The following is an 894,401-nucleotide window of genomic DNA, read 5'->3' as shown; positions in this document are numbered from 1 at the left end:
GGCCATCGCTCCAACGGCGACCGGACATCAGGCGGCCCGTGAATTCGTCGACGATGACCACTTCGCCGTCCTGCACCACGTACTGCTGGTCGCGCATGTAGAGGTGGTTGGCGCGCAACGCCGCGTTCAGGTGATGCATCAGCGTGATGTTCGCGGGGTCGTAGAGCGACGCGCCCTCGGGAATCAGGCCGAGGTTGAAGAGGATCTTCTCCGCGTTCTCGTGGCCCTGCTCGGTGAGGAAAACCTGGTGGCTCTTCTCGTCGACGGTGAAGTCGCCGGCCTTGATGATGCCTTCGCCGGTGCGCGGGTCCGCTTCGCCTTCCTGCTTGGTGAGCAGCGGCACCACCCGGTTGATCGCGATGTAGAGATCCGTATGGTCCTCGGCCTGCCCGCTGATGATCAGCGGCGTGCGCGCCTCGTCGATCAGGATGGAGTCCACCTCGTCGACGATCGCATAGCTCAGGCCGCGCTGCACGCGGTCGGCCACTTCGTACACCATGTTGTCGCGCAGGTAGTCGAAGCCGAATTCGTTGTTGGTGCCGTAGGTGATGTCGCACCGGTAGGCGGCCTGCTTTTCTTCACGCGGCATGTTCGGGAGGTTCACGCCCGTCGTCAGGCCGAGGAAGCCGTACAGCTTGCCCATCCACTGCGCATCGCGATTGGCGAGGTAGTCGTTCACCGTGACCACGTGCACGCCCTTGCCGGCCAATGCATTCAGGTACACGGGAAGCGTTGCCGTGAGCGTCTTTCCTTCGCCGGTGCGCATTTCGGCGATCTTGCCGTTATGCAGCGCCATGCCGCCGAGCATCTGCACATCGAAATGGCGCATCTTCATGATGCGCTTGGAACCCTCGCGCACCACCGCGAAGGCTTCCGGCAGCAGGTCGTCGAGCGCCTCGCCCTTGCCCACCCGGTCCTTGAACTCCTGCGTCTTGCCCCGCAGTTCCTCGTCGCTCAACTTCTCGAGGCTCGCCTCAAGCCCGTTGATGCGCTCCACGGTGCGGCGGTATTGCTTGAGCAGGCGGTCGTTGCGGGAACCGAATATTTGGGTGAGGAAGTTCTTGGCCATGAGCGCGATGCCGCCCGGCCGGCCCTGAAAGCCGGCGGGACAGCGCTATCCCTTGTGATGTCAGGAAGAAATGGGGCCGGCCGCACGCATCGCAATACGCACGGCCGGCAAACCGTCAATTTTACCTGTGGCCCGCGTGCCGCAGGGAAGACGGGCCGGCCTGCATCGCTACCTGCGGGGCAGCCAGGTCGCGCCCGGCCGCGAGGAAGCGGTGCGGGTCCTGCGGCACGCCCTGAACCAGGACTTCGAAATGCAGGTGCGGGCCGGTGGAGCGGCCGGTAGTGCCCACTTCGGCAATCCGCTGGCCGCGCTTGATGACGTCGCCCACCTTCACCCAGACGCGGGACGCATGGGCGTAGCGGGTGATGAGGTTGTTGCCGTGGTCGATTTCCACCATGTTGCCGTAGGCCGGGTGGACTTCCTGGGTGACGACCACACCGCCCGCCGCCGCAAGGATGGACGTCCCCGGCTCGGCCTGGAAGTCGAGGCCCGTATGCAGGGCCGAGCGGCCAGTGAAGGGGTCGATCCGCCAGCCGAACGCGGAGCCCAGATGCCCGGCTTTCACGGGCTGCTGGGTAGGCAGCATCATGGTGCGCAACTTCTGGTCGAGCAGGCGGGATTCGATGACGGTGAGGAGGTCCGTCCGCTCGACGGTCAGCGCGTCGAGGTCAGCGAGCGTCGCTTGCAGCTCTTCCATGGACAGCGGGCGCCCGCCGACCAAGGCGCCGCCCCGGCCCGGAGGGACCTTGATGTCGGCCGGGTTGACGCCCGCGAGGCCCGAGACGCGCTCCCCGAGGGATTCCAGCTGGACCATCTTGGCCTGCATCTCGCCCAGCTTGCGAGCCATGGCATCGAGGTTCTCCCGCATAAAGCGGTCGCGCTGCTCGAACTCGTCCTTGACCACCAGCTTGACCAGCGTTCCGATCACGGGCCAGCCCTCCCGGGCGCCCTTGAGGAACACCCAGTGGTACAGCCCCGCCGCCAGCAGCATCAGCGAAAAGGACAAGCCCACGAAAGCGACGACGAGTTTCGTGCCGCTCAGGTGCACCGCGCGGCTTTTCGCCAGCCACGCATCCGTGATAATGAAATGCACTCCGATCCCCTCATGACGACATCTTCCTCGAATCAGCGTCGCCAGCCCATCCAGGTGCTGGCCGCGGCCGAAGCCTCGCCGACGCTGGCGGGGCTTGCGCAACTCGCGCGGGAATCGCGCGAGCGGCTCGAAGCAGTCGAACTATTGATCCCTTCCTCGTTGCGCCGCATCGTCAAGGCCGGCCCGATCGATGGCACCGAGTGGTGCCTCCTGGTCGAGAGCAACGCCGCGGCCGCCAAGCTCCGGCAGGTGCTTCCCGCTCTGGTGGCTCATCTGTGCGGCCGGGGGTGGCAGGTTACCTCAATTCGCCTGAAGGTTCAAACCCCGGGAATTTAAGCGGGGGTGTCAGGCGGGACCGCCGGATCAAGCCGTGGGATCGGTCTTCGGAGCGCGTCCGGCATCCAGCAGGCGGCGCTCGATGGGAACCAGGCTGTCCCCGATATCGCGCAGCGCCTCGTAATAGCGGAAGCGCTGGCGGCGGTCCTTTTCGGCGGCCAGGGCCAACCGGATGGAGTGGCCGCGATGGCGAAGCTCACGGGCCTCCCCGATGAGGACCGCAGCCTGCTCGTCGCTCATCGCGACGGGAGGATGGGGTCGTTCTCCCACCCTGTCGAGCCAGGAGCCGGAGACGGCACAGCCCGCAAGTAGCAGGGCCGGTAGGCAAAGTACGAGTTTCATGAGGCGGCCTTCAAAGGAGTGGTGCCGATTGTCGGATTTGAACTGACGACCTACCGCTTACAAGGCGGTTGCTCTACCCCTGAGCTAAATCGGCGCGATGATTCGAATTCTAGATGCGCAACGCCCGGCGCGGCCTCACTTGACGCGCTTGAGCGCAGGACGCGGACCGGCGGGCGGCCGCGGCGGCTCGTCGTCCTGGCCGCCTTCCGGCGACCCGGGATCGGGCGTCACGAGCTGCACGATCCTCGCTTCGTCCTCCGGATGGCTGCCCGCGGCGGTCACGCTGGTGAGCGGCGAAGCCTTGGCCGGCTCGTCCGCGGTTGCCCCGGGCACCGGCACCGGGAATGCCATGCCCTGTCCGTTTTCGCGCGCATAGATGGCGATCACCCGGCTCACCGGAACCATGATTTCCCGCGCCGTGCCTGCGAAGCGCGCCTTGAACTCGATGAAATCGTTGCCCAGCTTGAGCGAACTCGTCGCGTCGAAGCTGATGTTCAGGACGATCTCGCCGTTCTTCACATACTCGCGGGGCACCTGCACGGTCTCGTCGACGAGCACGGCGACATACGGCGTGAGGCCGTTGTCGGTGCACCAATCGTAGAGGGCCCGGATCAGGTACGGGCGTGTGGACGTGGACTCGAGCGCGTTCATCGGACAGTGGGCTCCTGGCGCAACCCCTATTTGCGCATCACCTTCTCGGAAGGCGTGAGCGCCTCGATGTAGGCCGGGCGCGAGAAGATGCGCTCGGCATACTTGAGCAGCGGGGCCGCGTTCTTGGACAGTTCGATGCCATAGTAATCCAGGCGCCACAGCAGCGGGGCGATGGCCACGTCGAGCATCGAGAAGTTCTCGCCGAGCATGTATTTGTTCTTGAGGAACACCGGCGCGAGCTGCGTCAGGCGGTCGCGGATGTGCGAACGGGCCTTCTCCAGCGCCTTCTCGTTGCTCTTGGCGGCGCGCGATTCCAGCGTACTCACGTGCACGAACAGCTCCTTCTCGAAATTGAGCAGGAACAGGCGAACGCGGGCACGGTCGACCGGGTCGCCGGGCATGAGCTGCGGATGCGGGAAGCGCTCATCGATGTACTCGTTGATGATGTTCGACTCGTACAGGATCAAGTCCCGCTCGACCAGGATGGGGACCTGGCCGTACGGGTTCATGACGTTGATGTCTTCCGGCTTGTTGTAGAGGTCGACGTCGCGGATTTCGAAGTCCATGCCTTTTTCGAAAAGGACGAAACGGCAGCGGTGGGAGAAGGGGCAAGTGGTTCCCGAATACAGCACCATCATGACGGTGACTCCTTAGAAAAAGTGAAAACACGGTCCGGCGGCGCGGGACCGTGTTGTGGGATGAACGCGCGAGCAAGCCCGCGTAAGCGCTTATCCGTTAGTGGACATTCTTCCAGAACGCGGCGTTCAGGCGCCAGGCGATCGCAGTGAACAGGCCCAGGAAGATCAGCACCCAGACCCCGACGCGCACGCGCGAATTCTGGGCGGGCTCGCCCATCCATTGGAGATAGCCCACCAGGTCACCGACGGTCTGGTCGTATTGCAGCGACGTCATCGTGCCGGGCGTGACCTGCTTCCAGCCGGTGAACGACTTGACCTCGTGGCCGTGCTCGGTGCGCGTGTCGAATTGCGGCTCGCGGGTGCCCTGCATCTGCCACAGCACGTGCGGCATGCCGACATTGGGGAACACGAGGTTGTTCCAGCCTGTGGGGCGGCTCGGATCGGGATAGTAGCTGCGCAGGTAGGTATACAGGTAGTCCGCGCCGGTTCCGCCATGGCCGGAGCGCGAGCGCGCGATCAGGGTGAGGTCGGGCGGGTTCGCGCCGAACCATTCCTTCGCCTGCTTCGGGTCGATCGCGGCCTTCATCGTTTCGCCGACCTTGTCGGTCGCGAACAGCATGTTGTCCTTGATCTGCTGGTCGGTGATGCCCAGGTCGTGCAGGCGGTTGTAGCGCATGTACGCGGCGGAATGGCAGCCGAGGCAGTAGTTGACGAAGAGCTTCGCGCCGTTCTGGAGCGACGGCAGGTCGTTCACGTTGTTCGGCGCCTTGTCCCAGGCGATGCCTTCTTCGGACGCCTGCGCGGCCGTTGCGATGCCCAGGGCGGCGATCAGGATGAGGAGGAGTTTTTTCATAGCGTGCGGTCCCCGGCTCAATGCGCCGCGAAGGTGATGCGGTCGGGCGGTGTCTTGAACTCGCCCTTGCGACTCCACCATGGCATCAGCAGGAAGAAACCGAAGTAGAACAGGGTGCCGAGCTGCGAGATGCGCTCGCCGCCCGGCGAAGGAGGCTGCGTTCCCAGGTAGGCCAGCACGATGAAGTTCACGACGAAGATGCCGTACAGCCACTTGTTCCAGGACGGCCGGTAGCGGATCGACTTGACCGGGCTCTTGTCCAGCCAGGGCAGGAAGAACAGGATGATGACGGCGCCGCCCATCACGACCACGCCCCAGAACTTGGCGTCGATGCCGCCGAGCCAGGGCATCGCCCGGGAAATCGAACCGAACGACATGCCCAGCAGGTTCCACGCTGCCGGAAGCAGGCCGAGCATGATCGCCACGGCGATGCCGACCGCCCACAGGACCGCCTTGACGACGACCGGCTTGCCGCGGCTGGCGAAGAACACCGCCACGAGCACGATGAGGGCCAAGGCGCCCGCCATCTCGCTCGTGATCGCGCGAAGCATCGAATAGAACGGCGTGAAGTACCAGACCGGCGCGATGTGCAACGGAGTCTTCAGCGAATCGGCGGGGATGAAGTTGTTGTACTCGAGGAAGTAGCCCCCGAGTTCCGGCGCGAAGAAGATGATCGCGGAGAAGACCATCAGGAACACCCCCACGCCGAAGATGTCGTGCACGGTGTAGTAAGGATGGAAGGGGATGCCGTCGAGCGGCTTGCCGTTCGCATCCTTCGGCGCGTTCGGGCCCTTGATCTCGACGCCGTCGGGGTTGTTCGAGCCGACGTCGTGCAGCGCGAGGATGTGCGCGGCCACGAGGCCGAGCAGCACAAGCGGCACCGCGATCACGTGGAAGCTGAAGAAACGGTTCAACGTCGCGTCGCTCACGACATAGTCGCCGCGGATCAGCAGCGCGAGGTCGGGGCCGACGAAGGGAATCGCGGAGAACAGGTTCACGATCACCTGCGCGCCCCAGTAGGACATCTGTCCCCAGGGCAGCAGGTAGCCCATGAACGCCTCGGCCATGAGCACGAGGAAGATCGCGCAACCGAAAATCCAGACCAGTTCGCGCGGCTTGCGGTAGCTGCCGTAGATCAGGCCGCGGTACATGTGCAGGTACACGACCACGAAGAACGCGGACGCGCCGGTGGAGTGCATGTAGCGGATCAGCCAGCCCCAGGGCACGTCGCGCATGATGTACTCGACCGAGCCGAACGCGAGGGCGGCGTCGGGCTTGTAGTGCATCACGAGGAAGATGCCGGTGACGATCTGGATGACCAGCACCAGCATCGCGAGCGAGCCGAAGAAATACCAGAAGTTGAAGTTCTTCGGCGCGTAGTACTCGGACATGTGGTCCCGGTACATCACGCCCGCCGTCGGGAAGCGGTTGTCGAACCAGTTGCCGAGTTTCGCGACCGCCGAGGCGTTGGGGGAGATTTCCTTGAATTCAGCCATGGTGCACTTCCTCAAGCCTTCGTGTTCTTGTCTTCACCGATGAGCAGCCGGTTGTCGGAGAGGTACATGTGCGGCGGCACTTCCAGGTTGTCGGGTGCAGGCTTGTTCTTGAACACGCGGCCGGCCACGTCGAAGGTGGAGCCGTGGCAAGGACACAGGAAGCCACCCTGCCAGTCTTCCGGCAGCGACGGCTGCGGGCCCGGCTGGAATTTGTCGGAAGGCGAGCAACCCAGGTGGGTGCAGATTCCCACGCCGACCCACAGCTCGGGCTTGATCGAACGGTATTCGTTCTTGGCGTATTCGGGAGTGGGGTAGGTCTTGCGATCCGATTCCGGGTCGGCGACCTGGCTGTCGGTTTTCTTGAGCGATGCCACCTGTTCGGGCGTTCGCTTGAGGATCCACACCGGCTTGCCGCGCCATTCCACCGTCATCTTCTCGCCCGGCTTGAGCGCCGAGATATCGACTTCGACCGCGGCGCCCGCGGCCTTGGCTTTTTCGGAAGGCTGGAAGCTCGAGACAAAGGGCACGGCGACGAAACCGGCGCCCACAGCGCCTGCACAACTGGACGCGATCAGCCACGTCCGTTTGCTTGCGTCCACTGGGGTGTCACTCATGGGGGTCCTCAAAGGAATCGCTGGATTGGGGTCAACCCGCGATTGTAGCTGACCGCTTCCGGCGATTTCAATGAGCAAGCGCACTGGACGGCATGTGCTTTGCCTGCATACTGCGCCCGTCAACAACGAGGAGTACTGGCATGGGGATGCTGAGCGAGTTCAGGGAGTTCGCCGTCAAGGGCAACGTCATCGACCTGGCGGTCGGCGTCATCATCGGGGCGGCTTTCGGCAAGATCGTCGATTCCATCGTCGGCGACGTGATCATGCCCATCGTCGGCGCGATCTTCGGCAAGCTGGACTTCTCCGCCATGTTCATTCCGCTGGGTCCGGTGCCTTCCGGCACGGCGATGACCCTGGATGCGCTGAAGAAGGCGGGCGTGCCGGTCCTCGCCTATGGCAATTTCATCACCGTCGCGGTGAATTTCCTCATCCTCGCATTCATCATCTTCCTCATGGTCAAGCAGATCAACCGGCTCAAGCGGGAGACGCCTGTTGCCGCGCCCGCCGTCACGCCCGAGGACGTGGTCCTGCTGCGCGAAATCCGCGACAGCCTGCGATCCGGCCGCTAGATTCCCGGCGCGCCGCTCATCCGGCGCGCGACCCGGATCGCCTCGACGAGGCTGGCCGCGTCGGCGCGGCCGGTCCCCGCGATGTCGAAAGCCGTTCCATGGTCGGGGCTCGTGCGCACCAGCGGCAGCCCCAGCGTCACGTTCACGCCCTTTTCGACGCCCAGGTACTTCACGGGGATCAGGCCCTGGTCGTGATACATCGCCACGACCACGTCGAACTCACCGGCCCGGCCGTTCGCGGCCCGCGCGCGCATGAACACCGTATCGGGTGCGAAAGGCCCGAGCGCATCGATGCCTTCGCGCCGCGCGGCCGCGATCGCGGGAACGATCGCGTCGATCTCCTCGCGTCCGAAGAGACCGCCCTCCCCCGCATGCGGATTCAGGCCGGCGACTCCGATGCGCGGCGCCCGTCCGAGGCTGCGGCCCAGGGCCTCGTGCGCGATCCGCAAGGTCTGGAGGACATTGGCCTGCGTGACGGCGTCCAGGGCATCGCGCAGGGACACATGGATGCTCACCAGCACAGTGCGCAACTCGTCGTTAGCCAGCATCATGCGCACGGGCAGGTCCCTCGTCTGCACGCCGCGCGCTGCCGCCGCTTCGGCCTGCAGGAGCTCGGTATGGCCTGGAAATGTGACGCCCGCGGCGGCCAATGCTTCCTTGTGCAAGGGGGCGGTGACCATCGCCGCGATCTCCCCGTGCAACGCGGCGCGCGCCGCCCACACCACGCTGTCGGCCGCCGCCCGGCCGGCCACCGCGCTCACCCGGCCGAGAGGAACGGCAGACGCGAGATGCGCTGCTTCCAGCACCGGGATGCAGCGGGGAGGCGCTTGGAGTGCCTCCCCGGGCGAGGCGAGGACGGCCACCGGCAGGTCGACATCCGTGCGAATCATGCCCACCGCGCGGCGCATGGTGCCCACGTCGCCCACGACGAAGCAATCCCGCGTGTCCTGCGGGGAATCCCGGAACGCCTTGGCGACGATCTCCGGTCCGATGCCCGCCGGGTCGCCCATGGTGATGGCGATGGCCTTGCGCTCGTGAGTCACCGTCATGCCGGGGCGCCGCGGCTCTTCGAAGGCCTGCGGGAGTTGCGGGGTGGAAGCATGCCGCGATTGTCATCCAACAGCGCCACGCGCGAGGCGGGACGTCTACACTGGACCCCCGTACTGCCCCCTCACGACCCGCCCCCTTCCATGCGTCGCTTCTGGCTGCTCTTCTCCCAGGCCGTCACCGTTCTGCTCGCGGCCTATTTCGTCGTCGCCGCGCTCAAGCCCGAGTGGCTCGGCCGCGGCGGTCAACTCACCGCCGCGCACGGCGTGACGCTCCTGGAAGCGCCCGCACCGCCGGCGGGTTCGGCGCCCCCGGGCAGCTTCCGCCAGGCGGCGATCAAGGCCTCGGCCGCCGTCGTCAGCATCAATACCAGCAAGGCGCCCGAGCGCCATCCGCAGGCCAACGACCCCTGGTTCCGCTTCTTCTTCGGCGAGCAGGGCAGCGCGCCGCAGGCCGGGCTCGGCAGCGGGGTGATCATCAGCCCGGATGGCTACATCCTCACGAACAACCATGTCGTCGAGGGCGCGGACGAGATCGAGGTCGTGCTCAACGACAGCCGGCGCAGCATCGCGAAAGTGATCGGCACGGACCCTGACACCGACCTCGCCATCCTCAAGGTGGCGCTCGACCGGCTGCCGGTGATCACGCTCGGCAATTCGGATGCCCTCCAGGTGGGCGACCAGGTGCTTGCGATCGGCAATCCCTTCGGCGTGGGGCAGACGGTGACGGGCGGCATCGTGAGCGCGCTGGGCCGCAACCAGCTGGGCATCAACACCTTCGAGAATTTCATCCAGACCGATGCCGCCATCAACCCGGGGAATTCGGGTGGCGCGCTGGTCGACGCCAACGGCCAGCTGATGGGCATCAACACGGCCATCTACTCGCGCTCGGGCGGCAGCATGGGGATCGGCTTCGCCATTCCGGTATCGACGGCGAAGCTGGTGCTGGAAGGCATCGTGAAGGACGGCGTGGTGCGCCGCGGCTGGATCGGCGTCGAGCCGGCCGACCTGTCGCCCGAGCTGATGGAAACCTTCGGTGTGAAGGCCAAGCGCGGCGTGCTGATCACCGGCGTGCTGCAGAACGGGCCCGCCGCGCAGGCCGGCGTGCGCCCCGGCGATGTGATCGTGGCGGTGGCGGGAAAGGACGTGGCGAACGTGTCCGAACTGCTCTCGGGCGTGGCCGCGCTCAAGCCCGGGGAGGCATCGCGTTTCCGCGTGATGCGCCGCGACGACGCGCTGGACCTGAACGTGACGCCGGGGCTTCGGCCGCGGCCGGCGCGCGCCCCGCAGCAGCGTTGAAAGCCCGCGCCGCTAGGACGCGGCCGAAGTTTCTTCCGGCGGCTTGGTGTGCTTGATGAAGATCTGCGCGGCCCAGATGCCCACTTCGTACAGCAGGCACATGGGCACCGCCAGCGCCAGCTGCGACACCACATCGGGCGGCGTGATCACCGCCGCGATCACGAACGCCAGGACGATGAAATAGGCGCGAAACGCCTTGAGCTTCTCGATGCTGACGAAGCCCATGCGCGCGAGCACGATCACCACGATGGGCACTTCGAACGCGAGCCCGAAAGCCAGGAACATGGTGAGCACGAAGCTTAGGTAGGCCTCGATATCCGGCGCGGCCGTGATGCTCTTGGGCGCGAAACTCTGGATGAAGCGGAACACCTGCCCGAAGACGAAGAAATAGCAGAACCCCACGCCGATGAAAAAGAGCACCGTGCTGGAGAACACTAGGGGCAACACGAGCTTCTTCTCGTGCGAATACAGCCCGGGCGCCACGAACGCCCACACCTGGTACAGCACCACCGGCAAGGCGATAAGGAAGGCCGACATCAGCAGGATCTTGAGCGGCACGAGGAACGGGGAGATCACCGAGGTCGCGATCAGCGTCGCGCCCTTGGGCAGGTTGGCCACCAGCGGCGCCGCGAGGATGTCGTACAGCGCACCAGGCCCGGGATAAAGGAACAGCACGGCACCCGCAATGCCGACCGCGATCATCGCCTTGATGAGGCGGTCGCGCAGTTCGACGAGGTGGGCGACGAACGGCTGCTCGGTGCCCGCGAGCTCGTCTTCTGGTTTGGAATCTGACATCAGTTGAATTTTTGCGGGCGATAGCGCGCCACGCGCGCGGCGCCTGACAGCGCCTTGGTACGGATGCCGTTGCGCGCCTTGTACCAGGTGGGCGTCGCGCCCTGCTTGATGCGCCACTTCTTGCGCGGGTGCTTGTATTCGGGGAAGGACGGCGGCTCCGCGAGCGCCGTGTGCGCCTCGGACGCCGTACTGGTCGCCTCGGCCCACTGCTTGTCGAACTCGTTCGCGCCGGAGCGGATGGAACCCTCGACGTCGCGCGCCGCGGTTTCCACCGTGTCCTTCATCTTCTTGAGCTCCTCGAGCTCGATGGACCGGTTCACTTCCGCCTTGACGTCCGACACGTAGCGCTGCGCCTTGCCCAGCAGCGTGCCCACCGTCCGCGCGACGCGCGGCAGCTTTTCCGGGCCGATGACGATCAGCGCCACGGCGCCGATCACCATCATCTTTTCAATGCCGAGATCGATCATGCTGGAGTGGCCGCCAGGGTCCGGCGGCGCTCGGAACGCTTCAAGACCTGTTCTTCGCTTCCACGTCGATCGTGGTCTTGTCGGCCGGCTGCGCCGTCGCGCTCACCTGGCTTTGCGGCGGCACGGGAGTCTCCGGGGTGGAGCCTTCCTTGATGCCGTCCTTGAAACCCTTCACCGCGCCACCGAGGTCGGTGCCGATGTTCTTGAGTTTCTTGGTGCCGAAGATCAGCACGATGATCAGAAGGACGATCAGCCAATGCCAAATGGAAAATGAACCCATGATTACTCCTGTACAGACTTGAGGTCGATTCTAGTCGGGTGGGGGGACGCCCGGTCCCCGCGCTGGCTCAGCCTTTGAGCCAGGGACGCGGCCCGCCGAAGACGTGGATGTGCAGGTGGTGCACTTCCTGGCCGCCATCCGCGCCGGTGTTGCAGACCACACGATACCCACCCTCAGGATAGGGTCGGCAGCCTTCCTTGAGGGCGAGCTGCGGCGCCAGCGTGAGCATGCGGCCGAGCAGCCCGGCGTCGCCGGGCTTCACGTGCGCCAGCGACGGAATGTGGGCCTTGGGGATCATCAGGAAGTGCACGGGCGCCCAGGGATGGATGTCGTGGAACGCGAGGATTTCCTCGTCCTCGTGGACTTTGCGGGAAGGAATCCTGCCTTCGACGATCTTGCAGAAGATGCAGTTGGGGTCGTGTTCGCTCATGGCGCCTGGATCCGGGAGCCGGCCTCAGTAAGGCGGGCGGTTGTTGGAAAAGCGCAGCCAGCCGCGCAGGCAGCGGTACAGGTACCACAAGCCGATGATGGTGTACGCGACCACGCCGGGCAGGACGAAGAAAAGCCACAGCGGCGAAGTCACCACGAGCCACAGCACGGTCCACCAGAAGGTGGCGATCATGTAGCTATGGTGGCTCGCGTAGACGGCGTCGTGTTCGTCCGAGCGCTTGACGTAGTTCAGCACGAGCGCGATCACCGCCAGCGTGCCCATGCTCGCCCACGCCACTGTGTGCAACCCGTACAGGATATGCATCAGCGTGCGGTCGCCTTCGCTCTTGGGCTCGAAAGCCGCGTAGTCAGTCTCGGGCATGGTGCTCCTTCATTCGCTGTCGCGCTGCTGCGCCTTGCGCAATGCCTTTTCCTCGATGCCGCTGGTTCCGGCGCGGCGCTCGAGTTCGTCGATCACGTCGCCCGGCTGCAGGCCGTAGTGTGCCAAGGCAATCATGCTGTGGAACCACAGGTCGGCCATCTCGGCCACGATTTTCTTCGGGTCCCCGCCATGGTCGGCATCCTTGGCGGCCATCACGACTTCGCAGGCCTCCTCGCCGATCTTCTTGAGGAAGGCGTCGGGACCGCGCTCGAGCAGGCGCGCCACGTAACTCGTGTCGGCGCTGCCGCCATTGGACGCCTTGCGGCTTTCGATCACGGCGGCCAGGCGTGCCAGGGAGTCATTGGAAGTCATTCGGCCCTTATTTATAGATGGACGCCGGGTCTTTCAAGACCGGCTCGACCGATTGCCAGGCACCGTCCTTCCAGAGCTGGAAGAAGCAGCTGTGGCGGCCGGTGTGGCAGGCGATCGAGGGATGATGCCCAAGCTGGGTCACTTTCAGCAGCAGGACGTCGTTGTCGCAATCCATGCGGATTTCGTGGACCTGCTGCACGTGGCCCGATTCCTCGCCCTTGTGCCACAGCCTGCCCCGCGAGCGGCTGAAATACACCGCGCGGCCGAGTTCGGCCGTCTTCTGCAATGCTTCACGATTCATCCAGGCAAACATCAGGACGTCGTTGCTGCCGACTTCCTGCGCGATGACGGGGATGAGGCCCTGCGGGTCCCAGGCGACTTGGTCGAGCCAGTTCATGGCGGTATTGTCCGGCATCCGCCGCCGGCGGATCAAAGCCGGACGGGAATTCCGCGTTCCGACATCCGGGCCTTGGCCTGTCCCACGGTGAATTCGCCGTAGTGGAAGATGCTCGCGGCGAGCACGGCATCCGCCCCGCCCTTCTGGATGCCGTCGGCCAGGTGGTCCAGGGTGCCGACGCCGCCGGAAGCAATCACGGGCACGGACACCGCGTCGCTGACGGCGCGGGTGAGCTCCAGGTCGAAACCGGATTTCGTCCCGTCGCGGTCCATGCTGGTGAGCAAGATCTCACCCGCCCCGCGCCGGGTCATCTCCACCGCCCACTGGACAGCGTCGAGGCCCGTGTTCTTTCGTCCGCCATGGCTGTAGACGTCCCAGCCCGGCCCCCGGGCCGCGGCATCCTCGCCGCCGCGCCGCTTGGCGTCGATCGCGACGACGATGCACTGCGCGCCGTACTTCGCCGACGCGGCGGTGATCACGTCGGGATTGGCGATCGCCGCGGAATTGAAACTGGTCTTGTCCGCGCCCGCATTGAGCAGCCGCCGCACGTCTTCCACCGTGCGCACGCCGCCGCCCACCGTGAGGGGGATGAACACCTGGGATGCAACCGCCTCGATGATGGGCAGGATCAGGTCACGGGCGTCGCTGGTCGCCGTGATGTCCAGGAAAGTGAGTTCGTCGGCGCCCTGCTCGTTGTAGCGCGCGGCGATCTCCACCGGGTCCCCGGCGTCTCGCAACTCGACGAAGTTCACGCCCTTGACGACGCGGCCGCCCGTGACGTCCAGGCAGGGAATGATGCGTTTGGCGAGCACGGGGAGCCGCTCAGGCGCCGAGTTCGTCGGCTTTGGCCTGTGCCGCCACGAAATCGAGGTCGCCGGAATACACGGCACGCCCGCAGATCACGCCCTCGATGCCCTCGGCTTCCACTTCACAGAGCTTTTCGATGTCGGCCATGTTGGACAGGCCGCCCGAAGCGATCACCGGGATGTGCAGCGCCTGCGCAAGCTTGACGGTGGCGTCGATGTTGATGCCGGTGAGCATGCCGTCGCGGCCGATGTCGGTATAGACGATCGATTCGACGCCCCAGTCCTCGAACTTGCGCGCGAGGTCGATGACTTCATGGCCGGTCAGCTTGCTCCAGCCGTCGGTGGCCACCTTGCCGTCCTTGGCGTCGAGGCCGACGATGATGTGGCCGCCGAACGCGGTGCATGCGTCCTTCAGGAAGCCCGGGTTCTTGACGGCTGCCGTGCCGATGATGACGTAGCGCAACCCGCCATCGATGTACTTTTCGATCGTGTCCAGGTCCCGGATGCCGCCGCCCAGTTGCACCGGGATGTCATTGCCGACCGCCTTGAGGATGGACCGGATGGCCGTGAAATTCTGCGGTTTGCCTGCGAAAGCGCCGTTCAGGTCGACCAGGTGCAGCCGTCGCGCGCCCTTGTCGAGCCAGGACTTCGCCATGGCGGCAGGGTCCTCGCTGAAGGTGGTGGACTGGTCCATGTCGCCTTGCTTGAGGCGTACGCAGTGGCCGTCTTTCAGGTCAATGGCGGGAATGAGAAGCATAGGGGCAAAGGAAGGTGCGGCCCCGGGGTGGCCAGGCCCCGGTCAGGGTGTCCATTGCAGGAAGTTGCGGTAAAGGGCCAGGCCTTGGTCTGAACTTTTCTCGGGGTGGAACTGCGTCGCAAAAATATTATCGCGTGCAACGGCGGCGGTAAAGCGTGAGCCGTAGTCCGCCTCGCCCACGCTGTGGCGCGCATCTGACGGCCGCGCGTAAAAACTGTGCACGAAATAGAAGTGGCTGCCGTCCGCCACGCCCCGCCAGAGCGGGTGCGGCTGCGACTGGAACACCTGGTTCCAGCCCATCTGGGGTACCTTGAAACGGCTGCCATCGGGCTGCAGCCGGCCCTCCAGCTGGAAGCGGACGACCTCGCCGTGGATCAGGCCGAGCCCGTCCGTCGGTCCTTCGTCGCTGCGATCGAGCAGCATCTGCATGCCCACGCAGACGCCGAACAAGGGTTTGCCCGCAGCCGCTTCCAGCACCGATTCCTGCAGGCCGGAATCGCGCAGCTCCCGCATGCAGTCGGGCATGGCGCCCTGCCCGGGCAGCACGACCCGCTCGGCGGCGCGCACCTCCTCCGGACGGGAGGTCACGACCACATCGATCCCGCTGCCGCGCGCCACGTGCATCACCGCCTGCGCCACGGAGCGCAGGTTGCCCATTCCATAGTCGACGACGGCAACGGTTCTCATCGCGATGTCGCGCCAGCGGTCAGAGCGAACCCTTGGTCGAAGGAACGACGCCGGCCGCCCGCGGATCGAGTTCCACCGCGGCGCGCAGGGCACGGGCGAAAGCCTTGAACACCGTCTCGCACTGGTGGTGCGCGTTCTCGCCGCGCAGGTTGTCGATGTGCAGCGTCACGAAGGCGTGGTTGCAGAAACCCTGGAAAAACTCGTGCGCCAGCTGGCTGTCGAAGGTGCCGATCATCCCGCTCTTGAACGGCACGTTCATCACCAGGCCCGGGCGTCCGGAAAAATCGATGACCACGCGCGACAGCGCTTCGTCCAGCGGCACGTAGGCATGGCCGTAGCGCCGGATCCCCTTCTTGTCGCCGATGGCCTGGTGCACCGCCTGCCCGAAGGTGATGCCGACGTCCTCCACCGTGTGGTGGCCGTCGATGTGCAGATCGCCAAGGGCCTGGATGTCCAGGTCGATGAGGCCATGGCGGGCGATCTGGTCGAGCATGTGGTCGAAGAAGCCGATGCCGGTGGCGAGCTTGGCCTGGCCGCTGCCGTCCAGGTTGACGCGGACCGTGATCTTCGTCTCGGCGGTATTGCGGGCGACTTCGGCCGTGCGGGAATGGGTCATAGGGAGGCTTCGAGGGCCGACAGCATCCGCGTGTTCTCGTCGGCGGTCCCGACGGTCAGGCGCAGGCAGTTGGCCAGCAATGGGTGCATTTTAGAAACGTTCTTGACGAGGACGCCACGGGATTTCATGCCGTCGAACGCCTTTTGCGCATCGGGCACCCGCACGAGGATCATGTTGGCATCGCTGGGCCACGCCTTCACGCCGGGCATGGCACGCAGCGCGCGCTGCAGCACTTCGCGCTGCTCGCGCAGTTCCCTGGCCTGCGCGTCGAACACGTCGGCGTGCTCGAGCGCGAACAGGGCGGCTTCCGCGTTCAGCACGCTGATGTTGTAGGGGGGCCGCACCTTGTCGACCTGCTCGACCACCGCCTTCGGTCCGATCAGGTAGCCGATGCGCACGCCCGCCAGCCCGAACTTGCTCATCGTGCGCATCAGCAGCACATGGCCGTGCTTAGCGACGCGGTCGATGTAGCTGCGGCTCGCGAACGGCTGGTAAGCCTCGTCGATCACCACCAGCCCGGGAGCGGCCTCGACGATCTTCTCGATCACCGCGTCGTCCCACAGGTTGGCGGTCGGGTTGTTCGGGTAGGCGATGTAGATGATCGTCGGCCGGTGCGCGGCGATGGCGCCCAGCATCGCCGCTTCGTCGAGTTCGAAATCCGCCGTGAGCGGCACGCCGACGAACTTCAGCCCCTGGAGCTGCGCACTCATGCCGTACATGACGAATCCAGGCAACGGCGCGAGGATGCACGCGCCCGGCACGTCGCAGGCCATGGCGATGAGCGAGATCAACTCATCCGACCCGTTGCCCAGCACGATGTCGAAGCCTTCCGGCATGCGCGCATGCTTCGCGAGCGCTGCGCGAAGGTCGTTGATGCCATCGGCCGGATAGCGGTTGAGCGCGAGCGCGCCCAGGCGCGCGCCGAGTTGTGCCTGCAGCGACGCCGGCAAGCGGTGCGGATTCTCCATCGCGTCGAGCTTGATCAGGCCGGCGGAAGGCTGGATTGCGTAGGCATGCATCGACTGCACGTCCTCGCGGAACACACCTGCAAGTGGCATCGGGTCGCGGGAGCTCATGGCCTGATCCTCATTTCGGCGGCGCGCGCGTGCGCCTGCAATCCTTCGCCATACGCGAGTTCGGCGGCGATCGCTCCGAGCGTGCGCGCGCCCGCCTCGCTCACCTCGATCAGGCTGCTGCGCTTCTGGAAATCGTAAACGCCCAGCGGGCTGGAAAAGCGCGACGTGCCGCTGGTGGGCAGCACGTGGTTCGGCCCGGCGCAATAGTCGCCCAGCGATTCGCTGGTGAATTCGCCCAGGAAGATCGCGCCCGCGTGGCGCAGCAGGGGCTCCCACCGATGCGGATCGCGGCTGGCGATCTCCAGGTGTTCCGGCGCGATGCGGTTGCTGATCTCGCAGGCCTCCTCCATGCTGCGCGTGTGGATGAGCGCGCCGCGGCCGTTCAGTGACTTGGCAATGATCTCCGCGCGCGGCATCGCGGGCAGCAGCCGGTCGATCTCCGCCTGGACCTTCGCGATGTAATCCATGTCCGGGCACAGCAGGATGCTTTGCGCGAGCTCGTCGTGCTCCGCCTGGCTGAAGAGGTCCATCGCGACCCAGTCGGCAGGCGTGGTGCCGTCGGCGAGCACGAGGATTTCGCTCGGGCCCGCGATCATGTCGATGCCGACCTGGCCGAACACGCGGCGCTTCGCGCTCGCGACATATGCATTGCCCGGGCCGGTGATCTTGTCGACGCGGGGAATGGTCTGCGTCCCGTGGGCCAATGCCGCGACAGCCTGTGCACCACCGACGGTGAACGCGCGGGACACGCCGGCGATGTAGGCCGCAGCGAGGACCAATGCATTTTTTTCGCCCCGCGGCGTGGGCACGACCATGATGATCTCGCCCACACCCGCCACGTGGGCCGGGATCGCATTCATCAGCACCGACGAGGGATAAGCCGCCTTGCCGCCCGGCACGTAGATGCCCACGCGATCGAGCGGCGTCACCTTCTGGCCGAGAAGCGTTCCGTCGGAGTCGCGGTAACTCCAGCTCTCGCCGCAGGCCTTCTTCTGGGCTTCGTGGTATGCGCGAACGCGGATCGCGGCGGACGTCAGGGCCTCGCGCTGCTTGGGAGGCAGGCCTTCGTAGGCAGCCTTCATTTCGGCCTGCTGCAACTCCAATGCGGCAACCGATGTGGCCCCGAGGGCGTCGAAACGGTTCGTGTAATCGAGGACAGCAGCGTCCCCCCGCTCGCGCACGTCGGCGATGATTTCCGACACGCGGACTTCGACTTCGGCATCCGTGTCGGCGGACCACTGCAGCCGGGCCCGGAACGCGGCGTCGAAGCCCGCCTCCGCGGTGGACAGTCGCAAGGGTTCGGCGCGAAATTCCATCTCAGTCTCTGGCGATGGCGCCGGCGAACGCATCGATGACGTTGCGGATCGGCGCCTGTTTCAGTTTGAGCGCGGCCTGGTTCACCACCAGGCGCGAGCTGATGTCCATGATCCGCTCGACTTCCACCAGGTGGTTGGCCTTGAGCGTGCTGCCGGTGGACACGAGGTCGACGATGGCATCCGCGAGACCGGTGAGCGGCGCGAGTTCCATGCTGCCGTACAGCTTGATCATGTCCACGTGGACACCCTTGGCCGCGAAGAATTCGCGGGCGATGTTCACGTACTTGGTTGCGACCTTCAGGCGCGAGCCCTGGCGCACGGCGGAGGCGTAATCGAAGTCAGAACGCACGGCGACACTCACGCGGCACTTGGCGATGCGCAGGTCCAGCGGCTGGTACAGGCCGCCTCCGCCCCAATCCGCGTTGTGTTCGATGAGCGTGTCCAGGCCGGTCACGCCGAGGTCGGCGCCGCCGTACTGCACGTAAGTCGGAACGTCGCTGGCGCGCACGATCACGACACGCACGTCCGGCCGGCTCGTCGCGAGGATCAGCTTGCGCGAACGCTCCGGGTCTTCGAGCACCTCGATGCCCGCGGCCTTCAGGAGCGGCAGCGTCTCGTCGAAGATGCGCCCCTTGGACAGCGCGAGGGTCAGCATGGCCGTCATTTGATCCGCTCGATGTCGGCGCCGATGGCGCGCAGCTTCGCTTCCATCTGGTCGTAGCCGCGGTCGAGGTGGTAGATGCGGTCCACGATCGTCTCGCCTTCGGCCACGAGGCCGGCGATCACGAGGCTCGCGGAGGCGCGCAGGTCGGTGGCCATCACCATGGCGCCGGAGAGCTTCTCGACGCCTTCGATGACGGCGAACTTGCCGTCCACCTGGATCTTCGCGCCGAGCCGCACCATCTCGTTGACGTGCATGAAGCGGTTTTCGAAGATGGTTTCTGTCACCTTCGACGGCCCGTCGGCGATCACGTTCAGGGCCATGAACTGCGCCTGCATGTCGGTCGGAAAGCCCGGGTATTCGGTGGTGCGGAAGCTCTGCGCGATCAGGCGGCCCTGCGAATGCAGGTGGATGCCGTCTTCCACGGCGGCCACGCTGGCGCCCGCGTCGCGCAGCTTGTCGATGACGGCTTCGAGATGATCGGCGCGCCCGTGCCGCAGCACGACGTCGCCGCCCGTCGCGGCGACGGCGCACAGGAAGGTGCCCGCCTCGATGCGGTCCGCGACCACCTGGTGCGTGCAGCCGGACAGCTTTTCCACGCCCTGGATCACGATGCGCCCGGTGCCGTGTCCCTCGATGCGCGCGCCCATCTTGATCAGCATCTCGGCGAGGTCGGTGATCTCCGGCTCCTGCGCGGCGTTTTCGAGCACCGTCTCGCCTTCCGCAAGCGCGGCGGCCATCAGGAAGTTCTCGGTGCCCGTCACCGTCACCATGTCGGTGCGGATGCTCGCCCCCTTCAGGCGCGTGCGGCCCTTGGGCAGCTTCGCGATCATGTAGCCGTGCTCGACCACGATCTCCGCGCCCATCGCCTGCATGCCCTTGATGTGCTGGTCCACCGGACGCGAGCCAATCGCGCAGCCGCCGGGCAGGGACACCGTGGCTTCGCCGAACCGCGCGGTCAGCGGGCCCAGCGCGAGCACGGAGGCGCGCATGGTCTTCACCAGCTCGTAGGGCGCTTCGGGCGAGCTCAGGCGGCTGGAATCGATGGTGACCGTACCCTGGCTGTCGCGCTCGATCACCACGCCCATGTTGCGCAGCAGGGTGAGCATGGTGCTCACGTCCTGCAGGCGCGGCACGTTGTGGAGTACCACGGGCTGGTCGGTGAGCAGCGCGGCGCACAGCTCGGGCAATGCGGCGTTCTTGGCCCCGGATATCCGGACCTCGCCGTGGAGCTGGCGCCCCCCGCGAATCAAAAGCTTGTCCATGACGGATTTCAGTGTGGTTGGGCCGCCCACTCGGTGGGCGTTAAGGTCTTCATCGAGAGCGCATGTACCTCGTCGGTATGCATTCTCGCACCCAGCGTGGCGTAGACGCGCTGGTGCCGCTGGATCAGGCGCTTGCCCTCGAATTCGCGCGACACGACGACGGCTTCCCAATGGCGGCCGTCGCCGGCCACCTGCAGGTGGTCGCAGGGCAGCCCGGCGGCAATCAGGGATTGGAGTTCGTCGGCGGTCATGTCGTCAAAAGCGCTATTTTCATCCACGGATCTTGTAGCCGATGCGCAGGAGGTGCACCGCGATGCTGCTCACCACCGCCATCGCCGTGCCGACGATCGCCAGGCTGAGCCATGGGGAGACGTCGCTCACGCCGAAGAAGCCGTAGCGAAAGCCGTCGATCATGTAGAAAAAGGGGTTGAGGTGGCTCACGCCCTGCCAGAAGGCGGGCAACGAGTGGATCGAATAGAACACGCCGGACAGGAAGGTCATGGGCATGATCACGAAGTTCTGGAAAGCGGCCATCTGGTCGAACTTCTCGGCCCACAGCCCAGCGATCACGCCCAGCGCGCCCAGGATGCCGGCACCCAGCACCGCGAACACGAGGATCCACAGCGGGGCGACGAAGCCTGGATGCCCGAACCACACGGTGACCGCGAACACCCCCAGCCCGACCGCCAGCCCGCGCACGACCGAGGAGCCGACGTACGCGAAGAACCAGCTCCAATGCGACAGCGGCGTGAGCAGCACGAACACGAGGCTGCCCATGATCTTGCCCTGGATGAGCGAGGACGAACTGTTGGCGAACGAGTTCTGCAGCACGCTCATCATCACGAGCCCGGGCACGAGGAAGGCGGTGTAGCTCACGTTGTCGTACACCGTGACCTTCGCCTGCATCACGTGGCCGAAGATCAGCATGTAAAGCACGGCCGTCAGCACCGGCGCTGCGACGGTCTGGAAACCGACCTTCCAGAACCGCAAGGTTTCCTTGTACAGGAGCGTGCGCCAGCCGGTCATGCGGGAACCCCGGCCGCGGCCTGCCCGGACTTGCCCGACATCACCTCCAGAAAGACGTCTTCGAGGTCCGCCTTGCGGATCTCGACGTCCTCGACCCGCAAGCCCGCCTGCCGGATCACCGCCAGGTGTTGCTCGATCTCGTGCGCATCGTGCGCCGGCAACTGCACGATCCGACCCGTCACGCGGGCCTTGCCCTCGAACTGCGCGGGCAGCACGCCATCGAGCTTGAACCGCAGCACGTTGCTGGACGCGGCCTTCAGCAGCTCGCTCGTGCGCTCCAGCGCCACGACACGGCCGGTCTTGAGCATCGCGATGCGGCCGCACAGCGCCTCCGCCTCTTCCAGGTAATGCGTCGTGAGCAGGACCGTGGAGCCTGCCTTGTTCAACTTCGCCACGAATTGCCAGAGGGTCTGGCGCAGTTCGACGTCGACGCCGGCGGTGGGCTCGTCGAGCACGATCACGGGCGGTTTGTGCACGAGTGCCTGCGCCACGAGCATCCGGCGCTTCATGCCGCCGGAAAGCTGGCGCATGTTGGATTCGGCCTTGTCGGCCAGGCCCAGGCTCTCGAGCAGTTCCGAAATCCACGCCTCGTTGTTGCGCACGCCGAAATAGCCGGACTGGATGCGCAACGCCTCGCGCACGTTGAAGAACGGATCGAACACCAGTTCCTGCGGGACGACCCCCAGGTGCCGCCTCGCCTGCGCGTAATCCGATTGCACATCGAAGCCGTGCACCGTCACGCGGCCCGACGTGGCGCGCGACAGGCCCGCGAGGATGCTGATCAGGGTGGTCTTGCCCGCGCCGTTCGGCCCGAGCAGCCCGAAGAACTCGCCCTGCTCGATGTCGAAGCTGACGCCATCGAGCGCCTTCAGCGATCCGCCTCGCGGCGAGGGATAGGTCTTGGAGACAGCTTGGAAGGAGATCGCGGGCATGAGCGCGCGATTTTACCGGGCCATGCGCCGGCCGCCCTGCTGCGCCGGAATGGGCCTACGCAGCCGCCGGAAGCAGCTCGGCGACGCCGTAGAGCGTGGCGAGTTCCAGCAGGCGGGCCGGAAGGCGCGTCACCGCGAAGGTCTTGCCTGCCGCCAGCGTGTCGCGCCGGCACTCGAGCAGCACCGCCAGTGCGGAGGAATCGAAGTTCTGCAGCGGGGCCGCATCGACCACGACGGCGGCACCGGGCTGTGCCCGCAAAGCCTGCGAGAGCATGCGGCAGCACGCGACCGCATGTTCGTGCGTCAGCTCGGCGGGAAGCACCAGCATCGGCTTCAGCCCTTCTTGGCGGCGTTTGTCTTGTTGCGGTCGCTGAGGGCGGTGATGAGCCCGTCGAGACCCTTGGAGTTGATCTCCTGCGCGAACTGGCTGCGATACGTTTCCACCAGCCACACGCCCAGCACGTTGAGGTTGTAGATCTTCCATCCCGCCCCCTGCCCCGGGGTCTTCTCGAGCCGGTAATCGAGCTGGATCGGATCGCCGCGGCCGCGGATTTCGGTGCGCACCACGACTTCGGTGTCGGTCGGCGCGCTGCGCTGCGGCTTGATGCTGATGGACTGCTCGTCCACCTGCGCCAGGGCCCCGGAGTAGGTGCGGATCAGCAGCGTCTTGAATTCGTCCTGCAGCCGCTTTTGCTGCTCGGGCGTCGCCTGGCGCCAGGCCGGGCCCACCGCGGCGGCGGTCATGCGCTGGAAATTCACGTTCGGCATGATCTTGCTGTCCACCAGCGCAAGGATGCGGTTGGTGTCGCCGCCCTGGATCGCCTTGTCGGCCTTGATCGACGCCAGCACTTCATCGGAGAGGCGCTTGACCAGCGCGTCGGGCGCCTCGTCGGCCGCCCGTGCCAGCGGGACCAGGCCGCCGAAAGCCGCGAAGCCCAGCAGGACCACGGCCAATTGATTCACCACACGTCGCTTCATTCAACTACCTTTCAAGCGGAACACAGCCGCAACCTCGTTTGGAACATCCGCGCGCAGGCCGGTTCCACCGGCGCCACGGCGAAAGGAAACCGTCTGCAACCCTAACGCGCGGGAGCCGATGCCGGTTGGCTCGCGGCGGGCGCGGCGGGAGGCGGCGCGTTGGGCGTCGCGGCCGTGCCGTCGGCCTTGGGCTCCTCGCCGTCGGATTCCTTGCTCTCGAAGATCTCCGCGCGGCGCCGCTGCAGATGAGCCTCGCGCGTGAAGCTGTACTTGTCCAGCGCGGCTTCGTCGATCACGCTGCCGACACGCAGGAGGTTCGAACGCACATCCACGGCATGCAGGACATACAGGGAATTGCGGGCGCTCGCCGGGTCCACCTGGTGCACCGGGTCGGCCTTGCGGTCGATCGGCAGGGCGAGCGTATCGCGCAGGGTCGAGGGCCCGAGGAGCGGCAGCACGATGTACGGGCCGGCGGGCACGCCCCAGCGGCCCAGCGTCTGGCCGAAGTCCTCGCGATGCCGCTCGATGTTGAATTCGCTGGCCACGTCCAGGATGCCGCCCAGGCCGAAGAAAGTGTTCACGTTCAGCCGCATGAAGTTCTCGGCGGCGTTCTGGAACTTGAACTGCAGCGCGCTGTTGACGAAGGACCATGCGTCGCCGAGGTTGCCGAAGAAGTTGGACACGCCCGTGCGAACCATCGCCGGAACCGCCTTCTTGTAGACCGTCGCCGCTGGTTTGAGGAGGATGGAGTCCACGCCTTCGTTGAACTTCGTCACTTCGCGGTTCATGGGCTCCAGCGGATCGCGCGGGTTCTGGTTGAACGAAGCGCAGCCGGCGAGTGCGAACGCCAACGCGGCCATGGCGAACAGGTTTGCCGCTCGGGCGCCGCGCGGGAGGAGTCGGGAAATGGGGGTCGTTGTCGTCATGGTCGTCATTTCTTGGGCGCGCTTCCCGCATTGGCGCCGTCCGCCGCCTTGTTGTAGAGGAATTGCCCGATCAGGTTTTCGAGCACCACCGCGGATTGCGTGGTGGTGATGGTGTCGCCGGCGGCGAGGTTTTTCGTGTCGGCCCCCGCTTCGACACCCACGTACTGCTCCCCGAGCAGGCCGCTGGTGAGGATCTTCAGGGAGCTGTCCCTGGGAAAGGCATAGCGCGTGTCCATGGCCAGTGCGACCTGCGCCTGGAAGGACTTGTCGTCGAACAGGATGGATTCGACGCGGCCCACCACGACGCCCGCGCTCTTCACCGCCGCCTGGCGCTTCAACCCGCCGATGTTGTCGAACTTCGCGACGACGCGGTAGGTCGGCTGGAAGCTCAGGGACAGCAGGTTGGCCGATTGCAAGGCAAGAAACAGGATGGCCACCGCGCCCACCAGCACGAAGAGGCCGACCCACACATCATTTTTGGAGCGATCCATGTCGTTCTTTCCTAGATACTGAACATCAGGGTGGTGAGGATGAAATCCAGCCCCAGCACCGCCAGCGACGCCACGACCACCGTGCGCGTCGTCGCGCGCGACACCCCTTCGGGCGTCGGGTGCGCTTCGAATCCTTCGAGCAGCGCGACGAAAGTCACCGTCACGCCGAACACCATGCTCTTGATGACGCCGTTGCCCACATCGCGCCAGACGTCCACGCCGCCCTGCATCTGGCCCCAGAAGGCACCCGGGTCCACCCCGATCAGGACGACGCCGACCACCCAGCCGCCCACGATGCCGACCGCGCTGAACACCGCGGCGAGCACCGGCATCGCGATCACGCCGGCCCAGAAACGCGGCGCGAGGACGCGGCGCACCGGGTCGACGGCCATCATCTCCATGGCGCTCAGTTGCTCGCCGGCCTTCATCAGGCCGATCTCGGCGGTGAGCGACGTCCCCGCCCGCCCCGCGAAGAGCAGCGCTGTCACCACCGGCCCCAGCTCGCGCACGAGACTGAGGGCGACGAGGAGGCCCAGGGCTTCCGACGAGCCGTAGCGCTGCAAGGTGTAGTAACCCTGCAGGCCCAGCACGAAGCCGACGAAAAGCCCGGACACCGCGACGATGGCGAGCGAGTAGTTGCCCAGGAAATGGATCTGGTCGCGCACGAGCCCGAAGCGGCGCATCGCCGCGCCGAAGAGGCGCACCAGGCGCACGAAAAGGCGTGCCGCATGGCCGATGTCACCGAGTTTGCGCCGCGTTGCATAGCCGATGCTCGCGGGGTGCAGCGGGCTCATGCCTGGAACCCTCCGCCGAAATCCTGCGCGACGGTCGGCCCGTGGTAGTGGAAGTGCACCGGGCCGTCGGGACGCGCATGCACGAACTGGTCGACCAGCGGGTCCTGGGAGGCCATCACTTCGGCGGGCGTCCCCTGCGCCGCGACCTTGCCGTTGGCAAGCACGATCACCTGGTCGGCAATGTGGAAGGTCTCTTCCAGGTCGTGCGATACGACGATGCTCGTGATCCCCAGCGTATCGTTGAGCCGGCGGATCAACTGCGCCGCCGTGCCCAGGGAGATCGGGTCCAGTCCCGCGAAAGGCTCGTCGTACATGATGAGTTCGGGGTCCAATGCGATGGCGCGGGCCAGCGCGACGCGGCGCGCCATCCCGCCGGAAATCTCGCTGGGCATCAGGTCGCGGGCACCCCGCAAGCCGACGGCATTGAGCTTCATCAGCACGATGTCGCGCACCAGCGCCTCGGACAGGGAGGTGTGCTCGCGCAGGGGAAAGGCCACGTTGTCGAAGACGCTCAGGTCGGTGAAGAGCGCGCCGAACTGGAACAGCATCCCCATGCGTCGGCGTGTCCGGTAGAGGCCCCCGGCGTCCATCGCGCCGACGTCCTCGCCCTCGAAAAGGACCTGCCCGCGCTGGGCGCGCACCTGCCCGCCGATCAGGCGCAGGACGGTCGTCTTGCCGCCGCCCGACGCGCCCATGAGGGCCGTCACCTTGCCTTTCGGCACGGTGAAGCTCACGTCGTCGAGAATGCGCCGCTCGCCGTAGCCAAAGCTCAGGGAGCGGCATTCGACGAGTGCCGAGGGGTCGGGTGATGTCATCCGGGGAACAAGCGGGGAAACCCGGAATGATAAGTTACTAGTCGCCGCCGTGCTGGCGGCGCCCCCGCCATCCCTTCAGCGAGGCAGATCGCTGAATCCCATGAGGAACTCATCCACCGCGCGCGCCGCCTGCCGGCCCTCGCGGATGGCCCAGACCACCAGCGACTGGCCGCGCCGCATGTCGCCCGCGGCGAACACCTTGGGGACACTGGTGGCGTAGCCGCCGATGAAGTCCGTGCCGGCCTTCGCGTTGCCGCGGTTGTCCTTCTCGACGCCGAAGGCGTCCAGCACCGATCCGACGGGGCTCACGAAGCCCATCGCCAGCAGCACGAGATCGGCCTTGAGCGTCTGCTCGCTGCCCGGCACCTCGATCATCTTGCCGTCCTTCCATTCGACCCGAACGGTCTTCAGGCCGGTGACCTTGCCCTTCTCGCCGATGAATTCCTTGGTGGCGATCGCGAATTCGCGATCGCACCCTTCCTCGTGGCTCGAACTGGTGCGCAGCTTGTAGGGCCAGTAAGGCCAGGTGAGCGGCTTGTTCTCTTCCTCGGGAGGCTGGGGCATCAGCTCGAACTGCGTCACGCTGGCGGCGCCATGGCGATTGCTGGTGCCCACGCAATCCGAACCCGTGTCGCCGCCGCCGATCACGATGACGTGCTTGCCGTCCGCACGGATCTGGCCCTTCACCTTGTCCCCCGCATTGACCTTGTTCTGCTGCGGCAGGAACTCCATCGCGAAATGGATGCCGTCCAGGTCACGGCCCGGCACCGGCAGGTCGCGCGATTGCTCCGCGCCGCCCGTGAGCACGACCGCGTCGTATTCGGCGGTGAGCTGCTCGGCCGTGATGGTTTCCTTCGCCCAGTTGGTGATCTTCGAGCCCTCGGGCAGCTTGCCCACCATCGTGCCCGTGCGCATGGTGACGCCTTCGGCCTTCATCTGCTCCACGCGGCGGTCGATATGCACCTTCTCCATCTTGAAGTCGGGGATGCCGTAGCGCAGCAGGCCGCCGATGCGGTCGTTCTTCTCGATGAGCGTCACGTCATGCCCGGCGCGCGCCAGCTGTTGCGCCGCGGCCATGCCCGCGGGGCCGGAACCCACGACCGCAACTTTCTTGCCGGTCTTGATGCGGGGGGGACGCGGCGTCACCCAGCCGTGCTCCCAGGCGCGGTCGATGATCGAATGCTCGATCGACTTGATGCCGACCGGGTCGTCGTTCACGTTGAGGACGCAGGCCTCCTCGCATGGCGCCGGGCAGATGCGGCCGGTGAACTCGGGGAAGTTGTTGGTCGAGTCCAGCACCGTGAACGCGTTGCGCCAGTCCTGGCGGTACACCAGGTCGTTGAAGTCCGGGATGATGTTGTTGACCGGGCAGCCGCTGTTGCAAAACGGCGTGCCGCAATCCATGCATCGCGCGCCCTGCACTTTGGCCTGGTCGTCGGTGAGCCCGATGACGAATTCCTTGTAGTTCTTCACGCGCTCCGGAACGGGGCGGTAGCCCTCTTCCTGACGCTCGAATTCCATGAAGCCGGTGATCTTTCCCATGATGTTCCTTACGCTGCGGCGACGGAGTCGGGCTTCATCGCGACGTGCGCGTTGTTGCCGGTGCTGGCTGCTTCCACTTCGCGCTCGTACATCTCGGCGAGCGCGCGCTTGTATTCGTTCGGGAAGACCTTCACGAACCTGGTGCGCGACGTGGCCCAGTGGTCCAGCAGTTCGCGCGCGCGCTTGCTGCCGGTCCAGCGGTTGTGCTCCTCGAGCAGCTTCTTCAGCAGGGTCTCGTCGGCCTGGTCCTTGTGCATGCGCGTCTTGCCGGCCTTCTGCTCGGCCGCCGTGCCGACACGCTCCAGCGAGACCATCGACGTGTTGCAGCGGCTCGCGAACTGGCCGTCCTCGTCGTACACATACGCGATGCCGCCGGACATGCCCGCCGCGAAGTTGCGGCCGGTCTTGCCGAGCACGAGCACGGTGCCGCCCGTCATGTATTCGCAGCCGTGGTCGCCGGTCCCCTCCACCACCGTCGTGGCGCCGGACAGGCGCACCGCGAACCGCTCACCAGCCACGCCGCTGAAGAACGCCTCGCCGGTCGTCGCCCCGTAGAGCGCCGTGTTGCCGATGATGATGTTGTCGGTGGCGACGCCGCGGAAGTCGATGCTGGGACGCACCACGATGCGACCGCCAGAGAGGCCCTTGCCGGTATAGTCGTTCGCGTCGCCAATGAGGTAGAGCGTGATGCCCTTGGCGAGGAACGCGCCGAAGGACTGCCCGCCGGTGCCTTCGAGCTGGATCCGGATGCTGTCGTCGGGCAGGCCCTCCGGATGCACCTTCGTCAGCGCGCCGGACAGCATCGCGCCGACCGAGCGGTTCACGTTGCGCACGACTTCGATGAACTGCACCTTCTCGCCCTTGTCGATGGCGGCGCGGGATTTCTCGATCAGCACCCGGTCCAGCGTGCGCGCGAGGCCGTGGTCCTGCTCCTCGACGTGGAAGCGCGGCACCTCGGCCGGCACCTGCGGCTGCGCGAACAGGCGGCTGAAGTCCAGCCCGCGCGCTTTCCAGTGGGCGATGCCCTTGCGGATGTCGAGCAGGTCGGCACGGCCGATCAGATCGTCGAACTTGCGGATGCCCAGCTGCGCCATGATCTGGCGCACTTCCTCGGCGACGAAGAAGAAGTAGTTGACGACGTGCTCGGGCTTGCCCGCGAACTTCTTGCGCAGCGCCGGGTCCTGCGTGGCCACGCCGACGGGGCAGGTGTTGAGGTGGCACTTGCGCATCATGATGCAGCCCTCCACCACCAGCGGCGCGGTGGCGAAGCCGAATTCATCGGCGCCCAGCAACGCGCCGATGGCGACGTCGCGGCCGGTCTTCATCTGTCCGTCGGCCTGCACGCGGATCCGGCCGCGCAGGCGGTTGAGCACGAGCGTCTGCTGCGTTTCGGCCAGGCCGATCTCCCACGGGCTGCCCGCGTGCTTGATCGAGGACCACGGCGATGCGCCGGTGCCGCCGTCGTGGCCCGCGATCACCACGTGGTCGCTCTTGCACTTGGCAACGCCCGCGGCGATGGTGCCCACGCCGACCTCGGACACCAGCTTCACGCTGATGGACGCATGCGGCGCGACGTTCTTCAGGTCGTGGATGAGTTGCGCGAGGTCTTCGATCGAATAGATGTCGTGGTGCGGCGGCGGGGAGATGAGCCCCACGCCCGGCACCGAATAGCGCAGCTTCCCGATGTACTTGGAGACCTTGCCGCCGGGCAGCTGGCCGCCTTCGCCGGGCTTGGCGCCCTGCGCCATCTTGATCTGGATCTGGTCGGCGGACGAGAGGTACTCGGCCGTGACGCCGAAGCGTCCCGAAGCGACCTGCTTGATCTTGGAGCGCAGCGAATCGCCGGCTTCGAGCGGGTTGTCCACCTCGACCACTTCCCGGCCGAGGATGTCGGCCATGGTCTGGCCCTGCTTGATCGGGATGCCCTTGAGCTCCTGCCGGTAGCGGGCGGGGTCCTCGCCGCCCTCGCCCGTGTTGCTCTTGCCTCCGATGCGGTTCATCGCGACGGCGAGCGTCGCATGCGCCTCGGTGGAGATCGAGCCCAGCGACATCGCGCCGGTGGCGAATCGCTTCACGATTTCCTTGGCCGGCTCCACCTCGTCGATGGGAATGGCCCTGGAGGGATCGAGCTTGAACTCGAACAGGCCGCGCAGCGTCATGTGGCGCCAGCTCTGGTCGTTGATCAGCTGGGCGTATTCCTTGTAGGTGTTCCAGTTGTTGGCGCGCGTCGCGTGCTGCAGCTTCGCGATCGCGTCGGGGCTCCACATGTGTTCCTCGCCGCGGACGCGCCAGGCGTATTCGCCGCCGGCGTCGAGCATGCTCTCGAGCACGGGGTCGTCGCCGAACGCCGCCCTGTGCATGCGGATCGCTTCCTGCGCGATCTCGAACACGCCGATGCCCTCGACGCGGCTCGCGGTGCCGGTGAAGTACTTTTCGATGGTGTCCGAATTGAGGCCGATGGCTTCGAAGAGCTGCGAGCCGCAATAGCTCATGTACGTGCTCACGCCCATCTTGGACATGATCTTGGACAGGCCCTTGCCGATCGCCTTCACGTAGTTGTAGATCGCCTTGTCCGGATTCAGGTCGCCCGGCAGGTCCTTGTGGATGGAGACGAGCGTTTCCATCGCCAGATAGGGGTGGATCGCCTCGGCGCCATAGCCTGCGAGCACACCGAAGTGATGCACCTCGCGCGCGGTGCCGGTTTCGACGACGAGGCCCGCCGTGGTGCGCAGGCCCTCCTTCACCAGGTGCTGGTGGATGGAGGACAGCGCGAGCAGCGCGGGGATCGCCACCTGTTCCGGGCCCACGCCCTGGTCGCTGATGATCAGGATGTTCTTGCCGCCCTTGATCGCATCGACGGCTTCCGCGTTCAGCGACGCGAGCTTCGCTTCGACGCCTTCGCTGCTCCACGACAGCGGATAGGTGATGTCCAGCGTGTAGCTGCGGAACTTGCCGTGCGTGATGTTCTCGATGTCGCGCAGCTTCGCCATGTCGGCGAAGTCGAGGATCGGCTGGCTCACTTCCAGCCGCATCGGCGGGTTGACCTGGTTGATGTCCAGCAGGTTCGGCTTCGGTCCGATGAAGGACACGAGCGACATCACGATCGCCTCCCGGATCGGGTCGATCGGCGGGTTCGTCACCTGCGCGAACAACTGCTTGAAGTAGTTGTACAGCGGCTTGTCCTTGGACGAGAGCACGGCCAGCGGGCTGTCGTTGCCCATGGAGCCGATGCCTTCCTCGCCGGCCTGCGCCATCGGCGACATCAGGAACTTGATGTCCTCCTGCGTATAGCCGAACGCCTGCTGGCGGTCGAGGAGCTCGACGTCGCTGTGCGGCACCTTGCCCGAGGTGTCGGACAGGTCGTCGAGCTTGATGCGCAGGTTCTCGATCCACTGCTTGTAGGGCTTGCCGTTGGCGAGGCCGGACTTCAGCTCCTCGTCGTCGATCATGCGGCCCTGTTCCAGGTCGATGAGGAACATCTTGCCGGGTTGCAGGCGCCACTTGCGCACGATCTTGTTCTCGGGCACCGGCAGCACGCCGGACTCGGACGCCATGATCACGAGGTCGTCGTCGGTGACGCAGTAGCGCGAGGGGCGCAGGCCGTTGCGGTCGAGCGTCGCGCCGATCTGGCGGCCGTCCGTGAAGACGATCGAGGCCGGGCCGTCCCAGGGCTCCAGCATCGCCGCGTGGTATTCGTAGAAGGCCTTGCGGCGCTCGTCCATCGTGGTGTGCTGTTCCCACGGCTCGGGGATCATCATCATCACCGCCTGGCCGATCGGGTAGCCGGCCATCGTGAGCAACTCGAGGCAGTTGTCGAAGGTGGCGGTGTCGGACTGGCTGGCGAAGCTGATCGGGTAGAGCTTTTTGAGGTCCGCTCCGAGCACGGGCGAGGACATCACGCCTTCGCGCGCCTTCATCCAGTTGTAGTTGCCCTTGACCGTGTTGATCTCGCCGTTGTGCGCGACATAGCGGTACGGGTGGGCCAGCGGCCACTCGGGGAAGGTGTTGGTAGAAAAGCGCTGGTGCACGAGGCCCAGCGCGGATACGCAGCGCGGGTCCTGCAGGTCCAGGTAGTAGGTGCCCACCTGGTCCGCCAGCAACAGGCCCTTGTAGACCACCGTGCGGCTGGACATGCTGGGGACGTAGTATTCCTTGGAGTGCTTCAGGCGCAGGTTCTGGATGGCCGCGCTCGCCGTCTTGCGGATCACGTAGAGCTTGCGCTCCAGCGCATCCTGCACGATCACGTCGTTGCCGCGCCCGATGAACAGCTGGCGCAGGATCGGCTCCTTCTTGCGCACCGCAGGGGACATCGGCATGTCCTTGTTGACCGGCACGTCCCGCCAACCGAGGAGCACCTGCCCTTCGGTCTTGATCGCGCGCTCGAGTTCCTGTTCGCACGCCAGGCGGGAAGCATGCTCCTTCGGCAGGAAGACCATGCCGACGCCATATTCGCCGGGCGGGGGGAGCTCCACGCCTTGCTTGGCCATTTCTTCGCGGTAGAGCGCGTCCGGCAGCTGGATGAGGATGCCCGCGCCATCGCCCATCAACTTGTCCGCGCCCACCGCACCGCGGTGATCGAGGTTCTCGAGAATCTTCAATCCCTGCTGCACGATCGCATGGCTCTTCTCGCCCTTGACGTGCGCCACGAAGCCGACACCGCAGGCGTCATGTTCATTGGCACCGGAGTACAGGCCGTGTTCTTGCAAATGGGAAATCTCAGCGGCCGTCGTCATGGCGCTCTCCTGGGTTCATTGGGCGGGATCGCAAGAATAATGCACTGCAACAACAATGCCAAGAAAATTAATTGGGGTCAGATTCCAATTATTTAGCGAATAGACTGAGCTTTAGATTATTGGGGACAGGTTGCTAGGTGAGCATTTTACCCCGGGATAGCTGCAGTCAAACTTTGGAGCTTGGTCGTCCTGCGCGTCCGCGGCTGACCCTGCGCTCGGTCCGGCGCTGCAAATCCGCTACGTAGTCGGCCTCTCCGAGTGCCCACCCTTGAAGCGCGGATTCGGTCAGCGCCTTCTGCTGCGCCGCCGAAACACCGGAGCCCACCATCTCGGCGTAGGCGGCCTCGCGCGCAAACGGCGTGTTCCCCAATTCCCAATACAGCGGGTGCGGCGTGAGCAACTTGTCGTTGCGCAGCCCGATGTAATGGCGATGGCTTGACCAGGCGTACTCCGCGGGGTCTGCGACGATTCCTGCCCTCACCGGGTTGAGGTCGATGTACGCCATGCACGCCATCAGATAGCGCTCCGCCTGTATCAGGGTCGACCGGTACCGTCCCTCCCACAGCGTGCCGGTGCGCGATTGCTTCTGGTTGAAGTAGCGTACGTAGCGCCGGCCCACTGCCTGCATCATCTGGGGAATTCCCTCGACGGTTTCCGGCGTGGCGAGCAGGTGCACGTGGTTGGTCATCAACACGTACGCATGCAGGGCGACAGCGGACTTCTTCGCGTATTCCTCCAGCATGGCCAACAAGGTTTCATAGTCCTGCGTGCCGGCAAAGATCGCCTGCCGGTTGTTCCCGCGCTGGATGATGTGATGCGGATAGCCGGGGACCGTCAGTCGGGGGAGGCGTGCCATCCCGCGATCATAAATTGGAATCTGACCCCAATTAAAGGGGAAAGCGGGAGGCTTCCAGGCTTTGCAGGCCGAATTCCGCGAGCACGGCGCGCAAGCGTTCAGCGGCACTTCGCTTGGGCTGGCCGGTGAAACGGGCGAGGATTAGCTCGTTCTTCATGCTGTGTTCCCAGCCGACGAGCTCCGTCACCGTGATCTGGTAGCCCTTGGCTTCCATGTACAGGCAGCGCAGGACGTTGGTCAGCTGGCTGCCCAGCTCGCGGGTGTGGATCGGGTGCCGCCACAGCTCGGCCAGGGGCGTGCGCGACAGCGACAGCGCCTTGTTCTGGCGCAGGCTGGCGGCGATCTCCGCCTGGCAGCACGGCACCAGCACCATGAAGCGCGCATGCTTGCGCAATCCGAAGGCGATCGCGTCGTCCGTCGCGGTGTCGCAGGCATGCAGGGCGGTGACGACATCGATGCGTTCGGGCAGGTCCTTGGCCTCGCTGGCATCCGCGGCGCTGATGTTGACGAAGGACATCCTGTCGAACCCTAGCCGTGCCGCGAGTTCGGCCGAGCGCTGCACCAGCTCGGCCCTCGTTTCGATGCCGTAGATGCGCCCGCCGGTCTTCTGCTTCAGGAACAGGTCGTAGAGGATGAATCCGAGGTAGGACTTCCCCGCGCCATGATCGGCGAGCGTCGCCCCGTTGCCTTCATCCGGCAATTCGCGCAGCAGCTTTTCGATGAACCGGTACAGGTGGTGCACCTGCTTGAGCTTGCGGCGCGAATCCTGGTTGATGCGCCCCTCGCGCGTCAGGATGTGCAACTCCTTGAGCAATTCCTCCGATTGCCCCGGCAGGAGGTCGAGTTCGTCGCGCTTCATGCGGTGCGCTCCACGCCCAGGGCCGTCCAGCCCTCGTATCCCAGTGCGGCCAGGGTCTTCATGTTGTTCTCGTAGATGACGGCCGGGTCGGGAAACGCGACGACCGCGCGTGAAATACTGTCTTCGCGCAGCAGGTGGATCGCCGGATACGGCGCCCGGTTGGTGAAATTCGTGATGTCGTCCGCCTCCGTGCCCTCGAACTGGAATTCCGGATGAAAGCTCGCGAGCTGGATCGCGCCTTCCAGCCCGCGCTTGCGCACCAGGCGCTCGGCGCGAGCCAGGAAGTCGTTGAATGCGAGAAAGTCGGGCAGCAGCTCAGGCACCACGAGCAAGGTCGTTTCGCGGACCGACGCCTCCATGGAAGCCAGCGCATCGAGCTCGTCGCCCAATTCCCCGAGCAGCGCCTTCGCGTCCTGGGCGCCGCTCACCGCAAAGTGGACCTGCCCCTTGACATGTGGCGCCTTCGCGAAGGGACACAGGTTCAGGCCGATCACCGCGCGTTCCAGCCAGCGGGTCATGTCCCGCACCACCACTCCGGAATCGGTGCTCATGGCGTCACGCGAACCGGTGCGGCTCGCCGACGATCAGTTTCGCGAGTTCGTCGAGCACGTCCGCCTTGATCCTCGCCGCGGGCCAGGAGGTCTTCACGATTTCGAAGCCGGTCGCATTCATGATGCGAAAGGAGACCTCGCCTTTCTCGTGCTCCGCGGTCGCGACCACATTGCCGCGCGTCTCGGTGATGTATTCGAATTGCAGCGCCTGCAGGCTGTTCTTCTCCGGATGCCGTATTTCCTTGCGTTCGTGCTTCACCGGGCCCATCGCCAACCGCGATTCCACGCGCTGCAGGTCCGGGGGGAAGTTCACCATCACCATGCCGCCCACCGGTTGCCCCACTTGCGGCACCACGCGCCAGCCCATCGCAAAGTAGTCGAAGAACTCACGGCCGTTGACCGACTTCTTGCGGGAATCCACGCGGAAGTCGAGGAACTTCATCGCCGGCCACGGCGTTTTGCCGTCCAGGGTGAACCGCGGCGCCTTCGGCTCGATCACGTTCAGGTGACGTGCGAGGTCGTGCAGGTAGGGCACCGCGAACTTGCAGGCGTCCTCGACCTGCGCGATGTTTTCCTCCAGGTGCTGCTGCACCTGCGACTGCTGGCTCTGCAGGGCCTTGGCCTGCGATTTCAGTTGGTTGAGGAAACTCACGGAAGGGCGCCCCGGGGAATTGGCGGAATTTTACGGCGCGAGGGGCGCGGAATACAGCGCTCGCCGCATCAGGCGAGCAATTTGCCGCCGGTCAGCCGCTCGTGTTCGCGCGCCGCGAAGCGGTCGGTCATGCCGGCGATGTAATCGGCCACGGCCCGCGGCACATCCTCGCGCGCCGCGAAATCGGCAGGCATCTGCGCCGGGTCCGACAGGTAGGCGGCGAACAGTTCCCGCACCACCTGCCGGGCCTGGCCCGTCGTCTTCATCACCTGCGGGTGCCGGTACAGGTTGTGCATCAGGAAGCGCTTGAGCGCCGCCGAGCCGGCCGCCATGGGCTCGCTGAACCTCACCAGCGCAGGGGCAAGCCGCGCCTCATCCGCCGACCGGGGCGCAGCGCGCGACATCGCATCCTGCGTCGCCGCGATCACGTCGTACACCTGCGCGCTCAACATCCTGCGGATCGATTCATAGAGCACCCGCCGGCCCTGCAGGTCGGGAAACTCGGCCATCGTCTGCGCCCGGTACGCTTCAAACAGCTCGATCTCCCCGAGTTGCTCCAGCGAGATGAGCCCCGAGCGCACGCCGTCGTCGATGTCGTGCGCGTTGTACGCGATCTCGTCGGCCAGGTTGCACAGTTGCGCTTCCAGGCTGGGCTGCGTGCGGTCCAGGAAGCGCCGCCCTACCCCGCCCGGTTCGCGCGCCTCGATGCGCTGCGCATTCGCGCGCGAGCAATGCTTGAGGATGCCTTCACGGGTTTCGAAGGTGAGGTTCAAGCCCGCGTAACGCGGATAGCGCTCCTCGAGTTCATCGACGACACGCAGGCTCTGCAGGTTGTGTTCGAAGCCCCCGTGCGCCGCCATGCAGTCGTTCAGCGCGTCCTGCCCCGCGTGGCCGAACGGCGTGTGCCCGAGGTCGTGTGCCAGCGCGATCGCCTCGACCAGGTCTTCGTTCAGGCCCAGCGCGCGCGCGATCGACCGGCCGAGCTGGGCGACCTCCAGCGAATGGGTGAGGCGCGTGCGGAACAGGTCGCCCTCGTGATTGAGAAATACCTGGGTCTTGTAGACGAGGCGGCGAAACGCCGTCGAATGCACGATGCGGTCGCGGTCGCGCTGGAACTCCGTGCGCGTCGGCGCCGGGAGTTCGGCATGCAGGCGCCCGTGCGATCGCGCGGGGTCGCAGGCGCAGGGCGCGAGCGTCATTTCAAGCCCGGCACGATTCGTCGATCACTTCGCCCACGAGCGCGTCGGGCGCGCCGCGGACGACAGCCCTGCCCGGCGAATCGATCACGACGAACCTGATCTCGCCCGCTTCCGCCTTCTTGTCCACGCGCATCAGCTCGAGGTAACGCGAAGCGCCCAGCGCCGGCCCCACGGCGGGCAAGCCGGCCCGGCGGATGAGTGCCGTGACGCGATCGACGAACACCGCGTCGACGAGGCCCAGGCGCATCGACAGGCGAATCGCCATCACCATCCCGCAGCCGACCGCTTCGCCGTGCAGCCATGCACCGTAGCCCATGCCGGCCTCGATCGCATGGCCGAACGTGTGCCCGAAATTCAGGATCGCGCGCAAGCCCGCTTCGCGCTCGTCCTGGCCGACGACTTGCGCCTTGATCTCGCAGCTGCGCCGCACCGCGTGGGCGACGAGCGCCTTGTCGCGTGCGAGCAGGCCGTCCATGTTCGCCTCGAGCCAATCGAAAAAGGCCATGTCGAATATCGGTCCGTACTTGATCACCTCGGCGAGGCCGGCGCTGAATTCGCGTGCCGGCAAGGTGTCGAGCGTATCGAGGTCGCACACCACGCGAAGGGGCTGGTAGAACGCGCCGATCATGTTCTTGCCGAGCGGGTGGTTGATCGCCGTCTTGCCACCGACGGAAGAATCCACCTGCGCGAGCAGAGTCGTGGGCACTTGCACGAAGGGGACGCCGCGCATGTAGCTGGCCGCGGCGAAACCGGTCATGTCGCCCACTACCCCGCCGCCCAGCGCATAGAGAACGGTTTTCCGGTCGCACGCGTTTTCGAGCAGCGCGTCGAATATGCCGTTGAGCACCAGCCAGGTTTTGTGGGCTTCACCGTCGGGCAGCGACACGATGTGCACGGTCGCATGCCGCGACTTCAGCGATTGCGCCAGCCGGGCGGCGTAGAGCGGCCCGACCGTGGTGTTGGTCACGATGATCGCCTGGGTGCTCGCGGCCATGCCGGCCCAGGCGTGCGGGTCCTGCAGCAGGCCGCTGGCGATGAGGATGTCGTAGCTGCGGTCGCCGAGCTGGATCGGGACGCTGGATGTCGTGCGGGGAGAGGGAGCGGCTGCCATGGCCGCCAGTTTAAGGGCGCGGTGGTGCGATCCCGGCCAGCTCCAGCTGCATGATGATCATGTTGACCAGCGTGGGCACGGAGGGGCGGCCGGTTTCGATCACGAAGTGCGCCGTTTCCCGGTAGAGCGGATCGCGCTCGGCGTGCAGCGCGCGCAGCCGCTCCAAAGGGTCCTTGACCTGCAGCAGGGGCCGCGCGGAGTCGTGCCGCAGGCGGCGGAACACCTCTTCGGGCGTGGAATGGAGATAGACGACCTTGCAGGCATCACGAAGCGCTTCGCGGTTGGCCGCGCGGAGCACGGCGCCCCCGCCTGTCGCAAGAACGCAGGCGTCCCGCTGGACCAGGTCTGCAATCGTGGACTGCTCGATATCGCGGAAGGCCGTCTCGCCCTCGCGTTCGAAGAACTCGCGGATCGAACAGCCGATGAGGCGTTCGATCGCGTGATCCGAATCGGTGAACGGAAGCGACAACCGCCGGGCGAGTTGTCGCCCGACGGTGGATTTGCCGGATCCGGGCAGCCCGACGAGGGCGAGCCTCATCGTGCCGACCTCACGGCCTTAGTTCGGGTCGGAACAGGAAGTCGCAACGCCGAACGGGCTGACGGAATTGGCCGGCGTGCTGGGGGAAGACATATCCGCTGCCGACGCGGCCAGGAAGTATGGCTGCGTCTTCACGGACTCCGTTCCACCCACATTGGTACGCGCCGTGATCGTGGTATTCATCCAGAGCGCGTAGTTCTCGCCGTACTGCAAGCGGAAGGTTGCGAAGCCCGTGGAGGAAGTCGTCACGTTCGCCGGCGACACAACCACGGGAAGGCCCGGCGTGAGGAGTCCGTCGCTGTTGAAGTCTTCACCAGCATTCAGGATGCCGTTGCGGTTGACGTCTTCGTTGAGGCAGGACGTCGGAGAACCCGCGGAATAGCCCCACGAGCCGGCGTCCTTGCTGTACGACAGCGTTCCCTTTCCATAAACATCAGGGAATACGGAGAGGTTCACGACACGATTCGCAGCAGGAGCACCGTTGGCATCCGTCACGTAGACCGAGAACTCCTTCTGGTACGTTGTCTGGTCCAGGTTCGAAATCTCGTTACCCGTCGCGATCGAGATGAAGAGGGCCTGTCCGCTCACCGTCAGCGAGGCGGTACCAAATACCCCTGTGCCCTGCACGCTTGCACTGATCACGACTCCGTTCGACGCCGTGGTCAGCGCTCCCGGAGTGAATTGCGAGACAACTGTTCCGTTCGCGTCAGTGGTGCCAGAACCTGGACTGATGCTGCCGTTGCTGCCGTCGGTAATGGCGCTGAAATTCACCACGCGACCTGGCACGGGATTTCCGGCAGCGTCGCGCACGATGGCCTGCAGGGTTGCCTGATTCGCATTGGAACCCGCGGCATTCGGCGGCAGGGATCCTGGATTGGCTTGCAGCACGAGGCTCTGAGGATCCGTCGCCACAAAGGTGATGGGCAAGGTCGCCTGCGTTTGTGACTGGCTCGCACCGGAGACCGCTTGGGCAATCACGTTGGCGGGGCCGGAGGTTGTCGAGGTGATCTGCGTCGTTGCACGACCGCTGGCATCGGTTGCCACCGCGGACGGCGACACCACACCGCGCGTAGAACTGAATGTCACCGTCTTGTTTGCAACCGGGGAGCCGCCGAAAAGGAAACTCACCGTCACCGTCTGGCTGCTGCCGACGGCCACGTTGGCACTAGGAGCGGGGGTGATGAACTTGAAGTCGTCCGCACTCACCGAAACCGTGGTTGTCGCCAAAGTGCCGAGGCCGGTAACAGTCAACACATCCTGGCCGGACTTGTTCGCTGTATAGATGAAGTTCGCCGCGCCTTGTCCGTCGGTCGTCACCGAAGAGGGGTTGACATTGTTCCCGAGAGCTGAAGTTACTGCGAGCGGCGCTCCTGAAACCGGATGGCCGGCGGAATCCGTAGCCTTGACGGTATACGACGTCGCTCCGCCCAGAATGATCGAAGGATCGCCTGTCAGGGAAAGGCCAGATCCAACGACTGGTATCACGACAGTCTTGACCACGTTGCCTGCCGTGACAGTGACAGTGATACTGCGATTGCTCGGATCTGCTCCGGGGCTCAGGCTCACGCTGGTGATGGGCTCGCCGGCCGAACCGGTATGCGGCGCGGGCAGCGCGCCATTCAGATTGCCCGAGGTTGCCGAAAAGGTCACCGTCTGGTTGGGCACGGCGAGATTGTTCGCATCTTTGGCGACCACCGTGAAGGTGACGCTGGAATTAGTCGCCGACGTCAACTGGCTGGCTGAAGTGAACACTTCCAGCGTCGTGGCCGGATTGGGGCCCGTCGTTCCGCCGGTTCCACCCGAAACCGCGCCAGGGCTGCCCCCGCCTCCGCCGCACGCCGTGACGAGGACGGCCGTCACCAGCCCTCCCAGCAATTTCATGAATCGAGTCATGCTTTGAATCCTCTTCCTGCTTTGATATGGGATCAACGAGCCGCTGCGCGGTCCGCGATCATCTTCGGGGTAATGAACACCAGCAACTCCTTCTTCGTGGTGCTGCGGCTCTTGGTCTTGAACAGGTTGCCGACCGCAGGCAGGTCGCCCAGGAACGGGACCTTCGCCTCGTTTTCGGCTTCCGTCAGTTCGAAGATACCCCCGATCACCACGGTTCCGCCGTTTTCGACGAGAACCTGGGTCTTGATGTGCTTGGTATCGATAGCAATGCCCGCTGCCGTGGTTTCGCCGCGACTGTCCTTGGACACGTCGAGGTCCAGGATGATGTTGCCTTCCGGCGTGATCTGAGGTGTGACCTCGAGGCGCAGCGACGCCTTGCGGAACGACACCGACGTGGCGCCGCTGGAAGTGGCCTGCTGGTACGGGAATTCCGTGCCCTGTTCGATCAGCGCCTTGGTCTGGTCCGCCGTCACGATGCGCGGACTGGAAACCAGGCGGCCCTTGCCGTCGGCCTCGAGCGCTGAGAGTTCGAGGTTCAGGAAGCGATTGGCCGCGGAACTGAACAGGGACACGGCGAACGTCGCCGGCGTGAAGCCGCCCGCGCCGGCCGAGGGCAGGTTGACGAAGGTCGTATTGACCGTGTCCAGTGTGTTGACCGCTTCGCCCGTCGTCGAGGCCACGGCGTTGTAGGTTCCGCCCAACGCAAGGCGGTTATTGCTACCGCCGATGGCGTAACCCGGATCGCCGCCGCGGACGCCGCGCAGGTCGCTGCCGCCCAGGCGCACGCCCAGCGACTTGCCGAAGGAGTCGGACGCTTCGACGATGCGCGCCTCGATCAGCACCTGACGCACCGCGATGTCGAGCTTGCTGATCAAACCTTGCACCGAGTCCAGCCGCGACGGGATGTCGGTCACGAACAGCTGGTTCGTGCGGGGTTCGGCGATGACGCTGCCACGCGTGCTCAGGATTCGGGCCGCGCCCGTGCCTGCCGTCAACTGCGCGGCGATGTCGGCCGCCTTCGTGTAGTTCAGCTGGAAGGACTGCGTGCGCAACTGCTCGAGGCTCTGGATGGCCGCGCGCGATTCGAGGTCGATCTTTTCCTTCGCGGCGATTTCATCCTTGGGCGCGATCCACAGCACGTTGCCCGATTTGCGCATGCCCAGGCCCTTGGCCTGCAGCACGATGTCCAGGGCCTGGTCCCACGGGACGTCCTTCAGGCGGAGCGTGACGGAGCCGGTCACCGTGTCGGACGTGACGATGTTGAAGTTGGTGAAGTCCGCGATCACCTGCAGCAGCGAGCGCACTTCGATGTTCTGGAAGTTCAGCGACAGCTTCTCGCCGGCGAACCCCGTGCCCTGCGTGAGCTTGGAGGCGTCGACCTTCTGCTGGCGCACCTCCACCACGAACTGGTTGTCGCTCTGGTAGGCGCTGTGTTCCCACGCGCCCTTGGGCTCGATCACGACGCGGACGCGGTCGCCGGCCTGGAAGGTGGTGACGGTTTGCACAGGCGTGCCGAAGTCCGTGACGTCGAGCCGCCGGCGAAGGCCTTCGGGCAGCGACGACTTCAGAAATTCGACGACCAGGTTCTGGCCCTGCTGGCGGATGTCAACGCCCACCTGGTTGCTCGGCAGGTCGACGATGATGCGGCCCGAGCTGTCGGTGCCGCGGCGGAAATCGAGGTCGCGGATCGGCTGCGTTTCCGCATTGCGGCTTTCGGCGAACGCCGGCGTGCCGGCCGTGGCCACGGGGCTGGCCGTCGCACCGGAGGGCTCGAGCACCACGAGCAGTGAATTGCCCTGGAGCTGCGCCTTGTACGACGCGGCTGTCTTGAGGTTGAGGACGAGGCGCGTGCGCTCACCCGACTGCACGACGTTCACCGAGCGCAGGTTGCCCTGGTTGACTTCGAGGCTGTTGCGGCCGAGGCCGTTCGTGGCCCCGGGAATGTCCAGCGCGATGCGCGCGGGCGCCTGGATGGCGAAGCCCGCGGGCACGGCCGCGAGCGGCTGGGAGAACTCGATTCGGACGACTTCGGCGCCGCCCTGCATGGAGCTCGAGACGGACTGCACCACCGTCTGGGCGCGCAGCGGCGTCGACAGGCCCGCGGCGAGGAAAAGTGCCGCGGCGGCCCATGCCATTCGCCAGTTGATCAGGTTCTTCTTCATTTCGACCTCTCTTGCAATTGCAATGTCGCAGTGCGCTCTACCCATTCACCCGCCGCGTCCTGCACGATCTCGCGCAGGACCACTTCGGTCTCTCCCACCTTCGTGATCTTTCCGAAGTTCTGCCCCAGGTAATTGCCCGGATGCACCTGGTACAGCAGGTTGTCCACCTTGAGGAGCGCCACCGGCTTCCCCTCCTTGACGAGGCTGCCGACCATCGACATCGCGTCCAGCGGATAGCTCTCCAGCGGCTCCTTGCGGCGCGCCAGTTCGGGCGCGACGAGGCCTGCGTTGGCGGTGCCGGAAGACGATTCGCGCTTCAGGGCTTGCGTGAGCTTCTGGTTGCTGAACGGGTCGGTTGCGGCTTCCTGCGTATAAGCCTGCGGCACGAATTTCTTCGGCTCGGGAATCGGCTGCACCTGCGGCTTGGTGTTGGCGCGCTGCTCCGTCATCCACGCCTGCACCTCGTCCTGCCCGGACTGGCCGCATGCGCCCAATATCGCGACGGCGGCCAGCGCCGCCATGCCGTGTCTGGCAATCATTTCTTCTTGCCTTTCTTCCCGGTGTTCGCCTGCGCATTCACCTCGTCCTGGTCGAGGTAGCGGAAGGTCTTCGCCGTGGCGTCCATGATCAGCGTGCCGTCCTTGGTGGGCGTCACACTCAGGTTGTTCAGCGTCACGATGCGCGACAGGTTGGCAATGTCCGCGGCAAAAGCGCCGACGTCGTGGAATCGGCCCGTCACACGCAGCGCGATCGGCAGTTCCGCGTAGTACTCCTTCACGCCCACGGAGCCCGGGCGGAACAGCTCGAAGTTCAGGCTGCGCCCCAGGCCCGCCTGGTTGATGTCGGACAGCAACGCATCCATCTCGGCCTTGCTGGGCAACTGCTTTTCGAGTTGCGTGACGTACTGCTGCACCTGCTCGCGCTGCTTCTTCAGCGCGTCGAGGTTCACGGCCTGCGCAAGCTTCTTCTGGAAGTCCGCGCGCAGTTGTTCTTCCTTGGCGTGTTCGGCTTCCAGTTCGGCGTCGGACCCGCTCAGCCAGACGAACCAGAGCGCGGCGACGATCATCGCCATCAGGAAGAGGCACAGCGCGGCGCGCGGCAGGACGGGCCAGGACGAGGGGTCGTTCGGGTTCAGTCCCTTGAACTGGCTGGTCAGCGCGTTTTTCATCGCTGCCATATCGACTTTGGGTGTGGTGGCCATGGTCAGGTCTTGGCTTTGGCGGAAGCCGCCCCGGCTGGGAAGGATGCGGCGGCGGCCGCGCTGGCGGCGCTGGCCGCGCCCGCGGCCGCCTTCTGCGCTTCGCTGGCGCGCAGCAGGCGCACGCGCATCGTGAAGTTGGCGACGCGCCGGGTATCCCGCGGCGTCAGTGCCACGCTGCCGGCCGTGATTTCGATCAGCTCCGGCCGGCTCAGCCAGGGGCTGTTGTTCCCGAGGTTTCGCAGGAGCTCGGACACGCGTTCGTTGGATTGCGCCATGCCCGTCAGCGTGACGACCTGGTTCTCCTGCTTCAGGCTGCTGACGAACACGCCGTCGGGCAGCTGCTTGACGAGCTCGTTGAGCAGGTGGACCGGCAGGTTGCGATCGGCCTGGAGATCTTCCACCGCCTGCTGGCGCGCGCGCAACGCGGCGATTTCCGATTGCAGGTTCGCGATGTCCTTGATCTGGCTCTCGAGCTTCTTGATCTCGTTGGCAAGCAGGGTGTTGCGCTCCTGCTGCGCCGAGATCTGCGCGGCGAACCAGAGGAAGATGATGCCCGCGATCACCCCGCCCATCAGGGCGGAGGCGCCGAGCGCCGTGTAGAACGCATCGCGGCGGCGCTTGCGCGCGGCCTCGCGGTGCGGGAGCAGGTTGATCAGGATCACTGCATGAACCTCCGCATGGCCAGGCCGCAGGACGTGAGGTAGGACGGCGCTTCACGGCGCATCTTCTTCTCGCGCACGCCTTCGCCGACGTGCATGCCCTCGAACGGGTTCGCGAGGTTGCAGGGGAACGAGGTCTGCATCGTGACGGCGTCGGTCAGGCCCGGCAGCGCGGCGGAGCCACCCGCGAGCATCACGTAGTCGACCCGGTTGTGCGGCGTGCTGGTGAAGAAGAACTGGAGGGCGCGCGCCACTTCCTGCGCCATGCTGTCCACGAAAGGCTTGAGTACCCCGGTTTCGTAGTCCTCCGGCAGGTCGCCGTTGCGCTTCTTGGATTCGGCTTCTTCCGCCGAGAACCCGTACTGGCGCACGATGAGCTGCGTGAGCTGCGCGCCGCCGAAGGCCTGGTCGCGGTCGTAGAGCACTTCGTCGTTGCGGATGACCTGCATGCTCGTGGTGAAGGCACCGACCTCGAACAGCGCGACCATGGTGTCCACACCCTGGTTGGGCAGGGTCTGGATCAGGCGGCTCGCGGCGAGGCGCGACGAGTACGATTCGACGTCGATGATCACGGGCTTCAGGCCCGCGGCCTCCGCGAGGCCCTGCCTGTCCTGCACCTTTTCCTTGCGGGACGCGGCGATCAGCACCTCGACGTCGCCGGTGGATGTCGTGCTGGGGCCGACCACGCAGAAGTCCAGGCTCACCTCGTCCAGGGAGAACGGGATGTACTGGTTGGCCTCGGCCTCGACCTGGGCTTCCAGGTCCTGGTCGTTCAAGCCACCCGGGAGGATGATCTTCTTGGTGATGACGGCAGAAGGCGGCAGCGCCATGGCGACGTTCTTCGTGCGGGTGCCGCTTTTCTTCACGACACGTCGCATGGCTTCCGCGACTTCCTCGAACTTCTCGACGTTGCCGTCGGTGATCCAGCCCCGCTCCAACGGCTCGATGGCGCAGCGTTCGAGGATGAGGTTGCCTTCCTTGTCACGGCCGAGCTCGACCAGCTTGACGCTGGATGAGCTGATGTCCAGACCCAGCAGTGGTGCTGGCTGTCGGCTAAACAACGATCCCAGAGCGATCAATTCGGTCTCCTGAAACGCCGTATTTCCAGGCGTAACAAACTTAAGATTTCACTTCAATGCTAGCAGTAACATCCTTGTCACGCAAAGAGATTTTCCCATTTGCCCCCTACCGACCGTTGCCAAAAACCGACGTCGTTACCTGCCATACTGGCCGCGACCCTGTATGGCTGCAGGCCCGGTCGGGCGTGCCCGCCTTTTTATAATCCGGGACAGGGACGCTACCTGGACACCCCATGCCTTCTGAATCTCCTGCCGGCGAGTCCGGATCGTCCCCCGCCCTCACCGGCTGGAAACGCACACTGCTCAGGCTGACGCTCTGGGCCTTCGGCCTGCTGTTCGCGGGCGTCGCCTCCGTGCTCATCATCGTCGGCGTCGCGCTGTCGGTCGCCTATCCGAACTTGCCCGATATCAGCGACCTGTCGGACTACCGGCCCAAGCTGCCGCTGCGGGTCTATTCGGCCGACAACGTGCTGATCGGCGAATTCGGCGAGGAGCGGCGCAACATGACGCCGATCGCCGACATCCCCCAGGTCATGAAGAACGCCGTCCTCGCGATCGAGGACGCCCGCTTCTATTCCCACGGCGGCGTCGACTACAAGGGCCTCTTGCGCGCCGCGCTGGCCAACCTCGGCCGGGCGAAAAGCCAGGGCGCCTCCACGATCACGATGCAGGTGGCGCGAAACGTCTACCTGTCGTCCGAGAAGACGTTCACACGAAAGCTCTACGAGGTGCTGCTGACCTTCAAGCTGGAGCACCAGCTGAGCAAGGACCAGATCCTCGAGATCTACATGAACCAGATCTTCCTGGGCAACCGCGCCTATGGCTTCGCCGCCGCGGCCGACGCCTATTTCGGCAAACCACTCAAGGACCTGACGGTCGCGGAAGCGGCCATGCTCGCGGGCCTGCCGAAGGCACCCTCCGCGTACAACCCCATCAGCAACCCGACCCGGGCGCGCGCGCGCCAGCAGTACATCATCGAGCGCATGGAAGAAAACGGCTTCATCACCGCGCAGGAAGCGGAAGCCGCCAAGAAACAGGAACTCGCGATCCGCACCAGCCAGGACAACACGAAGGTGCACGCCGAATACATTGCCGAGACCGTGCGCCAGCTCATGTATGCGCAGTACGGCGACGAGGCCTACACGCGCGGCCTCAATGTCTTCACCACGGTGAACGCCGTGCAGCAGGACGCCGCGTACCGGGCGCTGCGCAAGGGCATCATGGACTACGAGCGCCGCCAGATCTACCGCGGCCCCGAGGAGTTCATTGAGTTGCCGCCCGACGGCAAGGATGCGGACGACGCGATCGACGACGCGCTGGCCGAGCACCCGGACAACGGCGACGTGATGTCGGCGGTGGTGCTGGAAGCCAACCCGAAGAAGATCGTGGCCGTGCGCCTGAACAGCGAGAAGCTGGAGATCGTCGGCGAAGGCCTGCGACCCGCGACCTCCGGCCTGTCCGACAAGGCGCCGCCCAAGATCAAGATCCGCCGCGGCGCCGTCATCCGGGTGGCGCGCACGCCCAAGAACACCTGGGAGATCACCCAGCTGCCCGAAGTGGAAGGCGCGTTCGTCGCGCTCGATCCGCGCGACGGCGCCATCCATGCCCTCGTGGGCGGCTTCGACTTCAACAAGAACAAGTTCAACCACGTGACGCAGGCCTGGCGCCAGCCGGGCTCGGGCTTCAAGCCCTTCATCTACTCCGCCGCGCTGGAAAAGGGCTTCACGCCCTCCACGGTCGTCAACGACGCGCCCCTCTTCTTCGATGCCGGCGTGACCGGCGGCCAGCCCTGGGAGCCCAAAAACTACGACGGCAAGTTCGAGGGCCCGATGCCGCTGCACTCCGCGCTCGCCAAGTCCAAGAACATGGTGTCCATCCGCATCCTGCAGGCCGTCGGCACGCAGAACGCGCAGGACTGGATCACGCGCTTCGGCTTCGAGGCCGAGAAGCACCCCCCCTACCTCACCATGGCGCTGGGTGCGGGTTCCGTCACGCCGATGCAGATGGCGACGGGCTATGCCGTGTTCGCCAATGGCGGCTACCGCGTGAACCCGTGGCTCGTCACGAAGATCACCGACCAGAAGGGCAAGGTGCTGGTCGAGAGCCAGCCGCCGCTGCCCAACGAGTCGGTGCGGGCCATCGATGCGCGCAACGCCTTCATCATGGAACGCCTGCTGCAGGAAGTCGCGCGTTCGGGGACGGCGGCGCGCGCGCAGTCCGTCCTCAAGCGGCCCGACCTCTATGGCAAGACCGGCACCACCAACGATTCCATCGACACATGGTTCAACGGCTTCCAGCCCACGCAGGTCGCGATCGTCTGGATGGGCTACGACACGCCCCGCTCCCTGGGCGACCGCGAGACCGGCGGCGGCCTCAGCCTGCCCGTCTGGATCAACTACATGGAGACCGCGTTGAAAGGCGTGCCCGTGATGGAACCGGCGGTGCCCGAAGGCGTCATCAACGTGGGCGGCGAGTGGTACTACGAGGAATATGCGCGCGGGGGCGGCGTGAGCAACCTGGGTGGCACGTCGGCGGAAGGCACGCCGTCCGCAACGCCGGGCGCGGCAGGAGCTCCGGGATCTCCGGGGGGACCCACCGTTCCGCGGGGGCCGGACGACAAGAGCCTCATGAATTCGGACGGGCTGCCGCCGAACCGCCCGGCGCAGTCGCCTTCGGACGAGCGCCGCAGCATCCTCGACCTGTTCCGCAACTGACCGGAAGGCCAGCGCTTACGCGAAATGCAGCGGCTGCCCCGCCTGCTGCGCCGCGTAGCGCGTGAGGTTCTCGAAGAACTCGCCGTTGCCCTTGGTGTCCATCCAGCGCTCGCCGTCGAACTTGTAGTGGAAGCCGCCGGCCTTCGCGGCCATCCACACTTCGTGCAGCGGCTTTTGCAGGTTCACGATGATCTGCGTGCCGTTGCGAAACACGAGCGTCACCATGCCGCCGACGCGCTGGTTGTCGATGTCGGCATCGGTTTCGTCGTTGATGCGATCGCAACTCGCTTCGACGCTTTGCAGCAGCGCTTCGGCGCGGTCCATGAATTCAGGGTCGGTCATTACAATTTCGGCATGCGCCTCGTTCTCCAAATTCTAGTGGTCCCATCCCTGCGCCGTGTTGTCCTTGCCGCAGGAGTGGTCGGATCGCTGGCCGCCTGCGGACAGCGCGGGCCGCTCTTCCTTCCCACCGGGGCGCCCGCCGAGAACCGGGCGACACTCACCCAGATCCTGGCCCCCTCCATCGCTCCCGCCCCTGGAGCTCCCGCCTCGGCACCGCCCGTGACCGGCACCGCATCGCCCCTTCCTTCCCAATGACCACTTCCACGCTGCCGGGCCACCCGCACTTCTCCTATCGCGGCGACGCGCTCTTCGCGGAGGACGTCGCAGTGTCGCGCCTGGCCGCCGAGTTCGGCACGCCCCTCTTCGTGTACTCGAAGGCGTCGATGCTCGATGCGCTGGCCGCCTACCAGCGCGGCTTCGAAGGCCGCGCCGCGAAGATCTGCTATGCGATGAAGGCCAACTCGTCGCTCGCGATCCTGCAGGTGTTCGCGCGCGCGGGTTGCGGCTTCGACATCGTGTCAGGCGGTGAGCTCGAGCGCGTGCTCGCCGTGGGCGGCGCGCCCTCGGACATCATCTTCTCCGGCGTGGGCAAGACACGCGCGGAGATGCAGCGGGCGCTCGCGCTGGGCATCGGCTGCTTCAACGTCGAAAGCGAGCCCGAGCTCGACGTGCTGAATGCAGTTGCCGTGGCCGCAGGCAAGGTCGCGCCCGTGAGCATCCGCGTCAACCCGGACGTCGACCCGAAAACGCACCCCTACATCTCCACCGGCCTGAAGGGCAACAAGTTCGGCGTCGCGCACGATCGCACCCTCGCGGCCTACCGTCATGCCGCCGCGTTGCCCGGCCTGAAGGTGGTGGGCATCGACTGCCACATCGGCTCGCAGATCACGACCGAAGCGCCGTACCTGGACACCATGGACCGCATGCTCGACCTGGTGCAGGCCATCGAGTCCGCGGGCATTGCGCTCAAGCACATCGACTTCGGCGGTGGCCTGGGCATCTCCTACAACGGCGACCAGCCTCCACAAGCGGATGCGCTGTGGCACAAGCTGCTGGCCAAGGTGGACGCGCGTGGGTTCGGCGACAGGCAGCTCATGATCGAGCCGGGCCGCTCGCTCGTCGGGAATGCAGGGTTATGCCTGACGGAGGTGCTGTACCTCAAGCCCGGGGAATCGAAAAATTTCTGCATCGTCGATGCGGCCATGAACGACCTGCCGCGGCCCGCGATGTATCAAGCGTTCCACGCGATCGTGCCGGCGCAGCGCTCGACTGGGACGCCCCACACGTACGACGTCGTGGGACCGGTCTGCGAAAGCGGCGACTGGATCGGCCGCGACCGTGAACTGGCCGTCGAGCCCGGCAGCCACCTCGCCGTGCTGTCAGCCGGCGCGTACTGCATGAGCATGGCCAGCAACTACAACACGCGCGGACGCGCGGCCGAAGTGCTCGTGGACGGCACGAGCGCCACCCTCATCCGCGAGCGCGAAACGCCGGCCGACCAGATGCGGTCCGAGCGGCTCGTTTCCTGACCGCCCACTGCCACGCGCGCCAGCCCAGCAAGCTGGCGAGGATCGCCGCGTAGACCGCCACTTCGGCGAAGTTGTGCTTGCCCGCCCGCATCCAGAAGAAGTGCAGGATCGCCAGGCCGGCGACCCCATAGACCAGCTTGTGCAGCGCCTGCCAGCGTTTCGCCCCCATCGCCTTGACCGCGCGATTGAACGAAGTGGCCGCCAGCGGAGTCAACAACACGAAGGCCGAAAAGCCCACAAGGATGAATGGACGCTTGGCGATGTCCTTGGCGATGTCCGCGACGTCGAACCCCATGTCGAACCAGCTGTAGCTCAGCAGGTGCAGCACGACGTAGAAGTAGACGAACAGCCCCAGCATGCGGCGGAAACGCGCGAGCGCGGGGGTGGAAGTGATGACCCGCAGGGGCGTGACCGCGAGCGTGAGGCACAGGAAGCGAAGCGTCCAGTCGCCGGTGGACCGGATCAGGTACTCCTGCGGATTCGCGCCGAGATTGTTCGTGGCGACGGCATAGACGAGCCACGCGAAGGGCAGCAATGCCAGCGTGAACAGAAGTGCCTTCGCCGGCGGCCGGAGCAGGGACTGGCGTAAATTCATGACTGGAGGCACCCCGGAGTGACAAACGTGTTGAAATTGGGCACAGTGAAGGTGACATTGGCACCGAAGGGCATAACGGGGTCCGCATGTTGAAGTTTCTCAAGCGCCTGGCGGGGATCGAAGATCCCAAACCGGAAGTCCCACGCCGAAAACGGCGCAAGAGCAGCCCGAGCTCGCGTTTCGACTCGGCTCCCGGCGACCTGCCGGCCGTCACGGAAGGCAGCAATGACTCCGACTGGGCGCTCTGGAAGGATTCGGTGGCCGCCGTCGACAGCCAGATGAGCTCCCTCATGCCGCGCGACAGCTCTTATCACAGCCACTTCGTGGACACCCAGCCCACCGACCTGGCCGATCTCGATCCGTTCGAGAAGGTCGGCAAGAACCGCGACCACTGAGCAGGGACGGGCCTGACTTTCCGGTTCAGTCCTACGGTCGCGTGCTGCCGCAACGACAAGAATTCGTGCTTTGCAACGGAGGACGAATTGCCACCACCCGGATTTCACCCCGCCACCATCGACCCGAAGGACCTGCAGCCTGCCCCGATCGACCCCGGCTGGATCATCTCCGGGACCCCGCAGGCGCGGGCCGTCGAACTGGCCCGCAGCCCGGATGGCACCTGCACTTCCGCGCAATGGGACTGCACGGCCGGCACGTTTTACTGGTATTTCTGGAACGAGGAAACCGTTCACATCCTGGAGGGCCGTGTTCACGTGCGCGATTGTTCGGGCCGCGAATTTACCCTGAAAGCGGGTGACGTCGCCAACCTGCCCGCCAACAAGTGGATGGTGTGGCGTGTGGACGAGTACGTGCGCAAGCTGGCGCACTGCCGTTATCCGGTGCCGCGCCCTTTCGGGCGTCTGGTGCGCACGTGGCAGGCCATCCGGACGAAGTTCGGGCTCAAGCGCATGCGGCCGCACCCGGTCGCCGGCCTGGCTGCGGCGCTGGTGTGCATGTGGTCGATGGCGGAGGTTTAACCCGGCGGCTGGCACGCTAGAAATTCTTCTTCAGGTCCATGCCCGCATAGAGCTGGCCGACCTGCGCCTCGTATCCATTGAACAACAGGGTCTTGCGCTTTTTCGCGAAGAGGCCGTCTTCGCCGATCCGGCGCTCGGTGGCCTGCGACCAGCGCGGATGGTCCACATCCGGGTTTACGTTCGAATAGAAACCGTACTCGTTCGCCGCCGCCTTGTTCCACGCGGTCTTCGGCTCCTTGTCGGTGAAGCGGATGCGCACGAGGCTCTTTCCGCTCTTGAAGCCGTACTTCCACGGCACCACCAGCCGCACGGGTGCGCCGTTCTGGTTGGGAAGCACCTCGCCGTACATGCCGAAGCACAGCAGCGTGAGCGGGTGCATCGCCTCGTCCATGCGCAGGGCCTCGACGTAGGGCCAGTCGAGCACGCGCGAGCCGACGAAAGGCATGGTCTTCGGGTCGGCCTGCGAGATGAACTCCACGTATTTCGCATTGCCGAGGGGTTCCACTTTGGCGATCAGGTTCGACAGCGAATAGCCGACCCACGGGATCACCATCGACCAGCCTTCCACGCAGCGCAGGCGGTAGATGCGTTCTTCCTGCGCGCTCAGTTTCAGCAGGTCTTCGATCGCGTATTTCGCGGGCTTCTTCACGAGCCCGTCGACCTCGACCGTCCAGGGCGCGGTCTTGAGCGTATGCGCGTTCTTCGCGGGGTCGGACTTGTCCGTGCCGAACTCGTAGAAGTTGTTGTAGGTGGTCGAATCCTTGTAGTCCGTGAGCTTTTCCATCACCGTGGCACCCGCCACCTGCGACTTCGCGCCGGCGAGCGGCGCCAGCTTGCCCGGGCGGGGAGTCTGCGCGTGTGCCTGGCGCGAGGCCCACAACGCGAGCGCGGAGCCCGCCACGCCGGAGGCCATGAGTTGCAGGATCTCGCGCCGGTCGCGATACACCGCGTGCGGCGTGATCTCGCTCGTCGCGGGATGGATGAAACCGTTCTTGTCGCTCTTGATCAGCATGTCGCCGCTCCTTGTTGGCCGTATGTCTCTGGTACGCAGGACATTCTTACAAGGATTCAGCGCCGGCGCTTGGCCCCGCCCGCCGTGCGGCTACAGGGTGCCGTAGCTGTGCAGCCCGGAGAGGAACATGTTCACGCCGAGAAAGGCGAAGGTCGTCACGGCCAGGCCCGCCAGCGCCCACCACGCCGACACCGTGCCGCGCAATCCCTTCATGAGGCGCATGTGCAGCCAGGCGGCGTAGTTGAGCCACACGATCAGCGCCCAGGTCTCCTTCGGGTCCCAGCTCCAGTAGCCGCCCCAGGCTTCGGCGGCCCACAAGGCACCCAGCACGGTGGCGATCGTGAAGAAGGCGAAGCCGACCGCGATGGACTTGTACATCACGTCGTCCAGCACTTCGAACGCAGGCAGGCGCGACGCGATCTTGCGGCGGCCCGCGAGGATGCCCGCGGCGATCAGCGAGGAAATGGCCGCGTACCCGACCCAGTAGCTGCCGCCCGCCTCCGCCACGCGCTGGCGGAACGCGATCGGCACGAAGCACAGCGCGAATCCCAGCAGCCACAGCGGCGTCAGCTTGTACCAGCGGCGCTCATCGGCCTGCTGCTTGATCAGGTAGGCAAAGGCGACCATCGCGGACAGCGAGAAAGTGCCGTAGCCGATGAAGTTCGCGGGCACGTGCAGCTTCATCCACCAGCTCTTGAGCGCGGGCACGAGCGGCTGGATCTCGTGGGCCTCGCGCACCACCGTGTACCAAAGGAGGAAACCCACCGCGGCGCTCACCACGAGCATGACGAAAGCGCCCAGCGAACGCGTCCGGTACTGGTCTTCGAAGTACAGGTAGAAGGTCGTCGTCAGCCAGCAGAACAGCACGAACACTTCGTACAGGTTGCTCACCGGGATGTGCCCGATGTCCGCGCCGATGAGGTAGCTCTCGTACCAGCGCACCATCGTCCCGATGAGCGCCATGCCCACCGCCACCCACGCCAGCCGCGATCCGATGCGCTCCATCGACGTGCCTTCGCGCGGCGAGAACATGCCGATCCAGTAGAACACCGTGCTCATGAAAAAGAGCACGCTCATCCAGAGGATGGCGGACTGGCTGGACAGGAAGTACTTCAGCCAGAAAAATGAGTCGGCGCGTTCCAGGCTGCCCTGGTAGGCCACGATCGCAAGCAGCGAGAACACCGCCACCGACAGCATCAGCGTGCGAAGGGGGCGCCAGAACCAGCCGACCCAGATGGCGGCCGGCACGGCGGCGATGAGGATGCCCTTCTCGTAGACGTCCATGTAGCCCGCGTACCGCGCGAAGCCGTAGGCGCCGCCGAGCACGACGAGGGCTGCGAAGACCCAGTCGAACGCGCTGCGGCGCGTGAAGAAACCCTCGTGCAGGGTGAGCGTGGTGGTGGCGGTATTCATATGGTGATTCCCAGCAGGCGTTGCTTCAGCCTCTCGAACTCGCGGTCGGCGTCCATGCTCTGGCGGTTGCTCGACAGCGCGAGGGTCGCATGCGTGCCGCCCGCCTCCGGTGCGAGCCAGATCCAAACCCGGCGCTCGCGGATGTACAGCATGGCAAAAACGCCCAGGATCAGCAAGGCGCACCCGAGATAGACAATGTTACGGCCGGGGCCGCGCGTGACCTGGAAGACGCTGGCCTGCACCTGTGTGAAGTCCTTGAGCTGGAAGGCCATCGGCGCGGGATAGGCGTGGATGTCCGAGAGCGCGAGCACGGCCTGCGTCATGAAGGCCTGCGTCTTCTCGTTGGGCTCCAGCGGTTTCTGCCCGTTCGCCTCCCGCGTGAGCTGGGCGAGCTGGAACAGGGCGCCGTTCAGGATGCGGATCAGGACTTCGCCCGCGCGCGCGCGCTCGGGCTCGGGCACGTTGGCCTCCATGAAGTCCGAGATCGCCTGCAGGCCCCCGGCCGGTTTTCCGGCGGGGGCAGCGGCATCGACACCGGCGAACAGGGCGAGCGCACGGCTGGCGGAGGCGGCGAGCTGGCCCGCCAGCTCGGGGCGCGAGGGATCGGTCGCAAGCGCCGAATAGCGGCGCACAGCCGTCTCGCGCAGCTTGGGGTCCAGCAGGGCCGCGCGAAGCCGCAGGAAACCGTCGAGGCTTCCCTGGTCGTCCGCCGGCGCGCGCAGGTAGCGGAAGGGCTCGGACGGCGTTTCGCGCACGCCCATGAGGAAGACCGGCGCGCCGTCGCCCATGTCCACCGGCAGCATGTAATTGTTGAACTCGCGCGCCTGGCCGGAGGCGTCGCGCAGCTTGTAGCCGATGCTCGGGCCGACGTTGCGCAACTCCTTCTTCGTGACGGTCTTGTTGGCGGCGCCCAGGCGCGCGTCGACCGCCTGGCGCAGGTCCACCTTGCGCACGTCGGTGCCGCCGGCCTTGTTGTCGCCGAAGTTCTCCACGTTGATGACGCGCAGGCCGGTGTACTCCAGCGTCATCCGGTCGGCGTCGGCCTGGCCCCGGGTGAGCTGCGAGCTGCCGCCGATCACGCCTTCGATGTCGAAAGGCCGCGCGGCGCCGTTCATCGGCACGGCGTGCAGCTTCACCGACGAGCCGCCGTCGTCGAAGCTGGACTGGTAGATCTCGATGCCGCGATGGCTCGCCGGGTGGTTCACCTCCACGCGCGCCGGAATCGCCTCGCCGGTCTCGCGGTCATGGATCACGATGTCGCTCGCGAACAGCTTGGGCATGCCCGTCGAGTAGTAGTCCACGACGAACTTCTTGAGCTCGATGGTGAACGGCAGCTCCTGCAGCAGGATGCCGTCGGACTGGCTCAGCACCGCCGTCCCCGACTGCGTGCCCTCGGACACCAGCACGTTGCCGCGGAAGGTCGGGTTGCTCGCGGGCAGACGGTGCTTCTCGTTCACGTCGGTGATCGAGCCGCCCCCGGTGTAAGGCGTCTTGCCGCCCAGGAGCATCTGCGCGCGCACGATCAGGTCGCCATCCATCAGGCCGCCGAGGCACACCAGCACGATCGCGCTGTGCGCCGCGAGATAGCCGATCTTGTTGGCGCCACCGGTCTTGGCCGCGAGCATCCAGCCCGTCTCGCGCTGCTGCAGCTTGACCTTCCAGCCCGCCCCCGCGAGCTCGCCGCCCAGCCGCTTCGCGGCCGCCTCGGGCGCATCGGGAAGCGTGGTTTGCGCACGGTGGTGGAACGCCTTCAGGCTCTGCTCGCGCAGGTTCTCCTTGTAGGCCTTCAGGTCCGCGAAGATCTTCGGCGTGTTACGCGCGATGCACAGCGAGGTGCTCGCGACGAGGAAGGCGAGGATCAGCAGGAACCACCAGGCGCTGTACACCGCGTTCAATCTGAGCGCCATGAAAAGCTCGCCCCAGAAGGGGCCGAACTGGTTCACGTAGTTGGTGACCGGTTCGTGCTGCTTGAGCACCGTGCCGATGACCGAGGCGATGCAGATCACCGTCAGCAGCGAGATCGAGAACCGCATCGAGGACAGCAGTTCCACCGTCGATCGCAGGGATCGCGATTCGGTCGGGAGGCGAAGGCCCTCGGTGGTGACGGTCATGGCGATGGGATGGAGGTGACAAAAAAAGGCGGGCCCTCCACGGAGGCGCCCGCCTTGTTTTAGGTTGGTTTGGCGGCGGTTAGTTCAACGGCGCCGGGCGCCGCATTCAGCGCAGGCCGGCGACGTAATCGGCCACTGCGCGGATTTCCCTGTCATTGAGCCGGGCGGCCACGGCCGTCATCTGCGGGCTGTTCGTGCGGGCGCCGTCACGGAAGGCCGTGAGCTGCGTGGCCACGTAGTCGGCATGCTGGCCGGCCAGGCGCGGGTATTGTGCGGGGATGCCGGCGCCGTTGGGGCTGTGGCAGCTGGCGCAGGCGGCGACCTGGCGGTCGGCGATGCCGCCGCGGAAGATGCGCTCGCCCAGCGCGACCAGGTCCTTGTCCTTCGCGAAACCGGTCTTGGCTTTCTGCGAGGCGGCCCAGAAGGCGATGTTCTTCATGTCGGCGTCCGACAGCTGCGCGGCCATGGGCTGCATCACGGGGCTCACGCGCTTGCCGGCCTTGAATTCCTGCAACTGCTTGACAAGGTACTGCGGGTGCTGCTGCGCGAGCTTCGGGTTGACGGGAGTGCCCGAGTTGCCGTCCGCGCCGTGGCAGGCGGCGCAAACCGCCGTGAACTTCGTGCTGCCGAGGTTCAGGTCGGGCTTGGCGACCGCCGGCGCAGGCGCGGGCGCCGCGGCAGGCGCGCCGGCCGGGCCGTGGGCGGCGGGGCTCTCGGCGGCGGACGCGGTGAGGGCGGGGAGCGCGAAACAGGCGGCCAGCAAGGCGGCGGTCACGTGGGAGGCAAACGGCTTCATGTTCGGGGGGTCGGTTCGTTGGCGCAAAACCTCGTGATTCTACAATGCCCCACCCGGGGTTCCCCCGCAAACAAAGGCAAGCATGACCCCGGCCCCGGGCCCCCAGTCCCCCGCTGCACCCGACAGCAAGACCGCCACCGGCTGGCTGCACACCGCGCGATTCATGACGACCGCGCCGACGCTGGAGTTCCTGCCCGCGCTCGACCTGCCCGAGATCGCTTTCGTCGGCCGCTCCAACGCGGGCAAGTCGACCTGCATCAACGTCCTCACCCAGCAAAAGCGCCTCGCCTTCGCCTCGAAGACGCCCGGCCGCACGCAGAGCATCAACCTGTTCGAGCTGGGAAAGCAGGGCGTCACCGACGCGATCCTGGCCGACCTGCCGGGCTACGGCTATGCGGCCGTTCCGAAGGCCGACAAGCTGCGCTGGCAGCGGGTCATGGCGAATTACCTCGTGACGCGCGAGAACCTCAAGGCCGTCGTGCTGCTGGTGGACCCGCGCCACGGCCTCACCGAGCTCGACGACATCCTGCTGGAAGTCATCCGCCCGCGCGTGGAGCAAGGCCTGAAATTCCTGCTGCTGCTCACCAAGGCCGACAAGCTCAACCGCAGCGAGGCGGCCAAGGCCCTGTCGATTGCGCGACTGCAGGCGGGCGGCGGGGAGGTCAAACTCTTTTCCGCGCTGAAGAAGCAGGGCGTGGAGGAAGTCTCCATGCTGCTGTGGCAATGGGCGCACCCCTCCACCCCATGATCGAGACGCTCCAGCAGCCCCTCCCCCACGGCATCACGCTCAGCTGCCGCGCCGCGGGCGCGCGCGGCCGGCCCGTGCTGATGTTCCTGCACGGTTTTCCCGAAGCGGCTTTCGTGTGGGACGAGCTGCTGGAACATTTCGCGAAGCCGGAGCACGGCGGCTACCGCTGCATCGCGCCGAACCTGCGCGGGTTCGAGCGGTCGACCCAGCCCGCGGACGTCAAGGCCTACCGTGCCAAGGCGCTGGTGCAGGACATCGCCGCATTGATCGCCATCGAAGGCGCGCCGCTCGAATGCCTCGTCGCCCACGACTGGGGCGGCGCGGTCGCGTGGAACCTCGCGAACCAGCTGCCCCAGCTCACGCGGCGCCTGGCAATCATCAATTCGCCGCACCCGGGTACCTTCCTGCGCGAGCTCAAGAGCAATCCCCGCCAGCAGGCCGCGAGCGCCTACATGAACTTCCTCATCCGCCCCGATGCGGAAGCGATCCTGCGCGAGGACGACTACCGGCGCATGTGGAAGTTCTTCGGCGAGGAGAGCCGCACCTGGCTGACCGACGCGGTCAAGCAGCAGTACCGGGACGTGTGGGACGCGAGCCTCACCGGCGGCTGCAATTACTACCGCGCATCGCCGCTGCGGCCGCCGCGACCCGAAGACCCGGGCGCCGCGGCCGTCACGTTGCCGCGCGAAATGCTCACGGTGGACCTGCCGACGCTCGTGCTGTGGGCAATGGAGGACGTCGCCCTGCCGCCCGAACTGATCGATGGACTGGGCGACTACGTCGCCGACCTGACGCTCGAGAAGGTGGAAGGTGCGACCCACTGGATCATCCACGAGCGCCCCGCCTTCGTCGCGCAGCGCCTCGGCGCGTTCCTCGCACGTCAATAGACGCCGGCTTCGCCTTCCGGCCGGGTCTTGAAGCGCTTGTGCACCCAGTAGTACTGCTCGGGCATGGCGTCGATGTAGCCCTGCAGGCGCAGGTTCATGAGCGCCGTGTCGGCCTTCACGTCGTCGGTGGGGAAATCGTCCCAGTGCCGCAGCACCTCGATGTCGTAACCCGCGCGGGTCATCCGCGCGATCACCGGAACGACCTTCGCGCGCCCGAGCTTCGCGAAGCGCGAGAGCGACGGCACGGTCGCTGCCTGCACGCCATAGAACTCCACGAAGATCGACTCCTCGGGACCGAAGTTCATGTCCGGCAGCAGGTACAGGGGCGCGCCGCTGCGCAGCGACGAGACGATGGCCTTCACGCCGTCCGACCGCGTGAAGGGGCGACCCGAATCGAAGCGCTGGCGGCCGCGCAGAATCCACGCGTCCACCACCTTGTCCGCCTGGTTGGTGTAGATGCCGGTGAAGCGCCGATCGAACTGCTGCGTGATCGCCGTCCAGCCTGCATCCATCCCGACGAAGTGGGGCGCGAAGATCACGGTCGGCTGGTCGCCAGTCAACTCCTCCACCGCCCCGGTGACATGCAGCCGCTCGCGCACGACCTGCGGATCGGCATGCCACAACCACCCGCGGTCGAGCCACGCCTGCGACACGCGGATGAAGACGCGCGGCACCAGCGCGCGCCGCTGCGCCTCGGTCCAGTGCGGGAAGCACAACGCAAGGTTGGCGCGCACCACGCGCCGCCGCGGCACCACCACCGCATACAGGAACCACCCGAGCAGCCAGCCGAAGCCGCGCACCCAGGCGAGCGGCCAGTGCGCGATGAAGCGCATGAAGAGAACGCCGAGGTGGCTCATCGCACCGCCCCCGCCGCGGGTGTCTTGTAGCGCGCGTAGCCCCACAGGTACTGGCGAGGGCACTCGCGCACCAGTTCCTCCATCCGTGCATTGACCTGCGCGGCCGCGGCGGCCGGCTCGGCGGCGAGCTCGCCCGGCCAGGCGCGCAAGCGGATGCGAAAGCCCCGGCCCCATGCCAGCCTCTCGCCCCAGGCGAGCAGCACGGCGGCGCCGGTCTGCTGCGCAAGGCGCGCGGAGAGGGTCATCGTGTAGGCAGGCTTGCCGAAAAACGGCGCCCATGCGCCCAGTCCTTCGGGCGGCACCTGGTCCGGGAGCAGGCCGACCGCTTCGCCGCCCTTGAGCGCCTTGAGCATCTGCTTGACGCCGGCCAGCGTCGTGGGCGCAGTGGCCAGGTTCGGGCGCGCCCGCGCAGTGTCCACCAGGTCGCGCAGCCAGGCCTTGCGCGCGGGCCGGTACAGCACGGTGATGCGTCCATAACGCGACGCATAGCCTTGCGCCGTCGCCTCGAAGCACCCCAGGTGCGGCGTGAGGAAGACGATGCCGCGCCCGTCCGCGCGCGCCTGGTCGATCAGGTGTTCGCCTTCCCACAGGAGCGTGACGGGCTTGCCGAACCAGAGCCGCGGCGCCTCCCCGACCAGCTTCCCGGCTTCGCCGACCGCGCCCAGCACGGCGCCCATGCCGTAGCCGGCCTGCCGCGCGTTGGCGACGAAGCGGCGGCGGTAGGTGGGCGACGCGAGGAAAGCGACCCAGCCGAGCATGACGCCCGCGGCGTGCAGCACCGGCAGCGGCAGGCGCGCCAGGAGGCGAAACAGGTCTTTCACAAGCGTTTAGAATTCCCTCGTCGCCGAGTTATGAACTACTTGCAGGGCGACGCTAAAAAAATCTGCTAAAGCGTTCGCCCCAAGCTCCGGCACAAGGCAACGCGCCTTGACCACAACCCACGGAGTTTATTCAAATGGCGAACGATTTCCTCTTTACATCCGAATCCGTCTCCGAAGGCCACCCCGACAAGGTCGCGGACCAGATCTCCGACGCGATCCTCGACGCGATCTTCCGGCAGGACCCGCGCAGCCGCGTCGCCGCGGAAACGCTCACCAACACCGGCCTGGTCGTGCTGGCCGGCGAGATCACCACCAACGCGCACGTCGACTACATCCAGGTCGCGCGCGACACGATCAAGCGCATCGGCTACGACAACACCGAATACGGCATCGACTACAAGGGTTGCGCCGTCATGGTCTGCTACGACAAGCAGTCCAACGACATCGCGCAGGGCGTGGACCACGCGAGCGACGACCACCTCAACACCGGCGCGGGCGACCAGGGCCTGATGTTCGGCTACGCCTGCGACGAAACGCCCGAGCTCATGCCCGCGCCGATCTACTACGCGCACCGGCTCGTGGAGCGCCAGGCCCAGTTGCGCAAGGATGGCCGGCTGCCCTTCCTGCGCCCCGACGCGAAGAGCCAGGTGACGATGCGCTACGTGGACGGCAAGCCGCACAGCATCGACACCGTGGTGCTCTCCACCCAGCACAGCCCCGACCAGAGCGAGACGCACACGAAGATGAAGGCCTCGTTCAACGAGGCGGTCATCGAGGAGATCATCAAGCCGGTGCTGCCCAAGGAGTGGCTGAAGGAGACCCGCTACCTGATCAACCCGACCGGCCGCTTCGTCATCGGCGGCCCGCAGGGCGACTGCGGCCTCACCGGCCGCAAGATCATCGTGGACACCTACGGCGGCGCCTGCCCGCACGGCGGCGGAGCATTCTCCGGCAAGGACCCGAGCAAGGTGGACCGTTCCGCCGCGTATGCCGCGCGCTATGTCGCCAAGAACATCGTCGCCGCCGGCCTCGCGCGCCAGTGCCAGATCCAGGTCGCCTATGCGATCGGCGTGGCCAAGCCGATGAACGTGACGATCTACACGGAAGGCACGGGCGTGATCCCCGACGACCAGCTGGCGTCGCTCGTGCACGACCACTTCGACCTGCGTCCCAAGGGCATCATCCAGATGCTCGACCTGCTGCGCCCGATCTACGAAAAGACGGCGGCCTACGGCCACTTCGGCCGCGAGGAGCCCGAATTCACCTGGGAACGCACCGACAAGGCCGCAGCGCTGCGCGCAGCCGCCGGCTTGAAGTAAACCCGCCTACTGCAGCGCCGTCAGCTGCCGCTCCGCTTCCGTGCGCTTCATCGCCACGTAGGCCGAGCGATCCATCTCGCGCAACTGCCGCGGATAGCGCTCCGTGCTGTCGAACCAGGTCTGGATGCGCTTTTCCAGTCGCTGCGCGGGCGCTGCCGACATCGACGCCAGGTGCGCGTTGATCGCCAGGTAGTAACGCATCACGTTGCGCTCGATCGCGCCGCGCACGCCGCCGATGTAGACGGGCTGGCCGTTCGCGTCCTTGCCGGTCACGGTGAAACCGACCTTGCTCGCACCCACGGTCGAGAGGTAGGCCCCCATCGCGAAGCGCCCCGTGGCGCCGTAGCCGTACGAATAGCTCAGGTGCATGAACGTCTTGTTGCCCTCCAGCGGCACAGCCGAGACGGCGATACGGTAGTCGCGCGTGCCGACCGGGCCGGTCGGCGCGGTGAGGCGGCTCTCGAAGTACTGGGCCGAAGCGGCGACCGGTTGCAGCGCGAAGTCGATGCGGTACGCCTCGTCCACCGGCTGGTCGGATTTGCGACCGATGCGCACCTGGAGCACCTGCGCTCCATTCGCGCCCGGCGCCGCGTGGCAATACTTGGTGTTGAAAGGCAGGATGAGGATGTCGCACCAGTCCGAGGGGTCCTTCATCGCCGCTTCGAAGTCCTTGAAGGCGTGCGGCACCACCGCATACACCTCGCCGCTCAGGTTGTCGCCGGACTGCGACGAGTCGACGTGCACCGGCTGGCGGAAGGTGTTGTTCGGGTCCTGAAGTTCGGCCTGCAGCTCGGTGTATTTCGCCTTGAGCGAGCCCGAGTCGTAGGCCAGGGCGGGCGCCGATGCCAGCCCCATGAAGCCGGCGGTGAGCACCGATGCCGCGAGTGCGGCGGTGGCGCGAGAAAGTCTGGTCGTCATGCGTGATCCCTTGCGAGTTGCGGTTGCTGGACGGTCGTGCGGCTGCGCGAGGCTTCTTCCTCGAGCACCTCCTGCACGTCCAGCTGGATGCCCCCCATGAATAGCGAATGGGGCAGCACCGAATAAAGGAACCTGCCGCGCGGGCCGAGGTCCAGGCACATGCGCATGCTCGGCTGCTGCACCTGCTCCCACGCGCGGATGAGCCGCGTGCGCACCAGGTTGTCGCTGCACTGGAGGTAGCGCAGCTTGTGGTGGTTGTGCGCGAAGTTGACGGCGTCCAGGTAGGCCGCCGCGCTCTTGTTGCGGAGGTGGAAATTCGGCGTCAGGTCGACGCCGAGCGTGAGTTGCTTGTCATCGACCACCAGCACGAAGTTGCGGCCGAGCAGGCCATCGCTGGCCTCCCCGTACTTGTAGGCCAGGTGGAGATGCGACGGTGTCTTGCGCAGTGAGTATTTCATGGCATTGCTCTTCTCGTCGTTGTTCGCTCCCCCAGATTGCGCCGCCCCCGGGCGAGGGGGTGTAGGACAAGGCATCTTTCCCCTGTGAGCGCGGCCGTGGCGGGCGAGTTCCGGCCGCACGTGTCCCCATGGCGCTTTTTCCTACAGTTGTTCTCCTCCTTGACTGACCGCCCCGCTCCACCGCGACACGAAGATGGACCCACATTCATCCCTCACTACAAGGAGCACGCACATGGCTGCTGAAGACAAAGACCTCAATCGCGATCCCATCACCGACGAACCCGGTGCGCACCCGGTCGGCACCGGCATCGGCGCCACCGGCGGCGCGGTGGCAGGCGCCACCATGGGCGCCATCGGCGGCCCGATCGGCGTGGCGGTGGGCGGCGTCGTGGGCGCGGTGGTCGGCGGGCTGGCCGGCAAGGCCGCCGGCGAGGCCGTGAACCCCACGGCCGAGGAAGCCTACTGGAAGGACAACTATTCGCGCGAGCCCTACTACGAGAAGGGCCGCACCTATGACGACTACGCCCCCGCCTACCGCCTGGGCCTGACGGGACGCACGCGCTACGACGGCGACTTCGAAACCGCCGAGCCGCGCCTGGCCTCCGAGTGGGAGGAAGCGCGCGCGGGCTCGGGCCTCGAGTGGAAGCAGGCGCAGCCGGCCAGCCGCGCGGCTTGGGAGCGCGTGGACTCGCAGCGCAGCGGCATGAAGGCCGGTGGCGCTGCCGCGGCCGTGGGCTCGATGCAAAGCGCGGGCAATGAAGGCGGCGACCGCGACGACGTGGTCGATGCGCTGCAGGATCTCGTGGAGTGCTGCAAGGACGGCGAGTACGGCTTCCGGGCCTGCGCCGAGCAGGCAAAGCGCGCGGACCTGAAGTCCACCTTCATGCAACGCGCCGACGATTGCCGCGGCGCCGCGCAGGAGCTCAACGAGCAGATCCGCAACCTCGGCGGCAAGGCCGAAGACGGCGGCAGCGTCGCGGGCGCGATGCACCGTGGCTGGGTGTCGGTGAAATCCGCGCTCACCACCTACGACGACAAGGCGGTGCTGGAAGAGTGCGAGCGCGGCGAGGACAACGCCATCGCCCGCTATCGCAAGGCCCTCAAGCAGACGCTGCCGGCGGGCGTGAAGCTCATCGTCGAGCGCCAGATGCAGGGCGTGCAACGCAACCACGACCAGATCAAGATGCTGCGGGACCAGTTCCGCGCGGCGTCCTGATCGCGGCCGGCCATGCTGCTCGCGTCCGGTAACGGCTCCGAAGCGGCTGGCCCGGAGGCCGGCGTCCCCGCCGGCCTCTTCTTTTCGAGCGACAGCGAACCCGGCATCTCGCGCGTGCGCAAGGGCGACAGCTTTGCGTATCGCGACGCGAAGGGCCGGTGGCTGCGCGACGAAGCGGAGATCGCACGCATCCGCAAGCTGGCGATCCCGCCGGCCTACACGGACGTGTGGATCTGCCCTTCCCCCCATGGCCACCTGCAGGCCACGGGCCGCGATGCGCGCGGCCGCAAGCAATACAGATACCACCCCCGCTGGCGCGAAGAGCGCGACAGCGGAAAATTCGACCGCCTCCTGGCATTCGCGCAGGTGCTGCCGCGCATCCGCCGGCAGGTGAAGCGCGATCTCGAAGACAACAGCCATTCCCGGGACCTGGTGCTCGCCACCATCGTGCGCCTGCTGGACACCACCTACATCCGCGTGGGCAACGACCAGTACGCGAAGGAGAACGGCTCGTTCGGGCTCACGACCCTGCGCAACCGCCACGCGCGCATCGAAGGCGACCGCGTGAAGCTGTCCTTCCGCGGCAAGAGCGGCGTGCGCCATGAGGTGCAGGTGCGCGATCCGCGCGTCGCCCGCGTCGTGCGGCGCTGCCTGCACCTGCCGGGCCAGGAGCTGTTCCAGTACAAGGACGACGCCGGCGAGGTGCGAAGCGTGAGTTCCGGCGATGTCAACGACTACCTGCACGCCGTGTGCGGCGAGCGCTTCACGGCGAAGGACTTCCGCACCTGGCACGGCAGCGTGCTCGCGCTCGATACCGTCCGCACGCTGTGCCTGAAGGCAGAGCCCTTCACCATCAAGCAGGTCCTCGCGGAGGTCTCGGCCAGCCTGGGCAATACGCCGGCGGTCTGCCGCAAGGCGTACATCCATCCCGGCGTGCTGGACCTGGCGCTCGAGCTGTGCGGCAAGAAGGAGCTCGACGCGGAATTCGACTCGTCGGGCCACAAGGCGCTCAGCGCCGCCGAGCAAAGGCTGGTCGCGCACCTGGAGCGGCAATAAAGGCAAGGAGAGGGCAGCATCATGGACGACCGATCTTCCGGCGCACTCAAGGCCTACCGGGACAAGCGCAATTTCGACGCGACGCCTGAACCCGCGGAGGGCGGCACGCCCAACGAGGCCGCGCGCGCCTTCGTGATCCAGAAGCACTGGGCGACGCGCCTGCACTACGACTTCCGCATCGAGCTGGAAGGCACGATGAAAAGCTGGGCGGTGCCCAAGGGACCGAGCTACGATCCGGCGGACAAGCGCATGGCGGTGCATGTCGAGGACCACCCCATCTCGTACAACACCTTCGAAGGCAGCATCCCCGAAGGCAACTACGGCGCCGGCAAGGTCATCATCTGGGACAAGGGCGTATGGATTCCGCTGGAAGACCCGCACAAGGGCTATCGCGACGGCAAGCTCAAGTTCGAGCTGCGCGGCCACAAGATGCACGGCCGCTGGACGCTCGTGCGCATGAAGGCGCGGGAAGGCGAGCGCCAGGAACCCTGGCTGTTGATCAAGGAGAAGGACGAGTTCGTCCGCCCCTCATCGGAGTTCAGCGTGGTCGATGAAATGCCCGACAGCGTGAAGAAGCTCGAGGACGTGCCTGCGACGCGGGCAGCGCCTGTCGCCGCGGCGCCCGCATCGCCTGCCGCCGCCGACGGCCCGCCCGCGGGCGCGCGCAAGGCCACGCTCCCCAAGGAGTTGCAGCCACAGCTCGCCACGCTGGTCGATGCGCCGCCGAAGGACACCGACCGGTGGCTCTACGAGATCAAGTTCGACGGCTACCGCATGCTGGCGCGCGCCGAGGGTGGCAAGGTACAGCTCGTCACCCGCAACGGCAACGACTGGACGCACAAGCTGCCGCAGCTCCAGAAATCGCTGCAGGCCATGGAACTGCCGGACGGCTGGTACGACGGCGAGATCATCATGCCCGGGGAACGCGTGCCGGCGGACTTCCAGGCGCTGCAGGGCGCCTTCGACTCCGCGCGAACCGCCAATATCGTCTATTACCTCTTCGACATTCCCTATTGCGCGGGCTACGACCTGCGCGAGGTGCCGCTCGAGGAGCGGCGCGCGGTGCTGCAGCGAGTGGTCGAGCGCAAGCCGCAGCCGCAGGTGCGCTTCTCCGCCGTCTTCGACGCGCCGCCCGGCGACGTGATCGCGTCGGCATGCCGGCTCGGCCTCGAAGGGGTGGTGGCGAAGCGCCGCGACTCCGCCTATGTGACGCGGCGGTCCTCCGACTGGATCAAGCTCAAGTGCGGCCAGCGCCAGGAATTCGTGATCGGCGGCTACACCGACCCGAAGGGCTCGCGCACCGGCATCGGGTCGCTGCTGCTCGGTGTCTACGACGACAAGGGCGCGCTGCACTATGCCGGCAACGTCGGGACCGGCTTCAACGAGGCGAGCCTGCGCGAGATGCGCGCGCGACTCGACGAAGCCGCGTCGGACCGCAATCCCTTCGCCCCCAACGCGAGCATTCCGCGCGGCGTGCACTGGGTCGAGCCCGAGCTGGTCTGCGAAGTCGCCTTCGGCGAGTGGACGCGCGACAACCGCATCCGCCATTCGGTGTTCCACGGCCTGCGCGACGACAAGAAACCGGGATCGATCGTGCGCGAGAAGCCGCGGCACGGCGCGCCTGTCGACAAGCCTGCCAAGGCTTCGACCAAGGCTTCGGCCAAGGCCTCGAACAAGGCCGCATCCGCTGCGCCCGCCGCCGCGCGAACCACTGCTGCCACGCAGGCGCCGGTCACCTTGCCTGCAGGCCTGCGCGTGAGCAACCCCGACCGCGTGATCGACCCGCAGTCCGGCGCGACCAAGATCGAGCTCGTGCGCTACTACGCGCTGGTCGCCCCGTTCATGATGCCGCACCTCAAGGGCCGCCCGGTGTCGCTGGTGCGTGCGCCGCAGGGCATCGCCGGCGAGCTCTTCTTCCAGAAGCACGCCGAGCGCTACAAGATGCCGGGCATCGAGCAGCTCGACCCCTCTTTCTTCCCCGGCCACCCGCCGATGCTCGAAGTCGCCAAGCCCGAGGGCCTGCTCTCGGCCGCGCAGATGAACGTCGTCGAATTCCATACCTGGAACGGCGTGAAGACGGCGATCGGCAAGCCGGACCGCATGACCTTCGACCTCGACCCCGGCGAAGGCGTGTCGTGGGCGCAGATCCAGCAGGCCGCGCACCTGGTGCACGCATTCCTGCAGGAGCTCGGCCTGCCCGCGTTCCTCAAGACCAGCGGCGGCAAGGGGCTGCACCTGGTCGTGCCTTTGAAAAAGCAGTTCGACTGGGACACGGTCAAGAGCTTCTCGCAGGCGGTGGTGCAGCACCTGTCGCGCACCATCCCCGACCGCTTCGTCGCCAAGAGCGGCGGCACCAACCGGGTGGGCAAGATCTTCATCGACTACCTGCGCAACGGCTATGGCGCGACGACGGTCTGCGCCTGGTCCGCCCGCTCGCGGCCCGGCCTCGGGATTTCGGTGCCGGTGCGGTGGGACGAGCTCGATGGGCTCAAGGGGGGCGCGCACTGGACCATCCGCGATGTCCACCAGCGGCTCGACCAGGGCAACGAGCCCTGGGCGGACTACGAGCAGCAGCGCACGCCGCTGGCGGCCGCCATGAAGAAGCTGGGGTTCGAGCGGCCGTGAAGGAGCAGAACGCACGCTGGCCCGGCGCACTCTGGATCGTCCGGCACGGCCAGAGCGCGGGCAATGTCGCGCGCGACGCCGCCGAGGCCGCGCGGCAGCACGTGATCGACATTGCGTTCCGGGACATCGACACGCCGCTCTCGGACCTCGGCAAGGAGCAATCCATCGCATTCGGCCGCTGGCTCGGCGAACTGCCGGCCGCCCGGCGGCCGGACGTGCTGCTGTGCTCGCCCTACGTCCGGGCCCGCGACACGGCGCGCCTGATGCGCGAGGCCGCGGGCATCCCGCCCGACAAGCTGCCGGTTCGCGTGGACGAGCGCTTGCGGGAAAAGGAATTCGGCATCCTCGACCGCCTCACGCACTTCGGCATCCAGCACAAGTACCCGGAACTCGGCGCGCAACGCTCGCACGTCGGCAAGTTCTACTTCCGCCCGCCGGGTGGCGAGAGCTGGTGCGACGTGATCCTTCGGCTGCGCAGCGTGCTCGAGATGGTGACGCGCGAATACGCGGGACAGCGCGTCCTGGTCGTGGGGCACCAGGTGATCGTCAACTGCATGCGCTACCTCGTCGAGTGCATGGACGAGGAGCAGATCCTCGCGATCGACAAGCTCGGCGACGTGCCCAACTGCGGCGTGACCGCGTACGAATACGACGCCGCGGCGGACGCCCTGGTGCTGGACCGCGCGAACTTCGTCGCGCCGCTGCAGCAGGCGGGCGCCCCCGTCACCGCGGCGCCCGACGAGCCGGTCGCGCCCAAGCCCTGACGATGAAGGAACGCGACGCCGCTCTCCAGCTCGATGCGAGGACGCTGCGCGACTGGCCCCTGCCCGCCCTGACCGGGGACGCCGACAAGGAATCGCGGGGCCGCGTCGTCGTGATCGGCGGCAGCCGCGAAATCCCCGGCGCCGCCTTGCTCGCGGCCACGGCCGCACTGCGCGCCGGCGCGGGCAAGCTGGTCATCGCGACGGCGCAGTCCGCCGCCGCCGCGATGGTGATGGCCATGCCCGAGGCACGCATCATCGGCCTGCCCGAGACGCCGGCCGGGGGCCTCACGCCGGAGGGCGTCGATGCGCTGGAAGACGTCGTGACCGCCGCCGACGCCGTGCTGGTGGGCCCGGGTTTCTCCGACGAAGATGCCACCGTGCAATTCGTGCTGCGCCTGCTTCGCATCGCGGCGCGCACGCCGCTCGTGCTGGATGCGCTCGCCATGAACGTGCAGCGGGAGGTCGGGCGCTTCGCCCAGCCCGTGCTGCTGTCGCCGCATGCGGGGGAGATGGCGCAGTTGTGCGGCGATTCGAAGGATCGCATCGAGTGCGATGCAGGTTGCGCGGCGGACAAGGCCAGCGCCTGGAATGCGTGCGTGGTCCTCAAGGGCGCGGTGACCCGCATCGCGGACCCCTCGGGCCGGCAATGGGCGCATGAGGCCAGCGTGCCCGGCCTTGCGACCTCCGGCTCCGGCGATGTGCTCGCGGGCCTGATCGCCGGGCTCGCGGCGCGCGGCGCCCCGCTGGAACAGGCGGGCTGCTGGGGCGTGGTGCTGCACTCGATGGCCGGCGCGCGACTGTCGAGGACATTCGGTCCCCTGGGCTTGCTCGCGCGCGAACTGCCCGGCGAAGTGCCGGCGCTGATGCACGCGCTGCGGCCGCGGCGCGCGGTGCGCTAGGCGGCCACGCGCGGCAGGACCAGCGAAATCGCCTGCTTCGTCTCGCGCACCAGTTCCACCGATTCGGCCGAGGCGAGGGCCTGCACGTCATTCCACTGCAGGGGCCGGTACGCGGGCTCCGGCGTGAATCCCGATTCACCTTCGCCCTCTCGCAGCGCGAGCTTCAAGACGAAAGCCTGCGCCGTGTCCTGCGCGGACAGCGAGATTTCCGCCGGCGGCGCGTGTTCGTCCGTCAGGTGCAGCAGCGTGGCCGAAAGGACGGTGCGCATCGCGGAGCGATGGGTACGGCCCTGCAAGGGCATCACGTCGTTGCGAAGCGCATAACCGCGAAACGTGAGGCTGGTGGCCAGCAGGCCCAGGCACTCGCGCACGCCGTCGGCCACCGTCGTGGCCGCTTCCGGCGGCGGCGACAGCCAGGTGATCATGTCCAAGCTGGAGTCCAGTGCCGCGCGTGCGAAGCCGTTGATCTTCTGCGCGCTCTCGTGGACCTCGCGCAGGTCCGGCTCGTCGGCGCGCAAACGCCGGTCGAGCACTTCGTAAATCATGCCGATGGGCTGCAGGTTGACGACGAGGTGATGCCGCATCGAAGGCGCGAGCCGCCTCAGCAAGGCATAGCGGGCCGCCTCGCAGGCGCTGTCGGGCGCCGGCGTGGCGCTGGAGGACGGCGCGGTGCGGGCGCGGGAGGGCATCGGAGAAGAATATTTCACCCGCCCGCGGCTTGTCAACGCCCGCCGCCTACTCGACAGTGACGCTCTTGGCGAGGTTGCGCGGCTTGTCCACGTCGGTGCCGCGCGCGATCGCCGTGTGATACGCGAGCAGCTGCAACGGCACGACGTGCAGCAGCGGGCTGAGCGCGCCGTAGTGCTCCGGCATGCGGATCACGTGGATGCCTTCGCCGCTCTCGATGCGCGTGTCCGCATCCGCGAGCACATAGAGCACGCCGCCGCGTGCGCGCACTTCCTGCATGTTGCTCTTGAGCTTTTCGAGCAGCGTGTCGTTGGGCGCGACCGTCACCACCGGCATCTCGCTCGTCACGAGCGCGAGCGGCCCGTGCTTGAGTTCACCGGCGGCGTACGCCTCGGCGTGGATGTAGGTGATCTCCTTGAGTTTGAGCGCGCCTTCCAGCGCGATCGGGTAGTGCAGGCCGCGCCCGAGGAACAGCGCGTTTTCCTTGTTCGCGAAATCTTCCGCCCAGCTGATGACCTGCGGCTCCAGCGCCAGCACCGCCGACAGCGCCGCGGGCAGGTGTCGCATCGCCTTCAGGTGATTCGCTTCTTCCGTTTCCGTCAGCCGGCCTTTGGACTGCGCGAGCGCCAGCGTGAGCAGGAACAGGCCCGCCAATTGCGTCGTGAAGGCCTTCGTGGATGCAACGCCGATCTCCACGCCCGCGCGCGTGATGTACGCGAGCTTGCACTCGCGCACCATCGCCGACGTCGACACGTTGCAGATCGTGAGCGTCTGGTCCATGCCGAGGCTTTGCGCGTGGCGCAGCGCCGCGAGCGTGTCAGCCGTCTCGCCGGATTGCGTGATCGTCACGACGAGCGTGCGCGGGTTCGGCACCGTCTCGCGGTAGCGATATTCGCTGGCGATCTCCACCTGCGTGGGAATCTTCGCGATGCCTTCCAGCCAGTACTTCGCCGTGCAGCCGCTGTAGTAGCTCGTGCCGCAGGCCAGGATCAGCACCGAGTCGATTTCCTTGAAGACGCGGAACGCGCCGTCGCCGAAGAGTTCCGGCACGATGCCTTCGACACCTTCGAGCGTGTCCGCCACCGCGCGCGGCTGCTCGAAGATTTCCTTTTGCATGTAGTGGCGGTAGGGGCCGAGCTCCGCCGCGCCGCTGTGCGCATACACGGTCTTCACCGCGCGCGTCACGGGCTTGTGCGACTTGTCCACGATCCAATATTTGCCCAGTTGCAGGTCGACCACGTCGCCTTCTTCCAGGTAGACGATCTGGTCGGTCACGCCGGCCAGTGCCATCGCATCGCTCGCGAGGAAGTTCTCGCCACCCTCCACGCCCACCCCGAGGATCAGCGGCGAGCCGGCGCGCGCACCGACCACGCGGTGCGGCTCGTCCTTGCAGAACACGGCGATCGCATAGGCGCCGTGGAGTTGCACGATCGCCGCCTTCACCGCCTCGAAGAGGTCGCCGTCGTACACGCTGTCGATCAGGTGGCTGATCACCTCGGTATCGGTCTGGCTCGCGAACGCGTAGCCCTTCGCCTTGAGCGCCGCGCGAAGCTCGTCATGGTTCTCGATGATGCCGTTGTGCACAAGCGCGATGCGGCCCGGACGCGAGGCGGCGTCGGCCCCGGGGCCATGGCTGAAGTGCGGGTGCGCGTTGTGCACGGCGGGCGCGCCGTGCGTGGCCCAGCGCGTGTGGGCGATGCCCGTCGTGCCCTCGATGTGTTCCTGCTGGACCTGCGTCAGCAGTTCCGCGACGCGGTCCGTGCTGCGCGCGCGCTGCAGGCCATCAGCATAGACGGCGACGCCGCAGGAGTCGTAACCCCGGTATTCGAGGCGCTGCAGGCCCTGGACCAGGATGGGAACGATGTTGCGGGTGGAAACCGCGCCGACGATGCCGCACATGGGTTGCTCCTTGAAGATGAGGCAACTTTAGGGTCAGGCCCAAGAAACATGCGATCTTAATTTGACGATAAATGAAATTAAGTTGCTCAACATCTTCTAGATGAAATTAAACTCCATCCATGCAGATAAATGAACCGGATATTCAACTGGACGCTGTGGACTTCGCACTGCTCGATGCGCTCCAGCAGGATGCATCGCGCAGCAATCTCGAGCTGGCATCCCGCGTTCACGTGTCGCCGCCCACCGCGCTGCGCCGCGTCAAGCGCCTGCGCGATCTCGGCTTGGTCGAACGGCAAGTTGCCATCCTCGACGCGGACCGCATGGCCGCCGTCACGGGTCACGGTGTGCAGGCCATCGTGGAAATCACGCTGGACCGCCAGGGCCACGAGGAACAGGAAGCTTTCGAAGCGCGCGTCATCGGTGACCCCGCGGTGCAGCAGTGCTACCGCGTCTCACCGGGCCCGGACTTCATCCTCGTCGTGCACGCGCCGGACATGCCGGGCTACCTCTCGCTCGCGCAGCGGCTGCTGACCAGCGATGCCAACGTGCGCAACGTGAAAGCCTTCTTCTCGGTCAAGCGCGCGAAATTCGACCCGCGCATTCCCGTCCGCCCGCGCGACACGCGCGAGGGACGCGCCTAGGCCTTCGGCTTTTTCTGCGGCCGCTGCCAGCCGGGGATGCTCACCTGCTTGCCGCGCGCAATGGAGAGCGCGCCGGCGGCCGTGTCCTTCGTGATGATCGATCCCGCGCCGACGGTGCCGCCGCTGCCGATGGTGACCGGCGCGACCAGCACGCAGTTGCTGCCCACGTGCACGTCCGCCTCGATCACGGTGCGATGCTTGTTCGCGCCGTCGTAGTTGGCGGTGATGGAGCCCGCGCCGTAGTTCACGCGCTCCCCGACGTCCGCGTCGCCCAGGTAGGCCAGGTGGTTCGCCTTCGCGCCGCGCGCGAGCGTCGCGTTCTTCACTTCCACGAAATTGCCGATGTGCACGTCGGCGCCCAGCTGCGCGCCGGGCCGCAAACGCGCGAAGGGGCCGATCAGGGCGCCCTGCCCCACCACGACGCCGGCCTTCTCGCCGTCGATGTGCGTGAAGGGGTGGATCACCGCGCCCGCCTCGATACGCGCATTGGCGATCACGCAGTTCGCGCCGATGCGCACGCCGTCGCCGAGCGAGACGCGGCCCTCGAAGATGCAGTTCACGTCGATGTCCACGTCCTGCCCGCAGGCGAGCTCGCCACGCACGTCGATGCGTGCCGGGTCGCAGATGCGGACGCCGTCCTCCATCAGCGCGCGCGCGCGGCGCAGCTGGAAGGCGCGCTCCAGTTCGGCGAGCTGCACCGGGCTGTTCACGCCGTCGACCTGCACCTTGTCCGCGGTCTTCACCGCCACGACCTGCGCGCCGTCCTGCACCGCCAGCTTGACGATGTCGGTGAGGTAGTACTCCTTCTGCGCGTTGTCGTTGGTGAGCCGCGAGAGCCAGCGCTTGAGCAGCGCGTTGGGCACGGCCATGAAGCCGGTGTACACCTCGCGGATCTCACGCTGGGCGGGCGAGGCGTCCTTGTGTTCGACGATCGCGGAAACGGCGTCGCCGGTACGGAGGACACGCCCATAGCCCGCCGGGTCGGGCATCTCCACGCTCAGCAGCGCGAGCCGCTTCGCCCCGGCGCTCTCGACCAGCGACTGCAGCGTCGCCGCTTCGATCAGCGGCACGTCGCCGTTGAGGATGAGCGCGACACCGTCGTCGGGCAGCACGGGAACGGCCTGCTGCACGGCGTGGCCGGTGCCCAGCTGCGGCTCCTGCCGCACGAACACCGGCGCCGGCGCCCCGGGATGCGCCCAGCCCGACACGGCTTGCTCCACCTGGTCAGCCCCGTTGCCCGTGATGACGACCACCTTGCGGGCCTGCAGCGCCTGCGCGCTCGCGATCACGTGGTGCAGCAGCGCACGGCCGGCCAAACGGTGCAACACTTTGGGCAGTCGGCTTTTCATGCGCGTGCCCTTGCCCGCTGCCATGATGACCACGTCGATTGCTGTCATGAACTCACTCCTTGGGCCTCGATGAACATCTTCTTTCGCCTGCGCAACATTATCGGGGTGCTGGCCGCCGCGGCGCTGCTCGCCGGCTGCAGCACCATCAAGCTCGGCTACAACAACCTCGACGAGATCGCCTACTGGTGGCTCGACGGCTACGTCGATTTCAGCGACGACCAGTCCGTGCGCGTGCGGCAGGACCTCGGCCGCCTCCACCGCTGGCACCGCGCGAACGAACTGCCGCAATTCGCCTCGCTGCTGCGCACCATCGAGGAGGCGGTACCCGGCGACATCGCTCCGGCGCAGGCCTGCGCTTACTTCGGCAAGGTGCGCGAACGCCTGGACGTCCTGGCGATCGAAGCGGAGCCCGCGGTGGTGACCCTGGCGAGCGGCCTGAGCGCCGCGCAGCTGCAGCACCTCGAGCGCCAGTACGCCAAGGGCAACGCGAAATTCCGTAAGGAATGGGTGGAGCTCAACGCATCCGAGCTCGCGGAAAAGCGCCTGGAGCAATTCACCGAGCGAAGCGAGATGATCTACGGCAAGCTGGACGACGCGCAGCTCGCGGTGCTGCGGCGGCAGATCCAGCAGTCGTCGTTCGATCCGGCGCGCATGCTCGCGGAGCGGCAGCGGCGCCAACGCGACGCCTTGCAGACGTTGCGTGCCGTCTCGGCAACGTCGTCGATGACGCTCGCCGAATCAAGGGCGCTGATGCGCGGCTTCCTCGATCGCATGCGGGAGCCGGCTGCCGCGGCAGAGCGCAGCTACCAGCAATCGATGATCGAAGAAGGGTGCCGGAGCTTCTCGGCGCTGCACAACAGCATGACGCCCGCGCAGCGCAACGTGGCGGCACGCCGGCTGCGCGCATGGCAGCGCGATCTGCAGGAACTCGCTGCCCAGCGATGAATGCCGGGCGTCAGTGCTCGCCCTTGGAGTGGGACTTTCCCTCCTCCTCGGCGCGCTTGAGTTCCGCGGCTTCCTGCTCGGAGCGCGGCCTCGCGGCCTCGGCGTCCTTTTGCACGTCGTTCTTCTTGAGGTATTCGGCCGTGCGCTGGTTGTAGTCGCGGGTGCCTTCGTAGCTGCCTTCGCCCATCTGCTGCTCGGGCTTCTGGCCGGCTGCCTTGGGCTGGAAATCGTTGGATCCGCCCTGCTGCTGCTGGGGGTCCATGTTGCGGCGGGGTTGCTGCTGAAGAATGCGGTGGGGCTTGCGAATCATTTTGGTGCTCCGTTTGCACCAGCTTAGAAGCCCCGATTCCGCCGGTTTGTCGTCTGCCGCCCGACGGCCCTGTAGTCGCCGGCCTACAAGCTCCTTACGTTCAGCCGGCCTGCAGCGCCGCCCACATTTCCTTGTCGCGCTCGGCCGTCCAGATGCGCGGGTTCTTGATGCCCTTGGCCTCGTCGTACGCGCGGCTCACGTCGAAAGGCAGGCAGTGCTCGTAGATGAAGACATGCCCGAAGATCGGGTCCATCTTGCTGCGCGTGTGCGCCATCGCGGCTTTCAGGTCCAGGTTCTGCGCGGCCGCTTCCTTGCCGCAGGCATAGAGTGTTTCCACCCAGCGCTTCGTGTAGTCGAGCGCCTTGTTGACCTCGGCCTGGCCCTTCATCGCCTCGCCACGGCCGGGCACGATCGCTTCCGCCCGCAGCGCGCGCAGCGCTTCCAGCGTCGCGGGCCACTCCTCGAGCTGCGCGTCCCCGGTGTAAACACCCGCTTCGTACTCGACGAGGTCGCCCGAGAACAGCACCTTCTCGTCCGCCACCCAGGCGATCGTGTCGCCGCGGGTGTGACCCGGGCCCGGGTGCCACACCTGGACCGTGACACCGCCGAGGTCCAGCGTAAGCTTGCCGGGGACTTCCCCCTTCACCGGGTCGCCGCCGCCGATGACGAGCGTGGGCCAAGTGAGCCCCGGCACGCTTTCGGCGTTGCGGAACAGGCGCGGAAAGCGCTCCATCTCCGACTGCATGTCCTGCGCGCCGCGCTCGACGATGAGCTCATAGGTGCCCTGGCTCGCGATGATCTCGGTGGCGCCCTCGGCCGCATAGGCGCTGGCACCCAGCACGCGCACCGCGTGGTAGTGGGTGAGCAGCACGTACTTGATCGGCTTGTCGCTCACGGTGCGGATGCGCGCGATCAGGTCCTGCGCCATGGCCGGCGTGGCCGTCGCGTCGCTCACCATGATGAACTTCTCGCCGATGATCACGCCGGAATTCGGGTCGCCTTCCGCGGTGTAGGCCCAGCAATGCGCGCTGAGCTGCTCGAACGTGATCTTCTTGTCGGCCAGGTCGGCCTGGCTGGCGAATGCCTTGGACATCGTGTCTCCTCACTGCGGCGTGCAAAAGGACGATTTTACCTATGCGTAATCAATTACGGATTGTTGAATTGATCCACGCCACGGTCTCGTGCGTCACCTGGGCCACCGGGCGCTGTGCGTCGACGACGAGCACGCCGTCCTCGCCCGCGGGATTTTCCAGCGCCTCGAACTGGCTCGCCACGAGGCTCGGCGGATAGAAGTGCCCGCCGCGCGTGGCGACGCGGCGCAGCGCCTCGTCCTGCGTGACCTGCAGATGGAGAAAGCGCAGCCCGCGCGCGTGCGAGCGCAGCAGGTCGCGATAGGAGCGCTTGAGCGCGGAGCAGGTGAGCACCGCCCCCTGCGGATGCCGCGACAGCTCGTCGCCGAGCCGCGCGAGCCATCCGGCGCGATCTTCGTCCTGCAGGGGCACTCCCCGGCTCATCTTGTCCACGTTCGCGGCGGGATGGAATGCATCGCCCTCGATCAGCGGCAGCGCGAGCGCGTCCGCCACGGCCTGGCCCACCGCCGACTTGCCGCAGCCGGAGACGCCCATCACCACGAGGTGCACCCCCGTCACGACGCGAGCCCCTGGTCGAGCATCGCGACGACTTCCTCGGCGAACGCCGCGTAGCTCATGGCGCCGCCGGGGCGCAGCCAGGTGAAGGTCCAGTTGATCATCCCGAACAGCATCATGGTGACGGGCGTCTGGTTTACCGACGTCACGCGCTTCGGATACGCGCGCCGCAGGAAGCGCGTGACGGCGGAGACGACGTCGCGCTGGCGGTTCACGATCAGGTCGCGCTGCGCCACGCCCAGGAATTTCGTGTCGTGCAGGAGCGCCACGTGGCGCGTGGCGGAGTGTTCGTATTCCTCCAAGAAGCCGCGCACGAGTTCGTGCAGCGCGTCGCGGTCATCCAGGTTGCGCCGCTGCGCCGCGGCTTCGGCCTGCGCGATCACCGCCAGCAGGCGCTGGGTATAGCGATCGAGCAGGTCGAAGAGGATCGCCTCCTTGCTCTCGTAGTAGTGATAGAGCCGCGCCTTGGACGTGCCGCAGGCCGCGGCGATGTCGTTCATGCTGGCGGCGGGGTAGCTGCGGTCCGCGAAGCATTGCGCGGCCACGTCCAGGATTTCGTCGCGCTTGAGTTCGTGCTGGGAAGACTTGGGCCGGGCCATGGGAGGCCATTATTCCCGACCGCTCCTTCGCGTCAGCTCGCAGCGCCGTGCGCGGGGCAGGTCTCGCGGGGACGCGGCGTGACGAGGTCCAACGCCAGGCCGCCGAGACCTGCGGCCAACCCGCCCAGCGCGCGGGCCGTCATCGCGAGCGCCACGCGCAGGTCCGCCAGCGGCTGCATCACGCGCACCATGCGCGGTGCCCGAACCGGCTCGGGGAGCGGATCCCAGCTGAAGTAGGACGGCGCGTGATCGTTCCAGGCCTCGACTACCAGGCGCTGCCCCGCCCGCAGGACCACCTCGTTGCCCACGCCGATGAAGAGGTCGCCCGATTCGTTGAGCGCGCCTTCATGCGGGCCTTCGTAGGTGACCCACAGCTGGCCGTGCGCCACCTTGAGCGTCCCGGCCTCGCGCGGCTCCAGGGTGATGGCTCGCCCGGGCACCAGCTTCCACGTCCCGGGCAGCACCGGGCTGTCGGACGATTGTTGCGTTTGGGGGAAGGTTTGGAATGCCATGGCGTATCTCCTGGTGGGGCTATTCGGCAATGAATCATCGGCGAGCAAGGCTTGGCAGTCCAATGAAATACGGCTAACCTATTGATTCCCAATCCGCATCAATGGGGGCATCGCTCCTGACAAGGACTGGCATATGCAGCACTCGCAAACCCACCTTCGCACGCGCCCGGTGTCGGCCGGCCACCTGCGCGCCTTCGAGGCCGTCGCGCGCCACCTGAACTTCCGCGCGGCGTCGGAGGAAATGGCGCTCACCCAGTCCGCCGTAAGCCGCCAGATCCAGGCGCTGGAAGAGGAAGTCGGCGTGAGCCTCTTCCTGCGCCACACGCGCGCGGTGGAACTCACGAGCGCGGGCGCGCAGTTGCTGATGGCCGTGTCGCATTCCCTGCCGCGCATCGACAACGCGGTGCGGCAGATCCGCCAGACCGCGGGACGCCGGTCGGTGGCGCTCACGACCTTCGCCTCCTTCGCCTCGATGTGGCTGATCCCGCGGCTGGAGCAGTTCCAGCGCGACAACCCCGACATCGACATCCGCATCGACGCGTCCGACAGCTCGCTGGACCTCGACATCGCGGACGTGGACCTCGCCTTGCGCTACGGCCCCACGGCGAACATGCCGCCGCACGCGGTGCGCCTGTTCGGCGAGCAGCTCACGCCGGTCGCGAGCCCGTGGCTCCTCAAGAGCGGCCCGCCCCTGAAGAAGCCGGCGGACCTGGTGAACTTCGCGCTGATCGAAGCGGGCGACGCGCAGGCGACGCACCTGGAGTGGCTCACCTGGCGCCGCTGGTTCGACGAGAATGGCATGCCCAAGCTGCAGGCCAAGCGCTGGCTCTATTTCAACTATGCCTACCAGATGGTGCAGGCCGCGCTGACGGGCCAGGGCGTGGTGCTCGCGCGCCTGCCGATGGTGGCGGAGAGCCTGGCCAACGGCGACCTGGTGGAGCCGCTCCCGAACAAGCGCATGGATTCACCGATGGCCTACTGGCTCATCGTGGGGCCGAGGAGCGCGCATCGGGCGGAGATCAAGGCCTTCTGCGCGTGGCTGAAGACGCAGGCGAAGGCGACGAGGGAGACGATCGGCGAAGTGCCGGACCCGGATACGGTCGACAACCTGGACTAGGCAGGAATCACCCCGCCCCCTCCTCCTCCAGCTGCTGCAGCAGGTACAGCCGCTGGTACAGCCCCTGCGGCATCGCCATCAGCTCCGCATGCGTGCCCAGCTCCGCGATGCGGCCGTGATTCAGCACGACGATGCGGTCGGCGTCGCGGATGGTGGAGAGGCGGTGCGCGATCGCGACGATCGTCACGCGGCCGCGCAACTCGGTGAGTGCCCGCTGCACGATCTGCTCGGTCTCCGAATCGATGTGCGAGGTCGCCTCGTCCAGGAAGAGGATGCGAGGATCGCCCGCCAGGGCGCGCGCGATCGCGAGCAGCTGCTTCTGCCCCACCGACAGGCGCGCGCCGCCCTCGCCCAGCGACGTCGCATAGCCCTGCTCCAGCGCGAGGATGAAGTCGTGGGCATGCGCAGCTTTCGCGGCCGCTTCGATCCGCTCGTCGCCGAGGCCGCGGCCCATGTCGATGTTCTCGCGTGCGCTGGCCGCGAGCAGGAACGGGTCTTGCGGCACGAGGCCCACACGATCGCGGAAATGGTCTTCCGCGATCGCATCGACCGGCGTGCCATCGACGCGGATGCTGCCGGGCGGCGCGGGGTAGAAGCGCAGCAGCAGCGACAGCAGCGTGCTCTTGCCGCTGCCCGTGTGGCCCACGATGCCGTGGAAGCTTCCTGGCTCGATGTGCAGGTTCAGGTCATGCAGCACCGGCTGGCCCGGCTGGTAAGCGAAGTCCAGGTGATCGATGGAGATTCCGCCTTCCGTGACGCGTCCCTGTTCCGCGGCCTTCGGCGCTTCGGCTTCCTTCAGCAGCGCGTGCACGCGCGCCGCACCCACCATCGCCTGCTGCAGCTGCGAGAACTGCATCGTGATCTGGATGAGCGGCTCGACGACCCGCGCGATGTAGTTGATGAAGGCGTAGAGGACACCGACTTCGAGCGTAGTCAGCGCCGCGCCCTGGTCGCGCGCGCCGAACACCGCGATCACCACCGCGAGCAGGATCACGTTCAGCAGGTCGAGCACCGGGCGCAGCAGCCAGGCGTTCGCGCGCAGCTCGCGCTGGCGCGATTGGTAGTGCGCTTCGTTCACGGCGGCAAACTTCGCGCTGAATCGCTCCGCCGCATTGCTCGCCTGCAGCACCGCCATGCCGGCGATCGATTCGGCCATCTGCGCATTGAGTTCGCTGCGCAGCTCGCGGGACCGCGTGACGGCCGGCGCGGACAGGCGCTGGTACAGCAGCACGATCAGCGCGACCGCGGGCACCAGCGTGGCGACGATCAGCATGAGGTGCCAATCGAGCCAGAGCATCGCTACCATCGCGCCGGAGAGCACGATCACGCTGTCCAGCATGACGAAGAGCACCTGCACGTAGAGCGTCTTCACCGCTTCGGTGTCGTTCGTGACCCGGCTCACGAGCTGGCCCGTGATCGCGCGGTCGAAAAAGCTCATGGGCAGGCGCAGCACGTGACCGTACACGCTCTCGCGGATGCGCTGCACCGAGCGCATCGCCACGCCCGCGAGCCGCGTGAGCTGCAGGTAGCGCAGCCAGCTCGCCGCCATGCCGGCCACCAGCGCGCCCGCAAGCAGGCCCGCCATCTGCGGCCACTGCGCGTTGCGGGGCAACAGGTAGCTGTCGATGAAGGTCTTGCCGATCAGTGGGCCGAGGGCTTCCAGGCCGGCGGCCACCAGCAGCCAGAACATGCCGTGCAACAGGTGCCGGCGGTCGGGCGCGGCGGCGCGCGCGAGCAGCGCGGCCGCATCGCCGACGGTGCGGCGGCGGTCGACAGGCTCGGCGGGCAGGCCGGGAACGGCGATGGAATCAGCTGGCATCGAGGCTCGCCTGCAGTTGCTGGTAGCGCCATTGACGCGCGTACCAGCCGGGTTGCGCGATCAGCTCCGCGTGGCTGCCCTGCTCGACCACGTGGCCGCCGTGCAGCACCACGGTGTGGTCCGCGTCGGCGACGGTGCTCAGGCGGTGGCTGACGATGACGACGGTGCGCCCGACGCGCGCTTCGCGCAGGTGCGCGAGGATGCGCGCCTCGGTGTCCGTGTCCACCGCCGACAAGGCATCGTCGAGCAGCAGGAGCGGCGCGTCCGCCAGCAGCGCGCGCGCGATGGCGACGCGTTGCCGCTGGCCGCCCGACAGCGTCACGCCACGCTCGCCGACGGGGGTCTCGTAGCCCTGCGGCAGGCGCAGGATGTCGTCGTGCACGGCCGCCAGGCGGGCCACGTGCTCCACCTCTTCGCGTGACGCATCCGGCCTGGCCAGTGCGATGTTGTCGGCGACGGACGCGGAAAAGAGAAACGCTTCCTGAGGCACCCAGGCCATGGCGCGCCGCAGGGCATCGAGCGTGTAGTCGTCCAGCGCCACGCCGTTCCAGCTCGCCGTGCCTGCCTGCGGCGCGTGATGGCGCATCAGCAGCCGCAGCAGCGTCGACTTGCCGGACCCGGTCGGGCCCACGAGTCCGAGGGTCTGGCCCGGCTCGATGCGCAGCGTCACGCCGTCGAGCGCCAGTTGGGATTGGCCCGGATAGGAGAACCGCACGTCGCCGAGCGCGATCGGCCCCGGCTGCACGGCGGCGACGGTGCCGTGGTCCTCGACGGTCAGCGGCGACTCGAGCACCGGCTGCAGCCGGCCCCAGGCGGCCTTGCCGCGCTCGAGCAGCGAGAGGACCCAGCCGGCGGCGAACATCGGCCAGATGAGCTGGCCCAGGTAGAGGCTGAAGCTCGTGAGCTGGCCGAGCGTGAGCTGCTCGTGCCACACGAGCCAGGACCCGACGCCGAGGGTGGTGACAGTGGCCGTGCTCAGCGTGAAGCCCACCGCAGGTTCGTACGACGCCTCCCATCGCTGGGCGTCCAGGCTGGCTTGCGCCGTACCACTGGCCAGCGCCGAGAACTGCGCCTCGCTGCGCGCGACCAGTCCCAACGCGCGCAGGGTGCGCACCCCCGACAAGGTCTCCTGCACGTGGTCGTTCAGCGTGCCGAAGCGGTCCAGCGAGAGCCGCCACGCTTCATGCACATGGCGGGAAATCCACCAGAAGCTGAGCGCCATCAGCGGAAACGGCAGCAGCGCGCAGGCCGCGAGCCGTGCATCGACGCCCATCGACATCATCGCCACCACGAGCACCAGGGTCAGCGAGCCGTCGAAGCCCGCGAGCATCGCCTCGCCCGCGGCCATCTCGATCGCGTCGATGTCGTTTGTGGCCAGCGCCATCAGGTCGCCGGTGCGCTGGCCCTGGTAGAACTGCGGGCCCTGCAGGGCGAGGCGGCCGTAGAGGCGCTCGCGCAGTTCGACGCCGAGGCGAAACGCCGCGGCGAAGAGCTTCAGACGCCAGCCCACGCGCAGGAAGTAGACGACGACGCCGGCGGCCACCAGCCACGCGAGTTCGCGAAAGAGCGCCGCACCGTGCAGCCGGTGCGCCACCAGCCCGTCGACCACGTGCCCGATCTGCCGCGGCACCCACACGATCAGGCAGGCGATGCCCGCGAGCATGAACCCGGAGGCGGCATAGGCGCCGGCGTGGCGCCGGAGGAATCCGCCGATGAGGCGGTAGAGGCTGACGGGCGTCAACTGATGGGCCACACCACCCCGTTGTCGTTGAGGATCGCGTCCAGCGGGACATCGTGCGGCTCGGGCTCGAGATCGTCGAGGAATCCGTGCACGAAACCCAGCCCCACGGTATAGGGCCTGGGCTGCAGGTTGGACAGCGTGCGGTCGTAGAAGCCGCCACCATAGCCCAGGCGAAAGCCCCCGGGCCCGTAGCCCACGCAGGGCACGAAAAGCAGCGTGGGCACGATCACTTCCGTGTCCTTGGGCTTGGGAATGCCGTAGGCGTCTTCTTCCATCGGGCATCCGGGGAACCATGCGTGGAACTTCAATGTCTTATGAAGCTTGTCCACCACCGGCAGGCCGATGCGGCGCGGCTGCGGCTCGTCCAGCAGTTCGCCGTCTTCCTTCCAGCGGTGCAACGCGGGCAGCGGATCGAACTCGCCCTTGATCGGCCAGTACGCGCCGATCACGATGTCGGGGCGGTTCACGAGCCAGATGCGCATCACGCGCTGCAGCAGGTCCGAGCGTACGGCGCGGTCCGGCATGGCGAGGCGCTGCTCGACGAGCTGTTTGCGCAAAGCCCTTTTTTCCTGTGACTTGTCCATAATCGCCCAATGAATTTGCCGAGAATTCTGACATTGATCGCACTCTCGGTCGCCTGCACCGCCACGCAGGCCCAGCCGAAAGGAGACGATCTCATCCTGGAAATGAGCCAGGCGTTCCGCCAGAACAACCGCGCGAAGCTCTCGCAGATGTTGCCGCAGGTGCGCGGTCACGCCCTCGAACCCTGGGCCGCCTACTGGGAGCTGCGCGCCCGGCTCGACACCGCGAGTGTGCAGGAAGTGCAGGATTTCTTCACGCGTTATCCGGGCACCTACCAGGAAGACAGGCTGCGCAACGACTGGCTGCTGCTGCTGGGCCAGCGGCGCGACTGGACCAACTTCGAGGCCGAATACCCGCGCTACCGCATGGGCGACGACCGCGAGGTGCGTTGCTACGCGCTTCTGGTCTCCCATCTTCGCGCGGGCCCTGCGGCACCGCCGGCGGAGTCGGAAGAGGTGCGCCGCAACTGGTTCCTGCAGCGCGACACCGATGACGGCTGCACGCTCGCGGCCTCGCGGCTGATCGGCGAAACCACGGGTGCGAAGCGCATGACGGCGGACGACGCCTGGAAGCGCGCACGGACCGCCCTGGAGCAGAACCGCCCGCGCGCGGCCGCCGCCGCGGTGCAGATCGTGGCGCCGGAGGCGGTGCCGCAGTTCAACGAGCTGAACGCATCGCCCTCGCGCTTCCTCACGAGCCGGGTGACGGTGGCCTCGAAGGTGCGCAAGGAAATGATCGCGCTCGCGCTGATCAAGCTCGCCTCCACCGACCCGGACAACGCGGCCTCCCAGCTGGAGAACAAATGGGGGCCACAGTTGTCTCCCGAGGAGCGCGACTGGGTCTGGGGCGTGATCGGCAAGCAGGCTGCGCAGCGCCTGTCGAACGATGCGCTGGACAGCTATGCCAAGGTGTCCCGCGACGCGCACCTGAGCGACGACATGCTCGCGTGGAAGGCGCGCGCGGCGCTTCGCGTGCCGCGCGGCCCGCGCTGGAAAGCGGTGCAGCAGGCGATCGACGCCATGAGCGAGGATGCGCGCGCGGACGCCACGTGGGTCTACTGGAAGGCACGCGCGCTGCAGGCCGAAGGCGGCGACACGCGCCGCGCCGAGGCGCTGAAGCTCTACCAGTCCATCGCCTCGGTGCGCGGCTTCTACGAGCAGCTCGCGCTGGAAGAGCTTGGCCAGAAGATCGCGCCGCCCGCGCGCCCTGCCGCGCTGACGGCGGAAGAAAAGGAAGCCGCGCGGCTGAACCCGTCGCTCAATCGCGCGGTCTATGCGATCGCGCTGGGCCTGCGCTCCGAAGGCGTGCGCGAATGGAATTACGCGACCAACCTCGCGACGCCGGGCGGCCTGCCCGAGCGCCAGCTGCTCGCCGCCGCGCAATTCGCCTGCGACCGCGAAGTGTGGGACCGCTGCATCAACACCAGCGAGCGCACGAAGGCCGAGTACGACGTCGACCAGCGCTTCCCCATGCCCTTTCGCGAGGCGGTGATCAAGCGCAGCCGTGAGATCGGGCTGGACCCCGCCTATGTGTACGGGTTGATCCGCCAGGAAAGCCGCTTCGTCATGGATGCGCGCTCCAGCGTCGGTGCGTCGGGCCTGATGCAGGTGATGCCTGCGACTGCGCGATGGACGGCCAAGAAGCTCGGGATGACGGGGTTCACTTCCGACCAGTTGAACGAACGCGAGACCAACATCGCCATCGGCACGGGGTACCTCAAGCTCGTGCTGGACGACTTCAGCGGGTCGATGGCGATGGCCGCGGCCGCGTACAACGCGGGTCCGGGGCGGCCGAGGAACTGGCGCAACGGCCCGGTGATCGACGCGGCGGCCTGGGCGGAGAACGTGCCCTTCACCGAAACCCGCGACTACGTGAAGAAGGTGCTGGCGAATACCACGATGTACTCCGCGATCATCAGCGGGCAGCCGCAGTCGCTGAAAGAGCGGCTGGGCACGGTCGGGCCGCGAGATCCCGCGCAACCGGAGCCGAACCGGGACATCCCCTGAGCGCGCCGCGCATCAATCGGACGGCTTTTTTGCATGAATGAACGGCGAGCCGCCCGCTAGCATCCCGGCATCGCAAGGAGAACTTCATGCTCAAGCTCTATATCGGCAACAAGAACTATTCGTCCTGGTCCATGCGGCCCTGGGTGATGCTCAAGCAGGCGAACATCCCCTTCGAGGAGGTGATGGTGCGCTTCGACTCCTTCGACGGCAACTCGAAATTCAAGGAGACGATGGCCTCCGTGTCGCCCGCGGGCCGCGTGCCCGTCCTGGTGGACGACGGCTTCTCCGTATGGGACACCCTGGCCATCGCGGAATACGCCGCCGAGAAATTCCCCGACCGCCAGCTTTGGCCTCAGGACGCGAAGGCGCGTGCCCGCGCCCGCAGCGTCTGCGCCGAGATGCACTCCGGCTTCTCCGCGCTGCGCGGCAACTGCCCGATGAACATCGAGGCCTCGCTGCCCCAGGCGGGCGGCCTCGCCTGGCGCAAGCCCGAAGTGCGCGCCGACGTGCAGCGCATCGTGGCGATGTGGACGGAACTGCTGGAAACCCACAAGGGCCCGATGCTGTTCGGCGAATTCTCCATCGCCGATGCGTACTTCGCGCCGGTCTGCATGCGCCTGAAGAACTACGCCCTGCCGGTGCCCGGCCACATCACCGACTACGTGCGCCGCGTCTGCTCGCTGCCCGGCGTGAAGGCGTGGATCGACCAGGCGCTCGAGGAAAAGACCTTCGTCGAGTTCGACGAGCCCTACCGAACCTGTCGATGACGGCGCCCTCCGCGATTCGCCCTCCGCGCTGGGGCGCGGTGCTCACGGCAATGGTGACGCCGTTCGACCGCGACGGCCGGCTCGACCTCGACGCCGCGCGGCGGCTCGCGCGCTGGCTCGCCGATCGCGGCAACGACGGACTGGTGCTCGCAGCCACGACGGGTGAATCCGCCACGCTGGACGACGGCGAGCGCTGCGACCTGATCCGCGCCGTCACCGAAGCGGTCACGATTCCCGTCATCGCGGGCATGGGCACCAACGACACGCGGCACACCATCGAGCTCACGAAGCGCGCGCGCGGGTTGGGCGCCGCAGGCGTGATCCTGGTGGCGCCCTACTACAGCCGGCCGCCGCAAGCGGGCATCGAGGCGCACTTCCGCGCCGCCGCCGCTGCGACCGACCTGCCCGTGATGCTCTACGACGTGCCGCTGCGCACCGGCCGGCGCGTGGCACAGGAGGTGTTGCTGCGGCTCTTTCGCGAAGTCCCGAACATCGTCGCCTTCAAGGATGCGACCGGCGACCTGCCCGCGGCGGCGGAGCTCGTGGCGCTGGCGGGCGAGCATTTCGATCTCTATTCGGGCGACGACGCCTACACGCTGCCGCTGCTTGCCGCCGGCGCGGCCGGTGTCGTCGGCACGAGCACGCACTGGGCCGCCGCCGAGTTCGGCGCGATGATCGCCGCCTTCCATCGGGGCCACGTCGCGCAGGCGCGTGCGATCAACGCCCGGCTCATCGATTCGTTCCGCTTCATCAACACCGACACCTCGGTGTTCCCGATGTCGATCAAGGGCATGCTGCGCACGCTCGGGCAGGACGCCGGCGAGTGCCGCCTGCCGCTGCCGCCCGCTCCGCCGGAGGTCGCGGCCCAGGCGCGCGAAGTCTGGGAGCGCCTGCGGCAGGAGCCGTAAACTGTCCGCATGCGAACTTACATGGTGGGCGGCGCGGTGCGCGACGCCCTGCTCGGTGTGCCGGTCAGCGACCACGACTGGGTCGTGGTCGGCGCCACGCCGCAGGAGATGATCGCCGCGGGCTACCTGCCCGTCGGCAAGGATTTCCCGGTGTTCCTGCATCCGCAGACCCGCGAGGAATACGCGCTCGCCCGCACCGAGCGCAAGACGGCGAAAGGCTATCACGGCTTCGCCTTCCATGCCGAGCCCGGCGTCACGCTCGAGGAAGACCTCGCGCGGCGCGACCTCACCATCAACGCCATGGCGCGGGACGACGACGGAACCATCGTCGACCCCTTCGACGGGCAGGCGGACCTCGCCGCGCGGGTGCTGCGCCACGTGACGCTCGCCTTTCGCGAAGACCCGGTGCGCATCCTGCGCATCGCGCGCTTTGCCGCCCGCTTCCACGAATTCACGCTCGCGCCGGAGACGCTCCAGCTCATGCGCGAGATGGTGGAGGCGGGGGAAGCCGACGCGCTGGTCGCCGAGCGCGTGTGGCAGGAGCTCGCGCGCGGCCTCATGGAAGCCAAGCCGTCCCGCATGTTCGAGGTGCTGCGCGAGTGCGGTGCGCTTGCGCGCCTGCTGCCCGAAGTCGACCGGCTGTGGGGCGTGCCGCAGACCGCCGCACACCATCCGGAAGTCGACACCGGCGTGCACCTGATGATGGTGATGGACATGAGCGCGCGCCTGCAAGGGTCGTTGGCGGTGCGATTCGCCTGCCTCACGCACGACCTCGGCAAGGGCACCACGCCGGACGACGTCCTGCCCCGCCACATCGGCCACGAGCAGCGCAGCGCGAAATTGCTGCGCGACGTGTGCGAACGCCTGCGCGTGCCGGTCGAATGCCGGGAGCTCGCCGATGTGGTGGCGCGGGAACACGGCAACATCCATCGCAGCGAGGACCTGGGCGCCGCAGCCGTCGTGCGCCTGCTGGAGCGATGCGATGCCTTCCGCAAACCGCAGCGCTTCGACGAGGTGCTGCTCGCGTGCGAGTGCGACGCGCGCGGCCGGCTCGGCTTCGAATCGCGGCCCTATCCGCAGCGCGAGCGCCTGCGCGCCTGCCTCGCCGCGGCGCAGTCCGTCGCGACGCAGGAGGTCGCCGCGTTGGCGCAGTCGCAGGGATTGAGCGGGCCACGCGTGGGCGAACGGATCCACAAGGCGCGCGTGGACGCCGTCGCGGCGGCGCTCGGTCCGAAAAACCCGGATTAGACGAGCAGGGCGAGCGCCGCGTAGTCGCCGACGCGATCGGCGAGGCCCGCCGCTTGCAGGTCGCAGCCGCCGGTGAGCGCGGGCAGCTTGCCGGTGATCTGCGACTGCAGGCGCGGCAGCAGGTAATCCCGGTTGTTCCAGAACACGCTGCCGCCCAGGCTGATGCGCTGCAAGTCGAGCGTGACCACGAGGTTGTAGAGCGCTCGGCCCATCACGCGGCACAGCTCGTCCACCATGCCTTCGGACTGCGCGTCACCGGATTTCGCGCGCTGCAGGAGCGTGGCCGCGTCCGCTCCGAAACGCCGCGCGACGGCATTCCCCGCGACCAGCGCTTCCACGTCGCCGATGTTGCCGCAGCCGCACAAGGCATCGTCGTTGTCGGAGACGAACATGTGGCCCGCGTGACCCGCGTTGCCGTTCTTGCCGCGCAACACGTGCCCGTCGACGCACAGGCCGACGCCGATGCCGGTGCTCCAGGTCACGTAGGCGCAATGATCGAAACCCTGCAGCGCGCCCCAGCGCCGCTCGGCCTCGAGCGCCGCGATGCAATCGTTCTCGACGCGGACTTGCGCAAAGCGTTCGCGCAGCGGCGCTTCGAGCAGCGCCGTCGTCCAGTCGTTCGGCAGGCCGCGCAGGGGCCCGGCCATGCCGCCGCAGATGTTGGGCGCGGCGACTTCCACCAGCCCGTCGCGGATCACGAACGGCCCGCAGGAAGACACGCCCGCACGTTGCACGGCGGTGGGAGCGATGCCGGCCTCGGCGCACGACTCGTCGACCAGGCGAAGCACCTGGCGCGCGAGCGCGTCGTTCGTTCCCGTTTTTGCGGTGGGCTCGGTGCGCCGCGCGAGCAGCTCCAGACCGGTGCCGCTGTTGAGGCTGACCGCGACCTTCGTTCCCCCGATGTCGATGCAGGCCTTCATCGCGCTTGCTTCAAAGCACCTTCGACAGCACGCCCGCGATGAGGCTGAGGATCACCGTCGTGGCGAGCGGAATGAACCACTCGCGGCCGAACAGCCTGAAGCGGAAGTCGCCGGGCAGGCGGCCGAAGCCGAGCTTCTGCAGCAGCGGCGTGAACCAGCTGATGAGCATCAGGGCCAGGAAGATGACGATGATCCAGCGAATCATGGGGTGGTGAAGAAACTTTCCCGAGTGTAGGCGCGGCTCAGAGCGTATGGGTGCGATCGCCCTCGCGAAAACCGGCCGCGTCCCAGAATTCGCCTCGATGAAAGCCGATGACCTTGAAGAGCTCCCCCATCTCGTGTTCAGCGATGAGCCGCTGCCCGGCGACGCGGCCGGCGAGGTCCGCCTGCGCGATCAGCGGCACGATCCCGCAGTTCATCAGGAATCGCGCCTGCGTGGTGTAACCGAGCGTAGGCAGGCCGGCGTCCTGCGCGGCAACGGCCAGGCCCGTGAAGTTCACGTGCGCGGTGATGTCCTTCTCGCCGACGTCGCGCAGCGGGTCGGGATCGGCCAGATGTCCACGGTGGCACATGAGCGTGCCCATGTGCCGCTGCGGGTGGTAGTACTCGGATTCGCCGAAGCCGTAGTCGAGGAAGAAGGCCGCGCCCTGCACCAGCCGGTCGGCCAGCGTGCGGATGAAGGCTTCGGCCTGAGGATGGATCTCGGTGAGGTAATCGTGCGCGCCCTCGATCTCGGCCGGGGGACGCAAAGCCGTCGGGCGGTCGCTCCAGGCGAAGCCCTTGCCGTCCTGCGCGACGCCGCGTTCGTGCCAGACGCCCGCGACGCGCGCCAGCAGCTTCACGGGCATGGCGTCCAGCACTTCGTTGCCGACGACCACGCCGTGCATCGCGGTGGGCAGCTCGGACACCCAGGTGACCTTCCCCCCGAAGCGCGCGAGCAGTTCGCGTTGCCGCTCGCGCAAGGTCCCGGAGATGTCGACGATGGTGTAGCGCTTCACCCGGTGCGCCAATGCGTCCAGCAGCTGCGAGGCGAGCGCGCCCGAGCCGGCGCCGAACTCCCACACCTCGTCGGTGCGGGTGGCGGCGAGCGCGTCGTCGACCTGCACGGCCAGGGCCCGGCCGAACAGCGGCGTCATCTCGGGCGCGGTGACGAAGTCGCTGCCCGAGGAGGGCAGCGCGCCGAACTTGCGCGAGGCATTCGCGTAATAGCCCAGGCCGGGCGCATACAGGGCCTGCGCCATGAACCGGTCGAAGGGAAGCCAGCCGCCGGACCGCGCGATCGACGCCTCCAGCAACACTTGCAGCGCCCTCGTTAAACTGGATGCTTCTGTCGTCACCCGCCGATTGTCCCCGAATGAGCGAACCCCTTCCCGTCCGCACCGTGCTCGTCACCGGCGCCGCCAGGCGCCTGGGGCGCGAGGTCGCGCTGGCGCTCGCGGGCGCGGGATGGAACGTGGGCGTGCACTACCGGGGTTCCGCTTCGGATGCCCAAGCCACCGTCACGGATTGCGCGGCCGTGGCGATGGCCGGACGCAAGGTCGATGCGTTCCAGGCGGACCTCGGCGACGAATCGCAGGCGCGGGGCTTGCTGGGACGCGTCGCAGCGGCGTTCGGCCCCGTCGATGCCGTGGTGAACAACGCATCGATGTTCGAACACGACACCGTGGACAGTTTCAGCTACGCGCAACTCGGCTCGCACCTCCTCACCAACACGGGCGCCCCCATCCTCCTCGCGCAGGCGCTGCACGAGCATGTGAAGGGGCGCGCCGCGCCCCCGCGCGACGCGGTCGTCGTGAACCTGCTCGACCAGAAGCTGTGGAACCAGAACCCGGACTTCTTGAGCTACACCCTGTCGAAGGCGGCGCTGGAAGCGGCGAACACGATGCTCGCGCTCGCACTCGCACCCCGTGTGCGGGTCGTCGGCGTGGCGCCGGGGCTCACGCTCACCAGCCACCTGCTCTCGCAGGAGAAGTTCGACGCGCTGCATCGCCTGTCCCCGCTGGGCCGCTCCTCGACGCCCGCGGATGTCGTGGCCGCGGTGAAATTCGCCCTGGACAACACGTCGATCACGGGCACCACGCTGCTGGTCGACGGCGGCCAGCACCTCATGAAGTTCGACCGCGATTTTTCGCTGATGTAGGCGCAGGCACATGGGCAAGACCGGCACGCAGACCCTCACCCTGACCGGGCTTCGGTTCGAAGCCAACCTGGGCATCCTCGAGCATGAGAAGACCTCTCCGCAGCCGATCATGGTCGATGCGGAACTCAACCTCGGCCCACAGCCCCTGCTGCCGCGCGACGACGACATCAGCCACGTGCTGGACTATCGCAAGGTGCGCCGGATCATCATCGACGAGTGCACGTCCGAGCACGTGAACCTGCTGGAAAGCCTGATCGGCAAGCTGGCCCACCGGTTGATGCAGCTGCCCGGCGTGCTGGGCGTGCGCGTGCGCATTGCCAAGCTCGAAATCTTCGACGACTGCGAAGTCGCGATCCGGGTAGAAACCGGGCAGTGGTGACTCAATTTCCGGCGGCAGCCCGCGTGGCCTCGATGTAGATGCGCTTGACCTTCGGATAGGCTTCGCGGATGCGCGCCTCGACACGTTCCGTCACCTTGGCCGTTTCTTCGGCCGGCGTGTCCGGCTTGAAGTTCACGTCGAGGGTCACGAGGATGTCCTCCGCGCCGACGTACATCGACAGCACCTGCCCGACCTCGCAGACGGACGGCTCGGCCAGCGCCAGCTCGCGTATCGCCTTCGCGGTCTCCGGCTTCACGCCCTCGCCGACCAGAAGCCCCCGCGACTCGCGGATCAGCAGCACGGCGACCGCCGCGAGCAGCACGCCGATCAGCATCGACGCGATGCCGTCGAGCGCAGGCATGTCCAGCCAGTGGCTGAAGAACACGCCGGCTGCCGCGATGAGCAGGCCCACGAGCGCGGCGCCATCCTCGGCCAGCACGGTGTAATTCGCCGGGTCTTTGCTCGCATGCAGCGCTTCCCAGAAAGGCGTGTCGCCCCGCTGTTGCTTGAACTGCCGCCAGGCGATCGTGAAGCTCGCGCCCTCGAAGACGAACGCCGCCGCGAGCACGACGTAGCTCCACATCGGGTCTTTCAAGGGCGCCGGCGAGCGCAGGTGCGTGATGCCTTCGTAGAGCGACACACCGCCGCCCAGGCCGAAGATCAGCACGGCCACGATCAGGCTCCAGAAGTACAGCTCCTTGCCGTGGCCGAAGGGATGCTCGGGATTCGAGGGCTTGCGGCTGCGGTGCATCCCGACCAGCAGCAGGCCCCCGTTCCCCGTGTCGACGAGCGAGTGGATGCCCTCGGAGAGCATGGCCGAGCTGCCGGTGACCCCGGCGACGATGAATTTCGTGACGGCGATCGCGACGTTGGCCGCGATGGCGCCGTACACCGCGACCTTGGATTCCGCCATGTTGCTTCGAGTGTCGCCCCGTGCGGCGCGCGCGGCTGTAGGAGCGCCGCTCGCCCTGCGGCGGGGCCGATGAGACAATACGGTCCATGAGCGCAGTCTGGAATCCATCTGAAGTCGTGCCCCTGGAAGAGGGCCGCAAGATCGAGCGGGAAACGCACAAACTCGAGAAGCGCCTGTGCCGCCTCGCGGGCCAGGCCATCGTCGACTTCAACATGATCGAGGAAGGCGACAAGGTCATGGTGTGCCTGTCCGGCGGCAAGGACAGCTACTCGATGCTCGACATCCTGCTGAAGCTCCAGCAGCGCGCCCCGGTGCGCTTCGAGCTTGTCGCCGTCAACCTCGACCAGAAGCAGCCCGGCTTTCCCGCGGATGTGCTGCCTGCCTACCTGTCGCGCATCGGCGTGCCCTTCCACATCGAGAACCAGGACACGTACTCCATCGTCAAGGACAAGATCCCCGAGGGCAAGACGATGTGCAGCCTGTGCTCCCGCCTGCGCCGGGGCATCCTGTACCGCGTCGCGGATGAGCTCGGCGCCACGAAGATCGCGCTCGGGCATCACCGCGACGACATCCTGCAGACCTTCTTTCTCAACATGTTCTTCGGCGGCAAGCTCAAGGCCATGCCGCCCAAGCTCGTGAGCGACGACGGGCGCCACATCGTCATCCGCCCGCTCGCCTACATCGCGGAGAAGGACTTGATCCGCTGGAGCGACCACCGCCAGTTCCCCATCATCCCCTGCACGCTGTGCGGCAGCCAGGAGAACCTGCAGCGCAAGCAGGTGGGCGCGATGCTGCGCGAATGGGAGAAGCAGCACCCGGGCCGGCTCGACAACATGTTCAACGCGTTACAAAACGTGGTGCCCTCGCACCTCGCGGACGGAACACATTACGACTTCAAGGGTCTGACCGCGGATGGCGTGGCCAGCGACGACGGCGACAGGGCGTTCGATCCCCCGGATTTCCCCGCCGCCGCGCAGCTGCCGGGCCTGCAGGTCGTCAAATTCTGAGGCGCGTCGGCGCCTCCAAGGAGGTGTGCATGAAAAGTACCGTGCTTCGACTGTGTGCCGCGCCGCTCGCGGCTTGCGCGCTGCTGCTCGCCGGCTGCGCCACGAGCATCCAGCTCGACAATACCGTCCAGTCCTTCTCCAGCCTGCCGGCCCTTCCGTCGCCGGCCACCTACCGCTTCGAGCGCCTGCCTTCCCAGCAGGCCCCGCAGCAGGTGGAAATGGAGAACCTGGCCGATCCCGCGCTCCACAAGGCCGGCCTGTCCCGCGACGACGCCAACCCGCGTTTCAGCGTGCAGATCACCGCCCGCCTGCAGCCCGTGCTGTCCCCGTGGTCCGACCCCTGGGGCGGTTTCGCCGGGTGGGGACGGCGCGGTCGCGGCTTCGGCTTCGGGATCGGGGGGCGCCTGGGCGACATGGAATCGCCCTGGTACCACCGGGAAGTCGGCGTGGTCGTGCGCGAGTTGAGCAGCGGCAAGGTCGTGTTCGAAAGCCGCGCCAGCAACGACGGACCCTGGTCGAGCAACACCACTGTGTTTCCAGCCATGTTCGAGGCCGCGCTCCAGGGCTTCCCGAACGCGCCGGCCGGGCCCCGGCAGGTGAACATCCAGGTTGCATCGTAGGCACACTGGACACAATTCCAGACGCCATGGGGTGGCGGTTTGCGCGCCCGCCCCTAGAATGAAGGCGAATGGAAGCCACCCGCATCATCGCCGTGCGCCACGGCGAAACCTCCTGGAACGTCGACTCCCGCATTCAGGGGCAGACGGACATCGGCCTGAACGACACCGGGCGCTGGCAGGCGCGCCGCGTCGGCGAGGCGCTGGCGGGCGAAGACATCAAGGCTGTCTACTCCAGCGACCTCGGCCGCGCGCACGAGACCGCGCAGGAGATCGCGGGTCCCGCCGGCATACCGGTGGTCGCCGACGAAGGCCTGCGGGAACGCAGCTTCGGCATGTTCGAAGGCAAGACCTTCACCGAAATTCACGAAACCTGGCCGGACCAGGCGCAGAACTGGCGCAAGCGCATTCCCGACTGGCAGCCGCCCGAAGGCGGCGAATCGCTGCTCGAATTGCGCGCGCGCGTGACGCGCACCATGCACGAACTCGCGGCGCGCCACCCCGGCGAGCAGATCGTGGTGGTGGCGCATGGCGGCGTGCTGGACACGCTCTACCGAATCGCGACCGGGCAGGAGGTCAACTCTCCCCGCACCTGGGAGCTCCCCAATGGCGCCATCAACCGGCTGCTGTGGACGCCCGAAGGCTTCACGCTGGTCGGATGGTCGGACACGCAACACCTCGACGATGAAGCCGCCGACGAAAACACCAGTTTCTGAAGCCCTGGCCGCCCTCGTCGGCCAGCACGCCGACGCCATCGATACTCCCGCCCTCGTCGTCGACCTCGACGCCATGCAACGCAACCTCGCGCGCATGGCGGAATTCGCGAAGAAGCACGACATCCGCTGGCGGCCCCACGCGAAGATGCACAAGAGCGCCGCGCTCGCACGGCTGCAGGTGCAGGCGGGCGCCGTCGGCGTCTGCGTCCAGAAGACCGCGGAGGCCGAGGTGATGGCCGCGGGCGGCGTGCGCGACATCTACATCAGCAACGAAGTGATCTCGCCGGCCAAGCTGGTACGCGTCGCGAAGCTGGCGCACCAGCTCTCGGCCGAAGGCGGGCAGCTCGCGATCGCGGTGGACAGCGCGGAAGGCATCACGCGCCTGGCGCGCGCGATGAACGAGGCGCGCACGGACAAGCCGGCGGTGATCGACGTCTTCGTGGAGATCGACGTCGGCCAGGGCCGCTGCGGCGTGCCGCCCGGACCTGCAGCCGTGGCGCTCGCGCATGAAATCCGCAAGCACGCGCCACTGCGTTTTGCGGGCTTGCAGGCCTATCACGGCAAGGCCCAGCATCTGCGCAGCGCACAGCAGCGCCGAGAGGCGATCTCTGTGGTGGTGGAGGACGTGACGCACACGCGCAAGCTGATCGAAGCCGAAGGCGTCGCCGTCGACCTCGTCACGGGCGCGGGAACGGGCAGCCTGGTGTGCGAGGCGGCGAGCGGCGTGTTCGGCGAATTGCAGGCGGGCTCATTCCTCTTCATGGACGCCGACTACGCGCAGAACGAGCGCGACCCGGCGGCGCCGAATTTCGAGCACGCCCTGTTCGTGAAGACGCAGGTGATCAGCGCGGGGGCGGAGCACGCCGTCTGCGACGCGGGCCACAAGAGCCACGCGATCGACTCCGGCCTGCCGAAAGTGCACACGCTCGCGCCGGGCAAGGAGCTGTCCTTCGCCAACGGCGGCGACGAGCACGGCATCCTGCGGCCCGCCGGCGCCAACACCCGCATCCCCGCCATCGGGCAGATGCTGTGGCTGGTCCCCGGCCACTGCGATCCGACGGTGAACCTCTACGACTTCATGATCGGCGTGTCCGGCGGCCTCCTGAACGGCAAGGTGGAACGGATCATCAGGGTTGATGCCAGAGGCGCGCTGACCTGAGGGCGGGACAATCCGGGGCATGAGTCCGTCGCAGATCATCGTCCTGGCCACCGGTTTTCCTGTCCCTCATCGCGATCGAGTTCGCATGGGGCTGGGCGCGCAGGCGCAACACCTATCGCCTGAACGACGCCGTGAGCAGCATGAGTCTGGGCATGCTCAGCGAGATCAGCAAGGTGTTCACGCGCCTCTTCCGCGTGGGCATCTACGGCGCGGCGTACACGACGCTGTCCGTGGTGCCCATCAACGCCGCGCGCGAATTCTGGACCTCGTGGTACGGGTGGGTCCTGGCGCTCCTCTTCTACGACTTCTGCTACTACTGGCTGCACCGCGCGGGCCACGAGAGCGCGATCTTCTGGGCCGCGCACGTGGTGCACCACCAGAGCGAGGACTACAACCTGTCGACCGCGCTGCGCCAGACCAGTTCGGGCGCGCTGCTCGGGTGGCTGTTCTACGTGCCCATGGCCGTCGCCGGCGTGCCGCCGCTCGTGTTCGGCACGGTCGCATTGATCGACCTGCTCTACCAGTTCTGGGTCCATACCGAGCACGTGCCGAAGCTCGGATGGTTCGACCGCTGGTTCTGCTCGCCCTCCAACCACCGCGTGCATCACGCCGTGAACGACGAGTACCTCGATCGCAACTACGGCGGGATGCTGGTCGTGTGGGATCGGCTCTTCGGCAGCTTCCGGGAAGAAGGCGAGCGCTGCGTGTACGGCACGCGCAGCCCGCTCGCGAGCTGGGATCCGCTGTGGGCGAACGCGGAGGTGTACTGGGCACTCGCGAAGGATTCCTGGCATGCACGCAGCTGGCTGGACAAGCTGCGGGTGTGGTTCAAGCCGCCGGGCTGGCGGCCGGCCGACGTGGCGGCGCGGTCTCCGAAGGAACCCTTCGACCTTGCGAAGGTGACGCGCGTTCACCCGCCCATCACGCGCCGCATCGCATGGTTCGGCGCAGTGCAGTTCGTGGTACTGCTGCTGTGCGTCCTGTTGTTCCTCTGGCATGCGGACCGCATGCCGCTGTCCCGATCGGCGGTGTGGCTGGCGGCATTGGCCGCGGGCTTGTGGGCCGTGAACGGGATGATGCAGGGCCGCCTGTCGATCATGGAGGTGCTGCTCGTCGAGAGCGCGGCGATCGCCACCGCCACGGGAGCGCAAGGGTTCGTCGAGTTGCATCGCGTGTTCAAGCCCTTGACGATGACGATCGCCATCGCGCTGGTGGCGCAGCGATTCGGCTGGCGCACGCAGGCACCGCGCTTCGCGGCGCTGCTGGTGGCCGGCCTCGCGTTCTCGCTCGCCGGCGATTGCCTGCTGATGTTCCCCGGCTTCTTCATCCCGGGGCTCGTCGCGTTCCTCATCGCGCACGTGTTCTACATCGCGTTGTTCAAGCAGGGTGTCGCGTGGTTTCCGAACCGGCGCGCGCTGCTCGCCACCTTCGGGACGGGCGCGGCGATGTATGCGTTCCTGTTTCCCCACCTCAACCTCGTGCTCAGGGGCGCCGTGGGCGCGTACGTGATCGTCATCGCGTTGATGGCGGCGCAGGCCATCGGGCGTGCGGTGGTGCTTCGCGACCGCGCGGCCCTGTGCGTGGCCATCGGCGCCGCTTTCTTCATGCTGAGCGACTCGCTGCTCGCCACCAACAAGTTCGCGATGCCGTTGCCGATGGCGCAGTTCTGGGTGCTCGCGACTTACTACGTGGCGCAGGCGCTGATCGCCTGCAATGCGACGCCGATCACATGCGAGCGAGTAGAGTCATCGGCCCCAGTCGATATTTGCCACCACTTGGGCGGGCAGGAATATGGCGCCCGCCAGGAGGAGCGCGCTGACCGAGAGCGCGAGGAGCCCGCTCCAAAGCCTCACGAAGGTGTGGGCGTTATATAGGCCGGGGTTCGCAGCCAGCGCGGCGCGGAGATCCGGATCGGACACGGGCCCCATGTCTCGGGCTGCCGCGTACCAGTAACTTGCGTCGCCAATGAAGTAGCTACCTGCCAGCGCAAGCACGGCGGCCATCAGTGCGAAGATGACGCGGGGCAGGACACGAAGCCGCGCCAGCAGGAGAAACAATGTGATAGCGCCAGCACCCAGCACGAGCAGGCGCACGACATATCCGTTGGAGGCGAATCGGAGCCCGTAGTGCCAAACCCAGGGAAGTGGTGCGAGCGGCCACTCCGATGAAGGCGAGACGCCCCAGGGCCGCCGGAGATGGAATACTTCCCAGAACCCGAGAACGATCACAACCACCGCCAGCGCCCAGGTGATCCAACATACGCGATAGCAGGCCCTGCGGAACGCGACGCAATTGTCCGTCTGCGCACCTGACCAATGGCGTTGCCACAGATGGCTGGCGGCACCCGCTGCCCACGCGCCGGAGCCGAGTGACGCGAGCAAGGCTGCAATGCCATCGAGGTCGATGAAGCCGCTCAGCACAAAGAACGGAAGTTGACCGTACAAGATCCCGGCAACGGAATAAGCTGCCAAGACGCAGCAAAAAGTCGCCAGCCCGCAGGAATTCAGGAAGCGCTGATCCGGCAGCAGGGAGCGAAAGTGCGAACCCTGGGGAATCGCCGATGAAATGGCAACGAACCGGCCCATTCCTATGGGTTGAACATATCGGGGATTCCGTCTTGGCGGCTTGGCGGCGTCACGCCCAGATGACGGAAAGCCGCCAGCGTAGCGATGCGCCCACGCGGCGTGCGCTGCAGGTAGCCCTGCTGGATCAGGTACGGTTCGATCACGTCCTCGATCGTGTCGCGCTCCTCGCCGATGGACGCCGCGATGTTGTCCAGGCCCACCGGACCCCCGTCGAAGCGGTGGATCACCGCTTCGAGCAACTTGCGGTCCATGACGTCGAAGCCCTGCGGATCGACATCGAGCATCGCGAGCGCCTTGTTCGCGATCTCCTTCGTGATATGGCCATCGCCCTTGACGTCCGCGTAGTCGCGCACACGGCGCAGCAGGCGGTTGGCGATGCGCGGCGTGCCGCGTGAGCGCTTTGCGATTTCCGTGTTGCCAGCCTCGTCGATCGGCGCCTTCAGCAGGCCGGCGCTGCGCTTGACGATGCGCGCGAGTTCCTCCGCCGTATAGAACTCCAGTCGCGCGACGATGCCGAACCGGTCGCGCAGCGGGTTGGTCAGCATGCCCGCCCGCGTCGTCGCGCCCACGAGCGTGAAGGGCTGCAGGTCGAGCTTGATCGAGCGCGCGGCCGGTCCTTCGCCGATCATGATGTCGATCTGGTAGTCCTCCAGCGCGGGGTACAGGATTTCCTCCACGACCGGCGAGAGGCGATGGATCTCGTCGATGAAGAGCACGTCGTTCTTCTCGAGGTTCGTCAGCAGCGCCGCGAGGTCCTTGGGCTTTTCCAGGACGGGGCCGGAGGTCTGCCGCAGGTTCACGCCCAGCTCGTGCGCGATGATGTGCGACAGGGTGGTCTTGCCCAGGCCCGGCGGGCCGAACAGCAGCACGTGGTCCATCGCTTCGCCGCGCTTTTTCGCCGCGCCGATGAAGATCTCCAGCTGTTCGCGAGTCTTGGATTGGCCCACATACTCGTCCAGCAGCTTGGGACGCAGCGCGCGTTCGATCGCCTCCTCGTTGGGCGACACGGGCGCCGCGGACACCACGCGCGGCGCGGGCGGGATGCCGAAGTCGTCGGTCTGGATCGTCATTTCGCCAGTGCCTTCAGTGCGAGCTTGATGCCTTCGCTCACGCCCACATCACGCGGCAGCGCCTTGAGCGACGCGGCGGCTTCCTTGTCGCTGTAGCCGAGCGCGACGAGCGCCTGCAGGATGTCCCCCTGCGCATCGCTCGCGCCGCCACCCACGGGATGCCCCAGGTCGGCGCCGAACTTGCCCTTCAGCTCGAGCAGCAGGCGTTCGGCCGTCTTCTTGCCGATGCCGGGCACCTTCACGAGGCGCCCCGCGTCCTGGGCCGTCACGGCCTGCGCGATGTCGGCCACGCTCATCCCGCTGAGCACGGACAGCGCCGTACGCGGGCCCACGCCGGAGATCTTGATGAGTTCGCGGAAGGCCTGCCGCTCGTCGTGGGAGCCGAAGCCGTACAGGATCTGCGCGTCCTCCCGCACCACGAAGTGCGTGAGCAGGCTGACTTTCTCGCCCGCGGCGGGCAGGTTGTAGAAGGTGCTCATCGGCACGTCCACCTCGTAGCCGACGCCGTGGCAATCCACGAGCACCTGGGGCGGGTTCTTCTCCGCCAGCGTTCCGGTCAATTTGCCTATCATGAGGGTCCTCTTGCGGAATTATCAGCTTGATTCTCAAACACACCTTTTCCCCGCCCAGCAACAGCCGTCTTTCCCACCTCTGCGGTCCCACCGACGAGAACCTGCGCACCATCGAGATGGCGCTGCACGTGAAGATCGCGCACCGCCACGAGCAGTTCAGGATCGAGGGGCCGAAGCCGAAGGCGGAACGTGCCCTCGAAGTGCTGCAGGCGCTCTACGAAATCGCAGGCCGCACGATCTCGGCGGAGAAGGTGCAACTCATGCTCGCCGACGAGTCGCCCCTGGGCGAGGACGGCAGCGGCGCGCAGGTGCTGCACACGCGGCGCACGGACCTCAAGGCCCGCACGCCCAACCAGGGCACCTACCTGGAGAACATCGCCTCGCACGACATCACCTTCGGCATCGGCCCCGCGGGCACCGGCAAGACCTACCTCGCGGTGGCCTGCGCGGTGGACGCGCTGGAGCGCAGCGCGGTGCAGCGCATCGTGCTCACGCGGCCCGCGGTGGAAGCGGGCGAGAAGCTCGGGTTTCTCCCCGGCGACCTTTCGCAGAAAGTCGATCCCTACCTGCGCCCGCTCTACGACGCCCTGTACGACCTGATGGGTTTCGACAAGGTCACCAAGGCCTTCGAACGCCAGGCGCTGGAGATCGCGCCGCTCGCCTTCATGCGCGGCCGCACGCTGAACAACGCGTTCGTCATCCTCGACGAAGCGCAGAACACCACGCCCGAGCAGATGAAGATGTTCCTCACTCGCATCGGCTTCGGCGCCAAGGCGGTGGTAACCGGCGACGTCAGCCAGATCGACCTGCCCAAGGGTCAACTCTCGGGGCTGGTGGAAGCCGAGCAGATCCTCAAGCGCGTGAAGGGTATCGCGCACACGCGCTTCACGAGCAAGGACGTCGTGCGGCACCCGCTGGTCGCCCGCATCGTGGATGCATACGACGCGCAGCGCAAGCGCGAAGGCCGCGCCTGAGCGATGCACCTGAAGCTCGACCTCGCGCTGCAATTCGGAAGCTTCCCGGGCGCGGCCGCGCATCGCGCGCTGCTGCGCAGGAAGACGGTGCAGGCCTGGATGGAAGCGGCGCTGAAGCACCCGGGGCAGATCGGCGTGCGCATCGTCGGCGAGGAGGAGGCGCGCGCACTGAACCTGCAGTATCGCCAGCGCGACTACGCGACCAACGTGCTGACCTTCGACTACGCGCACGAGCAGTGGGTCGAGGCGGACCTCGTCCTGTGCGGCCCCGTCGTGCAACGCGAGGCCGCGGAACAAGGCAAGACCCTCGAAGCGCATTACGCGCACCTGCTGGTGCATGGCACCTTGCACGCGCAGGGCTACGACCATGAAACGGACGAACGAGACGCGCTGGAGATGGAGGCGCTCGAAATCCTCCTGCTCGGCTCGCTGGGGTTTCGCAACCCCTACTGAACGCGCAGCGGGATCGTCACCGGACCGTCGTTGACGAGGTGCACCTTCATGTCGGCCGCAAATTCGCCCGTCTGCACCACGGGATGCGCGGCCCGCGCGCGCTCCACGAAGTAGTCGTACAGGTGCCGGCCGTCTTCGGGCGCGGCGGCATTGGTGAAGCTGGGCCGGTTCCCGCCGGACGTATCGGCGGCCAGCGTGAACTGGCTCACCAGCAGCAGGCCGCCCTGCACATCCTGCACGCTGCGGTTCATCTTGCCGGCCTCGTCGCTGAAGATGCGCAGCTTCAGCAGCTTCGCGAGCAGCTTGTCGGCCTGCGCTTGCGTGTCGCCGCGCTCCGCGCACACCAGCACGAGCAGTCCCGCGCCGATCTCGCCGATGGTCAGGCCGCCGACTTCGACCCGCGCACTGGCGACGCGCTGGATCACGCTGATCAAATCAGGTCCTCCTCGTCGTCGAAATGCGCCTCGACATTGCTGGGCAGGAGCTGGATGGTGGCGCGCAGGCCCGGCACCGCACTCATCAGCGCCTGCTCGACGTCCGTGCGCACCGCGGCGGCGCGGCCCAGCGTCCACGCGCCGGGCATATGCATGTGCATGTCGACGAAACGGCGCTTGCCGGACCGCCGCGTCGTGATGTGGTCGAAGCGGATCGTGTGGTGCTTGAAGCCGGCGAGCGTCTTGTCGATGGCCTCGCGAACCTCCGGCTCCAGCGCCTCGTCCATCAGGCCCTGCGATGACTTCCACATCAGGTGCGCGCCTTCGCGCAGGATGTTGAGCGCCACGCCGATGGCGACGGCCGGGTCCAGCCATTGCCACCCGACGAGCGCCACCAGCCCGATGCCCACGACCACACCGGCGGAGGTCCACACATCCGTGATGAGATGGCGCGCGTCGGCCTCCAGTGCCATCGAACGGTGCACCTGCGCCGAACGCAGCATCAGCCACGCGAGGGCGCCGTTCGCCGCGGAGCTCAAGACGGACAAGGTCAATCCCCAGCCCAGCTGGTCGAGCGGCTGGGGGTGCAGGATGCGCTGCACCGCCGCGAAGATGATGCCCAGCGCGGCCACGATGATCAGCAACCCCTCGAAGCCGGAGGAGAAATACTCCGCCTTGTGGTGGCCGTAGGGATGGTCGTCGTCCGCCGGGCGCTTCGCGATCTTGACCATCAACAAGGCGAACGCGGCGCTCGCGAGATTCACGAAAGACTCCATCGCGTCGGACAGGAGGCCGACCGATTGCGTGATCCACCAGGCGAGCGTCTTCAGCGCGATCGTCAGCACCGCCACCGCGATCGATGCACGAAGGAGCTTCTCGGGTGTCAGGTCCTGCGCGGTCCACTTCATGCGGGGATTGTGTCCGAAGAATACGGGCGCGGGGCCGTGCAAGAATCCGCCCATGCGCAACCGGCCCGCCCGCCATGGTCCCTGGATCCCCGCCTGGCTGGCCCTGTCGGTGCTCGGCGGCGTGATCTTGTCGCGCCTCGAGCTGGCGCACCTGCGCGACGATTTTGAAACCGATGCGCGCATCGTCCATCGGCTCCTGAGCCAGCGCGCGGTGCAGCACGACGCCATCCTCGAAACCCTGGCCCTCCTGCAGCCGGCCGGGGGCAGCGATCGCGCCGAGCAGCGGCTTCCTTCGGTCTATCCCCAGATCCTGTCGGTGGAGCGGCGCGATGCGGACGCCGCGTGGCCCGACGCGGCCCTGCGTTCCGCAGAGGCCGTCTCGCGCGCGCAGAAACGCCCCGCGCTCGCCGACGCCGATTTCCCGAAGGGCCGGTATCGCATCGTGCTGGGCGCGCAGCCCGCGAGCTTCGCACTGACGCTCGACCTCGCGTCGGCGGTGCCCGGATCCGAATGGCCGATGGCACGCGACTCCAGCCCCGTGCGCGTGGTGCTGGAACACGCGGGAATGCAATACGTGGTGCAGCCGGGGCGGGTGCAGGCCGGTGGCTGGGCCTTCGACTTCCGCAAGCACCTGGCCGCGGACAGCCAGCCTTTCGACGTGGTGGCCACGCGTTCCGTCGGCTGGGGCGAACTGCCGTGGCCCTGGATTCTTGCGTGGACGCTGGCGGCGGGCGCGCTGGTCGCGGGCATCCGCTCGCTGCGCCGCCAACGCGCCGGCCGCGAGCGCGCGGAGGAGCTGCTGCGCCTCGGCCAGGTGGCGCGCCTGAACACCCTGGGTGAACTCGCGGCGGGCATGGCCCACGAACTCAACCAGCCGCTGACCGCGATGATGGCGAGCACGCAGGCGGCGCGCCGGTTGCTCGATGACGACCCCACGGACCTCGTGACCGCGCGCGATGCCATGGCGCAGGCCGTCCAGCAAGGCCGCCGCGCGTCCGATGTGGTGAGCCGCCTGCGCCGCGTCGTCGAACGTCCGGGCGCGGCGGCGCAATTGCAGCCGGTCGATCTGCAGGAGGCCGCGCGCAATGCGTTCTACCTGCTGGAGCCGGAGTTCGCGCGCAGGCAGGTGCGTGCCCGTCTGGCCGACGCGGCGCCGGTGCGCGTGAACGCCGAGCCCGTGGCGCTGGAACAGATCGTGCACAACCTTCTCATGAATGCACTGCAGGCGCTGGACCAGGTGCCCGAGGCCCAGCGCGAGTTGCTCGTCTCGGTCGCATCGCAGGAGCGCAGCGGCGTGCTGGTGGTGGCGGACACCGGCCCGGGCATCGCCCCGGAAGTGATGCCGCGCATCTTCGAGCCCTTCTTCTCCACGCGCGAAGCCGGGCTCGGGCTGGGCCTGAGCCTGTGCGAGACGCTCGCCGCGGGCATGGGCGGCCGCCTCGAAGCAGCACAACACGCGCCGCGCGGCGCGGAGTTCCGGCTGACATTGCCGGGGGCCGCGCCATGAACGCACCGCTGTCGCCGCTGGTCCACCTCATCGACGACGACGAGGCCGTGCGCGCGGGCCTCGCCCTGTTGATCGGCACCGTCGGACTGCGCGTGCAGGCATGGGGCGATCCGCAAGCCTTCCTCGCGGGATTCGACCGCCAGGCCATCGGCGCGATCGTGCTGGACGTGCGCATGCCGGGCATCAGCGGGCTCACGGTGCTGGACCAGCTGATGGCGCAGGGCGTGGACCAGCCGGTGATCATGCTCACCGGGCACGGCACGGTGGAGATGTGCCGGCGCGCGTTCAAGGCGGGCGCCGCGGAATTCCTGGAGAAGCCGGTCGACGACGAGTTGCTGCTCGAGGCGCTGCAGTCGGCTGTGCGACAGCACGTCAAGTCGCGCGAGCGCATCGCCGCGGGTCGCGAGGCGCGCGAACGCTACGCGCAATTGTCCGAGCGCGAGCGCGAAGTGCTGGGCCTCATCGTGGAAGGACTCACGAACAAGGAGATCGCGCGAGCGCTCATCCTGTCCCCGCGCACCGTGGAAACGCACCGGGCCAACCTGTTCGCGAAGCTGGAAGCCGCCTCGCTCGCGCAATTGATCCGGCAATACGCCGCGCTCGTCGACGAAGCCGGCGCTGCGTAGTTCTACGGAGGCTCGCGCGTAGCGCCCCGAATAGCCGTTGTCGCGGCCCGTCCCTACATTTCTCCCAACGGTTGACCGAACCGTCACACACGAAGGAGAACCCCATGCAACAGCGCCTTTCCCTGTCCATCCTCGCCGCGGGCCTTGCCTTGGCCGCCGGTTCCGCCGGTGCCCAGGCCGTGCGAACCGAAAAGAACATCTCGCTCGAACTGGCCAACCAGGTCGCCGCGGGTGCCGTGGCTGCCTGCGCGGCCAACGGCTACGCGGTGGCCGCCACCGTGGTCGACCGCGCCGGCGTCGTGCGCGCCGTCCAGCGCGCGGACAACGCGGGCCCGCACACGCTCGCCTCCAGCCAGCAAAAGGCGTGGACCTCCGCATCCGCGAAAAACACGACCCTGGCGATGATGGAAGGCGCGCAGAAGAATCCCGGCGCCGCGAACCTCGTGTACCTGCCCGGCTTCCTGCTGCTCGGGGGCGGCGTGCCGATCAAGGTTGGCAACGAGACCATCGGTGCCGTCGGCGTCGGCGGTGCACCCGGCGGCAACCTCGACGAACAATGCGCGGTGGCAAGCCTGGACAAGGTCAAGGACCAGCTGAAGTGATCGCCCTTCGCCGGATCGTCCTGGCCACCATGCTGGCCGCGGGGTGGGCGATGTCCGTGCCGTCGCTGGCGCAGGTCGGACCTTCCCCCGCCGAGGCTGCGGGGTACCAGGGCCTGCACGCCGCCGCGCAGCGCGGCGACGCGGCGCAGATCGCGGTGCTTGCTGCCGGCGGCGCGAACCTCAACGCGCGAGATGGCAACGGGCGCACGCCGCTGCACGTCGCAACCTTCGCCCGGCAGCGCGATGCGATCCGCGCACTCGCGAAGGCCGGCGCGGCGATGGACCTGCTGGAGAGCGACCGGTACGACGCAGTCACCATCGCTTCCGTCGCGGGCGACGAAGAGACCCTGCGCCTGCTGCTCTCGCTCGGCGCCAGCGCGAAGCAGGTGACGAGCCGCTATGACGGCACCGCCCTGATCGCGGCTGCTCATTTGGGGCACGACGGCGTCGTCCGGCAGCTCATTGCCGCGGGCGCGCCGCTCGACCATGTGAACAACCTCCACTGGACGGCCGTGATCGAAAGCATCGTGCTCGGCAACGGCGGTGCGCGCCACCAGGCGACGCTCAAGGCGCTGGTGGATGCGGGAGCGAACCTGCAGATCACCGACCGTCAGGGCAATACGCCGCTTTCGCTGGCCCGGTCACGGGGCTACAACGAGATGGCGAAGATGCTCGAGCAGCGCGGCGCGCGCTAGTGCGGCCGGCCAGGGTAGGCTATCAACTGCGGTTCGATCCGGCGCCAGCGCATGGAAGCCCCGGTCGTTATGTACCAGGAGCGCACCGTGCTCCAGCGCGATGGCCGCGATCAGGCAGTCCGACACGGCCTCATTGCACAACATCTGTACAAAGAGGCCACATGCCTAGCCGATCGTCACCTTCGCGAATTTGCGCTTGCCCACCTGCACGACATACGTGCCGCGGTCGAGCTTGAGGCCCTTGTCGCTCACGACGCTCGAGTCCACGCGCACGCCGCCGCCCTCGATCAAGCGGCTCGCCTCGCTGGTGGATGGCGCGAGGCCTGCCTGCTTCAGCAAGGCGCCTATGCCCAGAGGCGCACCGGAGAGCGTGACTTCGGGGATGTCATCGGGCACGCCGCCCTTGCTGCGGTTCATGAAGTCCTGCTCGGCCGCGTCGGCGGCCTGCACGCTGTGGAAGCGGGCGGTGATCTCCTTGGCGAGCATCACCTTGGCGTCCTTGGGATTGCGGCCGCCCTCCACTTCCTTCCTCAGCGCGGCGATCTCGGCCTCGCTGCGGAAGCTCAGCAAGGTGTACCAGCGCCACATCAGCGTGTCGGAGATGGACAGCACCTTGGCGAACATGCTGTTCGCGTCCTCGTTGATGCCGATGTAGTTGTTCTTGCTTTTGGACATCTTCTCGACGCCGTCGAGTCCTTCCAGGAGCGGCATCGTCAGGATGCACTGGGGCTCCTGCCCGTATTCCTGCTGCAGGTGGCGGCCCATCAGCAGGTTGAACTTCTGGTCCGTGCCGCCGAGTTCGAGGTCGCTCTTGAGCGCCACCGAGTCGTAACCCTGCATCAGCGGGTAGAGGAACTCATGCACGCTGATCGAGGTGCCGGCCTTGAAGCGGTCATGAAAGTCGTTGCGTTCCATCATCCGCGCGACCGTGTATTTCGCCGCGAGCTGGATCATCCCGCGCGCCCCGAGCGGGTCGCTCCATTCGCTGTTGTAACGAATCTCGGTTTTCTCGGGGTCCAGCACCATGCTGGCCTGTTTGTAATAAGTCTCGGCGTTGGACTTGATCTGCTCGGCCGTCAGCGGCGGGCGGGTGGAGTTGCGGCCCGACGGGTCCCCGATCATGGAGGTGAAGTCGCCGATCAGGAAGATCACGGTGTGCCCCAGGTCCTGCAGCTGGCGCATCTTGTTGAGCACGACCGTGTGGCCCACGTGGATGTCGGGCGCGGTAGGGTCCAGGCCCAGCTTGATGCGCAGCGGCACGCCCGTGGCTTCGGACCTGGCGAGCTTGGCGAGCCAGTCCTCCTGCGGGATCAGCTCCTCCGTGCCGCGCATGGAAATTGCCATGGCCTCACGCACGCGGTCCGTGACGGGGTATTTTGTAACAGAGGCTTGATTCATAAGGATTTTTTTCCGGCCGGCGGCCGGGGGGCCGGTATACTGGCCCCAGCTTTCGTGATGCCGGATTCTAGTTCGCGCATCTATCCTCGTAGGGGACGGGCGCTAGTCACCGTGAGGATTCGCCTACACGGGATGTAGGACAAACGGAATTCCCGGAATTCCGCTCTTTCCAGGACCTGCCTTTGAAAAACGGTTTGATCGCCGCCGGTGAAAAGCTGTTGTCCCGCGCGGCCCACGCGCTGGAACACCACCCGAAGCAAGTGACTGCCCTGCTGGCCGCGATCCTCCTGTGCGGCGGCGGCGGCGCATTCGCCGTGGCCAAGCTCACACCGGACGCGCCGGACCGCCCCGTGCGTGAAGTGCTGGAATCGGTGTCTCCCCTGCCTGTGCAACGCCAGCTCGACGCACTCGACGTTCACCGCTTCAACCTGTTCCGCTCCGAGGTCTCGCGCGCCAGCGACACCGTCGAATCGCTGCTCGCGCGGCTGGGCGTGAGCGACCCTGCCGCGGCTGCGTACCTGCGCGGCGACAGCACGTTCCGCGCGCAGGTCCTCGGCCGCGCCGGGCGCATCATCACGGCGGAAGCAAGCGACACCCAGGCCCTGCAGAAAATCAGCGTGCGCTGGACCGCCGGCGACGACGGCACATTCCGCCGCCTGGTCATCGCGCGCGATGCGATCGGCTTCGCGTCCCGCATCGAGAGCGCGCCCCTCACGGCATCGACCCGCATCGGCAGCGCGACGATCCGCACCTCGCTCTTCGCGGCAGCCGACGAAGCGCGCATTCCGGATGCGGTGATCAGCCAGCTGATCGACATCTTTTCCGGCGACATCGATTTCCACCGCTCGCTGCACAACGGCGACCGCTTCAACGTCGTCTACGAAGCGCTGGAGGCCGATGGCGAGCCGATGCGCACGGGCCGCGTGCTGTCCGTCGAATTCATGAACAAGGGCCAGCTGCACCAGGCCATGTGGTTCCAGGAGCCCGGCCGCAAGGGCTCGTACTACTCGCTCGACGGCAAGTCGCTCGATACGGGCTATCTCGCGTCGCCGATGGAATTCTCCCGCGTGACCAGCGGCTTCGCGAACCGCTTCCATCCGATCCTGCACCAATGGAAGGCGCATCTCGGCGTGGACTACGGCGCGGTCATCGGCACTGCGGTGCGCGCAGTGGGCGACGGCACCGTGGAATTTGCCGGCGAGCAGAACGGCTTCGGCAAGGTGGTGATCGTTCGCCACAACAACACCGACGAAACGCTCTATGCGCACCTGAGCCGCATCGACGTGCGCGCCGGGCAGCCGGTGCGCCAGTCCCAGAACGTCGGCGCGGTGGGCATGACCGGTTGGGCGACGGGCCCGCACCTGCACTTCGAATTCCGCGTCAACGGCGTCCACCAGGACCCCACGCTGATCGCGCGTCATCACGGCGAGTCGTCCGAGCTGTCCGCCCAGGCACGCCCTGCGTTCGATCGCATGGCGCAGTCGATGCGCATCCAGCTCGCCGCGGCGCAGGCTTCGTCCAGCGTCGCCCGGGCCGACTGAACCTCGGCGCCTGCGGGGCTTTACGGCGGGGCGCTACCATCGCCTGATGCCTGATCTCTACATCGGCCTCATGTCCGGCACGTCGCTCGACGGCGTTGACGGCGTGCTGGCAGATTTCTCCGTCCATACCCCTCTGGTCGTCCACCACGCGAGCGCGCCCTTCGCGGCGTCGCTGCGCGACGAACTGCTTGCGCTCAACACCTCCGGCCCCGATGAACTGCATCGTGCGGCGCTGGCCGGCAATGCGCTGATGCGCGTCTATGCCTCGGTGGTCGAGGAGCTCCTGGCCGGCTCTCGCGTGGCCCGGGATGAAGTACGGGCGATCGGCGCGCACGGGCAGACCGTGCGCCATCGGCCGCAGGAATTCGACGGCACCGGCTACACCTTGCAGCTGTGCCAGCCGGCGCTGTTGGCCGAACTGACGCGGATCGACGTGGCCTGCGACTTCCGCACGCGCGACGTCGCGGCCGGCGGGCAGGGTGCGCCGCTCGCGCCCTTCTTCCACCAGCAGATGTTCGGGCGCCCGGGTGAATCGGTCGGCGTGCTGAACATCGGTGGCATCTCGAACCTCACGCTGCTGCGCGCCGACGGATCGATGACCGGTTTCGATTGCGGCCCCGGCAATTCGCTCATGGACTTGATGGCAGGCAAGCACCTGGGTAGCCCGTTCGACGAGCAAGGCCGCTGGGCCGCCTCGGGCCGGGTGATTCCGGAGCTTCTGCGTGCGATGCTGTCGGAGCCCTTCTTCGGCAAGGCGCCGCCCAAGAGCACCGGCCGCGACCTGTTCAATCCTTCATGGCTGGACAAAGCGACGGGCGCCTTTCCGGGCGTGCAACCTGTCGACGTGCAAGCCACGCTCGCGGAGTTGACAGCCCGCGCCTGCGCCAGCGATGTCGCCCGCCACCAGCCCGACCTGAAACGCCTGATCGTCTGCGGCGGCGGCGCGCTCAATGCGCACCTCATGGATCGATTGCGCGCCCTGCTGCCGGGTGTGGGCGTCGCTTCCAGCGCTGACGCCGGCTTGCCTGCGCTGCAGGTCGAGGCGACGGCCTTCGCCTGGCTCGCGCGCAAGACCGTGCGCCGCGAAAAACTGGCGCTGGAAAGCACCACGGGCGCCAGAGGCGCCCGTGTGTTGGGATGCATCTACCCGGCCTGATGCCGGGCGGAGCCCTCAGGTCGAGAAGCTCGAACCGCAGCCGCAAGTGCTGGTGGCGTTCGGGTTCTTGATCACGAACTGCGCACCCTGCAGGTCTTCCTTGTAGTCGATCTCGGCGCCGACCAGGTACTGGTAGCTCATCGCGTCGATGAGCAGCGACACGCCGTTCTTGGACATGACGGTGTCGTCTTCGTTCGTGACTTCATCGAAGGTGAAGCCGTACTGGAAGCCCGAGCAACCGCCGCCCTGGACGAACACGCGCAGCTTCAGGTCCGGGTTGCCTTCCTCGGCTATCAGGTCGGCGACCTTGGCTGCGGCGCTGTCAGTGAAGATCAGCGGGGCGGGCATTTCGGTTTGAAGGTTCTCTGCAACTGCGCTCATGGGGACTCCGGGAATGGGACCAACTCAGGACAACTCGGTTAATAGTACTGCAATTTGGTCGGGAATTCCGGTCAGAGGTTGTTTGACGCCAGCTTGAGTAAGGGCTTTTCGTCCCCCTCGAGCGGCCTCAGCTGGCCGGAGATGATCGCGCCCTTGTGCATCTCGAGCGCGCGGTAGTACACATCCCCTTCGATCCGCGCATTGGGCTGGAGTTCCAGCAGGTCCTTCGCATGGACGGGGCCGCGCACGGTCCCGTTGATGATCACATGGTCCGCCTGGATCTGGCCCTGCACCACCGCAGCCTCGGAGATGACGAGGATGCTCGACTGGTCGTCGCTGGCGCGGATGTCGCCGACCACTTCGCCGTCGATCCGCAGCCCTTCCGTGAACTGCAGGTTGCCGTCGATCCGGCTGCCTTGGGCGATCAGGCTCTTGATGGGGGGCTGTGCATTCTTTCCGAACATGATGATCTCCTCTTGAACGACTACTGTTTGTCTTACAGCTTGATGCTCTGCACGGCGCGGGTGGCCGCGCCCTCCACCAGCTTGGCAGACACGTTTTGTACCACGGCCTGCGGCGGCAAGTCGACCATGCCCTCCACGCGCCGGTACTGGCGAAACTGGATCGGCAGCGCCCCGCCCGGCAGGTCCATCATCCACGGCTTGCCGTTCTGCGTGCCCGACAGGCTCAGCTGCAGCTTGCCCCTGAACTCGGCCACGTTCTTGCCGGGCTGCATCACGAGCACCTGCCATTTCAGCTGCGAGCCGCCGGCCAGCACTTCGGCCTGCAGTCCCCGTATCGCCAGGCCCTCGCCACTGGCGGGCATCAGTTTTTCGAAGAAACCGAGGTCGTCGCGCAGCTGGCGGTTCTCGGCTTCGAGCGACTTCACCTGCGCGGTCAGGCGCTCCTGCGCGGTCTTTTCTGCTGTCAGCAAACTGGCGGAGGTGTTGAAGACGGACTGTGCCTTGTCCCGCTCTTCGCGAAGCTTGGCGTTGTCGTTGCGCAGGCGCAGCAGTTCTTCCTTCGCGCCGGTTTCCAGCCCCGCGATGTCCTTGCCGAACTCGAAGGCCCACAGCGCGATCGCGCCGCAAAAGCCCAGCACGATGGCCGCGGCGGCCCAGCGCAGCGGCCATGGCATGGCGCTTCGCACCGCCATGCGCGGGGCGCTGATCGTGAGTCGCCTTCGAAGCAGCTTGAATCTCATCGGTGGGTGTTTGGGGCTAGCTCAACCATACAGGGTACAAAAAAGCCGCAACAAGAAAACTTGTGCGGCTTTGTAAGCGGAGCAGGAAGCGTTTAGCGCTTGCTGAACTGCTTGCGGCGGCGTGCGGAGTGCAGGCCGACCTTCTTGCGTTCCACTTCGCGCGCGTCACGCGTCACGAAGCCGGCTTGCGACAGCGCGGGCTTAAGCGCCGCGTCGTAGTCGATCAGCGCACGGGTGATGCCGTGGCGCGCCGCGCCGGCCTGGCCGGACTCGCCGCCGCCGTGCACGTTGATCTTGATGTCGAAGGTTTCGACATGGTTCGTCAGGAACAGGGGTTGCTTGACGATCATGATCGACGTCTGGCGACCGAAGAACTCCTGGATGTCCTTGTCGTTGACGGTGATCTTGCCCGTGCCTTTTTTCATGAACACGCGGGCGACGCTCGACTTGCGGCGGCCGGTGCCATTGTTCCAGTCACCGATCATGCGCGTGCTCCCATTTCAGCGTTGGGCAATTCCAGCACCTTGGGCTGCTGGGCGGTGTGGGGATGCTCGGCACCGCCATACACCTTGAGTTTCTTGATCATCGCGTAGCCGAGCGGGCCCTTGGGCAGCATGCCCTTGACGGCCTTTTCCAGCGCGCGGCCGGGATGCTTGGCTTGCATGTCGCGGAAGTTGGTGGCACTGATGCCGCCCGGGTAGCCCGAGTGACGGTAGTACACCTTGTCCTGGTTCTTCGTGCCGGTGACCCGGATCTGCGAAGCGTTGATGATGACGATGAAGTCACCGGTATCGACGTGAGGCGTGTAAATGGCCTTGTGTTTGCCGCGCAAACGGAGAGCAACTTCGCTGGCTACTCGTCCGAGGACCTTGTCGGTCGCGTCAATCACAAACCACTCGTGCGTCACGTCAGCTGCTTTGGCGCTGAACGTTTTCATGAGTCTCTTTCGAGTGAAGGTTTGCCCAACCAGAGGTTGGTTTCATTGAATCCTTTTCCACGGTCGGCGTTCCTCTGACGGGAATCTCTTAGGTGGGGTTACCTCTTTCAAGGCCTCTGCCGCGGGATCACAAGGCGCTGCAGAGCCCGCAATTATACGAAAAATCAAGGACTTAGCGCAAGCTTTGGGGCGTGCACCCCAGAGGGCGGAGGTAACATCGCCGGATGTTCAGCTACCGACACGCCTTCCATGCCGGCAACCATGCCGACGTGCTCAAGCACACCATGGTCATCGCGATGCTGCGGCACCTGACCGAAAAGGATACGGCGCTCGTCGCGATCGATACCCATGCCGGGGCGGGGCTCTACCGGCTCGACGGCGACTACGCGGGCACCTCCGGCGAGGCGGCCGAAGGCGTCCTGAAACTCGCCGCCGCGCTGAGCGACAAGAATCCTGGCGGTCCTGCTATCAAAGACATAGCGCCCGCACTCCAGGATTACCTCTCCCTCATCGCCACCTTCAACAAGGGCGACTCCCACAGTGTCTATCCCGGCTCGCCCTTCATCATCCAGTCCCTGCTGCGCACCGAGGCGCGCGACAAGCTCAAGCTGTTCGAACTGCACCCCACGGACATCAAGGCGCTGGCCGGCAACATCGCGCAGCTGAATGCCGGGCGGCAGGTCGCGGTCGCGCGGGAGGACGGCTTCGAGGGCCTGAAGGCATTCCTGCCGCCGCCTTCGCGCCGGGCCTTCGTTTTGATCGACCCGAGTTACGAGATCAAGAGCGATTACGGAAAAGTAAGCGCCTGCATACAAGACAGCCTGACCCGGTTCGCCACCGGTACCTACGCCGTCTGGTACCCCATCATCCCCCGGCCCGAGGCGCACGACTTGCCCCGCCGTCTGAAGACGCTGGCCAACCGGGCGGGCAAGAGCTGGCTGCACGCCACCCTGGCGATCGGCCAGGACGAGGAGCGCAAGACCCTCGGCGAGCCGGCCGCCCGCGGGCAAGGCTTGACCGCCAGCGGCATGTTCGTCGTCAACCCGCCGCACACGCTCAAAGGCGCCTTGCAGCTCGCGCTGCCGCAGATGGTGCAGATCCTCGGGCGCGGCAAGGGCCAGGGCCACACGCTGGAGAGCGGCGGCTAGTCCACGGCGCGCGCTTCAGCGATTGCGCCCCAGCACCATCGTCCAGTAGGTGCCCCACCTGCTGCCGGGACGCTCCACGCAGGCCACCGCGACGTCCGTGAACCGCGGCTCCATGATGTTGCTGCAGTGGCCCGCGCTGCGCATCCATCCGGCCATGACACCGTCCACCGACTTCTCGCCGCCCGCGATGTTCTCCGCGACGCCGCGCCAGGGGTAGCCCGCCGCCGACACGCGCTGGCCGGCACGCGCGCCTTCGGGGCTCACGTGATCGAAGTAGTTCCGGCGTGCCATGTCGGCCGAATGCAAGGCCGCGGCGGAAAACAACGCGTCGTTCCAGGCGAGCGGCGGCGCCGGCGGCATGGCTTCGCGGCCGCAGCGCTGCGATCCGGCGCGCGCCGCGCGCAGATGCCGCATCAACGATTCGCGAAATCCCGGCAAATGGCAGCTCGTCGAGGCGTCCAGCGCGATGTGGGTCGCCTTTGCCGCGACCGTCACGGGTACGGCCGTGCAGACCGCCGTCGCCAGTGCGACCATGACTCTCCTGACCGAAGCGCAGCCGAATCTCATCCGCGCAGTATCGCAAGGGCAGGCCAACAATTAACCGACCACTCGGTCGGTTAATTGTTATACTCCCTTCCATGTACACCCAAGCCCTCGACCTGCCCGACCCGGAATCGCAACGCACGTTGAAGTCCGTGCCCGCACCCGGAGAGGGCGCCGCGTCCGACCTGCAGGCGCAGTTCGACGAACGCATCGACGCCGACCGCAAGATCGAACCGCAGGACTGGATGCCCGAGGCCTACCGCAAGACGCTGGTGCGGCAGATCAGCCAGCACGCGCACAGCGAGATCATCGGCATGCAGCCCGAGGGCAACTGGATCTCGCGCGCGCCCTCGCTCAAGCGCAAGGCCATCCTGCTCGCCAAGGTACAGGACGAGGGCGGCCATGGCCTCTACCTGTACAGCGCCGCCGAGACGCTGGGCACCAGCCGCGACCAGATGCTCGAGGCCCTGAACCAGGGCAAGGCCAAGTACAGCTCGATCTTCAACTACCCCACGCTCACCTGGGCCGACGTCGGCGTGATCGGCTGGCTCGTGGACGGCGCGGCGATCATGAACCAGGTGCCGATCTGCCGCTGCTCGTACGGTCCCTACGCGCGCGCGATGATCCGGATCTGCAAGGAAGAAAGCTTTCACCAGCGCCAGGGCTTCGAAAGCCTGATGGTGCAGATGCAGGGCACGCAGGCCCAGCGCGACATGGTGCAGGACGCCGTGAACCGCTGGTGGTGGCCGGTGCTCGCGATGTTCGGCCCGCCCGATGCCGACAGCCCCAACAGCGCGCAAGGCATGCGCTGGGGCATCAAGCGCATCAGCAACGACGACCTGCGGCAGAAATTCGTCGACGCGACGATCCCGCAGGCGAAGATCCTCGGCGTCACGGTGCCCGACCCGGACCTGAAGTGGAACGAGGCCCTGGGCCGCCACGAGTACGGCGCCATCGACTGGGACGACTTCTGGGCCGTGGTCAACGGCAAGGGGCCGTGCAACAAGGAGCGCCTCGCCACGCGGGTGAAGGCGCACCAAGACGGCCAGTGGGTCCGCGATGCGGCACTGGCGTACGCGCGCAAACAGCAACAGCGCGTCATGAAGGAGGCCGCATGAGCACCGACGTCAGGAACGAATGGCCCTTGTGGGAAGTCTTCGTGCGCTCCAAGCAAGGCCTGGAGCACAAGCACTGCGGCAGCCTGCACGCCGCCGACGCGCAGCAGGCGCTGCAGATGGCGCGCGACGTGTACACCCGCCGCATGGAAGGCGTGAGCATCTGGGTGGTTCCGTCCTCCCTCATCACTGCGAGCGAGCCGGACGACAAAGCCGAGTTCTTCGAGCCCGCGGGAGACAAGATCTACCGCCATCCGACCTTCTATTCGATCCCCGACGAAGTGGGACACATGTGAAGGCGCCTGTCGACTACCTGCTGCACCTCGCGGACAGCGCGCTCGTGCTCGGGCAGCGCAACGCGGAGTGGTGCGGCCACGGGCCGGTGCTGGAAGAAGATATCGCCATGGCCAATATCGGCCTGGACCTCATCGGCCAGGCGCGCCTGTTGTACCAGCACGCGGCTTCGCTCATGGGCGACGGCGTGACGGAGGACAGCCTTGCCTACTTCCGCGATGCTCCGCAGTTTCGCAACTGGACGCTGGTGGAACTGCCGCACCACGGCCCGCTCGCGGGGACCGTGGCGGCGGATCGCGACTACGCCACCACGATCGTGCGCAACTTCCTGCAAAGCACGCTGATGTTGCTGCTGTGGGACGCGCTGCAATCGTCCGCCGATGCGCAGCTCGCGGCCATCGCCGCCAAGTCGCTCAAGGAGACGCGCTATCACGTGCGCCACTCGCGCGACTGGCTCGTGCGTATGGGCGACGGCACCGAGGAATCCCACCGCCGCGTGCAGGCCGCGCTCGATCACCTGATGCCCTACACCCAGGAGTTCTGGACGGTGTCGCCCACCGAAGCGCAGGCCGCGGCGAACGGCACCGGTGTGGACCCGGCTTCGCTGCGCGACGCATGGAACGCGATGCTCGACGCCGCGCTCGCCGAGGCGACGCTGCGCAGGCCGGACGACGCCGGCCATCTCACGCGCGGCAAGCAGGGCACGCATTCCGAGCACCTGAGCTACCTGCTCGGCGACATGCAGGTCCTCGCGCGGCAGCACCCGGACGCGCGATGGTGACCCGCGCCGAGTACGCGTGGCACGTGCTGGACACGGTGGCCGACCCGGAGATCCCCGTCGTCTCGATCCGCGAGCTCGGCATCCTGCGCGAGGTGAACGAACGCGGCGACACGCTCGAAGTCGTGATCACGCCGACCTACAGCGGCTGCCCCGCGATGGGCCAGATCGAGGACGACGTGCGCGCGGCCCTGGCTGCCAGCGACATCCGCGCGGACATCGTCACGCGCCTCGCACCTGCATGGACCACCGACTGGATGACGGATGCCGCGAAGGACAAACTGCGCGCCTACGGCATCGCGCCGCCGCATACGCGCGCGCCATCGGACAACGTCGTCCAGTTCATGAAGCCGCGAGCCCGCGGTGAGAGCGTGGCCTGCCCGCAATGCGGCTCCACCAACACCACGGAAACCTCCCATTTCGGTTCCACGGCCTGCAAGGCGCTGTACAGGTGCCTGGATTGCCGGGAGCCCTTCGACCACTTCAAGCCCTACTGAAGCGTCGCGCATGGCCGCCCACTTCCATTCCCTGCCCATCGCCAAGGTCACGCCGGACGCCGCGGGCGCCGCCGCGATCACGCTGGCCGTGCCGCCCGCGCTGCGCGAGCGATTCGACTTCCGTCCCGGCCAGTTCGTCACGCTGCGCGCGCTCATCGACGGCGAGGACACGCGCCGCAGCTACTCCATCTGCAGCGCGCACCAGCGGTATGCGTCGCAGGGCGAATTCGACGTCGGCATCAAGCCGGTGGAAGGAGGCCGCTTCTCGCGCTGGGCGGCCGCGCAGCTTCGTGCGGGCGACCTGCTGGACGTGATGCCGCCGGACGGCCGCTTCACCCCGCACGATCCGCAGGCGCGCCATCGCGTGGGCTTCGCGGCGGGCTCGGGCATCACGCCGATCCTGTCGATCATCGCCACGACCCTGGCCGCGGAGCCCGAATCGCGCTTCACGCTCGTGTATTGCAACCAGCGCGCGAACACCATCATGTTCAACGAGGCCCTGCAAGACCTGAAGGACCGCTACCCGGCGCGCCTCACGCTCTTGCACCTGCTCTCGCGCCAGCCGACCGAAGTGCAATTGCTGCACGGCCGGCTCGACGAAGCGAAGGTCACGGAATTGCTGGCGTCGCTCATCCCACCCGCGAGCATCGACGAGGCCTTCATCTGCGGCCCCGAGGCGATGATCGAAGGCGTGGAACGTGCGCTGGAAATTGCCGGCGTGCCCCCTCAGCGCGTGCACGCGGAACGCTTCGCCTCGCCCGGCGATCCCGCGTCGGCCCGCCATCGCGCTTCGCCGGCGCATCGCCACGACACCGTGCTGGCGCACCAGCTGGACATCGTGCTGGACGGCAAGACGCATCACCTCGGCATGGCGGCCGACGACCGCGTGCTCGATGCCGCGCTCGACGCCGGCCTGGACCTGCCCTATTCCTGCAAGGGCGGCGTGTGCTGCACGTGCCGCGCCCGCGTGCTGGAAGGCAAGGTCGAGATGGAAAAGAATTTCACGCTCGAGCAGTGGGAGATGGACAAGGGTTTCGTCCTCACCTGCCAGGCGCGGCCGCTCACCACGAAGGTGGTGGTGAGCTACGACGAACGCTGAGCCTCACTCGCCGCGGAGGCGCTTGCAGATTTCCACGGTCGCGGCCGACTGGTTCATCGTGTAGAAATGCAGGCCCGGCGCGCCGCCCGCGCGCAGCTGCTCGCACAACTGCGTCACCACGTCGAGGCCGAAGGCGCGGATCGACGCCGAGTCGTCGCCGAAGCTTTGCAGCCGCAGCCGGATCCAGCGCGGGATCTCCGCGCCGCAGGCATCCGAGAAGCGCATGAGCTGCGTCGAGCTCACGATGGGCATGACGCCCGGTACGATGGGCGCGTGCAGCCCCAGGCGGTCCGCTTCCTCCACGAAGCGGAAATACGAATCCGCGTTGTAGAAGTACTGCGTGATCGCGGAGTCCGCGCCCGCGCGGACCTTGGCCGCATACGCCTGCAGGTCCGCCTCGGGGGAACGCGCCTGCGGATGGACTTCCGGATAGCACGCCACTTCGATGCGAAACGCATCGCCGGTTTCGGCGCGGATGAAGGCGACGAGATCGCTCGCGTAATGGAATTCGCCGCCGGCCCCGTAGCCGCTCGGCAGGTCGCCGCGCAATGCGACGAGCCGCTTCACGCCCATCTGGCGAAGCACGCCGAGCTGCTCGCGAACGGTGATGCGTGTCGCGCCGATGCACGAAAAGTGGGAGGCCGCATCCACGCCCTCGGCAAGGATCTCGGACACGGTGCCGAAGGTGCCTTCCTGGGTGGAGCCGCCGGCGCCGTAGGTGACGGAGCAGAACTCCGGCTGCAGCGCGTACAGCGATTGCCGCGCGACGCGCAGCTTCGCCGCGCCCTCCGGCGTCTTGGGGGGAAAGAATTCGAAACTGATGGGGAGACTCATGGGGTCCCTTCCTGCAAGGCGTGGATGAAGAATTCGCGGTTGCCGTCGCCTCCCGCGATGGGGCTCTCGAACCAGCCCTTCACGCGCAGGCCCAGTTCCGCGCACGCATTCCTGATCCGCTGTTCGATGAAGGCGTAGTGCGCCGGGTCGGTGACGATGCCGCCCTTGCCGACCTGCCCGGGCTGGAGCTCGAACTGCGGCTTCACCAGCATCAGCAGGTCGCCGCCCGGCCGCAGCAGGGGCGCGAGCGCGGGCAGCACCAGCGTGAGCGAAATGAAGGACAGGTCGCCCGTGATGAAGTCGAAGTCCTCGCCCACGTGCTCCGCCGCCAGCTCGCGCGCATTCACCTTCTCGATCACCGTCACCCGCGGGTTCTCGCGGATCGAAGGATGGATCTGCGCCTGGCCGACGTCGACGCCGACCACATGCTCCGCGCCATGGCGCAGCAGGCAATCGGTGAACCCGCCGGTGGACTGGCCCACGTCGAGGCAGCGCTTGCCCGCCACGGCGACGCGCGCCGCGGCGAGCGCGCCTTCGAGCTTGAGCCCACCGCGCGAAACGTAGCGGGCCTCCGAGGTGTCGAGCAGCTCGACTTCCGCGCCGTCAGGCACCTCGTCGCCGTTCTTCTTCACCGGGCGCCATGCGCCGCGATCCATCCAGCGCACCCCGGATGCGATCAGCCGTTGCGCCTGCGAGCGGGTCGACGCGAGACCGCGCTCGACGAGGAGCTGGTCCGCGCGCACGTCAGTAGCGGTAGGTGTCGGGCTTGTACGGGCCGACCTTCGGCACGCCGATGTACTCGGCCTGCTCGTCGGACAGCTCCGTCAGCATCGCGCCGACCTTCTTCAGGTGCAGGCGCGCGACCTTCTCGTCGAGGTGCTTGGGCAGCACGTAGACCTTGCCGACCGAATACGAATCCTTGCGCGTGAACAGCTCGATCTGCGCGATCGTCTGGTTGGCGAAGGACGAGCTCATCACGAAGCTCGGGTGGCCGGTGCCGCAGCCGAGGTTCACGAGGCGGCCCTTGGCGAGCAGGATGATCTTCTTGCCGTCGGGGAAGATGATGTGGTCGACCTGCGGCTTGATCTCTTCCCATTCGTACTTCTCGACCGACGCGATGTCGATCTCGTTGTCGAAGTGGCCGATGTTGCAGACGATCGCCTGGTCCTTCATCTTCGCCATGTGCTCGTGGCGGATGACGTGCTTGTTGCCCGTCGCCGTGACGAAGATGTCGCCCTTGTCGCACGCGTATTCCATCGTGACGACCTTGAAGCCTTCCATCGCGGCCTGCAGGGCGTTGATCGGGTCGATCTCAGTGACCCACACCTGCGCCGACAGCGCCCGCAGCGCCTGCGCGGAGCCCTTGCCCACGTCGCCGTAGCCGGCCACGACCGCGACCTTGCCGGCGATCATGACGTCGGTGGCGCGCTTGATGCCGTCCACCAGCGATTCGCGGCAGCCGTACAGGTTGTCGAACTTGCTCTTGGTGACGGAGTCGTTCACGTTGATCGCGCGGAACAGCAGCGTGCCCTTCGCGCTCATCTCGTTCAGGCGGTGCACGCCGGTGGTGGTTTCTTCCGTGACGCCGATGATCTGCGCGCCCTTGCGGCTGTACCACGTGGGGTCCTGCGCGAGCTTGGCCTTGATCGAGGCGAACAGGCAGGTTTCCTCCTCGCTCGTCGGGTGGGCGATGAGCGAGGCATCCTTCTCGGCGCGGCGGCCGAGGTGCATCAGCAGCGTGGCGTCGCCGCCGTCGTCCAGGATCATGTTGGGGCCTTCGCCTTCCGTGCCCCTGGGGCCGAAATCGAAGATGCGGTGCGTGTAGTCCCAGTAGTCCGCCAGCGTTTCGCCCTTGATGGCGAACACGGGCGTGCCGCCGGCGGCGATGGCGGCGGCGGCGTGGTCCTGGGTGGAGAAGATGTTGCACGACGCCCAGCGCACCTGGGCGCCCAGCGCCTGCAGGGTCTCGATGAGCACGGCCGTCTGGATGGTCATGTGCAGCGAGCCGGTGATGCGCGCGCCCTTGAGCGGCTGGGCCTTCGCGAATTCCTCGCGGATGGCCATCAGGCCGGGCATTTCGGTTTCCGCGATGCGGATTTCCTTGCGGCCCCAGCTGGCGAGGGACGGGTCGGCGATCGCGCTGTCGGCGATGGGTTTGAGAACGGCGTTCATGGACGGCTCCAAAGGCAAATGTTGTGAGGAACCACTGCTTTGGAGGGAGGGACTCACCACACGCGAAAACAGTGGGTGAGCGTCGTTGCCTGGATAGATCCGAGCCTCGCATCGATGGAAAGATGCTGCAACGCTCCTCGGATGGGCGCAATTATAGGGACAATGGCTACCCCTCGCCACCAAAGCCTTTCATGTCCACGTCCCCCACCGCCGCCCCGCGCCCGCCCGTCGTCCCGATGCTGGCGAAGATCGCGGATGAGCTTCCCCAAGGCGAAGGCTTCCTGTTCGAGCCCAAATGGGACGGCTTCCGCGCCCTGGTCTTCAGCACGTCCGAAGGCATCTACCTGCAGAGCCGGGACGGCAAGCCGCTCAACCGTTACTTCCCCGAGCTGGAAAAGGCCCTGGGTGAAGTCCTGCCCAGGGGCTGCGTGCTGGACGGCGAGATCATCGTGTCGGTCCAGGGACGGCTGGATTTCGATGCGCTCCAGCAGCGCGTGCATCCCGCCGTGTCGCGGGTCGCGCGCCTGGCCAAGGAGACCCCCTCGTCCTTCGTCGCGTTCGACCTGCTCGCCGCCGGCGGCAAGAGCACGATGGCCGTGCCGCAGGGCGAGCGACGCGTGCGGCTGGAGCGCCTGGTCGGCCACGCGAAACCGCCCCTGTACCTCACCCCCATGACGCGCGACCGGGCGGTCGCGGTCGACTGGCTCAAGCAGTTCGAAGGCGCGGGCCTCGACGGGGTCGTGGCCAAGCCGGAATCGCTGCCCTACCAGCCCGGCAAGCGGGCGATGATCAAGATCAAGCACGCGCGCACGGCGGACTGCGTGGTGGCCGGGTTCCGCTGGTACAAGGAGCGCGACGACGCGATCGGATCCCTGCTGCTCGGCCTCTACGACGACGCCGGCGTGCTGCAGCATGCGGGCGTGACCTCGTCCTTCACCATGGCCGCGCGCGTGCAGCTCGCGGAGGAACTCGAGCCGCTGCGAAAAGACGCGCTGGAAGGCCACCCGTGGCGCGACTGGGCGAACGCCGAGGCGCACGGGGACAACCGCCTGCCCGGCGCGCAGAGCCGCTGGAGCGGCGACAAGGACCTCACGTGGCAGCCGCTGCGCATCGAGCGCGTGTGCGAGGTGAAGTACGACCACCTGCAGGGCGACCGCTTCCGGCACGCGACCACCTTCCTGCGCTGGCGCACCGACAAGCAGCCGCAGGACTGCCGCTACGACCAGCTCGAGACGGCGACGCCGATGGAGCTCTCGAAAGTCTTCAAGGCCTGAGCGGCCGGGCTACTGCTGCGAGAAGAAGCCCCCGCGGTTGCTGGAGGCGAGCTCCGACACGGTGTCCTTGACGAGGTCCTGCAACTCGGCCAGGTGCTCGGTGCGATAACCGGTGAACATCAGCACCAGCACGCGCTGCTTGAGCAGCAGCAGCGCGAACCCGTCGACCCGGTTGGCCTGGCTGATGCCGGAGCGCACCAGCGCATAGGCGCGGTCGTCGTCCGCGACGACCTTGTCCAGGCGGTACTTGCCCGCCGCGACGGCGGCCTGTACCTGGTCGCGCATCTGCTTGCGGATGTCGGCGAACATCGCCGGCGTGACCGCCACGGCGGGGTCCGCCCCGTACCGGCCGATCTCGATGTTGCGGTAGGGGCCGGGCAGGCTCAGCTTCACGCGGTCCATGTCTTCCTGGCGCGTCAGGACCATCAGCAGCGGACGCAGCTCCGGATCGTTCGGCCGCATCTGCTGCACCCACTCCGCCGTCTGCCAGCCGTTCGTGTAGCCCCTGGGCGCCGGCACGTCCAGCTTCACGCTGCCGATCTGCACGCTGTCGCCGTGCGCGAGCGCGGGCAGGGCCTCCTGCCGCGGCCGGACGCCGGCCTGCGGCGTGTAAGCGTCGGCGCGCTTGACCACGTTGTCGATGTCCGCCTGCGGCATGTCTTTCGCGAGGATCACGCGGCGTTCGTTGGCGCGCTCCGACGCGCTCGTGCCGCCGCGCGACGCCACGGTGTACCAGTAGACGGCCTCGGTGCGGTTGCGCGGCACGCCGACGCCGGAATTGAACGCGTCCCCCAGCAGCAGCTGCGCCCAGTTGTTGCCCTGCTGCGCGGCGGCGTCCGCCCAGCGCACCGCCGTGGCGGCCTCCCGCGGGACGCCCCAGCCCTGCCAGTACGCCAGCGCCACGCCGTATTGCGCATTGGCATGCCCGGTTTCCGCCGCCTTGCGATACAGCGCGGCGGCCGCCGCGTAGTCGCGGGTCACCGCCGTCCCGCGCGTCAGCAGGCTCGCGTATTCGATCTGGGCCGCCGTGTTGCCGCGATCGCTCGCGAGCTTCAGCAGTTCCGCGCCGCGCGCCTCGTCCTTCGCGACGCCGTTGCCGGAGAGCAGCGTGATCGCGTACATCGTCGTGCCGTTGTCGTTGCCCGCGTCCATCGCGCGCTGGAACAGCCCCGATGCGCGCGCCTCGTCCTTCTTCAGCTCCCACCAGCCGTAATACAGCGCCCGGCCCAGGATCAGCGCGGCTTCCACATTGCCCGCCGTGCTCAGCTCCTCGAGGATGCGCACGGCCTGCGCGGTGTCCCTGGCCACCCCGGTGCCATTGCCCAGCGCATAGACCAGGTCCAGTTTCGCGGGCAGGCTCCCGGCGTCCGCCGCGCGCCGCAGGAGCGCCGCCGCGCGCGTCTCGTTGCGCGGCTCGCCGAGGCCCAGGGTCGCCATCCGGCTCAATTGGTAGATGGCGTTGGCGTTGTCCGGCTCGCGCTCGAACTGCGCGCGCGCGGTGGCGTAGTCGCGCACCGCGAGCGCATCCACCCCGGCCTTGTAGTCCGCGAGCACCGGCGCCGACGTGGCCGCCACCAGCATGAAGAACGCGGCTGCGCGCGCCCGTGATCCGAGGTAATGCATGGAATCCCCTGTTTCCCGAAATTATTGCCGAACGCCCGGGATGACCCATCCGTGGCGACCCGGTTCCCGGCCGCCTCCGGCCGGCCGGAGGCGTCTTCTGCGAAAATCGTGGGTTTTTCCCACCGTCCGGCCCGCGCCGCGCCCCATGTCCTACGCTTCCGAAACCCGGCGTCGCCGCACCTTCGCCATCATTTCCCACCCCGACGCGGGCAAGACCACGCTCACGGAAAAGCTGCTGCTCTTCTCGGGCGCGATCCAGATCGCCGGCTCCGTGAAGGCGCGCAAGGCCTCGCGCCACGCGACGTCCGACTGGATGGAGATCGAGAAGCAGCGCGGCATCTCGGTGGCGTCGTCGGTGATGCAGATGCTGTACCGCGACCACGTCATCAACCTGCTGGACACGCCGGGCCACAAGGACTTCTCCGAGGACACCTACCGCGTGCTCACCGCCGTCGATTCGGCGCTGATGGTGATCGACGCGGCCAACGGCGTGGAAGCGCAGACCCGCCGCCTGATCGAGGTCTGCCGCCAGCGCGACACGCCCATCATCACCTTCGTCAACAAGATGGACCGCGAGGTGCGCGAGCCGCTGGACATCCTGGATGAGGTGGAGCGCGAACTCGGCATGCCCTGCGTGCCCATGACCTGGCCGGTCGGCCAGGGCAAGAGCTTCGGCGGCATCATGAACCTGCGCACGAAGACGATGACCGTGTTCGAATCCGGCTCCGAGCGGCGCCCGCAGGACTTCGAGACCATTCCCCTCGCCGACCGCGAGACGCTGCTCAAGCGCTTCGGCCACGAGTTCGAGTCCGCCGGGCAAAGCATGGAACTCGCGGTCGGCGCATCGCCGCAATGGGACCATGCGGCTTTCCTCGCGGGCAAGCAGACGCCCGTGTTCTTCGGCTCCGGCGTGAACAACTTCGGCGTGATGGAAGTGCTGGAAGCCCTGGTGGACCTCGCGCCGCCGCCCGGCCCGCGCACCAGCCAGCTCGTGGTCAACAAGCAGCCGGTCGTGAAGGTGATCGAGCCCGCCGACCCGAATTTCTCCGGCGTCGTGTTCAAGGTGCAGGCCAACATGGACGCGAACCACCGCGACCGGATCGCGTTCGTCCGGATGGCCTCGGGCAAGTACAGCCCCGGCATGAAGCTCAAGGTGCAACGCACGGCCAAGGAATTGCGGCCGACGTCGGTCGTCACTTTCCTGTCGCAACGGCGTGAAGCCGTCGACGAGGCCTACGCCGGCGACATCATCGGCTTCACCACGCACGGCGGCGTGCAGCTGGGGGACACCATCACCGACGGCGCGAACCTGCAGTTCACCGGCCTGCCCTTCTTCGCGCCCGAACTCTTCATGACCGTGATCCTGAAGAACCCGCTGCGCACCAAGCAGTTGCAGCAGGGCCTCGCGCAGCTCGGCGAGGAAGGCGCGATCCAGGTCTTCCGCCCGCAGATCGGCGGCCCGATGCTGCTGGGCGCGGTGGGCCAGCTGCAGTTCGAAGTGGTGCAGCACCGGCTCAAGTCCGAATACGACGCCGACGTCCGGCTCGAGGGCTGCCAATACACCGGTGCCCGCTGGATCACCGCGGACACGCCGGCGGAACTGCGCGCGTTCACCGACGCGTATCCGCAGCGCATGGCGCTCGATGCGGCGGACACGCTCGCCTTCCTCTGCACATCGCCGTACGACGTGCGCCTCGCACAGGAGCGCTTCCCGAAAATCCATTTCCATCCGCTGCGCGAGCATGCGGGCCTGGCTTTGCACAATGCAGGCTGATCGCAACGCCATGCTGGAACTTGCGCAATGGCCCGTGGCCGACCGGCGCGGCATCATCGGCGTCTTGACGGACATCGACGACACGCTCACCACCGAAGGGGCGGTGACCGGCGACGTGCTCGAAGCGCTGGCGCAATTGCGCGGCGCGGGCATTCACGTCATCCCGATCACCGGACGGCCGGTGGGGTGGAGCGAGCCGTTCGCCCTGCAGTGGCCCGTCGATGCGATCGTGGCGGAGAACGGGGCGGTGGCGCTGCGCCCTCACCTGCACCAGCTTCGCAAGATCTACCAGCAGGACGAGGCATTGCGGGAGCGCAACTTCGCGCGCATGCAGCAGGTCGCCGCGCGCATCGTCGACACGGTGCCCGGCGCCTCGCTGTCGCGCGACAGCGACGGGCGCGAAACCGACATCGCCATCGACCACAGCGAATTCACGACGCTGCCCCAGGCCTGCATCGACCAGGTGGTGAAGCTGATGCAGGACGAGGGCATGAACGCCACGGTGAGCTCCATCCACATCAACGGCTGGTACGGCGACCACAACAAGCTGGCCGGCGCGCGCTGGATCGTGCGCGAGCTGTTCGGGCGCGAACTCGACGACGAGATCGACCGCTGGGTCTACGTCGGCGATTCGACGAACGACGTGCTCATGTTCGAGCACTTCCCCCACAGCATCGGCGTGGCGAACATCCGCCGCTTCGAGTCGCAGCTGACGCATCCGCCGCGCTACGTCACGCCCAGCGAGCGCGGCGCGGGCTTCGCCGAGGTCGCTCGCGCCATCCTCGCCGCGGGCAGCGCTTCTACTTGACCAGGCCGAGTTTCTCGACGAGCGCCTTCTCGGTGAGGAACGTCTCCTGCGCGAACTTCGCGTATTGCGCGGAGCTCATGTACATCGGCAGCATGTCGTAGCGGTTCAGCGCGGCAACGTAGCTCGGGTCTTCCATGGCCTTCTTGAACGCATCGTGCAGCTTCGCCACGACGTCCGGCGGCGTGCCGCGAGGCGCGCCGATGCCGAACGGCGAGTTCTGCACGATGTCGATGCCGAGCTCCTTCAGCGTCGGGACGTCGGGGTATTTCGGCAGGCGCTTGTCGCCCCACACGTTCAGCACGCGAACCTTGCCCGCATCCACCAGCGGCGCCCAGCCCGTGGAGTCCGAGCCGGCCATGAGCTGGCCGCCCATCAAGGCCTGGTTCAACTCCGCATTGCCCTTGTAGGGGATGTGATTGAGCTGCAGGCCGAGCTTCTGCGCGATGAGCTCGGTGGTGAGGTGGGGGCTCGTGAGCACGCCCGTCGAGCCGTAGCTCAGCTTGCCCGGGTTTGCCTTCGCGTACGCGACGAAGTCCGCCCAGTTCTTGATCGGCCCGTCCACCGGCGCCACCATCCCGAATGCGTAGCCGGTGACGTTGATGATGTACGAGATGTCCTTGACGGGATCCCAGGTGAGCTTGGTCGTGTAGGGAAGACGGAACACGCCCAGCGGGATCTGAGCGAGCGTGTAGCCATCGGCCGGTGAAATCTGCAGCGCCTGCGCGGGGAGGCTGCCGCCCGCGCCGGCCTTGTTCTCCACGACCACCGGTTGCCCGAGGATCTTCGATGCGTTGTCCGCCAGCGAGCGCATCGTGATATCCGTCGGCCCTCCCGCGGGGAAAGCGATCAGCAGCTTGATCGGCTTGGCGGGAAACGTGGCGCCGGCCTGCGCCCACGCGCCGATGGACGGGGCGGCGAGGGAAGCGGCGGCGAATCGGACGAGCTGGCGGCGGCGCATGTGTACTCCTGCGTGGTAAAGCCACGATTCAAGCGCGCCCATGCCGCGCCCGCAATCGGGACTCTCCCACCCCGCGTGGGCCACGCAACGCGGCTGTGTGCGGAAAGCAGTCGCGTCAGCCGGCCCGCTGCCGGAAACCGTCGAGCACGTTGACGGCGTTCGTGCCGATTTCCTCGACGGCATAGCCGCCCTCGAAGACGAACACCGTCGGCAGGCCGGCAGCCGCGATGTCCTCGCCCACCCGCAGGTAATCGGCACTCTGCAGCCCGAAGCCGGAGATCGGGTCGCCTGCAAAGGTGTCCACGCCCAGCGAGACGACCAGCGCATCCGCCCCGAATGCGGAGATCGCACGCAAGGCCTGCGACATCGCCTCGCGCCAGGACGCAAAGCCCGTCCCGCGCGGTAGCGGCAGGTTGAGGTTGCAGCCCGCGCCCGCCCCCTCCCCGCGTTCATCCGCATGCCCGAGAAAGAACGGGTACTCCGTGCGTGGATCGCCGTGAACGCTTGCGAAGAACACATCGCCGCGCCCGTAGAAGATCGCCTGCGTGCCGTTGCCGTGGTGGTAGTCGATGTCGAGCACCGCCACGCGCGAAACGCCGGCGTCGCGCAGCGACTGCGCGGCGATGGCGGCGTTGTTGAGGAAGCAGTAGCCGCCGAAGAAGTCCGCGCCCGCGTGATGGCCGGGAGGCCGCGAGAGCGCGAACGCGCTGCGCGCGCCGTGCTGCACTTCACGCGCCGCGGCGAGCGCGCAGCACGCGCCTTCACGCGATGCGACCCAAGTCCCCGACGTCAGCGGGCTGCCCGCGTCGTACGAGTAGAGGCCCATGCGCGCGGCGAAATTGTCCGGGACCACGTCCGACCGGAAGGTGCGCACCGGCCACACGGAAGGCAGCGCGTCGCGCTGCGCATTCGCCGGGTCCAGCGCCACCCATTCGTCCCACGCCGTCTTCAGGAAGTCGACGTAGCGCTGCGCATGCACGCGCGTGATCGCGCGCTCGGGAAAGTCCGGTGCCGCTTCGATCGCCCCGAGCCCGCGTGCCTTCAGGACATCGAGCACGTGGTCCTGCCGGGCCGGCACCTCGAAACAAGGCACGAGCTCCCCCCGGAACATTTCCATCTTGCCCTGGTGGAGCGCGTGGTGCGCGTTGTAGAAAGTTTTCATGGCTTTGTCTTCCTCTGCGTCCTCTGCGAAAACCTCTGCGCCCCTCTGCGTTCAAAAAGCCTTAGCGTGCCAACACCGGAGCCAGCGCAACGCCGGTATGCGTCCCCTTCTTCACCACCTGTTCAGGCGTCGCCGCGGCCACCACCTTGCCACCGGCGTTCCCGCCTTCGGGCCCCAGGTCGACCACGAAATCAGCCTCCGCGATCACATCGAGATCATGCTCGATCACGATCACGCTGTGCCCGCCATCGACCAGCCGGTGCAGCACGCGCACCAGCTTCTCCACGTCCGCCATGTGCAGGCCCACGGTGGGCTCGTCGAGCACGTACAGCGTGTGCGGCGGCTTCTGCCCACGGCGCGTGATGTCGTCCCGCACCTTCGACAGTTCCGTCACCAGCTTGATGCGTTGCGCTTCGCCGCCGGACAGCGTCGGGGACGGCTGCCCCAGCGTGAGGTAGCCCAGGCCGACGTCCTTGAGCAGCTGCAGCGGATGGCTGATGTTCGGCATCGCGGAGAAGAACTCCACCGCCTCGTCCACTTCCATGCGCAGCACGTCGCCGATGTTCTTGCCGCGCCAGGTGACGGCGAGCGTCTCCGGGTTGAAGCGCGCGCCATGGCAGGACTCGCACGGGATCTTCACGTCGGGCAGGAAGCTCATCGCGATGGTGCGCACGCCCTGGCCTTCGCAGGTGGGGCAGCGGCCTTCGCCCGTATTGAACGAGAAGCGACCCGGTCCGTATCCGCGCGCCTTGGCTTCCAGCGTGTCCGCGAAGAGGCGGCGGATCGTGTCCCAGAAACCGATGTAGGTCGCAGGGCAGGAACGCGGCGTCTTGCCGATGGGCGTCTGGTCGACTTCCAGCACGCGGTCCACCACCTGGTAGCCGTCCAGCCCCGAGCAGCCCGACCACGCGGGGTGCTTGCCCTTGTCGTCCGCGTCGCGGCCTGCCTTGGTGTAGCGCTGCTGCACCGCCGCCTGCACGTTGTGCAGCAGCACGTCGCGTGCGAGCGTGGACTTGCCCGAGCCCGACACGCCCGTCACCGCGACGAGGCGGTACAAGGGGATGTCGATGTCCACGTCCTGCAGGTTGTGCAGGTCCGCACCGCGCAGTTCGAGCCAGCGCATGTCCCCGCCCTTGACCGCGCGCCGCGCCTTCACCGGGTGCTTCATCGCATGCAGCAGGTAGCGACCCGTCACCGACTCCTCCACCGCCGAGATGTCCGCCGCCGAACCCTGCGCGATCACGCGGCCGCCGCGCTTGCCCGCGCTGGGGCCGATGTCGATGATGTGGTCGGCGCGGCGGATCGTGTCCTCGTCGTGCTCCACCACCACCAGCGTGTTTCCCTTGTCGCCGAGCTTGTGCAGCGCGTTCAGCAGGATCTGGTTGTCGCGCGCGTGCAGGCCGATGGTCGGCTCGTCCAGCACGTAGCAGACGCCTTGCAGGTTCGAGCCGAGCTGCGCGGCAAGCCGGATGCGCTGCGCCTCGCCCCCCGACAGCGTGGGCGCGCCGCGGTCCAGCGTGAGATAGCCGAGGCCCACTTCTTCCAGGAATTCCAGCCGGCTCTTGATCTCGGGGATCAGGTCGCGCGCGATGCCCTGCTCGCGTACCGACAGCACGTCCTTCACCTGCAGGCTCTCGATCCAGCGGCGCACGTCCACCACGGACAGCGCCGCGATCTCGTCGATGCCGGTCTCGTCGAACTTCACATGGCGCGCCTGCACGTTCAGCCGCGCGCCATGGCATGCGGGGCAGGACTCGTCGCCGACGTCTTCCACTTCCGGCTCGGCGAAGGTCTGCTCGCGGCCCTTGTTGTCGGCATCCTGCACGGTGTCGTCGTACGCCTTGCGCTGGTCGCGCGTGAGCTTCACGCCGGTGCCCACGCATTCGGGGCACCAGCCGTGCTTGCTGTTGTAGGAGAAGAGCCGCGGGTCCAGCTCGGGGTAGCTCGTGCTGCAGATCGGGCACGCGCGCCGTGTCGAGAACACCTCGACCTTGCCGATGTGGTGGTGCGCGCCGAGCCCCGCCAGCATCGCGCCCTTGAGCCCGTCGAGCGGCGCGAGCACGTGCAGCACGCCCTTGCCGTGCTCCAGCGCCACGGCGATCTTCTCGCGCAGCAGGGCCTCGTGCTCGGGCTTGATGTCGAGGTCGCACACCGGCAGCTCGATCGTGTGTTCCTTGAACCGGTCGATGCGCGGGAAGCCCGTCGTCGGCAGGAAGTTGCCGTCCACGCGTAGGTGGGTGTAGCCGCGCGGTCGCGCCCAGTCGGCAAGCTCGGTGTACACGCCCTTGCGCGCAACCACCAGCGGCGCGAGCAGGCCGATGTGGTGCCCGCGATAGCGCTTCATGATCTGCGCGGCGATGCTGTCCGCCGATTGCGGGCGCACCTCCGCGTCATCGTGCACGCAGTGCTGCACACCGAGCTTGACGTACAGCAGGCGCAGAAAGTGCCAGACTTCCGTGGTCGTCCCCACGGTCGATTTGCGCCCGCCGCGCGACAAGCGCTGCTCGATGGCCACGGTGGGCGGAATGCCATACACGGCATCGACCTCGGGCCGTCCGGCCGGCTGCACGATGCTGCGCGCATAGGCGTTGAGCGACTCGAGGTAGCGGCGCTGACCTTCGTTGAAGAGGATGTCGAACGCGAGCGTGGACTTGCCCGAGCCCGACACGCCCGTCACCACGCTGAACTTGTTGTGCGGGATGTCCACACTGAGGTTCTTGAGGTTGTGCTCCTTGGCGTTGACGATCTGGATGGCGTTGGGCCGCGACGCACGCAGGTCCGCGCTGTTCTTCATCGTGAGTGCGTAGTTCGCCGCGCGCTCCTCGATGCTGTGCACCCCGAGGCCCAGCGTGCTGTCGTATTCGCGCAGGGCCTTCGCGGTGTGCGAGCTCGCGTGCAGCTTCACTTCCTCCGGCGTGCCCTCGGCGACGATCAGGCCACCCGCATCACCGCCTTCGGGGCCGAGGTCGATGAGCCAGTCGGCCGCGCGGATCACGTCGAGGTTGTGCTCGATGACGATCAGCGAATTGCCGCCTTCGAGCAGCCTGCGCAGCGCGCGCATCAGCTTGGCGATGTCGTCGAAGTGCAGGCCGGTGGTCGGCTCGTCGAACATGAAGAGCGTGCCGCGCGTGGCGGTGGACTGGCGGCTGGACGTCGCGCTCTTGGCGGCCTGCGCGAGGAAGCCCGCGAGCTTCAGGCGCTGCGACTCGCCGCCGGAGAGCGTCGGCACGGGCTGGCCGAGCTTCACGTATTCGAGGCCGACGTCGACGATGGGCTGCAACGCGCGGATCACGTCGCGATCGTTCGCGAACAGTGCGGCGGCCTCGCTCACCGTGAGGTCGAGCACGTCCGCCACGTTCATCGTGCGGAAATTGGAATCTGACCCCCATTTTCTTTCGATGGTGACTTCGAGGATTTCGGGGCGGTAGCGCTTGCCGTCGCAATCGGGGCAGCGCAGGTAGACGTCGGAGAGGAACTGCATCTCGACGTGCTCGAAGCCGGAGCCGCCGCAGGTCGGGCAGCGGCCGTCGCCGCTGTTGAAGCTGAACTTGGAGGCCGTGTAGCCGCGTTGCTTCGCGAGGGGCGAGGTGGCGAAGATCTCGCGGATCGGGTCCCAGGCACCGACGTAGCTCACGGGGTTGGAGCGCGCGGTCTTGCCGATGGGCGACTGGTCGACGAAGACGACGTCGCTCAGGTGGTCGGCGCCCAGCAGCCTGTCGTGCAGGCCCGGCGTTTCCGTCGCCTTGCCGAAGTGCCGCGTGAGCGCGGGCGCGAGCACATCCTGGATCAGGCTGGACTTGCCGGAGCCCGACACGCCCGTGACGCACACGAGGCGCTGCAGCGGGAACTCCACGCTCACGTTCTGCAGGTTGTGCTCGCGCACGCCCTCCAGGATGAGGCGCGGCGTCGCTTCGGTCACGGCGCGCTTGAAGCCCATGCCCACGTGCTTGCGCGCGCCGAGGTAAGCGCCCGTCAGCGTGTCCGCATGGCGCAGGTTCTCGGTGCTGCCGTCGAAGACGATTTGCCCGCCTTTTTCGCCGGGGCCGGGACCCATGTCGATGATGCGGTCGGCGGCGATCATCACCGCGGGATCGTGCTCCACTACCACCAGCGTGTTGCCGGCGTCGCGCAGGCGATGCATCGCCTCGGTGATGCGATTCATGTCGCGCGGGTGCAGCCCGATGCTGGGCTCGTCGAGCACGAAGAGCGTGTTGACGAGCGAAGTCCCGAGCGCGGTGGTGAGGTTGATGCGCTGCACCTCGCCGCCCGACAGCGTGCGGCTCTGGCGGTCGAGCGTGAGGTAGCCGATGCCGACATCCACAAGGTATTTCAGGCGCGTGGTTATTTCTTCGAAGAGGAGCTTGAGCGCCTGCAACTCGCCCTCACCCCCGCCTGCGTTTCCGCCATGCCCCGGCTGCACAAGATCGAAGAACTTCCTCAAGCGATCGATGGGCATCAGCATCAAGTCGTGCAGGCACAAGCCCGGCAGCGCTTCCAGCTGCGCGCGCGTCCAGTCCACGCCCACCGGCATGAAGCGCTTGGCCGGGTCCAGCACGGAATCCGCATCTTCCTTGCTGCCCAGTCGCCACAGCAAACTCTCGGTCTTCAAGCGCGCACCGCCGCACGCATCGCAGGGCGTATAGCTGCGGTACTTCGACAGCAGCACGCGGATGTGCATCTTGTACGCCTTGCTCTCCAGGTATTCGAAGAAGCGCTTGATGCCGTACCACTGCTTGTTCCAGTTGCCTTCCTTGTAGCTGGGCGTGCCGCCGATCACCCACTGCTTCTGCTCGGGCGTGAGCTTGTACCAGGGCGTGTCGCGCGGGATGCCCGCGGTTTCCGCGTGGCGCATCAGGTCGTCCTGGCACTCGGACCAGGCGGGCGTCTGGATCGTCTTGATCGCGCCCGCACGCAGCGTGAGCTTGTCGTTGGGGATCACGAGGCCGTAGTCGACTCCGATCACGCGGCCGAAGCCGCGGCAGGTTTCGCAGGCGCCGACCGCCGAATTGAAGGAGAACATCGACGGGATCGGGTCGGCGTAGCGCAGGTCGCTGTCCGCGCAGTGCAGGCCGGTCGAGAACTTCCAGATGTCGCTCTCGGTCTCGCTCTTCGCGGCATAGACGGACATCCGCCCCGCCCCTCGCTTGAGCGCGACTTCGATCGCCTCCACCGCACGCGCACGCTCGGTGCCCTGGAGCCGGAAGCGGTCCGCGACCACGTCGAGCACCTTGCGCGGCCCGGTCGGCGTGGCGACTTCGCGTTCGGCCTTCACGCGCGTGAAACCGCTGGCCGACAGCCACTGCTCCTGTTCCTCGGGGGTGGTGCTGCCGGGCAATTCCACGGGGAAGGTCACGACGAGGCGCGGATCGCCCGCCGCCACGGAGCGCGCCATCAGTTCGGCGTAGATGGAGTCCGGCGAATCGTGCCGCACCGGCTGGGCCGTCTTGCGGTCGAACAGCTGCCCCGCGCGCGCGAAGAGGAGCTTCAGGTGGTCGTTCAGCTCCGTCATCGTGCCCACGGTGGAGCGGGAGGAACGGACGGGGTTGGTCTGGTCGATCGCGATGGCCGGCGGCACGCCTTCCACCCGGTCCACCGCGGGTTTGTCCATGCGGTCCAGGAACTGCCGGGCATAGGCCGAGAACGTTTCGACGTAACGGCGCTGACCTTCGGCGTACAACGTGTCGAAGACGAGGCTCGACTTGCCCGAGCCGCTGGGGCCGGTCACCACCGTCAACTCACCCGTGCGCAGGTCGAGGTCGAGGTTCTTGAGGTTGTGCTGCCTGGCGCCGCGGATGCGGATCAGTCCCTGGGTCATACGGCCGTGTCTTTCTGGGTTGGGCCGAACATTCTAGGGATGAGCGGGTGTCAGTTCCTGTCATGTGGTTATCCGCGGCGGCGTAGTCGCAATCGCACAGTTGCGGGCGACACCTGCTGACGTCCAGCACGGTACGTTGGCGGGGATCATGCGCCTTGGCCTCTTTCGTACAAGGACACCCATGAGCAAAGACAAAAATCCCCCGACTTTCCAGAAATCCCTCTGGGAACTCATCAAGGACATCAAGTTCGGCATGCTGACGCACAAGCATCCGAACGGCATGCTTCACGCGCACCCGCTGACGACGCAGAACAAGTCGCTGGACGCGGGCGAGCCGCTGTACTTCTTCGTGTCGAAAGCCTCGGAACTCGGCAAGCGCGTGCAGGCCGACGGCAACGTCTGCGTGTCCTATGGCGACCTCAAGGAAGACCGCTGGGTCTCCGTGTCCGGCCACGCGACCGTGAGCGAGGACATGGCCCTGAAGAAGAAGCTCTTCAACGCGATGACCAAGGCCTGGTTCCCCGGCGGCGTGGAAGACCCGGACCTGGAGCTGGTCGCCGTGGAAATCCTGCACGCCGAGTACTGGGACATCAAGGAAAGCAAGACGGTGCAGCTCGTGAAGATGGCCACCGCCGCCGTCACGGGCAACCGCCCCGAAATGGGCGAGCACCGCGAGAGCACGTCTTCCGAAACGGTGACGAACACCTAAGGCCGGGCGCGTTGCGTGCCGGGCAGCCGGGTCTCTGCGTCCCAGTGCCCCTGCCCGAACCACGCATCGCCCTGCAGGTAGGCGCGCAGCATCGGTAGCGCGTCGAAACCCCAGAACAGCTTGTCGTCCACGGCGAAGGTCGGGACGCCGAACAGGCCGCGTGCGATGGCTTCGTCGGCGTTGGTTTTCAGCTCCGACTTCACTGCATCGCTGGCCGGATCGCGCGCGGGCTTCAGCAGTTCCGTGAGTTCCTTGAGGCGCCCGGTATCGGTCGGGTCGGCGCCGCCGCGCCACACTTTCCGGAAAACCGTTTCAGCCACGTAGCGGTTGACCAGGCCATTCGCGCCGCAAGCGAGCGAGAGTCGCAGCAAGGGGAGCGGATTGAAAGGATGGGCCGCCGGCATGTCCATCGGGATGTCGTTCGCGTGCGCCTGCCACAGCACCTGCCGGTAGGTCCATTCGCGCTTGGGCGCGATCTCCGCCGGCCCGAGCTGGCCGTGGTGCTTCAACAGCCCCGCGAACAGCAGCGGCTTGTAGTCGACGGCGTGACTGATGCCCTGCAGCGCCAGCGGCAACTTCTCGAACGCCAGGTAGGCGTAGGGCGAGATGAAATCGAAATAGAAGGTGACCTGCTTCATGCCGACGCCCTCCGTGCGATGCGTTGCCAGACCTCGCGCTTGTCCTCTTCGCGCATGAGTCCCCATGCGGCGATCTCGTCGAGGTTGCGAAAGCAGCCCTCGCACAGGCCGCTCGCGGCGTCCATGCGGCAGATGGAGATGCAGGGCGAGGGCACCGGCTTCGCTCCTGCCGCGTTCACCTCCGCCGCGCGCTCCAGCATCAATTCGGCGGCCGGCGTCACGTCGCGGGCGCCTGCACGACGTCCGCGACCGGCGCGCCCGTCAGACGCTCCAGGTCCTGGGGGCGCAGCCTGAACACGCCATGGGGATGCCCCGCGGCGGCCCAGATCTCCTCGAAGCGAAACAGCTCGCGGTCGATCAGCGTCACGGGCGGCTGCGCATGCGCCACCGGCGACACGCCGCCAATCGTGTAGCCCGTGCGGCTCTTGACGAATTCGGCATCGGCGCGGCCCGTCTTGCCCACCAGCGCATCGACCTTCTTCTCGTCGACACGGCGGTCGCCCGAGGTGATGACGAGCACGGCGGCATCGTCGCTCTTGCGCCTGAAGATGATGCTCTTGGCGATCTGGCCGAGCTCGATGCCCAGCGCATCGGCCGCCTGCTGCGCAGTGCGCGCCGCGTCGTCGAGCATCACCGGCGAGTGCGGGTGGCCCTTGTCCTGCAGCGCCCGCGCCACGCGCTGCACGCCTTCGGGGAGGGAGGAGAGTTCAGCGCCGCACATGCCGGCTCACCCTTCCCGCTTCGTGAGGATCGCGGTCGCCGCCCGCGAGTTCGGCTTGCGCTGCAGGAAGTCGCTGATGTACTTGCCCGCGTCGATCAGCTTGTCGAGGTCGATGCCGGTTTCTATGCCCATGCCGTTCAGCATGTAGACGACGTCCTCCGTGGCAACGTTGCCGGTGGCGCCCTTCGCATACGGGCAGCCGCCCAGCCCGGCGGACGACGTGTCGTATTGCCACACCCCCATCTCAAGCGCCGCGAGCGTGTTGCCCAGCGCCTGCCCGTAGGTGTCGTGGAAGTGCCCGGAGATGTCGTCGATCGAATAGTGCTGCAGCGCCGCCTCCATCGCGCGCTGCACCTTCACCGGCGTGCCGACGCCGATGGTGTCCGCCACGCCGATGTGCTGCACGCCGATCTGCTTGAGCAGCCGCGCGACCATGCCCACGCGCTCGGGCGCGATCTCGCCTTCGTAGGGGCAGCCGACGGTGCACGAAATCGCACCGCGCACGTAGATGCCCTTCGCCTTCGCCGCCGCCACGACGGGCGCGAAACGATCGATGCTCTCCGCGATGGAGCAGTTGATGTTGCGCTGGCTGAAGGCTTCGCTCGCGGCCGCGAACACCACGATCTCGTCGGGCCTGCTCGCCAAGGCCGCCTCGAAACCCTTCATGTTGGGCGTGAGCACGGAGTAGCGCACGCCCGGCTTGCGCTGGATGCCGGCCATGACCTCGGCGGCATCCGCCATCTGCGGCACCCACTTGGGCGAGACGAAGCTGGTGACCTCGATCTCCTTCAGCCCCGCATCCTGCAGGCGGTGGACGAGGCCGATCTTGACTTCGGCGGGCACCGGCTGCTTTTCGTTCTGCAGACCGTCGCGCGGGCCGACGTCGACGATCTTGACGCGGGAGGGCATCTTCATGGCTTCAGTATCCTCTCTGCCGGTCAACCACGCCGGCAATGGGTTCTCCCCGCTCGCTCGCGCGGATCTTCCCTGCGATCTGCGCCACGGTCTCTTCCCGCAGCGTGCGAGCCGAGGTATGCGGCGTGACGGTGATCTTCGGGTGCTGCCAGAACCGATGGCCGGCGGGCAGCGGCTCCGTACGGAACACGTCGAGCGTCGCGCCCGCGAGTTGCCCGCTGTCCAGCAGCGGAATCAGGTCTTCCTCGACCAAGTGCCCACCGCGCGCGACGTTGATCACGTAGGCGCCGGGACGCAGCAGCGACAGCGTGCGGCGGTTCATGATGTCCTGCGTGTCCGGCGTGAGCGGCAGCAGGCACACCAGCACGCGGGTCGCGGAGAGGAACTCGTCGAACTGCGCCTCGCCCGAGAAGCAGCGAACGCCCTCCAGCATCTTCGGCGAGCGGCTCCATCCGAGCACGGGAAAATCGAACTGGCGCACGGCCTGCGCGACCCGTTGCCCGAGGACGCCCAGCCCCATGATCCCGACGGGGAATTCACTGCGATCGCGCGGCTTGCGGTACGACCATTGACCCTTCGCGATCTCGGCCTCGTACACGTCGAGCTCCCGGAAGTGGCGGATCAGCGCGTGGCACACGAACTCCGCCATCTGCACCGCCATGCCGCCATCGTCGATGCGCACGACCATGGCCTGCGGCGGCAGCTTCAGCTCGAGCAGGGCATCGACGCCGGCGCCGATGTTGTAGATGGCCTTGAGCCCCGGCTGCTCGTCGAGGAATTGCTGGGGCGGCGCCCACACCACGCCGTAGTCGGCCTGCGCAGCGCCTGGTCGCCATTCGTCGATGCTCGCCTGGGGCAGCGCGGCCCGCAACGCGTCCACCCAGGGAGCGGCCTTGGTTCCGGTACAGCAAAAGGAAATCTTCATTCCCGCGATTCTGTCACTGCAGCTTCAACAACTCCGCGCCCTCGGCGACCTGGTCGCCGGGCGCGTACATCACCTCCGCCACCGTTCCGTCCACGGGTGCGGCGATGGTGTGCTCCATCTTCATCGCCTCCATCACGGCCAGCGGCTGGCCCTTGCTGACCTTGTCCCCGGCCTTGACGGTGAACGACACGACCTTGCCCGGCATCGGCGCCGTGAGGCGGCCGCCCTCCTCGTGGACTTCCCCTGCATGCGCCAGGAGGTCGATCGCGAGGATCTGCGTCGCGCCGGCCGCGGTGAATACATGGTCGGTCTCGCCGCTCGCATACACGCTCGCCGTGAATCGCTGTCCGGCGTAGTCGACGTCGATGCCATCCGCAGCCGGCGTGAACCTCAACGCGCCGGACACCTGGCCCACCTCCAGCGCCAGCGCGCCGTCATGCAGGTAACGCAGTTCCGCCTGCGCGGGCTCGCCCTGGAATTCGAATGCGAATCGCCGGGTCGCGACGCCGTGCGAGCGCCAGCCGTCGCGGCGACTGAATGGATGGGCGTCCTCGCGCGCCTTCTCGCCGATCAGCGCTTGCGCCACGGCCGCCGCGGCAGCGCGCGCGAGTCCCACGGGTTCCTGTTTGAAGAGCACCTTCTCCTCGCGCGGGATGAGCGCCGTGTCCAGGTTCGCCTGCGCGAAGGACGGGCTGCGCACGACGTGGCGCAGGAACTGCACGTTGGTGGCGAGCCCGACGATGTGCGTCTGCGCGAGCGCCTCGTCCAGCCGCGCCAGCGCCTGCTCGCGCGTCGACCCGTGCACGATCAGCTTGGCGATCATCGAGTCGTAGTACGGCGAGATGGCATCGCCCTCGCCGAAGCCCGCGTCGATGCGCACCGGCGCCGCGTCGTGGAAGGACTCGCCGTCGGCGTTGCGACGGAACGCAACGTGCGCGGGCCAGCGCGCGACGTCGAGCCGGCCCGTGGCGGGCAGGAAGTTGTTGTCCGGGTTCTCCGCGCAGATGCGCGCCTCGATCGCGTGGCCGCGGATCTTGAGTTCGTCCTGCTTCAACGGGAGCGGTTCGCCGTCGGCGACGCGCAGCTGCCACTCGACCAGGTCGAGGCCCGTGATGGCCTCCGTCACGGGGTGTTCCACCTGCAGGCGCGTGTTCATTTCCATGAAGAAGAAGTTCATCTCGCCACCGGCGCGCTGCTCCACGATGAATTCCACCGTGCCCGCGCCGACGTAGTTCACGGCGCGCGCGGCCGCCACGGCGGCGTCGCCCATCTGCTTGCGCATGGCTTCGGTCATGCCCGGCGCGGGCGCCTCCTCCAGCACTTTCTGGTGGCGGCGCTGCACGGAGCAGTCGCGCTCGAACAGGTAGACGTAATTGCCGTGCGTGTCGCCGAACACCTGGATTTCGATGTGGCGCGGACGCTGCACGTATTTTTCGATCAGCACCGCGTCGTCGCCGAAGCTGTTGATCGCCTCGCGTTTGCACGATGCCAACGCGGCGTCGAAATCCTCGGCCTTGTCGACCGCGCGCATGCCCTTGCCGCCGCCGCCCGCGCTCGCCTTGATCAACACCGGGTAGCCGATGCGCGTCGCTTCCTTCGCGAGCAGCGCCGGGTCCTGGTTCGCCGCGTGGTAGCCGGGCACGAGCGGCACTCCGGCCTTTTCCATCAGTTGCTTGGATTCGGCCTTGAGGCCCATCGCCTGGATCGCGGAGGGCGGGGGGCCGATGAAGACGAGGCCCGCATCCGCGCAGGCCTGCGCGAATTCCTCGTTCTCGCTCAGGAAACCGTAGCCTGGGTGGATCGCCTGCGCGCCCGTAGCCTGCGCCGCTTCGATGATCCGCTCCCAACGCAGGTAGCTCTCCTTGGGCGCGCTGCCGCCGATGTGCAGCGCCTCGTCGCAGGCGGCGACGTGCTTCGCGTTCGCATCGGCATCCGAATACACGGCGACGGTGCGCACGCCCATGCGGCGCGCGGTGGCCGCGACGCGGCAGGCGATCTCGCCGCGATTGGCGATGAGTATTTTCTTGAACATGGCTAACCTCGTTGGGGCACGCTTCGGCCCGAGAAGAATTCGCTCAGCTTGCGCACGACGACGCGCAGGAAGCGCACGAGCACGACCATCAGCACCACCGCCACGACGAGCGTGATGACGAGGGCGATGCCGAAGAGCAGCGGATGCGTGGCGGACAGCCACAGCATGAAGACGACGAACCCGTCCTCGAGCAGCGACACGCCGATGTTGGAGAAAGGCTCGGGCGACGTGTTGACCGCCGCCCGCGTGGTGAGCTTGGCGGCATGGCTGGTCGCGGCGAGGCTGCCACCGAGCAGGGCCGCGATCCATCCCATGGCCTGGCCGTCCGCGCCGAGCGCGCCGGCGGCGAGCGCGGCGCCGGCGGGAATGCGGATCACCGTATGCACCGTGTCCCAGAGCGTGTCGACCAGCGGGATTTTGTCGGCGAAGAACTCGACGAAGCACATGAAGCCGCTCGCGGCCATGACGCCGGGATGCTGCAGGATGTGCAGGCCTTGCGGCAGGTCGACCCAGCCCATGAATCCGGCGGCGCCCACGAGAAACACCGCGGCGTACAGGCGGATGCCGCTGGCCCAGCCGAGGGCGGCGGCGAGCGCCAGCAATTGCGGCGCGTCGGTGAGGTGGCGTACAGCGTCCATGTGCTTTCAGCCTGCCGGCAGCCAGTTGGGCTTGCGCTTGCCGAGGAAGGACTGGATGCCCTCGCGACCTTCAGGGCTGATGCGGATGTCCGCGATGCCGCGCACCGTGAGCGCGACCAGCTCCGGCGTCACCTCCTGGCCGGCAACGTCCAGCAGGAGTTGCTTGCACGCCTTCTCCGCGGCAGGTCCGGCTTGCACCAGCGTCTGCGCGATCTCAGCCACCTTCGCATCGAGCTGGTCCGCGGCCACGACCTCGTGCACGAAGCCGATGCGCAGCGCCTCGCGCGCGTCGAAGCGTTCGGCCGTGAGGAAGTAGCGGTGCGCCGCGCGTTCGCCCATTGCGCGGATCACGTAAGGGCTGATCGTGGCGGGGATCAGGCCGAGCTTCACTTCGCTCAGGCAGTAGTGCGCGGTGTCCGCGGAGACAGCGATGTCGCAGGCCGCGACCAGTCCCGTCCCGCCCGCGTACACGTCGCCCTGGATGCGCGCGATCGTGGGCTTGGGGCAGCGGTGGATCACGTGCAGCATCTGCGCGAGCGCGGCGGCGTCCGCCACGTTCTGCTCGTAGGTGTAGGTCGCCATGCTTTTCATCCAGCCGAGGTCGGCGCCCGCCGAGAAGGCCGTGCCGTTGGCCGCGAGCACGATGCAGCGCACGTCGTCGCGGGCGCCGAGCTCGTCGAAGGCTGTCGTCATCTCGGCGATCACCGCCTCGTTGAACGCGTTGCGGACCTCGGGCCGGTTGAGCGTGACTGTCGCGATGTACGCGGCGACTTCGATTTGCAGGTGTGCCATCGAGGGACCTTTCAATAACGTTTCGCGACTTCTTCCAGCATGACCTCCGTCGCGCCGCCGCCGATGGCCAGCACGCGCGCATCGCGCCACAGCCGCTCGATCGCGGTTTCGCGGATGTAACCCATGCCGCCGTGGAATTGCTGGCAGGTCTGCACCACTTCGTTGACGAGTTCACCGGTGAGCGCCTTGAGCATGGAGACATCCTGCACGATGTCGTGGCCCTGCGTGACCCGCCATGCACAGTGATACATGAATTGCCGCGCGGCACGGGTCTTCGCATCCAGCATCGACAGGCGCTGGCGGATGGTCTGCTGCTCCCACAGCACGCCGCCGAAGGCCTGGCGCTGCCGTACGTAGTCGAGCGTGAGCTGCAACGCGCGCTGGCAGTGACCCACCGCCATCGCGGCGAGGGCGATGCGCTCCGTCTGGAAGTTCTTCATCACCGAATAGAAGCCCTTGCCCTCCTCGCCGAGCAGGTTGGCCGCCGGGATGCGCACGTTGTCCAGCACGAGCTCGGCCGTGTCGGAGGACAGCCAGCCGGTCTTCTTCAGCGCCCGGCCGACGGAGAAGCCGGGCGTGCCCTTCTCGACGATGAACATGGACATGTCGCGCTTGCCGCTGCCCGTCTTGGCGGCGACGAAGTACAGGTTCGCGTGCACGCCGTTGGTGATGAACATCTTGGTGCCGTTCAGCACCCACTCGTCACCGTCGCGCTTCGCGGTCGTGCGAATCCCCGCGACGTCCGAACCCGCGCCGGGCTCGGTGATCCCGACCGCGGTGATCAGTTCGCCCTTGATGACGCGGGAGAGGTACTTGTCCTTCTGGGCCGCATTGCCCGCATGGTGCAGGTGCGGGCTGGCCATGTCCGTGTGCACGAGCACCGTGATGATGAAGCCGGCGAAGGTCGATTGCGACAACGCTTCCGCGAAAACGAGGTTGGTGAGCGCATCCGATTCCGCCCCGCCGTATTGCGACTCGTACATCAGCCCGAACAGGCCAGCATCGCCCATGCGGCGCAGCACGTCGCGCGGCACGCACCCTGCCTCTTCCCACGCGGCAGCGTGCGGCTCGACCTCGCGCGCGATGAATTTCGCGACCTGGTCCCGCAGCAGCTCGTGCTCGGGCGTGACGTAGATGGAATCGGTGCTCATGGGGCGTGTCTTTCGTGGGGAAGTTACATCCGGAACACGCCGAACTTCGGCTCGGGGATGGGCACGTTCAGCGCGGCCGCCAGCCCGAGCGCCAGGACGCGGCGCGTGTCGGCCGGGTCGATCACGCCGTCGTCCCACAGTCGCGCGCTGGAGTAATAGGGGTGCGACTGGTGCGCGAACTGGTCGAGCAGCGGCTGCTTGAACTCGGCCTCCTCCTGCGCGCTCCACTGCCCGCCTCGCCCTTCGATGCCGTCGCGCTTGACCGTCGCGAGCACGCTCGCCGCCTGCTCGCCGCCCATCACCGAAATGCGCGCGTTCGGCCACATCCACAGGAAGCGCGGCGAGTAGGCGCGCCCGCACATGCCGTAGTTGCCCGCGCCGAAACTGCCGCCGATGATGACGGTGAACTTCGGCACGCTGGCGGTGGCCACGGCCGTCACCATCTTCGCGCCGTGGCGCGCGATGCCCTCGGCCTCGTACTTGCGGCCCACCATGAAGCCCGTGATGTTCTGCAGGAACACGAGCGGCACCTTGCGCTGGCAGCACAGCTCGATGAAGTGCGCGCCCTTTTGCGCGCTCTCGGAAAACAGGATGCCGTTGTTGGCGATGATGCCGACGGCCATGCCCTCGATGTGCGCGAAGCCGCACACCAGCGTCGAGCCGAAGCGCTGCTTGAACTCGTGGAACTCGGACGCATCGACGATGCGCGCGATGATTTCGCGCACGTCGTAGGGCTTGCGCGTGTCCGTCGGCACGACGCCGTAGACCTCGCGCGCGTCGTACTTCGGCGGGACCGGCTCGCGCACGTTCACCGCCCGCGGCTTGTCCTTGTGCAGCGTCGCCACCGCCTGCCGCGCCAGCGAGAGGGCGTGCATGTCGTTCTGCGCGAGATGGTCCGCGACGCCCGACAGGCGCGTATGCACGTCCCCACCGCCCAGGTCTTCGGCCGAAACGATCTCGCCGATCGCCGCCTTCACCAGCGGCGGGCCGCCCAGGAAGATCGTGCCCTGGTTCTTCACGATGATGGTTTCGTCGCTCATCGCGGGCACGTACGCGCCTCCCGCCGTGCACGAGCCCATCACGACCGCGATCTGCGCGATGCCCTGGGCGGACATGTTCGCCTGGTTGTAGAAGATGCGGCCGAAGTGGTCGCGGTCCGGGAACACGTCGTCCTGGTTGGGCAGGTTCGCGCCGCCGGAATCGACGAGGTAGATGCAAGGCAGGCGGTTCTGCATCGCGATCTCCTGCGCACGCAGGTGCTTCTTCACCGTCATCGGGTAGTAGGTGCCGCCCTTGACCGTCGCGTCGTTGCACACGACGACGCAGTCCACGCCGCTCACCCGGCCGATGCCGGTGATCACGCCGGCGCCGGGCGCATCGCCCACGCCGTCGCGGTTGAGGTACATGCCGTGCGCGGCGAGCGGGCCGATCTCCAGAAACGGCGTGCCCGGGTCGAGCAGTATCTGGACGCGGTCGCGCGGGAGGAGCTTGCCGCGTGCGGTGTGCTTGGCGCGCGCGGCCTCCCCGCCCCCGGCGGCAGCCTTCGCGACCTGCACCTGCAGGTCCTCGACCAGCGCCCTCATCGCCGCCGCGTTGGCCTGGAAGTCGGCCGATCGGGCGTTGAGTTGTGTCTCCAGCGTAGCCATGTGCGTCCTTCTTGTCGCGTTCGTCGCATCGTCGCACCGCAGGCGCGGGCGAGCCGGACCATCCTAGCGCGCCACGGCCCCCGCCCGCCAGCGGAGGAACGCCAGCCGGGTTGCAAATCCTGCCACGATCCTGCAGACTTCGCAGATGCCCACCTCATCCGCAGGGCCCTCCGTGCCGACACCCGTCGCCGCGACGCCGATGGCTTTCGCGCGAGCCATCGTCGCCGCTTACCAGCGTCACGGCGCGGATCCGGCGCTGGCGCTGCGCCAGGCACAGATCACGCCATCGCGTTTGCAGCAGCCCGAAGGCCGGATCACCGCCCGCCAGATGGAACTGCTCTCGGCCGCCGCGATGCGCGAGCTGGACGATGAAGGGCTGGGCGCGTTCGGCCGCAGGCTGCCCTGGGGCACCTACGGCATGCTCGCGCGCGCGTCGCTCACCTCGCCCGACCTCGGCGTCGCGCTCAAGCGCTGGTGCCGCCACCATGCGCTGGTGGCCGACGACATCCGGCTGTCGCTGGTGGAGCGCGGTGCGGCGGCGGCGATCGTCGTGGAGGAAAGGAAGCCCGCTGCGCGTGTAGCGCCGGGCGTGCGCGAGTTCGGCCTCGTCCACGTGCTGCGCAACATCCACGGGCTCGCCTGCTGGTACGTCGATTCGCGTGTCGCGCTGCAGGGCGCGAGCTTTCCCTATCCAGCGCCCGCGCATGCCGACGCCTACCGCTTCATGTTCCCCGGCGGCCCGCTGAAGTTCGACGCGCGCGCAGCGGAAATCCGTTTCGACGCGCGCTACCTGGCGCTGCCCCTGCGCCGCGACGAGAAGGCTTTGCGTCTCATGCTCCAGCGGGCGCTCCCCCTGACCGTGCTGCAGTACCGCCGCGACAGGCTGCTGGTGCAGCAGGTGCGGCAGGCGCTCGTGAACCACCCCGAGGCTTCGCACAGCGCGCAAGCCCTGGCGGATCTCCTGCACATGTCGCCACGCACCCTGCACCGGCAGCTGAAGGAAGAGCAGGCGTCGCTGCAGGCGCTGAAGGACGAAGTGCGCTGCGAGAACGCGCGGGACCTGCTGCTGCGCACGTCGCGGCCCGTCAAGCAGGTGGCCGCGGCGGTGGGCTTTCGCAGCGAGAAAAGCTTCCTGCGCGCGTTCAAACAGTGGACGGGCGCGACGCCTGCAGAGTTCAGGGCGCGCACCGCCTGACCCCGCGCTGACCCGATTCCACCGCTGGGTTTTCTCCCTCCTACGGCGGTCAGGGCGCACGTCCGACTCCACGCACCTCGCGGCCGCTGTGTGATAAGGCCATTCCCACACGCGAGGTCCCCATGAAAACCACTGCATTTATCGCTGCCCTGTCCCTGTCCGCCGCCGCCGGCCTGGCGCACGCCGCCGCGGGCAACAACGACACCACTCCCGCGCACCGCGGGTCGCATCCCGCCGCCGTGCAGACGGACAAGTCCGACCGCGACGCCAAGGCCGATGCCAAGGGCAAGGGCGAGACGCTCACGGAAAAGACCAAGCACGCCTTCCACACGATGGGCCAGAAGATCCGCAGCGCGGGTCACAAGATCGCGAAGCCAACGCACACGGACAAGGATGGCGACACCAAGCGCGCATCCACCAACACCGACCGGCGCAACGACGTGCGCAACAGCAACGACACGCGCGTCATGGGTTCCTCATCCGGCGATACGCGCAAGTAAACGGCCTGGCTCGGCAGTGTCGGCGAGCCGCGGCTCAGCAGGAGCCGCAGCAGTCTCCTACGCCGCCGCGCCGAGTTGTCTGACACAGCAGGCCCCCGCGCCGCGTTGAGATAGAAGCACTCATATTGCAAAGGGAGCATTCATGCAAAACATCAAGATTCCAGCCCTCCTCACCGCGCTCGCGTTGTCCTGCGGCGTGGCGTTCGCGCAAACGAGCGCACAGCCGCAAACCGGGTCGACCAGCGACTTCTCCATCGCCAAGGGCAACCGCGTCGACGGAACCGCCGCGAAGACCCGCGCCGACGGCGCCACGATGGGCAACAAGGCGCAGGACACGACGGCTTCTGCCGGCACCACGACGGCTTCCAGCGGCGACACGATGACGAACAAGGCCCGCCACACCGCGCACAAGGCCAAGGTGCATGCCAAGAAGGCGGGCCATAAGGCCAAGCGCGTGGCGATGAACGAGTCCGGTAGCGACACCCGCAGCATGGGCGCTTCGGGCTCCGACATGAGCGGCACCCGCCAGTCGCGCATGGACGCCGCCTACGCCAACTGGCAGTCCAAGAGGAAATGAGGACGCTGCGCTGCGCGGTGCTGGCCCTCGGGCTCGCCGCGAGCGCCGGCCTCTTCGCGCAGCCGGCCCGCGAGGGCGCGGCTGCGTCGGCGCGCCCGGGCGCCGCGCTGCCGCCCGTGACGGTGACGGCGCCCTTGCGCGACCCGGTGCAGAAGTCCTATCGCAAGATGATCCGGGGCATGGACCTGTTCGAGCGCCGCCATGCCCTCGCGCCGCAGGCGACGCTGCGCTTCAAGCTGCTGCCGCGCAAGTCCACGACGGACATGCGCAACATCGACCTGTACATCGTGGGCTCGACGGTCGACCAGCAGGTGCCCGTCGCAGCCGACCAGACCTTTACGCTGCCGCGCATCCCCAAGGCCCTCGAAGAAGATGCCGTGGTCACGCCGCCCGCGCGCAAGGCGCAGACCATGACGTGGCGCACCGAGATCCGCTCGCCCGGCATGCCCCCGGGGACGAGGCGCCTCGGTGACCTCAGGCTCGAGTGCCTGGTAGGCATGGAAGCGGACCTCGTCTCTGGCGCCAACAACCTGCTGGCCCGCTTCGCGCACCTCTTCTCCGACCCCGTTGCCTACTGCGGGCAGAAGCAGTCGCGCTACCTCTTCTTCGCGGAGCGTCCCGTTTTCTCCGTGACGCTCGTCGCTGGCAACCGGCGCGAGGTGCTCCCGGTCGACCGCCTGTATGCCGAAGCCAGCGATGACCCGGGCCTGAAAGCCACCCTGCCCGTGTGCGACTGCGAAGTGCTGCTGGACCGCACCTACTTCCTTCCCCTGGGCGACGCGAGCTGGCCCGACGACACGCGCGTGGAATACGAATTCATGGAGGACGGCGATGCGCCGCCCGCTCGCTAGCGCCCTGCTCGCCTGCGCGGCTGGCCTTGCCGGCTGCGCGGGAGGCGGACTGCTGCCGGCTCGCCACGATGGCGCAGGCACGGTGCAGGCGCCGGCGATGACGGCGCAGCGTGCGCTCGCGACGCTCGCTCCCGGGACCTCCACGCAGGCGGATGTCTCCCGCGCCTTGGGCCGGGCCATCGTGGTCCACTTCGACAGCGGTTATGAAGTGTGGGTCTACCGCTGGGACGGCGGGGGACCGGCGCGTGCGGAGTCGGAACTCGTCATCCTGATGGGGCCCGACGGGATCGTGAAGAAAGCGCGCGTGCGCAGCGGCCCCGCGTGAACGAACGTTCGCCTTAGGCGGCGCCACCCCCGGGGCGAACCCGAGGGTCTCAAGCGGTGCACGTCCCTATACTCGCCGCATGTCATCGATCCAGCTCGTGGATGTGGCCAAGCGCTGGGGCACGACCACGGCGCTGGACGACATCCAGTTGAACATCGCGTCGGGAAGTTTCTGCGTGCTGCTCGGGCCGTCGGGCTGCGGCAAGTCGACCACGCTGCGCATCATCGCCGGGCTGGAGACGGCCTCGGCCGGCCAGGTGCTGATCGACGGCCGCGACGTCACGCTGCTGCCGCCCGCCCAGCGCGGCGTGGCGATGGTGTTCCAGAACTACGCGCTCTTTCCCCACCTGTCCGTCGCGGACAACATCGTCTTCGGGCTCTCGGTGCGCAAGCTCCCCGCGGCGGAGTCCGCGAAGCGGCTTGCCGAGACGGCGGAGTTGCTCGGCCTGTCGGCCCTCCTCGATCGCAAGCCCTCGCAGCTCTCCGGCGGCCAGCAGCAGCGCGTGGCGCTGGCGCGCGCGCTCGTCGCGCAGGCGAAGGTCTGCCTGATGGACGAGCCGCTTTCCAACCTCGACGCGCAGCTGCGGCAGGAGATGCGCACCGAGCTTCGCCAATTGCAGCAGCGGCTCGGGCTCACCGTCGTGTACGTCACGCACGACCAGGCCGAGGCGATGAGCATGGCCGACCAGGTCGTGCTGCTGAACAAGGGACGCATCGAGCAGGCCGCGACCCCGCGCGACCTCTATGCGCACCCGGCCACCACCTTCGCCGCCGCTTTCATAGGCACGCCGTCGATGAACCTGCTGCGGCTGGACGGGGGCCGCATCGCCGGCAGCGACATCCCCGCCTCGCGCGATGCGCACTGGCTCGGCGTGCGGCCCGAATCGGTCGCGCTCGGCGGCCGGGTGCCGGCCACCGTCCGCAGCGTCGAATACCTCGGCGCCGACCTGATCCTGCACTGCGGCATCGGCAGCGAGATGCTCACGGTGCGTACCGGCGGCCAGGCCGACCTCGCCGCGGGCAGCGCCGTGCTGCTCGAGTGGGCCGACGCGGCCGCCCATCATTTCGATTCCCAGGGACAACGGCTTCATCCGTAGCCGGTCCAGCCAACCAACGAGGAGACACATCGATGCAACGCAAGTACTTCAACCGCTTCCTGCTCGCGGCGGGCGCCGCCGCCGCCATGGGCTGGCCCAGCGCGCAGGCCCAGACCACCGAGATTTCCTTCTTCTACCCCGTCGCCGTGGGCGGGCCGATCGCCAAGGCCATCGACGGCTTCGCCACGGACTTCATGAAGGCCAACCCCGGCATCAAGGTGAACCCCATCTATGCGGGCACCTACCAGGAGACCATCGTGAAGGCGCTGACCGCGCACAAGTCGGGCACGCCCCCCGTCACCTCCGTGCTGCTGTCCACGGACATGTTCACGCTGATCGACGAGGACGCGATCGTGCCCATCGACAACTTCGTGAAGACCGCCGACGACAAGGCCTGGCTCGGCAGCTTCTACAAGGCGTTCATGATGAACAGCCAGACCGGCGGCAAGACCTGGGGCGTGCCCTTCCAGCGCTCCACGGTCGTCATGTATTACAACAAGGAGGCGTTCAAGGAAGCCGGGCTCGATGCGAACAAGCCGCCGGCGACCTGGGCCGAGATGAAGGACGCCGCGGCCAAGCTCACGAAGAAGGACGCGAGCGGCAAGGTCACGCAGTGGGGCGTGCAGATCCCGTCGAGCGGCTTTCCCTACTGGCTCTTCCAGACCCTCACCACGGGCAACGACGCGATCCTGATGAACGACGCCGGCACGCAGGTGAAGTTCGACGACCCGAAGGTGATCGAGGCGCTGCAATACTGGGTGGACCTCGGCAAGGCCGGCGTGCACCCGCCCGGCGTCGTCGAGTGGGGCACCACGCCCAAGGACTTCTTCGAGAAGAAGGTGGCGATGATGTTCACGACCACCGGCAACCTCACCAACGTGAAGGCCAACGCGAAGTTCGACTTCGGCGTCGCGATGATCCCCGGCAACAAGCGCAAGGGCTCGCCCACCGGCGGCGGCAACTTCTACATCTTCAAGAAGTCCACGCCCGCGCAGCAGGAAGCCGCGTTCAAGTTCATCAAGTGGATCACGCAGCCGGAGCGCGCGGCGGAGTGGAGCATGGACACGGGCTACGTCGCGGTGTCCGAGAAGGCATATGGCACCGATGCCCTGCGCAAATACGGTCGCGATTTCCCGCCGGCGCTGGTCGCGCGCGACCAGCTGCCCGTGTCGGTCGCCGAGTTCTCCACGCACGACAACCAGCGTGTCACCAAGGCGCTGAACGACGGACTGCAGGCCGCGCTGACCGGCACGAAATCGCCGGCGCAGGCCATGAAGGACGCGCAGGCCGAGGCCGACCGCATCCTGCGCGCCTACAAGTGAGCGCACGGGCCGCAGGCCACCAGAGCCACGCGTCCATCCACGCGTGGCTGCTGCTCCTGCCCGCGCTCGTCCTGCTCGTCGCTTTCACGCACTGGCCCGCGGTCTCCACCTTCGTCGACAGCTTCTATTCCACGCCGAAGGGCAGCCGCGCCGCGGTGTGGGTCGGGCTCGAGAACTACCGGGCCATGAACGACGACCCGGTGTTCTGGAAGGCGGTGAGGAACAACCTGTGGTTCGCGGGTGCGACCATCCCGCTGTCCATCGGCCTCGCACTCGTCATGGCGCTATGGGTCAACGAACGGATCGCCGGCCGCGCCTTCCTGCGCATGGCGTATTTCACGCCCACGGTGCTGCCGATGATCGCGGTGGCGAACATCTGGCTCTTTTTCTATACACCGCAATACGGCCTGCTGGAGCAGGTGACGGGCGCGCTCGGGCTGCCCTCGCACAACTGGTTCGGCGACCAGAGCACCGCGCTCGCCTGCATCACCCTGGTGGCGGTGTGGAAGGAGGCGGGCTTCTTCATGATCTTCTATGTCGCCGCGCTGCAGACGCTCAACCCGAGCCTGCGCGAGGCCGCCGCCATCGAGGGCGCGTCGCGCTGGTACTTCTTTCGCCGGGTGCAATGGCCGCTGCTCATGCCGACCACGCTTTTCGTGCTCGTCAACGCGGTGATCAACGGCTTTCGCATGGTGGACCATGTGTTCGTCCTCACGCGCGGCGGACCCGACAACGCGTCGACCCTGCTGCTCTATCACCTGTACGAAGTGGGATTCAAGTTCTGGGACACCGCGTACGCCTCGGCGATCACGGTGGTGCTGGTGGTGGTGCTGGCGAGCGTGGCGCTCTTCCAGTTCTTCGTGCTGGACAAGCGGGTGCACTACAAATGAGCGCCGCACCGACGATGGACCGCGCGCAGCGGCTCGCCTACAACCAGCCGACCTGGCTCGACACGGTCGCCGCGTGGCTGCTCGCACTGCTGTGGATCCTGCCGCTGGCCTATGCGGTGTGGACGGCCTTCCACCCGACCGAATATTCCACGCGCTTCACCCTGCTCGCGCCGCTCACGCTGGACAACTTCAGCCGCGCGTGGGAGGCCGCGCCCTTCGCGCGCTACTTCCTCAACACGGCGCTGCTGGTCGCGATGATCCTGGCCGTGCAGCTCGTGCTGGCCACGCTCGCCGCCTACGCCTTCGCGCGCTACGAGTTCCGCGGCAAGAACGTCGCATTCGCCCTGGTGCTGGTGCAGCTCATGATCATGCCGGACATCCTGCTGGTGGAAAACTACAAGACCATGTCGCAGCTCGGCCTGGTGGACACGCTGGTCGCGATCGGCCTGCCGTACTTCGCGTCGGCCTTCGCCATCTTCCTGTTGCGCCAGACTTTCCTGGGCATCCCGAAGGAGCTCGACGAAGCCGCGCGCGTGGAAGGCGCGACGGCCATGCAGACGCTCTGGCGCGTCTACGTTCCGCTCGCCAGACCGGTGTACACCGCCTTCGCGCTGGTGTCGGTGAGCTTCCACTGGAACAACTTCCTCTGGCCGCTCATCGTGACCAACAGCGTGAAGGCGCGCCCGCTCACGGTGGGCCTGCAGGTGTTCTCCTCGGTCGACCAGGGCGTGGACTGGTCGATCATCACCGCGGCGACACTCATGACATCCGCGCCCCTCCTCATCGGTTTCCTGCTGTTCCAGCGCCAGTTCGTGCAGAGCTTCATGCGCGCCGGGATCAAGTGATCCCATGAAGCTTGTCACCTGGAACACGCAATGGTGCTGCGGCAACGACGGCATCGTGAGCCCCCGGCGCATCGTCGACGGCGCGCGGCAGCTCGCGGACTTCGACGTGCTGTGCCTGCAGGAGATCGCGGTCAATTACCCGCGCCTGCGCGGCGACGCGAGCGGCGACCAGCCGGCGCAGCTGGCGGCGCTGCTGCCGGGGTTCCAGCTGTTCTTCGGCGCGGCGGTCGACGAGTGGGAGGGCGGCGAGCGCCGCCGCTTCGGCAACCTCATCGCAACGCGCCTGCCTGTCGCGCAAGTCCAGCACCATCCCTTGCCCTACCCGCCCGATGCCGGCGTGCGCAGCATGCCGCGCATGTGCACGGTGGTGACGGTGACCGATCCCGCGCTCGGCCCGGTACGCATCATGACGACGCACCTGGAGTTCTATTCGAAGGTGCAGCGCATGGCCCAGGCGCGGGCGCTGCGGGAGCTGCATGCGCAGTACAGCGCGCAGGCCGCCGCGCCCCCCGAACACAGCAGCGACGGCTCGCCCTTCCAGGGCAAGGTGCACACGGGCCGCGCCGTCCTGTGCGGGGACTTCAACCTGGAAGCGCGCGAGCCGGAATACGCGACCATCTCCGCGGAGGGCGACGATGCACCGTTATGGGACGCCTGGCGGCTGCTCCACGGAAAGCAGCCGCATCCGCCGACGTTCCGGATCCACGACCGCACTTACGGGCCCGACCCCGTCGCCTGCGACTTCGTCTTCATCAGCGACGCGCTCAAGGGCAAGGTCAGGCGGCTGTGGCTGGACGGTGAGACCCAGGTGTCGGACCACCAGCCGGTCGCGGTCGAGCTGGCCTGAGCCCCGCGGCCCGCGCCGCGGGTGCATGATGGAGGCAGCCCCCATGACCGAACCCCTCCTCCTCTCCACCGCCCGCATCTCGACCTTCTTGGGGTCGCGCTCGCTCACCGGGGCCACCGGCTTCTTCTTCGAGCGCGAGGGCCGGCTCTTCCTCGTGACGAGCCGCCACGTGCTCATCGACAAGCCGTCCCAGCACCTGCCCGACCGCATCCAGTTCACCGTGCACACCAGCGCGACCAACCTGAGCCAGGTGGGCGTGCAGTCGATCCTGCTGTACGAGGACGGCAGGAGCATCTGGCGGCAGGGGACGGATTCCAAGGGGGAGATCGACGTCGCGGTGATCGAGTTGCAGCAGGACGCGCTGCCGGCAGGCATGCGGATCCAGCCCTTCACCCCGAAGCACCTGCTGACGGGGTTCGACGGCGCGGAGGTCGGCGAGCCCCTGCTCCTCGTGGGATTTCCGCTGGGCTTCTACGACACGCTGCATCACCTGCCGGTGGTGCGGCAAGCAGTGATCGCGTCGTCCTTCGGCGTGCGCTTCCAGGGGCAGGGCTTCTTCCTCACGGACGCCCGCGCGCACCGGGGCTCCAGCGGCGCACCGGTGGTCATGCGCGATGCGAGCGCGGAAGGCCCGCTCAAGTACCGCCTGCTCGGCGTCCACTCGTCGCGCCTGGACATGGTCACCCGCGACCGCGTCGAGGACGAATCGCTGGGCCTCAACTGCGCCTGGTACGCGGACATCCTGCTCACGTTGACCGAGCCCCGCCCGGAGAAGCCGGACCCCAGGCAGAAATAGCGGCTCAGTACGGGCGCTCGCGCAGGCGGCGCGCGGCGTTCTCGATGTCGCGCTCCACCCAGGTGCGCATGCGCAACGCGGTGGGCTCGTTGACCTTGCCGAGATGCTCGATCAATGCGTCCGCCCGCAACCATGCGTGGCCGCCATCGCCCTTCGCTTCGAAGCGGCCGGGATAGGTGACGGCCAGCGCGCGCTCCCCGGCGGTTTCGCCGACCGCCTTGCGAACGTCCGCGAGCCGCACCCACCGGTACTTGTCGTCGTCCTCCACCACCTTGATCGTCACGCCCTTGAACACATAGTGCTGGCCGTGCACGGGGAGCCACACCTGCTCGCGCGCGGCGTGCCGGATGTTCGCGATCCACGCCATCAGCGGGCGGCAGATGGCCGCGCCCAGCAGCGGCGACGTCATTGCCGCGCCGACCGGGCCGAACTTCCAGCAGCCCCAGGCGAAGACGGCCAGGCACAGGGCGATCTGCACGGAGGGCATGGCGAGCACGCGTTTCATGCCGGCTAGGCTCGCGCTTCCGGCGCGCGCTGTCAACCCGGGCGGGGCACGGGGGTGCTGCGCAGTTCGCGCACCCGCCTGTTCACCACCCGGGCCGCCACCAGCCACTTGAAGCGGCTGCTCAGGCTCAGGCGTTCGCGCACATAGTCGACGCTGCTGTAGAACTGGTAGGGGTCGTCGAACGCGCCCCAGTCGTGCAGCGGTGCGCCCTGCTGTTCGTGGGGCGCGAACTGTGCGAAGGAGTCGCCCTTGCCGTCCCAGCTCACGAGGCCCTCGCGGTGCATGCCGTATCCGAGCAGTCGCCCCTCCAGCTGGAGGCGCGTCTTGGCCGCCATGGCAAGGCGTACGTCCACGACGTAGCTGTCCACGGCGTGCCAGCGCCCGTCGAGAAAGACCTCGGTGTAGCCGTGTTCGATCGGCTGCCCGCCGACGTCGATGATGCCGTGCAGGAAATCCGGCGCGAGCGTCACGAAGCGCAGGCGTGCCGGAATGCCCTGGCTGCGCAGCAAGGCGATCAGCAGCGTGCTCTTGGTGTGGCAATCGCCCATGCCGGCCTTGAGAACCGAAAGCGCGGAAGTCCCGGTGCTGTCCGCGATGCAGCCGAAGGGCAGCGAGCGCAGGTGGTTGAAGCAGGCCACCGCCTTCTCGCGGGGCGACGCTTTCAGCTGCCCGAGCCGCACGCCCAGCAGGCGGATTTTCGGGTGGTCGAACTGCAGCAGGGGGGTGTTGGCGAGCCAGCGGCGGGGATCGTCAGCGGGCGTGTCGGGGGAGGTAGTCCGTACTGGCAATACCTGGTTCATTGAAACTAATCCATCGGTGGAAGTGTGAAGTCTTCGGCGAGCAGGTGCGGGATCGCGAGCACGTCGCGCACGAAGCGCACGCCGGCGATCTCGCGGCGCGACAGCGCCGGATTGTTGCCGCCGGCCCAGATGCGCACCGCGGGCGGCAGCGCCCCCCGCAGTTCTTCCAGGCCGCGCAGCACATGCGACGGGTTCACGGTGGGCGTGAAGCTCAGGCCCACGAGGTCGGCACGATAGGCGCGCGCGCCGGCGACGATCTGCGCGACGGGCAGGCGCACGCCCAGCGATACGGTGGGGCAGCGCTGCAGCGCGAACATCGCGTGCGCCATGAGGATGCCCAGGCCATGGTGCTCCTGCGGAAAGGTGGTGAGCAACACCTGGGGCGCTTCCGGCCGCACCTTTTTCTGGAGCTGCGCGATCGCGCCCCGCACGACCTGGTAGACGCAGTCGGAATACAGGTGCTCCTCGTGCACCTCGAGCTCCCCGTCGCTCCAGGCCTGTCCGACCTGCACGTTCATCTGGGGCATCTCCACGCCGACGAAGTGCGCGAGGCCGATCGCGCCGATGCGCGATTCGAGTTCGGCGCGCACGGCCCCCGCGTCGTGTTCGCGCAGCATGCGCAGCAGGTGCGCGTGGGCCGCGCTGCGGGGCGCCTGCGACGGCTTGGCGGCCTGCGCCAACATGCGGATCTCCGCCGGGCCCGCCGCCAGCAGCCGCGCGGGACGATGGCCTTGGTCCACGAGGCTGCGCATCAGGCGCAACTGCTCCACCTGGTCGGCGGGATACGTCCGCTCGCCCCGGTCGTCCCGCGAGGGTGCGGGAAAACCATAACGCCGCTCCCAGATGCGCAGCGTCGCGCGGGGCAGCTGCGTTTCGCGCTCGACCTCGGCGATCGAGCGCAGCGGCGGCGCAGGGGCGGCGGCGGGCGGATTCATCGCACGAATTGTGGAGGAAGGAAACGGGACATCCGAAAAGACCGGGGGTGCGTATTGAACGGGACAACAGGATTGCTTGATTTATTGTAGTATGACAAACAGTAATTCTAATGAACAATTTGAAAGCCAGCCGTGATTGACCTGCAAATCGCCCCGCGCCTTGGCGCCCTCGCCCTCGCATTCGCCGCAGGAAGCGCGGCTGCCGCCCATCCGTGGGAAGTGCCGCCGCCCAGCCGCCAGCCCGAGGCGTACTTCACCAACCTGAAGACCGGCGCGAAGGTCACCTCCCCCTTCTTGCTCAAGTTCGGCCTGTCGATGCGTGGCATCGTTCCCGCGGGCAAGACCGCCGGGCGCGCGGGACACCACCACCTGCTCGTGAACCAGTCGCTGCCGCTGGACTTCAAGAAACCGCTGCCCTTCACGGAGCACTACATCCACTTCGGCAAGGGCCAGATGGAGACCGTGCTCAACCTCAAGCCCGGCGAATACGACCTGTCGCTCCTCCTGGCCGACCAGGGGCACATCCCCTACTTCGTGTTCAGCCGGCCGCTCCACGTCACCGTGACGGCGCAGGACGCCGCGAAGCCTGCGGCCTCGGTGCAGGGGCCCAAGCGCGTCGAGCTGCTCGAGCCGGCCCCCGGCGCGGTAGTGCGTTCGCCGTTCCGCGTGCAATTCCACGCGAGCGGCTACAACATCGCGCACACCGACGCGCAGGTGGCGGACACGAGGCATTTCCGGCTCATCGCCGAAGGCGCCGGCCGGAAGGAAGTGCTCGACTTCCCCGATGGCGGCACGGAAGCCTGGATCAACCCGCCGGTGGGCGAGTACACGCTGCGCCTCGAGCTCGTGGGCAACGTCGAGAAGACCGTGACCACGACGTCGACGCCGCTGCGCATCAGCGTCGAAGCGTCGCCCCGCCTGTGAAGAAGATGAAAGTCGCCGTGGTCGGCAGCGGGATCGCGGGACTGGCTGCCGCGCATGCCCTGCGCTGGAATTCACAGGTCAGCCTGTTCGAGGCCGGGGAGCACTTCGGCGGTCACGCGAACACCGTGGACGTGACGCTCGGCGGCGTCACCCACGGCGTCGACACCGGCTTCCTCGTCTACAACGAGCGCACCTACCCGGGCCTCATCCGCCTCTTCGCCGAATTGGGCGTCGCGACGGCGAAGTCGGACATGTCGTTCTCGGTGCAAGTGCCGCGCGCCTTCGGCGGCCGGGCGCTCGAGTGGAGCGGGACGAGCCTGTCGAGCGTTTTCTGCCAGCGCGCGAACCTGGGCCGGCCCGGGTTCTGGCGCATGCTGCGCGACCTGCTGCGCTTCAACCGCGACGCGACCCAGATCGCCGAGTCGACCTGGTCCGGGATGGACCAATCGCTCGGGGGCTTCCTCGACACGCGCGGCTACTCGCGCGAGTTCCGGGAGTGGTACCTGCTGCCGATGATCGGCTGCATCTGGAGCGGCCCGACGCAGGACATGCTGCGCTTTCCGGTGGGCACGCTGGTGCGCTTCTGCCACAACCACGGCCTGCTGCAGATCGCGGACCGGCCGCAGTGGTACACGGTGACCGGCGGGTCGCGCGAGTACGTGCGTAAGATCGTCGACGGCCTGGCGGACGCGCGGGTGAGGACACCCGTGCGCCGCATCGAGCGCGAGGAGGACGGCGTGTGGATCACCACCGACGCCGGCACGGCGCGCTTCGACCGCGTCGTGATCGCCACGCATCCCGACCAGGCGCTGGCCGTGCTGCCGGATGCCTCCGCGCTGGAAAGAGGCGTGCTCGGTGCGATCCGCTACCAGCACAACCACGCCATTCTTCACACCGATTCATCGGTGCTGCCGCGGCACCGCGGCGCGTGGGCCGCGTGGAACTACGAGGCGTCCCCGGCCGGTGCGGGACGCGCCGTGTGCCTGCATTACCTCATCAACCGACTGCAGCCGTTGCCGTGGGAGCAACCGGTGATCGTCTCGCTCAACCCGGTGCGCCGGATCGACGCGGCGGCCGTCATCCGCGAATTCGACTACGAGCATCCCGTTTTCGACGCCGGGGCGGTACGCGCGCAACGCCAGCTCGCGCAGTTGCAGGGCCGGCGCAACACCTGGTTCTGCGGCGCCTGGGCCGGCTACGGCTTCCATGAAGACGGGCTCGTGTCCGGCCAGGCTGCCGCGAAGGCCCTGCTCGTGCAGCGTCGCATCGAGGAAGTGGAGGCACTGGCATGACGGGTCCGCTGCTCGGCATCGGCCACGTACGCCATGCGCGGTTGCGGCCGGTCGCGCATGCGTTCCGCTACCCGACGCTGTTCCTGCTGCTGCCGATGCGGGCGCTGCACGCGGGTCGATGGGCGCTCGCGCACAACCGCGCCGGGATCATCAGCTTTCATGACAGCGACCACGGCGACGGTGGTGCGAATGCCCTGACGTGGCTGGATGCGCTGCTCGCGCGCCACGGCATCGGCGATGCCACCGGCGAAGCCTGGCTGCATTGCTATCCGCGCATGGGGGGCTACACCTTCAAGCCGGTGAGCTTCTGGTATTGCCATCGCGCCGACGGCACGCTGCGCGCCGTGGTGGCCGAGGTGAACAACACCTTCGGCGAGCGGCATGCCTACGTCCTGGACGCCGCCGCCTGGGGCAGCGAACTGCGCGCGGGCAAGGAGATGCACGTGTCGCCGTTCTGCCGGGTCGAGGGCGGCTACCGCTTCCGCTTCTTCCTGGACCTCGCGCAAGGCCGCACGCTGGCGCGCGTGGACTACGACGACGCACAAGGACCGTTGCTTCGCACCAGCGTGGGCGGCAGCCTGCAACCCGCCACGCGAAGCGCGTTGCTGTCGGGCGCATTGCGCTTTCCCCTCCTCATGCTGGGCGTGATGGCCCGCATCCACTGGCAGGCGCTGCGGCTCTGGCTCGCGCGCGTTCCCTTCTTCCCCCATGTCCGCCGCGGCGCGGACCCCATCCCCACGGGCTCCACGACACGATGAACACCACCACCACCTTCCAGCGCCCTGCCGTGGCTGCGCCCACGCGCGGCGTGGCGCGCCTCATCACCAACCATCTGGAGCGGCTGCGGCACGGCACGCTCTCCGTGGAATTTCCGAACGGCGCGCGGCGGCGCTTCGGCCAGGGCGAGCCGCATGCCGCGATCTCGGTCCACAACTGGGGCGTTTTCGCCGGCGTCATGGCGCGCGGCGACATCGGCCTGGCCGAAAGCTGGATGGCGGGCGACTGGTCGACGCCGAACCTGCCCGATGTGCTGATGCTGCTGGTGCGCAATCGCGCCGAGCTCGGCGACGCCGTGCATGGCAGCTGGTTGGGGCAACTCGCGGCGCGCGTGCGCCACGCCCTGCATCGCAACAACCGGGCCGGCAGCCGGCGCAACATCCACGCGCACTACGACCTGGGCAATGCGTTCTACCGCCTGTGGCTGGACGAGACGATGAACTATTCCTCGGCGTGTTTCGACGGGGACCCCGACCGCCCGCTCGCGGCGGCCCAGGATGCCAAGACACGGCGCGTGCTCGCGATGGCCGGCGTGAAGCCGGGTGACCGGGTGCTGGAGATCGGCTGCGGCTGGGGCGCGCTCGCCGAAATGGCAGCGTGCGAATTCGGCGCCAATGTCACCGGCGTCACCTTGTCCACCGAGCAACTGGAATTCGCCCGGCAACGGCTCGCAGCGGCGGGCGCGGGAAGCCGTGCGGACCTGCGCCTGCAGGACTATCGCGACGTCTCCGACGCACCGTTCGACGCGATCTGTTCGATCGAGATGGTCGAGGCGGTCGGTCGCGACTACTGGCCCACCTACTTCGGCCAGGTGAGCGCGCTGCTCAAGCCCGGCGGCCGCGCCTGCATCCAGTCGATCGTGATGGACGACGCACTCTGGCCGCGCTACATCCGCGGCACGGATTTCATCCAGCAGTACATCTTCCCCGGCGGCTGCCTGCCTTGCCCCCGCGAGTTCGAGCGCGAGGCGAATGCCGCCGGCCTGGAGGTGGTCGACCGGTTTGCGTTCGGTGGCGACTATGCGCTCACGCTGCGCTTGTGGCGCGAACGCTTCATGCAACGCCGCACCGACGTGCTGGCCCTGGGCTTCGACGAAAGGTTCATCCGTCTATGGGAGTTCTACCTGGCGTATTGCGAAGCGGCGTTCGCACACCGCAACACGGACGTCGTGCAATACACATTGCAAAAGCGTTCGTGAGCTGCGCGCTGGCGCTCGCGTCATTCGCGGCGGCCGCCGAGGCGGCGCCGCGGCCGCCGCGCGCCGTCGAGGCGTCGGCGCCCGCGCTGCGCATCGCGGGGGGAGGACGCCTCACCTGGTGGGGTTTCGCCGCCTACGACGCACGCCTGTGGCTCGCGCCGGAGGCGACGCAGCGCACATGGACGCAGCATCCGCTGGCCCTGGAGCTCGCCTATCTCCGCGCGTTCACGGGAAAAGACATCTCGCGCGTGTCGCTGGAACAGATGCAGCGCGCGGGCGGCATCGACGCCGGCATCGCGCAACGCTGGACCGACGAACTGCTCGCGGCGATTCCCGACGTCGCACCCGGGGACCGGCTCCTCGGCGTGCACCGGCCGGGGCGGGGCGCGAGCTTCTACTTCAACGGCAAGTTCGCCGGCGAGATCGCGGACGCGGAGTTCTCGCGCCGCTTCTTCTCGATCTGGCTCGCGCCTTCGACCTCCGAGCCGGGCCTGCGCGCGGCGCTCCTGGGAAGCACGCCGCCATGACTTCCGCGGTGCGCGACGTGCCCATCGGCTGGCGATATGGCCTGCTCGGCCTGCCGCTGGCCTTCGTCGCGCTTCCGCTGTACGTGCAGCTGCCCTCGCTCTATGCGCGCGAGTTCGGCGTGCCGCTCGGCGCGCTCGGCGCGCTGCTCCTGTTGGCACGGCTCGCCGATGCCGCTTTCGATCCATGGGTCGGGATCTTCGTCGACCGGCTCTTTCGCAGGTCGCCCCGCGAGGTGCTCGCGGCCGGCGCGGCGGCGTCGGCCGCGCTCGCGCTCGGCTTCGCGCTGCTGATGCTCCCGCCTGTGCGCGGCACGACGCCCCTGCTCGCCTGGGCCGCGCTTTCGCTCCTCGTCACCTATGCGGCGTTCAGTGTGCTGTCCGTCGCGCACCAATCCTGGGGCGCGATGCTCGGGGGCGACGAGGCCGCGCGCGGTCGCATCGTGGCGTCGCGCGAAGGGATGGGCCTCATCGGCGTGCTGCTGGCATCCGCCCTGCCCGCGTTCGCGGGCTTGCCGGCCACGGCCTGCGTGCTGGCAGCCGGGCTCGCGGCGGGATGGTGGGCCTGGGCGGCTTCGCGCCGGCCCGTGGCGCGCGTCGAGGCGCCGATGGCAGCCGACTGGTTCGCGCCGTTGCGGGTCCGGGGCTTCCGCCGCCTGCTGTCCATCTTCATGCTGAACGGCATCGCCAGCGCCATCCCCGCGACCCTGGTGCTCTTCTTCGTGCGGGACCGGCTGCAGGCGCCGCCCGCGCAGGAGCCGCTCTTCCTCGCGAGCTACTTCCTGTGCGCCGCGCTGTCGATCCCGCTGTGGCTCAAGGTGGTGACGCGCATCGGCCTCGCGCGCACCTGGCTCGCGGGCATGGCCGTGTCCATCGGCGTCTTCGTGTGGGCCGCAGCGCTGGGCGCCGGCGATTCGGCCGCGTTCCTCGTCGTCTGCGCTTTGTCTGGCGTCGCGCTCGGCACCGACCTCGCGCTGCCGAGCGCGCTCCTTGCGGGAGTCATCGGCGAAGCGGGCCAGCGCGGGCGCGGTGAAGGCCAGTACTTCGGCTGGTGGAACTTCGCGACGAAGATGAACCTCGCGCTCGCTGCAGGCGTCGCGCTGCCGTCGCTCGCCTTCGCGGGGTACACGCCCGGCAGCCGCTCGCCGCAGGCGCTGGATGCCCTGGCCCTCGCCTATTGCGTGCTCCCCTGCGTGCTCAAGCTTGCCGCCGCCACCCTTCTTCACTTCCACTGGATTCGACCTGGAGCCGCTTCATGAAACGCAGATCCCTTCTCGCCGCCGCCGGAGCCGCCACGCTTGCCGGTTGCGCCACGCCCGATGTCGCCGACTACGCGTCGGAGAAACCGCAGCTGGACCTGCGGGCCTACTTCAACGGACACGTGGACGGGTGGGGCATCTTCACCGACCGCTCCGGGAAGGTCGTGAAGCGCTTCGTCGTCGCGATCGAATGCCGGTGGGCCGGCAACGAGGGGACGCTCGACGAAGACTTCACCTACTCCGATGGCACGAAGCAGCGGCGGCTCTGGCGAGTCACCAAGCTGGAGGGCGGCCGCTACACCGGGCGCGCCGACGACGTGGTCGGCGAGGCGCAGGGCCAGGCCCGCGGCAATGCGCTGCGCTGGAACTACACGCTCGCCCTGCCGGTCGGCGAGCGCGTGTGGAACGTGCAGATGGACGACTGGATGTACCTCATGACGGACACCGTGATGTTGAACAGGACTTCGATGAGCAAACTGGGTCTCCACCTGGGCGAGGTCACGCTCTCCTTCACGAAACGCACATGACGTTTCCGCGCCTGCTGCCGCCTCTCAATCCGCCCGTCGACACCTGGCAGGGATGCCGCGTGTGGCTCGTGGGCGCATCGAGCGGCATCGGACGCGCCGCGGCCTCCGCCCTGCACGCTCGTGGCGCGCAGGTGCACGTGTCCGGCCGCAACGCGCAGGCGCTGGATGATTTCGTTGCGGCGCATCCCGGCGCACGGGCGTGGCCGCTGGATGTGCGCAACACCACGCAAGTCGCGCGCGCCGCGGACCGCGTGCGCGAATCGGGCCCGCTGGACATGATGGTGTTTTGCGCCGCTTACTACCAGGGCAAGAGCATCGCGGACTTCGACCTCCAGGACATGCTGGAACACCAGGCGGTGAACTACGCCGGCGCGCTCGGCGCGATCGGCGCGGTGCTCCCCGCGATGCTGCGCGAGGGACACGGGCACATCAGCCTGCTCGCGAGCGTGGCGGGTTACCGCGGCCTGCCGCGCAGCGCGGCCTATGGCCCGACCAAGGCCGCGCTCATTCACCTCGCCGAAACCATGTATCTGGAATTGCATGGCCGGGGCCTGGGCGTGAGTGTCGTCAATCCCGGCTTCGTCGACACCCCGATGACCGCGAAGAACGACTTCGCGATGCCTGCGATGATCGGTCCCGCCGAAGCGGCGCACCGGATGATCCTCGGCTGGGAGCGCGGGCATTTCGAGATCCATTTCCCGCGGCGCTTCACCTGGCCGATGAAGCTGCTCGCACGCCTGCCTTTCCGGCTGTATCAGGCGCTGGTGCGCCGGGGGACCGGTACATGAACGAAGCCGCGCTGGACCGCATCGTCGCCTTCTTCGAGTCGTTTTCGAGCCGCGACCTGCCGCTGCTCGGGGAGTTCTACGACGACGACGCGAGCTTCAAGGATCCGTTCAGCGAGGTGCGAGGGCTGGCCCCGATCCGCCGGATCTACGCACACATGTTCGAGGCACTGCACGAGCCGCGCTTCGTCGTCACGAGCCGCATGGGCCAGGGGAACGAATGCTGGCTGGCATGGGAGTTCCGCTTCCGGTTTCGCTCGTGGCGACCCGAGACGCCACAGGTCGTGCGCGGCGCTTCGCACCTCACGCTGGGTGCGGACGGGCGCATCCGCGTGCATCGCGACTATTGGGATGCGGCGGAGGAGGTCTACGAGAAGCTGCCCCTCATCGGGGCATTGATGCGCTGGCTCAAGCGGCAGGCCGCCGCTTGAAGGTCAGGCCGTGACGGGCTGGGGCTTGGCCGCGGCAGCGCCCAGGCCGATGTGGTCGAGCGCCGCGGCGAGTTGCGCCACGGTGCGGTCCACGTGCTGCCACTTCTCGAGGCCGAAGAGCCCGATGCGGAAGGTCATGAAGTCGCCGCCCTCGTCGCACTGCAGCGGCACGCCGGCAGCGGTCTGCAGGCCTTCGGCGAGGAACTTGCGACTCGACTGGATTTCCGGGTCGGTGGTGTAGCTGACCACCACGCCCGGGGCCTTGAAGCCTTCAGCCGCGACGCTCGCCAGCCCACGGCTCTCGAACAGCGTGCGAACCTTGCGCCCGAGGTCCTCCTGAGAGGCCTTCATCTTCGCGAAACCGAGGGCCTGCGTTTCCTTCATCGCTTCCCGCAGGCGCGTGAGCGCGTCGGTCGGCATCGTCGCGTGGTACGCGTGCCCGCCGCCCTCATAGGTTTCCATGATCGCGAGCCACTTCTTCAGGTCCATCGCGAAGCTCGTGCTGGCGGTGGAGTCGATGGCGGCGCGGGCGCGCTCGCTCAGCATCACCATCGCGCAGCAGGGCGAACTGCTCCAGCCTTTTTGCGGGGCGGAGATGAGAACGTCGACGCCGGTCGCCTTCATGTCGACCCAGATCGCGCCGGACGCGATGCAGTCGAGGACAAAGAGGCCGCCGAATTCATGCACGGCATCGGCGACGGCCTTCAGGTAGTGATCGGGCAGGATCATCCCGGCAGCGGTTTCGACGTGCGGCGCGAAGACGACCGCGGGCTTTTTCTCGCGGATCGCAGCCTGCACTTCGGCGATGGGCGCCGGGATCCATGGCGACTGCGCGCCCGGACCGGTCTTGCGCGCCTTGAGGACGGTCGACGAGGCGGGGATGCTGCCCATCTCGAAGATTTGCGTCCAGCGATAGCTGAACCAGCCGTTGCGGATGACGAGCACATCCTTGCCGGATGCGAACTGACGTGCCACGGATTCCATGCCGAACGTCCCGCTGCCCGGCACCAGCACCGCGGATTTCGCGCCATACACTTCCTTCAGGATGCCGGAGATGTCCTTCATCACGCCCTGGAAGCTGCGCGACATATGGTTGAGGGCGCGGTCGGTGTAGACCACGGAAAATTCGAGCAGGCCGTCGGGATCGACGTGGGGCAGGAGTCCGGGCATGGGGGTGCTTTCTGTACGGGCCGAAAACGGGACGGTCAGCTTAGCACGGCCGCTCAACCCTGCGACCGGCATTGCCGTCCCGGCGCCGCGGGGCCATGGGCCATGAAGAATGGATCAGGCAGCTTCCAGCTGCGGCGCCAATTCCCAGTGGCGGGCAATCGCCCGGTACAGCATCGCCGAGAGGGGCACGCCCGAAGCCGGCTTGTTCAGGAACCGGAACACATGGCCCTCGTTGATCAGGCGGCGTACCGCGCGGGCATCGCGTTCCCGGGTATGCACGATCGTCATGACGGCAGGTCTCTGGGCCTTGAGAGCGCTGATCAGTCCCAGGGTGCTGACGCCTTTCACCGAGCATTCGCACACCATCACCGCCAGCGAGCGGGCCTCGACCGACATGGCCGATGCCTCATCCACACTCCGTGCCCAGAGAACCTGGTGTGCCGAGCCGACAATGCCCTTGACCAGAGGCAATACGGAAGCGTCGTCGTCGAGCACGAGCACCGCCCCGCCCCGCCGCCCCGGGTGCCCGCGGGGGATTCTGTCGGGCGCAGTCATGGACAACGAAATCGAGGCGGCCTCGGAGACGAGGTGGAGCAGCTCCGCGTTGTTCCAGGGCTTGTTGATGAACCGGTAGGCCTCGCTGTGGTTGATCGAGTCCAGAACGGCCTGGTAGTCCGAATAGGCCGCGAGAAGAAGTCGCATGGCCTGCGGCTGCTGGTCTTTGACGCGCGCCAGAAACTGCGTGCCGCTCATGCCCGGCATGCGTTGGTCGCTGATCACGACATTGAACTGCTGCCGGCCGATGTACTCGATGCCTTCACGCCCACCGCAGGCGGTTTCGACCTGGAACTCTTCTTCGAGAAGCCAACGGAGGGAGCGCACCACAACGACTTCGTCGTCGACGCAGAGCACCGATGGCTTGTACCCGCTCGAGGTCATATGGCGCCTGGGCGGCCCCACGAAGTCATGAATCCTGCGAGATGCGAGTCCCAAACAGTCGTCGTGTGTCGATGATGGGCACAACGCAATCGCCTCTCAGGAAGAAAGCGAAGGCAAGGGTCGCGAGAACAGGCACGTCGGCAGGCATTTCGCAACGATCCGCGTCGCTGACCAGTGCGCCGGTCACCAGGCTTGGCGCACAGACGGCCCCATACTGCAGCGCGTGTCCCGATTCGGCCTGCCAGGAGAGAATCAGGACGTGGCCCGGCACGCCTGTGCTCAAGGCTGTGGAGCCCGCGATCAACAAGTGAAGATCAATCAGAGGAACGAGCTTCCCCGCCCACTCGATCAACCCGAGGCAGTGCGCGGGCTGTCCCGGAACCTCGAAGATCTCCGGCGTCTCGGCAAGGGCCACCGCGCAGTGTTGAGCGAATGCGACGGTATGCCCGGGCGCATAAGCGAGCAGCCGTGCGGGTACGGCCGGGGTGTCAACCTCTGTCATGGGGACCCTCTCCGGACAGCATGAACTCGAGCAAGCGACGCGAATCGCTTCGAAAGGCAGGACGACCGGCCACCAGGACATACCCATCGACGGGAGCGTCTACATGATCGAGCGCCTCTGGCAAGGGCATCAGGTTGAATTGGGCGCCGATGAGCACTCTGACGTCACTCCACGCGATGTGAATCGTGCTGCCGGTGAAGGCCATGGGCGTGAGCACAAAGCGACTTTTGGGGAAATCCGCCAAGGGGCGCAGGCGGCGTGAAGGCGCGACGATAAGCTGGCTGCGGCCTTCCTCACCTGCGGCGAACAGTCCCGGCACTTCGGTCAGTGAGAGGTCGCCGGCGACGTAGTTGATCGCGCCGATGCCGTCCAGCGGCAGCAGCACCGACAATTCGTCGGCGCGAGCCAGCATGAAGTTTCCAGAGATGGGGCCCATGGCATCATGCAGCCACAAGGACCGACTCGATCGCGTCCAGGAGTTCCGCGTCGTTGTACAAGCCGGTCCCACCCGCGCGCTTGCGGGCGATTTTGAGTGCAATCCACAACCCCTGATGCTCCCTCGGTCGCAGACGGCAAGTGGTAGGGCGTGTTGGACTTGAACCAACGACCAAAGGATTCAGGTTTGCGCAGGTCACCCTGCTCCCCGGACTATCTCACCACCCTCGACGCTTGCGCTCGTTAGGGTGCCGGGCGCTCATGGACGTTTATCGGATCGGCTCCTCACGTCCTAGTCTCTGCACCTTCCCACCTACTGGCCGTCAGGCCCGCCTTCGGTGGGCTTGGCTCAGGATTGACTCCCGAGAGAGTTTTCCCTGAATTCACCCGGTTTTTCCACGGTCGCTTTCGCGGCCGGGTCACTCTTTGCGAATGAGTCCTCTGCTCTAACCAACTGAGCTAACGCCCCACGGTTCAATGGTACTCCACAGTCAGCACGCCCCGCCGGGACACGGAAAGCAGTCCTGCCGGTCAGGAGAACCGCCAGGGCTTTCCCTTGCTGGCGTCGGAAGGCTCCACCGGCTGCAGTTCGAGCGAACGCCCCATCCCAGCCCTTTGCAGGTCGTCGGCCAGCACTTTCGCGGCAATCTGGAGCCTGCGCAAGTCGAGCGGCGTAACGTCTTTCTGGACCTGCTGGCTGAAGCAGCAGAGCGTTCCGTAAACCTCGCCGTTGTTCAGGACCACAGGCGTACTCAAGTGGGTTCCGATATCGAAGGCGACTTCGGGCGCCTGGCCAGCCTTGGACACTTCCCGCCCGTCTTCGATGAATCCCGGCAAACGCCCGTCCACCACGTATTGGCACCACGCCTTCTCGAGCGGGTCCGACTGGCCGGCGACGACCAACGTCACGTTCGGATCGCTCTCCACGACCCGAAAGGTGCGCTTGCCTCCGGAAAACTGCGAGACGAAGGCGACGTCCATGTTCAGGTGTTGCCGCAGGATCTGGAGCGCTTCCGAAACCTTGGGGTGCAGGAGGGGGTCCGCGGAGTCGCTCGTGGCGGTGAGCAACTCGGCGACGCGGACATCGATGTCATCGGGATCGTAGTCCAGGAAATGCAGGGCCATGACTGATTTTCGGGGTGGGGGAAATCTGAGGCAGATCTACTTGTGATGGCTCAGCGCGTTGCTGACGAGCTTCGACGTGATGTCGACGATCTGGATCATCCGATCGTAGGGCATGCGCGTCGGACCGATCACACCCAGGGTGCCGACGATCTGCCCGTCCACCTGGTATGGCGCGCTGACGACCGACAACTCCTCGAAAGGCACGACCTGGCTCTCGCCCCCGATGAAGATCCGCACGCCCGCGGCCTGGCTGGAGATGTCGAGCAGGCGCATCAGCTGCGTTTTCTGTTCGAAGAGGTCGAAGGCGCGGCGCAAGTGACCCATGTCGCTGGAGAAGTCGCTCACGGCGAGGAGGTTTCGCTCACCGGAGATCACGACCTCGTCCTGCTGGGCCATGGCATCGCTGCTGGCCTGCACTGCCGTCTGCATCAGCGAGGCGATCTCGCTCTGCAATTGCTCCACCTCGGTCTTCAGGCGCTCGCGCACCTGCTCGATCGCCATTCCGGCATAGTTCGCATTGAGGAAATTGGCCGCCTCGATCAACTGGCTCTGTGTGTAGTCGCCTTCGGTGAAGACGACGCGGTTCTGCACGTCTCCATCAGGCGACACGATGATCACGAGGTAGCGCTTTTCCGACAGCCTCAGGAACTCGATGTGCCGAAACACCGAGCTGCGCTTCGGCGCCATCACCACCCCCACGAACTGCGAGAGGTTGGACAGCAAATGCGCGGCATTGGCGATCACCTTCTGGGGCTGGTCCGCCGGCAGGCTGGGCGTGGCGAACTGCTCGCGCTGGGCGGTCAGCATCGTGTCCACGAAAAGCCGGTAGCCGCGCGCCGTCGGAATCCTGCCCGCCGAGGTATGCGGGCTGGCGATGAGGCCCAGCTCCTCGAGGTCGGACATCACATTGCGGATCGTGGCCGGCGACAGGTCGAGGCCGGATGCGCGCGACAGGGTGCGCGATCCCACGGGCTGGCCCTCGGCGATGTATCGCTCGACCAGGGCTTTGAGCAACAACTTGGCGCGGTCATCGAGCATGTCGGGTGATTTTAGCGACGGCATGGCGCGCGCAATGCGGTTCGTGCCTGACACTGGGGGATTTAGTGATGTAATTTGCCGATGAAATCCAAGTTCCGCCAGGTGGCGCTGATCGGGAAGTACCACACGGCCGTGTCCGCCGCGGCGGCGGGCTCGACGCGCGTCGCCCTGGAGGGCATCGCGCACTTCCTCGGCTCCATGGGATGCGACGTGGTGTTCGAGCGCGAAACCGCGGCCACCGCCGGCATTACGGGTTACACGATGCTCGACGTGCCGGCGATCGGGTCGGCTTGCGACCTCGTGCTGGTGGTGGGCGGCGACGGGACGATGCTGGGCATCGGGCGGCAGCTTGCGAAGCACGGTGTACCCCTCATCGGGATCAACCAGGGGCGCCTGGGCTTCATCACCGACATCCCCCTGGACCATTACCGCGACGCACTCACCCAGATGCTGGGCGGCGACTACGAGGAAGACCACCGCAGCATCATGGAAGCGCGAGTCATGCGCGACGGCGACTGCGTTTTTCATGCAATGGCGATGAACGACGTGGTGGTGAACCGCGGAGCGACGTCGGGCATGGTCGAGCTGCGGGTGGAGGTCGACGGGCACTTCGTCGCGAACCAGCGCGCGGACGGCCTGATCGTGGCAACCCCGACCGGCTCGACCGCCTATGCGCTTTCCGCGGGCGGGCCCCTCCTGCATCCTTCCACGCCCGGCTGGGTCCTGGTGCCCATCGCGCCGCATACGCTGTCCAACCGCCCCATCGTGCTGCCCGATGCGTCGGAAGTAACCATCGCGCTGGTGTCGGGGCGCGATGCAAGCGCCAATTTCGACATGCAGTCGCTCGCGTCGCTGCTCCATGGCGACCGTATCACCGTCAAGCGGTCGCAGCACCGCGTGCGCTTCCTGCATCCGCGTGGATGGACGTATTTCGACACGCTGCGCAAGAAGCTTCACTGGAACGAGGGAAACTGATGCTCAAGAGGATCGCCCTGCGCGATTTCGTGATCGTGCGCGAACTGGACCTGGAACTGGAAGGCGGCTTCGGCGTGCTGACCGGCGAGACGGGCGCGGGCAAGTCCATCCTGGTCGATGCGCTGCAGCTGGCGCTCGGCTCGCGGGCAGAGAGCGGCGTCGTCCGGGAAGGCGCATCTCGCGCGGACATCACTGCCGAGTTCGACCTTCCCCCTTCCCTGGCACCGTGGCTGGAGGAAGCAGGATTCGAATCCGACGACGCCCTGCTGCTCCGCCGCAGCATCGACCTGCAGGGAAAGAGCCGCGCGTGGATCAACGGCACCCCCGCGACGGCCACGCAGCTGCGCGAACTTGCCGAGCAACTCGTGGACATTCATGGGCAGCACGCATGGCAAAGCCTCACGCGCCCCGACGCCGTGCGCGGCTTGCTCGACGGGTATGCGGGCGTCAGCACGCAGGCGCTCGCGCAACTGTGGCAGCGCTGGCGCGCCGCCCAGAAGACGCTGGCCGACGCACGAGCCGCGCAGGACTCGCTGCAGCGCGAACGCGAGCGGCTCGCCTGGCAGATCGGGGAAGTCGAAAAGCTGGGCCCGGGCGCCGACGAATGGGACGAGCTGAACACATCGCACGCGCGCCTTGCGAATGCCCAAGCGCTGCTCGAAGCGGCGCAGGGCGCGCTGGACTTGCTCGAAGCCGATGAATCCGGCGCCACGCGCAGCCTATCGCAGGCCCAGGGCCAACTGCAGGCCCAGGAACACGTGGAGCCGCAATTTCGCGACCTCGCCGCGGTGCTGGCATCCAGCCTGGCCCAGGTGGAAGACGCCGCACATTCGTTGCACGCCTATTTGCGCAAGACCGAGCTGGACCCGGCCGGCCTGGCCGAACTCGACGAACGCATGTCCCTGTGGATGTCGCTCTCGCGACGGTACAAGCGAGCCCCCGCGGAACTCCCGGGACTGCTCGCTTCCTGGAAGGAAGAGCTCCTGAAGCTCGACGCCGCCGCCGACCTCGCAGCGCTCGAAGCGGCGGAACAAAAGGAAGCCGACGCGTTCATGACGGAGGCCCGAGCGCTTTCGAAAGCGCGGATGAAGGCCGCGCCGCAATTGGCCAAGGCCGTGACGCTCGCGATGCAAGGTCTCGGGATGCAGGGCGGGCGTTTGGAGATCGCGCTCGAGAAGGCAGCGCAGCCTACCCAGGGCGGCCTGGAGGAAATCTCATTCCTCGTTGCGGGCCATGCGGGCACCACGCCGCGCCCCGTGGGCAAGGTCGCGTCGGGCGGCGAACTTTCGCGCATCGCCCTCGCCATCGCAGTCACCACCAGCCGGCTGGGAACGGCGCAGACACTGATTTTCGACGAGGTCGATTCGGGCGTGGGCGGCGCGGTCGCCGAAACCGTCGGGCGCCTCATGAAGCAGCTCGGCCGGGATCGGCAAGTGCTCGCCGTGACGCACCTGCCCCAGGTCGCTGCCTGCGCGGACCATCACCTCGTGGTCGCCAAACAATCGGACAAGTCGGGCCCATCCAGCACCGTGACATCGGTACAAGGTGAGCAGCGCGTGGCGGAGATCGCCCGCATGCTGGGCGGCGAGCATCTGTCGGGCACCACGGTTGCGCACGCAAAGGAAATGCTGGGCAGCGTCGGTGCGAGGGTGAAATAAGACCATGGCTCTCGAGATCGTCCTCATCACAGGCATGTCCGGCTCCGGAAAGTCGGTCGCGCTGCGCGCGCTGGAGGACGCGGGCTATTACTGTGTCGACAACCTGCCGCCGGAATTGCTCGGCGCTTTCGTCGCGCTGGAGCAGCAGGCCAGCGCGGAGCGCGTCGCCATCGCGGTCGATGTGCGCAGCGCGACCTCGCTGCCACAGGTGCCGGCGCAACTGCGCGCGTTGCGCCAGCAAGGCGTGGTGCTGCAGTCGCTTTTCCTGGACTCCACCACCGAAACGCTGGTGCGGCGCTTTTCGGAGACGCGGCGCCGCCACCCGCTGTCGACCAATACGGCGCTGGACCAGCAACATGCGCTGGTCGAAGCCATCGAGCTCGAACGCGAGTTGCTCGCCGACTTGCGCGAACACGCGCAGGTAATCGACACGAGCGTCATCCGCGCCTCGCAGCTGCAGGCCTATGTGAAGTCGTTGCTCTCCGCACCCGCCAGCCAGCTCACGCTGGTTTTCGAGTCTTTCGCATTCAAGCGCGGCGTTCCCGTGGATGCCGACTACGTATTCGACGTGCGCATGCTCCCCAACCCGCATTACGAACCTGGACTGCGAGACCTGACGGGGCGCGACGAGCCGGTCATCGCCTTCCTGCGCCGGCAGGAGGACGTCCAGCGGATGTACTCCAGGATCGAGGCTTTCCTCGACGAATGGCTGGAGCCTCTCGCGCGGGACCACCGCAGCTATGTCACGGTCGCGATCGGTTGCACCGGAGGGCAGCACCGATCGGTGTATCTCGTGGAGCAACTGGCGGCGGCGTTCGGGGCGCGCTGGACCACGCGCCGGCGCCATCGCGAACTGGACGGGCGCTAGGCCTGCAGCAGCTTGCGGATGGGGGCAGGCAGCCCGAGACGATCCCAATCGGCTTGGGCATACCAGGCGCCCGCCGATTGCAATGTAGATCCGGGCAGTTCGACTTCCACGGGATGCAAGTGCAAATCCTTGTGGGTCAGCACGTGGAGGAAGGGCTCGCCGTCTTCCAGCTTCGCGATCAGCGACGTCGGCAGCGCGGCCTGCAGCGCGTCCCGGCTTTCGAACACCGGAAGGCAGTAAAGGCCTGCCCAGATCCCCTTCGGCGGCCGCCTTTCCAGCCACACGCCACCCTCTTGCGATCGCGCGCGCAGCAGCCACAGCGATTGCGCGCTGCGCTTGAGCTTTCTCGTCTTGACGGGATAGCGTTCAGGCTCACCCTGCGCCCGAGCCGCGCACATATCGCGCACCGGGCAAAGCAGGCATGACGGACTGCGCGCGGTGCAGATGGTCGCGCCGAGGTCCATCAAGCCTTGCGTGTACCGGGGCATGGCCTCGTTCAACGCTCTCGCCGGCAACAAGTCCTGCGCGTGACCCCACAGCACGCGCTCGTTCGCGGCGCTGGCCAGGTCCGCGTCGAACGCCAGGACGCGCGCGAGCACTCGCTTGACATTCCCATCCAGGATGGCGATGCGTTCGCCGAAGCAGAACGACGCGATCGCCGCCGCGGTCGACCGGCCGATTCCGGGCAGCGTCCGCAGCTGCTCCGCGCTGCGCGGAAACTCGCCCCCGTGCAAGGCCACCACATCCTTCGCGCAGCGGTGCATGTTGCGCGCGCGGCTGTAGTACCCGAGCCCGCTCCACAAGCCGAAAACTTCGTCCTCACTCGCCGACGCCAGCACGCGCACGTCGGGGAAGCGCTCGAGGAATCTCGCGTAGTAGCCGAGGACGGTCGCGACCTGGGTTTGCTGCAGCATCACCTCGGACAACCAGACGCGGTACGGATCGCGGAGGCCCTGCCAGGGCAAGCCCGCGCGGCCGTGGGTTTGTTGCCACCGGACGACACGGCCGGAAAAACCGGCCGGCAGCGTGTTCATGCCGGCTGCAGCGCAGGCTCGGCGGGGGGCGCGCCTTCGGGGATGTCGATGAGGTGGCCGGTGAGCTCGGTCAGTTTCAGGTCGAGCTGGTCGAGGGCATGTTCCTGCGTCGCGATCTCCGTGATGCGGTCGTCGAGACCGCTCGCCGCCTGCTGGATGCGTTCGATGGCTTCGATGCGGCGGCCGAAATTTCGGCGGCGTTCGCGCAGTTGGGCATCGAGCTGGGCGGCCGCGGACTTGTTCCACAACTCGACCTCTCCCAACGCCGATTCGTAGACCGTGCGGAGCCGGGTCGCCAGCGCGCGCACCAGACGGTCCGCGAACTCGGGCTGTGCAAGCCGGAATGCATTGCCGATCCCCAGGTACTGGTTGTGGCTTCGCTCCACGAGGTCCAGGTCGCGGATGAAGCGCTCGAGGTCCGGCTCACGCGGCGCCTGCAGCGAAAAGCCATATTCCGCATTGAGCTGGCGGAACGTGCCCGTCAGCATCGTCTGGATTTCCGCGCTGGTGGACTGGGCCGTGCGCAAGCCCGAGCGCATCCGCTCGAAAGTCGCGGCGTAGGCCTTCTTCACGCCGAGCTTGATGCCGGGCTGGCGCAAGGCGGTGGTGAGCTCGGCCATCTCCGTCTTGAGCGTGGCGGTGCCCAGCAGCACGAAGACTTCGCGAAGCAGCTTCAGGTGCACCGAACGCACGGCGTGGATGCGGGCGCCGCTCACATCGAAGTCCCCCTGCTCCTGCTCGATGCGCGCACGCATGTGCTTGATGACGGACGTGTTCTTGCCGCGCAGGCCCTTGAGCTCCTGCATCTGCTCGGCGAGGTCGCGGCGGCGGATGTGGATCGCACGGCCCGCCTCCGTGCGCAGTTCGCCGATGCCGCCGGACACCGCCGCGCGAAGGATCCGCTGGCGCTGGCCCATCACACCCTGGCTGAGGGCGCGTTCCAGCACGGGCAGCTGGCTGGCTTGCAATAGCTGCGCATCGTCGTTGACCTTGGCGACGAGCCCCTTCTGCGCGGACACGGGGATGACCTGTTCCTTCGGCAGCCCGAGGATTTCAGCGGAGGTCGCGCGCTGGCGGTCGATCTGCGCCTGGACCTGCACCGGGGTGGAAAGCGAATCCCACATCGTGTCGATCTTGTTCAGGACCACGAGGCGCGACTCGATGTTGTCCGCCTCGGTGATGAGGTGTTCACGCCAGATCGAGAGATCGGACTTCGTGACGCCTGTGTCCGCCGCGAGGATGAACACGACGGCGTGCGCCTGCGGAATCAGGTTGACCGTGAGTTCGGGTTCCGCGCCGATCGCGTTGAGTCCGGGCGTGTCGAGGATGACCAGGCCCTGCTTGAGCAGCGGATGCGCGATGTTGATGAGGGCGTGGCGCCAGCGCGGAATTTCGACCAGCCCCTGCGAGTTGACCATCGGGTTTTCGGTCGGCGCGTCGTCGTGCCAGAAACCCAGCGCCTTCGCTTCTTCCTTCGTGACGTGCCGGATCTCCGCCACCTTCTCGAAGGCCTTCGCAAGTTGCGCCGGGTCGTTCACGTCGAGGTCGACGCGTGTCCACTTTTCGGGCACGGCGCGCCATTCCATCAGCGCCTGCGGCTGCAACCGGGTCTCGATCGGCAGCAGCCGAAGGCAAGGCGGGACGTCGCCGTCGTAGCCGAGTTCGGTCGGGCACATGGTCGTGCGCCCGGCGCTCGCCGGCATGATGCGGCGCTTGTAACCGGCGAAGAAGATCGCGTTGATCAACTCGGACTTGCCGCGCGAAAACTCGGCGACGAAGGCAACCATGACCTTGTCGGAGCGCATCTGCGTCTCGAGGCGGCGCAGGCGCTCCTCGACCGCGGAGTCGAGCAGGTCGTGGTCCTTGAGCCATTCGGACAGCAGCTTCAGACGCAGGGCGAACTCGCGCCGCCAGTGGCCATGCTGGTCGAATTGTTCGTTGAAGGAGGTGCCCACTCAGAATCCCGGATTGTTATTTTGAATATAGCATCAGGCTCCTCTGTACGCAGCCATCATTTCTGGCAATGCGGGCAGTAGAACGTGGAGCGCTGTCCCTGCCGTATCGCCTTGATGGCGGTGCCGCATATGCGGCACGGCAATCCCTCGCGGTCGTACACCATGGCCTCGAGCTGGAAGTAGCCGCTCTCGCCCTGCGCACTGGAAAAATCCCGCAAGGTACTCCCGCCCTTGGCCACCGCGCGCGCCAGCACCTCGCGTATCGCCGCGTGCAGCCGGTCCGAACGGGCTCTCCCGATGCGGGAGGCCCGCGTCGTGGGCCGGATGCGCGCGAGAAACAGCGCTTCGGACGCGTAGATATTTCCCACACCCACCACGATGTCCCCCGCCAGCAGGACCTGTTTCACGGCCGCGTTGCGCTTTCGCAAGCCTGCGTGGAATGCTTCCGCACCGAAACCGGCCTCAAGGGGCTCCACCCCCAACGCGCCCAGGAGCTTGCGCGCGACAGACGAGTCCTCCGCGGGCGCGTAAACCACCGCGCCGAAGCGGCGCGGGTCGTTCAGCCGGAGCGCGCCGCGCGTCGTCTCCATGTCGAAATGGGTGTGCGGACCGGGCTCGGGCTGGGTGGGAGAGAAATTCAGGCTGCCGGACATCCCGAGATGTAACAGGAGAAGACCCTCGTCGAGGTCCAGCAACAGGTATTTCCCCCGGCGGCGCACCTGCAGGATCCTGCGCCCCTCCAGCAGGCGGGGGTCAATGCCGAGCGGCCAACGCAGCGCTTTGCCCATGCGCACCGCCAGGATCGTGGCACCGGCGATCCGGTCGGCAAAACTCAGGCGGGTAACTTCGACTTCCGGCAGTTCGGGCATGCTGGGGTAGGGATGGGCGCGGGGGGGTACGGGTCAGGGGGCTTGGATTATTATGGTTCGATGAAGCGAATCCCCCCTGCAGCAGCCGCCTTACTCGCGCTTTTCCTGGCGCTTGGCGCCGCTGCGCAACCCGCCGACAAGCCAGACGACGAAGACGAAACGCCAGCGATCAACTCGCCGCTGGACGCCAGCCTCTTCTATCAGCTGCTGCTGGGCGAGATCAACGCCCGCGGTACCGAAGCCGAGCCCGGCACCGGCTTCGCGCTGATGCTGGACGCCGCGCGCAAGACGAACGACCCCGGCCTGTACCAGCGGGCGATGGAAATCGCCTACCAGAACCGCTCCGGCGAGGACGCCTTGCAGGCGGCGCGCGCATGGAAAGCCGCGCATCCGCAGTCGCGCGAAGCCAATCGTTTCGTGTTGCGCCTGGTGCTGCAGCTCAATCGCGTCGCGGAGAGCGTCGAGCCGCTCAGGACGGATTTGGCGCTTGCGAGCGAGAAGGACCGCGACGCGGTGTTCGCGATCATTCCGCAGGCCTATGCGCGGGCCAGCGACAAGAAGCTCGCAGCCAGCGTGGTGGAACAGGCGCTCGCGGACTACCTCAACCAGCCGGCGACTGCGGCTGCCGCGTGGACCGCGGTGGGACGCGTTCGCCTGGCCGCCGGCGACACCACGGGCGCGCTCGAAGCGGCGCGGCGCGGGCAGGCCGCGGATGCGCGGGCGGAAGGCCCCGCAATGCTTGCCATCGAGTTGATGGACCCAAAACTGCCGCAGGCCGAAGCACTCGTGCGGCGCTACATGGAGTCGAAGCCGCTGCCCGAGATGCGCATGAACTACGCGCGCGCGCTCCTGGACGCGCAGCGCTACGCGGAAGCGTCTCAGCAATTGAACGTGGTTACGGCGGAGAAGCCCGACTATCCGCAAGCCTGGCTTGCGCAGGGCATGCTGCAGTTGCAGGACAACAGTGACGCGGCCGCCGAAGCTTCGCTCAAGCGCTACATCGAACTGGCGCAGGCGCAACCGGCGGGCGAGGAACGGGCGCGTGGACTGGCGCAGGCGTACATGTCGCTCTCGCGCGTTGCCGAAAAGCGCAAGGACTTCGCACTTGCCGGCGCTTGGCTCGACCGCATCGAAAATGCGCAGGACCTGCTGGCGGCGCAGAACCGCCGCGCATCCATTCTGGCCAGGCAGGGCAAGCTGGACGAAGCACGCAAGCTGCTGCGAGCCCTTCCCGAGCGCAACGCCGACGATGCGCGCATGAAACTCACGGCGGAAGTGCAACTCCTTCGCGACAACAAGCAATACAAGGCTGGTTACGACCTGATCGCCCAGGCGGCGGCGCGCCAACCCTTCGACGCGGACCTCGTTTATGAGCAGGCGATGCTGGCGGAAAAAATGGGCAGCCTGCCGGAAATGGAGCGCCTGCTGCGGGAGCTGATCGCGGCCAAGCCCGATTACCACTCGGCGTACAACGCGCTTGGCTATTCCTTCGCGGAGCGCAATGTGCGATTGCCGGAAGCCAAGCAGCTCATCCAGAAGGCGCTGAGTTATGCGCCGGACGACCCCTTCATCAGCGACAGCCTCGCGTGGGTGGAATTCCGCATGGGCAACAAGCCGGAAGCGCTGAGGATCCTGGACGTGGCTTACAAAGCGCGGCCCGACGCGGACATCGCCGCCCATCTTGGGGAAGTCCTGTGGAGCCTGGGACAGCGCGATCGAGCCACAGCGATCTGGAAGGAAGGCCTGCTGCTCAACAGCGAAAACGAAACCTTGCAGGAAACGCTCAAGCGCCTGCGGGTCAAGCCATGACCGGCGCCCGTCTGCGGGTGAGCCTGCTGGCCGCATCGGCTCTGTTCCTCGCAGGGTGCGCCAGCGCCCCGAAGACCGAGCGGGCGTTGGCGCAGGACGAGGGCCCCTGGAGCGGCCGGCTCGCATTGCAGGTGGAGGGCAACCAGAGCCAGTCGTTCGCGGCGGGCTTCGACCTCCGTGGCAACGCCGCCAGCGGCGAGCTGACGCTGAGCAATCCCCTGGGCGGCACACTGGCCGTACTGAGTTGGGCGCCGGGCAGTGCGATGCTGCGCAATGGCGGGCAGACGCGCCAGTTCGAATCGGTCGACGCCCTCGTGGCCCATGCCACGGGGTCGGCGATCCCTGTCGCGGCGCTCTTCGACTGGCTCCGCGGCACGAACACGCCCGTGCCGGGCTGGCAAGCCAACCTCAGCCTGCTCCCGCAGGGCCGGCTGAGCGCGCATCGCACGCACCCCCAGCCCGAGGCGGACCTTCGCATCGCCCTCGAGCGATGAAGGCGATCTACGACGTCCCGGCGCCGGCCAAGCTCAACCTGTTCCTCCACGTGACGGGGCGGCGGGACGACGGCATGCACCTGCTGCAGTCCGTCTTCATGCTGATCGACTGGTGCGACACCCTGCATTTCGAAGTCCGACCGGACGCCACCGTGTCCCGGGAAGATCTCGGCCGCCCGTTGCCGCCCGACGATCTGGTGCTCCGCGCGGCCCGCGCCCTCCAAGTTGCATCCGGCACACGGCTGGGGGCGCATATCGGCATCGACAAGCGCCTGCCGGAGCAGGCGGGAATGGGCGGGGGCTCGTCGGATGCAGCCAGTTGCCTGCTGGCCCTCAACCGCCTTTGGGGCGCTGGCCTGTCCCTGCCGGCGCTCGCCACGATCGGCCTCACGCTGGGGGCGGACGTCCCCTTCTTCCTCGGCGGATACAACGCGTGGGTCGAGGGGATCGGGGAGTCGCTGACGCCCGTGCGCCTGCCTCCCGGGCGGTTCGCCGTGGTCAAGCCGCCGCAGGGGCTGCCGACCGCGGGAATCTTCGGCCATCCCAGGCTGACCCGCGACAGTGAGCCTGCTATAATTTCAGGCTTTGCTGCAAACCCGGGGCCGGATGCCTGGAATGACATCTGGAAGTTCGGCCGCAACGATTTGCAAGGCGTCGCCCAGGAGCTTTGTCCCGGCGTCACCCAGGCCCTCGATTGGCTGGGGTCGCAGGGATTGAGCGGTCGGATGACCGGTTCGGGAAGCGCGGTTTTCGCGCATCTGGGTGCCGGAAAGTCCCTGAAAGCGGCGCCTGAAGGTTGGTTGGCACGTGAATGCGGCAATTTGGAGGCTCATCCTCTGGCGGGATGGGCTCCCAGCGACGATATATCGGTTGGCGGCTGAATTTCAGCTTCCGACCCGTGTAGGGGAGTCGCCAAGTTGGTTAAGGCACCGGATTTTGATTCCGGCATACGAGGGTTCGAGTCCTTCCTCCCCTGCCAAAATATGAGAAGCGCGGTCCTCGGGCCGCGCTCCTCGAATCAAGGCAAGTAACTACATATCGCTGGGACCGCTCATGCAGGTTGTTCCTCATCCCGACTTCATGGTGTTCACCGGCAACGCCAATCCGGCGCTCGCGTCGGAAATCGCGGGGCATCTGGGCATTTCCCTGGGAGCGGCCAGCGTGGGGCGTTTTTCCGATGGTGAAGTCACCGTCGAGATCAACACCAACGTTCGCGCGCGCGACGTCTTCGTGGTCCAGTCCACCTGCGCCCCGACGAACGAGAATTTGATGGAATTGCTGATCATGGTGGACGCGCTCAAGCGCGCGTCCGCCGAACGGATCAGCGCCGTGATCCCGTATTTCGGCTACGCCCGCCAGGACCGCCGCCCGCGCTCGTCGCGCGTGCCGATCTCGGCGAAGGTGGTGGCCAACCTGCTGCAGACGGTCGGGGTGTCGCGCGTGCTGACGATGGACTTGCACGCCGACCAGATCCAGGGGTTCTTCGACATTCCCGTGGACAACATCTATGCGTCGCCGGTGTTGCTGTCGGATGTGCGATCGAAGAATTACGAAGACCTGATCGTGGTCTCGCCCGACGTCGGCGGTGTGGTTCGCGCCCGGGCGCTGGCCAAGCAGCTGAACACGGATCTCGCGATCATCGACAAGCGCCGCCCGCGGGCGAACGTGAGCGAAGTGATGCACGTGATCGGCGAAATCGAAGGCCGCAACTGCGTGATCATGGACGACATGATCGACACGGCCGGCACGCTGGTGAAGGCCGCCGAGGTGCTCAAGGAGCGCGGCGCGAAGAAGGTTTATGCCTATTGCACGCACCCGATCTTCTCGGGGCCGGCGATCGATCGGATCGCCAACGGCGCGGCGCTGGACGAAGTGGTGGTAACCAACACCATCCCGCTGTCCGACGCGGGCCGCACGTGCAAGAAAATCCGGCAGCTCACCGTGGCGCCGCTGATCGCCGAGACGATCCAGCGCATCGCGAAGGGCGAGTCGGTGATGAGTTTGTTCTCGGACCAGGAAAACCTCTTCTAGGGTTGCCGGTTCGGGTGCATCGTGGCTTGCCTCGTCGGGGCGGGCCTTTTTTAACCGGAGTCACACTGGTCGCGGTGGATTCCTTTTGGAGTGAACTATGAAATTCGTCGCTTTTGAGCGCGCAAAGCAGGGCACGGGTGCGAGCCGCCGTCTCCGCAATACGGGCAAGACCCCGGGCATCGTCTACGGCGGTGAAGGCCAGCCGCAACTCATCGAGCTGGACCACAACGCGTTGTGGCATGCCCTGAAGAAGGAAGCCTTCCACTCGACCATCCTGGAAATGGAACTCGGCGGCAAGGCCGGCAAGGTCCTGCTGCGCGACGTGCAATACCACCCGTACAAGCAGCAGGTCACCCACATCGACTTCCAGCGCGTGGACGCCAAGACCAAGCTGCACATGAAGGTGCCGTTCCACTACGTCAAGGCCGAGGAATCGCAGGCCGTCAAGTTCGAGAACTGTGTCGTCAACCACGTCATGTCCGAACTCGACATCTCCTGCCTGCCGGCCGACCTGCCCGAGTTCATCGAGGTGGACCTGTCGGGCATGAAGAAGGGCATGTCCCTGCACCTGAACGAGATCACGCTGCCCAAGGGCGTGACCGCCGTCACGCGCGGCAAGCCGAACCCGGTGATCGTGTCGATGGTGCTCACCGGCGGCGAAGAGCCGGCGGATGCGACCGCACCGGCGGCCGACGCAGCTGCTCCCGCAGCGGATGCCAAGGCCGCACCGGCCGGCAAGGGTGCTCCGGCTGCCAAGGGCGATGCGAAGGGTGGCGACAAGGCCGCTCCCGCCGCCAAGGCGCCCGCTGCCAAGGCACCTGCCAAGAAGTAAATTCTTCACAGGCTCCTGGCGTCAACGGCCCGCTTCGGCGGGCCGTTTTTGTTTCGAGGCCCGACCCGATAATCCCACCATGATCAAACTGTTCGTCGGTCTCGGCAATCCCGGAAGCGAATACGAAGCCACGCGCCATAACGTCGGCTTCTGGTGGGTGGATGAACTCGCGCGAGAGCTCAAGGTGCAGCTCACGTCCGAACGCAGCTACCACGGGCTGGTGGCACGCACCACGATCCATGGCCAGACCGTGTGGCTGCTCGAACCGCAGACCTTCATGAACCTGTCCGGAAAATCCGTCGCGGCACTCGCGCGCTTCTTCAAGATCGCGCCCGAGGAGATCCTGGTCGTGCACGACGAACTCGACGTCGTGCCGGGCCAGGCCAAGCTCAAGTTCGGCGGCAGCCACGCCGGCCACAACGGCTTGCGCGACATCCACGCACAACTCGGCACCGGCGATTACTGGCGCCTGCGCCTGGGCATCGGCCATCCGGGCGTGAAGTCCGAGGTGATCAACTGGGTGTTGAAGAAGCCCGCGCCCGACCAGCGCGAAGCGATCGAGGATTGCATGGCGCGCACCTTGAAGGCCGTGCCCGCGATGCTGGCGGGTGAGATGGAAAAGGCGACGCTGCTCGTGCACACCAGCAAGCCGCCCCGGCCCAAGCCGCCACGCCCCGAAGGCCTCTGACAACAGGAACCACAGGAAAGGGAGAACATGAAGAACAACAACCTGCACCGCCTCGTGCGGCTTGCTGGGCTCGCGGCCGCGGCTTCCGTCTTTGCGCTGCCGGCGTCAGCGGAAGGCGTCTACCGGTGCGGCTCCAGCTACAGCCAGGAGCCCTGCCCCGGCGGCAAGCTGGTCGTGGTGGACGACCCGCGCAGCCAGGCACAGCGCACGCAAACCAGCGAGGCCTCAAAGCGCGATGCCAAACTCGGTGACGCCATGGAAAAAGCACGGATCAAGGAAGAGGCCAAGCCTGCGCAGGCCTTGCTGCCGCCGCCAAAGGCCGAGGAGCCGGCGACGGCGCGGGAGCCGCAGATCACGACGATCAAACCCTTGAAGGCCAAAGGACAAGCCAAGGCGAAGAACCCCGAGTTCTTCACAGCGACCGCGCCTGCAAAGCCTGCCGACAAGACCGCAAAAAAGTCCGCGAAGAAGAAATCGGCTAGCTAGCCGACGGCGGGTTCGCCGCCTGCGCGGTGAGGCGGCGATACCTTTCCCACAGCGTCTCCCGGCTTTCGATGTGCTCCGGGTTGATGGGGATGCAGGCCACGGGGCACACCTGCACGCACTGCGGCTCGTCGAAGTGCCCGACACACTCCGTGCACTTGGCCGCATCGATCTGGTAGATCTCCGGGCCGAGGAAGATCGCTTCGTTCGGGCACTCGGGCTCACAGACATCGCAGTTGATGCACTCGTCGGTAATCATCAGTGCCATGCCGAGGTTCTCCGGATTCAGTTCTGGCATTATCGGCGGCTTCATGAGCTTGTTCCTCTTCAAGCGCCTCATCACCCTGGTCGCGACGCTGGTTGGCGCTTCCATCGTCGTGTTCCTGGTGCTGGAAATCCTTCCCGGCAATGCTGCTCAGATCCTCATGGGGCCGGACGCGTCTCCCGAGGCCGTGCAGGCTCTGGCCGTAAAGCTCGGCATCGACCAGCCGCCGGTGCAGCGCTACTTCCACTGGATCGGCGGCATGCTCACCGGCGATCTGGGGCTGAGCTACGCCTACAGCTCTCCCGTGACCGAGCTCGTCCTGGAGCGGCTCAGCCTGACCGTGCCGCTGGCGTTGATGGCCATGTCGATCACCACGGTGCTGGCCCTGGCGGCAGGCATCTTCGCCGCGGCGCGGCACAACAAGCTGGGCGACGTGGGCGTGATGGGGCTGTCGCAGGTGGGCATCGCGATCCCGAATTTCTGGTTCGCGATCCTGTTGATCCTGCTGTTCTCGGTACACCTCAAGTGGTTCTCCGCCGGCGGCTTTCCCGGTTGGGATGAAGGCATCCTGCCGGGGCTGCGCGCGCTCATGCTGCCCGCCATTTCGCTCGCCGTGGTGCAGTCCGCGATCCTCGCGCGGATCACGCGCTCGGCCGTGCTGGAAGTGATGCGCGAGGATTTCGTGCGCACGGCGCGCGCGAAGGGCGTCTCGCGCCGGGGCACCATGTGGCGGCACGTGCTGCGCAACGCGATGATCCCGGTGATCACCGTGATGGGCCTGCAGTTTGCCGAGTTGCTCGCCGGGACCATCGTCGTGGAGAACGTCTTCTACCTGCCCGGGCTCGGGCGGCTGATCTTCCAGTCGATTTCCAACCGCGACCTCATCGTGGTGCGCAACTGCGTGATGCTGCTCGCGGCGATGGTCGTCATCGTCAACTTCGTCGTCGACATGCTCTACGCCGTGATCGACCCCCGGGTGAAAGCCAGCGACATATGAAACGCGCCTTCGCCCACCGCAGCTTCGTCATCGGCGCGATCCTCAGCATCCTGCTCGTGCTGGCTGCCCTGCTGTCCTTCGTCTGGACGCCCTACTCGCCCTACGACATCGACATACCTTCGAAGCTGCTGCCGCCGAGCGCGGCGCACTGGTTCGGCACGGACCCCTACGGGCGCGACGTCGCATCCCTGCTGCTCGTCGGCGCCCGCGCCTCCATCGCGGTGGGCGTCATCGCGGTCAGCATTGGCCTCGTGATCGGCACCGCGTTCGGCCTCCTCGCCGCGGCGCGGCGCGGCTGGACCGAAGAAATCATCATGCGCATCGCCGACTTCGGCTTCGCCTTCCCGGCGATCCTGTCGGCCATCATGCTCACCGCCGTGTTCGGGCCCGGCATGGTCAACGCGATCATCGCCATCGGCATCTACAACATCCCCACGTTCGCGCGGATCACACGCGCCTCGGCCAACGCGGTCTGGTCGCGCGAGTTCGTGCTGGCGGCGCGCGCCTGCGGCAAGGGCGCGTTCAGCATCACGATGGAGCACGTGCTGCCCAACATCCTTTCGGTGCTGATCGTGCAGGCCACCATCCGCTTCGCCATCGCCATCCTCGCGGAGGCGGCCCTCTCGTATCTCGGGCTCGGCACGCAGCCTCCGCAACCGTCGTGGGGCCGCATGCTGAGCGAAGCGCAGACCATGCTCTTCCAGGCGCCGATGCTGGCGGTGTTCCCTGGCGTCGCCATCGCACTGGCGGTGATGGGGCTCAACCTGCTGGGTGACGGCCTGAGCGACCTGTTCGACCCGCGCCTGGCGAGGAAGCGTTGACGGCCATGTCCCTGCTCGAAGTACGCAACCTCCACGTCAAGCTGCGGACGCACCGTGGCCCGGCCTATGCCGTGCGCGACGTGAGCTTCAGCCTCGAGCGCGGGGAAACGCTGGGCCTCGTGGGCGAATCGGGATGCGGCAAGTCGATCACCGTGATGGCGCTGATGGGCCTCCTGCCCGAAGGCGCGGAAGTCACCGGCAGCATCCGCTTCGACGGCGAGGAACTCGTGGGCAAGAGCGACGCCGCCCTCTGCGCGATCCGCGGCGATCGCATCGGCATGATCTTCCAGGAGCCGATGACGGCGCTCAATCCCGTTCACAGCATCGGCCGCCAAGTGGCCGAGCCGCTGCGCCTGCATCGCGGAATGTCGGCCGATGCTGCGCGCAAGGAAGCGATCTCGCTGCTCGACCGCGTGGGCATCCCGGACGCCGCGCGGCGCATCGATGCCTATCCGCACCAGTTCTCCGGCGGCCAGCGCCAGCGCATCACGATCGCGATGGCGCTCGCCTGCGGCCCGCAGCTCTTGATCGCCGACGAACCCACCACCGCCCTCGACGTGACGATCCAGCGGCAGATCCTCGAGCTGATCGCCGACCTCGTCGCCGAGCGCGGGATGGCACTGATGCTCATCTCGCACGACCTCGGCGTCATCGCGCAGAACGTCGAACGCATGATGGTGATGTATGGCGGCAGTGTCGTGGAAAGCGGCGACACGGAGTCGGTGTTCAGGCACCGCGCACACCCGTACACGCTGGGCCTGTTCGCGGCCCGCCCCGGGTTGCGCTCCGTCAAGGGGCAGCGGCTGATGACGATCGCGGGGACGGTGCCCGAACTGGCGGACCTGCCGGCGGGCTGCCCGTTCGCGGGGCGGTGTGCGTTCACGATCCCCGAGTGTCATGTCACCGCGCCACCGCCTGTCGAAATCGAAGCGAGGCATGAGGCTCGCTGCATCAGGCTGCAAGACGTGGCGCGCGCTGCCCTCACCCCAACCCTCTCCCAGGGGGAGAGGGAGGAGCAGCCATGACAGCGCCTCTACTGGAAGTCGCAAATCTCGTGCGTGAGTACACCATGCCGCGCGAGAAGCTGTTCGAGCCGCCGCCCAAGGTTCACGCCCTCAACGGGGTGAGCTTCACGATAGAGGCGGGGCGCAGCCTGGGCATCGTCGGCGAATCGGGGTCGGGCAAGTCCACGCTCGCACGCCTGGTGATGGCGCTGGATGCGCCGACCCGCGGCACGGTGAAGCTGCTCGGGCGGGACCTGCAAGCGTTGCCCAAGGAAGAATTGCGCCTGGCCCGGCGCGACATCCAGATGGTCTTCCAGGACCCGTACGGCTCGCTCGATCCGCGCCAGACCATTGAGCGCATCGTCACGGAACCGCTCGCGGCGCAGCGCGGCACGTCGCGAGACGACATGCATCGCCTGGCTCGCGAGACGCTCGAATCGGTGGGCCTGCGCGCCAACGACCTCGGCAAGTACCCGCATGAATTCTCCGGGGGCCAGCGCCAGCGCATCGCGATCGCCCGCGCGCTCATCACGCGCCCGCGGTTGATCGTCGCCGACGAGCCGGTGAGCGCGCTGGACGTCTCCGTCCAGGCGCAGGTGCTCAACCTGATGCAGGACCTGCAGGCGCAGTTCGGCGTCACCTATATGCTGATCAGCCATGACCTCGCCGTGGTCCACCACCTGTGCGAAGACGTCGCGGTGCTGTGGCAGGGCAGGATCGTCGAGCAAGGCCCGCCCGAGCGGCTGTTCAGCGCCGCGGAACATCCCTACACCCGTGCCCTCCTCGACGCGGTGCCGAGAGCGGAGCCCACGGCGCGGCCACGGCGGGCGGGCGACCCGCAAAACCCCCTTGCCACGCCGGACCCATCTCGGGGATGATGGCAGGCACGCCCCGCACGGGGCACACTCACTCTCGTTGACCTGACCTGGAGTTCCACATGTTGAAGCGCCGTACCGTTCTCTCGCATTCCGCCACCCTCGCCGCGCTGGCGAGCGTGCCGCTGGCCGTCTCCCAAAGCGCCATGGCGCAGGGACGCAAGGACTCGATGACGCTGGGGATGGGCCTCGAGCCGACGGGCCTGGACCCGACGGCAGGCGCCGCCTCGGCGATCGCCGAGGTGACGCAGTACAACGTCTACGAAACGCTGACGAAGATCAATTCGGACGGCACCGTGACGCCGCTCCTGGCCGAAAGCTGGGAGGTTTCGCCCGACCTGCGCACCTACACCTTCAAGCTGCGCAAGGGCGTGAAGTTCCAGAACGGCGAACCCTTCAACGCGCAGGCGGTGAAGTTCTCCTTCACGCGTGCCGGCGGGGAGAAGAGCACGAACAAGGACAAGCGCACCTTCGCCAGCATGGAGGCGGTACAGGCCGTCGACGACTACACCGTCGTCGTGATCAACAAGGAACTCGACCCCGACTTCCTGTTCCTGATGGGCCAGGCCACCGCGATCATCGTGGAGCCCAAGAGCGCGGACACCAACGCGACCAAGCCAGTGGGCACAGGCCCCTATATGCTCGAGAGCTGGGCCAGGGGCTCCTCGGTGACCCTCGCCAAGTGGGACGGCTACCGCAACGCCTCCGCGATCAAGCTGAAGAAGGTCACCTTCCGCTTCATCTCCGACCCGGCGGCGCAGGTGGCCGCGCTGCTCGCAGGCGACCTCGACGCGTTCCCGCGCGTGACGGCACGCGGCATCTCACAGTTCAAGGAGAACCCGAAGTACCAGGTGGTGATCGCGGGTTCGCGCGCCAAGACCATCCTCGCGATCAACAACAAGAAAAAGCCGCTGGACGACGTCCGTGTGCGCCGCGCGATCTCCATGGCCATCGACCGCAAGGCGGTGATCCAGGGCGCCGCGGAAGGCTACGGCGCGCCGATCGGCAGCCACTACGTGCCCGGCGCCTTCGGCTATGTCGACACCACCGCGGTGAACGGCTACAACCCCGAGAAGGCAAAGGCGCTGCTGAAGGAAGCCGGCGTCACGACGCCGCTGGAACTCACCATCACGCTGCCCCCGCCGCCGTATGCGCGCCAGGGCGGCGAGGTGATCGCCTCGCAACTGGCGAAGGTCGGGATCACGGCCAAGCTGCAGAACGTGGAATGGGCGCAGTGGCTTTCCAATACGTACGGCGGCGCGCACAACTACGACATGACGATCATCTCGCACGTCGAGCCTTTCGACCTCGGCAATTTCGACAAGCCGGACTACTACTGGAACTACAGCTCGCCGAAGTTCAAGGACCTGTACAACAAGTACAAGACTTCGCCCCGCGCGGCGGACCGCGCCAAGCTGGTCGGCGACATCCAGCGCCTGCTCGCCGACGACTGCGTCCACGCATTCCTGTACCAGCCGCAATGGGTCACCATCGCGAACAAGGGCGTGAAGGGCCTGTGGAAGGACATGCCCGTCTTCGTGAACGACCTCGGCGCCATGTCCTGGGCCTGAACGGTTGCATGCATGTCCGAGCAGTACCCGCATGCATTGCATGAGCTCTCCGCGCCCGCGCTGATCCACGCCTTCCGGCAGGGCGAGCTGTCGCCGGTGGAGGTGACCCAGTCCGTGCTGGGCCACATCGAGCGCTGGGAGCACCACCTCCACGCGCTGTACCTGCTGCGCCCCGAGCTCGCGCTCGAGCAGGCGCGGGCCAGCGAAAAGCGCTGGAAGCAGGGCACGCCCCTCGGCCCGCTGGATGGCGTCCCCCTCACCATCAAGGACAACATCGCCACCCAGGGCGACCCGCTGCCCCTGGGCACCGCGGCCGTGGAGCTCACGCCGATGCTTGCGGACGCACCGCCCGCGGCGCGCATCCGCGAAGCCGGCGGCGTCATGGTCGCCAAGACCACGATGCCCGACTACGGCATGCTGTCCTCCGGCCTGTCGAGCTTCCACAAGCTGGCGCGCAACCCCTGGAACCTGGCCTGCACGCCGGGCGGCTCCAGCTCGGGTGCGGGTGCGGCCGCCGCGGCGGGCTACGGCCCGCTGCACATCGGCACGGACATCGGCGGGTCGTTGCGCCTGCCCGCGGGGTGGTGCGGGATCTTCACGCTCAAGCCCAGCCTCGGCCGCATCCCGATCGATCCGCCCTATACCGGGCGCGCCGCGGGTCCGATGACGCGCACCGTGGAGGATGCCGCGTGGTTCATGCAGGTGCTGGCACGTCCCGATCCGCGCGACAGCATGAGCCTGCCCGAGCAGGACATCGCGTGGCGCGAGTTCGACCGCGGCGTGGACAAGCTCAAGGGCCTGCGCATAGGCCTGCTCCTGGAAGCCGGGTGCGGCCTGGCGGTGGAGCCGGAGATCCGCGCGGCGGTGGAGCAGGCGGCTCGCCTGATGGAGCGCGCGGGCGCGGTGGTCTTGCCGATGCAGCCCTTCATGACGCAGGCCATGCTCGATGGCATGGATCACTTCTGGCGCATGCGCTCGCATGTGGACATGAAAGCGCTGTCACCCGCCAGCAAGGCGCGCGTGCTGCCCTACATCCGGCAATGGGCCGACAGCGCCGAAGGCATGAGCGGCGAAGCGGTCTTCAAGGCGGCGAGCCAGTTCCATGCGACGCGCGTCGCCGCCGTGACGGCGTGCAACCCGTTCGATTACGTGATCTCGCCGACGTCGCCGGTGCCCGCCTTCGCCGCCGAACTGGCCTCCCCCACCAACGACCCCCTGCGCCCGCTCGAGCACATCGGCTTCACCGTGCCGTTCAACATGTCCGAGCAGCCCGCGGCGTCCATCAATTGCGGCTACACGCGGTCGGGACTGCCGATCGGCCTGCAGATCGCGGGGCGCCGCTTCGACGACCTGGGTGTGCTGCAGGTCTCCCGCGCCTTCGAGCTGATTCGCGATGCGCAGCGGCCCTGGCCGCAACCGCCTTCCGAAGCGCTCCATCATGTGGACTGACGGGCTCGGCAACGAAGTCACCCTCGACGATCCCGGCAGCCTGCAGGCGCTGGACGATTTCGTCATGGGCTTCATCGCGAGCGAGGCTCGCGCGGTCAATGTCCTGGCCGCGGCCGGGAAAGACACAGCGCCGCTGGTCCAGGCATACGCGGCGGCCGTGCACATGTTCGCCGAGACGGGCGATGCGCCGTCCAACGCGCGGCCCTTCCTCGACCGCGCACTCGCCAACATGGCGCGCGGGACGGCGCGGGAACAACGGTTCGTGCGCGCCGTGCAGGCCTGGGTGGAGGGCGATATCCCCAAAGCCGTGTCGCTGCACGAAGAACAGGTACGCGAGCACCCGCGCGACCTCGCGTCACTCAAGCTCGGGCACTACCACCTGTTCAATCGCGGCGACTCCCCCGGCATGCTGCGGATGGTGCTCCCCGCGTCGCGCGCGGCCGCCGACGTGCCCTATTTCCACGGGATGCTGGCGTTCGCGCACGAGCAATGCCACGAGCTCGACCAGGCGGAAACCGCGGCGCGGCGGGCCATCTCCATGCAGGGCAAGGAACCATGGGCGCATCACGCGCTGGCGCATGTGATGCTCACGCAAGGCCGCAACGAGGAAGGCCATGCGTTCATGCAGGACGTGAGCGGCACCTGGACGGGCCTGAACTCCTTCATGCTCACGCACAACTGGTGGCACCAGGCGCTGTTCGCGATCGAGCTGGGGCGGCACGAGGAAGCGCTCGGGCTGTACGACCGGCGGGTGTGGGGTGTCGCGAAGGACTATTCGCAGGACCAGATCAACGCGGTCTCGCTCCTGGCGCGGCTCGAACTCGCTGGCGTCGATGTCGGCGCGCGCTGGGACGACGTCGCGGACCATCTCGTGGCGCGCGAAACCGATCACGTGCTCCCCTTCCTGGACATGCAGTACCTCTACGGCCTCGCGCGCGCAGGGAGGCCGCACGCCGATGCCTTGATGCGGGGCATCGAGGACCGTGCCGGGCGCACGCCGGCCCATGCACGGGCGGCGTGGCAGGACGTCTGCGTTCCGGCGGCGCGCGGCCTTCTCGCGCACGCGCGCGGCGACTACCTGCGCGCCGCGACCGAACTGGGAAAGGCGATGCCGCGATTGCCCGAAATCGGTGGCAGCCATGCGCAACGCGACCTGTTCGCCCGCGTCCAGCGCGATGCGTTGCGCCGCAGCGGCGCCGTCATATGACGCAGCTGGTCCTCATTCCCGGGCTCGCGGGGGATGCCACCATGTGGCGCGCGCAAATCGCGGGACTGCACGACTGGCGGCCCGTCGTCACCGACGTGCAGATGCATCACACCAGCATCGAATCCATGGCATCGGGCTTGCTCGCCGCGCACGCCGGGCCGCTGATGCTCTGCGGCGCCTCGATGGGCGGGATGATCGCGATGGAGGCCGCGCGCCAGGCGCCGCAGCGCGTCGCGGGCCTGGCGCTGCTCGGGACATCGGCGCGGCCCGAGTCGCCCGACATGCGCAAGCTGCGCGAGACGGCGTGCGAGTTGTTCGCGCAGGGCCGCGCGGCGGAAGTGATCGAGCCCAACGTGAGGTTCGCCTTCCATCCCGACCAGGCGGCCGATCCGGAACTCACGTCCACTTATGTGGAATTCGTCCTGCGCGCAGGCGCCGAGCAGCTGATCCGCCAGAACCGCGCGGTGATGGCCCGGCCCGATGCGCGGCCCCACCTGCCCGCCGTGCGTTGCCCGACGCTGGTGATGTGCGGCGACAGGGACCAGCTCACGCCGCCCGAGAACTCGCATGAGATCGCGACCCTGGTCCCCGGCGCCCGGCTGGTGCAGGTGAGCCGTTGCGGCCACATGCTCACGATGGAAAAACCCGACGAGGTGAACGCGGCGCTGCGCGGCTGGCTCACTCGCGTCCGAGACTCCGCACCTTCTCCATGAGGCGCTGCTGGACGGTGGGCGAGACGAATTTGTCGACCTCGCCGCCCAGCACCGCGATCTCGCGGACGAAAGTGCTGCTGATGAACTGGTATTTGTCGCTGGGCGTGAGGAACACGGTCTCCACTTCCGGCATCAGGCTGCGGTTCATGCCCGCGAGTTGGAATTCATAGTCGAAGTCGGTGACGGCTCGCAGGCCGCGCACCATCGCCTTGCCGCCGCGCGCAACGACGAAGTCCCGCAGCAGGCCCGAAAAGCTCTCCACCGTGACCTGCGGATAAGGGGCTGTCACCACCTTGGCCATCTCGATGCGCTCCTGAAGCGTGAACATCGCCTTCTTGTGGTGGCCGGCGGCCACGGCCACGATGACCTGGTCGAAAAGCTGAATGGCCCGGCGCACGACGTCTTCGTGACCTAGGGTCATGGGATCGAATGTTCCGGGATACACGGCGATCACGGGCATGTGTCTCTCTCCTCAACGGCGGCGGTCGGCTCTGTTCTCGTCCCTTTGCTGCGGTGCATTATGCAGCCCGGCGCAGCAGGTGCGCATGGACCGCGCCGGCCTTCAGGTGGCGCCACGCAGCGAGTCCGAAAGGTGCGAGCGCTTCGTCGCTCCACGCCGCGGGAGCTTCGAGGTAGATGAAGCCCTCTGCCCTGAGCGCCGGCGCCGCGGCCGCCAGCGCCTTGTCGAAGAGCTTCGCGTCGAACGGCGGGTCCAGGAAGATGAGGTCCGTGGCCCCGGGCGCCAGGCCTGCGAGCACCGTCAACGCATTCGCCCGTTTCACCTCCACCCCGATCGCCCGCAGCTTGTCGGCCGTGGCGCGAAGCTGGGAGACGAGGCGGGGCTCCTGCTCGACGAGCAGCACCTGCGCCGCGCCCCGGGAAGCCGCCTCGAAGCCCAAGGCCCCGGTGCCGGCGAAAGCGTCGACGCACCGCCAGCCTGTCAGGTCCTGGCCCAGCCAGTTGAAAAGCGTCTCGCGAACACGGTCCGGCGTGGGGCGCAAACCCGGAAGGTCCGCGACGGCGAGCCGGGTGCGCCTCCACTGGCCCCCGATGATGCGGACTTCGTGCGGCGCACGGGCGGTGGACGGGGGGGCGGGGCGCTTCATGGGAGAGCCATGATAAGTGGCGCCAGATGGCAGGACGGCGGCGCGCCGCAGCCCGATGACTGCGTGCGCGTCCGCCGTACGGCTCTTTTCCTCTTCCGCTCCCTGAAAGGCACCATCGCGTGACAGCGATCAGCCATTCTGGAAGGGTTGAAAGAAACGATGTGGCCGACCCCTGTCAACCTTGACAGGGTCACGCGCAGCTTGCGCACTTACTGTTGGCGCTGCGCGACGGCGCCCACCGTGACGGTGACCATGCGGTCAGGCTGCAGCTTGCGGGCGAAGGCGGCCTTGATGTCGGCGGCCGTCACCTTGTCCACCTGGCGCGTCCAGGTGTCGAGGTAGTCGAGCGGCAGGTTGTTCCATGCGATGTTCGCCAGGTTGTCCAGCAGCTTGCGGTTGCTGTCGATGAGGAGCGGAAAGCCGCCGATCAGGTTGTCCTTCGCCGCCTGGAGCTCCGCCGCCGTGGGGCCCTCGGCGACGAAGCGGGCGAGCACGTCGCGGGACACCTGCACCGCCTGCGCCGTCTGGTCCGGCCGCGTCTGCAGGCCGATCGTGAATGCGCCGGCATGAAGACCCGGTGAGAAATAGCTGTACACGCTATAGCTCAGCCCGCGCTTCTCGCGAACTTCCTGCGTAAGGCGCGAGACGAAACCGCCGCCGCCCAGTGTGTAGTTGCCCACCAGCAGCGCGAAGTAGTCGGGGTCGCTGCGCTTGTAGCCGGGCTGGCCGATCAGGACATGGGCTTGCGCCGAGGCGAAGGGAATCTCCCGCACCAGCGGCGCCGCGAGGGCGGGTACTTCGGCCACGGGCGCCAGCGGCTCGCACTGTCCGGTGGCCGCGCCCGGCAGCCGGGACAGCAGCGTCGTCACCAGCGCGTCCGCCTGGGCGCGAGTCACCGCGCCCACGATGCTGACCTTCGCGCGGCACGGCTCGATGGTGCGCCGGTACACATCGCGCATGTCCTCGACGCCGATGCGTGCGATCGATTCCTCGGTGGTCTGGAAGCCGTAGGGATGGCCTCCGTACACCGAAGTCGCGAAAGCGCGCGCGGCCACGGTGGCCGGCTTGGTCAGGGCCTCGCGCAGGTTCCCCGCCAGCCGTTGCCGCTCGCGCTGCCAGATCGCGTCCGGAAAGGCGGGGTCCGCGAGTTGCCGCGAAGCCAGCTGCACGGCCTTGGGCAGCAGGTCCGGATAGTTGAGCGAGCGCAGGGAAAAGCTCATGCGGTCCGATCCTGCGCTGGCCCCGAACCCGGCGCCCAGGTCGGCCCAGGCCTCGCCCAACTGGTTCTCGTCGAGCGCGGCGTCGTAGGGGCCGGCGCCCGGTGTGCGCGCGGCGGTGATGCCCTTGGAGCTCATCATCGCGGCGACGCCGGCGAGGCCCGCCTTGTCCGGCGGGTCCCGCCGCGAACCCGCGTCGAAGTCGATCTGCACGTCCAGCATCGGGATCGCGGGGCTCTCCACCAGGTACACCTTCGCTCCGCTCGGCTGGGTCCAGGTCTGCACCGGGATCGCCGCGAATGCTTGCGCACCCGCGACCACCAGGCAGGTTGCGAGCACGGCGCGAAGGGGCCGCCAGCTCCAGGTTGAATTCATCATGGGTTCGCCGTCCTGTGTTCAGTGGCGCAGGCCGGGCGGCGGCGTGCGGGGTTTGCGGTTCGGGTCCAGCGGCTGGGGCCGCAGGATGCCGACGGTCATCTGGTCATCGCCGAAGTAGCGCGCCGCCACCGACTGCACCTGCTGCGCGGTCACGCCGCGCAGGCGTTCGATGAGGCGCTCGCCGGCATCCAGGGGCAGTCCCTGCACCCAGTAGCTGCCGAGCTCGCGCGCCTGGTTCATGACGGAATCGAGCTTGTAGACCTCGGAGGCGATCCATTGCGTCTTCACGCGCGTGAGTTCCGCCTCGCTCACGCCCTCGCGCGCGACCTTGGCGACTTCCGCGCGCAAGGCGGCTTCCACCTGCTCGGCGGTCTTGCCCCTGGCGGGGACGCCGTCGAGCGTGAAGAGCTGCGGCCCGCGGCCCCACAGGCCATTGCCGGCGCCGGCGCTGTCCGCGACACGGTCCGCGCCTTGCGTCAGTGCGCGATCCAGCCGCGCGCCGCTGTAACCGTCGAGCACGGCCGACAGCACGGTGAGAGCCAGCGCGTCGTCATTCGCGGGCGTGGATTCGAATGACGTCAGCTGCGGCACCTTGAAGGTCAAGGCGATGTAAGCCTGGTCGGCAGGCGCCTTGAAGTCCATCCGGCGCGCGCCCACCTGGTCCGGCTCGATGCGGGGCTTGCGCGGCGGCACCGCCCGGGCCGGGATGCTTCCGTAGTATTTCTCCGCGAGACGGCGCACCTGCTGCGGATCGACGTCGCCGGCGACGACGACGGCCGCGTTCGCGGGCACATACCACTGCCTGAAGAAATCCCGCGCATCCTGCGGCGTCATGGCATCGAGATCGCTCATCCAGCCGATGACGGGGCGGCGGTACGGCGACGCTTCGAAAACGACGGCGTTGAGCGCCTCCCACATGGAAGACCGCGGGTTGTCCTCCGTGCGCAGGCGCCGTTCCTCCTTCACCACTTCGAGCTCGCGCTTGAACTCGTCGTCGGGCCACTTCATGTGCGCGAAGCGGTCGGCTTCGAGCCGCATCACGTCCTCCAGCTTGCCCGCCGGGATCTGCTGGTAGTAGCCGGTGTTGTCCTGCTGCGTGAAGGCGTTCTCGCGCCCGCCGAGCGCCGCGACCAGGCGGGAGAACTCACCGGGCTTGAGCTTCTCGGTGCCCTTGAACATCATGTGCTCCAGGACGTGCGCAACGCCGCTTGTGCCATCGACCTCGTCGACCGCGCCGACGCGCACATACACCATGTGCACCGCGGTGGGCGAGCGCCGGTCGGGCTTCACGATCACCGTGAAGCCATTGCTGAGCTTGAATTGCTCGACCTTGGGCGTCACCGGCGCCGTCTGCGCCATCGCGGGGGAGAGGAACCAGTGGAACGAGGCCAGCGAAAGGCCGCACAAAGCAATGCGCAGGAGGTGTTTCATAGAATCCTGTGATTCTAAGAACTCCCCCAATGTTCAGTTTCTTCAAGAAAAAACCCGCGGCCACCCCGGCGCCGGCGCCCGCGCTGGCGCCTCTTCCGGCACCGGCGCCCGCGGGCGGCGGAAGCCTCATCGGCAGCGCGCTGGTGCAGCCGATGGAGATTCCGGTGCCCGCGCCGGTGGCGCCGGAGCGGCAGCGCTGGCTCGACAAGCTCACCGCGGGCCTGCGCAAGACCGGCTCGAACATCTCGCAGGTCTTCACGGGCGGGCAGATCGACGACCAGCTCTATGAAGACCTCGAGTCGGCGCTTCTCATGGCCGACACCGGCGTGAAGGCGACGCAGCACCTGATGGACGAAGTGAAGCGGCGCGTGCAGGCGAGCGGCGCCACGCGGCCGGTGCAGGTGAAGAACATCCTGGCCGATTCGCTCGCGCAATTGCTGCGGCCGCTGCAAAAGCCGCTGGTGATCGGCGAGCACAAGCCCACCGTCATCATGGTCGCCGGCGTAAACGGCGCCGGCAAGACGACCTCCATCGGCAAACTCACCAAGCACCTTGCCGACGAAGGCGCCACCGTCCTGCTCGCCGCGGCCGACACCTTCCGCGCGGCCGCGCGCGAGCAACTTGCGATCTGGGCCGACCGCAATACGGTGGAGATCGTGAGCCAGGAAGGCGGCGACCCTGCGGCGGTGAGCTTCGATGCGGTGAGCGCAGGCCGCGCGCGCGGCAAGGACGTCGTACTCGTCGACACAGCGGGCCGCCTGCCTACGCAGCTTCACCTGATGGAAGAATTGAAGAAGATCAAGCGCGTGGTGCAGAAGGCCGACCCCTCGGCGCCGCACGAGGTGCTGCTGGTGATCGACGGCAACACCGGGCAGAACGCGCTGGCGCAGGTGCGCTCTTTCGACGATGCGCTGCAGCTGACGGGCCTCATCGTCACCAAGCTCGATGGCACGGCCAAGGGCGGGGTGCTCGCCGCCATCGCACAGGAGCGGCCGATCCCGGTCTACTTCATCGGCGTCGGCGAGAAGCTGGAAGACCTGGAAACCTTCGATGCGCGCGAATTCGCGCTCGCGCTGCTGTCCTGATCCGGCCCGCTAGGGGGCACAGCTGCGAAAGCCTGCAAAGATGTCGCGCCGGTGCGGCTCGAAAAAATTGCGGTAGCGCGGATGCGCGACGATGGGCGAGGTAGCCGCGCAAGCGCCTCGCAGCACGCGCCGCGTCCCGAACCACGGTGCGGAGTAATCGCGATACGGATGCGGCACGAACCCGGGGTAAGGCTCGAAAGCATTCGAGGTCCACTCCCACACCTGCCCCCATGCGAAAGCGGATGCATGAATCGCCGCGCATTCCCATTCCGCCTCCGTCGGCAATCGCCGGCCCGCCCAGCGGCACCAGGCCTGCGCTTCGTAGGCGCTCAGGTGCGTCGCACATGCCCCGGCAGGACCCGCGTCCCGCGGGACCGATGGGCGGGCTTCCTCCAGCCAGGCCCACCCTTCATCGCCCCACCACCGCCGCTCCGAATATCCGCCTGCATCGACAAAGCCCTGGTAGCGCGCCCAGGACACCGGTTGCGCATCGATTTCGTAGGCGTCGAGATACACCTCGTGCGGCTGCAGCTCGTTGTCGAAGGCAAAGCCGGGGCTCGCATGGCCGAGGGTGAAGGTTTGCGCGGGGATGCGGATCGCAGCGGTGTGCGCCGGCAATGCAGCCGGACGCAGCGGCGGCAATGGGACGCCGAGCGCGCGCGCCATATACGTCGCCGCCTCAGCGTGCATCTCTTCGTGCAATGCGACGAGCCGGAAGAAATACAGCTCCGCATCGCCCGGTTCCTGCGGCAACGCATCGAGAAGTCCGAGCGACTGTTCGAGGGTCGCGGCGAGATAGGCACGCGTGCCCGCCGCGTCGGGAAGCGGCAGCGTCCAGCGAGTGGCGTGCGCGACCCGGCTCGAATCGTAGAGCGCATCGGCCCCCGGCATGAGCGGAGCCGCGCGCTCGTGTTCCGGGTCGGCTGCGACGCCGCTCGCGCGCTGCCGATTGCGCCCTATCCAGCATTCCTGGAACCATCCGATATGCCCGAGCTCCCACAGCGGTGGGTTGACCGTCTGCGAATACGCGATGCTGCACGCAGGGCCCAGGGATTGCGCATAAGCCTCCGCCAGCGCCAGCGTGCGTTCGCGCGCGGCGACGAGGCCTTGCCGCACGATGTCCCGGCCGCCGCTCCTGAAGGCGTAGGACGGAGCAGGCGGCCGGTCAACGGTATAAGGTGGGAATGCGCGCTCCATCGGTCGTCATCGTAAGCCCCGCGCTGGCCGCCGCGAACAACGGCAACTGGCAGACAGCCCGGCGCTGGCAAAAAATGCTTTCGTCCACGCACCTTGTGCGCATCGTCCGGCAATGGCCCGATGCGCAGGCGATGGCGGACGACATCATGCTGGCACTGCACGCACGGCGCTCCGCGCCGTCCATCGCGGCGTGGGCGCAATCCAGGGGCGCGCGCGGCCTGGCGGTCGTGCTCACGGGGACCGACCTGTACCGCGACATCGCCACCGACCCACAAGCCCAGCAGTCGCTGGCGTTGGCCGGGCGGCTCGTGGTCCTGCAGTCACTGGGTGTCGATGCGCTGGCGCCCCCGCTGCGATCGAAGGCGCGCGTGATCTACCAGTCGACCACATCGCGTCGCGAGGTGCCCAAGACATCCCGCGAGTTGCATGCCGTGATGGTGGGCCACCTGCGCGACGTCAAGAGTCCCGACACGCTGTTCGAAGCGGCGCACATCCTGTCCGGACGCGCTGACATCCGCATCACGCACATCGGCGAAGCTTCGGAAGCCCCATGGGCCGAGAAAGCTCGCGCGACCGAGGCTGCGTGCCCCGCATACCGGTGGGCCGGCGCCCTGCCCCACGCCGAGGTGCGAAGGGCGATCCAGCAGGCGCACGTTCTCGTCCACACCAGCGCGCTGGAGGGCGGCGCCCACGTCATCATGGAAGCCGCCTGCAGCGGCACCCCCGTGCTCGCCTCGCGCGTCCCCGGCAACGTGGGGATGCTGGGCGCCGGCTACGGCGGCTACTTCGAACCGCGCGATGCGGCAGGCCTGGCGGCCCTGCTCGACCGCTGCCGCGCCGGCCAAGCCCCCGATGCCCCCGCGCCCAAATTGCTCGAGCAGTTGCGCGCACAATGCGCTTCGCGCGCCCCGCTCTTCAGCCCGCAGGCTGAGCGCCTGGCGCTGGCACGGCTTCTCCAGGAATTGCAGGAATCCCCATGAACGCACCGCTCGACCTCTCCACGACGCCCGCCGAACCCCGCCTCACCTCCCTGTCGCATGGCGGCGGCTGCGGCTGCAAGATCGCACCCGCTGTGCTGTCGGAAATCCTCAAGGGCACCTCGGGCATGCCGGTGCCCAAGGAACTGCTCGTCGGCATCGAAACAGCCGATGACGCGGCCGTCTACCAGCTCAACGACGAGCAGGCGCTCATCGCGACAACCGACTTCTTCATGCCGATCGTCGACGACCCCTTCGACTTCGGCCGCATCGCCGCCACGAACGCGATCTCGGATGTCTACGCGATGGGCGGCAAGCCGATCATGGCGTTGGCGCTGGTCGGCATGCCGGTCAACGTGTTGTCCACGGGGACCATCGGCAAAATCCTGGCGGGCGGCGAGTCCGTGTGCCGAGAGGCCGGCATTCCCATCGCGGGCGGGCACACGATCGACTCGGTCGAACCGATCTACGGCCTGGTCGCGCTCGGGCTCGTGCATCCGCGCCGCGTCAAGCGCAACGCGGACGCGCAGGTGGGCGACGTCCTCATCCTGGGCAAGCCGCTCGGGGTGGGCGTGCTGTCCGCCGCGTTGAAGAAGGAGGCGCTCGACGCCGCGGGCTATGCGAGCATGGTGGCAACCACGACGAAGCTGAACACGCCCGGCCCGGAACTCGCCGCGCTGGATGGGGTGCACGCGCTCACCGATGTGACGGGCTTCGGCCTGGCGGGCCATGGGCTGGAATTGGCCCGTGGTGCCAAACTGGCCGTGCGCATCGACTGGGCCAAGGTGCCCTTGTTGCCCGGTGTGCGCGAGCTCGCCGCGCGAGGCATGGTGACGGGCGCCTCCGGGCGCAACTGGGCGGGGTACGGCAAGGACGTCACGCTGCGCCCGGGATTCGACCCGGTGGACCAGGCGCTGCTGTCCGATCCGCAGACCAGCGGCGGGCTGCTGGTCTCCTGTTCCCCCGCATCCGCAAGCAACGTACTGGCGATCTTCCGCCGCCATGGATTTGACGCCGCGGCCGTGATCGGGGACATTGCCGCATCGCCGGTGGGTTTGTCGGTGAACTGACGGGCAAGGAGACGACATGGAGACAACGACGGCATCCGGCGCGGCGCCGGCCGCGGCACCGCGCAAGGTGGACCAGCTGCTCGAACACTATGGCGAGAGCCACCGCAACCCGCGCAACGAAACCATCCATTTCGTCGCCATCCCCCTGATCATGCTGAGCCTGCTCGGGCTGATGTCCGGCATCCATCCCTGGCTGCCGTATGCCTTCGTGGCCGCGAGCCTGGTCTATTACGCGAGGCTCTCCCTCGTATTCCTGGTGGCGATGGCCGTCGTTTCGGGGATCGGCCTGGCGCTGGTCGAGGCGATGGGCCGTTACGCCGTGGGCGCGTCCGCCGCCATCTTCGTGGGCGCCTGGATCGCCCAGTTCGTGGGCCACCGGATCGAAGGCAAGAAGCCGTCGTTCTTCGAGGACCTGCAATACCTCTGGGTGGGTCCCCTGTTCGTGCTGAGCAAGCTGTTCCACAGGCTTCACCTGCGCTGGTAAGTCCCCTCGCGGGGCAACTCAACCATACCCCTTTGTTACTACTTGTGCTGCTAATGCAGGTTTAAGCCTGTGGGCGCACACTGGCGTGGCCTACCGATTGACACCTCGGGAAAACCCGGAAATTGGTATGCTTTGGCAGTGAACTTTGTGTCTTGGCACTCACTCCAAGAGAGTGCTAATATGGCACATATATGAAGAAAGGGTCCCTGTTAATGTCCGACTCTATCGCCTCCTCCGGCACGGCCCTGACCATGTCCAGCCCCTGGGCCGTCGTGCCCTCGCTGGGCAACCTCGACGCATACATTTCGGCGGTCAACCGCCTGCCCATGCTCACTCCGCAGGAGGAGCAGGAGTTCGCGCGCAAATTCCGCGACGACAACGACATCGAAGCCGCCGGGAAGCTGGTGCTCTCGCACCTGCGGCTGGTCGTCTCCGTATCCCGCAAGTACCTGGGCTACGGCCTGCCGCACGGCGACCTGATCCAGGAAGGCAACATCGGCCTGATGAAGGCCGTGAAGCGCTTCGACCCCGAACAGGGCGTGCGGCTGGTGAGCTATGCGCTGCACTGGATCAAGGCCGAGATCCACGAGTACATCCTGAAGAACTGGCGCATGGTGAAGGTCGCGACGACCAAGGCGCAGCGCAAGCTGTTCTTCAACCTTCGCTCGATGAAGCAGGGCTTCAAGGACGACGCGGACACGCAGACCCACCGCGACAGCCTGACCGAAGCGCAGATCGAGACGATGGCGCGCGAGCTGAACGTGAAGCGCGAGGAAGTCATCGAGATGGAAGCGCGCATGTCCGGCGGCGACGTGCTGCTGGACCCGGCGCCCAGCGACGACGGCGAAGAGGCGTTCGGCCCCATCGCCTACCTGTCCGATGCGAACCATGAACCGACGGCGGTGATGGAATCGCGCCAGCGCGACTCGATGGCCACCGACGGCATCGCCTCCGCCCTGGAGCAACTGGACGCGCGCAGCCGCCGCATCGTGGAAGAGCGTTGGCTGAAGGTGAACGACGACGGTTCGGGCGGCATGACGCTGCACGACCTCGCAAGCGAATACGGCGTGAGCGCCGAGCGCATTCGCCAGATCGAAACCGCGGCGATGAAGAAGATGAAGAAGGCGCTCGCGGCTTACGCCTGAAGCCCCCCTTCTTCCCACGAAGCCCGCCTCGAGCGGGCTTTCTCTTTTTGGGTGGCACCGGCGGGATTGCTGTAACAATCTGCGACGTGCAGCGTTTTCTTCGCGTGATCCTGATCGGCTGGTTGGCCTGCCTCGTGGTGGGTGGGCAGGTGTTCGCCCAAGGCGCGGCATCGGTGCCGACCATTGCCCTGAACCCGTCGGCAGCCGGTGTTTCGCTGGACGGCAACAGCCGCTTCTGGGTCGACGCGACGGGCCTGCGTTCGGCCGATCGGGTGGAGGCCGACTTCGCCTCCCTTCCCTGGGCCTTGCGCGAGCCGGGCCGCACCTACAACATCGACGGCAAGGCGCTGTGGTTCCAGTTCGACGCGCAGTCCGCCGGTGGGCGGTGGTTCCTCGAGCTGGCTTCGTCCGGCATCGACCGGGCGCAGCTGTTCTACCGGGGCGAAGACGGCAAGTGGGTCGAACAGGAGGCGGGCGACACGATGCCCGTCTCGCAGTGGCCCTTGCCCGGACGGTTCCCGACCTTCGAACTCTCCGGGGTGACCGGCAAGCCGGTGCGCTACTGGCTGCGCGTCGAGCATGCCCGTGTGGATTTCGCCTCCCCGATCGCGATCTACGACCAGCCCCGGCTCCTCGCTTCGCGGGAGCGGGAGCAATTCCTGCTCGGCGCCTACTTCGGGCTCGCCGCGCTCATCACGCTCATCGCCGCGGCCAACGGCATCGTGCAGCGCGACAGGAATTTCCGCGCCTATGCCGTGTATGTGGGGTCGCTGGCCATCGGGCAGCTCGCCTACCTCGGCGTGGGGGCGCAGCACGTGTGGGACCACTGGCTGCACTGGAACGAAGTGGCCACCTTCGTGCTCCCGGGCATCTCCGGCGCCTGCGCCTTGTGGTTCGCGCGCACGGTCACGGAGCCGGCGCGGTTCTCGCGTGCACTCGACCTCGCCGTGTGGGCCCTGATCTTCGCGCTGCTGTCCGCGGTCGCGCTCGACACCCTGCTCACGTCGCGCACGTCCTTCGCGCTCGTCATGGCGCTCACCCTCGTGGCCCTCGCGGTCGTGGCGGGCCTCGTGATGCTCGTGTGGGCCCAGGGCGAAGACCCGTACATCCGCCTCATCGCGCTAGGCTTCGTGCCCGTCCTCGTCATGGCGCTGTTCCCGGTCGCCCGCGGCCTGAACCTGATCCCGGCGAGTGCACTCACCCGCTACGGCCTGTCCATCGGCGCGGCGATCGAGATGCCCATCCTCTTTTATGCGCTGAGCTTGCGCGCCACACGCCGCCGCGTCACGTTCGACCGGGCGGCGGGGCTGTCGCACAACGACGCGCTCACCGGGCTGGCGCACAACCGCACCCTGCTGCAGCGGCTGGAAAGCGCCCTCACGCGCGCGCGCAGCATGCGGCACGGCTGCGGCCTCATCGCGCTCCGGATTTCGAATTTCGACGCGCTGGTGACCGAGTACGGCCGCGAAATGGGCGACCGCGTACTGGTAGTGGCCGCGTCGCTATTGCGGCAGGCCATCACCGACGTCGACCTGGCGGCACGCACGGGCGACCATGAATTCGCGATCCTGCTCGAGGGTCCGACGGGCTCGGCGGTCGCCCTCAGCCGTGCGCAGCAGATCGTCGCGAGCGGGCTTCGTCAGGCCGACGCGCTGCCCACGGGCACCACCCTCAAGTTCTGCATCACGCTGGCCATGCTCCCCGAAAGGGAGCTCAACGCCGCGGCCAGCCTCAAGTGGCTCCAGGACGCGGCGAGGGCCATGCCCGCCGACAGCCGCAAGGTGATCCGTCCGCTGAATTTCTAGGCAATGTCCGTGGACGGCGCCGCCTTCGCCCGAGGCGATAGGATTGGCATTCCGAAACCCGCCCTGCGGGCCGCATTACCCGAGGAAGCATCCATGTCCCAGTTCCCCCTCCGCCGCACCGTCCTGCTGCTCGCGCTCGCCGCTGCATCGACCGCCGGCTTCGCCCAGAAATCGGCCAGGACCGCGCCCGCGTGGCCCACCAAGACGCTGCGCATCATCGTCGGGTTCCCCGGCGGCTCCACCCCCGACCTCGTGGCGCGAACCATCGCCGAGCCCCTGTCCAGGGCCCTGGGCCAACCGGTGATCGTGGACAACCGCACCGGCGCCGGCGGCAACATCGCCGCGGACCTGGTCGCCAAGGCCACCGACGACCACACCATCGGCGTGATGATCAATGGCAACATGACGATCGCGAAGCTGCTGAACCCCGCGACCCCGTTCGACCCCCTGAAGGACCTCGCGCCCATCAGCCTGATCGGCACCGCCCCGCTGCTGCTGACCGCACCGGCGAACGCGCCGGGCAACAACGCACAGGACTTCTTCCTCGCCGCGCGCAACGCGGGCAACAAGTGGAGCTACGGCACGCCCGGGGTCGGGACGGTCGGCCACATCGGCATGGAATTGCTCAAGACCAAGACGAACATCGATCCGGTGCACGTGCCCTACCCCGGCAACCCGCAGGTGATCAACGCGATGATCGGCGGCCAGGTCCAGCTGGCCCTGCTGCCGCCGGGACTGGCGGCCGTGCAGATCCGCGCGGGCAAGCTCAAGGCCATCGGCGTGACGTCGACCGGGCGCAGCTCGCTCGTGCCCGAATACCCCAGCCTGGACGAAGGGGGCGTGACACGTGGCTTCCAGCTGGAGATCTGGACGGCGGCGGCGGCGCCTCAATCCATGCCGAAGCCCATCGTGGCGAAGCTGTCGCAGCTGATCGGCGAAATCGCCCGCACGCCCGACGTGCGTGCGAAGCTGTTCCAGCAGGGCTGGCAGGTCGCGGGCACCTCCTCCGAAGGGCTGGCCAATCGCATCAAGTCCGACACCGCGCTGCTCGGCGGCGTGATCGCCATGCGCGGGATCAAGGCGGAGTGAGGGACGCCAGGCTCCGGGTGGCGCGGCGCACGATATAGGCCGTCTGGGGCGTGCGCGATTGGGCGCTCCAGCGGTCGCACAGCTCCTGCACCCACTGCGGCTGCGTTTTGCTCGCGTCGTTGAGCCAGTTCGCCACCGAGTTCTGCACGTAACGGCTCGGGTCGGCGCGAAGCGGTTCGAGCAGCGCGAGCGCGCGCCAGGGCTCACGTTTCAACGCGTCGATCTGCGCGCACCACACCCCGCGCGGTCGCGTGAGTTCGCTGGCGAAGCGCCGGATGTTGTCGCGCGGATGGGCGACCCAGGGCTCGAGCAGCCCGATCGCCGCATCCACTTCGCCGGCCACCTGGTCGCGCACCGCCATCCACGCGACCTCCCGCACGCCGAAGTGCGGGTCGTCGGCGAACCGGTGCACCGCCTCCAGCTTGCGGGCGAGCGGCAGCGGCGCAAACATCACCCATTGCGCGGCCCAGCAGCGCGCCACGTCGCTGGCGTGCGTCGCGAGCGCATGTGCGATGGCGTCGCGGTCGGCCCGCGGCTGCGTCAGGTCGTAGAACGCGCGCGCGACGTGCTCGTGGCGCTTGACGGGCCGGAACGCGGCCAGCATCGCAAGTGTGTCGGAGAGGCGCTCGTGATCCGGGGGCAGACCCACCTGCCCCGCGACCCTGCGGGCCAGCCGCGCGAGGTCGAGCGCGAGGAATTCATTGAGGTTGACCGTGGGCAGGAGCCCTTCGTTCAACGCGTCGAGCACTTCAGCCGGTATCAGCGCGATCCGCGCCGCCCCTTTGCGTCCGAGCAGGTGCTGGACCATGGGCGCATCACGCCTGTGCGAGCAGCAGCTTGAGGTCCGATGCGAGCGACTGCGCGCCGCTGCCGTAGCGCGTATACAGCCGCAATTGGCCCTTGGTGTCGTACACATAGCTGGCGGCGGAGTGGTCCATGGTGTAGCTCGCCGCCGTCTTGCCGTCGACCTTCTTGTAGTAAACCTTGAAGTCCTTCGCCATGGCAGCGAGCTGGTCGGGTGTCCCGCGCAACGCGATGAAGCTCGGGTCGAAATTGGCCATGTAGTTCTTCAGCACCTCGGGCGTGTCGCGCTCCGGGTCGACCGTCACGAACACGCCCTGGACCTTGTCGCCGTCGGGGCCGAGCAGCTTCTTCGCCTGGGCAATCTCGGCCATCGTCGTGGGGCACACGTCCGGGCACTGCGTGTAGCCGAAGAACAGCACGACGATCTTTCCGCGAAAGTCCTTCAGGCTGCGCACCACGCCGGCCTGGTCCGGGAGCTGGAAGTCCTTCGCGTAATCCGCGCCGGTCAGGTCGATGGCGGCGAACTGCGGCTTGGACTCGGTGCAGGCGGCGAGCGAACCGCAGCCGGCGGCTGCCCAGAGCGAGGCGCGGAGAAGGTGTCGGCGGTTCATGGTCAGAAAACGTAGTGGTCGATCAGCAGCGCCGCGAACAGCGCACTGAGGTGGATGAGCGAAAAGCGGAATGTCTTGCGCGCGAGGGCATCGGAATATTCGCGCCACAGGCGAAACCCATAGATGCAGAACCCTGCGCTCAGGACGACAGCGGCCGCGAGGTACAGCCACGAGCTCATGCCATAGACGAAGGGCATCAGGCACGCGGCGAACAGGATGAAGGTATAGAGCAGGATCTGCAGACGCGTGAAGGCGTTGCCGTGGGTCACGGGCAACATCGGCAGGCCGGATTTGCGGTAGTCCTCGACGCGATACAGGGCGAGCGCCCAGAAGTGCGGCGGCGTCCACAGGAAGATGATCAGGAAGAGGATCAGCGCTTCGGGCCCGACCTGTCCCGTCATCGCGGCCCAGCCCAGCACCGGGGGCATCGCGCCGGAGGCGCCGCCGATGACGATGTTCTGCGGCGTGAGCGGCTTGAGGATCACGGTGTAGATGACCGCGTAGCCCACGAAGGTGGCGAAGGTGAGCCACATGGTCAGTGGGTTGACCCAGCGGTACAGCATCCACGAGCCCAGCGCGCACAGGATGGCGGCGAAGAGCAGGGTCTGCCAGTCGCTCAATTCGCCTTGTGCCGTGGCGCGCATCTGCGTGCGGCGCATCTTGGCGTCGATGCCCTTTTCCACCAGGCAGTTGAACACCGCGGCCGCGCCGGCCACCAGCCAGATGCCCAGGCAGGCGATCGCCGCGAGGCGCACGTCGTCCAGGGTGGGGAGGCCGGGGACCGCGAGCACCATGCCGATCAACGCGCAGAACACGATCAGCTGCACGACGCGAGGCTTGGTGAGCGTATAAAACTGGCGAAAACGAGAGCTCATGCCGAGAGCTCCCGGCGATCGCGCGCCGCCACGGGCGATGCAGCCGCGTCCGCGCGCGACTCGAACCACGTCCACGTGAGCACTGCCACCAGCGCGGCCGCGCCGGCGGTGTGCGACACCGCCGCCACGATCGGCCAGCCGAGCACCACGTTCGAAAGGCCGGTTGCGAACTGCCACAGGAGCAGGCCAGCGAGCCACCTCGACTGGCGGCGCAGGCGATGATGCAAATGCCAAGCGAGCGTGCCCAGCACGGCGAATACGACATAGGAGGCGAGGCGGTGCGCGTAATGGATGCCCGTCAGCGCCGCGAACGTGAGCTGTTCGCCGCCTGTGGTCTTGCCCAGCTCGCGCCAGAGGCCGAAGCCGTCCTGCCAGTCCATGGTGGGCCACCAGCTGCCCTGGCACGCCGGGAATTCGCTGCAGGCGAGCACCGCATAGTTGGTGCTGACCCATCCACCCAACGCGACTTGCAGCCACAGCAGCGCGAACCCGGCAGCCAGCCACGCACGCGACGCGCGCGGTATGCGCACCGCGCCGCTGCCGCGCGCCGCGTGCGCATGGGCCACCGCTTGCGCGCTCAGGAGCGACAGCAGCACCAGGCCGCCGAGCAAATGCAGGGTGACGATCGCGGGGAACAGCTTCATCGTCACGGTCAGCGCGCCGAACGCGCCCTGCAGGCACACCCATGCCAGCGTAAGCGTCGGCCACCATGGACTGACGACGGCGCCGCGCTTGCGCTGCCACCAGGTCGCAGCGGCGAGCGTGAGGATCAGCACGCCGACCGCGGTGGCGAGGTAACGATGCACCATCTCCACCCAGGCCTTGCCGTGCGTCACCGGTCCCGTCGGCATGGAGGCCTGCGCTTCGCTGATCTGCGCGTGCGCACCGCTCGGGCTGGCGTTGCCGTAGCAGCCGGGCCAGTCGGGACAGCCCAGCCCCGAATCGGTGAGGCGCGTGAATGCGCCGAACAGCACCAGGTCGAAGGTGAGGAAGAGCGTGAGCAGCGTCAGGGCCCGCAGGCGCCGCGCGGGCGAGCCGGCGTTGCGCATCCACACCCACGCGAGCGGGCCCATGGCGATGACCAGGCCGGTGAGCGCGACCCGGAGCGCCGGCGTGAGGTCGTAGAGGTCCTGCGAGTTCATGGACGCACGGGCCTTCCCGCCTGGTCCCACGACGCGGAGGCGCGCAGGACGCGCTCGACATCGCGTTTCACCTTCGCGGCGGCGGCGGTGTCGATCGCGCCTGCGGCCGATGTCGCGGGGAATCGCATCATCCAGTGGCCCAGCGGATCGACGAGGTACATGTGGTCTTCCAATCGATGGCCCGCCGCGGGGGCGAGCCATGCCGCCAACTGCTGCGCATCGACGCGCAGGACCGTGGCCTGCGCGAGCGCAGGTCGCAAGGCTTCGCGTACCGGCGTCTGGTCGGGCACCAGCCAGATCCAGTCGAGGCGCTCCTTGTCCTTGCCCAGGCTCTCGCGCAACTGGCGCTGCAGGTAGAGGTGCCGCTCGCACAGCGCATCGCAGGCGCCCCCCGCAACGCTCACCAGGAGCCATTGGCCCTTGAGCGATGGCAGCGCGATAGTGCTGCCGTCGAGCTTCATGCCCGGCGCATCGGGGAGTGGGCGCTGCGGATCGATCAGTTCCCCGTAACTGCGCTGCGCGCTGGGGCGGATGACGTAATAGGTGAGGTAGGACGCGATCACCGGCGCTGCACACACGAGCATCACCGCAAGCATGCGCCAGCGGCCGCGCACGGTGCGTTGCGCGTCGTGCGCGGCGGCATCCTGCGGCACGGGCAGGGAATGGATCGTCAGGCCCAGCGGCTCGTCATGCATCAGTGGCGCTTTCGGCGGGGGGCGATGAACTGGAACCAGGCATAGAGGGTCGCGATCAGGACGGCAAGCGCCCACCACTGGAAAGCATATCCGTAGTGCCGCTCCACACCGGTGGTGGGTTCCGGCCAGTCGCGCAGCAGACCTTCGGACGCTGGACCCGTTTGCTGGACGGACACGCCCAGAAGCGGCAGGCCGGTTTCGGCGCGGAACTGCGCCAGATCCAGATTTTGCCGGATGGGGCCGCTGCCCGCCGAGCCGAAGTCATATAGCTTGGACGGCAGCGGGGCCACGAGCCCGCGAACGACCACGGGTCCCGCGGGCGTCTCGACGAGGGGCAGCTTCGCGCGATCCGTGAAGTTGCGCTGGACCCAGCCCCGCTCGACCAGCACCGCGCCGCCCGCGCCTTCCAGCCGCAGCGGTGTGACGACATAGAAACCCGGCTTGGCTTGCATCTGGCGGTTGTCGAGGTAGACGGTTCCCGGCGCGACCCACGTACCTCGCAACTCGACCTGGCGGTGTACGAGGGAGCCGGCAGTACCGCCCGCAGCCGCCAGCTCGGCAGCGCCGATCGCAGGCATGCCCTTGCGCTGTTCGATCGCCGCCTGGATGGCGAGCTTCTGCGATGCGCGGCTCATCTGCCAGGCGCCGAGCCATGCCGTGACCCCGACCCCAAGCCCCGCTGCGAGTGTGACCGCCCAGAAGCGCGCCGTGCGTTGCGTGCTCACGGGATAATCCCCGGCATGAAATATCTCGTGCTGCTCGCCTTCATCGCCATCATCGGCAGCCTGGGCTCCGCGCTCTTCTTCATGATGCGCGACGGCCGGGACGGCAAGGCCAAGACGAGCAACATGGCGCGCGCGCTCGCATTTCGCGTCGGCTTGTCGATCCTGCTGTTCATCTGCATCCTGCTCGCGTGGAAATTCGGCTACATCCAGCCGACCGGAATTCCGCTTTCCAAATGAATCGGGCCGCAAGCGCGGCCCTTTGTGGCGTCTTCAGGCGGCTACAACCAGTAGACCAGCGTGTACAGACCCAGCCACACCACGTCCACGAAGTGCCAGTACCAGGCAGCGCCTTCGAAGCCGAAATGGTTCTCCGCGGTGAAATGCCCCTTCATCAGGCGCAGCGTGATGAAGAACAGCATCAACATGCCGATGAACACGTGGAAGCCATGGAAGCCCGTGAGCATGAAGAAGGTCGATCCGTAAGCGCCCGACGTCAGCTTGAGGTTGAGTTCGTGGTACGCGTGGAAATACTCGTAGCCCTGCACGAACAGGAACGTGAGGCCCAGCAGCACGGTGATCCACATGAAGGCGATCGTGCGGCCGCGATGGTTCTCGCGCAGGGCGTGGTGCGCGATGGTGATCGTGACGCCGGAGGACAGGAGCAAGGCGGTATTGATCGTCGGCAGCCAGAACGGCGTCATCGTCGTGAAGGGCTCGATGATGTTGGCCGGCGACGCGGTCGTGCCGGGCGCCATGCTCGGCCACACGGCCTTGAAATCCGGCCACAGGAGCGCGTTGTCGAGTCCTCCGAGGGCGGGCACGGAATGCGAACGCATCCACCAGAGCGCCGTGAAGAACGCGCCGAAGAACATGACTTCCGAGAAGATGAACCAGCTCATGCTCCAGCGGTAGGAGAGGTTCACCTTGTGGCCATACATGCCCGATTCGCTCTCGCCGATCGACTGGCGGAACCACTGGAACAGCACCACGAAAACCCACAGCAGGCCGAAGAACAGCAGGTACTCGCCCCATCCCGCACCGTTCAGCCACTGCGCCGCGCCGAAGATGACGCAAAGCAGGCCGAACGATGCCATCACCGGATGGCGCGACGGCTGGGGCACGAAATAGTAGGGCGTGGTGCCGGGGGTGGTTGAACTCATCTCTGACTCCTGAATTTCCGAATTTTCTGCGTATCTCTTTACGGGGCGACGACCCACCGCACCAGAAGTACCAGTGCGCCGACGAACAATGCGACGCCGACCAGCGCCACGCCGATGATGTGGAACGGGTTCAACCGGCCCTGGTCCTGCTCGTATTCGCTGTTCTTGCGAATCCCGATGAAGGACCACGCCACCGCCTTGACGGTGCGCAAGAAGGATGTCCTGGGTTGCGGCATGGCACCGGCGCTCATGAGCGCGGCTCCGCACGGCCGGCAAGCGCCGCCGTCGGCGCCGCGGGCGTCTTGCCGCCGACTTCGAAGAAGGTGTACGACAAGGTGATCGTCTTCACGTCCTTCGACAATTTGGGGTCGATCACGAAAGCGACCGGCCACTGCTTCTTCTCGCCCGGCTCGAGGGTGTACTGCTGGAAGCAGAAGCATTCGAGCTTGTTGAAATGGGCCGCCGCCTGGTGCGGTGCATAGCTGGGAATCGCCTGCGCGGACATCCGGTGGTCCTGCACGTTGCGGAACTCGTACATGACCGTGGCGAGTTCGCCCGGATGCACCTGCACCGAATTCACGGCGGGCTTGAACTCCCACGGCCCGCGCGCATTCGCGTCGAATTCGACGGTGATGGTGCGGCTCGTATCGACCTGCGTGTTGACCTTGACGTCGGCGCCGGCGGATCCGCCGCCGGGCACCTGGCGCTCCGACAGCGACAGGATGTTGATGCCCGTCACCTCGCAGATGTGCTTGTAAAGCGGGCCGAGCGCGTACCCGAAAGCCGACATGGCGGTGATCACCACCACCAGCTTGCCAGCCATCTTCAGGTTTTCAGTGCGGATCGCCATGGGGACTCAGTGGCCCAGGAGGACCATCTTGACGAAGAAACCGATGAAGAAGACGGCCACGATCGACGCGAGGATGAGCGCCATCCGCAGGTTGGCCTTCTTTTGCTCCGGTGTCAGCGCCATGGCGTCGGTCCCGTCCGGTCTCAGTGGTGCGAGCCCAGCGGATGCTCGGGCTGCACCCGCGCATCCAGGATCTTCGTGGCGGTGATATCGAGCTTGGGAGGCGTCTCGAAGGTGTGGAACGGCGCCGGCGACGGCACTTCCCACTCCAGGCCCTCGGCGCCTTTGCCGTCGGCATCATTCCACGGGCGCTGCGACGCCGGCTCGCCCTTGCCGCGCATGACGGGCAGCACGATCGCGAAGAAGAAATACACCTGCGCCAGGCCGAAGGCGAAACCGCCGAGCGACGCGAGCATGTTGAAGTCCGCGAACTGCATCGGGTAGTCGGCATAGCGGCGCGGCATGCCGGCCAGGCCCAGGAAGTGCATCGGGAAGAACGTGACGTTGAAGGCGATGAGCGACCACCAGAAGTGGATCTTGCCGCGCGTCTCGTTGTACATCACGCCCGTCCACTTGGGCGACCAGTAGTAGAAGCCCGCGAACATCGCGTACAGCGAGCCGGCCACCAGCACGTAGTGGAAGTGGGCGACGACGTAGTAGGTGTCCTGCAGCAGCAGGTCGACCGGAGCCATGGCCAGGATGAGGCCGGTGAAGCCGCCCATGGTGAACACGAAGATGAAGCCGACGGCGAACAGCATCGGGGTTTCGAAGGTCATCGAGCCCTGCCACATCGTCGCGATCCAGTTGAAGATCTTCACGGCCGTGGGCACCGCGATCAGCATCGTCGCGTACATGAAGAACAGCTGGCCCGTCACCGGCATGCCGGTGGTGAACATGTGGTGCGCCCACACGATGAAGGACAGGATCGCGATCGAGGACGTCGCATACACCATGGAGGCGTAGCCGAACAGGCGTTTGCGGGAGAAAGCGGGCACGACCTGGCTGATGATGCCGAAGGCCGGCAGGATCATGATGTAGACCTCGGGGTGGCCGAAGAACCAGAAGATGTGCTGGTACATCACCGGGTCGCCGCCGCCTGCGGGGTTGAAGAACGTCGTGCCGAAGTGGCGGTCCGTCAGCGTCATGGTGATCGCGCCGGCGAGCACGGGCATCACCGCGATCAGCAGGTAGGCGGTGATCAGCCAGGTCCACGAGAACATCGGCATCTTCATCAGCGTCATGCCGGGAGCGCGCATGTTGAGGATGGTGACGATGATGTTGATCGAACCCATGATCGACGAGGCACCGAGGATGTGCATCGCGAAGATGCCGGCGTCCATCGACGGGCCCATCTGCAGCGTGAGCGGCGCGTACAGCGTCCAGCCCGCGGCGGGGGCTCCGCCGGGCATAAAGAACGAGCCGACGAGCATCAGGCCCGCGGGGATCAGCAGCCAGAAGCTGAAGTTGTTCATCCGCGCGAAAGCCATGTCGGCCGCGCCGATCTGCAGCGGGATCATCCAGTTCGCGAAGCCGACGAACGCCGGCATGATCGCGCCGAACACCATGATCAGGCCGTGCATCGTCGTGAGCTGGTTGAACAGCTCCGGGTTCACGAACTGCAGGCCCGGCTGGAACAGCTCCAGGCGGATCAGCATCGCCAGCAGGCCGCCGAACATCAGCATGAAAAAGGAGAACAGCAGGTACAGCGTGCCGATGTCCTTGTGGTTCGTCGCGTAGACCCACCGCCGCCAGCCGGTCGGCGCGTGGTCGTGATGGTCGTGATCGTGGTCGTGTGCGGGATGGTCGAGGACGGCGCTCATATGCTGCTTCCTGGGTATTCGGTTCTGTACTGCTTACTTGCGCTGGGCCAGCACTTCAGCGGGCTGCACCAGCTGGCCGGTGTGGTTGGACCAGTTGTTCTTGGTGAAGCTGATCACGGCCGCGATGTCGGTGTCCGAAAGCTGCTTCCAGGCCGGCATCGCATTGCGGCCATTGAGCACCACCTGGATCTGCTTGGACTTGTCGGCGTCGTTGACGACCGGGGAGCCGTCCAGCGGCAGGATCGGGCCGGCGCCCTTGCCGTTGGGCTGGTGGCAGGCCGCGCAGTTGGCGGCATACACCTTCTCGCCGCGCGCGGTGATGTCGGCGAGCGTCCAGACCTTGGCGGGGTCGTCCTGCAGGGCCGCCATCTTCTTCTTCTCGCCGTCGACCCACTTCGTGTAGTCGGCAGCGGAGAGCACCTTCACGTGGATCGGCATGTAGGCGTGCTCCTTGCCGCAAAGCTCGTAGCACTGGCCGTAGAAATCGCCGGTCTTTTCGCTGCGGAACCACGTGTCGCGCACGAAGCCGGGGATCGCATCCTGCTTGACGCCGAAGGCGGGCACGCCCCAGGCGTGGATCACGTCGTTGGCGGTGGTGATGACGCGAACCTTCTTGTTCACCGGCACCACCAGCGGGTTGTCGACCTTCAGCAGGTAATCGTCGGGCATCGCGCCCTTGGCGCCGTCATTGGACATTTCGCGGTGCGTGCTGTCCAGCGTGGACAGGAAGGAGACGCCCTCGCCTTCGCCCTTGATGTAGTCGTAGCCCCATTTCCACTGGTAGCCGGTCGCCTTGACGGTGAGGTCGGCGTTGGTCGTGTCCTTGGACGCGACGAGCACCTTGGTGGCCGGCAGCGCCATGCCGATCACGATGAGGAAGGGGACGATGGTCCAGATCACCTCGACGGTGACGGACTCGTGGAAGTTGGCCGGCTTGTGGCCCACCGCCTTGCGGTGCTTCCAGATGGAATAGAACATGACGCTGAACACGGCGATGAAGATCACCGTGCAGGCGATCAGCATGAACCAGTGCAGCCAGGCCTGCTCCTCGGCGATGCGGGTGACCGCGGGGTGCAGGTTCAGCTGGCGAACGCCGGGCCCGCCGGGCAGGTCGTTGACCGCATGGGCCGCCGGGCTAAACGCGGCCGCCGCGAACAGCAACGAGGCCAACTGGTAGCCCAACTTGTAGCAATGGCTCTTCATGTTTTTCACTGGCTTCAACCTCAAATCAAACCTGTTTCGCCGCCCGCCCCGCGCAGCGCCCTGCGAATCTCCTGCGCCAGCACCGGGCGCAGTTCGGGGCGCACGTAGCGCCCCACGTTCACCCGCCGCCCCTGGCCCGACAGCTCGATCAGCGAGCGGTCACCGGCGCAAGGCTCGACCCGGACCCAGTCGCGGTTGAACTCCGCGCGCTCCAGGTGTCCGGCATTCTCCAGCTCCACGACCAACTGGCGGCCCTGGAGCGAAATCGTCTCTCCATCGCGCGCATGCCGCGCATACACGAGGAAGGCCACGCCGACCGCCATGAGCTCGGCCCACGCGAACGGCAGCACCATCACGGCGCCGTGGAACCAGAAAACCGTGCCGATCCCGAGCGACACCACGCACAACGAGGCGTACAGCCAGCCCAATTGGGCGGGTGTGACCGAGCAGTTGCGCTTCAAAAACCAGTGGATGTTCTGGCCCTGGACAGTGGCGAAACGAAATAGCGACATCGATGGGTGGCGCTCAAAAATCAACCCGGCATTGTAGCGCGGCTTGCCGGCCTTCCCTCGTGCGGCGAGGCCCGTGTCAGCCTCTTTCACCGCCGCCCCGCTGCAGCATCGTGCGCATGTCGCGCAGCGAGACCGCGCTGTGTTCGCTCATCCGCACCCGCGGCGCGGGTTTCATCGCGTGCCCGTAGATGATCTCGAAGGTGAGCGCCAGCCGGCCGTCGGGCTGCGCGAGCGCGCGCGTGAGCTCTTGCGCCAGGCGCGAGCGCCAGCTCCTGCCGCGCAGCGCGCCAAAGCGCGCCGGATGCAGGTTCGCACCGAGCTCCCGCAATTCTTCCAGGAGCCGCTCCGCGGTCTCCCACGTGAGCGTGATGCGCTCCATGTCCATCACCGGCTCCGCGAATCCCGCCTCCACCAGCATGTCGCCCCAGTCGTGCATGTCGGTGAATTCATGCCCGGCCGGCGGCCAGCCGAGCTCTCGGTAGAGGGCCCGCAACTCGCGCAGCGTGTCCGGGCCCAGGCAGGAGAACATCAGGAAACCGTCAGGCTCCAGCGCCCGGTGCCACTGCGCGATCAACGCCTGCGGCGCCGCCGACATGTGCAGCGCCATGTTGGCCCAGAGCATCTGCACGCTGCCGTCGGGTACCGGGCCGACGCGGATCGCGGGGGCCCCGAGCTTCCACCAGGGCCGCGCGAACCCGGCGGGAAGCGCCGCTTCGTGCGCCACGACGCATTCGGCCCGGGGATACCTCGCCTCCACCAGCGGCTGCGCGGCCATGCCGCCGCGCACCGGTGCCCAGTGCGCCCATGACCGGGGCTCCAGCTTGATCCACTGCAGGCGCTCGGCCATGCGGCGGGCCACTTCGTCATGGAGCCATGGCGAGCGCCGCGGCGCGGCGCGCTCCCAGTGCCGCGCTGCTGCGGGGTCGATGGTGGGCGGGGCGTGCGTGGCCATGGGACGAGTATCCTGCACCCATGAGCAAATTTCCGGATCGCCCGCGTTCGGCGCTACTCGTGATCGACGTCCAGAACGACGTCGTGGCCACCGCGTGGATGCGCACGCAGGTCATCTCCAATATCGCCGAGCTGGTGCGCAAGGCCCGCGCCGCGGGCACGCCCGTGGTCTGGGTCCAGCACTCGGACGACTGGCTGCCCGCCGGCAGCGAACCCTGGCAGATCGTCCCCGAGCTGCAGCCCCTGCCCGGCGAGCCGAGGATCGGCAAGCACTTTCGCAGCTCGTTCGAGGAAACGACCCTCGACGCGCTGCTCGAGGAACTCCGCGTGGGCCGCCTCTTCATCTGCGGCGCGCAGACCAACTTCTGCGTGCGCCACACCACCCATGCGGCGATCGAACGCGGCTACGACGTCACGCTCGTCGCGGACGCCCACACCACGTCGGACGAACCCTGGCAGTCGCGCGTGATCCCCGCCGCCTCCATCGTGGACGAACTGAACCGCGCCTGCATGGACTATCGCCTGCCCTACCGCAGCAGCGGTCTCGTGACGACGGCCGACGCGGACTTCGCGTGATCCCCAGCCAGTGCGCGGTCTGCCGGGCATGGCCCGCGCAACCGGTGTGCGAAGCCTGCATTTCGCGCTTCGCGCAGCCTTCGGCACGCTGCAGCCGCTGCGCCCTGCCCGTTGCGGATGGGATCCGCGAATGCGGCCGCTGCGCCGGCGACCACGGCGCACTTGATGCCTGCCATGCCGCCGTTTCGTACGGATACCCGTGGTCGAACCTGGTCGCGGACTTCAAGTTCTCGGGGCACGCCGCGTGGGCGCGCGCCTTCGCCTTGCTCATGCGCAGCGCGCCGTGGTTCGAGCCGTCGCTGGACGCCGCGGATCTCGTGCTGGCGATGCCGCTCGCGCCCAGGCGCCTGGCCCGGCGCGGCTACAACCAGTCGCTGCTGCTGGCCCGCGCGCTCGCCCCGGCCAAGGCCGATGCCACCCTGCTCGTTCGCGTGCGCGAGACCGCCGAGCAGGCGGCACTCGACCGCCGCGAACGCCTGAAGAACGTGCAGTCGGCCTTCGCCGTGGACCCGATGCGTGTCGCCCAGGTCCGCGGCCGTCGCATCGCGATCGTCGATGACGTGATGACCAGCGGCGCGTCGATGCGGGCCGCGGCCCTGGCCTTGCGACAGGCGGGCGCTCGCCACGTCACGGGCCTGGTGCTCGCGCGCACGGACGATCCCGCGGCCTGACGCGACAATTCGCGGCATGTTCAACATCGTCCTCGTCGAGCCCGAGATCCCGCCCAACACGGGAAACGTGATCCGCCTCGCGGCCAACACGGGCTGCGCCCTGCACCTGGTCGAGCCCCTCGGCTTCTCGATGGACGACAGGCACATGCGCCGCGCGGGCCTGGACTACCACGAGTACGCCGAGGTCAGGCGGTACCTGGATTGGCCCGCGTTCCTCGCGCAGGTGCGACCCGATCCGGGGCGGATGTTCGCGCTCACGACGCACGGCACGCGCGCCGTGCACGACACGGCGTTCCGCCCGGGCGACTGGCTGGTCTTCGGCTCCGAAACCCGTGGCCTGGCCCCGTCCTTGCGCGATTCGTTTCCGGCGGCGCAGCGCCTGCGCCTCCCGATGCGCGAAGGCCAGCGCAGCCTCAACCTGTCGAATGCAGTGGCCGTGACGGTGTTCGAGGCCTGGCGCCAGAACGGATTCGCCTAGGCGGCGTTTTCAGGGGTAGCGCCGGGTGAGCGACTCGGCGACGCACGCGGGCTTGTCGCTTCCCTCGCGCTCGACCGTCACCAGCCAGGTCATCTGAACCCCGCCGTTGTCGATGGGGTCGCAGGCCAGGAGCTTCATGTGACCACGCAGCCGGCTGCCCACGGGCACCGGCGAGGTGAAGCGCACCTTGTTCAGGCCGTAGTTCACGCCCATGCGGCTGTTGCGGATCTCCATCGAGGTCTCGAAGAACTTCGGGATCAGCGACAGGGTGAGGAAGCCGTGGGCGATCGGCCCGCCGAAGGGGCCGGCCTTCGCCTTCTCCACGTCCACGTGGATCCACTGGTGGTCGCCGGTGGCCTGCGCGAACAGGTTCACCTGCTCCTGCGTCACCGTGACCCAGTCGCTCACCGCGACGTCCCGGCCCACGAGCGCGGGCAACTCCGACAAGTCCTGGAGGATTTTCATCGCCCGACTGTAGCAAGCGTGCCGGCGCTTACTTGTCCAGCCAGCGACAGATGCCCTGCCACTGCTCCAGGTCGCGTTCGACACGGCCCGGCGCCACGTCGAACAAGGTAAGGCCGCGGGCCGCCAGGTGGATGTAGTTCTGCGTGTGCCGCAGGTAGCCCAGCACGGGCAGTCCCAGGCTGTCCACGAACTCGTGCAGCTTGTCCGCGGCGATGGTGCGCGGATCGACGCGCATCCCGACAATGCCCACCTGCATCTTCCCGGCCTTGCGGTGCTCGGCGAGCTCGTCGAGAAAGGCGCGTGTCGCGAAGATGTCGAAGATGCTCGGCTGCAGGGGCACGACGACCTTGTCCGCGAGCTGCAGGACGTCCTTGAACATCTTGCCGTGCATCCCGGCCGGCGTGTCCAGCACCACGTGGGACGTGCCCTTGGGCGGGCGCGCGATGTTACCCTCGCCGAAATCCCAGGTGGCGATGGGGCGTGCATTGGGCGGGCGCAAGCCCAGCCAGAGCCGGGAGGACTGCTGGCGATCGGCGTCGCCGAGCATGACGGCATGGCCCTTGCTGGCGTAGTAGCCGGCAATGTTGGTGGCCATCGTCGACTTTCCGACGCCGCCTTTGGGATTGGCTACAACCACGACCGGCATGGACAACCTCTCTCTCCGTTGGGCGGCGTTCGGGGGATGCGGCCGCTTTGCGCTATGTTACAGATATGGATGAGATGACGACAGACGGGCAATCCTCAGGTGTCCTGATCCTCGCGGCGCACCCCAACTGGCGCGAGTCGCGGGTGAACGCCCGCCTGGTCGCGGCCGCGGCCGGCGTTCCGGGCGTCCAGGTGAGGGATCTCTATGCGCTCTACCCCGACTACGACATCGACGTCCCGGCGGAGCAGCGTGCCGTCGAAGCGGCCACGCTGGTCGTGCTCCTGCACCCGATCCAGTGGTACTCCATGCCCGCCCTCTTCAAGCTGTGGCTGGACGAAGTACTCACCTACGGGTGGGCGTACGGCGCCAACGGCGGCGTGCTGCAAGGCAAGGACGTGTGGCTGGTGGCCACCACCGGCGGGCCCGAGAGCTCCTACCACCCGCAAAGCTACAACCGCTACTTCTTCGACGCGTTCCTGCCGCCCTACGAACAGACGGCCGCGCTGTGCGGCATGCGCTTCCTGCCGCCGCTGATGCTGCACGGCGCGAACCGGGCGAGCGAACAGGAGATCGCCGATCACGCGCAGGTGTTCGCGGATCGCCTGCGCACCTATCCGCAGTGGCCGGAGCTGGACGATCTCGAACAATGCCCCGCCTGCGTGGTGCCCCTGACGGACCGCCCCGGCAATTCTCCCGGGACACGCTGATGGAACACGCACCCGCCTGGCTGACCAACAGCCTGATCTATCTCGGCGCGGCGGTGTTCGCCGTTCCCCTGTCGCGCGCGCTCGGGCTGGGCTCGATCATCGGCTACCTCGCGGCGGGCATCGCGATCGGCCCCTGGGGCCTCGCGCTCGTCACCAACGCGCCCGACATCCTCCACTTTGCGGAATTCGGCGTGGTGCTGATGCTGTTCCTCGTGGGCCTGGAACTGGAGCCGCGGCGCCTGTGGAGCCTGCGCCGCCCGATCTTCGGCTGGGGAAGCGCGCAGGTGCTCGGTTGCGCCGCGCTTTTGTGCGTCGCCGCGATGCTGGCCGGCCAGACGTGGCGCGTGAGCCTCGTCGCTGCGCTCGGGCTGGCGCTCTCCTCCACCGCGATCGCGCTGCAGGTGATGGGCGAGCGCAACCTGCTGCCGACCTCCAGCGGGCAGTCGGGCTTTTCCATCCTCCTGTTCCAGGACGTCGCCGCCATTCCCATCCTGGCGCTCCTGCCCCTCCTGGGCGGTGTCGCGGACAACGACGCGGCGGACGCCAACCGCTGGCTGGAAGCCGCGAAGATCGTTGCCGTGATCGGCGGCATCGTGCTGGGCGGCCGGCTGCTGCTGCGCCCCCTTCTGCGCTGGATCGCCAAGAGCAAGACGCCGGAGATCTTCACCGCCGCCTCGCTCCTGCTCGTCGTCGCCATCGCGGCGCTGATGCAACTCGTGGGACTGTCGATGGCATTGGGTGCGTTCCTCGCGGGCGTGCTGCTCGCGGAAAGCGAATACCGCCGCGAACTCGAAACGGACATCGAGCCCTTCAAGGGCCTGCTGCTGGGCCTCTTCTTCATTGCCGTCGGCATGAGCATCGACTTCGGCGTGTTGATGCGCTCGCCCGGCCTGATGGCGGCGGTCGTGATCGGCTTCCTGGCCATCAAGGCCGCGGTGATCTACACGCTGTCCCGGCTGATGGACCTGCCGATGCAGGAGCGGCCGGTGTTCACGCTGCTGCTCGCGCAGGGCGGCGAATTCGCCTTCGTGGTCTTCCAGGCGGCGACGGGCGCCGGCGTGATCGCCCCCGAAACCTCGTCGCTTCTGATCGGCGCCGTGGCGGTTTCGATGCTGCTCAGCCCCGTCATCCTTGTCGCCGTGGACAAGCTGCTGCTGCCCCGCTGGGCCAACTGCAACGTGCCGAAGCTCGCGGAGATCAGCGAGCAGCAGCACGCGCCCATCATCATCGCGGGCTTCGGGCGCTACGGCCAGATCATCGGGCGCCTGCTGGGCGCGCAAGGCCTCGGCGCGACGGTGCTGGACCACGATGCGGACATGATCGAGGCCGCGCGGTCCTTCGGCTACAAGGTCTTCTACGGCGACGCCACGCGCCTGGACCTGCTGCGCACCGCGGGCGCGGAGACGGCGAAGATCCTCATGATCGCCGTCGACGACAAGGAGCAGTCGCTCGCCATCGTCGATCTCGCGCGCGAACACTTCCCGCACCTCGAACTGATCGTGCGGGCCAAGGACGTGACGCACTGGAACGAATTGCGCGACCGCGGCGTGATGCATGTCGAGCGGGAACTGTTCGAGTCCAGCCTGCGCAGCGCCCGGTCGGTGCTGGAGGCGCTCGGCTACGCGCCGCACGAGGCGCGCGCCCACGCGATGCGCTTTCGCCGCCACAACCTGGAACTCTTCGAGCAGATGTATCCGCACCGCAAGGACCGCGCGAAGCTGATCGCGGTCATCAAGCAGGGCCGCGCGCAGCTGGAGGAGCAGATGGCGCAGGAACGCGCCGAGCGCGAGAAACGCCGCATCGAGAGCCGGTCGCGGCCCGCCGGCTGGGGCAGCGAAGACGCCGCCGGCGGCGACTGACGCCCGGGGCCCTGCGCCAAATCACTAGCGCCGCTAGGCATTTTGCTTAAGCCCCGAGGGGGCGCCGATGGTCTCATGGCAGCTTCCCAACGCGCCAGAGACCTTCATGGACCGTGCCCAGGACCTCTCCGAACCGCCGGCCGCGACCGGCTACGAACCTGCCCCGCAGGAGGAGCTGGCGCGTCAGCACCATGCCTACGAGATGCTGGTGTCAACGCTCGATGCCACCAGCGACGGCATCCTCTCGTTGAAATACGCGGACGAATCGGTCTACTTCAACATCCGCTTCGCGCAGTTGTGGCACGTGCCCGAGGAGCGGCTGGGCGAGCTGGACAGCCAGGCCCTGGCCGAGTTCATGGCCAGCCAGGTACGCGAGCCGCAGGAATACCTCGCGCACGTGCAGCGGCGTCGCGCCAATCCTCATGCCGAAGACCTGAGCCTCATCGAATTGAAGGACGGCCGGGTGCTGGAGCGCCACGTGGTGCCCCAGAGAAGCCATGGCAAATGCATCGGCAGCGTGATCACCTTCCGCGACGTGACGCAGCGGCTGCGCTACGAGGAAAAGATGCTGTTCAACCAGCAGGTACTCGAGAATTCCGGCCCGATGTTCTGGGTGGACCGCGACAGCCAGACGATCGCGTACGTCAACCCCGCTGCCTGCCGCCACCTGGGCTATGCCAGGTCCGAGCTGCTGGCCATGCGCGTACCGGATTTCGATCCGTTCTATGGCGCCGAGGAAGACCGGCGCGTCGTGGCGGCGCTGGCCTCCGGCCAGGGTTCGGTGGAGATCTCCAGCCGCCACCGCCGCAAGGACGGCAGCCTGCGCGACGTGGACCTCGCGATCTTCCTCACGGAACATGCGGACCGCGCCGTCTACATCGTCACGGTCAAGGACGTCACGGAGCAGAAGGCGGCGGAGCAGGCGAAAAAGCGGCAGGACGCGACCCTGGAGTCGCTGATCAATTCGATCTCCGACCTGATCTTCTACAAGGACCGCGAAGGGCGCTACATCGGCTGCAACACGGCTTACGCGGCGGTGGTGGGCCGGCCGGTCGCGGACATCCGCGGCCACACGTGCCGCGACCTCTTCGATGCCGACACGGCCGAGGCGATGGAGGCGCGCGACGACCTGTCGATCCGCATGGAGCGCGAACAGTCGGCCGAGCACTGGCTGCGCATGCCTGACGGCCAGATGGCCCTGTACGACACGCTCGTCTCGCCGCTGTGGGACGAGTACGGCGAGCGCCAGGGCCTGCTCGGCATCTGCCGCAACATCACCGAGCGGCGCAAGGTCGAGGAGGAGGTGCGCCGTGCCAAGGAGATCGCCGAGGAGGCGACGCGCATGAAGTCGGACTTCCTCGCGAACATGAGCCACGAGATCCGCACGCCGATGAACGCCATCATCGGCCTGTCGCACCTCGTGCTGAAAACCGACCTGTCGCAGCGCCAGCGCGACTACATCGCCAAGGTACAGACATCGGGCCAGCACCTGCTGGGCGTGATCAACGACATCCTGGACTTCTCCAAGGTGGAGGCCGGCAAGCTCGATCTCGAGAACACGGACTTCGAGCTCGACCGCCTGCTGGACAACACGAGCAGCCTGATCAGCGAGAAGTGCCACGCGAAAGGACTGGAGCTGGTGTTCGACGTCGCGCCCGACGTCCCGGCCAACCTGGTGGGCGATTCGCTTCGCCTCGGGCAGATCCTGCTCAACTACGCGAACAACGCGGTCAAGTTCACCGACAAGGGTGAGATCGTGGTCTCCATCCGCGCGAGCGAGCGCACCGCCTCGCACGTGCTGCTGCATTTTCGCGTGCAGGACACGGGCATCGGCCTCACCCCGGAGCAGGCGTCCCGCCTGTTCCAGAGCTTCTCGCAGGCCGACACCTCCACCACGCGCCGCTTCGGCGGCACGGGCCTCGGCCTTGCCATCTCCAAAAAGCTCGCACAGCTGCTGGGTGGGGACGTCGGCGTGGAAAGCGAGCATGGCAAGGGAAGCTGTTTCTGGTTCAGCGCGCGCCTGGGCATCGGGACGGCGGTCAGGCGCGAGTTCGTGCCGAACCCGGACCTGCGCGGGCGCCGCGCACTGGTGGTGGACGACAACGCGCACGCAAGGGCATCCATCGTGGACATGCTCCAGGGCATGACGTTCCTCGTGGAAGAAGCCGCCTCCGGAGCCAAAGCCGTGGACATGGTGCAAGATGCGGCCCGCGGCGGAAAGCCCTACGACGTCGTGTACCTCGACTGGCGCATGCCGGGCCTGGACGGCATGGAAACCGCACGCCGGATACGCGCGCTCGGCCTCGCTTCGCCGCCGATGTTCCTGATGGTCACGGCGTACGGCCGCGAGGAAGTCCTGAAGGAAGCCGAGTCCGCCGGCATCCAGACCGTGCTCGTGAAGCCCGTGAGCCCGTCGGTGCTGTTCGACACCACCGTCGGCGTGCTGGGCGGCAACCGCGTGCCGCTCGCGCCCGCCGGCGGCGCCGTCAAGGACCTGCGCCTCGCGCCGGTCCGCGGGGCGCGTGCCCTGCTGGTGGAAGACAACGACATCAACCAGCAGGTCGCGCGCGAACTGCTCGAGGAAGCCGGCCTCGTCGTGGACGTCGCCGAGAACGGGCTGGAAGCCCTGCGCGCGGTGCAGCAGACGTCCTACGACATCGTCTTCATGGACATGCAGATGCCGGTGATGGACGGCGTCACCGCGACGGTGGCGATCCGCAGAATCGAGCGCCTGTCCGCATTGCCCGTCGTCGCGATGACCGCGAATGCGATGGAGCAGGACAGGCGCAAGTGCCGCGACGCCGGCATGAACGACTTCGTGGTGAAGCCGATCGACCCCGAGGAACTCACCGCGGTGCTGCTTCGCTGGGCGCGGCCGGGCCGCGCGCGGCCCGGCGCGTCCACCCCTGTTGCGCGTCCGGCCGCCTCCTCGCCGCGCGCCGCGGACAACGACTTGCCGGACGGCATCGCCGGGCTGGACACGCGCGCCGGGCTGTCGCGCATGCTGGGCAAGAAGCCGCTCTACATCGCGATGCTCCACCGTTACCTCGCGGGACAGGCGCCACTCGTGCGCGACCTGCGGCAAGCCCTGGCAACGGGGGACTTCCCAACGGCCGAGCGGCTGGCGCACACGGCCAAGGCCGTGGCCGGCACCATCGGCGCGACGACCGTCCAGGATCGCGCGGCCGCGCTGGAGTCGGCGTTGCACGACCGCCGCGCCGCGGGGGAGATCGAGGCGCTGCTGGCGCAGCTCGAAGCACCCCTGCAGGAACTGCTGGGCGGATTGCGCGCCTTCCTCGTGCGGGACCCGGCGGCAGCGCGCGAGGAGGCCGTCGCATGAATGAGCTCGTCGAACGGACCGAGGTGCTCCCCGACCTCGTCAACCGCCTCACGCGTGAACTGTCCGAACTGCGCCGCGAGAGTGCCGCTGTTGCACGCAAGCTGAGCACGACCGCCCGGACCCTGGAAGGCCGGACGCAGGAGTTGACGGAGGCGCGCGCCGCCGTGGCCCTGCTGCTGGCAACGCTCGACGCCACCACCGACGGCATCATCGCGATGGGCCACTTCGGCCGCGCGATGCACTACAACGAGCGCTTCGTGCAGATGTGGCGGATCGCACCCGACAAATTGCCCACGCTGAGCGACAGCGCGCTGCTCGCGATGCAGCTCGCGCAGGTGAAGGATCCCGCCGGTTTCCTGGCGCTCGCCGAAGCGTGCAAGGCGTCGCCGGAGCGCGAGCAGTCGAGCCTGGTCCACATGACCGACGGGCGCGTGCTGCAGTGCAGGGTGATGCCGCAACGCGTGCGCGGCAAGCGCGTGGGGACCGTCACCAGCTACCGCGACGTGACCGACCGTCACGGGCCGGGCGCCTAGCGCGCGAGGAATCCGTCCCACACGAGCTTGCAGCCGGTGAGGAACATGCCGAGGTACACGAGCCGGTAGAAGAGCGCGGGCTTCACGCGGCGCGCCAGGCGCACGCCCATCATGACGCCGATCGGCGCGAAAGGCAGCAGCGCCAGCGAGGTCGCGAGGTTGCGCGTGTCGAGCAGGCCGAGCCACGCATACGGAATCCACTTGCTCAGGTTGATGACGAAGAAGAACACCGCGAAGGTGGCGGCGAAGGTGAGCGGAGGCAGCCTCAGCGGGATCGCATAAGCCGAGAGCGGCGGGCCTCCGGCATGCGAGATGAAACTGGTGAAGCCCGACGCCACCGTGAGGATGGCGCCGAGCCAGCGCGGTGGCGGGGCGCTGTCGGGACGGGGCGGGAACAACAGGCGTTGCGCCAGGAAGACCAGCGTGAACACGCCGACGATGCCGGCGACCACGCGCGGATCCAGCACCCGGAACAGCGAGGCGCCGACGACGGTGCCGAGCAGGCCGAAGGGAAGCAGGAACCTGATCAGCGGCCAGTCCACGTCCTTGCGCAGGGCCGTGACGCTCATGAGGTCCATCAGCAGCAACACCGGCATGAGCATCGCGGCGGCTTCCGGCACGGTGACGGCCAGCGCCATCAGCGGCACGGCGAGCGAGCCGAACCCCGCGCCGAACCCGCTCTTGCTGATCCCGAGAAGGAGCACCGCGGGGATCGCGACGGCGTAGAAGAACGGATCGGTGACGAGCGGAAAATTCAAGGCAGCCCGATTGTCGCAGCCGGCGGAAAGCCTACACTGCGCCTGTTCGACGAGGAGATCACCATGAAGACGGAACACATCGCGTGAGCGATCCCGCCGCCATCGCCGCCGGGCGCCGCTTCGAAGACCTGCCGGGCCCGCCGGGCATTCCCGTGCTGGGCAACAGCCTGCAGGTCACCGTGCCGCGCATCCACCAGGACCTCGAGCGCTGGGCGCGCGAGTTCGGGCCGATGTATCGCATCAAGCTCGGTCCGCGCCGCATGCTGATCCTCTCGGACCCCCAGGTCATCACGAGCGTGCTGCGCGAACGCCCGCACGCCTTCCGCCGCCCGCATCGCAGCCGCGACATCGCCAGGGAGATGGGCTTGAAGCCCGGTCTCTTCGCGGCCGAGGGCGAGCTCTGGCGCAACCAGCGCCGTATGGTGATGGCGAGCTTTTCGCCCGCCAACGTGCGCGCGTACTTTCCGTCGCTCCAGAAGGTCACCTTGCGGCTGCAGGGCCGCTGGGAGGCGGCCGCACGCGCAGGCGCGGCGATCGACCTGCAGGCCGACCTCATGCGCTACACGGTCGACACGATCTCGGGCCTCGCCTTCGGCACGGACGTGAACACGCTCGAGTCCGACGACGACGTGATCCAGCGGCACCTCGACAAGATCTTCCCCGCGTTGTTCCGGCGCATCTTCTCGATGTTCCCGTACTGGCGCTACGTGCGCCGCGCGGCGGACCGCCAGCTCGACGAGAGCGTGCGGGAGATCAACCTGGCCATCGACGGGTTCATCGCCCATGCGCGCGAACGCCTGCGCGTCGACCCGGCGCTGCGCGAGCGGCCGTCCAACCTGCTGGAGGCGATGATCGTCGCCGCCGACGAACCGGGCAGCGGGCTGGACGACAAGGACGTCGCCGGCAATGTGACGACCATGCTGCTCGCGGGCGAAGACACCACCGCCAACACGCTCGCCTGGATGATCCACCTGCTGCATCGCAACCCGCAGGCGCTGCAGCGCGCCCGCGACGAGGTGCGCCGCCTCGCGCCGGACCCGCATGCCTTCACGGCGGAGCAGATGGCGTCGCTCGACTACCTGGAAGCCTGCGCGAACGAGACCATGCGCCTGAAGCCGGTCGCGCCGAACCTTCCCGTCGAAGCCGTGCAGGACACGGTCGTCGGCGGCGTCGCGGTGCCCGCGAACACCCTCATCTGGTCCGTGCTTCGTCACGCGACCATGGACGACAGGCACTTTCCCGAGCCCGCGCGATTCATCCCGGAACGATGGCTGGAGGCGGGGTCCGGCGAGCAGGCGCCCGCGTCTGCCAAGCGCGTCGCGATGCCGTTCGGCAGCGGCCCGCGCGTGTGCCCGGGTCGCTATCTCGCGATGCTGGAGATCAAGATGGCGATGGCGATGCTGCTGGCGCGCTTCGACATCGAGGGCGTGGACGCGCCGGGCGGCGGTGAAGCCGAGGAACTCCTCGCGTTCACGATGTCGCCCGTGGGCCTGACGATGCGCCTGCGCTAGACGCGTTCGAGGATCACCGCGATGCCCTGCCCCACGCCGATGCACATGGTGCACAGCGCGTAGCGGCCCTTGACCTTGTGCAGCTGGTTCACCGCGGTGGTGGCCAGGCGTGCGCCCGACGCGCCGAGCGGGTGTCCGAGCGCGATCGCGCCGCCGTTCGGGTTCACACGCGCGTCGTCGTCCTTCAGGCCCAGCATGCGCAGGACGGCCAGGCCTTGCGCCGCGAAGGCTTCGTTCAGTTCGATCACGTCCAGCTGGTCCAGCGTGATGCCGGTGAGCGCCAGCACCTTCTGCGTGGCCGGCGCGGGTCCGATGCCCATCACGCGCGGCGGCACGCCGGCGGTGGCCATGCCCACGATGCGCGCACGCGGCGTGAGCCCGTATTTCGCGGCGGACGCTTCATCGGCGATGAGCAATGCGCAAGCGCCGTCGTTCACGCCGCTCGCGTTGCCGGCCGTCACGGTGCCATCGGGACGCACCACGCCCTTCAGTTTGGCCAGCGCCTCCATGCTCGTCTCCCGCGGGTGTTCGTCCTTCGCCACGACGATCGCCTCGCCCTTTTTCTGCGGGATGGTGACGGGCGTGATCTCGCCATCGAAGAAGCCCGCCTGCTGCGCCGCGACGGCCTTCAGCTGCGACGCAAGCGCCATGCGGTCCTGCGCCTCGCGCTCGATCCTGTAATCGATGGCCACGTTCTCCGCGGTCTCGGGCATGGAGTCGACGCCGTGCATCTCCTTCATGAGCTTGTTGACGAAGCGCCAGCCGATGGTGGTGTCATACACCGCGTTGTTGCGGGAGAAGGCGCTCTCGGCCTTGGGCATGACGAAGGGCGCGCGGCTCATGCTCTCGACGCCGCCCGCGATCATCATCGTGGCTTCGCCGGCCTTGATGGCGCGTGCGGCGGTGCCCACCGCGTCGAGCCCGGAGCCGCACAGGCGGTTCACGGTCGCGCCGGGCAGCTCCACCGGCAGGCCGGCGAGGAGGCTGGCCATGCGCGCGACGTTGCGGTTGTCCTCCCCGGCCTGGTTGGCGCAGCCGTAGATCACGTCGGTCACCGCCTGCCAGTCGACGCGCGGGTTGCGCGCCATCAGCGCGCGCAGCGGGATCGCGCCGAGGTCGTCGGTGCGGATGGAGGACAGGGCGCCGCCGTAGCGGCCGAAAGGCGTGCGGATCGCGTCGCAGATGAAGGCTTGCTGGGACATGGTGTGGCTTTCCAGGATGTCAGGTGGCGTATCAGGCCGCGATCGGCAGGCCGACGAGGCGTTCGAGTTCCGCGTGTTCGAGTCCCTCCACCTTGTCGACCAGGCGCAGGCCCTGGGGCGTGCAGTCGAGCGTGGCGAGGTCCGAATAGATGCGCTTCACGCAGGCGATGCCGGTGAGCGGGTAGCCGCAGGTCGCGACGACCTTGCTCTCGCCCTTCTTGGTGAGCAGGTCCATCATCACCCAGGTCTGCTTGGCGCCGATCGCGAGGTCCATCGCGCCGCCGACCGCGGGGATCGCATCCTTCTCGCCGGTGTGCCAGTTCGCCAGGTCGCCGGTGGCCGACACCTGGAACGCGCCGAGCACGCAGATGTCCAGGTGGCCGCCGCGCATCATCGCGAAGCTGTCCGCGTGGTGGAAGAAGGCGCCGCCCGGCAGCAGCGTGACGGGTTGCTTGCCGGCGTTGATCAAGTCGTAGTCCTCGTGGCCCGCGGCGGGCGCGGGGCCCATGCCGAGGATGCCGTTCTCGCTGTGGAGGATCACTTCGATGCCGGCCGGCAGGTGGTTGGCCACGAGCGTGGGCATGCCGATGCCCAGGTTGACATAGGCGCCGTCGTGGATGTCGCGGGCCACGCGCTGCGCGAGCTGGTCCTTGGTGCGTTTCGTATAGCTCATGCCGTCGCTCCCTGCTTGAAACCGCCGGCCTGCGTCGCGACGCGCGCGACCTTGACGATCCTGCTCACGAAGATGCCGGGGGTGACGATGTGTTCCGGGTCGAGCTGCCCGAGCTCGACGATGTCGTGCACGGTCGCGATGGTGCGCTTCGCGCCCATGGCCATCACCGGTCCGAAGTTGCGCGCCGCCATGCGGTAGGTGAGGTTGCCCCAGCGGTCGCCCCGTTCGGCCTTGATCAACGCGACGTCGCCATAGATCGGGTGCTCCAGCACGTACGGCCTGCCGTTGATCTCGCGCGTTTCCTTGCCCTTCGCGAGCTCGGTGCCGTAGCCGGTCGGCGAGAAGAACGCGCCGATGCCGGCGCCGGCCGCGCGGATGCGCTCGGCGAGGTTGCCCTGCGGCACGAGCTCGAGCTCGAGCTTGCCGCTGCGGTACAGCTCGTCGAAGACGAAGCTGTCGGCCTGGCGCGGAAAGCTGCAGATGATCTTGCGCACGCGCCCGGCCTTGAGCAGCGCGGCCAGCCCCTGGTCGCCGTTGCCCGCGTTGTTGTTCACGACGGTGAGCTCGCGCGCGCCCTGCTCGATGAGTCCGGCGATGAGTTCGTTGGGGATGCCGGCGGTGCCGAAGCCGCCAATCATCACGGTGGCGCCGTCGGCGATGCCTTCGAGCGCCTCGGCCACGGAGGCGGCGATCTTGTCGATCATCGGATGTCTTCCAGAATGTGTGCGCAGGCGCCTCGCGGCGCTTGCCAACTGTCTCTCAGATTGTTCTAATAGTGAACAACTGTTCGTCTATTGAATTTTAGGTCCAAATCCATCCCATGGCAATTTCCCAGAACGAGGGCGTGCTCAAGCCCGGCGACAGCTACGTGCAGTCGTTCGCACGCGGGCTGGACGTCATCCGCTCGTTCAGCGCCGCCGCGCCGCGGCAAACCCTGACCGAAGTCGCCGGGCGCGCCGGACTCACCCGCGCCGGCGCGCGGCGCATCCTGCTCACCCTGCAGACCCTGGGCTACGTGGAGAGCGACGGCAAGCTCTTTTCGCTCACGCCGCGCATCCTCGACCTGGGCTTTGCGTACCTGTCCTCGATGCCGATCTGGAACCTGGCGGAGCCCGTGATGGAAGCCCTGGTCGAGCAGGTAAAGGAATCCTGCTCGGCCGCGGCGCTGGACGGCAACGACATCGTCTACGTGCTGCGCGTGCCCACGCGGAAGATCATGAGCATCGGGCTCGGGGTCGGTTCGCGCCTGCCGGCGTACTGCACGTCGATGGGCCGCATGCTCCTGGCCGGGCTGTCCGACGAAGAAGCCGTGCGCCGCCTGCGTGCGTCGAAGCGCTCCCAGCTCACGCGGCACACGCTGACGGACGTCGACGCGCTTCTCGCCAAGGTGCAACAGGCGCGAAAGCAGGGCTGGTGCCAGGTCAACCAGGAACTGGAGGAAGGCCTCGTCTCCATTGCGGCGCCGGTCACCAACCGGTCGGGCCGCATGGTGGCCGCGCTCAACATCAGCGGGCAGGCCAACCGCAGCAGCCCCAAGCTCATGCAGGAGACGATGCTTCCCGCGCTGCTCGAGGCGGCGCAGACCATCTCGCACCTGCTCGGCACGCAGCCCAGCTGAGCGGCGCAAGGGAATTGACGTGCGTGCTACGCTGGCCGCATGTTCAATCCATCGCAAGAGGACGTGCGGCGGTTCTTCTGCGCCGTGCGCGCGAAGACCCGCGAAGGCAGTCCGCTCGACGCCCTGGAAGCGCTGGCCGGCCAGTGGATGCAGGAGCATCCGGAATACGATCCCGACCTCGTCGATGCCGATGCGGCGGTGGCGCGCCAGTACGACGGCCAGGACGGGCAGACCAACCCCTTCCTGCACCTGTCCATGCACCTGTCGATCAGCGAACAATGCTCCATCGACCAGCCGCGCGGCATCCGCCAGGCGGTGGAATTGCTGGCGGCCCGGCGCGATTCGCTGCATGACGCGCATCATGAAGCGATGGAATGCCTGGGCCAGATGCTCTGGGAAAGCCAGCGTTCGGGCAAGCCGCCGGACGGCAATGCCTACATCGCCTGCGTGCAGCGGCGCGCGACGCGGGACTAGCGGGAGCGCCCTGCGAGGGTCCGCAGCTGCGCGATGAATTCGCGTGCATGCACGGGCAGGTCCGCATCGCTGCGCACCAGCAACCCCACGGGTTCTTCCGTTCCGGGAGTCGGCAGCGCCAGCCGAACAAGCGTTCCCTGCGCGAGGTCGTCGGCCGCCGCACCGAGCGGGGTGAACCACACACTGTCGGAATCGCGCACGACGAGCCGCGCCACGGCCACGTCCAGTGTTTCGAGCCGCCGCGTCGCCGGCAACTTCAGGCCCCAGGACGACAGGAAGCTGTCGGTGCTGTGGCGCGGGATGGTCCCCTCGCCGTACACGACGAGTGGGTACTCCAGTACGGCATGGATCGACGCGGCAGGCAGGCCCGCCAAGGGATGGCCGGGCCGGGTGACCACCGCCAGCGATTCGGCCTGCAGGAGCTCGAACGACAGCCCCGCCATGTGCTGGGGATCCGCGATGCGCCCCAGCACGGCGTCCAGCTGCCCCGAGCGCAGCGATTCCAGCAGCGGAGCATTCGGCGCGGTGGTCAAGGTGACCGTCACTTGCGGTTGCGCCTGCCCGAACGCGGCAAGGGCCCGCGGCAGCCATGCGGGCGCCACGCTGGGCAGTGCGCCCAGGCGCAGGCGCGCGCCCGCGGCACGCGTGCCGCCTTCCATGCTCTCGGCTGCTTCACCGACGGCGTCGAGCACGCGCAGGGCATGCGCGAGCAAGTCTTCGCCGGCGGCGGTGAGGCGGGCGCCCTTGCGCCCTCGCTCGACCAGCCGCCGCCCCGACAGGGCTTCGAGTTCGGCGAGCGTTTTCGATACGGCGGGCTGGCTGAGCGCCAGCCGCTCCGCCGCCCGCGCGAGATTGCGCTCCTGCGCCACGGCGACCAGGCAACGCAGGTGGCGCAGCTGGACATTGCGGGCAAAGCCGGACGGCAAGGCAGGGACGGCTGGACGCGTCATTTACTCAAAGTGATTGAAAACTCCCAAACATTCAATTTACCTGCTTTCCGCTTATGCATATAGTGGCCCGCATGACCACCACCCTCTCCCCCCGCGGCTGGGAAAACCACCCGCCCTACGTCTACCCGGGTTACAAGTCCACCGTGAAACGCGGGCCCACGAAACCGCTGGTGCCGCTGAAGGCTGCCCCGGGCGAGATCGCCCAACCGGTGTATGGCCACGATGCGGTCGGCGAGCTCGACCACGACCTCACGCGCAATGCGCGCCGCAATGGCGAACCGATCGGCGAACGCATGGTGCTCACGGGCCAGGTGCTCGACGATCGCCGCCGCCCCGTCGCCAACACGCTCGTCGAACTGTGGCAGGCCAACGCCTGCGGCCGCTACGTGCACAAGGCCGACCAGCACGACGCGCCGCTGGACCCCAACTTCCTGGGCGCGGGCCGGTGCATGACGGACAGCGAGGGCCGCTATCGCTTCCTCACGATCAAGCCGGGCGCGTATCCGTGGGGCAACCATCCCAACGCGTGGCGTCCGCAGCACATCCACCTGTCGCTGTTCGGCCAGCACTTCGCCAGCCGCCTGGTCACGCAGATGTACTTCCCCGGTGACCCGCTGCACCAGTACGACCCCATGGTGATGAGCGCCCCCGAGCGGCTGCGCCGGCGCCTGATCGCGGACTTCAGCCTCGACGTGACCGAGGAAGGCTACGCGCTCGGCTATGTGTTCGACATGGTGCTGCGCGGCGCCGATGAAACCCCTTTCGAGAACCGCTGATGAAAACTCCTTCGATGATGAGCGGCCAGGCCGCCGATTTCGGGCCCACGCCGTCGCAGACGGTGGGCCCTTTCTTCGCGTACGGCCTGACCGCGCGCCAGTATGGCTATGACTTCGGCCAGCCCTTCGACGACGTCGTGGCGCTGCCCGAGGCCCCGGGCCAGCACATCGTGCTGGAAGGCCGCGTGCTCGACGGCGACGGACAGCCGATCATGGATGCCATGGTGGAGATCAGCCAGGCCGACTCGGCGGGCCGCTACCCCGCCGCAATCGCCGACGTGAAGGCCAGCGGCTTTCGCGCTTTCGGGCGCATGGGCACGGGCACGGATCCGGAGCTTCGCTTCCGCTTCCGGACGGTCAAGCCCGGCGCGGAAGGCCCGGGCCAGGCGCCGCACATCAACGTGATCGTCCTGATGCGCGGGCTGCTGCTCCACGCCTTCACCCGCGTGTACTTCAGCGACGAGGCACAGGCGAATGCGTCGGACGCCGCCCTGCAATCCGTTCCTGCCGAGCGCCGCTCTACCCTGATCGCGCAGCGGCAGGACAAGGGAGGCGTTCCTGTGTACACCTTCGATATCCACATGCAGGGCGCGCAGGAAACCGTGTTCTTCGACGTGTAAGCCGGAAGCGCACGCATGAAAAAAGGCCCGCGATGCGGGCCTTTTTCTTCGTGGTTGCGAGAGCCTAGTGCCTGAAGCGATGCTCGGGCACCACCTTCAGTTCGCCGTCCAGCGAGCCGACGTACTTGGCGAGCGCTTTCAGCTCGTCGTTGGAGAACTGCTTGGCGATCGCGCCCATGACGCCGTTGCTGCGCCCCACGGCGCGGTTCGCATCGGCCTTGTACGCCTTCAGCGCGACGAAAAGGTAATCCGGATGCTGGCCGGCGATCTTCGGGTACACGTCGATCGGCTTGGAGAAGTTCGATCCGTGGCAGGAGACGCAGGCAGCCTTTTGCAGGAGGGCGGCCACCTGAGGGTCGGGCGACTTGCTCGCCGCCTCCGGCAGCTTGGCGCCGTCCGAGCCGAGGCCCTCGTAGAAAGCCGCGATGTCGTTCATGTCCTGCTCGGACAGCGTGGTCGCGATGCCGCGCATGGTCGGGTGCTTGCGGTCGCCGGCCTTGTACGCCTTGAGCGCCGAGACGATGTACTTGGCGCTCTGGCCCGCGATCATCGGGACCTTGTGGACTTCGGGGAAGCTCGCCTGGTAGCCCTTGATGTTGTGGCAGCCGAAGCACATGGCCGTCTTGGCTTCCAGCGACTTGGCGCCCATCGGCGCGGGGGCGGCGGCCTTCGCCGAAGCCGCGGGGGCCGCCGCGGCAGCCGATGCCGCCGGTGCGGCGGCGGGCGCCTGGGCCAGGGCCAGGCCGGTCACGGAAGCGACAGCCAGGGCGAAAAGCGTGGTCAACAACTTGTTCATTTTGCGCGCACAATCACAAGGAAAGTATCTGATCTCGGATCAACCTTCGATTATATCCGGCGCCATCCGCGCATTCACCGCAGCACCCCATGAAGTTCCAAGGCTCACAGAACTACGTCGCCACGCAAGACCTGATGCTGGCGGTCAACGCGGCCATCACCCTCAAGCGTCCCCTGCTCGTCAAGGGCGAACCCGGCACCGGCAAGACCATGCTGGCCGAGGAAGTGGCCCAGGCGCTGGGCGTGCCGCTCCTGCAGTGGCACATCAAGTCCACCACCAAGGCGCAGCAGGGCCTGTACGAGTACGACGCGGTGAGCCGCCTGCGCGATTCGCAGCTCGGCGACGAAAAGGTGAAGGACATCCACAACTACATCGTGAAGGGCGTGCTTTGGCAGGCCTTCACCTCGGAGCAGCCCGTCGCGCTCCTGATCGACGAGATCGACAAGGCCGACATCGAGTTCCCCAACGACCTGCTGCGCGAGCTCGACCGCATGGAGTTCTACGTGTACGAGACGCGCGAACTCGTGCGGGCGAAGCATCGGCCGCTCGTGTTCATCACGTCCAACAACGAGAAGGAACTGCCGGACGCCTTCCTGCGCCGCTGCTTCTTCCACTACATCAAGTTCCCCGACGCCGACACGATGAAGCAGATCGTCGACGTGCACTTCCCCGGCCTCAAGAAGGAGCTGCTCACCTCGGCGATGAAGACCTTCTACGACGTGCGCAACCTGCCCGGCCTGAAGAAGAAGCCATCCACCAGCGAACTCCTCGACTGGCTCAAGCTGCTCGTCGCGGAAGATATCCCGCTGGAAGCGCTGCAAAGCAAGGACGACAAGGTCGCGGTGCCGCCGCTCGTCGGCGCGCTGCTGAAGAACGAACAGGACGTGACGCTCTTCGAGAAGCTCGTCTTCATGCAGCGCCACAACCGCTGACGTGGCGATGCACCCGCTGCTGGCCGAAGGCCTGACCGATGCGATCGGGTTCGTCACCGGCGCGCTCATCGCCTACGCGGTGAGCGACTTCTTCGGCTTCAATCCCCTGGCCGCGGGCGACAGGGCCATCGTCGGCCTCGTCCTGTGCGGGATCGGCGGCGGGGCCGGCGTGCAACTTGCGCGCCGCTGGCGCGCATCGCGAAGGAAGGACCGTTCCGGATGAAAAAGCCGCAACCCTGCACCCTCGAATCGCCGCTGGTGCGGCTGGAGCCGATGTCGCCCGGCCACGTGGAGGCGCTCGAGGCCGCGGCGCGCGACGGCGAGCTCTGGAACCTGCGCATCACTTCCGTCCCGGCGCCGGGCGAGGCGCAGGCTTACGTGGCCGCCGCGCTCAAGGGGCAGGAAGACGGCCACATGCTGCCCTTCGTCGTGCGCGACCTCGCGAGCGGCACCATCGCGGGCACCACGCGCTACCACGACATCGTCACGCCGATCGAGCGCCTGGAGATCGGCTACACCTGGTACGGCAAGCGCTGGCAGCGCAGCCACGTGAACACGAGCTGCAAGCTGCTGCTGATGGCGCATGCCTTCGAGACCCTGGGCGCGAAGCTCGTGGGCTGGCGCACCGACAACTACAACTTCGCGAGCCAGCGCGCGATCGAGCGGCTCGGCGCGAAGAAGGACGGCGTGCTGCGCCACCACGCGCCGCGCCGCGACGGCACGGTGCGCGACACCGTGATGTACAGCCTCACCGCCGGCGAGTGGCCCGAGGTGAAGGCCCATCTGAATTACCAGCTTGCCAGGCCGCGCTGACCCATGCTTGCGTACCGGACACCCGCCGACGCGCCGAAATGGAAGCGCCGCGCCCTCTACTCGCCCCTGGCGCGCATCGTGATCTTCGCCCTGCTCGCCGCGGCGATCCTGTTCCTCATGAGCCTGGGCGTCGCCGCGCTCGGGCTGGACCAGAAGAGCGCGCCGGTGATGGCGCGCCGCATATCGTATTTCCTGCGGCAGCTGGTCCCGTTCCTGGGCGCCTACCTCTTCCTCGTCTACGTGATCGAGAAGCGGCGGCCCGTCGAAATCGCCTGGCGCAAGGTCATCCCCGACGGGGCCATCGGCCTGGCCGCGGGACTGCTCTTCATCAGCAGCGTCGTCGCGGTGCTCTGGCTGGTGGGCAGCTACGTGGTGACCGGCACCAACCCGGAGGTGGAATGGGTCCGTCCCCTGCTCCTGGCCGGACTGGGCACCGCCATCGCCGAGGAAATCGTGTTTCGCGGGGTGCTGTTCCGCATCACCGAGGAGGGCCTGGGCACCTGGCCCGCCGTCCTGGTCTCGGCGCTCTTCTTCGGCGGCGTTCACATCATGAATCCCGGCGCCACGGTATGGAGTTCCGTGGCGATCGCGATCGAAGCGGGCGCGTTGCTGGGACTGGCCTACCACGTGACGCGCTCGCTGCCGCTCGTGATGGGCATCCACATGGCGTGGAACTTCTCGCAGGGCACCCTCTTCGGGATTCCCGTCTCGGGCAACGGCGAGAAAGGTTTTCTCGTCTCCACCCGCCCCGGCCCGGACTGGCTGTCCGGGGGCAGCTTCGGCGCCGAGGCGTCCGTCGTGGCCGTGCTGATCAGCGTCATCGCCTCGGCCGCCTTGATCGCCTACGCCCGGCGCCACGGGACGATCTTCGTGCGTGGGAAGCAGTCGGCGCCGATAATGGAAACCGTCCCCTCGTAGGCACACCATGCTGATCGATTTCTTCTACACGTTGCGCAGCGCCAAGCTGCCCGTCTCGGTGAAGGAGTACCTCACCCTCGTCGAGGCGCTGCAGGCCGGCGTCGTCGGGCCTGAGAGCGACGGCGCGTACAGCATGGACGACTTCTACTACCTCTCGCGCACCGCGCTCGTGAAGGACGAGAAGCATTACGACAAGTTCGACCGCGCTTTCGCCGCCTACTTCAAGGGCGTGGAGATGGTGGCCGACTTCACGAAGGACGTGCCGCTCGAATGGCTGCGCAAGAACCTCGAGCTCGAACTCTCGCCCGAGGAGAAAGCCAAGATCGAGAAGATGGGCTGGGACGAGCTCATGGAAACGCTGAAGAAGCGCTTCGAGGAACAGAAGGACCGCCACGAGGGCGGCAGCAAGATGATCGGCACCGGCGGCACCTCGCCCTTCGGCGCGTACGGCTTCAATCCGCAGGGCATCCGCATCGGCCAGGACAAGGGCCGCAACAAGAGCGCGGTGAAGGTCTGGGACCAGCGCGCCTACAAGGATTACGACGACAGCCAGGAGCTCGGCACGCGCAACATCAAGGTCGCCTTGCGGCGCCTGCGCAAGTTCGCGCGCGAAGGCTCGGCCGACGAGCTGGACCTGGACGACACCATCCGCTCCACTGCCGCGAACGCCGGCTGGCTGGACATCAAGATGGTCCCCGAGCGCCACAACAACGTGAAGATCCTGCTGCTGATGGACGTCGGCGGCACGATGGACGAGCACATCCACCGCGTGGAGGAAATGTTCTCCGCGGCGAAGGCGGAGTTCAAGCACCTGGAGTTCTATTACTTCCACAACTGCGTGTACGACTTCATGTGGAAGAACAACCGGCGCCGCTTTTCCGAGAAGTTCGCGACCTGGGACATCATCCGCAAGTACAACAAGGACTACAAGCTGATCTTCGTGGGCGACGCGACGATGAGCCCCTACGAGATCCTGCAGCCGGGCGGCAGCGTGGAGTACAACAACGAGGAAGCCGGCGCGGAGTGGATCCAGCGCCTGACCAACGCCTTCCCGAAGTTCGCCTGGATCAACCCCGAGCCCCAGGGCGTCTGGCAATACCGCCAGAGCATCAGCGTCATCCAGCAGCTGATGAACCAGCGTATGTATCCGCTCACTATCAAGGGGCTCGAGGAAGCGATGCGGCTGCTGTCGAAGTAGCCCTCCACCCCCCTTTACAATGGCGCGCTCGCCGCCGTAGTTCAATGGATAGAACGAGCGCCTCCTAAGCGCTAGATACAGGTTCGATTCCTGTCGGTGGTACCAAACTTCCCCGTTGGGGCACCCTACATTTTTTGTGGGTGTCGTCCTACAGCTTCTCCCCGCCCGTTCCGTAAATTGGTGCCACGCACCCGGTTACAGCTGTCACGCGCGCATTGCAAGGGCGTCACTGCAATGTCAAATCCCGCGACTACGATGGCTGATCAGGCAGTGCGAATCGAAAGCAAAAAGAGCGAGACAAGAAGCGAGGTTCCCCATGACGTCCGCAGACTTCCGCGTCGAGAGCAGTCATCCCATTGCAGCCCGGCTGCTGCCGGTCCAGGGCTTGCGACAATACTTCTTCAGCGACCAGTCGCTGGCCGTGGCGATGGCCGCCAAGAGCGTCACCAGCCCCTGCGGCCAGGAAATCCGCGTGGTGCACGTACCCACCGGCGAAGTCGTTTTTCGGAAAGCCGCCTCCTCGCGGCCGGACCCGGCCGACGACCTGTGACCCGCTAGCTGCGCGTCCGCAGCGCGCGGCTCAGGAGCATCACCGGGATCAGCCCCACCAGCACGAGCGCGAGCGAGGGCAAGGCCGCCTCCCCCAGGCGTTCGTCGCGCGCGAGCTGGTAGGCGACCACCGCGAGCGTGTCCGAATCGAAGGGCCGCAGCACCAGGGTCGCCGGCAGTTCCTTCATCACGTCGACGAAGACCAGCAAACCCGCCGCGAGCACGGAGCGCCGCAGCAGCGGCCAGTGCACGCGCCCCAGCAGCCCGAAGCCTGCGGCGCCGAGCATGCGCGCGCTGTCGTCGACGCTCGCCGGGATGCGCGTGTAGCCGCTTTGCACCGATTGCAGCGCCACCGACACGAAGCGCACGAGGTACGCCCACACGACGCCGAGCACGGTGGCCGTGACCCACGCGCCCGCGCCGGAAGTCGGCGCGACCTGCTGCAGCCAGCCGGTGGGCAGCAACAACCCCACGACGATCACCGCGCCGGGCACCGCGTATCCCAAGGAGGCGAGCCGCACGACGCCTTGCGTGACCGCCCCGGGCGCGCGGCGCAGGCTGAACGCCATGAGCAACGCGGCAGCCACGGCGAGCGCGGCGCTGATCGCACCCAGCCGCACACTGTTGAAGGACCACTGCAGGAAGCGGTCCCAGGGCAGCACCGTCCACTCGGCCGCCAGCGGCCGCAACATGAAGAGCACCGGCAGCACGAAGCCGAGCAGCACGGGCACCGTGCACAGCGCGAATGCCGCCGCCGCATGCCGGCCGCGCAGGCGCATCGGCTGCGCTTCCGCAGACCCGACGCGCGCGCCCCGGCCGCCGGCAAAGCGCATGCGCTGCTGGGCGCGCCGCTCCAGGCCCAGCAACGTCGCCACGACCACCAGCAGCACGGTGGCCAGTTGCGCCGCCGCGATGCGGTTGTCCATCGACAGCCAGGCCTTGTAGATGCCCGTGGTGAAGGTCTGGATGCCGAAGTAGCTGGAGACGCCGAAGTCCGCCAGCGTTTCCATGAGCGCGAGCGCCACGCCCGCCGCGATGGCGGGGCGTGCGAGCGGAAACGCCACCGAGCGCAACCGGCGGCGCAGCGGCGCCCCCAACAGCCGCGCCGCCTCCATCAGGTGCCCGGCACGCTCGCCCAATGCGGTGCGTGCCAGCAGGTACACGTAGGGATAGAGAGAAAAGACGAACACCAGGGCCGCACCTCCAAGGCTGCGCACCTCCGGCAGCACGCGGCCCTGCAATCCGAAGGTCGCGCGCAGCCACGATTGCAGCGGCCCGCTGAACTGCAGGTAGTCGGTGTACGCATAGGCCACCACGTAGGCAGGCATCGCGAGCGGCAGCAACAGGGCCCACTCGAAGAGGCGGCGGCCCGGGAAATCGAACAGCGTCACCGCCGCTGCCGCGCCGCCGCCCACCACCGCGACGCCGGCCCCGACCGCCACGCAGAGCACGAGGCTGGTCCACGCGTAACCGGGAAGAACCGTGCCCGCCATCTCGCGCAGGATCTGCGCGCTGGCCGCATCCCATTGCAGCCACGACACGAGCACCGCCGCCACCGGCAGCACGAGCAGCGAGGCCAGCAGCAACAGGGCAAGGTCTTGGAGCCGGCGCACGAGCATGCCCAAATTGTAGGCATGCCAATCGTGCACCCTAGAATGGATGCATGTTCGTCGAGGTCTCGCAGCTGCGTGTTCGTTATCCGGGCCGGGACCGCCCGGCCGTCGACCAGGTGTCGTTCGGGCTGCGCGCGGGCGACATCGGCGTGCTGATCGGGCCCTCGGGCTGCGGCAAGACGACCCTGCTTCGTGCCGTGGCGGGCCTGGAGCCCGTCGCATCGGGCGAAGTGCGCATCGGCGGCCAGGTCGTGGGCAGCGCCTCGCTCCATGTGCCTCCGGAATCGCGGCGTATCGGCATGGTCTTCCAGGACTACGCGCTCTTTCCGCATCTCGACGTCGGCCACAACGTCGGCTTCGGCATCCATCACCTGCCCCGGGCACAACGCGCGGCCCGCGTGGCGGAGGTGCTGGAACTCGTGGGCCTCGGCGGCATCGAGCGGCGGCACCCGCACGAACTCTCCGGCGGCCAGCAACAGCGAGTCGCGCTGGCGCGGGCGCTGGCGCCGCAACCGCAATTGCTGCTGCTCGACGAGCCCTTCTCCAACCTCGACGTGGACCTGCGCGAACGCCTGGCCCATGAAATCCGCGCGATCCTCAAGGCGGCGACCGCCACCGCGCTCTTCGTCACGCACGACCAGCTCGAGGCCTTCGCCACGGGAGACGTGATCGGCGTGATGCACGAGGGCAAGCTGCACCAGTGGGACGACGCGTACACGCTCTATCACCGGCCCGCGACGCGCTTCGTCGCGGACTTCATCGGCCACGGCGTCTTCGCACCCGCGACCTTGCGCGAGGAAGGCGAGCAGGTGATCGTCCAGACGCCCCTCGGCGATCTCGCCGACGTCGCGGAGTGTCCGCTGCCGACCGCCTTCGAGTCGGGCGCCTGCGACGTGCTGCTGCGCGCCGACGACATCGTCCACGATGACGACGCGCCGGTGAAGGCCGAGATCGTGCGCAAGGCCTTCCGCGGTTCCGAGTTCCTCTACACGCTGCGGCTGGCCGGCGGGCAGACCGTCCTCGCGCACGTGCCCAGCCACCATGACCACAAGATCGGCGAATGGATCGGCATCCGCGCGGAGGTGGACCATGTGGTCACGTTCGCGCGCAACACGAACGCAGCAGGTTCAGGACCTGCGTAGGTCGTCGACGACGGTCCGCAGATCGCCCGCCCAGGTGCGCCGGTCGCGGCCGTGGGCCCATTCCGGTTCGCCATAGGACACCACCGCGGCGATCGGCGGTCCGCTCAAGGTGCTCCACACGGATCCGAGCAGCGTGTCGTCCCCGATGTAGCAGGGCGTGAGGCTCGGCTCGCCGCTCGCCCTGTCGATGAACCGGAGCGCCACCGGTTGCACCGGCGTGCCGGTGGCCACTGCCGCCTGGATCAGGTTGCCGTGAAACGGGAGCAGCGTCGTGCCATCGCTCGTCGTGCCTTCCGGGAAGACCGCGAGGATCTCCCCGCGGCCGAGGCTCTCGGCCATCCTGTGCACCACGCGCATCGCATCGCGACGCGACTCGCGTTCGATGTACAGCGTGCCCCCCGCGGTAGCCATCCTGCCGATCAGCGGCCAGTGGCGCACCTCCGACTTCGCGACGAAGCGGCAATGCCGCGCCGCGTGCATGACGAGGATGTCCAGCCAGGAAATGTGGTTCGCGGCGAGCAGCACCGGCCCGGTGCGGGGCGGGTTCCCGCGCACCTCCAGCGTGACGCCGATGCACTCGAGCATTTCGCGGGACCAGGACTGCACACGCGCTTGGCGTCGCGCATCGCCCCAGCCCGGGAACAGGAACAGGATGGTCGCGAAACCGTGGAGCGCGTGGATCACCGCGCGCATGAGCCTCCATGCGGCGCGCAAGCCGTTCATCGGCTGCTCACGCAGGCTGCACCGCGCGGGCCTCGAAAGCCAGTTGCCCTGCGGCGACCGTGCAGCGCACGCGTCCCGGGAGGGCATAGCCCGAGAACGGGGTGTGCTTGCCCTGGCTGCGCAACGCCTCGTCGGTGACCGTCCACTCCGCCTGCGGATCGAACACGCAGACGTCCGCGATGCCGCCCTCCACCAGCCGGCCCACGCTCGCATGCAGCGTCCCGAGTGCGCCGCCGAGCACGCGCGCCGGCTCGCTCGTGAGCACCGCAAGCGAACGCGTGAGGCCGACGCCGCTCTCCTGCCCCCACTTCAACGACAGGGACAGGAGCAGCTCCAGCCCCGTGGCCCCGGGTTCCGCTTCCGCGAACGGCAGGGTCTTCTCGTCCTCGTCCACGGGTGTGTGGTCGGACACGAGCGCGTCGATGGTGCCGTCGGCCAAGGCCTCGCGCAGGGCGTCGCGGTCGCGCTGCTGGCGCAGCGGCGGGCTCAGGCGCATCCGCGAATCGAAGTAGCCGATGTCCACGTCGGTGAGGTGCAGGGAATTGATGCTGGCATCGCAGGTCACGGGCAGCCCCTGGTCCTTCGCCTGGCGCACCAGGTCGACGCCGGCCGCGCTGCTGATGCGGCACAGGTGCACGCGCGCGCCCGTGGCTTTCATCAGCTCGAAGATGGTGTGCAGCGCGATCGTCTCGGCGGCCACGGGGATGCCCGACAGGCCGAGCCGCGTGGCCAGCGCCCCGCTGGCGGCCACGCCGCTGCCCAGGTAGAGCTCCTGCGGGCGCAGCCACACCGCGTACCCATGCGTCGATGCGTACTGCAGCGCGCGCTGCATCACCTGCGTGCTGGCGAGCGGCACGTCGGCCTGGCTGAAACCCACGCATCCCGCTTCCGTGAGTTCGGCCATCTCCGTCAGGGTCTCGCCTTGCAGGTTGCGCGTCAGCGCGCCCAGCGGAAACACACGCGCCTGGTGCAGCTTCTCCGAGCGGAACTTCAGCATCTCGACCAGCCCCGGCTCGTCGAGCACGGGCTCGGTGTCGGGCGGGCAGACCAGACTCGTCACGCCCCCGGCGACCGCCGCGGCCATCTCGCTTTCCAGCATGCCTTCGTGTTCATGGCCCGGCTCGCGCAGGCGGGCGGCCAGGTCGACGAGGCCCGGCGCGACGATGCAGCCTTTCGCGTCGATGGTCTTGCTCGGCGCGAATCCTGCGGGCGTCGCACCGATCGACACGATGCGGCCCGCGGCGATCGCGACGTCGCAGATTTCGTCGCGGTTGGTGGCCGGGTCGATCACGCGGCCGTTTCGGATCAGGATTTTCATGCTTCGTTCCCCGCGACGATGCTCATCACCGCCATGCGCACCGCGATGCCGAAGGTGACCTGCGGCAGGATCACGCTCTGCTTGCCATCCACCACGGCGGAATCGATCTCCACGCCGCGGTTGATCGGCCCCGGGTGCATCACGATCGCGTCGGGCTTGGCGTGGCGCAGCTTCTCGGCGGTGAGGCCGTAGCATTTGAAGAATTCCTGCGACGAAGGCAGGAGCGCGCCGCTCATCCGCTCGTTCTGCAGCCGCAGCATGATGACCACGTCGCAGCCGGCGATGCCTTCTTCCAGCGTGTGGAAGACCTTCACGCCCATCTGCGCCATGTCGGCGGGCACGAGCGTCTTGGGCCCGACGACGCGCACTTCCGCGCAGCCGAGCGTCGTGAGCGCATGGATGTCCGAGCGCGCGACGCGCGAATGCAGCACGTCGCCCACGATGGCGACGGTGAGATTGGAGAAGTCTTTCTTGTAGTGCCGGATCGTGTACATGTCCAGCAGCCCCTGCGTGGGGTGCGCGTGGCGGCCGTCGCCGGCGTTGATCACATGGACGTGCGGCGCGACATGCTGCGCGATCAGGTAGGGCGCGCCCGACTCGCTGTGCCGCACCACGAAGAGGTCCGCCGCCATCGCGGAGAGGTTGGCGATCGTGTCGAGCAGCGATTCGCCCTTGGACGCCGACGAGCGCGCGATGTCGAGGTTGATCACGTCGGCCGACAGGCGCGTCGCCGCGATCTCGAAGGTCGTGCGCGTGCGCGTGGAGTTTTCGAAGAAGAGGTTGAAGACGCTCTTGCCGCGCAGCAGCGGCACTTTCTTCACCTCGCGGTCGCTCACGCTCACGAAGCTCGCGGCGGTGTCGAGGATGTGCGTGACGATGTCGCGTGGCAGCCCTTCCACCGACAGCAGGTGGACGAGTTCGCCGTGTTTGTTGAGTTGCGGGTTTCGCTTGTAGAGCATGAGGTGATCAGCCTTCCACCTTGAAACTGAACTTGCCCGCCTCGTCGCGGGCGAGGGCGAGCGACTGGTTCGTGGGCACCGACACCCGCGCTGCCGCGAAGTCGGGCTGCAGCGGCAACTCGCGGCCGCCGCGATCCACCAGCACCGCAAGCTTCACGGAAGCGGGCCGGCCGTAGTCGAAGAGTTCGTTGATGACCGCCCGGATCGTGCGCCCGGTGTACAGCACGTCGTCGAGCAGGATGATGCTGGCGCCGTTCACGTCGAAGTCCAGCTGCGTCTGCCGGCCCGCGCCGGTCATCCCGCGCTGGGCGAAGTCGTCGCGGTGCATCGCCGACGAGATGATGCCGACGGCGCCCGGCAGCGCGAGGTCGCGGTGCAGGCGTTCCGCCAGCCAGGCGCCGCCCGAGGTGATGCCGACCAGCTTCGCGTCGCCGGTGCGCATGGACCTGACGCCGGCCAGCAGTTCGCGATAGAGCGCTTCGGCGTCGAGCACCAGATTGCTCATGAGAGGCTCCTGAGAAATTGTTCGAGGATCACGCAGGCCGCCCCGGCATCGGCATCGGCCGCTCCCTGCGCCAGCGCTTCGGTGGTGCTGTAGCGCTCGTCGACTTCGTAGACGGGCTGCTTCAGCCGGCCGCGCAGCTGGCGCGCGAATTTCTTCGCCCGGGCCGTATTGTCGTGGCTCGCGCCGTCGGGATGGAAGGGCACGCCCACCACCACAGCATCCGGCTGCCACTGAGCGACACGCGCCTCGGCCTGCTCCAGCCGTGCCTGCGCGGCGTCGGCGCGGATCGTGGGCTGCGGCGTGGCCGTGCGCAGCATGCGATTGCCGACGGCCACGCCGGTGCGGCGGGCCCCGAAATCGAAAGCGAGAAAGGTTTGGAAGTGAGGGGGGACGTCGAGCACCCCGGTGCTCATGCGTGCCCCGCGTCCGGAGACAGCATCCAGGCCTCGAGCCCCAGCAGGGACAGCGCCTTGGCATAGCGCTGCTCCACCGGCGTGTCGAAGATCACCGAGAGGTCCGCTCCAACCGTCAGCCAGCTGTTTTCGAGCAGCTCGGATTCGAGCTGGCCCTCGCCCCAGGCCGAATATCCGAGCGAGATGAGCACCTTGCGGGGCCCAGCACCGGTCGCCAGGGCCTCGAGCACGTCCTTCGAGGTGGTCATCTCGAGGCCGCCGGGAATCGTCATCGTGGAGGCGTAGACGGGTTCGGTCTTCTCGTCCTGGGATGCGAACACCGCTTCATGCAGGACGAAGCCGCGCTCGGTCTGGACGGGACCGCCCTGGAACACGGGGGTGCGCGCGAGGTCGTCGCGGCCCAGCGGCAATTCGACCTTGTCGAAGAGCTTGCGCAGGTCGATATCGCTGGGCTTGTTGATCACGAGGCCGAGGGCCCCGCGCGAGCTGTGCTCGCACAGATAGACCACGCTCTTCGCGAAAGCCTCGTCTTCCATCCCGGGCATCGCAATCAGGAAGTGATGCGTCAGGTTGATCGGGTCGGCATCGGCGGGCATGATCCCCATTTTAGCTCCGCCCCGCCTGCCGTGCCGGGCCTCCCATGCAAACCCTTTATGCTGCCGGCGTCATGTGGTTTCGACGCGACCTTCGCGTGCACGACAACCACGCACTCTCCCGCGCACTGGCTTCCTGCGCCGTGGTTCATTGCGTTTTCGTGTTCGATACGAACATCCTCGCGGGCCTGCCGCGCGCGGACCGGCGGGTGGAATTCATCCGCGAGTCCGTGGACGAACTGGACGCCTCGTTGCGCGAGTTGTCGGGCGGGGCCGAAGGCGGGCTCATCGTGCTGCACGCCGGCGCGAAGGACGCGGTGCCCGCATTGGCGCGGCAGCTTGGCGTGGACGCCGTGTTCGCCAACCACGACGATGAGCCCGCCTCGCTCGCGCGCGACGCCGCAGTGCGGACTGCGCTTGCCGCCCAACGCATCGGCTTGCACACCTTCAAGGACCACGTGGTGTTCGAGCGGAAGGAACTGCTGACGCAGGCCGGCGCGCCCTACTCGGTGTTCACGCCGTACAGGAACGCCTGGTTGGCGAAGGTCACGGCCGGGGACCTCGCGGCCCACCGGATGGAGGCGCATGCGTCGCGACTGGCAGCGCGTCCGCCGGCGACGCGCGCGGGGGTGCCGCCGCTCACGGACCTGGGATTCCAGCGCACCAACCTTGGTGCGCTGGGCATCGCGCCGGGCGAGCGCGGAGCGCAGCGCCTCTTCGCCGTGTTCGAGCCGCGCATGAGCGCGTATGGCCGGACGCGGGACTTTCCGTCGGTGAAGGGACCGAGCTATCTCGGCATCCACCTTCGCTTCGGCACCATTTCCATCCGTGCACTCGCACGGCGCGCCCACGCTGCAGCGCTGGCAGGCGATGAAGGCGCCGCCACCTGGCTGAGCGAGCTGATCTGGCGCGACTTCTATGCGCAGGTGCTGGCCAACTTCCCGCACGTGGCCGGGCCCGGCGGCGAATCCCGCAGCTTCAAGCCCGCATACGACGCGATCGAATGGGAGGACGGGGTCGCGGCAGAGGGGCTCCTCGCCGCCTGGTGCGAAGGCCGCACGGGCTATCCCCTGGTGGACGCCGCCATGGCGCAGATCAACAGCACCGGGTACATGCACAACCGCCTGCGCATGGTGGTCGCGAGTTTCCTGTGCAAGGACCTGGGGATCGACTGGCGCCGTGGCGAGCGCTACTTCGCCCTGCACCTGAACGACTACGAACTCGCATCGAACAACGGGGGCTGGCAATGGGCGTCGTCGAGCGGTTGCGACGCGCAGCCCTACTTCCGCATTTTCAATCCGTTGTCGCAGAGCCGGAAATTCGATCCGGAGGGCAGGTTCATCCGGCGATACCTTCCGCAACTCGCGGCGCTCTCCGGCGATGCACTGCACGCGCCATGGACGGCAAGCGCGGCCGAACTCTCGCAGGCAGGCGTGGTGTTGGGACGGGACTATCCGCACCCCATCGTGGATCACGATGCGGCGCGGACCAGGACGCTGGAGCGCTACGCCGTCGTCAAGACGCCGGCGATCACGCCGCGATCGTCTGCGCGCAGTAGTGCTTGACCAGGCTCAGCAGTTCCTCTTCCGAGTACGGCTTGCCCAGGTAGTGATCGACGCCCAACTCCCTTGCGTGCTCGCGATGCTTCTCGGCGATGCGTGAGGTGATCATGATGATCGGCAGGTCCTTCAGGCGCTCGTCCGCCCGGATGTTCCGTGCGAGGTCGAAGCCGTCCATGCGCGGCATCTCGATGTCCGAAAGCACCACTGTCGGCTTTTCTTCCGCGAGACGCTCCAGTGCCTGCAAACCGTCGGCGGCCATGGCCACCCGGTAGCCTTCGCGCGCCAGCAGGCGCTGCGTGACACGGCGCACCGTGATCGAATCGTCGACCACCAGGATGAGCGGGATCACCGGCGCAGCCGGGACAGCGGGCGCGGTCGGCGTTCCGGCCGCCAGCTTTTCGAGCATGTGCGGTTGCGCATGATCTGCGCTCATGAGCCGCGCCTGTTCGCCATAGACCGCTGTCAAAGCGACAGGGTTGTAGATCAGGACGACCGCGCCGGATGCCAGCACGGACATGCCGGCGAGGCCGGGCAGGCGGGCCAGCTGCGGACCGAGGTTCTTCACCACGACTTCCTGGTTGCCCAGCACTTCGTCCACGTGCAGTGCGACACGCTGCGCCGCGCTTCGGAAGACCACGACAGGGAGCGTCTTGGTCTGCGGCTCCACACTGCGCTGGGACGCCTGAAGCAGCGCGCCCGACCAGTAGAACGGAATCTGCTCGCCGCCCATTTCGTAGAAGCCGGTGTTGTAGGCCTGCTCCACGTCCTTGGCGGGCGCGCGCCGCACCACCTCCACCACGTTGGCCGGCACGCCGATCGAAGACGTGCCGCTGCGAATCATCACCACCTGGGTCACCGCGGTGGTCAGCGGCAGCACCAGCTTGAAGCTCGTGCCCTTGCCGGTTGCGGTGTTCGTCTCGATGCGCCCGCCCAGCGCGTTGACCTCGGAACGCACGACGTCCATGCCGATGCCACGTCCCGCGAGTTCGGTCACGGCCGTGGCCGTGGAGAAACCGGGCGTGAAAATCAGGTTCGCGGCGTCCGCATCGGACAGCTCCTGGCCGGGCGTGATCAGGCCCTGCTGCATGGCCTTGGCGCGGATACGCGCCAGGTCGAGGCCGCCGCCGTCGTCGCGGAATTCCACGGAGACGTCGTTGCCTTCCTGCGCCAGGTGAATCAGGATCGTGCCCGAGGGGTCCTTGCCCGCCGCGGCACGCACCGAAGGTTCCTCGATGCCGTGCGCGACGCAGTTGCGCAGCAGGTGCTCGAAGGCGGGTGTCATGCGGTCCAGCACGCCCCGGTCCATTTCGATGGAGCCGCCGGTGATGTCCAGCTTCACCTGCTTGCCCGTTTCCTTGGAGGCCAGGCGGATCACGCGATACAGGCGGTCGGAGATGCCTTCGAATTCCACCATGCGCGTGCGCAGCAGGTCGCGCTGCAACTCGCGCGTCTGGCGGGCCTGGGCGATGAGGTCGTCTTCCGTCGATTCGACCGTGCGCTGCAGGTTGCGCTGCACCGTGGCCACGTCGTTCACCGACTCGGCCATCATGCGGGTCAACTCCTGCACGCGCGTGAAGCGGTCGAATTCCAGCGGGTCGAAGCCTGCCGCCGAGTCCTTGGCCTGCGCCAGGCGCGACTGCATCTGCGATTCGGCTTGCAGCTCGATGTCCCGCAGCTGCGAGCGCAGGCGGTCCAGGTTGCCCGTGAGGTCGGTCAGCGAACCGCGCAGCTGCCGCAGTTCCGCCTCCAGGCGCGAACGCGTGATCATCACTTCGCCGGCCTGGTTCACCAGGCGGTCGAGCAACTGGGAGCGGACGCGCACCGCCTGGTTGGCGGCGGCGCGCTGCTGCACGAGGTTGGTCGTCACCGGCCGTGCGATCAACGCCCTCGACGGCGGTGCATCCGCGGCGGGTGCCGCGACGGGCGCCATGTCTTCCATTGCCGGCGCACCCGAGGCAGATTCCGGCGCCGCCGGTGCGGGCTGCGCATCGTCCATCGTCACGGGCAGGCCGCCCGTTGCACGCATCGCGTCGAAATTGCCCTGCATTTCGTCGAAGCGATGCAGCAACCCTTCGAGATCGGTCGCTGCCGCATTCTCGGAGCCGATGGATTCGATCTCCGACTCCATGCGGTGAGCACGCTCACCCAGGCGCAGCGCGCCGGCCAGCCGGGCACTGCCCTTGAGCGTGTGCAGGGCGCGAAGCACTTCGTCGCGCGCACTGCGGTTGTCGGGCCGCGCGGACCATTGGCGCAGGGCGCCGCCCAGCTGCGGCAGCAGCTCGGCCGCTTCTTCCTCGAAGATCGGGAAGAGATCCGGGTCGACGGCGTCCTCGATGTCGATCTGGTCCTGGTCCTGCGAGAAGTCTTCGACCAGGCGCGCGGGGCGCGCCTGCGCGACTTCCGGCATCACGGGCGGAATGAAGGCCGGCGCAACGGTCGGGGCTGGCGCCTGGACAACAGGAGCCTGCGCCACCGGAGTGGCCACGACAGGCGCCGCGACCACCGGAGCCACCGCCTCAGCAACCTCCGGGAGGGCCTGCGGCGCCGACACGGGCGCTTCCAGGCCGCCGAAATCGGAAAGCTCTTCTTCTTCCGCCGCATCCGTGCGCAGCGGAACGTCCAGGTCCTTCAACGCGACCAGCGACGAGATCACGCCCGCATCGGGCTCCTTCAGGAAGCCGGCAGCGAACTGGTGCAACAGGCGCCGGATTTCCTCGGCCGCTTCGGTGAAGGCCTTCCCATGCTGCGGGAGGCCGAAAGCGAGTGACTGCGTGTGGACGAGCGCGCTTTCCAGCGCGCGCGCGATGTCGGACAGCGCATGGAAGCCGACCGTCGCCGAGCTCCCCGCCAGCGCGTGCGCGAGGCCGACCGTCGAGTCGAGCACGGGATGGCTCAATTCGAGGGACCACTCGGTCACCTCGGTGGCCAGGCGGCGCGACCACTCGTCGGCCTCGTTGAGGTAGACGTTGTACAGCGGGATGCCGATGCGCAGGTTGCCGATGACCTTCACCTGTTCGTCGATCGGTTCGCGAACGTCATCGGGCACTTCGTCCGGCGGCTCGACCACGGGTTCAGGCTCGGGCTCGGGCTGCGGTTCCGGCTGCTGCCCGGCCGGTGCCTCGGTCGCTGCGGCCAGGGGCTGGGCCGCCAGCAGTTCGAATTCGGCGAGCGAGATCTCCTCCGGCTCGGTGGCCGCTGCGGCTTCCTCGAACGAAAAATCAAGGTCCGCATCCAACGCAGGTCCGGGGGAAGCTTCGGCCACGACTTCCTGCGCTGCCTGCGCCGGGCCGGAAATGGCCGCGAGGCTGTCGAAGTCGATGCCTTCAATTTCCGCGGGAGCCGGCAACTCGACGGTAGCCGGGCCGGCGACAGCGGCCGGTTCCAGCTCCAGCGAGAAATCGGCCGGCAGTTCCAGTTCGGGCACCGCCGGCGCGGACGCGGGCGTCTCGGCGACTGCTTCGATCGGGCTTTCGCGAGTCGCCTCGGCCGTCGGCAGATCCATCGACGGCAATTCGACCATGGCGGGAACCGACGGCTCCGATTCCGGCTCCGGCTCTGCCGCTGCGGGTTCGAACGCGGCGGTAGCTTCGAAGTTGACCTGGGCTTGCGGCGCTTCGGCTGCCGGCTCGGCAGGTTGCGCAACGGGCTCTTCACCCGGAAGCACCAGCGCCACGAGCCGCTGCTCGGTGCGCAGTGCATCCGCGGGCCCGCGGAATTGCGCGGACTTCCAGGCGCCGTCACTGTTGGTGGCAATGTCCTCGGTCCAGCGCGCGAAGCCGCGCATGGCGTCCCCTGCGAGCGTGCGCAGGTTGTCGTTGGCGGGCTTCTGGTCGGCAAGCCAGGTATTGAGCACCTGTTCCATGGACCACGCCGCCTCGCCGTATTCGTTCAAGCCCACCATGCGCGAACTGCCCTTGAGCGTATGGAAGGCGCGGCGCAAGGTAGTGAGCTCGCCGACGTCCGCGGGCGCGGCCGCAAGTGCGTGGATGGCCGCCAGGCCGTTCTGCACCACCTCGCGCGCTTCCTCCAGGAAGATGTCGCGCAAGTCGTCTTCCTCGAAACCCGACTCGGCGGGCGCGGCCACCGGCGGCGGTGCAACGGGCTGCGCCGCGGCCGCGAGCGAGTTGAGCGCGGCTGCCGTGGCGGTCGAATCGTGCGCCGTCACGGCGGCGGACGCCTCGCGCGCGGTCTGCGCGATGCCGGACTGGTCCGCGAGGACCGCATGCGCGGCGATCGAGTCGAGCTTGGCCGTGAGCTCTTCGCGCGACTCCGGCTCCGGCATGCTGGTCAGGGCCTGCAATTCGCTGGACAGGTCGTCGGGCTCCTCGGTGTGCTCCGGCGCGTGCTCGCCGGTACGGCCCATGAGGGGACGCAGTTCGCCGCTCGAGTCGTCGTATACGAACAGCTTCTTCGCGAGCGAAGGCTGGTAATTGAGCATGTCGATCAGGAAACCGAGAGCGCCCAGGTTGTTGCCGAGTTTGTCGAACGTGCCGGCCGCGCGGGCCTGCTGTTCGTCCACTTCGGTGACGATGATTTCCTCGACGCACTCGCGCATCCGCAGCACGGCTTGCGCCGCCTGATCCAGCCCGAGCACGGACAGCACGCCGCGCATCTGCGAAAGGTGCCCCGGCGCGTCGCGCAGCGGCGTCTTGTCGGCGGAATTGCGGAAGAACTGGTCGAGCAGTTTCTCGAGTTCGCCGAGCGTGCCGCGCAATTCGCCCACCACACTGCCCATGGTCTGCCGGTCGCTGACGCGCCGGTACAGCTCCTCCATCCAGGGCTCGAGCGCTTCGGCATGCCCGCCCTGGCGCGCCGTATCCAGGCGCTCCGCGAGGCGGGCCGTGCGAACGGCCAGCTGGTTGTCGGCAGGGTCGAGGTCTTCGAAAGCCGCCTCGAGGTACAGCACTGCGGTGGCGACTTCCATGGCGAGTTCGGGCCCCGGGGCACGCGCCGTCCGGACGATGGAATCGACGACCTGCGTGAGCGCCTGCGCCAAGGGCGCGCTGGGCGGATAGAGCTTGACGAGCGAATCGCTCACCAGCTGGAACTGGTCGGCCAGTCCCTTGAGCTTCGTCACGTCGCCGCCGGACAGCGCAGACCAGGTTTCCTTGGCGGCGGCAATGCGCTTGCGCGACTGCGACAGCAGGATGGGATCGAAGCGGCCGAACTGCGGCGTCTGATAGTCGACCGGCGTGAACCGCGCGAGGCCCCACGCCTGCCGCACCGCCGCCAATGCCGGGGCGTCCGCGGGCGACTTGGGCACCGCTTGCGAGCAGAAAAACACGAGATCCTGCGCGAGACGGTCCGACACGCCGAGCTCGCCCTTGGCCAGGGACGCGTATTGCAACAGCACGCGGGAACCCGCACGCTTCACGTAGATGTCGAGCGGCAGCAGGCCCTTGCCCACGGCCTCGAAATACGCCGCGCAGATCTTCCAGAAGATCTTCGGCTGGCGGGCGGTCTGCGTCGCTGCGAGCGACAGGCTGACGTTGGTGAGCTCACTCGCAGCTTCCGCGTCGCCCGTCTTCACCAGCTTCAGGACCGACTGGTCCATGCGCGAGCGCACCGCCGGGTCGTACACGCGCACTTCGGCGACCGCCGGACTCTGCGGATCGTTCCAGCGCCACTCCATGCTCCACAAATCGGCCGGATGGATGCGGTCGGAGCCGGCCAGTTCCTGCACGTCCTTGTATTGCGGGAACAGCGCGACGGAGGAGGCCGCCTTGCCCAGCAGCACGCTCTCCAGGTATTCGGTCAGCGCAAAGCCGGCGCGCTCGACCTTCGCCGACGCGGCTTCGCTGCACTGCTCGGGATGCTCGACGAACTTCTGCACCGCGGCTTCCATGCAGCGCAGCATGTGCGCCGGGGCACCGAGGCCCACCATTTCCAGGGCGCCCACCGCTTGGTGCAGTTGCTGGCGCGCGATGCGCAGGTGTCCGCCGTCCACCGACGCCATGTCGGTCCCGCGCGCCATCGCCGTGTCGCGCACGAAGCGGCGCAATGCCGCCGATGCAGAGTCGAGCGACTTGCGCAGTTCGTCCAAAACCCAGGCCAGGGGCCCGAGGTCGTTGGTTGCGAGATCAATGTCGGTAGCTGCTTCCATGACTCACCCGTGATGCTTTGCGAGAAGGAGAGGCGCTGCTGGCGCTTCGGGGGTGGGTGAGGGGCTCAGGCAATCTTGAACCGCGAGACCGACTGGCGCAGCTCCTCGGCCATCCGCGACAACTCGCGGACCTGCTGCGCCGTGGAACGCGTACCCTCTCCGGTCTGTTCGGTCACCGCGAAGATGTGCTGGATGTTGCCTGCCACCACGTTCGCGGATTCGGCTTCCTTGGAGGCGGATGCGGAAATCTGTTCGATGAGGTCGGCAAGGCGTCGCGACACCTGGTCGATCTCGGTCAGCGCGGTACCCGCGTTGTCGGACAGCTTGGCCCCTTCCACCACGCCCTGCGTGGAGCGCTCCATGGCGGCCACGGCGTCCTGCGTGTCGGTCTGAATCGCCTTCACCAGCGCCGAGATCTGGCGCGTCGCGTCGGCGGAACGCTCGGCCAGGCGCTGCACTTCTTCGGCCACCACCGAGAAGCCTCGTCCGGCCTCACCGGCCGATGCGGCCTGGATGGCGGCGTTCAGTGCCAGCACGTTCGTCTGTTCGGTAATGTCCGAAATCAGCTCCGTGATTTCACCGATCTCCTGGGACGATTCACCCAGCCGCTTGATCCGCTTGGACGTTTCCTGGATCTGGTCACGGATGGAGTTCATGCCGCCGATGGCGTTCTGCACGGCCTGCAGGCCGGACTCCGCAGCCATCAGCGATTGGCGCGCCACCTGGGCGGATTCCTGCGCCTGGCCGGACACCTGGTTGATTCGGCCGGCCATGTCGAGCACCGACTGGCCGGTTTCGCGAATTTCACGCAGCTGCTCGGTCGATGCCGCGAGGAGTTCGGTGGACGTGCTTTCCACCTGTGCCGTCGTCTGCGCCACCTTGGTTGCCGTGGTCTGCACGCTGCCCACCAGCTGGCGCAGCTCTTCCACCGTGTAGTTCACCGAGTCGGCGATGGCGCCCGTGATGTCTTCCGTCACGGTCGCTTCCTGCGTCAGGTCGCCTTCGGCCACCGTCTGCAATTCGTTCATCAACCGCAAAATGGCCGCCTGGTTGGCGTCGTTGACGCGTTTGGCTTCCTGCTCCTGGTGCTCGGCTTCCTGCCGCTGCGCTTCGGCCACCGTCTGGCGCTTGCGGCTGTCCTGCAGCTGCACGTAGGCAAGGCCGATGGAACAGGCAATCGCGAACAGCGCCGCGATACCGAGCGCGACCAGCGCGCCGAAACCGAGGCCGGTCTGGGCGGACAGTTTGCCCTGCAGGTCTTCCAGCGAACGGCGCAGCGGTTCGCTGTCCGAGATGATCGCGGACTGCGCTTCACGGGCGGACACCAGACCCTGCAGGTTGCCCAGGATGGCGCCGGCCTGCGTGCGGGTCTGCTCGTAGAGCTTCATCAGGGCCTCGAGGCGCTCACGCGTCTGCGGGTCCTTGGAGCCGGCGAGGCGCAGCTCCGGGCTGCCGTCCAGCAGGCCCTGTGCGATTTCCTTGAAGGAGTTCAAGTCCTTGCCCAGCAGGAACACGGCTTCGGGCGACACGCCTTCCATCGTCAGGAATTCGTTGGCCGACTTGCCGATACGCTGCGTCAACATCACCAGCTGGCCGGCGGCGGAGATCTCGGCCGGCGCGGCGTTCTGCTGCAGCTTGAGGGACGACACCGTCTCCGCGATTTCCAGCAGGTCGGACGACTGCCGGTTGATGGTGCGCAGCGCGTTGCCCACCTGCGTGAGAATCTTCTGCTGGCCCATCACGGTCTGGGCGTTCTTCTCGGCGCGCTCCATGAGCGGCGCGATCTTGTCGACGTCGTCCTGCATCTCGGCGCCCACGGCCTGCAGGCGCAAGGTCTCGTCGCCCGCCTTGAGGCCCCGCACCGTCTTCGCGAGCACTTCCGAGCTTTCCTTCACGTCCGGGAAGGCCTGCGCGCTGCCCACCAGGGCCTGCGAAACGGATTTCGCGAGCCGCTGCGACTGCATCAGCGACTGGCCGGTACCCGCGACCTGCTGGGCGACCTTGTTGGCCTGCGACACCGCGATGTACGCCACGACGGCGAGCACCAGCAGCGAGGCGATCAGCAGGATGAAGAGGATGCGCTGGTGGCCGACGATCGATCGCCGCCCCAGGAACGGAATGGTGACGAGCTCGGCCTCCTGGACCGAATCGAGCGCGTCGATGGAGTCCTCCTGCGCCACGCTGTCCGGCTCGCCGTGGCCCAGCGCCTGGCTCGACGTCTCGATCGCCCCCGTCACCATCATCGGGTCGATGGACGCGTCGGGCATCGCAAGGCTCAACTCGCCTGAAGTCTCCGTCGGCACATCGGCGGACTTCTTGGGAAACAGCTTGAATAATTTCTCAACGACGGACATGGTTCAACCTTCCTGGGGAATGACTTAAGCGCTGATGCTCAGGAACTCGGATTGTTGGGACAGCGCCTGCAGGTTGATTTCCTGCCAATACACGCCGTTGGCATCGGTGTAGCCGCTGCCGAAATAGTCCGGCGAGCCCTCGGGAGGCTCGGCGGATGACGAAAATGCATCGAGGTTGCGCAGCCCCGCCAGCCGGTCGATCAGCAGGGCGCAATTGACTTCCAGCAGCGCATTGAGCGCGACCAGCCGCGACTCCGCGCGCGTCGCGTCCGAGCGCATCGTCGGCGCGCGGCCGGCAACGAACCCGGCAAGGTCGACGACGCCGTACAGGCCGCCGCGCAGGTTCGCCACGCCCAGGAACCAGGCCTGGGTGTAGGGCACGTGCTGCGCACTGCTGAACGGAAAGATTTCGCCGGACTGCGCCAGCGGGAACAGGTAGCGGGCGCCGGCGGCTTCGACCGCCAGCCAGGAGGCCTGGACACCCTCGGTGCGGGCCGCCTGCAGGCGGCTCGCCAGCCGGCTCTGTAGTTCGCGGAGGGCTTCGCGGTTGGCCATGTCAGTACAGCGCCGGAAGGATCAGGCCAGGGCCTTGATCTTGGCCATCAGCTCGCTCGCGTCCACCGGCTTCGTGATGTAGTCGCGCGCGCCCTGGCGCATGCCCCACACCCGGTCGGTTTCCTGGTTCTTGCTGGTGCACATGATGATCGGCACGTCCGCATAGAGCGGGTCGCGCGTGATGGCGCGGGTGAGCTGGAAGCCGTTCTGGCCGGGCATGACCACGTCCATCAGGATCAGGTCGGGCTTTTCCTCGGCCAGGCGCCGGAACGCGTCTTCCGCATTTTCCGCGGTCTTCACCGACAGGCCGTTCTTCTGCAGCAGGTCCGTCATGAACATCAGCTCGGTCTTGGAATCATCCACAACGAGGACTTTTTTAATCGCCATCACATCGCTCCTTCTTTCGCAGACCCGAACTGCTGCACGGTCTGCAGCAGCTGGTCCTTCGTAAACGGCTTCGTCAGGTAATCCTGCGAACCCACCATGCGCCCTCGCGCCTTGTCGAACACACCATCCTTGGATGACAGCATCACCACGGGAACCGCGGCGAATTTCACGTTGCGCTTGATGATCGCGCAGGTCTGGTAACCGTCCAGGCGAGGCATGAGGATGTCGCAGAAGATCAGGTTGGGCTGGTAGTCGTTGACCTTCGCCAACGCATCGAAACCGTCTTCGGCCAGCAGTACATCGTGGCCGCCCTGCTTCAGGAAAATCTCCGCACTTCGCCGGATCGTGTTGCTGTCGTCGATCACCAGCACCTTGAACCCAGTTGTGCTCACTTGACGCTGCTCCTCAGTTGTAACTTCGAAGGGGCGGCATCTTCCGAAGATGTAACAATCACCACCCCTTAAATTTGCACCATTTCAAAATCTTCCTTGCGCGCGCCGCACTCGGGGCAAGTCCAGTTCATCGGCACCTGGGCCCATGGGGTCCCGGGAGCGATGCCATGATCGGGGGCTCCGTCCGCTTCGTCGTAAATCCACCCGCAAATCAGACACATCCAGGTTTTAGTCTCGGTCACAGCTTAAAGGGCCTTCGAATAGAATGCAACGATTGTATCGAGGCCCTTCGCTGCACCGCCGCCGAGCGTGCCGTCGGCTGGAAGATCTAGGCCTATGACAAACCCCACCCCCCCCATCCCCGATGAAGAGTCGTCGCCGGACGACGAACTCAATCCCGCTTGCGTGATGGTGTTCAACGCGAGCGACCCGAGCGGCGCGGGTGGCCTTGCCGCAGATGTAACGGCCATCGCGTCGGTGGGTGCGCATGCGCTTCCCGTTGTAACAGGCGCCTACGCACGCGACACCGCGGAAGTATTCGATCATTTCGCGTTCGATGAGGAAGCCGTCGCGGAGCAGGCCCGCGCGATCCTCGAGGACGTCGCCGTGCAGGTGTTCAAGGTGGGCTTCGTCGGCAGCCCCGAGGCGATCAGCACCATCGCCGAAATCGCGGCCGATTACTCCGACGTCCCGCTCGTCGCGTACATGCCCAATCTCTCCTGGTGGGACGAGGGACAGATCGACCTCTACCTCGACGCGTTTCGCGAGCTGATGCTGCCGCAGACCACCGTGTTGGTGGGAAACCACAGCACGCTGTGGCGCTGGCTGCTGCCCGAGTGGAGCAGCGAGAAGAGCCCCTCCGCGCGCGACATCGCGAAGGCCGCCTCCGAGATGGGCGTGCCCTACACGCTCGTCACGGGCGTGCCGCTGCCCGACCAGTTCATCGACAACGTCCTCGCGACGCCGCAGGCCGTTCTCGGCAGCGAAAAATTCGAGCGTTTCGAAGCGGTGTTCTCGGGCGCGGGAGACACCCTGTCCGCAGCGCTGTCGGCGCTCGTCGCCAGCGGGTCCGACCTCGCCGCGGCAGCGACCGAAGCCCTGAGCTATCTCGACCGCTGCCTCGATGCGGGCTTCCGCCCGGGCATGGGCAACGTCGTCCCCGATCGCCTGTTCTGGGCCCAGCCCGAAGGCGAAGCCGAACCGCTCAGCGCCGAGGAGGCGCAGGCCCTCCAAGTCTTCGACATGCCCGCACATGACACCAAACACTGACCGCAACGAGACCCTCTTCGAGCGCGCGCGGCGCATCATCCCCGGCGGCGTCAATTCGCCCGTGCGCGCGTTCCGCGCGGTGGGCGGCACGCCGCGTTTCGTGCAGCGTGCGCAGGGCAGCTGCTTCTGGGATGCCAATGGCAAGCGCTACATCGACTACATCGGCTCCTGGGGTCCGATGATCCTCGGCCACGGCCATCCGGCCGTGCTGGAAGCGGTGCAGAAAGCGGTGATGGACGGCTTCTCCTACGGCGCGCCGACGGAACGCGAGATCGAGCTCGCCGAGGAGATCGCGAGCCTGCTGCCCTCGGTCGAGATGGTGCGCCTCGTGAGCTCGGGGACCGAGGCCGCGATGAGCGCGATCCGCCTTGCGCGCGGCGCGACGGGGCGCAGCAAGATCATCAAGTTCGAAGGCTGCTACCACGGCCACGCCGACGCGCTGCTCGTGAAGGCCGGCTCGGGCCTCGCGACCTTCGGCAATCCCACCAGCGCCGGCGTGCCGCCGGAGGTCGTGCTGCACACGCTGGTCCTCGAATACAACAACATCGCGCAGCTCGAAGAAGCCTTCGCGGTCCACGGCGCCGAGCTCGCCTGCCTGATGATCGAGCCGATCGCGGGCAACATGAATTTCGTGCGCGCGCAGGTGCCGTTCATGAAACGCTGCCGCGAGCTGTGCACGCAGCACGGCGCGCTGCTCGTGTTCGACGAAGTGATGACGGGGTTCCGCGTCGCGCTGGGTGGCGCGCAGGGCGTTTATGCGCGCGCCATCCCCGGCTTCGCGCCCGATCTCTCGGTGCTCGGGAAGGTGATCGGCGGCGGAATGCCCCTCGCGGCATTCGGCGGACCCCGGTCCGTGATGGAGCAGCTCGCCCCCCTTGGACCGGTCTACCAGGCCGGCACTTTGTCGGGCAATCCGGTGGCCACGGCATGCGGTTTGGCCACTTTGAAAGAAATTCGAAAAACGGGATTTTTTGATAAGTTGGCGTTGTCCACACGCACACTCGTGGACGGTTTGAAAGCCGCGGCGGCCGAAAACGGCGTTCCGTTCAGCGCGGATTGCGAAGGCGGGATGTTCGGGTTTTTCCTGCTGCCCCAGCTTCCCGAGAATTATTCACGGGTCATGACGAGCGACGGCGCGCGTTTCAATCGCCTGTTCCACGGCCTCCTGGACCGCGGCGTCTACATCGCCCCGGCGCTCTACGAAGCCGGATTTGTAAGTTCGGCCCACAGCCCGTCCGACATCGCTGAAACAATTTCGGCCGCCAAAGAGGTCTTCGCGACCCTCGCGTAGTTACAAACGCGGGCGGCAGCCCCGCGTTTCAGTGCCGGAAATGGCGCACCCCGGAGAACACCATCGCGACCCCGCGCTCGTCGGCCGCGGCGATGACTTCCGCGTCCCGCATGCTGCCGCCCGGCTGGATCACGCAGGCCGCGCCCGCATCCACGATCACGTCCAGGCCGTCACGGAACGGGAAGAACGCGTCGCTGGCCGCGGCCGTACCCTGAAGCGACAGTCCCGCCGCCTGGGCCTTGATGCTCGCGATGCGCGCCGAGTCGAGCCGGCTCATCTGCCCCGCCCCGACGCCCATCGTCATCCCGTCCTTGCAGAACACGATCGCATTGGACTTCACGAATTTCGCCACCTTCCAGGCGAAGAGCAGGTCCTGCAACTGCGCCGGCGTGGGCTGCTTCTTGGTCACCACCTTCAATTCGCCGAGCGTCATTTCGCGGTTGTCCGCGGTCTGCATCAGGAGACCCGAGCCGACGCGCTTGATGTCCATGGCGTTGCGTCCGTTGTCCCAGTCCGACGCGCCGCCCGGCGGCAGCGCGATCCTGAGGATGCGCACGTTCACCTTGCTCTTGAAGAACTCGAGCGCCTCCGGCGTGAAGTCCGGCGCCATCAGCACCTCGACGAACTGCCTGGCGACCGCCTGCGCCGCCGCACCGTCCACCGTGCGGTTGAAGGCGATGATGCCGCCGAATGCGGAGGTCGGGTCGGTCTTGAGCGCCCTGGCGTACGCATCGTGCGCGTCCTTGCCGGTGGCCACCCCGCAGGGGTTCGCGTGCTTGACGATCACGCAGGCCGTTTCGCTGAAGCCCTTCACGCATTCCCAGGCGGCGTCGGCGTCGGCGATGTTGTTGTAGGAAAGCTCCTTGCCCTGCAGCTGCTGCGCGGTCACGAGCGAACCCGGAGCCGGGTGCAGGTCGCGATAGAACGCGGCCTGCTGGTGCGGGTTCTCGCCGTAGCGCAGGTCCTGCAGCTTCACGAAACGCCCGTTCGCCTGCGCCGGGAAGACCGTGCGCTCGCCGCCTTCCTGGATGCTGGAGAGGTAATCGCTGATCGCACCGTCGTAGTTGCTGATGCGGTTGAATGCGGCGACCGACAGCGCAAACCGCGTCTTGTCGGACAGCTTCCCCGACGACTTCAGCTCCTCGAGCACGCCGGCGTACTGCGACGCATCGGTCAGCACGCCGACGTCCTTCCAGTTCTTGGCGGCCGAGCGCACCATCGCCGGCCCGCCGATGTCGATGTTCTCGATCGCGTCCTCCAGCGTGCAGCCGGGTTTGGCCACCGTCTCCTCGAAGGGGTAGAGGTTGACGACGAGCAGGTCGATCGTCTCGATGCCGTGCGCCTTGAGCGCCGCGACGTGCTCGGGCAGGTCGCGCCGCGCGAGCAGCCCGCCGTGGACTTTCGGGTGCAGCGTCTTCACGCGGCCGTCCAGCATCTCGGGAAAGCCGGTGAGTTGCGCGACTTCCGTGACAGGCAGGCCCGCATCCGCAAGCAGTTTGGCGGTGCCCCCCGTGGAGATGAGCCGGATGCCGAGCGCATGCAGCGCCTGGGCGAATTCGACGATGCCGGTCTTGTCGGAGACGGAGATGAGTGCTTGCATAGATTGAGGATTTGCCCCGCGATGTCTTTACTTGAGTAACCGGTGTTCGACGAGCTTCTTTCGCAGGGTGTTGCGGTTGAGCCCGAGCCACTCCGCGGCCTTGGACTGGTTCTGCTCCGCCTTGGCCATCACCACTTCCAGCAACGGCTTCTCCACCACCTTGACCAGCATCTCGTACATGCGGTCCGGCTCGGTGCCGCGCAGGTCCCGGAAGTAGCCCTCCAGGCTCGCCCGCACGCACTCTTCGATATGTTTCTTGCTCATGCGTCCACTTCCACTGCTTCTTGTTCGCCGCCGCAATCGACGCGTGCCGGCGTCGCGGGTATGCGATCCATCCCGCTGCCCAGTTCGTCGAAGAATCGCGCGACCGCTTCCAGCTGGGCGCCGCAATCCTCGATCGAATTCATTCCCGCGCGGAAGTCCGCCGCGCCAGGGAGGGTGTGCACGTACCAGGCGATGTGCTTGCGCGCGCTGCGCACGCCGGTGAACTCGCCGTAGAGCGTGTAGTGGTCCTGCAGGTGTTCGAGCAGCAGCCGCTTCACCTCCGCGACGAGAGGCGGTGCGAGGTGGGTGCCCGTCGCGAGGAAGTGGGCAATTTCGCGGAAGATCCAGGGCCGTCCCTGCGCCGCGCGCCCGATCATGACCGCGTCCGCGCCTGTCGCGGCCAGCACGTCGCGCGCCTTCTCCGGCGAATCCACATCACCGTTCGCGACCACCGGCACGCGCACCGCGCGCTTGACCGCCGCAATCGTGTCGTACTCCGCCTGCCCGCGGTACCCCTGCTCACGCGTGCGGCCGTGCACCGTCAGCATCCGCACGCCCACGTCCTCGAAAGCGCGAGCGAGCCGCACCGCATTGCGATGCTCCAGGCTCCAGCCCGTGCGCATCTTCAGGGTCACGGGCACACCGTGCGGCGCGCACGCCTCGACGACCGCCCGGGCGATCGAGATCGCGAGCGGCTCGTCCTGCATCAGCGCGGAACCCGCCCACTTGTTGCACACCTTCTTCGCGGGGCAGCCCATATTGATGTCGATGATCTGCGCGCCGCGATCGACGTTGTATGCCGCCGCCTCGGCCATCATCTGCGCGTCGGTGCCGGCGATCTGGACCGCGATGGGGCCGGGTTCGCCATCGTGATTCGCGCGGCGCGAGGTCTTGAGCGTGTTCCACAGGTCGCGCCGCGACGTGACCATCTCGCTCACCGCGTAACCCGCGCCGAGGCGCCGGCACAACTGGCGGAACGGCCGGTCCGTCACGCCCGCCATCGGCGCCGCGAACAGGTTGTTCGCCAAAAGATAGGGACCGATGTGCATGGCGGGAGGAGGAGCGGGGAAACGGGGCTGCTGAAAAATGAGGCACGATTGTATGCCCGCCGGATTTCAGCGCCTGAAATCAAAAACTGCGTATGCGCCTACAGGTTCGCCGCGCTTGCATCCCTATACTGCCTGTGCAATGGAGTGGCTCGAACCGATGCTGTCGTTGCTGGCCCTGCCGAAGTACGGGCTGAGCACGCTGTTCGTCGCCGCATTCATCTCGGCGACGCTGCTGCCTGTCGGCTCCGAGCCGGCGCTCTTCGGGCTGCTCAAGCTCAATCCCGATCTCTTCTGGAGCGCGATCGTCGTGGCCACTGCCGGCAACACGCTGGGCGGCGCAGTGGACTGGTGGATGGGCTACGGTGCGCACCGCGTGGTGGACAAGTACTCGCATTCGAAGGCGCACGTGAAGGCGATCGACTGGCTCGAGCGCATGGGCCCCAAGGCGTGCCTGCTCGCGTGGCTCCCCATCGTGGGCGATCCGCTGTGCGCGGTCGCGGGCTGGCTGAAGCTGCCCTTCTGGCCCTGCCTCGGCTACATGCTGGTCGGCAAGTTCACGCGCTACCTCATCATGACGCCCGTGCTGCTGTACCTCTGGCCTTCGTAGAGGCCGAAACGGCGCCGCTCAGACGTTGAAGAGGAAATTCATCACGTCGCCGTCCTTGACGACGTATTCCTTGCCTTCGCTGCGCATCTTGCCCGCGTCCTTCGCGCCCTGCTCGCCCTTGAAGGCGATGTAGTCGTCGAACGCGATGGTCTGCGCGCGGATGTAGCCGCGCTCGAAGTCGGTGTGGATCACGCCCGCGGCCTGCGGCCCGGTATCGCCCACGTGAATCGTCCACGCGCGCACTTCCTTCACGCCCGCGGTGAAGTAGGTCTGCAGGCCCAGCAGCTTGAACGCCGCGCGGATGAGACGGTTCAGGCCCGGTTCCTCCTGGCCGATCTCCGCGAGGAACATCTGCTTGTCCTCGTCGCTCATGTCGGCCATCTCGGCTTCCATCTTCGCGCAGATGGCGACGACGGGCGCGTTCTGTGCGGCGGCGTACTCGCGCAGGCGGTCGAGGTAGGGGTTGTTCTCGAAGCCCTTCTCGTCGACGTTGCCCACGAACATCGCCGGCTTGGCGGTGATGAGGCAGAAGGACCTGACGATCGGCATCTCTTCCTTGGTGAACGACAGCGCGCGCACCGGCTTGCCTTCGTTGAGCGCCTTCTGGCACTTTTCGAGGATCGCCACCAGCTTGGCGGCTTCCTTGTCGCCCGAGCGTGCGGTCTTCTGGTGGCGGTGCAGCGCCTTGTCGACCGTGCCGAGGTCCGCGAGGCACAGCTCGGTCTGGATCACCTCGATGTCCGAGATCGGGTCGACCTTGCCGTTGACGTGGATCACGTTCTCGTCGTCGAAGCAGCGCACCACGTTCACGGTGGCGTCGGTCTCGCGGATGTGCGCGAGGAACTGGTTGCCGAGCCCCTCGCCCTTGCTCGCGCCGGCCACCAGCCCCGCGATGTCGACGAACTCGACAATGGCGGGCACGATGCGCTCGGGCTTGACGATATCGGCGAGCTGGGCCAGCCTCGGGTCGGGCAGCTCGACGATGCCGACGTTGGGCTCGATCGTGCAGAAAGGGTAGTTTTCCGCGGCGATGCCCGCCTTGGTCAACGCATTGAACAAGGTCGACTTCCCCACGTTGGGCAACCCGACGATCCCGCACTTCAAGCTCATGGCACTTTCCGACAATCGAACCCGAAAGTGTATGCGATGGCCCTTGCCCCGGCGGGGCGTGCGCTCAATCGAAGCGCCAGCTGGACGTCACGGGCTGGCCGGTTTTCACCACCCGGTCGATGCCCTCGATCGCGATCGCGTTCATCGCGAAGCTGATCGCGCCGCCCAGGATCTCGTTCCTGCGGTAGTCCCGCAAGGTATCGCCGACCTCCGGGCTGCTCTGCGCGGTCCCGGGATCGATGTCGGGGATCGGGCAACGCCCGCATGGCTTCACCGGACGCAGCACGACGTCGCCGCCGGACGCCGCGATGCGGATGTCGCCCAGGCGGTCTTCGTCATGCGCCTCGATGCCCGAGAGCACGATGTTCGGGCGGAACCGCTCGATGCCCACCGGCGCGTGGCCCTTCGCCTCGAGCCGGCGGTTGAGCTCTTGCAGGGATGCCTCGCTCGCCACGAGCAGCGGGAAGCCGTCCCCGAACTGGTTCGGCGCCTCGACGCCCTGCGTCCATTTCATGTTCGACAGGCGGCGATGCTCCGGGTCGAAGCGCACCAGCCGCAGCTTCTGCCCGAGGAAATCGCTGAACCATTGCGCCGCGAGATCCCCCATGTCGAACGCCGGGACGACGTCGTCCCACACGCGCACCGTCGCGGGCTCCTCCACCGTGTCGATACGCAGGTGCAGGGCCAGCATCCCCGGCGCGCGCAGCACGACCTCCGAGTGCTTCACCTGCGGATGGATGAGCGACATGCGCGGCAACTGGCGCTGGCTCACGAAGTCGCCTTCGGCATCCACCGCCATCCAGGCGCGATCGAGGTCGAAGCCGGTTTCGGTCAGGAGCGCCTCGGACACCTCCACGCCGGCGCAGGACTTGACGGGATAGATGAACAGGCGGGCGACTCGCGCGGTCACCTCTGCAGGGGCTTGGCTCATGGGCGACATTGTGCCGCGCCCCGCTCCTTACAATCCCTCCATGCCGCAAGCCCTCGATGTCTGTATCCGCGGAGCCGGTGTCGTGGGCCGTACGCTGGCCCTCGCGCTCGCACGTGAGCGCCTTCACGTCGGCCTCGTGCGGCAACCCGGGCCCGTGGGCGGCGCGGCGAGCGACATCCGGGCCTATGCGCTCAATGCCGCGTCGAAAGACCTGCTGGAGACCTTGCGCGCCTGGCCCGACGAGCCGCATGCCACGGCGGTGCGCGCGATGCACGTCCACGGCGACGACGGCGGCGAGGTCCGGTTCGACGCGCGCTCCCAGGGCGCCACCGCGCTCGCATGGATCGTGGACGTGCAGGCCCTGCAGGAGCGTCTCGGCGATGCGCTGCGCTACCAGCCGCTCGTGCAATGGCTCGACGCACCTCAGCCGGCGACCCTGACCGCCATCTGCGAAGGCCGTGCGAGTGCCACGCGCGACGAATACGGGGTCGCCTACAGCGTGACGCCCTATCCGCAGCGCGCCATCGCGGCGCGGGTGCGATGCGAAGTCCCCCACGGCCAGGTCGCGCGGCAGTGGTTCGCAGGCGGAGACATCCTCGCGATGCTGCCGCTCGGCGGCGAAGGCGGGAACTCCGTGGCCGTCGTGTGGTCCCTCCAGGAGCCGAAGGCGGGGGAGGCGGCGAGCGAGGACGCAGCGGCGTTCGAGGCCCGCCTGGAAGCCGCGAGCCACTTTGCGCTGGGCCGGCTGAAGCTGGAAGGGGAGCGGGCGTCGTGGCCCCTGCAGCTGGCCACGGCGGACCGCTGGTGCGGCCCGGGCTGGGTGCTTGCGGGAGACGCCGCGCATACGGTGCACCCGCTGGCGGGCCAGGGCCTCAACCTCGGCCTCGCGGATGCGCGCGAACTCGCGCGGGTGATGCAGACCCGCGAACCGTGGCGAAGCGCCGCGGACATGAAGTTGCTGCGCCGCTACGAGCGGGCCCGCAAGGCGGACGTGCTGGCGATGGGCGCCGCGACCGACGGGTTGCAGCAGCTCTTCGCGCAGCAGGCCGAGCCGTGGGCGAGCGTGCGCAACTGGGGCATGAGCGGCTTCGACCGCAGCGGGCCCATGAAAGACTGGGTCGTCCGGCGCGCCATGGGCCGCCTTTGAACGTGAAGTACTGGAAGCCGAAATGAAGTTGTCCCGATTCGCCGCCCTCGCGGCCCTCACCCTCCTAGGACTCGCCGGGGGAGCGTGGGCGGACGACGCGGCGATACGCAGGAACCTCGCGGAGCGGCTGCCGCGGCTCGGCAAGATCGACGAGATCGGCAAGACGCAGATTCCCGGCATCTTCGAGATCCGCATCGGCTCGGAGGTGTACTACACCGACGCCAACGGCGACTACCTGATGCAGGGCAGCCTGATCGAGACCCGGTCGAAACGCAACCTCACGGAGGAGCGCCAGGAGAAGCTGCAGCAGGTCGCGTTCGACCAGCTGCCGCTGCAGGATGCCTTCACCATCGTCCGCGGGGACGGCAAGCGCAAGCTCGCGGTGTTCGAAGACCCGAACTGCGGCTACTGCAAGCTCTTCGAGCGCGACCTGCAGAAGGTGAACAACGTCACCGTCTACATGTTCCTCTACCCCATCCTCGGGCCGGACTCGGAAGTCAAGTCGGCCCACCACTGGTGCGCGAAGGACAGGGGCCGGGCCTGGCTGAACTGGATGGTGCGCGACCAGCGCCCGCCCGCCGCCGACTGCGACACCTCGGCGCTCACGCGCAACGTCGAATTCGGCCGGCGCTACGGCATCAATTCCACCCCGACCATGATCTTCGCGGACGGCACCCGGGTCCCGGGCGCACTGCGCGCCACGGACATGGAAAAGCTACTCGCACAAATCAAGCAGTGACCACCCCATCCCCCCGCAGCGCCAGCGTGCAGTACCGCGTCGAAGCGGCCGACCTGCACGCGCACCTCTACCGCATCACCCTCAGCATCGACCAGCCCGCCGCGCAGCAGCGCGTGTCGCTGCCGGTGTGGATCCCCGGCAGCTACCTGGTGCGTGAATTCTCGAAGAACCTGCAGAAGCTGGCGGCGCGCCAGGGCGGGCGGGCCGTCGGGGTGCAGCAGCTGGACAAGTGCAGCTGGCAGGTCGAATGCGTGCCCAGCAGCCCGCTCGTCCTCACCTACGAGGTCTACGCCTTCGACAATTCCGTGCGCACGGCCTGGCTGGACACGCGCCGGGGCTTCTTCAACGCCACCAGCCTGTGCCTGAAGGTGCATGGGCAGGAGGGCGTGGTGCACTCGCTCGAGCTCGTGCCGGGCAAGGCGATCGCGCAGTGGGAAGCCGCCACCGGCCTCGCGCCGCACAAGGTGGGCAAGCGCGGCTTCGGCATCTACCTGGCCGCCGACTACGACGAGCTCGCCGACTGCCCCGTGGAGATGGGCAACTTCTGGAGCGCGGAATTCAAGGCGGCCGGCGTGCCCCACCGGATCGTCGTCGCGGGTGCGAGCGAGTCCTTCGACACGGCCCGTTTCACGGCGGACCTGCACAAGATCTGCGAGACGGAGATCCGCTTCTGGCATGACCGCAAGAAGCCGCCGTTCAAGAACTACCTCTTCATGCTCAACGTGGTGGACGATGGCTATGGCGGCCTGGAGCACCGCAACTCCACGGCGCTCATCGCATCGCGGCGCGACCTGCCGCGCCTGGGCGAGACGCGCAACAGCGACGGCTACGTCACCCTGCAGGGTCTGATCAGCCACGAATACTTCCACACCTGGAACGTGAAGCGCCTGCGGCCCGCGGAATTCACGCATTACGACTATGGCGCGGAGAACTACACGCAGCTGCTGTGGTTCTTCGAGGGCTTCACGAGCTACTACGACGACCTGCTGCTGCGCCGCGGCGGCCTGATCGACGACGCGACGTACGTGAAGCTGCTGAACAAGACGATCAACCAGGTGCTGCAGACCCCGGGCCGCGAAGTGCAGGCCGTCGCGCAGGCGAGCTTCGACGCATGGGTGAAGTACTACCGCCAGGACGAGAACACGGCCAACGCCACCGTGAGCTACTACACCAAGGGTGCGCTGGTGGCGCTGTGCTTCGACCTCACGCTGCGATCCGAAGGGAACACGACACTCGACGAGGTGATGCGCGCCCTGTGGGTGCGCTGCAAGGCCGGCCCGATGACGGAGGCGGACTTCGCCGCAGTGCTCAAGGAGCTGGGCGGCCGTGCGTTCACGCGCGAGATCGCCGCCTGGATCCACGGCACGAAGGAGCTGCCGCTGGAGGAATTGCTCAAGACGCATGGCATCGCCGTGCTGGAGGACCCGTCGCAGCTGCAGCAGCGCCTGGGCCTGCGCACCACGGAGAACTCAGGCGTCGCGATCAAGACCGTGCTGCGCGGCGGCGCGGCGGAGCAGGCAGGCTTTGCCGCCGGGGACGAGTGGCTGGGCGTCGAGGTCGCGGGGCAAGGCTGGCGCATGGCCAAGCTCGATGACCTGCTGCTGTATGCCGGCAACCACAGGAAGGTGACGGCGCTGGTCTCGCGCGACCGCCGCATGCTGCGGCTGGAACTGGCGCTCTCCACGTCCGCGACCACCTGGCGGCTGGTGCTGCGCGATGCGGCCAAGGCCCAGCCATGGTTGGCGCAGCACGCCTGAAAACCATCGGGGCGCGCCTGGCGGCGCTGCTCGTCGTCGTCCTGCTGTTGCACATGGCTGCGCTGCGGTGGCTGGCGCGGGAGATGGAAGCCTCGCCGTTGCTGCATGCGATGCCGAGGCCGATGTTCACGAGGCTGCTGCAGCAAAGCGCGGCGCCGGCGCCACCGCCCCCGCGCGAGCACGCTCCCGCCAGGCCGAAAGCAAGGCACGTCGCCGCGCGGGCCGTCGCGCTGGCGGCGAAACCTCCGGAACCCCCGGCATCTTCCCCGCCAGCCGCGTCTCTTGCCGAGCCGCCGGCCGAGAAGCCGCCTTTCACCGAACCCCCCGCGCCCGCGCCCGTCGTCGCGCCCGTCGTCGCGCAAGCCGCCAGCGCGCCGCAGCCGCCGGCGTCCGCGGCGTCCGCATCCGTCGCGGCGAACCTGGACAGCTGGCCCGTCGATACGCGCCTCAGTTACCGCCTTGGAGGCCAATACCGAAGCGGCGAACTGCACGGACGCGCGCACGTGCAATGGCTGCGCAAGGACGACAAGTACGAGACCAGGATCGACATCAGCGTGACGCTGCTCGCGCACCTGGTGCTCACCAGCCAGGGCGAGGTGACGGCCCAGGGCCTATATCCACGCATCTACGAGGAAGTGCGCGGCAGCAGCCCGCGCAGCGCCCGGCTCGGCGAGGACACCATCGTCCTGAACGATGGCCGCACCATGCCCCGTCCGCCCGGCGCGCAGGACACGGCGAGCCAGTTCGTGGAATTGAGCCACCGCTTCGCGAGCGGGGCGGAGCCGCTCCAGGTCGGTCGCAGCGTGGGCGTATGGCTCGCCCGACCGGGCGGCGTGGACCTGTGGACCTACGACGTGGTGGAGCGCGAGACCCTGCGCACGCCGGGACTCGGCAACATCGAAGCATTCCACCTCAAGCCCCGCCCGCTCGCCAATCCGCGCGGCAACATCACCGCGGAGATGTGGTTCGCGCCGAGCCTGCAATACCTGCCCGTGCGCATCAAGGTGACGATGGGCGAAGAGACCTTCGTCGACCTCCTCGTGGACAAGATCGAGCAGCGTTAGCAGCGCCTCATTCGGGCTTGATGCCCGCGGTCTTCACGAGCTTGCCCCACTTCGCGGCCTCGGACTTGATGAGGGCGGCGAACTGTTCGGGCGTGCCGCCGCCGATCTCGTTGCCCTGCCCCAGCATCTGCTCGCGGATCGCGGGGTCGGCGAGCGCCTTGTTCGTGGTCTCGTTCAGCAGCTTGATGATGGCGGGCGGCGTGCCGGCGGGCGCGATGAGGCCCTGCCAGTTCTGCACCTCGAAGCCGGGCACGCCGGATTCCGCCATCGTGGGAAGGTCCGGGAACAGCGGCGAGCGCGCCTTGCTCGTGATCGCCAGGGCGCGCAGCTTGCCCGCGCGGATGGAGGGCGCCGCCGCGTACATCTGCTCGAACATCATGTCGACCTGGCCACCCATCAGGTCCGTCGTCGCGGGGGCGCCGCCCTTGTAGGGGATGTGCGTGATGAAGAGGCCGGAGATCGACTTGAACAGCTCCGCGGACAGGTGGTGCGAGCCGCCGAGGCCGCCCGATGCGAACGAGAGCTTGCCCGGGTTCGCCTTCGCGAACGCGATGACATCCTGCACCGACTTGAAAGGCGACTTCGGGTTCACCATCAGCACGAGCGGGCCCCGCTCGATCAGGCAGACCGGCGCGAGGTCCTTTGCCGGGTCGAAGTTCATCTTGGCAAACATCGTGGGATTCACCGCGAGCGGCGCGAAGTTGCCCATGCCGATGATGTAGCCGTCGGGCCTGGCTTTCGCCACCGCGTCGGTGCCGATGTTGCCGCCCGCGCCCGGCTTGTTGTCGACGAGCACCGGCTGGCCGAGCGCCGTGGAAATGAAGCGGCCGATCTGGCGCGAACGCTGGTCGGCGTTGCCGCCCGCGGAATAGGGGCAGATGAGGGTGATGGGCTTGGACGGGTATTTGTCCTGCGCGAACGAGAATCCCGGCAGCGCCGCGCCGGCGGCGAGGGCTTGCAGAAGGTGACGGCGTTGCATGGTGTCTCCAGGTGGTGGTGCCACCGGAGCGTACGCCTTCGATCTGTCAATCCGCTGTGAATCTGCTGACCGCCGCGGTCAGGTACGCGGCCGCTGGTCCAACACCCGCTTGGCCTTGCCCAGGCTGCGCTCGATGCCGCCCGCGGCGCGCAGTTCTACCTGCGCCGTGGTCCCGATGTAGGTCTTGATTTCGTGCGCGAGCAGGCGCGCCGCCTCGCGCGCGGCGTGGGATTCGTGCGCCACGTCGTGCCGCACTTCGACAGCCACCGTCAGTGCGTCCATCGGACCGTCGCGCGTGAGGATGCACAGGTAGTGCGGCGCCAACTCCATGCGCTTGAGGATCAATTCCTCGATCTGCGAGGGGAACACGTTCACGCCGCGCACGATCATCATGTCGTCGCTGCGGCCGGTGATCTTCTCCATGCGGCGCATGGTGCGCGCGGTGCCGGGCAGCAGGCGCGTGAGGTCGCGCGTGCGGTAGCGGATGATGGGCAGCGCTTCCTTGGTGAGGCTGGTGAAGACCAGCTCGCCCAGCTCGCCGTCGGCCACCGGCTCCCCGGTGTCGGGATCGACGATCTCGGGATAGAAATGGTCCTCCCAGATCGTCGGGCCGTCCTTCGTTTCCACGCATTCGTTGGCCACGCCGGGACCCATCACTTCCGACAGGCCGTAGATGTCCACCGCCTCGATCCCCATGCGCTGCTCGATGGCCGTGCGCATGTCGTTGGTCCAGGGCTCCGCGCCGAAGATGCCCAGGCGCAGGCTGCTCTTCGCGGGGTCCAGGCCCTGCCGCTCGAATTCGTCCGCGATCGCCAGCATGTAGCTGGGCGTCACCATGATGATGTCCGGCTTGAAATCGGCGATGAGTTGCACCTGCCGCTCCGTCTGCCCGCCGCCGAAAGGCACGACGGTCAGGCCCAGCTTCTCCGCGCCGTAATGCGCGCCCAGCCCGCCGGTGAACAGGCCGTAGCCGTAGCTCACGTGCACGAGCTCGCCGGGCCGCGCGCCGCTCGCGCGCAGGCTGCGCGCCATCACGTGCGACCAGGTGTCGATGTCGTTCCTCGTGTAGCCGACCACCGTCGGTTTGCCTGTCGTGCCGCTCGACGCATGGATGCGCACGCACTGCTCGCGCGGCACCGCGAACATGCCGAAGGGGTAGTGCTCGCGCAGGTCGTGCTTGGTGGTGAAGGGAAACTTGGCGAGGTCGCCGAGCGAGCGGCAGTCGTCCGGATGCACGCCCGCCGCATCGAACTTCCTGCGGTACGCGGGAGAGTTGCGGTACGCATGGCGCAAGGTCGACTTCAATCGCTTGAGCTGCAGCGCGCGCAGCTCGTCCACACCCGCCTTCTCGATCGGCTCGAGCGGAAATGACTTCATGCTCCCTCCGGAATCACTTGTCCCTTGATCTGGGTGCTCTTGCCCCGAAACACCGCGACCACCTCGCCGGCCTGGTTCGTGACCGTCATGTCGTAGATGCCATGGCGGCCCTGCAGCACGCGCTCCACGCCTTCGCAGGTCAGCACGTCGCCGAGCTGCCCGGGCTTGAGGAACTCGATGCTGCATCCCGCCGCCACCGTCACCTGGTTGCGGCTGTTGCACGCGAACGCGAAAGTCGAATCGGCCAGCGTGAAGATCAACCCGCCGTGGCAGATGAGATGCCCATTGAGCATCGGCTCGCGCACGGTCATGCGCATCACCGCGCGTCCGGCTTCGCAGGCGACGAGCTCCATGCCCATGAACTCGCGGCTCGCGCGGTCCGCCGCGAACATCGCATCGCCCACGCGCGAGGCAAGATCCTGCGCCGCCATCATTCGCCCTTGAAGACCGCGGGACGCTTCGCGAGGAACGCGGAGACGCCCTCGATGTAATCGTGGGTCCTGCCGAGCGCCGACTGCATGTCCCGTTCTGCATCGAGCTGCTTGTCCAGGTCGTTGGAGGCAGCGGCGCGCAACAGGTGGCGCGTCGCGACGAGCGCCTTCGTCGGCATCGCCGCCAGCCGCTGCGCGAGCTTCATCGCCGCCTCGACGCAGTCCTCGCCCTCGGGCGCGACGTCCCAGATCATTCCCCACTCCTTGGCGTCCTTCGCGGCCAGCTTGTCGCCGAGCATCGCCGCGCCCATCGCGCGTGCGAGGCCCAGCTTCTTGATGAGGAACCAGGTGCCGCCCGCGTCGGGCACGAGGCCGATTCTGCTGAAGGCCTGCACGAAGGATGCGCTGGACGCCGCGACGGCGAGGTCGCAGGTCATCGCGAGCGATGCCCCCGCCCCGGCCGCGACGCCGTTGACGGCGGCGATCGTGGGCATGCGCAGCGCCTGCAACTTGCGCACCGTGGGGTTGAAGGCCTGCTCGATCACCGGGCCCGGGTCGGCGCGCTTCACGAGATCCGGTCCCGGCGCGAAATCGAACTCCGAAAGATCGGCGCCCGCGCAGAATCCGCGGCCCGCGCCCGTGATCACCATCGCGCGGATCGACGCATCCGCCTCGGCGGCATCGAGCGCGGACCACAGTTCGCGGTGCATCTGCCGTGTGAAACTGTTGAGCGCCTGGGGGCGGTTGAGGGTGACGAGCGCGACGGCGCCGCGCTTCTCGTAAAGGACGGTTTTGGCAGTCTCTTCGGTCATGTCGGTCTCCTGGAAGGGCACTCTATCATTGACCGACCGAGCGGTCGGGTAACGTTTTCCTTGGGTATAGTGGCGCGGTCCACTCAGGAGATTCAATCATGGCCTACGAACTGGTCGAAGTTCGCACCGAAGGCGGCAAGGTCGGCATCGTCACGCTGAACCGGCCCAAGCAACTCAACGCGCTCAACAACCAGCTGATGGATGAACTCGGCGCCGCGCTCAGGGCGTTCGATGCCGACGAGGCCATCGGCTGCATGATCGTCACCGGCAGCGAGAAGGCCTTCGCGGCCGGCGCGGACATCGGCGCGATGGCGACCTACACCTTCGCCGACGTCTACAAGGGCGACTACATCACGCGCAACTGGGAGACGATCCGCTCGGTGCGCAAGCCCGTGATCGCGGCGGTCAGCGGCTTTTGCCTGGGCGGCGGCTGCGAACTCGCGATGATGTGCGACTTCATCATCGCCGCGGACAACGCGAAGTTCGGCCAGCCGGAAATCAAGCTGGGCATCATCCCCGGCGCGGGCGGCACGCAGCGCCTGCCGCGCTCCGTCGGCAAGTCCAAGGCGATGGACATGGCGCTCACCGGCCGCATGATCGATGCGACCGAGGCCGAGAGCTGCGGCCTCGCGAGCCGCGTCGTGCCGCTGGACAAATTGATGGAGGAAACGCTCGGCGCCGCCCTGATGATCTGCGACTATTCGCAGATCGCGGTGATGGCTGCCAAGGAGTCGGTGAACCGCTCCTTCGAGACCGGCCTGGCCGACGGCGTGATGTTCGAGCGCAGGATGTTCCACGCCCTGTTCGCCACCACGGACCAGAAGGAAGGCATGGATGCGTTCGTGAACAAGCGCAAGGCCCAGTTCAAGCACCAATAACGGCCGTTTGGCTATAATCGTGGGCTCGGCGCTTTAGCTCAGTCGGTTAGAGCGATGGAATCATAATCCACAGGTCCGCGGTTCGAATCCGTGAAGCGCCACCAACACCTGAACCCCTGCTAAGTCATTGACTCAGCAGGGGTTTCGACTTTTTCCGGGACCCCGCGCATCAGCCGCAGCCCGTTTCCCACCACCAGCAGCGTCGCACCCATGTCCGCGAACACGGCCATCCACATGGTCGCGCTGCCGAACACCGCCATGACGAAGAACACGGCCTTGATGCCCAGCGCCAGCGTGATGTTCTGCCACAGCACGGCATGCGTGCGGCGCGACAGGCGGATGGTTTCGGCCACGCGCTGGAGGTTGTCGTTCATGATCACGACGTCGGCGGTCTCCATCGCGATGTCGGTGCCGGCGCCGCCCATCGCGAAGCCGATGTCGGCCTGCGCCAGCGCCGGAGCGTCGTTGATGCCGTCGCCCGCCATGCCGGTCGGGCCGTAGCGTCGCTGCATTTCCTCGATCGCCTGCAGCTTGGCCTCGGGCAGCAGCTCGCCCCGGGCGTCCTCGATGCCCGCCGCGCGGGCGATCGACTGCGCGGTGGCAAGGTTGTCGCCGGTGAGCATCACCGGCGTCACGCCCAGTGATTTCAGGTCGGCGACGGCCTGGCGCGAGGACTCGCGGATCGTGTCCGCGACGGCGAAGATCGCCAGCACGCCGGACTCGCCGGCCAGCAAGGTCACGGTGCGGCCCTGCAGCTCGTGCCGGCCCAGCACCGCCTCCAGCTCGGCGGTGCATTGGCCGCGCTCGTGGATGAGGCCGTGGTTGGCCAGCGTGAGCGCCCGGCCATCGACGGTGCCGCTCACGCCCTTGCCTGGGATGGCCTGGAACGACGTCACCTCGCGCGCGCCGGTCTTCAGCCCCGCGGAGATCGCCTGGGAGACGGGGTGGTCCGAACGCGACGCGAGGCTCGCGGCCATCTGCCTGACGGATGCTTCATCCGCGCCGCCCCAGGTCCGCCATTCGACGAGTTCCGGCTTGCCTTGCGTCACCGTGCCGGTCTTGTCCAGCGCCACCGCCTTGAGGGTGCGCGCTTCTTCCAGGTAGGTGCCCCCCTTGATCAGGATGCCGCGGCGCGCGGCAGCGGCGAGACCGCTGACCACCGTCACCGGCGTGGAGATCACGAGCGCACACGGACAGGCGACCACCAGCAGCACGAGCGCCTTGTACAACGCTTCCAGCCAGGTGAGCTGCATGAGGAACGGCGTCAGCAGCGCGACCGCCACGGCGAAGAGGAACACGGCCGGCGTGTAGAAGGAAGCGAACCGGTCGACGAAGCGCTGTGTCGGCGCGCGCGTGGCCTGCGCCGCTTCGACGGCGTGGATGATCCGCGCGAGCGTGGTGTCGGCCGAGACCGCCGTCACCCGCAATTCCAGCTCGGCCGTTTCGTTGATCGTGCCTGCGAAGACCGGATCCCCGGGGGCCTTGTCCACCGGGATGCTCTCGCCGGTGACGGGCGCCTGGTTGATGGCACTGTTCCCCCTGGTGACCACGCCGTCGAGCGGCACGCGCTCGCCCGGCCGGATGCGCAGCACGGCGCCCTTGGAGACGTCGGCAGCCGGCACCGCCTTCCACGTCCCGTCGGCCTGCAACGCGTCGGCCTCCGCCGGCGACAGCGCGAGCAGGCCCTGGATGGCGTTGCGCGCGCGGTCCGCCGCCTTCGCTTCGATGAGCTCGGCAATGGAATACAGCGCCATCACCATCGCGGCCTCCGGCCACTGGCCGATCGCCAGTGCGCCCGTCACCGCCACGGACATCAGCGCATTGATGTTGAGCTTGAAGTGCAGCAGGGCCCGGATGCCCAACCTGTAGACATCGACCCCCGACAGGTAGATCGCGACGACCGCCAGGCCGAAGGTCGCGGATTTCCAGGGCGGGCCTTCCAGCCCGGCGAACTCCACCGCCTCGGCGGCAATCGCCAGGGCCAGCGCGAGGGCCAGGCGCCACGGGCTTTCCGCGACGCCGTGGTCGTGCCCATGATCATGATCATGATCATGGCCGTGATCGTGATCGTGGTGCGCGTGGCCTGCCGACATGTTCATTCCTGGTGTGGCGACGCCATCGGTATTGGAAAATCGATCCCATGGTATCCGCGATCCAGACGAAGTCTTGCCGCAAGATGCACGGATGAGCATCCCCCCACTCATCTTCCAGACCTGGAAGTCGACCACCGACATCCCGGCGAACTTCGCCTACTGGTCGCGCACGTTCCGCGAACAGAACCCGGGCTACGAGCACCGGCTCTGGGACGACGCGGACAACCGGCGGTTCATCGCGGACCACTACGCCTGGTTCCTGCCCACCTACGACGCGTATCCCGCGGAGATCTACCGCGCCGACGCCGTGCGCTACTTCTTCCTCTACCACTTCGGGGGGATCTACGCGGACATGGACACCGAATGCCTGCGTCCGCTCGACGGCGTGCTGGGCCACGGCGATGTCGTGCTGGGACGCATGGGGGCCAACCCCGACTTCGCGCAATCCCTCCCCAACGCCGTGATGCTCTCCCGGCCGCGGCAGCCCTTCTGGTTGCTGGTGATGTCGCTGCTGCAAGACCCGGCGACCCTCGCGCGCAGGCGCCCCGAATTCGCCACCGGCCCAGCGCTTTTGCGCCAGGCGCACCAGCTGTGGGAAGTGCGCGGGGCGGACCCTTCCGTCGCGGCGCGCATCGCGGCCGTGCAGGCCCGCCTTCCCGCCCACCAGCAAGCCGACACGGGCCCGGGCCGGGTCGTGACGGTGCCGGGCAATGTCTTCTTCCCCCTCGACTGGAACGACCGGATCCACCAGCAGTTCTTTCGCAAGCCCCTGCTGCGGGACCAGCGGGTGCTCGACCGGAAGTCCGTGCTCTCCTTCTTTCCCAAATCGCTCACGGTGAGCTACTGGGCGCACTCCTGGGAAACACCCGCCGCGGAGCGCTGAAGCCGCCCGCTACTCCACTTTCGCGCCGGAGGCCTTCACGATCTGCGCGGCCACATCCCAGTCGGCGCGCAGCAGCTTCTGGAAGTCGTCGCTGCTCATCGGGCCCATTTCGACGCCGAGGTTGTCGAAACGCTGCTTCACCGCCGGGTCGGCGAGCACCTTCGCCATCGCGGCGTTGATGCGCTCCACTTCGGCCTTCGGCGTCGCGGCGGGGGCGAGCAGGCCGATCCACGAATCGAATTTGTAGCCCGGCACGCCGGCTTCCGCGACCGTGGGCAGCTCGGGCAGGAAGCGCGAGCGCTGGGTGCCGGTGTAGGCCAGCAGCTTGATGCGCGCATCCTGCTTGAACGGCACGACGCCGATGACCGCGGGCACCACGCCCTGCACGCGGCCCGCGAGCGTCTCGTTCACCGCATCGCCGGTGGACTTCATCGGGATGTGCTGCATCTGCAGGCCGGCCTTGGCGAGGAAGGACGCCATGCCTAGGTGCGTCGCACTGCCGTTGCCCGCGGACGCGTAATTGAGCTCGTTCGGCTTGGACTTCACCAGCTTGACGAAGTCGGCGAGGTTGCTGACCGGCACGTTGCCCGCGGTGGCGATGACGTATCCGGAGTTGCCGAGGTAGGTCACGCCGACGAAATCCTTGATCGGGTCGTAGCCGAGCTTGGAATACATGTGGCCGGCCAGCGTGTGGCTCGCGGCGGCGAGCACCAGCGTGTTGCCGTCGGGCGCGGCCTTCGCGACCATCGCCGTGCCGATCGTGCCGCCCGCCCCCGCGCGGTTCTCGACGATCACCGACGCGTTGAGCTCCTTGCCGAGCTCGTTGTTGAAGGTGCGCGCGATGGTGTCCTGCACCGCGCCCGGCCCGAAGGGCACGATGATGTGGATCACCCGCTGCGCGAGCGCGGGGCCGGCCGCGGCAAGTGCCAGGGCGAAGGCGAGGCCAAGGGAGCGGATACCGCGGAACTTCATGGGAACTCCTGTCAGGGTTGTGCGAGCCAGCGCTGCGCCAGCCGAACGAAATAGCTGGCGCCGATGGGAATGATCTCGTCGTTGAAATCGAACGAGGTGTTGTGGATGATGCACGGCCCGGCGCCGTGGTCCGGCAGGCGGTGGCCACCATCGCCGTTGCCGATGAAGGCGTAGCAGCCCGGCTTGGCCCGCAGCATGTGCGCGAAGTCCTCGGCGCCCATCACCGCGGGGAAATTCTCGTCCACGCGCTCGTCGCCCACCACCTCGCGCATGACGTTCGCCGCGAAGCGCGCTTCCTTTTCGTGGTTCACCACCGGCGGCGAGGCGCGGCGGAACATCACCTCCGCCGTGCAGCGGTGCGCCTGCGCGATGTGTTCGGCCAGCTGCCGGAGCCCGGCTTCGATGGCGTCCAGCGCTTCCACCGAGAAGGTGCGCACCGTGCCGCCGACCCAGGCCTTGTCGGGGATGACATTGGGCGCGTCGGAGCCCTGGATCTGCGTCACGGCCAGCAGGGCGCGCTCGCGAGAATCGACGACGCGCGCGACCAGCGTCTGCAGTTGCTGCGCGAGGTCGATGGTCGCACCAACCGGGTCGATGCCCGTGTGCGGCATCGACGCATGCGTGCCCCGCCCGGTGATCGTCACGCGCCAGGTGTTGCTCGATGCCATGAGGGCCCCGTGGTTCAGCGCGAAGTTGCCGACGCCGCTGATCGCGAAGTTGTGCAGCGCGAACACGGCCTCGCAGGGAAAGCGCTCGAAGAGCCCGTCCTGCATCATCTTGAGCGCGCCGGCCTTGCCCATCTCCTCGGCGGGCTGGAAGATGAAGTTCACGGTGCCCGCGAAGTCGCGCTCCCGCGAGAGGTGCCATGCCGCGGCCAGCAGCATCGTCGTGTGCCCGTCGTGCCCGCACGCATGCATGCGGCCGTCGTGCTGCGAGCGATGGGGGAAGTGGTTTTCCTCCTGCAGCGGCAGCGCGTCGAGGTCGGCGCGCAGGCCGATCGTGTGGGGGCCGGGGCGGCCGCGCAGCACGCCGACGACGCCCGTGCCGGCCACGCCCTCGTGCACTTCCACACCCCATTCGCGCAGCAGCTGCGCGACGATCCTGGAGGTGCGGTGCTCCTCGAAGCCGAGTTCGGGATGGGCGTGGATGTCACGGCGCAGGGTGACGAAACGGGAGACGTCGGCAAAGCCGTCCGCGATGTTCATGCGCAACTCCTCAACTTCAGGATCGTGCAGTTTAGTGCCTCGAAAGCAGGGGCGCGGGTAAAATCTCGGCTCACCCCTTCATTCACAGCCTCTGGATTGACACCATGAATCGCTGCTTGCGAAGCCGGGCCTGGGCAGCGTTCGCTGTCCTGGCAGGCTTGTTCCTCGCCCTTTCCTCCACCCTCGCCGCGGCGCAGGGGATCATCCGCGAAGCGCCCAAGGACGTCGTCCTCGGCAAGATGGTCGTCGTCGCGCCGCCGCAGATCACCATCGACGGCAAGCCCGACAGGCTGTCGCCGGGCTCCCGCATCCGCGACCTGAACAACATGCTCGCGCTTTCCGGCGGCCTCGTGGGCAAGACGCTTCCCGTGGTGTACCGCCGCGACGCCGCCGGCCTTGTGCACGAGGTGTGGATCCTCTCCGCGGACGAATACGCCAAGCTCGGCGGCGCTTATGCGGGCGGCAGCTCGGACGGCTACCTGCGCTTCTACGAGCTGCTGTCGATCATCTTCGGCCTGCGCCGCTGAAGGAGCAGGCCATGAGCTCTAGAAAAGTCTTTATCAAGACCTTCGGCTGCCAGATGAACGAGTACGACTCGGACAAGATGGTGGACGTGATGCACGCCGCGCAAGGCTACGAAGCGACGCAGGACGTCGAGGAAGCGGACCTCATCCTCTTCAACACCTGTTCCGTGCGCGAGAAGGCGCAGGAGAAGGTCTTCAGCGACCTCGGCCGCGTGAAGCACCTGAAGGAAAAGGGCGTGCTGATCGGCGTCGGCGGCTGCGTCGCGAGCCAGGAGGGCACGGCGATCATCGAGCGCGCGCCCTACGTCGACGTCGTGTTCGGCCCGCAGACGCTGCACCGGTTGCCCGAGCTGCTGCGGCAGCGCGGCGAGCAGCGCCGCCCGCAGGTGGACATCAGCTTTCCCGAGATCGAGAAGTTCGACCACCTGCCGCCCGCGCGCGTCGACGGCGCGACCGCCTTCGTGAGCATCATGGAAGGCTGCTCGAAGTACTGCAGCTATTGCGTGGTGCCGTATACGCGCGGCGAAGAGGTCTCGCGTCCCTTCGAGGACGTCCTCGTCGAAGTCGCGGGGCTGGCCGACCAGGGCGTGAAGGAAGTGACGCTGCTCGGGCAGAACGTCAATGCCTACCGCGGCAAGATGGGCGACACGGCGGAGATCGCCGACTTCGCGATGCTCATCGAGTACATCGCGGACATCCCAGGCATCGAGCGCATCCGCTACACCACGAGCCACCCGAACGAATTCACGCAGCGCCTGATCGACGCGTATGCGAAGGTCCCGAAACTCGTGAGCCACCTGCACCTGCCCGTGCAGCACGGCAGCGACCGCGTGCTGATGGCGATGAAGCGCGGCTACACCGCGATGGAATACAAGAGCACCGTGCGCAAGCTGCGCGCCGTCCGCCCGGACATGGCCATGTCCAGCGACTTCATCGTCGGCTTTCCCGGCGAGACGGACGAGGACCATGCGAAGCTGATGAAGCTCATCCACGACGTGGGCTTCGACAACAGCTTCAGCTTCATCTTCAGCCCGCGGCCCGGCACACCCGCCGCCGCGCTGCACGACGACACGCCGCATGCGGTGAAGCTGAAACGCCTGCAGGAAGTGCAGGGCACGATCGACGCCAACATGCGCCGCATCAGCGAGGAGCGCGTGGGGACGGTGCAGCGCATCCTGGTGGAAGGGCCCTCGCGCAAGGACGCGAGCGAGCTGGCGGGCCGCACGGAGTGCAACCGCATGGTGAATTTCGCAGGGCCGGCGCGTTTGGTCGGGCAACTGATCGACGTGCGCATCACGTCGGCGAGCTCGCACTCGCTGCGCGGCGAAGTGCTGGTGAAGGAAGCGTCAGAGGCCTGAACCGAAGACGCGCGTTCGGTCTCTTGAACCTTGCCGCCTACCGACGCCGCCTCAGAACGGCATTTTCGGCATGCCCTTGCCACCGCCGCCCAGGCGCTTCATCATCTTCATCATCCCGCTGCCCTTCATCTTCTTCATCATCCCCTGCATCTGGTCGAACTCGTTGAGCAGGCGGTTGACTTCCTGGACGTGAACGCCGGCGCCCGCGGCGATGCGGCGCTTGCGGGTGGCCTTGATGAGCTCGGGTTTCCTGCGCTCGAGCGGCGTCATGCTCTGGATGATGCCTTCCTTGCGCTTGATGTCCTTCTCCGCCTTGCCCATGTCCACCTGGCCGGCCTTGGCCTGCATCGCGGCGGGCATCTTGTCCATGAGGCTGGAGAGGCCGCCCATCTGCTTCATCTGCTGGATCTGCGAGAGGAAGTCGTTCAAGTCGAAACCGGCGCCGCTCTTGACCTTGGCCGCGAGCTTCTGCGCGGCTTCCATGTCCACGCCCGCGGTCACCTGCTCGACCAGCGCGACGATGTCGCCCATGCCCAGGATGCGGCCGGCGTGACGCTCGGCATCGAAGACCTCGAGCCCGTCGATCTTCTCGGACACGCCCGCGAACTTGATCGGCGCGCCGGTGATCTGCCGCACCGACAGCGCCGCGCCGCCGCGTGAGTCGCCGTCCATCTTGGTGAGGATGATGCCGGTGAGGGGCAACGCCTCCTTGAAGGCCTTCGCGGTGTTCACCGCGTCCTGGCCCTGCATCGCATCCACCACGAACAGGGTCTCGACCGGGTTCAGCGCGGCGTGCAGTTCCTTGATCTCCTTCATCAGGGCTTCGTCGATGGCGAGGCGTCCGGCGGTGTCGACCAGGAGCACGTCGAAGTACTGGCGCTTCGCGTAGTCCAGCGCGGCGCGCGCGATGTCGATCGGCTTCTGGTCGGGTGACGACGGGAACCATTCCGCACCAGCCTGCGCCGTCACGGTCTTGAGCTGTTCGATTGCCGCGGGACGGTACACGTCGCCGGACACCGTCAGCACCTTCTTCCTGCGCTTCTCGATCAGGTGCTTGGCGAGCTTGGCGGTGGTCGTCGTCTTGCCCGCGCCCTGCAGGCCCGCCATCAGGATCACGGCGGGCGGCTGCGCGGCGAGGTTGATGTCGGAGACGCCCTGTCCCATCGTCGCCGCGAGCTCGCGGTTGACGATGCCCACCAGCGCCTGTCCGGGCGAGAGCGAGCCCAGCACCTCCTGGCCCAGCGCCTTCTCCTTCACGCGCGCGATGAAATCGCGCACGACCGGCAGGGCGACGTCGGCCTCGAGCAGGGCCATGCGCACTTCGCGCAGCATGTCCGTGACGTTGGCTTCGGTGATGCGGGCCTGGCCGCGAAGCTCCTTGGCCAGGCGTGAGAGTTTGTCGGTGAGGGCGGAGGCCATGATGGGTGCCGGTGCATCCGCGTTGCGGATGAGAAGCACGGCTAAACTGTGGACCCATGATTCTAGCCAGCGCGTCCCCCGCGAGTGTGGTGCTGACGCTGGCCGCGGCGGTGGCGTATGCCGTGCCCGCCGCCGGCGCGCGCCGCCTGTCCGAACCCGCCTCCCGCATCGCCCTGCTCATCGCATGGATGCTCCACGCCGCCGTGCTCGCCTGGACGCTCTGGGGCGAGCCGCCGCGCTTCGGGTTCGCGCCGGCGCTGTCCATCACCGCCTGGCTGGTGCTCACGGCCTACGCGGTGGAAAAGCAGGTCTTTCCCCAACTCGAAGCGCGCTGGGCGCTCGCGGGCCTGGGCTCCGCGGCCGTACTGCTGGCGCTCGCCTTCCCCGGCAACCCGCTGCACGTGTCGGCCTCGCCGTGGCTGCCCCTGCACCTGGCGCTGGGCGTCGCGTCCTACGGCCTGTTCGCGGCGGCCGTCGTGCATGCGTGGCTCATGACGCGCGCCGAAAAGCAGATCCGGCAGGCGGCAGACCCGCGCGCCGGGCTGCCGCTCCTCACGCTCGAACGCCTCACCTTCCGTTTCGCGACCGCGGGCTTCGCGCTGCTCACCGCGACGCTGCTCGCAGGATTCTTCTTCAGCGACTCGCTCTACGGCATCGCCGTGGTCAAGTGGGACCACAAGACGGTGTTCTCGGTGCTCGCCTGGATCGTCTTCGCCTTCCTCCTGCTGGGCCGACTGCGCTTCGGCTGGCGCGGCCGCAAGGCCGTCCGCGTGCTCTACACCGGCTCGCTGCTCCTGCTCCTGGCCTACGCAGGCTCGCGATTCGTGCTGGAAGTGGTGCTGAGGCGCCCCGCATGAAGTACCTCGTCCTCCTCGTCATCGTGATGGCCGTCGTCTGGTTCATCCGCAATAACCGGCGCGATGACGCGAAGCGTCCGGACGCCGCGCCGCCGCGGCGCAACGGCACGCCGGGCGCGCCGCAGGACATGGTGCAATGCCCCGTCTGCTCGGTGCACCTGCCGCGCACCGACGCGCTGCCCGGCCCCGACGGCCGGCTCTACTGCTGCGCCGACCACCGCCAGCGCGGGGGCTGACATGAGCGCGCCGCTCCCGGGCATGACCGCGGCCACGGAGCCGCCCCCGCTGGCCGACGACTCCGCCTTCTCCCGACTATGGCGCGGCTTCACCACGGCGCGCGTGTCCATCGCGGTGGTGCTGCTCCTCACGCTGTGCACCCTCTACATGCTGGTGCCGGCGCTCAACATCGACGGCTGGCTGATCGGGCTGTGCACGACCTACCTCGTCGCGACCATCGCGGTTCGCATCTTCACGTCGCCGCTGCCGCCCGGCCGCACCTTCGATCCGCAATGGGTCTACACCATCGGCATCGACCTGCTCACGTTCTCCACGCTGCAGTTCCTGCAGGCGGGCGCGATCAACTATTCGCCCCTCTTCGCCCTTCCGGTGCTGATGGGATCGGTGCTGGGCTCCGCCCTGCTCGCACTCGCGACCGCCGCCGCGGTGGCGCTGCTGCTGCTCACCGATGCGTGGGTGTGGTCCCTGCACCTGCCGGGGGAATTCGCCGCGCGCTTCCTGCAGGCGGGCCTCACGGGCATCGGCTACTTCGCGGTGGCGTTCCTCGCGAACCAGCTGGCCGCCCGCCTCGCGCGCGAGGAGCTGGCGGCACGCCTCAGCCAGCAGGCCGCGCGCATGCAGTCCCAGGTCAACGAGCTCGTGATCGAAACCCTGGCCGACGGCGTGCTGGTGGTGGACGCGAAGGGCCTCGTGCACACCGCGAACCCGGCCGCGCGCGTCCTGCTCGGCATGGGTCCGGCGCTGGACTCCGCGCCCTTCGAACTCGGGGCGCGGTCGGGCTGGCAGCCGATGATGCAGCTCGCGCAGCTCACGTTCGCCCAGCGCGCCGCGCAGAAGGCCGAGATCGCGGTGGAAGTGGACGGCGCGAGCCCGCGCCGCATGCACGTGCGCACGCGCCTCACCCCGCAGGAGCACCAGGCCGAAAGCCTGTGCGTGATGTTCATGGAGGACCTGCGGGAGATGGAAGCGCGCCTGCGGACGGAGAAGCTCGCGGCGATGGGCCGCATGTCCGCCGCCGTGGCGCACGAATTCCGCAACCCGCTCGCCGCGATCGCGCAGGCCAACGAGCTGATGGAGGAGGACCTGCACGAACCCGGCCTGAAGCAGCTCAGCTTCCTCGTGCGCAAGAACGCGCAGCGGCTCGCGCAGATCGTCGACGAAATCCTGGACATCTCCCGCGTGCAGCACCAGGGCCTGCGCGCGCCGCCCGCGCTGGAGCTCGACGCCGCCGTGTCCAGCACCTGCGCCGACTGGATGCTGCAGGGCAAGTGCGCCGATCGCGTACAGGTGACGCTCGCCGCGCCGCGAGTGCAGGTGCCGTTCGACGCCGACCACCTGCGCCGGGTGCTCGTCAACCTGCTGGACAACGCGCTGCGCTACGCGGGCACGCGCCCCGATTCGATCCGCGTCTCCACCCACGCCGGCGAAGGCCCGCCCACCCTGCACGTCTGGAGCGACGGCGCGCCGCTGGAGCCCAGCGTGGAGAGCCACCTGTTCGAGCCCTTCTTCTCGTCGGAGAGCCGCTCCAGCGGGCTGGGCCTCTATATATGCAGGGAATTGTGCGAGCGGCACGGCGCCGTCATCGCCTACCGGCGCGTGGTGGCGGGCCCCGCGGGGCCGGGCCGGGAGGGCAACGACTTCAGCGTGGTGTTCCGCGCCGGCGGCCTGCCCCTTGCGGGCGCCGCCTCAACTGACACAATAGCCGCCTGATGCCTCCTTCCGCCCCCGCGCAGGTCCTGGTTGTCGACGACGAACCGGACCTGCGGACCCTGTACGAACTCACGCTGCTGCGCGAAGGCTATCGCGTGGATGCCGCCGGCACGCTCGCCGAAGCCTGGACGCAGCTCGAATCGCGCAAGTTCGACGCGGTGATCACCGACATGCGCCTGCCCGACGGCCTGGGCCTCGAGCTGCTGCACCGCATGCTGGCCCAGCAGCGCACCGAGCGCTGCATCGTCATGACGGCCTACGGCTCCGCCGAGAACGCGGTGGAGGCCCTGAAGGCGGGGGCGTTCGACTACCTCACCAAGCCGGTGGACCTCAAGCAGTTCCGCACCGTGGTGGCATCGGCCATCCAGGACAGCGCCGCGGCCGCCCGCGCACGTCCCGCGTCCGCGGTGCGTGCGCCGGGCAACGGCGAACGCCCCTCGGGCGCGCAGGCCGCGCTGCAGCGCCTCGTCGGCGAATCGCAGGCGATGCGCACCGTCAAGGAGCGCATCGGCAAGGTCGCGCGCAGCATGGCGCCCGTGCTGGTGCGCGGCGAATCGGGCACCGGCAAGGAGCTCGTGGCGCGCGCGATCCATGCCTGCAGCCACCGCGCCGACGCGCCCTTCGTCGCCGTCAACTGCAGCGCCATCCCGGAGGCCTTGCTGGAGGCCGAATTCTTCGGCGCGAAGAAGGGCTCCTACACCGGCGCCGCCGCCGACCGCGAGGGCTACTTCCAGGCGGCGCGGGGCGGCACCCTCTTCCTCGACGAGATCGGGGACCTGCCGCTCGCGATGCAATCCAAGCTCCTGCGCGCGATCCAGGAGCGCCAGGTGCGCGCGCTCGGCTCCACGCAGGAAGACACCGTGGACGTGCGCATCGTGAGCGCCACCCACAAGGACCTCGCCGCCGACGTGCACGCGGGCCGCTTCCGCCAGGACCTGTACTACCGCCTGAACGTGATCGAGATCCTGGTGCCGCCGCTGCGCGAGCGCCGCGAGGACCTCCCCGCGCTGTGCGACGCGCTGCTGGGGCGCATCGCGCAGGAATCGGGCATGCCGCTGCCGGTGCTCTCGCCGATGGTGCTGGACCAGCTGCTGGCGCATCCGCTGGGCGGCAACGTGCGCGAACTGGAGAACCTGCTGCATCGCGCGGTCGCCCTGTCCGACGGCGAGGAACTGCAGGTCGACTTCGCGCCCACGCGCCGGCCCGACGAACCGGCGCCCTCGCAGGCCGCTGCGCCCACCGCGCCCGTGGACGCGCCCGTCCGCGTGGCCGACGGCATCCCGTCGGACCTGCAGGCCTGGCTCGACCAGCAGGAGCGCGACATCCTGGTGAAGGCGCTGCACGACAGCGGCTTCAACCGCACCGCGGCGGCGCAGCGCCTGGGACTGTCGCTGCGGCAGATCCGCTACCGCATTGCGCGCCTCGCGATCGCCGCGCCGGGCAGCGACGACCCGAATGACGCCGCCTGATTCCGCGCAGCCCGGCCTGTGGGACGCCGGGCGCTACCGCTTCGCGCGCTGGATGGCCTCCCCCAACTTCGGGCCGCGGCCGGCCGGCGCCGTCATCGACCTCGTGGTGGTGCACTCCATCAGCCTGCCGCCCGGGCAGTGGGGCGGCGACGGCGTGCAGCGCCTGTTCACCAACACGCTGGACTGGAACGAGCATCCGTACTTCAAGACGATCGAGGGCATGGAAGTCTCCTCGCACTTCTACATCCGCCGCGGCGGCGAGCTCTGGCAGTTCGTGAGTTGCGACGACCGCGCGTGGCACGCCGGCGCCTCGTCGTATCGCGGACGCGACAACTGCAACGACGACTCCATCGGCATCGAGCTCGAAGGGCTGGAAGGCGGCAGCTTCGAGCCGGCGCAGTACGAGGCGCTCACCGACCTGTGCGCCGCGCTCGCGCAGCACTATCCCATTGCCCATATCGCAGGCCACGAGCACATCGCGCCGGGCCGCAAGCAGGACCCGGGCGCCGGCTTCGACTGGATGCGCGTGCGCGCGAACCTCGGCTGGCCCGCCGCCTGGTTTCCGCGGACCTAGTTCACGGACGCGTTGCGCGCGGCGCGCGTGGCGAGGGCGCGTGCGTTGCGCGCGGCCCACGCACGCGGAGGGGCAACATTTTTTTACGACACGCGCCGAATCGAGCGCTTATGCGGGGTGCGCGGATGTTTGCCGCGCGATGCCGCGCCAATGCTGGCGTGTGGACGGCACAGCGTTGAAAAACGCCACTTGCAACCCGGCCATACGCAACGCTCAACACCCTATCCACAGAATATCGACATACTTGGTAGAAGCACTACCTGTAGTGACCTTGACTCCTTCGACACCCCATATATAGTGCTTGAGGGCCACGAGGGGCTGTACACTTCGCCCCTCTCCAAAAATACCAACAGACGAGGAAGTAGCCAGTATGCAATCTGTTCTGAGCACCCCGAACGCAGCCACCTCCGGCAACGCCCCCCACACCCCCCACGCAACGCAGCAGCCGATCGCCAACGCGCCGGCGAATGCGCTCGCCCACTACCAGATCATCCGCCGCAACGGCGCGGTGGTCCCCTTCGAGCCCAACAAGATCGCCATCGCGATGATGAAGGCCTTCCTCGCCGTGCACGGCACGCAGGGCGCCGCATCCGCCAGCGTCCGCGAGACCGTCGACGAACTCACGCAGGCCGTGATCCGCGCCATGGTGCGCTCGCGCCCGGGCGGCGGCACCTTCCACATCGAGGACGTGCAGGACCAGGTCGAGCTCGGCCTGATGCGCGGCGGCCACCACGAGATCGCCCGCGCCTACGTGCTCTACCGCGAGCGCCGCACGCAGGAGCGCGCGCGCCAGCAGGTCGAGGAAGCGCCCAAGGCGCCGGCGCTGCACGTGCTCGACGGCGGCCAGCGCATCCCGCTGGACCTCGACAACCTCAAGGGCCTGATCATCTCGGCCTGCCAGAACCTCGGCGCGGACATCAAGCCCGACCCGATCATGGCCGAGACCATGCGCAACCTGTACGACGGCGTCCCGATGGACGAGGTCTACAAGGCGTCCATCCTCGCCGCGCGCACCCTGATCGAAAAAGACCCGGACTACACCTACGCCACCGCGCGCCTGCTGCTGCACACCATCTTCAAGGAAGTGCTGGGCCGCGACCTGCCGCCGTCCGAGATGGCGCAAAGCTACGCCGACTACTTCCCCGGTTTCATCAAGAAGGGCGTGGACAACGAGCTGCTCGACGAGAAGCTGCTGCAGTTCGACCTGAAGAAGCTCGCCGGCGCCCTGAAGGCCGAGCGCGACCTGCAGTTCGACTACCTCGGCCTGCAGACCCTGTACGACCGCTACTTCCTGCACGTGCGCAAGACGCGCATCGAGCTGCCCCAGGCCTTCTTCATGCGCGTGGCCATGGGCCTGTCGCTCAACGAGATCGACCGCGAGGCGCGCGCCATCGAGTTCTACGAAGTGCTGTCGAGCTTCGACTTCATGTCGTCCACGCCGACCCTCTTCAACGCCGGCACGCTGCGCTCGCAGCTGTCGTCCTGCTACCTCACGACGGTGCCGGACGACCTGGACGGCATCTACGAGTCCATCAAGGAAAACGCGCTGCTCTCCAAGTTCGCGGGCGGCCTGGGCAACGACTGGACGCGCGTGCGCGCGCTCGGCTCCCATATCAAGGGCACCAACGGCGAGTCCCAGGGCGTCGTGCCCTTCCTGAAGGTCGTGAACGACACGGCCGTCGCGGTGAACCAGGGCGGCAAGCGCAAGGGCGCGGTCTGCACCTACCTGGAATCCTGGCACCTGGACATCGAGGAGTTCCTGGAGCTGCGCAAGAACACCGGCGACGACCGCCGCCGCACGCACGACATGAACACGGCCAACTGGATCCCCGACCTCTTCATGCGCCGCGTGATGGAAAAGGGCGAGTGGACCCTGTTCTCCCCGTCGAACGTCCCGGACCTGCACGACAAGTTCGGCGCCGAGTTCGAGAAGGCCTATGTCGCCTACGAGGAGAAGGCGAAGCGCGGCGAGATCAAGCCCAGCAAGACGGTGCAGGCCACCGACATGTGGCGCAAGATGCTCTCGATGCTGTTCGAGACCGGCCATCCCTGGATCACGTTCAAGGACGCCTGCAACATCCGCTCGCCCCAGCAGCATGCCGGCGTCGTGCACTCGTCCAACCTGTGCACCGAGATCACGCTCAACACCAGCGACACCGAGACGGCCGTCTGCAACCTGGGTTCTGTGAACCTGCTGCAGCACCTGAAGGACGGCGGGGTTGACCACGACAAGCTCAAGAGGACCATCACCACGGCGATGCGCATGCTCGACAATGTGATCGACATCAACTACTACGCCGTCAAGAAGGCCCGCGACTCCAACATGCGCCACCGCCCGGTCGGCCTGGGCGTGATGGGCTTCCAGGACGCGCTGTACGAACTGCGCATCCCCTACGCCTCGCAGGAGGCCGTGGAATTCGCCGACAAGTCGATGGAAGCGGTCTGCTACCACGCCTACTGGGCGTCGACCGAGCTCGCCCGCGAGCGCGGCAAGTACTCCAGCTACAAGGGCTCGCTGTGGGACAAGGGCGTGATGCCCCTGGACACGCTCGACCTGCTCGCCAAGGCCCGCGGCGGCTATGTGGAAGTGGACCGTTCCGCGTCGCTGGACTGGGACGCCCTGCGCCAGAAGATCGCGAAGGACGGCATGCGCAACAGCAACTGCGTCGCCATCGCGCCCACCGCCACTATCTCCAACATCATCGGCGTGGACGCCTCCATCGAGCCCTGCTTCGGCAACCTCTCGGTCAAGTCGAACCTGTCGGGCGAGTTCACCGTCATCAACCACTACCTCGTGCGCGACCTCAAGCGCCTGAACCTGTGGGACGACGTGATGGTCATGGACCTGAAGCACTTCGACGGGTCGCTGCGCCCGATCGACCGCGTGCCGCAGGAAGTGAAGGCGCTCTACGCAACCGCGTTCGAAGTCGAGCCGGTGTGGCTGGTGGAAGCCGCCGCCCGCCGCCAGAAGTGGATCGACCAGGCGCAGTCGCTCAATATCTACATGGCGGGCGCCTCGGGCAAGAAGCTCGACGACACCTACAAGCTCGCGTGGCTGCGCGGCCTGAAGACCACCTACTACCTGCGCACGACGAGCGCGACGCACGCCGAGAAATCCACCGTGCAGTCGGGCCGCCTGAACGCGGTGTCGTCCGGCGGATCGCAAGGCGGAATGAGCGCACTCGAAGCGGCCGCGGCGGCCGCGCAATCGCAGATGGCCGCAGCGGCGCCGGCCACCGACATCAAGTTCTGCGCGATCGACGACCCGGGTTGCGAAGCGTGCCAGTGAGCATCGCGTGATCCTCGCGCATCGAAAATTTTGTCGGTCTTCTCCGACATCCCTCGATGCAATTGAGCAACACAATCGGGCAGTGATGTGAACGAACACTTTGCAATTCGCATCACTGCTCACATAATCCGAGCATTGGAAAACTTATGTTGACCTGGGACGACGAAGTCAAGCCCACATCGCCAGCATCGAATAGCGGTTCACTCGGTTCGAACCGCGAGGTGGAGCATTCACCTCTGCAAATTCCAGCCAACGCCATCCTGCACCCCGCGCTGCGGCCCTTTTCGGCCGGCGGTGAAGTCAAGGTGACGCCCAAGCAAGCTGCCCCCGCCATGCAAACGCCATCGCCCAAGCCAGACGCGCAACCGCCTTCGCAGCGGCGCGTCAACGCCGCGGACAAGCGCATCATCAACGGCCAGACGGACGTCAACCAGCTGGTGCCGTTCAAGTACAAGTGGGCCTGGGAGAAGTACCTCGCCGCCTGCTCCAACCACTGGATGCCGCAGGAGGTCAACATGACCCGCGACATCGCCACGTGGAAGGACCCGAACGGCCTGACCGAGGACGAGCGCCGCATCATCAAGCGCAACCTCGGCTTCTTCGTGACGGCCGACTCGCTCGCCGCCAACAACATCGTGCTGGGCACCTACCGCCACATCACGGCGCCCGAGTGCCGCCAGTTCCTCCTGCGCCAGGCGTTCGAGGAGGCGATCCACACGCACGCCTACCAGTACATCGTGGAATCGCTCGGCCTGGACGAGAGCGAGATCTTCAATGCCTACAACGAAGTCCCCTCGATCCGCGAGAAGGACCAGTTCCTGATCCCCTTCATCGAGGCGATCAGCGACCCGAACTTCCGCACCGGCACGCACGAGACCGACCAGACGCTCCTGAAGAGCCTGATCGTCTTCGCCTGCCTGATGGAGGGACTCTTCTTCTACGTCGGCTTCACCCAGATCCTGGCGCTCGGCCGCCAGAACAAGATGACCGGCGCCGCCGAGCAGTACCAGTACATCCTGCGCGACGAGTCGATGCACTGCAACTTCGGCATCGACCTCATCAACCAGCTCAAGCTCGAGAACCCGCAGCTCTGGACTTCCGAGTTCAAGGCGGAGATCAAGGCCCTCTTCCAGAAGGCCGTCGAGCTCGAATACCGCTACGCCGAAGACACCATGCCCCGCGGCGTGCTCGGCATGAATGCCTCCATGTTCAAGGGCTACCTGCGCTACATCGCGAACCGTCGCGCGACGCAGATCGGCCTCGAAGCGCTCTTCCCCAACGAGGAAAATCCCTTCCCGTGGATGAGCGAGATGATTGACCTGAAGAAAGAGCGCAATTTCTTCGAAACCCGCGTGATCGAATACCAGACGGGTGGCGCGCTTTCCTGGGATTAGATTCGCTTCGCTGCGATCACAAGCGACCGGCCGCAGAGCACGGCGCGCAGCGGGCAAAGGTGTTCATGAAGCTGGGCTTTGGCCCAACTTCATGGATCGCTCCGTGCAACCAACAAGCATGGAGTGCAAATCGGTTGATGTTGATCAACTTGAACAGGAGAAATGAAAATGGCAACTGCGAAAAAAGCAACGGCGAAGAAGGCCGCTAAGAAGGCTCCGGCCAAGAAGTCGGCAGCGAAGAAGGCTCCGGCGAAGAAGGCCGCAGCGAAGCGTCCGGCAGCGAAGAAGGCTGCCGCGAAGCGTCCGGCCGCCAAGAAGTCGGCCGCGAAGAAGGCGCCGGCGAAGAAGACCGCGGCCAAGAAGGCCGCGAAGAAGGCGCCTGCCAAGAAAAAGGCCGCCAAGAAGACGACGGCGAAGAAGGCCGCCAAAAAGGCCCCTGCGAAAAAGGCTGCCAAGAAGGCTGCGAAAAAGCCTGCGAAGAAAGCAGCGAAAAAGCCTGCTGCCAAGGCCCCTGCGAAAGCTGCCGCGAAACCGGTAGCCAAGGCGGCGCCTGCCGCTGCTCCGGCGATGCCGGCAGCGCAGACCACGCTGAACCCGCAGGCCGCATGGCCTTTCCCCACGGCCAGCAAGCCCTGACGGAAAGCGGTTCACCGCTCAAGCCCGACGCCGGAAGGTGTCGGGCTTTTTTCATGGGCCGTTGGTTTGGGTGGCGCGCGCAGGGCCGCGTCAGGCGGTGCCCGGTAGGGGCTCATACTGCGGCGGTTTTGCTTCGCAAAACTTCCCTGGGATTTCCGGGCTGGGGGCGGGGCCGCAAAAACTCGCTTCGCTGACGCTCTCGCTCAAACACTTGCGGCCAGTCAGTTCACGAAGCGCGCAAGCGCGCCCGCCCCCAGCCCGGAAATCCCAGGCGCCGCAGAAATCGCCCCTACCGGGCACCGCCTGCCGCGACCCGGAGAGTGGTACTCGGATGTTCAAACCGCAGGCACGCCACTCCTCGGGTCGTGGCAGGCGGTGTGCGGCAGGGGCGATTTCTGTGGCGGCTGCTTTCGCTGCTCCGGCGGCGGAGCGCGCTTGCGCGCCTTGTGAACTGACTCACCGCAAGTGTTTGAGCGAGAGCGCAGCGAAGCGAGTTCTTGCGGTGCCGCCGCCGGAGCAGCGAAAGCAGCGGAGTTTTTGCGGAGCAAAAACCGCCACAGTATGAGCCCCTGCCGCATACCGCCTGACGCGACCCGCGCAAGTCACAAGACAGCAAAAGCGCGCCGTCACGACACTCCGCCTCCAATTCCGGCAAGATGCCCGCTCCAAACCGGAGGACACCCATGGCAGACACTGACTACGACCTCTTCGTCATCGGCGGCGGCAGCGGGGGCGTGCGCGCGGCGCGCATGGCGGCGCAGCGCGGCGCGCGCGTGGGGCTGGCGGAGGCCGCGGCGCTGGGAGGCACCTGCGTCAACGTGGGCTGCATCCCGAAGAAGCTCTACAGCTACGCGGCGCACTTCGCGCACGACATCGAGGATGCGGCGGGCTACGGGTGGGACGTCACCGCACCGCGCTTCGACTGGGCGCGGCTCAAGGCCAACCGCGCCAAGGAGATCTCGCGGCTCAACGCGGTGTACCAGCAACTGCTCCAGAGCCCCGGCGTGGAGATCGTGCGCGGCTGGGCGACGCTCACGGGCCCGCATGCGGTGTCGGTACGCACCACGCATGGCGTGAAGGCGATCAAGGCAAAGCACATCCTCGTGGCCACCGGCGGCACACCGAGCGTCCCCGAATTCCCGGGCCGCGAACACGTGTTGACGTCCGACAGCATGTTCGACCTCGACCCCTTTCCCAAGCGCCTGGTGGTGGTCGGCGGCGGCTACATCGCCTGCGAATTCGCCTCGATCTTCAACGGGCTGGGCTCGAAGGTGACGCAGCTTTATCGCGGCGAGCAGGTGCTGCGCGGCTTCGACCCGGACGTGCGCGGCTTCATCGCGCGCGAGATGACCCGCAGCGGGATCGACCTGCGCATCGGCACCGACGTGCGCAGCATCGCGCGTTCGGCGCACGGCCTGGACGTCAAGCTTTCCGACAACAGCACGCTCCAGGCGGATGTCGTGCTGTATGCGACGGGCCGCGTGCCGAACGTGAACGGGCTCGGGCTCGATGCGGCCGGCGTCAAACAGGGCAAGGACGGCGCGATCGCCGTGGACGGCACCTACGCCACCTCGGTGCCCTCCATCCACGCGGTGGGCGACGTCACCGCGCGCATCCAGCTCACGCCGGTCGCGCTCGGCGAGGCGATGGCGGTGGTGGACAAGCTGTTCGGCGAGGGCCGGCGGAAGATGGACTACGACTTCATCCCCACTGCGGTGTTCACGCACCCGAACATCGCCACCGTCGGCCTCACGGAGGACCAGGCGCGCAAGGCCTTCGAGAGCGTGACAATTTTCCGCAGCGAGTTCAAGCCGCTGAAGCACACCCTCTCGGGCAGCGGCGAGCGCATGCTCATGAAGCTCGTGGTCGACGCGAAAACCGACCGCGTCGTGGGCCTGCACATGGTCGGCGCGGATGCCGGCGAGATCGTGCAGGGGTTCGCGGTGGCGATGAAGGCGGGGGCCACCAAGGCGGTGTTCGACGCAACGATCGGCATCCACCCGACCGCAGCAGAGGAATTTGTCACGATGCGCGAGCCCGTCCCGGCCTAGCGCCGCGCGCTTTACAGGGCATTACAAAAAACGGGGGCCGAAGGGGTACGCTTTACCTGCGCTTTGCGATCTTTTCACCGGTTCTGGCGTTCTATACATCCGGAGAGAGATGCCCCCATGAAGTCCGCGCGCTACTACCGTTGCCTCCTTGTCCTGCTGCTGCCTTTGGGCGCCGCGTTGTACGCGCACGCCGCCCCGCAGGCGGACCCGCCGTGGCGCGTCGCGCGCCTGAACGTCGCGGAAGGCGCGGTCGCATTCGCACCCGCGGGCGACACGGAATGGACGGAAGTGCCGCGCAACCGCCCGCTCGTGCGGGGCGACCGGCTGTGGACGGACAAGGGCTCGCGCGCGGAAATCCAGGCGGGCTCCTCTGCCGTGCGGATGGATGGTTCGACGCAGCTGGAAATCATCGCGCTGGACGACCAGTCCGCGCAGCTCAGCGTCACGCAGGGCACCGTCTACGTGCGCGTGCGCAGCCTGCCCGAGCTCGAAAACTTCGAGATCGACACCCCCAACCTCGCGTACCGCGCGGCCTATCCGGGCGACTACCGCATCGACGTCGACGCGGCCAACGGCACCACGCGCGTCACCATCCACTCGGGCACGGGCGCGGCCTACGGCGAGGGCGGCCAGATGGTGGCCCTGGGCGGCGGCCAGCAGGTGACCTTCCGCACCAAGGGGCTGGTGCAGCTCGCCTCGCAGGAATCCCCGCCGCAGGACAACTTCGACCGCTGGGCCGCCGAGCGCAACCGGCGCGAAGACCAGTCGATCTCCGCGCGCTACGTCCCGCGCGAGGTCGTGGGCTACCAGCAGCTCGATGCGCACGGCCAGTGGTCGCAGGACGCGACGCTGGGCGCCGTGTGGACACCGCACTCGCCGCCCGCCAACTGGGCGCCGTACCGCAACGGCCACTGGGAATGGATCGACCCGTGGGGCTGGACCTGGATCGACGACGCCGTGTGGGGCTTCGCGCCCTTCCACTACGGACGCTGGACGCAGATCAATTCGCGCTGGGCCTGGGTGCCGGGGCGCATGGGCCTCAAGCCCGTGTACGCGCCTGCGCTCGTGGCCTTCATCGGCGGCAGCAACGTCGCGTGGTTCCCGCTCGCCCCCGGCGAGGCCTGGCAGCCCGGTTATGCGGCCAGCCCGGTGTACATGAGCAACGTGAACCGCAACCTCACGGTGCAGCCGAACGCCACCTACGCGTTCCAGCGCAACCCCGAGGCGCTGACCGCGATCCCGGCCGAGGACTTCCAGCGCGGCACGCCCGCCAAGGCAGGTTGGCTGCGCGTCGCGGCGAACGTGTTGACCAATGCGAAGGTGGTGCCTCCGCCCGCCGTGCCGCAGCGCATCGCCCCGGCGGCCGCGCCGCGCGCCGTCGCCGTGGCGCGGCCACCGCAGCCCGCGCCGACCGCGGGGCCGGTGGCGCCTGTGATCGTCGCAGCCGCGCCGGCTGCTGCGCCCGCCCCTGCGGCACCCCCGGCGCCGGCCGCAATGCCCGCGAAAGCGGCGCCGCCGGCATCGGCAGCAGCACCCGCGAAAGCAGCGGCCCCGGCCCCGGTAGCAGCGCCCGCGAAGTCAGCGCCCCCCGCCCCTGCAGCTGCGCCCGCGCCCGTCCTCGCCACCGTGCAGCAGCGTGCGCAACCGGCCGCGACGACACCGCAAGTGCCACGCGTTCAGCAGCCCACGGTGCAGGCACAAGCACAAGCACAGGCCCAGGCCAAATTGCAGGCCGAGCAGGCCAGGCGCGAACAGTCGGCGCGGCGCGAGCAGGAAGCCAAGCGCGAGCAACTCGCCCGGCGTGAACAGGCCGCCAGGCGCGAAGAGCTCGCCCGGCGTGCGGAACGCGCGCAGCGCGAACAGTTCGCACAGCGCGAGCAGGACAAGCGCCGCGCGGAATCCGCCCGCCGCGCCGAGCTGGCCAAACGCGAGGAGATCGCGCGCCGCGAAGAACTCGCCCGGCGCGAGTTGGCGCGCCGGGAACTGCTCGCCAAGCGCGCGGAGAAGCAGAAGCTCGAGCAGCAGGCACGCCGCGCGGAGCAGGCCAGGCGCGAGGCCCTCGCGCAGCGCGAGGAAGCACAGCGGCGCGAGGCGCATGCGCAGCACGTGGAGCAGGCGCGCAAGGCCGCGGACCAGGAAGCCCAGGCGCTGCGCGATGCGCGCGCCAAGCGCGAACGCGAGGAAGCGGCCGCGAAGGAGCGCGAGCAGCGCGAACTGGCGCAGCGCGAAGCGCAGCAACGCGAAGTCGCCCGGCGCGACGCCGAACTGCGCCAGCAGCAGGCGCTCGCCGAGCAATGGAGGCGCGATCGCGCGGCGTGGGAGCAGCAGCAGCGCGACCGCCGCAACAACGGCCGCCCGGACCTGCGCGAAGTCGACCGCCGCAACCGCTCGCCCGAATCCCGGGGCATTCCCATCCTGTCGCAGCCCATGAGCTGAGGAGACCGCCATGATCCGAACGAGACAACTCATCCGTCCGCTGCTCGCGTTGGCGCTTGCCGCCTGCGCGGCCATCGGCTTCGCCCAGCAGCAGGTGCAGCAGGGCGACCCGCCAGCCCGTGTCGCGAGCCTCTCGCAGATCGAGGGCAGCGTCGCCTATGCGCCGCCCGGCGAGACCGAATGGGCGGACGCGGGCCTCAACCGCCCCATCACGCAGGGCGACCGGCTCTGGGTCGACCGCGGCTCGCGGGCCGAACTGCACATGGGCTCCTCGGTGCTGCACCTGGACGGGCAGACCTTCCTGGACGTGGCCGCGCTGGACGACGACGTGATGCAGGCGAGCCTGAACGACGGCACGGTGAACGCGCGCGTGCGCGACCTGCAGCCCGGCGAGAACTTCGAGATCGACACGCCGCAGCTCGCCTTCCGCGCGACGCAGCCCGGCGACTACCGCATCGACGTCGACGCGAAGCAGGGCACGACACGCGTCACGGTGCGAAGCGGCGCGGCGCTGGTGTTCGGCGCGGGCGGCCAGCCGCAGCAACTGCGCGCCGGCCAGGAAGCCGCCTTCACGGGGCAGGACCTCGACCGGATCGCCCTGCCCGCGGCCGCCGACAACGGCTTCGACCGCTGGGCGCAGGCGCGCAACCGGCTGGAAGACCAATCGGTGACGGCGCGCTATGTCCCGCGCGACGTCGTGGGCTACCAGCAGCTCGACGCCTACGGGAGCTGGGCCCAGGACGCGACGTACGGTGCCGTCTGGTATCCGCGCGAAGTCGCGGTGGACTGGGCGCCGTACCGCTACGGTCACTGGGACTTCATCGCGCCCTGGGGCTGGACCTGGGTGGACGACGCGCCCTGGGGCTTCGCGCCCTTCCACTACGGGCGCTGGGCGCAGGTCGGCACGCGCTGGGCGTGGGTGCCCGGCCGCCTCGGTCCGCGCCCGGTGTACGCACCCGCGCTCGTCGCCTTCGTGGGCGGCAACGGCGGCGTGGACTGGAGCATCTCCTTCGGCTCCAACCCCGGCATCGGCTGGTTCCCGCTCGGCCCCGGCGAAGCCTGGCGCCCGACCTATCGCGCAAGCAGCATCTACCTGAGCAACGTGAACCGCTACGTGGCCTACGGCAACCGCTACCCGACCACCTATGTGCACCAGCACCGCCCGAACGCGTGGACCTCCGTGCGCGTGGAAGACTTCAGCCGCGGGCGGCCCGTGCACAACAGCTGGCAGCCGGTGCGGGCCGGCGAGATCGGCCGCGCGCAGATCGTGAACCAGCCCTCGGCCCTGCCGCCCCCGCGCCGCTTCGTCGAGAACAACGCTCCCGCGCGCCTGCGCTCGCTGCCGCCGCCGCAGGCGATGCAGCCGGCGGCGACGCCTCGCGCGCAACCGATATTCCAGGGACAAGCCGGCCCGCGCCCGCCCGTCGCAGAGCAGCGCAGCGTCCAGCCGCTCGCGCCTCCGCGCATGCAGCAGGAACGGCCCGTTCCGCAGCCGCGCCAGCCAGAGGCCCTGCAGCAGCAACAGCAGATCCGCCAGCAGCAGGCGCAGGAGCGTGCGATCCAGCAGCAGCAGCGCCAGCAGGTCCAGGAACAGAGGCAGCAGGCGCAGGAGCAAAGGCAACTGCAGCACCAGCGCGACGCCGAAGCGGCGGCCGCGCGTCGTGCCCAACCCATGCCGCAGCAGCCGCCGCGTGCGATGCCGCCGCCCCCCGCGCAAGTGCACCCGCAGGTGCAGCAACAGCAGGCGCCGCGCCATGAGCCGCGCGAGCAGCGCGTCCGCCCGCAGCCCGACCCGGGTGAAAAGGGCAACGGAAACGGCCCCGACGAACAGGGCCGCGGCCGCGGGCACAACCGGGGCGGCTAGTTTCGCCCGACGTGAAAAAGCCGCCCTCGGGCGGCTTTTTTCATCGTCCGATGCGGACGGGTGTCAGTTCAGCGCTTCGTCGAAGTTGCGCACCACGGGGGCGGCAGGCTTGTCTTCTTCGGGTGGCAGGTAGATGGTAGTGCGGTCGATCTTGGAATCGAAGGCGGCCAGTTCGGCGCTCGCGCTGCGGATCACCGCCTTGTCCAGGGGATGGCACTGGCGCTGGCTCAGTCGGCGAAGCGATTCGGATTGCTCGATCATCTCGCGGACCATCGCCGGGTCGGTCATCAGAGCGAAGGGGTTGCCGCACATAGCTGCTGTTCTCATTGCCTCATCTCCTGTCGGATGCAAAGTTCGTGTGCATGAACTTTGGCTGAGGCTGCCCGTTTTCGAAGTCAGGTCGTTTCGTTACACCTTGTAGGACACGTGCTCGCGCCCGGGGGGTGGGGAGAACGAGTCGGTTCATCTTGCGTTGCACAATAGGCGGCATGCCTTACATGCCGCCTTTCATCGCCCCCAGCCGGCACACCGACCCGGCGAGCGCGCTCGAGCAGGTCCGCGCCATCTACTCCCAGCAGATCGACCACTTGCGCAACGCCATGCAACGCTATGTCGCCGGTGAGGCACTGCCCGGGCATGTGAGGGCTTGCTATCCATTCGTGCGAATCCACACCGACACTGTGATCCGGCAGGCCGCGCTGGAAAAGTCCGGTTTGTCCTATGGCTTCGTCGCCGGTTCCGGTCGCTTCGAAACCACGCTCACGCGTCCGGACCTCTACGGCAACTACTACCTCGAGCAGTTCCGCCTCCTGCGGCAAAACCATGCGGTCGAGCTGGAAGTGGGCACCAGCACGCAGCCGATTCCGGTGCACTTCTCGTTCGCCGAACATGACCATATCGAAGGTTCGCTGTCGGCCGAGCGGCGCGCCATGTTGCGCGACGTATTCGACCTGCCCGACCTCGGCTCGATGGACGACGGCATCGCCAACGGCACCTGGGTCGCCGGTGCCGGCGAGGCGCAGCCGCTCGCGCTCTTCACCGCGGCGCGCGTGGACTATTCGCTGCACCGCCTGCGCCACTACACGGGTACCGCGCCCGATTGGTTCCAGAACTTCGTCCTCTTCACCAACTACCAGTTCTACATCGACGAATTCGTGAAGCTCGGTCACGAGGAGATGGCCAACCCGGACAGCGTCTACACCGCGTTCATCGAGCCGGGCAACGTCGTCACGCGCCGCACGGGGCTGGCCGCGGAAGCGAACGATGCGCTCGGCGCGGTGCCGCCGCGGCTGCCGCAGATGCCCGCCTACCACCTCACGCGGCAGGGGCACGGCGGCATCACGATGATCAACATCGGCGTCGGCCCCGCGAATGCCAAGACCATCACCGACCACGTCGCCGTGCTGCGTCCGCATGCGTGGATGATGCTCGGCCACTGCGCGGGCCTGCGCAACAGCCAGCAATTGGGCGACTACGTGCTCGCCCACGCCTACGTGCGCGAGGACCACGTGCTCGACGAGGAGCTGCCGCTATGGGTGCCGATCCCCGCGCTCGCGGAAATCCAGCTCGCGCTGGAGCAGGCCGTCGGGGACGTGACGGGCTACAAGGGCGCCGACCTGAAGCGCATCATGCGCACCGGCACCGTCGCCAGCACGGACAACCGCAACTGGGAACTGCTGCCGGGCAACGTGCCGCAGCGCCGCTTCAGCCAGAGCCGCGCGGTGGCGCTCGACATGGAGAGCGCCACCATCGCAGCCAACGGCTTTCGGTTCCGCGTGCCCTACGGCACCCTGCTGTGCGTGAGCGACAAGCCGCTGCACGGCGAGATCAAGCTGCCCGGCATGGCCAACCAGTTCTATCGCGAGCGCGTGGACCAGCACCTGCGCATCGGCATGCGCGCGATCGAGATCCTGCGCGCCGAAGGCAGCCAGCGGCTGCATTCGCGCAAGCTGCGCAGCTTCGACGAAGTCGCGTTCCAGTAGCCCGCACGATCACCGGCGGCGCGGCATGACGATCAACGCCGCGACCAGGCACAGCGGAAGGTCGATGCCCCACAGCAGCGCGTCGCTGCCGGTCGCCTCCGCCGCCCAGCCCCCCAGCCAGATGCCGGCGAAGCTGCCCAGCTGGTGCACGACCATGACGATGCCGAGCAGCGTTCCCAGGCGCGCCACGCCGTGCTCGCGTGCGATGAGCTGCGCTGTCGGCGGCACCGTCGCCATGGTGCTCGCGCCCATCAGCACGCCGAATGCCAGCATCGCTTCGCTCGACACGGGCAGCAACAGCAGCAGCGCGATCCCCGCCGCACGGACGCAGTAGACCGCGGCCAGCAGGCCCTGCGCGTTGTGCCGCTTCATGGCGAGCCCGATCGCGATGCTGCCTGCGATGTTGGCGGCCGCCGAGATGGCGAGCCACGTGCCCGCGAGGAACGAAGGCAGCCCGCAGCGCTCGATCACCCCCGGCATGTGCACGTTCAGGAATGCCACGTGGAATCCGCAGAGGCCGAAGCTGAGGGCCGGGCGCCAGAAGCTCCACTGGCCCAGGGCGTCCGCGATGGGGGCGCCGTGCGAGGCGCTCGCCGCCGACCCACCACGACGCAGCGCGAAGGCCAGCGGCAGCGCGACGAGACTCGCCGCAGCAAGGACGACCAGCGCGGCGCGCCAGCCGTGGGCATGGATCGTCCACTGCATCGTCGGGCCGATCAGCAGCTGCCCGGCCGACCCGCCCGCACCCACGATGCCGACGGCGACCCCGGCCAGGCCCGCGGGCACCGCGCGATTGACTTCGCCCAGGAGCAGGCCGTTGCTGCCCACGGCGCTGGCGGCGACGGACGTGATGATGAGGCTGGCCGCGATCAGGGCCGCGATGCCGGTGGCCGCGGGCAGGGCGGTGCTGAGCGCGAGCAACAGCGCGCCCGCGGCGACCACGCGCGCGGCGCCGAAGCGGTCGGCGATCGCGCCGAGCAAGGGCTGCGTCACTCCCACGGCGAGCTGGCCGATCGCCAGCGCGAGGCTCAGGTTGGCCAGCCCCAGGCCGGACCAGGAATTCAGCGGCGAGACGAACAGGCCGATGGCGCTGCGCCCGCCCATGGCGAGCGCCATGAGACCGGCAGCGGCCAGCGTGACGCGTGCCGCACCGAAAGCGACGGGGGCCGCCGAAGTCGGCGGGGCGATGGAGGCCGCCGGCGGCGGCAGGGCCATCAACGGCCCGGCGGTGGTGGTGGTGTGTTGCATGGCCCGACTGTCGCCCGGGGCGCGTTGCATGGCCGTTCCACCCTAGGGCGCGCATAATTTCCCGCCAATGGCGATCGACCTGCACCTGTTCGGCCGCCCGCGGGTGGTCGCCGGCGGGCAGACGTTCGACCTGGCGTTCGAGCGGCGGCACCAGCTGCTGGCCTACCTCGCGCGCAAGGGCGGCTGGATCGGCCGCGCGGAACTCGCGTCCCTGCTGTGGCCGGGTATCGCGGGCAAGCTGGCGCTGGCCAACCTGCGCAAGACGCTGTTTCGCATTCCTTCGCTGCCGTGGCCCTGCGAGCTGCAATCCGATGCCTCGGCGCTGCGCTTCGAAGCGGACACCGACGCCGCGCGCTTCGAAGCCGCGCTGCGGGATAACCGCATCGCCGACGCCCTCGCTTTCGACGCCACCGATTTCCTCGCGGGCTTCGACGACGACGCGAACGAGTCCTGGACCGCCTGGCTCGGATTCGAGCGCGAGCGCCTGCGCGCGTCCTGGCGCGCCGCCGCCGTCGCGCGCATGCAGCAGGAGCTCGACCCGGGCGAGGCGATCGCCCTCACCGCGCGCATGCTGGAGGCCGACCCGATCGACGAGGACGCGGTGCACGCACACATGCAGTGGCTCGCGCGCGCCGGACAAGCCGCCGCTGCGCGCCGCGCCTACCGCGACTTCACCGCGCGGCTGGACCGCGAGTACGGTCTACAGCCCGGCGCCGGCCTGCAGGCGCTGCACGATTCGCTCGACGAAACAGCGCCCGCGCCGCGTGCGCCGGCGGCGCCGCCCGCCCTCGCCGACGACGGCTTCATCGGCCGCTCGCGCGAGTTGCAACAGGTCGGCGACTCGCTCGCGCCCGGCGGCTGCCGCCTGCTGTGCATCGTCGGCCCCGGCGGCGTGGGCAAGACGCGGCTGGCGCGCCGGGTGCTGCAGGAATTCAGCGGACGCTACGCGCATGGCACGGTGTTCGTCGGGCTGGAAACCATCAGCAGCGCGGCGGGCATCGGCGCGGCGCTGGCGCGCGAACTGAAGCTCACGCAGGCCGACATGGAGACGGCGCTCGAGCACCTGCGCGAGCGTGAGGTGCTCGCGGTCCTCGACAACTTCGAGCACCTCGCGCATCTCGCGCGGGACCTGCAGCACCTGCTCGATGCCTGCCCCCGGCTGCAGGTGGTGGTGACCTCGCGCGTCCGGCTGGGCCTTCCCTCCGAATGGTCGCTGCCGCTCGACGGCCTGCCCTGCCCCGACCCGGAAGACGCCGACCGCCTCGAAGCCTTCGACGCCGTGCGCCTGTTCCTGCGCAGCGCGCGGCGGGTGGAGCCGTCGCTGTCGGCTGCGGGCGAGGCGGAGGCGATCATCGCCATCTGCCGCGAGGTGCAGGGGCTGCCGCTCGCGCTGGAACTGGCCGCGTCCTGGACGCGGCTCCTGTCCTGCGAAGCCATCGCCACCGAGCTGCGCGAAGGCACGCAACTGCTGCGCGCCAACGACCCGTCGCTGCCTGAGCGCCACGGCAGCATGGAGGCGGTGTTCGAGCAATCCTGGGCGCTGCTGGGGTCCGCCGAACGCGATGCGCTGGCGCGGCTGTCGGCGTTCCGGGGCGGCTTCACCGCGCATGCCGCCGCGCGCGTGGCACAGGCCTCGCTGCCCGTGCTGGCATCGCTCACGGACAAGTCGCTGCTGCGCAAGGAGGGCGACCGGCTGCGCCAGCATCCCCTCATCCAGCAGCTGGCGGCGCTGCGGCTGCCCGGGGCGCAGCTCGGCGAGACGCAGGCGGCGCATGCGCGCTACTTCCACGACCTGCTGGAGCAGCTCGCCGGCGGCGCCGACCTCGGCGAGCGCGAGGCGCTGGAGCGCATCGAGGCGGAGTTCGAGAACTGCAGCGCCGCGTGGGAATGGTCGGTCGCGCATGGCGACGCCGCGGGCCTCGCGCGCAGCGTCGCGGCGCTGCGCAACTATGCCGACCATCGCGGGCGCTCGCGCGAGGCGCTGGCGCTGGTCCTGCCGGCGCTGGAGATGGGCGCCTCGTCGCCGCTGGTTCTCGCCCGGCTGCGCGTCAACGTGGCCCAGATGCAGTACCGGCTGGACCGCTACGCCGATGCGCTCGCGACCGCGTCGCAGGCGCTGGAAGCGCTGCGCGGCACCCGCGAGCCGACGTTGCGCGTCGCGTGCCTGCGCGTGATCGGCACGTCGCAGCTGCGCCTGTCGCGGCGCGACGAGGCCTTCCGCTCGCTGCAGGAAGCGCTGCGGATCGTGCCGGCCGGCGAGCGCCGCGTCCGCGCCGTCATCCTCGACACTCTCGCCCTCATTGAAAAACGCAGGGGCCGCTACGACGAGGCGATGCGCATGTCGCTGCAGGCGCTCGAGCAGTTCCGCGCCGCCGGCTACGTCGCCGCGGAGGCGCTGTGCCTGAACAACCTCGGCGCACTGCAGATCGACCGCGGCGACCCGGCCTCGGCGATGCCCTTCCTCTCCGCCGCCCTCGAGCTCGCGGGGAAGCACGGGCTTGCGAACACGCGCGTCTACGCGCTCGCCAACCTCGCGGAAGCCAGCCTGGGCATGGGCGACCATCCCGCGTGCCGGCGCTGGGGCGCGGCCGCGATCGAGGTCGCGCAGGCTGCCGCCAACCCGAGCGTGGAGAGCGCGGTGCGGGTGCACCTCGCGCGCTGCGCGATCCGTGAAGGCGACCTGGAGCGTGCCCGCGCCGAGCTGGGGCAGGGCGCGGAACTCGCCAATGCCATCGGCCGGCCGGGCATGCAGTTCGAAGCGCTCATGTGCTTCGGCGAAGTGCTGGCCGCGCAGGGCGAAAGCCATGCGGCCGGGCTCGTGCTGCACGCGGCGGCGGCGGACGCGGCCACCAGCGAGCACGACCGCGCGCGCGTGCAGGCGCTGCGGCGCACGCTGGGCCTCGCGGACGCCACCGGCCACCCGACGGTCGGCTTCGCCGAGCTCGCGCAGCGCATCGCCACCGAAGCGCCGGTGCGCCATGCGCCGCTGCTGGCGGCCCTGCGCGCCGGCTGATCGCCTCCCGCCCGGATCCCTGGTGAAAGGGGCGTGCAACGCCCGTGCAACGCCCTGCCGCGCACAGTGCGGGCTCCATCCACTTCACCAGGACTTCCCTTATGGACTCCACCGTCATCGAGCGGGCGCCGGCCGGCACCGCCAACCGCTACGCCCAGTGCATCGAGGCCTCCAAGCGCGTGCGCTGGGACATCGACCGCGACGTGATCCGCGGCCGCGACTTCGACTACACCCGCAAGTTCCTGCCGGACAGCCTGTCGAAGGTGCAGGCACTGCCCTTCCTCTCGCCCACCGAGAAGCGTTTCCTCTCGCAGGTGCAGGGACGCACCTACGCCAACATGTTCGCCCTCGTCGAACGCTTCATCGGCTCCAAGACCACCGAGCTCTCGCAGGCGCACAGCCTGGGCGACCAGGTGGCGTTCGAGGCGCTCGTGCGCCTGACCGACGAGGAGCTGAAGCACCAGGAGCTGTTCCGCCGCCTGGACGTGCTGATGGCAGCCGGCATGCCGGCCGGGTATACCTTCCTGCCGCAGCCCAACGAGGTGGCCGAGGTCGTGCTGGGCAAGGGCGACTGGGCCGTCATGGCGCTCACCCTGGACATCGAGATCTTCTCGCAGGTGCACTACCGCGCCAGCATCGAGCCGGACGGCGAGCTGTCCGCCCTCTGGAAGGACGTGTTCCTCTTCCACTGGAAGGAAGAGTCGCAGCACGCGATCCTGGACGAGCTGGAGTGGCGCCGCGTGCACGCCGCGACGAGCGAGGCCGAGCGCGACCGCGGCGTCGACGAGCTGATCGAGCTCGTGGGCGCGGTCGACGGCATCTGCCAGGCGCAGTCGGCCTGCGACGCGGCGTACTTCATGAAGAACGCCGGCCGCAAGTTCACGCCTGCGGAGCAGGAGAAGGTCCAGGACGTGATGCTCCAGGCGTATCGCTGGCAGTACGTGGCGAGCGGCGCGCAACTCGCCCGCTACGGCGAAGTGCTGCAGGCGTTGACCACGCCCGCGCAGATGGCGCGAATCCAGGCCGCGCTGGCGCCGGTGTTCGCGCACGTCGGGGCATGACCGCCGCGCCGCCCCCGCAGGACGACCGGGCGACCGTCGTCCTGCTGCACTCCAGCGCGGGGTCGCCCCGGCAGTGGCAGGAACTCGTCGAGGAGCTGCGCCGCGACTTTCGCGTGCTCGCCGTCGAGTTCCACGGCCACGGCATGCGCCCGGACTGGCCGCACGAGCGCCGCATGACGCTCGCGGACGACGCCGGGCTCGTGCTGCCCCTGCTGGAAATGGTGGGCGGCGCGCATGTCGTGGGCCACTCGTACGGCGCGGCGGTGGCGCTCAAGCTCGCGTGCATGCGCCCGCTGCTCGTGCACAGCGTCGCGGCCTACGAGCCCGTGCTCTTTCGCCTGCTGATCGACGACACCGCGCACCCGCAGGCCGGGGCCGACGTGCTGCGCACCGCCGCCTCGATGCGCGACCGCCTGAAGGCCGGGCAGCCGGCGCAGGCCGCGCGCCTGTTCATCGACTTCTGGTCCGGCGCGGGTGCGTGGCAGTCGCTCGACGGCAAGGCGCAGCGCTCCATCGAGGCGCGCATGCCCAGCGTGATCCGCCACTTCGAAGCGCTGTTCGCCGAGCCCTTCCCGCGCGAGCAGCTCGCCCACATGGCGATGCCCATGCTCCTGCTGTCCGGCAGCCGCACGGTCGAAGCGGCGCGCCGCGTCGCGCGCCTCTTGCGCGCCGCGCTGCCGCTCGCCGAGCACCAGGAGCTGCCCGGCATGGGCCACATGGGTCCCGTCACCCATGCCAAGGCCGTCAACGAACGCATCCGCCAGTTCCTGCGTCCCCATGCGCGCTTCGCCAGCACCTCGGTGCTGCCCGGGCGCGCGCTCACCTCCCTTCCCGACCAACCATCGACATCATGACCACTCTCACACATGCCATTCCTTCCCCCCACTTCGCCGCCATCAAGGCGAAGCAGCAAGCCACCTGGGCCAGCGGCGATTTCGCCGTGATCGGCACCACCCTGCAGATCGTCGGCGAGGACCTCGCCGAAGCCGTCGACCTGCGCGCCGGCGAGCGCGTGATCGACGTCGCGGCCGGCAACGGCAATGCGACGCTCGCCGCCGCGCGCCGCTTCGCGCAGGTCACTTCCACCGACTACGTGCCCGAGCTGCTGCAAAAGGGCGCCGCCCGCGCCGCCGCCGAAGGACTGTCGGTGTACTTCAAGACGGCCGATGCCGAAGACCTGCCTTTCGAGGAAGAGAGCTTCGACGTGGCGCTCTCGACCTTCGGCGTCATGTTCGCGCCCGACGCGCACCGCTGCGCCTCCGAGCTCGTGCGCGTCGTGCGCCGCGGCGGCCGCATCGGCCTCGCGAGCTGGACGCCGTCGGGCTTCCTGGGCGACCTGTTCAAGGTGGTCGGCAGCTTCGTGCCGCCGCCCGCCGGCGTGGCCTCCCCCATGCAGTGGGGCGACGAAGCGCGCATCGAGGCGCTGTTCGCGCCGCACGGCCGCATCGACATGCGGCGGCGCATCTTCAACTTCCGCTACGTCTCGGCCGCGCACTGGGTGCAGGTGTTCCGCGACTTCTACGGCCCCACGCACAAGGCCTTCGCGGCGCTCGACGAAGGCGGTCAGCGCAAGCTGAACGATGCGCTGACCGACCTGCTGGAGCGCGCGAACGTCGGCGGGCCGGCGTCGCTGGTCGTGCCGGCCGAGTACCTCGAAGTCGTCGTGACGCTGGATTGAAGGAGACGCCGACATGAAACTCCAAGCCACCGTCCTGTCCTGCGCACTCGCCGTCCTCGCGTCGGGCTGCGCGCAGACGCCGCCCGCGCTCCAGCCATCGCAGGCCGAGCTCCCGCTGCTCACGCTGCAGGCCGCCGGCACGCAGCAGTACGAATGCCGCGGCGCGGCGAACGGCCCGCAATGGACGTTCGTCGCACCAGAAGCGGACCTCTACGACGCGACCGGCGAACGCGTCGGCCATCACTTCGCCGGGCCCACCTGGGAGCTGCGCGACGGCAGCCGCGTCACGGCGACCGTGTCCGCGCGCCACCAGCCGAAGGGAGCGGATTCGATCCCCTGGCTGCTCCTCGCGGCGCGCCACGCCGACACGCCGGACAAGCTGTCCGCCGTCACCAGCATCCAGCGGCTGGACACGGTGGGCGGCGCCGCGCCGGCGCAGGGCTGCACGTCCGCCACGATCGGCGCGGTGACGCGCGTGCCGTACGCGGCGCGCTATGTGTTCTTCGCGCGCAGGGGCGCCTAGCCGCCGCCCGACGCGTCGCCCATCGGCTCGCCGAGCCGCACGGGCCGCGTCGGCTCCCAGTCCTTGTGGAAGGCGATCACGTTCTTCGTGAAGAGCATGACCACGGTCGAGCCGAGCAGGAAGCGCCCCATCTCGGCGCCCTTGGCGAGCACGATGTTCTGGTCGTCGTAGCGCCACTCGCGGATGTCGCGCGTGCGCGGCGGGTTCACCACGCCGTGCCACACCGTCTCCACGCTGCCCACGATGGTCGCGCCGACGAGCACGTTGACGAAGGGGCCGAAGGCGGTGTCGAACACGCACACCACCCGCTCGTTGCGCGCGAACAGGCTGGGCACGTGGCGCGCCGTCAGCGGGTTCACGGAGAACAGGTCGCCGGGGATGTAGATCATCCGCGTCAGCCGGCCCTCGCAGGGCATGTGGATGCGGTGGTAGTCCTTGGGCGCGAGGTAGAGCGTGGCGAAGTGGCCGTGGTTGAACTGGTGCGCGAGCGCCTGGTCGCCGCCGACGAGCGCGCGTGTCGAATAGCTGTGGCCCTTGGCCTGGAAGATCTGGTCGTGCTCGATCGGGCCGAACTGGCTGATCGCGGCGTCCACCGGGCAGACGAAGGGCGCGTCGGCGATCGGGCGCGCGCCTTCCTTCAGGGGGCGGGTGAAGAACTCATTGAAGCTCGCGTAGCTCTCGACACGCGGGTCGGCCGCCTCCTCCATGTTGACGCCGTATTTCCTGATGAAGTTGCGGATGATGCGATGCGTGATCGGCCCGCCGTGCCAGCTCGCCACCCAACCTGCGAACACGGTGAGCCAGCGCTTGGGCAGGAGGTATTGCGGCGCGACGGCCAGGCGGGTGGTCACTGGTTGGAACCTTCGTGTTGGAAAAGCGGAAAGACAGCCGAAAATTCTAGGCTACCCGCAGCCGCCCGGGGCGCCTGCGACACAATTGAGGCATGCCCACGCCCCAGCTTCCGTCCGAGGTGCTCGCGATGATGCGGCGCGGCGTGTCGGCCATCGTCGCGTCGCGCGACGCCGACCTGCGGCCGAGCTTGATGCGCGCCATGGCCACCCGGGTGGGCGAAGACGGCGCCGGTATCACCGTCTACCTGGCGCGCAGCCAGGCGGGACAGGTGCTGCAGGACATCGCGGCCAACGGGCACATCGCCGTCGTGTTCAGCGAGCCTTCCACGCATCGCACCGTGCAGGTCAAGGCCACGCGCGTGCAGGTGCGGCAGGCCGGGGCATCCGACGAAGCGGCGGTCGCGCGTTACCTCGCCTCCATGGAGCGGGAGCTGGCCCACGTCTACATCCCGGCGCCGCTCACGCGCGCGATGCTCGCCTGCCGGCTGGAGGATCTCGTGGCGGTGAGCTTCGTGCCCGAGTACGCCTTCGACCAGACCCCCGGGCCGCAGGCCGGCACGCGCCTGCCGGGGATGCGCGCATGAGCGAGCCGCAACTCGGCGACATCCGCATCTGCCTGGAAGGCGTGATCCCGGCGGTGATGGCCACCTGCGCCGCCGACGGGATGCCCAACGTCGCGTACATCTCTCAGGTGTACTACGTGGACGAGCGGCACGTCGCGCTGTCCTTCCAGTTCTTCAACAAGACGCGGCAGAACATCCTGGCCAACCCGCGCGCATCGGTCCAGCTCATCCACCCGCAGACCGCCGCCTTCTATCGCCTGCACATCCGCTACCTGCGCACCGAAACGCAGGGACCCCTGTTCGAGGGGATGAAGGCGCAGCTGGCAGGCATCGCGTCGCACACCGGCATGCAGGGCGTGTTCCGCCTGCTCGGCTCCGACGTGTACGAAGTGGAGCGGATCGAAGCCGTTCCGGGCGCGCCGCTGCCCCTGCCGGCGCCGCGCAGCGGCATGCTGGCCGCCGTGCGCCGCTGCAGCGAGCGCCTCGCGCGCTGCGCATCGCTCGACGAAGCGCTCAATGCCGTGCTCGCGACGCTCACGGACTTCATGGGCGTGGAGCACGGCATGGTGCTCATGCTCGACGACGCCGCGCAGCGCCTGTACACCGTCGCAAGCTGCGGCTACGCGACCTCCGGCGTGGGCTCTGAAGTGCTGATGGGCGAAGGCGTGATCGGCGTCGCCGCGCGCGAACGCACGCCGGTGCGCGTCTCGCACATGACCAACGCGTACCTGTACAGCCAGGCGATGCGCAGCAGCTTCGAAGCGAACATCCCGGACCTGGAAGCCGTGACGCAGATCCCGTATCCCGGCCTGGCCGAGCCGCACAGCCAGCTCGCGGTGCCGGTGATGTCCGCAGGCAAGGTGCTGGGCGTGCTGTTCGTCGAAAGCCCGCACGACCTGCAGTTCGGCTTCGAGGACGAGGACATGCTGGTGGCGGTGGCCGGCCACCTGGGCGCGACCATCGACCTCATGCAGGCGACGACCGACGCGCCCGAGGCGGCGCCGCCCGCCATCGCGCCCTCCCCCGCCGCCGGCGCGCCGCTGCAGCTGCGCCATTACGCGAGCAACGACAGCGTCTTCGTCGGCGACACCTACCTCATCAAGGGCGTGGCGGGCGCGATCCTGTGGAAGCTCCTGAACGACCACCGGCGCGAGGGACGCACGGAATTTTCGAATCGCGAATTGCGCCTCGACGCGTCCATCGGCCTGCCCGACGTCAGCGACAACCTCGAGGCGCGGCTCGTGCTGCTGCGCCGCCGGCTCGAGGAACACGGCGGCGACATCCGCATCGAGAAGACCGGGCGCGGGCGCTTCCGCCTGGACCTCGCCCGGCCCGTGGTGCTCACCGAATCCAGTTAGGCCGGCTGCGCGAGCTGCAGGCTCGCCGCGAGCTTCGCCCACTCCGCTTCGGCGAGGTGGGGGCGCACCGTGTCCAGGATCGCCTGGAACGCCGGCGGCGGCGCATTGCGCTGCACGTCCGACAGCAGGCCGGCGCGCTCCTGCGGGTTCATGAAGGGCACGAGCCAGCGCATGCCGAACATCATTTCCGCGGGCGGGATCGAGGCGACCAGCCGGTGGTGGATGCCTTCCAGCTCGGCGTCGGTGTAGCGCGCCCACAGCACCGCGTTGTGCGCCGTCTCTTCGACGTACATGTGCTGGTAGTTCTCCGCCACGAAGAGCGAGAGCTGGCGATACAGGTCCAGCGCGGCCCCCGCGCGCGAATCGGCCGGCGTCGCGCGCAGCGCGGCGACGCTGCGGCCCAGGGCGGCGATGTGCGCCTCGTGTTCGACGTGCTCGTGCGCGATGCGCTCGCTCGCACCCGCCGCGCGCGCCTCGATGGCGGTGTGCAGGTACTCGTTCTCGTGGCCCAGGTGGGACGTGCAGAAGTCCAGCAGCTCGAGCACGCGCTGCGTCACCTGCGCGACTTCCAGCTCGTCGGTGCTGTCCATGCGGCCGACCGCGAGCAGGGTGTCGGCCATGAGGGCGCGGATGGCCTTGTGGATGCCGGCGTAGATGTCGTGGCGTGGGGCCTGCGTCGCGGCGACCTGCCGCAGTTCGTTGGCGTCGTTCTTCATGTCGTTTCTTTCGCTTCTTCGGATGTTGTGCGGCACACGATGCGCCACACGAGGAAGCGAAGTCTAGAAACGGCGGCGCCGGCGCGCCGCTAAGAAATACTTAAGCAATCCCTAAAGTTTCCTTAAGCGGCGCCGCCGGTGCAATAGACGCGGGATCCGTGTGAACTGCATCACGCTGCGCGGTGCGCGCGTCCGCCTTGATCATGTCGGCCGCCTTCTCCGCGATCATGATCACGGGCGCATTGGTGTTGCCGCCCACGATGCGCGGCATGATGCTCGCGTCCACCACGCGCAGGCCCTCGAGGCCGTGCACGCGCAGCCGCGCGTCCACCACGGCCATGCCGTCGCCGCCCATGCGGCAGGTGCCCACCGGGTGGTAGATCGTGTCGGCGTGGTTGCGCACGAACTGCTCGAGCTGCGCATCCGTGCGCGCGTTGGCCGAGCGCTCGTGCTCGCGCCCGCCATGCGCGGCCAGGGCCGGCTGCCCGAGGATGCCGCGCATGATGCGAAAGCCCTTGACCAGCAACCGCAGGTCGTCCGGATCGCCCAGGAAATCGGGGTCGATGAGCGGCGCCGCGAGCGGGTCGTTGCTCGCGAGTTGCACGCTGCCGCGGCTCTTCGGGCGCAGCAGGCATACGTGGCAGGAGTAGCCGTGGCCGAACACCGTCTTGCGGCCGTGGTCCACCAGCTTGCCGATGACGAAGTGCAGCTGCAGGTCGGGCGCGGGCTCGGCCGGGTCGCTCTTGATGAAACCGCCCGCCTCCGCGAAGTTGGTGGTGAGCATGCCCGTGCGATGGGCGCGCCATTCGAAGACGCCCTCGATCAGCCGCAGCACGCCGCCCGGCGACAGGCCGAACAGGTCCTTGAGCTTCGGCGCGTCGACCACCATCACGACGTCGGGATGGTCGTGCAGGTTGCGCCCGACGCCGGGCAGGTCGTGCACGACCGACACGCCCTTGTCCCGCAGGTGCGAGGCCGGGCCCACGCCCGAGAGCATCAGCAGCTGGGGCGAGGTGATCGCGCCGGCGCACAGCAGCACTTCGCGCCGGGCCCGCAGCTCGGCGGGCTGCCCGGCCCGCAGGTAGGCCACGCCCGTCGCGCGCTTGCCCGTGAAGAGCACGCGCGTGGTGTGCGCGCCGGTGATCACGTGCAGGTTGGGACGCGCGCGGTTGGGCGCGAGGTAGGCCTTGGCGGCGCTGAAGCGCTCGCCGCCCTTGTGCGTCACCTGGTACATGCCCACGCCCTCCTGCTGCGGGCCGTTGAAATCGGTGTTGGCCGGAAAACCCGCCTGCACCGCCGCCTTCACGAATTCGGGGCCCCAGCGGTTGGGGCTGCGCAGGTCCATCACGTTGAGCGGGCCGCCCGTGCCGTGGAACTCGTCCGCGCCGCGCTCGTTGTGTTCCGCGCGCCTGAAATACGGCAGCACGTCGCTCCACGACCAGCCCTCGTTGCCGAGCGCGGCCCAGTGGTCGTAATCGCTGCGGTGGCCGCGCGCGTAGATCATGGCGTTGACCGAGCTCGAGCCGCCCAGCACCTTGCCGCGCGGCTGGTAGCCCCGCCGGCCGTTCAGGCCCGGCTGCGGCACCGTCTGGAACGCCCAGTTCGCCTGCCCGTTTTTCGCGAGCACCGCCAGGCCGCCGGGACAGTGGATCAGCACGCTGTCGTCGGGCGGGCCCGCTTCCAGCAGCGCCACCCGCACCTGCGGGTCTTCGGACAGGCGCGCGGCGAGCACGCAGCCCGCCGAGCCGCCGCCCACGATGATGTAGTCGTATTCCGCTGTCATGGCGCCCGGTCCTTCTTCTTGCATCCGCGGGCCAGATTACCTCGAAAGTCGCGTCCCGCACAGGCTGCTTGTACCATTGCCGATTCACTTTTTCCGCTGGGGGCGGCATGGACATTCGAACAGTGGGCATCATCGGCGCGGGCACCATGGGCAACGGCATCGCGCAGGCCTGCGCGGTCGCGGGCCTGAAGGCCGTCATGGTCGACATCGACGAGGCGGCCGTGGCCCGGGGCGTGGCCACGGTCTCGGGCAGCCTCGACCGGCTCGTCAAGAAGGACAAGCTTACCGCCGCGGACAAGGACGCCGCGCTCGCGCGCATCCAGGGCAGCACGCGCTACGAGGACCTGCAGTCCGCGCAGCTCGTGATCGAGGCCGCCACCGAGAACCACGCGCTCAAGATGAAGATCCTGAAGCAGGTCGACAGCCTCGTCGCGCCGGAGGTCATCCTGGCGTCGAACACGTCGTCGATCTCCATCACCAAGCTGGCCGCCGCCACCTCCCGCGCCGACCGCTTCATCGGCATGCACTTCTTCAACCCCGTGCCGATGATGGCGCTGGTGGAGATCATCCGCGGCCTCGCGACGAGCGACGCCACGCACGATGCGGTGAAGGCCCTGGCCGTCTCCCTGGGCAAGTCGCCCATCACCGTGAAGAACGCGCCGGGCTTCGTCGTCAACCGCATCCTGGTGCCGATGATCAACGAGGCCTTCTTCGTGCTGGGCGAGGGGCTCGCGACGGCCGAGGACATCGACGCGGGCATGAAGCTCGGCTGCAACCAGCCGATCGGCCCGCTCGCCCTGGCCGACATGATCGGCCTGGACGTGTGCCTGGCCGTCATGGAGGTCTACCTCGCCGAATACGGCGACTCCAAGTACCGCCCCTGCCCGCTGCTGCGCGAGATGGTGGCCGCCGGGCGGCTCGGCAGAAAAACCGGTCGCGGCGTTTACAGCTACTGATTACCATGTCGGGTCGCGCGGCCGACCCGGCCGGCGCGCCCTGGAAGGACCCGCCGATGACCTATCTGGAAACGCGCACCCACGAGTTGCGCAAGCGCCGCCTCATGATGGTGGACGGCGCCCTCACCCTCAACACCGAAACCGCCGAAAGCGGCGCCAGCGTGCGCGTCAACGACGCGGGCTACTGGGGCTTCGCGGCCAGCAGCGATGCGCGCGCGGACACCGTGGCACGCCTCACCGACGAAGCGAAGCGCAACGCGGCGGCCATGGGCCGCTTCGGCAGGCGGGACGCCTCCACGCTCTCGGGCGGCGCTTACCGCGGCGAGCATGTGTTCCGCGGCAAGCCAGCCCTCGGCCGCAAGGAACTGGTCGAGCGCATGGCCGAGCTCAGCGCGTACTGCAGGCAGCGCTACCCGGGGTTGAAGTCCACCCGCGTGGTGGTCACCGACGAATTCCACGGCAAGCGCCTGTCCACGAGCAACGGCGCCGATGCGCTCAACACCATTGCTCGCGCCGCGTGCCACGTGATCTTTACGGCCGAAGGCGCGGATGGCGCGCCGGTGGAACTGATCGACTACGACAGCGCCAAGGGCAGCCTCGCCGACCTCGACCTGAGCGTCTCCGGCTGGGAAGGCCGGCTCGACGAACTGCACCGCCACCTGCTCGCCAAATGCGACGCGGTGCCCGCGCGCGGCGGCCTGCGCACGCTGGTGCTCGCGCCGGCGCTGGCCGGCATGCTCGCGCACGAGGCGATGGGCCACCCCTGCGAAGCCGACATCGTGCTGGGTGGCGCCGTCACGCGCAGCCTCGTCGGGAAGCGCGTCGCCAGCGATCTCGTCACCATGATCGACGTCGCGCACCACATGGACGGCGAGGAAGTGATGATCCCCGTGTACGCCGACGACGAAGGCACGCCCGCGACGGACGCCGTGCTGATCAAGGACGGCATCCTCACGCAGTTCATGAGCAGCCGGGAGACCGCCGCGCAGCTCGGCATCGAGGCCACCGGCAGCGCGCGCGCCTACCTGCCGGCCGACGAGCCGCTCGTGCGCATGCGCAACACCGTGATCCTGCGCGGCAAGAGCAAGCTGGACGACATGATCGCCGGCGTGGACGACGGCTACTACCTGATGAAGACGATGAACGGCCAGGCCGACTCCACGACCGAATTCATGTTCGGCATCAGCCTGGCCTACGAAATCAAGAACGGCAAGCTCGGGCGCGCGATCAAGGACACCACCGTGTCCGGCTCCGCGATCAAGGCCCTGCAGACCGCCGACGCCGTATCGGACGACATGCACTGGAGCTGCTCCGGCTACTGCGGCAAGAAGCAGCCGATGGTCGTTTCGATGGGCGGCCCCGCCCTGCGGGTGCAGGCCCACATGGGAGGCGAGTGATGGCGTACGACACCGACCTCCTTTCTCCCGCCTCGTCGGCGCTGGACATGATGCGCGCCGCGGGCTTCGAGCATGCGCAAGTCACCGCGTCGCGCTCGGCGCTCGACGAACTCAACGCCAACGAGAACGTGCCCACGCTGCTGCGCAGCACCGAATCCTTCAAGCTGCAGCTGCAGGGCATCGTCGACGGGCGCTCCGCGTCCGCCGAGGTCGTGGGCTTCGACAAGGAGCGCGTGCAGTCCGCGATCGCCGACCTGTTCGCCGATGCCGGCTCCGCGCCCCGCGACGACGCGAACGCGGTGTCCTCCGGCCAAACCGCGAAGATCGTGCGCGGGCCGCAGCAGGGCGACCGCGAGCAGCTCGCCGGCAGCATCGCGCAGGTGCTTGCGTTCCGCGAACGCGAGGCGCCGCAGATGATGGTGCGCCAGGCGGAGGCGCAGCACCACCTGTACGGCTGGCAGACGCTCACGACCGGCGGCAGCGACCTCTCGGGCAGCCTCGGCTGGTATTCCTTCGTCGTGGGCGGCACCGCGCGCGACGGCGCGAAGTCCAGCTCCATGGCCTATACCTGGGGCAACACGGACCAACTCTCGTCCGCGCCGATCGAGCAGCAGTTCGGCATCGCCGACATGTTCCGCTCCGCGCTGAAGCAGATCGAAACCCGGCCCGTGGACAGCAAGTTCGAAGGCGACGTCGTGCTCATGCCGCACGCGGTCGAGTCGCTGATGGGATGGCTGCTCGGGCAGCTGGGCGACATGCAGCTGATCGCCGGCAGCTCGGTGTACCGCGAGCGGGTCGGCCAGCAGATCGCATCGCCGCTCTTCACGCTGCGCAGCCGCTTCGACGCGTCCGGGGTGGCGCCGGTGTCGGCGGATGCGTTCGTGACGCCGGACCTCACGGTGGTTGACCAAGGCACGCTCAAGACGCTGACGCCCACGCTCTACGGCAGCCGCAAGACGGGCTTGCGGCACGTGCCGGTCGCGCCCGGCGGCTGGGACGTCGCGCCGGGTACGACGCCGCTGGCGGACATGGTGGGCGGCGTGCGGCGCGGCGCGCTCGTGGGCCGCCTGTCGATGGGCGCGCCCGCGCCGAATGGCAACTTCTCCGGCGTGATCAAGAACAGCTTCGCGATCGACGGCGGCGAGGTCGGGCCGGCGCTGTCGGAGACCATGATCACCGGCAACATGGCGAAGATGCTGCAGGACATCACCGCCGTGAGCCGCGAGACGCAGGACGGCTCCGGCGTACGCCTGCCGTGGTTGCGAATCTCGGGCCTGCATTTTTCCTGATGCAGCTCTTCATCCTGCTCTTCATCGCGCTGTGCGTTGCATTCGCGCTGGAAGAGTTCGTGCTGATCAAGCCGGTGTCCACCATCGCGCAGTCCGACCCGGTGAGCCGCTGGATCGAGCTGCTCGCGATCTGGGTGCCCGCCATCGGCATGTCGATCACCGGGGCCACGGTACGCGCCTTCGGCGAGTTGTGGATGCAGGGGCTGGTCAACGCGATCGGCGTGATCCTGTGCCTCGCCGGGCTCGCGCTGCGGTACTGGTCGCGGCGCGTGCTGGGCCGCTTTTTCACCATCGGCGTCGTGCGGCAGGAGGGCCACCGCGTGGTGCGTGAAGGCCCCTACCGGCACGTGCGGCACCCCGGCTACCTCGCCTTCGTCCTGTTCTACGCGGGCCTGCCTCTGGTGGTGGGTAGCTGGCTCGGCCTTCTCGTGCTCGCAGTGCCGGCACTGTCCATCTTCGCAGTGCTCGTCACGGTGGAAGACCGCAAGCTCGAGCAGGAGCTGGGCGCCGACTACACGCAATACAAGGCCGAATCGGCGCGCATGATCCCCGGCATCTGGTGACAATGGACAAGCCGATGACGCTTCCCGAAGCGCCGCCCGAAGGCGGCATCCATTGCGAGCAGCGCGGCGCCTTGCTGCTCATCGGCATCAACCGCCCCGCGAAATACAACGGCTTCACGCCGCGCATGTTCAAGGAGCTCGGCGAGGCGTACACGCGTCTCGACGACGACCCGCAGCTGCGCGTGGGCGTGCTGCATGCCTTCGGCAAACACTTCACGGCCGGCCTGGACCTGCCGACGATCGCGCCCTTGATGCAGCGCGGCGAGAAGGCGATTCCGGAGGGGATGGTCGAACCGACGGACCTCGGCACGCCGGGGTATCGCCGCCGCACCAAGCCGATGGTGGCGGCGGTCAAGGGCATCACCTACACGCTGGGCATCGAGCTCATGCTCGCCGCCGACATCGTGGTGGCGGCCGACGACTGCCGCTTCTCTCAGCTGGAAGTCAAGCGCGGCATCATGGCCACGGGCGGTGCGACGCTGCGCATGGCAGAGCGCGCGGGCCTGGGCAATGCGATGCTGCACCTGCTGACGGGCGACGAGTTCGGTCCCGCCGAAGCGCTGCGGCTGAACTTCGTGCAGAAGGTGGTGCCTGCCGGGCAGGAGCTGGAGGAGGCGCTTCGCATCGCGGAGGCCATCGCCGGCCAGGCCCCGCTGGCCGTGGTCGCCACGCGCCTGAACGTGCTGAAGGCGATCGAGCAGGGCCCGCTGGAAGCGATGACGGATTTCATCGCGACGCAGAAGCGGCTGTCGGGCAGCGAAGATGCTGCCGAGGGCGTGAGGTCCTTCGTTGAGAAACGGGCAGCGCGATTCACGGGAAGCTGAGCCGGACTTGGCCGGACGCAGAATTCGCGGAAGTTACGCAGAAGAAGCCCAGAAGAAGTGCAAATTTTATGGGTCTTTTTCTGCGAAATTCTGCGCCACCTCTGCGAATTCTGCGTCCGGATGTTGGCGGTCTGACATTTATATTGCACACAATTTAATTTGACGCTATAATTCACCCATGGCGCAAAAATTCGATCCTGACCAGGCCCTGCTGCTCGACAACCAGCTGTGCTTCGCGCTCTATTCCACATCGCTCGCGATGACCAAGCTCTACAAGCCGATGCTCGACGAGCTCGGCCTCACCTACCCGCAATACCTCGCCATGCTCGCCCTCTGGGAGCGCGACGGTTTGATGGTGTCCGAGCTCGGCGAGAAGCTCTTCCTCGACTCCGGCACCCTCACGCCCCTCCTCAAGCGGCTCGAAGCCGCCGGCTACATCGCCCGCATCCGCGACGTGCAGGACGAGCGGCGCGTGCACATCACCCTCACCGCCGCGGGCCGCAGGCTCAAGGCGAAGGCGCAGAAGATTCCCGGCTGCATCCTCACGGCCGCCCAGTGTTCCGTTCCCGAGCTCATCGGGCTCACGCAGCAGATTCGCGGCTTGCGCGAACGGCTCGCGGGCTGACCGCCCGCACCCACCCCCTTCACTCACGAAGACCAAAGGAAACCACCATGACCACCAAACTCGACAAAGTGCTGTACACCGCCAAGGCCCACACCACGGGCGGCCGCGACGGGCAGTCGCGCACCGACGACGGCCGCCTCGACATCAAGCTGTCGCCCCCCGGCCAGCCGGGCAACGGCACCAACCCCGAGCAGCTGTTCGCGGCCGGTTACTCCGCCTGCTTCATCGGCGCGATGAAGGCCGTCGCCGCCAAGACCAAGGCGACGCTGCCGCAGGACCTCGCGATCGACGCGGAAGTCGACCTCGGCCCCACGCCCGGCGCCTACGGCATCGCCGTGCGCATGAACGTCAGCCTGCCGGGCATGGACCGTGCCGCCGCCCAGGCGCTGCTCGACGCCGCGCACCAGGTCTGCCCGTACTCCAACGCGACCCGCGGCAACATCGACGTCGCGATCAACCTGGTCTGATCCCGCGCCCTGTCGCGCAGGCGGCCCGCCCGTGTTGAACGGGCGGGCCGTTTCGTATACGGTGGCTGCATGAGCACCACCACCCTCCTCGTGCGCCAGGACCGGCTGGGCGAATCGCGCCTGCGCAGCACCGACCCCCAGCCCCTCGCCGACGGCCAGGTGCGCGTGCGCATCGACCGCTTCGCGCTCACGTCCAACAACATCACCTACGCCGCGTTCGGCGACGCGATGAACTACTGGAAGTTCTTTCCCACCGGGGAAGACGGCTGGGGCATCGTGCCGGTGTGGGGCTTCGGCACGGTGGTGCAGTCGCTGCATCCCGGCGTCGCCGTCGGCGAGCACCTCTACGGCTACTGGCCGATGGGGAACGAAGCCGTGCTGCAGCCTGCGCGCCTGTCGAGCAGCGGGTTCAGCGACGCGGCGCCGCACCGCGCCGAACTGCACGCCGTCTACAACCAGTACCTGCGCTGCAACGCGGATCCGTTCTACACGCCGGACACGCAGGACGTGCAGGCGCTGCTGCGGCCGCTCTTCGTCACCTCCTGGCTGATCGACGATTTCCTCGCGGACAACGACTTCTTCGGCGCGACGACGATGCTGCTCTCCAGCGCCTCGAGCAAGACGGCGTACGGCACCGCGTTCCAGCTGGCGCAGCGCCCCGGCATCGAAGTCGTCGGCCTCACGTCCGCCGCCAATCGCGCGTTCTGCGAGAGCCTGGGCTGCTACACGCGCGTGCTGGCCTACGAGGAGCTGGACCGGATCGCCGCGGATACACCGTGCGTCTACATCGACTTCGCCGGCAACGCGGACTTGCGCAAGCGCGTCCACACGCGCTTTTCGCAGCTCAGGTACAGCTGCTCCATCGGCGGCACGCACGTGGAGCAGCTCGGCGGCGCGAAGGACCTCCCCGGCCCGCGCGCGACGCTCTTCTTCGCACCGGCGCAGATCAAGAAGCGCCAGGGCGACTGGGGACCGCAGGAGCTGGGCAAGCGGCTGGTGCAGGCCTGGCATGCCTTCCGCGAGAAGGTCTCGCGCCCCGACGCGCCGTGGCTGCGCGTCGAGGAGCATCGCGGCGCGCAAGCCGTGCAAGCGGCCTATGCGCAGGTGCTGGGCGGCCGAGGCGATCCGCGCGCCGGACACATGCTGTCGCTTCTCGACTGAGGATTGCAGTCCACAATCGCGGGATGTCTTCACATCCCTACGAGGTGCTCACGCCCGACGCAGTCATGGACGCGCTCGATGCCGTCGGCCTGCGCGGCGACGGCCGCCTGCTCGCGCTGAGCTCCTACGAAAACCGCGTCTACCTCGCGCACCTGGAAGAGCCGGTGCAGGGCCATGGCGCGATCGTCGCCAAGTTCTACCGGCCGGGCCGCTGGAGCGAGGCGCAGATCCTGGAGGAGCACGCGTTCTCCGCCGAACTCGCCGAAGCGGAAATCCCCGCCGTCGCGCCGCTGGTGCTCAACGGTGCGACCCTGCACCACCACGCCGGCTTCGCCTTCAGCGTCAGTCCGCGGCGCGGCGGGCGTGCGCCCGAACTCGACGACGGCGAAGTGCTGGAGTGGATCGGCCGCTTCCTCGCGCGCATCCACATCGTGGGCGGCAAGCGCGCTTTCGAGACCCGGCCCGCGCTCGACGTCCACACCTTCGGCGAGGAGCCGAGACAGTGGCTGCTCGAACACCAGAAGATCCCGCTGGACGTGCAGTCCGCATGGGAGAAGCAGTGCGACATCGCGCTGCGCATGATCGCGGACACCGCGCTGGGCGGCAACACCGACGCCGGCACGCGATTCCTGCGCCTGCACGGCGACTGCCATCCGGGCAACATCCTCTGGACGCCCGATGCCGGCCCGCACTTCGTGGACCTCGACGACGCGCGCATGGGGCCAGCGGTGCAGGACATGTGGATGCTGCTCTCGGGCGACCGCGCGCAACGGCAAAAGCAACTCGGTGCACTGGTGGACGGCTACGAGCAGATGCGCGAATTCGACCACGAGGAGCTCGCGCTGGTCGAACCGCTGCGCACCCTGCGCCTCATCCACTACAGCGCGTGGCTCGCGCGGCGCTGGGCCGACCCGATCTTCCCGATCAACTTTCCGTGGTTCGGCAGCAGCGACTACTGGCAGGGCCAGGTGCAGATGCTGGAGGAGCAGATCGAGGCGATGGCGGAGCCGGCGCTGGTGGTGTAGTGCGTCAAGGCGAGCAGCCCGTCTGCCCGAACCAATAGGTGCGCGTGCCCGCACTGGTCGGAACGGAGCCCCCGTTCAGGTAGTACACGTTGCTGTCCTGCGAGGAGACACCCAGGTAGAAGCCCGTCGCCGCATAGTGGCGGAAGTAGTACGCACCGATCGTCTGCGACGCGGAAGGCGGCGAGAACAGTCCGGGGTAATTCGCCTCCGCCCAGTTGAACAGGCAATCCGGCCCTGTCGCGGCGGCGGTCACGCTCACGGGCTTGAGCAATCCCCAATCGGAGTAGTAGCCATACATGCCGGCGCGCGCCTGCAGCGCAAAGCTGCCCGAGCCTGCGGTCGCCTGGAAGCTGGTCGTCACGGCCTCCGTCGGCGGATTGGCACTCACCGCGGAGAAGCCGGCGAGCTGGATGGCGTCCACGTACCAGCCGATGCCGGTGCTGGATTGCGGGTACCAGCTGCCCTGCCCTACCGCGTAGCGCCAGCGCAGGCGGATCGTGCGGTTCGCGTACGCGGCCAGCGAGATCGACTTGGTGCTGAACGAAGTCTCGCCGAACGACGACGTGGTGCCGTTCTGCTGGCCCGCCTGCTCGAAGACGGCGGTCCAGTTCGCGCCGTCGTCGACCGAGACCTCCACCAGCGCGCGCTGCATGGGCGTCGACAGTCCGAGGCGGCTTGCGAATTGCAGGGTCGACGAAGCAGTGGCCGCGAGCGCCTGGTTCAGCGTCATCGTCTGGTCCGTGGCCTGCGGCTGCGCAAAGTGGAAGGACGCGGCGCCGCTCGCCGACACATCGGAGGCGATCACCGCATACCCTGCGCTGGTCGACAGCGTGAAGTTGCCCGTGCCTGCCTCGGCGCCATCCACCAGCGTGTACGGCGTGGTGGCGAGCGTGCGCCACTCATAGGAGGTCGCGCCCGTCACGGCGTTGAAGCTGTACGTGCCCGCCTGCCCCGCGTCGAGCGTCGAGCTGCCGCTGATCGCCAACGGGTCCGAAGCGGTCGCATCGGGATCAAAGACCGTCGTCGTGTAGCTGAAACTCCTCGCAAAGCCGTTAACGACCACGTTCGACACGGTGACCTGGTACACCGTATCGCCCGAGGGCTTCGCCCAATTCATGCCATCGACGTACGCGCCTGGGAACCACACCAGCGCGTTCTCCCCGACGCCGTTGACAGGCACCTCCTTGCGCGTCGCGATGGGCACGCCGTTCTCGGTCATCGTGACCGTGGCGGCGGAGAAGTCGGCGTTGGGATACGCGAACGACCAGCGCGGATAGACCACCGGGTAGGGTGCATAGCCCTTGGGCGGCCACGCCACGAAGTCGTCGCGCACCGCCGGCCGCGGGTTGAAATAGTTCGCGTCGATCACCCACAACGCGTTGGCGCGCACGCCGCCGTCCACATCGCCCGCGCCCATCAGTTGCGTCTGCGGATACAGCACCCAGCGGCGATGGCCCGCCGCGGCGTTGTTGTCGCCGGAATCGCGCATGTAGCCGTCGCTGATGCTGTCCGCGCCGTAACGGCCGAGCGCGAGGTTCGACTTGCCCGCCGCTTCCGCCGCCGTGGCGTTGTAGCAGGTCCAGTTGGCCGGCGGGGTGTGGCTGAGGCTGTTGTTGGCCGCCATCAGCATCGCGGCCTGCTGCGCCTTCTGGTTGAAGCCCGTGTCGAACTGCACCGACGCGGGCACGCCGGCCATCGCGCGGAACCAGTTGATGCGGCGAAGCTCAGCAGCGCGGAAATCGGCCGAGGCGTCGCCGGCATCGCAGCTGGCGAGATGGCCCGTCCACCCGATCGCCGCCGAGGTGGAAGACGCATACACCGTGCGGTAGAAAAGCAGCACCTGCGCGCGATTGGCGGCGTCGATGACGTATCCGCCGTTGGTGGAGGCCTGGGCCTGCCGGCCACCGGGATCATGCGAAGGCTGCAGGCCCTGCGTCGAATCGGGGGCCGCCGGCGGCACCGGGCCCGTGCGCGGCCGGTCCGCGCGCAGCGGCGCAACGGGCGCGTCGCCACCGCCGCAACCTGCGATGAACGCGACCAGCGCGGCGCAGAGCGATGCGCGCAGCGCGCGCGAAGAAGGAACCATCGTCGATCTCCAGCCCAACCATGGGCGAGCTGGTGACTGTGCCCGAGCTTGCGCCCGGACGCAATTACAGGACGGGGTTTTCCAGCGCGCCGATGCCGTCGATCTCCACCCGCACCACGTCGCCGGCCTTCAGGTACTTCGGCGGTTTGAAGCCGATGCCCACGCCCACCGGCGTGCCAGTGGCGATGACGTCGCCCGGATACAGCGTGATGCCGGCCGACAGCGTCTCGATCAGCGTCGGGATGTCGAAGATGAGGTCGGTGGTGGACGCGTTCTGGCGCTCCTCGCCGTTCACGAAGCAGCGCACCTGCGTCTTCGTGCCGTCGCATTCGTCGGCGCTGACGAGCCAGGGGCCCATCGGGCAGAAGGTGTCGAAGGACTTGCCCAGCACCCACTGCAGGTGGCGGCTCTGCCAGTCGCGCGCGGTCACGTCGTTGACGATCGTGTAGCCCCAGACGTGCTTCATCGCGTCCGCCTTGGTGATGCCCTTGCCGCCCGTGCCGATGATGACGGCGAGCTCGGCCTCGTAGTCGATGGCGGTGGAGACTTCGGGCACGATGCGGATCGCCTCGCCCTGGCCGATCACCGATTCGGGCACCTTGGTGAAATAGATGGGCACCGCCGGCACGTCGCCCCCTGCCTTGGCGCTGCTGTCGAAGCCGCTTCCCGCGAATTCCTTCGCATGGGCGTGGTAATTCTTTCCTACGCAGAAGATGTTGCGGCGCGGCCGCGGGATCGGCGCGGTCAGCTTCACCTGGGCCAGGGGCACCGCCGCCCCCGTGGCGGGCAGCGCCTCGCCGCGCGAGAGCGCCTCGATGAGCGGCAGCGCGCCGAGCGCGCATTGCGCCGCATCCAGCGCGAACGGCCGGATCGACTGCAGGTCGGGCGACACCAGCCCGACAGCGGGCTGGCCCTGGTGGATGTAGGCGGCGATCCTCATGGGGAAAACTCTCTGGCAAAGGGGCGGTCAATGTAGCATGCTAACGAACGCATTTCCAGTCGTACCGCTAACCCCTTTCGCTGTCCGGGAGACACCCATGAAACGCCGCATCGTCCTGGCCGCCTCCGCCCTGCTGCTGTCCGCCGCCGGGCTGGCCCAAGCCCAAACCTATCCCACCAAGCCGATCACGATGATCGTGCCCTTCCCGCCGGGCGGCCTGGCCGACATCGTCGCGCGGCCCGTGGCCGAAGCGATGTCGCGCGATCTCGGCCAGCCGGTCGTGATCGAGAACCGCGCCGGCGCGGGCGGCGGCATCGGCATGGCCTACGTGTCGAAAGCGCCCGCCGACGGCTACACGATCCTCATGTCGCTCTCGTCGCTCACGGTACTGCCGGAGGCGGACGTCGTGCTCGGCCGTGCGCAGATGTATGCGCTCAATTCGCTGCGCCCGATCGCGCGCTTCACCGCCGACCCGACCGTGCTGGCCGTTCGCGCGGACGCGCCGTGGAAGACCGTGAAGGACTTCGTCGAGGACGCGAAGGCGCATCCGGGCACCATCAACTACGGCTCGTCGGGCAACTACGGCACGATGCACGTGCCGATGGAAATCCTCGCGCAACAGGCGGGGATGAAGATGACGCACGTCCCCTATACCGGCGCGGCGCCTGCCGTGGTCGCGCTGCTTGGCGGGCAGATCCAGGCGCTGTCCACCGGGCCCGCCACGGTGCTGCAGCACGTGAAGGCCGGCAAGGTGCGCGTGCTCGCCCACTGGGGCACGGGCAAGCTCGAATCCATGCCGGACGTCCCCTCGCTGAAGGACTCGGGTTACAACGCGGAATACGCGCAGTGGTCGGGCCTGTTCATCCCCGCGAACACGCCGGATGCGGTGGCGCAGCGCCTGCGCGCCGCGGCGCGCGCCGCCGCCGCCGATGCGAAGGTGAAGGACATCATCCTGAACGCCGGCAGCCCGGTGCTCTACCAGGACACGCCGGACTTCGAGAAGTACGTGCAGGCCGACGCGAAGCGCATGGCGGACGTGGTGAAGAAGATCGGCAAGGTGGAGTGACGCTTGCCGAGACCTCTTGAACGCAGGGGGCGCGAAGGTTGCGCAGGGGGCGCGGAGAAAATGGAGAGCCAGATGAAGACTTTCATTCGTGGTGTGTTCGTCGTGGTGTCCACATTCGCCATGTGCGCGGCCGCATTCGCGCAGACCTGGCCCGCGCGGCCCGTCAAGATCATCGTGCCGTTCGCGGCCGGGGGCCCCGCGGACAACTACGCGCGCTTCATCGCGCAGCGCCTGTCCGAATCGCTCGGCCAGTCCTTCGTCGTCGACGACAGGCCGGGCGGCGGCTCCATCATCGGCACCGACGTGGTCGCGAAGTCGCCGGCGGACGGCTACACGCTGCTGCTGATGTCCAACACGCACACCGTCAATGAAACGCTGATGCCGGGCAAGCCTTTCGCATTGATGAAGGACTTCGTGGGCATCGCGCCCATCAACTATTCGGACCTGGTGCTGGTCGCCAATCCCTCCGTGCCGGCATCGAACCTGAAGGAACTCCTCGCGCTCGCCAAGGCCAAGCCGGGCAAGGTGAACTACGCATCGTCGGGGCCGGGCACGCCGTACCACATGGCCGGCGAATTGTTCAAGAGCATGTCGGGCGTCTACCTCGTGCACATCCCCTACAAGGGCAGCAGCGGCGCGCGGACCGACGTGATGGGCGGCCAGGTCGAGCTGATGTTCGACGCGGTGACGACCATGGCGGAAGTGATCAAGGCCGGCAAGGTCAAGGCGATCGCCACGACGGGCCTGCAGCGCTCCAGCGTGCTGCCGGACGTGCCGACGGTGAGCGAGGCCGGCGTGCCGAACTACGAAGCGACGATCTGGCTCGGCCTGATGGCGCCCAAGGGGACGCCCAAGGCGGTGGTGGACAGGCTCAACGAAGCGGTGTCCAAGATCGCGAGCCAGCCCGACGTGAAGGCGGCGTGGGGCAAGCAGGGCGCGACGCCCCTGGTGATGACGCCCGCCGCGTTCGACAAGTACCTGCAGGACGACATCGCGAAGTGGTCGCGCGTGATCAAGTCCGCGAACATCAAGGCGGAATGATGTCCAGCACGATCCATCTGCTGAGCGGCGGCGCCGCCCAGAGCCTGGTCAACGGGTTGAAGGAAAGTTTCGCGCACGGCAGCGGCGTGCGCGTGCACGGCAGCTTCGGCGCCGTGGGCGCGATGCGCGACAAGCTGCTCGCGGGCGCGCCCTGCGACGTGCTCGTCCTCACGCAGGCGCTCATCGACCAGCTCACGAAGGACGGGCATGCCGTGCCGGGCAGCGCCGTCCCGCTCGGCATCGTGAAGACCGGCGTGGCGGTGAAGACGGGGGCGGCTGCGCCGGACGTTTCGACGGCCGTGGCGCTGAAGGCCGCGCTGGAAGGCGCGAGCGCGATCTACTTTCCCGATCCGGTGAAGGCCACCGCCGGCATCCACTTCCTCAAGGTGATGAAGTCGCTCGGCGTGGACGCGGAACTCGAACCGCGCTTCAAGACCTTCCCGAACGGGGCAGCGGCGATGCTCGCCCTGTCGCAGGACCCGGACCGCGGCGCCATCGGTTGCACGCAGGTCACGGAGATCCTCTACGCCGACGGCGTGGAACTCGCGGGGCTCCTGCCGCGCGAGTTCGAGCTGGCGACGGTCTACACCGCGGCCGTGTGCACGAGGGCGCAGGACGCGAAGGCGGCGGGCGCCTTCATCGCCATGATGGCCGGCAACGACGCAGCGCAGTTGCGCCGGTCGGGCGGGTTCGAAGCGCCGTAGCCGCGCGCCGGCTCACGCCGCGTTGACGCGCGCGAGCAGGCCCTGCATCGACTCGCCCTCCAGGCGAAGCGGCGCGATCAGGTCGTTCTCGGCAGCGAGGTCGCGCCCGAGAATCAGGCCTGCAGTCTGCACCACCGTCTGCGTCGCGGGCATCGCCACACCCGCCACCTTCCCCAGCACCGCGCTGAAGACGAGTCCGTAGGGAACGTCCTCGCCCAGGAAGCGCGTCGCGGTGTCCGTCGGCCCGGGCGGCCCGCCGCGCTTGGCGTGCAGTTCCGCCGCGATGTCCGCGAGCGTGGCCGACGTGGTGCCGAAGGACTTCGCGAAGTGCGCCTCGATCGTGCGCACCTGCAGGCCGAACGCGGCCGCGAGCGCGATGCGCTCGGCATCGAGCCTTCCGATCACGGCCGCCACCTGCGGCGTCATGTAGTGGTACTGCGGCCAGTTCTCCGCGCGCTCGATGCGCGTCCAGTTGAACAGGGCCAGCGGCCCATGGGCCACGGGGTTGATGTTCGTGAGCGCGCTGGCAAGCGAATTCGGGTCAGTCACGAAGACGTCGCCGAACAGCTCGCGGCACAGCGCGAGCGCGGCGTCCGCGCGCGCCACGGGCAGCGCGGACACACCGAGCTCGGTGCGCTTCGTCATGACGCGGACTTGCGCGGGCCCGGCGCGCCGCGCGGTGAGCACCGTGGTGCCCATGCTGGCGACCGTGATGTCGACGCCGCGCGCGCGCGCCTGCTCGAACAGGTAGAGCGAGGACAGCGAGCTCATCGAGCTCACGATCACGGTCTGCCCCGATGCGAGCGCGGGCAGCAGCGCATCCATCACCGCCCGGTGGCCGTTCACGGGCACCGCGATCAGAACGGCCTTCGCGCCCGCCAGTGCCTGCGCCGGCGTGTCGGCGACGACAACGCGCGCGCTGCCCTCGAGCACGCCCGTCGACTGCAACGGGGCGTCGCGCAGGCCGTCCGCGCCGCGGCCGCCCGGCGACCACACGCGCACCTCGTGCCCCGCCTGGGCGAGCCACGCCGCGCTGGCGAAGGCGATGCCGCCGGTTCCGGCGATGGCGATCGTAGCTGCCGCGCTCATTCGCCCTTGATCCCGCCCTGCGTGATCACCTTGCCCCAGCGCTGGTCGTCGTCGGAGATGACCTTCGCGAGCTCCTTCGGGCCGCCGCACTCGACCACCGCGCCGAGGCCGCTGAAACGCTCCTGCGTTTCCGGCAGCTTGCACACGGCCACGATCTCCGCGGCGAGCTTGTCGATGACGGCTTGCGGTGTCTTGGCGGGCGCCAGCAGGCCGACCCACACAGGCACTTCCAGGCCCTTCATGCCGCTCGCCTCGGTCATCGTCGGGCTGCCCTTGAGGTTGGGCAGGCGCTGCGTCGTGAAGCTCGCGAGCACGCGCGCCTTCTTGTCTTCCACCATCGGGTCGATCGACGCCGAGCTGGTGACGATCATCGACACCTGCCCGCCCAGCAGGTCCGTGAGCGCCGGCGCCGCGCCCCGATAGGGCACGTGCAGCAGCTTGATGCCGGCGGTCTGCGCGAAGAGTTCGCCCGTGAGGTGCGAGACCGTGCCGTTGCCGGTGGACGCATAGCTCACCTGGCCGGGGCGCGCCTTGGCATCCTTGATGACGTCGGCGACGCTGTTGTACGGGCTCTGCGCGCGCACGCCCATGGTCATCGGCGTGTCGGCCACGATGGCGATCGGCACGAAGTCCTTGCGCGCGTCGTAGGGCAGCCTGGCGTTCAGGTGCGGGGCGATGGAGATCGCGCCCCCGGTGGCCAGCAGCACGGTGTTGCCGTCCGGCGCGGCCTTGGCCACCGCGTCGGCCGCGATCACGCCGCCCGCGCCGGCCTTGTTGTCGATGACCACGGGCACGCCCAGGCGCGCCGTGAGCTTGTTGCCGAGGTAGCGGCCGATCACGTCCTGCGCGCCGCCGGCGGCGAACGGCACGACGATGCGAAGCGGCTGGCTGCTTTGCGCCTGCGCGAGGGAGGACTGGGCCGCGACCAGGGCGACGGCGGCAGCCAGGAAGGTGTGCTTGATGTTCATGTGAGGACTCCGTGAATGTGGGTTTGTAGCACTGTCGCAAGAACCGTGCGCCCTAGGCGCGCGTCGCGCGGCCCAGCGCGGCGGTGAAGTCGCGGATGAGGTCGTCCACGTCCTCCAGTCCGGCATGCACGCGCACGAGCTGGCCTTCGTGCGGGAACGGCCGGACCGAGCGTTTCGGCGGATCCACGGGCAGCACCAGGCTTTCGTAGCCGCCCCAGGAGAGGCCGATGCCGAAGAGCTGGAGGGCGGAGAAGAATTCGGACAGGCGCGCGGGCGCCATCGGCTGCAGCACCACGCCGAAGAGCCCGCTCGCGCCGTGGCAGTCGCGCCTCCACAGGTCATGGCCCGCATCGCCGGGAAGCCCGGGGTGCAGCACCTGCCGCACCGCCGGGTGCGCCTGCAGGGCCTGCGCGAGCGCGATGCCGTTGTGGTGGTGCCGGCGCAGGCGCACCGAGAGGCTGCGCAGGCCGCGCAGCGCGAGGTAGATGTCGTCGGGACCCGCCGTCTGCCCGAAATCGTGCGCGCCCTCGCGCAGCAGGTCCCAGGCGCGCGCATTGGCGGTCGCGACGCCCAGCAGCGCGTCCGAGTGGCCGACGATGTACTTGGTCGCCGCCTGGATCGAAATGTCCACGCCGTGCTCGAAGGGCTTGAAGAACAGCGGCGTCGCCCAGGTGTTGTCCATCACGACGAACGCCCCGCGGCGATGCGCGGCCTGCGCGATGGCGGGGATGTCCTGCATCTCGAAGGTCAGCGAGCCGGGCGATTCGACGTAGACCATGCGCGTGTTCACCCGCGTGAGCGCGGCGACGCCTGCGCCCAGCGCCGGGTCGAAGAATTCCACCTCCACCCCCAGGCGCGTGAGCACGCGCGCGGCGAACTGCCGCGTGGGCCCGTAGACGCTGTCGGTGATGAGCACATGGTCGCCGGGCCGCACGATCGCGAGGATCGCGTGCGTGCACGCCGCGAGGCCCGAGGGGAAGACGATCGCGTGTTCGCCGCCTTCCAGCTCGGCCATCGCGGACTCGAACGCGCGCGTGGTCGCGGTGCCGAAGCGGCCGTAGCTCGCCATGGCGTTGCCGGGCTGCTTGCGCGACTCCCACTCCTCGAGCGTGTTCGCGACGATGGTGGAGCCCCGGCAGACGGGTGTGTTGACGAGGCCGCCGAAGGCCTCCGGGTCACGCCCGGTGCGAGCGAGGAAGGTGTCGCGGCGGGCAGGCTCGTTGTAGTGCGTGGCTGGGTTCATGCCATCAGTCTCGCAGGCGGCCGCGAAACCGGATTGCGAAATCCACCACCATTTCGGTGCACCTGAGCATGGGATACCATGAAAGTCATTTTTCAAGGAATGCCATTCCCATGGACAAGTTCGACAAGGCGATCCTGGATGCATTGCAGGACGACGCGACGCTGCCGGTGGCCGAACTCGCGGCGCGCGTCGGCCTCACCGCGACGCCCTGCTGGCGGCGCGTGCAGCGGATGGAGGCGTCGGGCCTGATCCGCAAGCGCGTCGTCCTGCTCGACGCGAAGAAGCTGAATGTCGGCGTGACGGTGTTCGTGTCGATCCGCACGCAGCACCATTCGGTGGACTGGCTCAAGTCCTTCCACCGCCTCGTCTCCTCGATTCCCGAGGTGACGGAGTTCTACCGGATGGCCGGGCAGACCGACTACCTGCTGAAGGTGGTCGTGCCGGACATCGCGGCTTATGACCGCGTCTACAAGCGCCTCATCCAGGGCGCGGAGCTGGGCGACGTGAGTTCCAGCTTCGCGATGGAAGAGATCAAGTGCACGACGCGGCTGCCGCTGGATTACGCGGCGGCGTGAGGGGCACGCCGCCCGGTCTTCAGACCAGCAGCGAGTTCACCCGCCGCACATAGGCCGCCGGGTCCGCGGGCAAGCCACCTTCCGCCAGCAGCGCCTGGTCGAAGAGGATGTTCGCCAGGTCGTCGAAGTGGTCCGAGCTCTCCAGCTTCTTCACGAGCGGATGCTCCGCGTTCACTTCCAGCACCGGCTTGACTTCCGGCGCCTGCTGGCCGGCCTGCTTCAGCATGCGCGCGAGTTGCATGCTCATGCCGCTGTCCGTCACCACCAGGCAGGCCGGCGAATCGACGAGGCGCGTCGTGACGCGTACGTCCTGCGCCTTGTCCTTGAGCGCTTCCTTGAGCTTCTCCAGCACGGGCTTGAAGGTCTCCGCGGCTTCCTCGGCGGCCTTCTTCTCGGCCTCGTCCTGCAGCGTGCCCAGGTCGACCGCGCCCTTGGCCACGGACTGCATGGGCGTGCCGTCGAATTCCTGCAGGTAGTTCAGCGCCCACTCGTCGACACGGTCGGTCATCAGCAGCACCTCGATGCCCTTCTTGCGGAAGATTTCGAGCTGCGGACTGTTCTTGGCCGCGGCGAGCGTGTCGGCGGTGATGTAGTAGATGGCGGCCTGGCCGTCCTTCATGCGCGCCTTGTAATCCTCCAGCGACACCGTCGCGGTGTCGGAGGTGGTGGACGCGAATCGCAGGAGCTTCGCGAGGCGGTCGCGGTTGGCGAAGTCCTCGCCGAGGCCCTCCTTGAGGACCGCGCCGAACTCCGCGTAGAACTTGCCGTACTTCGCCTTGTCCTCTTCGGCTGCGGCCGTGTCCTTCTCCTGCTTCGCAAGGTCTTCCAGCATGCCAAGCACGCGCTTGGTCGAGCCTTCGCGGATCGCCCGCACGTCGCGGCTTTCCTGCAGCAGCTCGCGGCTCACGTTCAGCGGCAGGTCGGCCGAGTCGATCACGCCCTTGACGAAGCGCAGGTAAGACGGCAGCAGCGCCTCCGCCTCGTCCATGATGAACACGCGCTTGACGTACAGCTTGACGCCCGCGGCCTTTTCGCGGTTCCACAGGTCGAAGGGAGCGTGCGAGGGGATGTAGAGCAGCTGCACGTACTCGGTCGCGCCTTCCACGCGGTTGTGGGCCCACGCGAGGGGCGCCTCGTGGTCGTGGCTGATCTGCTTGTAGAACTCCTGGTACTGCTCGGGCGTGATGTCCTTCTTCGGCCGGCTCCACAGCGCGCTCGCCTGGTTGACGGTCTCCCATTCGTCGGTGAGGACCATCTCGCCGCCCTTGTTGTCCTCCCCTTCCTTCCACTCTTCCTTGCGCATGAGGATGGGCAGGGAGATGTGGTCGGAGTACTTGCCGATGATGGACTTGAGCTTCCAGGTGGACAGGTAGTCGGCCGCGTCCTCGCGCAGGTGCAGCGTCACGCTGGTGCCGCGCTGCGGGCGCGTGATGGTCTCGACCTCGAAATCGCCGGCGCCGCTGCTGGTCCAGCGCACGCCATCCTCTGCCTTCAGGCCGGCGCGGCGCGATTCGACCGTGATCCTGTCGGCCACGATGAAGCCGGAATAGAAGCCGACGCCGAACTGGCCGATCAGCTGCGCGTCCTGCTTCTGGTCGCCCGAGAGCTTGCCCATGAACTCGCGCGTGCCGCTCTTGGCGATGGTGCCGAGGTTGTCGATGGCCTCCTGCTGCGACAGGCCGATGCCGTTGTCGGTGATCGTGAGGGTGCGCGCTTCCTTGTCGAACGCGACGCGCACTTCCAGGTTCGGCGCGTCTTCGTACAGCGCGTTGTCGTTCAGCGCCTCGAAGCGCAGCTTGTCGCAGGCGTCCGATGCGTTGGAGATGAGCTCGCGCAGGAAAATCTCCTTGTTGGAATACAGGGAGTGCGTGACGAGGTGGAGCAGCTGGGCGACCTCGGCCTGGAAGGAAAGGGTTTGTTTTTCGCTCATGGGATCGACGGGATGGGGCAGTTGGATGCCGGGGAGATAGGGGCCGGCGGGCCGGCTTTCAAGACCGTTTCGACGGAGCGGGAATTATCCACCCCCCTCGCCGGGAGGATGGGCGTGACAAATTCGACGCAAGGGCCTTGCGGCAGGCCCCGGCGGCCCTTGCGCGGCCGCACAGCCGGGCTGCCGCGCGGTACATTAGCCGCCTATGAGCATCGATCTCCTGCCCTTCTCGTCCTTCGCGCTCGAATCGTCGGTAGGCCCCGCCTCCGGGCTCGGCGACACCTGGACGCTGACGCTGGCGTCCTTCGAGGCGGCCCACCCGCTGCTGGACATGGCCATGGGCGGCACCATCGTGCTGCACGTGGATGCGGCGCAGGCCACGGGCGGCGAACTGGCTCGGGTGGTGCCTGCGGACGCGGCGCCCATGACCGTCACGTTCTGATCTTTCCGTCTCCCCAAACAAAAAGCGCCCGGAGGGGCGCTTTTTGCATCTGGAGGAGACAACCGGAACAACAGGGATCAGCTGTTGCCTTCGCCCGAGGAGATCTGGCCGAGGCGCAGGGCTTGCGCGGCTTCCGCACGCACGGCCTTGCTGTCGACGGTGGACTTCACTTGCGCGGCGACGCGCGAGCCTGCGGGCTCGACGCTGCGCGTACGGGCGACGGTGGCGGCTTCGGCCATGACTTCCGCACGGGTGCGGCTGCCCTGGAATTGCACGCCGTATTGCGAAGCGTCGGCTTCGTCGGCGCGGGCGCCCACGGAAGCGACAGCGGCGAAAGCGGCGATGGCGAGGATGGCTTTGGAGTTCATGATGATGAGACCTTTCAGTGAGTGAATGACAAACAACCTGTTTGCGGTTGCAGCTTGTTTTCTTCTTCAAGCACCAACCGTGATCTCACTGTAGGCGGGGGGATTTAGGCGAGCCTTAGCGTTGACTTAGGTGGGGGTTAGCGGTGTGCGTGTCATCCCTTTTTTGGACGCAGAAATCGCAGAGGTTACGCAGAAGGAAGCCCAGAAAAATTCAATTGGATTTTCTGAATTCAGTTCTGCGTCACTTCTGCGAATTCTGCGTCCTTGACTTGAGACGCCAGGAGAGATCAGCGCGCCGCTTCGACGCGCGCGATGAGGCCGCTGCGGTCCGTGCGGTTGCGCAGCACGATGCGCAGGCCGCAGCGCTCCGCCGCGGCTTGCGCGATCGCGAGGCCCAGGCCGCTGCCGTTCACGGTGCTGCCCGGCACGCGGAAGAAGCGGTCGAACACGCGCGGGAGCATGTCCTCGGGGATGCCGGGGCCCGTGTCGATGACTTCGATCGCGGGCGTCGCTTCGTTCGTGACGAGGCGCACGTCGACGACGCCGCCCGGCGGGGTGTAGCGCAACGCGTTCTCGATGAGGTTGTCCACCACGCTGCGCAGGTCGCTCGCCGAACACTTCAAGGTGACCGGGCGCGCGTTCTCGTCGGCCACCAGGCCCAGGTCGATGCCACGCTGGTCCGCCAGGGCGATCAGCGCGCCAATGCTTTCCGTCAGTTGCGCCTGCAGGTCGAGCGTGGTGTCCGCGTCCACCACCGGCGCCTCCTGGCGCGAGAGTTTCAGGAGCTGGTCCACCAGCCGTTGCGCGCGCTGCACGCCGGCCTCGAGCTGCGCGAAGCTTTGCTGGCACGCGCCATCGGGCATGTCGCGGCGCACGTTTTCCAGCTGCAGCGCGACGGCGGTAAGCGGCGTTCGAAGTTCATGCGCGGCGTCCTGAACGAAGCGGCGCTTCATGGCGAACGATTCGCGCAGCCGCGACAGCAGCATGTTGAACGACACCACCATGGGCCGCAGTTCCGCGGGCACGCGGTCCGTCGACAGGCCCTGCGGCGAATTGAGGTCCTGCTGCTGCGCCTCGCGGCCGATGTCCTGCACCGCGCGCGACATCGCACCCGACAGCAGCCACAGCACGAGGATCGACAAGGGCAGCAGGATCAGCACCGGCGCGAGGGCCGAGGCTGCGCGTTCGGCCGCCAGGGTGTCGCGAAACGCCTCGCTCTGGAAAATCTGCACCTGCCGCTTGCCGGGCCCCCCAGGTGGAGACGTGTAGAGACGCCATCGCGCGTCGCTCGCGGTCACGTCGTGAAAGCCCGTTTCGGCCTGCAGCGGCGCGGCGAGCGGCGCCCATGAGGTCGCCTGGAGCCGCCCGTCCGGCGTCCACACCTGCACGACGTAGGCGCCCCAGTCGCGGATGCGCTCGGCCGACTGCGCCGGCGGCACCATGTGCTCGCCCTGCGCCGCGATGGACTGGCCGAGCTGCTGCATCTGGTCGTCCATGAATTCGCCGACCATGCGGCAATAACTGAAGTACGAGAACGCGGCGGACGCCGCGCCCACGACCAGGAAGAGCGGAACCAGCCACAACAGCATCGCCCGCCGCAGCGAGCACAGCCTGCCTTCGGGAAAGACGTTGAAGCGCGCGTGCTGGCGGGCGATCGGCTCGGCGTGGAAGCGCATCACGATGCGGTGCCCTCCGCCGATGCGGCCGGCGTCGCCGTCGCGGCGATGCGCCAGCCCAGGCCGCGCACATTGCGGATCGTGTCGGCGCCGAGCTTCCGGCGCATGCCGTGAATGAGGACGTCCACCGCGTTGCTGCTCACTTCCTCGCCCCAGCCATAGATGCGCGATTCGAGCTGGTCGCGCGAGAGGATCGCGCCGGGCCGCTCGAGCAGCGCGTGCAGGAGCGCGAATTCGCGCGCCGAGAGTTGCGAGCGCTCGCCCTGCACCAGCACTTCGCGCGTGGTGAGGTCCAGCTGCACGCCCGTGCCGCCGATCACCGAGTGCGCGCTGCCGTCGCGCCGGCGGATCACCGCGCGCATGCGCGCGAGCAGCTCGCGGAATTCGTAGGGTTTGACGAGGTAGTCGTCGGCGCCGATGTCCAGGCCGGTGATGCGGTCGTCGATGCCGTCGCGCGCGGTGAGCACGAGCACGGGCGTGTGGTCGCCGAGGCTGCGCGCCTTGCGCAGGACTTCGATGCCGTCGCGCTTGGGCAGGCCGAGGTCGAGCAGCACGCAGGCGTAGCCGCCGTCGCCGAGCGCGCTTTGCGCCAGCAGGCCGTCCTTGACCCAGTCGACCGACCAGCCGTTCGCGCCCAGGGCCTGCTTCAGGCTCTGGCCGATCATCTCGTCGTCTTCGACCAGCAGGACTCTCATGCGGTGGGGACTAGCGAAGTCGCTGGCCCGCGTCCCAGCGGGCCTCGCGCACGGCATTGTGGAGTGCCGCGACACCCCAGAAGAGCAGCCCCGACACCACGAGCGACGCGAGGCCGAGCACGGGACTGAGCTGCATGCCCCACGCGGCGACGACACCGGTGACCAACGCGGCCAGGGCGGCGAAGAACAGGGCGGAGAAGGCGATGCGGTGCATGGAGAGGGTGTACATGGGGTGCTTCCTCTTGGAGGGTGCACCGAGTCTATTTTGCGAGATTTAGGCGGGGATTAGTTTCTCGGCGAAGCTACAGCTTTTGAACGCAGAGGACGCAAAGGATTCGCAGAGGACGCAAAAGGAATACAAAAGAAAACAAATCCAATTGAATTTTTTGAATTCCCTTCGGCTGTTCTTCTGCGTCCTCTGCGTCCTCTGCGTAACCTTTGCGTCCTCTGCGTTCAAAATCGTTGGCGCCTCGCATGGCCTGTCTACCGAGGCAGCGATTCCACCTCTTTCACCCACTTTTCAACCAGGCGCCGCCGCTCCGACGCCTTCCCGTATTTTTCGAAGTCGTACTTGATCAGCCGCACGTTGTCCAGCGGCGGGATCCGCGGATCGAGTTTCACCGTCTTGTTCGCCGGGAACTGCAGGCTGTTCGCACGCGCACCGACTTCCTGGCCGGTCTTGCTCATCAGCCAGTCGTAATAGCGCTTCGCACCCTCATGGTTGCGCGCGCCCTTTACCAGGGCAATGCCGCCGATCTCGTAGCTCGTGCCTTCGCAGGGGGCGGCCGCGTAGACAGGAAACTTGTTCGTCAGGCGCTCGTTGTCGAAGCCGAAGATGAAGCTCACCCCGATCGCGACCTCGCCCTTGGCCACGCTGCGCGCCTGCGCGGTGCCGCTGCGCGTGTACTGCGTGATGTTCTTGTGAAGCTTCTTGAGGTAGTCGAACGCCTGGTCTTCGCCCATCATCTGCACGAGGCCGGCGAGGATGGTGTAGCCCGTGCCGCTGGAGCCGGGATGCGAGGTCTCGATCTCGCCCTTGTAGCGCGGATCGAGCAGGTCCTTCCAGCACTTCGGCGCGGGCAGCTTCTTTGTCTTGAGCACCTCTTCGTTCCAGCCGAAGCCGATCGCGCTCGTGTAGAAGCCGCCGACGTAGTTCTGGCTCATCGCGTACTGCCGCACCGCCCAGCCGTGCAGGTCGCCGAGGTAATCGGGGCGATAGGCATCGAGCAGGCCCAGCTCGGCGGCCTGGTAGTACGGATCGCCCGTGCCGCCCCACCAGATGTCGGTCTTCGGGTTGGCCTGCTCCGCGCGCAATTGCGCCAGTGCCTCGCCCGTTGCCTTGCGCGTCTGCAGCACCCTCACGCCGGTCGCGCGCGTGAAGTCCTGCGCGGCGAGTTCGCACCAGGACTGGTCGGTGCTGCAGATCGCGTTCACCACCCCCGCGCCCTGCGCGTGCACGCCACCGCAAAAGGCCAATGCCGACAGGGCCATCGCCACGAGTGTCTTGTTCATGTGTCCGTCCTAGAAACGCTCTTGCGGAGCGAGGTATCGCCATTGTCCGACCGGCAGGTTGCCGAGCAGCACGCGGCCGATGCGGATGCGCTTCAGGCCCACCACCTTCAGGCCGACCTGCTCGCACATGCGGCGGATCTGCCGCTTCTTGCCTTCCGTCAGCACGAAGCGAAGCTGCTCGGGGTTCTGCCAATCCACCTGCGCGGGTTTGAGCGGCTGGTTGTCGAGCGAGAGGCCGTGGCGAAGCCGCATGAGCTGCGCGCGCGGGAATGCCGACTGCACGTCGGCGGCGACGTCGCCGTAGGTCACGCGCACCAGGTATTCCTTTTCCATGCCGCTGTCTTCGCCGATCAGCTGGCGCGCGATTCGCCCGTCCTGCGTGAGCACGAGCAACCCGATCGAATCGATGTCCAGCCGGCCTGCCGGCGCGAGCCCGCGCAGCTGTTGCGGGGCGAACCTCGTCTTCGACGCATCGCCGCGCCAGTGGTTGCGCTCTTCCACGAGCACCACGGCGGGCTGGTAGCCGTCCTCCGCCTGGCCGCTCACGTAGCCGATGGGCTTGTTCAGCAGGATGGTGACCTGCTCCTGCTGCTGGCCGCGCGCCTTCGGGTCGACGTCGATGCGGGCGTCGGCCGCGACCTGCAGCCCCATCGGCGCGACCTGGCCGTCCACGCGCACCCAGCCGCGCGCGATCCAGTCGTCGGCCTCGCGCCGGGAGCACATCCCCAGTTCGGCCATGCGCTTGTTCAGCCGTGTGGTGGATGGTTCAGGCACGTTGCAAATCTCTCTTCTGTCGTTGAGGGCGATTGTGCCCGCGGTTTTTTTGGACGCAGCCTTCATGCCGCATGCACTGCTCGAGCAAAGTCGTTCGACCGCAAAGCATCGAGATCGAGCACGCGCAGGCCGCCATATTCGACGCGGATCGTCTGCGCGGCCTCCAGCGCCGTCAGTGCCTCGTTCACCCGCTGGCGCGAGAGGCCCACGAGGTATGCGAGTTCCTGCTGCGTGATGCGCAGCACGTCGCCCACGCCGGGGAAGAGCACCGGGTTGAAAAGCGCCGCGAGGCTGCGCGCCACGCGCAGGTCCGGGTTGTTCATGCGGTCGATCTCGCGTGCCGCGATGAACTGCGCGAGCCGCTCGTTGAGCTGGTTCATCACGAAGCGGTTGAAGCCGATCGAGTTGTCCAGCAACCAGTGGAAGGTGTCGACCGGCAGGCCGGCGACGACGCTGCGCCGCAGCGCCTGGATGTTGTAGCGGTAGGCCTCGCGCTTGAGCGCGGTGCCCTCACCGAACCATCCGCCCGGCGGCAGGCCGCTGAAGGTGACGGTCTGGCCCTGCGCGTTGTCGCTGCTCATCTTGAGCAGGCCCTCCACCACGCCGAACCAGTAGGTCACCGGCCGGCCGATGCGGCAGAGGTAGTCGCCCGGCATGGCGTCGGCCACCTTGATGTGCCCCACGGCGCGCTCGTACTCCGTGCCCTTCAGGAGGCGCAGCCAGGGAATGCCCGCCAGTTCGGCGGGTGTCGGGTCACGCCTGCGCTGGTGAAGGGTGAGGTCGGTCGACATGGGATGAAGCCCTACTAGGACATTCCCTAGGATTGTCGTTGCAAAGACATCCCGGCGTCAAAGTCGGTCCTAGCATTCGCCCACTCACCCGACCCCTCACGAGGACCCGCGAATGGAGACCACGTTTCCGCGACTGCTGATGCGCCACGCGCAGGAGCGCCCGCACGACGCAGCCATGCGCGAGAAGGAGTACGGCATCTGGCGCGCGCACGACTGGGCCGGCCTCGCGCAGCTCGTCGAGCATCTCGCCTGCGGCCTGCACGAAGCGGGGCTGCGCCCGGGCGAGCACATGGTGCTGATCGGCGCGAACCGGCCGCGCCTGTACGCGACGATGCTCGCGGTGCAGTCGCTCGGCGCGATCCCGGTGCCGCTCTACCAGGACGCCGTCGCCGCCGAATGCGTCTTTCCCCTCAACAACGCGGAAGTGCGCTTCGCCTTCGCGGAAGACCAGGAGCAGGTCGACAAACTGCTCGAAGTACGCGCTCAGTGCCCCGGCCTGCAGGCCATCTTTTTCGATGACCCGCGCGGGCTGCGCAACTACAGCGAGCCGGGCCTGCAGTCGCTCGACGCGCTGCTGCAATCCGGCGCGCAGTTCGCGGCGCGCGAGCCGGGCTTCTTCAAGGCCCGCCTCGAGCAGGCGAAGCCCGACGACGTCGCGGCGATGTTCTATACCTCGGGCACGACGGGCAACCCCAAGGGCGTGGTGCACACCCATCGCACGCTGCTCGACCGCGCGAGTGCCGGCGCCGCGTTCGACAAGCTCACGCACCGCGAAGAGGTGCTCGCCTACCTGCCGCCCGCATGGATCGGGCAGAACATCTTCAGCTACGCGCAGTGGCTGTGCTGCGGCTACGTGGTGAACTGCCCCGAGTCCGCCGGCACGGTGATGATCGACCTGAAGGAGATCGGGCCCACCTACTACTTCGCGCCGCCGCGCGTCTTCGAGGGACTGCTCACCACGGTGATGATCCGCATGGAAGACGCGGGCTGGCTCAAGCGCAGGATGTTCCACGCCTTCATGGACGTTGCGCGCCGCGTCGGCCCGGCGCTGATGGACCGCAAGCCCGTGGGCGCCGCCGACCGCCTGCTCTACGCGCTGGGCGACTTCTTCGTCTACGGCCCGCTGCGCAACAACCTGGGTTTCTCGCGCGTGCGCGTCGGCTACACGGCCGGCGAGGCGATCGGGCCGGACCTCTTCACCTTCTACCGCTCCATCGGCATCAACCTCAAGCAGTTGTACGGCTCGACCGAGACGGCGGTGTTCGTCTGCCTGCAGCCGGACGACCAGGCCAGGTCCGACACCGTCGGCATCCCGATCGACGGCGTGGAGATCAAGGTCGCGGACAACGGGGAGATCCTCGTGCGCTCGGGCGGCCTGCTCAAGGAGTACTACAAGAACCCGGCCGCGACGGCCGAGGTGCTGACGGCCGACGGCTGGTACCACACGAGCGACGCGGGCTTCCTCGACGCGCAGGGGCACCTGAAGATCATCGACCGCGTGAAGGACGTCGGGCGCATCCGCGGCGGCGCGAACGACGGCGCGATGTTCGCGCCCAAGTACGTGGAGAACAAGCTGAAGTTCTTCCCCTACATCAAGGAAGCCGTGGCCTACGGCGACGGGCGCGAGCGCGTGTGCGCGATGATCAACATCGACTTCGATGCGGTGGGCAACTGGGCCGAGCGGCGCAACCTGCCGTATGCGGGCTACACCGACCTCGCGCAAAAGCCCGAGGTCTACGAGCTCATCAAGGACTGCGTCGAGAAGGTCAACGCCGACCTCGCCGCCGACGAGCGGCTCGCGGGCTCGCAGGTGAGCCGCTTCCTCATCCTGCACAAGGAGCTGGACGCCGACGACGGCGAGCTCACGCGCACGAACAAGGTCCGCCGCGGCTACATCGCCGACAAGTACCAGGTGCTGGTCGATGCGCTATACGGCGGCAAGTCCGAGCAGTACATCGAGACGCAGGTGAAGTTCGAGGACGGCCGCACCGGCAGCGTCAACGCCACGCTGCGCATCGTGGACACGAAGATCTTCTCACCCGTGAAGGCGGCCGCATGAACATGACCGACGCGGAACACCTGACGGCCGCCAGGCGCAAGGTCGGCGAGGTCATCCTCGACGTACAGAACATCTCGCTCGCCTTCGGCGGCGTGAAGGCGCTCACCGACATCTCCTTCGACGTCCGCGAGCACGAGATCCGCGCGATCATCGGGCCCAACGGCGCGGGCAAGAGCTCGATGCTCAACTGCATCAACGGCGTGTACCAGCCGCAGCAGGGCTCGATCACCTTCCGCGGCAAGACCTTCAAGCACATGAACAGCCACCAGGTCGCTGTGATGGGCGTGGCGCGCACCTTCCAGAACCTCGCCCTCTTCAAGGGCATGAGCGTTCTGGACAACATCATGACGGGGCGCAACCTGCGCATCAAGAGCAACCTTTTCATGCAGGCGCTGCGCATCGGTCCCGCGGAGCGCGAGGAGATGCGGCACCGCGAATTCGTCGAGCACATCATCGACTTCCTGGAGATCCAGGCCTTTCGCAAGACACCCGTCGGGCAGCTGCCGTACGGCCTGCAGAAGCGCGTCGACCTCGGCCGCGCGCTCGCGATGGAGCCGCAGGTGCTGCTGCTCGACGAGCCGATGGCCGGCATGAACGTCGAGGAGAAGCAGGATATGTGCCGCTTCGTGCTGGACGTGAACGACGAGTTCGGCACGACCGTGGTGCTGATCGAGCACGACATGGGCGTGGTGATGGACATCAGCGACCGCGTCGTGGTGCTGGACTACGGCAAGAAGATCGGCGACGGCACGCCCGACGAAGTTCGAAACAACCCCGAGGTGATCAACGCCTACCTCGGCACGAGTGACTGACACGATGGCCTTCTTCCTCGAAACCCTCATCGGCGGCCTCATGGCCGGCATGCTCTACGCGCTCGTCGCGCTGGGCTTCGTCCTCATCTTCAAGGCCTCGGGCGTCTTCAACTTCGCGCAGGGCGCGATGGTGCTGTTCGCGGCGCTCGCGATGGCGCGCTTTTCCGAATGGATCCCGCAGTGGACCGGGCTGTCGAACAAGGTGCTGGCGGACATGGCGGCCTTCGTGCTCGCGGGCGCGCTGATGTTCGTCGTCGCGTGGCTCGTCGAGAAGCTCGTGCTGCGCCACCTGGTGAACCAGGAAGGCGCGACGCTCCTGATGGCCACGCTGGGCATCGCCTACTTCCTCGAAGGCATGGGCCAGACCCTGTTCGGCAGCAGCATCTACAAAATCGACATCGGCATGCCCAAGGATCCCGTGTTCATCCTGGAAAACACCTTCCAGGGCGGCATCCTCGTCAACAAGGAAGACCTCTACGCCGCGTGCATCGCGGCCGTGCTGGTCGCGGCGCTGAGCCTGTTCTTCCAGAAAACCGGCACGGGCCGCGCGCTGCGCGCGGTGGCGGACGACCACCAGGCCGCGCAGTCCATCGGCATCCCGCTCGCGCGCATCTGGGTGATCGTGTGGTGCGTCGCGGGCGTCGTGGCCCTCGTCGCCGGGATGATCTGGGGCAGCAAGCTGGGCGTGCAGTTCTCGCTCGCGACGGTGGCGCTGCGCGCGCTGCCCGTGGTGATCCTGGGCGGCCTCACCTCCGTGCCGGGCGCGATCATCGGCGGCCTCGTGATCGGCGTGGGCGAAAAACTCTCCGAGGTGTACATCGGTCCGCTGGTCGGCGGCGGCATCGAAATCTGGTTCGCCTACGTGCTGGCGCTGGGCTTCCTGCTGGTGCGGCCGCAGGGCCTCTTCGGCGAAAAGATCATTGACCGCGTATGAAATACGCCGTCAATGATCTTTCGGTGCAGACTAACTTTTGCGCAGCAAAAGTTAAGCGAAGCGTGTCGGAACCAAAAAATCATCTAGGCATTTGAGATGCTCTACCGGGAAAACGGCCAGTTCAAGACCAGCTACCGCGCGGACCTGCAGATCTTCCCGATCCTGCAGGACCGCTGGACCATCCTCGCGCTGCTCGCCTTCGCGTTCCTCGTGGTCCCGTCCTTCGCGTCGGACTACTACTTCCGCGCGATCCTGATCCCCTTCCTCATCATGGCCCTCGCCGCGCTGGGCGTGAACATCCTGGTCGGCTACTGCGGGCAGATCTCGCTGGGCTCCGGCGCGTTCATGGCCGTGGGCGCGTACGGCGCGTACAACTTCTTCGTGCGCATCCCCGACATGCCGCTCGTGCCCGCGCTCATCCTCGGCGGCCTGTGCGCCACGGCCTTCGGCATCGTCTTCGGCCTGCCCAGCCTGCGCGTGAAGGGCCTGTACCTCGCCGTCGCGACGCTGGCCGCGCAGTTCTTCGCCGACTGGATGTTCCTGCGCATCAAATGGCTCGTGAACGATTCGCCCTCGGGCTCCGTGTCGGTGAACGGCCTGCAGGTGTTCGGCCTGCCGATCGAAAGCGGCGTGAGCAAGTACTGGTTCTGCCTCACGGTGCTGTGCATCGTCGCCCTGCTCGCGAAGAACCTCGTGCGCAGCGCCATTGGCCGCGAGTGGATGGCGATCCGCGACATGGACGTCGCCGCCGCGGTGATCGGCATCCGCCCCGTCTACGCGAAGCTCACCGCCTTCGCCGTGAGTTCCTTCATCGTCGGGATGGCCGGGGCCCTGTGGGCGTTCGTGTACCTCGGCGCCTGGGAGCCTGCCGCGTTCAACGTGGACGTCTCCTTCCGCCTGCTCTTCATGGTGATCATCGGCGGGCTCGGCTCGATCACGGGCGCGTTCTTCGGCGCCGCCTTCATCGTGGTGCTGCCGATCTTCCTCAACCAGTTCCTGCCTTTCGCGGCGTCGCTTGTCGGACTGTCCGTTTCCACGGAAGCCGCCTCGCATGCCGAACTCATGATCTTCGGCGCGCTGATCGTGTGGTTCCTCATCGTCGAGCCGCACGGGCTCGCCAAGCTCTGGTCCACCGGCAAGCAGAAGCTGCGCCTCTGGCCCTTCCCCCATTGACCCGCATCGCGCTGTGACCCCCCACTTCAACCAAGGAGACAAACCATGATGTTGCCCAGAAAGCTACTCGCCCTCGCGGCGATCACTGCGGCCGCCGCGACGCTCGCCCCGAGCGTCGCCTTCGCGCAGGCCAAGGAGCAGTTCTTCCCGCTGCTGTCCTACCGCACCGGGCCGTACGCACCCAACGGCACGCCCTGGGCGAACGGCAAGCAGGATTACCTGAAGATGATCAATGCGCGCGACGGCGGCATCAACGGCGTGAAGCTCACGTTCGAGGAATGCGAGACCGGTTACGCCACGGACCGCGGCGTGGAGTGCTACGAGCGCCTGAAGGGCCGGCCGGGCATGACCCTGTTCGATCCCCAGGCGACCGGCATCACCTTCGCGCTGACCGAGAAGGTGGACAAGGACAAAATCCCGCTGATCACACTGGGCTACGGCCTGTCGGTCGCGCAGGACGGCAATGCCTTCAAGTGGAATTTCCCGCTCATGGGCAGCTACTGGACCGGCGCCGACATCCTGATCCAGGCGATCGGCAAGAAGGAAGGCGGTCTCGACAAGCTCAAGGGCAAGAAGATCGCGCTCGTCTACCACGACTCGCCCTTCGGCAAGGAGCCGATCCCGCTCCTGCAGGAGCGCGAGCGCATGCACGGCTTCAAGCTGGACCTGATCCCGGTGACCGCCCCCGGCGTCGAGCAGAAGGCCGCCTGGCTGCAGGTGCGGCAGCTGCGCCCGGATTACGTGCTGCTGTGGGGCTGGGGCGTGATGAACTCCACCGCGCTCAAGGAAGCGCAGGCCACGGGCTACCCGCGCGACAAGATGTATGGCGTATGGTGGGCCGGCGCCGAGCCCGACACCAAGGACGTCGGCGAAGGCGCGAAGGGCTACAACGCGCTCGCGCTCAACACGGCCGGCACGCAGCCCAAGGTCATCCAGGACATCCTGAAGTTCGTCCACGACAAGGGCCGGGGCACGGGCCCGAAGGATGAAGTCGGCTCGGTGCTGTACACCCGCGGCGTGATCATCCAGGCGCTGGGCGTCGAAGCGGTGCGCCGCGCGCAGGAGCGCTACGGCAAGGGCAAGGTCATGACGCCCGAGCAGGTCCGCTGGGGCCTGGAGAATCTCGCGCTCGACCAGAAGAAGCTCGCCTCGCTGGGCCTCGACCAGGTGATGAAGCCGATCAGCACCTCGTGCGCCGACCACATGGGCTCCACCACCGCGCGCATCGAAACCTGGGACGGCAAGCAGTGGATCGTGCATCCGGAGTACTACACCGCCGACGAGCAGATCATCAAGCCGATGGTCAAGGCCGGCGCGGACAAGTACCTGGCCGACAAGAAGCTCACGCGCCGCGCGGCTTCCGACTGCGCTTCCTGAGATCGCGACGCCCGGAGCACCTGCCATGCAAGCGAAAGCCCTTCTCGACGTCAGCGGCATCGAGGTCATCTACAACCACGTGATCCTCGTGCTCAAGGGTGTTTCGCTGCAGGTGCCCGAGGGCGGGATCGTGGCGCTGCTCGGCGGCAACGGCGCGGGCAAGACGACGACCCTTCGCGCCGTCTCGAACCTGCTGAAGGGCGAGCGCGGCGCGGTGACCAAGGGCTCCATCGAGCTGCGCGGCGAGCGCATCGAAAACCTCACGCCGGCCGACCTGGTCGAGCGCGGGGTCGTGCAGGTGATGGAGGGCCGGCATTGCTTCGCCCACCTCACCATCGAGGAGAACCTCCTCACCGGGGCCTACACCCGCAAGAGCAAGGGCGAAGTCGCGGCCAACCTCGAGAAGGTCTACACGTACTTCCCGCGGCTCAAGACGCGGCGCACGTCGCAGGCGGCCTACACCTCCGGCGGGGAGCAGCAGATGTGCGCCATCGGCCGCGCGCTGATGGCCAACCCGAGCATGGTGCTGCTGGACGAACCGTCGATGGGCCTCGCGCCGCAGATCGTGCAGGAGGTCTTCGACATCGTGAAGGACCTCAACGCGCGCGAGAAGGTCACCTTCCTCCTCGCGGAGCAGAACACCAGCATGGCGCTGAAGTATTCGGACTACGGCTACATCATGGAGAGCGGACGTGTCGTGATGGACGGGCAGGCGGCCGAGCTCGCAACCAACGAGGACGTCAAGGAGTTCTACCTCGGCATGGGCGGCGGCGAGCGGAAGAGTTTCAGGGACGTGAAGAGCTACAAGCGGCGCAAGCGCTGGCTGGCCTGACGCCCCACGGAGGGAAGCACATGAGCGAACATTTCGACGCGCTGGAAGCGCGCGACCCCGGGGCGCGGGAGGCGCAGCTGATGCTGGACCTGCCGCAGCAGGTCGCGCATGCGCAGCGCAACTCCACGGCGTACGCCGAGATCCTCGCGGGCGTCGACGCGGACGCGATCGCCTCGCGCGATGCGCTGGCGAAGCTGCCCGTCACCCGCAAGAGCGAGCTGCTCGAGCGCCAGAAGGCGCGCCGCGCGGCCGATCCCTTCGGCGGCTTTTCCACGCTGGTGCGCGGCCCGAAGATGCCGCGCGTCTACGCCTCGCCCGGCCCGATCTACGAGCCGGAGGGCACCGGCAGCGACTACTGGCGCGTCGGGCGCGCGATGTTCGCGGCGGGCTTTCGCTCCGGCGAGCTCGTGCACAACGCCTTCAGCTACCACATGACCCCGGGCGCCTTCATCATGGAATCCGGCGCGCACGCCGTGGGCTGCAGCGTTTTTCCCGGCGGCGTCGGCCAGACCGAGCAGCAGCTGCAGGCCATCGCCGAACTGCGGCCCGAGGCCTACGCAGGCACGCCCAGCTTCCTGCGCATCCTCGTGGAGAAGGCGCGCGAAACCGGCAGCGACATCTCCAGCATGCGCAAGGCGCTCACCGGCGGGGAGGCGCTGCCGCCGAGCCTGCGCACCTGGTTCGCCGAGCAGGGCATCACGGTCTTCCAGAGCTACGCGACCGCGGACCTCGGCCTCCTCGCCTACGAAACCGCCGCGCTCGAGGGCATGGTGCTGGAGGAGTCCGTCATCCTCGAGATCGTGCGTCCGGGCACGGGCGACCTGGTGGCGGACGGCGAGGTCGGCGAAGTCGTCGTGACCACCCTCAACCCCGCCTACCCGCTGATCCGTTTCGGCACGGGCGACCTCTCGGCGGTCCTGCCAGGCTCCTGCCCCACCGGGCGGACCAACACGCGCATCAAGGGCTGGATGGGCCGCGCGGACCAGACGACCAAGATCCGCGGCATGTTCGTGCACCCGGGGCAGGTGGCGGACATCGCGCGCCGCTTTCCGGAGGTGCTGAAGGCCCGGCTGGTCGTGAGCGGGGAGATGGCCGACGACGTGATGACGCTCAAGGTCGAGGCGAGCCCGATGAGCCAGGGGCTGGACGCGCGCATCGGAGAGGCGATCCGCGATGTGACCAAGCTGCGCGGCGGCGTCGAGCTGCTGCAGCCCGGCAGCCTGCCCAACGACGGCAAGGTCATCGAGGACGCGCGCAGCTACAAGTAGCGGGCGGCTGAGCTGGGCGGCCCCGGTCGAGGGCTTTCCCCAATCCCGATAAGTAGTTACCGAGATGGCAAGGCGCCCTGGTGCGCCTACCATGCGTGCATCGCACCAAGGAGTGATCCGCCCATGAACAAGCTCTTCAAGACCCTTGCCCCGATCGCGCTCGCGATCACGGCTTTCGGCGCCACCGCCGCCGACCCCTTCCCGGCTTCCGGCAAGGTCATCACCATCGTCGTGCCCTTCGCGGCCGGCGGCCCGACCGACCGCGTCGCGCGCGACCTGGCCGAAGCCATGCGCAAGCCGCTGGGCGGCATCAGCATCGTCGTGGACAACGCGGCGGGCGCGGGCGGCTCCATCGGCGCCAACAAGGTCGCCAAGGCCAATCCCGACGGCTACACGCTGCTCGTCCACCACATCGGCATGGCCACCATGCCCACGCTGGTGCGCAACATCCCGTTCAAGGTCGAGTCCGATTTCGAGTACCTGGGCGCGATCAACGACGTGCCGATGACGATCATCGGCAAGCCCTCGCTGCCCGCGAACAACTTCAAGGAACTCACCACCTGGATCGGCCAGAACAAGGGCAAGATCAACCTGGGCAACGCCGGCGTCGGCTCGGCCTCGCACCTGTGCGGCCTGCTGTTCCAGGAAGCCATGAAGACCGACATGACGCCCGTCCCGTACAAGGGCACCGGCCCGGCGATGACGGACCTCATCGGCGGCCAGATCGACATCATGTGCGACCAGAGCACCAACACCTCCAGCCAGATCGAGGCGAAGAAGGTGAAGGCCTTCGCCGTCACCACGCCCAAGCGCCTGACGACGCCCGCGCTGAAGGACCTGCCCACGATGCAGGAAGCCGGCGTGAAGGACTTCCAGGTCACGATCTGGCACGGCCTCTACGCGCCCAAGGGCACACCCGCCGACGTGCAGAAGAAGCTGAACGACGCGTTGAAGGTCGCGCTCAAGGACCCGGCGTTCATCAAGAACGAGGAAGGCCTGGGCGCGGTGATCGTGAGCGACAAGCGCATGGAGCCGGCGGAGCACAAGAAGTTCGTCGCCGCCGAAATCCAGAAATGGAGCCCGATCATCAAGGCCGCCGGCGTCTACGCCGACTGAAGCCGCATGGCATCGCGAAAGAGCCGCCTTCGGGCGGCTTTTTTCATTCCACATCCATTACGATGAACCCCAGAAGCATCCTGGAGACGACCCCATGACACACCTGCATTCCACGCAGCGCCGCCTCGTGCTCGGCGCCCTCGCCTCCGGCGCGGCCTCGCTCGCATTGCCGTCGCTGGCGCAGGGCGCCTGGCCGAACAAACCGGTGCGCATCGTCGTGCCGTTCGCGGCGGGCGGCACCACAGACATCCTCGCGCGCGCGGTCGCGCCGGAGTTGTCGAAGGCGTTCGGCCAGCAGTTCATCGTGGACAACCGCGCGGGCGCGGGCGGCAACGTGGGCGCGGACATCGTCGCCAAGTCCGCGCCGGACGGCTACACGCTGCTCATGGGAACCGTGGGCACGCACGGCATCAACCGCGCGCTGTACGACAAGCTGCCCTATGACCCGATCAAGGACTTCGCGCCGATCACCATGGTGGCCGGCGTGCCCAACGTGATGGAGATGCAGACCGAGAAGGCAAAGGCGCTGGGCATCAACAACGTGCGGGACTTCATCGCGTACGCCAAGTCGCATCCCGGCAAGATCAACATGGCCTCGAGCGGCAACGGCACGTCGATCCACCTGGCCGGCGAATTGTTCAAGAGCATGACGGGCACCTACCTCGTGCACTTCCCGTATCGCGGTTCGGGCCCCGCCCTCCTGGACATGGTCGGCGGCACCATGGACGTGATGTTCGACAACCTGCCGTCGTCGCTCCCGCAGATCAAGGCGGGCAAGCTCAAGGCCCTGGCCGTGACGAGCCGCCAGCGTTCGGGCGCCCTGCCCGACGTGCCGACGATCGAAGAGGCCGCGGGGCTCAAGGGCTTCGACGCGACCTCCTGGTTCGGCCTGCTGGCGCCGGCCGGAACCCCACCCGACATCGTCAACCGCATCCAGCAGGAAGTCGCCAGGTCGCTGGGGACCGCGGCGATCAAGGAGAAGATGCTGGCGCAAGGCGCGATCCCGAGCGGCGACACGCCGGCGGAGTTCGCGCGCCACATCGACGCGGAACACAGGAAGTGGGCGAAGGTGGTGAAGGACTCCGGCGCGAAGGTCGACTGAGGGCTACACGCCCCAGACGACCTCGGCGCCGGCCTGCTGGCAGCGCTTGAGCATGTCCAGGAAGGGCACGGCGCGCTGGCGCAGCGAGACGCCGTCGAACTTCGGCGCGGGCTCGCCCTTGGCCTTGGCCTCGTCGGCGAGCGCCTTCTGGTCCGACTCTTCCTTCGCGATCGCGGACTCGAGCGAGGAGATCGCGCCGGGCATCTGCTCGGGCAGGATGATGCCCTTGGGGCCGGCGTCCTTGCCGATGATCTCCAGCACGCGGCGGCCGTTGGGCTCGAGCATGATGAGGTCGCCGGCGGCCTTGGATTTGAATTTGTAGAGCATCAGCGGGAGGGGCTGTAGATATAGCCGCGGTTGAAGGGATAGGCCGATTGTGCGCCGCGGATCGCCCCCGTTTGCAACTGTCCGTCGGGCCGTGTCGCAAGAATCTGGTGCAGGCCGATCCAGCCCTGCTCGAAGCTCATCGCGCAGCCGGCCAGGTACAGCCGGTAGGCGCGCAGCACACGCTCCGCATCCACGGCATTCCCGCTGGTGGCCAGCACGTGCCGCGCCTCGTCCAGCCGTCCCTCCAGCGCATCCGACCAGGCCCAGAGCGTGCGCCCGTAGTGGGGCCGCAGGTTCTCGGTGTCCACCATCTCCAGCCCCGCGGCCGACAGGTCGCGCAGCACATGGCTCACGTGCAGCAGCTCGCCGCCCGGGAAGATGTACTTTTCGATGAAGTCGCCCATGCCCGCGCCGAGCTGCTGGTCCGCGACGCTGCCGGCCGTGATGCCATGGTTCATCACCATGCCGCCGGGCTTGAGGAGGGCGTGGATCTTCGCGAAGTAGGCCGGCATGTTGGCCTGCCCCACGTGCTCGAACATGCCGACCGACGCGATCTTGTCGTAGCCCTGCGCTTCGTCCAGCTCGCGGTAGTCGCGCAGCTCCATCTTCACGCGGCCCTCGAGGCCCTTGTCGCGGATGAGCTGCTGCACGTACGCGTGCTGGTTCTTCGACAGCGTGATGCCGGTCGCCCGGACGCCGTAGTTCTCGGCCGCCCACATGAGGAGGCCGCCCCAGCCTGCGCCGATGTCCAGGAAGCGCTCGCCGGACCGCAGCATCAGCTTGCGGCAGATGTGGTCGAGCTTGGCCTCCTGCGCCTGCGCGAGGGACATGTCGGCGTCGCGATAGTAGGCGCAGGAGTAGACCCTGCGCGGGTCCAGCCACAGCGCGTAGAAATCGTCGGAGACGTCGTAGTGGAACTGGATCTGCTGTGCGTCGCGGTGCGGGGAATGCGCGGCCAGCGACTTCGCCCGGCGCAGCAGGAGCGTCAACCAGCTGGCGCTGCCGGCCACCGGCGTGTCGGGCATCAGGCGGGCCGCCACCGCCATGAGGTCGCGCATGCGGCCTTCGAGCTGCACACGGCTTTCGACGAAGTCTTCCGCGATTCGCCCGATCTGCCCCGCGGCCATGGTGGCAAGCCCGGACCAGTCCTTGAAGGACAGCGTGACCGCCGCCGCGGGGGGGCCCACGCGCTGGCCTGCCGGCAGCTCGATGGCGACCGGCACGGGCAGGCCCGCAAGTTGCGATTCGATCTTTCGCAGCAGCGTGTCCATACGTAAATTCTTGCCAATTGACCCGCGATCCGTCAATTGTCGCGTTGTAGGACGACATCGCGTTTCCGGGGGTGGACCGGGTTGCGTCAAGGCAGATGAAGCCCTGTTGACACCACTTTGTTTAGGTCTAAACTATTTAGACCCGACGATAAAAAGCAGGATTTCCCATGGACATGGAAGCCAGAGCCCACAGCGAGCATCCGGAGGCCCTGCGGCTGTGGCTGCGCCTGCTCACGTGCACGCAGATCGTCGAAAAGCAGGTGCGCAGCCAGCTGCGCGAGCGCTTCGACACCACCCTTCCCCGCTTCGACCTGATGGCCCAGCTCGAACGCGCGCCCGACGGGCTGAAGATGAACGAGCTGTCGCGGCGGATGATGGTCACGGGCGGCAACGTCACGGGCATCACCGACCAGCTGGTGTCCGAGGGCCTGGTCGACCGCGTCGACGTCGAGGGGGACCGCCGGGCCTACCGCGTGCGCCTCACCCCCAAGGGCCGCAAGCTGTTCCACGAGATGGCGCGCCAGCACGAAAGCTGGATCGTGGACGCCTTCGCCGGGCTGAACGACAAGGACATCGCCACGCTGCACAAGCTGCTGGGCAAGGTGAAGGACCACGCGCAGGCGCGCACCGAAGCGGCGGTCTGACCCATGGCAGCGGCTGTACCTTCCGCGCAAACCGATCGCTTCGCGCACGATCGCCTGCCCGCCGCGCACCAGCTGGCGCAGATGCGCTACGACCTGTCCGAACTCCGTCTGCCCGCGCAGCTGAACCTGGTGGACGTGCTCCTGGACCAGGCACCCGCGAAGGGATTCGGCGACCGGCCCATGCTGCGTTCCAGCCGCATCACCCTGAGCTACGAGGACGTGCGCGACCGCGTGGACCGCATCTGCCGCGTGCTGACGGAAGACCTGGGCCTCGTGCCCGGCAACCGCGTGCTGCTGCGCGGCGGCAACAGCATCGGCCTGGCGCTCGCGTGGCTCGCGGTAGTCAAGGCCGGCCTGATCGCGGTCGCCACGATGCCGCTGCTGCGAGCACGCGAGCTCGGCGACATCATCGACAAGGCCCAGCCCACCGTGGCGCTGTGCGACGCGAGGCTGCTGGAGGAACTGGAACTCGCGCGCAAGGACCGGCCGGTGCTGGCGACGGTGGTCGCGTTCAATGCGCCGGACCAGCCCGGATCGCTCGCGGTGCGTGCCGCGCAGAAGGACGGCGGCTTCACCGCCTGCCCGACCAGCGCCGACGACATCGCGATGCTCGCCTTCACCTCCGGCACCACCGGCAAACCCAAGGCCGCGATGCACACGCACCGCGACGTCATCGCCGCGTGCGAAGCCTGGCCGCGCCACGTGCTGCGCGCGACGCCCGAGGACATCGTGGTCGGCTCGCCGCCGCTCGCGTTCACCTTCGGGCTGGGCGGCCTGCTGGTGTTCCCGATGTGGGCCGGGGCGAGCGTCTACTTCCCCGACGCACCGTACACGCCCGAATCGATGGTGCGCACGATCAACGAGACCGGCGCGACCATCTGCTACACCGCGCCGACCTTCTACCGGCAGATGGCGCCCTTCGCGCGCGAGCACGGCGTCGGCCGGCTGCGGACCTGCGTGAGCGCCGGCGAAGGCCTGCCCGACGCGACCCGCCAGCTGTGGAAGCAGGCGAGCGGCATCGAGATGACCGACGGCATCGGCGCGACGGAGATGTTCCACATCTTCATCTCCTCGCCGCCGGAAGACGTTCGCCCCGGCGCGATCGGCAAAGCCGTTCCCGGCTACACCGCGAAGGTCGTGGACGACGAAGGACGCGAGGTGCCGCGCGGCACGATCGGCAAGCTCGCGGTGATCGGCCCGACGGGCTGCAAGTACCTCGACGACGCGCGCCAGTCCAACTACGTGAAGGACGGCTGGAACTATCCGGGCGATGCGTTCATGCAGGATGCGGACGGGTACTTCTTCTACCAGGCACGCGCCGACGACATGATCATCACGTCCGGCTACAACGTCGGCGGCCCCGAAGTCGAGGATGCGCTGCTGCGCCACCCCGCGGTGGCGGAGTGCGGCGTGATCGGCAAGCCCGACGACGAGCGCGGGATGATCGTGAAGGCCTTTTGCGTCCTGAAACCCGGGCATACGGGCGATGCGGCCATGACGAAGGCACTGCAGGACCACGTGAAGGCGTCGATCGCGCCGTTCAAGTACCCGCGCGAGATCGAGTTCGTGGCGGCGCTGCCGAGGACGGAGACGGGGAAGCTGCAGCGGTTCAAGTTGCGGCAATCCTGAGGTTACTGCGGACTTCCGGACGCAGAATTCGCGGAGGTCACGCAGAAGGAAGACAAGAAGGATTCAAGATTTCACTGGATGTTCTTCCCGAATTTCTTCTGCGTAACTTCTGCGAATTCTGCGTCCGGAAAGATCTGGGCCACGTGCCTGGCCGCCATGCGCCTGTCGCGCGGATAATCGGCCCATGCCCGCCTATTCTTTCGAAGCCCTCGACGCCCAAGGCGAAACACGCAAGGGCGTGATGGAGGCCGACACCGCCAAGGCGGTGCGGACCCTCCTTCGCGGCCAGGCGCTCGTGCCGCTGCAGGTGGTGCCGGTCAGCGCAGGCGTCGCCGCCAACGAACAATCCTTCGGCTGGAGCCAGCGGACCTTCAGCCGCCCGGTCTTCAGCGCGACCGGGCTGGCCATCTGGACGCGGCAGCTCGCCGGCCTCGTCACCTCCGGCCTGCCGCTGGAGCGCGCCTTGACGGCTCTCACCGATGAGTCCGAGAACGAACGCGAAAAGCACGTCGTCGCGGCCCTGCGCGCGGAAGTCAACGCGGGCTCGCCGTTCGCCAAGGCGCTCGCGCGATTTCCTCGCGAGTTCCCGGAGATCTACACCGCCGTGGTCGGCGCCGGCGAGCAGAGCGGCAACCTCGGCCTCGTGCTCGAACGCCTGGCCGACGACCTCGAAGAGCGGCAGGCGCTCAAGGCGAAGCTGCTCGGCGCCGCGCTCTACCCCGCGATCGTCACCGTCGTCGCCATCGCCATCGTGCTGTTCCTCGTCGCGTACGTCGTGCCGCAGGTGGCCAACGTGTTCGCGGGAACGAAGCGCGCCCTGCCCTTCCTCACCGTCGCGATGCTCGCCTTCAGCGGGCTCGTGCGCAACTGGGGCTGGCTCGTGGCTCTGATCCTGGCCGCGGGCACCGTGGTGCTGCGCTTTTCGCTGCGCAACGAAGCCACGCGCGAAGCATTCGACGCCGGCTGGCTCAAGCTGCCGCTGGTCGGCCGGCTTTCTCGCGGCTATAACGCCGCTCGTTTCGCGAGCACGCTCGCGATGCTGTCGGGCGCGGGCGTTCCGATCCTGAAGTCCCTGCAGGCCGCGGCGGAGACGCTTTCCAATCGCGCGATGCGCGCCGACGCGATGGACGCGCTGGTGCTGGTGCGGGAGGGCGCGCCGCTCGCCTCCGCGATGGCGCAGAAAAAGCGCTTCCCCGGCCTGCTCTCGATGTTCGCGCGCATGGGCGAGCAGACGGGCCAGCTGCCCGCGATGCTGCAACGCGCCGCGAACCAGCTGTCCGCCGAAGTGCAGCGCCGCGCGATGCAGCTCGCGACCATCCTGGAGCCGCTGCTGATCGTCGGCATGGGCTTCGTCGTGATGCTCATCGTGCTGGCCGTGCTGCTGCCCATCATCCAGCTCAACCAGTTCATCAAGTGAGCGCCGGTCATGGCCGTGACCCTCGATAACAAGCTGGTCGTCGCGATCTCCTCGCGCGCGCTCTTCAATTTCGAGGAAGAGAACGCGCTGTTCGAAAGCGGCGAAGCCAAGGCCTACATGGAACTGCAGCTGCAGCGCCTGGACCTGCCGGCGCGCCCGGGCATCGCCTTCTCGCTGATCAAGAAGCTGCTCGCCTTCAACGAGCCGGACGCGCAGCGCGTGGAAGTGGTGATCCTCTCGCGCAACGACCCGGTGTCGGGCATGCGCATCTTCCGCTCGGGCCTGGCCAACGAGATCAAGCTGCAGCGCGGCGTGTTCACGCAGGGGCGCCCGCCCTTTCGCTACCTCAAGCCCCTGGGCGCGCACCTGTTCCTCTCCGCGAATGCCGAAGACGTGCGGGAGGCGCTCGCGGCGGGCTTTCCCGCGGCGCGCGTGCTGACCGAGTCGGTGCTGGCGGGCAGCAACTACCCGCACGAGGTGCGCATCGCCTTCGACGGGGACGCGGTGCTGTTTTCCGACGAGGCGGAGCGCGTCTACCAGGACCAGGGCCTGGACGCCTTCCAGCAGCACGAATCGAGCAAGGCCGCGATGCCGCTGCCCGAAGGGCCTTTCAAGCCGCTGCTGGCGGCGCTGCACCGGCTGCAGCAGGCCGGCACGCCGCAGATGCGCATCCGCACCGCCCTGGTGACGGCGCGCAGCGCGCCCGCGCACGAACGCGCGATCCGCACGCTGATGCAGTGGGACATCCACGTGGACGAGGCGATGTTCCTCGGCGGCCTGCCCAAGGGCGAGTTCCTCAAGGAGTTCGAGCCCGACTTCTTCTTCGACGACCAGACCGGCCACGTGAACCACGCGGCGCGCCATGTGCCCTCGGGCCACGTCGCGAGCGGCATCTCGAACGCTTCGCCCTGACGCCGCGCTGACCCGGTCCGCGCGGACACGGCCCGCGCTACGATGCCTGCTTCCCACGAGGCACCGCATGAACACACTGGCCAGGATCCATACCGTGCAGGGCGCGGCGCGCAAGATCTGGGCTCTCACCACGCCCTATTTCAGCTCCGAGGAAAAGTGGAAGGCGCGCGGGATGCTCGCGGCGATCGTCATCCTCAACCTCGCGAGCGTCTACATGCTCGTGCTGATGAACGAGTGGAACCGCGTGTTCTACGACGCCCTGCAGGAGAAGGACCAGCCGGTGTTCTGGGCCCAGGTCTGGCGCTTCACCTACCTTGCCTTCGGGCTGATCGTCATCGGCGTCTACAAGTTCTACCTCACGCAGCTGCTCGAGGTGCGCTGGCGCGCGTGGATGACGACGCATTACCTGGACCGCTGGCTGACGGGGCAGGCGTTCTACCGCATGGAGCTGGGCCGCTTCTCCAACGCGGGCATCGCGGACAACCCCGACCAGCGCATCCAGGAGGACCTCAGGCTCTTCACGGACTACAGCCTGCGCCTCACCCTCGGGCTCATGAACGCCCTCGTCACGCTCGTGACCTTCGTCGGCATCCTGTGGTCGCTGTCGGGCAACTTCACGTTCGACTTCGGCGGCAGCACCTACGTGCTGCACGGCTTCATGGTGTGGGCCGCGCTCGCGTACTGCATCGCGGGCAGCGTCATCACCCACTACATCGGGCGGCCGCAGATCCGCCTGAACTTCGAGCAGCAGCGGCTCGAGGCGAACTTCCGCCATCACATGATCCGCGTGCGCGAATACAGCGAAGCGATCGCGCTCGACAAGGGAGAAAAGGTCGAGCAGGCGCACCTGGAACTGCGCTTCGGCGCGGTGCTCGCGAACTACCTGCGGCTGCTGCGCGCGCGCAAGAACCTCATCTGGTTCAACCTCTTTTTCGGGCAGGCGGCGATCATCTTTCCCCTGGTGGTGCCCGCGCAGCGCTACTTCAGCGGCGCGATCCAGCTCGGCGTCCTGATGCAGATTTCATCGACCTTCGGCTCGGTGCAGGATTCGCTCGCCTGGTTCGCGGACAACTATGCGGAGCTCGCCGTGTGGCGCGCGACGGCGGACCGCCTCACGAGTTTCGAGGACAGCGTGCAGGCGCAGGCGACGGCGGCCATGCCGGCAATGGCGCGCACGGGCAACGATCTCGCCGCGCAGGACCTGACACTTGCACTCCCGGATGGAACGCAACTCCTCTCGGGGCTGACGCTCGCCGCGCAGGCAGGCGACAACGTCCTCATCCAGGGACCGTCCGGCAGCGGCAAATCGACGCTGTTCCGTGCGTTCTCCGGCATCTGGCCGTTCGCGAAAGGACGCATCGACATGCCAGCGGACACCATGAGCATCCCGCAGAACCCGTACTTCCCCGACGGCCCCCTGCGCGAGGCGCTCGCCTATCCGGAGCCGGCGAGCCGCTACAGCGACGACGAACTGCGCAAGGCCCTGGACGACGCGCTGCTGCCGCAGCTCGCGAGCCGCCTCGACGACCAGGACGCATGGACGCAGAAGCTCTCGGGCGGCGAGCGCCAGCGCCTCGCGATCGCGCGGGTGTTCCTCAAGCAGCCGGCGTGGGTGCTCGCGGACGAAGCGACGAGCGCGCTGGACGAGCCGGCGGAGCAGGCGCTGTACACGAGGCTCGTGGACATGGTGAAGCACAACGGCGGCTCGCTCGTGTCGATCGGGCATCGGCCGGCGTTGGCCGCGTTCCACTCCAAGCGCTGGACGATCGCCCCGCAGCCGCAGGGCGCAGGCGCGGGTGCGAGGTTCCGACTCTCGATGGCCTGACGGCCGGCGGGGAGCTCAGGCGCGCGCGGCCTGCCACTTCTCCCAGCCGCGCGCCCGCAGTTCGCACGCCGGGCACTGGCTGCAACCGTAGCCCCAGGCGTGGCGATGTTCGCGGTCGCCGAGGTAGCAGGTATGCGTGTGTTCCACGATCAGGTCCACCAGCGCCATGCCGCCCAGGTCGTGCGCGAGCTGCCAGGTCGCGGCCTTGTCGATCCACATCAGCGGTGTCTCGATGACGATGCGCCTGTCCATCCCCAGCGTGAGCGCGACCTGCATCGCCTTCATCGTGTCGTCCCGGCAATCGGGGTAGCCGGAGAAATCCGTTTCGCACACGCCTGTCACCAGCACCTCGAGCCCGCGGCGATAGGCCAATGCGCCGGCGAGCGTCACGAAGAGCAGGTTGCGCCCGGGCACGAAGGTATTGGGCAGGCCCGATTGCTCCATGCTGAAAGCCATGTCGCGCGTGAGCGACGTTTCGCTCACCTGGCCCAGCACCGACGCATCCAGCAGGTGGTCCTGCCCGAGGCGCGCCGCCCATGCGGGAAACTCCGTGCGGATTCGCGCGAGCACTTCGGTGCGCTGCTGCAACTCGACGCGATGGCGCTGTCCGTAGTCGAAGCCGACGGTTTCCACGCGCTCGTAACGCGAGAGCGCATCGGCCAGGCAGGTGGCGGAGTCCTGGCCGCCGGAGAAAAGGACGAGTGCGGTGGTCTTCATGATGTCAGCGCGCGGCGCCTCGCGTTTCGCGCCGCGCGATCCAGATCGTCGAGGCGCAGATGACCGCGCCGCCGATGAGCGTGGATTGGCTGGGCGTGTCCGAGAACACGATCCAGCCGAGCAGCGACGCCCAGACGAGGTCGAGGAACTTCACCGATTGCGTGGCTGAAATGTCCGCGACGCTGAAGGAACGCGTGAGGCAGTAGTGGCCGGTGCTGCCGAGCAGCCCGCACAGCAGGAAGGCGGCCCACTGCCATGCCGTGGGCCACTGCCACCCGGGAATCGCGAGCGGCAGGCTGAGCAGCATGATGGTGATCGACTGCCACAGGACGATCACCTCGGGGCGCTCGTAGCGCGTGAGGCCCTTCGTGATGAGGAAGGAGGCGGCGAACACCGGCGCGGAAGCGAGCATCAGCAAACTGTAGCCGCCTCCCGCCGCGGCGAGCTTGGGGGCCACCACGATCAGCACGCCCGTGAAGCCGATGAGCGAGGCCAGCCAGCGCTCCCAGCGCATCTTCTCGCCGAAGAACCAGGCGGCGCCGAGCATGATGAAGATAGGGCCGGTGAAGCCGATCGCGGTGGTGTCCGCGAGCGTGATGTGCGGGATGGCGGTGAACCACATGCACAGCCCCAGCGTGTGCACGATGCCGCGCACGAACTGCCCGCGGATGCTCTGCGGCATGTAGGCGCGCCAGCCCGCGCGCGCGACCAGCGGCAACATCACGAGGAGGCCGAAGACGTAGCGCAGGAATTGGGTCTGGAAGGGGGTGAGCTGGAACACGAGCCCGCGCATGAGCGTGTTGAGCAGGGAGAAGATCACGCCGGCCGCGGTGGCCCAGATGAGCGCGCGCAGCACCGGGTCGAGCCGGGAGGCGCGCCGCTGCGTCACCGAGGCGCGGCGCCACAGCACGTGGCGCTTCGCGCGGGCACCGCCTCCGACTCCACGGCCTGTCTCCATGGCTGGGACTATACGTCGCGAAGGTGCCTGCGCGGCTTTTCGCGCGGGGCTATATTGCAGGGGTCTTCAGGGCGGGGTGGAATTCCCCACCGGCGGTAGGTGGCGCAAGCCACGAGCCCGCGAGCGCGTCCGACCGGGTCAGATCCCGCCGGATGGTCAGCAGATCCAGTTCGATGCTGGAGCCGACGGTCACAGTCCGGATGAAAGAAGATTCGCCGCGGTTCGCCGCGGCGTTGAGCTGCCGCGTGCCTTCGCGAGGAGGTGCGCTGCGGCGTTCTTGAGCCTTGGGGCGCTTTGTTCAACCAACAGGAGCGTTTCATGCAAGTGGTTTCCCCTTCCCCCCTCCCCTCTCCCGGGCCCGCCGGCCACGTCGTCGAGCTCGCCCCGATGCCGGACGTGATCGAGCAGATCCGCCTCGGCCGGCCGGTGCTCGTGCTCGACGATGCGCAGCGCGAGAACGAGGCCGACATCGTTTGCGCCGCCGAGCTCTGCACACCCGAAGTGATGGCGATGATGATCCGCGACGGCAGCGGCATCGTGTGCCTGTGCATCAAGCCCGGGCAGGCGAGCGCGCTAAAGCTGCGGCCGATGGTCGAGGTGAACCGCTCGCGCTACGCGACGGCCTTCACGCAGTCGATCGAGGCAACGCACGGCATCACGACCGGCGTTTCCGCCGCCGACCGGGTGCAGACGATCCAGTGCGCGCTGCGCTCCACGCTGGAGCACAGCGAGATCGCGAGCCCGGGCCACGTCTTTCCGCTGATCGCCCGCGAAGGCGGCACGCTCGAGCGCGACGGCCACACCGAATCGGCCGTCGACCTGCCGATGCTCGCGGGGCTCGCGCCCGCGGGCGTGCTGTGCGAGCTGATGAATCCAGACGGCACGATGGCGCATGGCGAACAGGTCACGCGCTTCGCGCGCGAGAACGGGCTTGCCTGCACGACGGTGGCGGCCATCGCCGCCTGGCGGCGCGCGCACTGAGCGGCCGCGCGCGCCTCAGGCCAGGCCGATGACGACTTCGGGGTCGGCCGGGCGCGAGGTGTCGTGCCGCGCGAACTCGCCCGCGGCGTCGAACGCCGCGTGCTTCACCACGGTGACCGGAATGCTGGACGTCTCGGCGAGCACCTGCGACACCGAGCCGAGGTGCGTGCCCAGCAGGCCGCCGTGTCCACGCGCGCCGACGATGATCGCGTCGCAGGAGAAGCGCTCGGCGATGTCGAGCAGCGTGTGCGCCGGGTCGCCCGATGCGATTTCGCATTCGTAGCTCGCGCCGGCGGCGTTGCACAGTTCGCGCGCGCGCTCGAGCAGGTGGTCACCGGCGCTCGCCGTCATGCCCTGCACGCGCTCGGGGTCACGGATGGTGAGTAGTTCGTAGAGCGACGCGGGCTCCTGCACGTTGGCCAGGACGAATTCGGCTTCCAGTCCCTGGCGCCGCAATGCCAGCGCGTGCCGCACCGCGTCCAGCGAGAGTTCGGAGCCGTCGACGGCGATGAGGATCTTCTGCATGGGGCACTCCAGTTCCGGTGTGGCCATGGCACAAGACTAGTCCGCTTGGGCTGCCGGCGCAAGGGGCGGTGACGCGACGCGCGTCTTGGGCAGCGTGAAGCAGAAGGCCGCACCGGCACCCGGGCTCGATTCGACCCAGATGCGGCCCCCATGCCGCTCCACGATCTTCTTGCAGATCGACAGCCCGATGCCCGTGCCCTCGTAGCGCGTGCGGTCGTGCAGGCGCTGGAACACCACGAAGATCCGCTGGAAGTCCTGCGGCCGGATGCCGATGCCGTTGTCCGTCACCGACATCCGCCACTCCTCCCCGAGGTCCACCGCTTCGATACGGATGAGCGGCTCGTCCGCCCCCCGGAATTTCAATGCGTTGCCCACGAGGTTCTGGAACAGCTGCATCATCGCGACCGGCTCGGCGTCCAGCGTCGGCAACGGCCCCCGCTCGATCACGGCGTGGCTGTCGCGAATCGCATGCGCGAGGTTGGCGAGCGCATCGTCCAGCGCGCGGTCCAGGGCGGTCGCCTGGCGGGGCGCGGCGCTGCGCCCCGCGCGCGAATATTCGAGCAGCGCGTCGATGAGCAGCTTCATCCGCTTGGCGCCGTCGACGATGAATCCCATGAATTCGCGCGCATCGTCGTCGAGCCTGTCGCCGTAGCGGCGATGGAGGAGTTGCGCGTAGCTCGTCATCATGCGCAGGGGTTCCGACAGGTCGTGCGAAGTCACGTAGCCGAATTGCTCGAGGTCCTCGTTCGATCGCGCGAGCTCCTCCAGGTGGCGCTTGAGCTGCCGCTCCGCCGCCTTTCGCTCCGTAATGTCGCGCACGTGCACGATGACCAGCCACTCCCCTTCGGAGCGGATGGCGCGGCGCGCCTTTTCGATGACCAGCACCTTTCCGCCGGGCTGCTCCCGGCGGACTTCTTCCATCACGGAATTGGGATAGGCCGCGATCGCGGCGTCGCACCGCGCCCGCAAGTCCGCGGCGTTGAAATCCCAGCCCACCGGCCCGATGCGCATCAGCTCTTCGCGCGAGACGCCGTCCATGCGGCACGCCCGCTCGTTGACGTCGACGAACACCAGCCGCTGTGGGTCCACCAGGTAGATCGCCTCGTCCGAGTCGTCCAGGGCGCGCTTGAAGAGTTCGAACCGGGACTGCGCCGCGCGCCGCTCGCTGATGTCGCGTATCAGGCTGATGACGATCCAGCGGTCGCCTGAGAGGATGGCGCGCCGGGTGAACTCGGCCCAGAAAGTCGTGCCGTCCCTGCGCCTCACTTCCATTTCCTGCGCGCGCGGGTTCAGGTGGTCGTCGATGGTGCGCTGGATGACCTGCCGCACGCGCTCGTACTGAGAGGACGCGCCCGGGTCGCCGCCGTCGTCGGACATCCACGCCAGGCACTCGACCGGCCCGAGCCGCATCAACTCCTCGCGGGGAAGGTGGAACAGCCGGGCGGCCGTGTTGTTCACGTATTCGTAGCGAAGGCTCTGCGCGTCCGTCACCACCACCCCTTCCCCGGCGTCGTCCACCGCGGCCAGGAGCATGTGAACGAGGCCGGGGGCGAGCGGAGGCTGAACGTCCGGGCCGCCGGCCGCCGGGATCACGGATTCGTTGCCAATGCCTGGGGTGGAATCCAAGTGCGCTTTCCCTTGTCGTGCGTGAGCTGGCAGTATCCGCGACAGTCTATTTATTCGCTACCGTGCTCCCCTCAAGAAAGGGATTGACCCGTCGGGCTTGAATCTCCGCCAAAACCCCTTATCATTAGCACTCGCAGGAATTGAGTGCTAACAGCAGAGCTCAACCTCAAAGTTAACTAGCGCTAACTTCGTTGGCCCTTTTTGATGCCCCACAGTTTCTAGTCAAAGGAGATGCAATGAAACTTCGCCCCCTCGCCGATCGCGTGATCGTCAAGCGTATCGACAGCGAAACCAAGACCGCTTCCGGAATCGTCATTCCCGACGCCGCCGCCGAAAAGCCGGACCAGGGCGAAGTCCTGGCCGTCGGCCCCGGCAAGAAGTCCGACAAGGGCGATCTCGTCGCCATGAACGTCAAGGTGGGCGACCGCGTCCTCTTCGGCAAGTACTCGGGCCAGACCGTCAAGGTCGACGGCGACGAGCTGCTGGTCATGAAGGAAGACGACCTCTTCGCCGTGGTGGAAAACACCAAGTAATTTGTTGGCGGGACAGGCCTCACCGCCGTCCCCGACTCACTGAATCAAGGAGCTATTCAAATGGCAGCTAAAGACGTTATTTTCGGCGGCGAAGCCCGCGCGCGCATGGTCGAGGGTGTGAACATCCTGGCCAACGCAGTCAAGGTGACCCTGGGCCCGAAGGGCCGCAACGTGGTCCTCGAGCGCTCCTTCGGCGCTCCCACCGTGACCAAGGACGGTGTGTCCGTGGCCAAGGAAATCGAGCTGAAGGACAAGCTCCAGAACATGGGCGCCCAGATGGTCAAGGAAGTCGCTTCCAAGACGTCCGACATCGCCGGTGACGGCACGACGACGGCCACCGTCCTCGCGCAGGCCATCGTCCGCGAAGGCATGAAGTACGTGGCCGCGGGCATGAACCCGATGGACCTGAAGCGCGGCATCGACAAGGCCGTCACGGCCCTGGTCGCCGAGCTGAAGAAGGCCTCCAAGGCCACCACCACGTCCAAGGAAATCGCGCAGGTCGGCTCCATCTCGGCCAACAGCGACGAGACCATCGGCAAGATCATCGCTGACGCGATGGACAAGGTCGGCAAGGAAGGCGTGATCACCGTCGAAGACGGCAAGTCGCTCGACTCCGAGCTGGAAGTCGTCGAAGGGATGCAGTTCGACCGCGGCTACCTCTCCCCCTACTTCATCAACAACCCCGAGAAGCAATCGGCGCTGCTGGACAACCCCTTCGTGCTGCTGTACGACAAGAAGGTGTCCAACATCCGTGACCTGCTGCCGATCCTGGAGCAGGTCGCCAAGGCCGGCCGTCCGCTGCTGGTGATCGCCGAGGAAGTCGAAGGCGAAGCCCTCGCGACCCTGGTGGTCAACACGATCCGCGGCATCCTGAAGGTCGTCGCCGTCAAGGCCCCGGGCTTCGGCGACCGCCGCAAGGCTATGCTCGAAGACATCGCCATCCTCACGGGCGGCAAGGTCATCGCGGAAGAAGTCGGCCTCACGCTCGAGAAGGTCACGCTGGCCGACCTCGGCCAGGCCAAGCGCATCGAAGTGGGCAAGGAAAACACGACGATCATCGACGGCGCCGGCGCCGGCGGCGACATCGAGGCACGCGTGAAGCAGATCCGCGTGCAGATCGAGGAAGCCACCAGCGACTACGACCGCGAGAAGCTGCAAGAGCGCGTGGCCAAGCTGGCCGGCGGTGTGGCCGTGATCAAGGTCGGCGCTGCCACCGAAGTCGAGATGAAGGAAAAGAAGGCCCGCGTGGAAGACGCGCTGCACGCGACCCGTGCCGCCGTCGAAGAAGGCATCGTGGCCGGTGGCGGCGTCGCGCTGCTGCGCGCCAAGCAGGCTGCCGGCGCCATCAAGGGCGACAACCCCGACCAGGAAGCCGGCATCAAGCTGGTGCTGCGCGCGATCGAAGCGCCCCTGCGCGAGATCGTCTACAACGCCGGCGGCGAGCCGAGCGTGGTCGTGAACGCGGTGCTGAACGGCAAGGGCAACTACGGCTTCAACGCCGCCAACGACACCTATGGCGACATGATCGAAATGGGTATCCTGGACCCGACCAAGGTGACGCGCACGGCGCTGCAGAACGCGGCTTCCGTCTCTTCGCTGATGCTCACGACCGAAGCCATGGTCGCCGAGGCGCCGAAGGAAGAGGCTCCTGCCGGCGGCATGCCTGGCGGCATGGGCGGTATGGGTGGCATGGGCGGGATGGACATGTAAGTCCATTCACCCGAAAAACGCTTTGCGTTTTTCGGGTGCTCTAGTCAGATGAAAAAAGCCGGCGTGAAGCCGGCTTTTTTCATGGGTGTTCGCGCTGCGTGTTACTTCGCGCGAACCTTGCCTCTAGAGGTCCCGTTTACTGCGGGCCAGGCATGACCGTGGGGGCGTCGGGGGCTGCCATTTGGCCGCCATACTCGTTGGCCGGGCCGCTCGGCTGCACGAAGAAATAGATCAGGACCAGCCAGCCGACGAAGGGGATCAGGCCGATCAGCAGGAACCAGCCGCTCTTGCCGATGTCATGCAGGCGGCGCGCGCCCACGGCGAGGGCGGGCAGCAGCAGCGCGAGGCAGGCGATGCCGTAGAGCACATGGCTCACCATGCCGATGATCGCCAGCACGACGAACTGGAACAGCGCAAACCACCAGAACTCCGCGCGGTCGGCGCGGCCCTTGAACTCGGCGTACTTGTTGAAGCAGGTCTTGACCGCAGCCATCATTTCATCCATGAAACTTCTCCTCGTTGTGGTGAAACCACGCGGATGATAGGGCCAAGCGGGCGCGGCGAACAGCCCCCGCGGGCCCACCGCTTGACCTTCCCACGGTGTCAAGCCTGAAGATGACTCCATGAACACATCCTTCCAGCGCGAGCACCTGGCGATGCTCCTCAAATACGCCGGCATCAGCTTCATTTCGGGGGCGGTGAACCACGGCTTTTTCAGCGGCGAGCGCTCCCTGTGGACCGCGGCGGCCGGCATCGTGATGTTCGTCGCGGGGGGCTGGATGGCGCACCGGATGTCCGGCGACAAGGACCACGCCGGCCTGGCCCGCACGCTCGCGTGGGGCACGCTGCTGTCCATCGGCCTGGGCTTCTTCACGGGCGGCCTGCAGCACTTTCCGGACTCGCCGGCCCGCAGCAGCTGGGTGGTGCCCCTGGGCTTCGCGCTCTCCGTGGTGGCGCTGGCCGCGTCGGAGCAACGCGCGTGGCGGCGAGGCGTCGCCGTGTACGGCGTCGCGGGCCTGCTGGTGGTCGGTGCGGCCAGTGTCGCGGCCTGGCAGGCACTGAACGAGACGCGGCCCGCGGTCGCCGAAGCCGCCATGCAGGCGCAGGTGGTGAGCCGCGTGGTCGAAATCCGCATGGACGACACGATGCGCTTTTCCCCCTCCACGCTGCAGGCCCGGGCCGGGGAAACGCTGCGCATCGTCGCGCGCAACGAGGGGAAGCTGGAGCACGAACTGGTGATCGGCGACGATGCGCAGATCGCCGAACACGCCACCGCGATGCAGTCGGGCGCGGCGCATGCCCATGGCGCTGGCGGCGGCCTCGCCGCGGTGCGCGTCGCGCCGGGGCAGGCGGGCGAGCTGGTCGTCACCTTCACGCGCGAAGCGACGCTGCAGCTTGCCTGCCTGGTCCCGGGCCACTACGAAGCGGGGATGCGCGGCTCGCTTGTCGTCGCGCAAGGCCCGGCGGGGGCCGACGCGCCGGCGCACACCGCCCCGCCGGAGCCCGGCCACTCAGGCCATCGGCACTAGCCGCGCAACTTCGCGAGCAGGCCCGCGGTCGATGCGTCCAGGCCTTGCGTGTCGCCGCTCGCAAGGCGCGGCGCGATGTCTTTCGCGAGCACCTTGCCCAGCTCCACGCCCCATTGGTCGAAGCTGTTGATGCCCCAGATGGAGCCGCTCGTGAACACGCGGTGCTCGTACATCGCCACCAGCGCGCCGAAGCTGGCGGGGTCCAGCCGGTCCAGGACGAAGAAAGTGCTCGGTCGATTGCCGGGGAAGTTCTTGTGGCCGCCCGCGTCGGGCTTGCCCTGCATCAGCGCCTGCGCCTGCGCGAGCGCATTCGCGAGCAATTGCTCGTGATGCCCTTCGAGGCTGTGAGCCGCGTCGCGCACCGCGATGAATTCCACCGGCACGACATCCGTGCCCTGGTGCAGCATCTGGAAGTAGGCATGCTGCCCATTGGTGCCCGGTTCGCCCCAGAGCACGGGGGACGTGCCTACGGACAGGGCGCGGCCCTGCGCATCGACCTGCTTGCCATTGCTTTCCATCTCCAGCTGCTGCAGGTAGGCGGGCAGGCGCCGCAGCGCGCTGTGGTACGGGGCAATGCTGCGGCTCGTGAAGCCGTGGAAATTGCGGTACCAGACGTCCAGGAGGCCGAGCCTGGCAGGCAGGTTCTCGAACAGCGGCGCGGTGGCGAAGTGCCTGTCCATCTCGTGCGCGCCGCCGAGCATCGCGCGGAAGTTGTCCGCGCCGATGGCGATCGCGATCGGCAGGCCGATCGCGGACCACATCGAGTAGCGTCCGCCTACCCAGTCCCAGAAGCCGAAGGTCGTCGCGATGCCGAACTCGCCGGCCGCCGCGACATTGGTCGTCAGCGCCGCGAAGTGACGCGCGATGTCCTGGCCGCCCTGCGATTCGAACCAGGCCCTCGCCGAGCGGGCGTTGGTCATGGTCTCGATGGTGGTGAAGGTCTTCGACGCGATGAGGAAGAGCGTCGATTCGGGCTTCACCTGCCGCAGCACCGCGTCGAGCTCGTGGCCGTCGACGTTGGAGACGAAGTGGAAGCGCTTGCCCGGCACCGCGAACTGCGCGAGCGCGATCACGGCCATCTGCGGCCCGAGGTCCGAGCCGCCGATGCCGATGTTGACGACGTCGGTGATCTTCGAATCCGCGCGGACGCGCTGCGCATAGGCGAGCATCGCGTCCAGTGTCGCGTGCACCTCGGCCAGGTCGGCGTCGCCGCTGGAGCCCCTGGGTGCGCGCAGCAGCCAGTGCTTCACGGCGCGCTGCTCGGTGTTGTTGACCGGCTCGCCCGCGAACATCGCGGCGCGGTGGTGTTCGAAGCCGCACTCGCGGGCCAGTTCCATCATCAGCGAACGCACATGGTTGTCGACGAGGTTCTTCGACATGTCGGCGAACACGTGCGGCGCCTGCAGGCTGAAGGACTCGAAGCGTTTCGCGTCGATGCGGAATTCGTCGCGCAGGTCGAACGCGCGGCCCTGCGCGTCGTAGTGGGCGCGCAGCAGGCCCCACGCGACGGTGCGGTCGCAATGCGGGCGGGAGGTGCCGTAGCTCATGCGGCCTCCTTCATCAGCTTGTCGAGCTTCACCGCGTCGGCTGCAAAGGCTCGGATGCCTTCGGCGAGCTTTTCCGTCGCCATGGCGTCCTCGTTCAGTGCAAAGCGGAACGAGGCCTCGTCGTAGCTCGCGGGCTTCAGGTCGAGCTTGCGCGCGGCGTCCGCATCGAGCGCGCGCGACACCGGCGCATCGGAGGCGGCCAGTTGCGCGAGCAATTCGGGGCTGATGGTGAGCAGGTCGCACCCGGCCAGCGCCAGGATCTGGCCCACGTTGCGAAAGCTAGCGCCCATCACTTCCGTCGCGATGCCGAAGTGCTTGTAGTGTTCGTAGATCTGCCGCACCGACTTCACGCCGGGGTCGTTCGCGCCGGAACTCGCCGCCTCATCCCAAGCCGCGCCCGCCGACTTCTTGTACCAGTCGTAGATGCGGCCGACGAAGGGCGAGATCAGCTGGACCTTGGCGGCCCCGCACGCCACCGCCTGGCAAAACGAGAAGAGCAGGGTCAAGTTGGTGTGGATGCCCTGCTGCTCCAGGCGCCGCGCCGCCTCGATGCCTTCCCAGGTGGCAGCGACCTTGATGAGCACGCGGTCGCCGGAGATGCCTTCGTCCCGGTACCACCGGATGATGCGTTCGGCGCGCGCGCAGGACGCTTCGGTGTCGAAGCTCAGGCGCGCGTCCACCTCCGTGGACACGCGGCCCGGGATGGTGGAGAGGATCTCGCGGCCGAAGCGCACGAGCAGCCGGTCCATGATTTCATCGAGCGGCCGCCCCGCGTGCTGCCGGACCGTTTCCTTCAGCAGGGGGGCGTAGTCCGGCTTCTGCACGGCCTTGAGGATGAGCGACGGATTGGTGGTGGCATCCTGCGGCTGGAACTGCGCCAGCTGCCTGAAATCGCCGGTGTCCGCGACGACGGTGGTGTATTGCTTGAGAGCGTCGAGCTGGTTCATCCGGTCATTATCCGGCGCTGCACCTCAGCCGTGGGGCCAGGGCAGGTTACGGCACCTGCACGACCGACACGCCGTGGTCGGCCAGCCCCAGCCCCACGTCGGTGCCGATGTCGAGCACGCGCGCCAGGTTGGACGACACCACGAAGATCGGGCCGAGTTCGGTCTCGAACGTGTACTCGTAGTTGCTGCCCAGGTAGGCCAGTTTCGACAGCCGCGCTTCCAGGCCGTTGCCCGGCGGGCCGATGTGCCACGCCTCCGGGCGCACCGCCACTTTCACCGCGCCTTCCACCATGCCTTGCCGCGGCTTGATGCGCAGCGGCCCGAGCGCCACCGTGCCGCCTGCATCGGCCTTGGCGGGGAACAGCATCGCCTCGCCCATGAAGCCCGCGACGAATTCGCTGGCGGGGAATTCGTAGAGGTCCTGCGGCGTGCCGCGCTGGGCGATGACGCCGTGGTCCATCACGATGATCTGGTCGCTGACGGCCAGGGCCTCGCTCTGGTCGTGCGTGACGTACGCGACGGTGAGCTGCAGCCGCTGCTGCAGCGAACGGATTTCCTCGCGCATCTCGCGGCGCAAGCGCGCGTCCAGGTTGGAGAGCGGTTCGTCGAAAAGCAGGACCGCGGGTTCGAGCACCAGCGCGCGCGCGAGCGCGACGCGTTGCTGCTGGCCGCCCGACAGTTCGCTGGGCAGGCGCTCGTCGAAACCCACGAGCCCGACATTGCGCAGCGCCTCGACCGCCCGCGTGCGCGCTGCCGCCTTCGGGATGCCCGACATGCGCAGGCCATACATGACGTTCTCCGCGACGTCCATGTGCGGAAAGAGCGCATAGCTCTGGAACATCATGCTCACGTTGCGGTCCGCCGGCCCGAGCGTCGTCACGTCCTTGCCGTCGATGAAGATGCTGCCCGAGGTCGGCGACTCCAGGCCCGCGATCATGCGCAGGGTGGTCGTCTTGCCGCAGCCCGAGGGGCCGAGGATGGTCGTGAGCGTGCCGCGCGCGACTTCGAAGCTGATGCCCTTGACCGCCAGCGGCGCGTTCGGGTCGCTGCTGTAGCGCTTGGTGACGCCCTGGAAGGCGATGCCCGCCGTGGATGCGCTCATGTGATGCCCTGTGTGGAAGTTGCCGGCAACGCCACCGGCGCCGCTGCCTTGCGCCGGCCGAGCTTGCGCTCGCCGACGACGAATTGGATGAGCGCGGTCGCGGCGCTCATGAGGACGATCAGCACCGTGCAATAGGCCAGGGCGACGCCATAGTCGCCATTGCCGACGCGGCCGATGATGTAGGTGGTGGCGAGTTCGTTTTCCGCCGTGACGAGGAAGATGACGGCCGACACCGTCGTGATCGCGCGCACGAAGCTGTAGACCAGCGCCGCGACGAGCGCCGGCTTGAGCAGCGGCAGCACGACGTGGCGCAGCGTCTGCAGGGTGCTCGCGCGCAGCATCAGGGATGCTTCATCGAGCGACTTGTCCAGCTGCTTGAAGGCCGCGGTGCCCGCGCGCACGCCCACCGGCAGGTTTCGAAAGAGGAAGCACAGCACGATGATGAGCCCCGTGCCCGTGAGCTCGAAGGGCGGCACATTGAACGCGAGGATGTAGCTCACGCCCAGCACGGTCCCGGGAATCGCGAACGCCAGCAGCGCGGAAAATTCGAACAGGCCCTGGCCCTTGAACTCGGTGCGCGCGAGCAGGTAGGCGATGAGCAGGCCCAGGCCCGCGGTCAGCGGCGCGGAGATCGCCGCGAGTTTGATCGTGGTGAAGAACGAGTTCCACGCCGTCCCCGCCCACACCAGGCCGAACTGCCCCCACTCCAGCGAGAACGCCGTGCGGAAGTGGTTGAGCGTGAGCGTGTAGTCGCGGCCCCAGGTCTGCACGAAGCCGCCCGCGAAAGCGAAGAGGTACACGACGAGTGTGAAGGCGATCCAGGGCAGCGCCACGCCATTGACGATCTTGCGCACGCGCGGCGGCAAGGGCATCGCGATGCCGGCATCGCCCTTGCCGCTCACGGTGGTGAAGTTCTGCTTGCCGAGCACCGCGCGCTGCACTGCGAAGACGCCGAGGGCGAACAGGGTGAGGATCCATGCGAGCGACGCCGCGCGGCCCTGGTCGTACTGCGCGCCCACGATGGCGAAGAAGATTTCCGTGGACAGCACCGAGAACTGCCCGCCCACCACGACGGGGTTGCCGAAGTCCGCCATGCTCTCGATGAAGCCGACGAGGAAGGCGTTCGCCAGGCCCGGGGCGAGCAGCGGAAGCGTCACCGTCATGAAGGTGCGCTGCGCATCGGCACGCAAGGTCTGCGCGGCCTCCTCCAGGCTGGGCGCGATGCCCTGCACGACGCCGCGCATGATCATGAAGGCGATCGGCGTGAAGGCGAAGGTCTGCGCGATCCACACGCCGAACCAGCCGTAGAACCAGCGGGAAGGCGTGAGGCCGAACGCCGCTTCCAGCAACTGGTTGACGATGCCGGCGCGGCCGAAGAGCAGGATGAGGCCCAGGCCGACGACGAAGGGCGGAGTGATGATCGGCAGCATGGCCACCACATTGAGCGCGCGGCCGTAGCGCTTGCTCGATCGCTCCGCCATGAGCGCCATCAGCGTGCCGAGCACGGTGGTCGCGGCGGCCGTAAGCAGCCCGAGGAACAGGGTGTTCCACGCCACGCCGCAGCGCACGCCGCCCACGAGGCAGTTGAGCCCGAAGTTGCGCTCGTTCGCCACGCGTTCCCAGATCGCGCCGACGGCGAACTTGCCATCCTCGCCGAGCATTGCGCCCGACAGCGCCTTGAGCACGGGAAAGAGGATGAAGACGCCCATCAGCGTGCCGGCGCACAGGACGGAGGCCGCGATGAACAGGTCGCCCTTGAAGAACCCGCGCCGCGCGACGCCGAAGGAGGCCAGCACCACCAGCGAGGTGAGCACGACGAAGCCGCCCCAGCCGATGCCGAACTGGTTCTTCGGGAGTTCGCCGAAGGTGGCCGTGAGCCACTCGCCGTTCCAGCCCTTGGCGCCGATGGCGAAGCCGAAGGCCGCGAGCCCGATCGCGCCGAGCGCGCCGCCGCACACCAGCCACGCACCCTGCCGTTTGCCGGGCGCCTGCATCGCGCCCACGGCGGCGATGGCGAGACCCAGCACGCCGGTCCACAACCACGTGCGGCCATACACCGCAGCCTGCATCAGGCCGTTCGCGGTGTCCTCGCCGCCGAAGACGCCGCCCACCGCGAGCAGGCCGTTGCCGTCCTGCAGCGCATACCAGGGCAGCGCGAGGTAGCCCAGCGCGCCGATGGCGAGCCACGACCACAGGGCCATGTCAGCGCGGGAGCGAGTTGACTTCTTTTTCCCAGCGCGAGATCAGGCGCCGGCGCTCGGCGCTCGCGCCGTACTTCGCGTAGTCGTAGTTGATGAACTTGATCTTCTTGAAGTCGGGCACGTGCGGATCGACCTTGGCGGCCTTGTTGCTCGGCACCTGGAACTGCTTGGCGGCCGCGGCCATTTCCTGCGCGGCGGGCGTGAGCGCCCATTCATAGAACTTCTTCGCCGCTTCGAGATTGCGCGCACCCTTGATGATGCTCATGGAGCCGATCTCCGCGCCCGTGCCGTCGGCGGGCGTGATGGTTTCCACCGGGAAGCCCTGCATCTTCTCGCCCGGGCCGTCGTGCACGAAGCTGATCGACACGGCGGTCTCCCCGCGCGCCACCGCCTTGATCGGGCCGGTGCCCGAGCGCGAATACTGGCTGACGTTCTTGTGAAGCGCCTTCAGGTAGTCGTAGGCCTTGTCCTCGCCCATGAGCTGCACGAGCGTCGCGATCATGGTGTAGGCCGTGCCGCTGGAGGCCGGGTTGGCCACCTGCACCTCGCCCTTGTACTCGGGCTTGGTGAGATCGCCCCAGGTCCTGGGTACCGCGAGTTTCTTGCGCGAGAGCAGTTCGGGGTTGTAGCCGAAGCCCAGCGGGCCCGAATAGATGCCGACGGTCTTGTAGCCCGATTGCTTGGCCTGCTGCTGCGCCCAGTCGTGCAGCTGGGACAGCGACGGCGACTTGTACTCGAGCGTGAGACCTTGCTCGGCGGCCTGCAGGTGCGGGTCCCCCGTGCCGCCGAACCAGACGTCCGTCTTGGGATTGTCCTTTTCCGCGATGAGCTGGGCGAGCGCTTCGCCCGAGCCCTTCAGGGACACGTTCACCTTCGCGCCCGTGGTGCGTGCATACACTGTGGAGATCATGTTGCACCACTCGGCCTGCACCGAGCAGATGATGTTGACCTGGCCTTGGGCCGCGGCGCCGAACGACAGCACGGCCATGGCCGATGCGACGACAAACTTCTTCATTTTCGAGTCCTCTGGTCGTAACTGGATTACGAATCGAGCATAGCGGCTGAGTCAGCCCGCCCGGCTTGGGGGAAACACCAGTCGTTCCAAGCGTGCGTGAAACTAAGTTACAGTACCGATTCCCGACTTCAAGCCCCCCTCCATGAGCTTCGACCTCGTCCTCTTCGGCGGCACCGGCGACCTGGCATGGCGCAAGCTGATGCCCGCGCTGTTCCAGGCCTTCCGCCACGGTTCGCTGCCGGCTTCGGGCCGCATCATCGGCGTCGCGCGCGACGACCTCTCCGACGAACAATACCGCGCCCTGATCCGCGCACGCTTCGACGAGGTCGACCTCTCCAAGCGGCCCGCGCCCGGCGAGTTCGAGCGCTTCGCCGAGATGCTGCACTTCCTGCGGATGGACCTGTCCAAGCCGGGCGATTACCAGCGGCTGGCCGCGACACTGCGCGAGCGCAATGCGGACACGGTGGTGATGTATCTCGCGACGGCGCCGTCGCTCTTCACCGTCGCCTGCGAGCAGCTCGCGGCCGCGGGCCTCAACACCGCGAACACCCGCATCGTGCTGGAGAAGCCACTCGGCCACGACCTCGCGTCCAACCGAGCGATCAACGAGACCGTGCGCAGCGTGCTGAGCGAAAAGCAGATCTTCCGCATCGACCATTACCTCGGCAAGCCGTCGGTGCAGAACCTCTTCGCGCTGCGCTTCGGCAATTCCCTCTTCGAGCCGCTGTGGCGCCGCGAGACCATCGCCAACATCCAGATCACCATCGCCGAGGACCTCGGCGTGGAAAAGCGCGGTGCTTTCTACGACAGCACCGGCGCGCTGCGCGACATGGTGCAGAACCACGCATTGCAATTGCTGTGCGCCCTGGCGATGGAGCCCCCGATCAACGCGCATGCCGACGCGATCCGCGACGAGAAGCTGAAGGTCCTGCGCTCGCTGCGCGCCTGGACGCCCGAGGCCTTGGCGCAGCACGCGATTCGCGGGCAGTACACCGCAGGCAAGGTGGGCGGAGAAGCCGTACCGGCGTACCGCGACGAACCCGGCGTGAATCCCGAGAGCCACACCGAAACCTTCGTCGCGCTGCGCGCGGAGATCGCCAACTGGCGCTGGGCCGGCGTGCCCTTCTTCATCCGCACCGGCAAGCGCCTCGCGAACCGCGACGCGCACATCGTGGTGAACTTCCGTCCCGCGCCGCACGCGATCTTCCGCTCGCCGCTCGGCGCGGCCAACCGGCTCGTCATCCACCTGCAACCGAAGGACGGCCTCGAGCTGCACCTGCTCGCGCAGGGCCAGGAGAACCGCGCATCCAAGAGCGCGCAGCAGACGCTGGCGCCGGTGCATCTGGACCTTGACTTCGACAAGCGGTTCGGCAGCGAGCGCGTCGGCGCGTACGAACGCCTGCTGCTCGACGTGATCGACGGGCGGCTGAACCTGTTCGTGCGCAGCGACGAGCAGGAAGAGGCGTGGAGATGGGTCGAGCCGATCATCGACTACTGGCGCAATGACAGCGCGGGTCCGCGGCCGTATGCGGCGGGAACCTGGGGCCCCAGTGCAGCCAGCGCCATGATCGCAAGAGATGGTTACTGCTGGAGCGAAGAATGTTAGCCCCCACGCTTTGCACTTCGTGTCATGCGCCGCCCCCCAAGCGGGCCCTCGCTCCTTGGGGCGGCCCGGCGGAGCTCGCGTGCTAGACCGCATCAAGGCCTCCCTGCCCTCGCTCGCACCTGCCGAGCAGCGCGTGGGACGCCTCGTGCTGGGAGACCCGCGCTCCTTCGCCAACCTGCCCGTGAGCGAGCTCGCCGAGCGCGCGCACGTGAGCAAACCGACTGTCGTGCGCTTTTGCCGCAGCATGGGCTACGACGGCCTGTCGGACTTCAAGCTCAAGCTCGCGGGAAGCGTCAGCGAAGGCGTGCCCTTCATCCACCGCAGCGTGGACGTCGACGACAAGACCAGCGACGTGCTCGTCAAGGTGATCGACAACACGGTCGCCGCGTTCCTCAAGTACCGCAACGACGCGTCCACCTTCGCGATCGAGAAGGCGGTCGAGGCCCTCGCCGCGACGCACAAGACCGGCCGGCGCATCGAGTTCTATGGCGCGGGCAACTCGGGCATCGTCGCGCAGGACGCGCAGCACAAGTTCTTCCGCCTGGGCGTGAACACCATCGCCTACAGCGACGGCCACATGCAGGTGATGAGCGCCTCGATGATGGGTCCCGGCGATTGTCTCGTGGTGATCTCCAACTCGGGGCGCACGCGCGACCTCATGGACGCCTGCGACATCGCGCGCAAGAACGGCGTGACCACGATCGTGATGACGGCGACCGGATCGCCGCTCGCCTCCGCGGGGCAGATCCACCTGGCGGCGGACCATCCCGAAGGCTACGACCGCTACAGCCCGATGGTCTCGCGCCTGCTGCACCTGATGATCATCGACGTGCTGGCGACGGCGGTCGCCCTTCGCATCGGGCCGAAGCTGCAGCCGCTGCTGCGCGAGATGAAGAACAACCTGCGCAACAAGCGTTACGCCTGAACAGCGGCTGGCCTGGGCTGCTCTGCCCGCCACCCCTCGACCAGCGCATACCAGTCCACCCGGCGTGTGAGCACCATCACTGCGGCCAGCACGCCGAACAGCAGGAGCGACCCGACCATCAATGCGGCCTGCTCAAGCGACAGCAGCACCCACAGGAAACCATACAGCGCCCCGACGCCCGTGCCGAACGCGGCTCCGGCCCAACGGCTTTTCAGCATGTGCCCGGCATAGAACCCGAGCAGCAGCACGCAACCGGCGCTGGCCGCGAAGTACGCCAGACCGAACGCCACGTGCTCGGAGAGGCTGAGGAGCATCAGGTAGAACAGTGCGAGCGCCATGCCCACGAGGGTGTATTGCACCGGGTGGACGCGCTTGCGGCCCAGGATTTCCGCGAGTGCCACGCAGGTGAATGTGAGCGCGATGAACAGCAGCGCGTACTTGGTCGCCCGGTCCGTCAGCACGTAGGGATTGACGGGGTCGATGAAGGAGACGCGCAACGTTTCCAGGCACTTCGCGTTGGGAGCGCCGCTGTTCGCCTCGTCATCTTCCGTCGATGCTGCGAGCCGGGGCTCGCACAGTTCGCCATCGCGCTGCACGGCGGCCGCGGCCGTACTGGCCAGCTCGCTCACCGTCCAGTGCGCCGAGAAACCGGAAGCGGCGACCTCTCGCCGCGCGGGCAGGAATCGACCCCCGAAGGAAGGATGCGGCCAATCGGATTTGACGGACCAGTCGGTCTGGCTGGCGGCGGGCACGAGCGACAGGCTCGAAGTGCCGGCGAGGTCCAATGCGAAGCGCGCGGTAAGCGGCTCCGCGGTCTCTGCGATGCGTGCCGCAGGCACTTCGGCATGTACACCGCGCGCGTAGCGCGGCAGGCCCGTGCCGGGACGCACCGGCGTGGGCACTCCGGCGACCTGCGCGCGGGCGCTGCGCAGGCCGCGCACATCGCTCACGGACAGCATCGCCAGCGCGGGGCCGCACTCCAGGCGGGAGCCGGGATGTTCACGCACGGGCTGCAGGGCGCTGAAGTCGTCCCAGCGGGCCTCCAGCGTCATCGGCCCCGCGTAGGTGTTGACCTTGAACAGGCCGCGGTGGCGCACGTCCGACTTCGCTTCGCTCTGCACCTGCAAGGTACGCGGAACAGCCATCAGCGTGAATGGGCGCCTGTTGTTCGCGACGGTGCGTTCCTTGCCCTCGCCCACGGCGGTCTCCCACTGTTCCACGCAGGCCCGGTGCAGGATGGGCCCCATCAGCATTTGCGGGCCGGACAAGGATTGCTCCACGCCCTGCATCGCTTGCTGCTGGCGCATGCGCCGCTCGCCCACAAGGCCGTCGATGCGCAGCATGACCAGCCCGAGGATGGCCGCGACCATGCCGATGGCGAACACCTTGGAAACCAATGGATATTTCAATTCACGCTCCTTTGTTGATGCACGCGATGGTGCAAAAGGACCGTGCGGAAACGATGAAGTCGGTGAAGTCTGTGTGAAGCCCGCTCAGGCTGCCGGCAGGAGGAGCCGTGCCTCGAAGCCGGCGCCCGGTGACGCGAACCGCACGCTGCCGCCGTGCAGGGCTGCGACCTGCCGCGCGATGGCCAGGCCCATCCCGCTGCCCTTGACGCCGTCGCGTGGCCGCGGCAACGAAAAAAAACGCTGCCCCAGCTGCGCAAGCGCGTAGCCGGGCACGCCGGGTCCTTCATCGCGAACACTGAATTCGACCGTGGCGCCCTGCTGCCGAACGCCCAGTTCCAGGGTGGAGCCGTCGGGCGCGAATGCGACCGCGTTGGACAGCAGGTTGGAGATGGCCAGCGAGATGCGTTCCGCGTCGCCCCGGACCAGGGCCGCCGCCTCTTCGCGCCAGTGGACCGCGATCGCCCGCTGCGCCATCACGCTGGCCAGCGCCCCGAGCTCGGCTTGCGCCAAGTCGAGCAAAACCAGTTCACGCGGATGCTCGGGCATCTGCAGGCTCTCCAGCTTGGACAACTCCAGGAGGCGCTCGACCATGGCCCGCAACCTGTCGACCTGCCCTTCGATCTGGCCCGAGAAGCGCTCCCGGTCGGCCGCGGGCAACTCGTCGCGCAACAACTCGGCCGCGGCGCCGATGGCCGCCAAGGGGCTCTTGAGCTCATGCGTCATGGCACGCATCGCCTCCTCGACGTCGCGCTGGCCCGCGAGCCGCTCCCGCATCACGCCCATCGCGACGGCCAGGTCGCCCAGTTCGCCGGGCAGCGCAGGCACCGGCTGCCGCTCTCCCGCGCCGGCGGCCTGCGCATACCGGCGCAACTTGCGAACGGACACGACCATCCACCCCGTCACCGCGACGCCGATGGCCAGCGACAGCCCGAGCAGCCAGATGCCCGACACGAATATCTTGCGCTCCGCCCGCGCGACGAACTGCGCGACGGCCGATTGCGGCTTTGCAACCGTGAGCGAGCCGATGACGCGCCCCCCATCCGTCACCGGAGCGGCCACGTACATGACGGACGTCCGGTCGTCAGAGTAGACCTCGCGCGTCGCACGCGCCCCATAGGTGCCGCGCAAGGTCAACGCGACGTCACGCCATTGCGAATAGTCGGAGCCCACGGCCGAGGGCACAGCCGAATCGAACACGACACGCCCCTTGTCGTCCGTGACGTACACGCGGAAGTCCAGCGCCTGCTTGCGCAGGCCCCATATCTTCGCGTCGATCGGCCGATGCGCGTAGTCGGTGACACTCTGCGCGAAGCGGGTGCCTTCCAGCGTTCCTCCCGGGGGCATGGCACGCAGGTCTTGCGTGGCCTGTTCGGCCAGGAGATTCGCGCTGTCGATCAGGATATCCTCCACCGCCTCGCGCACGCTGGGCTTCACCTCGCCGACGAAGACGCGCATGACGAAGAAAGCCGCGATACCAGCGATCAGGAAGAACGCGAAGAAAAGGCGCAGGCCCAGGCGCATGGTTCAGCGGGGCGGTTCGGTGTTCAGGGCGTAACCCAGGCCACGGTGGGTGACGATCGGGTCGAAGTGCGGTGTCTTCTCGCGCAGCTTGGCGCGCAGCGTCTTGATGTGCGTGTCCACCGTGCGGTCCCCGGCCTCGGTGGAGCCGCTCCAGGCGGCGTCGAGCAGCGACGCCCGGCTGTGGATGCGCGAGGGGGAGGACACGAGCGCCCGCAGCAGGCGATATTCGAGGCGCGTGAGCACCAGGGTATGCCCTGCGTAGCGCACGCGCTGGCCCGGTTCGTCGATCTCAAACATCGCCGCCGTGGGAGCGGGATTGTCGTTCGACCGGGGACCCAGTGCGGCGCGGCGAAGCAGCGCGCGCACACGGGCTACCAGCTCGCGCGGGCTGAAGGGCTTGGCGATGTAGTCGTCGGCGCCGAGCTCCAGTCCCAGCACGCGATCGAGCTCCTCGTTGCGCGCGGTCAGCACGACGACGGGCAGGCGGGCCAGCGACGCATCGCTGTCACTCCGCAGAGCGCGGCATACGTCCAGGCCGTTGCCGTCCGGCAGGCCCACGTCGAGGATCGCGAGGTCGAAGGGTTTTTGGTGCAGCAGGCGCGTCGCGTCCTGCACGAGCATGGCGTGGACGACACCATAGCCTTCGCGCTCCAGCGCGAAGCTCACGGAAGACGCGATGGCGGGATCGTCCTCGAGGAGAAGAATGACACCGACGGTCATGCCGCGCATCGTCTCACGAATGCCGCCGCGGCCGGGCCTAGATCCGGCCCTCTTCCACCGCGTGGCACGCCACCCGGACGCCCGCGATCTCCAGCAGCTTCGGCCGTTCCGTCCGGCAGCGCTCGTTCGCATGCGGGCACCGCGGATTGAACGTGCAGCCGCCGGGCGGATTGAGCGGGTTCGGCACCTCGCCCTGCACCGGCGTGCGCGCGCGGCCGGTGTCGTGCATCTTCGGGATCGCGTCCAGCAGCATGCGCGTGTACGGATGGCGCGGGTTGCCGAAGAGCGCGTGCTTGTCCGCGAGCTCCACGATGCGCCCGAGGTACATCACCCCCACCTGGTCGCTCACGTGCCGCACGACGGCGAGGTTGTGCGAGATGAAGAGGTAGGTGAGCCCGCGCTGGCGCTGCAGGTCCTTCATGATGTTGAGCACCTGCGCCTGCACGCTCACGTCCAGCGCGGAGGTCGGCTCGTCGCACACCAGGAATTCGGGCTCCGTCGCCAGCGCGCGCGCGATCGAGATGCGCTGGCGCTGGCCGCCCGAGAACTGGTGCGGGAACTTCGTCATGTCCTGCGCGGCGAGGCCGACGGACTTCAGCAACTCGCCGACGCGTGCCTTGCGCTCGCCCGCATCCGAAATGAGGCCGTGCTCCTGCAGCGGCTCGCCCACGATGTCTTCCACCGTCCAGCGCGGGTTCAGGCTCGCGTACGGGTCCTGGAAGATCATCTGGATGCGGCGGCGCAAGTCCTTGCCCTGCGAGGTCTTGAAGACCGCGTGCGCATCGGCGCCGTCGAAGACGAGGTCGCCGCGCGTGGGCTCGTACAGGCCCACGAGCAGTCGCGCGACCGTGCTCTTGCCGCAACCCGATTCGCCGACCAGCGCCAGCGTCTTGCCCTTCTCGATCTCGAAACTCACGCCGTCGACGGCATTCAGCAGCAGGCGCGGCTTTCCCTCGAGCACGCGATTGAGCCACGGCGGCGAGACGTCGAAGGTCTTCGCGAGGTCGCGCGCCTGGACCAGCGGCGCGCTCACGCGGGCACCCCGGCTTTCGTGTCGTGCAGCCAGCAGGCGGCGCGCGTGGCGCCGGCGTCGAGCAAGTCGGGGCGCTCGCGCAGGCAGCGGTCGAACACGCGCGGGCAGCGCGGGTTGTAGGCGCAGCCTGTGGGGATGGCGTTCAGGCGCGGCATCGCGCCGTCGATCTGGTGCAGGCGCTCGCGCTCGACGGTGATGTCCGGGATGGCGGCCATCAGGCCCGCCGTGTAGGGATGCGCAGGCTTGTTGATCACCTCGTGCACCGGGCCGATCTCCGCGATGCGGCCGGCGTACATCACGGCCACGCGGTCGCAGGTCTCGGCGATCACGCCCATGTCGTGCGTGATCAGCATGACGGCGGCGCCGCGGTCGCGGCATACGCGCTTGAGCAGCTGGATGATCTGCGCCTGGATCGACACGTCCAGCGCCGTGGTGGGCTCGTCCGCGACGATCAGCTTGGGTTCGGCGGCGAGCGCCAATGCGATGACCACGCGCTGGCGCATCCCGCCCGAGAACTGGTGCGGGTAGTGGTCGATGCGCTGCGCGGCCGCCGGGATGCCGGTGTCTTCGAGCAGGCCGATGGCGCGGCGCCGCGCCTCCTTCTCGTCCACCGGCAAATGCGTTCGGATGGTCTCCATGAGTTGGCGGCCGACCGTGTAGAGCGGGTTGAGCGAGGTCAGCGGGTCCTGGAAGATCGCGCCGATCTGGCGGCCGCGGATGCGCCGCATCTTCTCGTACGGAAGATTGTCGATGCGCTGGCCTTCGAGCAGGATCTGCCCGGAGGCGATGCGCCCGGGCGGCTCGAGCAGGCCGATGATGGAAGCGCCCGTGAGCGACTTGCCGGCGCCCGATTCGCCGACCACGCCCAGGATTTCCCCGGGCGCAATGTCGAAGCTGATGTCGTCGATGGCGCGTAGCGTCCCGCTGCGATGCGGGAATTCGACGACGAGGTTCTGGACTTGGAGCAGCGACATCGGACTAGCGCAATCTCGGGTTCAAGGCGTCGCGCAGCCAGTCGCCCAGCAGGTTGACGGACAGGGCGATCGCCACCAGCATCAGGCCGGGGAACACGGTGATCCACCAGTTGCCGGAAAACAGGAACTTGTTGCCCACCTGGATCAGCGTGCCCAGCGAAGGCGAATTGGGCGGCGCGCCGACACCGAGGAAGGACAGCGTCGCCTCGGTGATGATGGCCGTGGCCACCTGGATCGTCGCGAGCACCATGACGGGCCCGAGGATGTTGGGCAGCACGTGCTTGCGCATGATGCGCAGCGACGACACGCCCGTCACCCGCGCGGCCTGCACGTACTCGCGATTGCGCTCGACCATGGTCGAGCCGCGCACGGTGCGCGCGTACTGCACCCACCCGCCGCCGCCGGCGAGCGAGATGGACAGCACGAGCACCACGAACACCACGAAGTCGTTCGCGTTGGGAAAGAGCGCGCGGCCCACCCCGGCGATCAGCAGGGCGACGAGGATGGCGGGGAAGGACAGGATCACGTCGCACACGCGCATGATGAAGGCGTCCGTTCGGCCGCCGACAAAGCCCGCGACGAGGCCCAGCGTGACGCCGATCAGCATCGAGAGGATCACCGACGCGACGCCGACCAGCAGCGAGATGCGGGCGCCGTACATCAGCACGGACAGGATGTCGCGGCCCTGGTCGTCGGTGCCGAGCCAGTACTTCGCGTTGCCGCCTTCCACCCAGGAGGGCGGAAGGAAGGCGTCGCTCAGTTCCAGCGTCGCGAGGTCGTAGGGATGGTGCGGCGCCACCAGGTTGGCGAACACCGCACAGAACACGCAGACGAAGGCCACGAACGCTGCCGCCATCGCCACGGGCGAGGTGCGGAAGCTGTAGCCGACGTCACTGTCCCAGGCCCGATGGAGCCAGGTGCCGGACCTCATCACTTGACGGTCACGAACTTCCAGACCATGTCGTTGTTGGGCATCTGCACCACATCCACGTTCTTCTTCATCGCCCAGTTGAGTGCCTGCTGGTGCAGCGGGATGTGGCCGACGTCGTCCTGGTGGATCTTGATCGCCTCGTGGATCATCTCGTTGCGCTTCTTCTGGTCGGTCTCGGAGGCGATCTTCAGCGTGAGCTCGTCGACCTTCGGGTTGCTGTAGGCGCCCAGGTTGAACTGGCCGCGGCCGCCTTCACCCGGCGAGGACATGATGGGGTAGAGCACGTTGTGCGCGTCCACGGTGGTGGACGTCCAGCCCAGCATGTAGAAACTCGTGTCGCGGCGAAGGATCTTCGGGAAGTACGTGCCCTTGGTTTCCACCTGCAGGTTGATCTTCACGCCCACGCGCGCAAGGTTGGCGGCGACGGCCTGGCAGATCGCGCCGTCGTTCACGTAGCGGTCGTTCGGGCAGTTCATCGTCACTTCGAAGCCTTGCGGATAGCCGGCTTCGGCCAGCAGCTTCTTCGAGGCTTCCGGATCGAAGGGCAGGCGCTTGGCGAGGTCGGGTGCGAAGCCATTGACCTGCGGCGGCAGCATTTCGGCGTTGGGGGTCGAGGCGCCGCGCATGACGGTGCGCTTGATGCCTTCGACGTCGATCGCCTGGTAGAAGGCCTGGCGCACGCGCTTGTCCTTGAAGGGGTTCTTGCCCTTGACGTTGGAGAAGAGCAGTTCGTCGCGTTTCTGGTCCATGCCCAGGAAGATCACGCGCAACTCGGGGCCCTGCAGCACCTTGAGGTTGGACGCGGTCTTGAGGCGCTCGACGTCCTGCACGGGCACCGGCTCCATGATGTCGATCTCGCCGGAGATCAGCGCGGCCACGCGCGTCGCGTCGTTTCCGATGACGTTGAAGACGACCTCGTCGACGTTGCCGTCGATCTTGCCCCAGTAGTTGCCGTTGCGCACGAAGGTCGTGCGCACGTTCGGCTGGCGCTCGCGCACACGGAACGGGCCCGTGCCGTTGGCGCGGAACGAGGCCGCGTTCTCGATGCCCTTGCGGCGGTCCACCGGGCGCACGGCCTGGTTGGTCTCGCACCACTTCTTGCTCATGATGTACCAGTTGGTCATCAAGTCCGGCAGGATCGGGAACGGCGACGAGGTGTCCATCTCGACCACGTGGTCGTTGATCTTGCGGATGGCCTTGATCGGGCCGACGGCGCTTTGCAGGTCGGAGCCTTCGCCGCGCGTGCGGTCGTAGCTGAAGATCACGTCGTCGGCGGTGAAGGGGGTGCCGTCGTGGAACTGCACGCCCTTGCGCAGTTCGAAGCGCCACACGGTGGGTGCCGTCTGCTTCCAGCTCGTCGCGAGCGCAGGCGCCAGCTTGAAGTTCTTGTCGCGCGTGACGAGCGGCTCGTACACGTTGCCCGTGACGGACAGCTGCAGCGATTCCTGCAGCGAGTGCGGGTCGAGCGAGAGCGAATCGCCCTGGTTGGCGACTTTCAGGGTGACGGCGCCGGCGCCGAATGCGGCAAGGCCCAGCGCGGCGCCAAGCGCTGCGGACAGGATCGTGGTCTGGAACTTCATTGTGGATACTCCTCGGGAAAAATTCGGGGGTCAGGTTGAAAGAGGCATGGACTGCTCGACCAGGCTCGCGTGCAACGCGGAGCCGAGCGGCAGCACGTCGTCGTTGAAGTCGTAGCGCGCGTTGTGCAGGAAGCAGTTCTCGCCGCCCTGCCCCAGGCGCAGGTAGGCGCCGGGCTTGGATTGGAGCATGAAGGAAAAATCTTCCGCGCCCATGCTCGGCTCGAGCTCTCGGTCCACGTGCTCCGCGCCGACGAGCGACTCGGCGACGTCGGCCGCGAAGTTCGCCTCGCGGGCGGAATTGATCGTTGCCGGATACGAGTGCTCGAACTGCACCGTGGCCTGCGCGCCGAAGCCCAGCGCCACCGCGCTGCAGAGTTCCGCGAGACGCTTCTCGACCAGGGCCTGCACTTCGGTGCTGAAGGTCCGGATGGTCCCCACGATCGTGGCCTTGCCGGGGATGACGCTCATGGCGTGCAGGTCCCCGGCCTGGATGGCGCACAGGCTCACCACCGCGCTGTCGATCGGGCGCACGTTGCGCGAGACGATGCTCTGCGCTGCCGTGATGATGTGCGCGGCGACCAGCACCGGATCGACCGCGAGGTAGGCATGCGCGCCGTGGCCGCCCTTGCCGGTGACTTCGATCGTCACGCGGTCGGCCGCGGCCATCATCGCGCCGTCGTTGATGCCGATCGTGCCCGGCTTCATCGCGGGCCAGTTGTGCATCGCGTAGATCGCCTCGACGGGAAAGCGTTCGAAGAGGCCGTCTTCGATCATCTGCTTGGCACCCGCGAAACCTTCCTCGCCGGGCTGGAACACGAGCACCGCGGTGCCGTCGAAATTGCGTGTTTCCGCGAGGTAGCGCGCCGCGCCGACCAGCATCGCGACGTGTCCGTCGTGGCCGCAGCCGTGCATCATTCCCTGCGTCGCCGACTTCCAGGTGAAGTCGTTCTGCTCGGTCATGGTGAGCGCATCCATGTCCGCGCGCAGGCCCACCATCCGGCCGCTTGCGGTGCTGCGGCCCTTGATGACGCCCACCACGCCGGTCTTGCCGATCCCCGTGTGGATTTCATCGACGCCGCACAGCCTGAGCGCCTCCTTCACGCGGCCGGAGGTATAGACCTCCTCGAAGCCGAGTTCGGGATGCTGGTGCAGATCGCGCCGCAGCGCCGTGAGCTCGGGGATGAACTGCGCGATGTGCGCGAAGGCGCGGCCGTTGGCCTTGAACTTCGGTGAGAGCATCAATGTCCTTTCGCGTCGGCCACGCGCAGCCGTGGATCCACCGCGAAATACAGCAGGTCCACGACGAGGTTGATGACCACGAAGATCAGGGCGATGAGGCACAGGTATGCGGCCATGACGGGGATGTCCGCGAAGGTGACGGCCTGGATGAAGAGCAGCCCCATGCCGGGCCACTGGAACACCGTCTCGGTGATGATGGAGAACGCGATCAGCGTGCCCAGCTGCAGGCCGATGATCGTCATGACCGGGACGAGCGTGTTCTTCAGCGCATGCCCGAAATGGATCGCGCGGTCGGGCAGGCCGCGGGCGCGGGCGAACTTGATGTAGTCGGTGCGCAGCACCTCGAGCATTTCGGCGCGCACGAGCCGCATGATGAGCGTGAGCTGGAAAATCGCGAGCGTGATGGCCGGCAGCACGATGTGGTGCCAGCCGTCGCGCGACAGCAGACCGGTCGTCCACCAGCCGAACTTGTCCGTGTCGCCGCGGCCGAAACTCGGGAACCAGCCGAGCAGCACCGCGAACACCAGGATCAGCAGGATGCCGATGAGGAATGTGGGCAGCGACACGCCCAGCAGCGAAAAGGTGAGGAACACCTGGCTCATGAAGGTGCCGCGGCGAAGCGCCGCATATACGCCCATGGGAATCCCGATGACGACCGCGACGACGGCGGCGACGAGTGACAGCTCCAGTGTCGCGGGGAAGCGCTCGCCGATCAGCCGCGACACCTTCGCCCCCTGGCGCAGGCTCAGGCCGAATTCCCCCTGCAGCGCGTTCACGAGGAAGTGCCAGAACTGCACGAAGAAGGGTTGGTCCAGGCCGAGGTCGGTGCGCAGCTGCGCGATCTGGTCGGGCTTGGCGTCCTGGCCCAGCAGGAAGACGACAGGATCCCCGACATACTGGAACAGCAGGAAGGCGATGAAGGCGACTGCGACCATGACGATCGCAGCCTGGAACAGGCGGCGCAGGATGAATGCGAACATGGAAGGGCGCGAATGCGAAGGACGATGCTAGCAGAGCAAACGCCGCGCCCGACAGAGGGGTTTCCTTCAGGCCTGAAGAATCCCGTCAAGCTGCCGACAGGAATCTCACGGCGTCTGCAAGCGAACAGGGCCGTACCAGGCCTGCGTCGTGGATTGCGTGTTGTCGCTGTCGCTCATGATGGCGATGCCCACCAAGGCGCCCGGGGCCTCGCCGTAAGCGCGCAGGTAGTCCGCGCGGATGTCGCGTTCGTAGTCGAGCCATTGGCCGAGTTTGCGGGCGCCGGACTCCACCACCAGTGTCCGTACGCGGCCGGTGCGCGGGCTCGTGATCACGGAACCCGGCTCGCGCTGGTTGCACCACACGTACATGAGCGTCGCGTAGGGCATCTCCTCCCCGCTCACGGCACGAAGCAGTTCGGAAAGCATCGAGTCGCGCGCGGAGAAGCGGGCCCGGTCGCCCTCGAAGAACAGCATGACGCGCACGGGAGAATCATCGGCGTCCCGCAGGCCGACGTCGGCGCCTGCGATGAGCTGCGGCACCTTCCACGAGAAGCGGACGTGGCGCAATTCGGAAGGCTCGACGCGAAGTTTCTGGCGCAACATGCTCGCCGAAGAACTGGCGAGCACCGCGATCGCGTCGCGGCCATCCTTGCGCGAGTAGCTGAAGCGGGTCGCCGCCTTGCCCGGGAATGTCATGTGATGCCAGGACTGGGCGTCCGGTCCGGACTGCGCTGACCACGGGTTCGCCGCCACGGCGCCGGCGCCGGCGCCGACACCCGCTCCGTCGCGCACGACGGCACAACCCGCAAGACACACGGCCACCGCGGCAGCCGCCAGACCCCAACGCAACTTCATTCGAGCAATACCGCCTCTCATAAAAAAAGCCGCCCGAAGGCGGCTTTCAAGTTTCTTCATTCCATGCCGGCACGAGGCCGGCGTGGGATTTAGAAGCTGTGGCGGACACCGAAGTCGTAGCCGCTGGAGTTCGTGTTCGCGCCGGTCACGGAACCGTTCAGGGCGGAAGCAGCGCCACCGCTGTTGTTCACGCGAGCGACCGTGGCGTACAGAGCCGTGCGCTTGGACAGGTTGTGCACGTAGCCCAGAGCCCACTTCTTGCTTTCCGGCGTGCCAACGGTGTTGACTTCGTAACGCGAGTAAGCCAGGCGGATTTCGCCAGCGCCGACGGGGATCAGACCACCGATCAGCCAGCCCTTGCCGGTTGCGCCGCCGACCACGAGGCCGTCGTTCTTGTCGCGGCTGTAATGGGCTTGCAGCTTGGCCATGCCGAAGTCGTACTGGCCGCCGATGTTGCTCTGCGTCACGTCGCCAGCAGCGTAGCGGGTCTTGCTGGTCGCGAAGGCCACGTTGAAGGGACCATTGGCGAAGCCGAGGCGGATGCCCATGCCCGTGCCGTCCTTCTTGGTGCTACGGGGAGGCACGAACGTGTCGACCGCGTTGCTCAGGTTCTCACCCATGTAGTACTGGACTTGGCCGTAGAAGCCGCCCAGGTTGCCCGGCAGGAAGTAGCCGACGGTGTTGGAAGCACGCACCGAGGTCACGCCGGTGATGATGCTGTTCAGGGTCTGGGTGGTGCCCACGCCGTTCGTGCCGAACGGATCGAACACGGTCAGGTTCCAGAATTGCGGGGTGTAGTCACGGCCCAGGCGGATTTCGCCGAAACCACCAGCCAGGCTGACGGTCGAACGGCGGTTGAACGTGAGGCCTTGACGACCGGCGACAGCGGCGCCAGCGCCGGAAGCCTGGTTGTTGCTGTTGGTGGCGGCGCCTTGGCCGTCATCGTTGTTCAGGCCGGCTTCGAGCCAGAAGGAGGCAGACATGCCGCCGCCGAGGTCTTCCGTGCCACGGAAGCCCAGACGCGAGCTGTTGTAGCCCGAGTTGGTCAGCTGGGTCTTGTTGGCAACGCTGCCATGGCCGTAAGCGATCGTGGCGTCGACGATGCCGAACAGCGTAACGGACGATTGGGCAGAAGCAACGCCGGCGAACGACGCCAGCGCGGCCAGAGCAATCAGGGACTTTTTCATGCAAGTTTCTCCAAGGTTAAACATAGGGCTCCGGTGCGAAGGGCTCACGAATTGCAAGGCAATGTGGTCCCGCCGGATCCCCGGGCCAACCTCCTTTTGGGAAGGTTGTGCTTATTGCACCAGAGGGGCTTGGCTTTCGCAAAGTATTTAGTCCGGGCCGGGGCGTTTCGTTGCACGAGGACAACACAAAACCATGGCTCAGTGGAAGGGGCGCAACACCCTCGTTCCCGGTTTCGGATGGCGAAAACCGACGTGCATCCTCCGGCCATGCGGCCCCGCGCCCCGCCAGGCAGGCGCCGACTTAAACTGGGGCGATGGACCGACTCCTTGGCGCTGCCGATGCCGCCCTCAGAACACTCTTTTCGAAGCCCCGCGCCGCCCGTGCCAGGCCCCTGGCAGGCGGCGATTCGCCGCCGCTCAGCCCGGGTGAGCGGCGCGAGGCGGCGGCGCTCATGCGGGTGAACCATGTGGGCGAGGTGTGCGCCCAGGCCCTCTACACGGCGCAGGCGCTCTCCACCTCGGACCCGGGCCTGCGCGATCACTTCCAGCGGGCGGCGGAAGAAGAAACCGACCACCTCGCCTGGACCGCCGAGCGGCTGGCCGAACTGGGGGACCGGCCCTCGCTCCTGAACCCCCTGTGGTACGCGGGTGCCTTCGGGCTGGGCCTCGTCGCGGGCCGCCTGGGAGACCGCGTCAGCCTGGGTTTCGTCGTCGAGACGGAGCGCCAGGTGGAGGCGCACCTCCAGAGCCACCTGGACCGCCTGCCGGCGGCGGACGCATCGTCACGGGCGATCGTGTCCCATATGAAGGAGGACGAAGCGGCGCATGCGGCCCAGGCGCTGGTGCAGGGCGGTGTCGAACTGCCGGGGCCGGCCAAGGCGCTGATGCGCGCCGCCGCCCGCGTGATGACGACGACGGCCCATTACATCTGAGGCCCGTTCAGGCCGCCACGACCTCGAAGCTGGTCGTGATTTCCGCCGTCTTGGCCAGCATCACGCTTGCCGAGCAGTATTTGTCGTGGCTCATGGCGATCGCCCGCTCCACCGCCTCGGGCGGCACCTTGCCCGCCACCGTGAAGTGCATGTGGATCTTGGTGAACACCTTCGGGTCGGCCGGCGCACGCTCCGAGGTGAGCTTCACCGAGCAGCCCTGCACGTCGTGGCGGCCGCGCTTGAGAATGAGCACCACGTCATAGGCGGTGCAGCCCCCGGTGCCCGCGAGCACGGTTTCCATGGGCCGCGGCGCGAGGTTCTGCCCGCCGTTTTCCGGTTTGGCCGCATCGGGCGCGCCGTCCATCACGAGGACATGCCCGCTGCCCGTCTCCGCGAGAAACCCCATTCCCGATCTTGCGCCCGTCGCGCCCGTCCAGCTCACCGTGCATTCCATCGTGCCGTCCTATCAAGGTGGTTTACCGCCATCAAATTCCCCTAATACAGCGCAATCCGTCTCACCTTGAGACGGTTCGGCGTGCTGCAACGCAGCAAATACGGGTCTATACTGGCTTCGCAGCATAGCGAAACCGTTATGCCCCTCTTGTCTCCTCCACCTCCTCCTTTGGTGGATTCAGCCCCCGAGCCGCAAGGCCCGGGGGCTTTTTTCTGGTCGCCCGGGAGCGCCGCTTATCATCGCCCGGACATGAAAACGCACCTCAAACCCGCCGATTACCTCAAGAAAATCCTCAATGCGCGGGTCTACGACGTGGCGGTGGAATCGGCGCTGGAGCCCGCCAAAAACCTGAGCCGCAGGCTGCACAACAAGGTGCTCCTGAAGCGGGAGGACCAGCAGGCTGTCTTCAGCTTCAAACTGCGCGGGGCCTACAACAAGATGGCCCACCTCACGGCCGAGCAGTTGCGGCGCGGCGTCATTTGCGCTTCCGCCGGCAACCATGCGCAGGGCGTTGCCATGTCGGCGCACAAGCTGGGCGCCCGTGCGGTCATCGTCATGCCCGTCACCACGCCCCAGCTCAAGGTCGACGGCGTGAGGTCCCTGGGCGGCGAAGTCGTGCTGCATGGCGAAAGCTATTCCGACGCCTACGAACACGCAGTCAAGCTGGAGAAGAAGGAAGGCCTGACTTTCGTGCACCCGTTCGACGACCCCGAAGTGATCGCGGGCCAGGGCACCATCGCGATGGAAATCCTGCGCCAGCACCAGGGGCCGCTCGACGCCGTCTTCGTCGCGATCGGCGGCGGCGGCCTGATCTCGGGCGTGGCCAACTACATCAAGGCGGTGCGTCCCGAGATCAAGGTGATCGGCGTGCAGATGAACGATTCGGACGCGATGATGCGATCCGTCGCCTCGAAGAAGCGCGTGACGCTTTCCGACGTGGGCCTGTTTTCCGACGGCACCGCGGTGAAGCTGGTGGGCGAGGAAACGTTCCGTGTCGCGCGCGAGCTGGTCGACGAATTCATGACGGTGGACACCGATGCCGTGTGCGCCGCGATCAAGGATGTCTTCGTCGACACGCGCAGCATCGTCGAGCCCGCGGGCGCGCTGGCGGTGGCCGCGATCAAGCAGTACGTCGCCACGCGCAAGACGCGCGGGGAAACGTATGCGGCTATCCTGTGCGGCGCGAACATGAATTTCGATCGGCTTCGTTTCGTGGCCGAGCGCGCCGAAGTCGGCGAGGAACGCGAAGCCCTGTTCGCCGTGACCATCCCCGAGGAGCGCGGCAGCTTCCGCCGCTTCTGCGAGGTCATCGGCGCGCTGCCCGGCGGCCCGCGCAACGTGACGGAGTTCAACTACCGCATGAGCGACTCCGCGCAGGCACACGTGTTCGTGGGCCTCACGACGCACGGAAAGGGCGAATCCACGAAGATCGCCGCGAATTTCGGGCGGCACGGATTCGAGACGCTCGACCTCACGCACGACGAACTCGCGAAGGAACATATCCGCCACATGGTGGGCGGCCGCACGGCGCTCGCGCAGGATGAGCGGCTGTTGCGCTTCGTGTTTCCGGAGCGGCCGGGCGCGCTGATGAAGTTCCTGTCGCACCTGCGCCCGGGATGGAACATCTCGCTCTTCCATTACCGCAACCAGGGCGCCGACTATGGCCGCATCCTGGTGGGCCTGCAGGTGCCGAAAGCGGACACCAAGGCATTCAAGGAGTTCCTGGACACGCTGGGCTACCCGTGCGTTGAAGAAACTGGTAACCCGGTGTATCGGCTGTTTCTGCAAGCCTGACGCGAAGTGCCGGCGGCCGATTCCTGATGATTCGCTGATTTACTTGCGGGGCGGAAGTTCGAGCGTGAGAACGGCGGGACCGTTCGCGTTCGAGGCCAGCGTGGCGCGGCGGCTATCCACCGACTGCAACACCAGCTCCTGGTCGACCGCCGTGCCTACGCGAAACGGCTTCGCGGGACGTCCATCGACGGCGATCAGCGCGGCGCCGTTGTGCGAGCTATTGGCGACCACACCCAGGAGCACGAACCGGCTCGCCAGGCTGGCGACGGGCGAAGCGGCAGCGGCCGTCGGTGTCCAGCCCATCAGCCGCGCGACGGCGACGGGATCCGATGGCGCGGCCATGCGCACCGGCGGGGGCGCCACTGCCGAGTTCGCGCCGGTACTGCGCAGCTTGAGTCCCCAGTACACGGCGCTCGCCGCGACCAGCCCCCAGAGGACGAATGTCGCGGCGGCCACTGTCCACCTGCTGCTCGTATTGCTCACCATGCGGCGATTATCATGGAAGCGATTGCACTTTCGGACTATCGATGACTCCCATTTCCCGCACGCCGCGACGCATCCTGCGTTCCGGCTTCACCCTGATCGAGCTGATGGTGGTGCTCGTGATCATCGGCGTGCTCGCCGCGCTGATCGTGCCCAACGTGCTGGACCGCGCGGACGACGCGCGCGTCACGGCGGCACGCACCGACGTGAACAACCTGATGCAGGCGCTCAAGCTGTACAAGCTCGACAACCAGCGCTACCCCACGACGGAGCAGGGCCTGCAGGCGCTGCTCGTGCGCCCAACCACCGCGCCGGTCCCGCCCAACTGGAAGCCCTACCTCGAGAAGCTTCCGGAAGATCCGTGGCACCACCCCTACCAGTACCTCAACCCGGGCGTCAAAGGCGAGATCGACGTGATGTCCTTCGGCGCCGACGGCCAGCCCGGAGGGGAGGGAAAGAATGCAGACGTCGGTTCATGGCAATGAAGTGGCCCCGACGCGAGTTGCCGGCTTCACGCTCTTCGAACTGCTGATCGTCGTTGCGATCATCGCGATCGCCTCGGCAGGCGTGAGCTTCGCGATACGCGACTCCCAATCCACGCAGCTCGAACGGGAAGCGCAGCGCCTCGCGGCGCTCTTCGAAGCGGCGCGTGCGCAATCGCGAAGCAGCGGCATCCCCGTGCGCTGGTACACCGTCGACGGCGGCTTCAAGTTCGACGGCGTGCCGCCCGACACGCTGCCCGACAAGTGGCTGGCGGAAGGCACGCAGGTCGCGGGCGCCTCGGCCGTGCAGCTCGGCCCCGACCCGATCATCGGCAAGCAGGCGGTGGTGCTGGTTGCGGCGGGCCTGCCCGGGCGCAGCCTGCGCATCGCCACCGATGGCCTGCGCCCCTTCGCCGTCACATCCGGGGACGCGCCGTGAGGGGCGTCCCACACGCCATGCGCGGGTTCACGCTGATCGAAGTGCTGGTCGCGCTCGGCATCGTGGCCATCGCGCTGGCGGCGGGGTTGCGGGCGACGAGCGCGCTCACGCTGAACGCGGACCGGCAGTCGTCGGTGCTGCTCGCGCACATCTGCGCGGAAAACGAACTCGTGAAGATCCGCCTCGCGCGGCAGATGCCCGGCATCGGCGACACCAGCGTCGCCTGCGAGCAGGCCAGCCGCAGTTTCGAGGTTCGCATGTCGGTGCTGCCCACCCCCAACCCGAGCTTCCACCGCGTCGACGCGCAAGTGTTCGACGCGGGCGCGCCCGTGCTTCGCCTGTCCACCGTCGTGGGGCGCTACTGATGCGGCGCCGCGGCACCTCCGGCTTTACGCTGATCGAACTGCTGGTCGCGCTGTTCGTGATGGCGCTGCTCGCCATCCTGAGCTGGCGCGGCCTCGACGGCATGACCCGCGCACAGGCGCAGACGGAAGCGCGCGCCGACGGCGTGCTGGCGCTGCAGGTCGGGCTCGCCCAATGGGATGCGGACCTGGACGCCCTGCAGCAGGTACCGCAAGCCTCGGCGATCGAATGGAACGGCCGCGTGTTGCGCATGACACGCCGGAGCACGGCCTCCGCGACGGATGGCGTGCTCGTGGTTGCCTGGACACGGCGTGCGGTGAACGGCGTCGGCACCTGGCTGCGCTGGCAGTCGGCGCCCGTCGTGACGCGCGGCGACCTTCAGGCGGCCTGGGCGGCGGCGGATGCCTGGTCGCAAAGTCCCGGCGAGGAGTCGATGCAGCGCGAGGTCGCCATCGTGCCCCTCGACGAGTGGCAGATCTATTTCTTCCGCGAGAACGCGTGGACCAATCCGTTGTCGAGCGACGTGAAAACCGCGGCCGCGCCCGCAGTCCCCGGCGCGCCGGCCGTGCAGGCGGCGGCAGTCATCCCCGACGGCGTGCGGCTGGTCCTGACGCTTCCCGGCGGCCAGCCCATCACGGGAACGCTGTCCACCGACTGGGTGCGCCCCACGGTCGGAGGCAGCAAGGGATGATCCGCCGCGCATCGCCGCCGCGCCATCGCGGCGCCGCCCTTCTCATCGCGATGCTCACGGTCGCGCTGGTCGCGACGTTCGCGGCCGCCTCGCTCTGGCAGCAGTGGCGCAGCATCGAGGTGGAGGGCGCAGAACGCGCGCGCGTGCAGTCGGCCTGGGTGCTCACCGGGGCGCTCGACTGGGCGCGCCTGCTGCTGCGCGAGGACGCGCGCGCGGGCGGCCCCGACCACCTCGGCGAACCCTGGGCGGTGCCCCTCCAGGAAGCGCGCCTGTCGAGCTTCCTCGCCGCCGACCAGAACAACACGGCCGACATGGGCCCCGAAGTGCTGGAAGCGTTCCTGTCCGGGCAGATCATCGACCTGCAGTCGCTGCTGAATGTCACCAACCTCGCGGACAAGACACGTGCTTCGGAGCCCGACGTCCGCGCCTTCCGCCGCCTGTTCGACCTGCTCGGCCTGCCGCCGGAACAGCTCGACCGCCTCGTGGAAAACATGCGCCTCGCGCTCGAGCCGGGCGCGCCCAACCCCGGCTCGCCGCTCCCGCCGCAACGGGTGGAAGAGCTGGTGTGGCTCGGGCTCCCCGCCGCGACGATCGCCGCGCTGCAGCCCTACATCACCGTGCTGCCCGTCCACACCGGCGTGAACCTCAACACCGCCCCGCCCGAAGTGATTTTTGCGGCGCTGGACGGCATCAGCATGGCGGATGCGCAAAGGCTGGTCGCGGAGCGCGAACGCACGCCCTTCAAGACGCCGGAGGATGCCAAGCGCCTCATCACTTCGCCGGAGGCCGCCCTCACGGACAGCCAGGTCGTGGCGGCCAGCAATTACTTCGAAGTCCGCTCGCGGCTGCGCCTGGACAAGCTCGTGGTGGAAGAGCGGGCGGTGCTTTTCCGTGGCGGGCTGGACGTGAGCGTGGTCCAGCGCGAACGCGGCATTCCCGACGCCCGTGCGCTGACGCAAGCGGCTGCGAAGCGCTAGCCGCCGCGCGGTTCGACCTTTCTACAATGCCCCATCCATGAGTTCACTCGTCGTTCTCCTCCCCACGCAACCGGCGTCGCCGCAGGTCGAGCTCGACTATGCGACCACGATCGACGGCACCGTCCCCGACACGCACGGCACGGCCGCCGCGGTGCTGCTGCCGGCGGCCACGCGCGCGGGGACGGAGGTGGTCGCGGTGATTCCCGCCGCGATGATTTCCTGGCATCGGGTGGAGCTGCCCAAGGGCACGAGCGCCGGCTCGCCCCGACTTCGCGCCGTCCTCGAGGGCCTGCTCGAGGACCAGTTGCTCGACGAACCGGAGTCGCTGCATTTCGCCTTGCAACCGCAGGCGCGCGCGGGCGGCCGCCTGTGGGTGGCAGCCTGCGACCGCGAGTGGCTGCGCAGCGCCGTGCAGCTTCTCGAAAATGCGGGGCGTGCCGTGACGCGCATCGTCCCCGAGTTCGCGCCCGAAGGCGAGACCGTGCTGTACGCCCTGGGCGACCCGGACGACCCGCAGCTGGTGTCCGCCGGCGAGGAAGGCGTGACGCTCGTGCCGCTCTCGTCCGTCGCCCTGCCGTTGCTGCCGGAGCCCGCGCAAGGTGCGCCGCTGATCGCCGAACCGGCGGTCGCCGCGCTCGCCGAACAGGTCCTGCAACGCCCGCCCGGCCTGCGCCAACCCGCGCAGCGCTGGCTGCGCGCCGCGCGGACCGACTGGGACTTCGCGCAGTTCGAGTTTTCCAGCTCGGGGCGGGCCCGTGCGTTGAAGCGATTCGGCACCGTGTGGGCCGACATGCTCGCGGCCCCGCAGTGGCGGCCGGCGCGATGGGGTGCGGTGCTGCTGGTCGCGCTCAACCTGATCGGCCTCAACGCCTGGGCCTGGCGCGAGCGATCGGCCCTCGACGACAAGCGGGAGAACGTGCGCAAGACACTCACGCAGACATTCCCGCAGGTGAAGGTCGTGGTCGATGCGCCCGTCCAGATGGAAAAGGAAGTGGCCGCGCTGCGGCAATCGACGGGCGCCACGTCCAGCCGGGACCTCGAGGCCATGATGGCCGCCCTGGCCGTCGCGGCGCCGCCCCAGCGCGCAGCGGCCGCGATCGACTACACCCCGGGCGAGTTGCGCGTGCGGGGCCTCGCCCTGTCGCCCGACGAAGCCAGGAACCTCGCGGGGGGCATGCGCAGCCAGGGCTACTCGGCCGTGCAGCAAGGCGATGCGCTGGTCGTGACGCAGGAGGTCGCGCCATGAGCGAAGCCACGCAAATGCTCAAGGCCCGCTGGGCGGGATTGCGGCCGCGCGAACAGGCGCTCGTCGCAGGCGCGGTCGTGCTGGTGGGCCTGGCGATCGTCTGGATGCTCGCCCTCGCCCCCGCGATCAAGACCTTGCGGACCTCCGAAGTGCAGCGGCGCACGCTGGACGCGCAGCTGCAGCGCATGCAGGGGCTGCAAGCCCAGGCGCAGGCGCTGCAGTCGCAACCGAAGCAGGGCTTCGAGGAGGCCATGCGCCTGCTGGAAGCCTCGGTGCGCGAGCGCCTGGGCACGACGGCGCGCATGGTGGCCACGGGCGACCGCGTGACGCTCACGCTGGCCGGCGCCGCGCCGGATGCGCTCGCCCAGTGGCTCACGCAGGCGCGCGTGAACGCGAGGGCGCTACCGGGCGAGGCCCACCTCACCCGCAACGCATCTGGCAAATGGGACGGCACGCTCGTGCTGACCCTGCCGGCGCGCTGAAGGCACGCAAGAGCCCGTGGCCCGCCGACCGACGCTTTCCGCACCGCCGCGCGGCCCGTGGGCGTGGGCAGCCCTCGGCATCGCCGCAGGCCTCCTGCTCGCGCTGCTCGTGTTCGCGCCGGCGAGCTGGCTGGCAGGGCCGGTGGCGCGCGCATCCAATGGCCATCTCGTGCTGTCCGACCCGCGCGGCACCGTCTGGAACGGGTCCGCGCAGCTGATGCTGTCGGGCGGCGCGGGCAGCAGTGACGCGGTGTCGCTCCCGACGCGCGTGGACTGGCGCCTCGGCGTGCGCTGGAACGGCCTGGCCGCCCAGGTGCAGTCCGCCTGCTGCACCGCCGGGCCCGTCACCCTGCGGCTGCGGCCGCGCTGGGGAGGCGCGCACCTGGACGTCGGCCACCTGCAGGCGAGCGTTCCTGCGTCCCTGCTCGCAGGGTTGGGCACGCCCTGGAACACGTTGCAGATGGACGGCGATTTGCGCCTGTCCAGCGAGGACCTTTCAGTAGAATGGACGCAAGGCCGTCTGGCCATCGCCGGGCAGGCCGAGCTCACCGCGCAACGCATGTCGTCGCGCCTCTCAACCTTGAGGCCCATGGGCAGTTACCGCATTACCGTTCTCGGGGGCGCGACGCCCGCGCTCCAGCTCGCCACGCTCGAAGGGGCGCTGCGGCTCGAAGGCGCCGGCCAGTGGGTCGGTTCGCGCCTGCGCTTTTCCGGGACGGCGAGCGCGGCGCCCGAAAGCGAGGCCGCGCTGGCCAACCTCCTGAACATCATCGGGCGCCGTAGCGGCCCGCGTTCCATCATCACCATAGGCTAGGATGAAATCCTTCGCACCCTCGCTCCGGCACACCGCCCATCGCATCGCAGTCATCGGCATCGCCTGCGCGCTCGCCACCGGATGGCCCGCCGCCTCGATCGCGCAGCGCCGCGCCGAGCCCGTCACGCTCAACTTCGTCAACGCCGACATCGAGGCCGTGGCCCGCACCATGGCCGCGATCAGCGGGCGCAACATCGTGGTGGACCCGCGCGTGAAGGGCACCATCACGCTCAGCACCGACAAGCCGGTCTCGCCCTCCGCCGCGTACAACCAGTTCCTCGCGACGCTGCGCCTCTCGGGCTTCACCGCCGTCGAGTCGGGCGGCCTGCTGAAGGTGGTGCCGGAAGCCGACGCGAAGCTGCAGGGCGGCGCGGTGTCGACCGGCTCGCCGGCGGCCAGCAACCAGATCGTCACGCAGATCTTCCGGCTCAATTACGAATCGGCCGGCAATCTCGTGCCGATCCTTCGCCCGCTCATCAGCCCCAACAACACGATCAACGTGAACCCCGGCAACAACTCGCTGGTGATCACGGACTACGCCGACAACCTGCAGCGCATGGCGCGCATCATCGCGGCGCTGGACATCTCGAACGCCACCGATGTCGAGGTGATCCCGCTCAAGCATGCCCTCGCGCCGGATCTCGCACCCGTGGTACAGCGGCTCGTCGAGTCCACCGGCAGCACCGGCGCCGTCCAGGGCGCGCCGGGCATCCCGCAGAGCGACAACTCGTTTCGCACCACCGTCATCGCCGAGGCGCGCAGCAACACGCTGATCGTGCGCGCGGCGAATCCGGCTCGGCTGAACCTCGTGCGCTCGCTCGTGGAAAAGCTCGACCAGCCCTCGTCGCAGAACGCGACCGGCAACATCTACGTCGTCTACCTGAAGAATGCGGACGCGACCAAACTCGCGGTGACCCTGCGGGCGGCGCTTGCCGCGACGACGGGCTCGGGCGCGGGCGGCGGCGGCACTTCGGTCGTGAGCTCCCCCCTCACGTCCAACACGAGCTCGCCGAACGCGGCGGGATCGAACCCCGCCACCGCGCCGACGGCCGCCTCCGCGTCCCCGTCGACCGGCGGCCAGATCCAGGCGGACCCAGCCACCAATGCGCTCATCATCACCGCCGCCGAACCGCAGTACCGCCAGATCCGCGCGGTGATCGACCGCCTCGATTCGCGCCGCGCGCAGGTCTATGTCGAAAGCCTGATCGCGGAGGTGAACGCGGACAAGGCGGCCGAATTCGGCATCCAGTGGCAAAGCCCCATCGGCAACACGAATGCGAGTACCGTGGGCGTGGCCGGCACCAACTTCAGTATTGGCGGCACCAACATCGTGTCGCTCGCCGCATCGCCCGCGGGCACGGTCGCGCCGGCCACCGGCTTCAACTTCGGCGTGATCCGCAACATCAACGGCACCTACCTGCTCGGCTTCCTCGCGCGCTTCCTCAAGAGCAACGGCGACGGCAACATCCTGTCCACGCCCAACCTGCTCACCCTCGACAACGAGGAAGCCAAGATCGTCATCGGCCAGAACGTGCCCTTCGTCACCGGCCAGTACACCAACTCCAACAGCGGCACCAACGGCTCGGTCAACCCGTTCCAGACGGTCGAGCGCAAGGACGTCGGCATCACGCTGCGGGTGAAGCCGCAGATCAGCGAGAACGGCACGGTGAAGATGCAGATCTTCCAGGAAGTCTCCAGCGTGCAGGCCTCGTCGATCAATTCCGCAACGGGCCTCATCACCAACAAACGCTCGATCGAATCGAGCGTGCTGGTCGAGGATGGCGGCATCGTGGTGATCGGCGGCCTGCTGCAGGACGAGTATTCCGGCAACGACGAGAAGGTGCCCGTGCTCGGCGACGTGCCGATCTTCGGCAACCTGTTCAAGAGCGAGACCCGCTCGCGCAAGAAGACGAACCTGATGGTCTTCCTGCGCCCCGTGGTGATCCGCGATGCGGCGCAGAGCGACGCGCTGTCCCTGGACCGCTACGACATGATGCGCAACCTGCAAAGCGGCGCGCAGCCCACCCAGAGCACCGTCGTGCCGGTGAACGCCGCGCCGGTCATGCCCGAAGTGCTGAAAGCGGGACCCAAGGACCCCGCGATCCTGGTGCCCGCGCCGCTGGGCACGTCGAATCCGATCAAGCCCTAGGAGCGCGGACGATGCGCTACCCGCTGCCCTACGCGTTCGCCCGCGGCAACCAGCTGCTGCTGGAAGACGACGGCTCGCAACTGGTGCTGTGGCACCCCGCCGCCCCCGCGAGCGCGGCGCTGTCGGAAGTCGTGCGCAAGTACCGCGTGCGGGCGATGCAGCCGCTGGACGCATCCGCGCTCGCGCAGCGCATCAGCGCTGCGTACGCGCAAGGCGAGTCGAGCGCGGCCACGGTGGTGAGCGAAGTGCAGAACGACGCCGACCTCTCGCGCATGATGCAGGAGCTGCCCGCGGTCGAGGACCTGCTCGAAACCAGCGACGACGCGCCCATCATCCGCATGCTCAACGCGCTGCTCACGCAGGCTGCGCGCGACGGGGCGAGCGACATCCACATCGAGCCGTACGAACGCCATTCGAGCGTGCGCTTTCGCGTGGACGGCACCTTGCGCGAAGTGGTGCAGCCCAATCGCGCACTGCACGCCGCGCTCATTTCCCGGCTGAAGATCATGGCCGAGCTGGACATCGCGGAGAAGCGCCTGCCGCAGGACGGCCGCATTTCGCTGCGCATCGGCACGCGGGCGGTCGACGTGCGCGTCTCCACGCTGCCCAGCGCCCACGGCGAGCGCGCGGTGCTGCGCCTGCTGGACAAGAGCGAGAGCAAGCTGTCGCTCGAATCGGTGGGCATGACGGGCGACACGCTCCGCCGCTTCGTGGACCTGATCGCGCAGCCGCACGGCATCATCCTCGTCACGGGCCCCACGGGCTCGGGCAAGACGACGACGCTCTATGCGGGACTGACGCGGCTGGATGCGAGCAGCAGCAACATCATGACGGTGGAAGACCCGATCGAGTACGAGCTGCCCGGCATCGGCCAGACGCAGGTCAACGCGAAGATCGACCTCGACTTCGCCAAGGCCCTGCGCGCGATCCTGCGGCAGGACCCGGACGTGATCATGATCGGCGAAATCCGCGACTACGAAACCGCGCAGATCGCGATCCAGGCCTCGCTCACGGGCCACCTCGTGCTCGCGACGGTCCACACGAACGACGCCGCCAGCACCGTGACGCGGATGATCGACATGGGCGTCGAGCCTTTCCTCCTCAGCTCCTCGCTGCTGGGCGTGCTGGCGCAGCGCCTCGTGCGCAAGCTGTGCGTGCATTGCCACGGCCCGGGCTGCTCCGAATGCGGCATGACGGGCTACCAGGGACGCACCGGCGTGTTCGAACTGATGGTGGTCAACGACCGCATCCGCGAGCTGGTGCACAACCGCGGCTCCGAGGCGGACATCCGGGAGGCCGCGCTCGCGGGCGGCATGCGCCTGATGCGCGACGATGGGGAGCGCCTGGTGCGCGAAGGCATCACGTCGCGCGAAGAACTCGTGCGCGTCACGCGCGAGTAGCGCCGCCGGCGCGCGTCACATCATCCGCCGCCAGCCCTCCAGCGCCGTCCACGCGGCACCGCCGACCAGCATCGCGCCGGCCCCGCGCATCAACCAGGCCTGGAGCTGCGGCCGGCTGCCGAGCCCCGCCTGCGCGCTGCCCGCGGCGACGGCCACCAGGCCGTAGACCCAGATTTGCGTGGTCGCGATGATGAGGCTGAGCACCGCGGACTGCGACCACACTGCGCCGCGTTCGGGCTGCAGGAACTGCGGGAACACCGCGAACATGAAGAGGTAGGCCTTGGGATTGAGCAGGCTCGTGAGGATCGCCTGCCGGAACGTCGCCCAGGGCCGGCCCGCGCTGCGCGCAAGCGGCATCGGCTGCGCGGAAGACGCCGCGCGCATCAAGGAGATGCCGATCCACGCGATGTACGCCGCACCGACCAGCAGCACGGTGTTGAAGATGGCCGGCACCATGTGGATCAACAAGCCGATGCCGAGCGCCGACGCCGCGACATGGCAGAAGCCGCCCGCCACGATGCCCGCGACGGCGAACGCGCCGCCACGCCGTCCGCCGCCCAGCGCACTGGCCGCGACGAACGCCATGTCCACGCCTGGCAGGATGACGATGCCCAGAACCATGAGGAAGAAGAGCCAGAGCTGCGGTGAAGAATCCATGGGTCCGCAGCATAAACGCCGCCGCGCGCCGGGATGTCAGGAGCGGCTCAGCCGCGCGGCAACGACGCCCGCACGAGCCAGCCCGCGGCGATGGCCAGGAGCACCGCCCCGAGCCAGTGCGCGGGCGACGTGGTGTCCAGCGGCAGGCCGAACAGGCGCAGCACGGCGCCCGATTCCGCATCCAGCGTGCGGCGGTAAGTCATCTCGATCAGCGCGATCGCCGCGCCCGCGACCGCCACGCCGCCGGCCGCTGCGGGGATCAGCATCGGCCAACGCGCGCGCCACGAGGGGTCGCGCGCGAGCGTCCACCCTGATGAAATCAACCCGGCCAACCCGCCGGGCGCGAAGCGCACCACGAGCACGAAGAACAGGCCGAGGTACATCGGCCATGCCTTGGTGACGGTGGAGACCAGCACCGTCATCAGCGTGCCCAGCACCGCGCCGAGGATGGGCCCCGCGAACAGCCCTGCGCCGCCGATGAAGGTGAAGAGCAGCACCGCGCCGGATTGCGCGGAGCCGAGGCTCTCCACCGTGGCGGATTCGAAGTTGATCGCCGACAGCGCGCCGGCGACGCCGGAGAAGAGCCCCGAGAAGATCATCGCGGTGTAGCGGATGCGCGTCGCGTCGTAGCCGATGAAGGCCACGCGCTCGGCGTTGTCGCGCACGGCATTGACCATCCGGCCGAGCGGCGTGCGCGTGAACGCGTACATCGCCGCGGTGCACAGCACCACCCACGCGGCGATGAGGTAGTAGACGGACACCGCCGAGCCGAAGTTGATGCCGAACCACGGCGCGCCGTAGGTGCGCGTCCCGCTCAAGCCGGTTTCCCCGCCGAAGAATCCCGGCAGCACGCCGGTGGAGATGAACACCAGCTCGCCGATGCCGAAGGTGATCATCGCGAACCCGGTGCCCGTGCGGCGTGTCGCGACGTAGCCGAAGACGGCACCGGCCAGCGCGCCGGCGGCGGCGCCCGCCAGCGGCAGCAACGGCAAGGGCAGCCACACCGCTCCGCGCATGGCGAGCTGCATCGCATGCATCGCCGCGAAGCAACCCAGGCCGTAGTACACCGCGTGCCCGAAAGACAGCATGCCGCCCTGCCCCAGCAGCATGTTGTACGCGAGGCAAAAGACGATGGCGCTGCCCATCTGCGACAGCACCGTCACCGCCGCGCCGCCGCCGAAGACCAGCGGCGCGATCACCAGCAACACCACGTAGGCCGCCCAGACGGCGGCGAGCCGTTTGCCCGTCATGTGTCGCGCGTGCCGAAGAGACCGCGTGGGCGCAGCAGCAGCACCAGCACGAGCATCAGGTAGGGCAGCACCGGGGCGAGCTGCGCGATCGTCACGCCCAGCAGCGAGGTCGGCGACGGCGCAGCGACGCCGACGAGGCTCGCGAGCGAATAGTCCATGGACACCGCGAAGGTCTGCACGACGCCCAGCACCACGGACGCTAGCAGCGCACCGCCGAGCGACCCCAGCCCGCCGATCACCACCACCACGAAGATGATGCCGCCCACCATGTGCGCCATGGCGGGCTCGGTGGTGAAGGCCAGGCCGCCCAGCACACCGGCCATGCCCGCGAGCGCGCAACCGAAGCCGAAGACCAGCATGAAGACGCGCGGCACGTTATGGCCCAGGGCTTCCGCCATCTCCGGATGCGTCAGCGCGGCACGGATCACCAGGCCGACGCGCGTGTGCGTGATCGCGAGCCAGGTGACGCCCATCATCAGCAGCGCCACGAGCATCATGAAGGCGCGGAACGCCGGAAAGTTCGTCGTCCAGATGCGAAAGAGCGGACCCTGCAGCCCTTCCGGCATCGCATAAGGCACCGGCGCGCGGCCCCACACGAGCTGCACCGCCTCGGCCATGATGTACGCGAGCCCGTAGGTCAGGAGCAGTTCGGGGATGTGCCCGTACCTGTGCAGCGAGCGCAGCCCGAAACGCTCGACGCCCGCGCCCACGACGCCGACCAGCAAGGGCGCGAGCACCAGCGCGGGCCAGAAGCCGATCTTCGACGCGAGCGCATACGCGAAGTACGCGCCGAACATGTAGAAGCTCGCGTGGGCGAAGTTGAGCACGCCCATCATGCTGAAAGTCAGCGTGAGCCCCGACGAGAGCATGAAGAGCAGCAGCCCGTAGGCGAGCCCGTTCAGCAGCGAGATGACGGCGTATTCGACCACGGGCGCGGGAGCGGGGGCGGCGCCCTGTCAGGGACGCGGTGGCCGCTGCATCTGGCAGGACGTGGGCTGCGACGCGACGTAGGCGTCGATCTTCTGCTCCACCTTCCAGCCGTAGCCCATGTCGTTCTGGTCGAAGCGCACGTCCTTGCCGTTCACCTTGGCCCAGGTGGTGACGAAGAGCGGCGCCTGCAACTGGTGGTCGGTCGCGCGCATCTCCGCCTCGCCGCTCAGGATCCTGGGCTTCATGCCTTCGAGCGCATAGGCCACCTTGATCGGCTCGATCGAGTTCGCGCGCTTGATCGCTTCGGCGAGCATCACGATGGTGGTGTGGTTGCCGAGCAGGATCACGTCTTCGTTGTAGCGCTTCTTGAAGCTCGCCACGAAATCACCGCCGGGAAATCCCGTGTTGTTCGGGCTGAATCCGATGACGTTCTTCAGCACGCCGGCGCTCGCGGGCGTGATGGCGAGCGGCACGCCGAAGGTGTTGGCGAAGTAGGTGTAGAAGTTGACCTTAAGGTCGCCATCCGTCGCGGCCTTGAGGAGCAGGGTCAGGTCCGGACCCCAGTTGCTGGTGCTCACGGTGTCCGCGCCCGACGCCTTGATCTTCGCGATGTAGGGCGAGAAGTCCTTCACCTGGCCGAGCGCGATCAGGTCGTCGCCGACGATCTGCAGGTCGGGCCGCTTGCGCTTGAGCAGGTCCTTGGTCGAACGCGATACCGCCTGGCCGAACGCGTAGTTCTGGTTCAGCAGGTAGACCTTGCGAACGGCCTTGTTGCGCGCCATTTCGGTCGTCAATGCCTCGGTGAGCATGTCGGAGTTCGGCGAGAAGCGGAAGTGCCAGAAGTTGCACTTCGCGTTGGTGAGTTCCGGGTCGGCGTTGAGCGTGTCGAGATAGATGACTTCCTTGCCGGGGTTGCGCTCGTTGTGCTTGGCGACCGCATCGATGATCGCGGCGCCCACGCCGGAGCTGCCGCCCTGCGCGATGTAGCGAAAGCCCTGGTCGATGGCCGTGCGCAAGAGGATCAGCGACTCCTGCACGCTGCCCTTGTTGTCGAAGGCGGTGACTTCGATCGTGTGCTCGCCCGCGAGCTTCTGCGCGTTGGCGGTTTCCGCGGCGTGCTGCAGCGTCTTGAACCAGTTGCCGGCGACGGCCGCGAAGGGGCCCGACGCCGGGTCGATGACGGCGATGCGCACCTTGTCGGCCATCGCGGCGGAGGATGCGAGCAGGCCGAGGGCCAGGGCGGTGAGGCGAAGCGTGTGTTTCATGTTTGTCTCTCTTTGATGTGCGTGTGCAACTCGTCCAGCACCGGCAGCAGGCAGGGCCGCAGCGCGGCGTAGTTTTCGGACGGGGGAAAGTGGCCGATGTCCTTCATCACCTGGAACTTCGCGCCCGGCACCAGGCGCGCCACCTCCTCGCCATGCGCGGGCGTCGCGCCGTAGTCGTACTCGCCCGTGAGCAGGTAGAGCGGCGTTCGCTTCGTGTCGATGCGCGCGAGGTCTTCGTCGCGCAGGTGCCCCGACTCCTTGTAGTAGTAGGTGTCGCCCTGCATCACGCCGGGGCCGCCTTGCATGTAGTGCCACAGGGTTTCCCACCGCTCGGCCGGCGGGCTCTGCGGCGCCATGATGCCGCTCACGAGTGCGGCCACCGCGTCGCCGGCGTGCACGTCGTTGCGATCCATGTACGCGGTGTCGCGCTGGACCTGGCTCATCACCCCGACGATGGTGCGGCTCGATTGCAGGCCGATCGCGGCGCCGAATTCGTCGGGATGCTTCAGCAGCAGGTGCAGCACCGCGCGCCCGCCGATCGAGCAGCCCATCACCACCGGTTTGACGAGACCCATGCCGCGCACCACGGCCATGACGCTCGCGACGTACAGCTCGGGCGTGAGCAGGTATTGCTCGTCGTGGAAGCCCTCGGGCGGCGAGGACTTGCCGTGCCACGGCAAGTCGAAAGCGATCACGCGGAATCGGCGGGTGACTTCCGCATCGTTGAGCAGGTGGCGGTACTGCCGCCCGTCCGCACCCGCGGTGTGCAGGCAAACCAGCGGAATGCCCTCGCCCGCTTCCTCGACATACACGCGATGCTCGCGACCCTGGATGTCCAGGTGCCAGTAGCGGCCGACGACGGGTTCGGGCTTCACCATCTCGCATCTCCGCGGAACACGGCCGACACGATGGCCTTGACGAGGAACAGGTTGCGGTAGAAGCCGAGGCCCTGGCCGGTGAAGCGCGCGTGGCCCGCCTCGAGCAACGCGAGGATGTCGTTGTAGCCGGGCGCGGGCAGCGGCTTGCTGAACTCCCTCCACGCAGCCTCGGGTGCCTGCAGCACGAACTCGCTCGCGGGGATGTCGACGCCTGCAGGAACGACGGTGGCCGCCACGCGTTCATCCGAGACGTCCACGCGCAGCCGCTCGTCCGACGAGCGCAACTCGAAGCGCAACTGCACGAAGCGCATCCGGCGCAGCAGGCCCGGGTGCCGGGCCAGGATGGGTTGGAGGTCGGTGCGCATGATAGCGCTATCTTCGATTCGTGCCGGAAGGGTCGTCATCGGAAATTACCCTCGGAATCGTCCCGCTCGAATTGTGTTTTCAGCTTCGCTTCACTCGACCGAAGCGCGCACCGACACCATCTTGGTGATGGTGTACGCGTCCAGGCTCTCCGCGCCGCCCTCCCGCCCGAAGCCGCTGTCCTTGACGCCGCCGAAAGGCATTTCAGGAGCCGCGGCGCCGAAGTGGTTGATCGACAGCAGCCCGCTCTCCAGCTCGTTGGCGATGCGGTCGGTGTTGGCCAGTGAATTCGTGAAGGCGTAGCCCGCGAGTCCCACGTCAAGCTGGTTCGCGGTGCGCAGCGCGTCGGCCAGGTCGTCGAAGGGCATCACCAGCGCCAGCGGGCCAAAGGGTTCCTGCGTCAGCGCGTCGGCGTTTGGGGGCACGTCAGCGAGCACCGTCGGCTGGAAGAAGAAGCCGCGGTCGCCGACGCGCTTGCCGCCTGCCGCCACGCGCGCGCCGCAGCTCACAGCGTTGCCGACGAGATCCTGCATGGCCTTCAGCCGGCGCCCGTTCACGAGCGATCCCATCTGCGAGCCCTGCTCCAGGCCGGGGCCCACGCGCAACGCGGACGCGCCGCCCGCGAAGGCATCGACGAACGCGCCGTAGATGTTCTTCTGCACGAGGAAGCGCGTGGGCGACACGCACACCTGGCCGCCCATGCGGAACTTGGCCGTGACGGCCAGGCGCGCGACGGCCTTCGGGTCCGCGTCGCCGCAGACGATCACCGCCGCGTGGCCGCCCAGCTCCATCAGCGTCGCCTTCATGTGCTGTCCCGCGAGCTGCGTGAGCTGCTTGCCGATCGCCACCGAGCCGGTGAAGGTGACGAGCCGCACGATCGGCGAGGAGATCAGGTGACGCGAGATCTCCGCGGGCCGGCCGAACACGATGTTGAGCACGCCGGGCGGCAGGCCCGCGTCCATGAGGCATTCCGCCAAAGCGCATGCGCTGGCCGGCGTCTCCTCCGCGGGCTTGATCACCATCGCGCACCCGGCGGCCAGCGCCGCGCTGACTTTGCGCGCGGGCGAGCCGATGGGCGCGTTCCACGGCGTGAAGGCCGCGACGACGCCGATGGGCTGGCGCAGCACCATGTGCCGCCAGCCCGGGCGCGACGGGATGATGCGGCCGTAAGCGCGCATCGCCTCGCCGGCGTCCCAGGTGAGGATGTCGGCGGCGCGCAGGACTTCGTAGCGCGCCTCGTCCAGCGTCTTGCCCAGCTCCATGGTGATGCGCGGCGCGAGCGTCTCGACCCGCTCGCGCAGCAGGGCCGCCGCCTTGAGCATCACCGCGGCGCGGTCGGCGGGAGCGGTCGCGCGCCAGACGGCGAAACCGCGCTCCGCAGCCGACAAGGCGGCGTCGAGATCGGCCGCCGTCGCCACCGGCACGTGGCCGATCACCGACTCGTCCGCCGGATTCACGACCTCGATGGTTTCGCGCCCGGCGTGCTGCCATTCGCCGTGGATGAGCATCGCGACGCGGGGGTAGGTGGTTGATGTTTCCATGCGGGCTGCCGGGAGGTTGTGCTAGCGCTATCATAGGTCGCGCCCGCTGGGAAATCCAGCGGTGCGCCCTGCAGAACGCGAAGGCCCCGCGTCAAGCCAGCAGGCGCAGCTTCTTGAGGATGTCCGCGATGCGGTAGGGCTTCGCGACGAACTCGAAACCCTTCATGCTTCCCGCCGGCGCCGCATAGCCGGAGGCGAGCAGCACCTTGGTCTTGGGCGAGATCTCCTGCGCCTTCAGACCGAGCTCGATGCCGCTCAGGCCCGGCATCACGACGTCGCTGAAGAGGAAGTGGATGTCGTGCGTGCGCGCGAGGATCTCGAGGGCCTGGCGCCCCGACGTGGCGGTGATCACATGGAAGCCCAGCGAGCGGAAAATCTCGCTGGCCATCTCCAGCACGTCGGGCTGGTCGTCCACGATCAGCACCTTGTCGCTCGGCGGCGGCAGCGATTCCTGCACCGGGTCTTCATCCGAGATCGGGAAGTACAGCGAGATCGTCGTGCCCTGCGCGACGTGCGAGGTGATCTTCATGTCGCCGCCGCATTGCTGCACCATCCCGTAGACCTGGCTCAGGCCCAGCCCCGTTCCCTTGCCTACGGGCTTGGTGGTGAAGAACGGTTCCACCGCGCGCGCGACGACTTCCGCGGGCATCCCGGAGCCCGTGTCCTGCACCGACATCACGACGTACGAGCCTTGCGGCAGGTTCCCGACTTCGCCCTCCCCCAGCGTGTCCACCTGCGTGGCGACGCGGATGCTCCCGCCGTCCAGCGTGGCGTCGTTGGCGTTGACGACGAGGTTCAGCAACGCGGTTTCGAACAGCGCGACGTCGATCATCACCGTGGGCAGCGATTCCGTCAGTTCCAGCTCGAACTTGATCGAGCTCCTCGTCGCGCGCCGCAGCACCGATTCGAAAGCGGTGATCACGCGATTGAGCTGGCGCGGCTCCGGCGACACCGGCTGCTGGCGCGCGAAGGTGAGCAATTGATTGGTGAGCGAAGCGCCGCGCAGCGCGGCTTTTTCCATGCTGTTGATGAGATTGACGGCGCCCGAGTCCTTCACGGAGTTGCGCAGCAGGTCCAGCCCATTGGTGATCACGCTGAGCAGGTTGTTGAAGTCGTGCGCGACGCCGCCCGTGAGCTTGCCGATCGCCTCGAGCTTTTGGGACTGGAACATCGCCTCGCGCGCCTTCTCGAGCTCCTGCGCGGCCAGGCGCCGCTCGGTGATGTCGCGCGTGATCTTCGCGAATCCGGCCAGCTCGCCGGACTCCGTGCGGATCGAATCGATCACCACGTGCGCCCAGAACCGCGTACCGTCCTTGCGCACGCGCCAGCCTTCGGCCTCGAAGCGGCCGTTCGCCGTTGCTTCGGCCAGTGCGCGGGCCGGCGTGCCCTTCTCGCGGTCCTCGTCGGTGTAGAAGCGCGAGAAGTGGCTGCCGATGACCTCCCCGTCGTCGAAGCCCTTGATGCGGCGCGCACCCGCATTCCAGTTGGTGACCACGCCCGTGGGCGACAGCATGTAGATGGCGTAATCGGTGACGCCCTGCACCAGCATCCGGAAGCGCTCCTCGCTTTCGCGAAGCGCCTCCTGGGCGACGCGCTTGTCGGTGACGTCGCGCGTGATCTTGGCGAAGCCGACCAGTTCGCCGGATTCATCGATGATGGGGTCGATGACGACGTGCGCCCAGAACCGCGTGCCGTCCTTGCGCATCCGCCAGCCTTCGGCCTCGAACTTGCCCTGCTCGCGGGCCTGCTTGAGCGCTTTGGCCGGGATGCCGGCCGCACGGTCTTCCTCGCTGTAGAAGCGGGAGAAGTGCTGGCCGATGATCTCTTCCGGCGTGTAGCCCTTGAAGCGCTCGGCGCCCGCGTTCCAGCTCGCCACGACGCCCTCCGGGCTGAGCATGTAGATCGCGTAATCGGAAATTCGGGAGATGAAGAGGCGCAGGCGCTCTGCCTCATCGTTGGGATTGAGATGCGAAGTGGAACTCACGTGAGGAATAAAGCTGGTCGATTTCCGCTTCAACTGTACCTGTGCAGGCCACTCCGTGCGGATCGAAACGGGGTTGATTCGGGATTCTGCGGGTGCCGCGGCGCGCGGGGCCTCATTAAACTCGCGCCGGGCAGCGCATCCGTGCGCAGCTCATCCACGCCAATTGAATTCCTGCAATTTCAAAAGGAACATGATGAAGCGACTTCTTCTGAGCGCTGCGCTCGCAGCACCCCTGGCCTGCTTCGCGGGAGGCGGAGTGATCGACGGCGCGTACCAATGCGTCGTCGGGCCCAAGACCGGCGCGATCGCCGTGGTCGGCTATCCGGATGGACGCGCTGCGTTCGGCGTGGTGGCGCTCGAGGACTACCAGGACCTGAACGGCTACGGCCTGGGCCAGGTCGTCGGATCGACCTTCAGCGGAACGACCAATAGCGGCGGGTCGTTCAACATGACGATCTCGGGGACGAACCTGGTCGGGACTGCGCAGCTGCGGGTGGGCGGGCAGATGACCACGGTGAGTGCGAGCTGCAGCAAGATTTATTGATCGCCCGGGATATCTCCTTTCGCGCACGGCGCAGAACCTTCTCAAGAAGCTCTGCGACCGTCGCGGGGACGCCGGATCATTGGGTCATCATCGCGCCGTACTGCGTTGAAAAGGACTGCCCCTGGCGCACGGCCTGCAGCAGCTGGCCGATGGCGGCGCTGTCTCGCGCGCGGACCCAGGCGCCCACCTCGGCGCCGGCCTGGCAGTAGGTCTTGAAGAACGCGTCCACCGAGCCGGTATAGGCGACCCAGTCGCCTTCGTCGTCGAGCGTTCGCAGGTCGGCGATGCCCTTGCCCGTCACGTTGGTGCAGATCGGCTCGCCGGCCAGGTAGGTGGCCAGGCCTTCATCGAACCAGGCCGGGACGTGCTGCCCATTGAGCCGGACGGACACCTCCACGTGCGAGAACTCATGCGCCAGCACATAGGGATTCTGCGTCCAGGTCGCCGAGGTCAGCACCACGGTCAGCCGAGGCGCCACGTATGTGCCGGCGTAGGTGTTGGGATAGAGCGTCGTATTGCGCCGGCTCGGGCCCGCGAAGTAGTCTCCGCACGCTGCGCTCTCGCACACGATCACATCCGGCATGGTCGACATCAGGGCGCCGTACACAGCGGTATTCATGCCAATGGCCACGTTGATGCCGTCGATGATCCCAGCCCACTGCTCCGTGGGTACGGAAGGATCGATGTAAACGTTGTTGCACACCGGCAAGAGCGCGGTGCCGCTGACCGTGGGTGGCGTATGAAACGTGCCACCCGGGCACTCCAGCGGTTTGATGAAGTTCTCCAGCGAGCCCATGTCTGTGGGGTTGGTCAGGGTGCCCAGCCCTGCGCCGGCCACATAGACGTGGCCCAGTTGGAACGACGCGTTGGCGATCGTCACGACGCCCAGGTAGGTGCCGGTCTGCGGGTAGTAGCGGTAGGAGAAGGGACTGGCGCTGAGGGTCGTCCGGTGGCCCGGGAAATAGGAGGGGAACCTTGCCTCCGCCACATTCAAAAGCTGTTCCGCGGCGGCAGTAGGCGAGATCCGCAGGGCAGTTGCGGAAGGCTTCAGCGCAGCGGCTTTAGTCGCCACGTCGCGCGGGCCGGGCTCATCGCCCCCGCCACAGGCGGCTACGAGGGCCGACATGAAAATCGCCGCCATCCACTGGCGCGCTGGCGTGCTCGATCGACCAGAAGCCATACTGCCCTCCCCTGTTGGGCAGCGATGGTACCCGGGTTTGGCGGAGCTCCAGTCATGGACACTGAGTGAATGAAGGATTGTCGGACAACCATTGACCCAGCTTGCGGTCCCACATTGCGAGCGCGTCCGGCCGCTTCGATCAGTTCGCGCGAATCAGTTCGTGATAACGACCGGCCACATTTGTGCCGCAGTCCAAAGGCTCGCATTTCTTGGGTCAGAGCCTGCGGGGACTACGAGAACGAAGACCGAGTAGATGCCTGTCGGGTCCGAGGATGAAAGTGGGAAGCGGGGAAATCCGCCCAGCAGCGAATAGCTATCCGTTACCTCGGCAGTCGTCGCCTGCACCACTGGAAAAAGTCCTTCCTGCAAAGTCGCGACATTGCCAGGCACAGGCCGCCACGAGAGGGTACGGCCGTCCGGAGTCAACACGCCGAAGTACATATCAGCCGGGGTGGCGTAGTCACGCCACCGCGACACATTGGCACCGAATACCAAGGCATCAGGGTTGGTTCTACTCCAAGTGAACCTCGGTATATCCGTGAGCCCGGCCGAGAACCAAGGCGTCACGAGTATGGAGATAGCGGGCTGGGGAACCGATGAAGCATCTACCGTCGTTGGGACCAAGCCGAACGCGAGCAGCGCCACCCACAAAACACGGTGAAGGCCAGAGACGAGGATCGACTTGATGTTCATGCCACAGTTTGCTCCTGCGGCCAGTTCCAATGACCCAGGAACTGTAGAAATGTGGCTCGAATTGTAGAAACGCCCCCGGACCCTGATGAGGTGCGGAGGCGCTTGAATTCTGGTGGCCTGGGGCGGAATCGAACCACCGACACGCGGATTTTCAATCCCCAAATTTCTGCATCGCTTTCTGTCCGTCCGCGTTGATTGCCCCCTTAGAATTGGCCCCTGACAAGGCTTTGCGCCCGTTTTGGCGTTGAGCAAAGTTGATCGATTCCGGCCAAGAGTGCTTACATGGCCGCTTACACGACAGGAGCTGCCGTTGGCGAAGATCAGTTTCACCGCGCCGCGCGTCGAGGCCTTCTCATGCCCCGCCGACAAGGCGCAGGTGTTCCTATGGGACGCTGATACGCCCGGCCTGGGCCTGCGCGCCACGCCCGGCTCAAAGGCATATGTCTTCCAGAGCCGCTTTCACGGCCAGACAGTCCGCATCACCATCGGCAGCCCCGATGTTTGGCCGCTGAACAACCGCCGCGACCGCACCGGCAAGGGCGGCACCATCGTTCAATCTGGCGCACGCGAAGAAGCGACGCGCTTGCAGGCGCTCGTCGATTCGGGCCGCGATCCGCGCCAAGTTCGCGCCGAGCGAACAGCAGTTGACGTTGCTAATCGCGCTAATCAGCTAATGCGCGCCGCCAAAGTTCAAGACGCGTGGGACGTGTACCTGGCCGAGCGCAGGCCGCATTGGAGCGACCACCATTACGCAGACCATGTCCGCCTCGCCCAGACTGGCGGCAAGCCCAGGACACGAAGCACAGCCAAGGAGACCGTCGCTGGGCCCTTGGCAGAACTGATGCCCCTGCGCCTAAACGAGGTTACAGCCGAACGACTGGATGCATGGGTGGCAAAGGAAGGGCCAAAGCGCCCCGCCCGCGTCCGTCTTGCGCTGCGCTTGCTCAAGGCCTTTTTACGCTGGTGCGCTGCAGAGCCCGCCTATCGAGACGCAGTCGATGCAACCGCCGCGAGCGGCAAGAAGATTCGCGAAAAAGCCGGCGCGCCTAAGGTCAAGCACGACGTGCTGCAGCGCGAGCAACTCAAGGCATGGTTCAGCGCGGTGCAACAGATTCCGAATCCGGTGATTGCGGCGTACCTACAGGCGCTCCTCCTGACGGGCGCAAGGCGCGAGGAGCTCGCAGCGTTGCGCTGGGCCGATGTGAACTTTCTGTGGCACGGAATGTCCCTCAAGGACAAAGTCGAGGATAGCCGCATGGTGCCGCTGACCCCCTACGTGGCCAGCCTCCTTTCCGCACTGCCGAAGCGAAACGAGTGGGTGTTCAGTAGCCCGGCGAGCAAATCTGGCCGGTTGACGGAGCCGAGCATTGCGCATCGCCAAGCGTGCCAGGTGGCGGGACTCGACGGCCTCACGCTGCATGGGCTGCGCCGGTCGTTCGCGTCCTTGTCGGAGTGGATTGAAGTGCCCGCCGGCATTAGCGCACAAATCCAAGGGCACGCGCCGCAGGGTGTTCGCGAACAGAACTACATTCGGCGACCGCTCGACCTCCTGCGCAGTTGGCATGTCAAGATTGAAGCTTGGATTCTGGTTGAGGCTGACATCACTTTTGACCAAGGTGAGCGGACGCTTCGCCTGATTAATGGAGCAAACAAATGAAACGCGATTGGGACGTGATCCGCGACGTGCTCGCCGAGGTCGAGGAACACGATATTGGGGATCCAGAAAGCTTGGAATACGAGGTCAGTCCCGATGAGTTTTCGATTAAGGCGCAGCATGCGATTTTGCTGTGGAAATCGGGCTTTCTCACAGGGTTCGATGCGACCGACTTGAGCCGAGAGGCGCTGTTGAATCCTGCGCTGACTTGGGAGGGGCACGAGTTGCTTGACACGCTACGTAGCAAGCCGATCTGGGATGAAGTAAAAAAAACGGCAAAGACGAAGGGCATCGAATTGAGCTTCGAGGCAGTGAAGGCCCTCGGCAAGGCCGCCTTGGCCCATGTGCTCACTTCCGGGGCATGAGCGCTTGATCAGGTGAGAGCCGCATCAGCGCGTCGCGCGCACTGGTGCCGACGACGCCTTTTGCTTCTGCAACTCCTCAATGATCTTGGCGTTCTGTTGCAAGATTGTGTCGATCCGGGTGTCCCGTTCTGCAGTTGCTTTCGCGGCCGTGTCGTCTGCTTTGTTCTTCGCTTCGTCCTGGTAGTAGGCGGCGCGCGCGTACCAGGCGCCGACGCCGGAAAGAACAACGGAGAGGATCAGGGACACGACCGCGACCCAGAGTTGAATGTTTATCTGACGATCAGATTTCGCATCCCGCTGATCGAATCGCACTAGGAACGTGCCGGCAGCCTCGACCAAATCCCGCAACATTTCAGCCGATTGCTTTGTCATGTCGGCAGTGAGACGTGCAACCACGCGATCCTCGCGGCGTTCCTTCGCCATCTGGCTAAATTGCTCGCCCGCGAAGTCGCGCATAGGCGGAATCTCTAAGGTCGCTAGGCTCTCGTACTTGCTCAGCGTACCACCCAAGCGATCACTGCTTGCGTTCAGTTGCTCAAGAATCTTGTTGGCGGGGGTCTGAAGCATATCCAGCAGCTTCTTGTGCTGCTCTCGCGCTTCGGCGTCGCCTTCTTGAATGTCGGCGTCGAGTATGCGGTCGAAAAATGCAAGCGCAGATTCATCGCTGCGCTTCGGCTCGAATGTCGCAAGAGGCTTGTCCGACTTCACTCGGCGCTTGTATCTATTGATCCGAAATAGCTCGGCGAGTTGCGCGATTTCCGACTCTGCTAGGCCACCGAACACCGCGTCTGGCAAAGGTACGACTTGGTCGCTCAACCCTTGTCGGACTTCCTGACTAGTGATCCTCCTGAAGGTCTTGAGAGCCCTAGCCTCGGCCGGCTGGGCAACGAGTTCGCGATGCAACTTGCGCACGTTCTCGTCCGCCTGATACAGGTAAACCTTGCCCTGGCCAGTCTCCATCTTCGCAATGGGCTTGGCGAACTGGTTTAGGTCAAATCCCTTCTTGTCCTCGCTCAAGGCGTCCTCCATTGGGCACGAGATTTCTCGCCCTTGTTCATGTGCCAACTGTACTGCGCTGCCGGCATCCAGCAAGGCGGGGATCCACATCACGCAGACCCCCGCCAGACTCCATTTTCGTTACACGGCTACCTCATAAGGCACGCGGGCTGCGTCAAGGTGCTCTATCCAATACTTGAAGTCGTCCTCGTCGCCAGCCGTGATTAGCTTGTGATCGGGGCCGTCGTTGTGAATCGTTCGCAGATTTGTGCTGCCCGGCACGCGCGGCACCTGGCCTTGAAGGGTGAAGTGAATCCGAATCGTGTTCTCCATAAAAAGTCCAAAGTTAACCTGGGCAGCGCGCACGAGTAGTCGATGGCGCAAACGAAGGAGTGATCGTCATCGTCAAGGCCCCCTACTTCTTCCCGCGCGAGTACGACGGCTGCCAGTGGACAGGCTTCCGCAAGCCGTGGATCGTCACGTCATTGGGCCGGCCACTGCAATACCGCCACACCGATGGAACGCCTTGCGCACCGACTCAAAGCGGGGTTCTTGACGACGCGAACCTGCAACCGCTGGACGACAGCGACGACGCGCCGCCACTGGCGAATGACCTCGATATACCCATTGACGCCTACATGCCGCCGAGCGAGCATCGCCGCGTAGGCTTTACAACCGGCTGCGGCTATAACGGTTGTAGCCGGGCCCGGAAGACTTGAAGGAGTGCATGTGACCGTCCTCGTCGAAATGACCCATCCCTACCTTTCTCTTGGCCTCTTGGTCCATGCCATAGCGAAGGCGGCGATCAGTGCGAGGAAGCAAAGCGAGGACTCAGGCACTCCTTATGAGGAGGCGATGGGCGCCGCAATGCTCGCGTGGGAGTCGCGTCTGCGCGAACTTTGCGATCAGCGACTGATTAAAGGCCACGACTTCGACTCGCTGGAGGAGCAGGACTGGCTACTTCTCAAGATTGATCACGATGTTTTTTGGGTTGACGACCTCAATGCGTGTAAGCCGCTGACCGATGCAGGGCTGCAATTCGTTGTGGTGCCAGACAAGGAAGCGGAGAACGAATTTGTCCAGTGGTTCGGAGAGTCAGTGCACAACGGCAAACCCATAGATTGGGAGTATTGGGTGCTGAACATGCCCACGCTCAGCGCTGCCGAGGCCGCGAGGTTGCTTTGCGGCCTCGATCCTGATGTGTTCAAGACGCTGAAGGAGCGGCCGAATCGAAACGACGCCTCTCGTGCAATTGCTGAATGCCAGAAGATTGAGCGCCTCGCCGCAGCGCACGACCGCGAGCGCGAGAGCCCCGAGAACTGGCTGCAATGGGCAAAGGCAAATCGCCAGACCGTTGAACGCGGCTTCGAGCGAGCCGTCCACGCGAAGCAGAAGCGCGACGCGCCCCCGATTGAATTCGGCGGCATGAAGCAGCGCACGGTGGAGCTGGCAGGCGCGATCTCCACCTTCATGGCGTCAGACGAGGAGTTCGAGGCGATGGCGCGCGAGGTGGACGAGCGACAAGCAAAAGGCCACTTCACCGTCGCCGAGGCCGCGCAGATCCTTGCCGCTCACCTCAGGGTCGATGGCGGCGAGATGCGCAAGAAGCTTGAATCGGCGTTCTTCCAAGGTCGTTTGACCGTGCGACATCCTCTGACGGAAATTCCGATCACGTCACAGGACATCATCAGGTCGTGGCTGAACGTCGTCTACGCCACCGACGTGGACGATCTGGTGACTAAGGAATGGAAGGTCACCGGCTACACGTTCAGCAAGATCCTGGCCGCGGAGAGCGACGATCTGCCAAGGACGGAATTGCCTGAGCAAGCAGGAAAGAAGTCGGCACGCCAGCGTGATCGCATCTTGGAACGGCTGCGCAGCCAGGGCCATGATCCGGCTGATCTTCCCGAACGCAAAGCCGGAAGGGCAGGCGCGAAGGCGGCGTGCAAGAGCGCCTTGTTGAAGGAGCGCGAGCGCTTCACCGACGGCTCCTTGCTCTTCACGGAAAAGTCCTTCGAGAAGGCGTGGGAGGAGCTGCGCCGGTTGAAGCTCGTTCTGGGAGCTGAGTGAGGTATCCCCCCAAGAAGGGAACAGGGGACAGTTGCGGGGGAGGACACACCCGGGTTTGAAATCACCTCAACGCCGAGCAATTGGCAAGAAAGGTGATGAATGGAAACCGAAGCTGTCGCAGAACTCCAGGGCCCGGCCACGCTGGGCCACTGGGAGAAACGCGAACCCAACATTGCTACGTATCCGCCGCTTGAGGCGGTGACGCGTCCCGCCGTCGATACCGACGCGGCGGCGTACTACCTGAATCGCAGGCCCCAGACGCTCCGTAGTTGGGCCTGCTTCGATTCAGGTCCCATCAAACCCTCCCGTATCAACGGCCGCTTGGCATGGCCGGTGGCGGAGCTTCGCCGCCTGTGCGGCGTCTGACCAAGGAGATCACCAACCGCAAGACCTGACGCCCAGACCTCCGAATCGCATCTCAACCCACCAGGCGCATAGACGCCAGGAAGGAAAACTCATGTCTGCGAAAAAACTGAAGCCGCTCCGGGGTGCAACCCGAAAAGCGGCTTCCAATGAAAACTCAAGCCTCTATTGTGCCAGCGTAGCCGGCCGCGTCAAGTGCGCCATCGTCTTCGCAGCACTAACCGGATACCTGCCGATGAACTGGGCCTCGTGGCTCGTTCGCCGCCTTCATCTGGAGGCAGCATGAGCTTCACCCACATCAGAACCTTGATCGAGCGACTTTGGCCGGGATGCTGCCCCGCTGACTTCGACACGCACCGCATCACCCGCTTCGCGACCGACCCGTCCAAGCGCCACAGCAAGAGCGGCTGGATTCGCCTCTTTCCGGATGGGGCAGCGGTGGTCGGGGACTTCAGGGCGGACTTCAAGCAGTACGTGGCAGCGAACGGGCCTGTTCGTAGCCCAGGCGAAGCGCGCCGAATTGTGGCGAAGGCGGCTCGATTGCAAGAACAGCAGCGCCTTGAAGAAGCAGAGATGAGGACGCACGCAAAAGCTGACAACGCGGCGTTCTTCGATTCGGCCGATCCTCTCACCCAACATGACCTGGGCGGAAAATATCTGCACAGTCGCCACGTCTACTTCCACGGCGGGAACAAGGATCGCGTACTCCGGTTTCACAAGGCCGCGCCGTACTTTGAGGATCGTGTCCTCATCGGCTACTTCCCCGCGATCTTGTCGCGCGTCACCGACGTGAACGATGAGGCGGTTGCGATCCATCGCACGTACCTCGATCCCATGGGCGGAAAGGCCCGTGTGGGAAACCCCAAGAAACTTACCATGGCTAGCGCGCCCCTCGTGGGCAGCAGCATCAAGCTGTTTAAGCCTCGCGTGTGCAATGGCCTTCGGACCATCGCCATTGCGGAGGGACTTGAAACAGCGGTTGCATGCTTCGTGCTGAACGGCGTGCCCGTCGAGGCCGCGACGAGTGCCTCACTAATGCGCGGCTACGTTTGGCACCGAAGTATCGAAAACCTGCTCATCTACACGGACAACGACGAGAACGGCGCCGGACAAATCGCCGGTGCAAAGTTGGCCACCAGGGCGCACCAAGCAGGCCTCGACTGCCGGATCCTCACGCCAAGAAATGTCGGCGAGGACTGGGCAGACGTACTGATGAACTCCAGAGCAAAGGAGCAGCGGTTGTGAGCAAGACCGACGCCCAAGTCATTGCTGAGCCGTTTGAAGCCCCAGTGGCCGAAACATGGCCGGACGACATGCTGCCGCTGGTGAGTGCGCTGGGAGAGCCGGCGCCCTTCCCTTTGGCGGCGTTCCCCAAGGCAATGAGGGACTGCGCGACGGTCCTGCTGCGCACAACTCAGGCGCCTGACGCCATCATTGGTGGCAGCCTGCTAGCAGCGGCCAGCCTTGCTGCCCAAGCACACGCTGACGTTGTCCTTCCCCATGGCGCAGTGAGCCCGCTCTCACTGTTCGTGGTGTCGGTGGCGGAGTCAGGTGAGCGCAAGAGCGCCGTGGACAGCCTGGTGCTGCGCCCCCACGCGGCATTTGAGAAGGCCAAGCACGACGCGTATGTCACCGAGATGGCAGAGTTCAAGGCGCTGCCGAAGGCCGACAAGGAAACGACCGACGAACCACGGAAAGCCGTGTTCATGGCCAGCGACCCGACCGTGGAGGGAATGTCGAAACTGCTGGAGCGCGGGCTCCAGTCGGTCGGCATTTTTTCATCGGAAGGCGGTCGGTTCATGGGCGGCCATGGCATGTCCGAGGACAACCAACTCAGAACGGCGGCGGGACTGTCGCTCATGTGGGATGGCGGCGCCCTTGATCGCGTGCGCGCTGGCGATGGAGCTCACAAGCTCTACGGCCGCCGCGTGGCCCTCCATCTGATGGTGCAGCCGCGTGCGGCGTTCACCTGGTTAGGGAACCCGGTATTGCGCGACCAGGGGCTGTTTTCGCGGTGCTTGGTCGGCTACCCGGCATCGACGGCGGGAACCCGCTTCTTCAAAGACGAGCGGCCCGATGCGACGCCCGAGTACATCGCCTACCTTGCGGCCATGGAAAAGCTGTTGCAGCCGGCTTGGGCTACGAACGAGATGGGCGAACTGACACCTCGCCCGTTGACGTTGGACGAGGACGCCCGCAATCAATGGATCGCCCTCCATGACGACATCGAGGGGTCTATCCCCACGGTGCTCGCAAACGTCCGCGGCTTTGCGTCAAAGCTGGCCGAACAGGTTGCCCGCGTGGCCGGTGTCCTCGCGCTGGTACACAACCCAGACGCCACATTCATCACCAACCAGGCGATGACGAGCGCCGCAGAGGTCTTGCAGTGGTACATCGGGGAGGCCATTCGCCTGTCGGGCGCTCAGCCCCAACGTGAAGGCACCGACCGCGCAGTGCTCCTCTGGGACTGGCTGGTGAAGCGCGGCAACCGCGTGGTGTGTTTGGCAGAACTGACGCAGTACGGCCCCGGCAAGCTGCGCCAGGCCAAGGTGATGCGGGAGACCATGGCGGTGCTTAGTGACCACTACTGCGTGCGCCCGACGCTAGACCCTATCGAGTGGGACGGGCGTCAGCGCACTGAGGCGTGGGAGGTGCGGCTATGACGTTCAAGTTTGCGCACTTGAAAGCTGCCGCCGCTGCTAACGCTGCTAATCGGCTAACACCGGCCGCCGAAAGCACCGCCGAACCGATTAGCAAATTAGCTGCTTTAGCAACCACCACCACTACCGAGCCACCGCTTGGCGTGGCCTGCTGGGACGACGAATCCGTTGCCACCTTTGAGCGCCGCCTGCGCCGCTTTGAGGATCTCAAGCTGCCGGATGCCGAGGCCTTGGCAGAACGCCTTGCAGCCCGCGACTTCGAAGGTGATGACCGGGTCTTGTGCGTGGAGTGCCGCCATTGCCGGCCCCGCGCTTGCGCAGTACGTGACGCCTGGCTACCGCGAATTCTGCAACGGTGCGACACCTTCGCCCACACATATTGAGGTGACATATGACTGACTTGGAAGTCGAGGGCCAAAGCATGACGCTGCTTGAAATCATCCGTCGCGACTACTTAAGAGTGCTGGCTGAGGTCGGATGGGACGCGGAAAGGGTCGCCGCCGTGGTGCACAACACCGCAGACCAATGCCCCATGCCGCCCGGCTATGAGCATCTACGCCTCGCGCCTTCGCCGATACAAGGCCAAGGGTTATTCACCGACCGCGCGATTGAGTCAGGCGAAGTCATCGGACCAGCACGCATTGACGGCAAACGGACTTGGCTGGGTCGCTACGCCAATCACTCGCCCTGGCCGAACACCGAGTTTCGACTACTGGAAAACGGAGACCTCGAATGGGTGGCACTGGAGGACATCGCCCCAGGTGCGGAGATTCTCAACAACTACCGGCAAGGCGCTTCAATCTGGGGCGCGAAGTTCAACCCGGAAGAAGTCGCGCGGACTATGACGGAGCGCGATGAAAGCTTACGCAGGCTGGCGGCCTTGCAGGAGGCGAAGGCATGAAAACAATCAAGGGAAATCAAGGGCAAGGTTCGTCTAAGAAAAAGGCAGTCAGCACGGCGCCGGCCAAACCGGAAACACCCAAGAGCAGGCGACTGGACATGGTTGTCCCGCCTGGCATCACCATGGACAAAGCGGTCACCGACATGGCCGCCGCTGGACTCGCGACCAATGCGGGCCTCGTAGTGAAGTTCTCCCAGGCCGAGCATGGGGAGCTATCTCTGACGGACATGGTGGCCAGTCTGCGGGATGCCGGGCAGGCAGTGAACGATGGCGACCTAAGGGCAGCAGAGCAGATGCTAAATGCGCAGGCCGTTTCGTTGAACTCAATCTTTGCCGAACTAGCGCGCCGAGCCGCAATGAACATGGGCGAATACATGGACGCGACTGAACGCTACATGCGGCTTGCCCTAAAGGCTCAAGGGCAGTGCCGTGCCACGTTAGAGACTCTCGCCGCCATCAAGAACCCACCGGTCGTGTTCGCCAAGCAGGCCAACATCTCTAGCGGGCCGCAACAGGTCAACAACGGGGTTTTCGGAGTCCATAAAAAGGACGGTGAACAGGCCACGCCCACGCACGGGGAAAAGAAAAATGAGCAAACCAAACTTTTAGAGGACAAACAACATGGCGGCACGATCTTGGACGCAGGAGCAGCGACAGCGCCAGCGCGAGGCAATTCAAAAGTGGAAGCCGTGGGAACGATCCAGCGGCCCGAAAACCCCAGAAGGAAAAAGCAGGGTTAGTCGCAATGGCTGGAAGGGCGGGACGCGGAGCATGCTGAGGGACCTCGCGCGGGCTTTAAAGGGGCAGCGCGAATCCCTGTGACGTGCCTGATAGAACAGCGAGAAAACAGGGCATCAGGACTACCTGATCAAATCGGCGGGAGGTCTCGAGAAGCTCCAGTGGTGGATGTTCCGCGCCAAGTGGACCATTCCTGAGCTCAGGTGGTTATTTCGGAAGCAGCGGTACACGCGTCATCACTTCAATGCGAGGACGACCAAGCACGCAACCGCGATCCCGCCCACCCATTTCAGCGTCGAGCGCAGGGACAGAACACTGTCGGTTAGCACACCAAGCGCAAGTGCCACTTGGTCCGGGGGTGCTTTGCGAACCTCCATGTGATCATGGTCCGGATTGTCTTGGTCAAGCTCCACGGGCCGCATGTCCACACGCGACAATTCCATGGCGAATTGAATGACGTACCCATATGCCATTTCTGGCCATTCGATGCTCTTGCCGCTGCGACTGGGCCGCAGGTAGAGGTGAGACTTGGATGAGGCTGGGGCAAGAGGATGGTCTGTTGTGTACAAGTCTTGCATCCGAACCCCGAGCTTCACGGTACGCAGCCTGCCCGCCGCAATCGCGTCACGCAAGGCGGTGATCGTGTGATCCGGTAGTTGACAGCTTAGCCACCACTCATCCTGGTTCCCGATTTCCCAATCAGCGCGGCTGAATCCAAGCCGGGCGCCACCTAATGGCTTGCTGAGTGAGATGCGGGAGCGGCTGTCGGACTCGGCGAGGGCGGGGTCAACGTCGCCAGCTTCCAAGGTAAAGCGCAGGCGTCGAGCCTTGTTATCCGGCTCGCCGATCACAGAAATGTCGTAATCGTCTAGGCAAGCCTCGCCGCGAAGCTGCGTAACTAATCGAGGCTGGTCGCCTTTCTGTTCCGGCTCACGGAGGTGTTGCCACACTCCAAGCTCCTCCAACTCGACCCAGTTTTGGTAGCTGGGATAGTACGTGCGCTTTTTCCCGTCAGCGGCCGTGTGCTCAAGTTCTCCGCTCTTGCCCTCCACCACCTCCACGACCATGGTTTCGTTTTCGTCGCCCATCGCTGGTCTCCTGAAAATCGTGGTGAAAGCCGAGCACTCAATCGTCTCGCAAATTGCACTTAGTCTGGACCTGCATGATGGCCCAGGCGCATTCGTTGCTGTAGCCTCTGGCATTTCGGAAGTACATCATTGACCAGTTGCAGCCTGTGGCATCGAGTTCGGCGAGAGCGGTGACCGCCGGCACGCCGATTTCGGCCTTATCGTGGCGCACAGCTTCAGTCTCGTGCAGGAGTCGGCGCACTTCTGCTTGGATTTCCTCTGCCGACTTCAACTCTCTGGGCATGGTGCTCTCCCTTCAGCGGGTGGCTCATTTTGCCTTCATGGCCGGGCGTGCAGGCTGTTCGGTGTTGCTTCGAATCCGCCGTTCTACCCCAGCCGACGCTACTACGCATCCAAAGATGGGCTTGGCCTTAAGGACTTTTACATCCGTCGAAGATGCGCGAGCCTGGCTGATCGAGGTTTGAACGTTGAATTGTCGCATCGGAGCAGGGAATTTCCTCCTCCCCACTCTAGGCGAGACTCTTGAGCCTCTTAACCAATTTCCGCATCGTGGGCGAATGGAATTTTTGCAACGCTTGCGGGACGAGCGTCGGCACCCACGAGGGCAACGGCTGCGATGAGTTACCAGACCTGACCAACAAATAGTCCCTCGGACTCAGGAGCTTGTCCACCCTCACATAGAGCGTATGCGAGACGCTAGGCAAGTTTGAGTGATTCTCAATTTCCCACATGCTTCGGCCGCATGGGCGTACGACCTGCCACGCAAGGCGCACGCGAATCGAATACCCCAAAATTTTCAGAATGTTCGTACGGCCACTGAATGAAGCCTGCACCTTCGCCGCCGCAAGTGCCTCCAGAAGCGCATGGCCGATCACATAAACAAGGTTACGACAAACGCGCCGACGCTCAGCGAGATTTGCCGCGACAACGGAAGGATCGGCACCAGCGGCCATTAGTGCGTGCTGCCATGTGCCGAAGCAGTTCTTATATGCTGACAGCGGGGCGCACCCTTCGGCACCCAGATCGGCGCTGCGGAGGCTAGGGTTTCGCGATAGCGCCTTCTCCAGATCCTGGATCATCTCTTCGAGACTTCGCTTCTTTGGAATAGAACCTCGCAGTCGATTTTGCACAAGCTCCCACGTCGCATCATCGACGATTTGAGGCACACGTCCAGCCACGCGCATGCGCTCTCCCTCAACCAAGCGCATTCTGCTTTCGGCATGAGGCCTGCCCCAAACAAAGATCCCAATCACAGCCTCGTTTCGCAAGAGATGCCGAATGTGATACAGGCTAATGGGCCGCCCCGCCTGGTCATGGCAGCCCTCCTTGAGCAGCGACGCCACAATATCCCGAACAGAATGCCCAGCGGCGTACCGCGAGAAGATTGTTCGCACGAGAGCGACTTCGGGATCAGGCCCCAAGACCCATTCGACTCGATCCGTAAGCGCGCCCTTTCTCTGCCCCCAACGAAGCTCGGTTCGGGTGGAACCATCCGCGGACACGGATTGTCGCCTATACCCTAGCGATGGAGGCGGTCCCATCACGAAGCCCATGTCTATCACCCGCCTCTGACCTGCCACGACCTTGGTCGCAAGCTCCCGGCTGTACTCTGCTGCCATGGTGCGCTTCATGCTCTTCACAAGTGCACTCATTGGGGTGTGGTCATTCGCAAATGTCTCGGCCACGTAGATCACCTGCACTCCATGAAGAATGCAGTGGTATTCGTAGTAGGCAGACGCATCGGCATTTTGAAAGCGTCCCCACCGGCTGACGTCATAGACCAACACCACACCAAACGATGGGCTGGTCGTTACATCCTTGATAAGCTGCGTGAGAGCTGGCCGGTTTGAAAGGTGCACACCGCTGCGGCCGTCGTCCTCATAAGTCACCAAGATGTCCAGCCCACACTTCCGCGCATAAGACTCAATCGCCGCCTTTTGGATCTGAGGCGACAAATCCTGCTTGTCGGTAGACATCCGGATGTACTGGGCGGCATTGCATCTTTTAATCATGGCAGCGCTTTCAAGAGAAATCGGCCGGCCACGCGGGATGCTTCGCTGACCTCTGCATCGCAGGACGTATGCAGGCGCTTGCCAGCATAACCACCCCAGTCCTGTTGAGCAGGGCAATCTGCTTGAAATTCAATGCCTCGTGCGCCAATGGGCCGCCATCAGCCATGAGACCTATAGCGCTTCTAGTCGAAGAAGAACACGCTGCCCCATGGCCCATTCAAATCCACCTCGCGCGCGAAGAGCGGCAGAGTATTTGAGAATGTCCACGGACCAGCAGGACCTTTCTATCGGCATTCAACGGGCCGCGATCAGGAAATATGCTGTGGAGCAAAAGCTAGAAGTGGTCGCCACTTACGAGGATTCCGGAAGAAGTGGACTGGTCATTCGAAACCGGAAGGGAATGCTTGGACTCCTGCGCGACATTGCAGAGAAAGATTGCGCGTTCTCGCAAGTCCTCGTGTACGACATAAGCCGATGGGGTCGGTTTCAAAACACGGACGCATCTGCATATTACGATTACCTGTGCAGACTCAATGGCGTGGAGGTGATCTACGTCGCTGAAGCGTTCGGGGACCCTACCTCTCCTATGGCAACCGTAATCAAAGGCCTCAAGCGGGCTATGGCAGCGGAGTACAGTCGAGAACTTGCGGTCAAGACCCGGGCCGGACAGAGGCGAGTCGTCCAAATGGGATTTTCGCTTGGCAGTACGCCTGCCATTGGCTACAGGCGGCAAGTGGTGTCGCGCGAAGGCGAAATGAAGGGCATTCTGGGCTTTGGCGAGAGGAAGCCAATGCCATCGGACAGAGTACGTTGGGTGCTCGGCCCCAGCCATGAAGTCGCATTGGTGAGGCGAATATTCCGACTATATGCCGACCCCGAAATGTCAATCTCAGGCTTGGTGAACCTCCTGAATCGCGAAGGGCTCACGAACCGAAACTCCAAGATATTTACTCACAGAATAGTTCGCGATCTACTGACGTGCGAGACGTTCGCCGGAAATTTTGTATGGGGACGAAGTGCTGATGTGCACGCAGCCGGCGCGGCGACGGGTCATTATGAGCCGGTGCGTAACAACGGGGGCATTCCTGCGATTATTTCAATCAACCAATGGGAAAAGACGCAGCGAAAGATAAGTAAGGGTTTCTGGCCCAAGAAAGGCCATCAGCAGCTGCTCGATGATCTGCGCAAGGCATTTGAAAAGAAGCCGGATGCGACTGAAATCGACCTTCCGGGTCTCGGTTGTTCTGTCCCTTTCACCTATAGAAGGGCATTCGGTTCCATGGCTGCAGCATACGCACTAATTGGAATTGATCCGCTTGCGTGGCTTCAGCGTAGAACAACCGCCCAGCATCGATCCATGGCCATTGCCTCTGCGTTCCGGGGCGATGTCGCCGCATGGCTTAATCTTGAAGGGGTGCCAGTGACGTACGTCAAGGGCGCTCGCCATCTGCTGGTAAATCGTTGCCTCAAGGTTGGTGTCGATCTGGTCTGGCAAGCTCACCACAAGACCGGGTTGAAGGCCAGACTCGCAAAGCGCGCTCCCGGCTTTGACTTCGATCAAATGATTTTGATGCGCATGAACGACGATGGAACTGCCAAGGATTTCTTTATGTTTCCTCGAGTCCACTACTTTCAACTTCCACTTTGGATCGGCGAAACCGTCTTCGATGCAGCGAGTGCCTATCACTGTCCAACGGGCACCAGCCTGATTGCACGCCTGAGGCATTTGGTAGAGACTCAAAGCATTGGCAATTCGCTTTCCGACCCGCTGTGACCGCACTTTTCCCGACCACCTATTCTGTTGGCAGTCTCTTGACGCTGCCGGCCGGCTGGCCCGTGATGATGGTCGTAGAAGAACACCCGGCTGACTGTGCGGTCACTGTGGTGTGGCGGGTAGGCGTGGACATACGCCAGGCTACTCTGCCAACCAAATGCTTCATCCCCTACGGTCTCCCCTCTCTCGCTGTCCACTAGGGTAAGACGAGGGAGGCCCGTACCTTGCGCGTATGCCAAACGCTCGCAGCTCGACAGCCAACCAGCCCACAACTTAGTTTTGGACCCCACGCCAGCCCTGCTTGCGCGACACTGGATGGATGGACCCCGTTCCCCTGCAATACCTACCGCACTACGCGCAGGACTATTCCGGCCTCACGCCGGAGCAGTTGGAGCGCCTGCGGCAACTCACCATTGCCGAGGATTGGCGCGCCGACATGGAAGGCGGGGGGTTGATGGTGGTTTATGCCAACGACTTCCGCTCGCTGGAGGTCATCACCCCAGTTGTGAACATGGGCGCAGGCGCTGGCCGCATCCCCTGCCCGGAGTGTGAAGGCACCGGCACCTATGAGTTTCACAGCGGCCCGACTCGCTGCCCGCAGTGCAAGGGCTCCGGGTTCGATTACGTCAGCGCCCCATGATCCTGCCCGCCCCGATGCTCCTTTGCGAGGACAAGCCCTCGCCGCTTGGCCGCCCAGGCTGGTTCTATGAAATCAAATGGGACGGCTATCGGCTTATGGCGGGCGTCGCTAAAGGTGATGTTCAGCTACGCACGCGCAACGGCGCTTTAGCAACAAAGTGGTTCCCGGAACTGGTGGCCGGCCTGCAGCGCCTGTCTGGCGGGCCACACGTCATCGACGGTGAAGTGTGCGTGCTCGACGATCTTGGGCGGTCGGACTTCAACCGCCTGCAGGACCGAGCGCGACGCCGGCGTTGGTACGAAGGCGCCGACCCCGTGGTGTACTGCGCATTCGACCTTTTGGCTCTGGACGGCCGCAGCCTCATCGGCGCCGCCGTCGAGCAGCGCAAGGCCATGCTGCAGGCCCTACTGTCGCCCGCGCCGCCCTCGGTGCTGTTCGTGGGCGACTTCGACGCCGAGCACGGCCGTCAGATGTTCGAACACGCAAAGGAACTGAAGCTGGAGGGTCTGGTGGCCAAGCGCTTGGGCTCGCCCTATCAACCGGGAGTGAGGTCTACGGACTGGCAAAAAGTGAAGGTGCCGGGCGCGGTGCCGCCCGAGCGCTTCAAGCGGTAAGGCCTCGGGCGCAAACCAAGGCCGAGGCGCTGAGATGTAGCTCGCGAAGTCAGGCCCGCGCGGATCTAGGTCGCACTGCAAGGCTGTGAAGAACGTCACCGAACCGGCGGCACTTGTTCCGATGAACTGAGGCCTTTCGTGTGGGATTCTTCCGCCCATGCAAACGAAGAAATCCAACCCGCCATGGCACTCCGAAATCGCCCGCCTGAGACCTGCGTTGCTCCAGCGGAACTTGGCTGAGAAGCTAACAACGACTCGACGGCGGTCTTCCAAGAAGGCGATGATGGCGCCATCAAAGCGGGCCGTTAAACGACCGAATGAACCTTAGACCCTTGATTGTCTTGATGGTGCTGTTAGCGACAACGTTGGCCGCACAGCCAATTGAGCGCAGCCACGCCGAGGTCAGGGCGTTTCGAGCAGTGCATCCCTGCCCTGCCACCGGCCGGAGCTCCGGTGCTTGCCCAGGTTGGGCCGTGGACCACGTTCGGCCCCTTTGCTACGGCGGCGAGGACAAGCCACACAATATGCAGTGGATCTCGGACGAGGACCACAAGTGGAAGACCTTCATCGACGTGCGTGAGTGCAGGAAGATGAAGCGCCTGGCCGGTACACCGGCGCGCGAGTCGGTGCCAGCGGCAGATTGACTAGGCAGTCGTTCAACTCGACCTGCTACCAGTCAGCAATTCTTGGCCTGCTCGATAAACGCTAGCACGCGGGTAGATAGCTTGAACCACTCACCACTCAGTCGCTCGTCTGCAAATTCACGGTGAATTTCCGACTCCCTTGCCCGCGCCAGCTTCGCGAATTCGATGCGGTTCCCGGCATGCGCGCCCGCAGCTCGGATATCGATGGCGCCCAACAAGCGCAGCTTCGAGCCGTTGCCCACCTGTAGCTGCGCGAGGCGCTTGGCCGGCTGGTCCACGGTCGTGCCGACTTTCACCAGCGGCTGATCGCCTTGCTGAATGAAGTACACGAAAGCTGTAACGTAGTACTCAGTCATCTGCGTTGACCCATAGCGCCGACTCGGCATACTTGCAAGATTAGCTGATTAGCAGCAATAGCAGCCGATATGCCAATGCCACGCTTCGCACGACCGCACATTGAGCCTGACCCCGTAGTGCGCCAGCTCGAAGACGAGTTGTTTATGGCGCGCCAGTCCATTGTGAGTCTCGCGCCGGACGAGTTTCACGACCTTCTCAGTTCGCACTACTCCTGCGAGACCAGGAGTGAGTCATACCAGTGGGCGAATGAGGTGGCCGAAGAGGTGATCGATAAGGCAATACCCATTGACGAAGACCGAGGCTGGGGCCAGCGCGCCTACTGTCCTCTTTGTCGCGCGGGAGCGCAGTCCTTCTACTCAAGCGAGAGGGGGTACAGCCTGCCGGAGGGCCTTCGACGCCACCTCGTTGGATTCGGCCGCACCCGCGAATGCAGCGTAATGGAGGCCGCGCGAAAAATGGCGCAGGGCTCCTGGAACAGGAAGTTTGGACCCAAGGAAGACGAAGCCCGCGAATTGGAAGTCAAGCAGAAGGCGCAGCGGCTGAAGACTGAGGTCTCCTATGTCATCGGGCCAACCGATGACGCCGCGCTGCTGGAGGGAGACTGGTGGGCACCTGCCCGAACCACTGGGGACGAGGAGTTTTCGATCAAGTGGGCCGAACAACGTCTGTTCTCCCTCGGGTTTCGGATCAACGTCGATGGACTCAGGCGCTCGTATTTGCACACCGGAAAGAGTGGGGACGCCGAGTTCATCATCTACGCAGACCCTCGCCGGAAAGGCCGCATATCAATGCGGGTGTTCTACGCGGCAGCGAAAGGCCGAAAGAAGGGAATTCCTCTGCACTCGTTTGATATCCGGGACGCTTGGAAGAACAACCTTCCCGAGAAGGTTGCCGCTGGAATAGAGGCCGCGGCAAAGTCTCCCAGGCGCTAGCGATGCGAACCCGGAAAATTCGGTCGCTCGCTGACTTCATCGAAGTTCCAGAAGCCGAGTTGACGAACTGTGTTCGCTCCCTTCGGCATTGGATTGACGAACAAAAGATGCTCCGGGCCGACGCGCAGGCCAACGGCCGCACGTTTCAGCCTCCCCAAGAGTTTCTGTGGCGCCAGAAAGCGGTGAACGAGAAGACGCCGCTGCAATGCACGCCGACAACCCCGATACTGGAGCTAGGCCTGCGGTTCGCTGCCGTGGCCGCATGCATGCAAATGCGCATATTCGCACTCGAAGACTTCTCGGATATCGAAGCCTCAGAGCTGGCGAAGGTGCCGAATGTAGGCCAGTCCACAGTAGTGAAGGTTCGCGAAATGCTGCGGTCGGTGGGTTTGGACTTTCGGAAGCCGGCGAACGCCCAACGAAGGGCCTACGATCGGGCCAAGGCTGTTCGCGCCGGGCAGAAGCTCGCAAATATCGACGATCAGGATCATGTCGTTGAACTTGATTTGAAGACCGTCATCTCCGGCCGCCTTATGTCGAAGGGGATTACAACGGTGGGGCAGCTCCGACGAATGACGCCGCGCGACCTAGGGATGATGTTCGGCACGGCTGGTGGCCAACACGTTGTTGCCAAGCTCCGCGAGAGCGGGCTGGACTTCGAGCCACCGCCGAAACAGCTCGATCTATGGCGGTATCACCTTGTTCCCCTCGAACATCTCGCTCGACCCGACGACAATCAACCGATTCAGGAATTGGAGCCTTGGCTCGGCGCAGTCGCCTCTGCCGCACAGAGGGCCGGGCTAGCCACAGTCGGTGATTTGCGACGGCTGGCGAAGCGGGGCCCTACGAGAGTTCGAGGGATCGGCGAATACGGCTGGCGCCGGCTGGCTGAATATTTCGGAGTCGTCACTGAGCGGCCGTCTATCTACGGCCGTGAGCGGCCCAACCATCGGTGATCTGGCCTGCCAGGCAGTTCAGCGCAATGTCGCCAGATGACGAGACAAGCACCGGCGGTATGCGGCCGGACCTTTGGTGTTTTTGTCCGACCAGCACACAGACTCAATCGATTGGCGTTCGCCCGCCGTCAGGCCTGACAAATCGACCGGCGCTACGGCTTCGGCGTCATTCACTTTGGCGATGAGACATTTCTGAAAACTGGCCGGACCTCGCTGCTTCTGGTCCCAGCAGGCCGAGTTGGCCGACTGCCGCTCTGCGGCGTTTAGTCCACTTAGGTCCGCTCGTCCTTGCCCTTCCATGGCGTTCATTTGGACCCGAACGCACTTGTAGTAGGTTGCGGGTCCCTGCTGCTTTGCACTCCAACACGCCGAACTCAGGGAGGCCTGTTCCGCCGCCGAGAGGGACTGTGTGTCGGGTCGCTCTGCGGCTGAAAGCTCCTGCAGGTTCCGTCGAACGCAGTCGCCGTATGATTTCGGCCCCACTCTGTTCTTGGAGTCCCAGCAGGCGGACTGAATCGAAGCTTGCTCCACTTGGTTCAACCCACTGAGATTCGGGGCCTCTGTGCCCGCAATGGAATCGCGATGCTTCTGCGTGCAGTCTCGATACGCTCCTGGCCCCTGCCTGTGCTTCGCGTCCCAGCAGACTGATTCAATGGACGCCAACTCCTCACGATTGAGGGCGCGAGCTTGGTCCGGGAACAAGTGTCTTGCCTGCCCTGGCGGCGCGTTCTGGTCGGTGAGTGCAAGCGGAGTGACCTGTTCAACTGTGGCCGGCTTTGGCGGCGCTTTGTATTCGGCCTGCGGACTGCGTGCGACAGCAGCGACGGGACGGGGCGATGGTGCTGGTGCTGGTGCTGGCGAAACTGTGTATGCCGCTGGGGGCGGTGTATACGAACTGGACTTTGACTTGGGCTGATTTACCCAGACTACGAAGGCCACGAAGACAACTCCGAAGATCCATGTGCCAGCGTTGCTCGAAGACTTGCCCCGAGGCGGTGTGGCCGGCGGTACATATGGCGCCTGACTTACCGAAACGACCGAGGGTGAAATGAACCTCGCCGGCGGTGGCGGAGGCGGCTGGACGACGACGTGCGTCGCGTCCACCTCGGCGCATACGGTGATGATCGTGCGGCGCGCAACGTCGAGATCTACCTCGAAGAACTCTTGGCCCCACTTACCCTTTCTGTGTGCATGCAATCGTTGGAAAACGAGTTGCTCGGCGCGTCCGCAATCTCTGGTGCGCTGCTCGAAGATGCACTTGAAGCTACCGGGCACACCTGTGCTTGCGTTGACATTGAGGTTGGCCGCGCGCGCATGCCCCGAATGACGGCTGCAACCGAGCTTGTAGAAGCCCTCTTTGAAGCCCTCGTTCTGAAGGATGTAGACAACTCCAGCAACCCCGTGGTTTTGGTCGTAACCACCGCCGCCCCTGGATGCCTTGGATTTACGCCAGCGCCCCACTTCGCCTCCGCTCTGTGATGCGTACATCCTAGCCATCAGCGCAAAGGTTGAACATCGCTCTACGGCTGATTCGTTCAAAAGCGCTTACAGCGCCAGTTACATGACGGCCAGAAACCAAAAAGGGTTAGCGACCACTTAATCGCTAACCCTTATGAATTCTGGTGGCCTGGGGCGGAATCGAACCACCGACACGCGGATTTTCAATCCGCTGCTCTACCAACTGAGCTACCGGGCCAGAGCCAGCGATTATAGCAGCTGGAAAGTAGATCTAACGGGGATCGTGGCACCCGGTGCCCTCACCCCAACCCTCGCCCAGAGGGAGAGGGAGTAAAGGCACGTCATCTCGCGGAGGGAGGGGGTCCACTCCAAACCCTCTTCGGCTCGAAGAGACGGAGCTAGCTAGCCCCCGCGCTTCCCACGCGACAAGTCCACACCCAACTGCTTCAACTTCCGATACAGGTGCGTGCGCTCCAGCCCCGTCTTCTCCGCCACGCGCGTCATCGAGCCGCCTTCCTTCGCCAGGTGGAACTCGAAGTACGACTTCTCGAACTCGTCGCGCGCATCGCGCAACGGCTTGTCCAGCTCGAAAAGCTGCCGCGCCTGCGGGCCCATCTCGACGACGGGGGGCAGATTCTGCCCCCCTGTCATTGCTGCTTCCACCGTGAGTTCCACCACCGGCGCCACCGCCACGCCGGCGATGCCGGGCTTGCGTGCGCTGGCGGCGCCGCTGTTGCGCGTGAGGCCTGCTTCCACCGCCTTCAGCAGCTTCTGCATCGTGATCGGCTTTTCCAGGAAGGACTGCGCGCCGATCTTGGTGGCTTCCACCGCCGTCTCGATCGTGGCGTGGCCGCTCATCATGATCACCGGCATGCTGAGCAAGCCGCTGGTGGACCACTCCTTCAGGAGCGTCACGCCGTCCGTGTCGGGCATCCAGATATCGAGCAGCACGAGGTCCGGGCGTGAGCGGTTTCTCGCGGCCCGGGCCTGGGCGGCGTTTTCTGCCAATTCGACGTTGTGGCCCTCGTCGTTCAGGATTTCGGAGAGCAGGTCCCGGATGCCCAGCTCGTCGTCCACCACCAGTATGTTTGCCATTGAGCTTTCCGCGGTCTGTTGCTACGCCGCAACTGCGAATGATAGCGACACTTGGGCCCCCAGGACGGTGCCGTCTTCCACTCGGTTTTTCAGGTCGATCCGGGCACCGTGCTCATCCGCGATCTTCTTCACCACCGCCAGGCCCAGCCCGGTGCCCTTCGCCTTGGTCGTCACGTAGGGCTCGAACGCCCGCTTCAGGATGTGCTCCGGAAAGCCCGTGCCCGTGTCCTGCACCACCAGGCGCACGCGGCGGCTGGTGGGGTTCCACTGGGTGCGCACGTGCACCACGGGACCGGCGGCGCCCTCCGTCGCGTCCTGCGCGTTCTGCAGCAGGTTGTGGATCACCTGACGCAGCTGCTGCAGGTCGCCCAGGATCGGCGGGCACTTCGGGTCCAGCTCCATGCGGATGGGCACATGGGCGGACGTGGACGTGCTGTCCGCGCTCTCGCGCGCATACAAGTGAAGCACGTCCGTTACCAATTGGTTGAGGTCCACGGGCTTGAGCTCGGCCGCCGGCAGGCGCGCGTAGTCCCGGAATTCGTTGACGAGCCGCTTCATCGCGTCGACCTGGTCCACGATGGTCTGCACGGACTTCGTGAGCACGGCCTGTTCCGCTTCGCCCACCTTGCCGGAGAGTTTCTTCTCCAGGCGCTCGGCCGAGAGCTGGATCGGCGTGAGCGGGTTCTTGATCTCGTGCGCGAGCCGCCGCGCGACTTCGCCCCAGGCCTGCGCGCGCTGCGCGGAGACGATTTCCGAGATGTCGTCGAACACCAGCAGCCGCGCGCTGTGCCCCGGCGCCTCGCCGGGCATTTCCGCCCCGCGCGCGACCAGCGTCACCGCGTTTTGCGGGGAGCCCGGCTGCGCGGCATTGAGTTCGAAAGATTGCTGCCAGTGGTCCAGCCCGTGCTGCTTGCGCTCGTGCAGGTAGTCGTCGAACTGCTGCTGCACCGCCGCGCCGAAGGCTTCGAGCCCCGGCACTTCCGCGAGCGGCTTGCCCTGGAAGCCGGCCAGTGGCGTGCGCAGGATGCGCGTGGCGCCGGGGTTGGTGGACTGGATGTTGCCCGCCTCGTCGAGCACGATCACGCCCGCGGTGAGGTTGTCCAGGATGGTTTGCAGGTGCGCGCGCGCGGCGTTCACCTGCCCCATGCTCTGGTCTACCGCGGCGCGCGCATCGGCGAGCTGCTGCGTCATCTCCGCGAAGGACCGCGTGAGGCCGCCGAGTTCGTCCTTGCCCTGCATCGCCGGTTTGGGCGACAGGTCGCCCGCAGCGACCTCGCGCACACCGGCCGCGAGCAGCAGCAGCGGCTTCGCGAGCTGGTTGCCCAGGATCACCGCGAGCAGCACCGCGCCGAACACCGCGAGGAACAGGCTCAGCGTCAGCGTGCCGATGTACATGCGCCGCAAGCCCTCGCGCCCCAGCGCGCGCTCCTGGTATTCGCGGTTCGCTTCCTGCACCGCGACGGCGTTGGCCACCAGGGTGGGCGGCAGGATCTGCGTCACCTGCAGCACGCGCGGCTCGCCGATCAGGCCGAGGCTCGGCTGCGACACGACGGCGAGCGCCTTCACGCGCGCATTGCCGACGGGGTTCACGCCCGGGTCGTCCAGGCCTTCGACGATGGAGAGCGAGCGCTGCGCGCGCACGTTCTTGAGCTGCTGCGGCGACGGCCGCTCGGGGTTGAGCTGGTAGCGCGACTGCCCCGCGCTCGCGATGAGCTGGCCCGAGCCGCTCCAGAGGATCACGTCGGTGGCCTGGATCTGCTCGCGCAGGCGATCGAGCGCGAGCCCTGCGGACATGTCGGGCGTGTCGGCGAGTTGCGTCGCCGCCGCGCGGGTCTTGTTGGCGAGCTCGGTGGCGAGCGTATCGAGCGTCGCGCGGCCGAGGTTCAGGCCGGCGTCGAGCGCGCCTTCCACCTTCACGTCGAACCAGCTTTCGATGGAGCGCGACACGAACTGGTAGGACACCACGTAGATCAGCACGCCCGGCATGAAGCCCACCAGCGCGAAGATCGCCGCCAGCTTCACGAGCAGGCGGCTGCCGAACTTGCCGCGCCGCAGCCGCGACGCGAGGCGCACGCCCACCCAGATCAGCACCAGCAGCAGGAAGCCGGCCACCACCATGTTGAGGATGAAGAGCCGGCCGTAGTTGCGCTCGTACAGCTCGCGGTTGTTGGTGGCCTGCGTGAGCAGGAACATCAGCACGATGCCGATCGCGACGATCACCGCGATGCCGACGCCCACCGCCCAGCGGAAGGCCGACGAGGTGTGCAGGGCGTCCCGCAGCAGGGCGTCCTTCGGGCGCTCCGTGCTCACCGCGGGCTTTCGATCACGAGGCGCTGGTTGCGGCTCGCGGCGATGTTCCAGTCGGCGTGGCCCACGGCGCCGATCTGGAACGGCCTCGGCAATTGCGAGACGTCCAGCCGGAAGCGGAATTCGATGTTGTAGCGCGAGTCGGGGTCGACGTCGCTGGTCTCGGCGATCTTCCAGTGCGAGATGCGCTGCACGACGGCCAGCGCTTCCTCACGCGTCTCGAAGGTCTGGCCGAGCGCGAGCCCCGAGTTGCCGATGGGCGTCGGCGATACGGTGAGGCGCCAGCGCCGCGTGAGCGGCTGGTACGACAGGCGCATGTAGCGCGCGGCGTACGCCGTCTGCTTGTCGTACCAGTACCAGCGATCGCGCAACAGGGTGGCCTCGGCGACGAAGAACATCGGGATGCCCTTGGCGAGCGCATCGTCGATCACGGTCGGCAGCTCGAACTGGACGCTGGCCGAGAGCAGGACGCCCTCTTCCGCGCGTTCGATGCGCAGCTGCGTGATTTCCGCCGGGGGCTGGGTCTGGGCCCGCAACGGGATGCCGATCGCCAGCAGGAGCAGGCAGGCCAGGGCGGCGCGAACGACGGCGGCGCGCAGGCTAGGGCCCTGCGCGCTTTTCCAGCGCGGCGTAGAAAAATCCGTCGTGGTCACCCTGTCGATTGTCCGGGACGCCACCGGCGTTTGCCCCGCTTTGGGGCAGCAAATGCCCCGGCGCGGGCCGCAAAACGGCCTGTGTGTGGTGCGCAAGAAACGTTTGCACTTGGGCCTCGCCTTCGCTGCGGAAAACGGAGCAGGTGCAGTAGACGAGACGCCCGCCCGGGGCCAGCAAGGGCCACAGGACTTCCAGCAGTCGCGCCTGGATCGCGGCCAATTGGGCGATGTCGCTTTCGCGGCGCAGCCAGCGCACGTCCGGGTGGCGGCGGACGATGCCGGAGGCCGTGCAGGGCGCGTCGAGCAGGATGGCGTCGAAGGGCTCGCCGTCCCACCAGTCGCCGGGCTTCGCGGCATCGCCGGCGATGACTTTCGCGGCAAGGCCCAGGCGCTTCAAGGTGTCGTGAATGCGCTCGCAGCGCTTCGGGTCGATATCCAGCGCGACGACTTCCGCATCCGCGAGTTCGAGCAGGTGCGCTGTTTTTCCGCCGGGCGCCGCGCACGCATCGAGGATTCGCAATGTCCGCGTCCGATCGAGTCCTTCGAGCAAGAGCGGCGCCGCGAGCTGCGCGGCGGCATCCTGCACGGACACCACGCCTTCGTCGAAACCCGGGAGCGTATGCACGCCGCGCGGCTTGGCGAGCACGACTCCATGCTCGCCGGTCAAGACGCCTTCGATGCCGGCGGCTTCGAGCTGCGCGAGGTATTGCGCGGGCGTGCGCTTTCTCGCGTTCACGCGCAGCGTCATCGGCGCGTGGCTGTTGTTGGCCTCGAGGATCTGCTGCCAGTGCTGCGGATGGTCCTGCTTCAGCCGGTTGATCCACCAGCGTGGATGGTTCCACTTCGCCTCGGGGTTCGCGTCGGTCGCCTTCACCAACGCGTCGCGCTCGCGCAGGAAGCGCCGCAGGCAGGCATTGATGAAGTTCGCCTGCGCCTTCGTCTCGGCGCCGCGCTTGGCGGCTTCCACGGCCTGGTCCACCAAGGTGAAGACTTCGTAGGGCGCGTCTTCTTCGCGCCAGCACAGCGCGAGGGCCGTGCACAGCAGCGCGTCGGCTGCGGGCGGCGGCGGGCGTTTGGCGAGTAGTTGGCGCAGCGCGCTCGCGCGACCGAGTTGGCGCAGCGCATGGAACGACAAGGCCTGCGCGCCGGCGCGTGCCGCAGGCTCCACGCGTTCGACGGCCGCCGTCGCGGATTGCCCGGCGCGCACCGCCGCGACGATGCCCGATGCAGCCTGCAGCAGACGCCACAACGCGATGGTTTCAGCCATGCCGCTCGCTCAGGGCACGGTGCTGGGATGCGCCGCCCGCACCCCGCGGCCGGGCTTGAACGCGAACAGCAACGCGAGCAGCACGGCGGGGAATTGCGCGATGCCGTGGTTGTACCGCGCGACGGCGAGGTCGAACTGGTCGGTGGCGGCGTGCGTCTGGATCACGATCTGCTGGCGGCGCGCGCTCACGTTCTCGGGCAGGCGCGAGCCTGCGAGGTCGTGCGCGTCGTCGCGCTCCGCGCGCTCCCAGGCCGTCGCGAGCACGCTCTGCGCAGAGGCCAGCGCGGCGATGCGCTCCGGCTCGAGCGGCCGGGCGCGCGCAGCCGCGAGCGATGCGGCGAATTGCGACGCGGCACCTTCCAGCCCCGACCAGAACCTGTCGTCGCTGCCGAGCGGCGCGGGCTGCGTGCCCTCTTGCGGCGGCAGGCACTCGCGCACCAGGGTCACCTGCTTGGCGAGTTCGGCGTCGAGTGCCCCGAAGGCCTGGTTCGCTTCGGCGCGCAGGCGCATCAGGCGGTTGTACGCACCGACGCCCCAGAAGAGCACCACCGCCGCCGCAACCCACATGACCCACGAAGAAGGCATCCACCGACCCCAAAAAAAAATGCCCACCCCGGCATGGGGTGGGCATTGAGTTTAGGTGATACGGGCGATTACTCGGCCGCGGCGCCTTCGCTCGCTTCGGGCGCCGAGGCGCCTTCGGTCACTGCAGCCAGTTCCGCGGCTTCGGAGTCCGCGATGGCGCGGCGCTCGGCCTCGTCCATCTGGTCCTTGGCCTTGCGTGCCTGGTGGTACGCCATGCCGGTGCCCGCGGGGATCAGGCGGCCGACGATGACGTTTTCCTTCAGGCCGCGCAGCTCGTCGCGCTTGCCCATGATCGCCGCTTCGGTCAGCACGCGCGTGGTTTCCTGGAAGGAAGCCGCGGAGATGAACGAGTCGGTCGACAGGGACGCCTTCGTGATGCCGAGCAGCAGGTTGCTGTAGGTCGGCGCGATCTTGCCTTCGCTGTGCAGCCTGTCGTTCGTATCCAGGATCTCCGAACGCTCGACCTGCTCGCCGGCGATGTAGCTCGAGTCGCCCACGTTCTCGACCACGACACGGCGCAGCATCTGGCGAACGATCACCTCGATGTGCTTGTCGTTGATCTTCACGCCCTGCAGGCGGTAGACGTCCTGCACTTCGTCGACGATGTAGCGCGCGAGTTCCTCGGCACCCAGCAGGCGCAGGATGTCCTGCGGGTCGGCCGGGCCGTCCACCACGGACTCGCCCTTGTTCACCACCTGGCCTTCGTGCACCAGGATGTTCTTCTCCTTGGGCACGAGTTCCTCGTGGAGGCTGCCTTCCGGCCCGGTGATCTGCAGGCGGATCTTGCCCTTGGTCTCCTTGCCGAACGACACCGTGCCGGTGATTTCGGCGAGCACGCCCTTGTCCTTCGGCGAACGGGCTTCGAAGAGCTCGGCCACGCGCGGCAGGCCGCCCGTGATGTCGCGCGTCTTCTGGCCTTCTATCGGGATGCGCGCCAGCACTTCGCCGCCGCCCACGTCCTGGCCGTCGCGCACCTGGATGAGTGCGCCGACCGGGAAGCCGATCGTCACCGAGTGATCGGTGCCGGGGATCTTCACCTCGTTGCCTTGCGCGTCGATCAGCTTGACCTGCGGGCGGATCAGCTTGGCCGAGCGCTTCGGGTCGAACTTGATGACCACCAGGGTGGACAGGCCCGTCACTTCGTCGACCTGCTTGGCGACCGTGAGGCCTTCCTCGACGTTCTCGAAGTGCACCTTGCCGGCGAACTCGGTAATGATCGGGCGCGTCAGCGGGTCCCAGTTGGCCAGGACCGTTCCGGCCTTGATCGTCTGGTCGGCCTTGACGGCCAGCACCGCGCCGTACGGCACCTTGTGGCGCTCGCGCTCGCGGCCGTGCTCGTCATGGATGATGATCTCGCCGGAGCGGGCGATCACCACCAGTTCCTTCTTGCTGTTGGTCACGTAGCGCATCGTGCTGTTGAAGCCGATCACGCCGTTGGACTTGGCTTCCACGCTGGAGGCGATGGCGGCGCGGGATGCGGCGCCACCGATGTGGAAGGTACGCATCGTGAGCTGCGTGCCGGGCTCGCCGATCGACTGCGCGGCGATGACACCGACCGCTTCGCCGACGTTCACCAGGCCGCCGCGGCCGAGGTCGCGGCCGTAGCACTTGGCGCACAGGCCGAAACGCGTCGCGCAGGTGAGCGCGGTGCGCACCTTCACTTCGTCGTTGCCGGCGGCTTCGAGCTCCTCGATGATGTCTTCGTCCAGCATCGCGCCGGCCGGGACCAGCACCGCACGCGATTCCGGGTGCAGCACGTCTTCGGCCGCGACACGGCCGAGGATCCGGTCGCGCAGCGATTCGATGACTTCGCCGCCCTCGACGATGGCGCGCATCAGCGAGCCGTCCATCGTGCCGCAATCCTCTTCGATCACGACCAGGTCCTGCGTCACGTCCACCAGGCGGCGCGTGAGGTAGCCGGAGTTCGCGGTCTTCAGCGCCGTGTCGGCCAGACCCTTACGCGCGCCGTGCGTCGAGATGAAGTACTGCAGCACGTTCAGGCCTTCACGGAAGTTCGCCGTGATGGGCGTCTCGATGATCGAGCCGTCCGGCTTGGCCATCAGGCCCCGCATGCCCGCCAGCTGGCGGATCTGCGCGGCGGAACCGCGGGCGCCGGAGTCGGCCATCATGTAGATGGAGTTGAACGACTCCTGGTCCACTTCCTTGCCGTGGCGGTCGATGACCTTTTCCTTGGCGAGCTGGGCCATCATGACCTTCGACACTTCGTCGCCGGCCTTGCCCCAGATGTCCACCACCTTGTTGTAGCGCTCGCCGGCCGTGACGAGACCCGAGGTGTACTGCTGCTCGATCTCCTTCACTTCCTTTTCCGCGCGGCCGATGATTTCCGGCTTTTGCGGGGGCACTAGCATGTCGTCCACGGCGATCGAGATGCCGGCCTTGGTCGCCAGGCGGAAGCCGTTCTGCAACAGCTTGTCGGCGAACACGACGGTCTCTTTCAGGCCGCACTTGCGGAAAGACGTGTTGATGAGGCGGGAGATTTCCTTCTTCTTCAGCGCCTTGTTCAGGTTGCTGAACGGCAGGCCCTTCGGCAGGATCTCGGACAGGAGCGCGCGGCCCACGGTCGTCTCGACGATCGAGGTCGAGGGCGTGAACTCGCCGGTTTCCTTGTTCTTCGTCCACTCGGTCAGGCGCACGTTCACCTTGGCGGTGAGCACGACCTGGTCGGCGTCGAGCGCGCGCTGGACTTCACCGATGTCGGCGAAGATCATGCCCTCGCCCTTGGCGTTGGTGCGCTCGCGCGTCGTGTAGTACAGGCCCAGCACCACGTCCTGCGACGGGACGATGGACGGCTCGCCGTTGGCGGGGAACAGCACGTTGTTGGAGGCCAGCATCAGCGTGCGGGCTTCCATCTGCGCTTCCACCGACAGCGGCACGTGGACGGCCATCTGGTCGCCGTCGAAGTCGGCGTTGAACGCCGCACAGACGAGCGGGTGCAGCTGGATCGCCTTGCCTTCGATCAGGATCGGCTCGAAGGCCTGGATGCCCAGGCGGTGCAGCGTGGGAGCCCGGTTCAGCATGACCGGGTGCTCCTTGATGACCTCTTCCAGGATGTCCCAGACCACCGGCGTGCCGGATTCGACTTCCTTCTTGGCGGCCTTGATCGTCGTCGCGATGCCCATGGCTTCCAGGCGCGAGAAGATGAAGGGCTTGAAGAGCTCGAGCGCCATCAGCTTCGGCAGGCCGCACTGGTGCAGCTTGAGCGTCGGGCCCACGGTGATAACCGAACGGCCCGAGTAGTCGACGCGCTTGCCCAGCAGGTTCTGGCGGAAGCGGCCGCTCTTGCCCTTGATCATGTCGGCGAGCGACTTCAGGGCGCGCTTGTTCGCGCCCGTCATGGCCTTGCCGCGGCGGCCGTTGTCCAGCAGGCTGTCCACGGCTTCCTGCAACATCCGCTTTTCGTTGCGCGCGATGATTTCCGGGGCCTTCAGCTCCAGCAGGCGGCGCAGGCGCGAGTTGCGGTTGATGACGCGGCGGTACAGGTCGTTCAGGTCGGAGGTCGCGAAGCGGCCGCCGTCCAGCGGCACCAGCGGACGCAGGTCCGGCGGCAGCACGGGCAGCACGTCCATCACCATCCAGCCCGGCTTGATGCCGGACTTCTTGAAGGCCTCGAGGACCTTCAGGCGCTTGGCGTTCTTCTTGACCTTGACTTCGGAGCCGGTCAGGTCGCCGCGCAGCTTCTCGATCTCGATGTCGATGTCGATGCCTTCGAGCAGGTCCTTGATGCCTTCGGCGCCCATCTTGGCGACGTATTCGTCACCGTATTCCTTGCGCTTGGCTTCGTAATCGTCCTCGGACATGATGCTGAACTTCTTCAGCGGGGTCATGCCGGGGTCGGTGACGACGTAGGCTTCGAAGTACAGCACGCGCTCGATGTCGCGCAGCGTCATGTCGAGCACGAGGCCCAGGCGCGAAGGCAGCGACTTCAGGAACCAGATGTGCGCGCAGGGCGCGGCCAGGTCGATGTGACCCATGCGCTCGCGGCGCACCTTGGTCTGCGTGACCTCGACGCCGCACTTCTCGCAGATGACGCCGCGGTGCTTCAGGCGCTTGTACTTGCCGCACAGGCACTCGTAGTCCTTGATGGGGCCGAAGATCTTCGCGCAGAAGAGGCCGTCCCGCTCGGGCTTGAACGTGCGGTAGTTGATGGTCTCAGGCTTCTTGACTTCACCGAAGGACCAGGAACGGATCTTCTCGGGCGACGCCATGCCGATGCGGATGGCATCGAAATGCTCGTCCGGCGTGAATTGCTTGAACAGGTCGAGTAGTGATTTCATGTATCTGTTCCCTTCGATTACGAACGCTCGAGTTCCATGTCGATGCCCAAGGAACGGATTTCCTTGACCAGGACATTGAACGATTCCGGCATGCCGGCTTCGATGGCGTGCTCGCCCTTGACGATGGACTCGTACACCTTGGTGCGGCCCTGCACGTCGTCGGACTTGACGGTGAGCATTTCCTGCAGCGTGTACGCGGCGCCATAGGCCTCCAGCGCCCACACTTCCATTTCGCCGAAACGCTGTCCGCCGAACTGCGCCTTGCCGCCCAGCGGCTGCTGCGTGACGAGGGAGTACGGGCCGGTGGAGCGTGCGTGCATCTTGTCGTCCACCAGGTGGTGCAGCTTGAGCACGTGCATGTAGCCGACGGTGACGGGGCGCTCGAACTGGTCGCCCGTGCGGCCGTCGTGCAGCATCGCCTGCGTGCGGGTGGCGGTGAGGCCCTTGGCCTTCATCACTTCTTCCGGGTACGCGAGCTTCAGCATGCCGCGGATTTCCTCTTCCGAGGCGCCGTCGAACACCGGGGTCGCGAAGGGCACGCCCTTGGACAGGTTCTCGGCCATCTCCAGCACGTCGGTGTCGGAGATCTTCGAGAGGTCTTCCTTGCGGCCCGAGCTGTTGTACATCTGGTCGAGGAACTTGCGCAGCTCGGCCACCTTGGCCTCGTGCTGCAGCAGGTCGCCGATGCGCTGGCCGATGCCCTTGGCAGCCCAGCCCAGGTGGACTTCGAGCACCTGGCCCACGTTCATGCGGGAGGGCACGCCCAGCGGGTTCAGCACGATGTCGCACGGCGTGCCGTCGGCCATGTAGGGCATGTCTTCGACCGGGACGATCTTGGACACGACACCCTTGTTGCCGTGGCGGCCGGCCATCTTATCGCCGGGTTGCAGGCGGCGCTTGACGGCCAGGTAGACCTTGACCATCTTCAGCACGCCGGCCGGCAGCTCGTCGCCCTGCGTGAGCTTCTTGCGCTTTTCCTCGAACGCGAGGTCGAAGCTGTGGCGCTGCTGCTCGATCGAGTTCTTGATGGACTCGAGCTGCGTGGCGATCTCGTCGTCCGCGGGGCGGATGTCGAACCAGTGGAACTTCTCGACCGAGGCGAGGTAGGCCTTGTCGATCTTCGTGCCCTTGGCGAGCTTCTGCGGGCCGCCGTTGGCGACCTTGCCGTTCAGCAGCTTCTCGATACGGTCGAACGAGTCGGCCTCCACGATGCGCAGCTGGTCGTTCAGGTCGAGGCGGAAGCGCTTGAGCTCGTCGTCGATGATCTGCTGGGCGCGCTTGTCGCGCGTAATGCCTTCACGGGTGAAGACCTGCACGTCGATCACGGTGCCCTGCGAGCCCTGGTCCACGCGCAGCGAGGTGTCCTTCACGTCGGAAGCCTTCTCGCCGAAGATCGCGCGCAGCAGTTTCTCTTCCGGCGTCAGCGTGGTCTCGCCCTTCGGCGTGACCTTGCCCACCAGTGTGTCGCCGGGCTGCACTTCCGCGCCGACGTAGATGATGCCGGACTCGTCCAAGCGGTTGAGCTGCTGCTCGGACAGGTTCGGGATGTCGCGCGTGATTTCCTCGGCGCCCAGCTTCGTGTCGCGGGCCATGACGACCAGCTCTTCGATGTGGATGGACGTGTAGCGGTCGTCGGCGACGACGCGCTCGGAAATCAGGATCGAATCCTCGAAGTTGTAGCCGTTCCAGGGCATGAACGCGACCAGCATGTTCTGGCCGAGCGCGAGCTCGCCCAGGTCGGTCGACGCACCGTCGGCCACGACGTCGCCCTTGGCGATCTTGTCGCCGCGCTTGACGATGGGGCGCTGGTGGATGTTCGTGTTCTGGTTGGAACGCTGGTACTTGATCAGGTTGTAGATGTCCACGCCGACTTCGCCGGCCTGGGCTTCCGCGTCGTTGACGCGCACCACGATGCGGGTCGCGTCGACATAGTCGACCACGCCGCCGCGGGTGGCGACCACGACGGTGCCGGAGTCGACCGCGGAGACGCGTTCGATGCCGGTGCCGACGAAGGCCTTCTCGGGACGCAGGACAGGCACGGCCTGGCGCTGCATGTTGGCGCCCATCAGCGCGCGGTTCGCGTCGTCGTGCTCGAGGAACGGCACGAGCGAGGCGGCGACCGACACGATCTGCGCGGGCGACACGTCCATGTACTGGATGCGGTCGGCGCCGATCAGCACCGATTCGCCGGCTTGACGCGCGGAGACCAGGTCACCGGTCAGCTTGCCGTCCTTGTCCAGCACCGCGTTGGCCTGGGCGATGACGTACTTGCCTTCCTCGATGGCCGACAGGTAATCGATCTGCATCGTCACCTTGCCGTCGATCACCCGGCGATACGGCGTCTCGATGAAGCCGTACTCGTTCAGGCGGGCGTACAGGGCCAGCGAATTGATCAGGCCGATGTTCGGGCCTTCCGGCGTCTCGATCGGGCACACGCGGCCGTAGTGGGTGACGTGCACGTCGCGCACCTCGAAGCCCGCGCGTTCGCGCGTCAGGCCGCCCGGGCCGAGGGCCGAGACGCGGCGCTTGTGCGTGATCTCGGACAGCGGGTTGGTCTGGTCCATGAACTGCGACAGCTGGGACGCACCGAAGAACTCCTTGAGCGCCGCGGAAATCGGCTTGGAGTTGATCAGGTCGTGCGGCATCAGCGGCTCTTGCTCGGCCTGGCCTAGGCGTTCCTTCACGGCCTTCTCGATGCGGGCAAGGCCGGTGCGGTACTGGTTCTCGGCCAGTTCGCCGACGCAACGCACGCGGCGGTTGCCGAGGTGGTCGATGTCGTCGACTTCGCCGCGGCCGTTGCGCAGGTCCACCAGGATCTTCACGACGGCGAGGATGTCCTCGTTCGTGAGGACCATCGGGCCCGTCGATTCGTTGCGGCCGACCTTGGCGTTGAACTTCATGCGGCCCACGCGCGACAGGTCGTAAGTGTCCGGGTTGTAGAACAGGCGCTGGAACAGGGCCTGCACCGCGTCCTCCGTCGGCGGCTCGCCGGGACGCATCATGCGGTAGATCGCGACGCGGGCGGCGAATTCGTCCACCGTCTCGTCGATGCGCAGGGTCTGCGACATGTACGCGCCCTGGTCGAGCTCGTTCGTGTAGATGACCTGCAGGTCCTGCACGCCGGCGGTGCGCAGCTTCTTGAGCAGCGCGTCGGTCAGCTCGTCGTTGGCCTTGGCGATGATCTCGCCGGTGTCGGCATCGACGATGTTGCGGGCGACGACGCGGCCGACCAGGTAATCCTCGGGAACGCTGATATGCGTCGTGCCGGAGGTTTCCAGGTCACGCGTGTGGCGAGCGGTGACGCGCTTGTCCTTGGCCACGACGACCTTGCCGGACTTGTCGGTGATGTCGAAGCGCGCGACTTCGCCGCGCAGGCGCTCGGAGACGAACTCCATCTGCGCGCCGCTGTCCATCAGACGGAAGTTGTCGTTGACGAAGAAGTTCGCCAGGATCGATTCCGGTGTGAGGCCGATGGCCTTCAGCAGGATCGTGACGGGCATCTTGCGGCGGCGGTCGACGCGGAAGTACAGGACGTCCTTCGGGTCGAACTCGAAGTCGAGCCAGGAGCCGCGATACGGGATGATGCGCGCGGAGAAGAGCAGCTTGCCGGAGCTGTGGGTCTTGCCCTTGTCGTGCTCGAAGAACACGCCGGGCGAGCGGTGCAGCTGCGAGACGATCACGCGCTCGGTGCCGTTGATGATGAACGAGCCCTTGTCGGTCATCAGGGGCACCTCGCCCATGTAGACCTCCTGCTCCTTCACTTCCTTCACCACCTTCGACTGCGGCGTGGACGACTCGCGGTCATAGATGATCAGCTGGACCTTGGCGCGCACGGCGGACGCGTACGTCAGCCCGCGCGTCTGGCACTCGCGCACGTCGAACGCGGGCTTGGCCAGGTTGTATTCCAGGAACTTCATCTCCACGAAGCCGTTGTGCGAGACGATCGGGAACGCGGCGTCGAACGCGGCCTGGAGGCCCTCGATCGTGCGTGCCTTGGGACCGATGTCGGCCTGCAGGAACGCGGTGTAGGCGTCCTTTTGCATTTGCAGCAGGTAGGGAATTTCCAGCACGCTGTCGCGGCTGCCGAAGCTTTTGCGGATGCGCTTGCGTTCGGTATAGGAATATGAGGACATTTGGGCCATGAGCTCTCCGGGCTAACTCTTGCGCAACTGTCACCCGGCACTCGAGGCGTCGAGGCCGGGTAGCTTGGTGGGTTGGCCACTACCAACCATGGCGGACAGCGATGCATTGCACATCGCCCGAACCAAGGCATCTTCTGCAGTCGGGGTCAGAAGACACTCGAAAAAACTGGGGGAACCTTGTATTGGACCAGTCTTTTCGAATGCGCTCTGGACGCATCCTCTAAAGCACCAAAGGCTGGAGGCCCTTTCGGGACCCTCCAGCCCTGGATGCAGGGGCGAATTACTTCAGCTCGACCTTGGCGCCGGCGTCTTCCAGCTTCTTCTTGGCGGCGTCGGCATCGGCCTTGTTCATGCCTTCCTTGACGGCCTTGGGGGCGCCGTCGACCAGGTCCTTGGCTTCCTTGAGGCCCAGGCCGGTGATTTCGCGCACGGCCTTGATGACGGACACCTTCTGGGCGCCGGCTTCCATCAGCTGAACGGTGAACTCGGTCTTCTCTTCAGCGACCGCGGCGGCAGCACCGCCGCCACCGGCTGCCGGGGCGGCCATGGCCGCGGCGGACACGCCGAACTTCTCTTCGATCGCCTTGACCAGGTCGTTGAGTTCCATGACCGTCATGCTGTCCAGCGAGGTCAGGAATGCGTCTTTGTCGAATGCCATTTGAAATTTCCTTTAAACAGTTGGGTACGTAGCCGGGCGCTTTACGCCGCGGCAGCTGCGGGTTCTTCCGCGGCGGGGGCGTCGCCGCCACCCTTTTTGGTCGCCAAAGCACCCAGCACCACGGCGGTGCGGGAAATGGGCGACATCAACAGGCCGCAAAGCTGGGCCAGCAACACTTCCTTGGAGGGAATGTTGGCCAGCGCCTTGACTGCGTTCACGTCCAGCGACTTGCCACCGTAGGCGCCACCGCGAATGACCAGCTTGTCGTTGGTCTTCGCGAAGTCGGCCACCACCTTGGCGGCGGCCGTTGCGTCCACGGAGAAGCCGTAGATCAGCGGGCCGGTCATCTGGTCACCGACGATTTCGAACGCGCTGCCTGCGACAGCACGGCGGGCCAGGGTGTTCTTCAGAACACTCAGGCTGACGCCCTTGCTGCGCGCATCGTTGCGCAGTTTCGTCATGTCGGCGACCGTGATGCCGCGGTATTCCGCCATCACCAGCGTTTGAGCTTTGGCGGCGAGTCCGGTCACTTCTTCAATGACCGCTTGCTTCTCACTGCGATTCAGACTCAAGGTCTACTCCTTCGATATGTGCCTTTGGCTTTTTGGCCTTGGGCACGCCTTAGTTGCAGCGACCAACTGTTTCGGAAATCTTTCGAAAATCCATCTCAGCGGGATCGCCATCTGCGTTGGCTTGTCACTATTAAGCGCAGTTGTCTGCACGCCAACGGTCTTGGATGGCCCGGGAAGTCCTTGGCGAACTTCCCGACCCACCACACCCGGCGGCGCCTGCCCGCGCCGCCCGGTCATTCAATGCAATTACGCCGAAATGGTCTGCGTGTCGACGCGGACACCCAGGCCCATGGTCGACGACACCGCCACCTTGCGCAGGTACACGCCCTTGCTCGAGGCGGGCTTCGCCTTGTTCAGCGCATCGATCAGCGCGACCAGGTTGCCTTGCAGCTTGTCCGATTCGAACGAGCGGCGGCCAATGGTCGCGTGGATGATGCCGGCCTTGTCGGCGCGGAACTGGACCTGGCCGGCCTTGGCGTTCTTCACGGCGGTCGCGACGTCGGGCGTCACGGTGCCGACCTTCGGGTTGGGCATCAGGCCGCGCGGGCCGAGGATCTGGCCCAGCGTACCGACGACGCGCATGGCGTCCGGCGCGGCAATGACCACGTCGAACGGCATGTCGCCGGCCTTCACGCGGGCAGCCAGGTCGTCCATGCCGACGATGTCGGCGCCGGCGGCCTTGGCCTCTTCGGCCTTGGCGCCTTGGGCGAACACGGCGACGCGCTTGGTCTTGCCGGTGCCGTTGGGCATCACGACCGCGCCGCGAACGACCTGGTCGGACTTCTTCGGGTCGATGCCCAGCTGCACGGCCACGTCGATGGATTCATCGAACTTGGCGGTGGCGGCTTCCTTGACGAAGGTCAGGGCTTCGCTGAAGGCGTACAGCTTGGTGCTGTCGACCTTGCCCTGAAGGACTTTTTGTTTCTTGGTGAGCTTGGTCATGATTACAGGCCCTCAACCGTGATGCCCATGGAACGGGCAGAACCGGCCAGCGTGCGGATGGCGGCATCCACGCTCGCGGCGTTCATGTCCTTCAGCTTGGTCTTGGCGATCTCTTCCAGCTGCGCGCGGGTGATCTTGCCGACCTTGTTGCTGTGGGGCGTGGACGAGCCCTTGTCCAGCTTCACGGCCTTCTTGATCAGGACCGTCGCGGGCGGGGTCTTGATGATGAAGGTGAAGCTCTTGTCCGCATAGGCGGTGATGACGACGGGCAGGGGCAGGCCCGGCTCGACACCCTGGGTCTGGGCGTTGAACGCCTTGCAGAATTCCATGATGTTCAAGCCGCGCTGACCGAGCGCGGGGCCGATCGGGGGGGACGGGTTGGCCTTGCCAGCTGGCACTTGCAGCTTCACAAAACCGACGATTTTCTTCGCCATGGTTTTTACTCCTTGCGGGTGGTAACGCTTCGGCTCTTGAGCCTCGGCTCCCCGGGGGTTAACAGCTCTCTGTCAGATGCTTATTGCCGAGCTGGGGAGGCAATAAGCTGCAAGGACAAGGCCAAAGGCCTTGTTCTCTCCTTGTTCACTCTAAGTCTTTTCGACCTGGCTGAATTCCAGTTCCACGGGGGTCGCACGACCGAAGATCGTGACCGACACGCGGACCTTGTTCTTTTCGTAGTTGACTTCCTCGACCGTGCCGTTGAAGTCGGTGAACGGGCCGTCCTTGACGCGCACGTATTCGCCGGTGATGAACTCGACCTTGTGGCGGGGCTTCTCGGTGCCCTCCTCCATCTGGCCGAGGATCTTCGCGACTTCGTCCTGCGAGATCGGGGCCGGGCGGTTCTTCGCGCCGCCCACGAAGCCCGTCACCTTGTTCGTGTGCTTCACCAGGTGCCAGGTGTCGTCGTTCATGATCATCTGCACCAGCACATAGCCGGGGTAGAAGCGGCGCTCGGACGTCTTCTTCTGGCCGTTCTTGATCTCGACCACTTCCTCGGTGGGCACCAGGATTTCGCCGAAGGCGTCCTGCATGCCGGCGCGGTTGATGCGTTCGCGGATATTGCGCTCGACAGCCTTCTCCATGCCCGAGTAGGCATGGACGACGTACCAGTGCATGTCCGGGTGCGTCGGCTTGGCCGGCACCGCGGGTTGCGCGTCCTCGGGAGTCGTCTCTGCGGTGGTATCGGTGTTGTCGCTCATTACTTTTTCCACCCCAAAATCACGTCGTAGAACAGCCATTCGAGGGTCTTGTCCGTCAGCCACAGGAAGATGGCCATCACGGCGCAGAAGGCGATCACGTAGGCCGTCATCTGGATGGCTTCCTTGCGGGTGGGCCAGACGACTTTCTTGACTTCCTTCCAGGAGTCGCGGCCGAAGGCGATGAACTCCTTGCCGGACTCGGAGGTCATGAACACCACGAAGGCCGCGGCAATGCCCACCACCAGCACACCCCACTGGGCGTACGGGCCCTGCTTGCCCAGCAGGTAAAAGCCCGCCAGCGCCGCGATCACGAGCGCGGCGGCGACGCCCAGCTTGGCCTTATCGGCGCCGGTCGTGACGGTTTCAACTTGCGAAGTGGCCATGTTGGGGCGCGTTTCCTTCTAATCCATTAAGACGCTGAAGCCCGTCACTCGGGACGGGCTTGCTTGCGGGGCCACTTTCAGGTGGCAGGGGCAGTAGGAATCGAACCTACAACCTTCGGTTTTGGAGACCGACGCTCTGCCAATTGAGCTATACCCCTCCGCGTTTACTCCAGAATTTTGGCGACGACGCCCGAGCCCACGGTCTTGCCGCCTTCGCGGATGGCGAAGCGCAGGCCTTCTTGCATGGCGATCGGGTTGATCAGCTTGACCGTGATCGACACGTTGTCGCCCGGCATGACCATTTCCTTGTCCTTGGGCAGCTCGATCGCGCCGGTCACGTCCGTCGTGCGGAAGTAGAACTGCGGACGGTAGTTGTTGAAGAACGGCGTGTGGCGCCCGCCCTCGTCCTTGCTCAGCACGTACACCTCGGCGGTGAAGTGCGTGTGCGGCTTGATCGAACCCGGCTTGCACAGCACCTGGCCGCGCTGCACGTCTTCGCGCTTGGTGCCGCGCAACAGGATACCCACGTTGTCGCCCGCCTGGCCCTGGTCCAGCAGCTTGCGGAACATCTCCACGCCCGTGCAGGTGGTCTTCTGCGTCGGGGCAATGCCCACGATCTCGATTTCCTCGCCCACCTTCACGATGCCGCGCTCCACGCGGCCCGTCACCACCGTGCCGCGCCCCGAGATGGAGAACACGTCTTCCACCGGCATCAGGAACGCACCGTCGATCGCGCGCTCGGGCTGGGGAATGTAGCTGTCCATCGCATCGGCCAGCTTCATGATCGCCTGCTCGCCCAGCTCGCCCTTGTCACCCTCGAGCGCCAGCTTGGCCGAGCCGTGGATGATCGGGGTGTCGTCGCCCGGGAACTCGTACTTGGACAGCAGCTCGCGCACTTCCATCTCCACCAGCTCCAGGAGCTCGGCGTCGTCCACCATGTCGCACTTGTTCAGGAACACGATGATGTAGGGCACGCCCACCTGGCGGGCCAGCAGGATGTGCTCGCGCGTCTGGGGCATCGGGCCGTCGGCTGCCGACACCACCAGGATCGCGCCATCCATCTGGGCGGCGCCGGTGATCATGTTCTTCACGTAGTCGGCGTGGCCCGGGCAGTCCACGTGGGCGTAGTGGCGGTTCGCCGTCTCGTACTCCACGTGCGCCGTGTTGATCGTGATGCCGCGCGCCTTTTCTTCCGGGGCCGCGTCGATCTGGTCGTACGCCTTGGCCTCGCCGCCGAACTTCTGCGCCAGCACCGAGGTGATGGCCGCCGTCAGCGTCGTCTTGCCGTGGTCCACGTGTCCGATGGTGCCCACATTGACGTGCGGCTTGGTCCGCTCGAATTTTCCTTTTGCCATTTTCGACTCCGAAAAGTAACTTGACGATCAACTCAACCGTTGCGCATGCACCGGCTGGAAACTGGTGCCCTTGGCGGGAATCGGACCCGCGACCTCTCCCTTACCAAGGGAGTGCTCTACCACTGAGCCACAAGGGCGATTAACTCATTGCACGCGTACGGCTTTGGAGCGGGAAGCGGGAATCGAACCCGCGTCATTAGCTTGGAAGGCTAAGGTTCTACCATTGAACTACTCCCGCATCGCTCGGGCCGCATGCTTCAGGTCAGTACCTCACACTCAAAACCGCCGACACGCTGCAACTCATCTCACGACGACACAAATCGCTGGTGGAGGAGGCTGGATTCGAACCAGCGTAGGCGTAAGCCAACAGATTTACAGTCTGCCCCCTTTAGCCACTCGGGCACCCCTCCGGCGAACCTCGAAATATAGCACGATTCGGCCTCACCTGTCACCTGCGCGGGCCCCAAATCAACCCTGCCGAAACTCCGCATGAATGTTGCTACCCCTTCCCGCATGCGCACCCTCAACATCGCCTTGCAAGGCGGCGGATCTCACGGCGCGTTCACCTGGGGCGTGCTCGACGCTTTGCTGGAAGACGGCCGCGTTGCCATCGAAGGACTCAGCGGTGCCAGTGCCGGCGCACTGAACGCGGTCGCCCTGGCGAGCGGCTACGCGAAAGGTGCCGCAGACCCACGCCAGGCCGCGCGCGATTCGCTCGCGCGCATCTGGGGCCAGATCTCGGACTGGGGCGCCCTCGGTAGCATGCAGCAAAAGCTGGCAAGCATGCTGTGGGGCGGCTTCAGCAATGAGTTAGCGCCCGCAAACATGATGATTGCCGCGTGGCGGAACCTGCTGTCCCCTGCCCAGCTGAACCCGCTGGACATCAACCCCCTGCGCGACCTGCTCGAGCGTGAAATCGACTTCGCCGCGATCGCGCGGCATCCCCAACTCAAGGTGTTCGTGTCCGCCACGCACGTCAATACGGGCCGGGCCGTCATCTTCACCGGCGAGCGCCTGACCGCGCAGGCCGTGATGGCCTCGGCCTGCCTGCCGCAGCTCTTCCGTGCGGTGGAGATCGACGGCGAGAGTTACTGGGACGGCGGCTACGCGGTCAATCCGCCACTGACTCCCCTGATCGATTCCTGCGCCAGCCGCGACCTCATGCTGGTGCAGATCAACCCCCTCAAGCGCGACAGCGCACCGCAGTCGAACGCGGAGATCCTCGACCGCATCAGCGAGCTCACCTTCAACGCGAGCCTGCTCACACAGATGCGCTCCATCGACTTCATCAACCGGCTGATCGAGGAAGGCGCGCTCGCGCAGGGCCGCTGCAAGCACGTGCTGCTGCATCGCGTGGACGGTGGCGAGGCGATGGCGGCGTACCCGGCGTCCTCGCGCACCTCGACGGATGCCGCGATCATCCGCACGCTCTTCGAGCTCGGCCGCAAGAGCGGCGCGCACTGGCTCGCCCACCACGTCGACGACATCGGGCAGCGCAGCACCATCGATGTCCGGCGCGACTACCTCGACGACACGCGCGAGGACGTGGCCGCCGCCGAAGGGAAATTGCCGACCGCGCGCGGTTTCACGCCTTGGCTGGCCCAGCTCTTCAAGCGGCGCCGCGCCGGCCGTGACCGATAACTAGAAGATCCCCGGAAAGCCCCGCGCCGTCAGCCAGTCGCGCGCGATCGAGAAATGGCCGCAGCCGATGAAAGGCGCGGGCGGCCGGCTCGCCGACAGGGGCGACGGATGGTTCGCCTGGAGCACGAGCGCCTCACGCCCGTGCAGCCGCGCGGCCTGCTCGATCAGCGGTGCCTTGGCCTGCGCGTGGGCGCCCCACAGCATGTACACGCAAGGCGATGCCTTCGCCGCGACCTCGGCGAGCAAGGCGTCCGTCAGGACTTCCCAGCCCTGCTTCGCATGGCTGCCCGCCGCGCCCTCCTCGACGGTCAGGCTGGTGTTGAGCAGCAGCACGCCGCGCTTTGCCCACCCGAGCAGGGACCCGTTCGCCGGCGTGGAGCCCGGCGCTTCGCGGTGCAATTCCTTGAAGATGTTGCGCAGGGACGGAGGGAGTTTCACGCCCGGCGCCACCGAGAACGCCAGCCCTTCCGCCTGCCCCGGCCCGTGATACGGGTCCTGCCCGACGATGACGGCGTGGACGTTCGCGGGCGGCGTGAGCTCCAGTGCCCTCAAGGGGTGGGGCGGGTACACCACGGCCCCGGCCGCGAGCCGGTCACGGATGAACCGCGCGAGGCGCTGCCCTTCCGCACTGAGGAAAAACCGCTCGACCACCGGCGACCAACCGTCGGCCAGGGGCCACTTGTCCGGCTCCCAGGCCCGCAAGCGCGGCGCGCCGGAGTCATCCGGCAGCAGGCTCGACTGCATCAGCCGAACAGGGCGGCCAGGGCGTCGCCCGGTTCTTCGGCGCGCATGAAGGCTTCGCCGACCAGGAAAGCGTGGACGCCCGCGTCACGCATCTTCTTCACGTCCTCGGGCGTCGTGATGCCGGATTCGGTGATGACGAGGCGATCCGCCGGCACATCGCCGAGCATGCCCAGCGTCGTGTCCAACGACACGTCGAAGGTCCGCAAGTTGCGGTTGTTGATGCCGATCAGCGGCGTCTTGAGCTTCAGCGCGCGCTGCAGTTCGGCCCTGTCGTGCACCTCCACCAGCACGGCCATGTCCAGGCTGCGCGCGATCGCTTCCATCTCGGCCATGCGCGCGTCGTCCAGGCACGCCACGATGAGGAGGATGCAGTCGGCGCCCATGGAGCGCGACTCGTACACCTGGTACGGGTCCACCATGAAGTCCTTGCGCAGGACCGGCAGGTCGCAGGACGCGCGCGCCTGCTTGAGGTAGTCCACCTGCCCCTGGAAGAACTGCCTGTCGGTCAGCACGGACAGGCACGCCGCGCTGGTCTTGCCGTCTCCCAGTGCATAGCTCTGCGCGATATCCGCCGGGATGAATTCTTCACGCAGCACGCCCTTGCTCGGGCTCGCCTTCTTCACTTCCGCGATCACTGCGCTCTGGCCGGCCGCGATCTTGCGGCGCAAGGCGGCTTCGAAGTCGCGCGTCAGCACGCGGCTCTCCGCATCCGCGCGCATCGCGGCGACCGGCATGCGCCGCTGCGCCGCCGCGATCTCTTGGCGCTTGACCGCGACGATCTTTTCGAGAATGTCTTCCATTGCGTTCAGCCTGCGAGGGATTTGGAAACGGCCACGAACTGCTCGAGCTTTGCCCTGGCCGCGCCGCTCTCCACGACAGCGCGCGCCTTCGCGATGCCCGACTGGATGGAATCGCTGACGTTCGCGGCATACAGCGCGGCGCCCGCGTTGAGGATCACGATGTCGCGCGCGGCTCCGGCCTGGTTGTCCAGCACGCCGAGCAGCATCTGCCGGGATTGCTCCGGTGTATCCACCTTCAGCGCGCGGTTGCTCGCCATCTGCAATCCGAAATCTTCCGGGTGGATTTCGTACTCCGCGATCTCGCCGTTCTTGAGCTCACCCACCATCGTGGCCGCGCCCAGGCTGATCTCGTCCATGCCGTCACGGCCGTAGACGACGACCGCGTGTTCCGCACCGAGTCGCTGCAGGGCTCGCACCTGGATGCCCACCAGGTCCGGGTGGAACACGCCCATCAGGATGTTCGGCGCGCCCGCCGGGTTGGTGAGTGGCCCCAGGATGTTGAAGATCGTGCGCACGCCGAGTTCCTTGCGCACGGGCGCGACGTTCTTCATCGCGGGATGGTGGTTGGGCGCGAACATGAAGCCGATGCCGACCTGCTCGATGCATTTCGCGATGGCGTCGGGCGACAGGCTGATGTTCAGGCCCAGGCTCTCCAGCACGTCGGCGCTGCCGCTCTTGCTGGACACGCTGCGCCCGCCGTGCTTGCTGACCTTCGCGCCGGCCGCGGCCGCGACGAACATCGAGCAGGTGGAGATGTTGAACGTGTGCGATCCGTCGCCCCCGGTGCCGACGATGTCGACCAGATGGGTCTTGTCCGCCACGTGCACCTTGGTCGAGAACTCGCGCATCACCTGCGCGGCGGCGGTGATCTCGCCGATGGTTTCCTTCTTGACGCGCAGGCCCGTGATGAGCGCGGCCATCATCACCGGCGACAGCTCGCCGCTCATGATCATGCGCACCACGTGCAGCATCTCGTCGTTGAATATCTCGCGGTGTTCGATGGTGCGCTGGAGCGCTTCCTGAGGACTGATGGGCATCGTGTGCTCCTCTTGTGGGGTTAGCGGGACGGATTGTCGGTCAGGGCCAGCTTCAGTCCGAAAGCGATGAACATGCAGGCGGCCGCCTTGTCCAGCCAGTGCATGCCTCTGCGGACGGAGCCGCTGCGCGCCATCCACGCGGCGGCCAGCGCCCAGCCGGAATTCACCGGGATGGAATTGAGGTTGAAGATCACGCCCAGCAGCACGAAGGCGAGCGCCTTGTTGTCCGCGTCCGGCGCGATGAACTGCGGCACGAAGGCCAGGAAGAACAGCGCCACCTTCGGGTTGAGCACGTTGGTGAGGAAGCCACCGGCAAAAATCGATTTCAGCTCGCGCGGCTTTCCGGCGGCTGCGAGCGCCGCGACGTCGGGCTCCTGTGCCGGCGCCTTCGCCAGCAGGATCTTCACGCCGATCCACAGCAGGTACGCCGCGCCGATGTACTTCAGCACGGTGAAGGCGGTGGCCGATGTCGCGAGCAGCGCACTCACGCCGATGGCCGCCGCGAACACGTGCACGAAACAGCCCGCCGTGATGCCCAGGCCGGCGACGAGGCCCGCGCGCGCGCCCGAACGCAACGCGTTCGTGACGATGTAGAGCACGTCCGGCCCCGGCGTGAGGTTCAGCAGCCAGCCGGCCGCGATGAACAGCAGGAGGTGGTGCGCATCCGGCATGGTCACGCCCTGAAGAAACCGCGGATCGCCGCGATCGCGCGGTCCACGCCGTCGGCATCGACATCCAGGTGCGTCACGAAGCGAAGCCGGTACAGGCCCGTCGCGAGCACGCCGTGCTGGGCCAGGTGCTTGAGCAGCGCGTCGGCGTGATCGCGTGCCGAGCCGGTAAGGTCGACGAACAGGATGTTGCTTTGAGGCGCCTCCACCACGAGACCGTCGATCCCGGCCAGGCCCTCGGCCAGTTGCCGGGCGAGCGCGTGGTCCTGCGCGAGCCGTTCGACATGATGGTCCAGCGCATACGTGGCGGCCGCCGCGAGGAACCCCGCCTGCCGCATCGCGCCGCCCGCCATCTTGCGCACCCGGCGCGCACGGCCGATGAATTCGCGCGACCCGCACAGCGCCGAGCCAGCGGGCGCGCCCAGGCCCTTGCTGAAGCACACCGACACGCTGTCGAAACACTGCGCGATGCGCCGGGCTTCGGCGAGCGCGTCCCCGCCCACCTTCGCCGCCTGGGCAACCGCCGCATTGAAGAGACGGGCGCCGTCGAGGTGCCGCCCCAGCCCTTTGGTTTTCGCGAGCGCGGTCGCCTGTTCCACATACGCCATCGGCAGCAGCTTGCCGCCCAGCGTGTTCTCCAGGGCGAGCATGCGGCTGCGCGCGAAGTGCGGATCGTCAGGCTTGATCGCGGCCTCGATGTCGGCGAGCGCCAGCGTACCGTCCGGCTGGTGGTCGAGCGGCTGTGGCTGCACGCTGCCGAAAACGGCGCCGCCGCCGCCCTCCCAGCGGTAGCAGTGCTGCATCTGGCCCACGATGTATTCGTCTCCCCGCTGGCAGTGCGAAAGGATCGCGCAGAGGTTGCTCTGCGTCCCGGTCGGCACGAAGAGGGCTGCCTCGAAGCCCAGCATCGCCGCGATCTTGTCCTGCAGCGCGTTGACGCTCGGGTCGTCGCCGAACACATCATCGCCCAGCCGCGCGGCGGCCATGGCCTCGCGCATGCCGGGAGTCGGCTGGGTGACGGTATCGCTGCGCAGGTCGACCGGCTTGTTCATGCCCGTTGCTCCATGAAGTTCTTCAGCATGGCATGGCCGTGCTCTGTGAGGATCGATTCGGGGTGGAACTGCACGCCTTCGATCGCGAGTTCCCTGTGGCGCACACCCATGATCTCGCCGTCGTCGGTGGTGGCCGTGACGGCCAGCACGTCGGGACGGCTTTCCTGTTCGATCGCCAGCGAGTGATAGCGGTTCACGGTAAAGGACTCGGGCAATCCGCGAAAGACACCTTCCTGCGTCGTCTTGATGACGCTGGTCTTGCCGTGCATCAGCTGGCGAGCGCGGACGATCTTCCCGCCGAACGCCGCGCCGATGGATTGATGTCCGAGGCACACGCCCAGGATGGGCAGCTTGCCGGCGAAGTGGCGGATGGCTTCCACGGAGATTCCCGCTTCGGCAGGAGAGCACGGACCGGGCGAGACAACGAGCCGATCAGGCTTTCGCTGCGCGATGCCTTCGATGGCGATCTCGTCGTTGCGGAACACCTCCACCTGGGCACCGAGCTCGCCGAAATATTGCACGAGGTTGTAGGTGAAGCTGTCGTAGTTGTCGATCATGAGGAGCTTCATTTCGCCCTCCTCGAGTGAGCATGTCGCGCCAATGCAATCTTGAACGCAGAGGACGCAGAAGTTCCGTTGAGGACGCAGAGAAGGCCGGGAAGGTGGTTCATAGCTTGTTCGCCAATCTGTGGACGCCCTTGACCAACGGGAACACGTGGAAGTTGATGAGCAGGCCCAGTTTCAGGTTGGCCATGCGCAGATAGGAGAGCAACTGCGCCCTGTGCAATTCCGTCACCATGTCTACTGCCTTGATCTCGACGATCACGGAGTTTTCGACGATGAAGTCCGCGCGAAACGCGACTCCCAATGGCCGGTTTTTGTAGAAGCCGGGAATGGCGACCTCTTGCGCGAAGCCGATTTCGCGCTCCGCGAGTTCCATGGCAAATGCTGCCGAATACGCACTCTCCAGCAAGCCGGTACCCAAGGCTTTCTGGACCTCCAGGGCAGCCCCGATGATTTCGTGCGAAAAATCATTTTCGACCGGGCTGTTCCTCTGCGCCCTCTGCGGAACCTCTGCGTCCTCTGCGTTCAAAAATTCAGGCGAGCTCATTCCAGCCCCTCCTCGACCAGCTCCGAAGCACGCAGCAAGGCACGCGCCTTCGCCTCCGTCTCCTTCCACTCCATCTCGGGCACCGAATCCGCGACCACGCCCGCGGCCGCCTGCACATACAGCATCTGGTCCTTGATGATCCCCGTGCGGATCGCGATCGCGACGTCCATGTCGCCGGCATAGCTCAGGTATCCGCACGCACCGCCATACAGGCCTCGCTTCGTCGGCTCCAGCTGGTCGATCAACTCCATCGCGTGCACCTTCGGCGCGCCGGTCAGGGTGCCTGCAGGGAAGGTCGCCTTCAACACATCGATGCTGGTCATCCCGTCGTTCAGGATGCCCTCGACGTTGCTCACGATGTGCATCACGTGGCTGTAGCGCTCCACCGCGAAAGCTTCCGTCACCTTCACCGTGCCCGTCTTCGCGATGCGGCCGATGTCGTTGCGCGCGAGGTCGATCAGCATCACATGTTCCGCGCGCTCCTTCGGGTCGGCGATGAGTTCCTGCTCGACCGCCTTGTCGATCTCCACCGTCGCGCCGCGCGGCCGCGTGCCGGCGAGCGGACGGATCGTCACCTTCTGGCCCTCGGGCGTCTGCTCCTGGCGCACCAGGATCTCCGGCGACGCGCCCACCACGTGGAAGTCCCCGAAGTGGTAGTAGTACATGTAGGGGCTCGGGTTGAGAGAACGCAGCGCGCGATAGAGCGACAGCGGCGACTCCGTGTAGCGCTTCTTGATGCGCTGGCCCACCTGCACCTGCATGAAGTCGCCCGCGGCGATCAGCTCCTTCGCACGTTCGACCGCCTTCAGGTAGTCGGCCTTCGCGAAGTCGCGCTCGGCGGGGTACGCCTCCGTCTGCCGGATCACCGGCGCGCTCACCGAATACTTCAGCTGGTCGCGCAGCTCACGCAGGCGCTTCTTGCCGTTGGCGTAAGCCTCGCCCTGCCCCGGGTCCGCGTAGACGATCAGGTAGAGCTTGCCCGACAGGTTGTCGATGACGGCGAGTTCTTCGCACTGCAGCAGCAGGATGTCCGGGCAGTGCAGCGTGTCGGGCGGGCAGCTCTTTTCCAGCTTCTTCTCGATGTGCCGCACCGTGTCGTAGCCGAAGTAGCCCGCGAGGCCGCCGCAAAAGCGCGGCAGGCCGGGCCGCAGCGCGACCTTGAATCGCTTCTGGTAAGCCTCGATGAAGTCCAGCGGGTTGCCGCTGTGCGTCTCCACGACGACGCCGTTCGTCACGACCTCCGTCTTCGCCTCCGCGCCGAAGCCGGTGCAGCGCAAGAGCGTGCGCGCCGGCAGGCCGATGAAGCTGTAGCGCCCGAAGCGCTCGCCGCCGACGACGGATTCGAGCAGGAAGCTGTATTTGCCGCCGTCGCGCGCATGCGCGAGCTTGAGGTACAGCGAGAGCGGCGTCTCCAGGTCCGCGAATGCCTCGGCGATGAGGGGGATGCGGTTGTAGCCCTGGGTGCCAAGGCTTTTGAATTCAAGTTCGGTGATCAAGGGGTGAGCCTCCACAAGCTCCGCGGCGACGTGCCGCTATCGATTCGGGTTTGCCTCGAGGGACTCGAGACGCGGGGGCACGGGCTGCCCCGTGCAATCAGGAACGCACGCGAAGAGGCCGGCGCCAGGGCCAGGCTCCCTGGCCGTCGAGGCCTGCAGGGGTGGTGCGGTGGATGGACATGCGCAAAGTGTAGCAAACCCTCCGGGCCACGGGACCCCGAGGCGACACTCCGCGCGAAAACCCTGTAGCGGCGACTTCGCGGCGACCTCGACAATCACCGAATCGAACGGTCGTACTATTTCGAGGAGAGACAGCGATGAAGTGGTTGAAGCAAGGCATCACGATGTGGGTGATGCTGGCGGCGGCGGCATCCGCCTGCGCGGAGGTGACGGTATCAGGCGTGAAATACGAGGACGCCACCGACGTGAAGGGCGCGAAGGTGCAGCTCAACGGCGCGGGCGTGCGCTACAAGGCCATCTTCAAGGTGTACGCCATGGGCCTGTACCTGCCGAAGAAGGCCGCCACGACCGAGGAAGTGCTGGCGATGCCCGGCGCCAAGCGCATCGACATCACGATGCTGCGCGACATCGACTCGGGCGAGCTCGGCAAGCTGTTCTCGCGCGGCATGGAGGACAACATGGACAAGAAGGAATTCTCCAAGCTGGTCCCGGGCGTGATGCGCATGAGCCAGCTCTTCTCGGAGTGCAAGCTGCTCAAGTCCGGCGAGAGCTTCAAGATCGACTGGGTGCCGGGCACCGGCATGCTGATCCACATCAACAGCACCAAGTGCTTCAAGGACCTCGAGCCCTTCAAGGAGCAGGAGTTCTTCAATGCGCTGGTGCGCATCTGGCTCGGCCCGAGCCCGGCCGACTGGAAGCTCAAGGACGCGCTGCTGGGCCGCCCGGCCTGAGCGACTGCGCGGCTTCGAACAGCGAATCCGCGAAACCGTCCGCATCCACATTGCGCACCGGCTCGCCGTGGTTGTACCCGTAGGTCATGAGGATGACCGGGCACCCCGCGGCGCGCGCGGCCTGCGCGTCGTTGCTGGAGTCGCCGATCATCAGTGTGTGCGAAGGCGGCGTCCCCAGCGCCTCGCACGTCTTCACGAGCGGCATCGGGTCGGGCTTCTTGCGCTCGAAGGCGTCGCCGCCGAACACGCACTGGAAGAATTCGCTCAAGCCCTTGCGCTCCAGCAGGGGAAGCGCGAAATTGGTCGGCTTGTTCGTGAGACACGCCAGGCGCAGGCCTGACTCCCGCAGCTCGCGCAGTCCTTCGATCGCGCCCGGATAGACGCTCGCGAATTCACCGTTGATGGCGAGGTAGTGCCGCTGGTAGGACGACCACGCGGCATCGAAAGCCGTGGGCGGCGCGCCCACGTGCGCGAGGACGGATTGGATCAGGTGCTCCGAGCCCTTGCCGACCATCGCTTCGATCGCCGCAGGCTCGATAGGGGGCAATGAGAGATCGCCCAGCATCCGGTTGAGGGACACGGCGAAGTCGCCGAGCGTGTCGACCAGAGTGCCGTCGAGATCGATGATGACGGCCTGGAGCCGTGAAAGAGGTGGGGACAAAAAAAACATGGGCGCAACCGCGAAGTTGCGCCCATTCTGCCGGATCGGGCTGCAGCGGAAGACCCGCTGCCGCAGATCACTTCATCTTCATGTCGTTGGACACGGAGGTCACGCCCTTGACGCCCTGCGCCACTTGCACGGCGCGGTCGATGCTCTGGCGGCCGCTCACGAAGCCGCTCAGCTGGACGCGCCCCTTGAAGGTCTCCACGTTGATCTCGGCCGACTTGAGCATCGGGTCGTTGAAGATCGCGGCCTTCACCGAGGTGGTGATCGCGGTGTCGTCGATGTACTGGCCGGTGCTTTCATGGCGTTGCGTGGATGCGCAGCCGGCCAGGGTCGTCAGGGCAACGGCGGCGACGAGCACGGAGGTGCGGGTGAAATTGATCATGGTGAATATCTCCAGGTAGCTTTTTGAACAGCCCGGCAAGAACTCACCAGGACGGATGACGAAGTCAACCCTTGCAGGATGCTCGTGCATAAGGACGCGGTCTGTGCGTTGCCGCACCCATGGCGGGGCGGTGGCGTAGGACGGCGCGCCCTCATGCGCGAGCGCAGGGTCAGCGCGAGCCGGTCACTTCCACGTCGACGCGGCGATCCGGCTGCAGGCACGCCACCACGGCAGGCGTCGGCTTGTTGCCCTTGCACGCGCCGGGCTGCGTCACGGGGTTGTCCCCATCGACGCCCTTCGCGCTGATCGAGCCGGCGGCGATGCCGGCCTTCACCAGGTAGTCGGCCACGGCCTCGGCACGTCGCTGCGACAACTTCATGTTGTAGGCATGCGAGCCGAAGCGGTCGGTGTGGCCCGTCACCGCGATCGCGTCGTAACGCACGCCGCGCAAATCGGCTGCGAGCTTGTCGAGCGCAGCGCGTCCCTCGGGTTTCACCACCGACTTGTCGAAGTCGAACAGCGAATCCGCGGACAGCGACACGCGCATCGGCGCCGCGGGTGCGGGCGGCGGTGCGGGCGGTGGCGGTGGCGGCGGCATCGGCGCCGCTGCGGGAGGCGGTGCCGCCGCGACGACGACTGGCGCTTCCGCCATGCGCGGCGGTGGCGGTCGCACGCCGAAGCGGTAGACCAGGCCGACGGACAGGAGATCCGCATGGCCCGTGTTGCCCACGGCGTCCTTCAGGCGGTAGCGCTCGCCTTCGAGCCGCACCGACAGCGCGTCCGTGACGGCATAGGAGAGGCCCGCGCCGAGCTTGAGGTTGGCGCTGCGCTGACTGGGGTTCGCATTGGCGTAAGGCACGCGGGCCGCGCCCGTCGCGCTGAAGCCGTCGCTGCTGCGAAGCGAGGCGACGCCGACGCGGCCGAGGGCCGACAGCCTGCCGAACAGGGGCAGTGTCCCGACCAGGTCGAGGTTCATGCCGCGCACGCGGATGTCGCCGTTCAGGCTGCCCGCGGGCGTCGTTTGCGCCGTGTAGCCGAAGCGGCCGAGGTCGACCAGCCCCGCTTCCACGCCGATATAGGGCGAGAACTGGTAGCCGCCGAAAAGTTTGTAGCCGTTGGAGCGGTCGCGATCGTCGATGGACGTGGTGCCGAGGCCCTGCCCCGCGAGGCCGCCGCGGATGCGCGTGTCGTCGATGGTCGCGGCGGAGCGCCCGGCGCTGCCGCCGGCGTACCAGCCGCTGTCCAGGGGCTGCGCCGAGGCGCCGCCGCAAACCGCGAGGAGCGCCAGGCCCAGCACGCGTGAAGTGGGATTCAGTGTCATGGTTGCTTTCGGGTGCTGTGTAGGTGCGCGCTCATGGCGCCGGCACGTTGATGACGGTGTTGACCATCGTGACCGAGGCGCCCAGCGACAGCACGCGGCCGTTGATGCGCACGATCGCGGCATTGCCCGGCGTGGAAATCGCCGCGCCGGATTGCGCGATGACGGTGCCCACCATCGTCCCGCCGCCCGCGGCGTTGATCGTCGCGGCGCTGCCGACCTGCCAGAACACGTTCTTGGCCTGCGCGCCGTTGGTGAGGATGACGCTCGACGGGAACGCCGCGCCGGGGCCGCCCACGGTGAGCGTCGTCGCCATCTGGAACACCCACACGGCGTTGGCGTTGCCCTGCGCATCGAGCGTCAGGTTGCCGCCCTCGATCTTGAAGCTGCCGGCGGCCGCGGTGTACACGCCCGGGGCGAGCGTCTTGTTGGCGAGGTTGCCCGCGCCCGGGTCCGGCCCGCCCGGCATCGCGGCGAGCGCGTTGTAGGCCTTCAAGGCGTCGGCACGCGCCTGGGTCGCGATGGAGAACGTGGTCGCCGTGCCTTCGTTCGGGCACCCGACGGTCGGCGGCGGCGCCGCCGTGTAGATCAGGCCGTTCACCGTGCCGACATTCAGGGGCGTCTCGGTGTAGGTGCAGCCCGGGCCGGCGTCATGGAAGCCGGTGACCGCGGTGGACACCGCGGTGGTGCCGATGTTGCCGTTGATGACGGTGTTGAGGCCCTGGCTGGTGACGCCGGCCGAGCCGCCGAAGGCGCCGAAGAGCGACGCCGAGCCCAGCGCGATGGTGGGCGGCACCGGGGGGATGACACAGCTCGCGACGGTGAAGGTCCAGCTCGAATCGGCCAGCATGGTGTTGGCCGGCACGGCGAGATCCGCGACGCCCGCGGCGCCGCCCTTGATCTTCGCGGTGTAGGTCGTGCCCACGGTCAGCGGCGCGAGCGGCGTGAAGGTCGCGATGCGTCCGGTGGCGTTGTCCAGCGCGACGGAAGAGGCCACCACGGGTGCGCCGCCGGTGACGGTGAAGACGCCCGAGTTGATGGTGCCCGGGTCGACCTGCAGGCCCGAGGGCACGCTGAAGGTCGCGTTGATGGTGGCGTCGGGGCACACGGAGGAGGCGCCGTTCGACGGATTCGTCGACTGCACCGTGACGTTGCCCGCGGGCGCGGGCGCCGCGGCCGTGGTGAACGACCACAGGTAGTTGCTCGCGGCGGGCAGGGCGGCCTGGTTGCCGGCGAGCGCGTTGCCCGCGAGGTCGGTGGCCGCCGTCGTGATGGTCACGTTGTACGTCGTGTTCGCGGCCAGCACGGCGGCGGGCAGGAAGACGGCGGTGCGGCTCGCCACCCCATACGAGACGGTGCCCGCGGGTGCGACGCAGGGCGCCGCGCAACCGACGGTGAAGCTCGCCGCGGAAATCGTGGCCGGCGCCATGTCTTCGGTGAACACGGCGGTGATCGCGGTGTTGGTCGCGACGCCCGTGGTCGGGCCCGGCGACGTCGTCGGCGGCACGGTCAGGGTCACGCGGGGCCGCGTCAGGTCGGGCGCGACGCCGGTGCTGAAGGTCCAGACGAAGGGACCGGCGATGGCCAGGCCGGTGGCCAGGCTCTTCGCGCCGGTGATCGTTCCGGTGTAGGTGGTCGCGGCGGCGAGGCTGCTTCCGGGAGCGAGGGTGAACGTGGCGATGCGGGCGGTGCCGTCCAGCGCGAACGTGCCTGCCGCGTTGGCGCAGGGCGCCGCGCAGGTGACGGTGAAGCCGCCGACGGGCAGGGGCGACATCGCCTCGCTGAAGGCCGCGGTGATCACCGTGTTGTTGGTGGCGACGCCCGTGGCGTTGTTCACCGGTGCGACGGCCGTGACGGTCGGCGGTGCCGGCGTTCCTGGCGGCACCACCGGCACGACGGGCGTGGGCGGGACCGACGTTCCGTCGAAACCGAGGATCGGGTCACGGCCCCCGCCGCCGCAGGCCACGAGAGCGCCGACCACTATTGCCGCGAGCCACGGCCGGATGCTCTGGAGTCTGTTCATTTTTGTCCCGCAAATTTGGGGGAGGCAGCGCGCGGGTTGCGCGCCCCATCCTCCGGACACGGTGCGCGCCCCGCGCTGGCTGATCTGTGCGCTGCCGCGCTTAGGCCCCGATGCGGCGCGTTGTCCTACGCCGGCTGCGGTGCGGCGGCGCCCGCGGCCGCGGTGATCGCGCCGAGCGGCAAGGTCACCGTGAACTCGCTGCCGAGGTCCTTGCCGCGGCTGGCCGCCACCACGGTGCCCTCGTGCGCGCGCACCAGTTCCCGCACGACGGCCAGGCCGATGCCCAGGCCTTCGTTCACCTCCGACGCATGCGCGTCGCGCACGAACATGTCGAAGACGTGCGGCAACGCCGCCGGCGTGATGCCGATGCCGTTGTCCGCGATGGTGACGACCACCGTGCGCGGCCCCGCGACCGCGCTCAGCGAGATCCGCCCGCCTTCGCGCGTGTACTTGGAGGAATTTTCCAGCAGGTTGCCGAACACCTGCACCAGGCGCACCGTGTCGGCCAGCACCGGCATGCGGCCGCCCTGCACTTCACGCGTGAAGCGGTGGTGCCGCAGGTCCATGCCGGGCAGGCAGGTCTCCACCGCGCGGTCCAGGATGTCGCCGAGGTCCACCAGCGTGCGTTCCAGCCGGAACTTGCCGGTGCTGATACGCGAGCCGTCCAGCAGGTCGCCGATGAGCCGCGTCATCTGGGCGACCTGGCCCTTGATGGTCGCCTGCAGCTTCGCATGCGCGGCTTCGTCCGCGCGGGCGCGATCCAGCATCTGCGCCGCCAGGCGCAAGGGCATCAGCGGGTTGCGCAGCTCGTGCGCGACGGTCGCCAGGAAGGACACCTGCCGGCGCTGCGCCTCCAGGGCCGTGGACTCAAGCTGCTGCGATTCGAGCGCCGCCACGACCAGGCGTTCGTTGGCCTCCCGCAGGTCGAGCAGTTCGCGCGCGTCCTCGAGGTACCGGGCCGGCGGCGTCCTGGTTGCCGATTCGGTGAGGCGGCCCAGCCGGTCCGTCGCGCTGTCCGCGATGGCTTCCGCCCGCATGGCGGCCAGCACGAGCTGTTCGTTCGCCTCGCGCAGCTGCGTGACCGGCGCGGCCGCGATCTCGCCTTCGACCTGCGCGAGGTCCTGGCGCAGCGCCGCGAGCTGCGCGCGCACGGCGTCGCCCTGTGCCTGGAGGCCCGCGAGCACCCGCTGCGCGTCGGCGACGTCCGTGACGGCCGGGTCGGCGCCCGGCGCGTGGGGAACGCCGCTGTCCACGAGGTCAGCCATCGCCGTGGCCGGTGAGTTCCGTGCGTACCGGGGCGCGCCGCGTCGGCCTGCCGCTCAGCAAGCCCTCGTAGCCTTCGAGCTTGCTCCCGATGCGGATGCCGCCGTCGTCGATCTCGAACTGGCGCAGCTCGCTGGAATGCGCGCTGCCGCGCACCTTGGCGACCGCCATGACGCGGCGCAGGCCACCCTCCACCTCGATGTAGCGCTGCACGATGATGGCGTCGGTGAGGAACGCCGTGCCGTACGGGCTGAAGCGCAGGTCGCCGTAGCGATCCTCCAGCTCCGACGTCGAGTACCGTGGCGCCGGTGCCCGCGAGCGCCGACACGAGGCGCGACAGCGATTCGCGGAAGTCCTCGCGGAACGTAGGGGCCAGCGCCAGCTCGAAGCCCGAGAGCGAATCGATGACGACGCGCTTGGCGCCCAGGCGGCAGATCTCGGCGATGAGCAGCGTGGCGATCTCGTCGACCGACAGGCCCGGCGCCCGCGCGTCCACCACCCCCACGCGGCCTGCCGCGATCAGTTCCGCCAGTTCATGCCCGCGCGAGCGGTCGGGACGCTGCTCGAACGCCGCGATGACGCCCGTTTGCCCGTCGCGCGCACCCTGCACCAGGAATGCGGAGGCCATGATGCTCTTGCCCGCACCCGTGGGGCCGGCGACCAGCAGCGAGTAGCCGCGCGGCAGGCCGCCGCCCATCATCTCGTCCAGGCCATCGACGCCCATGCGCAGCCGCTCCTGGACTGCCGGCGCGGGCGGACCCAGGTCCTGCGCCACCGCCAGTTGCGGCGGCGGGAACACGCGGATGCCGTCCTCGCCGATGCGGAAGGTGTGCAGCCCCGCGAGCGTCCCCTGCCCGCGCATCTTCATGATCTCCATCTTGCGTACGATGGAGTTGCGCTGCACGCTCTGGCGCAGCCAGATGAGGCCGTCGGCCACGGTGAACACGGGGTTGGGCTCGGTGTCGGTGAAGTATTCGCCGATGAGGAACGTCGTCGCCTGCCAGTTCGTCATGAGGATGCCGAGCTGCTGCACGAACTCCTGCAGCGTGATGAACGACTCGCCGCTGCCCGCGAGCACGACCGAGCGGAACGAGTCCACGAACACCAGCCGGGGCCCGTAGGCTTCCACTTCGGCGACGATGCGCGCAAGCACCTTCGACAGGTCGCCGGATGCCGTTTCCTCGGACAGGCTGATGAAGTGCACGCAGTCGTTGACACGGGCCGGGTCGAAAAAGCCGAATTGCTGCTGGTAGCGCAGCATCTTCAGCGGCGGCTCGCCGAGCACGGTGAAATAGAGGGCGGGGCAGCGCGGCGAGGCCAGCGCGAACATGATCTGGTGCGCGAGCGTCGTCTTGCCGCAGCCGGGCGAGCCGGCGATGACGTTGAAGGAGAACTCGGGCAGACCGCCGCCGAGCACCTCGTCCAGGCCCGGGACGCCGGTGGCGAGCCGGGTGATGGTGGCCTTGTGCGTGTTCATGGCGAAGCGTCCTGCACGGCCGGGCCGGCGGAGGGGGAAGAGGAAGTGGCGGGGAGGAGTCGGTCGGTCAATGAAAGTCCAATGAGGTTGGCCAGCAGGCCGCGCAATGCGCGCAGCATCTCGTCGTGGGCGCCGGCGGCGATGAGGCTCTCCTGGCGCGACAGCGCGGCGTGGAAGCTCGCGAAGTCGCCGGGCCCGGAGTTGCCGAGGTAGGCCGCATCCAGCCAGGGCCGGTCGGCGCGCGCCAGGTGCAGCACCCGGCGAAAGAGGGATGCCGCACCGCGCTGCCCGATGAGCGGCGACAGCGCGCCGTGCACGTAGTTCCATTCGCGCACCGCGGCGTCCGCGACCTGGCCCGGGCGCGCGCCGTCGGCCGCCAGCCGCAGCAGCGGGGGCGTCGGCGCGCGGGCCGGGGCCGCGGCGGCCGGTCGCGCGAGGTGGGGAGAAGGCTCTGCCATCAGCACGTCCCTTCGGTGTCGCGCGAGATCTCGACGCCGATGCCCCGGTAGCCCAGGAACTGGCAAGCGCGCCCGAACATGGGTTCGCCGCTCACCCGGAAGCGTTGGCGCGAGCCGTCCGGATTGACGCGGCTGAAGATGAAGTCCAGGAAGGGCTGCCGCGCCTCGATCGCGCTCTGCAGGGCGCTGCGCTCGGTCTCGTCCCAACCCGAGGCGGCGGTCGAATCGGCCGGCTCGCCCGCCCCGTCGACGCGGATCCCCAGCATCTCGAGCACGGGCCCCGAGACCTTGGTGAACACCCCGTCCTCGTCCTGTTCCCAGTACCAGTCGGACGCGAGCTCGGTGAGGCTCCGGTAGCGGGCCTCGCTCTCGCGCAGTTCGGCGGTGCGCTCGCGCACCATCGCGTCCAGCACGGCGTTGTGGTCCTGCATGCGGCGATAGAGGAGGCGCACCTCCAGCATGTTGCGGATGCGCGTGAGCACCTCCAGCAGGTCGAAGGGCTTGCTCACGAAGTCCCGCGCGCCCGCCTGCAGCGCCCGCAGCTTGTGGCCGGGCTGGGCGGTGATGACCAGCACCGGCAGCCACGCGTCGCGCTCGTTGGTCTTGAGCGCCTCGATCACCTGGAAGCCGTCCATCGCCGGCATGTGCAGGTCCAGCAGGATGAGGTCGTAGTCGTGCCTGCGGTGCAACGCGGACACCGCGAGCGGATCGAGGGTCGAGCTTACGTTCGTGTAGCCCGCCTGGGAAAGCATCTCCTCGAGCAGGCTCACGTTCGCCTGCTGGTCGTCGACGATGAGGATGCGGGCGCCCAGCATGGCGGTGTCTGCGTGGATCATGGCGCTGCCGCTCCCAGGGTGCGAGGGGTCGTCTGCGCCAGGTGCAAGGCGACGTCCAGCGCATCCATGAACTGGCCGACCATGATGGGCTTGGTGATGTAGTTGAAGAAGCCCGCCTCGATGGCGCGCTCGACGTCGCGCGGAACTGCATTCGCGCTGAGCGCGATGATCGGGATGTGCGCCGTCGTCGCGTCGGCGCGCAGGACTTTCATGGCCTCGAGCCCGCTCATGCCGGGCAGGTTGATGTCCATGAGGATGACTTCGGGCAGGCAGGCGCGTGCGTACTCGATACCCAGCTTGGCGTCGGACGCGCTCAGCATGTGCAGGTCGTTGCGGCGGGCGATGAGCTGGCCCACCAGCTCCAGGTTGGCGGGGTTGTCCTCCACGTACAGCACGGTGCGCAGGGGCGTGCCCTCGGGCACGCTCGGCCGCGCCGCCGCCGCGTGTCCCTCGGGCGCGTGGGTGAAACAGGGGGCCGCCGAAGTCCGGAATTCCACCCAGAACACGCTGCCGACGCCCAGCGTGCTGTCCACGCCGATGGTGCCGCCCATCAGGTTGACCAGGCGCTTGGTCACGACCAGGCCGATGCCGGTGCCCTCCTCCGCGCCCGATTCCTTGCCGAGGCGGTTGAAGGGCTGGAACAGCTGGCCGACCTGCTCCGGCGAGAGGCCCACGCCGCTGTCGCGCACGCTGACGCGATGCCAGCCGATCGCGGTCACCGCCGCCTCCACCACGACCGTGCCCCGGGGGCGGTTGTACTTGATGGCGTTGAACAGGAGGTTGATCAGCACCTGCTTCACGCGCGTGCGATCGGCATTGATGAAGCACGGGACGTCGAAACGCGGAAAGCTCATGCCGATGCTGCGCGAACGCGCCTGCGGCTCCACCATGGCGCGGCATTCGGTCATGACTTCGGCGAGCGACACCGGCTCGTTCGACAGCGTGAGCTTGCCCGACTCGATGAGCGCGAGGTCCAGCACTTCGTTGATCAGCTCCAGCAGGTACCACCCGGCCTTGAGAATCTGGTCGATGTTGCGCTGCTGGGCCGCGGTGGGCGCCGGCGCGCCCGTCTCGAGCAGCTGCGCGAAGCCGAGGATCGCGTTGAGCGGCGTGCGCAGCTCGTGGCTCATGCTGGAGAGAAAGTCCGACTTCGCGCGGTTGGCCGTCTCCGCCGCGGCCATGGCCTCCTTCAGTTCCGACTCCGCGCGCTTGCGCGCGGAGTTGTCGGTGCCGATCAGGAGGAACCCGATCAGGCTCCCCCGCGCGTCGCGCAGCGCGGTCACGGAGACGATCGCCGGGAAGCGGCTGCCGTCCTTGCACACGTAGGTGAGCTCGTAGCTGTCCTCGATGTCGCGCGAGGCCTTGAACGCGAGCGCCTCGAAGCCCGGGGCGATGGGCGTGCCGAGTTCCAGCGTCAGCGTTTCGGCGCGCAGCGCAACTTCCTGCGCGTCATGGAAGTCGCTCGGGCTCAGCAGGTCGATGACGTCCTGCGCGCGATAGCCGAGCATCCGCTCCGCGCCGACGTTGAACACCTGGATGACTCCCTTCTCGTCGGTGGCGATGAGCGAGAAGGTGGCGCTGGTGAGGATGGCATCCTGCAGCGCGCCCTCCTTGAGCAGGGCCTGCGCGCTGCGCGTGACCGAGAAGGGCCCCACGCGCAGGGCGTCGCCGGCCCGGCGCGCGAGGCGTGTGGAAGGGATGGGCATGTGTGGCATCGGGACGTGGGAAGTAGCAACCCACCCTAAGCCCGGCACCCCCTGGTGTATGTACGCCAGGGAACATAGCGCCCGGTATATCTCGTGTCAGGCGGTCGGGTCGATGCGGGGAATGTCGGACATGAGCCGCTGGTACTCCGTCCTGACCACCCCGTAGCACTCGCACACCGCCTTTTCCAGGCCGGCGCGATCGAGCACGTCGATGTGGCCGCGGCTGTATCGGATCAGGCCCAGGCGCTGCAGGTGGCCCGCCGCCTCGGTGACGCCCTCGCGCCGCACGCCCAGCAGGCTGGCGATCAGCTCCTGCGTCATGGTCAGCGAGTTGCCGGACATGCGGTCCAGGCTCACCAGCAGCGCGCGGCACAGCTGCTGTTCGACCGAATGGTGGCGGTTGCACACGGCCGTCTGCGTCATCTGCGTGATGAGCGACTGCGTGTAGCGCAGGAGGATATGCATCACGGGGCCCGCGCGGTTGAACTCCTGCTGCAGCAGGCTGGCCTTCAGGCGGTAGGCGTGGCCGGCGCTGCGCACCACGGCGCGGCTGGGCGTGGTCTGGCCGCCCATGAACAGGGAAATGCCCACGATGCCCTCGTTGCCCACGACGCCGATTTCCGCCGAGGAGCCGTCCTCCAGCACATAGAGAAGGGAGACGATGCAGGTCGTGGGGAAATACACGTGCTGCATGACGCCCCCGGACTCGCTCAGCACTTGACCGAGCACCATCGGCACCAGCTCCAGCCCGGGAGACAGGCGCTCGTATTCAGCGGTCGGAAACGCTGCGAGCAGGTGGTTTTGCCTCGTGGCATGGACAACGGACATCGCGGTCTCGGGAATGGGGCAGCCCCATTGTGCGCCTTGCGCGTCCGCTGGCTCTCGCGTTCAGGCTGGAACCGCGTCCACGTTCGGGCGGGTCCAGTGGCGGTGCTTCGCGATCGCCGCGGTGAAGTCCTGCACCAGCTGGGGCCGGCTCGGTGGGTCGTTCCTGCCGATCACCACGCCGGGCACGGCCGCCGACCCGTCCGCGACGGCGCCCAGCGTGCGAAGCAGCTCGGCGCCTTCGCCGATGACGCAGATCGCCTTGCAATGCTTGTAGGCCTCCAGCACGAAATGCACCGCGTCGCCGTTGGCCGCCAGCGCCTGCGCGTGCGACGCGCCGCCCGGTACCAGCACCGCGTCGAACATGACCGAGGGCATGTTCGCGAAAGTGTGGTCCACGGCCAGCTGCTGGCCCGACGAAGTGGCGACGTTCCCCAGGCGCGACGAGATGATCTTCGCGCTGGCGCCGGCGTCGTTCAGCGCCGAAATGATCGCGCGCATCGCGCCGACTTCCACGCCGTCCGCCACCAGCACCGCGACCTTGCGCGTCGCGATCACCGGTCCGTTGCCGTTCGGGTTGACCGGCGTCTCCATGCTGAGCGGCGCCGACGCTTCGATCGGCAGTTTCACGCGCACGTCGCGAAAGCCGGAGCGGCCGGCCGCAGCCTTGGCATCGGGCAGGCCGATGCCCAGCGGCTCGGCGACCTTGCGCGCGAGCTTCGCATCGACATGCGCCAGGTTGTCGACGACACGCTGGCGAATCGCCGGCACCTCCACTTTCGACAATTCGAACTGGAACGCGGCGACGATATGGTCCTTCTCCGACGGGCTCTGGCTGTTCCAGAACAGCGTGGCTTGGCTGAAATGGTCGTCGAAGCTCGGGCTGCGGCGACGGATCTTGGGCGACTCCATCTCCTCCGGATGGCTCTGGAACCCCTGCTGCCCGCCGTCGACGCGGAACTCGGAGCCGGTCGCGAGCGAGTTGGGCTCGTACGACACCTGGCCCCGGGGGATCGTCATGCGGTGCATGCCGTCGCGCTGGAAATTGTGGAAGGGGCACACGCCCCGGTTGATCGGCAGCTCGTGGAAGTTCGGGCCGCCCAGGCGCGAGAGCTGCGTATCCGTATAGGAGAAGAGACGGCCCTGCAGCAGCGGGTCGTTGCTGAAATCGATGCCCGGCACCACGTGGCCGGGATGGAAGGCGACCTGCTCGGTCTCCGCGAAGAAATTCTCCGGGTTGCGGTTGAGCACGAGGCGGCCCACGATCGTCACGGGCACCATCTCCTCGGGAATGAGCTTGGTCGCATCGAGCAGGTCGAAGCCGAAGCTTTGCGCCTTGTCCTCGGGAATGATCTGCACGCCGAGCTCCCACTCCGGGAAGTTGCCCTGCGCGATCGACTCCCACAGGTCGCGCCGGTGGAAGTCCGCGTCCTTGCCCGCGATCTTCTGCGCCTCGTCCCAGGCGAGGCCGTGCTTGCCCAGCTTGGGTTTCCAGTGGAACTTGACGAAGTGCGAGGCGCCGCGCGCGTTGATGAAGCGGAAGGTGTGGACGCCGAAGCCTTCCATCATCCGGTAGCTGCGCGGGATCGCGCGGTCGGACATCGCCCACATCAGCATGTGCGTCGTCTCGGGCATGAGCGAGGCGAAGTCCCAGAAGGTGTCGTGCGCGCTCGCCGCCTGCGGCATCTCGTGGTGCGGCTCGGGCTTGACGGCGTGGATCAGGTCGGGAAACTTCATCGCGTCCTGGATGAAGAACACCGGGATGTTGTTGCCCACGAGGTCGTAGTTGCCCTCGCGCGTATAGAACTTGACCGCGAAGCCGCGCACGTCGCGCACCGTGTCGGCCGAGCCGCGCGAGCCGGCCACAGTGGAAAAGCGCACGAAGACCGGCGTGCGCAGGCCCGGCTCCTGCAGGAAGTCCGCGCGCGTGTATTCGGAGAGGGACTTGGTGAGCTCGAAGTACCCGTGGGCGCCCGCCCCGCGCGCATGCACCACGCGCTCCGGGATGCGCTCATGGTCGAAGTGGGTGATCTTCTCGCGCAGGATGAAGTCTTCCAGCAGCGACGGGCCGCGGATGCCGGCCTTCAGCGAATTGTGGTTGTCCGGGACCACGAGGCCCTGGTTGGTCGTGAGGACGCCCTCGGCGGGCTGGGTGTACGACTCCAGCTGCTTCTGCTTGGCGGCGGCGCCTTCAGAGGCCTTCGCCTTGCGTTGGGCCTCCTGCTTGGACTGCGGCATTCAATGCTCCCGTGGGGATATGGTTGTTGTTGGCATGGGTTGCCGGCGGCACAGGCGCGCGCGGGCGGGGGCAGGCTTTCAGTAGCCGGCGTCGAGGTCCAGCGCAGCTTCGAGCAGCCGGGCGACGGACGCGAGCGCGAAGGCGCCTGCGGCGCCCGCAGCGCACCACACCAGCCATTCAGGCAATACGGCGAACATGTCCATGGCTTGACGCTCCTGCTTAAAAAATGATTCCCGCATGGGAGTCCCAGAGCTTAGGCAAGCTCATGTGCAACACCCCGTAGTTGGCGGGCGGGCGAGTTTGTAGTCGGCGGCTGGATTACGCGGTAGGACATGTCCCACGGCGGGCGGCGCGCCGGCGAGCCCGTTTCCTACCTCGTGCGCATGGCGGGTCCTACCGGCCCGCGCGACCGGGCGCGCGACGATCGAGCCTCCACCAGAAAGGCCTCCTCCATGCAAAACAGAATGCCCAGCCGCCGCCGCTCGCCGAAGATGCCCCACGAGCGCGACGAGTCGGCAGGTACGCAGGACGGCACGCAGGCGCGCGACGAGCCTTCGGCGGCGCGCGTGGGCGGCGCGGCGCACGAAGACATCGAGCGCGGCCAGGTGGACACCGACAAGGGGCCGGTGCTGGACCGCACCTACGACAAGGTGCGCGAGGGCACCCCCGACCCCGACAAGAAATTCAGCCCTTGAGGGCGGAACGCATCGCGTCGATCACGCCCTTGTAATCGGGCTTGCCGAAGATCGCGCTGCCGGCCACGAAGGTGTCCGCGCCCGCGGCCGCGACGCGCGCGATGTTGTCCGTCTTGATGCCGCCGTCCACTTCGAGGCGGATGTCCCTGCCGCTCGCGTCGATGCGCCTGCGCGCGTCCTCGATCTTGCGCAGCGCGGAATCGATGAAGCCCTGGCCGCCGAAACCCGGGTTCACGCTCATGATGAGGATGAGGTCGATCTCCTCGATCATCCAGTCCAGCACGTCCATCGGCATGGCCGGGTTGAAGACGAGGCCCGCCTTGCAGCCCGCCGCCTTGATCGCCTGCACGCTGCGATGCACGTGCGCCGATGCGTCGGGGTGGAAGCTGATGTAGTCGGCGCCGGCCTGCGCGAACGCCTGCGCCAGCGCATCGACGGGCTGCACCATCAGGTGCACGTCGATCGGCACCGGCTGGCCGGCGGCGGTGACGGCGTGCGGCCTCAGCGCCGAGCAGATCATCGGCCCGAAGGTCAGGTTGGGCACGTAATGGTTGTCCATCACGTCGAAATGGATCCAGTCGGCGCCGCCGGCGATCACGGCCTTGACTTCGTCGCCCAGGCGGGCGAAGTCGGCGGAGAGGAGGGACGGCGCGATGCGGAAGGTCTTGCTCATCCCTGGATTCTCGCAAAACGCGGCACGCGCGTGCGCGCGGGGAAGCGTTAGCATTGCGCGCATGTCCAAGTACCAGATGCGCGTCGACGTCGAGCCGCAATACCTGCCCGAGCAATCGTCTCCGCTGCAGGGGCTCTACAGCTTCTCCTACACGATCACCATCACCAACACCGGCGAGGTGCCCGCGCAGGTCATCTCGCGCCACTGGCTCATCTCCAACGCGATGGGCGAGCAGGAACAGGTGAAGGGCCTGGGCGTGGTCGGCCGCCAGCCGCTCCTCAAGCCGGGCGAGGCGTTCCAGTACACGAGCGGCTGCCGCCTGCGCACCGCGACGGGATCGATGCAGGGGAGCTACTTCTGCGTCGCCGAGGACGGCGAGCGCTTCGAGGTGGAAATCCCCGCGTTCGCACTCGACGACGGCGGCACGCGCGTGCTGCACTGATCCATGAACGAGATCATGGCCATCTGGGCGGACTGGCTCAAGCCGTCCGCCGGCCTGCCGACGGTGCAGTGGTCCATCCTCATGGCCGTCGCGGCGGCGGCGGGGCACCTGCTGCAAAGGCACACGGGGTTGCCCAAGGTCGTCGGCTACTCGGCTGTCGGCGCTCTGGCGGGCCTCGCCGGGTTTACCGGCGGTGCATGGCCGCTTCAGGGCATCGGCCTCTTCCTGCTGGAACTCGGCGTCTCCGTCGTGCTGTTCGAGGCCGGCGGGCGCATCGCCCTGCGCTGGTTCCGCCACAACCCGATGGTGCTGCTGCAAAGCCTGCTCGAGTCCACGCTCACCGCGCTGGCGGTGTATGGCGCGCTGCGATGGATGGACGTCTCGCCGCGCGTCGCCGAGGCCATCGGGCTCATCGCGGTCGCCGCGTCGCCGGCGGTGCTCAGCCGCGTCATCATGGACATGCGCGCTTCCGGGCCGGTCACCGAGCGGGCGCTCGCGCTCTCGACGCTGAGCTGCCTGTATGCGCTCACGCTCGTCAGCGCACGCGCCGGGCTGCTGCACCGCCCGGTCACCACCTTGTGGGAAACGCTGTACCCGGTGGCGGTCGTGCTGGGATTGTCGTTCGTCGTCGGCGCGGTGCTGGCCCTCTCCCTGCGCATGGCGCTGCGCGTGATGAGCCCGACCAGCGAGAACACCTCCATGATGCTCATCGCGCTGATCGCGGCCGCCACCGCGCTCGCCGCGCACTTCGGCGGATCCGCGCCGCTGGCCGCGCTGCTGGGCGGCATGCTGCTCAAGCAGCTCAATCCCCGCCCGTGGGCCTGGCCCCGCCAGCTCGGCACCGCGGCGTCCCTGCTCACCATGCTCACCTTCGTGATGGTGTCCGTCGTCGCCGCGAAGGCGGACTGGAGCCACGCGGTCGCGGGCCTGGTGGCGGCGGTCGTGCTCGCGCGAGGCGCAGCCAAGATCGCCGGCGTGGTCGCGGCCAACTGGGGCAGCGGCACCACCTGGCGGCAGGCGGTCTGGACGGGCAGCGCGATGTCGCCCATGTCCTCGGTCGCGCTGCTCCTGGTGCAGCAGTTCATGACGTCCTCGCTCACGCTCGGACCACGCATCGCCGCCATCGCGCTGCCGGCCATCCTGCTCATGGAAGTGCTCGGCGCCATCATCTGCACGGTCGCGATCCATCGCGCGCGCGAAAGCTCGCGCACCGACATCGGCGACGCATGGTCGCCGGCCGTGGGAGACATGCGTGGATAGGGACGTGGAATCGGACGCCCCGCGCGCAGCCGCGGCACCGCCGGCGGAAGTCGCGCTCGAGCCATTCCAGCAATCGGCCGCGCTGTCGCTGGGCGTGGAGCTGGAACTTCAGCTCGTCAACACGCACGACTACGACCTCGCACCGTATTCGGAGGAAATGCTGCGCCTGATGTCGCGCTACGAGCTCCCCGGTGCGGTCGTGCCGGAGATGACCTCCAGCATGATCGAGATTTCCACCGGCGTCTGCACCTCGGCGGACCAGGTGCTGGCCGAACTCTCGCTGATCCGCGACGCGCTGGTGAAGTCGGCGGACCGGCTGAACATCGCGATCGTCGGCGGCGGCACGCACCCCTTCCAGCAGTGGCACGAACGCCGCATCTACGACAAGCCCCGCTTTCGGGAGCTGTCGGAGCTCTACGGCTACCTCTCCAAGCAGTTCACCATCTTCGGCCAGCACGTGCACGTGGGCTGCCCCGACCCGGACGCGGCGCTCCTGATGCTGCACCGCATGTCGCGCTACATCCCGCACTTCATCGCGCTGTCGGCGTCCTCGCCCTTCGTGCAGGGGCAGGACACGCAGTTCGATTCGGCGCGGCTCAATTCCGTTTTCGCATTCCCCATGTCCGGCCGCGCGCCCTTCACCCTGAGCTGGACGGAGTTCGGCCACTGGTTCGCCAGGACGACCCGCACGGGCGTCGTGCGCAGCATGAAGGACTTCTACTGGGACATCCGGCCCAAGCCCGAGTACGGCACGATCGAGATCCGCGTCTTCGACACGCCGCTCACGGTCTCGCGCGCCGCGGCGCTCGCAGGCTTCGTGCAGTCGCTTGCGTCCTGGTTCCTCAACGAGCAGCCCTTCATGCCGCAGGAAGACGATTACATGGTCTATACCTACAACCGCTTCCAGGCCTGCCGCTTCGGGCTGGAGGCGGTGTATGTCGACCCGGTCACCGGCCTGCACATGCCGCTGCGCGAGCACATCATGATGACCCTGCGGCAGATCGGCGACCATGCGCGCCAGCTCGGCGCGAGCTACGGCGTGCAACTTCTGGCGGAAGACGCCGAGGCCGGCACCAACGACGCACGCTGGCTGCGCGAAAAGCACCAGCGCGAGCGCCTGCTCGCGGAGGTGGTGCGGCAGGGCGCGGGCAAGTTCAGGGGCCCGGTTTAAGACCGGACGCAGAATTCGCAGAGATTGCGCAGAAAGAAGACAAGAAAAATCCAAATGCATTGAGGTTTTTTCTGGATTTCCTTCTGCGTCATCTCTGCGAATTCTGCGTCCGGCCAAGTTCGGTTTTCAGGGTAGGCGACAATTCCCCATGGGCGAATTCGACCTCATAGACCGGTTCTTCAAGCGGCCGGTGACGCGCAACGTCCTGGGCATCGGGGACGATTGCGCGCTGCTCGCGCCGGCGCCCGGCATGCAGTTGGCCGTGTCCAGCGACATGCTCGTGGAGGGCCGCCACTTCCTCTCCACTGTCGATCCGGAAAAGCTCGGGCACAAGGCGCTCGCGGTGAACCTGAGCGACCTCGCGGCCTGCGGCGCGAAGCCGCTCGCCTTCACGCTCGCGCTGTCGATGCAGCACGCCGATCCCCAGTGGCTCGAGCCCTTCTCGCGCGGCCTGCTCGCGCTCGCCGATGCGCACGCCTGCGAGCTGGTGGGCGGCGACACGACGCGCGGCCCCTTGAACATCTGCATCACCGTCTTCGGCGAAGTCCCGCAGGGCCAGGCCATCCTGCGCTCGGGCGCGAAGGCGGGCGACGACATCTACGTGAGCGGCAACGTCGGCGATGCGCGCGTCGCGCTGGAAGTGTTTCGCGGCACGCTGTCCCTCGGCGAAGCGGCGTTCCACGTGGCCCGGGCCCGGATGGAAACGCCGACGCCGCGCGTCGAACTCGGCCAATCCCTGCGCGGCATCGCAAGCGCCGCCATCGACGTGAGCGACGGCCTGCTCGGCGACCTGCGGCATGTGCTGCGTGCGTCGGGCGTCGGGGCCACGATCGAGACCGCGAGTTGCGCGGGGTTGATGTCCGCCGCGTCACGCACCGCGCTGGATGCGCAGCGCCAGCTCGATTACGTGCTGGCGGGTGGCGACGACTACGAACTCGTCTTCACCGCGCCCGCCTCGCGCCGCGACGCGGTGATGCGGGCCTCGCGCGACACGGGCACACCGGTCACGCGCATCGGCCGCATCGAATCCGGCGCCGGACTGCAACTGCTGGACGCGCAGGGCCAGCCCTTCGATCGCGGCTACACCTCCTTCGATCATTTCGCCTGAGTCCGTGTCCGCGCGCCCGCGTCGTGGCGCGTTGGCAGGTGGATGTTCGCCCGCGCACTCCTCACCGCCCTCGCCCTTTTCGGCCTGATATCCGGCGCCCAGGCGCGTTCTCTCACCGGCGTCGTGACGCACGTGACCGACGGCGACACGATCTGGGTGCGGCCCGTCGGCGCGGATTCGGCCGTGGCGGTGCGGCTGCAAGGCCTGGACGCGCCGGAGATTTGCCAGGCCTTCGGCGTGCAGGCGCGCGACGCACTGGCCGCGCACGTGTTGCACCAGCGGGTGTCCGTCTCGGTCAAGGCCCGCGATGTCTACCACCGCACCGTCGGGCGCGTGGCCCTGCAGGGCGACGACCTCGGCGCGTGGCTGGTCGTGCGCGGCTATGCATGGTCGTCGCACTACCGGCGTCGCGCCGGCCCCTACGCGCAGCAGGAAGCCCAGGCGCGCGGGGCGCGTCGCGGCCTGTGGGCGTCACCCGCGACGGACCCGAAGGCGTTCCGCAAGCGCCACGGCTCCTGCCGCTAAGCCTTCAGGGGGCCACCGCCGCTCGCGCCGGCTGCTGGCAGCGCTCCGGGTTCTGCAGGGGAGCGACCTGGAGGTTCAGCGTGGGGCTGTTCAGGCTCCTTGCTGGTGGCGGATGCGGGTGTGGCGCGACACGCTGGCCGCAAGCCGGCGCGCAGCGCGCACAGGGTGCGCCACCTGCCGACCGGCCTCGTCCAGCCAGCTGTTGATCGTGTCGCGGCGCAGGCGCGCGGCTTCGCGTTTCGCGCTGTCGACCAGCCGGTCGAAATCCGCAGGAAGGAAGCTGCTCATGATGGAAGTCCTTGTGGGTTGCAGGTGCCTTCACTGTAGGAACGCCAGCCGTGCGGGGAAACGGGGCCGCGCGCAAAGGGGTGTTGCGCTTCCTGCAAAGCCAGGGGCCGCCGGGCTACCATCGGGGCCATGCGCAACCTGCAGTTCGACGACATGCACCTGTTCGCGCGGGTGGCCGACCTGGGCACCCTGTCCGCGGCGGCGCGCGAACGCGACGTGCCCGTGAGCCAGATCTCGCGCAGCCTCTCGCGCATCGAGAAGGCGTGCGGCGCACGGCTGATCCACCGCTCCACGCACGGGCTGTCGCTCACGGCCGAAGGCCAGACCTTCCGCGACTATTGCGACCGCATGACGGCCGCGCTGGACGAGCTCGAAGGCGAATTCGCCGGGAAGGCGCGCGAGGTGAGCGGCACGGTGCGCGTCGCCGCGAGCACCGTGGTCGCGCAGTACCAGCTCGTGCCGAGCCTCGCGGGGCTCGGCGAGCTGCATCCGCGCCTGCGCATCGAACTCGAGGTCGGAGACCGCCTGACCGACATGGCACGCGAGGGCATCGACATCGCGATCCGCACCGTGACGCACCTGCCCGACACTGTCATCGCACGGCAGATCGGCACCCTGGGCCGCGCGCTGTATGCCGCCCCGGCGTATGCGAAGGCGCACGGCCTGCCTTCGCACCCGGACGAATTGCGCGACCACCGCCTCATCACCAACAGCCAGGTCACCATGCTCAACCAGTGGCCCTTCCTCGTCGACGGCAAGGCGACCGTGTTCGACGCGCAAGGGCACTGGCGCGCGAACGACACCAACATGGCGGCGTCGATGGTGCTGGAGGGCCTGGGCATCGGGCGGCTGGCGACGCTGGTCGGCGAGACGCTCGTGCGCCGGACGCTGCTCGTGCGCGTGTTGCCATCCTTCGTCGATTTCGGTCCGGTCCCGGTCTATGCGGTGGTCGCGCCGGGCCGCCACCGCCTCCCCAAGATCAAGGCATGCGTCGACTACTGGGCGCAATGGTTCGCGCAAGCCGACCACGCCGAGGCCGTCCCGGCCAGGGCGAAGCGCTCATGAACGACTCGCACGTGGACACGGCGCCGTCCGAACCGCCACGCCCCGGCTGGCGCTTTCTCGTCGCGCACCCGGCGCACCTCGTCGCGCTCGGCTTCGGCTCGGGCCTCTCACCCGTCGCCCCGGGCACCGCCGGCACGCTGTGGGCCTGGGCGGCGTACCTGGCCTTGCAGTACTGGCTGTCGCCGCTGGAGATCGGGTTCGTCATTGCGGCGTCCTTCGCCGTCGGCTGGTGGGCCTGCACCGTCACCGCCTCGCACATGCGCGTGCTGGACCCCGGCAACATCGTGTGGGACGAAGTCATCGCCTTCTGGATCGTGCTGTGGCTCGTGATGCCGGCGAGCTGGGGCGCGCAGGCCGCGGCCTTCGTGCTGTTTCGCGTGTTCGACGCCTTCAAGCCCGGGCCGGTCGGCTGGGCGGACAATCTGTTCCACGGCTTCGGCTGGAAGGGTGGCTTCGGCATCATCTTCGACGACCTGGTGGCGGCGTTCTGCACGCTGCTGGTCATCGCCGCATGGAGGTTCTGGTGAACGACATTTCACGGTTGGCGGCATTGCTGCAGGACAAGGGCTGGATGCTCGCGACGGCCGAGAGCTGCACGGGCGGCCTCATCGCCGCCGCGTGCACGGAGCTCGCGGGTTCGAGCAACTGGTTCGAACGCGGCTTCATCACTTATTCGAACGAAGCCAAGACGGAAATGCTCGGCGTCGATGCCGCGCTGATCGCCTCCCACGGCGCCGTGAGCGAAGTCGTCGCGCGCGCCATGGCCTTCGGCGCGGTACGGCAATCGCGCGCCCGCGTGGGCGTCGCCGTCACCGGGATCGCCGGGCCCACCGGCGGCACCGACGACAAGCCGGTGGGCACCGTCTGGTTCGGCTTCATGGTCGACGGTGTCCTCACGAGCGAGACGCGCCGCTTCGACGGCGACCGCGCCGGCGTGCGCGCCGCCACCGTGCAGCACGCCCTCGCCGGGCTGCTGTCGCGCCTGCCCGCCCCGCTCGCGGCCTGAAACGCTTGCACAGGGTGCTGGCTATCGCCCGCGCCGGGGTGTAGCATTCCGCGCGATGCAAGCTGATACGCCCTCCGCGGCCACCTGGTTTCCCGGGTTCGAGGTGCGCCGCTTCGGCGTGAACGGCACCGAGCTCTTCGTGCGCTATGGCGGCGTGCGCGGCAAGCCGGCGCTGCTCCTGCTGCACGGCTTCCCGCAGACGCACGCGATCTGGCACCGCATCGCGCGGGAGCTGGAAGACGATTTCTTCCTCGTCATGCCCGACCTGCGCGGCTACGGCGACTCGGCCAAGGCGCCAGGGCTCGAAGACCACAGCAATTACAGTAAGCGCGAGATGGGGCGCGACATGGTGGCATTGATGGAAGCCCTGGGCTTCGACCGCTTCATGCTGTGCGGGCACGACCGAGGTGGACGCGTTGCGCACCGCCTCGCGCTCGACCATCCGGCGTGCGTGCAGAAGCTGTGCGTGATCGACATCGCGCCGACGCTGGACATGTACGCGGCCACCGACATGGCGTTCGCGCGCGGCTACTACCACTGGTTCCACCTGATCCAGCCCGCGCCGCTGCCCGAAACCATGATCGGCGCCAACGCGCGGATGTACCTGCACGCGAAGCTCGGCGGCTGGGGCGCCGGCGGCCTGTCTTACCTCGAGCCGCAGGCGCTGGAGGAATACGAACGGTGCTTCTGCCGCGCCGAGTCGATCCACGCGGCGTGCGAGGACTACCGCGCGAGCGCGGGCATCGACCTCGACGACGACCGCGACAGCCGCGCGCGCGGCGAGAAGATCGCCTGCGACATGCTCGTGCTCTGGGGGCAGAAGGGACTCGTGGGCAGGATGTTCAAGCCCCTGGAGCTCTGGCAGGCACAGTGCAGCGGGCAGGTCGTCGGGGAAAGCATGCCGGCGGGCCACTTCATCCCCGAGGAATTGCCCTCCGACACGGCACGCGCGCTGCGCGCCTTTTTCACCCGGCCATGATCCGCACCTTCGCCAACCGCTACCCGACGCGCTACAGCGTACTGCTCGCCTGCATCGTCTGCCTCGTCGCGAGCGGCTGGTACCTCTGGCGGACGCACAGCGGCCTTGCGGTGGTGCTCACCTTTGCCGCGCTCGTGCTCGTGGGCCTGCGCGACATCCAGCAGTCGCGCCACGCCATCCTGCGCAACTATCCCGTCATCGGCCACCTGCGCTTCCTCTTCGAATACATGCGCCCGGAGATGCGGCAGTACTTCATCGAGAGCGATTCCGAGGCCGCGCCGTTCTCGCGCGCGCAGCGCTCCATCGTGTACCAGCGCGCCAAGGGCGAGCCCGACAACCGGCCCTTCGGCACGCAACTCGACGTCACGCGCCAGGGCTACGAGTGGATCAACCACTCGATGTTCCCGACGGTGCTGCCCTCGTCGGACTTTCGCATCACCATCGGCGAGCACACGGCGCAGCCCTACGAGTGCAGCATCTTCAACATCTCGGCGATGAGCTTCGGCTCGCTGTCGGCCAACGCGATCCTCGCGCTGAACCAGGGCGCCAAGCTCGGCAACTTCGCGCACGACACGGGCGAGGGCTCCATCTCCTCCTACCACCGGCAGCACGGCGGCGACCTGATCTGGGAGATCGGCTCGGGCTACTTCGGCTGCCGCGACGACCAGGGCCGCTTCAGCGAGGAACGCTTCGCCGCGAACGCGCGCGACCCGCAGGTGAAGATGATCGAGATCAAGCTGAGCCAGGGCGCCAAGCCCGGCCACGGCGGCATCCTGCCCGCGGCGAAAGTCACGAAGGAAATCGCGGCCGCGCGCGGCGTGCCGATGGGCGTGGACTGCGTGTCGCCGTCCTCGCACAGCGCTTTCACCACTCCGCTGGAGATGATGGCCTTCATCGTGCGGCTTCGCGAACTCTCGGGCGGCAAGCCCACCGGCTTCAAGCTGTGCATCGGCCATCCGTGGGAGTGGTTCGGCATCGTCAAGGCCATGATGCAGACCGGCATCACCCCCGACTTCATCGTGGTGGACGGTGCCGAAGGCGGCACGGGCGCCGCGCCGGTGGAGTTCAGCGACCACGTGGGCGCGCCCTTGCAGGAGGGGCTGCTGCTCGTCCACAACACGCTCACCGGCGTGAACCTGCGGGGTCGCATCCGGCTCGGCTGCGCAGGCAAGGTCGTCACCGCCTTCGACATCGCACGGATGATGGCCCTCGGCGCGGACTGGTGCAATTCGGCGCGCGGTTTCATGATGGCGCTCGGCTGCATCCAGGCGCAGACCTGCCACACCGGCAACTGCCCCACGGGCGTGACCACCCAGGACTCGCTGCGCGAACGCGCGCTCGATGTGACGGACAAAGCCCGACGCGTCTACAACTTCCAGCGCAGCACGCTGCTCGCGCTCAAGGAACTCGTGCAGGCCGCGGGCCTGAAGCACCCCAAGGACATCACCGCGCACCACATCGTGCGCCGCCTCACCGACACGGAAGTGCGCCTGCTCGCGAACCTGCTCACGCAGGTGGAACCGGGCTCCTTGCTGGACAAGGACCTCAGCACGCAGCACAACGTGTTCCGCATGTACTGGCCGATGGCGCAGGCGGAGCAGTTCAGCGCGCGGGTTCGCTGAGGGCTTCGGTCTTCCCCACGTGGCAGCCGAGCGCGGCCATGCGCTTTCTCATCGTCAACACCGCCGCGTCCTTGCTGAGGAGCGCGCAACGGTTCGCCACCGCGAGGTCGATGAACTTCTGGTCGTCGGGGTCGCTGCAGGTGACGCCGGCTTTCGCGGCGACATCGACGATGCGCGCGTGCCTGTCGAAACGCGAGAGCACGCCTGCTGCGTCCAGGCCGTAGAAAGCCAGGCGTGTCGCGAGATGGGGATACGCCAGCACGCGCTCCAGTTCGTCGCGCATCGACTGCGTTGCGACCCACTCGATCTCCCCTTCTTCCAGCGCCGCCGCCAGCGGCTTGGCGGCCGCGTCGTCGAAGACGAAGACGTCCAGGACGATGTTGGTGTCAAGAACCAGGGTTCGCATCTTTGCGCGCGGAGCCGCGGATCATGTCGAAACGGAACAGGCGGCATTCGATCGGCCCGTTCCACATCGGCACGCGACGCGACTCTTTCAGCCGCATGCGGGTGGGCAGCTTCAGGTCGGGCGTGAGCACCCACGCGGTCCAGCCGGAATAGTTCTTTTTCCAGTGCGAAGCGAGCTGGGCGAAGAAATCGCCGCCGTCCTCCGTCTCCGCGCGCTCGCGCCCGCCTTGCGACTTGCCCGCGACACCGGCCGTCTCGATCCGCTCGCCATACGGCGGGTTTACCAGCATCACGCCGGGCGTCTCGCTCGGCGGCATGCGCTGCAGGGCGTCGCCGCCGCGCAGCTGCACCGTGTCGGCCACGCCGCCGCGCTCCGCGTTGCGCTGCGCGAAGTCGACCATGCGAAACGCGACGTCGCTGCCGAACACCGGCACGGGCGACGGACGCTGCATCTCGCGCGCTTCTTCCCACAGCGCCTTCCACACATGCGCCTGGAAAGGCAGCAGGCGTTCGAAGCCGAAGCGCCGCAGGAAGCCCGGCGCGATGTTGCACGCGACCTGCGCGGCCTCGATCGCGATGGTGCCGCTGCCGCAGCACGGGTCGTACAGCGGCACGCTCGCGTCCCAGCCGCTCGCGGCGATCATCGCGGCGGCCAGCGTCTCCTTCAGCGGCGCCTCGCCCTTGTCCTCGCGCCAGCCGCGCTTGAAGAGCGGCTCGCCGGAGGTGTCGATGTAGAGCGTCGCGTGGTCGCTCGTCAGGTGCGCATACACGCGCACGTGCGGCCACTGCACGTCGACGCTCGGCCGCTCGCCGCTCTTGTGGCGGAAGCGGTCCGCCACGGCGTCCTTGATCTTGAGGCCCGCGAAGTTCAGGCTCTTGAGCGGGCTGTGCTGCGCGGTCACCTCCACCTTGAAGGTCTCGCGCGGCGTGAACCAGATTTCCCACGCGACGGCGGAGGCCGCCTCGTAGAGGTCCTGCTCGTTGCGATAGGGCGTGTGCGACAGCTGCACCAGCACGCGCTGCGCGAGACGGCTGTGCAGGTTCAGCCGCATCGCCTCGCGCCAGGACGCGCGCACCGACACGCCGCCGCGCCCCGTCAGCAGGTCGTCCCCGGCGAGGCCGGTGAGGCGGTGCACCTCGTCGGCGAGGAAGCCCTCGACGCCGGCGGCGCAGGGCAAAAACAGCTGGAGGGCGTTCAAAGGGCTTTTCTCAGGTTGGCGGGCGCGATGCGCAGCGCCTCGCGGTATTTCGCGACAGTGCGGCGCGCGCACTCGATGCCCTGCTCTTTCAGCATCTCGGAGATCTGGCTGTCCGACAACGGTTTCTTCACGCTCTCGGAGGCGACGAACTGTTTGATGAGCGCGCGCACCGCGGTGCTCGACGCGTTGCCACCCGTCTCGGTGCCGAGCGCCGAGCCGAAGAAATACTTCAGCTCGAAGGTGCCGTAGGGCGTCGCCATGTACTTGGCCGTGGTGACGCGGCTGATCGTGGATTCGTGCAGCCCGAGTTCGTCCGCGATCTCGCGCAGCACCAGCGGCCGCATCGCGAGCTCGCCGTGCACGAAGAAGTTCTTCTGCCGCTCGACGATGGCGTTGGACACGCGAAGGATGGTGTCGAAGCGCTGCTGGATGTTCTTGATGAACCAGCGCGCCTCCTGCAGGCGCTGCTGCAGCGCCTGGTGACCCTCGCCCTTGTGGGCCTTGAGCGCGCCCGCGTAGATGTCGTGCACGCGCAGCCGCGGCATCACGTCGGGATTGAGCTGCACGCGGAAGCGGAACTGCGGCGCGCGGCCCGTCTTGGTCACGAGCACGTCGGGGATCACGATGTTGCGCTCGACGTCCACGAAGCGGCGGCCGGGCTTGGGCTCCAGGCGCGTGATGAGGCCGATCGCGGCCTTCACCTGCGCCTCCGTGTCGCCGCACAGCTGCACGAGGCGCTTCACGTCGCGGCGCGCCAGCAGCTCCATCGGATGGCCGCAGATGCGCAGCGCCGTCTCGCAGGCGGGCGGCGCGGCGCCTGCGGCCAGGATCGCGCGCAGTTGCAGCGACAGGCATTCGCCCAGCGAGCGGGCGCCTACACCCGCCGGCTCCAGGTGGTGCAGCAGGTTCAGGGCGACCGTGAAGCGGTGGACGAGCTCTTCCTGCTGCTCCAGGTCCTGTGGCGCGAGGCTCGCGGCGAGCGACTCGATCGATTCGTCCAGATAGCCGTCGTCGTTGAGCGACTCGATGAGAAAGCGCAGCGCAAAGCGGTCCTCCTCGCACAGGCGCATGGACAGCGCCTGGCGGTGCAGGTGCGTCTGCAGCGACTCGTTGCCGCGCGCGAGGTCCGTGGCGTCGACGTCTTCGCCGCCCAGGTTGTTCTTGCGCGCCGGCGCGTCGCCGCCCCATTCGCCGTCGTCGGGAACGACCTCGGTGCTGCCGTCGCCGTCCCAGTCGTTCATTTCCGTGTCGGCGGTGGCGGTCGTCTCGCTGTCGGCGGAGCTGCTCGCGGCGGTCTCCGAAGAGGTGCCGGTGTAATCGGCGAATTCGGTTTCGCCCGCGCCGGACTCCTCGACGGCGGGCGCATCGGCCTGCGCCAGCCCGAACTCCTCGCGCGGCGCCTCTTCCTGCGTGACTTCCAGGAAGGGGTTGTCGTCGAGCATCTGCTCGACTTCCTGGGAGAGCTCGAGCGTGGAGAGCTGCAGCAGGCGGATCGACTGCTGGAGTTGGGGCGTCAGCGCGAGATGCTGCGAGACGCGGAGGGAAAGCCCTTGCTTCATGGAAGTAACCGAAGCGGAGAGCTACATCCGGAAGTGCTCGCCGAGATAGACGCGCCGCACGTCGGCGTTGTTGACGATCTCGGATGGCGTGCCCTGCGCGAGCACATGGCCGTCGCTGATGATGTACGCGTGGTCGCAGATGCCCAGCGTTTCGCGCACGTTGTGGTCGGTGATCAGAACGCCGATGCCGCGCGACTTGAGGAAGCCGATGATGCGCTGGATCTCGATCACCGCGATCGGGTCGATCCCCGCGAAGGGCTCGTCCAGCAGGATGAAGCGCGGCTGCGTCGCGAGGGCGCGCGCGATCTCCACGCGGCGCCGCTCGCCGCCGGACAGCGCGAGCGCCGGCGAATCGCGCAGATGGTCCACGCGCAGGTCCTGCAGGAGCGCGGTGAGGCGCTTGTCGATCTCGGCGCGCGTGAGCGGCTGGCCCGCGGCGTCGCGTTGCAGCTCCAGCACGGCGCGCACGTTCTCCGCCACGTTGAGCTTGCGGAAGATCGAAGCTTCCTGCGGCAGGTAGGACAGGCCCAGGCGCGAACGCCGGTGGATCGGCATGTGCTCGACGGACTTGCCATCGATCGAGATCTCGCCGGCGTCGGCGCGAACGAGGCCGACGATCATGTAGAACGAGGTCGTCTTGCCGGCGCCGTTGGGGCCGAGCAGCCCGACGACCTCGCCCTTGGCGACATCCAGCGACACGTCCTTCACGACCTTGCGGCTGCCGTAGGTCTTTTGCAGGTGGCGCGCCTGCAGGCGGCTGGGCCCCGTAGGCGGCGCGGCGGTCCGCGCGTCCGGCATCACGGCGCTCACTTGCGCGTCCCGTCGAAGGTGGTGCTGGGCCGCAGTTGGGCCGGCGGTTGCGCGGCCGGAGCCGCGGCGGCCGAGGCCCCCGGGCGCGGCGACAGCACCGCGCGCACCCGCCCGCCGACGGCGGCACTCGCAGGCCCGCCGTCGACGGTGAACACGTCGTTGCTGTTGTCGTAGACGATCAGGCTGCCGACCATCTCGTCGGCCAGCGCGGCGCCCCGATAGCGCCTCAACTCCGCGCGCTTGACGAACTTCACCTTGTCGGCCTTGCCGTCGTATTCGATGGTTTCACCCTCGCCCTCGATGAATTCGTCCACGCCCTCGCGCTTCTGGCGGTAGTAGGCGAGCTTGCCGGGCTCGGACGTGACGACGCCGTACTGGTAGCCCTCCGCGTCCTGGCGCACGTCGATGCGGGCGCCCCGGATCACGAGCGTGCCCTTGGTCGCCACCACGCGGCCCGTAAAGACGCTGGTCTGCTTGAGGTCGTCGTAGCGCAGGGCGTCGGCCTCGATGTTCATGGGCTTGGCCTTGTCCGCCTTCTCGGCGCGGGCGGTGCCACCGCCAAGAGCCAGGGCCAGGGCGAGCAGGAGGGGGACGTAGGGTTGTTTCATAGAGGCATGAATCTTGCTGGCATTGTATCGGGCCCGGTTGGCGGACCCAAGCAAAAAGCCCGCATGGCGGGCTTTTTGCTTGGGCTTTTGCTGACGAGGGAGTTACCTGGCCTTGCGCGACTCGGCAATGAGGTAGTCCACGACCTGGAGCGCGCGGTCCATGTTCTGCGCGAGGTCGCCATCGGTGTAGTACCGGCCGGCCACGCCCAGCGCCGGGACGGCCGCGACCTTGTAGGCATCCGCCAGCTCGATCGCGCGGCGCACCTTGCCGGTGACGCCGAAGGAGCCGTAGATTTCCTGGAAGCGCGCCTTGTCCAGCCCCTGCTTGCCCGCCCATTCGAGGATGAACGCCGGCTGGTGCACGGGCACGTGCTCGGTATGGATGGAATTGAAGACCTTGCCGTGCAGGTCGAGGCGGTTCATCGCTTCGAGCGTGTAGTAGAGGCGCTGCTGGAACACCATCTCCTCGCGGAAGGCCACCGGGACGCGCTTCACCACCACGTCGTCCGGAAGCTTCTTCATCCACGCCACCAGCGAGGGTTCGAAGGCGTTGCAGTGCGGGCAGTTGTACCAGAAGAAGTCGACGACCTCGATCTTGCCGGGGGGCGCGTCCACGTTCACGCGCTTGGCCAGCGTGAGGTATTCCGATCCATCGTCCGGCCTGCGGGCCTGGCCGAACACGGCGCCGGGCAGGCCCAGCGCCATGGCAGCCGCCATGCAGGCGGCGCCTTGCGAAAACTCGCGTCGATTCATGTCGCTCTTTCCTTCCTGTCAGCGCTGCACGCGCACCAGCGCCGTCTCGACACCGCCGGATTCCAGCTTTTCCTTCTGGCGGTCGGCGTCTTCCTTCCTGTCGTAGGGGCCGACGCGCACGCGGAACACCTGGCGGCCGGCCTGCTCGCGCTCGGTCACCTTGGCCTCGATGCCCATGAGCGACAGCTTGGCGCGCTGCGCCTCCGCGTCCTCCGCGGTGCGGAAGGCGCCGGCCTGGACGAAATAGAAGAACGGGTCGCCGCCGGCGACGGCCGTGCGCGACGCGGCCAGGTCGCCCAGCGGATCGGCACTCTTCGCCTGCGGCGCCGGGGCGCTTGCGGCGCGCGCGATGCTCGCCGCACGGGCGGGCGCGGACGCAGCAGGCGAGCTGCCCGGGCCGGGAATGGTCGCCACCGGCACCGCCGGGGCCACCGCGCCGGGCGTGACGACGGTGGGCGCCGGCGCCGGGACGCCGGGCGCGGGCGCGAGCGGCTTGGCGGGGTTCTTGCCGTACAACGGCGCGTTCGGGTCCCAGTCGCGGTTCTTGCGCATTTCCGCGGCGTCCTGCTCCGCGGTGCGGCTCTGCCCCTTGTTCAGGAAGGGCACGGGCACCTTGGTGACGTACACCGCCACGGCGAGGGCCGCGGCGAGCCCGAGGACCACGCCGATGATGATGCCGACGATGACGTTGCCGCGTTGTTGGGTCTTCACTGTGGGTTTCCTGGCGCTTACATTTTTTGCGGAGCGCTCACGCCGAGCACCGCCAAACCATTGTGCAACACCTGCGCGCAGGCAGCCACGAGCGCGAGGCGCGCGCGCTTGACGGGCTCGTCGTCCACGAGGATGCGTTCGGCGTCGTAGTAGCTGTGGTAGGCCGACGCAAGTTCGCGCAGGTAGAAGGTGACGTCGTGCGGCGCGAAGTCGGCCGCGGCCCCGGCGAGCATGTCCGGGTACTTCGCGAGCTGCAGCATCAGCGCCTGCGCCTGGGGGCTTTGCAGCGGCGACAGGTCGGCGTTCTTCAGCGATGCGACGTCGCCGCCCCACGCGGCCAGCACCGAGCAGATGCGGGCATGCGCGTACTGCACGTAGTACACGGGGTTGTCGTTGCTCCTGGAGACCGCGAGGTCCACGTCGAAGGTGTATTCGGTGTCGGCCTTGCGCGACGCGAGGAAGAAGCGCACCGCGTCCTTGCTCGTCCACTCGATGAGGTCGCGCAAGGTGACATAGCCGCCGGAGCGCTTGGAGATCTTCACCTCCTCGCCTCCCTTCATCACGCGCACCATCGTGTGCAGCACGTAGTCGGGATAGCCGGGCGGAATGCCGACGCCCGCGGCCTGCAGCCCGGCGCGCACGCGCGCGATGGTGCCGTGGTGGTCGGTGCCCTGGATGTTCACGACCTTGGAGAATCCCCGCTCCCACTTGCCCACGTGATAGGCGACGTCGGGCACGAAGTAGGTGTAGGTGCCGTCGGACTTGCGCATCACGCGGTCCTTGTCGTCCCCGAAGTCGGTGGACTTCAGCCACAGTGCGCCGTCCTGCTCGTAGGTCTTGCCGGAGGCCTGCAGCTGCTTCACGGTCTGCTCGACCTTGCCCGTGCTGTACAGGCTCGACTCGAGGAAGTAGTTGTCGAACTTCACGTCGAAGGCCTGCAGGTCGAGGTCCTGCTCGTGGCGCAGGTAGGCGACGGCGAACATGCGGATGCTGTCGATATCGTCCACGCTACCCGACGCGGTGAATTCGCGGTCGTCCGCGTGCACCGTCTTCTTCGCGAGGAAGTCGTTCGCGATGTCGGCGATGTATTCGCCGTTGTACGCGTTCTCCGGCCACTGCGGATCGCCGGGCTTGACGCCCTTCGCGCGCAGTTGCGTCGACGTGGCCAGCGTGGCGATCTGCACGCCCGCGTCGTTGTAATAGAACTCCCGCCACACCGCCCAGCCCTGCGTCGCGTAGAGGTGGCAAATCGCATCGCCGAGCGCGGCCTGGCGGCCGTGACCGAGGTGCAGCGGCCCCGTGGGGTTGGCCGACACGAACTCGACCATCATTTTCTTGCCGTTGGCGGGCTTCGTGCCGTAGGACGGGCCTTCCGAAAGCACCTCGCCCACGACCTGCTGCTTCGCCTCGGGCTTCAGCCGGATGTTGAGGAAGCCCGGGCCTGCGATCTCCACCGCATCGACCCAGCGCTGGAATGCGGGCGCCTCGAGCAGCAGCGCGCGCAGCGCCTCGGCGACCTGGCGCGGGTTCTGTTTGAGCGGCTTGGCGAGCTGCATCGCCGCCGTGCACGCGAAGTCGCCGTGCGCGGCCGCCTTGGGGGATTCGAAAGCCGCCTTGTCGCCCGCACCGGGCAACAGCTTGTCGAGCCCGGCAGCGAGGCCGCCGAGCAATTCTTGTTTGACCTGGAGCATTGTGAGATTTTACCGGGCGCACATTTGCAGGCCCGGCGCCGTCATCGAATGGATGAGCAGCGGCGTTGATCTGGCGTCCCGCACCGGGATATCTCAACACACAAGGAAAAATGCCATGAAGAAGCAGTACTCGATGATCGCCCTGTCCCTCGCCCTCTTCGCCGGCAGCGCGCTAGCCGCGAAAGACGCAGGCACCACTGCTTCGGGCGCGGCGCCCAAGGCCAGGCAAACCACCAAGATGGGCACGTGCAGCAAGGAGGCGAAGGCCAAGGGACTGCACAAGGCGGAGCGCAAGGAATTCATGAGCTCGTGCCTCAAGGCCAAGGCCTGACACCGCCTCCACGATGCGTGCGGGAGCCCGCTTCGGCGGGCTCTTCCGCTTGTTCGGGGCGTCCGGGTGTGCTGGAATGTCAGTGGCTACTGCGTTCCAACATTCCATCAAGAGGTACCCCCATGAAGAAACTCCTGTCCCTGCTGGCCCTCGGCGTCGCCCTCTCCTTCGGCACGGCCCATGCGGCCAGCCACGCCGGCGCGCCCATGGCATCCGGCGGCTCGGGCTGCGATGCGCAAGCCGCCGACAAGAAGCTGTCCGGCGCGGCCAAGACCAGTTTCCTGAAGAAGTGCGAGGCCGATTCCAGCCCCACCGCGGTCTGCGAAAAGAACGCCGCCGACAAGAAGCTCGCGGGCGCGGCGAAGAACAGCTTCGTCAAGAAATGCGTCACCGACACCGCCGGCCCCGCAGCCGGCTGCGAGAAGTCCGCCGCGGACAAGAAGCTCGCCGGCGCCGCCAGGACCAGCCACATCAAGAAGTGCATGGAAGACAGCAAGGCGGCCGACGCCAAGCCCATGGCCGAGGCGAAGCCCGCCGCTTCCGCGAAGAAGTAAGCGCGCTACTTGCCGCCGAAGCCGCGCGCGAGGAACACCGCCGCGAGCGGAATCAGCGCGATGAGGTGCGCCTGCACCATGACCCACTTGCGGGCGGTGCGCACTTCGGCTTCCGGCGGCAGGTCGCCTGTGGCGCGAAGCGTTTTGCGCCAGCGCGAATACATCATCGTCGGCTTGATCGACACCAGCCCCACCACGACGAACAGCGTGAGCTTCAGGTGCAGCAGCGGGTTGGTCCAGTACCAGCCCACGCCCTTCATGCCCCAGTACGTACGGGCGATCCCGGTGAGCAGCACGACGCCCGCGGCGATGCCATAGATCATGTCCACGCGCCCCAAGCGCTCCACCACCTGGGCGTTCATCCATTCGGGCCGGCAGAGCGCGGCCTCGCTGGAGATGAACACGACCAGCGTGAGGATCGCGAGCAGGTGCGCGTAGGCCAGCAGGGCTTCGAGTGTCATGGTGTGTTCCAGTAGGCCGCCTGGCTGTAATGGTGTTTGAGGAAGTCGATCCACAGACGCACGCGCAGCGGCAGGTGCTTGCGCTGCGGGAACACCGCGTAGATGCCGTTGGCCGGCGCGGCAAATTCGGCGAGCACTTCGATGAGGCGGCCCGCGCCGATCTCCGACTCCACCTCCCACGTGCTGCGCCACGCGATGCCGAAACCCGCCAGGCACCAGTCGTGCAGCACCTGCCCGTCCGAGCAATCGAGCGGGCCGCCGGGCTTCAGGTACACCACTTCGTCGCCACTCGCGGTGGGCACGCGAAACGCCCAGCCGCGCGTCTGCGACGCGTCGCTCGAGAGCGTGAGGCAATCGTGCTTCACCAGCTCGTTCGGATGCCTGGGCGTGCCGTGTTCCTCGAGATACCCCGGCGTGGCCACGCACAGCCGCCGGTTGTCGGCCATGCGCACGCTCACGAGCGAGGAGTCCGGCAGGTCACCGACGCGCACCGCGCAATCGAAGCCCTCGCCCGCGAGATCGACCACGCGGTCGCTGAGGTTCAGCGAGATCGTGACGTCCTGGTGCAGCGCGCGAAATTGCGGCACGAGCGGCGCCACATGCCGCCGCCCGAAGCCCGCGGGTGCGGTGATGCGCAGGTGGCCGCTCGCCTTCACCCCGCCGGCGCTGACACTCGCCTCCGCATTGGCAAGATCGGCGAGCAGCCGCTGGCAATCTTCCAGGAAGGCGCTGCCTTCATGCGTGAGCGTGATGCGCCGCGTGGTGCGCACGAGCAGCTTCACGCCCAGCCGCTCCTCCAGCGCGTCCAGTCGGCGGCCCATGATGGCGGGCGCGACGCCCTCGGCCTTCGCGGCCGCCGTCAGGCTGCCGCGGGTCGCGACGGACACGAAGGATTCCAGCTGCTTGAGCTTGTCCATTCAGTCCCCGGCGACGGCTTTTCGCGCCAGCAGGGCCTCGATCTGCTCATTGCTGTAACCCGCCTCGAGCAGCAGGGCCCGCGTGTGCTGGCCGAGGCGCGGGGCGCCGCTGCGCACGCCGGGCCGTTCGCCGCCGAGCGTCAGGGGCAGCAAGGGCACGCGCGTTTCGCGCCCGTCGGGCAAGGTGAGCGGCGCCAGTCCGCCGGTGGCGTTGAGGTGCGGATCGTCGAAAAGGTCCTGCGGCCGCGTGATGGGCGCGAAGGGAAGCCCGTGCTTCTCGAACACGGCGCTCAGTTCCGCAGCGTTGTGGTCGGCCAGTGCGGAGCGCAGCATCGGGACCAGCCATTCGCGCGCACGGACGCGGTCGTTGTTGGTGACCAGGCGCGGGTCGGCCTTCAGGTCGCCGAAGCCGAACGCGTCGCAGAAGATCGCCCACTGCGTGTCGCTCACCACGGCGAGGAACACCTGCTCGCCGTCCTTCACGGTGAATACGTCGTAGATGGCCCATGCCGAGATGCGCCCGGGCATCGGCGCCGCGGGCTGGCCGGTCACCGCGAACTGCATCATGTGCTGCGCGACGAGGAACACGTTGTTCTCGAAGAGCGCGCTTTGCACCTCCTGGCCGCGGCCGGTCTTTTCGCGCTGCGCCAGCGCAGCCATCGCGCCGATGGCGCCGAACATGCCGCCCATGATGTCGTTCACGCTGGCGCCCGCGCGCAGCGGATCGCCCGGGCGGCCGGTCATGTACGCGAGCCCGCCCATCATCTGCACCACCTCGTCGAGCGCGGTGCGGTGGTCGTAGGGGCCGGGCAGGAAGCCCTTGTGGCTCACGTAGATCAGGCGCTCGTTGAGCTTCGACAGGCTGGCGTAGTCGAGCCCCAGCTTCTTCATCGTCGCGGGCTTGAAGTTCTCGCTCACGATGTCGGCCGTGGCGATCAGCCGCAACGCCGCTTCCCGTCCCTCGGTCGACTGCAGGTCGAGCGCGATGCTCTTCTTGTTGCGGTTGAAAAGCGGATAGAAGCCCGAGCCCGAGCCGAGCAGCTTGCGGGTGTTGTCGCCGGCGATCGGCTCGATCTTGATCACTTCCGCGCCGAGGTCCGCGAGCACCATGCCGCAGGTCGGCCCCATCACCATGTGGGTGAACTCGACGACGCGGATGCCTTCGTAGGGCAGTTGTTTTTCAGGCCGGTTCTGGTCAGTCATGCGCCGCTCCCTGCGCGAAACCCTTGGGGAGTCCGGCTTCGGGCGTCATGCCGTACACGGGCTCGCCGGGCAGGCCGGCCTTGAGCGGCTCGCGCGCGGCGAGCAGCTTGGCGATGTCGACACCGGTACGCACGCCCATCGCTTCGAACATGAAGACGAGGTCCTCCGTCACGACATTGCCCGAGGCGCCCGGCGCGTAGGGGCAGCCGCCGAGGCCCCCGAGCGAGGCATCGAAGGTGCGCACGCCCACGTCGTAGGCGGCAAGGCAATTCGCGAGGCCCAGCCCGCGCGTGTTGTGCATGTGGGCGGCGCCGGTCTTGTCGCCGATCGCGGCGCGCACCTTGTTGAAGAGCCGCCGCACCTGCGCCGGGTTCGCCATCCCCGTCGTGTCGGACAAGCCGGATTCGTCCACGCCGGCCTCGACGACCTGGGTCGCGAGCCACACGACTTCGTCTTCCGGCACCTCGCCCTGGATGGTGCAGCCGAACGCCGTGGACAGGCCCGCCTCGATCTTCACGTTCGGCGCGATGTCGTTGCGAAGCGCGACGATGCTGCGCACTTCGGCGACCATGTCCTCGCGCGTCTTGCGTACGTTGGCCAGCGAGTGCGCCGCGCTCGCGGACACGGGGATGGTGAGTTTGTGCACGCCCGCCTCGATCGCGGCCTTCGCGCCGCGCAGGTTCGGCACGAGCGCCATCACGGTCAGGCCGGGCAGCGTGAGCGCATGCCGCACCAGCGCCGCGGTGTCGGCGAGTTGCGGCAGGAGCGAGGCCGGGACGAAAGACCCGACCTCGATTTCGCGCAGGCTGGCCGCGTGCAACGCGTCGAGCCAGCGGATCTTGTCGGCCGTGGCCATGGTGCGCGCGACCGATTGCAGGCCGTCGCGGGGGCCGACCTCGCTGATGAGGACGTCGGGTGGGGGTGTGGGAGACATTTTTGAACGCAGAGGACGCAAAGGATTCGCAGAGGGCGCAAAGGAATTCTGGATCGGAACAGGGAAGCTGGACCCCTCCCCCCTGCATTCTGATTGACTTTCCCCTGTGTTCTCTGCGAATCCTTTGCGTCCTCTGCGTTCAAGAACCGGATGCGGCCCCGTTACTCAGCCTTGAACCCCGATGCCTTGATCGGCGCCTCCCAGCGCTTCAGGTGCGCCGCCTGGATCGATGCCAGCTCCGCCGGCCCCGCGTGCGCGGGCACGAGGCCGAAGGAATAGATCTTCTCCTGCACCTCAGGCGAACGGAGCGCCTCGGCCACCGCACGGTCGATCCGCATCACCTGCTCGTTCCCCATGCCCGCCGGGCCATACAGGCCGAAGAACGCGTCCGCCGTCATGTTGATCCCCTGCTCCTTGAGCGTGGGCACGTCCGGCAGGGCTTTCGAGCGCGCCTCGCCCGTGACCGCGAGGATGCGCACCTTGCCGGACTTGTGGTGTTCGATCGTCTCCGACGCGGTGTCCACCATCAGCGGCACCTGCCCGCCGATCAGGTCCTGCGCCGCCGGCGCGCCGCCGCGGTAGGCGACGTGTGTGAGCGTCACCCCGGCCGCCTGCCCGAGCAGCTGGCCCGCGAAGTGCGGCACCGTGCCGGCGCCGGATGTCGCGTAGTTCGCCTTGGCCGGATTGGCCTTCATCCACGCCAGCACCGCCTTCAGGTCGCCGGCGGGAGCGCCCGGCCCGGCGGTCACCGCGAAATCGAAGGTGCTCACGAGCGCGATCGGCGTGAAGTCCTTGATCGTGTCGTAGCCCAGGTTCGAATAGAGCCACGGCTGGATCACCAGGGCGCCGCTGGGCGAGAGGATCAGGGTCAGGCCGTCGGGCGCGGAGCGCTTCACCTCCTGCAGCGCCACGCGGCCGCCCGCGCCGGGCTTGTTGTCGATGATCACGTTCTGGTTCAGCGAGGTGCGCATCTTCTCGGCCATCAGCCGCGCGATCACGTCGGCGGAACCGCCGGGCGGAAAGCCCACGAGGATCTTGATCGTGCGCTCCTGCGCCATGGCGAGGGGCGCGGCGAACGAGGCGGCGGCGAGTGCGGAGAATTGGCGGCGTTTCATGGTCTGTCCTTCGGTTAGCGGTTAAATTTATCGGGGTCGCGCAGGCAGCACCATCCGGGTGCACCCCTAGCCACATCCAAAGCATTACCAGGAGACAAGACCCATGACCGTCATCGACGTGCACACGCACATGTTCACCACGAAGTGGCTCGAGCTGCTCAAGCAGAAAGGCGGCATGTACAACATCCAGACCCGTCCCGACGGCCAGCAGGAGATCTTCCGCGGCAACACGCCGGTGGTGCTGCCGCAAAAGGGCCACTTCAACTGGGAGCTGCGCATCGAGCACATGGACAAGGCGGGCATCGACGTCTCCGTCGTCTCGCTCACCTGCCCCAACGTGTACTGGGGCGGCGAGGAGGTGAGCTGCCAGGCCGCGCGCGAAGCGAACGACAACGTGGCGGAGGCGCAAGGCCGCTACCCGGACCGCATCCGCTGGTTCGCTTCGCTGCCCTGGGAGTATCCGCAGCGCGCGGTGGAAGAACTCGAGCGCAGCTGCGCGAAGGGCGCGGTCGGCGTGATGGTGCTGGCCAACGTCGCGGGCAAGAGCCTGACGGATCCGATGTTCGCGCCGGTCTGGGCGGCCATCGACAAGCGCGCGCTGCCGGTGCTCGTGCACCCCACGGACCCGCCCGGCGTGGACATGATGGACATGACCAAGTTCGACCTGAGCTGGTCAGTCGGCTTCATGTTCGACACCACGCTCGCGATCACGCGGATGATCTTCGAGGGGTTCTTCGACCAGTACCCAAACATGAAGGTGATCGCGTCGCACGGCGGGGGCACGCTGCCCTACCTCGTGGGCCGCTTCGAAAAGGGCGACGAGGTCGAACTCGCGTCGCGCCGCCAGATGAAACGCAAGCCCACGGACTACCTGCGCCACATCTACTACGACAGCATCACCTACGACGTGCGCTCGCTGAAGTACCTCATCGAGATCGTCGGCGACGACCACGTCATGTTCGGCACGGATTGGCCGCACTGGGTGCACGACACCAAGGGCGCGTTCGCGAATACGGCGCAGCTGGGGCACGCATCGATGAAGAAGGTCCGCAGCGCCAATGCGCAGCGCGTGTTCGAGTTCTAGTCCGCACATTTGCAACCCGGCGCCAATCGAGGAGCCCGCCATGACATCCGTCCCCTACTCGCCCGCAGACCACATCGCGGTGCGCCGCGTCGGCGGCATCGCGGCTTCACCCGACGGGCGCTGGCTCGCCGTGGCGGTGCAACGCCTGGACCGCGATGGCGTGAAGTACCTGTCCGATCTGTGGAAGGTGCCCACCGACGGGTCCGCGGCGGTGCAGCTCACGCGCGGCGAGACGAAGGACGCCGCGCCGTGTTTCCGGCACGACGGGGCGCTCGGCTTCCTCTCCAATCGCCAGCCCAACGAGATAAAGCCGGACGAAGACGCCGAGAAGCGCATGCAGGTGTGGCTGCTGCCGGCCGAAGGCGGCGAGCCGCGCCAGCTCACCGACGAGCCGCTGGGTGTGGAAGGCTTCCGCTTCGCGGCGCGCGCGGACCGCATGGTGCTGTTCGCGCCGGTGCTCGCAGGCGTCGCGCACGAGAAGCAGCGCGAGACCGCTTCCGAGCGCGCGAAGAAGGGCACGAGCGCTCGCAACTTCCGCACGCAGCCCGTGCGGCACTGGGACCACTGGCTGCACCAGAACCCGGACCGCGCCAACACGCACCTGATCGTGTGCGACGCGCAGGGCGGGCAACGCAAGGACCTCACGCCCGACGCAACGACCGAACTCGCGATCGAAGCCGAGCTCGACATCGCCGCGGACGGGCTTCGCGCGCTCACGCTGTGGCGCGTGCCGGGTGAAGACCGGATGGACGACCACCACCTCATGGTGTTCGACCTCGAGGCGGGCACGCATCGCCTGCTGCCACAGGGCGGGTCCGTCTCCACGGGTAACGCGCGCTTCGCGCCGGACGGCCGCGCGATCGCCGCGGTGCGCGAGAAGCGCACCCGGGAGCACGTGGTGCGTCCCACGCTCACGCTGTTCGACGACGCCGGCCATGCGCGCGAAGTCGCGAAGACCTGGGACCGCTGGCCGCACATCTGGGGCTGGTCGGCCGACGGCCGCGACCTCCTGGTGACGGCGGACGACGAGGGCATCGTGCCCGTGTTCTCGGTGCGGGCCTCCAGCGGTGAAGTGACCCCGCTCACGCCGCGCGCGAACGGCGGCGGCCACAACGACGTGGTGGCGCTGCCGCAAGGCGGCTTCGCATGCATCCGCTCCACCACGCTCGACGCGCCCGAGTGCTACGTGCACGACGGCAAGCCCGGGAGCGCCACGACGCCGCTGGCGCGCCTGTCGGGATTCAAGCCCGCGAGCGACTGGGCGGAGATCGAAAGCATCACCACCACCTCCACCGACGGCACCGCCGTGCAAAGCTGGATCACGCGGCCCAAGTCCGCACGGGGCGGCAAGAGCCCCGTCCTGCTGTGGATTCACGGCGGCCCGATCGGCATGAGCGGCGATGCGTGGCACTGGCGCTGGAACCCGCTGCTCGCGGTCGCGCAGGGCTACACGGTGGTGCAACCGAACCCGCGCGGCTCCACGGGCTTCGGGCAGGACTTCATCCAGGGCATCTGGGGCAATGTGTGGGGCGGGCAGTGCTTCGAGGACATCATGGCCGTCACGGATGCGCTCGAGGCGCGGCCGGACGTCGACGCCTCGCGCATCATGGCGATGGGCGGCAGCTTCGGCGGCTACATGACCAACTGGCTGGGCACGCAGACACAGCGCTTCCGCTGCCTTGTCACCCACGCGAGCATCGTCACCATGGCGAACTTCACCGGCGTCACCGACCACCCGGGTTACTGGTACTTCGCGATGGGCAGCGAGAACCCGTACGAGGACCCGCTCGCCTTCGACCGCTATGCGCCGATGCGCCACATCGCCAAGTGGAAAACCCCCGCGCTGGTCATCCACGGCGAGCAGGACTACCGCTGCCCGGTCGGCGAGGGCCTGATGCTCTTCGAGGCGCTGCAGTACCACGGCGTGGACAGCGAACTCATGGTCTTCCCGGACGAGAACCACTGGGTCCTCAAGCCCAAGAACGTGGTGGCCTGGTATGAGAACATCCTGCGATTCGTGGCCACGTACATGAAGTGAACTCGGCCATTACCCTCAAATAAGTCACGGATACATCGCCTTTCCGCTTCTTAATCTTCGCCCAGGTTCCTAATACAGTCGTGGGGTGGAAAAACCCAAGGCTGTCCTGTTCGACGCTTACGGCACGCTGTTCGACGTGTACAGCGTGGGCCTGCTCGCGGAACAGCTCTTCCCGGGCCACGGCGCCGCGCTCGCAACGCTCTGGCGCGACAAGCAGATCGAATACACGCGGCTCGTCACGACGAGCAACCATGGCGAACACTACCGCCCGTTCTGGGACCTGACGCGAGCCGGCCTTCGCTACGCGTGCAAGCGCCTCGCCCTGGACCTGTCCCAGGACCATGAAGAGCGGCTGATGAACCAGTACCGGCACCTCTCGGCCTTTCCCGAAAACAAGGAAGTGCTCGCGGCGCTGAAGGCGAAGGGCGTCGTCACCGGCATCCTGAGCAACGGCGATCCGCAGATGCTGGGCGTGGCCGTGCGCAGCGCGGGGCTCGACGGCCTGCTCGACCACGTGCTCAGCGTGGACAGCATCCGCAAATACAAGACGCACCCGGCCGCCTACGCGCTCGGGCCGAAGGCCACCGGCTTCGACGCGAAGCAGATCGCCTTCGTGAGCTGCAACGGCTGGGACGCGCTCGGCGCGACCTGGTTCGGATTTCGCACGCTCTGGGTCAACCGCTACCAACTGCCTTTCGAGGAATTGGGCACGCAGCCCACGCGCACCGGCACGAGCCTGCGCGACGTCCTTGCATTTTTTTGAGGAGAGAGAACCCATGACCACCGCCAGAACCACCGCCCACGGGCTGCAAGTCGCGACCGAACTGCACCGCTTCATCGAAGACGAAGTGCTGCCCGGCACCGGCGTCAACGCAGCCGCGTTCTGGAAGGGGTTCGACGCCGTGGTGCGTGACCTCGCGCCCAGAAACATCGCGCTGCTCGCCGAGCGCGACCGCCTGCAGACGGAGCTCGACACCTGGCACAAGGCCAACCCCGGCCCGATCCGCGACATGGGCGCCTACCGCGCGTTCCTCGAGCAGATCGGCTACCTCGTGCCCGCACCGAAGGGCGCGAAAGCGACCACGGCCAACGTCGACGCCGAGCTCGCGCTGCAAGCCGGCCCGCAGCTCGTGGTGCCGATCCTGAACGCGCGCTATGCGCTCAATGCCGCCAACGCGCGCTGGGGCTCGCTCTACGACGCGCTGTATGGCACCGACGCGATCCCCGAGACCGAGGGCGCCGAAAAAGGCGCGGGCTACAACCCCGCGCGCGGCGCGAAAGTGATCGCCTTCGCGCGCAAGTTCCTCGACGAGTCCGCGCCGCTCGCGACCGGCTCGCACGCCGACGCGACGGGCTACACCGTGCAGGGCGGCAACCTGGTCGTCGGCCTGAAGAGCGCCGGCGCGACGCGCCTGCAGGACCCGTTCCAGTTCATCGGCTACCAGGGCGAAGCCGCTGCGCCGACGTCGATCCTGCTCATGCACAACGGCATCCACATCGACATCCAGATCGACCGCTCGACGCCCATCGGCAAGACCGATGGCGCGGGCGTGAGCGACGTGGTGCTCGAGGCCGCCCTCTCCACCATCCTCGACCTGGAGGATTCCGTGGCCGTGGTGGACGCGCAGGACAAGGTGCTCGCCTACCGCAACTGGCTCGGCATCCTCCAGGGCACGCTGACGGAGCAGGTGACCAAGGGCGGCAAGACCTTCACGCGCGGCCTGAACCCGGACCGCAGGTACAAGGGCCCGAACGGCGGGGAAGTCGTGCTGCACGGGCGTTCGCTCATGTTCATCCGCAACGTCGGCCACCTGATGACGAACCCGGCGGTGCTGTGGGACGGCGGCAAGGAAATCCCCGAAGGCATCCTCGATGCGGTCGTCACGACCGCGATCGCAATCCACGACCTGAAGCGCAAGGACGCGGGCGGCGTGCGCAATTCGCGCACCGGCTCGGTCTACATCGTCAAGCCCAAGATGCACGGTCCGAAGGAAGTGGCGTTCGCGTCCGAGCTCTTCGGCCGTGTCGAAGCCATGCTCGGCCTGCCGGCCAACACGGTGAAGCTCGGCATCATGGACGAGGAGCGCCGCACCAGCGTGAACCTCAAGGCCTGCATCGAAGCGGCCAGCGCGCGCGTCGCCTTCATCAACACCGGCTTTCTCGACCGCACCGGCGACGAGATGCACACCGCGATGTTCGCGGGGCCCATGTACCGCAAGGGCGACATGAAGACCAGCGCCTGGATCCAGGCCTACGAGAAGAACAACGTGCTGGTGGGCCTGTCCTGCGGGCTGCGCGGCAAGGCGCAGATCGGCAAGGGCATGTGGGCCATGCCCGACCTGATGGCCGCGATGCTCGCGCAGAAGGGCGCGCATCCGAAGGCCGGCGCGAACACCGCGTGGGTGCCCTCGCCCACCGCGGCCACGCTGCACGCGTTGCACTATCACCAGGTCAACGTCGCCGAGGTGCAGAAGGAGATGGAGAAGATCGACGCCGACGGCGAACACGACTCGCTGCTCGCGGGCCTGCTGCAGGTGCCGGTCGTCGCGCAGGCGAAGTGGACGGAGTCGGAGCGCCAGCAGGAGATCGACAACAACGCGCAGGGCATCCTGGGTTACGTGGTGCGCTGGATCGACCAGGGCGTCGGCTGCTCCAAGGTGCCCGACATCCACAACGTCGGCCTGATGGAAGACCGCGCGACGCTGCGCATCTCCAGCCAGCACATCGCCAACTGGCTGCTGCATCGCGTCGTCACGCCCGAGCAGGTGCGTGCGACCTTCGAGCGCATGGCCGCGGTGGTGGACGGGCAGAACGCGGGCGATCCGGCCTACCAGCCCATGGCGGGTCACTTCGACACATCGGCTGCGTACAAGGCGGCTTGCGACCTGGTCTTCAAGGGGCTGGAGCAGCCGAGCGGCTACACCGAGCCGCTGCTGCATGCATGGCGATTGAAGGTGAAGGCCGGGACGGCCTGAACTGCGGCCCGGGGTAAATCTTGTGACGGAGTGAATCAATTCGCTCCTTTCGCCACGCTCGCGGCGCGTGCGCAGGTTGTTGCAATTGATGCTTGTGAAGTAACCTGCCATACCTATGGCTGAGCTTCCTGCAATCGTCCGTCCCTGTATCGATGAAGCCGTCGCCCAATCGGCGAGGATGATCGCCCGCGCGATCGACCACGCCGGCGCGCTGCTCGATGAAGAGTTGCGCAAGGGCGGCCCCGCTATCCGGCATGAAGCCGCCGCCGCGGCGCGCGCCTTGCCGGCCCTGCGGGTCGCCTGGTGCGGCGCCTTTCCCTCCGCCCTGCGCGAATCCCTCCTGTCGAACCGCACAGCGCGCACCACTGCGATGGCCAGCCCCTCGTCGCTCACGCTGACGCTGGTCGACGAGGACGAGGTGCTGCAATCCATCGAGGCGTCGCGGCTCGCGCAGCAACTCGCTTCCGCGACCGAGCAGGCGCTCGCGGAACTCGACACGTACATGAGCTCGGCGCTGCAGCTCGATGGCATCCAGCCCGAACTCAATCCGCTGCGCCCCGCGCTCGTCGCGCAGGCGTTGCGCAAGGTGGTGGGCGAAACGCCGGAGGCGCCTGCCGCGCTGTGGTTGCGCCTCATGGCGGAGCCGCTGGCGGCGGATCTGAAGGCGATCTACAAGACCTGCAGCAGGATGCTGGCGGCATCGAACGTGCGGGCGGCGGGCTATCGCGTGGTGACCGGGCCCGCCCCGCTGTCCCCTTCGCGTCCCGCGCCCTTGCAAGCCGCGCCCCCCGCCCCGGGCGTGATCTCGGGATGGGTGGAACTCGCCGCTCGCGCCATCGGTGCGCCGGCCCTGCGCGACTTTCTCTTCGGCGCGGCGCCCCATGCGCAGCAGCCGCTGGCGCCCACCTACTACCAGCAGGTCGACCAGGAACTCGCGGAACTCGAAGCGCGCTGGGACGAGGCGCCGCCAGATCCCGACGCCGCCCGCCGCTACCAGCACCTGCCCGCGGTCGACCGCCCCGCGCGCGAAGTCGGCACCGACAGCCCCCTGAACCGCGAGGTCTGGGGCGCGTACGCCGCGCCGCGCCAGCGCTCGCTCGTGCGCACCCGCCTGCGCAAGCAGGCGAAGCAGCTCGGGCAGGTGATGGGACTGGACGTCGTCAACCAGCTGATCGGGCAGGTCGCGCAGGACCCCCGCCTGCTCGCGCCGGTGCGCGAATCCATCGTCGCGCTCGAACCGTCGCTCGCGCGGCTGGCGATGCATTCGCCGCGTTTTTTCGCGGAACAGCAAAACCCCGCACGGCAACTGCTCGAGGCCGTGGCGCAGCGCAGCTTCAAGTTCAACGACGAGTTCTCCAGCGAATTCCAGGCCTTCTTGACCGAAGTCACCGCCAGCTTCAACGCGCTCAACCAGGTCGAGGCCCTGGACGATGCGCACCCGTTCGAGAGCGAGCTCGCGCGCCTGTCGAAGCAGTGGGCGCGGCAGGACGAAGCCGAGGAGAGCCAGCGCCGGCAGCTCGTGCAGGAGGTGGAGATCGCCGAACAGCGCCAGGCGGCCGCCGACCAGATCGCCTGGGACCTGAGCCAGCGCAGCGACCTGGACGGCGTGCCGTCCGTGGTGCAGGACTTCATCTTCGGCCCCTGGACGCTGGTGATCGCGCATGCGCGCATCGCCAGCGGCGGCACGCAGATCGATCCCGGCGGCTATACCGGCGTCGTGACCGACCTCCTGTGGAGCGTCAAGCGCGAGCTCACGTTGCGCGACCCGGCCCGGGCCTTCGAGGCCTTGCCGCGCGTGCTCTCCAAACTGCGCGAAGGCCTGGACCTGCTCGGGCACCCGCCGTCCGAAACCGAGACCTTCTTCAAGGCGCTCGAGCGCCTGCACCGCCCGGTGATGAAGCTGCGGGCCAAGCAACGCGGCTTGTCGCTGCGCGACGACCTCGCGGGACCGGTCGACGACGATCTGCGACCCGCGCCCGCGCAAAAGCCGCAGGCCCGCGAAGAGATGTGGCTGCGCGAGGCCGAGTTGCGCGCATGCGGATTCGAGGACACGCTGCCGAGCGACTACGCCGAGCTCGAACCCGCGGCGCGCAGACCATCCTCGCCGACGGCGGCGCCCGCGAGTGCTTCGGTCACGCCGATCGCGGTGACGCGCGCGGCCGGCGTGGCACTCGCGCCCGCACAGGCGGATGCGATCATCGAATCCATCGCGGAAGGCTCGCTGGTCGACCTCTTCAGCAAGCAGCGCTGGCACCGCGCGCGCCTGAGCTGGGTGAGCACCAGGCGCCAGCTCTTCATGTTCGTGAGCCACGGCGGCCGGCCGCATTCGATGACGCGGCGCAGCCTGCGGGCCCTCGTCGTCAACCGGCTGCTCCGCCCGGTCGACGCGCATGACGTCGTGCAGCACGCGCTCGACGCGCTCGCGCAGCCCCGGGCCGAACCGCTCGCCGCCTGAGCGGGCCGCCTAGAGCGGCCTTCGCATCAGCACCTGGTGCAGGGGCTGCCGCGCGAAGCCGAGACGCTCCAGCGCCGCGCCGCCCACGTCGTGCCGCTGGAGCTGCGGCACGACGATCTTCTGTCCGGCATGGTGCTGCAGCAGCGACCCGACCAGCTTCTGCGCATCGGCCTGCGATGCGTCCATGTCCACCAGGCTGCTGATCGAAACGCCCGCGTCTGTCGTCGTGCAGACCATCTGCGCGCGGCCGATCCGCAACGCTTGCAGGGGCGTCGTCCGCGCGCGCAAGGACACGTCGGTCACCTGCAGCGGCAAGTCGCCGCGCTCTCGGCTCGCGGCGGCGAGCCATGCGTACGCATCCTCGAGTGCGACGGTTTCAGCGGCACTCACCAGCGGCATGCCGTCCTGCAAGGCCTGCGGCTCGCGCACGTAGCCGAACAACTCGGCGACGGACTCGAACCCGCGGCCGCGGTACAGGCGCAGTGCCCTTTCGTTCTGCGCGAAGCATTCGAGTTCGGCCGTGCGCATGCCGGCTTGCCGTGCACGGTCGAGGAAATCGTCGAGCAAGGCGCGCGCCGCGCCGCTGCCGCGCGCCGCGGGCAGCGCACCCATGGTGGCGAGGCGCCAGCTCCGCAGTTCCGGCCTTGGCGCGACCAGCGAGAAGGCCACGATGCCCCCGTCCACCAGCGCGACCCGGCATGCGTCGAGGTCTGCGCCTTGGGAAGCGAGGAAGCTTTGCCACGCCGGCAACGCCAGCTTGAAAGGCCCGATCAGGTAATCGGCGAAAGCCGCCGTGAAGGCGGCGTGCAAGTCGGCCGGCGGCAGCGACGCCGCCGGCGCGATGTGAGGGACTGCCATGGGCGCGAGTATCGCCCAGCGCGGCTCAGCCGAGCCGGCCTGCGATGCGCCGCGACAGCGCCGATCCGCGTTCGACCAGGAAGCGCGTGAGCCGGTCCGCGTAGTCGCGGCCCACGGCCTCGCGCACCGAAGGCCGCGCCGCGAGCGCGGCACGCCAGGCGCGCACTTTGGGCAGGCCTTCGAACAACGGCGGTTCCCCGAGCTGCTCGAACACGTCGAAGTAGCGGAACACCGGCCCGAACACCGCGTCGACGATGCAGAAGCGCTCGCCATTGAAAAACGGCCCGGCCTCCGGCAACACCGCTTCCAGTTGCGCAAAGCGTGCCCGCAGCTCTTCGCGCTTCGCGAGCAGCGCGGGTTCGTCCGGCGCGTTGTAGAACGCGCCTATCGTGTTGAGCAGGCTCGAGCCGAACTCCATCCAGGCGCGATGCCTCGCGCGGTCCAGGGCATCTTGCGGATGCAGCCGCGGCGCGAGCACGTCGTCGAGGTACTCGCAGATCACCGCGGATTCGAAGAGCGCATCGCCCTCCACCAGCAGCACCGGGGTCTTGCCCAGCGGCGACACCGCGCGGAACCACTCTGGCTTGTCCGCGAGGTCCACGTAGCGCCGTGCGAACGCCACGCCTTTTTCCTGCAGCACGATGGCCGCGCGCTGCACGTAAGGGCACAGGTGATGGCTCACCAGCGTGAGCGCGGGCGCCGCGCTCATGACTTCACCGGGCGCTCGGCGTCCAGCGCCGCGCGCACGGCGGGCCGGGCGGCGATGCGCGCGAGCCAGGCCTGCAGGCGCGGGTAGGGCTGCAGGCTCATCCCGAGCATGGGGGCCCAGCTCACGATGGTGAACCCATACGCGTCCGCCACGGTGAAGTGATCGCCCGCGATGTAGTCGCGCTGGCCCAGCACCTCGTCCAGTTCCGCGAAACGCAGCGCGATCTTGTCCTTGCAGGCCTTGCGCGTGGACTCGGCAGTGTCCTTGTGCCAGAGCCAGGGGCTGAACACCTTGTGCAGCTCGCTGGACACGAAGGTCAGCCATTCGTTGACGCCGAGGCGGGCGCGCGCACCCACCGGCGGCATCAGGCCCTTGGCGGGCACGAGGTCGCCGATGTATTGCAGCAAGGCCGCGACCTCGGTATGGCGGCTGCCGTCGTCCAGCTCGAGCAGCGGCACGTAGCCGCGTGGGTTGATGGCGTGGTAGTCCGAACCGTCCGCGAGACGGTGCGTGGTGAGGTCGACCTGCGCGAGTTCCGGCGTCAGGCCGGCTTCACGCAGGGCGATGTGGACGGCCTGCGAGCAGGCGGAAGGGGCGAAGTAGAGCTTCATGGCGAATCCTTGGGTTTGCAGTGAGGGGAAGCAGAATGTAGGATTGCGCGCGTGCAATGAAAATAGGCACCTATGAAATCTTCCATTGCATCGACGCAATACACGCTGACCGCGTCCGACCTCGACGTCCTGCTGGCGCTCGTGCGTGGCGGCACGCTCGCCGGCGCGGCGTCGCGCATCCACGCCGATGCGTCCACCGTGTTTCGCTCCGTGCAGCGCATCGAGCGGCAGCTGGGCCAGCGCCTCTTCGAACGCACGCGCCAGGGCTACCTGCCGTCGGAGACGATGCTGGAGATCGCGGGGCACGCGGAACGCATCGAGTCCGAACTCGAACTCGCACGGGCCGCCGCGCTGTCGCCGAACCAGGAGGTGATCGGCCGCGTGCGCGTGACGACCGTCGACGCGGTGCTGCGTGGCCTGGTGCTGCCGTGCATGGCCTCGCTCGCCGCACGCCACGCGTCGCTCCAGCTTGAACTGCGCACGACGAACGAGCTGATGAGCCTCTCGCGCCGCGACGCCGACCTCGCGCTGCGCGCCATCATCCCCGCGAGCAAGCCGCCGGGACATCTCGTCGGGCGCCACCTCGGCGCGATCCGCTTCGTCGCGTGCGCGTCCCGCGCGATGCCCACGGCGCATCGCAAGCGTGCGCTCGATGCGCATCCATGGATCGCGCCCGACGACGCCCTGCCCGACCACCCTTCCGTGCGCTGGCGGCGCAAGCACCTCGCGAAAGCCGTGCCGCGCGTGCTGGTGGATGACGACGTCAACGTCCTCGATGCGATCAAGGCTGGCGCGGGGGTCGGCGTGGTGCCGCTGTTCCTGCTGGCCCAGGAGCCCCAGCTCGTGGCGTTGACGGGCCCGCTGGAGGATTGCGAGTCGCAGCTGTGGCTGCTCGCGCATCCGGAATCGCGGCACTTGCGGCGCATCGCCGCGGTCTACCAGCACCTGGTCGAGCACATCGCGCTCCCCTGAACCGTGGCGGGTCGCTAAACTGGCCTGCTGATGACCACTCCCATCGATCCCTCGCGCTGCCCCCTGTGCGGCGGCGCGAACCAGTGCGCGATGGAGATCGCGCGGGCCACCGGCGGGCAGCCGGGCACCTGCTGGTGCGCGGGCGTGGACTTCCCTGCCGAGCTGCTGGCGCGTGTGCCGGCGGACGCGCGCCACCAGGCGTGCATCTGCGCGGCCTGCGCGGCGTCCCAGGCGTCCCTTGCCGCCGCGTCATCGGGACGCGCGTGAGCACCTCCGGCCTCGCCGCCCTGCAGGAGCGCCACGGCGCGCGCTACCGCTGGCTGCTGCTGCTCTCGCTGATGGTGGGCACCATGGCGTCGAGCATGTCCTCGACCATCGTGAACGTCGCGATCCCCGACATCAGCCATTACTTCACGCTCGGCCAGGAACGCGTGCAGTGGGTCACTTCGGGCTTCATGATCGCGATGACCGTCTCCATGCTTACCACGCCGTGGCTGCTGGGGCGCTTCGGCTACCGCAAGACCTACGCGGGGACCATGCTGCTGCTCATGGGCGGCGGACTGCTCGGGGGGTTTTCGAGCCGCTTCGACCTCGTCCTGGTCGCGCGATTCGCCGAAGGCCTTGCCGCGGGCGTCGTGCAGCCGATCCCCGCCATCGTCATCCTGCGTGCGTTCGAGCAGCGCGAGCAGGGGCGCGCGAGCGGCCTCTTCGGGATGGGCGTGGTGCTGGCGCCCGCGCTCGGCCCGAGCATCGGGGGCTTGCTCGTGGACCTCTTCGGCTGGCGGTCGATCTTCTTTTTGGTCGTGCCCTTCTGCCTGCTGTCGTTGTGGCTCGCGTGGAAATTCGTACCCGACAGCGCTCCAGGAGGGGTCGCGGCGCAGCGCGGCAACCGGCTCGACTGGCTCGGGCTCGCGATTGCCGGCGCGGGCACGCTGTGCCTGTTGAACGGGCTGGTGGAACTGCACGGCGGCGCGGCCTCCGCCTATGTGCTGCTGGCGGCGGCCGCCGCGGCGCTGGTCGGCTTCCTGCTGTGGCAGCGGCGGCGCAAGGCCGTGGGCGCCGAGCCGCTCATGGACCTCTCCCTCTTCGAGCACCGCACCTTCACCATGGGCAGCATCGTCGCCTTCATCTACGGCACCGCGCTCTTCGGCTCGACCTACCTGCTGCCCGTCTACATGCAACTCGGGCTGGGCCTGTCCGCGTCGTACGTCGGCACGATCCTCATGCCGGCGGGCCTCGTGCTCGCGGCCACGATTGCGCTGGTCGGGCGCCTCGCCGACAAGCACCCGACGCACATCCTCGTCACCACCGGCCTCGCGCTGCTCGCGGCATCCTTCGCACTGATGCCCACCATCGGCATCGGGACGGGCCTGTGGCTGCTGGTGGCCTGGGCCGTGCTCGGCCGCATCGGCTTGGGCTTCATCCTGCCCTCGCTCAACCTCGGGTCGATGCGCAGTTTGGAGCGCAGCCTGATCCCGCAGGGCTCGAGCACGATCAACTTCCTGCGCATGCTCGGCGGCGCCACCGGCGTGAGCCTGTGCGCGATCGTGCTGGAGTGGCGCATCGCCGCGCACGGCGATTCGCTCGCGAACCGCGCGACGAGCCCGGCGCGCCTCGCGGCCTTCAACGAATCGTTCTGGATGCTGGCCGTCATCTGCGCCATCGCAATGGCGGCCGCATGGCGATTGCGCGCCAACGACACCACGGCCCCGGCGCAGGCTGCAAAATAACTCCCATGTGCCAGCTTCTCGGGATGAACTGCAACACGCCCACGGACGTGACCTTCAGCTTCAGCGGGTTCGCCCAGCGCGGCGGCCGCACGGACCACCATGCCGACGGGTGGGGCATCGCGTTCTTCGAAGGTGCGGGCCTGCGGCACTTCGTGGATCACCAGCCGGCCTGCGAATCGCCGGTGGCCGAACTCATCCGCCGCTACCCGATCAAGAGCCGCAACGTCGTCGCGCACATCCGCAAGGCGACGCAGGGGGCGGTGGCGCTGGAGAACTGCCACCCTTTCGTGCGCGAGTTGTGGGGCCGCTACTGGGTGTTCGCGCACAACGGCAACCTCGAGAACTACCATCCGCGCATTCACGCGAGCTTCCGCCCGGTAGGCGACACGGACAGCGAGCGCGCGTTCTGCTGGCTGATGCAGGAACTCGCGAAGTCGCATGCCGGCGTGCCGAGCGTACAGGAACTCACCCTTACCCTGCGCGAACTCACGCCGCGCATCGCGAAGCACGGCACCTTCAACTTCATGCTGTCGAACGGGCATGCGCTGTGGGCCCACTGCTCGACCAACCTGTTCTACGTGGAGCGCAAGCACCCGTTCGCCCATGCGCAACTCGCGGACGACGACATGAGCATCGATTTCTCCCGCAACACCACTCCGCAGGACCGCGTGGCAGTGGTCGTGACCGCGCCGCTCACGACGAACGAGGAGTGGACGGCGTTCGTGCCGGGGGAGCTGCGGGTGTTTCAGGACGGCTTCAGTACTTCATAACTTGGCCGGACGCAGAATTCGCAGAAGTTGCGCAGAATGAAGCCCAGAACAATTCAAGTATTTTTCTTGAATTTCTTCTGCGTCACTTCTGCGAATTTTGCGTCCGGCCAAGTCCGCCTTCGAACTAGCCGGCGAGCGCCGCCTCCAGCGCATCGATGAACATCGCCGGCACATCGAAGCCGGCCTGGTCGTGGATCTCCTGGAAGCAGGTCGGGCTGGTCACATTGATTTCCGTCAGCCAGTCCCCGATCACGTCCAGGCCCACCAGCAGCAGGCCGCGTGAGGCGAGCACCGGGCCGATGGCATTGGCGATCTCCAGGTCGCGCGCCGACAACGGCTGCGCCACGCCCTTGCCGCCCGCCGCGAGGTTGCCGCGGATTTCGCTGCCCTGCGGGATGCGCGCGAGGCTGAAGGGCACCGGCTTGCCGCCGATCACCAGCACGCGCTTGTCGCCCTTGGCGATCTCCGGCAGGAAGCGCTGCACCATGATGGTCGTGGTCCCCTCCTGGTTCAGCGTCTCGATGATGGAGCCGAGGTTCAGGCCGTCGGCGCCCACGCGGAAGATGCCCATGCCGCCCATGCCGTCCAGCGGCTTGAGGATGATTTCCTGGTGCTCGGCATGGAACTGCTTCACATCGTCGGCGCGCCGCGTCACGAGCGTCGGGCCCGTGAACTGCGGGAACTCCATGATCGCGAGCTTTTCCGGATGGTCGCGTAGCGCGGCCGGCTTGTTGAACACCTTGGCGCCTTCGCGCTCCGCCTGCTCCAGCAGGTGCGTGGCGTAGAAATACTCGCTGTCGAACGGCGGGTCCTTGCGCATGATCACCGCGTCGAACTCGCGCAGGGCGCGCGGTCCCTCCTTGCTCACGCGAAACCAGTCGTCCAGCGCGCCGGTGAGCTCGATGTCCCGAACCATTGCCGTCACCTGGCCGCCCGTGCGCCAGGCCATGTGCCGCGGCTCGCAGGCGGACACGCGGTGGCCGCGGCGCTGCGCCTCGCGCATCATGGAAAAAGTGGTGTCCTTGTAAGTCTTGAAGACTTCAAGCGGGTCTGCAACGAAGAGGATGTTCATCGGTCGGTCGGGTCGCGGTGGCCCCACTGTTGCACAAATCGAAAACCCCCGCTGGAGGCGCGAAACTCAGATTTCTATCTTTGAGCCCAGTTCCACCACGGAGTTGTTCGGCAGGTTCAGGAAGTCCGCCGCCGCGCTCGCGTTGTGGTGCATCTGCGCGAAGAGCTTCTCGCGCCAGGGCGCCATGCCGCTGCCGATGGTGGGGATCACCGTGTCGCGCGAAAGGAAGTAGCTGGTCTTCATCTGCTCGATCTCGCAGCCGCGGCCGCGGATCTGCTCCAGCGCGCGGGGCACGTCCGGATCGTTCTTGAAGCCGTAATGCAGGATCACCTGCCAGCAGTCGTGGCCAAGCGATTCGATCTCCACCCGCTTGTTCATGCCGATCCACGGCACCTCGTGGCTGCGCACCGTGACGAACAGGTTGTGCTCGTGCAGCACCTTGTTGTGCTTCAGGTTGTGCAACATCGCATTGGGCACGGAGCCGGGTTCGGCGGTGAGGAATACCGCGGAGCCTTCGACGCGCGTGGGCGGGTTGACGAACACCGCCTCCAGGAAGCTCTTGAGGTCGATCGCGTCGGCCTTGAGCTTTTCGTTGAGGAGCGCGCGGCCCTGCTTCCAGGTCATCATGAGCGTGAACACCGCGGCGCCGATCGCGACGGGGAACCAGCCGCCCTGAGCGAGCTTGAGCAGGTTGGACGCCCAGAAGGTGACGTCGACGATGAAGAAGATGCCGGTGGACGCGATGCACAGCGCGAGCGGGTACTTCCAGCCGTAGCGGATGACGAAGAAGGTGAGGACGGTGGTGATCAGCATGTCGCTCGTGACCGCGATGCCGTACGCCGCTGCCAGATTGCTCGAAGAGCGGAACATCACCACGGCCACGACGATCGCGACGAACAGCCCCCAGTTCACGAAGGGGATGTAGATCTGCCCCGTCTCGCGCACGCTGGTGTGGCGAATCTGCAGCCGCGGCAGGTAGCCGAGCTGGATCGCCTGCTTGGTGACGCTGAAGGCGCCGGTGATCATGGCCTGCGACGCGATGACCGTGGCCATCGTCGCGAGCAACACCAGCGGCAGCGTGGCCCAGTCCGGGCCCATCATGTAGAACGGGTTCTTCACCGCTTCCGGGTTCTTCAGCAGCAGCGCGCCCTGGCCGAAGTAGTTGAGCGTGAGCGCGGGCATCACGACCGTGAACCACGCGAGGCGGATCGGCTTCTTGCCGAAGTGGCCGAGGTCGGCATACAGCGCCTCGGCGCCGGTCACGCACAGCACCACGGCGCCGAGGATGATGAAGGTGGTGGCGGGGTTGTGCCACATGAAGAGCAGGGCGTGGTGCGGGCTGAGGGCCTTGAGCACCACCGGGTTCGTCACGATGTGCGAGACGCCGAGGCTCGCGATGACGATGAACCACACGAGCGTGATCGGCCCGAAGAAGCGGCCGATGCCCGCGGTGCCGCGCTTTTGCACGGCGAAGAGGCAGAACAGGACGGCCAGCGTCACGGGGATGACGTAGTGCATCAGCGCGGGCGAGACGACTTCCAGCCCTTCGACCGCCGAGAGCACCGAGATCGCCGGCGTGATGACGCCGTCGCCGTAGAAGAGGCAGGTGCCGAAGATGCCGACGACCAGCAGGATCTTGCGCAGTTCGGGCTTGTCCTTCACCGAGGTGGACGCCAGCGCCAGCATGGCGATCAGCCCGCCCTCGCCGTGGTTGTCCGCGCGCAGGACGAGCACCACGTACTTGATCGAGACGATGACGGTGAGCGTCCAGAAGAAGATGGACAGGATGCCGTAGATGTTGGCGGGAGTGAAGGGCACGTGTCCGGAGCTGAACACTTCCTTCATCGCATACAGGACGCTGGTCCCGATGTCGCCATAGACGACGCCAATGGCGCCCAACGTCAGCGCCGCAAGGGAAGATTTCGACTTTTGCACTCAGAGCCCCCGCTCTTGTCGGCCTGGACGCACGGCCGGCGGGGTTCCTTTACCTTTGGGATCGCCATTGTGCGCCCGCCCCGCCCCCGAATTGGGCGATGTTGCAGCGCAGCAACGGGGGCGCGCCCCTAATCGTAGGTCTCCGCGTCGGGGTCGGTGGCTTCGAGCTCGTAGCTCGCGGCCAGCATCGCCAGCCGTCCGATGACGCCGTACATGTAGAAGCGGTTCGGGGCGCTCGCACCCGGCTTCTCGCCCGGCTGAGGTAAGCGCGTACTCTCCGCAAAAGCCAGCGGCACGAAGTGCGCGCCGGGCGCATTGAGGTTTTCGTCGACGCCGCGGTCCGCGTGCACGCGGTAGAAGCCGCCCACGACGTAGCGATCCATCATGTAGACCACGGGCTCGGCCACGGCATCGTTGATGCGCTCGTTGGTGAGCACGCCTTCCTGGATGATGACCTGGTGCACCTGCTGCCCATCCTTGATGACGGACATCTTGTTCTTCGTCTTGCGGTTGAGCTCGTCCAGGTCCTTCACGTCCCGCACGGTCATGATGCCCATGCCGTAGGTGCCGTTGTCGGCCTTCACCACCACGAAGGGCTTTTCGTTGATGCCGTATTCCTTGTACTTCTTGCGGATCTTCGTGAGCAGCGCGTCGACGTTGGTCGTGAGGCACTCCATGCCCGTGCCCTCGGCGAAGTTCACTTCGCCGCACATGTTGAACATCGGGTTGATCAGCCAGGGGTCGATCCCCAGCAGCTTGCCGAAGCGCTTGGAGACTTCCTCGTAGCTCTTGAAGTGGTTGCTCTTCCTGCGCACGGACCAGCCCGCATGCAGCGGCGGCAGCAGGTACTGCTCGTGGATGTCTTCGAGGATGCCCGGGATGCCCGACGACAGGTCATTGTTGAGCAGGATCGTGCAGGGATCGAAGTCCTTCAGGCCCAGGCGGCGCTTGGTCCGCACGACCGGCTCGAGCAGCACCGTGCCGCCTCCGGGCAGGTCGATGGTGGTCGGCTCCTTGATCTCCGGGCTGATCGAGCCGATGCGCACGTTCAGGCCCGCCATGTGGAAGATGCGCTTGAGCTGGGCCAGGTTGCTCAGGTAGAAGGTGTTGCGCGTGTGGTTCTCGGGGATCACCAGGAGGTTCTTGGCCTCCGGGCAGATCTTCTCGATCGCCGCCATCGCCGACTGCACCGCAAGCGGCAGCATTTCGGGGGTGAGGTTGTTCCAGCCGCCGGGATAGAGGTTGGTATCCACCGGCGCCAGCTTGAACCCCGCGTTGCGGATGTCCACCGAGCTGTAGAAGGGCGGCGTGTGCTCCATCCACTCCAGCCGGAACCACCGCTCGATCGCGGGCATGGAATCGAGCACGCGCTGCTCGAGCTCGTTGATGGGGCCGGTCAGGGCGGTGATGAGATGCGGAACCATGCGGCCCTCTTGCCTTCTTGGGGAATATCTGAATATCTGAATATCTGACAGGAATTGTAGGGATTTGAGGGCGACCGTGCCGCTTGCAAGCCCCGGGAGCCGCTTCAGTCCGAGCGGGCAAGCGGCAGGTTGAGCAGCAGGTTCTGCGGCTTGAGCTTGAGGCGCTTGTCCGCGTCCATGCCCATCGCCAGGTAGACGGGGCGCCCGGCGATGCCCGCGCGCATGGCGCCCGGCTCCTCGAAGTCGAGCCGGAACAGGCACAGCATGCCGGCCATGCGATCAGCCGCCACCTCGTGGCCCTGGTACAGGTCGTTCAGCACGGAGGAGGAGACCGCATCGAGCCCGACGTGCCACACCCACTGCTCCTCGTCGATCTCCTTTTCCGGCTGGATGCGCACGGGCGTCCCAAGGAAATGCTTCACCCAGCGCTCCAGCACGCGGCACAAGGCGTCGAGCGCGGGCTGCCCGTGGTTCAGGCTGATGACGAGGTCGTGCGATTCGTCGCGGTCCCAGTAACGCTCCTGCGCATCGGCGTGCAGCACGTCCAGCTCGGCGGCGCGGATCGGCGCGCCGCCATGCTTGAGCAGCTCGCCCAGCGTCCCGAAATTGGCCGCGACAGCGTGGCGCTCCACCGTTTCTTCGTCGGCGGCCATCACCTGCCCGTCGTCCTGGATGGCGATGCGCTGGGTGCGAAACAGCATTTCCGCCACACGCGCCTGCATCGCCGTCGCCCTGGCGCCGAGGATGTGGCGCAGCAGGATCTGCGTGAGCTGGTGGACGAAGAGGGGAGGCACATCCACGCCCTCGCCGCGGAACAGCGCAGCGTAGCTCGCCTCCAGCGTCGGGTGCGCGAGCAGCCGCTCGCGAAAGCGCAGCCAGATCGCGTAGTTGTCGCGGGCGTCGGGGTCTTCGATGGCATCCAGCAGTGCGGCATCGACCACCATCCTCGGCTGCGCCATGAGTGCTTCGTGCAGCGCGAGTTCCTGCGGTCCCGATTCGTTCACTGGCGCCAGCTCCGGCCGCATCAGCAGGCTGCGCAGGAAGTCGTTCGTGACGACCAGGTGGCCTTCGGGGGTGGTGCCCAGCAGCGCATACCCGCTGCCGCGCCAGAAGTCTTTCACGAGCGCAGTTCGCCGTTGCCCAGCACCACCCACTTGAGCGAGGTGAGGCCTTCCAGGCCCACGGGCCCGCGTGCGTGGAACTTGTCGGTGCTGATGCCGATCTCCGCGCCGAGGCCGAACTCGAAGCCGTCGGCGAAGCGCGGGCTCGCATTGACCATCACGCTCGCCGAATCGACCTCGCGCAGGAACCGCTGCGCGTGCATGTGGTCCCGCGTGATGATCGCGTCGGTGTGATGGCTGGAGTAGTGGTTGATGTGCGCGATGGCTTCGTCCAGGCCCGCGACCAACTTGATGCTGATGACCGGCGCGAGGTATTCCTCGAACCAGTCCTGCTCGGTCGCGTCCTTGACGAGCGCGGGGGCGATGGGCGAGATGAGCGCCTTCGCTTCGGCGTCGCAGCGCATCTCCACGCCCTTCGCGGCGAAGACCGCGGCGATCTTCGGCAGGAACGCTTGCGCCGATGCGCGCGCCACGAGCAGGCCTTCGATGGCGTTGCAGGGGCTGTACTTCTGCGTCTTGGCGTTGTCGGCCACGCGCACCGCCATGTCGATGTCGCACGGGTCGTCCACGTAGACATGGCAGTTGCCGTCCAGGTGCTTGATGACGGGGACTTTCGCGTCGCGGCTGATGCGCTCGATCAGGCCCTTGCCGCCGCGCGGAATGATCACGTCCACGTGCTGCGGCATCGCGATCAGCTGGCCGACGGCTTCGCGGTCGGTGGTCTGCACCAGCTGCACAGCCTCGGCGGGCAGGCCCGATTCCGCGAGCGCCTGCTGCACCAGGCGGCCGAGCGCCTTGTTCGAATCGATGGCTTCCGAGCCGCCGCGCAGGATGCACGCGTTGCCGCTCTTGATGGACAGGCTCGCCGCCTCGATGGTGACGTTGGGCCGGCTCTCGTAGATCATGCCGAACACGCCCAGGGGCACGCGCATGCGCCCGACGCGGATGCCGCTGGGCTGCTGCTGCAGGCCGCTGATCTCCCCGATGATGTCGGGCATCGCGGCGAGCTGCTCGCAGCCTTGCGCGACGGTCTCGATGATCTTCGGCGTGAGCTTCAGGCGGTCGACCATCGGCGCGGACAGGCTGGATGTCGCGGCGCGCGCGAGGTCCTTCTCGTTGTCGGTCTGCAGGGAGGCCGCGTTGGCGCGCAGCAATGCGGCCAATGTGCGCAGGGCCTTGTTGCGGGTGGCGGCATCCGCGCGCGCCATGGCGGCACTTGCCTGCCGGGCCTGCAAGCCCAGCGTCTGCATGTATTCGGCGACGTTCAGCGCATTCATCGTGCCCGCATTATCCCCGGGCGGGGGAGACCGTGCATTCGCGGCACAGCGCGAAGGCGAGCCGGTGCAGCGCCTGCCAGCCGTCGCTCGGCCAGTCGGGCGCCTTCAATCCCTTGACGATCCCGTCGACCAGGTGCGCGGAGTGCAGCAGGTTGTCCAGCGACGTGGCGGTGAGCCGCGGCAGCACGCGCTCGTAGAGCCGCTCCTTCAGGCCCCACACGCGCTGCTCCTTCAGGGCCATCGGCAGCGGCCGTCCCGCGGCCATCGCGTCCTTCACGCGCTTGAGCGCGCGGATGTCTTCCGACAGCGTGTAGTGCACCAGCACCTCCGCCTCCCCTTCCGCCTTGAGCCCGTCCAGCATGCGCTGCACGCGCCCGGTTTGGCCGGCCAGGACCGCCTCCGACAGCTTGAACACGTCGTAGCGCGCGACGTTGAGCACGGCGCTCTCCACCTGCTCGAAGCCGAGCTCGCCCGCCGGATACAGCAGCGCGAGTTTCTGGATTTCCTGGTGCGCGGCGAGCAGGTTGCCCTCCACGCGGTCCGCGAAGAACTGCAGCGTGCGCTGGCCTTCGTCGCCCGCGACCACGCGCTGGCCCTGCGCCGCGAGGCGCTGGGCGATCCATTGCGGGAGCGCGGCGCGCTCCACCGGGTCCACCTGGATGGTGACGCCGTTGGCTTCGAGTGCGCCGAACCACGCGCCCCCGCGCGTCACGCGATCGAGCCTGGGCAGGAGCACCAGCGTGAGCGTGCTGTCGTTGCCGCTCGCGCTTTCGGCAAGCTGCTGCAGCGCCGGGCTGCCTTCCTTGCCGGGCTTGCCCGAAGGGATGCGGATCTCGACGATCTGCCGGTCCGCGAAGAGGCTGAGCGAGCCGCCGGCCGCGAGCACCTCGCTCCAGTCGAAGTGCGCGCCGGACACGGTGTGTACCGTGCGTTCCGTGTAGCCCTGCGCGCGCGCCGCCGCGCGGATCGCGTCGGCGGCTTCCTGGATCAGCAGCGGCTCGTCCCCGTGCAGCGTATAGAGGGAGCGCAGCCCCTTTTGCAGGTGGGCGGTGACTTGGGGCGCGGCGAGCTGCATCCGGTGAGTTTAAGCCGCCAGCTTCTCGCCGCCCCGCGTGCGTCCCTTGTAGAGGTTGTCCAGCCGCAAGGTGAGGCAATAGGCCGCGCCGCCCGAGCGATTGAAGGAACCGAGCGGCACCACGTGCACGCGATAGCCCCGCGCTTCCAGCGTGGCGCGCAGCGCATCCGAGCAATGGCACAGCACCACGTCCGCGCCGAAGCACACCGAATTCACGCCCAGGTTCTCCGCGTCCTCCTGCGGCGCCTCGATCAGCTTGTCGCCGACGATGGCGCGGATCTGCGCACGTCCCTCTTCGGTGAAGGCGGCCGGGTGGTACACGACGTCGCCGCCCGAGAGCAGGCAGAACGCCGTGTCGAGGTGGTAGTAATGCGGGTCCACCAGTTCCAGCGAGAAGGTCGGGATGCCGAACGCCTGCTCGATCGTGTGGTGCGCGAAGCGGCTGGAGCGCTGGCCGTAGCCCATCCACATCAGCTTGCGGCCCGCGTCGTAGATCGCGTCGCCCGCGCCCTCGAAGTACACACCCTCGGGCGTGTGCAGGATCGCGTCGATGTCGCCGCGCGCCTTCAGCTGCTCGAACATGCGCTGGCCGTGCGCTTCCTCGCCGGCACGCTCCGCGTTGAGGTAGCGCGCCATCACCGCCTTGCCGTCCAGCACCACCGCGCAGTTCGCGGTGAAGACGAGGTCCGGCAGGCCCTTGACCGCCGGCTTGACCGAGACATGCGCGCCCAGCGATTCGTAGCGCGCGCGCAACGCGTTCCAGCCCGCCAGCGCATCGCGCGACAGGCGCTTCGCGTCGAGCGACCACTGCTCGGGTTTCATCCAGGGATTGATGGCGTAGGCCACCTCGAAGTAATCGGGTGGGCTCATGAGAAGCTGAGGAACGGTGTCCTGGGCTTTCACTCGGGCGGTGACCTCGCTGGGTGACGTCGCGGCAGCCGGTCTGGCTGCCGCTATCGAATTAATAGCTAGCCGCGCGCGTTTGTCAAGCAGGACTTGCCTGAAGACCTGCACCGCGCGGTCGACGAGCGCCTTGGTGATGGTGAGCGGCGGCGCGAAGCGGATCACCGTGTCGTGCGTTTCCTTGGACAGCACGCCGCCCGCGGCGAGCTTTTCCACCAGCTCGCGCGCCGTGGCGTGCGCCGGGTCGATGTCCACGCCGACCCACAGCCCGCGGCCCCGCACGGCGCGCACCAGGGGCGCGGCTTCCGCGGCGACTTCGCGCAGGCGCTTGTTCAGGTATTCGCCCAGCGCCGCGCTGCGGGCCACGAGGTTTTCATCCTCGATCACCTTCAGGCCTTCGAGCGCGACGGCCGCCGCCAGGGCGTTGCCGCCGAAGGTCGAGCCGTGGCTGCCCGGATTGAAGACGCCCATCACCGCGTCGTCCGCGAGGAATGCGCTCACCGGCAGCAGGCCGCCACCGAGCGCCTTGCCCAGGATCAGCGCGTCGGGCCGGATGCCTTCATGTTCGAATGCGAACCAGCGGCCCGTGCGGCCGAGGCCGGATTGCACCTCGTCGATGATCAGCAGCACGTTGTTCTTCGTGCACCACTCGCGCAGCTCGGCGAAGAAGCCTGCCGGCGGAACGATCACCCCGGCCTCGCCCTGGATCGGCTCGACCAGCACGGCGCAGGTGTTGCCCGTCGCCGCCGCGCGCACGCTGTCCATGTCCCCGAAATCGAAATGGGCGAAGCCCGGCGCGAAGGGCCCGAAGCCCGCGCGGTATTCCGGCTCGCTGGAGAAGCCGACGATGGTGCTGGTGCGGCCGTGGAAGTTGCCGCGCGCGACGAGGATCTCCTGCCGGCCGTCGGCGATTCCCTTGACGAAGTGGCCCCAGCGGCGCGCGCACTTGATCGCCGTCTCCACGGCCTCGGCGCCGGTGTTCATCGGGAGCGCGCGCTCGAAGCCCGCGATGGCGCACAGCTTTTCCAGGAAGGGGCCGAGCGTGGTGCCGTGGTACGCACGGGACGTCACGGCCACGCGGCCGAGCTGGCGCTCGGCGGCCGCGACGATGCGCGGGTGCAGGTGGCCGTGGCTGACGGCGGAATACGCACCCATCATGTCGATGTAGGTGCGCCCCTCGACGTCCCAGACCAGGCAGTCGCGCGCATGATCGACGACCACGGGCACCGGCTGGTAGTTGCGGGCGCCCCAGCGGGCTTCCTTGCCAATGAAGTTCTGCGTGGTGCTGACGGTCGATGCGTCCATGAAATGCTCCTGTGGATGCGCCAAGTTTAGGTGCGCTGCCGCTTCGGCAGGCGTGATTCGGCAGCGGCGGCGCAGCCGCAATCGCAGGAATTTCATGCATTCACTTCCGAATCGGAAGTGACGCCCAACGCCTATTCGCGCGGAACGGGAAAGCCCGTGAATTCCTTGATCGTCTGCAGCTCGATGTTTGTCACGATCTTCTCGACCCCGAGCGCGGTGTCGTCCAGCCAGGCATTGATCAACTGGTGGTAGTGGTTCAGGTGCGGGCAGGCGATGCGCGCGATGTAGTCGTAGCGGCCGCTGATCACGTAGCAGGCCACCACCTCGGGCGTCGCGGCCATGCGCTTTTCGAAACGCTGGATCGCGGACTGGCGCTGGTCCTTCAGCGCGATTTCTGCGAAAACGGACACCAGCTCGCCCATCGCGGAGCGGCTGATGAGGGCGCGGTAGCCCTCGATCGCGCCTTCCGCCTCGAGACGGCGCACACGATTGAGCGTCGCGCGCGCCGACAGGTGGACTTCCTCGGACAGCGCCTGCACCGGGCGGCGGCCGTCCTGCTGCAGCATCTCCAGCAGCTTGAGGTCGACGCGATCGAGCTGCATGGGCGCGAGCTAGATGCTCTTGAGGGCCGCGAGGCGCCGCATCAGCTGCTGAACGATGTCCTTCTGCATGTCGCGGTACAGCAGGTTCTCCTCGGACTCTTTCGCGAGCACCGCGGATTCGTTGAAGCTGATGTCGCGCTGCTGCAGCAGCTCGGTCTCCGGGATCAGCTCCTTGCCCTGCGGCGTGCGAAGCTTGAATTTCAGCCGCGTGCGCAGCTGGAACTCCCGCACCTGGCCGGAAGCGGTCAGGCCGACGACGACCTTTTCGCGCGTGTCCGTCAGCACGTCCAGCACGACCTGCGCCGTCGTCAGGCCCGAAGCGTCGTTGATGACCTTGAGGCCGTCGCTGAAGGCGATGGTGCGCTTGAGCTCCGTGCCGAGCGACGAGCTCGGCGCGGCCGCGACATAGATGCTGTCGAAGGCAAAGTGCGGCGCCTGGCGCAGCTGGAAGCCGCAGCCTGCCAGCGCTACGGAGGCTGCCGCGGACAGGAGCACTGTGCGGCGTTTCATATGACGACGTTGACCAGGCGGCCGGGCACGACAATGACCTTCTTTGGGGTGGCGCCCGGCGCGAACGCGGTGAACGCCTCGCTCTTCACCGCCAGCGCCTCGATCTCCTGTTTGCTCGCGGACGCAGGCACGATGACCGACCCCCGGTGCTTGCCGTTGACCTGCAGCACGAGTTCGATCTCGTCCTGCTGCATCGCGGTGTCGTCGACGGCCGGCCACGGTGCATCGAGCAATTCGCCGTGCGCCTGCGCATAGCCGCAGGCCGTCCACACTTCCTGCGCGATGTGCGGCGTCACGGGGTAAAGCACGCGCAGCAGGATGCCGAAGCCTTCGCGCATCGCCGCCTGCCCGCCTTCTTCCGCGGCGCCCTTGAAATCCTCGAGCGCGTTGAGCAGCTTCATCGCACCGGAGACGACGGTGTTGTACTGCATGCGCTGGTAGTCGTAGTCCACCTGCTTGAGCACGCCGTGGATCTCCAGGCGCAGCGCCTTGGCCTGCTTGCCCATCGCCTTGGCCGCCGGCGCGGCAGATGCGCCCAGCTTGTGCCCGAAGTTCCACACGCGGCGCAGGAAGCGGAACGAGCCTTCCAGCGCGGCGTCGTTCCACTCCAGCGTCGCCTCGGGCGGGGCGGTGAACATCGTGTACAGGCGCGCCGTGTCCGCGCCGTACTTCTCGATCAGGTCCTGCGGGTCCACGCCGTTGTTCTTGGACTTGGACATCGTGGTCCAGCCCTCGTAAGTCACCGGCTGGCCGTCCGCCCTGGAACGCGCCGAGATGACCTTCGCGTGTTCGTCGCGTTCGATCTCCAGGTCGCTCGCCCAGAAGTATTCCTTGCCGGCCTTCTCGCCCGTGCGCGCGAAGGCCTCGTTCAGCACCATGCCCTGCGTGAGCAGCTTCACGAAGGGCTCGTCGACCTTCACCAGGCCCATGTCGCGCATGACCTTGGTCCAGAAGCGGGCGTAGAGCAGGTGCAGGATGGCATGTTCGATGCCGCCGATGTACTGGTCCATCGGCATCCAGTAGTTCGCGCCCTCGCCGACCATCGCCTGGTCGTTCTTCGGGTCGCAGTAGCGCATGTAGTACCAGGCCGAATCCACGAAGGTGTCCATGGTGTCGGTCTCGCGCCGCGCGGGCTTGCCGCACACCGGGCAGCTGCAAGCGAGGAAGTCCTCGCGCTTGTTCAGCGGGTTGCCGGAGCCGTCCGGCACGCAGTCCTGCGGCAGCACGACGGGCAGGTCCTTCTCGGGCACCGGCACCGCGCCGTGCTCCTCGCAATGGATGATCGGGATCGGCGTGCCCCAGTAGCGCTGGCGGCTCACGCCCCAGTCGCGCAGGCGCCAGGTGGTCTTCATCTCGCCCAGGCCCTTTTGCTCCAGCGCGTGCGCAACCGCCTTCACCGCGTCCGGGTAGTTGAAGCCGCTGAAGATGTCCGAGTTGATGGTGACGCCGTTTTCCTTGTCGGCGTACCAGTCGTGCCAGTGCTTGTAGTCGTAGTGCTCGCCGTCCACGTGCACCACCTGCTTGATCGGCAGGTTGTACTTCAGCGCGAAGGCGAAGTCGCGCTCGTCGTGGCCGGGCACGCCCATCACGGCGCCGTCGCCATAGCCCATGAGCACGTAGTTGCCGACCCACACGTCGATCGGCTCCTCGGTGATCGGGTGGAACACCACGAGCCCCGTCGGCATGCCTTCCTTCTCGCGCAGCGCGAGCTCGGCCTCGGTCGTGCCGCCCTTCTTGCAGTCCTCGATGAAGTTCGCGAGGCGCTGGTTGGTGCGCGCGGCGTAAGCGGCCAGCGGATGCTCGGGCGCGACCGCGCAGAAGGTGACACCCATGATCGTGTCGGCGCGCGTCGTGAAGACGTACATGCGCCCGTCTCCGATGAGCTCGCCGGCGAAGTCGCGGATCGCATGGGTGAACGCGAAGCGCACGCCCTCGCTCTTGCCGATCCAGTTTTCCTGCATCAGCTTCACGCGCTCCGGCCAGCCGGGCAGCTTGTCCTGCACGTGTTCGAGCAGCTCCTGCGCGTAGTCGGTGATCTTCAGGTAGTAGCCCGGGATCTCGCGCTTCTCGACCACCGCGCCGGTGCGCCAGCCCTTGCCGTCGATCACCTGCTCGTTGGCCAGCACGGTCTGGTCCACCGGGTCCCAGTTGACGACCTGCGTCTTGCGGTAGGCGATGCCCTTGTCCAGCATCTTGAGGAACAGCCACTGGTTCCACTTGTAGTAGCTCGGGTCGCAGGTGGCGACCTCGCGCGACCAGTCGATCGCGAGACCCATCGCCTGCATCTGCTTTTTCATGTAGGCGATGTTGTCGTAGGTCCACTTCGCGGGCGGCACCTTGTTCTTCATCGCCGCGTTCTCCGCCGGCAGGCCGAACGCATCCCAGCCCATGGGCATGAGGACGTTGTAGCCCTTCATGCGCAGGTAGCGCGTGAGCATGTCGTTGATCGTGTAGTTGCGCACGTGCCCCATGTGCAGCTTGCCGCTCGGGTAGGGCAGCATGGAGCAGGCATAGAACTTCTTCTTGCGCGCATCCTCGGTCACGCGATAGGCGTCGCGCGCCGTCCAATGGGCTTGCGCCGAGCGCTCGACCTCGGTGGGTGTGTACTTTTCTTGCATGGTAGGGAGTCGCCGGCGGCGTGCCGGCCTTGCGCCGATTTTACGGGTCGGCCCGGCGATTCGCGCTAACGGGCCGCCGATTCGGCGTCGGCGACGAATCCGATGCGGTTCAGGCCCGCCTTTTGCGCCGCGCCCATCACCTCAACCACGCGCCCGTAAGGCACGGAGCGGTCCGCGCGAAGCTGCACTTCCATGTCCGGGTTCTCGCGCGCCGCCTGCGCGAAGCGCGCCGCGAGCGGCGCCGCGGCCAGGGGCTTGTCGTCGATGAAGGCCTGGCCGGACTTGTCCAGGACGACCGTCACGAACTTCGGTGCGTCGCTGGGCCGCGCCGCGTCGGTACGGGGCAGGTCCAGCCGGATGGAGCTCGCGAGCAGCGGCGCGGTGATGATGAAGATCACCACCAGCACCAGCATCACGTCCACCAGCGGCGTCATGTTGATGTCGCTCATGGGCTGCGGGCCCTGCGTGCGCTCGAGCCGGCCGAATGCCATCAGGGCTTCTCCCCGTGCGTGAGCAGCTCGCGCAGGTCGCGCGCGAAGCCTTCGAGGTCCGCCTCGATGCGGCCGATCAGGCGCCCGTAGATGTTGTAGCCCAGCACGGCGGGGATCGCGACGGCCAGGCCCGCCGCCGTCATGATCAGCGCCTCGCCCACCGGCCCGGCGACCTTGTCGATCGTGATCTGCCCCGCCGCCGCGATGCCCGTGAGCGCGTGGTAGATGCCCCAGACGGTGCCCAGCAGGCCCACGAAAGGCGCAGTGGAGCCCACGGTGGCGAGCAGCACCTGGCCGAATTGCAGCTTGTCGAGCACGCCGTGCAGTGCGTCGCGCAGCAGGCGCGTGAGCTGCTGCGAACGGTCGCCGGCGGCGGCGAGCGAACCCGGTGCGCTCACCTGGGTCGCGGCGATCAGGGGCAGCACCAGCGATTCGCGGTCGAAGCCGGCCACCTTCTGCCGGGCGTCGTCCACGGATGCGGACTGCCAGAAGGCCGCCGTGCTGCGGCCCACGTCACCCGATGCGCGGCGCAGCAGCCATGCCTTCCAGAGGATCACCACCCAGCTCGCGACCGACATCGCCAGGAGCAGCAGCGCGACAAGGCGGGTGACTGCATCGCCCTGGCTCAGCAGGTCGAAAAGGTTCAATCAGGCCTCCGCCGAGCCGCCTCAAGGAAGCCTGCGCCCCCTCGGGGGGCAGCGAACGCACGTGAGCGTGGGGGCATCATCTCAGGTTAAGGACGTCGAACATGTCGAAGAGGCCCTTGCGCTTGTCCGCGAGGAAGCGCACGGCGCGCAGGCTGCCTTGCGAATAGGTCGCGCGGCTCGCGGACTTGTGCGTGATCTCGATGCGCTCGCCGGTGCCGGCGAACAGCACCGTGTGGTCGCCGACGATGTCCCCGCCGCGGATCGACGCGAAGCCGATGGTGGACGGGTCGCGCTCGCCCGTCACGCCTTCGCGCGCGTACACGGCGCATTCCTTCAGGTCGCGGCCCATGGCCTGCGCGATGACCTCGCCCATCTTGAGCGCGGTACCCGAGGGCGCATCGACCTTGTGGCGGTGGTGCGCTTCGATGATCTCGATGTCGTAGCCGGTGGAGAGCGCCTTCGCGGCCATCTCCAGCAGCTTCATGGTGACGTTGACGCCCACGCTCATGTTGGGCGCCATGACGATGGCGATGTCGCGCGCCGAGTCGGCGATCTGCGCCTTCTGGTCTTCGCTGAAGCCGGTGGTGCCGATGACCGCGTTCACACCCATCTCCCGGCAATGCCGGATGTGCGCGAGCGTGCCTTCCGGCCGCGTGAAGTCGATCAGCACGCGCGCGTTCTTGAGCGCCGCGCGGATGTCGGCGGTGACCGGTACGCCGCTCGCGTGGCCGAGGAACGCCGCGGCATCATTGCCGATGGCGGGACTGGAGGCGATGTCCAGCGCACCCGCGAGCTGGCAGTCCTGCGAGGCGCGGATGGCCTCGATCAGCATGTGGCCCATGCGGCCGCTGGCGCCGGCGACGGCGATCTTGTGCATGGCTTGCGCGGCGTCGGCCATCGCGGCTCAGCGCGCGGGCGCTTCGAGGGGCGGGTAACTGGTCGCGGCCGGCGGCTCGGCCGCGGGCGCGGCAGGCGCCGCCGTGCGGCCGGTGGAGAACTGCTTCAGCCGTTCCTCGCTGGCCTCGAGCGGCGGCACCTTCGCACCCCGCCGCTTGTTGTCGAGCGTGGCCACGAAGTCCGCCTCGGACGGCATCTCGTCGCCCTCGGTGCGGTCCAGCTGGTCGCCCTTGAAGAACACGGCGAGACGGCGTGACTGCGGCGCCACGCCCTGGCGCTTGAGCGTGAAAACGTAGTCCCAGCGGTCGGCGTGGAACACGCTCGTCACGAGCGGCGTGCCCAGGATCTCCCTGACCTGCTGGCGCGTCAGGCCGGGCTTGAGCGCCGCGGCCTGTTCCTTGGAGACGAAGTTGCCCTGCACGACCTCGGGCTTGTAGGGCGTGACGAGGCCCGCGATGCTCTGGCTGGCGTTGTCGAAGGACCCGCATGCCGCGATCGCCGCGCAGGCGGTCAACACGAGGGCGATGCGGGCTGCGGGCAGGTGGGAAACGGGCATGGGGACAGACGCAGGCGATATGATCGAATCATTGTAGCGGCAGGCCTCGCGCCGCCGCCCCCAACGCCATGGCCAACATCGACGAACTCAAGAGCACCGGCCTGAAGGCCACACTGCCGCGCCTGAAGATCCTGGACGTGTTCCAGAAGGGCGGGCAGCGCCACATGACCGCGGAAGACGTTTTCCGCGTGCTGCTCGAGGAGCGTTCGGACATCGGCCTTGCGACGGTGTACCGCGTGCTCACGCAGTTCGAGCAGGCCGGCATCCTCACGCGCAGCCACTTCGAAAGCGGCAAGGCGGTCTACGAGCTCAACGAGGGGACGCATCACGACCACCTCGTGTGCCTCGACTGCGGCCGGGTGGAGGAGTTCTACGACGCCGAGATCGAGGAGCGCCAGCATGCCGTGGCGAAGATCAAGGGCTTCGCGATCGCCGAGCATGCGCTCAGCCTCTACGCGCACTGCACCAAGGAAGACTGCCCCAACCGCCCGCCCTCGCATGGCGGCTACCGGCAGGGCTAGCGGGGCCTATTTGTCCTGCTCCATCGCGCGCCGGTGGCGCTCGACGAATTCCTGGTAGGTGTCCACGCCGCGCAACTGCAGGATCGTGTTGCGCACGGCGGCTTCGACCAGCACGGCGATGTTGCGGCCTGCGACCACCTGGATCACCGCCTTGCGCACCGGCACGCCCAGCACGTCCTGCGTGAGCGGCTCGTAGGGCAGGCGTTCGTACTCGCGCTCCAGCGTCTCGCGGCGCACGAGGTGCACGATGAGCTTCAGGCGCATCTTCCGGCGCACCGCCGTCTCGCCGAAGATCGCGCGGATGTCCAGCAGGCCGATGCCGCGCACCTCGAGCAGGTTCTGCAGGAGCTCGGGGCAGCGGCCCTCGATCGTGGTCTGGTTGATGCGGTAGAGGTCCACGGCGTCGTCGGCCACGAGGCCGTTGCCGCGCGAGATGAGTTCGAGGCCCAGCTCGCTCTTGCCCAGGCCCGACTCGCCCGTGATCATTACGCCCAGGCCCAGGATGTCCATGAATACGCCGTGCATCGAGGTGCGCTCGGCGAAATGCTTGGACAGGTAGGCGCGCATCACGTCGATCACGAAGGCCGACGGCTCGTGCGTCGAGAACATCGGGATCTGCGCGCGCTCGCACATCGACAGCAATGCGTCCGGCGCCTGCTGGTTGTCGGTCAGCACGAGCACCGGCGGCTCGAGCGTCACGATGCGCGCGATACGCCGCGCGCAATCCTCGGCCGTCGCGTTGGTGAGGTAGGCGACCTCGCGCTCGCCCAGGATCTGCACGCGGTACGGGTGGATGTAGTTCAGGTAGCCGACCAGGTCCGCGCCGGAGCGCGCGGCGCGCACGGCCACTTCGTCGAAGCGGCGCTCGGAGGCGCCCAGGCCCGCGACCCATTCCCATTTGAGGGTGGCGCGGTGGTCTTCGAAGAGGACGTCGGCGCTGACGACGGTAGGTTTCACGGAGCGCCTCGCAGGAACTTCAGGCCGGCTGGGCGGATTGCCAGGTGGCGATCAGCTTGTGCAGCTCGGTGGCGTCCGTGGTGCCCTTGATCTTTTCGCGCAGCGGCGCGTCCGAGAGCAGCTCGGCGATCTCGGAGAGGATTTCCAGGTGCTTCTGCGTGGCCGCCTCGGGCACCAGCAGGAAGATGAGGAGGTTGACGGCCTGCTCGTCCGGCGCGTCGAAACCGATCGGGCTGGCCAGCTGGAAGAGCGCGGCCATCGGCGCCTTCAGGCCCTTGATCCGCCCGTGGGGGATGGCCACGCCGTGCCCCAGGCCGGTCGAGCCGAGCCGCTCGCGGGCGAACAGGCTGTCGGTGATCAGCGCGCGCGACAGGCCGTGGAGGTTCTCGAAGAGCAGCCCGGCTTCTTCGAACGCCCGCTTTTTGCTGGTGGCATCGACGCTCACGAGGACTTGAGCGGCGGGCAGGATGGACGCGAGGCGATTCATGGTCGGGTAAACGATTATGCACCGGGGAGGGTGCGCCGCACCAAAACGCCCCGCCGGCCCGGCCGGACGACACCCAAAAGTACAAGGCGCCCGTAAAGGGCGCCTTGTTTCGTGCGGCAGCGACTGCTTACATCACTCGTTTCGCGTCGCAGTGGTGGTCCTGGATGCGCGTCTTGTGGCGGCCGACCTGGCGGTCCAGCTTGTCGACCAGTTCATCCAGGGCCGCGTACAGATCCTCGTGGGCGCTTTCGGCGAACATGTCGTTGCCTTTCACGTGGATCATGCACTCGGCACGCTGTCGTCGTTCCTTTTCCTTCTGCTTTTCAACCGTGAGCAGTACGCGGATGTCGACGACCTGGTCGAAGTGGCGGGTGATTCGATCGAGCTTGGTGGTCACGTAATTGCGCAGGGCGGGGGTAACTTCGAGATGGTGACCGCTGATCGTCAAGTTCATGAAGGGCTCCTGTGACTCTCGGTTGAAGGTCGATCCACTATGCCCACTCCTCCAGCGAAAAGCAACGGATTTCCACGGCTGGGCATGCTTCGGATGAAACGCTTTGTCGGTGGGTGAAACCGGCGCGCGCAAGTCATTGATATCGCTCGCGATGGCAGCGACCGGGCGCCCAAAGAAAAAGCGGCCCGCAGGCCGCTTTCGTCACACCGCGCGCGACGAATCAGCGCTTCCACCCCGCGGAGGGGTTGCTGAGGTGCGTCCAGCCGCGCGCGACCGGGTGCGCCTGGGCGCCCGGGCGGTCGAGGTTGGCATGTTCGGTGCGCTCGCCCATCGGCTTGTCGCGCGGGATTTCTGCGAAGCGGTTGGGGGCCTTGGGTTCGCGGTTCATGGCGTGCTCCTGTCCTCGGGTGTCGCGCATATCAGCTGCCGCTGTCGCTGGCGGCCGGCTTCTGGCTGTCCTGGCGGGCCGGACGGGCCGCATAGCGGCTCGGGAACGGCCACGCGTGGCCGCTGCGGCTGCGCCGGGCGTCGAAGGAATGGGCCTTGCCATCGTCGCCGCCCTGCTCGGGGCGGAAACCGGATCGGCTGGCGGCCGGGTCGTTGGCGAGGTAGATCATTCAGTGGGCTCCTTGCAGAGCAATCAATTTAGGTGCCCATCCGCAACAGATGTGTCGGACGTCCTGTCGCGAAGTTGTAGGAACCGTCCTGCACGCGGCCGGCCGCGGGGGGGCCGGCCGGTTCCCCCCAGGGCCGAGTTGCTCTACCATGGGCTGCATAGGAGACAAGCGCGGTCCCGGGGACCGCGGGCGGCCCATGAGCCTGAGCACCATCATCCATGCGGGTCTCACACGTCCGAGCCGGGTGCTGCACGGGCTCGTGCTGATGGGCGGCGGCGCGCGCACGGCCTACCAGGTGGGGGTGCTGCAGGCGCTGGGCGCGATGCTGGAGCTGGGCGCCACGCCACCGCCCTTTCCCTTCCAGGTGCTGGTCGGCACGTCCGCCGGCGCATTGAACGTGGCCTACCTCGCGGGCGCCGCGACCAACGGCGTGCGGGCCTTCGGCGAACTCGCCCACTTCTGGAGCCGGCTTCGTTCATCGGACGTCTACGAACTCGACGTGCCCCGCTGGGTGCGGTTCAGCCGCGTGCTGGCCGCCATGAGCCTGTGGCGCAACTCGCGGCGCGACGGCGCCATCCTGGACAACATGCCGCTCGTCGACACGCTGCACCACGCCGTGTCGCTCGAAGGCATCGAGGCGTCGCTCAAGTCGCGGGCGATCGAGGCGGTGGCGGTCACGGCGTCCAGCTACACGAGCGGCGTGCACTGGACGTTCTGCCACACGGCGCGCGACGGCCGCCAGAGCCCGTGGAACCGGCCGGGCCGCCGCGCCGAATTCCAGCCGCTCACCATCGAACACCTCATGGCGTCGAGCGCGATTCCCTTCCTCTTCCCGTCCACGCCGCTCTGGGTGGACGGGCGGCGCGAATTCTTCGGCGACGGCTCGATGCGGCAGATCTCGCCGCTCTCGCCCGCGATGCACCTGGGCGCGCACAAGATCCTCGTTGTGGGTGTCGGCCAGCCGCAGCGCTCCGGTCTCGTCAACGGATCGAACGCCGTGCCCTCGCGCGGGCCGAACCTGGGCGGCATCGCCGGCCATGCGATGGCGAGCGTGTTCCACGACACGCTGCAGGCCGATGTGGAACAGGCGCAGCGCGTGACCAAGACCCTGCAGCAGCTGCCGCGGGAAATCGCCTCGGTGCTGCCGTACCGCAGCGTGGAGGTGCTCTCCATCCAGCCGACGCAATCGCTAGATGCGCTCGCGCAGAAATACGCGCACGAACTGCCCCACTCGGTGCGCCGCGCGCTCGGCGGACTCGGCGCGCTCAAGGGCGGTGGCGGCGCGCTCGCGAGCTACCTCCTCTTCGAGCCCGGCTTCGTGCAGGCGCTCATCGCGCTCGGCGAGCAGGACGCCTATGCGCGCAAGGAAGAATTGCTTTCCTTCCTCATGACGGTGACGGCATAATCGCGACCGTCGAAGCGCCCCGGGACCTTTGTCCGCGGGGGAGCTTTCGGGATCGCCCATGCTCAATATCTTCACGCTCGCCAACGGACGGCTCTTCCAGGAAGAGATCGAGTCGCTGGAAGAGCTCTCCAAATTCCAGCCGATCTGGGTCGATCTCGAGTCGCCGTCGCTCGAGGAAAAGCGCTGGGTCAAGCAGTACTTCGGCCTGTCCATCCCCGAGGACGCGATGGACGAGGACATCGAGGAGTCCGCGCGCTTCTACGAGGAAGACAACGGCGACCTGCATATCCGCAGCGACTTCCTGATCGCCGACGACGACGAGCCGCGCACCGTGCGCGTCGCCTTCATCCTCAACCTGGTCAACGACGCGCTCAAGAGCAAGGGCGTGCTGTTCTCGATCCACGACGAGGACGTCCCCGTGTTTCGCCTGCTGCGCCTGCGCGCGCGCCGCGCGCCGGGGCTGATCGAGGACGCGAAGGAGGTGCTGCTGAAGCTCTTCGACGCCGACGCCGAATACTCCGCCGACACGCTCGAAGGCATCTACGACGAGCTGGAGAAGGTCAGCACGCAGGTGCTGTCCGGCGAGGTGACCGACACGCTGGCCGGCGAGGTGCTGGGTGCGATCGCCCGGCAGGAAGACCTGAACGGCCGCATCCGGCGCAACGTGATGGACACGCGGCGCGCGGTGAGCTTCATGATGCGCAGCCGCATGCTCAACTCCGGCCAGTTCGAGGAAGCGCGGCAGATCCTGCGCGACATCGAGTCGCTGGACAACCACACCGCCTTCCTTTTCGACAAGATCAACTTCCTGATGGACGCCACGGTCGGCTTCATCAACATCAACCAGAATAAGATCATCAAGATCTTCTCCGTCGCGAGCGTCGCGCTGCTGCCGCCGACGCTGATCGCCAGCATCTACGGCATGAACCTCAAGTTCCCGGAGTTCGAATTTTTCGGCGCGGCGGCCTACCCCTATGTGCTCGCGCTCATGGTCGCAAGCGCCCTGGTGCCGATGTGGTACTTCCGCCGCCGCGGGTGGCTGCGGTAGGCATGCGGCGCGGCGGCCGCGTCGGGCGGATCGCCATGGCGCTCGCCTCGGCCTGCACGATGCCGGCTGCTTTCGCGGCCGGTGGGCACCACGCCGTCGACGACGCGACGCTCATGGAGCCCGGAAACTGCGAAGCGGAGGGCTGGTTCACCCGTTCACAAGGTCCTTCGCACGTTCTGCACGCGGGACTTGCCTGTCGCGCAGGCCCGGTCGAACTCGCAGCCGCCGCGGAATCGGCGCGGGATGCTGGGAGCTCGCATCCCGGATGGGCAGCGCAATTGAAATGGGCGGCTCCCGTGACGCGTGAATTCGCCTGGGGCGTCTCCGTCACCCCCATCTGGCAAGGGCACGAGCGGCCCCGCTACCAGGCGACGACCATCGCGGCGCTGGCCACCTGGAACGTGAACGACTCGCTGCTCCTGCATGCGAATCTCGGCCGCGACATCCGGCCGAATGCGGCCGGCCGCGCCCGCTCCGGCGTGGCGCTCGAGTGGAGCCCGCGGCCGCGCCTGTCGGTGGTGGGCGAGCGTTACATCGAAGAACAGGCGCATTACCTTCGCGCGGGCCTGCGCTGGTCTGCGAGCGACCGCCTGACCCTCGACGTCAGCCACGCGCGGCGCCTGGCGGGGCCGGGGGCATCGAACTGGACCATCGGCGCGACGCACCGTTTCGACACGCGCTGAACGCCGCGCGACCCTACAATCCAGTCGCACCGTGACTGCCACGAACGCCCTGTCCAGAAACCCGCGCCGCTATGCGTGGGTGCTGTGGCTCGCCCTGCTCGTGCCGATGGCCCAGCTGGCCGCTGCCGTGCACGTGCAGTCGCACTGGTCGAAGGACGCCGCCAGCTCGCTGGAGCACAAGGCCACGCCGGCGGATGCCTGCGGGCAGTGCGTCGCCGTGGCGTCGATCGCTGCTGGCGGAGTCGTCACAGCGGCGGCCATTGCAACGCTGGCGCCCGCGCACTTCGCGCTCCTGTCCTGGGCCGTCGCGCCCGTCCTGTCGGCCGATCCCTTCGCCGGCTATCGCAGCCGCGCCCCGCCCGCCGCTGCGCACTGATCGTCGACAGAGCTCCCGCCCGCGCATCCATCGCGCGAGCGGGTTTCGATCCTTCCGCGGAGCATCCCATGCACAAGCTGGCCCCTGCGAGCCTCTGGCTCGCCGCGATCGTTTTCCCGGTGGCGGCGCTCGCCGACACCTCGTCCGATGTCCTCGCGCTCAAGCGCGAGATCGAAGTCCTCAGGAGCGAGTACGAAGCGCGCATCAAGGCGCTCGAACTGCGCGTCGAGCAGGCGACCGCCTCGGCACCGGCGCCATCGTCCGCGCCCGTCGTGGCGGCTGCGCCTGCGCCATCGACACCGACCGCCCCGGCGGGCTTCAACCCCGCGATGTCGCTCATCCTCTCCGGCGGTTATGCGCGCACCTCGCGCGATCCGGCCGACTACCGCATCCGGGGCTTCGCGCTGCCGCCGGGCAGCGAGACCGGGCCGGGCACGCGCGGCTTCAGCCTCGCGGAAACGGAGCTCGGCCTGTCCGCGAGCATCGACCCCTGGCTGCGCGGCGCCGCGAACATCTCGCTGTTGCCGGACGGGGGCGTGGCCGTGGAGGAAGCCTTCGTGCAGACCACCTCGCTCGGCCGGGGCCTGTCGCTCAAGGCAGGCCGCTTCCTGTCGGGCATCGGCTACCTGAATTCCCAGCACGCACACGCCTGGGACTTCGTCGATGCGCCGCTCGCCTACCAGGCGTTTCTGGGCACGCAGTTCGGGGACGACGGCGTGCAGCTCACCTGGCTCGCGCCGACGGAGCGCTTCATCGAAGTCGGGCTCGAAGCGGGCCGCGGCCGCAGCTTTCCCGGTGACGGGAGCGGCCGCAACGGCACGGGCATGACGGCGATCACGCTGCACACCGGCGGCGACATCGGCGAGAGCCACAGCTGGCGCGCCGGCCTCTCGGTGCTGGGCGCGAAAGCCTCGGACCAGGCGCTGTCCTCGATCGACACGCGAGGGACGGAAGTCACGAGCCTCTTCACCGGCCGCCGCCGTGTGTGGGTGCTCGACGGCGTGTGGAAATGGGCGCCCGAGGGCAACGCCACGCGCACGAACTTCAAGCTGCAGGGCGAATACCTGCGCAGCACCGGCACGGGAAGCATGACCTACGACCCATCCGGCATCGCCTCCGCGGACGGCTATCGCGCCGCGCAGTCCGGCTGGTACGTGCAGGCGGTCTACCAGTTCATGCCGCGCTGGCGGGCGGGCGTGCGCGCCGAGCGGCTGGACCCCGGCAGCCCCGACTACGGCATCAACAACGCAGCGCTCGCGGGCGACGGGTTCCGCCCGGCGAAGACCTCCGCGATGCTGGACTTCAACCCGAGCGAGTTTTCGCGCGTCCGGCTGCAACTCGCGCGCGACAACGCGCGCGGCGGCCGCCCCGACAACCAGCTTTTCATCCAGTACCAGATGAGCCTGGGCGCGCACGGCGCGCACGGGTTCTGAAGCAGGGAGTCCTCATGAACCATCGTCAACGATTCGCGGCGCTCGCCACCCTCGCACTCATCGCCGCCGCGCCGGCCAGCCATGCGGCCCTCAAGGTGCTCGCGTGCGAGCCCGAATGGGGCGCGCTCGCGAAGGAACTGGGCGGGGACCTCGTCGAGGTCTCCGTCGCCACCACGGCGCTGCAGGACCCGCACCAGATCCAGGCCAGGCCGAGCCTCATCGCGCGAGCACGGAGCGCCGACCTGGTGGCGTGCACCGGGGCCGAGCTGGAAGTCGGCTGGCTGCCGATCCTGCTGCAGCAGGCCGGCAACGCGAAGATCCAGCCCGGACAGCCCGGCAACTTCGCCGCCGCGGACTTCATCCGCAAGCTGGACGTGCCCACGCAGGTCGACCGCGCACAGGGCGACGTGCATGCCGCGGGCAACCCGCACGTGCAGACGGACCCGCGCAACATCGCGCTCGCCGCGGCAGCGCTGGGGGCGCGGCTGCAGCTCGTCGATGCGGCGCACGCCGCGCAATACGCGGCCCGCCAGTCCGACTTCCACACGCGCTGGACGCAGGCCCTTGCACGCTGGACCCAGCAGGCCGCGCCGCTGCGCGGCACGCCGGTCGTGTCGCAGCACAAGGCCTTCGTCTACCTGTACGACTGGCTGGGCCTGAAGGAAGTCGCGGTGCTCGAACCCAAGCCGGGCGTGGAGCCCAGCGCGGCGCACCTGCAGTCGGTGAAGGCCGCGCTCGCCGCGACGCCCGCGAAGATGGTCCTGTACGCGGCCTACCAGGACGCGCGCCCTTCCGACTGGCTGACCGCCAATGCGGGCGTGCCGGCCGTGAAGCTGCCCTTCACCGTCGGCGGCACGCCGGCGGCCAACGACCTGTTCGGCCTGTTCGACGACACCGTCGCGCGCCTCCTCGCCGCGGGCAAGCGATGAACTGGGCCGCGCTCGACTGGAGCATCCTCGGGCCGGCGCTGGCGGCGGGCCTGCTGGTGCTCGTCACGCACGTGCCGCTGGGCATGCAGGTGCTCGACCGCGGCATCGTCTTCATCGACCTTGCGATCGCGCAGGTCGCGGGCCTGGGCGTGATCGCCGCGACCGCGATGGGACTCCCCGACGGCGGCATCGCGGTGCAGGCCGCCGCGCTCGCCGCCGCCCTGCTCGGCGCGTGGCTGCTCACCTGGACCGAGGGCCGGGTGCAGCGCGACCAGGAAGCCCTGATCGGCGTGCTCTTCGTGCTCGCCGCAAGCGCGGGCCTGCTCCTGCTCGCGGGCAATCCGCATGGCGGCGAGCACCTCAAGGACTTGCTCGTGGGGCAGATCCTGTGGGTGAGCACCACGCAGCTGCTCTGGCTGGGCGGCGTGTCCGCGGCGCTCGTGTTCGCGTTGTGGCGCGGATGGGCGGCGCGCTGGGGCCGCTTCGGCTTCTACGGCCTGTTCGCGGTCGCGGTCACCGCGTCGGTGCAACTGGTCGGTGTGTACCTCGTGTTCTCGAGCCTGATCATCCCGGCGCTCGCCACGCGGCGCTTCGGGGCCGCGGCCCGCCTTCCCGTGGCGTACGCACTCGGCGCCGCGGGCTATGCGGCCGGCCTCGTGCTGTCGGCGGTGTTCGACCTGCCGTCCGGCGCAGTGATCGTCTGCGCGCTGGCCGCGATCGGCCTGGGCGTCGCCCTCAGCGGCCGCCGCTAGGCCCGGCCAGCAGCGCTTCGACGATGGCCGCGGAATGGCGGCTCGCCACGTCCCGCACGAAGGAGAGGAAGTCGCCGTGCGCCTCGTAGTCGGCGCGGTCCGAGATCGTGCGCACCGCCGCGAACGGCACGCCGTAGTCGCGGCACACCTGCGCGATCGCGGCGCCCTCCATCTCCACCGCGAGCGCATCCGGCAAGGCTTCGCGCAGCGCGAGGTTCTCGGCGGCGGTCGACACGAAGCGGTCGCCGCTGATGACGAGCCCGCAATGCACCGTGGTGCCGGGCAACGCGCGGCGGACCGCACGCGCCAGTTCCTCGCTCAAGGTCGCGTCGGCGTCGAAACGGCTCGCGCCGTAGAGCGGCACTTCGTATTTCGGGAAGATCGGCGACGCGTCCATGTCGTGCTGCAGGAAGCACTGCGCGACGACGGCATGCCCCACCTCCACGCCCGGTGCGAGGCCACCGGCGACACCGGTGAAAACGATGCGATCGACCTCGAATCGCTCGATGAGCACCGCCGCCGTCGTCGCCGCGGCGACCTTGCCGATGCGCGACAGCACGGCGACCACCTCCTGCCCGTGCAACTGCCCCAAGAAAAACTCGCGCCCGGCCGCAACCTGCTTGTGCTCGTCAGGCATCAGGGCGAGGACGGCGTGGAGCTCCTCGAGCATGGCGGAAACAACGGCCGTGCGCATCCATGGAGTGTGCCTCGAACCCCGCAGGGGCACCAGCCGTGCGCAATAACATGCAGCGCGGCGCCCATGAAAAAACCCGGCTTCGCCGGGCTTTTTCATCTGGCCAGAGCACCCGAAAAACGCGCAGCGTTTTTCGGGTGAATGACTATTCCTTGATGTCCACGCCGTAGAACGTGTGGCGTCCGAACGGGGACAGCTTGAAGTCCACGACTTCCTTGCGCACGGGCTTCAACTGCACCGCGTGGGCGATCGTGAACCAGGGCTCCTGCTGCTTGAAGATCACCTGGGCCTGCTTGTAGAGCCTGTCGCGCTCGGCCGGCTTGGTTTCGGTCTTGGCCTTCTGGATCAGGTCCTCGAAGGGCTGGTAGCAGAACTTCGCCACGTTCGAGCCGTTGGTGCGCGCGGCTTCGCAGCCGAGCAGCACGGCCAGGAAGTTGTCCGGATCGCCGTTGTCGCCCGTCCAGCCCAGCATGCCCATCTGGTGCTCGCCGGCCTGCATGCGTTTGCGGTACTCGCCCCACTCGAAGCTCTTGATCTCGGCCTTGATGCCGACCTTGGCGAGGTCGGCCTGCATCAGCTCGGCGATCCGCTTTGCGTTGGGGTTGTACGGACGCTGCACCGGCATCGCCCACAGGTCGGTTTCGAAGCCGTTCGGGAAGCCCGCCGCGGCGAGGGCCTTCTTCGCGCCTTCGGGGTCATACACGTCGTCCTTGGTGGACGTGTCGTACGCGGACATCGACGGCGGCAGCGGGTTCTTGGCGGCGACGCCGGTGCCGAGGAACACGCCGTCGAGGATAGCCTTCTTGTTGATCGCCATGCTCACGGCCTTGCGCACGCGCACGTCGTCGAACGGCTTCTTGGTCACGTTGTAGGCGAGGTAGCCGACGTTCAGGCCGGGCTGCTCGAGGATCGTGACCTTCGGGTCCTTCTTCATCGCTTCCAGGTCGGCCGGGTTCGGGTACGGCATCACGTGGCACTCGCCCTTTTGCAGCTTGGCCCAGCGCACCGACGCGTCCGGCGTGATCGAGTACACCAGGTCGTCGATCTTCGCCTTGCCGCCCCAGTATTGCGGGAAGGCCTTGTAGCGGATCACGGCGTCCTTCTGGTACTGCACCAGGTAGAACGGGCCCGTGCCGATCGGCTCCTGGTCGATCTTCTCGGGCGTGCCTGCCTTCAGCATCGCGTCGGCGTATTCCTTCGACTGGATCGCGGCGTAGGGCATCGCGAGGTTCGCGAGGAACGGCGCCTCGGGCTTGTTCAGCACGATCTTGACGACGTAGTCGCCTTCCTTGGTCACCGACTTGATCAGCTTGGGCATGCCCATGTCGTTGAAGTACGAGTGGTTGGAACTCGTGACCTTGAAGAACGGGTTGTCCTCTTTCCACTGGCGCTCGAAGCCGAAGATGATGTCGTCGGCATTCATGTCGCGCGTCGGCTTGAACGCGCGGTGGCTGTGCCACTTCACGCCCTTGCGCAGGGTGAAGGTGTAGGTGAGGCCGTCGGGGGAGATGTCCCACTTCTCGGCCAGGCCCGGGATCACCTTGGTGCCGCCGCGCTCGAAGTTCACGATGCGGTCATAGATCGGCTCGTTGCCGTCGAACGACGTGCCGGTCGTGTTCACGGCCGGGTAGAAATTCTCGGGGCTGCCTTCCGAGCAGAAGACGAGCGTCTTGGCGCCCACGCCGGTCGCGGCGGCGAGGGCCAGCGCGGCGATCGCAAACTGCTTGCGAGGGTTGGAAAGTTTCATGAAAGTACTCCTGGGAAAAGGGGTTCCGGCATCAGCCGGGGAGAGAAGCATTATCTGCAGATGCGGGCTGGGGAAAACCCGAGGCCAGGAACTGCTCCGCGAAATGGCAGGCGACGATCCGGGTCTCCACCTGGCGAGGCGCGGGGCGCTCGGCCCGGCACTGCTCCACCGCGTACGGGCAGCGGCTGGAGAACACGCAGCCGCTGGGCGGGTTGAGCGGCGAGGGCAGCTCGCCCTTCAGGACGATCTTCTGGACGCTGCGCGGGCCGACGCCCGGCGTCGATGCCAGCAGGGCCTGCGTGTAGGGGTGCGCGGGCCGATCGAAGATGTCCTGCTTGGGGCCCTGCTCCATCACATGCCCGAGGTACATCACCAGCACCTCGTGCGCGATGTGGCGGACCACGGCGAGGTCGTGAGAAATGAAGAGGTACGCGAGCTTGAATTCCTGCTGAAGGTCGGCGAGCAGGTTGAGCACCTGCGCCTGGATCGACACGTCGAGCGCCGACACCGGCTCGTCGGCCACCAGCAGCTTGGGGTTGAGCATGAGCGCGCGCGCGATCGCGATGCGCTGGCGCTGGCCGCCCGAGAACATGTGCGGATAGCGGTTGGCGTACTCCGGGCGCAGGCCGACCTGCGCGAGCATGGCGCGCGAGCGTTCCGCGCGCTCGCCCTTGCCGAGGTTCGTGTTGATGGACAGCGGGTCCTCGAGCACCGCGCTGATCTTCTTGCGCGGGTTGAGCGAGCCGTAGGGGTTCTGGAACACGAGCTGCACCGCCTGGCGCAACCGGACCTTGTCCGCCTGCGGCGTGTTCACCGCGTCGGCGCCGTCGAGCATCAGCGTGCCGCCCACGGGCTTCTCGATCAGCGACACCATGCGCGCGAGCGTGGACTTGCCGCAGCCGGATTCGCCCACCACCGCGAGCGTCTTGCCCGCCTCGATGGCGAAGGAGATGCCGCCGACCGCCTGCAGCTTCGCGGGCTCCTTGAAGAGGCCGCGCCGGATCTTGTAGACCTGCCGCAGGTCTTTCGCTTCGACGACGACGCTCATGCGGCAGCCTCCACCTGCACGGGGCCGTCGCGCTCGATCTGTCCCGCGCGCTGCGGATCGCCCAGCGGATAGTGGCAGCGCACCTGCCCGCCCTGCCACGCGCGCAGCTCCGGCCGCACGGTCATGGAATGCTGGGTCGCGTAGGCGCAGCGCGGCGCGAACAGGCAGCCGGAAGGCCGGTCGAACACGCCCGGCACCACGCCGGGAATCGTCGCGAGGCGATGGCCCGCGGGGCCGCGCTCGGGCAGCGCGGCGAGCAAGGCCTCGGTGTACGGATGCTGCGGGTCGTTGAAGAGCTCCCCCACCGGCCGCTGCTCCATCACCTGCCCGGCGTACATCACCGCGACGCGCCGCGCCATCTCGCTCACCACGCCCATGTTGTGCGTGATCAGCACGAGCGCCATGCCGCGCTCCTTCTGCAGGTTGCGCAGCAGGTCGAGGATCTGCGCCTGGATCGTCACGTCGAGCGCCGTGGTTGGCTCGTCGGCGATCAGCAGGCGCGGGTTGCAGGAGATCGCCATGGCGATCATCACGCGCTGGTTCATCCCGCCGGACATCTGGTGCGGGTAGTCGTTCAGGCGCGTGTGCGCGGCGGGGATGCCGACCTGGTCGAGCAGTTCGATCGCGCGCTTCCTCGCGCTCGCCTTGTCGAGGGGCGAATGCTGGCGCAGCGCCTCGACCAGTTGCCAGCCGATCGTAAAGCAGGGGTTGAGGCTGGTCGTGGGCTCCTGGAAGATCATCGCCATGTCCTTGCCCACGAGGCGGCGGCGCTCCTTGTCCGAGATGCCCAGCAGGTCATGCCCCGCGAAGCGCAGCGTCTTCGCGCGCACGCGGCCGGGGAAGGCGATGAGGCCCATGAGCGCCATCATGGTGACGCTCTTGCCCGAGCCCGATTCGCCGACGATGCCGAGCACCTCGCCCTCGTCGAGCGTGAGGCTCACGCCTTCCACGGCGTGCATGACACTGCCCTGCGTCGGGAATTCGACGTGGAGGTCTTCGATTTCTAATAGCGGCATGGTGGGATCAATTCAAACTTGGCCGGACGCGGAATTCGCAGAAGTGACGCAGAAGAAGCCCAGAACAAAACCAAAGAAATACTTGAATTCCTTCTGCGAAATTCTGCGCAACCTCTGCGACTTCTGCGTCCGGATGTCCTGCAGTTGCATTGGTCATCTCTTCAACTTCGGGTCCAGCGCATCGCGCAGCCCGTCGCCCATCAGGTTGAACGCCAGCACCGCGACCAGGATCATCAGGCCGGGAAAGGTCACCACCCACCACGCGCGCAGGACGAACTCGCGCGCATCCGCGAGCATCGTGCCCCACTCGGGCGACGGCGGCTGGGCGCCCAGGCCGAGGAAGCCCAGCGCGGCGGCATCGAGGATGGCGGTGGAGATGCCCAGCGACGCCTGCACGATCAGCGGCGCGGCGCAATTGGGCAGCACCTCGCTGAACATCAGCCGCAGGGTGCCGGCCCCGCTGATGCGCGCGGCCGTCACGTAGTCCTTCGCCACTTCCGTCACCACCGAGGCGCGCGTCAGGCGAACGTAGTGCGGCAGCAGAACCACGGCAACGGCCAGCATCGCGTTCACCAGGCCCGGCCCGAGGATCGCGACGATCACGATGGCCAGCAGCAGGCTGGGCAGCGTGAGGATGATGTCCATCAATCGCATGATCGCGATCTCCACGATGCCGCGCGCGAATCCCGCGATGAGGCCCAGCGCGATGCCCAGCGCCACGGAGATCGCCACCACGCCCAGGCCGATGGAGAGCGACAGGCGCGCGCCGTAGATCAGGCGCGAGAGGATGTCGCGGCCGATCGCATCCGTGCCGAGCAGGTACTGGGACGAGCCGCCCGACTGCCACGCGGGCGGCTTCAGGAAGGCGCCGCTGTTCGTCTGGTCGGGAATGTGCGGCGCGAGCCAGGGGGCGAACAGGGCCACGAGGAGCAGGCCGACGACGATCGCCATGCCGGCCACCGCGCCGCGGTTGGCGGAAAACGAAATCCAGAATTCGCGCAGCGGCCCGGGCGGGGTGGCGGCCGCGCCGGGGGAAAGAGGGTTGGGTACTGCTACAGCCATGGTCAGTGCGATTGCCGGATGCGCGGGTTGATGACTCCGTAGAGAACGTCGACGAGAAGGTTCACCAGCATGACCAGCACGCCGAGAAGCAGCATGCCGCCCTGCAGCACCGGGTAGTCACGCCGGTTGATGGCCTCGATCAGCCACTTGCCGACACCCGGCCAGGAAAAGATCGTTTCGGTGAGGATCGCGCCCGTGAACAGCACGCCGACCTGCAGGCCGATCACGGTCACGACGGGGATGAGCGCGTTTCGCAGCGCGTGCACGCCAACCACGCGCAGCGGCGGCAGGCCCTTGGCCCGCGCGGTGCGGATGTAGTCCTCGCCCAGCACCTCGAGCATCGCGGAGCGCGTCATGCGCGCCACCACCGCGAGCGGGTTGGTGCCGAGCACGATGGCCGGCAGGATCAGGTGCTTCAGCGCGGAGGCGAAGGCGCCCTTCTCCCCCGAGCGCAGCGCGTCGATGAGCAGGAAGCCCGTGCTCGGCTCGATGTAGTACTGCACCGAAATGCGCCCCGATACCGGCGTCCAGCCCAGTTGCACCGAGAACAGCAGGATGAGCAGCAGGCCCCACCAGAAGATCGGCATCGAATAGCCGGTGAGCGAGGTGGCCATCACGCCGTGGTCGAAGACCGAGTTGCGCCGCACCGCGGCGATGATCCCCGCCGGAATGCCCAGCACCAGCGCGAAGACTATGGCGCACAGGGCGAGTTCGATGGTGGCGGGGAAGAGCTGCAGGAATTCCTGCACCACCGGCGTCTGCGTGATGATGGACTTGCCGAGGTCGCCGTGCAGCACGCGCCCGATGTAGATGCCGTATTGCACCAGCAGCGGCTTGTCCAGGCCGTATTCCTTGAGCAGCACCGCGTGCCGCGCGGCATCGATGCCGCGCTCGCCCGCGAGCGTCTCGATCGGATCCCCGGGCACCAGCCGGATCAGGAAGAACGCCAGCAGCGTCATCCCGATGAAGGTCGGGACGATCAGCGACAGGCGGGTCAGGATGAAGCGGAACATCGGCGAGATTGTGCCCGCAGAAACGCGCTTCCCGCGCTATTTCTTGTCGCGCAATTCCCGCCGGAGGATCTTTCCGACGGGCGTCTTGGGCAGGTCGGTGCGGAACTCGATGACCCGCGGCTGCTTGTAGCCGGTGAGGTTCGCGCGGCAGTAGTCGCGTACCTGCGCTTCCGTGAGCGCCGGGTTCTTCTTGACGATGACCAGCTTCACGGCTTCGCCCGTCTTCTCGTCCGGCACGCCCACCACCGCGCACTCCAGCACGCCATCGAGCTTGGCCACCACGTCTTCCACCTCGTTCGGGTAGACGTTGAAGCCGCTCACGAGCACCATGTCCTTCTTGCGGTCGACGATCTTGTAGTAGCCGCGCTCGTCCGCGACGCCGATGTCGCCCGTCTTGAAGAAGCCGTCGGGCGTCATGACCTTCGCGGTTTCGTCCGGGCGCTGCCAGTAGCCCGCCATCACCTGCGGGCCCTTGATCGCGATCTCGCCGGGCTGGCCGAGCGGCACGTCCTTGCCGTCGTCGTCCAGCAGCCTGAAGTAGGTGCTCGGCAGCGGCACGCCGATGGTGCCGGTGTATTCCGTGCTGGTCGTCGGGTTGCAGCTCGCCGACGGCGAGGTCTCGGACAAGCCGTAGCCTTCGCAGATCGGGCAGCCGGTCTTCTCCAGCCACAGCTTGGCCACCGCGCCCTGCACCGCCATGCCGCCGCCCACGGACACCTTCAGGTTCTTCCAGTTGACGGTGCCGAAATCGGGGTGGTTCGCAAGGCCATTGAACAGGGTGTTCACGGCCGGGAAGCTGTGGAAGGTTTCCTTCGACAGCGTCTTGAGCACCGCGGGCAGGTCGCGCGGATTGGGGATCAGCACCAGCTTGCCGCCCGTGCGCATGGTGAGCATCATGCCGACGGTGAACGCGAAGATGTGATACAGCGGCAGCGCGCAGATGCTGGTGGGCTGCTCGTTCGCGGGCACCTTGTCCATCACGGGCTGGTTGAAGGCCTCGGACTGCAGCACGTTGGCGATGATGTTGCGGTGCAGGAGCACCGCGCCCTTGGACACGCCCGTCGTGCCGCCGGTGTACTGCAGCACCGCGATGTCGTCGAACTTGATGTCGGGCTTCTTGAAGGTGGAACGCGCACCCCGGGCCACCGCGTCGTTGTAGCGCACCGCACCGGGCAGGTTGTACGCAGGCACCATCTTCTTGACCTTGCGCACGACGTAGTTCACCAGCGTGCCCTTGAGCGTGCCGAGCATGTCGCCCATGGCGCACAGCACGATGTGCTTGACCGGCGTCGCGGCGAGGCACTGCTCCAGCGTGTTCGCGAAGTTCTCGACGATCACGATCGCCTTGGAGCCCGAGTCCTTGAGCTGGTGCTCGAGCTCGCGCGGCGTGTACAGCGGGTTTACGTTCACCACCACGAAGCCCGCGCGCAGGATGGCCGCGACCGCCACCGGGTATTGCGGCACATTGGGCATCATGATGGCGACGCGGTCGCCCTTGGCGAGGCCGAGGCCCTGCAGGTAGGCCGCGAAGGCCGCGCTGGCCTTGTCGGTCTGCGCGTAGCTCACCTCCTTGCCCATGAAGCTGTACGCGGGCTTGTCCGCGAACTTGCGAAAGCTCTCGTCCATCAACTGCACGAGCGACTGGTATTGCGTCGCGTCGATGTCGGCCGGCACGCCGGGGGAATAGGAACTCAACCAGGGGCGGTCGCTCATGTTGCTCATCTGTCGTCTCCTCGTTCTATGTTCTGCCTCGCCTGCCCGCCGCCGGGTTCAGCGCATCACTCGATCGCCTTGCCCATCTCCTCGACGACCTTCTTCGCGTCGCCGAACACCATCATGGTCTTGTCCATGTAGAACAACTCGTTGTCCAGGCCCGCGTAGCCCGCGGCCATGGAGCGCTTGTTCACGATGACCGTCTTGGCCTTGTAGGCCTCCAGGATCGGCATGCCGTAGATCGGGCTGCCCTTTTGCAGCGCGGCCGGGTTCACCACGTCGTTGGCGCCCAGGATGATCGCGACGTCGGCCTGGCCGAATTCGCCGTTGATGTCTTCCATCTCGAACACCTGGTCGTAGGGCACCTCGGCTTCGGCCAGCAGCACGTTCATGTGGCCCGGCATGCGGCCGGCCACCGGGTGGATCGCGTACTTCACGTTCACGCCGTGCTCGATGAGCTTTTGCGCGAGCTCCTTCACCGCGTGCTGCGCGCGCGCCACCGCCAGGCCGTAACCCGGCACGATGATGACCGTTTCGGCATTGGACAGCACGAAGGCCGCGTCGTCGGCGCTGCCGCTCTTGACCGCGCGCTGCACCGCCGAGCCGGCGGCCGCCGGGCCTGCCTCGCCGCCGAAGCCGCCCAGGATCACGTTGAAGAACGAGCGGTTCATCGCCTTGCACATGATGTAGCTCAGGATCGCGCCCGAGGAACCCACGAGCGAGCCCGCGATGATCAGCATCGAGTTGTTCAGCGAGAAGCCGATGCCCGCCGCCGCCCAGCCCGAGTACGAATTGAGCATCGACACCACCACCGGCATGTCCGCGCCGCCGATCGGGATGATGATGAGCACGCCCATGACGAAGGCCAGGGCCAGCATCGCGAAGAAAGCCGGCAGGTTGCCCGTGAACATGAACACCAGGCCGAGCGCGATGGTGATGAGGCCCAGCACGAGGTTCAGCTTGTGCTGCCCCGCGAACTGCACGGGGGCGCCCTGGAACAGGCGGAACTTGTAGGTGCCCGAGAGCTTGCCGAAGGCGATGACGGAGCCCGAGAAGGTGATCGCGCCGATCGCCGCACCGAGGAACAGCTCCAGCCGGTTGCCCGTCGGGATCTCCGCGCCGCGCGGCAGGCCCTGCAGCAGCGCCGAAGGCTCCAGCACCGCCGCCACCGCGATGAACACGGCCGCCAGGCCGATCATGCTGTGGAAGAAGGCGACCAGCTCGGGCATCTTGGTCATCTCGACCGTCTTGGCGCGGTAGGCGCCGTAGACGCCGCCCACCACGAGGCCGAGCAGCACCCACAACATGCCCTGGCCCCTGCCGCCGGAGTTCTCCACGATCAGCGCGGCCGTGGTGCAGGCGGCGATCGCCATGCCGACCATGCCGAACAGGTTGCCGCGGATCGAGGTGGTCGGGTGCGACAGGCCCTTCAGGGCCTGGATGAAGCAGACCGAGGCGAAGAGGTACAGCAGCGTGACCGTATTCATGCTCATTGCGCTGCTCCCTTGTCAGCCGCCGGGGCTTTCTTCTCTTTCTTCCTGAACATCTCCAGCATGCGCCTCGTGACGAGGAAGCCGCCGAAGATGTTCACCGCCGCCAGCGCGACGGCGAGCACGCCCATGGTGCGGCCCGCGAGGGTCTCGGTCTGCGCCGCGGCCAGCATCGCGCCGACGATGACGATCGCGGAGATCGCGTTGGTGACGGCCATGAGCGGCGTGTGCAGCGCGGGCGTGACGGTCCAGACGACGTGGTAGCCCACGTAGATGGCCAGCACGAAGATGATCAGGTTGGTGATGGTGTGTGAGACTTCCATGACTTATTTCCTTGTGACCTGACCATCGCGCGCGACGAGGCACGCCGCCACGATGTCGTCTTCCATGTCGATCTTCAATCCGCCGTCCTTGGGCAGGATGAGCTTCAGGAAGTCCAGCACGTTGCGCGCGTAGAGCGAGGACGAATCCGCCGCGACCAGCGCCGGGAGGTTCGTCTCGCCCACCAGCGTGACGCCGTGTTTCACCACCGTCTGGCCCGGCACCGTGAGCGGGCAGTTGCCGCCCTGCGGCGCGGCCAGGTCCACGATCACGGAGCCCGGCTTCATCGAGCGCACCATCTCTTCTGTCACCAGCACCGGCGCGGCGCGGCCCGGGATCAGCGCGGTGGTGATCACGACGTCCGCCTGCGCCACGCGCTTGGCGACTTCCGCCTTCTGGCGGTCCAGCCAGCTTTGCGGCATGGGGCGCGCATAGCCGCCCACGCCTTCCGCGGCTTCCTTTTCTTCCTGCGTCTCGTAGGGCACGTCGATGAACTTCGCGCCCAGCGACTCGACCTGCTCCTTGACCGAAGGCCGCACGTCCGACGCCTCGATCACCGCGCCCAGGCGCTTGGCCGTCGCGATGGCCTGCAGGCCCGCGACGCCGACGCCCAGGATCACGACGCGCGCGGCCTTCACCGTGCCGGCGGCGGTCATGAGCATCGGGAAGAAGCGCTGGTATTTGTCCGCCGCGATCATCACGGCCTTGTAGCCCGCGATGTTGGCCTGGGAGGACAGCACGTCCATGCTCTGCGCCCTGGTGGTGCGCGGCGCCGCCTCGAGGGCGAAGCCCGTGAGGTTGGCCGCTGCGAGGCGCTGGAGCCCCGAGGCGTCGAAGGGGTTGAGCATGCCCACCACGACGGTGCCGGGCTTCATGCGCGCGACTTCGTTGTCGAAGGGGCTGCGCACTTTCAGCACCAGGTCGCAGCCGAAGGCGCCTGCGGCATCGGTGATCTGCGCGCCGGCTGCCTGGTAAGCCTCGTCCGTCACGCTGGCGGAAACGCCGGCGCCGGACTGGACGTGCAGGGTATGCCCCTGCGCGATCAACTTCTTGGCCGTCTCGGGGGTGACGGCCACGCGGGTTTCACCCGCCGTGGTCTCGGCGGGAACGCCTATGTGCATGGAGCTGTCTCCTCGGTGGTTCTGTCTGATGAGTTGCTGACCCAAAGCTTACATGAAGAGGAGGCCCTGCCGCGAGCCCGGGGCGCCCCTCCGTCCGTCGGAGCACGCTTTCATTGCGCCGGTCAGGCACCATCTGGGTCGGATGTCCATCGCCTTTCTCTTCGGCCTGTCGGCCGCGTTCCACTTCTACGTCGGGGCACGGCTGGTGCCCGCGCTCTCCGGAACGCTCGCGAGCACCCTGCTCTCGCTCGTGCTCGTGGCCTCTGCCGTGCTGATGCCGCTGGGCCTGCTGGCCGGCCGGCGCAGGCATGGTCCTATCGCCCGCACCCTGGGCTGGCTGGGGCTGGTGCTGATGGGATTCTTCTCGTCGCTGTGGGTCCTGACGGTCGCGCGTGACGTGCTGCTGCTCGTCCTGCACCTCGGCGGTGCGGCAGGCGCCGACTGGCCCATCGAGCGCATCGGCGAAGTGTCCGCGGCCGCCGTGCCGCTGGTCGCGCTCTTCATCACCGCGGTCGGCTTCGCCAATGCGCGGCGTACGGCAGGAGTCAAAACGGTCGAGATTCCCGTCGCGGACCTGCCCGCCGCGTTTCATGGGTTTCGCATCGTGCAGATCAGCGACGTGCATGTCGGCCCGACGATCCGCGACCGGCAGGTGCAAGGCATCGTCGATGCGGTCAACGGCCTGCAGGCGGACCTGGTCGCGATCACGGGCGACCTCGTCGACGGCAGCGTCTCCGACCTCACCGACCACGTCGCGCCGCTCGCGCAGCTCGCGTCGCGCGAGGGCAGCTTCTTCGTGACGGGCAACCACGAGTACTACTCGGGCGTCGTGCCCTGGCTCGCCGAGCTTCGGCGACTGGGCATCCGCAACCTGCACAACGAGCACGTGGTGATCGAGCGCGGGGGCTCGCGCCTGGTGCTGGCGGGCGTCACCGACTTCACGGGCGGGCACTTCGACGAATCGCATCGCAGCGATCCCCACGCCGCGCTGGCCGGCGCGCCCCCGGATGCCGCGTTCAAGGTGCTGCTGGCGCACCAGCCGCGCAGCGCGCCGGCAGCGGCGAGCGCGGGCTTCGACCTGCAACTGTCCGGCCACACGCATGGCGGCCAGTTCCTGCCGTGGAACTTCCTCGTGCGCCTGCAGCAGCCCTTCACGGCCGGGCTGCACGCCGTGGATGAGCTGCTGGTTTACGTCAGCCGTGGGACGGGGTATTGGGGCCCGCCGAAGCGTTTCGGTGCACCATCTGAAATTACCCTGCTGAAACTGGTACCCACCGCCTGAGTCCTACGGGCAGGCGGCGTCTTGTCCCACATGGATGAGGTAGGCGCAAGCCGAAGACTTCCCTTCATGGCCCGCGCTGCATCCCTCTCCCACCCCCTCACCGGCCCCCGTGCCAGCAACGTCAACTTCCTTGGCGCGGCACGCAGCCGCCGCAAGTTCGAGCTGTACTACCCCGGAGGCTTTCTCGACGATACGTACCTGGTCGCGGAGCGTTCCTACAAGGAGCGCGCGCACCTCGAATGGCAGCACGAGCTCGCACCTGCCGCGTTTCGCAAGATGCTCGCGCGCGGCGAGTTCCGCGAGATCGCCGACATCGCGGTGCGCGTCGAGTCGCGCACCAACCTGCTGTTCTCCTTCGAGAAGATGGCGCTGCGCGACGCGGTGAAGACGCCCGCGGGCGCCCGCCTCTTCGCGACCGAGCTCTACGCTTTTCTCTGGGGACGCGGCGCGCCGAGCACGCGCTTCACCGACTGGGTTCAGGCCGTGGGCGACCTGCCGCGCAAGAACAAGCGCGTGCTGACTTGGCCGCTCGTCACCGTGTTCGGCTTCCTCGCGCGGCCGGACAAGCATCTCTTCCTCAAGCCCATGGTCACGCGCAAGGCGGCGCAGGCCTACGGCTTCGACCTCGACTACCACTCCGAGCCCTCGTGGCAGGGCTACAAGTCGCTGCTGACCTTCGCCGCGATCATCCGCCGCGACCTGGACCGCCGCCCGCACTTCAAGGCGCGCGACATGTTCGACGTCCAGTCGTTCATCTGGGTGCAGGGCGCGGCGGAATACGAGCCCTGAAGCGGTCGCTCAGGGCGCGAACTGCTCGGAGCCGACGAGCCCGATCTTTTTCAACCCCAGCCGCTGCGCCGCAGCCAGCGCGATCGCGACGGTGTCGTACTTCGCCAGGCGGTCCGGACGCAGGTGAATCTCCGGCTGGTCCTGCTGCTGCGCCGCGGACTGCATCCGTGCCTCGAGCTCCGTGCGGCCCGCAAGAACTTCCCCGTTCCACACGAATGCCCCCGAGGGCGTCACGTCGATGCGCACGACCTGCGGCTCCACGAGCGGCGGCGGCGCGTTGCGCCCCGGCATCTCGATGTTCACGGAATGCAGCTGGATGGGGATCGTGATGATGAGCATCACGAGCAGCACCAGCAGCACGTCCACCAGCGGCGTGGTGTTGATGTCGGCCATCACCTCGGCCTCGGAATCGCTGCCCAGCGGGATCATGGCGCGGGCGGCTCGGTGAGGAAGCCGATGCGTGCCATGCCCGCCTGCTGCGCGGAATAGACGACGCGCCCGATGGAGTCGTAGTCGGCGCGCGCGTCGGCGCGGATGTGCAGCTCGGGCTGGGGTGTCATCACCGCGACGCGCGCCAGCAGTTCCTGCAGGTCCTTCTGCGCGGGCAGCCGCGTGTCGAACCAGTAGATCGCGCCCTGCGCATCGACGGTGACGATCACATCCTCGGCCTGCTGCCCGCTCGCCTGCACCGGTTCGCGCGGCAGGTTCACGAAGATCGAGCTGTTCACCACCGGGATGGTGATGAGGAAGATGATGAGCAGCACCAGCATCACGTCGACGAGCGGCGTGGTGTTGATCGTCGCGATCAGCTCGTCTTCGGCGTCGGGCGGGCCCACAAACCTGATGGCCATGTCAACGAACCCCCACGCTTGTCACTTCGTGTACTGCGCTGCCCCCCGAGGGGGCGTTCGCGGCTTGGGGCGGCCCGGCGACGCTCATGACCTCTTGTTGTTCGCCGCGAGCAGCACGGTGTGCAGGTCCGAACCGAAGGCCCGCACCGTGTCCATCGCCACCTTGTTGCGCCGCACGAGCCAGTTGTAGCCGAGCACCGCGGGCACCGCGACGGCCAGGCTGATGGCCGTCATGATGAGCGCCTCGCCCACCGGCCCCGCGACCTTGTCGATGGACGCCTGGCCCGACGCGCCGATGCGCACCAGCGCGTTGTAGATGCCCCAGACCGTGCCGAACAGGCCCACGAAGGGCGCCGTCGAGCCCACCGTCGCCAGCACCGCGAGGCCCTCCTGCGTCCGGCTGTGGACCGTGGCGACCGCGCGCTCGATGCTCTGCGCCGTCCAGGTGTTCAGGTCCACCTGGCCGATCAGGCCGTCGTGCTTGCGCGTGGCTTCGAGCGCCGCTTCGGCGATGAAGCGATAGGGGCTTGCAGTTTCGAGCTTCTCGGCGCCCTGCCGCACCGTGTCGGCCTTCCAGAAATTCGCATTCGCGGACTTGCCCTGCCCGCCCATGCGCGACTGCGCGACGAGCTTGGCGATCAGCACGTACCAGCTGCCGAGGGACATGACGGCCAGGATGAGCAGCGTGACGCGGGCCACCCAGTCGCCCTGCTCCCACAGCGCGCGCAAGCCGTAGGGATTGGCGATGCTCTCGGGCGATTTGATCTGCGGCAGGGCCGGCGTGGGCCTGGACGCGGTCGGCAGGACGATCGCCGGCGCCGAGGCGGAGGCGGACGACGACGTCGCCGCACCCTGGGCCAGGACAGGCGCGGCGGCCAGCGGCGAGAGCGCCAACGCGGTCGAGAGGAGCAGCGAACGGAGGGCGATCATCGTGGTGTGTGGGGTAGCCGCAACGCAGACATTGTGTCCCATACGGCCCCGCTGGCGATAATCCGCGCATGACCGCCCTCCGCTGGAAGCCCACCGTCACCGTTGCCGCGGTCATCGAGCAGGGCGGGCGCTTCCTGCTGGTGGAAGAAGAAACCAAGCTCGGGTTGAAGTTCAACACGCCCGCCGGCCACCTCGACCCGGGCGAGACCCCGGCGCAGGGCTGCGCACGCGAGGTGCTGGAGGAAGCCGCGTACGACTTCACGCCCACCGCCTTCCTCGGCCTCTACCTCGCGCGCTCGCGAAAGAACTCCACCGGCGAAGACCAGACCTACCTGCGGCTCGCGTTCTGCGGCGAGGTCGGCGCGCACCACCCCGAGCGGCCGCTCGACCACGGCATCGTGCGCGCGGTCTGGATGACGCTCGACGAAGTGCGCGCCACGGTGGACAGGCATCGCAGCCCGCTCGTGCTCACCTGCATCGAAGACTACCTGGCGGGCGTGCGCATGCCCCTGTCCGCGATCCACACGCACGAGAGCGTGCTGACCGCGCCCGACGGCGAAGCCTGAGCTTTCAATCCGCCTTGATCTGCGCCTTGCGCACGATCTCCTTCCAGATCTTCTGCTCCTTGCCGATAAAGGCGGCGAATTCGGACGACGGGCCGCCGCCGCCCACCGCGTTGTCCGTGGCGAAGCGCTCGGTCACCGCGCTCGACTTCAGCGCCTTGAACGACTCTTCCTGGATCTTCTTCACGACGTCCGGCGGGGTGCCGGCGGGCGCGAGGATGCCGTACCACTGCGACGTCTCGAAATCCTTGTAGCCCATCTCGGCCACCGTCGGCACGTCCGGCAGCGCCGAGATGCGCTGCAGCGTGCCCACCGCGATCGCGCGCAGCTTGCCCGCGCGGATGTGCGCGCCGAGCGCGGGCAGCCCGGCCGACGACGCCTGCGTGCGGCCGGCGAGCAGGTCCGTGAGCTGCGGCCCCGTGCCGCGATAGGGGATGTGCGTGATGAACATGCCCGTCACGAGCTTGAGGTATTCCATTGCCAGGTGGCCCGCGCTCGCATTGCCGGCGGAGCCGTAGTTGAGCTTGCCGGGGTTGGCCTTCACATACGCGACGAACTCCTTGAAGTTCTTCGCCGGCACGTCGGGATGGATGACGAAGACGTTGGGCACCTTCGCGAGCAGCGTGACGGGAACGAAGTCGCGGTTCACGTCATAGGGCTGGTCGGACAGCATGTACGGATTCACCGCGAGCGTGCCGACGTGGCCGAGGATGATGGTGTGGCCGTCCGGCGCCGCGTGCGCAGCTTCGGTCATCGCGACCACGCCCGCGCCGCCGGGCTTGTTCTCCACGTACACGGTCTGCCCGAGCTGCTTGGTCAACTCGGCGGCGACAGAGCGCGCGACGATCTCCGAGGTGCCGCCGGGTGCGAAGGGCACGAGGAAGCGCACCGACTTGGTCGGCCAGTGCGATTGCGCGCGCAGCGCGGCGGGCAGCAGGGCCGCGGTGGTCGCGGCGACCGCGCGCGCGACGAGTTCGCGGCGCCGCAATGAAAAGTGGTCGTTCAACGGGTGTACTCCTTGGATGGTCCCACTGTAAGCGCGCAACTTCAGAATTGGTATTTGCGCAAACCCCCATCGACGGGGATGACGGCGCCTGAGATGTAGCCCGCGCGCGGCGACGCGAGGAAGGCGACGAGGTCCGCGAGCTCTTCCGGCTCGCCGTAGCGGCCCACCGGGATTTCGTGCTCCGACTGCCACTGGCGGTACTCGGGCGTGTAGTTGCGGAAGATCTGCTCCGAGTGGATACGACCGGGCGGAATGCAGTTCACCGTGATGCCGTGCTTGCCCACCATGCGCGACAGGCCCTTGGCCCAGCTGTGCATGCCGGCCTTCGCGCAGAACGCCCCGTTGATGTGCTCGGGCTCGCTCTTGCCGGTGATGTTGATGATGCGGCCCCAGCCGCTGGCGATCATCTGGTCGATGAGCGCATCGGCGAGCTGGCGCGGCCGGTGGAAGTTGAGCGTGATCGCCTCCTGCCATGCCTCCTCGCTCACGTGCAGTTCCTTGAAACTGCGCGAGCCGCCCGCGTTGTTCACGAGGATGTCGACGCGGCCGAGCCCGGCCATCGCCGCGGCGGCGAGCTTCGTGGACGCATCGGCCTCGTAGAGGTCGCACGCGATCGTCACCGGTTTCGCGCCGCCGGCCGCGACGATTTCGGCGGCCAGCTCTTCCAGCTTCTCCACGCGGCGTGCCGCGATGGCGACGCGCACGCCCTCGCTCGCAAGCGCCTTCGCGATCGCGCGGCCGATGCCCACGCTCGCGCCCGTCACGAGCGCCGTCCTGTCGTTCAGTCGAAGGTCCATGCCTGTCTCCTTTGATGTGTAAGCATGCTAGCCGAGTGCGCCGCGCGGCTCACTTCGCGCAGCGGTCGGTGAGCGCGCGGCCTAGCAGCGAAGGGGCGGCGAGCAGCCCGCCCAGCACATCCGGCTTTGCCGGGGCATGCAGGCAGTCGTCCCGCGCCGCGTCCTCCATGCCTTCGGCCAGCGGGTCCTTCGACTTGCCACGTCGCAACTGTTCGTTCGCCATCTCGGACAGGCTGCGCTGGCGCGGCACGCGGAAAGGACCGGGATGGGGCGGGATCGCGGGGACGACCACGGGCGCCGCAGGGACGGCCGCGGGTGCGGGTGCGGGCGCGATACGTGTGGCGCCCGGGACTCCGCCGCCGGACGCGCCCGGCGTGCCCGTGGTGCCCGTGCCGGCGCCTGGCGAAGCACCCGGGCCCGGTAGTACCGGCACGACGACGGCGGGCGCGCCACGCGCACCGGGTGGTGCGATGGCCGGGACCGGCACGTCGATGACGGGGCCTTGAAGCCGCTGCGGAGCGACGGCCGGTGGTGCGGGCGGAGCGGGTGGCGTGGGGGCAGGCGCGACAGGCGCAGGCGCAGGGGGTGCGACCGGAGCCGGCGCAGGTTCGGCAGTGACAACCGGCGCTGGCGCGGGCGCTGGTGCCGGCGCGGGAACAGGTGCCGGCGCGGGAACCGGCTCGGGGGCGGGCACCGGAACAGGGGCAGGTGCGGGCACTGGCGCCGGGACAGGCACCGGCGCGGGCGGCGGAGGCACTTCCACCGGCACGGGCGGGGCGGGAGCGGGCGGCACCGGCACGGGCGGGGGCGGGATGGGCGCAGGCGCGGGCGCTTCCACCGTCTGCGCAGGCGCGGATTCCACCACGGGAGCGGGCTCGATCACCGGCGCCGGGTCCGGCGTCCGGGGCGCGGGCTCCGGCGTCTTGCTCTGCAGCTTCTCGGGCAATTGCGTCGTGGTTTTGAGCGGCACGCTCGACTCGGGCGTGTTCGAGAATACCGAGGGGCTGTCGGCGGGGCGGGAGATCGCGGGTGGCCGCACCGTGATCGCGCGGCTGGGCGGCGGCGCCGGCGGGCTGATCGGCTGCACGTACTGGTAGACCACGTATCGGATCGCCTGCTGCACCGGCGAATACTGGAGCAGCAGCCACAGCAGCGCCACGTGGATCGCCCCGGCAGTGGCCAGCGCCGTGGGCGACATGGGCTGGCGCGGGAGCGCCGGCGAGGTGGGCCGGTAGAGCATGAGGTCAAACCTTCGCTGGGATAATCGCACAAATGAGCAGCAAGCCACGTGTCGTCGTCGGGTTGAGCGGGGGCGTGGATTCCGCGGTCACCGCGCACCTGCTCAAGGCGCAGGGCCACGAGGTCGTCGGCATCTTCATGAAGAACTGGGAGGATGACGACCGGCCCGCGGGGTCGAGCGACGACTCCCCGCAATACTGTTCGTCCAACGAAGACTTCGTCGACGCCGCCGCCGTGGCGGACGTGCTGGGCATCGAGATCGAGCACGTGAACTTCGCGGCCGACTACAAGGACCGCGTCTTCGCCGAGTTCCTGCGCGAATACCAGGCCGGCCGCACGCCCAACCCCGACGTGCTGTGCAACGCCGAGATCAAGTTCAAGGCCTTCCTCGACCACGCCATGCGCCTGGGCGCGGAGAAGATCGCCACCGGCCACTACGCGCGCGTTCGCGAACGCGACGGCCGCTTCGAACTCCTGAAGGGCCTGGACGACACCAAGGACCAGAGCTACTTCCTGCACCGGCTCACGCAGGCGCAGCTGTCGAAGTCGCTGTTCCCCGTCGGCGAGCTTCGCAAGACCGAGGTGCGGCGCATCGCCGAGGAGATCGGCCTGCCCAACGCGAAGAAGAAGGATTCCACCGGCATCTGCTTCATCGGCGAGCGGCCCTTCCGCGAGTTCCTCAACCGGTACATCAGCAAGGAGCCGGGTCCGATCAAGGACGAGCGCGGCCGCGTGATCGGCAAGCACGAGGGCCTCTCCTTCTACACGCTGGGGCAGCGGCAGGGGCTGGGCATCGGCGGCGTCAAGGAAAAGGGCGCGCAGCGCGGCGGCGGTGAACATGCGCCCTGGTTCGTCGCGCGCAAGGACATGGAGAAGAACACGCTGTGGGTCGTGCAGGGGCACGACCACCCGTGGCTGCAGTCGATCGCGCTCGACGCGGACGACGCGAGCTGGGTCGCGGGCGAGCCGCCCGCTGCCGGTGCGTACGGCTCGAAGTCGCGTTACCGCCAAGCGGATGCGCCGTGCGTGCTGGCGCCGCAAGCCAATGGCGCGTTCCACCTGGACTTTCCGCAGCCGCAGTGGGCGGTGACGCCCGGGCAATCCGCAGTGCTCTACGACGGGGAGATCTGCCTGGGCGGCGGCGTGATCAGCGCCAAGGCGTAGCCGGGGGCCGCTATTCCGCCTGCGTCCAGTGCGTGTGGAACACGCCCGCCCGGTCGACCCGCCGGTACTTGTGCGCGCCGAAATAATCCCGCTGCGCCTGCAGCAGGTTGGCGGGCAGCCGCGGTGAGCGATACGCGTCGTAGTACGCCAGCGCGCTCATGAACGCCGGCACCGCGATGCCGTGCAGGGCCGCGGCCGCGACGACTTCGCGCAAGTCCTGTTCGCAGTCGGCCATCACCTGTGCGATGTGCGGATCCACCAGCAGGTTCACAAGCTGCGCATCGCGCCCGAAGGCAGCGCGGATGTCCTGCAGCAGCTTCGCGCGGATGATGCAGCCCGCGCGCCACACAGAAGCGATGGCGCCGAACTGCAGGCCCCACTGATGCTCCTGGTCCGCGGCGCGCAGCAGCTGGAAGCCTTGCGCATAGGCGCAGATCTTCGCGGCGAGCAGCGCGCGGCGGATCTTTTCGATGAACGCTTCGCGGTCGCCCTCGAAGCGTCTGCGCGGGCCCTTCAGGATGTCCGCGGCCGCGACGCGCTCGTCCTTCACCGCGCTCACCGTGCGCGCGAACACGGCGTCCGCGATGGTCGGCGCCGTCACGCCCATGTCCAGCGCGAGCTGGCTCGCCCACTTGCCCGTGCCCTTTTGCTCGGCGGTGTCGAGGATCATGTCGACCAGGGGCTGGCCTGAGTCCTCGTCCACTCGGGCGAGGATGTCCGAGGTGATCGCGATGAGGTAGCTCTCCAGCTCCGTGCCGTTCCAGCGCGCGAAGACGCCGCTCATGTCCGCCGGCTTCATCCCCAGCAGCGAGTGCATCAGCCAGTACGACTCGCAGATGATCTGCATGTCGGCGTACTCGATGCCGTTGTGCACCATCTTCACGAAATGGCCCGCGCCGCCGGGGCCCATCCAGTCGCAGCACGGCTCGCCGTCGTCGGCCTTCGCCGCGATGGCCTGCAGCAGCGGGCGGATCACGGGCCAGGCCTGCGGATGCCCGCCCGGCATCAGCGCGGGGCCGCGCAGCGCGCCCTCTTCGCCGCCGCTCACGCCCGCGCCGACGTACAGGATGCCCGTGTCTTCCAGCGCGAGCGCGCGGCGCTGCGTGTCGGAGAAGAGCGTGTTGCCGCCGTCGATGACGACGTCGCCGGCCTGCAGCAGCGGCGCGAGGCCCGCGATCACCGCATCGACCGCCGCGCCTGCGGGCACCATTATCAGCACGCGCCGCGGCGTGCGCAGTCCGGCGACCAGTTCCTCGAGCGAGCGAGCGGCGCGCGCTTTGCTCGCTCGCGCGGTGAAGCTCTCACGCTTGGACGGCTCCTGGTCGAAACCGGCGACGGCGAAACCGTTGCGCTCGAAATTGAGCGCGAGGTTCTCGCCCATCACCCCCAGGCCCACGATGCCGATGTCGAACTGCTGCATGCCGGCGATCTTAAGCCTGCACGCATTTGCGCACGGTGTCCCAGGTGCGCGTGGTGACGTTCTTGCCGAAGGTCTTTTCGATCAGCGTCATGAACACCGGGTTGCCGGGCTGCGGCTCGTACGCCGTGAAGATCTCGCGCCGGTCCATCGCGAGGATGCGGGCTTGCTCCAGCGTGACCGGCAGCTTCGGCTTCGCCCCGTGCGGTTCGCGCACGAAGGTGACCACACGCTTGGCGACGGCCGGGAGCTTGAATGCGGCGAACGGGTCGGCATCGAGGATCTTCTGCAGGTCATCGACGCTGCGCACGATCGTGTAGAAGACCTTGCCCAGGTCCTTCTCCATCGCTTTCTCGATCTTCTTTTCCAGCGCGGCGTCGGTGGCCGCGCGGCTGTTGAACACGACGTTGCCGCTCGCGAGCACGGTTTTCACGTTCGTGAAGCCGGCGCCTTCGAAGCAGGCCTTCAGTTCAGGCATCTTCGCGTTGAGCGGGCTGACGCCGCGAAGGAAGGCGACGTAGCGGGGCACTTAGAACGGAATATCGTCGTCCATGTCGTCGAAGCCCGTCGAAGGCTTCGACGGTGCCGGGCGCGCGGCCGACGGCGCGGGACGCGGTGCGGACGCGGGCGGGCGGCGCTGGCCGCCGCCTTCATCGTCGCCGCCGCCCTGCGGGGCGCCCATGCCTTCACGGCCACCCAGCAGCTGCATTTCGGTCGCGACGATGTCGGTCGCGTTCTGCTCGACGCCGTCCTTGTTCGTGTACTTGCGGTAGGTCAGGCGGCCTTCCACGTAGATGGGCCGGCCCTTCTTCACGTATTCGCCGACGATTTCCGCGAGGCGGTCGAAGAAGGTGACGCGGTGCCACTGCGTTTCCTCGACCATTTCGCCGCTGGTCTTGTCCTTGCGCTTGCTGGTGGTGGCGATGCTCACGTTGGCCACGGCCTGGCCGGAGGGGAGGTAGCGGACCTCGGGGTCGCGGCCGCAGTTGCCGATGAGGATGACTTTGTTGACGGATGCCATGGGGATTCTCCAGATTTGGGTTAATTATGTCGCTTGCCTAAGTGGCCTGCGCTTCGTCCGCCAAGACCTCTTCGGCCGAGCTTCGCGCACCGGGCGCCCGCATCGGCCACGCCACCGCCAGCCAGGCCAGCATCAGCGCGCCGCACGCGGCAAACAACCCTTGCGCTCCAACGCCCTTGGACAGCCAGCCGCCGACCGCGCCGCCGGCAAAAAATCCCAGGGATTGCAGTGTGTTGTACACACCGAGCGCAGCCCCGCGCGCATGCGGCGGCGCGATACGCGAGGCCATGCTGGGCTGGCTCGCCTCGAGGACGTTGAATCCGCAAAAGAAGACGAAGAGCAGCGCGGCCAGCGCGGGAACGCTGGGGGATTCCGCGATCCACCACAAGCCCGCCTGCACCAGCGCGACCAGCGCGACAGCGCCCAGGAACGCCGCGCGCAGGTAGCCACGCCGCTCGAGCGGAAACAGGGTCATGCCCATCACCACGAAGGAAGCGAGCACCGCCGGCAGGTAGACGTGCCAGTGCGCTTCCTTTGGCAATCCCGCCTGCACGAGCAGCGCCGGAATCGCCACCCACATCGCCAGCTGCACGGCATGCAGCACGAACACGCCGACGTCCAGCCGCAGCAGCCCGGGGTGCGCCAGCACCTCCGACAACTTCCCGCGCGGCACGTTCTTGTGCAGCAGCGGCTCCGGCGGCGTCCACCAGAAGACGACGGCGATGCACGAAAGAGCCAGCACCCCCGTGACGGCGAACAGGCCGCCGAGACCGATGTGGGCCGCGAGCAGCGGCGCCGCGACGAGCGACAGCGCGAACATGAGCCCGATGCTCGCGCCGACCAGCGCCATCGCCTTGGTGCGCACCTCGTCCCGGGTCTGGTCCGCCAGCAGCGCCGTGACGGCGGCCGACACGGCGCCCGCGCCCTGCAGCGACCGGCCGGCGATGAGCCAGCCCAGTGTGGGCGCCAGCGCGGCGAGGAAGCTGCCCAGGGCGAAGATCGCCAGCCCCAGCGCAATGACCCGCTTGCGGCCGAAGCGGTCGGATGCCAGGCCGAACGGGATCTGCAGGATGCCCTGCGTCAGGCCGTAGATGCCCATGGCGAGCCCGACCCGCGCGGGATCGTCGCCGCCCGGGTACCGGGCCGCCTCCAGCGCGAAGACCGGAAGCACAAGGAAGAGGCCCAGCATCCGCGCAGCGAAGATGGTCGCGAGCGAGCCGCTGGCGCGGCGCTCGCCGGGGGTCATGCGGGTGGGGTCGAGGCTGGAAGGGGTTGGGGACACGGGGGACATGGGGGAGGCGGCGGACGGGGTGATTGTCGTTGAGCGCCCGGCCGGGGCCGGCCGCGCGTAATGACAGGAAACGGGCCGGCGGGCTATCATCGTGGGTTGCCCCGGGCGCACCCGATTTTGAACTCATCCACCGACGGAAAGTACCTCGGCCAGTCGCTGGCCCAGCAGCGGATCGCGATCCGAGGCGCGCGCACGCACAACCTCAAGAACTTCGACCTCGACATCCCGCGCAACCAGCTCGTGGTGATCACCGGCCTGTCGGGCTCGGGCAAGTCCTCCCTGGCCTTCGATACGCTGTACGCGGAAGGCCAGCGCCGCTACGTGGAAAGCCTGTCGGCGTATGCGCGGCAGTTCCTGCAGCTCATGGACAAGCCCGACGTCGACGTGATCGAGGGCCTGTCCCCCGCGATTTCCATCGAGCAGAAGGCGACCTCGCACAACCCGCGCTCGACCGTCGGCACGGTGACGGAAATCCACGACTACCTGCGCCTGCTCTTCGCGCGCGCCGGCACGCCGTACTGCCCGATCCACGATATCCCGCTCACCTCGCAGACGGTGTCGCAGATGGTGGATGCGGTGCTCGCGCTGCCGCCCGAGTCCCGCCTCATGATCCTCGCGCCCGTCGCGCGCGACCGCAAGGGCGAGTTCCAGGACGTCTTCACCGACATGCAGGCGCAGGGCTACGTGCGCTTCCGCGTGGATGGGCAGGCCTACGAATTCGACGAGCTGCCCAAGCTCAAGAAGGCCGAGAAGCACGACATCGACGTCGTCATCGACCGCCTGAAGGTGCGCCCCGACGTGCAGCAGCGCCTCGCGGAGAGCTTCGAGGCCGCGCTGCGCCTGGCCGACGGCCGCGCGCTCGCGATGGAGATGGACACGGGCGAGGAGCATCTCTTCAACGCGAAATTCGCGTGCCCCATCTGCAACTACTCGATCAGCGAGCTCGAGCCGCGCCTCTTCTCGTTCAATTCGCCGGTGGGCGCCTGCCCGACCTGCGATGGCCTCGGGCACATGGAATTCTTCGACCCGGCGCGCGTGGTCGCGTTCCCGACGCTGTCGCTCGCGAGCGGCGCGATCAAGGGCTGGGACCGGCGCAACGGCTACTACTTCGCGCTGCTGGAAAGCCTCGCGAAGCACTACAAGATCGACCTCGACGTGCCCTTCGAGCAGCTCGACGAGAAGGTGCGGCACGCGATCCTCCATGGTTCCGGCGAGGAGGAGATCCGCTTCAGCTACACGCTGGATTCGGGCGCTTCGGCCGGGCGCAAGGTCACGAAGAAACACGCGTTCGAAGGAATTCTTCCGAACATGGAACGGCGCTTCCGCGAGACGGATTCCGTCGCGGTGCGCGAGGAGCTCGCGCGCTTTCGCAGCATGCAGCCGTGCCCGGATTGCCACGGCACGCGGCTGCGCAGCGAGGCGCGGCACGTGAAACTCGGCGACGACGCGCAGGCCAAGGCGATCTTCGAGATCGGCCACATGACGCTGCGCGAAAGCCATGCGTACTTCACCACCTTGAAGCTCAAGGGCTCCAAGGCGGAGATCGCGGACAAGGTGACGCGCGAGATCGGCGCGCGCCTGAAATTCCTCAACGACGTCGGGCTGAACTACCTCAGCCTGGATCGCAGCGCGGAAACGCTGTCGGGCGGCGAATCGCAACGCATCCGCCTCGCGTCGCAGATCGGCTCGGGCCTCACCGGCGTGATGTACGTGCTCGACGAGCCGAGCATCGGCCTGCACCAGCGCGACAACGACCGCCTGATCGACACGCTCAAGCACCTGCGCGACATCGGCAACAGCGTGCTGGTGGTGGAGCACGACGAGGACATGATCCGCGCGGCCGACCACGTGATCGACATGGGCCTGGGCGCGGGCATCCACGGCGGCCGCGTGATCGCGCAGGGAACGCCCGCGGAGGTTGAAGCCAGCACCGAGTCGCTCACGGGCCGCTACATGTCCGGCGCGCTGAAGATCCCGGTGCCGAAGAAGCGCCACAAGCTCGGCGAACAGGCGGACCCGCAGGTGTTGCGCATCGCCGGCGCGCGCGGCAACAACCTGAAGAACGTGACGGTCGAATTTCCCGTAGGGCTGCTCACCTGCGTGACGGGCGTGTCCGGCTCGGGCAAGTCCACGCTGGTGAACGACACGCTCTACACGGCGGTCGCGCGCGAGCTGTACCGGGCGCATGACGAGCCGGCGGCGCACGACGAGATCGAGGGCATCGAGCATTTCGACAAGGTCATCAACGTCGACCAGTCGCCCATCGGCCGCACGCCGCGCAGCAACCCCGCCACCTACACGGGCCTCTTCACGCCGATCCGCGAGCTGATGGCCGAGGTTCCGATGGCCAAGGAGCGCGGCTACGGGCCGGGCCGCTTCTCCTTCAACGTCGCCGGTGGACGCTGCGAGGCCTGCCAGGGCGACGGCATGGTGAAGGTGGAGATGCACTTCCTGCCCGACGTGTACGTGCCGTGCGACGTGTGCAAGGGCGCGCGCTACAACCGCGAGACGCTGGAGGTGCAGTGGAAGGGCCGCAACATCGCGCAGATCCTCGGCATGACGGTCGAGGACGCGCATGACTTCCTGAAGCCCGTCCCCGCGATCGCGCGCAAGCTGCAGACGCTGCTGGACGTGGGCCTGTCGTACATCAAGCTCGGCCAGGCCGCGACCACGCTGTCGGGCGGCGAGGCGCAGCGCGTGAAGCTCGCGCTGGAACTCTCCAAACGGGACACCGGCCGCACGCTGTACATCCTGGACGAGCCGACCACCGGCCTGCACTTCGCGGACATCGACCTGCTGCTCAAGGTGCTCCACCAGCTGCGCGACGCGGGCAACACCATCGTCGTGATCGAGCACAACCTGGACGTGATCAAGACGGCCGACTGGCTGATCGACATGGGGCCGGAAGGCGGCGCGGGCGGCGGCGAGGTGGTAGGCGTGGGCACGCCGGAAGAGATCGCGGCCAATCCTGCGAGCCACACCGGCAGGTACCTCAAGCGCCTGCTATAGGAACCGGCCGCGCTGCGCCTCGGGCACGCCGAGCCGATCCAGGTGGGCCGTCATCCATGCGCGCACCGGCTCCGGCATCCTCGCGAGGGCCGCAGCGAACTGGTTCAGCGCCTCGGCGCGCCATTCCACCGGTTGGTCGATGAAGGCGGTCTCGAGCGAGCCGTCGTGGAACTGCGGCCCCAGCGTGTCGCGCAGCCACTCGTTCTCGGCGCGGAGCATCGGCATGAGCGGCGCGGCCTCGGCGGGACGCAGGGTGAACTTGCGGCCGGGCAAGCCGTAGAGCATGGCGATCGTGCGGGCGCCGTCGAATCGCTCTGCATTCTTTTCACCCGAAAGATGAAACAGCCCGAACCGTTCGTTCAGCAAGGAAAGCGCGCGCGTGGCGGCGTCGCTGCGGCCTTCATTGGCGCGCACGAAGCGAAACCGCGGACCGGGCTGGAAGCCGATCGTCTCCAGGAAGAAGCCCACCGGCCCATGGGCATGCCGCACCGCCGACTCGTGGCTGTGAAATTCTGTCTGCGGAAATGCGGCCCGGAGGGCTTCGACGCGCGGCCGCACCACGCCCCCGGCATGCCGCAGGAATTCATCGATCACGCCCGCAATGGGAAGCCGGATACCGGCCGTGACGCGCTGCGACACGATGGAGTTGAGCCAGCTCGACAGGTGCCGCACATGGCAGATCACCCGCACCGTCCAGCCCTGGCCGGCGAGCCAGTCGTGGAGTTGCGCGAGTTCTTCCGGCTGCAGCACGGAGACGCCCTCGGCCACGAGGACGGCGCGCGGCGCGTCCCGCAACGCCATGGCGACCTTGTTTCGCAGCGTCTGCCGCTCCAGTCCCGTGTCGACGGGTTCGCTCCACACGAACTGGTTGCCCAAGCCGACGAGGTGCGGGGCCTGTTTGAACATGAGGTTGACGAGCCGCGTGTGGTTGGCGATCTCCTCTCCCTCGTCGTTGAAGACGGGATACCAGTAGCCCGCGCGGCGCAGCGCGCCACCGTGCTGGCGCGCTGTTTCCTGGATGGAGGTGGTGCCGGTCTTGTGAAGGCCGGCGAAGAGGATGAGTTCCCGGGTCATGGTTCCGCTTGGAGTTGTCGTTGTGAGATCATTTTTCCTCTGATCGGCTGGCTGCTTGCTTGCGAAACGCCAAGGTGTGAATGGTGCTATTCGCGACACGATATTCGGATCGAAACACCAGATGCCCCGAGTCATTCGGAGTAACCCAGTCGGCGGTGGCGATGACTCTTATGCTGTTGCGGACCTCGGAGATCCGAATCTCCCGCCAGGCTTGCTGGAAGGATGCGCCGTCGGGCGTTCGGTAGCAGACCTTGCTTAAGGTGTTGATGGAAGCGGAAGGACCAATGAGCTGCCCGGTGTGTCCATTCATCGAGGGGATTCCGCGTGCAAACCATCGCTGGACAGTCAAGAGATGTTCCGCCGAACACTGGTCCCCAAGCCCCAATTCCGAAGTCAACGCACAGCGATTGGCCGTGGAGCACCCGCCCCCACTTTGCAGCGAATACATGGCCAGTATGGCTCGGGACGCCTCCGATAAGCCTTCCAGGCTCACACGAGGGCGCCCCAACGAATCGACAGCAAATGCCACGGTGCCATCGGCCGCAAATGCTGGAAGAGTTGCGCAGAACAAGACAGCGAGGAGAAGGCGATGCATATCTTTCTTCGTAGTCATCGCCTGCTACTTCCGCGGCGGGCATCCGTTGCAGCTTGCGTCAGCGTGCGCCCTCAAGTCCCTCAGGCGCTTTTCCGCAAGGTCGATACGACAAGCGAGCAGCGCGTATTGATACGCGCCCTTTCCCTTTTCCAGTCCCGAGGTCTGGAACTTGCATTCGCGATCTCAAAAAGTGCTCCACGCGACCTGGGATTGGGACAAAGATGCCGGATGGGCCAAGACACCCATCAGGTTGTGCAGCTCCTGCGTCATTCTTTTCTCCACTTTTCCCGCCTCTCGACTCAAGCAGAGATTCATCTCCAGTTGGCCCCCGTCCGCGCAAGTGCTCTTATGCACGCTCGCGTAGTCCCAGTTGTCCTGGGCTTGCACGCACAGCGCGGCCATCGAAAGAAAGAGCGTCGTACCGATTGAAGAAAATTGGCTCATCTTTCCCTCAACCCTTTATTCCCCGTCCTCTGAATCGGACTGAACAGAAACTCAATCACTCGTCTCTCCCCGGTCTTGATCTCCGCCGTCAAATTCATCCCCGGCTGCAGCCTTATTGACTTCCCATCCACGTCAATCTGAGTCGCCTTCAGCGCCAAGGTAGCCTGGAACAACGCCCCACGCTTCTCGTCATTCACCGCATCCGCGCTGACCCGGCTCACCGTCGCGCCCACCGTTCCATATCGCGTAAACGGAAACGTCTCCAGCTTGATCTCCGCTTCCTGCCCCGCGTTGACGAATCCGACGTCCTTGTTCTCCATCGTCACTTCCAATCCAACGCCCAAAGCACTGGCTAAGCTGGGTATTGCATGCTCGAGGACATCTCCTTCCGCGAATCCTTGGAAATCGTTAAGCACCGAAGAATGCGCGACCTGATTCGATGACCTCTCAAACATAGAGGGTATGGTTGCAGAACTCAAGCTCGCATCTAACTGCATGGCTTGATTGTCTCGTGCGTCGTCATCGACAAACTCGGTACTACTGAACGAGATAACCTGCTCGGGGGTTGTAATGTTTCGAAATGCAGTTCCGCTAAATCCGGTCGCGGTATTCTCCTGATGCGCAACGACCACCCACTCACTTGCCACTTGCTCCGCGATCTGCAATGGAGTCAGGCTAGCACGACCATTGCCCGTGGTTACCGTCGCCAATGGAATTGGCCCCTCCGTAAACCCCAGCGGACAACTCGCTTCTGCAGCCATCTGGAGATTGGCGTACTTGAGATAAGTGTCGGTGGCATTTGGTCTCTTTTCCTAAGGCGTCAGTACTTTGCGAGCGAAAATTGAGTTGTGTCCCTCGACCGGGGGGCAGGCGTTCCCATGCATTCGAGCCCACGCCCATGGTTGACGGAAGCCGTCACGGCTTCCTTGGCCCGTATCTATCAGGTACCCCACACGCGTCGCTATTACTTCTTGGCTCGGGAGGTGAACAATTGAGATTTTTCCCCCGGCTATCCACAACCGTCGATCTTCATCTGTAGAAATGTCTTCCCATTTGACACCGTAGAGAGTTGGGAGACCCGCAACTGGAGTTGGCGTTAGTTCCGGTATCGTGAGTTCACCAGCTTGCAGCGGCTGGCCCGTTGCCTTGGATATCGTGCCAAAACGTTCCTTCCGACCCTGGGGGTCGATCTCCACATAGTCGAATGCTCGTCTCTCGGGTGGACATTGAACGCCCGCACACCATTTCCAGTAGCCCGGCAAATATGACTTCAGATATTCTTTCCCGCCGCCGTCCCAACCGTAGGGATCGCTTCTCGCAAATTGATCACTACGATCAGTCTGCTCGGGCCGAATGTTAATCAGACTGACTCCTTTGACGCCTGATACCGTTCTTAGAATTTTCTCGCCGGCGGATTGGCATCTTTCTTTGAAAACCGCAGTTGCAACGGCAAGCGAGTGCTCATTACCTAAACTCCGAAGTGTGTGGGGCACCATCGGACCAATGAATACTGCGACCAGAAGCAAAATCCACATCAACCGTCGCGGCTTTTTTATTTTTAATTTCAAAATTACCACCAGCAAGAGAACGAATACGCAGAGATAGAGCAATCCTGCTCCCCGAACCAGATCCGGGCCAATTCCAATTTCTGGCACGTTGTGCTCCTCTTATTGCTATGACAAGTTTTTTTCGGTATGCCGCGCACTGACCCCGGGTGGGGCATTCGATGCATTGCGGGGGCGCCAAGTACGCGCTGAAAGGGTCCGTCGCGCTTAGTTCCAAGACATGGAAACATTTCTCGATTAATAATTTGTGCAAAACCGCTTTTATTGACCTAGCCTTCATCTCTCCCTCAATGCCTCATTCCCCGCCTTCTGAATCGGGCTCAACAAGTACTCGATCACACGCCGCTCCCCCGTCTTGATCTCCGCCGTCAAATTCCCGGCTGAAGCCGAATCAACTTTCCACCTCCATCGTCGATGCGGCTCGTGGTGTGGCTGAACACGTAACTGCGCAGGCCGGTGAGCACGCTTTCGAAGATGACGACCACGACAAGGCCGATCACCAGCACGTCCAGCGTGGTGAGGCCCTTGTGGACCAACACCTTGTCCATCACCACCTGGAAAAAACAGCGGGCTGACCAGCGCGAAGAGTTGCAGCATCAAAGAGATGAGCAGTACCTCGCCCAGCAGCTTGCGATATTTGACGAGTGCTGGGACGAACCAGGAGAAGTCGAACTTCGCGAGTTCTCCCACCAGGCTGGCCCGGCTGGTGATGAGGATCAACTCGCCTGTCCAGCGGGCGGTGAAGGCTTCCATCGACTCGATGGCGGGCCGGACGATTTCGGCGCCAGGGTCCTGGATCAGGACCCGTTGTCCGTCGCATTGGGCGAGGATCACGTAGCTGGTGGTGTTGTCGGCCTGTGTGACCTGCGCGAGGGCAGGCAGCGGAGTAAGAGGCAGGCGCTCCGCCGTGGTCGCCGATGCATTGGCCTTGAGGCCCAGGTGCTGCGCTGCGCGGAGCAGCTCGTCCCGGCCGATACGCTCGCTCGCGTGGAAGCCCAGTTGATGCGCCACGGTCGCCGAGTCGGCGGCGATTTGATGCACCCTCGCCACCGCACACAGCGCGTACATCGGCGCCAGACTGCTGCCTTCTGCCACAACACTCCCCACTTCTTTACTGAAGCGGAGTTTAGGTGCGGCTCCTGCTTTTTAGTGACAAATTGTTGTGACCAATTTAGCAATCACTTCGCGGCTTCCAGCACCCCTCTAGTGCGCAGTGCCTCGGCCCTCGCGGCCTCCGCAAAGCCGTCGCCGCTGGACGCATACAAGATCGCCCGCGACGAATTCACGACGATCGGCGCATCCTCGCGCCAGCCCGCCTTCACCGTCGCCACCGCATCGCCGCCCTGCGCGCCGACACCGGGAATCAGCAGCGGCACCGTCGGCGCCACTTCGCGCACGCGCTCGATCTCGGCGGGGTACGTCGCACCCACCACCAACCCGAGTTGCCCGTTCAAGTTCCACGGACCTTGCGCGAGGCGCGCCACGTGTTCGTACAGCAGCGGGTTGCCGACGACGGACGAGAAGCGCTGCGTCTGCAAGTCGTCACCGCCCGGGTTCGAGGTGCGGCACAGCAGGAACGCGCCCTTGCCTTCGTACTTCAGATAAGGCTCGATCGAATCGAAGCCCATGAAGGGCGAGAGCGTCACCGCGTCCGCGCCGTAGCGCTCGAAGGCTTCCTTCGCGTATTGCTGCGCGGTGGAGCCGATGTCGCCGCGCTTGGCGTCGAGGATCACGGGCACGTGCGGCGCGGCGCGGCGCATGTGCGCCATGAGCTTTTCGAGCTGGTCCTCCGCGCGATGCGAAGCGAAGTACGCGATCTGCGGCTTGAACGCGATGACGAGGTCCGCGGTGGCATCGACGATGCGCGCGCAAAAATCGTAGATCTTCGTGGAGTCGCCCTTCAGGGCGGCGGGAAAGCGGGCGGGTTCCGGGTCGAGCCCGACGCACAGCATGGAAGCGTTGCGCTGCTGCGCGCCTCGCAGCATCTCGATGAAAGTCATGAGCCCGTATTGTATCGACGGGCCGGTGCTAACGCGGGCATCGGCCCGAAGGCGGGCGCGACGCCGAAGGCGGCTCCCGGAAGAACTGCTGCCGCGCGCACTGGGCCGTCAGCGTCAGGACCTCGGTGCGCTTTCCATCCGTGGCACGAACCGTCAGCGTGGCGGCGTCCTTGCCCAGCCACGGCGCGCGAAAGCTGAGCGCCGTGATCGGCCCTGGCCAGCGCCAGCGCTGCATGGCGATCACGTCCGTCGCGACCGGCGGGGCGCCGGGCTCATGCAGGTGCGGGATCAGCAAATCCTCGAAGACCAGCGTGGGCGTGGCGCCCGCGTTCCGAAACTCCATCAGCTTCGCGGCTTGTGCCAGCAGGGCTTCGCGGTGCTTGTTGATTTCGTCGAGGCTCATGCGGCCGTCGCCGTCGTCGTCGAAACCCTTGAACGCGGAGACGGGAATCGAGACGATGGCGAACACCGAGTCCGCGTCCACACGCACGCCGCCCTGCCCCGCCGGCATGAGGTGCGCGCGCGCGGCGGGGAGCGCGAGGAGCATCGCGCACAGTACGAGGGCGGCGGGCACGAGGCGCCGCATCAATTGCCGACCGTCCCGTTGTACGACGGCGTGCCCTTTACGCAGCGCTGGATGTAGGGGTAGCCCTCGGTGATGTAGTAGTGATAGATGCCGTTCGGGAACTCCGGCGTCACGCCCGTGCGGCCGTTGCACTCGTCCAGGTCGCCCAGGCCCGCCACGTACTCGTAGTCCTGCGTGAAGGTGCCCATGGGAACGGAGGCTGTCGACGGGCGGCCGGCCGACGGCGTGGTCTTCAGGCGCCAGCTGGACGTCATCTTCTTCACGCCGCTCGACGAGTCGGTCGCGGTGACGTAGCCGTAACGCGCATAGATCGGGAAGCCGTCGAGCGCGAAGCCCACCAGCGTCATCGTGGAGGTGCCCTTGCCCAGCTTCGTGATGTAGTTCTCCGGCATGCCGTGGTAGTGGTAGGCGCCGTCGGGCTGCACGTGCGCGTTGCTCGAGTCGGTGCCGAAGGGAAAGTAGCTCTGGTTGAGCGCCTCGATCTTCCACACGCCCGCGTTCTGGTAACTCTCCGCCGTGGCCGGGTCGAAGGGCACGCTGTTGTTGGCGTAGCCGACCTTGTGCGCGACGGAGGTCGCGTTGGCGCCTGCCACCGGCGTGAGCGTGTTGCTGTAGTGGACGTTCACCGAGCCGATCGCCGTCGGGTTGCCCGCATTCGGGAAGGTGCCCGTCGCATGGTCGGGCACGCCGTTGCCGTTGATCGTGCGCAGCGTGCTGTCGCACGTGATCGACACGGTGGACGTGATGTGCACCGTCGGGTTGAGCACCGATGCGTTGATGGCACACGCGACGCCGGCGGTGCTCGTGGTGCCGGTGACCGTGCCGGTCTGCGTCCCCGTGCCCGTGCCGGTTCCCGTTCCGCTGCCGCCGGTGGACGCGCTCGGCGTGACGCTCACGGCACCGGAGGGGCCGCTCGTGCCGTAGGGATTGGTGGCGGTGACGGAGCAGCTGTATTGCAGGTTGTTGGTCATGTTGACGACGGTGATGGGACTCACCGTTCCGGTGCCGGTGACATGCGTCGACAGGCCTTGCGAGCAGGTCGCGTCATAGCGCGAGATCTCGCCCCCGCCCGTGGTGGGCGCGCTGAAGGCGATGCTCGCCGACGCGTTGCCCGGTGTCGCGGCGCCGATGACCGGCAGGCCCGGCGGCACGCAGGTCGCGGGGAGCACCACGCATTGATAGGCGCTCAACTCGCCGATCAGGTGGATTTCGTTGCTGAAGAGCAGCGGACTCTTCACGTAGATCTTCGGCGTCTGCTCCGATGCCGTCACGGCCAGGTAGGTCTGCGTGCCGGGGTAGTAGCGATAGGTGTAGGGGGCGTACTGCCCCGTGGGCTGGCCGGCGGGCGCGAAGAGTTGCGGATAGTTCGCTTCCGCCCAGTCCATGGCCTGCGCGGCCGTGAGCGTCGCGGCAGCCATCGGCTGCTGCGCGCGCTGCGCCATCGCCAAGGCCATCCCCTGTGCCGGCCGCGCCGATTGCGGCGGCGGCAGGTTCGCGCCCGGATCGCCCGCGCCCCCGCCGCATGAGCTCGACAGTACCGCGGCCGCCAGCAGCAGCGCGCGGCAAATGAATGCTTTCATGGAATCCCCGTCCCCAAAGTTGTACATCGATTCTCGCAAATCGACTTGGCGGGCGCTAGATACATCTCCCACTGCCGCATACGCAATCGCCCTAAGCCCGGTGTGAAACGCCCTAGGCCCCCTGCCGCCTTTCACCTAAGGCCGCGAACCCCCCGGCGCTTCTCATACAGGCATGCCTTCCTGGCGTGTTCTGTACTGACTTTCAAGGGGCCCGCGATGCTGTTCGATGCGCAACAACCTGATGGATTGGCGGTGTCCCCCGTCCACGGTGAAGGCGTCATCCTGCCGGGCGCCTACGCCACCAGCCCTTCCGACAACGCCTACACCTTCGTCGCGCAGGCCGATGCGTCCTCGCTGTCCGGCGGCAGCCTGGCGGCGCTGATGGCCGGGAGCAAGTGGAGCGGCATCGACGCCGGCACGCACAAGACCGTCATCACCTACTCCTTCGCCGATCCGCAGACCTCCGTCTACAGCTACGAGGACGCCTCCGGCTTCCAGTCCACGCTCAGTGCGTTCAGCGCCGCCGACCGGCAGACCACGCGCGACGTCCTCGCGCGCATCGCCTCGGTGTGCAACGTGGAATTCGTCGAAGTGCAGGACAACGCCAACGAATGCGGCGTGGTGCGCTACGGCTACTCGCAGCAGCCCAACGCGATGCACTTCGCGGGCTATGCATTCTTCCCCTCTTCCAACGCCATCGGCGGCGACATCTGGATCGGCCAGGACCAGTCGGGGCCGCAGTGGGACTACTACAAGCCCGACCTGCTGCTGCACGAGACGCTGCACGCCATCGGCCTGAAGCATCCCTTCGACGGCAACGCGGTGCTGGGCACGGCGCAGGACATCATTCCCAACACGGTGATGAGCTACTCCCCCGTGGTGGGCGCGACCAGCGGCTTCATGTCGCAGTACCCCGTCTCGCCGATGGCGATGGACATCGCGGCGCTGCAATACCTGTACGGCAGCAACGCGGCGACGAACGCGGGCAACACCGTGTACGACCTCGCGGGCCCGGACTTCCAGTCGGGTTTCACGAGCGTGTGGGACGGCGGCGGCAGCGACACGCTGGACGCGAGCCGCATCGCGCACGGCGTGCAGCTCGACCTGGCCGAGGGCGCGCTGAGCGACGTCGGCGCGGTGGTCCGTGCGAGCGGCATGGTGAACGGGACCCGCATCTACACCAACTACACCGCAACCACCTCCATCGCGGCCGGCGCCTCGATCGAGAACGCGGTCGGCTCCGCCTTTGCGGACCAACTCGCCGGCAGCAACGGCGCGAACTGGATGCAGGGCGGCGCGGGCAACGACAGCCTGGAAGGCCGCGGCGGCGATGACCTGCTCGACGGCGGCGACGGCCAGGACGTCGCCCTCTACGCGGCCTCGCGTGCGGGATACAGCATCGCCCGCGGCGCGAACGGTGTCACGGTGTCCGGCCCTGCGACGGGCACGGACACGATGGTCAACGTCGAACGCCTCGTCTTCACGGACGGCAAGGTCGCGCTCGACCTGGACGGCTACGCAGGCACGGTGGCCAAGCTGCTCGGCGCCGTGTTCGGCGCAGGCGCGGTGCACAACACCGGCTACGCCGGCATCGGCCTGAACTTCGCCGACGGCGGCATGGGCGAGCAGGCCCTCGCGCAGCTCGCGCTCGACACGCAGCTCGGCGCGCATGCCGGCAACGACGCGGTGGTGGACCTGCTCTACACGAACGTCATGGGCGCGGCACCCAGCGCCGCGGCGCACGCGCAATACGTGGCGCTGCTGGCGGATGGCACCTACACGCAGGCCACGCTCGCGCTGGAAGCCGCCGGCTCCACCATGAACCAGGCCCACATCGACCTCGTGGGCCTGGCCGCGCACGGCCTGGCCTACACCGCCTGATCAGGCGACCAGCACGAAGTCGTTGCCCAGCCCTGCCGGGTGCGAGGAGACGCCGAGCAGCGCGATCACCGTGCCCTGGTAGGAGAGCTCGCCGTTGCCGCTGTCGTAGTCCAGATCGCCGCCCAGGCCGACACGCGCATTCACCGCGCCGAGGCCCGGGAACGCCGCGAGCGACAGCTGGATCGTGTCGATGCCGCTCGAGAAGTCGGTGATCAGGTCCACGCCCGCGCCCGGCGCCTGGTCGAGCACGAAGCGGTCGGAGCCCGCGCCACCCGTCAAGGTGTCGTCGCCCGCGCCGCCCGTGATCGTGTCGTTGCCTTCGCGGCCGTCGATCGTGTCGTTGCCCGCGCCGCCGTTCAGCCGGTCGCCGCCGAGGTAGCCGGTCAGCTCGTCGTCGCCGGAGGTCGCGATGAGCACCTTGCTGCGGATCGTCGTCGCGTTCCACGACACGCCCGAGTCGAACAGCACGCGCTCGATGGACGGCACGCCGTTGGCGAAGTAACCGTCCACCGTCACGCTGTCGCCGCTGCCGACGATCGTGAGGTTCAGGTCGTCGCCGCTGCGCGACGCGCGCACGTTGCTGTCCAGCACGCCGGTGATCGCGAGGGTGTCGGTGTCGCCGTTCAGCGGGGTGTCGCCGTCGTTCACCACGTACACCGGGCCCAGGCCGCTTTGCAGCTGCGACGCATCGAGCGCAAAGAGCGACTCGCTGATCACGTCATGGCCGCCGCCGTCCGCGAAGAAGTAGGTGTCGCTGCCCGCGCCGCCCGTCAGGCTGTCGTCGCCCGCGCCGCCGTTGAGCGTGTCGTTGCCGCCGCCGCCCACGAGCGTGTCGTCGTTGCCGCCGCCGCCGAGGCTGTCGTTGCCCGCCGCGCCGAAGACGATGTCCGCGCCGCTGCCGGCGTTGACGACGTCGTTGCCGCCGCCGCCGAGGATCCAGTCGTCGTTGGCGCCGCCGTTGATCGTGTCGTTGCCGGCATAGCCGACCTGCACGTGGTCGCCGTCGCTCGTGAGGAGGGCCGCCTGCAGGATCTGGGCTTGCGTGATGGTCGTGCCGTTCGCGAGCTTCACCTGGTCGATCGCCCCGCCCGGGTTCACCACGTCGCCGTTGAAGAAGCCGATCACCGCGACCTGGTCCACGAGCTCGTTGCCGCCCACCGACCGCGTCACCGTGATCACGAGGTCGTCGTAGGTCTGGTAGCCGCGCGTGAAGGACAGGTTGTCCGCGGTGAGGCCTGGAATGGCGATCTCCACCGTGTCGATGCTGCCCACCAGCGTGTCGTTCTGGATGATGAGGTCGTCGCCGTCGCCCGCGCCCAGCACGTAGGTGTCGTTGCCGTCGCCGCCGTCCAGGATGTCGGTGCCGGCGCCGCCGATCAGGCGGTCGGTGCCCCCGCCGCCCAGCAGTGTGTCATCGCCGGCCAGGCCCGACAGCGTGTCGTTGCCCGCCCCGCCGTTGACCGTGTCGTCGCCGCTGCCGCCCGTGAGGTTGTCGTCGCCGATGGAGCCGATCTGCGTGATCAGGCTGGACAGCGGCACCGTGCCGTCGTCGAACTGCACCAGCTCCACGTTCAGCACCGTGACCTGCACGCCCGACTTGGTGAAGACGGTGGTCGTCGCGAGCGGACGCGTGATCGAGTAGTCGCTCGCGAGCCCCGGCAGCACCAGCGTGTCGGTCTCGGTGCCGCCGTCGATACTGTCGGTGCCGCCGCCGCCTGCGAGTGTGTCGTTGCCGGCCAGGCCCAGCAGCGTGTTCGCGCCGCCGTTGCCGGTGAGCACGTTGGCCGACGCATTGCCGGTCACGTTGATGCCCGACGCGGGCCCCGTCACGGTGCCGTTCTCCACGCCCGTCGTGAGCGTGTAGGTGGCCGCCACCGCGAAGTTCAGGTTGACCGTGTCGTTGCCGGCACCGCCGCCGATCGTCTCGTTCACGGCGTCCGTGGTCACGTTGATGAAGTACGTGTCGTCGCCCGCGCCGCCCTGCAGGTTGTCGTTGCCCAGCCCGCCGTCCAGCGTGTCGTTGCCGAGGCCGCCGACGAGGATGTTGGCGCCGCCGTTGCCGACCAGCAGGTTGTCGAACTCGTTGCCGGTGATGTTGACCGCCAGCGTGCCCGCCGACGTGACCACGGCCGTCTCGATCTCCGCGCCGGCCGGGAGCACGTAGGTGCCCGTCGCCGCGAAGCCGACGTTCACGCGGTCGTTGCCGCCGTCCGCGAGCTCCACGACGACGTCGCCTCCGGCGTCCACGTTCAGCGTGTCGTCGCCCAGGCCGCCGATCAGCGTGTCGTTGCCGAGGCCGCCGGTGAGCGAATCGTTGCCCTCCATGCCGTTGATGTTGTCGTTGCCGGCGAGCCCGTCGATCGTGTCGCCGCCCGCGGTGCCGAGGATGAAGTCGTTGAAGGCGCTGGGCGTGTTGCCGATGAGGCCGTTCATGCTCACCGTCTCGCCGTCGCCGAAATGCACGAACTCGACGTTGCGCAGCGTCAGCACTTCACCGGCCCTCGTCAACACCACGTCCGTCGCGTTGGGACGCGTGAGGACGAACTGCGCGCGGTTGCCGATCGCGAACACCGTGTCGCTGCCGTTGCCGCCGTCCAGGATGTCGTTGCCGCCGCCGCCAGTGAGCTGGTCGTTGCCGTCCATGCCCAGCAGCGTGTTCGCGAGGCTGTTGCCCGTGATCGCGTTGTCGGAGGCGTTGCCGGTGACGTTGATGCCCGTGATCGTCCCGGTGACGAGGGCGTTCTCGACACCGGCCGTCATCACGTAGATGCCGGTCGCGGTGAGGCCCACGTTGACGGTGTCCGTGCCGCCGCCGCCCAGCGTCTCGTTGACGTTGTCGGTGATGGCGCTGACGACGTAGGTGTCGTCGCCCAGGCCGCCGATCATGATGTCGTTGCCCAGGCCGCCGTTGAGCGTGTCGTCGCCGTCGCCGCCGTTGAGCGTGTTGTTGCCCGCGTTGCCTGTGAGCACGTTGTCCAGCGCGTTGCCGGTGATGTTGACCGCCAGCGTGCCGGCCGAGATGACGGTGCCGTTCTCCACGTTCGCGGGCAGTACATAGGTGCCGACCGCGGCGAACGACACGCGAACCGTGTCCTCGCCCTCGTCCGGAGCTTCGGTGACGACGTCCGCCGCGACGTCGACGTCGTAGGTGTCGTTGCCTTCACCGCCGACCAGCGTGTCGTTGCCCGCGCCGCCGACGAGCGTGTCGTCGCCGCCCAGGCCCGTGACGCTGTCGTTGCCCGCCAGCGCATTGAGGTTGTCGTCGCCCGGTGTGCCGGTGTACACGTCGTTGAACGGGCTGAGCGAGTTGCCCCAGACTTCCACCTGCGTCTTCGGGCCGTCGGAGAACTGGAAGGTCTCGACGTTGCGTACGATGTAGTTCTCGCCCGTCACCAGATTGACGAGCTGCGTGTCCGTCGCGTTCGGGCGCGTGATGGTGTAGGAGGCCATCGTGCCCACGAAGTTGACCTGGTCGGTTCCGTTGCCGCCGTCCAGCACGTCGTTGCCGCCGGAGCCGATCAGCGTGTCGTTGCCGTCCATGCCCAGCAGCGTGTTCGCGAGGTTGTTGCCCGTGATGACGTTGTCCGAGGCGTTGCCGGTGACGTTGATGCCCGTGATCGTTCCGGTGACGAGCGCGTCCTCCACGCCCGCCGTCATCACGTAGGTGCCCGCCGCCGTGAGGGCCACCTTGACGGTGTCCTCTCCGCCCCCGCCCAGCGTCTCGTTGACGATGTCGGTGATGGCGCCGACGACGTAGGTGTCGTTGCCGAGCCCGCCGACCAGGATGTCGTTGCCGAGCCCGCCGTCGAGCGTGTCGTCGCCGTCGCCGCCGTTGAGCGTGTTGGCGCCGGCGTTGCCCGTGAGCACGTTGTCCAGCGCGTTGCCGGTGATGTTCACCGCCAGCGTGCCGGCCGAGATGACCGTGCCGTTCTCGACGTTCGCGGGCAGCACATAGGCGCCGACCGCGGCGAACGATACGCGGACGGTGTCCTCGCCCTGGTCCGGCGCTTCGGTGACGACGTCCGCCGCGACATCCACATCGTAGGTGTCGTCGCCCTGGCCGCCGATGAGCGTGTCGTTGCCCGCGCCGCCGACGAGCGTGTCGTTGCCGCCCAGGCCCGTGACGTTGTCGTCGCCGGCGAGCGAGTTGAGGTTGTCGTCGCCGGGGGTGCCGGTGTACATGTCGTTGAACGGGCTGAGCGAGTTGCCCCAGACCTCCGCCTGCGTCTTCGGGCCGTCGGAGAACTGGAAGGTCTCCACGTTGCGCACGATGTAGCTCTCGCCGGTCAGCGCGTTGACGAGCTGCGTGTCCGTCGCATTCGGCCGCGTGATGGTGTAGGAGGCCATCGTGCCCGCGAAGTTGGCCTGGTCGGTGCCCGTGCCGCCGTCCAGCGTGTCCGCGCCGCCGGAGCCGGTCAGCGTGTCGTTGCCGTCCATGCCCAGCAGCGTGTTGGAGGCGGAGCTGCCCATCAGCCAGTTGTCGGAGGCGTTGCCCGTCAGGCTGGCGCCCGGGATGGTATTGGTCAGCGTCGCGTTCTCGACGTTCGCCGAAAGCACGTAGGCGCCGGCCGCGGGCAGCGCGACCAGCACGCGGTCCAGGCCGTTGGAGGCGGCCTCGGTGATGACGTCGGTCAGCGAGTTCACGCGGTACTCGTCGTCGCCCGAGCCGCCGATCATCGTGTCGTTGCCCGCGCCGCCGTCGAGCGTGTCGTCGCCCGCGCCGCCGTCGAGGATGTTCCCGGCCGCGCTGCCCGTGAGCACGTTGTCCAGCCCGTTGCCGGTGAGGTGGACGGCCAGGGTGCCCGCCGAGATGACGGTGGCGTTCTCGACGTTCGCGGGCAGCGCGTACGTGCCCGCGATCGTGAACGCGACATTGACTTGGTCGGTGCCTTCGTCGGGCTGCTCCACGACCTGGTCGGCCGCGACATCCACCTCGTAGGTGTCGCTGCCGGCGCCGCCGGCCATGCTGTCGTTGCCGGTGCCGCCGACGATGGTGTCGTTGCCGTCCATGCCGCTCACGGTGTCGTTGCCGGCCAGCGAATTGATGCTGTCGTTGCCGTCGGTGCCGACATAGCTGTCGTCGAAGGGGCTGAGCGAATTGCCCTGCACCTGCGCGAGCGTCTTGATGTCGCCGTTGAAGGAAACCTGCTCGATGCCGCGGAAGGTGATGCTTTCGCCGGTGGCGGCGTTGGTGAGCGACGTGTCCGTGGCGGTGCGCCCGACCGTGTAAGCCCCGAAATCGCCGGCGACCACGAGGGTGTCGTTGTCCGCCCCGCCGTCCACCACGTCCACGCCGGTGCCGGCGTTGATCGTGTCGTCGCCGGCCGCGCCCGTGATGGTGTCGTTGCCGGACTGGCCCTGCAGCAGGTTCGCCGCCGCGCTGCCCACGATGACGTCGGCGAAGGTCGAACCCCGCACGTTCTCGATGTCCAGCAGCGTGTCCGTGCCGCCGAGGCCGTCCTGCGCCACGCCGGTGGTCAGGTTGACGTTGGTGCCCGCCGTGGAACTGCCGTAGTCGGCGCGGTCGATGCCGCCGTTGCCGTCGAGGGTGTCGTTGCCGAAGCGGCCGTCGAACGACTCGAAAGGCGCGGTGTCGCTGCCATTCAGCACGTCGTTCAACGAGGAGCCGCGCAGGCCCTCGACGTTGCGCAGCACGTCGACGCCGCCCTGGCCGTCGTTGGCCGAGCCGTCGAGGGTATCGCCCAGCGTTGCCGTGACGCCGACCGTGGCGTTGGCGTAATCGGCCAGGTCGAAGCCCTGTCCGCCGTCGATGGTGTCGTTGCCGCCGTCGCCGCGGAAGACCTCGTTCAGGCCGTCGGTGATCGTGACGCCGTTGAGCGGGTTGCCGCCGATCAGCATGTCGTCGAAGTTGGAGCCCTGGATGCGTTCGATGTTGGTGAAGTAATCGTGGCCGCCCTGCCCGTCGTCGACGGCCTCGCCGGTCGCCAGGTTCACCGTCACGCCGCTGGTCGCGCCGCTGTAGCGCACCCAGTCGCCGCCACCCTTGCCGTCGATCGTGTCGTTGCCCGCGCGGCCTTCGAAGGTCTCGTTGTAGTCGAGCCGGTCGGAGCCGATCAGGACGTCGCCGAACGCGGAGCCGCGGACGGAGTTGATGTTGACGAGCGTGTCGCTGCCCGCCCCGCCGGTCGCCGTGCCGGCCGTGAGGTCCACTGTGACAGCGCCTCCGGCGTTGGTGTACACCGCGCGGTTGCCGTCGCGCTGCAGCAGCGGGTCGAGGAAGGCGCCGCCGTTGATGATGTCGGCGCCCGCGCCGCCTTCGAACTGCTCGAAGATGATCGCCGAGCTGCCGGTGATCGTGTCGTTGAAGGCCGACCCGGTGATGAACTGCACGTTGCTGACGGTGTCGGTGCCGCCGTACCCGTCGGCCACCGTGCCGTTGCCCGTGCCCGTGCCGGTGATCGCCGAGAAGTTCAGGTTGATGCCGGACGGCGCTTCGCTGTAGCTGAGCGAATTGCCGTCGAAGTAATTCACCCGGTCGAGCACCGCACCGCCGTCGACGGTATCGTTCCCGCCGCCCGGGCGGATGAAGTCGCCACCCTCGTTGCCTTGCAGGATGTCGTTCCCCGCGCCGCCGAGCACGTTGTCGTTGCCCAGGCCGCCGGTCAGCGAATCGTTGCCGTTGCCGCCGTCGACGTTGTCGTTGCCCAGTCCGCCGAGCAGGGTGTCGTCCCCGTCCGCGCCCTGGACGTTGTCGTTGCCCGCGGCGCCGTCGATCGAATCGTTGCCCGCGTTGCCCTGCAGGAAGTTGTTGTTCCCATCGCCGGCGATCGTGTCGTTGAAGCCCGTGCCGTTGATGTTCTCGACGTTGGTCAGCACGTCGGAGCCGTTGCCGCCCGTCACGAGGGTCGTCGCGAGGTTCACGTTCACGCCCGCCGTCGCCCCGCCGAACAGGTAATCCGCCATGTCGCTCGTGCCGTTGCCGCCGTCGATCGTGTCGTTACCCGCGCCGCCGGTGAGGAAGTCGTTGCCGTCCCCGCCCATGATCGAGTCGTTGCCGTCCTCGCCGCGGATGCTGTTGTTCGCCGCGCTGCCCGTCAGCGTGTCGTTGAAGGACGAGCCGCCCAGGTTCTCGATGCTGATCAGGAAGTCGGCGCCGCCGCCGCCGGTGACCGCACCGGTCAGCAGGTTGACGGAGACTCCCGCCGTGGCGTCGTAGTAGCCCGTGCTGTCGTTGCCGGCGCCGCCGTCGATGGTGTCGTTGCCGAGGTTGCCGTTCAGGTTGTTGTCGCCGCCGTCGCCGGTGATCGAGTCGTTGAAGAACGAGCCGTTGACGCCTTCGATGCCGGACAGCGAGTCGTTGCCGCCGCCCCCGGTCACCGCGCCGGTGAGCAGGTTCACCACCACCGCGGCGCTCGCGCCGTAATAGCCGACGTTGTCGAAGCCGCCGCCGCCGACGATGGTGTCGTTGCCGAAGTTGCCGTCGAAGAAGTTGCCGTTGGCATCGCCCGTCAGCGAGTCGTCGTAGACCGAGCCGTTGGCGCCCTCGAAGTTCGCCAGCGTGTCGTTGCCCGCCGCGCCGGTCGCCAAACCCGTGGAGAGGTCGACGGCCACGGGGCCGTTGGCATCCCAGTACGAGACGCTGTCGCCGGTGCCCGCGCCGCCGTCGAGGATGTCGTCGCCCGCACCGCCGTTGATGTCCCCGTTGTTCGCGTCGCCGGTGATCGTGTCGTTCAGCGCCGAGCCGTGCACGCCTTCGAAGCCCGCGAGTGTGTCGTTGCCCTCGCCGCTCGCGAGGCCGGTGCCCAGGTTGACGTTGACCGCCGCGGTCGACGCGCCGTAGTCCACGTTGTCGAAACCGGCGCCGCCCTGCAAGTTGTCGTTGCCGTCGCCACCATTGACCCAGTCGTCGTTCGTGCCCGCGTCGATGGTGTCGTTGCCGGCGCCGCCGAAGACGTTGTCGTTGCCCGCGTTGCCCAGGATGTTGTCGTTGCCGTCGCGGCCTTCGATGAAGTTGCCGTTGGCGTCGCCAGTGATCGTGTCGGCAAAATTCGAACCGTTGACGTTCTCGATGCCCGACAGGATGTCGTTGCCGCCGCCGCCCGTGGCCAGGCCGGTGGTCAGGTTGACCACCACGCCCGCCGTCATGCCGTTCACGAAGAAGTAGTCGGCCGTGTCGAAGCCCGCGCCGCCCTGCAGGTTGTCGTTGCCGGCGCCGCCCGTGAGGTAGTCGTTGCCGCCGTTTCCGACGAGCGAATCGTTGCCGCCTTCGCCGCGCAGCGCGTTGTCGTTGCCGTCGCCCGTGAGCGTGTCGTTGAAGTTCGAGCCGCCGACGTTCTCGATGCCGGTCAGCGTGTCCGCCCCGCCGCCCCCCGTCGTCACGATCGCCGGCAACGTGAGGTTGACTCCCACGCCCGCCGTGGCGTCACCGTAGTTGGACCAGTCCTGCGACCCCGGGCCGCCGATGACGACGTCGTTGCCCAGGCCGCCGTTGATGATGTCGTTGCCGCCCGCGCCGTCGAGCGTGTCGTTCCCGGCCTGGCCGTTGAGCGTGTCGTTGCCTGCGCCGCCCACCAGGTTGTCGTTGCCCGCGCCTCCGTTGAGCAGCTGGTCGGACGATGTGCCCGCCTGCACCTGGGCCAGCGTCTTCACGCCGTCGGTGAACTGGATGCTCTCGATGCCGCGCAGCGTGATGTTCTCCGATCCGCCCACGAGCACGGTATCGGTGCCGTTGGGGGTGCTCACGGCATAGCTGGCGAACGCGGCGTGCACCACCAGGGTGTCGTTGCCCGTGCCGCCGTCGATGGTGTCGACGCCGTTGCCGGCATCGAGCGTGTCGTCGCCCAGGCCGCCCTGGATGCTGTCGTTGCCGCCCTGGCCTTCGAGCAGGTTCGGCCCGTCGCTGCCCACGAGGGTGTCGTTGAACTGGCTGCCCCGGACGGCCTCGATGTTCGCGATGACGTCACTGGTGCCCCAGCCGTCCGCGGTCACCTGGTTGGCGCCGAGGTTCACGTTCACGCCCGCCGGCGAGGTGCCGTATTCGATGCGGTCGTTGCCGCCCGCGCCGTCGATCGTGTCGCTGCCCGCCCGCCCTTCGAAGGACTCGAAGGGCGCGCTGCTGCCCGTCAGCGTGTCGCCGAAGTCCGAGCCGCGGACTCCTTCGATGTTGAGCAGCGTATCCGTGCCGCCCAGGCCGTCGGACGCGGTCCCCGGGCTGGCGCCGCCCAGGGTGACGTTCACGCCCGCCGTCGACGTGTTGTAGTCGGAGCGGTCGTAGCCGACGCCGCCGTCGATCGTGTCGTTGCCCGCGCCGCCGCGGAAGACTTCCGAGAGTCCGTCGCCCACGAACGCGCCGCTGTTCACGTTGCCGCCGGTCAGGGTGTCGTTCCAGTTGGTGCCGAAGACGCCCTCGATGCTCACGAGCGTGTCGGTGCCACTCAGGCCGTCGGTGGCGGTACCGGACGCGAAGTTCACGTTCACCGGCCCCGTCGCCGACTGGTCGTAGCGGACGGTGTCGAAGCCGCCCATGCCGTCGATCGTGTCGTTGCCGCCGCGCCCGTCGAAGGATTCCGTCACGTCCGTGCGGTTCGACCCGAAGATGGTGTCGTTGAAGGACGAGGCGCGCACCTGGTTGAAGTTCAGCAGGGTGTCGTTGCCGTCGCCGCCGGTCGCCTTGTTGTTCTGCAGGTCCACCATCACGGCGGCGCTCGCGAACTGGTAGGTGATGCGGTTGCTGTTGATCGCGTTGAGCTTGTCGGTGATCGCGCCGCCGTCGATCGTGTCGTCGCCCCGGTCGCCGCGGAAGAGCTCGAAGATCACGGCGGAACTGCCGGTGATGGTGTCGTTGAACGCGGAGCCGTTGAAGTTGAAGAAATTCGACACCGTGTCCGTGCCGCCGTAGCCGTCCTGCACGGTGCCCGAGCCGGTGGTGCCGTCGCCCGTCACGCCCGACATGTTGATGTTGACGCCCGCCGGCGCCGACAGGTAATTGAGCGTGTTGCCGTCGAGGAAGTTGACGCGGTCGGTGATGACGCCGCCGTCCATCACGTCGTTGCCGGGCCCGGACGCGAACGAGTCGCCGCCCTCGTTGCCCTGCATCGTGTCGTTGCCGGCGCCGCCGGTGAGCACGTCGTTGCCGAGGCCGCCGGTGATCGAGTCGTCGCCGTTCGCGCCGTTCAGGTTGTCGTCGCCGGCGCCGCCCTGCAGGGTGTCGCTGCCCTCGCCGCCGTCGAGGTTGTCGTTCCCCCCCATGCCGTTCATGGCGTCGTTGCCGCCCTGGCCCTCCATGTAGTTGGAGTTGCCGTCGCCGGTGATCGTGTCGTTCTGGTCCGATCCCTTGACGTTCTCGATGTTGGTGATCGAGTCGGTGCCCTGCCCGCCGGTCGCCTGGTGGTTGGTGAGGTCGACGTTGACCCCGCCGGTGTTGCCGGTGTAGTAGTAGTCCACCATGTCGGCGCTGCCCAGGCCGCCGTCGATCGTGTCGTTGCCGAAGCCGCCGGTGATGAAGTCGTTGCCGTCGCCGCCCACGAGGCTGTCGTTGCCGTCTTCGCCGCGCAGGCTGTTGTTGGCGCCGTTGCCCACCAGCGTGTCGCCATGGGGCGAGCCGCCGACGTTCTCGATGCCCTGCACCGTGTCGTTGCCGCCGCCTCCGGTCGCTACCGTGGTCTGCAGGTTGACGTTGACGCCCGCCGTCGCATACCAGTAGTTCGTCCAGTCGTTGGTGCCGCCCCCGCCGCTGATCAGGTCGTCGCCCATGCCGCCGTTGAGGTTCTCGTCGCCGGACGTGCCGCGAAGCGTGTCGTTGAAAGGCGATCCGGTGACGTCCTCGATGCCGCTCAGGGTGTCGTTGCCGCCTCCGCCGGTCACCGTGCCGGTCGACAACGTGACGCTCACGCCTGCCGTGGCGTCCCAGTAGGCCGTGCCGTCCCAGCCCGGCCCTCCGGCGATCACGTCGTTGCCGAGGCCCCCGCCGATGAAGTCGTCGCCGTCACCGCCGGTGAGCGAATCGTTGCCCTGGTTGCCCTGGATGTTGTCGTTGCCGCCGGCCCCGTCGATGGTGTCCGGGCCCTGGCCGCCGTTCAGCTGCTCGTTGCCAGGCCCGCCGAGGATGGTTTGTCCGGGCGCGTAGTTGATGTCGGCGCCGAAGGGGCCGTTGTAGATGTAGAAGTCGTCGGCGGTGAATTCGCCGTCGAGCCGGATGATGATTTCCGCCCCGGGCGTGTCGTCCGCGCTGACATAGATGCGCGTGACACCGCCGCTCGGCGTCGCCACCATCACCTGATGGTCGAGCGCGCCGGGCGAATCGCCCTGCAGCACGATCTCCGACAGCACAGGTGCGGGCCCGCTGGAGTTGTTGATGCTGATGTTGTCGCCCGCGCTCAGGTCGGTGATGAGGTCGGAGCCCGCCGCGCCTTCGGCCATGTTGTAGGAGAAGGTGTCCTGGCCGCCGCCGCCGGTGAGCGTGTCGTTGCCGCCGCCGCCGCCGATGAAGTTGCGCCCGCCGTCGCCCGTGATCGAATCGTCGTGGCTGCTGCCGAAGATGTGCGCTTCTTCGATGCTGCTGAAGGTGTCCGTGCCGCCCAGGGGGTCGACTTGCGTGCCGCTCGGCACGGTGGAGGCGAAGGTGACGCCCACGGCACTGCCGCCGAAGTTGTAGGACACGACGTCGCGCCCGGCGCCGCCGTCGATGGTGTCGCTTCCGCCTTCGCCGAAGCCGCCCGCGATGATGTAGTCGTCGCCCTCGCCGGCGTGGACCAAATCGTTGCCGCCGTTGCCTGCGATGAAGTCGTTGCCCCCGTCGCCGTCGATCGTGTCGTTGCCCGCGCCGCCGTTGATGTTGTCGTTGCCGGCGAGGCCCCGGATGTAATCGCCGTTGTTGTCGCCGTTCAGATTGTCGTCGTCGGTCGTGCCTTCGACCTGGTGGGGCAGGAGGACCGACGTGAAATGCTGGGCGGTCAGGGCGCCGCCGGTGCCCTGGTCCCCAAAATTGCCGTCCGAGAACGTCCACTGGATCCGGATCGGCGCCTCCGGGACGCCGCTCGTGTTGCTATAGGCAATTTGCCGAAGCACCGAATTCAGGTCTTCCTGCGGGATGCCATTGGCGAACTGAATCACCAGCACGCCCCCGCTGTTGGTCGTCACGGTCCCGTAGTCGGAGATGCCCATGTGGATCGTGGCGCCCTGTGTGAGTGCGCTGAGGGTTCCTCCCGCCTTGGCGGAGAAGACGTCCTGGGCGTTGGCGCCTCCTTCGCGCATCAGGGTGACGGTGGCGCCTGTGTAGTCTCCGCGCCCTTCGGACAACGTGCCGAGCTGGTGGTCATAAACCGTCACCTTGCTGTCGAGGACCACCGGGCCGGTGCCGGCGCCGTGGATGACCGGCGGCGTGCCACCGAAAGTCGCGTCGAAACTGCCATCCGCGTTCAAGCGCTCGATCGCGATGTCACGCGTCCCCGCGCTGCCGCTGGTCCCCGTGAGGACGATGCGGCCATCAGGCTGGATGACGACGCTGAACGCCATGTCGTCGCTGGTGAGGTCGTAAGGGTCCCGCGCGAAATCGCGCACGACCTTGCCGCCGCTGCCGAAGGAGGTGTCCAGCGACCCGTCCGTGTTGTACCGGACGACCGCGAGATCCCAGATATTGATGTTGCTGGCGCTGGCGCTGAAACCGGCCACCACCAGCTTGCCGTCCGCCTGCACGGCGACGGCCTGTGCCCACCCGCCGCCCGTGGCAACGGAGGTAGTGACTTTGCCGTCGCCCGAGAAGCTGTTGTCCAGCGATCCGTCGGTGTTGTAGCGCGCGACCGCCCAGTTGCCGAGGCTGCTCGCGGCGTCTGCCGCGGCGGCATTGCCAACCACGACAATCTTGCCGTCGGCCTGCATCACGGCGGCGTACGCAGTATCGCCATTGGCATCGATGTCGGTGGTGACGATGCCGGCATTTCCGAAGCCGGTGTCGAGTCCCCCATTGGAGTTGTAGCGCGCGATCGCGAATTGGGTCGATCCGCCGATCGTGGCGTTGCCGATCGCGAGGAGCTTCCCGTCGGGCTGCATGAGCACGCGTACAGCGGCGTCCGCGCCGGAATTGAATGCGGTGATGACCTTGCCATCGCCATCGAAACTGGTGTCCAGGCTGCCGTCCTGGTTGTAGCGAACCAGCAGGAAGTCGTTGTTGCCCGCGCCTGCGCTGCGGGTGAACCCTGCCAGGACAATCTTGCCGTCCGGCTGGATCAGCATTCCGCTGACGCGGTCGTTGAGGTTGCCCGTGTTGCTGATCGAGGTCTTGACCCACCCGCTATTGCCGAACGTCGGGTCCACCGTGCCGTCATGGTTGAAGCGCAGCATCGCGATGTCATCGCCACTGCCGGTTGTCGAAATGGTGGCCGCGACGACGAATTTGCCATCGGCCTGCATGGCAATGGCGCTCGGGCGGTCCCGGCCGACAGGTCCCACGTTGGCACCCTGCCAGCCGGTGCCGTTGTATCCAAAACTGGGCTCGAGGCTGCCATCCGGGTTGTATCGCGCGACCACCGTCATTGCGGTTGCCGCGTCGCCAAAGCTGGCAACCAGCACCATGTGGCCATCCGGCTCGAGGATGATCTGGTTGGCCTGCGCCGTCCCGGGCAAGAGGGTTGTCGACAGCCCGGGAAAGTCCGGGGGGACGAACACCGGCGCATCGTTCGCGCCGGTGACCTTGATATTGGCCCAGTCCTGCTGCGTGCTCACCGACGGTGAGTTCACGGCGATGAACGTGCCCTGCACCCCACTGCTCTGGTCCCACGCCGCAAAGCGGATATAGGCATCACCCGTGACGATGCCGTTCGGTACCAGCCGGATCAGCGCCGTGGGGCCCAGTGCGAGACCTGTGCTGATCCCGCCCGAAAACGACACCCAGTTGGCGCCGTTGTCCACGCTGTATTGCCAGTCCCCCAGACCGAAAGTTGTCTGCGTGACGATGATCGCCTCGACGGGAGAACCATCGGCGTCGGTGATCGAGCCGTCGACAACCATCTGAGCGACAGAGACGCCGGCGGGATTAGTCGCGTTGGAGGCGACCGTACCCAATGTGGGGCTCCAGAATGAACTAAGGACGGGGGAAGCCATGGCGGATACTCCTGCGCGCGAAAAGAAGCCTCAGAGGCTACATCCCCTAACACTCCGAAACAAGTGTGACTACACCCTGCATTCGTGGGTTGCGTGCCGCCCCGAATCCTGCTATTCAGTTTTGCGCGGCTAATGGTTTTCCATGAGTTCGAGCATCTGCGGCAGGCAGTGCTGCGCCAGGTCATAGCGCGACACGATCGTCTCGCGCGCCGCCTCGCGCAAAGGGCGCAGTTTTTCCTGGTTTCCAAGAGCGTCGGCCATGGCCCGCGCCAGCGCGTCGTGGTCGAAGAAGTCCGTCAACAGGCCATTGCGCCCGTGCTCGATCACCTCCCGCACCGGGCCGGTGTCCGATGCCAGCACCAGGCAGCCGATGCTCATGGCCTCCAGCAGCGACCACGACAGGACGAAGGGGTAAGTCAGATACACATGTAACGCGGACACCTGCATCAGTTGCGTCAATACGGTGTGGGGAACCCGCCCCACGAAGTGGACCCGGCTCATGTCGAGCTGCTGCACCACCTCCGCCAGGAAGATGTCGCGCCAGGTCTTTCCTTCGGGGGGCTTTGTGCTGTAGCTCGATCCGTCCCCGCCGACCAGCACCACGCGCGCGTTCGGCCGCAGCTTCTGCAGGAGCGGCAGCGCACGCATGAAGATGTGATAACCCCTATAGGGCTCCAGTTGCCGCACGACAAAAGTCACGGTTTCATCGCCGGGGCGCAACGTGAGGCCCGCCGTCTGCAACTGGACGGTCGCTTTCGGGTCCGGCCGGAACCGGTCGGTGTCGATGCCTTCGTGGATCACGCGGATGCGCTCCTGCGCCCAGGCCGGATGGCGGCTCTTCTGGAACTGCGTGGGCGTGAGCGCCACGTCGCACGCGCTGAGCGGATGCAGCAGGTGCGTGTTGCGGATGCGCACGCGCTGGTCGGCCAGAACGGAAGGGCGCGAGAACTCCGGATCGAAACCCGTGTCGCTGCCTTCGCCGCCGTAGTAATACTCGGCGTAGACGATGAAGCGCGCCTTCGGGAACACGTCCTTCGCGAACATCGCCTCGCCCCAGCCCGAGTGCACGACGACCACGTCCGGCTCGAAGCCGGACTCCTGCAGTGCCCGCATCGCGCGCGCCGCGCTGTCGCCGCGGGCCATCTTGTCCGCGAGTTCGTAGAGCGCGCCGGCCAGCGGGTGCTCCACCTTCTCGGCGGGAAAGGGCCGCTCCTTGTACAGCACGTGCCTCACGCCCCGCACCGGCTCGCCCGTGGGCGGGTTCACGCCGAGCGCCACCACTTCATGTCCGCGCGCCGAAAGGGCCTGCGAGACGTGCCGGAACTGGCCCGGAAAATTCTGGTGGACGAAGAGAAATCGCATGGGGGCGAAGCTTAACGCCGTGCCGCCATGCCCTTGAAGCCCCTCAGCGCTTGGCGACGGTGCGCTGGTAGAGCGGCATCACGCGGGGAATGTTGCGCTCCAGCTCCGCGATGCGCGTCGTGCTGGACGGGTGCGTGGACATCCACTGCGGCGGCTGGCCCTGGCTGGCCTGCGCCATCTTCTTCCACAGCGTGATCGCGGCGCGCGGGTCGTAGCCCGCGCGCGCGGCGAGCTCCATGCCCACGAGGTCGGCCTCGGATTCGTCGCTTCGGCTGAACTTGAGCGTGAGCAGGCTGGCCGCGCCGCGCGCCGCCATGTCGGTGATGTGCGGGTCGATCCCGAAGATGCCCGAGAGCACCGCCCCGCCGATGCGCATACCGCCCTGCGTGAGGGCGCCCTTGCTCATGCGGGCGCGCGCGTGCTCGCGCAGCGCGTGGGCCATCTCGTGGCCGACCACCATCGCGAGTTCGTCGTCCGACAGCTGCAGCTTGTCCATGATGCCGGTGAACACGGCGATCTTGCCGCCGGGCATGCAGAAGGCGTTGACCTGCTGCGAGCCGACCACGTTCACCTCCCACTTCCAGGTCTTCGCGCGCTCGTTCCACGCATACGACTGCGGGATGAGGCGCTGGCTGATGGCCTCGAGGCGCTTGTATTGCGGGCTGGTCGCGGGCGCCAGCGCGTTCTTCGCTTGCGCCTGCTGCAGCAGCTGGTGGTACTGCTGGTCGGCCGCCTGCTCCACCTGGGCGGCGGGCACGAGCCCGGCAAGGCGCGAGGACTTGCCGACCTCGACGCCTTCGTGCGGCGGCTCCTTGGCCGCGGCGCCCAGGGCGGACAGGCCCAATGCGGCGGCGACCACCGCCGTCCTGGCATAACGCTTCATCGCAGATTGCATCGGGCACTCCTGAACATTCGCACGCATCTCGCTCCCCGGTCGGGCATGGGGTCCGCTTATTATTCTTCGATGACCCCACCCCCTCCTGTCAGCCGGGAACCCGAGGCGCCGTCCGCCGCGCGCCGCAAACGATCCGCGCTGGAGGTGCTGCGCGAACTGCGCCAACCCAAGGTCGCGGTGATGCTTGCGCTGGGCTTCTCCTCGGGCCTGCCCTTCCTGCTCACCGCCAACACCTTCGGCTACTGGCTGCGCGACGAGGGCACGAGCCTGATCGCCATCGGTTTCATCTCCTGGGTCGGCTTCGCCTATGCATTCAAGGTGTACTGGTCGCCGCTGGTGGACCGCATCGATGTCCCCCTGCTCGGGCGCCTCGGGCGCCGGCGCGGGTGGATGCTGTTCTGCCAGATCCTCGTGGCGATCGGCCTGATCGGCATGGCGGCGGTCGGCACGGCCGGCGGGCTCGCCGCGATCGGCGCCTTCGCGCTGCTCACGGCTTTCGCGTCGGCGACGCAGGACATCGCGATCGACGCGTGGCGCATCGAGGCCGCAGCGGACGCCGACGAAGTGGGCTTGATGACGTCGGCCGCGCAAGTCGGCTACCGCAGCGCACTGCTCGTCACCGACGCGTTGATCATCGCCGCCGCCGCCCGTGTCGGCTGGCCGGTGTCCTATGTGGCGATGGCGGTGTTGATGATCCTCTGCACCGCGGCCACGCTGTTCGCGAAGGAACCGACGCGCGCGGACACCGTGCTGCATTCGAAGCCGCCGCTGTGGACGCTGCGCGGACTGGGCGACGCGATCATCGGGCCCTTCGTCGATTTCTTCGCCAAGCACAAGACGGCCGGGCTCGTGATGCTGCTGATGGTCGCGCTGTACCGCCTGCCCGACTTCGTGATGGGCCCGATGTACAACCCGTTCTATCACGACCTCGGCATTTCCAAGGACACCGTCGCATGGGTGCGCGGATCGTTCGGGCTCGTCGCCACCTTCGTCGGCATCGCGGCCGCGGGGATCAGCGCGGTACGCATCGGCATGTTGCCGACACTCGTCATCGGGCTGGTGCTGGAAGGCTTCGGCACCGCGGCCTTCGCGCTGCTCAGCCTGAGCGCGGACACCTCGCTGTTCGCTGCCGTGATGACGCTGGATTCGTTCGCGCAGGCATTCGCGGGTGTCGCACTCGTCACCTACATGTCGAGCTTGACGAGCCTCGGGTACACCGCGACGCAGTACGCGATGCTGTCCTCCACGTACGCGATCCTCGGGAAATTCGCGAAGGGCTTTTCAGGGGCGACAGTCGATGCGCTGACCCCGTCGCACGGGTTGCTGGGCGCTTATGCGACGGCGTTCGTGGCGACAGGGCTCACCGCGATTCCGCCGATGGTGTTGCTGGTGGTGTTGTGGCGGATGCAGCGGCGAAGCGCGCATGTGACCAATTCGTGATGATTTCAACTGCGGCTCCTATCGCGCCGCAATCACGCTACCGTCCGAAGCTTTCTTTCGACGGAGCATCCCATGCACAAACGGTCCCTCATCGCCTTCGCCGCGCTTTGCGCAGCGGCATCCTTCGCCCACGCTGAAGCCCCGCCCGCTTCGGGCCTCAGCTACAACATCGGCGCCGTCACCGACTACCGCTACCGCGGCCTCTCGCAATCGGCCCGCAAGCCCGCCCTGCAAGGCGGGATCGACTACGCGGGCGCGGGCGGCTGGTACGCCGGCGCCTGGGCCTCCACGATCCGCTGGATCAAGGATTCCTCCATCCCCGCGGGCCCGCAAGCCAAAGGCCCGGTCGAAATCGACCTCTACGGCGGCTACAAGGGAACGATCGGCCACGATCTCTCGTACGACGTCGGCGCGCTCCAGTATTGGTACGTGGGCAACACGCTCAAGGACGTGACCACGCAGAACGCCAACACCTTCGAGGTGTACGGCGCGCTCACTTACAAGCTCTTCACGGCCAAGTACTCCCACAGCCTCACCGACCTGTTCGGCGCGCCCGGCAGCAAGGGCAGCGGCTACCTGGACCTGTCGGCCTCGATCGACCTGGGCGATGGCTACTCGCTCACCCCGCACGCAGGATGGCAGCGCATCAAGGGCTTCGGGACCTATATGGACTACTCGCTCACCGGCACCAAGGACCTGGGATACGGCCTGTCCGCCAGTGTCGCGGTGGTCGGCTCGAACTGGAAAGATCACTTCGGCGCGCCGTTCATGCTCCCGGGCAGCGGCACGAAGGACCTCGGCCGCGCCAACCTCGTCGCCGGGATCAAGGTGACGTTCTAAGCGCCGCCAGGGCACCGCGCTGCAACTTGCCCAGCGCGGTTTTGGGCAGGGCTTCCACCCACAGCCAGCGGCGCGGAAGCTTGTAGCGCGCCAGCCGGCCGGCCAGGAACGCGGCGAGCGCGTCCTGGTCCGCCGCCTGTCCTTCGCGCAGGACCACGGCCACCGCAACAGCTTCGCCCCACGCGTCATCCGGGACGCCGAATGCGGCGCATTCCAGCACCGCGGGATGCTCGCCGAGCACCGATTCGATTTCCGCCGGGTGGATGTTCTCGCCGCCCGAGATGATGAGCTCCTTCGCACGGCCCACGATCGTGTAGCTGCCATCGGACGCCAGCGACGCGAGATCGCCCGTATGGAACCAGCCGTCCGCGTCGCAGGCCGCGATGTCCGGCCAGTAACGCGACACCACGTTCGGCGCGCGCAGAAGCAGTTCACCTACGCCATCCTTCGCGTCCTTCAATCGCACGTCCACTTCGGGCGCGGGCCAGCCGCAGGAACCCACGTGGTCCATCGCCGCCTCGGGCCCCAGCGCGATCGAGAAGGGGCCCGTCTCCGTCGCGCCATACACATTGCACACCGGCACGCCGCGCGCATGCACGGCCCGCACCAGTGACGCAGGCAGCAGGCTGGAGCCCGCCCACATCGCACGCAGGCTCGAGAGGTCGGCGCCGGGCCAGCGCGGATGGTCGACGAGCGCCTTCATCGTGGCCGGCACCTGCAAGGTGAGCGTGGGCCGGTCGCGTTCGAAGCAAACGAACGCGCTGTCGGGTGAAAAGCGGGGATGAAGGATCACCGTGGCGCCCGCGTACAGGGCCGGCAAGGTCTGGATGCACAGCCCGCCCACATGGAACATCGGCAGCATCGTGGCGACTCGGTCGCCAGGCGTCATCCGCTGCACCTGCGCCGCGATGCGCATGTTGGCCAGCAGGTTGCCCTGCGTGTGCACGGCCGCCTTCGGCCGGCCGGTGGTCCCGGATGTATAGACGAGCAGCACGGCGCTTGCGTCCGTGCCGTGGACCGGCGCGGGCGGCGCGTCGATCTGCTCGCCCAGCGCCTGCGCGCGATGCACCGGCAGCGTGTGACGCGCGCCCAGTTGCAAGGCGGCATCCGCCCATGCGTCGTCATGCACGAGCCGGGTCGGCCTGCAGTCAGCCACTTGCGCGTCCCACTCGGCCGGCGCCAGGCGGAAGTTGAGCGGCAGCAAGGCGGCGCCGATGCGCGCCAGGGCGAAGAGCAAGACGAGCTGCCCCGGGTGGTTCGCACCCAGCCAGGCCACGCGATCGCCGGGGCGCACCCCCCAGTGGGTCCAGAGGACGCCGGCCACGTGCTCGCACGCGCGCGCGAATTCGGCATAGCCGAGCGCCGCCCCGTCGAATTCCAGCGCCACCGCCCCGGGCGCGCGCCGCGCCTGCGCGGCGGGCACACCCGCGAACTCGGACAGGTCGGAAGGTACGGCCATTTACCTAACTTTACCGCCGCTTCGCGCAGCGGAGCAGCCCGCGCGCCACGATGGGGGATTGCGCGCACGCGCACCCTCACAATGCACCCATGCAACAACTGCTGATGATCGAAGACGACGCCCGCCTGGCGCAGATGGTGGGCGAGTACCTGGAGCGATCGGGCTTCGGCGTCACCCACGCGATCGACGCCAAGGCCGGCCTCGCGCTGCTGCAGGAGCCGCCCTCGGGCGCGGCGCCCGAGCTCGTCATCCTGGACCTGATGCTGCCCGACATGGACGGGCTGGAAGTCTGCCGCCGCCTGCGCTCGCTGCCGGGCGAGGCGGGGCAGATCCCCGTGCTCATGCTCACCGCCAAGGGCGACCCGATGGACCGCATCGTCGGGCTGGAGCTCGGCGCGGACGACTACCTGCCCAAGCCCTTCGAGCCGCGCGAATTGCTCGCGCGCATCCGCGCCATCCTGCGCCGCCGCACCGAAGGCCCGCAGCCCGCCGCGAAACTGCTGCGCTTCGGCACGCTGGAGATCGACCGCGACGCGCGCACCGTCGTCGTGAACGGCAAGCCGGCGGAGCTCACGTCCTACCAGTTCGACCTGCTGATGACGCTCGCCGAGCGCGCCGGCCGCGTGCTCACGCGCGACCAGATCATGGAAGCCGTGCGCGGCCGCGAGCTCGAGGCCTTCGACCGCTCGATCGACGTGCACATGGGCCGCATCCGCGCGGCGATCGAGTCGGACGCCAAGAACCCGAAGCGCATCCTCACCGTGCGCGGCGTGGGCTACGTCTTCGCCAAGCAGCAGGACTGAACGCGTGGTCGCCTGGCGCGCGCGGTTTCGCGTCCCCCTCTACCTGCGCATCTGGATCGCGGTCGTGCTGGCCGTGGGCCTGCTCACGGTGGCATTCGGCTTTCTCTGGCGCGCGAACACCGAACAGGCGCCGGAGCGCGAGGTGATCATCCGCAACGAAGCGGGCGACGTGCTGGGCCAGGTGAAGACGCGCCCGGTGCGCATGCCCGGCCAGGGCGTGGAGTTCCAGGTGGCGATGAACGATGGCCGCACGCTCGTCGTGCAGCTGCCGCCGCGGCCTCGCCAGCCGGGTGAAGGCCCGCCCGGGCGTCCGTGGTTCCGCGGGCCGAGCAGCCTGCTGTGGCTGCTGGGCATCGTCGCCATCGCGGTGGCGATCGGCACCTACCCCATCATCCGGCGGCTCACGCTGCGGCTCGATCACTTGCGCCAGGGCGTGGAACGCTGGGGCGAGGGCGACCTGTCCGTGCGCATCAACGAGTCGGGCTCGGACGAGCTCGCCTTCCTCGCGCAGCGCTTCAACCACGCAGCCGAGCGCGTGGAGACGCTGCTGAAGTCGCACAAGTCGCTGCTCGCCAATGCGTCGCACGAATTGCGCTCGCCGCTCGCGCGCATCCGCATGGGGCTGGAGCTGATGGACCCGCAGACCTCGCCGGCGTTCCAGGACGAGATCCGCCGCAACATCGGCGAGCTCGACCAGCTCGTCGACGAGATCCTGCTCGCGAGCCGCCTCGACGCGAAGGAGACCGACGTCGGCACCTTCGAATCGATCGACCTGACCGGCCTCGTCGCGGAAGAATGCGCGCGCGCCGGTGCGGAACTCGTGCCCAGCCCCGATCCGCAACCGCTCGTCGTGCAAGGCGTCTCCAAGTTGCTGCGCCGCGCGATCCGCAACCTGCTCGAGAACGCGCGCCGCTACAGCGACGGCGAGGTGACGGTGGAGGTCAGCCGCGAGCAGGGCGAGGCCGTCGTGCGGGTCCGGGACCAAGGGCCTGGCGTTCCCCCCGCGGAACGCGAGCGGATTTTCGAGCCCTTCTACCGGCTCGCGGGCGCGAGCGAGCGCTCGGGCGGCGTCGGCCTCGGCCTGGCGCTGGTGCGCTCGATCACGCAGCGCCACCACGGCACCGTGCAGTGCGTGGACCAGCCCGGCGGCGGTGCATGCTTTGTTCTACGTGTGCCGTGCGACCGGGTGTAAACCGGACGCGCGCAACGTGAACATGTGCACATTCCATGTGCGCGCCTCCCCCATTTGTAGGATGCGCAAACCGGTGGCCGGGGCTATATTGATTCCACCGCTGTCACGCAGTCGCTCTTCGAGCGGATAAGCGAAACCGGTTTTCAAGTCTCCCAACGACGTCCTTCCAAGGACTTTATACAGCCGCCGAAAGGTGGCTGTTTTTTTTGGCGCCTACACTTCCCGCATGTCCGGTTACCGCGTGCTCGTCCTGGGAGGGTATGGCTTCTTCGGCAGCCGGCTGGTCGAGCGGCTGGCGCGCCAGGGCGGCCTGCACATCTTCGCCGCGGGCCGGTCGGGCGACAAGGCCCGGGCATCGGTCGAGGGCCTGGCATGCGCCCCCGCAACGCTCGTGGAAGGCATCGAGCTCGACGCCATGTCCGGCGACTTCGCGTCCTCCCTCGCGCATCTGCAGCCCGCCGCGGTGGTCCATTGCTGCGGGCCTTTCCAGGGACAGGACTATCGCGTCGCGCAGGCGTGCATCGCACAGGGTGCGCATTACATCGATCTCGCGGATGCGCGCGCCTTCGTCGCCGGGATCTCCGCATTGCATGCGGCGGCCGAAGGAGCGCGCGTGCTGGTCACCAGCGGCGCGAGTTCCGTGCCCGCGCTGTCCAGCGCAGTGGTCGACGCGTTGACGCGCGGCATGCAATCGGTGGACTCGATCGACATCGGCATTAGCCCGGGCAACCGCACCGAACGCGGCTTGTCCACGGTGCGGGCCATCCTCGGTTATTGCGGCAAGCGCCTGGAGACGCCGTCGGGCAATTCGGCGTGGGGGTGGGGCACGAGCTATCGCCACGCGTACGGACACCCGGTGGGCAGGAGGTTTCTCTCGCCTTGCGACGTCCCCGACCTCGCCCTCCTGCCCGGCCGCTATGCCGGCGCGCCCAGCGTGCGCTTCGGCGCGGGCCTCGAACTCCCTTTTCTTCACCTCGGAATGAATGCCATGGCGCTGATGGCACGGTGGGGCATCGTGCGCGACTGGTCGGCGCATGCGGCGCTTTTGAAGCGGATCGCGGATGGGTTCCGCCACGCGGGTAGCGACGCGGGCGCGATGCATGTCGAAGTCCGTGGCCGTTCACCTGAAGGAGATCGAACCACGCGGCGATGGGAACTGCTGGCCACGCACGGCGATGGCCCCTACGTCCCGACGCTGGCGGCGGCTGCACTGGTGCGCCAACTGGCCACCGGACATCCACCCCCCATCGGGGCCATGCGTTGCATGGGCCTGCTCTCGCTCGACGACTTCGTGCGCGAAGCAAACGGTCTGCACATCCACATGACTGACGCGGCATGAGCGAACCCAGCCTCTATGAGCGCGTGATGGGTGACAGCTACCAGCGGCTCGCATCGCCGGTGCGCGCGTTCCACCGATTGTCAGGACGCCATGTGCTCACGGGCGAGGTGCGTACGCATGCGCCCCAAACGTGGCTCGCGCGGCTGCTGGCATGGGGTCTCGGCACGCCCACGACGGACGGCGGCGGAGCGATCCGCTTCGAGCTCGACGCCACGCCGCGAGCCGAGACATGGACGCGGCACTTTCCTGCGAAGACGATGACCTCCACCTTGCGTGCATCGGGCAACTCCGTCGTCGAGCACCTCGGCGTGTCCCGGCTCACTTTCCACTTGCACGAACAGGACACGCGCCTGGAAATGCGTCTGGTGCGCCTGCGCTTTCTCGGGCTGCCCTGCCCGCGCTGGCTGATGCCCGACATCGTCGCGGTCGAGAGCGGCGAAGGGAGCCGCTTCCAGTTCGAGGTGCAGGCACGCGTGCCGATCGCGGGCCTCGTGGCGCGCTACGCGGGGCACCTGATGCTGCCTGCGGAGCTCACAGCGGAAACGCCGGCAGCCCCTCACCACTCGCACCCGCCTGCGCAGGCGTATGCGCCACATTCATCAGCCACGACACCATCACGAAGTAGCCGACCAGCGTCGTGAGTTCGACGACGCCCTGCTCTCCGAAATGCATCACCGCCGCGGCGTAGGTCGGTTCGCTCGCGCCGTGCGTGGTGAGCAGCTCGCCCGCGAGATCGAGCGCCGCGTCCTCATCGGCTGGGAGGCCTTTGGGCCGCGCGCCGACGCGCAGGGCCTCGATCGCGGCGGCGGATACGCCCGCCTTCACGGCCAACGGCGCATGCATCAACCATTCGAACTGGTTGCTCACGTGCCGCGCCGCGATGCAGGTCGCGAATTCGCGGATGCGCGCATCGAGCACGCTCTCGAATCGCAGGTACTCGCCGACCTTCGCGACGCGGTCGAGCAGTTGCGGGCTGCGCAGCAGCGGCAGGAAGGGGCCGTACACGCCTTTGCGCGGCCCGGCGATGAGTGCCTGCGCGGCTTCACGCTGCGGCGGCGTCATCGCGGAATCCGCCGGCAGCGGCATGCGCTCGCGCCACGGCTGCGCGGAGCCCTGGCGGCTGGCGGTGTTGGAATCATCGGGCATGGGACATCCTTTCGCGAGTGAGTGAGAAGCCGGCTTCGCGCCACAACCACGCGCCGCTCAGCCACAGGGCTGCGGCGCCCGCCTGCAGCGCGAGGTTCAAGCCGTTCATGCCGTGCAGCGGCAGGTGCAGCAGCATCGACGACACCATGGGCCCCGCGATCTGCCCCAGCGCGAACGCGCCGGTCATCCGCGCGACCCATCGCGTCGGGTCGCCCACGGCGCGGGCGCGGATCTCCTGCACGCCCGCCATCGTGATCACCATGAAGGTGCCGCCGACGAGCAGTGCGGAAAGCGCGATCGCGGTACCGCTCGCTGACACGCTGGGCAGCAGCACGCCCAGGCCCATCAGCATGTGCGCCGCGGACCAGACCTGCAGGCGCGATGCGCGGCGCATGAACCAGCTCGCGAGCAGCGTGGACACGGCCGCCATCGCCCCGAACACGGGCCAGGCGAGGCCGAAGAGCCGCGGGTCTTCCACGACCGAGCGCGCGAGCACCGGAAGAAAGGTGGCGGGCAGGATGTAGCCGAAGCCGAACGCGCCGTAGCTGATGACGAGGCCCGTGGTGCCCGGCGGGGGGGGCGAAGGCGCGGCCGAGGCCGCCGCGGGCGGTGGTGCCTCGCCGACTTTGCGCATGACGATCACCACGGGGACCATCAACGCCGCCGCCAGCAGACCCAGCTGGATCCACAAGGCGGCCGGCGACGCACCGGCGACGCCGCCCGCCAGGCACCACAGCCCGGCGAGGGCGATGCCCGCGCCGACGCCGAAGTACACCGCTCCGCCCCACGCCGCGCGATGCATCCGTGCCAGTGCGCCCAGGCACCAGACGGCCGTGCTGACGAAAACCCATGCGCTCGCGACGCCTGCCGCGAAACGCAGCACCGCCCAGAGGACGGCCGGACCGGGCAGGGCCATGGCGGCAGTGAGCAGCGCCGTCGCCAGCAACGCGACGATGCCCAGCCGCACCGCGCCCATCGGCACGCGCGAGGCGGTCAGCGCACCGACGAGGTACCCCGCGTAATTGGCCGCGGCAATCCAGCCGCCGCTGGCGACGTCGAGCCCCGCGCCCTGGATCATCAGCGGCAGCATCGGCGTGAACGCGAAGCGGCCGATGCCCATCGCCACCGCGAGCGCGAGCATCCCCGCGAAGCACACCGCGACGGGTGAGGGGCCGGCTGTCGATTCCTGGTTTGCCATGGATTGTGATTAGACAGAGAATGGCGTTCGCCCACAAATGAATAATTCAGATACTTCATTCTTCCCATGAGAACGATCGACCTGGACTCGCTGGAGATCTTCCGCGCCGTCGTGAGCGAGGGCGGCATCATCCGCGCGGCGAGCAAGCTCAACCGCGTGCAGTCCAACGTCACGACGCGGATCAAGCAGCTCGAGGAGCGCCTCGGGCTGCAGCTCTTCCGCCGCCAGGGCCGCGCGCTGGTGCTGTCGCCCGAAGGCGAACTGCTGCTCTCCTATACGCAGCGCCTGTTCCGCCTCGCCGACGAGGCCGAGAGCGAGCTGCGCACGGGCAAGCCGATCGGCGTCTTTCGCATCGGCTCGCTGGAGAGCACGGCGGGCAGCCGGCTCGCGCCCATCCTCTCCAAGTTCCACCGGCAATACCCGGCCGTCGTCGTGGAACTGGTGACCGGCACCACCGGCGCGCTGGTCCAGCGCGTGACGAATTTCGAGATCGAGGCGGCGTTCGTGTCCGAGCCCTTCACCGCGCCGGGACTGAACAAGCTCAAGGTCTTCGATGAAGAGCTGGTGCTCATCACCGCGAAGGACTTCGCGCCGGTGACGCGCCCCGCGGACTTGTCCGGCGCCACGCTGATCGCCTTCGCGAATGGCTGCTCGTACCGCAAGCGGCTGGAGGAGTGGCTGGGCGGCTCGGGCGTGATGCCTGCGCGCACGATGGAGTTCGGCTCCTACCAGGCGATGATCGCCTGCGTCGCGGCCGGCACGGGCTTCGCGCTGGTGCCCCGCTCGCTGCTGGTCGCGCTGCGTTCAGCGAGCGACGTGCGCCAGCACGAAGTGCCCGCGCGCGTCCGGCGAAACCACACGCATCTCGTGTGGCACGGCACCGCATCGACGGCGCTCACGCGCCTGCAGGAAATCGTGCAAGAACTGCCGAAGGGCTGATGTCCACCAGGCAGCGCGTGTGGCCGAGCGGGCATTCGCGCTCGAAGCACGGCGCGCAATCCAGCGGCGGCTGGTAGGACGGATCCTGTTTGAGCCACAGCACCGCGGCGTTGTCGTTGAGGGGCGGCGTATGCAGCGGGCTCGAGGAGCCGAACACCGCGACCTGCCGGACGCCGAACGCCGCGGCCACGTGCATCAGGCCGGAGTCGTTGCTGACGACGCCTTTCGCGCAGGCGATCAACGCGAAGGCCTGCAGCAGCGGCGTCTTGCCGGCGAGGTTGATGCAGCGGCCAGGGGCGGCGTTGGCAATCTCTTCGCACAGCGGGGCTTCCTTGCCGGAACCGAGCAGCACCGCGGGTTGGTCGAGCGAGCGGGCGAGTTCGGCGAAGTGCGTGGCGGGCCAGCGCTTGGCGGGGCCGTACTCGGCGCCCGGCGCGAAGACGTAGTAGCCGCGTGCCTGCAGGCCGGCGGCGGTGAGCGCAGACTGCTGATCCGACTCGGCCAGCGTGAGCCGCGGCCTGTCCGCCTCCAGCCCCTGCTTCTCGCCCGACAGCGCGGAATAGAACGCCACCATCGGCGGCTTGTTCTTCGGGTTCTTGAGCCGGTGCGTGAGCAGGCCGACGCGCGCCTCCCCCAGGTAGCCGACACGCTTCGGGATGCTTGCGAGAAAGGGCAGCAGCGCGCTCTTGAGCGAATTGGGCAGCACGTATGCGGTGTCGAAGCGGCCTTCGACCTGCTTGGCGATCGCGCGCCGCGCCTTGAACTGCAGGCCGCCGTGCTGGAAAGGAAATTCGATGACTTCGTCCACCTGCGGCATCGCGCGGTAGACCGGCGCGACCCAAGGCAGGGCGCCCACCGTGAGGCGTTCACCGCGCGCGTGCAGGCGGCGCAGCAGCGGTTCCGTCATCACCGCGTCGCCGATCCATTGCGGCGCAACGACCAGCGAGCGGGAAGAATTGGAATCTGAGCCCAATTGTTTGGCGGACAGCTGGCGGCTAGTGGTGGCCGCCGAAATGCTCGCCCTCTTTCAGCTTGTAGACCGTGCCGCAGTACGCGCACTTCGCGGCGCCGGTGCTGGCGACGTCGAGGAAGATGCGCGGGTGGGTATTCCAGAGCTTCATGCCGGCGATCGGGCTCGGGCAGAAGACGCCGCCGTTGGCGTTCAACTCCTTCGCCAGCAACTCGACGACGGACTCCTTCTTGGCGGTGGTGGCTGTCATGGTCAAACCTTCGTGAGCCAGTGGGCGTATTTCGGGTTGCGGCCGTTCACGATGTCGAAGAACGCCGTCTGGATCTTCTCCGTGATCGGGCCGCGCGAGCCCGCGCCGATCTCGATACGGTCGAGCTCGCGAATCGGCGTCACTTCGGCGGCGGTGCCGGTGAAGAAAGCCTCGTCGGCGATGTAGACCTCGTCGCGCGTGATGCGCTTTTGCACGATCTCCAGGCCCAGGTCCTTGGCGATGTGGAACACGGTGTTGCGCGTGATGCCGTTGAGCGCGCCGGCCGAGAGGTCCGGCGTGTAGATCACGCCGCCCTTGATCACGAAGATGTTCTCGCCCGCGCCTTCCGACACGAAGCCCGTGCTGTCGAGCAGCAGCGCCTCGTCGTAGCCGTCGTCCAGCGCCTCCATGTTCGCGAGGATGGAGTTGGTGTAGTTGCTCACCGCCTTCGCCTGCGTCATGGTGATGTTGACGTGGTGGCGCGTGTAGCTGGAGGTCTTCACGCGGATGCCGCGCTTCATGCCTTCCTCTCCCAGGTACGCGCCCCAGGCCCAGGCGGCGACCATCAGGTGGATCTGGTTGCCCTTGGGGCTCACGCCGAGCTTCTGCGAGCCGATCCAGGTGAGCGGTCGGATGTAGCAGCTCTCCAGCTTGTTCGCGCGCACGGTCTGCTTCTGCGCCTCGTTGACCTGCTCCTTGGTGAAGGGGATGGCCATGCGCAGGATCTTGGCGCTGTTGAAGAGGCGCTCGGTGTGCTCCTGCAGGCGGAAGATCGCCGTGCCGTTCACCGTGTTGTAGGCCCGGACACCTTCGAAGGCGCCGCATCCGTAGTGCAAGGTGTGGGTGAGCACGTGGATCTTGGCGTCGCGCCATTCCACCAGCTCGCCATCCATCCAGATCTTGCCGTCACGGTCGGCCATGCTGGGTACAACGCTCATATCGGTCCTTTGGAGTCGGGTTCGCTCGAACCCGCGATTTTAAGACGCGGCGGGCGGCGAGGCCTCGTCGGGCTGGGGCGGGCGGTACAGCGTCCATTTCACGAGCTTGCCACCCGCGAACTCGCAGGTCACATGCGAGTCGCCGGGGTCCGTCCAGCGGTACATCTCCGGCTGCTCGCCTTCCTTCGAGATGAGCTCGCCGAGCGAGTCGGTCATCGCCATCACATGGAGCAGGTTGACGCCCGGCTTGAGCTTCGCGTTCAGCATCACCGCGCTGGCCACATAGCCCTTCGGGCGATCGGCCGCGCGCCTGAGCACGTGCATGAGCCGGTTGAAGTGCAGCAGCAGGTACATGGCGACCGCCGTCACGGCCAGCGCCGCGCCGGCCCAGCCGTAGGTCTGGAAGGCCACCACGATGAGGACGGCGCCCGCGATGGGCAGGAAAATCTTTTGCCAGTTCATCCGGCGATTGTCGCCGGGACGGCCGCGCTCAATGCGCCGCGTCGCGCCAGACGAGGAAGGGGTTGAGCGGCGAGCCGCGCCACCACTGGCGCTCCGGGCCCAGGCGAAAGATCGCGAAGTGCAGGTGAGGCGCGCCGCCCGCGGCGTTGCCCGTGGTGCCCACGTAGCCGATGACTTCGCCGCGCCTGACCTGCGCGCCTTCCTTCAATCCGTCGGCATAGCGGTCGAGATGCGCGTAGTAATAGGCGAATTCCGAGCGGGGATCGAACTGGTAGACCGTGATGCCGCCCGGCTTGCTCAGGAAGAGCTTGGCGATACGGCCGTCTTCCACCGCGACCACCGGCGTGCCGAGCGGCGCGGGAATGTCGAGCGCCTCATGCGTCCTCGCACCGGCTTCGCGCGATTGCAGGTAGTTGTCCGCGAGTGCGGTCGCATCGACCGCCTGCACCGGGATCTGCAGCGAACGTGCGCGCAGGCGGCCGATGTCGGCCGCGCTTTCGGGCGGTGCGAACACCGCGCCCAGCGCGCCGAGCGCCACCATCGAACCGGCGACGATCGCGAGCAGCCGGTGATCGAGCTTCACGGCCGCACGTCCACGCGAAAGCCCGCCTTCACCAGTGTCGAGAGGCGCTCCGCGTCCCAGTTGGTCATGTGGATGCAGCCGTTCGTTTCCGAGTGGCCGACGTTGGATGGGTCCGGCGTGCCGTGGATGCCCCAGTGCGGCTTGGACAGGCCGAGCCAGATGCTGCCCACGGGATTGTTAGGGCCGCCGGCGACTTCCACCTTCTGCGCATCCTTGGGCGCGTTCTTCAGGATCGCGGGGTTGTAGGTGAAGGTGGGGTTCTTCACTTCGTTGCGTATCGTCATGCGGCCGATGGGCAGCGGATCGTTCTTCTCGTTGCCGATGCTGATCGGAAAGCCCGCCACCGGCCGCTTGGCCGCATCCAGCACGTAGAGCACGCGCGCCGCCTTGTCGATCTCGATCGCGGCGCCCTTGGTCGGCGGCTTGCCGTTCGCCACGTTCGGCGCGGTGATCTCCACGCCTTCCTCGAACTTCTTGCCCGCGTTGAGCTGCTTCAGGTAGCCGGCGCTGGTGTGGAAACGCTCGCCGAGCGCCTCTTCGATGGTCTCGTAGTTCAGCGCCTTGAGCTGCGCGCGCTCCGCCATGTCCTTCGGGGTCTTCTCGTAGGGGCCCGCCACGTCCTTGGCGGTGATCGTGTAGCGTGCGAGCAGGGGTGCCGCGTCGTCGCGCAGGGCCTGCCAGGTCTCCGGCGTGACGGTGCCCGTGCCGTTCAGGCCATGGGCCAGCTGGTAGGCCTTCACCATGCGCTGCATGTTGGTCGCGAACCTGCCGTCGATCTCGCCGACGGAATACCACGCACGATCCAGCAGGATCTGCGCGCGGGTCACCGCTGCGCCGCGGCTGCCGACCTTGAGCAAGGGCGTGTCGGTGGCGCTGTTGAAGCTGTCGAAATCGATCGCGCGATCGGCTTGCGGCGCAGCCGCGCTGCGATGCGCGGGTTTCGCGAAGGCATGCGTGCCGCTCAGGCCCAGCGCGGTGAGGCACACGCCGGCCGCGACGGCCCGCAAGGATGAGGTGAAGGAAACACGCGGACGCACCAATGCCATGAAAACTCCTGGAGTGGAACCAGTGTCGCCATGGCGTGCAAGCTCAGGTGTAGGAGCCGGCCTTCTCGCGGCGTCAGCGCTTCAATGGAGCGAGCGCACCACTTCCATCGCTTCCTCGATCCGCTCCACCGCGTGGATGGTGAGGCCCTCGATCTCGCGGCTGCCCTTCTTCGGCGCGTTGGCCTTGGGAACGACCGCCACGGAGAATCCGAGCTTGGCGGCTTCGCGCAGGCGCTCCTGTCCGCGCGGCGCGGGACGCACCTCACCGGCCAGGCCCACTTCGCCGAAGGCGATGAAGCCGCGCGGCAGCGGCTTGCCGCGCAGGCTGGAGGTGATCGCGAGCATGACCGCGAGGTCGGCGGCAGGCTCGTTGATGCGCACGCCGCCGACCGCATTGACGAAGACATCCTGGTCCATGCACGCGACGCCGGCATGCCTATGCAGCACCGCCAGCAGCATCGCGAGGCGGTCGCGATCCAGCCCCACCGACAGGCGCCGCGGACTCGGGCCCCCGCTGTCGACCAACGCCTGGATTTCCACGAGCATCGGTCGCGTGCCTTCCAGCGTGACCAGCACGCAGCTGCCCGGCACGGGCTCGCTGTGCTGCGACAGGAAGATCGCGCTGGGATTGGCCACGCCCTTCAGGCCCTTTTCCGTCATCGCGAACACGCCGATCTCGTTGACGGCGCCGAAGCGGTTCTTCACCGCGCGCACGAGGCGAAAGCTCGAGTGCGTGTCGCCCTCGAAATACAGCACCGTGTCCACCATGTGCTCCAGGACACGCGGCCCCGCCAGCGCGCCTTCCTTGGTGACGTGGCCGACCAGGATGATGCTGGTGCCGCCCGCCTTGGCCGCGCGCGTCAGGTGCGCCGCGCATTCGCGCACCTGCGCCACCGAGCCCGGGGCGGAGCTGAGCTGGTCGGAATAGACGGTCTGGATCGAATCGATCACGGCCACCGCGGGCTGCGTGCTGGCGATGGTCGCAAGAATCTTTTCGAGCTGGATTTCCGCGAGCACGTTGACGCGCGAGTTGTCCAGCCCGAGGCGGCGCGAGCGCAGCGCCACCTGCGCGCCGCTTTCCTCGCCCGTGACGTACAGCGTGGGGATGCCGGCGCGCTGCAGGCCGTCGAGCGCCTGCAGCAGCAGGGTCGACTTGCCGATGCCGGGGTCGCCGCCGATCAACACGACGCCGCCTTCGACGATGCCGCCGCCCAGCACCCGGTCGAGCTCGTCGATCGCGGTGGGCGTGCGCTCGACCTCGCTGGCCTCGATATCCGCGAGCGCCGTGACGGCATTGGTTTTGGCGAGCGATGCGAAGCGGTTGTTCCGGCCGCCGGCGCCCTGCTCCACCACGGATTCGATGAGCGTGTTCCATGCCTCGCAATGCGGGCATTTGCCCAGCCAGCGCGGGCTGGTGCCGCCGCATTCGGTGCAGGTATAGGTGGTTTTTTCCTTGGCCATGTGTGCGACCGACTATAGCCGGGCAGGGTATCTACCGATGCCGGCGGGTTGCAGTGCGGCGGCCCAACATTTAATATGTTAAATAATTCCCGCCATGCCTTCGTTCACGCACCGCAACCTGCCGCGCCTGCTGCTGCAAGCGCGCGAGTCCGTCATGACCCACACGCGCCCCAGCCTGCGCGAGCATGGGCTGTCGGACCAGCAGTGGCGCGTGCTGCGCGTGCTCGGCGAGCACGGCACGGTGGAGACCGGGCGCGTGTCGCGCGAGGCATACATCCTCGGCCCCAGCCTCACGGGCGTGCTCACGCGCATGGAGCGCGACGGCCTCATCCGCCGCGAGCGCGACCCGACGGACCAGCGCCGCACCGCGATCGCCGCCACGTCCAAGGGCTTGAAGCTTGCGGAAAAGCTGTCGCATACCGTCGAGGCCCATTACGAATGGATGGAAAAGACGCTCGGCAAGGAAAAGCTGTCCGAGCTTTACGAGCTGCTGGACCAGGTCATCGAACTGGAGCGGCGATGAGCTTTCTCCTCATGGGCACCGTCTACGGCACGCTGCTGAACTTCCGCGGCGAACTCGCGGCGTTGGGCGGCAAGGCGCACGAACCGCCGTACAAGGCGCCGCCCAGGGCCCCGGTGCTGTACATCAAGCCTGCGAACACCTGGAGCGAGGACGGCGCGCGGATTCCCGTGCCCGCCCGCGTGCACGAAGTGGAAGTCGGCGCCACCATCGGCTTCGTGATGAAAGGCCCCGGCGATCCGGCGGGCTACGTGCTGATGAACGACCTGTCCATCCCGCACGAGAGCCTGTTCCGTCCGCCCGTCAAGTTCAAGTGCCTCGACGGCTTCCTCGGCGTGGGCAGCAAGATGATGCGCGATGAAGACTGCGCGGACCCGGGCTGGTTCGTGCTGGAAGTGCGCATCAACGGCGAGCCGCGCCAGACGGTGCGGTTCAACGACCTTGTCCGCGCGCCGCGGCAGTTGCTGACGGATGTGAGCGAATTCATGACGCTCGGCGCCGGCGACGTACTGATGCTCGGCTGCGATGTGGGCCGGCCGCGCGCAAAGGTGGGCGACACCATCGAGATCCGCGCCGAGGGGCTCGGCACCCTGACCAACACGCTGGTCGCGGAGGCCGCATGAAGTACGCCCGCGTGATCCATGAAGGCGTGACGCAGAACGCCGCCGAGCGCGACGGGCTTCTGATGCTGGACAACGCGAAGCTCGTGTCCTTCGACGACGTCACGTGGCTACCGCCGCTCAACCCGACGCGCCAGCCGCGCACCATCCTCGCGCTCGGCCTCAACTACGCCGACCACGCGAAGGAGCTCGCCTTCAAGGCGCCGGAGGAGCCGCTGGTGTTCCTGAAGAGTCCCAGCGCGCTGACGGGACACCGCCAGACGACGCGCAGGCCCGCCGATGTGGACTTCATGCACTACGAATGCGAACTCACCGTCGTCATCGGCAGGCAGGCGAAACACGTGAAACGCGGCGACGCCTACGACTACATCGCGGGCTACACGGTGGCGAACGACTACGCGATCCGCGACTACCTCGAGAACTGGTACCGCCCCAACCTGCGCGTGAAGAACCGCGACGGCGCGACGCCGCTCGGCCCGTGGTTCGTGGAGCGCGGCGACGTGCCCGACCCGATGGCGCTCGCCCTGTCCACCACCGTCAACGGCAAGCTCACGCAGTCGGGAAACACGAAGGACATGATCTTCGACGTGCCCTTCCTCATCGAGTATTTCTCCAGCTTCATGACGCTGCGCCCCGGCGACCTGATCCTCACCGGCACGCCCGACGGCGTGGTGGACTGCCGCCCCGGCGACGTCGTGGTGACGGAGATCGAAGGCCTGGGCGCGCTCATGAACACCATCGCAGCCGCCTGAAGCACACCATGAAGATCGACCACCTCATCAACGGCAAGCAGGTCCCGGGCCGCGACTACTTCCAGAGCGTCAACCCTGCGACGCAGGAGGTGCTCGCGGAGGTCGCGGCGGGCGGCGAACCGGAAGTCGACGCCGCCGTCGCCGCGGCCAAGGACGCATTCCCGAAGTGGGCGGCGATGCCCGCGCCGCAGCGCGCGAAGCTCGTGCGCAAGCTCGGCGACCTCATCGCCGCGCACGTGCCCGAGATCGCACAGGCCGAGACCAACGACACGGGCCAGGTGATCGCACAGACGGGCAAGCAGCTCGTGCCGCGCGCCGCGGACAACTTCTATTACTTCGCCGAGATGTGCACGCGCGTCGACGGGCACACCTACCCGACCGACACGCACCTGAACTACACGCTGTTCCACCCGGTCGGCGTGTGCGCGCTGATCTCGCCCTGGAACGTGCCCTTCATGACGGCGACGTGGAAGGTCGCGCCCTGCCTCGCGTTCGGCAACACCGCCGTGCTCAAGATGAGCGAGCTGTCGCCGCTCACCGCATCGCGCCTGGGCGAGCTCGCCCTGGAGGCCGGCATCCCGCCCGGCGTGCTGAACCTGGTGCACGGGTATGGCAAGGACGCGGGCGAGCCGCTGGTGAAGCACCGCGACGTGCGCGCGATCTCCTTCACCGGCTCCACCGCCACGGGCAACCGCATCGTGCAGCAGGCGGGCCTGAAGAAGTTCAGCATGGAGCTGGGCGGCAAGTCGCCCTTCATCGTCTTCGACGACGCCGACTTCGAGCGCGCGCTGGACGCCGCCGTGTTCATGATCTTCTCGAACAACGGCGAGCGTTGCACGGCGGGCAGTCGCATCCTGGTGCAGCAGTCCCTCTACGCGTCCTTCGTCGAGCGCTTCGTGGCGCGCGCGAAGAAGATTTCCGTCGGCGACCCGCTCGACGAAAAGACCACCATCGGCCCGATGATTTCGCAAGTGCACCTCGCCAAGGTGCGCAGCTACATCGAGATGGGACCGAAGGAAGGCGCGACGCTGCTGTGCGGCGGACTCGACGCTCCGCTCGTGCCGGACCGCGTGAAGAAGGGCAATTACGTGCTGCCCACCGTCTTCGCCGACGTGGACAACCGCATGAAGATCGCGCAGGACGAAATTTTCGGGCCGGTCGCGTGCCTGATCCCGTTCGGCGACGAGGCCGATGCAATCGCGAAGGCCAACGACATCGCGTACGGACTGTCCAGCTATGTCTTCACCGAGAACATCGGCCGCGCGCACCGTGTCGCTGCGGCAGTCGAGGCGGGCATGTGCTTCGTCAACAGCCAGAACGTGCGCGACCTGCGCCAGCCCTTCGGCGGCACCAAGGCTTCCGGCACCGGGCGCGAGGGCGGCACCTGGAGCTACGAAGTGTTCCTCGAGCCGAAAAACATCGCGGTGTCGCTAGGCTCGCACCACATTCCGCACTGGGGATCGGCATGATGCCGCTCCCCCAAGGGGCAATCTTGGCTCCCCCCTCCCCGTCCCTCCCCTCGAGGGGAGGGCCAAACAGCCGGAAGTCCCGCCATGGGTAAGCTCGCGCTCGCCGCCAAGATCACCCACGTGCCGTCGATGTACCTGTCGGAGTTCCCGGGGCCGAATTTCGGCTGCCGCGACGCCGCGATCAACGGGCACAAGGAGATCGACCGGCGCTGCCGCGCGCTCGGCGTGGACACCATCGTGGTGTTCGACGTGCACTGGCAGGTCAACAGCGAATACCACATCAACTGCGGGCCCAGGTTCGAGGGCACCTACACCAGCAACGAGCTGCCGCACTTCATCAAGAACATGCCCTACGCGTATCCGGGCAACCCGGAGCTCGGCCACCTGATCGGCGACATGGCCAACGCGATGGGTGTCAAGAGCCGCGCGCATTCGGACACGACGCTGGAGCTGGAATACGGCACGCTCGTGCCCATGCGCTACATGAACGGCGACAAGCACTACAAGGTGGTCTGCGTGAGCGGCTGGTGCGACTGGCACGACCTGCACGAGAGCGGCCGCTTCGGGCTCGCGGTGCGCCGCGCGATCGAGGAGAAGTACGACGGCACGGTGGCGGTGTTCGCCAGCGGATCGCTCTCGCACCACTTCGCGGACAACGGGCGCGCGCCGGAATTCATGCACAAGGTCTACGACCCGTTCCTCGAGCAGGTGGACCGGCGCGTGGTCGAGCTCTGGAAGGCCGGCGAGTGGAAGACCTTCCTCGGCATGCTGCCGATGTACGCGGACAAGTGCTGGGGCGAGGGCGACATGCACGACACCGCGATGCTGCTGGGCCTGCTCGGGTGGGACCGCTACGAGGGCAAGGCGGAGATCGTCACGCCCTACTTCGGCAGCTCGGGTACCGGGCAGATCAACGCGATCTTCCCGGTGACGCCGCTGGAAGAATTGGAATCTGACCCCGATTTTGGTTTCTGGAGCTGAACGCCATGCCGCACATCGTCATCCAATACACACCCAACATCGACGCCGACATGGATGCGCTGTGCCGCGATCTCGCGGACGTCATCGTGACGCAGAAGGACGAGGGTGGTGCGTTGTTGTACCCCACCGGCGGCACGCGCGTGATGGCGTACCCCGCGGCGCACTATGCGGTCGCGGACGGGAAGCGCGATTACGCGTTCGTCTACGTGAACGTGCGGATCGCGGCGGGGCGCAGCGACAGCGCGAAGAAGGCGACGGGCGACGCGTTGACCGCCGCGGTCAAGGCGCGGTTCGCCACGTTGTTCGAGCAGCAGCTGATGGGCATCACGCTGCAGGTCGACGAGAGCCCCGGCCAGGTGTACGACGCCAAGCACAGCAACCTGCATCCCCTGTTCCAGAAGTAGGAAGCCACGCCATGTTTTCCGACAGCCTCGTGGCGGAACTCGCCGACGAACTCGACCGCAGCGAGCGGACGCGCGTGCAGGTGGAGCATTTCTCCAAGCGCTTTCCCGGCATGACCGTCGAGGATGGCTACGCCGTGTCGCGGGCCTGGGTGAGGAAGAAGATCGCCGCCGGCCGCACGGTGCGCGGCCACAAGATCGGCCTCACTTCGCGCGCGATGCAGCAGGCGAGCCGCATCGACGAGCCGGACTACGGCACGCTGCTGGACGACATGTTCTTCGAGCCCGGCGACATTCCCGCCGATCGCTTCATCGCGCCGCGCGTGGAAGTGGAGCTCGCTTTCATCCTGAAGCGCAAGCTGGAAGGATCGAACGTCACCGTCGATGACGTGCTGGACGCGACCGAGTACGTGACGCCGGCCATCGAGATCATCGACGCGCGCATCGAGCAGTTCGACCGCCACACGAGTGCGATGCGCAAGGTGCAGGACACGATCAGCGACAACGCCGCGAACGCCGGCATCGTGCTGGGCGGGCGGCGCGTGGGTCCGCGCGAGGTCGACCTGCCCTGGTGCGGCGCGATCCTGCGGCAAAACGGCGCGGTGGAAGAAACCGGCCTGGCTGCCGGCGTGCAGGGCCACCCGGCGATCGGCGTCGCCTGGCTCGCGATGAAACTCGCGCCCTGGGGCGAGTGCCTGGAAGCCGGCGAAGTCGTGCTCGCGGGCTCCTTCACCCGGCCCATCGGGGCCAAGCGCGGCGATCGCTTCGACGCCGATTACGGCCCGCTCGGCCGCTTCGAATTCAACTTCATCTAAGGCACCCCCGTGCACAACCCCGTCAATCCCTTCAAGCAAGCCCTGCGCGAGAAGCGCCCCCAGATCGGCCTGTGGGTCGGCCTGGCCGATCACTACACCACGGAGATCTGCGCCGGCGCCGGCTTCGACTGGCTCCTGCTCGACGGCGAGCATTCGCCCAACGACCTGCGCACCCTCCTGCAGCAGGCGCAGGTGATCGCCGCGTATCCGCAATCCCACGCGATCGCGCGCGTTCCGGTCGGCCACGGCCACATCGGCACGACGCTCATCAAGCAATACCTCGACCTGGGCCTGCAGAGCCTGCTGGTGCCGATGGTCGATACGGCGCAGCAGGCGGCGGACCTCGTGCGCGCGACCCGCTACCCACCGCAGGGCATCCGCGGCATGGGCGGCGCGCGCGCGTCGCGCTGGGGCCGCATCCCGGCCTACGCGAAGGAAGCGAACGAGCAGGTCTGCTTGCTCGTGCAGGCCGAGACGCGCGAGGCGCTGGCCAACCTCGACGCGATCGCCGCGACGGAGGGCGTCGACGGGGTCTTCATCGGACCGGCGGACCTGTCGGCGGCGCTCGGCCATGTGGGCAACCAGGCGCACCCGGAAGTGCAGGCCGCGATCAAGGACGCCATCGCGCGCATCCACAAGGCCGGCAAGGCCGCAGGCATCTTGTGGCCCGACGAGACCCTGGCTCGCGAATACCTGGACCTGGGCTGCGAGTTCGTCGCCGTGGGGCTGGACACGAACCTGCTGATGAAAGCCACGTCCGCGCTGGTGGCGAAGTTCAAGCCGGGCGCCGCCGCGGTCCCCGCCAGCAAGAGCTATTGAGCATGACCTATCGACTGGAGGCCCGACCATGAACGCCATCCTCAAGCCCGCCGCGCGCGGCATGCACCCGGACGAATGGAAGTCCCGCGTGGAACTCGCGGCCTGCTACCGCGTCTTCGACCTGCTCGGCTGGACCGAGATGATCTACAACCACATCACCGTGCGGCTGCCCGACAGCGTGACGGGCGGCGAAAAGCAGTTCCTCATCAACCCCTTCGGCCTGCACTACAGCGAGGTGACGGCGAGCAACCTGCTGAAGATCGACCTGAAGGGCACCAAGCTCGACGACAACCCCTGGCCGGTGAATCCCGCGGGCTTCACCGTGCATTCAGCGATCCACGAGAACATTGGCGATGCGCACTGCGTGATGCACACCCACACGACCGCCGGGCTCGCGGTGGCTTGCACGCAAGGCGGGCTCGCGCAGAACAACTTCTATTCCGCGCAACTGCACGGCCTCGTGGCGTACCACGACTTCGAAGGCATCACGATCCACGCCGACGAAGCGCCGCGCCTGCTCAAGAACATCGGCGACAAGCCGGCGGTCATCCTGCGCAACCACGGCCTGCTCACCTGGGGCCGCACGCTGCCCCTGGCTTTCGTGCGGCTGTGGACGCTGCAGCGCGCCTGCGAAGTGCAAGCCGCGCAAGCGGCGCTCGGACCCGCAATCCCCGTCCCGGAGGCGGTGGCCGCGAAGACGGTGGAAGATTCCTTCCAGTGGGACCAGAAGTTCGGCGCGGGCCAGGACGTGTTCGATGCGCTCGTGCGCCGCGTCGACAGGATCGACGCCTCCTACAGGAATTGATGCGATGAAGACCTGCATCTACGGCGCCGGCGCGATCGGCGGATGGATCGGACTGCGGCTCGCGAAGGCGGGCTGCGACGTGAGCGTGGTCGCGCGCGGCGCGACGCTGGCTGCCATTCGCCAGGATGGCCTGTCGCTGACGCAGGCGGCCGGCGGCAAGACGGATCACGCCCAGGTTCGTGCGAGCAGCAGCCCGGCCGAGCTCGGCGTGCAGGACCTCGTCGTCGTCGCGGTGAAGGCGCCGGCGATGACCGATGTCGCGCGCGCGATCGGGCCGTTGATCGGGCCGCACACCATCGTCCTCACCGCGATGAACGGGGTGCCATGGTGGTTCCTTGAGGGCTTCGGCGGCCGGTACGCGGGCACGCGCTTGAAGTCGGTCGACGCGGATGGAAGCATCGCCGGGCACATCCCTGCGAAGCACATCGTCGGCTGCGTGGTGCACGCGAGCTGCTCGCTCGACGGCCCGGGGCAGGTGCGACAGCATTTCGGCAACAAGCTGATCATCGGCGAGCCCTACGGGGAAAAGACGGGGCGCGTGCGCGAGCTGGCGGCCCTGCTCGAACGCTCCGGCTTCGAGTGCGTGATCGCCGAGCAGATCCAGAAGGACGCATGGTTCAAGCTCTGGGGCAACATGACGATGAACCCGATCAGCGCCATGACCGGCGCCACGACAGACCTCGTGCTCGATGACGAGCTCGTGCGCGCCTTCATCGGCAAGGTGATGCTGGAAGCGAAGGAGATCGGCGCGCGCATCGGCATCCCGATCGACCAGGACCCCGAGGACAGGCACGCCGTCACGCGCAAGCTCGGCGCCTTCAAGACCTCGATGCTCCAGGACGTGGAAGCGCGCAAGCCGGTCGAGCTGGATGCGCTGGTGACGGTGGTGAAGGAGCTCGGGGAGCTGACGGGAGTGGCGACTCCCTGCACCGATGCCTTGCTCGGACTCAGCCGGCTGCACGCCAGAGTGCACGGCTTGTACTGACGAGTCCGCATGACCCATCCCGGACCCGACCGCCACATTGCGGACCAGCACATCGCGCGCGAGACCGCGCTGCCGACCCCGCGTGAACTGCTGGAGGAATTGCCCTGCTCGGACACGCAGGCGGTGCACATCGCGAAAGCGCGCGAGACCGTTCGCCGCATCCTGCGCGGCGAGGATCCGCGCCTGCTCGTCGTGGTCGGGCCCTGTTCCATCCATGAACCGGCATCGGCGATCGAGTACGCGCGGCGCTTGAAGACCCTCGGCGCGCAGCTCGGTGATGCGCTCTTCCCCGTGATGCGCGTCTACTTCGAAAAACCCCGTACGCGCATGGGCTGGAAGGGACTCATCTACGACCCGACCCTGGATGGCGAAGGCGACATCGGCGAAGGGCTGCGCACGGCGCGCCGCATCCTGCTCGAATGCGCCCGGCTCGGCGTGCCCGCGGCGTCGGAGATCCTGGACCTCGTCACACCGCAGTACTACGCCGAGTTGCTCAGCTGGGGCGCGATCGGTGCGCGCACGGTGGAAAGCCCGTTGCATCGCCAGATGGCGTCCGCGTTGTCCGCGCCGCTGGGGTTCAAGAACGCGACCAACGGCAGCGTGTCCGTCGCGATCGATGCGATCCACGTCGCGGCGCAATCGCACATCTTCCCCAGCATTTCGCTGGAGGGCCGCGCCATCGTCGTCACCACGACGGGCAACCCGGATGCGCACCTCGTGCTGCGCGGCGCGAACGGCGGGCCGAACTACGACGAGGCGAGCGTGGCGTCCGCTGCGAAGGCGCTCGCCGACTCCGGCCTCACGCCCCGGCTGCTGGTCGACTGCAGCCACGGCAACAGCTCGAAGGACTACCGTCGCCAGCCCGAAGTCGCCCGTGACGTGGCGCGGCAGCTCGCCGCGGGCTCGCGCACCATTGCGGGCGTGCTGCTGGAGAGCCACCTGGTCGAAGGGCGGCAGGACATCACCGCCGGCCGCGCAGGCTTGACCTACGGCCAGAGCGTCACGGACGGGTGCATCGGCTGGGACAGTACGGTGGACGTGCTGCAGGCACTCGCGGCCGCGGTGCGCCAGGCTCGAGCCGCATGAACGCGCCCGCCAAGGCCATCAGCGGTACGGCCTTCGCGACGCTGCTGCTCATCGCGCTCATGATGGGCGCCAACCATGTGGCTGCACGCGTCGCCTTCAATCACGGCGTCGACGTGGCGACGGCGGTGGTGTTCCGCAGCAGCGTCACGGCGCTCGTGATCGTCGGCCTGCTCGCGATGCAGGGCGTGCGCGTGGCATTCACCGCGCGGCACAAGCGCATGCTGCCTGCCATCGGCCTGCTGATCGGCGTGCAGAGCCTGTGCCTGTATTCCGCTGTCGCACGTTTGCCGGTGGCGTTGGCGCTGCTGGCCTTCAACACCTATCCCATCTGGACGGCGCTGTGGTCGCGCCTCCTCTACAAGCAGCGCCCCGAGCGAGCGATGCTCGTGGCGATGCCCATCATCCTGCTGGGCCTTGCGCTCGCGCTCGACGTCTTCGGCGCGGCCTCCGGGCTTGGGGCCGCGGGCCAGTGGGCGCGCATCGGCGCGGGCGTGGCTTTCGCGCTCGCGGCTGCGGGGACTTTCGGCCTTGCACTGGTCGTCACGCAGCACGAAGCGGGCGACGTGGACGGCCGCGTGCGCACCGCGACGACGATGGTCATGGCGGGACTCGTCGCGCTGGCGACGGTGACGCTGCAAGGCGGCTTCCACCTGCCCGATGCGCCGGCGGGCTGGGGCGGGCTCGCCGCGCTCACCTTCCTTTACGGCACCGCGTTCACGATCATGTTCACCGTGCTCCCGCGCCTGGGCGTCGTCGGCAATTCGGCGATCATGAATGTGGAGCCGGTGTTCGCGCTGGTGCTGGCGTGGCTGGTGCTGGGCCAGTCGATCGCGCCCGTCCAGGTGGTCGGGGCGTTGATCGTGGTGGGGGCGGTGATGACCTTGGGGTTGCGCAAGCGGACATAGCGAGCGCCGCCGGGTTTTGTCACCTAGGCGATGTGCACCGGCACCCGCGGCGCCAGCCCGCACATCAACTCGTACCCCACGGTGCCACCGGCCCTCGCCGGCTCGTCGATCGACAGCACCGCGCCGTTCGACGCGCGCCCCCACAGCGTCACCTCGCTGCCCATGCCCGCATGCGGCAGGCCGGTGATGTCCACGGTGATCATGTCCATGCTCACGCGGCCCACGATGCGTGCGCGCTCGCCGTCCACCAGGACCGGCGTGCCGGTGTTGCAGTGGCGTGGATAGCCATCGGCGTAGCCGCACGCGATGACACCGATGCGCATCGGCGCATCCGCAGTGAAGTTCGAGCCGTAACCCACGGTGTCGCCGGGCGCGAGGTGCTGCACGCCGATGATGCGGGTGGCAAGCGTCATCGCGGGCTGCAATCCCCAGTGCGCGACATCGTGGCCGGGAAAATCCGGCGAGCTGCCGTACACCGCGATGCCCGGCCGTATCCAGTCCGCGCGCACCGCGGCATCCGCCCCGAATCGCAGGCTGGCCGCGCTGTTGGACAGCGTGCGCTCGCCCGGCAGGTCCCGCGTGATCTCGTCGAACACCGCCAGCTGGTGCGCGATGCCCCTCGCGCCGTCGGCATCGCTGAAGTGCGTCATCAGCGAGATTTCGTCGACCTGCGGCAGGGCATCCAGCCGCGTCCACGCGGCGCGACAGCGCTGTGGCGCGAAGCCCAGGCGGTTCATGCCGGAATTCATCTTGAGGAAGACGCGGTGCGGCTGGTGCGTCTTGTGCATCGCCAGCATGTCGATCTGCTCGTCGCAATGCACCGTGTGCCAGAGGTTCAGGCGGGAGCAGAGCTCGAGGTCCCGCGCCTCGAAAACGCCCTCGAGCAGCAGGATGGGGCCGCGCCAGCCGAGGGCGCGCACGCGCTCGGCTTCGGCGAGGTCGAGCAGCGCGAAGCCGTCGGCGCCACGCAGGCCCTCCCACACACGCTCGATCCCGTGGCCGTAGGCATTGGCCTTCACGACGCCCCAGACCTTCGCGTCGGGCGCGGCCTGGCGCACGCGAGCGAGGTTGTGCCGCAGCGCTTCGGTATGGATGGTGGCCTGGATGGGGCGTGGCATGGCTGGATTCTGTCATTACCCCGCGTGATATAACCCTCTGTCGTTTGGAGACAGCTTTAAAAATTGATGCCCATCAGCCCTGCTGATGCGCCACACGAACCAGCCAATGAAGCGCGGTTTTTACACGATCATGTCGGCCCAGTTCTTCTCGTCGCTGGCCGACAACGCATTGTTCGTGGCAGCCGTGGAACTCCTGAAGTCCAGTGGCGCCGCGGAATGGCAGCGGGCCGCGCTGGTTCCCATGTTCGCACTGTTCTACGTCGTCCTCGCGCCCTTCGTCGGTGCATTCGCGGACGCGCGTCCCAAGGGACAGGTGATGTTCGTGAGCAATGCCATCAAGGTGGTGGGCTGCCTGCTGATGCTGTTCGGCACGCACCCGCTCATGGCTTATGCGGTCGTCGGGCTGGGCGCCGCGGCCTATTCCCCCGCGAAGTACGGCATCCTCACCGAGCTGCTGCCGGCCTCGCAGCTGGTCAAGGCCAACGGCTGGATCGAGGGCCTCACCATCGCCTCGATCATCCTGGGCATCCTGCTGGGAGGCCAGCTCGTCGGGCACATGGTGGCGAGCCGCCTGCTGTCGTTCGATTTCCCGATGATCGACACCGGCATCGACACGCCGCCCGAGGCCGCCATCCTGCTGCTGATCTTCATCTACGCGCTGGCCGCCTGGTTCAACACGCGAATCCCGCACACCGGCGTCGAGATGCGCAAGATGCCTTCCAACCTGCTGGAGCTGGTGCCGGACTTCTGGACCTGCAATTCGCGGCTGTGGCGCGACAAGCTCGGCCAGATTTCGCTCGCCACCACCACGCTGATCTGGGGCGTGAGCGGCAACCTGCGCTACATCATCCTCGCGTGGAGCGCCGCCGCCCTCAGCTACAGCACCACGCAGGCCTCTTCGTTGTCGGGCGTGGTCGCGCTCGGCACCGCCGTCGGCGCCGCCGTGGCGTCGATGCGCATGCGGCTGGACATGGCCACGAGCGTCATGCCACTGGGCATCGTCATGGGTGTGCTCGTCATCATGATGAACTTCATCGGCAACGTGTGGGTTGCCGCGCCCTTCCTCATCATGCTCGGCGCGATCGCGGGCTTCATGGTCGTGCCGATGAACGCCCTGCTGCAGCACCGCGGCCACAACCTCATGGGCGCCGGCCGCTCGATCGCCGTGCAGAACTTCAACGAGCAGGCCTGCATTCTCGGCCTCGGGGCGTTCTACAGCCTGTCCGCGGGCATGGGGCTGTCGGCCTTCAGTGCGATCACCGGCTTCGGGCTCATCGTCGCGGGAGTGATGTGGGTCATCAACCGCTGGCACCGCAAGAACTGCATCGAGTTCCGCGAGGAAGTCGAACACCTGCTGGAAATCGCCCGGCACGATACGGCGCATGGGGCCAAGTGATCGCGGCGCGGCGCCCGCGGCGTCCGTGCTGCTGCCCTCGCTGGCCCTCGTGGTCAATGCCTTCGTGTGGGGCATTTCGTGGTGGCCGTTCCGCCAGCTCCAGGGGCACGGCCTGCACCCGCTGTGGGCCACCGCGTTCATCTATTTCGTCTCCATCGCCCTGCTGCTGATCGTGCGCCCGCGCGCGTGGCGCGGCTTTGCCGGGCAGCCCGTGTTGTGGTTGCTCATGGCGGCCGCCGGCCTGACCAACGTCGGCTTCAACTGGGCCGTCACCGTGGGCGACGTGGTCCGGGTGGTCCTGCTGTTCTACCTGATGCCGGCCTGGACGGTGATCCTCGCCTGGCCGATCCTGGGCGAGCGGCCGACGGCCGCTTCGCTGCTGCGCCTGGCCATCGCGCTCGCGGGCGTGGTGATCGTGCTCAAGACCGATGGCGCGCGCTGGCCGGTGCCCGAGAGCGCCGCGGACTGGCTGTCGCTCGCGGGCAGCTTCAGCTTCGCGCTCACCAACATCCTGCTGCGCAAGCTGGGCGGCTCGCACCCCGAAACCCGCATCCTGGCGATGTTCGGGGGCGGCGCGGTGCTGGCGTCCGCCGCGGGCCTGCTCGGCATGGCATCGGGCATCGTTCCCGCGCCTCCCGCACCGGACATGGCCTGGGCGGGAGTGGGCCTCGCCCTGAGCCTCGGCTTCCTGGTGAGCAATGTCGCGCTGCAATACGGCGCGTCGCGCATCGACGCGCATGCGGCGGCGCTCATCATGCTGTCCGAAGTGGTGTTCGCGAGCCTGTCCTCGGTCGCGCTCGGCGCTGCAGAGCTCAGCATGCGCACGCTGGCCGGCGGCGCGCTGATTCTCGCGGCGGCGGTGTGGTCGGCCTGGGCGGGCGCAAAATAGCGCCATGAGCACGATCTACGACTTCGAAGCGCGCGGCATGGACGGCAAGACCGTTCCGCTTTCCCGGTACAAGGGCAAGGCCATGCTGATCGTCAACACCGCGAGCGCCTGCGGCTACACGCCGCAGTTCGGCGGGCTCGAGGAATTGCACAAGGCCTACGGCGGCAAGGGACTGGTGGTGCTGGGCTTTCCCTGCAACCAGTTCGGCTCGCAGGACCCGGGCAGCAACGAGGAGATCGCGCAGTTCTGCCAGCTCAACTACGGGGTGAGCTTCCCGATGATGGCGAAGGTGGACGTGAACGGCGCCTCGGCGGACCCCCTGTGGCAGTGGATCACGAAGGAAGCCCCCGGCCTGCTCGGCAGCACGTCCGTCAAATGGAACTTCACGAAGTTCCTGGTCGGCAAGGGTGGCCACGTGATCAAGCGCTATGCCCCGGCCGATGCGCCGGCCTCGCTCGCGAAGGACATCGAAGCCCTGCTCGCGGCCTGAGGCCCGCTAGTTGGCCCAGCCCTGCTCGCGGGCGTTCGCTTCGTTGAGCCGCGCGAGGTCCGCCAGGGTGCGCCCCGGTTCATCGCGGAACTGCTCGTCCAGCCGCCGCACGTAGGTCACGCGGTCCACCCGGAAGCTGCGGAAATCGTTGCGCTGCTCGCACCACGCGGCCAGCGTCCACACCTTGCCCCAATAGAAACAACCCAGCGGCCGCAACGTGCGTTCGCTGGAGCGGTCGGCAAGGTCGCGGTAATTGATGAAGACCTTGCGCCGCTCGTGCACGGCCTCGCGCAGGGTCTGCAGCGCGCGCTGCGTGGCGGCGGGCAACCCGCCCGGCGGCGCGTACACGGCCAGGGCTTCGGCGGCCACCCGCGCGTCGGGAGGCAGCACCGACAAAATCTTGCCCAGCGCATCCTGCGCGCCCTGCGACATCGCCGGGTCCAGCCAGACCTGCGCCATGCGCACCGAGGCGACGAGCGCCTTCGCCTCGTCCTGCGTGAACATCATGGGCGGCAGGTCGAAACCCGCGCCGAGCCGGTAGCCGACGCCTGCTTCGCCTTCGATCGGCACGCCCTGCAGCTGCAGGTCCGCGATGTCGCGGTAGATCGTGCGTTCGGAGACTTCCAGCCGCCCGGCGAGGTAGGCGGCCGTGGTCAGGCGCCGGCCGCGGATCAGCTGGATGATGTGGAAGAGGCGGTCGGCGCGTCGCATGGAGGGACGTTACTTTGCCGGGAGCCTCCTGACAAGGTCCTGTCAGGAGGGCGGCAGGGCTTCGTCCAGGACTTCCACCCAATGCCGCACCGGCGTTGCCGTGCCGCCCTGAAGGTGCGTGATGCAGCCGATGTTGGCCGACACGATCGCCGCCGGCTGCAGCTCGCCCAGGTGCCCCAGCTTGCGGTCGCGCAGCTGCCCGGCGATGTCCGGGTGCAGCACGGAATAGGTGCCCGCGGATCCGCAGCACAGGTGCGACTCGTTCGTCGCGACGCGGATGTCGAAGCCCAGCGCCCGCAGGTGCTGCTCGACACCGCCGCGAAGCTGCTGCCCGTGCTGCAGCGTGCAGGGCGGATGGAAGGCCAGGGTGCCGTCCGCCGCGCGCACCCGGCCCTGCAGGGCGGCAGCAATGTCGGGCAGCAGCTCGCTCAGGTCGCGCGTGAGCTCGCTGATGCGCTGCGCCTTCTGCGCGTAGGCGGGGTCATCCTTCAGGTGATGGCCGTATTCCTTCACCGTGACGCCGCAGCCCGACGCGTTCATCACGAGCGCCTCGACCTGCCCGCTCGCCACGTGCGGCCACCACGCGTCGATGTTGGCCCGCATCTGCGCCTTGCCGCCGTCCTGGTCGTTCAGGTGGAACTTCACCGCGCCGCAGCAGCCCGCGCCGGCCGCCCCGACGACCTGGATGCCAGCCGCATCCAGCACGCGCGCCGTGGCGTTGTTGATGTTGGGCATCATCGCGGGCTGGACGCAGCCTTCGAGCATCAGCATCTTTCGCGGGTGCTCGCGCACGGGACGGCGACCCGCCTGCTGCCGCGGCGGCACCTTGGCGCGCAGCGACTGCGGCAGCAGGCCGCGTACCGCCTGGCCGAGCTTCATGGCGGGCGAGAAGAGTGGCGAGCTGAGGCCTTCGCCGAGCGCGCTGCGAATGGCGCGCGAGCCCGCGCCGCGCGGCACCTTCGCCTCGACGATGCGGCGCCCGATGTCCACCAGGTGCCCGTACTCCACGCCGCTCGGGCAGGTCGTCTCGCAGTTGCGGCAGGTGAGGCACCGGTCCAGGTGCAGCTGCGTGCTGCGCGTCGGGGCTTCGCCCTCCAGCACCTGCTTGATCAGGTAGATCCGGCCGCGCGGGCCGTCGAGCTCGTCGCCCAGCACCTGGTAGGTCGGGCAGGTGGCGGTGCAGAAGCCGCAGTGCACGCACTTGCGCAGGATCGCTTCGGCCTCGCGTCCCTCGGGCGTGTCCTTGTATTCGTCGGCCAGGTGGGTTTGCATCGCGCTCAGGACTCCGGGATCAGGCGGCCGGGATTGAAGATGCCCGCGGGGTCGAACTGGCGTTTCAATTCGCGGTGAATGCGGTCGAGCGGCGACGGCAGCGCGGCGAAACGCGGCGTGCCCGCCGGGCTGCTGCCTGCCCGGAAGAGCGTGGCGTGGCCGCCCGCGGCGGCGGCGGCGTCCCGCAGGCGCTGCGCATCGCTCGCGCCCGCGCGCACCCAGCGCTCGCCGCCGTGCCATTCGATCAACGGCGGCTCCGGCAGGTCGAGCGCCGGCGCCGTCTGCGGCACCGAAAGGCGCCACAGGTCGCGCTCACCGCGTTCCTCGAACCAGGGCAGGCGCTGGTCGCGGCAGAGCGTCCAGTCGGGTGCGACCGTGGCATTGTCGGCCCGCTCCCCGCCCATCGTCCTGCAGGCGGATTCCACGGCCGCCGCGGCACCGCGCAGGCGCAGATACAAGGTTCCCACACCGGCGTCCTCGACCCAGCAGCTGGCATTGAGCGGCAGGGGCTGCCCGCCCCAGGCGTTGAGCCGCCGCAGCGCTTCCGCCTGCGTCACCTCGAATTCGAGCGTGGCCTCGGCGACAGGAACCGGCAGCACCTTGAGGCTCACCTCCGTGATCAGCCCCAGCGTGCCCAGCGCGCCGACCATGAGGCGCGACACGTCGTAGCCCGCCACGTTCTTCATCACCTGGCCGCCGAAGGTGAGCGCCTCGCCGCGCCCGTTGATCATCGTGAGGCCCAGCACGTAGTCGCGCACCGGCCCGGCGCTGGCACGCGCCGGGCCGCTCAGGCCCGCCGCCACCATCCCGCCCACGGTCGCGCCGCCCCCGAAGTGCGGCGGTTCGAAAGGCAGGCATTGCCCGCTGCCTGCGAGCAGGGCTTCGAGTTCAGCCAGGGGCGTCCCCGCGCGCGCCGTGACCACCAGTTCGCTGGGCTCGTAGCTCACCACGCCCGCGAATTCCCGCGTGTCCAGCCATTCGCCCGCGGAGGGCTGGCCGTAGAAGTCCTTGCTGCCGCCGCCGCGGATGCGCAGCGGCGACCCGCCGGCGGCCGCCGCGCGGATGCGTTCGATGAACAGGCGGGGGGAGGGCTCCATGCGCAGATGGTAAGCGGGGGGCCGGACCGGCCCGCGTGATCTTTTTGAACTCAGGGCCTGACGAAATTCACCGGAAGCCCGGGCACCGCGACTTGCGCCGCGATCACACGGCCGGACAAGGGGAACTCGCGAAGCTCCTGCGCGGGCCGGCCGTGGCTCGCGCTCGTCACGAAGAGCGTGCGCAAGTCCGGCCCGCCGAAGCAGGGCATGGTGGGGCAGCGCACCGGCACGGGATATTCCCCGAGCAACTCGCCACCGGGCGAGAGCTGGAGCACACGCGCGCCTTCGAACATCGCGCACCAGTAGTTGCCCTGCGCATCGACGGCCGCGCCGTCCGGCCGCCCGCCATAGCCGGCATCGCCGGGCTTCCACCCGGGGGGCTTGCCGCCGAATTGCCGCAGCACGCGCGGCTCGCCCAGGACGTTGGCCGCGACGTCCCACGGAAAGGCGTGCACGACGTGGCCCGGCGTGTCGGCCCAGTACATCGTCCGCGCATCGGGCGACCAGGCGAGGCCGTTCGCGGTGATCGCGTCGCCGGCCTTGACTTCGACGGCGGGCGGCCGGCCGCCGCGCAGGTCCAGGCTGTAGAGCTTCGCCAGGCGCCGGTCGCGCGGCTCGTAAATGGTGCCGGCCCAGAAGCGACCGGCAGGGTCCGCCTTGCCGTCGTTGAAGCGCGTCGTGCGCGGATCGTCGTCCGTGCGTGCGATCCGCTCCAATGCGCCGCCCCAGCCGGCCGAGCGGTAGATGCCGCCGCGCATCGCGATCATGATCCCGCCGCCTTCGATGGGCGCGATGCAGCCCGGCTCTTCGGGCATCGTCCAGCTGTCGGCCGCGCCGCCGGCGGCATCCGCGCGCCGCAACGCGCGGCCCGGGATGTCGATCCAGTAGAGCATCTGCTCGTGCGGATGCCAGAACGGGGATTCGCCCAATGCGTCGCGCTGCGCGACCACGGCCCGCCACTGCATCAACGCAGCCGCCGCGCGGAGATGGACATGCGCGCGCTCAGCGATTCGCCCGGCTCGAGGATCGAGAGGCCGAGGCTTTCGGCAGGCACGCCCTCATGCACGAGGTTCATGGCGTTGTTGACGTGGCTCACCGGCTCGACCGCCACGAAGTCGCGCGTGTCGTTCGTGAAGACGACCAGCCGGCTCAGCGTGGACTCGATGCGCACTTCCATCGCTTCGTCGCGCAGGACCACCGGGCCGCTCCAGCCGTCGAAGCAGTGGTCGACGTCGAGGAATGCGCAGTCGGTGTCCAGCCCCTTCGACGCGCGGCGCTGCGTGGGCAGCTTGTCCTCGCCCATGTCCCAGCGGCCGGTGGCCTGGAACGCGATGTGGCTGCGTGTCCGCTTCGTGAAGAAGGGATGCCAGCCGAGCCCCGCGGGCGCGGGACGGCCCGACTGGTTGGTGACGGACAAGGTGAGATCGAGCACGCCGTCGCCGAGCTTGAAGGTCTGCGAGCTGTCGAAGGCGAAGGGCCAGGAGGCGTCGGCGCGGTGTTCGTAGGCGAGCATCGCGAAGGTCGCGTCGCTTTCGAGGATTTCCCAGGGGCGCTGCCAGCCCACGCCATGGATGGCATGCGGCTCCTCGCCGTTGTTGCGCACGAGCGGGTGCTGCGTGCCTTCCCATTGCAAGGTCGCTCCGCCGACGCGGTTGGAAAACGGGACCAGCGGATAGCTGCCGGCCGCGCGCGCCGAGCTCAGCTGCGACGCGGGCGTGGAGCGCAGCACGGGCTCGCCATCCAGCCACAGGCCGCAGATGCAGCCGCCCAGCCGCGGTTCGATCTCGCAGCGCAGGGCGCCGGCTTCGAGTGAAATCATCCGGCCATTGTGCCGCGATCACCCATAAAAAGGGCCCGCCGGAGCCGAAGCTCGGGCGGGCCAACATCCAAAGGAGACTCTTTGCTTTTCTTAGCGGTTGTAGGCGGTTTCGCCGTGGGACGAGATGTCGAGGCCTTCGCGCTCTTCCTCTTCCGTCACGCGCAAGCCGATCACCAGGTCGACGATCTTGTAGGCGACGAAGGAGACCACGCCGGACCACACGATCGTGACCATGACGGCCTTGAACTGGATCCACACCTGGTCCATCACCGGGACGGAGGACACGGCAGCCGTGACCCAGTCGCCCACCAGGCCGGGGCCGCCCAGCGCCTGGTTGTTGAACACGCCCGTCAGCAGCGCGCCGACGATGCCGCCGACACCGTGGACGCCGAACACGTCCAGCGAGTCGTCGGCGCCGAGCATGCGCTTGAGGCCATTGACGCCCCAGAGGCAGGCGAAGCCGGCGATGAAGCCGATGACGATCGCGCCCATCAGGCCGACGTTGCCGCAGGCCGGGGTGATCGCCACGAGGCCGGCGACGGCGCCGGACGCGGCACCCAGCATCGAAGCCTTGCCCTTGGACAGCGCCTCACCGGCGCACCACGCCAGCACGGCGGCGGCCGTGGCGGAGAAGGTGTTCATGAAGGCGAGGACGGCGGTATTGCCGGCTTCGAGCGCGGAGCCCGCGTTGAAGCCGAACCAGCCCACCCACAGCAGCGAAGCGCCGACCATCGTGAGCGTCAGGCTGTGCGGGGCCATGGATTCCTTGCCGTAGCCCGTCCGTTTGCCGATGACGTAGGCACCCACGAGACCGGCGACGGCCGCGTTGATGTGCACCACGGTGCCGCCCGCGAAGTCCAGCGCGCCCCATTGCCAGATCAGGCCGGCTTTGGCGTTCAGGCCGTCCACCACGTCCTTGGCGGTGTAGGCGTCCGGGCCCATCCAGAACCAGACCATGTGCGCGATCGGCGCATAGCTGAAGGTGAACCACAGGACCATGAACAGCAGCATCGCCGAGAACTTGATGCGCTCGGCGAAGGCGCCGATGATCAGGCAGCAGGTGATGGCCGCGAACGTGGCCTGGAACGCCATGAACAGCAGCTCGGGGATGACGACGCCCTTGCTGAAGGTGGCCCCCATCGCGAACTCGCCCTTGGCGGGATCGAACAGGCCCTTCATGAAGAGGCGGTCGAAGCCGCCGATGAAGCTGTTGCCCTCCGTGAACGCGAGGCTGTAGCCGTAGATGCACCACAGCACGACGATCAGCGAGAAGGTGACGAACACCTGCATCAGCACCGACAGCATGTTCTTGCTGCGCACGAGGCCGCCGTAGAAGAGGGCCAGGCCCGGGATCGACATCATGATGACCAGCAAGGTCGCCACGATCATCCAGGAGACGTCGCCCTTGTTGGGGACGGCGGCGGGGGGAGCGGATGCCGCGGCTGCGGGTGCCGCTGCGGCGGCGGGCGCCGAGGCGGCTGCTGCCGCGGCGGGTGCCGCAGCGGCGGAGGCCGTGGTGGCCGCGGGTTCGGGCGCGCTGGCCGCGGGCGCCTGCGCGAGCGCGGCGCCGCCTGCCAGCAGGCCCAGGGCGAGGCCCAGGGAAGCGAGAAGCTTTCTCATGTTTGTCTCTTTTCGTGGGGTGGTGGGCCTAGAGGGCTTCCTTGCCGGTCTCGCCGGTGCGGATGCGGACAACCTGCTCGAGGTTGTAGACGAAGATCTTCCCGTCGCCGATCTTGCCGGTGCGGGCCGCCGCTTCCACGGCTTCGATGACGCGGTCGACCAGGTCGTCGGCCACTGCCGCCTCGATCTTGACCTTCGGCAGGAAGTCCACGACGTATTCCGCGCCGCGGTACAGCTCGGTGTGGCCCTTCTGGCGGCCGAAGCCCTTGACCTCGGTCACCGTGATGCCCTGCACGCCGATGCCGGAGAGGGCTTCACGCACCTCATCCAGCTTGAACGGTTTGATGATTGCCGTGACGAGTTTCATGTCTGCTCCTTGGAGGGCGGCTTCAGAAGCTGTACTTGACGCCGAGCACGAGGCCCGTGCGTCCGGTGAACTTGCCCGACGGGGTGAAGTACATCGTGTCGTCGGCATCCGTCGCGACGACCGCGGCGGTGGCGGAGATGCCGTTGCCGAAGTCCTTGCCGAGGGTGATGGAGTAGTCCGTGTACGAGGCGGCGGACGTGTTCTTGATCTTCTGGTAGCCCACGTGCGGCACGACGGACCAGCCGCTGCCCAGGTCGAACGTTGCGCTGCCGTCGATGTAGTAGCTGCCCTTGCTGTCGAAGAACCCGAAGGTGTCGGTCAGCGAGTGCGAGTACTTGAGGGTCGCCGGACCGTAGGTGCCGGCGATGTAGACCTCGGTGGTGTTCGGGCTCACGGCCAGGTTGGCGCTCGGGTACTGGTAGCGCAGCACGCCGACGTCGTAGCCGATCGGGCCCGCGGTGCCCTTGTAGCCGCCATAGATGTCCCATTCGACCGATGCGTCGCCGCCGGCATCCTTGATCCACTTGATGCTGGACAGCCAGGTGCCCAGGTAGAAGCCGCTCTTGTGGGAGAAGTCGATGCCGCCCTGGATGGCAGGCTTCAGGCGCGACTGCGAAATGCCGCGGTAGCGGTAGTCGGTGACGGCGCCCACGTTATAGGAGAGCGTGTAGTCCGGCTCCGGGGCAGCGGGAGCCGCGGCCTGGGCGAATGCGCCGGTGCCCGACAGGGCCATGGCCGCCAGAATCATTTGTTGGGTCGTCTTGAATGCCACTGAGTTCTCCTGATGAAAGAAAGGGATGAACTCAGCCTAAGCAGGACGCGTGCCATAAGTCACAAGCACGGGGCTGTGCGTCGGCCTGATGGAAGGCGGCGCCGTTATGCGGATTCGGACATGTAGCAGGGCCGGATTGCACCGCCATGGTGCCGATAGCTGGATTGGCTGCACCAACGATAAACACGCACCCGGATGGGGAGGAAAACAACAATGAGCCTGTCTTTGGTGCAGAGCCGCGCACAGGTCGCGCTCGAAGCCGCGGCGGTGACCGTGGAAGTCCACCTCGCCAACGGCCTGCCCAGCTTCACGCTGGTGGGCCTGGCGGACGTCGAAGTGAAGGAAGCGCGCGAGCGGGTGCGCTCGGCGCTGCAGAACTGCGGGCTGGAGTTTCCGCACAACAAGCGGATCACGGTCAACCTCGCGCCGGCCGACCTGCCCAAGGACTCGGGCCGCTTCGACCTGCCGATCGCGCTGGGCATCCTCGCCGCAAGCGGGCAGGTGTCGGCGTCGCGCCTTGCGGGCTGGGAATTCGCGGGTGAGCTGTCCTTGTCCGGCGAACTGCGGCCGGTGCGCGGGGCGCTCGCCATGAGCGTCGCTCTCTACACCGCGGGTGCCAGCACCCGCCTCGTGCTTCCACCCGGGAGCGCCGAGGAAGCGGCGCTGGTGCCCGGCGCGCGCGTGTACCGCGCGAAACACCTTCTGGATGTCGTGCGGCAGTTTCCCCCCGAAGGCGAAGCCGAAGCAAGCGAAGGATGGAGCCAGGTCGTGACCGACGTGAAAGCGGGGGAGGAGACCGGCCTGGACCTCGCCGACGTGAAGGGGCACGCCGGCGCCAAGCGCGCCCTGGAGATCGCCGCGGCGGGCGGACACAGCATGCTGCTGATGGGACCGCCCGGCTCCGGCAAGTCGATGCTGGCGCAGCGTTTCGCGGGCCTGCTGCCCGCGATGACTGTGGACGAAGCTTTGGAGAGCGCCGCCGTCGCGAGTTTGTCGGGCCGTTTTTCGCTGGAGCGCTGGGCGGTGCGCCCGACCTGCGCGCCGCATCATTCGGCGAGCGCGGTTGCGCTGGTCGGCGGCGGATCGCCGCCGCGACCGGGCGAGATCTCGCTCGCGCATCATGGCGTGCTCTTCCTCGACGAGCTGCCGGAATTTCCGCGCGCCGCACTGGAAGCTTTGCGAGAACCGCTGGAGACGGGACACATCACGATCGCGCGCGCCGCGCGCCGCGCGGAATTCCCCGCACGCTTCCAGTTCGTCGGCGCGATGAACCCCTGCCCGTGCGGCTTCCTCGGCGCGCCGCACAAGGCCTGCCGCTGCACGCCCGATCAGGTCTCGCGCTACCAGGGCAAGCTGAGCGGGCCGCTGCTGGACCGCATCGACCTGCATGTGGAGGTGCCCTCGCTGCCGGCGCAGCAATTGCTGGAAGCGCCGCCGGGCGAGTCGACGGTTGCGATCCGCGCGCGCTGCGCAGCCGCGCGCGCGCTGGCCATGCAGCGGCAAGGCAAGGCCAACCACGCGTTGCAGGGCAAGGAGATCGACCAGCATGCGCGGCTCGCCGAGGCCGCCGGGATATTCCTGCAGACGGCGTCCGCCCGCCTGGGATGGAGCGCGCGATCGACGCATCGCGTGCTGAAGGTCGCGCGCACCGTGGCCGACCTCGCGGGCAGCGCGCAGACGGAAGTCGCGCATGTCGCGGAAGCGGTGCAGTACCGCAGGGGATTGACCGCGCACGCGTAGCGCGCAACGCTCACTGTGTGAGCGAGGACGACAGTTGCAAACCGCGTTGGGCAAGCAGGCGCTGCAAATGCAGCACCAACCGCGTGGCGATCCCCCGGCGCCGGAAGCCGGGCTCGACCATCAGGGAGCAAACGCGCGCATCCTGGTCCCCCAGACGTTCGGCAAGCGCCATGCCCACCATCGTGCCACCCGCCATGGCCGAGACGCCCAGCAGTTCACCGGTGAGCGCCGCCAGCCCTGCGCTGCCGGGCGCAAGCGAGGGAAAAGTGAGACTGGCATAGGGCGCCAATGATTCGGGTGTGAGTTGGAACACCTGCTGATACCGCACGATGGAATCGCGCACGGGCAGCCCCGCCGGCGGCACGGGCATGGCCTGGTGCGGATGGCCGCTAGGTGCCTTGGGGCGTACCGTCACCAAGCTGTCGCGCCCGGGTAATTTGACCAGGCACTGGATGTCTTCGGCCTGCAAACCGAGTGCACGAGGCTGACGCACTCGGGGCAATACCGCCACGTCGAACAACTCGTCGAGGGGCTCCGGGAGATCCAGTTGATGCAGCACGGCGCCCGTATTCAGGTCGATCACTCGCAGTCCACACCGGCCGGCCGGCGACCCCGTGCCGGACAGCCGCCCCTGCAGGGGCAAGCCTCCGAATTGGGGAGAGCGCAGCCTGGACAAACCCACCACCGCCGCGCGGCCGACAAAGGCCAGGCCCCGTGGGAAGCCCGGCAGGAAGCACAGGGGAACGAAGCGCTCCTGGTCGATCCAGCCGAGCTCCCCTGTGCCGGAGTTGAGCAGCCACAGCTTGCCCTGGTGCCAACGCGGCGAGTGCGGCATGGACAGCCCCCTGGCGGCGATCCGGTTGGAGGGGATATGCAGCAGCACGCCGCCGCCAGTGCGCTGCTCGCGCCAGCCGGCGGGCCGGTCGTTGGAGCCGCATGCCGTGGCCCAGGTGGCCACGCCATCGACGAGCGCCATGCCATTCAGATGACAGCGGTCGTCGGCAGCGAGCCGGGTGATGAACGGCGGTCGCCACGTCGGCACAAAACTGCTTCCCGTCCCAAGCGTGGCCAGGCAGCTGAACGCGGTATTGACGAACAGCGGCCGGCCGTCGGCTTGCACGGCGACTTCGTGCGCATTGACGTCGCCGGTGGTGAAGCTCGCCGCAGGCACATAGAGGCGATCGCCGCCTTCGTGCGTCCGGTCTTCCGCCAGCAGGTTGTCGAAGCGCCAGATCTGGTAGCGGCCCGCCATCCAGGGCAGTGGCCCGCCGTCGAATCATCCACGCAGAGGCCCATGGGGCGATCGAACCGGCGTTCATGAATCCTGAGTTGGTCCTGCTCCCCTCGCCCGAGAAAGATGAGACGGTTCGCGCGATAAGTGGAGAAAGCCAGCGAAACGCCGGTTTCGCGCAGCCACGGGGCCAGGCCTTCTGATCGGGTTGCTTTCAAGGTCTGCCGCTTGCCGTGCGCGGCGTCCTCACACGAAGAGGAAGTCCGCCGCGCTCAAGCTGCCGCTCGAGATGCCTGTCAGGGTGATCTTGCATCCACTGCCAAGATCCAGCACCGCGTTGCCTCCCACATCGCTGAGATGGGCCAGTGCGGTCGCGCCATCGACGATTCCCGAACCGTTGATGTGCGAGGCGAGGCGAATCTTGTCGCCTTGCGCCGCCGAGAAGTCCCTGATCACATCGCTGCCGCCGGCGCTGTCGAACACGAAGACATCGGCGCCCGCGCCCCCGGTCAGGCCGTCATTGCCTCCCAAACCCGCCAGCGTGTCCGCCCCTGCGCCACCGACCAACTGGTTGGCGCCCGCGTTGCCAGTCAGCGCGTCTGCCCAGGCGCTGCCCGTCAGGTTCTCGATGGAGACCAGCGTGTCGAGGCCCGAGCCGCCGGTGCTTTGCGCACCAGCCACGCTCAGGTTGACTGTCACGCCCGACGACGCAGACGCATACGTCACTTGGTCGGTCCCACCCGCCCCATCGATCACGTTGGGTCCCGAACCTGCGGTGAAGATGTTGTTCAGCGAATTCCCGCTGAGGTTGGCCGCGGCAGTAGCCTGGATGTAGCCGCGCTCGACATTGGCGCCGAGCGTGTATGCGGGCAGCATCGTATACACAGTGTCGATGCCTCCCTCCGGCAGAGCCACGGACTCCACGACGACGTCACCTGCGTTGTCCACGTAATAGCGGTCGTCGCCATCGCCTCCGGTCATGGTGTCCGCCCCGACTCCGCCGTCAAGCTTGTCGGCGCCGTTGGTGCCCACCAGCACGTCGTTGATGCCATCGATCACCAGGGCGCTGTGCGCCGCCAACGATCCCACCGAGCCCGGCGCGGCCAGCGTGCGCACTGCGTTGTTGCCGGCTGCGTCGCGAAGGATGGAGCCGCCGAGTGTCAATGCGGCCGTGCTGCTGTAGTCGAGGTCGGCTGCGGTGTCGCCGGCGTGCACTGTGTAACTGAAGCTGAGAGTGCGGGTCCCCGAGCCCCCGGAGTACGTGGCGAGCCGGTCGCTGCTGCCGGTCTCCAAGCGCAACACGGGCGTCCCACCTGCCGAGTCGACGAAGACGGCCTCCGAGAAGCTCACGTTCAGCGTGATGACGCTGCCCGCGCGGTATGTGCCGTCGGCCGAGGCGGAAGTAACCGATGCGCCGGCCGGTGCCGCCGCGTCCACGGTGACGGTGCCGCTCGAGGCGGCTGACAAGTTGCCGGCCATGTCGGTGGCGTAGAGCCTGTACATACCGCTGGCAAGGCCCGTGGTGGCCAGCGCGGTGCTCACGTTGGCTGCTGCGATGCTGACCTTGTTCCAGTTGGCGTCGCCGGATCCCAAGATGCTCGCCAACCCGGACACGGCAACCGACGTGTTCACCAAATAGGCGGTGCCCGCCTCCGAACTTTGCGCCGCCGCGATACCGTTGGCGGGGAGCGTCGCGTCGGCAAGGCCCGCGGTGGGAGCCGTGTTGTCGATTGTGACGGTGCCGCTCGAGGCAACGGACAGATTGCCTGAGGCATCCGCCGTGAAGAGCTTGTAGTTTCCTTCGCCAAGTCCTGCGGTGCTCAACTTGACGTCGGCGTTCGCAGCAGGGACTGCGACCTGGTTCCAGCTCGCGTTAGCAGCCTTGGTAATGCTGGAGACGTCAGTCACCGCCACCGAGGTCTTGACGAGGTAAGCCGTACCGGGTTCTGTGCTTTGCACCGTCACCGAAGAGCCGGTGTTCTTGACAGTAACGGTATCCAGTGTGGCAGTAGGGGCGGTGTTGTCCGCGTAGATCGCCAGCGCTGCATTGGCCGCGAGCGATCCGGCTTCGCCCGGGGATGCCAACGCAAGAATGGCATCGTTGCCGGCGTCATCGCGAATCCTGGCGCCGTTCAGCACGAGAGCGTGGGTGCTTGCGATGTCTAGATCCGCCGAAATATCGCCGGGCTGCACCGTGTATGCAAAGGTCAGCGTAGACGTTCCCGAGCCTCCGGTGTATGTCGCGACGCGGTCGACGGGCCCAGTCTCCAGAGCCAAGGTTGGAACGCCTCCCGTCGCATCTACCGTGACACTCTCGGAGAAAGTAACGCTCAGCGTGATGACGCTGCCCGCACCGTAGGTCCCATCGGGGGTGCTGGAGGTGACGGGTGCAATAAAGCTGCCGTTGTTGAGAAAGAGCCACGTGTCTCCGTCCGCGTTGCCGATGAAGAGATCCAAATCGCCGTCATTGTCCAAGTCTGCAAAGGTGGGAGTGGCGTAGTCGCCGACGTCGCCCAAACCATAAAGGTTAAATTGGGGTCCTTCGAACACTGGCGCTGTGGCGCTACCGGAGTTGACGTACACCCGTATGTCGCCCATGCGGTCGCCGACAAAGGCATCCTGATCACCGTCCTGATCGATATCCGCGAAAGTGGGGCAAGCCGAAGCGCCGACGTTCGTCAGGCCGAATGGATTCGCCACGGGTGCCGCAAACGCCGGGTGAGTGGCGTTGCCTGTGTTCATGAAACACACGGTATTGCCGAGAGACTCGCCAACGAAGACATCCAGATCCCCATCAGCGTCGATATCAACAAAGCTGGGATGCGCGTAAGAAGCTCCTACTCCAACCAAGCCGTAAGGGTTGGCCACGGGCGATGCGAGCACCATATGGGCCGCGCTGCCGCCGTTGAGAAACAGTTGAATGTCTCCGTAAGCGTCGCCCATGAACAAGTCCAAATCGCCATCCCCGTCGATGTCCGCAAGGCTGGGCCGGGTGTAATAACTGACGAAGGTCAGGCCGTAGGGATCGAGCAAGGGCGCGGCAAAGATCGGGGTCGTCGCGCTCCCCGTGTTGATCTGCACCAGCGACCGCCCTGACGCCTCGGCAATGATTGCATCAGGGTCGCCATCCCCATCGATGTCTCCAATGCTCGGCTGGGCGTATACGCCGACGTCCACCAACCCATAGGGATTGACCAGAGGTTTCGAGAAGAGAAGAGTGCCGTGCGGAGCCGTGGTATCTGACATGGGGTTTCCTGATTCAATGATCCGGGCCTTGTAGTGGCCGGATGGAACTATTAGTTCCCATGTTATGTTGCAAATCCGCCCGAAACTTCAGCCCTACGGGCTAGTCCTGGGTGGGCAGAGCGGGGCGCGCGTCAGAGGACAATCCGATGATGGAAACTTCGAGGCACGACAGGCGCCTGGTGGGCTGGCTTTCGCTGGCGCAGCTGATCACCTGGGGAAGCGTCTTCTACACGTTCTCCCTGCTGCTCGAGCCCGTCGAGCGCGAATTGGGTCTGACACGCGCGCAGTCGTCGCTGGCCTTCAGCCTCGCGCTGCTGGCGGAAGGCGTGCTCGCCTATCCGGTGGGCCGCTGGATCGACCAGGGCCATGAACGCGCGGTGATGACGGGCGGCTCGCTGCTCGTCGCCACGGGCCTGCTGCTCCACAGTTTCATCCACGGCGTGGCGGCTTACTACGCCGTGTGGATCGCACTTGGTGCCGGTTTGGCGGGAACGCTGTACAGCCCGGTCTTCGCCGTGGTGACGCGCCGGTTTCCGCATGACTTCCGCCGCGCCATCATCACGCTCACCTTTCTCGGCGGCCTGGCCAGCACGGTCTTCATCCCGCTGTCGGCCTGGCTGATCGCCTCGCTCGGATGGCGCCACGCGCTATGGGTGCTCGCCGCGATCCAGCTGCTGGTGTGCGCACCGCTGCACGCCGTGCTGCTGCGCGGCGCGCCGCCCGCGAAGGTTGCCGCAGGCGAAGCGGCAGGGAAGTCCCACACCGCCTACCTGCGCACCGCGCCCTTCCTGCTGATCGGCGTGTTCGTCATCGGCATGATGGGCGTCACGGCCGCGTTGCCGCCGCACATGATCTCCCTGCTGCGGGGCACCGGGCTCGCCGAAGCCTGGGTCATCGCGATCCCCGCGAGCATCGGCATCATCCAGGTGGCCGGGCGGCTGCTGCTGTTTTTCTTCGAGCACCATTTCGACCTCCACCTCGCCAACCGCCTGATCCCCACGCTGATCCCGCTCGGCCTCGGCGCGCTGATCGCGGGCGCGGGTCATCCCTGGGCGGCGGTGCTCTTCGTCGTCCTCTACGGCTTGGGCAACGGCATGATGACCATCGTGAAGGGCACGGCCATCGCGCAGTACGTGAATCGCGACCACGTCGCCTCGCTCAATGGCGCGCTGGGGCTGCCCACGGCGCTGGCCCGAGCGGCAGCGCCGCTGCTCCTAGGTGTGCTATGGAGCGCCGAGTCCGGCTACGGGATCGGGCTGTGGGTGCTGCTGATGGCGAGCGTCGTCTCAGTGCTGGCGCTGTACCTGGCTCAGCGAAAGGCACTCGCGGCACCCCGCGCGTGATGCGCTCTTGCGCCCGTGGCCGCAGCCGTCTTCTCGCGCTGCTCCTTGCGTGCTTCGTCCACGGCCTTCGCACATCCGGCGGCGTACAGCAGGATCGCCGATGAAAAGAAGATCCACATCAGCAGCACGACGAGCGAGCCCGCCGCGCCATAGGCGGAGACCACGGCGGCGCTCGACAGGTACATGGCGAGCACCTGGCGCCCCGCGGTGAAGAGCGTGGCGCCGACGACCGCGCCGAACATCAGGCAACGGGTGTGGGGTTTGCGGCCCGAGCTCATGCGCATCAGCCCGAAGAACAAGGCGGCGCACACGCCGAAGGCCGCCACCTCGTTGAGCACGCGCACCAGTTGCTCCAGCGCCGTGTGCTGGCCCGCCCAGCCGCCCACCATGTTGAGCATCGTGGAGACGACGAGCGAGACGAGCAGCAGGAAGCCGAAGGCGAGGACGTAGGCCACGCCGCGCAAGCGCAGCGAAGCGGTATGCCACCACTTGGGGGGCTCCTTGGGTTCGGTGCCGCCCTGCCAGATGCGCTCGAAGGCGGATTGCAGCTCGCCGAACACGCCTGTCGCGCCGACCAGCAGCACGACGAAGCCCACGACCGACGCCACGATGCCTTCGCCCGGGCTCTTGGCGCTCGCCAGGGCCTGGCCGATCAGCGCGCCTCCGCGCTCGCCGACGATGGTGCTCACTTGCGCGACAAGCCCGTTCGACAAGGTGTCCTTGTCGATCCACCAGCCCAGCATGCCCACGAGGAAGATCAGGAGCGGCGCGAGGCTGAGGATGCCGTAGAACGAGACCGAGGCGCTCATGCGTGCACCGTTCACGTCGCTCCACAGCTTCGCCGCGCGCAACAGGGGCTTCGCGGGGCTCAGGGCGTTGCGAAAGGAGGCGGGAATGCCGGCAGAGAAATTCACGATCCCGCCAGCCTAGGGGTAGCCGGCGGCGCCGCGTATCAGCGGCGCGCGCCGCGCCTCGTAGGAGGGTGCCGACGGCTCATCGGCCGCCGCGCGCTTCAAAGCTTGCGAAGCGTGTGGCCTTCGACCCGGACGACGCTACCGGCGGCCCACGATGGCTTGGCTTCCTGCTCGAAGCTGTGGATGCTGCCGTCCTTCATCCGCACCTTGGTGACCCAGACGTTCTTGCTGGTCACGTGTTTCTGGACCTCGTTGCCCGCATAACCGCCCGCCACCGCGCCGCCGACGGTCGCGAGCGTCTTGCCGGTGCCGCCGCCAATCTGGTTGCCGAGAAGGCCGCCCACGACGGCGCCGCCCACGACTCCGACCGCTCCGCCGGAGCCCTTGCGCTTTTCCTGGTGAACGCCTTGCACGGTTCCGCAGTCGCCGCAGGCCCTGAGCGCTGCGGCGTGCCGGGCATTGTCGGCGGAGGGGCTCGAATGCTCGGGCGATTGGGCGAAGGCGGTGCAGGTGCATGCCAGCAAGGCGGCGATCAGGAGGGGACGTGACATGGACACTTTCAGGAATGTGGATGCAGCTCTAACGACTGCCGAGCTTGGCGGGTGGACACGGCAGACGTAAGAGGTGTGTCACAGGTTCGGCGCGAGGAGGCGCTGGAGCTGCGCCACGTCGGCGCCGCGCCGGCGCGCCTGGTCCTGCAGCTGGTCCTCGCCGATCTTGCCGACGTTGAAATACGTGCTCGCGGGATGACTGAGGTAGAAGCCGCTCACACTGGCCGCGGGCATCATCGCCATGCTTTCGGTGAGCGTCATGCCGACCTCGTCGGCCTGCAGCACGCGGAACATGTCGGCCTTGACACTGTGGTCCGGGCAGGCCGGATAGCCGGGCGCGGGCCGGATGCCCTGGTATTTTTCGGCGATCAGGTCGTCGGCGCCCAGCGACTCTTGCGCCGCGTAGCCCCACAGGTCGCGCCGCACGCGCTCGTGCAGGGCTTCGGCGAACGCTTCGGCCAGCCTGTCGGCAATCGCCTTGAGCATGATGGCGGAGTAGTCGTCGAGATCATCGAGGAAGTACTTCTCCTTCTTTTCGCTGCCGATGCCCGCCGTGACCGCGAACATGCCGACATAGTCGTTCGCCACACCCCTCGGCGCGACGAAGTCGGCGAGGCAACGGCTCGGGCGCATCACGCCCTCGACCGCCTGCTTTTCGGTTTGCTGGCGCAGGCCGTACCAGGTCATCAGCGCCTCGCTGCGCGATTCGTCCGCATAGAGCGCGATGTCGTCGTCGTTCACCGATTGGGCGGGCCACAGGCCCATCACGCCGTTCGCAGTCAGCCAGCGGCCTTCGATGAGGCGCTGCAGCATGCGCTTGCCGTCGGAGAAGACGCGCTGCGCCTCCGTGCCCACCACGTCGTCCTTGAGGATGGCCGGAAAGGGGCCCGCGAGATCCCAGGTCTGGAAGAACGGGCCCCAGTCGATGTACCTGGCGAGCTCCGCGAGGTCGAAATTCCTGAACACGCGGCGGCCGATGAATTTCGGCTTCGGTGGCACATAGCCCGCCCAGTCGATGGGCGTCTTGTTCGCGCGCGCCTTCGCGAGCGGCCACAGCGGCACCTGCTTCTTGTTGGCGTGCTGCTCGCGCACCTTGTCGTAATCGGCGTTCACTTCGGCGATGTACTTCGCCGCCTGGTCCGACAGCAGCCCCTGCGCCACGCTCACGCTGCGCGAAGCGTCGGGCACGTACACGACGGGCCCCTCGTAGTGCGGCGCGATCTTCACCGCCGTGTGGACGCGGCTGGTGGTGGCGCCCCCGATCAGCAACGGGATCTTGCGGATGCGGAAGTGGTCGTCCTTCTGCATCTCGCTCGCGACATACTGCATCTCTTCCAGCGAGGGCGTGATCAGGCCCGACAGGCCCACGATATCCGCGCCCTCGACCTTGGCGCGCGCCAGGATCTCGTGGCACGGCACCATCACGCCCATGTTGACGACTTCGAAGTTGTTGCACTGCAGGACCACCGTCACGATGTTCTTGCCGATGTCGTGCACATCGCCCTTGACGGTCGCGATGATGATCTTGCCCTTGGCCTTCACGTCTTCGCCGGCGGCCGCCTGCTGCTTCTTTTCTTCCTCGATGTAGGGGATGAGATGCGCGACCGCCTGCTTCATCACGCGCGCGGACTTCACCACCTGCGGCAGGAACATCTTGCCCTGGCCGAACAGGTCGCCCACGATGTTCATGCCGTCCATCAGCGGGCCTTCGATCACGTGCAGCGGCCGCCCGCCCCTGGCGAGCACGTTTCGGTACGCCTCCTCCGTGTCGGGAACGATGAAGTCGGTGATGCCGGAGACGAGCGCATGGGACAGGCGCTGCTCCACGGTGCCGGCCCGCCACTCGTTCTTCTTCGTTTCGTCCTTCGCCGCGCCTTTGGCGGACTCCGCGATCTCGACGAGCCGCTCGCCCGCATCGGGCCGGCGATTGCGCACGACGTCTTCGACGCGCTCGCGCAATTCCGGGTCGAGTTCGTCGTAGACGCCGACCATGCCCGCGTTCACGATGCCCATGTCCATGCCGGCCTGGATCGCGTGGTACAGGAACACCGTGTGGATCGCCTCGCGCACCGGGTCGTTGCCGCGGAAGGAGAAGCTCACGTTGGACACGCCGCCCGACACTTTGGCGCCCGGCAGGTTCTGCTTGATCCAGCGGGTGGCGTTGATGAAGTCGACCGCGTAGTTGTTGTGCTCCTCGATGCCCGTGGCGATCGCGAAGATGTTCGGGTCGAAGATGATGTCCTCGGGCGGGAAGTCCACTTCGTCCACCAGCACGCGATAGGCGCGCTCGCAGATTTCGATCTTGCGCTCGTAGGTGTCGGCCTGGCCTTTTTCGTCGAAGGCCATCACGACCGCGGCCGCGCCGTAGCGCTTCACCAGCTTGGCCTGGTGCTTGAAAGCCTCGACGCCTTCCTTCATGGAGATCGAGTTGACGATGCCCTTGCCCTGGATGCAGCGCAGGCCGGCTTCGATGACCTCCCACTTGGACGAGTCGACCATGATCGGCACGCGGGCGATGTCGGGCTCGCTGGCGATGAGTTTCAGGAAGCGCTCCATGGAGGCCTTGCTGTCCAGCATGGCCTCGTCCATGTTGATGTCGATGACCTGCGCGCCGTTCTCCACCTGCTGGCGCGCGACGGCAAGCGCTTCTTCGAACTGGCCGTTCAGGATCATCCGGGCGAACGCCTTCGAGCCCGTGACGTTGGTGCGTTCACCGACGTTGAGGAACAACGAGCCGGGGCCGACCGAGACGGGCTCCAGGCCGGACAACTTCATGGGGGGGACGTGTGCGCCGCTCAATCTCTCACCTTGGTCTGTTGCCCGCAGGTTGGCGGGACGAAGGTGAGCGCGGTTAGGGAATTCCAAGCCTGACGCTAAGCAGATTGCTTAGGCGCTGCAGCGCTCCTTGGCCTAGCATCGATTCTAAATGCAACCTGCCGATGCCCTCGATCCCCCACATGGCTTTCTCGGCCGCTTCTTCGGGCGCAAGGTGCCCGATGCGGGACCGCTCGCGCCGCGCGAACGCGCCCGCCTGATCGCCGGGTCGCCGGCCGCCGAGCGCGCCGCCGGCATGCTGGCGGCGCCGGCCGCCCTGCTGCAGCTCAACCACCGCGAAGCGCGCAAGGTGGTGACTTACATGTTGCCGCACCGCATCGCGGCCGGCACGAAATTCATCCGCGAAGGCGACGTGGACGACACCGGCTTCACGCTGCTCGTGCTCGACGGCGAGGTCACGATCGAGAACGCCATCGTCAATCGCAGCGCGCCTGTGACGGCCACGGTACTCGGCCCCGGCAGCCTGATCGGCGAGATGGGGCTGCTCGACGGCGGGCCACGTTCGGCGTCCTGCATCGCCCTTACCGACGTGCGCTGCGCAGTGCTGACGCGCGAGGCCCTGAACCAGCTCCTGGACGACGAGCCGCGCACTGCCGCCAAGTTGATGATGGCGATCTCGCTGCGCATCGCCAAACGCATGCGCGACAACCAGGACAAGCTCAAGCTCTACGCGCAGCTGACGCAGGCCCTGAACGAAGAGATCAACGCCCTCTTGCCCCACTAGCTCCAGCCGCGCCGGGCGAAAAAATTCCCCAGAACCTTCCCGTTCTGGGGAATATGAGAGGCCGGGCCGAAGAAACTTGCGAGAAAACCCAACCGAGGAGACTCCAATTGCTAGCAGGAGTCGTGCCTGTTTCCGGTCAGGCGCCTAAAGCGGCAGGTCGGCCTTCTTCAGGGTGCGCAGGACGAAGCTCGACTTGCTGTGCCGGATGCCCTTGATCTTGTAGAGGCGCTCCCGCAACAGCCGCTCGTAGTCGCGCGTGTCCTGGACGGCCACGCGCAGCAGGTAGTCGTAGTCTCCGGACACCAGGTAAGCCTCGATGACTTCCGGGATGGCCGCGAGGGTTTCGCCGAATTTCTCCAGCGTGTTGTCCGAGTGGCTGTCCAGCGTGACCTGCACCAGGACGGTGTCGCCCAGGCCCAGGGCCTGCGCGTTCAGCCGCACGGTGTAGCCCTCGATCACACCCGCCTGCTCCATCTTGCGGATGCGCTCCCAGCAGGGGGAGGTCGACAGGCCGACGGCCTGCCCGATTTCCTGCAGGCTGGCGCGCGCGTTGGCCTGCAGGACCGAGAGAATTTTGCGGTCTAGTCGATCCATCCACTGATTTTGCCGGGATTTTCTCCATTCCAGCAAAGTTTCCCGAGAAGGCTGCGATTTCTCAGAAAAACAGGATGGCTTGCGCCCGCCCGTGGCCCATAGTTCAAGCAGACGGCCGGCTTACCCGCGAGGCCCGATTGACGAGGCCCCGGCGAGTTACCGCTTGCCGGGGCGTTCGAAAGGCCGGGCCCTGCGCCATTCCGGCGTCAGGCGGCTTCCTTGTAGAAGAATTCGCGCTGCAGGGCTCTCCCGGGCAGCGGTTCCACTGCGGCGCGGATGCTGGCGATATGGTCCGGCGTGGTACCGCAGCACCCGCCCACGATATTGACGAGGCCCTCGGCGGCAAATTCGTGCAGCAGGCGCGAGGTGACCTCGGGCGTCTCGTCGAAACCCGTGTCGCTCATCGGATTGGGCAACCCGGCGTTCGGGTAGCAGCTGATGAACGTGTCCGGCGCCGCGCGGTTGAGCTCCTGAATGTACGGGCGCATCAGCGCCGCGCCCAACGCGCAGTTCAGGCCGACGGCCAAGGGGCGTGCATGGCGCACGCTGTACCAGAACGCTGTCACGGTTTGTCCGCTCAGGATGCGGCCGGACGCGTCCGTCACCGTGCCGCTGATGATGAGCGGCAATCGCTCGCCGGACTGCTCGAAGTATTCGTCGATCGCGAACAGCGCCGCCTTCGCGTTGAGCGTGTCGAAAATCGTCTCAACGAGCAGCAAGTCGGATCCGCCCTCGACCAGCGCTTTCGTCTGCTCGAAGTAGGCCGCGCGCAATTGCTCGAAATCGACGTTGCGCGCGCCGGGGTCGTTCACGTCGGGGCTGATGCTGGCGGTCTTGGGCGTGGGGCCCAGGGCGCCGGCGACGAAGCGCGGCTTGTCCGGCGTGGAGAACTTGTCCGCCGCAGCGCGCGCGATCCTCGCGGAAGCAAGGTTCATCTCCGCGGCGAGGTGGCCGAGCTCGTAGTCGTCCTGGGCGATGCTCGTGGCGCCGAAGGTGTTGGTTTCGATGATGTCCGCACCGGCCGCGAGGTAGCCTTCGTGGATGTCGCGGATCACGTCCGGCCGCGTGATGCTCAGCAGGTCGCCGTTGTTCTTCAGGTCGCGCGGGTGGTCGGCGAAGCGCCGGCCGCGGTAATCGGCCTCGGTGAGCTTGAAACGCTGGATCATCGTGCCCATGGCGCCGTCGAGGATCGCGATGCGTTTCCCGAGAATGCCGGGCAAAGCCTGCCCACGGGTGTAGATGATCGGTTTCATGATGGCATCATTGTAGGGACGCCGGGCATTTCCCGGCCCCTCGAGGTTCTTTCCCCCGGACGATGACCGCCTTGCAGACGCTCTCCCCCGCTCCCGACTCCATCCTTCACGACGTCTTCGGCTACGACCGGTTCCGCGGCGAACAAGGCGCCATCGTCGACCACGTCGTGGCCGGCGGCGACGCGCTCGTGCTCATGCCCACGGGCGGCGGCAAGTCGCTGTGCTACCAGATCCCCGCGATTGCGCGGCAGCGCGCGGGCCACGGCGTCGCCATCGTGGTGTCGCCGCTCATCGCGCTGATGCACGACCAGGTCGGCGCGTTGCACGAGGCCGGCGTCGAAGCGCAGTTCCTCAACTCCACGCTCTCCGGCGAAGCCGCCAACGCGGTGGAAAAGCAGATGCTTCGCGGCGAGATCACGCTGGTCTACGCGGCGCCCGAGCGCGTGACGACGCCGCGCTTCCTCGCGCAACTCGATTCGATGTACGAGCGCGGCAAGCTGAGCATGTTCGCGATCGACGAGGCGCATTGCGTGAGCCAGTGGGGTCACGACTTCCGCCCGGAATACCGCGCCCTCACCGTGCTGCACGAGCGCTACCCGGGCGTCCCGCGCATCGCGCTTACGGCCACCGCGGATGCGATCACCCGCGAGGACATCGTGGAGCGGCTGCAGCTGCAGGAAGCGCGCCAGTTCGTCAGCAGCTTCGACCGGCCGAACATCCGCTACACCATCGTCGAGAAGAAGGAAGCGACGACGCAATTGCTGCGCCTGCTCGAGCGGGACCACGAGGGCGAGGCCGGCATCGTGTATTGCCAGTCGCGCAAGCGCGTCGAAGACATCGCGCAGATGCTCGCCAGGGAAGGCATCCGCGCGCTGCCGTACCACGCGGGCCTCGATGCGCAGGTGCGGCAAGCCAACCAGGACACCTTCCTGCGCGAGGAAGGCGTCGTCATGGTCGCGACCATCGCCTTCGGCATGGGCATCGACAAGCCCGACGTGCGCTTCGTCGCGCACCTGGACATGCCCAAGAACATCGAGGGCTACTACCAGGAGACGGGGCGCGCAGGCCGCGACGGCTTGCCTGCGGTGGCGTGGATGGCCTACGGCCTGCAGGATGTGGTGAACCAGCGTCGCATGATCGACGAGAGCCCCGCCGGCGAAGACTTCAAGCAGGTGATGCGCGGCAAGCTCGACGCGCTGCTGGCGCTCGCCGAAGCCACCGACTGCCGGCGCGTGCGCCTGCTCGGTTACTTCGGCGAGGCGTCCGGGCCCTGCGGCAATTGCGACAACTGCCTCTCGCCGCCGGAAGTCTGGGACGGCACGGACGCGGCGCGCAAGCTCCTCTCGACGATCTACCGCGTGCAGCAGCTAAGCGGCATCAGCTTCGGCGCCGGCCACATCATGGACATCCTGCGCGGCAAGAAGACCGAAAAGGTCGCGCAGTTCGGGCACGAGCGCCTCAGCACCTTCGGCATCGGATCGGAATTCAGCGAGGCGCAACTGCGTGGCGTGCTGCGGCAATTGATCGCCACCGGCGCGCTGGCGGTGGACGCCCAGGCGTTCAACACGCTGCAGCTCACCGACGGCTCGCGCGCGGTGCTCAAGGGCGAGATGCAGGTGCAGCTGCGCGAATCGGTGTCCGCGGCGGCCGGCGGCGGCGGGCGCCAGCGCAGCCGCGGCGCGAAGTCCGCGCCGCCGGCGGTGGCCGCGGGCCTGACGCAGGACGGCCAGTCACGCTTCGACGCGCTGAAGGCCTGGCGCGCGGAAGTCGCGCGCGCGCACAACCTGCCGGCCTACGTGATCTTCCACGACGCGACACTCGCGGCGATCGCTGCGCTGATGCCGCAGACGCTCAACGAACTGCGTGGCGTCAGCGGGATCGGGGAAAAGAAACTCGCCGCCTACGGCGAGGAAGTGCTGCGCGTCGTCGGCGCGTCCTAGGCGCGTCCTGCGGCTACTGCAGGAAGCCGATGTTGCGCGCCTCGCGCACTTCGGGCTTGATGCGGTGCTCGGATTCGAGCTGGTCCAGGAATTCGGCCGCGCTGAACTCCGCGGCGAGGATGTCCACCTGGCGCTTGACCGCGGCGAAGTCGCCGGGGCACAGCTGGTCCAACCTCGCGAGGCGCGAGCGCTCGTCGTCGGTGAGCAGCGCTGCGTTCCCCGCGAGCGCCTCGGTCACGAACATCTTCTCGCGCTGCGCCGCCGTGAGCGGCCGGAAGCGGATCTTGAACGTGAAGCGCCGCAACGCCGCCTGGTCGATGCGGTCCATGAGGTTGGTGGTGCACACGAAGATGCCGTTGAAGCGCTCCATGCCCTGCAGCATCTCGTTGACCTCCGTCACCTCGTAGGTGCGCTGCGCACCCCGGCGGTCCTGCAGGAAGCTGTCGGCCTCGTCGAGCAGCAGCACGGCCTTTTCGGTCTCCGCATCGCGGAACATGCCGGCCATGTTCTGCTCGGTCTCGCCGACGAACTTGCTCATGAGGTCGCTGGCCTGTTTCACGAGCAGCGGCTTGTCCAGGCTCTTCGCGATGTGTTCCGCCAATGCCGTCTTGCCGGTGCCCGGCGCGCCGTAGAAGCACAGGCTGCCGTGCCCGCGCGCCTTGAGCGCCTGCACGATGCGCGGCACTTCGAAGCGCGATTCGACGTTGAGCATCTCCAGGTCGTAGGTCGTGACGCTGCGACGCACGCCGGTGTCGGCCGCGCGATTGCCCAAGGCCTGGTCCGAATTGCGCAATTGCCGCTCGATCAGGCTTTCCATCGCATGGCCTTCGGTGGTCGCGAGACCCGCGAAGCGCACGGCGGTGCGGATCTGCGCGGGCGTCAGCCCCTTGCGCTCGGTCAGCTTCCCGACGAATTCGGCCGATACCGTGACGCCCTCGAGCGTCTTTCGCACGAGGCCTTCCCGAGCTCCGGGCGGCGGCGATTTCAATTCCAGGTGATACGCGAAGCGGCGGCGGAACGCCGGGTCGATCTGCTCGATGCGATTGGTGACCCAGATCGTGGGCACGGCATTCGACTCGAGGATCTGGTTGACCCAGGCCTTGCCGCTGACGCTGCCGCTTGGCGGCGCCACCACTTGCTCGGCCCGCGCCATCAATTGCGCGGCTTCGCTTGAGATCGGCGGGAAGACGTCCTCGACTTCATCGAACAGCAGCGCCGCCTGCGCGCTGCCCTTGAGGAACACCTGCGCGATCTGCAGCGAGCGGTAGCGGTCGCGGCCCGACAGCGAGTTGCCGTCGCGATCCGCGTATTCCACTTCGAACAGCTCCAGGCCCGCGGCTTGCGCCACGACCTTCGCGAGCTCCGTCTTGCCGGTGCCCGGCGGTCCGTAGAGGAGCACGTTCACGCCGGGCTCCTTGCGCGCCACCGCATTGCGCAGCAGCGAGCACAGCACCTGCGCGTCCTCCTGCACGAAGCTGAAGTCGCCCGGCCCGAGCTGGCTCTTGGCCGAGGGACGCGTGAATACCGCCATCAATTCGTTCTGGTCGCGGTATTCGCGCATCAGCACGGGCGGCAGCTTCTCGCTCACCTTCATCAGGTCCGCGAGGTCGGTGATGTTGTGCTCGGAGATCAGGTTTTCCACCAGGCCGATGCGCTCGAGCCGCGACCCGGCGCGCAGCGCCTCGCCCACTTCGGTCGCGTTGACTCCGGCCAGGTCCGCGATGGCCGCATAGGCCTCCGGCGCATTGTTGACCTTGAACTCCACGAGGATGCTGCGCAGGTCGCGCTGGTAGCGCGCGAGCGTGCCGTAGAGCAGCAGGGCGCGCTCGGCCTTGTTGAGTTGCAGCAGGCCGGAGAGCGCGTCGATGTTCTTCTCGACCAGCGTGGAATGCTTCTTGAGCGCGTGCGTGAGCCAGTCGCCCGTCACGGCGAGAACCGAGAGCAGGTCCTTGGGCTGGTCCTTCGCGTATTCATCCAGGTAGAAGAAGAGCGTTCCTTCTTCATAGGGGCCGCGCCACACGCCGTGGCGATCCAGGAATTCGCGCGTGCCGAGAAGTTCGTGGCCACGCCAGAACTCGTTGTCCCTGCAGCGCCGCTCCAGGAACTCCCGCAGGCGCGCGAGGGCCGGCGCGGGCCACACGAGGTGCCTTCCCGCCAGCGAGAGCAGGCCGTTCAGGTCGCGGCGCACATTGAACTTGCCGCCCTGCTTGGCGGCGAGCGTCAGCACGAAGTGCGAGCACATGAGGTCCAGCACCGGCGCGTCCTTGAGACCCGGTGAGGGGAGCAACTGCACATCCACCGAACGCTTGACCATGGGGAAAACGCCTCCAGGAGCCGTTGTGCGCCGACGATAACGCGGGTTGATGCTACATGGAAGATGCTGATTGTGGGGAAAGCCTTACTTCCGCGTGATTTCCCGCCGACAATCGGCCAGCTTTCCGACTGTCCGCCTCCCATGATCGAACTTGCCGACATCCGCGCCGCCGCCGAACGCCTCCAGGGCCAAGTGCTGGACACGCCCTGCGTGGAGTCGCGCACGCTCTCGCAGATCGCGGGCGCGCAGGTCTTCCTGAAGTTCGAGAACCTCCAGTTCACCGCGTCCTTCAAGGAGCGCGGGGCCTGCAACAAGCTGGTCCAGCTGGGCGACGAGGAGAAACGGCGCGGCGTGATCGCGATGAGCGCGGGCAACCACGCGCAGGGCGTCGCGTATCACGCGCAACGGTTGGGCATGCGCGCGGTGATCGTCATGCCGCGGTTCACGCCGGGCGTGAAGGTCGAGCGCACCCGCAGCTTCGGCGCGGAGATCGTGCTGCATGGAGACACGCTCGACGAATCGCGCAGCCATGCGCAGCAGCTGGCCGCGGCGCAGCAGCTCACGTTCGTGCATCCCTACGACGACGAGGCGATCGCCGCCGGCCAGGGCACGGTGGGCATCGAGATGCTCCAGGCCGTGCCGGACCTGGACACGCTGGTGGTCGCGGTGGGCGGTGGGGGACTCATCGCGGGCATCGCGGTAGCCGCCAAGGCGATCAAGCCGGGGATCGAGGTGATCGGCGTGCAGACGCTTCGCTTCCCGAACATGTTCAACGCGTTCAAGCATGCATCGCTGCCCCAGGGCGGCAGCACCATCGCCGAGGGCATCGCGGTCGGGACGCCCGGCCGGATCACGCAGGCGATCATCGAAAGGCATGTCGACGATATGCTGCTCGTCGATGAAGGCGACATCGAGCAGGCCATCGTGATGCTGCTGGAGATCGAGAAGACGCTGGTCGAGGGCGCCGGCGCCGCGGGCCTCGCCGCGCTGCTCAAGCATCCGGAGCGCTTCAAGGGGCGCAAGGTCGGGCTGGTGCTGGGCGGCGGGAACATCGACCCGCTGCTGCTGGCGGCCATCATCGAGCGCGGCATGGTGCGCGCGGGGCGCCTCGCGCGCATCCGCGTGAGCGCGCGCGACGTGCCGGGCTCGCTCGCGCGCATCACCGCCATCGTCAGCGAAGCGGGCGCCAACATCGACGAGGTGCACCACCAGCGCGCGTTCACCATGCTGGCTGCGCAGAACGTGGAGATCGAGCTCGTCATCCAGACCCGCGGTCGCGACCACATCCAGGGTGTGATCGACGCGCTGCATGCAGGCGGCTTCGCCGCGCAGGAGCAGTGATGGACAAGGAAACCTTGCAGGGCGCGCTCGCCGAATATTTCGCGCCCTGGGTGCAGGCGCTGAACCTTCGAGTCGAAGGCTTCGGCGCGGATGGGGTGACGGCCCGCCTGCCGCAGAGCGCCGAGTTGTCGCGCGTCGGCGGCATGCTGTGCGGCCAGGCCATGATGGCGGCGGCGGACACGGCGATGGTGCTCGCGCTGATCCAGCACTTCGGCGAATTCCGCCCCTGCACCACGGTGCAGATGAGCAGCAGCTTCCTCAAGCCCCTGTCCGGCCAGGACGCGCTCGTGCAGGCCCGTGTGCTGCGCGCGGGAAAGTCCATGGCGTTCGGGGAGATCGACATCCGCGGCGCGAACGACGGCAAGAGCGTCTGCCGCGCGAGCGTCACCTACGCGCTGCTGTGACCCCAAGTTAAAATCCACCGCTACACCCCCTCTTCGAATCCCAAGGAATCTCCATGTCCAGCCCCCAAGCACCTGCCACCCACGGCGAGCCGCAGCCACCGCAGGATGCGGTCGAAGCCATCGTGCCCGCCATCCCGCTCGTCCTGCCGGTGGTCGGTGGCGTCCTGATGTTCCTGCTGGCATTCATCGCCATCTACATGGCCTGAACGGGTGCGGCGCCGCGCCGCAGACCCCTCGGAATTGCATGCATAACCTCATGCAAGTTTTGCATTGTTTTCCTCCCGTCTGACAGCCGGCACCGAGCGCCGGTCCCTAGAATTGGCTTTCCCAGCCGTTCCGCGGACGTGAAGCCACCCCTTCCCGCCGACCGTGTTGCCCATCCATGCAACACCCGCGCCGACTGAGCGAACCCTGTTTCAAAAGGGATGCTCGTCCCCCGCCTCCTCCCGAGCTCCCTTTGGAAACCAGGTTTAACTTATGGAGCTTTGGATGAACTCTCCCGTGATGCAGGGGCTGAATTTGAACAACCCGGCCTACGTCAAGAACGCGAAGCTGCTCGCCTGGGTGGCCGACATGGCCGCGCTGTGCAAGCCCGACGCCATCTACTGGTGCGACGGCAGCCAGGAAGAATACGACCGCCTCTGCGGCCAGCTGGTCGATGCCGGCACCTTCCGCAAGCTGGACCCGGTCAAGCGCCCGAACTCCTACCTCGCCTGCTCCGACCCGACGGACGTCGCGCGCGTCGAGGACCGCACCTATATCTGCTCGGCCCGCAAGGAAGACGCCGGCCCGACCAACAACTGGATGGCCCCGGCCGAGATGCGCAAGACGCTGCAGCCGCTCTTCGACGGGTGCATGCGCGGCCGCACGATGTATGTGGTGCCCTTCTCGATGGGGCCGCTCGGCTCCCCCATCGCGCACATCGGCATCGAGCTGTCCGACAGCCCCTATGTCGCCGTGAACATGCGCATCATGACCCGCATGGGCAAGGCCGTGTACGACGTGCTGGGCGTGGAAGGCGAATTCGTGCCCTGCGTGCATACCGTGGGCGCTCCCCTGGCCGCCGGCCAGAAGGACGTGCCCTGGCCCTGCAACAGCACCAAGTACATCGTCCACTACCCGGAAACGCGCGAGATCTGGTCTTACGGCTCCGGCTACGGCGGCAACGCGCTGCTGGGCAAGAAGTGCTTCGCGCTGCGCATCGCGTCCACCATGGGCCGTGACGAAGGCTGGCTCGCCGAGCACATGCTCATCCTGGGCGTGACCAACCCCGAAGGCAAGAAATACCACGTCGCGGCGGCGTTCCCGAGCGCCTGCGGCAAGACCAACTTCGCCATGCTGATCCCGCCCAAGGGCTTCGACGGCTGGAAGGTCACGACCATCGGCGACGACATCGCCTGGATCAAGCCGGCCGCCGACGGCCGCCTGCATGCGATCAACCCCGAGGCCGGCTATTTCGGCGTCGCCCCCGGCACCAACACGCAGACCAACCCGAACTGCATGGCCAGCCTGGACAAGAACGTGATCTTCACGAACGTCGCGTTGACGGACGACGGCGATGTCTGGTGGGAGGGCATGGGCCCCGCGCCCGCGCACGCCATCGACTGGCAGGGCAACGACTGGACGCCCGAGATCGCGAAGCAGACCGGCGCGAAAGCCGCCCACCCCAACGCGCGCTTCACGGTCTCCGCCATCAACAACCCCGCGCTCGACTCCGCCTGGGACGACCCTGCCGGCGTGCCGATCGACGCCTTCATCTTCGGCGGCCGCCGCTCCACCACCGTGCCGCTCGTCACCGAAGCGCGCAACTGGGTCGAGGGCGTGTACATGGCCGCCACGATGGGCTCCGAGACGACCGCCGCGATGGCGGGCGGCAACGGCGCGGTGCGCCGCGACCCTTTCGCGATGCTGCCCTTCACCGGCTACAACATGTCCGACTACTTCCAGCACTGGCTGAACCTCGGCAAGAAGATGGAAGCCGCGGGCGCGAAGCTGCCGCGCATCTACACGACGAACTGGTTCCGCAAGGGCGAGGACGGCAAGTTCGTGTGGCCGGGCTACGGCGAGAACATGCGCGTGCTCAAGTGGATGATCGACCGCATCGAGGGCAAGGTGCAGGGCAACGAGCACGTGTTCGGCGTGAGCCCGAGCTATGGCGAGATGAACTGGACGGGCCTGGATTTCAGCGCCGACCAGTTCAAGTCCGTCACCAGCATCGACCAGGCTGCGTGGCAAAAGGAGCTGCAGCTGCACGCCGAGCTCTTCGAGCAGCTCGCGTATCACCTGCCCGCAGAGCTGGGCGAGACCAAGGCACAGATCGAAAAGCGCCTCGCCGCCTGAGGCAGCCGCGCTCCAATGAAAAAGCCACCGCGAGGTGGCTTTTTCATTGGAGCGGCGGGATCAATCGCGCCAGGGTTTGGGCCGGTACGGCACCGGGGCTTCCACCTCGGGCTTTCGCAGCGCTTCCCGTCGCTTCTCGAGCCGCTCGCGCGCGCGGCGCACCGACCAGGCATCCAGCGCGGCCAGCAGCGGCGCGGGCAGGTGGCGAAGCGCCATTTGCAGCCGGCTGGTGTGGACGAAGGCGGCCATCGCCGGCTTTCAGTAGTAGGTCCGGACGTCGCGGGTGGCGCCGGCGCTCATCGCGCGGCTGATATCGGCCATCACGCGGGCGTCGGTCAGGGCGACCTTCCAGAGCTTCTCGTCCTGGATGCGTTGCTGGCGGGCGACCGACCAGCGGCGCACGGTGCGGCGGCTGCCGGCGACGAAGCGCTTGGCGGGGCTGGCGAGCAGGGCGAGGGCGGCGAAGGCGACGGCCCACATCACGATCCAGGCGGCGAGCAGGTGGCCTTCGGTCCAGGTGTCGATCACCTGGTTGGCGACGACGACGAGGGCCGCCACGATCGCCGCGAGCAGGAGGCTCGCGCCGGCGCGCGGTGCGCTGAGGCTGCGGTAGGCGTTCTGGACGCTGGTGGCGAACCGCTCGACGCGGATCAGGCCCGGGTGTTCGGCAGGATTGTCGACGTGTGCAAAGCTGGTCATGGCCATGGTTTCTTCCCCTTCTTGCGCCGGTGGCGGTATTGCCAATGGCGTAGAAGGATATTAGGGTAAGCACTGATATATTGCCAATTTAGATTCATGATGGATATCATTCACCGTGGTGATGAAAGCCCCCAACTTCAGGACGCTGGACCTGAACCTGCTGCGGGTCTTCGACCAGGTCATGGCCGAGAAGAACCTGACCCGGGCGGCGAAGAACCTCAACATGACGCAGCCCGCGGTCAGCAACGCGCTGAACCGCCTGCGTGAATCCGTGGGCGACAAGCTGGTCGTGCGCAGCGGCTACGGCATCGAGCCCACGCCCCGGGCGCTCGCCTTGTGGCCCGCGATCTCGGATGCGTTGCGACAGATGGAAATCTCGCTCTCGCCCGCCGACTTCGTGGCGTCCGAGGCGACCAATACCTTCCTGCTGGGCATGGCCGACGCCACGGCGGCGGAGATCATGCCGGGGCTGGTGCGCATCATCGAGCGGGATGCGCCGGGAGTGTCGATGCGCGTGCTGCCGCTCACGACCCGGGACCCGCGCAAGCTGCTCGACGAGGGCCAGATCGACCTGGCCGTCGGCTACTTCCGCGCCGTGATCACGGACCTGACGGCGCAAGCCCAGGCGGGCAGCATGCCCGCCTTCGACCACCAGCGGCTCTTCACCGGCGAGTACGTCTGCATCATGCGCAAAGGTCATCCGCTCGCGACGGGCCCGCTGACCATCAAGAAGTTCTGCGCCGCGCACCACCTGCTGGTGAGCTTTTCCGGGCGGCCCTACGGCTTCGTCGACGAGGCCCTGGCATCGCTCGGGCGCAAGCGCCGCGTGGTGCTGACCGTCAACCAGTTCTTCACCGCCGGCCAGGTGGTCATCGGCTCGGACCTGCTCACCGTGATGCCCCGCCATTTCGTGCGCGTGACGGGCATCGAGGACCAGTTCGTGATGCGGGACATCCCGTTCGACGTTTCCCCGGTGCACGTCGATTCGCTGTGGCACCGCCGGCAGGGGCAGCGCAGCGACCATGCCTGGCTGCGCCTCGCGGTGGCGGCCGCCGCGCGCCAGGCCTTCGGGGACACCTGAGCGACAGGCCGTGGCATGCGCCTTGCGTCGGGAAGGTGCGCGGCTTCATGATGGAAACCGCGAAAGGAAGCTTCATGAAACAACCCCTTCTCCCGATGCCGCGGCGCGGCGCCCTTCGCGTGCTGGCCGCGGGCGCCGCCAGCCTGTCCTTGCCGTCGTTCGCCGCCTGGCCCGACAAGCCCATCAAGATCATCGTGACTTTTCCCCCCGGCGGCGCGAGCGACATCGTCGCGCGGGTCATGGCCGAGCAGCTTGCGCACAAGCTCGGCCAGGGCGTCGTGGTGGACAACCGGCCCGGTGCGGGTGGGAGCGTCGGCGGCTCGGTCGTCACGCAGGCCGCACCGGACGGCTACACGCTCATGCTTTCCAACTCCACGCCGATCTCCATCGGCCCCTTCGCGCTGGAGAAGCAACCCTACGACCCGGTGGAGGGCTTCACGCATATCGCGCTCATCGGCTCCGCGCCGTGCGTGGTGATGGCCAATCCCAAGTCGGGCCTGAAGACCATGGCGGACCTGGAAGCGTTCGCCAAACGGAGCGGCCGACTGGACTTCGGCTCGGGCGGTCCGGCGTCGATCGGTCACATCTACGGGGAATTGATCAAGAACGCGCTGGGCCTGAACATGGTCCATGTGCCCTATCGCGGCGGTGCCCCGATGACCACCGACCTGATCGCCGGGGTGGTGCCGGTGGGCATCGACGTGCTCACGGCCTTTGTCCCCTACTTCAAGAGCGGCCAGCTGGTGCCGCTGGCGGTGACGTCCGCGAACCGCTCGCCGCTGGTGCCGGACGTGCCGAGCATCGTCGAGGCCGGCCATCGCCGCCTGGTGCTGGACAACTTCTTCGGGTTGTCCGGCCCGCCGAAAATGCCGGCGGACATCGTGGCGCGGCTCAACACCGCCTGCAACGAAATCCTCGCGCAGGCGGACATCCGCAAGAAGATGAACGAGCTCGGCATCACCGAGCAGCCGGCCAGTCCGGCGACCTTCACGGCTTTCGTGAAGGAGCAGGTCGCACAGCTCGCACCGACCGTCAAGGCGGCGGGCGTGCGCCTCTGAGCGCGCCTTTAGCGGACGACGCGCAGGTACGCGTAGGCGGCGCTGCGCAGTTCCTCGGCCTGGCGGGCGTCGGAACGTGCGCCGGCGCTTTCCATGAGTCGGCGGGCAACGCCGGCGGTGGCAACAGCCGGGCGCAGGGCAAAGAGCCGGGTAAGGGGGGCGAACAGGGCAAACATGGGAGACTTTCAGGACGGCGGATGAGCCGGATGCACCAAGAATAAGGGTTTTCCCTAGGGTTACAAGCCCAAAAGCGCATGCACTCCATGCCCGTCGTGCATCACCCGGTCCGCGCGGCGCATGGCGCAGGTCGATAGTTCTCTCATTGATCGGGCTGGCAGGCGCTATGCTCCGGCGATGAGCGCGCAGTCCAGCTCCGATGCTTCCTCGCAGGCCGCCCAGTGGCTCGATCCCCTGGGCCGCGCCATCGACGAGATGATGTGGGCGTGGTCGCCGGTCGACGGGTGGATCGTCTACACCAACCCCGCGTTCGAGCGCTTCTGGGGCGTCAGCGCGAAGGGCCTGCCCCACGGGCACGACGCCTTGATCGACCGCATGCACCCGGAGGACCGCGAACGGATGCGGCGCGCGCGCGACCAGTTGCCCGAGGCGGGCTACAGCGACGAGTTCCGCACCGCAGTGGCGGCGACCGCCGACCGGCCCGCGCGGACGGCGCGGATCCGCGAACAGGCATTCGTCGCCAACGGGCCGGCCGGGCAGCCCTACGTCGTGCACGTGGCCCGCGACGTCAGCTGGCAGTTCGACACCAGCGCGCAACTGCGGGAGGAAGCCTCCCGCCGCACCGACGCCGAGCGCAGCCTCAACGACGCGACGCAGCGCATGCAGGCGCTCATCGCGAGCGCGAACGACGCGGTCATCACGATCGACGAGAAGAGCAGCATCGTCGACTGGAACGAAGCGGCGGAGCGGATGTTCGGCTTCCGTCGCGACGAGGCCCTGGGCAAGCGGCTCACCGACATGATCATCCCCGTCGCGTTCCGCAAGCATCACGACGAGGGGATCGCGCGCTTCCTGCGCGACGGCACCGCGCCGATCTTCAACCGCCGCGTCGAAACCCTGGCGCTGCGGCGCAGCGGCGAGGAATTCCACGCCGAACTCTCGATCTGGCCGGTGAAGACGGGCGAGGGCTATACCTTCAGCTCGTTCATCCGCGACATCTCCCGGCGCAAGGCCAACGAGAAGGCGCTGGCCGAATCGGAAGCGAAGTACCGCAAGGTGGTCGAGAACGTGAACGAGGGCATCCTCGTGACCGCCGGCGGCCGCATCCTCTACGCGAACCCGCGCGCGCTGCAGCTCACCGGCATGGACGACGAGACGGCGAAATCCAAGCCCTTCATCGAGTTCATCCATCCCGACGACCGCGAACGCGTGCTCGGCAACCACACGCGCCGCCTCAAGGGCGAACCGGTGGAAAACCACTACCAGTTCCGCGTGATCCATGCGAATGGCGACACGCGCTGGCTCGAGATCAGCGCCGTGCTGTTCGAGTGGCAGAACACGCCCGCCACGCTCAACTTCCTCACTGACGTCACCGAGCGCCGCCAGGCCGAGCAGGACATGCGCACGGCCCTCGCGCGCGAACGCGAGCTGTCCGAGCTGAAGTCGCGCTTCGTCGCGGTCGCCTCGCACGAATTCCGCACGCCGCTCGCGGCGATCCTGTCCTCCATCGAATTGCTGGACGACTACGGCCCGCGGCTGCCCGAGGGCGAGCGCAAGGAGATCGTCGGCCTCATCAAGAACGCCGTCGCGCGCATGAACAAGATGGTGGAGCAGGTGCTCGTGACGAGCCGCCTGGAATCGGGCCGGTTCCGCTTCGAGCCGCAGGCGCGCAACATCCCGCAGCTGCTGGTGCAGGTCGCGGCCGAGATGGACCAGTCGCACGAGCAGGCGTCGCGCATCACCATGCAGTGCGAAGGCGCAGACCAGCCGCGTATGGTCGACGCCAAGCTGGTGAGCCACATCCTGGTGAACCTGCTGGGCAACGCGCTCAAGTACTCGCCGCCGGACACGCCGGTGACCTGCGTCGCCAGCGCGGACGGCGACCGCCTGCGCTTTTCCATCACCGACCGCGGCATCGGTATTCCGCCCGCGGACCTGCCGCGCCTCTTCGAATCCTTCCACCGCGGCACCAACGTGGGGAACATCCAGGGCACGGGCATCGGCCTGCACATCGTGAAGGAATGCGTCGAGTTGCATCGCGGCAGCATCGACGTGCGCAGCGAGCCCGGCGAAGGCACGACCTTCGAGGTGCGCCTGCACGCGCCCCCGGCGTCCTGAGCGGACCCGCACAATGGCCGGATGAAAATCCAGCTGATGTCCGACCTGCACCTCGAGGTGCACCCGCACTATCGGCCCACGCCCGCGCCCGGCGCGCAGCTCCTGGTGCTCGCCGGCGACGTCGGCTCCTACCAGGCGGGCAGCCAGTTGCAGGGCGACGACTTCGGCCTCGAACGCTTTTCCCCGCGCCATGGCTGGCCCGTGCCCGTGCTCTACGTGCCGGGCAACCACGAGTACGACAACCTCGATTTCGACGCCACGCACGCCCGCCTGCGCGACACCTGCGAGCGGCTGGGCATCACCTGGCTCGAACGCCGGACGGCCGTGGTCCAGGGGGTGCGCTTCATCGGCACCACGCTGTGGGCGGATTTCGACGCGCTCATCACCGACGCGGACCGCGTTTCGCCGACGCTGTGGATGAAGAAGCGCGAAAAAGCCTATCGGGCCGCCAACTTCTATTTGCAGAAGACGGGCACCACGCGCGCCGGCGAACCCATGCTCGCACCGCAATGGCGCGAACTCGCGCTCGAATGCGAGGCGTGGCTGCGCGCGGCGCTGGCCGAACCCTTCGACGGCACGACGGTCGTCGTCACCCATTTCGCGCCCAGCCTCCTGAGCGCCGACCCGCGCTACGGGCTGACGCCAGGGACCGCCGGGTTCTGCAATTCGATGGATGGGCTGCTCCCCCTTGCCCGATGGTGGTTCCACGGGCACCTGCATTGCCAGCAGGACTATGTCGCCGGCGGCTGCCGCGTCGTCGCGAACACCCTGGGGTATGCCAAGCGCGGCGAGCAGGAAGGGTTCCGCGAGCATTTCGTGCTCGACGTCGCCTGATCGTGGTGCGCGCGGCGCGGCGTGAATCTTGCACGCCTGCAACAACTACCCCGAGTTCTTTACAAGCTGGACGTTTTCCCGGTGGGGTGGTCGTGGAACACTTCACCTTGCATCGGAGGCGCCAATGAAAAGAACAATGTGGACCCCTACCCTCGCATGGCTCGCGGCCGTGACGGGGGCCGTCGCATTGGCGGTCCTCGCCCCGAGCGAATCCAGCCTGCTGGGCCGCATGCCCACCGTGTCGGCCAAGCGCCTCGACCAGCAGAAGATGGTGCTTCCGCAGGGATTGCCGGCCGAACGCACCCTGGCCCTCGTCACCTTCACGCGCGGCCACCGCGTCGAGATCGACAGCTGGATCCAGGGCCTGCGCCTGGATCGCGACTCCTCCATCCCCTGGTTCCGCATGCCGGTGCTGAACGACCCCGGTACCGACAACGCCCGCGGCGACATCGAGAACAAGCTGCTCGCCCGCCATCCCGCCGAGAGCGATCGCTCGCGCCTCGTGCCGGTCTTCACGGACCGCGACGCGTTCATCCGCGCGGCGGGCCTGTCGGGCACCGAGCACGCCTGGGTGCTCGTGCTCAACCGCGAGGGCAAGGTGCTGGCCCGTGCCGAGGGCGGCTTCGACGAGGACAAGGCGCAGGCCCTGCGCCAGACCCTGCTCGCGCAGAACAGCGACTGAACGCTGCGCGCCTTCAGGGCGCGGCGAGCTGTGCGGCCGCGGCCTGCGTCAACGCGGCGGTCAGCGCGTCCAGCACTTCCGATTCGAGGTTCCAGCAGTGCCAGTAGAGCTGGATCGGCAAGGAACAGGACGGCGCCACGTTCACCAGGTCCCCCTGCGCCAGCAGGCCGCGCGCCAGGAGTTCCGGCACGACGCTCACCCCCCAGCCCGCCAGCACGGCGCGCACCTGGCCCTCCGAGCTGGGCACGAACAGCTGGTTCAGGGCGACGCGCTTGAGCCCGAAGCACTTGGCCACGAACTCGCTTTGCATGTCGTCCTTGCGGTTGAACGCGATGAAGGGGACGTCGCGGAACGCGTGCGGGCCGAAGCCCTCGGGAAAGCGCTCGCGCGCATAGTCCGCCCGCGCGACCGCGACATACCGCATCGCGCCGAGCGGCACCACCTTGCACCCGCGCAGCGCCTGCCTGAGCGTGGTGACGCAACCGAGGACCTGCCCCTCGCGCAGCCATTCCTGCGTGAAGTCCTGGTCGTCCGCGATGATTTCCATCGGGAGGCCCTGCCGCGCGAGTTCGTTGAGCGCGGGCAACGCCCAGGTCGCGATGCTGTCCGCGTTGATCGCGATCGACACGCGCTCCTCCTCCCTCGCGCCGCCCGTGGAGCTGGGCGCCAACTCCTTCAGGTCGCGCTCGAGGTCCGCGCGCAGCAGGCGCATCTGCTTGGTGTGCTTGAGCAGCAGGCGGCCTGCGGACGTCGGCTTGAGCGGCCGGCTGCGGACGATCAGCACCGTGCCGACCTGCGCTTCGAGCGCGCGCAAGCGCTGCGACACCGCCGATTGCGTGATGGAAAGGCGCTGCGCGGCGCGCTCGAAACCGCCTTCTTCGACGATGGCGGCGAGGCATTCCAGCGCGTCGGGATCGAACGTACTCATGAAAGTGGGCTTTCTTATAAGCAAGCCTGATGTTTTGCCTGAGAGTTTAATTTTTCTTTTATTGCACGACAAGCTGACGCAAACTCCGCGCCATGAAAGTCCTCGTCCTGGGCGCCGGCATCATCGGCGTCAGCACCGCCTGGCACCTGCTCGAACGCGGCCACGACGTGACGGTGGTCGACCGGCAAGCGGGCGCGGCGCAGGAGACGAGTTTCGCGAACGCCGCGCAGATCTCGGTGAGCTATTGCGAACCCTGGGCCAACCGGCACGCGCCGGCCAAGCTGCTCAAGTGGATGTTCCGCAACGACGCGCCGCTGCTGTTCCGCCCCCAGCTGGACTGGCAGCAATGGCGCTGGGGCCTGCAGTTCCTCGCGCAGTGCAATGACGCCGCCTTCGAGCGCAACGTGCGGCAACTCGTCGCCCTCGGCTCCTTCAGCCATGCGGCGCTGAAAGACGTCGTGCGCGCGACGGGCATCGACTACCAGCGGCTGGAACGCGGGATCGCCCACTACTTCACCGACCAGGCGTCGTTCGACGCGGCGGGGGACGCCGCGCTGCTGATGCAGAAGTTCGGCGTCCAGCGCCAGGTCGTGAGCCGGGACGAGTTGCTCGCGATCGAGCCCGCGTTCCAGTCGTTTCGCCACCGCATCGTCGGCGGCACGTTCACCGCGAGCGACGAGAGCGGCGACGCTCGGCGCTTCACCGAGCAGCTGGCCCAACGCTGCGCGGCGCGAGGCGCGCGCTTTCTCTACGGACACGATGTCGTGCGTTTGTCGAAGGCGGGCGGCGCGGTCGAATCGGTCACGGTACGCGACCGCAACACCGGCGTGTGGCGCGAGCTGCATGCGGGCGCGGTGGTCGTCGCCTGCGGCTCCTACAGCGCGCCCTTGCTTCGCACCGTCGGCGTCGACCTGCCGATCTATCCCGGCAAGGGCTACAGCGCGACGTTCCGGCTCCTGAAGCCCGCGCTCGCGCCCTTCGTCAGCACCATCGACGACGAGGTGAAGTGCGCGATGAGCCGCCTCGGCGACGAATTGCGCGTCGCCGGCACGATCGAACTCTCCGGCTACGACACGTCCCTCGAAACGCCCCTCGCCAAGGCGCGCTGCCGCATGCTGTCGCAGCGCATCGAGGAAGTCCTGCCCGGGGTCTGCGACACGCGCACCGAAGAAGACGGCGGCAACCCGCGCTTCTGGACGGGACTGCGTCCCGCGACACCGACCAACATCCCCTACATCGGCCGCACGCCGGTCGGCAAGCTCTGGGTGAACGCGGGCCACGGGACGCTCGGCTGGACGCACGGCGCCGGTTCGGGCAAGGCCATCGCGGAGTTGATCTGCGGCGCGCAGCCGGACATGGCCTTCGACTTCTACGGCTTCGCGAAAAATGGATTGTCGGGAACCTATATCCCGCCGTACCAGTTGTAGCCCTGGTCTTCCCAGTAGCCGCCGCGCCCGCCGCGCAGGGCGGCGAAGCTTTCCACCAGTTCGATGCGGTGCAGGTACTTCGGCTGCTTGTATCCCAGCTGCCGCTCGATGCGCGCGCGCAGCGGCGCCCCATTGGCGACAGGCAACGGTTTTCCGTTGAGCTCCCAGGCGAGGATCGTCTGCTCGTGAAATGCATCGTCCATGTCGATGCTCTCGTAGTACACGGTGTCCTCGTCGTCCGCGTCCATCTGGTCGAGGCAGTGGAACACCACGAATTTCGCTTCCGGCCGGACCTGCGCGAGTCCCAGCAGGTGCGACAGGCGCACGCCCTTCCACTGCCCGATGCAACTCCAGCCTTCCACGCAGTCGTGCCGGGTGATCTGCGTGCGCGTGGGCATCGCCTGCAACTCCTGCATCGTGAGCTCCAGCGGCTTGCCGACCAGGCCGTCGACCGTCAATCGCCAGTCCGCGAACCCGGTCGCGACCATCTCGGCATAGTCCTCTCCCGGGGGCATCGTCGTGCCGTTGGCCCGGAAGACCGGCGGAACGTCCGAAGGCGAAAACTCCTGCGCCATCGCGCGGCGCCCCAGTACGCGGTGCACGCTGTTGCTCAGCGACTCCGCGCTGCGCAGGATGTCCACCGCGGTGTCGTTGTGGCTGAGCGCGTCGCAGCCGGCGAGCCCGCCGGTCGCGGCGAGCGCCAGCCCCGCGCGCATGAAGCCACGCCGCTCGCGGCGCTGTTCGAATCGGGGTTTCGCAAGTTTCTTCATTTCGGCAGCCTCCAGTAACCGGTGACCATGGACCGCAGGTTGTTGACGAGGCCCGTGACGATCACCTCGAACAGGTGCACGAGCACGAAGGCGACCAGCAGCACCGCCGCGACGAAATGCAGCGTGCGCGCCGCCTGCCGCCCGCCCAGCAGGTCCACCCATCCGGGCGCGAAGGAATCCATCATCGGCGACATCGCCCAGCCACCGAGCACGATGAGCGGCAGCACGCCGAACACGATGGTGAGGTAGGCGATGTTCTGCAGGACGTTGTAGCGCCGCGCGTCCTCGCCGTGGGCATGGCGCAGCAGCAGGTGGTCCTTGACCGAACGCCCGATGCCGCGCCATTCGCCCCGCGTCGGCAGCATGTCGCGGCGCAGGTGCCCGCTGAAAATCGTCCACAGCACATAGGCGATGCCATTGACCACGAACAGCCAGGCGAAGAAGAAGTGCCACACGCGGGCCATCGCCAGCCATTGCGTGCCGGGAATCGTCGCCCACGACGGGAAGGCGCGCGCCGCGTACTCGCCATCCGCGCCGAGGGAGGTGCCCAGCACGCCGTGCGTGTCGAACTCCGCGCCGCCGATGCGGGTGACGCCGCGCCACTGGCCGTCCACCTGCTTTTGCGTGATCTGCATGATGCGGGTGGAGTCGCGCGAGTCCTGGCTCCAGTAGAGCGCCGGGTGGGCATTGAAGATCTGCAGCCCGCTCATGAGCAGGATGACCAGGCAGAGCACATTGATCCAGTGCATCACGCGCACGGGCAAGCGGTGCCGATAGAGGAGGGGTGGCGGGCGTACTGCAGGTTCCATGGGACCTCCGGGGGTGGGACAGACAGGGCGCCGTGGGCGCATCGACCCCGGTTGTCGGGGCCCGGCGCCGTTTCTTACAACCCGCCCCGCACGGCCACCCTACTCGTCCCGCTCGCCGGGCTCGTACAGGGTTTCGCGGCCCATGCGGTCCAGCACCAGTTCGGCGGTCCAGGGCAGCATCAGCGAGCCGCAGCGGCTGTCCCGGTAGAGCCGCTCGAGCGGCAGGTGCTTCATCATGCTCTGGCCCCCGCAGGTGCGGATGGCCAGCCGCGCGATGTCGTTCGCGCCTTCCATGACGCTGTACTGCGCCGCGTACAGGCGCATGCGCGCGTCCTTCGAGGGGTTCGGCCCAGCTTCGAGGATGGCGCGCGTGAAGAGGCTCTTCATCGATTCGAGCTGGATGCGCATCTGCGCGACCGCGACCTGCTTGGTCGGGTACATGCGGCGCTTCACGGGCGGCTCCCCCGGCACTTCCCCGCGCAGGTAGCTCACCGTGAAGTCGTAAGCCGCGTTCGCGATGCCGAGATAGGTGGGTGCGAGCGTGAAGAACATCGCGGGCCAGGTCTGCGCGCCGCGGAAGTAGATGCCGCGCGGCATCAGCTGTTCGTCGTCGGAGACGAACACCTCCTTGAAGCCGAGGTTGCGGCTGACCGTGCCCCGCATGCCGAGCGGGTCCCACTCGCCGCCGATGGTGAAGCCTTCGCTCGTGGCAGGCACCGCGAGATACAGGGTGTCGCGCGCGTCGGGCTTCTCGTCGCCCTTGTCCTCCGTGCACAGCACGCCGTAGTAGTCGGCGGCGCCGGAGAGCGAAGCGAAGATCTTGCGGCCGTTGACGACCCAGCCGCCATCGACCTTGCGCGCCGTCGTGCCGAAGGGCGCGCGGCCCGCGGCCGCGGCGCTGCCTTCGGAGAAGGGCTGCGCATAGATCGCGCCGTCCTGCACGACGCGGCGGAAATGCAGCTCGCGTCGGTGCGCATGCTCCGCGCGCTGCGCATCCGTCATCGCGATGCCGTCGGCCAGCACGCCCGTCCACATCGTCGAGCAGATGTGCATGTTGTAGGTGAGCGCGGTGGCCCCGCAAAACCGGCCGAGTTCCGCCGCGACCAGCATGTAGGTCGCGTAGTCGGCACCCAACCCGCCGTGATCCTTCGGGACGCACAGGGCCAGCAAGCCCGCCGTGCGCAGGTCCTCGTAGTTCGCCATGGGGAAGGCCGCCTCGCGGTCCCACTGCGCGGCGCGCGGCGCGAACTTCGTTCGCCCGAGCTCGTGGGCGAGCGCCAGCAGCGACCGCTGCTGCGCGGTGAAGGGCAGGTCGCCGACAGCGGGCGTGAATCCGAGCGCGGGCAGTGAGTCCATCGCCTTGTCCTTGTCCCCACCTAGTGCATCAACTCGCGCGGCAACGCGAGGAAGTTCAGCAGCATCCCGTCGAATTCGTCGGGCGCTTCCAGGTTCTGCAGGTGGCCGATCCCCGGCATCTCCAGGTAGGTGCTGTTGGCGATCGCATCGGCCATCTTCTTCATGACCGCCGGCGGTGCGTTCCTGTCGTGCTCGCCCGCGATCACGAGCGTCGGCACGCGGATCTGCGCAAGGGCTGCGCGCCTGTCGAAGGTGACCAGCGCCTCGAGCGCGCGCCGGTAGGTCGACGCGGGCACGAGGCCCATGCAATGCGCGGCGAGGCGCACGCCCTCGGGCAGCGAACCCGGCCCCACCATCTGGGGGACCAGCACTTGCGCGAGCTCGGCCATCGTCTTGCCCGCGTCCAGCGGCGCGGTGCGCTGCGCGATGAACTCGCGCTGCCACTGCCCGTCGGGCTTGCCGAAGGACGGCGACGTGCCGCAGAGCACCAGTTTGCTCACGAGCTCGGGTCGGCGCGCCATGACCTCCTGCGCGACCATGCCCCCCATGCTGTGGCCCACCAGCACGACGTCGCCGCACTGCAGGTTCTCGATGAGCGCGATGCAGCTTTGCGCGAGGCCCTTGAAGTTGTACGGCTCGATCGGCGCGCTGCGGCCGTAGCCCGGCATGTCCCATGCGATGGCGCGATAGCCCGACGAGGCGAGCGTCTCCACCTGCGGCGCGAACGACAGGTGGCCGCCGCCGATGCCGTGGAGCATCAGCACGGTGGGCCCGCCGCCCAGGACGGTGAAGGCGGGGGGATTCATGCGACCACCGCCCCCGCGTCCACCACGGCCACGCCGTCGAGCTCCACCGTGCAATGGCGCATGGGCAGGTCGAAGTGCCCGCGCGTGTGGCGCCCCGCGACTTCGTTCGCGCCCGTGCTGTAGAGGAAGTTGCCCGCGAAGGCGCGCAGCTCCGTGCCGTTGAAATCGCGCTTGTCGTACAGCGCCATGCTGTCCCAGCGCGCGGCGGCGTTCAGGCCATAGCCCACGTGGCTGACCGCGTACGCGTCGCGATCGCCCCACGCGTCGATGTAGCTGCGCATCAGCTGCGCGTCGACGCCGTCGCCCTCGATGCGGGTCACATAGTCGCCCTCGATGCGCAGCGTGACGGGCTGTTCGATGTAGCGCTTGAAGGTGAGGTTGACGTCGCCGGGCGCGAGCACCAGCGTGCCGTTGACGCTGGAGGCGGCGGGGAACGCGAGCGCCAGGCCGCCGGGCCAGTGCGTCATCGTGCCGGGCCGCGACGTGTAGCCCCAGTTGCCGCCGCAGGTCGCACCTTGCAGCGAGATGCGCAGGTCCGTGCCGGCGGGCGAGGCAACGCGCATCTCGCGCGCCGCGCGCAGCCGCTTGACGTGGTCCTTCACGAGCGGCTCGAGCGCGTCGCCGGGTACGAGGCGCGCGAGCGCTTCCGGATGCTCGTTGCTGATGTACACCACGCGGGCGCCGCCCTTCAGGATGGCGGGCAGTTCGGGCGCGTGCATCAGCCCTTCCACGGTGCAGTCGAGGACAAGCGTGCTCGCGGCCAGCGCGGCAATGACGGGAGGGGATTGCCGCAGTGCGCAAGAAGCGCCGGTCGAACGGACGGCGGGCCCGGGCTCGAAAGGCGTGGGCACCACGATGTCGAAGGTTTTGCAGCCCATCCGCTGCGCCGCGAACCGCGCGAGCGCCGGGAGTTCCGGGCGGCTGGTGCTTTCCCCCAGCACGGCCACGGTGTCGCCCGGCCGCAGCGCGCAGCGGGCCAGCACGGCCTCGAATGCGTGGACCCAGGCGGGCTCCAGGAGGGGTGGCAACATGGTCTCTCGCTTTCAGTCCATAATACATGAAAATTCATGCAACACCCGACATGACGCCGCCCAGGAAGGCCCAGCCGCCCAGCTTCTCGTCGCAGGAGTTCCGCGCGGCGCTCGGCATGTTCGCCACCGGCGTCACCATCGTCACGGCACGCACTGCGGATGGGCAGGTCATCGGCCTCACCGCCAATTCATTCAACTCGGTCTCGCTCGACCCGCCGCTCGTCCTGTGGAGCCTCGCGCAGGCCGCCGCGTCCCTGCCTGCCTTCCGCGCGGGCTCCCACTATGCGATCAACGTGCTGGCCAACGACCAGAAGGCGCTCGCCGAACGCTTCGCGCTCAAGGGCGCGGACCGCTGGAGCGGGGTGAACTTCACGGAAGGGCTCGCGGGCTCCCCGCTGCTCACCGGCGCCGCGGCCGCCTTCGAATGCTTCAACCGCAGCCGCTACGACGAGGGCGACCACGTCATCTTCGTCGGCGAGGTGGAGCGCTGCAGCTGGCGCGCGGGCGCCTCCCCCCTGCTCTTCCACGGCGGACGCTACTACACCGAGCATCCGGTGCAGGGATGAGGGCCGCCATGGCGCACCCACGTTTCGTGGATGGCTACCTGGGCTACCTGCTCGGCCAGGCGAACCACGCCCTCTACAAGGACTTCGATGCGCACGTGCGCGCAGCGGGCCTGAGTTCCATCGAATGGCGCGTGCTCGCCACGCTGCACGACGGCGACCCGGTGACCATCAGCCAGCTCGCGCACGAGGTCCTGTCCAAGCAGCCCACCGTCACCAAGCTCGTGCAGCGCATGAACGAGCAGGGCTGGGTGGCGCTGCAGGCGGACCCGGCGGACCAGCGCCGCACGCTGGTCGTCGCCACCGCCGCCGGCAAGCGCCTCGTGAAGCCGCTCGTCAACAAGGCGCGCACGCACGAGGCCGCCATGCTGCGCACGCTCGAAACCTCCGAAAAGGCGGCGCTGAAAAAGCTGCTCGCCAAGCTCGCACGCGGCTGAATGCGCGCGGCACGTAACATCGGGACGATGATCGAACGCAAGCATCACCTCGACGCGCTCGCCGTCTCCATCCTGCTGGCCTGCTGCCTCTTCTGGGGCTTCCAGCAGATCCTCATCAAGACCACCGTCACCGAGATTCCGCCGCTCTGGCAGGCGTCGATTCGTTTCGCCGGCGCCACGGTGCTGCTCTGGGCGTGGTGCGCGGCGCGTGGTGTGCGTCTCTTCGCGCGCGACCGCACCCTGTGGCCGGGCCTGCTCGCGGGCCTGCTTTTCGCGGGTGAATTCAGCTGCATCTATCTGGGCCTGCGCGACACCGCGGCGTCGCGCCTCACGGTGTTCCTCTACAGCTCGCCCTTCGTGGTCGCGCTGCTGCTGCCCCGCTTCGTGCCGTCGGAGAAGCTGCGCCTGGTCCAGTGGGCGGGGCTCGTCATCGCCTTCGCGGCGGTGGCCGTCGCATTCAGCGAAGGCTTCAACGGCCCGCACACGGCCAACCAGATGCGCGGCGACGCGTTCGCCATCGCGGCGGGCGTCTTCTGGGGCCTCACCACGCTCGTGATACGCGCGAGCGCGATGGCCACCGCCAGCGCGGAGAAGACCCTGTTCTACCAGGTGGCCGTCACCACCGTGGCGGCGCCCCTGCTGTCGCTGGCGCTCGGCGAGACCTGGTCGCTGCACTATCCCGCATGGGCCTGGGGCTCGCTCGCCATGCAGACAGTCGTCGGCGCCTTCGCCAGCTACCTCGCGTGGATGTGGCTGCTGCGGCACTATCCGGCCACGCAGATGTCGTCCTTCACCTTCCTCACGCCGGTGTTCGCGCTCGTGCTGGGCGTGGCGCTGCTGCACGAGCCGCTGACGGCGCAGCTCGTGCTCGCGCTGTGCGGGGTCGCCGTCGGGATCGTCCTGGTGAATCGCCGCAAGGCCGCCTAGGCTGCCGGCGCGCGCTCTTTCTCGATCAGCTGGTCCAGCGTCCGGCGGAAATGCGCGAGCGGCGCATCGGCCACCACCGCCAGCAGCTTGAAGTCCGGGTCTTCGTCCATCGCGCGCTGCTGCGCCTCGATGATGTGCTTGTCTTCCATGAAGCCCTCGATCAGGCTGGCATGCAGCGAGCGCGAGATGTTCGCATCGCCGCCCTCGAAGTTGTTCAGGTAGATCCAGAAGTGGTGCGTCGTCCTGTCCGTCTCCGGCGTCATGAACTGGCAGTTGCGGTATTCCTTCGCGCCGTCCATGTTGCCCTTGTCCGCGCCGGTGCCGGCAGGCGAGAACAGCGTGAACAGGAAGAAGTTGCCCGGGATGTGCATGTGCCCGATGTTGCGGCGGTCCACGTTCTGCGTCTTCTGCGCAGCCGGCAGCACCTTCTTGTGGAAGGGCGGCGGCGGCGCATCCATGTGCCAGCGCTCCACGCGAAAGCCCCGCTCGAGCCGCTCCATCATCAGCGGCTTGGTGACGTACGCATATTCCTCCGATCCCCCGAGCGTCTTCGTGTGCACGAAGGCCAGGTGCGCGAAGTCGCTCAGGTTGTCCACGATGAGCAGGTAATTCGCGTCGTAGTGCAGGTAGCCCGGGATGCCCTTCCATTGCGGCTCGCGCAGGTAGGGGAAGTCGAGGATGTCCTCGGGATCCGCCCGTTCGGGCTCGCCCATCCAGATCCACACGAGGTGGTCACGTTCCACGACCGGGTAGCTGCGCACGCCGAGCTTCGCCGGGATGTTGTCCTGCCCCGGGATCTGGATGCACTTGCCCGTCGCGTCGAACTTCAGGCCGTGGTACATGCAGCGGATGCAGTCACCCTCCCGCCGGCCGAGGGACAGCGGCGCACCGCGGTGGCAGCAGCGGTCCTTCAGCGCCACGACCCTGCCGCTGTCGCCCTTGTACAGGAGGATGCGCTCGTTCAGCAGCGTGCGCGCGAGCAGCCTGCCGTCGATGAGCTCGTGGTCCCAGGCGGCCACGTACCAGCAGTTCATGAGAAACATGGGTTCATCCTAGCCTTCTTGCGAGTGCGGCATACCAGTCCATGCAGGCCGGGTTGGCCATCGCATCGCGGTTCACGACTTTCTCCATCGGCTGCCCGAGCAGCAGCTTCTTCACGGGCAGCTCCTGCTTCTTGCCGGTCAGCGTGCGCGGGATCTCGGCCACCTGGAATATCTCGTTGGGAACGAACCGCGGCGACAGCGCCGTGCGGATCGCCCCGTTGATCTTCGCCTTCATCGCATCGTCCAGCGACACGCCGGGGCGCAGCACGACGAAGAGCGGCATGTAGCTCTCGCGTCCCAGGTATTCGAGGTCGACCACCATGGAGTCGAGCACCTCCGGCAATGCCTCGACCGCGCTGTACAGCTCGCTGGTGCCCATGCGCAGGCCGTGGCGGTTGATGGTGGCGTCGCTGCGGCCGTAGATGATGCAGCCGCCTGCCGGCGTGATCTTGAGCCAGTCGCCATGCCGCCATACGCCGGGATAGGTGTCGAAGTAGGAGGAGAGGTAGCGCTTGTTGCCTTCGTCGCCCCAGAAGTACAGGGGCATCGACGGGATGGGCTGCGTGCAGACCAGTTCGCCGACTTCGCCGATCACCGGCTCGCCGGCCTCGTTCCAGGCCTCGACTGCGCAGCCGAGGAGGCGGCATTGCATCTCGCCCGGAACGAGCGGCAACTCGCGGTTGCCGCCGATGAACGCGCCCGCGAAGTCCGTACCGCCGGAGATGTTGCACCACCAGATGCCCGGCGTTCCAAGCTTCTCGAATTGCGCGGTCCCCCAGCGTTGGGCGTCTTCGGACAGCGGCGAGCCCGTGGTCCCGAGGGCGCGAATCGCGCTCAAGTCGCCGCAGTCCTGCAAATCCAGGCCCGACTTCATGCAGTTGGCGAAGAACGCCGCCCCCGCGCCGAAGAAGGTCACGCCCGTCTCGGCTGCGAACCGCCACAGCACGGACCAGTCGGGTCTCTCCTTGCTGCCGCCCGGGTTGCCGTCGTAGATGCAGCAGGTGGTGCCATCGAGCAGGCCCGCGACGTTCGCGTTCCACATCACCCAGCCCGTGGAGCTGTACCAGTGGAAGCGTTCGCCACGCGAGTTCGCGTCGTAGCTGCAGCCGATGTCGTTGTGGAGGTTCTTGAGCACCAGCGCGACGATCACACTGCCGCCGTGTCCATGCACGATGGGCTTGGGCAGCCCCGTGGTGCCGCTGGAATAGACGATCCACAGCGGATGGTCGAACGGCAGCCACACCGGCTCGAAAGTGGCGGTCTGCGCGTCGTCGCGCGACGTCACTTGCTCCATCGGCGTCCACTCGCCTGTCGCAGCGGCCGATGCGCGCGCGCCGCCCAGGTGGTCATGGAGGATGAGGTGCCGCACGCTGGGCAGCGCGGCGCGCATCTCGGCGACGACGTCCATCCGGTCGAAATCGCGCCCGCCGTAGGTGACGCCGTCGCACGCGATCAGGACCTTGGGCTCGATCTGGCGGAAGCGGTCGAGCACGGCGGCCGTGCCCATGTCGGGCGCGCAGATGCTCCACACGCCGCCCACGCTCACCGTGGCGAGGAAGGCGACGATCGCTTCGGGAATGTTGGGGAGGTAAGCCGCCACGCGGTCGCCGGGCCGCAGCCCCTGCGCCTGCAGGTGCAGCGCCATCGAGGCGACCTGCCGCCGCAGTTCGGGCCAGCCCATCTCCCGGTGACGGCCCTTCTCGTCGCGGCTGATGACCGCCGGGCATCCCGCGGCATGCGCGCGATCCACGTGACGCAGGACCTGCTGCGCATAGTTGAACTGCGCGCCTTCGAACCACTTCGCCAGCGGCATCGGCGGGCCCGAGAGCACGGACGCGTGCGGCGTGGGCGAGCGCAGGTCGAAGTAGTCCCACACGCTTTGCCAGAACGCGGCCAGGTCCGCCACCGACCAGCGCCAGAGGGCCTCGTAGTCGTCGAAAACGAGGCCGCGCTCACGGTGCAGCCAGTCCTGGTAGCGCCGGATTTGCGGAACGTACGGAGGTCTCATGCCGCGAGGCTAGCACCTGCCCACCGCTTTTAGAATCGGTGAAAGCTTCACCAAGGCGCCCATGAAAGATCCCGTTCTGGTCCCGGTCTCCCCTGCGGAGCTGCTCGACAAGAAGACCATCCTCGAGGTCAAGCGCGAGCGCATCGTCGCGCCCGAGAAGCTCGCCAACGTGAAACGGGAACTGGCGCTGCTCACGGACATCGCCCGCGAGCTGCTTGCCCAGGTCGACCCGGCCTCGGGCGTTGCGCAACTGGAGGCGCAGTTGCTGCAGGTCAACCGCGAGATCTGGGACCTGGAGAACACCGTGCGCGCGTGCGAGCAGGCCAAGGACTTCGGCGAGGAGTTCGTGCGAACCGCGCGCAGCATCTACGCCAGCAACGACAGGCGCGCGGCGATCAAGCGGCAGATCAACCTCGCGCTCGGTGCCGAACTCATCGAGGAAAAGGAGCATCGCAAGGCGCCGCCGCATGGACAGCCGGCTGCTTGAGGCGCAAGCGCTGCTGCGCCAGGGGCAGGTGCAGCTCGCCGAGATCCTGTGCCGCCAGGCGGTCGCGGACGACGCGGGGCTCGCTCCGGGATGGGCCATGCTCGGTTCCATCGCGGCCTACAGGAAGGATTTCGCGCAGGCGGCCTCGCTGCTCGAGCGCGCCCTGGCCATCGACGCATCTTCCGCCGACATGCACTTTCGCCTCGGCGTGCTTCGCAACCAACTGGGGCAATGGGATGCCGCGCTGGCCGCATTCGACGCGTCGCTCGCGCGCATGCCCGGCGCGCCGCAGGCACTCAACTTGCGCGGCGAGGCGCTGGGGCACCTGGGCCGCTGGGAGGAAGCGCTCGCCAGTTTCGAGCAGGCGGTGGCGCAGTCGCCGGACTCCGCCGTCGCGCAGATGAACCTGGGCGTGAGCCTGTACGAGCTGTACCGTTTCGATGCCGCGCTTCACGCGCTGGAGCGGGCGCTCGCGCTCGCCCCCGACAACCTGGAGGTGCTCTTCAACCGCGCGAACGTGCTGATGGAACTCGACCGGTTCGACGAAGCGCTCGCCGGCTTCGAGCGCGTGCGTGCGCACCGCCCCGGCGACGTGCAGTTGCTCATGAACATCGCCAACACCTTGCGCGACCAGCACCGTTTCGACGAGGCGCTGCGCACCTACGCCCAGGCGCTCGCCCTCGCGCCAGACGATGCCGGACTGAACTGGAACCGCGCCCTGTGCCTGCTCACGGCGGGCGACTACGAACGCGGGTGGGCGGCGTACGAGTGGCGTTTTCGCGCCGGCAAACTCGGCAACGTGCAGCGCGGGATCGATGCGCCGAAGTGGACGGGAAGTGAGGACTTGCAGGGCAGGACGCTGCTCGTGCACGCGGAGCAAGGCCTGGGCGACACGATCGAGATGGCGCGCTACCTGCCGCTGCTTGCCGAGCGCGGTGCCAAGGTCGTGATGGAAGTGCAGCGCCCCTTGCTGCCGTTGTTCCAGTTCGCACGGGGCGCCACCCGGGTCGTCGGCCCCGGCGAGGTTGTGCAGGCAGACTTCCATTGCCCCATGCTGAGCCTGCCGCATGTTTTCGGGACCGGGCGCGGAAACATTCCCCCCGCGGTCGGCTGGCTGGCGCCGCCGGCGGACCTGGTGGCCCGCTGGAAGGACGTGATCTCCTCCCGTGCGGGCACCGGTCCCAACGTTGGGCTGGTGTGGTCCGGCAACCCCGGCTACGCCGGCGACCACCGGCGCTCCCTGTCGCTGGAACGGTTCCGCACGGCGTTGCCGGCCGGGCCGCGCTACTGGTGCCTGCAAAAGGACATCGCCGTGGCGGACGAACCCTCGCTGTCCGTCGACCCGGTCATCCAGCGATTCGCGGAGAACGACTTCCCGAACACCGCCGCGCAAATTGCCGCGCTGGACCTCGTCATCACGGTCGACACCTCCCTCATGCACCTGGCTGCCACGCTCGGCGCGCGGACCTGGCTATTGCTGCCCTTCACTGCGGATTTCCGCTGGGGAACGGACACGCAGGAATCGCCCTGGTATCCCGGCATGCGCCTTTTTCGCCAGCAGCGGGCCGGCGATTGGGCGCCGGTGCTGGCCGAAGTCCGCGCGGCGCTGGTCCAGGCCTGAGGAGGGCCTTTGCGATTTTCGCACGACCGTGCTAATATGGGTGCATGGACGCCAAAACGCAGAAGAGCGAACTGACCCGCGCCGCCATCGTCGGCGCCGGGCTCTACCTCGCTTCGGCGGAAGGCCTGGAGGCGATCACGCTGCAGGCCGTCGCGGACCGCATCGGCCTGTCCAAGAGCGGCGTCTTCTCGCGCATCGGCTCGCGCGAGGCGCTGCAGAAGGCCGTGGTCGAGGAATTCGGCCGGCGCTTTCTCGCCGACGTCTTCGTCCCCGCGATGCAGCTGCCCAAGGGCCTGCCGCGGCTGGAAGAAATCATGGCGCGCTGGATCGTGCGCACGCGCGACGTCGAGGCGCGCAACGGCTGCATCTTTTCCGCCGGCGCCTTCGAGCTCGATGACCGCGAGGGCCCGCTGCGCGACCACCTGCACTCGGAAGTGACGCGCTGGCGTTCGGCCCTGCGGCGCACGGTGCTGCAGGCCATCGACGAGGGCCACCTCAAGGCAGACACCGATGCCGAGCAACTCGCGGGGGAAGCCTGCGCGATGATGCTCGGGATGATCCACGACGCACGCTTCCTGCGCGACCCGCGCGCCGTCGAGAGAACGCAGGCCACCTGGCGCCGCCTGCTGCAAACCTACAAAAAGTAGGAGTTCCCGCTTCCAGAGACTCGCCACGTTTGTTTGCCCATATTTCGCACGATTGTGCGAAGAAAGGATCCCGCCATGCTCACCGTCCTCCTCATCGCCCTCGTCTATGCCGCCTGCCGCGGCGTCGCGGCCGCCTGCGAATCGCTGCGCGGACTGCCCCGCCGCAACGAGGACATGATCTTCTATTGAAAGCCCCCCATGACCCGCACCGCACTCGAGGCCACCTCGGCCTTCTACCAGGCAAGCCCCGGCTTGCGCCTGTTCCGCTTCGCGCTCGGGGCGTCGCAGCGCTTGTGGCCCGCTTTCGCGGTCCGCGCGGCGGCGCGCCTGTTCGGCACGCCGCTGCCGCCCCGGTGGCTCGCGCGGCGCTCGCACTGGGACGCCAGCTGGAAGATCGAAAGCTGGCCGTTCGAGGACGCATCGCTCACGCTGTATTCGCAAGCAGGCGACTCGGCCGGCCCGGTGGTGCTACTCGTGCATGGGTGGGGCGGCCAGGCACGGCAGATGCTCGCGCTCGCCGAGTCGATGGCGCAGCAGGGCCTGCGCCCGATGCTGCTGGAGTTGCCGGCGCACGGCCGCAGTGCGGGGTCGGTGAGCAACCTGCCGCAGTTCGCACGCGCCATCGAATACGCGGCGGCCCGCCTGCTGCAGTCGGGGCATACCTTGCGCGCCGTGGTCGCGCACTCGCTCGGCGCGAATGCAGCCGCGTACGCGGTGGGCAGGGGGCTGCCGGTGCAGCGGCTGGTGCTCCTCGCGCCGCCCGCGTCCCCGCGCGAGTACACGCGCCTCTTCGCCCATGTGTTCGGCCTGTCCGAGCGGACGCGCGCCGCGATGCAGGGACGCATCGAAGCGCGCGAGGGCGTGCTGATGCCGCAGTTCGAGCCCGACGCGGTGGGGCCGCGCGTGCGCATCCCCACGCTCGTGGTGCACGACCGCGAGGACAGCATCAATCGCTTCGCCGACGGCGTGGCGTTCGCGCACGCGATCCGCGGCGCGGAGCTCGTTGCCACGCAGGGCCTCGGCCATCGCAAGCTGCTGAAGGACGCGCAGGTGCTGGGCAAGGTGGCGATCTTCACCGCCTGACGACGGCGCGCCTTGCGCGGCGGCGGCGTTCCCCCTAGCATCGCGGCACTTTCACAAGAAGGAGCGAGAGATGGGAATGTTCGACTGGACGGAGAAATCTTCCGACGTGCTGCTGCAAGGCGGGGTCATCGCCCCCGACGAGCGCCTGCCCTGGCCGCAGACCGCGGCGATGGGCGTGCAGCACGTCATCGCGATGTTCGGCGCCACTGTGCTCGCGCCCATCCTCATGGGCTTCGATCCCAACGTCGCCATCCTCATGAGCGGGATCGGCACGCTGATCTTCTTCCTCGTGACCGGCGGCAAGGTCCCGAGCTACCTCGGCTCGAGCTTCGCGTTCATCGGCGTCGTCATCGCCGCGACGTCCTATGCGGGCAAGGGCGGCAACGCCAACATCGGCCTGGCCCTCGGCGGCATCATCGCGTGCGGCGCGGTGTACGCGATCATCGGCGCGATCGTGCAGGCGGTCGGCACGAACTGGATCGAGCGCGTGATGCCCCCGGTCGTCACCGGCGCGGTGGTCGCCGTGATCGGCCTGAACCTCGCGAGCATCCCGATCAAGAACATGGCCGCGAGCAACTTCGATTCGTGGATGCAGGCCGTGACTTTCGTCTGCGTCGCCATCGTCGCGGTGTTCACGCGCGGCATGGTGCAGCGGCTGCTGATCCTCGTGGGCCTCGTCGTCGCGAGCATCGTCTACGCCGTGCTCGCCAACGGCATGGGCCTGGGCAAGCCCATGGACTTCTCGGGCATCGCGAACGCCGCGTGGTTCGGTGCTCCGGCCTTCGCGGCGCCGGTCTTCGACAGCGCGGCGATGCTGCTGATCGTGCCCGTGGCGATCATCCTCGTCGCCGAGAACCTCGGCCACATCAAGGCCGTCACCGCGATGACCGGGCGCAACCTCGACGCCTACATCGGCCGCGCCTTCATCGGCGACGGCGTGGCGACCATGGTGAGCGGCGCCGCCGGCGGCACCGGCGTGACGACCTACGCCGAGAACATCGGCGTGATGGCCGCCACCAAGATCTATTCGACGGCGGCCTTCGTGTTCGCAGCCGCGTTCGCCATCGTGCTGGGCTTCTCGCCGAAATTCGGCGCCGTGATCCAGGCGATCCCGCTGCCGGTCATGGGCGGCGTGTCGATCGTCGTCTTCGGCCTGATCGCTGCGGCCGGCGCGAAGATCTGGGTGGACAACCGCGTGGACTTCTCGCAGAACCGCAACCTCATCGTCGCGGCGATCACCCTCGTCCTCGGCACGGGAGACTTTACGCTGAAGTTCGGCGGGTTCGCGTTGGGCGGCATCGGCACCGCGACCTTCGGCGCCATCCTGCTGTACGCGCTGCTCAATCGCGGCGGCGATGCGACATCGGAGGCTGCAGCCCAGCCGCGCCGGGCCGCCTAGAATCTTCCGATGCCCATCTGGAAAAAGCCCATCTCCGTGGAGCTGCTCACCGCGGCCCACAAGGACACCTCGCCCGAGCACCTCGGCATCGAATTCCTGGAGGTGGGCGACGACTTCATCCGTGCGCGCGTGCCGGTCGACAAGCGCACGCGCCAGCCCTACGGGTTGCTGCACGGCGGCGTGTCGGTCGTGCTCGCGGAAACGCTGGGCTCGTGCGGCGGGATGTACTCCTGCCCTGAAGACCAATACGTCGTGGGCCTGGACATCAACGCCAATCACCTGCGAAGCGCGACGCAAGGCTGGGTGACGGGCATCACCCGGCCGATCCACATCGGCCGCTCCACGCAGGTGTGGCAGATCGACATGCACAACGACAAGGGCGAAGCCACCTGCGTGTCCCGCCTCACGCTCGCCGTGCTGAAGCGCTGAGGGCTATTCGCTTCCGCGGGCGAGACGCTCGCTCTTCCAGTACACGTCGTCGCCGCCGTTCATCCGGTTGAGCACGCGCGCGAGCACGAACAGCAGGTCGCTCAACCGGTTCAGGTACTGGCGCGGCGTTTCGCGCACGTTCTCCACCGCACCCAGCGCGACCACCGCACGTTCGGCACGTCGTGCCACGGTGCGGCACACATGGGCCTGCGATGCGGCCCGGTTGCCCGCGGGCAGGATGAATTCCTCCAGCTTCGGCAGGCGGGCGTTGTAGTCGGCCAGCGCGTTGTCCAGCGCCAGCAACGCTTCGGGCTTGAGCAGTTCGAACCCGGGGATCGAGAGCTCCCCGCCGAGGTTGAAGAGCTGGTGCTGGACCTCGACGAGCAACTCGCGCACGCCCGGCTCCATTTCCTCGCACAGCAGCACGCCGATATGCGAGTTGAGTTCGTCCACGTCGCCCATCGCGTGCACGCGCAGGCTGTCCTTGGACACGCGCGTGTTGTCGCCGAGGCCGGTGGTGCCGTTGTCGCCGGTGCGTGTGGCGATCTGCGTGAGGCGCTTGCCCATGGTGGTTCCCGCTGAGTCTGCCGGATGGCTGTGCCTGCGATTGTGCGTCAGCCGTGCGCGCTGTCGTCCTACGCATGTTTCGGCGTTCGCCGAGCGCCCGGTCGTGCGGGCGGATGCACCATGGGTGCAATGGGGCGGTTCGCGCCCACAGGGAGATTTGCCATGACATCCTTATCCGTTTCGCGCGCGGCCCTCCGCCTCGCCTGCCTGGCCGCCCTGCTCGCGGCGAATGCGGGCCACGCGCAGACCCAGCGAGCCATCGGCTCCGCGCCCCCCGTGCCCGGTCCTTCGCTCGCGGCACGCACGGCCATTCCCAACAATGTCTCCAACCCCGGCGTGCCGGCGGGCAGCCCGGTGGTCGACCCGGGCGTGCAGCAGACCAACGTCATGGGCGCGGGAGGCGGCTCGCGCCCCGTGTTGATGCTCCCGGGCTCGTACACGCCGGTGCAGGTCGCCGGCTCCTTCATCGCGGCGGACGGCAATCGCGATGGCGAGCTGACGCGCGCCGAAGCGCAGCGCCTCACCATCGCCCCGTTCAGCTTCGAGGACATGGATGCCAACCACGACGGCGTGCTGACCCGTTCGGAATACGAAGATGCGCTGCGCTGAGCTCGCGGCCTGCGCCCTGCTCGGGCTCGCCTCGCTGCAAGGTCCGGTGAATGCGCAGACGGCCGCGCCTGCGCCGACCGCGTCCCTGCCGATCGTTCCCGTCGCACCTGCCACGCAGCCGCTGCCGCCCAACCGCTGGAATGCCGCGCAGATCCGCCAGGCTTTCGACCTCGCGGATGGCGACGCCAATGGCGAGCTCACCCGGCAGGAAGTGCAGCGCCTCGCGATCGTGCCGCGGCCGTTCGAAGACATGGACCTCAACAAGGACGGCGTGATCAGCCGCGCCGAATTCGAAGGCGCCTTCGGCCGATAGGCCAAAAGATTGCGGTTCGCGGGCCGCGGGTGGCGGGCTTACACTGGCGCGAAGCCCCCTGGAGACACGCCAGCATGAACGCGCCCACCGCCGCCTCCCATCTCGTCCCCGAAATCCACCAGCGCGACGTTCCCGCCGCGCTCCTCGACGCGCTCAAGGCGCGCTTCGGCGCCGAATGTTCCACGGCGCTCGCCGTGCGTGAACAGCACGGCCGCGACGAATCGTCCTTCGAAGCGCCGCCCCCGGCCGCCGTCGTGTTCGCGCAGAGCACGCAGGACGTCGCGGACGCCGTGCGCCTCGCCAGCCAGCATGGCGTGCCCGTCATCCCCTTCGGCGTCGGCTCCTCGCTCGAGGGCCACCTGCTCGCCGTCGAGGGCGGCATCAGCATCGACGTGAGCCGCATGAACCGGGTGCTGTCCATCGACGCGGATGACCTGACCGTCACCGTGCAGCCCGGCGTGACACGCAAGCAGCTGAATGAGGCGGTGAAGAGCACCGGCCTCTTCTTCCCGATCGACCCGGGCGCGGACGCCACCCTCGGCGGCATGAGCGCGACGCGCGCCAGCGGCACGAACGCCGTGCGCTACGGCACGATGCGCGAGAACGTGCTGAGCCTCGAAGTCGTCACGGCGTCGGGCGAGGTGATCCGCACCGGCACGCGCGCGAAGAAGTCGAGCGCGGGCTACGACCTCACGCGCCTCATGGTGGGCAGCGAAGGCACGCTCGGCGTCATCACGGAAGTGACGGTGCGGCTCTATCCGCTGCCGGAGGCGATCTCCGCCGCGGTGTGCTCGTTCCCGAGCATCGAAGCGGCGGTGCGCACCACCATCCAGATCATCCAGCTGGGCGTGCCGATCGCGCGCGTGGAACTGATCGACCACAACACCGTGCGCATGGTGAACGCGCACAGCAAGCTCGGGCTGCGCGAGGAGCCGATGCTGCTCATGGAATTCCATGGCTCGCCTGCCGGCGTGAAGGAGCAGGCCGAGACGGTGCAGGAGATCGCGAGCGAGTTCGGCGGCCAGTCCTTCGAATGGGCGACGACGCCGGAGGAGCGCACGCGCCTGTGGACCGCGCGTCACAACGCCTACTTCGCGGCGATCCAGTCGCGCCCGGGCTGCCGCGCGATCTCCACCGACACCTGCGTGCCGATCTCCCGGCTCGCCGACTGCCTGCTCGATTCGGTGAAGGAAGCCGACGCGAGCGGCATCCCCTACTTCCTCGTGGGCCACGTGGGCGACGGCAACTTCCACTTCGGCTATCTCATCGATCCGCAGCAGCCCCGGGAGCGCGAAGTCGCCGAGCAGCTCAATCACGCCCTCGTGTCGCGCGCGCTCAGCCTCGAAGGCACGTGCACCGGGGAGCATGGCGTGGGCCTGCACAAGATGGACTTTCTCGTGACGGAAGCGGGAGTCGGCGCGGTGGACATGATGCGCACGATCAAGCGCGCGCTCGACCCGAAGAACATCATGAACCCGGGCAAGATCTTCTCGATCTAGGCCCGGGGTGAGAAGCGCGCTCGACTTCAGTTCTTGGCGGGCCCTGCTATCGACGCTGTTCGGGCTGGCGATCGTCACGCTCATCATGGTCGGCATGCGGCTCGTCGTGATGCAGACGGTGCAACGGCGGCGCGAGCGCGAGAACCGGCAGATCAACGAGCGGCTGCGCACGCTCATCGCGGCGTACAAGGTGCTGGGGGGATCGTTCACCGGCAACCTGGCCGTGGATCCCGCGCACCTGCGCGAACTCAAGTCAATGGAAGGCGGCGGGGACGGGTCGGACCGCCGGCGGCGCATCCGCGATGCGGTCGAAGCCGCGCTGTCCGACATCATCCTGCTCGGCACCGCGGAGCAGGTGAAGCTGGCCGTCGCGGCGGCACAGGATCTCGTCGCGGGCCGGGCCGTGGAGACGGCGCCGCTGGTGGTCGCGCTGCGCGCATTCATCCGTGAAGCACTCGACCTGGAAGCCGTCGGCGACCTGGTGATTCCGCCGCAAGGCCCCGCGCGGCCCTCGCCTTCGGGCGGACGCGGTGGCGCGAAGGGCGCAGACCGCGCCGAGCGCGGTGGGGGCGGCGGTGGTGGCGGTGGCGCGGGCGCAGGCGGCGGTGGCGCCGGCATGGGCATCGGAGCCGGGCCGCTCGCGGACCACGAGGACGGACACCGCTAGCTTCAGCCGCGCAGCTTGTCGATCAGTCCGTTGAGCTCTTCGAGCGATCCGAACTGGATCGCGACTTCGCCCATCTCCTCGACGCGGCCGTTGCGCTTGACGCGCTTTTTCACGCGCACGTCGACTTCGGCGGTGAGCAGGTCCGACAGCTCTTCTTCCACGCGCCGCAGGTCTCGGGATTTCTCCTGCTTGGGCTTGGGCGAAGTGAGGTTGAACTCGGCGCCGAGCTTCTTGACGAGCGCTTCCGTCTCGCGCACAGACAGCTTCTTCGCGGCGATGCGGTTCGCGGCCGTGATCTGCGTCGCGCGCTCGAGCGCGAGCAGCGCACGCGCGTGGCCCATGTCGATGTCGCCCGCCATCAGCATCGTCTGCACCGGGTCGGCGAGGTTCAGCAGGCGCAGCAGGTTGCTCGCGGCGCTGCGCGAACGGCCCACCGCCTGCGCAGCCTGTTCATGCGTGAGGCCGAATTCCTTCACCAGGCGCTGCAGGCCGTGCGCTTCTTCCAGCGGATTCAGGTCCTCGCGCTGGATGTTCTCGATGAGCGACATCGCGGCCGCGGATTCGTCGGGCACGTCGCGCACGAGGACCGGCACGCTGTCCAGGCCCGCGAGCTTCGCCGCGCGAAACCGGCGCTCGCCCGCGATGATTTCGTACTTGCCCGCGTTATCCCCCGCCGCCAGCCGGCGCACGAGGATCGGCTGCATGATGCCCTGCGCCTTGATGCTCTCGGCGAGTTCGTAGAGCGCGCCTTCGTCCATGCGCGTGCGCGGCTGGTACTGGCCCGGCACCATGTCCGCCAGCATCAGCGATGCGGGCAGGCCCGGCGTCGCGGCGTTGGCCTCGTTGGTGGCGGTCTCCTGCGCGGTCGGGCCGAGCAGCGCTTCCAGGCCGCGGCCGAGGCCCTTGGGTTTCTTCGTGACCATAGGTGAGGCTTCTAGTCTTTCATCAAATCTTGCAGGAGCACGTGGCCCTCGGGCCAGCTCGCGAGGCCGGATTCCGCGTTGATGTGCCCGCAATCGCCGTAGTCCATGAACTGCGCGTTCCATGCGTGGGCGAACAGGCGCGCGCGCTCGAATTCGCAGTAGGGGTCGTTCCGGCTCGCAAGCAGGACCGCGGGGAACGGCAGGGTCGAGAGTTCGATCGGCGACCACGTCGGGATCTGCTCGCGGATGTCTGGACGCTCCACGTCGCCGGGCGCGACGAGCAGGGCCGCCTTCACGCGGTGCGTGTTCTTCGACACCGCAGCCCACGCGGCGGTGAGGATGCAGCCCAGGCTGTGGGCCACGAGCACGGCCGGTTCGTCCCGCGAGAGCACCATGTCCTCCAGGCGCGCGACCCAGTCGCCTCGCAGCGGTTTCATCCAGTCGTGCTGTTCCACGCGCACGTAGCCGTGGCGCTTTTCCCAGAGGCTTTGCCAATGCTGCGGGCCGCTGTTCTCCCAGCCGGGGAGGATCAGGACGTTGGAAGGTTTCATTGCTATGAATTCGATAGCTGCAGGAGTACTACTGGCGCGGCTTGGGTCACATCTTGCGGATGCGCTCGACCATCTCGTTGGCGAATTCCACGAACGCCTGGCTGCCGCGCGCCGACGGATCGAAGATCACGCCGGGCAGGCCGTAACTCGGCGCCTCGGCGAGCCGGACGTTGCGCGGGATGACGGTGTTGAAGACCTTGTCCCCGAAGTGCGACTTGAGCTGGTCGCTCACCTGCTGCTGCAAGGTGATCCGCGGATCGAACATCACCCGAAGCAGGCCGATGATCTGCAGATCCTTGTTCAGGTTGGCATGCACCTGCTTGATGGTGTTGACGAGGTCGGTCAGTCCCTCGAGAGCGAAGTACTCGCACTGCATCGGCACGATCACGCCATGCGCGCAGCACAAGCCGTTGAGCGTGAGCATCGACAGTGAGGGCGGGCAATCGATCAGGATGAAGTCGTACTCGTCCGCCACTTTCGCCAGCGCCTGTTTGAGCCGCTGGTCGCGATGGTCGAGGTCCACCAGTTCGACCTCGGCGCCCGCGAGCTCGCGGTTGGAGCCGAGGACGTCGTAGCCGCACTTTTCGCTGCGCACGCGCACTTCGGCGACCGAGGCGGATTCGAGCAGCACGTCGTAGACCGAGAGCTTCAGCTTTCGCTTGTCGATGCCCGAGCCCATGGTGGCATTGCCTTGCGGGTCCAGGTCGACCATCAGCACGCGTTGGCCGATCTTGCCCAGGCCAGCGGCCAGATTCACAGTCGTCGTCGTCTTGCCAACCCCGCCCTTCTGGTTGGCGACGCAAAAGATTTTTGCCATGGACTACCTGGAAATCGCGAGCTTGATGCCGAAGCCGAGCAGGAAGATGCCCGCCACTTTTTCAAGGACGCGGCCGATCACCGGATTGGCGCGCATCCGTTCCGCGAGGTGATGGGTAAGGAGCACGACGATCAAGCCGTAAAGGAAAGTGAGCGTGGCGATGGTCGCGGCCATGACGCCGAAAGTCAGCAGGCCCTGATGACGGGCGGGATCGACGAACAACGGAAAAAACGCCATGTAGAAAACGATGGCCTTCGGGTTGAGCAGCGTGATGAGTCCGGCCTGCCTGAAGTAATGATGCGGCTCGATGTTCAGGATCGGCTTTTCACCCGGTTTGGCGAGAATCATCTTGATGCCCAGCCATGCAAGGTATGCGGCGCCCATCCATTGGACGGCATGGAAGGCGGCGGGGTAAGCAGTCAGCAGTGCCGCGACACCGGCAACCGCCGCCCACATCAGGACCTGGTCGCCCGCGATGACGCCGAAGGTCGCCGCCAAACCTCCCGCGATTCCGCCTTTGCTGGTGGAGGTGATGAGTGCCAGGTTGCCGGGGCCGGGAATCGCCAGGAAGATGATGATTGCGGCGACAAACGCGCCGTAGTCCGCTACGCCAAACATGAAATCCCCCGCGGGCAGCCGCCAAAATGGAAGGCTGAGTTTACGTTACGGGCGCGGCGCGGCGCAGCCAAATCAGGCAGCGTTCGGCATCCAGACCGGGGACTTTCAACTGTTCCACGTGAAACACCCGCACTTCGGGCGGCAACTGGTCGATCTCTTCCTGGGGCAACCTGCCCTTCATGGCCATCCACACTCCGCCTTCCTGCAGCGCCCCACCGGACCAGGAGACGAAATCCTTGAGCGATGCGAACGCCCGGGAGGTGATGACGCCGTAATCTGCCGGCAGGCTCTCGACCCGCGCATGCAGGCCACGGAGGTTAGAAAGCTGGAGCGTGACCGCCACCTGCTGGATGAAGGCGGCCTTCTTGGCCACCGTATCAACGCAATCCACACGGATGTCAGGCCGGCAGATCGCGATCACGATACCGGGCAATCCGGCGCCCGAGCCGACGTCCAGCAGACGACCCGGAACTTCGGGAAGTCGAGCACGCAAGGATGGCAGCACCGCCAGGCAATCGAGGAGGTGCTGCGACACCATCTCGGCAGGGTCCCGGACGGCAGTCAGGTTATAGACCTTGTTCCATTTCTGGACCAGGTCCAGGTAACCGAGCAGCTGGACGACTTGCGGCTCTTCGAGCTGCAAGGCCAGCGCGTCGAGTCCTCGCCTCAGCGGCGCTTCCAGCGCGTGCATCAGGCGGCGACTTTGCTCGTGTCGACCGGGGTCAGGCCTTTGAAGCGGGTCTTTTTCAGGTGCACCAGGAGCAGCGACACGGCCGCCGGGGTCACGCCTGAAATCCGCGAGGCCATCCCCAGGGTTTCCGGACGATGCTTGTTGAGCTTCTGCCGGACCTCGAAGGACAGCGCCGTCACCTGCGAATAATCGAGGTCGTCCGGCAGCTTGAGGTTCTCGTAGTGGGCGGAGCGTTCCACCTCGTCCCTTTGCCGATCGATGTAGCCCGAGTACTTGGCGGCGATATCGATCTGCTCGATCACCGGCTCGAGCAACTCACCCAGATGCTCGCGCGAGATTTCCGGGTTCGCATACACGCCCCCAGCCAGGGACATCAGTGCCGAGTAATCCACATCGGGCCGGCGGAGCAGGTCGCCCAGGTTGTATTCATGCTCGATCGCCTTGCCGAGCACCCTCTCGGACTCCGCCGCCGGCAGGTTGCGCGGGTTGACCCACACGCTGGCCAGCCGCTGTGTTTCACGTGAAACAGCGTCGCGCTTGCGGCTGAACGAGTCCCACCGGACGTCATCGACCAGGCCCAGCTTGCGCCCCGCCTCGGTGAGGCGCAAGTCCGCGTTGTCTTCCCGCAGCTGCAGCCGGAATTCCGCCCGGCTTGTGAACATCCGGTAAGGTTCGGTCACGCCCTTGGTAATGAGGTCATCGACCAGCACGCCGAGATAGGCCTCGTCACGGCCGGGCAGCCAAGGCGAGTCGCCCCGGCATTTCAGGGCCGCATTGATTCCCGCGAACAAGCCTTGGGCCGCCGCCTCTTCGTAGCCGGTCGTCCCGTTGATCTGCCCCGCAAAGAACAGGCCCTCGATCGAGCGCGTCTCGAAATTGCTCTTGAGCGAACGCGGGTCGAAGTAGTCGTACTCGATCGCGTAGCCCGGCCGCAGGATGTGCGCATGCTCCAGACCTGCCATGGAACGGACGAGCTGGTACTGGATGTCGAAGGGCAGGCTGGTCGAGATGCCGTTTGGGTAGTACTCGTTGGTGCTCAGGCCTTCCGGCTCCAGGAAGATCTGGTGGCTTTCCTTGTCGGCGAAGCGGTTGACCTTGTCTTCCACGCTCGGACAGTAGCGCGGCCCCACCCCTTCAATCTTCCCCGTGAACATCGGGCTGCGGTCGAAACCGGAGCGGATGATCTCGTGCGTACGTTCGTTGGTGTGCGTGACCCAGCACGGCATTTGCGCGGGGTGCATGTCCGCCCGGCCCATGAAGCTGAAGACCGGCACCGGGTCGAGGTCGCCCCCCTGCTCTTCGCACTTCGAAAAGTCGATGGTTCGTCCGTCCAGGCGTGGAGGCGTGCCGGTCTTCAGGCGTCCCTGCGGCAGCTTGAGCTCCTTCAGGCGAGCGGACAGGGAGATCGCCGGCGGGTCGCCCGCGCGGCCTGCCTGGTAGTTGTTCAGGCCGACGTGGATCCGCCCGTCGAGGAAAGTCCCCGCGGTCAAAACCACCGCACGTGCCGTGAAGCGAATACCCACTTGCGTCACAGCGCCCGTCACACGGTCGCCCTCAACGATGAGATCATCCACGGCCTGCTGGAACAGCGTCAGGTTCGGCTGATTCTCCAGGCGCCTGCGAATGGCCGCCTTGTAGAGAATGCGATCGGCTTGGGCCCGGGTGGCACGGACGGCGGGTCCCTTGGAACCGTTGAGGATGCGGAACTGGATGCCGCCCTCGTCCGTGGCGATCGCCATGGCACCGCCGAGCGCATCGACTTCCTTGACCAGGTGGCCCTTCCCGATGCCGCCGATGGACGGGTTGCAGCTCATCTGGCCGAGGGTTTCGATGTTGTGCGTCAGCAGCAGCGTCCTGCACCCCATGCGCGCCGAAGCCAGCGCAGCCTCGGTCCCGGCGTGGCCGCCGCCGACGACAATGACATCGAATGTTTCGGGATAGAGCATGGGGAGGGGGCGGCCAGGGCCCGGCGGGGAATCGCCTGATTTTATCGGGCGGGCCCTTCGCGTGCCGGCCCGGGGCCATGCACCCGGCGTCGGTCAGAATCGAGCCGTGCATTCCACCCCCGTCCCCGACGCCGTATCGCTGGTGGCAGCGGCGCTGCGCGGCGCGGCCGCGCCCTGCTGGCCCCCGGCAGCTCCGTCCTCCCTGGTGGACCGGGTCGCAAGAACAGCGCAGATCCATGGCGTCAGCGCGCTGCTGCACCCCCGGGCGGTGGACGCGGGATGGCCGTCCGAGCTGACCCGGGCCCTGCACACGCACGCGCTGCTCGAAACGATGTGGGAAATGAGCCACCAGCGCGCGCTGGCGACCTTGCTGGCGTCGCTCCACGAGGCGGGCGTCGCCCCCCTCCTCCTGAAGGGCACCGCCCTCGCCTATTCGCTCTACCCCAACCCCGCCCTGCGCTCCCGCAGCGACACCGACATGCTGGTCGCCGCCGCCGACCGCGAAAAAGCGCATGAGCGACTGACCGCACTCGGATGGCAGCCGCTTGCCCAGGTGAGCGGCGCAGTGGTGTCCTACCAGGCAGGCTACGTGCTGCGCACCGGCGAAGGCGCGGAGCACGAGATCGACCTGCACTGGAAGATCAACAATTCCGAACTGCTCTCCAGGCTCTTCAGCCGGGACGAGCTCCTGGAGGCCGCGATCCCGCTGCCGCCACTGGGCCCGCACGCCCGCGGAACCATGCCCGTTCACTCGATGCTGGTCGCGTGCATGCACCGCGGCGCGCACAAGCAAAGCCCCTATTACGTCGACGGGGTCCCGCATTGCGAGGCGGACCGGCTCATCTGGCTGTACGACATCCATCTGCTCTCGCAGGTGTTCACGCCCGCGCACTGGGACCTGTTCACGCAGCTGGCGGCGCGAAAGGGACTGGCCGCCGTCGCCCTCGAAGCGATGCAGCAGACGCAGTCGCGACTCGGCTCGGATTTCCCCCGGGATGTCATGGACACCCTGGCGCGCGCACGGGGAGAACTGCCGGCGCGCTACCTCGATGCGGGCAAGCTCGAGCGCAGGTGGATCAACTTCGTCGCCCTGCGCAGCCCGCTCCGGCAAGGCCGGCTGATCGCGGAGCTGCTCTTCCCGCCGCGCCAATACATGCTGGCCAAATATGCGCAGGCGCGCTGGCGCTGGCTGCCCTGGCTTTACCTGAGGCGCGCCACGACGGGAGTGCGCAAGGCGCTGCGGCGCGAGTCGGTCGCGTGAAGACGGCGCCTCACGGACCGAGCTTCCATTGCGGGTTGCGCTGCAGGCCTTCGGCGAGGCGCGGCAGCCCGCGCAGCAGTCCCGCCAGGTGATCGCCGAAGTTGGTTTCGTTGAAGAAGTTGTGGCTCACGGTGACCGCGTTGTCCAGCGCGCGCACGCAATGCCACCATCCGGCCGGTATGAAAAGCATGTCGCCCGGGCCGATGACCGCTTCGTGCATCGTCGCTTCATGGAGCAGCGGAAAGGCGGCGAGATCCGGTTGCTCCGGATCCACCCGGCCTTCGTACATCGCGGGCGTGTCCGCGGGTGAGAACAGCATGACCCGCTTGCGGCCCAGGATCTGTGCCAGGGTCGCATGCGTGTTCCAGAAGTCGCGATGCAGCGGCGACAACGCGCCCCCGGCGCCGACATAGAGCGAGGTGGTTTCCCTCCCGCTCACCCAGCGCACCGCCTCCCGCAGTGGCGCCCCCAGCGCGCGCTCCCAGTCTGCGACGAAATACGCGGGGGGCGAGATCGCCTCGAACAATTCCGGATGCTTCTCGAACGCGTACCAGTCGATCAGGTAGAAGCTCGCACGGCCCACTTCCGGGTCCGTGCGCAGCGGCTTGCCGGAGGCCGAATCGATCCAGAACCCGGGCAATTCCGACCCGGGTTGCAGCAGGTGCCCGATGAAAGCGGAGAGCTTCGTCATCTTCGCGACGGAGCTGGAAAGTCCCAGCGAAACCGGGACCAGGTCGCTGCCGTACCGGTCGAGAAAGTAGGGGAGCGTCCATTGGCGCAGGGCCGCCCACTCGTTCATCGCGTCCGTGACGATCACCGGCCGTCCGCCGTCCGCGAGGCAGTGACGCGTGAATTCGGCGGGGTCCATCCCGCTCCTGCGCTCGATCGCCACACGTTTCATCGGAGTCATCGTCCGTACTTCGACGCAAGCAGCGCGACGTGCGACGCCGCCTCGCGTTCGCCCGGAAAGCGCGCCGTGAATTCGCGGTGCGCCAGCAAGGCGATCGCGCCCAGGGACTTCCCCTCCCCCATCCATTGCAGGATGCGCGCATCCGCCGCACCGGCGTCGCCCAGTCCCGGAACGTGGGCGGGCATCTGCGCTTTCAACTGCCGCGGCGACAAGGGCTGACCCAGGAACGTCGACTGCCTGAACCCCGCCCTGGCCTGCCCGCCGGCGCCCCGAAATTCGGACTTCCAGTGCCACAGGTACTCCCGCCCCGTGTGGAGCGCCTCGAGGTCGAGCCGCACTTCATCGCCCGGCTCGAGTTCGACGGGCTGGCGCCAGGGGAAGAACGCGCGTCCGTAGACCAGCGGATCGCGGCCGGGCGCATTCGAATAGCCGACGCCCTCGGCGAGCACCGCGTCGAACCACATGCAGAACCCGTGCGTGGTCCCGCGGCGATCCGCCACCAGCGTGGCTCGCGCGTCGAGGTCGGCGCTGCGCACCGTCCCGTAGTCGATCGAGGCGCAGCACCGGGGCTGCGACATCAGCTCGTCCGCGCCCACATCCGCGCGCCACCACTGGTTGGCAACCAGCGCCGCGCCCGCACGCATGTCCAGCCCCTCGAAGTCCTCCATCCACGGCGACGCGATGCGCGCGTGCTGCCGGGGCGACTGGACCAGTGCGACCCACAGCGTGTCGCTGCGCGGAATGAGCGTGCCGCCGGGCGCCAGCAGGCGCTCGCGCGCGTCGACGATGGAAGGAAGGTGCCCGTCATGCAGGGGCAGCACGCCCCGCAGGTCCGACACGATCACGTCCGCCCGCTCCGGCACATCCACCTCGGTCGACAAGGCCTGCATGAATTCGATCCGGTCGGCGAACCCGTTGGCGGCCGCCAGGTCGCGCGCCAGCTGGATCGTGTCCGACGGCTCGATGGCGAACACGCGGCGAGCGCCGAATTTGCAGGCGAGCAGCGCCAGCACCCCCGTGCCGGTGCCGATGTCCAGCACGACCGACCCGGGCCGGATGCTCTCGCGCATCGCGCGCGTATAGGCCTGCATGCGCACCCGGTCCGCGATCATTTCACCGAATGCGGCAATGCTGTACACCGGCGGCCCCGCTTGGCTAGGCCGCCCGGGCGTGGCGCACCGTGCGCACGTCGGCCGCAATGGCATCGCACAGCCGCGGCAGGCTGGACAGGTCGTCCGGCGCGGTGAGGCGCCGCAGCGTCATCTGCCTGGCCAGCCGGCACGCGAGGTCGAACTCGCGCGCGCGCAATTCCCTGTCCAGGTACCTGCTCGCGAACGCGTCGGCGATCATCGCCATGACGGCGCTGCGCGCGTCCAGGTCCCCGAAGCGCGCAGACGCGAGTGCGGATTCGCGGCGGCCCAGGAAGTAGGCGCCGCCCAATGGCAAGTCCGACGGCACGCCGTTGCCTTGCGCCGTCAGGTCGACCATCCGTTTCTCCGATGCGGGCGCGATGCGCGGAAGCGCATGGGCCGGCCCGTAGATCGCGTCGGCGGACCGGGGCCACAGCCGCAGGCGCGGCCGCGACGCGATCACCTCGAATTGCAAGCCCCCATCGCGGATGGGCACGAGGTCATCGGAGAGCACCGGATACCCCGCACGCCCCATGGCGGCGACCAGCGTCGACTTGCCCGCGCCCGACACGCCGACGAAGGCGATGGAGCGGCCGTCGATGGCCACCGCGCTCGCATGCAGGCACAACACCCCGCGCAGCCGCAGGACCAGCCCCATGACCGGCCCGAGGAGGTAGGTGGCGACATCGTCCGCCGTCCGGGTCGCGGGCCAATCGGCCCACACGCGGCGCCCATCGGATTCGATGACGACGACGGTGCCGTCGTCGTAGTCCAGGCGGAAGTCCTTGCTGCCGGGAAGGCGGGTCGCGAAGAGCTCGACGTGTCCCTCGTCGGTCTCCAGCGTGCTGACGTAGGGGGTGCGTCCCCGCGCCTGGGCCAGCGTGCCGCTATGGGGTGGCAGCGCACCCAGGGTGAAGTCGACGTCGACGCGGTCGGTCCGCGGCAAGCCCTCCAATCCCGACAAGGCGGCGTTGAAGCGGATGCCCAGGCCGAACAGGATGCAGGTGACGGACATTCGCTGGGAAGGGGAGACCGGAGAGCGCCCGGCGTGTGGATGGCTGGTCGCGGGCAACCCGCCGGTCAGAGGTGCGTGCTCTGCATCGCGGCGCCGCCCATGCCATCCGCATTGCCGGTGTTCAAGGACTGGGTCAAGGTCCTGATGTCGCCGTAGACCAGCAGCACCGGAGCGTGATACGGCTTTCGGGACGCAGCGCCGCCGCTGTCGGCGTGCGCCTGGCCGCCGGAGCGGGGATCCATCGCGTTGCTGTCACTGTTCACCGGGAGACTCCTTCAAACTGCGCAACCAGAAATCCAGGCTGAGGACGCGAAGGTCGCGCCAGACCAGCATGGGCTCGGCTTGTGGGCAGTTTAGCCCAAGCCCGCGCAGGTCGACGAATCTTTGCAGCGCGGGCGAAGCCTCGATGCCCTTCTCCCACGCGGCGCGGTCGCGCTCGAGGAGCACCTCGATATAGCGCGTCCCCTGCGGCGTCTTGGGCCGGCGGCGCACGGCTTCGGGCAGCAGGCCCTTCATCGCCAGGCGCAGGATGCGTTTGCGCACGCACCATGGCGCCGGCGGCAGGGACAGGCAGAACTCGACCAGCCGCACGTCCATCATCGGATGCCGGTATTCGACCGGCTGGCGGGTGATGGCCGCGTCGTAATGGTCGAAGTGGTTCGACGCGCGCTGCAGGTAGTCGTACATCGCGTAGGCGTAGGGACGCAGGGGATGCGTGCCGCGCGGCTTCGCGTGGTGCGCGTCCCATCGCGCACGCAGGTCCAGGCGCTGCGCGAGCGGCTCCGCGATCCAGCGCGGGAATTCCGGCGCCGGCCCGGCGCTTCGCCCCTTCCGCCCGAGGAGCCGGTCGCGCCACGCCAGCGGAAACCAGCGCCGCTGCGAAACGGCGTACGCCGCCATGCGGGACAGCAGCAAGGGCCAGCGGCCCTCGCGCAACAGCCGGCGGAAGTACGGCTTGGGCGATTCGTTCAGCATGGCATCGCCCTCCCATCCCGTGAAGAACACACGGCCCTGCGCAGGCAGGGTCAGGCAGACGTCGCGGCGGTGCGCGTACAGCGGCTCGTGGTAGGGCTCCGGCTGGTGGGTGTGCGGATCGTCGAACCGCCCGAACAGGGGGTAGGCATCGCACGCATGCAGGGTGATCGGGAAGCCGGCCTCGCGCGCCACGAGCGCGGCGAATTCGCCTTCGCGGTCGGGGACGACATGCTCGAAGTGGCTCGTGTGCGCGCTCATCCCGAAAGCGCGGCCGGACCGCGCGAGCAGTTGCCGCGCCGTCACCGCCACCGACGTCGAATCCATGCCGCCGGTCATCTCGATCCCGATGCGACCCGTGCGCAGCCGATCCGACACGGCCAGCTCGAAAAGCGCCCTGAACCGCGCCACCTGCTCGCGCGGGCTGCGCTCCACGATGGGCAGGTTCCTGTCCAAGGTCCAGTAGGCGCGGACCTGCAGCCCGGCCCGCGACCAAGCCAGGCAATGCCCCGCAGGAAGCCGCATCACGGCGGCGAAGACGGTGGTGTCGGGCTCGAGGTTCTCGCCGAACAGGAGGAAATCCGCGACGGCGAGTTCGTTCAGGTCCGCGGCGACGCCGGGATGCATGCGAACGCAATCGAGGGTATTGCTGAACACGAGGGCTTCTCCGGCGCGCGCGTAGAAGAACGGCTTGATCCCGAAATGGTCCCGCGCGCAGAACAGCCGCCCGGCCCGCGCATCCCAGATGGCGAAAGCGAAGTCCCCCAGCAGGTGGGTCATGCAGGCTTCGCCCCATGCGTGGTAGGCGTGCAGGATCAGGTCCACGTCGGGTGCATCGGCAGCCACGTCGCGGCCCGCGTCGCGCAGCTTCGCGATGAGGCCGGGGCGGGCGTCGATGCGGGCGTCGGCGGTGATCCAGACGTCGCCGCCGAAGCTGAGCGGCTGGTGCTCCCGCAGCGCTTCGTCGGTCGTGCGCAGCAGCGTATGGCCGAGCCCCGCGCCCTCGCGGCTCCAGGCCTCGCGCGCATCGGGTCCGCGGAACGCCAGCGCATCGGTCATCCGCGCGAGCGCCGCCTCATCCACGCGTGCGCCATCCACGCGCACGATGCCGCAGATGCCGCTCACCGCTCTCGCGGCAACGCCGGACCCGGCAGGTCGCCGAATGCGTGAAAGCGATCGCGAACACCCGCGCCGTCGATCAGCGGCCGCCCGCGCCATTCGACCCACGCATGGGCGCTGAACGCGCCGGCGTCCGTCGATGCGCCGATGCGCAACCGGGTCGCGATTCCCCGCCGGCCGAGCAGCCGCTGCAGCGCGAGCGACGTGGGCAGGCAGCTGCCGCGCACGACGCCGTGGCGCGCCGCGGCCGCCACCACGCGCTGGGCCGCTCGCACGACGTCGGCTTCTTCATCCAGGGATCGCGGGCCGAGCACCGCGGCGTGCGCGAGTGCGCGGCGAACTCCCGCGATGCGCAGCACGACCACCATCCAGGGCACCATGAACAGGGCCTGCAGGAACATCAGGCGATGTGCGGGCGGGAGCGCACGCCAGCGCCTCCACTTGTGCTCAGGCGACACTGAGCAGCCCCGCCGCGGCGAGCTTGCCCGCGAACTCGCGCAGGTCGGCCTCGACCCGCGGCCGGTCCACGTCGTATTCCTTCACGAGCAGGTCGCAGGCGGCATCCATCGACGCCGAGGACGTGAGCGCGGCCCACATGCGCGTGCCCACGTCGTCCAGCCCGAAATAGGTTTCCGTGGCCAGGTCCAAAAGCACGGATTCGCCCTGCATCTCGCGCACCAGCACGGTGTCGGGAATGTGGAAGGGGGAAGGGCCCGGTGGCATGATGGTCGGCTGCATGGACTCGAACAAATCTACCATGAGCATACCCGCCGACACCCTCGGGGCGGACCTGATCTGGTGGCGTTCGGAGCGCGGATGGGCCACGACCGTGACTTTGTTCTGGGGCGCGGTCCAGCCTTTCGACGACCGCGTCCATCTCGAGGCGCGGCTCTTCGATGCGTCGGGCAGCCTCGCCGCGAGCTGGCGCATGGACCTGGCGGCCGACCGTCCCGTCCTGATCGACAGCGGCGAGCCCGGACCGTGGCGCGGCGCCGGCGACGGCATCCTTGCGCTATACGCCTGCACCGAAGGCCCGCCGAGCGAGCCCGCGCGGCGCCACTTCCACCGCCTCTATCCGCTCGTGGACTGGCGCGGCCCGGGCGGCGAAATGGCGCACCTGCACTCCGACCAGGTCATCCAGCGCGGGCGTCACCTGACGCAGCGCATCACCGAAGTGGTCATCGCCGAGACGGCCGACGAGCACAACGCGCTGGTCATCCTCAACGGCGAAGAGGCGCAGGCCGCGGGCGCACTCGAAATTTCCGTGCGCAGCGCGAGCGGCGACATTCGCACCGTGCGGCATGCGCGCGCCATGGCGCCTTTCAGCGTCAACCGTATCGGCCTGCGCGAAGCCATGCCCGACCTTGCGCGCTTGTGCGACGGCGGGCCCGCCACGGTCAGCGCACGCTTCGCATCCCGCGGACTGTTCACGCGTCCCTACGTCGAGACCACCGGGGCCCGCTACGGGGCCTATCACGCCGGCGATGTCTACGAGTGGGCCGCGCTGCCCCACTTCGTGCATGCGCTCATCGGCGGGGAGGTCGACCCGGCGGCGGTCATCCACGACGCGACCACGCGCACCTTCGTGAACCTGCTCCATTCGCACGGCGACTTCGAGGCCGACGTGCCGGTGGACGCGCGGCTCTACGACCTGCAGGGCCGCTGCGTGGCCGAGCGGGCCGGCTGGCTCATCGCCTCGCGGCACGGCCTGGCCCGGGCGGACGTCGCCGGGCTCCTGCCCGATCCTTCCCGGCACTTCCGCGGCCACATCGCGCTGTCCTTTTCCGCCGGGTCGAAGCAGGCCGTGCCGCGCAGGCTGCAGGCGCTCGTCGAATACCGGAGCGCGGCCAGCGTCGCGCACGTCATGACCTGGAGCGACGAGTGGAATTCCGTGGTGCGTCTCGCGCGCCGCGACCGGATGGCGCATCCCGTCGCCATCGAATCGTGGTGCCGCGTGCTGCAGCGGCCCGGTGTCTCGACCGAGGTCGCCATCACCCACGCGGGTCATCCCGGTTACGCGCGGGCCGCGCGGGTTCAACTGAGGCTTCTGGATGCGCGCTCGGAGGTGACGCGCGTCGACTTCGAGCTCGAGGCCTTCGCCACGCGATTCGCGCGCGTGGACGAACTGTTCCCGCAAGCGGCGGCACGCCTGGCGCCCACCGGCCTGGGCGTGCTGGTCGCCTCGAGCGCCAGCGACCTCGCCAACATGGCCTTCACGCGCCGGTCGCCTGGCGGCAGCCTTGCCGCCGAACATTTCATGCCGCTGCTGGCCCGTGCGGGCGACGGCCGATGGGTGGCTGCGGCCGGACGGTGAGACGCCGCAGCGCAGGGGCGGCGCGCTTGTGCGCAGGACTTCACGGAAGAGGCCCGCCCAGAGGGCGCGCGCCTTGCCGAACCGCGCGGCGTCGGTCATGATGTGGGCTCTCCGGCGGTTCCTGCGGTGACCGCCAACTCTGTTCAACATCGGACTGCGGCCCCAGCGACCTGCGCCCACGCGCGCATCGCCGCCCCAACATGACGGCTTCACCCAAAATCTTCGTCGCCGGCCACCGTGGCATGGTGGGCAGCGCCATCGTGCGTGCCCTCGGCGCGCAAGGCGCGTCCACGCTCGTGCTGCGTTCGCGCGCCGAACTCGACCTCACCGACCAGCGCGCGGTGCAGGGATTCTTCGAGCGCGAGCGGCCCGAACAGGTGTACCTGGCGGCCGCCCGCGTGGGCGGCATCCACGCCAACAACACCTACCCGGCGGAGTTCATCTACAGCAACCTCATGGTGCAGGCCAACGTGATCCACGCCGCCTACCTCACCGGCGTGCGCAAGCTCCTGTTCCTCGGCTCCAGCTGCATCTATCCGCGGCTCGCACCGCAGCCGATGAACGAGGACGCCCTGCTCACCGGCCCGCTGGAGCCCACGAACGAGCCGTATGCCGTGGCCAAGATCGCCGGCATCAAGATGTGCGAGAGCTACAACCGGCAATACGGCACGGACTATCGCAGCGTGATGCCCACCAACCTCTACGGCCCCGGCGACAACTACCACCCGGAGAACAGCCACGTCGTGCCCGCGATGATGCGGCGCTTCCACGAAGCGAAGCGCGCGGGCGCCCCGAGCGTCGCGGTATGGGGCACGGGCACGCCGCGGCGCGAATTCCTCTACGTGGACGACATGGCCCTCGCCAGCGTGCACGTGATGAACCTCTCCACCTCCGACTGGCAGGCGAACACCCGGCCCATGCAGGGCCTGCTGAACGTGGGCTTCGGCAGCGACGTGAGCATCGCGGAACTCGCGCACGCCGTCGCACGCACCGTCGGCTACGAGGGCCGGATCACCTTCGACACGAGCCGTCCCGACGGCTCGCCCCGCAAATTGATCGACTCGTCGCGGCTGCTCGCCCTGGGCTGGAAGCCGCGCACGCCGCTGGAAGAGGGCCTCGCCCTGGCCTACGCGGATTTCCGCGCCCACGCCGAAGCGGCGCCCGCCGCCTGATATGCGCATCTACAACCCCCACAAGCGCATCCTGGTCACTGGCGGCGCGGGCTTCCTGGGCTCGCACCTGATCGACCGCCTGCTCGCGGACGGCAACGAGGTGGTGTGCGCGGACAACCTGTTCACCGGCAACAAGCGCAACATCGCGCACCTGCACGGCAACCCCGCCTTCGAGTTCATGCGGCACGACGTCACCTTCCCGCTCTACCTCGAAGTCGACCAGATCTACAACCTCGCGTGCCCGGCGAGCCCGATCCACTACCAGCACGACCCGGTGCAGACCACCAAGACGAGCGTGCATGGGGCGATCAACATGCTGGGGCTGGCCAAGCGCCTGCGCTGCCGGATCTTCCAGGCGTCCACCAGCGAGGTCTACGGCGACCCGAGCGTGCATCCGCAGAAAGAGGACTACTGGGGCAACGTCAATCCGATCGGCATGCGCTCCTGCTACGACGAGGGCAAGCGCTGCGCCGAAACGCTGTTCTTCGACTACCACCGCCAGCACGCGCTGGACATCAAGGTGGCGCGCATCTTCAACACCTACGGGCCGCGCATGCACCCGAACGACGGGCGCGTCGTGTCCAACTTCATCGTGCAGGCCTTGCGCAACGAGCCCATCACGATCTTCGGCGACGGCTCGCAGACCCGGTCGTTCTGCTACGTCGACGACCTCATCGACGCCTTCGTCCGTTTCATGGCGACGCCGGCGGACTTTCCCGGCCCGGTGAACCTCGGCAACCCGCACGAATTCACCATCCTGCAGCTCGCGACCCGCGTGATCGAGCTCACCGGTTCGCGCTCGGCCATCGTGCGCCGTCCGCTGCCGAGCGACGACCCGATGCAGCGCCAGCCCGACATCTCGCTCGCGCGCGAGCGCATCGGGTGGTCCCCGCGGGTGCAGCTCGACGAGGGACTGGGCAAGACGATCGCGTATTTCGACGAACTGCTCAAGGCGGGCTGACGGCATGTGCGGTGTCGCGGCGGCCTTCGCCTATTCCGGGTCCGCGGACCCCGTCGATCGCGCGGAACTGCGGGCCGTGCGCGACCACATGGCGGCGCGCGGACCGGACGGCACCGGCGAGTGGTTTTCGGCGGACGGGCGCGTGGGCCTGGGGCACCGGCGCCTGTCCATCATCGACCTCACCGAAGGCGGTGCGCAGCCGATGCGCAGCGCCGACGGCTCGCTCACGATCAGCTTCAACGGCGAGATCTACAACTACCGCGAACTGCGCGCCGAACTGCTGGCCGCCGGCCGCACGTTCAGGAGCGACTCCGACACGGAGGTGCTGCTCGAGCTCTATGCGCTTCACGGCACGCGCATGCTGGAGAAGTTGCGCGGCATGTTCGCCTTCGCGTTGTGGGACGGCCGCCGGCGCGCGATGCTGCTCGCGCGCGACGCCTTCGGCATCAAGCCCCTGTACTACGCCGACGACGGCCGCACGTTGAGGGCCGCTTCGCAGGTGAAGGCGCTGCTGCAGGCGGACGTCGACCGGCGCCCCGAGCCCGCGGGCCACGCCGGGTACTTCCTCTGGGGCAGCGTCCCCGCGCCGTGGACGCTCTACCGCGGCATCCGCTGCCTGCAGCCGGGCCACTTCATGTGGGCGGGCGAAAACGGCGTGCAGCCGCCGCAGCCCTATTGCCTGGTCGCGGACATCCTGCGCGACGCGTCGGCCCATCCCGCCACAGGGACCGAAGAGGACGCACGCGACGCCATCGCCGCCGCCTTGCGCGACAGCGTGCGCGCGCACCTCGTCTCGGATGTGCCGGTGGGCATCTTCCTGTCCGCGGGCCTGGACTCCTCGATGCTCGCGTCCCTCGCCACGGCTGCGGGCGCATCTCCCCGCACCCTCACACTGGCCTTCGCGGAATACGCCGGAAGCGCCCATGACGAAGCGCCGATGGCCCGCGACATTGCCGGTCAGCTGGGCGCCCGCCACACCGAGGTGAGCGTGGAGCGCCAGGACTTCCAGGCCGAGCGCGAGCGCCTGCTGGCCGCCATGGACCAGCCCTCGATCGACGGCGTCAACACCTGGTTCGTCGCGCGCGCGGCCGCCTCGCAAGGGATGAAGGTGGCGCTCTCCGGGCTGGGCGGCGATGAACTGCTCGGCTCCTACCCGAGCTTTCGCCAAACCCCGCTGCTCGCCCGCCTCGCCGCACCGTTTGCGCGCGTGCCGGCGTTCGGACGATTCGTCCGCACCTTGTCCGACCCGCTGGTGCGCCGCCTCACCTCGCCCAAGTACGCGGGGCTCCTCGAATACGGCGGGACGCTCGGCGGCGCCTACCTGCTGCGCCGCGGCCTGTTCATGCCCTGGGAGTTGCCGCAGGTGATGGACCCCGACATGGCACGCGATGGCTGGCGGGACCTGCAGCAGCTCGCCCGGCTGGACGGCGACGCCGCGCAGTTCCATGGCGCGGGGCGCAGCCGCCTGGCGGTGAGCGCGCTCGAGATGTCCTGGTACATGCGCCACCAGCTCCTGTGCGACGCCGACTGGGCCGGCATGGCGCACTCCCTCGAGATCCGCGTGCCCTTCGTCGACGTCGAGCTGCTGCGCGCGGCCGCGCCCTGGATCGCGGCGCACCCGCAGGTGAGCAAGCGGCAGGTCGCGCAATCCGCGGCGCCCGGGCTCTCGCGCGACGTGCTGCAACGCCCGAAAACCGGCTTCCTGGTGCCGGTGCGCGAGTGGCTCGGCGCGCCGGGCCACGCGGCACGCGGGCTGCGCGGCTGGGCGCGCTACACGTACGGGGCGAGCGCGCGGCCCGCGCGCGCGGCCGGCTGCGGACGCTCCGCGCGGGTGCCGCGCGTGCTGGTGTCGACCATCGCGCCGGGCCCCGGCGGCGTGAGCGCGATGACGAGTTTCGTCATCCGCCACCTCGCCGCACGAGGGCTCGAGCCCGTGCTGGCGCACTACGCGCCCTACAGCGTCGTGCCCCAGCTCTCCGTGCCGTCCTTCCGCCTGCTGCAGCGCCGCGCCGGCGGCCGCCGGGGCATCGCGTACGACGCGCGCGAAAGCCATGCGATCGGCGCCTGGCTGCCGGAACTCGAATTCACGCACTACGCCGCGAACAGCTACTGGCGCCAGGTGATGGACAGCTGCGATGCCTTCGTCGCCGTGTCGGGCAACGCGCTCGCCGCGACGCCGTTCTGGCGCACGGGCCGCCCGTACCTCGCGTGGGTGGCGACGGACTGGCAGGGCGACCGCGAAGACCGCGTGCGGCACTTCCCGCTCTTGCGCAGGCTGCTGGACACCTGCGTCAACGCCCCGGTGATCCGCCGCCTGGAGAAGAAGCTGCTCGCCGGCGGAAGCGTGCTGTCGCTCAGCCAGCACACGGCACGCGTTCTTGGCGGCCTGGCGGGGCCGCAGTTCCGCACGTCGATCCTGCCCGTGCCGATCCGCAGCGACCTGTTCGTGCCCCGGCCGGATGCCGTGGTGCCCGGCCGCCTGGGTTTCGCGGGACGCTTTCGCGACCCGCGCAAGAACATCGGCCTCCTGCTGCAGACCATCGCCCGCCTGCGCGCGCAGGGCCATGAGGCCACAGGGCTGCTCATGGGCGACGCGCCGGATGCCCGCATCCTTCGCGACGTGCAGGCGCTGGGATTGGACGGTCACGTGCGCTTCCTGCCGGACCTGTCGCACGACCAGATGCGCGAGCAGCTGCAGACGCTGGACATCTTCGTCGTGCCCTCGCACCAGGAAGGCCTGTGCATCGCGGCGCTCGAAGCCATGGCCTGCGGTGTGCCGGTCGTGTCCACGCGTTGCGGCGGGCCGGAAGAATTCGTGATCCCGGGGGAAACGGGATGCCTGGCCGACGCCTCGCCCCAGGCGATGGCGGAGGCGGCCGGCGCCCTCCTCGCCGACCGCGCGCTGCGCGGCCGCATGGGGCTCGCCGCACGCCGGCTCGTGGAAAGCCGCTACGCCACCGCCGCGGTGGACGCGGACTTCGCGCATGCATTCGGGTCGGTGTTTCCCGGCCTGTCCACCGAAGAGGCCGCGGTCCCCCATGTCTGAACCCCGCGCCAACGCCTACTTCGACCACGAACACGTGACGGTGATCGAGCCGCCCCGCGGCTGGCACATGCTCGACTGGCGCGAGCTCTGGGCCTACCGCGAGCTGCTGTGGGTGCTGGCGACGCGCGACATCAAGGTGCGCTACAAGCAGACGGTGCTGGGCGCGGCCTGGGCCGTGATCCGTCCGTTCACGACGATGCTCATCTTCAGCGTCGTCTTCGGCGCGCTCGCGCGGATTCCCTCGGACGGGCTGCCCTACCCCATCTTCGTCTTCGCCGGGCTCCTGCCCTGGACCTTCTTCGCCGGCGCGATCAGCGCGTCAGGCGGCTCGCTGGTGGGCTCCGCACACCTGGTGAGCAAGGTCTACTTCCCGCGCCTGATCATCCCGCTCGCGTCCGTGGGCGCGGGGCTGGCGGACCTGCTCGTGTCCATCGGCATCCTGCTGCTCATGATGGTCTGGTACGGCGTGCCGTGGACGTGGCAGCTGCTCGCGGCGCCGCTGCTGCTCGCCGCGCTCGTCTTCACCGCGCTCGGCGTCGGCACGCTGCTGTCCGCGCTGACGGTCGCCTATCGCGACTTCACGCACCTCACGCCCTTTCTCGTGCAGATCTGGCTATACGTGACGCCGGTGATCTTCCCGGTCTCCATCGTTCCCCCGCGCTGGCAGTGGCTGCTCTACCTCAACCCGATGAGCGGGCTGGTGGAGGGATTCCGCGCGGCGTTCCTCGGCAGGCCGTTCGACCTGCTGGGCCTGTCCATTTCGTTCGCGACGGCGATCGCGGTCTTCGCGCTCGGCGTGAGCTACTTCGAGAAGGTCGAACGCAGGTTCGCCGACATCATCTGATGAGCCCCTACGCCATCCAGGTCAGCGACCTCTGGAAAGAGTACACGGTCGGCGCGCAGCGCCAGCCGCCTTCCACCTTCTACGAACTGCTGTCGCGCGCGCTGCGCTCGCCCGCACGCCGGAGCGCGGCGCGCGACGCCGGCGAGGACGGGCAGGCTTCGCGCTTCTGGGCGCTGCGCGGGCTGGATTTCGAGATCGCGCCGGGCGAGGTGTTCGGCGTGGTCGGCCGCAACGGCGCGGGCAAGAGCACGCTGCTCAAGATGCTGAGCCGCATCACGGCGCCCACGCGCGGGCGCATCACGGTGCGCGGGCGCATCGCGAGCCTGCTCGAGGTGGGCACCGGCTTCCATCCCGAACTCACGGGGCGCGAGAACATCTTCCTGAACGCCACCATCCTGGGCATGACGCGCCGCGAGATCGACCGCAAGCTCGACGCCATCGTCGCGTTCGCGGGCGTGGAGAAATTCCTGGATACGCCCGTCAAGCGCTATTCCAGCGGAATGTACGTGCGCCTCGCGTTCGCCGTCGCGGCGCACGTGGAGGCCGACATCATGCTCGTGGACGAAGTGCTCGCCGTGGGCGACGCGGACTTCCAGAAGCGTTGCCTCGGCCTCATGGGCGACGTCGCGCGCGGCGGGCGCACCGTCGTTTTCGTCTCCCACAACCTCACCGCGCTGCGCAACCTGTGCACCACCGGCCTGCTGCTGGAGCGCGGGCAGCTCGCGGGCATGGGTCCCATCGGCGCCGTGCTGGACCAGTATGCCGGCCATGCCGCGTCCACCTACCAGGTGAGCGTCAAGCCCGGCGCCGCGTCCGCGCGCGAGCCGCACGTGACGCGCGTGGCCGTGGTCCCGGCGAGCGGGCCCGACGCGGGCCCCATCTCCGGCATCGCGGGAATGTCGATCGAAGTCGACGCCACGCTCGTCGGCGAAGACAACATCGACGTGTTCCTGCACTGCTACAACGACCAGCAGGTGATGGTGTTCAGCAGCGGCAGCTTCTTCGAGGACCGCATCGACGGCGGACCTGCGAGCGCGGGCACCTACACCTTCACCTGCGAAGTGCCGGGCCACCTGCTCAACGACGGCCTCTATACGCTGGACGTGCTGCTGGTGCGCGACCGCCAGGAGGTGGTGACCACCGAGCACTCCATCATCTCCTTCACCGTGGCGGACGACTTTCCCCGCGCGCCGGGCTGGCACTGGCGGCCCGCGGGCACGGTGCGCCCGCGCCTCGCGTGGCGCCGCGAGGCGCTGCACCTCGACGCCATCGACAGCGCCGCGATGCCCCTGGAAGGAGAAGCGCCGTGAAGGACGAGTACCTCTACGTGGACGAGAACCTGCAGGCGACGCTCGGCGACGCCGCGCGCACGCTGCTCGAGCAGCACAACGACGCCCGCTACATCGAGGACGGCAAGGGCATCGTGAAGGTGCCGCTCGAGCGCTGGCAGCTTGCGCAGCGCTACGAGCGCAGGACGTGGATGGAGGATGCGGCGCATGCCACCGACGACCGCAACGACGAGCACGCCGCTTCCTTCGACCACTATGCCGCCATCGCGGGGCGCGCGTTCGACCGCGCCATCGAGCTGGGCTGCGGCCCCTTCACCAACCTGCGCGTGCTGGCGAGGCACATGTCCATCGGCCGCTGCGTCCTGCTGGATCCGCTCATCGCGAGCTACCCCGCGCACCGGCATTGCACCTACCGGCACGGCCGCGTGAAGGTGGCACCCAGCGGCCTCGAGCGCTCGCTCGGCACTTCGCTGCCGGGCCGGGCGCTGCGGCGGCTCGTGCGCACCGTGCGGCCGGCCTGGCTGGAGCAGGGGATCCCGGTCGAGCGGAAGCTCGCATTCCCGATCGAGGAGATGCCCGCCTGCGGTGCCTTCGACCTGGTGGTGATGATCAATGTCCTGGAGCACTGCTTCGATGCGCCGCGCATCTTCGAAGCCCTGCTGCGGATCTCGAAGCCCGGCGCCGCGTTCGTGTTCCACGACCGGCTCTACGACACGGGCGAAGTCGAAAGCGAGAGCCGGCACCGCTTCGACGCCGGGCATCCGCTGCGCATCGGCACGCCCGTCATCATGGATTTCCTCGCCCGCCACTTCGATGCGCTGCACCAGCGCGTCGCGGACGTGGCCGACCATGCGCACGGCATCGACCTGAGCGGGCGCGGCATCTACTTCATCGGCGTGCGCCGCTGACCCGGACGCCGCATGCCCCGCCTGTTGGTGCTGAGCCAGACCCACAACCACTGGGGAGGCATCGAAGCCTGGATGTCCGAGGTGCTGCCCTTCCTGCAGGAAGGGGGCTGGGACATCCACTACGGCCTCGCCCTCGGCCGGCGCCACAACGACCCCGAGCAGTTCGTCGCCCACCATCCATACATGCGCCAGGTGCACCTGATGGACGGACGCGCGGCCACCCCTTCCGCGCGGCAGGCCGCCGTGGGCCGGCTGGTGCGGCAGGTCGCGCCCGACGCGGTCATGCCGCTGGCGATCGGGGATGCGCTGCCCGCGCTCGTAGCGGAACGCGCGCGAGGCGGCAAGGCGCGCCTGCTCTGCGCCGTGCACTCGCTGCACACGGGGACCTTGGCCGACCTCGTCGGCTACCGGCACGTGATCGACACCGTCGTCGTGGTGAGCGGCCTGCAGCACCGGTGGCTGGCCGCGTCGCAGGCATTCGCCCCCGAGCGCGTGCGGTGGGTGCGCAACGGGGTGCCGGTTGCGGCCCATCCGCGCGCGCCCCGCGCCGGGCCCCTGCGCGTGGGATACGTCGGCCGCATCGAAAACAGCATCAAGCGATCCGGCGACGTCGCGGCCGTCCTGCGCGCGTGCGTGCGCGAGGGGACACCCATCGCGATGACGGTGGCAGGCGATGGTCCCGACCGCGCCGCGACGGAAGCGGCGGTGCGCGCCATCGAACCGCGGCCGCCCACGCGCTTCCTCGGGTTCCAGGAGCGCGCCGTGCTGTATCGCGAGGTGTATCCGCAACTCGATGCGCTGGTGCTCGCCTCGGTCACCGAGGGCAGCCCGCTCGCCCTGATCGAGGCCATGCAGAACGGGGTCGTGCCGGTGGTCAGCGAATATTTCGGTTTTGCCGCCGAAGGCCTGCTGCGGCCGGGGCACAACTGCCTGAGCTTTCCGGTAGGCGACGTGGCGCTGGCCGCGTCGCACCTGGATCGCCTCTCGCGCGACCCGGCGCTGCTTGCCGGCCTCTCCGCACGCGCGCGCGAATCGGTGGCAGGGCGCTACGACCGCTCCACGATGCTGCAGGGTTGGCGGGATGCGTTCGCCGCCCTGTCCACCCTTCCGCCCCTCGCGCCGGCCGCCGTGCCGCCGCGCGTGGCCTACGGCCGCCTCGACCGCTGGGGCGTACCCGCGGCCCTCGCGAACTGGTTGCGGCGCCACGGCGGCGCGCCGCAAGGCGCGGCGGACGGGTTCGACGAGTGGCCCGGCAGCGTGTACGGCGATGGCGGCCTGCCCGTCTCCATCGACAATTCGCTGCGCGCAATCGAAGCAGAATGTGCCGGCCGCCTCGCCGGCAACGACCGGGCATTCGCCTGAACAGGAACAGGAACATCGCGATGGGTTTCACCGTCATCACCACCATCCAGGGGCCCTGCCCCTCCGTGCAGGACATGGTCGGCCGCGGTCTCGCGCACGGCCACGGGACCATCGTCGTGGGCGACCGCAAGACGCCCCGGGCCGACTGGCCGCAGGGGGTCGAATTCCTCGGCATCGACGCGCAGCGCCAGATGGCGTTCGGCATCGCGGCGCAGCTGCCGGAGAACCACTACGCGCGCAAGAACCTCGGCTACCTGCAGGCCATGGCACGCAAGGCCGACTTCGTCTTCGACACCGACGACGACAACGCGCCGCTGGCCACGTGGGCGCCGCGCCAGGCCGCACTCCAGGCGCGCCATTGCGCGCAGGCCGGCTGGGTCAATGCGTACCGCTGGTTCACCGGCGCGCATGTGTGGCCCCGCGGCCTGCCGCTCGACCATGCGGGCGCGAACCTGCCCGTGCCGCCCCTCGCGCCGGCACGCGCCGTCACGGCGCCGATCCAGCAGGGCCTGGCCAACGGCTCGCCCGACGTGGACGCGGTGTGGCGCCTCGTGATGGACCGGGAAATCACTTTCGACGACGCGCCGAGCGTCAGCCTCGCCCCCGGCACGTGGTGCCCGTTCAACAGCCAGAGCACCTGGTGGTTCCCGCAGGCCTTCCCCCTCATGTACCTGCCGAGCTTCGTGAGCTTCCGCATGACGGACATCTGGCGCAGCTTCGTGGCGCAGCGTTGCCTGTGGGCCCTCGGCCACGAACTGGTGTTCCACGGCCCCGAGATGTTCCAGGACAGGAACCCGCACAACCTCATGCGCGACTTCGAGCAGGAGGTGCCCGGCTACCTGGGCAACGAGCGGTTCCGCCAGGTGCTGGAAGCGCTGGAGTTGCCGCCCGGCCCGGAACAGACGGGAGGCAATCTCCTTCGCTGCTACGAAGCGCTGGTGAAGGCGGACCTCGTGCCGCAGCGGGAGCTGCCCCTGGTCGAAAGCTGGATCGCCGACGTGGCGGCCGCGACGGGCGCCGGGCCATGAGCGCAGTCCTGCAGGAGATCGAGCGTACCGGCCGCACCGTGCTGCCGGACGGCCGGCACGCGCCCGTGCATTCCGGCGTGGACAGCCGCAGCGGCGACGTGCTGCGCCGCGCGGTGGAAAAGGCGCGGCCCCGCCTGGGCTGCGAAGTCGGGCTCGCCTACGGCATCAGTTCGCTGCACATCCTGGAGGCGATGAAGGACCACGGCGACGGCGAACTCATCGGCATGGACCCGGCGCAGCACGATGCGACCTGGCAGGGCGGCGGGCTGCACAACATCGAGCGCGCCGGCTTCGGCGCGCGCTACCGCCTCCACGAGGAATCTTCGCAATCGCTGCTGCCGCGGCTGGCCGCGCAGGGCACGCGCATCCAGTTCGCCTTCATCGACGGCTGGCACACCTTCGACCACACCCTGGTCGACTTCTTCTACCTCGACCGGATGATGGACGTGGGAGGGGTGATGGTGCTGGACGACGTCGGCTACCCCGGCCTGCAGCGCCTCGCGCACTTCATCGTCACCAACCGCGCCTACACGTTCCTGGAGGGCGCGCCGCGCGCGGTGCCGACGGGCTGGCGGCAGACCGCCAAGGCCCTCGCCCGCAAGACGCTCCATCGCGCGGTGCGGGATGCCTTCACGCCGTCCGCTGCCTCTCGCGCGCTGCAGGCGCCCATCGACGCCTGCCAGCTCGTGGCCCTGCAGAAGCGGGGCAACGACGAGCGCCGCTTCGACCACTTCGTTGCGTTCTGACCGTGGCCTCCGCTCCCCTCGTCACCATCATCGTGCCCAGCTACAACCAGGGCCGGTTCATCCGCGAGACCCTCGCTTCCTGCCTCGCGCAGGACTACCGCCCGCTGGAAGTGCTGGTGCTGGACGGCGGCTCGAAGGACGAGACCGTCGACGTGCTGCGCGGCTTCGACGCCCCCGAGCTGCAGTGGTGGAGCGAGCCGGATCGCGGCGTGGTGGATGCGGTGAACAAGGGCCTCGACCGGGCGCGCGGCGACATCCTCACCATCCAGAGTTCGGACGACGTGTTCCTGCCCGGCGCGGTGACGGCCGCCGTGCAGGCGTTGCAGTCGCACCCCGGCTGCGGCCTCGTGTATGGCGACGTCGAACTGATCGATGCGCAGTCGCGCCAGATCGGTGTCGACGAGCAGGGGCCGTTCGACTTCGCGCATTACCTCGGCCGGCTGCAATACATCCCGCAGCCCGGCGCCTTCTTCACGCGCGAGGCCATGCAGGCCACGGGCCGGTGGCGGCCCGAAGTGAGCTACGCCGCGGATGCGGATTACTGGCTGCGCATCGCGCTGGGTTTTCCCGTGGCCAAGATCGACCGCCGCCTTGCGCGCTACCGGTACCACGACGAGCAGCGCGACACGCAGCGCGAGCGCATCGCACGCGACTGGCAGCGTGCCGCGCAGGACCTGCTGGACGGCGGCCGGCTCGACGCGCGCCAGCGCCGCTTCGCACGCATGGGCATGCACCTGGCGCGCCACCGCTACGCCGCGCCGCACGCGTGGGGGCTGCGCACGCGCGCGCTCTACGCCGCGCTCCTCGCAAACCCCGCCGCGCTGGCCGACCCGCGCTTTCCGCGGCGCGACCTCCTTCCCGGGCGCGATCCCCTCTGGGCGCTGCTCTCGCGCGTGAAGCGGCGCCTGGGTTTCAAGCCGAGGATGCGGTGACGGGCGGTCCGGCCGGCATGCGCTCCACCCTCGGCGTCTGGCTGCGGGACGTGCCGCGCTACGTCCCGCGCCTGTGGTTCCCCGGTGGCGACTACCTTGCGATCCGCAACCGCGGCGAGCGGCTAGAAGCCGGGCCGGGCGGGCGGGGCTACCGCTGCCTGTGGCAATGGACGTCGGACCTGCATGCGCCCCAGCACCTGCCCGCGCTGGGGCGAGCGCTGATGCGCCGTGCGCTGGCCGACCACCCGATCGGTCGCGCGCCGGCCCCGGCGACTCGCGCGGGCAGCCCCGAGGTGTCCTTCCTCATCGGCCACCGCGGCCTGTCGCGCCTTCCCGCGCTGCTCGCCACGCTGGAAACCATCGCCGGCCAGCAGGACGCGGCCGTCGAATGCTGGGTGGTGGAGCAGGACACGCAGCCCTCCCTGCCCGGGCGCCTGCCCGCGTGGGTGCACTACCTGCACACGCCTCCACCCGACCCTGCGATGCCTTACGCGCGTTCGTGGGCCTTCAATGCAGCGGCCGCGCACGCGCGCGGCCGCGTGCTGGTGCTGCACGACAACGACCTGCTGGTGCCGCGCGACTACGCGCACCACGCGTCGGCGATCGCCGGCGCCGGCTACGAGGTCGTGAACCTCAAGCGCTTCATCTTCTACCTCGGCGAGGAACACTCGCGTTCGCTCGCGGCATCGCCGCACGGCCTGTTCGCCGCCGCGCCGGTCTCGATCATGCAGAACGCCGAGGGCGGCGGCAGCATCGCGATCACGCGCGAGGCGTTCGACGCCATCGGCGGCATGGACGAATCGTTCGTGGGCTGGGGCGGGGAGGACAACGAATTCTGGGAGCGCGCCTCGACGCGGCGCGTGTGGCGCCACGGGTTCCTTCCGCTCGTGCACCTCTGGCACGCCGCGCAGGCGCACAAGCAGAACGCGGACAATCCCACCATGCAGCGCTACGCCACGCTCTCGGCCCTGGCACCGCAGGAGCGCATCGAACGCCTGCGCCGCGTGGCGCGCGGCAGTTCGCCGGGCCCGGCGCGCGAAGCAGGCGGGGACGCCTGATGTGCGGCATCGCCGGCTGGATGACGGCCCATGCGCATGCGCGCCCGCTGAGTCAGGCGGTCGCGATGGCCGACCTCATGCGGCACCGTGGCCCGGACGACAGCGGCAGCTTCGAGGACACCTCGCACGGCGTCGCGTTCGCGCACCGGCGCCTGAGCATCATCGACCTCGCGCCGACCAGCCACCAGCCCATGATGGACGCGGCGACGGGCATCGTGCTCGCGTACAACGGCGAGCTCTACAACTTCAGGGAACTGCGGCGCGAACTGCAGGCGCGCGGCCACCGTTTCGCGTCGAGCGGTGACACCGAGGTGGTGCTGCGCGCTTTCATCGAGTGGGGCGCCGCGTGCCTCGAACGCTTCTGCGGCATGTTCGCGCTCGCGCTCTGGGATCCTCGCACGCGCACCGTTCACCTGGCACGCGATGCCACGGGCATGAAGCCGCTGTACTACCTCGCGCGTCCCGACGGCCTGGTGTTCGCCTCGGAGGTGAAGGCCTTCCGGGCCCTCCCGGACTTCCGGGCCGAGGCCGATCGCGCGGGGCTCGCGCAGTACATGGAGTTCGGCTACGTGTTCGAGACCGGACGCACGATCCTGGACGGCGTCGCCAAGCTGGAGCCGGGCCAGCGCATGGAGCTTCGCGAGGGACGCATCGCCGCGCACGTGCGCTGGTTCACGCCGCCGGCGCCCGATGCCGCGGATACCCGCGACGAGGCCGAACGCATCGAAGAACTCGCGCAGGCGATGCGCCGCGTGGTCGGCGAACACCTGGTCGCGGACGTGCCGCTCGGGCTGCTGCTGTCCGGCGGCCTCGACTCCAGCGTGGTCGCCGCGCTCGCGCGGCGCGAAGGCCCGCTGCTCACCATCAGCATGGGTTTCGACCGGTCGGGCATCGACGAGCGGCCGAACGCGCGCGAAGTCGCCGGATTCATCGGCTCGCGCCACCTCGAGGTGCTGGTCACCGCCGACGAGGTCCGGCGCGAGGCGATGCAGGGCGCCTGGGTGTTCGACGACCTCTTTGCCGACTGGGGCACCGTCACCACGCGCCTGCTGTACCGGCGCTGCCGCGAGCAGGGCATCAAGGTCGTATTGGTGGGCGAAGGCGCGGACGAGCTGTTCGGCGGCTACGACATCTTCAGGGGCCCCGCGCGCCTGGGTCCCTGGGGGCAGTTCCGCCTCTACCAGAAGTACGCGGGGCGGCGGCACGGCAGCCTCTTCGGCGCCTTCCGCGGGGTGTTCGCCGAGTACCTCGCGGCCGCGGGCGGGGACGCCTTCCATGCGATCCGCCTGTTCGAATCGTGCCGCCAACTGCCCAATCAGTACGTGATGAAAGTGGACAAGGCCAGCATGGCCGAGAGCGTGGAGGCCCGCGCGCCCTACCTGGATCGGCGCGTCGCCGAGCTCGCATGGCGCACGCCCCTCGAGTGGCTGCTGCGCGGCGGCGAGAACAAGTACCTGCTGCGTGCCATGGCGCGCCGCGAGGGCCTGCTGCCGGCGGCGGCCAGCGCACGCCCCAAATTCGGCGCGCCGCTGGCGGCCGAATGGATGGACAGCGACCCCGGCTTTCGCGCTTTCGCGCGCGAGCAGGTGCTGGGCGGCGGATGGAGCCGCCGCTTGGGCCTGGGAGGCGCGATGGCCCACTACTTCGACAAGGGAAGGACGGGCTATGCCTTCCCGCATCCGCTGTCCATCCTGCGCAATGTCGCGTGGCGCGTGCTGCTGCTCGAGCTGTGGTCGCGGCACTACCTCGAGGCATGAGCATGCACCCCCAGCCCGATCTCGTCAGCACCATCATCCCGGTCTTCAACCGGCCCGCGATGCTGCGCGAGGCGGTGGCCAGCGTGATCGCCCAGACCTGGCGGCCGATCGAGATCATCATCGTGGACGACGGCTCGACCGACGGCACGCCCGAAGCGGCGCGGCAACTGCAGGAAGAGCACCCGTCCATCGTGCGCGTCGAAAGCCAGCGCAACGCGGGGCCCGGCGCCGCGCGCGAACTCGGCCGCACCCTGGCGCGGGGCGAGTTCGTGCAGTTCCTCGACAGCGACGACCTCCTGCTGCCGGACAAGTTCGCGATCCAGGTGCAGGGCCTGCGCGCCGATCCGCGCGCCGATATTTCCTACGGCAGGACGCGCACCGAAGAACAGGGCGTGATGCAGCCCGATCCGGCGCAGCGCACCGGCGAGGTGTTCCGCACGCTCTTTCCCGCGTTGCTGCGCGAGCCGCTCTGGCCCACGCTCACGCCCCTGTATCGCGCGGGCGCGCTGCAGCGCATCGGGCCCTGGCCGCGGCTCAGGCAGCTCGAAGACTGGGTCTACGACGCGCAGGCCGGTGTGCTCGGACTCGAGCTGCATCACTGCGGCGACGCGTGGATCGCCGTGACGCGCAATCACGCAGGGCCCCGCCTGTGCTCCATCTGGCAGAGCGACCCTTCGGCGATGCGCGAGCGCGCGCTCGCCTACGAGCGCGTAGCGGCCCTCGCAGGCAGCGCGGGCATCGATGCGCGGGAACCGGAGATGCAGCGTTTCGCGCGCAGCCTGTTCTGGATGGCCAGGACGGTCGGCGCGCAGGGGCTGCACGCCGAAGCGGAGCGCCTCCTGCGGCTGGCCCTGTCGATCGACACGGACGGGCGCCGCGACCTGCGCGCGTTCAGCGCCGCCACGCGCGTGCTGGGATGGCCCGCGACCGCGCGGCTGGCGCGCTGGATCGAGGCGCTGCGCGCCGGGGAAGCAGCGCGATGACGATGCACGGACTCGCCTCTCGCCTCCTGCAGGCGTACGCCACCGTCACGCCCACCGGCCGGGGGGCCTACCGGCTGCTGCGCGCGGCGCGGCGCCTCTATCCGCGCGAGGCGAGGAAGGGACGCTTCGCGCTGCCCCGCGGCGCCCGCATGGAGCTCGACCTGGACGCCTACCCCGACTGCACGATGGCGTTCGGCCTGTACGAGGTCGAGACGGCGCGCGCCGTCCGCGCCCTGCTTCGCCCGGGCGACGTGTTCGTGGACGCGGGCGCCAACGTCGGCTATTTCTCGCTGCTCGCCGCGCAATGCGTGGGCGACCGGGGCCGCGTGCACGCCTTCGAGCCCTTTCCCCCGAACCGCGAACGCCTGCGCGGCAACGTGGAGGCCAACGGCTACGGCCGCATCGTCCACATCCACGGCCAGGCGCTGTCCGACGCCGGCGGGGAGATCGAACTGCATCAATACACCGCGGGCGCGGCCAACCACGGGCAGGTCACCGCGTTCCCGCAGCCGGGGCAGGGCGCGAAGTCGGTCAGGGTGGAGACGACCGCCCTGGACAGCGCGCTGCCCGGCCTTCTTCCGCGCGTCGTCAAGCTGGATGTGGAAGGCTCCGAAATGCTCGCGCTGCGCGGCATGGCCGAGACCATCCGCCGCAGCGCCTGCGCGGTCATCGTGGAGATGAACCCGGACACCTTCCGCAGCGCGGGCACGAGCGCGATGGAGATCGCCGACTTCCTGCGCGGGCTGGTTCCGGGCTACGAGTGCCAGGCCCTGCGATGGCCGGTTCGCCGCATGCAGCCGACGGCGGCGGCACTCGCTGCGCTGGGGGAAGTCAACCTGCTGTTCGCGCTGCCGCAGCCCCCGCGAGGCGCCACGACATGACGGCCGTCGCGCTCTTCGCCGACCACAACGTGATCGCGCCCACGCATGTCGCCGTGGCATCGCTGCTGGCGAACTGGCGGGGCCCCGAGATTCTCGAGGTGCACCTGTTCCACGCAGGCTGGACAACGGCGGACGTCGGACGCCTTCATGAAACCGCCGCCATGAATCCCGCGCCGGCGCGCCTGCATGCGCGCCCGCTCGACCTGGCCCGGTTCGACACCTGGACGGCGCTCTACGGCACGCGCATGCCGTACGGCCGCCTGCTGCTGGCGCAGCTGCTGCCCTCGCACGACTGCGTGCTGTACATGGACGTGGACGTGATCGTGGAGATGGACATCCGCCAGCTGATCTGCGCGTGCACGCCCGGCATTCCGGTGAGCGCCCTTCCCGGCTGGGATTTCGGCCATTCGCACGACGCCGCGCTCACGGGCCGGCTGTCGGTGCGCCCCGACGAGCCCTACTTCCATTCGGGCCTGTTGCTGCTGGACCTGGCGTGGTGCCGCCGCGAAGGAATCACCGGCCGGTTCCTCGAATTCGGCGACCGCTACCGCACGGAGTTGAACTCGCACGACCAGACGGTGATCAACTTCGTGCTGCGCGGCCGCATCGCCCCCATGCCCACGGACCTCACCACCCACCTCTATCCCACGACGGCCGCGACGGACCGCCGCGAAGGCGTGGTGCACTCGTTCTGCGGTTCGCCCAAGCCCTTCGATCCCGCCGGGAACCTGCTGAACAACAACCACGCTTATTTCAGCCAGTGGCTGCAGCGCACGGCGCTCGCCGGGTGGTCTCCCAATTCGCTGCGTGAACTCGCGCGCGCGAAGAACCTGCGCCTCCTGCGGCCCGTGGCCGGCACCCTGCTGAAGCGCCTGGCCACGCTGGGACGCGGCGCCGCATGACGAACCCGCAAGCCATGCCCGAGGTCTCCGTCGTCATGGGTGTGTACAACGGCGCCGCACGCCTGCAGGCCACGCTCGACAGCGTGCTCTCGCAAGAGGGCGTGGACTTCGAATTCGTGGTGGTGGACGACGGCTCCACCGACGCGACCGGCGCGATGCTGGAGCGGCAGGCGGGCCGCGACTCCCGCCTGCGCGTCGTGCACCAGGCCAATGCCGGCCTGACGCGCGCGCTCGCCGCCGGCTGCGCGCAGGCTGCCGGGCGCTACATCGCGCGCCAGGATTGCGGCGACGTGTCGCTGCCCGGCCGACTTGCGCGGCAATGCGCCCTGCTGGACGCGCGGCCCGACGCTGCGATGGTCGCCGGCGCCGTACGCTACGTCGCTCCCGCGGGCGAGCCGCTGTACACGCTCCGGCGCCCGGGCGATCGGCTGCACGAAGGCCTGGCCGCACTATCCGTCCAACGCATCGAGGGGCCGCCGCACCACGGCGCCACCATGTTCCGCCGGGAACTCTACGAACGCGTGGGCGGCTATCGCGCGCCCTTTGCCGTCGCGCAGGACCTCGACCTGTGGCTGCGGTTCGCGGAACACGGCCGCTGCGTCGGCGAAGAGGACGTGGCGTACGAGGCCCACCTCTCGCCCGACAGCATCAGCGCGCGCCGCCGCCAGGACCAGCTGCAACTGGCGGACCTGGCGATCCGCTGCGCCCTCGCACGGCGCGCGGGCCTGGGGGACGCCGCGCTGCTCGCCGCCGCACCCGCGCTCGCGCCGCGCTCGAGCGGACCCGTGCGCGGCCTCGAGCGCGCGCGGTTCTACTATTTCGTCGGCTCCTGCCTGCGCCAGACCGACGCGGCCTCGGCCCGCCGCTACTTCCGCCGGGCCCTGCGCGCGTATCCGCTGCACCTCCTGGCGTGGGCACGCGCCATCACGGGCTGACGCATGGACAACCCGATCGTCCGCATCGAGCGCCGCTGGGGCGGCCTGGTCCGCACGGCCCTCGACCGGCTGCGCGCGGCATGGTGGCGCGCGCGCGGTGCGCGCCTGGGGGCCAAGACCCGCATCGGCGCGCACTGCGCGATCGAGCGGCCGTGGCTGCTCCACACCGGCCCACGCGTGCAACTGGAGCGGCAGGTCCACATCAAGATCGTGGAGCCCGATGCGCGCATCCACCTGGGCGAGCAGGCCTTCGTGGGCTTCGGGACCGAGTTCGACATCGCGCGCGAACTCACCATCGGCGACCACGCGCTGATCGCGCCCGGCTGCTTCATCACGGACCACCACCACCGGCGCGCCTGGGGTGCGACGATCGCGAGCCAGGGCCACGACACGAAGGCCGTGCGCATCGGCAACGACGCCTGGCTCGGCGCGCATGCCGTCGTGCTGGCGGGGGTCAGCATCGGTCACGGCGCCATCGTCGCGGCGGGCGCCGTCGTCACGCGGGACGTGCCGGACCGCGCCATCGTCGCCGGCGTGCCCGCGCGGCAGATCGGGGTGCGGGAATGAACGACGCGCCCCGCCTCGACCTGTCCGTCGTGATCCCCACCTACCGGCGCGACCGGGTGCTGGTGGCCACGCTGGAATCCCTGCTCGCCCTCGCGCCGCGCGCCGGCGAGATCCTGGTCATGGACCAGACGGAGCGCCACGACGCGGCGACCGAGGAGCGGCTGGCCGCGTTCGACGCGAGCGGCGACATCCGGTGGGTGCGGCTCCCGGAGCCTTCCATCACGGCGGCGATGAACCGCGGCCTCGAGCTCGCCGCCTGCGCCGTGGTGCTGTTCCTGGACGACGACATCCGCCCGGAGCCCGGCCTCCTCGTCGGACACGCGGCCGCGCACGGCCATGGCCCCGCCGCGCTGGTGGCGGGCCGCGTCATCCAGCCCTGGCAGGAGTCGCTCGCGGATTTCGACGCGGGCGACTTCCATTTCGCGCAAACGCGCCCGGCCGAGCTCCATGAATTCATGGGAGGGAATTTCTCCCTGCCGCGCGAACTCGCGCTGCGCCTGCGCGGCTTCGACGAAAACTTCGTGCGCGTGGCGTACCGCTTCGAAGCCGAGTTCGCCCACCGCCTGCGGGCCGCCGGCGCCCGCATCCGCTTCGAGCCCGCGGCATGCCTGCACCACCTGAAAGCCTCCGACGGCGGCACGCGCACCTTCGGCGGCCACCTCACCACCTGGCGGCCGGACCACGCGGTCGGCGCCTACTACCACGGGCTTCGCACCGGATCGATGGGCGTCTTCCTCACGCGCCCCCTGCGCGCCGTCGCGACCCGCTACCATCTGCGCCATCCCTGGCGGATCCCGCCGACGCTGCTGGCGGAGTTCGGCGGCATGGCGTGGGCCCTCGCGCTCCTGCGGCGCGGCCCGCGGCTGCTGCCGCTGCGTGAAGCCGGGACAGGCCCATGAACGAAATCACCATCGGCATCCTGCTCCTCGCCGGGCTGCTCACCATGCTGGACTGGCGCCAGGGCCTGGTGATGTGCGTGGTGGTGGGCATCGCGCAGGATCCGCTGCGCAAGCTCGCCCCGGGACAGCCGGTGTACTACGTGGTCCTCGTGGGCATCATCTTCGGCATCGCCTGGATACGCGCCGCGCTGGTGCGGGTGCCGCTCGGGCCCTCGGTCATCCGGGGCTGGCGGCAGAACCTGAAGGCGCCGTTCTGGCTCTTCCTTTGCCTGGTGATCGCCCAGGCTTTCCACACCTTCGTCCGCTACGGGAGCGCCACCATGATGGGCATCGGGCTGCTGGTATGGCTCGCGCCGATCCCCGCGGTGGTCCTCGCCTACCAGTACGCGTCCAGGCGCGGCGTGCTGGGCGTGCGGCGCTGGATGCTCTTCTACAGCGTCGTCGCGCTCATCTGCCTGTCGGGCGTGTACTTCGAATACATCGGCCTCACCTGGCGCACGCTCGGGGAGATCGGCGAAGGCCAGGTCATCTACGACGTGGGCACGGTCCTGAAGGCGCACTCGGGCTTCTTCCGCGCCTCGGAGATCGCCGCCTGGCACACCGCGACTATCGCGTGCTTCGTGTTCATCCTGTCCCTGGGCAAGAAGCCCACCCTGTTTCGCATCCTGTTCGCATTGGGGCTGATCGCGTTGCTCGTGAGCCTGGGCATCCTCACGGGTCGGCGCAAGATGCTCGTGGAGATCACCATCTTCATCAGCACCTACCTCTTCCTGGTCGCGTGGCTGCAGCGCGGGATGGCGCGCCTGGGCATGGCCGTGCTCCTGATGGGATTCGTCGGCTACGTGGGCATCGTCGGGTTCATCGCGCCCGACCTCGTCCAGAACTCGTACTCCAAGTCGATGACCGTGGAAAACGCGCAGCAGATCGAAGGGTATGCCGTGCGCGGGCAATCGGTCTTCGCGGATTTGCCCCGGCGCGTCAATGCGGTCGGCCTGCAGCCGCTCGTGTGGGCGGTGGAGAACTTCGGCTGGTTCGGCGCCGGGCTCGGCACGGGCAGCCAGGGCACGAACGACATCGCCGAGCAGCACAACATCAACCGCTGGGCGGCCGAAGGCGGGCTGGGGAAGGTGGCGATGGAGCTCGGCATCCCGGGGCTCCTGCTGGCCGCCTGGCTGGTGGTGGCGCTCGGGCGCCACCTGCGCGAGCAGCTCGCGATGGTCGCGAAAATTTCGCCGCAGCACATGCGCGTGGCCTATGGGCTGGTCGCGTTCCTGGTGGCGAACGCCGCGACATTCACGGTCGCCACGCAAGCCTACAGCGACCTGTTCATCCTCCTCATCCTCGGCTGGTGCCTCGGGTTCCTGCTGGCCATGCCGGCCCTGGCGGCACGCGGCGACGGCCTGAAGAAGAAGCCGGCGCCGCGGCATCGCTACGATCCGCTGCCGCCTGCCGGCTACCGTCCCAGCCGTCCCGCCGTGTTCCCGCAAGCGTCCGCGCAACGCAAGCCGTGAGTTCCGAATCCGCCGCACGGCCCCCGGGCCCGCCCCGCGTCCTCGCCGTCGCGTCCCACCCCATCCAGTACCAGGCGCCGTGGTTTCGCGCCCTCGCGGCGGAGCCGTTCATCGACTTCTCGGTGCTGTTCGTGCAGTTGCCCGACGCCGCCGCGCAGGGGCAGGGCTTCGGCGTCGCGTTCACCTGGGACATCCCGATCCTCGAGGGCTACCGCTGGCGGAAAGTGCCGCAGCTCCTCGGCCGCGGCGGGCTGCAGGGGTTTTTCGCGGCGCGCATCGCGCAGCCGACGGCGCTGCTGCGCGAGCTCGATCCGGACGTGCTGCTGCTCACGGGCTGGCATGCGTGGCCGCTGCTGCAGATGCTCCTGGCCGCGCGCCGCCTGCGCATCCCCGTCCTCATGCGCGGCGAGTCGAACGCGCTGCGCCGGCGGCCGTGGCACGTGCGCGCGCTGCACCGCCTCCTGCTGCGGGCGTGCGACGCCTTCCTGCCGATCGGCCGCGCGAGCCGGGCGTTCTACACCGGCTACGGCATCGCGGACGAACGCCTGTTCGACACCCCGTACTTCGTGGACAACGCGCGCTTCGCGCAGGCGGCCGAGGCGGCGCGTCCGCAGCGCGCGGCCCTGCGCGAGCGCTGGTCGATCCCGGCCGACGCCACGTGCTTTTGCTACGCGGGCAAGCTCGAGCCCAAGAAGCGCATCCTCGATCTCCTCGAAGCCCTGCGGCAGGCCGTGGCCGTGAACGCCTCGACGCACCTGCTCGTGATCGGCACGGGCGAGCTGATGGCGCAGGCGCGGGAATTCGTCGCGACGCATCGGCTCCCCGTCACTTTCGCGGGCTTTCTCAATCAGACGGAAATTCCCAGCGCCTACGCGGCCTGCGACTGCCTCGTGCTGCCTTCGGACTTCGGCGAGACCTGGGGGCTGGTGGTGAACGAGGCGATGGCCTGCGGCCTGCCCGCGATCGTGAGCGACCGCGTCGGCTGCGCGGGCGACCTGGTGGGCGACGGCGAGACGGGGCACGTGTTTCCTTTCGCGGATACGGCGGCGCTCGCACGCCGCCTGCTGGCGGTCGCCTCGGACCCCGTGCGTGCCCGCGCCATGGGCGACGCCGCCCGCCGCCGTGTCGAAGCGTCCTACTCGATCGCGCGCTCCGTGCAGGGCACGCTGCAAGCGGTGCGGTGGACGCTCGCGCACCGATGAAGGTCCTGCACGTCATCCCTTCGCTGTCGCGCGCCGATGGCGGCCCGACGGAAGCGCTGCTGCTCATGGAGCGCGCGTTGCGCGGACAGGGGCTGCAGGTCGAAACGGCGACCACGGACGATGCGGGGCCCGGGCAGCGCAACGGCAAGCCGCTGGGCGAACCGCTGGCCGAGAACGGAGCGACGCACTGGTACTTCGCCAAGCGGACGGACTTCTACAAATCCGCGCCGGGCTTCGCGCGCTGGATCTCGCGCGAGGCGCGGCGCTTCGACCTGATCCACATCCACGCGCTGTTCTCCTTCACCAGCGCCGCCGCGGCCCGCGCCGCGCGCCGCGCGGGCGTGCCCTACATCGTGCGGCCCATGGGCTCGCTCAATGCGTACGGGATGACCCGGCACCGGCCCTGGCTCAAGCGGCTGTCGATGCGATTCATCGAAAGCAGCACGCTGCGCCACGCGGCGGCGGTCCACTTCACGAGCGACGCGGAAGCGCGCGAGGCGCGGCAATGGGGCGTCCCCCTGCGCGAGGTGGTGATCCCGCTGGGCGTGGAGGATGTGCCGTCGCCGCCCCCACGGACGCGGGACCCATCCGGCGCCTCGAATGCCCTCTTTCTTTCTCGCATCGATCCCAAGAAGAACATCGAGGCGCTGCTGGGCGCCGCGGCACAGCTGCGCGGCGAGACGCCTCACCTGCGCTGGACCCTCGCGGGCGGCGGGGACGCGGCTTACGTGGCGCGGCTGCAGGCGCTGGCGCAGGAACTGGGGGTCGCCGACCGTGTCGCCTGGCTCGGCCACGTCGCGGGCGAGGCCAAGGCGCACACCCTGGCGCAAGCGGACCTGTTCGTGCTGCCCTCGTTCTCAGAGAACTTCGGCATCGCCGCGGCCGAAGCGCTCGCCGCCGGATTGCCGTGCGTGCTGGGCGAAGGCGTCGCCATCGCGCAGGAGGTCGCGGCGGCCGGCGCGGGCGTCGCCGTCGCGCCCGATGCGAGGTCCGTGGCCGCGGGTGTGCGCCTTATCATCGGCGACGCCCGGGGCCACGAAGCGATGGCGGCGCGGGCGCGGCGCCTGGCCGCCGAACGGTTCTCGGCAGGCGCCATGGGCACCGCGCTGCTGGCCCTCTACAGCCGCATCCTGAACGAGACGAATGAATTTCCTGGCTCGCGTTGAAGTGCTCGTCCTCACCTGGAACGAGGAAGCCAACCTGGCCCGCACGCTGGACGCGCTGCAGCGTTTCCCGCGCGTGCTGGTGCTGGACAGCGGCAGCACCGATGCCACGCGCGAGATCGCGGCGCGCTATCCGAACGTGCGTGTGGCCACCCGGGCCTTCGACACCCATGCCGCGCAATGGAATCACGGCCTGCGGGACGGCGGGATCGCCGCCGCGTGGGTGCTCTCGCTGGACGCGGACTACGTGCTTCCCGAGGCCCTGGTCGACGAGATCGACGCGCTGGAGCCTCCCCCCGCCGTCACCGCGTACCGGGCGTCCTTTCGCTATTGCATCGCGGGCGAGCCGCTGTCGGGCTCCCTGTACCCGCCCGTGAAAGTGCTGTTCCGCCGCGAGGGCGCGAGCTACGTGCAGGAGGGGCACACGCAGCGGCTGGTGTCGCCCGGCGAAGCGCGCAACCTGTCGCACGCCATCCTGCACGACGACCGCAAGCCGTTTTCCGCCTGGCTCGCGTCGCAGGACCGCTACGCGCGCCTCGAGTGCGCGCTGCTGCGCTCCACGCCCTGGGCGCAACTGGCGTGGCGCGACCGCCTGCGCCGGCTCGTGGTCGTGACGCCCTGGCTGGTCCCGCTGTACTGCCTCACGGTCGGCCGGGGATTCCTCGACGGGCGGCGCGGCCTCTTCTACGCGCTGCAGCGCGCCATCGCCGAGACGCTGCTCGCCGCGCGGCTCGTCGAAGCGCAACTGTCCGGGCGCGAACACGCATGACGATCATCCTGGGCCTCAACGCCTTCCACGGCGACGCCGCCGCGTGCATCCTGCGCGATGGCGAGATGATCGCCGCCGCCGAGGAGGAGCGCTTCCGCCGGGTCAAGCACTGGGCCGGCTTCCCGTCCGAGGCCATCCGCTACTGCCTGGCGCAGGCCGGCGTGAAGCTGTCGCAGGTCGAGCACGTCGCGTTGAACCAGAACCGCCGCGCGCACCTGGGCCGCAAGCTCGCGTATGCGCTGCTGCAGCGCCCGGACCTGTCGCTGGTCGCGGACCGGGTGCGCAACAAGACGCGCCGAGCCGGCGTCGCACAGCACTTCGCGCGGGAATTTCCCGGCGAGGCCTTCGGCGGCCAGGTGCACGCGATCGAGCACCACCGCGCGCACCTCTCGTCGGCTTTCCATGTCTCGCCCTTCGACGAGGCGGTGTGCGTCTCGGTGGACGGGTTCGGCGACTTCGCGAGCGCCGCCTGGGGCGTGGGCCGCGGCACGCACATCGAGGTGGAGGGCCAGGTGTTCTTCCCGCATTCGCTGGGCGTTTTCTACCAGGCGCTCACGCAGCTGATCGGCTTTCCGCACTACGGCGACGAGTACAAGATGATGGGCCTCGCGCCCTACGGCGAGCCGCGCCACCTGGAGGCGATGCGCAGGATCGTGCTGCTGCAGCCGGACGGCTCCTACCGGCTCGAGCTCGATTGCTTTCGCCATCACCGCGAGAAGGTCGACTACCAGTGGGAAGGCGGCAGCCCCGCGGTGGGCACGCTGTTCAGCGATGGCCTGGTGGACCTGCTGGGGCCCGCCCGCGCGCCGGACGAGCCGCTCACGCAGCGCCACAAGGATCTCGCGCGCTCGGCGCAGGCGATGTACGAGGAAGCCTTCTTCCACCTGCTCGCCACGCTGCATGCGCGCCACCGGCTCGATGCCGTCGCGATCGCGGGCGGCTGCGCGATGAATTCGGTCGCCAACGGCAAGGTGACCGCGCGCACGCCCTTCAGGCAGGTCTACGTGCAGTCCGCGGCGGGCGACGCGGGCGGGTGCGTCGGCGCGGCGTTTTCGGTGTGGCACGCGCTGGGCGGCGAGCGCGGTCCCGTGCACGACCACGCCTACTGGGGCCCGGGCTTCGACGACGCCGCAGTGGACGAGGTCCTGCGCGACCACGCCCCGCGCATCGAATCGCAGGGCTGCACCGTCTCGTACGCGGCCGGCGAATCCCGACTCGCGCACGACACCGCCGCGGCGATCGCGCGCGGGGAGGTCGTCGGCTGGTTCCAGGGCCGCATGGAGTGGGGGCCGCGCGCGCTGGGCAACCGCTCCATCCTGGGCGACCCCCGGCGCGCCGACATGAAGGACATCCTCAACCTCAAGATCAAGCGGCGCGAGTCGTTCCGCCCCTTCGCGCCGTCGGTCCTGCGCGAGGCGGTGCACGAGTGGTTCGAGCAGGACGCCGACGTGCCTTTCATGATGCAGGTCTTCCCGATCCGCGAAGGAAAGCGTGCGCTGATCCCGGCGGTGACGCACGTGGACGGCTCCGGCCGGCTGCAGACCGTGACGGCCGCGGTGAACCCGCGCTACCACGCGCTCATCTCCGCGTTCCACGCGCAGACCGGCGTGCCCATGGTGCTGAACACCTCGTTCAACGAAAACGAGCCGGTCGTGTGCACGCCGGCCGAGGCGCTGGACTGCTTCCTGCGCACGAAGATGGACATGCTGGTGCTCGGCACGCGCGTGCTGCGGCGCGCCCAGGCCGCCTGATGTTCGAAATCGCGAAGGTCGCGGGCTACCTGCTGTCCCCGCTCACGGTCGTGCTGGCCCTCGGTCTGCTGGCGATGGTCTTCGCGGCGCGGCGCAAGGCGCGGCGCGCGCTGGTTTGCGGCGCGGCGGCGCTCGCGCTGCTGTGGGTCGCGTCGCTGCCCATCGTCGCCGAAGCGCTCGTCGCCTCCATCGAATCGCGCTATCCCGCGCGGCCGGCGGCGTCCATGCCCCGCGCCGACGCCATCCTCGTGCTGGGCGGCGCGCTCGGCGGCGCCTGGCCGCCCCTCCAGCCGACCTTCACCCTGGGACCCTCGGCCGGCCGCGTCTGGGAGGCAGCAGCGCTATACAGGGCCGGCAAGGCGCCGTGGGTCGTGATTTCCGGCGGCAACCAGCCCGGCACCGAGGCCCAGCAGGCCGAAGGGGATGCAATCGCGCAGATGCTCACGGTGCTCGGCGTGCCCGCGCAGGCGATCCGCCGGGAGACTGCGAGCCGCAACACCTGGGAAAACGCGGCGAATGTGCGGTCCGTCCTGCGGGCCGTCGGCGCGAAGCGGATCCTGTTCGTCACCTCCGCGCTGCATATGCCCCGGGCGGTCAAGACGTTCGAAATGGTCTGGGCCCAGGAACCTGTGGAACTGATTGCCTATCCGACCGATATACAAGTTCCGGCTTCAACGCAATCGCTAAAAGTGTGGCTTCCGTCACTGGAATCGCTCTTAGGTGTAACCAAAGCGCTAAAGGAGATTGCAGGAATGTGGGGTTTGGCTATCATGCATTGACACACCCTGAAGTCTTTGTCACATGTCCTTACAGATATCTGTCATCACCGCCGTCATGAACCGGGCCGATACGCTCGGGGATGCGCTGCGCAGCGTGCATGGGCAGAGCTGGGCGGGTGTCGAGCATGTGGTGATCGACGGGGGCTCCACCGACGGCACCCTGGACGTGGTGCGGCAACACCGCGCGGGGATTGCGACATTGGTCTCCGAGCCGGACAGCGGCCTCTACGACGCATTGAACAAGGGCATCGCGGCTGCCACCGGCGATGTGATCGGCTTCATGCATGCCGACGACGAATACGCGTCCCCCTACACCCTGGAGCGCGTTGCCGCCGCCTTCGAGGATCCCTCGGTGGACGCCGTCTACGGCGACCTGGTTTACGTCAGCCGCAAGGAGCCTTCGCGCGTCGTGCGTTACTGGCAGGCCGGCCGCTACCACCGCGGCCTGCTGGCCCTGGGCTGGATGCCGCCGCATCCCACGTTCTACGTGCGCCGCGAGGTGTATTCGCGCCTCGGGAACTTCGACACGCGCTTCCGTATCGCAGCCGATTACGACAACATGCTGCGCCTCCTCTGGCGCGGGCGTGTGAAGGCGGCCTATGTGCCCGAGGTCCTGGTGCGCATGCGCACCGGCGGCGCGAGCAACCGGTCGCTGTTGAACATCCTTACCAAGTCGCGCGAGGACTACACCGCGCTGCGGCAAAATGGAATCGGCGGCCTGCAGACGCTGCTGCTGAAAAATGTCACGAAGCTCCCACAGTTGGTGGTGAGGGTCGCAGCCGCCCATTGAGCTGCAGACGGCGCCGGCATAGCATGGCCGGTTGTCCTAAGAAGGGGTTATGTTGTCACCCATCAGAATGAGTGCCTGTCTCATGGTGATCGCGCTGGCTTTCCACGGCCTGTGCGCGGCGCAAGCCATGGACATGCGCGTCGGTGTCGCCCAGCCGTCCGAGGCCGGCGCCACGCCTGCCGACCCGGGCGCGCGCCGCGCGCCGGTGCCGCAGTCGATGTCCGTTCCGCTCGTGAGCCTGGGCAAGGACTACCGCGTCGGCCCCAACGACCTGATCGACATCGAAGTGCTGGACCTCGACAACCTGAAGCGGACGGTGCGCGTGAATGCCGCGGGCGCGATTTCGATGCCCCTCATCGGGCAGGTGGTCGTCGCGGGCCTCAGCTCGCAGGAAGTGGAGCAACTCATCGCGGACCGCTACCGCGAGAAGTACCTGCAGAACCCGCAGGTCTCCATCTTCATCAAGGAATTCACCACCGAGCGCATCACGGTGGAAGGCGCGGTCAACCGGCCCGGCATCTTCCCGCTCACCGGCCAGATCACCCTGCTGCGCGCGCTCGCGCTGGCCGGCGGCTTCGCGCCCATCGCCAATTCCTCGCAGGTCATGCTCTATCGCGTCAACGACCAGCGCGTGCGCGAAGTCGCCGTGTACGACATCGAGAAGATCCGCGCCGGCAAGAACGACGACCCGCCGATCCGTGGAGACGACCTGATCGTCGTGCAGCGGGACAGCACACGCGTGATGCTCAAGGACTCGCTGTTCCGCGACATCATCGACTCGATCAACCCCTTCTCCGTGCTGGGCACCCGATAGTGACGGCCGCAGGCGCACCATGCCACAGCTGCGCGCCGCCCAATGACTGACACCATGGCTCACGAGACCATCCCCTCACCCCTCACGCACCGGCCGACCGAGCTGGCGCTGCGGCATCCCTACATGCTGCAGTCCCCCATGGAGCGCCAGGCAGAGGAGGAAGACGACGCCAGCGCCCTCACGCTCACCGACCTGCTGGGGATGATCCTCAAGCACAAGTGGACGCTGCTGCTGGTCGTGCTGGTCTCCACCGGCATCGCCGGGATCAACACCTTCCTGTTGCGCCCGACCTACCGCGCGACCACCGTGCTGCAGATCGAACGCGCCCCTGCCCGCGTGGTGGACTTCAACCGCGGCAACGTGGACCTGGAGCAGGCGTCCGTCGACGAGTACCTGGGCCTGAAAACGCAATACGAGCTCCTGCGCAGCCGCTCCCTCGCGGAACGCGTGATCGACGAATTGCAACTGGACCGCACGCGCCCGGCCAACGCCGTCCCCGGGGCGATGCCCAAGGGCCCGGCCGCGGGGCAGGAGTCCGCCGCATCCGCGCCGCCGCCCGAGGGCTACATCGGCCGGATCGTCTCGGGCTACCGCAAGCTCTCGACGCCTTCCACCGCGGACCCGGACATCCTGGGCCGCGAAGCCGTGGTCGGCGCCTTCCTCGGCGCGCTCGCCGTCGAGCCGGTGCAGAACTCGCGCCTGGTGCGACTGTCCGTGGACAACGTGGACCCGGCGCTCGCGGCGCGGATCGCCAACACCACGGCCCAGACCTTCGTCTCGCTCGGCCAGGAAAGGCGCATCGAATCCTCGGGGTATGCGAAGACCTTCCTGGAAGACCAGATCAAGCAGATGAAGGTCAAGCTCGAGGAGTCCGAGCGCAAGCTGAACCAGTACGCGCAGAAGAAGGAAATCCTGACGCTCGACGACAAGACCAGCGCGATCAACCAGACCTACATCGACTACGCGGCCGCACTGGCGCGCGCGGAGCAGGAGCGCATCCGCACCGAAGCGCTGTACAACGAGGTGAAGGCCAACCCGGAGCGGGCCACGCAGTCGCTGGACAACAAGACCGTCCAGACCTACAAGGAGCAGAAGGCCAAGCTCGAACTGGAATACCAGCAGAACCTGCGCATCTTCAAACCCGACTTCCCGAAGATGCAGCAGATCCGCGCGCAGATCGCCGAGGTGGATGCGCAGATCAAGACGGAGATGCTCGCCGTGGGCGCCGTCATCAAGGCCCAGTACGAAACCGCGAAGGCCCAGGAGGCGCTGCTGCGCGAACGCCTGGGCAGCACGCGCAAGCAGGTGCTGTCCACCCAGGACAACAGCATCGACCTGAACCTGCTCAAGCGCGAAGTCGACACCAACCGCCAGCTCTACGACAGCCTGCTCGAGCGCCTGAAGCAGGTCAACATCTCGAGCAACCTCACCACGAACAACCTGTCCATCGTGGATGCGGCCGCGGTGCCGCTCTTTCCCTACAAACCCAACCTGCAGTCCAACCTGCTCGCCGGCCTGGGCATCGGGCTCTTCCTCGGCCTGTGCCTCGTGTTCCTGCTCGAATACCTCGACGACTCGATCCGCTTCCCCGACATGGTCGAACGGGTCCTGGGCGTCCCCCTCATGGGCGTCGTGCCGGTGGGCGACAAGAAGCGCAGCGACGCCGGCTCCATCGCGATCGACGTGCACACCGATCCGCGCTCGAGCATGGCCGAAGCCTACCGCTCGGTGCGCACGGCGCTGCAGTTTTCCACTTCGCACGGCGCGCCGCGCCGCCTGCTCGTCACGAGCACGACGCGCGACGAAGGCAAGAGCACCACGGCCCTGGCCCTGTCGATCAACTTCGCGCAGATGGGCCACCACGTGCTGCTGGTGGACGGCGACATGCGCAACCCGTCCATCCACAAGATGCTGGGCATCCCCAACGAAACGGGCCTGTCCAATCTGCTGTCCGACGACGCGCGCGGCGAATCGCTCATCCAGCCCACGGTGGTGCCCAACATGTCCGTGCTGACCGCCGGCCCCTCGCCGCCGAACCCGGTCGACCTGCTGATGGGCCCCAAGCTCCTCGCCCTGCTGGACAAGGCGTCTGCCGTGGGCATCACCCACGTCATCGTCGACGGCCCGCCGGTGCTCGGCATCGCCGATTCGATCGTGCTGGGCAACCAGATCCAGGACATGCTGTTCATCGTGCGCGCCGGCAGCACGCGCAAGGCGAGCATCCGCGATGCACTCCGGCGCCTGCGCCTGTCAGGGCTGTCGCCGCGCGGCGCGGTGCTGACCTTCGCCCAGGCGCGCACGCTCCAGGGTTACGGCGCCTACTACGGCTACGGCGAGCACGCCGAGGCCGCCGCAGCGCTGACCAACCGGCGGTCCTGAACCCCGGGCCCGGCGGCATGAGGCCCGACCCCTCGGCACGGCTCGACGCGATCCGGACGGCGCTGCTCGACTACCACCGCTCCCCGGGCAAGTACTCGCTGGCGCGGCGGCAGCCCTCGCTGCTGTACGCCGCCATCCACGACGTGCTGCAGCTCGCCGCGGGCCGGTCGCCCGCCAGCGCCGCGGCGGCCCCGCCGGCGCTGCCGCTGCGGCAAGCCGCCTGCTTCTTCGTGCGCTGCGCGATGCTCTATCCCGACGCCGACCATTACACGCTGCTCGGGCTCGAGCACGACGCGTCGCCCGAGCAGGTCAAGGACCATTACCGCCTCATGATGCGGCTCACGCATCCTGACTTCGCGTCGGACGTGGGCGGTGCGGCGTGGCCGCACGATGCGGCCACGCGCGTCAACCGCGCGTACGAGGTCCTGTCTTCGCCGGTCGAAAGGGCGGCTTACGACGACACCATCGAACCGTTTCCGGCAACGAAGCCCGCGGGGCTCGACGCGCCGACCTCGCCGGGCCGCCTCCGGCCGGCGCCCGGCAACGCCCCCCGCAGGCGGCGCGCCGAGGACAACCGGCGCGACCTGCGGCGCCTGTCCGCCGTATTCGGCACCGCGGGCGGCGCGGCGCTCATCGTGGCGGCGGTCGCGAACCTGCAGCCCGACAAGGAAAGCCTGGTGCAGCGCGCGGCCGCTTCCGTCCGCAGCCGCGCATCGAACGTGCTCCAGGCCTCGCTGACGGTGCCGGCCGAGGGTGCCGGCGCCGAAACGGCGGCGCCCGCGGCCCCCGCGTTGCAGCTCTCGGCCGTCACGCCGCCTGCGCCGCCGACGGCAGGCGCGGCGCCCCTTGCAGCGCTCCCGTCCCCATCTGCCCCGCCCCCACCCCCGGCCGCCGAACGCGAAAGTCCCGCAACCGCTCCATCCGCAGCGAGGACGGCCGCGTCCGCCGCGGTGGAAGTGGCCGTCGCGATCGCAGCGCCGCCCTACACCGGGCCCACGCTCACGGACGTGCACCCCTTGCTCTCCCGGCTCCTGCAGGAAATCGAGTCCGGGCGGGGCGAGCGGATGATGGGGCTGGTGGACCGCGATGCGCGCAACGCACCGGCGGCGCAGGCGCTGCTGCAGCACTACAACCACCTGGTCGACGGCATGCGCCCGCTCAAGGTCTCGAATGTGCAGTTCGATGCGCAGCCCCGCGATGGCCGCCTGCTCGTCACCGGCCGGCTCACGGTGCAGTCGCGCGGCGAACCCATCGCCCCGCGCGATTTCTCCGTGCAGGCCGAATTCGCCTCGCGCGAGGGCGGGGTGGTGATGACGCGCCTCGCGCGGGCGCCGGAATGAGCGGGCCGCCAACGCTCACCCCGTCCCGCGCTCGCGCCCTCGCGGCGGCGGGCTTCGCGCTCGCGGCGCTGGCGGGCTGGTGTGCCTGGCGCGTGAACCTCGATCGCGCCTGCGTCGTGCAGGACACGCCCTACCTGTCCCTCTGCGGCGCGCCGGCGCGCGGCAGCGAAGGCGCGATCGCTGCGCTGCGCGCGCGGCTCGACTCGAACCCGGGCGACGCCAATGCCTACGTCGAGCTCGCGCTGGCGCAGCGCAGCGCGCCGGCCGTCGCGGCGGCCTCGCAAGTGGCGCCGATGCAGCCGAGCGTGCTGATGCTGCAGGCAGTCGCCGCGCTGGAAAAGGAGGATTGGACGCACGCGATCGCGCCGCTCGTGCAGCTCGTCGAACACCGGGACACGCCGCAGGCCGCGCTGGTACTCGCGCGCCTCATCGCGGGCGGCCAGGGCGCGCTCATGTCGCCGTACCTCAAGCCCGGCACGCACTGGCTGCCGCGCGTCCTCGCGCAGTTGCCGCAGGCGCGCGCGAACATTTCCGTCGCGCTGCCGCTGATCGTGCAGGCGCTGCAGGCCGGCATCCTGGAGCCGGATGCGATCCGCTCGTACACGCGGCAACTCAAGGCGGCGGGGTCCTGGGCGGACGCCTACAGCCTGTGGCTGGCCCTGCAAGGTCGCTCGCTGCCCATTCTCTTCAACGCGGGATTCGACAACCCCTTCCAGCCCGACGGTTTCGACTGGGAGATTCCCGCGGCGGGGAGCGCCGGCCGCGCCGGGGCCATCGTGGAGCGCAAAGGCGCGGAAGAGCGCGGCGCCGTCCTCGACATCCGCTTCACCGGCCGGCCGATCGCACTGCCGATGGCGCGCCAGCCCCTCTTCATCGGGGAGGGGCGCTGGCGGCTCAAGGGCGACTACCTCGCGCGGCAGTTCCGCGCCGAACAGGGGCTCGCGTGGGTCGTGCAATGCACTGCTTCCGCCGCGCCGGCCGGGCGGTCCGAACCGCTCGGCGACACCGGCGGCGCGTGGCGCGCCTTCCAGTTCGATTTCACGGTGACGCCCGCTTGCGGGATGGCGGCCGTGCTGCAGCTCGAGACCTTCGCCGCGCAGGAAGCCGTGCTCGGCGCACGCGGACGTGTGGCATTTGACGCGTTTTCACTGGAGAAGCTGGGCCGGTGAGCCCGCCGTTCGATTGACCCTCACCCCCCCTTCCCCTATAGTCCACCAGCACCTTGCGCGACGCCGCGCTTTCACACCCACCATGTTCACCCGTCACCTCCCCCTGCTCGGCGCCGTCCTCATCGCCGGCGCCGCCGTGGCACAGGCCAGCGGCCCGGCAGCCGTGGCCAACGCGAGGATCGTCGGCAAGACCGCCAAGGTGCAAGGCCTGGTCACCGTGAGCCTCGGCACTTCCGTCAGCAGTGTCGTGAACGACGCGCCCGTCTACGAAGGCAGCCGCTTCGTCACCGGCTCCACCGGATCGGCCGAACTCGATTTCGGCAGCGGCTGCATCGTCGCGCTCGTGCCGAACCAGACCTTGACGGTGGACAGCGCCGCCACCTGCGACGACCGCAAGGCCGCGGTCCTCTGGCTCACCGGCGGCACGGTGGCGGCGGCAGGCGGCGCGAGCTATGTGCCCCTGGCAGGCCTCGCATACGTCGCGGGGATCGCGCTCATCGACAGCACGATCCGCACGGGCCCGACCGGCGGCGGCGGGAAGCCGGGCGGCCCGAACGACGGCGGAACCGGCGGCATTCCCGATCCCGACATCAGCGGCCAATGACCGCGACCGGTCGCGGCGCGTGGACGGCGGGGCCCTGGCGCCCCGCTGCCTTTTTCGGGGGCGCGCTTCTGTTGCTCTTGTCCCCCCTCATGCGCGGCGGCAACCGGCATGTCGCGCTGATCCCGCTCGAATGGATCGCCCTGCTGGTGCTTGCGGCGCTGTGGGCTGCGTGGCTGCTCGAAGCGCGCGCCCCGGACGATCCCGAAGCACCGGCCCCTTCGCGATGGCTGGCGCTGCTGCTCCTTGCGCCGGTGCTGCTGGCGGCGGTGCAGCTCACGCCCCTTCCGCCCGCCCTGTGGTCGCGCCTGCCCGGACACGAGATCTACGCCGACACCCTCGCGTGGGCCGGCGTCGCGAACGACCGGTGGCGGCCGCTGTCGGTGAGCCCCGGTGCCACGGCCGCATCGCTGCTGGCCGCGCTTCCCCTGGTCGCGGTGTTCCTCCTCGCCTGCACCGGTTCGCGCCAACGCCTGCGCATGCTGCTGCGCGTCGTCGTCGCGGTCGCCTTCTGCGAAGTCGCGCTGGCGCTGCTGCAGGTATCGGGCGGCGTGCATTCCCCGTTCTTCTTCGGCATCAACACCTACGGCCCGCCCGTCGGAACCTTCGGCAACCGCAACCACTTCGCCAACTACCTGGCCATGGCCCTGGCGGCCTACACCTGGCTCGGGTTCGAATCCGCGCACGGCCACAAGCGAAAGTCCGGCGCCACGCGCAAGCCGACCGCTTTTTCCAGCGGCCACGCCACCGCGCTGTGGATCGCCGGCGGCCTCGTGCTCGTGCTGGGCATCCTGCTGTCGCGCTCGCGCGGAGCCGCCGCCTTCGGCCTGCCGGCGGCTGCCGCGGCCCTGGCGGCCGCGTCCCTGCGCATCAACGGCTGGTCCCGGGGGCTGCGCTTCGCGCTGCCCGTCGCCGCCGTGCTGGTCGCCGCGGCGGGCGCGATGATCGGCTTCGACAACGTGCTCTCGCGCATGTCGGGCTCGCAACTCGCCGCTTCCGCCGACTTTCGCGGGCTGCTCGCGAAGCGCAGCTTCGACGGCGCGATGGCCTTCTGGCCCTGGGGCGCGGGCTGGGGCACCTATGACCTCGCGTTCCAGCGCTTCCTGCCCGAGTCGATCGCCGGCTACCCGAACCATGCGCACCACGACTACGTCGAGATGCTGTTCGAAGGCGGACTCGTCTTCGTGCTGCTGGCAGCCGCGTTCGCGTGGCTCGCCGCGCAACGCGCCATGCTGCTCGCGCGCACCGCGCTGCGCGAGCGAACGCTGGACGACGAGGCGATGGCCGCCACCTTGTGCGGGCTGGGGCTTTTGGGGCTGCTCGCGCACTCGCTGGTAGAGTTCAACCTGCGCATTCCGGCCAACGCCATCCTCGGCGCCCTGCTGGCGGGCATTTACCTGCGGCCGCTGCCCCGGCGCCCGCGCACACATGATCGACCTTCACAGCCACATCCTCCCGGCGATTGACGACGGCTCCAGGAGCCTCGAGATGTCGCTGGAGATGGCGCGTATCGCGGTCGCCGACGGCATCGGCGAGATGGCGTGCACGCCGCACATCTATCCGGGCCTCTACATGAACGACAGCGCGGGCATCGCCGCCGCGCGCGACGCACTGCAGGCCGAGCTGGACGAACGCGGCATCGCGCTGAAGCTCACCACCGGAGCCGACGTGCACCTGGTGCCCGGCATCCTCGATGGCCTGCGCGCGGGCGGGATCCCGACCTTGAACGGAACGCGCTACGTGCTGCTGGAGCCCTCGCACCACGTCGCGCCGCCGAACTTCACGCAGTCGGTGTTCCAGCTCGTCTCCTGCGGCTATGTGCCCGTCATCACGCATCCCGAGCGCCTCACCTGGATCGAGGACAGCTACGAGGTGATCGCGCAACTCACCACGCAGGGCGCGTGGCTGCAAGTGACGGCGGGCGCGCTCACCGGCCAGTTCGGGCCGCGGCCGAAGTACTGGGCCGAGCGCCTGCTCGGAGAGGGCCTCGTGCACGTGCTGGCGACCGACGCGCACGCGTCGACGCGACGCGTGCCGGTCCTGTCCGAAGGCCGCGCCGCCGCCGAGAAGATCGTCGGCGCGCAGGAGGCCGCGCTGCTCGTCGAGGGCCGCCCCCGCGCACTGATGTCCAACACGCTGCCCTCGCGCGTCGCGCCGCTGCCCGAGCCGAAGCGCCCGCGCTGGCACGGCTGGCGGGAGCTGTTTCGCCGCCGGCGCTGAAACGAAGCCATGAAACTCCTCGTCTTCGCGGGCAGCACCCGCCAGCACTCCTGGAACCGCAAGCTCGCGGCCGTCACCGCATCGATGGCCCGCGCGAGCGGCGCGCAGGTCACGCACATCGAACTCGCCGACTTCGACGTGCCGCTGTACAACGCCGACCTCGAAGCGCGCGGCACGCCGCCCGACGTGATGCGCCTGAAGCAGCTCGGCCACGAGCATCCCGCGTGGATCATCTGCACGCCCGAATACAACGCGAGCTATCCGGCCCTGCTCAAGAACACGCTGGACTGGATTTCCAGCCCGGTGACATCCGACCCGGTGTGGAACGACGACTTCCGCGCCACGCGGGGCAAGGTGGTCGGCGTGCTGAGTGCATCGCCCGGCGCGCTCGGCGGGCTGCGCTCGCAAAGCCACCTCGTCCCGCTGCTGCTCAACCTGCACTTCTGGGTCGCGCCGACGAATTACGCGCTGGGCCGCGCCGCGGACGCGTTCGACGCGCAGGGCCAACTCGTGGCCGATGCGTCGCGGCACAAGGTGCAGGCCGTGATCGACCAGGTCCTGTGGGCGGCGGATCGCCTCGCTTAGGACGCCGATGTGGAACCCTGCCTCCCGGCTGGTGCGGCTCCCGCTGAAACTCGTGCCGGACATGACGGTGCCCATTTTGTCCGGCCCGCTCGCCGGCAAGCGGTGGCGCTCCAGGTCGGGCACGCATGGCTGCTGGCTGGGGACGTACGAAGCCGACTTGCAGCGACAGCTCGCAGCCGTGCTGAATCCGCACGACGTGTTCTACGACGTCGGCGCCAACGTCGGCTTCTTTTCGCTGCTCGCTGCCAGCCGCGGCGCGCGCGTGATCGCGTTCGAACCGCTGGCCCGCAACGCGGACCTGTTTGATCGCAACCTCCAGCTGAACCGCATCGCCAGCGCGACGCTCGTGCGCTGCGCGGTCGGGCGGCACGAGGGCATGGCGCGCTTCAAGAGCGGCGCATCGGCATCCATGGGGCGGCTGAGCCGCGAGGGCGACGTGGAGGTCCCGGTCACGGCGCTGGATGCATTCCTCGCGGCGGGCCGCGCGCCCGCACCCACCGTGATCAAGATGGACATCGAAGGCGCGGAGTCGGAGGCACTCGCGGGCGCGCGAAGCCTGCTCCAGGCGCACCGGCCCCTGCTCTTCCTCTCCACGCATGGCTGGAAGCAGCACGAGGCGTGCCGGGCGGCCCTGCAGGACATGGGCTACCGGCTCGACCTGCGCAGGGACGGGGCGAGCGATGGCCAATACGAACTTACCGCCCGTCACCCGGGCGACAGCGCGGGCTGACCACGGCGCGAAAATCGGCATCACGCCGAATCCCGGACTACAGGAGCTCCCCATGGAAATCGCATCGCTTCGCCAGGTGGTCAGCGAACAGGAGTGGGCGCTGCGCGTGCAGCTCGCCGCGTGCTATCGCCTCGCCGCGCTCTACGGCTGGAGCGACCTCGTGTTCACGCACATCAGCGCGCGCATCCCGGGGCCGGAGCACCACTTCCTCATCAACCCCTACGGGCTGATGTTCGACGAGATCACGGCGTCGTCGCTCGTGAAGGTCGACCAGGCGTGCAACAAGGTGATCGACTCGCCCTTCCCGGTCAACCCGGCGGGCTTCACCATCCACAGCTGCATCCACCAGGCGCGCGAGGACGCCGCGTGCGTGCTGCATACGCACACGCGCGCGGGCATCGCCGTCAGCGCCCAGAAAAAAGGCGTGCTTCCGATCAGCCAGCAAAGCACCTTCGTGCTGGGTTCGCTGGCCTACCACGACTACGAAGGCGTGGCATTGCGCGACGAAGAGCGCCCGCGGCTGCAGGCGGCGCTCGGCGACAAGACCTTCCTCATGCTGCGCAACCACGGCCTGCTCGTGACGGGCCGGACGATTCCCGATGCGTTCCTGAACATGTACACCTTCGAGAACACCTGCCGCATCCAGGTGGACGCGCTCGCCGGCGGCGGCGAGCTCACCACGGTGAACCCGAAGATCCTCGATGGCATGGCGCAGGTCCTGAAGACCGTCACCGCGGGGCAGGGCGCGAACATCGCCTGGCCCGCGCTGATCCGCAAGCTCGACCGGCTCGCCCCCGGCTACCAGGACTGATTCAGACCGCGCCGACGGCGGCGAGCTCCACGATCTCCGGCCCGCTGTCGGGCGTGACGCGCGGCTCGTGCTCGGTCACCATGATCTCCTTGCGGGTCATGGTGACGGCGCCGTAGAAGGTGCTGAACGCGACGTCCTTCGCATCGCGACCGGTGCCGATGCGCACGAGGCGGTCCACCGGCGCCATGCCGGTCGCGTCGAACAGCACCCAGCGGCCGCCGATCCACGCCTCGAAGATCGCGTGGAAATCCTGCGGAGGCTCGTCGAACCACACGTAGCCCACGACGAGCCGCGCGGGGATGTTGAGGGCGCGGCACATCGTGATGCCCAGGTGCGCGAAGTCGCGGCACACGCCGACCCGGCGCACGAAGACGTCCTGCGCCGTGGTGGTCGAATCGGTGCTGCCCGGCTGGTAGCGGATCGAGTCGTGGATCCACTTCACGATCTTGCGCACGCGCCCGATGCCGGGCTCCTCCCGGCCGAAGATCTGTTGCGCGGCGCACGCCAGCACATCCGACTCGCAGTAGCGCGTGGGCATGAGGTAGTGGAAGACCGAATCGGGAATCTCGCTGACCGGCGATTCCGGCAGGTGCTCGTCCACCGGCTCCGAATAGACCTCGACGTCGGCCTTGTAGTCGACGAGCAGCACGCCGGGGGACGCATCGAAGCGGAAGAAGCGGTTGCCGCTGCCCTCGTCGGTGAAGCTGCGGACCTTCACGCCGGAGGACACCGCCAGGCGTTCGCTCAGGATCTTCTGCGTCGGGCAGTTCGCCGCTTCGAGGTTGAAGCAGAAATGTGCGGGCGCCTTGATTTCGTATTCGAGGACGGTTTCGACCGTGGAGACGTGCATGGGGGAGACCGGGTGAGAGCCAGGCACATGCCTGACGCTCCATGCTAGGGGGCGCGCGCGCCCGGGCGATCAGCAGCGGGCGGACTCAGGTGTAGGACGGGCGCTATTTGCCGAACAGGCCCTTCAGGCCGGCGCCGAGCTTGTCGCCGAGCGACGCACCCGCGCCCGTGCCCACGCCCGGCGCGAGGACGGTGCCGACGGCTGCGCCCAGCAGCGCGCCGCGCGACAGCGAGACGCTCGGGGAGTCGAGCGTGCCGCCCACTTCCAGCGGCACGCCGATAGCGCCGCCGACGGCCGCCGAGGCCAGGTCCACCGTCACGCGGCCCTTCAGCGCCTTGTCTGGGGACATCGTGACGTTGCCGTTGGCCGACAGCACGCCCGAGGTCGCCACGAGGTTCGTCACGTGCACCGTGCGTCCCTGCGTGGCCACGTTGCCGGCGAGCGTGTCCAGGTGCGTCTCGCCGCTGCGGTTCATGCCCACGGACTTCACCGCCTTCTCCAGGTCGATGCCGTGCACCACCGCCTTGTGCACGGTGAATTTCGTCTGCGTCTGCAGGGCGTCGGCCAGCGCACCCGCATCCTTGAATTCCGCGCGCAGCGTGGTGTGCGCCTCCAGGCGCCCGGTCAAGGTTCGGCTGGGCGCGGTGAGCGTGGAGATCTCGACGTTCGCGGTGTCCAGCTGGCCGTCGAGCAGCGCGGCGCCCTTGCCCGCCGTCGCCAGGCGCACCTTTCCGGCGATGGTGCCGCCCGCCACGTCGATCTTCACTGCCCAGTGGTCGCCGTCGCGGTCCACCGCGGCCCTGGCGCCCGCGAACTTGCCTTCGGTCACGGCAATGCGCGCGGACGCGGGCAGCCCGTCGTCGTCCAGGGTCGCCTGGGCATCGACGGTGTCGCGCCCACCCTTGGCCTGCACCCAGGTGACATGGTCGAGCACGGTGCGGCGGGGCAGGAAGCTCATCGATCCACGGCCCGCCTCGGGCTTCTTTCCTGCGTTCTTCTTCTGGAACGCCGCGCCGATCGCGGTGACGGCCAGCTCGGGCACGACGGCGTTGCGCACGATGAGCGTGGAAATCTCCAGCCGTCCGCGCAGCAACCCCGCCCACACGGGACGCGCCTCGATGCGCTCGAGGGTCAAAGGCGGTTTGCTCTGCACCTGCACCTGGTCCAGCGCGACCGCGGGCAGCGGCCACAGGGCCACGGAGATACCGCCGAGCTGCACGGGCACGCCGGCCGCGGCGGAGACCTGCTGCGCGATGCGCGCGCGAAAATCGTCGCTGCCCACCCAGCGCTGCAGTGCGAAGGCGACGCCGCCCAGCACGACGAGCACCACGGCCAGCGCGATCAGCGCCCATTTCACGAAGCGGTTCATGAATGCCATTGTGGCGCGTCGGCGGGACGCTGCGGGGCCTGCACGAATCGCGCGCTGCCGCTAGCATCGACGCATCCCCGCAACTCCTCCGCCATACCATGAAGCTCTACTATTCGCCCGGCGCCTGCTCGCTGTCGGCCCACATCAGCCTGCGCGAAGCCGGCCTCGCCTTCGAGCCGGTCCTCGCGAGCACCAAGACGCACAAGCTGGAAGACGGCACCGACTACTACACCATCAACCCCCTCGGCTACGTGCCGCTGCTCGAGCTCGACGACGGAACGCGCCTGCATGAAGTGCCCGTCATCCTCCAATACATCGCGGACCTCGTGCCCGTGAAGAACCTCGCGCCGGCGAACGGCACGCTGCCGCGATACCGCCTGCAGGAATGGCTGGCGTTCACCGGCACGGAAGTCCACAAGTCCTTCGGCCCCCTTTTCGTGGCCGCCATGCCGGAGGAGGGCAAGCAGCTCATGCGCGACAAGCTCGCCAAGCGCTTCAAGTGGGTCGACGCGCAGCTCGCGGGCAAGGACTACGTGATGGGCGAACACTTCTCGGTCGCGGACGCGTACCTGTTCGCCGTCACGCGCTGGGCCAAGCCGATGAACATCGACATGACGCCCTACCCGAACCTCGCGGCGCACCACGCGCGCGTCGCCGAGAGGCCCGCGGTCCAGGAAGCGTTGAAGGTCGAAGGCCTGCAGGGGAAATGACACGATGACCAGCCTCTTCGACGCCGTCAGCGTCGGCAGCCTGCGCCTGCCCAACCGCATCGTCATGGCGCCGCTCACGCGCAACCGCGCGCCGAACGCGGTGCCCACGCCCCTCATGGCCGAGTACTACGCGCAGCGCGCGAGCGCGGGCCTGCTCATCACCGAAGCCACCGCGATCAGCGCGCAGGGCCAGGGCTATGCGGACGTGCCCGGCCTGTACGGCACCGACCAGCTCGACGGCTGGAAACGCGTGACCGATGCGGTACACGAGCGCAAGGGTCGCATCGTCGTGCAGCTGTGGCACGTGGGCCGCGTGTCGCACACGGCGCTGCAACCCGACGGGCAGAAGCCCGTCGCGCCGTCCGCGATCACGGCCAGGACCAAGACCTACCTGATCCAGGACGGCGTGGGCTCGTTCGCGCCGACCTCCGAGCCGCGCGCGCTCGACGCCTCCGAACTGCCCGGCATCGTGCACGACTTTCGCCATGCGGCCCGCCATGCCGTCACGACCGCCGGCTTCGACGGCGTGGAGATCCACGGGGCCAACGGCTACCTGCTCGACCAGTTCATGAAGACGGGCTCCAACCATCGCCGCGACGATTACGGCGGCTCCATCGAGAACCGCGCGCGCCTGATGCTGGAAGTCGTGCGCGCCGTCGCGGGCGAAGTGGGCGGCGGCCGCACGGGCCTGCGCCTGTCGCCCGTCACGCCGGCCAACGACGTGAACGACGCGGACCCGCAGCCGCTCTTCGAGTACTTGATGCGCGAGCTCGCCCCGCTGCATCTGGCCTACATCCACATCATCGAAGGCGCCACCGGCGGGCCGCGCGTGATCGAGGAGCGGCCCTTCGACTACGCGAAGCTGCGCGAGACCTATCGCACCGCCGGCGGCAAGGGCGCGTGGATGGTGAACAACGGCTACGACAAGGCGCTCGCGGAGGCTTCGCTCGCGAAGGGCGCGGACCTCGTGGCCTTCGGCAGGCCCTACATCGCGAACCCCGACCTCGTGGAGCGCCTGCGCCGCAATGCGCCGCTGAACGAGCCGGACAAGGCCACCTTCTACGGCGGCGGCGCGCACGGCTACACGGACTATCCGGCGCTGGCCTGACCGGGGGGCGGCGGCGAGAAGCGCACCGCCGCGCTCAACCCGGCGCCCTGCGGCCCGGGCAGCAGGCTGAAGGTCGCGCCCATCAGCTGCGCGTAGCGCTGCACGATGGCCAGGCCCAGGCCGGCGCCCGCGCCGAGCTTTTGCCCGCTCGCGCCCTGCGACCACCGGCGCAGCAGCTGGTCCGCTTCGTCGGGGCTCATCCCCGGCCCGTTGTCGGTGACGCACAACACGGTGTCCGCGCCGTCGCGCGCGACCGAGACGGTCACCCGCGGCTGCGCCGAGCGGCCATAGCGAAACGCGTTGTCCAGCAGGTTGCCCAGGATGCCTTCGATCAGCGCGGCGTCGGCGTGCACGTGCGCGGGCTCGTCGAGGCCTTCGGCGCCCAGGTCGATGCCGGCTGCGTCGGCCTGCGCGAGGTAGCGCAGCAGCACACGCCGTACGACGTCGTGCAGCGGCACGTCTTCCATCGAAAGCGCCGCGCTCGCTTCGTCCGCCCGCGCGAGCGCGAGCAGCTGGTCGACCAGGTGGCTCGCGCGCTGCTCGCCCTGGGCGATGCCCTGCAGCTGCTCGCGCCACACCGCGGGCGACTCCTGCTTGAGCGCGTAGGACGCCTGCGCGCGGATGCCGGCCAGGGGCGTGCGCAATTCGTGCGCGACGTTGCCCGCGAATTCGCGCTGCGCCTCGATGCTGCGCGCAAGGCGCTCCAGCAGCGAATTGAGCGCGACCCCGAGGCGCTCGACGTCGCGCGTGGTGGCGCCCGCGGTCACGCTGCGCGGCACCGGCGCGAGGTCGCTCGCGCTGCGCGCATCCACCGTCTGCTGCAGTTGCGCGAGCGGCTGCAGGTCGCGGTGGATCACGCGGCGCAGGAAGAGCACCAGCGTCATCAGCAGCAGCACCTGCGGCACCGCCGAGAACACGAGCATGCGATGCAGCAGCTGCGTGCGGCTCGCGGAGGTCTGCGCCATCACGATGGTGAACGGGCCGGGGTCGGTGCGGCGCAGGCTCACCCCGCGCAGCTCGCGTCCACGCAGGTCGAAGTCGGCGTATTGCCAGGGCACGCCCTCGGGCAGCGGCGGCGGTCGCAGGTCGGCCTGCCCGGCGATCAGCCGGCCATCGGCGGCGAATACGGCGTAGTAGACGGACTCGGTCTGGTCGAACAGCAGGGTGCGCATCTCCGCGGGCGAGAGCGCGAGTTCCAGCGCGCCTTGCGCGCGCCGCACGTGCGCGGCGACCGCGTGCGCGTCATCCAGCAACGCGCGATCGAAGGCTTCCCCGGCGAAGTAGTTGGCGACGGCCAGGGCGATGCCCGACCCGAGCGCCCAGGTGACCACCAGCGGCACGACCACGCGCCGCATGAGGCGGCTGCGCAGCGACGGCTTGCCGCCGGGCGCCAGGATCATCCATTTTCCTCGATGACATACCCGAGGCCGCGCAGCGTGCGGATGCCGACACTGCTGTCCGCGAGCTTCTTGCGCAGGCGCGAGACGAAGGCTTCGAGCGCGTTGTCGCCCAGGGCCGCGTCGGCCTGCGAGAGCTTGTCCGAGAGCACCTTCTTGCTCACCACGTGGCCGGGGGGCGTCATGAGTTCCCACAGCACCTCGAACTCGCGCGCGGGCAGGTCCCAGGGCTGGCCGCCGAGGAAGAAGCGGCGGGCCTTGCGGTCCAGCGTGAGCTGCCCGAGCTCCACGCGGTCTTCGGTGCCCTGGGTGCGGCGCACGAGGGCGCGCAGTCGTGCCTCGACTTCGGCGAGGTCGAAGGGTTTTCCGAGGTAATCGTCCGCGCCGGCGTCCAGGCCGGCGATGCGCTCCTCGGTGCGGTCGCGGGCGGTGAGCACCAGCACCGGGGTGCGGTCGCCGCGCGCCCGGGCGTCCCGCAGCAGCACGAGGCCGTTGCCCAGGCCGCTGCGCGGGTTGGACGAGAGGGGCAGGTTCAGGTCGAGCAACACGGCATCGAAGGGCTGGACGCGCCACCAGTGCGCGGCCTCCTCCATCGAGCCGGCCTGGTCGACCCGGTGCCCCGCATCGGCAAGGCTGCGCAGCATCACGTCCCGCAGGACGGCGTCATCTTCCACGAGCAGGATTCGCATCGGCGAAGCATACGCCGCGATTTCTTTGGCGAAGCTTAAATTGCTGGTTGCGCGGGGTTCGTTGCGCGCGCTGGTCGCGCCAGGCGGTAGCCGACAGGCACTCATGCTGTGGCGGTTTCTGCTTCGCAAAAACACCGCTGGGTTTCGCTCCTGCGCCCATGGCCTGCCACGACCCGAGGGGTGGCGTGCCCGCATGCTTTGAACCCCCGAATGCCACTCTCCGGGTCGCGTCAGGCGGTACCCGGTGGGGGCGACTTCTGTGGCGCCTGGGATTTGCGGGCTGGGGGCGGGCGCGCTTGCGCGCTTCGTGAACTGACTGGCCGCAAGTGTTTGAGCGAGAGCGCAGCGAAGCGAGTTTTTGCGGCCCGCCCCCAGCCCGCAAATCCCAGGGGAGTTTTGCGAAGCAAAACCGCCACAGCATGAGCCTCCACCGGGTACCGCCTGACGCGACCCAGCGCGTCTCCATCACACCCCACCGACTCGCCTAAGAACTCCCCGCCCGCCACCGCCGCAGCAGGAGTGCATTCGTCATCACGCTCACGCTGGACAGCGCCATGGCCGCGCCCGCCAGCACCGGGTTCAGGTAGCCGAGCGCGGCCAGGGGGATGCCGGCGACGTTGTATGCGAAGGCCCAGAAGAGGTTCTGGCGGATCTTGCCCACGGTGCGGCGCGAGATGTCCAGCGCGGCGCCGACCAGGCCCACGTCGCCCCGCATCAGGGTGATGCCCGCCGCGTGCATCGCGACGTCGGTGCCCGTGCCCATCGCCAGGCCCACATCGGCGGCGGCGAGCGCGGGCGCATCGTTGACGCCGTCCCCGACCATCGCGACCACGTGTCCATCGGCGCGCAGTTGCGCGACGCGCGCGGCCTTGTCGCCAGGCAGCACTTCGGCCATCACCTCGTCGTCGCGCAGCCCGAGGCGATGCGCCATGGCGAGCGCGGCGGGCCGGTTGTCGCCGGAGATCATCGCGAGGCGCAGGCCCCGCGCCCGCAACCCCGCCAGCGCCTGCGCGGCCTCCGGCTTGGGTTCATCCGCGAAGGCCATGAGCGCCTCCAGGGCCAGGCCTTCGGCACGCTGCACGAGCAACGCGGACAGGGTGGAGCCGGCGCCGCGCCAGGCCTGCGCCTGCGCTTCCAGCGGGCCCGGCGGCACGCCGAGTTCTTCCATCCAGCGCAGGCTGGCGATCAGCACATGCCTGCCCGCGACGTCGCCTTGCGTCCCGCGGCCGGCCACCGCGCTCACGTCCGTGGCGGGCGTCATCGGCACGCCGCGCTCCTGCGCGAGCGCCACCACCGCGCGGGCCAGCGGGTGCTCGCTGCCGCCCTGCAGGCTCGCGGCGGCGGACAGCGCCTGCGCCTCGTCGACGCCGGGCGCGGCGGCGAATCCCACGAGGCGCGGGCGCCCGACGGTCAAGGTGCCCGTCTTGTCGAAAGCGACGGTGTCCACGCGATGCGCGAGCTCGAGCGCCTGGGCGTCCTTGATGAGGATGCCGTGGCGCGCGGCGACGCCCGTGCCGGCCATGATCGCGGCGGGTGTGGCGAGGCCCAGCGCGCAGGGGCAGGCGATCACCAGCACCGCGACGGCGCGGATCAGCGCCGTTTCCAGCGGCGCGCCCATCGCGAGCCAGCCCGCCAGCGTCGCGAGCGCAATGGCGATCACGACCGGCACGAAGACCGCAGACACCTGGTCCACCAGCCGCTGGATCGGCGCCTTCGCCGCCTGCGCGTCCTCCACCAGGCGGATGATGTGCGCGAGCACGGTTTCGGCGCCGACCGCCGTCACCTGCAGCACGACCCGGCCGTCGCCGTTGATCGTGCCGCCCGTGAGCTTCGCGCCCACGCCGCGCGATTGCGGCAGCGGCTCCCCGGTGAGCATGGATTCGTCGACCTGCGTCCGGCCCTCCAGCACCAGGCCGTCCGCCGGGATGCGTTCGCCTGGGCGCACCGCCAACCGGTCGCCGGCCAGCACTTCGGAGGCGGGCAGGTCGCTCTCGCTGCCGTCGGCGGCGATCACATGCGCCTTCTCGGGGCGCAGCGCGTGCAGCGCACGAATCGCGGCGGTGGTCTGGCGCTTCGCCCGCGTCTCCAGCCACTTGCCCAGCAGCACGAGCGTGATGACGACGGCGGACGCCTCGAAGTACAGGTGCTCGCCCGCGCCCGCCAGCCACAGCCAGACGGACAGGGCCCAGCCGGCCGTGGTGCCGAGCGCGACCAGCAGGTCCATGTTGCCCGTGCCCGCCTTGAGCGCATGCCAGCCCGCGCGATAGAAACGCGCGCCGAGCACGAACTGCACCGGCGTCGCCAGCGCGAACTGCAGCCACGCCGGCAGCATCATCCAGTGCAGGCCCAGGAGCTCGCCGCCCATGGGAACGACGAGCGGCAGCGACAGCAGCAGGCCCGTCCCCACCGGCAGGAAGCCCGCCCAGGGCGACGCCGGCGCTTCGTCCAGCGCGTCCTGTTCGCGCGGCTCGTAGCCGGCGTCGCGCACGGCCCGGCGCAGGCGTGCTTCGCTCGCATCGCCGGCGTAGACGACGCGCGCGGTTTCGGTCGCCAGGTTGACGCTCGCGTCCTGCACGCCGGGCACCTTCCTGAGCGCGCGTTCCACGCGCGTGACGCAGGAAGCGCAGGTCATCCCGCCGATGCCGAGGTCCAGGGTGGAGGCAGTTGAAGTGTCCATGTGCGAAGCATGCGCCTTCCCATGATGTCAAGGTCAACGGCAGGGTTGACGGCTTGACCTTCCCATGGTGTCAAGGATCAGACTATCCTTGTTTCAACGCAACCCGGAGAACCGACATGAACCAGACATTCGACGTGCAAGGCATGAGCTGCGGCCATTGCGAGCGTGCCGTCACCCAGGCCGTCAAGGCGCTCGACGCCGCGGCCAGGGTGCGGGTCGACCTCGCGACGGGCAAGGTGCAGGTGGAGACGGACCAGCCGCGCGAGGCCGTCGCCCGCGCCATCGCGCAGGAGGGCTACCAGGTGGCGGCGGCATGAGCACGACCGCCTGGCCGGTCAACATCGGCACGGCGTCCCAGATGTCGGGCGTGTCGGCCAAGATGGTCCGGCACTACGAATCCCTCGGGCTGCTGCCGGAGGTGGGCCGGACCGAAGCCGGTTATCGGCAGTACACGGAAGCCGAAGTGCACACCTTGCGCTTCATCCGCCGCGCGCGCGACCTGGGCTTTTCCATGCACGACATCGGGGAGCTCGCGAGCCTCTGGCACAACCGCCGCCGCGCGAGCAGCAGCGTGCGCAAGGTGGCGCAGCGCCACGCCGACGAGTTGACGCAGCGCATCGAGGCCATGCAGGCGATGCAGCGAACGCTGCAGCACCTGATCCATTGCTGCCATGGGGACGACCGGCCGGATTGCCCGATCCTCGACGACCTGTCGGGGCTGCACACGGGCTGAGCTGCCCCGGGCCGCCGGCGCCGGCTCACTTCGGCGTGATGCTGCCCACGCCGCGGCGCTGCAGGTTCACCTCCGCGTCCTGCCGGTCCTGGTCGAGATCCGTTTTCGTCCTGTCGCGCAGCGTCGCGCGCAGCAGGCCGCTGCGCCGGTCGGGCGACTTTTCCGCCGCCTGCTCGAAATCGCGGTCACGCTGGGCGCGGACGGGCGCCTTGTCGAGGACGATGGCGCCCACGCTGCCGCGGTCGTTGGCGGGCAGCGGCTCGGCATCGGACATCACCGGCGGCGTGGCCTGCTGGGCGAATGCGCCGACGGCTGCGAACGCGGCGGCCGCCACCGCGAGGCGCAGGGTGGGGACGGTCGTGGGGTACTTCATGGCGGGCTCCTTGCCGAATGTGCTGCCCGCATGGTCGGCGAACGGGGGAAGCGCGGCTGTGGCCCGGGAGGCGGATTTCCGGTAGGTGGTCTCCCACATTGGCGGCTCACCTTTACACAGCCGTGACGCAGGGTCCATGGCGGGGTTACATGGCCGAGCCACACTGGCTCCCAACCTGCAAGCCATACCGGCCTGCCGGCCCTCACAGGAAGGAAGCCACCGATATGAAATACGCCCCCAAGCACCTCATCGCCGCCAGCCTGATGGCGCTCGGCTTCGCTGCCGCCGCACAAACGCCCGCCGCCCCGGCGCCCCAGGGCGGGCCCGGCCAGATGCAAGGCGAACACCGCGGGATGCGCGAGCACCACGGCCGCTTCGATCCGGCGAAGATGCAGGAACGCATGGCGCGCCGCCAGGCTGCGCTGAAGCAGAAGCTGCAGATCACCCCCGCGCAGGAGAGCGCCTGGACCGCCTTCACCACGGCGATGAAGCCGCCGGCGAACATGCAGCGCCCGAACCGCGAGGAGTTCCAGAAGCTCACGACGCCCGAGCGCATCGACCGCATGCGCGCGATGCGCAGCGCCCGCATGGCGGAGATGGACAAGCGCGCCGACGCCACCAAGGCGTTCTATGCGACCCTGTCGCCGGAACAGAAAAAGGTCTTCGATGCGGAGACCGCGCGCGGCCGTCGCCACGGCGAGCGCCACCACAAGGGTTGAGTCCGCGGGGCTCGCGCCCCTTTGTCGCCGCCCAAGGCAAAGCCTGCACCCCTTTCGGGGCGCAGGCTTTTTTTATGCCCGGCCCGGCGGACGCGGTCAGCGCGTCGTCGTGGTCGCCATCAGCTCCGTGTCGGTCTTCACGCCGGCACTGCGCATGGCGCGCAGGTTGTCCTGGTAGGTCTGGCGGCTGGCCAGCAGCTGGCCGCGCACTTCGTCACGGGTCTTGGCCGCGACCTGCTTGTTGGCGTTGGGCTTGCCCTGGACCATCGTGCTGGCTTCGCCGGCCTTGCCCGGCACGCGCGTCGTGGCCGATGCGGAGTCGCGGCCCTGAGCGTCCTGGCGGATCGAATCCTTGGACATCGCGGGCGCTTCGCTCGCGGTTTCATTGGTGGTCTTGGCGTTCGGCGCGCCCATGGTCTGCGTGCTCGCCTCGCCGGCCTTCGGGGGCAGGTCGGAGTTGCCCGCGGCGCTGGTGCTCTGGGCGTGCGCGCCCGCGGCCAGCAGGCCGGCCATCAGGACGGAGAGATAAACGGGGGTCTTGTTGCTTGTCATGTGGATTCCTTTGCTTTGCTTGGAGTGAAATCACCTTAGGCCGCCCGCATCGCCTGCCGCATCGGACAGCCGCGCCTGCCCCTGTAGGACCTCGATGCTCAGCCATGCACGCGCACACGGAACGCGCGCGAAGACCTAGACTGGCCGCATGACCACGATCCGAACAGGCCAGGCGCCCGGCCATGTGGCGCGCGACGCGTTCCACGAGCTCTTCATGCAGGCCTTCTTCGACCCGGTCTACCGGCAGGAGAAAGATGCGATCGCGCGGCTCGAGCAGCTGGCGTGGGACGCGTACGAAGACGGCCGCAAGGCGCCCGTCACGCAGAAGGCGGGTCCTGGTTTCGCGGACCCCGACTACGACCTTTCCATCGACTGGCGTGCCGCGCGCGACAAGCTGGTCGCCGCGCAGGACGCCTGGTCGCGGCCCTCCACCCCTTCGCGCGTGCTGCTGGTATGCGGGTCGTCGCGCAACGACGGGACCTGCCCCGGCGAGATCTCCAAGACCTTCCGCCTGGTCCAGCTGGCACGCGAGATCCTGGAGGCCGACGGCATCGAGGTGGAAGTACTCGACCTCAGCCGCATCACTTCGGATTACGACCGCCACATCCACCCCTGCAAGGGCTGCGTCTCCACCGCAATGCCGCTGTGCCACTGGCCGTGCAGCTGCTACCCCAACCATTCGCTGCGGCAGACCGGCGACTGGATGAACGACATCTACGAGATGTGGGTGAAGGCGCACGGCGTGATCCTGATGACGCCGGTGTACTGGTACCAGGCCGCCAGCCCGCTCAAGCTGATGATCGACCGCCTCGTCTGCGCGGACGGCGGCAACCCGGACCCGAGCTCCACGCACGGCAAGAAGGCGCAGGAGGCGAAGGACATCGAACTGAAGGGATGGGACTACCCCAAGCACCTTGCGGGCAGGACCTACGGTGTCGTGGTGCACGGCGACGTCGCGGGGATCGACTCGGTGCGCCGCGCGATCTGCGACTGGCTGGACTGGATGGGGCTGGTCGACGCGGGCCACTATGCGCGGCTGGACCGGTACATCGGCTACTTCGAGCCCTACGCGACCAGCCACGACGCACTGGATGCGAACGAGGCGATGCAGGAGGAAGTGCGCAATGTGGCGCGCAGTGTGTCGGTTGCCGTGCAGGACCTGCGTGCCGGCAAGCTCAGCCAGCCCGGTGCGCAGTTGAAGAACCCGCGCCCGAAGTGACCGGGGGTCAGAACCGGATCGCGTAGCGCAGCTGCAGGAAGTTCTCGCCGGGGTTCGGCCGCTTGATGCTCGCGTTGGAGAAGTGCGTGATGCGCAGGCTCACCTCGCGCTTGCGGTCGGGACCGAAGCTGCGGCCGACGCCGATGCTGTCGATGAAGTTGAACTTCGTGCTGAACTGCTTGCCCTGCGTGCGGTACATCACGTCGGTGTACGACAGACCCACGCCGCCTTCCATGAACCACAGCGAATTGCCGCCGTCGAAGCGCAGGCGCAGCAGCGGCTGGATGCCGATCTGCGAAAAGCTGTCGCGTCCCCCCGCAGGTGCCCGCGCGCTCCAGTGGCTCACCCACACCTCGGAGATGCCCGAGACCTCGCCTGCCCAGGTGTCGCGCGTCCAGCCCCACAGCCACAAGGCGCCGACCGTCGCGCTGTAGGTACCGTGTTCGGCCCCGGCGCCTTCGACGAACACACCCTTGGGCGCACTCGGTTCGGCGTTCGCGAGGAAGGGCAGGCCGGACATCCCTACCGCGAGCAACAGCGATTTGGCGATATTCATGAGCCACAGTTTACGCACGGATGCGACAAGCCGTGTCGGCAGCCGCCTGCGTTGCGCGCAGCGCAGGTCCTACATCCGCGCCCGGAAATGCGGCGCATGCGAAGGGCGCCCGCATCAGCGCACGGGGACCGGAACTGGGCGCGCCGTCCTACACCTCGCTTTCCTGCCCGTCAGTACAAACAGATTTCACCTCACCGAGAAGAGACAACACTGCCATGACAGACACAGCGGCGAGCACGCCCCCGCTGACCGTGATGACGGTCAACACGCACAAGGGGTTCACGACCTTCAACCGCAAGTTCATCCTGCCCGAACTGCGCGAAGCGGTGCGCAAGGTCGGGGCCGACGTGGTCTTCCTGCAGGAGGTGCTCGGCACGCACGAGGAACACGGCAGCCGTGTCGAGAACTGGCCCGACGCGCCGCAATACGAATTCCTCGCGGACAGCATCTGGCCGCAGTTCGCGTACGGCCGCAACATGGTGTATCCCAAGGGACACCACGGCAACGCGATCATGTCCAAGTACCCGATCGTGCACCACCAGAACCACGACGTGTCCATCCTCGGCCCCGAGAAGCGCGGCATGCTGCATTGCGAACTCGAGATGCCCGGCGCGCAGCAGAACGTGCACGCGATCTGCGTCCACCTGGGCCTGGCGGAATCGCACCGGCAGCAGCAGCTTCAGCTCCTGTGCGAGATCATCAAGACCGAAATCCCCGAAGGCGCGCCGCTGATCGTGGCGGGCGACTTCAACGACTGGCGCCGCCGCGCGCACGACGTCCTCTGGCGCGATGCCGGGTTGAAGGAAGTGTTCGTGACCGCCTACGGCGAGCCGGCCAAGACCTTCCCGGCGCGCTTTCCCCTGCTCGCGCTGGACCGCATCTACGTCCGCAACGCCTCGGTGCACCTGCCCGTCGTGCTGCCGCGCAACCCGTGGTCGCACCTGTCGGACCATGCGCCCCTCGTCGCGGAGATCCACCTGTGAGGCACCACGTGAACGGCGAGACCATGAGCCCGAAATGGATCCCGGGCAACGACATCCAGCTGCTGGAGAACGGCGAGGAGTTCTTCCCCCGCGTCTTCGCGTGCATCGCGAATGCGCAAAAGGAAGTGCTGCTCGAAACCTTCATCCTGTTCGAGGACAAGGTCGGCCTGCAGCTGCACGAGGCGCTCGTGGCGGCCGCGAGGCGCGGCGTGCAGGTCGACATCACGATCGACGGCTTCGGCTCGCCCGACCTGTCCGAGCGATTCCTCTCCACGCTCGCCGAAGCGGGCGTGCGCATCCACGTGTTCGATCCGGGCAAGCGCCTGTTCGGCTGGCGCTTCAACATGATCCGCCGCATGCACCGCAAGATCGTGGTCGTCGACGGCGCGGTGGCCTTCGTCGGCGGCATCAACTACTCGGCCGACCATCTCGGCGATTTCGGCCCCGAGGCGAAGCAGGACTACTCGGTGGAGATCCGCGGGCCGCTGGTCGCGGAGATCCACCGCTTCGCCCACACGGCCCTCACGCAGGGCCAGCGCTACCAGCGCATGCGCCACTGGTGGCGGCACCGGCGCGGGCTGCGCGCGAACGCGAACGACGTGCCGCCCGAAGGCACGGCCGCCGCGATGCTCGTGGTGCGCGACAACGGCGAGCATGCGAGCGACATCGAGCGCCACTACCGCATCGCCATCCGCGCGGCCAAGCGCCGCGTGGTCATCGCCAACGCCTACTTCTTCCCCGGCTACCGGCTCATGCGCGAGCTGCGGCGCGCCGCGCGCCGCGGCGTGGAGGTGCACCTCATCCTGCAAGGGCAGCCCGACATGCCCATCGTGAAAACCGCCGCCGAGATGCTGTACCACCGCCTGCTCGCCGCGGGCGTGCACGTGCACGAATACTGCGACCGGCCGCTGCACGGCAAGGTCGCGCTGATGGATGACGAATGGGCCACCGTCGGCTCCAGCAATCTGGACCCGCTCAGCCTCGCGCTCAACCTCGAGGCGAACGTGATCATCCGCGACCGCCAATTCAACCGCACCCTGTACGAGCGGCTGCACCACCTCATGCGCAACAGCTGCAACTGCGTGAGCCGCGAGCAGCTCGGCCCGCTCAGGGGCTGGAAGATGGTGCAGAGCTTCGTCGCCTACCACTTCACCCGCCTGTATCCGGGCTGGGCCTCGTGGCTGCCGCGGCACGTGCCGCGCCTGCTGCCGGCGCTCGGCGACCGGCTGCAGCACGCCTACGCGCACGGGCCGAAGGACTGATGCCGTGACTGCCGCACGCATCTTGCCCCGCAACGGCCTGATCGACACCGAGCCGGCCCGCCCGACCTCGTGGTGGACCTGGGCCAAGCGCGTGATGACGCTCGCGTTCTTCATCGCGGTGGGCGTGCTGATGTACCACTACGCGCAGAACCTCGACTGGGACGACATCCTGGACTCGCTGCGCGGCACGCCGGTGCCCGCGCTGCTCATCGCGTGCGGGCTCGCCGTCGCGAGCCACCTGCTCTACAGCTGCTTCGACCTGATCGGCAAGCGCTACACGGGACACGACCTGCCCACGCTCACGGTGATGGCCGTGAACTTCGTGAGCTACGCGTTCAACCTGTGCATCGGCTCGCTCGTGGGCGGCGTGGGCTTTCGCTACCGGCTCTACTCGCGGCTCGGCCTGAGCAAGGGCGTCATCACGCGCATCGTGTCGATGAGCATGCTCACCAACTGGCTCGGCTACAAGCTGCTCGCGGGCCTGCTGTTCCTGATCCACCCGCTCGCGCTGCCGCCGAGCTGGCACATGGGCAACCACGGGTTGCAGTGGGCCGGCGCCGCGCTCGTCGCGATCTCGCTCGCGTACATCATCGCGTGCGTGCGCCTGGGCGACCACACCTGGACCGTGCGCGGCCACGAGTTCTACCTGCCGCCGTGGCGCATGGCCGTGCTGCAGATGTTCATCTCCTGCGTCAACTGGAGCCTGATGGCGGGCATCATCTATGTGCTGCTGCAGCAGCGCGTGGCCTACACCGACGTGCTCACCGTGCTGCTGGTCGGCGCGATCGCCGGCGTCATCGCGCACGTGCCGGCGGGCCTGGGCGTGTTCGAGTTCGTGTTCATCGCGCTGCTGTCGCACCAGGTCTCCGAGGGCCGGCTCATCGCCGCCCTGCTCGGCTACCGCGCGATCTACTACATCATCCCGCTGGCGGCGGCGTCGCTGCTGTACCTCGCCATGGAAATCCATGCAAAACGCCACCCGCGCTACGTCGCGGCGCGGCGCAAGGACGCCTGACATGGAAGCCCTGCTCGCCAGCGAAACCGACCTTGCGGGGTTCCGCCACGAGTCCCAGGTGCTGCTCGCGCACCAGGTGCCGCCCGAATCGGTGGTGTGGCACACCGCCCGCGCGGAGAACAGCGACCTCTTCGCGGACCCCGTGTCGGCCGCCGACAGCCGGCCGCAGGGAGTGCCCAAGGCGGCCTCCGCCATCGTGCCCGCGTCCTTCCTCCGGCTGTGCGAGGTGGTGGTGCTGCACCACGACCCCGAGCGCTTCGCGCTGCTGTACCGCCTGCTCTGGCGGCTGGTGCACGAGCCCGGCCTGCGCCACGACCCGGTGGATGCGGACATGTCGCACGCGCACCAGATGGCCCAATCGGTGCGCCGCGACATCCACAAAATGAAGGCGACGCTGCGCCTGCTTCCCGCGCCCGATGGCAGCGGCCTGCAGCTGGCCTGGTACGAGCCCACACATCACATCCTCCAGACCGTCGCCGCGTGGTTCGCCAAGCGTTCCCCGGAAGTGCGCTTCGCCATCTTCTCTCCCGAGCGTTCGGTCGAATGGGATGGCGAGCGCCTGCACTGGGCGCCGGGCGTGGCGCGCACCGCGGCGCCTTCGTACGACGGACCGCCGGACGCGTGGCTCGCCCGCTACCGCGCCGTGTTCGACAAGGACAGGGCTCGCGTGGCGGTGTGATGCGCGCGGCCGGGTCGCTGAAGGTCCTGAAGGCGCGCACCATGGCGTGCCGCGAATGCCCGATCGGCGAATACGCGACGCAATCCGTCATCGGCGAAGGCGCGGCGCGTCCCCGCCTCATGCTCGTCGGCGAGCAGCCCGGCGACCAGGAGGACGTGCAGGGGCACCCCTTCGTCGGGCCCGCGGGCAAATTGCTCGACCGGGCGCTCGCGCAGGCGGGGATCGACCGGGGCGAGTGCTTCGTCTCCAACGCGGTGAAGCACTTCAAGTTCGAACTGCGCGGCAAGCGCCGCATCCACAAGACGCCCACGCAACGCGAGGCGGCGGCGTGCCATCACTGGCTGGAGGACGAGATCGCCATCGTGCAACCCGGCGCGCTGGTGGCGCTCGGTGCGACGGCCGTGCGCTCCCTGATGGGGCGCGCGGTGCCGGTCCTTGCGAACCGAGGCCAGTGGCTGGACAGGGAGGACGGCCGCCGCGTATTGATCACGCTGCATCCTTCCGCGCTGCTGCGCGGCCCGCCGCAGGACAGGGAAGCGGCGTTCGCGGCTTTCGTCGCGGACCTGTCGAAGGCGGCGTAGGGCCTTACCGTTCGGCGGTGGCGTCGATCTGCATCGTGCCGTGGCGCGCCTGGCGCCAGGTCTTCTTCGCGGACTTGGCCACCTTCTTCGTGCTGCTGCGCTCTTCCTTCGCCACGCTGCGATCGCGTGCCGGGGCGATGTCCTTGCGGATCGAGGTGTCCTTGTCGGCGGCTTCCACCATGTCCAGGCCTTCGCGTTTGGCCTGCCGCATTTCATCGAGTCCCGTGGGCTTGCCCAGCCGCAGGCTGCGCTGCGCGGCGTCCGTGCCCTGCACGCCGATGCCGCCTTGCGGCATGCCCGCCTGCGCGCCCAGACCGCCGTTGGCGCCGGCCTGGGCGGGACGTCCCTCGAAGACCGCGGCGGAACCGCCCTGCCCATGCGCATCGCGCAGGACGAGCAGCAGGGCGGCCAGCGTCAGGGCGACCAGGACCCAATGGGCGGGCGTGTGATGGACTTTCATGGCAACTCCTTTGGATGTGTTGCGAATGTCCAGTGTGGGCGCGACGAAGCGCGGCGGCAGGTGCATTTGGCAACAGAATCTGTAGGACGCCGCCTGCGAGCGGCTGTTAAGATGCGCCGCCTTCTCCCGTCTTCCCCCGTGCGAGCCTTGCCGATTCAATGACCGTTGCCCTCGCAGGACGCGCCCCTGCCACTTTCGAGATCAAGAGCGCGAACCTTCCCCTGGTATCCCTCCTGCTGAAGTCCCACGACCTCGCCGCCCTGGCCACCGAGCTCGCGGCGCGCTTCGGCGACATCCCCGACTTCTTCGAACAGGACCCGCTGGTGGTCGACCTGGCGCCGCTGGGCGGCAAGGGGGACGTCGACTTCGCGGAGCTGGTGAAGCTGCTCAAGGGATATCGCGTGATGCCGGTGGCGGTGAAGGGCGGGAGTGAAGGGCAGATGCGTGACGCGGCGGCGCAGGGGCTGGCAGTGGCCAATGACGTGGTGATGCTCGCGACACCCGATGCCCTCACCCCGGCCCTCTCCCAGGGGGAGAGGGAGCAAGACAAAGTGCCGGACGCGCCGCCCGTGGCGCTTTCCGCGCTCGTCATCGACAAGCCGCTGCGCTCCGGCCAGCAGGTCTACGCGCGCGGGCGCGACGTCGTCGTGCTCTCCATGGTGAATGCCGGCGCGGAGATCATCGCCGACGGGCACATCCATGTTTACGCACCGCTGCGCGGCAAGGCGATCGCCGGCGCGCGCGGCAACACCGAGGCGCGGATCTTCTCGACCTGCCTCGAACCCGAACTCATCTCCATCGCCGGCGTGTACCGCACGAGCGAAGTGCCGCTGCCCGAGAGCGTGCGGTCCAGGCCGACGCAGGTGCGGCTGGACGGCGGCAGCGACGGCAAGCTGGTGATGACCCCGCTTTGAACCCTCCAACAAGGACATCCCCCATATGACCCGAATCATCGTCGTCACCTCCGGCAAAGGCGGGGTCGGCAAGACCACCACCAGCGCCAGCTTCGCCTCCGGCCTCGCGCTCGCGGGCCACAAGACGGCCGTCATCGACTTCGACGTGGGCCTGCGCAACCTCGACCTCATCATGGGCTGCGAACGGCGCGTGGTGTATGACCTCATCAACGTGATCCAGGGCGAGGCCAACCTGAACCAGGCGCTCATCAAGGACAAGCAGTGCGACAACCTGTTCGTGCTGGCGGCCTCCCAGACGCGCGACAAGGAAGCGCTGTCGAAAGAAGGCGTCGAGAAGGTGCTGAAGGACCTGGGCGAGATGGGCTTCGAGTACATCGTGTGCGATTCGCCTGCGGGCATCGAGACCGGGGCGCTGATGGCGATGCACTTCGCCGACGAGGCGCTGGTCGTGACCAACCCGGAAGTCTCGTCGGTGCGCGATTCCGACCGCATCCTGGGCATGCTCGCGAGCAAGACGCAACGCGCGATCGAGGGCAAGGAGCCCGTCAAGGAGCACCTGCTCATCACCCGCTACAACCCGAACCGCGTGGACCAGGGGCAGATGCTGTCGCTGGAGGACATCCAGGACATCCTGCGCATCAAGCTGATCGGCGTCATCCCCGAGAGCGAAACGGTGCTGCAGGCGTCCAACCAGGGCACGCCCGCCGTGCACATGAAGGGCAGCGACGTGTCGGAAGCCTACAAGGACGTGATCGAGCGCTTCCTGGGCAAGGATGTCCCGATGCGCTTCGTGGACGCGCAGAAGGCCGGCTTCCTGAAGCGCCTGTTCGGAGGCAAGTGACGATGGGCTCCTTCCTTTCCTTCCTGCTCGGCGAAAAGAAGAAGACGGCCAGCGTCGCCAAGGAGCGGCTGCAGATCATCCTCGCGCACGAGCGCAGCGGCCGCAACGCCGCCGAGCCGGACTACCTGCCGGCGCTGCAGCGCGACCTGGTGGCCGTCATCAGCAAGTACATCAAGATCGACCCGAAGGACATCAAGGTCCAGCTGGAGCGCCAGGACAACCTGGAGGTGCTGGAGGTGAAGATCGAGCTGCCGGACGCCCGCTGACCCCATGGCCTCGCGGTTAGCATGACAACCAAAGCTCGTCTTGACAGAGGCGAGCGCTCACACGATAAACGGCAGATGTCCGAACCGATTACCGTGCGTGTCACGCATCGTTACAACGTGGCCGCCGACAAGGTCTTCGATGCGTGGGTCAACCCCGCGATGGCGGGCCGTTTCCTCTTCGCGACCCGCACGGGCAACGTGCTGCACTGCGAGATCAACCCGGTGGTGGGCGGGGAATTCACCGTCACCGATCGTCGCCCCACCGCGGACGGCGAGGAGAGCTTCTTCGACGCGCAGCACCGCGGCGTCTACGTGGAGCTGGAGCGGCCGCACCGCATCGCGTTCGACTTCAGTGTCGAGCCCTACGCGGACCAGGCGACGCGCGTCACCATCGACATCGTGCAGCTCGGCACGTCCATGTGCGACCTCGTGCTGACCCACCAGCTGGGGGACGACGAAACCGCGAAGGTGATGGCCGACCGCACGAAGCAGGGCTGGACCAACATGCTCGCCCAGCTGGACAAGGTGCTCAACACCCGCAGCTGGGGCTTCAAGGCGCCAGGAAGCGCCTGACGTCCGCGACGGTGCGCGCGGGGTCTTCCTCCTGCGGCACGTGGCCCAGGTCCTCGTAGACCACCAGCTTCGCGCCCGCGATGTCCTTCGCGAAGCGCCGGCCCGCCTCCACCGGCACCAGCCTGTCCTTGCCGCCCCAGAGGATCAGCGTCGGGGCGGTGATCTTCTTCAACTGCGACACGTCGGCCGTGTAGCCCTGCTCGAAGCGCCGGCCGAGCGCGCGGCGGTTGCCTTCGCGCCGCGTCATGTCCATGTACAGGTCCACGAGTTCAGGCGTCACCTTCGATGGGTCGCCGTAGACGTTGCGCACGCTGCGCTCCACCACGCCGCGCGGCAGGGTGTACTGCATGACGGTGCGCAGGCCCGGCGTCGTCGCGATGCGAAAGCCCAGCGGCACCGAGCGCTGCCCGGCAAAGGACTCGGGTGGGTAGCCGCTGGCATCCACGAGGATCAGGCCCGCGATGCGATCGGGCATCTGCGCGGCCACCGACCACGCCACCTGCCCGCCCAATGAGTTGCCGCCGATGACGAAACGCTGCACGCCCAGTTTGTCCACGAGGGCGCGCACGAAGGTGACGTAGGTGGCGGTGGAGTAGTCGTCCTGGCGGTTGGGGCCGGTCAGCGCGAAGCCCGGCAGGTCCAGGCGGATCACGCGGCGCTTCTCGCGCAACGCCTGCGCCCAGCCCTCCCAGGTGTGCAGGCTCGCGGAAGTGCCGTGCAGCAGCACGATGGGCGCGGGGTCGTCGTGCGGTCCCTCGTCGCGCAGGTGCGCCTGCATCCCGTTGATGTCGATGAACTGCGAGGGCGGCCTCGCCCAGCGGGCGGTGAGCTGCTCCACCGGGACGTCGGGCGCCCAGGTGAGGACGAGGCCGATGAGGCCGAAGAAGAACGCGCCGCCTAGAAGGAGCAACAGACAACGCAGCAGGAAATTCTTCATCAGGCGCTCCCCTCCGCTTCCGGCCAGAGATTCGGGAAGTAGAAGCGCAAGGCATGCTGCGGGACACCGAACCGGAGCTTCCCATGCGGGGAATCGGTGGCGAGCAACCCGCGTTTGAGCAGGGCCGAGACCTGCGCGGTGGCCAAACGGTCGCCCAGGCCCAGCATAGCTTTGAAGTCGCTGCGCTCCAGCTGCGACTGCGTCGCGAACAGGTAATGCAGCCCGCGCAGGGATTCCGTGCGAACGCCCTGGCCAACGACTTTGTGCTCATACGCCAGGCACGCCGCGATGCGCGCCTTCATCCCCTCGAGGTCCAGCAGGCCGGTCATGAAGCGCACCTGGTCGAGACAGAGATCCAGCATGTAGGCAATCCATTCGACCAGCGCACGCTCCGACAGGTTGCCTCGGCCATCGAGGTCGCCCGCTCGCGGGTGATCCGCGGCAGCCAGCCTCGCGTAGTAGGCATCGTGCGTCCGGGCGAAGCCCCTCAACGGGGACCAGAAACCATTGGTAAGGCCCAACTTGCCCAACGCGAGATGGCTATGCAGGCGAGCCACCCGGCCGTTTCCGTCCCTGAACGGATGAATCCAGGCCAGGCGCTGATGGGACGCGCACGCCGCCACGATGCGCAGTTCCCCGCGCCGCACGCCGCGATAAAAGTCGCCCCAACGATCGAGCATCGCGGGCACGGCCGCGCAGGACGGCGCAGCATGATTGCCCACGGCAACTTCGCGGTCCCTGAGGGCGCCGGGAGCCAGCGCGGCACCTTCCGGCAAGAGCCGATCTCCGGGGGGCAACCGCGCGAAGAGATCCTGGTGGATGTCCCGCACCATGCGGGCAGACCACACATCGTCATCCGACCAGGCGTGCCATTGCGCTTCGATCCGCTCTTCCGTCGCCATGTGCGCCAAGGCCAAGCGCTGGCGCCTCGCCTTGTCCTGGTCCTGCGAGAAATCGTTGTGCAAGGCCTGCTCGATTTCGAGCGGCAAGGTGTGTTGCCCTTCGATCTTGTTGCTGTAGTACGAATTCATCGCGCGCAGCAGGGCCCGCAAATCGATCAGGGCGTCGGGCTGGCACAGGCCGGACAAACGGTCCGCGGCACGCTGCAGGTCGTGCGCGCGCTCCAGCAGGGGGCCGCGCGAAGCCTCTCCCGACAGGAGCGGCTCCATCTGCGAGGGATGATCGTACAGCTCGAATTTTTGCGACTTGGCAGGCACGCCTAACTATATGATATTCAAAGGATTTATTCAAATCTTGCCGATACTTTTGCGACTTTGATTGCGCAACCGGAGGGCGCGGCGCGCGCCCCCCCACTGTTTCCATTTCCGAAACGCCGTGTGCACGAAACCTCGTCTTGTGGGTGGGCGGGATGGGGCCATCTGCGAAACATCGATGGGCCAGACAACAAGACTCACCGAGGCTGGACAGACGGCGCTGAGCGAAGCCGCCATGCCCGGATTCACATCACGCTCGAGGAAACTTTCAATCATGAACCGCAACATCGCATCCGCACTCGTCATCGCCACCGCCGCCTTCGCGGGCACCGCTTTCGCCGACGACATCACCATCGACCACACGCCCTTCAACAGCACGCGCACCCGCGCGGAAGTGCAGGCGGAACTCGCGCAGTACAAGACCAACGGCGTGAACGTCTGGTCCACGCAATACAACCCGCTCAAGACCTTCAAGAGCGGCCTGACCCGCCAGCAAGTGGTGGCGCAATACGTCGCCTCGCGCGATGAAGTCGCCGCCCTGAACAGCGAAGACAGCGGCTCGGCCTACTTCGCCCAAGCCACCGGCCGCGGCTTCAACCGCGGCACGCAGCTGGCCGGCACGCCGACCAACGCGCAGTAAGCCTGCCAGCCGCCGACTCAGCGCCCCTGGCGCTGTTTCGACTGGTTGTTGCCGCCGACCTGGGACTCCCGGTCATGGCGGCTTTCGGGCGTCCGGCGACCCTCGTTCTTCTGCGTGGCCGCCTGGCCGCCCTGCTGGTTGTGGTCGTTCTCGACCTTGCCGGACTGCGGGGCCTGTGCATCGTCGCTGGACTCGACAGGCGTGGATTTCTTGCTCATGGGTGTGCTCCTGGATGAATGGCGATCGACCATTCTTGGAGCGGCTTGCGGCGAGCGGTTGTCAGACGTGGCCCCGATTACTCCCTCTCCCCCTGGGAGAGGGCCGGGGTGGGGGCGTCGTGCCCCGCAACCCTCAAGCCGGTCCCGGGCCCGCCGTCGTCCTTTCAATACCCCAGCGGCCGCACGCCGATCAGCGGCCCGTGGAGCAGCAGCGCGAACACCGACCAGGCGACCAGACCGGCCGCGATGGTGATCGACGTGCCGATGACATTGCCCGGCGCATAGACCGTGCCGTTCGCCCGATCGCGCCGGCGCGCGGCGCTGAAGCTCAGGACGGCCCACAGCAGGAAGGCGCCGAACAGCACCACGTCGGCGGCGACGCCGTTGGACAGCAGGTGCGCCACGGCCCAGGTCTTCACGCTCAACACCTGCGGATGGTGGAACTTCGCCTTGAACCAGTTCTTCGGGATGTACGCGGCGACGAAGAGGATCATCGAGAACACCATCAGCAGCGCCGTGACGTGCGGCATCCAGGAGGGCGTCGAATAGAGCACCATCGTGTCGCGCCGCGCCATCCGGAAGCCGATCACCAGCACGATGAAGCCGAGGATGGAGATGGCGGTGTAGAGGCCTTTCCAGGGCCACAGCCCCATGCGCGCGACCATGGAGGTGCGCCAGCCGTCCGCGAAGATGCGGGTGGAATGGATGCCCAGGAAGATCACCAAGCCCAGGATCAGGATTGCCATCGCTTCGCCCCTCGTGACTCGAATTGGTGCGGATTATGGGCGTAAACGGCAGAGCCAGCCGCGCACCGACGACTGGACAGGAAGTTGGCCTACAGCCGCGCCAGGATCGGACATTCACACTCGGCTGAACTAGGAGCACTACATGTCCTGCACCGCCGTTTTCGACCGCGCTTACGCGCAAGCCTGGGCCCAGACCAACCCGCCCAAGGACGTCACACGCCTGGACAAGCTGAAGACGGACGTGCAGGGGTTCTTCCAGCGGCCGACCACCGGGCGCAACACCCGCATGGGCCGCCGCGTGGAGAAGCCGGGCGATACGACGGCAGCCGGCCCGAGCGGCCAGCACGACACGACGCACCACGACCGGCAGCACACGAACAAGTAAGAAGGGCGTCAGCCCAGCGTCTTGATCGCCTGCTTGAGCCCCGGCATCAACGCGCGCATCACGTCCTCGTTGCCGCTCTCCATCACCGACACGTACAGCGCCTGCAGGAAGGCTGATGCGTTGTGGCGCGCGGCCAAACTGGCCTGCGTGGGCGATTCCACCTGCGGCACGCGACCGACCACGCTCGCCAGCCAGCGCTCCCAATCCTCCGCGCTGAACCAGCCGCGACGCGCCAGGTAGAACACGGGCGCCATCAGCCTCTCGCCCTCCCCGTAGCGATAGAAATGCTCGCCCGGCGGCACGGCCTGGGACGCGATCGCGCCCAGCATCGTTTCGGCCTGGGCGCGCTGCAGGAGCGGATGCACGGCCAGCTGCACCATGAGGTCCGCGCCGTGCGCCACCCCGTGCCGCCAGCCCTCCTTCGCATCGAAGCCGCGGTAGTCGCGCACGCCGGCCAGCCACGCGCTCGCACGCTCGACGATCTCCTCGCGCTCCGCGGGAAACAGGAAGGGCCGCATCCGGTCGGCCCGCACGACTTCCGCGAGCACCAGCGCGGAGAAGGGCTGGCCGAAGCCCGAGGCGTCGGGCTGCGCGAGCTCCGCCAGCAGGCGCACGCGCATCTGCTGCATCGCCGGCGGCTCGACCTGGCCCGCGCGCATCATCGTCTGCAAGCCGTCGAAGGCGAGCTCGTCGCGCAGCAGCGGGTCGGGGCTGCGCAGGCAATCGAGCAGGCCCAGCGCGAGGGCATTGCGCGACGCCGCGTCATCGAGCTTGCCGCCCTTCCACCCACGGGACTTGTGCGCCTGCAGCGAGGCGGCGGTCTCGCCCGATGGCGGGCATTGGGCTTGCACGGACAGGGTGAAGACGGCCAGCACGGCCGCGACGAGAACGGTCCTCATGAACATCCTCAGTACGGCAGCACCATCGCCGGGCCGACGCGCTGGGCCTGCACCTCTTCGCGCTGGTACGGCAGGCGCACCCACTCCTTCTTCGAGAACAGCGGCAACTGGTCGTAGGCATGCGGGGAATCCGCGCTGCTGCCCTGACCGTACGTGAGCAGGCCGTATGCGACCGGACCGCGCGCATCGAATGTCACCGCCTGGATGTAGCTGCTGCCGTAGTTGATGCGATAGCCGCCTGCCGTGAGCGTCGCCTGGCCCTGAGACTCCACCTTGTTCAACACGCCTTCGAACTCGTCGCCGCCGTGGATCGCCACGCGCGTGCCGCGCACGTCGCGGTACTGCGCCTGGCCGAGCGTCACGTCCGCGGGATAGCCCGCCGCCTTCACGATGCCCACCGCTTCGTCGAGCGCCTTCAACACCGCGGCACTTACCGTCGCATCGGACATCTTCAAACCAGCGGGCGTCGTCACCGGGTTCGCCGGATCGAAGGGCACGCGCCAGACATTCGGCAAGTCCTTCGCCTTGCGCCAGAACTCGCGGAAGAGCGGCGCGCCCGCGGAAGCGGCATTGCTCGTGCGATCCCACTTGGCCAATACAGCGCATCCCTCACGCTGCTGCGCGTTCAAGCTCGCGTCCGACGACCGGCATGCCGCCAGCAGGTCGTCCATCACCAGCATGCCCGCGAGGTTCCTGTCGCGAAACAGCACGCTGCGCACTTCGTTCACGCCCATCTTGTTGCCCGGCAAACCATCGGTGCCCGAGAGCCGCGCCGGGATCTCCATCAACGCGCTGCGCGTGCGCAGCCGCTGCACCGTGCCCACCAGCCCCACCATCGGCGACACGGCGGGATACGCGGCGATGGACGGATTGCTCAGCCAGAAACTGTCGTTGCTGTTCTGCACCCAGTCCGGCGTGACGAGCACGGGCATGCGCGCATCAGGCGCGATACCGGGCATGGCCGCCGCCGAATCGCGGTTCCACGCGCAGTCGCTGCGCGAGCCGTTGAGCACAGGCAGGCCCGCCGCGTTGAAGAGTGCAGCGGCCTGCGGCGACGGCGCGCAGCGCTTGAGCATGTCGGCGGAAACATCGGGGACCACGGACAAGTCCGCGTACATCGCATTGCCCGCGCGATCCGCCGCGATGGTGTTGACCCACGGGATGCCCTGGTTGCCCATGGCCGCGCGCAGCTCGGCGACGGACTTCGCCTTGGCCATGCGCTGCCAGCTTTCCACGGAGCGCGCGTTGAGCGTGTTCGCATCCTTGATCGCATACGCGCGCGCGGCGCTCCACGTGAGGCCCGCGCGCGGGATCACCAGCACCGGGCCCCAGTCGGTGAGCCACTGTGTGCTCTGCACCGGCGGCGCGCCGGCAGGCACGGGCAGCGAGACGACGCGGGACACCATCTTCTTTTTCTGGCCGTCGACGATGTAGGTGGTCGGGTCCGCCGGGTCGAGCGTCAGCTCGTACAGCGTGAAGCGCTTGCCGGTGGAGACGGTGTGCGTCCACGCGACGTCGCGGTTGAAGCCGATCGTCACCACCGGGCTCGCGCCGGTCGTCGCGCCCATCACGTCGAGCTCGCCGGGGATGGTGAGGTGCATCTGCCAGAAGCGGTTGTTGCCCACCCACGGGAAGTGCGGATTGCCCAGCAGCACCCCCGCGCCGTCCGGCGTGGCGTTGCGCCCGAACGCCCAGCCGTTGGACCCGAGCTCCCCGCCCAACGCCCCGCGATCCCCGATGCTGTATTCCGCCAGCACCTCCTTGACTTGCTCCCTCTCCCTTTGGGAGAGGGTTGGGGTGAGGGCACCGGGCGCCACACCCCCCACGGTCTTCCCCGGCGGCTGCGCCGCCAGAATCGCATCCGCCAACGCCCCGACCCCACCGAGCACCATCGAGTTCTCGGTCACCCGCGCCAGGTCCCCTTCCGTCATCGGCGTGACCCAGGCCGCCCCCTTGCAATCCCCCGGCAGGTTGCCCACCGGCGTATCCCGCAGGAACCGGTTGTAGCCGGCCACATACCCCTTCAACGCCGCCTTCGCATTCGGTCCCTGGTTCTCGCGCGCCTTTGCGAGCGCAGCGTCGTCCATGTGCCCGCGCACGAACAGGTCGATCTGCACGTTGGGCATCGTCCGCAGCCCCAGCACGCCCGGCGTGTTCGCCCCGAAGTACCGCGAACGCTCGCCACGCGCCGTGACGAGCGCATCCGCGACCTGGCACACGTTGTCCTGCGCGTAGGCGTAGGCCGTACCGAAGGCGAGTCCTTCGTAATCGGACGCGGTGATGTGCGCGATGCCGTAGGCCGTGCGCTCGATCTGCACGGTGCGCCCGGGCGAGGCGGGCATGTTGCCGCACGCGGTGAGCGCGGCGGCGGCCAGGAGCGTGGGGGCGAAGAAGGGAATGGAGTGGGTGCGCATGCGCTTGTCTCTGTGTTGTTGTGAAGCCGACGGCATTAGAGACCCCGCGCGCGCCGCGCGTCAAGCCGCCCGGCGACACCTAGGCCAGCCCGTCGTACAGGCCCACCTGCTGCACGACCGTCGACACCGGCAATTCCTCGCAGCGGTCCTTGATGCCGGCTGTGTATTGCTTGAAGGCCTCGAGTTGCGTCACCGGATTGACATTGGCTTCGCTCATCGCGAAGTGCACGAAGCCTTGCCCGTCCGGCAGCTTGAGCGCCTGGTAGCGCACGCCGGCGGGCTTGTCGCGCGCGAGCTGCGCGAACACCGCCGCGATCAGCCGCTCGTTCTCCGCCACTGCCTCGGCCTTGACCTTGTAGCGAACCATCACTGTTCTCATCGTCGAACTCCTGGGTTGAACCGCACGGACCGTGCGTACAAGCCAAGACGATGCGCAAGGCGCAAACGATCCGGAAATATTTTTGCGAGGCACCGCATCCTTTGCGCGGCACGGAACGTCTTACTACCATGGACCGCATGAAAACCCCCGACCCGACCCTGCCCGACCCGGACTTCCCGCAGCTCATGGCCCAGCTGCGTGCGCGGCTGCACCGCTACTGCGCGCGCATGACGGGCTCCACGCTGGACGGCGAGGACGTGGTGCAGGACACGCTCATCAAGGCCAATGAACGCTACGACGCGGCGGCGGTGCAGAACGTGGAAGGCTGGCTCTTTCGCATCGCGCACAACGCGTCCATGGACTTCCTGCGGCAGCGCACTCGCGACCAGGCGGTGCTGGCCTGGGGTAAGGACGTGGAGGGCCTGCCCGGCGCGGGCGAGGAGGCCGACCGCCGCCATGTGGCGACGGCGGCGCTGCGCACCTTCATGCGCCTGCCGCCCGCGCAGCGCAGCGCGGTGATCCTGGCGGACGTGCTGGGCTACGCGCTGGAGGAGACGGCCGACGTGATGGCCACGACGGTGCCGGCCGTGAAGGCGGCGCTGCACCGCGGACGCACGCGCTTGAAGGAGCTCTCGCAACAGCCAGAGGACGCGGCCGCGCCTCCGCCCTTGACCGCGCAGGACCAGGCGTTGCTGGCGGCGTATGCGGAACGCTTCAACGCGAGGGACTTCGACGGGCTGCGCGAGATGCTCGCGGAAGAAGTGCGGCTGGACCTCGTGGCGCGCAGGAAGCCGATGCAGATGCGCGACGGCGAGTACTTCAGCCGCTATGCGATGACGCAGGGGCTGCGCGTGACGCCGATGAACGTGGAGGGCCGGCCCGGGCTGTGGGTGGACACGCAGGCCGAGGAAGGCGCGGGTGCGCCGGGGTATGCGGTGGTGCTGGCGTGGCAGGGCGGGAAGGTGACGGGGATCAGGGATTTCCGGTATGCGCGGTATGCGGGGGAGGGGTTGGCGTAGGCAGCGATGCGAAGAACGCGCGGATCGCATCCGGCATCTTTCCCTTGGGCGCCTTCTGCAGCTTGACCAGCAGCTCGTGCCGGCAGTCGAACACGTCGAAGCGGCGCTCCAGGTCGCGCTGGATGCGCGCGAGCAGGGCGGCGGCCACCTCGGCGTCCGCCATCGCGCGGTGGGCGCGGCCGGCAGAGGGCAAGTCATGAAACGCCGCCAGCGAGCCGAGCCGGAAGCTGCGCGCCTCGGGGTAGAGCCGCCGCGAGAGCAGCATGGTGCAGGCGAAGCGCGCGTGCCGGTTGGCGGGCGCGGCGTCGCAGCCCAGGCGCTCGAGCTCCGCCGCCCAGAAGCGCCTGTCGAAGGAGGCGTTGTGCGCCACCATCGGCGCGTCGCCCACGAAGCGGCTGGCCTGCGCCATCACGTCCGCGGCCGGCGGCGCGTCCTCGATCATCTCGTTGGTGATGCCGGTGAAGGACTCGATGAAGGCCGGGATGCGGACGCCCGCATTCATGAGGGACTGGAAGCGATCGACGACCCGGCCGCTGTCGTCCATGAGGACGATGGCGACCTCGGTGGCGCGGTCACCCATGGCGGGGGAGAGGCCGGTGGTTTCGAAGTCGAGGATGGCGGTGGGCATAGCGCGGAGTGTAGGTGGTTGTGGCCAGCATTCCGGTGCTTAACGATTGCCGTCTTTGCAATCAATGTCCAATGAGCGATTTGAATTCTGGCAGCGATATCCATCGCTTCCCTACAACCATTGCTCGATGAATGAGCCGGTGGCATGTTGCGCACAAGAGAGCCAGATCCTTGACGCTAGTTTGCGTTTCTCCAGACACTCCAAGTGGTCGGATGTGGTGTGCCTCAAATGCGGCCGGCGCCATACTCACATCCGGTAGAAGCGAGGCAGTCGTGCAAGCATCGCACCTGAGCGGCCCCAATTTCTGCCTCTTACCAAGTAGCTTGAAACGCATGTTCTTCGCCCGCTCCAGCCGACGATGCAAAACAACGGTGGCTCCGCCCTCAGCGAAGTGCTCGTCCTCGATGTCGGCTAGTTCGGCGCTGTGATTCGGAGGCAGGAGAGTCAACTGAGTACCAGCTTGGCGAATCTGCGCAGCCAATTCGTTCACCCTTGCCGGCTGGTCCCCCAGCTCTGCCCAAACTTCCCTGTCAATTGCCGAAACGTTCTTGAGGCCTTTCCCTGTCTGAACAGAGCGCAGGTTTCCAATCTTGAATGCGACACCAGCGGGATTTCGGAACGAACCTTTGCGCTTCTCGGGCGGATGCAAAGGCAAGCTGCGCAAAAACGCCGACAGCTCCTCAACCCGCGAATCACCCGCATCCAACGAATGACCTGCGCGCAAATACAGGTCTAACGCGAGGATGGTCTCATCTCTTGTCCAAAACCCGTTCCCGGGACCGCTGGTTACTGCCATAAACTTCTCCAACTACTAGGCCATTCTCAATTCGCCGGACGCGCCAGGCAAGCTCAATGAATTGCCAGATCCCCTTTTGTCCAAACCGTAGAGCGCAACGCACACGCGCTGCATACCCCCGATCTAACGGCGTCTCTCCTCAAGGCTGGTCCATTTTGGGTTGGTCAAACGGCCAGACCTTTGATCAACCGCCATAACTGCCCACTCCTTTTGGAAAATTTGTACCAGCGTCATGTGAGGACTCGGTTATCCCTCATAAAGTGCGCTCGGCTTGTTAACAGAAGCTTTTAAAGACAGAATGCGACGGGGAAACGATGTCGCTGCTAGCGACGCACTAAAGAATTACACGGTGAACAGTCGTGCTCACTGTTGGGACGAGATCGAAAGTCTTAGATACTTGCGCCAAGACCCATGTGCTGAAAGTCGAGCGGCCAACACTGCGCACATGTGATTCGGCAACCAGATCACCAGACTTACCTCAAAAAGAAATGACCCAACAAAAATCAGGAAGCGAGTTATTCATCGTCGACAACAGCGAGGACGACTGGAAGGTTGTCAACTACCTTCGCGAGTGGTGCTCAATCTCTTCGCGATTTGACATCGCCACAGGCTACTTCGAAATCGGGTCATTGCTCGCGCTTGACGGACAGTGGCAATCCCTTGAAGAGATCCGCATCCTGATGGGTGACGAGGTGACCAAGCGAACGCACAAGGCGCTTGTCGAAGGGTCGTCGAGGGTGCAGCGCCTGTTAGACGGCAGTATCGAGAACGAAAAGCTGAAGAACGACTTTCTGACTGGCGTGTCTGGGATCGTCGAAGCGATCAAGAGCGGCAAGATCAAGTGCCGGGTCTATGCCAAGAAGAAGTTCCACGCCAAGGCCTATATCACCCACTCCAAACTCGCGGTCGTCGGCTCCTCTGCTCTCGTCGGCTCGAGCAATTTCACCGCTCAGGGCCTGACTGCCAATGTCGAGTTGAACGTGCAGCTTCGTCGCGAAGTGGACCTGCTGCAAGAGTGGTTCGATAGGCACTGGGAAGACGCCGTCGACATCTCCGACGAGGTGCTGCAAGTCATTGAGCGCCATACGCGGCAATATCTGCCGTTCGAGGTGTATGCCAAAGCGTTGGAAGCCTACTTTCGCAACCACCAAGCAACCGCGGGCGAATGGGAGCAGGGCAAGTCGGCCATGTACGGCAAGCTCGACCAATACCAGCGCGACGGCTACGGTTCACTGCTGAAAATTGCCGGCAAGCATGGCGGCGCTTTCCTTTGCGATGGCGTCGGCTTGGGCAAGACATTCGTCGGTTTGATGTTGATCGAGCGCCTCATCGAGCACGACCGCAAGCGTGTCTTGCTAGTGGTGCCGAAGTCAGGCCGCGAACCGGTTTGGGAGTTCACGCTCAAGCGATATTTGCCGCACCTCTTCGGCGACTTCTCCAATCTCGTCATCATCAATCACACGGATCTACAGCGCGGGGGCGACTGGCCCGAAAAGCTGGCGGTCCTGAAAAGCAAAGCCGATGTGGTGATCGTCGATGAGGCTCACCACTTTCGCAACATCGGCGTCAAAGGTGAGGGTGAAACGGCTCCGTCCCGCCACTGGAAGCTCTTCGATCTGGCCGAAGACAAGCAGCTGTTCCTGCTGACCGCAACCCCGATCAACAATCGGCTGATCGATCTGCAGCATTTGATAGAGTTGTTCTCGCGCCGTCGGGCCGACCATTTCAAGGAAACGCTCGGCATCCACTCGCTGCCTGGCCACTTCCGAAAACTTGAAAAGGACCTCAGCAAGCGCGTCGGCGGTGACATGTCCACGCAAGCCGAGCTGCCCGAGTTCGAGGCTGCCGACCTTTTGGCTCACGATGACTTGTTTCGCGAACTCGTGGTCCAGCGTAGCCGGGCCTACGTCAAGCGTAGCCAGGAAGCCCAAGGCTCCAAGAATTCGGCAAGCTTTCCGAGTCGAACCGACCCGCAGGTGGCTGCGTACTCGGTGAAGAAGACATACGGCAACCTGCTGAAAAAGCTTGAAAAAGCATTTAACAAGAAGGAACCGCTGTTCGTGCTGCCGATGTACTACCCGCTGGGTTACCTAAAGAATCAGAAGGACATCGACCCCTTCGCATCGAACCGCCAGAAGCAGGTGGTAGCTCTAATCCGCACGCTGTTCCTCAAGCGTTTCGAGAGTTCAGCGCGTGCATTCGAGATGTCATGCCAGCAACTGATGTTGAAGGTGATGGCCTTCGTACAGAAGAACAGCACCACCAAGCACGAGAAGGACACCTACGAACGCTGGAAACGTCGTCACGATGAACTTCTTGGCCTGGTCGATACCCGTCAAAAGGCGCTCTTCGGCGTGATCGACGATGAGGATGTCGATGAGGATGTCGTGCCCGACGAGCTGCTGGAAGCTGCCGCGGAACTGGATCGCGATGAGTACGACGTTCCTCAAATGCTCGCGGAATCGCTTCAAGACTTGGACCAGCTTGCCGACTTTCTCACCGAGTTGCGCCAGTTCGAGCCCAAGCACGACGACAAGCTTCGCGCCTTGATCGACCTGCTGAAGAAGGATTCGGTCCTCAAAAAGCACAAGGTGATGATCTTCAGCGAGTTCATGGCAACGGCTCGCTATCTAGCGAAAGAGCTGGAGGCCGCGGGCATCCAGGGTATCGACCAGATCGACTCGGCCACCAAGACCAGCCGCAGCGACGTGATCCGCCAGTTCGCGCCCTACTACAACGGCATGAGCAGTCCCGAACTCGCGAAACAAGGAAGGCGAGAGACGAGAGTTCTGATTGCCACGGACGTGCTGTCCGAAGGCCTGAACCTCCAAGACGCTACACGCTTGATCAACTATGACCTGCACTGGAATCCGGTACGCCTGATGCAACGCATCGGCCGGGTCGACCGACGCTTGAATCCGGAGATCGAAAAGCAGATCGTGAAAGATCACCCAGAAGTAAAGGAACTGCGCGGCACGGTAGCGTACTGGAACTTCCTGCCTCCGGACGAGCTCGACAGCCTGCTAGCGTTGTATAGCAAAGTGTCGCACAAGACCTTGGTCATCTCCAAGGCTCTGGGCATTGAGGGCAAGAAGCTATTGACGCCGGATGACGACTACGAAGCCTTGAAGGACTTCAACCACCAGTACGAAGGCGCTCCAAGCCCGCTAGAGAACATGCACCTGGCGTACCAGGCATTGCTGCGAGCGCATCCAGACTTACCGGAGCGCTTGCAAGCGCTTCCCGGTCGAGTGTTCTCCGGGAAGCAGCACCTCAAACCTGGTACCCGCGCTGTGTTCTTCTGCTTCGGCCTACCCGGACGCGACCCCGCCAAGACAGATGCTGAACTCGACGCGGACGCCTGGACGTTAGAAGCCGGTACGAATCAATGGCTGATGTACGACGTTGAGGCCGACAAACCCGACACTGATGCATCGGCCATTGACCGAGCGATCGCCTGCACGCCAGAGACACCACGGCACACCGTGATCACTCAGACAACGTTGTCTGAGGTTCGGGTCAAGGCCGAGAAGTATTTGAAGAATGGCCACTTCCGTCAAGTGCAAGCACCTGCCGGCGTCGGCCCCAGCCTCATCGCATGGATGGAGCTGAACTGAGATTCGTCTCTCTCCGCACAACAAGAATCATCAACACACAGGGACTCACCACATGGCAACCCGCGTCGCACCGCAAGACCCGCTGATCGAACGTCTTCGTAGCGCCACCAGCATTACGTCGTTGGTGCGCTACCTGCATGACGAGCTGAACTGGCCGGTGGACCTGGAAGCAATCGACGATGCGTTCTACGACTACGAGCCCGAGGAACTGGGCATCAAGCCCGAGCACCAGGTGGCCATCAAGACCATCAAGCAGTTGCGTCCGCTCACCAGTGGACAGCCCTGGGGCATCTTCTTCGTCGAGTTCGACAAGCAACGCCTGCCTATGGTGGTGCTGCGGCGTGTCCTGCAAGGCCTGTCTCTGCGCAATCGCGAGAAGGACAAGGGCCGCCAGCGTTGGCATGCCCAAGACCTGCTGTTCATCTCTAGCTTCGGCCCCGCCAACGACCGCGAAATCGCGCTGGCGCACTTCACCGATGAGTCGGACCGAGGTGACCTGCCCACACTGCGTGTGCTGGGCTGGGACGGCGCCGACACCAACCTGGCCTTAGCAGGTGTTGCCAACACGATGCGCGATCACCTGCGCTGGCCGCCAGACGGCGACACCCCGCAGGGTCAGCAACGCTGGCGCCAGCGGTGGTCTTCGGCCTTTCGCCTGCGCTACCGAGAGGCTGTCACCACGGCAAAGGACTTGGCACTGGCCCTGGCTTACCTGGCCCGGGCGATCCGAACCCGCGCTAATGAGGTTCTCGCAGTCGAGGGCCCGTCCGGGCCGTTGACAGCGCTGTACCAGGCGTTCAAGGCCAACCTGATGGCCGACCTGACGCACGACCGCTTCGCGGACATGTACGCCCAGACCATCACCTATGGCCTGTTTGCAGCACGCGTCTCGCGCAGCAGCGGGGGGCTGGTGGCCGACGACGCGGCGCTGATGATTCCTAGCACCAACCCCTTCCTGCAGGACCTGCTCCAGGACTTCCTGGCCGCATCCGGCCGCAGCCGCATGAAAGGGCGCGCGCGCGGAACGGGCATCGACTTCGATGAACTCGGTGTCAATGCCGTGGTGGAACAACTGCGGCAGGCGCCGATGGATGCCGTGCTGGTCAGCTTCAACAACGCCCGCCCCGGTGACGACCCCGTCATCCATTTCTACGAAGACTTTCTGACGGCTTATGACAACGCCATGCGCGTGGAGCGCGGGGTCTTCTATACCCCAAAGCCTGTCGTGCAGTTCATCGTGCGCAGCGTGCACGAGGTGCTGCAGAACGAGTTCGGCATCGAAGACGGGCTGGCCAGCACCATCACTTGGGGCGAGATGCTGCGCCGCAAACCTGGCTTGGAACTACCAGCCGGCACGTTGGCGGAGAGCGCCTTCGTCCAAATACTGGACCCGGCGGTGGGCACCGCCACCTTCCTCGTTGAGTTCATCGACCTGATCCATCGCCACATGTTGGTCAAGTGGCAGAAAGCGGGGCAAAGCAAGGCGCAGCAACTGGAGTTATGGAACACGTACGTTCGTGACCATCTACTGACCCGCATGCACGGCTTCGAATTGATGATGGCCCCTTACGCAATCGCGCACATGAAGCTTGGGCTCAAGCTGGCGGACACTGGCTATCGCTTCCCTGAAGGTGGTCCCCGTGTGCGGGTTTTCTTGACCAACTCGCTGCAGCCTGCCACTGACGTTCAGCCGCAGTTTGAGTTGATGGCGCCAATGCTGGCACATGAGGCACGGGCGGCTAATGCGGTAAAGCAGCATCTAGCGACGACCGTGGTGATTGGGAATCCTCCGTATTCTGGGCACTCGGTGAACAACAACGTGGCTGAGGCTGTCGAGGCTGTCCATGACTACAGACGCGGCTACCCTGACCTTCAGAAGCCAGGGCAGGCGAAGTGGCTGCAAAACGATTACGTGAAGTTCATTCGCTTCGCAGAGCAGCGAGTTGTTCAGGCACGCGCGGGGGTGCTGGGCTTCATCACTGACCACTCGTATCTCGATAACCCGACCTTCAAGGGCATGCGCCGGCACTTAATGGACACCTTCGGTGCAATTTGGGTTGTTGACTTGCACGGTAATAGCAAGAAGAAGGAGAAGGCGGAGGACGGTTCCAAAGATGAGAACGTCTTCGACATCACTCAAGGCGCCGCGGTGGCGTTATACGCGCGTTGCTCTGGGCTCGCATCGGCAGTTCGTAGCCTGGATGTGCTGGGTATGCGCAGCAGCAAGTACGAGCGCCTAGCCACAATGTCGCTCCATGGGGAAAAGCCCGAGACTCTCGAACCGAACGCACCGTTCTGGCTATTCAAGCCCCAAGCGCAGGTGGGCCGCGCGGAATACGAAGCGGGTTGGGGACTACCGACAATCTTCAGTCCGAACGGTGATCCTGCTCCTGGAATCGTTACGACACACGACGAGTTTGCAATCTCTTGGGATGCCAAAAACGCCCGCCAAAAAGTTGAAGCCTTGCTCGCAACGCGATCTGAAGATGAGGCTAGGCAGCTCTTTCAGCTTTGCACACAGAGCCAATGGAGCTATGACCGGGCGAAGCGAGAACTTGCAACCGGGGCATGGAAGCGCCGCATAGTCCCTGTGCTATATCGCCCGTTTGATGACCGGGTCACTATCTATGACAGCAACGTGGCTGTACACCGCCGTGAGCGCGCCACCGCTCACTTCTTGGCCGGGCCGAACGTGGGAATCTCCGTCCCCCGGGCGACTGAAATTCCCGGGATCTACCAGCACGTTTTCTGTTCCACAAAGATTACGCAGCATCACACCGTCTCACTCAAGGAAGTGAACTACATATTCCCGCTCTGGCTGTATCACCCAGACGGTGACCGACGGGACTTACACGAGACTGATCTCGTTTCCGCCCTTCCGAACCGCTCACCAAACCTTGACGTCCGGTTCATCCGCTCGCTTCGCGATGCGATGGGTTTGACTGATTTTGACTGGCATGCTGAAAAGCAAGGCGCCGCGTTGAACGCAGAAAAGGTCTTTCAGTATCTCTATGCCGTTCTGCACAGCCCAAGCTATCGACAGCGCTACGGTCAGTTCTTGAAGGGTGACTTCCCGCGCATTCCGATTCCGGCTTCGCGTACCGCATTTGATGATCTGTCGCGATTGGGAAAACAATTGCTTGAATGGCATTCGCTAACGCATCCCGTTGCGCTGGCGATTACGCGAAACGAGCAGCCAAGAGGTACAGATCTACCGAGCTTCTTTGGCAACGCCAGGGCCCTGGACCAGGTTGGCGAGAAGAGCCGTGGCCTCGCGGACATTCGTGCAACGAAGGACGGTCCAGTTGGTAAGGTTCGGATTAGTACGACCAGCGGATTCGACGGAGTGCTTGAATCAGTCTGGCAACACAGCGTCGGCGGCTACCAAGTTCTCCATAAGTGGCTGGACGACCGCCGGAAGGCGAGCCGCTCACTGAGCGACGAAGACATCGCTCACTGGCGGCGGATCTATGCCTCACTGCAAGCGACGCAAGGGTTGATGGACCAGGTGGATGCGGTGGTCGAGCGCCACGGAGGTTGGCCTAAGGGCGCAGGCGAAGGCGGCGCTTTCAGTTTGAACCACCGGCCGCCCAGCGCAGAGGTGCTGGCCGCTCAGGCAGCGGCGCGCCCGCGTGCCCGTCGCCGCGCCGCCCAGCCCGGGCAGCAATCATTCCTGGACGCCGACGAAGAGCCCGAGCCCGCACAGAAGCGCGCTGCAAGACAGCCGAAATCGCCGCCGGCGAGTCACGGCGGTGCCGGTGAGTCAGACCTGGAGGATGGCGCCGCGATGTGCGCCTTGCGTGCCGCGCTGTCTGACGCGGGCAACCCACTCTCTCGCGATGCGTTGATCCGCCAAGCGGCCCGCGCGCTCGGCCACCAGCGAATGAGCAACTCCATCGCCGCTGTCCTGGATGACGCCATTAGACGTGCAGTTCGCCGTGGCATCGCCGAGAACAGGGGTGGCGCGCTTGGCCTGCTCGTGCGCGACATCGATCGCTATGAGCGCGATCATCTCAAATCACAGCTGCTCGCAGCGCTGCGTTCGCAACGTGGTTGGGTGGAAAAGGCTGACGTGCCCAAGGTCTTGGCCCGGTGGTTGGGCTACGCACGCACGGGGGCCAAGATCTCCGAGGCCACCGAGTCTCTGTTGCGCTCCCTTGCCCGTAGCGGTCAGCTCGAACTGACTGCCGACGGCATTCGCGTTGCTAAGACTTGACTATGGCAAACAGATCGCCCGAACAGGATCTCATAGATGACTTCGTTCGCCGGCTGCGCAAGGACCTGCGAGATCGTCCTCTGGCCCGGCGCCGAGAGGCAATTGGTCAAGGACCTGGGGCTTAGCGTCGCCGAGCAGTTCGGCATGCGCCGGAAGCGATGGGTCTGGCGCCTGCCGTCACGACGCACATGAAGCCGGCACCATAAACAACCGTTAAAGGCGAGCACATGACAGCGACATCACCCATCAAACTGCGCCAAAACATCCTGGCCGCCAAGGCCGAGATCGAGTCGGTACGCCAGTTGTTGCTGGCTAACGAGAAAGAGCGCCACCTCGCGCTGGGCTACGAGTGCGTCCGCACCGCCACCCAGTTGCAGGACCTGCTTGAAAAGCAAGCGGTGCCCAGTGAGTACCGCGTTGCGGTGGTGGGCCGTTTCAAGGCCGGCAAGTCGTCGTTCGTGAATGAGCTGCTGGGCCGAAAGCTGGCAGGAGAGGAAACGAACCCCGAGACCGCAGCGGTCACCACCTTCCGCTATGGGTCCGACGTGCGGGCGCGCGTCAACTTTCTGTCGCGTGAGCAGTGGCTGGGCCTCAAGCTGCTGCATGCGGACAACCCCAAAGACCTTGAGGCCCATCGGATCACCAACTGGCTGCGCTTTCCGACCCGCAAGCCGGATGGCGGTGCCGACAAGCCCGAGATCTTTGACGACGCACGGCTCGCGGCGCTTGAGCGCGAATACCTGGGCGACGGGGGCAAGTTTGTTGAGCTCGGCGTGTCCGATCTGAATGACCGAAAGGCAGTCATCGCGTTTCGCAAGGAACTGAAGCAGTTCACCACAGGTTCGCGCCCGCACCACTGCTTGGTCGAGCGCATCGAGATCACTGTGCCGTCGCCCCTGCTAGAGCAGGGAATCCTCCTGATCGACACACCTGGCCTGGGCGACACCGAACGCTTCCGTGTCGCGCTCACCGAGCAAATCGTGAAAGACGTGGACGCAGTTCTGTTCCTCACCAAGTCGGGACCCGCGTTCGACCAATCAGAGAAGGATTTTCTGCTTTCGTTGTTGCGGCGAGGCTCGGTTAAGCAGCTTGTTTTCGTGGTGACACAGGTCGATCAGACCTACGAGCAGCACGTGAACGCCGCCAAGAGCGACGATGAGGAGCCCGAGCCGATTCAGATGCGCATTGATCGCGAGCGCCGACGGTTACGTGCAGAGCTCGATTCGACACTCATGGCCCTGGGCCAAGGTTCCGAGGATTCACCCGCGCTCGAACGCTACCGCGAGCAGCTGGGAGAGATTGAGCTGGTGTTCACCTCGGCCATCAATCACCGCAAGGCCAACGGCGGCGAGGAAGTTCACTTCCCTCTGCATCCGGCCGACCCTGGCGGCATGCTGGATATGCAAGAAAAGCTGATGCAGATTCTCTCGTCGGAGTCGCGGTTGGCCCATGTGGCCCGAGCCCTGCGGTCGGGTGCGGCAAGCGAGATCGAGCAGATGCTGCGTGTCATCGAGGCGCGCCGCGCTGCCGTGCAGAGCGTAAAGGACAAGGAGGTAGCCGAGCAGAAGCTCGGCGAGTTTCGTCGTCTATTTGGTGAAGCGGGCGATGCGTTTTCGCGAACAGTCAGCGAAGACGCGGAGCTATTGAAGCGGTCGATCGACGGGGGTGTGAAGCTTGCCGAGGCGCGCATTGATGCCATCGTTATGTCGGCTGACAAGGTGCTGGGTGATTTCGAATCTGACGATGCAGGCCGCCACTGGCGCACGCGGCGCAGCGGAACTTGGGGCTACATGCATGGCCTGCAGACCAAGGTGGCGAACGCCATATTTCCGCGTGTCGCGGGGCTGCTGGGTGAGCAACAGGCCGAGTTCTCGAACTTCGTTGAGAAGTTTGATGCCCACCTTGCTGGCTTGGCTGATCGCAGTGCGCGGATCAGCGAGCAGGTGGATGTCGGCGCGGAGATCAGGGTCGATGTGGCGGCTCGCCTTCGGGACTTCTTGACGCGCTCGCTCGAAGCGCTTCAGGGCCTGATCGAGGCTGAGGAGGCGAAGATCATCCAACTGCTGGAGGACTTCGTGACCGATGATGTGTCGGAGCGCATTTCATCTGCCCGCGGGGCCGTTTCTGGCGTCTGGGGAAGCGGGACGACCATCGGTCAGACGCGGGAGGTGAAGGCCTTCTACGCGCAGGTGCGTGCCATCCTGGCGACGGCGCTTGAAGGACACTTGCGCGCGAAGCACCGTGAGCATGGCGAGATTCTGATTGGCCGTGCTGGCGAACTGCCGGACAAAGCGCTGAGCGAGGTTAAAGCCGAACTGGAGCGAATCGGCAAGGACATCACTGCAGCGGCCGAAGCCGCTTCCAGCGGGCAGAAGGTCGCGTTTGAAGGACTGGCCAGCAACCTGGCGAGCGCGCTGGAAAAGGCTTCCGAAAAGATTGCGATCTTGTTCGGTAGTGAGCCGGAGGTCGTCAGCGAAGCCGCGCGAGCGCCAACGGTGCCCAATGTGACCCCCACGAGAACTCCGCCTGACGTGCCTTCAGCCATTGCGGCGCCCGTGGTCTTGGCATCGGTGCCGCCCCCGATGGCTGAGCCAGCGCCGGTCATGGTCGCCGGTCCACCGTCGGCGTCGGAATGGGAGCAGATTCAGGCCGCCGCATCGCTTGTGTTTCAGCAGTTTCGCTTGCAGCCGGAGGAGAGCAACTGGGGTTGGGGCAAGATCTTCGGCGCCAAGTACCTTAGGGGAGCCACTCACGCGCTGTTGATCGACCCGTACCTTGACTTGCCCCATCAGCGGCGCAACCTGCAAGAGGTCGTCCAGTGGCTTTGCGACACTGGGCCCGTTAAGTCGATTCGCATCATCACTGGGCATCGCGATGCCCTGGAGACCGCGGAGGGTGACCAGCATCTACGCCTGATTGCCGAGCAGCTTGCTGGGCAGGGTGTCGATCTGAACTGGGAGCGTGATCGCAACGAGCACGACCGATTTCTCATGCTCGACAACGGCATCGTCTTCAAACTGGGTAAGGGTTTGGACATCTATCGCGCCACACAAGGACTCGGCGTCAACAACCCGATTTATCGACGCATCAAGAGCCGAACCACGATCGACGTGATGGGCCCGCGCAAGGACGACCTGGTGGGTCGAGGCTGAGCGCATGGCCAGTCACATCACTCCCTCTGGATTTGCGGCAAAACTTTGCATCCATAACGGCAAATGTTTGCGCGCGCCGACAGCCCACCTAAACATCAATATTCGCCGCCCGCAACGCATTCGACTCAATAAACTCCCGCCGCGGCTCCACCTCATCGCCCATCAGCATCGTGAACACCGCGTCCGCCGCGATCGCATCGTCGATCTGCACGCGCAGCAGTCTTCGCACCTCGGGGTCCATCGTCGTTTCCCACAGCTGCTGCGGGTTCATCTCGCCCAGGCCCTTGTAGCGTTGGCGTGAGGTGGCGCGCTCGGCCTCGGCCAGCAGCCACTGCATCGCCTGGCGGAAATCGCCCACCTTTTCTTCCTTCGCGCGCTCGCCCTCGCCGCGCACCACGCGCGCGCCCTCGTGCAGCAGCCCGCGGAAGGTGTTGGCGGCCTCGGCCAGCGCCGCATAGTCGGCGCCATGCACGAAGTCCTGCGTGATCACGCTGCTCTTGATGTTGCCGTGGTGCCGGCGGCTGATGCGCAGGATCGGCTTGTCGGTGCGCACGTCGAATTCGCCCGCCACTTCGGCCGGCGCCTGGTTGCTCGCCTTGTCCAGCTCCTGCAGCTTGGTCTGCAGCTGTACCGCTGACGCTTCCGCGTCGGGCACGGTGTCCAGGTTCAGGCTCACGCCGTCGGCGATCGCGCGCAGCGCTTCCGCATCCATGAAGTTCGACAGGCGATGGATCACCGCTTCGGCCACCTGGTGCTTGCGCGCCAGCTCGGTCAGCGTGTCGCCGCTGATGGTGGTGTTGGCGGGGCCACCGGTGTGCACCGTGGCGCCGTTCATGGCGATGCGCAGCAGGAACTTGTCCAGCTCGCCGCCGTCCTTCAGGTACAGCTCCTCCTTGCCGGCCTTCACCTTGTACAGCGGCGGCTGCGCGATGTAGATGTGGCCGCGCTCCACGAGCTCGGGCATCTGGCGGTAGAAGAAGGTGAGCAGCAGCGTGCGGATGTGCGCGCCGTCCACGTCGGCGTCGGTCATGATGATGATGCGGTGGTAGCGCAGCTTCGCCACGTTGAAGTCGTCCGCGCCGCCGCCATTCGCCGTGGCGCCGGCCTTGCCGATGCCGGTGCCTAGCGCCGTGATCAGCGTCAGGATTTCATTGCTGGTCAGCAGCTTCTCGTAGCGCGCCTTCTCCACGTTCAAAATCTTGCCGCGCAGCGGCAGGATGGCCTGGAACTTCCGGTCGCGGCCCTGCTTGGCGGAGCCGCCGGCGGAGTCACCCTCGACGATGTAGATCTCGCACATCGCCGGGTCCTTCTCCTGGCAATCCGCCAACTTGCCGGGCAGGCCCATGCCGTCGAGCACGCCCTTGCGGCGCGTCATCTCGCGGGCCTTCCGTGCGGCCTCACGCGCACGCGCGGCCTCGATGATCTTGCCGACGATGATCTTCGCGTCGTTGGGCCGCTCCTGCAGGAAGTCGCCGAGCGTGCGCGCCACGACGTCTTCCACGGGGCCGCGCACTTCGCTGGAGACGAGCTTGTCCTTGGTCTGGCTGGAGAACTTCGGCTCGGGCACCTTCACGCTCAGCACGCAGGTGAGGCCTTCGCGCATGTCGTCGCCCGTCACTTCGACCTTGGCCTTCTTGGCGAGCTCGGTGTCGTCGATGTACTTGTTGATCACGCGCGTCATCGCCGCGCGCAGGCCGGTGAGGTGCGTGCCGCCGTCGCGCTGCGGGATGTTGTTGGTGAAGCAGAGCACCTGCTCGTTGTAGCCGCTGTTCCACTGCATCGCGACTTCGACGCCGATGTTGGTGTTCTGGTCGCTCTGCCTGTCGCCCATCGCGTGGAACACGTTCGGGTGCAGGACAGTCTTGCCCTTGTTGATGAAGGCGACGAAGCCCTTCACGCCACCGGCGCCGGAGAAGTCGTCGCTCTTGCCGCTGCGCTCGTCGACCAGGCGGATGCGCACGCCGTTGTTCAGGAAGCTCAGTTCGCGCAGGCGCTTGGAGAGGATTTCGTAGTGGAAATCGTTGTTCTCCTTGAAGATCTCCGTGTCCGGCAGGAAGTGCACTTCGGTGCCGCGCTTGTCCGTGTCGCCCATCACTTGCATCGGTGAGACTTCGACGCCGTCGATCTTTTCGATGATGCGGTTCTGCACGAACCCGCGGCTGAATTCCAGCACGTGCACCTTGCCTTCGCGGCGCACCGTGAGGCGCAGCATCTTCGACAGCGCGTTCACGCAGCTCACGCCCACGCCGTGCAGGCCGCCCGAGACCTTGTAGCTGTTCTGGTTGAACTTGCCGCCGGCGTGCAGCTCGGTCAGCGCGATTTCCGAGGCCGAACGCTTGGGCTCGTGCTTGTCGTCCATCTTGATGCCGGTGGGGATGCCGCGGCCGTTGTCGACCACGCTCACGGAATTGTCCGAATGGATCGTCACGACGATGTCGTCGCAATGGCCGGCCAGCGCCTCGTCGATGGAGTTGTCCACGACTTCGAACACCAGGTGGTGCAGGCCGGTGCCGTCGGACGTGTCACCGATGTACATTCCAGGGCGTTTGCGCACGGCTTCCAGGCCTTCCAGGATCTGGATCGAGCCTTCGCCATAGGCCGCGCTCGCGCCTTCCTGGTTGGTGTCGATCTTGGGCTGGAAATTGGAGCTGTCTTCCCCCGCCGGGCCCGTATTGACCTGGTCGCCTTGCTTGTTTTCTTCAGACATGAATTGCTTTTCTCAAACTCTTTAAGGACCAAACCCGCCATTTCTGGCGGGTCGGTAACCGGTGCTCGACTGCCGAGGGGGGTCAGATCCTCATGGGCATCACGACGTATTTGAAGGTGGAATTTTCCGGAATGGTGAAGAGCGCCGAGCTGTTGCTGTCGGCCAGTTCCATCTTCACCATGTCCTGGTCCATGTTGGCCAGCGCGTCGATCAGGTAGGTCACGTTGAAGCCGATCTCGATCGCGTCGCCACCGTAGTCGATGTCGAGCTCGTCCACGGCCTCTTCCTGCTCGGCGTTGTTGCTCGCCACGCGCAGCGTGCCCGGCTCGATGTTCAGGCGCACGCCCTTGAACTTCTCGCTCGTGAGGATCGCGGTGCGCTGCAGGCTCGCGAGCAGCGGCGCGCGGCCGAGCGTCACGGTGTTCTTGTGGTTCTTCGGGATCACGCGGTTGTAGTCGGGGAACTTGCCCTCGACCAGCTTCGTCACGAACTCCATGCCGTCGAAGCTGAACTTCGCCTGATTGCTCGCGAACTGCATCTCGATCGCGCCTTCCTTGTCCGAGAGCAGGCGCTGCATCTCGAGCACCGTCTTGCGCGGCAGGATCACCTCTTGCCGCGGCACTTCGACGTCGAGCGTGGCATTGGCGAAGGCGAGGCGGTGGCCGTCGGTCGCGACGAGCGACAGCTGCTTGCCTTCGGCGACGAACAGGATGCCGTTGAGGTAGTAGCGGATGTCGTGCACGGCCATCGCGAAGGACACCTGGTTCAGGAGGTCCTTCAGCGTCTTTTGCGGCACGCTGAACACGGGCCCGAAGCTCGCGGCTTCCTGCACCAGCGGGAAGTCCTCGGCGGGCAGCGTCTGCAGCGTGAACTTGCTCTTGCCGCCCTTGAGGATCAACTTGTTCTGGCTCGACTCGAGGCTCACGGTCTGGTCGGCCGGCATCGTGCGCAGGATGTCGATCAGCTTGCGCGCGCCCACCGTGGTCGTGAAGTTGCCGGAGTCCCCTCCGAGGTCCGCCGTCGTGCGGATCTGGATTTCCAGGTCGCTCGTCGTGAGCTGCACCGAGCCGCCCGTCTTGCGGATCAGCACGTTCGCGAGGATCGGTAGCGTGTGACGCCTCTCCACGATGCCCGCTACCGATTGCAGGACATCCAGCACTTTCGCTTGTGTTTCCTTCAGGACGATCATGTCTTCCTCTTCTCTCTTTTCTTTAATTCAAGATAGCAGTAGTAGATAAGGGAGCGGCCCCTCTGTGGACAACCGCCATTTTCCCCTTTTTCATCAAGCACTTGCCGCACTTTGAACCCTGTGCGCGACCCTGCTTCCGGGATGTACCCGGAGCTGGGACAACTTCGGCGAACCGGCCTGCCGTGTGGACAACTGCCGAGTTGTCCGAGAACGGTCCACAGGGTTTGCCGGCGGGGTGGAAAGCGCGCATCGCATCACCCTTTCAGCGTCTGTTCCAGCACGTGGAGCTGCTGGTTCAACTCGGTGAGCTGCTGCCGCTCCCCGGAGATCTTGCGCACGGCGTGCAGCACCGTGGTGTGGTCCCGCCCGCCAAAGAGCTCGCCGATCTCGGGCAGGCTCTTTTGCGTGAGTTCCTTGGCGAGGTACATCGCGATCTGGCGCGGCCGGGCGATCGAGGCGGGGCGCTTCTTGGAGTACATGTCCGCGACCTTGATCTTGTAGTAGTCGGCCACGGTCTTCTGGATGTTCTCGACGCTGATCTGGCGGTTCTGGATCGACAGGAGGTCGCGCAGGGCCTCGCGCGCGAGCTGGATCGAGATTTCCTTCTGGTTGAAGCGGGAGTACGCCAGGATCTTGCGCAGGGCCCCTTCGAGCTCGCGTACGTTGCTGCGCACGTTCTTGGCGACGAAGAAGGCGACTTCCTCGGGCATCTCGGAGGTTTCGGCGCGCGCCTTGTTGATCAGGATGGCCACGCGCATCTCGAGCTCGGGCGGCTCGATGGCGACCGTGAGCCCGGAATCGAAGCGGGAGATCAGGCGTTCATGGATGTCCGTCAGGCCCTTGGGATAGGTGTCCGACGTCATCACGATGTGGGATTTCTTGGCCAGGAGGGCCTCGAAGGCGTTGAAGAATTCCTCCTGCGTGCGGTCCTTGTTGGCGAAGAACTGGACGTCATCGATGAGCAGGAGGTCCAGCGAGTGGTAGCGCTCCTTGAACTCGTCGAAAGTCTTGCGCTGGTAGGCCTTGACCACATCCGACACGAACTGCTCCGCGTGGATGTAGAGAACTTTGCTGCCGGGCTTGTCCGCGAGCAGCTTGTTGCCCACAGCGTGGACCAGGTGGGTCTTGCCCAGGCCGACGCCGCCATAGATGAAAAGCGGGTTGTAGAGCTGGCCCGGCGTGCCGGACACATGCATCGCCGCGGCGCGCGCCATGCGGTTGGCCGTGCCCTCGACCAGGGTATCGAAGGTCAGGGCCGTGTTCAGGCGGTTCTTGAACGCGGCGGCGCTCGCGTCGTCGCTGATTTCAGCCGGCTCGGGCGGCGCGCCCATTTCCCGGGACGAGGGCGTCGAGAAAGTCCTGGTCTGCGCTTCCCGAGGGGTAAGCGCTAACTCAAGCTGCACCGGTTGGCCGTAGAGCTTCTCCAGCAGGCTGGAGATTTTCCCCGCGTACTGCGCCCGCACCCAGTCCAGCTTGAAGCGGTTGGCGACGAACACCGTGACCTTGGAAAAGTCGTCCGACACCTGGGCCGCCAGGGGCTTGATCCAGGTGTTGAACTGCTGCTCGGGCAGGTCCTGGGCAAGCTGCTCGATGCAGGCCTGCCACAGGCTGTCGCCCGCGCCAAGGCTGGCGTTTGCCGCCAGGCTGTTGTGTTGCCCCTCACTCATTATTGGCTGTCGCCTCTTGTGGATATGATTCGTATGCGAAGCGGCGGATTCTAGATTATCAAAGCCTTATCCACAAAGACGATTTGGGCATGATGAAGTGCCCGGGGCATGACAAACCTGGGGAAGAACAAAGCCTATCTCGTTGCCGCCATTGGCTTTTTGGGCGATAATCGCGGGTTCCCCGAAGACCTTACGGATTAGAAGATCATGAAACGCACCTACCAACCTTCCAAAGTGCGCCGCGCCCGCACCCACGGCTTTCTCGTTCGCATGAAGACCCGTGGCGGCCGCGCCGTCATCAACGCACGCCGCGCCAAGGGCCGCAAGCGCCTGGCCGTCTGATTCCGGCCGCGAACGGCCGGGCCTGTCGCCACTCCGTGCAGCGGCTCAAGAACCGGGCGCAGTTCCAGGCCGTCATGGCCGGCTCCACCGTTTCCCGCACCGCGCACTTCGCGTTGCACCGCATGGAACTGGATGCGCCCACCCCCTTGCCCACAGGGCCTGAGGCTGAAAAGCCCAAGGCCCTGTTTGCCGTGCGCGACACCTGGATCGGCGCGCTGGTGCCCAAGCGCTGGGCCAAGCGCGCCGTGACCCGCAACGCGATCAAACGCCAGATCTACACCTTGAGCCTGCAGCTCTCGCCGCCGCTGCCGCAGGCCGCCCATGTGGTGCGCCTGCGTTCCGGGTTCGACCGCAAGGAGTTCGTCAGCGCCACGTCCCCGGCGCTGAAGCTCGCGGTCCGGGGCGAACTCGAGCAGCTCTTCGCGCGCGCTTCCGCACGGGCGGCCACATGATCCGTGCGGCGCTCATCGGCCTGGTGAAGGGCTATCGGTTGTTCCTGTCGCCCTGGCTCGGCTCCAGTTGCCGCTTCACGCCCACGTGTTCCGCTTACTCGTTGCAGGCGCTGGACATGCACGGCGCCGCGGCGGGAAGCTACCTCACGTTGAACCGCATCGCGCGATGCAACCCTTGGTGCAACGGCGGCCACGACCCCGTGCCGCTCGAGAAGCCGCGCCTGTTCTCCCATCTGCTCCCACCCTTTTCCAAGAAGAAGTCTTCATGAACGACATTCGCCGCACCATCCTGTGGGTGATCTTTGGCTTTTCCATGGTGCTGCTCTGGGACCAGTGGCAGGTCTACAACGGACACAAGGCCACGTTCTTCCCGCAGACCTCGCAACTCGCGAAGACCGCGAGCGCACCGGCCTCCTCCGTCCCCCCCTCGACCGTTCCCGGCACGACGGCGACGGCCAGCACCGTACCCGGCGCGCCTGTGGCCGCGGGCGCCGCGGCGGCTTCGGCCGTGCCGAGCGCCGGCGCGATCGCGCCCACCCCGGCGAGCCAGAAAATCGACGTCAGCACCGACGTGCTGCACCTGACTTTCGACACCGAAGGCGGCTCGCTGATCCGCGTCGAGTTCCCGCACATCGCGGGCGACCAGAAGACGGGCACCTTCGTGCTGCTCGACCAGTCGGGCTCGCGCAAGTACGTGGCGGAATCGGGCCTCATCGGCGGCGACTATCCCAACCACAAGACGGTGATGACGATGTCCGGCGACCGCCAGCTCAAGGACGGCGCCAACGAGCTCGTGGTCAAGTTCGAGTCGCCCGAAAAGGGCGGCCTGAAGCTGGTGAAGACCTATACCTTCCATCGCGGCGCGTACGACGCATCGGTCAAGCACGAGATCACCAACACCGGCGCCGCGCCGGTTTCGCCGCAGCTGTACATGCAACTCGTTCGTGACGGCGACAAGCTGCCCGGCGAATCCTCGTTCTATTCGACCTTCACCGGGCCCGCCGCGTACACCGAGGCCAAGAAGTTCCACAAGATCGATTTCAGCGACATCGAAAAAGGCAAGGCCGAGATCGACAAGGAGTCGACCAACGGCTACGTCGCGATGGTGCAGCACTACTTCGCGAGCGCGTGGATCCTGCCCGATGGCGTCAAGCGCGAACTCTTCGTGCGCAAGGTCGATTCGAACCTCTACGCGGTCGGGATGATCGCGCCGCTGGCCCCGATCGCCCCGGGCGCCACCAAGACGGTCGACGCGAAATTCTTCGCCGGCCCGCAGGAAGAGAACCTGCTCGAGAAGATCACGCCCGGCCTCGAGCTCGTGAAGGACTATGGCTGGCTCACCATCCTGGCCAAGCCGCTCTACTGGCTGCTCACGCAGCTGCACAGCTTCATCCACAACTGGGGCTGGTCGATCATGGCCCTGGTGCTCACGATCAAGATCGCCTTCTACTGGCTGCAGGCCAAGGGTTACGAGAGCATGGCCAAGATGAAGGCCATCAACCCCAAGGTCATGGCGATGCGCGAGCGCTACAAGGACAACCCGCAGCAGATGCAGCAGGAGATGATGCGCATCTACCGCGAGGAGAAGGTCAACCCGATGGGCGGCTGCTTCCCCATCATGGTCCAGATCCCCGTATTCATCGCGCTGTACTGGGTGCTGCTGTCCTCGGTGGAGATGCGTGGCGCGCCGTGGATCGGCTGGATCCATGACCTGGCCGCCCCGGACCCGTACTTCATCCTGCCGGCCATCATGACGCTCACGACGATGCTGCAGACCGCGCTGAACCCCGCGCCGCCGGACCCGATGCAGGCCAAGATGATGTGGATCATGCCGCTCGCGTTCTCGGTGATGTTCTTCTTCTTCCCGTCCGGCCTGGTGCTGTACTGGATCACGAACAACGTGCTGTCGATCGCGCAGCAGTGGATCATCAACAAGCGCATGGGCGTGCCCCCGCAGTTCAACCTGCCCAAGTTCAGTTAAGCCTGCGCGGACGACAATAGGCGCATGCTGCCGCGCCACAGCGACCCCATCGCCGCCATTGCCACCGCCCCCGGGCGGGGCGGCGTGGGCATCGTCCGGGTATCGGGCCGCGATATCTCCCCCGTCGTTGCTGCACTGTGCGGCCGTGAGCTCAAGCCGCGCGAAGCGACCTACCTGCCCTTCCGCGCCGCCGACGGCACGCCGATCGACCAGGGGCTTGCGCTCCATTTCCCCTCACCGCATTCGTACACCGGCGAAGACGTGCTGGAACTGCAGGCGCACGGTGGTCCCGTGGTGCTGCAGCTGCTGCTCGCGCGGTGCATCGAAGCGGGCGCCGCCATCGGCCTGCGCGTCGCGCAGCCGGGCGAATTCACCGAGCGCGCCTTCCTCAACGACAAGATCGACCTCGCGCAGGCCGAGGCCATCGCGGACCTGATCGACGCGAGCACAGAAGCCGCGGCGCGCAGCGCGGGCCGCTCGCTCGCCGGCGAGTTCTCCGCCGAAATCCACGCCGTGCGCGATGCACTCGTCCACCTGCGCATGCTCGTGGAGGCCACGCTCGATTTCCCCGATGAGGAAATCGACTTCCTGCAAAAGGCCGATGCGCAGGGCCAGCTCGAGCGGCTCGGGCAGATGCTCGCCCAGGTGATGCGCCGCGCGCGGCAAGGCGCGCTGCTGCGCGAAGGCATCACGGTGGTTATCGCGGGGCAGCCGAATGCGGGCAAGAGCTCGCTGCTCAATGCGCTCGCGGGCGCGGAACTCGCGATCGTCACGCCGATCCCCGGCACCACGCGTGACGTCGTGAGCCAGACCATCCAGATCGAAGGCGTGCCGCTGCACGTGGTCGACACCGCCGGCTTGCGCGACAGCGACGACCACGTCGAGCGGATCGGCATCGCGCGCGCCTGGGAGCGCATCGAAGGCGCGGACGCCGTGCTGTTCCTGCACGACCTCACGCGAGCGCAGGACGCGGAGTATGCGGCCGCCGATGCTGTGATTGCCGCGAAGCTGCCCGCGGGCATCCCCGTGATCGATGTCTGGAACAAATCGGACCTGGCTCCCTCCCCCGCTGGGGGAGGGCCGGGGTGGGGGCATCTCCGCCTCTCCGCGAAAACCACCGAAGGCCTGGACACGCTGCGCGCCCAACTCCTGGCCACCGCCGGCTGGCAATCCGCCCCCGAAGGCGTCTACACCGCGCGCGAACGCCACGTGCAGGCGCTGCGCCGCGTCGAAGCGCATCTTGGCATCGCCGCAACGCATCTCGCCGCGCAGGCGCAGGCGCTCGACCTGCTCGCCGAAGAACTGCGGCTCGCGCAGAACGCGCTCGGCGAAATCACCGGCGAGTTCACCGCGGACGACTTGCTGGGCGTCATCTTCTCGAGCTTCTGCATCGGGAAATAGCCGGTTCGGACCGCGCGCGCGAGCTGCCTACAATCTCGCACCCCTTTTCCCTGAAGACACCACGAATGTCGACCCTGAAGTCCCTCCTGGGCGCCACCGCGCTCGCCCTCGCCCTCTCCAGCGCCCTCGCTGCGCCTCCCGTGGCGCCCGTGCGCGACGTGCCGGAGAACCTGCACGGCACCACCGTGCACGACCCCTACCGCTATTTCGAGAACATCAAGGACACGGGCGTCCAGGCCTGGCTCAAGGGACAGGGCGACTACGCGCGCCAGGTGCTCGACCGCATCGAAGGGCGAGCCGCGCTCGAGAAACGGATCGCGGAGTATTCGGCGAGTGCCGGCGACAGCATCAACGCCATCGTGCGCATGCCCGGCGACAAGATCTTCTACCTGAAGCGGCCGCGCGGTGAGCGCCAGTTCAAGCTCGTGATGCGCGAGGGCCTGCAGGGCGCGGAGAAGGTGCTCGTCGATCCCGAGGCGGAAACCGCGCGCACCGGCACGCCGCACGCGGTGAATTACTTCGTCCCGTCGTGGGACGGCCAGCACGTCGCCTACGGCATGTCCGCGGGCGGCTCGGAAGATGCGTCGCTGTACGTGCTGAACATCGCGAGCGGCAAGCAGGTCGGCGCGCCGATCCCGCGCGTGCACGAGAAGAACGTGAGCTGGACGCCCGACAGCCGCGCGCTCACCTTCAACCAGTTGAAGCCCCTGTCGCCCGAAGACAGCGAGACCGAAACCTACCTGGACAGCCGCGTGCTGTGGCTCGCGCTCGGCCAGCCCGAGTCCGCCGCGAAGCCGATCTTCGGTCCGACGGTGACGCCCCAGCTCGGGCTCGCGCGGCTGGATGTCGGCGCGATCCTGTTCGCGCCCGGCAGCCCGTGGATGATCGCGCGCACGTCGGACACCACCTGGCCCGAAGGCGCCGTCTTCGTCGCGCCGGTCACTGACCTGGCGCAGCCGGCGGTGCGCTGGAAGCGCATCGCTTCCTTCGACGACCACATCGTCGACATGGAGCTCAAGGGCGACGACCTCATCTTCAAGACGCGCAAGGATGCGCCGCGCTACAAGCTGATGAAGCTCGACCTGCGCAACCCGGTGCTGGCACGCGCGCAGCCGCTGGCGCTGCCGCCTGCCGGTGGCGTGATCGAAAGCTTCGTCGTCGGACGCGACGCGGTGGTCGCATCGGTGCGCGACGGCACCGCCATCGGCCTGCGCCGCTACCGCGCGGGCGATACGGCGGGCCATGCGATTGCCCTGCCCGTGGCGGGTGGCGCGGCCTTCCTGAATGAAGACCCCGCGCACGCATACGGCGACGTGCTCTACACCTTGTCCAGCTGGTCGCAGCTGGCGCGCGAATGGCGGCTCGATGGCGAGACCTCCACCGACACGGGGCTGCGCAAGCCCGGCAAGCTGCCCGCATCGATCGACCTGCAGGTGACGCAGGTGAAAGTGCGCAGCCACGACGGTGCGATGGTGCCCATGACCATCATCCACAGGAAGGGCCTGAAGCGCGACGGAACCAACCCGACGCTGCTCGATGCGTACGGCTCCTACGGCCACACGATCAGTGCGTTCTTCAACCCGAACAGCATGGCGTGGATCGAGCAGGGCGGCGTCCTCGCCTATTCCAACGTGCGCGGCAGCGGCGTATATGGCGAGCCCTGGCGGCAGGCCGGCTTCAAGACCACCAAGCCGAACACCTGGAAGGACGGCGTCGCGAGCGCCCGGTACCTGATCGAGCAAGGCTATGCGTCGCCAAAGACGCTCGGCGTGATGGGCACGAGCGCGGGCGGCATCTTCGTGGGCCGCGTCGTCACGAGCGCGCCGCAGCTCTTCGCTGCGGCCATCTTCAACGTGGGCGTGATGGACGCCGTGCGCGCCGAGGAAAGCGCGAACGGCATCACCAACATTTCCGAATTCGGCAGCTACAAGAACCCGAAGGAATTCCCGGCGCTGCTGGAGATGAGCACCTACCACCAGATCCAGGACGGCACGCCCTATCCGGCGGTGATGGCGATCCACGGGTTGAACGACCCGCGCGTCGACGTCTGGCACAGCGCCAAGGCGATCGCGCGCCTCCAGGCCGCAAGCAACAGCGGCAAGCCGGTGATCCTGCGCACCGACGCCCAGGCCGGCCACGGCATGGGCAGCACCGCGACGCAGCGCAATGCCATGTCCGCAGATATCTACAGCTTTTTGCTGTGGCAAATGGGAAAACGCCGCGCGGAGTGACGCTTTGGTTACAACCCGGCTGCATCTCGTTTCAGGTGTAAGTGCCGGTTAGGGTGGCTTGTGGCTCGGCAGCGGGATCGCTACTGTCGGGTTACATGAACGCCCCCATGCGCACCCCCATCCAGTTCGACGTCCAGACGCTCGTCCAGGCGATCGGCCGCAACCAGTCGATCGACAGCTTCGTGCCCGTGCTCACGCACGCGCAGTGGGAGCTGCTGGGCAGCTACATGCAGCCGTTCACGCTCTCGCCCAACCAGGTGCTCATCGAGCAGAACGCGGTGGACCGCACCCTGTACTTGGTCGAAACCGGCTCGCTCAACGTGCATTACGAGGACTCCAAAGGCCGCATCCGCCTCGCCGTGGTGGGCCCCGGTTCCGCCGTCGGTGAGGGCGCGTTCTTCACGCGCGCACCCCGGTCGGCGACGGTGCAGGCGTCGGTGTCGTCCAAGGTGTGGAGCCTCACGCCGATCCGCTTCACGGAGCTCTGCCACCGTCACCCGGAGGTGGCGCTGGCCGTGGCGATGGCGCTGGGCGCACTCGTGTCGCGCCGCCTCGTCAACAAACCCAAGCGTGTGGCGGTCACCTGATCCGCCATGCGCGCCTCACAACTAAATCACGGTTGGGTCGCTGCGCCTGCGACGCCGCGCGCCTGCGGCGCATACACTCATCTGCAGGCCTTCACACGAAAGCGTTGTCATGCCTCTTCTCAGCTGGCTGTTCCCGGCCAAAAAGCACCGAGCCAAACCGGCGCCGCCCGAAAGCTCGGGGCTGTCGCGCATGGAGGCGACGCGCCCCGCGCGCCGCAACGGCCGTGAGCCTTCGGTGCCGATGAACAACGCGCAGCCCGCCAACCGCAAGAACGAGCGGATGGCCCGCCGCGAGCTGCTGTACAACGTGGTGCGCGCATCGATGACGCGTGCCGGCGTCCTGTCTTCCAGCTACAAATTCAAGGTGCTGTCGCTCGACGGGCGCGGCCGCCAGTTCCTCGTGATGGTCGATTTGTCGCGCGACCAGGCCGCAGGCGAGATCAGCAAGCTCGCGGAGATCGAGGCGCTCATCGCACAGGGCGCGAAGTCCCGGCACGACATCCTTGTCACGGCCGTGTACTGGCGCACGAACGAACACGTGGCCATCGGGGACCCGGTGCATGCGGGGAACGTGTCGGATTCGCATCCGATGCCCCTCGAATCCATGCCTGCCGCGCTGGATTCCGCGCCGGCGCCCCTCGCGCCCGAACCCGCCATGCAGCCCGTCGCGGCACCGCTGCAGCGCGGCGGCGCGCGGTACGAGGCGATCCAGGCTGACGAGGTGGCCGCCTTCAAGCAGGCGCTGGCCGAAGGCATTTCGCGTCCCGCGGCGCTGGCGGCTGCCGGGCCTGCGGCGGCTTCCCATGGAGCCGGCCACGGCGCATCGGCCAAGGCCTTCGATGGTTCTTCCAAGCATGGCCCGCAAAGCTACACCTTGCTCACGGGCTTCGAGGACACCGAATTGCCCGATGCGGACATGCGCGCCCAGGCCTTGAGCGGCACGCAATACGGCGAACTGCGCTGAGCCGCTCCGCGCGGCTTCAGCCGCGCAGCAGCATTTCTTCGGCGACGGCGAGCGTCTCCGGGCGACCCGACAGCACCAGTGTGTCGCCGTCCTGCAGGGCCGGGTCGGCTTGCGGGTCCACGACCTTCCCGTCGCCGCGCCGCAGGCTCACCACGCGCACGCCCTGTGCCTGAAGCGCGAGCTGGCTGAGAACGCGGCCCAGCGAGCCGGCGCCATCCTGCAAAGTCACCGTCGACAGGCGCACGTTCTCCAGGTCGTCCGCGGTGTCGTCGTCCGCGCCGTGGAAGTAGCCGCGCAGGAGGCTGTAGCGTGCATCGCGCTGGTCCTGCACGATGCGGATCACGCGGCGCATCGGCACGCCGACCAGCGCGAGCGCGTGGCTCGCGAGCATGAGCGAGCCTTCGAGCGCTTCGGGCACCACCTCCGTCGCGCCGGCGCCCTGCAGCTTTTCCAGGTCGCGGTCATCCTGCGTGCGCACGATGACCGGCACTTGCGGCGCGTGGCCGCGCGAATTCGCGAGGACCTTCATGGCGCCCGGCACGTCCAGGTAGGTCACCACCACCGCGCTCGCCCGGGCCAGGCCCGCGGCCATCAGCGCCTGCAGGCGCGCGGCGTCGCCGAACACCACGGAGTCGCCCGCCGCAGTGGCCTGCCGCACCCGATCCGGGTCGAGGTCGAGTGCGATGTAGGGAATGCCCTCGCGCTCCAGGATGCGCGCGAGGTTCTGGCCGCAGCGGCCGTAGCCGCAGATCAGCACGTGCCGGTTCGCGTTGATGGACTTGCGCGCGATCGTCGTCATCTGCAGCGACTGCATCATCCATTCGTTGGCCACCAGCTTCATCACGATGCGGTTGCTGTACATGATGATGAAAGGCGTCGCCAGCATCGAGAGCACCATGCTCGCGAGGATCGGGTTCAGCAGCGCGGGCGGCACCAGCCGGTTCTCCTGCGCGAGCGTGAGCAGCACGAAGCCGAACTCCCCGGCTTGCGCGAGGTACAGGCCCGTCCGTAGCGAGACGCCCATCGATGCGCCGGACACCCGCGCCAAGAGCGTCACGAGGCCGAGCTTGAAAATCACCGGCAGCGTCATGAGCACCAGCACGAGCAGCCAGTGCTGCGCGACCAGCCGCCAGTCCAGCAGCATGCCGATGGTGATGAAGAAGAGGCCGAGCAGCACGTCGTGGAAGGGGCGGATGTCCGTCTCCACCTGGTGCTTGTATTCGGTCTCCGAGATGAGCATGCCGGCGATGAATGCGCCCAGCGCGAGCGACAGCCCCGCGAGTTCCGTCAGCCACGCCAGGCCGAGCGTGACCAGCAGCAGGTTGAGCACGAAGAGCTCCTCGCTCTTGCGTCGCGCGACGAGCGTCAGCCACCAGCGCATCACGCGTTGCCCGCCGACCAGCAGCAAGGTGATCAGCACCACGGCCTTCACGGCCGCGACGCCGAGCGCCTGGAACAGCGCTTCGGGCGGGCTGCCGAGGGCGGGAATGAGCACCAGCATCGGCACCACCGCCAGATCCTGGAAGAGCAGCACGCCCATCACGCGCTTGCCATGCTCGGTTTCGAGCTCCAGGCGGTCGGCCATGAGCTTCACGACGATCGCCGTGCTGCTCATCGCCAGCGCGCAGGCCAGCGCGAGCGCGGTCTGCCAGCCCATGTGCCACAGGCCAGGCGCGAGCGCGGCGAGGAACAGCGAGCCGACACTCACGGCGACGACCGTGAGCAGCACCTGGAACAGGCCCAGGCCGAACACATGCGCGCGCATCGCGCGCAGCTTGGCGAGGTTGAACTCCAGCCCGATGACGAACATCAGGAAGACGACGCCGAACTCGCCCAGGTGCCGGGCCGTGGCCGGGTCACCCCCCAGCCCCAGCGCGTTGGGCCCGATCACCACGCCCACGGCGAGGTAACCCAGCATTGGCGGCAACCTCAGCGACCGGCAGGCCACCACGCCCAGCACCGCGGCAAGCAGGTAGAGCAGCGTGAGGGCGAGCGAGGTCATGCATCCATGCTACCAAGGCCGGGTGACACCACTCGATAGAATCGCCCCATGGCCCCACCCGACAAGGCTTTCGACGCGGCGCGCGCGCTGCGGCTGGCCCAGGAGACATTCGACATCGAGGCGCAGGCGGTGCTCGGCCTCAAGGCCCGCACCGGGGAGGCGTTCGCGCGCGCGGTCGAAGTCATGCTTCACGTGCGCGGCCGCGTGGTGGTGATGGGCATGGGCAAGAGCGGCCACGTGGGCCGCAAGATCGCGGCGACGCTCGCCTCCACCGGGACGCCGGCCATGTTCGTGCACCCGGCGGAGGCCAGCCACGGCGACCTCGGGATGATCAAGCCGATCGACCTCGTGCTCGCCGTGTCCAACAGCGGCGAGGTCGACGAGGTGACCACCCTGCTGCCGGTCATCAAGCGCATGGGCGCGACCCTGGTCGCCATGACGGGCAATGCCGACTCCACCCTGGCGAGTCACGCCGACATCGTGCTCGACAGCGGCGTCGAAAAGGAAGCATGCCCGTTGCAGCTGGCGCCCACGGCCAGCACGACGGCGCAGCTTGCGCTCGGCGACGCGCTCGCCGTCGCCCTGCTGGATGCGCGCGGCTTTCGCACCGAGGACTTCGCGCGCTCGCATCCGGGCGGCTCGCTCGGGCGCAAGCTGCTCACGCACCTGTCGGACGTGATGCGCAGCGGTGACGCCGTGCCTCGCGTGCGCGCCGATGCGGGCTTCTCCGAGCTGATGCGGGAGATGAGCGCGAAGGGGCTGGGCGCCTCCGCGGTGGTGGATGCGGACGGCCGCGTCGCCGGCATCTTCACCGACGGCGACCTGCGCCGCCTGATCGAAAAGGGCATGGACCTGCGCGCGCTCACCGCGCGCGAGGTGATGCATCCGGGCCCGCACACCATCCGCAGCGACGCGCTGGCGGTGGAGGCGGCGGAACTGATGGAAAAGCACCGCATCACCAGCGTGCTGGTGGTCGACGCCGACAACACGTTGTGCGGCGCGGTCAACAGCAACGACCTCATGCGCGCGAAGGTGATCTAGTTGCCGACGTTGACGCACCCGCCCGAATTGCTGCTCGCCGCCCAGGCCGTGCGCGTCGCATTCTTCGACGTCGACGGCGTGCTCACCGATGGTGGCGTGTATCTCTCGGGCGAGGGCGAGACGCTAAAGCGCTTCAACATCCTCGACGGGCTCGGGCTGAAGTTGTTGCAGCGCGCCGGCATCACGCCCGTGGTGATCACCGGCCGCGACTCCCGCCCCCTGCGGGACCGGCTCAAGGCGCTCGGCATCACCCACGCGCATTTCGGTACGGAAGAAAAGCTGTCTGCCGCGCAGCGCACCCTGGCCGAGCTGGGGGTGGACTGGACGCAGGCGGCCGCGATCGGCGACGACTGGCCGGACCTGCCCGTGCTCAGGCGCTGCGCGTTTTCCGCCGCGCCGCCGAACGCGCACGTCGAAGTGCGCGCGGTCGTGCGCCATGTCACGCAGGCGGCCGGCGGCCAAGGCGCCGCGCGCGAATTCTGCGACCTGCTGCTGCTGGCCTCGGGCCGCTACGCGTCGCTGCTGGAAGCCTACGCGTGAGCACGCCGGTTGCGGTGCGCAAGGCCCAGGCCTGGATGGTGATGCGCGGCGGCCTCGACCGCGCGTCGATCTACCTGCCGATCATCCTCATGGGCTTCATGGCGCTGGGCACTTACTGGCTCGCGCGCAATACGCCCACGCTGGGCGGGGCCGAATCGCAGAAGCAGGTCACGCACGACCCGGACTACTTCATGCGGCGCTTCTCGGTGAAGACCTTCGACGCCACGGGCCGCATCAAGAGCGAGATCCATGGATCCGAGGCGCGGCACTACCCCGATACGGACACGCTGCAGATCGACCAGCCGCGCATCCGGTCCTTCAACGACCGCGGGGAACTCACGGTGGCCACGGCGCGTACCGCGCTCAGCAATGCGGACGGCTCCGAAGTGCAATTGATCGGCGAAGCGGTGGTCACGCGCGAGGCCCCGGCGCCGGCCAAGGGTGCGCAGCCGCCGAAGCTCGAATTCCGCGGTGACTTCCTGCACGTGTTCGTCAACAGCGAGCGCATCCGGTCGCACAAGCCGGTGGAACTCGTGCGCGGCAACGATCGCTTCACGGCCGACAGCCTGGACTACGACAACATCGGGCGTGTGCTGGAATTGCATGGGCGTGTGCACGGCGTGATCCAGCCGCGCGCCAACTGAGCCACGGAGGATCGCCATGGACAAGCTGGTTTTCATCACGGGGGCCTCCAGTGGCATCGGCCAGGCCCTCGCGTGGCGCTACCACCAGGCAGGCTGGCGGCTCGCGCTCGCCGCCCGGCGCACGGGCGAAATCGAGAGCTGGGCACGTGCGCAGGGCTTGCCCGCCGAGCGCTACGCGGTTTACGGCGCGGACGTTTCGGATACGGAGAGCATCGTCGCGGCCGGGCAGGCATGTATCGCAACGCAAGGCGTGCCGGACGTCGTGATCGCCAATGCGGGCATCAGCGCCGGCGTGGATACCGCGGTGCGCGGGGACATCGACGTCATGGCCCGCACCTTCGCGACCAACAACATCGGCCTGGCCGCGACCTTCCATCCGTTCATCGACGCGATGGTGCGGCGTGGCTCGGGGGCTCTGGTGGGCATCGGCAGCGTGGCCGGCATTCGGGGCTTGCCCGGCCACGGCGCTTACTGCGCGAGCAAGGCGGCAGTCATCAGCTACTGCGAAAGCCTGCGCGGTGAATTGCGGCCGGGCGGTGTGAAGGTCGTGACGATCTGCCCGGGCTACATCGACACGCCGCTCACGCGGCAGAACCGTTACTCGATGCCCTTCCTCATGCAGCCCCAGGACTTCGCGGCCCGCGCCTTCGATGCGATCTCGCGCGGGGCGAGTTACCGGGTCATCCCGTGGCAGATGGGTATCGTGGCCAAGCTGCTGCGCCTGTTGCCCAACTGGCTGTTCGACAAGGCCCTGGCGGGACGCCCGCGCAAGCACCGTCAATCGCAGCGCTGAGCTACGGGACCGCCCAAGCAAAAGGCTCCCGCGGGAGCCTTTGTCGTTGTGGAGCGTTGCAGCCGGCGATCAGTAGCCGCCGCGGCTGCCACCGCCGCCGCCGCCGCCGCGCGGACCGGAGCCGTAAGGGCTGCGGAACCCGCCGTCGCCCCCGCCACCCCCACCGCCGCCGCGGCCGCCGTAGCCGCCCCCACCGCCTTCGCGACGGCCACCGCCGCCGCCGCCGCCACCACCGTAGCCGCCGCCACCTCCGCCGCCGCCGTAGCCCCCACCGCCGCCACCGCCACCGTAGCCGCCGGTGCGCGGGGGACGCGATTCCATCGGCCGGGCCTCATTGACGACGACGCTGCGGCCGCCCAGGGGCTGGCCGTTCATGCCATTGATGGCGGCTTGCGCCTCGGCATCGCTGCCCATCTCCACGAAGCCAAAGCCTTTGGAGCGCCCGGTATCGCGCTCCATCATGACCTTGGCGCTCGTCACGGAACCGAACTGGCTGAAGGCCTGCTCGAGATCGCTGTCGCGCACGGAATAAGGCAGGTTGCCTACGTAGAGTTTGTTGCCCATCGATTGGGACTCCTAAAAAAGCTGATGACTTGAGCGATGGAGTCCCGAAAACGCATTTGTCTGAACCCGGAGCAACGCGAAAAGTGACCTGTACACCGCAATCCTCGCGTGAATACTGCAACCACGCTTTTCCATTATGGAACAGATATCCACGCCGAGTGCAAGGGCGGAAGGCCCGCGCAGCCTCACGAAAACCCTAGATTTCGGGCATGAAAAAAGGGCCCGTGGGCCCTTTGTTTTCAATCAGGCTGCGAAGCCTGGCTGATCAGTAGTTGCGACCGCCGCCGTAACCGCCGCCGCCGCCTTCACGACGGCCACCGCCGCCGCCGCCGCCGCCGTAGCCGCCACCGCCGCCACCACCACCGTAGCCGCCGCCGCCACCACCGCCGCCGAAGCCGCCGGTGCGCGGGGGACGCGATTCCATCGGGCGGGCTTCGTTGACCACGAGGCCGCGGCCACCGACCTGCTGGCCGTTCATGCCTTCGATGGCAGCCTTGGCTTCAGCTTCGTTGCTCATTTCGACAAAGCCGAAACCCTTGGAGCGACCCGTGTCGCGTTCCATCATGACCTTGGCGCTGGAGACCGAGCCATATTGGCCGAAGGCCTGCTCGAGATCGCTGTCGCGGTAGGAATAGGGCAGGTTGCCCACGTAAAGTTTGTTGCCCATGAAGGGACTCCTGAAAAAGATGAACGCTTGAAGCGATGGGAGTCCGAAAAACGCAATCAACAAACCACGCGAAACCGACCATTCACCGCAAACCTCGTGCCGCGCGCGAACGCGACACGCGGCCATTATCGGCTATCCGGGGGTTTTGTGTGGGTTTACCTTGCTTTGCAGGGATTAATCGTCGGTGTAGCTGCGCCAACGCCTGAAAGCGTTGCGCATGGTCAACACTTGGCGCTCGAAGACCGGGCAGGCGGCGCACGCCGCCAGGTGCAGCTGCAGCGCGGCCCTCTCCAGCACGGGCAAGGGCTTGTCCTCCCTGGCGATGAGCAGGGCGGCCACTTCCTTGCAGGTACGTCGCATCGGGTTCATTGAGCGGCCACGCGGCCAAACCAGTGGAGTTCCAGGCATTCGCGCAAGCGCAGGCGGGCGCGGTGGAGCTGGACGTAGAGATGGGTCGGCGTGAGGCCGAGCTCCTTACAGATTTCCTCGCTGTCCAGCTCCAGCCACTCGCGCATCAGGAACACCCGGCCCATCGCCGCGGGCAATTTTCCGGCGCAGGCGTCCAGCACGGCCAGGAACTGCCGGGATTCGAGTTCCTGCTCCGGGTTGCCCCAATCGGCGGGGGCCTGCTGGAAGTGGCCGTCCGCCTTGAACATCAGCGCGTCGAGTTCCTCGCTGCCGTCGCCCTCGTCATCCGTGAGGGCCACCTCGCGCCTGCGCTGCCGCAGGATGTCGAGCACCTTGTGCTTGAGGATCCCCACCAGCCAGGTCTTGAGCTGGCTGCGGTTGCCGAAGGACTGCGGCTTGGCCAGCGCCGCGAGCATGGTGTCCGACACGGCATCTTCGGCCCAGGCGTCGTTGCGAAGCTGCAGCCTCGCAAAGCGCATCAGGTAGCCGCGATGTTGCGCGAGTTCGTGCTCGATGGTCATGGGTTGCCTTGCTCAGCCGGAAATCATCGCACGCCGCCCCTGACCCGGGAATGACTGACTACCAGGTGGCTTCCCGCTCCGGGGTGGAGCCGATCCGGTGGATCGCGAGGTCCGCGCCCTCGTGCTCTTCCTCGGGGGACAGCCGCAGCCCAGACACGGCGCGGATCGCGCCATAGACCGCAAACCCAGCGGCCATCGCCCATGCGATGCCCATCAACGTGCCGATGGCTTGGGCGCCCAGGCTGACCCCGCCGAGCCCGCCCAACGCCCTGGACCCGAAGATGCCGGCGGCCACGCCGCCCCAGGCACCGCACAGGCCGTGCAAGGGCCACACGCCGAGGACGTCGTCGATCTTCCAGCGGTTCTGCGTGAGCGTGAACATGGCGACGAACATCGCGCCCGCGACCGCGCCGACCACCAGCGCGCCGAGGGGATGCATCAGGTCCGAACCCGCGCACACGGCGACGAGCCCGGCGAGCGGCCCGTTGTGCACGAAGCCCGGGTCGTTGCGGCCGACCGCCAGCGCCGCCAGCGTGCCGCCGACCATCGCCATCAGCGAATTCACGGCGACGAGGCCGGAGATCTTGTCAATCGTCTGCGCGCTCATCACGTTGAAGCCGAACCAGCCCACGGTGAGGATCCAGGCGCCCAGCGCCAGGAACGGGATGTTGGAGGGCGGGTGCGCGGAGATCGCGCCGTCCTTGCGATAGCGGTTGCTGCGCGCGCCGAGCAGGATCACGGCCGGCAGCGCGAGCCAACCGCCCATCGCATGCACGACGACCGAGCCGGCGAAGTCGTGGAATTCTTCCCCTGTGGCGGACTTGATCCAGTCCTGCAGGCCGAAGGCGTGGTTCCAGGCCACGCCCTCGAAGAGGGGATACACGACGCCCACCAGCACCGCCGTCGCGACGAGCTGCGGCCAGAATCTCGCGCGTTCGGCGATGCCGCCCGAGATGATCGCGGGAATCGCCGCGGCGAAAGTCAGCAGGAAGAAGAACTTGACCAGTTCGTAGCCGTTCTTCGCGGCGAGCTGCTCGGCACCGACGAAGAAGCTCGTGCCGTACGCCACGCCATAGCCGACGAGGAAGTAAGCCACCGTCGAAACGGAGAAGTCCGCGAGGATCTTCACCAGGGCGTTGACCTGGTTCTTCTTGCGGACGGTTCCGAGCTCGAGGAACGCGAATCCGGCATGCATGGCGAGCACCATGATGCCGCCCAGCAGGATGAACAACGCGTCTGAGCCCTGTTTTAGTGCTTCCATGGATTCCTCTTGGATGAAGTTGCCTGTTATTGGTGCGTTTCGAAGGGCCGAGCCCGTGTCGCACCACAATGAAGCAAAAACTGCGCCAGAAGCGTGCGGGGGATGTTTTGCAGGGCTTGCGCTACACTCGAACCACAGCGCCGATTTGCTCCAGCTTGCGGGCGCTCAATAAATTCTGCTAAAGATCGATCGGCGCACCCGGCCTCGCTTCTTTGGCGACGCCGGGTTTCTTTTTGCCATGATCGTTTCGCCGCAATCGATGTCCTTTCCCGATCCGCTGCCGCTGCGCAGCGGCGCCTCGATCCGCGGCTACTCCCTCGCCTACGAAACCTACGGGACGCTCGACGCCGACAAGAGCAACGCGGTGCTCATCTGCCACGCGCTCAATGCGTCGCACCACGTCGCCGGAACGTACGCCGGCCAGGCGGACTCCGAGGGGTGGTGGGACACGATGATCGGGCCGGGCAAGCCCGTGGACACGGACCGCTTCTTCGTGATCGGCGTGAACAACCTGGGCTCCTGCTTCGGCTCCACCGGCCCGATGCATGCCAACCCCGAGACGGGAAGGATCTACGGCGCCGACTTCCCCGTGGTCACGGTGGAGGACTGGGTCGACGCGCAGGCTCGCCTGCTCGACGGGCTCGGCATCCGCACGCTGGCCGCCGTCATGGGCGGCAGCCTGGGCGGCATGCAGGCCCTGTCCTGGACGCTGCAATACCCCGAACGCGTGCGCAACGCGGTCGTGGTGGCGAGCGCTCCGAACCTCACGGCCGAGAACATCGCCTTCAACGAAGTCGCGCGCCGCGCGATCGTGACGGACCCGGACTTCCACGGCGGCCACTTCTACGAGCATGGCGTCGTGCCCAAGCGCGGCCTGCGCATCGCGCGGATGATCGGGCACATCACGTACCTCTCCGACGACGTCATGAACGAGAAGTTCGGGCGCCAGCTGCGCGAGGGCGTCGTGCGCTACACCACCCAGGACATCGAATTCCAGATCGAGAGCTACCTGCGCTACCAGGGCGACAAGTTCAGCGACTACTTCGACGCCAACACCTACCTGCTCATCACGCGCGCGCTGGATTATTTCGACCCGGCCCTCGCCCACGACGGGAGCCTCGCGAAGGCGCTCGCGGTGGCGCGTGCGAAGTTCCTGCTGGTGAGCTTCACCACCGACTGGCGCTTCGCGCCGGCGCGCAGCCGCGAACTGGTCAAGGCGCTCCTGGACAACGGCCGCGACGTGAGCTACGCCGAGATCGATGCGCCGCACGGCCACGATGCCTTCCTGCTGGAGGATGCGCGCTACCTCGGCGTCGTGCGTTCTTACTTCAACCGCATCGCGCGGGAGGCGGCATGAGCGACCACGCCACCATGCAATCCATCGCGCGGCTCGTGCCGCAAGGCGCGCGCGTGCTCGACCTCGGCTGCGGCGACGGCGCACTGCTGGACCTGCTGCAGCGCGAGCGCGGCTGCAGCGGCTACGGCATCGAGATCGCCGACGACAACGTGCTCGCGTGCGTGAAGCGCGGCGTCAACGTGATCCAGCTGAACCTCGACGAGGGCCTGTCGATGTTCGACGACGCCTCGTTCGACGTCGTGCTGCAGATCGACACGCTGCAGCACCTGCGCAACGCGGAAACGATGCTCGTGGAAACCGCGCGCGTCGGCCGCTGCGGCGTGGTGGCGTTCCCGAATTTCGCGCACTGGCCCAACCGCCTGTCGATCGCGCGCGGGCGCATGCCCGTGACGCGGCGCCTGCCCTACCAGTGGTACGACACGCCGAACATCCGCGTGGGCACCTACAAGGACTTCGAGGTGCTGGCCACGAAGAACCGCCTCACGATCCTGGATGCCTATGGTCTGCAGGACGGCCGCGAAGTACGCGTACTACCCAACGCGCGCGCGGGCACGGCGGTGTTCAAGTTCGAGCGGGGTTGAAACTTCGCCGCGCTGCGGTACGATGGCGGCACGGGACTTTCAGCCTCCCGGTCCTTCATGGATAGACGGTGTCCCGTCCAAGCGCTGGCAACTTCTCGTATGGAGTTTTCCACCGTGGACACCGTATCCGCATTCCATTGCCCCCCGAATTCGCCACATCCTGCAGGTGGGACACGATGACCGTCGAAGCACAGGGCGCCGGCGAGCGCACAACACCGGCGCCGGTGAGTTTTCGCGAGGCCTTGCGCTTCTGGACGAAGCTGGGTTTCATCAGCTTCGGCGGCCCGGCCGGGCAGATCGCGATCATGCATCGCGAGCTCGTCGAGCAGAAGCGCTGGATCTCCGAGCGCCGCTTTCTCCACGCGCTCAACTACTGCATGCTGCTCCCCGGCCCCGAGGCGCAGCAGCTCGCCACCTACATCGGCTGGCTGATGCACCGCACCTGGGGCGGCATCGTCGCCGGCGGCCTGTTCGTGCTGCCCTCGCTGTTCATCCTCATCGGGCTCAGCTGGGTCTATGCCGCGCACGGGGATGTGGCGTGGGTCGCCGCCCTCTTCTACGGGATCAAGCCTGCCGTGGCCGCGATCGTGCTGCAGGCGGTGTGGCGCATCGGCGGCCGCACCTTGAAGCATCCGCGCAAGGTGCCGCTGCTCTGGGCCATCGCGGTCCTGAGCTTCATCGCGATCGCAGTGCTCGACATTCCCTTCCCCTGGGTCGTGCTGTGCGCGGCGGCGGTGGGTGCGTGGGGCGGCAGGTACCTCCCGGCGCAGTTCGCGGGCGGCGCGGGACACGCAAGCAAGGCCGCGGCGGCGCCGGGCGCCGCCTTCATCATCGATGACCACACGCCGACGCCAGGGCACGCCCGGTTTCGCAAGTCCCGCCTTGCGATCGTCGTGCTGGCCGGGGCGCTCCTCTGGCTGTTGCCCATGGGCGCGCTCGTGGCGACGCAGGGCGCGGGCGGCACGCTCACCCAGATGGGGTGGTTCTTCACCAAGGCCGCGATGCTCACCTTCGGCGGCGCATACGCGGTCCTGCCGTATGTTTACCAGGGCGCAGTGGAACATTTCCACTGGCTGTCGGGGCCGCAGATGATCGACGGGCTCGCGCTCGGGGAAACCACGCCGGGGCCGCTCATCATGGTGGTGGCTTTCGTCGGCTTCGTCGGCGGGTGGGCAAAGCAGGTGCTCGGCCCGGACATGCTCTTCGCAGGCGCCGCACTGGCCGCGACAGTGGTCACGTGGTTCACCTTCCTGCCGTCCTTTCTGTTCATCCTCGCGGGCGGCCCGCTGGTGGAGGCGACGCACGGCAACCTGAAGTTCACCGCCCCGCTCACGGGCATCACCTCGGCGGTGGTCGGCGTGATCGGGAGCCTGGCCGTGTTCTTCCTGGCGCACATCGCGATCGTTCCCGCCAAAGGAGCCGCGGGGGTCCACGTGGACTCCGTGGCGCTCGCCATCGCCGCGGCGGCCGCCGTTGCCTTGCTGCGTTTCAAGGTCGGCGTGATCCCGGTGATCGCGGGCTGCGCCCTCGCCGGCCTCGCGCTGCGGCTCTCCGGCATCGCGTGAGCGCGGTATGCTTGAAGGATGAACATCCTCATCACCGGCGGTAGTGGTTTTCTGGGTGCGCGGCTGGCCCGCACGTTGCTGTCCCAGGGCAGCCTGTCCCTTGCGGGCGAGACGCAGCGCAGGATCGAATCCATCGTCATCGCGGACAGGGCGCCGCCGCCGGACGACCTGAAGTCGGATGCTCGGGTGCACTTCGCGGGCGGTGACCTGAACGAACAAATCGCGAGCGGCGTCATCCCGGCAAAGGGCACCGACGTCGTGTTCCACCTCGCGGCCGCCGTCAGCGGCGAGTGCGAAGCGGACTTCGACCTCGGCATGCGCAGCAACTTCGAGGCGACGCACGCCTTGCTGCAGGCCTGCCGCAAGCTCGGCACCCGGCCCACCTTCGTGTTCGCGAGTTCGCTCGCCGTCTTCGGAAAGCTGCCCAACGAGCCGATGCCGGAGATCATCGAAGACCGCACGCTGCCCACGCCGCAATCGAGCTACGGCATCCAGAAATACATCGGCGAGCAGATGGTCGCCGACTTCACCCGCAAGGGCTTCGTACGCGGCCGAAGCGTCCGGCTCATGACGGTGAGCGTCCGGCCGGGCCGGCCCAATGGCGCGGCATCCGGCTTTCTGTCCGGGATGATCCGCGAGCCGCTGGCAGGGATCAAGGCCGCAGCCCCGGTGCCCCCGGAAACGCTGGTCGCGCTCTCGTCGCCGGCGCGAACGGTCGAAGGCATCATCCGCGCCGCGCAGGTCACGGATGAGCAATGGGGTCCGCTCCTCGGCTTGAACCTCCCGTCGTTCCGCATCACCGTCGGGGAGATGGCGAAGTCGCTCGAGCGCGTCGCGGGCAAGGCGGCGACCGACCTGCTCGACTGGACACCGGACGAAGCGATCCTGAAACTCGTGCGCACCTGGCCGGGCAACGTCGCGTACGCGCGTGCCAAGGCGCTGGGCCTGGAGCCCGATGCCAGTTTCGACGACGTGGTGCGCGACTACATCCGCGAGAACCCGCAGGCGGTGAAATTGCCGGTGAAGGCCTGAGCGATGCCGCGCTTCGCCGCCAACCTGTCGATGCTCTATCCCGAGCTCGCGTTTCCCGACCGTTTCCAGGCGGCTGCCGCCGACGGATTCCGGGCCGTCGAGTTCCTTTTCCCCTACGAGTGGGACGCCCGCGAACTCGCCGCGCGGCTGAAGGGCAACGGACTGGAGCAGGTGCTCTTCAACGGCCCGCCCGGCGACTGGAACGGGGGCGAGCGGGGCATGGCGTGCCTGCCCGGCCGGGAGGCGGAGTTCCGCGCCGGCATCGGCAAGGCCCTGGCGTACGCCGAGGTACTCGGCTGTTCGCGCCTGCACGTGATGGCGGGCCTGGTTCCGCAGGCGCAGGAGCGCGACGCGCTGCGTCCGACCTACGTGTCCAACCTTCGCTGGGCGGCCCGGGAGGCCGCGAAGCAGGGCGTCAATGTGCTCATCGAGCCTATCAACACGCGCGACATTCCCCGCTTTTTCCTCAACCGGCAGGACCACGCGCACGAACTCGTCGCCGAGATCGGCGAGGCCAACGTCCAGGTGCAGATGGACCTCTACCACTGCCAGATCGTCGAGGGCGACGTGGCGAGCAAGATCCGCCAGTACCTGCCGACAGGTCGCGTCGGCCACTTCCAGGTCGCGGGGGTGCCCGAGCGCCATGAGCCCGATGTCGGAGAGCTGAACTACGCCTACCTCTTCGACGTCATCGATGAGGTGTCGAAGGATTGCGGCTGGTCGGGGTGGGTGGGTTGCGAGTACCGGCCTGCGCGCGGCGCGCAGCCGCGGGGCACGAGCGAGGGCCTGGGCTGGCTGCGGGGCCGGCGCGCCTGACGCTCAAAGGATGTAGATGTCCTTGCCGTCGAGCAGCTGCTCGACGTTGGCCGCAGTGGTGCCCACGCGCTTCACGGCTTCGCGCAGCTGCACCTCGTTGCATCCGAACTGCTTGCTCCACCATTGCACTTCCCGCGCATCGTCGATCGCGATGAAGCTGCGGTCGGCGGGCAGCGTTTCAAAAACGTAAGCCATGATCGTTGTTCTCCCTGTCTTGTCATTTCACTAGCTGGGAGAAATTAGACACGCCCCGTTGCATCAAGCATGAGCGACGACTTCAATACAAAGTGTCATCCGTTGCCTACCCTGCGGATGAGCTCGAGGGCTGCGGCCGGGGCCCTCTCTTTCGCGCCGTTGATCAGGAAGATGAACACCTCCCGCGCGGGCGACTTCGACGTCCAGGCTTGCGCGCCCCGCGCCCATTGCGCGAGCGTTTCGGGCGGGTAGCCGGTGGGGCGTTGCGGCTCGCTTCGCATCAGGCGGATGTAGGCGAGCTCGCTCTGGTCGTCGGCGATGGCCGGAAACTTTTCGGAATCGGTGTGCACTGCCGTGCATCCGTAGCGCCGCGCGAGCGGCAGGAACTCGGGGGAGAGGAAGCTTTCGTGCCGCACGTCCAGCACATGGCGCAGCGGCAGGCCGTCCACGCTCGCGGGCAGCAGGGCGAGGAAGGCCTCGAAGTCTGGCGCATCGAACTGCTTGGTCGGCATGAATTGCCACACGATGGGCCCGAGCTTGTCGCCCAGCTCGGCGAGTCCGCTCGACAGGAAGCGCTGGATCGATTCACCGGCGGTGGCCAGCGCCTTGCGGTTCGTCGCGAAACGGTTGGCCTTGAGGGAGAACACGAAGCCCTCGGGGGTTTCGTCCCGCCACTTGGCGAAGGTCGGCGGCTTGAAGGTGCTGTAGTACGTCCCGTTGACCTCGATGGCGGTGAGTTGCCGGCTCGCATACCCGAGCTCGCGGCTGTGCGCGAGTCCCTTGGGAAAGAAGTTGTCGCGCCAGGGCTCGAAAGTCCAGCCGCCCACGCCGACGCGTATGCGTGAGGTTCGAAGGGTTGCAGCGTTGTCGTCCATGCCGGATTCTTTGCATTCGAAGGGGGCTTCCACTGTAGCCGCGATGGCGTACAGTGACGGATTGCCTGCTGCCCCCGCAAAGGACTCCCATGAACGCACCCCTGCACCGAGAAATGCCTGCCGGCACCATGGACGCCGCCAAGGCGCTCGCGCACACCACCGAACAGTGGGACCGCGACATCGTTCGCCAGCTCACCGACTACATCGCCATTCCCGCCAAGTCGCCCGGCTTCGATCCCGAGTGGGTTCAGCACGGCTACATCGACACCGTGATGCGCAACGCCGCCGCATGGGTGGAGTCGCAGAAGGTTGCCGGGCTCAAGCTGGAAGTCATCCGGCTGCCGGGGCGCACGCCGGTGCTCTTCTTCGAAGTCGAGGCCACGAAGCCGGCGTCGACGCAGACCGTTCTCATGTACGGCCACCTGGACAAGCAGCCGGAGTTCACCGGCTGGCGCGGCGACCTCGGCCCCTGGACGCCGAAGTACGAGGACGGCAAGCTCTACGGACGCGGCGGCGCGGATGACGGCTACGCGGTGTACGCGAGCATCGCGGCGGTGCAGGCGCTCAAGGCGCAGAACGTCGCGCATCCGCGCATCGTCGGCCTCATCGAAACCTGCGAGGAGTCGGGCTCCTTCGACCTGATGCCTTACGTGGATGCGCTGCGCGGCCGCCTCGGCGATGTGTCCCTGGTGATCTGCCTCGATTCGGGCGCGGGCAACTACGACCAGCTCTGGTTGACCACCTCGCTGCGGGGCATGGCGAGCGGCACCCTGAAGGTGGAAATCCTCACCGAGGGCGTGCACTCGGGCGACGCGTCGGGTCTGGTGCCCTCGAGTTTCCGGATCATGCGGCAGGTGCTCGACCGGCTCGAAGACAGCAAGACCGGCCGCCTGCTGCCGGCGGACTTCCACTGCGAGGTGCCGGCGGAGCGCCTCGCGCAGGCCCGGGCGACCGCGGCCATCCTGGGTGACGAGGTCTACAAGCGCTTCCCGTGGGCGCACTACGATTGCGGCGGCTCCACGGCATTCGCGTTGCCGACCACCACCGACCCGACGCAGGCGCTGATCAACCGCACCTGGACGCCCACCCTGTCCGTCACCGGGGCCGAAGGCTTCCCCTCGCTGCAGGACGCCGGCAACGTGCTGCGGCCCTACACGGCATTCAAGCTCTCGCTGCGCCTGCCGCCGCTCGTCGATGCCGCCCACGCCGTGAGCGAGCTCAAGGCGCTGCTGGAAGACAACGCGCCCTACCAGGCGAAGGTGACCTTCCATCCGGGCAGCGCCGCGACCGGCTGGAATGCGCCGTCCACCGCGCCGTGGTTCGAACAGGCGCTCAACCAGGCCTCGCAGGCGCATTTCGGCGCGCCTTGCGGCTACATCGGCCAGGGCGGCACCATTCCGCTCATGAACATGCTCAGCGAGGGCTTTCCCAAGGCGCAGATGATGGTGTGCGGCGTGCTGGGCCCCAAGAGCAACGCGCACGGGCCCAACGAGTTCCTGCATGTCCCCTACGCCAAGAAGCTCACGGCCGCCGTGGCCGAGGTAATCGCGCAGTTGCCCTGACCCGGTGCGGCCCCCGGGGCCGCCCGCCATTCCTGCGACACACGTCACAGGTTTTTCGGGGCGATCCGCTTGCCCGCCGGGCGTGGCCGCGCCATCATCGGACCGATGAGCCACGCGGCCAGCGACACCACACTTTCCACGTTCACCGCGAGCGACGGCGACAACCTCGCCTTGCAGGACTGGCCGCTGCCGGAAGGCCTCCGGCTGCGCGGCGTCGTGCTGCTGGTGCACGGGTTGGGGGAACACGCCGGCCGTTACGACCAGCTCGCGAGGCGGCTCAACGGCTGGGGGTTCGCGGTGCGCGGGTACGACCAATACGGCCATGGCGAATCCGATGGCGTGCGCGGCGCGCTGCCGGTGCCGACGCGCTTCACGGACGATCTCGCCGACGTCATGCAAAGCACGCGCAAGCGCATGGAGCCCGGCGTGCCGCTCATTCTCTTCGGCCACAGCATGGGGGGGTTGGTCACCGCGCTGCTGGTGGCCATGCAGCAGGAAGCGGTCGACGGACTCGTGCTGTCTTCGCCCGCACTCGACCCCGGCCTGAATTCGTTCCAGAAACTGCTGCTGGCCACGCTGCCTCGCGTGGCGCCGAACTTCACGGTGGGCAACGGCCTCGATCCCGACTTCATCTCGCACGACCCGGATGTCGTGGCCGCGTACCGCAGGGATCCCCGGGTGCACGACCGCATCTCGGGCCGGCTCGCGCGCTTCATCGCCGACGGCGGCCCGCGCGTGATCGAGCGTGCGCCGCAGTGGACGGTGCCGACCCTGCTGATGTATGCCGGCCAGGACAAGCTCGTCAATTCGGAAGGCAGCCGCGCCTTCGCGGCGGCCGCGCCGGACAGCGTGGTGCGGTCGCACTGCTTCACGGCGCTGTTCCACGAGATCTTTCACGAGCTCGACGCCGAGCCGGTCTACGAGATGCTCAAGCAGTGGCTGGACGAGCGGTTCTGAGTTGCAGCCACACGATCGCACCGCCCGCCAGCGCCAGCGGCAGCAGCGAACCGTAATTCAGCCAGGTCCACCCGCGGGTCGTGACCAGCACGCCCGATGAGAACGAACTGAGCGCGAGCGTCGCGAAGACGAAGAAATTGAGGGCGCCTTGCGCGCGGTCCTTCTCGTCGGGGCCGTAGGCCGACAGGGAAAGCGTGGTGCTGCCCGTGAACAGGAAATTCCATCCGACCCCGAGCAGGAGCAGCGCCAGCGTGAACTGCGCGACGTCCAGCCCTGACAGGGCCACGGCCACGCAGCCCAGGTTCAACAGCACGCCCACGCCCATGACGGGCAGCGCGCCGAAGCGCTTGATCAGGTGGCCGGTGAAAAAGCCCGGTGCGAACATCCCGATCACGTGCCATTGGAGGACGAAGGCGATGTCGGAAAAAGGCAGTGCGCATTGCTGCATGGCGATGGGCGTCGAGGCCATCAACAGGTTCATCACCCCGTAGCCCAGGGCGCCCGAGGCGGCCGCCACGATGAAGATCGGTTGCCGCATGATCTGCGACAGGGGCCGCCCCTGGCCCGCCTGCGCCTTGCGCGGCGGTGTCGTGAACGTCACGAAGGACAGGAGCGCTGCCGACAGCGCCGCTACGACGGCAAGTGCGAGATAGGCGCCCACGAACGGCGCCGCGAAGTAGTCGCGCGTTTGCGCGGCCAGGTTCGGTCCGACCACGGCGCCGAGCAGTCCGCCCGCCATGACGAGGGACACGGCCTTCTCGCGCGCCGCCGGCTGCGCGAGTTCGGCGGCGGCGAAGCGGTACAGGCCCGCGTTGGCGTTGTAGTAGCCCGCGACGACCGTGCCGAAGCACAGCAGCCAGAAATTTCGCGTCGATGCGGCGTAGGCGCAGATGAGCGCGGAGATCGCCGCGACGGCGAGGCCGGTGAGGAAGGAGAGCTTTCGCCCCAGGCGCTGCTGCGTGCCGGCGACCACGCCCGTGGATATCGCGCCGCCGACCACATAGCCCATGAGCGGCAGCGTCGCCATCCAGCCGAGCGGCGCGAGCGAGAGCCCGACCAGCCCGTTGATGGCGGCGAACGTGACGTTGTTGGTGAGGAACAGGCCCTGGCAGGCCGCGAGGAGCCAGAGATTGCGGTTCATGCGCGCGATTGTGCGCCAGCGTGCCGCGCGCCCGTCAGGCGAGGACCGCGAGCGCCGCCAGTGCCGCGGTTTCCGCCCGCAGGACGCGGGGCCCCAGCGAAACTGGCGTGAAGCCCGCGGCGCGCGCCGCGTCTTCCTCCTGCGTAGTCAGCCCGCCTTCCGGTCCGCTCAGGAACGCGACGGCGCCCGCACCGGTGGCCGCATCGCGCACGTGACGGGCGTGCGCATCGAGCGACAGGAGCAGCCCTGCCTGGGGGGCGGGCCTCTCCCGAAGCCACGCGTCGAGCATGGCGACCGGGGCGACCACGGGCACGCGGTTGCGGCCGCATTGCTCGCACGCGGCCACGGCAACGGCTTGCCAGTGGCCCCGCTTCTTTTGCGCGCGCTCGCCGTCCAGGCGGACCACGCTGCGCTGCGTGGTGAGCGGCTGGATCGACGCCGCGCCGAGTTCGGTGGCTTTTTCGACCAGCCAGTCCATGCGCTCGTTGGCGGGCATGCCCACCGCCAGATGGATCTCCCGCGCGGTTTCGCGCTCGACCGCGCGATGCGAGACCAGCTGCGCGCTCACTTCGCTGCGCCCGATGCGCTCCACCACGGCGTCGAATTCCCCACCCTCGCCGTTGAAGAGGACGATCGGCGAGCCCGGCTGCAGGCGCAGCACCTGCACATGGCGGGCCGCGCCCGGCGGCAGCGCCACGGAGCTGCCGGCCACCAGCGTGAGAGGGCAATGGAAACGCGGCATGCGCGAGCGGCCTAGAGGCGGCCGAAGGAATAGGCCGCCGCGGCCTGCGTGCCTTCCACCTCGTCGATGAGACGCAAGAGCGGCCCGAGCTCGCGATAGCGGTTCGCGGCGGCGCGGATGTAGCCGATGAACCGCGGCGTGTCGCTCAGGTACTTGGGTTTGCCGTCGCGCAGCGTCAGTCGCGCGAAGATCCCCGCGACTTTCAGGTGGCGCTGCAGGCCCATCCACTCCACGCCGCGATAGAACTCGCCGAAGTCCGGATCGACCGGCAGGCCCGCCTTTTGCGCCTTCTGCCAATAGCGCACGGTGATGTCGAGCACGAACTCCTCGTCCCAGCTGATGAACGCATCGCGCATCAGGCTCGCGATGTCGTAGGTGATCGGTCCGTAGACCGCATCCTGGAAATCGAGCACGCCCAGCCGCGGTTCCTGCGGGTCCGGCGGGACCATCAGGTTGCGCGCCATGAAGTCGCGGTGCACGAACACGCTGGGCGCTGCCAGGTTGCGCTCGATGATCAGCGCGAAGGTGCTGTCCAGCGTGTCGCGCATCTTGCCCTCGACCTTCAGGCCGCGATGCTTCTCGAGGTACCAGTCGGGAAACAGGGCGAGCTCCCGCGCAAGCAGCGCGCGGTCGTACGGCGGCAGCACCTGCGGGCGCGAGGCGGACTGCCACGCGACCAGTGCATCGACCGCGCGCAAGTAGAGCGCCTGGGCTGGCGCCTCGCCGCCGCCGGCCACTTGCGAAATCATGGTCGTGTCGCCGAGATCCCCGAGCAGCATGAAACCTTCTTCCTCGTTCCAGGCGAAGACGGCGGGCACGTTCAGGCCGGCTTCTTCCATCAGCCTCGCCACGTGGACAAAGGGCCGGCAATCCTCGTGCGACGGCGGCGCGTCCATGACGATGCGGCTGTCGCCTTCGCTCGTGTCGATGCGCAGGTAGCGCCGGAAACTCGCGTCCGCCGAAGCGATGCGCAGCGTCCCGGGCAGCAGTCCGTGTTCTGCGGTGATGGATTCAAGCCAGGCCCGGAAAGCCGCTTCGCGGGCGGGATCGGCCCACAGGGCGGCGGCAGGCGCCGCAGGGGGCGTGTCAAGGGGTTCGCTCATGGATAATCCATTCTACAAATCAGTCCTGCCGGCAGCAGTTACTTTCTGGCAGTCCACATGCATTCGAGACACGACTTGAAACCCAGGGCGTCGCGCCCCCGCTTTGCCCTGACGCCCGTCGCCTGGGTCGCGTTCGCCGTGCTGCAAGGCGCCGCGTCGCGCGCGGTGGCGCAGGACGAGCCGCCCCTCGTGCTCAAGCCCAGCCCGATGCTTGCCGAGACATTGCCCCCCGCGGCGCGCGACCAGCAGCCGACCTACGTGTCCGGGGACAAGGCCTCGGGCCGCACCGACCTCGAGACCGTGATCGAGGGCAATGCCCAACTGCGTCGTGGCGATACCGTGATCCGCGCGGACCGCCTCGAGTACTACCAGCCCGAGGACCTCGCGAAGGCGCGGGGCAATGTGCACATCAACCGTGCCGGCAATACCTTCGAAGGGCCGCTGCTCGAGCTGAAGGTGGATGCCTACGAAGGCTTTTTCCTCCAGCCGAGCTACCGGTTCCTGCGCAACAACGCCTATGGCGAAGCCGAGCGTGTCGACTTCATCGACGACAAGCGCGCGATCATCCGCAAGGCGACCTACACGACCTGCCAGCGCCGGCCGGGCCCGGCCTGGATGCCCGACTGGATCCTGCGCGCCGCGAGCATCCGCATCGACAACGAGGAAGAAATCGGCCAGGCGAGCGGCGCGGTGCTGAGCTTCATGGGACTGCCGATCCTGCCGGTGCCCGAACTCAGTTTTCCGCTCTCGGACAAGCGCAAGTCGGGCCTGCTGCCCCCCACCATCGGGCTGGACAGCCTGAACGGCGCGGAACTCACGCTGCCGTACTACTGGAACATCGCACCCAACCGCGACGCCACCTTCTATCCCGCGCTCATGACCAAGCGCGGCATCGACTTCGGCGGCGAATTCCGCTATCTCGAGCGCGACTACGCCGGCGAGCTGCGCGCGAACTTCATGCCGAACGACAAGCTGCGCGACCGCGACCGCTGGGGCTATGCGGTCAAGCACGACGGCCTGCTGGGCGCCGGCCTGCCGTTCGGCCCGGTCACGCTGAACCTGAACCTCAACCGCGTGAGCGACGATGATTACTGGCGCGATTTCTCGCGCTCGACCTCCTCGCTGACGCAGCGCCTGCTCGCCAACGACGGTTCGCTCACCTGGTCGCGCGGCGACTTCACGCTGAATGCCCGCGCCTTGAAGTGGCAGACACTGCAGGACGTCACGGCGCCCATCGTGCCGCCGTACGACCGGCTGCCGCAGGTGGTCGGGCGTTACACCAGCAGCAACCTGCCGGCCGGCCTCGATGCCTACCTGGAAGCCGACTACACCCGCTTCGAATCCAACCCGGTCCTCACGGGGCAGCCCAACGGGCATCGGGCGTTCACGGTCGCGCGCATCAGCCGGCCGTGGCAGGCGCCGGGCTGGTTCGTGATCCCGAAGCTGCAGCTGCACTCGACGCAATACGGCTTCGACGCGCCGCTCGCCAACGGCGCCACGACCGCCAGCCGCACGGTGCCGACCTTCAGCGTGGACAGCGGCATGGTGTTCGAGCGCGATGCCACCTACTTCGGGCGCAACTTCCGACAGACGCTGGAGCCGCGGGCGTTCTACGTGTACACGCCGTTTCGCGACCAGAGCCTGCTGCCCAACTACGACTCCGCCGCCAACGACTTCAACTTCGCGACGATCTACACGGAAAACGCCTTCGGCGGCAACGACCGGATCTCCGACAACAACCTGCTCACGCTCGGCGCGACGACACGCCTGCTGGACCCGGACACGGGCGCGGAAGCGGCGCGCTTCGGCGTCGCGCAGCGCGTGCGCTTCAAGGACCAGCGCGTGACGCTGCCCGGCGAGGCGCCGGTGAGCGAGCGCCTGTCCGACATCCTCTTCGGCGCGACCATCAACTGGACGCCCAAGTGGAGCCTCGACGCCACCGTGCAGTACAACCCGAAGACCGGCCGCTCGATACGCGAGACGATCGGCGGGCGCTACAGCCCCGGCAACTACCACGTGATCAGCGCGGCCTACCGCCTCCAGCGCGGCCAGAGCGAGCAGATCGACGTGGGCTGGCAGTGGCCGCTCAACGACCTGTGGGGCGACAGGGGCCAGGACCTCGGGGCGGGCAACGGGGGAGGCGAGGGCCGCTGGTACAGCGTGGGACGCCTGAACTATTCGCTGCAGGACCGCAAGCTCGTGGACGCGGTCGTCGGGCTCGAATACGACGCCGGCTGCTGGCTCGGCCGCATCGTGGTGGAACGCCTGCAGAGCAGCACGACGTCCGCCAACAAGCGCATCCTCTTCCAGCTGGAGTTCGTGGGCTTTACGCGACTGGGCTCCAATGCGCTGCAGACGCTGAAGGAAAATATCCCCCGCTACCAGTACCTGCGCGAGCAGGTCACGGCGCCCAGCCGTTTCACCAATTACGACTAGGGCCGACAATCACCATGAGCACCATGAACCTACGACCCTCCGCCCTCGGGCTGGTTTTTGCCGCGCAGGCCCTCGTGCTCGCGCTGCCCGCGGCCGCGCAGGGGTTTCGTCCCCTGCCGTTCACCGCCGCGCGGCCTGCGGCGCGCGACACGGGTCCGCGCCAAGCCGACTACATCGTCGCGGTGGTCAACTCCGAGCCGATCACGAACAACGAGGTGCGCGATCGCATGGCGCGCTTCGAGCAGCAGCTTGCGCAGCAGGGCCAGCCCGTGCCGCCGCGCGCGGAGTTCGCGCGCCAGGTGCTCGAACGTCTCATCAGCGAGAGGGCGCAACTGCAGCTTGCGCGCGAGAACGGCATCAAGGCCGAGGAGGCCGCCGTGGACCTCGCCGAGCAGAACGTGGCGCGGCAGAACCGGATCGACGTGCCCGAGCTGCGCAAGCGCCTGGCGGCCGACGGGATCCCGCTCGCGCAGTTCCGGGCCGACTTGCGTGAGCAGTTGCTGCTCACGCGCCTGCGCGAACGCGAACTCGAAAGCCGCGTGCGCGTGAGCGACCTGGAGATCGACGAATTCCTGCGCAACCAGAAGAACAGCAACGATCCCGCCTCGATGGAGATCAACCTGGCGCACATCCTGATCGCCGTGCCGGAGAACGCCAACGAGCAGCAGGCGGCGCAGCTGCGCGCACGCGCGCAACGCGTGCTGGAGCGCGCGAGGGCCGGCGAGGACTTCGCGAAGCTCGCGGCGGAATTCTCGGATGCGCCTGGCGCGGCCACCAACGGCGGCATCGTCGGCCTGCGCACGGGCGATCGCTATCCACCGCTCTTCTTCGAAGCGGTGCAGGCGCTGCCTGAAGGCGGCGTCGCCGAGCTGGTGCGCTCGGGCGCCGGCTTCCATGTGATCAAGATGGTGGAGAAACACCAGGGCGGCGTGGCGGGCATGCGTGTGGTGCAAAGCCATGCGCGGCACATCCTGCTGCGACCCAGTGCGCAACTGAGCGAGACCGCGGCACTCGCCCGGCTGGCGGATTTCAAGAAGCGCATCGAAGCCGGGCAGGCGGACTTCGCGCAGCTCGCGCGTGAGTCGTCGCAGGACGCGAGCGCACCGAACGGCGGGGACCTGGGCTGGGCCAGCCCGGGCCTCTTCGTGCCGGAGTTCGAGGACGCGATGAACAGCCTCGCGCCGGGCAAGATCGCCGACCCGATCGTGTCGCGTTTCGGTGTCCACCTGATCCAGCTGCTCGAGCGGAGGCAGTCGACGCTCACCCAGCGCGAACAGCGCGAGATCGCGCGCAACATGGTGAAGGAAAAGAAGCTCGACGAAGCGTACGTGCAGTGGGCGCAGGAAGTTCGCGGGCGCGCGTACGTCGAGTTTCGCCAGCCTCCGCAATAGCGCGGACAGGCGGGACGCATGAAGCACATCGCCCGCAAGCGCTTCGGGCAGCATTTCCTGTCCGACGGCGGCATCATCGATGCCATCGTTCGGGAGATCGCCCCCAAGGCGGGCGAGGCGATGGTGGAAATCGGCCCCGGCCTCGCGGCATTGACGCAGCCCCTGGTGGAGCGGCTCGGCAAGCTCGCCGTGATCGAGCTGGATCGCGACCTCGCCGCCAGGCTGCGCGAGCATCCGCAACTGCAAGTGATCGAGTCGGACGTGCTGAAAGTGGACTTCGCCGCGCTTGCCGCTTCGATGGGCGCGCCGAAGCTGCGCGTGGTGGGCAACCTGCCCTACAACATCTCGACGCCCATCCTCTTTCACCTGCTCGGGTTCGTGGACAGCGTGCGGGACCAGCATTTCATGCTGCAAAAGGAAGTGATCGAGCGCATGGTGGCGAGCCCTGCGACGAGCGACTATGGCCGCCTCTCGGTGATGCTGCAGTGGCGCTACGAAATGGAGAACGTCCTGGCCGTGCCGCCCGAATCGTTCGACCCGCCGCCGAGGGTGGACAGCGCGGTGGTGCGCATGGTCCCCCTCGCCGCCCCGGCAAAGGTCGATGAAAAACTGCTCTCGGAAATCGTGCAGGTCGCCTTCAGCATGCGAAGAAAGCTGCTGCGGCACTCGTTGGGGAAGTGGCTGGAGGGAAAAAAATTCCAGGGCGAATTCGACCTGCAAAGGCGAGCAGAGGAAGTCCCCGTTCAAGAGTACGTCGCGCTTGCCCTCACCCCGACCCTCTCCCAGAGGGAGAGGGAGTAAGACAGCGCAGCCGAAGACCCGCGCCCGAAATAACATGCAGGGCGCCTTCCAAACAAAAAAAGCCGGGGTCCCCCCGGCTTTTTTACCTGGCCAACAACCCTAAAAACGCGCAGCGTTTTTAGGGTTAAGCCGCCGCCAGCCAATACCCCGCGTTGAAAGGGCTGCTCATGCGCAGCGCCAACGGGGACACGTCGACCAGCTTGTCCGTGGGCATCTTCTCGCCCGATTCCGTGGTGGCAACCGGTGCGGCGACCGCTTCGGTTCCCTGAGCCTCGTTCGCCCGTTCTGCTTGGCTATTTTGCGCAGAACGGGCTACAGAAAAGAATAGAAACAGCGGAACGGTATCTTCCGGTCGGCCCAGTAGTCGGCCGTGTCCCGGAAGATGTCGAGCAGCTGCTCGCGCGCTTCCTTGTCGAACTTGGCGTTGGCGGGAATCTGCTCCAGCACCACGATGAAGCCGGGCTGCGGGCCCGATTTATGCACCGGGTCCGTCATGCAGTCGTACAGGGCATCGAAGTTCTTCCCGAAGTGCGCGGGCAGCATGAACTGCTGCGCGATCAGGTCCAGGACGTCCTGCTTGCTCTGCGCTTGCGCGAGGTTGGCATACAGGAAGTGCTGTCCCAGCGAACGCGCGGCATCCTGCAATTCCTGCACGCGGAAGGCGCGAATGGATTGCACGATGTTGGTCCGAACGCCCTTGAGCGTCGCCTCGGGTGTATCTCGACGAAGTGGTGTATCCATCTCCGCGTCTCTTTCCATAGTCACAAATTCATCCCGCTTCATTTCGGGTCACTCCACGATCTTTCGAAAGCTGGCGTAGTGGTCAGCGGTGTAATAACAAGCGTCGGGGACCCGGGGCGGGCCTCCGCACACGATGCGCCGGGCGCCCCGGTCGCGCGATCCAGGGGTGGTCACGGTGTATTCACGCCAGTAGCCGCGCCTTTGCTTTGGCAGCGCGCGCTCCCGGTTGCCGAACACCACACCATCCTTGTCGTACGGGAACGGTCCGCCCTGGCGGATCAGTTCGTAGGTCTCCCGGCCCTGCCGCGGCATATCGGCCACACGGATGGTGGCCGACGAGCTGTAGGCGGGGCGGTCTGTCTGTGACCTGGCTTGCGCCAGGGGAGCGGTCATCGCGGCAGCCAGCAGGAAGCTAGTTAGCGCAAACTTGACTGCGGCGATGCGCGCCATGGGACGGACCTTCTTCGGGGGACCTCAAAAGACTCCGGGTAAACCCGGAAAATTTCCAGCGCGTAGTGTGACTTATCCCGCCCCAAAAGGCAAGCGGCTGCCCAATTTTTGGGCAGCCGCCAAGGCCATTCCGTACGCCCAGCTTGACAAGCTAGTAAGTAATTGCTCGCTAGGTGAGGCTTATCGCGCCGCGTTGGCGTCGGCGACCGTCAAGGCCGCCATGTTCACGATCCGGCGCACCGTGGTGCTGGCCGTGAGGATATGCACCGGCTTGGCCGCGCCCAGCAGCACCGGGCCGATCGCGATGTTGCCGCCGGCGGCCGTCTTGAGCAGGTTGTAAGAAATATTGGCTGCATCGATGTTGGGCAGGACCAGCAGGTTGGCGTCGCCCGACAAGGTGCTGTGCGGCATGATGAGATCGCGGGCGTGGCCGTCCAGTGCGACGTCGCCGTGCATCTCGCCGTCGACTTCGAGCCACGGCGCCTTCGTGTGCAGGAGCTCGAGCGTTTCGCGCATCTTCACCGCGCTCGGCTGGTTGCTCGAGCCGAAGTTGGAATGCGACAGCAGGGCGGCCTTGGGCTTCAGGCCGAACCGCATCATTTCCTCGGCCGCCATGATGGTGATTTCCGCGAGCTGGACGGCCGTCGGATCGTAGTTGACGTGGGTGTCGACCAGGAACACCTGGCGGTTGGGGAGCATGAGCCCGTTCATGCACGCATACGTGCAGACGCCGGCGCGCCGCCCGATCACCTGGTCGAGGTAATGCAGGTGGATGGCGGTCGTGCCCCAGGTGCCGCAGATCATCCCGTCGACCTGTTCCTTGTGCAGCAGCATCGCGCCGATCAGCGTGAGCCGGCGCCGCATCTCGATCTTCGCCATCTGGGCCGTGACGCCCTTGCGTTCCGTCATGCGATGGTAGGTCTGCCAGAAATCGCGGTAGCGGTGGTCCTGCTCGACGTTGACGATGTCGTAGTCGAGCTCTTCCTTCAGGCGCAGCCCGAACTTCTCGATCCGCTGCGCGATGATCGCGGGCCGGCCGATGAGGGTCGGGCGCGAGATGCCTTCGTCGACGACGATCTGGCAGGCGCGCAACACGCGTTCTTCCTCGCCTTCGCAAAAGACCACCCGTTTCTTCGCAGCGACCTTGGCGGCGGCGAAGATCGGCTTCATCGCCGTGCCCGAGGCATAAACGAAGCTCTGCAGCCGTTCGCGGTACGCGTCCATGTCCTGGATGGGGCGCAGCGCCACACCGCTGTCCGCGGCAGCCTTGGCGACGGCCGGCGCGATCTTCATCATCAGGCGTGGGTCGAAAGGCTTGGGGATCAGGTATTCCGGGCCGAAGGCCAGCTGCTGGCCGGCATAAGCGGCAGCCACCACCTCGCTTTGCTCGGCCTGCGCCAGCTCGGCGATGGCATACACCGCCGCGATTTCCATTTCCACCGTGATCGTCGTCGCGCCGGAATCCAGCGCGCCGCGGAAGATGTACGGGAAACACAGGACGTTGTTGACCTGGTTCGGGTAGTCGGTGCGGCCCGTCGCCATGATCGCGTCGGGGCGCACGGCCTTCGCGTCCTCCGGAGAGATCTCCGGGTTCGGGTTCGCCAGCGCGAGGATGATGGGCTTGGGCGCCATCTTGCGGACCATGTCCTGCTTGAGCACGCCCGCGGCCGACAGGCCCAGGAAGATGTCCGCGCCCTCGATGATCTCGCCGAGCGTGCGCGCGGTGGTCTCGCGCGCGAACGGGATCTTGTCCTCGTCCATCAGCTCCTTGCGGCCCTTGTAGACCACGCCGGCCAGGTCGGTGGCGAAGATGTTTTCGCGCGGCAGGCCCAGCTTGACCAGGAGGTTCAGGCAGGCGAGCGCGGCAGCGCCCGCGCCGGAGGTGACGAGCTTGACGTCCTTGATGTCCTTGCCCACGACCTTCAGGCCGTTGATGATCGCGGCGCCCACGCAGATGGCGGTGCCGTGCTGGTCGTCGTGGAAGACCGGGATCTTCATCCGGTCGCGCAGCTTGCGCTCCACGTAGAAGCAGTCGGGCGCCTTGATGTCCTCAAGGTTGATGCCGCCGAAGGTGGGCTCGAGCGACGCGATGATGTCGACGAGCTTGTCGAGGTCGTGCTTCTCGTTGATCTCGATGTCGAACACATCGATGCCGGCGAACTTCTTGAAGAGGACGCCCTTGCCTTCCATCACCGGCTTCGACGCGAGGGGGCCGATATCGCCCAGGCCGAGCACCGCAGTGCCGTTGGTGATCACGGCCACGAGGTTGCCGCGGGACGTGTACTTGAAGGCGTTGTTGGGGTCCTTGACGATCTCCTCGCACGGCGCCGCGACGCCGGGCGAGTAGGCCAGCGCGAGGTCGTGCTGGTTGATCAGCTGCTTGGTGGCGTGGATCGCGATCTTGCCGGGGGTCGGAAATTCGTGGTACTCGAGCGCTGCCTGGCGAAGTTCCGTCCGCTTGTCGTCGGCGTTCGCCGCTGTGTTGGAAGCCATATTGGTGTGTGTCTCCTGGAGCGCAGCTTAAGGCCTGGCGGCGCTCGCGCTTCTGTTCTTGAGGGCATGCGATTGTAGGCTCGTGGGTGGGAAAACCCTAGTGCGGATTTATGCGTATGCCGCACGCCAGTGGGCGTAAGCAAAGGTAGCTCGGCCGTTCGCAGGCTCTGCATTTTTCCTTTGTTGCATCTTTATCCACCTTCGCCAGCTTGTTTACCGGAAATCCCGAAATAGCCGAAAGTCTTCCGCGCCCGGGAAGAACGCATACCGATGAGCCATGTCACAGGGCTCGCCGGAAACTTCGGTTGTGGCTCTGCAGCAGCCGCATAGGCCCCGTCCTACGAGATGAAGTGTTACGCGGCTACGCAAGCCGGCAGGACCATGGCTAGAGTCACCCGCATGCCTTCCCCCCGCGCCAACGCACCCATGCGCCTCGCCGCGCCCGCCACGCTGCTCGCACAGAGCTCCCTGCTGGCGGCACTGCCTCCCGATGTCCACGAACGCCTGCTGCCTCACTTCAGCCTGGTGGAACTTGCCGCGGGCCAGGAACTGGGCACGCCGCACAGCGGGCCGGCGCGCGCTCTGTTCCCCTTGTCCGGCGTGGTGTCGCTGGTGCAGCAGCTCCCCGACGGCGACAGCGGGCAAGTCGCGATGGTGGGCCGCGAGGGCCTGCTCGGACTGCCGCTCGTGATGGGCGGCGATGCGATGCCCACGCGAGGTGTCGTGCAATGCGCGGGCTATGGACTTGCGCTCAGCCGCGAACGCCTGGTCGAGGAATTCGAGCGCAGCGGCCCCTTCATGCGTCATCTCCTGCGCTACACGCAGGCCATGATCACCCAGATTTCCCTGCTGGTGGTGTGCAACCGCCATCACTCCATCGAGCAGCAGCTCTCCCGCCTGATCCTCATGAGCCTGGATCGCGTTCACGGTCACGAAGTGCCGCTCACTCAGGAATTCGCCGCGCGCCTGCTGGGCGTGCGCCGCGAAGGCGTCACCGAGGCCTCCGGTCGCCTGCGCGAGGCAGGTTCCGTGGCCTGCCGCCGCGGCGTGTTCGCGGTGCAGGACCGCAAGGCGCTCGAATCGCGTGCGTGCAGCTGCTACCACGCGGTCAAGAGCGAGTACGCGCGGCTGCTGCCGGTGCACTGCACCGAAGGCCACGGTGCCGCGGCACCGCGCCCCGCGCTGCCGGTGCTCCAGCCCGCACCCGCCTGGGGTGCGCTGGCGCCCGCGGCCTGATCCACCGCGACTGAAAACGCCCTGTCACCGCGCTCGCGGCCGGCGCGGGTCGCGGCGTTATCATCCGCCGACCTACACACCGAGGAGCGGACCATGGGCCTCATGGACTTCATCAAGAAGCAGTTCATCGACATCCTCCAGTGGACCGAGCCCGACGACGGCACGCTCTCCTGGCGCTTCCCGATGCGCGACATGGAAATCCAGTACGGCGCGTCGCTCACCGTGCGCGAATCGCAGATGGCGGTGTTCGTCAACGAGGGCAAGGTCGCGGACGTGTTCGGGCCCGGGATGTACAAGCTCACCACGCAGACCATGCCCGTCCTCACTTACCTGAAGAACTGGGACAAACTCTTCGAGTCCCCCTTCAAGAGCGACCTGTACTTCTTCAGCACGCGCCAGCAGATCGACCAGCGCTGGGGCACGCCGCAGCCGATCACGATCCGCGACAAGGATTTCGGCGCGGTGCGGCTGCGTGCCTTCGGCAATTACGCATACAGCATGGTCGACCCCAAGCTGTTCCACACCAAGATCTCCGGCACGCGCGACGTCTACACCGCGGCGGAACTCGAGCCGCAGCTGCGCGGCATGTTCCTGCAGCACATCTCGGACGCGATCGCGCAAAGCGGTGTGCCCTTCCTGGACCTCGCCGCCAACCAGATCGAATTCGCCCATGCGCTGTCCGCCGCGATCCAGCCCTCGTTCGAGGCGATCGGCCTGAAGCTCGAGGCGGTCACGGTGCAGAACCTGTCGCTGCCCGAGGAGCTGCAGAAGATCCTCGACCAGAAGATCGGCATGGGCATGGTCGGCAACGACATGGGCAAGTTCATGCAGTACCAGACCGGGCAGGCGATCCCGGAAATGGCGAAAGCCGCGGGAACGGGCGGCGGCGGTGTCGCCGGCGATGCGATGGGCCTGGGCGCCGGCATCGCGATGGGTCAGGTCCTCGCGCAGAACCTGCAGCAGGGACTGCAATCCGGCGCCGCCAACACGGCGGCGCAAGCGGCGGCTTCGGCGGCCGCGACCGTGAAGCCGGACGACGTAATGGCCACGCTGGAAAAACTCGGCGAGCTGAAGGCCAAGGGCATCCTCACGCAGGAAGAGTTCGACGCGAAGAAGGCCGAACTGCTGAAAAAACTCGTCTAGCCGCAGGTGGCTGAAACCGGCCCCCAGCGCGCGTACCGGGCCGCGTGTCCGGGTTGCGGCGCGCCCGTCGAATTCCGCAGCGCCCAGTCCGCCTACGCCGTCTGCAGCTTCTGCCGCAGCACCGTCGTGCGCAGCGGCGACACGCTCTCGCGCATCGGGAAGATGGCGGAGGTGTTCGACGACCACAGCCCCCTGCAGCTCATGGCGGGCGGCCGCTGGGAAGGCCGCGCCTTCACGCTCGTGGGCCGCCTGCAATACCGCGGCGAGACCGGGCCCTGGACCGAGTGGAACGCGGTGTTCGACGACGGGACCTCCGGGATCCTCGGCGAAGACAACGGCTCGTACGTCTTCTGCATGCCCGACGGGATGGGCCGCGACGTGCCGCCGGCCCCCTCGCTTCGCGTCGGCGCGAACACCGCCGTGCAAGGCCGTCCCTATAACGTCACATCGAACGAGCAGGTCACGCTCCTCTCCGCCCAGGGCGAGCTGCCCAAGCTGCCGCCGCTCGGTCAGCCCTTCGCGATGGTGGAATTGCGCAGCCCCTCGGGCGAGGTGCTCAGCATCGACTACGGGACGTCGCCGCCGCTCGTCACGCGCGGCCGCGAGGCGCGGCTCGACGAGCTGCAGATGTCCGGCCTGCGCGAAGACGCCGCGAAGGAGGAACGCGCGCGCCAGTTCGCATGCCCGAATTGCGGCGCCCCGGTCGAGGTGGCGCTGGACACGAGCAAGAGCATCACCTGCCGCTCCTGCCACAGCATCATCGACCTGAGTTCGGGCCTGGGCGGCGAGCTCCGGCACGCCGAACAGGCCGCGCCCGTGGAGCCGGCCATTGCCCTGGGCTCGCTCGGGCAGTTGCAGGGCGTGCAGTGGCAGGTCGTCGGTTTCCAGCACCGCGTCGGGCACGAACCCGGCGACGACGAGGAATTCGGATGGGGCGAATACCTGCTGTACAACCGCAAGCGCGGCTTCATCTTCCTCGTCGATTCCGAAGAGGGCTGGAGCGTCGTCAAGCCGACGACGGGGGCGCCCGCCTTGTCGGGCGGGGAGCAGTCCGCCACCTACCTGGGCAACAAATACGCGTTGAAGTACAGCTACGAGGCGAGCACCACCTATGTCGCCGGCGAGTTCTACTGGCCCGTCGAGCGTGGCCAGAAAACCTTCAACCGGGACTTCGCCAAGGGCGACACGCTGCTGTCGATGGAGCGCACGCCGAAGGAAGTGACCTGGTCCAGCGGCAGCCGGATCGCGAGCGACGCCGTCGCCAAGGCATTCAAGCTGGAGGACAAGGCGGGCCTCCTGAAGCGCGACAGCGGGCCGACCGGCGGCTCGGGCATCGGCTGCGGCACCATCATCGTGATGTTCGTCATCATCCTCATCCTGCTGCTCGTCATCAAGGCGTGCGTGGACGACGAGAGCAGCGGCGGATCGGGATTCGCATCCGGGGGTTCCGCCCGCAGCGGCGGTGGATCCTTCGGCGGGTATTCCAGTGGCGGCGGCCACAAGTAGCAAGGGCAATTCACTTTCAGGAGAGCACCATGGGCATCGAGTGGCTGAAACCCGGAGCCGTCTTCGGCTCCATCCTCTACGCGCTGATCGGCGTCGTGGTGTTCTGGCTGAGCTTCGTCATCATCGACAAGATCACGCCCTACAACCTCTGGGAAGAAATCGTGGAGAAGCAGAACGTGGCCCTCGGCATCGTGGTGGGCGCGATGTCGCTCGGCATCTCGATCATCGTCGCGGCCGCGGTGCACGGCTAGGTGTGAGCGCGATGGACCCCGCGCGGCCGGTCCGGGCCGCGCCTTCGCCGCGCCCGCTCGAGGTGGCGCTGCTCGCCTCCGTCTTCGTGGTCGCCGCGTGCGGGCTGGTCTACGAACTGGCGGCGGGGGCGCTCGCCTCGTACGTGCTGGGCGATTCGGTGCTGCAGTTCTCCACCGTGATCGGCGCCTACCTGTTCGCGATGGGCGTGGGGTCCTGGCTGTCGCGGTTTTTCGAGCGCCAGTTGCCGGCGCACTTCCTGCGCATCGAATTGCTGGTCGCGCTGGTCGGCGGCGGCATGCCCGCGATCCTGTTCCTGGCCAATGCCTGGCTGCCGGGTGCGTTCCGCGTGCTGCTCTACGCGCTCGTGCTGTCCGTCGGCGTGCTGGTCGGCCTGGAGATTCCGCTGGTGATGCGCATGCTCAGGCGCAACGTCGCGCTGAAGGACCTCGTGTCGCAGGTCCTCACCTTCGACTACCTCGGTGCGCTGGCGGTCTCCGTGGCATTTCCCCTGGTGCTCGTACCCCAGCTCGGGCTGGTGCGCACCGGCCTGCTTTTCGGGTTGATGAACGCCGCCGTGGCGCTGTGGGCGCTGTGGATGTTCCGCCACGAGTTGCGCCGTGTCGCCGCGCATGCGATCGCGTGCGTGCTCACGCTGGGCACGCTCGGCGCCGCGCTCGCCGGCGCGCAGAGGATCACCACGCTCGCCGAAGACAAGTTCTACCAGGACCCCGTCGTCTTCGCCGCGACCTCGCCCTACCAGCGCATCGTCGTCACGCACGGCCGCGCCGGGCATCGGCTGTTCCTGAACGGCAACCTGCAGTTCGCCGAGCGCGACGAGTACCGCTACCACGAGGCGCTCGTGCACCCCGCGATGTCCGGGCACGGCGCGCCGCGCAAGGTCGCCGTGCTGGGCGGCGGAGACGGCATGGCGGTGCGCGAGGTGCTGCGCTACCCCGGTGTCGAGAGCGTCACGCTGGTGGAGCTCGACCCGAACATGACGCGCCTCTTCTCGACGCACGACACGCTGTCGCGCCTGAACGGCGGATCGCTCGCGTCGCCGAAGCTCAGGATCGTGAACACCGACGCGTTCCAGTGGCTGCAGCAGACGGACGAGATGTTCGACGTCATCATCGTGGACTTCCCCGACCCGACGAACTTTTCCATCGGCAAGCTCTACACCAGCTCGTTCTACGCCGCGATGGAGCAGCGGCTCGCCGCGAGCGGGTACGCGGTCATCCAGACCACGTCGCCGCTGGTCGCGCGCCAGAGCTTCTGGACGGTGGTGACCACCATCGAGTCGGTGGGCCTGCAGGCCGCGGCGTACCACGCGCATGTGCCGAGCTTCGGCGAGTGGGGCTACGTGATCGCCAGCCGCCGGCCCTATCGCCTGCCGCAGCAGTTGCCTCCCGGGCTGCGCTTCCTCACGACGGAGAGCCTTGCGCCCCTCTTCGACTTTCCCCGGGACATGGCCCGTGTGCCGGCCGAAGTGAACCGGCTGTCCAACCAGGTGCTGGTGACCACCTACGAACGGGAATGGGGCAAGGTGCAGCAGTGACGGACCGGGCGTGCGGCGTGACGCGCCGGATGCTGCTCGCGGGCGCCGCCTTGCCCTGGGCGGGCTGCGCGCCACCACCCGGGGTGACGGGCGCGTTAATGGGCGCGAGCGCGGAGCGGGGACACCTCTTGCGCGCCCCGCGCCCGGGCGGCGCCCCGGTTGCCGGCGGGAAGGTTCACGTCCTCATCGCGGGCGGCGGCGTGGCGGGCCTGGCGGCGGCTCGCGCCTTGCGCGCGCGCGGCATCGAGGATTTCGCCCTGCTCGAACTGGAAGACACGGCGGGCGGCAACAGCCGGGGCGGCGAGGTCTCGGGCATCGCGTGCCCGTGGGGCGCGCACTACCTGCCGGTACCCGGCGACGACGCGCGCGAAGTGCAGGCCCTGCTCGAGGAGCTCGGCCTGCGGCGGCGCGTGGCGGGGCGATGGACCTACGACGAGCGGCACCTGTGCCACGCCCCCCAGGAACGGCTCTACATCGACGGCCAATGGCAGGAGGGGCTGCTGCCCGTGCTGGGCGTGGGAGCCACGACGTTGTCGCAGTACGCGCGCTTCGCGAGCCGCGTGGAGTCGCTGCGGCGTGCCGACCGTTTCACGATTCCCGCGCCGCGCAACGCACCGGCCGCGCATCGCGCCCTGGACGCGCTGAGCTTCGCGCGGTGGCTCGCGGCCGAAGGCCTCGACGATGCGCACCTGCGGTGGTACCTGGACTATTGCTGCCGTGACGACTACGGCGCGGGCGCCGCGGAAGTCTCCGCATGGGCCGGCATCCATTACTTCGCGAGCCGCCACGGGTTCCAGCCGCCGGGCGCGGAGGGCGCCGAGCGCGACGCGGTGCTGACCTGGCCCGAGGGCAACGCATGGCTCACCCGGGCGCTGGCCGCGCCGCTGGGCGATCGCGTACGCACGGGCCGCGTGGTGCTTCGCATCGCCGAGCAGCGCGCGGGCGTCGAGATCGACGCGTGGAACGCCGCCACGCGAGCCGTGGAGCGCTGGCAGGCGCGGCATTGCATCGTCGCCCTGCCCGCCTTCGTGGCGGCGCGCGTGGTGGAGCAGGCGCCGCCCGCCCTGCGACTGCGCGCGGGCCACACACGCTACGCGCCTTGGGCCGTTGTGAACGTCCACCTGCGCGAGCCGCTGCGCGACCGCGGCGGCGCCGCGCCCGCCTGGGACAACGTGCTGTACGGCGCGCCAGGGCTCGGCTATGTCGATGCACGGCACCAGAGCCTGGACCCGCGCCCAGGCCCCACGGTGCTCAGTTGCTACCGGGCCCCGGGCGAAGCCGCGCGAGCCGCGATGCTCGCGCGCGACTGGCGCGGCTGGCTGGGCGAAGTCGTGGATGAACTCTCGGGTCCGCATCCCGATCTGCGGGACAAGGCGACACGCGCGGAGGTCGCGCGATACGGTCACGCGATGGCGATCCCGCGCCCGGGAACCCTCGGCTTGCCGGGCGCCGCGGACGCCGCCACGGCGCGGCTATCATTCGCCCACGCGGATTGGGCAGGTTATTCGATCTTCGAGGAAGCCTTCACGCTCGGACACCTGGGCGCGGGGCGTGTACGTTGACTGCTGGCGCTCCATGGCGCAAAATGGGTCATAAAAAAAGGGAGAACCCGATGTCGGACTCACCACCCGCCTTCATCTCGGTCAAATTGTCGGCAGGCATCGTCGGCCAGGCGCGTGAAGCCGCGCACACGATGCGCCGTTCCGTCGCGAGCCAGATCGAATACTGGGCCACGCTCGGCAAGGCGCTGGAAGCTGCCGGCCTCACCACCAGCGACAGCCACGCACTCATTGCCAGGCAGGAGCGCGCCACCTACCACGTGACGCCGCCCGCCGCCCCTAAGGTGTCGATGGAACTCGAGGACCTGCAGGCCCATGTGCTGGCGCTCGCCAAGTCGGGTGCGCTGTCGGCGCGCGCCGAAGATGCGGTGGCTGCGAACAAGACCCGGGGCACGCGCTCGAAGTCACGCAAGGCCGCCTGACCGCGCATGCCTTCTCTCCACCTGATCGCCGGACCGAACGGCGCGGGCAAGTCTACGCTGTATCAATTTCTTGTCGGCCCCCGGTACCCGGTCTTTCCATTCGTCAACGCGCAGGCCCACGCCGCGGAGTTGAAAGGCGATCCCGCACGCCGGGCGCGCGCCGCGCGCAACTGGGCCGACGAGCAGGCGCAATCGCTGCTGCGGCTCGGGCAGTCCTTCGTGATGGAGACGGCGTTCTCCCATCCTTCGCGTGTCGCGCTCATCGCGCAGGCGCGCGCGCTGGGCTTCGACGTGGTGCTGTATGCGCTCGCGCTGGACGAGCCCCGCCACCTCCTGCATCGCGTGAACCAGCGCATGCGTGAGGGCGGCCACGCCGTGCCGACGCACAAGGTGCTCGAGCGTTACGTGCGCTGCATGGACAATTTCCGCCAGGCCGTGTTCTTCGCCGACATGGCCTTCCTGATCGACGCGGGCGACGCCCATGCCGGCGGGCCGCGCCTCATCGCGACGGTGTCGTCAGGGCAGGTCCAGATGCACGCGCCCTTGCGGCCGCGCTGGGTGGACCGGGCGCTGGGATTCTCCGAGCGCTGACGCGGCCGCGTGTGCGCTACTGGAAGGTCTGCGTGCTGTAGGTCGTGGTGTCGGTGCGGCAATTGGCCGGCATGGCCTTGCGCACGGGCAGCCAGTCGGAACCGCAAATCCACGAGGGCACATTGCGGCCGAGGTCGTCGGGCGTGACCATCGGGGAGCCGTCGGTCTTGGCGGGCACCATGTACACGTACTGGCCGTTGACCAGGCCGTCGAGGTTGCGGATGGCGATGCGGATGACGCCGTTGTCCGAGGTCTGCACCGCGCCGGCGTACTTGCGTGTCGTGCCGCTGGATTCACAGCCCCACTTGCCGGGATCCGGCGCATCGCTCAGGAAGGTGTAGTTCTCGGAGATGACCTGCTTGCAGCCGGCGGTGGCGAGCACGACTTCGGACAGGCTGGCGCGGCGCGAGTACTCCCGGTAGTTCTGGATCGCCACGGCTGCAAGCACACCGATGATCGAGACGACGATCATCAATTCGACGAGGGTAAAGCCCCGGGCTAAGCGCAATCGACCAGCTTCCACAAGCACTCCATCAGTGGATGAGGTCTAAATTCTCCTCAGGATGCAAGCGATTGTCACGAGGAACGGCCTCGATTGGCCGGGGCGCCGTGTCTTTTTGCACACGCATGCCCTGGCATTGCCCACGCCCGCCAGAGGCAGGACCGCCCATCCGGCCCTGCCTGCCGCCGGTCGGCAGCGCTTCAGGCGCGCATCAAGGCTTCGATTTCGTCCGCCTTCACGGGGACGCCGCGGGAGATCAGTTCGCAGCCTTGCGGCGTGACGATGGCGTCGTCCTCGATCCGGATGCCGATGTTGTGGAACTGCTCGGGCACGCCGTCGCCCGGCCGCACATAGATGCCGGGCTCGATCGTGAGGACCATGCCGGGCTTGAGCACGCGGCTCGGGCGGTTCTTGATCAGCTCGCCCGAGAGCGGATCCTTGCGCTCGCTCACCTCGCCGACCTGCGACGGTTCGACGTAGCTGCCGCAGTCGTGCACGTCCATGCCCAGCCAGTGGCCGGTGCGGTGCATGTAGAACTGGAAGTACGCGCGCTTCTCGATCACGTCGTCCACGCCGCCGACCTTGTTCCTGTCCAGCAAGCCGACGTCGAGCATGCCCTGCGACAACACCTTCACGGTGGCTTCGTGCGGATCGGTGAATCGCGCGCCCGGTTTCGTGGCGTCGATGGCGGCCTGCTGCGACGCGAGCACGAGGTCGTACAGCGTGCGCTGCGGGCCCGTGAACTTGCCGTTGGCGGGGAAGGTGCGCGTGATGTCGCTGGCATAGCCGTCGAGCTCGCACCCGGCGTCGATGAGCACCAGTTCGCCGTCGCGCACCGGCGCCGCATCGGCGCGATAGTGCAGCACGCAGGCATTGGCGCCCGCGGCCACGATCGCGCCGTAGGCCGAGTACTGCGAGCCGCCGAGGCGGAACTCGTGCAGCAGCTCGGCGTCGAGATGGAATTCGCGGACGTCCTTGCCCTCGCGCAGCATGCGCGCGGACATCTTCATCGCACGCACATGGCCGCGGGCGCTGATCTGCGCGGCGCGGCGCATCACGTCCTGCTCGTGCGCGTCCTTCACCAGGCGCATCTCGTCGAGGATGGCGCACAGGTCCCGCTGCTGCTCGGGGCACAGCGCGCCGTAGCGCACGCGCGCGCGCACCTGGTTCAGCCAGCCGCCCACGCGCGCCTCCAGGCCTTCGTGGATCGCGAACGGATACCAGACGGCGTCGCGGTTTTCCAGCAGCTTGGGCATCCGCGCGTCGAGCTCCTCGATCGAGAACGCCGCGTTCACGCCCAGCGCCGCGGGCGCGGCCTCGGGGCCGAGTCGGAAGCCGTCCCAGATCTCGCGCTCCAGGTCCTTGGGCGCGCAGAACAGCGTGCTCTTGCCGTCGCCCGTGAGGACGAGGCACGCGTTCGGCTCGGTGAAGCCCGTGAGGTAGTAGAAGTAGCTGTCGTGCCTGTAGATGAAATCGCTGTCGCGGTTGCGCGGGCGCTCGGGCGCGGTGGGAATGACGGCGATGCCGTCCTTGCCGAGTTGGGCGGCGGCGCGCGCGCGCCGGTCAGCGTAGGTGGAGTGGTTCATGTTGCGTTCAGTTGTGCCAAACGGGCCGGGGTCCCCACGTCGGTCCATGGACCCGTGTAGATCTCGGCGGTGAGTCGCCGATTGTCCATCGCCGCCAACATCAGCGGCAACATGGGGGCTTTGATGCCTGCGGGATTTCCCGCGGGCAGGGCGTCGAAGAACGCACGGCGGTACATCCCGATGGTCGAGTAGGTGTAGCGCGGCGAGCCGTCCCGCTGTGCGATGCCGTCGGGCAGCAGGGCGAAGTCGCCCTTCTCGTTGTGCGGTGGATTGGGCACGAGCACGATGTGCGCGAGCATGGGGCCCGCCGCGAAATGCTCGAGCGCCGGGAGGGAAAACTCGAACTGCGGCACGTGCACGTCGCCGCCCACGAGCCAGAACGCGTCGGCCAGCAGCGGCAGCGCGCGCGCGATGCCGCCGGCCGTCTCCAGCGCGCCGCCGAAGTCACGGCCCTCGTGCGAAAACACGATGTGCGGCTGGCCGCCACCCAGGTGCGCGTAGTGCTCCTCGATCTGGTCGCCGAGCCAGGCCGTGTTGATCACGGCTTCGTCGAAACCCGCGCGGGCGAGCGCCTCGGTGTGGTACTGGATGAGCGGCTTGCCGCGCACCCGCAGCAAGGGCTTGGGGCAGTCGTCCGTCAGTGGGCGCATGCGCTCGCCGCGACCGGCCGCCAGGATCATCGCGCGTGCGCCGCTCATGCGTCGTGCCTCATTCGTCCTCGCCCCCGCGGTCCAGCGAGCGCTGCTCGGTCCACTTCGGCTGGAAGCGGTTGACGAGCGCGAACATCAGCCCGCGCGCCTTGGCGGAATGGTCGCCGCCGAAATTGCACACGTAGACATCGACCGTCACGGCTTTTTTCTCCGGCCAGGTGTGCAGGCACACATGCGATTCGGCGAGCAGCACCGTGGCGGTGACGCCGCCCGGCGCCCCGTCGGTGCCTGGAAAGGTATGGAACAGCTGGTTGACCGGCTGCAGACCCACGGCCTGCACGGCTTCGACGCACCAGTCGCCCAGGATGCGCGCGTCGGTGAGCCACGCGGGCTCGCAGCGGCACTGGTAGAGATCGGCGGTCAGGTGGAGTCCCTGCATGCCTGCGACTGTAGACGATGACGGTGCGCCGGCCCGTGCAAAAGGACCGGCCATGCCCGCCGGGTAAAATTTCGGGTTTCCCCTGATCCCACCCCCGGAGCTGCCCCCGATGGCCAAAGAATTACAGATGGCGAACGCGATCCGCGCGTTGGCCATGGACGCCGTGCAACAAGCCAACTCCGGACATCCCGGCGCCCCCATGGGCATGGCGGATATCGCGGTCGCGCTCTGGGGTAGCTACCTCAAGCACAACCCGCGCGACCCGCACTGGCCCGACCGCGACCGCTTCGTGCTGTCCAACGGCCACGGCTCGATGCTCATCTACGCGCTCCTGCACCTCACGGGCTACGACCTGCCCATTGGCGAGCTGAAGAACTTCCGCCAGCTGCACAGCAAGACGGCGGGCCATCCGGAAGTCGGCGTCACGCCCGGCGTGGAGACCACCACCGGCCCGCTCGGCCAGGGCCTGACCAACGCGGTGGGCATGGCGCTCGCCGAAAAGCTGCTCGCCACCGAGTTCAACCGCAAGGGACACCACGTGGTGGACCACCATACCTACGTGTTCATGGGTGACGGCTGCCTCATGGAGGGCATCAGCCACGAAGCCTGCGCGCTGGCGGGCGCCTGGAAGCTCAACAAGCTGATCGCGGTGTACGACGACAACGGCATCTCGATCGACGGCCAGGTCACGCCCTGGTTCATCGACGACACGCCGGCGCGCTTCAAGGCCTACGGCTGGCACGTGATCGGGCCGGTGGACGGGCATGACGTGGCGGCGGTGAACCGCGCGATCGCGGATGCGCGGATCAGCGCGGACAAGCCCACGCTCATCGTCGCCAAGACGCACATCGGCAAGGGCAGCCCCAATCGCGCGAACACCGCGAAGGCGCACGGCGAGGCGCTGGGCATCGAGGAAGTCAAGCTCACCCGCGAAGCCATGGGCTGGACGCACGAACCCTTCGTGGTGCCGCAGGAGGTCTACGCCGACTGGGACGCCAAGGCGAAGGGCGCCGCCGCGCAGGCCGAGTGGAACCAGCGCTTCGCCGCCTACACGAAGGCGCATCCGGAACTCGCCGCCGAATTCACGCGCCGCATGAAAGGCGAGCTGCCGAAGAACTTCGCGCAGGTCGCCGTGGACGCCGCCGTGGCCGCGCACGCCAAGGCCGAGACGGTCGCTTCGCGCAAGGCGTCGCAGATCGCGCTGGAAGCCTTCACCGCCGCGCTGCCCGAGATGCTCGGCGGCTCCGCCGACCTCACCGGCTCCAACCTCACGAACACCAAGAGCACCGCGCCGCTGCGCTTCGACCTCGCGGGCGACGTCAAGCTCGGCGAGGATGGCAATGGATCCGAAGATGCACCAAGGCGCATCGGCCGCCACATCAACTACGGCGTGCGCGAGTTCGGCATGGCCGCGGTGATGAACGGCGTCGCGCTGCACGGCGGCTACATCCCCTACGGCGGCACCTTCCTCACGTTCAGCGACTACAGCCGCAACGCGATCCGCATGGCCGCCCTGATGAAAAAGCGCGTGATCCACGTGTTCACGCACGATTCCATCGGCCTCGGCGAAGACGGCCCGACGCACCAGTCGATCGAACACGCGGCCAGCCTGCGCCTCATCCCCAACCTGGACGTCTGGCGTCCCTGCGACACGGCGGAAACGGCCGTCGCCTGGGCCGTCGCGCTGCAGAACGCGAACAGGCCGACGGCCCTGCTGCTGTCGCGCCAGAACCTGCCCTATGCACCCAAGGCCGGGCTGGAGGACATCAGCAAGGGCGCGTACGTGCTCGCGGAGCCGGGCGAGGTCGGGCTCAACAAGAAGCCGCAGGCGGTGATCATCGCCACGGGCTCGGAAGTGCAGCTCGCGTTGAAGGCCCAGGAGCAGCTCGCGGCGCAGCAGATCGCGGTGCGCGTGGTGTCCATGCCCAGCAACACGGCCTTCGACCGCCAGAGCGCGGCCTACAAGACGAGCGTGCTGCCCGCCGGGATCCCGCGCATCGCGGTGGAGATGGGCGTGTCCGACGGCTGGTGGAAATACGGCTGCGCGGCCGTGGTCGGCATCGACACCTACGGCGAATCGGCGCCGGCCAATGTATTGTTCAAGCTCTTCGGCTTCACGCCGGAGAATGTCGCGGATACGGTCCGCGCGGTACTGTCGCGCATGCATTGATGTCCAGGATTTTTCACAGGTTCGGCGCCGCGCTGCTTTGTCTGTCCACGGGATTCGCGTGGGGCGCGCCGCACACCGAATTCAGGTTCGAGCCTTCCGCGACCGCCGCGTGCTTCACTTCGACGGCGGGCCCTGACGCACGGCCGTCCTATCCCGACGCGGCCTATCTGCGCAAGGAAGGCGCGACCATCAAGGCGGAGTTCACGTTCGAGTCGGGTGTGGACAAGCCCCGGGTCAAGATCCTCTCGGGCGGAGACCAGAGTCTCTTCGTCGATTCGGTGGAGAGGCACGCCAGGAACCTGCGGCTGCCCTGCTTTCCGGTGGGAGGCCCTCCGGTGGTATTGGAGCAAGAGTATGTGTTTGTGCCCAACGACGGCCGCAAGGTTGCATGGACGATCGCGAGGAAACGCGACGACGCGTTTGCGGCTGCCGGAAAGGCCTGCATCAAGCATGTCGAAGGGGAAGAACGCCCCGACTATCCGCAACGGGCAAAAACCGAAGGTCTGATGGGCAACGTCTTGGCCGAAATGGTATTTCGCCGTCCGGACACACCGCCTGAAGTGAGGCTCCTCGACCCCAGTCCTCATCGCGATTTCGCGCGAGCCGTCCTGGCGTATGTCGCGGGCTACCGCGTGACCTGCGTGCTGGATGAGCCCATCACGGCGTCGCAGATGTTCAACTTTCGTTTCGAAGGAATGCCATACCAGGCCTTAAAGGACGCTCCGTTGGCTCCATTTCTCCGCGGCGTCAAGGACGTTGCTGCCAGACCGGTGTTTTTCGACCTGAATCTGATGAGTTGCCCGTTCGACGTGCGCCTGGTCTATTGGCAACCCATCCGTGCGAATGAGACCGGCGAGGTCGGAGACGCAGTAGCTGCGCGCCGGCCCTTCCTGGACTGGCTTGCGACGCTGCAATTGAATGTACCCCCCAAGGTCCAGAACATCATTCTTGGCGACACAATGACGATAGCGGTGCCCTGCGGCACGATCGATTTCTAGCTTCACCCATCCGGAGACCCATCCCATGACCATCAAGATCGGCATCAACGGTTTCGGCCGCATCGGACGTAACGTCCTGCGCTCCGCCGTGCAGAATTTCAGCGACATCGAGATCGTCGGCATCAACGACCTGCTCGAGCCCAACTACCTCGCCTACATGCTGCAGTACGACAGCGTGCACGGGCGCTTCAAGGGCGACATCGCGGTCGACGGCAACACGCTGCTCGTCAACGGCAAGAAGATCCGCCTCACGCAGGAACGCGATCCCGCCAACCTGAAGTGGGGCGACGTCGGTGCCGACGTCGTGATCGAATCGACCGGCCTCTTCCTCGACAAGGAAGGCGCGGGCAAGCACCTGGCCGCCGGCGCGAAGAAGGTCATCATCTCCGCGCCCAGCAAGGACGACACCCCGATGTTCGTCTTCGGCGTCAACGACAAGACCTACAAGGGCGAGGCGATCATCTCGAACGCGTCGTGCACGACGAACTGCCTGGCGCCCCTGGCCAAGGTGCTCAACGACAAGTGGGGCATCAAGCGCGGCCTGATGACCACGGTGCATGCCGCCACGGCGACGCAGAAGACCGTCGACGGCCCGAGCAACAAGGACTGGCGCGGCGGCCGCGGCATCCTGGAGAACATCATTCCTTCGTCCACCGGTGCCGCCAAGGCGGTGGGCGTGGTGATCCCCGAGCTGAACAAGAAGCTCACGGGCATGAGCTTTCGCGTACCGACCTCCGATGTGTCGGTGGTCGACCTGACGGTGGAGCTGAACAAGGAAGCGACGTACAAGGAAATCTGCGCCGAGTTCAAGGCGCAATCCGAAGGCGCGCTGAAGGGCGTGCTCGGCTACACCGAAGACAAGGTCGTCGCCACGGACTTCCGCGGCGACGCACGCACCTCGATCTTCGACGCCGACGCCGGCATCGCGCTCGACGGCACCTTCGTCAAGCTCGTCTCCTGGTACGACAACGAGTGGGGCTACTCCAACAAGTGCCTGGAGATGGTGCGGGTCGTCGCGCAGAAGTAATCCTTTCGCGCAAGCGCCAAAAAAGACGCGCCGGCCGGCGCGTTTTTTCATGGCGGCGCGGCAAGCCATGGGCACCTTTTCCGACCCCACCTTCCGCGACCTGATGGCGCAGCGGCCCTTCCTGCGCCTGTGGGCCGCGCGGCTCGCGGGCACCTCGGCCAACCAGATGTTGATGGTGGCGCTGGGCTGGCAGATGTACGACCTGACCGGCAGCGCGTGGGACCTGGGCCTCATCGGCCTGTACCAGTTCGTCCCGGCGCTGACGCTCACGCTGTGGGCGGGGCACGTGGTGGACCGTCACCATCGCGGCCGCATCGTCGCCGCCTGCCTCGCGACGCAGTGCATCGCGGCGATCGTGCTGATGGCCGCGAGCCGCGGTCACTGGGCCTCGCGCGAATTGCTGCTGGGCATGTCGCTGGTGTTCGGCTCGGTGCGCGCGTTCCAGATGACGGCGCAGCAGGCGCTCACGCCCCTGCTCGTGCCCATGAACCTGCTCCAGCGCGCGATGGCTTTTAGCGCGGCCGGGACGCAGGTGGCGATCATCGGCGGCCCCGCGCTGGGCGGGCTGGTGTTCGTCTTCGGTGCGGACAAGGTATACGGCCTGGGCGCGGCATTGCTCGCCGTGAGCTGCATCCTGATCCTGCTGCTGCGCTACACCTACGTCGCGCTGCCGCGCGAACCCGCGAGCCTCGCGACGGTGCTGGCCGGCGTGCGCTTCATCTGGCAGCACAAGGTGGTGCTGGGCGCCGTCTCGCTGGACCTGTTCGCGGTGCTCCTCGGCGGTGCGGTCGCACTGCTGCCGATGTTCGCGCGCGACATCCTGCACGTAGGCCCCGAAGGCCTTGGCCTGCTGCGTGCCGCGCCCGCCGTCGGCGCGGTGATCGTCTCCGTCGTGCTGAGCCGCTGGCCGCTGCGTCAGCACGTCGGCCGTACGTTGCTCATCGCGGTGGCGCTGTTCGGCCTGTGCATGGTGGTGTTCGGCCTCTCGACGAGCTTCCTGATGTCGCTGCTCGCGCTCGGCGTCTCCGGCGGCGCGGACATGGTCAACGTGGTGATCCGGCAGACGCTCGTGCAGATGGAAACGCCCGACACCATGCGCGGGCGCGTGGGCGCCGTGAACAGCGTGTTCATCGGCGCGAGCAACCAGCTGGGCGAGTTCGAATCGGGCGCGACCGCCGCGCTGCTCGGCCCGGTGGGGTCGGTCGTGGCAGGCGGGATCGGCACCATCCTTGTGGCGATCAGCTGGCGCCACCTGTTTCCGGCGCTCGCGAAGCGCGACGGTCTGCAGGCGCGCTAGGCCGCGAGCTTCGGCTTTTCTTCCCGCCCGTCCGGGTGCCGCGCGAAGCGCTGCGTCTCGCGCGAATGCACCGGCGCGCTGTCATCGAACGGCCAGCCGCCGAACTGCGTGCGACGGTAGTCCTGCATCGCCTGCATGATCTCGGCCTGCGTGTTCATCACGAAGGGACCGTACTGCGCGACCGGCTCGCCGATCGGCCGTCCCTGCAGCATCAGGAATTCCGCTTCCACGTCGCCGTTCACCAGTTCCACGGCGGCATCGGCGCGCACTTCGATCGCCGCGTGCGACGTCACCGCCTGCCCGCCGATGCCGACGCTCGCGCCCTTGAAGAAATACAGGTTGCGGCGCGTGCCCTGGCCCTTCGCCGGCGGCAGCGTCCAGCGCGCGCCCGGCTCCATGCGGATCGTCCAGATCGCGACGTCCGCTCCCGGCTGCGCCGCCCATGAATCGGGTGGCGGCGGCAGCGGCGCGCCGGCGCCTTCGAGCGGCCCGGAGACTGTCGCGATTTCCGTCGTGCGGCCCGAGGCGTCCTTCACCGACAGGCGCGGGATGTCCCCCGACCAGAACATGGTGAAGTGCGGCGGCACCATCTTGTTCTTCGCGGGCAGGTTGAGCCAGATCTGGAACAGCTCCAGCGGGTTGGCCTTGTCCTGCTCGAGCAGCGGGAACATCTCCGAGTGCACGACGCCCGCGCCGGCGGTGAGCCACTGCGCGTCGCCTTGGCCGAAGCGCGCGGTGGCGCCCAGGGAATCGGAGTGGTCGATGTGGCCCTTGCGCACGACCGTCACGGTTTCGAAGCCGCGGTGGGGATGCCCGGGAAAGCCCGGCACGCTGTCGCCGTGGTACATGCTCCAGCCGTCCTTGCGGCTGAAGTCCTGGCCGATGTCGCGCCCGGCGAGCGACGCCTTCGGCGCCATGCGTTCATCGCCCTGCGGGTAGGCGTCGTCGTGGTAGGCGCAAAACAGGAAGGGGTCCACGGTCACCCAGGGGAAGCCCAGGGGCTGGACGTTCAGGACGGGGCTGTCGCTCATGCTGCGTTCTCCGGAGTTGGGAAGGTACTCGTCCCTACATGGGGCCGCCGGTCCGCGGGCAAAAGGCCGGCCGGCGCGACGCACCGGCCCACCCGTGGAACGTCAATGGTGGTGGCCGTGCTCGCCGTGCACGTGCTTGTGCGCGATTTCCTCGGCCGTCGCGGAACGCACGCCGATCACCTTGATCGTGAACTTGAGCTCGCGCCCGGCCAGCGGGTGGTTGCCGTCCAGGTGCACCGTGTCGCCCTTGATCTTCATCACGTGGAAGACGTGGGGCTCGCCTGAGTCCGTGCGGCCCTCGAGCTGCCCGCCGACCTTCACGCCCGGCGGGAATTCCTTCTTGGGGATGGTGCGCACCAGCGACTCGTCGCGCATGCCGAAGGCGTCCTCGGGCGACAGCTGCAGGGTGGCCTGGAAACCGGGCTCCTGGCCTTCCAGCGCGGCCTCGATCTTGGGGAGGGTGTTGTCGTAGCCGCCGTGCAGGTACACCATCGGCTCCTTGCTCTCCTCGATGAGCTTGCCGTTCGCCTCGGCGACCTTGTAGCGCAGGGAAACCACCGTGTCTTTTTCGATCTTCATGGCCTTCATTTTGCCCGCGAAAAAGTGCGTACAGTCGGGGCTCTTCCAATGGACCCACTCGCCGACCCCCTACCGATGACCGCCACCGCACCGCGCCCGCCCCTGCAAGTCCTGGAGCGCCTCTTCCAGCTCTACCCCGCGATGTTCGGGGCGCGCTTCCTGCCGCTCAAGCTCGGCGTGTACCAGGAGCTGCTTGAGGCGCACCCGGAAGAGTTCACCAAGGAAGAGCTCAAGGCCGCGCTGGCCGCGCACGCACGGTCCGGCCGCTACCTCGAAAGCGTGGCGGCCGGCGAGCAGCGCCACGACCTGCAGGGCCAGCCGGTGGAGCCCGTGGCGCCGGAGCACGTGCTGCACGCGATCATGGAACTCTTTCGCCGCCGCCAGCGCCGCGGCAAGCAGGACCCGCGTCCCTGGCTCATCGCGCGCGTCGCCGCCGCGATCGAAGCGTCGGGCCTCGCGAAGGACGCCTACCTGGAGCGCGTGAACACGCGCGACGACATGGCCCTGGGCGCCATCGACGAAGCCTTCGCCCAGGTATCGGCCCGCGCCGCGAAGAACGAAGCCCTGCGGCGCGCCTACCAGTCCAGCGGCAAGACGGTGGCGGAATTCGCCGACATGTACGGCGTCGCGCCGGAGGCCGTCGAGCAGGCGCTCGCGGCGGCGTAGCCATCGGGCGGGTCCATGCCGGACGCGGCGTTCACCTTCATCACCACCTGCCGGGGCCGCCTCGAGCACCTGCGGCAAACCCTGCCGGCCCTCGTGGCACAACCCGGGACCGGATGCGTCGTCGTCGACTACGGCTGCCCAGACGGCGCGGGCGACTGGGTGCAAGCCACCTACCCGCAGGTGAAGGTGGTCCGCGCCGGGCCGGTCCCGCGCTTCGAACTCGCGCGGGCGCGCAACCTCGGCGCGCAGGCGGCGGGCGCGGGCTGGCTGTGCTTCGTCGATGCCGACGGGCTCTTGGCCCCGGACTTCATCGCCAGGGTGCGGCCCGTGCTGGCCGACGGGTGCTTCCACGTCGCGCAGCCTTCGACGGGGACGGTCAGCGGCATGTGCATCGTGGGCCGCCGCGAGTTCGATGCGGTGGGCGGCTACGACGCGGTGCTGCAGGGCTGGGGCATGGAAGACAAGGACTTCTACGCGCGCCTGGCCATTGCGCGCGTGCCGCATCGCGCGTTTCCCCGCGAACTCGTCACGATGATCGATCACAGCAATGCGATGCGCGTCGAGCATTTCGAGACCAAGCACCTCAAGCTGAGCAGCACGTTGAACCTCGCGTATTGCCGCGCCAAGTGGGACCTCATGCGGCTGGGCCAGGACATGTCCGGCGAGGCCGCGCGCGAGGCGCTGTACCGGCAGGTGGGCCAGGTGATGGACGAGACGCTGCGCACCGGCAAGCGCTTTCGCCTCGCCATTCCCACGAGCGAGCAACCCAGCTTCTCCGGTGCGGTGCTCAAGGGCCGCCTGGTGTACGAGCTGGAGGTCCCGCCTCAGGCCGCGCCGTCCTCGGCCGATTCGAGCGCGAACCCCACGCCGTAGACGGCGCGGATCCACTCGTGCGCGGGATCGACGGCCGCGAACTTCTTGCGCAGGTTCTTCACGTGGCTGTCGATGGCCCGCTCGCTCGTGTCCAGCGAGTCGGGCCAGGCGAGCTCCAGCAGCTGCGCGCGCGAATAGATGCGCCCGGGCTGCTTCGCGAGCACCTGCAGCAATTCGAACTCCGTGCGCGTGAGCTCCAGCGGCTGGCCGCGCAGCGTGGCCTGCCTGCGCGCGGGGTCGAGCAGCAACAGCGGCGTCCGGGGCGGCGCGCCGCCCGCCCGCGTGCGCCGCAGCACCGCGTTCACGCGCGCGAGCACCTCGCGCGGCGAGAAGGGCTTGCAGACGTAGTCGTCGGCGCCCATCGCGAGGCCGAGCAGGCGGTCGACCTCCTCCACGCGCGCCGTGATCATGATGACCGGCGTCTCGCCGTCCCGCCGGATCGCCTTGAGGATCTCCATGCCGTCCAGCCCGGGCAGCATCACGTCCAGCAGCACGAGGTCGGGCCGGATGCGCTGCGCGAGCGCCAGGCCCTGCCGGCCGTCGGACGAGTGCGTGGCCTGGAAGCCGTCGCGGCGCAGGTAATCCACCAGCACGGACGCGATGTCCGGATCGTCCTCGATGACGAGCACCGCGCCGCGCGTCATGCCGCGTCCTCCACCGGCAGCCGCAGGCACACCTGCAGGCCACCCAGCGCCGAGTGCTGCGCGGTGATGCTGCCGCCATGCGCTTCCACGATCGACTTGCAGATCGCGAGGCCCAGGCCCGAGCCGCCCGACGCGCGGCTGCGCGACGCCTCGCCGCGATAGAAGCGCTCGAAGAGCCGGGGCAGGTCCTGCGCGTCGGGACCGGGTGCGCTGTCGTCGAAGCAGAAGAGGAATTCGCGCTTCGCACCGGCCCCGTCGACCGACACGCGGACCTGCAGCACGCCGCCTTCACCGGTGTAGCGCAGCGAGTTCTCCAGCAGGTTGACGAACACCTGCTGCAGCCGCGATGCATCGCCTCGCACGCGGGGCCCGTCCGCGGCCGCCATCGACGCCACCTCCGCGGCGTCCACCCGCAGCCCTGCCTGCGCGAAACGCTCGCGCATGTCCTCCAGCGCTTCGGCGAGCAGCTGCACCGGCTGCACGGCCGTGCGGGACGCGGGCGGCGACGAATAGTCGGTGTCGAGCGTGAGGCGCAAGTCGTTCACCAGGCTGCCCAGGCGCATCACCTGGCGATGCAGGCGCTGGGCCGTCGCGTCGTCGAAGGTGCGCACGCCGTCCTGCAGGGCCTCGATCTCCGCGCGCATCGCGGCGAGCGGCGTGCGCAGTTCGTGCGCGACGTCGGACAGCCAGCGCTGGCGCGAGCTTTCGGCGGCCGACAGCTGCCGCGCCATGTCGTTGAAGGAGCCGGTGAGGCTCGCGAGTTCGTCGTGGCCCTGCACCGGCAACTGCGTGTCGAAGCGGCCTTGCGCGATCGCCTGCGCACCTTCGCGCAACTGCTCCAGGGGCCGCAGCCAGCGCCGCGCGAGCAGCCACGACAGGAGCAGCGCGAGCGACAAGCCCACTGCCCCGGCGGTGAGCACGAAGTTCGACTGCTGTTCGACGAAGGCACGGTCGGCGTCCGTCTGCATGCCCGAGAGCGGCGCGAGGGCGAGCACGCCGACGGTGCGGCCTTCGTGCTGCAGCGTCATCTTCACCGCGCTGTCGAGCGCGATTCCTGGCCCCGCGATCCGCGTGGTGCCCGCCGCGTCGAACAAGGCGAGCCGGTTGAAGAGGCCGCCCGGCCGCTCGCCCGGCGGGACACCGTGCGGCAGCCTGCCTTCGCCGGGTGGCGGGCCCGGCGGCGGCCCCTCGCCCCGAAACGGCCCGCGCCCCGGCCGCATCGCGCCGCGAAAACTGCGGAACGCAGACATCTGCGCCTCGCGCCAGGCCTCCGGGTCGTCCCGCAGGAATTGCCAGCTGCCCTGCCTCGCGTAGTCCTCGACCAGGCCGCGCGCCAGCCAGTCGAGGCGCGACAACTCGATCTCCGCGACGTACTGCCCCATGCCGCGCTGCAGCCCGAACCAGCTCGACCCGGCGAACAGCAGGAGCAGGGCGGCCGCGAGGGCGGCGAAGGCGAGGAACAGCTTGCGCTGCAGCGTCAGCGGGGGCATGGGCGTATCGGGCGTGACCCGCCAGTGTGCCCGCGGAACTGGGAGACAAAGAGGAGGGCGCCGGGCCGGCTCAGGCTTCGTCCTTGATGCGGTACTGGGATGCGAGCTGTGCCTGCACGGTCGGCGGCACGGGCTCGTAGTGGCTGAACGCCAGCGTGTAGCGTCCCTGCCCGCCGGTCAGCGCATTCAGGCGCGACTGGTAGCTCGCGAGCTCCGACAGGGGCGCGGTTGCGAGCACCGCGAGCCCGCCGGTGGACGCCGCCGTGCCGCTCACCTGGCCGCGACGCGACGCTAGGTCGCCGGTGATGTCGCCGATGTTCTGCTCCGGCGCCGCGATCTCCACGTTCACGAAGGGCTCGAGCACGCTCGGCCGCGCCGCCTGCACCGCCGCCACGAGCGCCTTGCGGCCCGCGGTGATGAAGGCGATCTCCTTGCTGTCCACGCTGTGGTGCTTGCCGTCGTACACGACCACCTTGAGGTCCACCACCGGATACCCGGCGACGACACCCGCCTCCAGTGCCTGGCGCACGCCCTTCTCCACGGCCGGCATGAAGTTGTAGGGGATGGCGCCGCCCTTCACGTGGTCGACGAACTCGAAGCCGCTGCCGCGCGGCAAGGGCTCCACGCGCAGGAACACCTCGCCGAACTGCCCGGCGCCGCCGGTCTGCTTCTTGTGGCGGTGATGGCCCTCGGCCGGCGCGGTGATGGTCTCGCGGTAGGCGATGCGCGGCGGGCGCGTGTTCACCTGGCAGTTGTGCACCTCGGTCAGGCGCTCGAGCAGCGTGCGCAGGTGCAGGTCGCCCAGGCCGTAGACCACGCTCTCGTTGGTCGCGGCCACGTGCTCCAGGCGCAGGCAGGGATCCTCGCTCACCAGCTTCTGCAGGATGTCGTGCAGGCGCTGCTCGTCGCCGCGGCGCTTGGGCTCGATCGCGAGGCCGTGCACGGGCACCGGGAACTCGAGCGGCTTCAGGTGGATGTGGTCGTCCTCGGCCGCGTCGTGCAGCACCGCGTCGAAGTGCAGCTCCTCCACTTTCGCGATCGCGCACAGGTCGCCGGGAAACGCGCGCGGCACTTCCTTGAACTCCTTGCCCTGCAGCGTGAAGAGGTGCCCGACCTTGAAGGGGCGGCGCGCATCGCCCACGTAGAGCTGGCTGTCGCGCGTGAGCGTGCCCTGGTGCACGCGCAGCACACCCATCTTGCCCACGTAAGGGTCCTGAGTGACCTTGAACACATGGGCGAGGACGTGCAGTTTGGGATCGGGGAGGGCTTTCAAGGGCTTCGCCTCCGCGCCCTCGCCCTGGAGGAAGGCCGGCGGGTTCGCCTCGGTCGGGTCGGGCAGCAGTTTCGCGATCACGTCGAGCAACTCCGGCACGCCCGCGCCGGTGCGCGCGGAGACGAAGCAGATCGGGATGAGGTGGCCCTCGCGCAGCGCCTGCTCGAGCGGCGCATGCAATTCCTGTGGGTCGACGTCGCCATCGTTGAGGTAACGCTCGACGAAAGCCGCATCGACCTCCACGACCTGCTCGACCAGCGCGCGGTGCGCCTGTTCGACGGAGGAGAAATCGGGCGCGGCGCCGTTTTGCGTGAGGTTGTAGAAACAGTCCACCACGCGCGTGCCGCGTTCGGCCGGCAGGTTCACCGGCAGGCATTCCTTGCCGAACGCCGCCTGGATCTGGCCGACGAGCGCTTCGAGGTTCACGCCCTGCGCGTCGATCCGGTTGACGATGATGATGCGATCGCGCTCGCGTTGCGCGGCCCACTGCATCATGCGCACCGCCATCGGCTCGACGCCGGTGCTCGCATTGATCACGACGGCCGCCGTCTCCACGGCTTCCAGGGCGGGCAAGGACTGCCCGAGGAAATCGGGCGAGCCGGGTGTGTCGATCACGTGCACGTGCGTGCCGGCGTGGGTGAAGTGCACGAGCGACGCGTTGAGCGAGCGCTGCGCTTTTTTCTCCAGGGGGTCGTGGTCGCTGACGGTCGTGCCGCGTTCCACGCTGCCCGGTGTGCCGAGCGCGCCTGCCTTCCACAGCAGTGCCTCCACCAGGCTGGTCTTGCCGGCCGTCGCCGGCCCCACGAGGGCCAGCGTGCGCAACGCGGCGATTTCCACAGGTGTCGGCATGTGTGTCTCCTCACGCAGGGAAGCAGCATGTTAAGCCACCACCCACACCCCTTGGCAAGTGCCGCGTGCGGATCAGCTGCAACCGGCGGTGTCGGCGACGCACCGTAGCCCTGCACCGCCCGCGTCCTACAAACTTCGTTCAGGTGGCCCCTATCCTTGTCCCATGGGTACCCGAAAAAATACGGACAAGGCCAGGGCCGCGCCTCCCGCGCGCGCCAGGCAGGGCGACGAGATCGAGATCGCTTACTACACGAAAGAGCTGGGCCGGGACCTGCAGCGCAAGATGCTGCAGGGACGCCTGGACGACTTCTCGCACAGCGGCCTGCACGGCGCCAGCCACGGCGAGGACACCGAAGCGCCACGCACGCCCCCGCGGGAAGACCGCGCGGGCTGAAGGCGCCGCGTCATCGCTGCGCCGGCGGCCAGCGATCGAAGAGCTTGACCGGGACCGCGTCGCCCCACAGCAGGATGCGCGCGTCGGAACCCTCGTGCGGCAAGGCCGCGGCTTCGCCGCGCACGTAACCGAGCGCGACGCAGGCATCCGCCAGCGGGCTGAAGCCCACCGACGAAATTTCGCCTGCGGGCTCGCCCTGCCACAACAGGGTTTCCCCGCCCCAGGCGTACGCGCTGCCCGGCGGAAACACGAGCGTGACCAGCTTCTTGCGAAGTGGCTTGCCCGCCGCTTCGCGAAGCGCCTCCTGGCCGATGAAGGTGCTCGCCTTGTCGGGCTTCACGCTGAAGCCCAGCCCCGCCTCCCAGGGAGACTCGTCCGGGCCCAGCTCGGCGCCCCAGGCGCGGCGCCCCTGCTCGATGCGAAGCGCGTCGAGCGCGTAATAGCCGGCATCGCGAAGGCCGAGGCCGCGGCCCGCCTCTTGCAAGGCGAGGTACACGTGCCGCGTCATTTCCACGGGCACGTAGAGCTCGAAGCCCGGGCCGCCCACATAGCTCATCCGCGCGGCACGCACGCGCGCGAAACCGAGGTCGACCTCCTTCGTCCAGGAGAACTTCAGCGCGTCCGGTGACAGGTCATCGGGGCTCACGCGCGAGAGCAGCTCGCGCGCCTTCGGCCCCATCACCGAGAGCACGCTGAACATCGCCGACACATCCGTGAGCACGGCGTGCTCCTGCGGCGCGAGATGGCGGCCGATCCAGTCGGCGTCGCGCGTCGCCTGCGCGGAGCCCGTGACGATGAGGAAGCGTTCCGCCCCCTGCCGCATCACGGTCAGGTCGCTTTCGATGCCGCCGCGCTCGTTGAGCATGGGCGTGTAGACCATCTTGCCGACCGGCACGTCCATCTCGTTGGCGCACAGGCGCTGCAGCACCGCCAGCGCGTCGCGTCCCTGCAGCAGCAGTTTGGAAAACGACGTCTGGTCGTAGATCGCCACCGCCTCGCGCGTCGCGCGCTGCTCTTCGACCATCCACGGCAGCCAGCCCGGCGTGCCCAGCGTGTAGTCGGGGCGCGGCTGCCCCTCGGGGCGGAAGTAGTTCGCGCGCTCCCACCCGTTCTTGCTGCCGAACTCCGCGCCCTTCGCGGCGAGCAGGTCGTAGAGCGGGGAGGTGCGCAGTGGCCGGGCCGTCTCCAGCTCCTGCCGCGGCCAGCGCATCGCATAGTGCAGGCCGAGCGTTTCGCCCGTGCGCTCCGCCAGCGCCTTGCGGTTGCCCGTGAAAGGGCCGAAGCGGCGGATGTCGACGTCCCACAAATCGGTGCTGGGCTCGCCGCCGACGATCCACTCCGACATCAGGCGGCCCGCCCCGCCGCTGTTGGCGATGCCCGCGGAGTTGAAGCCCGCGCAGACGAAGTAGTTGCGCAGCTCCGGCGCCTCGCCCAGGATGAAGTTGCCGTCGGGCGTGAAGCTCTCCGGCCCGTTGAGCAGCATCTTGATCTCGGCGGTCTGCAGGCACGGCGTGCGGTGCATGGCGTTCGTCATCAGGATCTCGAACTGGTCCCAGTCCTCGTCCAGCAGCTGGAACTGGAAGGTGCTCGGGATCGGGTCCATCTTCCAGGGCTTGGCCTGCGGCTCGAAGCCGCCCATCACGAGGCCGCCGACTTCCTCCTTGTAGTAGATGAAGCCGTCCGGGTCGCGCATGACGGGAAGCATCGGGTGCACGCCGTCGATCTTGCCGGTGACGACGTAGAAGTGCTCGGCGGAATAAAGCGGCACGTTCACGCCCGCGAGCGCGCCGAACTGCCGCGCCCACTGGCCCGCGCAATTGACGATGACCTCGCAGCGCACGTCGCCTTGCGCCGTCCGGACCCCGACGACCCGGCCGCCTTCTGTCAGCACGCCGGTGACCTCGATGTCCTCCACGATTTTCACGCCGCGGTTGCGCGCGCCCTTGGCGAGCGACATGCACAGGTCGGCCGGGTTCGCCTTGCCGTCGCCCGGCAGCCACAGCGCGCCCTGAAGGTCGTCGGTGCGCATCACCGGGTAGCGCTCCCCGGCTTCGCGCGGGGAAATCTCGTGGCATTCCACGCCGAAGCTGCGCGCCATGGCGAGCTGCTTGCGCAGCACCTGCATGCGCTCGGGCGTCTTCGCGACGTTCACGCTCCCGCATTGCTTCCAGCCGGTGGCCAGCCCGGTCTCCGCCTCGAGCGTGGAATAGAGCTCGATGCCGTACTTGCTCATCTGCGTCATGTTGCGGTTGGGCCGCATCTGGCCGACGAGGCCGGCGGCGTGCCAGGTGGTGCCGCCGGTGAGCTTGCCCTGCTCCAGCAGCAGCACATCGGTGCGCCCGAGCTTCGCGAGGTGATAGGCGGTCGAGCAGCCTGCGATGCCGCCGCCGACGATCACGACCTGTGCCTGCGCTGGAAGTTGCATCCTCGTCTCCTTCGCGTTGCGTCAACCCATGCGAAGCGCCATCACCCCGGCCACGATCGCGGCGGTGCCGAAGGCGCGGCGCAGGTTGAAGGTCTCTTTCAGGAACCACACGCCCAGCAGCGCCGCGAACAGCACCGACGTTTCGCGCAGCGCGGCAACGGTGGCGACGGGCGCGCGTGTCATCGCCCACAGCGCGATGCCGTAGGAGCCCAGCGATGCGAGCGCGCCCAGCACGGCCACCGGCGCGCGCGCGCGGGCGTAGGGCCAGGCCGCGGCCATGCCGCGGCGCCACAGCACGAGAAAGCCGAAGGGCCAGCCGTCCAGCACGAACAGCATGACCACGTACTGGATCGCGTCGCCGCTGGCGCGCGCGCCGTGGGCATCGACGACGGTGTAGATCGCGATCACCACCGCGTTGGCAAGCGCGAAGCCGACGGCGCGCGGCGAATCGAATGCGTGACGGGACAGCCCCAGCGCGAGCACGCCGCAGCTCACGCCCAGCACACCCGCCCACGCCATGGGGGAGAGCGTTTCGCCGAGCGTCGCCGTGGCGGACAGCGCCACGAGCAGCGGCGCCGTGCCGCGCATGAGCGGATAGGTGAGCCCGAGGTCGCCGTGCTTGTACGCGCCGGTGAGCGCGATGTAGTAGCCGATGTGGATGACGGTGGAGGCGAGGATGTACGGCCAGGACTCGCGTGCCGGGACGCCGACGACCGCGAGGAGCGGCAATGCGACGAGCGAGCCCACGAGATGGATCACCGCCGTGTCCAGCGCCTTGTCGGTGCTGGACTTCACGAGGGCGTTCCAGCTGGCGTGCAGCATCGCGCCGACCAGCACCGCGGCCACGATGGGCCAGGTGAGGCTCATGCGGGCTCGCGCGCGGCCTTCGCGCAGCGCCGTGCGCGGTCGAGGAAGTGCGCGAGCGGCGGCGTCGCCAGGCCGGGAGTCTTCGCGAGGTCGTCCCACACGCGAAGCCGCACCGCATCGGCGGCGCCGGGCTGCGCGATGAAGGCCTGCGCCTGTGCGTCGTCGAAGATGCCGCCTTGCAGCGCCAGCGAGCGCTTCGAATCCTCGGAGAGCGCGGCGAAGTACTCCGGGCGCGTGCGGCACAGGTAGCGCTTGGCGTCCACGTGCAGCCTCACCGGCTCCAGCACGGCGTCGCCAAAGAGACCGCGCAGGAAGGGCAGTGCGCGGTACTGGTGGATGTCGTCCATGCCGCGGAGGGTCGGCGTCTCGCCCATGTCGTGCAGCAGGTGGCCGAAGTCGTGCAGCAGGGCCGCCGTGACGAGTTCGTCGCTCGCGCCTTCGTCCTGCGCCTGCAGCGCGCATTGCAGCGCGTGCTCGAGTTGCGTGACGCCTTCGCCCGAATACTGTTCGCCGCCGCGTTCGGCGAACAGCCGCTCGATATCGGAAACGCTCAAGCCCATGGCAGCGAATAGGTCTTGAGGTTGGTGAAGCTCTTCATCGCCTCCTGCACGCCTTCCTTGTAGCCCAGGCCCGAGTCCTTGATGCCGCCGAAGGGCGTGAGCTCCAGCCGGTAGCCCGGTACCTCGCGCACGTTCACGCTGCCCACTTGCAGCTCGCTCACGAAGCGCGTGATGTAGTCCAGCCGGTTGGTGCACACGGAGCTCGACAGGCCATAGGCCGTGCCGTTGGAAATCGCGATGGCTTCGTCGATCGACTTGAAGCGGATGATCGGCGAGACGGGCCCGAAGGTTTCCTCTCGCACCACGGTCATTTCCGGCCGCACGTCTGCGAGCACGGTGGGCGAATAGAGCGCGCCGTCGCGCTGGTTGCCCGCGAGCAGCCGCGCCCCTTGCGACACGGCATCGTTGACGCGCGACTGGAACAGCTCCGCCGCGGCCGCGTCGATCACGGTGCCCATGTCGTTGCCCTTGTCCAGCGGGTCGCCGAATTTCCACGCGCGCGTCTTCTCCACCACCTGCTCGGTGAAGCGTGCCGCGACGGACTCGTGCACGAGCATCCGCTTGACCGCCGTGCAGCGCTGGCCGGAATTCTTGTAGGAGCCCTGCGTCGCGAGCGTGGAGGCCTCGTCGATGTCGGCGTCCTCCATCACGATGATCGGGTCGTTGCCGCCCAGCTCCAGCACCACGCGGCGGTAGCCGGCGGTCCGCGCAATGTACTTGCCGATGGACACGCCGCCCGTGAAGGTCACGAGGTCGACGTGCTCGTTCGTGATGAGCTCGTCGGCGATCTCGCGCGGATCGCCGGTGACGACGTGCAGCATCTCCGGCGGCAGGCCGGCTTCGTAGAGCAGGTCCGCGAAGAAGATGGCCGAGAAGGGCACCTTCTCGGAGGGCTTGAGCACCATGCGGTTATTGGTCGCGACACTGGGCACCACCTTGTGCGCCACCTGGTTCATCGGGTGGTTGAACGGTGTGATCGCGGTGATCACGCCGAGCAGTGGCGAGCGCTGCGTGTACACGCGCCGCTTCTTGCCGTGCGGCGTCAGGTCGCAGCTGAAGATCTGGCCGTCGTCCTTGAGCACCTCGTTCGCGCCGAAGAGCAGCACGTCGCTCACGCGGCCCGCCTCGTAGATCGAGTCCTTCAGGCACAGGCCCGCTTCGGCCGTGATGAGGCCTGCGATGTCGTCGAGCCGTTCGCGCACCAGCGCGGCGGCCTTGTGGAGGATCGCCGCGCGTTCGTAGCGCGTGAGCGTGGGCCGGAACGCGTGCGCGGTCTCGAACGCCTGGCGCACTTCTTCCAGCGTCGCCTTCGGCACGGTGCCGATGCGCTCGTTGGTGTACGGGTTGAAGACGTCGATCGCGCGGTCCCGGCCGGCGCCGACCTTCCGGCCCGCGATGCGCATCGCATCCAGGCCGCGGTCACGGATGAATTGCGCGGCGCGGTCCATCACTGCGCGTGGTTCAACGCGAGGTCGAACGCATCGAAGTTGCGCAGGCGCCGTGACGTGTCCAGCCCGGGCAGCTTGCGGTTGAGGATGAGCGGCACGCGCTGTTCGCTGATGCCGCCGTGCGACCGCAGGGGCGCATCGAGGCCCGACAGGTCGTGCCGGCTCGCGGAAGTGCCGATGACGGTGAAGCGCCCGGACACGCACACGATGTCGCCGATGCGGTCGGCCGGGAGTTCGAAGCGGCGCGCGGCCTCCTCGCGCGTGAGCACTGCCTCCATGCGCGGGTTGGCCTGCAAGGCGCCCACGACGGTGCGTGGCTCGACGCCCGCGGGCAGGTAGATCGTCGCGAAAGAGCCCAGCGCGCCGTGGTGCACGACGTATGGGTCGGTGATCGGCAGGATGACGCGTGCCGCGCCGGGGCCGAGCTGCGCGTCGCACCAGTCCTGCAGGTAGATCACGTCGGGCCGGCCGTCGAGCGCGACCTTCGCGTTCATGCCGTGGTCGGCGGTGAGCGCGATCACGCAACCCATCTCGTGAAGGCGGGACAGGTAGCTGTCCATCATCGCGTCGAATGCATTCGCGCCTTCCGTGCCCGGCGCGTGCTTGTGCTGCACGTAGTCGGTGGTGGACAGGTACATCACGTCGGGTCGGCGCTGCTCCATGAGCTTCACGCCGGCGGCGAAGACGAATTCCGACAGGGCCGCGCTGTAGACGCTGGGCACCGGCATGCCGACCATCGCCGGGACGTCGGCTATGCCGTTTTCTTCCGCCGTCGCCTCGTCCGACTTCTCGGCGGAAAAGCAGATGCCCTTCATCCCGTGGCCGAGCAGCCGGCGCAGCTTGTCCTTGGCGGTGACGACGGCGACCGACTTGCCCGCGTCCGCCAGCGCCGCCAGCAGCGTCGGCGCGCGCAGCCACTTCGGGTCGTTCATCATGACCTCGGTGCCGCTCGCGGTGTCGAACAGGTAGTTGCCGCAGATGCCGTGCACGCTGGGCGGCGCGCCGGTGACGATGGACAGGTTGTTCGGGTTGGTGAAGCTCGGCACCACGCAGTCGGCAATGAGTCCTTCGCCTTCGGCCAGCGTGCGCTCCAGCCAGGGCATGTGCCCGGTGGCGACTGACTGCGCGAGGTAGTCGGGCTCGCAACCGTCCACGCAGACGACGACGGTGGGGGAGGTGGGCAGCCGGTAGCTGCGCTGGTTGACTTCAAGCACGGCTGGCCTTTGCGTTCTTTGCGGTGGCGGCGTCGCGCTCGCGGGCGCGCTCCTGGCGGCGCAGGTCGTTCTCGATCGTGCGCTCCTTGCTGTCCATCGCGTGGTCGTACATCGCCTTGCCGGCCGCGACCGGGTCGCCGGAGGCGATGGCCTTGATGATCTGGCGGTGCTCGCTCGCCGAGATCGGCAGCAGCCAGCCGTCGGCGAGGTTCAGGCGCCGGAACAGGGAGAGCTCCTTGATCAGCTTGCGATAGATCGCGGTGAGCTTGCCGTTGCCCGTCATCTCCACCAGCCGGTCGTGGAACTTGAGATTGAGCAGGTGGTAGTTGTAGGCGTCCTCCGCCTTCACCGCCTTCTCCATGGCGTCGACGAGTCCCTTCAGCTCCTTGAGCTGCGCAGGCGTGATGTGCTCGGCGAGCCGCCGCCCGACGAGTTCGTCCATGGCTGCCCGCAGGTCGAAGATTTCCACCGCCTCGTCGATCGGGATGTCGCGCACGAAGACGCCGCGGTTTTTCTCGGTGCGAACGAGGCCGGCCTCCTCGAGCATGCGAAACGCTTCGCGCACCGGGCCGCGCGACACGCCCATCTTCACCGCGAGCGTGGCCTCGATCAATTTGCTGCCGGGTGCGTACTCGCCCTGCAGGATCGCGCGCTCGATCTCCTGCTGCACCACGCTCGTGAGCGAGCTGCTTTGCAACAGTGCGATAGTGGCATTGGCGACCGCGTTCATGCCCCGCATTAGAGCAGCATCCGGTGGATTGTCAACAATCTGCAAAAAACAATTGACAACCTCTGCGGTGCGGCGTCAAATGAATTTTCAAGGCCGAGCGCGAGGCGGGGACGGGACAAGTGTTGTCATCGCGCCGTCACCGGTGGTCCGCAGTATCGAAACCTTTTTGTCCTAGAGGAGTTCTTCATGCGCGCGTCTCTCGTCATCAAGCCTTTCCTGCTGGCGGCGCTCGCCGCGGCCAGCGCGGGCGCCTTCGCCCAGAAGACCCAGCTGCTCGTCTACACCGCGCTGGAGACCGACCAGATCAAGGCCTACCAGGAGGGCTTCAACAAGTCCTACCCGGACATCGAGATCAAGTGGGTGCGCGACTCCACCGGTGTCATCACCGCCAAGCTGCTCGCCGAGAAGGCCAACCCGCAGGCCGACGTGGTGATGGGCGTGGCCGCCTCCAGCCTCGCCCTCCTGGACAAGCAGGGCATGCTCGAGCCGTACGCGCCGCTCAACCTCGACGGCATCATGAGCCAGTACCGCGACAAGAAGAAGGTGCCGGCCTGGTTCGGCATGGACGTGTGGGGTGCCACCATCTGCTTCAACACCGTGGAAGCGGGCAAGAAGAACATTCCCAAGCCGGAGACCTGGAAAGACCTCACCAAGCCGGTCTACAAGGGCCAGATCGTGATGCCCAACCCCGCGTCCAGCGGCACCGGCTACTTCGACGTCACCGCCTGGCTCACGCTCTTCGGCGACGACAACGGCAAGGGCGGCGGCTGGAAGTACATGGACGCGCTGCACGAGAACATGGCGCAGTACACGCACTCGGGCTCCAAGCCCTGCAACATGGCGGCGGCCGGCGAGTACGTGATGGGCATCTCCTTCGAATACCGCGGCAACAGCAACAAGGCCAAGGGCGCGCCCATCGACCTCGTGTTCCCGAAGGAGGGCCTCGGCTGGGACCTGGAGGCCTTCGGCATCCACAAGGGCACCAAGCACCTGGCCGCCGCGAAGAAGCTCGCGGACTGGGCTTCCAGCAAGGACGCGATGATGCTGTACGGCAAGAACTTCGCGATCACCGCGCAGCCGGGCCTCGCGCCGCCGCTGGCCAACGTGCCGAAGGACTACGAGGCACGCCTGGTGAAGATGGACTTCAACTGGGCGGCGGACAACCGCGAGCGGATCCTCGCCGAATGGAACAAGCGCTACGACGCCAAGAGCGAACCGAAGAAGTGACGAGCGCGGTGGCGCCGGCGGCATTTCTGGAACTGCGCCACGTGCGCAAGGAGTTCGGCGCCTTCACCGCGCTGAACGACATCAACCTGGACATCCGCCGGGGCGAGTTCGTCTGCTTCCTGGGCCCGTCGGGCTGCGGCAAGACCACGCTCCTGCGCATCATCGCGGGCCTGGAGGTGCAGACCTCCGGCGAGGTGTGGCAGGGCGGGCGCGACATCTCGCGGCTGCCGCCCGCGCAGCGCGACTACGGCATCGTCTTCCAGAGCTACGCGCTCTTTCCCAACCTGAGCGTCGCGGACAACGTGGCCTACGGCCTCGTCAACCGCAAGACGCCGCGCGCCGACATCCGCAAGCGCGTGACGGAACTCGTGAAGCTCGTGGGCCTGCCGGGCAGCGAAGGCAAGTACCCCGCGCAGCTGTCCGGCGGGCAGCAGCAGCGCATCGCGCTGGCGCGCGCGCTCGCGACTTCGCCGGGATTGCTGCTGCTCGACGAGCCGCTCTCCGCGCTGGACGCGCTGGAGCGCGTGCGCCTGCGCCAGGAGATCCGCGCGCTCCAGCAGAAGGTGGGCGTGACGACGATCATGGTCACGCACGACCAGGAAGAGGCGCTGTCGGTGGCCGACCGCATCGTGGTGATGAACCACGGCGTGATCGAGCAGGTCGGCACGCCGCTGGACATCTACCGCGAACCGGCCTCGCCTTTCGTCGCGGACTTCGTGGGCAAGGTGAACGTGCTGCCCGCGAAGGTCGCGCGCGGCGAACTGCGCTTCGGCAGCCTGAGCATCCCGTGCGACGGGGAAGACCGCGAAGCGCGCGTGTACCTGCGGCCCGAGGACGTGCTCGCGCGGCCCATCGCCGACGGCGACCCGCACGTCTTCGACGCGAACATCGAGAAGATCGAGTTCCTCGGCTCCTACTGCCACGTGCGCGTGGCTTCGCCTGCGCTGGATGCGAACAAGCTCACGGTGTACCTCTCGCTCAACTACCTGTCCGAGCAGTCGCTGCGGGAGGGCTCGCCGCTCAAGCTGAAGCTGCTGCCCGAGCGCATCAAGGTCTTCTAGGGATTCGACCCCGATGTCCGCCGTGCTGCCAGCGGTCAACACCGCGCCCGTGAAGCAAACGTCCCACTGGACCGATCGCGTCGCGCACGTCGCGCTGTTCCTTGTGGCGCTCGCGCTCGTCGCGTTCCTCGCGCTGCCGCTGCTCACCATCCTCGTGCAGGCGCTGCAGGGCAAGGACGGCGAATTCGTGGCGCTCGCCAACTTCGTCGAATACGCCAAGACGCCGTCGCTGCTCGGCAGCCTGTGGAACAGCCTGTGGGTGTCGTCGGTGGTCACGATGATCGCGGTGCCGCTCGCCTTCGGCTTCGCCTACGCGCTTGCGCGCTCCTGCATGCCGCTCAAGCCGCTCTTTCGCGGCATCACGCTCATCCCCCTTCTCGCGCCGTCGCTGCTGTCGGCGATCTCGCTCATCTACTGGTTCGGCAACCAGGGCGTGCTGAAAGCCTGGATCGTGCAGCTCGGCTGGCGCGAAATCTACGGCGCGCCGGGCATCGTCATCGCCGAGTGCTTCGCGGTGTTTCCGCATGCGCTGATGATCCTCGTCACGGCGCTCAGCCTGTCGGACGCGCGCCTGTACGAGGCGGCGGATGCGATGGGCACGAGCGCCGCGCGCAAGTTCTTCACCATCACGCTGCCCGGGGCGAAATACGGGCTCATCTCGGCCGCGCTCGTCACCTTCACGCTGGTCATCACCGACTTCGGCATCCCCAAGGTGATCGGCGGCAGCTTCAACGTGCTGGCCACGGACGTCTTCAAGCTCGTCATCGGCCAGCAGGATTTTTCCAAGGGCGCCGTGGTGGCGATCCTGCTGCTCGCGCCGGCCATCGTCACCTTCGCGGTGGACGGCTACGTGAGCCGCCGCCAGACCGCGATGCTCACGGCCCGCGCCGTGCCTTACCGGCCCAAGCGCTCGGCCAGGTACGACGCCGCCATGACGCTCTACTGCTCGTTCATCGCCTTCCTCGTGCTCGCGATGCTGGGCATGGCGATCTTCGCGTCCTTCGCGAGCTTCTGGCCCTACAACCTCAGCCCCAGCCTGCGTCATTACGTCATGGGCCTGGTGGACGCGGAAGTCGGCGAGGGCTTCGTCAACAGCCTGAAGATGGCGGCGGGCACCGCGGTGTTCGGCACGGCGCTCGTGTTCTGCGGCGCGTACCTCATGGAAAAGACGCAGGGCGCGCCGGGCCTGCGCGGCATCGTCAAGCTGCTCGCGATGCTGCCGATGGCGGTGCCGGGGCTGGTGCTCGGGCTGGGCTACATCTTCTTCTTCAACGAGCCGAAGAATCCGCTCAACGGCCTGTACCACACGCTCGCGCTGCTCACGCTGTGCACCATCGTGCACTTTTATACGACGGGACACCTGACGGCCGTGACGGCGCTGAAATCGCTCGACAGCGAATTCGAGGCGGTCAGCGCGTCGCTCAAGGTCCCGTTCTTCAAGACCTTCTGGCGGGTGACGCTGCCGATCTGCACACCGGCGCTCGTGGACATCGCCCGCTACTTCTTCATCAACGCCATGACGACGATCTCGGCGGTGGTGTTCCTCTATTCGCCCGAGACCAAGGTGGCGTCGATCGCGATCCTCAACCTCGACGAAGCCGGCGAGATCGGCGCCGCCGCCGCGATGGCGGTGCTGATCGGGGCGGCGTCGGCCGTCGCGACTTTGCTTTTCATGGCGCTGGCTTGGTGGGTGAACCGCCGCACCCAGGCATGGCGCACGACGGATCGATAGAACTACGGAGACACGACATGGATCGCGACAAAATCCTCCTCACCCCCGGACCGCTCACCACGACGCTGCGCACCAAGCTGGCGATGCTGCGCGACTGGGGCTCGTGGGACAGCGACTTCAACGACGTCACGGCGCGCGTGCGGCGCAGCCTGCTCAGGATCATCCACGGCGAGGACACGCACGTCGTCGTGCCCCTGCAGGGCAGCGGCACCTTCAGTGTCGAGGCGGCGGTCGCGACGCTGGTGCCGCGCGACGGCCACGTGCTGGTGCTGGACAACGGCGCGTACTGCAAGCGCGCGGCGAAGCTCACCACGCTCATGGGCCGCACCTGCACGGTGATGGGATTCGACGAGGCGTCCCAGGTGTCGCCCGCCGCGCTGGCCGACAAGCTCGCGGCGGACAAGACCATCACGCACGTCGTGCTCATCCATTGCGAAACGGGCGCGGGCGTCTGGAACCCGCTGCAGGAGGTGGCGGACGTCTGCGCGCAGCACGGCAAGGGCCTGATCGTGGACGCGATGAGTTCCTTCGCGGCGCTGCCCATCGATGCGCGCGAGACGCGCTTCGACGCGCTGATCGCGGCCAGCGGCAAGTGCCTGGAAGGCGTGCCGGGCATGGGCTTCGTCTTCATCCGCAAGGCGGTGCTGGACGCCTGCGCGGGCCGCAGCCAGTCGCTCGCGATGGACCTGCACGACCAGTACGTCTATATGGAAAAGACGGGCCAGTGGCGCTTCACGCCGCCCACGCACGTGGTGGTGGCGCTGGCCGAGGCGATCGCGCAGTTCGAGGCGGAAGGCGGCCAGCCGGCGCGCCTGGCGCGCTACACGCAGAACTACCAGACGCTCATCCATGGCATGTCGCGCCTGGGTTTCATCCCCTTCCTGGACCCGGCGATCCAGGCGCCGATCATCGTCACGTTCAACGCGCCGGGCGATGCGCGCTACGACTTCAAGACTTTCTATGCGTCGGCGCGCCAGCGCGGATTCATCCTGTATCCCGGCAAGCTCACACAGGTCGAAACTTTTCGCGTAGGCTGTATCGGCGCCATCGGCCCGAACGAGATGGAGCAGGCGGTCGCGGCGGTAGCCCTGGCGTTGGAAGACATGGGAATTGCGTCGGGCGAGCCTGCGATTTGAGTGGGTGGATGCGCGAGGAAATTTTGAACGCAGAGAACGCAGAGGTTTCGCAGAGGACGCAGAGGAATACCAGAGAAGTTCACAAGAGAATGTCTTGAGTTCGGCTCCTTGAATTTCTCTGCGCCCTCTGCGAAAACTCTGCGTCCTCTGCGTTCGAAAATACACAGGAAGAGCAACAAACAATGGCCACGAGCAAAACCCACCCCGCCCTGGCGAAGATCCGCAAATCCGGCGCCAGCAAAGTCAAGGTCGCCTGCAGCGACATCGACGGCATCCTTCGGGGCAAGTACCTGCACAAGGACAAGTTCGAGGGCGCCGCGGACTCGGGCTTCGGCTTCTGCGACGTTGTCTTCGGCTGGGACTCCAGCGACAACTGCTACGACAATGCCACCGTCACCGGCTGGCAGCACGGCTTTCCGGACGCGCTCGCGCGGCTGGACCTGGACACGCACCGCAACGTGCCCTGGGACGGCGGCATCGATTTCTTCCTCGGCGAATTCATCAACGCCGACGGATCCCCCTACGAGGTGTGCCCGCGCCAGACGCTCAAGCGCGTGTTGAAACGCGCGGAGAAGCTCGGCTTCCAGGTCATGACGGGCATGGAGTACGAGTGGTTCAACTTCCGCGAGACACCGCAAAGCTGGGCCGACAAGAAGGGCGTGGGGCCCGAGACGCTCACCCCGGGCATGTTCGGTTACTCCCTACTGCGCGTGAACCAGAACCGCGAATTCTTCAACGCGCTGATGGACGAGATGCTCGCCTTCAACGTGCCGATCGAAGGGCTGCACACCGAAACGGGGCCCGGCGTCTACGAAGCGGCGCTCGGCTTCAGCGAGGCGCTGCTGCAGGCGGATCGGGCCATCCTCTTCAAGACCGGCGCGAAGGAGATCGGCACGCGCTTCGGCATCATGCCGAGCTTCATGGCGAAGTGGAACCAGCACCTGCCGGGTTGCAGCGGCCACATCCACCAGAGCCTGTCGGACGGCAAGGCCAACCAGTTCTACGATGCGAAGAGCCCGCGCAAGATGAGCAAGCTCTTCGAGAGCTACCTCGCGGGCCAGGTGCTGTGCCTGATGGAATTCGCGCCGATGTTCTGGCCGACCATCAACAGCTACAAGCGGCTCGTCGACGGCTTCTGGGCGCCCGTCAAGCCGACCTGGGGCATCGACAACCGCACGGCGAGCTTCCGCGTGATCGCGGGCGGCGTGAAGTCCACGCGGCTGGAGACGCGCTGCCCCGGCGCCGACGTGAACCCGTACCTCGCCATGGCCGCGGTGATCGCCGCGGGCATCTACGGCGTGGAGAAGGGCCTGAAGCTCACCGCGCCGCCGATCACGGGCACCAACCAGGGCGCGGAGAACATCCCGCGCGCACCGCGCACGCTGATCGAGACGACGCGCAACTTCAAGAACTCGAAGATCGCGCGCGAAATGCTCGGCGACACCTTCGTCGACCACTTCGCCGCCACGCGCGAATGGGAGTGGCGCCAATGGCTCGACGGCGTCACCGACTGGGAGCTGAAGCGCTACTTCGAGATCATCTGAACCGCCGGAGACGAGCTTGAAACGCATCGCCCTCACCTGCCTGCTGGCCCTGGCCGGCGCGGCGCACGCCCAGCTGAGCGACACCGAGCAGCGGATCGTGGCCGCGGTGAAGCAGCGCACGCCGCAAGCGCTCGAGCTGCTGGAGAAGGCGGTGCGCATCAACAGCGGCACGCTCAACGCAGAGGGCGTGCGCGAAGTAGGCCGCGTCTTCCGCGCCGAGTTCGACGCGCTGGGCTTCAAGACCCGCTGGGCCGAGATGCCGCCCGAGATGAAGCGCGGTGGCCACCTCATCGCCTCCCACGACGGCGGGCAGGGCAAGCGCGTGATGCTCATGGGCCACATGGACACCGTGTTCGAGAAGGACAGCGCCGTCGCCCTGTGGGAGCGCCGCGGCGACCGCGTGCGCGGCCAGGGCGTGAACGACATGAAGGGCGGCGACGTCATCGTCATCGAGGCGCTGCGCGCGCTCAAGGCGGTGGGCGCGCTGGACACGGCGCGCATCGAGGTGATCTTCACCGGCGACGAGGAGCGCACCGGCTCGCCACGCGAGATCGGCCGTGCGGACCTGATCGCGATGGCCAAACGCAGCGACTACGCGCTGTCATTCGAAGGCGCGGCGCGCCAGGGCGGCATGGGTTACGCGAGCATCTCGCGCCGTTCCTCGGGCGGCTGGACGCTGCACGTGAAGGGCAAGCCCGGCCACTCGGCCGGTGTGTTCACGCCCGGCGCCGGCTACGGCGCGATCTACGAGGGCACGCGCATCCTCAACGCCTTCCGGGACCAGCTGATCGAACCGAGCCTCACGTTCAACGTGGGCGTGGTACTGGGCGGCACCGACGTCGCATACTCGGACGACACGGCGAGCGGTACCGCGTTCGGCAAGACCAACGTCATCGCCCGCGACTTCCAGGCGCGCGGCGACCTGCGCTACCTCACGCCCGAACAGGGCGAGCGCGTGAAGCGCCGCATGCGCGAAATCGTGGCGGCGTCGCTGCCCGGCACGAGCGCGACGCTCTCGTTTCGCGACGGCTATCCGCCCATGCCTCCCACCGAAGCGGGTGCGCGCTTGATCGAGGCCTATTCGAAGACCAGCGCGGACGCGGGCCTCGGGCCCATCGGCACGCTGGACCCGTCCATGCGCGGCGCGGGCGACGTGCAGTTCGCGGCGCCCTATACGACGGGCATCGACGGCCTGGGCGCGTCGGGCAACGGCTCGCACACCGACGACGAAGACCTGGAGATCGCCTCCATCGAACGCGGCGCGATCCGCGCGGCCCTGTTCATCTACCGGCTCACGCGGCCCTAGCCCGATGCAGATCCGCCGCCTCGGCCCCGACGACGCGCAGGCGTACCGCGCGCTGCGCCTGCGCGCGCTCAAGGAGTCCCCGCAGGCTTTCACCTCCAGCTTCGGTGAAGAGGACAAGCAGCCCGTCGAGAAGTCGCGCGCGCGCCTCGCCGCCGACAACACGATGTTCTGGGGGGCCTGCGAGGGCGCGCAGCTGTGCGGCATGGTGGGCCTCGAGCGCGAGACGCGCGAGAAGGCGCGCCACAAGGCCACGGTCGTCGGCATGTACGTCGCGCCGGAAAACGCGGGCGCCGGCGTGGGCCGCGGGCTCGTGGACGCGCTGCTCGCGCACGCGCGCGACGCCGGCCTCGAATTGCTGGTGCTCACCGTCACCGAGGGCAACGCCGCCGCCACCCGACTCTATGAAGCCGCGGGCTTTCGCTCCTTCGGCATCGAACCGCGCGCGATCAAGGTCGACGGCCGGCCGTTCGACAAGAATCACATGTACCTGGACCTCACTGCATCATGACCATTTCCGGCTTTTCCTTTCCCACCTCCATCCGCTTCGGCGCCGGCGCGCGCAAGGAAGTGGCGGCGCATCTCAAGTCGCAGGGGCTGAAGCGCCCGCTCATCGTCACCGACAAGGCGCTCGCGCAGCTGCCCGTGCTTGCCGAGTTCAAGTCGCACCTGGACGGGCTCGATGTCGCCGTCTTCGGCGGCGTCTTCGGCAACCCCACATGCAGCCAGGTGATGGACGGGGCGGCGGCGTACAAGGCGCATCGCGCCGACTGCGTCATCGGCTTCGGCGGCGGCGCGGCGCTGGACGTCGCCAAGGTCGTGGGCGTGGCCGCGACGCACGAAGGCGACATCCTCGAATACGTGTGGGACCACCCGAAGGTGCGCCCCATCGACAAGCCGCTGCCGTATTTCGTCGCGCTGCCCACGACGTCCGGCACGGGCTCGGAAGTCGGCCGCTCGTCGGTCGTCAGCGAGAACGACACGCACCTGAAGCGCGTCGTGTTCAGCCCGAAGATCCTCGCGAAAGTGGTGTTCGCCGACCCGGAGCTCACGCTCGCGCTGCCGCCGCACGTCACGGCCGCCACGGGCATGGACGCGCTCACGCACAACATCGAGAGCTACCTCTCGCCCGCCTACCACCCGCTGTGCGACGGCATCGCGCTGGAAGGCACGCGCATCGCCGCCGCGGCACTCGAGACGGCGGTGAACCAGCCGTCCAACCTGCAGGCCCGCAGCGACATGATGATGGCGTCCATGATGGGCGCAATCGCTTTCCAGAAGGACCTCGGCGCCGTGCACTCCTGCGCGCACGCGCTCGGCGCCGTGTGCGACCTGCACCATGGCCTCGCCAACGCGCTGATGATCGACACCGTGATGGAATGGAACTACGAATCGGCGAAGGAGAAGTTCGACGAGCTCGCGCACGTGTGCAAGGTGCAGGGCGGCGGCGAGAACTTCGTGCCCTGGCTGCGCGCGCTCAAGGCGCGGATCGGCATCTCCGGCAAGCTGTCGGCGCATGGGGTGAAGCGCGAGCACCTGCCGCGCCTCGTGGAAATCGCGACGGCGGACATGTGCCACCAGACGAATCCGCGGCCCGTCACGGCGGAGGATTTCACGCGGCTGTTCGAAGGTGCCATGTGACCCATCGGCTGAAGATCGGGATCTCGGCGTGCTTCATGCATGCCGACCCGACGCGCGCGCTGTTCACGGGCAAGACCCTGCAGTACGTGGAGCAGTCGATCGCGCACTGGGTGATGTCCACGGGCGCGCTGGCGGTGATGATCCCCAGCCCCACCGGCGCGACGCAGCGCGGCGACGTCACGCTGGACCACTACGCGCAGTGGCTGGACGGGCTGGTGCTGCATGGCGGCGCGGACGTCTCGCCCCTCAGCTATGGCGAGCAGCCGCTGCAGGAGAAATGGGCCGGCGACAAGATCCGCGATGAGTATGAGATCGACCTCGTCGCCGCATTCGAGCGCCAGGGCAAGCCGGTCTTCGGCGTGTGCCGCGGCCTGCAGCTGATCAATGTCGCGTATGGCGGCACGCTCTACCAGGACATCGAGACGCAGCTGCCCCACGCGCTGCGCCACCGCGACGCCACCGTCTACGACAACAATTTCCATGGCGTGGAGATCGCGCCGGGATCGCGCCTGGCAGCGCTCTATCCCGAGGGCCGGCGCGTGAAGGTCAACAGCATCCACCACCAGGCGATCAAGGATCTCGCCGCGGGCTTCGCGGTGGAGGCGGTGAGCCACGAAGACGGCATCATCGAAGCCATCCGCCGCACCGACGCCGCCCGGCCCTACCTCGCGGCGGTGCAGTGGCACCCCGAATTCCATCGCGCGGACTCCGACACCATCGACGACGCCGCGCTGCTCCAGGATTTTCTCTCCGCGGCCGCGGCCGTGCGGCAGGACCCCACCCCATGAACACCCTCACCATCACCAACCCTGCCACGGGCGAGCGCATCAGCGAAGTCCCGGCCGACGATGCCGCGTCCGTTGCGGCCAAGGCGCGGCGCGCGCGCGCCGCCCAACCCGCCTGGGCCGCGCGCCCGATCGCCGAACGCAAGGCCTGCATCGAGCGCTTCCGCGAGGGCGTCGTCCGCGACCTCGAGGCGCTCGCCACCACGATGACGCGCGAGACCGGCAAGCCGATCAAGATGTCGCGCAACGAGTTGAACGGCCTGCTCGGGCGCCTGGACTTCTTCGTCGGCATGGTCGAGCCGGTGACCGCCAGCGAAACCGTGTTCGACGAAGGCGGCATGCAGGAGCGCATCGAGCATGTGCCGCTGGGCGTCATCGGCAACATCTCCGCGTGGAACTACCCGTGGTTCGTCGGCTGCAACGTGATCGTTCCCGCGCTGCTCACGGGCAATGCGGTGCTGTACAAGCCGTCCGAATACGCGACGCTCACCGGGCTGGAGATCGAGCGCCTGCTGCGCGAAGCCGGCGTGCCCGCCGAAATCTTCGCCACGCTCGTGGGCGGCGGGGAGGTCGGCGCGGCCTTGCTCGAGCAGAAGATCGACGGGCTCTTTTTCACCGGCTCCTACGCCACCGGCGCACGCATCGCGAAGGCGGTGGGCTCGCGCTTCATGAAGCTGCAGCTCGAGCTCGGGGGCAAGGACCCGACCTATGTGTGCGACGACGCCGACCCGAGGGCCGCGGCCGAGTCGCTCGCCGACGGGGCGATGTACAACACCGGGCAGAGCTGCTGCTCGGTCGAGCGCATCTACGTGCACGAGAAAATCCACGATGCGTTCGTCGCCGCGTTCGTCGAGACGGTGAAGGGCTTCAAGGCCGGCGACCCGATGAACGAGGACACCTACATCGGCGCGATCACGCGCGCGCCGCAGCTCGACGTGCTCGACGCGCAGGTCGCCGACGCGAAGGCCAAGGGCGCGGTGCTCCACACCGGCGGCCACCGCCTGCCGGGGCCGGGCAACGGCTACGCGGCCACCGTGTTCAGCCAGGTCAACCACGACATGGAGCTGATGAAGGAGGAGAGCTTCGGCCCCGTCATCGGCATCCAGAAGGTGTCGGGGGACCAGGAGGCCGTGAAGCTCATGAACGACACGCGCTACGGACTCACCGCGGGGGTGTACACGCCCGACGGCGCACGTGCGCACCGGATCCTCTCGCACGTGAACGCGGGCAGCCTCTACTGGAACTGCTGCGACCGCGTGAGCCCGCGGCTGCCCTGGAGCGGCTTCGGCGACTCCGGCATCGGCCTCACGCTCTCCACCTACGGCATTGAGGCCTTCACGCGTCCGCGCGCCTGGCACCTGCGCAAGCCGTGAAGCCCCGGCTCGCACTGTTCGACCTCGACCACACGCTGCTGTCGGGCGACAGCGACGTGCTGTGGTGCGATTTCCTGATCGCGCGCGGGCTGCTCGATCGCGGGAGCTTCGGCGCGCGCAACGCCGACATGGAGGCGCGGTACAAGGCTGGGACGGTGGGCGCGCAGGAATTCGCGGACTTCTACGCGGGCACGCTGGAAGGCCGCTCGCCGGCTGAATGGGACGGCCTGCGGCGCGAGTTCCTGCAAGAGCAGGTCGTCCCGCGCATCCCGCCCGCGGCGATGGAACTGGTCGACCAGCACCGCAGCGCCGGCGACCTGATGCTGATGACCACCGCCACCAGCCGCTACCTCACCGAACTCACCGCGGCGCATTTCGGCATCGGGCACCTGCTCGCCACGGAGAACGCGGTCGCGTCGGGCCGCTTCACCGGCCGCACCACCGGCACACTCAACATGCGCGCGGGCAAGGTGCAGCGGCTGCACGCATGGCTCGCGGAACGCGGCCAGAAACTCGCCGATTTCGACAGCACGGCCTACAGCGACTCGATCAACGACCTGCCGCTTCTGGAGGCCGTGAATCAGCCCGTCGCGGTGGACCCGGATGCGCGCCTTGCCGGGATCGCGATCGAGAGGCACTGGCCGGTGCTGCACCTGCACCGGTAGCGACGTCATCCGCTTGCGAAGATCGCACCCTCGCGGAGGAAGGCGCACCGTCCATGGCCCTACCTCGAGGCCGCTGCGCGGCTTCCCTCTGGGCTCCGCCGCCCGGGGCCTGATTTTCAACCTGCGTCAGCCGCACAAGGCGGCCGCGCGGTTGAAAATCAGACCCCTTTTCGCGGCTCGCCTTCGGCTCTTCACAAGGGCCATGGCCGGTGCGCCTTCCTCCGCGAGCCCATCATTCGCGTGTTCGGTCTGTCACTGCAACTTCCTCGCAAAGGCCCGATGTCGGCGTGCGCGCTGTAGCAAAGGCATGCCCGGCTGGTGGACTCGAAGGAAGGCGCACCGGCCGCGGCCCTTGTGAAGAGCCGAGTGCGAGCCGCGAAAAGGGATTCGATTTCGGACCGCGCGGCCGCCTTGTGCGGCTGACGCAGGTTCGAAATCGGGTCCCGGGCGGCGGAGCGGGGAGGGAAGCCGCGCAGCGGCCTCGAAGTAGGGCCGCGGACGGTGCGCCTTCCTTCGCGAGCACCCGGTCGTCGCCCGGTCTGCTCCCGGATCGACCAAGTCCGGATGACTCTGGTGGAGTTCCAGCAAACGCACGGAGGTGCTGTAATGACGAATTCAAGCCACACACCGGAGTTGCGAAGATGTCTGCACGCGACGTGATCCCCAGTTCACTGGCCGAGGCCATCGACACCGCCGCCGGGGCGCTCGAAGCGCAGGTGATCGCGTGGCGGCGCGACCTGCACCAGAACCCCGAGCTCGGCAACCGCGAGTTCCGCACCGCCGGCGTCATCGCCGACCACCTGAAGCAGCTGGGCCTCGACGAAGTGCGCACGGGCGTCGCCTTTACCGGCGTCGTGGGCCTGCTGAAGGGCGCGCTGCCCGGTCCGGTGGTGGCGCTTCGCGCCGACATGGACGGGCTGCCGGTGACCGAGGAAGTCGACGTGCCCTTCGCCTCGAAGGCGCGCGCGGAATGGAACGGCGAGCAGGTCGGCGTGATGCATGCCTGCGGCCACGACTGCCACGTCGCCATCCTCATGGGCGTCGCGCAGGTGCTGGCCGGCCTGCGCGCGCAGTTGCGCGGCACCGTGAAGTTCATCTTCCAGCCCGCGGAGGAAATGCCGCCCGAGGGCGAAGAAGGCGGCGCGAAGCTGATGATCCAGGAGGGCGCGCTGGAAAAGCCCGTGCCCAGGGCCATCTTCGGGCTGCACGTGACCTCGCGCCTCAACGTCGGCATGGTGGGCTATCGCCCCGGCCCGACGATGGCGAGCTCGGACCGCTTCAGCATCAAGGTGCACGGCAAGCAGACGCACGGCGCCGCGCCGTGGCTCGGCGTGGACCCCATCGTGACCGCCGCGCAGGTGGTGCTGGGCCTGCAGACCGTGGTGAGCCGCGGCACGGACATCACGCGCGAGCCGGCGGTGGTGACGGTGGGCATGATCCGCGGCGGCAACCGCGACAACATCATCCCCAACGAGGTCGAGATGCGCGGCACCATCCGCACCTTCGCGGAAGACATGCGCGACGAGATCCACGAGCGCGTGACGACGCTGGCCGAATCGGTCTCGCGCGGCTCGCGCGCCGGCTGCACCGTCTGCATCAACAAGAACTACCCCGTCACCGTGAACGACCCCGCGCTCACCGCCGCGATGGTGCCGACGCTGCAGCGCGTCGCGGGCCCCGGCAAGCTCGAGCTGGTGAACAAGGTGACCGGCGCGGAGGACTTCTCGTTCTTCCAGCAGGTGATCCCGGGGCTCTTTTTCTTCGTCGGCGTCACGCCGCGGGGGATCGACCCGTCCAAGACCTATTCCAACCATTCGCCGCGCTTCTTCGCGGATGAGCAGGGCCTCCTCATCGGCGTGCGCGCCCTGGCGCACCTCACCTGCGATTACCTGGAAGCGCAGGCCGGCGCGTGAGCCGCGGCGCGGCGCGCCGCATGTAAGATTGCGCGTCACCAAGAGGATCGTCCAATGGCCCTGATCGTCGTCATGGAAGACGATGCCGGCACCCGCATGCTCATCGCTTCGGTCCTGAAGAAGGACGGGCACGAGGTGCTTACCGCGGAAGATGGCGCGCAAGGCCTTGCGCTCGTGGCCCCGCGCCGCCCCGACCTCATCATCAGCGACGTCCAGATGCCGGGCATGAACGGCTTCCAGATGCTCGCGGCGCTTCGCGCGGACCCGGCCAACGCGACCATCCCCGTCATCCTGCTCACCTCGCTGCAGGAGCGCGCGCACATGCGCATCGGCATGACGACCGGCGCCGACGACTACATCACCAAGCCCTTCCGCCCGAACGAGCTGCGCGAGGCGGCCGCGGCCCAGTTGAACAAGCGCTCCGTGCAGGCCAACCTGCAGGCGATGGCGGTGGACGCCGCGGTGCAGGAGGCGCTGGTGGAGCAGAAGCACCAGCTCGCCAAGCTGTACGAGCAGCGCCTCGCGGCCGAGCTGAGCGAGCGCTGGCCGGAAGGCGATGGCAGCGCGGGCGACGAGAAGCTCGCGAGCGCGACGGTGCTCTTCGTGGACATTCCCAACTACGCCACCGTGGCGGAGCGGCTCGATTCGCAGGAGCTCGCCGACCTTGTCAAGAAGTTCTACGGCAGCGCGAACGACACGGTCAACCTGTTCGGCGCGCGCCACATGCGCTTCGTCGGCGAAGGCCTGCTCGCGATCTTCGCCTCCGGCACCGACACGCGAACCGTGAACCACGGCCTGCGCGCGGCGAAGGCGGCGCTGGGCCTCGTGGACTCCACGCGCGGCATCCGCGAGTACCTGTCGGCGAAGTACCCGGGCCGGCAACTGCCGCCCTTCGAAGTGAACGTCGCCCTGCACACGGGACCGGTCGCGCTCGCGGTGCTGCAGGACCCGCTGCATGGCGGCCCGGCGCAGACGCTCCCGGTGGGCGACGCGGTCAGCGCCACGATGCAGCTGCAAAAGCAGGCACGCTCGCTCGGCTGGCACATCGTCGCCAGCGTGGCGGCGCTTCGCTCCATCACGGGCGCCGTGCGCACGGGCGCGCGCGCGCTCGTGGAGGTCCCGGGGCGATCGGTTCCCATGGACGCCGTCGAACTCGTCGGGCTCGTGCTCTGATGCCGCCCGGCAAGCGGATGTTCTCGCTGAGGCAGATCCTCAGCGTGGCGCTCCTGCTGCTGGCGCTGGTGCCCGCGCTGCTGGTCGCCTGGGTCATGGCGCGCGGCAGCACGCAGGCCGCCGAGGATCTCGCGGGCAAGATCCTCTTCAACGTGGCGTCGCGGGTGCAGGCCGGGACCGAGACGCACATGCGCCAGGCGCACGACGCGCTGAACGGGCTCTTCCCGGAAAGCCTGGACGCGACGGAGCGCACACGGGCGCAGCAGCTGCTGGCCGATCCCACGGCCTTCGAAGCCATGGCCTTCGCGCTCACGCGCCAGTCCACCCACGTGCCCGCGATGTACTTCGGCAACCAGCGCGGCGAGTACTTCGGCGTGGAGAGCCGCCGCTCCATGGCCGAGGTCCGCATCCGCGATGCCGGCGGCACCGGGCGGCGTGCCTACCTGGCCGCCCGCCCCGGCGACCGCAGCCGTCCGCAACCGAGCGAGATCGCCAACTACGAACCGCGCACCACCCCCTGGTATTTCGGGGCGGTCCAGGCCAAGGGCCGTGTGTTCTCGCGCGTGCAGGGCGTGCCGGGCAAGCCGCAGCTGTTCGTCACGCTCTCGCAGCCGGTCTACGACAACGAAGGCGGCGTCGCCGGCGTCTTCGGCGTGGACCTCTACCTCCAGCAGCTCGCGGACCTGCTGCAGACGCAGACCATCAGCGCGCACGGCGCCGCCTTCGTGGTCGACGAAGCCGGCCTGCTGGTGGCGGGCTCGGCCGGCGACGCGCTCTTCCGCGAATCGGGCGGCAAGCTGGTGCGGCGCGGGCCCACCGACAGCGCCAACGCCGTCATCCGCCGCGGCTTCCAGGCGCTGCAGGCGGACTGGGCCCGGCGCAGCGCCGACTCGGTGGGCGGCGGCGCGGGCCTGCAGCGGCTCCCGATGGAGGGCGATTCGCTCATCATGGTCACGCAACCCTTCGGGGAATCGCTGGGCCTGCACTGGACCCTGGTGGTGGCCGCGCCGGACAGCGACTTCACGGGCGAGATCCGGCGCGCCTGGCGCCTGTCCCTGATGCTGATGGGCGCGCTGGTGGTGCTGACGGCGGCGGCGGCCTTCGGCGTCGCGCGCGGCATCGGCGGCCGGCTGCGCGGCCTGAGCACGGCCGCGGGGCAGCTCGGGCGCGGCGAAGTGCCCGTGATCGACGACCGCACCCGCATCGCGGAAGTGCATGCGCTCTCGCGCGTGCTGCACGACAGCGCGGAGCAGCTGGCCGCGTATCGCGAGCAGGTGAAGGCCGATGCGCAGGCGCTGCAGGAAGCCAACGAAACGCTGGAGGCGCGCGTGGAGCGGCGCACGGAACAGCTCGCGGCGTCGCGCGAAGAAGCGCTCGCGGCCGCGCGCGCGAAAGCCGCCTTCCTCGCGACCATGAGCCACGAGATCCGCACACCGCTGAACGGCGTGGTCGGCATGAGCACGCTGCTGGCGGAGACGCACCTGGACGCCGAGCAGCGCGATTACCTGCAGACCATCCGGCTCTCCAGCGACCAGCTGCTGGCCGTCATCAACGACGTACTCGACTTCTCCAAGATCGAGTCGGGCAAGCTCGAGCTGGAGATCGAACCCGTGAGCGTGCGCAACGCCGTGGAGGAAGCCTGCGACATCGCCGCGCCGCGCGCGCGGGAGAAGGGCCTGGAGCTGATCATCGACGTCGCCGACGAGGGCGAGCATGCGGTGCCCCAGGCGATCAAGGGCGACGTGACGCGGCTGCGGCAGGTGCTCATCAACCTCATCAACAACGCGGTGAAGTTCACGCCCTCGGGCGAAGTCGCAGTGCACGTGCGCCGGCGCGCGGCCGACGACGGCCGGGGCAATTGCGTGCTGGAGTTCCGCGTGACGGACACCGGCATCGGCATCCCGCCGCAGCGCGTGGGCTCGCTCTTCGAGGCCTTCACGCAGGTCGACGCCTCCACGACGCGCAAGTACGGTGGCACCGGCCTGGGCCTCGCCATCTGCAAGCGCCTCGTCGACCTGATGGGCGGCGAGCTCGGCGTGGAAAGCGAACTGGGCAAGGGTTCGACCTTCTGGTTCACCGTCGCGGCGCCGGTCACCGAACCCGCGCCGGGACTGGCGGTTGCGGATGCGGGACTGCTCTCGGGCAAGCGCGTGCTCGTGGTGGACGACCACGCCACCAACGTGCGCGTGCTCACGCGGCAACTGCAACTGTGGGGCATCGAGGTGGCGAGCGCGGACTCGGGCGCGCAGGCGATGGAGCGGCTGCGGCGTGGGGACTTCGTGCCCGACATCGTCATCACGGACATGCACATGCCGGAGATGGACGGCGTCGCGTTCGCGCGGGCGGTCAAGTCCGTCGAAGCACTTCGCGGCGTGCCCGTCGTGCTGCTCAGTTCCGGCTTCATGCCCGCGGCCGACGAGAGCGCGCAGCTCTTCGCGGCGCGGCTGCTCAAGCCCGCGCGGCAGAACCAGCTGTTCGAGACGATGGTGCGCTGCGCCCTGCCGCAGGCGGGCGGCCAGGCGCGCCCGGCCCCGGCCGTGGTGGATGCGCGCAAGCACGTCACGGTGCTCGTCGCGGACGACAACGCGGTGAATCTCAAGGTCGCGTGCGCCATGCTCGCGAAGCTCGGCTACGACATCCTCACCGCGACCGACGGGCGCGAAGCGGTGGAGGCCGTGGCCCACGCGGTGGCGCAAGGCCATGCGATCGGCGCGGTGCTGATGGACGTCAACATGCCCGAGGTCGACGGCCTGCAGGCGACGCGGCAGATCCAGGCCGCGTGGGGCGCCGCGGCACCGCCGATCATCGCGCTCACGGCGGCCGCATCGGCCGAGGACCGCGAGCGTTGCAGGGAAGCAGGCATGGACGACTACCTCACGAAGCCGCTGCACGTGGCCGCGCTCGCGCAGGCGCTGGAACGCTGGGTCGCGCAGGGCGCGCGTGCCGCGGCACCCGCATCCTCGCCGATGGCGCCCGCCGCGCCGGCCGCGACGGAATCCCCGCTGATGGATTTCAGCCGGCTGGAGGAATTCAAGGAGTTCGACGACGAGGAGCAGACGATGACGCGCGAGGTGATCGGCCTGTTCCTTGCCGACACGCCGCCGCGCCTCGACGCGATGGATGCCGCCATCGCCGCGGCGGACGCCGCCGCGCTGGCGCGCGCAGCCCACGCACTCAAGGGCGGCGCGAGCAACATCGGCGCGAAGGCCATCCAGCAGCATGCGGATGCGCTCGAGTCCGCGTCCCGCGACGCACTGCCCGAAGACGCAGCCCTGCGCGTCGCCAAGCTGCGCGAGCTGTGGAACGAGACGCGGGAGACCCTGGCGCACTGGGGTTGACGACCGGGGCGCGCAGCTCAACCGCCGCGCCCTACGTACTTTCTCTCATCGCAGGCGTCGGGCTCCGGTCAGGCTGCGGACAGGAAAATTCGGCAGCCCTCCGGTCCTTGCGGATCGAGGCCCGCCTTCCCGTCCTCAACCTGTGTGACTTCCCATGAATGACCGCAATCTCGTCAGGGGCCTGTTCCTCGCGGCGATCGCCCTGCTCTTCGGCTTGCCGTCGCTGCGCTATCCCCTCGGGGATTTCAGCCGCGCCGGCCCCGGGCTCTTCCCGCTCATGATGGCGTCGCTGCTGATGGTGATCGCGGTCGCGACCATCATCCGCTCGCGCTTCGTCGAGCACGTGCCGATGGGCTTCAACCCGAAGAATATCTCCATCATCCTCGGCAGCCTGTGCGGCTTCGCGCTCGTCTCGCACTTCGTGAACATGACGGCCGGGATCATCGTGCTGGTGTTCATCGCCTCCTTCGCGGGCACGGCGAAGTATTCGATCAAGCGCAACATCGCGATCGCGACCGGGCTGTGCCTCATCGCGCTGGCGTTCGTGAAACTCCTCGGCTTCAACCTACCTCTGTACTGATCATGATGGACGTCCTTCACAACCTCGCGTTCGGTTTCGAGCACGCGCTGACCTGGCAGAACCTGATGTACTGCGCCATCGGGTGCACGGTGGGCACGCTCGTGGGCCTGCTGCCGGGCCTCGGCCCGCTCGCGACGATCAGCATCCTGCTGCCGCTCACCTACTCCATCCCCACGGGTGGCGCGCTCATCATGCTGGCCGGCATCTACTACGGCGCCCAGTACGGCGACAGCGTGAGCGCGATCACGATGAAGATCCCCCACGCGAGCAGCATCGTGGCCTGCATAGACGGCTACCAGATGACGCTCAAGGGGCAGACAGGGCTCGCGCTCTTCACCGCGGGCGTCTCGAGCTTCATCGGCGGCACGATCGCCATCGTGGTGCTGTCGTTCTTCGCGCCCGCCCTGGGCGAGGTCGCCTTCCTCTTCGGCCCCGCGGACTACTGCGCGCTGATGCTGGTGGGCTTCGTGTGCGTGAGCTTCGTCACCACGGGCAGCCTGCTCAACGGCCTCGCGATGTGCCTGATCGGCGTGCTGCTCGGGCAGATCGGCACCGACGTCAACAGCGGCATGCAGCGCTTCACCATGGACATGCCCTTCCTCGCGGATGGCATCGGCCTGGTGAGCATCGCGCTCGGCTGCTTCGGCATCGCCGAAATCACCAAGAACCTCGACGAGAAGAACGAGCGCACGCCCTTCAACGGCAAGATCAAGCTCATGCCGACCTGGCCGGAATTCAAGCGCATCATCCCGAGCGCGCTGCGAGGCGGCATGGTCGGCTCCTTCCTGGGCATCCTGCCCGGCGGCGGCCCGACGATCGCGCAGTTCGCGGCCTACGCCATCGACAAGAAGGTGAGCAAGTACAAGCACGAGATCGGCACCGGTTGCATCGAAGGCGTGGCCGGCCAGGCCGCCGCCGACGAAGCCGCGGCGCGCACCAGCTTCATCCCGCTCATGAGCATCGGCATCCCCGAGAACGCGGTGATGGCGCTGATGATGGCGGCCTTCATCATCAAGGGCATCCAGCCCGGCCCGAACATGATCGCCGGCCACCCGGACCTCTTCTGGGGCCTGGTCGCGTCCATGTGGGTCGGCAACGTGTTCCTGATCACGCTCAACGTGCCGCTGGTGCGCTACTGGCTGTCGGTGTTCAAGATTCCGTACGCCGTGCTGTTCCCCTCCATCCTGTTCTTCTGCTGCATCGGCACGTATAGCGTCAACAACAACCTGGACGACGTGTTCATCACCGCCGCCTTCGGCTTCGTGGGCTACATGTTCGTGCGGCTGGAACTCGACCCGGCGCCGCTGATGCTCGGCTTCATCCTGGGCCCCATGCTGGAGGAAAACTTCCGGCGCGCCATGCTCCTGTCGCGCGGCAGCTTCGGCGTGTTCGTGCAGCGGCCGATCAGCGGTTCGCTGATGGCGCTGATCGCGATCTTTATCGTGTGGCAGGTGGTGGCGTTCTACATGGAGGCGCGCAAGCGCAAGCCGATTCCCGACGCGCACCCGCCCGGCGACATCATCCCCGCCGATTCCTGATCAGTCCTTGCGGGCCCGGGAACGGGCTGCTTCGGAGGGCCGCGCAAGCGGCCCTTTTTTATGGGTGCAGGTGAAGTGCTTCGCTGCGCCTTGCATAAAACTTCAGCAAGACGCCCTCGAAGTTCCGCAGGAGCACCCCGGCGACGGGATCGGCGTACCAGTTGAATGGCGTGCTCACTCGGTAGTCCATGCGCACCGACAGCTCGGTCGCGGAGCCCTTCGGTTGGAGGCGGTACTCCGTGCTGGTGATGTCGAAGTAGCGGCCGCCCAGCACGACGTGTTCATCCAGCGCGTAGGGAGGAAACGAGTCCGGCGCATAGCGGTGGTTCCACCGGACGCGGCGGTTCTCGTCCCAATCCGTCACCACCTGGTCGAAGTGCACTTCCTTGCCCAGGCTCAGTGTGCGCACGCGCTCCCCACCGGCGAGGCGGGACGTGCCGGCGCGAGGCAGCGGCACGCCGATACGGAAGAACCACGCGTCCTCGACTTCCGAAGGCTGGATGTCTCGAGCCGTCTGGATCTCGGCCCAGACGCGCTCGGGCGGTGCCGCGATCAACCGCGTCTGTTCGACGGAGCGAACGCGTTCGGCCAGGGGGATCTGCGTTTCCAGGGCGCCCAGGAGCAGCGGCACCGCCCACGCGACGTAGAGCGTCTGCTTCGGCCAGTGGGTCAATCGGCACACCAGCCCCATCGCCAGCCCGCCCAGCGCTCCGAAGGCGGCGAAGACCGGGATGATGACCGCGGCGCATATCAGGCCCTCGACCATGATCATCAAGGTGCCGAGGACGAAGAAGCAGTTGGCGAGGAAAGCCGACCACACGTAGTAGCCCCAGCTGCGGCGCGCAACCCGCTCCGCCACGTACACGGTCACGGCGCCGACCAGGATCGGCGCGCAGTAGATGAACGCGGCCATCATCGGCGCGTAGGCCTGGCCCGCCTTGCCGAGAAAGATCAGCCGCAACGCGACGCCTGCCAAGGCGCCCGCCGCGATGGGCCACGCCTTCGAAAACGGCAAGGTCTTGCGGGTCGTGGCGACGCCGGTGTCCTCGGTCGGCGTCCCGGTCATGCGAGAGCCAGGGTAGGCGCCAGGGCGGCGAACGGCATCGTCATCCAAGGCGAGCATTCATAGCCCGTCAGCAGGTGGTGCAGGTCATGGACGGGCAGCGCCTTCGCCCGCCATGCGAAGTTGGGCAGCGTGATACGGACGCACGCCGGGGCAATGGCCCAGCGGTCGGCCGTGCTGCCGCCGTCGCCCGGCAGGTCCTGGCGCGCGTAGAAGCCGGCAAGCGCGTCTCTGACCGTGGAAGGCAGTTGCCTCATCTCACGGCCGCACGGCGCGCGTCACGTCGGCGGCGCCGCTGCGCACGGGCGTGATGCCGTGACGCGGCGGGAGGTTCGCGGGCAACTGCACGTCCCAGGCCAGCCCCAGCGCCTGCAGCACCTGGACGAAGCGATAGCCCGGGTCGAATTGCCCGGGATACAGGCCGTGCCGAGCCGACGCCGGGAACGCGTGGTGATTGTTGTGCCAGCTCTCTCCCATGGTCGGGATCGCGGCGATGGGCACATCGAAGGCCTGGACGCCGGCGCCATCGACCAGCCAGCTTTGCGGGCCGCGCGTGTGCGCGAAATAGGAGATGAACCAGTGCATCGTCGTGCATGCCGCGACCCGCACGAACACGCCCCACGCCACCCACGGAATGCCGCCCGCGAGGTACAGGATCGCGGCGATGGGAAGTTGGTGCAGCATCCAGGTTCGCTCGAGGAAGCGATAGAACGGATCGTCCCCGATGCCGGGACCCGGGTCGAAGCCCGGCGGGCGATCGAACACGAGGCGGCAATGAAGGTTCCACCAGCCGTCCTTGAGGAGGCCGTGACGGTGCGCCAGGTAGTCGTGGCAGCGTGGCTGGCGCTGCGCCCAGTCGCGCGTGTCGTGCGTGCGTATCGTCCACAACGGCCCGCCCATGCCCACGGCAGTGCCCGACCACACCAGTGCGCGCTCGACCCATTTGGGGCACTTGAAGCTGCGGTGCACGAGACGCCTGTGGAATCCTACGGAATGCCCGGTGCACAAGGTCACCGCGCTCAAGCCCAGGAAGACGGCGAACGCGCCCCATGTGAAGTACAGCGGGCCGAGGACTAGGGCGCCGAGGAGCATTGCGCCATTCCATAGCGAACGCGCAGGGGCCCACCTGACGTGGCCGGCCACCGGATCGACGTCGGGGCGCAGGATCAGCGAATTGACTTTGTACGGGTCTGGTGTGGTCGTCATCCGTGTGTCACTTCGATTTCGCCCGGCCGTACTTCGCCGTGAAGCTCGCCTTGGCGATCGTGTTGGCGTTCACCATGAAGCCCGCGAGCGCCGGGCTCGCGTCGGCGGGGATGTCCAGCTTGTCGGTCTTGAGGGCGAACACGGTGAAGACGTAGCGGTGCGGCTTGTCGCCCTCTGGCGGGCAGGCGCCGCCCCAGGCCGCGCTGCCGTAATCGCTCTTCACCTGCGTCGCGCCCTTGGGCAGGTTCGCGCCGCCGGCCGCGCCGGCATTGGCCGGTAGCTCGGTGGTCGCGGCGGGGATGTTCACGACGGACCAGTGCCACCAGCCCGAGCCCGTGGGCGCGTCGGGGTCGTACATGGTGACGGCGAAGCTCTTGGTGTCCTTCGGTGCGCCGGTCCACTTGAGCGCGGGCGACTTGTTCTCGCCCGCGCAGCCGAAGCCGTTGAACTCGAATTTCCTGTCCATCATCGCCCCGGCCTTGACGTCCGGGCTGGTCAGCGCGAAGCCGGCGGCCTGCGCGAGGGCCGAGGCGCCCAGCAGGGCGGCGGCGGCGAGGGTCTTGTTCATGCGCGTCTCCTCGAGTTGAAGTGAGGGAGCGGATGATGCTACGGATCGGCACGATTTGCCAGTCGCGCACGCCCTGCGAATGGCCTGTCCGGAAACGGCCAGCGCCAACCGGGCGGCACGCGCATCATGACGCCTGCTCCAAGGAACCCGCCTGCATGTCCGCCGTCCTGCCCCGCCCCTTTCTCTCCCTCGCCTGGTCCAACCTCGCCGCGCAATCCGCGGAGCAATTGAGCCTGGCCGCGGTGCCGCTCGTCGCCGTGCTGGCGCTCGGCGCCGGCCCCGGCGAGATCGGCACGCTGGCCGCGGTGCAGACGATGCCCTTCCTGCTGCTGTCGATCCCGCTCGGGCTGCTGGCGGACCGCATGTCGCGCCAGCGCCTGATGATGCTGGCGGAGACGCTGCGCGCCGTCTCGCTGCTCGGCCTGCTGGCGATGGTGATGTCGGGGCAGCTCTCGATCGCGGGCCTCGCCATCCTCGGCTTCCTGGGCGCCGTGGGCACGGTGGGCTTCAGCGTGGCCGCGCCGGCGCTCGTTCCCTCGCTGGTGCCCCGCGACATGCTCGCGCGCGCCAACGGGCGCCTGGAGCTCGCGCGCAGCGCCGCCTACGCGGGCGGCCCCGCGCTGGCGGGGGCGCTCGTCGCGTGGGCCGGGGCGTCCATGGCGTTCGTGCTGGCGATGCTGCTGTCCACATCGGCCGTCCTGCTTCTCTGGCGCCTGCGCGAACCGGTGCGCGAGCGCGGCGCCGCGCGCCACCCGTGGCTGGAAGTCCAGGACGGCGCGCGCTTCGTGTGGCGCCAGCCCTACCTGCGGCCGATACTGCTGTGCGGCCTTGCGTGGAATATCTCGTGGTTCGTGCTGCAGGCCGCATACGTGCCCTATGCGGTCCGCGCACTGGGGCTAAGCGCGCAGGCCGTCGGTGTCACCATGGGCTGTTACGGCGCGGGCATGGTCGTGGGCGCCCTGCTGGCACCGCGCATCGTCGGTGCGATGGCCTTCGGCCGCGCGATCCAGTTCGGCCCCGCGACGTCGGTGTTCGCGGCGGGCGCGATGGCCGCGACGCTCGTCGTGCCGTCGGGCTGGCTCGCAGGCAGCGCATTCTTCCTCTTCGGCGCCGGGCCCATCATCTGGACCATCACCAGCACGACACTGCGCCAGAGCATCACGCCCGGGGCGATGCTGGGGCGCGTGTCCTCGGTGTTCCTCACCGTGAATGCGGGCTCACGCCCCGTCGGTGCGTTGCTCGGCGGCATCGTCGGCGCCGCATGGGGAGAGCCCGCGTGCCTGCTGCTGGCGTTCGCGGGCTTCGTGCTTCAGTTCGTGGTCATCCTGTGGTCGAGCCTGCACGAGCTGCGGCGGGTGCCGCAGCCGGCCTGAACTGCTTCGGGTCGTAGAAGAACTGCTCCTGCGAAATCTTCTCGCCCTCCCAGCGCTGGTACGCGAGTTCCTCGATGCGGCCCTGCGTGCCGTCTTTCCAGGTGAAGACGAAGATCCAGCGGATGACGACACGGTCACCGTTCACGAAGACCGGGCGCACGCATTCCGACGTGACGGACGCCGCCCGGGCGAGGGCCTTCGCTTCATGCGTCATGAGCGCATCGCGGCCCACGCGCGGCGGCTCGAAGTTCTCCTGCATCGTGGCGGACGCGGTGTAGAACTCCTCGATCGCCTCGACGTGCGCGTTGGATTCGACCCGCGCGATGAATCGTTCCAGGGTCTGCGCCGATGGCATGGCCGCGCCCTATGCAGTCAGGTGCTTGCCGACAATGCCGGCCAGCTCGAACATCGTCACCTGCGGCTTGCCGAAGACGGGCAGCAGCTTCGCGTCCGCGTTGATCGCGCGTTTGTTGGTGGCGTCCTGCAACCCGTTCGCCTTGATGTAGTCCCACAGCTTCTTGATCACTTCCGTGCGCGCGACGTTGTCGGCGCCGATCACCGCGGCGAGTTCGGCGCTGGGCTTGAGGCCGGCGCCGGTCTTGCGAGGCGCCTTGGGTGCCGCCGTCTTCTTCGCCGGCGCTGCCTTCTTGGCGGCCGGAGATTTCTTCGCCGCCGGGGCCTTCTTCGCTGCCGTCTTGCCCGCGGCGTACTTCGCGGCGGGTTCGCGCGCCACCGGCGTCTTGCCCGCGGCCGTCTTGCGCGGCGGGAATTTCGAGGGCGCGAATTCGAAGGTCACCTTGCCCTCTTCCTTGTTCCACACGAGGAAGGCCTTGAACGCGCGGCGCGTGCGCATGGAGACGAACTTGTCGAGCAGGTCGGTCTTGCCGGTGGAGAGCAGCTTCTCCATCTGCGAACGTTCCACCGGCTGCTGAAGGATCACCTGGCCCGTCTTGAAGTCGCAGGTCGGCACCGCCTGTTGCGGGGTGGGCACGGACTTCTCGCAGACGTAGTTCTTGCCGAACTCGAAGACACGCCCGCCGCACTTCGGGCACGGGCCCAGCGGTTGCTGCGCGCTGAAGTCGATGATCTCGCCCGTCTCGGCCGGGTCCTGCTCGTTGCCGAAGTCGAACTCCAGCTTCCAGTTCTTTTCCTCCTCGTTGTACTTGAGGATGATCTCGGAGGTGAAGGGCCAGCCCGCCTTGGAGCGGAAGCCGTCCAGCGGGCCGATGTGCTTGTCGCGCAGCAGCTGCTCGACTTCCTCGGCGCTGAAGGTGCGGCCCGCCGGCGTCTTGCCGAAGGAGAAGCCGCAGGCGTCCTCGCCCGTGCCGCTCTTGCCGACGCAGGTGAAGCGGCGGTAGTTCTCGCGCACGATGCCGCCGCAATTGGGGCACGGCGTCTTGAGCGTGGCGTAGTCGCCCGGCACCGTGTCGCGGTCGTATTCCTTGGCCTTCTTGACGATGTGCTTCGTCATCTCGCCGATCTCGCGCATGAATTCCTCGCGCGAGAGCTTGCCGTGTTCCATCTGCGCGAGCTTGTATTCCCACTCGCCGGTGAGCTCGGGCTTGGAGAGCTCCTCCACGCCCAGGCCGCGCAGCAGCGTCATGAGCTGGAAGGCCTTGGCCGTCGGGATCAGCTCGCGGCCCTCGCGGAACATGTACTTCTCGTTGATGAGGCCCTCGATCGTCGCGGCGCGCGTCGCGGGCGTGCCCAGGCCCTTCTCCTGCATCGCCTCGCGCAGCTCGTCGTCGTCCACGAGCTTGCCCGCGCCTTCCATCGCGCCCAGCAGCGTCGCTTCCGAGTAGCGTGCGGGCGGGCGCGTCTTCAGGCCCTTGGGCTCGACGACTTCCGCGCGCACCATCTCGCCCGGCTTCACCGCGACGAGCGTCTTGCTGTTCTCCTCGCCTTCCACGTCGGCTTCCTTGCCCCAGATCGCGAGCCAGCCCGGCTTGACCAGCACCTTGCCGTCGGTCTTGAAGCTGTGGCCCACCGATTGCGTGATGCGCGTGGTGACGAGGTATTCCGCGCTCGGGAAGAAGACCGAGAGGAAGCGCCGCACGACGAGGTCGTACACGCGCTGCTCCGCGTCCGACAGCCCGCTGGGCGCCTGCAGCGTGGGGATGATCGCGAAGTGGTCCGACACCTTGGCGTTGTCGAAGATGCGCTTGGTCGGCTTGACGTAGTTGCCGTCGATCGCCTGCTTCGCGAAGGGGGCAAGGTGCTTCATGCCGCTGTCGGCGAGCGTGCCCATGGTGTTCTTCACCACGGCCACGTAGTCCTCGGGCAGGTGGCGCGAATCGGTACGCGGGTAGGTGAGCGCCTTGTGGCGTTCGTAGAGGCTCTGCGCGATCGAGAGCGTGGTCTTGGCCGAATAGCCGAAGCGGCCGTTCGCCTCGCGCTGCAGGGAAGTGAGGTCGAAGAGCATCGGCGATGCCTGCGTCGTCGGCTTCGATTCCTCGGTGACGCTCGCGGCCTTGCCGCGCACCGCATCGGCGATCTCCTGCGCTTCGCGCTGGGACCAGACGCGGTCGGCCTTCAGCTCGGCGTCGTCGGCGTTCTTCTTCCACTTCGTGTCGATCCACTTGGCGGTGTACTCGCCCGCCTCGGCCAGGAAGGTCGCGTGGATTTCCCAGTAGTCGCGGCTGACGAACTTGCGGATCTGCTCCTCGCGCTCGACCACCACGGCCAGCGTCGGCGTCTGCACGCGGCCCACGGTCGTGAGGAAGAAGCCGCCGTCGCGCGAATTGAAGGCCGTCATGGCGCGCGTGCCGTTGATGCCCACGAGCCAGTCGGCCTCGGACCGCGAGCGCGCGGCGTCGGCCAGGCCCGCCATCTGCTTGTCGCTGCGCAGGGCGTCGAAGCCTTCGCGGATGGCCTGCGGCGTCATGGACTGCAGCCACAGGCGCCGCACGGGCTTGCCCAGGGGCTTGGCGCCGCCCGCGAACTGCTCGATCAGGCGGAAGATGAGCTCACCCTCGCGGCCCGCGTCGCAGGCGTTGACCAGGTCCCCGATGTCCTTGCGCTTGGCGAGCTTGACCACCGCGTTCAGCCGCGACTTGGTCTTGTCCACGGGCTTCAAATCGAAGTACGGCGGGATCACGGGCAGGTGCGCGAAGCTCCACTTGCCGCGCTTCACGTCGAACTCCTCGGGCGCCTGGATCTCCACGAGGTGGCCGACGGCGCTCGTGACGACGTAGTTCTCGCTCTCGAAGTATTCGTCGTGCTTGTCGAATTTGCCGGCCACGGGCGTCAGCGCGCGGACGATGTCCTGCGCGACGGAAGGCTTCTCGGCGATGACGAGGGTCTTGGGCATGGATGCTCTTCTATCAATCTTTTCTGTGACGCGGAGGCCTCGGAAGGTTCCCCGCGTCCTTACAATCGAACGCTTCTCTCGCGCGCGCACGCGCACGCGCACGTGTGCATATTCAAATTAACAGGTTTTTCGGCATGTCAGAAAAAGCGGTCAATGGCAGGGTTACCGAGGCGGCCGGCCCGGCAGCCTCCGCAGCGGACAAAAAAGCCGGCTCCCGCCGGATCCAGGTGAGGCGTTCCGGGGTACACGGCAAGGGGGTGTTCGCCGTGCAGGATATCGCCGAGGGCGAAACCATCATCGAATATGTGGGCGAAATCATCACCTGGAAGGCCGCCCAGCGCCGCCACCCGCACGACCCCAAGGACCCGAACCATACCTTTTACTTCCATGTGGACGAAAAGCGGGTCATCGACGCCAAGGTCGGCGGTAATTCGTCGCGCTGGATCAACCACTCCTGCGACCCGAACTGCGAGGCGGACGAGGAGGACGGCCGGGTCTTCATCAAGGCCCTGCGCAACATCCGCGCGGGCGAGGAGCTCAACTATGACTACGGCCTCATCATCGACGAGCGCTACACGCCCAAGCTGAAGGCCGAGTACCCCTGCTGGTGCGGCTCGCGCAACTGCCGCGGCACCCTGCTTGCGCCCAAGCGCAGGTAATGATCTGGCAGGGTGAAGCGCTCTGGGAGGCGGTCGCGCCCCTGCTGCCCGGCTTCACTGTCGAGGTCCTTCCCGAGATCGGCTCGACCAATACCGAGCTCATGCGCCGGGCCCGCGCCGGGCAGCTGGAGCCCGTGCTGCTCGTGGCTGAACAGCAGACCGCCGGGCGGGGCCGGCTGGGCCGGGACTGGTCCAGCAGCGCGGGGGCCTCGCTGACCTGCTCCTTCGGCTTCCCCCTGGCGCCCTCCGACTGGTCGGGCCTGTCGCTCGCCGTGGGGGCGAGCCTCGCCGAGAGCCTGCATCCGTCCATCCGGCTCAAATGGCCCAACGACCTGTGGCTCTCGGACCGCAAGCTCGCCGGCATCCTGATCGAGACGGCCAGCTTCGGCGACGGGCGCGACGCGCGGCGCTATGCCGTCGTCGGCGTGGGCATCAACATCGAGCCGCGGGAGGCCGCCGGGCTGTCCACGCCGCCGGCCTGGCTGCAGGAGGTCTGGCCGGACGCGACCGCCCCGGAGGCGCTCATGCGGATCGCGGTGCCGCTCGTGCGGACGGTGCTCGCCTTCGAGACCTTCGGCTTCGCACCGTTCCAGGCGCGCTTCAATGCCCGGGATGCCCTGCGCGACCGGCCGGTGGTGCTGAGCGACGGCACGGCAGGCACCGCGCATGGAGCCTGCGAGACGGGCGCGCTGCTCGTGCATACTTCCGGCGGCATGAAGACAGTGACCAGTTCCGACGTGAGCGTCCGCGCGGCCGGCAGCGGCCCCGGCGCCTGACTCATGCTGCGCCTCGTCGTGCTCGCGCTCCTGCTCGCCAACGCGGGCTACTACGCCTGGTCGCAGAACCTGCTCGCGCCCTGGGGCATCGCGCCCGCGCAGCAATCCGAGCCGCATCGCGTGGAGCAGCAGCTGCGGCCGCAGGCAATTCGCCTGGTCGCGAGCGACGAGGCCAAGCGGATCGAGGCATCCACCCTGGCACGCGCGCCCGAGTGCCTGCAGGCAGGCCTCTTCGACGACACGCAGACGGCGAGCCTGAAGCTCGCGATGGACGGCTGGCCCGCGGGCTCCTGGGCCTTCGAGGGCGGGGTGGAGCCCCCGCGCTGGATCGTCTACATGGGCAAATACCCGAGCGCCGAGAACGTGAGCCGCAAGAAGGCCGAGCTTCGCCAGCTGGGCATCTCCTTCGAGTCCCTGATCAACCCGTCGCTCGAGCCCGGCCTGTCGCTGGGCGGCTATCCGACGGAAGCCGCGGCGAAGCAGCAGCTCGAAGCGCTGGCGAGCCGCGGCGTGCGCACCGCCAAGGTGGTGCTGGAACGCGAAGAAGTGCGCGGCCAGGTGCTGCGCCTGCCGGCCGTGGACGACAGCCTGCGCCCCCGCCTGGACGACCTGAAGACCGCGCTGGGCTCCCGGACCCTGCGCGCCTGCCGCTGAACCCCCACAAGGAGACCCCCATGACGCTCAAGCTGTACTTCGCGCCCGGCGCGTGTTCGTTCGTCCCGCACACCCTGCTGGAAACCGCCGGCGCCGACTTCGAACCGGCGCTGGTGAAGCTGCACAAGGGCGAGAACCTCACGCCCGAGTACAAGGCGATCAACCCGCGCGGCCAGGTGCCGGTGCTGGTGGACGGCGACCAGGTGATCACGCAGATCGTGGCGATCGTGAATCACCTCGACCAGAAGTTTCCGGACGCCGGCTTCCTGCCGCGCGACCCGCTCGCGCGCACCCGCGTGCTCGAGACGCTGGCGTGGATGAACAACACCGTGCATCCCACGTTCACGCACGTGTTCATGCCCCACAAATTCAGCGACGACGCGCAGGCGCAGGCGGCGGTGAAGACCCATGGCGCGAAGCTGTACGGCGGCATGCTGGCCGAGCTCGAGGCGATGGCGGTGCAGGCGGGCGCGGGCTTCCTCGGCGGCGAGCGCTTCGGCCCGTTGGATGCGTACGCGCTCACGCTGCTGCGCTGGGGCGGCTTCGCCGGCTACGACCCGCAAGGCTATCCGGCGCTATGGGCACTGGTGCAGCGCGTGGCCGCCTTGCCGGGCGTTGCCCGGGCGATCGAGCGCGAGCGGCTGCAGTTGAACGTGTACAAGGCATAGTCGGATTCTGCGTCCGGCCAAGTCGGCATTGATTGCTGCGTGCCACTACGCTGGTGACAGCACGAACCGAACATTGACGCGCGTCCCCGGTGGCGTGACCCCCGGGTGCGCATCTTCGAGTTCGAGGGTCGCCGCGTGCTGACGCGCGATTTCCAGCACGATGGGCAGGCCCAGGCCCGAGCCGTCGACGTTGGTGCCCAGCGAGCGGTAGAAGGGCTGCAGCACCAGCTCCCGCTCGCTCGCGGGAATGCCGGGGCCCGAGTCTTCCACCTGCAGCACGAGCACCTGGCCGTACGGGTCGGCCAGCACGCGGGCCGTCACCACGCCGGGGTGCTGCGCGTCGGAGGGCGTGTAGGCGATGGCGTTGTCGATCAGGTTGCGGATCAACTCCTTGAGCAGCGTCGGGTTGCCCTGCAGCGTCGCGCCCGGCGCACCCGGCTGCGCGCCGTCGTAGCCGAGGTCGATATGGCGCTCCAGCGCGCGGGGCAGGAAATCGCGCACGGTCTCCATGGTGAGCGCCGCGAGGTCGCAGGGCTGCCGCGCGATCGACTGGCCGCTGCTCTCCGCGCGCGCCAGCGCCAGGAGCTGGTTGACGGTGTGCGTCGCGCGGATGCTGGACCGGCCGATCTGCTTGAGCGACTGCTTGAGCTCCTCGGCGTTGAACTGCTCGCGCTGCGCGAGGTCGGCCTGCATGCGCAGGCCCGCGAGCGGCGTTTTCAGCTGGTGTGCGGCGTCCGCGAGGAAACGCTTCTGCGTCGCGATCGAATCCTTCAGGCGCGTGAGCAGGTCGTTCACCGACGACACGAGCGGCGCCACCTCGAGCGGCACGGTCTTGTCGTCCAGCGGGCTCAGGTCGTCGGGCTTGCGGGCGCGGATGCGCTCCTCCAGCTGCGACAGGGGCTTGATGCCGCGCACGAGCGCGAGCCACACGAGCAGCACCGCCATCGGCAGGATGACGAACTGCGGCAGCATCACGCCCTTGATGATCTCCGTGGCGAGCACGGAGCGCTTCTCGCGCGTCTCCGCCACCTGCACCAGCGACACCGGCGCGCCGGGCAGTTCCAGGCGGACCCAGGTGTAAGCCACACGCACGTCGAGGCCGCGCATCTCCTCGTCGCGCAACCGCGTTTCGCCCGGCACGGGTGTTTCCTCCTCGGGCGGATGCGGGAAGTCGCGTTCGCCCGAGAGGAATTCGCCGCCGGGCCCGAGCACCTGGTAGTAGACGAGGTCGGAGTCGTCCGCGCGCAGCAGTTCCCGCGCCGGTTGCGGCAGGTTGAACACGACGCGCTGGCTCTGCACCGTGACGAGCTGCGCGAGCGCCTGCACGTTGAACTCCAGCGCGCGGTCGAAGGGCTTGCCCGCGATGCTCTGGGCCACGAGCCAGGTGAGCGCGAGGCTCACAGGCCACAGCAGCAGCAGCGGCGTGAGCATCCAGTCGAGGATCTCGCCGAAAAGGGAGCGCTGCTCGCGCTGGAAAATCTTCACGCCGGGATTTTTTCGAGGCAGTAGCCCAGGCCCCGGACGGTGGCGATGCGGATCGGGCCCTTCTCGATCTTCTTGCGCAGGCGGTGGATGTACACCTCGATCGCGTTGTTGCTCACCTCCTCGCCCCACTCGCACAGGCGCTCGACGAGCTGGTCCTTGCTCACGAGGCGGCCGGCGCGCTGCAGCAGCACTTCGAGCAGGCCCAGCTCGCGCGCGGAGAGCTCGACCATCTTGCCGTCGATGGTCGCGACGCGCCCCGCCTGGTCGTACACGAGCGGGCCGTGCTTGATCGTGCTGCTGGTGCCGCCCATGCCGCGCCGCGTGAGCGCGCGCACGCGCGCTTCGAGCTCCTGCAGGCTGAAGGGCTTGGCCATGTAGTCGTCGGCGCCGTAGTCGAGGCCCTTCACGCGCTCTTCCACGCCGTCGGCGGCGGTGAGGATCAGCACCGGCATCGACGAGCCGCGGCCGCGCAGCTTGCGCAGCACTTCGAGTCCATGCAGCTTGGGCAGGCCGAGGTCGAGGATCAGCAGGTCGAACTCGTTGTTGGTCATGAGCGCGGCGTCGGCTTCGGTGCCGCTCGCGACGTGATCCACCGCGGCGCCCGACGCGCGCAACGATCGCAGCAGCCCGTCGGCGAGCACCTGGTCGTCTTCGGCGATCAGAATCCTCATGGGTGTCTCCTGCTGTTATCCGGATGATTGTAGGCGCGCACTATCGCTGCGAAGGCGTCGTGCTCCACGCGCCGGCATACGCTTCCAGCCCGATCGCGACCACCGCGGCAACCTCGTCGCCGACCTCCGCGCGGAACTCCGCCTCGGCCTGCGCGACCGCGTCGCGAAAGGCGCCGAGCCAGGCGAGGCCGGTGGGGGTGAAGCACACGCGCCGCGCGCGCGCATCCACGGGGTCGGGCTCGCGCGTGACGAGGCCCCAGGCTTCGCACTGGTCCACGAGGTCGCCCATCGCCTGCTTGCTGATGCCGGCGCTCTGGGCGAGGTCGGTGAGCCGCGAGCCTTCCAGCGCGAGGTGCCGGGTGACGTGGATGTGCGCCGCGCTCACCTGCGCACGCGCGGCGAGGTTGGCGAGCGCGAGCGGGACTTCGACGTTGTCGGCCATGAGGTTGAGCACGCGCTGGTCGAAGCGGCGTCCGGCATGGCCCAGCAGCCGGCCCAGGTGGGTGAGCCGCCAACTGCCGTCCATGGCTGGGTTCGATGTGATTTCCGTCACAGTTAGATCGTAAGGCAAACTGACGAAAAAATCCGTTTACTTCTGCCGACCTGTCGCGTTAGAGTACTGGTCAAGCATCCAGCCTGTGATTACACCCACTGGATCGACGCACCTAACCTATTGATCCACAAGGAGATTCCATGGACGCTCAAGTCAAAGGCACCCGCATCGCAGCCGACAGCGAAAAGACCAAGGCCCTGCAGGCCGCCCTGGCCCAGATCGACAAGCAGTTCGGCAAGGGCACCATCATGCGGCTCGGCGAAGGCGAGAAGCTGGAGGACATCCAGGTGGTCTCCACCGGCTCGCTGGGCCTGGACATCGCGCTGGGCGTCGGCGGCCTGCCGCGCGGCCGCGTGATCGAGATCTACGGCCCGGAGTCCTCCGGCAAGACCACGCTCACGCTGCAGGTCATCGCCGAGATGCAGCGCCAGGCCGGCACCTGCGCCTTCATCGACGCGGAGCACGCGCTGGACGTGCAGTATGCGCAGAAGCTCGGTGTCAACCTGTCGGACCTGCTCATCAGCCAGCCCGACACCGGCGAGCAGGCGCTCGAGATCTGCGACAGCCTCGTGCGCTCGGGCGCCGTGGACCTGATCGTCATCGACTCGGTCGCGGCGCTCACGCCCAAGGCCGAAATCGAAGGCGAGATGGGCGATTCGCTTCCCGGCCTGCAGGCGCGCCTGATGAGCCAGGCCCTGCGCAAGCTCACCGCCACGATCAAGAAGACCAACTGCATGGTCATCTTCATCAACCAGATCCGCATGAAGATCGGCGTGATGTTCGGCTCGCCCGAAACCACCACCGGCGGCAACGCGCTGAAGTTCTACGCCTCCGTGCGCCTGGACATCCGCCGCACCGGCACGATCAAGAAGGGCGAGGAGTCCATCGGCAACGAGACCAAGGTCAAGGTCGTGAAGAACAAGGTCGCGCCCCCGTTCAAGACGGCGGAATTCGACATCCTCTTCGGCGAGGGCATCAGCCGCCACGGCGAGATCATCGACATGGGCGTCACCGCCCACGTCCTGGAGAAGTCCGGCGCCTGGTACGCCTACAACGGCGAGAAAATCGGCCAGGGCCGCGACAATGCGCGCGAGTTCCTGCGCGAGAACCCCGAGCTCGCCCGCGAGATCGAGAACAAGGTGCGCGACTCCCTGGGCATCCCGCTGCTGCCGGCGGACGCCGAAGCGGAGTAATCGCCTTGCGCGGCGCGCCCCCGCTGTCGCTCAAGGGCCGTGCGCTGCGCCTGCTCTCCGGCCGCGAGTATTCGCGCCCGGAGCTCGAGCGCAAGCTTGCGGGCCACGAGGAAGAGCCGGGCCAGCTGCGCCGCGTGCTGGATGACCTGCAGGCCAAGGGCTTCATCGATCACCGGCGCGTGGCCGAGTCGCTGGTGCACCGGCGTGCGGGCAAGCTCGGCGCGGCGCGCATCCGCATCGAGTTGCAGGGCAAGGGGCTGGACGCGGACCTCGTGGCCGAATCCGTGGCGGCGCTGCGCGCGACCGAGTTGCAGCGCGCGCGCGAGGTGTGGCGCCGCAAGTTCGACGAATTGCCCGCCGATGCATCGGAGCGCGGGCGGCAGGCCCGGTTCCTCGCGGCTCGCGGCTTCGACGGCGACACGGTGCGCCGGGTCCTCGGCGGGATGGAGGACGTGGGGTAAAGTGAGCTCCCGTCCTTTCGTCCCACTCCACGATGTTCAAATGGTTCGCCACCGCTGAGGCGGAGCGCTTCGGCAAGGAACTGGCCCAATTCATCCTCGCCGAGCTGAGCGGGTCCGCCCGCAAGCGAGAGGCGAAGTTCGCGGTCCGGGCCGAGAAAATCCTGATCCGCGCCGATTTGCGCGTGCGCGAGTTCCGCGCGCGCGAACCGCTCAATTTCTACAAGAAGTCCAAGCTCGCGAACGCCTTCCTCTGGGCGCTCAAGGACGGCGGCTGCGACGAGGCCTACCTTACCGAGCTGACCGACTGGCTCACGATCCGGCTGTAGCGCATGTTGTCCCGCCTCCAAGGCTGGCTCGAGCGACGCCTGGCCCATGCTTCCGGCGCCGATCCTGCGAGGCGTGCAGCGCCGCTGCCATCGGACGGTCCGGATGCCGGCGGTGAACTCTCCGAGGCCGGCCGCCGGCTGGCTCGCGGTGCCGCCCTGCTCGAACAGGGCGACGCGCGCGGCGCAGCCGAACTCCTCACGCAATCGCTGGCGCTGCGCGGCGAGGGCGACAACTTCCTGCACGACCTGCGCTTCCTGCTCGGCCGCGCGAGCCGGCTGCTGGGCGACGACGCCGCCGCGCTGGCGCATTTCGAAGCAGCCGTCGCCGCGAAACCCGGCTTCGCGCCGGCGATGGAAGAGGCGGTGCACCTGCTGCATGCGGCGCAGCGCTACCCCGAGGCGCTGGAGTGGGCGCAGCGGCTGGCGGCGGCGCAGCCGTCGCCGGCGGCGTCGACGCTGATCGCGCAGGAGATGCACTTCGCGGGGCGCAGCGAGGAGGCGCTTGAAATCCTCGACGGGGTCGTGGCGGGGAGTCCGCGAGCCGCGGATGCGATCCGCGGGCGCGGCCACATCTACCTCAAGCTCGGACGCGGCGAGGAAGCGCTGGCCGCGTTCCGGGAGGTGCTGGCCCTCGTGGGCCCGACACCCGATGGTTTCGTGCATGCGGCGGGCGCGTTGCTGCGCCTGGGCCGCCCCGCCGAAGCGCTGGACGAAGTGCGCAAGGCCCTTGAACTGCAAGCCGACCATGCAGGCGCCTTGCGCGCCGGCGTCGGTATCCTGATCGAGCAGTTGCGCGTGCGCGAGGCGGTGGAGATGGCGCGCCACGGGCTCGGGCTGCAACCCGCCGACGCGGACCTGCACTGGAACCTCGGCGTCGCCTTGCTGCTGCTCGGCGAACTGGACGCCGGCTGGACGGAACACGAATGGCGTTGGCGCAGCAGCGTGATGCGGCGCAAGGCCGTCCAGCTGCCGTCGCAGCAACCGCGTTGGGCAGGAGAGGACCTGGAAGGCAGGACTTTGCTGGTGTACGCCGAGCAGGGCTTCGGCGACACGATCCAGTTCGCGCGCTTCCTCCCGGCCGTCGCTGCGCGCGCCAGGGCCGTATGGCTGCACGTGCCCGCGCCGCTTGAGCCGCTGTTGCGCGGCATCGCGCCCAACATCAAGGTCCTGCCGGCCGAAGGCGTCCTGCCGCCCTTCGATTTCCAGTGCCCGTTGATGAGCCTGCCGCACTGGCTGGGGACCACCCTCGCCACTTTGCCCGCGCAGGTGCCCTACCTCACGGCGGACCCGCAACGCGTCGAAGCGTGGCGCCGAAAACTGGGCGATGGCAGCGGACGCAAGAAGGTCGGCGTGGTGTGGTCCGGCAACCCCGGCCACAGCAACGACCACAACCGGTCGATTGCGCTTTCGGCCTTCCGCTCGATCGCGGTCCCGGCGTGCGAATTCGTCAACCTGCAGGTGCAGATGCGCGAATCCGATCGCGAGGCGCTGCGCGGCTGGCCGCATCTGGTGAGCGTGGACGGTTCGGTGAACGACTTCGCCGACTCCGCGGCCCTGGTCGCCGCGCTCGACCTGGTGGTGACGGTCGACACCAGCGTGGCGCACCTGGCCGGCGCCCTGGGCCGTCCGGTGTGGATTCTGCTGCCGTTCTGCCCCGATTGGCGCTGGATGCTGGAGCGTGACGATTCGCCCTGGTATCCCACCGCGCGCCTGTATCGCCAGCAAGTCGCGGGCGACTGGGCGCCCGTGCTGCTGCGGGTTGCGCGCGACCTGCAGTCCCTGGACGGTGCAAATCCCGCATCCGTGCCGCAGGTCGACTGGATCGCGCGCGGCAACGCGGCGCTCGGCGAATGGAAATTGGACGAAGCGCGCGAGTGCTATCGACAGGCCGCCGCACAGGACCCGAGGGACCCGCTCGCGCGGCTGAACTTCGGCTTCGTGCTGCTGGAGCAGGGCGATGCGTCAGCGGCATCGCACCAGCTCGCGCAGGCCCTGGCGTTGCCGCATCCGGAGCAGGGGTTCGCGCACGATGCGCACTTCCTGCTGGGCCGCGCGCAAGCGCACATGGGCCGCGTCGACGATGCGGTGGCATCTTTCGAATCGGCCGTGCGATCCAAGGCCGACTTCGCCGAGCCGATGGAGGAAGCGGCGAAGTTGCTGCACGGCGCAGCGCGCTACGACGAGATGCTGGCCTGGGCGACGCGCCTGCAGGCCTTGCGGCAGGACAGCGGCGCGGACCTGGTGGTGGCGCAAGCATGTCACGCACTGAAGCGCAATGCGCAAGCCTTGGAACTGGTCGAGTCCGTGCTCACGCGCGAACCCGGCAACGCCGCTGCCTGGTCGGGGCGGGGCAATGTGCTGATGGACCTCGGGCGGGCTCGCGAGGCCTTGCAATCGTTCGAGCGGGCGTTGGCCCTGGCCGGCCCCGCCCCGGAAACCCTCGTGCCTTGCGCGACTGCACTGTCGCGACTCGGGCGCCACGACGAGGCGCTGCAGCGAATCGACGAAGCGCTGCGCCTGCGTCCGGGGGACCGCGAGACGCTCATCGTGCGTGGTGTCGTGCTGACCGCGATGGTGCGCATTCCCGAGGCGATCGCCTGCGCGGACGAGGGCCTCGCGCTGCATCCCGGCGACGCCGACCTGCACTGGAACCGCGCGATGGGGAGCCTGCTGCTGGGCGACTATGCCGCCGGGTGGGCGCACTACGAATCGCGCTGGCATGCCGCCGCGCAAGGCCGCAAGGGCCGGCCGCCGCAGTTCGGGCGGCCGTGGTGGACAGGCGGTGAAGACCTCTCCGCGCGCTCGATCCTGCTGCTGTCGGAGCAAGGGCTCGGCGACGCGATCCAGTTCCTTCGCTTCGTGCCGCTCGTGGCCGCCCGCGCGAAGTCGGTGCTGCTTCGCGTCCCGCCGTCACTGGCCGCGCTGGCATCGGGCCTCGCGCCCAACTGCCGGGTGGTGCACGACGGCCAGGAGATTCCGGCCTTCGACTTCGTGTGCCCGCTGATGAGCCTGCCGCACGTGCTGGGCATCACGCTCGCCAACCTGCCCGCGGCGGTTCCCTATGTCACCGCCGACGAAGCGCGCGTGCGGGAATGGCGCGAACGCCTGGACGACGGCCGCGGCCTGCTCAAGGTCGGGGTGTCCTGGTCCGGCAACGCGTCGTACAACAACGACCACCACCGTTCGATCCCGTTGCAGGCGTTCCGCGCCCTGGAGGCGGCCGGATGCGAGTTCATCAGCCTGCAGCCGCAGGTGCGCGAAAGCGATGCGCAGGCGCTCGCGCAGTGGACGCAGCTGCGCCGCTTCGACGAAGAGATCGGCACTTTTGCGGAGACTGCCGCGCTCGCGAGCGCGCTGGACCTGGTGGTCACGGTGGACACCGTGTTCGCGCATCTGGCGGGCGCACTGGGCCGGCCTGTGTGGGTGCTGGAGGCGTACGCACCGGACTGGCGCTGGATGCTGGAGCGCGAGGATTCGCCGTGGTATCCGACCGCGCGGCTCTACCGTCAGCCCACCGAGGGCGATTGGACGTCGGTGCTGGCGCGGGTGCGCTCGGACCTCACAGCCCGAGCATCAGCCTGAGGTTCTGCACGGCGGCGCCGCTCGCGCCCTTGCCGAGGTTGTCCAGGCGCGCGACCAGCACGGCCTGGCGCTGTTCCTCGCTGCCGTACACGCGCAACTCCATCTTGTTGGTGTCGTTGAGCGCCAGGGCGTCGATGCGGCCGTCTTCCGTGGGCGGCTGCACGCTCACCCATTCGCTGCCGGCATAGTGCCTGGCGAGCGCGGATTCCAGGTCCTTCGGATCCGGCTTGCCCGGGAGCATATCCAGGTGGAGCGCCAGCTGCACCAGCATGCCCTGGCGGAAGTTGCCGACCGCCGGCACGAAGATCGGGCGGCGGGTGAGGCCGGTGTACTTCACGATTTCCGGCAGGTGCTTGTGCTTGAAGTTCAGCCCGTAGATCTGGAAGGCCGGGGCGTCGCCGCTCTCGTAGGCCTCGATCATGCTGCGCCCGCCGCCGGAGTAGCCGCTGACGGCCGGCAGGTACAGCGGGAAGTCGCGCGGGATGATGCCCGCATCGACCAGGGGCCGCACCAGCGCGATCGCGCCGGTGGAATAGCAGCCCGGGTTGCTCACGCGGCGCGCGGCCGCGACGGCCTCGCGCTGGCCGGGGGCGAGTTCAGGGAAGCCGAAGACCCAGCCCTCGGCGGTGCGGTGGGCGGTCGACGCGTCGATCACGCGGGGGCTGCGGCCGGTTTCGCGCTCGATCCCGTCGATCACCGCGACGGTTTCGCGCGCGGCGTCGTCGTGCAGGCACAGGATGACCATGTCCACGCCGGTCATCAGCGCGCGCTTGGCGGCCGGGTCCTTTCGCAGCTCCGGCGCGATGCTCACGACTTCGACCTGCGGCATGTTGGCCAGCCGTTCGCGGATCTGAAGGCCGGTCGTGCCGGCTTCGCCATCGATAAAGACCTTGGGCATCTTTTGTCCTGTTGGAACTGCTCGCGCCACTGTAAGGCACGCCGCAGATTGGTGCATTGCACCATGATACAGTTGAAGACCGCTTCCTGCAGGCCGCGCACCCGGCGCGGCCGCGGTGCCGCCGGGCCGATTCCCCCACGTTCCTCGAGAGAGACCTCATGAAGATTCACGAGTACCAAGGCAAGGAGATCTTGCGCAACTTCGGTGTGCCCGTTCCGCGCGGCATCCCGGCTTTCACGGTGCAGGAGGCGGTGGAAGCCGCCCAGAAACTCGGCGGCCCGGTGTGGGTCGTCAAGGCACAGATCCACGCGGGCGGGCGCGGCAAGGGCGGCGGTGTCAAGGTCGCGAAGACCGTGGACGACGTCAAGCGCCTGGCCGGCGACATCCTGGGCATGCAGCTGAAGACGCACCAGACCGGGCCCGAAGGGCAGAAGGTGCGGCGCCTGTACATCGAGGACGGCGCGGACATCCAGAAGGAATACTACGTGTCGGTCGTCACGGACCGCGCGACGCAGAAGATCGCCTTCATCGCCTCCAGCGAAGGCGGGATGGACATCGAGGAAGTCGCGCATTCGACGCCCGAGAAGATCATCAAGGTGTTCGTCGACCCGATCGCCGGCATCACCGATGCGCAGGCCAGGGAAATCTCGGACGGCATCGGCATCCCCGCGGACTCCACCGCGCAGGCGGTCGACGTCTTCAAGAAGCTCTACCGCTGCTACATGGAGACCGACGCGTCCCTGGTCGAGATCAACCCGCTCAACCGCGACAGCAAGGGCAACATCACCGCGCTGGATTCGAAGTTCAACTTCGACAGCAACGCGCTCTTTCGCCACCCCGAGATCGTCGCCCTGCGCGACCTCGACGAGGAAGACCCGGCCGAGGTCGAGGCGAGCAAGTTCGACCTCGCCTACATCAGCCTCGACGGCAACATCGGCTGCCTCGTGAACGGCGCCGGCCTGGCGATGGCGACGATGGACACCATCAAGCTCTTCGGCGCGGAACCCGCGAACTTCCTGGACGTCGGCGGCGGCGCCACGCCGGAGAAGGTCACCGAGGCCTTCAAGATCATGCTGAAGAACAAGAAGGTCAAGGCCATCCTGGTCAACATCTTCGGCGGCATCATGAAGTGCGACACCATCGCCACCGGCGTCATCACCGCCTGCAAGGCCGTGAACCTGTCCGTGCCGCTGGTCGTGCGCATGAAGGGCACGAACGAAGAGCTGGGCAAGAAGATGCTGGCCGAGTCGGGCCTGCCGATCATCAGCGCCGACACGATGGCGGAGGCCGCGCAGAAGGTCGTCGCCGCGGTCAAAGCAGCAGCTTAAGGAAAACAAGATGTCGATCTACATCAACAAAGACACGCGCGTCATCACCCAGGGCATCACCGGCAAGACCGGCCAGTTCCACACCGAGAAGTGCCAGGAATACGCCAACGGCAAGAACTGCTTCGTCGCGGGCGTGAACCCGAAGAAGGCCGGCGAGAAGATTTTCGACATCCCGATCTTCGCCTCCGTCAAGGACGCGAAGAACCAGACCGGCGCCAACGTGTCGGTGATCTACGTGCCCCCGGCGGGCGCGGCAGCCGCGATCTGGGAAGCTGTCGAGGCCGACCTCGACATGGCCATCTGCATCACCGAAGGCATTCCCGTGAAGGACATGCTCGAGGTGCGCAACCGGATGAAGGCCAAGGAAGCCGCGGGCGGCAAGAAGACGCTGCTGCTCGGCCCCAACTGCCCGGGGCTCATCACGCCGGACGAAATCAAGATCGGCATCATGCCGGGCCACATCCACCGCAAGGGCCGCATCGGTGTCGTGTCCCGTTCGGGCACGCTCACCTACGAAGCCGTGGCGCAGCTCACCGAAATCGGCCTGGGCCAGTCCAGCGCCGTGGGCATCGGCGGCGACCCGATCAACGGCCTGAAGCACATCGACGTGATGAAGGCCTTCAACGACGATCCGGAAACGGACGCCGTCATCATGATCGGCGAGATCGGCGGCCCCGACGAGGCGGACGCCGCCCGCTGGTGCAAGGACCACATGAAAAAGCCGATCGTCGGCTTCATCGCAGGCGTCACGGCGCCTCCGGGCAAGCGGATGGGCCACGCCGGCGCGCTGATCTCCGGCGGCGCCGATACCGCCGACGCCAAGCTCGCCATCATGGAAGAGTGCGGCTTCAAGGTCACGCGCAACCCGTCGGAGATGGCCAAGCTGCTGAAGGCGTTGCTGTAAGCAGAATTACGAACCTGACTGCAGCCCGACGCGCTTACACTGCGCGTTGAAGAAAAGAAAGCGCCCCACGACCACCGTTCTGGGGCGCTTTTCATGCCTAACAACGCGCTGGAGAGACAAGCATGGAACTGCTGCAGAGTCCCGAGTTCTGGATCGGGCTGTTGAAGATCATCTGGATCAACATCATCCTCTCCGGCGACAACGCCGTCGTGATTGCCCTGGCGGCACGCTCCCT

General features: G+C 67.5%; 856 protein-coding genes, 9 tRNA genes, 4 pseudogenes and 3 riboswitches (2 of these 872 only partly in view). Of the genes and pseudogenes, 419 read left to right on the top strand and 450 right to left on the bottom strand.

The window, feature by feature from the left end:
• Both secA and I5803_RS17070 read right to left on the bottom strand, forming a co-directional pair.
• Positions 1-1,069 carry the start of a preprotein translocase subunit SecA gene (gene secA, locus I5803_RS17075; RefSeq protein ID WP_196987520.1) on the bottom strand. 1,697 nt of this gene lie to the left of the window's left edge, so only the first 1,069 of its 2,766 coding nucleotides appear in the window; its start codon is at positions 1,067-1,069; the stop codon falls past the left edge of the window.
• A 121-nt stretch (positions 1,070-1,190) separates the two neighbouring features.
• Positions 1,191-2,162, bottom strand: a complete 972-nt coding sequence (locus I5803_RS17070; RefSeq protein ID WP_196987519.1) for a M23 family metallopeptidase — start codon at positions 2,160-2,162, stop codon at positions 1,191-1,193.
• Positions 2,163-2,174: 12 nt separating this feature from the next.
• Here I5803_RS17070 and I5803_RS17065 point away from each other — a divergent pair, with 12 nt between their 5' ends.
• Positions 2,175-2,498 carry a hypothetical protein gene (locus tag I5803_RS17065; RefSeq protein WP_196987518.1) on the top strand — a complete coding sequence of 108 codons (324 nt, stop codon included), beginning with the start codon at positions 2,175-2,177 and terminating at the stop codon, positions 2,496-2,498.
• 27 nt (positions 2,499-2,525) lie between these two features.
• On the opposite strand, the gene I5803_RS17060 is transcribed toward I5803_RS17065, so the two are convergent.
• From I5803_RS17060 to petA, 7 genes are all read right to left on the bottom strand, one after another.
• Positions 2,526-2,738 (bottom strand): hypothetical protein, encoded by a 213-nt coding sequence (locus tag I5803_RS17060; RefSeq protein ID WP_196987517.1) that lies wholly within the window; start codon positions 2,736-2,738, stop codon positions 2,526-2,528.
• Positions 2,739-2,859: 121 nt separating this feature from the next.
• Positions 2,860-2,934: transfer RNA gene (locus I5803_RS17055), tRNA-Thr, on the bottom strand.
• 41 nt (positions 2,935-2,975) lie between these two features.
• Positions 2,976-3,491: a ClpXP protease specificity-enhancing factor gene (locus I5803_RS17050; RefSeq protein WP_196987516.1), complete on the bottom strand. Its 516-nt coding sequence runs from the start codon at positions 3,489-3,491 to the stop codon at positions 2,976-2,978.
• Between the two features lie 26 nt (positions 3,492-3,517).
• Positions 3,518-4,129, bottom strand: coding sequence for a glutathione S-transferase N-terminal domain-containing protein (locus I5803_RS17045; RefSeq protein ID WP_061500777.1), 612 nt, complete (start codon positions 4,127-4,129; stop codon positions 3,518-3,520).
• Between the two features lie 97 nt (positions 4,130-4,226).
• The gene (locus I5803_RS17040) at positions 4,227-4,982 is read right to left on the bottom strand and encodes a cytochrome c1 (RefSeq protein WP_196987515.1); all 756 of its coding nucleotides are present in this window, start codon (positions 4,980-4,982) and stop codon (positions 4,227-4,229) included.
• A 17-nt stretch (positions 4,983-4,999) separates the two neighbouring features.
• Positions 5,000-6,478: a cytochrome b gene (locus tag I5803_RS17035; RefSeq protein ID WP_196987514.1), complete on the bottom strand. Its 1,479-nt coding sequence runs from the start codon at positions 6,476-6,478 to the stop codon at positions 5,000-5,002.
• A gap of 11 nt (positions 6,479-6,489) precedes the next feature.
• The gene (gene petA, locus I5803_RS17030; protein ID WP_196987513.1) at positions 6,490-7,092 is read right to left on the bottom strand and encodes a ubiquinol-cytochrome c reductase iron-sulfur subunit; all 603 of its coding nucleotides are present in this window, start codon (positions 7,090-7,092) and stop codon (positions 6,490-6,492) included.
• Between the two features lie 140 nt (positions 7,093-7,232).
• Between petA and mscL the strand changes: the two genes are divergently transcribed.
• Complete coding sequence (mscL, locus tag I5803_RS17025) at positions 7,233-7,661, top strand: large conductance mechanosensitive channel protein MscL (RefSeq protein ID WP_196987512.1); 429 nt, start codon at positions 7,233-7,235, stop codon at positions 7,659-7,661.
• Here the strand turns inward: mscL and pdxA are convergent.
• A complete protein-coding gene (gene pdxA / locus I5803_RS17020; protein WP_196987511.1) occupies positions 7,658-8,710 on the bottom strand; it encodes a 4-hydroxythreonine-4-phosphate dehydrogenase PdxA in 1,053 nt (350 codons plus the stop codon). The genes mscL and pdxA overlap by 4 nt on opposite strands.
• A gap of 141 nt (positions 8,711-8,851) precedes the next feature.
• On the opposite strand from pdxA, the gene I5803_RS17015 reads away from it, so the two are divergent.
• Positions 8,852-10,006: a S1C family serine protease gene (locus I5803_RS17015; RefSeq protein ID WP_196987510.1), complete on the top strand. Its 1,155-nt coding sequence runs from the start codon at positions 8,852-8,854 to the stop codon at positions 10,004-10,006.
• A 12-nt stretch (positions 10,007-10,018) separates the two neighbouring features.
• Here the strand turns inward: I5803_RS17015 and tatC are convergent, their stop codons facing one another.
• From tatC to I5803_RS16820, 39 genes are all read right to left on the bottom strand, one after another.
• On the bottom strand, positions 10,019-10,801 hold the full coding sequence (gene tatC / locus I5803_RS17010; RefSeq protein ID WP_196987509.1) for a twin-arginine translocase subunit TatC: 783 nt from the start codon (positions 10,799-10,801) through the stop codon (positions 10,019-10,021).
• Positions 10,801-11,268: a Sec-independent protein translocase protein TatB gene (gene tatB, locus I5803_RS17005; RefSeq protein ID WP_196987508.1), complete on the bottom strand. Its 468-nt coding sequence runs from the start codon at positions 11,266-11,268 to the stop codon at positions 10,801-10,803. Before tatB ends, tatC begins: the two co-directional genes overlap by 1 nt.
• A gap of 40 nt (positions 11,269-11,308) precedes the next feature.
• Positions 11,309-11,548, bottom strand: a complete 240-nt coding sequence (tatA, locus tag I5803_RS17000) for a Sec-independent protein translocase subunit TatA (RefSeq protein ID WP_196987507.1) — start codon at positions 11,546-11,548, stop codon at positions 11,309-11,311.
• A gap of 67 nt (positions 11,549-11,615) precedes the next feature.
• Complete coding sequence (locus I5803_RS16995; protein WP_196987506.1) at positions 11,616-11,978, bottom strand: histidine triad nucleotide-binding protein; 363 nt, start codon at positions 11,976-11,978, stop codon at positions 11,616-11,618.
• Positions 11,979-12,002: 24 nt separating this feature from the next.
• On the bottom strand, positions 12,003-12,359 hold the full coding sequence (locus I5803_RS16990; RefSeq protein ID WP_196987505.1) for a DUF4870 family protein: 357 nt from the start codon (positions 12,357-12,359) through the stop codon (positions 12,003-12,005).
• Between the two features lie 9 nt (positions 12,360-12,368).
• Positions 12,369-12,731: a phosphoribosyl-ATP diphosphatase gene (locus I5803_RS16985; protein WP_196987504.1), complete on the bottom strand. Its 363-nt coding sequence runs from the start codon at positions 12,729-12,731 to the stop codon at positions 12,369-12,371.
• Positions 12,732-12,738: 7 nt separating this feature from the next.
• Positions 12,739-13,128: a phosphoribosyl-AMP cyclohydrolase gene (gene hisI / locus I5803_RS16980; RefSeq protein WP_196987503.1), complete on the bottom strand. Its 390-nt coding sequence runs from the start codon at positions 13,126-13,128 to the stop codon at positions 12,739-12,741.
• A gap of 32 nt (positions 13,129-13,160) precedes the next feature.
• The gene (hisF, locus tag I5803_RS16975; RefSeq protein WP_196987502.1) at positions 13,161-13,940 is read right to left on the bottom strand and encodes an imidazole glycerol phosphate synthase subunit HisF; all 780 of its coding nucleotides are present in this window, start codon (positions 13,938-13,940) and stop codon (positions 13,161-13,163) included.
• 10 nt (positions 13,941-13,950) lie between these two features.
• Positions 13,951-14,691: a 1-(5-phosphoribosyl)-5-[(5-phosphoribosylamino)methylideneamino]imidazole-4-carboxamide isomerase gene (gene hisA, locus I5803_RS16970; protein WP_196987501.1), complete on the bottom strand. Its 741-nt coding sequence runs from the start codon at positions 14,689-14,691 to the stop codon at positions 13,951-13,953.
• Positions 14,692-14,733: 42 nt separating this feature from the next.
• The gene (hisH, locus tag I5803_RS16965) at positions 14,734-15,378 is read right to left on the bottom strand and encodes an imidazole glycerol phosphate synthase subunit HisH (protein WP_196987500.1); all 645 of its coding nucleotides are present in this window, start codon (positions 15,376-15,378) and stop codon (positions 14,734-14,736) included.
• A 19-nt stretch (positions 15,379-15,397) separates the two neighbouring features.
• Positions 15,398-15,994, bottom strand: a complete 597-nt coding sequence (hisB, locus tag I5803_RS16960; RefSeq protein WP_196987499.1) for an imidazoleglycerol-phosphate dehydratase HisB — start codon at positions 15,992-15,994, stop codon at positions 15,398-15,400.
• Positions 15,991-17,070: a histidinol-phosphate transaminase gene (hisC, locus tag I5803_RS16955; protein ID WP_196987498.1), complete on the bottom strand. Its 1,080-nt coding sequence runs from the start codon at positions 17,068-17,070 to the stop codon at positions 15,991-15,993. The genes hisB and hisC overlap by 4 nt, the downstream gene beginning before the upstream one ends.
• Positions 17,067-18,386 (bottom strand): histidinol dehydrogenase, encoded by a 1,320-nt coding sequence (gene hisD / locus I5803_RS16950; RefSeq protein WP_196987497.1) that lies wholly within the window; start codon positions 18,384-18,386, stop codon positions 17,067-17,069. The genes hisC and hisD overlap by 4 nt, the downstream gene beginning before the upstream one ends.
• A 1-nt stretch (position 18,387) precedes the next feature.
• A complete protein-coding gene (hisG, locus tag I5803_RS16945) occupies positions 18,388-19,041 on the bottom strand; it encodes an ATP phosphoribosyltransferase (RefSeq protein WP_196987496.1) in 654 nt (217 codons plus the stop codon).
• A gap of 5 nt (positions 19,042-19,046) precedes the next feature.
• Complete coding sequence (gene murA / locus I5803_RS16940; RefSeq protein ID WP_196987495.1) at positions 19,047-20,312, bottom strand: UDP-N-acetylglucosamine 1-carboxyvinyltransferase; 1,266 nt, start codon at positions 20,310-20,312, stop codon at positions 19,047-19,049.
• An 8-nt stretch (positions 20,313-20,320) separates the two neighbouring features.
• Positions 20,321-20,563, bottom strand: a complete 243-nt coding sequence (locus I5803_RS16935) for a BolA family protein (RefSeq protein WP_196987494.1) — start codon at positions 20,561-20,563, stop codon at positions 20,321-20,323.
• Positions 20,564-20,582: 19 nt separating this feature from the next.
• On the bottom strand, positions 20,583-21,338 hold the full coding sequence (locus tag I5803_RS16930) for an ABC transporter permease (RefSeq protein ID WP_196987493.1): 756 nt from the start codon (positions 21,336-21,338) through the stop codon (positions 20,583-20,585).
• Entirely contained in the window at positions 21,335-22,270 is a 936-nt protein-coding gene (locus tag I5803_RS16925) for an ABC transporter ATP-binding protein (protein ID WP_196987492.1), read from the bottom strand. The genes I5803_RS16930 and I5803_RS16925 overlap by 4 nt, the downstream gene beginning before the upstream one ends.
• Positions 22,271-22,325: 55 nt before the next feature.
• On the bottom strand, positions 22,326-22,598 hold the full coding sequence (locus I5803_RS16920; protein ID WP_196987491.1) for an STAS domain-containing protein: 273 nt from the start codon (positions 22,596-22,598) through the stop codon (positions 22,326-22,328).
• A gap of 5 nt (positions 22,599-22,603) precedes the next feature.
• Entirely contained in the window at positions 22,604-23,248 is a 645-nt protein-coding gene (locus I5803_RS16915) for an MlaC/ttg2D family ABC transporter substrate-binding protein (RefSeq protein ID WP_196987490.1), read from the bottom strand.
• A gap of 101 nt (positions 23,249-23,349) precedes the next feature.
• A complete protein-coding gene (locus I5803_RS16910) occupies positions 23,350-24,108 on the bottom strand; it encodes an MlaA family lipoprotein (protein ID WP_231402444.1) in 759 nt (252 codons plus the stop codon).
• 71 nt (positions 24,109-24,179) lie between these two features.
• Positions 24,180-24,665 carry an outer membrane lipid asymmetry maintenance protein MlaD gene (mlaD, locus tag I5803_RS16905; protein WP_196987488.1) on the bottom strand — a complete coding sequence of 162 codons (486 nt, stop codon included), beginning with the start codon at positions 24,663-24,665 and terminating at the stop codon, positions 24,180-24,182.
• Between the two features lie 11 nt (positions 24,666-24,676).
• Positions 24,677-25,459 (bottom strand): lipid asymmetry maintenance ABC transporter permease subunit MlaE, encoded by a 783-nt coding sequence (mlaE, locus tag I5803_RS16900; RefSeq protein ID WP_196987487.1) that lies wholly within the window; start codon positions 25,457-25,459, stop codon positions 24,677-24,679.
• Complete coding sequence (locus I5803_RS16895; protein WP_196987486.1) at positions 25,456-26,274, bottom strand: ABC transporter ATP-binding protein; 819 nt, start codon at positions 26,272-26,274, stop codon at positions 25,456-25,458. The genes mlaE and I5803_RS16895 overlap by 4 nt, the downstream gene beginning before the upstream one ends.
• Positions 26,275-26,349: 75 nt before the next feature.
• Positions 26,350-27,816 (bottom strand): glutamate synthase subunit beta, encoded by a 1,467-nt coding sequence (locus I5803_RS16890; protein WP_196987485.1) that lies wholly within the window; start codon positions 27,814-27,816, stop codon positions 26,350-26,352.
• Positions 27,817-27,824: 8 nt separating this feature from the next.
• Positions 27,825-32,549 carry a glutamate synthase-related protein gene (locus tag I5803_RS16885; RefSeq protein WP_196987484.1) on the bottom strand — a complete coding sequence of 1,575 codons (4,725 nt, stop codon included), beginning with the start codon at positions 32,547-32,549 and terminating at the stop codon, positions 27,825-27,827.
• Between the two features lie 166 nt (positions 32,550-32,715).
• On the bottom strand, positions 32,716-33,405 hold the full coding sequence (locus I5803_RS16880; RefSeq protein ID WP_196987483.1) for an REP-associated tyrosine transposase: 690 nt from the start codon (positions 33,403-33,405) through the stop codon (positions 32,716-32,718).
• Between the two features lie 31 nt (positions 33,406-33,436).
• Entirely contained in the window at positions 33,437-34,264 is an 828-nt protein-coding gene (locus tag I5803_RS16875; protein WP_196987482.1) for a class I SAM-dependent methyltransferase, read from the bottom strand.
• Positions 34,261-34,815 carry a DUF1415 domain-containing protein gene (locus I5803_RS16870; protein ID WP_196987481.1) on the bottom strand — a complete coding sequence of 185 codons (555 nt, stop codon included), beginning with the start codon at positions 34,813-34,815 and terminating at the stop codon, positions 34,261-34,263. Before I5803_RS16870 ends, I5803_RS16875 begins: the two co-directional genes overlap by 4 nt.
• A 4-nt stretch (positions 34,816-34,819) precedes the next feature.
• On the bottom strand, positions 34,820-35,467 hold the full coding sequence (locus I5803_RS16865) for a hypothetical protein (RefSeq protein ID WP_196987480.1): 648 nt from the start codon (positions 35,465-35,467) through the stop codon (positions 34,820-34,822).
• Between the two features lie 68 nt (positions 35,468-35,535).
• On the bottom strand, positions 35,536-36,666 hold the full coding sequence (locus I5803_RS16860) for a deoxyguanosinetriphosphate triphosphohydrolase (RefSeq protein ID WP_196987479.1): 1,131 nt from the start codon (positions 36,664-36,666) through the stop codon (positions 35,536-35,538).
• 1 nt (position 36,667) lies between these two features.
• Positions 36,668-37,777 (bottom strand): 3-dehydroquinate synthase, encoded by a 1,110-nt coding sequence (gene aroB / locus I5803_RS16855; protein WP_196987478.1) that lies wholly within the window; start codon positions 37,775-37,777, stop codon positions 36,668-36,670.
• Positions 37,778-37,787: 10 nt separating this feature from the next.
• Complete coding sequence (locus I5803_RS16850; RefSeq protein WP_196987477.1) at positions 37,788-38,315, bottom strand: shikimate kinase; 528 nt, start codon at positions 38,313-38,315, stop codon at positions 37,788-37,790.
• Positions 38,316-38,333: 18 nt separating this feature from the next.
• Complete coding sequence (locus I5803_RS16845; protein ID WP_196987476.1) at positions 38,334-40,208, bottom strand: Ig-like domain-containing protein; 1,875 nt, start codon at positions 40,206-40,208, stop codon at positions 38,334-38,336.
• A gap of 32 nt (positions 40,209-40,240) precedes the next feature.
• Positions 40,241-42,370, bottom strand: coding sequence for a type IV pilus secretin PilQ (locus I5803_RS16840; RefSeq protein ID WP_196987475.1), 2,130 nt, complete (start codon positions 42,368-42,370; stop codon positions 40,241-40,243).
• Positions 42,367-42,909 carry a pilus assembly protein PilP gene (locus I5803_RS16835; protein WP_196987474.1) on the bottom strand — a complete coding sequence of 181 codons (543 nt, stop codon included), beginning with the start codon at positions 42,907-42,909 and terminating at the stop codon, positions 42,367-42,369. The genes I5803_RS16840 and I5803_RS16835 overlap by 4 nt, the downstream gene beginning before the upstream one ends.
• Positions 42,906-43,571 carry a type IV pilus inner membrane component PilO gene (locus I5803_RS16830; RefSeq protein WP_196987473.1) on the bottom strand — a complete coding sequence of 222 codons (666 nt, stop codon included), beginning with the start codon at positions 43,569-43,571 and terminating at the stop codon, positions 42,906-42,908. Before I5803_RS16830 ends, I5803_RS16835 begins: the two co-directional genes overlap by 4 nt.
• 2 nt (positions 43,572-43,573) lie before the next feature.
• The gene (locus I5803_RS16825) at positions 43,574-44,233 is read right to left on the bottom strand and encodes a PilN domain-containing protein (protein ID WP_196987472.1); all 660 of its coding nucleotides are present in this window, start codon (positions 44,231-44,233) and stop codon (positions 43,574-43,576) included.
• Complete coding sequence (locus I5803_RS16820; RefSeq protein WP_196987471.1) at positions 44,230-45,309, bottom strand: pilus assembly protein PilM; 1,080 nt, start codon at positions 45,307-45,309, stop codon at positions 44,230-44,232. The genes I5803_RS16825 and I5803_RS16820 overlap by 4 nt, the downstream gene beginning before the upstream one ends.
• Positions 45,310-45,542: 233 nt before the next feature.
• Between I5803_RS16820 and I5803_RS16815 the strand changes: the two genes are divergently transcribed.
• Positions 45,543-48,023, top strand: a complete 2,481-nt coding sequence (locus I5803_RS16815) for a penicillin-binding protein 1A (protein ID WP_196987470.1) — start codon at positions 45,543-45,545, stop codon at positions 48,021-48,023.
• Positions 48,024-48,038: 15 nt separating this feature from the next.
• Here the strand turns inward: I5803_RS16815 and cyaY are convergent, their stop codons facing one another.
• Positions 48,039-48,365, bottom strand: coding sequence for an iron donor protein CyaY (gene cyaY / locus I5803_RS16810; protein WP_196987469.1), 327 nt, complete (start codon positions 48,363-48,365; stop codon positions 48,039-48,041).
• A gap of 12 nt (positions 48,366-48,377) precedes the next feature.
• On the opposite strand from cyaY, the gene lptM reads away from it, so the two are divergent.
• Both lptM and lysA read left to right on the top strand, forming a co-directional pair.
• Complete coding sequence (gene lptM / locus I5803_RS22125; RefSeq protein ID WP_231402443.1) at positions 48,378-48,620, top strand: LPS translocon maturation chaperone LptM; 243 nt, start codon at positions 48,378-48,380, stop codon at positions 48,618-48,620.
• A complete protein-coding gene (lysA, locus tag I5803_RS16805) occupies positions 48,617-49,894 on the top strand; it encodes a diaminopimelate decarboxylase (RefSeq protein ID WP_196987468.1) in 1,278 nt (425 codons plus the stop codon). The genes lptM and lysA overlap by 4 nt, the downstream gene beginning before the upstream one ends.
• Here the strand turns inward: lysA and msrQ are convergent.
• Positions 49,836-50,489 (bottom strand): protein-methionine-sulfoxide reductase heme-binding subunit MsrQ, encoded by a 654-nt coding sequence (gene msrQ, locus I5803_RS16800; RefSeq protein ID WP_196987467.1) that lies wholly within the window; start codon positions 50,487-50,489, stop codon positions 49,836-49,838. The two genes, lysA and msrQ, sit on opposite strands and share 59 nt — an antisense overlap.
• Before the next feature lie 86 nt (positions 50,490-50,575).
• Between msrQ and I5803_RS16795 the strand changes: the two genes are divergently transcribed.
• Complete coding sequence (locus tag I5803_RS16795; RefSeq protein ID WP_196987466.1) at positions 50,576-50,884, top strand: hypothetical protein; 309 nt, start codon at positions 50,576-50,578, stop codon at positions 50,882-50,884.
• Between the two features lie 87 nt (positions 50,885-50,971).
• A complete protein-coding gene (locus I5803_RS16790; protein WP_196987465.1) occupies positions 50,972-51,463 on the top strand; it encodes a cupin domain-containing protein in 492 nt (163 codons plus the stop codon).
• Between the two features lie 16 nt (positions 51,464-51,479).
• On the opposite strand, the gene msrP is transcribed toward I5803_RS16790, so the two are convergent.
• The 4 genes from msrP to I5803_RS16770 all read right to left on the bottom strand — a co-directional run bounded on the left by msrP (position 51,480) and on the right by I5803_RS16770 (position 56,795).
• The gene (gene msrP, locus I5803_RS16785; protein ID WP_196987464.1) at positions 51,480-52,475 is read right to left on the bottom strand and encodes a protein-methionine-sulfoxide reductase catalytic subunit MsrP; all 996 of its coding nucleotides are present in this window, start codon (positions 52,473-52,475) and stop codon (positions 51,480-51,482) included.
• Between the two features lie 90 nt (positions 52,476-52,565).
• A complete protein-coding gene (gene ccsB, locus I5803_RS16780) occupies positions 52,566-53,888 on the bottom strand; it encodes a c-type cytochrome biogenesis protein CcsB (protein WP_196987463.1) in 1,323 nt (440 codons plus the stop codon).
• Positions 53,885-55,999 (bottom strand): cytochrome c biogenesis protein ResB, encoded by a 2,115-nt coding sequence (locus tag I5803_RS16775; RefSeq protein WP_196987462.1) that lies wholly within the window; start codon positions 55,997-55,999, stop codon positions 53,885-53,887. The genes ccsB and I5803_RS16775 overlap by 4 nt, the downstream gene beginning before the upstream one ends.
• 106 nt (positions 56,000-56,105) lie before the next feature.
• Positions 56,106-56,795: a c-type cytochrome gene (locus I5803_RS16770; RefSeq protein WP_196987461.1), complete on the bottom strand. Its 690-nt coding sequence runs from the start codon at positions 56,793-56,795 to the stop codon at positions 56,106-56,108.
• An 82-nt stretch (positions 56,796-56,877) separates the two neighbouring features.
• Here I5803_RS16770 and yihA point away from each other — a divergent pair, with 82 nt between their 5' ends.
• Together yihA and I5803_RS16760 are read left to right on the top strand one after the other, a co-directional pair.
• Complete coding sequence (gene yihA / locus I5803_RS16765) at positions 56,878-57,543, top strand: ribosome biogenesis GTP-binding protein YihA/YsxC (RefSeq protein ID WP_196987460.1); 666 nt, start codon at positions 56,878-56,880, stop codon at positions 57,541-57,543.
• Positions 57,540-58,430, top strand: coding sequence for an alpha/beta fold hydrolase (locus I5803_RS16760; RefSeq protein WP_196988601.1), 891 nt, complete (start codon positions 57,540-57,542; stop codon positions 58,428-58,430). Before yihA ends, I5803_RS16760 begins: the two co-directional genes overlap by 4 nt.
• Here the strand turns inward: I5803_RS16760 and I5803_RS16755 are convergent.
• Together I5803_RS16755 and I5803_RS16750 are read right to left on the bottom strand one after the other, a co-directional pair.
• Positions 58,424-59,287 carry an LpxL/LpxP family acyltransferase gene (locus tag I5803_RS16755; RefSeq protein WP_196987459.1) on the bottom strand — a complete coding sequence of 288 codons (864 nt, stop codon included), beginning with the start codon at positions 59,285-59,287 and terminating at the stop codon, positions 58,424-58,426. The genes I5803_RS16760 and I5803_RS16755 overlap by 7 nt on opposite strands.
• A complete protein-coding gene (locus I5803_RS16750; protein WP_196987458.1) occupies positions 59,284-60,108 on the bottom strand; it encodes a lysophospholipid acyltransferase family protein in 825 nt (274 codons plus the stop codon). Before I5803_RS16750 ends, I5803_RS16755 begins: the two co-directional genes overlap by 4 nt.
• Before the next feature lie 134 nt (positions 60,109-60,242).
• Between I5803_RS16750 and metK the strand changes: the two genes are divergently transcribed.
• Positions 60,243-61,427 carry a methionine adenosyltransferase gene (gene metK, locus I5803_RS16745; RefSeq protein WP_196987457.1) on the top strand — a complete coding sequence of 395 codons (1,185 nt, stop codon included), beginning with the start codon at positions 60,243-60,245 and terminating at the stop codon, positions 61,425-61,427.
• Positions 61,428-61,433: 6 nt separating this feature from the next.
• Here the strand turns inward: metK and I5803_RS16740 are convergent, their stop codons facing one another.
• Both I5803_RS16740 and I5803_RS16735 read right to left on the bottom strand, forming a co-directional pair.
• The gene (locus I5803_RS16740) at positions 61,434-62,345 is read right to left on the bottom strand and encodes a hypothetical protein (RefSeq protein WP_231402442.1); all 912 of its coding nucleotides are present in this window, start codon (positions 62,343-62,345) and stop codon (positions 61,434-61,436) included.
• The gene (locus I5803_RS16735; RefSeq protein ID WP_196987456.1) at positions 62,342-62,803 is read right to left on the bottom strand and encodes a hypothetical protein; all 462 of its coding nucleotides are present in this window, start codon (positions 62,801-62,803) and stop codon (positions 62,342-62,344) included. Before I5803_RS16735 ends, I5803_RS16740 begins: the two co-directional genes overlap by 4 nt.
• Before the next feature lie 232 nt (positions 62,804-63,035).
• Here I5803_RS16735 and I5803_RS16730 point away from each other — a divergent pair, with 232 nt between their 5' ends.
• The 5 genes from I5803_RS16730 to I5803_RS16710 are packed head-to-tail and all read left to right on the top strand — an operon-like array spanning position 63,036 to position 69,363.
• Positions 63,036-64,019, top strand: a complete 984-nt coding sequence (locus I5803_RS16730; protein WP_196987455.1) for a ferritin-like domain-containing protein — start codon at positions 63,036-63,038, stop codon at positions 64,017-64,019.
• A gap of 12 nt (positions 64,020-64,031) precedes the next feature.
• Positions 64,032-65,075 carry a DNA topoisomerase IB gene (locus tag I5803_RS16725; RefSeq protein ID WP_196987454.1) on the top strand — a complete coding sequence of 348 codons (1,044 nt, stop codon included), beginning with the start codon at positions 64,032-64,034 and terminating at the stop codon, positions 65,073-65,075.
• Positions 65,076-65,096: 21 nt separating this feature from the next.
• Positions 65,097-67,700 (top strand): DNA ligase D, encoded by a 2,604-nt coding sequence (gene ligD / locus I5803_RS16720; RefSeq protein WP_196987453.1) that lies wholly within the window; start codon positions 65,097-65,099, stop codon positions 67,698-67,700.
• Complete coding sequence (locus I5803_RS16715; protein WP_196987452.1) at positions 67,697-68,464, top strand: histidine phosphatase family protein; 768 nt, start codon at positions 67,697-67,699, stop codon at positions 68,462-68,464. Before ligD ends, I5803_RS16715 begins: the two co-directional genes overlap by 4 nt.
• 2 nt (positions 68,465-68,466) lie before the next feature.
• A complete protein-coding gene (locus tag I5803_RS16710; protein WP_196987451.1) occupies positions 68,467-69,363 on the top strand; it encodes an NAD(P)H-hydrate dehydratase in 897 nt (298 codons plus the stop codon).
• Here the strand turns inward: I5803_RS16710 and I5803_RS16705 are convergent.
• Entirely contained in the window at positions 69,360-70,052 is a 693-nt protein-coding gene (locus I5803_RS16705; protein ID WP_196987450.1) for a hypothetical protein, read from the bottom strand. The genes I5803_RS16710 and I5803_RS16705 overlap by 4 nt on opposite strands.
• A gap of 46 nt (positions 70,053-70,098) precedes the next feature.
• Positions 70,099-71,949 carry a glutamine--fructose-6-phosphate transaminase (isomerizing) gene (gene glmS / locus I5803_RS16700; protein WP_196987449.1) on the bottom strand — a complete coding sequence of 617 codons (1,851 nt, stop codon included), beginning with the start codon at positions 71,947-71,949 and terminating at the stop codon, positions 70,099-70,101.
• A gap of 119 nt (positions 71,950-72,068) precedes the next feature.
• Here glmS and I5803_RS16695 point away from each other — a divergent pair, with 119 nt between their 5' ends.
• On the top strand, positions 72,069-72,590 hold the full coding sequence (locus I5803_RS16695; RefSeq protein WP_196987448.1) for an Lrp/AsnC family transcriptional regulator: 522 nt from the start codon (positions 72,069-72,071) through the stop codon (positions 72,588-72,590).
• Here the strand turns inward: I5803_RS16695 and glmU are convergent.
• Positions 72,587-73,987 (bottom strand): bifunctional UDP-N-acetylglucosamine diphosphorylase/glucosamine-1-phosphate N-acetyltransferase GlmU, encoded by a 1,401-nt coding sequence (glmU, locus tag I5803_RS16690; RefSeq protein WP_196987447.1) that lies wholly within the window; start codon positions 73,985-73,987, stop codon positions 72,587-72,589. The genes I5803_RS16695 and glmU overlap by 4 nt on opposite strands.
• Before the next feature lie 21 nt (positions 73,988-74,008).
• Here glmU and I5803_RS16685 point away from each other — a divergent pair, with 21 nt between their 5' ends.
• Positions 74,009-74,884 carry a DUF6279 family lipoprotein gene (locus I5803_RS16685; protein WP_196987446.1) on the top strand — a complete coding sequence of 292 codons (876 nt, stop codon included), beginning with the start codon at positions 74,009-74,011 and terminating at the stop codon, positions 74,882-74,884.
• Between the two features lie 10 nt (positions 74,885-74,894).
• Here I5803_RS16685 and I5803_RS16680 read toward each other — a convergent pair whose 3' ends face one another.
• The 5 genes from I5803_RS16680 to I5803_RS16660 form a co-directional block, all read right to left on the bottom strand.
• Positions 74,895-75,194 (bottom strand): hypothetical protein, encoded by a 300-nt coding sequence (locus I5803_RS16680; protein ID WP_196987445.1) that lies wholly within the window; start codon positions 75,192-75,194, stop codon positions 74,895-74,897.
• Between the two features lie 100 nt (positions 75,195-75,294).
• Positions 75,295-76,287 (bottom strand): MBL fold metallo-hydrolase, encoded by a 993-nt coding sequence (locus tag I5803_RS16675; RefSeq protein WP_196987444.1) that lies wholly within the window; start codon positions 76,285-76,287, stop codon positions 75,295-75,297.
• Between the two features lie 49 nt (positions 76,288-76,336).
• A complete protein-coding gene (locus I5803_RS16670) occupies positions 76,337-76,843 on the bottom strand; it encodes a gluconokinase (RefSeq protein WP_354001681.1) in 507 nt (168 codons plus the stop codon).
• On the bottom strand, positions 76,840-77,439 hold the full coding sequence (locus I5803_RS16665) for a TetR/AcrR family transcriptional regulator (protein ID WP_196987443.1): 600 nt from the start codon (positions 77,437-77,439) through the stop codon (positions 76,840-76,842). The genes I5803_RS16670 and I5803_RS16665 overlap by 4 nt, the downstream gene beginning before the upstream one ends.
• Before the next feature lie 32 nt (positions 77,440-77,471).
• Positions 77,472-77,951, bottom strand: a complete 480-nt coding sequence (locus I5803_RS16660) for a DUF2917 domain-containing protein (protein WP_196987442.1) — start codon at positions 77,949-77,951, stop codon at positions 77,472-77,474.
• A 133-nt stretch (positions 77,952-78,084) separates the two neighbouring features.
• Between I5803_RS16660 and I5803_RS16655 the strand changes: the two genes are divergently transcribed.
• Positions 78,085-79,068, top strand: a complete 984-nt coding sequence (locus tag I5803_RS16655; RefSeq protein WP_196987441.1) for a LysR substrate-binding domain-containing protein — start codon at positions 78,085-78,087, stop codon at positions 79,066-79,068.
• A gap of 7 nt (positions 79,069-79,075) precedes the next feature.
• Here I5803_RS16655 and I5803_RS16650 read toward each other — a convergent pair whose 3' ends face one another.
• The 3 genes from I5803_RS16650 to I5803_RS16640 all read right to left on the bottom strand — a co-directional run bounded on the left by I5803_RS16650 (position 79,076) and on the right by I5803_RS16640 (position 83,212).
• Complete coding sequence (locus tag I5803_RS16650; protein ID WP_196987440.1) at positions 79,076-80,887, bottom strand: ABC transporter ATP-binding protein; 1,812 nt, start codon at positions 80,885-80,887, stop codon at positions 79,076-79,078.
• Positions 80,877-82,550: an ATP-binding cassette domain-containing protein gene (locus I5803_RS16645; protein WP_196988598.1), complete on the bottom strand. Its 1,674-nt coding sequence runs from the start codon at positions 82,548-82,550 to the stop codon at positions 80,877-80,879. The genes I5803_RS16650 and I5803_RS16645 overlap by 11 nt, the downstream gene beginning before the upstream one ends.
• Positions 82,551-82,624: 74 nt before the next feature.
• Positions 82,625-83,212 (bottom strand): 5-formyltetrahydrofolate cyclo-ligase, encoded by a 588-nt coding sequence (locus tag I5803_RS16640; protein ID WP_196987439.1) that lies wholly within the window; start codon positions 83,210-83,212, stop codon positions 82,625-82,627.
• Positions 83,213-83,221: 9 nt separating this feature from the next.
• Here I5803_RS16640 and I5803_RS16635 point away from each other — a divergent pair, with 9 nt between their 5' ends.
• From I5803_RS16635 to I5803_RS16620, 4 genes are all read left to right on the top strand, one after another.
• On the top strand, positions 83,222-85,216 hold the full coding sequence (locus I5803_RS16635; RefSeq protein ID WP_196987438.1) for a lytic transglycosylase domain-containing protein: 1,995 nt from the start codon (positions 83,222-83,224) through the stop codon (positions 85,214-85,216).
• Positions 85,217-85,302: 86 nt separating this feature from the next.
• Positions 85,303-85,983: a glutathione S-transferase family protein gene (locus I5803_RS16630; RefSeq protein WP_196987437.1), complete on the top strand. Its 681-nt coding sequence runs from the start codon at positions 85,303-85,305 to the stop codon at positions 85,981-85,983.
• On the top strand, positions 85,980-86,891 hold the full coding sequence (gene dapA / locus I5803_RS16625; RefSeq protein ID WP_231402441.1) for a 4-hydroxy-tetrahydrodipicolinate synthase: 912 nt from the start codon (positions 85,980-85,982) through the stop codon (positions 86,889-86,891). The genes I5803_RS16630 and dapA overlap by 4 nt, the downstream gene beginning before the upstream one ends.
• Positions 86,892-86,900: 9 nt before the next feature.
• Positions 86,901-88,139, top strand: a complete 1,239-nt coding sequence (locus I5803_RS16620; protein WP_196987436.1) for a multifunctional CCA addition/repair protein — start codon at positions 86,901-86,903, stop codon at positions 88,137-88,139.
• Here I5803_RS16620 and I5803_RS16615 read toward each other — a convergent pair.
• From I5803_RS16615 to I5803_RS16605, 3 genes are read right to left on the bottom strand one after another with little or no spacing between them, the layout of a single operon-like run.
• Entirely contained in the window at positions 88,136-89,059 is a 924-nt protein-coding gene (locus I5803_RS16615) for an ROK family protein (RefSeq protein ID WP_196987435.1), read from the bottom strand. The two genes, I5803_RS16620 and I5803_RS16615, sit on opposite strands and share 4 nt — an antisense overlap.
• A gap of 10 nt (positions 89,060-89,069) precedes the next feature.
• Entirely contained in the window at positions 89,070-89,264 is a 195-nt protein-coding gene (locus tag I5803_RS16610) for a DUF2905 domain-containing protein (RefSeq protein ID WP_196987434.1), read from the bottom strand.
• Positions 89,265-89,301: 37 nt separating this feature from the next.
• Positions 89,302-90,396 (bottom strand): class I SAM-dependent methyltransferase, encoded by a 1,095-nt coding sequence (locus I5803_RS16605; RefSeq protein ID WP_354001680.1) that lies wholly within the window; start codon positions 90,394-90,396, stop codon positions 89,302-89,304.
• Positions 90,397-90,413: 17 nt separating this feature from the next.
• On the opposite strand from I5803_RS16605, the gene I5803_RS16600 reads away from it, so the two are divergent.
• Both I5803_RS16600 and I5803_RS16595 read left to right on the top strand, forming a co-directional pair.
• A complete protein-coding gene (locus tag I5803_RS16600) occupies positions 90,414-91,199 on the top strand; it encodes an SDR family oxidoreductase (RefSeq protein WP_196987433.1) in 786 nt (261 codons plus the stop codon).
• Positions 91,200-91,209: 10 nt separating this feature from the next.
• Positions 91,210-91,578 (top strand): dihydroneopterin aldolase, encoded by a 369-nt coding sequence (locus tag I5803_RS16595; protein WP_196987432.1) that lies wholly within the window; start codon positions 91,210-91,212, stop codon positions 91,576-91,578.
• Between the two features lies 1 nt (position 91,579).
• Here I5803_RS16595 and I5803_RS16590 read toward each other — a convergent pair whose 3' ends face one another.
• A complete protein-coding gene (locus I5803_RS16590; protein WP_196987431.1) occupies positions 91,580-92,491 on the bottom strand; it encodes a cation diffusion facilitator family transporter in 912 nt (303 codons plus the stop codon).
• Positions 92,492-92,577: 86 nt separating this feature from the next.
• Here I5803_RS16590 and ttcA point away from each other — a divergent pair, with 86 nt between their 5' ends.
• The 5 genes and pseudogenes from ttcA to I5803_RS16565 all read left to right on the top strand — a co-directional run.
• A complete protein-coding gene (gene ttcA / locus I5803_RS16585) occupies positions 92,578-93,498 on the top strand; it encodes a tRNA 2-thiocytidine(32) synthetase TtcA (protein ID WP_196987430.1) in 921 nt (306 codons plus the stop codon).
• A gap of 29 nt (positions 93,499-93,527) precedes the next feature.
• Positions 93,528-94,118: a DUF4136 domain-containing protein gene (locus tag I5803_RS16580; protein ID WP_196987429.1), complete on the top strand. Its 591-nt coding sequence runs from the start codon at positions 93,528-93,530 to the stop codon at positions 94,116-94,118.
• A 68-nt stretch (positions 94,119-94,186) separates the two neighbouring features.
• Entirely contained in the window at positions 94,187-94,831 is a 645-nt protein-coding gene (locus tag I5803_RS16575; protein ID WP_196987428.1) for a histidine phosphatase family protein, read from the top strand.
• A complete protein-coding gene (locus I5803_RS16570) occupies positions 94,800-95,990 on the top strand; it encodes a DSD1 family PLP-dependent enzyme (protein WP_196987427.1) in 1,191 nt (396 codons plus the stop codon). Before I5803_RS16575 ends, I5803_RS16570 begins: the two co-directional genes overlap by 32 nt.
• Before the next feature lie 19 nt (positions 95,991-96,009).
• Positions 96,010-97,696 (top strand): annotated as a pseudogene (locus tag I5803_RS16565) (lysoplasmalogenase family protein); the annotation flags it as partial.
• A 39-nt stretch (positions 97,697-97,735) separates the two neighbouring features.
• Here the strand turns inward: I5803_RS16565 and I5803_RS22490 are convergent.
• Genes I5803_RS22490 through ruvA form a run of 3 tightly spaced genes read right to left on the bottom strand, consistent with a single transcriptional unit; the run spans position 97,736 to position 100,217 of the window.
• The gene (locus tag I5803_RS22490; protein ID WP_231402440.1) at positions 97,736-98,575 is read right to left on the bottom strand and encodes a hypothetical protein; all 840 of its coding nucleotides are present in this window, start codon (positions 98,573-98,575) and stop codon (positions 97,736-97,738) included.
• A 2-nt stretch (positions 98,576-98,577) separates the two neighbouring features.
• Positions 98,578-99,645 carry a Holliday junction branch migration DNA helicase RuvB gene (ruvB, locus tag I5803_RS16560; RefSeq protein WP_196987426.1) on the bottom strand — a complete coding sequence of 356 codons (1,068 nt, stop codon included), beginning with the start codon at positions 99,643-99,645 and terminating at the stop codon, positions 98,578-98,580.
• On the bottom strand, positions 99,642-100,217 hold the full coding sequence (gene ruvA, locus I5803_RS16555) for a Holliday junction branch migration protein RuvA (RefSeq protein ID WP_196987425.1): 576 nt from the start codon (positions 100,215-100,217) through the stop codon (positions 99,642-99,644). Before ruvA ends, ruvB begins: the two co-directional genes overlap by 4 nt.
• Before the next feature lie 26 nt (positions 100,218-100,243).
• On the opposite strand from ruvA, the gene I5803_RS16550 reads away from it, so the two are divergent.
• Positions 100,244-101,191 (top strand): PhoH family protein, encoded by a 948-nt coding sequence (locus I5803_RS16550; RefSeq protein ID WP_196987424.1) that lies wholly within the window; start codon positions 100,244-100,246, stop codon positions 101,189-101,191.
• Positions 101,192-101,194: 3 nt separating this feature from the next.
• Entirely contained in the window at positions 101,195-101,644 is a 450-nt protein-coding gene (ybeY, locus tag I5803_RS16545) for an rRNA maturation RNase YbeY (protein WP_196987423.1), read from the top strand.
• Here ybeY and dtd read toward each other — a convergent pair.
• Both dtd and I5803_RS16535 read right to left on the bottom strand, forming a co-directional pair.
• Positions 101,638-102,078 carry a D-aminoacyl-tRNA deacylase gene (gene dtd, locus I5803_RS16540; RefSeq protein WP_196987422.1) on the bottom strand — a complete coding sequence of 147 codons (441 nt, stop codon included), beginning with the start codon at positions 102,076-102,078 and terminating at the stop codon, positions 101,638-101,640. The two genes, ybeY and dtd, sit on opposite strands and share 7 nt — an antisense overlap.
• Entirely contained in the window at positions 102,075-102,986 is a 912-nt protein-coding gene (locus tag I5803_RS16535; protein WP_196987421.1) for a cation diffusion facilitator family transporter, read from the bottom strand. The genes dtd and I5803_RS16535 overlap by 4 nt, the downstream gene beginning before the upstream one ends.
• A gap of 52 nt (positions 102,987-103,038) precedes the next feature.
• Between I5803_RS16535 and I5803_RS16530 the strand changes: the two genes are divergently transcribed.
• From I5803_RS16530 to I5803_RS16515, 4 genes are all read left to right on the top strand, one after another.
• Positions 103,039-104,493 carry a sensor histidine kinase gene (locus I5803_RS16530; RefSeq protein WP_196987420.1) on the top strand — a complete coding sequence of 485 codons (1,455 nt, stop codon included), beginning with the start codon at positions 103,039-103,041 and terminating at the stop codon, positions 104,491-104,493.
• Positions 104,490-105,119, top strand: a complete 630-nt coding sequence (locus I5803_RS16525; RefSeq protein ID WP_196987419.1) for a response regulator transcription factor — start codon at positions 104,490-104,492, stop codon at positions 105,117-105,119. The genes I5803_RS16530 and I5803_RS16525 overlap by 4 nt, the downstream gene beginning before the upstream one ends.
• Positions 105,120-105,223: 104 nt before the next feature.
• Positions 105,224-105,721: a GlcG/HbpS family heme-binding protein gene (locus tag I5803_RS16520; RefSeq protein ID WP_196987418.1), complete on the top strand. Its 498-nt coding sequence runs from the start codon at positions 105,224-105,226 to the stop codon at positions 105,719-105,721.
• A gap of 29 nt (positions 105,722-105,750) precedes the next feature.
• The gene (locus I5803_RS16515) at positions 105,751-106,416 is read left to right on the top strand and encodes an ankyrin repeat domain-containing protein (protein WP_196988595.1); all 666 of its coding nucleotides are present in this window, start codon (positions 105,751-105,753) and stop codon (positions 106,414-106,416) included.
• Positions 106,417-106,581: 165 nt separating this feature from the next.
• On the opposite strand, the gene tyrS is transcribed toward I5803_RS16515, so the two are convergent.
• Entirely contained in the window at positions 106,582-107,814 is a 1,233-nt protein-coding gene (gene tyrS, locus I5803_RS16510) for a tyrosine--tRNA ligase (protein ID WP_196987417.1), read from the bottom strand.
• A 182-nt stretch (positions 107,815-107,996) separates the two neighbouring features.
• Here tyrS and I5803_RS16505 point away from each other — a divergent pair, with 182 nt between their 5' ends.
• The gene (locus I5803_RS16505) at positions 107,997-109,355 is read left to right on the top strand and encodes a M23 family metallopeptidase (protein WP_196987416.1); all 1,359 of its coding nucleotides are present in this window, start codon (positions 107,997-107,999) and stop codon (positions 109,353-109,355) included.
• Positions 109,356-109,398: 43 nt separating this feature from the next.
• Positions 109,399-110,511, top strand: a complete 1,113-nt coding sequence (locus I5803_RS16500; protein ID WP_196988594.1) for an anhydro-N-acetylmuramic acid kinase — start codon at positions 109,399-109,401, stop codon at positions 110,509-110,511.
• Between the two features lie 15 nt (positions 110,512-110,526).
• Here the strand turns inward: I5803_RS16500 and erpA are convergent, their stop codons facing one another.
• From erpA to rplM, 5 genes are all read right to left on the bottom strand, one after another.
• Positions 110,527-110,892 (bottom strand): iron-sulfur cluster insertion protein ErpA, encoded by a 366-nt coding sequence (gene erpA / locus I5803_RS16495; protein WP_196987415.1) that lies wholly within the window; start codon positions 110,890-110,892, stop codon positions 110,527-110,529.
• Positions 110,893-110,963: 71 nt separating this feature from the next.
• Positions 110,964-111,356, bottom strand: coding sequence for a bactofilin family protein (locus I5803_RS16490; RefSeq protein WP_196987414.1), 393 nt, complete (start codon positions 111,354-111,356; stop codon positions 110,964-110,966).
• 32 nt (positions 111,357-111,388) lie between these two features.
• Positions 111,389-112,096, bottom strand: a complete 708-nt coding sequence (locus I5803_RS16485) for a DUF6776 family protein (RefSeq protein ID WP_196987413.1) — start codon at positions 112,094-112,096, stop codon at positions 111,389-111,391.
• A 92-nt stretch (positions 112,097-112,188) separates the two neighbouring features.
• Positions 112,189-112,581 (bottom strand): 30S ribosomal protein S9, encoded by a 393-nt coding sequence (gene rpsI / locus I5803_RS16480; protein WP_196987412.1) that lies wholly within the window; start codon positions 112,579-112,581, stop codon positions 112,189-112,191.
• Positions 112,578-113,033 (bottom strand): 50S ribosomal protein L13, encoded by a 456-nt coding sequence (gene rplM / locus I5803_RS16475; RefSeq protein ID WP_196987411.1) that lies wholly within the window; start codon positions 113,031-113,033, stop codon positions 112,578-112,580. The genes rpsI and rplM overlap by 4 nt, the downstream gene beginning before the upstream one ends.
• A gap of 224 nt (positions 113,034-113,257) precedes the next feature.
• Between rplM and I5803_RS16470 the strand changes: the two genes are divergently transcribed.
• The gene (locus I5803_RS16470) at positions 113,258-114,181 is read left to right on the top strand and encodes a 23S rRNA (adenine(2030)-N(6))-methyltransferase RlmJ (RefSeq protein ID WP_196987410.1); all 924 of its coding nucleotides are present in this window, start codon (positions 113,258-113,260) and stop codon (positions 114,179-114,181) included.
• A gap of 15 nt (positions 114,182-114,196) precedes the next feature.
• Here I5803_RS16470 and I5803_RS16465 read toward each other — a convergent pair whose 3' ends face one another.
• A complete protein-coding gene (locus I5803_RS16465; RefSeq protein WP_196987409.1) occupies positions 114,197-114,715 on the bottom strand; it encodes a CAP domain-containing protein in 519 nt (172 codons plus the stop codon).
• Between the two features lie 104 nt (positions 114,716-114,819).
• On the opposite strand from I5803_RS16465, the gene paaA reads away from it, so the two are divergent.
• The 5 genes from paaA to paaE are packed head-to-tail and all read left to right on the top strand — an operon-like array spanning position 114,820 to position 118,507.
• A complete protein-coding gene (gene paaA / locus I5803_RS16460; protein WP_196987408.1) occupies positions 114,820-115,842 on the top strand; it encodes a 1,2-phenylacetyl-CoA epoxidase subunit PaaA in 1,023 nt (340 codons plus the stop codon).
• Entirely contained in the window at positions 115,839-116,135 is a 297-nt protein-coding gene (paaB, locus tag I5803_RS16455) for a 1,2-phenylacetyl-CoA epoxidase subunit PaaB (RefSeq protein ID WP_196987407.1), read from the top strand. The genes paaA and paaB overlap by 4 nt, the downstream gene beginning before the upstream one ends.
• Positions 116,132-116,914: a 1,2-phenylacetyl-CoA epoxidase subunit PaaC gene (gene paaC / locus I5803_RS22115; RefSeq protein WP_354001679.1), complete on the top strand. Its 783-nt coding sequence runs from the start codon at positions 116,132-116,134 to the stop codon at positions 116,912-116,914. The genes paaB and paaC overlap by 4 nt, the downstream gene beginning before the upstream one ends.
• Positions 116,908-117,408: a 1,2-phenylacetyl-CoA epoxidase subunit PaaD gene (paaD, locus tag I5803_RS16450; protein ID WP_231402439.1), complete on the top strand. Its 501-nt coding sequence runs from the start codon at positions 116,908-116,910 to the stop codon at positions 117,406-117,408. The genes paaC and paaD overlap by 7 nt, the downstream gene beginning before the upstream one ends.
• 10 nt (positions 117,409-117,418) lie before the next feature.
• Positions 117,419-118,507, top strand: coding sequence for a 1,2-phenylacetyl-CoA epoxidase subunit PaaE (gene paaE / locus I5803_RS16445; RefSeq protein WP_196987405.1), 1,089 nt, complete (start codon positions 117,419-117,421; stop codon positions 118,505-118,507).
• A gap of 3 nt (positions 118,508-118,510) precedes the next feature.
• On the opposite strand, the gene metF is transcribed toward paaE, so the two are convergent.
• The 3 genes from metF to ahcY are packed head-to-tail and all read right to left on the bottom strand — an operon-like array spanning position 118,511 to position 121,513.
• Positions 118,511-119,341 (bottom strand): methylenetetrahydrofolate reductase [NAD(P)H], encoded by an 831-nt coding sequence (gene metF, locus I5803_RS16440; RefSeq protein WP_196987404.1) that lies wholly within the window; start codon positions 119,339-119,341, stop codon positions 118,511-118,513.
• Positions 119,338-120,084, bottom strand: coding sequence for a TlyA family RNA methyltransferase (locus I5803_RS16435; RefSeq protein WP_196987403.1), 747 nt, complete (start codon positions 120,082-120,084; stop codon positions 119,338-119,340). Before I5803_RS16435 ends, metF begins: the two co-directional genes overlap by 4 nt.
• A gap of 1 nt (position 120,085) precedes the next feature.
• Entirely contained in the window at positions 120,086-121,513 is a 1,428-nt protein-coding gene (gene ahcY, locus I5803_RS16430; RefSeq protein WP_196987402.1) for an adenosylhomocysteinase, read from the bottom strand.
• 70 nt (positions 121,514-121,583) lie between these two features.
• Positions 121,584-121,658: riboswitch (S-adenosyl-L-homocysteine riboswitch) on the bottom strand.
• 46 nt (positions 121,659-121,704) lie between these two features.
• Here ahcY and I5803_RS16425 point away from each other — a divergent pair.
• Positions 121,705-122,787, top strand: coding sequence for an ATP-dependent DNA ligase (locus I5803_RS16425; protein ID WP_196987401.1), 1,083 nt, complete (start codon positions 121,705-121,707; stop codon positions 122,785-122,787).
• Positions 122,788-122,796: 9 nt separating this feature from the next.
• Here the strand turns inward: I5803_RS16425 and I5803_RS16420 are convergent, their stop codons facing one another.
• Entirely contained in the window at positions 122,797-124,410 is a 1,614-nt protein-coding gene (locus tag I5803_RS16420; protein ID WP_196987400.1) for a tetratricopeptide repeat protein, read from the bottom strand.
• 145 nt (positions 124,411-124,555) lie between these two features.
• Here I5803_RS16420 and I5803_RS16415 point away from each other — a divergent pair, with 145 nt between their 5' ends.
• Together I5803_RS16415 and I5803_RS16410 are read left to right on the top strand one after the other, a co-directional pair.
• The gene (locus I5803_RS16415) at positions 124,556-126,184 is read left to right on the top strand and encodes a peptide chain release factor 3 (protein WP_196987399.1); all 1,629 of its coding nucleotides are present in this window, start codon (positions 124,556-124,558) and stop codon (positions 126,182-126,184) included.
• Positions 126,185-126,194: 10 nt separating this feature from the next.
• Entirely contained in the window at positions 126,195-126,992 is a 798-nt protein-coding gene (locus I5803_RS16410) for an HAD-IIB family hydrolase (protein WP_196988593.1), read from the top strand.
• Here I5803_RS16410 and I5803_RS16405 read toward each other — a convergent pair.
• From I5803_RS16405 to uvrA (I5803_RS16395), 3 genes are all read right to left on the bottom strand, one after another.
• Positions 126,985-127,950, bottom strand: a complete 966-nt coding sequence (locus I5803_RS16405) for a Bug family tripartite tricarboxylate transporter substrate binding protein (RefSeq protein WP_196987398.1) — start codon at positions 127,948-127,950, stop codon at positions 126,985-126,987. The genes I5803_RS16410 and I5803_RS16405 overlap by 8 nt on opposite strands.
• Positions 127,951-128,065: 115 nt before the next feature.
• On the bottom strand, positions 128,066-129,112 hold the full coding sequence (locus tag I5803_RS16400) for a histone deacetylase family protein (RefSeq protein ID WP_196987397.1): 1,047 nt from the start codon (positions 129,110-129,112) through the stop codon (positions 128,066-128,068).
• 61 nt (positions 129,113-129,173) lie between these two features.
• Complete coding sequence (uvrA, locus tag I5803_RS16395) at positions 129,174-134,927, bottom strand: excinuclease ABC subunit UvrA (protein ID WP_196987396.1); 5,754 nt, start codon at positions 134,925-134,927, stop codon at positions 129,174-129,176.
• Between the two features lie 181 nt (positions 134,928-135,108).
• Here uvrA (I5803_RS16395) and I5803_RS16390 point away from each other — a divergent pair, with 181 nt between their 5' ends.
• Positions 135,109-135,636 carry a pyridoxamine 5'-phosphate oxidase family protein gene (locus I5803_RS16390; protein ID WP_196987395.1) on the top strand — a complete coding sequence of 176 codons (528 nt, stop codon included), beginning with the start codon at positions 135,109-135,111 and terminating at the stop codon, positions 135,634-135,636.
• On the opposite strand, the gene I5803_RS16385 is transcribed toward I5803_RS16390, so the two are convergent.
• Genes I5803_RS16385 through I5803_RS16340 form a run of 10 tightly spaced genes read right to left on the bottom strand, consistent with a single transcriptional unit; the run spans position 135,633 to position 145,094 of the window.
• On the bottom strand, positions 135,633-136,274 hold the full coding sequence (locus I5803_RS16385) for a 2-hydroxychromene-2-carboxylate isomerase (RefSeq protein WP_196987394.1): 642 nt from the start codon (positions 136,272-136,274) through the stop codon (positions 135,633-135,635). The genes I5803_RS16390 and I5803_RS16385 overlap by 4 nt on opposite strands.
• Complete coding sequence (locus tag I5803_RS16380; RefSeq protein WP_354001678.1) at positions 136,271-136,495, bottom strand: DUF1289 domain-containing protein; 225 nt, start codon at positions 136,493-136,495, stop codon at positions 136,271-136,273. Before I5803_RS16380 ends, I5803_RS16385 begins: the two co-directional genes overlap by 4 nt.
• Positions 136,492-136,995, bottom strand: a complete 504-nt coding sequence (locus tag I5803_RS16375) for a YbaK/EbsC family protein (RefSeq protein ID WP_196987393.1) — start codon at positions 136,993-136,995, stop codon at positions 136,492-136,494. Before I5803_RS16375 ends, I5803_RS16380 begins: the two co-directional genes overlap by 4 nt.
• A 6-nt stretch (positions 136,996-137,001) precedes the next feature.
• Positions 137,002-137,910, bottom strand: coding sequence for a hydroxymethylglutaryl-CoA lyase (locus I5803_RS16370; protein ID WP_196987392.1), 909 nt, complete (start codon positions 137,908-137,910; stop codon positions 137,002-137,004).
• Positions 137,911-137,914: 4 nt separating this feature from the next.
• Positions 137,915-138,835: a 2-hydroxyacid dehydrogenase gene (locus tag I5803_RS16365; RefSeq protein WP_196987391.1), complete on the bottom strand. Its 921-nt coding sequence runs from the start codon at positions 138,833-138,835 to the stop codon at positions 137,915-137,917.
• Between the two features lie 13 nt (positions 138,836-138,848).
• The gene (locus I5803_RS16360) at positions 138,849-140,867 is read right to left on the bottom strand and encodes an acetyl-CoA carboxylase biotin carboxylase subunit (RefSeq protein ID WP_196987390.1); all 2,019 of its coding nucleotides are present in this window, start codon (positions 140,865-140,867) and stop codon (positions 138,849-138,851) included.
• Between the two features lie 2 nt (positions 140,868-140,869).
• Positions 140,870-141,505, bottom strand: a complete 636-nt coding sequence (locus I5803_RS16355) for a DUF4126 domain-containing protein (RefSeq protein WP_196987389.1) — start codon at positions 141,503-141,505, stop codon at positions 140,870-140,872.
• A gap of 6 nt (positions 141,506-141,511) precedes the next feature.
• The gene (locus I5803_RS16350) at positions 141,512-142,297 is read right to left on the bottom strand and encodes an enoyl-CoA hydratase/isomerase family protein (protein WP_196987388.1); all 786 of its coding nucleotides are present in this window, start codon (positions 142,295-142,297) and stop codon (positions 141,512-141,514) included.
• An 11-nt stretch (positions 142,298-142,308) separates the two neighbouring features.
• Positions 142,309-143,448 carry an acyl-CoA dehydrogenase family protein gene (locus I5803_RS16345; protein ID WP_196987387.1) on the bottom strand — a complete coding sequence of 380 codons (1,140 nt, stop codon included), beginning with the start codon at positions 143,446-143,448 and terminating at the stop codon, positions 142,309-142,311.
• Positions 143,449-143,471: 23 nt separating this feature from the next.
• On the bottom strand, positions 143,472-145,094 hold the full coding sequence (locus I5803_RS16340) for a carboxyl transferase domain-containing protein (protein ID WP_196987386.1): 1,623 nt from the start codon (positions 145,092-145,094) through the stop codon (positions 143,472-143,474).
• Positions 145,095-145,239: 145 nt separating this feature from the next.
• Between I5803_RS16340 and I5803_RS16335 the strand changes: the two genes are divergently transcribed.
• The 11 genes from I5803_RS16335 (at position 145,240) to I5803_RS16285 (ending at position 154,338) form a co-directional block, all read left to right on the top strand.
• Positions 145,240-146,289: an AraC family transcriptional regulator gene (locus I5803_RS16335; protein WP_196987385.1), complete on the top strand. Its 1,050-nt coding sequence runs from the start codon at positions 145,240-145,242 to the stop codon at positions 146,287-146,289.
• A 122-nt stretch (positions 146,290-146,411) separates the two neighbouring features.
• Positions 146,412-146,789 (top strand): hypothetical protein, encoded by a 378-nt coding sequence (locus tag I5803_RS16330; protein ID WP_196987384.1) that lies wholly within the window; start codon positions 146,412-146,414, stop codon positions 146,787-146,789.
• Positions 146,790-146,931: 142 nt separating this feature from the next.
• Positions 146,932-147,366, top strand: a complete 435-nt coding sequence (locus tag I5803_RS16325; RefSeq protein ID WP_196987383.1) for a hypothetical protein — start codon at positions 146,932-146,934, stop codon at positions 147,364-147,366.
• Entirely contained in the window at positions 147,363-148,217 is an 855-nt protein-coding gene (locus tag I5803_RS16320; RefSeq protein WP_231402438.1) for a hypothetical protein, read from the top strand. The genes I5803_RS16325 and I5803_RS16320 overlap by 4 nt, the downstream gene beginning before the upstream one ends.
• The gene (locus I5803_RS16315) at positions 148,198-148,542 is read left to right on the top strand and encodes a hypothetical protein (protein ID WP_196987382.1); all 345 of its coding nucleotides are present in this window, start codon (positions 148,198-148,200) and stop codon (positions 148,540-148,542) included. Before I5803_RS16320 ends, I5803_RS16315 begins: the two co-directional genes overlap by 20 nt.
• Positions 148,543-148,621: 79 nt before the next feature.
• Entirely contained in the window at positions 148,622-149,638 is a 1,017-nt protein-coding gene (locus I5803_RS16310) for an ABC transporter ATP-binding protein (RefSeq protein ID WP_196987381.1), read from the top strand.
• A gap of 32 nt (positions 149,639-149,670) precedes the next feature.
• Complete coding sequence (locus I5803_RS16305; RefSeq protein ID WP_196987380.1) at positions 149,671-150,960, top strand: ABC transporter substrate-binding protein; 1,290 nt, start codon at positions 149,671-149,673, stop codon at positions 150,958-150,960.
• Entirely contained in the window at positions 150,957-151,850 is an 894-nt protein-coding gene (locus I5803_RS16300) for a carbohydrate ABC transporter permease (protein WP_196987379.1), read from the top strand. The genes I5803_RS16305 and I5803_RS16300 overlap by 4 nt, the downstream gene beginning before the upstream one ends.
• Positions 151,847-152,695 carry a carbohydrate ABC transporter permease gene (locus I5803_RS16295; protein ID WP_231402437.1) on the top strand — a complete coding sequence of 283 codons (849 nt, stop codon included), beginning with the start codon at positions 151,847-151,849 and terminating at the stop codon, positions 152,693-152,695. Before I5803_RS16300 ends, I5803_RS16295 begins: the two co-directional genes overlap by 4 nt.
• A gap of 4 nt (positions 152,696-152,699) precedes the next feature.
• Positions 152,700-153,542 (top strand): endonuclease/exonuclease/phosphatase family protein, encoded by an 843-nt coding sequence (locus I5803_RS16290; RefSeq protein ID WP_196987378.1) that lies wholly within the window; start codon positions 152,700-152,702, stop codon positions 153,540-153,542.
• A 43-nt stretch (positions 153,543-153,585) separates the two neighbouring features.
• Positions 153,586-154,338, top strand: a complete 753-nt coding sequence (locus I5803_RS16285) for a S1 family peptidase (RefSeq protein ID WP_196987377.1) — start codon at positions 153,586-153,588, stop codon at positions 154,336-154,338.
• Positions 154,339-154,342: 4 nt separating this feature from the next.
• Here I5803_RS16285 and I5803_RS16280 read toward each other — a convergent pair whose 3' ends face one another.
• The 3 genes from I5803_RS16280 to I5803_RS16270 are packed head-to-tail and all read right to left on the bottom strand — an operon-like array spanning position 154,343 to position 156,578.
• Complete coding sequence (locus I5803_RS16280; protein ID WP_196987376.1) at positions 154,343-154,843, bottom strand: hypothetical protein; 501 nt, start codon at positions 154,841-154,843, stop codon at positions 154,343-154,345.
• A gap of 32 nt (positions 154,844-154,875) precedes the next feature.
• On the bottom strand, positions 154,876-155,643 hold the full coding sequence (locus I5803_RS16275; protein WP_196987375.1) for a transglutaminase-like domain-containing protein: 768 nt from the start codon (positions 155,641-155,643) through the stop codon (positions 154,876-154,878).
• A 5-nt stretch (positions 155,644-155,648) separates the two neighbouring features.
• Complete coding sequence (locus I5803_RS16270; protein WP_196987374.1) at positions 155,649-156,578, bottom strand: MerR family transcriptional regulator; 930 nt, start codon at positions 156,576-156,578, stop codon at positions 155,649-155,651.
• A 132-nt stretch (positions 156,579-156,710) separates the two neighbouring features.
• Here I5803_RS16270 and I5803_RS16265 point away from each other — a divergent pair, with 132 nt between their 5' ends.
• From I5803_RS16265 to I5803_RS16225, 9 genes are read left to right on the top strand one after another with little or no spacing between them, the layout of a single operon-like run.
• Positions 156,711-157,502: a DUF4399 domain-containing protein gene (locus I5803_RS16265; protein WP_196987373.1), complete on the top strand. Its 792-nt coding sequence runs from the start codon at positions 156,711-156,713 to the stop codon at positions 157,500-157,502.
• A gap of 5 nt (positions 157,503-157,507) precedes the next feature.
• Entirely contained in the window at positions 157,508-158,794 is a 1,287-nt protein-coding gene (locus I5803_RS16260) for an NAD(P)/FAD-dependent oxidoreductase (RefSeq protein ID WP_196987372.1), read from the top strand.
• Positions 158,791-159,552 (top strand): DUF1365 domain-containing protein, encoded by a 762-nt coding sequence (locus I5803_RS16255; protein WP_196987371.1) that lies wholly within the window; start codon positions 158,791-158,793, stop codon positions 159,550-159,552. Before I5803_RS16260 ends, I5803_RS16255 begins: the two co-directional genes overlap by 4 nt.
• Positions 159,549-160,769, top strand: a complete 1,221-nt coding sequence (locus I5803_RS16250; protein ID WP_196987370.1) for an SAM-dependent methyltransferase — start codon at positions 159,549-159,551, stop codon at positions 160,767-160,769. Before I5803_RS16255 ends, I5803_RS16250 begins: the two co-directional genes overlap by 4 nt.
• Positions 160,766-161,296, top strand: a complete 531-nt coding sequence (locus I5803_RS16245; protein WP_354001677.1) for a chalcone isomerase family protein — start codon at positions 160,766-160,768, stop codon at positions 161,294-161,296. The genes I5803_RS16250 and I5803_RS16245 overlap by 4 nt, the downstream gene beginning before the upstream one ends.
• Entirely contained in the window at positions 161,293-162,552 is a 1,260-nt protein-coding gene (locus tag I5803_RS16240) for an MFS transporter (RefSeq protein ID WP_196987368.1), read from the top strand. The genes I5803_RS16245 and I5803_RS16240 overlap by 4 nt, the downstream gene beginning before the upstream one ends.
• Entirely contained in the window at positions 162,549-163,079 is a 531-nt protein-coding gene (locus I5803_RS16235; protein WP_196987367.1) for a DUF3833 domain-containing protein, read from the top strand. Before I5803_RS16240 ends, I5803_RS16235 begins: the two co-directional genes overlap by 4 nt.
• Positions 163,076-163,867 carry an SDR family NAD(P)-dependent oxidoreductase gene (locus tag I5803_RS16230; protein ID WP_196987366.1) on the top strand — a complete coding sequence of 264 codons (792 nt, stop codon included), beginning with the start codon at positions 163,076-163,078 and terminating at the stop codon, positions 163,865-163,867. Before I5803_RS16235 ends, I5803_RS16230 begins: the two co-directional genes overlap by 4 nt.
• The gene (locus I5803_RS16225; RefSeq protein ID WP_196987365.1) at positions 163,864-164,295 is read left to right on the top strand and encodes a nuclear transport factor 2 family protein; all 432 of its coding nucleotides are present in this window, start codon (positions 163,864-163,866) and stop codon (positions 164,293-164,295) included. Before I5803_RS16230 ends, I5803_RS16225 begins: the two co-directional genes overlap by 4 nt.
• Before the next feature lie 3 nt (positions 164,296-164,298).
• Here the strand turns inward: I5803_RS16225 and I5803_RS16220 are convergent, their stop codons facing one another.
• From I5803_RS16220 to hrcA, 6 genes are all read right to left on the bottom strand, one after another.
• On the bottom strand, positions 164,299-165,465 hold the full coding sequence (locus I5803_RS16220; RefSeq protein ID WP_196987364.1) for an aminotransferase class V-fold PLP-dependent enzyme: 1,167 nt from the start codon (positions 165,463-165,465) through the stop codon (positions 164,299-164,301).
• A gap of 114 nt (positions 165,466-165,579) precedes the next feature.
• Positions 165,580-166,377 (bottom strand): response regulator, encoded by a 798-nt coding sequence (locus I5803_RS16215; protein ID WP_196987363.1) that lies wholly within the window; start codon positions 166,375-166,377, stop codon positions 165,580-165,582.
• Positions 166,378-166,429: 52 nt separating this feature from the next.
• On the bottom strand, positions 166,430-166,906 hold the full coding sequence (locus I5803_RS16210; protein WP_196987362.1) for a chemotaxis protein CheW: 477 nt from the start codon (positions 166,904-166,906) through the stop codon (positions 166,430-166,432).
• Positions 166,893-167,318 (bottom strand): hypothetical protein, encoded by a 426-nt coding sequence (locus I5803_RS16205; protein WP_196987361.1) that lies wholly within the window; start codon positions 167,316-167,318, stop codon positions 166,893-166,895. Before I5803_RS16205 ends, I5803_RS16210 begins: the two co-directional genes overlap by 14 nt.
• A 554-nt stretch (positions 167,319-167,872) precedes the next feature.
• Positions 167,873-168,466, bottom strand: a complete 594-nt coding sequence (locus tag I5803_RS16200; RefSeq protein ID WP_196987360.1) for a GAF domain-containing protein — start codon at positions 168,464-168,466, stop codon at positions 167,873-167,875.
• Positions 168,467-168,502: 36 nt separating this feature from the next.
• Positions 168,503-169,504, bottom strand: coding sequence for a heat-inducible transcriptional repressor HrcA (gene hrcA / locus I5803_RS16195; RefSeq protein ID WP_196987359.1), 1,002 nt, complete (start codon positions 169,502-169,504; stop codon positions 168,503-168,505).
• Between the two features lie 81 nt (positions 169,505-169,585).
• Here hrcA and I5803_RS16190 point away from each other — a divergent pair, with 81 nt between their 5' ends.
• From I5803_RS16190 to rapZ, 3 genes are read left to right on the top strand one after another with little or no spacing between them, the layout of a single operon-like run.
• Positions 169,586-170,479, top strand: coding sequence for an NAD kinase (locus I5803_RS16190; protein WP_196987358.1), 894 nt, complete (start codon positions 169,586-169,588; stop codon positions 170,477-170,479).
• On the top strand, positions 170,476-172,137 hold the full coding sequence (gene recN / locus I5803_RS16185; RefSeq protein WP_196988589.1) for a DNA repair protein RecN: 1,662 nt from the start codon (positions 170,476-170,478) through the stop codon (positions 172,135-172,137). Before I5803_RS16190 ends, recN begins: the two co-directional genes overlap by 4 nt.
• A 4-nt stretch (positions 172,138-172,141) precedes the next feature.
• Positions 172,142-173,005 carry an RNase adapter RapZ gene (gene rapZ, locus I5803_RS16180; RefSeq protein WP_196987357.1) on the top strand — a complete coding sequence of 288 codons (864 nt, stop codon included), beginning with the start codon at positions 172,142-172,144 and terminating at the stop codon, positions 173,003-173,005.
• On the opposite strand, the gene mutY is transcribed toward rapZ, so the two are convergent.
• Genes mutY through mutM form a run of 3 tightly spaced genes read right to left on the bottom strand, consistent with a single transcriptional unit; the run spans position 173,002 to position 176,863 of the window.
• Positions 173,002-174,039, bottom strand: coding sequence for an A/G-specific adenine glycosylase (gene mutY / locus I5803_RS16175; protein WP_196987356.1), 1,038 nt, complete (start codon positions 174,037-174,039; stop codon positions 173,002-173,004). The genes rapZ and mutY overlap by 4 nt on opposite strands.
• Positions 174,036-175,994, bottom strand: coding sequence for a dynamin family protein (locus I5803_RS16170; RefSeq protein ID WP_196987355.1), 1,959 nt, complete (start codon positions 175,992-175,994; stop codon positions 174,036-174,038). The genes mutY and I5803_RS16170 overlap by 4 nt, the downstream gene beginning before the upstream one ends.
• A gap of 56 nt (positions 175,995-176,050) precedes the next feature.
• Positions 176,051-176,863, bottom strand: coding sequence for a bifunctional DNA-formamidopyrimidine glycosylase/DNA-(apurinic or apyrimidinic site) lyase (gene mutM / locus I5803_RS16165; RefSeq protein WP_196987354.1), 813 nt, complete (start codon positions 176,861-176,863; stop codon positions 176,051-176,053).
• Between the two features lie 60 nt (positions 176,864-176,923).
• Here mutM and I5803_RS16160 point away from each other — a divergent pair, with 60 nt between their 5' ends.
• The 8 genes from I5803_RS16160 (at position 176,924) to I5803_RS16125 (ending at position 183,203) form a co-directional block, all read left to right on the top strand.
• Positions 176,924-178,672, top strand: coding sequence for a tetratricopeptide repeat protein (locus tag I5803_RS16160; protein WP_196987353.1), 1,749 nt, complete (start codon positions 176,924-176,926; stop codon positions 178,670-178,672).
• Entirely contained in the window at positions 178,669-179,166 is a 498-nt protein-coding gene (locus I5803_RS16155) for an outer membrane lipoprotein LolB (protein ID WP_196987352.1), read from the top strand. Before I5803_RS16160 ends, I5803_RS16155 begins: the two co-directional genes overlap by 4 nt.
• Positions 179,163-180,047: a 4-(cytidine 5'-diphospho)-2-C-methyl-D-erythritol kinase gene (gene ispE / locus I5803_RS16150; RefSeq protein ID WP_196987351.1), complete on the top strand. Its 885-nt coding sequence runs from the start codon at positions 179,163-179,165 to the stop codon at positions 180,045-180,047. The genes I5803_RS16155 and ispE overlap by 4 nt, the downstream gene beginning before the upstream one ends.
• A 21-nt stretch (positions 180,048-180,068) precedes the next feature.
• A tRNA-Gln gene (locus I5803_RS16145) sits at positions 180,069-180,145 on the top strand.
• A 74-nt stretch (positions 180,146-180,219) separates the two neighbouring features.
• The gene (locus tag I5803_RS16140) at positions 180,220-181,197 is read left to right on the top strand and encodes a ribose-phosphate pyrophosphokinase (RefSeq protein WP_196987350.1); all 978 of its coding nucleotides are present in this window, start codon (positions 180,220-180,222) and stop codon (positions 181,195-181,197) included.
• A gap of 97 nt (positions 181,198-181,294) precedes the next feature.
• Positions 181,295-182,029: a 50S ribosomal protein L25/general stress protein Ctc gene (locus I5803_RS16135; protein ID WP_196987349.1), complete on the top strand. Its 735-nt coding sequence runs from the start codon at positions 181,295-181,297 to the stop codon at positions 182,027-182,029.
• Positions 182,030-182,108: 79 nt separating this feature from the next.
• On the top strand, positions 182,109-182,717 hold the full coding sequence (gene pth, locus I5803_RS16130; protein WP_196987348.1) for an aminoacyl-tRNA hydrolase: 609 nt from the start codon (positions 182,109-182,111) through the stop codon (positions 182,715-182,717).
• A gap of 27 nt (positions 182,718-182,744) precedes the next feature.
• Positions 182,745-183,203 (top strand): hypothetical protein, encoded by a 459-nt coding sequence (locus tag I5803_RS16125; protein ID WP_196987347.1) that lies wholly within the window; start codon positions 182,745-182,747, stop codon positions 183,201-183,203.
• On the opposite strand, the gene I5803_RS16120 is transcribed toward I5803_RS16125, so the two are convergent.
• Complete coding sequence (locus I5803_RS16120; RefSeq protein ID WP_196987346.1) at positions 183,196-183,468, bottom strand: YfhL family 4Fe-4S dicluster ferredoxin; 273 nt, start codon at positions 183,466-183,468, stop codon at positions 183,196-183,198. The genes I5803_RS16125 and I5803_RS16120 overlap by 8 nt on opposite strands.
• A 43-nt stretch (positions 183,469-183,511) precedes the next feature.
• Between I5803_RS16120 and I5803_RS16115 the strand changes: the two genes are divergently transcribed.
• Genes I5803_RS16115 through I5803_RS16080 form a run of 8 tightly spaced genes read left to right on the top strand, consistent with a single transcriptional unit; the run spans position 183,512 to position 192,102 of the window.
• Positions 183,512-184,462, top strand: coding sequence for an ABC transporter permease (locus I5803_RS16115; RefSeq protein ID WP_196987345.1), 951 nt, complete (start codon positions 183,512-183,514; stop codon positions 184,460-184,462).
• Positions 184,459-185,283, top strand: a complete 825-nt coding sequence (locus I5803_RS16110; RefSeq protein ID WP_196987344.1) for an ABC transporter permease — start codon at positions 184,459-184,461, stop codon at positions 185,281-185,283. The genes I5803_RS16115 and I5803_RS16110 overlap by 4 nt, the downstream gene beginning before the upstream one ends.
• Positions 185,284-185,288: 5 nt before the next feature.
• Positions 185,289-186,308 carry an ABC transporter ATP-binding protein gene (locus I5803_RS16105; protein ID WP_196987343.1) on the top strand — a complete coding sequence of 340 codons (1,020 nt, stop codon included), beginning with the start codon at positions 185,289-185,291 and terminating at the stop codon, positions 186,306-186,308.
• On the top strand, positions 186,305-187,165 hold the full coding sequence (locus I5803_RS16100) for an ATP-binding cassette domain-containing protein (protein ID WP_196987342.1): 861 nt from the start codon (positions 186,305-186,307) through the stop codon (positions 187,163-187,165). Before I5803_RS16105 ends, I5803_RS16100 begins: the two co-directional genes overlap by 4 nt.
• 59 nt (positions 187,166-187,224) lie before the next feature.
• Positions 187,225-188,733, top strand: coding sequence for an ABC transporter substrate-binding protein (locus tag I5803_RS16095; RefSeq protein ID WP_196987341.1), 1,509 nt, complete (start codon positions 187,225-187,227; stop codon positions 188,731-188,733).
• A gap of 12 nt (positions 188,734-188,745) precedes the next feature.
• Positions 188,746-190,182 (top strand): amidase, encoded by a 1,437-nt coding sequence (locus I5803_RS16090; RefSeq protein WP_196987340.1) that lies wholly within the window; start codon positions 188,746-188,748, stop codon positions 190,180-190,182.
• Positions 190,172-191,389, top strand: coding sequence for a tetratricopeptide repeat protein (locus I5803_RS16085; protein ID WP_231402434.1), 1,218 nt, complete (start codon positions 190,172-190,174; stop codon positions 191,387-191,389). The genes I5803_RS16090 and I5803_RS16085 overlap by 11 nt, the downstream gene beginning before the upstream one ends.
• Positions 191,386-192,102, top strand: coding sequence for an alpha/beta fold hydrolase (locus I5803_RS16080; RefSeq protein WP_196987339.1), 717 nt, complete (start codon positions 191,386-191,388; stop codon positions 192,100-192,102). The genes I5803_RS16085 and I5803_RS16080 overlap by 4 nt, the downstream gene beginning before the upstream one ends.
• Here the strand turns inward: I5803_RS16080 and coaD are convergent.
• The 4 genes from coaD to I5803_RS16060 all read right to left on the bottom strand — a co-directional run bounded on the left by coaD (position 192,068) and on the right by I5803_RS16060 (position 196,234).
• On the bottom strand, positions 192,068-192,562 hold the full coding sequence (coaD, locus tag I5803_RS16075) for a pantetheine-phosphate adenylyltransferase (RefSeq protein WP_196987338.1): 495 nt from the start codon (positions 192,560-192,562) through the stop codon (positions 192,068-192,070). The genes I5803_RS16080 and coaD overlap by 35 nt on opposite strands.
• A 58-nt stretch (positions 192,563-192,620) precedes the next feature.
• On the bottom strand, positions 192,621-193,208 hold the full coding sequence (gene rsmD, locus I5803_RS16070; protein WP_196987337.1) for a 16S rRNA (guanine(966)-N(2))-methyltransferase RsmD: 588 nt from the start codon (positions 193,206-193,208) through the stop codon (positions 192,621-192,623).
• Positions 193,209-193,417: 209 nt separating this feature from the next.
• On the bottom strand, positions 193,418-194,803 hold the full coding sequence (locus I5803_RS16065; RefSeq protein WP_231402433.1) for a M16 family metallopeptidase: 1,386 nt from the start codon (positions 194,801-194,803) through the stop codon (positions 193,418-193,420).
• A gap of 18 nt (positions 194,804-194,821) precedes the next feature.
• Positions 194,822-196,234, bottom strand: a complete 1,413-nt coding sequence (locus tag I5803_RS16060; protein WP_196987336.1) for a M16 family metallopeptidase — start codon at positions 196,232-196,234, stop codon at positions 194,822-194,824.
• Between the two features lie 29 nt (positions 196,235-196,263).
• On the opposite strand from I5803_RS16060, the gene ftsY reads away from it, so the two are divergent.
• Complete coding sequence (gene ftsY / locus I5803_RS16055) at positions 196,264-197,319, top strand: signal recognition particle-docking protein FtsY (RefSeq protein WP_196987335.1); 1,056 nt, start codon at positions 196,264-196,266, stop codon at positions 197,317-197,319.
• 9 nt (positions 197,320-197,328) lie between these two features.
• Here the strand turns inward: ftsY and senA are convergent, their stop codons facing one another.
• Positions 197,329-198,516 (bottom strand): selenoneine synthase SenA, encoded by a 1,188-nt coding sequence (senA, locus tag I5803_RS16050; RefSeq protein ID WP_196987334.1) that lies wholly within the window; start codon positions 198,514-198,516, stop codon positions 197,329-197,331.
• On the opposite strand from senA, the gene senB reads away from it, so the two are divergent.
• The 6 genes from senB to I5803_RS16020 all read left to right on the top strand — a co-directional run bounded on the left by senB (position 198,504) and on the right by I5803_RS16020 (position 205,086).
• A complete protein-coding gene (gene senB, locus I5803_RS16045; protein WP_196987333.1) occupies positions 198,504-199,496 on the top strand; it encodes a selenoneine biosynthesis selenosugar synthase SenB in 993 nt (330 codons plus the stop codon). The genes senA and senB overlap by 13 nt on opposite strands.
• The gene (gene selD, locus I5803_RS16040) at positions 199,493-200,563 is read left to right on the top strand and encodes a selenide, water dikinase SelD (RefSeq protein WP_196987332.1); all 1,071 of its coding nucleotides are present in this window, start codon (positions 199,493-199,495) and stop codon (positions 200,561-200,563) included. Before senB ends, selD begins: the two co-directional genes overlap by 4 nt.
• 16 nt (positions 200,564-200,579) lie before the next feature.
• Positions 200,580-201,047, top strand: a complete 468-nt coding sequence (locus tag I5803_RS16035) for an Mpo1 family 2-hydroxy fatty acid dioxygenase (protein WP_196987331.1) — start codon at positions 200,580-200,582, stop codon at positions 201,045-201,047.
• Between the two features lie 212 nt (positions 201,048-201,259).
• Positions 201,260-202,192: an RNA polymerase sigma factor RpoH gene (gene rpoH / locus I5803_RS16030; RefSeq protein WP_196987330.1), complete on the top strand. Its 933-nt coding sequence runs from the start codon at positions 201,260-201,262 to the stop codon at positions 202,190-202,192.
• Positions 202,193-202,278: 86 nt separating this feature from the next.
• Positions 202,279-203,997, top strand: a complete 1,719-nt coding sequence (locus I5803_RS16025) for a sensor domain-containing diguanylate cyclase (protein WP_196987329.1) — start codon at positions 202,279-202,281, stop codon at positions 203,995-203,997.
• A gap of 93 nt (positions 203,998-204,090) precedes the next feature.
• The gene (locus tag I5803_RS16020) at positions 204,091-205,086 is read left to right on the top strand and encodes a Bug family tripartite tricarboxylate transporter substrate binding protein (RefSeq protein WP_196987328.1); all 996 of its coding nucleotides are present in this window, start codon (positions 204,091-204,093) and stop codon (positions 205,084-205,086) included.
• On the opposite strand, the gene I5803_RS16015 is transcribed toward I5803_RS16020, so the two are convergent.
• The 6 genes from I5803_RS16015 to I5803_RS15990 are packed head-to-tail and all read right to left on the bottom strand — an operon-like array spanning position 205,073 to position 209,938.
• Positions 205,073-205,894, bottom strand: a complete 822-nt coding sequence (locus I5803_RS16015) for a DNA alkylation repair protein (protein WP_196987327.1) — start codon at positions 205,892-205,894, stop codon at positions 205,073-205,075. The two genes, I5803_RS16020 and I5803_RS16015, sit on opposite strands and share 14 nt — an antisense overlap.
• A gap of 7 nt (positions 205,895-205,901) precedes the next feature.
• Positions 205,902-206,501: an SCO family protein gene (locus I5803_RS16010; protein WP_196987326.1), complete on the bottom strand. Its 600-nt coding sequence runs from the start codon at positions 206,499-206,501 to the stop codon at positions 205,902-205,904.
• Positions 206,502-206,503: 2 nt separating this feature from the next.
• Positions 206,504-207,376, bottom strand: coding sequence for a heme o synthase (gene cyoE / locus I5803_RS16005; protein ID WP_196987325.1), 873 nt, complete (start codon positions 207,374-207,376; stop codon positions 206,504-206,506).
• Positions 207,373-208,518, bottom strand: coding sequence for a COX15/CtaA family protein (locus tag I5803_RS16000; RefSeq protein WP_196987324.1), 1,146 nt, complete (start codon positions 208,516-208,518; stop codon positions 207,373-207,375). Before I5803_RS16000 ends, cyoE begins: the two co-directional genes overlap by 4 nt.
• On the bottom strand, positions 208,515-209,213 hold the full coding sequence (locus I5803_RS15995) for a redox-active disulfide-containing membrane protein (protein ID WP_196987323.1): 699 nt from the start codon (positions 209,211-209,213) through the stop codon (positions 208,515-208,517). Before I5803_RS15995 ends, I5803_RS16000 begins: the two co-directional genes overlap by 4 nt.
• Positions 209,213-209,938 (bottom strand): SURF1 family protein, encoded by a 726-nt coding sequence (locus tag I5803_RS15990; protein ID WP_354001676.1) that lies wholly within the window; start codon positions 209,936-209,938, stop codon positions 209,213-209,215. The genes I5803_RS15995 and I5803_RS15990 overlap by 1 nt, the downstream gene beginning before the upstream one ends.
• A 15-nt stretch (positions 209,939-209,953) precedes the next feature.
• Between I5803_RS15990 and I5803_RS15985 the strand changes: the two genes are divergently transcribed.
• Complete coding sequence (locus I5803_RS15985) at positions 209,954-210,175, top strand: twin transmembrane helix small protein (RefSeq protein WP_196987322.1); 222 nt, start codon at positions 209,954-209,956, stop codon at positions 210,173-210,175.
• Between the two features lie 41 nt (positions 210,176-210,216).
• Here I5803_RS15985 and I5803_RS15980 read toward each other — a convergent pair whose 3' ends face one another.
• The 8 genes from I5803_RS15980 to I5803_RS15950 form a co-directional block, all read right to left on the bottom strand.
• Entirely contained in the window at positions 210,217-211,098 is an 882-nt protein-coding gene (locus I5803_RS15980) for a cytochrome c oxidase subunit 3 (RefSeq protein ID WP_196987321.1), read from the bottom strand.
• A 38-nt stretch (positions 211,099-211,136) separates the two neighbouring features.
• A complete protein-coding gene (locus I5803_RS15975) occupies positions 211,137-211,310 on the bottom strand; it encodes a DUF2970 domain-containing protein (RefSeq protein ID WP_354001675.1) in 174 nt (57 codons plus the stop codon).
• A gap of 35 nt (positions 211,311-211,345) precedes the next feature.
• Entirely contained in the window at positions 211,346-211,948 is a 603-nt protein-coding gene (locus I5803_RS15970) for a cytochrome c oxidase assembly protein (protein WP_196987319.1), read from the bottom strand.
• A gap of 6 nt (positions 211,949-211,954) precedes the next feature.
• Positions 211,955-212,071, bottom strand: coding sequence for a cytochrome oxidase small assembly protein (locus I5803_RS22110; RefSeq protein WP_231402432.1), 117 nt, complete (start codon positions 212,069-212,071; stop codon positions 211,955-211,957).
• A gap of 20 nt (positions 212,072-212,091) precedes the next feature.
• The gene (gene ctaD / locus I5803_RS15965; protein ID WP_196987318.1) at positions 212,092-213,768 is read right to left on the bottom strand and encodes a cytochrome c oxidase subunit I; all 1,677 of its coding nucleotides are present in this window, start codon (positions 213,766-213,768) and stop codon (positions 212,092-212,094) included.
• A 33-nt stretch (positions 213,769-213,801) separates the two neighbouring features.
• A complete protein-coding gene (gene coxB, locus I5803_RS15960; protein ID WP_196987317.1) occupies positions 213,802-214,971 on the bottom strand; it encodes a cytochrome c oxidase subunit II in 1,170 nt (389 codons plus the stop codon).
• A gap of 20 nt (positions 214,972-214,991) precedes the next feature.
• Positions 214,992-215,483 (bottom strand): DUF2244 domain-containing protein, encoded by a 492-nt coding sequence (locus I5803_RS15955; RefSeq protein WP_196988586.1) that lies wholly within the window; start codon positions 215,481-215,483, stop codon positions 214,992-214,994.
• A gap of 76 nt (positions 215,484-215,559) precedes the next feature.
• On the bottom strand, positions 215,560-216,435 hold the full coding sequence (locus tag I5803_RS15950) for a methyltransferase domain-containing protein (protein WP_196987316.1): 876 nt from the start codon (positions 216,433-216,435) through the stop codon (positions 215,560-215,562).
• 20 nt (positions 216,436-216,455) lie between these two features.
• On the opposite strand from I5803_RS15950, the gene I5803_RS15945 reads away from it, so the two are divergent.
• Genes I5803_RS15945 through I5803_RS15935 form a run of 3 tightly spaced genes read left to right on the top strand, consistent with a single transcriptional unit; the run spans position 216,456 to position 218,159 of the window.
• A complete protein-coding gene (locus tag I5803_RS15945) occupies positions 216,456-217,010 on the top strand; it encodes a cysteine hydrolase family protein (protein ID WP_196987315.1) in 555 nt (184 codons plus the stop codon).
• Positions 217,007-217,681 (top strand): ComF family protein, encoded by a 675-nt coding sequence (locus tag I5803_RS15940; RefSeq protein ID WP_354001674.1) that lies wholly within the window; start codon positions 217,007-217,009, stop codon positions 217,679-217,681. The genes I5803_RS15945 and I5803_RS15940 overlap by 4 nt, the downstream gene beginning before the upstream one ends.
• Before the next feature lie 16 nt (positions 217,682-217,697).
• Positions 217,698-218,159, top strand: coding sequence for a tRNA (cytidine(34)-2'-O)-methyltransferase (locus I5803_RS15935; protein ID WP_196987314.1), 462 nt, complete (start codon positions 217,698-217,700; stop codon positions 218,157-218,159).
• Positions 218,160-218,168: 9 nt separating this feature from the next.
• Here the strand turns inward: I5803_RS15935 and I5803_RS15930 are convergent, their stop codons facing one another.
• Together I5803_RS15930 and I5803_RS15925 are read right to left on the bottom strand one after the other, a co-directional pair.
• On the bottom strand, positions 218,169-218,624 hold the full coding sequence (locus tag I5803_RS15930) for a MaoC family dehydratase (RefSeq protein ID WP_196987313.1): 456 nt from the start codon (positions 218,622-218,624) through the stop codon (positions 218,169-218,171).
• 28 nt (positions 218,625-218,652) lie between these two features.
• Positions 218,653-219,270: a ParA family protein gene (locus I5803_RS15925; protein ID WP_196987312.1), complete on the bottom strand. Its 618-nt coding sequence runs from the start codon at positions 219,268-219,270 to the stop codon at positions 218,653-218,655.
• Between the two features lie 65 nt (positions 219,271-219,335).
• Between I5803_RS15925 and kefF the strand changes: the two genes are divergently transcribed.
• From kefF to I5803_RS15905, 4 genes are all read left to right on the top strand, one after another.
• Positions 219,336-219,977, top strand: coding sequence for a glutathione-regulated potassium-efflux system oxidoreductase KefF (kefF, locus tag I5803_RS15920; protein ID WP_435520858.1), 642 nt, complete (start codon positions 219,336-219,338; stop codon positions 219,975-219,977).
• Positions 219,977-221,836, top strand: a complete 1,860-nt coding sequence (gene kefC, locus I5803_RS15915; RefSeq protein ID WP_196987311.1) for a glutathione-regulated potassium-efflux system protein KefC — start codon at positions 219,977-219,979, stop codon at positions 221,834-221,836. Before kefF ends, kefC begins: the two co-directional genes overlap by 1 nt.
• Before the next feature lie 106 nt (positions 221,837-221,942).
• The gene (locus I5803_RS15910; protein ID WP_196987310.1) at positions 221,943-225,176 is read left to right on the top strand and encodes a response regulator; all 3,234 of its coding nucleotides are present in this window, start codon (positions 221,943-221,945) and stop codon (positions 225,174-225,176) included.
• Positions 225,173-225,709 (top strand): PAS domain-containing protein, encoded by a 537-nt coding sequence (locus I5803_RS15905; RefSeq protein WP_196987309.1) that lies wholly within the window; start codon positions 225,173-225,175, stop codon positions 225,707-225,709. The genes I5803_RS15910 and I5803_RS15905 overlap by 4 nt, the downstream gene beginning before the upstream one ends.
• Here I5803_RS15905 and I5803_RS15900 read toward each other — a convergent pair.
• Complete coding sequence (locus tag I5803_RS15900) at positions 225,706-226,467, bottom strand: sulfite exporter TauE/SafE family protein (RefSeq protein ID WP_196987308.1); 762 nt, start codon at positions 226,465-226,467, stop codon at positions 225,706-225,708. The two genes, I5803_RS15905 and I5803_RS15900, sit on opposite strands and share 4 nt — an antisense overlap.
• Before the next feature lie 83 nt (positions 226,468-226,550).
• Between I5803_RS15900 and I5803_RS15895 the strand changes: the two genes are divergently transcribed.
• Positions 226,551-227,978: a cytochrome P450 gene (locus tag I5803_RS15895; protein WP_196987307.1), complete on the top strand. Its 1,428-nt coding sequence runs from the start codon at positions 226,551-226,553 to the stop codon at positions 227,976-227,978.
• Here I5803_RS15895 and pcaF read toward each other — a convergent pair.
• The 3 genes from pcaF to I5803_RS15880 are packed head-to-tail and all read right to left on the bottom strand — an operon-like array spanning position 227,975 to position 230,557.
• The gene (pcaF, locus tag I5803_RS15890) at positions 227,975-229,180 is read right to left on the bottom strand and encodes a 3-oxoadipyl-CoA thiolase (RefSeq protein WP_196987306.1); all 1,206 of its coding nucleotides are present in this window, start codon (positions 229,178-229,180) and stop codon (positions 227,975-227,977) included. The two genes, I5803_RS15895 and pcaF, sit on opposite strands and share 4 nt — an antisense overlap.
• Before the next feature lie 31 nt (positions 229,181-229,211).
• Positions 229,212-229,853, bottom strand: a complete 642-nt coding sequence (locus I5803_RS15885) for a 3-oxoacid CoA-transferase subunit B (RefSeq protein ID WP_196987305.1) — start codon at positions 229,851-229,853, stop codon at positions 229,212-229,214.
• Entirely contained in the window at positions 229,850-230,557 is a 708-nt protein-coding gene (locus I5803_RS15880; protein ID WP_196987304.1) for a 3-oxoacid CoA-transferase subunit A, read from the bottom strand. The genes I5803_RS15885 and I5803_RS15880 overlap by 4 nt, the downstream gene beginning before the upstream one ends.
• 116 nt (positions 230,558-230,673) lie before the next feature.
• On the opposite strand from I5803_RS15880, the gene I5803_RS15875 reads away from it, so the two are divergent.
• The gene (locus tag I5803_RS15875; RefSeq protein WP_196987303.1) at positions 230,674-231,471 is read left to right on the top strand and encodes an IclR family transcriptional regulator; all 798 of its coding nucleotides are present in this window, start codon (positions 230,674-230,676) and stop codon (positions 231,469-231,471) included.
• A 39-nt stretch (positions 231,472-231,510) separates the two neighbouring features.
• Positions 231,511-231,945 carry a DUF1841 family protein gene (locus I5803_RS15870; RefSeq protein ID WP_196987302.1) on the top strand — a complete coding sequence of 145 codons (435 nt, stop codon included), beginning with the start codon at positions 231,511-231,513 and terminating at the stop codon, positions 231,943-231,945.
• Here I5803_RS15870 and I5803_RS15865 read toward each other — a convergent pair.
• Entirely contained in the window at positions 231,942-232,895 is a 954-nt protein-coding gene (locus tag I5803_RS15865; protein WP_196987301.1) for a LysR substrate-binding domain-containing protein, read from the bottom strand. The two genes, I5803_RS15870 and I5803_RS15865, sit on opposite strands and share 4 nt — an antisense overlap.
• Positions 232,896-232,966: 71 nt before the next feature.
• On the opposite strand from I5803_RS15865, the gene pcaH reads away from it, so the two are divergent.
• Both pcaH and pcaG read left to right on the top strand, forming a co-directional pair.
• Positions 232,967-233,671 (top strand): protocatechuate 3,4-dioxygenase subunit beta, encoded by a 705-nt coding sequence (gene pcaH, locus I5803_RS15860; protein WP_196987300.1) that lies wholly within the window; start codon positions 232,967-232,969, stop codon positions 233,669-233,671.
• Positions 233,671-234,291, top strand: coding sequence for a protocatechuate 3,4-dioxygenase subunit alpha (gene pcaG, locus I5803_RS15855; protein WP_231402431.1), 621 nt, complete (start codon positions 233,671-233,673; stop codon positions 234,289-234,291). Before pcaH ends, pcaG begins: the two co-directional genes overlap by 1 nt.
• A 64-nt stretch (positions 234,292-234,355) precedes the next feature.
• Here the strand turns inward: pcaG and I5803_RS15850 are convergent, their stop codons facing one another.
• Complete coding sequence (locus I5803_RS15850) at positions 234,356-235,087, bottom strand: c-type cytochrome (RefSeq protein ID WP_196987299.1); 732 nt, start codon at positions 235,085-235,087, stop codon at positions 234,356-234,358.
• Between the two features lie 89 nt (positions 235,088-235,176).
• Here I5803_RS15850 and I5803_RS15845 point away from each other — a divergent pair, with 89 nt between their 5' ends.
• From I5803_RS15845 to I5803_RS15815, 7 genes are all read left to right on the top strand, one after another.
• Positions 235,177-236,019, top strand: coding sequence for an AAA family ATPase (locus I5803_RS15845; RefSeq protein WP_196987298.1), 843 nt, complete (start codon positions 235,177-235,179; stop codon positions 236,017-236,019).
• Positions 236,020-236,026: 7 nt separating this feature from the next.
• Positions 236,027-236,242, top strand: a complete 216-nt coding sequence (locus I5803_RS15840; RefSeq protein WP_196988582.1) for a hypothetical protein — start codon at positions 236,027-236,029, stop codon at positions 236,240-236,242.
• On the top strand, positions 236,239-236,832 hold the full coding sequence (locus I5803_RS15835; RefSeq protein WP_196987297.1) for a GNAT family N-acetyltransferase: 594 nt from the start codon (positions 236,239-236,241) through the stop codon (positions 236,830-236,832). The genes I5803_RS15840 and I5803_RS15835 overlap by 4 nt, the downstream gene beginning before the upstream one ends.
• 3 nt (positions 236,833-236,835) lie before the next feature.
• Positions 236,836-237,750, top strand: coding sequence for a CPBP family intramembrane glutamic endopeptidase (locus tag I5803_RS15830; protein ID WP_196987296.1), 915 nt, complete (start codon positions 236,836-236,838; stop codon positions 237,748-237,750).
• 7 nt (positions 237,751-237,757) lie between these two features.
• The gene (locus tag I5803_RS15825; RefSeq protein WP_196987295.1) at positions 237,758-238,948 is read left to right on the top strand and encodes a vWA domain-containing protein; all 1,191 of its coding nucleotides are present in this window, start codon (positions 237,758-237,760) and stop codon (positions 238,946-238,948) included.
• A gap of 30 nt (positions 238,949-238,978) precedes the next feature.
• A tRNA-Arg gene (locus I5803_RS15820) sits at positions 238,979-239,053 on the top strand.
• 211 nt (positions 239,054-239,264) lie between these two features.
• Positions 239,265-239,498: a hypothetical protein gene (locus I5803_RS15815; RefSeq protein ID WP_196987294.1), complete on the top strand. Its 234-nt coding sequence runs from the start codon at positions 239,265-239,267 to the stop codon at positions 239,496-239,498.
• A 4-nt stretch (positions 239,499-239,502) separates the two neighbouring features.
• Here the strand turns inward: I5803_RS15815 and I5803_RS15810 are convergent, their stop codons facing one another.
• Positions 239,503-241,116 (bottom strand): ABC transporter permease, encoded by a 1,614-nt coding sequence (locus tag I5803_RS15810; RefSeq protein WP_196987293.1) that lies wholly within the window; start codon positions 241,114-241,116, stop codon positions 239,503-239,505.
• 44 nt (positions 241,117-241,160) lie between these two features.
• Between I5803_RS15810 and I5803_RS15805 the strand changes: the two genes are divergently transcribed.
• Positions 241,161-242,252 (top strand): ABC transporter ATP-binding protein, encoded by a 1,092-nt coding sequence (locus I5803_RS15805; protein WP_196987292.1) that lies wholly within the window; start codon positions 241,161-241,163, stop codon positions 242,250-242,252.
• Here the strand turns inward: I5803_RS15805 and I5803_RS15800 are convergent.
• From I5803_RS15800 to I5803_RS15775, 6 genes are read right to left on the bottom strand one after another with little or no spacing between them, the layout of a single operon-like run.
• Positions 242,238-242,975, bottom strand: coding sequence for a lysophospholipid acyltransferase family protein (locus I5803_RS15800; protein ID WP_196987291.1), 738 nt, complete (start codon positions 242,973-242,975; stop codon positions 242,238-242,240). The genes I5803_RS15805 and I5803_RS15800 overlap by 15 nt on opposite strands.
• Before the next feature lie 7 nt (positions 242,976-242,982).
• Positions 242,983-244,293 (bottom strand): dihydroorotase, encoded by a 1,311-nt coding sequence (locus I5803_RS15795; protein ID WP_196987290.1) that lies wholly within the window; start codon positions 244,291-244,293, stop codon positions 242,983-242,985.
• Entirely contained in the window at positions 244,290-245,252 is a 963-nt protein-coding gene (locus I5803_RS15790) for an aspartate carbamoyltransferase catalytic subunit (RefSeq protein WP_196987289.1), read from the bottom strand. The genes I5803_RS15795 and I5803_RS15790 overlap by 4 nt, the downstream gene beginning before the upstream one ends.
• A gap of 7 nt (positions 245,253-245,259) precedes the next feature.
• The gene (gene pyrR / locus I5803_RS15785; protein WP_196987288.1) at positions 245,260-245,757 is read right to left on the bottom strand and encodes a bifunctional pyr operon transcriptional regulator/uracil phosphoribosyltransferase PyrR; all 498 of its coding nucleotides are present in this window, start codon (positions 245,755-245,757) and stop codon (positions 245,260-245,262) included.
• Positions 245,754-246,170, bottom strand: coding sequence for a Holliday junction resolvase RuvX (ruvX, locus tag I5803_RS15780; RefSeq protein WP_196987287.1), 417 nt, complete (start codon positions 246,168-246,170; stop codon positions 245,754-245,756). Before ruvX ends, pyrR begins: the two co-directional genes overlap by 4 nt.
• Positions 246,167-246,766 carry a YqgE/AlgH family protein gene (locus I5803_RS15775; protein WP_196987286.1) on the bottom strand — a complete coding sequence of 200 codons (600 nt, stop codon included), beginning with the start codon at positions 246,764-246,766 and terminating at the stop codon, positions 246,167-246,169. Before I5803_RS15775 ends, ruvX begins: the two co-directional genes overlap by 4 nt.
• 44 nt (positions 246,767-246,810) lie before the next feature.
• On the opposite strand from I5803_RS15775, the gene I5803_RS15770 reads away from it, so the two are divergent.
• Entirely contained in the window at positions 246,811-248,328 is a 1,518-nt protein-coding gene (locus tag I5803_RS15770) for a cryptochrome/photolyase family protein (protein WP_196987285.1), read from the top strand.
• Here I5803_RS15770 and I5803_RS15765 read toward each other — a convergent pair.
• The 6 genes from I5803_RS15765 to I5803_RS15740 form a co-directional block, all read right to left on the bottom strand.
• Positions 248,294-254,428 carry a hybrid sensor histidine kinase/response regulator gene (locus tag I5803_RS15765; RefSeq protein ID WP_196987284.1) on the bottom strand — a complete coding sequence of 2,045 codons (6,135 nt, stop codon included), beginning with the start codon at positions 254,426-254,428 and terminating at the stop codon, positions 248,294-248,296. The genes I5803_RS15770 and I5803_RS15765 overlap by 35 nt on opposite strands.
• Before the next feature lie 65 nt (positions 254,429-254,493).
• Complete coding sequence (locus I5803_RS15760; protein ID WP_196987283.1) at positions 254,494-256,782, bottom strand: methyl-accepting chemotaxis protein; 2,289 nt, start codon at positions 256,780-256,782, stop codon at positions 254,494-254,496.
• A 24-nt stretch (positions 256,783-256,806) separates the two neighbouring features.
• Positions 256,807-257,337, bottom strand: coding sequence for a chemotaxis protein CheW (locus tag I5803_RS15755; RefSeq protein WP_196987282.1), 531 nt, complete (start codon positions 257,335-257,337; stop codon positions 256,807-256,809).
• A gap of 21 nt (positions 257,338-257,358) precedes the next feature.
• Positions 257,359-257,724 carry a response regulator transcription factor gene (locus I5803_RS15750; RefSeq protein WP_196987281.1) on the bottom strand — a complete coding sequence of 122 codons (366 nt, stop codon included), beginning with the start codon at positions 257,722-257,724 and terminating at the stop codon, positions 257,359-257,361.
• Positions 257,724-258,116 carry a response regulator gene (locus I5803_RS15745; protein ID WP_196987280.1) on the bottom strand — a complete coding sequence of 131 codons (393 nt, stop codon included), beginning with the start codon at positions 258,114-258,116 and terminating at the stop codon, positions 257,724-257,726. Before I5803_RS15745 ends, I5803_RS15750 begins: the two co-directional genes overlap by 1 nt.
• 68 nt (positions 258,117-258,184) lie before the next feature.
• Complete coding sequence (locus I5803_RS15740; protein WP_196987279.1) at positions 258,185-258,358, bottom strand: rubredoxin; 174 nt, start codon at positions 258,356-258,358, stop codon at positions 258,185-258,187.
• Between the two features lie 94 nt (positions 258,359-258,452).
• Between I5803_RS15740 and thiD the strand changes: the two genes are divergently transcribed.
• A complete protein-coding gene (gene thiD, locus I5803_RS15735; RefSeq protein WP_196987278.1) occupies positions 258,453-259,385 on the top strand; it encodes a bifunctional hydroxymethylpyrimidine kinase/phosphomethylpyrimidine kinase in 933 nt (310 codons plus the stop codon).
• A complete protein-coding gene (hemL, locus tag I5803_RS15730; RefSeq protein WP_196987277.1) occupies positions 259,369-260,676 on the top strand; it encodes a glutamate-1-semialdehyde 2,1-aminomutase in 1,308 nt (435 codons plus the stop codon). The genes thiD and hemL overlap by 17 nt, the downstream gene beginning before the upstream one ends.
• Before the next feature lie 28 nt (positions 260,677-260,704).
• Here the strand turns inward: hemL and purH are convergent, their stop codons facing one another.
• Genes purH through dusB form a run of 3 tightly spaced genes read right to left on the bottom strand, consistent with a single transcriptional unit; the run spans position 260,705 to position 263,589 of the window.
• Positions 260,705-262,276, bottom strand: coding sequence for a bifunctional phosphoribosylaminoimidazolecarboxamide formyltransferase/IMP cyclohydrolase (purH, locus tag I5803_RS15725; RefSeq protein WP_196987276.1), 1,572 nt, complete (start codon positions 262,274-262,276; stop codon positions 260,705-260,707).
• A gap of 27 nt (positions 262,277-262,303) precedes the next feature.
• Complete coding sequence (locus I5803_RS15720; RefSeq protein WP_196987275.1) at positions 262,304-262,540, bottom strand: Fis family transcriptional regulator; 237 nt, start codon at positions 262,538-262,540, stop codon at positions 262,304-262,306.
• Positions 262,537-263,589: a tRNA dihydrouridine synthase DusB gene (gene dusB / locus I5803_RS15715; protein WP_196987274.1), complete on the bottom strand. Its 1,053-nt coding sequence runs from the start codon at positions 263,587-263,589 to the stop codon at positions 262,537-262,539. Before dusB ends, I5803_RS15720 begins: the two co-directional genes overlap by 4 nt.
• A gap of 139 nt (positions 263,590-263,728) precedes the next feature.
• On the opposite strand from dusB, the gene I5803_RS15710 reads away from it, so the two are divergent.
• On the top strand, positions 263,729-264,196 hold the full coding sequence (locus tag I5803_RS15710; RefSeq protein WP_196987273.1) for a YqaA family protein: 468 nt from the start codon (positions 263,729-263,731) through the stop codon (positions 264,194-264,196).
• 18 nt (positions 264,197-264,214) lie between these two features.
• Here the strand turns inward: I5803_RS15710 and ychF are convergent, their stop codons facing one another.
• Together ychF and I5803_RS15700 are read right to left on the bottom strand one after the other, a co-directional pair.
• Positions 264,215-265,306, bottom strand: a complete 1,092-nt coding sequence (gene ychF, locus I5803_RS15705) for a redox-regulated ATPase YchF (protein ID WP_196987272.1) — start codon at positions 265,304-265,306, stop codon at positions 264,215-264,217.
• Positions 265,307-265,370: 64 nt separating this feature from the next.
• A complete protein-coding gene (locus I5803_RS15700) occupies positions 265,371-266,237 on the bottom strand; it encodes an MOSC domain-containing protein (RefSeq protein WP_196987271.1) in 867 nt (288 codons plus the stop codon).
• Positions 266,238-266,277: 40 nt separating this feature from the next.
• Between I5803_RS15700 and I5803_RS15695 the strand changes: the two genes are divergently transcribed.
• The 4 genes from I5803_RS15695 to I5803_RS15680 are packed head-to-tail and all read left to right on the top strand — an operon-like array spanning position 266,278 to position 270,944.
• Positions 266,278-267,384, top strand: coding sequence for an FAD-dependent monooxygenase (locus tag I5803_RS15695; protein ID WP_196987270.1), 1,107 nt, complete (start codon positions 266,278-266,280; stop codon positions 267,382-267,384).
• 22 nt (positions 267,385-267,406) lie between these two features.
• Positions 267,407-268,123 carry a DsbC family protein gene (locus tag I5803_RS15690; RefSeq protein WP_196987269.1) on the top strand — a complete coding sequence of 239 codons (717 nt, stop codon included), beginning with the start codon at positions 267,407-267,409 and terminating at the stop codon, positions 268,121-268,123.
• Positions 268,120-269,880, top strand: a complete 1,761-nt coding sequence (locus tag I5803_RS15685; RefSeq protein WP_196987268.1) for a M61 family metallopeptidase — start codon at positions 268,120-268,122, stop codon at positions 269,878-269,880. The genes I5803_RS15690 and I5803_RS15685 overlap by 4 nt, the downstream gene beginning before the upstream one ends.
• Complete coding sequence (locus I5803_RS15680; RefSeq protein ID WP_196987267.1) at positions 269,859-270,944, top strand: DUF3108 domain-containing protein; 1,086 nt, start codon at positions 269,859-269,861, stop codon at positions 270,942-270,944. Before I5803_RS15685 ends, I5803_RS15680 begins: the two co-directional genes overlap by 22 nt.
• 7 nt (positions 270,945-270,951) lie before the next feature.
• On the opposite strand, the gene I5803_RS15675 is transcribed toward I5803_RS15680, so the two are convergent.
• The 4 genes from I5803_RS15675 to I5803_RS15660 all read right to left on the bottom strand — a co-directional run bounded on the left by I5803_RS15675 (position 270,952) and on the right by I5803_RS15660 (position 274,543).
• Positions 270,952-271,923, bottom strand: a complete 972-nt coding sequence (locus I5803_RS15675; protein ID WP_196987266.1) for a Bug family tripartite tricarboxylate transporter substrate binding protein — start codon at positions 271,921-271,923, stop codon at positions 270,952-270,954.
• 78 nt (positions 271,924-272,001) lie between these two features.
• Entirely contained in the window at positions 272,002-273,300 is a 1,299-nt protein-coding gene (paaK, locus tag I5803_RS15670) for a phenylacetate--CoA ligase PaaK (protein WP_196987265.1), read from the bottom strand.
• Complete coding sequence (gene paaI / locus I5803_RS15665; protein WP_196987264.1) at positions 273,297-273,731, bottom strand: hydroxyphenylacetyl-CoA thioesterase PaaI; 435 nt, start codon at positions 273,729-273,731, stop codon at positions 273,297-273,299. Before paaI ends, paaK begins: the two co-directional genes overlap by 4 nt.
• Positions 273,731-274,543: an enoyl-CoA hydratase-related protein gene (locus tag I5803_RS15660; RefSeq protein WP_196987263.1), complete on the bottom strand. Its 813-nt coding sequence runs from the start codon at positions 274,541-274,543 to the stop codon at positions 273,731-273,733. Before I5803_RS15660 ends, paaI begins: the two co-directional genes overlap by 1 nt.
• Positions 274,544-274,641: 98 nt before the next feature.
• Between I5803_RS15660 and I5803_RS15655 the strand changes: the two genes are divergently transcribed.
• Both I5803_RS15655 and I5803_RS15650 read left to right on the top strand, forming a co-directional pair.
• Positions 274,642-275,421 carry an enoyl-CoA hydratase gene (locus I5803_RS15655; RefSeq protein ID WP_196987262.1) on the top strand — a complete coding sequence of 260 codons (780 nt, stop codon included), beginning with the start codon at positions 274,642-274,644 and terminating at the stop codon, positions 275,419-275,421.
• 27 nt (positions 275,422-275,448) lie between these two features.
• Positions 275,449-275,525, top strand: a tRNA-Met gene (locus tag I5803_RS15650).
• A gap of 15 nt (positions 275,526-275,540) precedes the next feature.
• Here I5803_RS15650 and I5803_RS15645 read toward each other — a convergent pair.
• Entirely contained in the window at positions 275,541-277,514 is a 1,974-nt protein-coding gene (locus tag I5803_RS15645) for a heavy metal translocating P-type ATPase (RefSeq protein ID WP_354001673.1), read from the bottom strand.
• Positions 277,515-277,605: 91 nt separating this feature from the next.
• On the opposite strand from I5803_RS15645, the gene I5803_RS15640 reads away from it, so the two are divergent.
• Positions 277,606-278,397, top strand: a complete 792-nt coding sequence (locus tag I5803_RS15640; protein WP_196987260.1) for a glycosyltransferase family 32 protein — start codon at positions 277,606-277,608, stop codon at positions 278,395-278,397.
• 9 nt (positions 278,398-278,406) lie between these two features.
• Here the strand turns inward: I5803_RS15640 and I5803_RS15635 are convergent, their stop codons facing one another.
• Both I5803_RS15635 and I5803_RS15630 read right to left on the bottom strand, forming a co-directional pair.
• Positions 278,407-279,369, bottom strand: coding sequence for a tripartite tricarboxylate transporter substrate binding protein (locus tag I5803_RS15635; protein WP_196987259.1), 963 nt, complete (start codon positions 279,367-279,369; stop codon positions 278,407-278,409).
• Between the two features lie 11 nt (positions 279,370-279,380).
• Entirely contained in the window at positions 279,381-280,574 is a 1,194-nt protein-coding gene (locus tag I5803_RS15630; protein WP_196987258.1) for a M20 aminoacylase family protein, read from the bottom strand.
• 158 nt (positions 280,575-280,732) lie between these two features.
• On the opposite strand from I5803_RS15630, the gene I5803_RS15625 reads away from it, so the two are divergent.
• The gene (locus I5803_RS15625) at positions 280,733-281,101 is read left to right on the top strand and encodes a hypothetical protein (protein ID WP_196987257.1); all 369 of its coding nucleotides are present in this window, start codon (positions 280,733-280,735) and stop codon (positions 281,099-281,101) included.
• 11 nt (positions 281,102-281,112) lie between these two features.
• A complete protein-coding gene (gene miaB / locus I5803_RS15620) occupies positions 281,113-282,456 on the top strand; it encodes a tRNA (N6-isopentenyl adenosine(37)-C2)-methylthiotransferase MiaB (RefSeq protein ID WP_196987256.1) in 1,344 nt (447 codons plus the stop codon).
• A 51-nt stretch (positions 282,457-282,507) separates the two neighbouring features.
• Here the strand turns inward: miaB and ffh are convergent, their stop codons facing one another.
• The gene (gene ffh, locus I5803_RS15615) at positions 282,508-283,875 is read right to left on the bottom strand and encodes a signal recognition particle protein (RefSeq protein WP_196988581.1); all 1,368 of its coding nucleotides are present in this window, start codon (positions 283,873-283,875) and stop codon (positions 282,508-282,510) included.
• Positions 283,876-283,931: 56 nt separating this feature from the next.
• Here ffh and I5803_RS15610 point away from each other — a divergent pair, with 56 nt between their 5' ends.
• From I5803_RS15610 to I5803_RS15560, 11 genes are all read left to right on the top strand, one after another.
• Positions 283,932-284,732: a cytochrome C assembly family protein gene (locus I5803_RS15610; protein ID WP_196987255.1), complete on the top strand. Its 801-nt coding sequence runs from the start codon at positions 283,932-283,934 to the stop codon at positions 284,730-284,732.
• Positions 284,729-284,968: a PP0621 family protein gene (locus I5803_RS15605; RefSeq protein WP_196987254.1), complete on the top strand. Its 240-nt coding sequence runs from the start codon at positions 284,729-284,731 to the stop codon at positions 284,966-284,968. The genes I5803_RS15610 and I5803_RS15605 overlap by 4 nt, the downstream gene beginning before the upstream one ends.
• A 1-nt stretch (position 284,969) precedes the next feature.
• Positions 284,970-286,679, top strand: coding sequence for a sensor histidine kinase (locus I5803_RS15600; RefSeq protein ID WP_196987253.1), 1,710 nt, complete (start codon positions 284,970-284,972; stop codon positions 286,677-286,679).
• Positions 286,679-288,148, top strand: coding sequence for a sigma-54-dependent transcriptional regulator (locus I5803_RS15595; RefSeq protein ID WP_196987252.1), 1,470 nt, complete (start codon positions 286,679-286,681; stop codon positions 288,146-288,148). The genes I5803_RS15600 and I5803_RS15595 overlap by 1 nt, the downstream gene beginning before the upstream one ends.
• Positions 288,135-288,722 (top strand): 1,6-anhydro-N-acetylmuramyl-L-alanine amidase AmpD, encoded by a 588-nt coding sequence (gene ampD / locus I5803_RS15590; protein WP_196987251.1) that lies wholly within the window; start codon positions 288,135-288,137, stop codon positions 288,720-288,722. The genes I5803_RS15595 and ampD overlap by 14 nt, the downstream gene beginning before the upstream one ends.
• 370 nt (positions 288,723-289,092) lie before the next feature.
• Positions 289,093-292,011 carry a ribonucleoside-diphosphate reductase subunit alpha gene (locus tag I5803_RS15585; protein ID WP_196987250.1) on the top strand — a complete coding sequence of 973 codons (2,919 nt, stop codon included), beginning with the start codon at positions 289,093-289,095 and terminating at the stop codon, positions 292,009-292,011.
• 146 nt (positions 292,012-292,157) lie between these two features.
• The gene (locus I5803_RS15580) at positions 292,158-293,405 is read left to right on the top strand and encodes a ribonucleotide-diphosphate reductase subunit beta (RefSeq protein ID WP_196987249.1); all 1,248 of its coding nucleotides are present in this window, start codon (positions 292,158-292,160) and stop codon (positions 293,403-293,405) included.
• Between the two features lie 168 nt (positions 293,406-293,573).
• Positions 293,574-294,041, top strand: coding sequence for a histone (locus I5803_RS15575; protein WP_196987248.1), 468 nt, complete (start codon positions 293,574-293,576; stop codon positions 294,039-294,041).
• A gap of 683 nt (positions 294,042-294,724) precedes the next feature.
• Positions 294,725-296,092, top strand: a complete 1,368-nt coding sequence (gene gorA, locus I5803_RS15570) for a glutathione-disulfide reductase (protein WP_196987247.1) — start codon at positions 294,725-294,727, stop codon at positions 296,090-296,092.
• 117 nt (positions 296,093-296,209) lie between these two features.
• A complete protein-coding gene (locus I5803_RS22340) occupies positions 296,210-298,528 on the top strand; it encodes a DUF6600 domain-containing protein (RefSeq protein ID WP_196987246.1) in 2,319 nt (772 codons plus the stop codon).
• Positions 298,529-298,538: 10 nt separating this feature from the next.
• Positions 298,539-300,392 carry a DUF6600 domain-containing protein gene (locus I5803_RS15560; RefSeq protein ID WP_196987245.1) on the top strand — a complete coding sequence of 618 codons (1,854 nt, stop codon included), beginning with the start codon at positions 298,539-298,541 and terminating at the stop codon, positions 300,390-300,392.
• 63 nt (positions 300,393-300,455) lie between these two features.
• Here the strand turns inward: I5803_RS15560 and I5803_RS15555 are convergent, their stop codons facing one another.
• Complete coding sequence (locus I5803_RS15555) at positions 300,456-300,719, bottom strand: hypothetical protein (RefSeq protein ID WP_196987244.1); 264 nt, start codon at positions 300,717-300,719, stop codon at positions 300,456-300,458.
• Positions 300,720-300,880: 161 nt separating this feature from the next.
• Here I5803_RS15555 and I5803_RS15550 point away from each other — a divergent pair, with 161 nt between their 5' ends.
• Entirely contained in the window at positions 300,881-302,374 is a 1,494-nt protein-coding gene (locus I5803_RS15550) for an AMP nucleosidase (RefSeq protein ID WP_196987243.1), read from the top strand.
• A 9-nt stretch (positions 302,375-302,383) separates the two neighbouring features.
• Here I5803_RS15550 and I5803_RS15545 read toward each other — a convergent pair whose 3' ends face one another.
• The gene (locus tag I5803_RS15545; RefSeq protein WP_196987242.1) at positions 302,384-303,622 is read right to left on the bottom strand and encodes an MFS transporter; all 1,239 of its coding nucleotides are present in this window, start codon (positions 303,620-303,622) and stop codon (positions 302,384-302,386) included.
• A gap of 67 nt (positions 303,623-303,689) precedes the next feature.
• Here I5803_RS15545 and I5803_RS15540 point away from each other — a divergent pair, with 67 nt between their 5' ends.
• The 5 genes from I5803_RS15540 (at position 303,690) to I5803_RS15520 (ending at position 309,897) form a co-directional block, all read left to right on the top strand.
• Positions 303,690-306,635, top strand: coding sequence for an ATP-binding protein (locus I5803_RS15540; protein WP_196987241.1), 2,946 nt, complete (start codon positions 303,690-303,692; stop codon positions 306,633-306,635).
• A 101-nt stretch (positions 306,636-306,736) separates the two neighbouring features.
• On the top strand, positions 306,737-307,696 hold the full coding sequence (locus tag I5803_RS15535; protein WP_196987240.1) for a hypothetical protein: 960 nt from the start codon (positions 306,737-306,739) through the stop codon (positions 307,694-307,696).
• Positions 307,693-308,550: an alpha/beta fold hydrolase gene (locus I5803_RS15530; protein WP_196987239.1), complete on the top strand. Its 858-nt coding sequence runs from the start codon at positions 307,693-307,695 to the stop codon at positions 308,548-308,550. The genes I5803_RS15535 and I5803_RS15530 overlap by 4 nt, the downstream gene beginning before the upstream one ends.
• On the top strand, positions 308,547-309,374 hold the full coding sequence (locus I5803_RS15525; RefSeq protein WP_196987238.1) for a class I SAM-dependent methyltransferase: 828 nt from the start codon (positions 308,547-308,549) through the stop codon (positions 309,372-309,374). The genes I5803_RS15530 and I5803_RS15525 overlap by 4 nt, the downstream gene beginning before the upstream one ends.
• 13 nt (positions 309,375-309,387) lie before the next feature.
• Complete coding sequence (locus I5803_RS15520) at positions 309,388-309,897, top strand: DUF3455 domain-containing protein (protein ID WP_196987237.1); 510 nt, start codon at positions 309,388-309,390, stop codon at positions 309,895-309,897.
• On the opposite strand, the gene asd is transcribed toward I5803_RS15520, so the two are convergent.
• Positions 309,894-310,748 carry an archaetidylserine decarboxylase gene (asd, locus tag I5803_RS15515; RefSeq protein ID WP_196987236.1) on the bottom strand — a complete coding sequence of 285 codons (855 nt, stop codon included), beginning with the start codon at positions 310,746-310,748 and terminating at the stop codon, positions 309,894-309,896. The genes I5803_RS15520 and asd overlap by 4 nt on opposite strands.
• A gap of 92 nt (positions 310,749-310,840) precedes the next feature.
• On the opposite strand from asd, the gene I5803_RS15510 reads away from it, so the two are divergent.
• Both I5803_RS15510 and I5803_RS15505 read left to right on the top strand, forming a co-directional pair.
• Positions 310,841-311,332, top strand: a complete 492-nt coding sequence (locus I5803_RS15510) for a pyridoxamine 5'-phosphate oxidase family protein (protein WP_196987235.1) — start codon at positions 310,841-310,843, stop codon at positions 311,330-311,332.
• Positions 311,329-312,669: a GAF domain-containing protein gene (locus tag I5803_RS15505; RefSeq protein WP_196987234.1), complete on the top strand. Its 1,341-nt coding sequence runs from the start codon at positions 311,329-311,331 to the stop codon at positions 312,667-312,669. Before I5803_RS15510 ends, I5803_RS15505 begins: the two co-directional genes overlap by 4 nt.
• Here I5803_RS15505 and I5803_RS15500 read toward each other — a convergent pair.
• Together I5803_RS15500 and I5803_RS15495 are read right to left on the bottom strand one after the other, a co-directional pair.
• On the bottom strand, positions 312,666-313,385 hold the full coding sequence (locus I5803_RS15500; RefSeq protein WP_196987233.1) for a hemerythrin domain-containing protein: 720 nt from the start codon (positions 313,383-313,385) through the stop codon (positions 312,666-312,668). The genes I5803_RS15505 and I5803_RS15500 overlap by 4 nt on opposite strands.
• 100 nt (positions 313,386-313,485) lie before the next feature.
• Complete coding sequence (locus I5803_RS15495; RefSeq protein WP_196987232.1) at positions 313,486-315,168, bottom strand: GMC family oxidoreductase; 1,683 nt, start codon at positions 315,166-315,168, stop codon at positions 313,486-313,488.
• Positions 315,169-315,275: 107 nt separating this feature from the next.
• Here I5803_RS15495 and I5803_RS15490 point away from each other — a divergent pair, with 107 nt between their 5' ends.
• From I5803_RS15490 to I5803_RS15450, 9 genes are all read left to right on the top strand, one after another.
• Entirely contained in the window at positions 315,276-316,124 is an 849-nt protein-coding gene (locus tag I5803_RS15490) for a 3-hydroxybutyryl-CoA dehydrogenase (protein WP_196987231.1), read from the top strand.
• Between the two features lie 56 nt (positions 316,125-316,180).
• Positions 316,181-317,521, top strand: a complete 1,341-nt coding sequence (locus tag I5803_RS15485) for a TldD/PmbA family protein (protein ID WP_196987230.1) — start codon at positions 316,181-316,183, stop codon at positions 317,519-317,521.
• The gene (locus I5803_RS15480) at positions 317,521-318,810 is read left to right on the top strand and encodes a metallopeptidase TldD-related protein (RefSeq protein WP_196987229.1); all 1,290 of its coding nucleotides are present in this window, start codon (positions 317,521-317,523) and stop codon (positions 318,808-318,810) included. Before I5803_RS15485 ends, I5803_RS15480 begins: the two co-directional genes overlap by 1 nt.
• The gene (locus I5803_RS15475) at positions 318,810-319,373 is read left to right on the top strand and encodes a methyltransferase family protein (RefSeq protein ID WP_196987228.1); all 564 of its coding nucleotides are present in this window, start codon (positions 318,810-318,812) and stop codon (positions 319,371-319,373) included. The genes I5803_RS15480 and I5803_RS15475 overlap by 1 nt, the downstream gene beginning before the upstream one ends.
• Before the next feature lie 14 nt (positions 319,374-319,387).
• Positions 319,388-320,197, top strand: coding sequence for a crotonase/enoyl-CoA hydratase family protein (locus I5803_RS15470; RefSeq protein WP_196987227.1), 810 nt, complete (start codon positions 319,388-319,390; stop codon positions 320,195-320,197).
• A gap of 178 nt (positions 320,198-320,375) precedes the next feature.
• Positions 320,376-320,822: a MarR family winged helix-turn-helix transcriptional regulator gene (locus I5803_RS15465; protein WP_196987226.1), complete on the top strand. Its 447-nt coding sequence runs from the start codon at positions 320,376-320,378 to the stop codon at positions 320,820-320,822.
• A gap of 47 nt (positions 320,823-320,869) precedes the next feature.
• Entirely contained in the window at positions 320,870-321,289 is a 420-nt protein-coding gene (locus I5803_RS15460; RefSeq protein WP_196987225.1) for an organic hydroperoxide resistance protein, read from the top strand.
• Positions 321,290-321,358: 69 nt separating this feature from the next.
• The gene (locus I5803_RS15455; protein WP_196987224.1) at positions 321,359-322,450 is read left to right on the top strand and encodes a DUF2855 family protein; all 1,092 of its coding nucleotides are present in this window, start codon (positions 321,359-321,361) and stop codon (positions 322,448-322,450) included.
• A gap of 23 nt (positions 322,451-322,473) precedes the next feature.
• On the top strand, positions 322,474-323,475 hold the full coding sequence (locus I5803_RS15450; protein ID WP_196987223.1) for a serine/threonine protein kinase: 1,002 nt from the start codon (positions 322,474-322,476) through the stop codon (positions 323,473-323,475).
• Between the two features lie 4 nt (positions 323,476-323,479).
• On the opposite strand, the gene I5803_RS15445 is transcribed toward I5803_RS15450, so the two are convergent.
• Together I5803_RS15445 and I5803_RS15440 are read right to left on the bottom strand one after the other, a co-directional pair.
• Entirely contained in the window at positions 323,480-325,561 is a 2,082-nt protein-coding gene (locus I5803_RS15445; RefSeq protein WP_196987222.1) for a CAP domain-containing protein, read from the bottom strand.
• A gap of 64 nt (positions 325,562-325,625) precedes the next feature.
• Complete coding sequence (locus I5803_RS15440) at positions 325,626-326,501, bottom strand: fumarylacetoacetate hydrolase family protein (protein WP_196987221.1); 876 nt, start codon at positions 326,499-326,501, stop codon at positions 325,626-325,628.
• A 97-nt stretch (positions 326,502-326,598) separates the two neighbouring features.
• On the opposite strand from I5803_RS15440, the gene I5803_RS15435 reads away from it, so the two are divergent.
• From I5803_RS15435 to I5803_RS15425, 3 genes are all read left to right on the top strand, one after another.
• Complete coding sequence (locus tag I5803_RS15435; RefSeq protein ID WP_196987220.1) at positions 326,599-327,567, top strand: tripartite tricarboxylate transporter substrate binding protein; 969 nt, start codon at positions 326,599-326,601, stop codon at positions 327,565-327,567.
• Positions 327,568-327,639: 72 nt separating this feature from the next.
• Positions 327,640-328,608 (top strand): tripartite tricarboxylate transporter substrate binding protein, encoded by a 969-nt coding sequence (locus tag I5803_RS15430; RefSeq protein WP_196987219.1) that lies wholly within the window; start codon positions 327,640-327,642, stop codon positions 328,606-328,608.
• Positions 328,608-329,312, top strand: a complete 705-nt coding sequence (locus I5803_RS15425) for a molybdate ABC transporter substrate-binding protein (protein ID WP_196987218.1) — start codon at positions 328,608-328,610, stop codon at positions 329,310-329,312. The genes I5803_RS15430 and I5803_RS15425 overlap by 1 nt, the downstream gene beginning before the upstream one ends.
• A gap of 12 nt (positions 329,313-329,324) precedes the next feature.
• Here the strand turns inward: I5803_RS15425 and I5803_RS15420 are convergent, their stop codons facing one another.
• From I5803_RS15420 to metC, 3 genes are read right to left on the bottom strand one after another with little or no spacing between them, the layout of a single operon-like run.
• Positions 329,325-330,401, bottom strand: coding sequence for an NAD/NADP octopine/nopaline dehydrogenase family protein (locus I5803_RS15420; RefSeq protein WP_196987217.1), 1,077 nt, complete (start codon positions 330,399-330,401; stop codon positions 329,325-329,327).
• Positions 330,398-331,369 (bottom strand): Bug family tripartite tricarboxylate transporter substrate binding protein, encoded by a 972-nt coding sequence (locus I5803_RS15415; RefSeq protein WP_196987216.1) that lies wholly within the window; start codon positions 331,367-331,369, stop codon positions 330,398-330,400. The genes I5803_RS15420 and I5803_RS15415 overlap by 4 nt, the downstream gene beginning before the upstream one ends.
• Before the next feature lie 52 nt (positions 331,370-331,421).
• A complete protein-coding gene (gene metC, locus I5803_RS15410; RefSeq protein WP_196987215.1) occupies positions 331,422-332,612 on the bottom strand; it encodes a cystathionine beta-lyase in 1,191 nt (396 codons plus the stop codon).
• Positions 332,613-332,722: 110 nt separating this feature from the next.
• Between metC and I5803_RS15405 the strand changes: the two genes are divergently transcribed.
• On the top strand, positions 332,723-333,187 hold the full coding sequence (locus tag I5803_RS15405) for an Lrp/AsnC family transcriptional regulator (protein WP_196987214.1): 465 nt from the start codon (positions 332,723-332,725) through the stop codon (positions 333,185-333,187).
• Positions 333,188-333,206: 19 nt separating this feature from the next.
• On the opposite strand, the gene htpG is transcribed toward I5803_RS15405, so the two are convergent.
• A complete protein-coding gene (htpG, locus tag I5803_RS15400) occupies positions 333,207-335,117 on the bottom strand; it encodes a molecular chaperone HtpG (protein ID WP_196987213.1) in 1,911 nt (636 codons plus the stop codon).
• 205 nt (positions 335,118-335,322) lie between these two features.
• Between htpG and I5803_RS15395 the strand changes: the two genes are divergently transcribed.
• Positions 335,323-335,559 (top strand): hypothetical protein, encoded by a 237-nt coding sequence (locus I5803_RS15395; RefSeq protein WP_196987212.1) that lies wholly within the window; start codon positions 335,323-335,325, stop codon positions 335,557-335,559.
• Between the two features lie 77 nt (positions 335,560-335,636).
• Here I5803_RS15395 and I5803_RS15390 read toward each other — a convergent pair whose 3' ends face one another.
• The 7 genes from I5803_RS15390 to I5803_RS15360 form a co-directional block, all read right to left on the bottom strand.
• Positions 335,637-335,927, bottom strand: a complete 291-nt coding sequence (locus I5803_RS15390; RefSeq protein WP_196987211.1) for a DUF4148 domain-containing protein — start codon at positions 335,925-335,927, stop codon at positions 335,637-335,639.
• Between the two features lie 287 nt (positions 335,928-336,214).
• Positions 336,215-337,603 (bottom strand): ATP-binding protein, encoded by a 1,389-nt coding sequence (locus I5803_RS15385; protein ID WP_196987210.1) that lies wholly within the window; start codon positions 337,601-337,603, stop codon positions 336,215-336,217.
• Positions 337,603-338,298 carry a response regulator transcription factor gene (locus I5803_RS15380; RefSeq protein WP_196987209.1) on the bottom strand — a complete coding sequence of 232 codons (696 nt, stop codon included), beginning with the start codon at positions 338,296-338,298 and terminating at the stop codon, positions 337,603-337,605. Before I5803_RS15380 ends, I5803_RS15385 begins: the two co-directional genes overlap by 1 nt.
• Positions 338,299-338,308: 10 nt before the next feature.
• Positions 338,309-338,527: a hypothetical protein gene (locus tag I5803_RS15375; protein WP_196987208.1), complete on the bottom strand. Its 219-nt coding sequence runs from the start codon at positions 338,525-338,527 to the stop codon at positions 338,309-338,311.
• Positions 338,528-338,781: 254 nt separating this feature from the next.
• Positions 338,782-339,789, bottom strand: a complete 1,008-nt coding sequence (locus tag I5803_RS15370; RefSeq protein WP_231402837.1) for an ABC transporter substrate-binding protein — start codon at positions 339,787-339,789, stop codon at positions 338,782-338,784.
• A 30-nt stretch (positions 339,790-339,819) separates the two neighbouring features.
• Positions 339,820-340,584, bottom strand: a complete 765-nt coding sequence (locus I5803_RS15365; protein ID WP_354001672.1) for a pseudouridine synthase — start codon at positions 340,582-340,584, stop codon at positions 339,820-339,822.
• A 62-nt stretch (positions 340,585-340,646) separates the two neighbouring features.
• On the bottom strand, positions 340,647-341,375 hold the full coding sequence (locus tag I5803_RS15360; RefSeq protein WP_196987205.1) for a Crp/Fnr family transcriptional regulator: 729 nt from the start codon (positions 341,373-341,375) through the stop codon (positions 340,647-340,649).
• 112 nt (positions 341,376-341,487) lie between these two features.
• Here I5803_RS15360 and I5803_RS15355 point away from each other — a divergent pair, with 112 nt between their 5' ends.
• From I5803_RS15355 to I5803_RS15315, 9 genes are all read left to right on the top strand, one after another.
• Positions 341,488-343,434: an AMP-dependent synthetase/ligase gene (locus tag I5803_RS15355; RefSeq protein WP_196987204.1), complete on the top strand. Its 1,947-nt coding sequence runs from the start codon at positions 341,488-341,490 to the stop codon at positions 343,432-343,434.
• Positions 343,431-344,246: an ABC transporter ATP-binding protein gene (locus tag I5803_RS15350; protein ID WP_231402429.1), complete on the top strand. Its 816-nt coding sequence runs from the start codon at positions 343,431-343,433 to the stop codon at positions 344,244-344,246. Before I5803_RS15355 ends, I5803_RS15350 begins: the two co-directional genes overlap by 4 nt.
• Positions 344,247-344,250: 4 nt before the next feature.
• Positions 344,251-345,180: a branched-chain amino acid ABC transporter permease gene (locus tag I5803_RS15345; protein WP_196987203.1), complete on the top strand. Its 930-nt coding sequence runs from the start codon at positions 344,251-344,253 to the stop codon at positions 345,178-345,180.
• Positions 345,181-345,276: 96 nt separating this feature from the next.
• Complete coding sequence (locus I5803_RS15340) at positions 345,277-346,353, top strand: branched-chain amino acid ABC transporter permease (RefSeq protein WP_196987202.1); 1,077 nt, start codon at positions 345,277-345,279, stop codon at positions 346,351-346,353.
• Positions 346,354-346,398: 45 nt separating this feature from the next.
• Positions 346,399-347,730, top strand: coding sequence for an ABC transporter substrate-binding protein (locus I5803_RS15335; protein WP_196987201.1), 1,332 nt, complete (start codon positions 346,399-346,401; stop codon positions 347,728-347,730).
• A 25-nt stretch (positions 347,731-347,755) separates the two neighbouring features.
• Positions 347,756-348,562, top strand: a complete 807-nt coding sequence (locus tag I5803_RS15330; RefSeq protein ID WP_196987200.1) for an ABC transporter ATP-binding protein — start codon at positions 347,756-347,758, stop codon at positions 348,560-348,562.
• Positions 348,563-348,582: 20 nt separating this feature from the next.
• Complete coding sequence (locus I5803_RS15325) at positions 348,583-349,830, top strand: phenylacetate--CoA ligase family protein (RefSeq protein WP_196987199.1); 1,248 nt, start codon at positions 348,583-348,585, stop codon at positions 349,828-349,830.
• Positions 349,831-349,953: 123 nt separating this feature from the next.
• Complete coding sequence (locus I5803_RS15320; protein ID WP_196987198.1) at positions 349,954-350,946, top strand: tripartite tricarboxylate transporter substrate-binding protein; 993 nt, start codon at positions 349,954-349,956, stop codon at positions 350,944-350,946.
• A gap of 94 nt (positions 350,947-351,040) precedes the next feature.
• Entirely contained in the window at positions 351,041-352,048 is a 1,008-nt protein-coding gene (locus I5803_RS15315; protein ID WP_196987197.1) for a Bug family tripartite tricarboxylate transporter substrate binding protein, read from the top strand.
• 3 nt (positions 352,049-352,051) lie between these two features.
• On the opposite strand, the gene I5803_RS15310 is transcribed toward I5803_RS15315, so the two are convergent.
• Entirely contained in the window at positions 352,052-352,375 is a 324-nt protein-coding gene (locus I5803_RS15310; protein WP_196987196.1) for a DUF1840 domain-containing protein, read from the bottom strand.
• Positions 352,375-353,646: a class I SAM-dependent methyltransferase gene (locus tag I5803_RS15305; RefSeq protein WP_196987195.1), complete on the bottom strand. Its 1,272-nt coding sequence runs from the start codon at positions 353,644-353,646 to the stop codon at positions 352,375-352,377. Before I5803_RS15305 ends, I5803_RS15310 begins: the two co-directional genes overlap by 1 nt.
• A 167-nt stretch (positions 353,647-353,813) precedes the next feature.
• Between I5803_RS15305 and I5803_RS15300 the strand changes: the two genes are divergently transcribed.
• The 5 genes from I5803_RS15300 (at position 353,814) to I5803_RS15280 (ending at position 360,073) form a co-directional block, all read left to right on the top strand.
• Positions 353,814-354,290 (top strand): MarR family winged helix-turn-helix transcriptional regulator, encoded by a 477-nt coding sequence (locus tag I5803_RS15300; RefSeq protein ID WP_196987194.1) that lies wholly within the window; start codon positions 353,814-353,816, stop codon positions 354,288-354,290.
• Between the two features lie 3 nt (positions 354,291-354,293).
• Complete coding sequence (locus I5803_RS15295) at positions 354,294-355,919, top strand: AMP-binding protein (protein WP_196987193.1); 1,626 nt, start codon at positions 354,294-354,296, stop codon at positions 355,917-355,919.
• Between the two features lie 184 nt (positions 355,920-356,103).
• Positions 356,104-357,336, top strand: a complete 1,233-nt coding sequence (gene gspF, locus I5803_RS15290; RefSeq protein WP_196987192.1) for a type II secretion system inner membrane protein GspF — start codon at positions 356,104-356,106, stop codon at positions 357,334-357,336.
• Between the two features lie 9 nt (positions 357,337-357,345).
• Complete coding sequence (locus I5803_RS15285; protein WP_196987191.1) at positions 357,346-358,248, top strand: 5'-nucleotidase; 903 nt, start codon at positions 357,346-357,348, stop codon at positions 358,246-358,248.
• Positions 358,249-358,315: 67 nt separating this feature from the next.
• Positions 358,316-360,073 (top strand): ABC transporter ATP-binding protein/permease, encoded by a 1,758-nt coding sequence (locus I5803_RS15280; protein ID WP_196987190.1) that lies wholly within the window; start codon positions 358,316-358,318, stop codon positions 360,071-360,073.
• Between the two features lie 15 nt (positions 360,074-360,088).
• Here I5803_RS15280 and queC read toward each other — a convergent pair whose 3' ends face one another.
• Both queC and I5803_RS15270 read right to left on the bottom strand, forming a co-directional pair.
• On the bottom strand, positions 360,089-360,790 hold the full coding sequence (queC, locus tag I5803_RS15275) for a 7-cyano-7-deazaguanine synthase QueC (protein WP_196987189.1): 702 nt from the start codon (positions 360,788-360,790) through the stop codon (positions 360,089-360,091).
• 4 nt (positions 360,791-360,794) lie between these two features.
• The gene (locus I5803_RS15270) at positions 360,795-361,748 is read right to left on the bottom strand and encodes a DMT family transporter (RefSeq protein WP_196987188.1); all 954 of its coding nucleotides are present in this window, start codon (positions 361,746-361,748) and stop codon (positions 360,795-360,797) included.
• A gap of 58 nt (positions 361,749-361,806) precedes the next feature.
• Positions 361,807-361,964: riboswitch (FMN riboswitch) on the top strand.
• 102 nt (positions 361,965-362,066) lie between these two features.
• Between I5803_RS15270 and ribB the strand changes: the two genes are divergently transcribed.
• Positions 362,067-362,729, top strand: coding sequence for a 3,4-dihydroxy-2-butanone-4-phosphate synthase (gene ribB / locus I5803_RS15265; RefSeq protein WP_196987187.1), 663 nt, complete (start codon positions 362,067-362,069; stop codon positions 362,727-362,729).
• Positions 362,730-362,744: 15 nt separating this feature from the next.
• On the opposite strand, the gene I5803_RS15260 is transcribed toward ribB, so the two are convergent.
• Both I5803_RS15260 and I5803_RS15255 read right to left on the bottom strand, forming a co-directional pair.
• Positions 362,745-363,254: a universal stress protein gene (locus I5803_RS15260; protein WP_196987186.1), complete on the bottom strand. Its 510-nt coding sequence runs from the start codon at positions 363,252-363,254 to the stop codon at positions 362,745-362,747.
• Positions 363,255-363,290: 36 nt separating this feature from the next.
• Complete coding sequence (locus tag I5803_RS15255; protein ID WP_196987185.1) at positions 363,291-364,880, bottom strand: sensor histidine kinase; 1,590 nt, start codon at positions 364,878-364,880, stop codon at positions 363,291-363,293.
• A gap of 236 nt (positions 364,881-365,116) precedes the next feature.
• Between I5803_RS15255 and groES the strand changes: the two genes are divergently transcribed.
• Positions 365,117-365,413, top strand: coding sequence for a co-chaperone GroES (groES, locus tag I5803_RS15250; protein ID WP_196987184.1), 297 nt, complete (start codon positions 365,117-365,119; stop codon positions 365,411-365,413).
• A 60-nt stretch (positions 365,414-365,473) separates the two neighbouring features.
• Positions 365,474-367,123: a chaperonin GroEL gene (gene groL, locus I5803_RS15245; RefSeq protein ID WP_196987183.1), complete on the top strand. Its 1,650-nt coding sequence runs from the start codon at positions 365,474-365,476 to the stop codon at positions 367,121-367,123.
• Positions 367,124-367,259: 136 nt separating this feature from the next.
• Here groL and I5803_RS15240 read toward each other — a convergent pair whose 3' ends face one another.
• A complete protein-coding gene (locus I5803_RS15240; RefSeq protein ID WP_196987182.1) occupies positions 367,260-367,628 on the bottom strand; it encodes a DUF805 domain-containing protein in 369 nt (122 codons plus the stop codon).
• Between the two features lie 118 nt (positions 367,629-367,746).
• Here I5803_RS15240 and I5803_RS15235 point away from each other — a divergent pair, with 118 nt between their 5' ends.
• A complete protein-coding gene (locus I5803_RS15235; RefSeq protein ID WP_196987181.1) occupies positions 367,747-368,652 on the top strand; it encodes a cupredoxin domain-containing protein in 906 nt (301 codons plus the stop codon).
• Here I5803_RS15235 and pgi read toward each other — a convergent pair.
• The 5 genes from pgi to I5803_RS15210 are packed head-to-tail and all read right to left on the bottom strand — an operon-like array spanning position 368,649 to position 375,464.
• Positions 368,649-370,199, bottom strand: a complete 1,551-nt coding sequence (gene pgi / locus I5803_RS15230; protein ID WP_196987180.1) for a glucose-6-phosphate isomerase — start codon at positions 370,197-370,199, stop codon at positions 368,649-368,651. The two genes, I5803_RS15235 and pgi, sit on opposite strands and share 4 nt — an antisense overlap.
• On the bottom strand, positions 370,196-371,146 hold the full coding sequence (gene tal / locus I5803_RS15225; protein WP_196987179.1) for a transaldolase: 951 nt from the start codon (positions 371,144-371,146) through the stop codon (positions 370,196-370,198). The genes pgi and tal overlap by 4 nt, the downstream gene beginning before the upstream one ends.
• A gap of 46 nt (positions 371,147-371,192) precedes the next feature.
• Positions 371,193-372,248, bottom strand: a complete 1,056-nt coding sequence (locus I5803_RS15220; protein WP_196987178.1) for an ABC transporter ATP-binding protein — start codon at positions 372,246-372,248, stop codon at positions 371,193-371,195.
• Complete coding sequence (locus I5803_RS15215) at positions 372,245-374,449, bottom strand: ABC transporter permease (protein WP_196987177.1); 2,205 nt, start codon at positions 374,447-374,449, stop codon at positions 372,245-372,247. The genes I5803_RS15220 and I5803_RS15215 overlap by 4 nt, the downstream gene beginning before the upstream one ends.
• Position 374,450: 1 nt before the next feature.
• Positions 374,451-375,464 (bottom strand): ABC transporter substrate-binding protein, encoded by a 1,014-nt coding sequence (locus tag I5803_RS15210; protein WP_196987176.1) that lies wholly within the window; start codon positions 375,462-375,464, stop codon positions 374,451-374,453.
• Positions 375,465-375,606: 142 nt separating this feature from the next.
• Between I5803_RS15210 and zwf the strand changes: the two genes are divergently transcribed.
• A complete protein-coding gene (gene zwf, locus I5803_RS15205; protein WP_196987175.1) occupies positions 375,607-377,070 on the top strand; it encodes a glucose-6-phosphate dehydrogenase in 1,464 nt (487 codons plus the stop codon).
• Positions 377,071-377,149: 79 nt separating this feature from the next.
• Entirely contained in the window at positions 377,150-377,995 is an 846-nt protein-coding gene (locus I5803_RS15200; RefSeq protein WP_196987174.1) for a MurR/RpiR family transcriptional regulator, read from the top strand.
• Here I5803_RS15200 and creD read toward each other — a convergent pair.
• From creD to I5803_RS15145, 11 genes are all read right to left on the bottom strand, one after another.
• Complete coding sequence (gene creD, locus I5803_RS15195) at positions 377,986-379,404, bottom strand: cell envelope integrity protein CreD (RefSeq protein ID WP_196987173.1); 1,419 nt, start codon at positions 379,402-379,404, stop codon at positions 377,986-377,988. The two genes, I5803_RS15200 and creD, sit on opposite strands and share 10 nt — an antisense overlap.
• An 84-nt stretch (positions 379,405-379,488) precedes the next feature.
• On the bottom strand, positions 379,489-380,925 hold the full coding sequence (creC, locus tag I5803_RS15190; RefSeq protein WP_196987172.1) for a two-component system sensor histidine kinase CreC: 1,437 nt from the start codon (positions 380,923-380,925) through the stop codon (positions 379,489-379,491).
• A 3-nt stretch (positions 380,926-380,928) separates the two neighbouring features.
• Complete coding sequence (gene creB / locus I5803_RS15185) at positions 380,929-381,645, bottom strand: two-component system response regulator CreB (protein WP_196987171.1); 717 nt, start codon at positions 381,643-381,645, stop codon at positions 380,929-380,931.
• 37 nt (positions 381,646-381,682) lie between these two features.
• Complete coding sequence (locus tag I5803_RS15180; RefSeq protein WP_196987170.1) at positions 381,683-382,678, bottom strand: ABC transporter ATP-binding protein; 996 nt, start codon at positions 382,676-382,678, stop codon at positions 381,683-381,685.
• The gene (locus tag I5803_RS15175; protein WP_196987169.1) at positions 382,675-383,652 is read right to left on the bottom strand and encodes an ABC transporter ATP-binding protein; all 978 of its coding nucleotides are present in this window, start codon (positions 383,650-383,652) and stop codon (positions 382,675-382,677) included. Before I5803_RS15175 ends, I5803_RS15180 begins: the two co-directional genes overlap by 4 nt.
• Before the next feature lie 4 nt (positions 383,653-383,656).
• Entirely contained in the window at positions 383,657-384,583 is a 927-nt protein-coding gene (locus I5803_RS15170) for an ABC transporter permease (protein WP_196987168.1), read from the bottom strand.
• The gene (locus I5803_RS15165; protein WP_196987167.1) at positions 384,583-386,163 is read right to left on the bottom strand and encodes an ABC transporter substrate-binding protein; all 1,581 of its coding nucleotides are present in this window, start codon (positions 386,161-386,163) and stop codon (positions 384,583-384,585) included. Before I5803_RS15165 ends, I5803_RS15170 begins: the two co-directional genes overlap by 1 nt.
• Positions 386,164-386,193: 30 nt before the next feature.
• Complete coding sequence (locus I5803_RS15160; protein ID WP_196987166.1) at positions 386,194-387,402, bottom strand: M20 aminoacylase family protein; 1,209 nt, start codon at positions 387,400-387,402, stop codon at positions 386,194-386,196.
• Complete coding sequence (locus I5803_RS15155; RefSeq protein ID WP_196987165.1) at positions 387,402-388,382, bottom strand: ABC transporter permease; 981 nt, start codon at positions 388,380-388,382, stop codon at positions 387,402-387,404. Before I5803_RS15155 ends, I5803_RS15160 begins: the two co-directional genes overlap by 1 nt.
• 105 nt (positions 388,383-388,487) lie before the next feature.
• Positions 388,488-389,237, bottom strand: a complete 750-nt coding sequence (locus tag I5803_RS15150) for a DUF3047 domain-containing protein (protein ID WP_196987164.1) — start codon at positions 389,235-389,237, stop codon at positions 388,488-388,490.
• Between the two features lie 89 nt (positions 389,238-389,326).
• The gene (locus I5803_RS15145; RefSeq protein WP_196987163.1) at positions 389,327-390,424 is read right to left on the bottom strand and encodes a porin; all 1,098 of its coding nucleotides are present in this window, start codon (positions 390,422-390,424) and stop codon (positions 389,327-389,329) included.
• A gap of 314 nt (positions 390,425-390,738) precedes the next feature.
• On the opposite strand from I5803_RS15145, the gene coq7 reads away from it, so the two are divergent.
• The gene (gene coq7 / locus I5803_RS15140) at positions 390,739-391,356 is read left to right on the top strand and encodes a 2-polyprenyl-3-methyl-6-methoxy-1,4-benzoquinone monooxygenase (protein ID WP_196987162.1); all 618 of its coding nucleotides are present in this window, start codon (positions 390,739-390,741) and stop codon (positions 391,354-391,356) included.
• A gap of 7 nt (positions 391,357-391,363) precedes the next feature.
• Here the strand turns inward: coq7 and I5803_RS15135 are convergent, their stop codons facing one another.
• Positions 391,364-391,810 (bottom strand): OsmC family protein, encoded by a 447-nt coding sequence (locus I5803_RS15135; protein ID WP_196987161.1) that lies wholly within the window; start codon positions 391,808-391,810, stop codon positions 391,364-391,366.
• Positions 391,811-392,059: 249 nt separating this feature from the next.
• Between I5803_RS15135 and ilvA the strand changes: the two genes are divergently transcribed.
• A complete protein-coding gene (gene ilvA / locus I5803_RS15130) occupies positions 392,060-393,604 on the top strand; it encodes a threonine ammonia-lyase, biosynthetic (RefSeq protein ID WP_196987160.1) in 1,545 nt (514 codons plus the stop codon).
• Between the two features lie 39 nt (positions 393,605-393,643).
• Here the strand turns inward: ilvA and I5803_RS15125 are convergent, their stop codons facing one another.
• Positions 393,644-394,090 carry a type II secretion system protein N gene (locus I5803_RS15125; protein WP_196987159.1) on the bottom strand — a complete coding sequence of 149 codons (447 nt, stop codon included), beginning with the start codon at positions 394,088-394,090 and terminating at the stop codon, positions 393,644-393,646.
• 41 nt (positions 394,091-394,131) lie between these two features.
• Between I5803_RS15125 and gspG the strand changes: the two genes are divergently transcribed.
• The 10 genes from gspG to I5803_RS15075 are packed head-to-tail and all read left to right on the top strand — an operon-like array spanning position 394,132 to position 403,130.
• The gene (gspG, locus tag I5803_RS15120; RefSeq protein ID WP_196987158.1) at positions 394,132-394,572 is read left to right on the top strand and encodes a type II secretion system major pseudopilin GspG; all 441 of its coding nucleotides are present in this window, start codon (positions 394,132-394,134) and stop codon (positions 394,570-394,572) included.
• Positions 394,547-395,008, top strand: coding sequence for a pilus assembly FimT family protein (locus I5803_RS15115; protein WP_196987157.1), 462 nt, complete (start codon positions 394,547-394,549; stop codon positions 395,006-395,008). The genes gspG and I5803_RS15115 overlap by 26 nt, the downstream gene beginning before the upstream one ends.
• Before the next feature lie 17 nt (positions 395,009-395,025).
• Positions 395,026-395,373, top strand: a complete 348-nt coding sequence (gspI, locus tag I5803_RS15110; RefSeq protein ID WP_196987156.1) for a type II secretion system minor pseudopilin GspI — start codon at positions 395,026-395,028, stop codon at positions 395,371-395,373.
• Positions 395,373-396,062, top strand: coding sequence for a PulJ/GspJ family protein (locus I5803_RS15105; RefSeq protein WP_196987155.1), 690 nt, complete (start codon positions 395,373-395,375; stop codon positions 396,060-396,062). Before gspI ends, I5803_RS15105 begins: the two co-directional genes overlap by 1 nt.
• Positions 396,059-397,039, top strand: a complete 981-nt coding sequence (gspK, locus tag I5803_RS15100) for a type II secretion system minor pseudopilin GspK (RefSeq protein WP_196987154.1) — start codon at positions 396,059-396,061, stop codon at positions 397,037-397,039. The genes I5803_RS15105 and gspK overlap by 4 nt, the downstream gene beginning before the upstream one ends.
• 37 nt (positions 397,040-397,076) lie before the next feature.
• Positions 397,077-398,285 (top strand): type II secretion system protein GspL, encoded by a 1,209-nt coding sequence (gspL, locus tag I5803_RS15095; protein WP_196987153.1) that lies wholly within the window; start codon positions 397,077-397,079, stop codon positions 398,283-398,285.
• Positions 398,282-398,767, top strand: a complete 486-nt coding sequence (locus I5803_RS15090; protein ID WP_196987152.1) for a type II secretion system protein M — start codon at positions 398,282-398,284, stop codon at positions 398,765-398,767. The genes gspL and I5803_RS15090 overlap by 4 nt, the downstream gene beginning before the upstream one ends.
• Positions 398,768-398,783: 16 nt before the next feature.
• Positions 398,784-399,581, top strand: coding sequence for a type II secretion system protein N (gspN, locus tag I5803_RS15085; RefSeq protein ID WP_196987151.1), 798 nt, complete (start codon positions 398,784-398,786; stop codon positions 399,579-399,581).
• 1 nt (position 399,582) lies between these two features.
• The gene (gene gspD, locus I5803_RS15080; RefSeq protein ID WP_196987150.1) at positions 399,583-401,730 is read left to right on the top strand and encodes a type II secretion system secretin GspD; all 2,148 of its coding nucleotides are present in this window, start codon (positions 399,583-399,585) and stop codon (positions 401,728-401,730) included.
• A gap of 11 nt (positions 401,731-401,741) precedes the next feature.
• Positions 401,742-403,130: a GspE/PulE family protein gene (locus tag I5803_RS15075; protein WP_196987149.1), complete on the top strand. Its 1,389-nt coding sequence runs from the start codon at positions 401,742-401,744 to the stop codon at positions 403,128-403,130.
• A gap of 15 nt (positions 403,131-403,145) precedes the next feature.
• Here I5803_RS15075 and I5803_RS15070 read toward each other — a convergent pair whose 3' ends face one another.
• The 8 genes from I5803_RS15070 to I5803_RS15035 all read right to left on the bottom strand — a co-directional run bounded on the left by I5803_RS15070 (position 403,146) and on the right by I5803_RS15035 (position 411,998).
• Positions 403,146-403,787: a LysE family translocator gene (locus tag I5803_RS15070; RefSeq protein WP_196987148.1), complete on the bottom strand. Its 642-nt coding sequence runs from the start codon at positions 403,785-403,787 to the stop codon at positions 403,146-403,148.
• A gap of 47 nt (positions 403,788-403,834) precedes the next feature.
• Entirely contained in the window at positions 403,835-405,037 is a 1,203-nt protein-coding gene (locus I5803_RS15065; protein ID WP_196987147.1) for a branched-chain amino acid ABC transporter permease, read from the bottom strand.
• Positions 405,034-405,966 carry a branched-chain amino acid ABC transporter permease gene (locus I5803_RS15060; RefSeq protein WP_354001671.1) on the bottom strand — a complete coding sequence of 311 codons (933 nt, stop codon included), beginning with the start codon at positions 405,964-405,966 and terminating at the stop codon, positions 405,034-405,036. The genes I5803_RS15065 and I5803_RS15060 overlap by 4 nt, the downstream gene beginning before the upstream one ends.
• Positions 405,967-405,993: 27 nt before the next feature.
• A complete protein-coding gene (locus tag I5803_RS15055; protein WP_196987146.1) occupies positions 405,994-407,232 on the bottom strand; it encodes a branched-chain amino acid ABC transporter substrate-binding protein in 1,239 nt (412 codons plus the stop codon).
• Positions 407,229-408,110, bottom strand: a complete 882-nt coding sequence (locus I5803_RS15050; RefSeq protein ID WP_196987145.1) for an alpha/beta fold hydrolase — start codon at positions 408,108-408,110, stop codon at positions 407,229-407,231. Before I5803_RS15050 ends, I5803_RS15055 begins: the two co-directional genes overlap by 4 nt.
• A complete protein-coding gene (locus tag I5803_RS15045) occupies positions 408,104-408,475 on the bottom strand; it encodes a hypothetical protein (protein ID WP_196987144.1) in 372 nt (123 codons plus the stop codon). The genes I5803_RS15050 and I5803_RS15045 overlap by 7 nt, the downstream gene beginning before the upstream one ends.
• A 90-nt stretch (positions 408,476-408,565) precedes the next feature.
• The gene (locus I5803_RS15040; RefSeq protein WP_196987143.1) at positions 408,566-410,014 is read right to left on the bottom strand and encodes an NAD-dependent succinate-semialdehyde dehydrogenase; all 1,449 of its coding nucleotides are present in this window, start codon (positions 410,012-410,014) and stop codon (positions 408,566-408,568) included.
• A gap of 91 nt (positions 410,015-410,105) precedes the next feature.
• The gene (locus I5803_RS15035) at positions 410,106-411,998 is read right to left on the bottom strand and encodes a hybrid sensor histidine kinase/response regulator (RefSeq protein WP_354001670.1); all 1,893 of its coding nucleotides are present in this window, start codon (positions 411,996-411,998) and stop codon (positions 410,106-410,108) included.
• 193 nt (positions 411,999-412,191) lie between these two features.
• Here I5803_RS15035 and I5803_RS15030 point away from each other — a divergent pair, with 193 nt between their 5' ends.
• Positions 412,192-412,542: a hypothetical protein gene (locus tag I5803_RS15030; RefSeq protein WP_196987142.1), complete on the top strand. Its 351-nt coding sequence runs from the start codon at positions 412,192-412,194 to the stop codon at positions 412,540-412,542.
• Between the two features lie 76 nt (positions 412,543-412,618).
• Here the strand turns inward: I5803_RS15030 and I5803_RS15025 are convergent, their stop codons facing one another.
• Positions 412,619-413,530 carry a hypothetical protein gene (locus I5803_RS15025; protein WP_196987141.1) on the bottom strand — a complete coding sequence of 304 codons (912 nt, stop codon included), beginning with the start codon at positions 413,528-413,530 and terminating at the stop codon, positions 412,619-412,621.
• Between the two features lie 345 nt (positions 413,531-413,875).
• The gene (locus I5803_RS15020) at positions 413,876-414,415 is read right to left on the bottom strand and encodes a hypothetical protein (protein WP_196987140.1); all 540 of its coding nucleotides are present in this window, start codon (positions 414,413-414,415) and stop codon (positions 413,876-413,878) included.
• Between the two features lie 310 nt (positions 414,416-414,725).
• Between I5803_RS15020 and I5803_RS15015 the strand changes: the two genes are divergently transcribed.
• Together I5803_RS15015 and I5803_RS15010 are read left to right on the top strand one after the other, a co-directional pair.
• Positions 414,726-416,072 (top strand): tyrosine-type recombinase/integrase, encoded by a 1,347-nt coding sequence (locus I5803_RS15015; protein ID WP_196987139.1) that lies wholly within the window; start codon positions 414,726-414,728, stop codon positions 416,070-416,072.
• On the top strand, positions 416,069-416,434 hold the full coding sequence (locus I5803_RS15010) for a DUF2513 domain-containing protein (protein ID WP_196987138.1): 366 nt from the start codon (positions 416,069-416,071) through the stop codon (positions 416,432-416,434). Before I5803_RS15015 ends, I5803_RS15010 begins: the two co-directional genes overlap by 4 nt.
• 24 nt (positions 416,435-416,458) lie before the next feature.
• On the opposite strand, the gene I5803_RS15005 is transcribed toward I5803_RS15010, so the two are convergent.
• Positions 416,459-417,451 carry a hypothetical protein gene (locus I5803_RS15005; RefSeq protein ID WP_196987137.1) on the bottom strand — a complete coding sequence of 331 codons (993 nt, stop codon included), beginning with the start codon at positions 417,449-417,451 and terminating at the stop codon, positions 416,459-416,461.
• A gap of 371 nt (positions 417,452-417,822) precedes the next feature.
• Here I5803_RS15005 and I5803_RS15000 point away from each other — a divergent pair, with 371 nt between their 5' ends.
• The 8 genes from I5803_RS15000 (at position 417,823) to I5803_RS14965 (ending at position 424,164) form a co-directional block, all read left to right on the top strand.
• Positions 417,823-418,149: a hypothetical protein gene (locus tag I5803_RS15000; RefSeq protein ID WP_196987136.1), complete on the top strand. Its 327-nt coding sequence runs from the start codon at positions 417,823-417,825 to the stop codon at positions 418,147-418,149.
• Positions 418,150-418,159: 10 nt separating this feature from the next.
• Positions 418,160-419,500: a hypothetical protein gene (locus I5803_RS14995; RefSeq protein ID WP_196987135.1), complete on the top strand. Its 1,341-nt coding sequence runs from the start codon at positions 418,160-418,162 to the stop codon at positions 419,498-419,500.
• 99 nt (positions 419,501-419,599) lie between these two features.
• Positions 419,600-419,866, top strand: a complete 267-nt coding sequence (locus tag I5803_RS14990; protein WP_354001669.1) for a hypothetical protein — start codon at positions 419,600-419,602, stop codon at positions 419,864-419,866.
• Positions 419,867-420,145: 279 nt separating this feature from the next.
• The gene (locus I5803_RS14985; RefSeq protein WP_196987134.1) at positions 420,146-421,108 is read left to right on the top strand and encodes a DUF7146 domain-containing protein; all 963 of its coding nucleotides are present in this window, start codon (positions 420,146-420,148) and stop codon (positions 421,106-421,108) included.
• Positions 421,105-422,526 (top strand): YfjI family protein, encoded by a 1,422-nt coding sequence (locus I5803_RS14980; protein WP_196987133.1) that lies wholly within the window; start codon positions 421,105-421,107, stop codon positions 422,524-422,526. The genes I5803_RS14985 and I5803_RS14980 overlap by 4 nt, the downstream gene beginning before the upstream one ends.
• Entirely contained in the window at positions 422,523-422,906 is a 384-nt protein-coding gene (locus I5803_RS14975) for a hypothetical protein (RefSeq protein ID WP_196987132.1), read from the top strand. The genes I5803_RS14980 and I5803_RS14975 overlap by 4 nt, the downstream gene beginning before the upstream one ends.
• A gap of 8 nt (positions 422,907-422,914) precedes the next feature.
• Positions 422,915-423,424, top strand: coding sequence for an SET domain-containing protein-lysine N-methyltransferase (locus I5803_RS14970; RefSeq protein ID WP_196987131.1), 510 nt, complete (start codon positions 422,915-422,917; stop codon positions 423,422-423,424).
• Positions 423,421-424,164 carry a hypothetical protein gene (locus I5803_RS14965; RefSeq protein ID WP_196987130.1) on the top strand — a complete coding sequence of 248 codons (744 nt, stop codon included), beginning with the start codon at positions 423,421-423,423 and terminating at the stop codon, positions 424,162-424,164. The genes I5803_RS14970 and I5803_RS14965 overlap by 4 nt, the downstream gene beginning before the upstream one ends.
• A gap of 234 nt (positions 424,165-424,398) precedes the next feature.
• Here the strand turns inward: I5803_RS14965 and I5803_RS14960 are convergent, their stop codons facing one another.
• From I5803_RS14960 to I5803_RS14950, 3 genes are all read right to left on the bottom strand, one after another.
• Positions 424,399-425,250, bottom strand: a complete 852-nt coding sequence (locus tag I5803_RS14960; protein ID WP_196987129.1) for a hypothetical protein — start codon at positions 425,248-425,250, stop codon at positions 424,399-424,401.
• 37 nt (positions 425,251-425,287) lie between these two features.
• A complete protein-coding gene (locus tag I5803_RS14955) occupies positions 425,288-425,533 on the bottom strand; it encodes a hypothetical protein (RefSeq protein WP_196987128.1) in 246 nt (81 codons plus the stop codon).
• A gap of 226 nt (positions 425,534-425,759) precedes the next feature.
• Positions 425,760-427,262 carry a recombinase family protein gene (locus tag I5803_RS14950; RefSeq protein WP_255553446.1) on the bottom strand — a complete coding sequence of 501 codons (1,503 nt, stop codon included), beginning with the start codon at positions 427,260-427,262 and terminating at the stop codon, positions 425,760-425,762.
• A gap of 208 nt (positions 427,263-427,470) precedes the next feature.
• Here I5803_RS14950 and I5803_RS14945 point away from each other — a divergent pair, with 208 nt between their 5' ends.
• The 3 genes from I5803_RS14945 (at position 427,471) to I5803_RS14935 (ending at position 430,290) form a co-directional block, all read left to right on the top strand.
• Complete coding sequence (locus I5803_RS14945) at positions 427,471-429,036, top strand: recombinase family protein (protein ID WP_255553445.1); 1,566 nt, start codon at positions 427,471-427,473, stop codon at positions 429,034-429,036.
• Between the two features lie 319 nt (positions 429,037-429,355).
• Positions 429,356-429,676 carry a hypothetical protein gene (locus tag I5803_RS14940; RefSeq protein ID WP_196987125.1) on the top strand — a complete coding sequence of 107 codons (321 nt, stop codon included), beginning with the start codon at positions 429,356-429,358 and terminating at the stop codon, positions 429,674-429,676.
• A complete protein-coding gene (locus I5803_RS14935; RefSeq protein WP_231402428.1) occupies positions 429,673-430,290 on the top strand; it encodes an ATP-dependent DNA ligase in 618 nt (205 codons plus the stop codon). The genes I5803_RS14940 and I5803_RS14935 overlap by 4 nt, the downstream gene beginning before the upstream one ends.
• Before the next feature lie 676 nt (positions 430,291-430,966).
• On the opposite strand, the gene I5803_RS14925 is transcribed toward I5803_RS14935, so the two are convergent.
• Positions 430,967-431,290: a GIY-YIG nuclease family protein gene (locus tag I5803_RS14925; protein WP_196987124.1), complete on the bottom strand. Its 324-nt coding sequence runs from the start codon at positions 431,288-431,290 to the stop codon at positions 430,967-430,969.
• A gap of 117 nt (positions 431,291-431,407) precedes the next feature.
• Here I5803_RS14925 and I5803_RS14920 point away from each other — a divergent pair, with 117 nt between their 5' ends.
• Both I5803_RS14920 and I5803_RS14915 read left to right on the top strand, forming a co-directional pair.
• Positions 431,408-432,223, top strand: coding sequence for a hypothetical protein (locus tag I5803_RS14920; protein ID WP_196987123.1), 816 nt, complete (start codon positions 431,408-431,410; stop codon positions 432,221-432,223).
• A 2-nt stretch (positions 432,224-432,225) separates the two neighbouring features.
• A complete protein-coding gene (locus tag I5803_RS14915) occupies positions 432,226-433,179 on the top strand; it encodes a hypothetical protein (protein ID WP_196987122.1) in 954 nt (317 codons plus the stop codon).
• Positions 433,180-433,197: 18 nt separating this feature from the next.
• On the opposite strand, the gene I5803_RS22445 is transcribed toward I5803_RS14915, so the two are convergent.
• The 20 genes from I5803_RS22445 to I5803_RS14815 all read right to left on the bottom strand — a co-directional run bounded on the left by I5803_RS22445 (position 433,198) and on the right by I5803_RS14815 (position 454,497).
• Positions 433,198-434,667, bottom strand: a complete 1,470-nt coding sequence (locus I5803_RS22445; protein WP_354001706.1) for a GIY-YIG nuclease family protein — start codon at positions 434,665-434,667, stop codon at positions 433,198-433,200.
• A 132-nt stretch (positions 434,668-434,799) separates the two neighbouring features.
• Positions 434,800-434,875: transfer RNA gene (locus tag I5803_RS14905), tRNA-Phe, on the bottom strand.
• A 164-nt stretch (positions 434,876-435,039) separates the two neighbouring features.
• Entirely contained in the window at positions 435,040-435,732 is a 693-nt protein-coding gene (locus tag I5803_RS14900) for a response regulator (RefSeq protein ID WP_196987120.1), read from the bottom strand.
• A 21-nt stretch (positions 435,733-435,753) separates the two neighbouring features.
• Positions 435,754-438,042: a sensor histidine kinase gene (locus I5803_RS14895; protein ID WP_354001668.1), complete on the bottom strand. Its 2,289-nt coding sequence runs from the start codon at positions 438,040-438,042 to the stop codon at positions 435,754-435,756.
• A complete protein-coding gene (locus I5803_RS14890; protein WP_354001667.1) occupies positions 438,039-438,692 on the bottom strand; it encodes a DUF4390 domain-containing protein in 654 nt (217 codons plus the stop codon). Before I5803_RS14890 ends, I5803_RS14895 begins: the two co-directional genes overlap by 4 nt.
• Entirely contained in the window at positions 438,640-439,959 is a 1,320-nt protein-coding gene (rsmB, locus tag I5803_RS14885; protein WP_196987119.1) for a 16S rRNA (cytosine(967)-C(5))-methyltransferase RsmB, read from the bottom strand. Before rsmB ends, I5803_RS14890 begins: the two co-directional genes overlap by 53 nt.
• 9 nt (positions 439,960-439,968) lie before the next feature.
• Positions 439,969-440,544 (bottom strand): LemA family protein, encoded by a 576-nt coding sequence (locus I5803_RS14880; protein WP_196987118.1) that lies wholly within the window; start codon positions 440,542-440,544, stop codon positions 439,969-439,971.
• Between the two features lie 68 nt (positions 440,545-440,612).
• Positions 440,613-444,839 (bottom strand): DNA-directed RNA polymerase subunit beta', encoded by a 4,227-nt coding sequence (gene rpoC, locus I5803_RS14875; protein ID WP_196987117.1) that lies wholly within the window; start codon positions 444,837-444,839, stop codon positions 440,613-440,615.
• A 17-nt stretch (positions 444,840-444,856) separates the two neighbouring features.
• The gene (gene rpoB, locus I5803_RS14870) at positions 444,857-448,981 is read right to left on the bottom strand and encodes a DNA-directed RNA polymerase subunit beta (protein ID WP_196987116.1); all 4,125 of its coding nucleotides are present in this window, start codon (positions 448,979-448,981) and stop codon (positions 444,857-444,859) included.
• Positions 448,982-449,261: 280 nt separating this feature from the next.
• Positions 449,262-449,639 carry a 50S ribosomal protein L7/L12 gene (gene rplL / locus I5803_RS14865; RefSeq protein ID WP_196987115.1) on the bottom strand — a complete coding sequence of 126 codons (378 nt, stop codon included), beginning with the start codon at positions 449,637-449,639 and terminating at the stop codon, positions 449,262-449,264.
• A 41-nt stretch (positions 449,640-449,680) separates the two neighbouring features.
• Positions 449,681-450,211 (bottom strand): 50S ribosomal protein L10, encoded by a 531-nt coding sequence (gene rplJ / locus I5803_RS14860; RefSeq protein WP_196987114.1) that lies wholly within the window; start codon positions 450,209-450,211, stop codon positions 449,681-449,683.
• Positions 450,212-450,457: 246 nt separating this feature from the next.
• A complete protein-coding gene (gene rplA / locus I5803_RS14855) occupies positions 450,458-451,153 on the bottom strand; it encodes a 50S ribosomal protein L1 (protein WP_196987113.1) in 696 nt (231 codons plus the stop codon).
• A 2-nt stretch (positions 451,154-451,155) separates the two neighbouring features.
• On the bottom strand, positions 451,156-451,587 hold the full coding sequence (gene rplK, locus I5803_RS14850) for a 50S ribosomal protein L11 (RefSeq protein WP_196987112.1): 432 nt from the start codon (positions 451,585-451,587) through the stop codon (positions 451,156-451,158).
• 150 nt (positions 451,588-451,737) lie between these two features.
• Entirely contained in the window at positions 451,738-452,349 is a 612-nt protein-coding gene (nusG, locus tag I5803_RS14845; RefSeq protein WP_196987111.1) for a transcription termination/antitermination protein NusG, read from the bottom strand.
• Positions 452,349-452,732, bottom strand: coding sequence for a preprotein translocase subunit SecE (gene secE, locus I5803_RS14840; protein ID WP_196987110.1), 384 nt, complete (start codon positions 452,730-452,732; stop codon positions 452,349-452,351). The genes nusG and secE overlap by 1 nt, the downstream gene beginning before the upstream one ends.
• A gap of 82 nt (positions 452,733-452,814) precedes the next feature.
• Positions 452,815-452,890 (bottom strand) — tRNA-Trp (locus tag I5803_RS14835).
• Between the two features lie 6 nt (positions 452,891-452,896).
• Positions 452,897-454,087: an elongation factor Tu gene (gene tuf, locus I5803_RS14830; RefSeq protein WP_196986572.1), complete on the bottom strand. Its 1,191-nt coding sequence runs from the start codon at positions 454,085-454,087 to the stop codon at positions 452,897-452,899.
• Between the two features lie 62 nt (positions 454,088-454,149).
• Positions 454,150-454,224, bottom strand: a tRNA-Thr gene (locus I5803_RS14825).
• Positions 454,225-454,251: 27 nt separating this feature from the next.
• Positions 454,252-454,325: transfer RNA gene (locus I5803_RS14820), tRNA-Gly, on the bottom strand.
• 86 nt (positions 454,326-454,411) lie between these two features.
• A tRNA-Tyr gene (locus I5803_RS14815) sits at positions 454,412-454,497 on the bottom strand.
• 103 nt (positions 454,498-454,600) lie between these two features.
• Here I5803_RS14815 and I5803_RS14810 point away from each other — a divergent pair.
• Positions 454,601-455,728, top strand: a complete 1,128-nt coding sequence (locus I5803_RS14810) for a patatin-like phospholipase family protein (RefSeq protein WP_196987109.1) — start codon at positions 454,601-454,603, stop codon at positions 455,726-455,728.
• Here the strand turns inward: I5803_RS14810 and I5803_RS14805 are convergent, their stop codons facing one another.
• From I5803_RS14805 to trpE, 8 genes are all read right to left on the bottom strand, one after another.
• Complete coding sequence (locus tag I5803_RS14805; protein ID WP_196987108.1) at positions 455,729-456,472, bottom strand: uracil-DNA glycosylase; 744 nt, start codon at positions 456,470-456,472, stop codon at positions 455,729-455,731.
• Positions 456,472-457,272 (bottom strand): indole-3-glycerol phosphate synthase TrpC, encoded by an 801-nt coding sequence (gene trpC / locus I5803_RS14800; protein ID WP_196987107.1) that lies wholly within the window; start codon positions 457,270-457,272, stop codon positions 456,472-456,474. Before trpC ends, I5803_RS14805 begins: the two co-directional genes overlap by 1 nt.
• 5 nt (positions 457,273-457,277) lie before the next feature.
• On the bottom strand, positions 457,278-458,309 hold the full coding sequence (gene trpD / locus I5803_RS14795) for an anthranilate phosphoribosyltransferase (protein ID WP_196987106.1): 1,032 nt from the start codon (positions 458,307-458,309) through the stop codon (positions 457,278-457,280).
• 20 nt (positions 458,310-458,329) lie between these two features.
• Positions 458,330-458,980, bottom strand: a complete 651-nt coding sequence (locus I5803_RS14790) for a LysE family translocator (protein ID WP_196987105.1) — start codon at positions 458,978-458,980, stop codon at positions 458,330-458,332.
• A 2-nt stretch (positions 458,981-458,982) separates the two neighbouring features.
• Positions 458,983-460,029, bottom strand: coding sequence for a low-specificity L-threonine aldolase (gene ltaE / locus I5803_RS14785; RefSeq protein WP_196987104.1), 1,047 nt, complete (start codon positions 460,027-460,029; stop codon positions 458,983-458,985).
• On the bottom strand, positions 460,026-460,598 hold the full coding sequence (locus I5803_RS14780) for an aminodeoxychorismate/anthranilate synthase component II (RefSeq protein WP_196987103.1): 573 nt from the start codon (positions 460,596-460,598) through the stop codon (positions 460,026-460,028). The genes ltaE and I5803_RS14780 overlap by 4 nt, the downstream gene beginning before the upstream one ends.
• A gap of 97 nt (positions 460,599-460,695) precedes the next feature.
• The gene (locus I5803_RS14775) at positions 460,696-461,139 is read right to left on the bottom strand and encodes a GxxExxY protein (protein ID WP_196987102.1); all 444 of its coding nucleotides are present in this window, start codon (positions 461,137-461,139) and stop codon (positions 460,696-460,698) included.
• Positions 461,136-462,635 carry an anthranilate synthase component I gene (trpE, locus tag I5803_RS14770; protein WP_196987101.1) on the bottom strand — a complete coding sequence of 500 codons (1,500 nt, stop codon included), beginning with the start codon at positions 462,633-462,635 and terminating at the stop codon, positions 461,136-461,138. Before trpE ends, I5803_RS14775 begins: the two co-directional genes overlap by 4 nt.
• A gap of 317 nt (positions 462,636-462,952) precedes the next feature.
• Here trpE and I5803_RS14765 point away from each other — a divergent pair, with 317 nt between their 5' ends.
• Positions 462,953-463,546, top strand: coding sequence for a chalcone isomerase family protein (locus I5803_RS14765; RefSeq protein ID WP_196987100.1), 594 nt, complete (start codon positions 462,953-462,955; stop codon positions 463,544-463,546).
• Here I5803_RS14765 and I5803_RS14760 read toward each other — a convergent pair.
• The 13 genes and pseudogenes from I5803_RS14760 to I5803_RS22260 all read right to left on the bottom strand — a co-directional run bounded on the left by I5803_RS14760 (position 463,515) and on the right by I5803_RS22260 (position 476,943).
• Complete coding sequence (locus I5803_RS14760; RefSeq protein WP_196987099.1) at positions 463,515-464,216, bottom strand: phosphoglycolate phosphatase; 702 nt, start codon at positions 464,214-464,216, stop codon at positions 463,515-463,517. The genes I5803_RS14765 and I5803_RS14760 overlap by 32 nt on opposite strands.
• Positions 464,217-464,283: 67 nt before the next feature.
• Complete coding sequence (locus tag I5803_RS14755; RefSeq protein WP_196987098.1) at positions 464,284-464,595, bottom strand: BON domain-containing protein; 312 nt, start codon at positions 464,593-464,595, stop codon at positions 464,284-464,286.
• 169 nt (positions 464,596-464,764) lie between these two features.
• Positions 464,765-465,916, bottom strand: a complete 1,152-nt coding sequence (locus I5803_RS14750) for an OmpA family protein (protein ID WP_196987097.1) — start codon at positions 465,914-465,916, stop codon at positions 464,765-464,767.
• Between the two features lie 31 nt (positions 465,917-465,947).
• Positions 465,948-467,936 carry an ice-binding family protein gene (locus I5803_RS14745; RefSeq protein WP_196987096.1) on the bottom strand — a complete coding sequence of 663 codons (1,989 nt, stop codon included), beginning with the start codon at positions 467,934-467,936 and terminating at the stop codon, positions 465,948-465,950.
• Between the two features lie 125 nt (positions 467,937-468,061).
• Complete coding sequence (locus tag I5803_RS22090) at positions 468,062-468,832, bottom strand: sensor histidine kinase (protein WP_354001666.1); 771 nt, start codon at positions 468,830-468,832, stop codon at positions 468,062-468,064.
• 361 nt (positions 468,833-469,193) lie between these two features.
• Positions 469,194-469,394 carry a hypothetical protein gene (locus I5803_RS22265; RefSeq protein WP_354001705.1) on the bottom strand — a complete coding sequence of 67 codons (201 nt, stop codon included), beginning with the start codon at positions 469,392-469,394 and terminating at the stop codon, positions 469,194-469,196.
• A 157-nt stretch (positions 469,395-469,551) separates the two neighbouring features.
• A pseudogene (locus tag I5803_RS14735) lies at positions 469,552-470,676 on the bottom strand (RAD55 family ATPase); the annotation flags it as partial.
• Positions 470,673-471,134 carry a hypothetical protein gene (locus tag I5803_RS14730; protein ID WP_196987094.1) on the bottom strand — a complete coding sequence of 154 codons (462 nt, stop codon included), beginning with the start codon at positions 471,132-471,134 and terminating at the stop codon, positions 470,673-470,675. The pseudogene I5803_RS14735 and the gene I5803_RS14730, both read right to left, overlap by 4 nt.
• Entirely contained in the window at positions 471,134-471,970 is an 837-nt protein-coding gene (locus I5803_RS14725; protein ID WP_196987093.1) for a response regulator, read from the bottom strand. The genes I5803_RS14730 and I5803_RS14725 overlap by 1 nt, the downstream gene beginning before the upstream one ends.
• The gene (locus I5803_RS14720) at positions 471,967-473,676 is read right to left on the bottom strand and encodes a PAS domain-containing hybrid sensor histidine kinase/response regulator (protein WP_231402426.1); all 1,710 of its coding nucleotides are present in this window, start codon (positions 473,674-473,676) and stop codon (positions 471,967-471,969) included. The genes I5803_RS14725 and I5803_RS14720 overlap by 4 nt, the downstream gene beginning before the upstream one ends.
• Before the next feature lie 96 nt (positions 473,677-473,772).
• Positions 473,773-474,504 carry a Crp/Fnr family transcriptional regulator gene (locus tag I5803_RS14715; RefSeq protein ID WP_196987091.1) on the bottom strand — a complete coding sequence of 244 codons (732 nt, stop codon included), beginning with the start codon at positions 474,502-474,504 and terminating at the stop codon, positions 473,773-473,775.
• Positions 474,505-474,564: 60 nt separating this feature from the next.
• Positions 474,565-476,739, bottom strand: a complete 2,175-nt coding sequence (locus I5803_RS14710) for a catalase (RefSeq protein WP_196987090.1) — start codon at positions 476,737-476,739, stop codon at positions 474,565-474,567.
• A gap of 78 nt (positions 476,740-476,817) precedes the next feature.
• Positions 476,818-476,943 (bottom strand): hypothetical protein, encoded by a 126-nt coding sequence (locus I5803_RS22260; RefSeq protein WP_255553441.1) that lies wholly within the window; start codon positions 476,941-476,943, stop codon positions 476,818-476,820.
• Positions 476,944-477,192: 249 nt separating this feature from the next.
• Between I5803_RS22260 and I5803_RS14705 the strand changes: the two genes are divergently transcribed.
• The gene (locus tag I5803_RS14705; protein WP_196987089.1) at positions 477,193-477,435 is read left to right on the top strand and encodes a hypothetical protein; all 243 of its coding nucleotides are present in this window, start codon (positions 477,193-477,195) and stop codon (positions 477,433-477,435) included.
• On the opposite strand, the gene rpe is transcribed toward I5803_RS14705, so the two are convergent.
• Positions 477,425-478,108, bottom strand: coding sequence for a ribulose-phosphate 3-epimerase (gene rpe, locus I5803_RS14700; RefSeq protein ID WP_196987088.1), 684 nt, complete (start codon positions 478,106-478,108; stop codon positions 477,425-477,427). The genes I5803_RS14705 and rpe overlap by 11 nt on opposite strands.
• Before the next feature lie 61 nt (positions 478,109-478,169).
• On the opposite strand from rpe, the gene apaG reads away from it, so the two are divergent.
• The 5 genes from apaG (at position 478,170) to I5803_RS14675 (ending at position 482,614) form a co-directional block, all read left to right on the top strand.
• Positions 478,170-478,550, top strand: coding sequence for a Co2+/Mg2+ efflux facilitator ApaG/CorD (apaG, locus tag I5803_RS14695; protein ID WP_196987087.1), 381 nt, complete (start codon positions 478,170-478,172; stop codon positions 478,548-478,550).
• A 3-nt stretch (positions 478,551-478,553) separates the two neighbouring features.
• Entirely contained in the window at positions 478,554-479,810 is a 1,257-nt protein-coding gene (locus I5803_RS14690; protein ID WP_196987086.1) for a cation:proton antiporter, read from the top strand.
• 4 nt (positions 479,811-479,814) lie between these two features.
• On the top strand, positions 479,815-480,981 hold the full coding sequence (locus I5803_RS14685; RefSeq protein ID WP_196987085.1) for a YbdK family carboxylate-amine ligase: 1,167 nt from the start codon (positions 479,815-479,817) through the stop codon (positions 480,979-480,981).
• A 148-nt stretch (positions 480,982-481,129) separates the two neighbouring features.
• Positions 481,130-482,089: a thiamine-phosphate kinase gene (thiL, locus tag I5803_RS14680; RefSeq protein WP_196987084.1), complete on the top strand. Its 960-nt coding sequence runs from the start codon at positions 481,130-481,132 to the stop codon at positions 482,087-482,089.
• Positions 482,090-482,131: 42 nt separating this feature from the next.
• Positions 482,132-482,614 carry a thermonuclease family protein gene (locus I5803_RS14675; RefSeq protein WP_196987083.1) on the top strand — a complete coding sequence of 161 codons (483 nt, stop codon included), beginning with the start codon at positions 482,132-482,134 and terminating at the stop codon, positions 482,612-482,614.
• A 90-nt stretch (positions 482,615-482,704) separates the two neighbouring features.
• Here I5803_RS14675 and I5803_RS14670 read toward each other — a convergent pair whose 3' ends face one another.
• Positions 482,705-482,902 carry a hypothetical protein gene (locus I5803_RS14670; protein WP_196987082.1) on the bottom strand — a complete coding sequence of 66 codons (198 nt, stop codon included), beginning with the start codon at positions 482,900-482,902 and terminating at the stop codon, positions 482,705-482,707.
• 129 nt (positions 482,903-483,031) lie between these two features.
• Between I5803_RS14670 and I5803_RS14665 the strand changes: the two genes are divergently transcribed.
• From I5803_RS14665 to I5803_RS14645, 5 genes are read left to right on the top strand one after another with little or no spacing between them, the layout of a single operon-like run.
• Entirely contained in the window at positions 483,032-483,967 is a 936-nt protein-coding gene (locus I5803_RS14665; RefSeq protein WP_196987081.1) for a LysR family transcriptional regulator, read from the top strand.
• Positions 483,964-484,494 carry a phosphatidylglycerophosphatase A family protein gene (locus tag I5803_RS14660; RefSeq protein ID WP_196987080.1) on the top strand — a complete coding sequence of 177 codons (531 nt, stop codon included), beginning with the start codon at positions 483,964-483,966 and terminating at the stop codon, positions 484,492-484,494. Before I5803_RS14665 ends, I5803_RS14660 begins: the two co-directional genes overlap by 4 nt.
• Positions 484,479-484,973, top strand: a complete 495-nt coding sequence (locus tag I5803_RS14655; protein ID WP_196987079.1) for a CinA family protein — start codon at positions 484,479-484,481, stop codon at positions 484,971-484,973. The genes I5803_RS14660 and I5803_RS14655 overlap by 16 nt, the downstream gene beginning before the upstream one ends.
• A 55-nt stretch (positions 484,974-485,028) precedes the next feature.
• Positions 485,029-485,952, top strand: coding sequence for an alpha/beta fold hydrolase (locus I5803_RS14650; RefSeq protein WP_196987078.1), 924 nt, complete (start codon positions 485,029-485,031; stop codon positions 485,950-485,952).
• The gene (locus tag I5803_RS14645; RefSeq protein ID WP_196987077.1) at positions 485,949-487,574 is read left to right on the top strand and encodes an FMN-binding glutamate synthase family protein; all 1,626 of its coding nucleotides are present in this window, start codon (positions 485,949-485,951) and stop codon (positions 487,572-487,574) included. The genes I5803_RS14650 and I5803_RS14645 overlap by 4 nt, the downstream gene beginning before the upstream one ends.
• Here the strand turns inward: I5803_RS14645 and I5803_RS14640 are convergent.
• The 8 genes from I5803_RS14640 to argS form a co-directional block, all read right to left on the bottom strand.
• Positions 487,555-487,980, bottom strand: coding sequence for a putative toxin-antitoxin system toxin component, PIN family (locus I5803_RS14640; RefSeq protein WP_196987076.1), 426 nt, complete (start codon positions 487,978-487,980; stop codon positions 487,555-487,557). The two genes, I5803_RS14645 and I5803_RS14640, sit on opposite strands and share 20 nt — an antisense overlap.
• Positions 487,961-489,178: a THUMP domain-containing class I SAM-dependent RNA methyltransferase gene (locus I5803_RS14635; protein WP_196987075.1), complete on the bottom strand. Its 1,218-nt coding sequence runs from the start codon at positions 489,176-489,178 to the stop codon at positions 487,961-487,963. The genes I5803_RS14640 and I5803_RS14635 overlap by 20 nt, the downstream gene beginning before the upstream one ends.
• A complete protein-coding gene (locus I5803_RS14630; RefSeq protein ID WP_196987074.1) occupies positions 489,175-490,737 on the bottom strand; it encodes an RNA polymerase factor sigma-54 in 1,563 nt (520 codons plus the stop codon). The genes I5803_RS14635 and I5803_RS14630 overlap by 4 nt, the downstream gene beginning before the upstream one ends.
• A gap of 21 nt (positions 490,738-490,758) precedes the next feature.
• Positions 490,759-491,535 (bottom strand): LPS export ABC transporter ATP-binding protein, encoded by a 777-nt coding sequence (gene lptB / locus I5803_RS14625; protein ID WP_196988573.1) that lies wholly within the window; start codon positions 491,533-491,535, stop codon positions 490,759-490,761.
• A gap of 8 nt (positions 491,536-491,543) precedes the next feature.
• A complete protein-coding gene (lptA, locus tag I5803_RS14620; RefSeq protein WP_196987073.1) occupies positions 491,544-492,155 on the bottom strand; it encodes a lipopolysaccharide transport periplasmic protein LptA in 612 nt (203 codons plus the stop codon).
• A gap of 102 nt (positions 492,156-492,257) precedes the next feature.
• Positions 492,258-492,908, bottom strand: a complete 651-nt coding sequence (locus I5803_RS14615; protein ID WP_196987072.1) for a thiol:disulfide interchange protein DsbA/DsbL — start codon at positions 492,906-492,908, stop codon at positions 492,258-492,260.
• Between the two features lie 18 nt (positions 492,909-492,926).
• Positions 492,927-493,619, bottom strand: coding sequence for an SPOR domain-containing protein (locus I5803_RS14610; RefSeq protein ID WP_196987071.1), 693 nt, complete (start codon positions 493,617-493,619; stop codon positions 492,927-492,929).
• A gap of 17 nt (positions 493,620-493,636) precedes the next feature.
• Positions 493,637-495,310 carry an arginine--tRNA ligase gene (gene argS / locus I5803_RS14605; protein WP_196987070.1) on the bottom strand — a complete coding sequence of 558 codons (1,674 nt, stop codon included), beginning with the start codon at positions 495,308-495,310 and terminating at the stop codon, positions 493,637-493,639.
• A gap of 115 nt (positions 495,311-495,425) precedes the next feature.
• Here argS and I5803_RS14600 point away from each other — a divergent pair, with 115 nt between their 5' ends.
• A complete protein-coding gene (locus I5803_RS14600; RefSeq protein ID WP_196987069.1) occupies positions 495,426-495,641 on the top strand; it encodes a PsiF family protein in 216 nt (71 codons plus the stop codon).
• Positions 495,642-495,763: 122 nt separating this feature from the next.
• Complete coding sequence (locus I5803_RS22440; RefSeq protein ID WP_196987068.1) at positions 495,764-496,195, top strand: hypothetical protein; 432 nt, start codon at positions 495,764-495,766, stop codon at positions 496,193-496,195.
• A gap of 5 nt (positions 496,196-496,200) precedes the next feature.
• Here I5803_RS22440 and I5803_RS14590 read toward each other — a convergent pair whose 3' ends face one another.
• From I5803_RS14590 to I5803_RS14570, 5 genes are all read right to left on the bottom strand, one after another.
• Positions 496,201-496,656, bottom strand: coding sequence for a DUF2214 family protein (locus I5803_RS14590; RefSeq protein WP_196987067.1), 456 nt, complete (start codon positions 496,654-496,656; stop codon positions 496,201-496,203).
• A complete protein-coding gene (locus tag I5803_RS14585; RefSeq protein ID WP_196987066.1) occupies positions 496,653-497,573 on the bottom strand; it encodes a LysR family transcriptional regulator in 921 nt (306 codons plus the stop codon). Before I5803_RS14585 ends, I5803_RS14590 begins: the two co-directional genes overlap by 4 nt.
• Entirely contained in the window at positions 497,574-498,776 is a 1,203-nt protein-coding gene (locus I5803_RS14580; RefSeq protein WP_196987065.1) for a CaiB/BaiF CoA transferase family protein, read from the bottom strand. It lies immediately after the preceding gene.
• Positions 498,769-499,710, bottom strand: coding sequence for a hydroxymethylglutaryl-CoA lyase (locus tag I5803_RS14575; protein ID WP_196987064.1), 942 nt, complete (start codon positions 499,708-499,710; stop codon positions 498,769-498,771). The genes I5803_RS14580 and I5803_RS14575 overlap by 8 nt, the downstream gene beginning before the upstream one ends.
• A gap of 161 nt (positions 499,711-499,871) precedes the next feature.
• Complete coding sequence (locus I5803_RS14570) at positions 499,872-500,825, bottom strand: Bug family tripartite tricarboxylate transporter substrate binding protein (protein WP_196987063.1); 954 nt, start codon at positions 500,823-500,825, stop codon at positions 499,872-499,874.
• A gap of 103 nt (positions 500,826-500,928) precedes the next feature.
• On the opposite strand from I5803_RS14570, the gene I5803_RS14565 reads away from it, so the two are divergent.
• The 5 genes from I5803_RS14565 (at position 500,929) to I5803_RS14545 (ending at position 509,377) form a co-directional block, all read left to right on the top strand.
• Positions 500,929-501,909 (top strand): amidohydrolase family protein, encoded by a 981-nt coding sequence (locus I5803_RS14565; RefSeq protein WP_196987062.1) that lies wholly within the window; start codon positions 500,929-500,931, stop codon positions 501,907-501,909.
• A 40-nt stretch (positions 501,910-501,949) separates the two neighbouring features.
• Complete coding sequence (locus I5803_RS14560; RefSeq protein WP_196987061.1) at positions 501,950-503,947, top strand: S9 family peptidase; 1,998 nt, start codon at positions 501,950-501,952, stop codon at positions 503,945-503,947.
• Positions 503,948-504,032: 85 nt separating this feature from the next.
• The gene (locus I5803_RS14555) at positions 504,033-504,710 is read left to right on the top strand and encodes a haloacid dehalogenase type II (protein WP_196987060.1); all 678 of its coding nucleotides are present in this window, start codon (positions 504,033-504,035) and stop codon (positions 504,708-504,710) included.
• A 13-nt stretch (positions 504,711-504,723) separates the two neighbouring features.
• Positions 504,724-506,922 carry a malate synthase G gene (locus tag I5803_RS14550; protein WP_196987059.1) on the top strand — a complete coding sequence of 733 codons (2,199 nt, stop codon included), beginning with the start codon at positions 504,724-504,726 and terminating at the stop codon, positions 506,920-506,922.
• A 115-nt stretch (positions 506,923-507,037) separates the two neighbouring features.
• Positions 507,038-509,377: a DUF1631 family protein gene (locus I5803_RS14545; protein WP_196987058.1), complete on the top strand. Its 2,340-nt coding sequence runs from the start codon at positions 507,038-507,040 to the stop codon at positions 509,375-509,377.
• A gap of 9 nt (positions 509,378-509,386) precedes the next feature.
• On the opposite strand, the gene I5803_RS14540 is transcribed toward I5803_RS14545, so the two are convergent.
• Genes I5803_RS14540 through gstA (I5803_RS14530) form a run of 3 tightly spaced genes read right to left on the bottom strand, consistent with a single transcriptional unit; the run spans position 509,387 to position 511,555 of the window.
• On the bottom strand, positions 509,387-510,235 hold the full coding sequence (locus tag I5803_RS14540) for a GNAT family N-acetyltransferase (protein ID WP_196987057.1): 849 nt from the start codon (positions 510,233-510,235) through the stop codon (positions 509,387-509,389).
• Between the two features lie 25 nt (positions 510,236-510,260).
• Entirely contained in the window at positions 510,261-510,944 is a 684-nt protein-coding gene (locus I5803_RS14535; RefSeq protein ID WP_196987056.1) for a glutathione S-transferase family protein, read from the bottom strand.
• A complete protein-coding gene (gene gstA, locus I5803_RS14530; RefSeq protein ID WP_196987055.1) occupies positions 510,941-511,555 on the bottom strand; it encodes a glutathione transferase GstA in 615 nt (204 codons plus the stop codon). Before gstA (I5803_RS14530) ends, I5803_RS14535 begins: the two co-directional genes overlap by 4 nt.
• A gap of 72 nt (positions 511,556-511,627) precedes the next feature.
• Between gstA (I5803_RS14530) and I5803_RS14525 the strand changes: the two genes are divergently transcribed.
• Genes I5803_RS14525 through I5803_RS14510 form a run of 4 tightly spaced genes read left to right on the top strand, consistent with a single transcriptional unit; the run spans position 511,628 to position 515,027 of the window.
• Positions 511,628-512,527, top strand: a complete 900-nt coding sequence (locus I5803_RS14525; RefSeq protein WP_196987054.1) for a LysR family transcriptional regulator — start codon at positions 511,628-511,630, stop codon at positions 512,525-512,527.
• A 30-nt stretch (positions 512,528-512,557) separates the two neighbouring features.
• The gene (locus I5803_RS14520) at positions 512,558-512,794 is read left to right on the top strand and encodes a cysteine-rich CWC family protein (RefSeq protein WP_196987053.1); all 237 of its coding nucleotides are present in this window, start codon (positions 512,558-512,560) and stop codon (positions 512,792-512,794) included.
• Entirely contained in the window at positions 512,791-514,257 is a 1,467-nt protein-coding gene (locus tag I5803_RS14515) for a DHA2 family efflux MFS transporter permease subunit (RefSeq protein ID WP_354001665.1), read from the top strand. Before I5803_RS14520 ends, I5803_RS14515 begins: the two co-directional genes overlap by 4 nt.
• Before the next feature lie 5 nt (positions 514,258-514,262).
• Positions 514,263-515,027, top strand: a complete 765-nt coding sequence (locus tag I5803_RS14510) for a class II glutamine amidotransferase (protein WP_196987052.1) — start codon at positions 514,263-514,265, stop codon at positions 515,025-515,027.
• A 124-nt stretch (positions 515,028-515,151) separates the two neighbouring features.
• Here the strand turns inward: I5803_RS14510 and gshB are convergent, their stop codons facing one another.
• From gshB to I5803_RS14440, 14 genes are all read right to left on the bottom strand, one after another.
• The gene (gene gshB, locus I5803_RS14505; protein WP_196987051.1) at positions 515,152-516,099 is read right to left on the bottom strand and encodes a glutathione synthase; all 948 of its coding nucleotides are present in this window, start codon (positions 516,097-516,099) and stop codon (positions 515,152-515,154) included.
• A 66-nt stretch (positions 516,100-516,165) separates the two neighbouring features.
• Positions 516,166-518,034 (bottom strand): potassium transporter Kup, encoded by a 1,869-nt coding sequence (locus I5803_RS14500; RefSeq protein ID WP_196987050.1) that lies wholly within the window; start codon positions 518,032-518,034, stop codon positions 516,166-516,168.
• Between the two features lie 128 nt (positions 518,035-518,162).
• On the bottom strand, positions 518,163-519,458 hold the full coding sequence (gshA, locus tag I5803_RS14495; protein WP_196987049.1) for a glutamate--cysteine ligase: 1,296 nt from the start codon (positions 519,456-519,458) through the stop codon (positions 518,163-518,165).
• A 104-nt stretch (positions 519,459-519,562) separates the two neighbouring features.
• Positions 519,563-520,579 carry a DUF6352 family protein gene (locus I5803_RS14490; protein WP_196987048.1) on the bottom strand — a complete coding sequence of 339 codons (1,017 nt, stop codon included), beginning with the start codon at positions 520,577-520,579 and terminating at the stop codon, positions 519,563-519,565.
• Positions 520,576-521,856 carry a glutamate-5-semialdehyde dehydrogenase gene (locus I5803_RS14485; protein ID WP_196987047.1) on the bottom strand — a complete coding sequence of 427 codons (1,281 nt, stop codon included), beginning with the start codon at positions 521,854-521,856 and terminating at the stop codon, positions 520,576-520,578. Before I5803_RS14485 ends, I5803_RS14490 begins: the two co-directional genes overlap by 4 nt.
• Positions 521,857-521,866: 10 nt before the next feature.
• Complete coding sequence (gene holA, locus I5803_RS14480) at positions 521,867-522,931, bottom strand: DNA polymerase III subunit delta (protein WP_196987046.1); 1,065 nt, start codon at positions 522,929-522,931, stop codon at positions 521,867-521,869.
• Between the two features lie 9 nt (positions 522,932-522,940).
• The gene (gene rocD, locus I5803_RS22435) at positions 522,941-525,139 is read right to left on the bottom strand and encodes an ornithine--oxo-acid transaminase (protein WP_196987045.1); all 2,199 of its coding nucleotides are present in this window, start codon (positions 525,137-525,139) and stop codon (positions 522,941-522,943) included.
• A 131-nt stretch (positions 525,140-525,270) separates the two neighbouring features.
• On the bottom strand, positions 525,271-525,741 hold the full coding sequence (locus I5803_RS14470; protein WP_196987044.1) for an Lrp/AsnC family transcriptional regulator: 471 nt from the start codon (positions 525,739-525,741) through the stop codon (positions 525,271-525,273).
• Positions 525,742-525,750: 9 nt separating this feature from the next.
• The gene (locus I5803_RS14465) at positions 525,751-526,251 is read right to left on the bottom strand and encodes an LPS-assembly lipoprotein LptE (protein ID WP_196987043.1); all 501 of its coding nucleotides are present in this window, start codon (positions 526,249-526,251) and stop codon (positions 525,751-525,753) included.
• Positions 526,248-528,869, bottom strand: a complete 2,622-nt coding sequence (leuS, locus tag I5803_RS14460) for a leucine--tRNA ligase (protein ID WP_196987042.1) — start codon at positions 528,867-528,869, stop codon at positions 526,248-526,250. The genes I5803_RS14465 and leuS overlap by 4 nt, the downstream gene beginning before the upstream one ends.
• Before the next feature lie 65 nt (positions 528,870-528,934).
• Complete coding sequence (locus I5803_RS14455; RefSeq protein ID WP_196987041.1) at positions 528,935-529,360, bottom strand: ExbD/TolR family protein; 426 nt, start codon at positions 529,358-529,360, stop codon at positions 528,935-528,937.
• Positions 529,360-530,007 (bottom strand): MotA/TolQ/ExbB proton channel family protein, encoded by a 648-nt coding sequence (locus I5803_RS14450; RefSeq protein WP_196987040.1) that lies wholly within the window; start codon positions 530,005-530,007, stop codon positions 529,360-529,362. The genes I5803_RS14455 and I5803_RS14450 overlap by 1 nt, the downstream gene beginning before the upstream one ends.
• A gap of 76 nt (positions 530,008-530,083) precedes the next feature.
• Positions 530,084-530,905 (bottom strand): 4-hydroxy-tetrahydrodipicolinate reductase, encoded by an 822-nt coding sequence (gene dapB, locus I5803_RS14445; RefSeq protein WP_231402424.1) that lies wholly within the window; start codon positions 530,903-530,905, stop codon positions 530,084-530,086.
• 6 nt (positions 530,906-530,911) lie between these two features.
• Complete coding sequence (locus tag I5803_RS14440; protein ID WP_196987039.1) at positions 530,912-531,460, bottom strand: outer membrane protein assembly factor BamE; 549 nt, start codon at positions 531,458-531,460, stop codon at positions 530,912-530,914.
• A 68-nt stretch (positions 531,461-531,528) separates the two neighbouring features.
• Here I5803_RS14440 and fur point away from each other — a divergent pair, with 68 nt between their 5' ends.
• On the top strand, positions 531,529-531,981 hold the full coding sequence (fur, locus tag I5803_RS14435) for a ferric iron uptake transcriptional regulator (protein WP_196987038.1): 453 nt from the start codon (positions 531,529-531,531) through the stop codon (positions 531,979-531,981).
• A 6-nt stretch (positions 531,982-531,987) separates the two neighbouring features.
• Here fur and hprK read toward each other — a convergent pair whose 3' ends face one another.
• The 5 genes from hprK to I5803_RS14410 form a co-directional block, all read right to left on the bottom strand.
• The gene (gene hprK, locus I5803_RS14430; protein WP_196987037.1) at positions 531,988-532,938 is read right to left on the bottom strand and encodes an HPr(Ser) kinase/phosphatase; all 951 of its coding nucleotides are present in this window, start codon (positions 532,936-532,938) and stop codon (positions 531,988-531,990) included.
• Between the two features lie 19 nt (positions 532,939-532,957).
• The gene (locus I5803_RS14425; protein WP_196987036.1) at positions 532,958-533,425 is read right to left on the bottom strand and encodes a PTS sugar transporter subunit IIA; all 468 of its coding nucleotides are present in this window, start codon (positions 533,423-533,425) and stop codon (positions 532,958-532,960) included.
• 127 nt (positions 533,426-533,552) lie between these two features.
• Positions 533,553-533,879, bottom strand: a complete 327-nt coding sequence (gene hpf, locus I5803_RS14420; RefSeq protein WP_196987035.1) for a ribosome hibernation-promoting factor, HPF/YfiA family — start codon at positions 533,877-533,879, stop codon at positions 533,553-533,555.
• 220 nt (positions 533,880-534,099) lie between these two features.
• Positions 534,100-534,267: a hypothetical protein gene (locus tag I5803_RS14415; RefSeq protein WP_196987034.1), complete on the bottom strand. Its 168-nt coding sequence runs from the start codon at positions 534,265-534,267 to the stop codon at positions 534,100-534,102.
• A 31-nt stretch (positions 534,268-534,298) separates the two neighbouring features.
• Positions 534,299-534,496, bottom strand: coding sequence for a hypothetical protein (locus I5803_RS14410; RefSeq protein ID WP_196987033.1), 198 nt, complete (start codon positions 534,494-534,496; stop codon positions 534,299-534,301).
• Positions 534,497-534,692: 196 nt separating this feature from the next.
• On the opposite strand from I5803_RS14410, the gene I5803_RS14405 reads away from it, so the two are divergent.
• The 7 genes from I5803_RS14405 to I5803_RS14375 all read left to right on the top strand — a co-directional run bounded on the left by I5803_RS14405 (position 534,693) and on the right by I5803_RS14375 (position 541,122).
• Positions 534,693-535,901 carry a patatin-like phospholipase family protein gene (locus I5803_RS14405; protein WP_196987032.1) on the top strand — a complete coding sequence of 403 codons (1,209 nt, stop codon included), beginning with the start codon at positions 534,693-534,695 and terminating at the stop codon, positions 535,899-535,901.
• Between the two features lie 58 nt (positions 535,902-535,959).
• The gene (corA, locus tag I5803_RS14400; RefSeq protein ID WP_196987031.1) at positions 535,960-536,949 is read left to right on the top strand and encodes a magnesium/cobalt transporter CorA; all 990 of its coding nucleotides are present in this window, start codon (positions 535,960-535,962) and stop codon (positions 536,947-536,949) included.
• Between the two features lie 35 nt (positions 536,950-536,984).
• Entirely contained in the window at positions 536,985-537,632 is a 648-nt protein-coding gene (locus I5803_RS14395) for a PA4824 family protein (protein WP_196987030.1), read from the top strand.
• A gap of 31 nt (positions 537,633-537,663) precedes the next feature.
• The gene (locus tag I5803_RS14390; RefSeq protein WP_196987029.1) at positions 537,664-538,008 is read left to right on the top strand and encodes a hypothetical protein; all 345 of its coding nucleotides are present in this window, start codon (positions 537,664-537,666) and stop codon (positions 538,006-538,008) included.
• A gap of 68 nt (positions 538,009-538,076) precedes the next feature.
• Positions 538,077-539,441 carry a porin gene (locus I5803_RS14385; RefSeq protein ID WP_196987028.1) on the top strand — a complete coding sequence of 455 codons (1,365 nt, stop codon included), beginning with the start codon at positions 538,077-538,079 and terminating at the stop codon, positions 539,439-539,441.
• A gap of 14 nt (positions 539,442-539,455) precedes the next feature.
• Positions 539,456-540,370 (top strand): metal ABC transporter substrate-binding protein, encoded by a 915-nt coding sequence (locus tag I5803_RS14380; RefSeq protein WP_196987027.1) that lies wholly within the window; start codon positions 539,456-539,458, stop codon positions 540,368-540,370.
• Entirely contained in the window at positions 540,367-541,122 is a 756-nt protein-coding gene (locus tag I5803_RS14375; RefSeq protein ID WP_196987026.1) for a metal ABC transporter permease, read from the top strand. Before I5803_RS14380 ends, I5803_RS14375 begins: the two co-directional genes overlap by 4 nt.
• Here I5803_RS14375 and I5803_RS14370 read toward each other — a convergent pair.
• From I5803_RS14370 to I5803_RS14325, 10 genes are all read right to left on the bottom strand, one after another.
• Complete coding sequence (locus I5803_RS14370; RefSeq protein WP_196987025.1) at positions 541,106-541,816, bottom strand: 5'-methylthioadenosine/adenosylhomocysteine nucleosidase; 711 nt, start codon at positions 541,814-541,816, stop codon at positions 541,106-541,108. The genes I5803_RS14375 and I5803_RS14370 overlap by 17 nt on opposite strands.
• A gap of 145 nt (positions 541,817-541,961) precedes the next feature.
• Positions 541,962-543,563, bottom strand: coding sequence for an ABC transporter substrate-binding protein (locus I5803_RS14365; protein WP_196987024.1), 1,602 nt, complete (start codon positions 543,561-543,563; stop codon positions 541,962-541,964).
• 31 nt (positions 543,564-543,594) lie between these two features.
• The gene (locus I5803_RS14360) at positions 543,595-544,611 is read right to left on the bottom strand and encodes a dipeptide ABC transporter ATP-binding protein (RefSeq protein ID WP_196987023.1); all 1,017 of its coding nucleotides are present in this window, start codon (positions 544,609-544,611) and stop codon (positions 543,595-543,597) included.
• Positions 544,608-545,627 (bottom strand): ABC transporter ATP-binding protein, encoded by a 1,020-nt coding sequence (locus I5803_RS14355; protein WP_196987022.1) that lies wholly within the window; start codon positions 545,625-545,627, stop codon positions 544,608-544,610. The genes I5803_RS14360 and I5803_RS14355 overlap by 4 nt, the downstream gene beginning before the upstream one ends.
• A 153-nt stretch (positions 545,628-545,780) precedes the next feature.
• On the bottom strand, positions 545,781-546,689 hold the full coding sequence (locus tag I5803_RS14350) for an ABC transporter permease subunit (protein WP_196987021.1): 909 nt from the start codon (positions 546,687-546,689) through the stop codon (positions 545,781-545,783).
• Positions 546,690-546,691: 2 nt separating this feature from the next.
• Entirely contained in the window at positions 546,692-547,702 is a 1,011-nt protein-coding gene (locus tag I5803_RS14345; RefSeq protein ID WP_196987020.1) for an ABC transporter permease subunit, read from the bottom strand.
• 36 nt (positions 547,703-547,738) lie between these two features.
• The gene (locus I5803_RS14340) at positions 547,739-549,415 is read right to left on the bottom strand and encodes a long-chain-fatty-acid--CoA ligase (protein WP_196988570.1); all 1,677 of its coding nucleotides are present in this window, start codon (positions 549,413-549,415) and stop codon (positions 547,739-547,741) included.
• Between the two features lie 65 nt (positions 549,416-549,480).
• The gene (locus I5803_RS14335; protein WP_196987019.1) at positions 549,481-550,908 is read right to left on the bottom strand and encodes an NAD(P)(+) transhydrogenase (Re/Si-specific) subunit beta; all 1,428 of its coding nucleotides are present in this window, start codon (positions 550,906-550,908) and stop codon (positions 549,481-549,483) included.
• Positions 550,905-551,228, bottom strand: a complete 324-nt coding sequence (locus I5803_RS14330) for an NAD(P) transhydrogenase subunit alpha part 2 (protein ID WP_196987018.1) — start codon at positions 551,226-551,228, stop codon at positions 550,905-550,907. Before I5803_RS14330 ends, I5803_RS14335 begins: the two co-directional genes overlap by 4 nt.
• Positions 551,229-551,231: 3 nt before the next feature.
• Positions 551,232-552,347, bottom strand: a complete 1,116-nt coding sequence (locus tag I5803_RS14325; protein WP_196987017.1) for a Re/Si-specific NAD(P)(+) transhydrogenase subunit alpha — start codon at positions 552,345-552,347, stop codon at positions 551,232-551,234.
• Between the two features lie 142 nt (positions 552,348-552,489).
• On the opposite strand from I5803_RS14325, the gene I5803_RS14320 reads away from it, so the two are divergent.
• Both I5803_RS14320 and I5803_RS14315 read left to right on the top strand, forming a co-directional pair.
• Entirely contained in the window at positions 552,490-553,629 is a 1,140-nt protein-coding gene (locus I5803_RS14320) for a metallophosphoesterase (protein WP_196987016.1), read from the top strand.
• Positions 553,630-553,695: 66 nt separating this feature from the next.
• Positions 553,696-554,418 carry a hypothetical protein gene (locus I5803_RS14315; protein ID WP_196987015.1) on the top strand — a complete coding sequence of 241 codons (723 nt, stop codon included), beginning with the start codon at positions 553,696-553,698 and terminating at the stop codon, positions 554,416-554,418.
• A 9-nt stretch (positions 554,419-554,427) separates the two neighbouring features.
• Here the strand turns inward: I5803_RS14315 and I5803_RS14310 are convergent, their stop codons facing one another.
• The 3 genes from I5803_RS14310 to I5803_RS14300 form a co-directional block, all read right to left on the bottom strand.
• Entirely contained in the window at positions 554,428-554,847 is a 420-nt protein-coding gene (locus tag I5803_RS14310; protein ID WP_196987014.1) for an ExbD/TolR family protein, read from the bottom strand.
• Positions 554,844-555,269 carry an ExbD/TolR family protein gene (locus tag I5803_RS14305; protein WP_196987013.1) on the bottom strand — a complete coding sequence of 142 codons (426 nt, stop codon included), beginning with the start codon at positions 555,267-555,269 and terminating at the stop codon, positions 554,844-554,846. Before I5803_RS14305 ends, I5803_RS14310 begins: the two co-directional genes overlap by 4 nt.
• Positions 555,270-555,353: 84 nt before the next feature.
• Entirely contained in the window at positions 555,354-556,199 is an 846-nt protein-coding gene (locus tag I5803_RS14300) for a MotA/TolQ/ExbB proton channel family protein (RefSeq protein ID WP_196987012.1), read from the bottom strand.
• Between the two features lie 68 nt (positions 556,200-556,267).
• Here I5803_RS14300 and I5803_RS14295 point away from each other — a divergent pair, with 68 nt between their 5' ends.
• A complete protein-coding gene (locus I5803_RS14295; RefSeq protein WP_196987011.1) occupies positions 556,268-556,765 on the top strand; it encodes an NUDIX hydrolase in 498 nt (165 codons plus the stop codon).
• A gap of 4 nt (positions 556,766-556,769) precedes the next feature.
• Here the strand turns inward: I5803_RS14295 and I5803_RS14290 are convergent, their stop codons facing one another.
• From I5803_RS14290 to I5803_RS14280, 3 genes are read right to left on the bottom strand one after another with little or no spacing between them, the layout of a single operon-like run.
• Positions 556,770-557,768 carry a Bug family tripartite tricarboxylate transporter substrate binding protein gene (locus I5803_RS14290; RefSeq protein ID WP_435520857.1) on the bottom strand — a complete coding sequence of 333 codons (999 nt, stop codon included), beginning with the start codon at positions 557,766-557,768 and terminating at the stop codon, positions 556,770-556,772.
• Between the two features lie 41 nt (positions 557,769-557,809).
• Entirely contained in the window at positions 557,810-558,565 is a 756-nt protein-coding gene (locus tag I5803_RS14285; RefSeq protein WP_196987010.1) for an SDR family oxidoreductase, read from the bottom strand.
• 49 nt (positions 558,566-558,614) lie between these two features.
• The gene (locus I5803_RS14280) at positions 558,615-559,805 is read right to left on the bottom strand and encodes a hypothetical protein (protein ID WP_196987009.1); all 1,191 of its coding nucleotides are present in this window, start codon (positions 559,803-559,805) and stop codon (positions 558,615-558,617) included.
• 32 nt (positions 559,806-559,837) lie between these two features.
• On the opposite strand from I5803_RS14280, the gene mnmA reads away from it, so the two are divergent.
• Positions 559,838-560,968: a tRNA 2-thiouridine(34) synthase MnmA gene (gene mnmA, locus I5803_RS14275; protein ID WP_196987008.1), complete on the top strand. Its 1,131-nt coding sequence runs from the start codon at positions 559,838-559,840 to the stop codon at positions 560,966-560,968.
• Positions 560,969-560,978: 10 nt separating this feature from the next.
• On the opposite strand, the gene gnd is transcribed toward mnmA, so the two are convergent.
• Genes gnd through I5803_RS14255 form a run of 4 tightly spaced genes read right to left on the bottom strand, consistent with a single transcriptional unit; the run spans position 560,979 to position 564,652 of the window.
• Complete coding sequence (gnd, locus tag I5803_RS14270) at positions 560,979-562,388, bottom strand: NADP-dependent phosphogluconate dehydrogenase (RefSeq protein WP_196987007.1); 1,410 nt, start codon at positions 562,386-562,388, stop codon at positions 560,979-560,981.
• 10 nt (positions 562,389-562,398) lie between these two features.
• Positions 562,399-562,914, bottom strand: a complete 516-nt coding sequence (locus tag I5803_RS14265; protein ID WP_196987006.1) for a DUF1697 domain-containing protein — start codon at positions 562,912-562,914, stop codon at positions 562,399-562,401.
• Entirely contained in the window at positions 562,915-563,406 is a 492-nt protein-coding gene (gene ssb / locus I5803_RS14260; RefSeq protein WP_196987005.1) for a single-stranded DNA-binding protein, read from the bottom strand.
• A gap of 37 nt (positions 563,407-563,443) precedes the next feature.
• On the bottom strand, positions 563,444-564,652 hold the full coding sequence (locus tag I5803_RS14255) for an MFS transporter (RefSeq protein WP_196988568.1): 1,209 nt from the start codon (positions 564,650-564,652) through the stop codon (positions 563,444-563,446).
• 105 nt (positions 564,653-564,757) lie between these two features.
• On the opposite strand from I5803_RS14255, the gene uvrA (I5803_RS14250) reads away from it, so the two are divergent.
• The gene (gene uvrA, locus I5803_RS14250; protein WP_196987004.1) at positions 564,758-567,706 is read left to right on the top strand and encodes an excinuclease ABC subunit UvrA; all 2,949 of its coding nucleotides are present in this window, start codon (positions 564,758-564,760) and stop codon (positions 567,704-567,706) included.
• Here uvrA (I5803_RS14250) and I5803_RS14245 read toward each other — a convergent pair.
• The 9 genes from I5803_RS14245 to I5803_RS14200 form a co-directional block, all read right to left on the bottom strand.
• A complete protein-coding gene (locus I5803_RS14245) occupies positions 567,701-568,780 on the bottom strand; it encodes a hypothetical protein (protein ID WP_196987003.1) in 1,080 nt (359 codons plus the stop codon). The two genes, uvrA (I5803_RS14250) and I5803_RS14245, sit on opposite strands and share 6 nt — an antisense overlap.
• 28 nt (positions 568,781-568,808) lie before the next feature.
• Positions 568,809-569,393, bottom strand: a complete 585-nt coding sequence (locus tag I5803_RS22070) for a hypothetical protein (RefSeq protein ID WP_231402423.1) — start codon at positions 569,391-569,393, stop codon at positions 568,809-568,811.
• 165 nt (positions 569,394-569,558) lie between these two features.
• Positions 569,559-569,819, bottom strand: coding sequence for a hypothetical protein (locus I5803_RS14235; RefSeq protein ID WP_196987001.1), 261 nt, complete (start codon positions 569,817-569,819; stop codon positions 569,559-569,561).
• The gene (locus I5803_RS14230; RefSeq protein WP_196987000.1) at positions 569,816-570,580 is read right to left on the bottom strand and encodes a beta-barrel domain-containing protein; all 765 of its coding nucleotides are present in this window, start codon (positions 570,578-570,580) and stop codon (positions 569,816-569,818) included. The genes I5803_RS14235 and I5803_RS14230 overlap by 4 nt, the downstream gene beginning before the upstream one ends.
• A gap of 51 nt (positions 570,581-570,631) precedes the next feature.
• Positions 570,632-571,474, bottom strand: a complete 843-nt coding sequence (locus I5803_RS14225; RefSeq protein ID WP_196986999.1) for a hypothetical protein — start codon at positions 571,472-571,474, stop codon at positions 570,632-570,634.
• 186 nt (positions 571,475-571,660) lie between these two features.
• Positions 571,661-572,479, bottom strand: coding sequence for a cysteine peptidase family C39 domain-containing protein (locus tag I5803_RS22335; protein WP_354001664.1), 819 nt, complete (start codon positions 572,477-572,479; stop codon positions 571,661-571,663).
• A gap of 83 nt (positions 572,480-572,562) precedes the next feature.
• A complete protein-coding gene (pyrF, locus tag I5803_RS14210) occupies positions 572,563-573,384 on the bottom strand; it encodes an orotidine-5'-phosphate decarboxylase (protein WP_196986998.1) in 822 nt (273 codons plus the stop codon).
• Positions 573,385-573,412: 28 nt separating this feature from the next.
• A complete protein-coding gene (locus tag I5803_RS14205; protein WP_196986997.1) occupies positions 573,413-573,931 on the bottom strand; it encodes a hypothetical protein in 519 nt (172 codons plus the stop codon).
• Positions 573,932-573,969: 38 nt separating this feature from the next.
• Positions 573,970-575,550, bottom strand: a complete 1,581-nt coding sequence (locus I5803_RS14200) for a YHYH protein (RefSeq protein ID WP_196986996.1) — start codon at positions 575,548-575,550, stop codon at positions 573,970-573,972.
• Positions 575,551-575,802: 252 nt separating this feature from the next.
• Here I5803_RS14200 and I5803_RS22430 point away from each other — a divergent pair, with 252 nt between their 5' ends.
• Entirely contained in the window at positions 575,803-577,431 is a 1,629-nt protein-coding gene (locus tag I5803_RS22430; RefSeq protein ID WP_196986995.1) for a M10 family metallopeptidase, read from the top strand.
• Here I5803_RS22430 and I5803_RS22330 read toward each other — a convergent pair whose 3' ends face one another.
• The 3 genes from I5803_RS22330 to I5803_RS14180 form a co-directional block, all read right to left on the bottom strand.
• On the bottom strand, positions 577,432-591,450 hold the full coding sequence (locus tag I5803_RS22330) for a calcium-binding protein (protein ID WP_196986994.1): 14,019 nt from the start codon (positions 591,448-591,450) through the stop codon (positions 577,432-577,434). It lies immediately after the preceding gene.
• 168 nt (positions 591,451-591,618) lie between these two features.
• Positions 591,619-592,851 (bottom strand): glycosyltransferase, encoded by a 1,233-nt coding sequence (locus I5803_RS14185; protein WP_196986993.1) that lies wholly within the window; start codon positions 592,849-592,851, stop codon positions 591,619-591,621.
• 43 nt (positions 592,852-592,894) lie between these two features.
• The gene (locus I5803_RS14180) at positions 592,895-593,746 is read right to left on the bottom strand and encodes a M48 family metallopeptidase (protein ID WP_196986992.1); all 852 of its coding nucleotides are present in this window, start codon (positions 593,744-593,746) and stop codon (positions 592,895-592,897) included.
• A 69-nt stretch (positions 593,747-593,815) separates the two neighbouring features.
• Here I5803_RS14180 and I5803_RS14175 point away from each other — a divergent pair, with 69 nt between their 5' ends.
• Both I5803_RS14175 and I5803_RS14170 read left to right on the top strand, forming a co-directional pair.
• A complete protein-coding gene (locus I5803_RS14175) occupies positions 593,816-595,186 on the top strand; it encodes an AmpG family muropeptide MFS transporter (RefSeq protein ID WP_196986991.1) in 1,371 nt (456 codons plus the stop codon).
• A 72-nt stretch (positions 595,187-595,258) separates the two neighbouring features.
• Positions 595,259-596,026 carry a TorF family putative porin gene (locus I5803_RS14170; RefSeq protein WP_196986990.1) on the top strand — a complete coding sequence of 256 codons (768 nt, stop codon included), beginning with the start codon at positions 595,259-595,261 and terminating at the stop codon, positions 596,024-596,026.
• Here the strand turns inward: I5803_RS14170 and I5803_RS14165 are convergent.
• Positions 596,010-597,485, bottom strand: a complete 1,476-nt coding sequence (locus I5803_RS14165; RefSeq protein ID WP_196986989.1) for an AMP-binding protein — start codon at positions 597,483-597,485, stop codon at positions 596,010-596,012. The genes I5803_RS14170 and I5803_RS14165 overlap by 17 nt on opposite strands.
• Before the next feature lie 89 nt (positions 597,486-597,574).
• On the opposite strand from I5803_RS14165, the gene I5803_RS14160 reads away from it, so the two are divergent.
• From I5803_RS14160 to I5803_RS14145, 4 genes are all read left to right on the top strand, one after another.
• Positions 597,575-598,288 carry a response regulator transcription factor gene (locus I5803_RS14160; protein ID WP_196986988.1) on the top strand — a complete coding sequence of 238 codons (714 nt, stop codon included), beginning with the start codon at positions 597,575-597,577 and terminating at the stop codon, positions 598,286-598,288.
• 4 nt (positions 598,289-598,292) lie between these two features.
• Complete coding sequence (locus I5803_RS14155; protein WP_196986987.1) at positions 598,293-599,480, top strand: sensor histidine kinase; 1,188 nt, start codon at positions 598,293-598,295, stop codon at positions 599,478-599,480.
• Between the two features lie 226 nt (positions 599,481-599,706).
• Entirely contained in the window at positions 599,707-600,819 is a 1,113-nt protein-coding gene (locus I5803_RS14150) for a saccharopine dehydrogenase family protein (RefSeq protein ID WP_196986986.1), read from the top strand.
• Positions 600,816-601,460, top strand: coding sequence for a DUF4166 domain-containing protein (locus I5803_RS14145; RefSeq protein WP_196986985.1), 645 nt, complete (start codon positions 600,816-600,818; stop codon positions 601,458-601,460). Before I5803_RS14150 ends, I5803_RS14145 begins: the two co-directional genes overlap by 4 nt.
• Here I5803_RS14145 and I5803_RS14140 read toward each other — a convergent pair.
• Together I5803_RS14140 and I5803_RS14135 are read right to left on the bottom strand one after the other, a co-directional pair.
• The gene (locus I5803_RS14140; RefSeq protein ID WP_196986984.1) at positions 601,351-601,965 is read right to left on the bottom strand and encodes a carboxymuconolactone decarboxylase family protein; all 615 of its coding nucleotides are present in this window, start codon (positions 601,963-601,965) and stop codon (positions 601,351-601,353) included. The two genes, I5803_RS14145 and I5803_RS14140, sit on opposite strands and share 110 nt — an antisense overlap.
• On the bottom strand, positions 601,955-603,163 hold the full coding sequence (locus I5803_RS14135; protein ID WP_196986983.1) for a YbfB/YjiJ family MFS transporter: 1,209 nt from the start codon (positions 603,161-603,163) through the stop codon (positions 601,955-601,957). The genes I5803_RS14140 and I5803_RS14135 overlap by 11 nt, the downstream gene beginning before the upstream one ends.
• A 66-nt stretch (positions 603,164-603,229) precedes the next feature.
• Between I5803_RS14135 and I5803_RS14130 the strand changes: the two genes are divergently transcribed.
• On the top strand, positions 603,230-604,102 hold the full coding sequence (locus tag I5803_RS14130) for a LysR family transcriptional regulator (RefSeq protein WP_196986982.1): 873 nt from the start codon (positions 603,230-603,232) through the stop codon (positions 604,100-604,102).
• Here I5803_RS14130 and waaF read toward each other — a convergent pair.
• The 7 genes from waaF to radA all read right to left on the bottom strand — a co-directional run bounded on the left by waaF (position 604,059) and on the right by radA (position 609,812).
• Positions 604,059-605,009 carry a lipopolysaccharide heptosyltransferase II gene (waaF, locus tag I5803_RS14125; RefSeq protein ID WP_196986981.1) on the bottom strand — a complete coding sequence of 317 codons (951 nt, stop codon included), beginning with the start codon at positions 605,007-605,009 and terminating at the stop codon, positions 604,059-604,061. The genes I5803_RS14130 and waaF overlap by 44 nt on opposite strands.
• 88 nt (positions 605,010-605,097) lie before the next feature.
• A complete protein-coding gene (locus tag I5803_RS14120; RefSeq protein ID WP_196986980.1) occupies positions 605,098-605,322 on the bottom strand; it encodes a zinc-finger domain-containing protein in 225 nt (74 codons plus the stop codon).
• 2 nt (positions 605,323-605,324) lie between these two features.
• On the bottom strand, positions 605,325-606,260 hold the full coding sequence (locus I5803_RS14115; RefSeq protein WP_196986979.1) for a branched-chain amino acid transaminase: 936 nt from the start codon (positions 606,258-606,260) through the stop codon (positions 605,325-605,327).
• 39 nt (positions 606,261-606,299) lie between these two features.
• Complete coding sequence (locus tag I5803_RS14110; protein WP_196986978.1) at positions 606,300-606,722, bottom strand: glycerate kinase; 423 nt, start codon at positions 606,720-606,722, stop codon at positions 606,300-606,302.
• A 28-nt stretch (positions 606,723-606,750) separates the two neighbouring features.
• Positions 606,751-607,305, bottom strand: coding sequence for a M23 family metallopeptidase (locus I5803_RS14105; RefSeq protein WP_354001663.1), 555 nt, complete (start codon positions 607,303-607,305; stop codon positions 606,751-606,753).
• A complete protein-coding gene (locus I5803_RS14100) occupies positions 607,302-608,351 on the bottom strand; it encodes a L,D-transpeptidase family protein (RefSeq protein WP_196986977.1) in 1,050 nt (349 codons plus the stop codon). The genes I5803_RS14105 and I5803_RS14100 overlap by 4 nt, the downstream gene beginning before the upstream one ends.
• Before the next feature lie 81 nt (positions 608,352-608,432).
• The gene (gene radA, locus I5803_RS14095) at positions 608,433-609,812 is read right to left on the bottom strand and encodes a DNA repair protein RadA (RefSeq protein WP_196986976.1); all 1,380 of its coding nucleotides are present in this window, start codon (positions 609,810-609,812) and stop codon (positions 608,433-608,435) included.
• A gap of 94 nt (positions 609,813-609,906) precedes the next feature.
• Here radA and hpaR point away from each other — a divergent pair, with 94 nt between their 5' ends.
• The 12 genes from hpaR (at position 609,907) to I5803_RS14035 (ending at position 619,970) form a co-directional block, all read left to right on the top strand.
• The gene (gene hpaR, locus I5803_RS14090; protein ID WP_196986975.1) at positions 609,907-610,335 is read left to right on the top strand and encodes a homoprotocatechuate degradation operon regulator HpaR; all 429 of its coding nucleotides are present in this window, start codon (positions 609,907-609,909) and stop codon (positions 610,333-610,335) included.
• Positions 610,332-610,955 (top strand): fumarylacetoacetate hydrolase family protein, encoded by a 624-nt coding sequence (locus tag I5803_RS14085; protein ID WP_196986974.1) that lies wholly within the window; start codon positions 610,332-610,334, stop codon positions 610,953-610,955. The genes hpaR and I5803_RS14085 overlap by 4 nt, the downstream gene beginning before the upstream one ends.
• Complete coding sequence (locus I5803_RS14080) at positions 610,952-611,704, top strand: fumarylacetoacetate hydrolase family protein (protein ID WP_196986973.1); 753 nt, start codon at positions 610,952-610,954, stop codon at positions 611,702-611,704. The genes I5803_RS14085 and I5803_RS14080 overlap by 4 nt, the downstream gene beginning before the upstream one ends.
• An 8-nt stretch (positions 611,705-611,712) precedes the next feature.
• The gene (gene hpaE / locus I5803_RS14075) at positions 611,713-613,173 is read left to right on the top strand and encodes a 5-carboxymethyl-2-hydroxymuconate semialdehyde dehydrogenase (protein WP_196986972.1); all 1,461 of its coding nucleotides are present in this window, start codon (positions 611,713-611,715) and stop codon (positions 613,171-613,173) included.
• Between the two features lie 84 nt (positions 613,174-613,257).
• The gene (gene hpaD / locus I5803_RS14070) at positions 613,258-614,154 is read left to right on the top strand and encodes a 3,4-dihydroxyphenylacetate 2,3-dioxygenase (RefSeq protein WP_196986971.1); all 897 of its coding nucleotides are present in this window, start codon (positions 613,258-613,260) and stop codon (positions 614,152-614,154) included.
• Between the two features lie 5 nt (positions 614,155-614,159).
• On the top strand, positions 614,160-614,558 hold the full coding sequence (locus I5803_RS14065) for a 5-carboxymethyl-2-hydroxymuconate isomerase (protein WP_196986970.1): 399 nt from the start codon (positions 614,160-614,162) through the stop codon (positions 614,556-614,558).
• A gap of 11 nt (positions 614,559-614,569) precedes the next feature.
• The gene (hpaH, locus tag I5803_RS14060; protein WP_196986969.1) at positions 614,570-615,370 is read left to right on the top strand and encodes a 2-oxo-hept-4-ene-1,7-dioate hydratase; all 801 of its coding nucleotides are present in this window, start codon (positions 614,570-614,572) and stop codon (positions 615,368-615,370) included.
• Between the two features lie 9 nt (positions 615,371-615,379).
• Positions 615,380-616,189, top strand: a complete 810-nt coding sequence (hpaI, locus tag I5803_RS14055) for a 4-hydroxy-2-oxoheptanedioate aldolase (RefSeq protein WP_196986968.1) — start codon at positions 615,380-615,382, stop codon at positions 616,187-616,189.
• Between the two features lie 28 nt (positions 616,190-616,217).
• Positions 616,218-616,994, top strand: coding sequence for a class II aldolase/adducin family protein (locus tag I5803_RS14050; protein ID WP_196986967.1), 777 nt, complete (start codon positions 616,218-616,220; stop codon positions 616,992-616,994).
• A 4-nt stretch (positions 616,995-616,998) separates the two neighbouring features.
• Positions 616,999-617,979: a 2-dehydropantoate 2-reductase gene (locus tag I5803_RS14045; RefSeq protein WP_196986966.1), complete on the top strand. Its 981-nt coding sequence runs from the start codon at positions 616,999-617,001 to the stop codon at positions 617,977-617,979.
• Positions 617,980-617,988: 9 nt separating this feature from the next.
• Complete coding sequence (locus I5803_RS14040) at positions 617,989-619,065, top strand: 3-deoxy-7-phosphoheptulonate synthase (RefSeq protein ID WP_196986965.1); 1,077 nt, start codon at positions 617,989-617,991, stop codon at positions 619,063-619,065.
• A complete protein-coding gene (locus I5803_RS14035) occupies positions 619,062-619,970 on the top strand; it encodes a DMT family transporter (RefSeq protein ID WP_196986964.1) in 909 nt (302 codons plus the stop codon). Before I5803_RS14040 ends, I5803_RS14035 begins: the two co-directional genes overlap by 4 nt.
• A 23-nt stretch (positions 619,971-619,993) precedes the next feature.
• On the opposite strand, the gene alr is transcribed toward I5803_RS14035, so the two are convergent.
• Positions 619,994-621,088 (bottom strand): alanine racemase, encoded by a 1,095-nt coding sequence (gene alr / locus I5803_RS14030; RefSeq protein ID WP_196986963.1) that lies wholly within the window; start codon positions 621,086-621,088, stop codon positions 619,994-619,996.
• Between the two features lie 106 nt (positions 621,089-621,194).
• On the opposite strand from alr, the gene lplT reads away from it, so the two are divergent.
• The 3 genes from lplT to I5803_RS14015 are packed head-to-tail and all read left to right on the top strand — an operon-like array spanning position 621,195 to position 623,863.
• On the top strand, positions 621,195-622,484 hold the full coding sequence (lplT, locus tag I5803_RS14025; protein ID WP_196986962.1) for a lysophospholipid transporter LplT: 1,290 nt from the start codon (positions 621,195-621,197) through the stop codon (positions 622,482-622,484).
• Complete coding sequence (locus I5803_RS14020) at positions 622,471-623,373, top strand: DMT family transporter (RefSeq protein ID WP_196986961.1); 903 nt, start codon at positions 622,471-622,473, stop codon at positions 623,371-623,373. The genes lplT and I5803_RS14020 overlap by 14 nt, the downstream gene beginning before the upstream one ends.
• A 4-nt stretch (positions 623,374-623,377) precedes the next feature.
• Positions 623,378-623,863, top strand: coding sequence for a glutathione peroxidase (locus I5803_RS14015; RefSeq protein WP_196986960.1), 486 nt, complete (start codon positions 623,378-623,380; stop codon positions 623,861-623,863).
• 6 nt (positions 623,864-623,869) lie between these two features.
• Here I5803_RS14015 and I5803_RS14010 read toward each other — a convergent pair whose 3' ends face one another.
• From I5803_RS14010 to I5803_RS13975, 8 genes are all read right to left on the bottom strand, one after another.
• Complete coding sequence (locus tag I5803_RS14010) at positions 623,870-624,574, bottom strand: helix-turn-helix transcriptional regulator (RefSeq protein WP_196986959.1); 705 nt, start codon at positions 624,572-624,574, stop codon at positions 623,870-623,872.
• A 42-nt stretch (positions 624,575-624,616) separates the two neighbouring features.
• Positions 624,617-625,846, bottom strand: coding sequence for a glycolate oxidase subunit GlcF (gene glcF / locus I5803_RS14005; protein WP_196986958.1), 1,230 nt, complete (start codon positions 625,844-625,846; stop codon positions 624,617-624,619).
• 5 nt (positions 625,847-625,851) lie between these two features.
• Positions 625,852-626,943: a glycolate oxidase subunit GlcE gene (glcE, locus tag I5803_RS14000; protein WP_196986957.1), complete on the bottom strand. Its 1,092-nt coding sequence runs from the start codon at positions 626,941-626,943 to the stop codon at positions 625,852-625,854.
• A 50-nt stretch (positions 626,944-626,993) separates the two neighbouring features.
• Positions 626,994-627,908 carry an SMP-30/gluconolactonase/LRE family protein gene (locus tag I5803_RS13995; protein WP_196986956.1) on the bottom strand — a complete coding sequence of 305 codons (915 nt, stop codon included), beginning with the start codon at positions 627,906-627,908 and terminating at the stop codon, positions 626,994-626,996.
• The gene (locus I5803_RS13990) at positions 627,908-628,762 is read right to left on the bottom strand and encodes an aldose 1-epimerase (protein WP_196986955.1); all 855 of its coding nucleotides are present in this window, start codon (positions 628,760-628,762) and stop codon (positions 627,908-627,910) included. Before I5803_RS13990 ends, I5803_RS13995 begins: the two co-directional genes overlap by 1 nt.
• Positions 628,763-628,852: 90 nt before the next feature.
• A complete protein-coding gene (locus tag I5803_RS13985; RefSeq protein WP_196986954.1) occupies positions 628,853-630,382 on the bottom strand; it encodes an ammonium transporter in 1,530 nt (509 codons plus the stop codon).
• 28 nt (positions 630,383-630,410) lie between these two features.
• Positions 630,411-630,749, bottom strand: coding sequence for a P-II family nitrogen regulator (gene glnK, locus I5803_RS13980; protein ID WP_196986953.1), 339 nt, complete (start codon positions 630,747-630,749; stop codon positions 630,411-630,413).
• Positions 630,750-630,771: 22 nt separating this feature from the next.
• Complete coding sequence (locus I5803_RS13975) at positions 630,772-631,521, bottom strand: TorF family putative porin (RefSeq protein WP_354001662.1); 750 nt, start codon at positions 631,519-631,521, stop codon at positions 630,772-630,774.
• Between the two features lie 213 nt (positions 631,522-631,734).
• On the opposite strand from I5803_RS13975, the gene I5803_RS13970 reads away from it, so the two are divergent.
• A complete protein-coding gene (locus I5803_RS13970) occupies positions 631,735-633,261 on the top strand; it encodes a YifB family Mg chelatase-like AAA ATPase (protein WP_196986952.1) in 1,527 nt (508 codons plus the stop codon).
• 10 nt (positions 633,262-633,271) lie between these two features.
• Here the strand turns inward: I5803_RS13970 and I5803_RS22255 are convergent, their stop codons facing one another.
• The 3 genes and pseudogenes from I5803_RS22255 to I5803_RS13960 all read right to left on the bottom strand — a co-directional run bounded on the left by I5803_RS22255 (position 633,272) and on the right by I5803_RS13960 (position 637,738).
• Complete coding sequence (locus I5803_RS22255; protein ID WP_196986951.1) at positions 633,272-634,513, bottom strand: TIGR03032 family protein; 1,242 nt, start codon at positions 634,511-634,513, stop codon at positions 633,272-633,274.
• A gap of 32 nt (positions 634,514-634,545) precedes the next feature.
• A pseudogene (locus I5803_RS22425) lies at positions 634,546-634,710 on the bottom strand (DUF4915 domain-containing protein); the annotation flags it as partial.
• A 28-nt stretch (positions 634,711-634,738) separates the two neighbouring features.
• A complete protein-coding gene (locus I5803_RS13960) occupies positions 634,739-637,738 on the bottom strand; it encodes an FG-GAP-like repeat-containing protein (RefSeq protein ID WP_196986950.1) in 3,000 nt (999 codons plus the stop codon).
• 149 nt (positions 637,739-637,887) lie between these two features.
• On the opposite strand from I5803_RS13960, the gene I5803_RS13955 reads away from it, so the two are divergent.
• Positions 637,888-639,081, top strand: a complete 1,194-nt coding sequence (locus tag I5803_RS13955) for an MFS transporter (RefSeq protein ID WP_231402422.1) — start codon at positions 637,888-637,890, stop codon at positions 639,079-639,081.
• Here the strand turns inward: I5803_RS13955 and I5803_RS13950 are convergent.
• From I5803_RS13950 to metH, 3 genes are all read right to left on the bottom strand, one after another.
• Positions 639,048-639,995 carry a YihY/virulence factor BrkB family protein gene (locus tag I5803_RS13950; protein ID WP_354001661.1) on the bottom strand — a complete coding sequence of 316 codons (948 nt, stop codon included), beginning with the start codon at positions 639,993-639,995 and terminating at the stop codon, positions 639,048-639,050. The two genes, I5803_RS13955 and I5803_RS13950, sit on opposite strands and share 34 nt — an antisense overlap.
• Before the next feature lie 98 nt (positions 639,996-640,093).
• Entirely contained in the window at positions 640,094-640,546 is a 453-nt protein-coding gene (locus I5803_RS22325; RefSeq protein ID WP_196986948.1) for a glycine zipper 2TM domain-containing protein, read from the bottom strand.
• 78 nt (positions 640,547-640,624) lie between these two features.
• The gene (metH, locus tag I5803_RS13940; protein WP_435520856.1) at positions 640,625-643,345 is read right to left on the bottom strand and encodes a methionine synthase; all 2,721 of its coding nucleotides are present in this window, start codon (positions 643,343-643,345) and stop codon (positions 640,625-640,627) included.
• 37 nt (positions 643,346-643,382) lie between these two features.
• A riboswitch (S-adenosyl-L-homocysteine riboswitch) is annotated at positions 643,383-643,459 on the bottom strand.
• Positions 643,460-643,472: 13 nt separating this feature from the next.
• Here metH and I5803_RS13935 point away from each other — a divergent pair.
• Positions 643,473-644,105, top strand: a complete 633-nt coding sequence (locus I5803_RS13935) for a cyclic nucleotide-binding domain-containing protein (protein ID WP_196986946.1) — start codon at positions 643,473-643,475, stop codon at positions 644,103-644,105.
• A 144-nt stretch (positions 644,106-644,249) separates the two neighbouring features.
• Here I5803_RS13935 and I5803_RS13930 read toward each other — a convergent pair whose 3' ends face one another.
• Both I5803_RS13930 and I5803_RS13925 read right to left on the bottom strand, forming a co-directional pair.
• Positions 644,250-644,699, bottom strand: coding sequence for an Lrp/AsnC family transcriptional regulator (locus I5803_RS13930; protein ID WP_196986945.1), 450 nt, complete (start codon positions 644,697-644,699; stop codon positions 644,250-644,252).
• 206 nt (positions 644,700-644,905) lie between these two features.
• Positions 644,906-645,952, bottom strand: coding sequence for a homocysteine S-methyltransferase family protein (locus I5803_RS13925; protein ID WP_196986944.1), 1,047 nt, complete (start codon positions 645,950-645,952; stop codon positions 644,906-644,908).
• A 62-nt stretch (positions 645,953-646,014) separates the two neighbouring features.
• Between I5803_RS13925 and recQ the strand changes: the two genes are divergently transcribed.
• Positions 646,015-647,892, top strand: coding sequence for a DNA helicase RecQ (gene recQ, locus I5803_RS13920; protein ID WP_196986943.1), 1,878 nt, complete (start codon positions 646,015-646,017; stop codon positions 647,890-647,892).
• Positions 647,893-647,905: 13 nt separating this feature from the next.
• On the opposite strand, the gene I5803_RS13915 is transcribed toward recQ, so the two are convergent.
• Entirely contained in the window at positions 647,906-650,206 is a 2,301-nt protein-coding gene (locus I5803_RS13915) for an ATP-binding protein (protein WP_196986942.1), read from the bottom strand.
• A 141-nt stretch (positions 650,207-650,347) separates the two neighbouring features.
• Here I5803_RS13915 and I5803_RS13910 point away from each other — a divergent pair, with 141 nt between their 5' ends.
• The 4 genes from I5803_RS13910 to I5803_RS13895 all read left to right on the top strand — a co-directional run bounded on the left by I5803_RS13910 (position 650,348) and on the right by I5803_RS13895 (position 654,291).
• On the top strand, positions 650,348-651,547 hold the full coding sequence (locus I5803_RS13910; RefSeq protein ID WP_196986941.1) for a threonine ammonia-lyase: 1,200 nt from the start codon (positions 650,348-650,350) through the stop codon (positions 651,545-651,547).
• Entirely contained in the window at positions 651,547-651,951 is a 405-nt protein-coding gene (locus I5803_RS13905; RefSeq protein ID WP_196986940.1) for a PaaI family thioesterase, read from the top strand. Before I5803_RS13910 ends, I5803_RS13905 begins: the two co-directional genes overlap by 1 nt.
• Before the next feature lie 53 nt (positions 651,952-652,004).
• A complete protein-coding gene (locus I5803_RS13900) occupies positions 652,005-652,157 on the top strand; it encodes a hypothetical protein (RefSeq protein WP_196986939.1) in 153 nt (50 codons plus the stop codon).
• A gap of 283 nt (positions 652,158-652,440) precedes the next feature.
• On the top strand, positions 652,441-654,291 hold the full coding sequence (locus I5803_RS13895; protein WP_196986938.1) for a phosphoenolpyruvate carboxykinase (GTP): 1,851 nt from the start codon (positions 652,441-652,443) through the stop codon (positions 654,289-654,291).
• Between the two features lie 60 nt (positions 654,292-654,351).
• On the opposite strand, the gene I5803_RS13890 is transcribed toward I5803_RS13895, so the two are convergent.
• Positions 654,352-654,540, bottom strand: a complete 189-nt coding sequence (locus I5803_RS13890) for a hypothetical protein (protein WP_196986937.1) — start codon at positions 654,538-654,540, stop codon at positions 654,352-654,354.
• 9 nt (positions 654,541-654,549) lie between these two features.
• Positions 654,550-654,990: a hypothetical protein gene (locus tag I5803_RS13885; RefSeq protein WP_196986936.1), complete on the bottom strand. Its 441-nt coding sequence runs from the start codon at positions 654,988-654,990 to the stop codon at positions 654,550-654,552.
• A gap of 121 nt (positions 654,991-655,111) precedes the next feature.
• Here I5803_RS13885 and I5803_RS13880 point away from each other — a divergent pair, with 121 nt between their 5' ends.
• Together I5803_RS13880 and I5803_RS13875 are read left to right on the top strand one after the other, a co-directional pair.
• Complete coding sequence (locus I5803_RS13880; RefSeq protein ID WP_196986935.1) at positions 655,112-656,071, top strand: LysR family transcriptional regulator; 960 nt, start codon at positions 655,112-655,114, stop codon at positions 656,069-656,071.
• Positions 656,072-656,145: 74 nt separating this feature from the next.
• Positions 656,146-657,129 (top strand): Bug family tripartite tricarboxylate transporter substrate binding protein, encoded by a 984-nt coding sequence (locus I5803_RS13875; protein ID WP_231402421.1) that lies wholly within the window; start codon positions 656,146-656,148, stop codon positions 657,127-657,129.
• Between the two features lie 8 nt (positions 657,130-657,137).
• On the opposite strand, the gene I5803_RS13870 is transcribed toward I5803_RS13875, so the two are convergent.
• Positions 657,138-657,305 carry a hypothetical protein gene (locus I5803_RS13870; RefSeq protein ID WP_196986933.1) on the bottom strand — a complete coding sequence of 56 codons (168 nt, stop codon included), beginning with the start codon at positions 657,303-657,305 and terminating at the stop codon, positions 657,138-657,140.
• Positions 657,306-657,483: 178 nt separating this feature from the next.
• Here I5803_RS13870 and I5803_RS13865 point away from each other — a divergent pair, with 178 nt between their 5' ends.
• From I5803_RS13865 to I5803_RS13855, 3 genes are all read left to right on the top strand, one after another.
• A complete protein-coding gene (locus tag I5803_RS13865) occupies positions 657,484-659,424 on the top strand; it encodes a sensor histidine kinase (protein ID WP_196986932.1) in 1,941 nt (646 codons plus the stop codon).
• Positions 659,425-659,445: 21 nt separating this feature from the next.
• Positions 659,446-660,258, top strand: coding sequence for a metallophosphoesterase (locus I5803_RS13860; protein ID WP_196986931.1), 813 nt, complete (start codon positions 659,446-659,448; stop codon positions 660,256-660,258).
• 136 nt (positions 660,259-660,394) lie between these two features.
• Positions 660,395-660,940 carry a hypothetical protein gene (locus I5803_RS13855; protein WP_231402420.1) on the top strand — a complete coding sequence of 182 codons (546 nt, stop codon included), beginning with the start codon at positions 660,395-660,397 and terminating at the stop codon, positions 660,938-660,940.
• Between the two features lie 13 nt (positions 660,941-660,953).
• Here the strand turns inward: I5803_RS13855 and I5803_RS13850 are convergent, their stop codons facing one another.
• A complete protein-coding gene (locus I5803_RS13850; protein WP_196986929.1) occupies positions 660,954-661,868 on the bottom strand; it encodes a LysR family transcriptional regulator ArgP in 915 nt (304 codons plus the stop codon).
• A gap of 92 nt (positions 661,869-661,960) precedes the next feature.
• Here I5803_RS13850 and I5803_RS13845 point away from each other — a divergent pair, with 92 nt between their 5' ends.
• On the top strand, positions 661,961-663,295 hold the full coding sequence (locus tag I5803_RS13845) for a D-amino acid dehydrogenase (RefSeq protein ID WP_196986928.1): 1,335 nt from the start codon (positions 661,961-661,963) through the stop codon (positions 663,293-663,295).
• Here I5803_RS13845 and I5803_RS13840 read toward each other — a convergent pair.
• The 5 genes from I5803_RS13840 to I5803_RS13820 all read right to left on the bottom strand — a co-directional run bounded on the left by I5803_RS13840 (position 663,271) and on the right by I5803_RS13820 (position 668,067).
• Positions 663,271-664,065, bottom strand: a complete 795-nt coding sequence (locus I5803_RS13840) for a molybdopterin-binding protein (RefSeq protein ID WP_196986927.1) — start codon at positions 664,063-664,065, stop codon at positions 663,271-663,273. The genes I5803_RS13845 and I5803_RS13840 overlap by 25 nt on opposite strands.
• Positions 664,062-664,874, bottom strand: coding sequence for a cytochrome b/b6 domain-containing protein (locus I5803_RS13835; RefSeq protein WP_231402419.1), 813 nt, complete (start codon positions 664,872-664,874; stop codon positions 664,062-664,064). Before I5803_RS13835 ends, I5803_RS13840 begins: the two co-directional genes overlap by 4 nt.
• 99 nt (positions 664,875-664,973) lie before the next feature.
• Positions 664,974-666,230 carry an acyl-CoA dehydrogenase family protein gene (locus I5803_RS13830; protein ID WP_435520855.1) on the bottom strand — a complete coding sequence of 419 codons (1,257 nt, stop codon included), beginning with the start codon at positions 666,228-666,230 and terminating at the stop codon, positions 664,974-664,976.
• Between the two features lie 20 nt (positions 666,231-666,250).
• Positions 666,251-667,036, bottom strand: a complete 786-nt coding sequence (locus I5803_RS13825; protein WP_196986925.1) for an alpha/beta fold hydrolase — start codon at positions 667,034-667,036, stop codon at positions 666,251-666,253.
• Entirely contained in the window at positions 667,033-668,067 is a 1,035-nt protein-coding gene (locus I5803_RS13820; protein WP_196986924.1) for a 2,5-dihydroxypyridine 5,6-dioxygenase NicX family protein, read from the bottom strand. The genes I5803_RS13825 and I5803_RS13820 overlap by 4 nt, the downstream gene beginning before the upstream one ends.
• Positions 668,068-668,117: 50 nt before the next feature.
• On the opposite strand from I5803_RS13820, the gene I5803_RS13815 reads away from it, so the two are divergent.
• From I5803_RS13815 to I5803_RS13805, 3 genes are read left to right on the top strand one after another with little or no spacing between them, the layout of a single operon-like run.
• Positions 668,118-668,633 (top strand): flavin reductase family protein, encoded by a 516-nt coding sequence (locus I5803_RS13815; RefSeq protein ID WP_196988563.1) that lies wholly within the window; start codon positions 668,118-668,120, stop codon positions 668,631-668,633.
• An 8-nt stretch (positions 668,634-668,641) separates the two neighbouring features.
• Complete coding sequence (locus I5803_RS13810; RefSeq protein ID WP_196986923.1) at positions 668,642-669,067, top strand: MarR family winged helix-turn-helix transcriptional regulator; 426 nt, start codon at positions 668,642-668,644, stop codon at positions 669,065-669,067.
• 27 nt (positions 669,068-669,094) lie between these two features.
• Positions 669,095-669,994, top strand: coding sequence for a DMT family transporter (locus I5803_RS13805; RefSeq protein WP_196986922.1), 900 nt, complete (start codon positions 669,095-669,097; stop codon positions 669,992-669,994).
• Here I5803_RS13805 and I5803_RS13800 read toward each other — a convergent pair.
• Positions 669,991-671,037 (bottom strand): aromatic ring-hydroxylating dioxygenase subunit alpha, encoded by a 1,047-nt coding sequence (locus tag I5803_RS13800; protein ID WP_196986921.1) that lies wholly within the window; start codon positions 671,035-671,037, stop codon positions 669,991-669,993. The two genes, I5803_RS13805 and I5803_RS13800, sit on opposite strands and share 4 nt — an antisense overlap.
• 4 nt (positions 671,038-671,041) lie before the next feature.
• Positions 671,042-673,045, bottom strand: a complete 2,004-nt coding sequence (locus I5803_RS13795) for an acetoacetate--CoA ligase (protein ID WP_196986920.1) — start codon at positions 673,043-673,045, stop codon at positions 671,042-671,044.
• 61 nt (positions 673,046-673,106) lie between these two features.
• On the opposite strand from I5803_RS13795, the gene I5803_RS13790 reads away from it, so the two are divergent.
• The 6 genes from I5803_RS13790 (at position 673,107) to I5803_RS13765 (ending at position 678,711) form a co-directional block, all read left to right on the top strand.
• The gene (locus tag I5803_RS13790; protein ID WP_196986919.1) at positions 673,107-673,532 is read left to right on the top strand and encodes a DUF6165 family protein; all 426 of its coding nucleotides are present in this window, start codon (positions 673,107-673,109) and stop codon (positions 673,530-673,532) included.
• On the top strand, positions 673,513-675,153 hold the full coding sequence (locus tag I5803_RS13785; protein WP_196986918.1) for a tetratricopeptide repeat protein: 1,641 nt from the start codon (positions 673,513-673,515) through the stop codon (positions 675,151-675,153). The genes I5803_RS13790 and I5803_RS13785 overlap by 20 nt, the downstream gene beginning before the upstream one ends.
• Before the next feature lie 44 nt (positions 675,154-675,197).
• On the top strand, positions 675,198-675,800 hold the full coding sequence (locus tag I5803_RS13780) for a TetR/AcrR family transcriptional regulator (RefSeq protein WP_196986917.1): 603 nt from the start codon (positions 675,198-675,200) through the stop codon (positions 675,798-675,800).
• 198 nt (positions 675,801-675,998) lie between these two features.
• Complete coding sequence (locus I5803_RS13775) at positions 675,999-676,883, top strand: alpha/beta hydrolase (protein WP_196986916.1); 885 nt, start codon at positions 675,999-676,001, stop codon at positions 676,881-676,883.
• A 70-nt stretch (positions 676,884-676,953) separates the two neighbouring features.
• Positions 676,954-678,282, top strand: a complete 1,329-nt coding sequence (locus I5803_RS13770) for a solute carrier family 23 protein (protein WP_196986915.1) — start codon at positions 676,954-676,956, stop codon at positions 678,280-678,282.
• A gap of 9 nt (positions 678,283-678,291) precedes the next feature.
• Entirely contained in the window at positions 678,292-678,711 is a 420-nt protein-coding gene (locus tag I5803_RS13765) for a hotdog fold thioesterase (RefSeq protein WP_196986914.1), read from the top strand.
• A gap of 3 nt (positions 678,712-678,714) precedes the next feature.
• Here I5803_RS13765 and I5803_RS13760 read toward each other — a convergent pair whose 3' ends face one another.
• Positions 678,715-679,278: a cob(I)yrinic acid a,c-diamide adenosyltransferase gene (locus I5803_RS13760; RefSeq protein WP_196986913.1), complete on the bottom strand. Its 564-nt coding sequence runs from the start codon at positions 679,276-679,278 to the stop codon at positions 678,715-678,717.
• A gap of 162 nt (positions 679,279-679,440) precedes the next feature.
• On the opposite strand from I5803_RS13760, the gene I5803_RS13755 reads away from it, so the two are divergent.
• From I5803_RS13755 to I5803_RS13740, 4 genes are all read left to right on the top strand, one after another.
• Positions 679,441-679,887 carry an EF-hand domain-containing protein gene (locus tag I5803_RS13755; protein WP_196986912.1) on the top strand — a complete coding sequence of 149 codons (447 nt, stop codon included), beginning with the start codon at positions 679,441-679,443 and terminating at the stop codon, positions 679,885-679,887.
• Complete coding sequence (locus I5803_RS13750) at positions 679,874-680,200, top strand: EF-hand domain-containing protein (protein WP_196986911.1); 327 nt, start codon at positions 679,874-679,876, stop codon at positions 680,198-680,200. Before I5803_RS13755 ends, I5803_RS13750 begins: the two co-directional genes overlap by 14 nt.
• Before the next feature lie 74 nt (positions 680,201-680,274).
• Positions 680,275-681,699: an FAD-binding oxidoreductase gene (locus tag I5803_RS13745; protein WP_196986910.1), complete on the top strand. Its 1,425-nt coding sequence runs from the start codon at positions 680,275-680,277 to the stop codon at positions 681,697-681,699.
• A 7-nt stretch (positions 681,700-681,706) separates the two neighbouring features.
• On the top strand, positions 681,707-682,366 hold the full coding sequence (locus I5803_RS13740; protein ID WP_196986909.1) for a hypothetical protein: 660 nt from the start codon (positions 681,707-681,709) through the stop codon (positions 682,364-682,366).
• 2 nt (positions 682,367-682,368) lie between these two features.
• Here the strand turns inward: I5803_RS13740 and I5803_RS13735 are convergent, their stop codons facing one another.
• The 6 genes from I5803_RS13735 to mnmG are packed head-to-tail and all read right to left on the bottom strand — an operon-like array spanning position 682,369 to position 687,912.
• On the bottom strand, positions 682,369-683,289 hold the full coding sequence (locus I5803_RS13735) for a ParB/RepB/Spo0J family partition protein (RefSeq protein ID WP_196986908.1): 921 nt from the start codon (positions 683,287-683,289) through the stop codon (positions 682,369-682,371).
• 11 nt (positions 683,290-683,300) lie between these two features.
• On the bottom strand, positions 683,301-683,840 hold the full coding sequence (locus tag I5803_RS13730) for an RBBP9/YdeN family alpha/beta hydrolase (protein WP_196986907.1): 540 nt from the start codon (positions 683,838-683,840) through the stop codon (positions 683,301-683,303).
• Between the two features lie 46 nt (positions 683,841-683,886).
• Positions 683,887-684,657 (bottom strand): ParA family protein, encoded by a 771-nt coding sequence (locus I5803_RS13725; RefSeq protein ID WP_196986906.1) that lies wholly within the window; start codon positions 684,655-684,657, stop codon positions 683,887-683,889.
• Positions 684,658-684,660: 3 nt separating this feature from the next.
• Positions 684,661-685,275, bottom strand: coding sequence for a LysE family translocator (locus I5803_RS13720; protein ID WP_196986905.1), 615 nt, complete (start codon positions 685,273-685,275; stop codon positions 684,661-684,663).
• A gap of 40 nt (positions 685,276-685,315) precedes the next feature.
• Positions 685,316-685,966, bottom strand: a complete 651-nt coding sequence (rsmG, locus tag I5803_RS13715; RefSeq protein WP_196986904.1) for a 16S rRNA (guanine(527)-N(7))-methyltransferase RsmG — start codon at positions 685,964-685,966, stop codon at positions 685,316-685,318.
• A complete protein-coding gene (gene mnmG / locus I5803_RS13710) occupies positions 685,966-687,912 on the bottom strand; it encodes a tRNA uridine-5-carboxymethylaminomethyl(34) synthesis enzyme MnmG (RefSeq protein ID WP_196986903.1) in 1,947 nt (648 codons plus the stop codon). Before mnmG ends, rsmG begins: the two co-directional genes overlap by 1 nt.
• 106 nt (positions 687,913-688,018) lie before the next feature.
• Here mnmG and I5803_RS13705 point away from each other — a divergent pair, with 106 nt between their 5' ends.
• Positions 688,019-689,173, top strand: a complete 1,155-nt coding sequence (locus tag I5803_RS13705; RefSeq protein ID WP_196986902.1) for a nucleotidyltransferase family protein — start codon at positions 688,019-688,021, stop codon at positions 689,171-689,173.
• 10 nt (positions 689,174-689,183) lie between these two features.
• On the opposite strand, the gene I5803_RS13700 is transcribed toward I5803_RS13705, so the two are convergent.
• From I5803_RS13700 to I5803_RS13670, 7 genes are all read right to left on the bottom strand, one after another.
• On the bottom strand, positions 689,184-690,074 hold the full coding sequence (locus tag I5803_RS13700; protein WP_196986901.1) for a cupin-like domain-containing protein: 891 nt from the start codon (positions 690,072-690,074) through the stop codon (positions 689,184-689,186).
• Positions 690,075-690,079: 5 nt separating this feature from the next.
• Entirely contained in the window at positions 690,080-691,195 is a 1,116-nt protein-coding gene (locus I5803_RS13695) for a 50S ribosomal protein L11 methyltransferase (protein WP_196986900.1), read from the bottom strand.
• Positions 691,196-691,238: 43 nt separating this feature from the next.
• Positions 691,239-692,228, bottom strand: coding sequence for a hypothetical protein (locus tag I5803_RS13690; protein ID WP_196986899.1), 990 nt, complete (start codon positions 692,226-692,228; stop codon positions 691,239-691,241).
• A gap of 65 nt (positions 692,229-692,293) precedes the next feature.
• Entirely contained in the window at positions 692,294-692,491 is a 198-nt protein-coding gene (locus I5803_RS13685) for a hypothetical protein (protein ID WP_196986898.1), read from the bottom strand.
• On the bottom strand, positions 692,481-694,325 hold the full coding sequence (locus I5803_RS13680) for an asparagine synthase-related protein (RefSeq protein WP_196986897.1): 1,845 nt from the start codon (positions 694,323-694,325) through the stop codon (positions 692,481-692,483). Before I5803_RS13680 ends, I5803_RS13685 begins: the two co-directional genes overlap by 11 nt.
• Positions 694,322-694,720, bottom strand: coding sequence for a lasso peptide biosynthesis B2 protein (locus tag I5803_RS13675; protein ID WP_196986896.1), 399 nt, complete (start codon positions 694,718-694,720; stop codon positions 694,322-694,324). The genes I5803_RS13680 and I5803_RS13675 overlap by 4 nt, the downstream gene beginning before the upstream one ends.
• Before the next feature lie 46 nt (positions 694,721-694,766).
• Positions 694,767-695,057 (bottom strand): PqqD family protein, encoded by a 291-nt coding sequence (locus tag I5803_RS13670; protein ID WP_196986895.1) that lies wholly within the window; start codon positions 695,055-695,057, stop codon positions 694,767-694,769.
• 19 nt (positions 695,058-695,076) lie between these two features.
• Between I5803_RS13670 and I5803_RS13665 the strand changes: the two genes are divergently transcribed.
• The 36 genes from I5803_RS13665 (at position 695,077) to I5803_RS13490 (ending at position 735,517) form a co-directional block, all read left to right on the top strand.
• Entirely contained in the window at positions 695,077-696,633 is a 1,557-nt protein-coding gene (locus I5803_RS13665; protein ID WP_196986894.1) for a hypothetical protein, read from the top strand.
• Between the two features lie 200 nt (positions 696,634-696,833).
• Positions 696,834-697,805 carry a GDP-L-fucose synthase gene (fcl, locus tag I5803_RS13660; protein ID WP_196986893.1) on the top strand — a complete coding sequence of 324 codons (972 nt, stop codon included), beginning with the start codon at positions 696,834-696,836 and terminating at the stop codon, positions 697,803-697,805.
• Between the two features lies 1 nt (position 697,806).
• Entirely contained in the window at positions 697,807-698,766 is a 960-nt protein-coding gene (locus I5803_RS13655) for a UDP-glucuronic acid decarboxylase family protein (RefSeq protein WP_196986892.1), read from the top strand.
• 4 nt (positions 698,767-698,770) lie between these two features.
• Positions 698,771-701,812 carry an asparagine synthase (glutamine-hydrolyzing) gene (gene asnB, locus I5803_RS13650; RefSeq protein ID WP_196986891.1) on the top strand — a complete coding sequence of 1,014 codons (3,042 nt, stop codon included), beginning with the start codon at positions 698,771-698,773 and terminating at the stop codon, positions 701,810-701,812.
• A complete protein-coding gene (locus I5803_RS13645) occupies positions 701,805-702,656 on the top strand; it encodes an ABC transporter permease (RefSeq protein ID WP_196986890.1) in 852 nt (283 codons plus the stop codon). Before asnB (I5803_RS13650) ends, I5803_RS13645 begins: the two co-directional genes overlap by 8 nt.
• Complete coding sequence (locus I5803_RS13640; protein WP_196986889.1) at positions 702,656-703,966, top strand: ABC transporter ATP-binding protein; 1,311 nt, start codon at positions 702,656-702,658, stop codon at positions 703,964-703,966. Before I5803_RS13645 ends, I5803_RS13640 begins: the two co-directional genes overlap by 1 nt.
• On the top strand, positions 703,963-704,853 hold the full coding sequence (locus I5803_RS13635) for a class I SAM-dependent methyltransferase (RefSeq protein WP_196986888.1): 891 nt from the start codon (positions 703,963-703,965) through the stop codon (positions 704,851-704,853). Before I5803_RS13640 ends, I5803_RS13635 begins: the two co-directional genes overlap by 4 nt.
• 12 nt (positions 704,854-704,865) lie before the next feature.
• Positions 704,866-706,215, top strand: a complete 1,350-nt coding sequence (locus I5803_RS13630) for a glycosyltransferase family 4 protein (RefSeq protein ID WP_196986887.1) — start codon at positions 704,866-704,868, stop codon at positions 706,213-706,215.
• Positions 706,216-706,235: 20 nt separating this feature from the next.
• Positions 706,236-707,243, top strand: coding sequence for an STELLO glycosyltransferase family protein (locus I5803_RS13625; protein ID WP_196986886.1), 1,008 nt, complete (start codon positions 706,236-706,238; stop codon positions 707,241-707,243).
• Positions 707,240-707,989, top strand: coding sequence for a class I SAM-dependent methyltransferase (locus tag I5803_RS13620; protein ID WP_196986885.1), 750 nt, complete (start codon positions 707,240-707,242; stop codon positions 707,987-707,989). Before I5803_RS13625 ends, I5803_RS13620 begins: the two co-directional genes overlap by 4 nt.
• A gap of 2 nt (positions 707,990-707,991) precedes the next feature.
• A complete protein-coding gene (locus I5803_RS13615; protein ID WP_196986884.1) occupies positions 707,992-708,921 on the top strand; it encodes a glycosyltransferase family 2 protein in 930 nt (309 codons plus the stop codon).
• Between the two features lie 17 nt (positions 708,922-708,938).
• The gene (locus tag I5803_RS13610) at positions 708,939-709,979 is read left to right on the top strand and encodes a galactosyltransferase-related protein (protein ID WP_196986883.1); all 1,041 of its coding nucleotides are present in this window, start codon (positions 708,939-708,941) and stop codon (positions 709,977-709,979) included.
• Entirely contained in the window at positions 709,979-711,736 is a 1,758-nt protein-coding gene (asnB, locus tag I5803_RS13605; protein WP_196986882.1) for an asparagine synthase (glutamine-hydrolyzing), read from the top strand. The genes I5803_RS13610 and asnB (I5803_RS13605) overlap by 1 nt, the downstream gene beginning before the upstream one ends.
• Entirely contained in the window at positions 711,733-712,719 is a 987-nt protein-coding gene (locus I5803_RS13600; RefSeq protein ID WP_196986881.1) for a glycosyltransferase family 2 protein, read from the top strand. Before asnB (I5803_RS13605) ends, I5803_RS13600 begins: the two co-directional genes overlap by 4 nt.
• Complete coding sequence (locus I5803_RS13595; protein ID WP_196986880.1) at positions 712,716-713,600, top strand: FkbM family methyltransferase; 885 nt, start codon at positions 712,716-712,718, stop codon at positions 713,598-713,600. The genes I5803_RS13600 and I5803_RS13595 overlap by 4 nt, the downstream gene beginning before the upstream one ends.
• Positions 713,597-714,502, top strand: coding sequence for a glycosyltransferase family 8 protein (locus tag I5803_RS13590; RefSeq protein WP_196986879.1), 906 nt, complete (start codon positions 713,597-713,599; stop codon positions 714,500-714,502). The genes I5803_RS13595 and I5803_RS13590 overlap by 4 nt, the downstream gene beginning before the upstream one ends.
• Positions 714,499-715,437, top strand: coding sequence for a glycosyltransferase family 2 protein (locus tag I5803_RS13585; protein ID WP_196986878.1), 939 nt, complete (start codon positions 714,499-714,501; stop codon positions 715,435-715,437). Before I5803_RS13590 ends, I5803_RS13585 begins: the two co-directional genes overlap by 4 nt.
• Before the next feature lie 3 nt (positions 715,438-715,440).
• The gene (locus I5803_RS13580) at positions 715,441-716,004 is read left to right on the top strand and encodes an acyltransferase (RefSeq protein WP_196986877.1); all 564 of its coding nucleotides are present in this window, start codon (positions 715,441-715,443) and stop codon (positions 716,002-716,004) included.
• Positions 716,001-716,903: a glycosyltransferase family 2 protein gene (locus I5803_RS13575; protein ID WP_196986876.1), complete on the top strand. Its 903-nt coding sequence runs from the start codon at positions 716,001-716,003 to the stop codon at positions 716,901-716,903. The genes I5803_RS13580 and I5803_RS13575 overlap by 4 nt, the downstream gene beginning before the upstream one ends.
• Complete coding sequence (locus I5803_RS13570; protein WP_196986875.1) at positions 716,900-718,414, top strand: hypothetical protein; 1,515 nt, start codon at positions 716,900-716,902, stop codon at positions 718,412-718,414. Before I5803_RS13575 ends, I5803_RS13570 begins: the two co-directional genes overlap by 4 nt.
• A complete protein-coding gene (locus I5803_RS13565; RefSeq protein ID WP_196986874.1) occupies positions 718,411-719,616 on the top strand; it encodes a glycosyltransferase family 4 protein in 1,206 nt (401 codons plus the stop codon). The genes I5803_RS13570 and I5803_RS13565 overlap by 4 nt, the downstream gene beginning before the upstream one ends.
• Positions 719,613-720,782, top strand: coding sequence for a glycosyltransferase (locus I5803_RS13560; protein ID WP_196986873.1), 1,170 nt, complete (start codon positions 719,613-719,615; stop codon positions 720,780-720,782). Before I5803_RS13565 ends, I5803_RS13560 begins: the two co-directional genes overlap by 4 nt.
• Positions 720,760-721,548: a glycosyltransferase family 2 protein gene (locus tag I5803_RS13555; protein WP_196986872.1), complete on the top strand. Its 789-nt coding sequence runs from the start codon at positions 720,760-720,762 to the stop codon at positions 721,546-721,548. Before I5803_RS13560 ends, I5803_RS13555 begins: the two co-directional genes overlap by 23 nt.
• Positions 721,545-723,299 carry a carbamoyltransferase family protein gene (locus tag I5803_RS13550; RefSeq protein ID WP_196986871.1) on the top strand — a complete coding sequence of 585 codons (1,755 nt, stop codon included), beginning with the start codon at positions 721,545-721,547 and terminating at the stop codon, positions 723,297-723,299. The genes I5803_RS13555 and I5803_RS13550 overlap by 4 nt, the downstream gene beginning before the upstream one ends.
• Complete coding sequence (locus I5803_RS13545; protein ID WP_196986870.1) at positions 723,299-724,078, top strand: YdcF family protein; 780 nt, start codon at positions 723,299-723,301, stop codon at positions 724,076-724,078. The genes I5803_RS13550 and I5803_RS13545 overlap by 1 nt, the downstream gene beginning before the upstream one ends.
• 22 nt (positions 724,079-724,100) lie before the next feature.
• Positions 724,101-724,868, top strand: coding sequence for a glycosyltransferase family 2 protein (locus I5803_RS13540; protein ID WP_196986869.1), 768 nt, complete (start codon positions 724,101-724,103; stop codon positions 724,866-724,868).
• Positions 724,869-724,935: 67 nt separating this feature from the next.
• On the top strand, positions 724,936-725,682 hold the full coding sequence (locus I5803_RS13535; RefSeq protein ID WP_196986868.1) for a polysaccharide biosynthesis/export family protein: 747 nt from the start codon (positions 724,936-724,938) through the stop codon (positions 725,680-725,682).
• A 54-nt stretch (positions 725,683-725,736) separates the two neighbouring features.
• Positions 725,737-728,061, top strand: a complete 2,325-nt coding sequence (locus I5803_RS13530) for a GumC family protein (protein ID WP_196986867.1) — start codon at positions 725,737-725,739, stop codon at positions 728,059-728,061.
• A gap of 17 nt (positions 728,062-728,078) precedes the next feature.
• Positions 728,079-729,401, top strand: coding sequence for a J domain-containing protein (locus tag I5803_RS13525; RefSeq protein ID WP_196986866.1), 1,323 nt, complete (start codon positions 728,079-728,081; stop codon positions 729,399-729,401).
• Positions 729,398-730,570 (top strand): tetratricopeptide repeat protein, encoded by a 1,173-nt coding sequence (locus tag I5803_RS13520; RefSeq protein ID WP_196986865.1) that lies wholly within the window; start codon positions 729,398-729,400, stop codon positions 730,568-730,570. The genes I5803_RS13525 and I5803_RS13520 overlap by 4 nt, the downstream gene beginning before the upstream one ends.
• Before the next feature lie 82 nt (positions 730,571-730,652).
• A complete protein-coding gene (locus I5803_RS13515; RefSeq protein ID WP_196986864.1) occupies positions 730,653-731,174 on the top strand; it encodes a FecR family protein in 522 nt (173 codons plus the stop codon).
• 71 nt (positions 731,175-731,245) lie between these two features.
• On the top strand, positions 731,246-732,637 hold the full coding sequence (locus tag I5803_RS13510) for an O-antigen ligase family protein (RefSeq protein WP_196986863.1): 1,392 nt from the start codon (positions 731,246-731,248) through the stop codon (positions 732,635-732,637).
• Positions 732,600-733,391 (top strand): tyrosine-protein phosphatase, encoded by a 792-nt coding sequence (locus tag I5803_RS13505; protein WP_196986862.1) that lies wholly within the window; start codon positions 732,600-732,602, stop codon positions 733,389-733,391. Before I5803_RS13510 ends, I5803_RS13505 begins: the two co-directional genes overlap by 38 nt.
• A 9-nt stretch (positions 733,392-733,400) precedes the next feature.
• Entirely contained in the window at positions 733,401-733,976 is a 576-nt protein-coding gene (locus I5803_RS13500) for an NADPH-dependent FMN reductase (protein ID WP_196986861.1), read from the top strand.
• Between the two features lie 7 nt (positions 733,977-733,983).
• Complete coding sequence (locus I5803_RS13495) at positions 733,984-734,706, top strand: FkbM family methyltransferase (RefSeq protein ID WP_196986860.1); 723 nt, start codon at positions 733,984-733,986, stop codon at positions 734,704-734,706.
• 52 nt (positions 734,707-734,758) lie between these two features.
• A complete protein-coding gene (locus I5803_RS13490) occupies positions 734,759-735,517 on the top strand; it encodes a class II aldolase/adducin family protein (RefSeq protein WP_196986859.1) in 759 nt (252 codons plus the stop codon).
• Position 735,518: 1 nt separating this feature from the next.
• Here I5803_RS13490 and I5803_RS13485 read toward each other — a convergent pair whose 3' ends face one another.
• Together I5803_RS13485 and I5803_RS13480 are read right to left on the bottom strand one after the other, a co-directional pair.
• Positions 735,519-736,367, bottom strand: a complete 849-nt coding sequence (locus I5803_RS13485) for a transglutaminase-like domain-containing protein (protein WP_196986858.1) — start codon at positions 736,365-736,367, stop codon at positions 735,519-735,521.
• 103 nt (positions 736,368-736,470) lie between these two features.
• The gene (locus tag I5803_RS13480) at positions 736,471-737,736 is read right to left on the bottom strand and encodes an AsmA family protein (protein WP_196986857.1); all 1,266 of its coding nucleotides are present in this window, start codon (positions 737,734-737,736) and stop codon (positions 736,471-736,473) included.
• A gap of 98 nt (positions 737,737-737,834) precedes the next feature.
• Here I5803_RS13480 and gstA (I5803_RS13475) point away from each other — a divergent pair, with 98 nt between their 5' ends.
• Together gstA (I5803_RS13475) and I5803_RS13470 are read left to right on the top strand one after the other, a co-directional pair.
• A complete protein-coding gene (gene gstA / locus I5803_RS13475) occupies positions 737,835-738,446 on the top strand; it encodes a glutathione transferase GstA (protein ID WP_196986856.1) in 612 nt (203 codons plus the stop codon).
• Between the two features lie 4 nt (positions 738,447-738,450).
• Positions 738,451-739,554, top strand: a complete 1,104-nt coding sequence (locus tag I5803_RS13470; protein WP_196986855.1) for an alkene reductase — start codon at positions 738,451-738,453, stop codon at positions 739,552-739,554.
• Here I5803_RS13470 and I5803_RS13465 read toward each other — a convergent pair.
• The 3 genes from I5803_RS13465 to I5803_RS13455 form a co-directional block, all read right to left on the bottom strand.
• A complete protein-coding gene (locus I5803_RS13465; RefSeq protein ID WP_196986854.1) occupies positions 739,536-740,954 on the bottom strand; it encodes a sensor histidine kinase in 1,419 nt (472 codons plus the stop codon). The genes I5803_RS13470 and I5803_RS13465 overlap by 19 nt on opposite strands.
• Positions 740,951-741,640, bottom strand: coding sequence for a response regulator transcription factor (locus I5803_RS13460; RefSeq protein WP_196986853.1), 690 nt, complete (start codon positions 741,638-741,640; stop codon positions 740,951-740,953). The genes I5803_RS13465 and I5803_RS13460 overlap by 4 nt, the downstream gene beginning before the upstream one ends.
• A gap of 484 nt (positions 741,641-742,124) precedes the next feature.
• Complete coding sequence (locus tag I5803_RS13455) at positions 742,125-744,317, bottom strand: heavy metal translocating P-type ATPase (protein WP_231402416.1); 2,193 nt, start codon at positions 744,315-744,317, stop codon at positions 742,125-742,127.
• A gap of 116 nt (positions 744,318-744,433) precedes the next feature.
• On the opposite strand from I5803_RS13455, the gene I5803_RS13450 reads away from it, so the two are divergent.
• Positions 744,434-744,634 (top strand): heavy-metal-associated domain-containing protein, encoded by a 201-nt coding sequence (locus I5803_RS13450; protein WP_196986852.1) that lies wholly within the window; start codon positions 744,434-744,436, stop codon positions 744,632-744,634.
• Complete coding sequence (gene cueR / locus I5803_RS13445; RefSeq protein WP_196986851.1) at positions 744,631-745,050, top strand: Cu(I)-responsive transcriptional regulator; 420 nt, start codon at positions 744,631-744,633, stop codon at positions 745,048-745,050. Before I5803_RS13450 ends, cueR begins: the two co-directional genes overlap by 4 nt.
• 25 nt (positions 745,051-745,075) lie before the next feature.
• On the opposite strand, the gene I5803_RS13440 is transcribed toward cueR, so the two are convergent.
• The gene (locus I5803_RS13440) at positions 745,076-745,423 is read right to left on the bottom strand and encodes a hypothetical protein (protein ID WP_196986850.1); all 348 of its coding nucleotides are present in this window, start codon (positions 745,421-745,423) and stop codon (positions 745,076-745,078) included.
• A 224-nt stretch (positions 745,424-745,647) separates the two neighbouring features.
• Between I5803_RS13440 and I5803_RS13435 the strand changes: the two genes are divergently transcribed.
• Positions 745,648-746,142, top strand: coding sequence for a Spy/CpxP family protein refolding chaperone (locus tag I5803_RS13435; RefSeq protein ID WP_196986849.1), 495 nt, complete (start codon positions 745,648-745,650; stop codon positions 746,140-746,142).
• A 96-nt stretch (positions 746,143-746,238) separates the two neighbouring features.
• Here I5803_RS13435 and I5803_RS13430 read toward each other — a convergent pair whose 3' ends face one another.
• Positions 746,239-746,694 carry a hypothetical protein gene (locus I5803_RS13430; protein ID WP_196986848.1) on the bottom strand — a complete coding sequence of 152 codons (456 nt, stop codon included), beginning with the start codon at positions 746,692-746,694 and terminating at the stop codon, positions 746,239-746,241.
• Positions 746,695-746,842: 148 nt separating this feature from the next.
• Here I5803_RS13430 and I5803_RS13425 point away from each other — a divergent pair, with 148 nt between their 5' ends.
• Positions 746,843-747,913, top strand: coding sequence for a flavodoxin family protein (locus I5803_RS13425; RefSeq protein ID WP_196986847.1), 1,071 nt, complete (start codon positions 746,843-746,845; stop codon positions 747,911-747,913).
• Positions 747,914-747,920: 7 nt separating this feature from the next.
• Here the strand turns inward: I5803_RS13425 and I5803_RS13420 are convergent, their stop codons facing one another.
• On the bottom strand, positions 747,921-748,469 hold the full coding sequence (locus I5803_RS13420; protein ID WP_196986846.1) for an acyloxyacyl hydrolase: 549 nt from the start codon (positions 748,467-748,469) through the stop codon (positions 747,921-747,923).
• Between the two features lie 215 nt (positions 748,470-748,684).
• Between I5803_RS13420 and I5803_RS13415 the strand changes: the two genes are divergently transcribed.
• From I5803_RS13415 to I5803_RS13395, 5 genes are read left to right on the top strand one after another with little or no spacing between them, the layout of a single operon-like run.
• Complete coding sequence (locus I5803_RS13415) at positions 748,685-749,452, top strand: endonuclease/exonuclease/phosphatase family protein (RefSeq protein ID WP_196986845.1); 768 nt, start codon at positions 748,685-748,687, stop codon at positions 749,450-749,452.
• A gap of 23 nt (positions 749,453-749,475) precedes the next feature.
• The gene (clsB, locus tag I5803_RS13410; protein WP_196986844.1) at positions 749,476-750,714 is read left to right on the top strand and encodes a cardiolipin synthase ClsB; all 1,239 of its coding nucleotides are present in this window, start codon (positions 749,476-749,478) and stop codon (positions 750,712-750,714) included.
• A gap of 4 nt (positions 750,715-750,718) precedes the next feature.
• The gene (locus tag I5803_RS13405; RefSeq protein ID WP_196986843.1) at positions 750,719-751,729 is read left to right on the top strand and encodes a lysylphosphatidylglycerol synthase domain-containing protein; all 1,011 of its coding nucleotides are present in this window, start codon (positions 750,719-750,721) and stop codon (positions 751,727-751,729) included.
• A gap of 1 nt (position 751,730) precedes the next feature.
• The gene (locus I5803_RS13400; RefSeq protein ID WP_196986842.1) at positions 751,731-752,408 is read left to right on the top strand and encodes a TIGR03915 family putative DNA repair protein; all 678 of its coding nucleotides are present in this window, start codon (positions 751,731-751,733) and stop codon (positions 752,406-752,408) included.
• Positions 752,408-752,989 (top strand): UdgX family uracil-DNA binding protein, encoded by a 582-nt coding sequence (locus I5803_RS13395; protein WP_196986841.1) that lies wholly within the window; start codon positions 752,408-752,410, stop codon positions 752,987-752,989. Before I5803_RS13400 ends, I5803_RS13395 begins: the two co-directional genes overlap by 1 nt.
• A 4-nt stretch (positions 752,990-752,993) precedes the next feature.
• On the opposite strand, the gene I5803_RS13390 is transcribed toward I5803_RS13395, so the two are convergent.
• Positions 752,994-753,449 carry a hypothetical protein gene (locus I5803_RS13390; RefSeq protein ID WP_196986840.1) on the bottom strand — a complete coding sequence of 152 codons (456 nt, stop codon included), beginning with the start codon at positions 753,447-753,449 and terminating at the stop codon, positions 752,994-752,996.
• Between the two features lie 158 nt (positions 753,450-753,607).
• On the opposite strand from I5803_RS13390, the gene minC reads away from it, so the two are divergent.
• The 4 genes from minC (at position 753,608) to I5803_RS13370 (ending at position 756,043) form a co-directional block, all read left to right on the top strand.
• Positions 753,608-754,363 carry a septum site-determining protein MinC gene (minC, locus tag I5803_RS13385; RefSeq protein WP_196986839.1) on the top strand — a complete coding sequence of 252 codons (756 nt, stop codon included), beginning with the start codon at positions 753,608-753,610 and terminating at the stop codon, positions 754,361-754,363.
• A 25-nt stretch (positions 754,364-754,388) separates the two neighbouring features.
• Complete coding sequence (minD, locus tag I5803_RS13380; protein ID WP_196986838.1) at positions 754,389-755,204, top strand: septum site-determining protein MinD; 816 nt, start codon at positions 754,389-754,391, stop codon at positions 755,202-755,204.
• Between the two features lie 2 nt (positions 755,205-755,206).
• Complete coding sequence (minE, locus tag I5803_RS13375) at positions 755,207-755,470, top strand: cell division topological specificity factor MinE (RefSeq protein WP_196986837.1); 264 nt, start codon at positions 755,207-755,209, stop codon at positions 755,468-755,470.
• 75 nt (positions 755,471-755,545) lie between these two features.
• Positions 755,546-756,043 (top strand): SRPBCC family protein, encoded by a 498-nt coding sequence (locus I5803_RS13370; protein WP_196986836.1) that lies wholly within the window; start codon positions 755,546-755,548, stop codon positions 756,041-756,043.
• Here the strand turns inward: I5803_RS13370 and I5803_RS13365 are convergent.
• A complete protein-coding gene (locus I5803_RS13365) occupies positions 756,021-756,980 on the bottom strand; it encodes an alpha/beta fold hydrolase (RefSeq protein ID WP_196986835.1) in 960 nt (319 codons plus the stop codon). The two genes, I5803_RS13370 and I5803_RS13365, sit on opposite strands and share 23 nt — an antisense overlap.
• Positions 756,980-758,149: a Fic family protein gene (locus I5803_RS13360; protein WP_196988561.1), complete on the bottom strand. Its 1,170-nt coding sequence runs from the start codon at positions 758,147-758,149 to the stop codon at positions 756,980-756,982. Before I5803_RS13360 ends, I5803_RS13365 begins: the two co-directional genes overlap by 1 nt.
• A gap of 319 nt (positions 758,150-758,468) precedes the next feature.
• Between I5803_RS13360 and I5803_RS13355 the strand changes: the two genes are divergently transcribed.
• A complete protein-coding gene (locus tag I5803_RS13355; RefSeq protein WP_196986834.1) occupies positions 758,469-758,834 on the top strand; it encodes a DUF4148 domain-containing protein in 366 nt (121 codons plus the stop codon).
• A 17-nt stretch (positions 758,835-758,851) separates the two neighbouring features.
• On the opposite strand, the gene I5803_RS13350 is transcribed toward I5803_RS13355, so the two are convergent.
• Together I5803_RS13350 and I5803_RS13345 are read right to left on the bottom strand one after the other, a co-directional pair.
• Positions 758,852-759,052 carry a hypothetical protein gene (locus I5803_RS13350; RefSeq protein ID WP_196986833.1) on the bottom strand — a complete coding sequence of 67 codons (201 nt, stop codon included), beginning with the start codon at positions 759,050-759,052 and terminating at the stop codon, positions 758,852-758,854.
• Positions 759,053-759,216: 164 nt separating this feature from the next.
• Positions 759,217-759,798, bottom strand: a complete 582-nt coding sequence (locus I5803_RS13345) for an NnrU family protein (protein ID WP_196986832.1) — start codon at positions 759,796-759,798, stop codon at positions 759,217-759,219.
• 142 nt (positions 759,799-759,940) lie between these two features.
• On the opposite strand from I5803_RS13345, the gene I5803_RS13340 reads away from it, so the two are divergent.
• On the top strand, positions 759,941-760,183 hold the full coding sequence (locus I5803_RS13340) for a hypothetical protein (protein WP_196986831.1): 243 nt from the start codon (positions 759,941-759,943) through the stop codon (positions 760,181-760,183).
• Between the two features lie 8 nt (positions 760,184-760,191).
• On the opposite strand, the gene I5803_RS13335 is transcribed toward I5803_RS13340, so the two are convergent.
• The 3 genes from I5803_RS13335 to I5803_RS13325 all read right to left on the bottom strand — a co-directional run bounded on the left by I5803_RS13335 (position 760,192) and on the right by I5803_RS13325 (position 763,875).
• Positions 760,192-761,082: a DUF2785 domain-containing protein gene (locus I5803_RS13335; RefSeq protein WP_196986830.1), complete on the bottom strand. Its 891-nt coding sequence runs from the start codon at positions 761,080-761,082 to the stop codon at positions 760,192-760,194.
• Positions 761,083-761,090: 8 nt separating this feature from the next.
• A complete protein-coding gene (locus tag I5803_RS13330; protein ID WP_196986829.1) occupies positions 761,091-763,496 on the bottom strand; it encodes a penicillin acylase family protein in 2,406 nt (801 codons plus the stop codon).
• Positions 763,497-763,575: 79 nt separating this feature from the next.
• Entirely contained in the window at positions 763,576-763,875 is a 300-nt protein-coding gene (locus I5803_RS13325) for a hypothetical protein (protein WP_196986828.1), read from the bottom strand.
• 137 nt (positions 763,876-764,012) lie between these two features.
• Here I5803_RS13325 and I5803_RS13320 point away from each other — a divergent pair, with 137 nt between their 5' ends.
• Positions 764,013-764,894, top strand: a complete 882-nt coding sequence (locus I5803_RS13320; RefSeq protein ID WP_231402415.1) for a sigma-70 family RNA polymerase sigma factor — start codon at positions 764,013-764,015, stop codon at positions 764,892-764,894.
• Here the strand turns inward: I5803_RS13320 and I5803_RS13315 are convergent.
• Both I5803_RS13315 and I5803_RS13310 read right to left on the bottom strand, forming a co-directional pair.
• A complete protein-coding gene (locus tag I5803_RS13315; RefSeq protein ID WP_196986826.1) occupies positions 764,848-765,522 on the bottom strand; it encodes a 3'-5' exonuclease in 675 nt (224 codons plus the stop codon). The genes I5803_RS13320 and I5803_RS13315 overlap by 47 nt on opposite strands.
• Positions 765,523-765,583: 61 nt before the next feature.
• Positions 765,584-766,318, bottom strand: coding sequence for an HNH endonuclease (locus tag I5803_RS13310; protein ID WP_196986825.1), 735 nt, complete (start codon positions 766,316-766,318; stop codon positions 765,584-765,586).
• 488 nt (positions 766,319-766,806) lie between these two features.
• On the opposite strand from I5803_RS13310, the gene I5803_RS13305 reads away from it, so the two are divergent.
• The 3 genes from I5803_RS13305 to I5803_RS13295 all read left to right on the top strand — a co-directional run bounded on the left by I5803_RS13305 (position 766,807) and on the right by I5803_RS13295 (position 777,303).
• On the top strand, positions 766,807-769,935 hold the full coding sequence (locus I5803_RS13305; RefSeq protein ID WP_196986824.1) for a helicase-related protein: 3,129 nt from the start codon (positions 766,807-766,809) through the stop codon (positions 769,933-769,935).
• A 52-nt stretch (positions 769,936-769,987) separates the two neighbouring features.
• On the top strand, positions 769,988-774,151 hold the full coding sequence (locus tag I5803_RS13300) for a type ISP restriction/modification enzyme (RefSeq protein WP_196986823.1): 4,164 nt from the start codon (positions 769,988-769,990) through the stop codon (positions 774,149-774,151).
• Between the two features lie 227 nt (positions 774,152-774,378).
• Entirely contained in the window at positions 774,379-777,303 is a 2,925-nt protein-coding gene (locus I5803_RS13295; protein WP_196986822.1) for a dynamin family protein, read from the top strand.
• Between the two features lie 88 nt (positions 777,304-777,391).
• On the opposite strand, the gene gyrB is transcribed toward I5803_RS13295, so the two are convergent.
• The 3 genes from gyrB to dnaA all read right to left on the bottom strand — a co-directional run bounded on the left by gyrB (position 777,392) and on the right by dnaA (position 782,866).
• Positions 777,392-780,010, bottom strand: a complete 2,619-nt coding sequence (gene gyrB / locus I5803_RS13290) for a DNA topoisomerase (ATP-hydrolyzing) subunit B (RefSeq protein ID WP_196986821.1) — start codon at positions 780,008-780,010, stop codon at positions 777,392-777,394.
• Between the two features lie 82 nt (positions 780,011-780,092).
• Positions 780,093-781,199, bottom strand: a complete 1,107-nt coding sequence (dnaN, locus tag I5803_RS13285; RefSeq protein ID WP_196986820.1) for a DNA polymerase III subunit beta — start codon at positions 781,197-781,199, stop codon at positions 780,093-780,095.
• 254 nt (positions 781,200-781,453) lie between these two features.
• Positions 781,454-782,866, bottom strand: a complete 1,413-nt coding sequence (gene dnaA, locus I5803_RS13280) for a chromosomal replication initiator protein DnaA (protein ID WP_196986819.1) — start codon at positions 782,864-782,866, stop codon at positions 781,454-781,456.
• A gap of 207 nt (positions 782,867-783,073) precedes the next feature.
• Between dnaA and rpmH the strand changes: the two genes are divergently transcribed.
• The 8 genes from rpmH (at position 783,074) to I5803_RS13240 (ending at position 790,824) form a co-directional block, all read left to right on the top strand.
• Positions 783,074-783,208: a 50S ribosomal protein L34 gene (rpmH, locus tag I5803_RS13275; protein WP_027101598.1), complete on the top strand. Its 135-nt coding sequence runs from the start codon at positions 783,074-783,076 to the stop codon at positions 783,206-783,208.
• A 35-nt stretch (positions 783,209-783,243) separates the two neighbouring features.
• Positions 783,244-783,660 carry a ribonuclease P protein component gene (locus tag I5803_RS13270; protein ID WP_196986818.1) on the top strand — a complete coding sequence of 139 codons (417 nt, stop codon included), beginning with the start codon at positions 783,244-783,246 and terminating at the stop codon, positions 783,658-783,660.
• Positions 783,657-783,929 carry a membrane protein insertion efficiency factor YidD gene (yidD, locus tag I5803_RS13265; protein ID WP_196986817.1) on the top strand — a complete coding sequence of 91 codons (273 nt, stop codon included), beginning with the start codon at positions 783,657-783,659 and terminating at the stop codon, positions 783,927-783,929. The genes I5803_RS13270 and yidD overlap by 4 nt, the downstream gene beginning before the upstream one ends.
• Positions 783,926-785,641, top strand: coding sequence for a membrane protein insertase YidC (yidC, locus tag I5803_RS13260; protein WP_196986816.1), 1,716 nt, complete (start codon positions 783,926-783,928; stop codon positions 785,639-785,641). The genes yidD and yidC overlap by 4 nt, the downstream gene beginning before the upstream one ends.
• Before the next feature lie 24 nt (positions 785,642-785,665).
• Entirely contained in the window at positions 785,666-787,042 is a 1,377-nt protein-coding gene (mnmE, locus tag I5803_RS13255; RefSeq protein WP_196986815.1) for a tRNA uridine-5-carboxymethylaminomethyl(34) synthesis GTPase MnmE, read from the top strand.
• A gap of 65 nt (positions 787,043-787,107) precedes the next feature.
• Positions 787,108-789,273, top strand: coding sequence for a prolyl oligopeptidase family serine peptidase (locus I5803_RS13250; RefSeq protein ID WP_196986814.1), 2,166 nt, complete (start codon positions 787,108-787,110; stop codon positions 789,271-789,273).
• A 107-nt stretch (positions 789,274-789,380) separates the two neighbouring features.
• Positions 789,381-789,860: a Crp/Fnr family transcriptional regulator gene (locus I5803_RS13245; protein WP_231402414.1), complete on the top strand. Its 480-nt coding sequence runs from the start codon at positions 789,381-789,383 to the stop codon at positions 789,858-789,860.
• A gap of 109 nt (positions 789,861-789,969) precedes the next feature.
• Complete coding sequence (locus I5803_RS13240) at positions 789,970-790,824, top strand: hypothetical protein (protein ID WP_196986812.1); 855 nt, start codon at positions 789,970-789,972, stop codon at positions 790,822-790,824.
• Positions 790,825-790,840: 16 nt separating this feature from the next.
• Here the strand turns inward: I5803_RS13240 and I5803_RS13235 are convergent, their stop codons facing one another.
• Positions 790,841-792,826 (bottom strand): monovalent cation:proton antiporter family protein, encoded by a 1,986-nt coding sequence (locus I5803_RS13235; RefSeq protein WP_196986811.1) that lies wholly within the window; start codon positions 792,824-792,826, stop codon positions 790,841-790,843.
• A 48-nt stretch (positions 792,827-792,874) separates the two neighbouring features.
• Between I5803_RS13235 and I5803_RS13230 the strand changes: the two genes are divergently transcribed.
• Genes I5803_RS13230 through I5803_RS13215 form a run of 4 tightly spaced genes read left to right on the top strand, consistent with a single transcriptional unit; the run spans position 792,875 to position 795,844 of the window.
• Complete coding sequence (locus I5803_RS13230) at positions 792,875-793,867, top strand: KpsF/GutQ family sugar-phosphate isomerase (RefSeq protein ID WP_196986810.1); 993 nt, start codon at positions 792,875-792,877, stop codon at positions 793,865-793,867.
• On the top strand, positions 793,868-794,407 hold the full coding sequence (locus I5803_RS13225) for a KdsC family phosphatase (protein ID WP_196986809.1): 540 nt from the start codon (positions 793,868-793,870) through the stop codon (positions 794,405-794,407).
• Positions 794,404-795,051, top strand: coding sequence for an LPS export ABC transporter periplasmic protein LptC (gene lptC, locus I5803_RS13220; RefSeq protein ID WP_435520854.1), 648 nt, complete (start codon positions 794,404-794,406; stop codon positions 795,049-795,051). Before I5803_RS13225 ends, lptC begins: the two co-directional genes overlap by 4 nt.
• 16 nt (positions 795,052-795,067) lie before the next feature.
• Positions 795,068-795,844 (top strand): SDR family oxidoreductase, encoded by a 777-nt coding sequence (locus tag I5803_RS13215; RefSeq protein WP_196986808.1) that lies wholly within the window; start codon positions 795,068-795,070, stop codon positions 795,842-795,844.
• Between the two features lie 69 nt (positions 795,845-795,913).
• On the opposite strand, the gene rbp (I5803_RS13210) is transcribed toward I5803_RS13215, so the two are convergent.
• The 5 genes and pseudogenes from rbp (I5803_RS13210) to I5803_RS13190 all read right to left on the bottom strand — a co-directional run bounded on the left by rbp (I5803_RS13210) (position 795,914) and on the right by I5803_RS13190 (position 799,265).
• Positions 795,914-796,408, bottom strand: a complete 495-nt coding sequence (gene rbp / locus I5803_RS13210; protein ID WP_196986807.1) for an RNA-binding regulator — start codon at positions 796,406-796,408, stop codon at positions 795,914-795,916.
• 277 nt (positions 796,409-796,685) lie between these two features.
• A pseudogene (rbp, locus tag I5803_RS22250) lies at positions 796,686-797,075 on the bottom strand (RNA-binding regulator); the annotation flags it as partial.
• A gap of 174 nt (positions 797,076-797,249) precedes the next feature.
• A complete protein-coding gene (locus tag I5803_RS13200; RefSeq protein ID WP_231402413.1) occupies positions 797,250-797,435 on the bottom strand; it encodes a zf-HC2 domain-containing protein in 186 nt (61 codons plus the stop codon).
• A gap of 5 nt (positions 797,436-797,440) precedes the next feature.
• Positions 797,441-798,004, bottom strand: coding sequence for a sigma-70 family RNA polymerase sigma factor (locus I5803_RS13195; RefSeq protein WP_196986804.1), 564 nt, complete (start codon positions 798,002-798,004; stop codon positions 797,441-797,443).
• Positions 798,005-798,062: 58 nt separating this feature from the next.
• A complete protein-coding gene (locus I5803_RS13190) occupies positions 798,063-799,265 on the bottom strand; it encodes an ammonium transporter (RefSeq protein WP_196986803.1) in 1,203 nt (400 codons plus the stop codon).
• Between the two features lie 238 nt (positions 799,266-799,503).
• On the opposite strand from I5803_RS13190, the gene metX reads away from it, so the two are divergent.
• From metX to otnI, 5 genes are all read left to right on the top strand, one after another.
• Positions 799,504-800,622, top strand: coding sequence for a homoserine O-succinyltransferase MetX (gene metX, locus I5803_RS13185; protein WP_196986802.1), 1,119 nt, complete (start codon positions 799,504-799,506; stop codon positions 800,620-800,622).
• A complete protein-coding gene (metW, locus tag I5803_RS13180; RefSeq protein ID WP_196986801.1) occupies positions 800,619-801,203 on the top strand; it encodes a methionine biosynthesis protein MetW in 585 nt (194 codons plus the stop codon). Before metX ends, metW begins: the two co-directional genes overlap by 4 nt.
• Before the next feature lie 176 nt (positions 801,204-801,379).
• The gene (gene chrA / locus I5803_RS13175) at positions 801,380-802,768 is read left to right on the top strand and encodes a chromate efflux transporter (RefSeq protein WP_196986800.1); all 1,389 of its coding nucleotides are present in this window, start codon (positions 801,380-801,382) and stop codon (positions 802,766-802,768) included.
• An 18-nt stretch (positions 802,769-802,786) separates the two neighbouring features.
• Positions 802,787-803,800, top strand: a complete 1,014-nt coding sequence (gene denD, locus I5803_RS13170) for a D-erythronate dehydrogenase (protein ID WP_196986799.1) — start codon at positions 802,787-802,789, stop codon at positions 803,798-803,800.
• Positions 803,801-803,803: 3 nt separating this feature from the next.
• The gene (gene otnI, locus I5803_RS13165) at positions 803,804-804,616 is read left to right on the top strand and encodes a 2-oxo-tetronate isomerase (RefSeq protein WP_196986798.1); all 813 of its coding nucleotides are present in this window, start codon (positions 803,804-803,806) and stop codon (positions 804,614-804,616) included.
• Between the two features lie 3 nt (positions 804,617-804,619).
• On the opposite strand, the gene I5803_RS13160 is transcribed toward otnI, so the two are convergent.
• Positions 804,620-804,811: a DUF3606 domain-containing protein gene (locus tag I5803_RS13160; protein WP_196986797.1), complete on the bottom strand. Its 192-nt coding sequence runs from the start codon at positions 804,809-804,811 to the stop codon at positions 804,620-804,622.
• A 95-nt stretch (positions 804,812-804,906) separates the two neighbouring features.
• Entirely contained in the window at positions 804,907-805,686 is a 780-nt protein-coding gene (locus tag I5803_RS13155; protein WP_196986796.1) for a DUF72 domain-containing protein, read from the bottom strand.
• Positions 805,687-805,775: 89 nt separating this feature from the next.
• Between I5803_RS13155 and I5803_RS13150 the strand changes: the two genes are divergently transcribed.
• Both I5803_RS13150 and I5803_RS13145 read left to right on the top strand, forming a co-directional pair.
• Positions 805,776-807,248: a M20 family metallopeptidase gene (locus tag I5803_RS13150; protein ID WP_196986795.1), complete on the top strand. Its 1,473-nt coding sequence runs from the start codon at positions 805,776-805,778 to the stop codon at positions 807,246-807,248.
• 105 nt (positions 807,249-807,353) lie between these two features.
• Positions 807,354-808,205 (top strand): alpha/beta hydrolase, encoded by an 852-nt coding sequence (locus I5803_RS13145; RefSeq protein WP_196986794.1) that lies wholly within the window; start codon positions 807,354-807,356, stop codon positions 808,203-808,205.
• Here the strand turns inward: I5803_RS13145 and I5803_RS13140 are convergent.
• The 3 genes from I5803_RS13140 to I5803_RS13130 are packed head-to-tail and all read right to left on the bottom strand — an operon-like array spanning position 808,177 to position 811,191.
• On the bottom strand, positions 808,177-809,346 hold the full coding sequence (locus tag I5803_RS13140; protein WP_196986793.1) for an MFS transporter: 1,170 nt from the start codon (positions 809,344-809,346) through the stop codon (positions 808,177-808,179). The genes I5803_RS13145 and I5803_RS13140 overlap by 29 nt on opposite strands.
• Positions 809,347-809,380: 34 nt before the next feature.
• Positions 809,381-810,088: a 16S rRNA (uracil(1498)-N(3))-methyltransferase gene (locus I5803_RS13135; protein ID WP_196986792.1), complete on the bottom strand. Its 708-nt coding sequence runs from the start codon at positions 810,086-810,088 to the stop codon at positions 809,381-809,383.
• Positions 810,089-810,099: 11 nt separating this feature from the next.
• Complete coding sequence (locus tag I5803_RS13130; RefSeq protein ID WP_196986791.1) at positions 810,100-811,191, bottom strand: aminoglycoside phosphotransferase family protein; 1,092 nt, start codon at positions 811,189-811,191, stop codon at positions 810,100-810,102.
• Between the two features lie 57 nt (positions 811,192-811,248).
• On the opposite strand from I5803_RS13130, the gene I5803_RS13125 reads away from it, so the two are divergent.
• Genes I5803_RS13125 through rsmA form a run of 3 tightly spaced genes read left to right on the top strand, consistent with a single transcriptional unit; the run spans position 811,249 to position 815,819 of the window.
• Positions 811,249-813,627 (top strand): LPS-assembly protein LptD, encoded by a 2,379-nt coding sequence (locus tag I5803_RS13125; RefSeq protein WP_196986790.1) that lies wholly within the window; start codon positions 811,249-811,251, stop codon positions 813,625-813,627.
• Positions 813,628-813,650: 23 nt separating this feature from the next.
• Complete coding sequence (locus I5803_RS13120; RefSeq protein ID WP_196986789.1) at positions 813,651-815,018, top strand: peptidylprolyl isomerase; 1,368 nt, start codon at positions 813,651-813,653, stop codon at positions 815,016-815,018.
• Between the two features lie 18 nt (positions 815,019-815,036).
• The gene (gene rsmA, locus I5803_RS13115) at positions 815,037-815,819 is read left to right on the top strand and encodes a 16S rRNA (adenine(1518)-N(6)/adenine(1519)-N(6))-dimethyltransferase RsmA (RefSeq protein ID WP_196986788.1); all 783 of its coding nucleotides are present in this window, start codon (positions 815,037-815,039) and stop codon (positions 815,817-815,819) included.
• A gap of 312 nt (positions 815,820-816,131) precedes the next feature.
• Here rsmA and I5803_RS13110 read toward each other — a convergent pair whose 3' ends face one another.
• From I5803_RS13110 to I5803_RS13100, 3 genes are all read right to left on the bottom strand, one after another.
• Complete coding sequence (locus I5803_RS13110) at positions 816,132-816,560, bottom strand: barstar family protein (RefSeq protein ID WP_196986787.1); 429 nt, start codon at positions 816,558-816,560, stop codon at positions 816,132-816,134.
• Between the two features lie 48 nt (positions 816,561-816,608).
• Positions 816,609-817,010 (bottom strand): guanyl-specific ribonuclease, encoded by a 402-nt coding sequence (locus tag I5803_RS13105; RefSeq protein ID WP_196986786.1) that lies wholly within the window; start codon positions 817,008-817,010, stop codon positions 816,609-816,611.
• A gap of 180 nt (positions 817,011-817,190) precedes the next feature.
• A complete protein-coding gene (locus I5803_RS13100; RefSeq protein WP_196986785.1) occupies positions 817,191-819,503 on the bottom strand; it encodes an NADP-dependent malic enzyme in 2,313 nt (770 codons plus the stop codon).
• Positions 819,504-819,902: 399 nt separating this feature from the next.
• Here I5803_RS13100 and I5803_RS13095 point away from each other — a divergent pair, with 399 nt between their 5' ends.
• The 8 genes from I5803_RS13095 (at position 819,903) to I5803_RS13060 (ending at position 827,767) form a co-directional block, all read left to right on the top strand.
• On the top strand, positions 819,903-820,739 hold the full coding sequence (locus tag I5803_RS13095; protein WP_231402412.1) for a Crp/Fnr family transcriptional regulator: 837 nt from the start codon (positions 819,903-819,905) through the stop codon (positions 820,737-820,739).
• 93 nt (positions 820,740-820,832) lie between these two features.
• Positions 820,833-821,882: an SPFH domain-containing protein gene (locus tag I5803_RS13090; RefSeq protein ID WP_196986784.1), complete on the top strand. Its 1,050-nt coding sequence runs from the start codon at positions 820,833-820,835 to the stop codon at positions 821,880-821,882.
• Positions 821,883-821,888: 6 nt separating this feature from the next.
• Complete coding sequence (locus tag I5803_RS13085; RefSeq protein WP_196986783.1) at positions 821,889-823,388, top strand: DUF4178 domain-containing protein; 1,500 nt, start codon at positions 821,889-821,891, stop codon at positions 823,386-823,388.
• A gap of 29 nt (positions 823,389-823,417) precedes the next feature.
• On the top strand, positions 823,418-823,639 hold the full coding sequence (locus I5803_RS13080) for a DUF350 domain-containing protein (protein ID WP_196986782.1): 222 nt from the start codon (positions 823,418-823,420) through the stop codon (positions 823,637-823,639).
• 11 nt (positions 823,640-823,650) lie between these two features.
• The gene (locus tag I5803_RS13075) at positions 823,651-825,195 is read left to right on the top strand and encodes a polyamine aminopropyltransferase (RefSeq protein ID WP_196986781.1); all 1,545 of its coding nucleotides are present in this window, start codon (positions 823,651-823,653) and stop codon (positions 825,193-825,195) included.
• Positions 825,174-826,757 carry an FAD-dependent oxidoreductase gene (locus tag I5803_RS13070; RefSeq protein ID WP_196986780.1) on the top strand — a complete coding sequence of 528 codons (1,584 nt, stop codon included), beginning with the start codon at positions 825,174-825,176 and terminating at the stop codon, positions 826,755-826,757. The genes I5803_RS13075 and I5803_RS13070 overlap by 22 nt, the downstream gene beginning before the upstream one ends.
• 50 nt (positions 826,758-826,807) lie before the next feature.
• Positions 826,808-827,176 carry a TA system antitoxin ParD family protein gene (locus tag I5803_RS13065; protein WP_196986779.1) on the top strand — a complete coding sequence of 123 codons (369 nt, stop codon included), beginning with the start codon at positions 826,808-826,810 and terminating at the stop codon, positions 827,174-827,176.
• A 6-nt stretch (positions 827,177-827,182) separates the two neighbouring features.
• A complete protein-coding gene (locus tag I5803_RS13060; protein WP_196986778.1) occupies positions 827,183-827,767 on the top strand; it encodes an ATPase in 585 nt (194 codons plus the stop codon).
• A 16-nt stretch (positions 827,768-827,783) separates the two neighbouring features.
• Here I5803_RS13060 and I5803_RS13055 read toward each other — a convergent pair whose 3' ends face one another.
• The 4 genes from I5803_RS13055 to speD all read right to left on the bottom strand — a co-directional run bounded on the left by I5803_RS13055 (position 827,784) and on the right by speD (position 830,944).
• Entirely contained in the window at positions 827,784-828,290 is a 507-nt protein-coding gene (locus I5803_RS13055) for a pilin (RefSeq protein ID WP_354001660.1), read from the bottom strand.
• A 179-nt stretch (positions 828,291-828,469) separates the two neighbouring features.
• The gene (locus tag I5803_RS13050) at positions 828,470-829,855 is read right to left on the bottom strand and encodes an aminopeptidase P N-terminal domain-containing protein (RefSeq protein ID WP_196986776.1); all 1,386 of its coding nucleotides are present in this window, start codon (positions 829,853-829,855) and stop codon (positions 828,470-828,472) included.
• Entirely contained in the window at positions 829,852-830,553 is a 702-nt protein-coding gene (locus I5803_RS13045) for a nucleotidyltransferase family protein (RefSeq protein WP_231402411.1), read from the bottom strand. The genes I5803_RS13050 and I5803_RS13045 overlap by 4 nt, the downstream gene beginning before the upstream one ends.
• A 10-nt stretch (positions 830,554-830,563) precedes the next feature.
• The gene (gene speD, locus I5803_RS13040; RefSeq protein ID WP_196986775.1) at positions 830,564-830,944 is read right to left on the bottom strand and encodes an adenosylmethionine decarboxylase; all 381 of its coding nucleotides are present in this window, start codon (positions 830,942-830,944) and stop codon (positions 830,564-830,566) included.
• Positions 830,945-831,053: 109 nt separating this feature from the next.
• Here speD and tkt point away from each other — a divergent pair, with 109 nt between their 5' ends.
• From tkt to I5803_RS13020, 4 genes are all read left to right on the top strand, one after another.
• Complete coding sequence (gene tkt / locus I5803_RS13035) at positions 831,054-833,114, top strand: transketolase (RefSeq protein WP_196986774.1); 2,061 nt, start codon at positions 831,054-831,056, stop codon at positions 833,112-833,114.
• Positions 833,114-834,112, top strand: a complete 999-nt coding sequence (locus I5803_RS13030) for an energy transducer TonB (RefSeq protein WP_196986773.1) — start codon at positions 833,114-833,116, stop codon at positions 834,110-834,112. The genes tkt and I5803_RS13030 overlap by 1 nt, the downstream gene beginning before the upstream one ends.
• A gap of 25 nt (positions 834,113-834,137) precedes the next feature.
• Complete coding sequence (gene gap / locus I5803_RS13025; protein ID WP_196986772.1) at positions 834,138-835,139, top strand: type I glyceraldehyde-3-phosphate dehydrogenase; 1,002 nt, start codon at positions 834,138-834,140, stop codon at positions 835,137-835,139.
• 67 nt (positions 835,140-835,206) lie between these two features.
• A complete protein-coding gene (locus I5803_RS13020; protein WP_196986771.1) occupies positions 835,207-836,436 on the top strand; it encodes an MFS transporter in 1,230 nt (409 codons plus the stop codon).
• On the opposite strand, the gene I5803_RS13015 is transcribed toward I5803_RS13020, so the two are convergent.
• A complete protein-coding gene (locus I5803_RS13015) occupies positions 836,433-837,467 on the bottom strand; it encodes a pirin family protein (protein ID WP_196986770.1) in 1,035 nt (344 codons plus the stop codon). The genes I5803_RS13020 and I5803_RS13015 overlap by 4 nt on opposite strands.
• A gap of 102 nt (positions 837,468-837,569) precedes the next feature.
• A complete protein-coding gene (locus I5803_RS13010; RefSeq protein ID WP_196986769.1) occupies positions 837,570-838,046 on the bottom strand; it encodes an FKBP-type peptidyl-prolyl cis-trans isomerase in 477 nt (158 codons plus the stop codon).
• Between the two features lie 75 nt (positions 838,047-838,121).
• Here I5803_RS13010 and I5803_RS13005 point away from each other — a divergent pair, with 75 nt between their 5' ends.
• Together I5803_RS13005 and I5803_RS13000 are read left to right on the top strand one after the other, a co-directional pair.
• Positions 838,122-838,712 (top strand): ProQ/FinO family protein, encoded by a 591-nt coding sequence (locus I5803_RS13005; RefSeq protein ID WP_231402410.1) that lies wholly within the window; start codon positions 838,122-838,124, stop codon positions 838,710-838,712.
• A 15-nt stretch (positions 838,713-838,727) separates the two neighbouring features.
• Positions 838,728-839,585, top strand: a complete 858-nt coding sequence (locus tag I5803_RS13000; protein ID WP_196986767.1) for a glycosyltransferase family 2 protein — start codon at positions 838,728-838,730, stop codon at positions 839,583-839,585.
• Here I5803_RS13000 and I5803_RS12995 read toward each other — a convergent pair.
• From I5803_RS12995 to fusA, 3 genes are all read right to left on the bottom strand, one after another.
• Positions 839,537-840,229, bottom strand: coding sequence for a response regulator (locus tag I5803_RS12995; RefSeq protein WP_196986766.1), 693 nt, complete (start codon positions 840,227-840,229; stop codon positions 839,537-839,539). The genes I5803_RS13000 and I5803_RS12995 overlap by 49 nt on opposite strands.
• On the bottom strand, positions 840,226-841,719 hold the full coding sequence (locus I5803_RS12990) for an ATP-binding protein (protein ID WP_196986765.1): 1,494 nt from the start codon (positions 841,717-841,719) through the stop codon (positions 840,226-840,228). Before I5803_RS12990 ends, I5803_RS12995 begins: the two co-directional genes overlap by 4 nt.
• 70 nt (positions 841,720-841,789) lie before the next feature.
• On the bottom strand, positions 841,790-843,841 hold the full coding sequence (fusA, locus tag I5803_RS12985) for an elongation factor G (RefSeq protein ID WP_196986764.1): 2,052 nt from the start codon (positions 843,839-843,841) through the stop codon (positions 841,790-841,792).
• A gap of 163 nt (positions 843,842-844,004) precedes the next feature.
• On the opposite strand from fusA, the gene I5803_RS12980 reads away from it, so the two are divergent.
• The gene (locus tag I5803_RS12980) at positions 844,005-844,235 is read left to right on the top strand and encodes a hypothetical protein (protein WP_196986763.1); all 231 of its coding nucleotides are present in this window, start codon (positions 844,005-844,007) and stop codon (positions 844,233-844,235) included.
• Positions 844,236-844,245: 10 nt separating this feature from the next.
• Here I5803_RS12980 and I5803_RS12975 read toward each other — a convergent pair whose 3' ends face one another.
• The 6 genes from I5803_RS12975 to I5803_RS12950 are packed head-to-tail and all read right to left on the bottom strand — an operon-like array spanning position 844,246 to position 851,479.
• Positions 844,246-846,660, bottom strand: coding sequence for a GcvT family protein (locus I5803_RS12975; protein WP_196986762.1), 2,415 nt, complete (start codon positions 846,658-846,660; stop codon positions 844,246-844,248).
• A gap of 21 nt (positions 846,661-846,681) precedes the next feature.
• Positions 846,682-847,527, bottom strand: coding sequence for an EamA family transporter (locus tag I5803_RS12970; protein ID WP_196986761.1), 846 nt, complete (start codon positions 847,525-847,527; stop codon positions 846,682-846,684).
• On the bottom strand, positions 847,524-848,087 hold the full coding sequence (locus tag I5803_RS12965) for a phosphonate degradation HD-domain oxygenase (protein ID WP_196986760.1): 564 nt from the start codon (positions 848,085-848,087) through the stop codon (positions 847,524-847,526). The genes I5803_RS12970 and I5803_RS12965 overlap by 4 nt, the downstream gene beginning before the upstream one ends.
• Positions 848,078-849,535 carry a phosphonoacetaldehyde dehydrogenase gene (phnY, locus tag I5803_RS12960; protein WP_196986759.1) on the bottom strand — a complete coding sequence of 486 codons (1,458 nt, stop codon included), beginning with the start codon at positions 849,533-849,535 and terminating at the stop codon, positions 848,078-848,080. The genes I5803_RS12965 and phnY overlap by 10 nt, the downstream gene beginning before the upstream one ends.
• A complete protein-coding gene (phnA, locus tag I5803_RS12955; RefSeq protein WP_196986758.1) occupies positions 849,535-850,749 on the bottom strand; it encodes a phosphonoacetate hydrolase in 1,215 nt (404 codons plus the stop codon). Before phnA ends, phnY begins: the two co-directional genes overlap by 1 nt.
• On the bottom strand, positions 850,742-851,479 hold the full coding sequence (locus I5803_RS12950) for a phosphonate utilization associated transcriptional regulator (RefSeq protein WP_231402409.1): 738 nt from the start codon (positions 851,477-851,479) through the stop codon (positions 850,742-850,744). The genes phnA and I5803_RS12950 overlap by 8 nt, the downstream gene beginning before the upstream one ends.
• A 186-nt stretch (positions 851,480-851,665) precedes the next feature.
• On the opposite strand from I5803_RS12950, the gene I5803_RS12945 reads away from it, so the two are divergent.
• The 16 genes from I5803_RS12945 (at position 851,666) to I5803_RS12875 (ending at position 872,488) form a co-directional block, all read left to right on the top strand.
• Positions 851,666-852,706, top strand: a complete 1,041-nt coding sequence (locus I5803_RS12945; protein WP_196986756.1) for a putative 2-aminoethylphosphonate ABC transporter substrate-binding protein — start codon at positions 851,666-851,668, stop codon at positions 852,704-852,706.
• Positions 852,664-853,767 carry a putative 2-aminoethylphosphonate ABC transporter ATP-binding protein gene (locus I5803_RS12940; protein ID WP_196986755.1) on the top strand — a complete coding sequence of 368 codons (1,104 nt, stop codon included), beginning with the start codon at positions 852,664-852,666 and terminating at the stop codon, positions 853,765-853,767. Before I5803_RS12945 ends, I5803_RS12940 begins: the two co-directional genes overlap by 43 nt.
• Positions 853,768-853,780: 13 nt before the next feature.
• Positions 853,781-855,499 (top strand): putative 2-aminoethylphosphonate ABC transporter permease subunit, encoded by a 1,719-nt coding sequence (locus I5803_RS12935; protein WP_196986754.1) that lies wholly within the window; start codon positions 853,781-853,783, stop codon positions 855,497-855,499.
• 17 nt (positions 855,500-855,516) lie between these two features.
• Positions 855,517-856,635 carry a 2-aminoethylphosphonate--pyruvate transaminase gene (locus I5803_RS12930; RefSeq protein WP_196986753.1) on the top strand — a complete coding sequence of 373 codons (1,119 nt, stop codon included), beginning with the start codon at positions 855,517-855,519 and terminating at the stop codon, positions 856,633-856,635.
• Positions 856,636-856,817: 182 nt separating this feature from the next.
• Positions 856,818-858,179, top strand: a complete 1,362-nt coding sequence (locus tag I5803_RS12925) for a glutamine synthetase family protein (protein ID WP_196986752.1) — start codon at positions 856,818-856,820, stop codon at positions 858,177-858,179.
• Between the two features lie 16 nt (positions 858,180-858,195).
• Positions 858,196-859,485 (top strand): M20/M25/M40 family metallo-hydrolase, encoded by a 1,290-nt coding sequence (locus I5803_RS12920; RefSeq protein ID WP_231402408.1) that lies wholly within the window; start codon positions 858,196-858,198, stop codon positions 859,483-859,485.
• 4 nt (positions 859,486-859,489) lie between these two features.
• On the top strand, positions 859,490-859,993 hold the full coding sequence (locus tag I5803_RS12915; protein ID WP_196986751.1) for a GNAT family N-acetyltransferase: 504 nt from the start codon (positions 859,490-859,492) through the stop codon (positions 859,991-859,993).
• Positions 859,990-861,123, top strand: coding sequence for an iron-containing alcohol dehydrogenase (locus tag I5803_RS22015; RefSeq protein ID WP_231402407.1), 1,134 nt, complete (start codon positions 859,990-859,992; stop codon positions 861,121-861,123). The genes I5803_RS12915 and I5803_RS22015 overlap by 4 nt, the downstream gene beginning before the upstream one ends.
• Positions 861,120-861,911 carry a gamma-glutamyl-gamma-aminobutyrate hydrolase family protein gene (locus I5803_RS12910; protein WP_354001659.1) on the top strand — a complete coding sequence of 264 codons (792 nt, stop codon included), beginning with the start codon at positions 861,120-861,122 and terminating at the stop codon, positions 861,909-861,911. The genes I5803_RS22015 and I5803_RS12910 overlap by 4 nt, the downstream gene beginning before the upstream one ends.
• Entirely contained in the window at positions 861,908-863,281 is a 1,374-nt protein-coding gene (locus I5803_RS12905) for an aldehyde dehydrogenase family protein (RefSeq protein ID WP_196986749.1), read from the top strand. The genes I5803_RS12910 and I5803_RS12905 overlap by 4 nt, the downstream gene beginning before the upstream one ends.
• Positions 863,278-863,946 (top strand): HAD family hydrolase, encoded by a 669-nt coding sequence (locus tag I5803_RS12900; RefSeq protein WP_196986748.1) that lies wholly within the window; start codon positions 863,278-863,280, stop codon positions 863,944-863,946. Before I5803_RS12905 ends, I5803_RS12900 begins: the two co-directional genes overlap by 4 nt.
• A 641-nt stretch (positions 863,947-864,587) precedes the next feature.
• Entirely contained in the window at positions 864,588-865,859 is a 1,272-nt protein-coding gene (locus I5803_RS12895) for an amidohydrolase (RefSeq protein WP_196986747.1), read from the top strand.
• Positions 865,860-865,913: 54 nt separating this feature from the next.
• Entirely contained in the window at positions 865,914-867,032 is a 1,119-nt protein-coding gene (locus I5803_RS12890) for a response regulator (protein WP_196986746.1), read from the top strand.
• Positions 867,032-870,370, top strand: coding sequence for a response regulator (locus I5803_RS12885; protein ID WP_196986745.1), 3,339 nt, complete (start codon positions 867,032-867,034; stop codon positions 870,368-870,370). Before I5803_RS12890 ends, I5803_RS12885 begins: the two co-directional genes overlap by 1 nt.
• 154 nt (positions 870,371-870,524) lie before the next feature.
• On the top strand, positions 870,525-870,950 hold the full coding sequence (locus I5803_RS12880) for a tripartite tricarboxylate transporter TctB family protein (protein ID WP_196986744.1): 426 nt from the start codon (positions 870,525-870,527) through the stop codon (positions 870,948-870,950).
• Between the two features lie 5 nt (positions 870,951-870,955).
• Positions 870,956-872,488 carry a tripartite tricarboxylate transporter permease gene (locus I5803_RS12875; RefSeq protein WP_196986743.1) on the top strand — a complete coding sequence of 511 codons (1,533 nt, stop codon included), beginning with the start codon at positions 870,956-870,958 and terminating at the stop codon, positions 872,486-872,488.
• Positions 872,489-872,546: 58 nt separating this feature from the next.
• Here the strand turns inward: I5803_RS12875 and I5803_RS12870 are convergent, their stop codons facing one another.
• The 4 genes from I5803_RS12870 to I5803_RS12855 are packed head-to-tail and all read right to left on the bottom strand — an operon-like array spanning position 872,547 to position 875,325.
• The gene (locus I5803_RS12870) at positions 872,547-873,554 is read right to left on the bottom strand and encodes an SRPBCC family protein (RefSeq protein ID WP_196986742.1); all 1,008 of its coding nucleotides are present in this window, start codon (positions 873,552-873,554) and stop codon (positions 872,547-872,549) included.
• Positions 873,551-873,808, bottom strand: a complete 258-nt coding sequence (locus I5803_RS12865; RefSeq protein WP_196986741.1) for a hypothetical protein — start codon at positions 873,806-873,808, stop codon at positions 873,551-873,553. The genes I5803_RS12870 and I5803_RS12865 overlap by 4 nt, the downstream gene beginning before the upstream one ends.
• 1 nt (position 873,809) lies before the next feature.
• Positions 873,810-874,757 carry an acyl-CoA desaturase gene (locus I5803_RS12860; protein ID WP_196986740.1) on the bottom strand — a complete coding sequence of 316 codons (948 nt, stop codon included), beginning with the start codon at positions 874,755-874,757 and terminating at the stop codon, positions 873,810-873,812.
• 7 nt (positions 874,758-874,764) lie between these two features.
• Entirely contained in the window at positions 874,765-875,325 is a 561-nt protein-coding gene (locus tag I5803_RS12855) for a YbhB/YbcL family Raf kinase inhibitor-like protein (protein WP_196986739.1), read from the bottom strand.
• Between the two features lie 155 nt (positions 875,326-875,480).
• Between I5803_RS12855 and I5803_RS12850 the strand changes: the two genes are divergently transcribed.
• Positions 875,481-876,698, top strand: a complete 1,218-nt coding sequence (locus I5803_RS12850; protein ID WP_196986738.1) for an MFS transporter — start codon at positions 875,481-875,483, stop codon at positions 876,696-876,698.
• On the opposite strand, the gene I5803_RS12845 is transcribed toward I5803_RS12850, so the two are convergent.
• Positions 876,646-877,053, bottom strand: coding sequence for a nuclear transport factor 2 family protein (locus I5803_RS12845; protein WP_196986737.1), 408 nt, complete (start codon positions 877,051-877,053; stop codon positions 876,646-876,648). The two genes, I5803_RS12850 and I5803_RS12845, sit on opposite strands and share 53 nt — an antisense overlap.
• Before the next feature lie 9 nt (positions 877,054-877,062).
• The gene (locus I5803_RS12840; protein ID WP_196986736.1) at positions 877,063-880,008 is read right to left on the bottom strand and encodes a DNA topoisomerase III; all 2,946 of its coding nucleotides are present in this window, start codon (positions 880,006-880,008) and stop codon (positions 877,063-877,065) included.
• A 134-nt stretch (positions 880,009-880,142) separates the two neighbouring features.
• Between I5803_RS12840 and I5803_RS12835 the strand changes: the two genes are divergently transcribed.
• The 4 genes from I5803_RS12835 to I5803_RS12820 are packed head-to-tail and all read left to right on the top strand — an operon-like array spanning position 880,143 to position 882,765.
• Complete coding sequence (locus tag I5803_RS12835; RefSeq protein ID WP_231402406.1) at positions 880,143-880,667, top strand: SET domain-containing protein; 525 nt, start codon at positions 880,143-880,145, stop codon at positions 880,665-880,667.
• Positions 880,667-881,443 (top strand): biotin--[acetyl-CoA-carboxylase] ligase, encoded by a 777-nt coding sequence (locus I5803_RS12830; protein WP_196986735.1) that lies wholly within the window; start codon positions 880,667-880,669, stop codon positions 881,441-881,443. Before I5803_RS12835 ends, I5803_RS12830 begins: the two co-directional genes overlap by 1 nt.
• A gap of 3 nt (positions 881,444-881,446) precedes the next feature.
• Positions 881,447-882,097, top strand: coding sequence for an SPOR domain-containing protein (locus tag I5803_RS12825; RefSeq protein ID WP_196986734.1), 651 nt, complete (start codon positions 881,447-881,449; stop codon positions 882,095-882,097).
• A gap of 20 nt (positions 882,098-882,117) precedes the next feature.
• A complete protein-coding gene (locus tag I5803_RS12820) occupies positions 882,118-882,765 on the top strand; it encodes a glutathione S-transferase family protein (RefSeq protein ID WP_196986733.1) in 648 nt (215 codons plus the stop codon).
• A gap of 45 nt (positions 882,766-882,810) precedes the next feature.
• On the opposite strand, the gene I5803_RS12815 is transcribed toward I5803_RS12820, so the two are convergent.
• Genes I5803_RS12815 through I5803_RS12805 form a run of 3 tightly spaced genes read right to left on the bottom strand, consistent with a single transcriptional unit; the run spans position 882,811 to position 885,447 of the window.
• Positions 882,811-884,250 carry a sensor histidine kinase gene (locus I5803_RS12815; protein WP_196986732.1) on the bottom strand — a complete coding sequence of 480 codons (1,440 nt, stop codon included), beginning with the start codon at positions 884,248-884,250 and terminating at the stop codon, positions 882,811-882,813.
• On the bottom strand, positions 884,247-884,921 hold the full coding sequence (locus I5803_RS12810) for a response regulator (RefSeq protein ID WP_196986731.1): 675 nt from the start codon (positions 884,919-884,921) through the stop codon (positions 884,247-884,249). The genes I5803_RS12815 and I5803_RS12810 overlap by 4 nt, the downstream gene beginning before the upstream one ends.
• Before the next feature lie 40 nt (positions 884,922-884,961).
• Positions 884,962-885,447, bottom strand: a complete 486-nt coding sequence (locus tag I5803_RS12805; RefSeq protein ID WP_196986730.1) for a MarR family winged helix-turn-helix transcriptional regulator — start codon at positions 885,445-885,447, stop codon at positions 884,962-884,964.
• 167 nt (positions 885,448-885,614) lie between these two features.
• On the opposite strand from I5803_RS12805, the gene recA reads away from it, so the two are divergent.
• The 4 genes from recA to I5803_RS12785 are packed head-to-tail and all read left to right on the top strand — an operon-like array spanning position 885,615 to position 891,036.
• A complete protein-coding gene (gene recA / locus I5803_RS12800) occupies positions 885,615-886,667 on the top strand; it encodes a recombinase RecA (RefSeq protein WP_196986729.1) in 1,053 nt (350 codons plus the stop codon).
• A 5-nt stretch (positions 886,668-886,672) separates the two neighbouring features.
• Positions 886,673-887,128, top strand: coding sequence for a recombination regulator RecX (gene recX, locus I5803_RS12795; protein WP_196986728.1), 456 nt, complete (start codon positions 886,673-886,675; stop codon positions 887,126-887,128).
• Between the two features lie 32 nt (positions 887,129-887,160).
• On the top strand, positions 887,161-887,454 hold the full coding sequence (locus I5803_RS12790; protein WP_196986727.1) for a hypothetical protein: 294 nt from the start codon (positions 887,161-887,163) through the stop codon (positions 887,452-887,454).
• A 3-nt stretch (positions 887,455-887,457) separates the two neighbouring features.
• On the top strand, positions 887,458-891,036 hold the full coding sequence (locus I5803_RS12785) for a tetratricopeptide repeat protein (protein WP_196986726.1): 3,579 nt from the start codon (positions 887,458-887,460) through the stop codon (positions 891,034-891,036).
• Here I5803_RS12785 and argC read toward each other — a convergent pair.
• Positions 891,014-891,934, bottom strand: coding sequence for an N-acetyl-gamma-glutamyl-phosphate reductase (gene argC, locus I5803_RS12780; RefSeq protein WP_196986725.1), 921 nt, complete (start codon positions 891,932-891,934; stop codon positions 891,014-891,016). The two genes, I5803_RS12785 and argC, sit on opposite strands and share 23 nt — an antisense overlap.
• 158 nt (positions 891,935-892,092) lie before the next feature.
• On the opposite strand from argC, the gene sucC reads away from it, so the two are divergent.
• From sucC to I5803_RS12765, 3 genes are all read left to right on the top strand, one after another.
• Positions 892,093-893,262 carry an ADP-forming succinate--CoA ligase subunit beta gene (gene sucC, locus I5803_RS12775; protein ID WP_196986724.1) on the top strand — a complete coding sequence of 390 codons (1,170 nt, stop codon included), beginning with the start codon at positions 892,093-892,095 and terminating at the stop codon, positions 893,260-893,262.
• A gap of 10 nt (positions 893,263-893,272) precedes the next feature.
• Positions 893,273-894,166, top strand: a complete 894-nt coding sequence (gene sucD, locus I5803_RS12770) for a succinate--CoA ligase subunit alpha (RefSeq protein WP_196986723.1) — start codon at positions 893,273-893,275, stop codon at positions 894,164-894,166.
• 122 nt (positions 894,167-894,288) lie between these two features.
• Positions 894,289-894,401: the beginning of a TerC family protein gene (locus tag I5803_RS12765; protein ID WP_196986722.1), read on the top strand. 577 nt of this gene lie beyond the right edge of the window; the window shows 113 of its 690 coding nt (coding positions 1-113); it begins with the start codon at positions 894,289-894,291; its stop codon lies beyond the right edge, outside the window.

Source organism: Caenimonas aquaedulcis, assembly GCF_015831345.1.
Taxonomy (GTDB): domain Bacteria; phylum Pseudomonadota; class Gammaproteobacteria; order Burkholderiales; family Burkholderiaceae_C; genus Ramlibacter; species Ramlibacter aquaedulcis.
The sequence above is the reverse complement of the archived record's forward strand: the minus strand, read 5'-3'. Positions and strand labels throughout refer to the sequence as shown.

What these genes read in the sequence shown, in the direction of transcription:
- rpe (WP_196987088.1), bottom strand. Translation starts at nt 478,108, where the DNA reads ATGAGCAAGACCTTCCGCATCGCGCCGTCCCTCCTCTCCGCCGACTTC.
- I5803_RS16100 (WP_196987342.1), top strand. Translation starts at nt 186,305, where the DNA reads ATGACAGCGCCTCTACTGGAAGTCGCAAATCTCGTGCGTGAGTACACC.
- I5803_RS16155 (WP_196987352.1), top strand. Translation starts at nt 178,669, where the DNA reads ATGACCGGCGCCCGTCTGCGGGTGAGCCTGCTGGCCGCATCGGCTCTG.
- I5803_RS12830 (WP_196986735.1), top strand. Translation starts at nt 880,667, where the DNA reads ATGATCTGGCAGGGTGAAGCGCTCTGGGAGGCGGTCGCGCCCCTGCTG.
- I5803_RS15355 (WP_196987204.1), top strand. Translation starts at nt 341,488, where the DNA reads ATGGAGACCACGTTTCCGCGACTGCTGATGCGCCACGCGCAGGAGCGC.
- cyaY (WP_196987469.1), bottom strand. Translation starts at nt 48,365, where the DNA reads ATGACCGACCCTGAATTCATGGACCGCGCCGAAGCGCTGCTGCAAAGC.
- I5803_RS14325 (WP_196987017.1), bottom strand. Translation starts at nt 552,347, where the DNA reads ATGCACATAGGCGTTCCCGCCGAGACCACGGCGGGTGAAACCCGCGTG.
- I5803_RS13995 (WP_196986956.1), bottom strand. Translation starts at nt 627,908, where the DNA reads ATGCAGTGGCGGGCCGTGGTCGCGCAGCGCGACGCATTGGGCGAATCC.
- waaF (WP_196986981.1), bottom strand. Translation starts at nt 605,009, where the DNA reads ATGACGGAACCGCTGCTGCGCCGCCTGCACGCGCGCGGTGAACGCCTC.
- I5803_RS14805 (WP_196987108.1), bottom strand. Translation starts at nt 456,472, where the DNA reads ATGCAGTCGAGCCTGCTGCCGGATGACTCCGGCGCGCCGCGCTTGCGG.
- I5803_RS14295 (WP_196987011.1), top strand. Translation starts at nt 556,268, where the DNA reads ATGACCGCCCTCCGCTGGAAGCCCACCGTCACCGTTGCCGCGGTCATC.
- groES (WP_196987184.1), top strand. Translation starts at nt 365,117, where the DNA reads ATGAAACTTCGCCCCCTCGCCGATCGCGTGATCGTCAAGCGTATCGAC.
- I5803_RS16925 (WP_196987492.1), bottom strand. Translation starts at nt 22,270, where the DNA reads ATGCCCGCGATCTCCTTCCAAGCTGTCTCCAAGACCTATCCCTCGCCG.
- I5803_RS14745 (WP_196987096.1), bottom strand. Translation starts at nt 467,936, where the DNA reads ATGAACAGACTCCAGAGCATCCGGCCGTGGCTCGCGGCAATAGTGGTC.
- I5803_RS14355 (WP_196987022.1), bottom strand. Translation starts at nt 545,627, where the DNA reads ATGCCGCTATTAGAAATCGAAGACCTCCACGTCGAATTCCCGACGCAG.
- I5803_RS16260 (WP_196987372.1), top strand. Translation starts at nt 157,508, where the DNA reads ATGAAAGTCGCCGTGGTCGGCAGCGGGATCGCGGGACTGGCTGCCGCG.
- I5803_RS13845 (WP_196986928.1), top strand. Translation starts at nt 661,961, where the DNA reads ATGAAAGTCCTCGTCCTGGGCGCCGGCATCATCGGCGTCAGCACCGCC.
- I5803_RS13930 (WP_196986945.1), bottom strand. Translation starts at nt 644,699, where the DNA reads ATGGATCGACTAGACCGCAAAATTCTCTCGGTCCTGCAGGCCAACGCG.
- I5803_RS13250 (WP_196986814.1), top strand. Translation starts at nt 787,108, where the DNA reads ATGTCGACCCTGAAGTCCCTCCTGGGCGCCACCGCGCTCGCCCTCGCC.
- I5803_RS16285 (WP_196987377.1), top strand. Translation starts at nt 153,586, where the DNA reads ATGACCGAACCCCTCCTCCTCTCCACCGCCCGCATCTCGACCTTCTTG.
- I5803_RS15390 (WP_196987211.1), bottom strand. Translation starts at nt 335,927, where the DNA reads ATGAACTCCAAAGCCATCCTCGCCATCGCCGCTTTCGCCGCTGTCGCT.
- I5803_RS13430 (WP_196986848.1), bottom strand. Translation starts at nt 746,694, where the DNA reads ATGACAAGCAACAAGACCCCCGTTTATCTCTCCGTCCTGATGGCCGGC.
- I5803_RS16995 (WP_196987506.1), bottom strand. Translation starts at nt 11,978, where the DNA reads ATGAGCGAACACGACCCCAACTGCATCTTCTGCAAGATCGTCGAAGGC.
- I5803_RS15260 (WP_196987186.1), bottom strand. Translation starts at nt 363,254, where the DNA reads ATGCAGAAGATCCTCATCGCCGTCGACGGCTCCGAACTCTCGCTGGAC.
- I5803_RS12825 (WP_196986734.1), top strand. Translation starts at nt 881,447, where the DNA reads ATGCTGCGCCTCGTCGTGCTCGCGCTCCTGCTCGCCAACGCGGGCTAC.
- I5803_RS13625 (WP_196986886.1), top strand. Translation starts at nt 706,236, where the DNA reads ATGGGTTTCACCGTCATCACCACCATCCAGGGGCCCTGCCCCTCCGTG.
- I5803_RS15765 (WP_196987284.1), bottom strand. Translation starts at nt 254,428, where the DNA reads ATGGAAGCAGCTACCGACATTGATCTCGCAACCAACGACCTCGGGCCC.
- I5803_RS13450 (WP_196986852.1), top strand. Translation starts at nt 744,434, where the DNA reads ATGAACCAGACATTCGACGTGCAAGGCATGAGCTGCGGCCATTGCGAG.
- gyrB (WP_196986821.1), bottom strand. Translation starts at nt 780,010, where the DNA reads ATGTCTGAAGAAAACAAGCAAGGCGACCAGGTCAATACGGGCCCGGCG.
- I5803_RS16420 (WP_196987400.1), bottom strand. Translation starts at nt 124,410, where the DNA reads ATGCATTACCTCGGATCACGGGCGCGCGCAGCCGCGTTCTTCATGCTG.
- I5803_RS13240 (WP_196986812.1), top strand. Translation starts at nt 789,970, where the DNA reads ATGCCTCTTCTCAGCTGGCTGTTCCCGGCCAAAAAGCACCGAGCCAAA.
- pgi (WP_196987180.1), bottom strand. Translation starts at nt 370,199, where the DNA reads ATGAGCTACGGCACCTCCCGCCCGCATTGCGACCGCACCGTCGCGTGG.
- I5803_RS15480 (WP_196987229.1), top strand. Translation starts at nt 317,521, where the DNA reads ATGGCGTACGACACCGACCTCCTTTCTCCCGCCTCGTCGGCGCTGGAC.
- I5803_RS13200 (WP_231402413.1), bottom strand. Translation starts at nt 797,435, where the DNA reads ATGCGACGTACCTGCAAGGAAGTGGCCGCCCTGCTCATCGCCAGGGAG.
- I5803_RS14110 (WP_196986978.1), bottom strand. Translation starts at nt 606,722, where the DNA reads ATGAACTGGCAAAAGATTTTCCTGCCCATCGCGGGCGCCGTCCTCATC.
- I5803_RS13570 (WP_196986875.1), top strand. Translation starts at nt 716,900, where the DNA reads ATGAACGAAATCACCATCGGCATCCTGCTCCTCGCCGGGCTGCTCACC.
- I5803_RS15775 (WP_196987286.1), bottom strand. Translation starts at nt 246,766, where the DNA reads ATGCCCGCCGATGCCGACCCGATCAACCTGACGCATCACTTCCTGATT.
- I5803_RS16490 (WP_196987414.1), bottom strand. Translation starts at nt 111,356, where the DNA reads ATGTTCGGAAAGAATGCACAGCCCCCCATCAAGAGCCTGATCGCCCAA.
- gspD (WP_196987150.1), top strand. Translation starts at nt 399,583, where the DNA reads ATGAAATCCTTCGCACCCTCGCTCCGGCACACCGCCCATCGCATCGCA.
- I5803_RS12860 (WP_196986740.1), bottom strand. Translation starts at nt 874,757, where the DNA reads ATGACGACCACACCAGACCCGTACAAAGTCAATTCGCTGATCCTGCGC.
- I5803_RS14725 (WP_196987093.1), bottom strand. Translation starts at nt 471,970, where the DNA reads ATGATCCACGCAGACACCGCCATGCTGGGCGCCCGCATCCTCATCGTC.
- I5803_RS13160 (WP_196986797.1), bottom strand. Translation starts at nt 804,811, where the DNA reads ATGGCTTACGTTTTTGAAACGCTGCCCGCCGACCGCAGCTTCATCGCG.
- I5803_RS13905 (WP_196986940.1), top strand. Translation starts at nt 651,547, where the DNA reads ATGGACAAGGAAACCTTGCAGGGCGCGCTCGCCGAATATTTCGCGCCC.
- I5803_RS13075 (WP_196986781.1), top strand. Translation starts at nt 823,651, where the DNA reads ATGGACCCCGCGCGGCCGGTCCGGGCCGCGCCTTCGCCGCGCCCGCTC.
- I5803_RS14350 (WP_196987021.1), bottom strand. Translation starts at nt 546,689, where the DNA reads ATGGCTGTAGCAGTACCCAACCCTCTTTCCCCCGGCGCGGCCGCCACC.
- I5803_RS13585 (WP_196986878.1), top strand. Translation starts at nt 714,499, where the DNA reads ATGACGAACCCGCAAGCCATGCCCGAGGTCTCCGTCGTCATGGGTGTG.
- gshA (WP_196987049.1), bottom strand. Translation starts at nt 519,458, where the DNA reads ATGGTTCCGCATCTCATCACCGCCCTGACCGGCCCCATCAACGAGCTC.
- alr (WP_196986963.1), bottom strand. Translation starts at nt 621,088, where the DNA reads ATGCCACGCCCCATCCAGGCCACCATCCATACCGAAGCGCTGCGGCAC.
- hisD (WP_196987497.1), bottom strand. Translation starts at nt 18,386, where the DNA reads ATGGAATTTCGCGCCGAACCCTTGCGACTGTCCACCGCGGAGGCGGGC.
- holA (WP_196987046.1), bottom strand. Translation starts at nt 522,931, where the DNA reads ATGCAGCTCGCCGCGCCCCAAGTCACCGCCCACCTGCAAAAGGGGCTG.
- rpoH (WP_196987330.1), top strand. Translation starts at nt 201,260, where the DNA reads ATGTCCGACTCTATCGCCTCCTCCGGCACGGCCCTGACCATGTCCAGC.
- I5803_RS15420 (WP_196987217.1), bottom strand. Translation starts at nt 330,401, where the DNA reads ATGAGCGCGGCAGCTACGATCGCCATCGCCGGAACCGGCGGCATCGCC.
- tatA (WP_196987507.1), bottom strand. Translation starts at nt 11,548, where the DNA reads ATGGGTTCATTTTCCATTTGGCATTGGCTGATCGTCCTTCTGATCATC.
- I5803_RS14115 (WP_196986979.1), bottom strand. Translation starts at nt 606,260, where the DNA reads ATGAGCGTTGTACCCAGCATGGCCGACCGTGACGGCAAGATCTGGATG.
- I5803_RS14375 (WP_196987026.1), top strand. Translation starts at nt 540,367, where the DNA reads ATGAACTGGGCCGCGCTCGACTGGAGCATCCTCGGGCCGGCGCTGGCG.
- I5803_RS13575 (WP_196986876.1), top strand. Translation starts at nt 716,001, where the DNA reads ATGAACGACGCGCCCCGCCTCGACCTGTCCGTCGTGATCCCCACCTAC.
- I5803_RS16705 (WP_196987450.1), bottom strand. Translation starts at nt 70,052, where the DNA reads ATGCCCTCCCGCGCCCGCACCGCGCCGTCCTCCAGCGCCACGCCGGCG.
- I5803_RS14285 (WP_196987010.1), bottom strand. Translation starts at nt 558,565, where the DNA reads ATGGACCTTCGACTGAACGACAGGACGGCGCTCGTGACGGGCGCGAGC.
- I5803_RS16930 (WP_196987493.1), bottom strand. Translation starts at nt 21,338, where the DNA reads ATGACCGGCTGGCGCACGCTCCTGTACAAGGAAACCTTGCGGTTCTGG.
- I5803_RS13885 (WP_196986936.1), bottom strand. Translation starts at nt 654,990, where the DNA reads ATGACCAGCTTTGCACACGTCGACAATCCTGCCGAACACCCGGGCCTG.
- I5803_RS12835 (WP_231402406.1), top strand. Translation starts at nt 880,143, where the DNA reads ATGTCAGAAAAAGCGGTCAATGGCAGGGTTACCGAGGCGGCCGGCCCG.
- I5803_RS12790 (WP_196986727.1), top strand. Translation starts at nt 887,161, where the DNA reads ATGTTCAAATGGTTCGCCACCGCTGAGGCGGAGCGCTTCGGCAAGGAA.
- I5803_RS16760 (WP_196988601.1), top strand. Translation starts at nt 57,540, where the DNA reads ATGATCGAGACGCTCCAGCAGCCCCTCCCCCACGGCATCACGCTCAGC.
- I5803_RS14570 (WP_196987063.1), bottom strand. Translation starts at nt 500,825, where the DNA reads ATGAAACGCCGCCAATTCTCCGCACTCGCCGCCGCCTCGTTCGCCGCG.
- yihA (WP_196987460.1), top strand. Translation starts at nt 56,878, where the DNA reads ATGACCCCGGCCCCGGGCCCCCAGTCCCCCGCTGCACCCGACAGCAAG.
- I5803_RS13530 (WP_196986867.1), top strand. Translation starts at nt 725,737, where the DNA reads ATGGCTCACGAGACCATCCCCTCACCCCTCACGCACCGGCCGACCGAG.
- I5803_RS16135 (WP_196987349.1), top strand. Translation starts at nt 181,295, where the DNA reads ATGAAATTCGTCGCTTTTGAGCGCGCAAAGCAGGGCACGGGTGCGAGC.
- I5803_RS13780 (WP_196986917.1), top strand. Translation starts at nt 675,198, where the DNA reads ATGGACGCCAAAACGCAGAAGAGCGAACTGACCCGCGCCGCCATCGTC.
- I5803_RS13515 (WP_196986864.1), top strand. Translation starts at nt 730,653, where the DNA reads ATGTTCACCCGTCACCTCCCCCTGCTCGGCGCCGTCCTCATCGCCGGC.
- I5803_RS15070 (WP_196987148.1), bottom strand. Translation starts at nt 403,787, where the DNA reads ATGGATTCTTCACCGCAGCTCTGGCTCTTCTTCCTCATGGTTCTGGGC.
- I5803_RS15825 (WP_196987295.1), top strand. Translation starts at nt 237,758, where the DNA reads ATGCTGATCGATTTCTTCTACACGTTGCGCAGCGCCAAGCTGCCCGTC.
- I5803_RS13390 (WP_196986840.1), bottom strand. Translation starts at nt 753,449, where the DNA reads ATGAAAGTCCATCACACGCCCGCCCATTGGGTCCTGGTCGCCCTGACG.
- I5803_RS14630 (WP_196987074.1), bottom strand. Translation starts at nt 490,737, where the DNA reads ATGAAGCAAGGGCTTTCCCTCCGCGTCTCGCAGCATCTCGCGCTGACG.
- clsB (WP_196986844.1), top strand. Translation starts at nt 749,476, where the DNA reads ATGAGCCCGAAATGGATCCCGGGCAACGACATCCAGCTGCTGGAGAAC.
- I5803_RS12980 (WP_196986763.1), top strand. Translation starts at nt 844,005, where the DNA reads ATGGGTACCCGAAAAAATACGGACAAGGCCAGGGCCGCGCCTCCCGCG.
- I5803_RS17050 (WP_196987516.1), bottom strand. Translation starts at nt 3,491, where the DNA reads ATGAACGCGCTCGAGTCCACGTCCACACGCCCGTACCTGATCCGGGCC.
- I5803_RS16725 (WP_196987454.1), top strand. Translation starts at nt 64,032, where the DNA reads ATGCTGCTCGCGTCCGGTAACGGCTCCGAAGCGGCTGGCCCGGAGGCC.
- I5803_RS14705 (WP_196987089.1), top strand. Translation starts at nt 477,193, where the DNA reads ATGCAAAACAGAATGCCCAGCCGCCGCCGCTCGCCGAAGATGCCCCAC.
- I5803_RS13835 (WP_231402419.1), bottom strand. Translation starts at nt 664,874, where the DNA reads ATGGAACCTGCAGTACGCCCGCCACCCCTCCTCTATCGGCACCGCTTG.
- tuf (WP_196986572.1), bottom strand. Translation starts at nt 454,087, where the DNA reads ATGGCAAAAGGAAAATTCGAGCGGACCAAGCCGCACGTCAATGTGGGC.
- I5803_RS15445 (WP_196987222.1), bottom strand. Translation starts at nt 325,561, where the DNA reads ATGGTTCCTTCTTCGCGCGCGCTGCGCGCATCGCTCTGCGCCGCGCTG.
- fcl (WP_196986893.1), top strand. Translation starts at nt 696,834, where the DNA reads ATGACGGCTTCACCCAAAATCTTCGTCGCCGGCCACCGTGGCATGGTG.
- hpaE (WP_196986972.1), top strand. Translation starts at nt 611,713, where the DNA reads ATGAAGATCGACCACCTCATCAACGGCAAGCAGGTCCCGGGCCGCGAC.
- trpC (WP_196987107.1), bottom strand. Translation starts at nt 457,272, where the DNA reads ATGGAAGACATTCTCGAAAAGATCGTCGCGGTCAAGCGCCAAGAGATC.
- I5803_RS15710 (WP_196987273.1), top strand. Translation starts at nt 263,729, where the DNA reads ATGGAGTGGCTCGAACCGATGCTGTCGTTGCTGGCCCTGCCGAAGTAC.
- dapA (WP_231402441.1), top strand. Translation starts at nt 85,980, where the DNA reads ATGACGGCGCCCTCCGCGATTCGCCCTCCGCGCTGGGGCGCGGTGCTC.
- I5803_RS13620 (WP_196986885.1), top strand. Translation starts at nt 707,240, where the DNA reads ATGAGCGCAGTCCTGCAGGAGATCGAGCGTACCGGCCGCACCGTGCTG.
- I5803_RS16350 (WP_196987388.1), bottom strand. Translation starts at nt 142,297, where the DNA reads ATGGCACACCTGCAAATCGAAGTCGCCGCGTACATCGCGACAGTCACG.
- I5803_RS15115 (WP_196987157.1), top strand. Translation starts at nt 394,547, where the DNA reads ATGCAGACGTCGGTTCATGGCAATGAAGTGGCCCCGACGCGAGTTGCC.
- I5803_RS16850 (WP_196987477.1), bottom strand. Translation starts at nt 38,315, where the DNA reads ATGAGGCTCGCCCTCGTCGGGCTGCCCGGATCCGGCAAATCCACCGTC.
- I5803_RS12875 (WP_196986743.1), top strand. Translation starts at nt 870,956, where the DNA reads ATGGACGTCCTTCACAACCTCGCGTTCGGTTTCGAGCACGCGCTGACC.
- metW (WP_196986801.1), top strand. Translation starts at nt 800,619, where the DNA reads ATGAGCGACCACGCCACCATGCAATCCATCGCGCGGCTCGTGCCGCAA.
- recQ (WP_196986943.1), top strand. Translation starts at nt 646,015, where the DNA reads ATGACCGCCTTGCAGACGCTCTCCCCCGCTCCCGACTCCATCCTTCAC.
- I5803_RS14535 (WP_196987056.1), bottom strand. Translation starts at nt 510,944, where the DNA reads ATGAGCGCGGCGCCCGCGCTCACGCTGGTGAGCCATCACCTGTGCCCT.
- secE (WP_196987110.1), bottom strand. Translation starts at nt 452,732, where the DNA reads ATGGCCACTTCGCAAGTTGAAACCGTCACGACCGGCGCCGATAAGGCC.
- I5803_RS15510 (WP_196987235.1), top strand. Translation starts at nt 310,841, where the DNA reads ATGCCCACGCCCCAGCTTCCGTCCGAGGTGCTCGCGATGATGCGGCGC.
- I5803_RS14510 (WP_196987052.1), top strand. Translation starts at nt 514,263, where the DNA reads ATGTGCCAGCTTCTCGGGATGAACTGCAACACGCCCACGGACGTGACC.
- I5803_RS15750 (WP_196987281.1), bottom strand. Translation starts at nt 257,724, where the DNA reads ATGGCGATTAAAAAAGTCCTCGTTGTGGATGATTCCAAGACCGAGCTG.
- I5803_RS16250 (WP_196987370.1), top strand. Translation starts at nt 159,549, where the DNA reads ATGAACACCACCACCACCTTCCAGCGCCCTGCCGTGGCTGCGCCCACG.
- I5803_RS16680 (WP_196987445.1), bottom strand. Translation starts at nt 75,194, where the DNA reads ATGATTCGCAAGCCCCACCGCATTCTTCAGCAGCAACCCCGCCGCAAC.
- I5803_RS13875 (WP_231402421.1), top strand. Translation starts at nt 656,146, where the DNA reads ATGAAACAACCCCTTCTCCCGATGCCGCGGCGCGGCGCCCTTCGCGTG.
- I5803_RS15030 (WP_196987142.1), top strand. Translation starts at nt 412,192, where the DNA reads ATGAAGCGACTTCTTCTGAGCGCTGCGCTCGCAGCACCCCTGGCCTGC.
- I5803_RS16645 (WP_196988598.1), bottom strand. Translation starts at nt 82,550, where the DNA reads ATGCTCGCGGGCATCGCCTGCCTGATCGTGTGGGTGCCGCGGCAGATC.
- I5803_RS13675 (WP_196986896.1), bottom strand. Translation starts at nt 694,720, where the DNA reads ATGTTCCTGCAGGCCCTGTTCATGGTGCCCTGGATGGTGGTCGTGCTG.
- I5803_RS13060 (WP_196986778.1), top strand. Translation starts at nt 827,183, where the DNA reads ATGCCTTCTCTCCACCTGATCGCCGGACCGAACGGCGCGGGCAAGTCT.
- I5803_RS13340 (WP_196986831.1), top strand. Translation starts at nt 759,941, where the DNA reads ATGTCCTGCACCGCCGTTTTCGACCGCGCTTACGCGCAAGCCTGGGCC.
- ybeY (WP_196987423.1), top strand. Translation starts at nt 101,195, where the DNA reads ATGCACCTGAAGCTCGACCTCGCGCTGCAATTCGGAAGCTTCCCGGGC.
- I5803_RS15470 (WP_196987227.1), top strand. Translation starts at nt 319,388, where the DNA reads ATGACGCTTCCCGAAGCGCCGCCCGAAGGCGGCATCCATTGCGAGCAG.
- I5803_RS12915 (WP_196986751.1), top strand. Translation starts at nt 859,490, where the DNA reads ATGCAGATCCGCCGCCTCGGCCCCGACGACGCGCAGGCGTACCGCGCG.
- I5803_RS16425 (WP_196987401.1), top strand. Translation starts at nt 121,705, where the DNA reads ATGTCCACGTCCCCCACCGCCGCCCCGCGCCCGCCCGTCGTCCCGATG.
- coxB (WP_196987317.1), bottom strand. Translation starts at nt 214,971, where the DNA reads ATGAAGAGCCATTGCTACAAGTTGGGCTACCAGTTGGCCTCGTTGCTG.
- ahcY (WP_196987402.1), bottom strand. Translation starts at nt 121,513, where the DNA reads ATGAACGCCGTTCTCAAACCCATCGCCGACAGCGCGATCGCCGACCCG.
- I5803_RS14440 (WP_196987039.1), bottom strand. Translation starts at nt 531,460, where the DNA reads ATGCCCGTTTCCCACCTGCCCGCAGCCCGCATCGCCCTCGTGTTGACC.
- I5803_RS15425 (WP_196987218.1), top strand. Translation starts at nt 328,608, where the DNA reads ATGTCCAGCACGATCCATCTGCTGAGCGGCGGCGCCGCCCAGAGCCTG.
- I5803_RS14520 (WP_196987053.1), top strand. Translation starts at nt 512,558, where the DNA reads ATGACCACTCCCATCGATCCCTCGCGCTGCCCCCTGTGCGGCGGCGCG.
- I5803_RS14655 (WP_196987079.1), top strand. Translation starts at nt 484,479, where the DNA reads ATGGAGGTTCTGGTGAACGACATTTCACGGTTGGCGGCATTGCTGCAG.
- glmS (WP_196987449.1), bottom strand. Translation starts at nt 71,949, where the DNA reads ATGTGCGGCATCGTCGGCGCGGTTTCCACCCGCAACATCGTTCCCATC.
- I5803_RS15455 (WP_196987224.1), top strand. Translation starts at nt 321,359, where the DNA reads ATGAGCACCACCACCCTCCTCGTGCGCCAGGACCGGCTGGGCGAATCG.
- ruvX (WP_196987287.1), bottom strand. Translation starts at nt 246,170, where the DNA reads ATGAGCACCGGGGTGCTCGACGTCCCCCCTCACTTCCAAACCTTTCTC.
- I5803_RS13860 (WP_196986931.1), top strand. Translation starts at nt 659,446, where the DNA reads ATGAAAATCCAGCTGATGTCCGACCTGCACCTCGAGGTGCACCCGCAC.
- I5803_RS16125 (WP_196987347.1), top strand. Translation starts at nt 182,745, where the DNA reads ATGAAGAACAACAACCTGCACCGCCTCGTGCGGCTTGCTGGGCTCGCG.
- I5803_RS12890 (WP_196986746.1), top strand. Translation starts at nt 865,914, where the DNA reads ATGGCCCTGATCGTCGTCATGGAAGACGATGCCGGCACCCGCATGCTC.
- I5803_RS15945 (WP_196987315.1), top strand. Translation starts at nt 216,456, where the DNA reads ATGAGCAAATTTCCGGATCGCCCGCGTTCGGCGCTACTCGTGATCGAC.
- I5803_RS15220 (WP_196987178.1), bottom strand. Translation starts at nt 372,248, where the DNA reads ATGAGCGCATCCACGGCGGGCATCGCCTTCCAGGGCGTCACCAAGCGC.
- I5803_RS14380 (WP_196987027.1), top strand. Translation starts at nt 539,456, where the DNA reads ATGAACCATCGTCAACGATTCGCGGCGCTCGCCACCCTCGCACTCATC.
- I5803_RS14180 (WP_196986992.1), bottom strand. Translation starts at nt 593,746, where the DNA reads ATGCAATCTGCGATGAAGCGTTATGCCAGGACGGCGGTGGTCGCCGCC.
- I5803_RS13370 (WP_196986836.1), top strand. Translation starts at nt 755,546, where the DNA reads ATGTCCGAACCGATTACCGTGCGTGTCACGCATCGTTACAACGTGGCC.
- I5803_RS14425 (WP_196987036.1), bottom strand. Translation starts at nt 533,425, where the DNA reads ATGAATCGCCTCGCGTCCATCCTGCCCGCCGCTCAAGTCCTCGTGAGC.
- I5803_RS16740 (WP_231402442.1), bottom strand. Translation starts at nt 62,345, where the DNA reads ATGACGACCAGACTTTCTCGCGCCACCGCCGCACTCGCGGCATCGGTG.
- selD (WP_196987332.1), top strand. Translation starts at nt 199,493, where the DNA reads ATGAACGCACCGCTCGACCTCTCCACGACGCCCGCCGAACCCCGCCTC.
- I5803_RS12950 (WP_231402409.1), bottom strand. Translation starts at nt 851,479, where the DNA reads ATGAACGCGGTCGCCAATGCCACTATCGCACTGTTGCAAAGCAGCTCG.
- I5803_RS15770 (WP_196987285.1), top strand. Translation starts at nt 246,811, where the DNA reads ATGCAAACCCTTTATGCTGCCGGCGTCATGTGGTTTCGACGCGACCTT.
- I5803_RS14960 (WP_196987129.1), bottom strand. Translation starts at nt 425,250, where the DNA reads ATGGGCGACGAAAACGAAACCATGGTCGTGGAGGTGGTGGAGGGCAAG.
- ispE (WP_196987351.1), top strand. Translation starts at nt 179,163, where the DNA reads ATGAAGGCGATCTACGACGTCCCGGCGCCGGCCAAGCTCAACCTGTTC.
- I5803_RS14790 (WP_196987105.1), bottom strand. Translation starts at nt 458,980, where the DNA reads ATGCCGGATGCGCACCACCTCCTGCTGTTCATCGCGGCCGGCTGGCTG.
- I5803_RS15450 (WP_196987223.1), top strand. Translation starts at nt 322,474, where the DNA reads ATGTCTTCACATCCCTACGAGGTGCTCACGCCCGACGCAGTCATGGAC.
- I5803_RS14565 (WP_196987062.1), top strand. Translation starts at nt 500,929, where the DNA reads ATGACCGTCATCGACGTGCACACGCACATGTTCACCACGAAGTGGCTC.
- I5803_RS14760 (WP_196987099.1), bottom strand. Translation starts at nt 464,216, where the DNA reads ATGTTTTTTTTGTCCCCACCTCTTTCACGGCTCCAGGCCGTCATCATC.
- I5803_RS13095 (WP_231402412.1), top strand. Translation starts at nt 819,903, where the DNA reads ATGCCTTCCCCCCGCGCCAACGCACCCATGCGCCTCGCCGCGCCCGCC.
- I5803_RS22340 (WP_196987246.1), top strand. Translation starts at nt 296,210, where the DNA reads ATGAAGTCCGCGCGCTACTACCGTTGCCTCCTTGTCCTGCTGCTGCCT.
- I5803_RS13415 (WP_196986845.1), top strand. Translation starts at nt 748,685, where the DNA reads ATGACAGACACAGCGGCGAGCACGCCCCCGCTGACCGTGATGACGGTC.
- I5803_RS15530 (WP_196987239.1), top strand. Translation starts at nt 307,693, where the DNA reads ATGACCGCCGCGCCGCCCCCGCAGGACGACCGGGCGACCGTCGTCCTG.
- I5803_RS15655 (WP_196987262.1), top strand. Translation starts at nt 274,642, where the DNA reads ATGGCCTACGAACTGGTCGAAGTTCGCACCGAAGGCGGCAAGGTCGGC.
- fusA (WP_196986764.1), bottom strand. Translation starts at nt 843,841, where the DNA reads ATGCCGACACCTGTGGAAATCGCCGCGTTGCGCACGCTGGCCCTCGTG.
- I5803_RS12865 (WP_196986741.1), bottom strand. Translation starts at nt 873,808, where the DNA reads ATGAGGCAACTGCCTTCCACGGTCAGAGACGCGCTTGCCGGCTTCTAC.
- I5803_RS16520 (WP_196987418.1), top strand. Translation starts at nt 105,224, where the DNA reads ATGCAACAGCGCCTTTCCCTGTCCATCCTCGCCGCGGGCCTTGCCTTG.
- paaB (WP_196987407.1), top strand. Translation starts at nt 115,839, where the DNA reads ATGAGCACCGACGTCAGGAACGAATGGCCCTTGTGGGAAGTCTTCGTG.
- minC (WP_196986839.1), top strand. Translation starts at nt 753,608, where the DNA reads ATGACCGTTGCCCTCGCAGGACGCGCCCCTGCCACTTTCGAGATCAAG.
- I5803_RS15270 (WP_196987188.1), bottom strand. Translation starts at nt 361,748, where the DNA reads ATGGAGACAGGCCGTGGAGTCGGAGGCGGTGCCCGCGCGAAGCGCCAC.
- I5803_RS16360 (WP_196987390.1), bottom strand. Translation starts at nt 140,867, where the DNA reads ATGTTCAAGAAAATACTCATCGCCAATCGCGGCGAGATCGCCTGCCGC.
- I5803_RS15885 (WP_196987305.1), bottom strand. Translation starts at nt 229,853, where the DNA reads ATGAGCTATACGAAACGCACCAAGGACCAGCTCGCGCAGCGCGTGGCC.
- I5803_RS15595 (WP_196987252.1), top strand. Translation starts at nt 286,679, where the DNA reads ATGCCTCCTTCCGCCCCCGCGCAGGTCCTGGTTGTCGACGACGAACCG.
- ffh (WP_196988581.1), bottom strand. Translation starts at nt 283,875, where the DNA reads ATGGCCTCCGCCCTCACCGACAAACTCTCACGCCTGGCCAAGGAGCTT.
- creB (WP_196987171.1), bottom strand. Translation starts at nt 381,645, where the DNA reads ATGACCGTCGGTGTCATTCTTCTCCTCGAGGACGATCCCGCCATCGCG.
- I5803_RS13545 (WP_196986870.1), top strand. Translation starts at nt 723,299, where the DNA reads ATGTTCGAAATCGCGAAGGTCGCGGGCTACCTGCTGTCCCCGCTCACG.
- I5803_RS12850 (WP_196986738.1), top strand. Translation starts at nt 875,481, where the DNA reads ATGTCCGCCGTCCTGCCCCGCCCCTTTCTCTCCCTCGCCTGGTCCAAC.
- I5803_RS14615 (WP_196987072.1), bottom strand. Translation starts at nt 492,908, where the DNA reads ATGAATCGACGCGAGTTTTCGCAAGGCGCCGCCTGCATGGCGGCTGCC.
- I5803_RS15910 (WP_196987310.1), top strand. Translation starts at nt 221,943, where the DNA reads ATGGACCGTGCCCAGGACCTCTCCGAACCGCCGGCCGCGACCGGCTAC.
- I5803_RS13150 (WP_196986795.1), top strand. Translation starts at nt 805,776, where the DNA reads ATGAACGCACCCCTGCACCGAGAAATGCCTGCCGGCACCATGGACGCC.
- I5803_RS14335 (WP_196987019.1), bottom strand. Translation starts at nt 550,908, where the DNA reads ATGAGCATGAATACGGTCACGCTGCTGTACCTCTTCGCCTCGGTCTGC.
- I5803_RS16735 (WP_196987456.1), bottom strand. Translation starts at nt 62,803, where the DNA reads ATGAAATACTCACTGCGCAAGACACCGTCGCATCTCCACCTGGCCTAC.
- I5803_RS15385 (WP_196987210.1), bottom strand. Translation starts at nt 337,603, where the DNA reads ATGCGCTTCCACGCCGAGCCGATCGCCCGCCAGCACGCGCGCTTCAAC.
- I5803_RS12925 (WP_196986752.1), top strand. Translation starts at nt 856,818, where the DNA reads ATGGCCACGAGCAAAACCCACCCCGCCCTGGCGAAGATCCGCAAATCC.
- I5803_RS13125 (WP_196986790.1), top strand. Translation starts at nt 811,249, where the DNA reads ATGCATTCGAGACACGACTTGAAACCCAGGGCGTCGCGCCCCCGCTTT.
- I5803_RS16200 (WP_196987360.1), bottom strand. Translation starts at nt 168,466, where the DNA reads ATGGCCCTGCATTTCCTGGACTACGATCCCGATGACATCGATGTCCGC.
- I5803_RS12905 (WP_196986749.1), top strand. Translation starts at nt 861,908, where the DNA reads ATGAACACCCTCACCATCACCAACCCTGCCACGGGCGAGCGCATCAGC.
- I5803_RS16375 (WP_196987393.1), bottom strand. Translation starts at nt 136,995, where the DNA reads ATGTGCGGCGCTGAACTCTCCTCCCTCCCCGAAGGCGTGCAGCGCGTG.
- I5803_RS22260 (WP_255553441.1), bottom strand. Translation starts at nt 476,943, where the DNA reads ATGGACATGTTCGCCGTATTGCCTGAATGGCTGGTGTGGTGCGCTGCG.
- I5803_RS14010 (WP_196986959.1), bottom strand. Translation starts at nt 624,574, where the DNA reads ATGCGACGCGCCGACCGCCTCTTCCACATCATCCAGCTGATCCGCGGC.
- I5803_RS13135 (WP_196986792.1), bottom strand. Translation starts at nt 810,088, where the DNA reads ATGCCGCGTTTCCATTGCCCTCTCACGCTGGTGGCCGGCAGCTCCGTG.
- I5803_RS15930 (WP_196987313.1), bottom strand. Translation starts at nt 218,624, where the DNA reads ATGAAAATCCTCCAGGACTTGTCGGAGTTGCCCGCGCTCGTGGGCCGG.
- I5803_RS17015 (WP_196987510.1), top strand. Translation starts at nt 8,852, where the DNA reads ATGCGTCGCTTCTGGCTGCTCTTCTCCCAGGCCGTCACCGTTCTGCTC.
- I5803_RS13770 (WP_196986915.1), top strand. Translation starts at nt 676,954, where the DNA reads ATGGGAATGTTCGACTGGACGGAGAAATCTTCCGACGTGCTGCTGCAA.
- I5803_RS15315 (WP_196987197.1), top strand. Translation starts at nt 351,041, where the DNA reads ATGACACACCTGCATTCCACGCAGCGCCGCCTCGTGCTCGGCGCCCTC.
- mscL (WP_196987512.1), top strand. Translation starts at nt 7,233, where the DNA reads ATGGGGATGCTGAGCGAGTTCAGGGAGTTCGCCGTCAAGGGCAACGTC.
- I5803_RS15925 (WP_196987312.1), bottom strand. Translation starts at nt 219,270, where the DNA reads ATGCCGGTCGTGGTTGTAGCCAATCCCAAAGGCGGCGTCGGAAAGTCG.
- I5803_RS15560 (WP_196987245.1), top strand. Translation starts at nt 298,539, where the DNA reads ATGATCCGAACGAGACAACTCATCCGTCCGCTGCTCGCGTTGGCGCTT.
- queC (WP_196987189.1), bottom strand. Translation starts at nt 360,790, where the DNA reads ATGAAGACCACCGCACTCGTCCTTTTCTCCGGCGGCCAGGACTCCGCC.
- I5803_RS16620 (WP_196987436.1), top strand. Translation starts at nt 86,901, where the DNA reads ATGCGAACTTACATGGTGGGCGGCGCGGTGCGCGACGCCCTGCTCGGT.
- I5803_RS16650 (WP_196987440.1), bottom strand. Translation starts at nt 80,887, where the DNA reads ATGCCAGCTGATTCCATCGCCGTTCCCGGCCTGCCCGCCGAGCCTGTC.
- I5803_RS15040 (WP_196987143.1), bottom strand. Translation starts at nt 410,014, where the DNA reads ATGGAAACATCAACCACCTACCCCCGCGTCGCGATGCTCATCCACGGC.
- I5803_RS13800 (WP_196986921.1), bottom strand. Translation starts at nt 671,037, where the DNA reads ATGTTTCTCATGAACTGCTGGTACGTGGCCGCCTGGGACCACGAGCTC.
- I5803_RS16090 (WP_196987340.1), top strand. Translation starts at nt 188,746, where the DNA reads ATGTCCGAGCAGTACCCGCATGCATTGCATGAGCTCTCCGCGCCCGCG.
- I5803_RS16885 (WP_196987484.1), bottom strand. Translation starts at nt 32,549, where the DNA reads ATGACGACGGCCGCTGAGATTTCCCATTTGCAAGAACACGGCCTGTAC.
- I5803_RS12970 (WP_196986761.1), bottom strand. Translation starts at nt 847,527, where the DNA reads ATGAGCCTCACCTGGCCCATCGTGGCCGCGGTGCTGGTCGGCGCGATG.
- uvrA (WP_196987004.1), top strand. Translation starts at nt 564,758, where the DNA reads ATGACAGGAAACGGGCCGGCGGGCTATCATCGTGGGTTGCCCCGGGCG.
- I5803_RS13855 (WP_231402420.1), top strand. Translation starts at nt 660,395, where the DNA reads ATGTGGACCCCTACCCTCGCATGGCTCGCGGCCGTGACGGGGGCCGTC.
- yidC (WP_196986816.1), top strand. Translation starts at nt 783,926, where the DNA reads ATGAACGACATTCGCCGCACCATCCTGTGGGTGATCTTTGGCTTTTCC.
- I5803_RS13420 (WP_196986846.1), bottom strand. Translation starts at nt 748,469, where the DNA reads ATGAATATCGCCAAATCGCTGTTGCTCGCGGTAGGGATGTCCGGCCTG.
- I5803_RS15415 (WP_196987216.1), bottom strand. Translation starts at nt 331,369, where the DNA reads ATGAACATCAAGCACACCTTCCTGGCTGCCGCCGTCGCCCTGGTCGCG.
- I5803_RS14255 (WP_196988568.1), bottom strand. Translation starts at nt 564,652, where the DNA reads ATGACCCCCGGCGAGCGCCGCGCCAGCGGCTCGCTCGCGACCATCTTC.
- I5803_RS13395 (WP_196986841.1), top strand. Translation starts at nt 752,408, where the DNA reads ATGCGCGCGGCCGGGTCGCTGAAGGTCCTGAAGGCGCGCACCATGGCG.
- I5803_RS12995 (WP_196986766.1), bottom strand. Translation starts at nt 840,229, where the DNA reads ATGACGCGCGGCGCGGTGCTCGTCATCGAGGACGATCCGGACATCGCG.
- I5803_RS16335 (WP_196987385.1), top strand. Translation starts at nt 145,240, where the DNA reads ATGCCCACCTCATCCGCAGGGCCCTCCGTGCCGACACCCGTCGCCGCG.
- gspK (WP_196987154.1), top strand. Translation starts at nt 396,059, where the DNA reads ATGATCCGCCGCGCATCGCCGCCGCGCCATCGCGGCGCCGCCCTTCTC.
- I5803_RS15065 (WP_196987147.1), bottom strand. Translation starts at nt 405,037, where the DNA reads ATGACGGGCAAACGGCTCGCCGCCGTCTGGGCGGCCTACGTGGTGTTG.
- I5803_RS16580 (WP_196987429.1), top strand. Translation starts at nt 93,528, where the DNA reads ATGAAAAGTACCGTGCTTCGACTGTGTGCCGCGCCGCTCGCGGCTTGC.
- I5803_RS14935 (WP_231402428.1), top strand. Translation starts at nt 429,673, where the DNA reads ATGATCCTGCCCGCCCCGATGCTCCTTTGCGAGGACAAGCCCTCGCCG.
- I5803_RS13460 (WP_196986853.1), bottom strand. Translation starts at nt 741,640, where the DNA reads ATGCGAATCCTGCTCGTGGAAGATGACGCCGTCCTGCGGGACGTGATG.
- I5803_RS16370 (WP_196987392.1), bottom strand. Translation starts at nt 137,910, where the DNA reads ATGAAGATGCCCTCCCGCGTCAAGATCGTCGACGTCGGCCCGCGCGAC.
- I5803_RS14015 (WP_196986960.1), top strand. Translation starts at nt 623,378, where the DNA reads ATGAGCACGATCTACGACTTCGAAGCGCGCGGCATGGACGGCAAGACC.
- I5803_RS13000 (WP_196986767.1), top strand. Translation starts at nt 838,728, where the DNA reads ATGCCGGACGCGGCGTTCACCTTCATCACCACCTGCCGGGGCCGCCTC.
- I5803_RS14550 (WP_196987059.1), top strand. Translation starts at nt 504,724, where the DNA reads ATGACCACCGCCAGAACCACCGCCCACGGGCTGCAAGTCGCGACCGAA.
- uvrA (WP_196987396.1), bottom strand. Translation starts at nt 134,927, where the DNA reads ATGACCCAGGGACTGATCCGCATCCGCGGCGCCAGGCAGCACAACCTC.
- I5803_RS13640 (WP_196986889.1), top strand. Translation starts at nt 702,656, where the DNA reads ATGAGCCCCTACGCCATCCAGGTCAGCGACCTCTGGAAAGAGTACACG.
- I5803_RS16355 (WP_196987389.1), bottom strand. Translation starts at nt 141,505, where the DNA reads ATGGACGCTGTACGCCACCTCACCGACGCGCCGCAATTGCTGGCGCTC.
- I5803_RS16895 (WP_196987486.1), bottom strand. Translation starts at nt 26,274, where the DNA reads ATGACATCACCCGACCCCTCGGCACTCGTCGAATGCCGCTCCCTGAGC.
- I5803_RS16695 (WP_196987448.1), top strand. Translation starts at nt 72,069, where the DNA reads ATGCAGATAAATGAACCGGATATTCAACTGGACGCTGTGGACTTCGCA.
- I5803_RS15125 (WP_196987159.1), bottom strand. Translation starts at nt 394,090, where the DNA reads ATGGTGAGCAATACGAGCAGCAGGTGGACAGTGGCCGCCGCGACATTC.
- I5803_RS13230 (WP_196986810.1), top strand. Translation starts at nt 792,875, where the DNA reads ATGGCCCCACCCGACAAGGCTTTCGACGCGGCGCGCGCGCTGCGGCTG.
- I5803_RS16190 (WP_196987358.1), top strand. Translation starts at nt 169,586, where the DNA reads ATGAAATCCAAGTTCCGCCAGGTGGCGCTGATCGGGAAGTACCACACG.
- hisA (WP_196987501.1), bottom strand. Translation starts at nt 14,691, where the DNA reads ATGCTTCTCATTCCCGCCATTGACCTGAAAGACGGCCACTGCGTACGC.
- I5803_RS13485 (WP_196986858.1), bottom strand. Translation starts at nt 736,367, where the DNA reads ATGCACGTCTCCACGGTCGAAACCGTCCTCGAATACGAAATCAAGGCG.
- hisB (WP_196987499.1), bottom strand. Translation starts at nt 15,994, where the DNA reads ATGACCCATTCCCGCACGGCCGAAGTCGCCCGCAATACCGCCGAGACG.
- I5803_RS14360 (WP_196987023.1), bottom strand. Translation starts at nt 544,611, where the DNA reads ATGAGCGTCGTCGTCGAAGCGAAAGACCTGCGGCAGGTCTACAAGATC.
- I5803_RS14205 (WP_196986997.1), bottom strand. Translation starts at nt 573,931, where the DNA reads ATGCTCCTCGCGCTCCCCGCCGCGCGCGCGCACCTCATGCCGGCGGGG.
- I5803_RS16710 (WP_196987451.1), top strand. Translation starts at nt 68,467, where the DNA reads ATGAAGGAACGCGACGCCGCTCTCCAGCTCGATGCGAGGACGCTGCGC.
- hpaH (WP_196986969.1), top strand. Translation starts at nt 614,570, where the DNA reads ATGTTTTCCGACAGCCTCGTGGCGGAACTCGCCGACGAACTCGACCGC.
- I5803_RS15525 (WP_196987238.1), top strand. Translation starts at nt 308,547, where the DNA reads ATGACCACTCTCACACATGCCATTCCTTCCCCCCACTTCGCCGCCATC.
- I5803_RS13735 (WP_196986908.1), bottom strand. Translation starts at nt 683,289, where the DNA reads ATGGTCACGAAGAAACCCAAGGGCCTCGGCCGCGGCCTGGAAGCGCTG.
- I5803_RS15370 (WP_231402837.1), bottom strand. Translation starts at nt 339,789, where the DNA reads ATGGCCCTGTCGGCATTGGCCTTTTGCGGTGGCGTGCACGCGCAGGGC.
- ccsB (WP_196987463.1), bottom strand. Translation starts at nt 53,888, where the DNA reads ATGAATACCGCCACCACCACGCTCACCCTGCACGAGGGTTTCTTCACG.
- ruvA (WP_196987425.1), bottom strand. Translation starts at nt 100,217, where the DNA reads ATGATAGGCAAATTGACCGGAACGCTGGCGGAGAAGAACCCGCCCCAG.
- I5803_RS13080 (WP_196986782.1), top strand. Translation starts at nt 823,418, where the DNA reads ATGGGCATCGAGTGGCTGAAACCCGGAGCCGTCTTCGGCTCCATCCTC.
- I5803_RS16915 (WP_196987490.1), bottom strand. Translation starts at nt 23,248, where the DNA reads ATGAAGCGACGTGTGGTGAATCAATTGGCCGTGGTCCTGCTGGGCTTC.
- I5803_RS13015 (WP_196986770.1), bottom strand. Translation starts at nt 837,467, where the DNA reads ATGAGCGACAGCCCCGTCCTGAACGTCCAGCCCCTGGGCTTCCCCTGG.
- I5803_RS16065 (WP_231402433.1), bottom strand. Translation starts at nt 194,803, where the DNA reads ATGATGAATTCAACCTGGAGCTGGCGGCCCCTTCGCGCCGTGCTCGCA.
- I5803_RS14200 (WP_196986996.1), bottom strand. Translation starts at nt 575,550, where the DNA reads ATGAAAGCATTCATTTGCCGCGCGCTGCTGCTGGCGGCCGCGGTACTG.
- I5803_RS15500 (WP_196987233.1), bottom strand. Translation starts at nt 313,385, where the DNA reads ATGAAGAACGACGCCAACGAACTGCGGCAGGTCGCCGCGACGCAGGCC.
- ssb (WP_196987005.1), bottom strand. Translation starts at nt 563,406, where the DNA reads ATGGCATCCGTCAACAAAGTCATCCTCATCGGCAACTGCGGCCGCGAC.
- I5803_RS15320 (WP_196987198.1), top strand. Translation starts at nt 349,954, where the DNA reads ATGAACAAGCTCTTCAAGACCCTTGCCCCGATCGCGCTCGCGATCACG.
- I5803_RS13050 (WP_196986776.1), bottom strand. Translation starts at nt 829,855, where the DNA reads ATGAACCACTCCACCTACGCTGACCGGCGCGCGCGCGCCGCCGCCCAA.
- I5803_RS12785 (WP_196986726.1), top strand. Translation starts at nt 887,458, where the DNA reads ATGTTGTCCCGCCTCCAAGGCTGGCTCGAGCGACGCCTGGCCCATGCT.
- I5803_RS13955 (WP_231402422.1), top strand. Translation starts at nt 637,888, where the DNA reads ATGGAAACTTCGAGGCACGACAGGCGCCTGGTGGGCTGGCTTTCGCTG.
- I5803_RS16280 (WP_196987376.1), bottom strand. Translation starts at nt 154,843, where the DNA reads ATGAAACGCGTGCTCGCCATGCCCTCCGTGCAGATCGCCCTGTGCCTG.
- gstA (WP_196986856.1), top strand. Translation starts at nt 737,835, where the DNA reads ATGAAGCTCTACTATTCGCCCGGCGCCTGCTCGCTGTCGGCCCACATC.
- I5803_RS22015 (WP_231402407.1), top strand. Translation starts at nt 859,990, where the DNA reads ATGACCATTTCCGGCTTTTCCTTTCCCACCTCCATCCGCTTCGGCGCC.
- I5803_RS16575 (WP_196987428.1), top strand. Translation starts at nt 94,187, where the DNA reads ATGGAAGCCACCCGCATCATCGCCGTGCGCCACGGCGAAACCTCCTGG.
- I5803_RS15505 (WP_196987234.1), top strand. Translation starts at nt 311,329, where the DNA reads ATGAGCGAGCCGCAACTCGGCGACATCCGCATCTGCCTGGAAGGCGTG.
- I5803_RS13865 (WP_196986932.1), top strand. Translation starts at nt 657,484, where the DNA reads ATGAGCGCGCAGTCCAGCTCCGATGCTTCCTCGCAGGCCGCCCAGTGG.
- I5803_RS16920 (WP_196987491.1), bottom strand. Translation starts at nt 22,598, where the DNA reads ATGCTGGTGCTTCCCGCCGAGCTGACGCACGAACATGCGGTCGCGTGC.
- hisC (WP_196987498.1), bottom strand. Translation starts at nt 17,070, where the DNA reads ATGAGCTCCCGCGACCCGATGCCACTTGCAGGTGTGTTCCGCGAGGAC.
- I5803_RS13425 (WP_196986847.1), top strand. Translation starts at nt 746,843, where the DNA reads ATGACCACGATCCGAACAGGCCAGGCGCCCGGCCATGTGGCGCGCGAC.
- I5803_RS13755 (WP_196986912.1), top strand. Translation starts at nt 679,441, where the DNA reads ATGACATCCTTATCCGTTTCGCGCGCGGCCCTCCGCCTCGCCTGCCTG.
- I5803_RS13960 (WP_196986950.1), bottom strand. Translation starts at nt 637,738, where the DNA reads ATGTCAGATACCACGGCTCCGCACGGCACTCTTCTCTTCTCGAAACCT.
- I5803_RS14235 (WP_196987001.1), bottom strand. Translation starts at nt 569,819, where the DNA reads ATGAGCCAATTTTCTTCAATCGGTACGACGCTCTTTCTTTCGATGGCC.
- I5803_RS13330 (WP_196986829.1), bottom strand. Translation starts at nt 763,496, where the DNA reads ATGCGCACCCACTCCATTCCCTTCTTCGCCCCCACGCTCCTGGCCGCC.
- I5803_RS13830 (WP_435520855.1), bottom strand. Translation starts at nt 666,230, where the DNA reads ATGGACTCACTGCCCGCGCTCGGATTCACGCCCGCTGTCGGCGACCTG.
- I5803_RS13520 (WP_196986865.1), top strand. Translation starts at nt 729,398, where the DNA reads ATGAGCGGGCCGCCAACGCTCACCCCGTCCCGCGCTCGCGCCCTCGCG.
- I5803_RS13610 (WP_196986883.1), top strand. Translation starts at nt 708,939, where the DNA reads ATGCGCTCCACCCTCGGCGTCTGGCTGCGGGACGTGCCGCGCTACGTC.
- I5803_RS13065 (WP_196986779.1), top strand. Translation starts at nt 826,808, where the DNA reads ATGTCGGACTCACCACCCGCCTTCATCTCGGTCAAATTGTCGGCAGGC.
- I5803_RS14305 (WP_196987013.1), bottom strand. Translation starts at nt 555,269, where the DNA reads ATGGCCATCAGGTTTGTGGGCCCGCCCGACGCCGAAGACGAGCTGATC.
- I5803_RS15435 (WP_196987220.1), top strand. Translation starts at nt 326,599, where the DNA reads ATGAAACGCCGCATCGTCCTGGCCGCCTCCGCCCTGCTGCTGTCCGCC.
- I5803_RS17065 (WP_196987518.1), top strand. Translation starts at nt 2,175, where the DNA reads ATGACGACATCTTCCTCGAATCAGCGTCGCCAGCCCATCCAGGTGCTG.
- I5803_RS16105 (WP_196987343.1), top strand. Translation starts at nt 185,289, where the DNA reads ATGTCCCTGCTCGAAGTACGCAACCTCCACGTCAAGCTGCGGACGCAC.
- I5803_RS15210 (WP_196987176.1), bottom strand. Translation starts at nt 375,464, where the DNA reads ATGAAGAAGTTTGTCGTCGCATCGGCCATGGCCGTGCTGTCGTTCGGC.
- I5803_RS14710 (WP_196987090.1), bottom strand. Translation starts at nt 476,739, where the DNA reads ATGCCGCAGTCCAAGCAGGAGGCCCAACGCAAGGCGAAGGCCTCTGAA.
- metK (WP_196987457.1), top strand. Translation starts at nt 60,243, where the DNA reads ATGGCGAACGATTTCCTCTTTACATCCGAATCCGTCTCCGAAGGCCAC.
- gspI (WP_196987156.1), top strand. Translation starts at nt 395,026, where the DNA reads ATGCGCGGGTTCACGCTGATCGAAGTGCTGGTCGCGCTCGGCATCGTG.
- senA (WP_196987334.1), bottom strand. Translation starts at nt 198,516, where the DNA reads ATGGAGCGCGCATTCCCACCTTATACCGTTGACCGGCCGCCTGCTCCG.
- I5803_RS15150 (WP_196987164.1), bottom strand. Translation starts at nt 389,237, where the DNA reads ATGAAGTTGCGTTGGGGTCTGGCGGCTGCCGCGGTGGCCGTGTGTCTT.
- pdxA (WP_196987511.1), bottom strand. Translation starts at nt 8,710, where the DNA reads ATGACGGTGACTCACGAGCGCAAGGCCATCGCCATCACCATGGGCGAC.
- I5803_RS13090 (WP_196986784.1), top strand. Translation starts at nt 820,833, where the DNA reads ATGGGCCTCATGGACTTCATCAAGAAGCAGTTCATCGACATCCTCCAG.
- I5803_RS15240 (WP_196987182.1), bottom strand. Translation starts at nt 367,628, where the DNA reads ATGGATGAAATGATGGCTGCGGTCAAGACCTGCTTCAACAAGTACGCC.
- I5803_RS13020 (WP_196986771.1), top strand. Translation starts at nt 835,207, where the DNA reads ATGGGCACCTTTTCCGACCCCACCTTCCGCGACCTGATGGCGCAGCGG.
- I5803_RS15540 (WP_196987241.1), top strand. Translation starts at nt 303,690, where the DNA reads ATGGCGATCGACCTGCACCTGTTCGGCCGCCCGCGGGTGGTCGCCGGC.
- paaA (WP_196987408.1), top strand. Translation starts at nt 114,820, where the DNA reads ATGTACACCCAAGCCCTCGACCTGCCCGACCCGGAATCGCAACGCACG.
- pyrF (WP_196986998.1), bottom strand. Translation starts at nt 573,384, where the DNA reads ATGACTTTCATCGAGATGCTGCGAGGCGCGCAGCAGCGCAACGCTTCC.
- I5803_RS16660 (WP_196987442.1), bottom strand. Translation starts at nt 77,951, where the DNA reads ATGGCATTCCAAACCTTCCCCCAAACGCAACAATCGTCCGACAGCCCG.
- I5803_RS13030 (WP_196986773.1), top strand. Translation starts at nt 833,114, where the DNA reads ATGTCCAGGATTTTTCACAGGTTCGGCGCCGCGCTGCTTTGTCTGTCC.
- I5803_RS13325 (WP_196986828.1), bottom strand. Translation starts at nt 763,875, where the DNA reads ATGAGAACAGTGATGGTTCGCTACAAGGTCAAGGCCGAGGCAGTGGCG.
- pcaG (WP_231402431.1), top strand. Translation starts at nt 233,671, where the DNA reads ATGAAAACTCCTTCGATGATGAGCGGCCAGGCCGCCGATTTCGGGCCC.
- sucC (WP_196986724.1), top strand. Translation starts at nt 892,093, where the DNA reads ATGAAGATTCACGAGTACCAAGGCAAGGAGATCTTGCGCAACTTCGGT.
- I5803_RS16035 (WP_196987331.1), top strand. Translation starts at nt 200,580, where the DNA reads ATGGAGACAACGACGGCATCCGGCGCGGCGCCGGCCGCGGCACCGCGC.
- I5803_RS15285 (WP_196987191.1), top strand. Translation starts at nt 357,346, where the DNA reads ATGGCCGTGACCCTCGATAACAAGCTGGTCGTCGCGATCTCCTCGCGC.
- I5803_RS14405 (WP_196987032.1), top strand. Translation starts at nt 534,693, where the DNA reads ATGAGCCTGAGCACCATCATCCATGCGGGTCTCACACGTCCGAGCCGG.
- I5803_RS16840 (WP_196987475.1), bottom strand. Translation starts at nt 42,370, where the DNA reads ATGAAGAAGAACCTGATCAACTGGCGAATGGCATGGGCCGCCGCGGCA.
- I5803_RS15495 (WP_196987232.1), bottom strand. Translation starts at nt 315,168, where the DNA reads ATGACAGCGGAATACGACTACATCATCGTGGGCGGCGGCTCGGCGGGC.
- I5803_RS12895 (WP_196986747.1), top strand. Translation starts at nt 864,588, where the DNA reads ATGTCTGCACGCGACGTGATCCCCAGTTCACTGGCCGAGGCCATCGAC.
- gspL (WP_196987153.1), top strand. Translation starts at nt 397,077, where the DNA reads ATGAGTTCACTCGTCGTTCTCCTCCCCACGCAACCGGCGTCGCCGCAG.
- I5803_RS13495 (WP_196986860.1), top strand. Translation starts at nt 733,984, where the DNA reads ATGTGGAACCCTGCCTCCCGGCTGGTGCGGCTCCCGCTGAAACTCGTG.
- msrQ (WP_196987467.1), bottom strand. Translation starts at nt 50,489, where the DNA reads ATGAATTTACGCCAGTCCCTGCTCCGGCCGCCGGCGAAGGCACTTCTG.
- hpaD (WP_196986971.1), top strand. Translation starts at nt 613,258, where the DNA reads ATGGGTAAGCTCGCGCTCGCCGCCAAGATCACCCACGTGCCGTCGATG.
- gspF (WP_196987192.1), top strand. Translation starts at nt 356,104, where the DNA reads ATGCCCGCCTATTCTTTCGAAGCCCTCGACGCCCAAGGCGAAACACGC.
- dnaN (WP_196986820.1), bottom strand. Translation starts at nt 781,199, where the DNA reads ATGATCGTCCTGAAGGAAACACAAGCGAAAGTGCTGGATGTCCTGCAA.
- I5803_RS15955 (WP_196988586.1), bottom strand. Translation starts at nt 215,483, where the DNA reads ATGTCGCTATTTCGTTTCGCCACTGTCCAGGGCCAGAACATCCACTGG.
- I5803_RS15155 (WP_196987165.1), bottom strand. Translation starts at nt 388,382, where the DNA reads ATGTTCGCATTCATCCTGCGCCGCCTGTTCCAGGCTGCGATCGTCATG.
- I5803_RS15135 (WP_196987161.1), bottom strand. Translation starts at nt 391,810, where the DNA reads ATGGAATGCACGGTGAGCTGGACGGGCGCGACGGGCGCAAGATCGGGA.
- I5803_RS14915 (WP_196987122.1), top strand. Translation starts at nt 432,226, where the DNA reads ATGCGAACCCGGAAAATTCGGTCGCTCGCTGACTTCATCGAAGTTCCA.
- I5803_RS16815 (WP_196987470.1), top strand. Translation starts at nt 45,543, where the DNA reads ATGCCTTCTGAATCTCCTGCCGGCGAGTCCGGATCGTCCCCCGCCCTC.
- I5803_RS16730 (WP_196987455.1), top strand. Translation starts at nt 63,036, where the DNA reads ATGGCTGCTGAAGACAAAGACCTCAATCGCGATCCCATCACCGACGAA.
- I5803_RS15235 (WP_196987181.1), top strand. Translation starts at nt 367,747, where the DNA reads ATGAACACATCCTTCCAGCGCGAGCACCTGGCGATGCTCCTCAAATAC.
- rsmA (WP_196986788.1), top strand. Translation starts at nt 815,037, where the DNA reads ATGAAGCACATCGCCCGCAAGCGCTTCGGGCAGCATTTCCTGTCCGAC.
- I5803_RS14300 (WP_196987012.1), bottom strand. Translation starts at nt 556,199, where the DNA reads ATGATCGCCCTCCGTTCGCTGCTCCTCTCGACCGCGTTGGCGCTCTCG.
- I5803_RS15875 (WP_196987303.1), top strand. Translation starts at nt 230,674, where the DNA reads ATGGCAATTTCCCAGAACGAGGGCGTGCTCAAGCCCGGCGACAGCTAC.
- I5803_RS14185 (WP_196986993.1), bottom strand. Translation starts at nt 592,851, where the DNA reads ATGCGATTTCTCTTCGTCCACCAGAATTTTCCGGGCCAGTTCCGGCAC.
- I5803_RS14410 (WP_196987033.1), bottom strand. Translation starts at nt 534,496, where the DNA reads ATGATCTACCTCGCCAACGACCCGGCCGCCAGCCGATCCGGTTTCCGC.
- I5803_RS15865 (WP_196987301.1), bottom strand. Translation starts at nt 232,895, where the DNA reads ATGACGCGTCCAGCCGTCCCTGCCTTGCCGTCCGGCTTTGCCCGCAAT.
- I5803_RS15175 (WP_196987169.1), bottom strand. Translation starts at nt 383,652, where the DNA reads ATGTCGCTGCTCCAAGTCCAGAACCTCGTCGTCGAATTCCCGCATCGC.
- I5803_RS14540 (WP_196987057.1), bottom strand. Translation starts at nt 510,235, where the DNA reads ATGGCAGTCCCTCACATCGCGCCGGCGGCGTCGCTGCCGCCGGCCGAC.
- I5803_RS15600 (WP_196987253.1), top strand. Translation starts at nt 284,970, where the DNA reads ATGAGCGCGCCGCTCCCGGGCATGACCGCGGCCACGGAGCCGCCCCCG.
- I5803_RS16910 (WP_231402444.1), bottom strand. Translation starts at nt 24,108, where the DNA reads ATGGCCGCGTTGGCGTTCGCACTCGCCGGCTGCGCTTCGTTCAACCAG.
- groL (WP_196987183.1), top strand. Translation starts at nt 365,474, where the DNA reads ATGGCAGCTAAAGACGTTATTTTCGGCGGCGAAGCCCGCGCGCGCATG.
- I5803_RS13655 (WP_196986892.1), top strand. Translation starts at nt 697,807, where the DNA reads ATGCGCATCTACAACCCCCACAAGCGCATCCTGGTCACTGGCGGCGCG.
- I5803_RS16870 (WP_196987481.1), bottom strand. Translation starts at nt 34,815, where the DNA reads ATGAGCACCGATTCCGGAGTGGTGGTGCGGGACATGACCCGCTGGCTG.
- I5803_RS13785 (WP_196986918.1), top strand. Translation starts at nt 673,513, where the DNA reads ATGGACAGCCGGCTGCTTGAGGCGCAAGCGCTGCTGCGCCAGGGGCAG.
- I5803_RS16635 (WP_196987438.1), top strand. Translation starts at nt 83,222, where the DNA reads ATGAATTTGCCGAGAATTCTGACATTGATCGCACTCTCGGTCGCCTGC.
- I5803_RS13990 (WP_196986955.1), bottom strand. Translation starts at nt 628,762, where the DNA reads ATGATTTCACTCGAAGCCGGCGCCCTGCGCTGCGAGATCGAACCGCGG.
- I5803_RS13245 (WP_231402414.1), top strand. Translation starts at nt 789,381, where the DNA reads ATGCGCACCCCCATCCAGTTCGACGTCCAGACGCTCGTCCAGGCGATC.
- I5803_RS15325 (WP_196987199.1), top strand. Translation starts at nt 348,583, where the DNA reads ATGAGCGAACATTTCGACGCGCTGGAAGCGCGCGACCCCGGGGCGCGG.
- I5803_RS12870 (WP_196986742.1), bottom strand. Translation starts at nt 873,554, where the DNA reads ATGACCGGGACGCCGACCGAGGACACCGGCGTCGCCACGACCCGCAAG.
- I5803_RS13580 (WP_196986877.1), top strand. Translation starts at nt 715,441, where the DNA reads ATGGACAACCCGATCGTCCGCATCGAGCGCCGCTGGGGCGGCCTGGTC.
- glnK (WP_196986953.1), bottom strand. Translation starts at nt 630,749, where the DNA reads ATGAAACTCGTCACGGCAATCATCAAACCGTTCAAGCTGGATGAGGTG.
- lptM (WP_231402443.1), top strand. Translation starts at nt 48,378, where the DNA reads ATGCGCCTCGTTCTCCAAATTCTAGTGGTCCCATCCCTGCGCCGTGTT.
- rplA (WP_196987113.1), bottom strand. Translation starts at nt 451,153, where the DNA reads ATGACCAAGCTCACCAAGAAACAAAAAGTCCTTCAGGGCAAGGTCGAC.
- hemL (WP_196987277.1), top strand. Translation starts at nt 259,369, where the DNA reads ATGACACCAAACACTGACCGCAACGAGACCCTCTTCGAGCGCGCGCGG.
- I5803_RS14940 (WP_196987125.1), top strand. Translation starts at nt 429,356, where the DNA reads ATGGACCCCGTTCCCCTGCAATACCTACCGCACTACGCGCAGGACTAT.
- I5803_RS16310 (WP_196987381.1), top strand. Translation starts at nt 148,622, where the DNA reads ATGTCATCGATCCAGCTCGTGGATGTGGCCAAGCGCTGGGGCACGACC.
- I5803_RS13315 (WP_196986826.1), bottom strand. Translation starts at nt 765,522, where the DNA reads ATGCCCACCGCCATCCTCGACTTCGAAACCACCGGCCTCTCCCCCGCC.
- I5803_RS12990 (WP_196986765.1), bottom strand. Translation starts at nt 841,719, where the DNA reads ATGCCCCCGCTGACGCTGCAGCGCAAGCTGTTCCTCGCCTTCGCCGCC.
- I5803_RS12885 (WP_196986745.1), top strand. Translation starts at nt 867,032, where the DNA reads ATGCCGCCCGGCAAGCGGATGTTCTCGCTGAGGCAGATCCTCAGCGTG.
- I5803_RS14945 (WP_255553445.1), top strand. Translation starts at nt 427,471, where the DNA reads ATGGCCCATTCAAATCCACCTCGCGCGCGAAGAGCGGCAGAGTATTTG.
- I5803_RS13895 (WP_196986938.1), top strand. Translation starts at nt 652,441, where the DNA reads ATGAACTCTCCCGTGATGCAGGGGCTGAATTTGAACAACCCGGCCTAC.
- I5803_RS13360 (WP_196988561.1), bottom strand. Translation starts at nt 758,149, where the DNA reads ATGGAGCCGCTCCTGTCGGGAGAGGCTTCGCGCGGCCCCCTGCTGGAG.
- I5803_RS15585 (WP_196987250.1), top strand. Translation starts at nt 289,093, where the DNA reads ATGCAATCTGTTCTGAGCACCCCGAACGCAGCCACCTCCGGCAACGCC.
- I5803_RS16535 (WP_196987421.1), bottom strand. Translation starts at nt 102,986, where the DNA reads ATGAAGTGGACCGCGCAGGACCTGACACCCGAGAAGCTCCTTCGTGCA.
- I5803_RS14385 (WP_196987028.1), top strand. Translation starts at nt 538,077, where the DNA reads ATGCACAAGCTGGCCCCTGCGAGCCTCTGGCTCGCCGCGATCGTTTTC.
- I5803_RS13630 (WP_196986887.1), top strand. Translation starts at nt 704,866, where the DNA reads ATGCCCCGCCTGTTGGTGCTGAGCCAGACCCACAACCACTGGGGAGGC.
- dusB (WP_196987274.1), bottom strand. Translation starts at nt 263,589, where the DNA reads ATGCACATCGGTCCCTATCTTTTGGCGAACAACCTGTTCGCGGCGCCG.
- I5803_RS13900 (WP_196986939.1), top strand. Translation starts at nt 652,005, where the DNA reads ATGTCCAGCCCCCAAGCACCTGCCACCCACGGCGAGCCGCAGCCACCG.
- I5803_RS22325 (WP_196986948.1), bottom strand. Translation starts at nt 640,546, where the DNA reads ATGTCACGTCCCCTCCTGATCGCCGCCTTGCTGGCATGCACCTGCACC.
- I5803_RS15055 (WP_196987146.1), bottom strand. Translation starts at nt 407,232, where the DNA reads ATGAAACACACGCTTCGCCTCACCGCCCTGGCCCTCGGCCTGCTCGCA.
- I5803_RS13775 (WP_196986916.1), top strand. Translation starts at nt 675,999, where the DNA reads ATGACCCGCACCGCACTCGAGGCCACCTCGGCCTTCTACCAGGCAAGC.
- rocD (WP_196987045.1), bottom strand. Translation starts at nt 525,139, where the DNA reads ATGGACGCATCGACCGTCAGCACCACGCAGAACTTCATTGGCAAGGAA.
- I5803_RS16115 (WP_196987345.1), top strand. Translation starts at nt 183,512, where the DNA reads ATGAGCTTGTTCCTCTTCAAGCGCCTCATCACCCTGGTCGCGACGCTG.
- I5803_RS16225 (WP_196987365.1), top strand. Translation starts at nt 163,864, where the DNA reads ATGAACGAAGCCGCGCTGGACCGCATCGTCGCCTTCTTCGAGTCGTTT.
- I5803_RS13070 (WP_196986780.1), top strand. Translation starts at nt 825,174, where the DNA reads ATGGGGCAAGGTGCAGCAGTGACGGACCGGGCGTGCGGCGTGACGCGC.
- I5803_RS13840 (WP_196986927.1), bottom strand. Translation starts at nt 664,065, where the DNA reads ATGAAGAAACTTGCGAAACCCCGATTCGAACAGCGCCGCGAGCGGCGT.
- I5803_RS15170 (WP_196987168.1), bottom strand. Translation starts at nt 384,583, where the DNA reads ATGAGGTCCGGCACCTGGCTCCATCGGGCCTGGGACAGTGACGTCGGC.
- recA (WP_196986729.1), top strand. Translation starts at nt 885,615, where the DNA reads ATGGACGCTCAAGTCAAAGGCACCCGCATCGCAGCCGACAGCGAAAAG.
- I5803_RS15485 (WP_196987230.1), top strand. Translation starts at nt 316,181, where the DNA reads ATGACCTATCTGGAAACGCGCACCCACGAGTTGCGCAAGCGCCGCCTC.
- I5803_RS15550 (WP_196987243.1), top strand. Translation starts at nt 300,881, where the DNA reads ATGCCTTACATGCCGCCTTTCATCGCCCCCAGCCGGCACACCGACCCG.
- gnd (WP_196987007.1), bottom strand. Translation starts at nt 562,388, where the DNA reads ATGCAGCAGTTCGACATCGGCATCGTGGGCCTGGGGGTGATGGGCGAG.
- I5803_RS14665 (WP_196987081.1), top strand. Translation starts at nt 483,032, where the DNA reads ATGCGCAACCTGCAGTTCGACGACATGCACCTGTTCGCGCGGGTGGCC.
- I5803_RS13505 (WP_196986862.1), top strand. Translation starts at nt 732,600, where the DNA reads ATGATCGACCTTCACAGCCACATCCTCCCGGCGATTGACGACGGCTCC.
- I5803_RS13435 (WP_196986849.1), top strand. Translation starts at nt 745,648, where the DNA reads ATGAAATACGCCCCCAAGCACCTCATCGCCGCCAGCCTGATGGCGCTC.
- I5803_RS16140 (WP_196987350.1), top strand. Translation starts at nt 180,220, where the DNA reads ATGCAGGTTGTTCCTCATCCCGACTTCATGGTGTTCACCGGCAACGCC.
- I5803_RS14970 (WP_196987131.1), top strand. Translation starts at nt 422,915, where the DNA reads ATGACTGACTTGGAAGTCGAGGGCCAAAGCATGACGCTGCTTGAAATC.
- I5803_RS16015 (WP_196987327.1), bottom strand. Translation starts at nt 205,894, where the DNA reads ATGGTCCAGCACCTGCTCGGACGCAAAGGGGCGGCGCGGATCGCGCTG.
- I5803_RS13355 (WP_196986834.1), top strand. Translation starts at nt 758,469, where the DNA reads ATGAACCGCAACATCGCATCCGCACTCGTCATCGCCACCGCCGCCTTC.
- I5803_RS13215 (WP_196986808.1), top strand. Translation starts at nt 795,068, where the DNA reads ATGGACAAGCTGGTTTTCATCACGGGGGCCTCCAGTGGCATCGGCCAG.
- I5803_RS14465 (WP_196987043.1), bottom strand. Translation starts at nt 526,251, where the DNA reads ATGAAACGCCGCACAGTGCTCCTGTCCGCGGCAGCCTCCGTAGCGCTG.
- I5803_RS13005 (WP_231402410.1), top strand. Translation starts at nt 838,122, where the DNA reads ATGACCGCCACCGCACCGCGCCCGCCCCTGCAAGTCCTGGAGCGCCTC.
- hisG (WP_196987496.1), bottom strand. Translation starts at nt 19,041, where the DNA reads ATGCTGACCCTCGCGCTGTCCAAGGGGCGCATCTTCGACGAGACGCTG.
- I5803_RS13440 (WP_196986850.1), bottom strand. Translation starts at nt 745,423, where the DNA reads ATGAAGTACCCCACGACCGTCCCCACCCTGCGCCTCGCGGTGGCGGCC.
- I5803_RS14175 (WP_196986991.1), top strand. Translation starts at nt 593,816, where the DNA reads ATGACCCCACCCCCTCCTGTCAGCCGGGAACCCGAGGCGCCGTCCGCC.
- ftsY (WP_196987335.1), top strand. Translation starts at nt 196,264, where the DNA reads ATGTTCAGTTTCTTCAAGAAAAAACCCGCGGCCACCCCGGCGCCGGCG.
- I5803_RS14160 (WP_196986988.1), top strand. Translation starts at nt 597,575, where the DNA reads ATGCAACAACTGCTGATGATCGAAGACGACGCCCGCCTGGCGCAGATG.
- I5803_RS13345 (WP_196986832.1), bottom strand. Translation starts at nt 759,798, where the DNA reads ATGGCAATCCTGATCCTGGGCTTGGTGATCTTCCTGGGCATCCATTCC.
- I5803_RS16795 (WP_196987466.1), top strand. Translation starts at nt 50,576, where the DNA reads ATGTTGAAGTTTCTCAAGCGCCTGGCGGGGATCGAAGATCCCAAACCG.
- I5803_RS13540 (WP_196986869.1), top strand. Translation starts at nt 724,101, where the DNA reads ATGTCCTTACAGATATCTGTCATCACCGCCGTCATGAACCGGGCCGAT.
- I5803_RS13305 (WP_196986824.1), top strand. Translation starts at nt 766,807, where the DNA reads ATGACCCAACAAAAATCAGGAAGCGAGTTATTCATCGTCGACAACAGC.
- I5803_RS15475 (WP_196987228.1), top strand. Translation starts at nt 318,810, where the DNA reads ATGCAGCTCTTCATCCTGCTCTTCATCGCGCTGTGCGTTGCATTCGCG.
- I5803_RS14165 (WP_196986989.1), bottom strand. Translation starts at nt 597,485, where the DNA reads ATGGCCGTACCTTCCGACCTGTCCGAGTTCGCGGGTGTGCCCGCCGCG.
- I5803_RS15695 (WP_196987270.1), top strand. Translation starts at nt 266,278, where the DNA reads ATGCCGCAAGCCCTCGATGTCTGTATCCGCGGAGCCGGTGTCGTGGGC.
- I5803_RS14715 (WP_196987091.1), bottom strand. Translation starts at nt 474,504, where the DNA reads ATGTCCGTTGTCCATGCCACGAGGCAAAACCACCTGCTCGCAGCGTTT.
- I5803_RS14590 (WP_196987067.1), bottom strand. Translation starts at nt 496,656, where the DNA reads ATGACACTCGAAGCCCTGCTGGCCTACGCGCACCTGCTCGCGATCCTC.
- I5803_RS13890 (WP_196986937.1), bottom strand. Translation starts at nt 654,540, where the DNA reads ATGGCCGCCTTCGTCCACACCAGCCGGCTGCAAATGGCGCTTCGCCAC.
- I5803_RS16640 (WP_196987439.1), bottom strand. Translation starts at nt 83,212, where the DNA reads ATGGACAAGTCACAGGAAAAAAGGGCTTTGCGCAAACAGCTCGTCGAG.
- I5803_RS13825 (WP_196986925.1), bottom strand. Translation starts at nt 667,036, where the DNA reads ATGAATCCCCCCGCCTTCACCGTCCTGGGCGGCGGGCCCACCGTGCTG.
- I5803_RS15050 (WP_196987145.1), bottom strand. Translation starts at nt 408,110, where the DNA reads ATGGTGAAGCCCGAACCCGTCGTCGGCCGCTACTGGCACCTGGACATC.
- I5803_RS16755 (WP_196987459.1), bottom strand. Translation starts at nt 59,287, where the DNA reads ATGAGCCACCTCGGCGTTCTCTTCATGCGCTTCATCGCGCACTGGCCG.
- I5803_RS16205 (WP_196987361.1), bottom strand. Translation starts at nt 167,318, where the DNA reads ATGCTGGCTCGCGCCGACGAATTGTCGGTGCTGCTGCCGCTGGACGGC.
- I5803_RS15345 (WP_196987203.1), top strand. Translation starts at nt 344,251, where the DNA reads ATGGCCTTCTTCCTCGAAACCCTCATCGGCGGCCTCATGGCCGGCATG.
- I5803_RS16210 (WP_196987362.1), bottom strand. Translation starts at nt 166,906, where the DNA reads ATGACAGAGGTTGACACCCCGGCCGTACCCGCACGGCTGCTCGCTTAT.
- I5803_RS13790 (WP_196986919.1), top strand. Translation starts at nt 673,107, where the DNA reads ATGAAAGATCCCGTTCTGGTCCCGGTCTCCCCTGCGGAGCTGCTCGAC.
- I5803_RS15405 (WP_196987214.1), top strand. Translation starts at nt 332,723, where the DNA reads ATGGACAAGTTCGACAAGGCGATCCTGGATGCATTGCAGGACGACGCG.
- I5803_RS15375 (WP_196987208.1), bottom strand. Translation starts at nt 338,527, where the DNA reads ATGTACACCCTCTCCATGCACCGCATCGCCTTCTCCGCCCTGTTCTTC.
- I5803_RS15800 (WP_196987291.1), bottom strand. Translation starts at nt 242,975, where the DNA reads ATGAACGGCTTGCGCGCCGCATGGAGGCTCATGCGCGCGGTGATCCAC.
- denD (WP_196986799.1), top strand. Translation starts at nt 802,787, where the DNA reads ATGAACATCCTCATCACCGGCGGTAGTGGTTTTCTGGGTGCGCGGCTG.
- I5803_RS15350 (WP_231402429.1), top strand. Translation starts at nt 343,431, where the DNA reads ATGAACATGACCGACGCGGAACACCTGACGGCCGCCAGGCGCAAGGTC.
- I5803_RS15815 (WP_196987294.1), top strand. Translation starts at nt 239,265, where the DNA reads ATGACGTCCGCAGACTTCCGCGTCGAGAGCAGTCATCCCATTGCAGCC.
- hrcA (WP_196987359.1), bottom strand. Translation starts at nt 169,504, where the DNA reads ATGCTCGATGACCGCGCCAAGTTGTTGCTCAAAGCCCTGGTCGAGCGA.
- I5803_RS16405 (WP_196987398.1), bottom strand. Translation starts at nt 127,950, where the DNA reads ATGCGCCGCCGCCAGCTCGTCCGATTCGCCGCCGCTTCCCTCGCCGCC.
- asnB (WP_196986882.1), top strand. Translation starts at nt 709,979, where the DNA reads ATGTGCGGCATCGCCGGCTGGATGACGGCCCATGCGCATGCGCGCCCG.
- I5803_RS14100 (WP_196986977.1), bottom strand. Translation starts at nt 608,351, where the DNA reads ATGGCATTGGTGCGTCCGCGTGTTTCCTTCACCTCATCCTTGCGGGCC.
- I5803_RS13670 (WP_196986895.1), bottom strand. Translation starts at nt 695,057, where the DNA reads ATGCAGCCGACCATCATGCCACCGGGCCCTTCCCCCTTCCACATTCCC.
- tatB (WP_196987508.1), bottom strand. Translation starts at nt 11,268, where the DNA reads ATGATCGATCTCGGCATTGAAAAGATGATGGTGATCGGCGCCGTGGCG.
- I5803_RS13600 (WP_196986881.1), top strand. Translation starts at nt 711,733, where the DNA reads ATGAGCATGCACCCCCAGCCCGATCTCGTCAGCACCATCATCCCGGTC.
- I5803_RS16530 (WP_196987420.1), top strand. Translation starts at nt 103,039, where the DNA reads ATGCGCAACCGGCCCGCCCGCCATGGTCCCTGGATCCCCGCCTGGCTG.
- I5803_RS13100 (WP_196986785.1), bottom strand. Translation starts at nt 819,503, where the DNA reads ATGGCTTCCAACACAGCGGCGAACGCCGACGACAAGCGGACGGAACTT.
- I5803_RS15850 (WP_196987299.1), bottom strand. Translation starts at nt 235,087, where the DNA reads ATGAACAAGTTGTTGACCACGCTTTTCGCCCTGGCTGTCGCTTCCGTG.
- I5803_RS14750 (WP_196987097.1), bottom strand. Translation starts at nt 465,916, where the DNA reads ATGACACTGAATCCCACTTCACGCGTGCTGGGCCTGGCGCTCCTCGCG.
- I5803_RS16830 (WP_196987473.1), bottom strand. Translation starts at nt 43,571, where the DNA reads ATGGCCACCACACCCAAAGTCGATATGGCAGCGATGAAAAACGCGCTG.
- I5803_RS14395 (WP_196987030.1), top strand. Translation starts at nt 536,985, where the DNA reads ATGGCGCTCGCCTCGGCCTGCACGATGCCGGCTGCTTTCGCGGCCGGT.
- I5803_RS14775 (WP_196987102.1), bottom strand. Translation starts at nt 461,139, where the DNA reads ATGAGCTCGCCTGAATTTTTGAACGCAGAGGACGCAGAGGTTCCGCAG.
- I5803_RS13525 (WP_196986866.1), top strand. Translation starts at nt 728,079, where the DNA reads ATGAGGCCCGACCCCTCGGCACGGCTCGACGCGATCCGGACGGCGCTG.
- I5803_RS15490 (WP_196987231.1), top strand. Translation starts at nt 315,276, where the DNA reads ATGGACATTCGAACAGTGGGCATCATCGGCGCGGGCACCATGGGCAAC.
- mnmA (WP_196987008.1), top strand. Translation starts at nt 559,838, where the DNA reads ATGAGCAGCAAGCCACGTGTCGTCGTCGGGTTGAGCGGGGGCGTGGAT.
- I5803_RS15165 (WP_196987167.1), bottom strand. Translation starts at nt 386,163, where the DNA reads ATGAAGTTCCAGACCACGATCCTGTCCGCAGCGCTTGGCGCCGCGCTG.
- I5803_RS17060 (WP_196987517.1), bottom strand. Translation starts at nt 2,738, where the DNA reads ATGAGCGACGAGCAGGCTGCGGTCCTCATCGGGGAGGCCCGTGAGCTT.
- I5803_RS13365 (WP_196986835.1), bottom strand. Translation starts at nt 756,980, where the DNA reads ATGAAGAATTTCCTGCTGCGTTGTCTGTTGCTCCTTCTAGGCGGCGCG.
- I5803_RS12940 (WP_196986755.1), top strand. Translation starts at nt 852,664, where the DNA reads ATGGAACAAGCGCTACGACGCCAAGAGCGAACCGAAGAAGTGACGAGC.
- I5803_RS14310 (WP_196987014.1), bottom strand. Translation starts at nt 554,847, where the DNA reads ATGATCCCGCTGGGCAGCGATTCCGAGGCCGAGGTGATGGCCGACATC.
- I5803_RS13235 (WP_196986811.1), bottom strand. Translation starts at nt 792,826, where the DNA reads ATGACCTCGCTCGCCCTCACGCTGCTCTACCTGCTTGCCGCGGTGCTG.
- I5803_RS13690 (WP_196986899.1), bottom strand. Translation starts at nt 692,228, where the DNA reads ATGTCCGTCACCTGCATCCTGTTCGGCCTGGGCATCCGCTTCAACGCC.
- I5803_RS14560 (WP_196987061.1), top strand. Translation starts at nt 501,950, where the DNA reads ATGACATCCGTCCCCTACTCGCCCGCAGACCACATCGCGGTGCGCCGC.
- I5803_RS15575 (WP_196987248.1), top strand. Translation starts at nt 293,574, where the DNA reads ATGGCAACTGCGAAAAAAGCAACGGCGAAGAAGGCCGCTAAGAAGGCT.
- I5803_RS16610 (WP_196987434.1), bottom strand. Translation starts at nt 89,264, where the DNA reads ATGATTCGCTGGATCATCGTCATCTTCCTGGCCCTGATGCTCATCAGC.
- I5803_RS13745 (WP_196986910.1), top strand. Translation starts at nt 680,275, where the DNA reads ATGAACGCGCCCACCGCCGCCTCCCATCTCGTCCCCGAAATCCACCAG.
- I5803_RS15160 (WP_196987166.1), bottom strand. Translation starts at nt 387,402, where the DNA reads ATGCTCTCACCGAAGTTCAAGGCCAACGGCCGCGCCTTCGCGCACATC.
- purH (WP_196987276.1), bottom strand. Translation starts at nt 262,276, where the DNA reads ATGCAAGCACTCATCTCCGTCTCCGACAAGACCGGCATCGTCGAATTC.
- creC (WP_196987172.1), bottom strand. Translation starts at nt 380,925, where the DNA reads ATGCGCCTGGGCCTGCGCCTTTTCTTCGCGTTCTTCCTGATCGCTGGT.
- I5803_RS16890 (WP_196987485.1), bottom strand. Translation starts at nt 27,816, where the DNA reads ATGGGAAAGATCACCGGCTTCATGGAATTCGAGCGTCAGGAAGAGGGC.
- I5803_RS16305 (WP_196987380.1), top strand. Translation starts at nt 149,671, where the DNA reads ATGCAACGCAAGTACTTCAACCGCTTCCTGCTCGCGGCGGGCGCCGCC.
- glmU (WP_196987447.1), bottom strand. Translation starts at nt 73,987, where the DNA reads ATGACAGCAATCGACGTGGTCATCATGGCAGCGGGCAAGGGCACGCGC.
- I5803_RS14330 (WP_196987018.1), bottom strand. Translation starts at nt 551,228, where the DNA reads ATGGAAGTCTCACACACCATCACCAACCTGATCATCTTCGTGCTGGCC.
- hisH (WP_196987500.1), bottom strand. Translation starts at nt 15,378, where the DNA reads ATGAGAACCGTTGCCGTCGTCGACTATGGAATGGGCAACCTGCGCTCC.
- I5803_RS16385 (WP_196987394.1), bottom strand. Translation starts at nt 136,274, where the DNA reads ATGAAGCAGGTCACCTTCTATTTCGATTTCATCTCGCCCTACGCCTAC.
- I5803_RS15970 (WP_196987319.1), bottom strand. Translation starts at nt 211,948, where the DNA reads ATGGCGATCCGCACTGAAAACCTGAAGATGGCTGGCAAGCTGGTGGTG.
- I5803_RS14085 (WP_196986974.1), top strand. Translation starts at nt 610,332, where the DNA reads ATGAGCTTTCTCCTCATGGGCACCGTCTACGGCACGCTGCTGAACTTC.
- fur (WP_196987038.1), top strand. Translation starts at nt 531,529, where the DNA reads ATGGCCAACATCGACGAACTCAAGAGCACCGGCCTGAAGGCCACACTG.
- I5803_RS13535 (WP_196986868.1), top strand. Translation starts at nt 724,936, where the DNA reads ATGAGTGCCTGTCTCATGGTGATCGCGCTGGCTTTCCACGGCCTGTGC.
- I5803_RS14765 (WP_196987100.1), top strand. Translation starts at nt 462,953, where the DNA reads ATGAAGTGGTTGAAGCAAGGCATCACGATGTGGGTGATGCTGGCGGCG.
- I5803_RS15335 (WP_196987201.1), top strand. Translation starts at nt 346,399, where the DNA reads ATGATGTTGCCCAGAAAGCTACTCGCCCTCGCGGCGATCACTGCGGCC.
- I5803_RS13925 (WP_196986944.1), bottom strand. Translation starts at nt 645,952, where the DNA reads ATGAAACCGATCATCTACACCCGTGGGCAGGCTTTGCCCGGCATTCTC.
- I5803_RS15835 (WP_196987297.1), top strand. Translation starts at nt 236,239, where the DNA reads ATGAAAAAGCCGCAACCCTGCACCCTCGAATCGCCGCTGGTGCGGCTG.
- argS (WP_196987070.1), bottom strand. Translation starts at nt 495,310, where the DNA reads ATGCTCCAGGTCAAACAAGAATTGCTCGGCGGCCTCGCTGCCGGGCTC.
- I5803_RS15430 (WP_196987219.1), top strand. Translation starts at nt 327,640, where the DNA reads ATGAAGACTTTCATTCGTGGTGTGTTCGTCGTGGTGTCCACATTCGCC.
- I5803_RS14675 (WP_196987083.1), top strand. Translation starts at nt 482,132, where the DNA reads ATGTTCGCCCGCGCACTCCTCACCGCCCTCGCCCTTTTCGGCCTGATA.
- I5803_RS14525 (WP_196987054.1), top strand. Translation starts at nt 511,628, where the DNA reads ATGAAATCTTCCATTGCATCGACGCAATACACGCTGACCGCGTCCGAC.
- I5803_RS16270 (WP_196987374.1), bottom strand. Translation starts at nt 156,578, where the DNA reads ATGAATCCGCCCGCCGCCGCCCCTGCGCCGCCGCTGCGCTCGATCGCC.
- I5803_RS15980 (WP_196987321.1), bottom strand. Translation starts at nt 211,098, where the DNA reads ATGAGTTCAACCACCCCCGGCACCACGCCCTACTATTTCGTGCCCCAG.
- I5803_RS13295 (WP_196986822.1), top strand. Translation starts at nt 774,379, where the DNA reads ATGACAGCGACATCACCCATCAAACTGCGCCAAAACATCCTGGCCGCC.
- coaD (WP_196987338.1), bottom strand. Translation starts at nt 192,562, where the DNA reads ATGCCCGTGATCGCCGTGTATCCCGGAACATTCGATCCCATGACCCTA.
- rplK (WP_196987112.1), bottom strand. Translation starts at nt 451,587, where the DNA reads ATGGCGAAGAAAATCGTCGGTTTTGTGAAGCTGCAAGTGCCAGCTGGC.
- sucD (WP_196986723.1), top strand. Translation starts at nt 893,273, where the DNA reads ATGTCGATCTACATCAACAAAGACACGCGCGTCATCACCCAGGGCATC.
- paaE (WP_196987405.1), top strand. Translation starts at nt 117,419, where the DNA reads ATGGCCGCCCACTTCCATTCCCTGCCCATCGCCAAGGTCACGCCGGAC.
- I5803_RS15995 (WP_196987323.1), bottom strand. Translation starts at nt 209,213, where the DNA reads ATGCATGACGAGCCGCTGGGCCTGACGATCCATTCCCTGCCCGTGCCG.
- apaG (WP_196987087.1), top strand. Translation starts at nt 478,170, where the DNA reads ATGTCCAAGTACCAGATGCGCGTCGACGTCGAGCCGCAATACCTGCCC.
- I5803_RS13935 (WP_196986946.1), top strand. Translation starts at nt 643,473, where the DNA reads ATGCAACCTGCCGATGCCCTCGATCCCCCACATGGCTTTCTCGGCCGC.
- I5803_RS12845 (WP_196986737.1), bottom strand. Translation starts at nt 877,053, where the DNA reads ATGCCATCGGCGCAGACCCTGGAACGATTCATCGCGCGGGTCGAATCC.
- rpmH (WP_027101598.1), top strand. Translation starts at nt 783,074, where the DNA reads ATGAAACGCACCTACCAACCTTCCAAAGTGCGCCGCGCCCGCACCCAC.
- I5803_RS16120 (WP_196987346.1), bottom strand. Translation starts at nt 183,468, where the DNA reads ATGGCACTGATGATTACCGACGAGTGCATCAACTGCGATGTCTGTGAG.
- rsmD (WP_196987337.1), bottom strand. Translation starts at nt 193,208, where the DNA reads ATGAAGCGCCCCGCCCCCCCGTCCACCGCCCGTGCGCCGCACGAAGTC.
- I5803_RS14755 (WP_196987098.1), bottom strand. Translation starts at nt 464,595, where the DNA reads ATGATCAATTTCACCCGCACCTCCGTGCTCGTCGCCGCCGTTGCCCTG.
- I5803_RS13985 (WP_196986954.1), bottom strand. Translation starts at nt 630,382, where the DNA reads ATGAGAAAGCTTCTCGCTTCCCTGGGCCTCGCCCTGGGCCTGCTGGCA.
- coq7 (WP_196987162.1), top strand. Translation starts at nt 390,739, where the DNA reads ATGGACCGACTCCTTGGCGCTGCCGATGCCGCCCTCAGAACACTCTTT.
- I5803_RS16095 (WP_196987341.1), top strand. Translation starts at nt 187,225, where the DNA reads ATGTTGAAGCGCCGTACCGTTCTCTCGCATTCCGCCACCCTCGCCGCG.
- I5803_RS14245 (WP_196987003.1), bottom strand. Translation starts at nt 568,780, where the DNA reads ATGACCCGGGAACTCATCCTCTTCGCCGGCCTTCACAAGACCGGCACC.
- petA (WP_196987513.1), bottom strand. Translation starts at nt 7,092, where the DNA reads ATGAGTGACACCCCAGTGGACGCAAGCAAACGGACGTGGCTGATCGCG.
- I5803_RS14150 (WP_196986986.1), top strand. Translation starts at nt 599,707, where the DNA reads ATGTCCGGTTACCGCGTGCTCGTCCTGGGAGGGTATGGCTTCTTCGGC.
- trpD (WP_196987106.1), bottom strand. Translation starts at nt 458,309, where the DNA reads ATGCCCATCAGTCCTCAGGAAGCGCTCCAGCGCACCATCGAACACCGC.
- I5803_RS22445 (WP_354001706.1), bottom strand. Translation starts at nt 434,667, where the DNA reads ATGTACGCATCACAGAGCGGAGGCGAAGTGGGGCGCTGGCGTAAATCC.
- I5803_RS13695 (WP_196986900.1), bottom strand. Translation starts at nt 691,195, where the DNA reads ATGATCGCGGACCGGGTGCGCATGCAGGCCTATACGCGCGCGATGCGC.
- I5803_RS13555 (WP_196986872.1), top strand. Translation starts at nt 720,760, where the DNA reads ATGAATTTCCTGGCTCGCGTTGAAGTGCTCGTCCTCACCTGGAACGAG.
- I5803_RS16770 (WP_196987461.1), bottom strand. Translation starts at nt 56,795, where the DNA reads ATGAAGCCGTTTGCCTCCCACGTGACCGCCGCCTTGCTGGCCGCCTGT.
- otnI (WP_196986798.1), top strand. Translation starts at nt 803,804, where the DNA reads ATGCCGCGCTTCGCCGCCAACCTGTCGATGCTCTATCCCGAGCTCGCG.
- I5803_RS13010 (WP_196986769.1), bottom strand. Translation starts at nt 838,046, where the DNA reads ATGAAGATCGAAAAAGACACGGTGGTTTCCCTGCGCTACAAGGTCGCC.
- I5803_RS14965 (WP_196987130.1), top strand. Translation starts at nt 423,421, where the DNA reads ATGAAAACAATCAAGGGAAATCAAGGGCAAGGTTCGTCTAAGAAAAAG.
- I5803_RS15675 (WP_196987266.1), bottom strand. Translation starts at nt 271,923, where the DNA reads ATGCAACGCCGTCACCTTCTGCAAGCCCTCGCCGCCGGCGCGGCGCTG.
- mutM (WP_196987354.1), bottom strand. Translation starts at nt 176,863, where the DNA reads ATGCCCGAACTGCCGGAAGTCGAAGTTACCCGCCTGAGTTTTGCCGAC.
- rpoB (WP_196987116.1), bottom strand. Translation starts at nt 448,981, where the DNA reads ATGGCCCAAATGTCCTCATATTCCTATACCGAACGCAAGCGCATCCGC.
- I5803_RS16465 (WP_196987409.1), bottom strand. Translation starts at nt 114,715, where the DNA reads ATGGTCGCACTGGCGACGGCGGTCTGCACGGCCGTACCCGTGACGGTC.
- I5803_RS15830 (WP_196987296.1), top strand. Translation starts at nt 236,836, where the DNA reads ATGCTTGCGTACCGGACACCCGCCGACGCGCCGAAATGGAAGCGCCGC.
- I5803_RS14600 (WP_196987069.1), top strand. Translation starts at nt 495,426, where the DNA reads ATGAAGAAGCAGTACTCGATGATCGCCCTGTCCCTCGCCCTCTTCGCC.
- murA (WP_196987495.1), bottom strand. Translation starts at nt 20,312, where the DNA reads ATGGACAAGCTTTTGATTCGCGGGGGGCGCCAGCTCCACGGCGAGGTC.
- I5803_RS14720 (WP_231402426.1), bottom strand. Translation starts at nt 473,676, where the DNA reads ATGCCCATCCCTTCCACACGCCTCGCGCGCCGGGCCGGCGACGCCCTG.
- I5803_RS15545 (WP_196987242.1), bottom strand. Translation starts at nt 303,622, where the DNA reads ATGCAACACACCACCACCACCGCCGGGCCGTTGATGGCCCTGCCGCCG.
- I5803_RS16470 (WP_196987410.1), top strand. Translation starts at nt 113,258, where the DNA reads ATGTTCAGCTACCGACACGCCTTCCATGCCGGCAACCATGCCGACGTG.
- I5803_RS15840 (WP_196988582.1), top strand. Translation starts at nt 236,027, where the DNA reads ATGCACCCGCTGCTGGCCGAAGGCCTGACCGATGCGATCGGGTTCGTC.
- I5803_RS13195 (WP_196986804.1), bottom strand. Translation starts at nt 798,004, where the DNA reads ATGACCATCGAGCACGAACTCGCGCAACATCGCGGCTACCTGATGCGC.
- I5803_RS13870 (WP_196986933.1), bottom strand. Translation starts at nt 657,305, where the DNA reads ATGTTTGCCCTGTTCGCCCCCCTTACCCGGCTCTTTGCCCTGCGCCCG.
- tal (WP_196987179.1), bottom strand. Translation starts at nt 371,146, where the DNA reads ATGAACCAGCTCGACGCTCTCAAGCAATACACCACCGTCGTCGCGGAC.
- I5803_RS14170 (WP_196986990.1), top strand. Translation starts at nt 595,259, where the DNA reads ATGCACAAACGGTCCCTCATCGCCTTCGCCGCGCTTTGCGCAGCGGCA.
- ltaE (WP_196987104.1), bottom strand. Translation starts at nt 460,029, where the DNA reads ATGAACAAGCCGGTCGACCTGCGCAGCGATACCGTCACCCAGCCGACT.
- I5803_RS13105 (WP_196986786.1), bottom strand. Translation starts at nt 817,010, where the DNA reads ATGGCGCGCATCGCCGCAGTCAAGTTTGCGCTAACTAGCTTCCTGCTG.
- I5803_RS16060 (WP_196987336.1), bottom strand. Translation starts at nt 196,234, where the DNA reads ATGAAACACCTCCTGCGCATTGCTTTGTGCGGCCTTTCGCTGGCCTCG.
- I5803_RS15985 (WP_196987322.1), top strand. Translation starts at nt 209,954, where the DNA reads ATGAAATATCTCGTGCTGCTCGCCTTCATCGCCATCATCGGCAGCCTG.
- radA (WP_196986976.1), bottom strand. Translation starts at nt 609,812, where the DNA reads ATGGCCAAGGAAAAAACCACCTATACCTGCACCGAATGCGGCGGCACC.
- I5803_RS14080 (WP_196986973.1), top strand. Translation starts at nt 610,952, where the DNA reads ATGAAGTACGCCCGCGTGATCCATGAAGGCGTGACGCAGAACGCCGCC.
- pyrR (WP_196987288.1), bottom strand. Translation starts at nt 245,757, where the DNA reads ATGAGCAATCTGGTGCTCGACGCCGAAGCGCTCTATCGCGAACTGCTG.
- I5803_RS12810 (WP_196986731.1), bottom strand. Translation starts at nt 884,921, where the DNA reads ATGAGGATTCTGATCGCCGAAGACGACCAGGTGCTCGCCGACGGGCTG.
- I5803_RS13795 (WP_196986920.1), bottom strand. Translation starts at nt 673,045, where the DNA reads ATGAGACCTCCGTACGTTCCGCAAATCCGGCGCTACCAGGACTGGCTG.
- lptA (WP_196987073.1), bottom strand. Translation starts at nt 492,155, where the DNA reads ATGAAACAACCCTACGTCCCCCTCCTGCTCGCCCTGGCCCTGGCTCTT.
- I5803_RS13910 (WP_196986941.1), top strand. Translation starts at nt 650,348, where the DNA reads ATGATCGAACTTGCCGACATCCGCGCCGCCGCCGAACGCCTCCAGGGC.
- I5803_RS16665 (WP_196987443.1), bottom strand. Translation starts at nt 77,439, where the DNA reads ATGGCCCGGCCCAAGTCTTCCCAGCACGAACTCAAGCGCGACGAAATC.
- I5803_RS15805 (WP_196987292.1), top strand. Translation starts at nt 241,161, where the DNA reads ATGTTCGTCGAGGTCTCGCAGCTGCGTGTTCGTTATCCGGGCCGGGAC.
- I5803_RS16515 (WP_196988595.1), top strand. Translation starts at nt 105,751, where the DNA reads ATGCTGGCCGCGGGGTGGGCGATGTCCGTGCCGTCGCTGGCGCAGGTC.
- aroB (WP_196987478.1), bottom strand. Translation starts at nt 37,777, where the DNA reads ATGGCAGCCGCTCCCTCTCCCCGCACGACATCCAGCGTCCCGATCCAG.
- tatC (WP_196987509.1), bottom strand. Translation starts at nt 10,801, where the DNA reads ATGTCAGATTCCAAACCAGAAGACGAGCTCGCGGGCACCGAGCAGCCG.
- rpsI (WP_196987412.1), bottom strand. Translation starts at nt 112,581, where the DNA reads ATGATCGGTGACTGGAACAATGGCACCGGCCGCCGCAAGTCGAGCGTC.
- mnmE (WP_196986815.1), top strand. Translation starts at nt 785,666, where the DNA reads ATGCTGCCGCGCCACAGCGACCCCATCGCCGCCATTGCCACCGCCCCC.
- cueR (WP_196986851.1), top strand. Translation starts at nt 744,631, where the DNA reads ATGAGCACGACCGCCTGGCCGGTCAACATCGGCACGGCGTCCCAGATG.
- yidD (WP_196986817.1), top strand. Translation starts at nt 783,657, where the DNA reads ATGATCCGTGCGGCGCTCATCGGCCTGGTGAAGGGCTATCGGTTGTTC.
- I5803_RS14955 (WP_196987128.1), bottom strand. Translation starts at nt 425,533, where the DNA reads ATGCCCAGAGAGTTGAAGTCGGCAGAGGAAATCCAAGCAGAAGTGCGC.
- I5803_RS15580 (WP_196987249.1), top strand. Translation starts at nt 292,158, where the DNA reads ATGTTGACCTGGGACGACGAAGTCAAGCCCACATCGCCAGCATCGAAT.
- I5803_RS15660 (WP_196987263.1), bottom strand. Translation starts at nt 274,543, where the DNA reads ATGACCGAAGAGACTGCCAAAACCGTCCTTTACGAGAAGCGCGGCGCC.
- I5803_RS15680 (WP_196987267.1), top strand. Translation starts at nt 269,859, where the DNA reads ATGGTTGGCGCAGCACGCCTGAAAACCATCGGGGCGCGCCTGGCGGCG.
- I5803_RS14810 (WP_196987109.1), top strand. Translation starts at nt 454,601, where the DNA reads ATGCGCACCCTCAACATCGCCTTGCAAGGCGGCGGATCTCACGGCGCG.
- I5803_RS13970 (WP_196986952.1), top strand. Translation starts at nt 631,735, where the DNA reads ATGAGCCTGTCTTTGGTGCAGAGCCGCGCACAGGTCGCGCTCGAAGCC.
- ligD (WP_196987453.1), top strand. Translation starts at nt 65,097, where the DNA reads ATGGACGACCGATCTTCCGGCGCACTCAAGGCCTACCGGGACAAGCGC.
- I5803_RS13490 (WP_196986859.1), top strand. Translation starts at nt 734,759, where the DNA reads ATGGAAATCGCATCGCTTCGCCAGGTGGTCAGCGAACAGGAGTGGGCG.
- I5803_RS14140 (WP_196986984.1), bottom strand. Translation starts at nt 601,965, where the DNA reads ATGCCCGATGATTCCAACACCGCCAGCCGCCAGGGCTCCGCGCAGCCG.
- glcF (WP_196986958.1), bottom strand. Translation starts at nt 625,846, where the DNA reads ATGCAAACCCACCTGGCCGACGAATACAAGGACACGCCCGAGGGACGC.
- I5803_RS13850 (WP_196986929.1), bottom strand. Translation starts at nt 661,868, where the DNA reads ATGAGTACGTTCGATCCCGACGCGCTGGAATGCCTCGCCGCCATCGTC.
- I5803_RS16365 (WP_196987391.1), bottom strand. Translation starts at nt 138,835, where the DNA reads ATGAAGATTTCCTTTTGCTGTACCGGAACCAAGGCCGCTCCCTGGGTG.
- I5803_RS12945 (WP_196986756.1), top strand. Translation starts at nt 851,666, where the DNA reads ATGCGCGCGTCTCTCGTCATCAAGCCTTTCCTGCTGGCGGCGCTCGCC.
- I5803_RS14585 (WP_196987066.1), bottom strand. Translation starts at nt 497,573, where the DNA reads ATGGACAAGCTCAAGCAGCTGGAATCCTTCGTGTCCGTCGCGACCCGC.
- I5803_RS14455 (WP_196987041.1), bottom strand. Translation starts at nt 529,360, where the DNA reads ATGGCATTCGGCCGGCTCGAGCGCACGCAGGGCCCGCAGCCCATGAGC.
- I5803_RS13730 (WP_196986907.1), bottom strand. Translation starts at nt 683,840, where the DNA reads ATGAAACCTTCCAACGTCCTGATCCTCCCCGGCTGGGAGAACAGCGGC.
- I5803_RS14950 (WP_255553446.1), bottom strand. Translation starts at nt 427,262, where the DNA reads ATGATTAAAAGATGCAATGCCGCCCAGTACATCCGGATGTCTACCGAC.
- ctaD (WP_196987318.1), bottom strand. Translation starts at nt 213,768, where the DNA reads ATGAGCGCCGTCCTCGACCATCCCGCACACGACCACGATCACGACCAT.
- I5803_RS16630 (WP_196987437.1), top strand. Translation starts at nt 85,303, where the DNA reads ATGCTCAAGCTCTATATCGGCAACAAGAACTATTCGTCCTGGTCCATG.
- I5803_RS13820 (WP_196986924.1), bottom strand. Translation starts at nt 668,067, where the DNA reads ATGTTGCCACCCCTCCTGGAGCCCGCCTGGGTCCACGCATTCGAGGCC.
- I5803_RS16985 (WP_196987504.1), bottom strand. Translation starts at nt 12,731, where the DNA reads ATGACTTCCAATGACTCCCTGGCACGCCTGGCCGCCGTGATCGAAAGC.
- I5803_RS16655 (WP_196987441.1), top strand. Translation starts at nt 78,085, where the DNA reads ATGCAGCACTCGCAAACCCACCTTCGCACGCGCCCGGTGTCGGCCGGC.
- htpG (WP_196987213.1), bottom strand. Translation starts at nt 335,117, where the DNA reads ATGAGCGAAAAACAAACCCTTTCCTTCCAGGCCGAGGTCGCCCAGCTG.
- I5803_RS14545 (WP_196987058.1), top strand. Translation starts at nt 507,038, where the DNA reads ATGGCTGAGCTTCCTGCAATCGTCCGTCCCTGTATCGATGAAGCCGTC.
- rsmB (WP_196987119.1), bottom strand. Translation starts at nt 439,959, where the DNA reads ATGGCTGAAACCATCGCGTTGTGGCGTCTGCTGCAGGCTGCATCGGGC.
- I5803_RS13335 (WP_196986830.1), bottom strand. Translation starts at nt 761,082, where the DNA reads ATGAGGACCGTTCTCGTCGCGGCCGTGCTGGCCGTCTTCACCCTGTCC.
- I5803_RS15760 (WP_196987283.1), bottom strand. Translation starts at nt 256,782, where the DNA reads ATGTCCGTCGTTGAGAAATTATTCAAGCTGTTTCCCAAGAAGTCCGCC.
- I5803_RS15790 (WP_196987289.1), bottom strand. Translation starts at nt 245,252, where the DNA reads ATGCTCTACAAGCGAAACCCGCAACTCAACAAACACGGCGAACTCGTC.
- I5803_RS13120 (WP_196986789.1), top strand. Translation starts at nt 813,651, where the DNA reads ATGAACCTACGACCCTCCGCCCTCGGGCTGGTTTTTGCCGCGCAGGCC.
- I5803_RS15340 (WP_196987202.1), top strand. Translation starts at nt 345,277, where the DNA reads ATGCTCTACCGGGAAAACGGCCAGTTCAAGACCAGCTACCGCGCGGAC.
- pth (WP_196987348.1), top strand. Translation starts at nt 182,109, where the DNA reads ATGATCAAACTGTTCGTCGGTCTCGGCAATCCCGGAAGCGAATACGAA.
- I5803_RS14045 (WP_196986966.1), top strand. Translation starts at nt 616,999, where the DNA reads ATGAAGACCTGCATCTACGGCGCCGGCGCGATCGGCGGATGGATCGGA.
- minE (WP_196986837.1), top strand. Translation starts at nt 755,207, where the DNA reads ATGGGCTCCTTCCTTTCCTTCCTGCTCGGCGAAAAGAAGAAGACGGCC.
- I5803_RS16085 (WP_231402434.1), top strand. Translation starts at nt 190,172, where the DNA reads ATGTGGACTGACGGGCTCGGCAACGAAGTCACCCTCGACGATCCCGGC.
- I5803_RS14230 (WP_196987000.1), bottom strand. Translation starts at nt 570,580, where the DNA reads ATGGCTGCAGAAGCGAGTTGTCCGCTGGGGTTTACGGAGGGGCCAATT.
- I5803_RS13145 (WP_196986794.1), top strand. Translation starts at nt 807,354, where the DNA reads ATGAGCCACGCGGCCAGCGACACCACACTTTCCACGTTCACCGCGAGC.
- I5803_RS15605 (WP_196987254.1), top strand. Translation starts at nt 284,729, where the DNA reads ATGAAGTACCTCGTCCTCCTCGTCATCGTGATGGCCGTCGTCTGGTTC.
- I5803_RS14415 (WP_196987034.1), bottom strand. Translation starts at nt 534,267, where the DNA reads ATGAACCGCGAACCCAAGGCCCCCAACCGCTTCGCAGAAATCCCGCGC.
- paaK (WP_196987265.1), bottom strand. Translation starts at nt 273,300, where the DNA reads ATGAAGTCATTTCCGCTCGAGCCGATCGAGAAGGCGGGTGTGGACGAG.
- pcaF (WP_196987306.1), bottom strand. Translation starts at nt 229,180, where the DNA reads ATGTCCCAGCAAGCCTTCATCTGCGACGCGATCCGCACGCCTTTCGGC.
- I5803_RS13045 (WP_231402411.1), bottom strand. Translation starts at nt 830,553, where the DNA reads ATGAGCGGCGCACGCGCGATGATCCTGGCGGCCGGTCGCGGCGAGCGC.
- chrA (WP_196986800.1), top strand. Translation starts at nt 801,380, where the DNA reads ATGACCGTCGAAGCACAGGGCGCCGGCGAGCGCACAACACCGGCGCCG.
- I5803_RS14040 (WP_196986965.1), top strand. Translation starts at nt 617,989, where the DNA reads ATGACCCATCCCGGACCCGACCGCCACATTGCGGACCAGCACATCGCG.
- I5803_RS13720 (WP_196986905.1), bottom strand. Translation starts at nt 685,275, where the DNA reads ATGTTTGGCGTAGCGGACTACGGCGCGTTTGTCGCCGCAATCATCATC.
- I5803_RS14485 (WP_196987047.1), bottom strand. Translation starts at nt 521,856, where the DNA reads ATGAATGCGCTGAACGTCGCCGAATACATGCAGACGCTGGGCTTGCAG.
- ruvB (WP_196987426.1), bottom strand. Translation starts at nt 99,645, where the DNA reads ATGACGATCCAGACCGACGACTTCGGCATCCCGCCCGCGCCGCGCGTG.
- hpf (WP_196987035.1), bottom strand. Translation starts at nt 533,879, where the DNA reads ATGAACTTGACGATCAGCGGTCACCATCTCGAAGTTACCCCCGCCCTG.
- mutY (WP_196987356.1), bottom strand. Translation starts at nt 174,039, where the DNA reads ATGAACACGCTGCCGGCCGGTTTTTCCGGCCGTGTCGTCCGGTGGCAA.
- I5803_RS15635 (WP_196987259.1), bottom strand. Translation starts at nt 279,369, where the DNA reads ATGAAGTTCCGCGGTATCCGCTCCCTTGGCCTCGCCTTCGCCCTGGCA.
- I5803_RS14280 (WP_196987009.1), bottom strand. Translation starts at nt 559,805, where the DNA reads ATGCTCTACCGGCCCACCTCGCCGGCGCTCCCGCGCCAGCCCATGTCG.
- speD (WP_196986775.1), bottom strand. Translation starts at nt 830,944, where the DNA reads ATGCAGGGACTCCACCTGACCGCCGATCTCTACCAGTGCCGCTGCGAG.
- I5803_RS16160 (WP_196987353.1), top strand. Translation starts at nt 176,924, where the DNA reads ATGAAGCGAATCCCCCCTGCAGCAGCCGCCTTACTCGCGCTTTTCCTG.
- I5803_RS15280 (WP_196987190.1), top strand. Translation starts at nt 358,316, where the DNA reads ATGAACACACTGGCCAGGATCCATACCGTGCAGGGCGCGGCGCGCAAG.
- I5803_RS22490 (WP_231402440.1), bottom strand. Translation starts at nt 98,575, where the DNA reads ATGGGCCGGTTCGTTGCCATTTCATCGGCGATTCCCCAGGGTTCGCAC.
- thiD (WP_196987278.1), top strand. Translation starts at nt 258,453, where the DNA reads ATGACAAACCCCACCCCCCCCATCCCCGATGAAGAGTCGTCGCCGGAC.
- I5803_RS16615 (WP_196987435.1), bottom strand. Translation starts at nt 89,059, where the DNA reads ATGAAGGCCTGCATCGACATCGGGGGAACGAAGGTCGCGGTCAGCCTC.
- dnaA (WP_196986819.1), bottom strand. Translation starts at nt 782,866, where the DNA reads ATGAGTGAGGGGCAACACAACAGCCTGGCGGCAAACGCCAGCCTTGGC.
- I5803_RS16255 (WP_196987371.1), top strand. Translation starts at nt 158,791, where the DNA reads ATGACGGGTCCGCTGCTCGGCATCGGCCACGTACGCCATGCGCGGTTG.
- metX (WP_196986802.1), top strand. Translation starts at nt 799,504, where the DNA reads ATGATCGTTTCGCCGCAATCGATGTCCTTTCCCGATCCGCTGCCGCTG.
- I5803_RS15305 (WP_196987195.1), bottom strand. Translation starts at nt 353,646, where the DNA reads ATGGACACGCTGCTGCGAAAGATCGAATCGCAACTTGCGGGCCTGCCC.
- I5803_RS17045 (WP_061500777.1), bottom strand. Translation starts at nt 4,129, where the DNA reads ATGATGGTGCTGTATTCGGGAACCACTTGCCCCTTCTCCCACCGCTGC.
- I5803_RS13765 (WP_196986914.1), top strand. Translation starts at nt 678,292, where the DNA reads ATGCCCATCTGGAAAAAGCCCATCTCCGTGGAGCTGCTCACCGCGGCC.
- I5803_RS15460 (WP_196987225.1), top strand. Translation starts at nt 320,870, where the DNA reads ATGACCACCAAACTCGACAAAGTGCTGTACACCGCCAAGGCCCACACC.
- I5803_RS14990 (WP_354001669.1), top strand. Translation starts at nt 419,600, where the DNA reads ATGGAAACCGAAGCTGTCGCAGAACTCCAGGGCCCGGCCACGCTGGGC.
- I5803_RS14640 (WP_196987076.1), bottom strand. Translation starts at nt 487,980, where the DNA reads ATGCGAACCCTGGTTCTTGACACCAACATCGTCCTGGACGTCTTCGTC.
- I5803_RS13130 (WP_196986791.1), bottom strand. Translation starts at nt 811,191, where the DNA reads ATGAGCGAACCCCTTGACACGCCCCCTGCGGCGCCTGCCGCCGCCCTG.
- gstA (WP_196987055.1), bottom strand. Translation starts at nt 511,555, where the DNA reads ATGAAGCTCTACTTCGCCCCTTCCGCCTGCTCGCAGGCCGTCCACATC.
- dapB (WP_231402424.1), bottom strand. Translation starts at nt 530,905, where the DNA reads ATGGCCGACGCCGCGCAAGCCATGCACAAGATCGCCGTCGCCGGCGCC.
- I5803_RS16860 (WP_196987479.1), bottom strand. Translation starts at nt 36,666, where the DNA reads ATGACGCTCGCGCCCTGCGCCTGCGACCCCGCGCGATCGCACGGGCGC.
- I5803_RS13310 (WP_196986825.1), bottom strand. Translation starts at nt 766,318, where the DNA reads ATGGCAGTAACCAGCGGTCCCGGGAACGGGTTTTGGACAAGAGATGAG.
- erpA (WP_196987415.1), bottom strand. Translation starts at nt 110,892, where the DNA reads ATGAGCGCAGTTGCAGAGAACCTTCAAACCGAAATGCCCGCCCCGCTG.
- I5803_RS15215 (WP_196987177.1), bottom strand. Translation starts at nt 374,449, where the DNA reads ATGGCCCTGTGGTCGTGGCTCGCCATCGGCGCGCTGGGCTACCTCGCG.
- metF (WP_196987404.1), bottom strand. Translation starts at nt 119,341, where the DNA reads ATGAGTCTCCCCATCAGTTTCGAATTCTTTCCCCCCAAGACGCCGGAG.
- kefF (WP_435520858.1), top strand. Translation starts at nt 219,336, where the DNA reads ATGGATGAGATGACGACAGACGGGCAATCCTCAGGTGTCCTGATCCTC.
- I5803_RS16590 (WP_196987431.1), bottom strand. Translation starts at nt 92,491, where the DNA reads ATGGCGGAATCCAAGGTCGCGGTGTACGGCGCCATCGCGGCCAACGTC.
- I5803_RS13470 (WP_196986855.1), top strand. Translation starts at nt 738,451, where the DNA reads ATGACCAGCCTCTTCGACGCCGTCAGCGTCGGCAGCCTGCGCCTGCCC.
- I5803_RS14880 (WP_196987118.1), bottom strand. Translation starts at nt 440,544, where the DNA reads ATGCCTTCTTCGTGGGTCATGTGGGTTGCGGCGGCGGTGGTGCTCTTC.
- I5803_RS16000 (WP_196987324.1), bottom strand. Translation starts at nt 208,518, where the DNA reads ATGAACTCGCAGGACCTCTACGACCTCACGCCGGCGCTCCGGGTCGCG.
- I5803_RS16320 (WP_231402438.1), top strand. Translation starts at nt 147,363, where the DNA reads ATGAGGACGCTGCGCTGCGCGGTGCTGGCCCTCGGGCTCGCCGCGAGC.
- gorA (WP_196987247.1), top strand. Translation starts at nt 294,725, where the DNA reads ATGGCAGACACTGACTACGACCTCTTCGTCATCGGCGGCGGCAGCGGG.
- I5803_RS13665 (WP_196986894.1), top strand. Translation starts at nt 695,077, where the DNA reads ATGAGCATACCCGCCGACACCCTCGGGGCGGACCTGATCTGGTGGCGT.
- I5803_RS13350 (WP_196986833.1), bottom strand. Translation starts at nt 759,052, where the DNA reads ATGAGCAAGAAATCCACGCCTGTCGAGTCCAGCGACGATGCACAGGCC.
- I5803_RS13725 (WP_196986906.1), bottom strand. Translation starts at nt 684,657, where the DNA reads ATGGCAAAAATCTTTTGCGTCGCCAACCAGAAGGGCGGGGTTGGCAAG.
- I5803_RS13815 (WP_196988563.1), top strand. Translation starts at nt 668,118, where the DNA reads ATGACGCCGCCCAGGAAGGCCCAGCCGCCCAGCTTCTCGTCGCAGGAG.
- I5803_RS15610 (WP_196987255.1), top strand. Translation starts at nt 283,932, where the DNA reads ATGATTCTAGCCAGCGCGTCCCCCGCGAGTGTGGTGCTGACGCTGGCC.
- I5803_RS14730 (WP_196987094.1), bottom strand. Translation starts at nt 471,134, where the DNA reads ATGGCAGAGCCTTCTCCCCACCTCGCGCGACCGGCCGCCGCGGCCCCG.
- metC (WP_196987215.1), bottom strand. Translation starts at nt 332,612, where the DNA reads ATGAACCCAGCCACGCACTACAACGAGCCTGCCCGCCGCGACACCTTC.
- I5803_RS13140 (WP_196986793.1), bottom strand. Translation starts at nt 809,346, where the DNA reads ATGAACCGCAATCTCTGGCTCCTCGCGGCCTGCCAGGGCCTGTTCCTC.
- I5803_RS16485 (WP_196987413.1), bottom strand. Translation starts at nt 112,096, where the DNA reads ATGAGATTCAAGCTGCTTCGAAGGCGACTCACGATCAGCGCCCCGCGC.
- I5803_RS13645 (WP_196986890.1), top strand. Translation starts at nt 701,805, where the DNA reads ATGTCTGAACCCCGCGCCAACGCCTACTTCGACCACGAACACGTGACG.
- I5803_RS16675 (WP_196987444.1), bottom strand. Translation starts at nt 76,287, where the DNA reads ATGTCCAAGGCATTCGCCAGCCAGGCCGACCTGGCCGACAAGAAGATC.
- I5803_RS14130 (WP_196986982.1), top strand. Translation starts at nt 603,230, where the DNA reads ATGAGAACGATCGACCTGGACTCGCTGGAGATCTTCCGCGCCGTCGTG.
- I5803_RS15310 (WP_196987196.1), bottom strand. Translation starts at nt 352,375, where the DNA reads ATGCTCTACAAATTCAAATCCAAGGCCGCCGGCGACCTCATCATGCTC.
- I5803_RS22440 (WP_196987068.1), top strand. Translation starts at nt 495,764, where the DNA reads ATGAAGAAACTCCTGTCCCTGCTGGCCCTCGGCGTCGCCCTCTCCTTC.
- argC (WP_196986725.1), bottom strand. Translation starts at nt 891,934, where the DNA reads ATGCCCAAGGTCTTTATCGATGGCGAAGCCGGCACGACCGGCCTTCAG.
- I5803_RS15380 (WP_196987209.1), bottom strand. Translation starts at nt 338,298, where the DNA reads ATGAGAGTCCTGCTGGTCGAAGACGACGAGATGATCGGCCAGAGCCTG.
- I5803_RS13455 (WP_231402416.1), bottom strand. Translation starts at nt 744,317, where the DNA reads ATGGACACTTCAACTGCCTCCACCCTGGACCTCGGCATCGGCGGGATG.
- hisI (WP_196987503.1), bottom strand. Translation starts at nt 13,128, where the DNA reads ATGAACTGGCTCGACCAAGTCGCCTGGGACCCGCAGGGCCTCATCCCC.
- I5803_RS15105 (WP_196987155.1), top strand. Translation starts at nt 395,373, where the DNA reads ATGCGGCGCCGCGGCACCTCCGGCTTTACGCTGATCGAACTGCTGGTC.
- I5803_RS13465 (WP_196986854.1), bottom strand. Translation starts at nt 740,954, where the DNA reads ATGATCCTGGCGCCCGGCGGCAAGCCGTCGCTGCGCAGCCGCCTCATG.
- I5803_RS15395 (WP_196987212.1), top strand. Translation starts at nt 335,323, where the DNA reads ATGAGCATCGATCTCCTGCCCTTCTCGTCCTTCGCGCTCGAATCGTCG.
- I5803_RS16600 (WP_196987433.1), top strand. Translation starts at nt 90,414, where the DNA reads ATGAGCGAACCCCTTCCCGTCCGCACCGTGCTCGTCACCGGCGCCGCC.
- I5803_RS14315 (WP_196987015.1), top strand. Translation starts at nt 553,696, where the DNA reads ATGGCCCGCGCTGCATCCCTCTCCCACCCCCTCACCGGCCCCCGTGCC.
- I5803_RS13300 (WP_196986823.1), top strand. Translation starts at nt 769,988, where the DNA reads ATGGCAACCCGCGTCGCACCGCAAGACCCGCTGATCGAACGTCTTCGT.
- lysA (WP_196987468.1), top strand. Translation starts at nt 48,617, where the DNA reads ATGACCACTTCCACGCTGCCGGGCCACCCGCACTTCTCCTATCGCGGC.
- I5803_RS12880 (WP_196986744.1), top strand. Translation starts at nt 870,525, where the DNA reads ATGAATGACCGCAATCTCGTCAGGGGCCTGTTCCTCGCGGCGATCGCC.
- glcE (WP_196986957.1), bottom strand. Translation starts at nt 626,943, where the DNA reads ATGGAGCCCTCCCCCCGCCTGTTCATCGAACGCATCCGCGCGGCGGCC.
- I5803_RS13400 (WP_196986842.1), top strand. Translation starts at nt 751,731, where the DNA reads ATGGAAGCCCTGCTCGCCAGCGAAACCGACCTTGCGGGGTTCCGCCAC.
- I5803_RS12855 (WP_196986739.1), bottom strand. Translation starts at nt 875,325, where the DNA reads ATGAACAAGACCCTCGCCGCCGCCGCCCTGCTGGGCGCCTCGGCCCTC.
- I5803_RS15090 (WP_196987152.1), top strand. Translation starts at nt 398,282, where the DNA reads ATGAGCGAAGCCACGCAAATGCTCAAGGCCCGCTGGGCGGGATTGCGG.
- I5803_RS12935 (WP_196986754.1), top strand. Translation starts at nt 853,781, where the DNA reads ATGTCCGCCGTGCTGCCAGCGGTCAACACCGCGCCCGTGAAGCAAACG.
- I5803_RS16390 (WP_196987395.1), top strand. Translation starts at nt 135,109, where the DNA reads ATGAGCAAAGACAAAAATCCCCCGACTTTCCAGAAATCCCTCTGGGAA.
- I5803_RS15555 (WP_196987244.1), bottom strand. Translation starts at nt 300,719, where the DNA reads ATGAGAACAGCAGCTATGTGCGGCAACCCCTTCGCTCTGATGACCGAC.
- corA (WP_196987031.1), top strand. Translation starts at nt 535,960, where the DNA reads ATGCTCAATATCTTCACGCTCGCCAACGGACGGCTCTTCCAGGAAGAG.
- lplT (WP_196986962.1), top strand. Translation starts at nt 621,195, where the DNA reads ATGAAGCGCGGTTTTTACACGATCATGTCGGCCCAGTTCTTCTCGTCG.
- miaB (WP_196987256.1), top strand. Translation starts at nt 281,113, where the DNA reads ATGAGCTCTAGAAAAGTCTTTATCAAGACCTTCGGCTGCCAGATGAAC.
- I5803_RS13550 (WP_196986871.1), top strand. Translation starts at nt 721,545, where the DNA reads ATGACGATCATCCTGGGCCTCAACGCCTTCCACGGCGACGCCGCCGCG.
- I5803_RS14365 (WP_196987024.1), bottom strand. Translation starts at nt 543,563, where the DNA reads ATGAAACTTTCCAACCCTCGCAAGCAGTTTGCGATCGCCGCGCTGGCC.
- I5803_RS14470 (WP_196987044.1), bottom strand. Translation starts at nt 525,741, where the DNA reads ATGCAGCTCGATCGCGTCGACCTCAAGCTGCTGGAGATGCTGCAGCAG.
- I5803_RS15810 (WP_196987293.1), bottom strand. Translation starts at nt 241,116, where the DNA reads ATGCTCGTGCGCCGGCTCCAAGACCTTGCCCTGTTGCTGCTGGCCTCG.
- I5803_RS14340 (WP_196988570.1), bottom strand. Translation starts at nt 549,415, where the DNA reads ATGAGCGACCGCCCCTGGTTGAGTTCCTATTCCCCCGGCGTGCCGGCC.
- I5803_RS16315 (WP_196987382.1), top strand. Translation starts at nt 148,198, where the DNA reads ATGCGCCGCCCGCTCGCTAGCGCCCTGCTCGCCTGCGCGGCTGGCCTT.
- I5803_RS15880 (WP_196987304.1), bottom strand. Translation starts at nt 230,557, where the DNA reads ATGATCGACAAGATCGCCGCCTCCGTGGCCGAGGCGCTCGAAGGCATC.
- lptB (WP_196988573.1), bottom strand. Translation starts at nt 491,535, where the DNA reads ATGCCGGACGCGCGGACCGCCGCGCCGCCTACGGGGCCCAGCCGCCTG.
- I5803_RS16235 (WP_196987367.1), top strand. Translation starts at nt 162,549, where the DNA reads ATGAAACGCAGATCCCTTCTCGCCGCCGCCGGAGCCGCCACGCTTGCC.
- I5803_RS16010 (WP_196987326.1), bottom strand. Translation starts at nt 206,501, where the DNA reads ATGAACCGCCGACACCTTCTCCGCGCCTCGCTCTGGGCAGCCGCCGGC.
- I5803_RS16290 (WP_196987378.1), top strand. Translation starts at nt 152,700, where the DNA reads ATGAAGCTTGTCACCTGGAACACGCAATGGTGCTGCGGCAACGACGGC.
- I5803_RS12820 (WP_196986733.1), top strand. Translation starts at nt 882,118, where the DNA reads ATGACGCTCAAGCTGTACTTCGCGCCCGGCGCGTGTTCGTTCGTCCCG.
- I5803_RS15300 (WP_196987194.1), top strand. Translation starts at nt 353,814, where the DNA reads ATGGACATGGAAGCCAGAGCCCACAGCGAGCATCCGGAGGCCCTGCGG.
- I5803_RS22255 (WP_196986951.1), bottom strand. Translation starts at nt 634,513, where the DNA reads ATGGCGGGCCGCTACCAGATCTGGCGCTTCGACAACCTGCTGGCGGAA.
- I5803_RS14780 (WP_196987103.1), bottom strand. Translation starts at nt 460,598, where the DNA reads ATGAAGCTCCTCATGATCGACAACTACGACAGCTTCACCTACAACCTC.
- leuS (WP_196987042.1), bottom strand. Translation starts at nt 528,869, where the DNA reads ATGCAAGAAAAGTACACACCCACCGAGGTCGAGCGCTCGGCGCAAGCC.
- senB (WP_196987333.1), top strand. Translation starts at nt 198,504, where the DNA reads ATGCGCGCTCCATCGGTCGTCATCGTAAGCCCCGCGCTGGCCGCCGCG.
- I5803_RS14660 (WP_196987080.1), top strand. Translation starts at nt 483,964, where the DNA reads ATGAACGACTCGCACGTGGACACGGCGCCGTCCGAACCGCCACGCCCC.
- mlaD (WP_196987488.1), bottom strand. Translation starts at nt 24,665, where the DNA reads ATGGATCGCTCCAAAAATGATGTGTGGGTCGGCCTCTTCGTGCTGGTG.
- tkt (WP_196986774.1), top strand. Translation starts at nt 831,054, where the DNA reads ATGGCCAAAGAATTACAGATGGCGAACGCGATCCGCGCGTTGGCCATG.
- I5803_RS13810 (WP_196986923.1), top strand. Translation starts at nt 668,642, where the DNA reads ATGGCGCACCCACGTTTCGTGGATGGCTACCTGGGCTACCTGCTCGGC.
- I5803_RS15845 (WP_196987298.1), top strand. Translation starts at nt 235,177, where the DNA reads ATGAAGTTCCAAGGCTCACAGAACTACGTCGCCACGCAAGACCTGATG.
- I5803_RS15700 (WP_196987271.1), bottom strand. Translation starts at nt 266,237, where the DNA reads ATGAGCCAAGCCCCTGCAGAGGTGACCGCGCGAGTCGCCCGCCTGTTC.
- I5803_RS13700 (WP_196986901.1), bottom strand. Translation starts at nt 690,074, where the DNA reads ATGAAACGTGTGGCGATCGAGCGCAGGAGCGGGATGGACCCCGCCGAA.
- rbp (WP_196986807.1), bottom strand. Translation starts at nt 796,408, where the DNA reads ATGGGCAACAAACTCTACGTAGGCAACCTGCCTTATTCCGTGCGCGAC.
- I5803_RS14135 (WP_196986983.1), bottom strand. Translation starts at nt 603,163, where the DNA reads ATGGCAAACCAGGAATCGACAGCCGGCCCCTCACCCGTCGCGGTGTGC.
- gap (WP_196986772.1), top strand. Translation starts at nt 834,138, where the DNA reads ATGACCATCAAGATCGGCATCAACGGTTTCGGCCGCATCGGACGTAAC.
- I5803_RS15295 (WP_196987193.1), top strand. Translation starts at nt 354,294, where the DNA reads ATGGCAGCGGCTGTACCTTCCGCGCAAACCGATCGCTTCGCGCACGAT.
- I5803_RS15075 (WP_196987149.1), top strand. Translation starts at nt 401,742, where the DNA reads ATGCGCTACCCGCTGCCCTACGCGTTCGCCCGCGGCAACCAGCTGCTG.
- I5803_RS14065 (WP_196986970.1), top strand. Translation starts at nt 614,160, where the DNA reads ATGCCGCACATCGTCATCCAATACACACCCAACATCGACGCCGACATG.
- I5803_RS16110 (WP_196987344.1), top strand. Translation starts at nt 184,459, where the DNA reads ATGAAACGCGCCTTCGCCCACCGCAGCTTCGTCATCGGCGCGATCCTC.
- I5803_RS12975 (WP_196986762.1), bottom strand. Translation starts at nt 846,660, where the DNA reads ATGCAACTTCCAGCGCAGGCACAGGTCGTGATCGTCGGCGGCGGCATC.
- I5803_RS14320 (WP_196987016.1), top strand. Translation starts at nt 552,490, where the DNA reads ATGTCCATCGCCTTTCTCTTCGGCCTGTCGGCCGCGTTCCACTTCTAC.
- mnmG (WP_196986903.1), bottom strand. Translation starts at nt 687,912, where the DNA reads ATGCTCTATCCCGAAACATTCGATGTCATTGTCGTCGGCGGCGGCCAC.
- rapZ (WP_196987357.1), top strand. Translation starts at nt 172,142, where the DNA reads ATGGCTCTCGAGATCGTCCTCATCACAGGCATGTCCGGCTCCGGAAAG.
- paaD (WP_231402439.1), top strand. Translation starts at nt 116,908, where the DNA reads ATGGTGACCCGCGCCGAGTACGCGTGGCACGTGCTGGACACGGTGGCC.
- I5803_RS16875 (WP_196987482.1), bottom strand. Translation starts at nt 34,264, where the DNA reads ATGAAGCGCGACGAACTCGACCTCCTGCCGGGGCAATCGGAGGAATTG.
- I5803_RS14575 (WP_196987064.1), bottom strand. Translation starts at nt 499,710, where the DNA reads ATGTCTCCCACACCCCCACCCGACGTCCTCATCAGCGAGGTCGGCCCC.
- msrP (WP_196987464.1), bottom strand. Translation starts at nt 52,475, where the DNA reads ATGCTGATCAAGAGCGACAAGAACGGTTTCATCCATCCCGCGACGAGC.
- I5803_RS14975 (WP_196987132.1), top strand. Translation starts at nt 422,523, where the DNA reads ATGACGTTCAAGTTTGCGCACTTGAAAGCTGCCGCCGCTGCTAACGCT.
- I5803_RS13560 (WP_196986873.1), top strand. Translation starts at nt 719,613, where the DNA reads ATGAAGGTCCTGCACGTCATCCCTTCGCTGTCGCGCGCCGATGGCGGC.
- I5803_RS15360 (WP_196987205.1), bottom strand. Translation starts at nt 341,375, where the DNA reads ATGTCGACCGACCTCACCCTTCACCAGCGCAGGCGTGACCCGACACCC.
- I5803_RS14690 (WP_196987086.1), top strand. Translation starts at nt 478,554, where the DNA reads ATGAACGAGATCATGGCCATCTGGGCGGACTGGCTCAAGCCGTCCGCC.
- I5803_RS16685 (WP_196987446.1), top strand. Translation starts at nt 74,009, where the DNA reads ATGAACATCTTCTTTCGCCTGCGCAACATTATCGGGGTGCTGGCCGCC.
- tyrS (WP_196987417.1), bottom strand. Translation starts at nt 107,814, where the DNA reads ATGAATCAAGCCTCTGTTACAAAATACCCCGTCACGGACCGCGTGCGT.
- I5803_RS16220 (WP_196987364.1), bottom strand. Translation starts at nt 165,465, where the DNA reads ATGCCCGGACTCCTGCCCCACGTCGATCCCGACGGCCTGCTCGAATTT.
- thiL (WP_196987084.1), top strand. Translation starts at nt 481,130, where the DNA reads ATGGGCGAATTCGACCTCATAGACCGGTTCTTCAAGCGGCCGGTGACG.
- I5803_RS13500 (WP_196986861.1), top strand. Translation starts at nt 733,401, where the DNA reads ATGAAACTCCTCGTCTTCGCGGGCAGCACCCGCCAGCACTCCTGGAAC.
- mlaE (WP_196987487.1), bottom strand. Translation starts at nt 25,459, where the DNA reads ATGAGCCCGCTGCACCCCGCGAGCATCGGCTATGCAACGCGGCGCAAA.
- I5803_RS15645 (WP_354001673.1), bottom strand. Translation starts at nt 277,514, where the DNA reads ATGTCGGCAGGCCACGCGCACCACGATCACGATCACGGCCATGATCAT.
- I5803_RS22070 (WP_231402423.1), bottom strand. Translation starts at nt 569,393, where the DNA reads ATGACTACGAAGAAAGATATGCATCGCCTTCTCCTCGCTGTCTTGTTC.
- I5803_RS16080 (WP_196987339.1), top strand. Translation starts at nt 191,386, where the DNA reads ATGACGCAGCTGGTCCTCATTCCCGGGCTCGCGGGGGATGCCACCATG.
- I5803_RS16230 (WP_196987366.1), top strand. Translation starts at nt 163,076, where the DNA reads ATGACGTTTCCGCGCCTGCTGCCGCCTCTCAATCCGCCCGTCGACACC.
- cyoE (WP_196987325.1), bottom strand. Translation starts at nt 207,376, where the DNA reads ATGAGCTCTCGTTTTCGCCAGTTTTATACGCTCACCAAGCCTCGCGTC.
- I5803_RS15630 (WP_196987258.1), bottom strand. Translation starts at nt 280,574, where the DNA reads ATGAACATCGCGGACGGCTTTGCCGACGTCTCCCGTTTCGTCACCCTG.
- I5803_RS13155 (WP_196986796.1), bottom strand. Translation starts at nt 805,686, where the DNA reads ATGGACGACAACGCTGCAACCCTTCGAACCTCACGCATACGCGTCGGC.
- nusG (WP_196987111.1), bottom strand. Translation starts at nt 452,349, where the DNA reads ATGAGCGACAACACCGATACCACCGCAGAGACGACTCCCGAGGACGCG.
- ilvA (WP_196987160.1), top strand. Translation starts at nt 392,060, where the DNA reads ATGAAAACGCACCTCAAACCCGCCGATTACCTCAAGAAAATCCTCAAT.
- I5803_RS16595 (WP_196987432.1), top strand. Translation starts at nt 91,210, where the DNA reads ATGGGCAAGACCGGCACGCAGACCCTCACCCTGACCGGGCTTCGGTTC.
- I5803_RS13805 (WP_196986922.1), top strand. Translation starts at nt 669,095, where the DNA reads ATGATCGAACGCAAGCATCACCTCGACGCGCTCGCCGTCTCCATCCTG.
- zwf (WP_196987175.1), top strand. Translation starts at nt 375,607, where the DNA reads ATGAGCTTCGACCTCGTCCTCTTCGGCGGCACCGGCGACCTGGCATGG.
- I5803_RS16410 (WP_196988593.1), top strand. Translation starts at nt 126,195, where the DNA reads ATGCTGGAACTTGCGCAATGGCCCGTGGCCGACCGGCGCGGCATCATC.
- gshB (WP_196987051.1), bottom strand. Translation starts at nt 516,099, where the DNA reads ATGAACATCCTCTTCGTTGCAGACCCGCTTGAAGTCTTCAAGACTTAC.
- rplM (WP_196987411.1), bottom strand. Translation starts at nt 113,033, where the DNA reads ATGAAAACGTTCAGCGCCAAAGCAGCTGACGTGACGCACGAGTGGTTT.
- ribB (WP_196987187.1), top strand. Translation starts at nt 362,067, where the DNA reads ATGCAAGTGGTTTCCCCTTCCCCCCTCCCCTCTCCCGGGCCCGCCGGC.
- I5803_RS12805 (WP_196986730.1), bottom strand. Translation starts at nt 885,447, where the DNA reads ATGGACGGCAGTTGGCGGCTCACCCACCTGGGCCGGCTGCTGGGCCAT.
- I5803_RS14580 (WP_196987065.1), bottom strand. Translation starts at nt 498,776, where the DNA reads ATGACTGACCAGAACCGGCCTGAAAAACAACTGCCCTACGAAGGCATC.
- I5803_RS14020 (WP_196986961.1), top strand. Translation starts at nt 622,471, where the DNA reads ATGGGGCCAAGTGATCGCGGCGCGGCGCCCGCGGCGTCCGTGCTGCTG.
- I5803_RS14900 (WP_196987120.1), bottom strand. Translation starts at nt 435,732, where the DNA reads ATGGCAAACATACTGGTGGTGGACGACGAGCTGGGCATCCGGGACCTG.
- I5803_RS16340 (WP_196987386.1), bottom strand. Translation starts at nt 145,094, where the DNA reads ATGGCTACGCTGGAGACACAACTCAACGCCCGATCGGCCGACTTCCAG.
- I5803_RS15795 (WP_196987290.1), bottom strand. Translation starts at nt 244,293, where the DNA reads ATGAAAATCCTGATCCGAAACGGCCGCGTGATCGACCCGGCCACCAAC.
- rpoC (WP_196987117.1), bottom strand. Translation starts at nt 444,839, where the DNA reads ATGAAATCACTACTCGACCTGTTCAAGCAATTCACGCCGGACGAGCAT.
- I5803_RS16020 (WP_196987328.1), top strand. Translation starts at nt 204,091, where the DNA reads ATGTCCCAGTTCCCCCTCCGCCGCACCGTCCTGCTGCTCGCGCTCGCC.
- I5803_RS15045 (WP_196987144.1), bottom strand. Translation starts at nt 408,475, where the DNA reads ATGCGCACCGACCTCCAACCCATCCTGGCCCGGCACCCGGGCCTGCTG.
- I5803_RS15905 (WP_196987309.1), top strand. Translation starts at nt 225,173, where the DNA reads ATGAATGAGCTCGTCGAACGGACCGAGGTGCTCCCCGACCTCGTCAAC.
- I5803_RS13190 (WP_196986803.1), bottom strand. Translation starts at nt 799,265, where the DNA reads ATGGAAGCACTAAAACAGGGCTCAGACGCGTTGTTCATCCTGCTGGGC.
- I5803_RS14985 (WP_196987134.1), top strand. Translation starts at nt 420,146, where the DNA reads ATGAGCTTCACCCACATCAGAACCTTGATCGAGCGACTTTGGCCGGGA.
- I5803_RS15330 (WP_196987200.1), top strand. Translation starts at nt 347,756, where the DNA reads ATGCAAGCGAAAGCCCTTCTCGACGTCAGCGGCATCGAGGTCATCTAC.
- I5803_RS15690 (WP_196987269.1), top strand. Translation starts at nt 267,407, where the DNA reads ATGAAGTTGTCCCGATTCGCCGCCCTCGCGGCCCTCACCCTCCTAGGA.
- I5803_RS16990 (WP_196987505.1), bottom strand. Translation starts at nt 12,359, where the DNA reads ATGCCCGAGACTGACTACGCGGCTTTCGAGCCCAAGAGCGAAGGCGAC.
- I5803_RS17040 (WP_196987515.1), bottom strand. Translation starts at nt 4,982, where the DNA reads ATGAAAAAACTCCTCCTCATCCTGATCGCCGCCCTGGGCATCGCAACG.
- I5803_RS15720 (WP_196987275.1), bottom strand. Translation starts at nt 262,540, where the DNA reads ATGAGCAAGAAACATATCGAAGAGTGCGTGCGGGCGAGCCTGGAGGGC.
- ychF (WP_196987272.1), bottom strand. Translation starts at nt 265,306, where the DNA reads ATGAGCTTGAAGTGCGGGATCGTCGGGTTGCCCAACGTGGGGAAGTCG.
- I5803_RS15640 (WP_196987260.1), top strand. Translation starts at nt 277,606, where the DNA reads ATGAGCATCCCCCCACTCATCTTCCAGACCTGGAAGTCGACCACCGAC.
- I5803_RS15465 (WP_196987226.1), top strand. Translation starts at nt 320,376, where the DNA reads ATGGCGCAAAAATTCGATCCTGACCAGGCCCTGCTGCTCGACAACCAG.
- I5803_RS12930 (WP_196986753.1), top strand. Translation starts at nt 855,517, where the DNA reads ATGGATCGCGACAAAATCCTCCTCACCCCCGGACCGCTCACCACGACG.
- I5803_RS13915 (WP_196986942.1), bottom strand. Translation starts at nt 650,206, where the DNA reads ATGGTCAAGCGTTCGGTGGATGTGCAGTTGCTCCCCTCACCGGGTCTC.
- I5803_RS16275 (WP_196987375.1), bottom strand. Translation starts at nt 155,643, where the DNA reads ATGAACCAGGTATTGCCAGTACGGACTACCTCCCCCGACACGCCCGCT.
- I5803_RS14035 (WP_196986964.1), top strand. Translation starts at nt 619,062, where the DNA reads ATGAACGCGCCCGCCAAGGCCATCAGCGGTACGGCCTTCGCGACGCTG.
- I5803_RS13880 (WP_196986935.1), top strand. Translation starts at nt 655,112, where the DNA reads ATGAAAGCCCCCAACTTCAGGACGCTGGACCTGAACCTGCTGCGGGTC.
- I5803_RS13595 (WP_196986880.1), top strand. Translation starts at nt 712,716, where the DNA reads ATGACGATGCACGGACTCGCCTCTCGCCTCCTGCAGGCGTACGCCACC.
- rsmG (WP_196986904.1), bottom strand. Translation starts at nt 685,966, where the DNA reads ATGCACGCGCTGGAAGCGCCGCTGAGGCGAGGACTCGACGCGCTGGCC.
- asnB (WP_196986891.1), top strand. Translation starts at nt 698,771, where the DNA reads ATGTGCGGTGTCGCGGCGGCCTTCGCCTATTCCGGGTCCGCGGACCCC.
- I5803_RS15145 (WP_196987163.1), bottom strand. Translation starts at nt 390,424, where the DNA reads ATGAAAAAGTCCCTGATTGCTCTGGCCGCGCTGGCGTCGTTCGCCGGC.
- I5803_RS16295 (WP_231402437.1), top strand. Translation starts at nt 151,847, where the DNA reads ATGAGCGCCGCACCGACGATGGACCGCGCGCAGCGGCTCGCCTACAAC.
- hpaR (WP_196986975.1), top strand. Translation starts at nt 609,907, where the DNA reads ATGCCTTCGTTCACGCACCGCAACCTGCCGCGCCTGCTGCTGCAAGCG.
- I5803_RS15520 (WP_196987237.1), top strand. Translation starts at nt 309,388, where the DNA reads ATGAAACTCCAAGCCACCGTCCTGTCCTGCGCACTCGCCGTCCTCGCG.
- I5803_RS16415 (WP_196987399.1), top strand. Translation starts at nt 124,556, where the DNA reads ATGTCCTACGCTTCCGAAACCCGGCGTCGCCGCACCTTCGCCATCATT.
- phnY (WP_196986759.1), bottom strand. Translation starts at nt 849,535, where the DNA reads ATGGACCGCGCCGCGCAATTCATCCGTGACCGCGGCCTGGATGCGATG.
- I5803_RS14145 (WP_196986985.1), top strand. Translation starts at nt 600,816, where the DNA reads ATGAGCGAACCCAGCCTCTATGAGCGCGTGATGGGTGACAGCTACCAG.
- I5803_RS15755 (WP_196987282.1), bottom strand. Translation starts at nt 257,337, where the DNA reads ATGGCCAACCGCGAAGCCCTCCGCGAACTACAGAGCCGGCTGGCGAGC.
- I5803_RS14370 (WP_196987025.1), bottom strand. Translation starts at nt 541,816, where the DNA reads ATGCGCACGGCCGTTGTTTCCGCCATGCTCGAGGAGCTCCACGCCGTC.
- I5803_RS15020 (WP_196987140.1), bottom strand. Translation starts at nt 414,415, where the DNA reads ATGAACATCAAGTCGATCCTCGTCTCTGGCCTTCACCGTGTTTTGTGG.
- I5803_RS16345 (WP_196987387.1), bottom strand. Translation starts at nt 143,448, where the DNA reads ATGAGCACCGATTCCATCTACGTCACGCCCGAGCACGAGCTGCTGCGG.
- I5803_RS16240 (WP_196987368.1), top strand. Translation starts at nt 161,293, where the DNA reads ATGACTTCCGCGGTGCGCGACGTGCCCATCGGCTGGCGATATGGCCTG.
- minD (WP_196986838.1), top strand. Translation starts at nt 754,389, where the DNA reads ATGACCCGAATCATCGTCGTCACCTCCGGCAAAGGCGGGGTCGGCAAG.
- I5803_RS15440 (WP_196987221.1), bottom strand. Translation starts at nt 326,501, where the DNA reads ATGAGGATCGCCGCCTACATCCACCAGGGCCAGCCCGCTGTCGGGCTG.
- I5803_RS14670 (WP_196987082.1), bottom strand. Translation starts at nt 482,902, where the DNA reads ATGAGCAGCTTCCTTCCTGCGGATTTCGACCGGCTGGTCGACAGCGCG.
- I5803_RS14645 (WP_196987077.1), top strand. Translation starts at nt 485,949, where the DNA reads ATGATCCGCACCTTCGCCAACCGCTACCCGACGCGCTACAGCGTACTG.
- I5803_RS16400 (WP_196987397.1), bottom strand. Translation starts at nt 129,112, where the DNA reads ATGAAAACTTTCTACAACGCGCACCACGCGCTCCACCAGGGCAAGATG.
- I5803_RS16775 (WP_196987462.1), bottom strand. Translation starts at nt 55,999, where the DNA reads ATGACCGTCACCACCGAGGGCCTTCGCCTCCCGACCGAATCGCGATCC.
- I5803_RS16525 (WP_196987419.1), top strand. Translation starts at nt 104,490, where the DNA reads ATGAACGCACCGCTGTCGCCGCTGGTCCACCTCATCGACGACGACGAG.
- I5803_RS13760 (WP_196986913.1), bottom strand. Translation starts at nt 679,278, where the DNA reads ATGGGCAAGCGCCTCACGCAGATCGCCACACGCACCGGCGACAACGGC.
- I5803_RS13750 (WP_196986911.1), top strand. Translation starts at nt 679,874, where the DNA reads ATGCGCTGCGCTGAGCTCGCGGCCTGCGCCCTGCTCGGGCTCGCCTCG.
- I5803_RS15870 (WP_196987302.1), top strand. Translation starts at nt 231,511, where the DNA reads ATGTTCAATCCATCGCAAGAGGACGTGCGGCGGTTCTTCTGCGCCGTG.
- I5803_RS16570 (WP_196987427.1), top strand. Translation starts at nt 94,800, where the DNA reads ATGAAGCCGCCGACGAAAACACCAGTTTCTGAAGCCCTGGCCGCCCTC.
- I5803_RS13110 (WP_196986787.1), bottom strand. Translation starts at nt 816,560, where the DNA reads ATGGATACACCACTTCGTCGAGATACACCCGAGGCGACGCTCAAGGGC.
- rplL (WP_196987115.1), bottom strand. Translation starts at nt 449,639, where the DNA reads ATGGCATTCGACAAAGACGCATTCCTGACCTCGCTGGACAGCATGACG.
- I5803_RS14120 (WP_196986980.1), bottom strand. Translation starts at nt 605,322, where the DNA reads ATGACAGCCACCACCGCCAAGAAGGAGTCCGTCGTCGAGTTGCTGGCG.
- I5803_RS16880 (WP_196987483.1), bottom strand. Translation starts at nt 33,405, where the DNA reads ATGGCACGCCTCCCCCGACTGACGGTCCCCGGCTATCCGCATCACATC.
- I5803_RS16835 (WP_196987474.1), bottom strand. Translation starts at nt 42,909, where the DNA reads ATGATTGCCAGACACGGCATGGCGGCGCTGGCCGCCGTCGCGATATTG.
- I5803_RS15935 (WP_196987314.1), top strand. Translation starts at nt 217,698, where the DNA reads ATGTTCAACATCGTCCTCGTCGAGCCCGAGATCCCGCCCAACACGGGA.
- I5803_RS17035 (WP_196987514.1), bottom strand. Translation starts at nt 6,478, where the DNA reads ATGGCTGAATTCAAGGAAATCTCCCCCAACGCCTCGGCGGTCGCGAAA.
- I5803_RS16330 (WP_196987384.1), top strand. Translation starts at nt 146,412, where the DNA reads ATGAAAACCACTGCATTTATCGCTGCCCTGTCCCTGTCCGCCGCCGCC.
- I5803_RS13480 (WP_196986857.1), bottom strand. Translation starts at nt 737,736, where the DNA reads ATGAACCGCTTCGTGAAATGGGCGCTGATCGCGCTGGCCGTGGTGCTC.
- I5803_RS14650 (WP_196987078.1), top strand. Translation starts at nt 485,029, where the DNA reads ATGCAAGCTGATACGCCCTCCGCGGCCACCTGGTTTCCCGGGTTCGAG.
- ampD (WP_196987251.1), top strand. Translation starts at nt 288,135, where the DNA reads ATGACGCCGCCTGATTCCGCGCAGCCCGGCCTGTGGGACGCCGGGCGC.
- gspG (WP_196987158.1), top strand. Translation starts at nt 394,132, where the DNA reads ATGACTCCCATTTCCCGCACGCCGCGACGCATCCTGCGTTCCGGCTTC.
- I5803_RS22110 (WP_231402432.1), bottom strand. Translation starts at nt 212,071, where the DNA reads ATGGCGCTGACACCGGAGCAAAAGAAGGCCAACCTGCGGATGGCGCTC.
- I5803_RS15950 (WP_196987316.1), bottom strand. Translation starts at nt 216,435, where the DNA reads ATGGCCACGCACGCCCCGCCCACCATCGACCCCGCAGCAGCGCGGCAC.
- I5803_RS16845 (WP_196987476.1), bottom strand. Translation starts at nt 40,208, where the DNA reads ATGACTCGATTCATGAAATTGCTGGGAGGGCTGGTGACGGCCGTCCTC.
- pcaH (WP_196987300.1), top strand. Translation starts at nt 232,967, where the DNA reads ATGACCACCACCCTCTCCCCCCGCGGCTGGGAAAACCACCCGCCCTAC.
- I5803_RS15535 (WP_196987240.1), top strand. Translation starts at nt 306,737, where the DNA reads ATGGACTCCACCGTCATCGAGCGGGCGCCGGCCGGCACCGCCAACCGC.
- ttcA (WP_196987430.1), top strand. Translation starts at nt 92,578, where the DNA reads ATGAGCGCAGTCTGGAATCCATCTGAAGTCGTGCCCCTGGAAGAGGGC.
- I5803_RS13320 (WP_231402415.1), top strand. Translation starts at nt 764,013, where the DNA reads ATGAAAACCCCCGACCCGACCCTGCCCGACCCGGACTTCCCGCAGCTC.
- I5803_RS13590 (WP_196986879.1), top strand. Translation starts at nt 713,597, where the DNA reads ATGACGGCCGTCGCGCTCTTCGCCGACCACAACGTGATCGCGCCCACG.
- I5803_RS15010 (WP_196987138.1), top strand. Translation starts at nt 416,069, where the DNA reads ATGAAACGCGATTGGGACGTGATCCGCGACGTGCTCGCCGAGGTCGAG.
- I5803_RS16325 (WP_196987383.1), top strand. Translation starts at nt 146,932, where the DNA reads ATGCAAAACATCAAGATTCCAGCCCTCCTCACCGCGCTCGCGTTGTCC.
- I5803_RS16935 (WP_196987494.1), bottom strand. Translation starts at nt 20,563, where the DNA reads ATGACCGCCGACGAACTCCAATCCCTGATTGCCGCCGGGCTGCCCTGC.
- kefC (WP_196987311.1), top strand. Translation starts at nt 219,977, where the DNA reads ATGGAACACGCACCCGCCTGGCTGACCAACAGCCTGATCTATCTCGGC.
- I5803_RS14050 (WP_196986967.1), top strand. Translation starts at nt 616,218, where the DNA reads ATGAACGCCATCCTCAAGCCCGCCGCGCGCGGCATGCACCCGGACGAA.
- paaI (WP_196987264.1), bottom strand. Translation starts at nt 273,731, where the DNA reads ATGGCGGCGCAGGATCTTGCCTCGCGCGTGGGCGATGCGATGTTCGCG.
- I5803_RS14345 (WP_196987020.1), bottom strand. Translation starts at nt 547,702, where the DNA reads ATGTTCCGCTTCATCCTGACCCGCCTGTCGCTGATCGTCCCGACCTTC.
- I5803_RS12965 (WP_196986760.1), bottom strand. Translation starts at nt 848,087, where the DNA reads ATGGGCTTGAGCGTTTCCGATATCGAGCGGCTGTTCGCCGAACGCGGC.
- I5803_RS14925 (WP_196987124.1), bottom strand. Translation starts at nt 431,290, where the DNA reads ATGACTGAGTACTACGTTACAGCTTTCGTGTACTTCATTCAGCAAGGC.
- I5803_RS12840 (WP_196986736.1), bottom strand. Translation starts at nt 880,008, where the DNA reads ATGCCCAAGACCCTCGTCATCGCCGAGAAGCCTTCCGTCGCGCAGGAC.